The sequence below is a fragment of the Candidatus Berkiella cookevillensis genome, assembly GCF_001431315.2.
Taxonomy (GTDB): domain Bacteria; phylum Pseudomonadota; class Gammaproteobacteria; order Berkiellales; family Berkiellaceae; genus Berkiella_A; species Berkiella_A cookevillensis.
Map to the genome: position 1 here is coordinate 461370 of NZ_LKHV02000001.1, position 922746 is coordinate 1384115.

The 922746-nt window shown below is 37.6% G+C and carries 759 protein-coding genes, 8 tRNA genes, 3 other RNA genes, 10 pseudogenes and 1 riboswitch (2 of these 781 running past the window's edge); of the genes and pseudogenes, 480 read left to right on the forward strand and 300 right to left on the reverse strand.

Annotation, left to right across the window (positions count from 1 at the left end; translation table 11 throughout):
* The 13 genes from CC99x_RS02015 to asnB form a co-directional block, all read right to left on the reverse strand.
* A protein-coding gene (locus tag CC99x_RS02015; protein ID WP_057623677.1) for a sulfotransferase crosses the window boundary here: on the reverse strand, positions 1-73 show its 5' portion. It extends 1292 nt beyond the left edge of the window; only the first 73 of its 1365 coding nucleotides appear in the window; the start codon lies at positions 71-73; its stop codon lies beyond the left edge, outside the window.
* A gap of 101 nt (positions 74-174) precedes the next feature.
* Positions 175-945, reverse strand: coding sequence for a class I SAM-dependent methyltransferase (locus tag CC99x_RS02020; protein WP_158003193.1), 771 nt, complete (start codon positions 943-945; stop codon positions 175-177).
* Positions 946-1244: 299 nt separating this feature from the next.
* Positions 1245-1790 (reverse strand): GNAT family N-acetyltransferase, encoded by a 546-nt coding sequence (locus tag CC99x_RS02025; protein WP_057623681.1) that lies wholly within the window; start codon positions 1788-1790, stop codon positions 1245-1247.
* A gap of 2 nt (positions 1791-1792) precedes the next feature.
* On the reverse strand, positions 1793-2566 hold the full coding sequence (locus tag CC99x_RS02030) for a phosphocholine cytidylyltransferase family protein (protein WP_057623683.1): 774 nt from the start codon (positions 2564-2566) through the stop codon (positions 1793-1795).
* Entirely contained in the window at positions 2563-3207 is a 645-nt protein-coding gene (locus CC99x_RS02035) for a gamma-glutamyl-gamma-aminobutyrate hydrolase family protein (protein WP_057623685.1), read from the reverse strand. Before CC99x_RS02035 ends, CC99x_RS02030 begins: the two co-directional genes overlap by 4 nt.
* The gene (locus CC99x_RS02040) at positions 3204-6161 is read right to left on the reverse strand and encodes a PEP-utilizing enzyme (protein ID WP_057623687.1); all 2958 of its coding nucleotides are present in this window, start codon (positions 6159-6161) and stop codon (positions 3204-3206) included. The genes CC99x_RS02035 and CC99x_RS02040 overlap by 4 nt, the downstream gene beginning before the upstream one ends.
* 179 nt (positions 6162-6340) lie before the next feature.
* A complete protein-coding gene (gene hisF, locus CC99x_RS02045; RefSeq protein WP_057623690.1) occupies positions 6341-7093 on the reverse strand; it encodes an imidazole glycerol phosphate synthase subunit HisF in 753 nt (250 codons plus the stop codon).
* A complete protein-coding gene (gene hisH, locus CC99x_RS02050; RefSeq protein WP_057623692.1) occupies positions 7087-7710 on the reverse strand; it encodes an imidazole glycerol phosphate synthase subunit HisH in 624 nt (207 codons plus the stop codon). Before hisH (CC99x_RS02050) ends, hisF (CC99x_RS02045) begins: the two co-directional genes overlap by 7 nt.
* Positions 7707-8753, reverse strand: a complete 1047-nt coding sequence (locus CC99x_RS02055; protein WP_057623693.1) for a methyltransferase domain-containing protein — start codon at positions 8751-8753, stop codon at positions 7707-7709. The genes hisH (CC99x_RS02050) and CC99x_RS02055 overlap by 4 nt, the downstream gene beginning before the upstream one ends.
* Complete coding sequence (locus tag CC99x_RS02060; RefSeq protein WP_083477286.1) at positions 8723-9445, reverse strand: cytidylyltransferase domain-containing protein; 723 nt, start codon at positions 9443-9445, stop codon at positions 8723-8725. The genes CC99x_RS02055 and CC99x_RS02060 overlap by 31 nt, the downstream gene beginning before the upstream one ends.
* Positions 9429-10802, reverse strand: coding sequence for a glycosyltransferase (locus CC99x_RS02065; protein ID WP_057623695.1), 1374 nt, complete (start codon positions 10800-10802; stop codon positions 9429-9431). Before CC99x_RS02065 ends, CC99x_RS02060 begins: the two co-directional genes overlap by 17 nt.
* A 10-nt stretch (positions 10803-10812) precedes the next feature.
* Positions 10813-11517, reverse strand: coding sequence for an N-acetylneuraminate synthase family protein (locus CC99x_RS02070; protein ID WP_057623697.1), 705 nt, complete (start codon positions 11515-11517; stop codon positions 10813-10815).
* Positions 11492-13372 (reverse strand): asparagine synthase (glutamine-hydrolyzing), encoded by a 1881-nt coding sequence (asnB, locus tag CC99x_RS02075; protein WP_259596550.1) that lies wholly within the window; start codon positions 13370-13372, stop codon positions 11492-11494. The genes CC99x_RS02070 and asnB overlap by 26 nt, the downstream gene beginning before the upstream one ends.
* Before the next feature lie 261 nt (positions 13373-13633).
* Between asnB and CC99x_RS02080 the strand changes: the two genes are divergently transcribed.
* The 19 genes from CC99x_RS02080 (at position 13634) to CC99x_RS02170 (ending at position 32927) form a co-directional block, all read left to right on the forward strand.
* Complete coding sequence (locus CC99x_RS02080) at positions 13634-15424, forward strand: ATP-binding cassette domain-containing protein (protein WP_057623700.1); 1791 nt, start codon at positions 13634-13636, stop codon at positions 15422-15424.
* A 75-nt stretch (positions 15425-15499) separates the two neighbouring features.
* The gene (locus tag CC99x_RS02085) at positions 15500-16789 is read left to right on the forward strand and encodes a DegT/DnrJ/EryC1/StrS family aminotransferase (RefSeq protein ID WP_057623702.1); all 1290 of its coding nucleotides are present in this window, start codon (positions 15500-15502) and stop codon (positions 16787-16789) included.
* A 1-nt stretch (position 16790) separates the two neighbouring features.
* Positions 16791-17999, forward strand: coding sequence for an N-acetyl sugar amidotransferase (locus CC99x_RS02090; RefSeq protein ID WP_158003195.1), 1209 nt, complete (start codon positions 16791-16793; stop codon positions 17997-17999).
* Positions 17999-19270: an N-acetyl sugar amidotransferase gene (locus CC99x_RS02095; protein WP_057623706.1), complete on the forward strand. Its 1272-nt coding sequence runs from the start codon at positions 17999-18001 to the stop codon at positions 19268-19270. The genes CC99x_RS02090 and CC99x_RS02095 overlap by 1 nt, the downstream gene beginning before the upstream one ends.
* On the forward strand, positions 19263-20009 hold the full coding sequence (locus CC99x_RS02100) for a cytidylyltransferase domain-containing protein (RefSeq protein WP_057623708.1): 747 nt from the start codon (positions 19263-19265) through the stop codon (positions 20007-20009). The genes CC99x_RS02095 and CC99x_RS02100 overlap by 8 nt, the downstream gene beginning before the upstream one ends.
* A 1-nt stretch (position 20010) precedes the next feature.
* Positions 20011-20979, forward strand: a complete 969-nt coding sequence (locus CC99x_RS02105; RefSeq protein WP_057623711.1) for a Gfo/Idh/MocA family protein — start codon at positions 20011-20013, stop codon at positions 20977-20979.
* Positions 20980-20981: 2 nt separating this feature from the next.
* The gene (locus tag CC99x_RS02110; RefSeq protein ID WP_057623713.1) at positions 20982-21956 is read left to right on the forward strand and encodes a polysialyltransferase family glycosyltransferase; all 975 of its coding nucleotides are present in this window, start codon (positions 20982-20984) and stop codon (positions 21954-21956) included.
* A gap of 44 nt (positions 21957-22000) precedes the next feature.
* Positions 22001-22684 (forward strand): methyltransferase domain-containing protein, encoded by a 684-nt coding sequence (locus CC99x_RS02115; protein WP_057623715.1) that lies wholly within the window; start codon positions 22001-22003, stop codon positions 22682-22684.
* A 6-nt stretch (positions 22685-22690) separates the two neighbouring features.
* The gene (locus tag CC99x_RS02120) at positions 22691-23611 is read left to right on the forward strand and encodes a glycosyltransferase (protein WP_057623717.1); all 921 of its coding nucleotides are present in this window, start codon (positions 22691-22693) and stop codon (positions 23609-23611) included.
* A 7-nt stretch (positions 23612-23618) separates the two neighbouring features.
* Positions 23619-24620, forward strand: a complete 1002-nt coding sequence (locus CC99x_RS02125; protein WP_057623719.1) for a hypothetical protein — start codon at positions 23619-23621, stop codon at positions 24618-24620.
* Positions 24583-24945 (forward strand): sugar 3,4-ketoisomerase, encoded by a 363-nt coding sequence (locus tag CC99x_RS02130; protein ID WP_057623722.1) that lies wholly within the window; start codon positions 24583-24585, stop codon positions 24943-24945. Before CC99x_RS02125 ends, CC99x_RS02130 begins: the two co-directional genes overlap by 38 nt.
* Complete coding sequence (locus CC99x_RS02135; protein ID WP_200953414.1) at positions 24942-26036, forward strand: DegT/DnrJ/EryC1/StrS family aminotransferase; 1095 nt, start codon at positions 24942-24944, stop codon at positions 26034-26036. The genes CC99x_RS02130 and CC99x_RS02135 overlap by 4 nt, the downstream gene beginning before the upstream one ends.
* A complete protein-coding gene (gene rfbA, locus CC99x_RS02140; protein ID WP_057623724.1) occupies positions 26033-26911 on the forward strand; it encodes a glucose-1-phosphate thymidylyltransferase RfbA in 879 nt (292 codons plus the stop codon). The genes CC99x_RS02135 and rfbA overlap by 4 nt, the downstream gene beginning before the upstream one ends.
* Positions 26905-27915 (forward strand): dTDP-glucose 4,6-dehydratase, encoded by a 1011-nt coding sequence (gene rfbB, locus CC99x_RS02145; RefSeq protein ID WP_057623726.1) that lies wholly within the window; start codon positions 26905-26907, stop codon positions 27913-27915. The genes rfbA and rfbB overlap by 7 nt, the downstream gene beginning before the upstream one ends.
* Positions 27916-27932: 17 nt before the next feature.
* On the forward strand, positions 27933-28757 hold the full coding sequence (locus CC99x_RS02150; RefSeq protein WP_158003196.1) for a methyltransferase, TIGR04325 family: 825 nt from the start codon (positions 27933-27935) through the stop codon (positions 28755-28757).
* Between the two features lie 41 nt (positions 28758-28798).
* Positions 28799-29602 (forward strand): class I SAM-dependent methyltransferase, encoded by an 804-nt coding sequence (locus CC99x_RS02155; RefSeq protein ID WP_057623729.1) that lies wholly within the window; start codon positions 28799-28801, stop codon positions 29600-29602.
* Between the two features lie 14 nt (positions 29603-29616).
* On the forward strand, positions 29617-30954 hold the full coding sequence (locus tag CC99x_RS02160) for a UDP-glucose dehydrogenase family protein (RefSeq protein WP_057623731.1): 1338 nt from the start codon (positions 29617-29619) through the stop codon (positions 30952-30954).
* A gap of 422 nt (positions 30955-31376) precedes the next feature.
* Positions 31377-32150, forward strand: a complete 774-nt coding sequence (locus CC99x_RS02165) for a glycosyltransferase family 2 protein (RefSeq protein ID WP_057623733.1) — start codon at positions 31377-31379, stop codon at positions 32148-32150.
* Between the two features lie 3 nt (positions 32151-32153).
* On the forward strand, positions 32154-32927 hold the full coding sequence (locus tag CC99x_RS02170) for an FkbM family methyltransferase (protein ID WP_057623734.1): 774 nt from the start codon (positions 32154-32156) through the stop codon (positions 32925-32927).
* A gap of 272 nt (positions 32928-33199) precedes the next feature.
* Here the strand turns inward: CC99x_RS02170 and CC99x_RS13025 are convergent.
* The 6 genes and pseudogenes from CC99x_RS13025 to CC99x_RS02195 form a co-directional block, all read right to left on the reverse strand.
* Positions 33200-33289 (reverse strand): annotated as a pseudogene (locus CC99x_RS13025) (GIY-YIG nuclease family protein); the annotation flags it as partial.
* A gap of 307 nt (positions 33290-33596) precedes the next feature.
* Positions 33597-34151: a YqhA family protein gene (locus tag CC99x_RS02175; protein ID WP_057625611.1), complete on the reverse strand. Its 555-nt coding sequence runs from the start codon at positions 34149-34151 to the stop codon at positions 33597-33599.
* Between the two features lie 31 nt (positions 34152-34182).
* Entirely contained in the window at positions 34183-35124 is a 942-nt protein-coding gene (locus CC99x_RS02180; protein ID WP_057625612.1) for an SGNH/GDSL hydrolase family protein, read from the reverse strand.
* A gap of 20 nt (positions 35125-35144) precedes the next feature.
* Positions 35145-35297, reverse strand: coding sequence for a DUF5989 family protein (locus tag CC99x_RS02185; protein ID WP_200953518.1), 153 nt, complete (start codon positions 35295-35297; stop codon positions 35145-35147).
* The gene (locus tag CC99x_RS02190) at positions 35297-35701 is read right to left on the reverse strand and encodes an SxtJ family membrane protein (RefSeq protein WP_057625613.1); all 405 of its coding nucleotides are present in this window, start codon (positions 35699-35701) and stop codon (positions 35297-35299) included. Before CC99x_RS02190 ends, CC99x_RS02185 begins: the two co-directional genes overlap by 1 nt.
* A 36-nt stretch (positions 35702-35737) precedes the next feature.
* The gene (locus tag CC99x_RS02195; RefSeq protein ID WP_200953520.1) at positions 35738-37579 is read right to left on the reverse strand and encodes a carbamoyltransferase family protein; all 1842 of its coding nucleotides are present in this window, start codon (positions 37577-37579) and stop codon (positions 35738-35740) included.
* Between the two features lie 349 nt (positions 37580-37928).
* Here CC99x_RS02195 and CC99x_RS02200 point away from each other — a divergent pair, with 349 nt between their 5' ends.
* Genes CC99x_RS02200 through CC99x_RS02220 form a run of 5 tightly spaced genes read left to right on the forward strand, consistent with a single transcriptional unit; the run spans position 37929 to position 42964 of the window.
* Positions 37929-39005 (forward strand): class I SAM-dependent methyltransferase, encoded by a 1077-nt coding sequence (locus CC99x_RS02200; RefSeq protein ID WP_057625615.1) that lies wholly within the window; start codon positions 37929-37931, stop codon positions 39003-39005.
* Entirely contained in the window at positions 38954-40072 is a 1119-nt protein-coding gene (locus CC99x_RS02205; protein ID WP_083477429.1) for a glycosyltransferase family 4 protein, read from the forward strand. Before CC99x_RS02200 ends, CC99x_RS02205 begins: the two co-directional genes overlap by 52 nt.
* Positions 40069-41229, forward strand: coding sequence for a glycosyltransferase family 4 protein (locus CC99x_RS02210; RefSeq protein WP_057625617.1), 1161 nt, complete (start codon positions 40069-40071; stop codon positions 41227-41229). The genes CC99x_RS02205 and CC99x_RS02210 overlap by 4 nt, the downstream gene beginning before the upstream one ends.
* Positions 41226-41993, forward strand: coding sequence for a glycosyltransferase (locus CC99x_RS02215; protein ID WP_200953522.1), 768 nt, complete (start codon positions 41226-41228; stop codon positions 41991-41993). Before CC99x_RS02210 ends, CC99x_RS02215 begins: the two co-directional genes overlap by 4 nt.
* A gap of 2 nt (positions 41994-41995) precedes the next feature.
* Positions 41996-42964, forward strand: a complete 969-nt coding sequence (locus CC99x_RS02220) for an NAD-dependent epimerase/dehydratase family protein (protein ID WP_057625618.1) — start codon at positions 41996-41998, stop codon at positions 42962-42964.
* Positions 42965-42986: 22 nt separating this feature from the next.
* On the opposite strand, the gene CC99x_RS02225 is transcribed toward CC99x_RS02220, so the two are convergent.
* Positions 42987-43244: a hypothetical protein gene (locus CC99x_RS02225; RefSeq protein ID WP_057625619.1), complete on the reverse strand. Its 258-nt coding sequence runs from the start codon at positions 43242-43244 to the stop codon at positions 42987-42989.
* Positions 43245-43535: 291 nt separating this feature from the next.
* Here CC99x_RS02225 and CC99x_RS02230 point away from each other — a divergent pair, with 291 nt between their 5' ends.
* Positions 43536-43742 (forward strand): hypothetical protein, encoded by a 207-nt coding sequence (locus CC99x_RS02230; protein WP_259596552.1) that lies wholly within the window; start codon positions 43536-43538, stop codon positions 43740-43742.
* On the opposite strand, the gene CC99x_RS02235 is transcribed toward CC99x_RS02230, so the two are convergent.
* Positions 43700-44608, reverse strand: a complete 909-nt coding sequence (locus tag CC99x_RS02235) for an IS3 family transposase (RefSeq protein ID WP_305790524.1) — start codon at positions 44606-44608, stop codon at positions 43700-43702. The two genes, CC99x_RS02230 and CC99x_RS02235, sit on opposite strands and share 43 nt — an antisense overlap.
* Positions 44542-44856 carry a transposase gene (locus CC99x_RS02240; protein ID WP_259596534.1) on the reverse strand — a complete coding sequence of 105 codons (315 nt, stop codon included), beginning with the start codon at positions 44854-44856 and terminating at the stop codon, positions 44542-44544. The genes CC99x_RS02235 and CC99x_RS02240 overlap by 67 nt, the downstream gene beginning before the upstream one ends.
* Before the next feature lie 37 nt (positions 44857-44893).
* On the opposite strand from CC99x_RS02240, the gene CC99x_RS02245 reads away from it, so the two are divergent.
* From CC99x_RS02245 to CC99x_RS02280, 8 genes are all read left to right on the forward strand, one after another.
* Entirely contained in the window at positions 44894-46228 is a 1335-nt protein-coding gene (locus tag CC99x_RS02245; RefSeq protein ID WP_141651947.1) for a hypothetical protein, read from the forward strand.
* Positions 46229-46265: 37 nt separating this feature from the next.
* Positions 46266-47168 (forward strand): glycosyltransferase family 2 protein, encoded by a 903-nt coding sequence (locus tag CC99x_RS02250; RefSeq protein ID WP_057625568.1) that lies wholly within the window; start codon positions 46266-46268, stop codon positions 47166-47168.
* A 64-nt stretch (positions 47169-47232) separates the two neighbouring features.
* An RNA gene (ffs, locus tag CC99x_RS02255) (signal recognition particle sRNA small type) lies at positions 47233-47329 on the forward strand.
* A gap of 121 nt (positions 47330-47450) precedes the next feature.
* A complete protein-coding gene (dnaX, locus tag CC99x_RS02260; RefSeq protein ID WP_057625569.1) occupies positions 47451-49142 on the forward strand; it encodes a DNA polymerase III subunit gamma/tau in 1692 nt (563 codons plus the stop codon).
* An 8-nt stretch (positions 49143-49150) separates the two neighbouring features.
* Complete coding sequence (locus CC99x_RS02265) at positions 49151-49513, forward strand: YbaB/EbfC family nucleoid-associated protein (RefSeq protein WP_057625570.1); 363 nt, start codon at positions 49151-49153, stop codon at positions 49511-49513.
* 14 nt (positions 49514-49527) lie between these two features.
* Complete coding sequence (gene recR / locus CC99x_RS02270) at positions 49528-50124, forward strand: recombination mediator RecR (protein ID WP_200953513.1); 597 nt, start codon at positions 49528-49530, stop codon at positions 50122-50124.
* Positions 50125-50615: 491 nt separating this feature from the next.
* Positions 50616-52541 (forward strand): molecular chaperone HtpG, encoded by a 1926-nt coding sequence (htpG, locus tag CC99x_RS02275; protein ID WP_057625571.1) that lies wholly within the window; start codon positions 50616-50618, stop codon positions 52539-52541.
* A gap of 37 nt (positions 52542-52578) precedes the next feature.
* On the forward strand, positions 52579-53607 hold the full coding sequence (locus CC99x_RS02280; RefSeq protein ID WP_057625572.1) for an SPOR domain-containing protein: 1029 nt from the start codon (positions 52579-52581) through the stop codon (positions 53605-53607).
* A gap of 362 nt (positions 53608-53969) precedes the next feature.
* Here the strand turns inward: CC99x_RS02280 and CC99x_RS02285 are convergent, their stop codons facing one another.
* The 5 genes from CC99x_RS02285 to CC99x_RS02305 all read right to left on the reverse strand — a co-directional run bounded on the left by CC99x_RS02285 (position 53970) and on the right by CC99x_RS02305 (position 60875).
* Positions 53970-54278 (reverse strand): hypothetical protein, encoded by a 309-nt coding sequence (locus CC99x_RS02285; protein ID WP_057625573.1) that lies wholly within the window; start codon positions 54276-54278, stop codon positions 53970-53972.
* Positions 54271-54675 carry a type II toxin-antitoxin system RelE/ParE family toxin gene (locus CC99x_RS02290; protein WP_102134526.1) on the reverse strand — a complete coding sequence of 135 codons (405 nt, stop codon included), beginning with the start codon at positions 54673-54675 and terminating at the stop codon, positions 54271-54273. The genes CC99x_RS02285 and CC99x_RS02290 overlap by 8 nt, the downstream gene beginning before the upstream one ends.
* A 252-nt stretch (positions 54676-54927) precedes the next feature.
* Positions 54928-57951, reverse strand: a complete 3024-nt coding sequence (locus tag CC99x_RS02295) for an ankyrin repeat domain-containing protein (RefSeq protein WP_057625574.1) — start codon at positions 57949-57951, stop codon at positions 54928-54930.
* A gap of 158 nt (positions 57952-58109) precedes the next feature.
* On the reverse strand, positions 58110-59207 hold the full coding sequence (locus CC99x_RS02300; protein WP_057625575.1) for a M48 family metalloprotease: 1098 nt from the start codon (positions 59205-59207) through the stop codon (positions 58110-58112).
* Between the two features lie 255 nt (positions 59208-59462).
* Entirely contained in the window at positions 59463-60875 is a 1413-nt protein-coding gene (locus CC99x_RS02305) for an APC family permease (protein ID WP_057625576.1), read from the reverse strand.
* 299 nt (positions 60876-61174) lie between these two features.
* Here CC99x_RS02305 and amaB point away from each other — a divergent pair, with 299 nt between their 5' ends.
* Positions 61175-62704 (forward strand): L-piperidine-6-carboxylate dehydrogenase, encoded by a 1530-nt coding sequence (amaB, locus tag CC99x_RS02310; RefSeq protein WP_057625577.1) that lies wholly within the window; start codon positions 61175-61177, stop codon positions 62702-62704.
* A 180-nt stretch (positions 62705-62884) separates the two neighbouring features.
* Positions 62885-64549 carry an AMP-binding protein gene (locus tag CC99x_RS02315; RefSeq protein WP_057625490.1) on the forward strand — a complete coding sequence of 555 codons (1665 nt, stop codon included), beginning with the start codon at positions 62885-62887 and terminating at the stop codon, positions 64547-64549.
* 852 nt (positions 64550-65401) lie between these two features.
* Here CC99x_RS02315 and minE read toward each other — a convergent pair.
* From minE to CC99x_RS02335, 4 genes are all read right to left on the reverse strand, one after another.
* Positions 65402-65692 (reverse strand): cell division topological specificity factor MinE, encoded by a 291-nt coding sequence (gene minE, locus CC99x_RS02320; protein WP_057625491.1) that lies wholly within the window; start codon positions 65690-65692, stop codon positions 65402-65404.
* On the reverse strand, positions 65689-66525 hold the full coding sequence (gene minD, locus CC99x_RS02325) for a septum site-determining protein MinD (RefSeq protein WP_057625492.1): 837 nt from the start codon (positions 66523-66525) through the stop codon (positions 65689-65691). The genes minE and minD overlap by 4 nt, the downstream gene beginning before the upstream one ends.
* Before the next feature lie 102 nt (positions 66526-66627).
* Entirely contained in the window at positions 66628-67404 is a 777-nt protein-coding gene (minC, locus tag CC99x_RS02330; RefSeq protein WP_057625493.1) for a septum site-determining protein MinC, read from the reverse strand.
* A 448-nt stretch (positions 67405-67852) separates the two neighbouring features.
* A complete protein-coding gene (locus CC99x_RS02335; protein WP_057625524.1) occupies positions 67853-70357 on the reverse strand; it encodes an acyl-CoA dehydrogenase in 2505 nt (834 codons plus the stop codon).
* 447 nt (positions 70358-70804) lie between these two features.
* On the opposite strand from CC99x_RS02335, the gene CC99x_RS02340 reads away from it, so the two are divergent.
* Positions 70805-71989, forward strand: a complete 1185-nt coding sequence (locus CC99x_RS02340; protein WP_057625494.1) for a DUF945 family protein — start codon at positions 70805-70807, stop codon at positions 71987-71989.
* A gap of 563 nt (positions 71990-72552) precedes the next feature.
* On the opposite strand, the gene CC99x_RS02345 is transcribed toward CC99x_RS02340, so the two are convergent.
* Positions 72553-78678, reverse strand: coding sequence for a RasGEF domain-containing protein (locus CC99x_RS02345; protein WP_057625495.1), 6126 nt, complete (start codon positions 78676-78678; stop codon positions 72553-72555).
* Between the two features lie 385 nt (positions 78679-79063).
* On the opposite strand from CC99x_RS02345, the gene CC99x_RS02350 reads away from it, so the two are divergent.
* Positions 79064-79759 (forward strand): Ulp1 family isopeptidase, encoded by a 696-nt coding sequence (locus CC99x_RS02350; RefSeq protein ID WP_057625496.1) that lies wholly within the window; start codon positions 79064-79066, stop codon positions 79757-79759.
* A gap of 24 nt (positions 79760-79783) precedes the next feature.
* On the opposite strand, the gene CC99x_RS02355 is transcribed toward CC99x_RS02350, so the two are convergent.
* Both CC99x_RS02355 and mutS read right to left on the reverse strand, forming a co-directional pair.
* Entirely contained in the window at positions 79784-80791 is a 1008-nt protein-coding gene (locus tag CC99x_RS02355) for an adenosine deaminase (protein ID WP_057625525.1), read from the reverse strand.
* 10 nt (positions 80792-80801) lie between these two features.
* Entirely contained in the window at positions 80802-83402 is a 2601-nt protein-coding gene (gene mutS / locus CC99x_RS02360; protein ID WP_057625497.1) for a DNA mismatch repair protein MutS, read from the reverse strand.
* A 130-nt stretch (positions 83403-83532) separates the two neighbouring features.
* On the opposite strand from mutS, the gene recA reads away from it, so the two are divergent.
* The 5 genes from recA (at position 83533) to csrA (ending at position 89394) form a co-directional block, all read left to right on the forward strand.
* Positions 83533-84651: a recombinase RecA gene (gene recA / locus CC99x_RS02365; RefSeq protein ID WP_259596555.1), complete on the forward strand. Its 1119-nt coding sequence runs from the start codon at positions 83533-83535 to the stop codon at positions 84649-84651.
* Positions 84638-85072, forward strand: a complete 435-nt coding sequence (locus tag CC99x_RS02370; protein ID WP_077065493.1) for a regulatory protein RecX — start codon at positions 84638-84640, stop codon at positions 85070-85072. Before recA ends, CC99x_RS02370 begins: the two co-directional genes overlap by 14 nt.
* 47 nt (positions 85073-85119) lie before the next feature.
* Positions 85120-87729, forward strand: coding sequence for an alanine--tRNA ligase (alaS, locus tag CC99x_RS02375; protein ID WP_057625498.1), 2610 nt, complete (start codon positions 85120-85122; stop codon positions 87727-87729).
* A 129-nt stretch (positions 87730-87858) separates the two neighbouring features.
* The gene (locus tag CC99x_RS02380) at positions 87859-89112 is read left to right on the forward strand and encodes an aspartate kinase (RefSeq protein ID WP_057625499.1); all 1254 of its coding nucleotides are present in this window, start codon (positions 87859-87861) and stop codon (positions 89110-89112) included.
* Positions 89113-89184: 72 nt separating this feature from the next.
* On the forward strand, positions 89185-89394 hold the full coding sequence (csrA, locus tag CC99x_RS02385) for a carbon storage regulator CsrA (protein ID WP_057625500.1): 210 nt from the start codon (positions 89185-89187) through the stop codon (positions 89392-89394).
* Positions 89395-89504: 110 nt separating this feature from the next.
* Here the strand turns inward: csrA and folE2 are convergent, their stop codons facing one another.
* The 4 genes from folE2 to CC99x_RS02405 are packed head-to-tail and all read right to left on the reverse strand — an operon-like array spanning position 89505 to position 93392.
* A complete protein-coding gene (gene folE2, locus CC99x_RS02390; RefSeq protein WP_200953509.1) occupies positions 89505-90323 on the reverse strand; it encodes a GTP cyclohydrolase FolE2 in 819 nt (272 codons plus the stop codon).
* Between the two features lie 28 nt (positions 90324-90351).
* Positions 90352-92265 (reverse strand): 1-deoxy-D-xylulose-5-phosphate synthase, encoded by a 1914-nt coding sequence (gene dxs, locus CC99x_RS02395; RefSeq protein WP_057625502.1) that lies wholly within the window; start codon positions 92263-92265, stop codon positions 90352-90354.
* Positions 92266-93171 (reverse strand): polyprenyl synthetase family protein, encoded by a 906-nt coding sequence (locus CC99x_RS02400; protein ID WP_057625503.1) that lies wholly within the window; start codon positions 93169-93171, stop codon positions 92266-92268. It lies immediately after the preceding gene.
* Positions 93168-93392 (reverse strand): exodeoxyribonuclease VII small subunit, encoded by a 225-nt coding sequence (locus tag CC99x_RS02405; protein ID WP_445971453.1) that lies wholly within the window; start codon positions 93390-93392, stop codon positions 93168-93170. Before CC99x_RS02405 ends, CC99x_RS02400 begins: the two co-directional genes overlap by 4 nt.
* A gap of 224 nt (positions 93393-93616) precedes the next feature.
* On the opposite strand from CC99x_RS02405, the gene pomA reads away from it, so the two are divergent.
* From pomA to upp, 6 genes are all read left to right on the forward strand, one after another.
* Entirely contained in the window at positions 93617-94381 is a 765-nt protein-coding gene (gene pomA / locus CC99x_RS02410; protein ID WP_057625527.1) for a flagellar motor protein PomA, read from the forward strand.
* 32 nt (positions 94382-94413) lie between these two features.
* On the forward strand, positions 94414-95484 hold the full coding sequence (locus tag CC99x_RS02415; RefSeq protein WP_057625505.1) for a flagellar motor protein MotB: 1071 nt from the start codon (positions 94414-94416) through the stop codon (positions 95482-95484).
* A gap of 113 nt (positions 95485-95597) precedes the next feature.
* Positions 95598-96233 carry a PilZ domain-containing protein gene (locus tag CC99x_RS02420; RefSeq protein ID WP_057625506.1) on the forward strand — a complete coding sequence of 212 codons (636 nt, stop codon included), beginning with the start codon at positions 95598-95600 and terminating at the stop codon, positions 96231-96233.
* A 119-nt stretch (positions 96234-96352) separates the two neighbouring features.
* Positions 96353-97075, forward strand: a complete 723-nt coding sequence (locus CC99x_RS02425; RefSeq protein WP_057625507.1) for a DUF445 domain-containing protein — start codon at positions 96353-96355, stop codon at positions 97073-97075.
* 1 nt (position 97076) lies between these two features.
* Positions 97077-97283 (forward strand): hypothetical protein, encoded by a 207-nt coding sequence (locus tag CC99x_RS02430; protein WP_057625508.1) that lies wholly within the window; start codon positions 97077-97079, stop codon positions 97281-97283.
* A 12-nt stretch (positions 97284-97295) separates the two neighbouring features.
* A complete protein-coding gene (gene upp, locus CC99x_RS02435) occupies positions 97296-97949 on the forward strand; it encodes a uracil phosphoribosyltransferase (RefSeq protein WP_057625509.1) in 654 nt (217 codons plus the stop codon).
* A 296-nt stretch (positions 97950-98245) separates the two neighbouring features.
* On the opposite strand, the gene CC99x_RS02440 is transcribed toward upp, so the two are convergent.
* Positions 98246-100078, reverse strand: coding sequence for a peptidoglycan D,D-transpeptidase FtsI family protein (locus tag CC99x_RS02440; protein WP_083477413.1), 1833 nt, complete (start codon positions 100076-100078; stop codon positions 98246-98248).
* A 34-nt stretch (positions 100079-100112) separates the two neighbouring features.
* On the opposite strand from CC99x_RS02440, the gene CC99x_RS02445 reads away from it, so the two are divergent.
* Positions 100113-100463, forward strand: coding sequence for a DUF4286 family protein (locus tag CC99x_RS02445; protein ID WP_057625511.1), 351 nt, complete (start codon positions 100113-100115; stop codon positions 100461-100463).
* Between the two features lie 3 nt (positions 100464-100466).
* Complete coding sequence (locus tag CC99x_RS02450) at positions 100467-100877, forward strand: acyl-CoA thioesterase (RefSeq protein WP_057625512.1); 411 nt, start codon at positions 100467-100469, stop codon at positions 100875-100877.
* A gap of 183 nt (positions 100878-101060) precedes the next feature.
* Here CC99x_RS02450 and CC99x_RS02455 read toward each other — a convergent pair whose 3' ends face one another.
* Complete coding sequence (locus tag CC99x_RS02455) at positions 101061-102938, reverse strand: MFS transporter (protein WP_057625513.1); 1878 nt, start codon at positions 102936-102938, stop codon at positions 101061-101063.
* 4 nt (positions 102939-102942) lie between these two features.
* Positions 102943-103812, reverse strand: coding sequence for a PfkB family carbohydrate kinase (locus CC99x_RS02460; RefSeq protein WP_057625514.1), 870 nt, complete (start codon positions 103810-103812; stop codon positions 102943-102945).
* A 309-nt stretch (positions 103813-104121) separates the two neighbouring features.
* On the opposite strand from CC99x_RS02460, the gene CC99x_RS02465 reads away from it, so the two are divergent.
* The 4 genes from CC99x_RS02465 to CC99x_RS02480 all read left to right on the forward strand — a co-directional run bounded on the left by CC99x_RS02465 (position 104122) and on the right by CC99x_RS02480 (position 108398).
* The gene (locus tag CC99x_RS02465) at positions 104122-105564 is read left to right on the forward strand and encodes a mannose-1-phosphate guanylyltransferase/mannose-6-phosphate isomerase (RefSeq protein WP_057625515.1); all 1443 of its coding nucleotides are present in this window, start codon (positions 104122-104124) and stop codon (positions 105562-105564) included.
* Positions 105565-105744: 180 nt separating this feature from the next.
* On the forward strand, positions 105745-106461 hold the full coding sequence (locus CC99x_RS02470; RefSeq protein WP_057625516.1) for a hypothetical protein: 717 nt from the start codon (positions 105745-105747) through the stop codon (positions 106459-106461).
* 323 nt (positions 106462-106784) lie between these two features.
* On the forward strand, positions 106785-107093 hold the full coding sequence (locus CC99x_RS02475; RefSeq protein ID WP_057625517.1) for a hypothetical protein: 309 nt from the start codon (positions 106785-106787) through the stop codon (positions 107091-107093).
* 579 nt (positions 107094-107672) lie between these two features.
* Positions 107673-108398, forward strand: coding sequence for a hypothetical protein (locus CC99x_RS02480; RefSeq protein ID WP_057625518.1), 726 nt, complete (start codon positions 107673-107675; stop codon positions 108396-108398).
* Positions 108399-108474: 76 nt separating this feature from the next.
* Here CC99x_RS02480 and CC99x_RS02485 read toward each other — a convergent pair whose 3' ends face one another.
* From CC99x_RS02485 to CC99x_RS02495, 3 genes are all read right to left on the reverse strand, one after another.
* Positions 108475-108837, reverse strand: coding sequence for a hypothetical protein (locus tag CC99x_RS02485; protein ID WP_057625519.1), 363 nt, complete (start codon positions 108835-108837; stop codon positions 108475-108477).
* Positions 108838-109084: 247 nt separating this feature from the next.
* Positions 109085-109870 (reverse strand): TraX family protein, encoded by a 786-nt coding sequence (locus CC99x_RS02490; RefSeq protein ID WP_057625520.1) that lies wholly within the window; start codon positions 109868-109870, stop codon positions 109085-109087.
* Positions 109871-109938: 68 nt separating this feature from the next.
* Positions 109939-111300: an NAD-dependent succinate-semialdehyde dehydrogenase gene (locus CC99x_RS02495; protein ID WP_057625521.1), complete on the reverse strand. Its 1362-nt coding sequence runs from the start codon at positions 111298-111300 to the stop codon at positions 109939-109941.
* Between the two features lie 193 nt (positions 111301-111493).
* Between CC99x_RS02495 and CC99x_RS02500 the strand changes: the two genes are divergently transcribed.
* The gene (locus tag CC99x_RS02500; RefSeq protein ID WP_057625522.1) at positions 111494-113563 is read left to right on the forward strand and encodes a hypothetical protein; all 2070 of its coding nucleotides are present in this window, start codon (positions 111494-111496) and stop codon (positions 113561-113563) included.
* 76 nt (positions 113564-113639) lie between these two features.
* Positions 113640-113988, forward strand: a transfer-messenger RNA (tmRNA) gene (gene ssrA / locus CC99x_RS02505).
* Positions 113989-114095: 107 nt separating this feature from the next.
* On the opposite strand, the gene CC99x_RS02510 is transcribed toward ssrA, so the two are convergent.
* Both CC99x_RS02510 and CC99x_RS02515 read right to left on the reverse strand, forming a co-directional pair.
* Complete coding sequence (locus CC99x_RS02510; RefSeq protein ID WP_259596529.1) at positions 114096-115271, reverse strand: ISL3 family transposase; 1176 nt, start codon at positions 115269-115271, stop codon at positions 114096-114098.
* 179 nt (positions 115272-115450) lie between these two features.
* On the reverse strand, positions 115451-116647 hold the full coding sequence (locus CC99x_RS02515) for a hypothetical protein (protein WP_057625581.1): 1197 nt from the start codon (positions 116645-116647) through the stop codon (positions 115451-115453).
* Between the two features lie 87 nt (positions 116648-116734).
* Between CC99x_RS02515 and CC99x_RS02520 the strand changes: the two genes are divergently transcribed.
* The 4 genes from CC99x_RS02520 to CC99x_RS02535 all read left to right on the forward strand — a co-directional run bounded on the left by CC99x_RS02520 (position 116735) and on the right by CC99x_RS02535 (position 118616).
* Positions 116735-117004, forward strand: coding sequence for a hypothetical protein (locus tag CC99x_RS02520; protein WP_057625582.1), 270 nt, complete (start codon positions 116735-116737; stop codon positions 117002-117004).
* A 234-nt stretch (positions 117005-117238) separates the two neighbouring features.
* On the forward strand, positions 117239-117529 hold the full coding sequence (locus tag CC99x_RS02525; protein ID WP_200953515.1) for a hypothetical protein: 291 nt from the start codon (positions 117239-117241) through the stop codon (positions 117527-117529).
* Positions 117530-117532: 3 nt separating this feature from the next.
* Positions 117533-117859, forward strand: a complete 327-nt coding sequence (locus CC99x_RS02530) for a type II toxin-antitoxin system PemK/MazF family toxin (protein ID WP_057625583.1) — start codon at positions 117533-117535, stop codon at positions 117857-117859.
* Between the two features lie 64 nt (positions 117860-117923).
* Positions 117924-118616: a hypothetical protein gene (locus CC99x_RS02535; RefSeq protein WP_057625584.1), complete on the forward strand. Its 693-nt coding sequence runs from the start codon at positions 117924-117926 to the stop codon at positions 118614-118616.
* A gap of 343 nt (positions 118617-118959) precedes the next feature.
* Here the strand turns inward: CC99x_RS02535 and CC99x_RS02540 are convergent, their stop codons facing one another.
* The 6 genes and pseudogenes from CC99x_RS02540 to CC99x_RS02565 all read right to left on the reverse strand — a co-directional run bounded on the left by CC99x_RS02540 (position 118960) and on the right by CC99x_RS02565 (position 127199).
* On the reverse strand, positions 118960-119232 hold the full coding sequence (locus tag CC99x_RS02540) for a hypothetical protein (RefSeq protein ID WP_057625585.1): 273 nt from the start codon (positions 119230-119232) through the stop codon (positions 118960-118962).
* A 157-nt stretch (positions 119233-119389) separates the two neighbouring features.
* A complete protein-coding gene (locus CC99x_RS02545; RefSeq protein ID WP_057625586.1) occupies positions 119390-119998 on the reverse strand; it encodes a hypothetical protein in 609 nt (202 codons plus the stop codon).
* Positions 119979-121232 carry a restriction endonuclease subunit S gene (locus tag CC99x_RS02550; protein ID WP_057625587.1) on the reverse strand — a complete coding sequence of 418 codons (1254 nt, stop codon included), beginning with the start codon at positions 121230-121232 and terminating at the stop codon, positions 119979-119981. Before CC99x_RS02550 ends, CC99x_RS02545 begins: the two co-directional genes overlap by 20 nt.
* Positions 121225-122859, reverse strand: coding sequence for an HsdM family class I SAM-dependent methyltransferase (locus CC99x_RS02555; RefSeq protein WP_057625588.1), 1635 nt, complete (start codon positions 122857-122859; stop codon positions 121225-121227). The genes CC99x_RS02550 and CC99x_RS02555 overlap by 8 nt, the downstream gene beginning before the upstream one ends.
* A gap of 25 nt (positions 122860-122884) precedes the next feature.
* Positions 122885-125976, reverse strand: a pseudogene (locus tag CC99x_RS02560) (type I restriction endonuclease subunit R).
* A 287-nt stretch (positions 125977-126263) separates the two neighbouring features.
* Positions 126264-127199: pseudogene (locus tag CC99x_RS02565) on the reverse strand (ISL3 family transposase).
* Positions 127200-127398: 199 nt separating this feature from the next.
* On the opposite strand from CC99x_RS02565, the gene CC99x_RS02570 reads away from it, so the two are divergent.
* From CC99x_RS02570 to CC99x_RS02580, 3 genes are read left to right on the forward strand one after another with little or no spacing between them, the layout of a single operon-like run.
* Entirely contained in the window at positions 127399-127683 is a 285-nt protein-coding gene (locus CC99x_RS02570; protein ID WP_057625590.1) for a type II toxin-antitoxin system HigB family toxin, read from the forward strand.
* Between the two features lie 11 nt (positions 127684-127694).
* A complete protein-coding gene (locus CC99x_RS02575; RefSeq protein ID WP_057625595.1) occupies positions 127695-128909 on the forward strand; it encodes an ImmA/IrrE family metallo-endopeptidase in 1215 nt (404 codons plus the stop codon).
* Positions 128902-130005, forward strand: a complete 1104-nt coding sequence (locus CC99x_RS02580; RefSeq protein ID WP_057625591.1) for a beta family protein — start codon at positions 128902-128904, stop codon at positions 130003-130005. The genes CC99x_RS02575 and CC99x_RS02580 overlap by 8 nt, the downstream gene beginning before the upstream one ends.
* Here CC99x_RS02580 and CC99x_RS02585 read toward each other — a convergent pair.
* Both CC99x_RS02585 and CC99x_RS02590 read right to left on the reverse strand, forming a co-directional pair.
* Positions 129950-130546 (reverse strand): sce7726 family protein, encoded by a 597-nt coding sequence (locus CC99x_RS02585; RefSeq protein WP_057625592.1) that lies wholly within the window; start codon positions 130544-130546, stop codon positions 129950-129952. The genes CC99x_RS02580 and CC99x_RS02585 overlap by 56 nt on opposite strands.
* A gap of 135 nt (positions 130547-130681) precedes the next feature.
* Complete coding sequence (locus CC99x_RS02590) at positions 130682-131593, reverse strand: hypothetical protein (RefSeq protein WP_057625593.1); 912 nt, start codon at positions 131591-131593, stop codon at positions 130682-130684.
* 261 nt (positions 131594-131854) lie between these two features.
* Between CC99x_RS02590 and CC99x_RS02595 the strand changes: the two genes are divergently transcribed.
* The 3 genes from CC99x_RS02595 (at position 131855) to CC99x_RS02605 (ending at position 134321) form a co-directional block, all read left to right on the forward strand.
* The gene (locus CC99x_RS02595) at positions 131855-132595 is read left to right on the forward strand and encodes a hypothetical protein (protein ID WP_057625594.1); all 741 of its coding nucleotides are present in this window, start codon (positions 131855-131857) and stop codon (positions 132593-132595) included.
* Positions 132596-133164: 569 nt separating this feature from the next.
* Entirely contained in the window at positions 133165-133479 is a 315-nt protein-coding gene (locus tag CC99x_RS02600) for a transposase (RefSeq protein ID WP_259596534.1), read from the forward strand.
* A complete protein-coding gene (locus CC99x_RS02605) occupies positions 133476-134321 on the forward strand; it encodes an IS3 family transposase (RefSeq protein ID WP_259596692.1) in 846 nt (281 codons plus the stop codon). The genes CC99x_RS02600 and CC99x_RS02605 overlap by 4 nt, the downstream gene beginning before the upstream one ends.
* 102 nt (positions 134322-134423) lie before the next feature.
* On the opposite strand, the gene CC99x_RS02610 is transcribed toward CC99x_RS02605, so the two are convergent.
* The 3 genes from CC99x_RS02610 to CC99x_RS02620 form a co-directional block, all read right to left on the reverse strand.
* On the reverse strand, positions 134424-135140 hold the full coding sequence (locus CC99x_RS02610) for a hypothetical protein (RefSeq protein WP_057624608.1): 717 nt from the start codon (positions 135138-135140) through the stop codon (positions 134424-134426).
* Between the two features lie 269 nt (positions 135141-135409).
* Entirely contained in the window at positions 135410-136501 is a 1092-nt protein-coding gene (locus CC99x_RS02615; protein ID WP_057624607.1) for a Gfo/Idh/MocA family oxidoreductase, read from the reverse strand.
* Between the two features lie 316 nt (positions 136502-136817).
* Positions 136818-137771 carry a hypothetical protein gene (locus tag CC99x_RS02620; protein WP_057624606.1) on the reverse strand — a complete coding sequence of 318 codons (954 nt, stop codon included), beginning with the start codon at positions 137769-137771 and terminating at the stop codon, positions 136818-136820.
* A 422-nt stretch (positions 137772-138193) separates the two neighbouring features.
* On the opposite strand from CC99x_RS02620, the gene CC99x_RS02625 reads away from it, so the two are divergent.
* Positions 138194-138775 carry a DUF924 family protein gene (locus CC99x_RS02625; RefSeq protein WP_057624605.1) on the forward strand — a complete coding sequence of 194 codons (582 nt, stop codon included), beginning with the start codon at positions 138194-138196 and terminating at the stop codon, positions 138773-138775.
* 32 nt (positions 138776-138807) lie between these two features.
* On the forward strand, positions 138808-139101 hold the full coding sequence (locus CC99x_RS02630) for a hypothetical protein (RefSeq protein WP_057624604.1): 294 nt from the start codon (positions 138808-138810) through the stop codon (positions 139099-139101).
* Positions 139102-139134: 33 nt separating this feature from the next.
* On the opposite strand, the gene CC99x_RS02635 is transcribed toward CC99x_RS02630, so the two are convergent.
* On the reverse strand, positions 139135-140022 hold the full coding sequence (locus CC99x_RS02635; RefSeq protein ID WP_057624603.1) for a LysR family transcriptional regulator: 888 nt from the start codon (positions 140020-140022) through the stop codon (positions 139135-139137).
* A 125-nt stretch (positions 140023-140147) separates the two neighbouring features.
* Here CC99x_RS02635 and CC99x_RS02640 point away from each other — a divergent pair, with 125 nt between their 5' ends.
* From CC99x_RS02640 to CC99x_RS02665, 6 genes are all read left to right on the forward strand, one after another.
* Positions 140148-140459, forward strand: coding sequence for a hypothetical protein (locus tag CC99x_RS02640; RefSeq protein WP_057624602.1), 312 nt, complete (start codon positions 140148-140150; stop codon positions 140457-140459).
* 482 nt (positions 140460-140941) lie between these two features.
* Positions 140942-141634 carry a hypothetical protein gene (locus CC99x_RS02645; RefSeq protein ID WP_141651903.1) on the forward strand — a complete coding sequence of 231 codons (693 nt, stop codon included), beginning with the start codon at positions 140942-140944 and terminating at the stop codon, positions 141632-141634.
* 48 nt (positions 141635-141682) lie between these two features.
* Complete coding sequence (locus CC99x_RS02650) at positions 141683-142735, forward strand: P-loop NTPase family protein (RefSeq protein WP_057624600.1); 1053 nt, start codon at positions 141683-141685, stop codon at positions 142733-142735.
* Positions 142736-142764: 29 nt separating this feature from the next.
* Positions 142765-143352, forward strand: a complete 588-nt coding sequence (locus CC99x_RS02655) for a methyltransferase domain-containing protein (RefSeq protein WP_057624599.1) — start codon at positions 142765-142767, stop codon at positions 143350-143352.
* A gap of 117 nt (positions 143353-143469) precedes the next feature.
* Positions 143470-143643: a hypothetical protein gene (locus tag CC99x_RS02660; protein WP_158003210.1), complete on the forward strand. Its 174-nt coding sequence runs from the start codon at positions 143470-143472 to the stop codon at positions 143641-143643.
* A gap of 243 nt (positions 143644-143886) precedes the next feature.
* Positions 143887-145131 carry a RhoGAP domain-containing protein gene (locus tag CC99x_RS02665; protein ID WP_057624598.1) on the forward strand — a complete coding sequence of 415 codons (1245 nt, stop codon included), beginning with the start codon at positions 143887-143889 and terminating at the stop codon, positions 145129-145131.
* A 33-nt stretch (positions 145132-145164) separates the two neighbouring features.
* On the opposite strand, the gene CC99x_RS02670 is transcribed toward CC99x_RS02665, so the two are convergent.
* The 4 genes from CC99x_RS02670 to CC99x_RS02685 all read right to left on the reverse strand — a co-directional run bounded on the left by CC99x_RS02670 (position 145165) and on the right by CC99x_RS02685 (position 149117).
* Positions 145165-145620, reverse strand: a complete 456-nt coding sequence (locus CC99x_RS02670) for a GNAT family N-acetyltransferase (protein ID WP_057624597.1) — start codon at positions 145618-145620, stop codon at positions 145165-145167.
* A gap of 282 nt (positions 145621-145902) precedes the next feature.
* Positions 145903-146700: a sulfide-dependent adenosine diphosphate thiazole synthase gene (locus tag CC99x_RS02675; RefSeq protein WP_057624596.1), complete on the reverse strand. Its 798-nt coding sequence runs from the start codon at positions 146698-146700 to the stop codon at positions 145903-145905.
* A gap of 22 nt (positions 146701-146722) precedes the next feature.
* The gene (locus CC99x_RS02680) at positions 146723-147613 is read right to left on the reverse strand and encodes an ABC transporter substrate-binding protein (RefSeq protein WP_057624595.1); all 891 of its coding nucleotides are present in this window, start codon (positions 147611-147613) and stop codon (positions 146723-146725) included.
* A 206-nt stretch (positions 147614-147819) separates the two neighbouring features.
* Positions 147820-147927: riboswitch (TPP riboswitch) on the reverse strand.
* Positions 147928-148016: 89 nt separating this feature from the next.
* Positions 148017-149117 carry a dual specificity protein phosphatase family protein gene (locus CC99x_RS02685; protein ID WP_057624594.1) on the reverse strand — a complete coding sequence of 367 codons (1101 nt, stop codon included), beginning with the start codon at positions 149115-149117 and terminating at the stop codon, positions 148017-148019.
* A 156-nt stretch (positions 149118-149273) separates the two neighbouring features.
* Here CC99x_RS02685 and CC99x_RS02690 point away from each other — a divergent pair, with 156 nt between their 5' ends.
* Entirely contained in the window at positions 149274-150377 is a 1104-nt protein-coding gene (locus CC99x_RS02690) for a protein kinase domain-containing protein (protein ID WP_057624593.1), read from the forward strand.
* Between the two features lies 1 nt (position 150378).
* On the opposite strand, the gene smpB is transcribed toward CC99x_RS02690, so the two are convergent.
* Positions 150379-150846, reverse strand: coding sequence for an SsrA-binding protein SmpB (gene smpB / locus CC99x_RS02695; protein ID WP_057624592.1), 468 nt, complete (start codon positions 150844-150846; stop codon positions 150379-150381).
* Between the two features lie 166 nt (positions 150847-151012).
* On the opposite strand from smpB, the gene CC99x_RS02700 reads away from it, so the two are divergent.
* Positions 151013-151441 carry a type II toxin-antitoxin system RatA family toxin gene (locus CC99x_RS02700; RefSeq protein WP_057624591.1) on the forward strand — a complete coding sequence of 143 codons (429 nt, stop codon included), beginning with the start codon at positions 151013-151015 and terminating at the stop codon, positions 151439-151441.
* The gene (locus CC99x_RS02705; protein ID WP_057624590.1) at positions 151434-151787 is read left to right on the forward strand and encodes an RnfH family protein; all 354 of its coding nucleotides are present in this window, start codon (positions 151434-151436) and stop codon (positions 151785-151787) included. Before CC99x_RS02700 ends, CC99x_RS02705 begins: the two co-directional genes overlap by 8 nt.
* Here the strand turns inward: CC99x_RS02705 and CC99x_RS02710 are convergent.
* Complete coding sequence (locus tag CC99x_RS02710; protein WP_057624589.1) at positions 151759-152106, reverse strand: outer membrane protein assembly factor BamE; 348 nt, start codon at positions 152104-152106, stop codon at positions 151759-151761. The two genes, CC99x_RS02705 and CC99x_RS02710, sit on opposite strands and share 29 nt — an antisense overlap.
* Positions 152107-152276: 170 nt before the next feature.
* Here CC99x_RS02710 and fur point away from each other — a divergent pair, with 170 nt between their 5' ends.
* On the forward strand, positions 152277-152699 hold the full coding sequence (gene fur, locus CC99x_RS02715) for a ferric iron uptake transcriptional regulator (protein ID WP_057624588.1): 423 nt from the start codon (positions 152277-152279) through the stop codon (positions 152697-152699).
* Positions 152700-152969: 270 nt separating this feature from the next.
* On the opposite strand, the gene recN is transcribed toward fur, so the two are convergent.
* The gene (recN, locus tag CC99x_RS02720) at positions 152970-154664 is read right to left on the reverse strand and encodes a DNA repair protein RecN (RefSeq protein ID WP_057624587.1); all 1695 of its coding nucleotides are present in this window, start codon (positions 154662-154664) and stop codon (positions 152970-152972) included.
* A gap of 8 nt (positions 154665-154672) precedes the next feature.
* Positions 154673-155542, reverse strand: coding sequence for an NAD(+) kinase (locus CC99x_RS02725; RefSeq protein ID WP_057624586.1), 870 nt, complete (start codon positions 155540-155542; stop codon positions 154673-154675).
* A gap of 156 nt (positions 155543-155698) precedes the next feature.
* Here CC99x_RS02725 and hrcA point away from each other — a divergent pair, with 156 nt between their 5' ends.
* The 6 genes from hrcA to CC99x_RS02755 all read left to right on the forward strand — a co-directional run bounded on the left by hrcA (position 155699) and on the right by CC99x_RS02755 (position 162298).
* Complete coding sequence (gene hrcA / locus CC99x_RS02730; protein WP_057624585.1) at positions 155699-156739, forward strand: heat-inducible transcriptional repressor HrcA; 1041 nt, start codon at positions 155699-155701, stop codon at positions 156737-156739.
* 66 nt (positions 156740-156805) lie between these two features.
* On the forward strand, positions 156806-157459 hold the full coding sequence (gene grpE / locus CC99x_RS02735) for a nucleotide exchange factor GrpE (protein WP_057624584.1): 654 nt from the start codon (positions 156806-156808) through the stop codon (positions 157457-157459).
* 85 nt (positions 157460-157544) lie between these two features.
* Positions 157545-159482: a molecular chaperone DnaK gene (gene dnaK, locus CC99x_RS02740; protein ID WP_057624583.1), complete on the forward strand. Its 1938-nt coding sequence runs from the start codon at positions 157545-157547 to the stop codon at positions 159480-159482.
* Between the two features lie 100 nt (positions 159483-159582).
* The gene (gene dnaJ, locus CC99x_RS02745) at positions 159583-160725 is read left to right on the forward strand and encodes a molecular chaperone DnaJ (RefSeq protein ID WP_057624582.1); all 1143 of its coding nucleotides are present in this window, start codon (positions 159583-159585) and stop codon (positions 160723-160725) included.
* 7 nt (positions 160726-160732) lie between these two features.
* On the forward strand, positions 160733-161536 hold the full coding sequence (gene dapB, locus CC99x_RS02750) for a 4-hydroxy-tetrahydrodipicolinate reductase (protein ID WP_057624581.1): 804 nt from the start codon (positions 160733-160735) through the stop codon (positions 161534-161536).
* Positions 161537-161704: 168 nt separating this feature from the next.
* On the forward strand, positions 161705-162298 hold the full coding sequence (locus CC99x_RS02755; RefSeq protein ID WP_057624580.1) for a hypothetical protein: 594 nt from the start codon (positions 161705-161707) through the stop codon (positions 162296-162298).
* A 257-nt stretch (positions 162299-162555) separates the two neighbouring features.
* Here CC99x_RS02755 and CC99x_RS02760 read toward each other — a convergent pair whose 3' ends face one another.
* Positions 162556-163296 carry a hypothetical protein gene (locus CC99x_RS02760; protein WP_057624578.1) on the reverse strand — a complete coding sequence of 247 codons (741 nt, stop codon included), beginning with the start codon at positions 163294-163296 and terminating at the stop codon, positions 162556-162558.
* A gap of 241 nt (positions 163297-163537) precedes the next feature.
* Here CC99x_RS02760 and CC99x_RS02765 point away from each other — a divergent pair, with 241 nt between their 5' ends.
* From CC99x_RS02765 to greA, 4 genes are all read left to right on the forward strand, one after another.
* Positions 163538-165247, forward strand: coding sequence for a hypothetical protein (locus tag CC99x_RS02765; protein ID WP_057624577.1), 1710 nt, complete (start codon positions 163538-163540; stop codon positions 165245-165247).
* A 75-nt stretch (positions 165248-165322) separates the two neighbouring features.
* Positions 165323-166516 (forward strand): glutamine-hydrolyzing carbamoyl-phosphate synthase small subunit, encoded by a 1194-nt coding sequence (gene carA / locus CC99x_RS02770; RefSeq protein ID WP_057624576.1) that lies wholly within the window; start codon positions 165323-165325, stop codon positions 166514-166516.
* A 2-nt stretch (positions 166517-166518) separates the two neighbouring features.
* Entirely contained in the window at positions 166519-169803 is a 3285-nt protein-coding gene (carB, locus tag CC99x_RS02775) for a carbamoyl-phosphate synthase large subunit (protein ID WP_077065420.1), read from the forward strand.
* Positions 169757-170236 carry a transcription elongation factor GreA gene (gene greA / locus CC99x_RS02780; RefSeq protein WP_057624575.1) on the forward strand — a complete coding sequence of 160 codons (480 nt, stop codon included), beginning with the start codon at positions 169757-169759 and terminating at the stop codon, positions 170234-170236. Before carB ends, greA begins: the two co-directional genes overlap by 47 nt.
* A gap of 56 nt (positions 170237-170292) precedes the next feature.
* Here greA and CC99x_RS02785 read toward each other — a convergent pair whose 3' ends face one another.
* Positions 170293-170574, reverse strand: a complete 282-nt coding sequence (locus CC99x_RS02785) for a YhbY family RNA-binding protein (RefSeq protein WP_077065419.1) — start codon at positions 170572-170574, stop codon at positions 170293-170295.
* A 65-nt stretch (positions 170575-170639) separates the two neighbouring features.
* Between CC99x_RS02785 and CC99x_RS02790 the strand changes: the two genes are divergently transcribed.
* The 4 genes from CC99x_RS02790 to glmM all read left to right on the forward strand — a co-directional run bounded on the left by CC99x_RS02790 (position 170640) and on the right by glmM (position 175535).
* Positions 170640-171275: an RlmE family RNA methyltransferase gene (locus CC99x_RS02790; protein WP_057624574.1), complete on the forward strand. Its 636-nt coding sequence runs from the start codon at positions 170640-170642 to the stop codon at positions 171273-171275.
* A 99-nt stretch (positions 171276-171374) separates the two neighbouring features.
* The gene (ftsH, locus tag CC99x_RS02795) at positions 171375-173309 is read left to right on the forward strand and encodes an ATP-dependent zinc metalloprotease FtsH (RefSeq protein ID WP_077065418.1); all 1935 of its coding nucleotides are present in this window, start codon (positions 171375-171377) and stop codon (positions 173307-173309) included.
* A 29-nt stretch (positions 173310-173338) separates the two neighbouring features.
* Positions 173339-174205 carry a dihydropteroate synthase gene (gene folP, locus CC99x_RS02800; RefSeq protein WP_057624572.1) on the forward strand — a complete coding sequence of 289 codons (867 nt, stop codon included), beginning with the start codon at positions 173339-173341 and terminating at the stop codon, positions 174203-174205.
* On the forward strand, positions 174198-175535 hold the full coding sequence (gene glmM / locus CC99x_RS02805; RefSeq protein WP_057624571.1) for a phosphoglucosamine mutase: 1338 nt from the start codon (positions 174198-174200) through the stop codon (positions 175533-175535). The genes folP and glmM overlap by 8 nt, the downstream gene beginning before the upstream one ends.
* An 8-nt stretch (positions 175536-175543) precedes the next feature.
* On the opposite strand, the gene CC99x_RS02810 is transcribed toward glmM, so the two are convergent.
* Positions 175544-176269 (reverse strand): hypothetical protein, encoded by a 726-nt coding sequence (locus tag CC99x_RS02810; protein WP_057624570.1) that lies wholly within the window; start codon positions 176267-176269, stop codon positions 175544-175546.
* Positions 176270-176446: 177 nt separating this feature from the next.
* On the opposite strand from CC99x_RS02810, the gene tpiA reads away from it, so the two are divergent.
* The 29 genes from tpiA to CC99x_RS02955 all read left to right on the forward strand — a co-directional run bounded on the left by tpiA (position 176447) and on the right by CC99x_RS02955 (position 203994).
* On the forward strand, positions 176447-177211 hold the full coding sequence (gene tpiA / locus CC99x_RS02815; RefSeq protein WP_057624569.1) for a triose-phosphate isomerase: 765 nt from the start codon (positions 176447-176449) through the stop codon (positions 177209-177211).
* A gap of 44 nt (positions 177212-177255) precedes the next feature.
* Complete coding sequence (gene secG / locus CC99x_RS02820) at positions 177256-177618, forward strand: preprotein translocase subunit SecG (protein ID WP_077065417.1); 363 nt, start codon at positions 177256-177258, stop codon at positions 177616-177618.
* Between the two features lie 98 nt (positions 177619-177716).
* Positions 177717-177801: transfer RNA gene (locus tag CC99x_RS02825), tRNA-Leu, on the forward strand.
* Positions 177802-178034: 233 nt separating this feature from the next.
* On the forward strand, positions 178035-178346 hold the full coding sequence (ndhC, locus tag CC99x_RS02830; protein WP_445971460.1) for an NADH-quinone oxidoreductase subunit A: 312 nt from the start codon (positions 178035-178037) through the stop codon (positions 178344-178346).
* Positions 178337-178822: a NuoB/complex I 20 kDa subunit family protein gene (locus CC99x_RS02835; RefSeq protein WP_057624567.1), complete on the forward strand. Its 486-nt coding sequence runs from the start codon at positions 178337-178339 to the stop codon at positions 178820-178822. Before ndhC ends, CC99x_RS02835 begins: the two co-directional genes overlap by 10 nt.
* Positions 178819-179505, forward strand: a complete 687-nt coding sequence (locus CC99x_RS02840; RefSeq protein WP_057624566.1) for an NADH-quinone oxidoreductase subunit C — start codon at positions 178819-178821, stop codon at positions 179503-179505. The genes CC99x_RS02835 and CC99x_RS02840 overlap by 4 nt, the downstream gene beginning before the upstream one ends.
* The gene (locus CC99x_RS02845) at positions 179505-180758 is read left to right on the forward strand and encodes an NADH-quinone oxidoreductase subunit D (protein ID WP_057624565.1); all 1254 of its coding nucleotides are present in this window, start codon (positions 179505-179507) and stop codon (positions 180756-180758) included. Before CC99x_RS02840 ends, CC99x_RS02845 begins: the two co-directional genes overlap by 1 nt.
* On the forward strand, positions 180758-181261 hold the full coding sequence (gene nuoE / locus CC99x_RS02850) for an NADH-quinone oxidoreductase subunit NuoE (protein ID WP_057624564.1): 504 nt from the start codon (positions 180758-180760) through the stop codon (positions 181259-181261). Before CC99x_RS02845 ends, nuoE begins: the two co-directional genes overlap by 1 nt.
* Positions 181262-181265: 4 nt before the next feature.
* Positions 181266-182582 (forward strand): NADH-quinone oxidoreductase subunit NuoF, encoded by a 1317-nt coding sequence (nuoF, locus tag CC99x_RS02855; RefSeq protein ID WP_057624563.1) that lies wholly within the window; start codon positions 181266-181268, stop codon positions 182580-182582.
* Complete coding sequence (gene nuoG, locus CC99x_RS02860; protein WP_057624562.1) at positions 182569-184956, forward strand: NADH-quinone oxidoreductase subunit NuoG; 2388 nt, start codon at positions 182569-182571, stop codon at positions 184954-184956. Before nuoF ends, nuoG begins: the two co-directional genes overlap by 14 nt.
* A gap of 7 nt (positions 184957-184963) precedes the next feature.
* Entirely contained in the window at positions 184964-185989 is a 1026-nt protein-coding gene (nuoH, locus tag CC99x_RS02865) for an NADH-quinone oxidoreductase subunit NuoH (protein WP_057624614.1), read from the forward strand.
* A gap of 8 nt (positions 185990-185997) precedes the next feature.
* Positions 185998-186489: an NADH-quinone oxidoreductase subunit NuoI gene (gene nuoI / locus CC99x_RS02870; RefSeq protein ID WP_057624561.1), complete on the forward strand. Its 492-nt coding sequence runs from the start codon at positions 185998-186000 to the stop codon at positions 186487-186489.
* 12 nt (positions 186490-186501) lie between these two features.
* Positions 186502-187116 carry an NADH-quinone oxidoreductase subunit J gene (locus tag CC99x_RS02875; protein ID WP_057624560.1) on the forward strand — a complete coding sequence of 205 codons (615 nt, stop codon included), beginning with the start codon at positions 186502-186504 and terminating at the stop codon, positions 187114-187116.
* A complete protein-coding gene (gene nuoK, locus CC99x_RS02880; protein WP_057624559.1) occupies positions 187113-187418 on the forward strand; it encodes an NADH-quinone oxidoreductase subunit NuoK in 306 nt (101 codons plus the stop codon). The genes CC99x_RS02875 and nuoK overlap by 4 nt, the downstream gene beginning before the upstream one ends.
* 1 nt (position 187419) lies before the next feature.
* A complete protein-coding gene (gene nuoL / locus CC99x_RS02885; protein ID WP_057624558.1) occupies positions 187420-189396 on the forward strand; it encodes an NADH-quinone oxidoreductase subunit L in 1977 nt (658 codons plus the stop codon).
* A gap of 14 nt (positions 189397-189410) precedes the next feature.
* Positions 189411-190949 carry an NADH-quinone oxidoreductase subunit M gene (locus CC99x_RS02890; protein WP_057624557.1) on the forward strand — a complete coding sequence of 513 codons (1539 nt, stop codon included), beginning with the start codon at positions 189411-189413 and terminating at the stop codon, positions 190947-190949.
* Between the two features lie 9 nt (positions 190950-190958).
* The gene (nuoN, locus tag CC99x_RS02895) at positions 190959-192401 is read left to right on the forward strand and encodes an NADH-quinone oxidoreductase subunit NuoN (protein WP_057624556.1); all 1443 of its coding nucleotides are present in this window, start codon (positions 190959-190961) and stop codon (positions 192399-192401) included.
* A gap of 78 nt (positions 192402-192479) precedes the next feature.
* Positions 192480-192556, forward strand: a tRNA-Met gene (locus tag CC99x_RS02900).
* A 179-nt stretch (positions 192557-192735) separates the two neighbouring features.
* Entirely contained in the window at positions 192736-193224 is a 489-nt protein-coding gene (gene rimP, locus CC99x_RS02905) for a ribosome maturation factor RimP (protein WP_057624555.1), read from the forward strand.
* Positions 193221-194735, forward strand: coding sequence for a transcription termination factor NusA (gene nusA / locus CC99x_RS02910; RefSeq protein ID WP_057624554.1), 1515 nt, complete (start codon positions 193221-193223; stop codon positions 194733-194735). The genes rimP and nusA overlap by 4 nt, the downstream gene beginning before the upstream one ends.
* Before the next feature lie 24 nt (positions 194736-194759).
* Positions 194760-197381, forward strand: a complete 2622-nt coding sequence (gene infB, locus CC99x_RS02915) for a translation initiation factor IF-2 (protein ID WP_057624553.1) — start codon at positions 194760-194762, stop codon at positions 197379-197381.
* Between the two features lie 41 nt (positions 197382-197422).
* Positions 197423-197815 carry a 30S ribosome-binding factor RbfA gene (gene rbfA / locus CC99x_RS02920; RefSeq protein ID WP_057624552.1) on the forward strand — a complete coding sequence of 131 codons (393 nt, stop codon included), beginning with the start codon at positions 197423-197425 and terminating at the stop codon, positions 197813-197815.
* Between the two features lie 3 nt (positions 197816-197818).
* Positions 197819-198736, forward strand: coding sequence for a tRNA pseudouridine(55) synthase TruB (gene truB / locus CC99x_RS02925; RefSeq protein ID WP_057624551.1), 918 nt, complete (start codon positions 197819-197821; stop codon positions 198734-198736).
* A gap of 140 nt (positions 198737-198876) precedes the next feature.
* A complete protein-coding gene (rpsO, locus tag CC99x_RS02930; RefSeq protein WP_057624550.1) occupies positions 198877-199146 on the forward strand; it encodes a 30S ribosomal protein S15 in 270 nt (89 codons plus the stop codon).
* 54 nt (positions 199147-199200) lie between these two features.
* Positions 199201-201318 carry a polyribonucleotide nucleotidyltransferase gene (gene pnp / locus CC99x_RS02935; protein ID WP_057624549.1) on the forward strand — a complete coding sequence of 706 codons (2118 nt, stop codon included), beginning with the start codon at positions 199201-199203 and terminating at the stop codon, positions 201316-201318.
* Between the two features lie 120 nt (positions 201319-201438).
* On the forward strand, positions 201439-201651 hold the full coding sequence (locus tag CC99x_RS02940) for a hypothetical protein (protein ID WP_141651901.1): 213 nt from the start codon (positions 201439-201441) through the stop codon (positions 201649-201651).
* Complete coding sequence (locus tag CC99x_RS02945) at positions 201638-202603, forward strand: alpha/beta hydrolase (RefSeq protein WP_057624547.1); 966 nt, start codon at positions 201638-201640, stop codon at positions 202601-202603. Before CC99x_RS02940 ends, CC99x_RS02945 begins: the two co-directional genes overlap by 14 nt.
* Positions 202604-202777: 174 nt before the next feature.
* On the forward strand, positions 202778-203614 hold the full coding sequence (locus tag CC99x_RS02950) for a 2-keto-4-pentenoate hydratase (RefSeq protein WP_057624546.1): 837 nt from the start codon (positions 202778-202780) through the stop codon (positions 203612-203614).
* Positions 203611-203994, forward strand: coding sequence for an MAPEG family protein (locus CC99x_RS02955; protein WP_057624545.1), 384 nt, complete (start codon positions 203611-203613; stop codon positions 203992-203994). Before CC99x_RS02950 ends, CC99x_RS02955 begins: the two co-directional genes overlap by 4 nt.
* Before the next feature lie 216 nt (positions 203995-204210).
* Here CC99x_RS02955 and CC99x_RS02960 read toward each other — a convergent pair whose 3' ends face one another.
* Positions 204211-205473, reverse strand: coding sequence for a 6-phosphofructokinase (locus tag CC99x_RS02960; RefSeq protein WP_057624544.1), 1263 nt, complete (start codon positions 205471-205473; stop codon positions 204211-204213).
* Positions 205474-205583: 110 nt separating this feature from the next.
* Between CC99x_RS02960 and CC99x_RS02965 the strand changes: the two genes are divergently transcribed.
* The 3 genes from CC99x_RS02965 to CC99x_RS02975 are packed head-to-tail and all read left to right on the forward strand — an operon-like array spanning position 205584 to position 208138.
* Entirely contained in the window at positions 205584-206117 is a 534-nt protein-coding gene (locus tag CC99x_RS02965; protein WP_057624543.1) for a hypothetical protein, read from the forward strand.
* Positions 206118-206139: 22 nt separating this feature from the next.
* Positions 206140-207513, forward strand: coding sequence for a UDP-N-acetylmuramate:L-alanyl-gamma-D-glutamyl-meso-diaminopimelate ligase (gene mpl / locus CC99x_RS02970; RefSeq protein ID WP_057624542.1), 1374 nt, complete (start codon positions 206140-206142; stop codon positions 207511-207513).
* Between the two features lie 4 nt (positions 207514-207517).
* Positions 207518-208138: a flavin prenyltransferase UbiX gene (locus tag CC99x_RS02975; protein WP_057624541.1), complete on the forward strand. Its 621-nt coding sequence runs from the start codon at positions 207518-207520 to the stop codon at positions 208136-208138.
* 59 nt (positions 208139-208197) lie between these two features.
* Here CC99x_RS02975 and CC99x_RS02980 read toward each other — a convergent pair whose 3' ends face one another.
* Entirely contained in the window at positions 208198-208695 is a 498-nt protein-coding gene (locus CC99x_RS02980) for an HU family DNA-binding protein (protein WP_057624540.1), read from the reverse strand.
* A 340-nt stretch (positions 208696-209035) separates the two neighbouring features.
* Between CC99x_RS02980 and CC99x_RS02985 the strand changes: the two genes are divergently transcribed.
* Positions 209036-209470 carry an Hsp20/alpha crystallin family protein gene (locus CC99x_RS02985; protein ID WP_057624539.1) on the forward strand — a complete coding sequence of 145 codons (435 nt, stop codon included), beginning with the start codon at positions 209036-209038 and terminating at the stop codon, positions 209468-209470.
* A gap of 227 nt (positions 209471-209697) precedes the next feature.
* The gene (locus CC99x_RS02990) at positions 209698-210360 is read left to right on the forward strand and encodes a hypothetical protein (RefSeq protein ID WP_057624538.1); all 663 of its coding nucleotides are present in this window, start codon (positions 209698-209700) and stop codon (positions 210358-210360) included.
* 548 nt (positions 210361-210908) lie between these two features.
* Here CC99x_RS02990 and lipB read toward each other — a convergent pair.
* The 5 genes from lipB to mltB all read right to left on the reverse strand — a co-directional run bounded on the left by lipB (position 210909) and on the right by mltB (position 215291).
* On the reverse strand, positions 210909-211538 hold the full coding sequence (gene lipB, locus CC99x_RS02995) for a lipoyl(octanoyl) transferase LipB (protein WP_057624537.1): 630 nt from the start codon (positions 211536-211538) through the stop codon (positions 210909-210911).
* Between the two features lie 29 nt (positions 211539-211567).
* Positions 211568-211837 (reverse strand): HP0495 family protein, encoded by a 270-nt coding sequence (locus tag CC99x_RS03000; RefSeq protein WP_057624536.1) that lies wholly within the window; start codon positions 211835-211837, stop codon positions 211568-211570.
* On the reverse strand, positions 211837-213003 hold the full coding sequence (locus CC99x_RS03005; protein ID WP_077065416.1) for a D-alanyl-D-alanine carboxypeptidase family protein: 1167 nt from the start codon (positions 213001-213003) through the stop codon (positions 211837-211839). The genes CC99x_RS03000 and CC99x_RS03005 overlap by 1 nt, the downstream gene beginning before the upstream one ends.
* Positions 213004-213194: 191 nt before the next feature.
* Positions 213195-214112 carry a septal ring lytic transglycosylase RlpA family protein gene (locus tag CC99x_RS03010; RefSeq protein ID WP_057624535.1) on the reverse strand — a complete coding sequence of 306 codons (918 nt, stop codon included), beginning with the start codon at positions 214110-214112 and terminating at the stop codon, positions 213195-213197.
* A 123-nt stretch (positions 214113-214235) separates the two neighbouring features.
* Complete coding sequence (gene mltB / locus CC99x_RS03015) at positions 214236-215291, reverse strand: lytic murein transglycosylase B (RefSeq protein ID WP_057624534.1); 1056 nt, start codon at positions 215289-215291, stop codon at positions 214236-214238.
* 386 nt (positions 215292-215677) lie between these two features.
* On the opposite strand from mltB, the gene CC99x_RS03020 reads away from it, so the two are divergent.
* Complete coding sequence (locus CC99x_RS03020; protein WP_057624533.1) at positions 215678-216211, forward strand: DUF2059 domain-containing protein; 534 nt, start codon at positions 215678-215680, stop codon at positions 216209-216211.
* 622 nt (positions 216212-216833) lie between these two features.
* Here the strand turns inward: CC99x_RS03020 and rlmH are convergent.
* From rlmH to leuS, 5 genes are all read right to left on the reverse strand, one after another.
* The gene (gene rlmH, locus CC99x_RS03025; protein WP_057624532.1) at positions 216834-217304 is read right to left on the reverse strand and encodes a 23S rRNA (pseudouridine(1915)-N(3))-methyltransferase RlmH; all 471 of its coding nucleotides are present in this window, start codon (positions 217302-217304) and stop codon (positions 216834-216836) included.
* Positions 217304-217660, reverse strand: coding sequence for a ribosome silencing factor (gene rsfS, locus CC99x_RS03030; protein ID WP_057624531.1), 357 nt, complete (start codon positions 217658-217660; stop codon positions 217304-217306). The genes rlmH and rsfS overlap by 1 nt, the downstream gene beginning before the upstream one ends.
* 155 nt (positions 217661-217815) lie before the next feature.
* On the reverse strand, positions 217816-218844 hold the full coding sequence (gene holA, locus CC99x_RS03035) for a DNA polymerase III subunit delta (protein ID WP_057624530.1): 1029 nt from the start codon (positions 218842-218844) through the stop codon (positions 217816-217818).
* Positions 218831-219328: an LPS-assembly lipoprotein LptE gene (locus CC99x_RS03040; protein WP_057624529.1), complete on the reverse strand. Its 498-nt coding sequence runs from the start codon at positions 219326-219328 to the stop codon at positions 218831-218833. Before CC99x_RS03040 ends, holA begins: the two co-directional genes overlap by 14 nt.
* Positions 219329-219330: 2 nt before the next feature.
* The gene (gene leuS, locus CC99x_RS03045; RefSeq protein WP_057624613.1) at positions 219331-221802 is read right to left on the reverse strand and encodes a leucine--tRNA ligase; all 2472 of its coding nucleotides are present in this window, start codon (positions 221800-221802) and stop codon (positions 219331-219333) included.
* 62 nt (positions 221803-221864) lie between these two features.
* Here leuS and CC99x_RS03050 point away from each other — a divergent pair, with 62 nt between their 5' ends.
* Positions 221865-222059 carry a hypothetical protein gene (locus CC99x_RS03050; RefSeq protein WP_057624528.1) on the forward strand — a complete coding sequence of 65 codons (195 nt, stop codon included), beginning with the start codon at positions 221865-221867 and terminating at the stop codon, positions 222057-222059.
* Positions 222060-222080: 21 nt separating this feature from the next.
* Here the strand turns inward: CC99x_RS03050 and lnt are convergent, their stop codons facing one another.
* From lnt to CC99x_RS03085, 7 genes are all read right to left on the reverse strand, one after another.
* Positions 222081-223700: an apolipoprotein N-acyltransferase gene (gene lnt / locus CC99x_RS03055; protein WP_057624527.1), complete on the reverse strand. Its 1620-nt coding sequence runs from the start codon at positions 223698-223700 to the stop codon at positions 222081-222083.
* 262 nt (positions 223701-223962) lie between these two features.
* Complete coding sequence (locus CC99x_RS03060; RefSeq protein ID WP_445971454.1) at positions 223963-224814, reverse strand: CorC family transporter; 852 nt, start codon at positions 224812-224814, stop codon at positions 223963-223965.
* Positions 224795-225286, reverse strand: coding sequence for an rRNA maturation RNase YbeY (ybeY, locus tag CC99x_RS03065; RefSeq protein ID WP_057624525.1), 492 nt, complete (start codon positions 225284-225286; stop codon positions 224795-224797). Before ybeY ends, CC99x_RS03060 begins: the two co-directional genes overlap by 20 nt.
* Positions 225287-225293: 7 nt before the next feature.
* Positions 225294-226316 (reverse strand): PhoH family protein, encoded by a 1023-nt coding sequence (locus CC99x_RS03070; protein ID WP_083477346.1) that lies wholly within the window; start codon positions 226314-226316, stop codon positions 225294-225296.
* 119 nt (positions 226317-226435) lie between these two features.
* Complete coding sequence (gene miaB / locus CC99x_RS03075; RefSeq protein ID WP_077065415.1) at positions 226436-227833, reverse strand: tRNA (N6-isopentenyl adenosine(37)-C2)-methylthiotransferase MiaB; 1398 nt, start codon at positions 227831-227833, stop codon at positions 226436-226438.
* A 146-nt stretch (positions 227834-227979) separates the two neighbouring features.
* Positions 227980-228831 (reverse strand): RING finger protein, encoded by an 852-nt coding sequence (locus CC99x_RS03080; protein WP_057624523.1) that lies wholly within the window; start codon positions 228829-228831, stop codon positions 227980-227982.
* Positions 228832-229197: 366 nt separating this feature from the next.
* Complete coding sequence (locus CC99x_RS03085) at positions 229198-229554, reverse strand: hypothetical protein (RefSeq protein ID WP_057624521.1); 357 nt, start codon at positions 229552-229554, stop codon at positions 229198-229200.
* A gap of 375 nt (positions 229555-229929) precedes the next feature.
* On the opposite strand from CC99x_RS03085, the gene CC99x_RS03090 reads away from it, so the two are divergent.
* Positions 229930-231519 (forward strand): hypothetical protein, encoded by a 1590-nt coding sequence (locus CC99x_RS03090; RefSeq protein ID WP_057624520.1) that lies wholly within the window; start codon positions 229930-229932, stop codon positions 231517-231519.
* 270 nt (positions 231520-231789) lie between these two features.
* Here the strand turns inward: CC99x_RS03090 and CC99x_RS03095 are convergent, their stop codons facing one another.
* The 4 genes from CC99x_RS03095 to CC99x_RS03110 form a co-directional block, all read right to left on the reverse strand.
* A complete protein-coding gene (locus CC99x_RS03095) occupies positions 231790-233220 on the reverse strand; it encodes a hypothetical protein (RefSeq protein WP_057624519.1) in 1431 nt (476 codons plus the stop codon).
* Between the two features lie 280 nt (positions 233221-233500).
* The gene (locus tag CC99x_RS03100; RefSeq protein ID WP_057624518.1) at positions 233501-234124 is read right to left on the reverse strand and encodes a carbonic anhydrase; all 624 of its coding nucleotides are present in this window, start codon (positions 234122-234124) and stop codon (positions 233501-233503) included.
* A gap of 198 nt (positions 234125-234322) precedes the next feature.
* Entirely contained in the window at positions 234323-235354 is a 1032-nt protein-coding gene (locus CC99x_RS03105; protein WP_141651900.1) for a hypothetical protein, read from the reverse strand.
* Positions 235355-235508: 154 nt separating this feature from the next.
* Positions 235509-236870, reverse strand: coding sequence for an amino acid permease (locus tag CC99x_RS03110; protein WP_158003209.1), 1362 nt, complete (start codon positions 236868-236870; stop codon positions 235509-235511).
* A 251-nt stretch (positions 236871-237121) separates the two neighbouring features.
* On the opposite strand from CC99x_RS03110, the gene CC99x_RS03115 reads away from it, so the two are divergent.
* Together CC99x_RS03115 and CC99x_RS03120 are read left to right on the forward strand one after the other, a co-directional pair.
* Entirely contained in the window at positions 237122-237460 is a 339-nt protein-coding gene (locus tag CC99x_RS03115; RefSeq protein ID WP_200953454.1) for a MazG-like family protein, read from the forward strand.
* A 233-nt stretch (positions 237461-237693) separates the two neighbouring features.
* Positions 237694-238323 carry a LysE family translocator gene (locus tag CC99x_RS03120; protein ID WP_057624515.1) on the forward strand — a complete coding sequence of 210 codons (630 nt, stop codon included), beginning with the start codon at positions 237694-237696 and terminating at the stop codon, positions 238321-238323.
* Positions 238324-238555: 232 nt separating this feature from the next.
* On the opposite strand, the gene CC99x_RS03125 is transcribed toward CC99x_RS03120, so the two are convergent.
* The 5 genes from CC99x_RS03125 to CC99x_RS03145 form a co-directional block, all read right to left on the reverse strand.
* On the reverse strand, positions 238556-238744 hold the full coding sequence (locus CC99x_RS03125; protein WP_057624514.1) for a hypothetical protein: 189 nt from the start codon (positions 238742-238744) through the stop codon (positions 238556-238558).
* A complete protein-coding gene (gene cydB, locus CC99x_RS03130) occupies positions 238728-239747 on the reverse strand; it encodes a cytochrome d ubiquinol oxidase subunit II (RefSeq protein ID WP_235528080.1) in 1020 nt (339 codons plus the stop codon). Before cydB ends, CC99x_RS03125 begins: the two co-directional genes overlap by 17 nt.
* Complete coding sequence (locus CC99x_RS03135) at positions 239737-241152, reverse strand: cytochrome ubiquinol oxidase subunit I (protein ID WP_057624512.1); 1416 nt, start codon at positions 241150-241152, stop codon at positions 239737-239739. The genes cydB and CC99x_RS03135 overlap by 11 nt, the downstream gene beginning before the upstream one ends.
* Positions 241153-241316: 164 nt before the next feature.
* A complete protein-coding gene (locus CC99x_RS03140) occupies positions 241317-242624 on the reverse strand; it encodes a hypothetical protein (protein ID WP_057624511.1) in 1308 nt (435 codons plus the stop codon).
* A 2-nt stretch (positions 242625-242626) separates the two neighbouring features.
* Positions 242627-244429 (reverse strand): YopJ family acetyltransferase, encoded by a 1803-nt coding sequence (locus CC99x_RS03145; protein ID WP_057624510.1) that lies wholly within the window; start codon positions 244427-244429, stop codon positions 242627-242629.
* A gap of 226 nt (positions 244430-244655) precedes the next feature.
* Between CC99x_RS03145 and CC99x_RS03150 the strand changes: the two genes are divergently transcribed.
* The 4 genes from CC99x_RS03150 (at position 244656) to CC99x_RS03165 (ending at position 250208) form a co-directional block, all read left to right on the forward strand.
* Positions 244656-245675: a hypothetical protein gene (locus CC99x_RS03150; protein ID WP_057624509.1), complete on the forward strand. Its 1020-nt coding sequence runs from the start codon at positions 244656-244658 to the stop codon at positions 245673-245675.
* Between the two features lie 13 nt (positions 245676-245688).
* Positions 245689-248490: an FAD-binding protein gene (locus tag CC99x_RS03155; protein WP_057624508.1), complete on the forward strand. Its 2802-nt coding sequence runs from the start codon at positions 245689-245691 to the stop codon at positions 248488-248490.
* A gap of 12 nt (positions 248491-248502) precedes the next feature.
* Positions 248503-249105, forward strand: a complete 603-nt coding sequence (locus CC99x_RS03160; RefSeq protein ID WP_057624507.1) for a DNA-3-methyladenine glycosylase — start codon at positions 248503-248505, stop codon at positions 249103-249105.
* Between the two features lie 89 nt (positions 249106-249194).
* Positions 249195-250208 carry a hypothetical protein gene (locus CC99x_RS03165; RefSeq protein WP_057624506.1) on the forward strand — a complete coding sequence of 338 codons (1014 nt, stop codon included), beginning with the start codon at positions 249195-249197 and terminating at the stop codon, positions 250206-250208.
* 155 nt (positions 250209-250363) lie between these two features.
* Here CC99x_RS03165 and CC99x_RS03170 read toward each other — a convergent pair whose 3' ends face one another.
* From CC99x_RS03170 to CC99x_RS03205, 8 genes are all read right to left on the reverse strand, one after another.
* Positions 250364-251116 carry an HNH/ENDO VII family nuclease gene (locus CC99x_RS03170; RefSeq protein WP_057624505.1) on the reverse strand — a complete coding sequence of 251 codons (753 nt, stop codon included), beginning with the start codon at positions 251114-251116 and terminating at the stop codon, positions 250364-250366.
* 71 nt (positions 251117-251187) lie between these two features.
* Positions 251188-252336: an ADP-ribosyltransferase gene (locus CC99x_RS03175; protein ID WP_057624504.1), complete on the reverse strand. Its 1149-nt coding sequence runs from the start codon at positions 252334-252336 to the stop codon at positions 251188-251190.
* Between the two features lie 28 nt (positions 252337-252364).
* Complete coding sequence (locus CC99x_RS03180) at positions 252365-252628, reverse strand: hypothetical protein (RefSeq protein ID WP_057624503.1); 264 nt, start codon at positions 252626-252628, stop codon at positions 252365-252367.
* A gap of 212 nt (positions 252629-252840) precedes the next feature.
* The gene (locus CC99x_RS03185; RefSeq protein WP_057624502.1) at positions 252841-254187 is read right to left on the reverse strand and encodes a hypothetical protein; all 1347 of its coding nucleotides are present in this window, start codon (positions 254185-254187) and stop codon (positions 252841-252843) included.
* 48 nt (positions 254188-254235) lie between these two features.
* The gene (locus CC99x_RS03190; RefSeq protein ID WP_057624501.1) at positions 254236-254577 is read right to left on the reverse strand and encodes an STAS domain-containing protein; all 342 of its coding nucleotides are present in this window, start codon (positions 254575-254577) and stop codon (positions 254236-254238) included.
* A gap of 22 nt (positions 254578-254599) precedes the next feature.
* Positions 254600-255019, reverse strand: coding sequence for an ATP-binding protein (locus CC99x_RS03195; protein WP_057624500.1), 420 nt, complete (start codon positions 255017-255019; stop codon positions 254600-254602).
* Positions 255020-255033: 14 nt separating this feature from the next.
* Entirely contained in the window at positions 255034-256197 is a 1164-nt protein-coding gene (locus tag CC99x_RS12965; protein ID WP_057624499.1) for a SpoIIE family protein phosphatase, read from the reverse strand.
* A gap of 14 nt (positions 256198-256211) precedes the next feature.
* Positions 256212-257378, reverse strand: a complete 1167-nt coding sequence (locus CC99x_RS03205; RefSeq protein ID WP_057624498.1) for a sensor histidine kinase — start codon at positions 257376-257378, stop codon at positions 256212-256214.
* 415 nt (positions 257379-257793) lie between these two features.
* On the opposite strand from CC99x_RS03205, the gene CC99x_RS03210 reads away from it, so the two are divergent.
* Positions 257794-258732: a universal stress protein gene (locus tag CC99x_RS03210; RefSeq protein WP_057624497.1), complete on the forward strand. Its 939-nt coding sequence runs from the start codon at positions 257794-257796 to the stop codon at positions 258730-258732.
* A gap of 84 nt (positions 258733-258816) precedes the next feature.
* On the opposite strand, the gene CC99x_RS03215 is transcribed toward CC99x_RS03210, so the two are convergent.
* The gene (locus tag CC99x_RS03215) at positions 258817-261576 is read right to left on the reverse strand and encodes a cation-transporting P-type ATPase (RefSeq protein WP_057624496.1); all 2760 of its coding nucleotides are present in this window, start codon (positions 261574-261576) and stop codon (positions 258817-258819) included.
* A gap of 248 nt (positions 261577-261824) precedes the next feature.
* Here CC99x_RS03215 and CC99x_RS03220 point away from each other — a divergent pair, with 248 nt between their 5' ends.
* The 3 genes from CC99x_RS03220 to CC99x_RS03230 all read left to right on the forward strand — a co-directional run bounded on the left by CC99x_RS03220 (position 261825) and on the right by CC99x_RS03230 (position 264322).
* Complete coding sequence (locus tag CC99x_RS03220; RefSeq protein WP_057624495.1) at positions 261825-262406, forward strand: pyridoxamine 5'-phosphate oxidase family protein; 582 nt, start codon at positions 261825-261827, stop codon at positions 262404-262406.
* 80 nt (positions 262407-262486) lie between these two features.
* The gene (locus CC99x_RS03225; protein WP_057624494.1) at positions 262487-263305 is read left to right on the forward strand and encodes an outer membrane protein; all 819 of its coding nucleotides are present in this window, start codon (positions 262487-262489) and stop codon (positions 263303-263305) included.
* A 48-nt stretch (positions 263306-263353) separates the two neighbouring features.
* Complete coding sequence (locus CC99x_RS03230) at positions 263354-264322, forward strand: phosphotransferase (protein ID WP_057624493.1); 969 nt, start codon at positions 263354-263356, stop codon at positions 264320-264322.
* Positions 264323-264399: 77 nt separating this feature from the next.
* Here the strand turns inward: CC99x_RS03230 and CC99x_RS03235 are convergent, their stop codons facing one another.
* From CC99x_RS03235 to CC99x_RS03250, 4 genes and pseudogenes are all read right to left on the reverse strand, one after another.
* A complete protein-coding gene (locus CC99x_RS03235; protein WP_057624492.1) occupies positions 264400-265677 on the reverse strand; it encodes a Fic family protein in 1278 nt (425 codons plus the stop codon).
* A gap of 98 nt (positions 265678-265775) precedes the next feature.
* Positions 265776-265925 (reverse strand): annotated as a pseudogene (locus CC99x_RS03240) (MGMT family protein); the annotation flags it as partial.
* Positions 265926-265954: 29 nt separating this feature from the next.
* Positions 265955-267001 (reverse strand): bifunctional transcriptional activator/DNA repair enzyme AdaA, encoded by a 1047-nt coding sequence (locus CC99x_RS03245; protein WP_057624491.1) that lies wholly within the window; start codon positions 266999-267001, stop codon positions 265955-265957.
* Between the two features lie 354 nt (positions 267002-267355).
* On the reverse strand, positions 267356-268114 hold the full coding sequence (locus CC99x_RS03250; RefSeq protein ID WP_057624490.1) for a class I SAM-dependent methyltransferase: 759 nt from the start codon (positions 268112-268114) through the stop codon (positions 267356-267358).
* A gap of 381 nt (positions 268115-268495) precedes the next feature.
* Here CC99x_RS03250 and CC99x_RS03255 point away from each other — a divergent pair, with 381 nt between their 5' ends.
* The 3 genes from CC99x_RS03255 (at position 268496) to CC99x_RS03265 (ending at position 270238) form a co-directional block, all read left to right on the forward strand.
* Complete coding sequence (locus tag CC99x_RS03255) at positions 268496-269443, forward strand: NADP-dependent oxidoreductase (RefSeq protein WP_057624489.1); 948 nt, start codon at positions 268496-268498, stop codon at positions 269441-269443.
* Between the two features lie 104 nt (positions 269444-269547).
* Complete coding sequence (locus tag CC99x_RS03260) at positions 269548-269772, forward strand: hypothetical protein (protein WP_057624488.1); 225 nt, start codon at positions 269548-269550, stop codon at positions 269770-269772.
* 136 nt (positions 269773-269908) lie between these two features.
* Positions 269909-270238: an MGMT family protein gene (locus tag CC99x_RS03265; RefSeq protein ID WP_057624487.1), complete on the forward strand. Its 330-nt coding sequence runs from the start codon at positions 269909-269911 to the stop codon at positions 270236-270238.
* Positions 270239-270322: 84 nt separating this feature from the next.
* Here CC99x_RS03265 and CC99x_RS03270 read toward each other — a convergent pair whose 3' ends face one another.
* Entirely contained in the window at positions 270323-274168 is a 3846-nt protein-coding gene (locus tag CC99x_RS03270) for an ankyrin repeat domain-containing protein (RefSeq protein WP_057624486.1), read from the reverse strand.
* Between the two features lie 301 nt (positions 274169-274469).
* Here CC99x_RS03270 and CC99x_RS03275 point away from each other — a divergent pair.
* The 13 genes and pseudogenes from CC99x_RS03275 to CC99x_RS03330 form a co-directional block, all read left to right on the forward strand.
* A pseudogene (locus CC99x_RS03275) lies at positions 274470-274682 on the forward strand (Fic family protein); the annotation flags it as partial.
* A gap of 116 nt (positions 274683-274798) precedes the next feature.
* A complete protein-coding gene (locus tag CC99x_RS03280) occupies positions 274799-275533 on the forward strand; it encodes an SDR family NAD(P)-dependent oxidoreductase (RefSeq protein ID WP_057624484.1) in 735 nt (244 codons plus the stop codon).
* A gap of 549 nt (positions 275534-276082) precedes the next feature.
* A complete protein-coding gene (locus CC99x_RS13035) occupies positions 276083-276250 on the forward strand; it encodes an ATP-binding protein (protein WP_083477339.1) in 168 nt (55 codons plus the stop codon).
* Between the two features lie 105 nt (positions 276251-276355).
* Positions 276356-276571, forward strand: coding sequence for a DeoR family transcriptional regulator (locus tag CC99x_RS03285; RefSeq protein WP_141651899.1), 216 nt, complete (start codon positions 276356-276358; stop codon positions 276569-276571).
* 22 nt (positions 276572-276593) lie between these two features.
* Complete coding sequence (locus tag CC99x_RS03290; protein WP_200953452.1) at positions 276594-277001, forward strand: nuclear transport factor 2 family protein; 408 nt, start codon at positions 276594-276596, stop codon at positions 276999-277001.
* 1 nt (position 277002) lies between these two features.
* Positions 277003-277593 (forward strand): hypothetical protein, encoded by a 591-nt coding sequence (locus CC99x_RS03295; RefSeq protein ID WP_057624481.1) that lies wholly within the window; start codon positions 277003-277005, stop codon positions 277591-277593.
* Entirely contained in the window at positions 277575-278462 is an 888-nt protein-coding gene (locus CC99x_RS03300) for a nitrilase-related carbon-nitrogen hydrolase (RefSeq protein WP_057624480.1), read from the forward strand. The genes CC99x_RS03295 and CC99x_RS03300 overlap by 19 nt, the downstream gene beginning before the upstream one ends.
* Before the next feature lie 169 nt (positions 278463-278631).
* Entirely contained in the window at positions 278632-279042 is a 411-nt protein-coding gene (locus CC99x_RS03305; RefSeq protein ID WP_200953450.1) for a Fic family protein, read from the forward strand.
* Positions 279043-279088: 46 nt separating this feature from the next.
* A complete protein-coding gene (locus CC99x_RS03310) occupies positions 279089-279919 on the forward strand; it encodes an alpha/beta hydrolase (RefSeq protein ID WP_057624479.1) in 831 nt (276 codons plus the stop codon).
* A 360-nt stretch (positions 279920-280279) separates the two neighbouring features.
* Positions 280280-281608: a Fic family protein gene (locus CC99x_RS03315; protein WP_057624478.1), complete on the forward strand. Its 1329-nt coding sequence runs from the start codon at positions 280280-280282 to the stop codon at positions 281606-281608.
* A 195-nt stretch (positions 281609-281803) separates the two neighbouring features.
* Complete coding sequence (locus tag CC99x_RS03320) at positions 281804-283030, forward strand: ATP-binding protein (RefSeq protein ID WP_057624477.1); 1227 nt, start codon at positions 281804-281806, stop codon at positions 283028-283030.
* 41 nt (positions 283031-283071) lie between these two features.
* Positions 283072-283866 carry a class I SAM-dependent methyltransferase gene (locus tag CC99x_RS03325; protein ID WP_057624476.1) on the forward strand — a complete coding sequence of 265 codons (795 nt, stop codon included), beginning with the start codon at positions 283072-283074 and terminating at the stop codon, positions 283864-283866.
* A 200-nt stretch (positions 283867-284066) separates the two neighbouring features.
* Positions 284067-284234 carry a hypothetical protein gene (locus CC99x_RS03330; RefSeq protein ID WP_158003208.1) on the forward strand — a complete coding sequence of 56 codons (168 nt, stop codon included), beginning with the start codon at positions 284067-284069 and terminating at the stop codon, positions 284232-284234.
* A 164-nt stretch (positions 284235-284398) separates the two neighbouring features.
* Here CC99x_RS03330 and CC99x_RS03335 read toward each other — a convergent pair.
* Positions 284399-284474: transfer RNA gene (locus CC99x_RS03335), tRNA-Asn, on the reverse strand.
* 68 nt (positions 284475-284542) lie between these two features.
* On the reverse strand, positions 284543-285727 hold the full coding sequence (locus CC99x_RS03340; protein ID WP_057624475.1) for a pyridoxal phosphate-dependent aminotransferase: 1185 nt from the start codon (positions 285725-285727) through the stop codon (positions 284543-284545).
* A gap of 106 nt (positions 285728-285833) precedes the next feature.
* On the opposite strand from CC99x_RS03340, the gene uvrB reads away from it, so the two are divergent.
* The 5 genes from uvrB (at position 285834) to CC99x_RS03365 (ending at position 291556) form a co-directional block, all read left to right on the forward strand.
* Positions 285834-287876: an excinuclease ABC subunit UvrB gene (gene uvrB, locus CC99x_RS03345; protein ID WP_057624474.1), complete on the forward strand. Its 2043-nt coding sequence runs from the start codon at positions 285834-285836 to the stop codon at positions 287874-287876.
* A 68-nt stretch (positions 287877-287944) separates the two neighbouring features.
* Positions 287945-288019: transfer RNA gene (locus CC99x_RS03350), tRNA-Val, on the forward strand.
* A 98-nt stretch (positions 288020-288117) separates the two neighbouring features.
* Positions 288118-289515 (forward strand): site-specific integrase, encoded by a 1398-nt coding sequence (locus CC99x_RS03355; protein WP_083477338.1) that lies wholly within the window; start codon positions 288118-288120, stop codon positions 289513-289515.
* 6 nt (positions 289516-289521) lie between these two features.
* Positions 289522-290382, forward strand: a complete 861-nt coding sequence (locus tag CC99x_RS03360) for a TIR domain-containing protein (RefSeq protein WP_057624472.1) — start codon at positions 289522-289524, stop codon at positions 290380-290382.
* A gap of 85 nt (positions 290383-290467) precedes the next feature.
* On the forward strand, positions 290468-291556 hold the full coding sequence (locus CC99x_RS03365) for a DUF4917 family protein (protein WP_057624471.1): 1089 nt from the start codon (positions 290468-290470) through the stop codon (positions 291554-291556).
* Positions 291557-291569: 13 nt separating this feature from the next.
* Here the strand turns inward: CC99x_RS03365 and CC99x_RS03370 are convergent, their stop codons facing one another.
* The 11 genes from CC99x_RS03370 to CC99x_RS03420 all read right to left on the reverse strand — a co-directional run bounded on the left by CC99x_RS03370 (position 291570) and on the right by CC99x_RS03420 (position 298156).
* On the reverse strand, positions 291570-292031 hold the full coding sequence (locus CC99x_RS03370) for a hypothetical protein (protein ID WP_057624470.1): 462 nt from the start codon (positions 292029-292031) through the stop codon (positions 291570-291572).
* A 526-nt stretch (positions 292032-292557) separates the two neighbouring features.
* Positions 292558-292809 carry a type II toxin-antitoxin system Phd/YefM family antitoxin gene (locus tag CC99x_RS03375; RefSeq protein ID WP_057624469.1) on the reverse strand — a complete coding sequence of 84 codons (252 nt, stop codon included), beginning with the start codon at positions 292807-292809 and terminating at the stop codon, positions 292558-292560.
* Between the two features lie 3 nt (positions 292810-292812).
* Positions 292813-293160 carry an XRE family transcriptional regulator gene (locus tag CC99x_RS03380; protein WP_057624468.1) on the reverse strand — a complete coding sequence of 116 codons (348 nt, stop codon included), beginning with the start codon at positions 293158-293160 and terminating at the stop codon, positions 292813-292815.
* A gap of 4 nt (positions 293161-293164) precedes the next feature.
* On the reverse strand, positions 293165-293515 hold the full coding sequence (locus CC99x_RS03385; protein WP_057624467.1) for a type II toxin-antitoxin system RelE/ParE family toxin: 351 nt from the start codon (positions 293513-293515) through the stop codon (positions 293165-293167).
* A 235-nt stretch (positions 293516-293750) separates the two neighbouring features.
* Positions 293751-293888, reverse strand: a complete 138-nt coding sequence (locus CC99x_RS03390; protein WP_259596574.1) for a hypothetical protein — start codon at positions 293886-293888, stop codon at positions 293751-293753.
* Positions 293889-293899: 11 nt separating this feature from the next.
* Positions 293900-295069, reverse strand: a complete 1170-nt coding sequence (locus CC99x_RS03395; protein ID WP_259596575.1) for a transposase family protein — start codon at positions 295067-295069, stop codon at positions 293900-293902.
* Between the two features lie 74 nt (positions 295070-295143).
* Positions 295144-295902, reverse strand: a complete 759-nt coding sequence (locus CC99x_RS03400) for an MvdC/MvdD family ATP grasp protein (protein WP_057625394.1) — start codon at positions 295900-295902, stop codon at positions 295144-295146.
* Complete coding sequence (locus tag CC99x_RS03405) at positions 295896-296096, reverse strand: hypothetical protein (RefSeq protein ID WP_057625393.1); 201 nt, start codon at positions 296094-296096, stop codon at positions 295896-295898. The genes CC99x_RS03400 and CC99x_RS03405 overlap by 7 nt, the downstream gene beginning before the upstream one ends.
* 130 nt (positions 296097-296226) lie before the next feature.
* Complete coding sequence (locus CC99x_RS03410) at positions 296227-296634, reverse strand: hypothetical protein (RefSeq protein ID WP_057625392.1); 408 nt, start codon at positions 296632-296634, stop codon at positions 296227-296229.
* Positions 296612-297091, reverse strand: coding sequence for a hypothetical protein (locus tag CC99x_RS03415; RefSeq protein WP_200953504.1), 480 nt, complete (start codon positions 297089-297091; stop codon positions 296612-296614). The genes CC99x_RS03410 and CC99x_RS03415 overlap by 23 nt, the downstream gene beginning before the upstream one ends.
* Positions 297092-297346: 255 nt before the next feature.
* On the reverse strand, positions 297347-298156 hold the full coding sequence (locus CC99x_RS03420; RefSeq protein ID WP_057625390.1) for a metallophosphoesterase family protein: 810 nt from the start codon (positions 298154-298156) through the stop codon (positions 297347-297349).
* A gap of 308 nt (positions 298157-298464) precedes the next feature.
* Here CC99x_RS03420 and CC99x_RS03425 point away from each other — a divergent pair, with 308 nt between their 5' ends.
* Entirely contained in the window at positions 298465-298737 is a 273-nt protein-coding gene (locus CC99x_RS03425) for a winged helix-turn-helix domain-containing protein (protein WP_057625389.1), read from the forward strand.
* Positions 298738-298863: 126 nt separating this feature from the next.
* On the opposite strand, the gene CC99x_RS03430 is transcribed toward CC99x_RS03425, so the two are convergent.
* The gene (locus CC99x_RS03430; protein WP_057625388.1) at positions 298864-299256 is read right to left on the reverse strand and encodes a tautomerase family protein; all 393 of its coding nucleotides are present in this window, start codon (positions 299254-299256) and stop codon (positions 298864-298866) included.
* 269 nt (positions 299257-299525) lie between these two features.
* Here CC99x_RS03430 and CC99x_RS03435 point away from each other — a divergent pair, with 269 nt between their 5' ends.
* Positions 299526-300017 (forward strand): DUF805 domain-containing protein, encoded by a 492-nt coding sequence (locus CC99x_RS03435; RefSeq protein ID WP_057625387.1) that lies wholly within the window; start codon positions 299526-299528, stop codon positions 300015-300017.
* Between the two features lie 131 nt (positions 300018-300148).
* Here CC99x_RS03435 and CC99x_RS03440 read toward each other — a convergent pair whose 3' ends face one another.
* The 3 genes from CC99x_RS03440 to CC99x_RS03450 form a co-directional block, all read right to left on the reverse strand.
* Positions 300149-301018, reverse strand: coding sequence for a pepsin/retropepsin-like aspartic protease family protein (locus tag CC99x_RS03440; protein ID WP_057625386.1), 870 nt, complete (start codon positions 301016-301018; stop codon positions 300149-300151).
* 189 nt (positions 301019-301207) lie between these two features.
* A complete protein-coding gene (locus CC99x_RS03445) occupies positions 301208-301939 on the reverse strand; it encodes a radical SAM protein (protein WP_057625385.1) in 732 nt (243 codons plus the stop codon).
* Between the two features lie 347 nt (positions 301940-302286).
* Positions 302287-302484, reverse strand: coding sequence for a hypothetical protein (locus tag CC99x_RS03450; RefSeq protein ID WP_057625383.1), 198 nt, complete (start codon positions 302482-302484; stop codon positions 302287-302289).
* Between the two features lie 1110 nt (positions 302485-303594).
* Between CC99x_RS03450 and CC99x_RS03455 the strand changes: the two genes are divergently transcribed.
* The 3 genes from CC99x_RS03455 (at position 303595) to CC99x_RS03465 (ending at position 306734) form a co-directional block, all read left to right on the forward strand.
* Complete coding sequence (locus CC99x_RS03455; RefSeq protein WP_057625382.1) at positions 303595-303816, forward strand: hypothetical protein; 222 nt, start codon at positions 303595-303597, stop codon at positions 303814-303816.
* Positions 303817-303922: 106 nt separating this feature from the next.
* Positions 303923-305095 (forward strand): radical SAM/SPASM domain-containing protein, encoded by a 1173-nt coding sequence (locus CC99x_RS12970; protein ID WP_057625381.1) that lies wholly within the window; start codon positions 303923-303925, stop codon positions 305093-305095.
* A gap of 1 nt (position 305096) precedes the next feature.
* Positions 305097-306734, forward strand: coding sequence for a hypothetical protein (locus CC99x_RS03465; protein WP_057625380.1), 1638 nt, complete (start codon positions 305097-305099; stop codon positions 306732-306734).
* A gap of 186 nt (positions 306735-306920) precedes the next feature.
* Here the strand turns inward: CC99x_RS03465 and CC99x_RS03470 are convergent, their stop codons facing one another.
* Positions 306921-307121, reverse strand: a complete 201-nt coding sequence (locus CC99x_RS03470) for a hypothetical protein (protein ID WP_057625379.1) — start codon at positions 307119-307121, stop codon at positions 306921-306923.
* 27 nt (positions 307122-307148) lie between these two features.
* Between CC99x_RS03470 and CC99x_RS03475 the strand changes: the two genes are divergently transcribed.
* Positions 307149-308315, forward strand: coding sequence for a hypothetical protein (locus CC99x_RS03475; protein ID WP_141651932.1), 1167 nt, complete (start codon positions 307149-307151; stop codon positions 308313-308315).
* Positions 308316-308431: 116 nt separating this feature from the next.
* Positions 308432-309382, forward strand: a complete 951-nt coding sequence (locus tag CC99x_RS03480; RefSeq protein WP_057625377.1) for a protein kinase domain-containing protein — start codon at positions 308432-308434, stop codon at positions 309380-309382.
* Between the two features lie 49 nt (positions 309383-309431).
* Here CC99x_RS03480 and CC99x_RS03485 read toward each other — a convergent pair whose 3' ends face one another.
* Positions 309432-309752: an SNARE domain-containing protein gene (locus CC99x_RS03485; RefSeq protein WP_057625376.1), complete on the reverse strand. Its 321-nt coding sequence runs from the start codon at positions 309750-309752 to the stop codon at positions 309432-309434.
* 229 nt (positions 309753-309981) lie between these two features.
* Between CC99x_RS03485 and CC99x_RS03490 the strand changes: the two genes are divergently transcribed.
* The 3 genes from CC99x_RS03490 to CC99x_RS03500 all read left to right on the forward strand — a co-directional run bounded on the left by CC99x_RS03490 (position 309982) and on the right by CC99x_RS03500 (position 313626).
* Complete coding sequence (locus CC99x_RS03490; protein WP_057625375.1) at positions 309982-311970, forward strand: protein kinase family protein; 1989 nt, start codon at positions 309982-309984, stop codon at positions 311968-311970.
* A gap of 464 nt (positions 311971-312434) precedes the next feature.
* On the forward strand, positions 312435-313280 hold the full coding sequence (locus tag CC99x_RS03495; protein WP_057625374.1) for a hypothetical protein: 846 nt from the start codon (positions 312435-312437) through the stop codon (positions 313278-313280).
* Positions 313281-313326: 46 nt separating this feature from the next.
* Positions 313327-313626, forward strand: a complete 300-nt coding sequence (locus CC99x_RS03500; protein WP_057625373.1) for a heavy-metal-associated domain-containing protein — start codon at positions 313327-313329, stop codon at positions 313624-313626.
* Positions 313627-313691: 65 nt separating this feature from the next.
* Here CC99x_RS03500 and CC99x_RS03505 read toward each other — a convergent pair whose 3' ends face one another.
* On the reverse strand, positions 313692-314888 hold the full coding sequence (locus tag CC99x_RS03505; RefSeq protein WP_057625372.1) for an alpha/beta fold hydrolase: 1197 nt from the start codon (positions 314886-314888) through the stop codon (positions 313692-313694).
* A 115-nt stretch (positions 314889-315003) separates the two neighbouring features.
* The gene (locus CC99x_RS03510) at positions 315004-315837 is read right to left on the reverse strand and encodes an HDOD domain-containing protein (protein WP_077065488.1); all 834 of its coding nucleotides are present in this window, start codon (positions 315835-315837) and stop codon (positions 315004-315006) included.
* Positions 315838-316232: 395 nt separating this feature from the next.
* Here CC99x_RS03510 and thrS point away from each other — a divergent pair, with 395 nt between their 5' ends.
* The 10 genes from thrS to CC99x_RS03560 all read left to right on the forward strand — a co-directional run bounded on the left by thrS (position 316233) and on the right by CC99x_RS03560 (position 324935).
* A complete protein-coding gene (gene thrS / locus CC99x_RS03515; protein ID WP_057625370.1) occupies positions 316233-318140 on the forward strand; it encodes a threonine--tRNA ligase in 1908 nt (635 codons plus the stop codon).
* A gap of 43 nt (positions 318141-318183) precedes the next feature.
* Entirely contained in the window at positions 318184-318732 is a 549-nt protein-coding gene (infC, locus tag CC99x_RS03520; protein WP_057625369.1) for a translation initiation factor IF-3, read from the forward strand.
* A 17-nt stretch (positions 318733-318749) separates the two neighbouring features.
* The gene (gene rpmI, locus CC99x_RS03525) at positions 318750-318959 is read left to right on the forward strand and encodes a 50S ribosomal protein L35 (protein WP_057625368.1); all 210 of its coding nucleotides are present in this window, start codon (positions 318750-318752) and stop codon (positions 318957-318959) included.
* Between the two features lie 18 nt (positions 318960-318977).
* On the forward strand, positions 318978-319337 hold the full coding sequence (gene rplT, locus CC99x_RS03530; protein ID WP_057625367.1) for a 50S ribosomal protein L20: 360 nt from the start codon (positions 318978-318980) through the stop codon (positions 319335-319337).
* A gap of 155 nt (positions 319338-319492) precedes the next feature.
* A complete protein-coding gene (gene pheS, locus CC99x_RS03535; RefSeq protein WP_057625366.1) occupies positions 319493-320515 on the forward strand; it encodes a phenylalanine--tRNA ligase subunit alpha in 1023 nt (340 codons plus the stop codon).
* A 3-nt stretch (positions 320516-320518) separates the two neighbouring features.
* Positions 320519-322594: a phenylalanine--tRNA ligase subunit beta gene (pheT, locus tag CC99x_RS03540; protein ID WP_057625365.1), complete on the forward strand. Its 2076-nt coding sequence runs from the start codon at positions 320519-320521 to the stop codon at positions 322592-322594.
* Positions 322595-322596: 2 nt separating this feature from the next.
* Positions 322597-322920 carry an integration host factor subunit alpha gene (locus CC99x_RS03545; protein ID WP_057625364.1) on the forward strand — a complete coding sequence of 108 codons (324 nt, stop codon included), beginning with the start codon at positions 322597-322599 and terminating at the stop codon, positions 322918-322920.
* Positions 322921-322988: 68 nt separating this feature from the next.
* A tRNA-Pro gene (locus CC99x_RS03550) sits at positions 322989-323065 on the forward strand.
* Positions 323066-323443: 378 nt separating this feature from the next.
* Positions 323444-323803 (forward strand): endonuclease domain-containing protein, encoded by a 360-nt coding sequence (locus CC99x_RS03555; protein ID WP_200953503.1) that lies wholly within the window; start codon positions 323444-323446, stop codon positions 323801-323803.
* A gap of 142 nt (positions 323804-323945) precedes the next feature.
* The gene (locus CC99x_RS03560) at positions 323946-324935 is read left to right on the forward strand and encodes a S66 family peptidase (protein WP_057625396.1); all 990 of its coding nucleotides are present in this window, start codon (positions 323946-323948) and stop codon (positions 324933-324935) included.
* Positions 324936-324979: 44 nt separating this feature from the next.
* Here the strand turns inward: CC99x_RS03560 and CC99x_RS03565 are convergent, their stop codons facing one another.
* Together CC99x_RS03565 and CC99x_RS03570 are read right to left on the reverse strand one after the other, a co-directional pair.
* On the reverse strand, positions 324980-325303 hold the full coding sequence (locus CC99x_RS03565; RefSeq protein WP_057625362.1) for a hypothetical protein: 324 nt from the start codon (positions 325301-325303) through the stop codon (positions 324980-324982).
* Positions 325300-325587, reverse strand: a complete 288-nt coding sequence (locus tag CC99x_RS03570; RefSeq protein ID WP_057625361.1) for a hypothetical protein — start codon at positions 325585-325587, stop codon at positions 325300-325302. The genes CC99x_RS03565 and CC99x_RS03570 overlap by 4 nt, the downstream gene beginning before the upstream one ends.
* A 205-nt stretch (positions 325588-325792) precedes the next feature.
* On the opposite strand from CC99x_RS03570, the gene CC99x_RS03575 reads away from it, so the two are divergent.
* The 3 genes from CC99x_RS03575 (at position 325793) to CC99x_RS03585 (ending at position 330351) form a co-directional block, all read left to right on the forward strand.
* Positions 325793-326545, forward strand: a complete 753-nt coding sequence (locus CC99x_RS03575) for an aminoglycoside phosphotransferase family protein (RefSeq protein ID WP_057625360.1) — start codon at positions 325793-325795, stop codon at positions 326543-326545.
* Positions 326546-326860: 315 nt separating this feature from the next.
* A complete protein-coding gene (locus tag CC99x_RS03580) occupies positions 326861-328297 on the forward strand; it encodes a hypothetical protein (RefSeq protein ID WP_057625359.1) in 1437 nt (478 codons plus the stop codon).
* A gap of 356 nt (positions 328298-328653) precedes the next feature.
* Positions 328654-330351, forward strand: coding sequence for a hypothetical protein (locus CC99x_RS03585; protein ID WP_057625358.1), 1698 nt, complete (start codon positions 328654-328656; stop codon positions 330349-330351).
* 62 nt (positions 330352-330413) lie between these two features.
* On the opposite strand, the gene CC99x_RS03590 is transcribed toward CC99x_RS03585, so the two are convergent.
* On the reverse strand, positions 330414-332723 hold the full coding sequence (locus CC99x_RS03590) for a RasGEF domain-containing protein (RefSeq protein WP_057625357.1): 2310 nt from the start codon (positions 332721-332723) through the stop codon (positions 330414-330416).
* Between the two features lie 464 nt (positions 332724-333187).
* Between CC99x_RS03590 and CC99x_RS03595 the strand changes: the two genes are divergently transcribed.
* Positions 333188-334468, forward strand: coding sequence for a hypothetical protein (locus CC99x_RS03595; RefSeq protein ID WP_057625356.1), 1281 nt, complete (start codon positions 333188-333190; stop codon positions 334466-334468).
* A gap of 245 nt (positions 334469-334713) precedes the next feature.
* On the opposite strand, the gene CC99x_RS03600 is transcribed toward CC99x_RS03595, so the two are convergent.
* Positions 334714-335607 (reverse strand): hypothetical protein, encoded by an 894-nt coding sequence (locus CC99x_RS03600; protein WP_057625355.1) that lies wholly within the window; start codon positions 335605-335607, stop codon positions 334714-334716.
* Positions 335608-335728: 121 nt separating this feature from the next.
* On the opposite strand from CC99x_RS03600, the gene CC99x_RS03605 reads away from it, so the two are divergent.
* The 4 genes from CC99x_RS03605 to CC99x_RS03620 all read left to right on the forward strand — a co-directional run bounded on the left by CC99x_RS03605 (position 335729) and on the right by CC99x_RS03620 (position 343134).
* Entirely contained in the window at positions 335729-337516 is a 1788-nt protein-coding gene (locus CC99x_RS03605; protein ID WP_077065486.1) for a PHA/PHB synthase family protein, read from the forward strand.
* Between the two features lie 221 nt (positions 337517-337737).
* Positions 337738-338799 carry a GGDEF domain-containing response regulator gene (locus CC99x_RS03610; RefSeq protein WP_057625353.1) on the forward strand — a complete coding sequence of 354 codons (1062 nt, stop codon included), beginning with the start codon at positions 337738-337740 and terminating at the stop codon, positions 338797-338799.
* Between the two features lie 53 nt (positions 338800-338852).
* A complete protein-coding gene (locus CC99x_RS03615; protein ID WP_200953501.1) occupies positions 338853-339677 on the forward strand; it encodes a DUF2797 domain-containing protein in 825 nt (274 codons plus the stop codon).
* Between the two features lie 295 nt (positions 339678-339972).
* Complete coding sequence (locus CC99x_RS03620; protein WP_259596585.1) at positions 339973-343134, forward strand: SidE phosphodiesterase domain-containing protein; 3162 nt, start codon at positions 339973-339975, stop codon at positions 343132-343134.
* 109 nt (positions 343135-343243) lie between these two features.
* On the opposite strand, the gene CC99x_RS03625 is transcribed toward CC99x_RS03620, so the two are convergent.
* The 6 genes from CC99x_RS03625 to CC99x_RS03650 all read right to left on the reverse strand — a co-directional run bounded on the left by CC99x_RS03625 (position 343244) and on the right by CC99x_RS03650 (position 353859).
* Positions 343244-344614: an alanine/glycine:cation symporter family protein gene (locus CC99x_RS03625; RefSeq protein ID WP_057625350.1), complete on the reverse strand. Its 1371-nt coding sequence runs from the start codon at positions 344612-344614 to the stop codon at positions 343244-343246.
* A 264-nt stretch (positions 344615-344878) separates the two neighbouring features.
* Positions 344879-347995 (reverse strand): efflux RND transporter permease subunit, encoded by a 3117-nt coding sequence (locus CC99x_RS03630; RefSeq protein ID WP_057625349.1) that lies wholly within the window; start codon positions 347993-347995, stop codon positions 344879-344881.
* Positions 347992-349089, reverse strand: coding sequence for an efflux RND transporter periplasmic adaptor subunit (locus tag CC99x_RS03635; RefSeq protein ID WP_057625348.1), 1098 nt, complete (start codon positions 349087-349089; stop codon positions 347992-347994). The genes CC99x_RS03630 and CC99x_RS03635 overlap by 4 nt, the downstream gene beginning before the upstream one ends.
* Positions 349090-349092: 3 nt before the next feature.
* Positions 349093-350619: a SpoVR family protein gene (locus CC99x_RS03640; RefSeq protein WP_057625347.1), complete on the reverse strand. Its 1527-nt coding sequence runs from the start codon at positions 350617-350619 to the stop codon at positions 349093-349095.
* Between the two features lie 33 nt (positions 350620-350652).
* Positions 350653-351921: a YeaH/YhbH family protein gene (locus tag CC99x_RS03645; RefSeq protein WP_057625346.1), complete on the reverse strand. Its 1269-nt coding sequence runs from the start codon at positions 351919-351921 to the stop codon at positions 350653-350655.
* Between the two features lie 12 nt (positions 351922-351933).
* Positions 351934-353859: a PrkA family serine protein kinase gene (locus CC99x_RS03650; RefSeq protein WP_057625345.1), complete on the reverse strand. Its 1926-nt coding sequence runs from the start codon at positions 353857-353859 to the stop codon at positions 351934-351936.
* Between the two features lie 192 nt (positions 353860-354051).
* Here CC99x_RS03650 and pepN point away from each other — a divergent pair, with 192 nt between their 5' ends.
* The 6 genes from pepN (at position 354052) to hemH (ending at position 362045) form a co-directional block, all read left to right on the forward strand.
* The gene (gene pepN, locus CC99x_RS03655; RefSeq protein WP_057625344.1) at positions 354052-356700 is read left to right on the forward strand and encodes an aminopeptidase N; all 2649 of its coding nucleotides are present in this window, start codon (positions 354052-354054) and stop codon (positions 356698-356700) included.
* Positions 356701-356918: 218 nt separating this feature from the next.
* Positions 356919-357626: a fumarylacetoacetate hydrolase family protein gene (locus CC99x_RS03660; protein WP_057625343.1), complete on the forward strand. Its 708-nt coding sequence runs from the start codon at positions 356919-356921 to the stop codon at positions 357624-357626.
* 182 nt (positions 357627-357808) lie between these two features.
* Positions 357809-358864, forward strand: a complete 1056-nt coding sequence (locus CC99x_RS03665) for a linear amide C-N hydrolase (RefSeq protein ID WP_077065485.1) — start codon at positions 357809-357811, stop codon at positions 358862-358864.
* 131 nt (positions 358865-358995) lie between these two features.
* A complete protein-coding gene (locus CC99x_RS03670; protein ID WP_057625342.1) occupies positions 358996-359214 on the forward strand; it encodes a DUF2835 family protein in 219 nt (72 codons plus the stop codon).
* 97 nt (positions 359215-359311) lie between these two features.
* Positions 359312-360946: a hypothetical protein gene (locus CC99x_RS03675; RefSeq protein WP_057625341.1), complete on the forward strand. Its 1635-nt coding sequence runs from the start codon at positions 359312-359314 to the stop codon at positions 360944-360946.
* A gap of 1 nt (position 360947) precedes the next feature.
* Positions 360948-362045: a ferrochelatase gene (gene hemH / locus CC99x_RS03680; protein ID WP_083477403.1), complete on the forward strand. Its 1098-nt coding sequence runs from the start codon at positions 360948-360950 to the stop codon at positions 362043-362045.
* Here hemH and CC99x_RS03685 read toward each other — a convergent pair.
* Complete coding sequence (locus tag CC99x_RS03685; protein ID WP_057625340.1) at positions 361960-363153, reverse strand: M48 family metalloprotease; 1194 nt, start codon at positions 363151-363153, stop codon at positions 361960-361962. The genes hemH and CC99x_RS03685 overlap by 86 nt on opposite strands.
* A gap of 588 nt (positions 363154-363741) precedes the next feature.
* Here CC99x_RS03685 and CC99x_RS03690 point away from each other — a divergent pair.
* Positions 363742-368634 carry an NAD-glutamate dehydrogenase gene (locus CC99x_RS03690; protein WP_057625339.1) on the forward strand — a complete coding sequence of 1631 codons (4893 nt, stop codon included), beginning with the start codon at positions 363742-363744 and terminating at the stop codon, positions 368632-368634.
* On the forward strand, positions 368634-369662 hold the full coding sequence (gene pyrD / locus CC99x_RS03695) for a dihydroorotate dehydrogenase (quinone) (RefSeq protein ID WP_057625338.1): 1029 nt from the start codon (positions 368634-368636) through the stop codon (positions 369660-369662). Before CC99x_RS03690 ends, pyrD begins: the two co-directional genes overlap by 1 nt.
* 93 nt (positions 369663-369755) lie before the next feature.
* Here pyrD and CC99x_RS03700 read toward each other — a convergent pair whose 3' ends face one another.
* From CC99x_RS03700 to CC99x_RS03715, 4 genes are all read right to left on the reverse strand, one after another.
* The gene (locus tag CC99x_RS03700; RefSeq protein ID WP_057625337.1) at positions 369756-370235 is read right to left on the reverse strand and encodes a hypothetical protein; all 480 of its coding nucleotides are present in this window, start codon (positions 370233-370235) and stop codon (positions 369756-369758) included.
* 108 nt (positions 370236-370343) lie between these two features.
* Entirely contained in the window at positions 370344-370481 is a 138-nt protein-coding gene (locus CC99x_RS03705; protein ID WP_259596574.1) for a hypothetical protein, read from the reverse strand.
* Between the two features lie 11 nt (positions 370482-370492).
* Positions 370493-371236, reverse strand: a complete 744-nt coding sequence (locus CC99x_RS03710) for a transposase family protein (protein ID WP_259596588.1) — start codon at positions 371234-371236, stop codon at positions 370493-370495.
* On the reverse strand, positions 371196-371651 hold the full coding sequence (locus CC99x_RS03715; RefSeq protein ID WP_057625658.1) for a hypothetical protein: 456 nt from the start codon (positions 371649-371651) through the stop codon (positions 371196-371198). The genes CC99x_RS03710 and CC99x_RS03715 overlap by 41 nt, the downstream gene beginning before the upstream one ends.
* Positions 371652-371827: 176 nt before the next feature.
* Here CC99x_RS03715 and CC99x_RS03720 point away from each other — a divergent pair, with 176 nt between their 5' ends.
* The gene (locus CC99x_RS03720) at positions 371828-373375 is read left to right on the forward strand and encodes a hypothetical protein (RefSeq protein ID WP_057625264.1); all 1548 of its coding nucleotides are present in this window, start codon (positions 371828-371830) and stop codon (positions 373373-373375) included.
* A 22-nt stretch (positions 373376-373397) separates the two neighbouring features.
* Here CC99x_RS03720 and CC99x_RS03725 read toward each other — a convergent pair whose 3' ends face one another.
* On the reverse strand, positions 373398-375467 hold the full coding sequence (locus tag CC99x_RS03725) for a spermidine synthase (RefSeq protein WP_057625263.1): 2070 nt from the start codon (positions 375465-375467) through the stop codon (positions 373398-373400).
* Between the two features lie 166 nt (positions 375468-375633).
* Positions 375634-376389 (reverse strand): annotated as a pseudogene (locus CC99x_RS03730) (ParA family protein); the annotation flags it as partial.
* Positions 376390-376514: 125 nt separating this feature from the next.
* Between CC99x_RS03730 and CC99x_RS03735 the strand changes: the two are divergent.
* The gene (locus tag CC99x_RS03735; RefSeq protein ID WP_057625262.1) at positions 376515-378392 is read left to right on the forward strand and encodes a 2-oxoacid:acceptor oxidoreductase subunit alpha; all 1878 of its coding nucleotides are present in this window, start codon (positions 376515-376517) and stop codon (positions 378390-378392) included.
* A gap of 12 nt (positions 378393-378404) precedes the next feature.
* Positions 378405-379424 carry a 2-oxoacid:ferredoxin oxidoreductase subunit beta gene (locus CC99x_RS03740; RefSeq protein ID WP_057625261.1) on the forward strand — a complete coding sequence of 340 codons (1020 nt, stop codon included), beginning with the start codon at positions 378405-378407 and terminating at the stop codon, positions 379422-379424.
* Positions 379425-379555: 131 nt separating this feature from the next.
* Here CC99x_RS03740 and CC99x_RS03745 read toward each other — a convergent pair whose 3' ends face one another.
* Both CC99x_RS03745 and CC99x_RS03750 read right to left on the reverse strand, forming a co-directional pair.
* Entirely contained in the window at positions 379556-380101 is a 546-nt protein-coding gene (locus CC99x_RS03745) for an ATP-binding protein (protein WP_057625260.1), read from the reverse strand.
* A gap of 13 nt (positions 380102-380114) precedes the next feature.
* Complete coding sequence (locus tag CC99x_RS03750; protein WP_141651927.1) at positions 380115-382076, reverse strand: transglycosylase SLT domain-containing protein; 1962 nt, start codon at positions 382074-382076, stop codon at positions 380115-380117.
* Between the two features lie 225 nt (positions 382077-382301).
* On the opposite strand from CC99x_RS03750, the gene CC99x_RS03755 reads away from it, so the two are divergent.
* Together CC99x_RS03755 and CC99x_RS03760 are read left to right on the forward strand one after the other, a co-directional pair.
* Positions 382302-382862, forward strand: a complete 561-nt coding sequence (locus CC99x_RS03755) for an anthranilate synthase component II (protein ID WP_057625258.1) — start codon at positions 382302-382304, stop codon at positions 382860-382862.
* 365 nt (positions 382863-383227) lie between these two features.
* Positions 383228-383419 (forward strand): hypothetical protein, encoded by a 192-nt coding sequence (locus CC99x_RS03760; RefSeq protein WP_057625256.1) that lies wholly within the window; start codon positions 383228-383230, stop codon positions 383417-383419.
* Here the strand turns inward: CC99x_RS03760 and lexA are convergent.
* Both lexA and CC99x_RS03770 read right to left on the reverse strand, forming a co-directional pair.
* Positions 383416-384045, reverse strand: a complete 630-nt coding sequence (gene lexA / locus CC99x_RS03765; protein WP_057625255.1) for a transcriptional repressor LexA — start codon at positions 384043-384045, stop codon at positions 383416-383418. The two genes, CC99x_RS03760 and lexA, sit on opposite strands and share 4 nt — an antisense overlap.
* Positions 384046-384709: 664 nt before the next feature.
* Positions 384710-385009 (reverse strand): DUF6763 family protein, encoded by a 300-nt coding sequence (locus CC99x_RS03770; protein ID WP_057625254.1) that lies wholly within the window; start codon positions 385007-385009, stop codon positions 384710-384712.
* 364 nt (positions 385010-385373) lie between these two features.
* Between CC99x_RS03770 and CC99x_RS03775 the strand changes: the two genes are divergently transcribed.
* The 7 genes from CC99x_RS03775 (at position 385374) to CC99x_RS03805 (ending at position 397958) form a co-directional block, all read left to right on the forward strand.
* Positions 385374-387863, forward strand: a complete 2490-nt coding sequence (locus CC99x_RS03775) for an acyl-CoA dehydrogenase (protein ID WP_077065475.1) — start codon at positions 385374-385376, stop codon at positions 387861-387863.
* Entirely contained in the window at positions 387815-389125 is a 1311-nt protein-coding gene (locus tag CC99x_RS03780; RefSeq protein ID WP_057625253.1) for an acetyl-CoA C-acetyltransferase, read from the forward strand. Before CC99x_RS03775 ends, CC99x_RS03780 begins: the two co-directional genes overlap by 49 nt.
* A gap of 2 nt (positions 389126-389127) precedes the next feature.
* Entirely contained in the window at positions 389128-391182 is a 2055-nt protein-coding gene (locus CC99x_RS03785; protein WP_057625252.1) for a 3-hydroxyacyl-CoA dehydrogenase NAD-binding domain-containing protein, read from the forward strand.
* 346 nt (positions 391183-391528) lie between these two features.
* Positions 391529-393895, forward strand: a complete 2367-nt coding sequence (locus CC99x_RS03790) for a 3-hydroxyacyl-CoA dehydrogenase NAD-binding domain-containing protein (RefSeq protein ID WP_077065474.1) — start codon at positions 391529-391531, stop codon at positions 393893-393895.
* A gap of 29 nt (positions 393896-393924) precedes the next feature.
* Positions 393925-395124 (forward strand): acetyl-CoA C-acyltransferase, encoded by a 1200-nt coding sequence (locus CC99x_RS03795; RefSeq protein ID WP_057625266.1) that lies wholly within the window; start codon positions 393925-393927, stop codon positions 395122-395124.
* Positions 395125-395771: 647 nt separating this feature from the next.
* The gene (locus tag CC99x_RS03800; RefSeq protein WP_158003231.1) at positions 395772-397127 is read left to right on the forward strand and encodes an outer membrane protein transport protein; all 1356 of its coding nucleotides are present in this window, start codon (positions 395772-395774) and stop codon (positions 397125-397127) included.
* A 177-nt stretch (positions 397128-397304) separates the two neighbouring features.
* Positions 397305-397958, forward strand: a complete 654-nt coding sequence (locus tag CC99x_RS03805) for a TetR/AcrR family transcriptional regulator (RefSeq protein WP_057625250.1) — start codon at positions 397305-397307, stop codon at positions 397956-397958.
* Between the two features lie 226 nt (positions 397959-398184).
* Here CC99x_RS03805 and CC99x_RS03810 read toward each other — a convergent pair whose 3' ends face one another.
* Entirely contained in the window at positions 398185-398619 is a 435-nt protein-coding gene (locus CC99x_RS03810; protein WP_057625249.1) for a hypothetical protein, read from the reverse strand.
* Positions 398620-398702: 83 nt separating this feature from the next.
* Between CC99x_RS03810 and CC99x_RS03815 the strand changes: the two genes are divergently transcribed.
* From CC99x_RS03815 to CC99x_RS03830, 4 genes are all read left to right on the forward strand, one after another.
* Positions 398703-399188, forward strand: coding sequence for a L,D-transpeptidase (locus CC99x_RS03815; RefSeq protein ID WP_057625248.1), 486 nt, complete (start codon positions 398703-398705; stop codon positions 399186-399188).
* Positions 399189-399195: 7 nt separating this feature from the next.
* Entirely contained in the window at positions 399196-400248 is a 1053-nt protein-coding gene (gene nagZ, locus CC99x_RS03820; protein ID WP_057625247.1) for a beta-N-acetylhexosaminidase, read from the forward strand.
* Between the two features lie 69 nt (positions 400249-400317).
* Positions 400318-400878: a hypoxanthine-guanine phosphoribosyltransferase gene (locus tag CC99x_RS03825; RefSeq protein ID WP_102134521.1), complete on the forward strand. Its 561-nt coding sequence runs from the start codon at positions 400318-400320 to the stop codon at positions 400876-400878.
* Positions 400871-401602: an S-methyl-5'-thioinosine phosphorylase gene (locus CC99x_RS03830; protein ID WP_057625245.1), complete on the forward strand. Its 732-nt coding sequence runs from the start codon at positions 400871-400873 to the stop codon at positions 401600-401602. The genes CC99x_RS03825 and CC99x_RS03830 overlap by 8 nt, the downstream gene beginning before the upstream one ends.
* A gap of 272 nt (positions 401603-401874) precedes the next feature.
* Here the strand turns inward: CC99x_RS03830 and CC99x_RS03835 are convergent, their stop codons facing one another.
* The 5 genes from CC99x_RS03835 to CC99x_RS03855 form a co-directional block, all read right to left on the reverse strand.
* Positions 401875-402996 (reverse strand): ATP-binding protein, encoded by a 1122-nt coding sequence (locus CC99x_RS03835; RefSeq protein WP_057625244.1) that lies wholly within the window; start codon positions 402994-402996, stop codon positions 401875-401877.
* 127 nt (positions 402997-403123) lie between these two features.
* Positions 403124-403645 carry a thioesterase family protein gene (locus CC99x_RS03840; protein WP_057625243.1) on the reverse strand — a complete coding sequence of 174 codons (522 nt, stop codon included), beginning with the start codon at positions 403643-403645 and terminating at the stop codon, positions 403124-403126.
* 14 nt (positions 403646-403659) lie between these two features.
* A complete protein-coding gene (locus CC99x_RS03845; RefSeq protein ID WP_057625242.1) occupies positions 403660-404781 on the reverse strand; it encodes a beta-ketoacyl-ACP synthase III in 1122 nt (373 codons plus the stop codon).
* 43 nt (positions 404782-404824) lie between these two features.
* Positions 404825-405574 (reverse strand): enoyl-CoA hydratase-related protein, encoded by a 750-nt coding sequence (locus CC99x_RS03850; RefSeq protein WP_057625241.1) that lies wholly within the window; start codon positions 405572-405574, stop codon positions 404825-404827.
* 145 nt (positions 405575-405719) lie between these two features.
* On the reverse strand, positions 405720-406103 hold the full coding sequence (locus CC99x_RS03855) for a hypothetical protein (RefSeq protein WP_057625240.1): 384 nt from the start codon (positions 406101-406103) through the stop codon (positions 405720-405722).
* Positions 406104-406289: 186 nt separating this feature from the next.
* Here CC99x_RS03855 and CC99x_RS03860 point away from each other — a divergent pair, with 186 nt between their 5' ends.
* Positions 406290-406634 (forward strand): ankyrin repeat domain-containing protein, encoded by a 345-nt coding sequence (locus CC99x_RS03860; protein ID WP_057625239.1) that lies wholly within the window; start codon positions 406290-406292, stop codon positions 406632-406634.
* On the opposite strand, the gene CC99x_RS03865 is transcribed toward CC99x_RS03860, so the two are convergent.
* On the reverse strand, positions 406631-407605 hold the full coding sequence (locus tag CC99x_RS03865; protein WP_141651926.1) for a hypothetical protein: 975 nt from the start codon (positions 407603-407605) through the stop codon (positions 406631-406633). The genes CC99x_RS03860 and CC99x_RS03865 overlap by 4 nt on opposite strands.
* Before the next feature lie 108 nt (positions 407606-407713).
* On the opposite strand from CC99x_RS03865, the gene purU reads away from it, so the two are divergent.
* Together purU and CC99x_RS03875 are read left to right on the forward strand one after the other, a co-directional pair.
* Entirely contained in the window at positions 407714-408586 is an 873-nt protein-coding gene (purU, locus tag CC99x_RS03870) for a formyltetrahydrofolate deformylase (protein ID WP_057625237.1), read from the forward strand.
* An 82-nt stretch (positions 408587-408668) separates the two neighbouring features.
* Positions 408669-409292: a hypothetical protein gene (locus CC99x_RS03875; RefSeq protein WP_057625236.1), complete on the forward strand. Its 624-nt coding sequence runs from the start codon at positions 408669-408671 to the stop codon at positions 409290-409292.
* A gap of 65 nt (positions 409293-409357) precedes the next feature.
* Here CC99x_RS03875 and CC99x_RS03880 read toward each other — a convergent pair whose 3' ends face one another.
* On the reverse strand, positions 409358-411931 hold the full coding sequence (locus CC99x_RS03880; RefSeq protein WP_057625235.1) for a hypothetical protein: 2574 nt from the start codon (positions 411929-411931) through the stop codon (positions 409358-409360).
* 378 nt (positions 411932-412309) lie between these two features.
* The gene (locus CC99x_RS03885) at positions 412310-414058 is read right to left on the reverse strand and encodes a hypothetical protein (protein WP_057625234.1); all 1749 of its coding nucleotides are present in this window, start codon (positions 414056-414058) and stop codon (positions 412310-412312) included.
* 168 nt (positions 414059-414226) lie between these two features.
* Here CC99x_RS03885 and CC99x_RS03890 point away from each other — a divergent pair, with 168 nt between their 5' ends.
* Entirely contained in the window at positions 414227-415237 is a 1011-nt protein-coding gene (locus CC99x_RS03890) for a hypothetical protein (RefSeq protein WP_057625233.1), read from the forward strand.
* Positions 415238-415505: 268 nt separating this feature from the next.
* On the opposite strand, the gene dacB is transcribed toward CC99x_RS03890, so the two are convergent.
* Genes dacB through CC99x_RS03905 form a run of 3 tightly spaced genes read right to left on the reverse strand, consistent with a single transcriptional unit; the run spans position 415506 to position 419555 of the window.
* The gene (gene dacB, locus CC99x_RS03895; protein ID WP_057625232.1) at positions 415506-416924 is read right to left on the reverse strand and encodes a D-alanyl-D-alanine carboxypeptidase/D-alanyl-D-alanine endopeptidase; all 1419 of its coding nucleotides are present in this window, start codon (positions 416922-416924) and stop codon (positions 415506-415508) included.
* 36 nt (positions 416925-416960) lie between these two features.
* Positions 416961-418259: an MFS transporter gene (locus CC99x_RS03900; protein ID WP_083477392.1), complete on the reverse strand. Its 1299-nt coding sequence runs from the start codon at positions 418257-418259 to the stop codon at positions 416961-416963.
* 6 nt (positions 418260-418265) lie between these two features.
* On the reverse strand, positions 418266-419555 hold the full coding sequence (locus CC99x_RS03905; RefSeq protein WP_057625230.1) for an MFS transporter: 1290 nt from the start codon (positions 419553-419555) through the stop codon (positions 418266-418268).
* Positions 419556-419782: 227 nt separating this feature from the next.
* On the opposite strand from CC99x_RS03905, the gene CC99x_RS03910 reads away from it, so the two are divergent.
* From CC99x_RS03910 to CC99x_RS03935, 6 genes are all read left to right on the forward strand, one after another.
* Positions 419783-421210, forward strand: a complete 1428-nt coding sequence (locus CC99x_RS03910; protein WP_057625229.1) for an HDOD domain-containing protein — start codon at positions 419783-419785, stop codon at positions 421208-421210.
* Positions 421211-421318: 108 nt separating this feature from the next.
* Positions 421319-422746, forward strand: coding sequence for a TolC family protein (locus CC99x_RS03915; protein WP_057625228.1), 1428 nt, complete (start codon positions 421319-421321; stop codon positions 422744-422746).
* Positions 422718-423938: an efflux RND transporter periplasmic adaptor subunit gene (locus tag CC99x_RS03920; RefSeq protein ID WP_141651925.1), complete on the forward strand. Its 1221-nt coding sequence runs from the start codon at positions 422718-422720 to the stop codon at positions 423936-423938. Before CC99x_RS03915 ends, CC99x_RS03920 begins: the two co-directional genes overlap by 29 nt.
* On the forward strand, positions 423919-424569 hold the full coding sequence (locus CC99x_RS03925; RefSeq protein ID WP_057625226.1) for an ABC transporter ATP-binding protein: 651 nt from the start codon (positions 423919-423921) through the stop codon (positions 424567-424569). The genes CC99x_RS03920 and CC99x_RS03925 overlap by 20 nt, the downstream gene beginning before the upstream one ends.
* A gap of 1 nt (position 424570) precedes the next feature.
* Positions 424571-425764, forward strand: coding sequence for an ABC transporter permease (locus tag CC99x_RS03930; RefSeq protein WP_057625225.1), 1194 nt, complete (start codon positions 424571-424573; stop codon positions 425762-425764).
* Positions 425765-425808: 44 nt separating this feature from the next.
* A complete protein-coding gene (locus CC99x_RS03935; protein WP_057625224.1) occupies positions 425809-426618 on the forward strand; it encodes a class II glutamine amidotransferase in 810 nt (269 codons plus the stop codon).
* Positions 426619-426639: 21 nt separating this feature from the next.
* Here CC99x_RS03935 and glpD read toward each other — a convergent pair whose 3' ends face one another.
* Positions 426640-428157: a glycerol-3-phosphate dehydrogenase gene (gene glpD, locus CC99x_RS03940; RefSeq protein ID WP_057625223.1), complete on the reverse strand. Its 1518-nt coding sequence runs from the start codon at positions 428155-428157 to the stop codon at positions 426640-426642.
* A gap of 106 nt (positions 428158-428263) precedes the next feature.
* Here glpD and glpK point away from each other — a divergent pair, with 106 nt between their 5' ends.
* The 11 genes from glpK to CC99x_RS03995 all read left to right on the forward strand — a co-directional run bounded on the left by glpK (position 428264) and on the right by CC99x_RS03995 (position 448705).
* Positions 428264-429754, forward strand: a complete 1491-nt coding sequence (gene glpK, locus CC99x_RS03945) for a glycerol kinase GlpK (protein ID WP_057625222.1) — start codon at positions 428264-428266, stop codon at positions 429752-429754.
* Positions 429751-431544, forward strand: a complete 1794-nt coding sequence (locus tag CC99x_RS03950; protein ID WP_057625221.1) for a M61 family metallopeptidase — start codon at positions 429751-429753, stop codon at positions 431542-431544. Before glpK ends, CC99x_RS03950 begins: the two co-directional genes overlap by 4 nt.
* Before the next feature lie 5 nt (positions 431545-431549).
* The gene (gene hrpA / locus CC99x_RS03955) at positions 431550-435446 is read left to right on the forward strand and encodes an ATP-dependent RNA helicase HrpA (RefSeq protein WP_057625220.1); all 3897 of its coding nucleotides are present in this window, start codon (positions 431550-431552) and stop codon (positions 435444-435446) included.
* Between the two features lie 2127 nt (positions 435447-437573).
* Positions 437574-437786 carry a type IV pilus modification PilV family protein gene (locus tag CC99x_RS03960; RefSeq protein ID WP_057625218.1) on the forward strand — a complete coding sequence of 71 codons (213 nt, stop codon included), beginning with the start codon at positions 437574-437576 and terminating at the stop codon, positions 437784-437786.
* A gap of 3 nt (positions 437787-437789) precedes the next feature.
* Entirely contained in the window at positions 437790-438797 is a 1008-nt protein-coding gene (locus CC99x_RS03965; protein WP_057625217.1) for a hypothetical protein, read from the forward strand.
* Positions 438773-439162, forward strand: a complete 390-nt coding sequence (locus CC99x_RS03970; RefSeq protein ID WP_057625216.1) for a PilX N-terminal domain-containing pilus assembly protein — start codon at positions 438773-438775, stop codon at positions 439160-439162. Before CC99x_RS03965 ends, CC99x_RS03970 begins: the two co-directional genes overlap by 25 nt.
* A 203-nt stretch (positions 439163-439365) precedes the next feature.
* A complete protein-coding gene (locus tag CC99x_RS03975; RefSeq protein ID WP_158003230.1) occupies positions 439366-440751 on the forward strand; it encodes a PilC/PilY family type IV pilus protein in 1386 nt (461 codons plus the stop codon).
* A gap of 40 nt (positions 440752-440791) precedes the next feature.
* On the forward strand, positions 440792-441604 hold the full coding sequence (locus CC99x_RS03980; RefSeq protein ID WP_102134520.1) for an SDR family oxidoreductase: 813 nt from the start codon (positions 440792-440794) through the stop codon (positions 441602-441604).
* A 229-nt stretch (positions 441605-441833) separates the two neighbouring features.
* Entirely contained in the window at positions 441834-445961 is a 4128-nt protein-coding gene (locus CC99x_RS03985) for a hypothetical protein (RefSeq protein WP_057625213.1), read from the forward strand.
* 252 nt (positions 445962-446213) lie between these two features.
* On the forward strand, positions 446214-447650 hold the full coding sequence (locus CC99x_RS03990; RefSeq protein WP_057625212.1) for an OprO/OprP family phosphate-selective porin: 1437 nt from the start codon (positions 446214-446216) through the stop codon (positions 447648-447650).
* A 224-nt stretch (positions 447651-447874) separates the two neighbouring features.
* Complete coding sequence (locus CC99x_RS03995) at positions 447875-448705, forward strand: MlaA family lipoprotein (RefSeq protein WP_057625211.1); 831 nt, start codon at positions 447875-447877, stop codon at positions 448703-448705.
* A gap of 450 nt (positions 448706-449155) precedes the next feature.
* On the opposite strand, the gene CC99x_RS04000 is transcribed toward CC99x_RS03995, so the two are convergent.
* Positions 449156-450469, reverse strand: a complete 1314-nt coding sequence (locus CC99x_RS04000; protein ID WP_057625210.1) for an alginate export family protein — start codon at positions 450467-450469, stop codon at positions 449156-449158.
* 343 nt (positions 450470-450812) lie between these two features.
* Between CC99x_RS04000 and CC99x_RS04005 the strand changes: the two genes are divergently transcribed.
* The 5 genes from CC99x_RS04005 to CC99x_RS12910 are packed head-to-tail and all read left to right on the forward strand — an operon-like array spanning position 450813 to position 456930.
* Positions 450813-452033: a fused response regulator/phosphatase gene (locus tag CC99x_RS04005; RefSeq protein WP_057625209.1), complete on the forward strand. Its 1221-nt coding sequence runs from the start codon at positions 450813-450815 to the stop codon at positions 452031-452033.
* Positions 452026-452511 carry an STAS domain-containing protein gene (locus tag CC99x_RS04010; protein WP_057625208.1) on the forward strand — a complete coding sequence of 162 codons (486 nt, stop codon included), beginning with the start codon at positions 452026-452028 and terminating at the stop codon, positions 452509-452511. Before CC99x_RS04005 ends, CC99x_RS04010 begins: the two co-directional genes overlap by 8 nt.
* An 11-nt stretch (positions 452512-452522) precedes the next feature.
* Entirely contained in the window at positions 452523-454829 is a 2307-nt protein-coding gene (locus tag CC99x_RS04015; protein WP_235528093.1) for a type I secretion system permease/ATPase, read from the forward strand.
* Positions 454830-454867: 38 nt separating this feature from the next.
* Complete coding sequence (locus tag CC99x_RS04020) at positions 454868-456199, forward strand: HlyD family type I secretion periplasmic adaptor subunit (RefSeq protein ID WP_057625207.1); 1332 nt, start codon at positions 454868-454870, stop codon at positions 456197-456199.
* 2 nt (positions 456200-456201) lie between these two features.
* The gene (locus tag CC99x_RS12910) at positions 456202-456930 is read left to right on the forward strand and encodes a response regulator transcription factor (protein WP_057625206.1); all 729 of its coding nucleotides are present in this window, start codon (positions 456202-456204) and stop codon (positions 456928-456930) included.
* 335 nt (positions 456931-457265) lie between these two features.
* On the opposite strand, the pseudogene CC99x_RS13040 reads toward CC99x_RS12910, so the two are convergent.
* Positions 457266-457355 (reverse strand): annotated as a pseudogene (locus tag CC99x_RS13040) (GIY-YIG nuclease family protein); the annotation flags it as partial.
* Between the two features lie 536 nt (positions 457356-457891).
* On the opposite strand from CC99x_RS13040, the gene CC99x_RS04030 reads away from it, so the two are divergent.
* The 7 genes from CC99x_RS04030 to CC99x_RS04060 all read left to right on the forward strand — a co-directional run bounded on the left by CC99x_RS04030 (position 457892) and on the right by CC99x_RS04060 (position 467928).
* Positions 457892-459289 (forward strand): TolC family outer membrane protein, encoded by a 1398-nt coding sequence (locus CC99x_RS04030; RefSeq protein ID WP_057624616.1) that lies wholly within the window; start codon positions 457892-457894, stop codon positions 459287-459289.
* A gap of 132 nt (positions 459290-459421) precedes the next feature.
* Positions 459422-460117 carry a transglutaminase-like cysteine peptidase gene (locus CC99x_RS04035; RefSeq protein ID WP_200953460.1) on the forward strand — a complete coding sequence of 232 codons (696 nt, stop codon included), beginning with the start codon at positions 459422-459424 and terminating at the stop codon, positions 460115-460117.
* A gap of 341 nt (positions 460118-460458) precedes the next feature.
* Positions 460459-462408, forward strand: a complete 1950-nt coding sequence (locus tag CC99x_RS04040) for a bifunctional diguanylate cyclase/phosphodiesterase (protein WP_057624617.1) — start codon at positions 460459-460461, stop codon at positions 462406-462408.
* A 104-nt stretch (positions 462409-462512) separates the two neighbouring features.
* Complete coding sequence (locus tag CC99x_RS04045; RefSeq protein ID WP_083477347.1) at positions 462513-463850, forward strand: MFS transporter; 1338 nt, start codon at positions 462513-462515, stop codon at positions 463848-463850.
* A complete protein-coding gene (locus tag CC99x_RS04050; RefSeq protein WP_057624618.1) occupies positions 463847-464224 on the forward strand; it encodes a hypothetical protein in 378 nt (125 codons plus the stop codon). Before CC99x_RS04045 ends, CC99x_RS04050 begins: the two co-directional genes overlap by 4 nt.
* Before the next feature lie 348 nt (positions 464225-464572).
* Positions 464573-465814, forward strand: coding sequence for an HlyD family secretion protein (locus CC99x_RS04055; RefSeq protein ID WP_057624620.1), 1242 nt, complete (start codon positions 464573-464575; stop codon positions 465812-465814).
* Positions 465814-467928, forward strand: coding sequence for a peptidase domain-containing ABC transporter (locus CC99x_RS04060; protein ID WP_057624621.1), 2115 nt, complete (start codon positions 465814-465816; stop codon positions 467926-467928). Before CC99x_RS04055 ends, CC99x_RS04060 begins: the two co-directional genes overlap by 1 nt.
* A gap of 143 nt (positions 467929-468071) precedes the next feature.
* Here the strand turns inward: CC99x_RS04060 and CC99x_RS04065 are convergent, their stop codons facing one another.
* Positions 468072-469355 carry a phosphodiester glycosidase family protein gene (locus CC99x_RS04065; RefSeq protein ID WP_057624622.1) on the reverse strand — a complete coding sequence of 428 codons (1284 nt, stop codon included), beginning with the start codon at positions 469353-469355 and terminating at the stop codon, positions 468072-468074.
* Positions 469349-470140, reverse strand: a complete 792-nt coding sequence (locus CC99x_RS04070; protein ID WP_057624623.1) for a phosphatase PAP2 family protein — start codon at positions 470138-470140, stop codon at positions 469349-469351. The genes CC99x_RS04065 and CC99x_RS04070 overlap by 7 nt, the downstream gene beginning before the upstream one ends.
* A gap of 167 nt (positions 470141-470307) precedes the next feature.
* On the opposite strand from CC99x_RS04070, the gene CC99x_RS04075 reads away from it, so the two are divergent.
* The 4 genes from CC99x_RS04075 to CC99x_RS04090 all read left to right on the forward strand — a co-directional run bounded on the left by CC99x_RS04075 (position 470308) and on the right by CC99x_RS04090 (position 473389).
* The gene (locus CC99x_RS04075; RefSeq protein ID WP_057624624.1) at positions 470308-471498 is read left to right on the forward strand and encodes an alpha/beta hydrolase family protein; all 1191 of its coding nucleotides are present in this window, start codon (positions 470308-470310) and stop codon (positions 471496-471498) included.
* A gap of 226 nt (positions 471499-471724) precedes the next feature.
* A complete protein-coding gene (gene gltX / locus CC99x_RS04080; protein WP_057624625.1) occupies positions 471725-473116 on the forward strand; it encodes a glutamate--tRNA ligase in 1392 nt (463 codons plus the stop codon).
* Between the two features lie 49 nt (positions 473117-473165).
* A tRNA-Ala gene (locus CC99x_RS04085) sits at positions 473166-473241 on the forward strand.
* A gap of 72 nt (positions 473242-473313) precedes the next feature.
* Positions 473314-473389 (forward strand) — tRNA-Glu (locus tag CC99x_RS04090).
* 118 nt (positions 473390-473507) lie between these two features.
* Here CC99x_RS04090 and CC99x_RS04095 read toward each other — a convergent pair.
* Positions 473508-474512, reverse strand: a complete 1005-nt coding sequence (locus tag CC99x_RS04095) for a protein kinase domain-containing protein (RefSeq protein ID WP_057624626.1) — start codon at positions 474510-474512, stop codon at positions 473508-473510.
* A gap of 499 nt (positions 474513-475011) precedes the next feature.
* Between CC99x_RS04095 and CC99x_RS04100 the strand changes: the two genes are divergently transcribed.
* The 4 genes from CC99x_RS04100 to CC99x_RS04115 all read left to right on the forward strand — a co-directional run bounded on the left by CC99x_RS04100 (position 475012) and on the right by CC99x_RS04115 (position 480624).
* A complete protein-coding gene (locus tag CC99x_RS04100; protein WP_057624627.1) occupies positions 475012-475884 on the forward strand; it encodes a bifunctional methionine sulfoxide reductase B/A protein in 873 nt (290 codons plus the stop codon).
* A gap of 395 nt (positions 475885-476279) precedes the next feature.
* Positions 476280-476780, forward strand: a complete 501-nt coding sequence (locus CC99x_RS04105; protein WP_057624628.1) for a GNAT family N-acetyltransferase — start codon at positions 476280-476282, stop codon at positions 476778-476780.
* 218 nt (positions 476781-476998) lie between these two features.
* Complete coding sequence (locus tag CC99x_RS04110) at positions 476999-477565, forward strand: hypothetical protein (protein ID WP_057624629.1); 567 nt, start codon at positions 476999-477001, stop codon at positions 477563-477565.
* Between the two features lie 185 nt (positions 477566-477750).
* The gene (locus tag CC99x_RS04115; protein ID WP_057624630.1) at positions 477751-480624 is read left to right on the forward strand and encodes a RasGEF domain-containing protein; all 2874 of its coding nucleotides are present in this window, start codon (positions 477751-477753) and stop codon (positions 480622-480624) included.
* Positions 480625-480661: 37 nt separating this feature from the next.
* Here CC99x_RS04115 and CC99x_RS04120 read toward each other — a convergent pair whose 3' ends face one another.
* Positions 480662-482065, reverse strand: coding sequence for an amino acid carrier protein (locus CC99x_RS04120; protein WP_057624631.1), 1404 nt, complete (start codon positions 482063-482065; stop codon positions 480662-480664).
* 368 nt (positions 482066-482433) lie between these two features.
* Here CC99x_RS04120 and CC99x_RS04125 point away from each other — a divergent pair, with 368 nt between their 5' ends.
* Entirely contained in the window at positions 482434-483225 is a 792-nt protein-coding gene (locus CC99x_RS04125; protein ID WP_057624632.1) for a hypothetical protein, read from the forward strand.
* 183 nt (positions 483226-483408) lie between these two features.
* Here CC99x_RS04125 and argH read toward each other — a convergent pair whose 3' ends face one another.
* From argH to CC99x_RS04150, 5 genes are read right to left on the reverse strand one after another with little or no spacing between them, the layout of a single operon-like run.
* The gene (gene argH, locus CC99x_RS04130) at positions 483409-484644 is read right to left on the reverse strand and encodes an argininosuccinate lyase (protein WP_057624633.1); all 1236 of its coding nucleotides are present in this window, start codon (positions 484642-484644) and stop codon (positions 483409-483411) included.
* Complete coding sequence (locus tag CC99x_RS04135) at positions 484634-485857, reverse strand: argininosuccinate synthase (RefSeq protein ID WP_057624634.1); 1224 nt, start codon at positions 485855-485857, stop codon at positions 484634-484636. Before CC99x_RS04135 ends, argH begins: the two co-directional genes overlap by 11 nt.
* Before the next feature lie 9 nt (positions 485858-485866).
* Complete coding sequence (locus tag CC99x_RS04140; RefSeq protein ID WP_057624635.1) at positions 485867-486529, reverse strand: ATP-binding cassette domain-containing protein; 663 nt, start codon at positions 486527-486529, stop codon at positions 485867-485869.
* Complete coding sequence (locus CC99x_RS04145; RefSeq protein WP_057624636.1) at positions 486513-487160, reverse strand: amino acid ABC transporter permease; 648 nt, start codon at positions 487158-487160, stop codon at positions 486513-486515. The genes CC99x_RS04140 and CC99x_RS04145 overlap by 17 nt, the downstream gene beginning before the upstream one ends.
* Positions 487157-487897, reverse strand: a complete 741-nt coding sequence (locus CC99x_RS04150; protein ID WP_057624637.1) for an ABC transporter substrate-binding protein — start codon at positions 487895-487897, stop codon at positions 487157-487159. The genes CC99x_RS04145 and CC99x_RS04150 overlap by 4 nt, the downstream gene beginning before the upstream one ends.
* A 118-nt stretch (positions 487898-488015) precedes the next feature.
* Between CC99x_RS04150 and CC99x_RS04155 the strand changes: the two genes are divergently transcribed.
* Positions 488016-488474 carry an arginine repressor gene (locus CC99x_RS04155; RefSeq protein WP_057624638.1) on the forward strand — a complete coding sequence of 153 codons (459 nt, stop codon included), beginning with the start codon at positions 488016-488018 and terminating at the stop codon, positions 488472-488474.
* Between the two features lie 95 nt (positions 488475-488569).
* Here CC99x_RS04155 and CC99x_RS04160 read toward each other — a convergent pair whose 3' ends face one another.
* Positions 488570-489823: a dicarboxylate/amino acid:cation symporter gene (locus CC99x_RS04160; protein WP_057624639.1), complete on the reverse strand. Its 1254-nt coding sequence runs from the start codon at positions 489821-489823 to the stop codon at positions 488570-488572.
* 584 nt (positions 489824-490407) lie between these two features.
* Here CC99x_RS04160 and CC99x_RS04165 point away from each other — a divergent pair.
* The 3 genes from CC99x_RS04165 (at position 490408) to ybiA (ending at position 493243) form a co-directional block, all read left to right on the forward strand.
* Complete coding sequence (locus CC99x_RS04165) at positions 490408-490968, forward strand: 1-acyl-sn-glycerol-3-phosphate acyltransferase (RefSeq protein ID WP_083477348.1); 561 nt, start codon at positions 490408-490410, stop codon at positions 490966-490968.
* A 2-nt stretch (positions 490969-490970) separates the two neighbouring features.
* The gene (locus CC99x_RS04170; RefSeq protein WP_057624641.1) at positions 490971-491720 is read left to right on the forward strand and encodes a GNAT family N-acetyltransferase; all 750 of its coding nucleotides are present in this window, start codon (positions 490971-490973) and stop codon (positions 491718-491720) included.
* Between the two features lie 68 nt (positions 491721-491788).
* On the forward strand, positions 491789-493243 hold the full coding sequence (gene ybiA / locus CC99x_RS04175; RefSeq protein ID WP_057624642.1) for a riboflavin biosynthesis intermediates N-glycosidase: 1455 nt from the start codon (positions 491789-491791) through the stop codon (positions 493241-493243).
* 94 nt (positions 493244-493337) lie between these two features.
* Here ybiA and CC99x_RS04180 read toward each other — a convergent pair whose 3' ends face one another.
* Positions 493338-493571 (reverse strand): hypothetical protein, encoded by a 234-nt coding sequence (locus CC99x_RS04180; protein ID WP_057624643.1) that lies wholly within the window; start codon positions 493569-493571, stop codon positions 493338-493340.
* A gap of 184 nt (positions 493572-493755) precedes the next feature.
* On the opposite strand from CC99x_RS04180, the gene CC99x_RS04185 reads away from it, so the two are divergent.
* Positions 493756-495831 (forward strand): hypothetical protein, encoded by a 2076-nt coding sequence (locus CC99x_RS04185; RefSeq protein ID WP_057624644.1) that lies wholly within the window; start codon positions 493756-493758, stop codon positions 495829-495831.
* A 73-nt stretch (positions 495832-495904) separates the two neighbouring features.
* On the opposite strand, the gene CC99x_RS04190 is transcribed toward CC99x_RS04185, so the two are convergent.
* Positions 495905-496456: an NADPH-dependent FMN reductase gene (locus CC99x_RS04190; protein ID WP_057624645.1), complete on the reverse strand. Its 552-nt coding sequence runs from the start codon at positions 496454-496456 to the stop codon at positions 495905-495907.
* Between the two features lie 55 nt (positions 496457-496511).
* On the opposite strand from CC99x_RS04190, the gene CC99x_RS04195 reads away from it, so the two are divergent.
* The 11 genes from CC99x_RS04195 to CC99x_RS04245 all read left to right on the forward strand — a co-directional run bounded on the left by CC99x_RS04195 (position 496512) and on the right by CC99x_RS04245 (position 506367).
* Positions 496512-497669 carry a M23 family metallopeptidase gene (locus tag CC99x_RS04195; protein ID WP_057624646.1) on the forward strand — a complete coding sequence of 386 codons (1158 nt, stop codon included), beginning with the start codon at positions 496512-496514 and terminating at the stop codon, positions 497667-497669.
* 288 nt (positions 497670-497957) lie between these two features.
* On the forward strand, positions 497958-498323 hold the full coding sequence (locus CC99x_RS04200) for a YerC/YecD family TrpR-related protein (protein WP_057624647.1): 366 nt from the start codon (positions 497958-497960) through the stop codon (positions 498321-498323).
* Positions 498271-499161, forward strand: a complete 891-nt coding sequence (gene hisG / locus CC99x_RS04205) for an ATP phosphoribosyltransferase (RefSeq protein WP_057624648.1) — start codon at positions 498271-498273, stop codon at positions 499159-499161. The genes CC99x_RS04200 and hisG overlap by 53 nt, the downstream gene beginning before the upstream one ends.
* 23 nt (positions 499162-499184) lie before the next feature.
* Positions 499185-500483 (forward strand): histidinol dehydrogenase, encoded by a 1299-nt coding sequence (hisD, locus tag CC99x_RS04210; RefSeq protein WP_057624649.1) that lies wholly within the window; start codon positions 499185-499187, stop codon positions 500481-500483.
* Positions 500476-501525: a histidinol-phosphate transaminase gene (gene hisC / locus CC99x_RS04215; protein ID WP_057624650.1), complete on the forward strand. Its 1050-nt coding sequence runs from the start codon at positions 500476-500478 to the stop codon at positions 501523-501525. Before hisD ends, hisC begins: the two co-directional genes overlap by 8 nt.
* Complete coding sequence (gene hisB / locus CC99x_RS04220; RefSeq protein ID WP_057624651.1) at positions 501522-502592, forward strand: bifunctional histidinol-phosphatase/imidazoleglycerol-phosphate dehydratase HisB; 1071 nt, start codon at positions 501522-501524, stop codon at positions 502590-502592. Before hisC ends, hisB begins: the two co-directional genes overlap by 4 nt.
* Complete coding sequence (gene hisH, locus CC99x_RS04225; RefSeq protein ID WP_057624652.1) at positions 502589-503179, forward strand: imidazole glycerol phosphate synthase subunit HisH; 591 nt, start codon at positions 502589-502591, stop codon at positions 503177-503179. The genes hisB and hisH (CC99x_RS04225) overlap by 4 nt, the downstream gene beginning before the upstream one ends.
* Before the next feature lie 15 nt (positions 503180-503194).
* On the forward strand, positions 503195-503932 hold the full coding sequence (gene hisA / locus CC99x_RS04230) for a 1-(5-phosphoribosyl)-5-[(5-phosphoribosylamino)methylideneamino]imidazole-4-carboxamide isomerase (RefSeq protein WP_057624653.1): 738 nt from the start codon (positions 503195-503197) through the stop codon (positions 503930-503932).
* Positions 503920-504693, forward strand: coding sequence for an imidazole glycerol phosphate synthase subunit HisF (gene hisF, locus CC99x_RS04235; RefSeq protein WP_057624654.1), 774 nt, complete (start codon positions 503920-503922; stop codon positions 504691-504693). The genes hisA and hisF (CC99x_RS04235) overlap by 13 nt, the downstream gene beginning before the upstream one ends.
* 11 nt (positions 504694-504704) lie before the next feature.
* Positions 504705-505496 (forward strand): bifunctional phosphoribosyl-AMP cyclohydrolase/phosphoribosyl-ATP diphosphatase HisIE, encoded by a 792-nt coding sequence (gene hisIE, locus CC99x_RS04240; protein WP_200953462.1) that lies wholly within the window; start codon positions 504705-504707, stop codon positions 505494-505496.
* A gap of 103 nt (positions 505497-505599) precedes the next feature.
* Positions 505600-506367, forward strand: coding sequence for a hypothetical protein (locus tag CC99x_RS04245; RefSeq protein ID WP_057624655.1), 768 nt, complete (start codon positions 505600-505602; stop codon positions 506365-506367).
* Between the two features lie 45 nt (positions 506368-506412).
* On the opposite strand, the gene CC99x_RS04250 is transcribed toward CC99x_RS04245, so the two are convergent.
* The 5 genes from CC99x_RS04250 to CC99x_RS04270 form a co-directional block, all read right to left on the reverse strand.
* Positions 506413-507777 carry a hypothetical protein gene (locus CC99x_RS04250; RefSeq protein WP_057624656.1) on the reverse strand — a complete coding sequence of 455 codons (1365 nt, stop codon included), beginning with the start codon at positions 507775-507777 and terminating at the stop codon, positions 506413-506415.
* Positions 507778-507937: 160 nt separating this feature from the next.
* Complete coding sequence (locus CC99x_RS04255; protein WP_057624657.1) at positions 507938-509152, reverse strand: cation:dicarboxylate symporter family transporter; 1215 nt, start codon at positions 509150-509152, stop codon at positions 507938-507940.
* A 219-nt stretch (positions 509153-509371) separates the two neighbouring features.
* The gene (locus tag CC99x_RS04260) at positions 509372-509818 is read right to left on the reverse strand and encodes a hypothetical protein (protein ID WP_057624658.1); all 447 of its coding nucleotides are present in this window, start codon (positions 509816-509818) and stop codon (positions 509372-509374) included.
* Positions 509819-510172: 354 nt separating this feature from the next.
* Complete coding sequence (tpx, locus tag CC99x_RS04265) at positions 510173-510676, reverse strand: thiol peroxidase (RefSeq protein ID WP_057624659.1); 504 nt, start codon at positions 510674-510676, stop codon at positions 510173-510175.
* Between the two features lie 122 nt (positions 510677-510798).
* Positions 510799-511377, reverse strand: coding sequence for a TetR/AcrR family transcriptional regulator (locus CC99x_RS04270; RefSeq protein ID WP_057624660.1), 579 nt, complete (start codon positions 511375-511377; stop codon positions 510799-510801).
* A gap of 160 nt (positions 511378-511537) precedes the next feature.
* On the opposite strand from CC99x_RS04270, the gene CC99x_RS04275 reads away from it, so the two are divergent.
* From CC99x_RS04275 to CC99x_RS04290, 4 genes are all read left to right on the forward strand, one after another.
* Positions 511538-511933, forward strand: coding sequence for a nuclear transport factor 2-like protein (locus CC99x_RS04275; RefSeq protein ID WP_158003211.1), 396 nt, complete (start codon positions 511538-511540; stop codon positions 511931-511933).
* A 30-nt stretch (positions 511934-511963) separates the two neighbouring features.
* Positions 511964-512884: a pirin family protein gene (locus CC99x_RS04280; protein WP_057624662.1), complete on the forward strand. Its 921-nt coding sequence runs from the start codon at positions 511964-511966 to the stop codon at positions 512882-512884.
* Between the two features lie 75 nt (positions 512885-512959).
* Positions 512960-513550, forward strand: a complete 591-nt coding sequence (locus tag CC99x_RS04285) for a DNA-3-methyladenine glycosylase I (RefSeq protein WP_057624663.1) — start codon at positions 512960-512962, stop codon at positions 513548-513550.
* A gap of 1 nt (position 513551) precedes the next feature.
* A complete protein-coding gene (locus tag CC99x_RS04290; RefSeq protein ID WP_057624664.1) occupies positions 513552-514394 on the forward strand; it encodes a putative RNA methyltransferase in 843 nt (280 codons plus the stop codon).
* Positions 514395-514545: 151 nt separating this feature from the next.
* Here CC99x_RS04290 and CC99x_RS04295 read toward each other — a convergent pair whose 3' ends face one another.
* Positions 514546-515907: a hypothetical protein gene (locus tag CC99x_RS04295; RefSeq protein WP_057624665.1), complete on the reverse strand. Its 1362-nt coding sequence runs from the start codon at positions 515905-515907 to the stop codon at positions 514546-514548.
* Positions 515908-516361: 454 nt separating this feature from the next.
* On the opposite strand from CC99x_RS04295, the gene CC99x_RS04300 reads away from it, so the two are divergent.
* Positions 516362-516640, forward strand: a complete 279-nt coding sequence (locus tag CC99x_RS04300) for a hypothetical protein (RefSeq protein WP_057624666.1) — start codon at positions 516362-516364, stop codon at positions 516638-516640.
* A 90-nt stretch (positions 516641-516730) separates the two neighbouring features.
* Positions 516731-516904, forward strand: a complete 174-nt coding sequence (locus CC99x_RS04305) for a hypothetical protein (RefSeq protein WP_158003212.1) — start codon at positions 516731-516733, stop codon at positions 516902-516904.
* 263 nt (positions 516905-517167) lie between these two features.
* On the opposite strand, the gene CC99x_RS04310 is transcribed toward CC99x_RS04305, so the two are convergent.
* Entirely contained in the window at positions 517168-519069 is a 1902-nt protein-coding gene (locus CC99x_RS04310) for a penicillin-binding protein activator (protein WP_057624667.1), read from the reverse strand.
* A gap of 33 nt (positions 519070-519102) precedes the next feature.
* Here CC99x_RS04310 and rsmI point away from each other — a divergent pair, with 33 nt between their 5' ends.
* The 27 genes and pseudogenes from rsmI (at position 519103) to CC99x_RS04440 (ending at position 545738) form a co-directional block, all read left to right on the forward strand.
* Complete coding sequence (gene rsmI, locus CC99x_RS04315; RefSeq protein WP_057624668.1) at positions 519103-519963, forward strand: 16S rRNA (cytidine(1402)-2'-O)-methyltransferase; 861 nt, start codon at positions 519103-519105, stop codon at positions 519961-519963.
* 82 nt (positions 519964-520045) lie between these two features.
* Positions 520046-520177 (forward strand): hypothetical protein, encoded by a 132-nt coding sequence (locus CC99x_RS04320; RefSeq protein WP_259596599.1) that lies wholly within the window; start codon positions 520046-520048, stop codon positions 520175-520177.
* A gap of 118 nt (positions 520178-520295) precedes the next feature.
* Positions 520296-521339: pseudogene (locus CC99x_RS13045) on the forward strand (MFS transporter); the annotation flags it as partial.
* A gap of 235 nt (positions 521340-521574) precedes the next feature.
* Positions 521575-522113: RNase P RNA component class A (rnpB, locus tag CC99x_RS04325), an RNA gene on the forward strand.
* A gap of 441 nt (positions 522114-522554) precedes the next feature.
* Positions 522555-523097, forward strand: a complete 543-nt coding sequence (gene mraZ, locus CC99x_RS04330) for a division/cell wall cluster transcriptional repressor MraZ (RefSeq protein ID WP_057624670.1) — start codon at positions 522555-522557, stop codon at positions 523095-523097.
* Positions 523094-524017 (forward strand): 16S rRNA (cytosine(1402)-N(4))-methyltransferase RsmH, encoded by a 924-nt coding sequence (gene rsmH / locus CC99x_RS04335; protein WP_057624671.1) that lies wholly within the window; start codon positions 523094-523096, stop codon positions 524015-524017. Before mraZ ends, rsmH begins: the two co-directional genes overlap by 4 nt.
* 19 nt (positions 524018-524036) lie before the next feature.
* Positions 524037-524333 carry a cell division protein FtsL gene (gene ftsL, locus CC99x_RS04340; RefSeq protein ID WP_083477349.1) on the forward strand — a complete coding sequence of 99 codons (297 nt, stop codon included), beginning with the start codon at positions 524037-524039 and terminating at the stop codon, positions 524331-524333.
* A complete protein-coding gene (locus tag CC99x_RS04345) occupies positions 524330-526018 on the forward strand; it encodes a peptidoglycan D,D-transpeptidase FtsI family protein (protein WP_057624672.1) in 1689 nt (562 codons plus the stop codon). Before ftsL ends, CC99x_RS04345 begins: the two co-directional genes overlap by 4 nt.
* 1 nt (position 526019) lies before the next feature.
* Positions 526020-527540, forward strand: a complete 1521-nt coding sequence (locus CC99x_RS04350) for a UDP-N-acetylmuramoyl-L-alanyl-D-glutamate--2,6-diaminopimelate ligase (RefSeq protein WP_057624673.1) — start codon at positions 526020-526022, stop codon at positions 527538-527540.
* A 20-nt stretch (positions 527541-527560) separates the two neighbouring features.
* Positions 527561-528901, forward strand: a complete 1341-nt coding sequence (locus tag CC99x_RS04355) for a UDP-N-acetylmuramoyl-tripeptide--D-alanyl-D-alanine ligase (protein WP_057624674.1) — start codon at positions 527561-527563, stop codon at positions 528899-528901.
* A gap of 10 nt (positions 528902-528911) precedes the next feature.
* Complete coding sequence (mraY, locus tag CC99x_RS04360; RefSeq protein WP_057624675.1) at positions 528912-529994, forward strand: phospho-N-acetylmuramoyl-pentapeptide-transferase; 1083 nt, start codon at positions 528912-528914, stop codon at positions 529992-529994.
* A 14-nt stretch (positions 529995-530008) separates the two neighbouring features.
* The gene (gene murD, locus CC99x_RS04365; protein ID WP_077065433.1) at positions 530009-531391 is read left to right on the forward strand and encodes a UDP-N-acetylmuramoyl-L-alanine--D-glutamate ligase; all 1383 of its coding nucleotides are present in this window, start codon (positions 530009-530011) and stop codon (positions 531389-531391) included.
* Between the two features lie 16 nt (positions 531392-531407).
* Entirely contained in the window at positions 531408-532583 is a 1176-nt protein-coding gene (gene ftsW, locus CC99x_RS04370) for a putative lipid II flippase FtsW (protein WP_057624677.1), read from the forward strand.
* 25 nt (positions 532584-532608) lie between these two features.
* Positions 532609-533718, forward strand: a complete 1110-nt coding sequence (gene murG / locus CC99x_RS04375) for an undecaprenyldiphospho-muramoylpentapeptide beta-N-acetylglucosaminyltransferase (RefSeq protein ID WP_057624678.1) — start codon at positions 532609-532611, stop codon at positions 533716-533718.
* Between the two features lie 52 nt (positions 533719-533770).
* A complete protein-coding gene (gene murC / locus CC99x_RS04380) occupies positions 533771-535195 on the forward strand; it encodes a UDP-N-acetylmuramate--L-alanine ligase (RefSeq protein WP_057624679.1) in 1425 nt (474 codons plus the stop codon).
* Between the two features lie 3 nt (positions 535196-535198).
* Positions 535199-536152: a UDP-N-acetylmuramate dehydrogenase gene (gene murB, locus CC99x_RS04385; RefSeq protein WP_083477350.1), complete on the forward strand. Its 954-nt coding sequence runs from the start codon at positions 535199-535201 to the stop codon at positions 536150-536152.
* An 86-nt stretch (positions 536153-536238) separates the two neighbouring features.
* The gene (locus tag CC99x_RS04390; RefSeq protein WP_057624730.1) at positions 536239-537204 is read left to right on the forward strand and encodes a D-alanine--D-alanine ligase; all 966 of its coding nucleotides are present in this window, start codon (positions 536239-536241) and stop codon (positions 537202-537204) included.
* Between the two features lie 70 nt (positions 537205-537274).
* Positions 537275-538015 (forward strand): cell division protein FtsQ/DivIB, encoded by a 741-nt coding sequence (locus CC99x_RS04395; RefSeq protein WP_158003213.1) that lies wholly within the window; start codon positions 537275-537277, stop codon positions 538013-538015.
* A 113-nt stretch (positions 538016-538128) separates the two neighbouring features.
* On the forward strand, positions 538129-539364 hold the full coding sequence (gene ftsA / locus CC99x_RS04400) for a cell division protein FtsA (protein ID WP_057624681.1): 1236 nt from the start codon (positions 538129-538131) through the stop codon (positions 539362-539364).
* 59 nt (positions 539365-539423) lie between these two features.
* Entirely contained in the window at positions 539424-540575 is a 1152-nt protein-coding gene (gene ftsZ / locus CC99x_RS04405) for a cell division protein FtsZ (protein WP_057624731.1), read from the forward strand.
* A gap of 87 nt (positions 540576-540662) precedes the next feature.
* On the forward strand, positions 540663-541586 hold the full coding sequence (gene lpxC, locus CC99x_RS04410) for a UDP-3-O-acyl-N-acetylglucosamine deacetylase (protein WP_057624682.1): 924 nt from the start codon (positions 540663-540665) through the stop codon (positions 541584-541586).
* 251 nt (positions 541587-541837) lie between these two features.
* Entirely contained in the window at positions 541838-542074 is a 237-nt protein-coding gene (locus tag CC99x_RS04415) for a class IIb bacteriocin, lactobin A/cerein 7B family (RefSeq protein WP_057624683.1), read from the forward strand.
* 23 nt (positions 542075-542097) lie between these two features.
* A complete protein-coding gene (locus CC99x_RS04420; protein ID WP_057624684.1) occupies positions 542098-542370 on the forward strand; it encodes a hypothetical protein in 273 nt (90 codons plus the stop codon).
* Between the two features lie 149 nt (positions 542371-542519).
* Positions 542520-543095 (forward strand): TetR/AcrR family transcriptional regulator, encoded by a 576-nt coding sequence (locus tag CC99x_RS04425; RefSeq protein WP_057624685.1) that lies wholly within the window; start codon positions 542520-542522, stop codon positions 543093-543095.
* A gap of 121 nt (positions 543096-543216) precedes the next feature.
* Positions 543217-544116 carry a TIGR01777 family oxidoreductase gene (locus tag CC99x_RS04430; protein ID WP_057624686.1) on the forward strand — a complete coding sequence of 300 codons (900 nt, stop codon included), beginning with the start codon at positions 543217-543219 and terminating at the stop codon, positions 544114-544116.
* Positions 544117-544124: 8 nt separating this feature from the next.
* Positions 544125-545270, forward strand: coding sequence for a saccharopine dehydrogenase family protein (locus tag CC99x_RS04435; RefSeq protein WP_057624687.1), 1146 nt, complete (start codon positions 544125-544127; stop codon positions 545268-545270).
* Positions 545271-545738, forward strand: a complete 468-nt coding sequence (locus CC99x_RS04440) for a DUF2269 family protein (protein ID WP_077065427.1) — start codon at positions 545271-545273, stop codon at positions 545736-545738.
* Positions 545739-546127: 389 nt separating this feature from the next.
* Here CC99x_RS04440 and CC99x_RS04445 read toward each other — a convergent pair whose 3' ends face one another.
* Positions 546128-547438 (reverse strand): hypothetical protein, encoded by a 1311-nt coding sequence (locus CC99x_RS04445; protein WP_057624688.1) that lies wholly within the window; start codon positions 547436-547438, stop codon positions 546128-546130.
* 146 nt (positions 547439-547584) lie between these two features.
* On the opposite strand from CC99x_RS04445, the gene CC99x_RS04450 reads away from it, so the two are divergent.
* The 6 genes from CC99x_RS04450 to murI all read left to right on the forward strand — a co-directional run bounded on the left by CC99x_RS04450 (position 547585) and on the right by murI (position 552760).
* The gene (locus CC99x_RS04450; protein WP_057624689.1) at positions 547585-548694 is read left to right on the forward strand and encodes a M48 family metalloprotease; all 1110 of its coding nucleotides are present in this window, start codon (positions 547585-547587) and stop codon (positions 548692-548694) included.
* A 56-nt stretch (positions 548695-548750) separates the two neighbouring features.
* Positions 548751-549368 (forward strand): GNAT family N-acetyltransferase, encoded by a 618-nt coding sequence (locus tag CC99x_RS04455; RefSeq protein ID WP_057624690.1) that lies wholly within the window; start codon positions 548751-548753, stop codon positions 549366-549368.
* Positions 549369-549378: 10 nt separating this feature from the next.
* The gene (locus CC99x_RS04460; protein ID WP_057624733.1) at positions 549379-549705 is read left to right on the forward strand and encodes a DMT family transporter; all 327 of its coding nucleotides are present in this window, start codon (positions 549379-549381) and stop codon (positions 549703-549705) included.
* Between the two features lie 5 nt (positions 549706-549710).
* On the forward strand, positions 549711-550766 hold the full coding sequence (locus CC99x_RS04465; protein ID WP_057624691.1) for a YheC/YheD family protein: 1056 nt from the start codon (positions 549711-549713) through the stop codon (positions 550764-550766).
* Between the two features lie 93 nt (positions 550767-550859).
* Positions 550860-551894, forward strand: a complete 1035-nt coding sequence (locus CC99x_RS04470; protein WP_057624692.1) for an XAC2610-related protein — start codon at positions 550860-550862, stop codon at positions 551892-551894.
* 8 nt (positions 551895-551902) lie between these two features.
* Positions 551903-552760, forward strand: a complete 858-nt coding sequence (gene murI, locus CC99x_RS04475; RefSeq protein WP_057624693.1) for a glutamate racemase — start codon at positions 551903-551905, stop codon at positions 552758-552760.
* On the opposite strand, the gene CC99x_RS04480 is transcribed toward murI, so the two are convergent.
* On the reverse strand, positions 552757-553710 hold the full coding sequence (locus CC99x_RS04480; protein ID WP_083477352.1) for an MASE1 domain-containing protein: 954 nt from the start codon (positions 553708-553710) through the stop codon (positions 552757-552759). The two genes, murI and CC99x_RS04480, sit on opposite strands and share 4 nt — an antisense overlap.
* 8 nt (positions 553711-553718) lie before the next feature.
* Between CC99x_RS04480 and CC99x_RS04485 the strand changes: the two genes are divergently transcribed.
* Positions 553719-554330: a class I SAM-dependent methyltransferase gene (locus CC99x_RS04485; protein WP_057624695.1), complete on the forward strand. Its 612-nt coding sequence runs from the start codon at positions 553719-553721 to the stop codon at positions 554328-554330.
* A 327-nt stretch (positions 554331-554657) separates the two neighbouring features.
* On the opposite strand, the gene CC99x_RS04490 is transcribed toward CC99x_RS04485, so the two are convergent.
* Both CC99x_RS04490 and CC99x_RS04495 read right to left on the reverse strand, forming a co-directional pair.
* Entirely contained in the window at positions 554658-556058 is a 1401-nt protein-coding gene (locus CC99x_RS04490; protein WP_057624696.1) for a hypothetical protein, read from the reverse strand.
* On the reverse strand, positions 556055-556987 hold the full coding sequence (locus tag CC99x_RS04495; RefSeq protein WP_057624697.1) for an ABC transporter ATP-binding protein: 933 nt from the start codon (positions 556985-556987) through the stop codon (positions 556055-556057). The genes CC99x_RS04490 and CC99x_RS04495 overlap by 4 nt, the downstream gene beginning before the upstream one ends.
* A 112-nt stretch (positions 556988-557099) precedes the next feature.
* Between CC99x_RS04495 and CC99x_RS04500 the strand changes: the two genes are divergently transcribed.
* Together CC99x_RS04500 and CC99x_RS04505 are read left to right on the forward strand one after the other, a co-directional pair.
* Positions 557100-558161 carry a hypothetical protein gene (locus CC99x_RS04500; RefSeq protein WP_057624698.1) on the forward strand — a complete coding sequence of 354 codons (1062 nt, stop codon included), beginning with the start codon at positions 557100-557102 and terminating at the stop codon, positions 558159-558161.
* Positions 558162-558214: 53 nt separating this feature from the next.
* A complete protein-coding gene (locus tag CC99x_RS04505; RefSeq protein WP_057624699.1) occupies positions 558215-559366 on the forward strand; it encodes a serine hydrolase domain-containing protein in 1152 nt (383 codons plus the stop codon).
* A 324-nt stretch (positions 559367-559690) separates the two neighbouring features.
* Here the strand turns inward: CC99x_RS04505 and CC99x_RS04510 are convergent, their stop codons facing one another.
* Positions 559691-560398 carry an endonuclease gene (locus tag CC99x_RS04510; RefSeq protein WP_083477353.1) on the reverse strand — a complete coding sequence of 236 codons (708 nt, stop codon included), beginning with the start codon at positions 560396-560398 and terminating at the stop codon, positions 559691-559693.
* A gap of 21 nt (positions 560399-560419) precedes the next feature.
* Positions 560420-560800, reverse strand: coding sequence for a glutaredoxin family protein (locus tag CC99x_RS04515; protein ID WP_259596600.1), 381 nt, complete (start codon positions 560798-560800; stop codon positions 560420-560422).
* 213 nt (positions 560801-561013) lie between these two features.
* Between CC99x_RS04515 and CC99x_RS04520 the strand changes: the two genes are divergently transcribed.
* Complete coding sequence (locus CC99x_RS04520; protein ID WP_057624703.1) at positions 561014-561715, forward strand: hypothetical protein; 702 nt, start codon at positions 561014-561016, stop codon at positions 561713-561715.
* Positions 561716-561797: 82 nt separating this feature from the next.
* Here the strand turns inward: CC99x_RS04520 and CC99x_RS04525 are convergent, their stop codons facing one another.
* Positions 561798-573518 (reverse strand): DUF5801 repeats-in-toxin domain-containing protein, encoded by an 11721-nt coding sequence (locus CC99x_RS04525; protein WP_057624704.1) that lies wholly within the window; start codon positions 573516-573518, stop codon positions 561798-561800.
* 462 nt (positions 573519-573980) lie between these two features.
* On the opposite strand from CC99x_RS04525, the gene CC99x_RS04530 reads away from it, so the two are divergent.
* The 3 genes from CC99x_RS04530 (at position 573981) to CC99x_RS04540 (ending at position 577814) form a co-directional block, all read left to right on the forward strand.
* Positions 573981-575000 carry a hypothetical protein gene (locus CC99x_RS04530; protein WP_057624705.1) on the forward strand — a complete coding sequence of 340 codons (1020 nt, stop codon included), beginning with the start codon at positions 573981-573983 and terminating at the stop codon, positions 574998-575000.
* 368 nt (positions 575001-575368) lie between these two features.
* Entirely contained in the window at positions 575369-577219 is a 1851-nt protein-coding gene (locus tag CC99x_RS04535) for an acetate/propionate family kinase (protein ID WP_077065429.1), read from the forward strand.
* A 160-nt stretch (positions 577220-577379) separates the two neighbouring features.
* The gene (locus CC99x_RS04540) at positions 577380-577814 is read left to right on the forward strand and encodes a MaoC family dehydratase (protein WP_057624706.1); all 435 of its coding nucleotides are present in this window, start codon (positions 577380-577382) and stop codon (positions 577812-577814) included.
* A gap of 117 nt (positions 577815-577931) precedes the next feature.
* On the opposite strand, the gene yihG is transcribed toward CC99x_RS04540, so the two are convergent.
* The 8 genes from yihG to aroF form a co-directional block, all read right to left on the reverse strand.
* Complete coding sequence (gene yihG / locus CC99x_RS04545) at positions 577932-578876, reverse strand: 1-acylglycerol-3-phosphate O-acyltransferase, YihG family (protein WP_057624707.1); 945 nt, start codon at positions 578874-578876, stop codon at positions 577932-577934.
* Positions 578877-579141: 265 nt separating this feature from the next.
* A complete protein-coding gene (gene trpA, locus CC99x_RS04550) occupies positions 579142-579939 on the reverse strand; it encodes a tryptophan synthase subunit alpha (protein WP_083477354.1) in 798 nt (265 codons plus the stop codon).
* 137 nt (positions 579940-580076) lie between these two features.
* Entirely contained in the window at positions 580077-581255 is a 1179-nt protein-coding gene (trpB, locus tag CC99x_RS04555) for a tryptophan synthase subunit beta (protein WP_057624709.1), read from the reverse strand.
* 10 nt (positions 581256-581265) lie between these two features.
* On the reverse strand, positions 581266-582624 hold the full coding sequence (gene trpCF / locus CC99x_RS04560; protein WP_057624710.1) for a bifunctional indole-3-glycerol-phosphate synthase TrpC/phosphoribosylanthranilate isomerase TrpF: 1359 nt from the start codon (positions 582622-582624) through the stop codon (positions 581266-581268).
* A complete protein-coding gene (gene trpD, locus CC99x_RS04565; RefSeq protein ID WP_057624711.1) occupies positions 582618-583676 on the reverse strand; it encodes an anthranilate phosphoribosyltransferase in 1059 nt (352 codons plus the stop codon). Before trpD ends, trpCF begins: the two co-directional genes overlap by 7 nt.
* Entirely contained in the window at positions 583669-584304 is a 636-nt protein-coding gene (locus CC99x_RS04570; RefSeq protein ID WP_057624712.1) for an anthranilate synthase component II, read from the reverse strand. Before CC99x_RS04570 ends, trpD begins: the two co-directional genes overlap by 8 nt.
* 43 nt (positions 584305-584347) lie before the next feature.
* Entirely contained in the window at positions 584348-585805 is a 1458-nt protein-coding gene (locus CC99x_RS04575; RefSeq protein ID WP_057624713.1) for a chorismate-binding protein, read from the reverse strand.
* Between the two features lie 12 nt (positions 585806-585817).
* Positions 585818-586639, reverse strand: a complete 822-nt coding sequence (aroF, locus tag CC99x_RS04580; RefSeq protein WP_057624714.1) for a 3-deoxy-7-phosphoheptulonate synthase — start codon at positions 586637-586639, stop codon at positions 585818-585820.
* 297 nt (positions 586640-586936) lie between these two features.
* Here aroF and CC99x_RS04585 point away from each other — a divergent pair, with 297 nt between their 5' ends.
* Positions 586937-587503 carry a hypothetical protein gene (locus CC99x_RS04585; protein WP_057624715.1) on the forward strand — a complete coding sequence of 189 codons (567 nt, stop codon included), beginning with the start codon at positions 586937-586939 and terminating at the stop codon, positions 587501-587503.
* Between the two features lie 205 nt (positions 587504-587708).
* Positions 587709-589466 (forward strand): transcriptional regulator, encoded by a 1758-nt coding sequence (locus tag CC99x_RS04590; protein WP_057624716.1) that lies wholly within the window; start codon positions 587709-587711, stop codon positions 589464-589466.
* 22 nt (positions 589467-589488) lie between these two features.
* On the opposite strand, the gene CC99x_RS04595 is transcribed toward CC99x_RS04590, so the two are convergent.
* Entirely contained in the window at positions 589489-590064 is a 576-nt protein-coding gene (locus tag CC99x_RS04595) for a TIGR02281 family clan AA aspartic protease (RefSeq protein ID WP_057624717.1), read from the reverse strand.
* Between the two features lie 173 nt (positions 590065-590237).
* Here CC99x_RS04595 and ampD point away from each other — a divergent pair, with 173 nt between their 5' ends.
* From ampD to lpdA, 4 genes are read left to right on the forward strand one after another with little or no spacing between them, the layout of a single operon-like run.
* Complete coding sequence (gene ampD, locus CC99x_RS04600; RefSeq protein WP_259596602.1) at positions 590238-590804, forward strand: 1,6-anhydro-N-acetylmuramyl-L-alanine amidase AmpD; 567 nt, start codon at positions 590238-590240, stop codon at positions 590802-590804.
* 47 nt (positions 590805-590851) lie between these two features.
* Positions 590852-593509, forward strand: coding sequence for a pyruvate dehydrogenase (acetyl-transferring), homodimeric type (gene aceE / locus CC99x_RS04605; protein WP_057624719.1), 2658 nt, complete (start codon positions 590852-590854; stop codon positions 593507-593509).
* A gap of 14 nt (positions 593510-593523) precedes the next feature.
* On the forward strand, positions 593524-595161 hold the full coding sequence (locus tag CC99x_RS04610) for a dihydrolipoyllysine-residue acetyltransferase (RefSeq protein WP_057624720.1): 1638 nt from the start codon (positions 593524-593526) through the stop codon (positions 595159-595161).
* A 31-nt stretch (positions 595162-595192) separates the two neighbouring features.
* Positions 595193-596611 carry a dihydrolipoyl dehydrogenase gene (gene lpdA, locus CC99x_RS04615; RefSeq protein ID WP_057624721.1) on the forward strand — a complete coding sequence of 473 codons (1419 nt, stop codon included), beginning with the start codon at positions 595193-595195 and terminating at the stop codon, positions 596609-596611.
* Between the two features lie 187 nt (positions 596612-596798).
* Here lpdA and CC99x_RS04620 read toward each other — a convergent pair whose 3' ends face one another.
* Positions 596799-597626: a VanZ family protein gene (locus CC99x_RS04620; RefSeq protein WP_158003214.1), complete on the reverse strand. Its 828-nt coding sequence runs from the start codon at positions 597624-597626 to the stop codon at positions 596799-596801.
* A 390-nt stretch (positions 597627-598016) separates the two neighbouring features.
* Here CC99x_RS04620 and putP point away from each other — a divergent pair, with 390 nt between their 5' ends.
* On the forward strand, positions 598017-599483 hold the full coding sequence (gene putP / locus CC99x_RS04625) for a sodium/proline symporter PutP (RefSeq protein ID WP_057624723.1): 1467 nt from the start codon (positions 598017-598019) through the stop codon (positions 599481-599483).
* Positions 599484-599495: 12 nt separating this feature from the next.
* Entirely contained in the window at positions 599496-602102 is a 2607-nt protein-coding gene (gene putA / locus CC99x_RS04630; RefSeq protein ID WP_057624724.1) for a bifunctional proline dehydrogenase/L-glutamate gamma-semialdehyde dehydrogenase PutA, read from the forward strand.
* Here the strand turns inward: putA and CC99x_RS04635 are convergent.
* Both CC99x_RS04635 and CC99x_RS04640 read right to left on the reverse strand, forming a co-directional pair.
* Positions 602099-602236, reverse strand: a complete 138-nt coding sequence (locus CC99x_RS04635; RefSeq protein ID WP_259596574.1) for a hypothetical protein — start codon at positions 602234-602236, stop codon at positions 602099-602101. The genes putA and CC99x_RS04635 overlap by 4 nt on opposite strands.
* Positions 602237-602247: 11 nt before the next feature.
* Positions 602248-603417 (reverse strand): transposase family protein, encoded by a 1170-nt coding sequence (locus CC99x_RS04640; RefSeq protein ID WP_259596575.1) that lies wholly within the window; start codon positions 603415-603417, stop codon positions 602248-602250.
* Between the two features lie 89 nt (positions 603418-603506).
* On the opposite strand from CC99x_RS04640, the pseudogene CC99x_RS04645 reads away from it, so the two are divergent.
* Together CC99x_RS04645 and CC99x_RS04650 are read left to right on the forward strand one after the other, a co-directional pair.
* A pseudogene (locus tag CC99x_RS04645) lies at positions 603507-604088 on the forward strand (aldehyde dehydrogenase family protein); the annotation flags it as partial.
* Between the two features lie 133 nt (positions 604089-604221).
* Positions 604222-605241: a hypothetical protein gene (locus CC99x_RS04650; protein WP_057623192.1), complete on the forward strand. Its 1020-nt coding sequence runs from the start codon at positions 604222-604224 to the stop codon at positions 605239-605241.
* A gap of 212 nt (positions 605242-605453) precedes the next feature.
* Here CC99x_RS04650 and CC99x_RS04655 read toward each other — a convergent pair whose 3' ends face one another.
* From CC99x_RS04655 to mnmA, 3 genes are all read right to left on the reverse strand, one after another.
* Positions 605454-606575, reverse strand: a complete 1122-nt coding sequence (locus tag CC99x_RS04655) for a hypothetical protein (protein ID WP_057623189.1) — start codon at positions 606573-606575, stop codon at positions 605454-605456.
* Positions 606576-606680: 105 nt separating this feature from the next.
* The gene (gene purB, locus CC99x_RS04660) at positions 606681-608057 is read right to left on the reverse strand and encodes an adenylosuccinate lyase (protein WP_057623237.1); all 1377 of its coding nucleotides are present in this window, start codon (positions 608055-608057) and stop codon (positions 606681-606683) included.
* 13 nt (positions 608058-608070) lie between these two features.
* Positions 608071-609195 (reverse strand): tRNA 2-thiouridine(34) synthase MnmA, encoded by a 1125-nt coding sequence (gene mnmA / locus CC99x_RS04665; protein WP_320416224.1) that lies wholly within the window; start codon positions 609193-609195, stop codon positions 608071-608073.
* Between the two features lie 124 nt (positions 609196-609319).
* Between mnmA and icd the strand changes: the two genes are divergently transcribed.
* Positions 609320-610576: an NADP-dependent isocitrate dehydrogenase gene (gene icd / locus CC99x_RS04670; RefSeq protein ID WP_057623187.1), complete on the forward strand. Its 1257-nt coding sequence runs from the start codon at positions 609320-609322 to the stop codon at positions 610574-610576.
* 192 nt (positions 610577-610768) lie between these two features.
* On the opposite strand, the gene cspD is transcribed toward icd, so the two are convergent.
* Positions 610769-611035 carry a cold shock domain-containing protein CspD gene (cspD, locus tag CC99x_RS04675; RefSeq protein ID WP_057623184.1) on the reverse strand — a complete coding sequence of 89 codons (267 nt, stop codon included), beginning with the start codon at positions 611033-611035 and terminating at the stop codon, positions 610769-610771.
* 229 nt (positions 611036-611264) lie between these two features.
* Here cspD and clpS point away from each other — a divergent pair, with 229 nt between their 5' ends.
* The 3 genes from clpS (at position 611265) to CC99x_RS04690 (ending at position 614697) form a co-directional block, all read left to right on the forward strand.
* Positions 611265-611594: an ATP-dependent Clp protease adapter ClpS gene (clpS, locus tag CC99x_RS04680; RefSeq protein ID WP_057623182.1), complete on the forward strand. Its 330-nt coding sequence runs from the start codon at positions 611265-611267 to the stop codon at positions 611592-611594.
* A gap of 30 nt (positions 611595-611624) precedes the next feature.
* Positions 611625-613895: an ATP-dependent Clp protease ATP-binding subunit ClpA gene (gene clpA / locus CC99x_RS04685; RefSeq protein WP_057623180.1), complete on the forward strand. Its 2271-nt coding sequence runs from the start codon at positions 611625-611627 to the stop codon at positions 613893-613895.
* A 238-nt stretch (positions 613896-614133) separates the two neighbouring features.
* Entirely contained in the window at positions 614134-614697 is a 564-nt protein-coding gene (locus CC99x_RS04690; protein ID WP_057623177.1) for a hypothetical protein, read from the forward strand.
* Between the two features lie 98 nt (positions 614698-614795).
* On the opposite strand, the gene CC99x_RS04695 is transcribed toward CC99x_RS04690, so the two are convergent.
* The 7 genes from CC99x_RS04695 to trxB all read right to left on the reverse strand — a co-directional run bounded on the left by CC99x_RS04695 (position 614796) and on the right by trxB (position 624136).
* Positions 614796-616193: a hypothetical protein gene (locus tag CC99x_RS04695; protein WP_057623175.1), complete on the reverse strand. Its 1398-nt coding sequence runs from the start codon at positions 616191-616193 to the stop codon at positions 614796-614798.
* A 221-nt stretch (positions 616194-616414) separates the two neighbouring features.
* A complete protein-coding gene (locus tag CC99x_RS04700) occupies positions 616415-617923 on the reverse strand; it encodes an ankyrin repeat domain-containing protein (RefSeq protein WP_057623173.1) in 1509 nt (502 codons plus the stop codon).
* Between the two features lie 332 nt (positions 617924-618255).
* Positions 618256-619290, reverse strand: a complete 1035-nt coding sequence (locus CC99x_RS04705) for an ankyrin repeat domain-containing protein (protein ID WP_057623170.1) — start codon at positions 619288-619290, stop codon at positions 618256-618258.
* Between the two features lie 394 nt (positions 619291-619684).
* Positions 619685-621835 (reverse strand): hypothetical protein, encoded by a 2151-nt coding sequence (locus CC99x_RS04710; RefSeq protein WP_057623168.1) that lies wholly within the window; start codon positions 621833-621835, stop codon positions 619685-619687.
* A 263-nt stretch (positions 621836-622098) separates the two neighbouring features.
* A complete protein-coding gene (gene infA / locus CC99x_RS04715; protein WP_057623167.1) occupies positions 622099-622353 on the reverse strand; it encodes a translation initiation factor IF-1 in 255 nt (84 codons plus the stop codon).
* 79 nt (positions 622354-622432) lie between these two features.
* Complete coding sequence (gene aat / locus CC99x_RS04720; protein WP_057623166.1) at positions 622433-623173, reverse strand: leucyl/phenylalanyl-tRNA--protein transferase; 741 nt, start codon at positions 623171-623173, stop codon at positions 622433-622435.
* A 6-nt stretch (positions 623174-623179) separates the two neighbouring features.
* On the reverse strand, positions 623180-624136 hold the full coding sequence (gene trxB / locus CC99x_RS04725) for a thioredoxin-disulfide reductase (RefSeq protein WP_057623165.1): 957 nt from the start codon (positions 624134-624136) through the stop codon (positions 623180-623182).
* 300 nt (positions 624137-624436) lie between these two features.
* On the opposite strand from trxB, the gene CC99x_RS04730 reads away from it, so the two are divergent.
* The 5 genes from CC99x_RS04730 to CC99x_RS04750 are packed head-to-tail and all read left to right on the forward strand — an operon-like array spanning position 624437 to position 631468.
* Entirely contained in the window at positions 624437-626935 is a 2499-nt protein-coding gene (locus CC99x_RS04730; protein ID WP_057623164.1) for a DNA translocase FtsK, read from the forward strand.
* Positions 626936-626947: 12 nt separating this feature from the next.
* Complete coding sequence (gene lolA / locus CC99x_RS04735; protein ID WP_057623163.1) at positions 626948-627583, forward strand: outer membrane lipoprotein periplasmic chaperone LolA; 636 nt, start codon at positions 626948-626950, stop codon at positions 627581-627583.
* A 3-nt stretch (positions 627584-627586) separates the two neighbouring features.
* Positions 627587-628903 carry a replication-associated recombination protein A gene (locus tag CC99x_RS04740; RefSeq protein WP_057623162.1) on the forward strand — a complete coding sequence of 439 codons (1317 nt, stop codon included), beginning with the start codon at positions 627587-627589 and terminating at the stop codon, positions 628901-628903.
* Positions 628900-630177 (forward strand): serine--tRNA ligase, encoded by a 1278-nt coding sequence (gene serS / locus CC99x_RS04745; RefSeq protein WP_057623160.1) that lies wholly within the window; start codon positions 628900-628902, stop codon positions 630175-630177. Before CC99x_RS04740 ends, serS begins: the two co-directional genes overlap by 4 nt.
* Positions 630178-630208: 31 nt before the next feature.
* Positions 630209-631468, forward strand: coding sequence for a hypothetical protein (locus tag CC99x_RS04750; protein ID WP_057623158.1), 1260 nt, complete (start codon positions 630209-630211; stop codon positions 631466-631468).
* 185 nt (positions 631469-631653) lie between these two features.
* On the opposite strand, the gene CC99x_RS04755 is transcribed toward CC99x_RS04750, so the two are convergent.
* Entirely contained in the window at positions 631654-632313 is a 660-nt protein-coding gene (locus CC99x_RS04755) for an HAD family hydrolase (protein ID WP_057623156.1), read from the reverse strand.
* A gap of 129 nt (positions 632314-632442) precedes the next feature.
* On the opposite strand from CC99x_RS04755, the gene CC99x_RS04760 reads away from it, so the two are divergent.
* Complete coding sequence (locus CC99x_RS04760; RefSeq protein ID WP_057623153.1) at positions 632443-633294, forward strand: ankyrin repeat domain-containing protein; 852 nt, start codon at positions 632443-632445, stop codon at positions 633292-633294.
* 75 nt (positions 633295-633369) lie between these two features.
* Here CC99x_RS04760 and CC99x_RS04765 read toward each other — a convergent pair whose 3' ends face one another.
* Positions 633370-634044: a Bax inhibitor-1/YccA family protein gene (locus tag CC99x_RS04765; RefSeq protein ID WP_057623151.1), complete on the reverse strand. Its 675-nt coding sequence runs from the start codon at positions 634042-634044 to the stop codon at positions 633370-633372.
* Between the two features lie 281 nt (positions 634045-634325).
* Between CC99x_RS04765 and CC99x_RS04770 the strand changes: the two genes are divergently transcribed.
* From CC99x_RS04770 to CC99x_RS04785, 4 genes are all read left to right on the forward strand, one after another.
* Positions 634326-634413, forward strand: a tRNA-Ser gene (locus CC99x_RS04770).
* Between the two features lie 235 nt (positions 634414-634648).
* Positions 634649-635317: a UvrY/SirA/GacA family response regulator transcription factor gene (uvrY, locus tag CC99x_RS04775; RefSeq protein ID WP_057623149.1), complete on the forward strand. Its 669-nt coding sequence runs from the start codon at positions 634649-634651 to the stop codon at positions 635315-635317.
* A gap of 24 nt (positions 635318-635341) precedes the next feature.
* Complete coding sequence (gene uvrC / locus CC99x_RS04780) at positions 635342-637156, forward strand: excinuclease ABC subunit UvrC (RefSeq protein ID WP_077065321.1); 1815 nt, start codon at positions 635342-635344, stop codon at positions 637154-637156.
* Positions 637157-637403: 247 nt separating this feature from the next.
* Positions 637404-639620 (forward strand): hypothetical protein, encoded by a 2217-nt coding sequence (locus CC99x_RS04785; protein ID WP_057623145.1) that lies wholly within the window; start codon positions 637404-637406, stop codon positions 639618-639620.
* A gap of 90 nt (positions 639621-639710) precedes the next feature.
* Here CC99x_RS04785 and CC99x_RS04790 read toward each other — a convergent pair whose 3' ends face one another.
* The 3 genes from CC99x_RS04790 to gloB all read right to left on the reverse strand — a co-directional run bounded on the left by CC99x_RS04790 (position 639711) and on the right by gloB (position 642658).
* Complete coding sequence (locus CC99x_RS04790) at positions 639711-640409, reverse strand: hypothetical protein (RefSeq protein WP_057623143.1); 699 nt, start codon at positions 640407-640409, stop codon at positions 639711-639713.
* A gap of 106 nt (positions 640410-640515) precedes the next feature.
* On the reverse strand, positions 640516-641736 hold the full coding sequence (locus CC99x_RS04795; protein WP_057623141.1) for a transglycosylase SLT domain-containing protein: 1221 nt from the start codon (positions 641734-641736) through the stop codon (positions 640516-640518).
* A gap of 145 nt (positions 641737-641881) precedes the next feature.
* Positions 641882-642658, reverse strand: coding sequence for a hydroxyacylglutathione hydrolase (gene gloB, locus CC99x_RS04800; RefSeq protein WP_057623139.1), 777 nt, complete (start codon positions 642656-642658; stop codon positions 641882-641884).
* 30 nt (positions 642659-642688) lie between these two features.
* Between gloB and CC99x_RS04805 the strand changes: the two genes are divergently transcribed.
* The 4 genes from CC99x_RS04805 (at position 642689) to CC99x_RS04820 (ending at position 647923) form a co-directional block, all read left to right on the forward strand.
* A complete protein-coding gene (locus tag CC99x_RS04805; RefSeq protein WP_057623136.1) occupies positions 642689-643474 on the forward strand; it encodes a class I SAM-dependent methyltransferase in 786 nt (261 codons plus the stop codon).
* Positions 643475-643493: 19 nt separating this feature from the next.
* Positions 643494-643937: a ribonuclease HI gene (gene rnhA / locus CC99x_RS04810; RefSeq protein WP_057623233.1), complete on the forward strand. Its 444-nt coding sequence runs from the start codon at positions 643494-643496 to the stop codon at positions 643935-643937.
* A complete protein-coding gene (gene dnaQ, locus CC99x_RS04815; RefSeq protein ID WP_057623134.1) occupies positions 643938-644651 on the forward strand; it encodes a DNA polymerase III subunit epsilon in 714 nt (237 codons plus the stop codon).
* Positions 644652-645091: 440 nt separating this feature from the next.
* The gene (locus CC99x_RS04820) at positions 645092-647923 is read left to right on the forward strand and encodes a hypothetical protein (RefSeq protein ID WP_057623132.1); all 2832 of its coding nucleotides are present in this window, start codon (positions 645092-645094) and stop codon (positions 647921-647923) included.
* A 79-nt stretch (positions 647924-648002) separates the two neighbouring features.
* On the opposite strand, the gene nhaD is transcribed toward CC99x_RS04820, so the two are convergent.
* Positions 648003-649454 (reverse strand): sodium:proton antiporter NhaD, encoded by a 1452-nt coding sequence (gene nhaD, locus CC99x_RS04825; RefSeq protein ID WP_057623130.1) that lies wholly within the window; start codon positions 649452-649454, stop codon positions 648003-648005.
* A gap of 13 nt (positions 649455-649467) precedes the next feature.
* Positions 649468-650757: an MFS transporter gene (locus CC99x_RS04830; RefSeq protein WP_057623128.1), complete on the reverse strand. Its 1290-nt coding sequence runs from the start codon at positions 650755-650757 to the stop codon at positions 649468-649470.
* 363 nt (positions 650758-651120) lie between these two features.
* Between CC99x_RS04830 and CC99x_RS04835 the strand changes: the two genes are divergently transcribed.
* The 3 genes from CC99x_RS04835 (at position 651121) to CC99x_RS04845 (ending at position 653894) form a co-directional block, all read left to right on the forward strand.
* A complete protein-coding gene (locus CC99x_RS04835; protein WP_057623126.1) occupies positions 651121-653157 on the forward strand; it encodes an intermembrane phospholipid transport protein YdbH family protein in 2037 nt (678 codons plus the stop codon).
* Positions 653158-653382: 225 nt separating this feature from the next.
* Positions 653383-653544 carry a YnbE family lipoprotein gene (locus tag CC99x_RS13080; RefSeq protein ID WP_102134503.1) on the forward strand — a complete coding sequence of 54 codons (162 nt, stop codon included), beginning with the start codon at positions 653383-653385 and terminating at the stop codon, positions 653542-653544.
* Between the two features lie 35 nt (positions 653545-653579).
* Positions 653580-653894, forward strand: coding sequence for a YdbL family probable chaperone protein (locus CC99x_RS04845; protein WP_057623231.1), 315 nt, complete (start codon positions 653580-653582; stop codon positions 653892-653894).
* Between the two features lie 370 nt (positions 653895-654264).
* Here CC99x_RS04845 and CC99x_RS04850 read toward each other — a convergent pair whose 3' ends face one another.
* From CC99x_RS04850 to CC99x_RS04875, 6 genes are all read right to left on the reverse strand, one after another.
* Positions 654265-655077, reverse strand: coding sequence for a hypothetical protein (locus CC99x_RS04850; protein ID WP_057623122.1), 813 nt, complete (start codon positions 655075-655077; stop codon positions 654265-654267).
* A gap of 23 nt (positions 655078-655100) precedes the next feature.
* Positions 655101-664703 carry a DUF3638 domain-containing protein gene (locus tag CC99x_RS04855; protein WP_057623120.1) on the reverse strand — a complete coding sequence of 3201 codons (9603 nt, stop codon included), beginning with the start codon at positions 664701-664703 and terminating at the stop codon, positions 655101-655103.
* A gap of 209 nt (positions 664704-664912) precedes the next feature.
* Entirely contained in the window at positions 664913-665710 is a 798-nt protein-coding gene (locus CC99x_RS04860; RefSeq protein ID WP_057623119.1) for a MetQ/NlpA family ABC transporter substrate-binding protein, read from the reverse strand.
* Positions 665682-666323, reverse strand: coding sequence for a methionine ABC transporter permease (locus tag CC99x_RS04865; RefSeq protein WP_057623117.1), 642 nt, complete (start codon positions 666321-666323; stop codon positions 665682-665684). The genes CC99x_RS04860 and CC99x_RS04865 overlap by 29 nt, the downstream gene beginning before the upstream one ends.
* Positions 666304-667365 carry a methionine ABC transporter ATP-binding protein gene (locus CC99x_RS04870; protein WP_057623115.1) on the reverse strand — a complete coding sequence of 354 codons (1062 nt, stop codon included), beginning with the start codon at positions 667363-667365 and terminating at the stop codon, positions 666304-666306. Before CC99x_RS04870 ends, CC99x_RS04865 begins: the two co-directional genes overlap by 20 nt.
* 214 nt (positions 667366-667579) lie before the next feature.
* Positions 667580-668350, reverse strand: a complete 771-nt coding sequence (locus CC99x_RS04875; RefSeq protein WP_057623113.1) for a glycerophosphodiester phosphodiesterase — start codon at positions 668348-668350, stop codon at positions 667580-667582.
* 169 nt (positions 668351-668519) lie between these two features.
* Here CC99x_RS04875 and CC99x_RS04880 point away from each other — a divergent pair, with 169 nt between their 5' ends.
* The 6 genes from CC99x_RS04880 (at position 668520) to CC99x_RS04905 (ending at position 678279) form a co-directional block, all read left to right on the forward strand.
* Complete coding sequence (locus CC99x_RS04880; protein ID WP_158003186.1) at positions 668520-671183, forward strand: PD-(D/E)XK nuclease family protein; 2664 nt, start codon at positions 668520-668522, stop codon at positions 671181-671183.
* On the forward strand, positions 671176-674706 hold the full coding sequence (locus CC99x_RS04885) for a UvrD-helicase domain-containing protein (protein WP_057623108.1): 3531 nt from the start codon (positions 671176-671178) through the stop codon (positions 674704-674706). The genes CC99x_RS04880 and CC99x_RS04885 overlap by 8 nt, the downstream gene beginning before the upstream one ends.
* Before the next feature lie 311 nt (positions 674707-675017).
* Positions 675018-675920: a 5'-nucleotidase gene (locus CC99x_RS04890; protein WP_057623106.1), complete on the forward strand. Its 903-nt coding sequence runs from the start codon at positions 675018-675020 to the stop codon at positions 675918-675920.
* 186 nt (positions 675921-676106) lie between these two features.
* Positions 676107-676307, forward strand: coding sequence for a hypothetical protein (locus CC99x_RS04895; protein ID WP_057623104.1), 201 nt, complete (start codon positions 676107-676109; stop codon positions 676305-676307).
* A gap of 214 nt (positions 676308-676521) precedes the next feature.
* Positions 676522-677676, forward strand: a complete 1155-nt coding sequence (locus tag CC99x_RS04900) for a hypothetical protein (RefSeq protein ID WP_057623102.1) — start codon at positions 676522-676524, stop codon at positions 677674-677676.
* Between the two features lie 114 nt (positions 677677-677790).
* On the forward strand, positions 677791-678279 hold the full coding sequence (locus CC99x_RS04905; RefSeq protein WP_057623100.1) for a GyrI-like domain-containing protein: 489 nt from the start codon (positions 677791-677793) through the stop codon (positions 678277-678279).
* A gap of 200 nt (positions 678280-678479) precedes the next feature.
* On the opposite strand, the pseudogene CC99x_RS04910 reads toward CC99x_RS04905, so the two are convergent.
* Positions 678480-678635 (reverse strand): annotated as a pseudogene (locus tag CC99x_RS04910) (GIY-YIG nuclease family protein); the annotation flags it as partial.
* A gap of 384 nt (positions 678636-679019) precedes the next feature.
* Positions 679020-679814 (reverse strand): enoyl-ACP reductase FabI, encoded by a 795-nt coding sequence (locus tag CC99x_RS04915; protein WP_057623098.1) that lies wholly within the window; start codon positions 679812-679814, stop codon positions 679020-679022.
* A gap of 155 nt (positions 679815-679969) precedes the next feature.
* Here CC99x_RS04915 and CC99x_RS04920 point away from each other — a divergent pair, with 155 nt between their 5' ends.
* From CC99x_RS04920 to CC99x_RS04945, 6 genes are all read left to right on the forward strand, one after another.
* On the forward strand, positions 679970-682162 hold the full coding sequence (locus CC99x_RS04920; protein WP_235528038.1) for an ABC transporter substrate-binding protein: 2193 nt from the start codon (positions 679970-679972) through the stop codon (positions 682160-682162).
* Between the two features lie 22 nt (positions 682163-682184).
* The gene (locus CC99x_RS04925; protein WP_057623094.1) at positions 682185-683162 is read left to right on the forward strand and encodes an ABC transporter permease; all 978 of its coding nucleotides are present in this window, start codon (positions 682185-682187) and stop codon (positions 683160-683162) included.
* A 36-nt stretch (positions 683163-683198) separates the two neighbouring features.
* Complete coding sequence (locus CC99x_RS04930) at positions 683199-684599, forward strand: ABC transporter permease (protein WP_057623091.1); 1401 nt, start codon at positions 683199-683201, stop codon at positions 684597-684599.
* The gene (locus CC99x_RS04935) at positions 684596-686677 is read left to right on the forward strand and encodes an ABC transporter ATP-binding protein (RefSeq protein WP_057623087.1); all 2082 of its coding nucleotides are present in this window, start codon (positions 684596-684598) and stop codon (positions 686675-686677) included. Before CC99x_RS04930 ends, CC99x_RS04935 begins: the two co-directional genes overlap by 4 nt.
* A 157-nt stretch (positions 686678-686834) precedes the next feature.
* Positions 686835-687854: a hypothetical protein gene (locus tag CC99x_RS04940; RefSeq protein WP_057623085.1), complete on the forward strand. Its 1020-nt coding sequence runs from the start codon at positions 686835-686837 to the stop codon at positions 687852-687854.
* A gap of 150 nt (positions 687855-688004) precedes the next feature.
* A complete protein-coding gene (locus CC99x_RS04945; RefSeq protein ID WP_057623083.1) occupies positions 688005-688316 on the forward strand; it encodes a hypothetical protein in 312 nt (103 codons plus the stop codon).
* A gap of 12 nt (positions 688317-688328) precedes the next feature.
* Here the strand turns inward: CC99x_RS04945 and xseA are convergent, their stop codons facing one another.
* Positions 688329-689687, reverse strand: coding sequence for an exodeoxyribonuclease VII large subunit (gene xseA, locus CC99x_RS04950; RefSeq protein ID WP_057623081.1), 1359 nt, complete (start codon positions 689685-689687; stop codon positions 688329-688331).
* Positions 689688-689769: 82 nt separating this feature from the next.
* Here xseA and guaB point away from each other — a divergent pair, with 82 nt between their 5' ends.
* From guaB to CC99x_RS04975, 5 genes are all read left to right on the forward strand, one after another.
* On the forward strand, positions 689770-691242 hold the full coding sequence (gene guaB, locus CC99x_RS04955) for an IMP dehydrogenase (protein ID WP_057623079.1): 1473 nt from the start codon (positions 689770-689772) through the stop codon (positions 691240-691242).
* A 17-nt stretch (positions 691243-691259) separates the two neighbouring features.
* Positions 691260-692807 carry a glutamine-hydrolyzing GMP synthase gene (guaA, locus tag CC99x_RS04960; protein WP_141651867.1) on the forward strand — a complete coding sequence of 516 codons (1548 nt, stop codon included), beginning with the start codon at positions 691260-691262 and terminating at the stop codon, positions 692805-692807.
* A gap of 164 nt (positions 692808-692971) precedes the next feature.
* Positions 692972-693460 (forward strand): tRNA adenosine(34) deaminase TadA, encoded by a 489-nt coding sequence (gene tadA, locus CC99x_RS04965; protein ID WP_057623074.1) that lies wholly within the window; start codon positions 692972-692974, stop codon positions 693458-693460.
* Positions 693448-697353, forward strand: coding sequence for a phosphoribosylformylglycinamidine synthase (gene purL, locus CC99x_RS04970; RefSeq protein WP_057623072.1), 3906 nt, complete (start codon positions 693448-693450; stop codon positions 697351-697353). The genes tadA and purL overlap by 13 nt, the downstream gene beginning before the upstream one ends.
* Entirely contained in the window at positions 697302-699044 is a 1743-nt protein-coding gene (locus CC99x_RS04975) for an NAD-dependent malic enzyme (RefSeq protein WP_158003185.1), read from the forward strand. Before purL ends, CC99x_RS04975 begins: the two co-directional genes overlap by 52 nt.
* Before the next feature lie 140 nt (positions 699045-699184).
* On the opposite strand, the gene CC99x_RS04980 is transcribed toward CC99x_RS04975, so the two are convergent.
* Positions 699185-699730 carry a cytochrome b gene (locus CC99x_RS04980; RefSeq protein ID WP_057623070.1) on the reverse strand — a complete coding sequence of 182 codons (546 nt, stop codon included), beginning with the start codon at positions 699728-699730 and terminating at the stop codon, positions 699185-699187.
* Positions 699731-699904: 174 nt separating this feature from the next.
* A complete protein-coding gene (locus CC99x_RS04985; protein WP_057623068.1) occupies positions 699905-704611 on the reverse strand; it encodes a hypothetical protein in 4707 nt (1568 codons plus the stop codon).
* Between the two features lie 226 nt (positions 704612-704837).
* On the opposite strand from CC99x_RS04985, the gene CC99x_RS04990 reads away from it, so the two are divergent.
* Positions 704838-705989 (forward strand): hypothetical protein, encoded by a 1152-nt coding sequence (locus CC99x_RS04990; RefSeq protein ID WP_057623066.1) that lies wholly within the window; start codon positions 704838-704840, stop codon positions 705987-705989.
* Here the strand turns inward: CC99x_RS04990 and CC99x_RS04995 are convergent.
* The gene (locus CC99x_RS04995; protein ID WP_057623065.1) at positions 705982-706353 is read right to left on the reverse strand and encodes an Mth938-like domain-containing protein; all 372 of its coding nucleotides are present in this window, start codon (positions 706351-706353) and stop codon (positions 705982-705984) included. The genes CC99x_RS04990 and CC99x_RS04995 overlap by 8 nt on opposite strands.
* Before the next feature lie 85 nt (positions 706354-706438).
* Here CC99x_RS04995 and CC99x_RS05000 point away from each other — a divergent pair, with 85 nt between their 5' ends.
* From CC99x_RS05000 to lysS, 8 genes are all read left to right on the forward strand, one after another.
* Positions 706439-707653 (forward strand): aminotransferase class I/II-fold pyridoxal phosphate-dependent enzyme, encoded by a 1215-nt coding sequence (locus tag CC99x_RS05000; RefSeq protein WP_057623064.1) that lies wholly within the window; start codon positions 706439-706441, stop codon positions 707651-707653.
* Positions 707640-708956, forward strand: a complete 1317-nt coding sequence (locus tag CC99x_RS05005) for a homoserine dehydrogenase (RefSeq protein WP_259596608.1) — start codon at positions 707640-707642, stop codon at positions 708954-708956. The genes CC99x_RS05000 and CC99x_RS05005 overlap by 14 nt, the downstream gene beginning before the upstream one ends.
* Positions 708957-708993: 37 nt before the next feature.
* Positions 708994-710055: a threonine synthase gene (thrC, locus tag CC99x_RS05010; RefSeq protein ID WP_057623060.1), complete on the forward strand. Its 1062-nt coding sequence runs from the start codon at positions 708994-708996 to the stop codon at positions 710053-710055.
* A 195-nt stretch (positions 710056-710250) separates the two neighbouring features.
* Entirely contained in the window at positions 710251-713421 is a 3171-nt protein-coding gene (locus CC99x_RS05015; protein ID WP_057623058.1) for an ankyrin repeat domain-containing protein, read from the forward strand.
* A gap of 140 nt (positions 713422-713561) precedes the next feature.
* Positions 713562-714575: a hypothetical protein gene (locus CC99x_RS05020; RefSeq protein ID WP_141651865.1), complete on the forward strand. Its 1014-nt coding sequence runs from the start codon at positions 713562-713564 to the stop codon at positions 714573-714575.
* A gap of 29 nt (positions 714576-714604) precedes the next feature.
* Positions 714605-716377: a single-stranded-DNA-specific exonuclease RecJ gene (locus CC99x_RS05025; protein WP_057623054.1), complete on the forward strand. Its 1773-nt coding sequence runs from the start codon at positions 714605-714607 to the stop codon at positions 716375-716377.
* Positions 716378-716720: 343 nt separating this feature from the next.
* Positions 716721-717819, forward strand: a protein-coding gene (prfB, locus tag CC99x_RS05030; RefSeq protein WP_102134499.1) for a peptide chain release factor 2 whose coding sequence is annotated in 2 segments (ribosomal slippage) — positions 716721-716792 and positions 716794-717819 — 1098 coding nt in all. Because the reading frame shifts where the segments join, the coding sequence is not laid out codon by codon here.
* A gap of 1 nt (position 717820) precedes the next feature.
* Entirely contained in the window at positions 717821-719356 is a 1536-nt protein-coding gene (gene lysS / locus CC99x_RS05035) for a lysine--tRNA ligase (protein ID WP_057623052.1), read from the forward strand.
* Positions 719357-719441: 85 nt separating this feature from the next.
* Here lysS and CC99x_RS05040 read toward each other — a convergent pair whose 3' ends face one another.
* Positions 719442-720281: an HDOD domain-containing protein gene (locus CC99x_RS05040; RefSeq protein WP_057623050.1), complete on the reverse strand. Its 840-nt coding sequence runs from the start codon at positions 720279-720281 to the stop codon at positions 719442-719444.
* Positions 720282-720376: 95 nt separating this feature from the next.
* Positions 720377-721444 (reverse strand): CAF17-like 4Fe-4S cluster assembly/insertion protein YgfZ, encoded by a 1068-nt coding sequence (ygfZ, locus tag CC99x_RS05045; protein ID WP_057623048.1) that lies wholly within the window; start codon positions 721442-721444, stop codon positions 720377-720379.
* 84 nt (positions 721445-721528) lie between these two features.
* Between ygfZ and CC99x_RS05050 the strand changes: the two genes are divergently transcribed.
* From CC99x_RS05050 to CC99x_RS05120, 15 genes are all read left to right on the forward strand, one after another.
* Positions 721529-722134: a DUF924 family protein gene (locus CC99x_RS05050; protein WP_057623046.1), complete on the forward strand. Its 606-nt coding sequence runs from the start codon at positions 721529-721531 to the stop codon at positions 722132-722134.
* Between the two features lie 242 nt (positions 722135-722376).
* On the forward strand, positions 722377-722640 hold the full coding sequence (locus CC99x_RS05055) for an FAD assembly factor SdhE (RefSeq protein WP_057623044.1): 264 nt from the start codon (positions 722377-722379) through the stop codon (positions 722638-722640).
* A 534-nt stretch (positions 722641-723174) separates the two neighbouring features.
* Positions 723175-723777, forward strand: coding sequence for an RNA polymerase sigma factor RpoE (gene rpoE, locus CC99x_RS05060; protein ID WP_375338902.1), 603 nt, complete (start codon positions 723175-723177; stop codon positions 723775-723777).
* A 5-nt stretch (positions 723778-723782) separates the two neighbouring features.
* On the forward strand, positions 723783-724115 hold the full coding sequence (locus CC99x_RS05065; RefSeq protein ID WP_057623039.1) for a hypothetical protein: 333 nt from the start codon (positions 723783-723785) through the stop codon (positions 724113-724115).
* 206 nt (positions 724116-724321) lie between these two features.
* Entirely contained in the window at positions 724322-725770 is a 1449-nt protein-coding gene (locus tag CC99x_RS05070; RefSeq protein WP_057623037.1) for a Do family serine endopeptidase, read from the forward strand.
* 30 nt (positions 725771-725800) lie between these two features.
* Positions 725801-730453, forward strand: coding sequence for a protein kinase domain-containing protein (locus CC99x_RS05075; protein ID WP_057623035.1), 4653 nt, complete (start codon positions 725801-725803; stop codon positions 730451-730453).
* Positions 730454-730816: 363 nt separating this feature from the next.
* Positions 730817-732613 carry a translation elongation factor 4 gene (gene lepA / locus CC99x_RS05080; RefSeq protein WP_057623033.1) on the forward strand — a complete coding sequence of 599 codons (1797 nt, stop codon included), beginning with the start codon at positions 730817-730819 and terminating at the stop codon, positions 732611-732613.
* 78 nt (positions 732614-732691) lie between these two features.
* On the forward strand, positions 732692-733489 hold the full coding sequence (gene lepB, locus CC99x_RS05085) for a signal peptidase I (protein ID WP_057623031.1): 798 nt from the start codon (positions 732692-732694) through the stop codon (positions 733487-733489).
* A 67-nt stretch (positions 733490-733556) separates the two neighbouring features.
* Positions 733557-733916 (forward strand): DUF4845 domain-containing protein, encoded by a 360-nt coding sequence (locus CC99x_RS05090; protein WP_057623028.1) that lies wholly within the window; start codon positions 733557-733559, stop codon positions 733914-733916.
* Positions 733916-734590: a ribonuclease III gene (gene rnc, locus CC99x_RS05095; protein ID WP_102134498.1), complete on the forward strand. Its 675-nt coding sequence runs from the start codon at positions 733916-733918 to the stop codon at positions 734588-734590. Before CC99x_RS05090 ends, rnc begins: the two co-directional genes overlap by 1 nt.
* A gap of 92 nt (positions 734591-734682) precedes the next feature.
* Positions 734683-735588: a GTPase Era gene (gene era / locus CC99x_RS05100; RefSeq protein ID WP_057623225.1), complete on the forward strand. Its 906-nt coding sequence runs from the start codon at positions 734683-734685 to the stop codon at positions 735586-735588.
* Positions 735589-735617: 29 nt separating this feature from the next.
* A complete protein-coding gene (gene recO / locus CC99x_RS05105) occupies positions 735618-736346 on the forward strand; it encodes a DNA repair protein RecO (RefSeq protein WP_077065317.1) in 729 nt (242 codons plus the stop codon).
* Positions 736336-737076 (forward strand): pyridoxine 5'-phosphate synthase, encoded by a 741-nt coding sequence (gene pdxJ, locus CC99x_RS05110; RefSeq protein WP_057623022.1) that lies wholly within the window; start codon positions 736336-736338, stop codon positions 737074-737076. Before recO ends, pdxJ begins: the two co-directional genes overlap by 11 nt.
* Complete coding sequence (gene acpS / locus CC99x_RS05115) at positions 737070-737477, forward strand: holo-ACP synthase (RefSeq protein WP_057623020.1); 408 nt, start codon at positions 737070-737072, stop codon at positions 737475-737477. The genes pdxJ and acpS overlap by 7 nt, the downstream gene beginning before the upstream one ends.
* 68 nt (positions 737478-737545) lie before the next feature.
* The gene (locus tag CC99x_RS05120) at positions 737546-739333 is read left to right on the forward strand and encodes a hypothetical protein (protein ID WP_057623017.1); all 1788 of its coding nucleotides are present in this window, start codon (positions 737546-737548) and stop codon (positions 739331-739333) included.
* Positions 739334-739624: 291 nt separating this feature from the next.
* Here CC99x_RS05120 and barA read toward each other — a convergent pair whose 3' ends face one another.
* Both barA and CC99x_RS05130 read right to left on the reverse strand, forming a co-directional pair.
* Positions 739625-742459, reverse strand: coding sequence for a two-component sensor histidine kinase BarA (gene barA / locus CC99x_RS05125; protein WP_057623015.1), 2835 nt, complete (start codon positions 742457-742459; stop codon positions 739625-739627).
* The gene (locus tag CC99x_RS05130) at positions 742452-743330 is read right to left on the reverse strand and encodes an ABC transporter substrate-binding protein (protein ID WP_057623013.1); all 879 of its coding nucleotides are present in this window, start codon (positions 743328-743330) and stop codon (positions 742452-742454) included. Before CC99x_RS05130 ends, barA begins: the two co-directional genes overlap by 8 nt.
* Before the next feature lie 398 nt (positions 743331-743728).
* Between CC99x_RS05130 and CC99x_RS05135 the strand changes: the two genes are divergently transcribed.
* The 4 genes from CC99x_RS05135 to CC99x_RS05150 all read left to right on the forward strand — a co-directional run bounded on the left by CC99x_RS05135 (position 743729) and on the right by CC99x_RS05150 (position 747955).
* Positions 743729-744004, forward strand: a complete 276-nt coding sequence (locus CC99x_RS05135) for a hypothetical protein (protein WP_057623011.1) — start codon at positions 743729-743731, stop codon at positions 744002-744004.
* Positions 744005-744163: 159 nt separating this feature from the next.
* Positions 744164-745402 (forward strand): kynureninase, encoded by a 1239-nt coding sequence (kynU, locus tag CC99x_RS05140; RefSeq protein WP_057623010.1) that lies wholly within the window; start codon positions 744164-744166, stop codon positions 745400-745402.
* A 4-nt stretch (positions 745403-745406) separates the two neighbouring features.
* Positions 745407-746342, forward strand: coding sequence for a tryptophan 2,3-dioxygenase family protein (locus tag CC99x_RS05145; protein WP_057623008.1), 936 nt, complete (start codon positions 745407-745409; stop codon positions 746340-746342).
* A 248-nt stretch (positions 746343-746590) separates the two neighbouring features.
* Positions 746591-747955 carry a hypothetical protein gene (locus CC99x_RS05150; RefSeq protein WP_057623006.1) on the forward strand — a complete coding sequence of 455 codons (1365 nt, stop codon included), beginning with the start codon at positions 746591-746593 and terminating at the stop codon, positions 747953-747955.
* Positions 747956-748086: 131 nt separating this feature from the next.
* On the opposite strand, the gene CC99x_RS05155 is transcribed toward CC99x_RS05150, so the two are convergent.
* Complete coding sequence (locus tag CC99x_RS05155; protein WP_057623004.1) at positions 748087-748680, reverse strand: hypothetical protein; 594 nt, start codon at positions 748678-748680, stop codon at positions 748087-748089.
* A gap of 17 nt (positions 748681-748697) precedes the next feature.
* Positions 748698-750059, reverse strand: a complete 1362-nt coding sequence (locus CC99x_RS05160; protein ID WP_057623002.1) for a sodium-dependent transporter — start codon at positions 750057-750059, stop codon at positions 748698-748700.
* Between the two features lie 172 nt (positions 750060-750231).
* On the opposite strand from CC99x_RS05160, the gene CC99x_RS05165 reads away from it, so the two are divergent.
* The 4 genes from CC99x_RS05165 (at position 750232) to relA (ending at position 756161) form a co-directional block, all read left to right on the forward strand.
* Positions 750232-751563 carry a M48 family metallopeptidase gene (locus CC99x_RS05165; protein WP_057623000.1) on the forward strand — a complete coding sequence of 444 codons (1332 nt, stop codon included), beginning with the start codon at positions 750232-750234 and terminating at the stop codon, positions 751561-751563.
* A gap of 50 nt (positions 751564-751613) precedes the next feature.
* Positions 751614-752393: a ribonuclease H-like domain-containing protein gene (locus CC99x_RS05170; protein WP_057622998.1), complete on the forward strand. Its 780-nt coding sequence runs from the start codon at positions 751614-751616 to the stop codon at positions 752391-752393.
* Between the two features lie 12 nt (positions 752394-752405).
* A complete protein-coding gene (gene rlmD, locus CC99x_RS05175) occupies positions 752406-753731 on the forward strand; it encodes a 23S rRNA (uracil(1939)-C(5))-methyltransferase RlmD (RefSeq protein ID WP_057622996.1) in 1326 nt (441 codons plus the stop codon).
* Positions 753732-753968: 237 nt separating this feature from the next.
* Positions 753969-756161, forward strand: coding sequence for a GTP diphosphokinase (gene relA / locus CC99x_RS05180; RefSeq protein ID WP_057622993.1), 2193 nt, complete (start codon positions 753969-753971; stop codon positions 756159-756161).
* Positions 756162-756745: 584 nt separating this feature from the next.
* Here the strand turns inward: relA and CC99x_RS05185 are convergent.
* Positions 756746-757462, reverse strand: coding sequence for an LOG family protein (locus CC99x_RS05185; RefSeq protein ID WP_057622991.1), 717 nt, complete (start codon positions 757460-757462; stop codon positions 756746-756748).
* Between the two features lie 136 nt (positions 757463-757598).
* Between CC99x_RS05185 and ppc the strand changes: the two genes are divergently transcribed.
* The 4 genes from ppc (at position 757599) to trxA (ending at position 762980) form a co-directional block, all read left to right on the forward strand.
* Positions 757599-760280 carry a phosphoenolpyruvate carboxylase gene (gene ppc / locus CC99x_RS05190; protein ID WP_057622989.1) on the forward strand — a complete coding sequence of 894 codons (2682 nt, stop codon included), beginning with the start codon at positions 757599-757601 and terminating at the stop codon, positions 760278-760280.
* Between the two features lie 83 nt (positions 760281-760363).
* On the forward strand, positions 760364-761773 hold the full coding sequence (locus CC99x_RS05195; RefSeq protein WP_057622987.1) for an HDOD domain-containing protein: 1410 nt from the start codon (positions 760364-760366) through the stop codon (positions 761771-761773).
* A gap of 161 nt (positions 761774-761934) precedes the next feature.
* Entirely contained in the window at positions 761935-762588 is a 654-nt protein-coding gene (gene adk, locus CC99x_RS05200; protein WP_057622985.1) for an adenylate kinase, read from the forward strand.
* A gap of 29 nt (positions 762589-762617) precedes the next feature.
* Entirely contained in the window at positions 762618-762980 is a 363-nt protein-coding gene (gene trxA, locus CC99x_RS05205) for a thioredoxin (RefSeq protein ID WP_057622983.1), read from the forward strand.
* A 272-nt stretch (positions 762981-763252) separates the two neighbouring features.
* Here the strand turns inward: trxA and CC99x_RS05210 are convergent, their stop codons facing one another.
* A complete protein-coding gene (locus CC99x_RS05210; RefSeq protein ID WP_158003184.1) occupies positions 763253-763486 on the reverse strand; it encodes a hypothetical protein in 234 nt (77 codons plus the stop codon).
* A 356-nt stretch (positions 763487-763842) separates the two neighbouring features.
* On the opposite strand from CC99x_RS05210, the gene CC99x_RS05215 reads away from it, so the two are divergent.
* The 4 genes from CC99x_RS05215 to CC99x_RS05230 all read left to right on the forward strand — a co-directional run bounded on the left by CC99x_RS05215 (position 763843) and on the right by CC99x_RS05230 (position 768866).
* Positions 763843-764391, forward strand: a complete 549-nt coding sequence (locus tag CC99x_RS05215) for a hypothetical protein (protein WP_057622982.1) — start codon at positions 763843-763845, stop codon at positions 764389-764391.
* 77 nt (positions 764392-764468) lie between these two features.
* Entirely contained in the window at positions 764469-764954 is a 486-nt protein-coding gene (locus CC99x_RS05220; RefSeq protein ID WP_057622980.1) for a hypothetical protein, read from the forward strand.
* Between the two features lie 309 nt (positions 764955-765263).
* Positions 765264-765995: a tRNA (adenosine(37)-N6)-threonylcarbamoyltransferase complex dimerization subunit type 1 TsaB gene (tsaB, locus tag CC99x_RS05225; protein ID WP_057622978.1), complete on the forward strand. Its 732-nt coding sequence runs from the start codon at positions 765264-765266 to the stop codon at positions 765993-765995.
* A 234-nt stretch (positions 765996-766229) separates the two neighbouring features.
* Positions 766230-768866: an ankyrin repeat domain-containing protein gene (locus tag CC99x_RS05230; protein ID WP_057622976.1), complete on the forward strand. Its 2637-nt coding sequence runs from the start codon at positions 766230-766232 to the stop codon at positions 768864-768866.
* A gap of 32 nt (positions 768867-768898) precedes the next feature.
* Here the strand turns inward: CC99x_RS05230 and dapE are convergent, their stop codons facing one another.
* From dapE to dotD, 18 genes are all read right to left on the reverse strand, one after another.
* Positions 768899-770029, reverse strand: coding sequence for a succinyl-diaminopimelate desuccinylase (gene dapE / locus CC99x_RS05235; RefSeq protein WP_057622972.1), 1131 nt, complete (start codon positions 770027-770029; stop codon positions 768899-768901).
* A gap of 13 nt (positions 770030-770042) precedes the next feature.
* The gene (gene dapD / locus CC99x_RS05240) at positions 770043-770894 is read right to left on the reverse strand and encodes a 2,3,4,5-tetrahydropyridine-2,6-dicarboxylate N-succinyltransferase (RefSeq protein ID WP_057622970.1); all 852 of its coding nucleotides are present in this window, start codon (positions 770892-770894) and stop codon (positions 770043-770045) included.
* Positions 770895-771133: 239 nt separating this feature from the next.
* The gene (locus CC99x_RS05245) at positions 771134-771580 is read right to left on the reverse strand and encodes a DUF6750 family protein (protein ID WP_077065316.1); all 447 of its coding nucleotides are present in this window, start codon (positions 771578-771580) and stop codon (positions 771134-771136) included.
* Positions 771581-771628: 48 nt separating this feature from the next.
* On the reverse strand, positions 771629-772243 hold the full coding sequence (gene icmJ, locus CC99x_RS05250) for a type IVB secretion system protein IcmJDotN (protein ID WP_057622968.1): 615 nt from the start codon (positions 772241-772243) through the stop codon (positions 771629-771631).
* Positions 772244-772261: 18 nt separating this feature from the next.
* Positions 772262-772813 carry a hypothetical protein gene (locus tag CC99x_RS05255; protein WP_057622967.1) on the reverse strand — a complete coding sequence of 184 codons (552 nt, stop codon included), beginning with the start codon at positions 772811-772813 and terminating at the stop codon, positions 772262-772264.
* 400 nt (positions 772814-773213) lie between these two features.
* On the reverse strand, positions 773214-773510 hold the full coding sequence (locus CC99x_RS05260) for an RNA recognition motif domain-containing protein (protein ID WP_057622965.1): 297 nt from the start codon (positions 773508-773510) through the stop codon (positions 773214-773216).
* A gap of 577 nt (positions 773511-774087) precedes the next feature.
* The gene (locus CC99x_RS05265; protein WP_057622963.1) at positions 774088-777099 is read right to left on the reverse strand and encodes a putative type IV secretion/conjugal transfer ATPase; all 3012 of its coding nucleotides are present in this window, start codon (positions 777097-777099) and stop codon (positions 774088-774090) included.
* 315 nt (positions 777100-777414) lie between these two features.
* Positions 777415-777819, reverse strand: coding sequence for a hypothetical protein (locus tag CC99x_RS05270; RefSeq protein ID WP_057622962.1), 405 nt, complete (start codon positions 777817-777819; stop codon positions 777415-777417).
* 37 nt (positions 777820-777856) lie between these two features.
* Positions 777857-778525: a type IVB secretion system protein IcmJDotN gene (gene icmJ, locus CC99x_RS05275; protein WP_057622960.1), complete on the reverse strand. Its 669-nt coding sequence runs from the start codon at positions 778523-778525 to the stop codon at positions 777857-777859.
* A 1-nt stretch (position 778526) separates the two neighbouring features.
* Positions 778527-779078 (reverse strand): hypothetical protein, encoded by a 552-nt coding sequence (locus CC99x_RS05280; RefSeq protein ID WP_057622958.1) that lies wholly within the window; start codon positions 779076-779078, stop codon positions 778527-778529.
* A gap of 112 nt (positions 779079-779190) precedes the next feature.
* Entirely contained in the window at positions 779191-780147 is a 957-nt protein-coding gene (locus CC99x_RS05285; protein ID WP_057622956.1) for a hypothetical protein, read from the reverse strand.
* A 4-nt stretch (positions 780148-780151) separates the two neighbouring features.
* Positions 780152-781588, reverse strand: a complete 1437-nt coding sequence (locus CC99x_RS05290; protein ID WP_057622955.1) for a TrbI/VirB10 family protein — start codon at positions 781586-781588, stop codon at positions 780152-780154.
* Positions 781589-781591: 3 nt separating this feature from the next.
* Complete coding sequence (locus tag CC99x_RS05295) at positions 781592-782839, reverse strand: DotH/IcmK family type IV secretion protein (RefSeq protein ID WP_057622953.1); 1248 nt, start codon at positions 782837-782839, stop codon at positions 781592-781594.
* 97 nt (positions 782840-782936) lie between these two features.
* On the reverse strand, positions 782937-783674 hold the full coding sequence (locus CC99x_RS05300; RefSeq protein ID WP_235528035.1) for a type IVB secretion system apparatus protein IcmL/DotI: 738 nt from the start codon (positions 783672-783674) through the stop codon (positions 782937-782939).
* Positions 783675-783823: 149 nt separating this feature from the next.
* On the reverse strand, positions 783824-784093 hold the full coding sequence (gene icmT, locus CC99x_RS05305) for an IcmT/TraK family protein (protein WP_077065315.1): 270 nt from the start codon (positions 784091-784093) through the stop codon (positions 783824-783826).
* Between the two features lie 106 nt (positions 784094-784199).
* The gene (dotB, locus tag CC99x_RS05310; RefSeq protein WP_057622951.1) at positions 784200-785345 is read right to left on the reverse strand and encodes a Dot/Icm type IV secretion system ATPase DotB; all 1146 of its coding nucleotides are present in this window, start codon (positions 785343-785345) and stop codon (positions 784200-784202) included.
* 8 nt (positions 785346-785353) lie between these two features.
* Positions 785354-786181 (reverse strand): type IV secretory system conjugative DNA transfer family protein, encoded by an 828-nt coding sequence (locus CC99x_RS05315; RefSeq protein WP_057622949.1) that lies wholly within the window; start codon positions 786179-786181, stop codon positions 785354-785356.
* Positions 786182-786814: 633 nt separating this feature from the next.
* Positions 786815-787276: a type IVB secretion system lipoprotein DotD gene (gene dotD, locus CC99x_RS05320; RefSeq protein ID WP_057622947.1), complete on the reverse strand. Its 462-nt coding sequence runs from the start codon at positions 787274-787276 to the stop codon at positions 786815-786817.
* A 502-nt stretch (positions 787277-787778) separates the two neighbouring features.
* Here dotD and CC99x_RS05325 point away from each other — a divergent pair.
* From CC99x_RS05325 to CC99x_RS05345, 5 genes are all read left to right on the forward strand, one after another.
* Entirely contained in the window at positions 787779-788123 is a 345-nt protein-coding gene (locus CC99x_RS05325) for a type IV secretion IcmS family protein (protein WP_057622945.1), read from the forward strand.
* Between the two features lie 19 nt (positions 788124-788142).
* Positions 788143-789312 (forward strand): type IVB secretion system coupling complex protein DotM/IcmP, encoded by a 1170-nt coding sequence (icmP, locus tag CC99x_RS05330; RefSeq protein ID WP_057622944.1) that lies wholly within the window; start codon positions 788143-788145, stop codon positions 789310-789312.
* Positions 789313-789341: 29 nt separating this feature from the next.
* On the forward strand, positions 789342-791702 hold the full coding sequence (locus tag CC99x_RS05335; RefSeq protein ID WP_057622942.1) for a type IV secretory system conjugative DNA transfer family protein: 2361 nt from the start codon (positions 789342-789344) through the stop codon (positions 791700-791702).
* 143 nt (positions 791703-791845) lie between these two features.
* Positions 791846-801511: a hypothetical protein gene (locus CC99x_RS05340; RefSeq protein WP_057622940.1), complete on the forward strand. Its 9666-nt coding sequence runs from the start codon at positions 791846-791848 to the stop codon at positions 801509-801511.
* A gap of 86 nt (positions 801512-801597) precedes the next feature.
* Positions 801598-802314: a hypothetical protein gene (locus tag CC99x_RS05345; RefSeq protein WP_057622938.1), complete on the forward strand. Its 717-nt coding sequence runs from the start codon at positions 801598-801600 to the stop codon at positions 802312-802314.
* Between the two features lie 15 nt (positions 802315-802329).
* Here the strand turns inward: CC99x_RS05345 and CC99x_RS05350 are convergent, their stop codons facing one another.
* Positions 802330-802569: a hypothetical protein gene (locus tag CC99x_RS05350; RefSeq protein ID WP_057622936.1), complete on the reverse strand. Its 240-nt coding sequence runs from the start codon at positions 802567-802569 to the stop codon at positions 802330-802332.
* 66 nt (positions 802570-802635) lie between these two features.
* Between CC99x_RS05350 and CC99x_RS05355 the strand changes: the two genes are divergently transcribed.
* The gene (locus CC99x_RS05355) at positions 802636-803346 is read left to right on the forward strand and encodes a hypothetical protein (RefSeq protein WP_057622933.1); all 711 of its coding nucleotides are present in this window, start codon (positions 802636-802638) and stop codon (positions 803344-803346) included.
* Positions 803347-803426: 80 nt separating this feature from the next.
* Here the strand turns inward: CC99x_RS05355 and CC99x_RS05360 are convergent, their stop codons facing one another.
* The 3 genes from CC99x_RS05360 to icmV are packed head-to-tail and all read right to left on the reverse strand — an operon-like array spanning position 803427 to position 808290.
* On the reverse strand, positions 803427-805631 hold the full coding sequence (locus tag CC99x_RS05360; protein WP_057622931.1) for a DotA/TraY family protein: 2205 nt from the start codon (positions 805629-805631) through the stop codon (positions 803427-803429).
* A 16-nt stretch (positions 805632-805647) separates the two neighbouring features.
* The gene (locus CC99x_RS05365) at positions 805648-807786 is read right to left on the reverse strand and encodes a DotA/TraY family protein (RefSeq protein WP_057622929.1); all 2139 of its coding nucleotides are present in this window, start codon (positions 807784-807786) and stop codon (positions 805648-805650) included.
* Positions 807787-808290, reverse strand: coding sequence for a type IVB secretion system protein IcmV (gene icmV / locus CC99x_RS05370; RefSeq protein WP_141651864.1), 504 nt, complete (start codon positions 808288-808290; stop codon positions 807787-807789).
* Positions 808291-808893: 603 nt separating this feature from the next.
* On the opposite strand from icmV, the gene icmW reads away from it, so the two are divergent.
* The 7 genes from icmW (at position 808894) to CC99x_RS05405 (ending at position 814878) form a co-directional block, all read left to right on the forward strand.
* Positions 808894-809349: a type IVB secretion system protein IcmW gene (gene icmW / locus CC99x_RS05375; protein ID WP_077065314.1), complete on the forward strand. Its 456-nt coding sequence runs from the start codon at positions 808894-808896 to the stop codon at positions 809347-809349.
* Complete coding sequence (locus CC99x_RS05380) at positions 809342-809677, forward strand: hypothetical protein (RefSeq protein WP_057622924.1); 336 nt, start codon at positions 809342-809344, stop codon at positions 809675-809677. The genes icmW and CC99x_RS05380 overlap by 8 nt, the downstream gene beginning before the upstream one ends.
* 63 nt (positions 809678-809740) lie before the next feature.
* Positions 809741-810910, forward strand: a complete 1170-nt coding sequence (locus tag CC99x_RS05385) for a hypothetical protein (RefSeq protein ID WP_057622922.1) — start codon at positions 809741-809743, stop codon at positions 810908-810910.
* A gap of 116 nt (positions 810911-811026) precedes the next feature.
* Positions 811027-812538 (forward strand): BCCT family transporter, encoded by a 1512-nt coding sequence (locus CC99x_RS05390; RefSeq protein WP_057622920.1) that lies wholly within the window; start codon positions 811027-811029, stop codon positions 812536-812538.
* A 161-nt stretch (positions 812539-812699) separates the two neighbouring features.
* Complete coding sequence (locus CC99x_RS05395) at positions 812700-813542, forward strand: hypothetical protein (RefSeq protein WP_057622918.1); 843 nt, start codon at positions 812700-812702, stop codon at positions 813540-813542.
* 155 nt (positions 813543-813697) lie between these two features.
* Positions 813698-814564 carry a hypothetical protein gene (locus tag CC99x_RS05400; RefSeq protein WP_057622916.1) on the forward strand — a complete coding sequence of 289 codons (867 nt, stop codon included), beginning with the start codon at positions 813698-813700 and terminating at the stop codon, positions 814562-814564.
* A 53-nt stretch (positions 814565-814617) separates the two neighbouring features.
* Positions 814618-814878, forward strand: a complete 261-nt coding sequence (locus CC99x_RS05405; protein WP_235528033.1) for a hypothetical protein — start codon at positions 814618-814620, stop codon at positions 814876-814878.
* A gap of 143 nt (positions 814879-815021) precedes the next feature.
* On the opposite strand, the gene CC99x_RS05410 is transcribed toward CC99x_RS05405, so the two are convergent.
* Together CC99x_RS05410 and CC99x_RS05415 are read right to left on the reverse strand one after the other, a co-directional pair.
* Positions 815022-815306 (reverse strand): hypothetical protein, encoded by a 285-nt coding sequence (locus CC99x_RS05410; protein WP_057622912.1) that lies wholly within the window; start codon positions 815304-815306, stop codon positions 815022-815024.
* A gap of 5 nt (positions 815307-815311) precedes the next feature.
* Positions 815312-815599, reverse strand: coding sequence for a hypothetical protein (locus tag CC99x_RS05415; RefSeq protein ID WP_057622910.1), 288 nt, complete (start codon positions 815597-815599; stop codon positions 815312-815314).
* Positions 815600-816040: 441 nt separating this feature from the next.
* Between CC99x_RS05415 and CC99x_RS05420 the strand changes: the two genes are divergently transcribed.
* Complete coding sequence (locus CC99x_RS05420) at positions 816041-816451, forward strand: hypothetical protein (RefSeq protein WP_259596617.1); 411 nt, start codon at positions 816041-816043, stop codon at positions 816449-816451.
* Between the two features lie 18 nt (positions 816452-816469).
* Positions 816470-817345: a hypothetical protein gene (locus CC99x_RS05425; protein ID WP_259596618.1), complete on the forward strand. Its 876-nt coding sequence runs from the start codon at positions 816470-816472 to the stop codon at positions 817343-817345.
* A gap of 18 nt (positions 817346-817363) precedes the next feature.
* Here the strand turns inward: CC99x_RS05425 and CC99x_RS05430 are convergent, their stop codons facing one another.
* The gene (locus CC99x_RS05430; RefSeq protein ID WP_057622907.1) at positions 817364-817984 is read right to left on the reverse strand and encodes a hypothetical protein; all 621 of its coding nucleotides are present in this window, start codon (positions 817982-817984) and stop codon (positions 817364-817366) included.
* A gap of 255 nt (positions 817985-818239) precedes the next feature.
* Between CC99x_RS05430 and CC99x_RS05435 the strand changes: the two genes are divergently transcribed.
* The gene (locus CC99x_RS05435) at positions 818240-821662 is read left to right on the forward strand and encodes an AAA family ATPase (RefSeq protein ID WP_057622905.1); all 3423 of its coding nucleotides are present in this window, start codon (positions 818240-818242) and stop codon (positions 821660-821662) included.
* A gap of 106 nt (positions 821663-821768) precedes the next feature.
* Positions 821769-822737: a transposase gene (locus CC99x_RS12980; RefSeq protein WP_057622903.1), complete on the forward strand. Its 969-nt coding sequence runs from the start codon at positions 821769-821771 to the stop codon at positions 822735-822737.
* A 7-nt stretch (positions 822738-822744) separates the two neighbouring features.
* Here CC99x_RS12980 and CC99x_RS05445 read toward each other — a convergent pair whose 3' ends face one another.
* The 4 genes from CC99x_RS05445 to map all read right to left on the reverse strand — a co-directional run bounded on the left by CC99x_RS05445 (position 822745) and on the right by map (position 827973).
* Positions 822745-823008, reverse strand: coding sequence for a hypothetical protein (locus CC99x_RS05445; protein ID WP_057622901.1), 264 nt, complete (start codon positions 823006-823008; stop codon positions 822745-822747).
* 1 nt (position 823009) lies between these two features.
* Positions 823010-824062 (reverse strand): hypothetical protein, encoded by a 1053-nt coding sequence (locus tag CC99x_RS05450; RefSeq protein ID WP_057622899.1) that lies wholly within the window; start codon positions 824060-824062, stop codon positions 823010-823012.
* A gap of 459 nt (positions 824063-824521) precedes the next feature.
* On the reverse strand, positions 824522-827206 hold the full coding sequence (gene glnD, locus CC99x_RS05455; RefSeq protein ID WP_057622897.1) for a [protein-PII] uridylyltransferase: 2685 nt from the start codon (positions 827204-827206) through the stop codon (positions 824522-824524).
* Positions 827203-827973, reverse strand: coding sequence for a type I methionyl aminopeptidase (gene map, locus CC99x_RS05460; RefSeq protein ID WP_057622895.1), 771 nt, complete (start codon positions 827971-827973; stop codon positions 827203-827205). The genes glnD and map overlap by 4 nt, the downstream gene beginning before the upstream one ends.
* A 214-nt stretch (positions 827974-828187) precedes the next feature.
* Here map and rpsB point away from each other — a divergent pair, with 214 nt between their 5' ends.
* The 20 genes from rpsB (at position 828188) to CC99x_RS05560 (ending at position 851994) form a co-directional block, all read left to right on the forward strand.
* Positions 828188-828928: a 30S ribosomal protein S2 gene (rpsB, locus tag CC99x_RS05465; RefSeq protein WP_057622893.1), complete on the forward strand. Its 741-nt coding sequence runs from the start codon at positions 828188-828190 to the stop codon at positions 828926-828928.
* A gap of 73 nt (positions 828929-829001) precedes the next feature.
* On the forward strand, positions 829002-829889 hold the full coding sequence (gene tsf, locus CC99x_RS05470) for a translation elongation factor Ts (RefSeq protein WP_057622891.1): 888 nt from the start codon (positions 829002-829004) through the stop codon (positions 829887-829889).
* Complete coding sequence (gene pyrH, locus CC99x_RS05475; protein ID WP_057622889.1) at positions 829886-830611, forward strand: UMP kinase; 726 nt, start codon at positions 829886-829888, stop codon at positions 830609-830611. Before tsf ends, pyrH begins: the two co-directional genes overlap by 4 nt.
* On the forward strand, positions 830608-831165 hold the full coding sequence (frr, locus tag CC99x_RS05480; RefSeq protein WP_057622887.1) for a ribosome recycling factor: 558 nt from the start codon (positions 830608-830610) through the stop codon (positions 831163-831165). Before pyrH ends, frr begins: the two co-directional genes overlap by 4 nt.
* Before the next feature lie 264 nt (positions 831166-831429).
* Positions 831430-832206 carry a polyprenyl diphosphate synthase gene (uppS, locus tag CC99x_RS05485; RefSeq protein ID WP_235528032.1) on the forward strand — a complete coding sequence of 259 codons (777 nt, stop codon included), beginning with the start codon at positions 831430-831432 and terminating at the stop codon, positions 832204-832206.
* Positions 832207-832235: 29 nt separating this feature from the next.
* A complete protein-coding gene (locus CC99x_RS05490; RefSeq protein ID WP_259596698.1) occupies positions 832236-833024 on the forward strand; it encodes a phosphatidate cytidylyltransferase in 789 nt (262 codons plus the stop codon).
* Entirely contained in the window at positions 833021-834205 is a 1185-nt protein-coding gene (dxr, locus tag CC99x_RS05495) for a 1-deoxy-D-xylulose-5-phosphate reductoisomerase (protein ID WP_057622882.1), read from the forward strand. Before CC99x_RS05490 ends, dxr begins: the two co-directional genes overlap by 4 nt.
* 260 nt (positions 834206-834465) lie before the next feature.
* Positions 834466-835827 carry a sigma E protease regulator RseP gene (rseP, locus tag CC99x_RS05500; protein WP_057622880.1) on the forward strand — a complete coding sequence of 454 codons (1362 nt, stop codon included), beginning with the start codon at positions 834466-834468 and terminating at the stop codon, positions 835825-835827.
* A 461-nt stretch (positions 835828-836288) separates the two neighbouring features.
* Entirely contained in the window at positions 836289-838385 is a 2097-nt protein-coding gene (locus tag CC99x_RS05505) for an Ig-like domain-containing protein (protein WP_057622878.1), read from the forward strand.
* 310 nt (positions 838386-838695) lie between these two features.
* Positions 838696-841044 carry an outer membrane protein assembly factor BamA gene (gene bamA / locus CC99x_RS05510; protein ID WP_057622876.1) on the forward strand — a complete coding sequence of 783 codons (2349 nt, stop codon included), beginning with the start codon at positions 838696-838698 and terminating at the stop codon, positions 841042-841044.
* 31 nt (positions 841045-841075) lie between these two features.
* A complete protein-coding gene (locus CC99x_RS05515; protein ID WP_057622874.1) occupies positions 841076-841588 on the forward strand; it encodes an OmpH family outer membrane protein in 513 nt (170 codons plus the stop codon).
* A gap of 26 nt (positions 841589-841614) precedes the next feature.
* Positions 841615-842709, forward strand: a complete 1095-nt coding sequence (lpxD, locus tag CC99x_RS05520) for a UDP-3-O-(3-hydroxymyristoyl)glucosamine N-acyltransferase (protein WP_057622872.1) — start codon at positions 841615-841617, stop codon at positions 842707-842709.
* Between the two features lie 3 nt (positions 842710-842712).
* Positions 842713-843174 carry a 3-hydroxyacyl-ACP dehydratase FabZ gene (fabZ, locus tag CC99x_RS05525; RefSeq protein ID WP_057622870.1) on the forward strand — a complete coding sequence of 154 codons (462 nt, stop codon included), beginning with the start codon at positions 842713-842715 and terminating at the stop codon, positions 843172-843174.
* Positions 843171-843941 carry an acyl-ACP--UDP-N-acetylglucosamine O-acyltransferase gene (gene lpxA / locus CC99x_RS05530; RefSeq protein ID WP_057622868.1) on the forward strand — a complete coding sequence of 257 codons (771 nt, stop codon included), beginning with the start codon at positions 843171-843173 and terminating at the stop codon, positions 843939-843941. Before fabZ ends, lpxA begins: the two co-directional genes overlap by 4 nt.
* Before the next feature lie 17 nt (positions 843942-843958).
* Positions 843959-845119, forward strand: coding sequence for a lipid-A-disaccharide synthase (gene lpxB, locus CC99x_RS05535; protein WP_057622864.1), 1161 nt, complete (start codon positions 843959-843961; stop codon positions 845117-845119).
* A 279-nt stretch (positions 845120-845398) separates the two neighbouring features.
* Positions 845399-845974: a ribonuclease HII gene (gene rnhB, locus CC99x_RS05540; RefSeq protein WP_057622862.1), complete on the forward strand. Its 576-nt coding sequence runs from the start codon at positions 845399-845401 to the stop codon at positions 845972-845974.
* On the forward strand, positions 845961-849437 hold the full coding sequence (gene dnaE / locus CC99x_RS05545; protein WP_057622860.1) for a DNA polymerase III subunit alpha: 3477 nt from the start codon (positions 845961-845963) through the stop codon (positions 849435-849437). The genes rnhB and dnaE overlap by 14 nt, the downstream gene beginning before the upstream one ends.
* Positions 849438-849907: 470 nt before the next feature.
* The gene (locus CC99x_RS05550; RefSeq protein ID WP_141651862.1) at positions 849908-850438 is read left to right on the forward strand and encodes a hypothetical protein; all 531 of its coding nucleotides are present in this window, start codon (positions 849908-849910) and stop codon (positions 850436-850438) included.
* 170 nt (positions 850439-850608) lie between these two features.
* Positions 850609-851241, forward strand: a complete 633-nt coding sequence (locus tag CC99x_RS05555; RefSeq protein ID WP_057622855.1) for a hypothetical protein — start codon at positions 850609-850611, stop codon at positions 851239-851241.
* 132 nt (positions 851242-851373) lie between these two features.
* The gene (locus CC99x_RS05560; protein WP_057622853.1) at positions 851374-851994 is read left to right on the forward strand and encodes a hypothetical protein; all 621 of its coding nucleotides are present in this window, start codon (positions 851374-851376) and stop codon (positions 851992-851994) included.
* Positions 851995-852302: 308 nt separating this feature from the next.
* Here CC99x_RS05560 and CC99x_RS05565 read toward each other — a convergent pair whose 3' ends face one another.
* From CC99x_RS05565 to bufA2, 3 genes are all read right to left on the reverse strand, one after another.
* Positions 852303-853085, reverse strand: a complete 783-nt coding sequence (locus tag CC99x_RS05565; protein WP_057622851.1) for an HvfC/BufC N-terminal domain-containing protein — start codon at positions 853083-853085, stop codon at positions 852303-852305.
* A gap of 3 nt (positions 853086-853088) precedes the next feature.
* Positions 853089-854093 (reverse strand): MNIO family bufferin maturase, encoded by a 1005-nt coding sequence (gene bufB / locus CC99x_RS05570; RefSeq protein ID WP_077065313.1) that lies wholly within the window; start codon positions 854091-854093, stop codon positions 853089-853091.
* Between the two features lie 105 nt (positions 854094-854198).
* Positions 854199-854456, reverse strand: a complete 258-nt coding sequence (gene bufA2, locus CC99x_RS05575; RefSeq protein ID WP_057622849.1) for a BufA2 family periplasmic bufferin-type metallophore — start codon at positions 854454-854456, stop codon at positions 854199-854201.
* A gap of 251 nt (positions 854457-854707) precedes the next feature.
* On the opposite strand from bufA2, the gene CC99x_RS05580 reads away from it, so the two are divergent.
* From CC99x_RS05580 to CC99x_RS05630, 11 genes are all read left to right on the forward strand, one after another.
* Entirely contained in the window at positions 854708-855661 is a 954-nt protein-coding gene (locus tag CC99x_RS05580) for an acetyl-CoA carboxylase carboxyltransferase subunit alpha (protein ID WP_057622847.1), read from the forward strand.
* 302 nt (positions 855662-855963) lie between these two features.
* Positions 855964-857346 carry a tRNA lysidine(34) synthetase TilS gene (tilS, locus tag CC99x_RS05585; protein WP_057622844.1) on the forward strand — a complete coding sequence of 461 codons (1383 nt, stop codon included), beginning with the start codon at positions 855964-855966 and terminating at the stop codon, positions 857344-857346.
* A 252-nt stretch (positions 857347-857598) separates the two neighbouring features.
* The gene (gene pyrG / locus CC99x_RS05590; RefSeq protein ID WP_057622842.1) at positions 857599-859233 is read left to right on the forward strand and encodes a CTP synthase; all 1635 of its coding nucleotides are present in this window, start codon (positions 857599-857601) and stop codon (positions 859231-859233) included.
* 123 nt (positions 859234-859356) lie between these two features.
* Positions 859357-860190 carry a 3-deoxy-8-phosphooctulonate synthase gene (gene kdsA / locus CC99x_RS05595; RefSeq protein ID WP_057622839.1) on the forward strand — a complete coding sequence of 278 codons (834 nt, stop codon included), beginning with the start codon at positions 859357-859359 and terminating at the stop codon, positions 860188-860190.
* An 18-nt stretch (positions 860191-860208) separates the two neighbouring features.
* On the forward strand, positions 860209-861498 hold the full coding sequence (gene eno, locus CC99x_RS05600) for a phosphopyruvate hydratase (RefSeq protein ID WP_057622837.1): 1290 nt from the start codon (positions 860209-860211) through the stop codon (positions 861496-861498).
* A gap of 21 nt (positions 861499-861519) precedes the next feature.
* Entirely contained in the window at positions 861520-861789 is a 270-nt protein-coding gene (locus CC99x_RS05605) for a septum formation initiator family protein (protein WP_057622835.1), read from the forward strand.
* 310 nt (positions 861790-862099) lie between these two features.
* On the forward strand, positions 862100-862825 hold the full coding sequence (ispD, locus tag CC99x_RS05610) for a 2-C-methyl-D-erythritol 4-phosphate cytidylyltransferase (RefSeq protein WP_057622833.1): 726 nt from the start codon (positions 862100-862102) through the stop codon (positions 862823-862825).
* Complete coding sequence (ispF, locus tag CC99x_RS05615; protein ID WP_057623221.1) at positions 862825-863328, forward strand: 2-C-methyl-D-erythritol 2,4-cyclodiphosphate synthase; 504 nt, start codon at positions 862825-862827, stop codon at positions 863326-863328. The genes ispD and ispF overlap by 1 nt, the downstream gene beginning before the upstream one ends.
* Positions 863325-864107 (forward strand): 5'/3'-nucleotidase SurE, encoded by a 783-nt coding sequence (gene surE, locus CC99x_RS05620; RefSeq protein WP_057622831.1) that lies wholly within the window; start codon positions 863325-863327, stop codon positions 864105-864107. The genes ispF and surE overlap by 4 nt, the downstream gene beginning before the upstream one ends.
* 81 nt (positions 864108-864188) lie before the next feature.
* Positions 864189-864776, forward strand: coding sequence for a YqaA family protein (locus CC99x_RS05625; protein ID WP_057622829.1), 588 nt, complete (start codon positions 864189-864191; stop codon positions 864774-864776).
* Positions 864760-865620: a peptidoglycan DD-metalloendopeptidase family protein gene (locus tag CC99x_RS05630; RefSeq protein WP_057622827.1), complete on the forward strand. Its 861-nt coding sequence runs from the start codon at positions 864760-864762 to the stop codon at positions 865618-865620. The genes CC99x_RS05625 and CC99x_RS05630 overlap by 17 nt, the downstream gene beginning before the upstream one ends.
* Positions 865621-865647: 27 nt before the next feature.
* Here CC99x_RS05630 and CC99x_RS05635 read toward each other — a convergent pair whose 3' ends face one another.
* Positions 865648-866766 carry a hypothetical protein gene (locus tag CC99x_RS05635; RefSeq protein WP_057622824.1) on the reverse strand — a complete coding sequence of 373 codons (1119 nt, stop codon included), beginning with the start codon at positions 866764-866766 and terminating at the stop codon, positions 865648-865650.
* A 598-nt stretch (positions 866767-867364) separates the two neighbouring features.
* Here CC99x_RS05635 and CC99x_RS05640 point away from each other — a divergent pair.
* From CC99x_RS05640 to CC99x_RS05650, 3 genes are all read left to right on the forward strand, one after another.
* Complete coding sequence (locus tag CC99x_RS05640; protein ID WP_057622822.1) at positions 867365-868210, forward strand: sigma-70 family RNA polymerase sigma factor; 846 nt, start codon at positions 867365-867367, stop codon at positions 868208-868210.
* Positions 868211-868543: 333 nt separating this feature from the next.
* Positions 868544-869014 (forward strand): PaaI family thioesterase, encoded by a 471-nt coding sequence (locus CC99x_RS05645; RefSeq protein ID WP_057622820.1) that lies wholly within the window; start codon positions 868544-868546, stop codon positions 869012-869014.
* A 341-nt stretch (positions 869015-869355) separates the two neighbouring features.
* On the forward strand, positions 869356-870606 hold the full coding sequence (locus tag CC99x_RS05650) for a DUF2608 domain-containing protein (protein WP_057622818.1): 1251 nt from the start codon (positions 869356-869358) through the stop codon (positions 870604-870606).
* A 649-nt stretch (positions 870607-871255) separates the two neighbouring features.
* Here CC99x_RS05650 and CC99x_RS05655 read toward each other — a convergent pair.
* The gene (locus tag CC99x_RS05655; protein ID WP_057622816.1) at positions 871256-872950 is read right to left on the reverse strand and encodes a S1C family serine protease; all 1695 of its coding nucleotides are present in this window, start codon (positions 872948-872950) and stop codon (positions 871256-871258) included.
* Between the two features lie 304 nt (positions 872951-873254).
* Between CC99x_RS05655 and CC99x_RS05660 the strand changes: the two genes are divergently transcribed.
* On the forward strand, positions 873255-874769 hold the full coding sequence (locus CC99x_RS05660; protein ID WP_057622814.1) for a hypothetical protein: 1515 nt from the start codon (positions 873255-873257) through the stop codon (positions 874767-874769).
* Positions 874770-874828: 59 nt separating this feature from the next.
* On the opposite strand, the gene CC99x_RS05665 is transcribed toward CC99x_RS05660, so the two are convergent.
* Positions 874829-875422, reverse strand: a complete 594-nt coding sequence (locus CC99x_RS05665) for a hypothetical protein (RefSeq protein ID WP_057622812.1) — start codon at positions 875420-875422, stop codon at positions 874829-874831.
* A gap of 178 nt (positions 875423-875600) precedes the next feature.
* On the opposite strand from CC99x_RS05665, the gene CC99x_RS05670 reads away from it, so the two are divergent.
* Positions 875601-876299: a histidine phosphatase family protein gene (locus CC99x_RS05670; protein WP_057622811.1), complete on the forward strand. Its 699-nt coding sequence runs from the start codon at positions 875601-875603 to the stop codon at positions 876297-876299.
* Positions 876300-876376: 77 nt separating this feature from the next.
* Here the strand turns inward: CC99x_RS05670 and CC99x_RS05675 are convergent, their stop codons facing one another.
* Positions 876377-878428 (reverse strand): aminotransferase class I/II-fold pyridoxal phosphate-dependent enzyme, encoded by a 2052-nt coding sequence (locus CC99x_RS05675; protein WP_057622810.1) that lies wholly within the window; start codon positions 878426-878428, stop codon positions 876377-876379.
* A gap of 206 nt (positions 878429-878634) precedes the next feature.
* Here CC99x_RS05675 and CC99x_RS05680 point away from each other — a divergent pair, with 206 nt between their 5' ends.
* The 3 genes from CC99x_RS05680 to CC99x_RS05690 all read left to right on the forward strand — a co-directional run bounded on the left by CC99x_RS05680 (position 878635) and on the right by CC99x_RS05690 (position 882373).
* Complete coding sequence (locus tag CC99x_RS05680; RefSeq protein WP_057622809.1) at positions 878635-879750, forward strand: hypothetical protein; 1116 nt, start codon at positions 878635-878637, stop codon at positions 879748-879750.
* A 63-nt stretch (positions 879751-879813) separates the two neighbouring features.
* Positions 879814-880554, forward strand: coding sequence for a PP2C family protein-serine/threonine phosphatase (locus tag CC99x_RS05685; protein WP_057622807.1), 741 nt, complete (start codon positions 879814-879816; stop codon positions 880552-880554).
* A gap of 196 nt (positions 880555-880750) precedes the next feature.
* Positions 880751-882373: a hypothetical protein gene (locus tag CC99x_RS05690; RefSeq protein ID WP_057622804.1), complete on the forward strand. Its 1623-nt coding sequence runs from the start codon at positions 880751-880753 to the stop codon at positions 882371-882373.
* A 59-nt stretch (positions 882374-882432) separates the two neighbouring features.
* Here the strand turns inward: CC99x_RS05690 and CC99x_RS05695 are convergent, their stop codons facing one another.
* Positions 882433-882675, reverse strand: coding sequence for a hypothetical protein (locus tag CC99x_RS05695; protein WP_057622801.1), 243 nt, complete (start codon positions 882673-882675; stop codon positions 882433-882435).
* 625 nt (positions 882676-883300) lie between these two features.
* On the opposite strand from CC99x_RS05695, the gene CC99x_RS05700 reads away from it, so the two are divergent.
* From CC99x_RS05700 to CC99x_RS05710, 3 genes are all read left to right on the forward strand, one after another.
* Positions 883301-883816, forward strand: a complete 516-nt coding sequence (locus tag CC99x_RS05700) for an HU family DNA-binding protein (RefSeq protein ID WP_057622799.1) — start codon at positions 883301-883303, stop codon at positions 883814-883816.
* 172 nt (positions 883817-883988) lie between these two features.
* Entirely contained in the window at positions 883989-884639 is a 651-nt protein-coding gene (gene pdxH, locus CC99x_RS05705; protein ID WP_057622797.1) for a pyridoxamine 5'-phosphate oxidase, read from the forward strand.
* A gap of 203 nt (positions 884640-884842) precedes the next feature.
* A complete protein-coding gene (locus CC99x_RS05710) occupies positions 884843-885082 on the forward strand; it encodes a hypothetical protein (RefSeq protein ID WP_057622794.1) in 240 nt (79 codons plus the stop codon).
* A 55-nt stretch (positions 885083-885137) separates the two neighbouring features.
* On the opposite strand, the gene CC99x_RS05715 is transcribed toward CC99x_RS05710, so the two are convergent.
* Positions 885138-885587: a DMT family transporter gene (locus CC99x_RS05715; protein ID WP_057622792.1), complete on the reverse strand. Its 450-nt coding sequence runs from the start codon at positions 885585-885587 to the stop codon at positions 885138-885140.
* A gap of 12 nt (positions 885588-885599) precedes the next feature.
* Positions 885600-886262, reverse strand: a complete 663-nt coding sequence (locus CC99x_RS05720) for a hypothetical protein (RefSeq protein ID WP_057622790.1) — start codon at positions 886260-886262, stop codon at positions 885600-885602.
* 240 nt (positions 886263-886502) lie between these two features.
* On the opposite strand from CC99x_RS05720, the gene CC99x_RS05725 reads away from it, so the two are divergent.
* From CC99x_RS05725 to CC99x_RS05750, 6 genes are all read left to right on the forward strand, one after another.
* Positions 886503-886844, forward strand: coding sequence for a hypothetical protein (locus CC99x_RS05725; protein WP_057622788.1), 342 nt, complete (start codon positions 886503-886505; stop codon positions 886842-886844).
* Between the two features lie 32 nt (positions 886845-886876).
* Positions 886877-887257, forward strand: a complete 381-nt coding sequence (locus CC99x_RS05730; RefSeq protein ID WP_057622786.1) for a Rid family detoxifying hydrolase — start codon at positions 886877-886879, stop codon at positions 887255-887257.
* A 246-nt stretch (positions 887258-887503) separates the two neighbouring features.
* Positions 887504-888886: an MFS transporter gene (locus CC99x_RS05735; protein ID WP_057622784.1), complete on the forward strand. Its 1383-nt coding sequence runs from the start codon at positions 887504-887506 to the stop codon at positions 888884-888886.
* Between the two features lie 41 nt (positions 888887-888927).
* Positions 888928-889965, forward strand: coding sequence for a hypothetical protein (locus CC99x_RS05740; RefSeq protein ID WP_057622782.1), 1038 nt, complete (start codon positions 888928-888930; stop codon positions 889963-889965).
* 263 nt (positions 889966-890228) lie between these two features.
* The gene (locus CC99x_RS05745) at positions 890229-891164 is read left to right on the forward strand and encodes a hypothetical protein (RefSeq protein ID WP_057622777.1); all 936 of its coding nucleotides are present in this window, start codon (positions 890229-890231) and stop codon (positions 891162-891164) included.
* 218 nt (positions 891165-891382) lie between these two features.
* On the forward strand, positions 891383-892447 hold the full coding sequence (locus CC99x_RS05750; protein WP_057622775.1) for a hypothetical protein: 1065 nt from the start codon (positions 891383-891385) through the stop codon (positions 892445-892447).
* A 109-nt stretch (positions 892448-892556) separates the two neighbouring features.
* Here the strand turns inward: CC99x_RS05750 and CC99x_RS05755 are convergent, their stop codons facing one another.
* The gene (locus CC99x_RS05755) at positions 892557-893759 is read right to left on the reverse strand and encodes a tyrosine-type recombinase/integrase (protein WP_057622773.1); all 1203 of its coding nucleotides are present in this window, start codon (positions 893757-893759) and stop codon (positions 892557-892559) included.
* 112 nt (positions 893760-893871) lie between these two features.
* Between CC99x_RS05755 and sixA the strand changes: the two genes are divergently transcribed.
* Entirely contained in the window at positions 893872-894351 is a 480-nt protein-coding gene (sixA, locus tag CC99x_RS05760; RefSeq protein ID WP_057622771.1) for a phosphohistidine phosphatase SixA, read from the forward strand.
* On the opposite strand, the gene def is transcribed toward sixA, so the two are convergent.
* Both def and CC99x_RS05770 read right to left on the reverse strand, forming a co-directional pair.
* Positions 894348-894890, reverse strand: a complete 543-nt coding sequence (gene def, locus CC99x_RS05765; protein ID WP_077065312.1) for a peptide deformylase — start codon at positions 894888-894890, stop codon at positions 894348-894350. The genes sixA and def overlap by 4 nt on opposite strands.
* 14 nt (positions 894891-894904) lie before the next feature.
* Positions 894905-895843: a putative glycoside hydrolase gene (locus CC99x_RS05770; protein WP_158003183.1), complete on the reverse strand. Its 939-nt coding sequence runs from the start codon at positions 895841-895843 to the stop codon at positions 894905-894907.
* A gap of 147 nt (positions 895844-895990) precedes the next feature.
* Between CC99x_RS05770 and CC99x_RS05775 the strand changes: the two genes are divergently transcribed.
* The 4 genes from CC99x_RS05775 (at position 895991) to CC99x_RS05790 (ending at position 901297) form a co-directional block, all read left to right on the forward strand.
* Positions 895991-896656 (forward strand): SNARE domain-containing protein, encoded by a 666-nt coding sequence (locus CC99x_RS05775; RefSeq protein ID WP_057622768.1) that lies wholly within the window; start codon positions 895991-895993, stop codon positions 896654-896656.
* A 65-nt stretch (positions 896657-896721) separates the two neighbouring features.
* Positions 896722-899295: a RasGEF domain-containing protein gene (locus CC99x_RS05780; RefSeq protein ID WP_057622766.1), complete on the forward strand. Its 2574-nt coding sequence runs from the start codon at positions 896722-896724 to the stop codon at positions 899293-899295.
* A gap of 48 nt (positions 899296-899343) precedes the next feature.
* Positions 899344-900183 carry a class I SAM-dependent methyltransferase gene (locus CC99x_RS05785; RefSeq protein WP_057622763.1) on the forward strand — a complete coding sequence of 280 codons (840 nt, stop codon included), beginning with the start codon at positions 899344-899346 and terminating at the stop codon, positions 900181-900183.
* A 97-nt stretch (positions 900184-900280) separates the two neighbouring features.
* Positions 900281-901297 carry a hypothetical protein gene (locus tag CC99x_RS05790; RefSeq protein ID WP_057622761.1) on the forward strand — a complete coding sequence of 339 codons (1017 nt, stop codon included), beginning with the start codon at positions 900281-900283 and terminating at the stop codon, positions 901295-901297.
* Positions 901298-901505: 208 nt separating this feature from the next.
* Here CC99x_RS05790 and CC99x_RS05795 read toward each other — a convergent pair whose 3' ends face one another.
* The 7 genes from CC99x_RS05795 to CC99x_RS05825 are packed head-to-tail and all read right to left on the reverse strand — an operon-like array spanning position 901506 to position 908467.
* Entirely contained in the window at positions 901506-902333 is an 828-nt protein-coding gene (locus CC99x_RS05795) for a metal-dependent hydrolase (RefSeq protein ID WP_057622759.1), read from the reverse strand.
* Entirely contained in the window at positions 902330-902914 is a 585-nt protein-coding gene (locus CC99x_RS05800; protein ID WP_057622758.1) for a rhomboid family intramembrane serine protease, read from the reverse strand. Before CC99x_RS05800 ends, CC99x_RS05795 begins: the two co-directional genes overlap by 4 nt.
* Before the next feature lie 21 nt (positions 902915-902935).
* Positions 902936-904336 carry an MATE family efflux transporter gene (locus tag CC99x_RS05805; RefSeq protein WP_083477255.1) on the reverse strand — a complete coding sequence of 467 codons (1401 nt, stop codon included), beginning with the start codon at positions 904334-904336 and terminating at the stop codon, positions 902936-902938.
* Positions 904337-904363: 27 nt separating this feature from the next.
* Positions 904364-905092 (reverse strand): N-formylglutamate amidohydrolase, encoded by a 729-nt coding sequence (locus tag CC99x_RS05810; protein ID WP_083477254.1) that lies wholly within the window; start codon positions 905090-905092, stop codon positions 904364-904366.
* On the reverse strand, positions 905059-906297 hold the full coding sequence (locus CC99x_RS05815) for a carboxylate-amine ligase (RefSeq protein WP_057622754.1): 1239 nt from the start codon (positions 906295-906297) through the stop codon (positions 905059-905061). Before CC99x_RS05815 ends, CC99x_RS05810 begins: the two co-directional genes overlap by 34 nt.
* Positions 906284-907738, reverse strand: a complete 1455-nt coding sequence (locus CC99x_RS05820) for a RimK family ATP-grasp domain-containing protein (RefSeq protein WP_057622752.1) — start codon at positions 907736-907738, stop codon at positions 906284-906286. Before CC99x_RS05820 ends, CC99x_RS05815 begins: the two co-directional genes overlap by 14 nt.
* 9 nt (positions 907739-907747) lie before the next feature.
* Positions 907748-908467: a hypothetical protein gene (locus CC99x_RS05825; protein ID WP_057622750.1), complete on the reverse strand. Its 720-nt coding sequence runs from the start codon at positions 908465-908467 to the stop codon at positions 907748-907750.
* Between the two features lie 109 nt (positions 908468-908576).
* Here CC99x_RS05825 and CC99x_RS05830 point away from each other — a divergent pair, with 109 nt between their 5' ends.
* Positions 908577-908723 carry a hypothetical protein gene (locus CC99x_RS05830; protein ID WP_158003181.1) on the forward strand — a complete coding sequence of 49 codons (147 nt, stop codon included), beginning with the start codon at positions 908577-908579 and terminating at the stop codon, positions 908721-908723.
* Between the two features lie 87 nt (positions 908724-908810).
* Positions 908811-909779, forward strand: coding sequence for a methyltransferase domain-containing protein (locus tag CC99x_RS05835; protein ID WP_158003180.1), 969 nt, complete (start codon positions 908811-908813; stop codon positions 909777-909779).
* A gap of 49 nt (positions 909780-909828) precedes the next feature.
* Here the strand turns inward: CC99x_RS05835 and CC99x_RS05840 are convergent, their stop codons facing one another.
* Positions 909829-911049, reverse strand: a complete 1221-nt coding sequence (locus CC99x_RS05840; protein WP_057622747.1) for a cation:dicarboxylate symporter family transporter — start codon at positions 911047-911049, stop codon at positions 909829-909831.
* A gap of 361 nt (positions 911050-911410) precedes the next feature.
* On the opposite strand from CC99x_RS05840, the gene CC99x_RS05845 reads away from it, so the two are divergent.
* Positions 911411-912436 carry a hypothetical protein gene (locus tag CC99x_RS05845; protein WP_057622745.1) on the forward strand — a complete coding sequence of 342 codons (1026 nt, stop codon included), beginning with the start codon at positions 911411-911413 and terminating at the stop codon, positions 912434-912436.
* 421 nt (positions 912437-912857) lie between these two features.
* Positions 912858-913577, forward strand: coding sequence for an endonuclease (locus tag CC99x_RS05850; RefSeq protein WP_057622743.1), 720 nt, complete (start codon positions 912858-912860; stop codon positions 913575-913577).
* An 11-nt stretch (positions 913578-913588) separates the two neighbouring features.
* Here CC99x_RS05850 and CC99x_RS05855 read toward each other — a convergent pair whose 3' ends face one another.
* The 6 genes from CC99x_RS05855 to CC99x_RS05880 form a co-directional block, all read right to left on the reverse strand.
* Positions 913589-915904, reverse strand: coding sequence for a mechanosensitive ion channel domain-containing protein (locus CC99x_RS05855; RefSeq protein ID WP_083477252.1), 2316 nt, complete (start codon positions 915902-915904; stop codon positions 913589-913591).
* Between the two features lie 464 nt (positions 915905-916368).
* Entirely contained in the window at positions 916369-916815 is a 447-nt protein-coding gene (locus CC99x_RS05860; RefSeq protein WP_057622739.1) for a periplasmic heavy metal sensor, read from the reverse strand.
* The gene (locus CC99x_RS05865; protein ID WP_057622737.1) at positions 916812-917246 is read right to left on the reverse strand and encodes a hypothetical protein; all 435 of its coding nucleotides are present in this window, start codon (positions 917244-917246) and stop codon (positions 916812-916814) included. The genes CC99x_RS05860 and CC99x_RS05865 overlap by 4 nt, the downstream gene beginning before the upstream one ends.
* Positions 917243-917788 (reverse strand): sigma-70 family RNA polymerase sigma factor, encoded by a 546-nt coding sequence (locus CC99x_RS05870; protein ID WP_057622736.1) that lies wholly within the window; start codon positions 917786-917788, stop codon positions 917243-917245. Before CC99x_RS05870 ends, CC99x_RS05865 begins: the two co-directional genes overlap by 4 nt.
* Before the next feature lie 22 nt (positions 917789-917810).
* Positions 917811-918170, reverse strand: a complete 360-nt coding sequence (locus CC99x_RS05875; protein ID WP_057622734.1) for a hypothetical protein — start codon at positions 918168-918170, stop codon at positions 917811-917813.
* 301 nt (positions 918171-918471) lie between these two features.
* Positions 918472-919848, reverse strand: coding sequence for a hypothetical protein (locus CC99x_RS05880; RefSeq protein ID WP_057622731.1), 1377 nt, complete (start codon positions 919846-919848; stop codon positions 918472-918474).
* 345 nt (positions 919849-920193) lie between these two features.
* Here CC99x_RS05880 and CC99x_RS05885 point away from each other — a divergent pair, with 345 nt between their 5' ends.
* Positions 920194-921009: a Rho GTPase-activating protein gene (locus CC99x_RS05885; RefSeq protein ID WP_057622729.1), complete on the forward strand. Its 816-nt coding sequence runs from the start codon at positions 920194-920196 to the stop codon at positions 921007-921009.
* Positions 921010-921093: 84 nt separating this feature from the next.
* Positions 921094-922746, forward strand: the 5' portion of a protein-coding gene (locus CC99x_RS05890; protein WP_083477251.1) for an AMP-binding protein. 1155 nt of this gene lie beyond the right edge of the window; 1653 of the gene's 2808 nt are visible here — the first part of the coding sequence; its start codon is at positions 921094-921096; its stop codon lies off the right edge, out of view.

Sequence of the window (922746 nt, forward strand, 5' to 3'; positions counted from 1 at the left end):
TGCCAGAATGATCAATAACACATGCCAGATTAATATCACTCAAGTATTTATTAATATTTTCTATTTTTAACATAAATTATTTATATAAAATCGATATATGGCTAAAATTTCAATGAAATATCCGAGACAAGAAAGCTCTATGCTTGCATAGGGCTTTCTTGTGATAAGAAATTTTTACAATTTTTGTTCTAATCTGAGGCGGGATGCAAACATGCTACATTGGAAGAATAATTTCCATTTTTCTTCATCCGGCCAATTAGTTGTATCTTGATATACTCTATCATTTATATCTTTGATAAAGAGTCGCTCTTCCATTAAAAGAGGTGGCATTTCATGGTAATTAGCAAAAGCTTGTTTTTCTTCTACAAAGCCAAAATTATTCATTTTAAACTTGTAGGATAGGGGATTTTCTCTTATATTCGCGCTTATTTTTTGGGGGGCTTGTGGATTAGTTATAAGTGCTTCTATTTTTCTTGCATCAGTATCAAAGTATTTTTCAAAAAAATTAACGGTATGTCTATTAAAGGTGTATAAATCAAATAGCTGATTAGAATGACAAACGATCAATGTGCCATTTTTTCTAAGCACTCTATTTATTTCTTTATAGAATAGGTTTTCATCGCTGTTACTGAAATAGCCGATCACATTAAGAGCTAGAGCTAAGTCAATAGATTCGCTTTCTATTTTTTTTAAGTGATCAACATTACCTTTTAGTAGCTCTATGTTACTTAACTTGTTTAAATTTTGTTTTGCATAATTTAGCAATTCATCATTAATATCTATGCCATAGGCTTTTGTGATATTAAAAGCAAAGAGATCTTTTAGTATGTTTCCTTCACCACATCCAAAATCTAGCACTGTTTTTCCTGAAAGATCTAAATCTTTGTATAAGCTTTTTATTACAGTTTTTCGATGGGCATGATATGGGCCAGAAACATTTTTCAAATATGTTTCTGCGATCTGCGTCCATCTTTCTTCTGCTGAAATATCCTTGCCGACCACTTGCATAAAATTTCCTTTATTCTTTATTGATTAAGTAAAAGTAATTTGCTTTATCTATTATAATTTTGGAATAAAAAGTTATTAGTAAAACATAGTTAGTAACATATGAAGTTATTATACTATGTGGCTTAGAAATAATAAAATTTGTTGTTAAAATTTTATTATTTCTAATGTACATACAGGTATCATATAAATTTTCTATAAATTAATAAAATTCTTCAAAAGTGGAGAGTAAATGGTCGTTATAATATAGGGTTAAACTTCGCTGCAAGAACAATATCTACAGCTTTACTATTCCAAAGATAATGAGATTGACGTACAGCCTCAATGCGCATGTCTGATTTTTTAAAGATTTGTAGCATAGGGGTATTAATAGACATTGTTCCAGCCGTTATCTTTCGGAATTGTTTTTTAACCAATAAATAATCCATTGCGAGGATCCAGGCGAGTAGTCCATATCCTTTGCCTTTGTACTCAGGCTCACCAATTAATATGGCTAGGTCAGCGATCAAATTATGGGGATCAATGTATGCGCTTAGATTCCCAATGTGTTGTCCACTACTTTGATGCATAATTGCCCAAAAATAGTGTTTTCCTGATTGCATTGAGTGGAAATAGTTCGTGCAGCTTTCCAGTGTATGTGTTTTATGACGAAGCTCACTAAACTGTACATTTTCTTTTAAATTTAACCAATCAACATATCTTTGACAAAGGTGGGATTTGTCAAAAGCAACCAGCGAGAGTTTTGGATGGTGGATTGTCGGAGTAAAATGCGCTTCTATTGTCATATTTAAAAATTAGACTCATGTTGAAGAATATTGTTTTTTTGGAGAGAGGCTTCTGCGACTGCTAGATCAGACAAGCTGTCTATTTCATACCAGCCACGGTTAATAGGGAACGAATGAAGTGCGATATTTCTTCGAATCATTTCCTGCAATAAATCAGTCATAAAATAGTTTCCTGCACTTCGACCATTGAGTTTTGTATCATTCTCAGAAAGATCGTTGTATGTTTGTAGGAGACTATGGATAGCTTTTTTCCTAAATAAGCATAAACCAATATATTGGCCTTGTATATCAGATATATTTTGAGCTTTTTGGCCAATTTCTTTGATTCTGCCATCGTAAAATAATTCTAAGCTCTCCGCATCGGACAAAGGATCTTCAAAGCGTTGTTCCCAATAAGATTGCCATAACAAATCAATCGTAATAGCTAGATCGTGGGAGGAAGATATAAGTTTTTGCAATATTTGATTTGTATAAATAATATCACCATAAGAAATAATAATATCATCATTGAAATGATCTTTTGCGCATAACAATGAATATACCATATTAGTGGTCATAAAATTTTCATTACAAATAAGCGTTATTGGGTATTTTTCGAGTTGTTCAATTTTATAGCCACCGACTACGATAATATCTCTAATATTTGCAGCATGTGCTGTTTCAATTTGCCATTCAATAATAGGTTTGTTCAAGATAGGGGTTAAGCATTTTGGCTTATTATTGGTTAGAGGCTGAAGGCGTGTACCTTGGCCTGCAGCAAGTATAATTAATTTCATAGATTAAACCTGTGAGTAATGATATGAGTATCAAGTTGTTTCGCTGCTTCATTAAGTCGTTCAGGGTGCCAGTGTATTCCTGTGATTGCTAAATTTTTATGTTCCATATATTCAATACAACCATCATTTGAAGATGCAATAACCGTGAATTCTTTGGCAAGTTGTTTTGGGTAAATACCATGGTTATGAAAGCTATTCACAGTGATTCGATCATGAGTTTTATATTTAAAAACATCTTTTTGAAAAATAATATCGTGAGCTTTGAGATGATTCATCTCTAATGAGCGACATAAGCTCCCACCAAAATAAGCATTAATAATCTGCATGCCACGGCAAACGCCTAAAATAGGGATACGATTTGTAATCGCTTGTTTCATTATCGTAAATTCAGCGAGATCTCTGCTTGTAGGTTGAGATCCCATAGGTTCTGTTGCGAGTGAACCGACACTATCTCCGCCTGTAAGTAGAAGCCCAGAAGGATTTAATTTGAAATATGCATCATAATTTTGCAATCCAAAAGGTACTAATATCGGAACAATACCAAATGCTTGCAGCAATGAAAGCCAATCAATGCTAATAGCTTGTCTTGGCTCATCATATTCAACCGCATTGGCACTTCGCATTGTTACAAGAATTTTCACTTTATGACCTTTAGAATTTGATCAGCGCAATTTAAATGTAGCTTTTTAGCGTTCTTAACTTCATTGAATTTTTCTATGCCACAGCCGATTGCAGCCGGTAAATTAAATTCTGCTGCTCGAATAGCCATATGTGAAGCAACGCCACCAAAAGCAGTGACAAGACCCGCAATATTATGATTAAAGATCCAGTCATAACCAGGATCTGCTGCTTCTATACAGACAATTTTATTTTTGAGTTCAGAAATACTATCTGAATCTTTGAGATAAACTACGTCTGCAATCACAGTATTCAAAGTAACAAAATTGGGTTTCCATGCGCCTAATTTGAATAAAAAAACATCTTCAGGTTTTGTGATGAGTTCTGGCAATAAATAACTACAAAGCATACTATGTTTCTTTTTATGAAAAGAAATTGTTTTGTTTAAATGATTGACATTTGCTGTAGGTAAAGAATCTGTTTCAAAGCGCAAGATATCATCAATGTGTAAGTAGGATAATTGTTCTTTATTAAGTCCAATTGTAGAGCCCCAAGCTTCTATCAATGTAAGTATTTTGTTTACACCTTTCATAAATTCAAATTTTGCGTATTCTCTCATAGTAATTGTGGATGTTATAAAATGGATTAATTGAGAAGCATTTATCTCTAATCTTAGATCAGAAAGTAGTACATCAATCGTTGAAAGATACGGCTCTAAAATATTCTTCCCATCAATATTTGATGAGGAGATAGATTCATGCATACCATTTGTATGAGATTGCAGATATAAGTTAGGATTTGCGGCATAATTATCAGAGGTAATTTCGTATGAATTAGGTCTTAAGTGGCCATAGTCAGAAAGTAGTGATTCTAAAGATATTTTTTTCTTTTGAAATAATCTAAGATCATTGGTTAGTTTCGAGGCAATTGTTGGAATTGCATTTAGAAAATTATTTTTAGTAGTTTCATCGAAAACTTTGAGTTCAACAAAATCTTTTAAATAACTCATACTGATAAATGCCAAGCGCGCAAGTATAGCAAATGGTACGATACCATCACTAATAATATGATTTATTAATTTTCGGATGTTCCCACAATGTGTATGTGTCGAAGATGAAATATATTTTTCGATATTATTCGACAGAGCTTGTAATTTTAAAGATTGCGTTTCAAGTATAGATTGATAATTTTTGAATATGTGATTTGTAAGCCTATGGACTTCGTTGTGAAAATGAAGCACATCTTTTTTATCTGTAAGAGCTTTGTTTAATCTTGCTTCATATTTAGACCAATTAGGTGATAAGCAGGTGATATAGATATCAAATTCAACCTTATCATGTAAAAAAGGATTCTCTCTGAGTTGCTCAATACACCAATCGTTCCAAGCTGTTTCAATGTGTGCAGTCAGATCTCTAGGCAATAAAGAATTGATGCTCGCACGGACATCTATATAGGGAGCACCATCAAAAGAGTGTATAAGCGGTTCATCTATTTCTTTGTATCCCAATACTGAGCGAGCAAGAGCCCAGGCTTGATTGCCAATCAGTTTTTGATAAAGAGAAAAAGCTAAAGGTTTAGGTGTAAGCCCTATCATTTCTGCGGGGTTCCAATCAGGCATGATCCCAAACACAGTGTGATGACCTGAAAGATATGGATTTTTTTCAAATTTAGCATGAAGCAGATTTTTTATCTCAACTAGATTATCAAGAATTTCACTATCTTGAAACGTAGGCTTATTTTTTATAATAAGAGGTCTTACTTGTAGTAAGTAAATTTTGTTTTCAGCATCAATACAGAATTCAATATCCAACGAATCGATTGGCGCAATCGTGAGTAATTCCTTTGCAACTTCTGTGATCTGTTCAACGTATGGATTGCAGAATGAATTTTGTGATTTCCATGCGATATAATAGTTTTCAATATGTTCCGTAGATCCAGCTGTGACTAAGTCACTACGGCCACTTTTTGTATCAAGTGACAAAACAAAGTAGGGAGAGCCTGTTCTCGGCTCTCTTGTGAGAATAACGCCACTTGCTTTAATGTTTTCTACTTGTGCTTGTACTAATATTTCATCTTGTGGCAAACATATTCTATCGTTTTTGCTGTAGCTTTCTATTACTTGTTCAATTGCGTATTGCACGGTATCGCTGTCTTTTGTAAAAACATCTAAAATAGAAAGAAATGCCCCTGCATGAGAACTTTCTATATTATCTTCAGTGCTTGTGTTACTTCTTACAACTACATTTGTGCAGGGATATTTTTTTTGTATATTCTCAATAATTTTATTTGGATTTTCAGACCAAGCTTGATAGCTAAAACGTATTTGTTCTAAGACAATTGATTTTTGTAGGAGTGGTGCCATATTTTCAAGCGTTTTTCCTTTACCTTGAAAAACAACTTGAGACAACAAAAGCCTATTTGATATAGAGGCTGCATTTTTTTCTAAAATTTTATGCGAAATCAAAATACTATCTTGTGGAATATTGTTGATTTCATGCAGACTAGACATTTTGTTGTTATTTGTAATTTGACTAAACTGTTGGTATTGGTCACTGGGGACATAAAGCATGGCAAGGTTTTCATGCGTGACTATTGGCGATGTATAAAACAAGCAAATTTTATTTTCTGTATCTAGATTGAAGGCAGAGGGTAAAATGATCATATCAGAGCGAATAACAAATATATTATCGTTTTGAGAATTTTCAAATAACTTTAATGCCTCAATTTCGTTTTTAGCATCTTGTGGGGTGTAATAGATATAATTGATCTTAGGAAATTTTTGAATTACTTTTTCAATATGGTAATTGCCGATGTATGTAATATCATGAATATGATGCTGTCTAAGAGAAGAAACGATCCATTCTAAAACAGGTTTATTTGAGTGTTTTTCTACATCAAGTGCTTTAGGATGACTGGAGCGCGTATCTAAAGAACGAGTATGTTGGCCGGCCTCTATTATAATTGCTTTAGTTGTCATTGTTTTCCCTAGCTGAGATATAATTCCGAATTTTCTTTAAATCTAGAAGCTATCTCAAAAATGCCATTTTTCGTTGATCCTTCGTTACAGCTCCTTTTGTGCTGCTCATTTACATCTGTGTAAACTGCGCTGCTCAAAGAATCTGCGCCTTGGCTGAACGAAAAATTACTATTTTTGAGTCAGCTTCTAATATTTATATTTTTATCGATTAATGCTTGTTTAGTGTTCCAATAGCTTAATTCTTGAAATAAAAATAAGTTTGCAGCAGCAGCAGCTGATACGTCTGTTTGTGTGAGTATATTTGCAATATCTTCAGCATTGCTTGCCCCGCTGCAAGCAATCACTGGGATAGACGTTGTTTGAGCAATTTCATTAATAACAGATGTATCATAACCAAGTGTGCTGCCATCTTTATCAATTGATTGTACAATTATTTCACCTGCCCCTCGATCTTGAGCTTCTTTAGCCCAGTGAAAAGGGCAAAGTTTTGATGCAACACGTCCACCATGTGTATAAACTTCGTAAATGCCGTTTGAATGGCATTTTATATCAATGCTTACAATAATTGCTTGTTGGCCAAATTCATGTGCTGCTTTTGTGATGAGTTCAGGATTTAAAACAGCTTGAGTATTAATTGTAATCTTATCTGCACCTAAATTTAATCGTTGCTCTATATCGTGCAAAGACTTGATACCACCACCAAAGGTAAGAGGCATAAAGCATTTTTTTGCAATTAACCTCAATATTTCAAGTGTTTGATGATTAGCTTCAGGACTAATATCTAAATAGATCAGTTCATCAAGATCCCATGCATTATAGCGCTCAAGCTGTATCAAAGGGTTGCCAATTATCTGATGGAAATTAAAATATTGACTTCTTACTAAGTGGCCATTTTTTAATAGAAGTACAGGAATGATTCTTTTAGTTAGCATAAAGTTAAAAAATTTCTTAATAAAGTTAGACCAAACTGTTGGCTTTTTTCGGGATGGAATTGAACGCCAAATAAATTTTCATGCTCTATACTAGAGATGATTGAGGTTGCATGATATTGCGTAGTTGATGTTGTATAGCTTGTGTTTTCATTTGAGTATGCAAAAGAATGTGTAAAGTAAAAATATACACTTTGTGGGATATTTTTGAAAAGTAATGATTTCTCATTATGAATAACATTATTCCAGCCAACATGAGGTAATTTTAGAGTAGTGTTCGCTTGGTTAATTTTTTTTACGTGATTGGATATTAAGTTTAACCCAATATGCTCTCCAAACTCATCACTCTTTTGTGCAAAAAGTTGCATACCTAAGCAGATGCCAAGTATAGGTGTGCCTGCATGAAAAGCTTTAATAAAGGGTTCTAATAATTTGGCATTTGCTAAATATTGCATTCCTGAATAAAAGCTACCCACACCTGGTAGAATCAGATGAGAGCAGTGTTTGATTTGCGCTTCTTGTTGGATAATAACAGGAGTAAAACCCAAAAATTCAACAGCATGAGAAACAGAGCCTATGTTACTTGTCGCACATCCAATAAGACCGATACTTCTTGTCATACAGGCTCCTTAATACAGAGAATGTGCCTTGAGTCACAGAAGTGAATTTGATCGACGTTTGCTTGCATTGTATCAAGTAATGCATTCAATTTATTATCCATAATACTTGCAAGATATTTTGGGTAATTATTTTCTAGCTGTATGCTCAACAATCTGCGCAAATCACCAACATCTTGACCGAATAGCCACTGATTTATTACTTTAAAACCAGCTATTTTTAATGCATAGTTAAGAGAGTCTTCTGTATAAAGTTGCACATGAAGCGCATTATCTAGATTCCTGCCTGCATGAGTCTCAAAAGCAGTTTCTAACAGCGTTGATAAACTGAACATTGGAATGGCAAAAGCAAAAATAGTTCCTGGCTTAGATGCTTTGAGTGCATTAAAAAATAAATGCGCATCTTGAACATGTTCTAATACAAAGAATGCGGCATAGATATCAGCTGGCCAGCTTTCTACAGCAGAGGCAAGTGACGTTGTATGGGGATGGGCATGACGACCTTGCAAATATCTATTAGCAATACCACATAGATCTTCATTTCTTTCAAGACCATTAAATTGTTTAATAGCAAAATCTTTCAAGCAAGCAAGAAAATATCCGGCACCAGAACCTAATTCTAGCCAGCTTTTTTGTTGTATTTCATCTATTGTAAAGCCATACTCTAACAGTGACTCTAATATCCAATTGAATTTCGGTTGGTATATTCTGCTTTGGCGAGATTGGAATTGTTCAGTTGTTAATTCAGGGTATACATCTAAAAAGCTAAGTCCATCAGGTGTATCTGAAGGATACAGTGATGTTGGTAAATGTTTTGATTGTATATGATGACATTGATTGCATAAAAAATAATCTAAACTTCGATGCGAGAATATATCTGCCTGTGTAAGCGTTTGTGTGCAGAGCAAACACTTTGAACGAAGTGGTTCTTGTTTTAAGTAATCTACAGCTTTGTATTGACCATCGCGTATAGATTTATCTATTTTCGCGAGTCCCGTATACTCAGTTGAGATATCTATGCTGGGTTTGGAATATTTAAATCGCATGATATTCCATTATTAATTAGGTTATACACACTAAAATGTGGCGTTTTAAAGTTCTTTGTAAGAACAATTGCCTTATTGTAGTCCTCTAAAGTATCAATTGTAAAAGAGCTAGGATTACTTTTCCAGCTTTCAGGTGGGGAAATAACTTTTATAGGATACTCATTTTGATGATGATAGAAATAAAGTGTTAAGTGCTCACGATGTTCTGGTGTCAAACAGTCGCTTTGATGAAGTTTTTCCAGAGAATTTCTTTCAAATAATTCAAAATCGATGCCAACAGGAAATTTCCCTTTGGTCGTTGCTAAAGAGAATCCAGTTGAAAAGGAAGAGAAAGTTGCATCTAAGAAGTAGTCTAAGGTAGACCCATCAACAAAAGGGCAATCTGCGGTTACTCGAATAATACGATCTATTTGAAAGTGCTTTGCACATTCAATATAACGATGCACAAGATCATGTGGGTTGCCTTTGAACCAGAGACAATCTTGTTTTTCTGCAATTTCACACAATATTTCGTCTTCTGGCAATGAGGTTGTTGCCAAAATGATGGGTAAACCATATTTATTGTCTTTTAAGCGTGTTAAGAGTAGCTCCAACATAGGACGCTCTAAAAGAGGTAGCATGGCTTTACCGGGTAATCGAGAAGAACCCATGCGCGCAGCTACGATGACAGCCATATTAGTTGACGTTGTCATAGCTTTTTTCCTCAAGCATATTTGCAATTTTGAGATCTCTTTCTGAAGACATGAAGAAACATTCTGCTGTTGAGACTTCAAAATATGCAATAGAAGGGCCAGTAAGAGTGCCTTTGATTAAATTAGAATTTTTTGTGGCAAGACAGGTTCTTGAATCTTTATAAATAATGTCAAAATCTGAATAAAATTCTTTTTTCTCATTTAATGGAATAAGACCATATTGACTACGTTTGAACAAAGTGCTTTCTATTACTTGAACACCACATGCACTATCAGCATCAGAATAAGCAAGATGGCATATTGCTTCTTCAAGCGTATTACTAGAAACAAAAGGACTTTGAATATATCTCAAAATAGTGAGGCCGTTGAGCATAGGATCGAATTCTTTTGCAATTCTTTCTAGCGTTGGCACAATGCTTGCCGTTCTTAGTGTGCTAGCATGTTCTCTATGAATGAATTTCAATCTTGGGTCGTCAAATTCTTCTAATGTATATAATGGTGCTGTTGTATCACTTGTTACAACAACATAATCTATATGTGAAGATCCAAGACAGACTTCAATGTCTCGAGTTAATAAGCTCTTACCATTGATTTCCTCTTGCCAAAGATTGTGTCTGAAATCATAGTGTTCTCTAATAGGAATAACAGCAATAACAGGTTTGAGTTGCTTTAATTTCTCTAATGCAGAGTCTTTTTTAATTTGTTGTCTTGCATTAAAAATACGTTTTACATTTGTCGTAAGGTTATTGCCATGTCTTCTATAATAAAATAATGGTAGATTAATGTTTGCACATTTATAAGAAGTAGAAATTTTGGTCCATAGATCAAATCCATCCTGCATGCCCAGATCTTCTCTATAACCATTTACATTTTGTATTGCTTCAGATCTAACCATGGTGCATGCACCATGAGGAGGAATATCTACTAAATGATTGGCGGTGTATATTTTCTTGCGTTGTTCATGTGCATAGATTTCACCATTCTCATCAAATAAGTAATAGTCTGGAAAAACAAGCGCTACTTCGGGATGAATATCTAAGTAATGAGACAATACTAATAAAATATTTTCTTCAAAAATATCATCAGCATCTAAGCGAATGATATATTCTCCTTGTGCATGTTTTAGTGCAAAATTACAAACGCTGGGTAAGCCAATACCAGGTGTTTGGAAAATTTTGATTTTGGGATGATTTGCATAATATTGCATAATCTCTTGCGTATTATCACTAGAGTTGTCATTAATGAGCAGCAATTCCCAATCTTGCATTGTCTGCTTTAAAACACTCTCAATTGCTTCAGACAAATATCTGCCATAGTTATGAGAAGGCATATAAACGGTTATTTTTGGAGCAGTCATGTTAACAACCTTATAAAGACGCTAATAAATCATCACGGAAATGACACAACTGTTTCAATTCATTAATGTCCATGCTGCATGAATGATCTGGACCGTGCATAGTTTTGTCGCTGGTAAAATGTTTTTCAATGATAAAAGCACCTTTTGCCATGGCAATTTGGCTTGCAGAGATGCCAATCGTATGATCACTAAAACCACTATATTTTTTAAAATCAATGGTATTTAGTTTTAGATCGCCTAATTCAGTTGGATATTTAGAAACACAGTACAAGTAGTCAATTTTTTTTGCATTGATTACCGGAAAATTATCTTCTTTCCAATGCCCAAGAGAAGCAATAATAGGTTTTTGAGTTTGAATTAGGCTTGAAATTAATTCTGCATCAAAGATACTTCTTGAAGCTATTTTATAGCGTTTTACTTCAATAGCTTCAAGCCATTCAATGCGTTCTATATCAAAAACAGAGGCCATAAATTCAATGCCAACAGCATTACATTCATCTGCAAGGGTATATAAATTTTCCCTAGAGAGTTCTGTCGAAAGGTTGTAGTCATACCATGGGTTGTTTTCTTTGGGGAATAATTTTTTTGCATCGTACAACTGAAACTTAGCGACACCTGCGCCTGCTTGTTTTGCATGACGAATTAGCTGTTTAGCTAATTCCATGTCACCGTTATGATTTTGTCCTATCTCAGCAATAATTTCGATTGTATTCATTTTCTAACCACATATTTAACATTATGTAACAAAATAGAGTGTGACCATTTAGTTTCTGAGCATCATTTAGCATGCGAGTTGCATGCTTTTCTGCTTCTTGTGTAATAAAACCATATTTAAAGAGAGCAGATTGATGAGAGAAAGTGTGTTGGTATAAATCTTTCCATTCATTTTTAAGCCAATGATCAATAGGCACATTAAAGCCATGCTTAGGGCGTTTTAGTACCTCATCTGGAATTAATTCTTTAAAGGCATCTCTGAGCGGCCATTTGAGTGTGCCAGAATGCAGCAAAATTTCATAGGGGATACTACGTGCCCAGTCTGTTACTTTTTTAGATGCAAAAGGCACTCTTGATTCAATAGAGTATGCCATACACATACGATCCACTTTTGTTAGCATCTCATTAGGAAAATAAAATTGCCGATCGTTTTCTAAAAAAGCCATTGGGAAATGAGAGGTATTTAATCCATCAAGTGCAGAAAAATGCCTAATAGACGTTGTTACCTTTATGGATTGTTGCCATTCTTGACTGAAGAGAATAGATTTTTCTTTTTCATGTGCATAATAATGCCAGGCCCATGCTTGTTGTGAGAATGGGTATTGACTCATTATTTTTAATCTTTCAGAAGGTGGTAAACCAAAGGACTGAAAAGAGGTTATTGCTTCTTGACTTAACTTGCCTTGATTCTGGTATTGCAATTGCTGCATAAACTGATACCAAGAATAGCCACCAAAAAATTCATCTGCACCATCGCCACTGAGTAAAACTTTGATACCCAACTCTCTTGCCATTTGTGCAATCTTCAAGATACCAAGACCTGAAGACACAGCAAAAGGTTGATCGCCATAATGACAAAAAGAGGGGAGCAATTCTTTGAAGTCTTTTGCTGTCACATGAATTGCATGATGTTTTGTACCTAATTGGTTAGCAAGATATTGAGCATCTTCTGATTCATCGCTTTTCCCATGATAGGGGTCAATGAGATCTTCAAAGCCAATACTAAAAGTATTGATATTCTCAAGATGTTGGGCGCATAAAGTCGTCACAATTGAACTATCAAGCCCTCCACTTAAGAAACAACCTAAGGGTACTTCAGACATAAGTCGGGATTGAACAGATTCTTTTATAATATTTTGTGTGTGTTTAGATATTTCCTCTGCTGTAAAATCATCAGGAATTTCAATGGAATGATTTGTTGAGAGGTAGCTTTGAAGTTTGATGCCTGATTCATCTGCAATTAATAAGGAACCAGCAGGAAGTGCTTGAATTTCTTGATAAATAGTTGCAGGCTCTGGGATCCATAAAAAAGTGGGAAAATCCCATATAGCTTGTTGATTGAGTGTCAATGTTAATGAGGCACAAGCTTTTAAGGCTTTAATTTCAGAGGCAAAAACAAGTTCTTGAGCAGAGCGTTTTGCGTAGTACAATGGTTTCTCACCAATAAAATCCCTTGCAAGGATAAGTTTCTTTTCAGATTTGATCCAAAGAGCAACCGCAAACATACCATCTAAGTCTTGAAATAATTCTATTCCTTTTTCTTCATACAAGTGGCAAATAACTTCACCATCTGAATGTGTAGAAAAACGGTAACCTTTGCGAATGAGTTCTTTTCGAAGTTGAGATGAGTTATATATCTCACCATTGTAGAAGAGAACGATATCTTTAGATTCGTTAAAAAGAGGTTGATGCCCATCTGCCAAGCCGTTAATTGCTAAGCGACGCATACCTGCGACAAAAGGCAGATCGAAATAAGTAGTAAAATCATCTGGTCCCCTGTGTGAAATGGAATTCAACATGGGGTCAAGAGAATTCACTGACGCATTCTTGCTATAATATCCTGCTATACCACACAAGCTAACTAGACAACTATGTAAAGAAAAAGATGGGGCTATTTTAACTCAATAGCAAACAAATTTCCTTAACATAGAATTTATTTGTTTTTATCCTGACTAATATTGATTGAATAGTTTGTTAGCTATAATTATGTTTCAGCCGTAATCCCACAATCTTAATAAAAGGTGGTATCCTTTGCTTTTTTTGTGTTTGCCATTTTAGATAGGCATAGCATGCAAATATATGATTGCGACAATAGGATATGTGGGAGTTAGTTACTTGTGTTTGGATTGTTAAAAAACGCACTCAAGCTCTTTTCCAAAGAAGAGAAGAAAAAAATAGCTTTTCTTCTCTGTGGTGTCTTTTTGATGGCAGTAATTGAAGTTTTTGTCATTGCTTCTATTATGCCCTTCATGGTCTTGGTTACCGATCCTACTATTATCCAAAATAATGTTATTTTACAAACAGTGTATAACAGCTTTGCTTTCCAAAATGAGCGTATATTTCTTTTAGCTTTAGGTGTCATAGTATTTTTTGTGATTGTTGTTGGTAATGCTTTCTCTGCTTATATGACGTGGAAAACTATTCAATTTTCCTATGTACAAGGAAAATTGCTATCACAGCGCCTTTTTAAACATTATTTAGAAAAAAATTATGAGTTCTTTATTGTTAATCACTCAACAGAGCTTACCAAAAATATTTTGCATGAGGTAAATCGTTTTGTAACAGGGCTTTTGGTTCCTGTCATGCAAATGTTAGTTAAGAGTATCGTTTCTTTATTTATCTTGGCAATGTTGTTTTATATAGATCCTTTGCTTGCTATAACGATTACTTTACTATTGGGGAGCATATATTGCTTTATTTATTTATTTATTAAGGGGCGTTTGAGCTCATGGGGAAAGCAATCTTCTCTGCTGCATGCCAAGAGATATAAAATAATTGGTGAATCCTTTGACGGTATTAAAGAAATCAAATTAGGTAATAAAGAAGATTATTTTTTAAATCATTTTGAAAACTATTCATGCGTATTGGCCGAGATCGAAGCTAAGCAACAAAATGCACCACAAGCAGCGCGTTATATGCTAGAAGCCATTGCTTTTGGGGGGGTGATCTTGATTGTATTATATCTAACAGGCTTCAATAAGAATGTCAGTGAAACGATACCGCTTTTGGCTTTATATGCCTTTTCTGGTTATCGCTTGATGCCAGCCCTACAACAGATTTTTTCTGGTTTATCTTTGGCGCGTTACAATTATTCCGCGTTAGATATATTAGCGCAACAGCTGAATAACATGGATAATAGAGAAACGATTGCTAGTAGTATTGTTCAAAAATCGCTGACCATAAGAAATGAAATAGCATTAGAAAAAATCCAATATTTTTATCCTACATGTAGCTCACCTGCGATCAAAAATATCTCTCTCAAGATTAAAATGAATACATTGGTTGGATTTGTTGGAAAAACAGGTTCTGGTAAAAGTACTTTAGCGTACATTCTAATAGGGTTATTAAGACCACATTCTGGTCATTTAGTTGTGGATGGCCAACGGCTGGAAAACCATAACATCAAGAGCCTGCAAAGTATTATTGGCTATGTTCCACAGAGTATCTTTCTGGTAGATGATACGATTACTAAGAATATCGCTTTTGGTTTGCAAGACGATATGATTAGTTTTGAGGCCGTACAAAATGCTGCAAAATTAGCTAACATACATGAATACATCTCAAGTTTACCAGAAGGTTATAATACCGTAGTTGGTGAAAAAGGAATTCGATTGAGTGGTGGACAACGACAAAGAATTGGGATTGCTAGAGCACTTTACCATCAGCCAGAGATTTTAATATTTGATGAAGCGACAAGCGCATTAGATACAATCACAGAAAAAGGCGTACTAGATGAAATAATCAATTTAAGAAAAAAAATTACGATTGTCATGATAGCGCATCGTTTAGTAACTGTGAAATCCTGTGACAATATTTTCTTGTTTGAAGATGGGAAGATTGCTGGTGAAGGTACATATGATGAGCTGGAGTCAACATCAGCTATTTTTCAAAAAATGATTAATGTATAAATTTTTAGATTGATTGTCAGTAAGCAAGCTTTTTAGTGTAATTGCAAATAGAACCATAATATGGGAATGCAGACTATGAAAAAATTAGCAATATTGGGCGGAACACCTCTCATACAAGATACAATAAAACCATTTATTTCTTTAAACGATGATGATATTGCTGCTGCAACTCGTGTTATTCAATCTGGGTGCTTGTCGGGATATCTTGGTAGCCCAAGTGATAAATTCTATGGTGGTATAGAAGTCAAAAATCTTGAAAAAACTTGGTGCGAGCGCTTTCAAGTAGAGCATTCTGTTTCTGTAAATTCTGCTACATCTGGACTGATTGCTGCAATGGGAGCAATTGGTATCAGTCCAGGAGATGAAGTGATTGTGCCTCCTTATACAATGTCTGCAACAGTTATCGCGCCACTTTTTTATGGAGCAATTCCTGTTTTTGTTGATATTGAAGATGAACATTTTTGTATCGATCCTGTTTTAGTTGAGCAAGCGATCACAGCTAAAACAAAGGCAATCATGGCAGTGAACTTATTTGGTCATCCAGCAGAGCTGGCTGTCTTAAGAAAAATAGCAGATAAGCATGGTATTTATTTAATAGAAGATAATGCGCAAGCAATTTTGGCGGAAGAAAATAATAAATTTTCTGGAACGATTGGGCATATAGGTGTATTTAGTTTAAATGTACACAAACATTTGAATGTGGGTGAGGGGGGCATTGTTGTTACAAATGATGATGATCTTGCTAAAAAACTACAACTTATTCGTAATCATGGCGAAAATGCGAGTGAATGGATAGGGGTGCAGGATCTCACAAATATCATTGGTTATAATTTTAGACTGTCAGAAATTCATGCTGCTATTGCGCAAGTTCAACTGTCTAAATTGGATGATTTGACTCAACGTGTGATGGAGATGGGAGAGGGCTTATCTGAAGGAATCAAAGACTTACCTGGCATTAAAACACCAAGCATACGAGAGAATTGTTCACATGTTTATTTTATGTGGTCTTGTCGTTTTGATAGAGATGTCATGGGGATCAGTCGAGATTTGTTCTGTAAAGCATTATTAGCTGAAGGGCTTCCTATTGCTCAAGGCTACGTAAAACCATTGTATAGACTCCCTACCTTTCAAAAGAGAATGGCAATAGGGAAAAATGGCTTTCCTTTTTCATTATCAGATAGAACCTATAAAGACAATCAGTGTGATGTGGTAGAAAGGCTTCATTTTAAAGAGTTATTTCAATTTCAACCAGTAAGCTGGGATGTAAATAAACATGTTTTAAACAATATTATTAATACTTTCTATAAAGTATATGAAGCATTACCTGAGTTAAAAAAATCTACTGAATTAGAGTATGAGCATTAAAATGAAGTATTGCCAACGTTGTATTATGCCTGCGACTCGTCCTGGACTACGATTGAATGCTGAGGGAATCTGTGCTGCTTGTTTGTGGTATGAACAAAAGAAAACCTTGAATTGGCAAGAGAAACATAAAGAATTTCAAGATCTTGCTCAATGGGCTAAAGCAACTTCCCGTTCACCTTGGGATTGTGTGCTGGGAGTAAGTGGTGGTAAAGATAGTACGTGGCAAGCTATTGTTTTAAGGGAGCAATTTAATCTCAATCCTTTACTTGTACAGTTTGCAAGTTCAGATGGCACTGAGCTTGGAAGATATAATATTGAAAATCTTGTGAAACTTGATTTTGATTTGATCACGATCCAGCCTAACCCTCAAATTGCGCAAAAGCTTTCTAAACGTTCATTTTTAGAATATGGAAATATTCACAAATATGCTGAGTTAGCTTTGTTCTCCGCCCCTTTTAGAGTAGCGATTGATTACGATATTCCATTGGTATTTTTTGGTGAAAATCCTGCTCTTGAAGCAGGCGATCAAAACAGTGGTGAGGGCTTTGATGCAACCAAAATTATCAATAATAATACCTTGGGTGGTCAGAGTTATCGTATGTGGCTTGAGAAAGATGAGGTTGAGGAAAAAGATTTACAATTATATCGCTTTCCAACAGAAGATGAGTTTCATCGCTGGCAGGGTAAAGGTATTTTTATGGGATACTATTTGAATTGGTCTGGTTGGGAAAATGGAATATTTGCAATTGAGCATGGTATGAAGTGTATTGAGGCTGATTATAAAGATATAGGCATACATTATAAGCATAATTCTTTAGATAGCGATAACGGTGGTATTGTTAACTCAATGCTTAAGCAGACCAAGCTTGGCTTTGGTAATGCTACAGAATTTGCTTGTTACGATATTAGAGCTGGTCGGATAAGCCGTGAAGAAGGGGCACTTCTTGCAAAATTGTTAGATGGAAAATGTCACCCAAGATATATTTCTGCTTATTGTGATTGGATCAATATTTCTGAAAATTTGTTTTGGGAAACGGTGAAAAAATTTCGTGGTCCTATGTGGAGACAAGAAGGCGCAGCATGGATAATTACCGACCCTATTTGGAAACAGGTGAATTGCCCAGAAGATAAATATTTAGAGACTATTATCCATAAATTAGATACACAAAAAAAACGTACTCAGGATGATTCTTTAGTAGGTATTGTATAATGCAAGCATTTGAAAAAGAAAATAAGATCACTTATTGCACAAGGTGTTTATATCCTTCTAATCATCCTTTGCATTTGGCATTTAATGCGAAAGGTGTATGCACAGGTTGTTTGGTTCATGATGAAAAAGATAATTATGATTGGCATTATGGATTAGCGCAATTAAAGGAAATTACATCCTCTTATCAGAAAGAAAATGATTATGATTGCATTATTCCTGTTTCTGGTGGGCGGGATGCTTATTTTATTGTGCATTTTGTAAAATATGTTTTAGGATTAAAGCCATTATTGGTTTCTTATAATCGACACTATAATACAGGCTTAGGCGTTCGAAATTTAGAATGTTTAAGAACGCGTTTAGGGTGCGATATTGTTATGTCAACAATATCACCCTCAAAATTAAAATGTATTACACAAAACACACTCAAATTATTAGGAAGTATTCATTGGGCTTATTTGGCTGGTTCAACTGTATTTCCAGTTCAAACAGCTGTCAAAAGAAAAATTCCACTGATTATATGGGGAGCACATCAAGGGATTGATCAAGTTGGTATGTTCTTTCATAAAGATCAGGTAGAAATGACACGACGTTATCGAAGAGAACATGATTTGATGGGGTTTGAGGCTGAAGACTTAGTTAATAAAACGCCAGATTTAACAGAGGAATCACTTTCATCATTTTTTTATCCCGCAGATACGGATTTGATGCGAGTTGGTGTCAGAGGGATCTATCTCAATAATTTCATTTATTGGGATACAAAAAAGCAACATGAAGCAATGATAAAGATGTATGGTTACAAAGCACATACCTTAAATAGAACATTTGATTCTTATAATGATATTGATTGTCAGTATTATACAGATGTTCATGATTACATAAAATATTTGAAATTTGGTTTTTCTAAAGTAACGGATCATGCATGTCGTGAAATTCGCTTAGGGCGTTTGACGAGAGATGAGGCTTTAAAACTGGAGGGTTATTTTCAGAATAAGCCCGTTCAGCATTTGAAAAAATTGACAGATTGGTTGGAAATTTCAACACAAGAATTTGATAAATATATACAAGCTTTTGTTGCCAAGAAGGGAGTGGACAAAGTTACCTGCTTGGCAAAATTAAATATAGCACCACAAGGCGAAATTAATTATATTTTGGATAAGTTGAATTTCTTATCGAATGAAAATCCTGAAATACATCGTCTATCTCAGTCTGAACAGCTTCTTTTGAGAGGATGGGCAAGTCAAGCAGACAGTGTGGAGCCTCATCATGGATAAAAAAATTAAAATCTGCGCAACCATTGAAGCAAGGCTTGCTTCTACTCGTTTACCAGGCAAAGTTTTATTTCCATTAGCAGGAAAATCAGCATTAGAACATATTATTGAGAGAATTTCTCAAGCAGTATTGGTGGATGAGATTATTGTGGCAACAACTGTTGCTAAAGAAGATAGACTTATTAAGCAGTTATGTGATCAATTAGGCGTTAAATGTTATCAAGGTAGTGTTGATAATATAACATCTCGATTGTTAGGTGCTTCAGAAGGATTTGATGTCATTGTACAGGCAACGGGGGATAATCCTTTTATTGATCCAGATTTAATTGATAGAGCGCTTTCCATACTGCTAGAGTCTGGTTGTGATTATGTGTGCAACAATGTTATCGATACTTATCCCAGAGGTTTAGACATTAGAGTCTTTACAAGAGCAGCACTTGAATCGGTTGCAGAGAATACGCAGGATCCAATAGACTTGGTGCATGGTAGTTATTATATTTATCGCAATCCAGAGAAATACCAGCTGCGTGCTTGGTCAGCAGAAGCGCATCATCATAGACCCAATTTAAGATTAACAGTAGATGAGCCTGAAGATTATATAGTAGCCAAACATCTTTATGAACGCTTGTATGTCAGAAAAAAAGACTTTCGTTTAATAGATATTTTGCATGCCATTGATATGGATCAGAGCATTATTCATGTGAATGCTGAGATTAGACAAAAAGAAGCATTAGAGGGATAGGATGCAGGTATATAAGGCAGTTGTAATTGGCGCTGGTCAAATGGGAGCAGGTATAGATGACAAACTTGTATCTCATGCAGCTGCTTTTAAGAATAATCCTCGATGTCAGTTATTGGCTATTTTTGACCCCTCTGTTGAAAATCTTGAGAAAGCAGCAAGTCATTGGGAGGTAGAGGGATATTCAGATATGGAATCTATGCTGCGTGATAAGCAGCCAGATATAGTATCCATTTGCTCTCCTGATTTTATGCATGCAACACAAATGGAATTAGTCGCAGAGTATTCTCCTAAAGCGATTATTGTAGAGAAACCAGTTGCTTTAAATTTGAATGACCTTTCTAAGATAGAACATTTTTTTTCAAAAAGAAATACTATTGTTGCTGTAAATTATACACGTAGATATCTATCCGCTTATTATTATTTAAAAGAAGCATTTTCTTCACAAGCTCTTAGAGCTGTTTCAATTCGGTATGCAAAAGGTTTAAAACATAATGGTACGCATGCAATTGATCTGATACGATTTTTATTTGGTGAAATACGGGCATATAAAATACTTTCTTCAGCCAATGATTATAAGATAGATGATCCAACAGTAAGTATATATTTCGAGACGGATAGTTGTGCCAATATTGTATTGCAAGGCTTAAATCAAAATGATTATGTTTTTTTTGAAGTAGATGTTTTTACAGATCAAAACAGATATACCATTCATTCTGACCATCAAATACTTTCAGTTTATTGTGTGAGTGAAAATCAAGGTACTCCACTAGGTAAACGTTTAGTTTTTGAAAAAGATATTGTTATTGAACATCATAAGGGCACCAATCATCTTGTAGAGAATGTATTAAAAGCACTTGATAATAAAGCAGCCCGGTTTTTGAACTTAGAAGAAGCTTTGCGTTCTGAAAGATTGGCACTAAAGATAAGCGAAGAACTTTCTCTTATCCCTACAATAGAAGAAGGGATATAGCTGTGTTACAAAGACAGAAAATAATTGATATTTTTAAGCAATATAAAACTGCACATTTGTATTGTGCAGATCCAGGTGCATACGCAGTATTGTCTGTTTTATATCATCTACTCAAAGCGCATGGTATTGAGGTTTGTTTTTATTGTGATGGTTGGGCTGCTACGCATTCTGAGATTACGTTTTCAGACCCTTGCCAGATCAAGTTTGATATAATTGCAATGCAAGATATTTTAGTATTAGGCTCGCAGCTTGATTTTGGTCTTACTTATGGTTATTTGCAGAAATCACTTACAGTTTCAATGGCAACAGTGTTTATTTTTGATCATTGGAAGAACTATCTTGAGCACTTTACTGATAATTTAAGCCAATCTATTTTGATGCCTAATTATGTATTCTTTCCTGATCAACTATGCCAAGATGAGTTTGAGGAGAGGGTAAGAGGTTTGGGCTTAACTAAGATATGCTTCGAGGCAGTGATTACAGGACATTTAGCCATTGAGCATAAAATGGAACATCTTTCAGAGATACCTGAGACAGCGCTAAGGCAGCTCAAAGAGAAATATAAGATAGACGCGCAAAAATTGGTTTTAATTTTGTTAGACCCAGAAAATACTCAAGAATCTTTTGGATTTACCTTAGAAAAAAATTTAACAGCAATGTATGAGCAGTTATCTTGTTTATTAGATGAGCAGATTATGGTATTGATTAAACCTCATCCAAGACAAGATTTAAGATTGTTTTCAAAAATAATGAGTAAGGTTTGGAATGATACAAATGTTCCTTATCATCTTGTTGATGAAACAGATCCTTTAGAGATATTGATTTTAATTTCACAGGAAGTATGGGGGATTACAACCATGGGGTTAGTGCTTGCTAAAAGAATGGGTAAGCCCATAAAAAGTTTTCAGATTTGTAGGAATGCATTTGGTGCACTTCAGTCAAATTCACATATTGAGCCTCATGTTGTTTTAGAATAAATCAAACACGGTATCGTTTTAGTATGGTGTAAGGTAAAGACTTTGTGAAAAAATATCTTCAATCACTCTTATCTTTTGATTATGAGAAAGATTTAATATTAAAATTTATCGATAAATATACAAGTAAGCAGCATAAAATATTAGATGTAGGGTGTGGGTATGGGCGGTTTTTAAAGCCACTCATGCAAAAAGGGTATCAAATTACAGGTGTTGAAAAAAATAGTACCATCGTAAAAGCAAATACCAAAGATGGTTTAAAGTGCTATGATTTTGAAGTTTTTGACAAGCAAGATGAGAAATATAACCTTATTATTTTGTCTCATATCATTGAGCATTTCTCGCCTTTAGATTTAGTATCTTTTCTAGACTATTATTTAAATCGATTAACTGAAAATGGTTATTTGTTGATTGCAACGCCGTTATTGTCAAATTACTTTCATGATGATTTTGATCATGTTAAGCCATATTTGCCGACAGGGATCTTGATGGTGTATGGTGAGAATAATGCACAGGTTCAATATTATTCAAAGCATAAACTAAAACTAGTGGATTTGAAATTTCGCGTTAGTCCTATGGCCTTGAGAAATTTTAGTTCAATGTACATAAAAACCAAATACACACATATGATACAGGCAATAAACTTGGCATTTGTGGGCGTATATTTGCTTACTTGTAAGTTTGTGGGTAAGCGCGATGGATGGATTGGTGTTTTTCAGAAAACTAAGTGAAATATTATGACTGCAATTAAATATGCGCCTATCATTTTGTTTGTATATAACCGTGTTTATCATACAAAAGAAACCATAAAAAGTATCTTGGGAAATAAAGAATCAGCTAACACAGATCTTTATGTGTATGCTGATGGTGCTAAGCGTGTGGAGGATGAGGTAAGCGTAGAACAAGTGCGCTCTTTATTCCAGGGTTTAAAAGGTTTTAAATCAGTAACCTTGGTTCAAAGAGAGAAAAATTTAGGGCTTGCTCAAAATATCATTGCAGGTGTTACAGAAGTGGTTGCTAAACATGATAGAGCAATTGTATTAGAAGATGACTTGGTGCTTTCTCCTTATTTTTTAAAATTTATGAATGAAAATTTAGAGCGTTATCAAGATAATCATACCGTTGGCTCTATTCATGGTTATTTGATTCCCACAAAAATTAAATTACCAGAAGCATTTTTTCTTCGAGGTTCGGATTGTTGGGGATGGGCAACATGGAAGAGAGCGTGGGATCTCTTTGAAAAAGACGGCCAAAAATTGTTAACACAGTTAAAAGATTTAAAATTAGAGCATGCTTTTGATATGGGTGGTGTTGCAGGTAACCTTGATATGCTCAAAGCGCAAGTACTTGCTAAGAACAATTCTTGGGCTATTCGCTGGCACGCATCTTTATTTATTGCTAATAAATTAACTCTAAATCCTGGGCGTAGTTTAGTTAATAATATTGGCACGGATAATAGTGGTGAGCATTGTATTACAACAGATGTTTATTCTACCGCTGTTGCAGATCAGCCAATTACTTTCGCGGCATCTATTCCTGTCACAGAATGTAGTTTGGCAATTAAAGCCTATCAAGATTTTTATAAAAGACTAAATCCACCTATTTTTACACGTTTATTACGCAAGACAAAACGTATCTTTGATTCGATTCTACAATAAGGCAGTCATGTACCATTTTTGTACTTTATTTGATAAGAATTACTTCACGAGAGGGTTGGCACTTTACGAATCTTTGCGTCAACATTGTTCTGATTTCCATTTGTATATTTTTTGTTTTGATGAGGATAGCTTTGAGACGTTGTCCGACTTGCATTTACCACATATGACCTTGATCAGTTTAGCAGCATTTGAAGATGCAGAATTATTAAGCGTTAAATCAGATAGAACTAAAGCAGAATATTGCTGGACATCAACGCCTTCAACTATTTTATACGTGCTGAAAAATTACCAAGTCCCCTCTTGTACCTATGTAGATGCAGATATTTATTTTTATTCAAATCCTGCGGTACTTATCGAAGAAATGCAACAATCTGTTATTTTGTTGACGGAGCATCGTTATACAGCACGCTACGATAATGCACATTTGTCTGGTAGATTTTGCGTGCAATTCATGACTTTTAAAAACCAACCTGATTCTTTAGAGGCCTTGAATTGGTGGCGCCAAGCATGTTTAGCATGGTGTTATAACCGTGTAGAAGATGGAAAGTTTGGAGATCAAAAATATTTAGATGACTGGTGTACTCGTTTCTCTGGCGTGCATATCTCGGAACATTTGGGTGGTGGAATTGCGCCATGGAATGTTCAGCAATATCATTTTTTAAAGAAGACAGATAAGCTGGAATGTGTTTTTCGTGCTCAAACAGGAGATGTTATTTTTTATCATTTTCATGGTTTGAAACTATATAGGAAGCTAAGAGCTGATTTAGGTCAGTATCAGCTTAATAGTAATGTAATTAAGTGGATCTATCTTCCCTATCTTAAACACTTATATAATATTAGTAAGAAGCTAGAAAGTAAGTTGGAAAACCCATTTGTTGATGCTTTCGCTGTTGAACCGACTTGGATACAGTGTCTCAAAAGATTCGCAAAAGGAAGTTTTAATATTTTAAATCTTGAGAGAAGTTTTGAAAATGTCCGAATTAATAATTTTGCCAACCCACTCAGATAGCCGGGGTCACTTAACGGTTCTTGAGAAAATACTACCATTCCAAGTGAAACGTTTATATTGGATTTATGGGGCGCAAGGTAGCAGTCGTGGTGGCCATAGGCATAAGGTGACTGAACAAGCATTTATTTGTATGCATGGTTGTGTGGATATTAACATCCAGCGTTATCATGAAAAACAGTGTATTAGCTTGGATAGCCCTCAGCAATGCTTGTTGGTTCCTCCAGAAGATTGGCATACCTTAGATAATTTCTCGTCCGATAGTGTTCTCCTGGTATTAGCTTCTCATGAGTATGATGCACAAGATTATATAAGTACGCCATTATGATGACAGTAGCCTATGAAGATTTACAAAAAGTAAATGCACCGTTCACAACACAATTCCAAGCATCTTTTAACGAGGTTTTGGCATCTGGCTGGTTTATCTTAGGCAATCAAGTCACAATTTTTGAGAAAGCTTTTGCTGAATTCGTTGGCACAAAACACGCAATAGGCGTTGCCTCTGGTCTAGATGCTTTATATCTGTCCTTTCAAGCATTAGATTTACCCCAGGGGAGTGAAGTATTAGTTGCTGCAAATGCATATATTGCTACTATTTTGGCAATACTCAGAGCGGATTTAAAGCCTGTGTTGATTGAGCCAAATCTTGAAGATGGTAATATCGATGTTTCTAAAATTGAAAAATCGATTAGCCCTCGCACAAAGGCAATATTACCCCTTCATCTGTACGGTAATCCCTGCGATATGCAACCTATTTTAGATTTAGCTCAGCAATATAATTTGAAAATTGTTGAGGATTGTGCGCAAGCACATGGTGCATTATATCGTGGTCAGATGGTTGGTACACAAGGTAATCTGGGGGCTTGGAGTTTTTATCCAACCAAGAATTTAGGTGCTTTGGGAGATGGTGGTGCTATCACTACAAACGATGATGTGCTTGCAAATAAACTAAGAGCGCTCAGAAACTATGGTTCATTTGTAAAATATGAAAATGAATATTTGGGACACAATTCACGCTTGGATGAAATGCAAGCTGCGTTTTTGAATGTTAAATTAAAAGGCTTGTCTGATATTACCTCACATAAAGAGCGTTTAGCACAACTTTATCAAAGCCAGTTACATGAACAATTTCACAGAACAAAACCTGTCGCTGACAAGCGTCATGTATATCATATTTTTATGATTCGTCACCCAATGCGTGATCAATTAAGGAAGTATTTGCTAGACAATGGTGTAAAAACAGAAATTCACTACCCAATAGCACCTTATGCACAAAAAGCAACTAAAGGTATGTTTACGGAATCGTATCCGATCAGCGATGAATGGCATAAGAGTATTTTAAGTTTACCCATTTCCTTTGGTCATACTGAAAGGGACATAGAATACGTTATTCAACTAATGAATGAGTTTAGAATATGAAAGGAATTATTTTAGCCGGTGGAAGTGGTAAGCGTTTATATCCTTTGACAAAAATTGTCTCAAAACAATTAATGCCAATTTATGATAAACCGATGATCTATTATCCACTTTCTGTATTAATGTTGGCAGGACTTCGAGAAATACTCATTATTACGACACCAGAAGATTCTGAGCGTTTTAAATCTGTATTAGGAGATGGCTCTGAATTTGGCATTTCTCTTCAATATGCAGAACAAAAAGAACCGCGTGGTATAGCAGAAGCTTTTATTATTGCTGAAGAATTTATTCAGGATGACTCAGTGGGTTTTATTTTGGGTGACAATATTTTCTATGGTGATAGTCTTCCAAAACAATTACAACAACATGCACAATTGAAAGAAGGTGCGACGATCTTTGCTTATTATGTGCAAGATCCTTGTCGATATGGTGTGGTTGATTTAGATAAAAATAAGCAGCCATCTAGGATTGTTGAAAAGCCATCGACACCTATTTCAAATTGGGCTGTGACGGGTTTGTATTTTTATGATAACAGTGTGATTGAAATTGCAAAACAATTGAAACCATCGGCACGTGGCGAGTTAGAAATTACAGATGTAAATAATGTGTACCTAGATAGAAAATCCTTGAATGTTGAGTATCTAGGCCGCGGTATGGCTTGGTTAGATACAGGAACACAGCAAAGTTTGCTTGAAGCCAGCCAATTTGTGCATGTTATTGAATCAAGGCAAGGACTGAAGATTGCTTGTTTAGAAGAGATTGCTTATCGCATGGGATACATTAGTTTATCTGATCTTGAAAATTTAGCTGAAAAATTAAGTCAGAGTCAGTATGGACACTATTTACAACAAATTGTTAGGCAGGCTCAAACATGCTGAATTTATTAGTAACAGGTGGTGCAGGTTTTATCGGTAGCCATTTTGTTGAATATCTTTTAAAGCATTATCCTGAGTACCGCATCATTAACTTAGATAAGCTGACCTATGCAGGTTCTTTAGATAATCTGAGCGATGTACTCAATAATCCTAAACATATCTTTATTCAAGGTGATATCTTAGATGCCACCTTATTAGAAGAGCTTTTTACAGCCTATCAAATAAATGCTGTTGTGCATTTTGCCGCAGAATCTCACGTTGATAATTCTATTGCAAAGCCAGATGCTTTTATACAAACAAATATTCATGGTACTTTTCAGTTGTTAGAAACGGCTAAAAAATTCTGGCATCAAAAAGCAGACCAAGATCATTCATCATTATTTAGGTTTCATCATATTTCTACTGATGAGGTATATGGTAGTTTAGGTAAGGAAGGTTATTTTTTCGAAACTTCTCCCTATGCGCCAAATTCACCTTATAGTGCAAGTAAGGCCAGTAGTGACATGCTTGTAAGAAGCTATCATAAAACCTATCAGCTCAACACAGTGATCACGAATTGTTCTAATAATTTTGGTCCTAAGCAGCATGATGAAAAATTGATCCCAACGATTATTCGTAATGCAATTTCAGATAAGCCAATACCTATTTATGGTAATGGCTTGAATGTTAGAGATTGGTTGTCTGTGAATGATCATGTACATGCAATTGATTGGGTGCTGCATAATGGTATTAAGGGTGAGAACTATAACATTGGCGGTGATCAAGAAATGAGTAATTTAGAGATTGCAAAGAAGATATGTACGTTACTTGATGATATAAAACCACGTGCAGATCGCGTTAGCTATGCAGAGCAAATTAATTTTGTTACAGATAGATTGGGGCATGATTTTCGCTATGCGGTGAATACAGACAAGATTCAAACTCTAGGTTGGAAATTATTAAGCCAATTTTCAGAAGAATTATATCAAACAGTATGTTGGTATCTTAATAAATATCAAAATAATTAATGATTGGAAATGCTACCATGTATTTAATAAAAGATTATTTGCCGCCGGTTCTAACACGTTCATTAAGAGCTTTAAAGAACCATAGAAAAATATATTCATCTTTTGCACAAGCCAAAGCAGCATGTAATAGTGAAGGATTTGAAGGGCAAGCACTGGTAGATATGGTTTTTTTTAAGACACAGCAATATCGAGAAGTACTCAAACAAAAGACAATATCAAGTTTGAGTATTCCAGAATCATTTTTAGTTGCAACTATAGCAAAGATGAATCAATCGCATATTCGAGTGTTAGATTTGGGCGGCGCTTTTGGCGCACATTATTTCTTTATTCGTAATTTTTTTCCTCACATTAGTTTTGATTGGGTAATTATTGAAACATCAGCCATTGCCAAAAGAGGATCAGAGTTAAACGACAAAAATCTAAGTTTTATAGCTTTTGAAAACATAGATAAAACACAACTGGGTAGTTTTGATCTTGTTTTGACATCTGCAACTTTGCAGCATGTGCCCGATCCAACAGAAACACTAGAATTTTTATTATCGTTGAATGCCCCATGGCTTGTTTTTTTGCGTTCTAGCTTTTGTTTAGATGCTGAGCATTTTTGGGTTATTCATAAATCTTTGTACAGCGACAGTGGTCCTGGTCCAAAGCCTGAAGGAATGAAAGATGGATTATCGGAATTCCCCTTTGCTTTAGTCTCTAAACAAATCTTTGAGAAAAAAATGCAAGTGCGTTACAAAGAGATTTTTTGTATTTCTGATAATAGTGGATTATTAGAAATACTGGGGAAAGAATGTATTGGCTTTAACCGACTATATCAGTTACAGAATTCATCAATTTGAGATCATTATAAACAGCATATTACCTATTAAAGAAAATCAAAATGACTTTTAAAAAAATACTTAGAACTTTTGCAACTATTGCTCGCCCAATATTGTTACCAGGGGTAATTTATTTCAATCGATTTATCCGTGGTCTTGCAAAATTTAGCCATAAAACGCAGTTTTATTTGCAATGGGCTGTTAAACCAAATCCAGAATGGTTTGATCATTATCTTGATCAATATTATAAATGGCATACCTCTAGGAACCCACTGGGCTGGGAGCGTGGTATTTTTAATTTGCTTGCCTTGAAACCAGAGAGCACTGTATTGGAGTTATGTTGTGGAGATGGTTTTAACGCACATCACTTTTATTCTATTCGTGTAAAGAATATTTTGTCTATTGATTTTGATCCTAAAGCCATTGCGCATGCTAAGCAAAATTTCCAAGCAGACAATGTTGTCTATCAATGCCATGATATTCGACAAGGATTACCTAAAGGACCATTTACAAATGTTATTTGGGATGCAGCAATAGAACACTTCACGATTGATGAAATCACGAGAATTCTAAATGAAGTAAAACAGCGCATAGGTAAAACTGGTATTTTAAGTGGTTATACAATTGTAGAAAGAGATGATGGTGCATCACATGATGATCATGAATATGAGTTTAAATCTAAAGAAGATCTCCAGCTCTTATTAAAGTCATTTTTTAAGCATGTTGTTGTGCTAGAAACTGTGTTTCCAGATAGAACAAATTTATATTTCTACACAAGTGAATCACCTATTAGCTTTTTAGATGATTTTCAATTGCCTGTGAAAAAGATTACTTCACAACAGCAAGAAGAAGCGATGATTGTCTAACAGGGTAGGTATACATGAATATAACGGTTTTTGGTTCAGGCTATGTTGGTTTAGTCGTTGCAGCATGCTTTGCAGAAGTAGGTAATCATGTTGTATGTGCTGATATCGATGCAGAAAAAATAGAATTACTACGTCAAGGTAAAAGTCCTATCTACGAACCAGGATTGGAAGAGCTTTTAAAATGGAATTTAAAAGCAAAGCGTATTAGCTTTACGACAGATGTTGCACAAGCAGTTAAACATGGTACTTGTCAGTTTATTGCTGTGGGAACGCCACCCGATGAAACAGGTAAGGCAAATTTAGCTTTTGTGTATGCTGTTGCTAAGAGTATTGCACAGCATATGGATGAATACACAATTGTCATTGATAAATCAACCGTTCCAATTGGTACGGCTGATCAAGTACAAACGATTATTCGTGATGCGTTGACGACAAGAAATGCCAATATTTCATTTGATGTGGTTTCAAATCCAGAATTTTTAAAAGAGGGTGCGGCTTTAGAGGACTTTAGAAAGCCAGATCGTATTGTCTTAGGGGTAGAAAGCCCGCAAGCAGAAGCCATATTAAGAGATTTATATGCACCGTTTAATCGCAAAAATGATCGCCTATTGGTGATGGATAGGCGCTCAGCAGAACTTACAAAATATGCATCAAATGCAATGCTGGCAACGAAAATAAGCTTTATGAATGAAATGGCTAATTTAGCAGAAAAAGTAGGTGCTGATATTGAGCAGGTGCGCATTGGTATGGGCGCTGATCCGCGCATTGGTTATCATTTTACCTATCCCGGTTGTGGTTATGGGGGGTCTTGTTTTGGTAAGGATGTGCAGGCTTTAATTCATACCGCTAAAGATTATCAAAGTAGTTGCGATATTGTTCGTGCTGTAGAGCAAGTGAATGCCAGACAAAAAAATAGAGTATTTGAAAAAATAAAAAATCATTATCAAGAAGATCTACAGGGTAAGGTATTTGCTATTTGGGGACTTGCCTTCAAACCTGGAACAGATGATATGCGAGATGCGCCAAGTCTCAATGTTATTGAATCGTTAATAGCTCATGGCGCAAAAATTCAAGCTTTTGATCCTGAGGCCATGCATGAGGCAAAGAAGCTTTTTCATAAGAATGTACTTATCAGTTACGCTCAAACACCTGAAGAAGCATTAGAAGGTGCAAATGCGCTCATCGTATTAACAGAGTGGCGTATCTTTAGAAGTCCAGATTTCTCTCATCTCAAAAAAGCTATTTCTGATAAAGTTATTTTTGATGGCAGAAATATTTATGATCCTGTGCTCATGAAAGAGAGAGGAATACAGTATTACGGCATAGGGCGTGGTTCTGTTCTTGAGGTATAGTCTTCGCACATGCGTTTTCGGGGGTGTTGTCTTCGCCTTCTCGCAATCCTCATGTACTTTTATGTACACTCCGGTTGCTCGAGGCTTGACGCCTACCCGAAAACAGCATGTGCTGTGACTATATAACAATTAATTAATAGCTGATTAATTATTTAACCCTCACCCGCCCTGCGGGCACCCTCTCCCAAATTGGTAGAGGGATCAACGATTCGCTATGCTCATCAATATATGAGTACAAAATGGTGATCAGAATTTAAAGCTTCGTTCGCAACGCGAACATTTTCCCCTCTACCAATTTGGGAGAGGGTTGCTTCGAAGAAGCGGGTGAGGGTTTAATATGAAGAGTGTTCTCTAATTTTTAGCATAACAACAGAAAATATAGGACAATAAATGCAATTATCTTGCTTTTGCAGTGAGTATCTATGACCTTGCTTCAACCTAAGATTTCAATCATTACAGCTGTCAAGAACAATAAGGCAGGCTTATTGCATACATTGGCTAGTATTGAAGCGCAAAGCTATCCATTTTTAGAATATATTGTGATAGATGGTGGTTCTACTGATGGAACGCTCGAGGTTATTAAACAAAATGAAGGTCTCATAACACACTGGATCAGCGAACCGGATAAAGGTATCAGTGATGCCTTTAACAAAGGTATTCGCTTGAGCAAAGGCGAATATATAAATTTTCAAGGTGCGGGCGATAGTTTTTATCAGCCGAATAGTATTGCACAGTTGTTTCATCATGCTTCTGATGGTGCTGAGCTTATTTGTGGTCAGGTAGCTCGAACAAGCCTTGAGGGTGAAGCATTATGGGTTGCTCCGCGCAGCATACCCAAAATATTCGATAAAAAAGCATTATTATTTAAACTCACTTTGCCACATCAAGGCTTATTTACGCATCGTCGTTTTTTTGAGAAGTGGGGAGAATTTGCTTTAGATGTAAAATATGCAATGGATTATGAAATTTTATTAAGAGCCTACCATAATTTTCCTAGTACAGAGATATATCCAGTAATTGTTGCAAATTGGCAGGCAGGTGGTATTGGAACACACCAAATTAAATCTGTTTTAAAAGAATATCATCATCTTAAAATGCGCCATAAAGTAGCATCAAAACTCATGTTGAAAAGTATTCATGAATATAATCTTTTTAAATTATTTGTAAAATCGAAGTTATTAGGAAGGGAAGTATAGATAATGCAAGCAGTTTTACAAATAGGGAAATATATTGTTCAAAACAATGATGTCTGGAACATTCCTATTAAATTGATGGGTGCAGTTTTATGGCAAATTGAAAAAAGATTTATAAAACGAATTAGAATTAAAACGCTCTTTAATGGACAACGTGCTTATTTAACGCCTCATTCACCCAGTGCTTCTTGTTTGGTCTATGCAGATTATCCTGATAAGCCAGCCTTAGAAAAATTAAGAAGCTTAGCAAATGATAATACAATATTTTTAGATATAGGTGCTAACATTGGCTTTTATAGTTTGCTTCTAAGAGATAAAGTAAAGGCTGTGTATGCTTTTGAAGCACATCCTGATACAGTCACATTATTGACTAATAACTTCACACTCAATCAGATTGATACAAATTTTGTCATTCCAAAAGCGGTTGCAGACAAAAAATCAACGGTTCATTTTTCCAATCTTAAAGCAGGTAGTCCCATTAACACAATAATGCCTGATTCTGATAAAAATGAATGTATTGAAGTTCCTGCCATTTCTTTAGATGAATTTGTGCGAGAAAAGAACTTTTCCAAAGAGCATAGTTATATGCTCAAGCTTGATGTTGAAGGTGCAGAGCATTTGGTGATTGAAGGTGCAATGCATTTTTTAACAAATTTTTCTGTTAACACTATATTGTTCGAAAGTTTATCCCCTGAAGATGATCGAGTTGTACAACAATTAAAAAAATTGGGCTATTGTATCGAGCCTGTTATGCAAAATAATTTCTTAGCTACAAGATAAAGCATAGTCTTCGCATATGAATACTACTCGCAAGCTGAGTGAACCTCACAAAATTTTTATTCTGAAAAAATCAAATAATATGTCATGTCAGCGAAGGCTCATAAGCGTCAACTTAAGAAAAAAAGCAGAATAATTAGGGACTGTTGACATTTTGCTGACCTACTTACCGCTACGTCCCGCGGCTTGTCCGCGGGATCCAGGTGTTATGAGTAGCTTTCTTCGTAGAGATCTCGCCACGCCGGATTGAATTCTTCAATTAAATTCAATTTTCACTGCCTGTACCAGTTTTTAAAACGCTTTTCACGTCTGGCAGCCTCAACGTACAGCTCATGCATTTCATAATAAACAAGCTGATTCACATTCAGAGGCTCAAAACTCTGGATCCCGCGGACAAGCCGCGGGACGTAGCGGTAAGGAAGAATGGGTAGCAATATTCTATATTAAACCCCAGAAATTCCTTAAGTTGACGCCTATGAGTGAAGGTTGGCACCAGTAGCCCAAAGGGCTACCAGGCGCAAAACGCCTGTGGATCCCAGATATTTTGCTTTGCAAAATTCTGGGATGACAGCCTAGTAGAAATTAGTGGGGATTGCTCAGCTCGCAAGAGGTACAATGTTGGCGGTGTTGTCTTTGCTATCTCGCAATCCTTATGTATTTTTATAGTATTGTTTATGATTTCTTTTCAATAATTTTTTTCGACTTTATTTTTTTTGCATCTTTGTGTAATAAATAAACACCGATAGAAAGTGCAGAAATAGAAAATGCAAAATACATCATCTCTAAAGCGCCCTCAAATTTGACGTATAAAACACGTTGGAAGAAGCTAACAACGAGAACCATCACAATGACTTTAGCTAATTTGTCTTTTAGTTCATCTAAAGAGCTTATCAGCAAAATAGGTGGGATTTTTAGTTTTGATTTATCATGGTCAGTCTCATCAATTTCAGAAATGAATAATTCGTATAAACCAAAACTGAAGATTAACAATACAATTGCAATTAAATATAAATCAACTGCACCAATGATTTCACTCACAACATCTGCATGCATAGATTCAGGGATTTGCAAATAACAAATATATTTACAAAGATGAAAGGCCATGGAGATAAGATCGCCCGTTGCATATATAAATAAAATGATCGAGCTGAAGATACCAAAGGCAACAGGTAGAATCACAAATAGTTTGGAAAGCAGCAATAATTTCTCAAACATCAGTTTAACCATATGAACCTCATAGAAAATTGAGAGAGGAAATTTATGAAATGAGTTTTTTTAAATCTTCTTCAATGAGCTGTGCCCATTGCTGATGACCTTGTTCACTCAGATGTATTTCATCATGAAACAATGCATTTATTTCTTTGGCAGATTGAGTGTTTAGTTTTTCTCTCAGATATACAACCTGCAGCTCATGTTTCTCTAATGCTTTTTGTACCAGTTGATCATTCTCACTGTCATGCAAAAGCTCAGAACGACTGGGTGAGATATAAATCAAATGCTTTTTACCGGCATTTTTTAAGTAGTTATCGTAGCTTTTGAGATAATAAGCTGCATGATCGGCAATCTGAAATTTCTCATCCTCGTTGAGTGTATAAAAAAGAACAGGTGGTGTTTGTGTTAGCTGAACTTTATATAAAAAATAGTGTGCTAATTCTTCCAAGGCTGAACGAGGTGCACGCGTCCAAAAAGGTTGGCCACCAATCCTCATTAAACCTCTATAAAAGTCGCCTTCAGGAAAAACACTGACATAGATATCTGCAGGTAGGAAATGCATTTCTTTGATTAAGGCATGAACATTCAATACGCCCCAACCATTCACACCTGCATTTCCACTCTGGTAACCAGGCAAATTTCTGACAGCTAAGAATGAAAAGAGTTCAGTATTATTAATGTAGCTACCACCATAGGTGACAGAATCACCTACAAATAATATTTTGTTTTGTGTCTCTGTTATGTCCCAATCGGCTTGAGCACGTAATCCAAGATTATTAATTTGTATAGGCTTATTGGCTTGTCTTGCAACCTGTTGATTAGGGTGCAAGCGATAACCATAAACTGGGTGTGAATCATAAATAACGACATTACCTAAGCCGAAACCTCGGGCTAAGAATTCAATCATAAACAACGAAGCAATCCCCAGTAACAATAAGAGAAAACTTATTGTTACTTTGGGATATTTTTCAAATACATTTTTGGACATAAGAATCTATTAGATTATTTTTAGAATAAAGTATAAATAAAGGGAGCAACGGCAGAGCCTTGCGTAAATACAATCAGTGCACCGAGTAGCAATAACAGGCTAATAATAGGTGCGAGCCAAAATTTCTTGCGTGCACGCATAAATTGCCAAAGATCTATGAGTAAATCAATCATTAGTAGGGACGCTCCATATGTTTGATAGCTTGGGATTCACTTTGAACACGATATGATTTTGCTTCTGGTTCAAAATGCCGTTTTAAAGGATCATATTTTGCTAATCTCAGTGCAAAACTAATCGGTGTAATGACAATAAAGAAAATAACACCTAGGATAATACGTGTATTTATCCAGCCTAAGATTGCACCCAACTTCATCCAGGGTAAATAGATAAATTTTAAGAGTTTGGGTACAAAGAAAGCAAAAACAAGTAGTGTGCTTGCAAAAATCCATGGCCAGGTCGGTGAAGGCTGGCTTTTCAGCAAAGGCAGAAAGACGCCAAAGAGTGCTACAAAAATAGAGGATAAAATAAACCCAAAATTTCTTAACTCTTTAGATGTGATATTTTGTTGTGTCATCATATTGTTAGCCACTTATCTTAAACTCAGACTTTTAGGTTAATCTAAAGCAAACTCTTCACGCCAATTATGCGCTTCTTGCCACTTGGGTTGATCTTGTTTTGCGAGAATGACATTTTCTAATACCAAATAATCCATTTCAGTGCGCATAAAACAGCGATAGGCATCTTCTGGTGTGCATACGATGGGCTCACCTCTGACATTAAAAGAAGTATTAATGAGGGCTGGGCAGCCTGTTAATGTCTCAAAAGCATCGAGTAATTGGTAGTAGCGTGGATTGACATCCTTTGCCACGGTTTGTAAGCGAGCAGAGTAATCCACATGGGTAATGGCAGGCATAGAAGATCTTGGAATATTGAGTTTCTCAATGCCGAATAATTGCTTTTGTGCATCGGTCATTGCAGTTTGATGTGATTCTTTTACATTGGCAACCATTAACATATAAGGGCTGCTGTGCTCAAATTCAAACCATTCATGCACTTTCTCTTCTTTTATAACAGGTGCAAATGGACGAAAAGATTCTCGATATTTAATTTTGAGATTCATGATCGATTGCATTTTTGTGCTGCGGGCATCACCTAAGATAGAGCGCGCACCTAAAGCACGAGGACCAAATTCCATTTTATTTTGATACCAACCAATCACATTTTCTTCAGAAAGCAATTTCGCAACTTGTGGAATTAACTGTTCATCCTCTAATACGGTATAAACTGCATTGACTTCATCTAAGTAATTGACAATCTGTTGCTTACTAAAACGAGGACCCAATAAGCTGCCTTGCATGCTGTCAGGCTTTTGAAGCTGACGTGGTTTTTGCAAATACTCATGCCATGTGCTGAGTGCTGCACCTAAAGCACCGCCCGCATCTCCGGCAGCAGGTTGCACCCAGATTTCATCAAATATTTTTTCTTTATAGATTTTGCCATTTGCAACACAATTGAGGGCAACACCGCCCGCTAAACATAAATTTTTGCAGTTTGTTTCTGTGCGAATATTTTTTGCTAATTTTATGACCACTTCTTCAGTGACAACTTGAATGGAGCTGGCAATATCCATCATTTTTTGGGTTATTTCGCCTTCTGAAGTGCGAGGTGGGCCACCAAACAGCTGATGGAATTTTTCATTGGTCATTGTGAGGCCAACTGCGAAATTGAAGTAATCCATATTCAGTCGAAAACTACCATCTGCTTTGACATCAATCAGATGTTCATAAATTTGCTGCACATATTTGGGTTCGCCATAGGGGGCAAGTCCCATGAGTTTGTATTCACCGGAGTTAACTTTAAAGCCGGTATAATAAGTAAAGGCTGAGTATAGTAAACCAAGCGAATGTGGAAATTGGATTTCCCATAATGGTTTTAATTGATTATTGTTACCATGCCAGCAAGTCGTGGTTGCCCATTCTCCAACGCCATCTAAACACAGAACAGCCGCTTCTTGAAAAGGGCTGGCAAAAAAGGCTGAGGCAGCATGTGATTGATGGTGTTGCGTGAATAAAAGCTTGGGTAAATTGCCTTCTTTTAAACCAGAAAGCTGTGAGAAAGATTTTTTAAGGGTTGCTTTTAAAAGAAGTTTTTCTTTTAGCCATACTGGCATTGCTTGTATAAAAGATTGAAAGCCTTGGGGAGCAAAGCTTAAATAGGTTTCTAATAAGCGTTCAAACTTGAGAAGTGGTTTGTCATAAAAAGTAATGAAGTCTACTTTATCTAAAGTAATTTGACCTGCTTGTAGGCAATACTGAATTGCATGTTCAGGAAAGCCAGGATCGTGTTTTTTGCGTGTAAATCTTTCTTCTTGCGCCGCAGCAATAATTTTGCCGTCGACAACAAGCGCAGCAGCGCTATCATGATAAAAAGCGGATATCCCTAAAATGGTAGCCAAACAACACCTTTCCATTACTTCAAATAAAAAGGCTAAGTTTAAAGCCTTCAGAGGTTAAAGTAAAAATAGTTTCCTCTTAAATCATGGGTGTCGCATATCCTACTTTGATTTGTTAGTTAAGTCAGATGAACGAAGTGAATCATAGCGCCTCTACCAATTTTGAGAGAGGCTGGCTAGAAGCCTGGTGAGGGTTAAAGTTAAAGATAAGTTAAAGATGGGTGTCCCATATTTTGAGCTACAAAAAAGTTGGGTGATAAACTTTTTTAAAATAATCCTAAACCTATCTCATTTGAGAAATTTTGATAAACTAGCCTTCCAGAAATAACCCAATGAGCCTGTTGATCGAATCATGAATGCAGAAATCATCGCACTATTAAAATGTCCTATTACTGGCAAAAGCCTAAAACTTTTGTCAGAACTCGAAGTAACAAGAGTTAATCAACTAATAAAATCAGGCGCATTTTTTAGAGGGGATGGCTTGCCGGTTAAAACCATATACGAAGATCTATTAAAGGTAGAGTCGGAGGAAATCTATTATCCGATACAGCAGAATATTTTCTGTTTGCTGCCCAACTTTGCAATCGTCAATGATTTGAATCATGTGGCTTTAGAGAAAGATTTATTAAATCAAAATATCAAGCAGGAAATTCAAACTTTCTATGATCAGGTAGGTTGGCATACCGCAGAAACGCATTTTCAAGATGCAAAGGATTCAGAAGATTTGCGTGGCTTTTCACAAGATTATATCAACCAATGTCATCAGCGCGTGAATAAATATTTGCCTCAAAAAGGTAAGTATTTATTGGATGTGGCATCTGGTCCTATTCAGTATCCTGTTTATCTCAGCTATTCAAGTAATTATGAGTATCGTATTTGTGCAGATATTTCTATTACAGGGCTTTTGCGTGCACAAGAAAAATTGGGCAAGAAAGGTATTTATTTGCTGTGTGATATCACTCAATTACCTTTGCAAAATAACAAGATCGATGCCATTGTTTCTTTGCATACACTCTATCATGTGCCTCAAAAGCAACAAGAAAAGGCATTTGATGAATTATATCGTGTATTAAAACCAGGTGGTAAATCAATCATTGTTTATAGCTGGGGTAAACATTCGGCTCTGATGAACATATTTTTATTACCCTTTAAGTTGGTGAAGCGTGCGATAGATAAACTTCAAAACAAAGAAGCAGCTTTGTATTTTTATGCGCATCCCTATCGATGGTTTAAGAATCACTTAAATGCGCAGTATGCAACAGAGCTTTATGTTTGGCGGAGTGTGAATGTGCCATTTCTAAAGATTTATATTCATCGATGGTTTTTAGGAAAAACGCTCTTAAAAGGCATATATCAACTTGAAGAAAAATTTCCAAAATGGATGGGGCGTTGGGGCGCATATCCTCTTTTTGTGACACAGAAGAAGTAAAAATAATGAGGGATATTTTTGATTATGTCTTTGTAACTCATTTACCAAGCTTCTATAAAATAAATTTATACAATCAACTCGCCAAAACACATCGTGTATTTGTGGTTTTCATTGGACAAGCTTCTGTTTCAAGAGCAAATGATTTCACCGAGCAAGAGAAAAATTTTGATTCTGTGACGCTCAATACGGGTGCATTTGAAGGGCGTTCTGTATTTAAAAGTTTGAGCGCACTTTGGCAGTTATTGGCAAAACTGCGGTATCAAAAAATCATAGTGGGCGGTTGGGATTTGCCTGAATATTGGCTGATTGCTCTTTTAAAGGCGAAGAAAAAAAATTATTTAGCCTTAGAGTCAAGCATTTTTGAGAGTCATACAATAGGCAGTAAAGCTCTGATCAAAAAGTTTTTTTTAAAACGCATGAAAGGCGTTTTCTATTCTGGAATACCGCATCGACAACTACTTGAAGTTCTGAATTATCAAGGTGAAATGGTACAAACAGGAGGCGTTGGCTTGATGCATATGGCTCAGATGCTGGTCGATAAACCTGTTGAAAATGAAGACTGGATAAGAAAAAAACGTTTTCTGTATGTAGGGCGTTTAGCACCAGAAAAAAATATTGAATTATTATTACAAGTATTTAAAAATTTCCCACATTATCAGTTAACCTTAGTGGGAGATGGGCCATTACGCGAAAAAATTAAGCAAACAAAAACAGACAATATCCATGTATTGGGGCATGTTCATTATCAAACATTGGCTGACATATATCATCAGCATGATATTTTTATTTTACCTTCTTTTAAAGAGCCTTGGGGGTTGGTTGTTGAAGAGGCTCTGTTTCATGGTTTACCAGTGATTGCATCTCATCGTGTAGGTGCCAGTATGGATATGATAGAAGCCTATGGGGTTGGAAGACTTTTTAACCCTGTATCTGCGCTTGAACTTGAAGAGGCTATGAAATGGACAATAGAAAATTATACGGCACTTTGTGAACGCATAGCTAAAATTGACTTCCAAGCAAGAGCGACTCAACAAGTAAAAAGCTACACAAAGACTGTGCTTGTATGAGAATTCTAGTTGCGCATAATTTTTATCGATCGGAACACATTGGTGGCGAAGATACAGTTGTTTTGAACGAGGTTGCCGCATTAAAACAGCATCTAGGTGATGCTAATGTTCACACATACTATGTTTATAATGATAATATTTCACCTATCTCCCTAATTAAAAATATTGGAGGCAATCAGGCGCATGCGCGACAGATCGTTGACCTAATTAAAAAAAACGGCATTGATCTCTTACACGTACACAATGAATTTCCACTATTAACACCCTTAGTATTTAAAGCAGCCTATGAGCAGGGTGTTAAAGTAGTTCAGACTTTGCATAATTTTCGCGGACAATGTTTGTCTGGAATCTTGTATCGACAGAATGCTTTGTGTGAACAATGCGTGAATCAAAAAATGAAGTGGCCTGGTATTGTGCATCGGTGCTATCGGAACAGTTATTTGCAGAGTACCGTACATGCGATGGCGCAGTATTGGTACCATCTTAAGCAATACCAAAATTATATCCACCATTATTTTGTGTTGACGCACTTTCAAAAGAATAAACTTATTGATTTTGGACTAAATTCTCAGCAATTGCTCTTAAAACCAAATTTTATAATGCCACAGTTGGAATACTATAGCGCTGACATTAAGCGAGAGGATTATGTTTTTATTGGGCGAATTGAGTCTGGGAAAGGCATAGAATATTTGCTTAAGAATTGGCTGACCTTGCCCAAACATTTTGTGCTCAGAATTATTGGCAGTGGTGAAGATTTAGCAATGTTACAAGATAAATACACCCAAGAAAATATCATTTTCTTAGGTAAACTTGAGCATGTAAAAGCAATGCAACTTTTGAAAAGCGCTAAGTATCTGATTCATACCTCTCTTTATTATGAGACATTTGGCTTGACAATCTTAGAAGCAATGAGTTGTGGTGTACCAGTGATTGGCTTTAATATTGGTACACGCAAGGATTTTATTGTGCATGAAGAAAATGGATTACTATCGGATGAGGATAAGTTGCAAGAAACTTTATTGTCTTCATTTGAGCATCCAAAATATATGGATATGAGTAAAAATGCATATGAATTTTCTTTACAATTCACGCCTGCTTCAATTGTACCACAGCAGATTATGCACTATGAAAATATTATCAAAGGCGAATATTTGTGATAAAAGTATCGATTATAACGGTTTGCTACAATAGCGAAAAAACCATTGAAGAGACGATATTGTCTGTAAAGTCTCAAAGTTATTATCCCATTGAATATATTGTGATAGATGGGGCTTCAAAAGATAATACGCTGAGCATTGTAGAGAAATATCGAGATACAATTGATGTACTTGTCTCAGAAAAAGATGCAGGTATTTATGATGCGATGAATAAAGGCATAGAAAAAGCGACTGGAGAAGTCATAGGTTTTTTGAATGCTGATGATTTATTTGCACATCCAGATGCCATTAAAAAAATAGTAGATGTTTTTGAAAGTAGCAATGCAGAAGCAGTTTATGGTGATCTCGTTTATTTTTCTAGAAAAAATAGGCACGATAAAATTGTTCGTTATTTTAAATCCAGTCGTTTCAAACAAGGTGATTTTGCTAAAGGTTGGTGTCCTCCTCATCCTACTTTTTATGTGCGAAAATCAGTCTATGAGAGACTCGGTGGATTTAATTTGAAGCTTGAAATGGGTAATGATGTTGAATTGATGATGCGCTTTTTAGAAAAGGAAAAAATTAAGTCTTTTTATATTCCAGAGGTACTTGTTAAAATGCGTATGGGTGGTGTATCTAATCAAAGTTTAAAAAATATTTGGGTTCAAAATAGACACATTTTACAGGCAGCCAAAGATTTACATATTCCAATTCCGTTATTACCCTTTGTATTTCATAAACTCTTGAATAGAGCAAGTCAGTATCTTGCAAGATTTGGAGTTTGATAATGTCTAAGTCAGTTTCTCAATCAGTTTTCATTACGGGCGCGAGTGGATTTGTTGGCAAGCGTGTTTGTGAATACTTTCTGGCAAAAGGCTTAAAAGTCATTGGGTGTGGGCGTCAAGAACGCTTAAATATTCAACATCCAAATTTTGAATATCATAATTTTGATTTAAACGATATAAAACGTTATGGCTATTTACTGGAGACGGTAGATATTGTTGTTCATTTAGCGGCCTTAGCGCATCAATCTAAGCACTTAAATCCTCTGACTTATTATCAAGTAAATGCAGATTGCACCAAACAATTCATTTCTATTTGCTCGGAGTATAACATTCAGCGTTTTGTTTATATTAGCACCATTAAGGTCAATGGAGAAAGAAGCTTGGATGAACCCTTTAATGAGCAGCATACGCCTAACCCCTTAGATGTATATGGTCGTTCTAAATGGTTTGCTGAAAATTATGTGCAAGATATTGCGATGGAGGCAAACATGGAGTGGGTTATCATACGTCCGCCTTTGGTGTATGGGCCAGGTGTTAAGGCTAATTTTGCAAGCTTAATGAAATTGATTGATATGCATTTGCCAGTTCCATTTGCTGCTTTTCTGAGCAAGCGCAGCTTTATTGCGATTGATAATTTATGTGATTTTATTTTTACTTGTGCTTTTCATGTAAATGCAAAAAATCAGATATTTTGTATTTCGGATGATGATGATCAATCGACAAGAACACTGATCAAAGCCTTACAGATAGTACGGATGGGTAGAGCAAAATTATTCAATTGTCCGATCATATTACTAAAAATGGCTTGTATATTGTTGGGAAGGCGAGCTATTTTTAATCGCTTATCTGAGCCATTACAAGTGGATATTGCTAAAGCAAAGCAGCTATTAGATTGGAAGCCAGTATTAACGTTTAAGGAAGCTGTCTTTAAATATTTTGGAGTGGAAAATAAGCGCAAAGAAATGACATGATCATCCCTGATCACTGTGAGTTTTATACAAAGTAGAAATGGGTGCTGCTATCTAAATTGTTAAAATAAGTTTCTAAATATTCACCAGCGCCTGCGTTGAGAATATTCATGATTGCTTTTTCAAAGCATAGCGGATCATTAATGATAGATTGTATGTTTGAATTTATAGTTTGGTAGTGATTTGCAGGGATGCCCGTTGTGCTGATTTGAACACACATGCCGCCGTCACATAAGTCGCCACCAGAAACACCGATTGTTTCAGCGATATTTAAATTTCTCATTTTTTGAACTCCGCAGGAATTTGTTAAAATACTGATATTTTCAGTATTTGCGATATTATCTGCCTTGCTTATCTGTGTCAACTTAATAATGGGTTGTGATTTTTCTTTATAGTTAAGGTATGATTTACATGATTGTATATGCACAATGACTGTTGAAAGATATTCTAGTTTGGCAACTTAGTTTTAATTGATTGACATTAAGGACATTTTTTATACAATGATTTTTTTGTAACTGCTCATTTCGTAGGGTAGTTATGATATTTTTTAATATGGAAGTCGTTGTAGGTTGTTATGAGTGAATTGTTGTATCAAGCCCCTGAGTCCATTAGCCTTAGTTTTAATTCAAGCGACGCTGAGATAAATAATATTTTATCAGAGGCTTATCAGACCTCTCCTTTGGTACAAATTGCATTGAAAGAGGCGTATGACCTGCCCCCCATTCAGTGGACACCGAACTACGCAGCTAATACGGCTCTTTCTACACTATCAGGTGTTTGATAGTCCAGCGTTGAGTGCAAACGGATACGATTATAGAACACTTCGATGTAATCAAAAATAGCTAATTTTGCCTCATCACGTGTTTTAAATTTGCAGTGATAGACAAGCTCTTGCTTTAAAGTGCCAAAGAAGCTTTCAGCAACGGCGTTATCCCAACAATCAGCCTTACGACTCATACTGTGAACCATTCCATTATTTTTAATAACTTCTTTAAAAGCGTGGGAAGCATATTGAACACCTCTATCAGAATGGAATAGAAGAGCCTTAGAACAATCAACTTGTTTTAGTGCCATCTCTAACGCAGAAACAGCCAAGTCAGCTGTTATGCGCTCACCCATGGCCCAGCCTTTGACCTTTCGTGAGCACAGGTCGATGACTGTCGCTAAATAAAGCCAACCTTGTTCAGTCCAAATATAGGTAATATCGCCAACCCAGGCAATATTCGGCTTTATCGCAAAGAATTTGCGCTCTAACCGATTTGGCTCGATTGGCAGCTTGTGGTTTGAGTTGGTTGTGGCTTTGAATTTTCTCTTTACTTTGGGGAACAGCTTTAATTCTTTCATTAAACGGCTTACCTTTTTATGATTACAATCGATACCTTCGTTTTTAAGTGCTTTCTGCATGCGTCTGAAGCCATAGCAACATCGACTCAGCAAAAAGATAGCGTTCATCCTCTCTTTTATAAAAGTGTCATTACACTCAGGTTCGACTGGTCGGTTTTTCCAAGCATAATACCCACTTCGGGAGACCTGCATACATTCGCAGAGCAAAACAACATCATAATGATGACGTTCTTTCTCTATGAATTTGAATCTTTCTTCGGGTCGTTCGCGAAGTAGGCTGTAGCCTTTTTTAAAATGTCGCAGGTATCCCTTAGGCGTTCATTTTCCTTGCGTAGCTTCAACAGTTCTTCATGAAGTTGCTTTAAATCAGGAGTTTCATCCTTGACCTCAGGGATATTTTTGTCTTTTTTAGCCTTGGATATCCAGTTATAAAGCGTTGACTCAAGAATGCCGAGATCTTTCGCTGTCTTTGAGGTGGGTTGTTCGGAGGTCAGTGCTAGCTGCACTGCTCTTTGCTTAAATGACTTATCATACTTCTTATACTTGGACATACACGTCTCCTAACTGATATTTAGTTTATCAAATTAGGTGTCCACAGTCAGGGGATCAGATCAGTATGACTACAATTTACAATTGCATCAAGAGCAAAAAGCTTTATTTGCCCTCACAAATCAGCAGTGGGGTGCATATCCTGATCATGATTATCATGCCTTACAAACCAAAACCTTAGAGCGTCTTGATCAAGATATTTACTACATACAACAACTTAACCAATTGTTAAAAAGCTATCCTGCTAGTGATGATGTAGGAGAAGGTCTTACCTGGAGTCTGAAAACCAATAAAATGGAATTGGTTTTATCGGGTGCAAGAGAACTTATTATGGATGATGAAGCCTTCATAGCGCTCTTGGAAGGCGAATGCCCTCCTATGCTTAATAATACCTTCCAATTTCCTGTTATTTTAGGGGATACAGATTCGATTTATGGTTCAAGCGAAGCAAGCTTTTTATCAGCTGCTTTGCTGACAATTAATCTAACTTTACTGGGTGAAAATACGCATATTGAAGATTTGCCGATCCACTTATCCTTGTCAGATTCAATGGATACTGTGTGGATGGATTATTCTGCATTATCCCACATCACACCCATTCCTGCTTTTGTAGCCTTAGAAAGCGTAGGTCAGGATTTTAAAACAGAATTTAGTTATTACTTTTCAGATGCGCTCATGCAAGATGGTTTAAGTTTAATTCACAGTGGCTATGCCTTTGGTGGGCAACGTGGTGAAGTGAGATTTGACGAAAGCAAAAATTGGGGGCCTGAAGATTGTTCATCATGGGTTTCAAAAGTCACAAATTGTGATGTTGATTTCTCAACGATTGATCAGTTGTTTACTTATCGCATGCAGTTCCCAAGCGATGAAAAAGTCTTGATTTACTCAGATTGGTTAGGCAGCGACAGACAAGCAGCAATGCAAACCGTTTATAGTCCCGTGTATATTGAGAATCCTTTAGTGGATATTCATCCTGGGCAGATATTTGCTTATCGAGAATTTGCAGATGCGAATCATCTAGACGATGTTGGGATTGGTGGTCATACAGGCGTGGTTTTAGGTGTCAAAGAAAATGGTAATGTCGTTATATTATGCTATGGACGAGATATGCCAGAGTATGAAGGCTTTGGTGTACGTGAATACAATTGGCAATCAGATGAGACACATGAAGTGATGTTTTTTGATGTAAATCAAGAGAAGATTGCCTTTCATGACGTTATTCATGCAGACAGTGATATTATGCATGATTTTGATGTTTTGGCCACTGCAAGCCTTGTTTCAGAATCAGCCCTATCTGCGACAGCTGCGCATTTTTATATTCCAGCATGGGATGAAAGTTTAAATACGCTTCATATGAGTGAAGCATTTGCATAATAAGATGGTGGCTTTGCCACCTATAAGGTAAGAATAATTGGCGCATATTATTGATCTGCATTCTGCTTGGCAGCAAGCCAGTCGGCAAGTTTCACTTATTCAGCGGCATGCTCTGAAAACGCACCGTCGCCTTTATCGTATTAGTGTAATTTTTGTTGCAAGAGGAACAGACGAGGCTATTTTGCAAAGTTTGAATACGATCCTTTCACAAGATCTTATTCGCGAGATTATTATTGTCAGTTGCACCGCCTCAGTTGCTTTAAATAATAAGTTATATGACATTGCACGTGAGCACCCACGCGTTTTTCTTTTGTTTCAAAATCCAGATTTAAGTTTATCTAAAGCTTATAACCTAGGTTTAAGACATTCAACTAGCAAGTATTTGCTCTTGCTGTCAGCCCCTTATCTTTTACCTAAAAATATTGTGGTTGAATTATTGGCACCTGGATTAACCAAGCCTTCGCATTGGATAATGGGGATTCAATCTGCCTTTTATTCAAGTTTTGATCCCTTTTTTCGCTTTCAGAAAAATAGTTTTTACAAGCAGGGTAACTCTGTTTTAGAAAAAGAGCAGATACATCATGTTATCTCGGTCATGCCAGATTGTCTTTTGGTTTCCTATGACATGGTGCAAGAAATGGGTGCTTTGGATACAGCCTGTAATGATGGCAATGTATTATTAGACTTGTGTTTACGTGTGCATGCGGCGGGTGGGGATGTCTTTGGGCATGTGGCGCTTAAATCCTCTGGTGTTTCATTGTCAAAAACAAAGGTCTCCCTGAAGCAGTTGGATGGTTTATGGAAAAGTTGGCATCACTACTACCAAAAACACTTTAGCCAACATTATAGAAAGCGCCATGCCTGCATGCTCTATATTAAGTTGTTTATCAAAATAATAGGTGCAATGATTCGCAACCCTAAAAATCCATCATTTTGCTGATGTATGCCTAGTATAACGCGTTGTTTCTTGGTAAAATTCTTGCCTAATTAGCTTATGGTGACCTTGCCGGTCCTCTCGCAACGATACATTGCAAACCCCGTCAGGCCCGGAAGGGAGCAGCGGTAGTGATGGACGCGTGTGCCGGGATGTGGCTGGTAAGGTTGCCACCATCTTCTCTCTCGAGGCAAATATTCGAGAAAGCGCCAGGCTAAGCAACTAGACTATCGTCTTATCAATATTGCAAATAGCTGGCGGTGAATCTGCAAACTCAAAAGGTGCATCGTGTCATATTCAGCACTCGCAAGAAAATGGCGGCCCAAATCATTTGCTGAGCTAAAAGGTCAGGATCATGTAGCCAAAGCGCTCATGAATGCTTTAGCCCGTAATCAGCTGCACCACGCCTATTTATTTACTGGTACCCGAGGTATCGGAAAAACCACCATCGCACGTATTTTTGCCAAATGTTTAAACTGTGAACAAGGGGTTGTCGCAACGCCTTGTAATGCATGTGACACTTGTCGAGCGATCGACAGTGGGCGTTATTTAGATTTGATTGAAGTGGATGCTGCATCTAAGACAAAAGTAGAGGATACACGCGAACTTTTAGATAATGTTCAATATGCACCGGCTGCAGGACGTTATAAAGTTTATCTCATTGATGAAGTACACATGCTCTCTGGTCATAGTTTTAATGCGCTGCTAAAAACCCTAGAAGAGCCACCTTCGCATGTTAAATTTATCTTAGCAACCACAGATCCAGAAAAGATTCCAGTCACTATCTTATCAAGATGTTTGAATTTTCAGCTGCGTGCCTTAAGTGAAAATGAAATAAGTCAGCAACTTGCCCTCATTTTACAACAAGAAAGTAAAAGCTATGAAGCTGAAGCGCTTCAGTTGCTCGCCTGCTTTGCTAAAGGCAGTATGCGAGATGCACTGAGTTTGCTTGAGCAAGCCGTGAGCTATTGCCAAGATGAAAACATTAACTTGCAAGATGTTGAGTTTATGTTGGGCATGCAATATCGCCAGTATTTAATACCATTGCTTCAAGCTGTTTTTGAGCAAAATATTGAAAATGCGGTTGCACTTGTGCAAAAAATGATGGACATAGGGGCTGATGCAGAGAGTGTATTACAAGCATTTTTAGAGAGTTTGCATGAATTGTCTATGCAAAGCATATTCTTAAAAAAAGAGAGTGCCTTGCACAGTAATAAATATCAAAATCTAACAATACCGTTACCAGAAGTATTACAACTCTTGTATCAAATAGGATTAAATGGCAAACGTGATTTGCTGTTTGCGCCTAATACGCGCATAGGTTTGGAGATGACGATATTACGCATGATTGCGTTTTTACCGGATGAAAGAAAGCTTGGCACGCCTGTTACTCGCGTATCTACCCAGCAACATGCGACTACCCCAATGTCTAAACCAGTCACTAAGCCATCTCAAGACAATAGAGCTTCAAGTAAAAGCTTTTCTTCTGCTGTACCACCACCTGCCCTAAGCTCACCCAGAGTAGAGGCACAACAGGCAAGACAACAAGTAGAAGCGAAAGAGGTGTCTGCTCCTGCCAAAGCATTGACAGCCAATCAAAGCTGGAATGACATCATAGAAGGATTGCCATTAACCGGCTTGACAAGAATACTGGTTAAAAATTGCACTGTGTCGCATTGGGGCGAGAGGAGTATTCATTTGGCGCTTGATATCTCTCAAGAGGCTTGCTTGAATCAAAGCCGGCAAATGCAAATTCAAAAAGCGCTATCTGATTATTTAGGTAAAGATATTGTGTTAAAGATTAGTTGTGCTGAACATAAAGGCACGGTATCCACGCCTTTGCAACAAGATCAACAAAAAGAAGAGCAAGCACAAACAGATGCAAAAGCATTGTTGCTGAATGATGAACGCGTGCAAACAATTATGCAGACATTTGATGCAACGATTGAAAACGTTTCTTATGAAAAAGTAGTTAAGTGAGGTGAATAATGGATACTAAAAATATGGACTTCCAATCAATGATGGCATCTTTTATGCAAAATGCTCAAAAATTACAAGAAAATTTAAAAGGCGCCTATCAAGAAATTTCTGAAAAGCATAAAGATCGCACCGTTGTGGGTATGGCTGGGGGTGATTTAGTAAAAGTGGAAGTCACCTTAAAATTGCAAGTTAAAAACATAGAATTAAAACCTGCTGTATTTGAAGAAAGCCCTGAAGTCATGAGCGAGCTGATTGCCGCTGCAACAAACCAAGCGATTGCACAGGCACAAGAGATGGTTAAAAAAGAAATGATGGCTGTGACACAGAAGATGGGCTTGCCCAAAGATATGCCTATGCCATTTTCTGGTTAAGCGTTGATAGTAATATGATACTAAGCCCTCTCATACAAGAATTGGTTGATGCATTAAGAACGCTGCCAGGTGTAGGACCTAAATCTGCGCAGCGTATGGCTTTTTTTGTACTGACACAAGCGCAAGAAAAAGGTCATTATCTTGGACATATTTTGCAAAAAGCAATTCGCCAAGTGAAAACATGCCAGCGTTGCCGTATGTTGTGTGAAACCGATGTTTGTAGCATTTGTAAGCATGTACAACGAGATAAAAGTATTGTCTGTGTGGTTGAAAGTCCAGCAAATGTAATTGCCATTGAAAATGCAGGCATGTATCAAGGACTGTATTTTGTATTATCAGGCCATTTATCACCGATCGATGGTATTGGGCCTGAAGAAATTGGTATAGAGCAATTCATCCAAAGAATTGAAGATGAAGAGGTGCGAGAAGTGGTGCTCGCCCTTTCTGCAACCGTAGAAGGTGAAGCAACAGCCTATTATTTGGTTGAACTCATTAAAAAACGAGGCTTAAAAGCAACCCGTATTGCACATGGGATCCCTCTGGGTGGGGAATTAGAGTATGTGGATGAGGGGACATTGGCCAAGGCTTTGTTAGATCGCACTAATATTTAATTTTTTTCGTCTGTGACTGTGAATATTGTGCGTTGTTGGTAATTTGTGACGACTTGTAGATTTGCGTATTGATGAGCGAAGTGAATCCTTTGTCTCTCCCAATTTTGCTACGGGATGCACGTATCTTGTGTTGCAAGGGGTGACATATTGATCGATGAGCATTGCGAATCAGGCTCCCACTTTTTGAAGGGGGACGCGCACTGATAAGTGCGCAAGGGGGATTTATGTTGTGGATTTAAGGTCAAACAGCTAAATCCCTCTGCTCGGCGCAGCTACGCTGCACGAGCGTCTCCCTTTACAAAGTGAGAAAATGTTCGCTTTGCGAACGAAGAATGGGTACCAATTTTTATAGTTGAATTCCAGAAATTGCTTAAGTTGACGCCTATGAGCCTTCGCTGGCATGACAATAATCACTTAATACAGGTGAGAGTTTAGTCAAAAAAATATGAAAAAACAGTTTTTAGTTAAGAAAAATTCAGAGGTGTAATAACATGATGGCAGAACAAACCAAAGAAACACGTGGCTTTCAAACAGAAGTAAAGCAGCTGCTTCATCTTATGATCAATGCTTTGTATAGCAATAAAGAAATATTTCTGCGCGAATTAATTTCTAATGGCTCAGATGCTGCAGATAAATTGCGTTTTGAAGGCATTAGCAATCCAGAATATTTTGAAGGTGACAGCAACCCACTTGCTATTCAAATTGAATTTGATAAAGAAAAGAAAATCATTGTCATACGTGACAACGGGATTGGTATGTCCCGTGAAGAAGTCATCAGTCACTTAGGCACAATTGCAAAATCAGGTACACAAGAATTTTTAAATAACTTAACTGGCGATCAAGTCAAAGATAATCATTTGATTGGTCAGTTTGGTGTAGGCTTTTACTCTGCATTTATCATTGCTAAAAAAGTAATTGTTAAGACGCGTCGTGCAGGATTAACCGCAGAGGAAGGGGTTCAATGGGAATCATTCGGTGATGGTGAATATACAATTGAAAATATTCATAAATCTACACGTGGCACAGAAGTCATCTTAGAGCTTAAGGATGGAGAAGAAGAGTTTTTAGAAGGGATGAGATTGCGCCATATCGTCACAACTTATTCAGATCATATTGGTTTACCCATTATGATGAAAGCAGAATCTTATGATGATGACGAAAAGAAAGAGATTAACCCAGAAAAAGAATGGGAAACAGTAAATAAGGCAACTGCTTTATGGGCGCTCCCTAAATCAGAAATTGAAGAATCTGCTTATCAAGAATTCTATAAGCATATTGCACATGATTTTGAGAATCCATTGGTGTGGGCACACAACAAAGTAGAAGGACGTTTAGAATATACAACATTACTCTATATTCCTGCACGTGCGCCTTTTGATTTGTATCAGCCCAATCGTACACGTGGCTTAAAATTATATGTTAAACGAGTTTTCATTATTGATGATGCAGAACAATTTTTACCTCGATATTTGAGATTTGTCAGAGGGGTTATTGATAGTAACGATCTTCCTCTTAATGTTTCCAGAGAAATTTTGCAGAGCAATCGTGTTGTAGATGCAATGCGTGGCTATATTGTGAAGCGATCCTTAAGCTTATTAGAAGAACTTGCTAAAAGTGACAGTGATAAATATCTTGGATTCTGGAGCCAATTTGGTTTGGTTTTAAAAGAAGGCCCTGCGGAAGACTTTGCAAATAAAGAATTAGTTTCTAGCTTATTAAGATTTGCGTCTACGCATACAGATGTTGAAAAACAGCAACATTCTTTAGATGAATATATTGAGCGCATGAAGCCCAATCAAGATAAAATTTATTACATGGCAGCAGATACCTTTAATGCCGCTTGTCACAGCCCGCATTTAGAAGTATTTAGAGCAAAGAACATTGAAGTTCTTATATTGTACGACAGAATTGATGAATGGATGATGTCGCATTTAACAGAATACAAAGGCAAAAAATTCCAGTCTGTTGCACAAGGTGCTTTAGATAGTTTAGATTTTTCTGAAGAAGCAAAATCTCCAGAAGCTAAAAAAGAAGAGCAAGAAAAGCAATTAGAAGGATTTAAAGATACCTTAGAAAAGATCAAAGAGATTTTAAAAGAAAAAATCAAAGATGTTCGTTTAACAGAACGTTTGACTATTTCGCCTGCTTGTATTGTTGTTGATGAAGATCAAATGACAAGCCAAATGGAACGCTTATTACGATCTGCTGGGCAAGACATCAAGTTGAAGCCAATTTTGGAGCTTAATCCTCAGCACTTATTGGTGCAAAGATTAAAAGAAGAAGGCAATCAAGAGCATTTTAAAGATTTGAGTTACATTCTTTATGATCAGGCTGTTTTATCAGAGGGCGGTCAGCTTGAAGATCCAGCTACTTTTGTTAAGAAATTTAATGAGCTTTTATTAAATGTAGCAAAATAGAAAACGTTTTTTATACAGGGAATCAAGGAGATAAGTAATGATGAGAAAGGCAGCATTATGGACATTGATAGTCGCGGTTCCACTTTTAACAGTGGGCTGCGAAAAAAATCCGCTTAAAACGGGATTCTATAAAACGCACAAAACAACTCAGCAAGCAGCGGCCAATAAGCAAGATGCTATTGTCACTGCTGCTGCAAATACAAATGCTGTAGCGCCATTAGTAACAACATCTCAACAATCTACCAATAATCCTCAATTTACCCAAACCGCCGCCACAACAAGTGAACAGCAGTATAAGCAAGGCTATGATTTATTTTATGGTATTGGCGCAAAGCATGATGAAAAACATGGTATTAGACTCTTAGAACAAGCTGCTTCTCAAGGACATATAAACGCTAAACAATTATTAGCACGCTTGGATGAAATGGGTTATCAGATAAATGATGCGGTGTTACATCAGCCAACAACTCAGGTTGCCCAAGTTGCATCTACTGCGATACCTGTGAGTAACGGCACAGATGCAGAGCAAAATGAAATCATCACTGAAAACGATTGGTATTATAGTGAAGATAAGGCACAAGCGGCAGCAACTATCGCATCTACAGCTTCATCTATGCCTCAAATACAGCAGGCAGATAGTAGTTATGTTGATCAACTTGGTTCTGTTGCAGCGGTAGCCCAAGCACCCATAAGCTCTGAGCAAATTGTAGATCCCAATGCAACAATTGGCCAAGCAACTACGCGTACTCGTGTTTCTGCAACTAGACATGAGCAAGCATTATTGTCGATGGATCAATCTTTTTATACGCTGCAATTAGTTGCCGCGCGTGATAAAGAAGGCGTTGATAAATTTATTAGCGAAAATCAATTAGATGGAAATGCGCATATTGTAAAGAAAAATACTGCGGGCACGGATTGGTATGTCGCTTATTATGGCAATTATCCGAATCAGCAAATGGCAAAAGCTGCTGCGAGCCAATTACCTTCTAGTGTAAAGCGTAGCGCTAAGCCTTGGGTAAGACCTGTTCGTACGGTTCAAGAAGAAATCAATCAGAACGCTGGTTAAAATCGGTAGGGATACAGCCTAGCAGTTATTTAATTGTGCAGTAAAATGTTAGAAATGTAACGCCAAACTGTTCGCTGCTGCGAACAGTTTCCCCGTATTCCGTAGAAACGATGTAGTAGCCTATAGGCGTCAACTTAAGGAATTTCTGCAATTCGATATGAAATATTGCTGCCAATTCTTCGTTCGCAAAGCGAACATTTTTCCCTCTACCAATTTTGGGAGAGGGTGCTTCGAAGAAGCGGGTGAGGGTTAAATAAGTTAATCACTTATTAATATTTTGTGTTTTCCTTAAGTTGACGCATATGAGCAGGAACAGGGACATAGAGAGACCGACACAGTTCAGTAAACACTCTCCAATTCTATTAATCTCTTACAAGTTGGATAGGAATAATTTCATCATTTTTCTGCAAGCATAAGTGATATCCACAGGATTCAGATATAGAAACAAAGTTGCTCAACTTAATATCTTCTTGTTTTCCTGTTCTTAGCTTGTTAATTACATTGGTTGATAAGCCACATTCACTGGCCAATTTCCTGACTGATTTGCCATCATGCTCCATCAATGCAATGATCAGTTCTGAAAGTAGAAACTCTTTGTATTGTTTGTTAAATTCTTTTTTAAAAGAAGTGTCTTTCATCATTCTTTCAAAGGTAGATGGTTTTTTACTCATCGTAATAATCTCCTTTAGACATTCTCTCAATATAGTCTTTTCGTCTATTTTCTGCTTTTTCTTTCTCTGTTTTTGGTAGTTTGTTTTGTTTTTTCCTAAAAGCATTTGTAACAATTATCTTTCCACCATCAAAAAAGAAGCACAAAAATCGATCTTGAGATGGTTTAAAAGCATATATTTTGTCGCCTTCATTACGAAATTTAGTTTTGTTCTTAATTTCGCCACTATCCCCCATCCGTTTAAAGAGCTTAAGTACTTCAATCTGTTCTGCTTGATCTAAGTCCTCAAAATAATCTAGGGCATCGCTGTTTAATTGTTTGTTGTAATACCACTCGATAGTGAATTGTTCACCATCATATGCTGTATATTCAACAATTTTTTTAGCCTTCTTTATCATAAGTGTAGCACTTTGGTTGTACGGTTGCTAGATTATAGCTTAACCACTTATCAGGTTGAAGTTATATAATTCATTTGAATCTTTATAAGAGTCCTTAGTTACATAGTTAATTGTATCTACACAATAATAGGTATAAAACTGTCATATTATGACAGTTTTATACTAAAATTAAGGCATGAGTTGTATTTTAATCGCTTTTGACTCGGTACGGAGACGGATCTTACATCCGCCTTTTTATTTTTGCCGACTTTTTTAGAATTTATAATTACTTCTTTGTTCTGCTTTTTTGTCCGTTACATTTTCCTCTCTAAAAACAAAAAGTTTGCGTTGCTTATTATTGGGTAGCGTAATGGTTTGTTCGACAAAGCCATGGGCACGCAGTGTGCCAATACTTTTGCCTAAAATTTTGAGTCGACCATATGCAATTTTCTCAGCCCGTTTTTTGGGATGTTGGACAAGCATGGTGCCTACTTTGATACCTTGTTTATTATGGCCTTTGGCAGAGATAGCGGGTATATCATAGTAATCTGTGCTTGACTCATTGCGTATGAGTTTGTAAAAAGGTGCAAAGACGCGTGAATCTTCAGGCATTGTCATGAATAAGCTATGTTTGGCCAAGCGATTAGAGCTAATAGCAACGATAGGCGTAAAGCCTGGTAGTGGTGTGAATCCAAAATTTTCTGCTTCATGAGTTTGAGCTTTGCTATATGCATGTGTGGAAGATACGACAGAATGTGGTGTAATGACTTCAGGCGTATCTAATACAATTTCATCTTCTTGTCTGCTTGAGTTTGAAAGTGTATAGAGTGTGGTTTCATCTTTTATATTTGAGTCTAAAGTAGAACTTTGAATCTCCTCTTGAATGGAGGAAGCACATATTTGATCGCTTGTGTGCTTTATATCATCTGATTCTGTTACAAGTTCGTCTAAGGATGCGCTGAGCGTTAAGCCCTGTAGTTTATCATGTAGCAGATCAACAAGTTTATGCTCAGTATCTTTAATACTCGCTTTTTCTGTTACAATATTGGCTATAGCTAGAATATTTTTGAGTTCAGTTAAAGTTTCGAGAAAATCAGCATTGAATAAACAATTATTATTAAATACGATCTTTCGTTTGTTCCTTCTTGTGATAAACGCATTCTTCTTAATAAATATATCAAATAGATGCTTATTAGAATCATGAAGGATATATGGCTTGTACTGAAAAATCACTTCGTTGCTTTGCTGTGAAATAGTACCAAATAGGGAAAGCATTTCTCTCATCAAAGCAATTTTATTTTGAATATACAATTTTTTGAGTTGTGATATTTTGTCTTTTAATTTATTTTTTTCTATTTGTATAGAAGCCTGCTTGTCTTTTGACGCAATTTTTTCTAATTTGCTCAGATATTGATGCGTTGATTCTAGGATAGTAATTATCTTTGTATATTTTTCTGGTTTTTTCTGCTCTATAAAGACATCTGCAAGCAAGAGACAGCTTTCAGATAGCAAAGGATCATGCAAGTTACAAACTGTTTGTAAGGCGATTGCTTCTTGTAATTGATGTGTTGCTTTGCTTGTCCATCCGTGTCGAATAAAAACATAGGCGGCTGTACTTAAGCACAATCCTTTTGTGTGATTAGCAGATATTTGTAGATAAGGATTGTTTATTAGCATTTTTTCATTAAATTCTAGAGATTCTAATGAGAGTGCTAGCGCTTCATTGTATTTCCCTTCATTGAGATGCCAATGTGCTAGTTTGATGGTAACGAGCGCTTGTGCATCCCATAGTGAATTATAGAATCCCACATTTGAATATATCAGTGCTGCACTGTTTTCTTTTAAGATCTGACGCAATTTTTGATCAATTAAGGCAGCATGCTTAGTGATGGTGCCATCATTTTTTGTAATCTGAAAGAGTAGTAAGAATTTGTTGTATATTGCATCAAATTCATCATGCACAATGTCATATATGAGCTTTTTGTTAAATGTGATTTCTCGAGTTGCAGGATTATGTGCTGCATAGATGAGATCTTGTAGGGTATTGAGCCAATAGGTGAGCGTCTTTTCTATGCCGTTATCTGATTGATTGGCTTTGCAAAGTGTCTCACAACTAAAAGAGAGTTTTCTTTCTAAGGTGTTGCTTAATCTATCAAGGCGATTTAAACCATCGCATAAAAAAGGTAAAAGAACGTCTTGATGTAAGTATATCATTTCTCTTTTACTGGGTAATTTATCATGCGAGTGATGTTCTGTTGTTTGCGCAAATACAGTTAAATCAGAGGTGTCAGAGGACAAAGAGATTTGAGGTAAATATTTCAGTAATAATTGCTGTGTTTTTTTTATATTATTGTTTTCAATGCATAAATGATGTTGAGCGATATTAACAAGTTTTTGTATGTCTAAGAATTGTGGTGAGCTTTTTAGGGTGTTTTCAAGTTGTGTGCGATGCGTAATAAATCGTTCTGTGATTGCATTGTGTGCATCTACTGATTTAACGAGTAACAAAAAATCATGTAATTGTGATCGTTTTAATTTTAAAATGCTGAGCGCCGCATCCGATAAAAAATCTACCGATAAACCGGCACCTGCTGCAATAAATAATTTTAAGCATTTTATTTTTTGTAAATTTCTTTTGTTCACCACCATTTGATCAAGAATGTGATGTTGATTTGCAATGCTATCCGAAGCAAGAGGGCTGGTGTGGCATTCGTTCATTAAAAAGGCGAGTGTCTCTATATGTCCTTCAATGAAGGCAATCGCTGTAGGGGATATTCCATGCGCATTGCTTTGTATTGGATTGGCGCCTTGTGCGCAAAGTACCTGAATAGCCGCTAAGTTACCTTGTTTGGCAGCAAGAAATAATGCAGTTTCACCTTCATCTGTCTCTTGATTAAGCAGTTCAGGGTGTATTGTTAATAAAGGAGAAATTAAAGAGATTTGGCCTTTTTCAACAACGTCATGCAGCGTCGTGTGTCCTTGTAAGGAGGGTATTAATTGCTGCGTATGCGAAATTAAATAAAGCGCTGTATCGATTTTTTCTGCAAAAATGGCAGCTGTTAATGCGGTGTGTCCATTTTGTGAAACCTCATTGATGGGCAATCCTTGAGCACTTAAATAGGCAACGAGTTTGGTGAAGCCTCGTTTTGCAGCTTCAATTAAAGGTGTTGTAATGGCTTTAAGTGATGGCACATCAAGATCAATAGGGTTCTTGGACAAGAGAAGATTAATTTGCGCAAGCGCAGTTTCTTCGTCAATTTGGGTATTTTGAATAATTTTTATAAGACTGTTTAGCATGATCTTAGAGGCCAGATGAAAAATAAGTTTCTCATCTTAGCATCAAAGTTATACAGAGAGAATATGCTAGGAACCTTGAAAATGCTATTTAAATTAAGAAAAAGCCGAATTAAGTAATTCGGCCTTTTTATACTGTGTATATACGCCTACACCAAATACTAAGCAGTTGCTCTTACAGCCGCTGCAGGTTTTTCTGTCGTATTTGTTGTTGCATCATCGTTGGTGCGTAAGCGTTTAATTCTATCTTCCATGGCTGGATGTGTAGAAGTTAATTGCGCTAATTGTAAACAAGACCACTTGAACCAACCAATGTTTTTGTCAGCAAGCGTATCTACGCGCTTTTGATCTTCTTCAGGATCTAAACTTAAGCACATCATTGAGCTTAAAGCTTCCATGTGTGGGCAAGTGTGGTGAGTATGTGAATGCGAATGCTTGCCGCCTTTGAATTCAGAGGTTGTTAAAAGATTCTCAAATGCTTGTGCTAAGTCTTCTGCACGACCACATTTTTTAGCCATATCATCTGCGGCAAACTCACGTGCACGAGAAAGACATAAGCTCAGTAAAGTACCTGTGAAGGGAATAACCCAGTAAAATAAAAGATATTCAGTAACGATTTGAAGAAAAGAAGTACTTTCTTGGTTATCTTTATTATCTTTGCTGTTATTTTTCTTATCTTTTTCACGATCACGTCTTTGATCGTAAATATATTCGCTTAAAATTCTCAATGCACTTGAAAGAATAGAAACGACACCTTTGGTTGCAACATCATGATGAACAATGTGACCTAATTCATGGCACCAGATTGCTTCTATCCAACGTGACGCTTTGAGCATATCGCCACCGGCCTTCTCTTTGGCTTCTTTTAATAATCCTGTTGTAATAGCAATAGCTGTATGATTTTTACTTCTACCTGTTGCAAAAGCATTTTTCTTATCACTTTTAATCACACAAACTTTAGGTTTGGTTTTAAGATTAATGTTAGGATTGCTGCAAAGTTCTTCTACCATTTTATTTAAATCAAAGCCTTCTGGCTTATTGCCTGTTTTTACTTCCTTTGCATTCATGAGCCAGAGTGAAATTTCACGGCAATACCAGAGTGTTGCGAATGTGAAGGTAGAGGCAAAACCTAAGCTAAGATATACGCCTAAACCGCCCGCTACATAGCTACCGATAAAGCCGGTGAGAGTGAGCATGGCAGCAAATGCCACAAAGGATTTGAGATTGGTTTCCGTGGTAGGGGAAATTCGAAACAACATGATTTTCTCCGTCTGAATGATAATTTTATGAATTTATTAAGTGGAAAGTATATTTTATCTGCTATTTTCAGCAATACCGTTCATCCCGCTATTTAGTCCGTTGAAGTATAAAGATCGGTAGTTAGAAAGTCAACATATGATTGAATTTTGTTAAAAAGATCATAGAGATAAATAAGTTAATCAACTAATTGTTGGGGTAGAGGTCTTTGTAATCTCCTCTACCCTAATCTTCTGTGGTGTTGGGAGGGGAATTTTTTAAATAGGAGAATGACTCTGTTTCTTATTCTTATATGTATGCCAAACAAAAGGTGGTAAAGAGAAAAGGATGATACCACCCACTAAGATCCCGCTATAAAGGAGTGGATCCATAAATTGGTATTCTTTCGGTGGCACAAAACCCACCAGAAAAGCGCAAAGGCTAAAAAGTGCGCCTGTGCCCGCAATGAGCCATATACCAAGCTTGCCTCCTGGAATACGAAATCTGCGTGGTGTATTGGGTTGAGAGTAGCGTAGTTTAATGACGCTGAAGAATATCATTAAATACATGAGCAAGATAAGCTGAGCTGCTTGGGTTTGAAATATCCAATAGAATTGGTTAATGGTAGGGATAAATAAATTCATACTGACAAGCATCGTTCCGATAATAGCCTGCATCAGCAAGATAGCAACGGGAGAATGATGTCGATTGGTTTTTTTAGCGAAAGCCGGTAAATTACCATTCTCCGCGCTGGATAGTAATCCCTTGCTTGGCCCCAAAATCCAAGTATTCAATAATGCTAATCCGCCAACGACGGTGAGAAAGGCAAAGCAAGGTGTTGCCCACGGTACTTCAAGCAAATTAAAAAATTTCTGCATGGCTTGCATCATACCTGAAGATAAATTGAGCTCATCTTTAGGTATGACCATTGCGATACTTAAAGCGCCTAGCATATAGATAATGATAATAATCGTTGCTGAAATAAAGGTTGCGATAGGAAAGGTGCGCTGTGGATCTTTGGCATCTTGAACATAAAAAGCAGCTACTTCAATACCGGCAAAACCTAATGCGATGACAGTAAAGTATGCGAGCGTTGAGAAGTTGAGTTCTGGAATTAAGCTTTGCATACTTAATTCAACTTGAATGGGCTGACCACTTTGAAACCAATAGGCGCCCAGCAGAATAATGGCAATACCAGGTATGACACTGCCAGCAATGATCCCTATCGTACTCACAAAGCCCGAAGATTTTGTACTGTGGAAGTTGAGTAACGAGCCACACCATAGGACGGTAACCATTACACCAAACATAAAATATCGATTATTGGACAATTCAGGCTGTAAAATATAAGCAATATTAGCAGCAATAAAGGATAGTACGGTTGGTAGCAATACCACGCTTTCAATCCATTCTAACCATACTGCTAAAGCACCATATTGCTCACCAAAAGCCTCTTTAACCCAAGCATAAATTCCGCCTTCTTTGGGCCAGCCTGCAGCAAGCTCTGCGCATACCAGTGCAACGGGTATAAAAAATAGGAAAGCAGCTAAGCTGAGTATTATAATAATGCTCGTGCCATTTTTAGCGAGTGTAGGGAGATTGCGCAATGCAATAATTGCAGAGACACTGATCATGGCCAGCGTAAAAATACCAAGTGATGCGGCATTACCTTTAGATGCGTGCGTAGCCAATGAACCCCCCTCTCTCTTTGCTTTTCTATTTTCATCTGTATGCTTTAATGAGATCTGTGTTGCTTACTCATTTCAAACACTGGAGGATTGTAGCAATAAATATATACTCTTCACATTCGAATTTTACCCGCAAGGGGCACAATGTAGGTTTTAGGGTGGGGCTTGAGTGGAAAATCATTTGTTGTAGGCATCATTATGAGAATTTACCTAATTGACTTAATTGATAAAAAGTGACAGCGTATAGCTTAGAGATTATTTCGAATGAGTTTGATAAACAGATGTAAGGATGGGAGTTGCAAATGACGTTTGTGGATAATCAGTTTTTAAGTAAATTAGCTATAAAAAACGTCAATAGTGGTGCAAGTGCGGGTGAGTGGCTAATATCTGATGCACAAGCCGATTTAATCCTGTCTGAAAATCCCAGTCAACAGACACCTATTGCAAGCATAGCAGCCTGTAGCTTGTCGCAATATGAGCAGGTGATGCGCGTTGCAGTGCAAGATTTCAATGAGTGGCGACAAATACCAGCTCCTAAACGGGGTGAGCTGATTCGTATCATGGGTGAATTATTAAGGCAAAACAAAGATGCGTTAGGATCCTTGGTCGCACTTGAAATGGGAAAGAGTAAACAAGAAGGTGATGGTGAAGTACAAGAAATGATTGATATTGCCGATTTTGCCGTGGGGCAGTCGCGCATGTTATATGGTTTGACGATGCATTCTGAGAGAGCGCAGCATCGTATGTATGAACAGTGGCATCCATTAGGAGTGGTTGGCGTCATTTCTGCTTTTAACTTTCCAGTCGCTGTGTGGGCTTGGAATGCATTCATTGCTGCTATTTGTGGGAATACTGTTGTTTGGAAACCCTCTTCCAAAACACCACTTTGTGCAGTGGCTGTGCAAAATATCTGCCATCAAGCGATGCAGCAGTTTGGTAGAAAAGGTGTCTTTTATTCTATTATTCCTAAAGCCCGTTCTGTTTCTGATGCTTTTGTTCAAGATAAGCGTGTACCTTTGATTTCATTTACAGGTTCTTGCAAAGCAGGTATTCAGGTGAATCAAAGCGTTGCAAAGAGAATGGGGAGAACTATTTTAGAATTAGGCGGAAATAATGCAATCATTGTTGATGAAACAGCTGATTTAAAGCTTGCTATTCCTGCCATTGTTTTTGGTGCAGTTGGAACGGCTGGGCAGCGTTGTACATCAACTCGGCGTTTAATAGTTCATCATCGCCGTTATGAAGAATTGTGCCTTCATTTGAAAAATGCTTATGCACAAATTAGCATTGGTAATCCACTGGATACAAAAAATTTGATGGGACCTCTTATTGATGAAGCCGCTGTTTCACAATATTTATCTGCCATAGAAAAAATTAAAGCACAAGGTGGTGAAATTATTTTTGGTGGTAAGCGCCTGGATATGCCAGGTTATTTTGTTGAACCCACCTTAGTAAAAGCTAAAAATGAGTGGCCAATTGTGCAAGAAGAAACCTTTGCGCCTATTCTGTATGTCATGTCTTATCAAAGTATCGAAGAAGCCATTACATTACAAAATGGTGTTGTTCAAGGTTTATCTTCTGCGATATTCACTGATTCTATTCAAAACAGTGAATATTTCTTATCTGCCATGGGAAGTGATTGCGGGATTGCGAATGTAAATATTGGAACCAGTGGTGCAGAAATTGGTGGCGCTTTTGGTGGCGAAAAGGAAACCGGCGGTGGCCGAGAAGCAGGTTCAGATGCTTGGAAAGCCTATATGCGTCGACAAACCAATACAATCAACTGGGGTAAAACATTGCCCTTAGCACAAGGCATAGAATTTAAGATCTGATAATATACTCATAGCAGTCGATTTTTACCCACAAGGGGCACAATGTAGGTGAGGCGGCAAAGGAGCGAATCCCCAGGAGTGCACAAATAGTGCCGACTTAAGGTGAGAGGGTGCAGCCAACAAAACCTAAAATTCGAATGTGAAGAGTATAAGTATTTATAAATGAGAAAGGAGTCTGGAGTGGACAAAATCTGGTTAAATAGTTACGAAGAAGGTGTGAGTAAAGATATCAATCCTGATAGCGTGCCCTCCTTAATGCATTATATTGAAGAATGTTTCAATGAACATCGTAATAAAACATGCTATACCAATATGGGTGTGGATTTAAGTTATGATCAAATTGATACAATGAGTAAGGCATTTGCTGGCTTTTTGCAAAAGAAGTGCCAGTTAAAAAAAGGTGATAGAGTGGCTATTATGATGCCTAATCTATTGCAATACCCAATTGCAATGATAGGTATTTTGCGTGCAGGTTTAACAGTCGTAAATGTAAATCCACTTTACACAGCACGTGAATTGACGCATCAATTAGCGGATTCTGGTGCTAAAGCGATTGTTGTATTACAAAATTTTGCACACACAGTAGAAAAATCTTTGCCAAAAACAGATGTAAAACATGTCATTGTGACACAAATTGGCGATTTATTTCCGGGTCTAAAAGGGCATATTGTAAACTTGGTTGTAAAATATATTAAGAAAATGGTGCCTGCTTGGAATATTCCGCAAGCAATATCTTTTAATCAGACAATAAATGCATCGTATATACAGCAATATGAACGCCCAGATTTAAATGGTAGTGACATTGCTTATTTACAATATACAGGTGGCACAACAGGTGTCTCAAAAGGCGCTATGTTAACGCATCGAAATATGATCAGTAATGTTTTGCAGGCAACGGCTTGGATTAGCCCCTTAGATAGGAATAATTTGCATGGCGGCATTGTAACAGCTTTACCGCTGTACCATATTTTCTCATTGACGGCAAATTGCTTAACCTTTTTAAAAGTGGGCATCCCCAATATTTTAATTACAAACCCCAGAGATATACCAGGCTTTGTAAAAGAATTGAAACGACAACCTTTTTCTGTATTGACGGGCGTCAATACTTTATTTAATGCTTTAGTACACAATGAAGCATTTAAGCAATTGGATTTTTCAAATTTTAGATTTACGCTTGGTGGTGGTATGTCTGTGCAAAGAGCCGTTGCAGAGCAATGGCAGAAGGTAACAGGTGTGCCTTTGGTAGAAGCCTATGGACTGACGGAAGCTTGTCCAGCTGTTACCATTAATCCAATTAAAAATAAGACCTTTAATGGCAGTATTGGTTTACCTATTCCTTCTACAGAAGTCAAAATTGTGGATGAAAATGGACGTGAAGTATCGATTGGAGAAGCAGGGGAGCTGTGTGTCAGAGGGCCTCAGGTCATGAAAGGATATTGGAACCAACCAGATAAAACAGCTGAAGTCATTATTGATGGATGGTTATATACGGGAGATATGGCCACAATTGATCAAGAGGGTTTTGTTAGGATTGTTGATAGAAAGAAAGATATTATCATTATTTCTGGTTTTAATGTTTATCCAAATGAAGTGGAAGATGTGATTGCCAGCTTATCTGGCGTCAAAGAAGTGGCTGTTGTAGGAGTGGATGCTGGTGTACAGGGCGAAAAGGTAAAAGCCTTTATTGTCAAGAGTGATCCAAACTTAACGGCAGAGAAAGTGATTGAGCATTGTCGTATTGAACTTACCAATTATAAAGTACCTAAAGAGGTTGAGTTTAGAGATGAGCTGCCAAAGACGAACGTTGGTAAAGTATTAAGACGTGCGTTAAGAGAGGAAAAATAGGGTATTGTGCCTAATGCAGGTTAGTTAAGAAATGAACGAAGTGAATAATTATCTTCCCTTGGAATCAAGGGAAGAGGCTCAACTTTAGTGAGCAGATGGATTTTTTTAAATCTATTTTTAAAAGTCCCTCCGCCGCAGACGGCGACTCCCTTTGATAGCTGCTACGAGACGAGATGCACACATCTCATTTTTAAAAATAAATTGATTATTGAGTGTTGTGTCACTACCTGCATTAATTGATTTGTGTTGTCATGCCAGCGAAGGATCATAGGCGTCAACTTAAATTTCTTAATTACTGCCATAATCATTGCTCGTTTGACTCGACTATGTATTTATCTAACCTCACCCGCCCTACGGGCACCCTCTCCTGTCAACAGGAGAGGGAAAGTGCCATATATCATTATTCAATTCAAAAAAAACATCCTACAATTACAAACTATGTGCTTGCTCGTCCCTCTCCTAATTTTAGGAGAGGGTGGCTGAAGGCCGGGTGAGGTTAATACAAATTTAAAACAACTCTCACTAAGTGGCATGAAGCGCGTCTCAACTTAATTTTAGATCTCAATTATCTTTAAGTTGATGCCTATGATCCTTCGCTGGCATGACACAATATATTCTACTTAAGAATATGTGTGCATCTCGTAGTTTGACAGCAAAGGGAGTATACGGCGCTTTGTGCCACTGAGAAGTAACTTGTTATAACTCACACTCGCAATTGATTTCTCAAGCGAGTCTTTTTGTAGGTTCATTCAGGTGTAGTGGCGGACCGTTGTGTCGGTCTTAGAAATGAGAGGGCGGACACAGCGGTCCGCCACTACAAATTTTCTCAGATTTTTTTGAATTGAGATCTAACTACAGACTCGCAACTGATTTCTCAAGCGTGTCTTCTTGTAAAGTTACATTCAGCTCAAGTACAGATTGATCGCCATGACGTTCAAGTTGTACTTTGATTTTGTCTTGATCGATGTGAACATATTTACAAATGACTTCCAAAAGCTCTTTTTGCAATTTTTTCATCATGTCAGGACTTGCTTTGCGAGCACTCTCATGAGAAACAATAATCTGCAAACGTTCTTTGGCAACTTGTGCCGCTGTTTTTTTGGGTCTGTTAAAGTTAAATTTTAAAAAATCTAGTAGCTTCATGCTGGGCTCCTAAACAAGGAGAGTTTATCCAATAACCTACGTGCCCATTTTTTATTGAATTGCTCCATGGGTATATTTTCACCCAATAAGCGTCTTACAGCACTTTCATAGGCAGTACGTGCGTCACTAGGGGTATCCAGTGTGACAGGAATACCTCTATTAGAAGCATTGAGTACAGCAGGCGATTCAGGAATAACACCTAACAGAGGAATAGATAGAATTTCCAATACGTCATCAAGAGATAGCATTTCTCCACGTTTAACACGGTTGTCACTATAGCGTGTGATGAGAAGATGTTCTTTAATGGGTTCTAGGTTATCTTCTGATCGTTTTGATTTGCTGGCGAGCACACCGAGGATTCTGTCAGAATCGCGCACAGAAGAAACTTCTGGGTTTGTGACGACAACGGCCTCATCAGCAAAATATAAGGCCATGAGTGCACCTTTTTCAATACCGGCGGGTGAGTCACACACAATGTAATCAAATTCTTTTTTCAATTCATTTAAGACTTTTTCAACGCCTTCTTTTGTTAAGGCATCTTTGTCTCGTGTTTGAGAGGCGGGTAGGATGTAAAGTTTATCGATGCGTTTATCTTTAATAAGCGCTTGCGTAATATTTGCATCACCGTTAATGACATTAACAAAATCATAAATCACGCGGCGTTCACAGCCCATGATTAAATCAAGATTTCTCAAGCCAATATCAAAATCGATGACGACGGTTTTATGTCCTCTAGCCGCTAAACCAGCACTAATGGCTGCACTAGATGTTGTTTTACCAACGCCACCTTTGCCGGAGGTAACAACAATGACTTTTCCTAGCTTTTCGTTCAAGGTATACCTCACTCATGTTAAGAATTAGGTCAACTATTTACCTCTTCACCTATAAAGTTAGAGAGGCAAGTAGTTACAATTAGGGTTTATAAATTTTGCTTACTACAGAGCTTCAACCTGCAAGCGATCATTTACTAATTTTATGCAAACAGAGCGTTTCCATAAATCACTTTCTTTCAAATCTTCGATAATTTTATATTGCCCTGCAATAGATACAAGTTCGGCTTCTAAACTTTTGCAATAAATGATGGCTGTTTTATCGCCATTAACACCCGCAAGTGCACGACCTCTTAATGGACCATGTACATGAATATGACCTTCTGCCAAAAGTTCTGCGCCATGACTGACTGGGGCTAGTACCACTAAATCACCACCTGGTGCATAGATTTGTTGTCCAGAACGTACAGGTGCTGTTATTAATCGGCTACCTGTTTGGTTGGAAGCTTCTGTCACTTCAATGGTATCTGCTTTAATCGATGTATGTGGTGTTGCTTCTGAGATTTCTTCAGGTGCGCTTTGCTTCGCAGTTTTAGCAATTTTGGGGGCTGGTTTTGCTTCTGGCAGGATGGCTAAGCCAGCCTCGATGGCCAGATCTTTGTAGCGATTGCTTGCCCCACGTATACCAACTGGAATGAGTTTTTTCTTTTTAAATAAGGCAATGAGTTCTGTAACTTGGGTACTTGAATCAATTTCAAGCGACTGTAGATCAATTACAATCGGGGTGTTTTGAAAAAAATTAGGGGCTTGTTTAATCTTGCTGTCTAATTCATTAGCAATTTCAAGTAAATCAAAACGATAGAGCTGAATAGCAGTTAAGGTAAATAGGCTACCCTTTAATGCCAAAGCAGGAGATGTTTTGATGGTTACATCTGTTGTCATTTTGGTAATTGTTCCTAGATATTAATTGCTACAATGCAGAAAAATAACGGATAAATTTTCAGCACATGAAGGCTAACATGGTCATAATACATAAGCAACATTTATACTCTGCCCTTTTTGTTTTGTTATATTGTTAGGTTTCAAAATAAAATATATTTGGTTAGTTTTCATATTAATATGAAAATTTTTCTGAGAAGAGAGAAGAGAGAAGAGAGAAGAGAGAAGAGAGAAGAGAGAAGAGAGAAGAGAGAAGAGAGAAGAGAGAAATACTAAAGAAAGTTTTGGATGGGCGAAGTAATTCACTTTGCCTATCCGTCATTCTATAGTCTTCGCACATGAGTTTTCGAGGGTGTTGTCTTCGCTCTCTCGCAATCCTCATGTACTTTTATGTACACTCCGGTTGCTCGAGGCTTGACGCCTACTCGAAAAATCATGTGCTGTGACTATATTAACTTCTTATTTTTTGAGAGGAAGGATTCAAAACGGATACTTTGAGCCTTGGGGTTTCTTCATATTCTGCTCTGTTAAATCCGAAGCCTCGTAATTCTTCCGCTGAAAAATCGTCAACAGCAATAGCTTTTTGCACCAGCTCATTTAATTCTCTTAGTTGAAAAGCTTCTTCTTCAGAAAGAATTTTTGCGCTGAAAGCATATTCAATACAAAACTCAAAAGTACTTTGCACCACATTTTGATTTTTGATGGAATCATACACTTTCTTAATTAAGTGTTGGTGTGTATGAACTGCTTTAAAAGCATCTTCAACAATTCTGACACTGTCTTCAGGATTGCTTGATATAAATACTTTGCCAATCAGTCGACTTCTGCTTTCACCTAAAGTAGTCATTAATTTGACGACTTTTCTATTAAGATCATCACTGGGGGGGCGACATGCATGTCCAAATGGCATGATGAGCAGCTTTAACAAAATGGCTACGCGTTTATTGGGGAAGTTTCTTAAGATGTCATCCATCGTATCCCAATATCTGGAGAGGCAATAATCTAAAGACCATTGTACAAAAGCAAAATCGTCTTTTGGATATTGTTGGTCTTTATATCGTTTTAAGGTTGCAGACATCATATACATCATAGAAAGTAAATCGCCTAAACGACCAGAGAGACTTTCTTTGAATTTTAATTTACCACCAATAAGCGCCATAGAGAGATCTGCGATCAATGCAAAAGCGCTACTGGCTCTGGCAAGGCGTTGATAATAGCGTTTTATTTTAGGCCTTGTGTCAGGGCTAGAGGCAAAGCGGGCAAAAGTGATGCCATGGAAAAAGGCTCTCGACATATTGGAAAGTGTGTAGCCAATATGTTTGTTCAAGAGAGATTCAAATTCTTCAATATTTTCCTGTTGTAGCGCCTCTACTTGTCGAATGATGTAGGGATGGCAGCGAATAGCGCCTTGCCCAAAAATAATCATGCTACGTGTTAAGATATTTGCACCTTCAACCGTAATACCAACGGGTACACTACTATAAGGGTTTCCTAAGTAGTTATTAGGACCCATCATAATACCCTTACCACCATGTATATCCATTGTGTCATTGGCAATTTTTCTGCCCAATTCAGTCACGTGATATTTAGTGATAGCACCAGGTACAGAAGGTTTTTCGCCTTGATCAATCATTGCAACGGTTAAATAACGTACTGAATCCATCAGATAGGTGAATCCACCAATTCTGGCCAATGCTTCTTGCACACCTTCAAAATTGGCAATGGGTGTTTTGAATTGACGACGGATCATGCTGTAGGCACTGGTTACCATTGAGCCTGTTTTTGCGCCACCGGCACTGGAAGCAGGTAGGGAAATAGCGCGTCCAACAGAGAGGCATTCCACGAGCATACGCCAGCCCTGGCCTGCCATATCGATACCACCAATAATATAATCGAGTGGGATGAATACATCTTGACCTTGGGTGGGACCATTTTGAAAGGGCACATTAATCGGAAAATGTCTGCGACCAATTTTTATGCCGGGTAAATGTGTTGGTATTAAGCAGCAAGTAATACCAAGTTCTTCTTTTTCGCTTAATAAATGGTTGGGATCATATAATTTAAAAGCAAGCCCTAATAAAGTGGCAATAGGTGCAAGCGTAATATAACGTTTATTCCAATTCAGCTTTATACCAATCATTTCTTTGCCATCGAAATGCCCTTGGCAAATCATGCCGGTATCTGGTATTGCCGTTGCATCACTACCGGCATCAGGCCCTGTGAGTGCAAAACAAGGGATTTCTTGTCCTTTGGCAAGACGTGGCAAATAGTAATTTTTTTGTTCGTCTGTACCGTAGAGATGTATGAGTTCCGCAGGTCCCAAAGAATTAGGCACAGAGACAGTTGAGGCAAGTACAATGCTACGCCCAGCTAAAATGGTGAGAATTTCAGAGTGAGCAAGCGCAGAAAAGGCTTTACCGCCATATTTTTTTGGGATCATTAAACCAAAGAAACCTTCGTTCTTTAAGTAGTTCCACACTTCAGGTGCCAAATCATGGTTGACATGTGTTGTTTCCCAATCATTGACCATTTCGCATACGGTGTGAACGGGACCATTAATAAAGGCTTGTTCCTCTTCAGACAGGCAGGGCTTGGGAATTTTAAATAGATTTTCCCATTTAGGATTGCCTCTGAATAATTCTCCTTCAAATCCGACTGTACCGGCATCTAAAGCGGCTTTTTCTGTTTCAGAGAGATTGGGGAGTGAGCGGCTTAATGTTTTATAAATGGGTAAAGTAATGAAGCGTCGTTTTAAATCAGGATGATGGAGAAATATTGCCACACCTAAGAATGCGCCCCATAATACGATTAAAGGTAGCCACGATAAACCACTAAAAGCGCTGGTTAAAATGAGTCCTGCTGCAATCGCAACCGTGCTGGTTAATAAGGAAAGTCGATGATAGGGAAGTGCAATTAATACACCAACCCACGCTATTAGCCATAAAATTGTACTCATATCTGCTGCCTCCATGAATAATAGTTTTTTAACTACCTTTTTTGTAGTTAAAAACCTCAAATACTCGAACTTTTATCAAAAAAAAGATTATATACTCATAACAGTCGATTTTTAGGTGAGGCGGCAAAGGAGCGAATCCCCGGGAGTGCACAAATAGTGCAGACTTAAGGTGAGAGAGTGCAGCCAACAAAACCTAAAATTCGAATGTGAAGAGTATATACCCGTTATTATGTTTAGGGACACAAAAGTTGATAGCCTTAGCTGTTTGATTCAGATAAAAAATACTACTTAGGTGTAAAATTTCTTATAATTTGTATAACCGCTGACTCCGTCCATAAGGTTTACGGAGGCGTAGTTACTAATTTGATTTTCTTACTTTGATCTAATTTTAGCACCTGGATTCAAAGCTTAGAGCCACATAAAAATTAGCTATTAAGTGAACACACAATGAAACGAAAGTTATTTCTCTATGGCTTACTTGTTGCTGTATTAGTTGTTGGAATACCTTACTTCACTGGCCAAATGGTAAAATACCGCTTCCACACTTTTGCGCAAGCACTCTCTCATCCTGAGCATGGAGTGGTTACTGTACTGGATTATAAAAGTGGATGGCGTAAATCATATGCCAAAACACGTATTACTTTAACGAATGGTATGCTTAAAGCTTTTCTCGATGAATTGGGAGAAGAATCGTCAAAAGCACCAGAAAATTTTGCGATGAATAGACCACTTAAGATAGTACTTGAGCATGAGATTGAGCATGGTCCTTTTGTGCAAAAGGCAAAAGGGAATTGGAAGGATTGGTTATTTGTTCAAGCGCTCATTCAGTCAAAATTGCATCTTTCTGAGGAAGCAAAAGCATTGTTAGAACAAGAAATTGGGGAAAAAGATTTTATATCTGTAACCACAGAAATTTCAATGGATAACGATATTCATCTGAGCTTACAATCCAAGCCGATCAGTGTAACTGAGAATAATGCAGAGCATACGATTTGGCAAGGTGTAGAGGGCATATGGCATTTCACTGATGACTTGAAGACAATGACTGGCAAAATGACAATACCTGGATTTTATCTTGAGACAGCAGGAAAAGAGTATTGGGTTGAAGATTTACTGTTGACTTATGACAGTAAACATCTATCAGAGGTGAATGCCACAGGGAATCCTATTATCAAAGAAGATAATAAACTCTTTATCAATAAGATAACAGCACGTTCAAAGAATCAGCACATGCTTATTTTACATTCTGTCGCTGCTGAGAATAAGTCAGATCAAAAGACATATAATCAATTCTCCTTGAAAGTGGCTTTGCTTGAATTAGATGCGCATGAGTATGGTGCTTTACAATTGAATGCATCACTCCAAAATTCACATATCCAACATTTTACGGCTAAAGGTGCATTTCAAGGTTCTTCTGTATTATTAGCTCAACTAGCGCAATATTATTCCAGTGCAGTCAGTGCAGACTCTACCCTTGAATCAGTTGCAAACACGGAGAATCATGACCATAAACTCAATCATTCAATTGCTGCTTTGATTGAGGAGGCCTTTAGAAATAAAATTATTGTTGATCAAGATAACAATGCAACGCTGCCCTTTGAGTTTGTGGATGGTCAATCAGTTTTGAAATAGTTATCATTTCATTGATGAGCAAGGCGGATCAAAGGTTGACTTTTTGAAGCTGAGATATTCCCACAAATTTCTACTAGATTGTCATCCCAGAGTTTTACGAAGCAAAATATCTGGGATCCACAGGCGCTTTGCGCCTGGTAGGCCAAAAGGCTACTGGGTGCCATCCTTTGCTGTCATGACATATTGTATGATTTTTTCAGTATAAAAAATTTTGGCGATGTCTCAGTTTTTTGAATGGAGGTCAAGCATAGTAAGGGAGGGTGATGCTGGAGATTTTAAGTTTACTTCTTTCATATTTAACCCTCACCTTGCTTCGCCATCCTCTCCCAAAATTGGTAGAGGCGTTATGATTCGCTTTCGCGAATCGAGGATTCTATTAAAAAATAATTTTAGAGTGTGAGCAAAAATGTAGCTAATACGAAGTCATGTCTTTCTTCGTTCGCAATGCGAACATTTTCCCCTCTACCAATTTTGGGAGAGGGCGCTTCGAAGAAGCAGGTGAGGGTCAAATATGCTCAGAAAGAGATTAATTGCGATCGTTTACCATCGCTACTTTCAATATTTTAGCCACCTTTTAGACGTGTGTCTTTTCTCGGGTCTTCTGCCGCTTTATCGACGACTTTGGGTATTGTTTCTGTTGTGAATTTTGTATCTGGTTTTTCTAAAGCTTCTTGAATGGCTCTTTCGAAGCAGGCTTTAACCATTTCTCTTTTTTCAGGAGGAGACATCTTTTCAGGGATTGTAAATACGGCATTAGGCTCTGCTGCATTCACAGCTAAGCGACACATTTTCCATATGGCTTCTTGTGCCGCATCTTGATCATGCGTAAATAAGCTTTTAGAAACAGAAAACTTAACATTTTGATTTTCCCCTGTCGTTGCATAAGCAGAGACAGGTTTACTGTCTGATTTATCTCTTTGAAATACAAATTCTAAACCTTTTAATCCTTCATTTTGTTGCTCAGGAAATTTTTTGATTTCTTTAATATCAAATGCTTTTTGGTGTGCCTGTGCAAAATCATGTAATTTTTGAAGAGAGAGATTTTGGCTTTGGCCAAATTCATCACTGACCATTGGCGGGAAACCGATTTTTTGCTGTAAGAGCGGTGTTTCTCGCCTAGAAGGAGGGCTCTTTGGTTCGCCCTTGGGTTCCACTGAAACTGTTGTATCAGATTGTGAGATAACAGTAGGTGAATCTGTTCTATCATCAGAGCGTGGTTCTACCACTTGTGAGATAACAGTAGGTGGATCTGCTTTAGCATCAGAGCGTGGTTCTACCACTTGTGAGGTAACAGTAGATGGATCTACTTTAGCATCGGAATGTGGGTCTATCACTTGTGAGGCAATAGTATCAGTTTGTGCGTGAGTCTGAGCTTTGATTCTTTGCTCACCGATAGTAACATTTCCGAGCGGTCTCTTTGTCTTAGCTTTAGTTGAGTCATTCGTAAAAGTACTCGGATTTTGCGGTACGATTGGCGTATCTGATTTTTTATCAGAGGGTTTGTCTGACATACTGGAAGGTGGTTTTTTCCAAATAGGTGTTGTATCGCCAGAAAACGATGCAGCTCTTTTTCTCTCTATGGATGGTTCAGAAGTAGTGCTTGAAGGCATTGAGTGTGCTCGTGGTCGACTTATTATGGGGGGTGTTTCATCCACTCTATGCGTAGCTTTCTCTGATGAGAGCGCTGCAGCTTTTTCTTTTTGAATCTCAAGGATTTTTGATAAGAGTTGGATATGACCCTTTAGGATAGGGCTATCATTTTCTTTTTGTTTAGCTTCAAGTGCATCCAAATATAATTTGCCTATTTCTGCAGTTGACTTTGAAGTATCGTGAGCAGGCATCGGCATTTTTTGATTAGTGAAAATAGCATTCATATTTGCTAGATGTTTAGTGATGGCTGCATCTAAAGCTTCTCCTTCTAATGATTGAAGTTCTTTTACAACTGCTCCAATAGGGAGCGGAGGAGGCAAAATGCTGGGGGCTTTGCTGGTAGATGGCATATCAAAGGTTGTTTCTGCATCTACCACCTCTTCTTCTGCCTCTTCATTATTTACGAGCAAGCTTTCGTCTATTGGTATTACAGAAGGATCTGTTTCCAAGGGTATGGGATCTGCTGTCATTTTAGATACACTTGTTAGCACATGAGAGGTTGGTTGATCTTCTAATGAAACCGTAAGTGGTGGTTCTTCATCCATTAGACTAGAAAGTGGGGTAGTACGTAGCGATGATTTGCTCTCTGGATTGAGTATAGCAACATGAGGTGAGGTGGACTTTTTAGATTTATCTTTGGGTTCTGTGTATTGAACCGTTAAAACGTCTGCTAGTTTTTGCATTTCTTCCTTTTCATCGGGGTCAAGGGGATCATTTGCTGCAATAGAAGAATCTTGTGTAGCAGGAGAAGCTAGCTCCACCGTATGTGCTTTAGAGTCATTTAATAATGTATAAAGTTTTACAAGCTCTGGGTCTTTGCTTGTGAAAGTAGGGGATTTTTTAAATTCATCTTCTAAATAATTCGCTATACCGTTTATGACTTCTAAGGCATCATAACTAAGATTATTTTTTTTAGTTTCAATGATTATCTTGGGATTGGACGCAGCAGTTTCTTTCAGAATTGAGATGGTAGCTATGGCTTCTTTGTGAGGATCTAAATAAATTCGAATTGAATTTTTTGCAATATCTTTATTTTCTTGTAATTCAAAATGAATTGGGTGTTCACCTGAGTTTTGAATATCTTTGAGTTGTTCAAAAAGAGTGGTAGATGATGTGGCTATAGGTAAATCTACAAATTCAATTTTGAGCGTCTTTTTGGAATCTAATTTTGGATTATCTGCTTTTATAGCTAAGAATTGACCGATATTGTTGACCCTCTCTCTGGCTTTAACAAAGGTGTTTATCTTGTCTGCTGATTTTAGTACAGCATCTAATAATTCTGATGTTGCTGTATATGCTGGGTGTGCCTCAGAGGTATTTTTTAAGAGATCTTGAGTAAGCAGGCAATATCTTGGGTATCTTTGTATGGGTGTGATTCCAATATCAAAACAATTTAGAGAGCTTCCAGCTATAGTAAGTACTTTATTAATATTCTTGGCAGTTGAATCTTGTTGTTCTGGAACAGCTTTGGGATTTGTAACTTGCTTAAAAGCGTCTAGAAATTCTGGTGTATTTACTTTGCTAAAGAGTTCAGCATGTCTACCATAAAACGGGACAATGATGGTCATATTTTTTTGAATTCGCTCAATCGTTTCTTGTATTTCTTTTGCATTGATTGGTTTTGCATCATAGAGATCTTTGAGGGATTCCAGATCAATTAAGATATTTTGATTGGCGGTATGTATGCTTGTTAAAATGCTTATGAATTCTTTATAAGTTTTCTTTTGCTCTTCAGACATGTATGGGCTTTTTTCAATTATATTATGAATAGCTTTTTCATTGTCTGCTATGTAAGATAAATTTTTTAAATAGCTTTCTTCAGTTGCTGCGAATTCCTTTAATATATGGGTTCTTTTTGTTATGGCAGGGTCAACAAACACAGGGGGAGATTCAGGATTCATAGCTCTTGGGCGTACCTCTGTTTCCTCAGCTTCACTTTGTTCCTCTTCTGAAAGAGATTCTTTGATTGTGTGGGTTGTATCTATTACCGAAAATAGTTCGTCAGCATCGTTATCCATACCTTGCTCTAATTCCTCTGCTTTAGGTTGTGGTAGGATGTCTGTATTTGGACGCGGAGGTTGTCTTGAAACATCATCACCTCTGCGTGGGCGACCTTCAATTTTTGTTTCAGCTTTTGCCTCTTCTTCTTCAGTTGGTGCTTCTTCTTCCTCTGAGGGAAAAATTGTTTCTATTGATGGAACATCAATAGTTACTCCTAAATCAGATTTTTTTACTGAAAATAGTTCGTCAGCATCGTTGTCTATCTCTTGCTCTAATTCCTCTTGTGCGATAGATTCAAGCGCAGCAGTTGATGCGCCTGTAGAGTGTGTCATTGGTGGTTTGCTTAAGATACTAGGATCGAAACCTTTACCCTCATAAGCAAGTGTAATATCTGCCGCAGTAACACCTGCTGCATTTAAGAATTTTACAACATCAGTACCTTTGAGAATTACTTTTCCGGCTTGTAAGTCAGCATCTGATATTGAATATCCTTCATCCTTAAGTTCTTTGGCAAACAATTTTGAAAAATGACCACCTTGAATGGTTTTTAAATGTGAGAGTGTTAATGCTTCAAAGCTAAGCTCAATTTCACCTTGTGAATTTATTTTGTGGCTAAATTTAAGATGCTTTCCCTTGGATTTTGCTTCTATAAATTCAGGAGCTTGATTTATATTTTCACATTCTTGGATTCTTTTACTAATATGATCTGTCAAAGCCTTTTTTACAGTCGCCATGCTAGGGATGGAGCTTTGTAATAAATCGATTCTTTCCTGAGAAAAAGTAGGTTGTGCGCCTTCGCCTCTGGGCTTTACAGCAAGGGATTGTTTTTCTGCTTCTTCTGCATCTAAATAGGGATTTGTTATACGTGTAGAAACATCGGTTGTTAGTATTGGTTTATTGGCTGGTAATGTTGCCAGGTAAGCTTGGGCTGCTGCTTGTTGTTTTTGGAAGTTATTAATTTCTCGGCCATCCATACTGATTTTGATTAGGTTGGTATACTCTGAATCGCCTATTTTTAGGTTATCTGGATTGCCATCATCAATAAATGTGAAGGTTTGTAATAAAAACGATATATTGGGTACATATGCTGTATTTCCCAAAGACATGAGTTCAGTGTTATAAGCTTTTTTATTTTCAGTAGGATTGGAGAGTATTCTAAACTTCTCCAGTACTTCGGTAGATCGTTTATCATTGCCAAGATAAGTCAATCTGCTAATGCTAGTATGTTGTAAGCTTGCACCAATAGCATAGGCAGATAAATAATCATGATTTGCAAGGGCTTGATCTAAAACTTCGATATAGAATCGAAAAATTCTGTCTTGATGCTTTTCGGAGCGAGCAAATAGAATATCTTGTCGCACCATGGCTTCTAAACCATTAAAACAATCAGCCATTGCTGAAATATTAGGGCTTTTTCCGCGAGTCCAATTTTGGTTGATCCATTCTTGTGGTTGTATTTGAGTCATTAACTTTAAGTTACTTCTGAATAAATCTTGAGCCATGGCGCGGGCAGTTTCTGGTTTATCTATAACTTTGGTACTTAAATAGTCATCAATGGTTAAAGGATTTGGGATAACAGTCATTTCAATCGGTTGTATTTTATGAGTTGAGGCTTTAATAACAGCGTGTATGGCATGTTCTGACAGGTTGCTATTACGAGTGAGAGCATCAAACTTACACTCAGTGAAGGCATCTGGATAAATTTTTGCAATACTACCTATCAGCATCATGGTTTGTGAGATAAAATTAAGTTGATCATCAGCGGTTGTTAACTGAAGATGACCATCTTCAGCTTGCGCTCTTGTTCTGATGGCGGCAAGACGATCTATAATTTCTTGTGCTGGCATTTTGAAAATCAATGCTGTGGCAATATCATCAAATTCTTTTGTTGTATAAGGTTGTTGCTCTGCAGCGGTGCTCTGTTTCCATCCAGACATGAGTTGTTCAATTGGATCTGAATAAATTGCAAAATTACCGATAGGCTTTACTAAGAGAGAGATTTCTGAAATTGGAGTAGCGGAATTTTTTTCTATGCGGGTAGTTTTTTTAGAGCTTTGATCTGATGAGTTTTGTATCTGCGTTTTTTTCAGTTTTTGAATTTGAAATAAACTATTCATTTGAGAAACCATTTCTGGTTGTTTTGCAGTTTTATGAAAGGGGCGTGTTTCCTTAAAAACTAGAGGAGCATCTTGACCTCTAGGCAAAATATCTGAACTTCTTTTATCTGAAAAGCTATCAAATTTGTCAATTACCTGAAAATCATTAAGAATAGTAATGAGCGCTGTATCTTGTTTTGCCTCAGCAATTTGCTTGCGAGCACTTTCTTTATCACGAGAAAGATCGCTATCAATGTCGGCCTCTTTATAAGTTTTACTGCCACCGAGTGCTTGGGCATAAACTTGTTGAATAGTACTGGTCATCGGTACAAAAGGTTTATCTTGTGCTCGTAGTTCGTTTAATTTTTTTCTATAATTTTCGAATATATTACTACCACTAAATAGTAGTTCTGCGTCACATAAAAGCTCTATTTGTTCATTATTTAATTTAATACATTTATTATCTCCTGCATCAATGACCTTGGGTGGTTCTCCAACTTTTGCCAAGATAATTTCTTCTTTTCTGAGTCTCAGAATAGAAGGGCTTTTCAATGCGCCCAACAATGTGGCTGCAGATTGAAAATCGTTATTTTTTATACTTTCTTCTAATACTTTCAGGTAAAAATCAAAGGTTTTCTGCATATTTTTAGGATTTTCCTGTCTTAGAAGATCTAAAACAACAAATTGCTTTAATTTTTCTTGTGCATCAATATGACTGTCTAATGCGCCTCGTTGGCCCTTTTTTCTTTGGTCCATTTGTAATTGTTCAGGTGTCATCTCTGGCAGGTATTGTAAGCTAAATTGTCTAAGCGAAGCAGCGAATTCTTCTGGCGTAACTACTTCTCCTGTTGTTATTTGACCGATTTTTTTAAGTTTTTTCTTGCTCAAACTTTGCTGTATGTCTTTAGATTGCACCTTAGCTTTCTTTGAATCTTGCGTCATAACATTAACCCCTGGTTATTTGAACATCGCATTGTGCAATATAGTTTGTTTCCAATTAAGACCATATAGAAAGGGGATAGTTCATTGAATATAGGATAAAGGTGTATATGCTTGTTTTAAGAAAATATGAAATGCGCCAATCCCATAATATTGAGTGCTTGCTATATTAGATTAATTGCACCTATTCTTTGAAGAAATATGAGTGTTTGGAATCATTCATGCGAATTATCTTTAAGATATAAAACAATAAGTTCTTAATCATTTGTTTCTAACCTTTCGTCATATATCTCTAAATGAAGTGGTTTTTGTGTGGAAAATTTTTGATAAATCGGCATAATACAGGGCAATAAATAATCTATCTGGTATCTCTGATTTTTAAACATGCATGAAAACACAAAATAATATATATGAAATAAGTGATTTACTTTGCCTAACAGAAACATTAGATCGCTGTTATGCTGCAGTGTCAGCAACCTTCAGTCAGCCGCAAGTGCCGTATAGTCACAGATTATTGCTGCCCTTACTGACACGGGAGTTTACAATAGAACGTGCTTGGTTTAATGAAGAGATTGTGAACGATTTCTTTAAAACATTGATCAAATTTAGTCCTAAAATAGCGGTAATCTCAAGCCAAACAACACGGCGCGTTAATTTTGATCTTGCAAAAACGCAGCTAATATTTTGGCCTCTTCTTGTGAATAGCCATTGGCATTTAATTATCATTGATCAATCGTATGCTGCTAAGCAGGATATTAGTATTTATATGCTAGATAGTTATAATTTATTCCAAAATGATGATAGCTTTGATATCTATCGGCAATATGCCTACCCTTTAGTGAAGCAATTGTTGCCAGGTGTGCTTGATGAACAGCTAATTGCAGAACACATCCAAATCCCAAGCCAATTAAATGATTATGACTGTGGGCCGGCGATTTGCTATTGGGCTAAGATATTTGCACAGCACTATTGTTCGCACGGACAAACGCCGACTACGGAAGAATTAAAGCATTATATGATGGACTATACAAAATTCAGAAAAGAAATTGCTAAGACCATTATTGCACAAAAGGCTTTAAATTAGTCGTGATGATCCAACGACTAGTCTTTATGTTGAGAGTGTCAGATTATTAATCTTTTCTATGTGTTGTGTTTTTTCATGTTCTGGTAAAAAGCTTGCTTTAAAACTATTTTTTGCCAAGGTAATTAATTCTGCTTTAGTTAAATGCAAATTTTCTGCTGCTGTCTGAAAATTTTGATTAATATATCCTCCAAAATAAGCGGGGTCGTCTGAATTAATTGTGATGCATAAGCCTTTGTCTAAGAGTTTTTTGAGCGTATGCTCTTGCATTGAATGGAAAACTTTTAATTTGATATTGGAAAGAGGACATACCGTGAGTGGGATCTGCTTATCTTTTAAATAATCTATTAATTTATCATCATTGATACATTGTACACCATGATCAATACGTTGAACTTTGAGTAATTCCAATGCTTGCCAGATATAATCAGCGGGTGCTTCTTCACCTGCATGTGCAACGCTTAAAAATCCTTCTTGCATGGCTTGCTTGAAAACACGCTCAAACTTTTGGGGTGGATGTCCTATTTCACTGGAATCTAATCCTACTGCTTTAATCCAATGCTTAAAGGGGAGCGCTTGATTAAGTGTCGCAAAGGCCTCTTCTTCAGAGAGGTGTCTTAAAAAGCATAAAATAAGATAAGAACTCATTTTATATTCTCTTTGCGCCTTGTCTAAGGCTTGCTTTATGCCCGTTATGACAGTTTCAAAGGGAATGCCACGCGCTGTATGGGTTTGTGGGTCAAAAAATATTTCTACATGCTTTACATTATCTTGATGTACGCGCCTTAGATATTCCCAGGTTAAATCAAAAAAATCCTCACTGTTTTGCAATACATTTGCGCCTTGATAATAGATATCTAAAAAAGACTGTAAGTTATGAAAATCATATGCTTTTTTAATTTCTTCTGGTGAAGCAAAAGGTATTTTAATCTTATTTCTCTGCGCTAATTTAAACATTAATTCAGGTTCTAAGGTACCTTCAATGTGCAAATGTAGTTCTGCTTTGGGAAGGGCATAAATGAGTTGTTGAGTCATAGGTGCTCCTTTATACAACAGGTTCATTTTCAGCAATTGCTTTTAAATTTTCCAATACTTGCAATGCATCAATAGGCCGTAGTTGATTAATATCTATTTTGCCTAGTGTTTCTATTATTTTACGATGGTTTGGATTCTGTTTTTTAGCTTTGCTGGGTGTGCTGGACATGGGCGTAGGTGTTTGGGCACCACTCATTGTTTGTTGCTCTAATTTTTGCAAAACAGCCTCTGCAAAATGAATCACCTCATGAGGAATACCCGCAAGTTTTGCAACATGAATACCAAAGCTGCGATTTAAGGGACCTGGTGATACGGTATGCATGAAAATCAGGGTATTATCTTTCTCTTGGGCATCCAGATGGACATTTTTAATAGTTGGATAGCTCTGTGACCATTGTGTGAGTTCGAAATAGTGGGTGGAAAATAAAGTATAAGCTTTAATTTTTTGGCTTAAGGCGTAAGCACAAGCCCATGCTAAAGAAAGTCCATCAAAAGTACTGGTACCACGTCCTACTTCATCCATGAGTACTAAGCTTTTTTCAGTCGCATAATGTAAAATATTTGCAGCTTCTGTCATCTCAACCATAAAGGTTGAATGGCCTTGGGCAAGATTGTCTTGTGCACCAATGCGCGTAAAAATTCTGTCAATAGCGCCAATAGTAGCGCTTTGTGCGGGTACAAAGCTGCCAATATGTGCCAAAATAACAATGAGCGCAATTTGGCGCATATAAGTTGATTTACCACCCATATTGGGGCCAGTAATGAGTAGCATCTTGGTGTCTGCGTCAAAATGTAGATCGTTGGGAGTAAAGGCTACTTGTGAGACAGCCTCTTCAATGACGGGGTGCCTGCCGGCTTTGATTTGTATCCTTGCATCTGAACTGAGCATTGGTTTACTGTAATTTAAGGTTTGTGCTCTTTCGGCCAAGTTAACCAAAACATCGAGTTCCGCTAAGTGGCTTGCAGTTGTTTGCATGCTGGTTAGATCTTTCAATAACCCACGCAGTATTTCTTCGTAAAGGGCTTTTTCTCGTTGTAATGCTTTTTCTCGTGCGCTAAGTACTTTGTCTTCAAATGCCTTTAATTCTTCAGTAATAAAGCGCTCGGTATTTTTAAGGGTTTGTCGTCTTTGATAGTGTTTGGGCACTTTGTCTGATTCACGTCGACTGAGTTCAATGTAAAAACCATGTACGCGGTTGTAACCAACTTTTAAAGTGCTTAGTTTGGTTTCTTGTTGCTCTTTGATTTCCAGTTGGGTTAAAAAAGCTTCGCTGTGTTCACTGAGCGCTTGCAGCTCATCCAGTGTGGCATCGAAACCAGGCTTAATAACGCCACCATCTCGTATAATCATTGGAGGATTATCAATGATGGCGCATTCCAAAGTTTCTACCACGTTTTCATGCAGCATAAGAGGCATATTTTTCATAAAAGGCAGTGGGTGTTTAAGCCGTTTCTTTAAGTCCACCAGCGCCATCAAGCCATCTTTCAATTTCACGAGATCGCGTGGTCTGGCGCTTTGGAGACCAATGCGCGCCAGGATACGCTCCATGTCGCCTATTTTCTTGAGTATGGTTTGTAATTCATCAAGTGCATATTTTTGTTGTAGTACAGTGATAGAATCATAACGCTCATTTAAAAGGGTGGTATTTGTAATAGGGCGATTCAACCAGCGACTGAGTAATCGGCTGCCCATGGGGGTTTTGGTTTTATCTAATACAGAGATAAGCGTATATTCTCGATTCCCTTGTAAATTTTGGGTCAATTCTAAATTTCTGCGCGTATGATTATCAAGTTGTAAGAGCGCGTGTTCTGTTTCGACTTCAATGCGATGGATATGGGTTAATTGCTTGCCTTGTGTTTCATGAATGAATCTGAGTATCGCGCCAGCGGCTTGTATGCCGAGTGTGAGAGTATCACATTGAAAGGCTTTTAGGGATTTTACGCCGAATTGTTCGCATAATACATGGCAAGCGCCTTGGTAATCAAAATCCCATTCTGGACGAGTTCGGCATCGAACACGTGTTAATTGACTTGTGTGTTCGCTGTTGGCTCTGCTGGCAAAAGAGTCGGGTAATAGGACTTCTGCAGGTTGTAATCGAGCCAATTCATTATTTAAGTTCTGAACGGTTGTTTCAGAAAGTGCAAACCTTCCGCTGGCCAATTCGAGTGTGGCAATACCTACTTTATCTTTTGTGAGATAAAGTGCGCATAGCAAAGCTTCTTTGTGAGAATCCAATAAAGCTTCATCTGTCACTGTGCCAGGTGTGAGTACACGGACGACTTCTCGTTTCATGGGGCCTTTGCTCGTTGCATCGCCGATTTGTTCGCAGATAGCAATGGATTCCCCTTGCTGAATGAGTTTTGCAAGATAGCTTTCTGACGCATGATAGGGAAGGCCAGCCATCGGGATGGGTTCACCAGCAGATTGGCCACGTGCGGTTAAAGTTAGATCAAGTAACTCAGCTGCTTTCTTGGCATCATCGTAAAATAATTCATAAAAATCGCCCATACGATAGAACAAAAGTGTTTTAGGGTACTGTGCTTTAATGTTCAAATATTGTTGCATCATTGGGGTGTGAGCAGAGGTTACTTCTTTTTTATTATTTGTCATAAGAATATCTAACTTTTCTATTTATTTACGGACTATAATAGCAAAAATTTTTTCTGCTATGTTTCTGTGCAATAATAATTCTTTAATTATTTAGAATATATGTTAATTTCGTGACTTAAGGGGCCAAGTAATGGACGAAAATAGGAAGCAAGCACTAAGTGCAGCGTTGATGCAGATCGATCGGCAGTTTGGCAAGGGTTCGATTATGCGACTAGGCGATAAAAATGACATGCCTGATATTGAGATCATCTCAACTGGCTCATTAGGGTTGGACGTTGCGCTTGGGGTAGGTGGTTTGCCACGAGGCCGAATCGTTGAAATTTATGGCCCAGAATCTTCAGGAAAAACAACACTTACCTTGCAAGTGATTGCAGAATGTCAACGCAGAGGTGGGGTTGCTGCTTTTATTGATGCGGAACATGCCTTAGATCCCGTTTATGCTGAAAAATTAGGTGTTAACCTTGAAGATTTATTAATCTCTCAACCAGATACGGGTGAGCAAGCCTTAGAAATTGCAGATATGCTGGTACGTTCTGGCAGTATTGATGTCTTGGTTGTTGACTCAGTCGCTGCCTTAACCCCTAAAGCTGAAATTGAAGGGGAAATGGGCGATCATCATGTTGGCTTGCAAGCACGCTTGATGTCTCAAGCCTTGCGCAAACTAACCGGAAATCTCAAGCGTACCAATACATTGGCTATTTTCATTAACCAAATTCGTATGAAAATTGGTGTGATGTTTGGTAGTCCAGAAACCACAACAGGTGGTAATGCTTTGAAGTTTTATTCTTCTGTTCGTTTAGATATTCGTCGCACAGGTTCAATTAAGAAAGGCGATGAAGTAACAGGCAGTGAAACACGCGTTAAAGTAGTAAAAAATAAGGTAGCGCCTCCTTTCAAACAAGCAGAATTCGAGATTTTGTATGGCCAAGGTATTTCACGTTTAGGTGAAGTCATTGAATTTGGTGTAAAACTTGGATTAATCGAAAAATCAGGTGCATGGTACAGTTATAAAGGCAATCGTATTGGTCAAGGCAAGGAAAATGCGCAAGCCTATTTCGTTGAAAATCCACAATTAGCACAAGAAATAGAGCAGCAAATTCGTGCTCAATTGCTGCCTAATTCTCTTGCAGCAACGAAAGCAAAAACGGCAGATGAGAAAGCAGCTATTGCGCCTCTCAAAAAGGAAGCGCGTCGTGTCGTTGGCAAGAAAGCAGTGGGAGAAAAAGCGACCGAGGATGATGCGTCCTAAAAATCTTGTCAAAATAGCGGCAATTCGGCTATTGGCACGACGCGAGCATTCGCGTCGTGACTTGGCTCAAAAACTAGCTTTACGTGGTTTTGATCATATGGCCATTAACGCAGTGTTAGACGTACTCGAACAAGAAGATTTACTCAGTGAGTCTCGATTTATTGGTAGTATTGTCCGTACGAGAAGCCAACGAGGCGTTGGCCCTCTTAAAATTATTGCAGAATTACAACGGCATGGTATTGCTCAAAGAGAAATTGAGAAAGATGAAGATTGGCAGATAATCGATTGGGTTCAAGTTGCCCAACAAGCAAAAATAAAACGTTTTGGTGAAGATAAACCCCAAAACATGCAAGAGCAAAGCAAGCAATATCGATTTTTAATTCAACGTGGATTTTTACCGGAACATATTGTTTTCGCATAACAATAGTCACAATTAAACAAACAGTACTCGAAATTTTAGGTGAACAAATGAAGTTAAGTGCCTTAAGAGCAGCATTTTTAGATTACTTTGCAAAAAATGGTCATACCGTTGTGCCTAGTAGTTCATTGATACCCCATAATGATGAAACTTTGTTGTTCACCAATGCAGGTATGGTGCAGTTTAAAGATGTTTTTTTAGGGCAAGATAAGCGTGACTATACGAAAGCTACGAGTAGTCAGCGTTGTGTGAGAGCAGGCGGTAAACATAATGACTTAGATAATGTGGGTTATACAGCACGCCATCATACCTTTTTTGAAATGCTGGGCAATTTCAGTTTTGGTGATTACTTTAAAAAAGAGGCTATTCACTTCGCGTGGAATTTTATAACCAAAGAACTCAAAATTCCGCCAGAGAAACTATGGGTATCTGTATTTAAGGAAGATGCTGAGGCAGAAGATATTTGGCTGAATGATGTGAAGATCGATCCCAAGCGCTTTTCTCGTTGTGGGGAAAAAGATAATTTTTGGGCAATGGGTGATACAGGCCCTTGTGGGCCTTGTACAGAAATCTTTTATGATCATGGTCCACATGTTCCTGGTGGCCCTCCAGGTAGTGAAGATGCGGATGGTGATCGTTATATTGAAATTTGGAATTTAGTTTTCATGCAATTTAACCGTGCGAAAGACGGTAGCATGACAGCTTTGCCCAAGCCATCGGTTGATACAGGCATGGGCTTAGAACGTATGGCCGCTGTGATGCAGGGCGTGCATAGTAATTATGAAATTGATTTGTTCCAAGCATTGATTAAGCGGGCACATACACTGTTGCCTGAACATGATATTGCGCACAAGAGTTACTTAGTTTTAGCTGATCATATTCGTGCAACCTGCTTTTTAATTTTAGATGGCGTTGTGCCTTCAAATGAGGGGCGAGGTTATGTATTAAGACGTATTATGCGTCGTGCATTACGACATGGTGGTCAATTGGGTGCAAAGAAAGCATTCTTTTACAAAATGGTTGTCACATTGTGCGAATTAATGGGCGATGCCTATCCCGCATTGATTGAGCAGCGCGCGCAAATTGAAAAGGTCGTGTTACGTGAAGAAGAACAGTTTGAGAAAACCCTTGAGCAAGGCCTAAAGATATTAGAAGCAGGCATGAATGAATGTGAAAATGCTGTTATTTCAGGCGATCTTGCCTTTAAGCTTTACGATACTTATGGTTTTCCTATCGATTTAACGGCAGATGTTGCAAGAGAAAAGGGCATTGCCATCGATATGCAAGGTTTTGAAGTGTTGATGATGGCACAAAAAGAGCGTGCACGTGCCAGCAGTCAATTCTCGGTGGATTACAATACACAATTAAGTTTTGATGAGAAAACCATATTTACCGGCTACACAAGCTTAGAAGAAAAAACACAGGTGTTAAAATTAGTACATGAAGGTAAAGTGGTCACGCGCTTAGAAGAAGGGGCAGAAGGCATTGTGTTGTTACCCATATCACCTTTTTACGCAGAATCAGGCGGACAACTAGGAGATCACGGGGAAATTACTTTTGCAGGTGGCAGTTTTGAAGTACGTGACACGCAAAAATCACAACAGGCTATTTTGCATTTAGGTATTGTGCGACAAGGTGTACTAAGTCAAGAGATGCCCGTAGTAGCCAAAGTCAATAAAGCGACAAGGCAGCCGACGCGTCGTAATCATTCTGCGACACATCTATTACATGCTGCCTTAAGAAAGGTTTTAGGCACCCATGTTACTCAGAAAGGCTCATTGGTAAGTGCTGATCGCCTTCGTTTTGACTTTTCTCATACGGAAGGGGTGAGCGTAGAACAGTTAAAGCAGATTGAACTGCTTGTGAATGAGAAGATTTTGGAAAATACCCCTGTTATCATAGAAGAAATGGCTTTTGATGAAGCAACCAAAAAAGGCGTCATGGCACTCTTTGGTGAAAAATATGGTAAGACAGTACGTGTACTTTCAATGGGTGGAGATTTTTCCATTGAATTATGTGGTGGTACACATGTTGAGCGAACAGGAGATATTGGCCTTTTCGTGATTGTGCAAGAGTTGGGTATTGCAGCAGGCGTGCGCCGTATTGAGGCACTCACTGGCTTTGGTGCTTTGAATTATTTGAAGAATAAGCAAAGTACCTTAGTGGCGTTGCAAGAGAACTTTAAAGCAGATGATGAAAATATTTTGCAAAAATCAAATGATTTACTTGCACGTTTGAAAGTAGTCGAAAAAGAAAACGAAGGCCTTAAGCATAAATTGGCTTCACAATCCGGTGGTGATTTAGTGAGTAATGCTCAAACGATTCAGGGCATGAAAGTACTGGTAAAAAAATTAGACGGTGTAGATCCTAAGTTGATGCGACAATTGGTAGACGATTTAAAAAATAAAATCAAATCCGGTATTGTTGTGCTTGCAACTGTTTCAGACGCTAAAGTTCAGCTGATTGTCGGTATTACGAAGGATTGCACACAAAAAGTATCAGCGGGTGAACTGATAGGGCATTTAGCTGCTCAAGTGGGAGGCTCTGGAGGAGGACGTCCAGATATGGCACAGGCAGGAGGGAGTAAACCAGAGTGCTTAGAAGTGGCCTTAGCCTCTGTACCTGAGTGGATAGAAGCCAAGCTTAAGGCTAACCACTAAGAAAAGTCATGAATTTGTCAGCTTTTTGTAGAAAGTGGTTAAAAAAGTGGATAGGCTAATAGTGGAAAATCTTCAAATTTTGCCTAAAATTTTAAACATCTTAGAATTCAGCCTTGTTTGGATAAGTTGATGAGCTTAATAGTACAAAAATTCGGTGGTACCTCAGTAAAAGATCTGGATTCTATTCGCTATGTGGCCAAAAAAGTCATGATGGCGAGGAAGCAAGGTCATGATCTTGTAGTAGTTGTTTCTGCTATGGGACATGAGACAGATAGATTAGAGAAACTTGCTACCAATTTATGTGCACATCCTCATCCCAGAGAAATGGATGTCTTATTATCTACAGGTGAACAAGTTTCGATTGCGCTACTCAGTATGGCTCTGGTAGACATCGGATGCCCAGCGAAATCCTATATGGGATTTCAGGTACCTATTCAAACGGACAGCCAATTTAATAAAGCACGCATTGTTGCTATAGACGAAGAAAATATTCGTCGTGATCTCAAGGCGGGCTTTGTTGTCGTGGTTGCAGGATTCCAAGGCGTTGATGAAAACGGGGACATTACGACCTTAGGGCGTGGTGGTTCAGATACGACCGCTGTAGCGTTGGCTGCGCGTTTAGAAGCAGATGAGTGCCAGATTTATACGGATGTCGATGGTGTATATACTACCGATCCAAGAACGGTACCTGATGCTCGGCGTATGTCTTGCGTCACTTTTGAAGAGATGCTGGAGCTTTCAAGTCTGGGAGCGAACGTGTTACAGATCCGTGCCGTTGAGTTTGCTGGGAAATATAATGTGCCGCTTAGAGTGCTTTCAACCTTTGTTGAGGGGCCTGGCACTTTAATCACCTACGAGGATAATAATATGGAACATGCGGTGGTTTCGGGCATTGCATTTAGTCGGGATGAAGCGAAGTTAATTGTTCGGGGGGTTCCTGATGTACCGGGAGTCGCTGCCAAAATTTTAATGCCCATCAGTGATGCAAACATTGAAGTTGATATGATTATTCAGAATCTTGGGGACGACGGTACGACTGATTTTACATTTACCGTTCACCGCCGAGATTATGATCAAGCTTTAAAGATTCTGAAAGCAGTAGCCAAAGAGATGAAAGCAAAAAGTGTGGTCGGAGACACAAAGATAGCGAAAGTTTCGCTTGTCGGTGTAGGCATGCGATCACATGCTGGTATTGCAAGTACTATGTTCAAAATTCTTGGACAAGAAGGTATAAACATCCAGTTAATTTCAACTTCAGAAATTAAAGTATCTGTGGTGATGGACGAAAAGTACTTAGAGTTGGGTGTTAGGGCGTTGCATGATGCCTTTGAATTGCATAAAGCGCCTGTACAAGAGGAATACCCATCACGCATACGTGCCTAGTAGCGTTTAATAAAAAGATTATTTTTAACAAGACGCTTAAGGCGTCTTGTTTTGTTGTAAAGGAGATTGACAATGCTCATTTTGACGCGTCGTATCGGTGAAACCCTCATGATCGGAGACAATGTCACGGTTACGGTATTAGGTGTTAAAGGCAACCAAGTTCGAATCGGGGTGAATGCGCCTAAAGAAATTTCTGTACATCGTGAAGAAATTTACCAGCGTATCCAAAAAGAAAAAGAACAAGGTTCACACGAAGGTCATTCATCAGACGCAGGAGAGTAGTTGCTGATGAAGTAACTTTCTCAAATGAGAGCCAATTTCAGGATAATAACTGGAACTTGGCTCTTCGTGTTTTTAAAGTAAAGAATTTGAGAATAGCATTCTACAATTTCTTACAGCGCGCGTATCATAGCAGGGAGTGTTAAACAATCAATTTCAGCGTAAGCAGAGTGATTGTGTATTGATTCAAAATTTTCTGAAGCAACTTTATAGCCCAATAAGGTGTCTTCTTTGCTCAAAGCGTGTGCCACGTCTCGCACCATATCTTCAACAAACTTCGGATTTTCATAAGCTTTTTCAGTGATATATTTTTCATCGTTGCGTTTTACAATGCCGTAAAGTTCGCAAGAAGCATTACTTTCAACCAATTGAATGATTTTTTGTAATGAAAGATTTGGACGTGCTTCTAAGGTAAGCGTGATATGTGAGCGTTGATTATGTGCGCCATATTTTGAGAGTTTTTTAGAGCATGGGCACAATGAGGTAACAGGAATAACAACCGTTACAATGGTTTGAGGAACACCTTCATACAGAACACCATTGAGTGTTACTTGGTAGTCCATTAAGCTTTTGACTTTAGAAATAGGCGCCGTTTTCGTTAGAAAATAGTCAAAATTTGCTTTGAAAAAACAATGTTGTGCTTCTAATTTAGTCGCCATGGCATCTAACCAATAAGGCATATTTGCAATGCTGAGTACAACTTCTTGTGCATTGAGTATTTCTACAAAACGCGACATGTGTGTGCCTTTTACATCTTTGGGTAGATTCACCATCATATCAATGGTTGCAGTCAGATGTTGGCTAGCAATGTTGCCTTGTTCTACCCAATCTTCGAATCGAACAGGGTGCTTGATACCACGGATCCCAACTCTATCAACAGAAATGTTGCGATTATCAGGCCAATTTTGGATATCTTCAAATGTGTTATTCAACTTAAGAAACCTTAGCATCACAGAAAGTTTAAGAATTTACGGTACTTACTACCTTTTGACAAGTCTCTTCCTGCATAATGCGATGAATGATACTGTTTTTATCAAGTCCACAGCTGGCTAGCAGGAGTTTAGGATCCCCATGACTTATAAAATAATCTGGTAATCCCAGATTTATTATCTTAACATTTAAGCCATGTTGATTTAAACATGCACTTACGCCTTGTCCTGCGCCACCAATTACGACGTTTTCTTCAAGTGTTACAATTGTACTATGCGTTTCAGCTAATTTGAGAATTAATGCCTCATCCAAGGGTTTTACAAAGCGCATATTTACAACAGTTGTGTTGAGTGCATCTCCCACTTCTAATGCGGTTTGTAAGAGGCTGCCAAAACTTAAGATAGCAATATGCTTACCTTGGCGCTTTATTTCGCCTTTGCCAAGGGGCAAAGCCTTTAATTCTTTATCTAACTCTACCCAATGACTTGAGCCACGTGGGTAACGCACTGCACTTGGACCATTCGCCACGATGCCGGTGTAGAGCATGTGCCTACATTCATTAGCATCGCTGGGTGCCATGATAATCATATTGGGAATGCATCTTAAGAAGCTAAGATCAAAACTGCCTGAATGTGTGGGGCCATCGCCCACCAATCCTGCTCTGTCCAAAGCAAAGAGCACAGGGAGATTTTGTAAAGCCACATCATGGATTAATTGATCATAAGCACGCTGTAGAAAGGTTGAATAGATTGCTACAACTGGCTTAATATTTTCGCATGCTAAGCCTGCCGCGAAGGTAACGCTGTGTTGTTCTGCGATGCCGACATCAAAGTATCTATTTGGAAACTTTTCTTTAAAGTTCACCATGCCTGAGCCTTCACACATTGCTGGTGTGATACCCACAATACGATCGTCTTTTTCTGCCATTTCACATAGCCATGCACCAAAAATATCTGAATAAGAGGGCATGGATTTTTCAGTGGATGGGCTAGCACTGCTGGCAGGTTGTGAGCAGCCTGTTGAGGATCTATAAAAACCTTTATTAACAGCATGATATTTAATAGGATCTTGCTCTGCAAGGGGATAGCCTTTACCTTTTTGCGTGATCACATGCAGTAATTGTGGACCTGGTAATGCTTTTAGATTCGACAAAGTCTTCAATAAAGTAGGAATATCATGCCCATCAACAGGTCCTAGATAATTCCAGCCTAATTCTTCGAAAAGCGTGCCAGGTGCTATCATACCTTTTAAATGTGATTCTGTTTTTCTGGCAAATTCCCACACGGGCGGAATACGAGAGAGTACGCGTTTTGAGTTTTGCTTCATTGAAGTATACATTTTGCTCGATAAAATACGTGCAAAATAATTAGAAAGTGCGCCAACGTTACCCGAAATAGACATATCATTGTCATTTAAAATAACCAGCATATTGGTTTTCAAATCACCCGCATGATTCAGTGCCTCAAAAGCCATGCCAGCTGTCATGGCGCCATCGCCAATCACGGCAATGACTTTATCCTTCTTGCCCAATAATTGATTGGCTTGCGCCATACCACAGGCAGCACTGATAGAAGTACTTGAATGCCCTACACCAAAGACATCATAGGGGCTTTCTTCTCGCACCGGGAAAGGAGCTAGACCATCTTTTTGACGAATAGTATGCAATAGAGATTGTCTTTCTGTGAGTATTTTATGAGGATAGGCTTGATGACCCACGTCCCATATAATTTTATCTTCAGGTGTTTTAAACACATAATGTAGGGCAAGCGTTAGTTCAACCACGCCTAGACCTGCAGCGAAGTGACCGCCTGTTTTGTTGAGTGTTTCATATAAAAATCGGCGCAATTGTTCTGCTAGTATGGGCAAGTCTTGTGCGCGTACTTTTTTTAAATCTTCAGGAGAATAAATATTCTCTAATGAAATGTGACTTGCATTGAGCGTCATTTACATAACCCTTGCGACACAATAATAAGCGATGTCGTGTAATGTTTGGCTAGGTTTATTTAATGTTTCTAAATATTGAGTTGCTTCTATGAAAAGTGTTTTTGCATGTTTTTTAGCGTGTTCAAGGCCAAATATAGACACAAAAGTATTTTTTTGATTTTCTTGATCCATACCTGTTTGTTTGCCAAGCACGTAGCTCTCTCCTGTAACATCTAAGAGGTCATCTTGTATCTGAAATGCCAATCCAATCGAACGACCATAATTTTGCAATAAGGCTAACTTATTTGAGTCTGTTTCACCGCATGCGATAGCGCTACATTGTACACAAGCATTGATCAATGCCCCAGTCTTAGCGTGGTGTAAAGTAATTAATTCTTGTGTAGAAATGGTTCGAGCGGTTGCTGCCATGTCTAAGGCTTGTCCTAGCACCATACCCTGAGGCCCTATTGCTTGGGCAAGGGTGCAGATAATCGGCAATAAATAATGAGGGGAAATACACGACTTTGTGGTGTCAGATAGAATTTCAAAAGCCAGCGCCTGTAGCGCATCGCCCACGAGAATCGCTGTTGCCTCGTCAAAAGCCTTGTGACAGGTTGCTTTACCTCGTCTTAGATCATCGTCATCCATTGCAGGTAAATCGTCATGTACGAGAGAATAGCAATGGATCAGCTCTACAGCGACCGCCAAGACATCCAAGGTCTCCCAAGGAAGTGCATAGGCTTCTGCAGTGGCATACACCAACAATGGCCTTAAGCGTTTGCCACCATTTAAGCAGGCATAATGCATTGCTTCATGCAAAACAGTATTAGGTGGGGGGAGAAAGCTTTTTAATAATTCAGGCAGGCGAGCTTGTACTTGGGAAAGCTTGTCTTCGAATGAACCTGATAATACATTCAATACCTTCATTGAGCGCTATTGTCGCCGTTTTCTTCAATGAGCTTTTCAACTCGTTGTTTGGCATTTTGTAGAGTGATTTGACACTGTTTAGCTAGAGAAATGCCTTTTTCAAATTGAGCAAGTGCAGCTTCTAAGCTCAGTTCTTGGCCTTCCATTTTAGCGACAATTTCTTCTAGTTCTTTTAAAGAACCTTCAAAATCAACAGATTTAGATATTTTTTTGTTAGCCACAGGATTCATCAATCGAAAATAAACGCCAAAAATAACTTAAATGTTGTTCTGTGGTCAATATTTAGAGTCATTATCTACAAAACGAATAATTTAGTTGGATTTCCAATAAAGGGTACTGATCATCGAAATTGCAAAAGTGAGCAAGGGCCGCTATTTGCAGCAAGTGCGCTTTTTCATGGCTAAAATGTAAGGCAAAACATCTGTTTTTATCATGGAGAATGAGTGTGGATTTAGCAACGTTTATTGGCTTGATTGGTTCTTTTGCCATTATTGCCTATAGCATGATTATGGGGGGAGGCATAGGCTCATTTTTCGATATCTCTTCTATTTCTATTGTTGTTTTAGGCAGTATTTTAGTTGTGATGACAAAGTTTGGTTTCAAGCAGTTTCTTGGTGCTTTTAAATCGGCAGGTAAAATATTTCTTTTTAAGAAATTTAATCCTGCAGAATGTATTGACGAGGCTGTAAAAATTGCAACAGCTGCACGAAAAAGTGGTTTATTGGCCTTAGAAGGCATTGAAGTCAAAAATCATTTTATGAAGAGAGGCGTACAATTAATGATCGATGGTCATGAGCCGGATGTCGTAAAATTGATGTTATCAAAAGATATGAATTTAGCATTTGAACGCCATATGGTTGCACAAAAAGTATTTCGTTCTCTTGCAGAAGTTGCGCCAGCGATGGGTATGATCGGTACATTGATTGGTTTAGTCTTGATGCTTGGTAACATGTCTGATCCAAGCGCTATTGGGCCGTCTATGGCAATTGCACTTTTAGCAACCTTGTATGGCGCGATGCTTGCTAACATGATTGCAAACCCGATTGCTGATAAATTAGAGCTTCGATCCTCAGAAGAAAGACGCTCAAAAGCATTGGTATTGGACGCCTTATTGGGTATTCAGTCGGGTCACAATCCGCGTCTCATTGAGGAAACCTTAATGCAATATATGCCTAACTCCAAGAGAGTCACCAAAAGCCCGAAAGAATGAAGAGAATGAGCAAAAGGGATTAGTAATTGACTATGATATCTAATGATATAGAGGATGTTGCAAAGCTTGAAAAGCCAGGTGTTCCCGCCTGGGTTGTGACTTTTGGTAACTTAATGTCTTTATTGATGTGCTTCTTTGTATTACAGCTGTCTTTTTCTCAAATAGAAACTGAAAAATTTAAAAAAATAGCTATATCTATGGTTGAAACCTTTGGTGCACGACAAGAAGGTGGCTTGGATGCACTGCCTCAAGAGGTACGTGCGATTGCAAGAGGCTTTAATCCAAGCAACGAAGCAAGCACCTTAAATGAAGTGAAGACAGAAATGGTGGCTATGCCCAATCAAGTTGAATTGGATGAAGCTATTTTTGAAAAAGTAAAAGAAAAGAAAAAAAAAGAAAGGGAAGAGAAATCAGAACAAGCCGCTATAGATATAGCAAAACAGCTGGTTAATGAGATTTTAAATGGCACGATAGAGATTGAACCACACGAGCAGCATATTGTGATCCGTATTTTAGAACAAGATTCATTTTTTACGGGAGAAAATGAAGTCCGTGCTTCATTTATGCCTATCTTAAATAAAATTCGTAGAATCCTCGAGCATTCAGATGGTAATATCAGCATAGAAGTACATACAGATGATTTGCCTGTTTTTACAAGTGATTTTCGTTCTAACTGGGATCTTTCTGTTGTGCGTGCAGCCAGCGTGGCGCATTTGTTATTAAATAACCCAAATAGCACTTTAGATAAAAAAAGAGTTTCTATCTTGGGACATGCAGACAGTAAACCATTGTTCGCGAATGATTCAAAAGCACATCGAGCGAGTAATCGGCGCATTGAAATTATATTAGATCAAAATACTACTGCTCATGTTAATAATATGAGTCATGAGCTTAATCAAGAGAAGTTGACAAAAGAATTTAAGTCAGTAATAGTGCCTGCACTTGGGCCTGTGTTAGAGAAAAAAGTGACCTCCATACCCAGTGCTGGCATTAAGCGTTCAATACCTAAAAACCAAGAGTCAATGAAAGATTCAGTGTATATTGAGCCAGCCAAACCAATAAAATCTCAAGAAGTTGATCAGAAATTTTTGTTGCATGACTAAAAATATACAAAAGTTAAATAGATACTCAGTGAGTTTAACTTTTTGTCAATGTGAATTTTGAGGTATAATCATTAAGAACGCAGGGATAATGGATACAATTTTTAGGGAATATCATGACTGCACCTAAAGCACCTAGGAATGATGTAGAGCGTCGTCGCTATTTTCGCATTGAAGACAAGGTTGTTCTTAGCTATAAAACTTTATCTGAAGAAGAGAAGCAACTTCAGAGTCGAAAATTGAAATCTGGAGAAGATTTATGTCCAGATCTCTATCATACTTTTGTAATGCTCGAATCAGATATCCAAGATCTTATTAAAAAATCAAAGAAAGAAAATCTTTTACTTTCGCAGGCAATAGAATTATTGAACCGAAAACTAAATGTCATTGCAAAAGGCCCCCCTAACGATCGAAGAAAAAATAGCAGTATTTTCAATAGAGAGCCAGTAACAGTCAGCCTCAGCGGTTGTGGTATTAGCTTTATGGCACCTACTCCCATAGAAAAAGGGCAAACAGTGCAGGTTGAAATAATATTATTGCCTAGTAGGCAGTATATTGTGTGTTTGGGTGAGATTGTTAGCAGTGAAAAAGTAGCTTTATCTGAAAATATTGGCTATTCAGCTGAAAACCCCTTCCGAATTGCTGTGAATTTCGTTGAAATAAGAGGTGAAGATTCAGAAAGACTTATTCAGCATGTAATCAAACGTGAAGTAGAGCTATTACGGTCGAGCAAGAAGCATCTTCGTAGTTAGGCAGCAAAATATTGCCGCCTTGTCAGACGTTTCAATCACCTTGTCTTGGTTTGGATTCAATTGTATTTATGCTTGTGGTACACTCCTAACTACTTAAATGAGCAGTAATTAGTGTATAAATGCAAGCAGTATCTCCTACAGCTATTTTCTTCAATAAAAGCTTTGCCACCAATGTTGTGGCTTTGTTGTGTATTGCTGCTAGTTTTGTTATCAATAATCCGGCATCTGCAGCGTGTTTAAGCAACATAGGTTATTTTGCTTTTTCCGGGGCATTGACCAACTGGCTTGCAATTTACATGTTATTTGAAAAGATACCTGGGTTATATGGTTCAGGTGTGATTCCGACTCAATTTAATCAATTTAAAGCCGGTATAAAGCAGCTTATGATGGGCGAGTTTTTTGATGCACCACATATTAAAGCAAATCCTTTGGCCGCGCTTAGTCAAACAACAGTTACACATTTTAAAGAACAAATCGATTATGAAAAGATCTATCAGTCTTTAATGCAAGAAATACAGAATTCTTCTATTGGCGCTATGCTGAGTATGTTTGGTGGGGCAAATGCCCTTGATAAATTGAAAGCGCCACTTCAAGAAAAAATTAAACTTGTCTTAGAGAAACTCATTGAAGATTTTCAATCATCAAATGCGCAGATGAATGAAGGCACGCGTTTAGCGTTTCGAGATACAGTAGAGTCTATGATAGATGATCGCTTAAAAGAATTAACACCTCAACATATAAAGCAAATCATTCAAAGAATGATCAGAGAGCATTTGGGGTGGCTGGTTGTTTGGGGTGGTGTATTTGGTGGATTAATTGGCTTCATAAAGAGTTTAATATAGCATGAGAAGTCAACAGTCCTTCAACGAATATATAGTATTTCTCAGAGAAACTTTAAGCTTTTTATCTCAATATTGGGAAAAAATTGGTCGTAGACATCCTTATATTGAAGATATTCAAGATGGTTTAAATCATTCTGATCCTTTTATCTTATATAAAGCTTCCATAGCTGCTTCTTTATTACTAGAAGACAAACGAATTTATCATTAAAGAGAGGGGAAAATGGCACTTATTCGGAATCATGAATTTCCGTATTTTTTTCAAGTAAAGCATCCATTGGTTTCTAGTAAATTATCTTTGCTGAGAAACAGAGATACAGAATATAAATTATTTCGTGAATTGGTGCATGAGCTGACATTGTTAATTGCTTATGAAGCGACACAGAATTTACAACTCACATTAGAAAACATCCGTACGCCAATGGAAATGATGCAATCACCTGTCTTATCAGGTCCTGCTCCTGTTATTTTGCCAATCTTAAGAGCGGGTATTGGTATGGTGGAAGCAATGTTATCTCTTTTGCCTTCCGCTAAAGTGGGGCATATTGGTTTATTTCGTAATGAGAAAACGCTTCAACCAGAAGGCTATTATTTTAAAGTACCAGAAACGAGTCATCAAAGACCGTTTTATGTTTGTGATCCTATGTTAGCCACAGGTGGCTCCGCAATACGTGCTGTTGATACGTTAAAAGAAAATCAAGTGAAAGATATTACGGTTGTTTGTTTATTAGCTGCACCTGAAGGATTAAGAGCTTTCTTTAAACAGCACCCAGATGTGCCAGTCTTCTCTGCTTGTTTAGACAGAGGGTTGGATGAGCATGGATTTATCAGACCGGGGTTGGGAGATGCGGGCGACCGTATGTTTGGTACTGTCTAGTACTCTTCTCGCTTGATAAAATCTTTAAGTATTTATTAACAGTGTAAAGTAGTCTTTTCTACACAAGCTGACAATGAGCGAGGAAATGTCTTTTTCTTCGTTCGCAAAGCGAACATGTGTTCTCACCTTGTAAAGGGAGAAGCTTGGCAGCAGCGTAGCTGCGCCAAGCAGAGGGATTTAGCTGTTTGACCTTAAATCCTCAGCATCAATCCCCCTTGCGCACTTGTCAGTGCGCGTCCCCCTTCAAAAAATGGGATTTCTTATTCGCTTCGCTCATCGGAAATTCTCTTAAAAACCTAAGCCCGATTACCCGCGCCTTCATTTCTTCTGTTTTTAAGCAATGATTTGTTCGTCGTTGTAGCAACAACTTTATTTTCAACGGGCGTTGCAGGTACAGTTTCATTTTTGGCCATAATGGGAGCCTGTTCGAATTCTGGTGGTACATTGAGCACAATCAACGCTTGGCTTACCACATTTTTATAAATAGGTGCTGCGGTTAAACCACCGTAATAATGCTTTTCATCTGGCTCTTCAACGATCACAACAGTTGCAAGTTTAGGATTTTTAACAGGAGAAACGCCTGCAAATAATCCAATATGTCGATTAGGATCGTAACCTTGTGGACCGACAACACGAATAGTGCCGGTTTTACCAGCTGTGAGGAATCCTGATACTTTTGCTCTGTGGCCAACAGAAACTAACATTTCTAACATTGACTCACAAATATTTTGAGGTAGCACACGTTCTTCTTGAGGCTTTCCTTCTTGCTTAATCAAGCTTACTGGTCGTTTAATGCCTTTGGCGCCAATGACCGCATATGCTTGTGCAAGCTGTATGGGGGTGACTGCTAATCCATATCCAAATGCTAAGGTTGCATGCCCAAAAGGATTTTTAGGGTGAGGTGGTGGTGGGAGTTTTCCGCCTTGTTCACCTGGAAAAGAGGTGAGTGTTCCGGTACCTAAGCCTAATTTGTCGAAAGTATTGATTAATTGTTTAGAAGGAAGGCTCAATGTAATTTTACTTACACCCACATTTGAAGAGCGCTCTAAAATTTCTTTAATCGATAGTTTGCCGTAATTGCGTAGATCTCGGACAACGTGATCACCAACACGCATGGTACCAGGATAAGTATCGATAATAGTATTAGGATCAAATTGTTCAGATGCTAAGGCACTTAAGACAGAAATGGGTTTTACTGTAGAGCCTGGTTCTAATTGATCAGTCAGTGCTTTGTTGCGTACTGCATCGCCAACACGTTCTTTAGGGTTGTTGGGATTGTAAGAGGGGGCAGTGACCATTGCTAAGACTTCGCCGGATTCGATATCTATCATGACCAGCGTTGCTGATTTTGCACCAAATTTTTCAACAGCTGCTTCGAGTTCACGAAGCGCAATGCTTTGTATGCGGAGATCAATACTAAGCGCGATATTTTGACCTGATTTAGGCGCTTCAAATTGATCGATATCTTGGATCCAATTGCCCATTCTGTCTTCTAAGACACGTTTTTTGCCGATTTTAGGTTTAAGATGATTTTCAAAGCTGAGTTCTAATCCGGCTTGCCCTACATCATCGATATCTGTAAAGCCAACTAATTGTGCAACTTGTTTTCCTGAAGGATAGAAACGTTTAAATTCTCTATTTTTCCCCAAACCAGCAATACGCAGTTCAGCCACTTGACTAGCAACATTAGGAGGGAGTCCACGCTTTAGATAAACAAAGGATTTCGTGGCATATTGAGTTTGTTTAGATAATATCTCTCTGGCTTCTAAGTTTAGTAAACTAGATAATTTGTGTAATTGTTCATCACTTGGATTGAATAGTTTAGGATTCATCCAAATAGCGTCTACAGGGGTACTGACCGCTAAGGGAACGCCGCGCCTATCTGTAATCAATCCCCTATAAGATGGGATTTGTATAGTGCGCAAAGTTCTTGCATTACCTTGTTTACGCAAGAAATCATTCTGGGTAATGTGTAATGTAAAAAGCCTGACGATTAAAATAAGCAAAAATACAATAAAGCCGAATTTAATCAAACGTCTTCGGATTGATGTAGAGGGTATTTCTTGCTCAGTGGATTGAAAGCCACGAGTTTGATACCGATGATTATTATCAGTCGTTGTATTTCGCACGGTGATTTGATTTCAAGAAATGGAGTTAAAAAACATGTCCATTATATATGAAGTAAACTTAAGAATAGAACCCGCAATCCAACATGAATTTATGAGTTGGTTGTATGAGCATATTGGTGAGATGCTTAAATTAAAAGGCTTTATTCGAGCGGTGGTTTATGATCCCCAAGAAGTTGAAGGGTTATTAGCTGAAGAAAAGAATGAAGTTGTGTTAGAGCAAGCAAGGCAGGTTGTGGTGCATTATGAAATGCATGACAAAATAGCATTGAAGTATTATCTCGAGCGCTATGCTCAATCAATGAGAGCGGATGGTATTGCAAGATTTCCTAAGCAATTTTCTGCAACACGCCGAGTTTTAAACCCGTTAAATAGTTTTAAGGATTGATGGATGAGTGCAAACCCAACTTCAACGCAAGAAGCAAATGAGCCTACAGGCGAATTAGTCATCAAAAATATTGCCATGCCTAAAAATACCAATCGTTATCGAGATATTTTTGGTGGTTGGTTAGTCTCACAAATGGATTTAGGGGGGGCTGTTTTAGCACATAAATGCTCTCGTAACCGTATGACAACAGTTGCGATTGATAGAATGGTATTCTTGCAGCCAGTCTATGTTGGTGACGTAGTATGTTGTTATGCGAGTATTTCTAAGCGTGGTAATACTTCAGTCACCATAGAAGTAGAAGTATGGGTTGAGCGTTTGTTAGATAACACTAAGCATAAAGTAACAGAAGGCTTGTTTACCTTTGTGGCGATTGATGACAAGGGGAAGCCTACGCCTATCATATGGCAGTGCTAATCACAGCACTCTGTATCACGGAACGCCCCTTTTTGGGCCATTTTGAATAAAAAATGGCTCCAAAATTGCTCACATACTTGGTGTATGCTCCGCTTTTTGAACCCATTTTTTATTCAAACTGACCTCAAAAATGAACGTTCTCCTTAAATTTAGGAGAGCGCGGCGGGTGAGCTTAGATAAAAACTACTCCCAATCTCCGCGCAAATTTTGGGTAATATTTTTTAGTTCTTCAAGATTGAATTCCTCTGGTGGGATAGGCTTTGTAATTTGCAGACCAATTTTGGAAAATAAGAATTGTCTTGGCCAATGTAGCATTGCCTTTCCATAGCGCCTACTGAAAAAACTACCCCACAGTCCTTGTACAGCCATGGGTACCACAGGTACAGGATTGTTATTTAAGATACGCTCTAAGCCTTTTCTAAATTGTTGAATATTACCATTACTGGTTAAGCTTCCTTCTGGGAAGAGTCCTATCAATTCACCCCTGTCTAATGCTTCTTTCACCAGAGCAAAAGCGCGTTCTTTTATTTCTGGATTTTCTTTTTCAGAGGCAACGGGGATACATCCAGCTGTTTGAAAGACAAATTTTAAGAGGGGTATTTTAAATATTTGGTGATCCATGACAAAGCGGATAGGGCGGTGGCAGGAGGCCATTACAACAATCGGATCAACGAGACTGACATGGTTACAAGTAATAATAGCGGGCCCTTCTTCAGGAATGTTTTCAATTCCTGTAATTTTTACTCTGTAAATACAATTGATGAGCAACCAGGCAATAAAGCGCATCAAGAATTCGGGTAGTAGTTTGTATAGATACATGGTAACCGCTAGATTACAAAAGCCAATCACTAAAAATAGTTGTGGAATGGATAAGCCCAGTGTAAGAAGTGCAATAGAGAATAAACTGGCTACTACCATGAAGAGCGCGTTTAAGACACTGTTTGCAGCAATCATCTGTGAGCGTTCTTTTTCTTCGGTGCGAGATTGGAGCAATACATAGAGCGGCACGCTGTACAATCCTCCAAAAATACCGAAGAAAAACAAATCAATTAATATATGCCAGCCTTCCCAATGAGACAAAAAAGTACTGACATTAATGACTTGCTCAGGGTATAGACCATGAGCAAAGCTTAAATCAATTGTAATCAGTGTGAGTCCAATAGAGCCAAAAGGCACTAAACCGATTTCAACTTTGTGTCTTGATAATTTTTCACAAGAGAGCGAACCCAGTCCAATACCAATGGATAGGATAGAAATCATTAAGATCATGACCGCTTCATTGCCATGCAAAATATCTTGGTTGTAGTTGTATAATTGAGTGATAATCACTGAGCCAAAAAACCAAAACCAAGAAATACCTAAAATGGTTAGAAATATGGTTCGTTGTGATGCGGCTCTTTTTAAGACATACCAGGTTTGAGAGAAAGGTTCCCAATTAATTTTTAAATCTGGATTGGAAATTGTTTTTTGATTGGGGATCCATAATGAAGTCATAAATCCCAAAACAGCAGTGAGCATAATAGCGATGCTGATGAATAGAGTGCTTGTGTGTATCCGGATCAACAAAATCCCTAGGATAGTGCCTAATAAGATAGCAACAAAGGTTCCCATTTCAACCAATCCATTGCCACCTACTAACTCATCTCGTTCTAAATATTGTGGTAAAATACTATATTTTACGGGTGCAAAAAACGCTGAATGTGAACCCATAAAAAATAAAATAACGAACAGTAATGCAAGTTGATGATGCCAAAATGCAATGGTAGCACAGCCCATGATAAGAATTTCTACAAACTTAATGTAGCGGATTATGTGTGCTTTTTTATATTTATCTGCCAATTGTCCTGCTAAGGCAGAAAACAAAAAGAAGGGTAAGATGAAGAGTAAAGCACCTAAGTTGGTGAGCAGTTCTCTTGTTTCTTGGTTGAATGCCCCAAAAGCTATCAATGTTAATAGGGCATTCTTAAAAATATTATCATTTAATGCTCCAAAAAATTGTACAAAAAAATAGGGCAGAAATCTTCTTTCTTTAAATAGCTGGAATTGATTTTGTGTTTTCATAAAGTTATTTGATCTCTGCAAGATAGGGGATGGTTGCACTTTTTCCTTTGCGTGTTACACATAAGGCACTGGCACGGCTCGCAATTTTTAAACAGCTTTCAATGGGGTGTTGTTTCAGTTTATGCGCTAAGTAATAACCAACAAAGGTATTACCTGCTTGATTTTCATCAATGACATGCACAGGATCTGCTGGAACTTTGATCTTTTGTGTTTTATCGACATACCAGACACCTTTGTCACCCAGTGTTAAGATCAAGGCTAGATTTGGATATTTTTTCATTAAAGCTTCAATAATGGCATTGGGTTCTTCTTGATGGCTTAACTTTTTGCCTGTTTCCAAATTGAAGATAAGGGTATCTACTAATTCAAAGGGATAGTCTAAGGTTTCAGGTGTAAAGGGCGAGGGGTGAAAGCTAACATCTAAGTGATAGGCTTTGGCTTGTTCGAGGATAGTGGGTATATCATTGATTTCATTTTGGATGAGCAATAAAGCTTTAGGATCCAGACCTTTAAATATGCTATCAATGAAGTTTTTTTCAAAGGAAGCATTCGCGCCTTGATAACGTGCTTTATGAAGTTGTCCTTCTGGAGTGACATGTACAAATTCTTGACCGCTATTATGATCAACTTTGTAGATATGTGTTGTGTCCACGCCGTTGCTTGCTAAGCTTTTTTTGATAAAGCTGCCTTCAGGACCAATAAAACCGATGTGACAAACAGGTGCGCCTGCGCGCGCAATGGCAATAGATTGGTAGTAGCCTTTGCCACCGGGTGTACGATGGTAGTCATTGCAAGATTGGGTTTCATTGGTGGTCGTGCTTTCTATTTGATGGACGTGTTCTATATTTAACGAGCCGAGATTATAGATCCTCATAATCATCCCTAAATCAAGTTAACTTGCATCGCAACTATTCACTCCGTATAACGGAACGTCCCTTTTTTATTTTGAGCCTGATCCACGACTAATAGAGGCTATCATTTGATGTTAAAAGCATAACGGTAATAAATTAGAAAGTCATCTTTCATGTCTTCTTTTTTTACTTATAGGACACCCATAGATTTAACAGGACAGCCACAATTAGTTTGTTTAATTTATAAATTTAGTATGAGATAAAATTGCTTAGTAATAAAGCTCAGGTTAGGATGAGGAAAAAAATAATAAATCATCATGATGGAGAAAAGGATGTTAGTACCTGTTATTTTAGCGGGAGGGGTAGGGAGTCGATTATGGCCACTGTCTCGAGAAAGTTATCCTAAGCAATTTATACATTTGTTAGATGACAAAAGTTTATTTCAAAAAACGATTCAACGTGCACTGAGTTTAGCACCTGTTGCGCCCTTGGTTTTGGGGGGAGAAGAGCATCGATTTTTAATTGCAGAGCAAATTCGTGCACTGAATATTCCTCCCATGCCTATTCTGATTGAACCCGTGATGAGAAGTACCGCACCTGCTGTTGCTTTAGCTGCTTTTTATGCATTGACACAAGACTCAGAAGCCATTTTGCTTGTATTGCCAGGTGATCACATCATCCCTGATATGGCAGGTTTTAAGAAAACAGTTGAACAAGGTATTTGTGCTGCACAAGCAGGCAAGCTTGTTACTTTTGGTGTAGTACCGACTGCGCCTGAAACGGGTTATGGCTACATTGAAAAAGGAAAAAAATATAAAGAAGATACCTGTCTTGTACAAGGTTTTATAGAAAAGCCAAATTTAGATAAAGCCGTGCAATTCTTAGAAAGCCAGAATTATCTTTGGAACAGTGGTATGTTTTTATTCCAAGCCAAAGTATATTTAGAGCAGTTGCAGACTTTTGCACCTGAAATCTATCAGGCAACACAACGGTCTTTTCAGCATCGAATGACAGATATTGATTTTATCAGACCACAAATAGCAAGTTTTGAAAAAAGCCCGAGTGATTCTATTGATTATGCGGTTATGGAAAAAACAACAGATGCGGTGGTTGTGCCCTTGCAAAGTGCTTGGAAAGATGTCGGTGCTTGGGATGCCTTGGCTGAAATATACCCACAAGATACCGATGGTAATGCCTGCCAAGGCGATGTGCTGGCTGTTGAGACTAAGAATTGTTTATTACAGTCTAAGCAGCGTTTAGTGGTTGCTGTTGGTGTTGAAAACTTGATTATTATTGAAACACCTGATGTGGTATTGGTTTTAAATAAAGCGCACAGTCAATCCATCAAGACAGTAGTATCTCAGCTGAAAATACAAAACCGCAAAGAAGTATTTCAGCATCAGCGTACGCATCGTCCTTGGGGATGTTTTGAGTCGATTGATAATGGTGAACGTTTTCAAGTAAAACATATTACCGTGAATGTCGGTGGTAAATTATCATTGCAGCGCCATCATCATCGTTCTGAGCATTGGGTTGTTGTCAAAGGTACTGCCAAAGTAACGCGTGGCGAAGAAGCCTTTTTGCTTTCAGAAAACCAATCTACTTATATTCCTACCGGTGTTATGCATCGTTTAGAAAATGTTGGCAAAATTCCACTTGAAATCATAGAAGTACAGTCTGGTGCTTATTTGGGTGAAGATGATATTGAGCGTTTTCATGATCAATATGGTAGAGAAGAAGTTAAAATGCCTATTGATGAAATAAGTGTAGAGTAATCTATTTAAATACTTCATTCGTGCCGTAGCTTGCCTGCGGCCAAAATATTGAATTCCCACCAATTAACAGAAAATTTCAACCACTGGTCTCTTTTTATAGCGATAAACTTGTTTAACTAGCTTAATGGTATTAAAGTGCTCTGAAACCACTAATTCATTCATCACTTTATAGGTACAAATATGCTAGATTTTTTTAAAACAAAAGCTTTCCATGATACTTGTGAAAATTATTGTCCAGATGCTGTATATGACTATTTAAGAGGCCAAGGCTGGTGGGAGCATCTATTCTATAAAGACTTTAGTGAACAATTAATGGATTATGTTCGAGAAAATCCAGCAACATCGGCGCTTGTGGCAGCAACTTTAATCGGTAGTACGGTTGTTGGCTCTGCCTTTGCTGTTCAAAAAATTAAGGCTAAAACAGCATCTGATTTAAATGTAGCAGATGAGATTAAGGTTGTTAGCGAAGATGAGAATAGCGTGCTTGGAGATTTAGATCATACTGATACAGGTACAGGAAGCTCTGTTGAAGAAGAACAAGAAATGAAAGATCCTATTGTTCAGCCTAAAAAATTACCTGTGGCTACAATTTTGAGTAAAGTATTTGATTATTTAAAAGCAAATACTGGTGAGCATCATTCTTCCATTGCGGATGCACTTGGAATTTCTCAAGAGAATGTTGCTAGGCTTAAGCAGTTGCCAGGTTTTCCTAAGTCTAAAGTGCTTTATGGACAGCAAGTAATTCAGCGCTCTGCGGCAGATGCTTTAGCATTATTAGGTTTGCCTAGAGATGGTTCATATCCTAAAGATGACGCGCATTATCTTGCGCTTGCAGAAGCAATTGGTATGCCTTCTCCTAAAGAAGATAATGGTGCGCGTGTAAAAGTTACTTTTTAAGATAAAGTAAAAGTCGATTAAAATGCTAAAAAGCCCGATAAATATCGGGCTTTTTTTTTCTCTCAGAATTGTTTGTATAGAGTAAATATTGTGGCCGCCGTTCAGTATACGCTGTTATTTTAGTGATTTTAATACATGTATTCTGTCAGTAATGACTAAAAAATAAGCGAAAAACAGCTTAAAAATAGGGATTTTTACCACCTATAAGAAAAGCGCTACCACTTATCTCAATTGACCTGTATTTGATTGCCAACTAACAAAATATCATTATACTTAGCCTTGTCTCTTAAATAATTTTTCAACCACAACTCGGAGTATATATTATGTTAGATTTCATCAAAGGCGTAACTTGTTCAACAGCTGGTTACAATTGCCCAGTAGTAGAAGAAGTTTGCAAGAGTGTTTATGAGTGCTATGTTGCTCCTTACTTAACTTCAATCGCTGCAATTGCTGGTGGTACAGCTTTAGTTGCTGGTGGTGTTGCTGCATACATGAACAAAGATGCAATTCTTGGTAAATCTGAAAAAGCTGAAGGTTCTGAGGAAATTTCTTCTGTTCAAAACCCTGAAACAAAAGCTGAAACAACAGGCCCACGTCGTTCAGCACGTTTAGCTTCTAAGTACAGCAAATAATACTAAAGAGAAATCTTTAATATGGAAAAAGCAGGCGAAAGCCTGCTTTTTTTTGTCTGTTGTTTTTTGTTTGCTTGACCTATGATAAACAGCGCTGAACCTTAAGTGCCTAGGAAAGTTATGTGCCCATTTTCTGCCATTACAATCTGAATAATACTCACGAATTAAGATTCGTCGTTGCGAGCAAAAGACGCAGGAGAAATGTGAAATAAGAGATAAACGATAACGTCTTTTGCGTGGCAATCTATCTTGAAATCTTTCTTACAGCGTGCTCTTTAAAGACCTCAAGATAGATTGCTTCGTCGCTACGCTTCTCGCAAAGACGAGAAGATGTTGTGCCATGCTTAAATGCCTTATAGAGATTCTTCTCTTTATCTTTTTCAAAAAAGCAAATAATAAGTGTCTAAAACAGTGACGAGAAATAATTTTTTATCAATTTTTTCAGCAATTATTCCGCTTAACCGCACAATAAGTCCCTTCATCTTAAACAGAAGTTATTCGATTGACCAATAATAAAATCTGCTTATAATCGTCTTCATTGAAGTGATTTTTTTTTAATAATTGAGAGGAACCGAGACCATGTTAGATTTCATCAACCCAGTAAAAATTTACCAAACTATGTTCGGTAGCAGCAGTGTACCTGAACCTATTTGTGAAACAGCAGATTTACTTTGCAGAACCTTAGAAGGTTATGGCTTTGAATTACATTCGCCAGAAATGCTCGTTAATACAGCACAAGGGTTATCTGATATGACTGGCATGTCTGAAGGCGCATCTTATTTAACCGTTGCTGCAGGCACACTTGCAAGCACTGTTGCTGCTATTTATGGTGTTACTGCTGCTGTAAAAAATATTATGAAGCCTAGTGATGAAAAAATCACTGTTAAGCCTTTGGCTGAAGATCTAGATTCTATTAAGCCTGTTAGTTTGATTGGGCCAAGCATTGAAGCTAAGAAAGAACAACCAAAGCCTTTTATATTTAGTGGTGGCGCAAGCAGCAGTTCGCATGTTGATGAAACACCTGTTGTTGTTAGCTTGAAGCCTTCTCATGCAGAATTGGTTGCCAAATATGTTAATGAAGCTCACAAACAGGCTGTTGCTAAAATGACAGGCGCTGTATTGGCAGCATTTAACGAATTGAGTCCCCAAACAGTTGTTGCCTTTGGAGACCAATCAAAAAACGCAGCTTCGAATATTTTAAAATTCAATAAATTATCAGAAGATAAAAAGATTGAGATGCTTGGTAATATGGAAAGAATGGTTCAAGCACAAATACAGAAGAAAACTTCTAGTAAACTACAATAATCCTTTGATTCATTGTGTCATAAAAAAAGCGAGGGTAACCTCGCTTTTTTTATTTCTAATTTTCACTTTAAAAAAATTAATGCAAAGCATTACTGGGTGGATAATGAGTGATGCGTAAATTGGGATCAACCGAGTCATCAATGGTAAAGCAGGTAATGACAGGTGGCATTGGGTAATTGCTAGAGAGATCGGCAATATGCGGACCTTCAGCGCTTTCTGTTGTGTTTGTTTCTAGCCTCATATCACTAAGAGCATCTCTTTTTTGCGTTGCTTTTGTTTCTTGTTCTTCTTTTTTAATCATTTCTTCTAATTCTTCCAAGGGTATGAGCGATAATGTTTCATACTCTTGCCAAGGTGAATGCACAGTTGTTTTCTTTACATCACTACTAGAAAGTGTTTTTAACCAAGTTTTTAGCATATCAATAAATTTGTGTTTCATGATGGGGACACCTAACGACATCAGAAAGTTGAAAAAGAGCGTATTTGGTTATTAAACTAAATACTAAAAATGAAGTCAATGCTGAGGTTTTTTGCTGTAAAGACAAGGCGCTATGTGTTTTGGTTGGTATAGCTAAACAAAGGTGATACTTCACGAAGCTTTAAGGATATGATCTTATTCAATATTCGCAAAAATACTGAAATTAAAGTAGGTATTATATATATGCTTGTTGTACATGAAAAAAACTTTAAAAAAACCAATAACCGTACTTATGTGCCAGATGGTAGGCTTTTAACAAAAACACATGATAAAAATAAATATCCAAAGAATAACGAGAAATAAGCAGGCTGGGAAAAATGCATAGCTTTGGGATCTTAAGGCTGATCAGCTTATAGTTATATAACACTAACCAAAGTGACAGTGTTATGAAAAGAGTGCCGTAGGTAAATACGGTGGTTCGAAAGAGATTGAATACCAATGCTTGCCAAAACATGTGCAAGCCTAAGGCCAAGGCAAGCCAGAGACCTGCTAAAGGTACTTTCTCTTTTAGCCAATGTGCAGTAATCGCAATGATAATACCCAGTGTGCCGTACTCTACATAAGGATAGAGAACAGAGTTTGCTGCAATCAAAGCAACCATCAAACCTATAGACACGAAAACAGGAAGCTTGGTTGTCGGAATATACAGCAAGATTAAATAAGCAAAGATAAAGGTGTAAAGTATATTAATCCAGAAGGTGTGACCAAACAGTAAACCCGTTAATGATAAGATGCCGCCATAGATGAGTAGGCTTGGTTTACAATTTACTTTTCCCGTATAACCAATCAAAAAATAAAAAAGAGGGGCAGCACTTCTACCTATCAAGCGCATGACACTGTTATTGTCAAAAAGGTAGTAACCTATATGATCGATAAACATCAAAGTAATCGCAGCTATTTTGAGTGCATCGTGACTATTAACAGACTTGCCATACTTGTATACATTAGATAGCCAGGTATTTGCTGCGTTATTATTTTTTGTTTGCGTATTCATCAGAAGCGTTTAACACCTTATTTATTTTTGAGACAGCTTCTAGTTATAGATAGAAAGGTGGCAAGGCTTTACTGAATATAAACTGTTTTAATATTGCAGAATTCTCGTATACCACAATGCGCCAACTCTCTGCCATAGCCACTTTGTTTTATGCCACCAAAAGGTAAGCGGGGATCAGAGCGCACAAAATCATTGACAAAGCAGTTGCCATATTGAAGTTCATACTCGGCAATATGTTGTCCCTTTGCAATATCTTTTGTAAAAACAGCGCTTCCTAGACCAAAATGACTGGCATTGGCAATTTCAATCGCTTCTTTTTGCGTTTTGACTTTAATGATACTGGCAACAGGGCCAAATAATTCTTCTTCAAAGGCAGGCATGCCAGGTTTTACATTGCTCAGTACAGTGGCAGGATAATAGGCGCCCACATTATCTGGAAGTTCGCCCCCTAATAGACAGTTTGCACCTAGTTGAATAGAGCGGGTCACTTGTTTGTGTAATTCATCACGTAATGCATGTGTTGCCATTGGGCCAATATGCGTTTGCGTTGAAAAGGGATCACCCATTCGGATAGCGCGCATTTTATCTACAAATAAACTGACAAACTGTTCATAAACAGATTCCATTACTAAAAAGCGCTTCGCTGCAATGCAACTCTGCCCTGCATTTAAGGTTCTACTTTGTACACAGAGTTTAGCAGCACTTTCTAAATCCGCATCCTCTAAAATGAGATAAGGATCGCTGCCGCCTAATTCTAATACAGATTTTTTAATATATTTTCCACACAATTGAGCAACACTGCTACCAGCCTGTGTGCTGCCAGTGAGCGTAACCGCTTGAACCAAGGGATGCGCAATGATGGGTTCTATATCTGCTGATTTTACCAATAATGATTGAAAACTATGTTCTAAAAAACCAGCATCCATAAATATTTTTTCAATAGCGACAGAACAACCTGATACATTAGAAGCATGTTTTAAAAGCGCAGTATTGCCGGCCATGAGGGTGGGAGCAGCGAAACGAAATACCTGCCAATATGGAAAATTCCAAGGCATAATCGATAAAATAACGCCTAAAGGCTGGTAGCTGATATAACTTTTTTGTGCTGCCGTTGAGATATTTTCGTTTTGCAATAGCGTAGCACCGTGCTCTGCATAATAATCGCAACACACAGCACACTTTTCAATTTCTGCCAGCGCTTCTTTAAATGATTTTCCCATTTCTTGGCTAATCATCGTAGCATGTTCTATTGCGTTATCTCTGAGTATTGTTGCTGCTTTTTTGAGGCAGCTTGCACGTTGCTCAAAAGAATAGTTGCGCCATGTTTTAAAGGCATTGTGTGCATTGAGAATTGCATTTTCTATTTCTGCATTTGTATGTGCTTGAAAAATGCAGATGAGTTCGGCGCTAACGGGGCTGATACTTTTCATAGAGTTCTCATTTATATAAAAAACAAGCTGGATATAGAAACAATTTTTATTTTAAGCATAATTTTATTATGTGTACATGCGACAAAATAGCATTTTAATGCTTTGAATTCTATATAAAATATATTTTAGTAAATTAACTTGAAAATGTAATAAACTATATTATAAGTACCATAATTAACTTAAGTGTGTATATATGGCATTATCAGGTATCAGAGATCTAGCAACCAACCTAAGACAAGGTATTAGTGCATTAGGTTCTGGTAATGTTGCCAGTGCTTCGGGTAGCTTAGGTGCTGCCTTTGGTAATATTTTTCATTTTGTTGGTGCAGGCATGTTTGCCTATTCTATGGTAGAAACACTGCGTAACAAAGAATTATCCTGGTATGAGAAGTTGTTTCCCGCCACCTTGTTTGGTATTTCTGCTGCGTTATCTATTGCAACAGGTGTGACCATGGCGCTTGCCTTGGCGGCAGCAGTGCCTATTTTGGCATTTGTCGGTTCAACGGTTACATTGGTACGAAACATTTCTGTATATTTCTCGGAGAAATGGGAAAAAAGACGTATTAAAAAAGACTTTAAAAATAAAGAAAAAATAGAAAATCTGATAGATAAATTGGGTATTCCTAAAGATTTACAAGCTGAATATGAGAAATTTGAAAAGGCAACTTCACTTCTAAAGGCACATCGTCATTTACCTCAAAAACTATTTGAGTCGGAACCTGATGACATTGAGAAAATGTGCAAAATTGCAAATATAGACGAGAAAACAATTAAGACATTTCAAGAAGCAAGCCAAATACGAAAAAGAATTGCTGCAGCACAATTGCCAGAAAGCCTACGAAATGAAATAAAAGACATCCTCATTTATAGAAAAGATAAAAAGCATATGTCTGAGAGACAAATGCGAGATGTGATGGTTCGTGTTATCAATCACTCGATCAATAGAAACCAAGCACAACAAGAAAAAATTCGTGGCATCATGTCTGTGATTCCACATGCTTCAAAAGAAAGTTTTGAAAATACGCTTGATTTGCTTTCTTTGCCTGCAGATAAGTTAGAACAGCATCGAGAGTTTTTAAATGATGCACATTTGCAAAATGAGATCATGATGATGTTGGTTGGAAAAAATCTATCATTGGATTGGTTGAAACAACCACAGGTTGATTTTGAAAAAGAGCTGTTGGATAAAGGTTTTGATAAAGCTCAAATAGCAGTATTACGACATGCACATGATCAATACCAACTGGTAGAGCAATATCGTTTGCCGGATGAACTCAAAGCAGAATTAAAAATATATTTAGAAAGTTTGACAAATTTAAATACACCAGAAGAGAAACAAAAAGCTGGAGACTTTGTTGTAAAATTTGCAGATTATTTTATCAATTCTCCTAAAGCAGATAAATCTTCATTAATGTACACGCTTGTTTTTGAGTCTCCAGATATTAAATTTACAAATATTGGCGATTGGATGACAAAAGCAACAAAATGGCGCCAAGAAAATACTGAAAAGCAGTTTAAAGAAGATTATGGCGAAGTAATGGATTTGTTCAAAAGAAGGCAACGACTACATACTTTGTCAGAAAGTGCTGGTGATCGTTTAAAGATTATTGGTTGGAACGTTGTTGCCGTCTTATTGAGTGCAGTTGCGACCTTTGTGCCAATGATTATGCTGGCTACCCCTGCTGCACCTGCGGCTGTGCCCGTATATGGTGCTTTAAGTGCCGTTGCTGCTTTGCCTGCTGCTGTTGCTGCATTTAAAGGCACAAAACTTGCCTGGAAAGGCTATAAGTTAAACAAGAAAGTGGAAAATGTTCAGGGGCAAGTAGAATATGCTGTTTCTCCCAATGTAGAAGAGGTTGTTGAGAAGAAAAAGCGAGCTGCCGTTGAAGAGCCTGGGTTGTTCAAGCGTGCTGCGAATGCCATTGGTTCTTTCTTTTCTGGTCTTTTGGGGAAAAAGAAAGAAATGGAGATATCTGTACCTATGCATCCAAAAGTAGAGACAGATGTAGGTGTTGTTAGACAGCCAGAATCAGATGAGGCTGATTTAGCCTCTTTGGAAAAAGAGACGCAGACAGTGGCTGAGACGGAAGAAGTAGAGAGTGGCCCCAGAAATATGCGTTCTTCTTTAACAACGCATTTTGAAACAGTTGCCAACAAAGATTCTGATTCACCTGTATCTGAAGAGGGCATAGAAGATAAAGCCACCAATGAACGTTTAGAGCAAGAGGGCTTGGAGTCATCCAAATACTCTAGCAAACCTTAAAAAAGCTTGATGCCTAGCCTAATTGCACTGCTAGACAAATTGACACAAATAACTATATTAGCTATGATCATCAATTGGGGGCGACCAGGCTTCGACGGGGTACTTGAAACTTAAGGTGCATGTCGAGCAGGCAATTAATCTCGTTAAACTTAACTGCAATCGTCATAATTGCAAACGACGAAAACTACGCAATCGCTGCTTAAGCGATAGCCTCTCTCCTAGCCGGGCTTGTACGGTTAGACAGGGGGTAACTTTTACAAGATCGCCAATGGCTTTGTTTCGAAGTCCTTGGTTAAAACTCAGAGACTCGCTGTTTGCACCCTGCTAGATCGGGTGTAGCCAGTTAAAATAATGGTCTAGATAAACATGTAGACCCTTCAGCGTAGATGCTTCGGACGCGGGTTCGATTCCCGCCGCCTCCACAAATTACAAATTATAGATTCAACGAGAACCCAGAATGAACTTAAAAGCCTGTAATCTTAGAAGATTGCGGGTTTTTTTGGGTCATCCCTACTTAAGGGGGCACTTCAGTTTAGGAACATAGCACTTTAACTCTTAATCTATAATTTTCAAAATTTCTAAATCCATATGCTCTTCTTTGAATGAGCTTCATCTTTCGATGGAAGCCTTCTGTGATGCCATTGTTCTTTGTGAATCGCCACATTCTTACTATTTCCTCTCTCCATTTAAATAGGGTCTTCCCGAGCTTAACAAGCGGTAAGAAGATGGCAGCTTTGAGCTGTTTAACCATATCAAGGAAAATAGGGATTAGATTTTTGCATTCCTTTGCCTTGCGATGTTTATGTTTTAGAAGTGTAAAGAGTCGCTCTTTAAACTGATAAAGCGCCTGTATGGCCGGATGTTCATCTAAGAACTGTTTAAGTTTAAGCTTCTTGGTTTCGGTTAGATGCTCAGGACGCGTTCTAAACATAGCCAGTATTCCTCTGTGGTACTTCATTTGTGGATGGATGCTGTGACAGGTTTTCATAAAAGCCTGTTCAATCAGTCTTAGTACATGAAACCTATCCGTTACAATTAAGGCTTTAGGGAAGTGCTTCTTAATGAGGTTTCGATAAGTAACACTTAAATCAATACAAGCTATTTTGACGCGTTCTCTGCCTGGTAATTGGTTAATGAAAGGCAATAAATCAGAGCCACTTTTGCCTTTAACGATATCAAAGATACGGTGGTTTTTTAGATCACAAAAAGTAGTGGCAAATCGTTGTTTTTTAGAAAAGAAGTGTTCATCAATCCCAAGTATTTTAGGCCAGTGTTGGGCTTTAATATTCTGAGCACGCAATAAATAATGTTGCTGGTACCATCGTTCAATGGTGGATTTACCGAGCTTTAATTGCTTGGCTAAATCTAATTGAGAGACCCCTTGTGTATGTTGTTCAAAGACCTGGGCTTTTAATCTTTCTGTAGCGCGTTGATGTTTTAAGATACCGGGAAAGCGTTGATTAAAATAACGCTTACAAGCATAACAATAAAACTTATGTGCTTTGAATCTAATGTAAGCACGACGTAGTCCAACGGATTCATGTTTTACCTCACGCATGAAGGAGTGCTTGATGCGTAATTTAGAGCCATCACAGAAAGGGCATTTGGGCTTCCGATTATAAGTAGTCTCAATAACTAAAGGTGAAGCATTTAAGACTTTCCTAATTGTAAAACCAGGCAAAAATAAAATAAGATTGGTACGGGGCATCTTTAACCTCATTTTGCTAAATCTTTCACATACTTAGCTTAATACATTACGGTTAAAGTGCCCCCTTCTTTGGGGTTGAGCCGTTTTTTTATGCCAATAAGACTCTAAGACATTTCATAAAACCCTACTTTTTTGCCACTATTGCTGACTAACAGGTATCAATTTTATATCTAAAACGTTCAATTTCCAGTTTTGATAAGTTTAATTGCCTTATTTAGGTCTGCTGATGAAAAGTGTCTAAATTCGCTAGAACCAGGAAAGCTGCTTCTAAATGATACAGGTTCACCAAGCTTAAGAATTTTGCTTTCAATTTTCTTGGCCATTACAGTACCTACGTTTTCTAGAATAATTAACTCAGATATGAATCCAGCGACTTTGGCAACGTCATAAATTCTTTGAGCACCCAGATTTTCACTCGTGATGCCCACTTTATAAATGTCACCCTCCGCATGCCACAAATAAACTACATCTCTCGTATTATATCTATCTAAATATTCTAAATGCGCTGTAATATCATCTAGTATTCCAAACCGCCTGGCTGCTACATAGGCATTATTATTCTTTCTATAAAAGTCTCTTCTAGTTGAATATTTTAATGCTTCCTTAGCCAATAATTTCGGTGTCCAATTTACTCTTTCTGTGTATTTCATATGAGAGCAAACTTCATTTAAAATACTTCGGTTGATTGCTACCCCATAAGCTGTAGAAAATTTTTGGAATTCATTTCTGGTTTCATACTTTTGAGCCTCTTGAGCTATCTCTTCATTTGACCAGTATTTGATTTTAAACTCCATATGATTGCATACTTTATCCAGAATATTTCTTCTTTGGGCTGCTACATATGCTAAAGGACTTGATTCTTTAAAGTTACTTCGTGATTTAAACTTAGCTGCCTCTTCAAGAATCATTTCGTCAGTCCATTTAATATGCAGTACATCCATGTGTGAACATATCTCATCTAAAATTCCACTTTTCCAGGCGGCTTTGTAAGCGCCAAGGCTATTGGTACGAAATTCTGATTTCATTGTAAATTTAGAGGCTTCATCTCTTATTTTCTCATCTGTCCATTTTGGATGCAGGTTATCCATATGAGTACAGATTTGATCTATAAGCCCTCGGTTATGAGCTGCTTGATATGCACCGTTAGAACCTTTTTTGAAATCATATTTAGATTGATATTTCTTTGCTTCAGTTGCCAACATTTTATCAGACCAAGACATACGGGCTGGGCACATATGAGAACAAATTTTTTCTATAATGCCTCGGTATTTGGCTGCGGCATAAGTTAAGCTGCTCTTGGCACGAAACTCCTGTTTTGTCTGGTATTTTCTGGCTTCTTCAACCAGCTTTTCATATGTCCATTTGGTGTATGCCATAGGTATACTTATCCGATTTTTTATATTGATGCATCTAAAAAAAGCACTATATCTCAGCAGGTGTCCAAAGTACTAAAGCTATTCAGTATGTTGTTTGGTATGTTGAGAAAGGGGGGTATGTATTTGAGTGCCAAATATGCTGAAAAGCAAAATCGAGAACTTAATGAATTTCTTAAGCGCGCTGAAAAAAACTTCAAAAAGCGAAATGAAATTAAAGAGGTGAAATTTAAGGTTGGTTTTAATGAATGGCGAATTGATAATTTCGAATTAGTGAAACAGCTTCTTTTAAGTGCTGACCCTATGGTTCAGCTCCCGGAAGGGTGTTTAATGGACGAATATCCAAAGTTTTTGGGGTAGATTCCGATTAATTCACCTTCTTGGTTGGATTACCTGGATAAATTGTCGTTCAACTGTGTACTTTGTGTGAAGAGACGCATGGAAGTGCACTAATCTTGCTGCAACCTATCATTTTTTGAAGTTATTTATATAAATATATTGGTATTTAAGTAACAGGAAATTCCGACGAAAGGTTGTGGATATACGTATATACTATAACCTATACTATCTATATACTTATGAGGAGTGTAAAAGATGAAAATGCATAAGGTTTTGATCTCTATGCCAGAGGATGTATACGTGCGTATGCGCGCAAGCATTCCTGAGAGACAGAGAAGCAAGGTTTTTACAAGGCTTATAGAGTCAGAATTAGCAAAACAGGAAGAAGCGATTTATCAAGCAGCACTTGCGCTTGAAAAAGATGCGGCAGCTTTAATTGAAGTTATGGAAATTAATAAAGCTTTTGCTAATGATGGCTTAGAAAATGATGTTTTTGATGAATCCGTTTTTCAAGAACAGGATCCAAATGCTAAGTCAAGGGGCTAAAAGATGCACCAAAGAGGTGAGGTTTATTGGGTAGAAGAGTTGGAAAATTCCGGTTCAGAAATTCGCAAAAAAAGGCCATGGGTTATCATGGGAATTAACGCAATCAATCGCGCTCGAAGCACTATAATAGCAATACCTTTATCGACCTCAGCTTCAGAGCGGCCACCGCTGAGTGTTAAAGTTTCGATGAAGGGGCAGCGTGTTGTTGCTATTTGTGACCAAATACGCGCCATTGATAAAACGAGATTTTTAAATAAGGTTGATAAACTTTCAACTCTTGATATTAGCCTAATTGAAGAAAATTTAACGAAAATTCTGGGGCTTGGATAACCATTCAGACATTTCGCAATAAAAAGAAAAAAATCTCATTAAAGTAGTAAAGAGGTGACGCGGAATGAATCAACAAATGATTTATATTTCGTTGGGATTGTTGATTATTGGTTTAAGTGGCCCGATATTGAGGTTTGCTAAATATCTTCTTTATTTGCGTCGAGTAACTTCATTTAAAGCGAAATTAGAAAATTTCTCCGAAATGGAAGAAAAGATTTCAGTCAATATTAAACCCACCTTTATATTATCTCCAAGAGAGGCACAATATTGTTTACAATTAAAATGCAAGAAAGAATACGGTGTTCAATATGAATCACTTCGCACTCAAGTCGCCGAAGAAATACCTGGAATATGTTTTGTAGCAAGCCAAATCGCAATAAATACTTCACGACAATCATACCTTGCGCTAGCTGTAGGAGGACCAATAATAGGTATATGTATTTTTGGTAGCGCTCTTGAAGATCTGGGGCATGTAGAAACAAAATGGCAAACAAGATTTGATACGTTAGATAAAATGATAGGGATATTAAAAACTGCTCGCGCTTCAAGTTTTATTCAAATTTTTGATCCTCGCTCATGGTTGACCTCGATATTGAGAATACCATTTTATCTTTTAAAAGCGACCGGATTTAATATCGAAAAAATTGAAGATTCTCTCTTGGGGCATCTGTTCAAAGCTGCATTTCTAATCGCAATCATTATGGTGCTATTAAAACTAGGATTTACAACGAAAGATATCAGCGGATTCCATCTGTAACTAATTCTTAATTGCTTCATCTTCTTTCATGATAAGTCTGTGATGTTGATATAAGGCGTTGCATACTTGCTTTATTGTAAGCAAATCACAAAAATTATTTAAGAGTTTTGAAGTTATCTTTTAAATTCAATTGGTATAATAATTCATTCTTTGTTGGCAAATGTTCACTAAGCTAATATGAATCGCTTAGGATGAAATAATATTCATGGTTATCAAGCACGAATTTAGCAATCAAGAATCTACTAATGTGTTTTTATATATGATAAAAAGCAATCTAACGCAAAGCTAACAAAGTAGGTGCCAAATTTAAAAAAATAGATTTTGTAATCAAGATTACAGGTAACTAAGTGCTTTGGTTCGCCATCTCTTTTGCGATTGCTTTAGCCAATTCAGCCACTCCATTAGTATTCATCTTATTAGCGCGTGGTTGTTTTAACTGTTTCAAAATATCTGTCTGTCTGCTCTCTTGCACTTCGCCATAGCTATAAAATGTAGTCAGTACGCCCTCATAGCCTAGATTTTGGCTCCATGCTTTAAATTCCTCAGCGGACTGGCATAAGCTTTCATCTAAAGCTGCTAAGGTATTCCGAAAACTATGGAGGTTAAAATAAGGCATATTTTCTAATTCAAAAGCATCTTTAAAATATGTTTAGCAAATAATGCCTGTAAATCTGGTATCGCTTGATTATTTTTAGGGGCGTATATGTCTAGCGAACCTTCCGCCTCACAGTATACAAATATAATCTCAAATGCTGGGTTATGCGCTTGGTTTGTTAAAGTACCACAAACCCATTCAATGGTGGTTTGTCCAAAGTCCTCTGGATGAACAAAGAGATATTCTTTTTGATTGCGGTGATAGGACTCAACAATACAATTTTTACCCCTTCCTTACCTGAAAAATAGGCACTAATTGCTTCGGCAAAAGCGTCGGTATCATCATTTTCAAGGTGTGGTGGTAAATTGAGGAAATCGTTACGTTTCTTCCAAAACGACGCGCTTACATTATCGGCATGCAAAAACCTCACTGCGCCCCGCCAATATTTAGGTTTACTGAGAAATGCCCAAATAGCTTTGGCATGAAAACCATCTATAGCGGCAATTTCCTCAATAAAAGCATCGTCATTATGAAAGCTTGCCTCGTCAACTAAGGCTAAAATACCCCCTTCACAGGCTAAGGCATTTATATCTTGAAACTCGGCCTCTATACCAGCAATTTGGTCAGGGGGTAGGTTGCTCAAGGCATTCTGCAAGATATCAACATCATGCTCCTGTAATTGGTTAACATTAACCTCAAGCTGTATGCCTTTAGCTTCAAAATATTTAGCCAGATATAAATTAGGTGTTTTTCTAAAGAATTGACGGTTAGAGTATTGAGCTGCCATGTTTTAACTTCCCTTTTTTGTACTGGTGTGTTCCTTTCACTGTGACTTGCCCGTTCATTAGCATGGGGAGGAGCCAGTCTCGGAGCTTTGATAATTCAAGATTCTCTTGATCCAAATTCTTAATTTGCTTTAATTGCGGCAATACAAAGCGATCAAATTTTTTCTGTAAAGCGAAGTCAGGAACTACGACTTTTATTGTTCTAAGAACATCTTGCCGAATACCAAAGACAGTACTCCCGCTTAAACTACCTAATATTTGAGAATAGCCATGTCCCTTTGAAAGCTCATAATATAGATATGTCGGAGCTAATAACGTTTGCTTAGCTCTTATTGCAAATAACCTCTGGCTCATACAGTAGTCAGTTTTACCATGGATAAAATAAAACTCGCCAGCAGGAGCTTCTGAGGTCATTAATATATCGCCATCTCTTAATTTTTCAGGCATCCATTTATCAAACATCGCTTGATCCACTTTGTTTGCTTTTTCAAGATTGCATAATTTTCCACCTTTAACTAGCTTTGCTGAAAGCGCAATAATACCATCTTCCCTTTCCGTCCAGTCACCACCCAATTTTCTAGGTGTTTTTCCGCGATGATCAAGGATAGCATCGACACACTGATTTAACTCTTTAACACCCCAGCCCTTAGGAATTTCACGCTTAAGCGCTTCATTGTAAACCATTTTGCCGCCAGCGGATTTATAAGGTTTGCCATTGGCACCAGGGAAGTCGAATTGTACAAACCAATAGTCGTAGATGAGCTTGGCCATGGCTTCTAGCTCGGTGTTGATTTTGTTGTTGAGAGCTATTTTGGAATCTAACAACGAAAGCACTTTTGCAATCTTTAACTGATCTATTTTTTCTGGGATTTTAACCTCTAAAAGATATGCAATACTCCTTGACAGACCAGGCACAGCACTATGAGTGTTCAATTTATCAAGCCCCAAGGTTCCAAGGAAGTAGTACCAGAAACACATATTATCTTTATTGGAATCGAGCAGTCTTAAGTAATAAGCAGTATCAGTTGGGGTGAAATGTTTTTTTGCATAGGTTATTTTACCAACACTACCTTTCCTTCCAATAATTACACCCGGGCCTTCAACTTTATATGAGTCTATATACCCTGTAATTCCATTAGAACCATAGACAGGATATTGACCAGTGTTTTCATCATTAACACGTACAGCATAACCATATTCGAAAGCAACACGCTTGGAAATAGACATTTTATTCATAGTTTAATCCTGATAACTGTTTCTTAATCACACGTTCCAGTTTTGTGGATTCTGAAAATAGCTTATCTAGGCAATTCGTAAAGTCATTCATTTTTGATTTGAATTCATCACAACTTATATCAACATGTTCAATCTTAACCTCAAAATACTGCCCTGCACTTAATGAATAATTTTTCGATGCAATATCTTCATAACTCACAACTACTGAAAAATCATCAACAGCTTCTTTATTATTAAACGTACTAATAATCTGGTCTTCTTCAGTATGTGATAAAACAGTTTTTTGATTTTTTCCATCTTTAACAGTAGTGCCTAGGTTTGAGGCATCAATAAGTACCACGTCTTCTTTATTAGTTTTGTCTATAAATAATATAGAAACATTGGTGCCAGTATTGGCAAATATATTTGAAGGCATACTCACCACCCCCGCTAGCATTTTCTCATTTACCAGCTTTTGACGTATTTTCATATCAATGCCACTTTGAGCAGTAATAAACCCTGTCGGAACAACAACGGCAGCTTTGCCCTTAGCTTTTAGCGAATAGATAATATGCTGTAGGAACATCAAATAAATTGCCATTGACTCTTTTTTCTTTTCGGGAATTTTCGGTACACCAGCAAAAAAACGGTCGTGATTTTCTTTGCTTTCTAGGTCTTTACTATAATCCGAAAAGTCGAGCTTAAAGGGTGGGTTCGAAACAATGTAATCAAATTGTTCTAGCTTGCCATTATCTTTTTTATGGTAAGGCTCTAGTATAGTATTACCTTTAATGATGTTGTGTATTGAGTGCACTAAATTATTAAGAATCAGGTTCAAACGCAATAAGCCCGATGATTTTTGTGAGATATCTTGCGAATAGATGGTGCATTTATCTTCGCCTATCTCATGAGCAAGATTCATTAATAAGGTGCCCGAGCCTGCTGATGGATCATAACAGGTCACATTCTGAACTTTTCGTCCATTCTTCTTTGGCACTAAACAACGCGCCATGATTTTAGCTACTGCGTGCGGGGTAAAGTACTCGGCATATTTACCACCACTGTTAGTGTTGTAGTCTTTAATTAGATATTCAAAAATAGTGGCGTAAAAATCAAATTTCTCGTTGAAAATATGTTCAAAGCTAAAGCCTGTGAGCTTATTCACAATGGCTTTACAAAAATCATCACGTTTATCAGTGACATATTTACTTAGATTTTCGAATAGAACGATCTTTTCACCACCGCCGGTAAGCACTGAGAAGATATCGCTGTTATCACGAGCAATATCAACTAGGGTGCTATCGAAAATGTCGGCAAAATTTGGTTCGTTCTGCCTAGCAAATAGCGTTGAAATATAGTGATCTTTCTTGATGTGAGCAGTACTCTCCTTTAGCTGCATCTTTAGCATTTCATATTCATCATCGCTTAATTTGTTAAGCGCGGCTTCCCAATTTTTGGCATTACCGATTCTTTTGTCTAATTGTTTTATTTCATAGACAAACTTATCGTTCAGAAATTTATATAAAAATACCTGCGTGATGATTTTAAATTCATTGCCGTCGTTACCTAAGCCATAGTTAGCGCAGACGCTTTTTAAGTCATCAATCAGTTTTTTAGTTTGTTGTGCAAATTGCTGTGTCGTCGTCATTATTTACTCGTTATTATTTTTTAGGTTATAGGCGAGCCGTTGCCGCTCTCCCGTAGTATTCGTTCATGTATTCTTTTACAACTAAGCCGTTGATGCGTTTGGTTGCGACGGCAGTTAAGGGAATGTGATGTTTGTTTTTAAATTGGTCGATAACAATACGCGTAACCATTTTTTCAACAAAGCTTTCATTTTCTAACATTTTTGCATTTTGCTGTATTTGATTATCTACTTCAGTTTTTAAGCCTTTAAGAGCATCAAAAAGTTTGCTTTCGCTATCGGTTAAGGGGTCTTTTTCCATTAGGCGTTTATGTAAACGGGCATATTTTTCATCGTTATCATATTTGGCTCTTAATAGCTGGTTTTTACGTTCCAGTTCTTTTGCTCGATTATATATATCGTTCAAAGCTTTAATGTTGCTTTCCATCTGCTCTTTGCTGATCTCGCTTAAGTTCTTCTTTTTGAACAAGCGTTCAAGCTCTTCCTTTAGAGAAATGAACTCTAGATCTTGCTGATCGAAATTATCACCTAGGCCCTCACGTGTTCTTTGAAGAACGTCTTTTAGCTCATCGGCTAATACCATCTCTGCTTCATTGACTTTGGTAAAAGAAAAGATAACGTCTTCTAGTGCAACATTAAGCAAGTTTGAAGCATCAACATTGTTTTCTAGAGCTTCTTTGGTATTGATAAGGGCTAGGCGTCTATCTGCCTCTCTTGATAATATATTGAGTATTTTAAAATCCAGCCTTTCAAGCATTTCAAAATCGCCAGACAAACGGATAAGATTATACAGGCTTTTAGCGTTGTTTAAGGCATGAGTGATTTTTAACATTTCATAACGAGAATTAATTTGTGAAATTTGACTCGAAAACATCTCAGCATTTGTAGTGTCAAAATGAAACAAGACTTCTTTGATCTCTTGTATTTCTTTTAGAATTTCTTCTTGTGATTTGAACAGGTTGGTATAGTGTTCTATTTCATCGCCTAATTCAGACTGCAATTCTTTAAAGTAATCTCTGTTAGTTTTTTCAAATTCACTTTCTATGTCTGCAAAATCTACCACATAACCATAGTTAAAATTTTGATAGGGTCGGTTCACACGGGTAAGGGCTTGCAGTAGGTTATGAGCTTTAATAACCCGTCCTATGAAAAGCTTTTTAAGCCGTGGAGCATCGAAGCCGGTAAGTAACATATTAAATACGAACAAGAAGTCAATTTTACCTTCTTTGAAATCTTCGACTAATTGTTTGCGTTCATCTTTAGTGCCAATATCGTGCAGAATAACTGCGGCGCTATTAACCTGGCTATTTAGTTTGTGCTTAGTACTATATGGGGTTGTTTGCTCCTGCTCTCCTAACCCTTCTGGCTTAGCGTATTGCGCTTGAAAGATGTCGTACATCATTTTAGCTTGTTCCGAAGAATCACAGACCACCATGCCGCCTATGGTATTATCGTTCATGGATATACGTGCTTGTTCAAAGTCCTTGATGATGTAATCCAGCATTGGTTCGACAAATTTCTTGTGTGCGTAAACTAATTTTTTATTGCCACTGCCTTTTAGAATCTCTGTTTCTTCATAAATGGCAGCGAGTGTATTTTGCAAGTTGATCTTATAGCTTGTTTCAATATCTTCACGGATTAAACGCAGAGTATAACCATCTTTAATGGATGCGTTGTAATAGTATTTGTGCATATATCCGCCAAACAACAATTTAGAATTGTATTCCTCTCCCAATAGCGGTGTACCGGTTAAACCAAGTTTGATCGCGTCGCGGTCGGCTTGCTCCAAATTGGCTAAAAAACTGCCTTTTGGATTATAGCTGCGGTGTACCTCGTCTAAAAAGAATACCCGCTGAATATTAAGGTTGTAGTCAACATTTTTAATGACATCGGGATCATCTTTAAACTTATGAATATTGACGACGGTGATTTCAGCTTTACCGCTGTCATTGTGAATAGCGACAGTTTGTTTGATGTCTCTGGCAAAGGCCTCTTTCGAATCGATATTGTGTACGATTAATCCACGCGCTTTAAACTCTCTACTCGCTTGAATAAGCAGATCGAGTCTATCAACTATAAAATAAAACTTGGCGATGATGTTTTTATTTTGAAAGTAGTTTGAAAGGTATTTTACGTTGTAATAAGCAAGTGCAGTTTTACCGCTGCCCTGGGTGTGCCAGATGATTCCTTTTTTAACGCCCTCTAGGAGCTTTTGCTCTATTGCCTTTGTGGCGAAAATTTGTGGGTAGCGCATTATGTGCTTTTGTATACCCGACCGCTCTTTGACATAGGCGACACCAAATTCAAGTAAAAAAGCAATACGCTCACGCTGGAATAGCGAGGTGCAAATACGATTTGTTGGAGTATCTGGACGTTTATTTTTAGCAAACTCTGGCGATTGTTTTATGCTCAACAAGTTATTATCTTTGAGCACTGCGGTTTCTTCATCATCATCAACCACTGAAAGCAAAGCATTTAAGTCAAATACCTGCTCTTCACGGAAATAGTTTAATGTAGGCTTCTGATATGACGCGGTAGCATAAAACGCGCCCTCAATAGGGATGGGCGAGCTATCGTCATACTCCATATTATTAGAGAACACCATTAATTGAATAAGATTAACGAATTTTCTAAATTTCTTGTTTTGAAATCGAGTCTGAATCCGTTTGTGCTCTGCTAATATGCCATCTTGGTTATTTGGCCGCTTAACTTCTATAAACGCCAGCGGCAACCCATTAATCAGTAGAGTTATATCTGGTCGAAATTCATCATCATCTTTTTTATAAGGTAGCTCAGTGACAACATGAAAGGTGTTGTTATTAAAGTCTTCTAAATCGATGAGGCGTACACCAGATTTAGCTATGAGCTTTTCATAGAAGGCTTTGCCGAGGTCTTCGTTCTCTAGGGTAAGGGGGAGATATCAGATAGATATTGCTGGGCTTCTAAGTCGTTTATAGACGGATTGATGCGCTTTATGCTTTGTAAAAAGATGCCTATAAAGATGTTTGTTGATTCGTCCCAGGTGACCTTTGGGTCTTTTAGAGACAGATAGCCATAACCCAACCGCATTAAATGCAGGATTGTGGGTATCTTCACTCTTGAATCTTCGTTGAACTTCACCTTTTACAGTACCTCTTAGGGGTATTTAGCACCACCTAGAACACCTTAGACTAAATACTAAGTATATTACACGAGCTAACTAAAAAGGGACATATGGAAGCAAAAATCTAGCTTATTTTAGCTGTAAGTACACTATCTTAAACTGTATGACTTTTTGCTTTAGAAGTACCGATAGTAGTATCATTAAAACCATGATTTGATTAATTTATAATATATCAAAAAGATAGGCGCTTAAATCAATTCCCGCCGCTCTTTGGAGTCTTCCCTACTTTAGGGGGCACTTCAGTTTACGAACATAGCACTTTAACTCTTAATCTATAATTTTCAAAATTTCTAAATCCATATGCTCTTCTTTGAATGAGCTTCATCTTGCGATGGAATCCTTCGGTAATCCCATTGTTCTTTGTGAATCGCCACATTCTTACTATTTCCTCTCCCCATTTAAATAAGGTCTTCCCGAGCTTAACAAGCGGTAAGAAGATGGCTGCTTTGAGCTGTTTAACCATATCAAGGAAAATAGGGATTAGATTTTTGCATTCCTTTGCCTTGCGATGTTTATGTTTTAGAAGTGTAAAGAGCTGCTCCTTAACCTGATAAAGCGCCTGTATGGCAGGATGTTCATCTAAGAACTGTTTAAGTTTAAGCTTCTTGGTTTCGGTTAGATGCTCAGGACGCGTTCTAAACATAGCCAGTATTCCTCTGTGGTACTTCATTTGTGGATGGATACTGTGACAAGTTTTCATAAAAGCCTGTTCAATCAGTCTTAGTACATGAAACCTATCCGTTACAATTAAGGCTTTAGGGAAGTGCTTCTTAATGAGGTTTCGATAAGTAACACTTAAATCAATACAAGCTATTTTGACACGTTAATATTCTGAGCACGCAATAAATAATGCTAATGCTGCTGATACCATCTACTGAGCTTTTAAGCTTTCTGTAGCGCGTTGATATTTTAAGATGCCGGGAAAGCGTTGATTAAAATAACGCTTGCAAGCATAACAATAAAACTTATGTGCTTTGAATCTAATGTAGGCACGACGCAGACCAACGGATTCATGTTTTACCTCACGCATGAAGGAGTGCTTGATGCGTAATTTAGAGCCATCACAGAAAGGGCATTTGGGCTTCCAATTATAAGTAACTTAAATAACTAAATGTGAAGCATTTAAGACTTTCCTAATTGTAAAACCAGGAAAAAATAAAATAAGATTGGTACGGGGCATCTTTAACCTCATTTTGCTAGTATTTTCAAATGCTTAACTTAATACATTATGGTTAAAGTGCCCCCTTTAGTGGGGGTGAGCCGAATAATTGTAGATACACTTGATGGTTCCCAAATTATGAACTATTATATTAAAATAAATTTGAGAACTTGTGCTTCAATGAAGTTAGGATTGTTATGTTAAACAAGGAATTTCAAGGATGAATATAGCGGGTAAAAACCTCCTTGATGAATTCAAAAAAAAACATGCTGATGCAAGTAAATGGATAGATAACTGGGTGGCAGATGTTGAGGGCTCTACATGGAAAACACCCCAAGACATTAAAGATAAATATCGAAGCGTGGACTTCCTGAGTAACAATAAAGTAATTTTTGATGTGAAAGGTAATCGATACAGGCTAGAAGTTGTTGTTGCATATAATACTGGATCAGTTTTAGTGAAACGAATTGGCACGCATGCTGAATATGATAAATGGGAAAATTAAAGAGGCTAAATATGTTAATGCTCCCTATCCAAAATGAGGAACAACATAAAACGTACCTCAAAGAAATCGAATTGCTTATTGAAAATGATCCCATGGCAGATTCTCCCGAGGGAGAACGTCTTTCCTTACTCATGATTGCCGTAAAGGAATACGAAGCTCAGCATTTCTTTTTCGAAAAGCCTACCCCCATTGAAGCAATTCAATTTCGTATGGAAGAACAAAATCTGAAACAAAATGATTTAATACCCTATATCGGTAGCAAAAGTAAAGTTTCTGAAATACTATCTGGTAAAAGAAAACTAACCGTACCTATGATTCGTGCCCTTAATGAGTACCTTAAGATCCCAGCTGAAATATTAATTCAAGAATCAAATAAAAGAATTAATAAAATTGAGATGCATGATATGGAATTTTCTCAATTCCCATTTAAAGAAATGCTAGAAAGAAAATGGATTTCAGAAACAAAAGAAACCATTAAAACTACTCCTCAAAAAGTAGTTGAACACTTCTTACAACCTATAGGGGGACTTGCTCCTCAAAGTGTAATGTGGCGTAAATCATTCAATATAGAAAAAGAAGGAAAGTCTCATCTATATGGCCTTATTGCTTGGTCGGCACGTGTTATACTTTTGGCTGCACAAATAAAGGTTAGTGATTATGATCATAACCTAATTACAAAGGATTTTCTTAAAGAAATAGCGAAGCTAAGCCAGTATGAACAAGGTCCTTTACTCGCAATCGAAAAATTAGCAAAACATGGGATCAAATTAATTTTTCAAAAGCATTTATCAAAGACCCATCTTGATGGTGGATGCTTCTTAGATAAAGAAGGAAAACCCGTTATAGGAATAACGCTCCGATACGATCGAATTGACTATTTTTGGCATACCTTATTACATGAGCTTGCTCATATTTATAAGCACTTAAATAATAATGATGATATCTTTCTGGACGAATTTGATATTGAAGATAATAAAGATTTAAAGGAAAGAGAAGCAGATCTTATAGCTAAAGAATCATTTATTCCGAAAACAGTATGGAAGCGAAGCGATGCTTTTAACTTTCAGACTAACAAGTCAATTATTGAATTAGCAAGAACCCTCAGCATTCATCCTGCAATTGTTGCTGGGAGAATACGCTTTGAAACAAAGGATTACAACAAATTCACTGATCTTGTTGGTCAAGGAAAGGTAAGAAAATTAATTGAAGAGTATTATAATGAATGATTTTAAGCATTACACCCCGATTTTAGCTACCAAACAAGGTGAGCTAAACGCTATAAAAGCTTTATCGAAAGAAGCTCTTAAAAGGATCACTCCTTTTTTTGATATTCATAGATTATTTATACAAAAAGAAAAAAAACAAAAAACGCTTAAAGAGCATATCGACAAAATACTAAACAATTTAAAAAAATCATGGCCAAAAGACCAACTATTTTTCATAGATTGCACAAATTTTAATCTAGAGCATAGACTTGATGATGGCATTCATCCTCTTAAATATATCTGTGAACAATTATTAATGCATGGAATGCAATTTGTACCAACAATCGGTACGGATCGAGATCTTTGCTATATAGAAGAAATGAAAGCATTCTTAGATAATTACCCTAAACAGAATCTCTGCTTTCGCTTATTAAAAGAGGACTTTATTAACCCTGCTGAAACCAAAGAAGAAGTTAATATAATATTGTCTAAATTAGGAATTACTTCAAAGAGTTGTCATTTGATTATTGATTTTGGCTATGTGGCAGAAAATGATATTGATGTTCTAATCGAAGATCTATCTCAATTTAATCTCTATATGCCTTTTAATAATTGGCTCACTTTTACTATTGCATCAGGCAGCTTTCCAGCAGATATGTCAGGGATTCCTGTAAACTCGATCAAAACTATACCCCGAGTAGAATTTTCACTGTGGAAAGCCGTTCTTATGGCTTATCCTTTAATCGGTCGAGAACCACGATTTGGCGATTATAGTATTAATAACCCAAACAAAATTGAGATAGATCCTGCAAAAGTAAGAGGCTCAGGAAAAATAAGACAAACCGTGGAGAAAGAATGGCTTATCTTTAAGGGACATGGTCTTCATAAAGGAGAAAAATATCAGCAATACAGATCCTTATCAAAACAAATAGTTGAATCCCCACATTATAAAGGACGAGAGTATTCATGGGGAGATAACCATTTATTCAAATGCGCAAATAATATTACAGAAGGTCCTGGGAACTTAACCACATGGATTGCAGTGGATACAAACCATCACCTTACATTAGTTGGTGAACAAATCGCCAATTTTGACGAGACTTTAGAGACTGATTAACAAACTTATAGAGTTCTTCACTTGATATTAAGTCTAGTAATTTGTGTAAGATAAAATCACGGCTTTTATACCTAAGTTTATTTTGAATACCCTTCTTATCCAGAATTGCTAAAGCTTCATTCTTCCAAAGTAGCTGAGCGACACTCAGTGGATCCTTATTTAAATTTTGAGAACTTTCTCTAATCTTTTTATAGCTTAGTTTGATATCTTCAGAAAACTTAACGACAGAAACTCCCCACCATCTTGGAACCATTGTTTGAGCTTCTTCAAGATGCTTTTGACCGACTACTATCTCAACTGTATCAAAGATTTTCCCATAAATATAAATTTGCTTTTCTAATCTTCTTAGATTGTCTTTATCACTTTTAATTTCAATACCAGACAAAATCCCATTTACAATTGCTATATCAATCCGTGCTTCACCTAAACACAAATCAAGCTCTTCAACAGCTATAGTATTAGTGTCAAAATAGTACTCACTTAAGCGAGAGAGAACTAATTGTCGAATATTAAAATCAGAAAGTTGAAATTGTTGATTCATAAATTCTATTAAGTCAGATGACAAGTAAATTATAACTAATATTTATAATTATAAACGGAATATTTGAATTATAGTAATTGAAGAATCTAATGGAAGTTAGTTTTCCAAAAAAATATTTAATTTACTAAACCAATTTTAATTTTTTAAAAAACAAAAAGTATTTTCATTAAATTTACTAATTTTAATTTTAGGACAATCGTGAGCAGACTGTAATCCATTAGAGAATGTAGCTAAGTAGCCCTTAATATCATCGATTCCTTCAGAATGAAATTTACTTAAAAAACTTTTAGTTGTAGATTCATTAAAATATACATTGGGTCGTTTATGCTGCCTATTTCCAAAATTGATTGCGAGCCTGTATCGATCTCCACCTAAAGAAACTTCCTGCATTTTCAGCAAATGATTATGAGAATCAAAACAACGGCTATTGTATATTTTGCCCCAATAAATTCTAGGCAACGGTTTGACAAACTTCCCACACTCAGAATGCCAATCAACTTCTTCAATATGAACAACTGCATCATTAAAAAACAATTCATGTCCTAAAATTCGAACTGTTGTATCAGCTAATAATATTTTATCAATTTTTTGAAATTCCTCTGAAACCAGGAATTTCAAAAGATCTTCTAATTTTAATGAAGTTTTATTTGGCAGTGTAATTTTGGGGTGTTGTTCAGGTTCATCAACTTTATCATGTTTCCCCGGTTGATCTTCATCTGAATATTTTTTATCTGAGTTAGAGGTCTTTGAATTTTTTTTTCGAAGCCCAATTATGTTGATAAAACCAATATCTTTAATTACTCTTGAGACATCACTTGGATCTGATTTTTTATAGATATACTTTTTTTGCTTCGAACAAATACCTGATGTTTGGCGCACAAAATGTCTAAAGTGCGCCCGATTTATAGGGCCACTAGCAAAGAAAACTTTATTTCCGCATTCGATACACTTTAATGCATCTTTGATTTCTTTCCTAGCTGAAACTGATAGCTTTAAATATGCTTTTGCTGTAATGGATCTTTTTCGATTAGTTTGTGCAAGATACATTTGATCAGCACTTCTTTGTGGGTTATCTTAATGAAAAAGACCTTGCCTGGTATTAAAAGTTCCTATATTTAAGATGTATTTATGTTTGGATAGTATTGTTATCCATTTTTTTATATATTTAATAGTGACCAAAAACGAAATACCATTTTTTAAATATATTCAAAGCAGTATAATTTAATGATGCTTAGAGTTAATTATGACTGTGTGTAGACACATTAATAATTGTATCTTTAATAAATAATTTTAAATTGGTTTTTTTAAATGTTTCTAACTGGAAAAATATATTGGAAAAGGTTAAAAAACGATATATGGTGGCAAAAATTATTTATTGCCCAATCAGGTGATGTGAAAGTCACATATCATTTTAAAACAAAGAGTGCCCGACCCTCAAAAGTAATTCAAATAGATACATTTCTATCTATAAAAGTTAATGGTTTTAAATTAATCGAAAAAGATTTAAGAGAAACAATTAATTTTTTTGAAGAATATGACAGGTTGATAGGGGATTTTGATTCAAACGAAGTATTAATTAAGGCATTAGTAAGAGCAATTATTATAACTTATGGTAAATGTTTCGTTTCGGCTGACGGACGTAGAACCAAATTAGATAAAAGTTGGATTCCTGCTGACCTAAAGAATATACATGAGTATTTGTATACTATGCGCCACCAGTACGTAGCTCATGCTGGCGAAGGATTTGAAAAATCAAATTCAGTTTTTGTAATCCCTCCGTATGAGAAAATTAAAAAAGGTAAACAAGCATCACCAGTTTTTTTAAGTGAGCTTTATCAAATTATTACTGTGGATTCTATAAATATGGAGGCAAAGACCTTAATTAAAAAGGTTCATTCTATTGTATGCAGTAGACTAGATGAATTAGAAGCGCAATTATCTGAAGAAATTCTATCAATCCCACCAGAAGAAATTTATAATTTTGTTCACAATAAAGCTAAGAGAACCAAATTAACAGATAAAGATTTATTACAACTGAAAACGAAATAATGGTTTTAATCTAGATTCAGTTAAAGCTTTTTTTAGGCGCTAATATGGGGGCTTGTATAAATATATCTGTAAAAATTTTCAATTAAATCAATTCTATAGTATATAAATTCGATTCCCGCCGCCACAAATTATAGATTCAACGAGAACCCAGAACGAACTTAAAAGCCTAATCTTAACAGATTACGGGTTTTTTTATGCCTATAAGGGTTTAAGACATTTCACAAGATCCTACTTTTTTAGTAGTTCCCTTAGTAGTACCATAGCGATACTCTAAAAGCGGTACTACTAATATGGCCAGAACAACAAAACCTTTAACCAATACCGAAGTTAAAGGGGCATCCCTACTTTAGGGGGCACTTTAGTTTATGGACGTAGCACTTTAACTCTTAATCTATAATTCTCAAAATGTCTAAAGCCATATGCCTTCTTTGAATGCTGATTTTTCAGTAGGGTACAAAACCGTCACATCTAAGGAGGGGCTAGTTATTTTCAAATTTACGACTCTCTGATCTGATCCCCTGACTGTGGACACCTAATTTGATAAACTAAATATCAGTTAGGAGACGTGTATGTCCAAGTATAAGAAGTATGATAAGTCATTTAAGCAAAGAGCAGTGCAGCTAGCACTGACCTCCGAACAACCCACCTCAAAGACAGCGAAAGATCTCGGCATTCTTGAGTCAACGCTTTATAACTGGATATCCAAGGCTAAAAAAGACAAAAATATCCCTGAGGTCAAGGATGAAACTCCTGATTTAAAGCAACTTCATGAAGAACTGTTGAAGCTACGCAAGGAAAATGAACGCCTAAGGGATACCTGCGACATTTTAAAAAAGGCTACAGCCTACTTCGCGAACGACCCGAAGAAAGATTCAAATTCATAGAGAAAGAACGTCATCATTATGATGTTGTTTTGCTCTGCGAATGTATGCAGGTCTCCCGAAGTGGGTATTATGCTTGGAAAAACCGACCAGTCGAACCTGAGTGTAATGACACTTTTATAAAAGAGAGGATGAACGCTATCTTTTTGCTGAGTCGATGTTGCTATGGCTTCAGACGCATGCAGAAAGCACTTAAAAACGAAGGTATCGATTGTAATCATAAAAAGGTAAGCCGTTTAATGAAAGAATTAAAGCTGTTCCCCAAAGTAAAGAGAAAATTCAAAGCCACAACCAACTCAAACCACAAGCTGCCAATCGAGCCAAATCGGTTAGAGCGCAAATTCTTTGCGATAAAGCCGAATATTGCCTGGGTTGGCGATATTACCTATATTTGGACTGAACAAGGTTGGCTTTATTTAGCGACAGTCATCGACCTGTGCTCACGAAAGGTCAAAGGCTGGGCCATGGGTGAGCGCATAACAGCTGACTTGGCTGTTTCTGCGTTAGAGATGGCACTAAAACAAGTTGATTGTTCTAAGGCTCTTCTATTCCATTCTGATAGAGGTGTTCAATATGCTTCCCACGCTTTTAAAGAAGTTATTAAAAATAATGGAATGGTTCACAGTATGAGTCGTAAGGCTGATTGTTGGGATAACGCCGTTGCTGAAAGCTTCTTTGGCACTTTAAAGCAAGAGCTTGTCTATCACTGCAAATTTAAAACACGTGATGAGGCAAAATTAGCTATTTTTGATTACATCGAAGTGTTCTATAATCGTATCCGTTTGCACTCAACGCTGGACTATCAAACACCTGATAGTGTAGAAAGAGCCGTATTAGCTGCGTAGTTCGGTGTCCACTGAATGGGGGGCAGGTCACTCATCCTCAAAACGAATTTCTGTGATACCTAATGAATGCATGCTGTATTTCCCTAATAATGATGTATAAACTTAAATCCCAAATTCTTGCTGAATGGTAACAGCGAGTTTTTCATAGGCATTGTTAAACAAAGGTTCTCCATGTGCGCTAAGAAGATGTTTGAAAGTCAGTAGTTTCAATCCTGCAAAATCTTGGGCTTGAATGTTGCATGCTTGTTGCCATATTTTTGAAATGGTTGCCATACCCAAAAATCCTAATTTCTCATATAATTTTCCAGTTTCTTCACTAAAAAACTTATCAACCGTGATCCAATTTTTTATGCTATCGCACGTGATGAGAATGCCACCTTCTCGGTTTATATGTAGAATTGCTTCAGGGTGAATGGAGGTTTTAAAGACGAATAAAGAGCAATCTGGGAATGGCATTTTACCATTAGTGATAAGCTCGTTGTTGGTGAATTTGTTATTTTCATGTTTCACTCCCTTCAAGGCCCATAGCTTTGCTGAATATCTATCAAGATAAAATGCATCGTGCCTACCATGAAATACCCCTATTCTAACTACGTTGGCAATGTGACCTAATTTCTCAAGTGCTGCAAGGCCCTCATCGTTTAATCTAACCGTGTTGATAAGCGTTAACTCGTTGGCATTCTTCACTACTACCATGTTGCAGCTATGCTGTAGTTTTGTGCCTTCATGGGTAGTAAGATTAGTCCCCATTACAAAAAATATATTGGGAAAAACTTCTTTAAGATCACCATGTGGCCACGCAGGAGAATATTGAGTCACTTATGTACCTTTTTGTATTGATTGCTATATTCTATACATTGTTCAAAGATTCTTAAATTTCAAACTAATCAAGGCTCTGAAAGCTTGTGCCATTAGCTTCATATCGCAATCGACTCCGCCAAATTAATAAATGATATAATTTCTCTTGCAGTTTTAAGCAATGGGACATTATATTTTTCTAATAATTTATAATGCCAATCATATTTTGCATGCGTTGCACCGACAAAAACTATCACTTACTTCTGGCAGCATGCAATCAATCTCAGTATTCAGTTTTGCTTTTCAATAATCAATTTATTATCAGAATTTTTCTCTACTAAAAGAGTTTTTTTATATTTACTACTTTCTTCGCATAGTAAAATAAGTTTTATCACGTTTAATGCTTCATCAGGTTGTACTGGTGAATTCACTCCATTGTTGATAGCATTCTTCAGATGCTTGAAAAATTGTATATAACAACCCTTCGAAGAAGGAACAATTTCACTGACTACTTTTCCATTTTTTAAAGTAACTAATTTTCCATAAAACTGTTCAAATTCTTTCCCAAAATCAATATCCTCTGGTGACTTGCCTTCAATGAGCGCTTGTTCCTGTGGATCCTGACCAAATTTTATAAATGACCCAGTGGTTCCATGAATCTCATATTTAGGTCCTGGAAAAAGACAAATGGAGCTGGAGGAAAGGCGAATTTGTAATTTGTTTTCGTAAATAAATCGAATGTCAAAAAAATCAATAGCATTTGCATGACTTCTTTGAACCGCAAGTTCAGCATTAAGAAATTTTGGCATACCAAAGAGGTTCAGGGCTTGGTCAATCAGATGTGCCCCTAAATCCCACAGCGTCCCAGAGCCAACATCGTTAGACTCTTTCCAGCGATGAGGTTTGGGTTCAGGGCGATAACGATCATAACGTATGTTAAAAGAACTAATTTTTCCTAACACGCCTAAGCTAATGATATTCTTTACACTTAGAAAATCACTATCCCAACGCCGATTATGATAGATTGCCAAGATCTTATTATTTCTCTTTGCAATCTCGATCAATTCTTGTCCCTCAAGCAAAGTTAATACGAATGGTTTTTCAAGAAGTACATGTTTAGAGAATAATAAAGCCTTCTTAGCTAAGTGATAATGTGTTGAATTTGGTGTTGTAATGATCACTAAATCTATTTTTGACGATTCAAATAGATTGTCTATATTCTCTTGAGACACAATTTGTGCTTTGGGGAAAACTGACTTTATCTCTTCTTCCCTGGTTGAAACCACATGCGTCACTTCAAAACCAGGCACCGCTTTTAAAAAAGGGGCGTGAAATTTCGATCCTGAAAAGCCAAAACCAATGAGCGCAGTTTTAATAGCCATATATGAAATAGTCTGAGAATGAAATGACACCAATCTAATATGAATGGAGGTATACCTCAAGTAGTCAGTTAGCTATTCTATTTGTATCAATCAATTCGTGGCTCTACCATTCATGAATTCAGCGTATTCATATTTTAAACGGGGTTATAGAATTTTTTCACGAGACAAAGGTATTGCACAGGCTTTCTTGAACTATGTCGAAGATATAAATGGATTTTTGACTGAGTGAGAAGATGCAAGCATTAAGGTAAAAACTAATCATTTACAGAGTGGTCTTGAGACCTTAATGCCAACTGCTTTAATGGTTGAATAAATATTAATTAGGGCGAAATTTCTTAATAGCTTCTTCCTGATCCTTTAAACGATGAACGCCGGCATAGAGTCCAGCTGCGTAAGCAGAGTAATTTTGGGGTGAATAACTTTTCCAATTCAAAAAGCTATTGAAATATCCCTTCCAATGCTTTGCATTTTGACCAACGATTAAACATTCTTTTATTGATTCATCATTAGGGATTTTGTTTTCTTTTAATTCTTGCAGTTTATTATAGCCAACTTTAAATAAAAATCGTTCACGAAAATATGAAATAGTGGCTCCTACATTAACGCCACCGACGAAAAGAACAACAGCTGAAAGTAAGCCTTTTAGTATACCAAATCCAGGTAAAAAGAGAGTGCTTAAGCCTACTACGCCAAATACTATTCCTGTCCAAAGAGGCCAATCGAATTTATATTTTGAAAGATATCTTTTGTTTCGATATATAATTCGCGCTAATAAATTTTCTTGTTGATGATTTAAGAAAGGTGTAGGCTTATTTATTAAGCCCCAAAAATAACAGTCTTGCAAATGGCGACATTTTAGGAGTTCTTTTAACATAAAGGATTTTAATGTTGCAAGCTTTAGATCTGCTTCACTAACACCCTCAGAAAGTCTAAATTTTAAGAATATAATCTTTTTAGCGTTATAAAAAGCAGGATCATCAAAACGAAAGTTATTTTTACGAGTCTTTTTAGTATTATCATTGCCGTAGAAAATAACTTCTATCTGAGTATGGTCAAGAAGTGCTCGAGAGTTGCTTGTTAAATGCATATCTAATCTTTTTCTTGCCTGTTCGTCAAAGCCATTCCCAAGATTATTTATTTTTAGCAAATTTTTATTTTCCAATAACGCATTGACTAAAGCTATTCTATCCGCAGGATTTGTTTGCGCATTGTCCTGCTCAGTAATCGTAAATTCAGTGGTTACTCGCGCTAAATCAAGATTGAAAGGCATTTGCAAAGTTCCTATTTTCTAATAAATATTGAGCGTTCTATGAGCTCAGAAAGACTATAGTTAGAAGCCTGTATTGTCAAGATTTATGTGTTTGATCAACCCATCCAAACCGCTTTGAGTCTGTGTTTATATTTATTAAAGGATGTAATTACTCTTTTTATATACCCACAACAGATGATTCTTACCCGTAAAGGGTACAATGTCGGTTAGGCGGCAAGCGTTCGAGCAATAGGAGTGTATACAAAATACATGACTATTGTGAGATACGCGAAGCCAACAACACCGAAGAATCATCTGTGAAGGGTATATTCACGGTTATAGCTAGACTCGCTAATAAGCGAGTATTAAGAAATCCATTTAGGTATGTATTTTTGTATAATGATAGTACGGTTAAACATCAAACCTGAGGAAAAGACAAAACAATGGATGAAATATTAAATTTTTGGTTCGATTATGAACATGAAAAGGCACCTATTTATAATCGTAAAATATGGTGGGTCAAAGATCAAAAAGTAGATAATATTCTTAGGGAAAAATTTGGCTTGCTGAGGGAAAAAGCAATAAAAGGCGAATTAGATGATTGTTTAGAATTGCCAAAAGGCACATTAGCTTATATTATTTTAATCGATCAATTTTCTCGCAATCTCTTTAGAGATACACCGAAAATGTTTGAATATGATGCTTTAGCACTGAGCGCTGCTAAAAGAGCTTTAAAGCAGGGGCTGGATAAGACATTGACTTTAACAGAGCGGGTTTTTATGTACTTGCCTTTAGAGCATTCTGAAAATATGAATGATCAAAATGAAAGTGTTGCTTTGTTTGAGCAGCTGTTAAATGAAACACCAGAGCAGTATAAATCTATTGCAGCGTTATTTTTGAATTATGCTAGAGATCATCGGTTGATTATAGAAAAATTTCAGCGCTTCCCCCATCGCAATAAAACATTATCTCGTGAAAGTACAAGCGCGGAGATTGAATTTTTAGCAAGCCATCCAGGCTATTAATACTGATGTATTACCTTAAATAAGAAGAAAAAATGCAGCTATTTATTTTAACACCATTTAATCCAAAGTGGCCCACTGCAGAATTTAAAAAATTAGATTCTATTATTGTGCGTGCTGTTTCTGAAACCAAGGCACGAGATTTAGTAAATTCGGTTACTTTTAATAGTGAAAAATCAAAAATAGGCAAACAGATCCATAACCCTTGGAAAAATAGATCTTTCTCAAAATGTGAGATATATCAAGGTACAGATTTTAGTAAAGAAGGTAAGGCTGAGGTTTTAGCACCCCTTGAATTAAATGAATATTTTAAGAAATTGAGAAAATAGCTTAGCTCATCTTTTTAAATTTTGGTTCTTAGATTATAAGCTGCTTTTTCGCGTTTCTAAAAAATTGATCAATCGAAAGGTTAAAGATTCTTTGGCTGCATTGGGTGGGCATACCGCATAGACACCAAGTGATTGGATGGACCATGCGGGTAGTGGTTCTATGAGCAAGCCCTGACGTATATCTTCTTCGACCAGAAATGAGGGAGGGGTGGCAAGCCCTAATCCTGCAGTAGCAAATTGGCAAATAGCATCTAGATTATCAACAATCATTCTTGGTTTAAAATTGATTTGAAACTGTTTGCCTGTTTTATTGACTAAGGTTCTTTGATCGGGGCGTGTTTTAAGTCCGATCCAATCCCAATTTATAAGATCTTGGGGTTTGCGTGGATGTTTTCTGCTCTGCATGTAACTTGGTGCGACAATAAGTGTTCGTTTCATTTCAAAAAGCTTTTTCGCTTTTAATGTGTCGTTTTTTAAATCCCCAATACGTATCGCAAGATCAATACCTTCTCGAATTAAGTCTTGCTGCAGATCAGTGAAGCTAATTGATAATGTGATTTTAGGAAAAGTTTTGGCAAAAAGAGCGAGATCTTTAATCAATGAACTTCGAGTGAGAACAGCTGGCACAGTAATAATTAATTTACCAGAAGGCTCAGATGATTTTTGAGTAATGATATTAAGCCCATTCTCTGCGGCTTGTACCATTTTCTGAACAGAAAAGAATAATTGTTCACCTTCTTGGGTAAGAGAAAGACTTCGCGTAGAGCGATAAAGTAAGGTAACCCCTAATCGTTCCTCGAGTTGAGAAATGTGGTGGCTGACGACAGAGGGGGACAGCTTTAATTCTTTTGCTCCATTGCGAAAGGAGCCTGCTTCTACTGTCTTGGCAAAGATTGCAAGTGCACGTAACTCATCAATCATTATTTAATCCAATCGAACAATTAGTTCTAATAATAGCATCTAATAAATTTTTATTATATATGCTACTCTGTTTTTTTTTAAAAATACCGCAATATTCAATTATTTTATATTTGGAGATAAAAAATATGTCAAATAGAATTCAGATAGTAAATGTAGAAGATGTTCTGCCAGACATGGAACCAGCAGCGCAGCGTGAATTGTTACAATCATTTATACCTGTGCGTAACAATAGAAGAAATATGAGAGGAGATATTGGAAATCTTCTGGAAAATCAAGAGAATGAGCAAGAAAATCAAGAAAATGTGTTAGAAAGATCTATTCCCGCGCGTTTACTTGCGTTTTTGCATTTGCGTAACCCAAATATTAGTATACATCCTCAGCCTCAAGATCCAACGCCTCGTACTAGCGCTTCAAGAGAGCGAAGAAGAAATAGATAAAATACAGGACAGCCACAATAAGTTGCTTGATCCGAAGATTTTAAGCTAGAATTTCTTTCAGTAACAAGGAAGTTTATTTTAGCTTATGGCCTTAGCTCGTTCAGAACAAATCGATTTAAATGCAACGCTGTATTATCACGTCATGAATCGAAGGCTTAAAAGGTACTCATTCAAATCTTAGTTCAATATTTCATCCGTTAATCGCATCATAGATTATTTACAATCAAAGTCATCAATGATGAGGCACAATTGCTAATCATTATTCAATTATTGCATTTTTTTAACTGTGGCCGTCTAATTTTCCTTTGATTTTATGTGAATTTTTAGTTTGGATGTTCTAATTTTGGATATCTTAATGATGGCTGTCCTGATTTGCAAAAGTTAACTAACTTGCTATTTTTGCGGGTTTTAAAGGCTTCACGCCACTTTTTTGCTGGCTTTAATTTGATATAATCATCTTTTTATTTGCAATAAGCACGATCATGCGTACAAAAATTATCAATAAATGTATATCTGTCTCTGTTTTTTGTTTAGCGCTCATTTCTCCAATCATGCTAAGTGCCACTTCCTTGCCTTCACCTAATGATAAAACAGCAACAGCATTAAAACCAAAATTAAATAGTGAACGTATTGAGCATTTCTTTGGTAACTATGGTGTGGAAACCATTAATGCATGTAGTGATATTTTCCCAGATAGCCGTATATCAAATTTATATTCGATGCATGATAAACAGAAAATCACGAGAACTTTTGCGGTTGTTGATTATGTTTCTCCCATTCCTGAACTATTACGTGCTGTGCATGATCAAAAGATTCAGTCTGGTGAATCTATTGGAAGAGCCTTGAAAAATGCTGGTTGGGAAATCCTAAAAACACCTATTTATTTTGGAGAAATAAATTTATCTGCCCCTGCAATGAAATGGATGCATGAGGCAAAGAGAAGCAAAGGCACTGCCTATATCTATCAATTATCGGTATACAACAAAGAGCATCCAAATTACATTTCATATTGCACAATTTCAGAAATATATAGTCCACAATACTTAACCAAAGAGTGGATGAAAGCACTCTATGGAGATGAGGCGTATTTTGAACATGATGATGACGATCTTTTTGTGAAAATGACACTACAAAAAGTAGAAAATTGTTTGAATAAATTACCAATTTCAAATTAGATGCTCCACATTGAGTAGAGAACTTTTATTGTTAACTAGGGTTATTGTATGAGCGCATCTGGGCCTAGAGCATTTTTTTTTAATATATATCTTGCTGGAGACCCTAAGGTTGGTAAGAAGCATCTCATACAAAGGATGGTAGAGGGACAATATAGTGAAATTTTAGCGGATGATTTCGCACAAGGTCAGATGCATGTGCATAAAGATATTAGATTGTGTTTTCATTTTGTTCCATCGGAAGGTATTAGTAGAGTGAATGCCCTTTTGTATCCAAAGGGTATGCATGCTGTACTTTTGGTCGTCGATCCTTGTGATAAAGCATCCGTGCAAAATGCAGAATTTTGGTTGAATGATACAAATAGATATATAGGAGATACAGCCTATAAAATGCTGCTTATTGCTAAATCTGACATCTCAGAAGTAGAGTGGCAGGTAAAAAAATCAGAATTAGGTATATTGGCTTCAACGCTTAGATTACCTGCGATAGAGATCTCTGCAAAAAATGGAGAGCATATTGAATTTTTAATTTCGCACATGATTGATGAATGTAAGAAATATTATGGCATAGCAGAAATGCTGCCGCATTTTAAACTCGTCAACAAGAAATCAAAAAAAACACTTGCAGAATCTTCAGAAGAAATTATGGCTGATAGAGGTATTTGTCCAGAAATTATACAAATATTGCAAACACGCTATGATAAATTAGCACTTAAATTTCAAGATGTAAATTTTGATTCGTTGGGTACATTAGATAGTTTATTATCATCTAAGAAAGAATCGACAAAACTTTCTCGTTTTGTTGCATTACATATGATTTTAACCAAAGCACGTGCCATAAATGCAACTGGCACAAATACGCTTAGAATGAAAATCTCGGATGTTGTTTCATCTATTTTCATAGATTTAAATGAGAATGATAAAGAGGCATTTCGTAAAAGCACATCCAGTATCAGTTCTGGTAATTTTGGCAGATTTAAGAACAGTCAATTTGGCAAGATGATGCAGAAAATTAATCAATACTATTTAGAAGATTTAGATCCATTAGGATTTGAAGATTTTTCTAGAGAAACTATATCAAAAAAATACTATAAATTAAGCTAAAAGCCTAGTTTTTAAGAAATGAGAAGAATATGACTGAATTGATTGCTCGAAATAATGCAATATATTTTGAAAGTGCTAAGGCTTATCCTTTTGATCACCGAGGTGTAAAGTGGGCAAGTGCAGAATCTCAACGTATCAGATTTGAAGTATTGTGTGAAATTGCAGAGAATTTTTTTAAATCTTCAATCTTAGATGTGGGTTGTGGCCTAGGCCACTTGATTGATTATTTGCAAAGTAATCAATTTAGTGGTGTGTACAAAGGTATTGATACCGTTGATCAAATGGTTCTTCAGGCCAAAAAGCGTTATCCGCTATTTAATTTTGAAACCAACGATCTAGATGCAATGAAGGATGTTGCATATGATTATGTTATTGCCAGTGGCATTTTTACATTTGTAAACTGGTCTTCGATGCAAAATACAATTGAGAAATTATTTTTATGTTCCAAAAAAGGAGTTGCTTTTAATAGTTTGAGTGCTTTATCAATAGAAAAAGAATCTGAGATATTTTATCCAGATCCAATCAAAGTTTTTGAATTTTGTAAAAAAATCACTTCGAATGTAGTATTAAGACAAGACTACATGCCACATGATTTCACCATTTACCTGTATCACTAGCCTAAGATATCTGCATAAACTAACAAACTGTATATCTACTGCCCCTCTTTAAAACTTTAATAAATCCTTTAAATGACGATATAAGTATTAAGTACAGTTTTATGGAGAAAAGGCAGTATGGGCAATCGTAATATTCCTGATCATGATGAGCGAACAGAAAGCCATCATTATCATAAAGAAGAAACAGGCCATGATCATGATCATGAGCGTGAAAAAAGGCGTGATAGAGAGCGCGAGAGTGTGCGTAAAGAACGAGATCGCCAAAATGCAACAACACCTAAAAAAAGATAAATCCACAATCTTTTTTAATCAGCATCCTATTTTCTAGCCACTTATGATGAGCGGTTTTATTTTGAAAAACTGTATAATAATACAGTTTTTCTTGTGCGCTTGATAATTTTTATTCTATAAGATATTTGATGGTAATCATTATATTAGCTAATATTTTCAGTTGTTTTTAAATATATCCTTTCTTTTTTATATTAGGCTTCGTTAAGATATCAATTAACTTGAAATAACTTTTGAGGTGCAGAAATGGCAGCAAGAGGACCACATGATTTAAGCAATAATGAAATTCTACACATGGTGAGAGATATTATTGGACAAATAGAAAATAATGAAGAATTATTGAATATACGCGGTATATTAAGGGTTGCTGGCAGCCACGATGCTGCTCAAACAATATTGGAAACAGGGAAAGTCCCGCCTATTACAAGTGAAAATATCCATACTATCGTTGATGTTCTAAAACGAAGTTTGTCACTCATGACAACAAGAATCCCCTCTATAGACACGACAGGACTAGCCACACTGCAAGCGATTGCTGCGAATGTGTCGGATCAAGAAACTTCAAAAATAGCATTAGCAAATGCATTTCAAGACTTTGTTGATAATTTAGCGAGGAGTAATGACATAGATAAAGAGTCATTAGGAGAAATTTTGCATAACTATATGCATTTGGGAAAAGTTATTTCTCAATATGAAGCAACAAATAAGATGACTACAAACAATTGCGCAATTGTGATTGGCCCTAGAATGAATGAAGTTTTAAATTTAGTCCCCATCCCTGCTGCAGGTGATCCCGCTTTGGTGATGAGTGCTGCAGCAAAAGCAAGTTTAGTGAATGATGCGATTCGTATTGGCATTGAATCTGGTAATTATGATGTACATTTTGATCAAAAATATGCTGAAGTAAAATTCAATTCCCGTCAAAGAATGATAACTGCAGTTGAAAGCCAAACTGAAAAAACTGGGGCATCTTTAGAAAAATTGATGACATTACTTGAGAAAATTACTGGGGAAATAAAACAAACGGAGCGTAGTTTAGATACATTGAAAAACCAGAAAGACCAATTAAAAGGAAGAGGCGGACTGCTTCATAAGAAAACGCCCGAAGAGAAGAAATTTTTAGCACAAACGAGAGCAGCACTCCTTAGAGAGCAAGAACATTATAAAAGTTTATCAGAACGATTAGACGCGCTACATAGAGATATAGAAGATTTTGAAAAGAGCCGTATAAAATTTGACCATACTCGTTCAGAATTAACGGCTTCTATGAGGCGTTTGGAACATTATTTGCCATCCAGTCCCTCAACAACAGATTCTGATACGACAGTATCGGATGATGAGTTTGCAATGATAGAAAATACGGAGCGTGCCTTTATGCCATCTGTCGGAGTAACCACGACGACAACAGCAATTGTGCCCGATCCAGATAAAGAACGAGAATTGTCATCCGAAGATCGCTCGCCACCTCGAACACCTCGCTCTTCACAATAGAGAACATGCACAATAAACCTTCTCCCTGAGCTTTTAAGCTTCAGGAGAGGGTTTGCTTTTTTCTTGTGTGATAAGATTTTTTCTCAAAAAATAGAAAACGGAATTCTTTGCAAAGCCATGCCGTTCGAATTCAATCTCAAAGCCCAGTTTTTGATAAAATCCGAGCGCTTCCCAATCCATCGTGTTCACAGTCATGAAATTACAATTCCGCTCTTTTGCATATTGTTCAGCTGCTTGCATTAATTTTGTACCATAGCCTTGTCCGCGTAAGAGTTCTGCAACCCAGAGTTGCCCAATGTATAAGCAGCCATATAAATTGTCGCCATTGCAGCCTCCTTGAATTTTTCCTTGTGCATCACGAATAAAAAAAGCAAAAAAGTCGATGACCTGCAGGCCTTTCATTTTCTGAGCATGCGTAGAAATGCCGTCACAGAGTACTTGGGTGTCTTGCTGAGAAGGGGAAGATTCAAAGGAAATTTGATAGGACATGATATTACCTTTAGTTTAACAACTAAGCATGAAATCCCGTATGGCTAGATAAATTATTTTATAATGGTTAAAATATCAAGCTTAGTTTAGTTATAAACGAGTTAATGAGGAGCTTATTATGGCAAAAGGTCAAGATAAGAAAAAAGAAGAAAAAAAGAAACCAACAAAAACTTTGAAAGAAAAGCGTCAAGCTAAAAAAGAAAAGAAAGAAGGCAAGTAAATCATTACTTGTATACCTGCCTTGTGTATAAGCGCGCCAAGGCAGGTATTTGTATAGATATCCTACTTAGTTGTTTCTCGTTGCTTAGTTTCTAGTGCCGTACAAGCAATTTCTCCCGCGCGTTTGCCAGAGAGCAGCATACCACCAAAGGTAGGTCCCATTCGTGGTAAGCCACATTTTTCTGATACAGCCATCCCAGAAATGATTAAGTTAGGAAATACCTCTCCTGTGCGTGCTACAATTTCTTTTTCAGAGGCTTCTACCCACAAGGGGCCCATCCCTTTAGATTCCAGCATTTGCCTTTTACCAAGCAATCGGCAAATAATCGCATCATGCCCTGTTGCATCGATGACGAGTTTAGATTCAATGATGATAGGATCTAAGCAAGTGATCATTCTGGGCAATTGTGTGACAGGCATAGAATTAATGACTAAGCCAGTTAATACTTTATTTTTAACAACAACATCTTCAACAATGGTCATATTCAAAAATGTAACACCTGCTTCACAAGCACCTCGTATTAAACCAGAAGCAAAAAAAGCGGAGTCTGCCACAAAAAGCCCTGGTTTATATTCTTTATAGGCAATATTCAATTCATCTAAAATCGCTTGAGCAGGGGCACGCAAAGTGACTTTATTCATTAAGTAGCCACCGATCCACATGCCGCCACCCAGATAATTATTTCTTTCTATGATGGTGACTTTATAGCCACGTTGTGCAAGATATCGACCTGCAACCAGTCCTGAGGGGCCTGCACCAGCGATAATCACATCTGATTCAACCGCTGAGTCAAGTTGAGCATGGTATTCATGGATAATAGCGCGTGTTATTTCTTTTTCATCGATCTGTGTAAACATCATTTGTTTCCTTGTACTGCAATGATTAAACGGGAGAGAAAAAACGGTTGGTATAGCACTCTGAGAGGGAGAGTTGAGCGTCTGTGATCTTTAGGCGCTGTGCATAATTTTTTACTTTTTGCCAATCTCTATCAACATTTTTTAAGTCTGAAGAGAAATAAGGATGCGTTGCCTGAAAAATTTTCTGATAAACAGGTCTATTTAAACTGGGTTTTGTCGCTATTAAACATTTCCACGCTTGCTCGGGATCTTTTTTTGTTACTTGTAACCCCTGTTGTAACGCTTGTAAAAAGCGATGAATCATTTGATGGTTGTCTTGTAAAAATGAATCATGTGCGATGACTTGAATAGAGCAAAAACAGCAACATCCTAATTGAGCCATTTCATCAATAGGCATTAAATAGGAAGGCATGCCCGCTGCTTCAAGTTCTATTTGTTGGAAGCTAGCAATACCAATTGCAGCATCAACGTGACCTGTTAAAATGGCTTGTGTGGCATCCATACCAACGCGTATAGCTTCATAGCAATTAATCGGAAAACCTGCTTCTTGTACAAGATTATCAATCATTATTTTTCCAAATTCACCCACATAACCAATGCGTTTATTTTGAATGTCTGCGATGTGTTTTATACGCTGCTTTAAAGGAGAAATAAGTCCTGTAGGCGGTTCATCTAATACAGTAGCGATAGATTGAATTGCATAACCGCGTGCGCGTGCAGCGAAACAATGTACCATGGCTTTTAGCCCTAATTTAATAGCACCCGTTCCGATGATTTTTGTGACATCGCTGGGATTGGTTGGTTCTATAATGGCAAGATCGATACCATATTTTTCAAAAAATCCCATTTCTTGAGCAACCACTAAAGGTGCGTGATAAGGATTTAGATACCAATTGAGTAAAAAAGGAACATGCATAAGCACCTCTTACTATTTTTGAGACAGTTTCTAATGAAAAAGAATTGAAGTAATATTTTGAAATGCAAAGCAAAAGAAAAAGCGATAGTCATGTGCGAAGACTATAATTGCTTGAAAATTTCAAAATAATAAGATGCGATCAACGATCGGGCATGTGGAATAAATAAGGTAAGTATTTAATAAGTGAAATTGATAAAAATAAAGCATAGTCAAACATTTCTCTTCCCTCCGCAGATATTATTCAGAGCAGGTTCAGCGGGTTCAATCAAATAAATTGATCATCTCAGCACAACTGTGCACCCCGAGAGTTTAAGCCATCGTTACAAATTGAAGTACTAATGGCTATCGTTTGAAAATTCTAGACATACTGTTAATAAAAGTAAAGCATCTATTGAAAAATAGTTTAGAGCTTTAATTTCTTATCTAGCTCTAAAGTAAGCTCTTCGACCTGTGGTACATTGTTATTTCTTGCTGCTTGTCCTGCTGCATAAATGGGATAATACCAAACAAGATCTTGTGTATAAGGCCTTTGTCCAGTCAGACTTGCATGCAAAGTTCGTATTTGGCCAGCATTTAAATTTCTTAATAGCGCGCTAAAATCTTGAAGTAAATAGGTTTCCAAAGTTCGACAATGTTGATCAACAGTGTTGCGATTAAATAGCGTCACGATATACCAAAGAGTGCTTGCGAGCCAAGAAGGTGTACTCACAAAAGAAGGAGATATGTTCACAGGGCGAAGCATCATTTCTTGTTCTGATGTTTTTGAGTAGAGTGGTGTGAGATCAGATCTATATTCAGCTCTGTATTGTTCAATAAAATGATATTGTGCTTTTGACAAAGAGATCTCAGGACGTTTTTCTCGCACAAAAGCAATTGCTTCCTCAGGCGTGTAATCAAGAAATTGCATGAGATAGCAAATAACCATAACGACACTGCGACCCCTACCTGCTTTGCAATGCACATAGGCGGTTTTTCCATTGTGAATGCATTGATGCATTTGTTCTACTGCAATACGAATTTGCTCTAATGGTACATCGCCGCCAAAATCACGCATTTTCACTTGCAAATGTGTGACATCTTTTTCTACCCAAAAGTGTGGTGATACGGGGGTGAGTGCAAGTAGCCCATTACCCTTTAACTCAAAATCTCCGCAACAAGAAACAACCAAGCCAAGCTTTCTGCTTTCTAGGAAGGATTCTTCCAATAATAAAGAGCCATGCTCCCAGTCTGCAATGGGGATTGCACCAAGCTTCAAACCGGGAATGATAGTAGACCACCAAGGTCGGTTATTTCTTAAAATAGGTAATATACGTGGGAGAACAGATACAGTGTAGAAAGTAAATCCATATTGAAATTTAGCAAAAAAAGAAGAATCAGATTCGGATTCAAGTGTTGTAGACCTTGCTGATGGTTGGCCTATGTATGGCACAATGGCATAAGAGGTTGCATCATTGCCTGTCTTTGTTTCTTCTGATTCTTTAGAAGTATTTGTGCCGTTTAGCATAGATATTACCTTCGATATTACCTTGAGTTAATTTTTACTATACCCTAATAGATCTTAGCAATGTGAGTCATCTGATTTTTAGTTGTTATTTAACTTTCATTATTCTTTGACACAAATACAATTTATTTAAACACTGGATAGGCTTGTAAAAAATATATGCTTGAATCTGTACGTAAAATTAAAAACAGCTCTGCGACTATCTTAAAAATTCATCGCTATCGAGCCTTTTCTGCTGTTGAACGCGCAGATAGTACCAATTATGTTGATACAACAGGCACAATAGAGCATTCAATTGTTATTACAAGCAATGAGCGTTATTTTGCATTGCTAAAGCGTTTAGGGGCAGGCGCTTATGGTGTGGTAAAAAAAGCACTTGATTTGCTCTCAGGACAGGCAGTTGTTGTGAAAATAGAGCGTGTTGATGATACAGTCGCTTATTGCCAAGATCTGTATTGCTCAAAACTGGGTTCACAAAAAATAGAAGAGACAGAAATTCAGTTAAAGCTAGAAAAAGCACGAGCTCAGATTGGGGAGGCAGTACAAGAGCAGCTCATGCTTGAGGAGCAAGTCAATAAAGCTTTGGGCAGATTTCATGGTTCTTTATACCGAAAAAATGCACAAGGTATGCGGAAGCGTTATTTGTTCATTGACTATGTAGACGCACAAAATCTCTATGAACAAAATCATATGCTTTCTTCATACCAAGAAAGTCTTGAGGTTGGATTGCAGGTTTTAGAAGCGCTGCAAAATTTACATGCGGTTGGTTATTATCATGGAGACTTAAATCTCTGGAATATCTTGTATTCAGCTGTTAAAACAGATGTTGCCCTCCCCTCCGTACACATCATTGATTTTGGATGCGCACTCAAAAATGAAATGGGAAAGCCAGCACAAGGTCAAATCAGAGGTACACATATTGCACCTGAGTTGTTTCTACAAAATGAGACATCAGATTTGTGTGATTTCACCTTACAAACAGAAGTATTTGCAGCAGGTATGCTATTGTACGAATTATTAACCAAAGATGTGTTTGATGCCTACCGAGATAAAAAATTTGCTGATTATAAGCAAGCATATCAGCAACATTATCAGGCTATTGTAGAAAAATTAAGAGTCCAATCTGATATGCCTTGGTGTGAACTTGTTCGACGGATGATAGAGTCAGATCCTAAAGATAGACCTAATTTATCGGATGCTATTGCGGAGGTTCGAGTACTTTTAGACGCTATTTTAAAAGAAAAAAGTAAAATTAAGATGTAGATTACTTTTTTAAGATGCGTTGGCGACTGCGTTGCCAATCGCGTTCTTTGATGGTTTCACGTTTATCATGCAGCTTTTTACCCTTCGCAACTGCGATGAGTACTTTGACAAAGCTATTTTTCCAGTACATTTTCAAGGGGACAATGGTGTAGCCATCTCTTTCTTTTGCGCCGATAAGCTTTCTTATTTCACGTTTATTTAGGAGAAGTTTTCGTGTACGTTGTGACTCCGCTGTGACATGGGTTGATGCACTATTTAAAGGGACAATTTGAGAGCCTAGGAGCCATGCTTCATTATTTTTCAAAATAACATAGCTATCCGCAATATTTCCTTTCCCAGCTCGAAGGCTTTTTACTTCCCAACCTGTGAGCGCAATACCTGCTTCTAAGGTGTCTTCAAAACTATATTCAAATTTTGCTTTGCGGTTTACGGCAATTTGATTGTTTTCTTCAGTTTTTTTCTTTTTCATGATGTATCTGCCGGATTAAGCCGTTGAACTAAATTAAATATCTATGCGATTTTAAACTATATAACAATCAAAGAAAATAGTACAATAAGGCCAGTCGTCGAGCTTCTCGGAAAGAAGATAAAGCTCATTCCCTGCAAAAAATACGATAGTTTACATTTTCAAGCTTATGCCTATCATTACACAACAACAAATACTGCCATACCACGCTGCTGACATGTATGCGCTCGTTAATGACATTGAACGTTATCCTGAGTTTTTGCCCATGTGTGTTGATGCAAAGATCTTATCTAAAACAGAGAATGAGCTTTGTGCCACATTATTTATTCAAAAAGGGCCTTTACAGTTTAGTTTTTCAACACGAAATAATTTGATTGTAGATAAACAAGTAGAAATGCTTCTATTAGATGGGCCTTTTGAATATTTGAGAGGGAAATGGGTATTTACGGATCGCTCTCAAGGCTCAGATGTTAATCTGAAGCTTGATTTTGAAATGAAGAATACATTGTTGAAATTGACTTTGGGGCCTGTCTTTAGTGCCTTGGCTTATAGCATGGTTGAAATTTTTAGTAAAAGAGCGAAAAAATTATATGATTAAGATTGAAGTCGCTGCTGCGACTACCGAATTGCAAAAAATAATTGCAATTGAAATTGAAGCTAATGCAAATATACGTCAAGCGATAGAATTGTCAGGTATTTTGTCCTATTTTACAGACTTTCCTACAGTCACATTGCTTGAGGCTTGTGGTTTTTCTGTTGGTGTTTATAGCAAAGCTGCGACAATGGATACTGTTTTACAAGATGGGGACAGAGTAGAAATTTATTTGCCTTTAAAACAAAGTGCAATCGATGCGCGCAAAGCAAGAGTGCAGCAGAAGAAAGCGCGTCAGAAAGTCAGGCACAAAAAAGTAAGACCTACGCGTTTTGCTTCATTGCATGAGTAGGTGATTGATCGTGAATGACATGATCGACTTTGCCATTTACAAAGAAAACAGCAAGGTGCTTGCGCTCAATGTCGCCATGCCGAGGTTTTAAATAATAAACATAATCCCAGCGTTGATTGTGAAATACATCTTGCAACAGAGGTGTTCCCATGATGAAGCGTACTTGATCTTCATTCATACCAGGTTGAAGTTGAGCAACTTTCTCTTCAGATATAGTATTGCCTTGCTGAATTGCAAAGCGATAGGGCTTGAAAGCACAATTATTTAAAAGTAACAGTGTCAGTCCAACGAAAATCGCTTTTATTAATTGTTTTTTCATAGTTTTTTAGACGCATAGTTAATTATTTTTTAAGCATGCAAAGGCTAACATGCTGAACTTCATCAATCAACTATATCCTTCGTATTGCGCGCTTATCTTGCAGACGATAAATAATTGTGATAGCTTACTCTGGATTTTTAGCGAATAATTTAAGCAAGGGCATTAGTGATATGACAGATGTCAAACTAGAAAATACCGAATTACGTAAAGCGGGTTTAAAAGTGACTTTGCCCCGGATCAAAATCTTAAATATTTTGGAAAGTTCTGCTACTCGTCATATCAGTGCTGAAGATGTATATAAGCAGTTATTAGAATCTGGAGATGATGTTGGTTTGGCTACTGTATACCGTGTGCTTACACAATTTGAAGCAGCGGGTTTGGTCGTAAGACATCACTTTGAAACAGGGCATGCTGTGTTTGAATTGGATCAAGGCGAGCATCATGATCACTTAGTTTGCATTAAATGTGGTCATGTTCAAGAATTTGTTGACGATATCATTGAAAAGCGTCAGCAAGAAATAGCAGAAAAACTTTCTTTTAAAATTACAGATCATTGTCTTTATTTGTATGGTACATGCGGAGATTGTCAGTAGCCTTCGCCACTCATTTTTTGGTGTTGCTTCCTTTCTCAATGAACAACACTGATTCGTTGTGCGAATCAATTTTCTTTCTTTGTTATCAAAGAAAGAGGCACCTTTAGGTGCAGAGAAGGATTTTCAAAATAATGTTTTAAAAAATCCATCTGCTCGCTTTAGCGAGCCTCTTCCCTTGATTTCAAGGGAAGAGAGCCATTCACTTCGTTCATTAGTAAAATAACTCGTGATGCCATCGTATATATTAGGAATGCTTAAACTAACCATGTTTTAAACACCCACAGCCTGTTTTTCCTGCTTAAGCAAATGCTTTGCTTGAGCACGTGCTTCCGCACCAATATCAATTCCCCCCAGCATTCTGGCAATTTCATCAACGCGTTCATCTTCCGTTAATTCATGCACAGTGGTTTGGGTTTGTTGCTTTGTTTTCATCTTGGATACATAAAGATGTTGATCGCCAAAGGCAGCTACTTGTGGCAAATGGGTAATACAGATTACTTGCTGGTTATGGCTGAGCGTATGTAAACATTGTCCTACGATTGCACCTGTTTTACCACCAATGCCCACATCCACTTCATCGAAGATCAAAGTTGGAGAGGGTAAATCTTTCAGCGTTGTTAATTCAAGCGCTAAGCTGATTCTGGATAGTTCACCACCGGAAGCAACTTTGTGAATGGGTTTGGGTGGATGTCCAATATTGGCTGAAATACAAAAGGTTACCTCATCTAAACCAGAAGGGCTTAAGCCATTCGCTTCAGCAGTGGCTTCGCATAAAACTTTAAACTCCGCACCTTGCATAGCTAAGGTCTGGATATGTTTGGTGATTTCATCTTCCAATTTTTTTGCAGTTTGTTTGCGTTTTTGACGGAGCTGTTTTGCAATTTTCAGATATTCTTTGGTTAATATGTCAATTTGAGCATCCACTTCATCAATGGATTGATTTTGTTCAATTAAGGTGGCAAGTTTGGTTTTTAATGTTTCATGGTAAGCATAAAGCTGTTCTGGCTCAATCTTATGTTTTCTTGCAATGTCGTGAATTCTGTCTAGTCTTTGCGTGATATCGCTGAGTTTTTCTGGATTAATTTCTAAATTATCCATGAAATGAGAAAGTTCTGATACAGTTTCATTCAGTTGTATACAAGCGTTCTCTAAACATTCTTTTACATTTTTAAGCGCTTCATATTTATCAAATAGGTTATTGAGCGACTGCTTGGCTTGATGAACAAGTTGCAACGCATTACCACACTCTTCATTATCCAGCGAGTCAAGCGCTGTTTGGCAGGCTTGTAAAGTATGATCTGCATGCGCTAACTGATCATGTTCTTGATAAAGTCTTTGAACTTCATTGGGGAGTAGTTGTAGGTTGTCTATTTCTTCAATTTGATATTGTAATAATTCAATTTGGTAGTCCGCAGAACCATCGGTAGCGGTAATTTTTTGTTTGCGATGTAGTAATTTTTCTATTTTATAGTACAGCGTTTTTAATGCATCAACTTCCTGTGTATGTTTGCCATACGTATCTAATATGCGGAGTTGTTCACGTGGTTGTAGTAGTACTTGGTGTTTATGCTGACCATGCATTTGGACGAGATATTCGCCTAAGAGCCTTAACTGTTGCGTTGTTGTGGGAATGCCATTGATATAAGCTCGTGAGCGACCATTTTGATAAATGGTACGTCGTAAAATACAGCTTTCAGTTTCTTCGCTGTTCAGCTCTAAATCAGTTAACCATAAAACAGCACCTGGCAGATGGCTCACATCAAAGAGTGCGGTTACTTCGGCTTTTTCTTGCCCGGGCTGGATGAGATCAATATCAGCACGATGCCCTAATACCAGATTTAAAGCATCGAGTAATATACTTTTACCGGCTCCTGTTTCGCCTGTAATAACAGTCATACCTTTTTTAAAGTCTAATTCTGCTTCTTGAACGATGGCTAAATTACGAATAGTGAGATGCTGCAACATACGTGTTATTAAATGCTCCAATTCAGTTTTGTTCTTAAAGTGTGGTAGTAATCATAATCCAGTGGGTGTAAAAGATTTAATAGCTTATCTTTCTTAGAAATTAGAATGCGATCGTTGGGTAGCACATTAAAATTAACTTGCCCATCGCAGCTGACACGTGGGTGCAAAATATTTGCAGACGTAATATGTAATTCAATCTTATCGTCAGAATCCAACACAATGGGTCTGCTGGTGAGTGTATGAGGATGCATGGGCACCAGCACAACGGCTTCAAGTGTTGGATGCAAGATAGGCCCTCCTCCTGATAGTGAATAGGCGGTTGAGCCTGTAGGGGTTGCTGTAATAAGGCCATCTGAGCGTAGTCGATAAACAAACTGTTGGTTAATTCTGACCTCAAATTCAATCATACGTGCAATATCACCTGAATAGAGCACTACGTCATTTAAGGCTGAGCTAGATCCAATCGCTTGATTGTCTCGCATCAGTGTCATATCCAATAGAAACCTGCTTTCTGTTTGGTATTTTCCCTGCAAGATAGGTAATAAATATTGTTTGAATGCTTGAGGAGATATGTCGGTTAAAAAACCTAATCGACCACGGTTGATCCCGACCATGGGGCGTCCCCAATTCACAATGGAGCGTGCAGCATCTAAAAAGCTACCATCACCACCGACCACGATGATTAAATCACAGAGTTCGCCTAGCTTTTCTTTGCTTAATTTGTTTACTTTAATACTGATAATTTCAGCGCATTCACTTTCAAGTGAAAGAGTATGGTGCTGAGATTGCAAGAATTGTACTAAAGAGGATAAAGTACTTTGTACTTCAGGATTGCCTGGTCTACCAATAATTCCGATATGCGAAAATAAATTAGCCATGCTAGTTGTTTAAATAATGAGCAAATTTAGTATATCATATCATTAACTTTAAGTTTCCTCTTGTAAAGTAAGTTAAGAGGAAAGTATTTTTATGTTAATTGATTAAATTAATTTTAATTCCCAAAACGCATATAGCTTCAAAGATTAAAGAATGTTATGAGTGATTTGATAATTTCAAAACGTGCACAATTACTGCTCAAGCATTTAGTAGAGCTGTATTTGCGAGATGGCGTTCCTGTGGGTTCCAAAACATTAGTGAATGAAGCCATTACTTCATTGAGCCCCGCAACGGTTAGGAAAGTATTAGGCGATTTGGAAGATCAAGGTTATTTGGTTTCTCCGCATACATCCGCTGGTAGAATTCCTACGTCATTGGGTTTGCGATTTTTTGTCGATAGTTTGCGTACTATTTATCCGCTTGATGAAGTTAATCTAAAACAATTTCAGGAAAAATTTGAAGCAAATAAGTTGTCAGATGATTTATTAACCACGACATCAACAGTTTTATCAGAATTAACACGCATGGTTGGGGTTGTAACGCTGCCCAAGCGAGAGCATTTGATTTTAAGGCACGTAGAATTTCTGCCACTCTCAGACAATCGTGTTTTAGTTATTTTGGTTTTAAATGAAAGAGAAGTACAAAACCGTCTTATCATTACTGATAAGCCTTATACGGCAAGTGAACTTACTCAGGCTAGTAACTTTCTAAATCAGCATTTTGTTGGTAGAGATTTACTAAGCTCACGTCAGGAACTTCTACAATCTTTGCAGATAGATAAATTACAAATGGATAGCCTCATGCAAGCGGTTGTGGATGTTGCTGGAAAGGCATTCACTTGTGCTAAAAATAACCCAGATTATATTTTAGCTGGACAGCAAAATTTGTTATCTGATCCCGCCTATGTCAAAATGAGCCAGTTACAAAAGCTGTTTCAAGCTTTTACTGAAAAACACCAGATATTGCACGTTTTAGATAAGTGTCTACAGACAGATGGCGTGCAAATGTACATTGGTGATGAGTCTGGCTACGATGTATTCAGTGACTATAGCATCGTAACTTCTCGTTATTCGGTGGATGGAAAGTTAGTTGGTGTTCTGGGTGTGATAGGCCCTACACGCATGCCTTATAACAAAATAATCCCCATCGTAGATTTGGCTGCAAAAATGTTGAGCACAGCCTTGGATAATGAAAATTAGACCCCATTATTCACTCGTATTTTATATATTTAAGCAATTATACTAGCTTTATAGAGGTTAATAACAATGGCTGCACACGATGATTCTCCTACCAGTCTATGGACGCAAGGTCAGCAAGAAGAGGGAGATATGCCTCCGCAACGATTTGATGATTCTGCACCCACTCAAGAGCCTAAGCTTAGTTTAGAAGAAGAACTCAAGTCCTTGAAGGCGGAGCTTGAGAAAACAACACAAGCTTACAATGAAGCAAATGATAAAGCACAAAAAAATTGGGATTTATTGCTCAGAAAAGAAGCAGATCTACAAAATATTCAAAGACGTTCACAAACACAAGTTGATAATGCAAAAAAGTTTGCGCTAGAACGCTTTGCTAGCGAATTACTACAAGTTGTTGATAGCATCGAGCAGGGCTTAACCCAATGCAATAATGACAACGTGACAGCAAAAGATGTATTAGAAGGAATGGCTTTAACACGTAAAGTTGTATTAGATGTGATGGAAAAAGAGGGTATTTTACAAATCAACCCTGAATCACAAGCTTTTAATCCTAACTTCCATGAAGCCATTTCTATCATTGAAACAGATGATTGTCCCCCTAATCAGGTGGTGTCTGTGTTTCAACCAGGCTACATTTTGAATGAAAGATTGTTGCGTCCTGCAAGAGTAGTTGTTTCTCGTGCAATTACGCCTAAAGATGAAGCAGATAATACAAAAAAATGATAGTTGATGCGCTTGAAAACGCGCATCATGGCCACATTATACAGAGTAACTAGATTTATTTATTTTTGAATTGGAGAGTAAGAGCATGTCAGCAAGAAACGTCGTGGTGGGTATAGACTTGGGAACAACCAACTCTTGTGTCGCGGTCATGGAAAATGGCAAGCCTCGCGTGATTGAGAACAGTGAAGGTGATAGAACAACCCCTTCTATTGTTGCTTTCACCACGGACAATGAAAGACTGGTAGGTCAAACAGCTAAGCGTCAGGCTGTGACCAACCCGCAGTATACCTATAATGCGATTAAGCGATTGATTGGTCGTCAATACAATGACGCTGCTTTGAGAAAATCAAAAGTAGCTTATGAAATCATTAAGGCTGACAATGGTGATGCATGGGTACAAGGTCGTGGTAAAGACAAATTAGCGCCACCCCAAATTTCTGCTCAAATCCTAGCAAAAATGAAAAAGACAGCTGAAGATTATTTGGGACACGAAGTAACGGAAGCCGTTATTACTGTTCCTGCTTATTTTAACGATTCACAACGTCAAGCTACCAAAGATGCTGGTAAGATTGCTGGGCTTGAAGTTAAACGTATTATTAACGAGCCAACCGCTGCAGCGCTTGCTTATGGCATGGATAAGAAAAATGGCGATAGCGTTATCGCTGTGTATGACTTGGGTGGTGGTACCTTTGACGTTTCTATTATTGAAATCGCTGATATTGATGGCGAACAACAATTTGAAGTATTGGCCACCAATGGCGACACCTACTTAGGGGGTGAAGATTTTGATGAATGTGTAATTGAATATCTCGCCGATGAATTCAAGAAAGATCAAGGTATTGATTTACACAAAGATCCTTTGGCTTTGCAACGTCTGAAAGAAGCCGCTGAAAAAGCTAAAATTGAGCTTTCTACACGCGAACAAACCGATATTAATTTACCGTATATCACAGCTGATGCATCTGGCCCTAAGCACATGAATGTGCGTTTAACACGTGCGAAATTTGAGTCGCTGGTCGATGAATTGGTACAACGTTCATTAGAACCTTGCCGTACTGCATTGAAAGATGCAGGTAAAACTGCCGCTGAAATTGATGCCGTTATTTTAGTAGGTGGTCAGACACGTATGCCTAAAGTACAACAAGTTGTACAAGATTTCTTTGGTAAAATGCCTCGTAAAGATGTGAACCCTGATGAAGCTGTTGCCTTAGGTGCTGCGATTCAAGGTGCTGTTTTATCGGGTGAAGTGAAGGACGTTTTATTACTCGACGTAACACCTTTATCATTGGGTATTGAGACAATGGGCGGTGTGATGACCAAATTGATTGAGAAAAACACCACTATCCCAACGAAGAAGAGCCAAGTCTTCTCAACCGCTGAAGATAGCCAAACCGCTGTTACAATTCGTGTTTTCCAAGGTGAGCGTGAGCAAGCAGCACAAAATAAATTCTTAGGTCAATTTGATCTAACCAATATTCCTTTAGCACCTAGAGGAACACCACAAATCGAAGTGACTTTTGATATCGATGCCAATGGTATTTTGCATGTGTCTGCTCAAGATAAAGCCACAGGTAAACAACAATCCATTGTTGTGAAAGCATCAAGCGGTTTAAGCGATGATGAAGTACAAAAAATGGTGAGAGACGCTGAAGTACATGCTGAAGAAGATAAAGCATTCCATGAACTTGTTTCTGCTCGAAATCATGCGGACAGTTTGATCCATGCCAGTGAAAAATCTATGAAAGAACTGGGCGATAAAGTTGATCCTAAAGAGCGCGCTGATATTGAATCTGCGGTTTCTGAGCTAAAAGAAGCCATTAAGAGTAATGATAAAGGTGTGATTGAAAAGAAAACAGAAAAGCTCACAGACGCTTCTGCCAAGTTAGCGCAAAGAATGTATTCACAAACTGATGCGCAAGCAAATCAAGGTGGAGGTGCTGCAGGTGATGCTGAGCACGCAAGCGGCAAGGAAGAGGACGTTGTTGATGCTGATTTTGAAGAAGTGAAAGAAAATAAATCTTAATTTCTTTGTTTGAACGCTTAAATGAAATAAGCCCGGAGTAGTCTATCTCTCCGGGTTTCCCTTTGGTGGGCTTGAATAAAATTATCGGATGGTAAGTTGAATGTCTAAACCTGATTATTATGAAACGCTTGGGGTCGCACGCTCGGCTTCAGAAGCAGAAATAAAAAAAGCTTATCGTAAATTAGCGATGCAACATCATCCTGATCGCAATGAGGGTAATAAAGCTTCTGAAGAAAAATTTAAAGCTGCGACAGAAGCTTATGAAGTGTTGTCTGATTCGCAAAAACGAAAGGCTTATGATCAATTTGGGCATGCGGGTGTCGATCCTTCTGCTGGTTTTGGACGTGGGGCTGGTGGCTTTAGTGGGCAAGCCGGTGGTTTTGGAGATATGTTTAATGACATATTTTCCGATATTTTTGGAGCTGCTGCAGGTGGTCGAGGCGGTCAAGGGCATTCACGAGGTGCAGATTATAAATACAGTTTAGAGTTGACCTTGGAGGAAGCCGCTAAGGGTAAATCTGTTCATATCAAAGTACCCAGTTGGGTGAAATGTAGTACCTGTGAAGGGAGTGGTGCTAAAAAGGGCACGCATCCTAAGACCTGTGCTAGCTGTCATGGTCATGGCCAGATTCGTATGCAGCAAGGTTTCTTTTCTGTTCAACAAACCTGTCCTACTTGTCGAGGCGAAGGGCAAGTAATCAGTGATCCTTGCACCTCATGCCGAGGTCAAGGTCGTACACAAGAAGAGAAGAAGCTACAAGTTAAAATTCCACCAGGTGTGGATGATGGTGATAGAATTCGACTTTCTGGTGAAGGTGAAATGCCTGCAAGAGGTGGCGTTGCTGGAGATTTATACGTTCAAGTACAGATCAAACCGCATGCTATTTTTGAAAGGGATGGGTCTCATTTATATTGTGAAGTTCCCATTACTTTTATTACAGCCGCTTTGGGAGGGGAAGTAGAAATACCTACCCTAGAAGGAAAACTCAAGCTAAAAATTCCTGCAGAAACGCAAACTGGAAAAGTATTCAAGTTGAAAGGCAAAGGCATTCAACCCGTGAGAGGTGGTGCAGCTGGCGATCTTAACTGCCGAATCTTTGTTGAAACGCCAGTGGATTTAAATCGTAAACAAAAGACACTCTTAAAAGAATTTGAGACAGAGATCAACAACAATGGTGCTCATAATCCGCGCATTAACCGTTGGATGGGACGTGTCAAAGAGTTTATGGATAACTTAAAATAGGATTTTTATGTCACAGGATGTTCGGATTGCCATTGCAGGGATTGCTGGAAAAATGGGACTTGCGATTGCCAAAAGAGCTGCAGCACATAATCTGCAGCTTCGAGTCGCTACAATTTCTCCTTCGCAAGATGCAACTCAGACCGTCGGGGCAATGATTGCATCACCTGGCTATGACTTTTTTCCTATACACCATCTAGAAGATCAACGAGATGCCTTTGATGTATTGATTGATTTCACAACACCAGAGGCTACTCTGCATCATGTGAAGCTTTGTTCTGAACTTAAAAAATCGATTGTCATAGGTACGACTGGCTTGGACGAGCAAAAGCAGTCAGCCTTAGCGCAATATGCTAAAGAAATTGCCATTGTGTTTGCACCTAACATGAGTAGAGGTGTCAATATCACGCTTAATTTGTTGGAAAAATTAACGCAAGTCATTGGTCACGAAGCAGATATTGAGATCTTAGAAGCACACCATCGTTATAAGAAAGATGCGCCTTCAGGCACTGCGCTTAACATGGGGGAAACCATTGCCAAGGAATTGGGCAAGCCTTTGAAAGAGCTTGCAAGTTTTTCGCGTCATGGTATTTCTGAATCAGGGAGAGAAAAGAAAATAGGCTTTTCGGTGATTCGTGCAGGCGATATTGTGGGGGAGCATACTACAATCTTTGCGTTATCAGGTGAGCGCCTTGAAATTAAGCATGTAGCAAGCAGCCGAGATACCTTCGCAGAAGGTGCATTAACAGCCGCACGGTGGATTCAAGATAAGGCTGCGGGGCTTTATACGATGCAAGATGTATTAGGGCTTTGATAAGCCTATTTTTAGTTCTTAGTCCTGATGAACCCATAAATTTCTTCCGCTTAGCTGCCTATTAAGCTTCTTTGTCTTGTAAAAGTTATCTGATTGACCAATTTTTGAAACAGCCTATAATCGCCCTCAATTGAACTTTTAAATCATTGAATCATTGAGAGGCTTGTTATGCTTGATTTTATCACTTCATTTTTTAGTAGTAATACCCCAGAACCTTTATGTAAAGCAGCAGATATGCTTTGTAATACCTTGGAAGGCTATGGTTATGAAGTACATTCATCAGATATGTTGATTAATGCTGCGCAAAGTGTATCTGATATGTCTGGCCTATCTGAAAATGCATCTTATTTAACCATTGTTGCAAGTGCAGTGGCAGGCACTGTTGCGGTTATGTATGGTGTTACTTCTGCTGCTAAAGCAGTTATGAATCGTTCAAATGAGAAAACAATTCCGCACACAGAAGAATTGATTAGAGTACTTAAGCCAAGCGATACAAGCGACGCTGTTGCATTTGTAGTAAAGCCTTCTCATCAAAAATTGGTTGATGGGTATAATAATGTTGGGGCTAAAGAAGCCGTTAGCAAAATGAGTCCAGCAGTCTTAGCGGTTTTTAACGAATTATCTGAAGGGCAAGTGATTGCGTTTGGAAGAAAACTGGGTCAAGCACTCCTGAAATTCCAAAAGATGAATACAGAAGCACAAATTGAACTACTTAAGGCTTTAGACGGTGCAGATGTTGATTCTAAAGTAAAATTGCGTTAATCATCAGAAATGCCAATCAGTTAAGAGTAAATTGGCATTTAATAGAATTACGAATGAGCGCAGCGAATTGATTTTCTTTCTTTGTTATCAAAGAAAGAGGCACCTTTAGGTGCAGAGAAGGATTTATAAAATAAAGATTAAAAAAATCCATCTGCTCACTAAAGTGAGCTTCTTCCCTTGATACCAAGGGAAGATAATCATTTACTTCGTTCATTTCTTATTTTTGAAACAGCTTTTAGATATATCAATTACCCTATCTAATCTTTGCTGGTATTTGTATAAATACCTAGACCGAAAATAAAACTGTCTTTAAGCGAGATGATGCGAATATTTCCAGGCTGATTGCTTTTAAAAGTGTTAAAGCGTGAAGTATCTTCGAAGCTAATACTGCCTCTTAAACCAATATTGTGTGTTAATTTATACTGTAATCCTGCCATTAATCTTAAAATGGTTTTTCTTTTATCGAAAGTAAAGCTTTGTGGAACAGCTAAGGGTACGCCATTCAGACTTGTTAAATCATCGATAAATTTAGGGTGAGAACGTGCAACACCCATACTTGCAATTAACTCTGTTCTACAGCGTTTATCAAAGGGAATAGGATAAAAGCCAATGACATTGGCTGAGAAGGATTTGAATTCTGCGTGGGACTGATGTGCTTCTGTTGGTCCAGCAGGTGGAATAAAAACGCCTAAAACGACATTGTTGCCTCCAAAAACACGTGCTTCATTTTTGATATTGCTTTTACTAAGGGTAAGTTCTAAACCAAAATATTCAAGAAAACGAACACCCGTATACAATTGGCCTTGATGAAATTGTGATGCAAAAATATTATCGCCTTGTCCCTTATGCAAAGGTGTTTCTCGGTACTGAAGATCTAAGCCTAAATAGGGGTAGATAGGATATCCAAAAAAATAAGCGGCATGCGTTACAGAGGGCAATAAAAGTATTAAGAGTGCTGTGGGTAGAAACTTCAACAAGCATTTTTTTAAGGCGTGCATTTTCTTTGTCCTTAGTATCAACAATTCCCTAGACTCAAATAATATCACATTCTTCTCAATTTTATGTATATACACCCCAAGAAGTTACTTAATAAACTTGTATATACAAAGATATCTATAACGAAAATATCAAAGCTTAAAGGGAATTATTTGATTGCGCTGTAGTCCAAGCAGTAAGAAAAGGAACTTTAAGGTTATTGAAGGATTATTTGATTAAATAAGCTGTCTGTAGGAGCAGTTCATGCCCAAAGTTTATGAACCCGCAGATTTAGGTCGTTTAAAGCGCGCCTATGATGAATTAGAAGATAAAGAATCCCCAGAAGAAATTTTGGAGCTTTTAGGATGGTATAGGCCTGTTAAAGCAAGTGAAGGCGCTAAAAGTAGAATTGATAAATCTAAAGTGAAGGAGCTATTAGAACAAGGGCTTGATCTGGATCAGATTGCAAAGTTTAAAGCCGTAAAAGGCTTGAAAGACGCCTCTCACAAAACATTCATTATTGAGACACTTATTGATATTGGGCAAGATATTGCGTATGCAGTGTGGGACTTTTTGTCTTGGCGCAAAGTTAAAACTTCTCTGACCATTGTTGGATCTATTGGTGCTGGCGCTGGTATTGGTGCGTTATTGGGTACCTTGGTATTTCCTGGCTTAGGCACATTAATTGGAGGGGCTATTGGGGGGGCAATTACAACGGGTTTGGCTGCAGTGGGAGGGGTTATTGGCACGAGTGTATTAGGTGCCTTTTTAGGTAGTATTATTGGCAAAAAAACATCTGATGCATTATTTAAACATGAAAAACGTTTTCAACCTTCTAGACGTTTTACGCGTAAAATTAAAAGTAAATTTTCTATCAACACCAGCACAGTTGATATGATGAATGGATATTTATGGAATCGTGAGAGGGCGGTTTCCAGTAAAACCATGAAAAAATACTATAAAAAACTAAGAAATGAAACCATTAAAAAAGCTAAGCCAGAAGCAATGGAGCAGTTGGGTTATTTCTTTATTCAGGAATTAAGGCTATTAGAATTAGAAAGACAACGTCAACCCTCTAATTTAGAATTGCTAAGTGAAATTGATGCAGTTAAACATATTCTGAAAAAAATGGCGAATGCAAAGTTGTCAGATGATTTGAAATTACAAATTAAATCACAATTAAAAGACTATAAAGACAGAGAATTGAATGGAAAACCATTACCAGATGAACACTTTAAAAAGCTACGAAAAGCAGTGGCAGTAGAACAAAAAAGTGAAAGATCTTTAACAACAGAGATGGATGATTTAGAGAAAGAAGCGAAAGAAGAGAAGAAAGCGAAGAAAAAACGAAGTGCTGATTTGGATACAGCAACAGGTGATTTGTCTAGAACCGTGTCTGGATTGTCTCCTGTACGCTCTCCAAGTATGTTATTTTCGAAGGAAACAACAGAAAATACCGATGTTAGTGGAGCAGCCTCTCGCCCATTGAATCTAGAAACAGTTGCGCGTGCCCTAACGAGATCTTTTGTGGATTCTTTGGCCGCTCAAGGTTATGTGATTGAGCAGTCTGCAGCAGAATGGTCAGATCCATTACAGTATTCTTATAAAATACAAGGTACAAGTTTTAAAATGGATATGAGAACTGCTTCTGACATGGGCTTGGGTAATATCAGTGTTGCCCAAAAAGAATTAATCAGTCGAAATAAAGAAAATACCGCTCTGCTGATTGCTCAGCAAGCTTTGCAATATTCGCAGCAAACCGGGCAAACAGAATTTGAAGTAATCTCTAATAAAGATAGGGAAATAGCCATTCAAATCAGTGCAGCCTTACTCAAGGTAGGTTTAAAGCCCAAGCTGGATGTCAAGGAGTATAGCCTAGAAGAGCAACGTTTGATTATGACAGATGCAGAAAAGCTAGTTAAGAAACAATCCGCAAGGCTAACCCCCTTTCCAAACCAGTCATCGGGTGGTTAACACTCTTTCGTAGACATCTCTGGCAATATCCGTTAGAATCTCGCCGTTTGTGTTTTTCTCAGCGGGGAGGGGCTTTTGACAAATCATCCGGCAGTTTTAGCGCTTGAGGATGGGACAATATTCAAAGGAATTGCGTTTGGACATATTACTGAAGCTATTTGCCTCTCAGTAGGCGAAGTCGTTTTTAATACATCCATTTCTGGCTATCAAGAAATTATCACCGATCCTTCTTATACTGATCAAATTATCACTTTAACCTATCCTCAAATTGGCAATGTTGGTATTAGTACCGAGGATAGAGAATCTAACAGAATTTACGCCAAAGGGCTTATTGTCCGCCAATTACCAAAGCAAACAAGCAACTGGCGTTCGCAATTAACACTCACACAATTTTTAGCAGAGCAAAAAATTATTGGTTTAGCCAATATTGATACACGCGCTCTGACGAGAGTATTGCGAGAGAAGGGAGCCTTGAATGGCTGTATTGTTGCTGCTCCCGTGATTGATGAAAGTTTAATTCAAAGTGCAGTTGCTAAAGCCAAAAGCTTTGAAGGTTTAAATGGTAAAAATTTAGCAAAAACAGTATCTGTTACTGAGCCTTATGTTTGGAAAGAAGGTGGATTCTGGGATAGCCCAAAACCACAAAAAAATGCCACTGAAAAACATTTTAAAGTATTGGTATTGGATTATGGTATTAAGAAAACCATATTGCGCGTCTTAGATGAATTAGGCTGCCATTTGCAGGTAATGCCCTATGACACAACAGCAGAAGAGATTTTACAATATAATCCTGATGGTGTATTTCTCTCTAATGGTCCAGGCGATCCTAAAGCATGTACGACAGCGATTAGGACAATTCAAGCACTCGTTAACGAAAAGATTCCCTTGTTTGGTATTTGTTTAGGTTTTCAATTACTTGGTTTGGCGCTGGGTGCAAAGACCATTAAAATGAAATTTGGTCATCATGGTGGTAATCACCCTGTGCAGTGTGAAAGCACTAAACAAGTGTACATTACAAGTCAAAATCATGGTTTTGCTGTCGATGAGGCAACACTCCCTATCAATTTACTCACAACACACCGTTCTTTGTTTGATAGAACCTTACAAGGATTTAGACACAAAGATCTGCCTATTTTTGGATTTCAGGGGCATCCTGAAGCAGGCCCGGGTCCCAACGATGCTAGGGTGCTGTTTCAAACTTTTATTGACTCGATGCTCAGCTATCAAAAAAATAAAGATGCCCTAAAACTCACCATGGTAACCGAATAATTATGCCAAAACGTAACGACATCAAATCTGTTCTCATTATTGGTGCTGGCCCTATTGTGATTGGTCAAGGCTGTGAGTTTGATTATTCCGGTGCTCAAGCTTGTCGTGCACTCATGCAGGAAGGGTATCGGGTTATTCTCGTAAACTCTAATCCCGCCACCATCATGACCGATCCGCAAATGGCAGATGCGATTTATATAGAACCTATACACTGGCAAGTAATTGCAAATATCATTGAAAAAGAGCGCCCTTGTGCTGTGTTACCCACGATGGGAGGGCAAACAGCTTTAAATTGTGCATTAGATTTGGTGCGAGAAGGCATTTTACAAAAATATGGCGTTGAACTGATTGGGGCAACAAAAGAGGCCATTGATAAAGCAGAGGATAGAGAACAATTTAGAAAGGCGATGTATGAAATTGGTTTGAAAATGCCAACCTCTTATATTGCGCATGATTTTGATGAGGCTCTGGAAGCACAAGCGGCAATTGGCTTTCCCACCATTATTCGACCTTCTTTTACCTTAGGAGGTTCGGGTGGTGGCATTGCCTATAACATGGAAGAGTTTGAAGAAATTTGTAAAAGAGGTTTTGATTTATCACCAACCAATGAGCTTTTGATAGAACAATCTATTATTGGGTGGAAAGAGTTTGAATTAGAGGTTGTACGCGATAAAAATGATAATTGCATTATCGTATGCTCCATTGAAAATTTAGATCCGATGGGCGTTCATACAGGTGATTCGATTACTGTAGCGCCTCAGCAAACCTTGACCGACAAAGAATATCAACGTATGCGAGATGCAGCTGTCAGGGTTTTAAGAAAAATTGGTGTTGAAACAGGTGGTGCGAATGTTCAGTTTGCGGTACATCCTGAAACAGGAGAACTCTTTGTTGTTGAAATGAATCCAAGAGTTTCACGCTCTTCTGCTCTGGCTTCAAAAGCAACGGGCTTTCCGATTGCAAAAGTTGCAGCAAAATTAGCAATTGGTTATACCTTAGATGAGCTTGCTAATGAAATCACAGGTGGAAAAACACCCGCTTCTTTTGAGCCAACGATTGATTATGTGGTTACCAAAATTCCACGTTTTAACTTTGAAAAATTTCCACAGGCCGATCCTTACTTGACCACACAGATGAAATCAGTTGGTGAAGTGATGGCAATGGGACGAACTTTCCAAGAGTCCTTACAAAAAGCAATTCGTGGCTTAGAAATTGGTTTGTATGGTTTGGAGCCACAGATAGATCTCACAAAATCAGAAGTTAAATCAGATATTTATTTCAAACTACAGCGTCCTAACCATATGCGCCTTTGGCATATTGCAGATGCATTTCGTTTTGGAATGAGTATTGAAGAGATATATAGCATTTCTAAAGTAGATAGATGGTTTTTAGCGGAAATTCAAGATTTAGTGTGTACAGAAGCCGATGTGATTGCTAAACGTACAATGCCACTGACAAGAGAATATTTATTTGAACTCAAGCAAAAAGGTTTTTCAGATAAGAGATTAGCAACGCTTTTAGCAAAAACAGAAGATCAAATACGTCAAACAAGATGGGATTTAAAACTGCATCCTGTATACAAACGTATTGATAGTTGTGCCGCAGAGTTTTCAGTGCAAACTGCCTATATGTACTCTACTTATGAGTCTGAATGTGAAGCCCTTCCTACGCAAAACAAAAAGATCATTGTTTTGGGGAGTGGTCCTAATCGTATTGGTCAAGGAATTGAATTTGACTATTGCTGCGTGCATGCCGCTTTTGCGATGAAAGAAGCTGGTTTTGAAAGCATCATGGTAAATTGCAATCCTGAAACCGTTTCCACAGACTATGATATTTCTGATCGATTGTATTTTGAGCCTTTAACACTTGAAGACGTTTTGGAAATTGTGCATCTTGAGAAGCCTACGGGCGTGATTGTGCAATTTGGTGGGCAAACCCCCTTAAAATTAGCTAAAGCACTTGAGAAGGCTGGTGTCCCTATTATTGGCACTTCCGTAGATGCTATTGATAGAGCAGAAGACAGAGGCCGTTTTATTGAGGTGATTAATAAATTAAAGCTTAATCAGCCTGAAAATGGCATTGCAACGACTATTGAAGAAGCAAAGGCAATTGCTGCAAAAATTAACTACCCCATTATTGTACGCCCCTCTTATGTATTGGGTGGACAATCTATGGAAGTTGTCTTTAATGAAGAAGAGTTAGATGAATATTTATATAACTCAAAAATGTTTAGTAAAGAAGTGCCTTTGCTCATTGATAGGTTCTTAGATGATGCAACAGAAGTAGATGTCGATGCCATTTGTGACGGTAAAGATGTTTGGGTTGCTGGCATCATGGAGCATATTGAGCAAGCAGGCGTTCACTCGGGTGATTCAGCTTGTTGTTTACCACCTTTTAGCTTGAGCAAAGAAATTCAATCACGTTTGGAAGATGCCATTAAAGGGCTTGCTTTAGAGTTGCAGGTGGTTGGTTTAATGAATGCTCAGTTTGCCATAAAAAATAATGAAATATATATACTTGAAGTGAACCCACGTGCTGCACGTACTGCACCCTTTGTTTCTAAGGTCATTGGTCGTTCATTAGCAAAAATTGCTGCAAATTGCATGATCGGTCAAAGTCTTGTTGAGCAGCAGTGCACTGAAACGATTAGGCCTCCGTTTTTTGCAGTCAAAAAATCCGTTTTCCCCTTTGTAAAATTCCCTGGTGTGGATCCTATTTTAGGGCCAGAGATGCGTTCAACGGGTGAAGTAATGGGTGTCGGTGAAAACTTTGCCAAAGCTTATGCTAAGAGTGATCTGGCAAGTGGGGTGCCGCAAGTACCAGAACAAGGTCAGGTGCTGATCAGCGTTAAAGACAGAGATAAAGAGGGCATGATAGAAATTGCAAAACGATTAGATAGCTTGGGTTTTAAGATTTTAGCAACCCGTGGAACAGCATTGGCGTTGGCAGCGCATGGTTTGTCTGTCACTCATATTAATAAAGTAACCGAAGGTCGACCCCATATTGTAGATAGTATCAAAAATGATAAAATTGATTTTATTATCAATACGACGGAAGGTCGTCGAGCAACCTTAGATTCTCGCTCGATACGAAAGGCTGCTGTACAGCGAAAAATTAGTTATACAACAACCATTGCTGGTGCAAAAGCGCAAGTTTTAGCGCTAGAATATCAACACCAATACGATGTAATGCCAATACAGGCTTTGCATTCATTACTTATTAGTACCAAGGTTTTAAAGAATGAAAAGATTCCCAATGACGGAGAAGGGTGCGCAGAAACTGCGTGAAGAATTGATTCGATTAAAATCAGTTGAGCGTCCAAGAATTATTGAGGCGATTGCTGAAGCGCGCGCGCATGGCGATCTCAAAGAGAATGCTGAGTATCATGCAGCAAAAGAACAGCAATCTTTCTTAGAAGGACGTATTTCAGAAGTTGAAAATAAACTGTCCCAGGCTGAAATTATTGATGTTACCCAGCTTGCGCAGAATGGTCGAGTCGTGTTTGGCACAACCGTTATATTGGTAAACGTCAACACCGATGAAGAAGTGACTTATAAGATTGTGGGTGATGATGAAGCTGATCTGAAGCACAACATGATTTCGATCAATTCACCTATTGCGCGTGCAGCAATTGCCAAAGAGGTTGGTGATGTTGTGATTGTTCAAGCACCTAGTGGTGAAATTGAATATGAAGTTGTGGATGTAAAATACATTCCCTAATTCATTCCAATGATAGAGCGTCTTGTATCAAGATCGCTCTATCAAATAGCATTCATCTATTTTCGTAAGTTAGGATTCTCTTTATAGAGCACGATAGTACGCCCTATAGACTGGATACAGAAGGCTTGATGCTTTTCTGGTATCAGTCGAACCAACTCTTCGAAGGCTTCTTTATCTTGAACGTTCAGCTTGATTTTGATGAGCTCATGCTTAAGTAACTGGACGTCTATTTCATCGTGGACAGCGGGGGTTAGGCCGTTTTGTCCCAATTGAACAACAGGTTTTAGTGAATGCGCTTTGGCAATCAAAGTTTTTTGGAAACTACGCGTTAACATCATGGCAATTTTGTTTTAGAATGTAATTTGACTCAAAGCATTTTATCTCATTTCTTATTAGACGTACAATGAGCCAGAAAAAATCAACTAGTTGGATAGCTAGGCAGAAGCGTGATCCATATGTGATCAAAGCCAAGCAAACTGGCTATCGGTCTCGCGCAAGCTACAAATTATTAGAGCTTAATCAAGCACATAAACTCTTTCGCGCAGGAATGTGTGTTGTTGATTTGGGATCGGCGCCAGGGGGCTGGTCTCAAGTGATGGCTAACCTCTTAGGCAAAAATCCTAAGATATATGCCCTAGACATACTAGACATGGATCCCATTCAAGGCGTTAACTTTATTAAGGGTGATTTCAATGACCCCACAAATCAAGTTAAACTAAAAGAAATGCTTGGAAACAATGCAGTCAACTGGGTTATTTCTGACATGGCGCCCAATCTAAGTGGGGTTATAGATATTGATCAACCCAGAATAATGGAGCTTGCCGAATCTGCGTGGCAATTTACAACTCAAGTTTTAGCAAAGGATGGCGGTTTTTTAATTAAACTATTCCAAGGAGATGAGGTGAAACCCTTTTTATCAGAACTCAATCAGCACTTTCGTCGTGTCGCGGTGAAAAAGCCAGACGCTTCCCGCAGCCAATCAAGAGAGATTTACATTTTAGCACAAGGCTTTAAGGCGATCGGTCGCTGCGAACCTTAAGTACAGCAAGCCAACTATTGGGTTTTGTTGTATATTTAATCTATAGCCTTATGATAGGCATTCACAGTAAAAAAAGACAGGGGCTACACTTTGAACGACATGGTAAAAAACTTAGTTTTATGGCTAATAATAGCAGTCATATTAATTTCTGTTTTTAGCAATTTTGGCCCACGACATGCACATGTGGAAAAAATCCCATATTCTACTTTTGTAGAGCAAGTTGAGCACGGCAATGTTAAAAGCGTCACAATAGATGAACGTAGTCGCATCATTCGTGGTATGACGCGTAATGAAGAAGGCTTCTCTACGAATATGATTGCCGATGAATTTTTAATGGGTGAGTTGCTTAACAAAAAGGTTGAGGTGAACATCAAAGCACCTGAGCAACAAAGTTTACTCATGAGTATTTTCATTAGTTGGTTCCCCATTATCCTCTTTATAGGTGTTTGGTTGTATTTTATGCGCCAGATGCAAGGCGGTGGTGGCCGTGGCGCAATGACTTTTGGTAAAAGTCGTGCACGCTTGTTAGGAGAAGATCAGGTTAAAGTAACCTTTGCCGATGTGGCAGGTGTTGATGAAGCTAAAGAAGAGGTTCAAGAACTGGTTGAATTCCTCAAAGACCCAGACAAATTCCAACGTTTAGGTGGCCGTATTCCCAGAGGTGTCTTAATGGTAGGGCAGCCTGGTACAGGTAAAACCTTGCTTGCTAAAGCAATTGCGGGTGAAGCGAAAGCACCATTTTTCACTATCTCTGGTTCTGATTTTGTGGAGATGTTTGTGGGTGTGGGGGCTTCTCGTGTGCGAGATATGTTTGAACAAGCGAAGAAGCATGCGCCTTGTATTATTTTTATTGATGAAATTGATGCGGTAGGTAGGCATCGTGGCGCTGGCTTAGGGGGTGGGCATGATGAACGTGAACAAACCTTAAACCAATTGCTTGTTGAAATGGATGGCTTTGAAGGTAATGAAGGTGTCATCGTTATTGCTGCAACAAACCGACCTGATGTATTGGATAAAGCTTTATTAAGACCCGGTCGTTTTGATAGACAGGTTGTTGTTGGTTTGCCGGATATCCGTGGCCGTGAACAGATTTTAAAAGTACATATGCGTAAAATTCCATTGGCAGACAATGTCGAGCCAAAAATTATTGCGCGTGGTACCCCTGGTTTTTCTGGTGCAGACTTAGCCAACCTAGTGAATGAAGCGGCATTATTCGCAGCACGTCACAATAAACGCTTGGTTGATATGGCTGAGTTCGATGCTGCCAAAGATAAAATTATGATGGGTGTTGAACGTAGAAGTTTAGTGATGACACTGCAAGAACGCACCATTACGGCTTATCATGAAGCCGGCCATGCCATTGTAGGTTTGACTGTACCTGAACATGATCCCGTTTATAAAGTGACCATTATCCCTCGTGCTCAAGCCTTAGGCTTAACCATGTTTTTACCAGAACAGGATAGATATGGTTATTCTAAGCTACGATTGGAAAGCAAAATTGCAAGTTGTTTTGGTGGTCGAATTGCAGAAGAACTTATTTTTGGTTTTGAGAATGTGACGACAGGTGCCTCTAGTGACATTCAACATGCCACAGAAATTGCTCGTAACATGGTTACAAAATGGGGCTTGTCTGAAAGATTAGGACCTCTGATGTACAGCGATGATGAGGGCGAAGTATTCTTAGGTCACAGTGTTACGACACGTAAAGAGATCTCTGGAAAAACGGCTCAAATCATCGATGAAGAAGTAAAAAGTATTATCGATAAGACATATAAGACTGCTAAAGATATTTTAACTGAGAAAATCGATATTCTGCATAAGATGGCAGAAGCGCTTTTAAAATACGAAACAATCGACTCTTCTCAGTTAGAAGACCTAATGTCTGGTAAAATACCAAGAGAGCCTAAAGATTGGTCTTCAATCTCTAAAGATGATGCATCCGGTGGTTTATCTTCAGCAAGCCGTTCTGCTGATAAAAAGCAAGATGAAGAAAAACGTGATATTCAAGATGGTGATACACTCCAAACGCATTAATTTAAGTATCGTCATTAAAGGTTGTATTCATGTCTGCTTTACTTCATTCGCAACATAAGCCATTCATTATGGGGGTTCTCAACGTAACCCCCGATTCATTTTATGATGGTGGTCATTTCCATTCTCTTGAAAATGCATTAAAACGCGCTGAGCAAATGGTTGCAGAAGGCGTCGATATTATTGATATTGGTGGTGAGTCAACACGGCCCGGTGCGCTGGCCACGACCATAGACGAAGAGCTGCAGCGTGTTATTCCTGTCATTGAAGTGTTACGCAAAGAATTAGTCGTACCTCTTTCTATTGATACACGTCATACCCGTGTCATGAAATATGCCATTGAAAGTGGCGCAACGATGATTAACGATGTGATGGCATTACAAGATGAAGGCGCTGTTGCATATGTGGCTTCTGTCCAAGCACCTGTTTGCTTGATGCATATGCAGGGCTTACCTCATAGCATGCAAGCAAATCCTCAATATAAAGATGTAATGGATGAGGTATATCAATTTTTGCAGCATCGTATTGATATATGTGAAGCAAGTGGTATTGCAAAAGACAATATTTATATTGATCCAGGCTTTGGTTTTGGTAAAACGCTAAATCATAATCTCATGATGCTGGGTAAATTATCTCAATTTAAAAAATTAGGTTGCAAAATACTCGTGGGACTTTCTCGTAAAAGCATGTTTGGCAAAATATTAAACGTAGAAGCAGAAGATAGATTATTCGGAAGTTTGGGGGCTGCGATGCTCGCGTTGTTACAAGGTGCAGATATTATTAGAACACATGATGTTAGAGCAACGAAAGATATTTTAGAAGTGTATCAAGCAGTGAAACCTTTTTGGCATGCACCTGAAACATTGCAAAATAAAGGGAGTGAGCAAGAATATGCGTAAATATTTTGGAACAGATGGTATTCGCGGTAAAACAGGACAGTTCCCCATTACGGCTGATTTTGCTCTAAAATTAGGTTGGGCTGTAGGGCAAGTATTAGCGCAAGATGGTCGTGGTAAAGTACTGATTGGTCAAGACACACGGGTTTCTGGTTATATGTTATCAGCTGCTTTAGAAGCTGGTATGACAGCATCAGGATTGGATGTGCATTTACTGGGTGCGATGCCAACCCCTGGCGTTGCCTATCTAACAAAATCTTTAAACGCACAAATAGGTGCGGTAGTGAGTGCTTCGCATAATCCTTATTATGATAATGGCATTAAGTTTTTTAGTGGTGACGGTAAAAAATTACCGGATTTGGTTGAAAGCAAAATTGAGTCTTATCTTGATAAAGCTTTTGTGACTGTAGAAGGCACTCGTATTGGGCAGCAAACCTATTTGCAAGATGCTGCGGGTCGTTATATTGAATTTTGTAAGCATTCTTTTCCAAAAGATTACGATCTAAAAGGTATAAAAATTGTGGTTGATTGCGCCAATGGTGCAACCTCTTATATTGCTCCCCATGTATTTACAGAATTGGGTGCAGATGTGATTGTGATTAATCATCAACCCGATGGCTTTAATATCAATGATAAATGTGGCTCTACTTTCCCGCAAAGTTTACAAGCTGAAGTATTGAAACATCGTGCAGAAGTAGGTATTGCTTTTGATGGCGATGGGGATCGATTAATTCTGGTCGATCACAAAGGTGAGTTGGTAGATGGAGATGAGATTTTATTCATTATTGCCATGCATATGAAAGATAAATTGCAAGGCGGTGTAGTTGGTACACTCATGAGTAATTTCGGATTAGAACTTGCTTTTCAAGCGCAAAAAATAGCTTTCTTGCGCGCAAGAGTGGGTGATCGCTATGTGCTTGATAAATTGATGGAGCATAATTGGGTATTAGGTGGAGAAAATTCTGGGCATATTATTTGTTTAGAGCATGCGACCACTGGCGATGGTATCATTGCTGCTTTGCAAGTTTTAAAAGCGTTGTGTGAAAAAAATGATAGCTTACACACGATTAAGCAAGGAATGACTAAGTTTCCCCAAGTACTTAAGAATGTCAAAGTAACGAAACCTCAATCGATTATTGTGGATGACACACTTCAAAATGCTATTGCGAAAATGGAGCGTAGTTTGCAAAATAAAGGGCGTATTTTAGTGCGTGCATCAGGTACTGAGCCTTTGATTCGTGTTATGGTGGAAGGTGAAGATCCCATCTTTGTGAACAATATAGCTGATCAAATGGCAGATGTGGTTGAAAAAGTAGCTCAAACACTCGCATAGGCTTGAAGTTAAGATTGAAAAACAGATAACTTTTTGAGAATGCTTTCTTCTATGCTTTGATGAAGAAAAGTAAATCGTTGGTTGCTTTTCTTATCTTGGGAATATTTTTTGAGTTGCACATAGGCCTTAGCATAGGATTGCACTTGCTGTATGGCGATGAGTGTCTGTTCTTTGGTGTCAAAATGAGTCTGAGGTGCTAAGCAAAAGGCTAAAGCATCTAGGCATTGTCGTTCAAGCATTTTAAGTCGTTGTGTTGTTTCACTAAAGTTTTTATATGCCTGAGGCATGCTTTCAATCATGAGTGAGCTAAAATCAGAAGTGTAAAGTGTGCTCTCAAGGCTATATTTAGCTGCGAGCAATAAGCTGCCCGTAAACAAGTCAATGATCACTGTCTCTTTTTCTGTCTTGGTAGCATAAGCTATATCCCACTTAGGCTGTTCTTGGCAGAATAATCTACTAAACAGTGTCCACCAAACATATAATAAATGCGCGGTGTTATACTTATCTTCATCATCATCATTAAAAAAACTACTCAGTAAATTAGAATGAAGTGCAAGCATTTTAGCAGTAGTTGTATTGCTAACTTCTAATCCAGACTTTTGCTTTATAAATCCTTGCATTGCGGGGACAACATAGGAAGTATCTGAAATGATCCGCTTAAGATCTGCATTCACCAAGACTTTTTCTCCTTCTGGCAATAAAAACATCCTTGCGATAAAAACATCTCGCAGCATCTTGAAAGCGCTTTGTTTTGCGAGATAGTAGGCGGAAGGCTTACTTTTTTAGCTAAAGAGAAGGCCGACCACTTGTAGAGTTGCCAATAAATCAGTAACTCAGTTAAGATCGTCCGCTACAAGTTTATCTTAAATTAGTATATTAAATTCCCCAATGATTCAATATGAAAGGATTTTATGAGACAGAAATTAATTGCTGCAAATTGGAAAATGAACGGTAGTGCTTTACAAGTAGATGCTTTAATTGAGGGGCTTCGCTCTAAATTATCAAATCCCCGCTTTCAAAATAGCAAGATAGTTATTTGTCCTTCTTATATTCATATTGAGAGTGTCTTAGTTAAATTGCAAGGTTCTGGACTGCAAGTAGGTGCGCAAGATGTCAGTTCATATGCAAATGGTGCTTATACAGGGCAAATTTCTGCACAGATGCTTGCCGATATTGGTTGTAAATATGTTATCATCGGCCACTCAGAAAGACGGCAGTATTGTTTTGAAGACAACGCGGTTATTAGTAAAAAGTTAATTACCTCAGTTTATTTTGGTTTGACCCCAATATTTTGTGTGGGAGAAACAAAATCTGAGCGTGAGCAGGGTGTGACGGAAGAAGTCATTTCAAAGCAGATAGTCTCTGTTGTTGAAGCCTGTGGCGTAGATGTTTTTGCAAAGGCTACAATTGCTTATGAGCCTATTTGGGCAATTGGGACTGGATTAACGGCTACACCTGAACAAGCACAAGCGGTGCATGCCTTTATTCGACATTGTTTGCAAGCTTATGATAGAGAGCTATCCAGCAAAATAACAATTTTGTATGGTGGTAGTGTAAATGCTAAGAATGCATCTAGCTTGTTTGCTCAGCAAGACATTGATGGTGGATTAGTAGGTGGTGCTTCTTTAAATGCTGAAGAATTTGTTCAGATTTGTGAAGCTGCTGTAAATAGATAGCACGGAACTTTAAGGTGCTTTCATAAGATTAAGTTAGGTAATTTATGTACGGTGTATTATTAGCAATTCATGTTATTGTAGCGGTTTGCTTGATTGGCTTCATTTTGATCCAACAAGGTAAAGGCGCTCAGGCAGGCGCTGCCTTTGGTAGTGGTGCATCTCAAACAGTTTTTGGAAGCCAAGGATCGGGTAGCTTTTTAAGTAAAGCGACTACTTATTTGGCGGTTGTTTTTTTTATTTTGAATCTTGCTCTAGCGTATATTGTAAATCGAACAATTAAAGAGCAAAGTACGCCAGTCGTGCCAACGACGACGGCTACTGTGCCAGCAACGGGCACTCAACAAGGTGCACCAGCGCAAATAGGTAACACATCTGACATACCATCAGACGTGCCTAGCCCTGAGTAATATTTAAATTTGTTAAAACACTAAAAAAATTATTTTTAGTGTTTTTTAAAATCTTATAAGAATGATAGAATTGGCAAATTAACTTAAAATCTTTCATTGCCGAAGTGGTGAAATTGGTAGACACGCTATCTTGAGGGGGTAGTGGCGCAAGCTGTGCCGGTTCGAGTCCGGCCTTCGGCACCATTAATGACTAAACAAAAGCTTTCCTGCTTACATTCTTGTCTGATGAACCATAAGTGTACAAACCTCAAATTTTACATTCAGCGCTTATGGCTGAGCGTAGTATGAGAAATTATGCGCTTTAATATACGAATATACATCGATAAGATATTGTGGATCTTAATCATACTGCTTGGTAAGGGTTCTGAACTGTGTTAGAAAATTATCTCCCCATATTGGTGTTCATGATCATCAGCATGGGCTTTGGCGTTCTTTTAGTGGGTATTGGTTCTTTAATATCGCCCACAAATCCTAATCCAGAAAAATATTCTCAATATGAATGTGGTTTTGAGCCCTTTGAAGATGCGCGCTTAAAATTCGACGTTCGTTACTATTTAGTTGCTATTTTATTTATCATTTTTGATTTAGAAGTAGCATTCTTGTTCCCCTGGGCCGTTATTTTAAAAGAACTATCATGGGCCCCTATTATCGCAATGGGGATATTTTTATTACTGCTGTTAATCGGCTTTATCTATGAGTGGAAGAAAGGGGCATTAGAATGGGAGTAATGACTGCTCATAAGCAAGGTTTCTTAACGACTTCTGTACAGAATTTAATGAATTGGGCAAGAACAGGTTCTATGTGGCCGATGACCTTTGGCTTAGCTTGCTGTGCTGTTGAAATGATGCATGCGGGCGCTGCTCGCTATGATTTGGACAGATTTGGTATTGTGTTCAGACCTAGCCCAAGACAAAGTGATGTTATGATCGTTGCAGGCACACTCTGTAATAAAATGGCACCCGCTTTGCGTAAAGTATATGATCAAATGCCTGATCCTAAATGGGTTATTTCAATGGGATCTTGTGCAAATGGGGGCGGATATTATCACTATTCTTTCTCCGTGGTACGAGGCTGTGATCGCATTGTCCCTGTCGATATTTATGTCCCTGGTTGCCCTCCAACCGCTGAAGCACTGTTGTATGGTATTTTGCAATTGCAAAATAAAATTCGTAATAAGAACGTGATTACACGAGAAATATCATGACACAGTTAGCAACACTCAAAGAACAGCTTTTAGCGCAATTTGGCTCTAAAATACAATCAATAGTTCATACATCTTTTCATGAGATTACGATAGAAGTCGCTGCAGAAGAAATCGTGAGTATCTGTGAAACATTGCGTGATCATCAAGATTTTAAATTTGAAATGCTCATGGATCTTTGTGGGGTCGACTATTTACATTATGGTGTAACGGAATGGGAAACAAGCCACTCAACCAATCATGGTTTTGAGCGCGGTGTGCAGTCTATGAGAGATACTGTAAAAAGTAGCTGGCGTAAGCCCAGGTTTGCCGTTGTTTATCATTTATTGTCTATTACACACAATCATCGTATACGTGTTAAAACCTTCGTCCCAGACAGTGAGCCTATGTTAGATAGTGTGATTGCTGTATGGCCATGTGCAAACTGGTATGAAAGAGAGGCCTTTGATTTATTTGGTATTTTATTTAAAGGGCATCCAGATCTGCGTCGTATTCTGACTGACTATGGTTTTATTGGGCACCCTTTTAGAAAAGATTTTCCTGTAGAAGGTACTGTTGAGGTTCGCTACGATGCTAAAGCACAACGCGTTGTGTATGAGGCTGTGGATATTGTACCAAGAACCTTGGTTCCTAAAGTGATCCGTAAAGCGAATGAAGAGGCATCTAGCGAAGAGGTGAAGCGCTAATGGGTGACATTAAAAACTATACAATTAATTTTGGCCCTCAACATCCTGCCGCACATGGTGTGTTAAGACTTATCTTAGAAATGGATGGCGAAGTTGTACAAAGAGCCGATCCCCATATTGGTTTGTTACATAGAGCAACTGAAAAATTGGCAGAAACCAAGCCTTATAACCAAAGCATTGGTTACATGGATCGTCTAGATTATGTATCTATGATGTGTAATGAGCATGGTTATGTACTTGCTATTGAAAAGTTATTGGGCATAACGCCCCCTGTTCGTGCGCAATATATTCGCGTTATGTTTGATGAAATAACACGTATTTTGAACCATTTAATGTGGTTAGGTGCGCATGCTTTAGACATTGGTGCAATGACCGTATTTTTATATGCCTTTCGTGAACGTGAAGATCTCATGGATTGCTACGAAGCAGTGAGTGGTGCGAGATTGCATGCAACTTATTATCGCCCCGGCGGTGTTTATCGAGATCTGCCAAATCGTATGCCGCAATATAAACCATCACAATGGCACAAAGAAAAAGATACGAAGAAACTCAATGAAAATAGAAGTGGTTCGTTGTTAGATTTTATATGGGATTTCACAGAACGATTCCCTAAATGTGTTGATGATTATGAAACCCTTTTAACCGACAATCGCATTTGGAAACAAAGAACGGTTGGTATTGGCGTTGTCAGTGCTGAGCGCGCGATGCAGTTGGGATTTTCAGGACCTATGCTACGTGGTTCTGGCGTGGCTTGGGATTTGCGCAAAAAACAACCTTATGAAGTTTATGATCAACTTAATTTCGATATCCCTATTGGCAAAGAAGGTGATTGTTACGACAGATACTTAGTTCGTATGGAAGAAATGCGACAATCTAATCATCTTATTAGGCAATGCGTAGAATGGCTTAAAAAGAATCCTGGTCCTGTCATTATTGATGATCACAAAATTATTCCTCCCTCAAGAAGCAAAATGAAAGAGGATATGGAATCATTGATTCATCATTTTAAATTATTTACAGAAGGCTTTTGTGTACCAGAGGGTGAAGCTTACGCTGCCGTTGAACACCCTAAAGGTGAGTTTGGTGTTTATTTAGTATCTGATGGTGCAAATAAGCCGTATCGCCTCAAAGTGCGAGCATCCGGTTTTGCGCATCTTGCGTCTATTGATGAAATGACCAGAGGGCACATGCTGGCTGACGTAGTTGCTATTATTGGTACTCAAGATATTGTGTTTGGAGAGGTTGATCGCTAATGAGCACTGCTAAATTGCTGTCCCCAGATCTATTATCAAAAGAAACCAGAGTAAAGATTGATCACTGGTTAACCAAATATCCTGCTGAGCAAAGACAATCAGCTGTGATCCCCGCACTTACGATTGTTCAAGAGGAAAATAATGGCTCTTTGACAACAGAACTAATGGATGCGGTTGCACATTACTTAGGGATGCCTAAAATTGCGGTGTATGAAGTTGCTAGTTTTTATAGCATGTTTGAGCTAAAGCCGGTAGGTAGACATAAGATATGTGTCTGTACCAATGTCTCTTGTATGTTATCTGGTAGCCATAAAATAGTGGATCATCTGAAGAAGAAGTTAAACATTAAGTTTGGCGAAATTACCGCAGATGGGAAATTTTCACTTAAAGAGGTTGAGTGTTTGGCTGCATGTGGCGGCGCTCCCATGATGCAGATTGGTCGAACCTATTATGAGAATTTGACCCCTGAAAAAATTGATACGATTTTAGATAGTTTGGATTAACCCCATGACCATTCCTCAAAATTTGATTTGTTTTCGTACATTACAATTTGAAAAGCCATGGCTTTTTGAAAATTATCAAAAAGTTGGTGGTTATCAGGTTTTGAAAAAAATATTTACTGAAAATATTCCACCTGAAAAAATCATTGAAGAATTGAAGTTGTCTTGTTTGCGTGGTAGAGGCGGTGCGGGCTTTCCTACTGGCTTAAAGTGGAGCTTTATGCCTCGCAATAAACCTGGTCAAAAATATATTGTTTGTAATTCAGATGAAGGTGAGCCTGGTACTTTTAAAGATAGAGATATTTTAAGGTTCAATCCACACCAACTGATTGAAGGTATGATCATCGCAGGTTATGTGATGGGCACTACTGTTGGGTATAACTATATACGCGGTGAGTTTTGTGAGCCTTTCGATAGAATGGAACAAGCACTGAAAGAAGCGAGAGACGCGGGATTTTTGGGTAAAAATATTCTGAACTCTGGTTTTGATTTTGAATTGCATAATGTGATTGGCGCAGGCGCGTACATTTGTGGTGAAGAAACTGCCTTAATGGAATCCCTAGAAGGTAAAAAGGGACAGCCTAGATTTAAACCACCCTTCCCTGCAAATTTTGGTGTCTATGGCAAACCAACCAATATTAATAATACAGAAAGCTATGCTTCTGTGCCGGTTATTTTACAAAATGGTGGTCAATGGTTTTTAGAATTAGGCAAACCTAATAATGGTGGTATGAAATTATTTTGTGTATCAGGGCATGTCAATAAACCTGGGAATTATGAAGTGCCATTGGGCTTACCCTTTAAAGATTTATTGGCATTAGCCGGTGGTGTGAAAGAGGGACGTAAATTAAAAGCTGTTATTCCTGGTGGTTCCTCTGTACCTGTCTTGCCTGGTGACACTATGATGCAGCTTACAATGGATTATGATTCTCTCAGCAAAGCAGGCTCAATGTTAGGATCGGGTGCTGTGATTGTTATGGATGAGACCACGTGTATGGTTTCTGTATTGGCACGTATTTCTCATTTTTATTACGAAGAATCATGTGGCCAATGTACGCCATGTAGAGAAGGAACGGGTTGGCTATCTCGCATTATACATCGCATATTACATGGCGAAGGTAATATGGAAGATTTGGCTGTTTTAGACAATGTGGCAGAAAAAATTATGGGGCGGACTATTTGCGCCTTAGGAGACGCTGCTGCGATGCCTGTTCGAAGCTTTGTAAAACACTTTCGTCATGAATTTGAACATTACATTCAATATAAACGTCCCTTGGTTGCTAGCTTGAGCACTGAACCTGGAGTTGAACATGGTACAAATTGAAATTGATGGTAAGCCAATAAAAGTCAATCAAGGTTCAATGATTATTGAAGTTGCTGACAAAGCAGGTATTCCAATTCCACGTTTTTGTTATCATGAAAAACTATCCATTGCCGCTAATTGCAGAATGTGTTTGGTTGAAGTGGAAAACGCACCTAAGCCATTGCCAGCCTGTGCAACGCCAGTTTCGGAAGGAATGAAAATCCGAACCTGTTCTAAAAAAGCAATAGATGCACAAAAAGCAGTAATGGAATTTTTATTGATTAATCATCCCTTGGATTGCCCTATTTGCGATCAAGGTGGGCAATGTGAATTGCAAGATGTTGCTTTGGGGTATGGACAATCCTATTCACAGTTTGATGAAGCTAAGCGATCTGTCAAAGACAAAGATATTGGGCCTTTAATTAGCACAGAAATGACACGTTGTATTCATTGTACCCGCTGCGTTCGTTTTGGTGAGGAAATTGCTGGACAGCGTGAGCTAGGTGCAACAGGCCGTGGTGAGCATATGCAAATTGGCACCTTCATAGAGCAGAATGTGAGTTCTGAGCTTTCGGGTAATGTGGTTGATTTATGTCCGGTTGGCGCATTGACCTCTAAGCCTTTTCGCTTTAAAGCGAGAGCCTGGGAAATGATGGCAAAATCTGGCGTTTCTGCGCATGACTGCGTTGGCTCAAATATTTTTTATCACACCATGCGTGGAAATGTTATTCGTGCGGTTCCCAAAGACAATGAGGCCGTTAATGAAATCTGGTTAAGCGATAGAGATCGTTACAGTTATGAAGCTTTATATCAAAACAGATTAACCGATCCGCTTGTTAAGAAAGACGGTGTTTGGCAAACAGTCGAATGGCAAGAAGCTTTAAAATTAATAACCAATAAATTTCAAGACATTATAGATAAAAAAGGCGCTGAAGCGATTGGTGCACTGTTATCGCCTAATATAACCTTAGAAGAAGGTTATTTATTACAAAAAGTATTAAGAGACAAAGCGATAGCTAATATTGATCACCGTTTAAGACAACTAAGCTTTAGCCATCAAGAACATCAAGTTCAACCTTCTTTAGGGGTGAAGTTTGCTGCTTTAGAAGAAGCAAATGCCATTGTTTTGGTAGGTTGTGATGTGCGCTTTGAAGCACCTTTGATAGCTCATAGAATTCGAAAAGCGATTAAACAAGGCGCGACGGTATCCGTCGTGAATCCGCTTCTCATTGAATTTAACTTTAAGGTTGATCATCGTTTAATTGAGCCACAGGGTAATTTGGCATTCAGTCTTGCTCAATTATTAAAAGCGGCTTATCAATTAAATTCAAATGCTTCTCTGACTATGTTTGAAGAAGTTAGCCAATACTTAAATACAGTGACTGTTTCTGATGAAGCTTTGAGCATAGCGAAACAGCTGCTAGAGGGTGAGAAAAAGCATTTAATCTTAGGTGCTTATGCACTTTCATCTCCGCAAGCAGATTGGCTCTGCTATTTAGCGCGAGCACTTTGTGAGGTGACAGGAGCAAGCTTTGGTGAGCTTAGCCAAGGTGCTAATAGTGCAGGTTGTTGGATAGCGGGTGTGTTGCCACACAAAGGCGCATTTTTACAAGCAACCGCTAAAGGTAAGCATGCGGTTGAGATGTTGAAAAATCCATTAGCAGGTTATTTGCTGGTTCAAGTAGATCCAGAATACGATTTTATCGATCCTGCATTAACGCAAAAAGCATTAGAAAAAGCAGAGTGTGTTGTCGCCTGTAGTGCATTTGATAGCCCTAGCCTTAGAAAATATGCAGATATCATTTTACCCATCACACCACATACAGAAACCAAAGGTACTTTTGTAAATGCCCAAGGAGATTGGCAAGGATTTGAAGCCGTTGCTGCTCCCTTAGCGAACAGTAAGCCTTTATGGAAAGTATTACGTGTCTTAGGTAATTTTTGGCATATTCCAAATATGGACTATGAAAGCTTGACTGAAGTTATGGCAGAAATTAAAGAGCAATATGCAAAAATCTCTGTTGCAAAAGAAAGCTTATTGCAATTTAAACCAGCGACACTTGCTCATGTACAAAGTGAACAGCAAATTTTAAGATTAGCGCCCGTGCCTATCTATGCTGTAGATCCATTGGTTAGAAATGCTAAGTCCTTGCAGCAAACGGTTCTGGCTCAATCTGACAAAGTTTGGATGAATGATCAGATGGCTGCTGAACACGGTGTTAAAGAAAACGATCGCATACGCATTCAGCAAGATGGTGTTGCTTCAGAGCCATTAAGTGTTCAACTTTCTGCTGGATTACCTGATAAAACGATTCTTGTGCATAGTGCTATTCAAGCGACTGGCCAATTAGGTGCAGGGTATAACTTTGTAAAAATCCTAAGCGAGAAAGGGTGAGATGATGATGCTTGATGAATCGATAATCAACATACTATGGATTGTTGCCAAGTGTTTCATGATTATACTACCACTTCTCTTAGGTGTGGCTTATTTAACTTTTTTAGAGAGAAAAGTGATAGGCTACATGCAAATCCGTATTGGACCCAATCGTGTTGGGCCGATGGGTTTGTTGCAGCCCATTGCGGATGTGGTGAAGCTACTCCTGAAGGAAGTGATTTTGCCTCTCAAAGCAAATCGCATCCTTTATATATTGGCGCCTATTTTAACGCTCGCGCCTGCTCTGGTTGCATGGTCGGTGATCCCTTTTACGCAAACAGCGGTATTAGCAAATGTTAATGCGGGTTTATTGTTTTTATTAGCAATGACCTCTTTGGGGGTATATGGCGTTATTATTGCGGGTTGGGCATCTAATTCAAAATATGCATTTTTAGGTGCATTACGTTCGGCTGCGCAGGTTGTTTCTTATGAAATTGCCATGGGATTTGCCTTGGTTGGTGTATTGATGGCCGCTGGCAGTATGAATTTAGGTGAAATTGTCACTGCGCAACAAGGGGGATTATTGCATTGGTATTTTATTCCTTTGTTTCCTCTTTTTGTTGTGTATTGGATATCTGCGGTTGCTGAAACAAATCGTGCACCTTTCGACGTTGCAGAAGGCGAGTCTGAAATTGTTGCTGGTTTTCATGTTGAATATGCGGGTATTAGTTTTGCGCTTTTCTTTTTAGCAGAATATGCCAACATGATTTTGTTGGCCTTTGTTGCTGCAGTTATGTTCATGGGGGGGTGGTTATCTCCTTTTGAGGGATATGCTTGGGCGGATAAAATGCTCTTTTGGGTGCCTCCTATTGCTTGGCTCTTTCTGAAAGTGGGATTCTTTTTATTTCTCTACTTATGGTTTAGAGCGACGTTCCCCAGATTTCGATACGATCAGATCATGCGTTTAGGTTGGAAGATATTTATTCCTATGACTTTTTTCTGGTTTGTCGTCGAAGTGTGCATGATCAAACTACAGCTAAAACCCTGGTTTTAAGGTTTCAAATGTTTAGAAAGATTGCTCATTATATTAAAAGCTTCGCTTTATGGGAGCTGCTAGAAGGTATGGCTGTGACCATGCGGCACTTCTTTAAGCCAAAAATTACAGTTCAATACCCTGAAGAAGAGACGCCACGTTCAGCAAGATTTAGAGGCGTACATGCATTAAGACGTTACCCAAATGGGGAAGAGCGTTGTATTGCTTGTAAACTATGTGAAGCAGTATGCCCCGCTTTGGCAATTACCATCGATTCTGAGGAACGGGCGGATGGTTCACGTAGAACCACACGGTATGAAATTGATTTATTCAAATGCATTTACTGTGGATTTTGTGAGGAATCTTGTCCTGTTGACTCCATTGTTGAAACAAGCCTACCTCACTATGTTGTGTTGGAACGAGGGCAGAATATTTTAGATAAAGAAAAACTGCTCGCAATAGGCGATCGCTATGAAGCAGAAATTGCGAGAGAGAAAGAAGAAGATTCAGAATTTCGCTAATAGGGCACAACAATGAGCATCACTTTGCAACAAATGGTTTTTTATTTTTTTTCCTTTATCGCGATTGTTTCTGCTATATCCGTGGTGATTGCAAGAAACCCAGTAAGAGCTGCCTTGTTTTTAGTTCTTACTTTTTTTGCAATGGCTGTCAATTGGATGTTAATGGAGGCTGAGTTTTTAGCGATCGCATTGGTTTTGGTCTATGTGGGCGCTGTTATGGTGCTGTTCTTGTTTGTGGTCATGATGATTGATATCGAAACCCCGAATCTGTTCAGTCCTTTTGTGAAGTATTGGCCGATTAGCTTAGCTATTTCTTGTGTACTTATCGTTATGATGGGGCTTGCCGTTACGCAATATAGTTTTAGTCCAGAAGCAATGCCTGCGCCAACAGCTAAGCTTGCGGACTATAGCCATGTGAAAGCGCTTGGACACTTATTATATTCAGATTTCTTGTTACCCTTTGAGATAGCTGGTGTGATTTTATTGGTTGCCATGATTGCGGCAATTGGGCTTACCTTTAGAGGTGCCCAAACATCACGTTTTCAGAAAGTGAATCAGCAAGTTATGGTTAAGAAAGAAGACAGACTTGAGATCGTCAAAATGAAAGCAGATGAGAGGCTATTATGATATCACTGGCTCAGAACTTAAGCTTAGCTGCTGTATTATTTGGTATTGGTGTTGCTGGCCTTTATATCAACCGTAAAAATATGATCATATTGCTGATGTGTATTGAGCTAATTTTACTAGCAGTCAATACGAATTTTGTTGCATTTTCACACTTTTGGCAAAATCAGGTTGGCGAAGTGTTTGTATTCTTTATTTTAACCGTTGCAGCAGCAGAAGCGGCAATTGGTTTGGCTATTCTGGTCGTTTTATTTAGAAAACGTCGTACCATTAATGTCGAAGAACTAGACGTATTAAAGGGTTAATATGCAAAACAATGCATTTTATGCTTGCTTGGTTGTGGTGTTTTCACCCTTAGTCTCTGCTTTGTTAGCGGGACTCTTGGGTAAACAGTTGGGCAGAAAGCTTTCTCATAGCATAGCAATTTTAGCAGTGGGCTTAAGTTTTTGTGCTTCGGTTTATCTTGCTAAGATGATGCTCGTCGATAACACCTTGGCGGAAGGCACAGAATATATTTTGTACCAATGGGCATCGATTGGAAAATTAGACCTGAAAATTGCTTTCTTACTCGACCATTTGACCATCTTAATGATTAATGTTGTGACCTTCGTTTCTTGGATGGTACATATCTATACAATTGGTTATATGGAAGAAGATCCTGGTTATCAACGGTTTTTCAGTTACATCGCATTGTTCACTTTCTCGATGTTAATGCTCGTGCTTGGCAATAATTTCTTGCAGCTATTTTTTGGTTGGGAAGCCGTTGGTTTGGTTTCTTATTTGCTCATTGGTTTTTGGTACACCAAAGAGACAGCTATTTTTGCAAATATGAAAGCATTTTTGGTGAATCGTGTCGGTGATTTTGGTTTTCTTTTAGGCATTGGCGCTGTCTTGGCTGTATTTGGCACCTTAGATTACAATGCTGTTTTTGAAGCAGCACCTAAAATTGCGAGTCAGAATTTAAGTTTTGAGTTCATTCCTGGACAAACTTGGAACGTTATTACGGTTATTTGCTTGTTACTGTTTGTAGGTGCAATGGGCAAATCTGCGCAAGTACCTTTACACGTGTGGTTGCCTGATTCTATGGAAGGCCCCACACCCATATCCGCACTTATTCATGCGGCTACCATGGTGACAGCGGGCGTCTTTATGATTGCCAGAATGTCACCTTTATTTGAATATTCTGAAGCGGCTTTAAGTGTTGTATTACTCATAGGATCTGTAACTTGCTTCTTTATGGGCTTAATAGCCATTGTTCAAAATGATATTAAGCGCGTTGTTGCTTATTCAACCCTTTCTCAATTAGGTTATATGATTGCTGCGACAGGTGCTTCTGCTTATGCTGCGGGCATGTTCCACTTAATGACGCATGCCTTTTTTAAAGCATTGTTGTTCTTAGGCGCAGGCGCAGTCATTATTGTCATGCATCATGAGCAAGATATTCGTAACATGGGTGGCTTGAGAAAATACATGCCGGTTACCTATTGGACGATGTTCCTTGCAAGTTTAGCATTGATAGGTTTCCCATTTTTCTCTGGTTTCTACTCCAAAGATACAATTATTGAAGCAATTCATTTGAGTGAAATTTATGGCTCTACTGTTGCATATTGGGCAGTATTATCCAGTGTGTTTGTAACAGCACTTTATTCTTTTAGAATGTTCTTTTTAGTATTTCATACCAAACCAAGAATGGATGAGCATACGAAAGAAGAACTAAGAGAAGCACCTGCCGTTGTGTGGGGACCACTCGCTTTATTAGCGATCCCTTCTGTTTTTGCAGGTTTATTTTTTGCCGATTTTCTTTTCACTGGGAACTATTTTGCAAAAACAATCTTTGTATTACCGGAGCATGATGTATTAAAGACATTTTCTGCTGACTATCATGGTGCGGTAGCCATGGGACGACATGGTTTTCAAGGATTGCCTTTTTACTTAGCAATAGCGGGTGTGTTCACTGCATTAGTGGCTTATGTATGGATTCCATCGATATCTCGATTTGCACGGGTTGTTTTCTCGCCAGTTGTTTTCATTCTTGAGCATAAATATGGCTTTGATATTTTTAACCAAAAAGTGATCGCACCTTTGATACGAGGTATAGGGCGTTTATTTTGGCGGGTTGGTGATCAGGTGATTATTGACGGACTTGTTGTAAATGGTACAGCCAAAGTCGTTCACCAAGGATCTAAGTTAATTCGACTACTTCAATCCGGTTATGTATATCATTATGCCTTTGCCATGATTAGCGGACTTATTCTTTTGCTGTTATGGCTCACGTTACATTAAAATAGAGGAACAGCATGGTACCGTTTGCACTCCCATTATTAAGCACGTTGATTTGGCTGCCGATTGTAGCCGGCTTTGCTATTTTTCTAGTTGGAGGTGAAAAAAATCCTCAATTGGCAAGAATGTTAAGCTTTGTCGTTTCTCTGATTTGTATAGGCTTGTGTGTGCCTTTATGGCAAGGTTTTGACGTTGCTTCACCTGCTTTTCAGTTCATAGAAAAAAGTCCGTGGTTTCCAAATTTAAACATTGAATATGCGCTGGGCGTTGATGGTTTTGCAATGCCATTAATTGCGTTAACCTGTCTTTTTACGCCACTTGTAGTGCTTGCTGCCTGGCAGGTCATACAAGATAGGGTAGCACACTATTTAGCAGCTTTTTTAATCATGCAAGGCTTGATGTGTGGTGTTTTTGCTGCAATGGATGCTATTTTGTTTTACTTCTTTTGGGAAGCTATGCTCATACCAATGTTTTTAATTATTGGTATTTGGGGGGGAGCAAATCGAGTCTATGCAACGATAAAGTTTTTCTTATACACATTCCTAGGCTCTGTGTTTTTATTGATTGCCTTGATTTATCTCAATATTCAATCTTCTAAAGCAGGACTGACTGATCCTTTTTCTATTTTTGCCTTCCAGAAATTACCCTTAAGTTTAGTGGAGCAAAAATGGATATTTGTAGCATTTTTTGTTGCTTTTGCTGTTAAAATTCCGATGGTTCCCGTACATACATGGTTGCCAGATGCACATGTGGAAGCGCCAACAGGTGGTTCCGTTATTTTGGCTGCGATTATGTTAAAAATGGGCGCCTATGGCTTTTTAAGATTTATTTTGCCTATCGTGCCAGATGCAAGCCGCCATTTTGAGTTCGTTGTCATTATCTTGTCGCTCCTTGCTGTGCTTTACATTGGGCTTGTAGCACTTGTACAAAAAGATATGAAGAAACTGATCGCTTATTCTTCAATTGCACACATGGGCTTTGTAACCTTAGGTATCTTTGTTGTTTTCTCTTTGATCGCTGCAAATGCACAAGATGCGGCGCAAATGGGATTGGCAGGTGCTTATGTGCAAATGATCTCTCATGGTTTTATCTCTGGTGCTTTATTCTTATGCGTAGGGGTCTTATACGATCGTATGCACTCTCGGCAAATTGCTGATTACGGTGGTGTCGTGAATCGTATGCCTGTCTTTGCTGCATTTTTTGTATTATTTGCTTTGGCGAATGCTGGATTACCAGGTACCTCCGGTTTTGTAGGAGAGTTCTTTGTTATTCTTTCAGCCGTGCAGGCAAATATGTGGTACGCCTTTATTGCAGCGACAACCCTCATCACGGGTGCTGCCTATAGCTTATGGCTGGTAAAGCGCGTTATCTTTGGTGAGGTGAAAAATACCCAAGTGGCCGCATTGCAAGATATCAATGGGCGAGAGTTTATGTTTCTTGCTGTACTGGCTCTTTTTGTTCTTTTGGTGGGCATTTGGCCACAGCCTTTGATAGAAGTGACCCAAACCAGCACACAGGTTCTAATAGAGCAAATCGCTCAGACTAAATTGAGATAAGACAAAAATATGCAAGCTGATTTTTCTCTGATCATGCCAGAAATCACGTTGTTAGTTGCGGCCTGTATTGTTTTATTGGTCGATGTTTTTATTAAGCCCAACTGGCGAGGCCTTACTTATTTTCTGAGTCAATTGGCGCTGGTTGTGAGCTTTGTTGTGTGTCTGCAAACAGAGGTTCAAGCGCCGAGTGTTTCTTTCTCAAACCATTGGGTTGTTGATCCACTCTCTCAAATGTTAAAGCTGTTTATGTTGGGTGTAATGTTTATCGTGTTTCTGTACAGCCGTGTGTATGTAACAGAGCGGACGATAGCGCGTGGTGAGTTTCATATCCTTGCCTTGTTTTCTACCCTTGGAATGATGTTGTTAGTTTCTGCAAATACGCTCTTACTGCTCTATTTAGGCTTAGAGCTATTGACCTTGCCTTTATATGTGCTTGTTGCCCTAAGGAGAGATGCTGCAGATTCTGTAGAAGCGGGCATGAAGTATTTTGTGGTAGGTGCTTTGGCTTCTGGTTTATTGTTATATGGTATTTCTATTTTATTTGGTCTTACAAACAGCATTGAACTAAGCCAAATTACTAGCTATATTCAGCAGGCAAATGCAGATCAAATGGGACTATTACTCTTTGCATTAGTTTTTATTGTCATTGGTTTGGCCTTCAAGTTAGGCGCTGTGCCTTGCCATATGTGGATTCCTGATATTTATGAAGGTGCGCCAACGAATGTTACCTTGCTTGTTGGTTCAGCGCCTAAGCTCGCTGCCTTTGGGATGGCCTATCGCTTGCTGAATGATACCTTGATGGGGCTGTCACAGGATTGGTCTCAGTACTTTATTGTTTTAGCACTGCTTTCATTAGCGGTTGGTAATTTTACGGCAATTGCGCAAACGAATATTAAGCGTATGTTGGCTTACTCAACAATTGCGCATATTGGTTTTATATTATTAGGCTTTGTAGTTGCGCCTTCTATTGGTTTTGCGCCTGCGCTATTTTATACCATTGTCTATGCAATAACGGCCTGCTGTGCTTTTGGTGTGATTATTTTATTGAGCGCCAAAGGCGTCGAAAGAGATACTTTGGAAGATATAAAAGGCTTGTGTCATCGAAGTCCATGGCTGGCCTTTATTATGCTCTTGGCGATGTTCTCTTTAGCGGGTGTACCACCCTTGGTTGGGTTTTATGCAAAGTTTGTGATTCTCAAGGCTTTGATTGATTCGGGTATGGTTTGGCTGGCTGCTGTCTGTGTCGTTTTTTCGATTATCGGTGCCTTCTATTACCTGCGTGTTATATGGTTGATGTACTTTGAGAAGCCCGAGATTGTGAATAGAGTGGGGGGAGCGCTTGATTTAAGAGCTGTACTCAGCTTGAATGGCCTATTGGTTCTTGCCTTAGGCTTGTTGCCGGCACCCTTATTTAGCCTATGTCAGCAAGTTTTTAGTAAGTTGGTTGCTTAATAAGTAATGTTTTTGTGTAATTTAACATATTATGTCTTGAACCATTTTGTCGGTTGGCGTATTATCTACAGCACTTAACGCGGGGTGGAGCAGTCTGGCAGCTCGTCGGGCTCATAACCCGAAGGTCGTAGGTTCAAATCCTGCCCCCGCTACCAGTTTCAGTCAGTATAAGCCCCTTATTGGGGTTTTTTATTGTTTTTTTATTTTATAAAAAAAATAACAAAAAAGTGGGCAAGTCCCACTTTTTTGCTAATGAGTTAGTCAATTATTATTTTCCAAGTCGCTCTGTTTCTTCATTCAAGCGATCACGATATTACGTTAGAGAGTCTAAAGCATGCGATATGACGCTAAATGGGAATCCATTATTAATCCCATTTTGAAGGATAGTGAAGTTGAATTGGTTGGCGTAGTCAAAAGCGGTGATGGTAATCACGCTGTACTTAGAATTTATCTTGATAAGCCAGGTGGCATCACTATTGATGACATCTCTAAGACTTCAAGAGAAATCGAGATGGTTCTGAGTGTGGAAATGGATTTAGAGAATTGTACTTTAGAGGTTTCTTCGCCAGGACTTGATAGGCCTTTATTTACACCTAAGCATTTTCAGCAACAAATTGGTCAGAAAGTAAAAATTAAGTTGGGTATGCTAAAAAACAACCGAAAGCATTTTGTCGGTATGTTGGAAGCTGCGACGGATGAAGCAGCAAGTGTAAAAATTGATTCAGAATTATTTGTTTTTCCATATTCTGAGATCGATGAAGCACGACTTGTTTCTGAGGTCAATTTTGGCAAAGGCCAGAAAGAACGGGGCTCAAAAAAATGAATAATGAAATTAAATTAGTTGTCGATGCAGTTTCAAATGAAAAAAATGTGCCCAAAGAAGTCGTATTTGAGGCATTAGAAGCAGCACTAGAGTCTGCGACTAAAAAGCGATATGGCGCAGAGTGGAATATCAAAGTTGTCATTGATCGTCAAACGGGTGATTATGAAACCTTTCGTCTATGGTTAGTTGTAGATGAAAATGCCGTTGATGAATTTGGTGATGCAATTGGTGTTCAAAATCCAGACGCAGAACTTACTTTAGAACAAGCCCATAAACGCGATGCTAAGCTTGCCATTAGCGATATAATTGAAGAAAAAATTGATTCTATTGCTTTTGGCCGTATTGCTGCTCAAACTGCTAAGCAGGTTATTGCGCAGCGCTTGAGAGCAGCGAAGCGCGATCAAGTCGCAGATGAATATTTACAGAAAGTAGGCCAATTAATTGCAGGTACTGTTAAAAAAGTAACACGCGATTTCTTAATTATAGAATTAGGTAATAATGCGGAAGCCTTACTCAAACGAGGCGACATGTTACCTAAAGAAATGCTACGCATTGGGGACAGAGTGCGCGCTTATTTACAAGATGTAAAAAAAGACGCTCGAGGACCACAGCTGATTATCAGTCGAACCTGCCCTGAAATGCTGATTGAACTTTTTAAAATTGAAGTGCCTGAAATTGGCGATGGTTTAATAGAGCTCAAAGCAGCTGCCAGAGATCCTGGTAGTCGTGCTAAAATTGCTGTTTTAGCCAAAGACAACAGAATTGATCCAATTGGTGCATGTGTTGGTATGCGTGGTGCCAGAGTTCAAGCAGTTTCAAATGAATTGGGTGGTGAGCGCGTTGATATTGTCTTGTGGAATGATGATCCTGCTCAATACGTTATTAATTCACTTGCACCAGCTGAAGTTTCAAGCATCATTATCGATGACGATACTCATACAATGGACGTAATTGTTCAAGAAGATCAACAGTCTGCTGCCATTGGTAGAAATGGCCAAAATGTGAGGCTTGCTAGCCATTTAACAGGTTGGGAATTAAATGTTATTTCAGAACAGCAAGCGCAAACACGTGAACAAGAAGAGTTTGAAAGAATTTCTAGCCTCTTTATGGATAATTTACAAATTAATGAAGCATTAGCAGCTGGGTTTGTAGAAGCAGGGTTTACGACGATTGAAGAAATTGCTTATGTGCCAACTCAGGAGCTTTTAGAAGTGGAAGGATTAGATGAAGAGACGCTCAATCAATTAAGATCGCGAGCAAAAGACAATTTGTTAACGCAAGCAATTGAGAAAGAAGAACGTTTAGAAGAAAAAGCGCCAACTGAAGAATTGTTAGCTTTAGAAGGTATGGACAAACAGCTTGCTTATCAACTAGCAACAAGTGACGTTGTGACAAGAGATGATTTGGCTGAGTTATCAGTTGATGATCTTGTGCAAATCGCGGGTATTGATGAAGAAAAAGCAGCAAAACTTATTATGGTTGCGAGAGCACATTGGTTTATAGAGAATTAGGTCGACACATATCTGGAGGCGCCTATGTCTGAAATATCTGTCGCGCAGTATGCTGAAAAATTAAAAATTTCCCCTGAGCGGTTATTAGAACAACTAATAGCCGCAGGCATTGAATGTGGGCAAGGCTTGCAACATTTAGTTACAGATGAGCAAAAGCAAAAACTACTCGAAAAGTTAAAAATGGATCATGGTGATGCAAGTACTTTGCAAAGAGGCGTCACACAGTTCACCGTCACAAGAGAACAGGTCAGCGCCTTAAGTGTGAAAAGACCAGGTTCTACTAGCGCTAAAACAGTTACCGTTGTTCGTAAAAAGCGTCGACAGTTTATTCGGCGTGCGCAACCCCTTGAAGAAGGTGGTATTCAAGAAGAAGAATTAGACGTTTCAGTTGAAGAATTACCTACAGAAGTAGCACAAGAGCTTACTGAACAAGCGGATGATGCCGTTCCTGCTATTGTTGCACAAGAAAGTGATGTGGCACTAGATGAGCCAGTTGTTGTATCGGAATCTGCTGAAAACACAGAGGCAGCAGTGGCTGCGCCTGTTGTTTCTGAAGAAACGATTACTGCCAGTGCGCTTGCTGATGTAGAAGGCGCTGTTGCTCCTGCGGATAAAGCAAAGCCTGCTGTTGAGAGCAAAGACAAGCACGATAAAAAAGACAAAAAAGACCTTAAGAAAAAGAAAGATTCTAAAGAAGAAGATTTCAAAAATGCTGCTAAAAAAGCTAAGCAGCCTGCAACCAAGCAGCAGCAGCCTGCGCCTGGTGGTAAGAAGATTCGTGACGTTTCTGTTGCCAATAGCGAAGAAGATTTTCGTGGTAGTAAGCGTCGTAAGAAAGACAAATCTAAAAAACAAGATTTACTTTCTAAGCATGGTTTTGAAAAACCAACTCAGCCGGTTATCAAGGATGTTGTCATTCCAGAAACCATTACTGTTTCTGATTTAGCCCAAAAAATGGCTGTAAAAGCTGTAGAAGTAATTAAAGTTCTCATGAAAATGGGTATCATGGCTACGATCAATCAAGTCATTGATCAAGATACTGCTGTTTTAATTTGCGAAGAGATGGGGCATAAAGCACTTCTGCAAAATATGGATACCGTTGAAGATGAGTTGAATGTTGTTCATGAAGGTGAACAGCTCAACAGAGCACCTATTGTTACCATTATGGGACATGTGGATCACGGTAAGACCTCTTTACTTGATTATATTCGTAGAACCAAAGTTGCTTCGGGTGAAGCGGGCGGTATTACGCAACATATTGGTGCTTATTCTGTAAACACAGAACGCGGCATGATTACTTTCTTAGACACCCCAGGTCACGCGGCATTCAGTGCAATGCGTGCGCGTGGTGCAAAATGTACAGACGTCGTTGTATTGGTTGTTGCAGCAGATGATGGCGTTAAGCCGCAAACCATCGAAGCTATTCAGCATGCAAAAGCTGCACGCGTTCCTATGGTTGTTGCTATCAACAAAGTTGATAAAGACGGTATTGATATGGATCGTGTTAAAACCGAACTTTCTGTTCAAGAGGTTATCTCTGAAGAGTGGGGTGGTGATTACATGTTTGTTCCGGTTTCTGCAAAAACCGGCCAGGGCGTAGAAGATTTATTAGAAGCAATTTTATTACAAGCAGAAGTACTTGAACTTACGTCGATTCAAAATTGTCCAGCCAGCGGTGTGGTCATTGAGTCTCGATTAGACAAAGGTAAAGGTTCGGTTGCAACACTGTTGGTACAAGAAGGCACTTTACGCAAAGGTGATATTATTATCGCAGGTTCTTGTTATGGACGTGTGCGCGCAATGATAGGCGATACGGGCAAAGAAATTGAATCTGCAGGTCCTTCTACTCCTGTTGAAGTAATCGGTCTTTCAGGCGCTCCGCAAGCGGGTGATGAAATGACGGTTGTCAAAGATGAACGTAAAGCAAGAGAAATCTCTCTCTTTAGACAAGGTAAATACCGCGAAACCTATCTGGCAAGACAGCAAGCTTCTAAATTAGAAGGCTTTATGGAACGCATGCAAGAAGGCGTTGTTCAACAGTTAAACATTGTTTTAAAAGCAGATGTTCAAGGTTCTGTTGAAGCCTTAGCAGAAGTTTTACAGCAATTGTCTACACCACAGGTTACTGTGAATGTTGTCTCTAAAGGTGTGGGCGGTTTAAATGAATCCGATGTGAATTTAGCAATGGCTTCAAAGGGCATTATCATTGGTTTTAACGTTCGCGCTGATAGTACTGCACGTAAAACAGCAGAAAGAGAAGGCATTTCAATTCACTACTTTAGTATTATCTATGATGTGATTGATAGCGTTAAATCTGCAATTCATGGTCTGATTGGACCTATCTTTAGAGAGCAAATTGTAGGACTTGCAATGGTAAGAGATGTGTTCCGTTCTTCTAAGTTCGGTGCTATTGCAGGTTGTATGGTCGTTGAAGGTATGATTACACGTAATTTGCCAATTCGAGTATTGAGAAATGAAATCGTTATTTATGAAGGTCAGCTCGAATCATTGAGACGTTTTAAAGAGGATGTCAAAGAAGTTCGTCACGGTACTGAATGTGGTATTGGTGTTAAGAACTACAATGATGTTAAACCCGGAGACATGATAGAAGTTTATGAAAAGGTTGAAGTTAAACCTGAAATCTAAGCGTGTTGTAAGTAGTAATTATATGATAGTTGGATTTTGTTATGGCGAGTGATTTTAGTCGTATTGATCGTATACAAGATTTTATGCAGGCCTCACTCGCAACCATTATCCAACAAGAGATCAATGATCCTAGGCTTGCTAAAATGGTGACGGTAACTGGGGTTATTGTCTCTAAAGATATGAAGCATGCTAAAGTTTACGTTACTGTATTGCCGGATGATAAAGCAAAAGAATCTGTGCGCATTTTAAATAATGCAGCAGGATTCATCCGCACAACACTTGCCAAGCGCGTAACGTTTCGTTCGCTGCCAAATCTTAGATTTTATTATGACGATACTACCATTCAAGCAAATCGCGTGGGTAAGCTACTTGATGAAGTGTACCCATTCAACGCATCTCCTGCTGAAGAAGATAACGATAATAATTCGGAGTAATGCATGAGCTCTCTTAATCAGAGTCATTCCTCTCATGGTATTTTACTGTTAGATAAACCCAGTGGTATTTCTTCAAATCAAGCTTTGTGCTTGGCTAAAAGATTCTTAGGGATTAAAAAAGCAGGTCATACAGGCAGTTTAGATCCTCTTGCCAGTGGTATGTTGCCTTTGTGTTTTGGTGAAGCCACTAAATTTGCGCGTTTTTTGTTAGAAGCAGATAAATGCTATCGCGTTGTTGCTAAATTGGGTGAACAAACAAAGACAGGTGATAGCGAAGGTGAAGTAATACAAACGCGACCTGTTCCCGTACTTACCTATACTTATATTGAATCTATGATTGCTGATTTCAGAGGTGAGATAGATCAAATTCCTTCTATGTATTCTGCATTGAAATATAAAGGCCAGCCCTTGTATAAGCTAGCGCGCGCGGGTCAGGAAGTAGAAAGGCCGTCGCGTAGAATTAACATATTTAAATTAGAGCTAGAAAGTTTTGAGCAGTCTGAAGAGCAGAGCACGCTATCTTTAGTTGTTGAATGTAGCAAAGGTACTTATATTAGAACCTTAGTTGAAGACATCGGCAAAGCGATGGGATGTGGTGCACACGTGATTGCTTTGCGCAGAGAATGGGTAGGAAGTTTTAAAGATAATTCTATGATTGCACTAAATGCAATAGAAGAAGCTGGTCTGGAAGCTAGACAATATATTTTACCGATTGAAACAGCGCTTGCGACTTATCCAGAAATAATATTGCCTGAAGCAATGGCATTTTATTTGCGCAATGGTCAAGCAGTCAGGGTTGGACAACGTAGTGAAGGTTGGATCTCTCTGAAAAACCACCTCGGTGAGTTTATGGGGGTTGGTGAATATTTAGAAGATGGGCGTGTAGCGCCTCGACGGTTGCTTCAAGTTGCAACAACTTAAGTGCTTTGCTGTCCCTTCGAAAAAGGGTATTGTCAATGAAATTCTTGTGGTAAAATCCAAGAGTATTTATTTGTATTTTAATATAAATAAAATAACTAACTAAAAAATATTTAAAATTGTGTCGTGTTTAGGAGTGGTATATGACTTTGTCAGTTCAAGCTAAGGCCCAAATTGTTGAGGGTTATCGACGATTTGATGGCGACACCGGCTCACCAGAAGTTCAGGTTGCTTTGTTGACGTCTCGAATCAATTATTTAACTGAGCATTTGAGAGACCATAAAAAAGATAAACATTCTCGTCGAGGCTTAATGAACCTTGTGGCCAGACGTAGAAAATTACTCGATTATGTGAAGCGTACGAAGCCAGAAACCTATAAGAAATTACTCGATACTTTAGGATTACGTCGCTAATCCGAGTAGCGCTTTGGCGTACATTTTTTCAACTTATTCCAAAAGGATCTTCTAGTGGCAACATGTGTTAAGACATTTCAGTACGGCCATCATATCGTTACCCTTGAAACAGGGGTGGTCGCAAGGCAAGCAACCGGGGCAGTCATGGTTAACATGGATGGCACCGTTGTTTTAGTAACAGTTGTTGGCGTTGAGGATGCAGCTGCGGGTAAGGATTTTTTTCCTTTAACGGTTAATTATCAAGAAAGGATGTATGCTGCAGGCCGCATTCCTGGGGGCTTCTTCAAACGAGAAGGACGCCCATCAGAGAGTGAAACGCTCACTTCCCGCCTTATCGACAGACCTCTTCGCCCCTTATTCCCAGATGATTTTTTCAACGAAGTACAAATTGTTGCAACTGTTATGTCTATTAATCCTGAGATTAATCCAGACATTCCCTCGTTGATTGGTGCTTCAGCAGCACTCGCGATCTCTGGAATACCGTTTAGTGGCCCTGTGGGTGGTGCAAGAGTTGGTTACATTGATGGCGAATTTGTACTGAATCCTACAAATTCACAACTAGCGAAATCTAAATTAGATTTAGTGGTTGCTGGAACGGCTGATTCCGTTTTAATGGTTGAGTCGGAAGCAAGTGAGCTTTCAGAAGAAACCATGTTAGAAGCCGTGATGTTTGGTCACGAGCAAATGCAAATTATCATTAAAGCAGTTCAAGCACTCAAAGATGCGGTGGGTAAGCCTGCTTGGGATTGGAAAGCGCCTGAGCGAGATTCTGCACTTGATGAAAAAGTAAAAGAAGTAGCTGAACAAAAGCTGACTGAAGCCTATTTAATTCCCAATAAAGAACAGCGATATCGTTTGTTGAAAGAAGTGCGTAAGTCAGTTGTTGAAGCACTGAAAGTAGAATTAGATGAGGAAGGCAAGCAGAAATATAGCGATGCTAAAATTTCTGCTGCTGTCTCTTCTCTTGAGAAGAAAATTGTTAGAAGTCGTATTTTACAAGGCGAGCCTCGTATTGATGGTAGAGATACACAAACCATCAGACAAATATCTGTTCAAACCGGCGTATTACCAAGAACGCATGGCTCAGCTTTCTTTACACGTGGTGAAACCCAGGCTGTTGTGGTTACTACATTAGGCACAAGCCGAGATGCACAAGTCATTGATAGTGCTTGTGGTGAGAAGAAAGATCCTTTCATGTTGCATTATAACTTCCCTCCATACTGTGTGGGTGAAGTAGGCATGATGGGAAGCCCTAAACGTCGTGAAATTGGTCATGGTCGTTTGGCAAAACGTGCTATTCAAGCCGTATTACCTGATTCAAAAGAATTCCCTTATGTGATGAGAGTTGTTTCTGAAATTACAGAATCAAATGGCTCAAGCTCTATGGCAAGCGTATGTGGCACAAGCTTATCATTGATGGATGCAGGTGTTCCTTTGAAAGGCGCTGTAGCTGGTATTGCGATGGGTCTTATCAAAGAGCAAGATACCTTTGCAATATTGTCTGATATTTTAGGTGATGAAGATCACTTGGGTGATATGGACTTTAAAGTAGCAGGTACAGAGAATGGTGTAACCGCTTTGCAGATGGATATTAAAATTGATGGTATTACCAGAGATATTATGTCTGTTGCTTTAGACCAAGCAAAAGCAGGCAGGTTGCATATTTTAAACATTATGAAAAATGCTATCAGTTCTCATCGTACTGAAATGTCAGAATTTGCACCTCGTATGCACACCTTAAAGATTCATCCTGACAAGATCAGAGATGTTATTGGTAAAGGTGGCGCAGTGATTCGTGCAATCATTGAAGAAACAACCGCTAATATTGATATCGAAGATGATGGTACCGTTCATATTTTAGCGAATGATTCTGCTTCTTGTGAAGAAGCTTTAAGACGTATTAAATTACTCACGATGGATGTTAAATTAAATGAGATCTATGAGGGTAAAGTAGCACGCTTAGTTGATTTTGGTGCCTTTGTAACCATATTGCCTGGTAAAGATGGTTTGTTGCATATTTCTCAGATTTCAAATGAGCGTATCAGCGACATCAGACAAGTATTGAATGAAGGACAAATGATCAAAGTGAAGGTACTTGAAATTGATCGTCAAGGTCGCATTAAACTCAGTATGAAGAATTTGGAAACTGAACTCGAAACTGCACCTTCTTGAGTCATAGAATAGCAGTAAATGGATTTAAGGCCTGATTCTTTTTTTACATTCCCTTATGAACAGAATGACTTTTTAAGTCATTTCTGTTCACTGATTTTGCCTCACCAAAAAAAATTTTATATGCGAGCACTCAGTTTATTTTATTATAAACTGAGCCTTTATTATTGGTCTTTTGACTATGTTCATTTAGAAAATGAAGGGCTTTTTGAAGAGTGGATGCTGTCATTAGATGTTGCCTACGGTGAGTGGTTAGAGGAGGATGAAGTGCAGAAATGGCTTGGTACAAATCTAATGAATATTATGCCTACCATGCAAAGATATGATCAGGCATAAAATAGCCCAAGCTAAAGGCTTTGATTTATACTATTATCCAAGTCAAAAGCTTGAACTTGACCTGCCACCCATCCTTATTACTTTTGCACTCGTGAATTCTCCCACAATCTTAGATATTAGCCCTGAGCGATCCTTTATCAATCATCTTTTAAACTTAGGCTTTAGCATTTATTTAATTGAATGGTGTGTACCAACGCATAGCGATCATTCTAAATCCTTAGATGATTATATTATGGGAGATATTCATTCTGCTGTTGAAAATGTATATGTGCGTGAAGGGAAGAAACTATTGTTAATGGGGATCTGCCAAGGCGGTTATTTTAATTTATGTTATGCCTTGCGAAGATCAGAGCGACTTTGTGGCATCATTTTATTGGTAACGCCCATTGATTTTCATGTCCCAGGTAATCGCATATATCAAATGATCAAATATATGAATTTGGATGATATTGAAAAAAGAATGATAAATGTGCCAGGTTGGTGTATTAATCAAGCAATTTTTTCAGTCAGTCCATTTTTATTTTCACTTAAAAAAATAAAATTACTAAAAGAGGTTGGCAAGGAGACTGGCTTGACCTCTGAGTCTGAACTTATAAAGAAAGTAGAAGCATGGGCTTGGGATTGTCCACCACAAGCAGGCAAGGCATTTTTTCAATTCACCAAAAACTGCATTCAAGAGAATGCATTAGTCAATCAAGGTTTGGTTATAGATGGAAAGCTATTAAAGCTTCAATCACTGCGGATACCTGTGCTGAATATTTATGCGGTTCATGATCCCATATGGCCTATGGCATGTGCTGCAGCACTTTCTCATCATATTCCTCCTTCTCTTTATCAAGGAATTAAGCATCCAGGTGGCCATATTGGCGTTATGATGGGGCGTGCAGGATTAGCTGTTTTGCCACGTAATATTTACGATTGGGCACATGCGCACTCAGAAATATGCCTATAAATCGTTATTTATTGCAATGCAAAGAAAGTTTAAGACCCATCCTCAATTAATTTCTAATTAGAATCAAATAGATAAGCTGATATGAAGGCTCTAACGTTTTGATGCTGATTTTGATAAACTACATCGTATGCATGTATATATTTGCTAACTAAATTTTGCTCGAATGAGGTGGAGATGATTGGCTATAGAGCAGTAATAGCGCTAAATTTATTTACTTTAGTGGTTAGCAATCTTTATGCTGCTGCTCCTAGTGTTGATGCAATATCTCAAGAAGTTTATCAAGCCTATCAGCAAAAAAAGCCTATGCCAAATTTATCGAAAAAGCATGAGCTAGATATGTCTTTGGCATATCAAGTACAGAAATCTTATGTGCGTTCACGTTTGCAGTCTGAGCATATTGCAGGCTTTAAAGCAGGCCTGACATCGGATGAAGCGCAATCGAGTTTTAATATTAATAGACCCATCATTGGTATTTTATTTAAAGAAGGTCAGAAGCAAGATAAAAGTGAATTTGCGATCAATGATTATAGAGGATTAATGATTGAAGCAGAATTAGGCTTCATTTTTGATAGAAAAATATCAAAAAAAGTTAACTCTGTTGATGAGCTAAAATCTTATGTGCAAAAAATTGTGCCTGTGCTTGAATTACCTGAAGTTTGCTTTGAATCTACACTTACCGAAGGGGTTGATTTAGTTGCGATCAATACAGGATCTGCTTATTTTATTCCCGGTGATAATGTCAATTGGTTAGGTCAAGACATTAATGACATAACAGTTACTTTAAGACAGGATGATCGCATTGTCCTACAAGGCCAAGGTAGAGATGCCTTGGGTGATCAGTGGGAGGCGCTGAGATGGTTGGTAAATCAAGTGATTGCACATGGTTGGGTCATTGAAAAGGGCTATTTACTTATCACAGGTGCATTAGGTGGCATGGTGGATGTGCAGCCTGGTGTTTATAAAGCCTTGTATAACAACGAAACAGCCGTTTCTTTTACGGTGAATGAATGATAATCACAAGCTTATATGCTGGGTTGTTTGCAATTTTATTGCTCTGTTTAACGCTCAATGTCGTTCGTTTGCGTCGTGAACATAAAATAGGTTTATTAGATGAGGGTAATATTGTTTTAAGAAAAGCAATTCGCATGCATGGTAATGCAACAGAAACGATCCCTATTTTACTGATACTCATGGGTTTGGCGGAATCAAATGCTGCAAGCCCATTATTGCTGCATGTCGTTGGTTCCGTTGGATTCTTTTGTCGCGTTTGGCATGCGCTTGGTATTGCAAAATCATCTGGCGTATCAAAAGGAAGGCTGTTTGGTATGCTAGGGACTTTCCTCGTGATTCTCTTTTTAGCGGTTTTTAATATCGTGTGTGCGTTGATCTAGAGCTTCTGCGCAAAAAAGCACACGTTGACTTATAGGCGATTCGCGAAGCGAATCAAAGAGCCTCTACCAATTTAGGGAGAGGCTGGCTGAAAGCCTGGTGAGGGTTAAATTAGAAATGAGTATTGCATTAGAAATTAACCCTCACCCGCCCTTGACAGGGCACCCTCTCCCAAAATTGGTAGAGGGGAGATAATGTTCGCGTTGCAAACGAAGATATTATCTAATCACAAACTCTTGCTCTAACTTCTTTTCCAGCATGGTAAAAGTAGGACGAACATAAAGTGGTAGACCATTTTGATAGGATGGATAAGATTCACCTTCAATTAATGGTGCAAGATATTCACGGCACGCTTCGGTAATACCAAAGCCATTTTCGCTAATGTATTCGGGCGGTACGGTGCGTTCAACGTTTGCAACTTTGCTAAGTTCAACACTCTCAATATGCCAACGATATGGGCTGCTAGAGTCACGCTTAATGTAAGGCATAACAGCATTTTTATTTTCAAGTGCTAATTTTACAGCTGCCTCACCTAAGGCAAAAGCATGCTCCACATCCGTATGAGAAGAAATGTGACGTGCAGCTCTTTGTAAATAATCTGCTACTGCCCAATGATATTTTAATTTGAGTTTAGATTTAATGAGATTGGCTAACATGGGGGCAACGCCACCGAGTTGCACATGACCAAATGCATCCTTAGAACCCATTTGAGCAAGGAATTGTCCATCTGCATATTTTGCACCTTCAGAGGCAACGATCACACAATAACCGTGTTGTTTAACCGCTTTATTGACTTCATCCAAAAACTTTTCTTCGTCAAAGATAACTTCGGGGAAAAGGATGATATGAGGGGCACCGCCAGAGCGTTTTTGTGCTAAAGCGCTTGCTGCCGCTATCCAGCCTGCATGTCGGCCCATCACTTCAAGGATAAATACTTTTGTCGAGCTTTCACACATGGATGCGACATCTAAACTAGCTTCTAAGGTTGAAATTGCAACATACTTAGCTACTGAGCCAAAACCTGGGCAGTTGTCTGTAAAAGGCAAATCATTATCTACGGTTTTAGGAATACCAATACAGGTGATTGGAAAGCCCATTTCTTGGCTTAATTGAGAAACTTTGTGAGCCGTATCTTGAGAATCACCACCGCCGTTGTAAAAGAAATAGCCAATATTATGAGCCTTGAAGACAGAAATAAGGCGCTCATATTCTTCGCGGTTTTCTTGAATGCCTTTGAGTTTATAACGGCAAGAACCAAAAGCGCCAGAAGGCGTGTATTTAAGGCCTGCAATGACTTCGTTGCTCAGTACTGAAGTATCAATCAACTCCTCGCGTAGCGCGCCTATGATACCATTTCGTGCGGCATAGACCTTGCCCAATTCAGACTGGTTTCTTGCAGCGCTGATCACACCTGAGGCAGTTGCATTAATAACTGCTGTTACACCACCTGATTGTGCGTATAAAATGTTCTTTTTTGGCATTTTTGAAAGATCCTTAAAATAACTGCACTAAATTGTTTCGAAGGGTACAATGTTTGCGATAAAATTGCCAGAGTCAGTATTTGTTTGTTAACTTAGATATCGGGTAATGAATGCTTAATCAACTATTTCAAGCGATGATTGTTTATACGCGCCTATGTTTTTTTAAAGACTCACCGGCTTCATTGCCCTATTCCCATCTGCAATTGATGTTGGTAATGGGCATTTGCTTGTTTATGAGAGTTATTGCTTTTGGCACAACCCTCAAGATTGACTGGACAGATAAAATAATAACGAGCATGGCATCTTTAATTTTACTTGCGGTTTTTATTTATGCCTTACTTGCATTCAATAAGAAACCAGATAGATTCCATAAACTTTTGTCAGCTATGTTGGGTGTAGAGATTATTGTGTCGTTAATTATATATCCGTTGGGATTAATATTGCCAAACAACCAAGTGCCTGCGCCTCTTGTTGCAATAATTATGTTATGGATCTTATCTATTAAAGGGAACATTTTTAGAAAAGGCTTAGAGTTTAAATTTAGTAGTAGTGTGTTGATAGCCTTTGCTATGGAATGTTTTTCTTACATTCCTCAGAGCTTAATTGTATTTTCCTTAGTTGCAGCTCAAGCGCCTGTCAAATAAAACAAAATAAAGGAGTAATTTTATGCATATTCATATTTTAGGAATTTGTGGCACATTTATGGGCGGCATTGCACAAATTGCAAAAGAATTAGGCCATGAGGTTTCAGGTTCCGATCAGAATGTTTATCCTCCCATGAGTACACAATTAGAAGAGATGGGTATTCATTTAAAATCAGGCTATATTGCAGCCAACCTCACTCCGAGACCTGATGAAGTGATCATCGGCAATGCATTGTCACGAGGTAACTCAGCTGTAGAATATATTTTAAATGAGGGTATTGCCTATGACTCTGGCCCTGCATGGCTCAAAGAGAATGTGCTTGCAAACCGCCATGTCATTGCTATTTCAGGGACGCATGGCAAAACCACGACTTCAAGTATGGTGGCTTGGATATTAGAATGTGCAGGCTTGAATCCTGGCTTTTTGATTGGTGGGGTACCGGAAAATTTTGGTGTGTCCGCAAGATTGGGGCAAGCACCTTATTTTGTCATTGAAGCAGACGAATACGATACTGCATTTTTTGATAAGCGTTCTAAATTTGTACATTACAATCCACAAACATGTATCATCAATAACATAGAATATGATCATGCAGATATTTTTGATGATTTGGCGGCAATTAAAAAACAATTTCATCATTTGATTCGAATTGTCCCACAAAAAGGTACTGTGATTTATCCTGAAAATGATAAAAATGCTCAATCTGTATTAGAAATGGGATGTTGGAGCCAAACGACTTGTTTTGCTTTGGATACAGGTAATGATTGGTCAGTAAAGTTAGAGAAGCGTGATGGATCAGCTTTTTCTATTTATCATCAGGGTATCTTACAAGGTACGGTTCATTGGAATTTGCTAGGTGAGCATAATGCACAAAATGCATTAGCGGCAGTGATAGCAGCATCTACAGCAGGCGTTAAGATTGCAACGGCCTGCAAAGCACTTGAATCCTTTAAATCCGTTAAAAGACGGCTAGAAAAGAAAGGGAGTGTGAATGGGGTTACTATTTATGATGATTTTGCACATCATCCAACAGCGATCCATGAAACCCTAAAAGCACTCAGGAATCATATTGGTCAGGCTCCCTTGGTAGCTGTTTTAGATTTGCGCTCAAACACAATGAAAATGGGTGTACATCGTAATAGTTTGGTGCAGTCTTTATCGATCGCAGATCAGATTTGGATATATCGTTCTCCTGATATCGAGTGGCCTGTTGAGGAGGTTTTTGCTTCTTTGGGCAAAAAAGTCAATATTTTGAATAAGACAGATGATATTATTCAGAGTATCGTTCAGCAAACGCAGCAAGATATGCATGTGTGTGTTATGAGCAATGGTGGATTTGATAACTTGCATATGCGCTTATTAACAGCGCTTAATGATAGTCGTACGGTAGCTTGAAGATATGGTTCAAAATGAAGTGACATTGGCTTTTTCGGGTGCAAGCGGGGCTATATATGGCTGGAAATTATTAGAAAAACTAGTAGCAGCCAAGCGTAAAGTTTCAATTGTGATGTCGCCAGCTGGGGCAATGGTTTTTAAAGATGAAGTCGATAAAGACTTGCCAGGCAGCACTATTAGAATGACAGAATATATTGTCAAAAAGCTAGATGTTGCTTCTGAGTTTATCAAAGTCTACGGCAAAGATGACTGGTATTCTCCTTTAGCCAGTGGTAGTGGTGCCCCCAGTCAAATGGTTGTATGCCCTTGTAGCGCCGGATGTTTATCAGCCATTGCTTTGGGTGCAAGCAATAATTTATTGGAGCGAGCTGCTGATGTTGTTTTGAAAGAGAGAGGGCAGCTGATCTTGCTGTTAAGAGAAATGCCACTTTCTTCCATTCATTTGCAACATATGCTTAGCTTATCTCAGATGGGGACGGTTATCATGCCTGCAAGCCCAGGATTTTATTTGAATCCTAAAAAAATTGAGGATTTGGTGGATTTTGTCGTTGCGCGTATCCTAGATCAGCTGCATATTACGCATGACTTAACGCCTAAATGGGGTGTAGAACTGAGTAAGGTTTAAAGCATACTCAAAAAAAAAAGCAGACAAATGTCTGCTTTTTTATGCTTACTAACAAAAATCTATGCTTCTTCAATAATAGATTTTAGTGTTTTCAGTGCTGTAACTTTAACTGACTTTCTAGCTGGCTTTGCTGGAATTTGAATTTCTTCGCCAGTGAATGGATTTCTGCCTACGCGTGCTTTTGTTGCTTTCTTCATAACACGGCGTACTTTAATGCCTAACTCAGGAATGGTGAGTTCACCAGAGCCTTTAGGTTTAACGTGGCGTTCAATCACATTTCTAATCGCAGCAAAGACTGCTTTAACGTCTTTACGACTTACTTGAGTCATTTCAACGATTTCGTTGTAAATTTCTGATTTAGATTGTTTGTCAGAGATTGCTTTATGAGGAAATTGAGTTCCTGCGATTGCCTTTGCAAGTGTTTTGGGGCGAGCTAGAGAGGCTTTTTTAGCTGGGCTACTTGCAGCTTTAGCGGATGTCGCTTTTGCTGTTTTAGACTTGGTTGTTTTAGTAGCTTTTGCAGCTTGTGCTTTCGTTGTTGTTTTTCTAGCGGCCATCGAATTTTCCTTTTGGATTGTTAAACTGAAGTTAAGTTACCATACAGAGTTTTAAAAATAAATAGACAAAAACGCTTCATATTTAGCTTTTATCAGTCTGCCTATATTTAAGCGTTGATGTAAAGCGATGTAGTTGGAGCCTGACTCAGTCGTTGAGAGCTGAATGTGCCACAAAGGGTTAGGTAAGGGTATACACTAAAGTACGCTCTCTACAAAACTGTGTATATAGACAGAATTGCTGAACATCATTTTTTTCTGCTCCTTGTCTTGAAAATAAATATTGTCTCCTCATTATAAATAACAGAGACCAAGCAAAAATGAAATCTTACTGGAGGTGTATATGAGTTTTATTCGTCACCAACCTAATTATTGGGTACATGATTTTGAAAAAGAATTATTACCTTTTTTATCGAGCTGTTTTAGCCCAGATCAAAATATAAGTGCTCAAAATTGGTCACCCCGTGTTGATGTAAAAGAAGATAAAAATCAGTATCTTGTTTATGTTGATTTACCTGGCGTTGATCCTAAGGATATCGATATTGAAATGGATGGTCATACCTTGACGATTAAAGGTGAGCGTAAGATAGAACGAGAAGAAAAGAAAGATAATTATTATCGACTTGAGCGTGCTTCTGGTAAGTTTTGCAGACAATTTAGTTTGCCAGAAACAGTGGACAGTAATGGTATTCAAGCCAAAGCTGTACAAGGTGTTTTAACAGTTATATTACCTAAGCTGAGTGAGCAGAAAACGCGTAAAATAACAATTGAAAGTTAGAATTTTTCTATTTGCATCGTCATGATGCTCTCTCTTAGCATCGAGGGACAATGCTTGTCTCTCGATGTTTTTTTTATTGAAATATTTCAATCTACAGGTTCCTTACTTCAATAAGTGATTATTATTACAGGACATTTTAACTTTTCCCGCTACATTATTTACATATTGCTGAACTTCTCTCTTCATACGGTGTCCTACTCACAGAGTATGTAGTTAAGGATAGGTGTATGTCATACAAAATAGATAAAATTTTTCAAGTGTTCATGCAAGCACAAAAAAAAATTATAAAGTTTACAATCATGATAGCTACGCTTGTATCATTGTCATTTCCTGCATATGCAATTTCAATTCGCTTGTACGATGAATTAAAAGCTGCGCGTGATGAGGTTGTATTAACACCCAATGAACACACTGAAAGTATGAAGAAAGCTTTAGCCGTCTTGGTGGGATGTCAACTTGATGAGCTATGCACAATGATGGTGATGAAACACATGTCAACAAATGAGGATAATCTGCTCTATATTCACTTTTATAATCGACTTCTCAAAAAGAGAGATAATATCTTATATGACAATTTGCATTGTCAGGATGATGCGCTGAATCAGATGAGAAAGGTGATGGCGAGTTGTTTAATTAGTTTGAATAAAAGATTAACTGAGCCGAGCGATCCTGATCTTCAAATCAAAGCAGATAATACATTGCAAGCATGTGAGCGCAGTCGACTTGGAAAATTAGCCAAAGACAAGAATGTCTTTGCACAAGCAAAAATGATGGAGTATGAACTGGGTAGACAAAATACAAAAGGCATTGAGTATTGGTATGAGCAAATGACACTTTTGTATCCAACACGGCAGTATCATGTGTATAGCCAGTGCTCTAATAAGTTTTAATATAGTCTTCGTACATGAATTTTACCCACAAGGGGCACAATGTAAGGGGTGTTGTCTTCGCCTTCTCGCAATCCTCATGTACTTCAATGTACATTCCGGTTGCTCGAGGCTTGACGCCTACCTTAAAACTCATGTGCTGTGACTATATAGTCTTCGTACATGAATTTTACCCGCAAGGGGCACAATGTAAGGGGGGGGCTTCTCGCTTTCAATCTTAATCTGGATGATAGGATTTGTCGTTGCGAGCAAAAGGCGCAGGAAAAAGGTGAAATAAGGGATACACTATAACGTCTTTTGCGCGGCAATCCATCTTGAAGTCTCTCTTACCACGCGTTCCATTAAAGATCTTGAATGGATTGCTTCGCTTTAGCCGTGATATTTTTGTGTTTTTTCAATGAATTATAGACGGCTTTCGCTCGCAATGACGAACCTTTATTTGTTGAGAGGATTCAGCTCGCAATTCTCATGTATTTTTACATACATTCGCTTGTTTGAAGTTTGATGTCTACTACCCTAAAGTCATCTGTGAAGGGTATGGTCTTAGAATGTTAAGATTGCTGTCTTTGTTTATGCCAGTCTTGAATAATGCTTAAAATATCTGTTTGAACTTGTGTAAGACTAATGTCGGGTCTATAAGCTGCAATTTGAGTCATCTCTAAATTTTTAAAGCCACAGGGATTAATACGAGAAAAAGGCTCTAGATCCATAGCGACGTTTAAGCTAATGCCATGATAACAAGCCCCTTTTTTAATACGCAGTCCTAAGGAGGCAATCTTTTTATTCTCAACATAAATACCAGGTGCGCCCGGTATACAATGTGCTGCGATACTGTATTCTGCTAGTAAAGATATAACAAAAGATTCTAGCAGGCACACGAGGCTTTTCACTGTTAGACCCAAACGCTTTACATCCCATAAAACATAAATCATCAACTGCCCAGGGCCGTGATAGGTGACTTGACCCCCTCTATCACTTTGTGTGATTTCAATAGCACCAGGATTGAGAATATGCTCTTGCTTACCAGCCTGACCTTGAGTAAAGACAGGCAAGTGTTCAAGTAGCCATAATTGATCTTGAGTATCTGCTAAGCGATTGATAGTAAAATCTTTCATCTGCTGGAAAATCGTCGTATAAGGCTGAGCGGATTGAAAAATTTTAGTTTGGAGATGTATATCCATAGGGCTTAGAGAGGATGTTGTTAGCATTTTTATAAAACAAAGAGTACGAGTGGATTGTGACTTAAGTCTTGATAAGCAGCATCTAGTTGTTCTTGAGAACTTGCTTGCACAGTAACCGTGAGCGATAAATACTTAGCATTTTTACTACTATTAAATCGTATTGCGCCTTCCCCCAAAAGAGGGAAGTGTTTACGAATAATCGCAACCACTTCCCCTTCAAATTCTACTTTAGACTCACCAATGATTTTAAAGATGAATTCGCATGGGAAAGAAAGTGGGGTTGAATTTCCCCCCTGCATTAGGCTTCACTTTCCTTAGATTTTAATACTTTATGGAATCCAAGGCTGACATAGTCTTGAATACGCATCCATAAAGAACCTTTGTCTACCCCTTCAAGTGCGATAAGAGGTTGTTCAGCCACAAGGTTATCACCAATGTTGACGGTGAGTTTGCCTTGTAGAGCGCCTTTGACAATAGGTGCTTGCAGATTTTTATCGACATGAATTTTTGCATCGATGTCTTTGTATGTACCTTGTGGGATAGTGATATAGAGATCTTCTGTTAAACCGAGAGCAACATTCTTTTTCGTTCCCATCCAGATACGTGAACTTTCAATAGGCTTTTGCGCTTCAAAGAGACGATGTGTTTCATAGAATCTAAAGCCGTAGCGTAGTAGTTGTTGGCTATATTGATTGCGGGTATTGTCATTTTCTGCACCAACAACAATAGAAATGAGGCGCATACCATCTTTAAGAGCAGAAGCTGCTAAGCAAAATCCTGCAGTGGAAGAGTGGCCTGTTTTAATACCATCTACAGTAGGTTCGCTCCAGAGTAAGCGGTTGCGGTTTGGTTGTCTAATGCCGTTAAAGGTAAACCATTTTTCAGAATATACTTTATAGCTATCAGGAAAATCACGTACCAACGCTTGAGAGAGAATGCTTAAATCTTTTGCTGTGGTGTAATGATTGGGATCAGGAATGCCTGTGGCATTTGTGAAATGCGTATTTTTCATTCCCAGTTTGACAGCCTGTTGATTCATTAATTCTGCAAATGCTTCTTCTGTACCTGCAACGTATTCTGCTAATGCAACAGAAGCGTCGTTGCCAGATTGAATGATGACACCTTTTAATAAGTCATCTACTTTAATTTTTTTACCCGTCTCAACGAACATGCGTGAGCCTTCTGTGCGCCATGCTTTATCAGATACGGCAATTTCTTGATCAAGCGAGAGACGACCACTTTCAAGTTCTGCGTCAACAATATAAACAGTCATCATTTTGGTTAAACTGGCTGGGTCGATCCGTTTTTCAGAATCTTTTTCTGCTAAGACTTTGTTACTATGATAGTCAACCAAAATATATGATTGAACGTTCATGTCAGGCGCACTTGGAACAGAAAATGCAAAGACAAGTGGCGAAAATAAAGCTAAATAAAAGCCTTTCAAGTATCTTGAGAATTTATTCATGTTAGTTACCCTGCATATTATTCTGAAAAGAAATTGCCTTTAGATAGTCTAACATATTCATCTAATAAAATGAGCGTAGCGAATGATTTTTCCTCTACCAATTTTGGGAGAGGAAAAATCATTCGCTTTGCGAACGAAGAAAAAGACAGTACTTATTAACGCCAGACTCAATCATTGTGAGCGATGCGCTTTTATTCAAAGACAAGCTTAGATAAAGATAATTGTGCTAATTCATTTTTTACATTTTCAGCCAGTTCTAAATCAACGATAGGCCCAACTCTTACTTTATACAAAGGAGAGTTTGTAATTGGTGATAACACAGAAATCATCACTTGTTCCCATTTGTTAGTGATTTGATTTGCTTGAGCCGCTAGTTTATCTGCATTCTCTTTGCTCTTAAAGGCACCAAGCTGAATATAAACAGGCTTTTGAGCACCAGAGCTTGAAGAAGATGCTGAGGCGACAGCGGTTGTTGTTTTAGAAGGTGTTGAAGATGCTGCGGCAGTACTTATAGCCGTAGTGCTTGCTTTATTTGTTGCCGAGGATGCGACAGTAGAAGAAGATTTCTTATAGAAGCTATGTGCGTCAATGGCTGTTACTTGCACCATTGCAGTACCACTGTCATATACGCCCAATTTTTTAGCGGCCGCATAAGAGAGATCTAAAATTCTATCATCGGCAAATGGTCCTCTATCGTTGATCTTAACGATAATTTCTTTGCCATTTTTTAGATTTTTTACCTTTGCATAGGTGGGTATAGGTAAGGTTTTATGTGCGGCTGTCATTGCAAACATATCATAAGGCTCGCCGCTTGATGTCCTTTTGCCATGAAACTTACGTCCATACCAGGAAGCGATGCCTTTTGCTTGGTAGTCCTTATTTGAAGCCATGACGTGATACTTTTGACCAAATACCTCGTAAGAGCGAGGGTTACCATATTTACTAAAAGGCTCAACTTTGGGACGTGCATCTGGGATCTTTGATACGTCTCTTTCAACCAATGGAGGACCATCTACTTGGTAGGGATCATGCTTTTTAGGGAAAAGTGTACAGCCGCTAAGAAATGCCGAACAAAATAATAGTGCACCAATCCATTTTCCTTTTGCCATCGGTTTTCATTCCCAATAAAGATTAAAGGTAACTGCTCAGACTGTATTAAGGAAGGCTCCTTTCAAGCCAAACTGACTCAAAAGAAGCTTCCCTGTAGGGTTTATAGGAGACAAAAAGCTACATTAACTTGCTTTAGCAGCAGCCTTTGTCGCCATTCCCCTTTCTTTATTATAGGCGGATTTAATGTTTTGGCTTAGTTCATAAACTGCCATAGCATATAGGGAGCTGTGATTATATCGAGTGATGACATAAAAATTTTCAAGCCCTAACCAATGTTCCAAACCATTTTCACCTTCCATAGAAACCAATGCGAATTTTTCACCTTTCAATGAGGTGTTTACATTCATGCCTGCGCCTAGACCAAGACCAACACCCGCACCTGCAATTTCATTATAAGAATAGGTAGGTTTAGGTGCTCTAAGATTGGTTATAAGTGACTTGAACTGCTCACCTTTTACCGCTGCAGGAAAAATGATGGGTTGATTCTTTTTCCAGCCGTGGACTTTAAAATAATTCGCAACGCTACCAATGCTGTCTTCAGAGCTGTTTAATAAATCGCGACGTCCTGTTTTGTTGAAATCTACCGCATAACGACGGTAGCTGCTAGAAATAAATTGTGGTTTACCCATTGCACCAGCATAAGAGCCTTTGATAGTCATAGGATCCCATTTTTCTTCTCGTGTGAGTAATAAAAATTCTTCTAATTCACTTAGAAAGAACTTAGAGCGAGGAGGGTAGTCAAATCCTAAGGTCACTAAGGCATCAATCACGCGATGTCCACCAGCATGTTTTCCATAAAATGTTTCAACGCCCAAAATAGCAACAATGACTTCTTCTGGAACGCCATACTCTGCGCTTGCTTTTTTTAATGTATCTTGGTGTTCTTTCCAAAATGCGACGCCAGATTCAATTCGGCTGGGAGTAATGAAAATTTTCTTGTATTTAAACCAAGGTAAACCTTCGGCAGGCTTAGAGATAGAGTCAATAATTTTTTGATTAATGCTTGCTTGATTAAGCCATTGGGTCAGCTGTTTTCTATCAAACTGATGCTTATCTACCATTTGTTGAATAAATTGTTGTACATCTTTACGTTCGCTTAAAAGACGCTCTGCAGCAAAAGCTGTATTTAAGAGCATAACTGCAGCTAAGCAGAAAACTGCTATTAAAATTCGTTTCATAGTTACTAACCTATCTATATTGCTGTGTAAGTTTGAATGACCTCAATTATAGAGATTTTTAGATATAACAAAAACATTTAGTATAAGGAAATAGATTAATGGTGAAAAAAAGAGTGCATTAAAGATTGTTAACTATCTATAAACGAAAGCTGGCAGAATCAAGGTTTATTTTTCTCTTCATAGACACCTATAAGCTAAGGGTTATAAATTAAACTTGAATTGATGCATTGATTTTGTAACAGTGACAATAAGAAGTCGTGCCTTGGTCAAGGCTGTAAATTATTTTAGTTTATGAATTACTTATTTTTATATTATAAACTAAAGTAAGAAACCCAAATAATAAATTTAACCCATTATATTTTTATTACTTTTTATAGAGAGAGGATATGAAAAAAGCTTTCACATCAATGCAGCAGTATTGTTCTTATTTGTTGATCATATTACTGTGCGGATTTACTTTACCCACCTTAGCTGCTGCTATTTCTGACCCACAAGCTCCATCACCATTATATGTAAAAGTGATGAAAAATTGGGCTACAACGACTAATTTTGCGGAAAATGCCTCACAAGTAGCCGTAGATAAATTTGAACGTGATTTGAAAAAAGATCCTCAGCTTGCCAACTATGTCAGTAAGCCTTTGCTCTTGGATTTGAAGCAGTTCTTTTATGAATTGTTTAATTCTCAAGAGACAATGCTGGCATTAGCAAGCGCTTATTCAGAATATTATTCTATTGATGAGTTACAAGAGTTGGTTAAATTTTACGAAACGCCACTTGGGAAAAAATTAATTAGCACGCATCCTGCACTTTCTTTGAAAACTCAAGCCATTGGCGATCAAATGTTAAAAAATAAAGAAAAAGATTATATTGAGATTGTTGCTAAATATATTGCTAAGAATGCGCGTTCACAATCAGAGTAATATTTGTTTGTTATTGGTTTAGCAGAATCTTCAAGCATAAATCTTTTTTACGCTACTCATCTTTAACCCTCACCTGGCTTTGCCATCCTCTCCCAAAATTGGGAGAGGCGCTATGATTCGCGTTCGCGAATTGCTTTGATCTTGGGACGACACAACGGTCGTCCCCTACAAGCGAGGTATCCTTCAAAATTTTTTTTCATAATCGATCAGTTATAGTCCTATAGAAAAATACATTCATTGCGTAGAGTAAGACTCACAGTAGATCTATGTAAGGGACGACCCTGAGCAATCCTCACGAATTAAGAATTTGTCGTTGCGAGCAAAAGACGCAGGAAAAAGGTGAAATAAGAGATAAACTATCACGTCTTTTGCGTGGCAATCTATCATGAAATCTTTCTTACTGTGCTCTTCTAAAGATTTCATGATAGATTGCTTCGCTTTAGCCGTGATGTTTTTGTGCTCTTTCAATCAATGATAGGCGGCTTCCACTCGCAATGACGAACATTTATTCGTGAGGAACACTCAGGGGGACGACCGTTGTGTCGTCCCGAAAATCAATCTCACAAGGGCAAAAATTTGTGTTTCTCTGTGATTATTTTATGGACGATGATTGCTGTTTGCACTACTCTCGGTGATAGGGATGGTTATTGAGTATTGAATAAGCACGATACAATTGTTCGACGAGTATGATTTTAACAAAACGATGCGGAAAGGTTAGATCAGACAACGACCAGAGTGCATTTGCTCTTTGATAGCAGCTATCATGCAGTCCTGCTGGTCCGCCAATAATAAAGGTTAATTTTGAATGATGTACTAGCCATTTATTGAGCTGCTGAGCAAGTAGCATGCTGCTAAAGTGCTTACCTTTTTCATCTAAAGCAATCACATAAGCATCTTTAGGAATATGGTGTAAAATTGCATCTGCTTCTTCTTTCTTGGCAGCTGGGATGTTATTTGATTTGTGATTACTGCTGATGGAGATATCTGTCAACACCACCTTTGAAAAGTGTTGCAGATTTTTCAAGCATTCATCAAGTGCTAATTCACACCAGCGAGGTGGTTTTTGACCCACGCTGATTATCTGAAGTGGCATTATGCTAATGCCACTTCTTCATCTTGGTCTTGATAGACTGGTGCCCATAATTTTTCGAGGTTATAAAAGTCTCGGGTTCGTTGTTGCATAATATGAACAATCACATCACCCAAATCTACTAATACCCACTCGTCGTCTTTATCGCCCTCAATGCCACCAGGGCATACCATGCGACCTTTCATATGGGTTATTAAATTTTCGGCAATAGAGCGCACATGACGGCTTGAGTTGCCAGTTGCAATAACCATATAGTCGGCTAGGGGGGTGATTTTTCTAACGTCGATAGGACGTACATTAACAGCTTTGAGGTCAGAGAGATCGTTTAATGTGCAATGTAACAGGTCTTCAGTTCGCATATTTACCCTTTATGTGTTGGTGTTTACTAGACATAACAGGATTAATGCATATCCTCCATTTTTTCTATACCCTTACTTATAATATAAACCTAAATTTCCGATCTGCAAAGTTTCTAGAGAAATAATTCGCAACAATCAAGCAATTGAGCTTAAGTTTATAGGGCTGGGGGTGTAGGCCGTGTAAAATATAGGCAAAATGTTAGGCAATCCTGCCAGCCTTGGTCGGCTTGAAAGGATTTTAGCTTTATATCCAGTTTGTGTAGTTGATTAATTAAGTATATTCCTGTCGATTTCGTAAGTATTCTTTGGTTTTTATGTATTAAACCTTGAAAAGTATTTGTTTTCGGTAGTACCGGAAACCCATAGAGACCACTGTTTGCAAAATGATGTGCAAATAGAGCGCTGGTTAGCTGATGCAGTCCCCAGATAACCAAAGGCAATGGCATTTTAGTTGCTTCAAAGTTCTCAATGATTTGATAAGTTTTCTCCGTATTATTTTCTAAAATAGCCGTATAAAGATCATTGAGGGTATATCGGGATTGCTGATTAATGGCAGCAAGTAACTCGTTTTCCGTTATCGACTGATTTTTTTGTATTTTACCCTCGTCTGAAAGTAGTAAGAGCTTTTCAAGCGCTTGTACTCCCGCTAAAGCATGGCCTTCTGTAATTTGAGTCAATGTGGTAAGCGCGCCTGAGCTTAGAAGTATACCTCTTTTTATTGCCTGTTGGCTTAAATATTGCTTATATTGCACAAGACTCAATGGCCAATGGGGTACAACAATACCATGCTGAAGGAAATGTTGATACCAGGCTTCTTTTTGTTGGGGCGTGGGTATCTTATCAAATTGCATCAGAAGGTAATAAGTCTCTGGTAGCTTGCCAAGGAGTGTGCCCAGTATTTTACGTTCTTCAGGCTTGAGGCTGACATCCACCAAGCAAATAATCAGCTTTTTCTGGCAAAACAAACTGGCTGTATTGCTTACATCCATCAGTAATTGTAGTGCTTTTTCTTTGTTTTCAAAGGTTATCAGTTCTTTTTCTGTAACATCGTTCTTGTCAAATAAGTGAGCCGTAATGGTCTTTCTACTTTCTTCTATAAGCAGTGACTCACTACCACATAATAGATAATATTGCGGTGTGTGCGATGCCAAATGTTGCTCAAGTGCCAGATTAGATATTTGCATTGTTTGTAAGCTGCGATAATTTTACAGATAACTGATGAAAAAGCTCTTCTTGCATTTCTTTTAGGATCATGGTGTTCTCGGCAGCATCGCCGAGCGATTGCTGGCTATTAAGCTGCCGTTCTCTGGTTGTTTTAATTTCAAAAGTGTATGACTGTGACTGTGGTGTAGTGAATTCTGCTGTGAAAGCATAAAACATACGCTGTCTTCGTAATTGTCCTTCGCCATCATAGACTAAAGGTTGTATTTCTAGAGTTGGGCAATGGACAGTCAATGCAGGTCTAGATGCTCGATATTTACTTTTGACGCGTATTTTTTGAGAAGTAAAATACGAATGCAAAGCATTTTGTATTTGTGTACAACCTGACATTTGGAGCTGTATTTCTTTAAATGGCAAGGGCTGTGGCTTCTTTAAATGAAAGCCACAGCCACTGATAATGACGACAGAAAATGCACTCAAAAAACAAACAATACGACTGCTTATCATTATTAATTTGCCACAATATTGATGAGTTTTTGTGGTACATAAATAATTTTGCGTATAGTTTTATCTTCTAAGTACTTAGCTACTTTCTCATTGTTTTTAGCTTCGGTTTCAATGTACGCTTGTTCCACATCAATGGGCACAATAAGATTTGCGCGCACTTTACCATTCACTTGGATGACAATTTCAACATCATTTTTTTGTAGAGCAGCCTCATCCAGTAATGGCCATTGTGCATGCATAATTGTTTCATTATGACCTAACATGTGCCAAAGCACGTGGGTGATATGTGGTACGATGGGCGCTAACATTAAAACAACATATTCTAGTGATTCTTGATAGATTTGTTGGTCTATTGTTGTTTCTACATTAAACTTTGTAATCTCGTTAATAAGCTCCATGACGGCGGCAATTGCTGTATTAAATGCAAAACGTCGCTCATAGTCATCTGTGATTTTTTTCTGCGTTTCATGCACTTTGCGTCGTAATGCTTTTTGCTGTGGATTGAGTGTCATGCTTGAGAAATCAACCTGAGCAATATTTTGTAAGTGTCCATTTTGAACATGATCAGCGACAACGCGCCAAAGCTTTTTCAAAAACCGAGAAGCGCCGTCTACGCCTGCGTCAGACCATTCAAGAGATTGTTCGGGGGGGGATGCAAACATAATAAATAAACGAACGGTATCTGCGCCATATTGATCAATCAATGATTGGGGATCAACGGTGTTCCCCTTTGATTTTGCCATCTTGGCACCATCTTTTAAGACCATGCCTTGTGTGAGCAATCGTTTGAAAGGCTCATCACTTTGGATAAGCCCTAAATCTCGAATGACTTTATGAAAAAAGCGGGAATAGAGCAAATGTAAAATAGCATGCTCGATGCCACCGATATACTGATCAACATTTTGCCAGTAGCTTACACGTTCATCAAAGATTTTTGTCTCTTGGTCTGGGCACATAAAACGTAAATAATACCAAGAAGATTCAATGAAAGTGTCAAAAGTATCTGTTTCCCGCTGTGCCGCACTATTACATTTTGGGCAAGTGGTATGTAAAAAATCTTCTGAGCTTGCAAGTGGAGAGCCTTGGCCAAAAGTTGTGACATCTTCAGGTAATTGAACAGGTAAATCTTTTTCCGCTACAGGGACTGTACCACAATGAGGGCATTCTATCATTGGAATGGGGGCACCCCAGTAACGTTGTCTAGACACGCCCCAGTCACGCAATCGATAGTGTGTTTCTCTCTTCCCGATTTTTTTATCTTCTAATGTTTGAGCAATGGTTGTTTTGGCATCTGTGGTTGATAGCCCATCGAATGGTGCAGAATTAAATAAAACACCCGCTTCTGTATAGGCTTTTTCAGATAGATCGGGATTTGTGCTGTCTTGTGGGCGAATCACTGCTTTAATAGGCAAATTATATTTCTGTGCAAATTGATAATCTCTGGCATCATGAGCAGGAACGGCCATAACTGCGCCAGTCCCGTAATCAATGAGTACATAATTGGCAATCCAAACGGGTAGTTTTTCTTGAGTGATAGGGTGAATAACATAGAGTCCGGTGGCTTGTCCCTCTTTTTCCATGGTTGCCATATCCGCTTCAGCAACTTTCATTTGTTTCACTTTATCAACAAAGGGTTGTAAAGCAGGATTGAGTGAAAGTGCTATCTGTGCCAGTGGGTGTTCTGCTGCAATGGCAACATAGGTTACGCCCATGAGTGTGTCTATGCGTGTAGTGTAGACTTCAAGCGGTGCTGTATTGGGATGATCTACTGCAAATTGAAAGCTGACACCTTCAGAACGGCCTATCCAATTGGTTTGCATGGTACAAACTTGTTCTGGCCAATCCGTTAATTGTGCTAAATCTTTTAATAATTCTTCTGCATAATCTGTAATTTTCAAAAACCATTGAGAAATAGCGCGTCTTTCTACTTTTGCACCAGAGCGCCAACCACAACCATCAATCACTTGTTCATTGGCTAAAACGGTTTGATCAACGGGATCCCAATTGACCATGGATTTTTTCTTATAGACTAGGCCTTTTTCATACATTTTTATAAATAACCACTGTTCCCATTTGTAGTAATCAGGATCACACGTGGCAATTTCTCTTGACCAGTCAAAACTTAAGCCCAAACTTTTTAATTGGGACTTCATGTGAGCAATGTTTTGATAGGTCCAGTCTTTGGGGGGAACCTTGTGTTTGATAGCAGCATTTTCTGCGGGTAAGCCAAAAGCATCCCATCCAATGGGGTGTAAAACATTTTTTCCAAGCATGCGCTGGAAACGGGCTATAACGTCACCTATGGTGTAATTACGGACGTGGCCAACGTGTAAATGGCCACTTGGGTAAGGAAACATACTTAGGCAATAAAACTTAGGTTTGCTGAGATCTTCCTTTGCAGCAAAGCTTTGCTGCTTATCCCAGTCATTTTGCACTTGTGGTTCAATTTTTTGCGGGTGGTATTGTAGCTCGATGTTCATAAGTATTTATTTGCCTATAGACGAATTTTGCTAAGTTTATGATAAGGAATGTGAATATGAAAGGGAAACGGCTCTTTATTTACATGTGTTTTATGATACCAGCCTTATATGGTTGTGGTACCGCTGCAAGTATTGCTGGTGGCACTGCACTGGCGGCGGTAAAAATGCCTCTTTACCTTGCTGGTGCCGTTGTGGGTGCCACTGCAGAGGTAGCGGGTGCTGCGGCTGCAGAAGCATCAGACCGCGATTAATAAAGCTAGCTAATTATTTTGTTATTTTCTTCTGCGTCTATTTTTATTGCGTGCCCCACTATTTGTCGATTTGCTAACTTTTTTGCGGGTATATTTCTGTAATTTGTCACGTAGTGATCGTAGCTTGGGCATTGAGCCAGGTAACAAAGGTATACTCAAGGTTATCAATAATAATGCCAATAGTGGTGTTATCCCAAAAGTGACCCATGGTGTCTGACCTCGCATGGGGAAGATTTTGCCAAATAAGATTGCAGGCTCGAATTGTGGTGCTATATCTGAGTGACCATTGGGGGAGATAATAGCAGTTAATCCTGTATTGGTGGCTCTTAGGATATAGCGGCCTGTTTCAATGGCGCGCCATTGCGCAATCTCAAGGTGCTGCTTAGGCCCATTTGTTCTGCCAAACCAAGTGTCATTACTGACGGTAATGATAAAATCTGCATCGTATGCATTTTTACGCACAATAGTTGGGAAGGCAATTTCATAACAAATGGCGGGTGCTACTTTGAGTCCAAAAATAGTCAATTGTTGGTTATTGGCCCTGTCATTTTGGATGAAACTAGACATTGGTAGATCAAAGAAGCCAATCAAACCACGCAACATTTTTTCAAAGGGCACAAATTCACCAAAGGGTACCAAACGTTCTTTATAGTAAATACCACTTGCAAGCCCTAGTCCTATTAATGCGTTATAGTAAGAATCTTGATCGGCTGCTTGTTCTGGAACACCGGCAATTAGGGCAACATCATTGTCTTTTGCAATTTTTTGAATGTTTTGAAAATAATTATTTGAGTAAGGAAGTGGTAGGGGGATAGCACCTTCTGGCCATACGATCACATCTGCCGATAAAGCTTTTTTCGTTTGATTTTCATAGACATTCATAATCTGGGCAACGTGTTCAGGAGACCAGCGCATTCTTTGTGGGATATTGCCTTGAATCAGTGCAACGTCCAAGCTTACATTTTCTGGTTTGACCCACTCAATCTTATAAAGTGCGCCACCTAAAACCCAAATGAAGACAAAAACAGCCACTAAGCGATAGAGCTGTTTAGGTTTTTCACGGTGCTCGCTTAAATACAAAATAATAGAGTATAAAATACCCGCAGAGATCAAAATCACCCACGATACCATCCATACACTGCCAATCGGCGCATAGGCGCGTAAAGCAGCATTTGCAATTTGTGTCGTGCCCAAAAATGCCCATGGAAAACCAGTTAGAAAGTAACCACGTACCATTTCTGCTAGAACCCAGATGACTGGAAATCCTATACAAGCGCGCTGAATGGTTTTACCTTTAAAGAGGTAATTGGTTAATGACATCATGAAAGCAGGATAAAGCGCTAAAAGTGCAATCATTGATCCTGTAATCAGATAGGCCAGCAATGGTGTCGTTTGACCAAAATAATAGATACTATGAAAGACCCAATAGACAGAAAAGCCAAAAAAACCACATCCAAAGCTAAAGCCATGGATAAAGGCCTTTTTGCCTGAAGCCGTTTCTGTTGCACGAAGTAGAAGTATAGGTGATAAGAATGCTAACCAGCCTTGATAATAGGGTGCAAAAGCGAAGGTTAAAATTGCACCTGCCCCAAAACTCAATAGAAAGGGAAAGTAAGGCTTTATCTTCTTTGTAATACTCATTTATTATTATCTATATATTAGAAGCTGTCTCAAAAATGTCGCTACAAATTGATTATGAGTGAACTGTCTTGTTCGCAAAGCGAACATTTTCCCCTCTACCAATTGAGAAGGGCGCCCTGCAAGGGCAGTGAGGGGTACCCTCATTCACTCACTATTCATCTTTAACCCTCATCTGCTGTCAGCCAGCCTCTCCCAAAATTGGCAGAGGCATTATGATTGGCTTCGCGAATCGAAAATTCTATTAACAACGAAAGACACTATATTAGTCTTTTAGTTGATACGTTATTTTTAGTAACTGAATGCGACGTCTATTGGCGCGAAGTACGGTAAAAGGTATGTCTTCGATGGTAATGGTTTCGCCTCGCTTGGGCAAATGACCAAAACCTTTTAGAACCAATCCACCAATGGTGTCAAATTCACTATCACTAAACTGTAGATTAAAATATTGGTTGAATTCCGCAATGGGCGTTTGACCTTTGAGTGAAAAATTGTTTTCTTTATGTTGTTTTATGCAGGGATCTTCTTTGACATCATGCTCATCTTCGATATCGCCGACAATTTGCTCTAATACATCTTCAATGGTGACCATGCCACTGACACCACCATATTCATCTACCACAATGGCAAGATGGTGGCGGTTTTTTCTAAATTCATTTAATAGAATATCTAAGCGTTTACTTTCGGGAATAAAGATAGCGGGTCTGAGCACATCTTTGATAGATAATTTTTCTTTATTATCTGGGCTTTGATAATGCAGTAAATCTTTGGCTAATAAAATACCAATCACTTCATCTTTACTATCGCCAATGACAGGAAATCTTGAATGTGCTGATTTCATAACAATGGGTAATATTTCTTCCAATGTTGCATCTTTTTCGACAACCACCATTTCCGTTCTTGGGATCATGATTTCTTCAGCACGCATTTCAGAAACCTGAAGTACGCCTTCAATCATTCTGAGCGCGTCACTATCGAGTAAATTGCGTTGTTCTGCATCTCGTAGTATCTCAAGTAGTTGATTGATATCTTTTGGCTCATTTGATAAAACTTGGCCAATTCGTTCTAACCAAGTGCGGTTAGAAGTCGTAACGTCATCACTCATGCAATTCTCCATATGGGTTAGGAAAACTTAATTTTTCTAACAGTGTAATTTCAAGATTTTCCATAATATTCGCGTCTTGTTCGGTTTCGTGGTCGTATCCCAAAAGATGTAAGGTACCATGAATCACTAAATGTGCCCAATGTGCTTTAAGTTCTTTAGCTTGTTCTGTGGCTTCTTTTTCAATTTGAGGCGCGCACAGTACAATATCTCCTAAAAAGCCGTGAGGCGCATTTGGAATGGTGCATGGAAAAGAGAGCACATTGGTTGGCTTGTCTTTTTGTCGATACTGTTTGTTTAACTGTTGCATGTCATTCAAGGTGATCATGCTAAAGGAAATATAAACCTCATTTCTACTAATTTTGATTTGAGGATCAGCAAATAAAGGTTCAAGCCAATGTAGAATTTCATCTTCTTGTGGCCCTTGAAATCCTTCATTCAATAAATCAATTTTAATTTTCACTTTGTTTGATGCTTGCTTTGACATATCGGATCTATTTTTTATGCTTCGTTGGGTGATTGTCTTCAAATTTTTCATAAGCTTCAATAATTTTTTGAACTAAAGGGTGTCTTACAACATCACGAGAGTCAAAGAAGGTAAAGCTGATGCCATCTGTGCCTTTTAATACATTAATAACGTGACGTAAACCCGAATAATGTCCGTTGGGGAGATCAACTTGAGTGATATCACCTGTAATAACAGCGGTTGATCCAAAGCCAATACGTGTTAAAAACATCTTCATTTGTTCTGGTGTTGTATTTTGCCCCTCATCTAAAATGATAAAGGAATCATTCAGCGTGCGTCCACGCATATAAGCAAGTGGTGCTAGTTCAATCACATTACGCTCAACTAATTTGAGGGTACGTTCTAAACCTAGCATTTCATAGAGTGCATCGTACAGTGGTCTTAAATAGGGATCTATTTTTTGAGCCAAATCACCTGGTAGAAATCCTAATCTTTCTCCTGCTTCGACAGCGGGGCGTACCAATAAAATTCTTTTTACTTGATCTTGCTCTAAGGCTTGTACTGCGCAAGCAACTGCTAAATAGGTTTTACCCGTTCCTGCGGGACCCACACCAAAATTAATATCACAGGAAAGAATGCTTTTAATGTAATTTTCTTGATTTTTACTATGTGCTCTAAAGGTACCAGACTTAATTTTAATCAGCGTCTGCGGCTTTTCTTGTTTAGGCGTATTTTGGGATTCAGAGGCTGCAACAGGTAATTTCTCGGGTAATTTTTGTTGTAACTGTTGTAGTAAAAGATGAATATGATGAGGCGTTAGCTCATGATTGCTTTTGGTTTCTTCATATAATGTTTTAATGAGATTGCTTGCTAATTTGACCGCATTCTCTTCACCCATAATTTGAAAAATATGGCCACGATTATTTATTTCAACGTGCAAGCGTTTTTCTATTTGTCGCAGATGCTCATCAAATCGACCACATAGGTTCATAAGTCGATGGTTATCGCTGGGCGTTAGAGAGATTTCACTGGACGTAATTTTACTGTTCAAGGGTTCAAATAAATCATTATTCACTTAACAACCTTATAGATTTAAGCATATACCTTTTACATCTAGCTGAAAAGCTAAATAAAAGCAGTGTAATAATCTTTTCTTTTTAACTCAGTCACTTATGAAAAACACGTCTCGTGCAGTTCCCCTCGAAGTGAGTTTGGTAAGGCTTCTGTAATGCGTACATTTACAAATTGCCCAATTAAATGTTCAGGTGCTTTAAAATTAACAGCACGATTGTTTTCTGTTCTACCGGATAGAAAAGCTGGATCTTTCCTAGAAGGCGCTGTTACTAAAATGCGTTGTGTTGTGCCTATCATCTGCTGACTGATTGCAGCGGCTTGCTGCAAAATACGCGTCTGTAGGATTTGTAAGCGTTGCTTTTTAATTTCTTCTGGAACAGGATTGGGTAAGGTGGCAGCGGGTGTACCGGGTCTTGCGCTATACATAAAGCTGTAGGAGATATCAAAACCTATTTTTTCAACCAAATCCATCGTTTGAGCAAAATCTTCGTCCGTTTCGCCAGGATAACCGACAATTAAATCTGTTGAAATACAAATATCAGGTCTTACCGCACGTAATTTCTTAATTTTTGATTTGTATTCTAAAGCAGTATGGCCTCTGCTCATGAGTGTCAGCACTCGATCACTCCCGCTTTGAACTGGCAAATGTAAATGATTGGCTAATTCTGGTACATCTCGATAAGCTTCAATCAAACTATCAGAGAACTCTGTGGGATGTGAGGTTGTAAAACGTATGCGGTCTATTCCATCAATATGTGCAACATAACGAATTAAAAGCGCTAAATCAGCAATGGTGTTGTCATGGCGTACACCACGATAAGCATTTACATTTTGGCCTAATAAAGTCACTTCTCTTACGCCTTGAGCCGCTAAGACAGCAACTTCAGCAATCACATCATCAAAGGGGCGGTTAATTTCTTCGCCACGTGTGTAAGGCACGATGCAGTAAGTGCAGTATTTACTGCAACCTTCTTGAATAGAAACTAAACCTGTTGGGCCTTTGGCTGTGGGATCAGGCAGCTTATCAAATTTTTCAATTTCTGGAAAACTGATATCAATCGCAGGTTTACCATTATGTAATACTTGATTGATCAGCATAGGGAGTCGATGTAGGGTTTGAGGACCAAATACCACGTCGACATAAGGTGCACGTTGGCGTATTGCTTTGCCTTCTTGGCTTGCGACGCAGCCACCTACGCCAATAATGACCTTAGGATTGGATTCTTTTAAGGGGCGCCATTGTCCTAAACGGGAAAAAATCTTTTCTTGTGCTTTTTCTCGAATAGAGCAGGTGTTCATTAGAAGTACATCTGCTTTTTCTGGTGTGTCAACCAACTCCAGACCATGAGTTGCCTTTAGTAATTCTGCCATACGTTTGGAATCGTATTCGTTCATCTGGCAGCCCCATGTTTCTATAAACAAATGTTTAGTGGGGGAGACACTTTGATTTGGAGTTGAGATTGAAATACTAATAGCCTTGCCCTCTTGATTCATCTACATCATAAATGCGTTTTATTTCAAAGAGGCAAATTTTAACGACTTTTGAAATGCTAGGCTACCAATTAATCAACTGACTACCATGAGAAAGGTGAAATAAACTCATGGTAGCTAATAAAAGTCAGTTGAATTTGATATGAAAACTAAGTACTTTTCATATGAAGCATTGCTATCCGGCGTGTTGTCTCTTCTAATGCCGTATGCATTTTTTCTGGGGCATGCGTGAGAAGGATATCTTTCATTGTGATAGGGGCTCGAGTCATAGGATCGCTGCCACGTTCAGCAACCCAAAGTTGTAGTTCTTTTTGATTATATAAATGAGGGGTTTGTGAGATGGCGGCAACGCCTTGGGGCATTTCGTAGGTAATAGGACATATTTGATCTTCATGTTGTTCTGCGAGTTCTCTTGTTGTGCGTTTAAGTCTTTCAATGATTTCAGCATCTGCTTCGATTTCAGCATCTGCTTCAGGAAGATGATCAAGTTGGTTTTGTATGTAATTACATTGTGAAACATGGACATATATGCTGTTTCTAGAGCTATCTTGTGGTGAAGGATTTAAATAATATTCAGGTAAAAAGCCTATCGCTTTGAAACTATCGAACAATAAAGTACACAATTCGATGTTTTTCACTTTGCGAGCTGTGTGCATATTCATAAAAACAATTTTTTGTTCTTGTTGTAATGCATGTAGTGTTTCCTCATCACTTACGTTGTTCCATGCAAAAACACCTTCACTGGTTTCTACTAAAGCATACCTACGATCGAAGCCTTTATAGGATCCATTTTCTTGCCGTTCTATACTGGATAAAGTTAAGCAGCCATCAACACGTGATTCTCTTAAAAGCCATAATTGATTGGGTTGATAGCCGCTTTCTTCGTATTGTGCTTTAAGTGCAGCCTTTAGCTTTTTTTCTGCTTTGATGGGTTCCATTTTTGCATAAATAGAACTAGAAATATTGATTGTGTTTGATGGGCGCGCGCCTGATGCTGACATGAATGACCTCAAATAAATGATAACTTAAGATTTAAAATAGCCATATTATACATTTTAATTATTGATGATCTAAGTAAATAAATAAGAAAAAATAGATTTTATGTGAGAGGATTTTTACAATTAATTGATATTTATTGTGATTTTTTTATTGTGTTCAAATTTAGACTGATAGATGGTTCCTTCATTAAGATAAGTGGTATCCATGTTTTTATGATGTTTAGTGAAAACTATCACGCTTTTCCAAATTTGAATAATGGGTGTGATATAGTCACAGCACATGATTTTTTGAGATGGCGAAGACAACACCCCCGACATTGTGCCCCTTGCGGGTAAAACTCATGTGTGATGACTATAGTTTTAGAATTGTTAATGATGCTTATGGGAAGATGAATTTAATTCTAGGTGATGCAGCATTTCTTGTTGTTGGGCAACGACTTGATGCATAAATTCAATCAGTTGATTTTTCAATGCTGTTAATTGCCTTAAGTCCTCACACAATTGTGTTAAACATTGTTCATTACAAATTAAATCATCTAGTAAAGAGAGTTGATAGCCGCGCTGTTGTTCCGCAGAAGGGAGTTTGAATTTTTTCATTATATGCTTCCAATCTTGTTCTGAGAAAAAAGATTCTTCTAAAGCATAAGGCTTTAGTAATGTTTGATTTTCTCTTTGATGTTGAAACAATTGATTCAATTTTTGTTCAATTAATTTTGATTTTTTCATGTAAATCCCCAGTGTTTTTTCAAAAATGAAATGTTATGAATAACCCACAAAAAAGGCTATTGAATTAAGATGATCCTTTGTAAATAGCAGATAAACTCAATTAAATATGAGAAATCTAATTAAAAAATAAGTTGATTAACTGGCATTTTTATTGCAGTTGTTAGTATTTTTATCAAGAGATTAGAAATGTCTATCATGGATGCTGAAACGTAGACTATTCGCAAGATGATAGTGTTTGAACTGTAAAGTTTAGATTTTTTATCAATCTAGGAGTATTTTTTCGATATAGCCTTGAGCGCATATTTAATATATGTTACAAACTTAAATCTTTTTGTGAAGATCCTTTTTAATGCAATAAATGCGCGGAGTGATTAGATGAGTGCAGATACCTCAAAGTTTTTAGATAATGTTAACTTGCAAGATTTATCCAGAAGCTATTTGTTAGCATATTTAAAATCTAAAGGTATTGAACATCAAGGTGTTGAGCCTGTACAGGATAATCAGTGGAATTTTGGTGCCTTTGAAGAAGGGCATTTGATTAGAACAGACAATAATGCTCTTTTCATGGCATTTACGTGTCCTGAAATTACAGATGACCAAGCAGCGGTCTCGCAGCAATCAATTGGCAGCAACCTACAAGAGAGAATGTTAGATGTCGTTGCGTATCTTATTGCAAATAAAATCAAAAAATTACCTGAAAAAAATATTGAACTTGGCTTTTATATAAATCATAACAATGGTCATTGGACTTCAATGTTGGCGAAGTTCTCAAGCCTTAATGAACAACAATATCAAGCCTTGTATGAAGCGTATCAACAACATAGCGAAAGCACTGGTGAAAACAAAACAGATAGTGGTGAAGAAAAAGAGCTGCGTGTTCGGGTTAATAATGTTAGGAATTTTATTTTAGAGCAGAAGCAAATATTGTTAAATCATCGTGACAAGGATACAAATGATGCCATCTTGTCTAATTGGGCTTTGCCACTAGATGCAAAGAGTATTCAATTACAGCATTTTGATTCATTGGGCACCAAAACAGGTTATCATGACACGGTTGAGGCTGCATGTGGTGATTTTATATTGAATCACACGTCTGAAAAAGCAACGTTTGTTCGTGCTGAATCTAAAATTCAAAAGGGTATGACCTGTGGTGATTGGAGTGTTTATAATATATTTCGCCATGGCGTTTTGAAAAAGAAAGCCGAATTGCCCTCTTCACAGCAATTAAGAATGTTGGCAGAAAATACCTCTGTGGCAAATGCACATGAGATATTATTTAAGAATGAACCAAATGTAACAGAGGTTCCAGAAGACGAGCAAATTCGTATTCCGCACTTTGCTCTTCAGTATGAAGAAGATATAGAACCCTCTGAACCAGAGGATCAACCAGGTAGTCAAGCAGGTGATGATGAGCCTACATCAACGCCTGATAGTTCTATATCCTCAAAACCTGTGATTAATAACGCTCGTTTAAATCATCGCTTCCCATGGACTTATGCTTTAAGTAAAACTGCCTTTATGGCTTTCATGATGTATGCAACGCATGTTGTTTTTCCGCTTGTGGTTGTGGGTTTTGCTGTGAGCGTATTTGCATTTGCTGCAATTGCTTTAACAAGTTACTTCTTGTTTGACGTAATGCTGCAAGGCTTTTTTGGTCAAATGAAATTGAATTTCCAATTAAATAAAGAAGGTGTGCCGGTTAAGGAAAAGGCATCTCTTGCAGGTGGATGGGGTAAATTATTAGGCATAAATGCGCCATACCATCAAACTCTGCCAGAGTTAGAGCAGCATCTGTCAGAATTGTTGGCTTCTAAAGCAGATAAGCCTATGGATGCTAAAGAATTGGAGCAACATCTAAAGTTAACCCATACTTATGCCAGAAAGATGATGAATCAAAATCCTGAATTTTTCTATCCTGAAGATGTGAAGACGGTGAATGAAGCATCTTATAAGCTTCGTCCATAGTATTTACAATCTATCGTTTGTTGCTAAGTTTATTTTTGCAGAATGTAAAAGCGAGTAGGGGGGGGGCGATGGCCTCTCCTTCCTACTACTTGATTCATTCATTTCAGTGTTCTTTTATCGATGAGCGGAGCGAATCAAAATACCTCTACCAAAATTGGGTAGAGGCAATAATGTTCGCTTTGCGAACGAAGAAAAAGACAGCTACTTACTATGCATCAATACATATTAGAATAGCAGTTAAAGCTTAAATCTTGGTTCACAAATCTACTTTTATCTCCTAGGCTTTGCTTTTGGATAGCTGAAAAAGGCAGAATAATCATCTATATCACTGTCTCTCTCTTCACTTTTCTCACTCTCTTCATATTCATCGCTCTCATCACTATAGTTGTTGGATATATTGTCAGAGAATTCATCTGGCTCATCTTCTCGTTCATCCTCGTTGTTTAAAGACAAATTCATACTGATGAGTAGAGCAAAATCATTATCGTTGAGTGTAGATGATGTTGCTCGAGCAATGAACTCTGGTGCTAAAAGCGTTTGTTTTGCTTCTTCTGAGATATAAGTATCTAAAGCTTTTCTTACACTCAATTGATTGCTTAAGATAAAAGGCGCTAATGTCTGGAGCGAATCTTTTTCTTCCTGACTAGGTTCTGTTAATAGGGCACCATGTTCACTAAAGTTTAATTTATCCGCCATGAGTAAATTATTGATAGATTCTGAACTTAACCATTGCGCTAAAGGAATATCGGCGGTTAATAATTGCGCATAGCCCCAAGGATATTTTTCTAGATCGATAATACTGGCGAGTAGACACATCTCATGTTCACTTAAACCATCACCCTCCATAGGAAACATCAAGTTAATACGCCATTGTGCTCTTTCTTCTACATAGCCTTCACTTTCCACAGAGCTTTGGCGTGGTTTGAGATGATTTGCTGTGGCTCTATTTTTTTGCGTCTCGACAAGGGTACGGTGTTGTTTTACCAATGCAGATTTTTCTTTGCGTGATAAATTTTCTACTTGGTTAATCCATTCTTGAGTTTTGTATTTTACAAGATTAGAAAATTCTTTCTGCTTTAATCGAGTTTTAAAAACATAGGCAGGATTATCTGCTTTTGCGGGATTGAGTGGAATCCATAAATCTTCTATATCGGTGATTAGCTCTTTGACACGTTGTGCGCTTGCAAGTAATTCAGAGGGGATCTTTTTATTTGTTGTTATTGGTGCTTTTAGGACTTCTTTTTTTAAAGCATTAATAATAAGCGAAAAAGCGCGTTTACTTGTGATACGAATTTTATCCAGCGTTTCTTGTACAAGCGTTGCGTATTGATTTTTTTCCACAAAAGAAAGAGGTTTTCGCTGTTCAATGACATATGCTTTTTTCTGTGCTGTTGTCAGTGTTCTATAAAAATAAATTTTTTGCCTAACAAGCCGTTTCACTCTGTTTTTGAATTCATTTTGCGTTTGAATACTAGTGGGAAATTGATTTTTCGCAGAATCTAATAATGTTTTTATTTTTTGTACACGGATTTGGATGGCTATTGGCACAGGTTTTGAGACAGCGCTTGTACCACCCAACACGGTCTGTCTTAGTGACTGGATTGTAAGCTGAAATGCAGCCCTTCCAGTGACAAGAAGTTTGTTTAGTAGCTTTGTAGCAGATTGATCAATGCGTTGTTTTTCTTCTAAGGTTAATGGCATAAGGACTCAGCTTTTTATCTTTATTATGTATACCCTTCACAGCTGAATCTTCGGTGTTGTTGGCTTCGCATATCTCACAATAGTCATGTATTTTGTATACACTCCTATTGTTCGAATACTCGCCGCCTAACCGAAGAATCATCTATTGTGGCTATATAACATGTGCTCTATACAAGAGGAGGTTTAGAGGACAAGTCGTTACTATTATTAGGTTTTGATTTTTTAACAGAGATTTGACATAAATCCAAGTACTCATTACAAAATAAAACGATTGTGCAGACTATATAGAAGGGTGTTGCTCACTCAGTGGTTCATATTGTTGTGAACTGGGTGAATAGACAAAAATTTTGCCTTTTTTAATATCAAAAAACCATAGATGAATAGAGAGGGTTTTATTCTCCACTCTTTCTTTGATCCAAGGAAAAGTCAGACAGTTTTCATATGATGCGTTGAGCGCACGTTTTGAAAGCTCATCGATGTCTTGAGCATTTTTCTTGCTCTTTTTAATGATAGAGACCCAGTTAGATATAAAATCATCTTGTTCTAAGGGAGCCTCATTGAATAGAGCTTGTATTCCACCGCATTGGCTGTGCCCTAATAAAATCAAATGCTGCACTTTAAGAAAGCAGATACCAAATTCTAAAGCAGCACTGGTACCATGGTGTCTGTCATCTTTTTCAAAAGGAGGAACAATATTGGCTACATTTCGAGTAACAAATAAATCACCCGGATCACATTGTAGAATCAAAGCAGGATCAACTCTAGAATCACAGCAGGCTACTACCATGGCTTGTGGTTGTTGACCGTTTTGAGATAGGTATCGCATGATGGAATTATCACCGATGGCGTATTTTTCTCTAAAGAGTTGATAACCTTCAATCAGTGTAAAAAACGTTTTTTCCATGCATATCCCAAAATGACTGTAATATTCAATTTTTATATCAAAAATCAAAGGGGAGAACCCATTTGATGGACTTGAAAACAATTGGATGAATGCTGGGTAGTCTAACCTAATTTGGATGAATTTCAAGAAGTTTCCATAGCAATTCGCCACAAAAATAAGCCAGTCAACTTTGTTTTGTGACGAATGAAAAGTAGAAAACTATTTTTTTGTTACGCTTTTACGGGTTTTATGCACTGTATGGGTAGGGGTAGTGTTGTTGCTCACCCCAGTTTTTTTACCACCACCAAGCTGAAGGCGTTCAAAATGCGCTTCTAAAGAAGGCACGACAGTTTTGCTTTTAGTAGAAAGTACGCTCTTCATAGGATCAGATTCTTCGATAGTACTTGTTGGGATAGAGGATGGCATCTCGGAGGTGCTTTGCCTTTTAAGCTTTGGTAGAGATTGTTCTGTTTGTGCGCTGCTTGGTGTGTTGGGCATTGATCGTGATATAGGGCGTATCACTTCATGCTCCTCAATCAGTCCTTGATGAGGCGTACTGGGCTGCGAATGCGCATTGCGTATTGTAAACAGAAGGCGAGGACTGGGTATGAATTCAACTGGGCCGTGCCTTGGTGTCGCAAAAGCATTTCTTGCTTGCAAGATTTCTTTATAAATGTCACTTTCTCTGCCATGTATGGGGAGCATTCTAGATAAGCCTATACCGAGCTGTGCGTGTACTGTAGATCTGTCAATTAATAATTCTTGAATGAGTGTGGCGCAAAATTTCTGTAACGGAATGCTGGATAATCTTTCCTGTAATTTCTCATTATCTTTATCAAGTTCAAAAAAAGAGAGCAAAAAAGGAGAGATAGCAACTTCTTCTGTTTCACCAGCATGTATTTTAATTATACTGGCAATGGCATTGGAACATATTGTCTTTCTTGCTTGAATAGCCTCAGTTACAAATGGGAAAAGATATTCACTGCGGTAGTGTTCAAGTTCTGGACTATAAAAACTATTTCTACAAGTATTTTGAATGTCGGTTATACTTTGCCAGATCCAATAGGGGGTTTTGAAAAAAGAAATAATAGCTTCATTGACGTTGCGCAGCAATTCTGCAGCTAAAGATTGATCACGATAAAAAGCTTCATTTTTTTCTATGCGACCTTCTTGTGCGGCAATTGCTAATGCACTAAGCCGACTTATTAACTCTACTTGAATAGCTTCTAACTCTTCTTTTTTTATTGTCATTTTTTCTTGGCTCCCTGACATAAAATACTGTCTGCCTTAGCAGGAAACATAATTTCGTTATCAAGTAATACAGTAAAATTCAGCATTTTGCAAATAGCTAGAGGCTAGCCTTTGACGATTCTCTATGAAGAAAAATCAAAGGCTATATTATTGATTAAGTATTAGGCGTCAGCTCTGTATTCAGCGTGCGATAGAGGGCATGCTTTCTTTGCAGCAGATACATGGGCAGACCCAATATCAAGAGAATGAGTGATAGCATAATCATTTTTATACCAGCAGCCCAAATGGAGAAAAATACAAAACATAAACTTCCTATACCAATTGCAATATGTTGTGCTTGTATTTTTTTATAAAATAATTTGAAAAATGCAAAAATGCATGCAGCATAAATTAATAAAATAAGTGTAATAGATACATCAATGATTAAGTTAAACTGACTGATCAGATCTTCTCTGAGAGAGAGTATCAACATTGGCAATGTACAGGAAGCGGATATCAGAAGACTGATAACTGGAGTACCATTCTTGTCCGTTTTAGCAAAAAAGCTAGGGAAGAGTTTTTGGTCAGCAGCGCCTTGGGCAATTCTGCCGACAACCATTGTCCAACCATTAAATGAGCCTAAACAACAAATAATTGCTGCAATTGCAATCAAGGTAGTCCAGCTTCCACCAAATAATAATCCAGCTAAATCAGCATAAGGTGCTTTAGAAACACTGAGTGGTTCTGCGCCTAGTAAATTAAGCATAACAAAGCTACCTAATAAATAGACTAAGAGTGCGAGGCCTGTACCACACAAGGTTGCAAAAGGAATGGTCTTAGTAGGATTTTTGATTTCTCCGCCAGTAACGGTGGCTGTTTCTAGCCCTACAAATGCCCAGATTGTTAAGAACATTGCACTTTTCAGCCCATCAAATTTCATCTCTGTGTCAGGTAAGCTAAAAGACAGCGTTGACCAATCTATGAAATAGAGTCCTGCAAGCGGAATGCAAACCAAAGGGATGAGCTTTAAGCTAGTCATGATAAACTCAAATTTACCAGCTATTTGAATGCCTAAGATATTAATCAATGTAATTACACAAAGAATACCCAATTCTAGTGCTAAGATTTGAAAGCTGGAAAGATTGCCGAGCAAGGGGCCAATGTAACTTACCGCTGCAACAATTAAAGCGGCATTTGAAATCCAGGAGAGAACCCAATAGCCCCAAGCAACCCAGTAGCCATATTTTTGGCCAAAAGCTTCCGTCACAAAATGATGAGGACCACCGTTCTGTGGGTAAGATAAGCTCATTTGGGCGAAGATCCAGGCGAGCATCAGCGCGCCTAACCCGGTTAATAACCAGGCAATTAGGCTTAAGTTACCAAAAAGAGCAAGAGTGGCTGGCAGTAAAAATACCCCAGAACCAACGAGATTTCCGGTGACCAATGAAGTCGTTTGTAATATTCCTAATCTACGAGGCGCAGTAGGAGAAACGGCATGAGACATTAATGATATGCTCCAATTTAAATTTAGCGTCAAATGTAGAAGCCTTGAAGAAACTTCAAACTTCGTCATAAAAATAAAAAATTAGGTATATTATATGTGCGCCCTAGCGGGGCTTTCGAGGTGTAACAATGCGCTTAGCATAAGCTAAGGGAGCAAAGGCTAGAGGGGAGGCTAGCAATGTCATTGAGGTAGATATAATTCTCATAGAGCACTATTTAACATACAATCTGTGTCAGTGTATAGTAATTTTTCAAATTCAAAGATAATTGGTATGGATGAAAATAGTGAATGACATTATTGATTTTAATGAGTTAAAAGAAAAAATTAGATCTTTTGCAAAAATGAGGAATTGGGAGCCTTACCATAATCCTAAAAACTTACTGATGGCGCTTTCTGTGGAAGTGGCAGAGTTGGTAGAAATTTACCAATGGCTTTCTTCTACAGAGGCAGAGGTAGCGCATCACGATCTCCATAGAAAACAAGCCATTGGCGAGGAAATTGCGGATATATTGCTTTATTTGGTTTGTTTTGCAGATATGGTTAACATCGATCTAAAACAGGCTGTATTAGAAAAAATGGCCTTAAATGCGATTAAGTATCCCGCCAATGATAGGGTTGAATAAGTTACTCATGCAAATTAGCTATTCTATGTTAAAGCCTAGGATATCCATCGTATTTTTGTAGTCACACCTAAATTTATGAGGAAAATATATTTTCACCTAGCTGTTGTATTTAATCTGGTATTTCTCTAAATTACCATCCGTCTAACTTTTCTATTCTTTCTAACTAGAAAATAGCATAATTAGTCAAATTTAGAATGATTTTTGTACAAAAGTGGTTGTTTTAGGGGTAGTGCATGTTGTTAGAGAAAATTGTTTTAGGTGTCACTTTAGCTGCTCCCATAGGCCCTGTATCTTTAGAAATGATCCGAAGAGGCCTGAACCATGGTTTCTTGAGTGCCTTTATTGTTCGTGTCGGGGGTGCGTTTGGTAATACGCTTTGCCTCATTATGGCAACCTTTGGTTTGAGTTTATTAACGCAATCTCCTGTCATTATGAATATTTGTGCGCTTTTGGGCGCTATGGTTCTCATTTATTTAGGTATTAAATCTCTGCTTAAAACAAAAAACATTGATGTTAATTTTTCAGAAAAATCTGCTACACATTCCTATTTGAGTGGTTTGATGACAGGCTTTGTTGTTTCGATTGCCAATCCCATTGGCATTATGTTTTGGATCAGTATTTTTGCAGCAAGTTATCAGCCTGATGCTTATACAAGTCACGCAGTCAGTTTATTTCAGAATTCAGCGATTATTTTAGGCGTCTTATTGTGGGGTGTATTGCTAAGTGGTTTGTTAGAGGTTGGAAAACGATTTTTTAGTAACCGCTTCATTAAACTCATTACTTTTAGTGCTGGATTAATGTTAGTTTATTTTGGTCTTAAATATGGGATTAGGGCCAGTAGTGCTTTATATGCAATGATGTAATCATATGCTTAGTAAGCATTTAATGAATTGCGGATGAGCATAGCGAATCACTTCTTTCTTTGTTATCAAAGAAAGAGGCACCTTTAGGTGCAGAGAAGGATTTTCAAAATAGATATTCTAAAAAATCCATCTGCTCGCTAAAGCGAGCTTCTTCCCTTGATTTCAAGGGAAGAAAATTATTCACTTTGTTCATGTTTTAACTGGCTGGTATTAGGTATATAACCCCTTTTTTTTATGGCAGTAAAAATTTAGCGATTGCTTTGAGTCCATAAACGAAAAGAGAAAATCCAACTAAGCTTGCAAGCCATAAACCAATAAACCAAGCCCAAGCTGTTAGAGATGATTGGGCTTGAGAAGATTCTTTGGCGGGGCAACGCATCATTCGAATTTTAGCTGTGATGAAGCTAATACATTTGTTCATGACTCACTTTTCCACGAAAGACATAATAAGAATAGGCTGTATAGCCAAGAATAATGGGTAATATGAAAATTGCACCAGAAATAAGGAATAATTGTGATTCAGGCGCAGCAGCAGCCTTGGCAAATGAAATTTGATAAGGCACTATCCAAGGCCATAGCCCAACCACCAGGCCGGCAAAATTAAGCATAAACATAAGAATGGTTAAGAAAAAGGGCATACGCTCGCTATTATTTTTTATGCTGCGAATAAAGGCTATAAAACAAATACCCAAAGCAAGTGGTATGGGCGAAAGATAGAGAATATTAGGCCACGTATACCAACGCTCATAGAGATGGAAATTTAAGTAGGGCGTCCATAAACTGACAACTGCCATAAAGAAGATAAAGTAGGCTAAAATATAAAGTGTTGTTTTGCGCGCCCATGCTTGTGTAATACCATCGGTTTTTAGAATGAGCCAAGTGCAGCCTAGTAAGCTATAGCCTACGATCATCGCTAAACCTGTCATCAAAGAAAAAGCAGTGAGCCAGTCAAAAGCACCGCCAGAAAAAGATCGTCCTTCTACTGAGATGCCTTGAATAATGGCGCCTAAAATAATGCCTTGGCAAAAAGCTGCAAATAAAGAACCAAAGTGAAAAGAATAATCCCAAATGGCACGTGATTTGAGGCTTGCTTTGAATCTAAACTCAAAGGCAAGACCTCTAAAAATAAGTGCCACAAGCATAAAGATAATGGGTAAATATAAGGCAGAAGCTAAAATGGCATAAGCGAGTGGAAAGGCTGCTAATAAACCGCCGCCACCTAAAATCAGCCAGGTTTCATTACCATCCCAAAAAGGGGCAATAGAATTCATCATTTTGGAGCGACATGTATCTTCAGGCGCAAATGGAAATAAAATGCCGATGCCGATATCAAAGCCATCCAACAAAACATATAGAAATATTGCAAATACAATAAGGCCTCCCCAAATGAGGGGCAAGTGCTTGAGAATCTCTTCAAACATCATTTGTTCCCCTTAATGCTTTTGGAAAAATATCACTGATTGAAATAGGTTTTTTCAGACCATGTTGACCATAGGTCTCTTCCCAGACACCTGTGTCTAGACCTTTTTTGATAAGCCCAAGGATGTAATAAAGCGCAGAGCCGAAGATAATAGTATATACGACGATAAAAACAGAGAGTGATATACCGACTAAAGTGGGATCAACAGGTGAAATCATTTCTTTGGTGCGAAGCAGGCCATATACCAGATAAGGTTGCCTACCTATTTCAGTTACAAACCATCCTGCAAGTATTGCAATGAAGCCCGCAGGTGTTAAAGCAATGCACCATCGTTGGAACCAGCGTGTTGTAAAGAGCCTCTTCTTGAAAAATAGGATAACGGCAAATACGCCGGTTAACATCATGAGCAGGCCAATGCCTACCATCACGCGAAATGACCAGAATACAACAGCAACAGGTGGTCTTTCGTGAGCGGGCCAGTGCTTTAGACCCATTAGCTCACCTTCTGAAGAATGCGTAAGAATCAAGCTTGCAAGTTTGGGAATTTCTACGCTGTATTTTGTGCTTTCTGTTTTTTCATCTGGCCAACCAAAGAGGCGTAATCCGGCACCTTTTTCTTTGTCCCAAATACCTTCCATTGCCATGACTTTAACAGGCTGATGTTCTAAGGTATTTAAGCCATGCATATCGCCAATCATGATTTGAAGGGGCACGACAAAAACGGCCATTAGCATACCCATTGCAAACATAATGCGCGCATGATGGACATAGGTATGTTTTAAGAGATACCAAGCGCCAACCCCAGAAACAACAAATGCTGTTGTAAGATAAGAGGCAATGACCATGTGAGCAAAGCGATAGGGAAAAGAGGGATTGAAAATAACAGACATCCAGCTGGTTGTATAAAATAAGCCATCAGTGCCAACTCGAAAACCAGTTGGTGTATGCATCCAGCTGTTTGCCGATAAAATCCAAAATGCAGAAGTCAGCGTACCAATAGCTACAATGAGGGTAGCAACAAAATGCATTTTTTTGCTAACCCGTCCCCAACCAAAGAGCATGATTCCTAAGAAAGACGCCTCGAGGAAAAAAGCAGTAAGCACTTCATATCCCATGAGTGGCCCAATTACATTACCTACTTTGTCAGAAAAGACGGACCAGTTGGTGCCAAATTGATAGGACATGAAAATACCAGATACGACGCCCATCCCAAATGAAATAGCAAAAATTTTTACCCAGAAACGATAAATTTCTTTATAAATAGGATGCTTTGTTTTTAGGTATAGACCTTCAATGACCACTAACCAACTTGCAAGGCCGATAGTGAAAGAGGGGAAAATAATATGGAAGCTTATGGTGAAAGCAAATTGAATGCGAGAAAGTAGTGCGGGGTCAATATTTTCAAACATGTCGGACCCAGATCAATATATGTCTTTAAGATGCTCATTATGATAACAGATTTTTCAAAGAAGTGTTGGTGCATATTATGACAGTTAATATCAAAAGAAAGATGTCCAACTACTTGCGGTTTATTTGCTTTATCGTTGTTTTTAGTGATTGCTCTGTTCTTGCTTTACTGTGTCATAGCCTTTCGATGAATGCTAGTGGGTGGTGTTGTAGTATTATCGGTTGGCGGTGTGGAAGCGTTGCTCTCTTGATAGCGGTTATAAGCGGGTAGCAAGGCTGTACTACTTGTGTGTGTGGTACTATTATCTTCTTCCTTTGTTATTGAATCGATCTTAAGTTGAGAAATGGCGATCTGTGCTTTGATGAGTTTTAACTGGGCTTTTGAAGGCTGTGCTATAAATCTTTCAAGGCTTGGATAGTATGAGGAGAGATCATCATTACAGAACATTTGTAATAGCTTTGGTCTAAAGGTACATGGCTGAGAGAGGTAGGTTGGCAGATCTTCTACCGTTAAGCGCTCTCTACAAGAGGCTATGATCGGGAGCGAAAGCCCGCGCATGAATGATAATTCATAGCGAGAGTGAGGTTGTTGATAAGCATCTATAAAAAGTTGATTAATCTCCGCTTGAGATAAAAAGCGAACACCTTTTTTCAAGCCAAAACCAGAAAATTTTCCTTTTCCATAGTAAAACATGTCAAAGCCAGCCCATGCTCCTGCAGGATGTTTGATAGAATAATCTGGGTGGTTTGCAAAAAAGAAAGCGCTACCAATATTAAGATTGAGATCTGTTTTAGAGATAGGTGCGGGTGTTGATTGATAGCCTACAAAACAGCTCAATGGGTTTATTGGAAATTGACTGGATGATCGTGATTTTCCTGCTGAAGCAACGGAGATAAGACCAGAGAACTCAGCCATTTGTGAAAAGAGTAAGCGACGTGATTCTGGGGTGACGGTATCGGCATTAGCTTCTCCGTACATTTGATTGAATAAAACGGTTCCCTTTTGTTCGCCTTGTGAGTGAATACAAAAATCCCAAATAGTGAGCATACGCGCCATCATTGCCATTGCACGACAATCTGTAAAATGAGTTCCTTCTTTTAATAAAGAGAGCAATGCATTACTCGCATCTACATTAGGTTTCAGTCTAGAAAATAGGGTTTGCATGCCATCGCTGTCTAACATTTTCATGTCAAAATAGCTGGGATTATAGAATGAGCCTAGGAAAAACACATCTGGATAAAGTGTTGCTCCTACAATTGCTTTCAAGTCATTGTAATGATGCGTTTCTAAAAATTCACATAAATAATTTAAATGTCCTGCTTCATAGGCATCTTGAATCAGGAAAATGTTTTTGATATTACTATGTCCCAAGCATTCAGAGAGTGTTCCATGATGCATTTCCATTGACGCTAATGCGGCTCTGCTGGTTTCACTTAATAGAGCTTCTGTTTGTGGGTTCTGAAAATATAGCATTTTTATCCTAATTTTTGTTGCAATACTGGGTTATCTTGTATCGATTTAACCGTTGATTCTGCGTAAATAGATTTTGCTGTTCTTCCCTGTGCATCGGGTATATCTATTTTACACCCTGCAATTATCAGCATAGCCGCGCGCATTGCATTGCCATTGTCTAATGCCCAGTGTAGCGCTGTTTTTCTTTTTTGAATATTATCATCTTGTGTATCTAGGTTTTGGGCACCATTGGGTTGCGCAACAAGATAAGCAATGAGCTGTTCCATCAAAGGTTTGGGTCTTTGACCTGATGCGGCTAATCGTAATGCTAAATATTCAGTTGGTGTTGGATCTGCATCTCTACGCTTGTAGTTTTCTTTAAGCGTTGCAATATCAAAAGTAGCTAATGTGTTTTTGATTTTCTGATAAAAGCGATTGAATTTTATTGCAATAAAAGTATTTTGTTCATTATGAACAAAGACTTCTCTATGCTCTTGATTTAGTTCTGTCGCAGTGAACAAATGTGGATCGTCACCTAAGCGAATCTTACCTAGTTTCTCGCCGAGTGTATGAATGTCCACTTCAAGCTGCGATAGGCCGTGTCGGCTCAATAGTAATTTTGGAAATTGCAAATCAGCCACAGAACACCATTTGACTTTTGATAAGGGCGCATAAGATTTGACAAATTTGGGGGTTATGCTGGAAAAAGCAGGTTGTTCAATTTCTGCTAACTTGGCCATGAAGGGGGCTAAACGCACTTTAGCGCTATCTTGCAAAAACAGGTGACTGAATATCTCACAATTAATCATAGAACGTTGCAGCCCGCTTTGGCAGGCAGTTATTTTAAAATTAATTTTATTTTTCTCTAAAAAAGCAGTCAATTTTTCTAGTAAATAATATTGTGCAATATGTTGGGCAGAATCAAAAGAAAGAATGTGGAGTGTTCCATCCTCTTCTCTTTCAATATCTAAGGCCATGCAATGAGAAAAATTTACATTTGCATAGATATAAAATTGTGTACGAGGTTTGAATCCTGTTTGGATGTCTTGAATATCTTGAGAGAGTGTGTCAAAAGCAATGGGATCAAGCAAAGCAAGGGATGAGGGCGTTTGGCTGCAGATCACTTTGCCATGAAAAGGGCCACCTAGTTTTTGATGTCTGGCATTTTTTTGTTCGACAAATACATTCATATCTTCTGCAAAGAGTTGACAGCCATGATGATTGAGTATGCGATAATAGTTGATACTAGATACAAAATAATGATTAAAATCTGCAATGCAGGTTTTTAATAGATTGGAGAGTTCAGAGTAATTGCTTAAGGTATTGGGAAATATGATATCGCAAGTAGCGAGTTGCTGTAAGATTTCTTTGCTGCCTTCATCGGCTATTTTTTTAGAAGCTAAAGCACTTGCACCTAATGTGTCATATTCTTTTGCATTTTCATCTGTTGGATCACCTAAATGTTGAAATTGCTCCAATTGTGATTGGTATTTTGAAAATGCAATTCGTGCTTTATCTAATAAAAGTTGGTTCTGTTTTAGCATATAAAAACAGGCAAGTGCTTTCAACGCTTCCGGTACTGTATGGGTTGAACTGTGCACATCAGAGAGCAGTTGGGAGCCTATCGTTTCCAGGAATGTTTCAACTTGCTTTTTGTCAATTTCGATACCCGAATATTCTTGTTCTGCCAAAGTGATGAGCTGTTGAATCTCATTGTAGATATTCTGATAAAAGTGATTTGGCTTAAATTGAAAATCTGATTTATGAGAAAGAATAAATTGCAGCATGTGAAATTTTTGTGTGTCTGTTTTGGGAGATGCCCACATTTTAAACAACTAAGTTAGCAAATACAAACAATAGCAGATGATTGGATATTCATAAGGGTATTTGAGACAGCTTCTAGAAAATATTTGCATAAAGATCATTGAATTAACAATAGGTAGAAATATTTTGGCTAAAAAATTCAGATGTCTTGTCAAAAAAACTTGAATGTGAGTGATTGCTCGCATATAATGCCTTTCTCTTGAAACCAAGGATTTTAAGCAAGTCACTATGGGAAAATACACTGAAGTATTAAATCAGAACACTAAGCGCAGGCATGCGGATTATGAGCGTCAACTTTACCAAACTTATCTGACAGTACCAGAATGGCGTAATGTTGAAATGGCGCAAGAATTAGGCACATTTTTAAAAGAAGGGCATGCATTTTATCGTTTCCCTTTCTTTCGACAGCTCTTTGGATTGTGGGGAATTTTTGTTGATTCCTATCGTACTGCGCGTAGACATCATACGGTTTCAGAATTGATCTTTTCTGAATATATGCTGATGAATGTTTTTATCAGTGCATTTACAACAGTAAGTTTTATTCTAAAAGGGATATTGTCCTTATTACTCTATCCCGTGCTTAATCGAAAAAATAAAACAGCTTTTCAAGACAGTGTGGCTGATTTAGTGACAGAATATGCCAACTTTTTACAGCATACGCCATTTTATTATTTTAATTATTTATCAAAATTGTCGATTGTGTATAATGCTTTTTGGTTAAGTCCAAATAAAACCTTAGCTGACGTTGTGAGTTTGTGTGTAACCACCATAGAATTGCTATGCCGACATGCAATTTCCGCTCCTATTGCTTGGTGGTATAGCCAACCTCAAAATGCTGCCGCTGACAGAATACATTTACTTATTAAGGTAGATGATCCTCTTTTGAACTTAAAAAGAATTGATAAAGAAATTAAAATCATTGAGCAGTGGAAAAAAACAGATGCGCTCAAACAGAATCAATACTATCACATTACTGTTCCGCGTTATGCCACATTTCAAAAAATAGCCACCAAACTTGTTCGTCACGATGTAAAATTTAAGAAAATAGCAGGGCAAGATAAGATTCAATTTAAAATTGAGCTTACAGATGATAAGCCATTAGAACGATATCATGTGTTATATGCTTATCGAAATTACATTGATAATAAAAAGATTGTCGAAATTGATGTGACAACTAAAGAATTTAATCAAACGGTACGAAATTTGAGAAAAGATCGTATTCGTATTAGAAACATGCACGATTTTTAAACTAGGATCCGCGATGCTTATCATGAAATCATTTTATCAAAACTTAAAATCAAATATGAAATCCTCTATTGCTAGATTGGGTAATTTGAGTAGTTTGCCTGCAAGATGGATAGATAATATTCATTTGAAACAAACAACCTCATGGTTCTCTAAAACGCTAGATTTTGTTTCAACACGTTTGATTTTTATTGCTTTTTTCCCTGTTTTTGCGGTTGCTGATGTTATATTTAATGTAGGTTATTCACTTTTTGCGAAAACAAGAGCGCTATTGTCGAAAAATGCATCTTCAAAAGCCACTCTCAATATCCAAGCTTCAGAGTCATTTGATTTAGCTGTGAAAAATATGTTGGCTTTTCTGGCGTCACTGATTGGCTTTTTTAACCCTCAGCTGGTTTCCTTCTATTTTATACCTAAAGAAAAAAATCAGAATAATATTGTCTCAGGTGGTGGTTTATATCATCAAACAACAAGTATTGAGGCACCAAAAAACGAACAAGCATTGATTCGTATTTTAGAAGAAGCGAATCAATCAAATAAAACGATCAGCGTGATTGGCGCAGGTAGGAGCCAAGGAAAGCAATTTCTTCCTGCCGATGAAAAGAGTATTGCCATTGATATGAGTCATTTTAATCATATTAAAATCAATGCCAAAGAAAAAACTGCCATTGTTGGAGCTGGTGCAACGTGGGGTGACTTACAAGTTGCTGCAAACCCATTACAGCTAGCTGTAAAAGTGATGCAAGCCTCTAATGTCTTTAGTATTGGTGGCTCTATCGGTACCAATATTCATGGCTGGAATAAAACAGGCACGATTGCAAACACAATTCGTGCGATCCGAATTATAAATGCAAGAGGCGAAATTCAAAAATTGACGCCTAAAGATGAATTATTTGCTTATGTGGTAGGTGGTTTCGGTCAGTTTGGCATTATTCTTGATGCTGAAATTGAGCTTGCCGATAATCAATCTCTAGTAGAAAGAAGCATTGTCGTTAAGCCAGAAAATTACGTTGATTATTTTAAAAAGAACGTAGAAAAAAATAATGAAAAAAAGATGCATTTATATAGACTATCTATTGATCCTAAAAATCTATTAGGTGAAGGTATTGCTGTTAACTATGAGGAAATTCCTGCGACTCAAAATGCAACAACAAAAGATTTTAGTAAAGAGCCAATTCATGGAACACGGTTAGAGCGTATATTGGTAAATTTTGCGAGAAGATTTCCTTTCTTTAGAAAATTTATTTGGATGTATGAAAAAAATAGATTATTAAAAAATGAAACGCTAACAACCACGAATGAAATTATGCATCCCCCTATTAATGCTATGTTTAATAACTCGAAGAGTGAATCAGAGTGGTTACAAGAATATTTTATTCCAGGTGAAAATTTAGATAGTTTTAGAAAGGCATTAGGCGAGTTATTAACTAAAAATAAAGTTCCTTTGATTAATGCAACTGTTCGCTATGTAAAGCAAGACAAAATTTCTAAAATGGGTTATGCAAATCAAGGCGATCGATTTGCGATTGTATTATGCTTTAATCAATCATTAAAGGCGCATGAAGTTATTAAAGCTAAAAAATGGATTAAAGAGTCTATTGATTTAACTTTAGCGCATGGCGGCGCTTATTATCTACCTTATCAAGCGGTTGCTTCAAATGAGCAATTTGAAAAGTCTTACCCTACTTATGATGAAGTTGCTCAGAAAAAACAAGAAATCGATCCTGAGGGAAGATTTAAGAGTGGATTTAGCACACAGTATTTTAAGAAAGAAGTTAATTTTTATAAGGCCATCTTTCAATCTCCACGCTTGAAAGCAGAATTTGGGAAATTCTTAGACAATGTTTTGCAGCGTGTTGATAAAGATAAACTCTTTGCATTGATGGATGATATTTTATCTTATGCAGATTCTAATGAAGATATTTATTGTGAATTGCACAAAAGAATTTCTGAAGTTATGCCATCCTTTATAGGGAGTGCTACAAGAATTCTGTCTTCATTGAGTGATATTAAGCACGATCTTGGGCAACAAGTTGCAACTTTAATGCAAGATAAATCTAACAAAGTAGATACCATCAATGGATTGGTTGAAATAGGTTATCCCGGGCGGTTTATTGGCACCTTAAGAAAAAATCATAAGATCGCAGGTACTGTGACGGTGATAAACGATCAAGAATCTTTAACTGATTATATTCAAACAGGTTTTCCAAGACCTTATGATCAGTTTTTGCCTATTAATGATTATGCTCCCTTTGATAGTGAAAAATTGAAAGATAATAGTGTGGATATGGTAACTTGTTTTATTGGGTTACATCATATACCTGAAGATAAGATGGATGGCTTTTTGAAATCAATTCGTCGCATTTTAAGACCTGGTGGTAGTTTCATGTTGGTTGATCATGATGTACGATCTGAAAAAGATCGTGCGATGGCAAATATGGCACATAGTATTTATAATGCTGTCATGGGTGTCTCTTTACAAGAAGAAAAAGGTGAAGTCAGAAATTTCCATTCACTTGCACACTGGAATAAATTATTAGAAAAGTATGGGTTTGGAAAAATAGTATGCGATCAGACAATGCAAAGAGCAGGTGATCCCAGTAAAAATACGATGATGCGTTTTATCAATCATAAGCCAGCTGTTAGCAAGGCTATTCAAGCAGCAGAGATAAGCGATTTGATCAGAGAAAAAGCACGTACCGTTTTACATGCACAGGAAAAATTTAAAATGCAGTCTAGAAATGCTAAAAAATTCGAAAAAAATAATAAAATTGAGACAAGAACAAGTAGAAAACAAAGAACAAGTTGCAGCGCTTAATCTTTGATTACAATGACTATACTGACTCAAAAATTCTACTTAAATGATGATGTTGTGGGTATCAGTCAAGCATTGCTGGGTAAGTTTTTAGTCACATGCTTTGACGGACAATTAACAGCAGGCATGATTGTCGAGACGGAGGCGTATCGAGGCGCTGAAGATAAGGCTTCTCATGCTTACAATCATAGACGTACTGCGCGCACAGAAACGATGTATCAAGCAGGTGGTATTGGCTATGTCTATTTATGTTATGGCATTCATCATTTATTTAATGTAGTAACGGCACAAGCTGGAACACCTCATGCTGTTTTAATTAGAGCCGTTGAGCCGGTCGATGGAATTTCAACCATGATAAAGCGCCGTAATATGAAAAAAGTGGAGTCACGCTTAACTGCAGGACCAGGTGTATTGTCGCAAGCATTAGGCATTACCACGCAGATTGATGGATGTTCATTGATTGGTGATAGGATTTGGATTGAAGATCGTGGTATTCATTTTGCACAGAAGCAAATTATTGCCAGTCCTCGTGTTGGGATAGACTATGCACAAGAGCATAAGTTGTTGCCTTGGCGGTTTAGGGTTAAGGATAGCCCTTGGACCAGCACAAGCCGCTAATATTACTATACAGGACAGCCACATTAAGTTGCTTTACCCAAAAATTTTGAGCTAGAATTCCTTTCAGTAATAAGGATATTTTTTAAGTTATGACTTTAGCTCGCTCAGAACAAATTGATTTGAATGCAACGCCGTATTATCACGTCATGAATCGATGTGTACGCCGTAGTTTTTTGTGTGGTTTCGATGAGCTAACCCAAAAAGATTATTCGCATCGTAAAGCATGGATTGTCGATCGATTAAAGTATTTATCGGATATCTTTGCTATAAAGATCTGTGCTTATGCCATCATGAGCAACCATTATCATGTTGTTTTATATGTGGAAGATAAGCAAGCTGAGGCTTGGTCAGAAGCAGAAATCATCCGTCGTTGGGCTTCTATTTTCCCTAAAGATGCCGAAGAAAATAAGCATCTAAAACAGAAAATTCAGCTTTGGAAAGAGCGCTTAACGAGCATTAGCTGGTTTATGCGCTGCTTAAACGAAAAAATAGCGCGCGATGTAAACGGAGAGGATGATACTGCAGGACGATTTTGGGAAGGGCGTTTTAAATCTCAAGCCTTGTTAGATGAGGGTGCATTATTAAGCGCTATGGTTTATGTTGATCTAAACCCAGTGAGAGCAGGCATTGTTCAAAAACCAGAAGAATCAGAATTTACTTCCATTTATGAACGCATTCAGTATATTTCTAAGCAATTAAAAATCAATAAACCAAAATCCATTAAACAGCTTAAGCGCGAAAAAGCGGACATATACAATAGTCTTGCACAACCCAAGTCCTTAGTGCCTTTTGCAGACATCTCAAAACATCATTCTCATGTCATCGATTTTAAACTTATAGATTATTTAGAGCTTGTAGACTATACAGGCCGAGTAATTCGAGAGGATAAAGAAGCAGGATCTATCCCAGAGCATCTGGCGCCAATCTTAAGCAGATTACAATTTGAGCCTCAAAACTGGATATCCTTAGTCAAAAATTTAAGTAAAAGCTTTGCTCATGCAGTGGGGAGTGAAATATTGCTGTTGAATTTTGGCAAAGAGGTGAGGAAAGGTTTAAAAGGCATCACTCAGGCAAAAAAATTATATTCAAGCATACACGCTTAATTCAATATTTCATTCAAACTCACCTGTTAATCATTTCACAAGATATTTACCCGAAGATCATCAATGATGGTAGCAACGGCCAATTCATTATTCGATTATTGCATGTTTTTTCTTGTTTTTAATTATGGCTGTCCTGAATTTATTTTGAGCTTTCATCACCGGCCATAACGCCGCATAGGTTGATTTTCTTTATCCAGATCAAGGTGCATAGCAGCCTGGTTTTTCCAAAAGAAATTTTTCTCTTCTTGAAATAAGTCTCTTTTTACTCGGTTTATAGGGGATATATTGCTGTGTAGTTGAGGATGATAATCTTGATGGAATGAATTAGTGAGTATGATCCATGCTCCATCGTGCGATTGATCAAGATGATGGATAACGATTAAATCTCTCCCATCTAAACCCACAGGGCAATTGCCATTTTGCATGCGTTGCAAATTAGTATTTCCATTTGCATCTAATTGCCCAATATCATACAAATGATAATTGGCATAAACGATCCTATTTTCATGTAATATTTTATTTTGCATCATGTCATGCTTTTTTAAAAAAGCTTCTCTTTGTTGAATAAGCTCGTTTTTAATACAACCATTTGCATCTATATGATCTGCATCTTGCAGTATTTTGGGCTTTTTGTGACAAATAATACTGGTGTGATAGAATCGAATACCTTGATAATATTTTGCTTTTCTGTAATAAAATAAAGAACTTCTCATCCAATGCTGTGGCTGAGTATATGTTTCATTAGAAGAAATTTTTGGCTTAGTATTTTTTTGAGATAATTTTAATGCGTTGATCCGATGACATAGATCATCAAGATCTGTTTTAGGATCTATTTTTGATTCAGTATAATGGTGTTTTTTTATTAGCGGCTTTATGCGAAAGCACTGTAAGAATCGTGTTCCTAACATTACAATTATTTATATATGATTTATATAGCAATTAGGCTATGCTAAATTATGCTAATTAGCAATCATTTGCATTAAAAAACTTCAAGTAGCGCACTTGTTTGAGAAAATAATTCAGATACAGATGAATGAGCATATGATAATGGGAGGGTATCTAATGTGCCATCCAATATATTATTATCTGAGACGCAAGAGAGCACCTCATCAAAGCAAATAGTGTGATTATCGACGACAGTTTTAAGACTCACTTCTTTGAGACTGTGTGTTAATTTTTCTTGATTAAAATCAGTTAAAAAATCTATTTTTATATAATTTTGCTCTGCAAAATCAATTAGATTTTTAAATTGTATTAGTTCATTTTCTGAAAGTGTATTTGCATCATCTAGTAATGGAGTAACAACTTTTGCCTGAAACCGGAAGGTTCCGTAATGATAGTCATAGGCTTCCCACAAGATATGCCCTGGTAGAATAAGATATTCTTCTTCCCCTTCAAATTGTGAGAGACCTGTAATATTTTTTCCATAGGTGTGATCAAAAATAATCAGACTGCCACTTGAAAAACCTTCACTGATATAGCTATTAAGAGAAGTACTCATAAAAGCAGGTTCATGTGTAATGCCATCTTCTATCTGTGCAAGTTGTATTCGCATTTGGATTTCATCATGGCTTGGGGAATGCTCACCTCGGTAGGTGTGACTATGATGATCGGTTTCTGGCATTATTTTGTTAAGGCCAGAGGCTAAAAATCCCATATTGAGTATCAGTTCATTTGCTGTGTCATTTAAATTTGTGGGGTGCGCGCAGCAATAGTCCCAGGCATAATGCAGAGAATCTACTTTACCATGCAAGAAAGAATTAATATCGTGATAATAAGATCCAGTATAATTATAAATCGCTAATTTTTCAGCGTAACTTAAGCTACTGTATTGGTTATGATGGCCATTGCCAAATTCTCGATTAAAAAAATAGGGAGAGTAACTTTGTTCAAAATGATAACTGTCATTCTGATTAAAGGATAAGTGATTAAAATTAATTTTTTGGGTGAGTTCGGATAAGTTGATAGAAGCATTGCCAATATGTGTAAACAAGGCATCCTTGCCGTGTTTATCTGATTCAATGCTATGTTGCACGCTATTTGGTATTTCTAAAATGCATTTTACAATCAACTCGTACATTTGAGTATGCAGATCTTTGTTTAAAGGGCCATACTTTAATTCTGACATAACTCGAATATACCTTTGTTACTAATTGTTATTTTGAATCTGGAAAATAATAATTACTGAACACGTTTGCGCCAGCAGTAGCAAGAACTTGCAAGCCTGCAACGCCTATTTTAGCAGCTATGCCTGCGGGGCTGCCAGCCGCTATGCTTACCGCAGATTGTGCAACCATAACGGTTAAATAGCCTAATTGTGAAGGGCTTAAATCAATAATGGGTGCTGGTTTTGGGGCTGGCTTAAAAAAGCTAAATCCACCTGAAACAAGTTCAATTTCTGCTGTATGTAGTACTTTCATTGTCTGGCCTTATCTAAAACGCATAATTTGTAGCAACTAAGTTGGAGATATTAATTTATACCTTGCCGATAGTCAAGTTATTTGTTCAACTTGTCAGAAATGTATCTTATATGTATATACGTCAAATATCCTTGAAACATGGCTGTCCTATATTTTTTTGAAAAAATATTTACAGCTCAATAGCTTAGTAAGATATGAAAGAGGGGGGGGGGTTAAGCAAAATAATAAATTAAGCTCATGGTGCCTTTTTGTTGAATCAGCTTTTCAGAGTGCTTTGTTATATTGCCAATATGAATATCAGATACGCGATTTGCATAGGCAATTTGATATTCAGAGCGGAGGTTGAGTTGCGAACTAAGATTTGTTTCTAGTCCCCAACCTGTGAGATAGAGGAAAGGGTGAGTGAGTTTATTTTGATTCATTTTAATGGTGGTACTACCAGAGCCCAGTATCACATAAAGTGCCCTATTTAAGAAAAGCACGCCTGGTTTTACTAATACGCCATAGGTGGGACCTGTTCTTAAGCTATTTTGTAGTTGCCCCACATCGCCTTGACTGGTTATAAGTAGAATATCAGGATTGTGATCTAATTTTAGTGGATCAAATGCTGCAAAAATCTCTGTGAATAACACTAAATTTTCAAGAACAAAATTTCTGCCTATTTTAATATCAATATCAGGCGAGAGCAGTGAGGTTCTGTGGTTAGAGCGCACATAGTTTTGTTGTAGGCTGTAATTTGATAATGAAGCATTTAAATTTGCTTGTAGTAGTCCTAAACCAGCTCCAATATACCAGCCTGATAGGGGGTGATTAGATTGTGCCATAAAACGATAGGGCGTGTGCCATTTAATCCCAAAGACAGATTGAAACAATAATCGATGAGCAGAATTTTGAATATTATATTGAACACCATTAATGCTTTTGTTTTCATTGAGTTCAAGACCTTTCAAATAACCAAAGATAAAATCCTGATATACAGAAATGTTAGGATTTAATATAAGCTCTAATCCTAAACCTATCATTCCTGCAGGTAATTTTTGGCTTTTGTGTGATTCTACGCCTTCCAGAAAGTTGTTCTGAGTGATGTTTTGCAAGGTTGTTATGTGTGCTGGTGCAATAGCAAAGACAAGCGGAGTGTAAACAATTGAATTGGAGGCGAGTAAAAATCCGGGCTTGAGAAAAATCTGGTATAAATTACTGATTTGGGTTGTATGGGTCAGTTCATAGGACTGACCATTGGGCATCGGACTTAAGTTTAGTATGCGAGTATGTGTGAATTCAGAAAGTGTGGCACGTAATTCTGTGCCAAAGGTCCATGATTCTCCCAACATAGTATGTCCAAAGCCAGCGCCAATGTTGGAACCAAAGGCAACGCTTTTATGTTGCTGTTGTACTTGAATGGCGCCTAGTTGAGTACTCGTTGTGTCATGTGTAGTAGATCTATCTTGAACTTGTGAAATACCGCCTTGGACACTCATGGAGGTTAAATGCTGAAGTGCATAGGATGCAGGAGAAAATAGAATAAAAGCTAAAGCTGTGGTCAGTACTGATTTATTCAAAGTGGTATCTTTAAGCTTTTATTCTACAGCTCTATATAAAATATTTTGTTATCCGGCTTTAATTGCTTGCACCGCGTCTGAGACGGAGCCATGGATATCAAATATAGAAGAGAAGCCACTGATATCAAAAACTTCTCGTACATCTTTAGACATATTGCAAAGATGCAGCTTGCCGCCATATGGCTTTACTTTTTTCGCTGCTAATAGCAACACGCGTAAACCAGCACTGCTGATAAACTGAACATTCAAAAAGTCGACAGCCATTACATTGTTCCCTTGATCAATGATTGTTATCAGCTGTTCTTCAAACTCAACTGCAGCGGTACTATCAATTCTGCCACTAAGAGAAACAACGACTTTTCCATCGACGGTATCTTGAGAAATTTCCATGGTAGACCTTTATCTTTGTTAGTTAATCTATTACTTTAACTGTTCTAAGTACATTGTAATCACCTTCGCGTACATATTCTACCTTGTCCATGATAGTCATGACTAGGTGAATACCTAAACCACCAATTTCGCGATCGTCAATAGACTTGATGACATTGGGGCGGCTTTGCTTCGTTGGATCGAAGGCAACGCCATCATCTCTGAGTTCTAACTCAATATGCTCAGGAAAAACACGACACTCCAAACAGACAGCATGCTCAAGTTTATCAACATAGGCGTGCCCAATGATGTTGGTAACCAATTCATCCACGCACAACAAAATTTTGTTAATTGTTGATTGAGGAATATGTTTTTCATGTAAGAAATGTTCGACGCGACGCGCAACTCTGGGCGCTTCCTCTGCATTATTTGCAAAATGTAAGGTAATGTGATTGTTAATCATTGGTGCTGTCCATGTCAGTTTGTTTTCTTGCCTAAATAACGCAATGCCAGCATTGTGATATCATCACTTTGCGGCCATCCCGCTGCAAAATTAACTATTTCTGATCCTATTGTATTAACTAATTCGCTTGCTGCCAAACCTCGATTGGCGTTTAAGGAAGTAACAAGCGTTTCATCGCCGAAAAATCTACCATCACCTGTTTCTGCTTCTGTTACCCCATCAGTGTAAAGAAACAGTAAATCATTGGGTTGAATCGTAATGGTGTCTTCTTTGTAAGTCTGCTCAGCTATAACGCCTAAGGCCATACCATGTTGAATTTTCATGGTTTCGATGCTATCCGCCCGAATAATATGAGGGGGATTATGTCCAGCGTTACAATAGGTGAGTACTCCCGACTCCGTATCCAAAATACCATAAAATGCTGTTACAAACATCATATTCGTGTTGTCTTTTTCAAGGGCAATGTTAACCTTGGTAAATGTCTGCCCTGGTGATAAGTCGTTGAGTGCGTTTGCGCGAATGAGTGTACGAGAAACTGTCATGAACAAAGCTGCAGGGACACCCTTGCCTGAAACATCGGCTATCACAATGGAAAGTTTTTTGCGCTCATCATCAATCCAGAAGAAATCGTAAAAATCACCCCCGACAGATTTTGCAGCAGTCATTTTAGCGAAGACTTGTAAAGAGTTATCATTGATAAAATCTCTGGGCAATATGGATTGTTGGATTTCACTTGCGACATTGAGTTCATGCAAAATACCATCTAATTTTGTTTTAGTCTTTTCTGATTCGATGAGATTCTGAATGTGCTTCATCGTTTTTTGTATTGTGACCGTTAGATCATCAAAGTTAATGGGCTTGGTGACAAAATCAAAAGCACCTAAATTCATTGCTTGTCGAATGTTATTCATATCTCCGTAGGCAGATACAATAATAGGGATAACCTCTGGGAATTTTTCCCCGATGTTTTTAAGTAAGGTTAAGCCATCCATTTCTGGCATGTTGATATCAGAAATGAGCAAGCGAATATCTTTTTCAGTCCCTAAAACATTTAGAGCCTCAATGCCATTGTGTGCAAAATAAAGTGAGAATTGTTTTTCTCTTATTTGTCGCCTAAATCGTTGTTTCATCAGTACTTCTACATCAGGTTCGTCATCCACGATGAGTATTTTATCCACGACAAGCTCCTGTTTTATTTCTTGTTATCTTTAGGCAAAGCAATAACAAATTCTGTGTATTCACCTACAACAGAGTCAACTTTTAATTCGCCTTTGTGATCATCAACAATAATTTCATGACAAATGGCTAAGCCTAATCCTGTGCCAACTCCGATGGGTTTGGTTGTGAAAAAAGCCTGAAATATCTTTTTTTTCGTTTCTTGAGTCATGCCGATGCCATTGTCTTTGATATGAATATAAATTTTGAAATCATCTTCATCGGTTTTAACTGTAACGGTGGGCATAAAATCTTTAGGTAGATTAGGATTTTTTTCACGTTTCTCATTTGCAGCATAAAAACCGTTATTGATAATGTTTAATACAACACGACCAATGGTTTGTTGAGAAACCACAACTTCAGTTAAATTTGGCTTAAGTTCTTTGACTATTTTTACGTTGAAGTCAGCATCTTGTGCACGCATACCATGGTAAGCCAGATTGAGATATTCTTCTACGAGCTTATTAATGTCAGTTTTAGATTTTTCGTCTTTTTGGCTTCTTGATTGAATGAGCATGTTTTTGATTGTGGATTCAGCACGTTTACCATGTTCGTTAATTTTATTGCAGTTTGTACTAATGTCTTCCAGTATCGCTGAGAGATCTTCTTTCACTTCTGTTGGAATGGATTCAACAGTATCTAGGACTTCTTTCAATTCATTAACGAGTTCTACAGTTATATCTGAGAAATTGTTAATAAAGTTTAAGGGATTTTTGATTTCATGAGCAATACCGGCGGTTAGCATGCCAATAGAAGCCATTCTTTCTTGTAAGATAAGCTTTTCTTGAGCTTCTTTTAAATGTTGCATTGTTTCTTCAAGTTGAAGATTCTGTGATTTTAATTCATGTGTTCTATTATCAACATTTTCTTCAAGTGCATCATTTTGTTTGTGCAGTTCTTCTAGTAAAGTTTTGTTTCTTTCTAAGTGCCACTGTATGCCATTTAAAGTCATATATAAAATCCCAAGTACAGCAATACCCAAGCTAGACAAAGCAATCATTGCATTGTTACTCAGTTGTTCTTTAAGCAAAAGGATAGCAAGCACGCCTATAAGCGCGAAAAGAAATGGTAAGGCCCAAGGCTTGTGAACAACAAACCGATAAATTGGTTTCAGCAACTTGGGTGGTTTTTTTTGCGATACCAAATGTCTACCCCAATAATTGATGATTGTTAACCTGAAATCTTCCTCGGTAATATCTTGAAAATAAAAATATCTGTAAAAATAATCAGATTTTGAAATGAGGTTGCTTCAGAATAACTAATTACAAGAATAGACTATTGTTGGCTTGGTGTAGATACGAACTTTGCTAGAGTTGAAAGACTAAAAATATATTTACTTGTGGTTTTACTTTATAGACTGAAGGCTATAAGCCTTAGTAGAGAGTATTCATTTAGAGCTATTACTTTTTCTTTGGATGAAAATAGTCAATGCATTAAATTAGTTTTAGATATCTGTCTGTATATGATGACAGTATTATATGTGGGGGGCACAGTATTCACCAGTGTTTATAAGTCCTGTTATACTTCGATAATAAGTGTTCTTCAGGAGGGGGAGATATATGCAAAATTTTCAAAATATTTTATTTGTCAGCAAAGGAAATGTTGAGCGCACTGAAGCACTTAAACAAGCTCTTTGGCTTGCTAATAGTACTCAGGTTCCCATTAAAATATTAATTCTGTGCCCTGAATTTTCTGGTGCAATGAGTGAATATAAAGAAAAATTTGAGCAATCTATTAGAGATCAATTTCAGAGCTTTATCACTAAGATCTGTGATGAATTAAAAATAGACAACAAGCAGGGGCAGATCAATATAGATATAGAATATGGATCTACACCCGTTATTCGTATTATCCGACATGTTTTGCGTAATCAGCATGATTTGGTCATAAAAGATGTAGAAGCAGTTGAAAAAGGTTTTAAATCCATTGATATGGAGCTTTTGCGTAAATGTCCTTGTGCTGTTTGGTTGTGTCGACCCAATGTACGTGCAAATCTACAAAAGGGCATTCATTTAGCGGTAGCTATTGATGCAGAAAGTGAGGAACAATCTGCGCATGATCTCTCATTGCGTCTTTTAAAATTATCACATTCACTCGCAGATACTTATGGCGAAGAGTTGAATGTGGTTTCATGCTGGGATTATGAATTAGAAGATTATCTTCGACATAATCTTTGGGTGAATATGCCGGAAGAGAAGCTGCAAAACTTAATAACAGAGGTGCAAACAAAGAATCACCATGCTTTGGATTCTCTTATCAAAGAATCTAAAATCAGTGGAAAAATAAATATAGGGCATTTCAAAGGCCTTCCTGATCAAGTGATTCCCAATTATGTGTTAGAGAAAAACATAGATCTTCTGATTATGGGAACGGTATCTCGAACAGGGATTCAAGGATTTTTAATTGGAAATACTGCTGAGAATGTGGTGCAAAAAATCAATTGCTCATTATTGGCACTGAAGCCAAATGGCTTTGTTTCATCTGTTAAAGCATATTAGATAAAACCAGAAAAGTAGAAGCAGTCCCCCAAATGCCCCTTCTGCGTTTAGTCTGGGCGCATTTTGGGGATAGCTTCTAGTTAATCATGAAGATCTTTTATTTGATCGCATGTATAGCTCTTTCAGTGCAACCAATCTTGAGCTATTCAAAATAAAAGATCTTAATAATCTGAATGCTTTCTTTTCAACTTCAATTATCAATAGTAGTAATACGCCCGTACCAATGACCATAATCCCGTCTAGAAATTGTAATGGACGTGTTCCAAACACATAGTTGAAAAAAGGGATATAGGTTACTGCGACTTGTGCAAGTGTGATGCATATTACACCTAATAATACAGGCAATGTGCCTAAAACACCGACTAAAGTAAGCGAAGTACCATATACATATCTGACGCTAAATAGATAAAATATTTCTAATACAACAATCACATTGACAACAAGCGTGTGTCCAACCTCTACGGGCATATTGCGTGCAATAGCATAATAGAACATGCCAAATGCACTGAGCATGAATAATATGGATACGAAGATGATTCGCCATAGCATAAATAAAGAAATAATTGGCTCTTCTTTTGCGCGTGGTGGGCGTTGCATTGTGCCAGGTTCTGTTGGTTCAAAAGCAAGCACTAAGCCTAGAGCGACAGACGTTACCATATTTACCCATAGTGTTTGAACCGGCGTAATTGGCAAAGGGAGCGCAAACATGACTGCTACGATAATGGCAAGTACTTCTCCAACATTGGTGGGAAGTGTCCATGCAATGACTTTGCGTATGTTATCATAAACGGTTCGTCCTTCTTGCACAGCAACGGTAATAGAGGCAAAGTTATCATCTGCCAGCACTACTTCTGAAGCTTCTTTCGCAACTTCAGTACCTTTATTTCCCATAGCTACACCAACATCTGCTTGCTTAAGTGCGGGTGCATCGTTCACGCCGTCACCTGTCATTGCAATAACATTGGCATCTGCTTGCAAAGCTCTTACTAAGCGTAATTTATGTTCTGGGCTAGTACGCGCAAATACAGTGATTTCTTTTGCTGCTTTGCGTAACATTTCATCATCCATTGAATCGACCTCTTGGCCAGAGAGAACTTTTGGGTCTCTTGAGATGCCCAATTGCTGAGCAATGGCTTTTGCTGTAATGGCATGATCGCCTGTTATCATAACGACCCGAATCCCTGCTGTATGACAATGGCGTACCGCTTCAATCGCCTCTGTGCGAGGAGGATCTATCATGCCAACCAAACCTAATAAGGTGAAGCCATTTTTCGTATCGTCGAATTCAAGATTATTTTTATTGATATCGAATGTTTTTGTTGCTAATGCTAGTACGCGTTGTCCACGCGCAGCAAGTGCTTCAAGATATTGCAACCAGTGCTGAGTGTTGATAGGTTGCTCGCCCTTGTTATGGTTTTCGGTGTTACACATTGCAATCACTTGCTCGGGTGCACCTTTCAGGAACAGGAGCTTCTTATCGTTTTGAGGATCATGATGCAAAGTTGCCATAAATCTGTATTTTGCATCGAAGGGGATTCCATCTTTATAAGGGAATTGTATTTTGAGAAGCGCTGATTCAAAACCAGCTTTAAGTGCTAACACCACTAGCGCCCCTTCCATTGGATCGCCCACGACTTGCCAACCTGTTGCTGTGTGATTTAAAGATGCATCATTGCAAAGGAGTGCAGCACGACAAAGATCTTGTATTGTAACTTCATTCTTAATATGGATGGTCTGTTCGTTTTGTTGGAAGTCTCCACTTGGCTCATAACCAGTGCCTGTTACTGTAAATTTGCCAGCAGTAGTTACTATTTCTTGTACCATCATTTCATTGCGCGTTAGTGTACCCGTTTTATCAGAACAGATGACAGATATTGAGCCTAGTGTTTCTACGGCTGGTAAATATCGGATGATAGCTTGGCGCTTTGCCATTCTGTAGACACCAATCGCAAGCGTTATCGTCATGACAGCAGGTAGGCCTTCAGGAACAACCGCTACAGCAAAACCAACGACGATCATGAAAGCATCCGCGATATCATAGCCTCTTAAGAAGTAAGCTGCGCCAAAGAGAAGAACTGCCACAGCTAGAATCATAAAAGTGAGTTGTTTTGCCAGCTTGTTCATTTTCTGTAGCAGGGGCGTTTTGAGTGTTTCTACATTGGCTAACATTGTGTTAATGCGGCCCAGCTCTGTGGATGTGCCAGTAGCAATGGCAACACCAGTGCCTTGCCCATTTGTAACAAAAGTACCAGAGAAAGCCATACAAGATTGCTCAGCCAGTGGGCTTTTCTCCTCTACAGTGTCCGTTGATTTTTCTACGGGAACTGATTCACCTGTCAAAGCTGCTTCTTGAATGCGTAGAGATTTTGCATGTACCAAGCGCAAATCAGCAGGCACACGATCACCTGCTTCTAGTACTATCAAATCGCCTGGGACGATTTCTTCTGCATCCACTGTAAATCGTTTTCCATTACGGCGTACCGAAGCACGCGGCGCAACGATATTACGAATGGATTGTAGTTCTTTCTCGGCTTTTCCCTCTTGCACATAACCAATGATAGTGTTGACGATAATGACGGCTAAGATCACTATTGCATCTACTTCATGTCCCAGTAGCGCTGCAATGATAGAGGAAACCAACATGATCCAAATGAGCATATTGTTAATATGGGACCATAGTCTTACATACCATGCGCGACCTATATTTAATGGAAGACAATTGCGCCCATGCATCTCTAGGCGCTTTGCAGCTTCTTCAGTGCTTAAGCCTTCTAAGCTCGTTGATGTTGTTTCTAATACTTCATCATTCAACATGCTATGCCATGATTGTTGTCTTTTTTCCATTTTAGTTTTAGGCTCCTGTTTAAAAAAACAAGCATTACTTAAGGACTTGCTTTCCCAAGATTTTAGGTATATCTAGCAGCTTAAATAACTTCTGCTAAGTCAATCAAATTTCAATAAATGCTGAAGTGATGACTAAGTATTATATTGCGCATAGTAATTTTTTAGCTGTAATTAAGAGGATTTGAGCTTGCTACTTTAAATAATATGCTATTATGATTTGCTATTGAAAATGAAACATTGATGGTGATATGGAAAGCATTATTCTTTTTGAAAAAATTAAAAACTGGATAAGAAAAGAAAAAGAATTAGGTTCACAAGAAGCAGGGAGTATTGTGCTAGCAACTGCGTCTTCCAATGGTCAAGTGCATAGTAGGGTTGTAGCCCTTAGAGAAATAACAGAATCAGGTCTATTATTCTTTACACAAAAAGGAAGTAGAAAAGTAAAAGATTTGAGTGAAAATCCCTCTGCCTCTATGACTTTATGGTTGGCATTACAAAGACGTGAGGTTGTATTAGATGGAGTAGTAGAATTGTTAAGCCATGATGAAAACAGGCTTTACTGGGAAAGCTTGTCTCGTGAACGCCAGTTACGCTTTTGTGTTTATAAGTCTGGTGAGCGTATTGAAACATTCAATCATTTACAGCTTGATTATGAAACATTAGAAAAAAAATATCAGGATCAAAACATCCCTGTGAGTGAAAGTTATTGTGGCTATCGCTTCATTCCTAGTCGGATTTATTTCTATTGTTTAGGGCAAGATAGCTTTTCTCAGGTAACACAATATATTTTGAATGATGGTGTGTGGGAGGAGGCGATAATTTCTCCATAGTTAAAAAGCAATCAAATGTATATCATTTTATTAATAAAATAATCAGAGTCTATGGAATAAAATATTAAATGGAGTTTAAAATGCAATTACGTATCTCTTCATCTGTCTTTTTATTTGCTTTAACAAGCACGGCTTTTGCAAGTCATTCTCCTGCTGCTACTTCTGTGGCTAAGTTTTATCTTGGTGCCTTTGGTGGCGGTGGTTCATCCAATCATTTTAAGGCTAGCCAGTTTGGTACAGCTTTCTTTCCAGAAGCGATGGGTGGGCCTTTATCAATCAATGCTTTTGGTCAATTAAATAGTAAAAAAACAGCATTTTTAGGCTTTCAGCTTGGTTATCAGGCACAAGAGATACCTTTAAACGCTTCTTCGCAGTGGGCATTAGGCGTTGCTGCTGAATTGGAAGGATATTTTATGAACAAGCGTTCATTTAGCGGAACCCTTGTTAATAACAATACTGTCAGACTTCCTGAACATGATTTTATGGTTTCATATCCAATGAAAAAATCTGTGTTTCTTGTAAATGCTGTTTTAAGTTTTAAGAAAGCAAATCTCCCTATTCATCCTTATATTGGTTTTGGTATTGGTAATGCAATTACAAAAATTTCAGATGCATACGCTATGCAGATAAATCCACCTGAAGCGGATGTTAATCATTACAATACAAGTATCAGCGATACTAAATCGACTTTTGCTGGTCAGCTAAAGCTAGGTTTAAATTATGATATCAACAAGTATCTAAGTCTTTTTGGTGAGTATCGATGGCTATATTTAGCAAGCACTGATTTCTTATTTGGTTCAACGCTGTTTCTTAACCATGTCGAAACGAGTAGTTGGCAAGTGAAACTAGATGCTCAAAAGTATAACTTAGGAAGTGTTGGCATAAGATTTAAATGGTAAGTGAAAATATCATATTTATTTAAAATTTGATTGAGCTTGGATATTAATATGAGAAATAAAATTCTTGAGTGGGGTTTAAACTGCCTGCTTTCTAAGGGTTATAAAATAGAAGGCGATCCTGAAGTTGTGGTAGAAACGCCTTGGTCTACAGTGGCTCGATTTTTGACCGCAGAGGATTGCTTTTATTTAAAACAAACGCCTGCTGATTTATTTATTGAAATAGAAATCATAAAGGCTGTTCAATATAATATGCCAAGCTCACTTACGCCAACGATTTTATTTGAAAATGCTGAGCTGCATTGTTTTCTCATGAGGCGTTGTGGTGACCATTCACTTCGTACAAAGTTTAATGGGACAATAAATCCTGATTTGCTCATTAGTGGTTTAAATAATTATTTTAAGATTCTTCGATCGTTTGAGCAAAATTTGGATGTGTTAGAGGAAATAGGTGTTCCTGATTGGCGAATCAATCAAGTCCCGCAGCTTTATGTTAAATTATTAGAAAATAAAGCATTGATGCTCGATGAAGGGCTTAGGCAAAATGAAATAGACAAGCTTATGAGGTTGTTGCCAATCATAGAGTCTATTTGTGAATCTCTTTCTAAACAAACACTCAAAGAGACATTGGTGAATAGTGATCTTAATGAAAATAACCTTGTGATAAATGAAAAAACACAACAAATCTCCATTATAGATTGGGGTGAAAGTGTTATTGCACATCCCTTTTTCTCAATCGCTTCCCATTTACAGAGTATTGCAAGACGATACAAATTAGAGCTAAAAGGAGAGTTTTTAGAAAAAATCAAGCAACAATGCTTATCTTGTTGGCGAGATGTTGCTCATATGGATGAATTAGAGATGATTTATCAAAATATTCTAAGATTACATCCTATTTTTTGCGCATTGGCTATTCATCGATTACAGGCTGCTACTCATCATAAAAGCAAAGAAATGCAAAATTGGTTTATTGCAGGATTTCTCAAAATGCTATTAGAAAGTGAGAGCACAAGACTATGAGCAACAACAAAATATTTCAAAGGCAGTGAGCTTAAATCTACATTTTAAGGATGCCGCTCATATTGTGTCTTCCTGTATTATCTTTTCGGTTTCTTAGGGGTATATGTTAGCATTTCATCCGCACTAAAACTTGATAATATAGGAGGGGAAGCCTGTTTAGAAAGTTCTTTTGTGGTTAAGTTTGGAGGAAGGTTTTCAATGGTATTTTCAGCTATGAGTTTTTTGAAGTTTTTGATCCCATTAATAACTTCTAATTTTAATTCATTTCTTCCTACATAACCTTCAAAAATAAGAGGATCATCGAAAATGCAAGCTGAAAAGCCATTTCTCATGAGTTCTTTATTTAGAATGATAGTGATAAATGTACGGCTATTGCCATCGCAAAAAGGGTGTTTTTTAAGCATATCATAACCAAGGTCAACAATTGCATCTAATTTCCCTTCAATAGAGTCTCCAGCCTCTGAAAGTTTATTTTCATACTCCAATAAAGTGTTTTTCATGAAATTGATTAAGTCTTTTGGAGAAGTATATTCAAAGCTTCTTTTTATGTAGTTAGATTTAATCCCTAATGTTGAATCATATTTTTTTGTTTCAGCATAAGGTGGGACTTGCATGACTCTGTCTAATGATAAATAATCAAATGCGGTATGAGTGCCACGATCTCTTAACCCCTGAATCATATCACCTTCTATGCCACCTAAGGCGATATCATGGATTGTCATTATTGTATCTACTGTGAGTGGCTTTGCATGTTCTGAAAGCGCATATTTAAAAGAATTATGCATTGATAATATACAATTTTTTTCTCTCTCTTCATAAGCTTGCCAACCACGCTCTAGAGGATCCCTTTGTTTATTTCCATCAATATATAAACGCCAGCGTTCTTGTTCAGGAAGAGATTCTAGCGTTTTTAAGGGAGTGGCATCGTGGATTTCCGATAAATCTAATACAAGCGGTGTTAGTTCATGCTTATCAATAATTTCATCAATAGATTCTATTGCCTGAGATATATCTCCAGTTATGAAGCGATTTAGATCTGGGTCATTATAGTTATTTATGAGCATATGTAGCTGAATCAAAGATAGCTCATCAAGAGAAGCCTTGTTTGATAAAAATTTAGGTGCTTTTAATATTGTATTTCTAATTATCTCTAAAAAATCTTCATTTCCTGGTCGCGTATATTTTCCTTCTAAAATAATTCTAAGCGCTAGAGGTATTTGTTGAGTTTGAAAATCTAATGAATCCAAGACAGTTATGTTAATGCCTGACGATACAAATGAGTCTCCTAGTATCTCGTCTATTATCTCTTGATGTGCGCTATTAGATAATAAAATATCTTTAGTTTGAAATCTCATAATTTCTCTCTTATTCTTTGCCCTTATTGTTTTTGACCCTGGTATTTACATAAAGTTCTACAGATTATGTTTAGTTATGTACTGCGAAAAGGAAAAGGTCATGTGAATTTAATCAAGATGAATATAAGTACAGCAGGTATGTTGATGACACGGTGGTATGGAATAATGATGGCAAATTGGTTTGCACCATTTGCCCTTGCTGTAGCCTGAAATGCGGAAGGATTATTGATTTGGGTTACGACATCAGAGCATGGAAGTAATCATATAGCTCTTCTCATCAAGATTGTTTTTTTTCAAGATTAATCAGCCATTCTTTGCGAGAGAGTCCACCGCCATAACCACCAAGATTACCATTGGTATTGATGACACGGTGACATGGAATAACGATGGCAAGTTGGTTGGCACCATTTGCCGTTGCTACGGCGCGAAATGCAGAAGGTTTATTAATTTTAGCTGCGATGTCAGAATAAGATCGGGTTTCGCCATAAGGAATTTTTTGTAATTCTTCCCAAACTTGTAATTGAAAAGGTGAGCCAAGTAAAGAAAGCGGTGTTCTAAATTTTTTTAAGTTTCCAGAAAAATATTGCCTAAGCTCACTCTCAATGGAGCTGATTGCTGGTGTCAATCCAGGGACAATAGCTGATTTTGTTTTTTGTCGGAGCCGTTCTATTTCCCGCTCAAGACCACGTCTGTCTATAAATTCTAAAAGATAAAGTGCATGTTCATTTGCAATGGCTACCATTGGGCCAAGTGGTGTATCTAACCATGTTGCTTTTAAGAGAGTGGTTTGCCCTAGCTTCGTGGGTGCTGCTCCCATAATACGAGAAAACGCATCTCTAAAACCGCTACTTGATTCATATCCTGTTGAAAGTTGCGCATCAATGACAGCTGTGCCTGTTCTGATTTGCTTCATAGCCAGCCCCATGCGTCTAGCTCTTGCATATTCAACAAAGGTCATACCAAAGCGCTTTTTGAATTGACGACGAGCCGTAGAAGCATCGACAGATAACTCTTGAAAATCCTTGTCTTTCCAGCGCTTTTCAGGGTTTGCTTCAACTGCCTCTACAAGAGTTTGGACAAGCGCTGAAACATGATTAGGATGAGAAAGAGGGCGACAGCGTTTGCAAGGCCGAAATGAGGCTAACAGTGCTTGTTGAGCAGTTTCGAAAAATTCACAATGCTCAAATTTAGGCTTTCTGGCTGGACAGGTAGGGCGACAGAATACACCCGTTGTTTTTACGCCCACATAAAAAACACCTTCATATTCGGTATTTTTAGCGATTAAGGCTTGATAGTAGTCTTTTTTAGTTTTGGGCGATATCACAGTCATTACCTTGTAAGTTGGCAGCTATAAATGGGGGCTTGGTTTGTATTATACGCAATTTTTTAAAGGTGGCCGCCGAAATTCAGGCATCGATTTTTTATAACCATCGATGTCGTGGTGAATGGGTAACAGCGTTCCTTTGGAAAACCAAATTAACTAACTTGTTTTTGTAGTTATGTATATTCACTTGAGTTATAAATAAAAAGATTTTGTCGCAGTTTGCTGTTTTATATTTTTCATTAATTGATCTTAATATAACAGGATTATATTAATAATTTTTCTAGAATGTTATATAAACCTAATAGAGTAGGATTAATATGGACAAGCAATAGCAAATCCTATGCGTACAGAAAATTATTTATCTGCCAGGATTAGCATAGAAAGCTGTTGGTCAGATTCAATCGATTTTTTTAAATCCATATTTGCCAGAATAAGATCATCTCGGAGAGACCTGCTAATGATATTAGCATATGTTTTTTTATGTTCTGAAGAATGGTACATTTCATCTAGCTGTTTTACATATTCCAAGTATTCTTTGCTTTTATCGATAAATTGAATATTATTAAATCCTGCTTTTTCTAGGATCTGTGTATAGCTAGATTGCGTTTCCTTGAATGACATATCACCTAATCTTAAGCGATCGTATTTTGAGCCAGTGGATTCTGGAACCAGCCAATCAATGAATACGATTTGTCCCTTATTGTTGAGGATTCTATGTAATTCTTGAAATAGTTGGAGTTTCTTTTCAACATTGGTTAAAACACCTTTACTGCAACAAATATCAATACTTTCGTCGCTGACAGGGATGGATCCATTTGGAGGATAGCTGATGAACTTCAAGTTGTGTTTTATGTTTTTAGGGGCATGAGCTGTGGCATAATTTGCCATCCATTGATGAATTTCAAGACCAATAACTTTACAGTGATATTGCTCTGCAAGATAATAAGCCATACCGCCTATGCCTGAACCCACATCTAAAATCTGCTTATTTTTTAGATCGGATCTAGCAAACATCTTATTGATTGCTTCAAAACCACCTAACGAGATCAAACCTTTGCCATAGATAGCTTCAAATTGTGGTACGTTTTCTTCAACGTAAATATCATTACTCATGTTAGACCTTTTGTGCCTGTGGACATCATATTTTGAAGATACAGCATTATATCAGAAAGCAAGATGATAAGTTGATTGACTGCTTTATTAAAGATCTTGCTTTTTGCTTAGTAGAATGGAAGGTTTGGACATTGAACTTAAACGTGGTTAGTAAGCTATAATTTGGCTTCCCGAGTGGAATGATTTTCGAACTTTTCGGCTTGAAATCCAAAAAGCAGTTGTTTTATGGTTTCAAATAATATGCTTATTGCTCTAGACAGTATGCATTCGCTCTGAATCTTTTGGTATGGTGTCTGTTGCATAACTGTTTTCTGTCCTGTTTAATGCAACAATTATTTAAAAAACATCCTTTATAAAAGCTAATTTGTTGGAGTGTCTATCATGAAAGCTGTTTGTATTCGTGAGTTTGGAAATGTCGATGTTGTAAAAATTGAAGACAAAGAAATTCCAATTATTCAAGATCAGCATGATGTATTAGTTGAAGTGCATGCTGCCAGCGTAAACCCGATTGATTGGAAAGTTCGCGAGGGGTATTTTTCAGACAATTCTAATGATTGCTTTCCTTTTCCGATGGGTTGGGATTTTTCAGGAAAAATTATCTCTATTGGTAATAACGTATCGAAATTTAAGCTAGGGGATGAAGTGTATGGCTTAATCCGGTTCTTTGAGCCTGCAGGAACATTTGCAGAATACGTAACGGCACCAAGCGCTCAAATATGCCTTAAACCCATTCATTATGACCATGTTCATGCCGCAGCTTCTCCGCTTGTTTCGTTAACAGCATGGCAAGCTTTATTTGAAGTGGCGAATCTACAAAAAAATCAAACAGTTCTTATTCATGCCGCAGGAGGTGGCGTAGGTCAATTTGCTGTGCAACTTGCAAAGTGGAAAGGTGCCAAAGTAATTGCAATAGCTTCAAGTGTAAGCAGTGAGCTATTAATATCATTTGGGGCTGATATATTTATTGATTATAAAAAAGAAAAATTTGAAGATAAAGTCCAAAATGTTGATATCGTACTAAACCTTGTTGGCGATAAAGATACTGCGTTACGTTCGCTGAACGTCATGAAGAATGGTGGGAAAATTATTTCTTTTTTAGGGCCTCATGATCCCGAAGTTATTGCAAAAGCCAAAGCAAAAAACATTGAGGCCGTTTCAATGATAGTTAAACCAAATGGCGAACAATTAGGCTCTATCACTCAATTGATCAATGATAAATTAATTAAAACGACTATTGAAAAAACTTTTCCTCTAGATGAAGTGAAAGCGGCATTAAATCTAGTTCAAAATGGGCATTGTCACGGAAAAGTTGTCCTTAAAGTGAAGTAATTTTTATATTAAGGGGGGCTTATGAGATTTGGTTTATATCAAATCTTATAAAGCTTCCTTTTATCAAGCAATCAGTACTTGCAACGGTCTTGTGGAGAAATTTTATGAAACTATTAAATATTGCTGAAACTAAACAAGCTTCAGGCGGAAATAGTCTTGATGGTGTTAGTTGTGAATGTTGGAAAATTATAGGATTAATGGGCTTCTTAGCTGCGTATGAAGATGTCACACTCGAATTTGCTCTTGCACAAGTGGATCTTGTCTGCACCAATCAAGAGCAGGACATAGCGATGGATTTAGCAAAGCCATTTTATAAGACGCTGTTGTAAATAGTCTTAATTTTAATTGACTGCCCCAGTGAGATGATTTTCGAACTTTTCGGGTTGAGTTCCAAGAATCAGTCGTTATAGATTTTCAAGTACCATTATGACTGTCGGAGTCAGGTTGTGGTGTGGCATCTTTACAATGGAAACTAAACAGAACTATTTTACACAACGTGTTATTAAACTCATTCTTTCTGTACCAAAAGGTAAAGTTGCAACTTACGGTCTTATTGCAAAACTTGCTGGAAACCCACGTGGTTCTCGGGCGGTTGGTTGGATTCTTCATTCAAGTACTCATAAATATAATCTGCCATGGCAAAGAATTATAAAATCGGATGGCAGATTATCCTTTGTTGCAGGTTCAACAAAATTTCTTTCTCAATGTAAAAAGCTAGATGCAGAAGGTGTATTGGTGATCAATGGTCGTGTTGATTTAAAAAAATACCTATGGAACAAGTCCAGAAGCATATGAAAGGATAATAAATCGGACGTTTATTTCAGATAAACATTAGTCTTTAAGAAAGGGCATGGAGTCCAGTCCTGACGAATCGAAGATTTATTTGTAACTCCTTGATCTTGTCATATGACTTGTACCTGCTTGGGGTTCTGTCGTCATTTCTCTTAATGCTACAAACTGATCATTCGTTAGCTTCGTGCGCAAAGAAGCTCGAATAGTTGCTTGAGCTTTTGTTGGTAATTTATTAAAGAGGCTCAAAACGCTAGGTTTTGAAAACTCATCACAAAGGTATTGACTGTTTGAATGCGCAATTAATTCACTCGCAATATCAACATGACTATTAAGAAGCGAAAAATAAAGGGCAGACTGTCCATTTTCATCACAATATTCAATGGAAGCTCCTTTATCAATAAGTGCTTTTGCCAACTTCAGATTATTAACATACATAAGCGGAGATTTGCCGTCTTTATTTGTGCTCTGTGCTATTGCACCGTGTCGGAGTAAAGCCATTGCTATATTTTTCTGATTATACATTGCAGAACATATTAAAGCCGTATTACCCAATACATTTTGATGATGGATATCTGCATTTTTAGCTAAGAGTGCATGAGCTACTGCAGGTGGTCCTTCTTGTGAGGCCCAGAGCAATGCCGTAGATTGATTTTCATCCATAATCTGATTAACATCAGACTCATTCATTTGTTCTATAAACGATATCGCAATATGAGGAAATGATTTCGCTTCTTTAATAATGGTAAGGAGATGCTTTTTCATAAAATCTAATCCTACACTTGCACCTTGCTTGATTAAAAGAGAGGCTATTTCCCATTCTCCTTTTTTTATTGCTAAGGTTAATGCTGAATCACCAGCATAATTTATCTTATCAATCTGTGCATTTCTTTTAAGAAGCTCTCTAATAAGCTTAATATTACCATTTGTTGCAGCTACCATAACCGGGGTTATTCCATCTTTATTAATGACATTAATATTGGCACCAGCGTCCATCAAAAGCATAGCCATTTCGTTCTCATTTTGGCGGAAGGAAAATAAAAGTGAGTCCTTTATAGAGTCTGGATATGCTTTAATCCAAGCTTGAAAATTTTCTTTATTGCCTGAAGAAATTATTTTAAATAAAGGGGCTTCTTCAGAAGGATTCCACGTTAATGTGTTTGGATCTCTTTGTGTGAGCAGTTGGTTTAGAATATCAAGACTTTGGTTGTTAATCGCTGAAAATAATATTTGTTTATATACTTTGTCATGTTGAATAAGATTTGAAAATTTCTTCATCATAATAAGAACGATTTCATCTTGTTTTTTTTGTAGCGCCTTTTCTAACATCATTATTAATGCATCATCTGGAATAACAATCTGACCTTCAATCATATCGATAAATAGTTTTGCCATTTCACTATGTCCATTTTCTATGGAAAATGAAAGACCTCTTTCTACATGCTGTATTGTTCTGAAGGGATCTCCATTATTTAATTCGTTCAGTGCCGTCAATAAAATAGAAACTATCTGACTATTATTATATTTAATTGCCAGCATGAGTGGCGGTAAGCCAAGTTTACCCTTGACATTGAGGTTATTTCCCTGAGCTGCCAATATTTTCACATGCTCGCTTAAATTAAGTCTTATTGCCGCATGCAATGGCAAATCTTTGGCTGGCCCTCTAAAGCGAGCTGGCGGAGGAAGTTGAGCATTTCTGTTGAACAAATCAACTAGGATGTCACTATGTTTTTCGGTCAAATGATTGCATGCGACACTCATCGCCGTGCCTTTCATTGTTTTTCTATGAATATCTGCATTGTTGGAAATTAAAAAGTGGTAAAGTATAGAATTATTTGCTTCAATAGCAGCGATTAAAGGTGTAACGCCATTCTCATTTACTGCATCAAATTTTGCACCTTTCTCATGTAAAAATTGCACAAGGTCAAGGCTACCATTTCCTGCATAGCAAAGGGCATTGGTTATTAATTCTGGATGTTTAACAAACAGGACATTGATTGTTTCTTTATTTTCAGATTTGAGTATTTTTTCCAAAATGAAATTATTAATCTTAGCATCTTGAACAATCAAAAATTGAACCATGTCCCATCGCTCATTATCTAAAGCCATGACTAATGCATTGAGCTTTTCATCTTGATTGTAATGTTGAATGATTTCTTCTGCATAATAGTATGCTCCCGCATGAGCTGCAAGAATCAGTGGGCTTTCTCTAAGATTCCTTTTTTCAGCGATATAAACCAAAAATTCTTTAAACTCAGTAGGGTGATTGTTTTTAAAATATTCATACAAAGAAGAAAAGATTTCTGGTTTTAGGATAGCATTTTTATTGGTAATTTCTTTTATAAAATAAGGTAACGCATTTCCCGTCATGTTTTCCTTAAGATAGCGTACAGTTATTTTAGCTTCTAAGGACAATTGACCTAAAAAAGCTTCCCATAATGTTTCTGGCACACTTAGAATAAGTTGTTGAATTAATTTCTCTTCAAACTCACTTTTAAAATCAAGATGTTGATTACAGTAATCAATTACTGCGTCTAATAACATTTTTTTATCTGATGAACCTTGGTTCAATTCATCCAGCAATTCTTGCAATGCTGATAATCGTGTAGCATGGGTAAAACGCTTATATTCTGTTTTGGCGTCCTTTAATATATCTTGTTCTATGGATGGACTTTTTAATATTGGTAGCAATCCTACAATAATTGCCTTTTTATTAGCAATTGCACAGGTACCATATTTTTGCGCTTTTAATGGAAAAGCATGGAATATAATAGGATTATCATCATTGTCTTTTTTCGCAACAGTACGAATGCGCTGCTCGATGGAATCCTGACTGCTTTCTTCGCAGAATATTTTTATATCTTCTTTGGTTAAGGGTTGAATCAAAGGATAGACAATGCATCCTTTTCCATTTTGGATCCCTTGACCTCGATTAGCGACTATCAAATAATCATTCGTCGCTGCAATGGTAATAGAATGTCCAGGCCAACCACTGGGAAGGATAACAAAGTTATTTTTCTTGTAATAGGCTTCGTGTATTTTAAGTTGAGTTCCTAAAGAAGTATTCAGATCAATATTATTAAAAGCATCTTTTATCTTATCAAATTCGCTTGAAAAATTATCCGACGGTTGATATTGATTAAGTGTTTCAATAAACGTTCTCATCGCTTCTTCAGGGAGCATCCCTTCAAAGCCCATACTTTGCGCATTTGTTTGATAAGTACTTCGATTACGTTGATGTTCAAAAGTACTTCCTCTATCTTGCAGTCCAAGAAAGTGTGTGGTGCGCTGTCTTACATTAAACGTTCTTAAAAAGCCGACTAGTTCTCTTTTTATTTCAGGACTTTCTATCGAGTCTAACAATAATGCTACTTTGCCCTCAAGCTCAGCTCTATGTATGAGCGTTGAATTGTCGCTCGATTGAAATAAGATCACTTTCTTTTTTTCTTCATCATTAAAAGTGCTCATTAATGCGGCTATTTTTTCAAAGGCGACTCTGTTGCTTAATGCAAAAGTGGTATCTTCATTTGCAATATGCTTCGTCAGAAGCGCTATTTTTGCATTATTATCTGGCATATTCGACATGAGCATATCTAATAGCCAATCTGGTTGTAAATTGTTTTGAAAATATTTTTCAATGAGTGTTGGCACACGTGAAAATACAGGTTCAGAGAGTATTAGCTGGTACCATTGCGCGGGCGTGAGCTTGTTGATTATTTTTTCTAACAATTGTTTCTTTAGCGCCGCATGATTTAAGTTCTCGTCTGGTGCAATAATCTGATCAATGAGGCTAGATCCATTTTTGACTGAAAGAAGAGCCAATCTGAAGGCTCTTGGATCCGATTGTTTGGTGAGTGTATTCAGATCGTCTGCTGTTAAAAACTCCAGCAAAACAGCTCTGTTTTCAAAGATAAAAACACTCAGTGCTACCGACATTATGAGCCTCATGTACAAAGGATACTACTTAGTGTGTCAAAGTAGGGTATTAGTTCAATGATGTTGCTTTAATACAAGGCGAGCCACATATTTGAAAGTTTGAAAATGCATGAAAAAAGGGAGTTGGTGAATTTCTTATTTTCGAACTTGGTTTTAAGAGGCAGGAAGCTTGATATCCCTTAAGTTAAGCCATTTGAATTCAACACGGAAGGAATTTGTTTGCTGAAGGCTTTCTTATTTGCATGGGGTAACTGGATCAAGTGTATATCCGTTGAGTTATAAAAAATGGATGTATAGCTCATATATATGCTATTTTATGAGTTATAAATATGGTTCAGAACCCCTACCAGCTTTAACGCGTGCAGGGATTACTCATCTTTACTTTGTCTCTATTCATTCATTTGAAGATGGGAATGGACGGATAGGTAGAGCATTGGCTGAAAAATCCTTGGCTGAGTATCTTGGAGAACCAACACTCATTGCACTCTCCCAAACTATTGACGCGAAGAGAAAGCTCTTGCTACCCGTGACTTACAAGATCTTGTTGAAAAAAAGCTGTTACTGAAGGTAGGAGAACTCAAAAGTACGCGTTATCACTTGAATATTAAATCGTCAAGCAAGGAAAAATAAATGAAATCATTTGAGAACAAAGTTGTAGTCATAACCGGCGGTAACAGCGGAATTGGCAAAGCGATAGCAAAATCATTTTATGTTCAAGGAGCTAAGATTGTTGTATTTGGGCGCGACCAATCCAAGTTACAAAGTGTTGCAACAGAGTTCTCTGGGAACATAACAACAGTTCAAGGAGATGTGACGAAGCTGTCAGACTTGGATAAGCTTTATAAAACGGTCAATGATATTCATGGCAAGGTAGATATTTTAGTCGCAAATGCTGGGATTGCAGGTGGCCAAATAATTGATGAAGTTGATGAACATCATTTTGATGAAATCATGAATATTAATTTAAAAGGGGCTTATTTTACGGTTCAAAAAGCAGTGCCATTTTTAAAGTCGAACGCCTCAGTTGTGATGATTTCTTCGATGGCTTGTCATGGTGGATGGAAGGGATTGAGCGTCTATTCTGCCGCAAAAGCGGCAATAAGCGTACTTGCAAAAAGTTTTTCAGCAGATTTAATCAATCGAGGTATTCGCGTTAATTCTATTTCTCCAGGATTTACCGATACGCCAATATTTACGGATAAAAATGTGATACCTGTTGCATCGGAATTGGTGCCTATCAAAAGATTTGCTACACCCGAGGAAATAGCAGATGCGGCTATGTTCTTGTCAAGTAATCAGTATATTGTAGGGATAGACTTGTTGATTGATGGGGGCGTAAGTACTTTAAGGCCAGAATTTCGTTAATGAAATTTTTTAGTTTAAAGATACTGTCCGGCATTTCTGGACATTTTCAATGTAGAAGAGCTTCGAAGTTTAGACAAGAGAAGCAATTATTCAGAATTTCCGAACAGTTCAATGACGCAAGTTGTTTCGCAATTATTATTGCAGAGAATTTTTTGTTTAAGACAGAGGAATTAGCAAAAGAATATTTGTAAGTTTTCTAATTTAATTTGACTCCCCAAGTGGGACGATTTTCGAACTTTTCTGGTTGAGATCTTAGGAACAGTTAATAATTGGCCTAATGGGTTAATTGCTAGAGCATCGATATAAATATAGTGTACTTACATATATCTTCTATACCGAATTTCAACACGGAAGAAATTTTCCTTCCGAGTACTTCCGTGTTAATTTCTTAGTTATGTTTTATTATATAAACTAAAAGTGCCGTGCTAGAAGCCATACTGTCTCAGAACGAAAATAGAACTTTGGAATGCAAAGAAAACACCGGATCATTATCCTCATGAAGCGATTCGAGAAGCTGTGATTAATTCAATTGTGCATGCTGATTATGTGATGAGAGGAAGTCGAATTCAGGTGGCAGTATTTTCTGATCTCATCGAGATTACTAATCCAGGGGGATTGCCTTATGGACAAACAATGGAATTGGCTCTATCTGGCATATCACGGATGCGTAATCGCATAATAGGTCGGTTATTTCGCGAAATCAAGTTAATCGAGTAATTGGGGACTGGATTAAAAAGAATACTAAACGTTTATGATAAAACAAAGGTAAAAAAAACCTTATTTCAAAAATTAAATACACATTTTAGAGTAACCCTCTATAGTATGGATACGTTAGCTATTAACCTACAGTCATGGGAGAATATTTTAATTAAAAAATTAAAAGAAAAAAATCAATTAGGAACAACAGATATAGCAGAATTATGGAAAGTGACCACGAGAACAGCCAGAACACGGCTCAGGAAAATGATGGAAAAAGGTATTATTATCCGTATTGGTACTTCAGCAAAGGATCCTTACGCAGTGTTTAAATTAAAATAGTGCTGGAGAGGCAAGAGAATCTATGCGAATGCAAGCAATTTCATTAGTTAATAAATATTATGATTATTTTAATAAACGTGATCTTACTGCTTTTCTCGAATTACTAGACGAAAATATCGTTCATGATATTAATCAGAGTGAAACCGAAGTAGGCGTGAATGCTTTTTCGGATTTCATAGACAGAATGAATAAATCTTATGAGGAAACAGTAAAAGAATTGATTGTTATGGCTACAGAGGATGGCACAAGGGCTGCTGCAGAATTTTTTATAGATGGAATCTATAAGGCAACCGATAGAGGATTGCCACTAGCAGTCAATCAATCTTACTTATTACGTTGTGGTGCTTTTTTCGAAATTAAAAGTAATAAAATTATACGTGTGACCAATTATTACAATATGCAAAACTGGTTAAAGCAAATAAAGGAATAGTATGGAAGGATTAGGAATTAAGCGATTGAAGGGAAAACAGATTAAAGATGTGATCGATGATGTGGCAAATTTGCGCTTGACTGTTTTTAAAGAGTACCCGTATCTCTATGACGGAAACATGGAATATGAAAAAAAGTATTTAAATACATATATTGAATCTGAAGAATCTGTACTCATTGTCGTGAAGGATGCTGGAAAAATTGTTGGCGCTTCAACTGCTGTTCCCCTAGAATTTGAGACACCGGAATGTCAAAAACCTTTTCTCGAGAATCACCTGCCATTGCGCGATATATTTTACTTTGGCGAATCTGTATTGTTACCAGCTTATCGTAAGCGGGGTGTCTATCGTCATTTCTTTGATAATCGGGAAAAAACTGCGCAAAACTATGGCAGTAAACTTGTCGCTTTTTGTAGTGTTGTTCGTGATAAAGCAGATAAGCGACAACCAAAAGATTATAGCCCATTGGATATAGTATGGCGTCATTTTGGTTATGAGCGGCATCCTGAATTAGTTGCACACTATGAATGGAAAGAAGTAGGTGTTCCTAAACCAACCTTAAAACCTATGATGTTTTGGATGAAAAAATTGTGATTCACGTTGCTACCAGTCAATATGCTATTGAATTGTTGCCCGATTGGCAGTCCTTTGCTGATAAAATGAATGTACTTGTAGGACAAGCGAAAGCTCAAGGAATACATTTTCTTGTTTTGCCGGAATATGGAGGCATTGAAATTTATCCTCAATATGAAGCAACGGATCAAGCCTTATTTAACGGTCTTCAACCCTTGTTGCCACAATATATTGATTTTTTTCAATCTTTGGCTAAAAAACATCAGATTTATATTCAACCCGGATCAATTATAGTTAAAAGCGCTGAAGAACAATTCATGAATCGTGCCTATCTATTCGGGCCACAAGGTGATATTGGCTTTCAAGATAAAATGCAGATTATTGCTGATGAAAAAGAACATGATTTGCTGGCGTGTGGCACAATGCAAACTTTATTCGAAACTTCATTTGGCTTAATTGGCATCGCGATTTGCTATGATAGTGAATTTCCTGAGCTTATACGTAATTTCACGAGACAAGGCGCAAAATTAATTGTAGTGCCGAGTTTTACACCGTCGCAAGAAAGCTTTTTGCGCGTATATTATTCCTGCCAAGCACGTGCCATTGAAAATCAATGTTATGTACTGACTTCAAGCGCTGTTGGACGGACCAAAATAGGCGATACACTTTATACCTTAGAAGGGCAAGCTAATATTTTTACTCCAATTGACGTCGGCTTTTCAGAAGGTATTCTCACCCAAGGGAAGAAAAATGAAACTGCACTAGTTCAAGCAACGCTGGATTTTGATAAATTAAATGAAGTCCGAAAGTATGGTCAAGTACAGAATTTTTATGATTATATGGATATGGATTTATCGTCCAATTCTTTGTCTAAAGTGCGTTTAGAGTAATCTCTGTAGTTTTTAACAAGGCAGTGCCTAGTGCATTCACTTTGTTAGTAAGCTAGAAATTGGCTCCCCGAGTGGGACGATTTTCAAACTTTTCGGGTTGAGATCCTAGAAACGCTTAAAAGCTGGCCTAAACCCCTTATCGCCTGCCCCATATTAGTGAGATAAAGGCTTGGGTCTTTCCACGCAATTTGCATTTGAGAGGAAAGATTATTACAACCAATTAGAAAAACAGCAACGAAGCACCCCTGAAATTACCGATTGGTTGGAATGGTTTTTGGATTGTCTTGGTCGTGCTATTTCTAACGCAGAAGAATCATTGGGAAAAGTACTATTTAAAGCGCGACTTTGGGGCATGATTAACCAAAATCCTGTAAATGAGCGACAGCGCCTTATTATTAACCAAATGTTGGAAGAGAATTTTGAAGGATATATGAATACTTCAAAGTATGCCAAGTTGGCTAAATGCTCAAATGATACTGCGCTCAGAGATATTCAAGATTTAAAGTTAAAGGGAATATTTATACAAAATCCTGGTAGTGGACGAAGTACGAGTTATCATTTGCTAGATGAGATTTCATAAAATATTATAGATTTCAAGACGAAAAAAATTACAAGGAATACGTTCTATGGCTTTAAATAAAAATCTTCTCATAATAGCTATGCTTGCATTTCCTCATCTTAGCCTTGCAACCATTAAACACATTGATATGAACAATACTTCATGCGAAAGCGATTATCATTCAGCAGTATCTAGTTTAAAAGAACATTGTATTCGTTTGGTCAGTCCGGATCTCTCAAAGAAGCAAGCGGATGAATTAATTATTTATTTGCATGGTGATTATGGTATTGGAGGATCTAGTTACATGAGTGGTATTGCTGCTCATTTTTCAAAACCAAATCGCATGAATATTGCTTTAATTCGTCCAGGTTATTTTGATGATAATGGCAATTTTTCTTCAGGTTCTTCATTAGGCGTTACAAGTACAAAGATTACGGGAAGGCTAGATAGCTATACGCGCGAGAATGTTGATATTATTGCTGATGCTATTTCAAATTTAAAGAAAAATTATAAGTCAAAACGAGTTGTTGTTATTGGCCATTCGGGAGGGGCTGCTCTAGCAGCGCTTATTTTAAATTTTTACCCCCAGTTAATAGATAAGGTTTTACTAATTAATTGTCCATGTGACGTAAAACAATGGCGACCCGATTGGGAGCATAGTTTATCTCCAATTGAAAATATTAATCTTATTTCACCAAAAGCAAAAATTGATATTTTATCAGGTGCAGCAGATGACGTTGTTTTTCCTGAGCTTTGTAAGCGATATGCTCATGAATTAAATAAGATCAATAATAAAACAGAATTTTTCCTTGGAATTGGAATGAAGCATAATCTTAGCGATGAAACAACAAGAGGCATGGTCTTGCAACACATTCAGAAGTTTTTAGATAAAGACTGAATAATTTTTTGTGCTTGAAGTTAGTCGGTGCGGAGATATTTTTTCTTAAATATCAAGTTTGATTGTAAACTAAATTTGGTTCCCCGAGTAGGACGATTTTCGAACTTTTAGGGTTGAGATACTTGAAGTGATTAGAAGCTGGCCAAAGTCTATAGAAATGCCAACCATTTATTAACCATTAACCTTTCCTGCCCTACTGGCTTTCATTCTGAATTTATGTGTGTATAAAATCATACTAATTTTTAAAAATTAGTAGTAAATTAGTAGTAAATATATTATATTGACAATATTGATACTAATTTTTGAAAATTAGTATCAAATTAGTATTTGTATGTCTGTATATAATGAAGGTACTAAGCTTTGAGAATTCCAGCCTTTCCACCACAAACTGACCTTGATACAAAGGTGTTAACCAGCTCGTCTGCTTTAAAGTGTAATATCACTGATAGTAAAGGTCGCTATTTACACTGGGACAAACTTCGATTTTTATCACCACCTGAAGGCAGTTCTTCGGAACAATGGTGGGCTTCTATTAAACATGCACGCAGACAAATGTATAAGCATATAAATATAAACGATCCAAATGGAAAATCATTTGTGTTTTTGTATAGCGATGAAATAATGAGTAGTCTTCACTGGTTAGATCAAAATGCTTCAGGAATGATTGGATCTTCTCAGCCTATTGTTAGTTCACAAATGAAAAATACTTATTTAATTAGATCTTTAATAGAAGAAGCTATCACTTCTAGTCAATTAGAGGGAGCATCTACTACTTGGAGAGTAGCAAAAGAGATGTTAAGGCAAGGTAGAAAGCCTTCCGATAAAAATGAACAAATGATATATAATAATTACATTGCAATGCAATTTATCAGAGAGTATAAACAAGAAAAGCTCACTCCACAGATACTGTTGGAATTGCAAAAAATCTTAACTGAAAATACTTTGGAAGATGAAAGTCATTCAGGTTATTTTAGAGGAGTGGAAGATGACGTAAAGGTTGTAAGCTATCGCGGGGATATTTTACATGTTCCACCTGCGGCTGAATTACTTACACAACGAGTAAAAAATTTATGCGATTTTTCAAATCAAGCTACCTCAGATATCTTCCTCCATCCCATCATTAAATCAATAATTTTACATTTCTTAATTGGTTATGAGCATCCCTTTGTCGATGGCAATGGTAGAACAGCTAGAGCTTTATTTTATTGGAGTATGGCTCAACAAAATTATTGGTTAATAGAATTTATTTCAATTTCAAAAATAATTAAAAAGGCTCCTGTAAAATATGGAAAAGCTTATCTTCATACTGAAACAGATGAAAATGATTTAACTTATTTTATCATTCATCAACTTGAAATAATTAAAGAGGCAATTAATGATTTGTACCTATATATTGATAAAAAAACCAAAGAAATTGTTTCAGCAGAAGAATTATTTTCTACTTCTAAAAAATTAAAAGATAAGCTTAATTATCGTCAATTGGCTTTGATTAAGCATGCTTTAAAGCATCCAGGATTTATATATAAAATAACAGAGCATCAAAATAGCCATGGGATTGTGTATCAAACAGCACGAACTGATTTGTTACAGCTATCTGATAAATTTAATTTTTTAATGAAAGAAAAGAAGGGTAAAAGTTTTGTTTTTAGATCGCCACGTGATTTAACAGATAGAATTCAAGGACAATAGACTCAATAAACTATGTAAACTTACTTAATTTGGCTCCCCGAGTGGGACGATTTTCGAACTTTTCGAGTTGAGATCAGTAATACGGTATTATCTGGACTTGAGATATTCACCCATATAGGTGTAATAGCACCTATTAATTGACAGTAGCTCCTTTTGTCGGCTAATATTGTAGTTAAATACAAGATTGGACGAAATATGTATATAAAACGAACCATGGAGGCAACCATAGCAAAAGCCTCTAGTAGTTTCCCAGTGCTAATGGTAACTGGGCCTCGGCAAATAGGAAAAACCACTCTATTACAACGTTGTTCGGAATCAAATAGGCGCTATATTACATTAGATGATCTGAATGATAGATCGTTAGCAAAAAGTGATCCAGAACTATTCTTTAAAAGAAATCCTCCGCCAATTTTAATTGATGAAGTTCAGTACGCACCAGAATTATTCAGTTACATCAAAATAATTTGTGATCGTGAACGCAAAAATGGTTTATTTTGGTTAACAGGATCTCAGAAATTCCATTTAATGCAAAATGTATCTGAATCACTTGCAGGTAGAATAGCCATATTAGATTTGCTAGGGTTATCTCAAGCTGAAATATTTAACCACGCACACGATACTCAACCATTAATACCAACATCAGAATGGCTAATTAATGCTAGAAAGCATGCAAGGTCAGATTTCAGTTTAATGGAAGTATATAAACGAATATGGAGTGGATCATTTCCACAAATTGTATTGCAAACCAATACTGATCGTGACTTGTTTTACGCGTCATATGTGCAAACTTATATTCAGCGCGATGTGCGTGAAATTACGAATATTACCAACGAGACAGGATTCTACAATTTTTTACGCGCAGTCGCGGCTCGCACTGGACAATTACTAAATTATGCTGATCTTGCTAGAGATGCAGATATAAATCATAGAACAGTAAAAGACTGGTTAAATATATTAGAAACTTCTGGGATAATATATTTACTACGTCCATATCATAATCACGTAGTAAATCGTTTAATAAAAACTCCCAAACTTTATTTTTTAGATACTGGTTTGTGTTCGTATTTAACAAGATGGCAATCTGTAGACTCTTTGGAAGCAGGAGCGATGTCAGGGCATATCTTAGAAACATATATATTTACTGAGATACTAAAAAGCTATTGGCACAATGGTAAAGAGGCATATTTTCATTTTTATCGCGATAAGGATGACAGAGAGATTGATTTGATCATTGATCAAAATAATACCCTATATCCAATTGAGATGAAAAAAACGGCTAACCCAGCTGCCAATGCCCCCTCAAACTTTAAATTTTTATGCGGATTGCAACAAAATGTGGGGCGTGGAATGGTGGTGTGCTTAGCAGAAAAAGATATACCATTATCCCGAGATGTAGATGCGGTACCTATAAGTTACTTATAAGAATATTGGAATAGTTAAAACAACTGAAAATAAGTTGTGCCATGAAAAATGAAAATACAATAGATCAAAATAAATTAAAGGCATTTGTTTTTGATAATATTTTGCCAAGCACCCGTGGTGCTATGAGTATCATTATGGCAATTATTGGTGATAAGTTAGGCTTGTTTAAGGCTATGTGTGATTATGGTCCTGTAACAGCTGAAACATTATCAATCCATACTGGAATGCATCAGCGGTATTTGCAAGAGTGGCTATCTGCTTTAGCTGCTGCTCATTGGATTGACTATGATCCGCAAACTGAAGAATTTCATTTGACGCCTGAGCAAGCGACAGTATTTGTTGATTCAAATAGTTTAATGTACTTCCAGGGTGTGTTTGGGATATTTGACGCTTGCCACCTGGATCTCAAAAAAATTATTTCAGCATTTAAATCAGGGCAAGGTATTTCTTGGAACGATCGTGAAAAATGTTTGTTCTGTAGTCTAGCGGATTCATCGGGTCCTAAATATAAAAACCAGTTAATCTCAGCTTGGTTACCTAAGCTGCCTGGCATTGTATCGAAACTAAACGCGGGCGCAAAAGTCGCTGATGTAGGTTGCGGCAGTGGTTTAACAACATTATTAATGGCAGAAGCATTTCCTAACTCTGAATTTTATGGGTTTGATCTTCATGCAGGCTCTATTGAACAAGCGAAGACTACTGCTTTAGAAACAGGTCTTGCATTAGGCGCTCAAGCTGCGCCTGCACGATTACAGCAAGTCACCAGTGAAGCTGGTTTTAATCATTTTAGTATCGTATACAAAACCATGAGTCATATGGTAATTCATGTGAATTAAGATGTTGTATATTAATTGGATTTGCTGGTGTAGGAAAAAGTTGGCACAATAATTTGTAAGTTTTCTAATTTAAATTAACTCCCCCGAGTGGGACGATTTTCGAACTTTTCGGGTTGAGATCCTAAGAACAGTGAACAGCTGGTCAAGCAATCAAAAATGATTCATCTGAGCAGAATGTAGCCTATTGGTGCAAAAGAATTATGAAAAATATAGTACGCGCATCTTTTGGGTTAATCATGCTGGATGTTGGTAAATTTTCGCGAGATATTGATCTTTGCGTAGATTGTTTTGTAAAAAGATATCCACGTAAGGCTGATAAAATGCAAAAAGTTAAAGCTTTAATCACTAATCCTACCGGTGAGGGATGAGCTAATAAATTTACTTGAAGATTTTGGTAAATGGGTGATTGAAGAATCTGATTTATAGCTGGACAAACATAATTCTAGAAGAGAAATTGTTCTGCTATGTGATAACTGTTCTTAAAAAGAAAGAAATAATAAACGGATAATTTGTAAGCTTGCTTAATTTAAATTGGCTCCCCGAGACGGACTCGAACCGCCGACCCAGTGATTAACAGTCACTTGCTCTACCGACTGAGCTATCGGGGAAGATAATCCTTATTAACAATATGTTAACAAGGATTAAGTGCGCATACTACGTTGCCGCGTAACTCAAGTCAAGCAGCTTTGCAGGCAACTGATAATCTTTTCATAGATTCTTTTAAATTGTCCATGCTAGTTGCATAAGATAACCGCATGTAACCATTCGCACCAAAGGCAGAACCTGGTACAACTGCTACACCAACGGTCGTTAATAGGTGCTCTGCAAATTGCACATCATCAGTCATGTCTAAACGCTGCATAGCGCCTTCTACGTTAGGGAAAGCATAGAAAGTACCATCGCCTGGCTTGCAGCTGATACCGGGCATTTTATTGAGTTCTTCAACCATGTAGTCATGACGTTGTTTGAAATGCTTTACCATCTCATACACAGTATCAAAGCTACCTTTCAAAGCAGCTTCTGCAGCAGCTTGTGCAATAGAGCAAGGGTTGGAAGTACTTTGTCCTTGGATTTTATTCATGGCTTTGATTAAGTTAACTGGGCCTGCAGCATAGCCAATACGCCAACCTGTCATAGAATAAGCTTTTGAAACGCCAGATAGCACAATACTGCGTTCTAAGAGGTCGGGGCAAACCATTGGGATATTATAGAAGCTCCCGTTCCACAAAACGTGTTCATACATATCATCTGTTGCGATCAGGACTTGTGGATGTTTGCGCAGCACTTCACCCAGAGCCATTAATTCTTCTTTGGAATAAGCAAAGCCTGTTGGGTTAGAGGGGCTGTTAATAAAAAATAATTTAGTTTTATGAGTAATAGCAGCATCGAGTTGTTGAGGCGTGATTTTAAAATCTTGCTCTATGCCTGCATCAATAAAGACAGGCTTACCATCTGCTAATAAAACCATATCAGGATAAGAAACCCAGTAGGGGCCTGGAATAATCACTTCATCATCTTTATCAATGAGTGCTTGTAATAAATTATAAATGCATTGCTTGCCGCCGGTGGAAACAATCACTTGATTAGGGTTAAAGCTTAACTTATTAAAATTCGCAAATTTTTGAATAATTGCTTCTTTTAAGCTTGGTGTACCATCAACTGCGGTATACTTGGTTTTGCCTTCATTCATTGCGCGCTTAGCTGCTTCTTTGATATGGTCTGGGGTATCAAAGTCAGGCTCACCTGCACCCAAGCCAATGACATCTTTACCTTGTGCTTTGAGTTCTTGTGCACGTTGTGTGACTGCTAATGTGGGGGAAGGTTTAATTTTATTGACTCTGTTAGCAAGTTGAATATCCAATTTTTTCTCCTTGGGCTAAGCATAATGATGATAATTTTGATGAGCGCACTATGCCACATTTGTTAGTAAGATGTAATGTGCACACACTTTTAAAGATGATAAAAGAATGACGAAGAAACTAGAAATTGTATCCAATTATACACCAGCCGGTGATCAACCGAATGCAATTAAAGCGCTGGTTAAAGGTGTGCTTGCAGGTGATCCTTTCCAAACGCTTTTAGGTGTAACCGGCTCAGGAAAAACCTTTACGATTGCGCATGTCATTGAGGCGGTACAAAAGCCGACGATCATTTTAGCCCCCAATAAAACCTTAGCAGCTCAATTATACGGGGAAATGAAAAGTTTCTTTCCTAAAAACGCAGTTGAGTATTTTGTTTCTTATTATGATTATTATCAGCCAGAAGCTTATGTTCCTTCTTCTGACACCTTTATAGAAAAAGATGCCTCTATCAATGAGCATATTGAACAAATGCGTTTGTCTGCGACTAAAGCTTTGTTAGAGCGTAAAGATGCCATCATTGTCGCAACGGTGTCTGCCATTTATGGTTTAGGTGATCCTGACTCCTATTTGAAGATGATGTTGCATTTGAAAAAAGGCGATAGCATTGATCAACGTGAAATTTTAAGACGACTTGCAGAGTTGCAATATACCCGTAATGATTTAGAACTACATCGTGGTAACTATCGAGTGCGTGGTGATGTGCTTGATGTTTTCCCTGCTGAATCAGAGCAATTGGCAGTACGCATAGAATTGTTTGGTGATGAGCTTGAGCACATTAGTATTTTCGATCCTTTAACGGGCGAAATTAAAGATACTTTAGAGCGCATTACGATTTACCCTAAAACCCATTATGCGACACCCAGGCAGGTTATTTTAGAAGCGGTTGAAAAAATTAAAGAAGAAATGTTTGTGCGTTTGCAAGAGCTAAATAGCCTGCAAAAACTGGTGGAAGCACAACGCTTAGAACAGCGTTGCAAATATGATATAGAAATGCTGATTGAGCTAGGCTATTGCAATGGTATTGAGAACTACTCAAGACTCTTAAGCCAAAGAGCACCAGGCGCGCCACCGCCTACCTTGATTGATTACTTACCTAAAGATGCGCTGATTATTTTAGATGAGTCGCATGTTATGGTGCCACAATTGGGGGCGATGTATAGGGGAGATAGATCGCGTAAAGAAACCTTAGTTGAATACGGCTTTAGGTTACCTTCCGCCTTAGATAATAGACCCTTGCGTTTTGAAGAATTCTTAGAAATTATCCCTACTGCTATTTTTGTGTCTGCAACACCCGGAGATTATGAGATTGAGCAATCCACACGTGTGGTGGAACAAATTGTACGACCAACGGGCTTATTAGATCCCATTTGTGAAGTACGCCCAGTAGATACGCAAGTAGAAGATGTGCTGTCTGAGATTAATCAACGCGTCAAAATTAAAGAGCGGGTCTTGATCACAACTTTAACGAAAAAGATGGCAGAAGACTTAACGCAGTATTTGGCAGATAGAAAAGTTAAAGTGCGTTATTTGCATTCGGATATCGATACGGTTGAGCGTGTTGAAATTCTGCGTGATTTGCGTTTAGGTGTCTTTGATGTTTTGGTGGGTATTAACTTACTTCGTGAAGGCTTAGATTTACCAGAAGTATCTTGTGTGGCTATTTTTGATGCAGATAAAGAAGGCTTTTTACGCTCAAGTCGCTCATTGATTCAAACCATAGGTCGGGCTGCACGTAATGTGAATGGTAAAGTAATTTTGTATGCGAATAATATTACTAAAAGCATGAAATATGCGATGGATGAAACGGCGCGTAGACGTAAAAAACAATCAGCCTACAATAAACAACATGGTATTACGCCAAAAACTATTGAAAAGAAAATTACCGATATTATGGGCGGTGCTTTTGTTACTAAGAAGATGGGCAAGAAAGCAAAATCCAAAGCAGAGAAATTTGAAATTTCTAATCCTGTGGTTGAGGAAATGCGTGCCATGTTAGCGCAATTACCCATTGCTCCAGAAAAGGCTGCTCAACACCTTAAGCGTTGGGATAAGAAAATGTATGAATACGCTAAAAATTTAGAGTTTGAGCATGCAGCTTTGATACGAGATGAGATGCAGCGCTTCAAAGAGCAGGTTTTTGTTAAGTAAACAAACTGATAATTTAAAGATATACTTGCAGAGCTTGAGGCAAAATGTTAAGTTATCGCCTCAATTGTAGGCGCGTAGCTCAGTGGTAGAGCATCACCTTGACATGGTGGTGGTCGGTGGTTCAATCCCACTCGTGCCTACCAACTTTACTGTAAGTAATTGAAGCATCTGAAGAAATAATCAATATCGTTTGAAGCAACCTGAAACAGGGACACTTTAGCGGTACACTTCAGAGGTTTTCATGCGAAATACGCAGTACTTACAGCGCTCACCTTACAACGTCTATTATGCTCGATTTAAGCTGCCTCAAGGCTTATCCCATTATTACGATAAGAAGTCTATTAAGGTTTCCCTAAAAACCCGACAACCCACTGAGGCTAAGATCCGTTGTTACTTGGCCGCAGGGTTGTTGCAATCTAAGTTTAATGACTTGATGCGTTGGTCAACCATGAATGAACCCCAGTTTCCCATCGAGCAGATTAGAGCCGTTATCCGTGAGGAATTGGAAGGTTTGCTGGTGCAGCTCAAAGATAACTTCAATTCTGAAAAGGGCACAATTGAAATCACTCCTAGGAAAGTAAATGGAGTGACTCATACAGAGCCTCAACCTGAATCACTTCAAAACCAAGTAGTTGGCCCTCAGCTCTCCTCGCTTATTAGCGATTATGCACAAGAGAAGATCCGATCTGGCATTTGGTCGCAAAGAACGCAAGAAGACAACCGCTACATCGGTGAATTGATCATAAAGATTTTGGGGGATGTGGGGGCGGCCAGCATTGGCTTTGATGAAGCCAGACATTTTAAGAAAATCCTAATGGCACTACCCGCCCATATGACCAAAAATGAGCAATACAAAGGGATGTCCATTGATGAGATTGTTGCGACAGAACCTACGCAAACGATGTCCATTACGACAATTAATCGGGCATTAGGCGTTGCAGCTAGTATTTGGGAATATGGTAAAAAGAATGGCTATGTAAAAGAAAATTATTTTAAGGGGCTGCAATTACCCAAGCATAAAAGTGCCAAGGAAGAGCGATTACCATTTTCTGATAGTGATTTGAAGCTATTATTTGGCACGGAAATGTACCATACGGGCAAATACCAAAAGCCATTTCATTATTGGATCCCACTTTTAGGTTTATATACTGGATGCCGCTTAAATGAACTTTGTTCTTTGACAAAAAATGATGTGGTTCAAGAAGGCGATATTTGGTACATAAGCATTAATGAAGCTGGTGAAAAAAGAGTCAAAAATAAATCTTCTATTCGAAAAGTACCATTGCATTCCAAGCTGGCTGAACTTGGCTTTATTGAATTTGCCAAGTCATCGCATGGCAGGCTATTCCCCGAATTGAAAAAAGTTAAAGACAATTACTCGCATTATGCGACTAAGTGGTTTTGCCGAACATATATTAAAAAATGTGGCATTGATGATACTCGAAAAGTATATCACTCCTTTAGGCATACTGTGGCGCAGAGACTAACAAATAGCAATGTTCCTAGAGAAATAGTGGGGGCGATATTGGGTCATCATGATGCGAGCCAAACGACAGGACGGTATGGAGATGGGTTTTCGTTGCAAATATTGAAAGAAGCTATAGAAAAGCTTAACATTGTACCCTTTAAAAGGGGTTGAGATAACGTGGTAACACTAAAAGAATATTTTACAAAAGATTTTCCTACTGCCATGAGTTTGGATTTCAACCTTCAGCTAATCCACGATCTTTCAAAAGAGATACTTGTTAGAGTGGGAATGGAGGCGTATTCAGATTCTAAGTTTTTGATTTTTTATATTCCTGGAAATGAGCATACGCTTCAGGTTTGCTTGGAACTATTAAATAACATTGACGATTTTCTTGCTAGATCAAATACCATTAAAGTAACTAGTGGCTTTATTAGCGATATACATTTAGGAAATGTGGGCAGTGATTTTGCAGCTTTTTCAAATAAAGTATATTTCTACCTCGATAATAACTTAAATCCTACAGATTTGGTTCATTTGGATGGCATTGCTAAATCGAAGAATTTGGCCATTACAATTAGGGATAATACATATTTGACTAAGAAATCAGAAGTTGAAAAGCCATTAGCCTTTATATCGCATGATTCACGTGATAAAAAACAAGTTGCACTGCCCATCGCTATAGGATTACAAAGACTCTTGTGCCCAGTATGGTACGATGAATTTTCATTGCAAGTTGGGGATAATTTACGCGAAAGCATTGAAAAGGGTATCAAAGAAACTAAAAAATGCGTTTTAATAATAAGTAAAAATTTCATATCAAACAGTGGATGGACCAAAACGGAATTTGATTCTGTTTTCACCAAAGAGATTATTGAAAAATCTAATGTCATTTTGCCAGTGTGGGTAGATGTATCTCCAGCAGAAGTTTATGATTATTCTCCAAGTTTGGCTAACAAGATGGCCTTAAATTGGAGTCAAGGTGAAGAGAAAGTAATTAATGAATTATATAGGGCAATTGCTTTTGATAAGGCTCAATGACGGCAAGCTTATGTGAAATTTTTGAGTTGCTTAGGTTTCAAAGTTGATGGATAATGCTAAATATTTCTAACTACAAGGATAGTTTATGGTTGAAGTTATTACGTTCCAACAAGTGCTTGATAAAGCAAAGCTGGAGAAGGGGCATCTGCGATTATTATTAGGAAATGGTTTTAGTATATCACTTTTCCCGAATATTTTTTCTTACAGCTCTCTTTTTGAACAAGCATTATCGAAACAGTTGTTTGAAAAAGTCTCAAAAGCTATCCCAGATTTATTTAAAGTGCTAGATACCTTTGACTTCGAACATATAATGCAACTACTTGCGCATGCTACGGTAGTTTTACCGCATTATAAGGATGATCCAAGCGTCATTAAAAGTATTAATGACGATATCGAAAAATTGAAACAAATATTGGTTGAAGCTATCACATCCAATCATCCTAATTCTCCTAATGAAATAACTGAATCACAATATGTTGCCTGTAAAAAATTTTTAAGCCATTTTGAGAGCGTATATACCGTCAACTACGATTTGCTATTGTATTGGGTTGTATTGAAATATCTTGATGAATTAGGGTTTACTGACGGGTTTCATGATCCTATGACAGGAGTAGACCCAAGCGATTACTATGAAAAGGATTACGTAAGTCGTTCACCAGGGGAGTCATCTTCTTTTAAACTTCATCACTTACATGGAGCTCTCCACTTGTATGATGCAAAATATGAAAATAGAAAATATTGCTGGGCCAGAACAGGCGTTAAACTAAAAGATCAAATATTATCTGCTCTAAATAATGGACTTTTTCCCTTGTTTATTAGCGAAGGTGATTCGAAATCTAAGCTAACCAAAATTAACCATAATACCTACCTAGCTAGTTCATTTAAAAGTATAGGGAATATCGGTGGTGCGCTTGTTGTATATGGCATGGGTTTCAAAGAGAATGATGAGCATATTATGAACGCTATTGTAAACAGCGATATTACTCATATTTATCTAAGTGTGTATGGTGACATCGCCTCAACGGGAAATAAGCATTTAATTGCAAACGTTGAAAAAATGAAATTAAAAAGAGATGAATTGAACAAAAACAAAAAAAAGAATAGCAGTAAGAAGCTATTAAATGCATATTATTATGATGCGGTAAGTGCAAATGTATGGGGAAACTCTAAATAACCCGTGCTTTACATTATGGCCTTGGCTTGGAACGCTTAACGTGTGAAATTACTTCGTCCATCTTATTATAAAATTCCTTTGGGACCCAGAAAGACATAAGTTTATTGTGTTGTTTGCCAATAATATTTTTTGATTGAAGAGTGGTTCTTAGGCTATCAAATCTATTTAAAAATTTTTCTTGAATATCAGGTTGAACTTCTTTAGTTATTCCCGAGGTGGTTCTGTAGACTTGCTCAAAAGTAGTAAATATTTTGATGTTTAGCTTGCCTTCCACATTAAGACTGCTTCGATTCTTGTCTATGAATTCCAAAGCTTTTATTGCTGATTCCCAGTCAGCTTCAAATGGTTCACATTCATTATCATCATTTGGGATATCAGTAATTTCACACAGGTGATCCCCTTTATCGTTCGTTATTAGAAATGCTCCGCGGCCTTTATTACCGTACGTAAATACAAATACTGTTGAATCTGGCATTTATTACCTCACCAATTCGATATACCTTTGAGTAAAGTAATAGCCCAATTAGTTGTGTTTGCGATCTAGAAGGTAATAGTTGATATACATGTTATTTCATTTAAGCTGTTCTTTTGAAAATTGCGAATTCTCTTTTTAGCCCGGGAAAACGCGAGCGTTTTCCCGGGCTTCAAGCGAAATTGGCAGGAAGAAATACCTCTCTTTTGTTGAAAACCCAATAAATGAGGGGAGTAGGAGCATTTAAAGCAAAAAAATATAAATTATCCATAAATGCCAGAAAGCCCATAGTGATTGTGGGAATGGGGTTATACACGGCAAAAAAGGAAGGAAGTAGTAATGAGAGGTATTTAATTTTTCGTACCTCTCATCTTTTACCATAAAATTAACAGTTTGTCAACAAGATGACTTAGGTATATGCACGCTTTATAATTATGTTTTGGTATTGAGGTGAAATAGCCATTTAATCGCACTCATTTGAGGGGTGTGTCCCGACCATCTTAAAAATGTAGTAGAAGACGAAGGCGATTTATAACTCTTCCAATTTAACTGCAATGGCTTTATTTATCTGTTTTTGGCGCTTCCTTACTATTTCACCAAGTTCAAAATCCTCAAGTGTATCTTGCATTTTTTCGTATGTTTTAGCTGGGATAAGGTATGCAACACGCACATCACGATTTAAAATACCTACAGGTTTTCCTTTAGACCGTTTTAAAACGGCCATAGGATTTTTCTTAAACTCAGTAATATTTACTGAAGATTTTGCATCAAAAGTTGCCATAAATTAGCCTGAACTTTGAGCTGATTTTGAATTTTGTAAAGACTCAATTTCTTTAAACTGGCTAATATGCACTTCACCATCAGGGAAACGAGCAATAATATCAAGCTGACCGCCCATAGCTTCAATATAACTACGAAGTGTAGAGATATACATATCAGTTCTTTGCTCAAGACGAGAAATATTAGCTTGCTCGGTAGACAATACTTCAGCTATGTTTTTTTGGCTTAATTGACGAGCTTTACGAAGTTCTTGCAAAGGCATTTCACTAAGCATTTTCTTAGCTTTTTCTTCAGAAGCATTTTGAGCTTGTGGCGACATTTTATCGCGTAAATTTTTGAAAGGTTTAGCCATTGTATTACCCTTCCTTCTTTAGAGTTTCAATATGTTCATCATATAAATCGTCAGCTTTGGGAACATATTCCTCATACCAACGATTATTTCCTGTTTTATCTCCTCCAATAAGGAGGATACCCACACGTTTCGGATCAAATGCATAAAGGATTCGATAAGGTCTACCTTTATGTTGAACTCTTAGTTCCCTCATATGAGAGTGTTTTGATCCATTTATCCCAGAAGAGTGGGGAAATTTTAAATTAGGGCCACATTGCTCTAATAACCTGACAGAAGCATCGATGTCGGTTTGCTCCTCTTCGGTTAGGTCTTCCCACCAATCACCAAATTCATCGGTGTACTCTACTTCCCACATTTCAGAAACCTTACTAAAGTATTACACAAAAGACATATGACTTCAAGATTATATTATAAACAGGAGGAAAGGTGAAGATCCTCCCTTTTTCACTATGTATATGCACTTCATACAGGGTATTTTCAGTGGTACAATTTTATCTAGGTCTTCAAGCAGAAGATTGATTTTTCTCAGGTTTTTCAAGCAAAAATTTGTTAGGTAGAGATCCCACTCGCGTATTGCCTCATAGCAAAACCTAACCCAAGGGGTCGTTCGTTGCCTCATAACTAAAGTAACCGAGAACATTTAATTCAAAGACTTTTATTTTGTTAAAAGCAGATAAAAAACAAACAGTAAGCTCGAGGCCGTTGCTGAATAGATATGCAATATTCATCTTTCTTCTCCTTAGAGTCGTTGCCTCACATTTGAACTAACTTTTATGTGCTTAAATATTTCAACCAATTTTGTTTCTATTATTTTCTTAAGTGTAAACGGATTAAGGGTTGCATGAATAGCCTGTAGTTTTTCTTTTGTGGTATCTGCAACAGAATCTGACTCTAATACCCGCTCATAAGGCGTTTTTGCAGGTTCATATTGTTTCTTGTATTTAGCGCCAATACGCTCTTTGCTTTTTAGCTTCATCGATGGCATGAAGTGATTTTGAAGCAGGCTCCATTCGTTTCGGTATAAATCATTCATCAAAACAACCGTTTTCTTTTTGTCTAGCCTGTCATACCCAAATAGGTTTCGCACATGCGTCCAATTTTTCTGTTCTACATGAGCATTATCATTCTTTTTATAGGGGCGTGAACGTGTAAACTGAACAGGCTTTTCTCTTTTAGTAAAATAATCATGTAATGCATGATTAATAAACTCACCGCCGTTATCACAATCAAACCCTAAAACCTCAAAGGGTAAAACCTTTTCTATATCACTGATACGTTCATAAACAAGGCCACCTTCTTTATTCCACATGGCTCGATTTTCTGTCCAACCTGTAAAAATATCTGTAACGGTTAGACTCCAAGCAAAACGACCAGCAACACTATCGCCACAGTGCGCAACAGTGTCTGCTTCCACATAACCTGGCCGTGTTATATCCCAATGACTAAATTGTATTTGTATATGAGATTTTAATAATGAGCCAGGTTTGGTTGCACAGCGTCCTTTAAGTTTGTTTGTCGCTCGTATAGGCTTTAGTAAGCGATCGATAGTAGCAGGGCTAATTGATAATAGCCGGTGCCTTATTTCAGGTGCTAGAGAGCCATAGGTTGACTCATAGCTTGGCAGCCAGAGTTTAATGATGGGTTTTAGCCTTTTGCCACAGGGTTGGTCGGCGGTAAACCAAATCTGCTTTAATGGCTCTAAGAGGGCGGGTTTATCATACACTGGTTTTAATCCCGCTCTCTTTTTTTCCTTAACTGGTTTCTTCTTTAGTAGCTGAATCGCATATTTTCTATTGTATCCACATACAGCACAAAACTCATTGAGTATTGCACTCTTTTTTGACCTATCAGCATTCACGTATCGCAACAAAATCGCTTGAAGATAGCTCTTTTTTTCTTGATACCCCATATGTGTAACCTCCTGTTCCCTGGTTACTTTTAATATGAGGCAACGAAGCCTACTTTGCGTTCATAGAGTTAGATTTAATTTGAGGCAATTCGCAATAGTTCATCATCTGAAAATCTACCCCATTCCACATAATCTGTTTCTTTAGACTTTAAAGTGATTTTTACTGCAATCGTATGGTTGCCAAGCACCATAACTCTAAGTTCATATTTTTTCAGTACCTCTTCTTGATAGATACCAGGCATATTTTGTAAAAAAAGTTCATCAGGTAAGTCATTTTTTGTTACTCTTGAAGCATAAAAAACAGAATCTGTCCAGATAATTTGAGAAAAACCTTTATAAATACATGATTTTTTTGAACCTATAAAAGTCTTAATAGCTGCTGGATCATTTGAAAAAAGAGTGTTAGGTATAGCCAATCCAACTTTTTTTGCTAACTGAAGCTGATGTATTTTATCATTTTCTTTTAATAGTGAGTTTATAGGATTTATCCAAAAAGATGAGGGTGTAGCAATATTAGAATATATTGAAGTTAAAAATATACGCAACTCCTTTTCCATAAGAGATCTTTCGTCTAAAAGCCTTGGATCATTCAGTTTAGGAAAAGCTATCCGTCTTAACCAAACAGCATCAAATTCAAAGCTCGATGCAATATTGGTTTCCCATTTGGAGATGTTATTATTAATGTGTAGTGAATGGTTTTGTATATTACCAGGAGTTGGCATTATCCATCGAGTTACATTTAATTGGTATTTTATTGCTATTGCCGTTGCAACGGCAATAGCATGGACATCCTTATAAGTGTTTATAATGAGTATATTCTTATTTTTCAACACCAGAATTCATCGCATTGTTGCTTAGTTATCCCATTACTTCCTGTTGCCCAGTAACTTGTCCTACAATCTTTGCAAATTGCAGCACCTGAGACATGTTGAACTTCCTCATTTGTCAAAATTTTTTTCGAAAGTGATTTTGCAAGGGTGCACTTTTTCTTTGAGATGCTTTTAATTGTGTCTTTATTTTTCATCATGCTTACTCCTTAAAAGATGATTAAGACTAACTGGCACAGTTCACTCTTTGATTTTTGACTGAGATGATTGGTCAATTACAGATTCCGAAAAATCAGCTAGTTAATACATTTAAATTATGTTCTATATATTTTAAGAACTTACTTTTTTTAATAAAGTTTTGCTAGCTAATAATAGCTCCTTTAAAAGCTGATCATTAACTTCAAGGTGCCCTTCATATTCTGCAAGATTGCGTTGATCATGACATTTGGAAAGTATTCGCCCAATTTCAGGTCCAAGTCCAGTTGTCTGCTGTAACACTTGAAAGACAATATAACGATGGGTGCTACGATAACCACATTTTCGTAAAGCAGCTAATGCTAAAGCATGAGCTGCATTGTAAGCTAGATCGAATCGGCTCTCAGGAGAAAGTGAATCTATTTCAGCATCTTTAAGGCGAGCTTTTCCAGAGCTTACTAGTCCATTAAATTCATCTTGACTGAATGATTCTTTTTTAAGTTGTCCTATTTTCACAAGATTATCTAAGCTGTTTGACTTCATCTTCAGTGCCTATTACGAAAATTTTAGGTTGTGTCATTATTTTGGTTAAAAAATGATTTTTTTCTTTCATTTTTTGTTTCCATTCTTGTGGCGTATGAAAGGTTGGGTTTATCTTTCTCTGAAGTATTGATTCAGCATCAGTCATTATTTTAAAAAAATCACTATAGGTTAAATCATCACCTATTATCATGATATCTATATCACTATGTGCATTATCAGATTGTTTAGCGATGGAGCCATATATAAAGGCAATATCGATCTTTTTTCGTAAGGGTTCTAATGCTTTTTGTAAGACATCAGACATTCCAAAGGTTTTCAGGATAATATTGCGTAGCTCGTTGAATATTGGAGATCCTTGATTGGCTTTGTATCTTTTTTGATTTCCTACCGATTGAAGATTAATCAATCCTACACGTGATAGTTTTTCTAACTCTCTTTGGACAACACCTGAACCCATGTTCGTAAACCTAATAATTTCATTTGTATGAAAATCCTGGTCTGGTCGGCCATACAGCAGTCCTAGTACCTGCTGGCGTACTTTAGAAAAAAGGGTGTTAGAAAGATTATAAGTATGTGTGTTCATATGGGTATGATAGTACCCATATTGGGTATAGTCAAGTTTTAACGCAAAAGGACATTATTCAAAGAAATTCATTATTTTAAACGATGATCTTCAGTTTTCTGTTCAATAAAAGTGTATTTTATAATTTCTTTACAATGCAATAATTTCTTGAATTTCAGGTCTAGTATATTCTGCTGAGCCAGATTTAACTGTAAGATTATCACATGCTTGCCAATGGGCTTTACTGTGTGTGTGGCCGCAAAGCACTAAAAATTCGATATCAGTATTCTCTTGTGCAATTTGCATGAGTATACCGCCGGTGGCTTTGGACGAGAAAAATGGAAGAAAATCATCGCTACTTATTCTCCCTTCATGCAGACACGCTTCTCTAAAAGGTGGAACATGTATGAGGACTATGACTTTTTTAGGATGATAATTTTTTATTCCATCAACCAGACTAATTTTTAATTGCTCTGCGTCTTTATCGGCTAATTGCTGCATTTTTTCAAGCAATGAATATTTGCCAAGTATGTTACTTTGAAATAAATCATTGATCATTCGACTGTCATTTAGGATGACACGGCTATTAGCATAATCACCATAACGCCCATCAGCCCAGCAATCCTCACCCAACAAAATAGTTTGATGTCCTAAGTCTTGTACCCCAGATATTGGAAGCCAATGAAGTAATGTTTTATTCTTGGTGAGAGCACTCATTTCTTGGCGTAAGGAGTCGACTTGGCCATGGTAATAATCATGATTGCCAAGCACGAAATAGATGGGTTTTTGAATGATATCAGCCATTTCTTTTAAGATTTTGGATACCGAAGGTGCTTCAGCAATATCACCGCTAATCAGAATTTTATTGCCAGAGGCGGCTATTATTCTTTGATAAAAATCCATTCTATCTTCTTTGCTTAGAAAGTTAAGATGGATATCTGTTAACCAAATTAATTTCATAGTAACCCGCTAATGATTTTTTTATAAATTAACTTTAGCTTTACTTGTTACAGCGAGAAAAAGCAATTTTTTTTGTTCTTTGATAGGAAAATAAAATGTAGTTTGACAAAGCTTCAAGTAAGCCATGAGACTATAGCTTACTTGAATTCACTACTACCATACTTAAGCAGGCGTTTCATCGGTTTTTTCATTGAATACGGGCAACTCAAACATTCGCAACCCAATATTAGTTTCTTTCATTGCCAAGGGGCTTTTGCCTTATAAAGGACTTGGTTCAGGTATTAAACGGGCACTTGAGGCAAATGTCTATGATTAGCTTTGTAGATGATAGGGATGGATGTCTGTTTATTGCCACAGTTCACCGATCTGAGTTATCAGCTTCCAGCAAAAGATCGGAGAAAACGGAAGAGGTGATATTACATCTTCTTCGGGAAAACCCTAAGATGACTATAAAAGAGCTATCTGATGCTATTGGAATTGCGTCTAGAAACATTGAGATGCAGTTATCGAAACTAAAGAAAAGCAAAAAGATTGAACGTATTGGCCCTGATAAGGGAGATTATTGGAAGGTAAATGACTGATAAAAAAGCCTCACCGAACGAGACATCTGTTCCAAGTACATTACACCAGCTATCACGAGCGCTGGATGGGACTTATTGACGCAAATCCGAGAAGAAGTAAGTTTTATCAAAGGTCGTATCACCTCTTTAAACTTCAATTGTATAGCCTAATTCTACGTCACATGCGGCTTGTCCACCCCGTATGCCCCAATTTTCACTACTCGTTTCCCTTAAAAGAATTTTGACATGATCTTTAGGAATGCCGAATTGCCCTAAATTTTCAATAATCAGACGGTATAGGTTTCGCTTGGCAGCAATAGAGCGGCCTGCAATGCAATCAATGCTGATATTCATATATAGTTCAGGATGAGTTTTAGTGGATGGCGCTGGGAAGCGGTGAGGCTCATGAGCTAAAAGTCGAATATTGATATCATCAGGCTTTTTAAAAGCGTCTTGAATGGCAGAGTGAACAGCATTCATTAAAGCTATTTCCTGTTCGGGAGAATATTTTTTTCTAACTTCGAGCAATACAAATGGCATGATGCTTATCTCTTGAGATCTTTAGTGCTGAATTGACAGGCTTAAATAGTAGTTCATCTCAATAATTAAGCAAGAGCCAACCGATCAAAATTATTGATAAACATTAATAAGGATTTCCTATTATCAAAAATGCTAAAAATCATTAAGAACTGCTTTTTCTTAAAAAAATATTGCTTTGCACAAAAAACAGCGTATCTTTATGTCACTTAAAATTAGTAAACATCGATTCTGCTGATGTAAGGCTAAGTGTGTAGAATATAGGAGGATAAATGACCGTAGAAGGCATCAAGAACAACAGTAGAAGTACAAAAAATCCAATCAGTCATTTTTGGAATAAACTTGAATTTTACAGCTTAAGACCACGATTAAACAGATTAAAATATATTGCATTAAACTCATTTTGGCTAAGCATAATTTTTATGTTAGTGCTTATCGATCAAGAAGTAGCTATTATGTCATCAGGTGTGAAAGCGCTTATTATTTGTTTAATATTGCCCAATTTTCTTGGCTTAAGAATAAGAAGATTAAATGATTCAAATCGTTCAGGTTGGTGGTTATTAATTAATATAATTCCAATTCTGGGAAATATTACCTCTTTGATTTTTTTATGTTTTTGGCCTGGCACAAAAGGTAAAAATCGTTATGGAGAAGAGCAATCAAAAACTGAACTTTTTTATTATTTTTTGATTTTATCAATACCTTTGGTTCTTTTGCTATCGATATTATTAGGGTTTTCAAATGGAGAAAATTTAGGACGGTAGCGTTAATTCCCTCAAATTTGAGGGAATTAAAATTTTAATTTCAAAGGCATAGAATCTGCAATTGATTGCCTTCGACAGCTTAACCTTTAATATAGATTAAATAAATAAGCATCTTTCAAATCTATTGCAGCTTACAAACCAGCCAAAAATATATTCTGATTGACCAAGTCGATCAATACTAAAGTAGTATTAAAAAAATTATAACCCAAAATTCCATCTACTTGTGGTTCTTGAAATTCAATATTATGAAAAAAATGATCTTCAAGTTTGAAATTATTAAAATTGAGACTAACTAAGTTTTGATCAATATTTCCTAAAATAGTTGGCTTGAGAATTGATGCTGTTGCTCCTGTATCTAGCAAAAAAGTTGCTGCTTTAAGATTGTTTATTTTTCCTGATATAACTAGGCTTTCGCTACTGGATTGATAAGACATTTTTTGCCATTTTTTCTTATTATAAGGAGAAGGTATGGCATCATGGTCGAAAATTATTATTCTTTGGTTTGAATAATCAATAATTATTTTTTTGTTTGAAAATAAATTTATTCCAATGATGCCATCTTGTTGTTCATGAAAATTATCTGCAATAAGACCTTCTTCTTTTGTGTTAGTGGTTTTATCGGGAGAAAATTTTAAACCCCAAGGTTGGTACGAATAAGTATTGATGCAAGGTATTGTCATTGAACTTAGAGTGAGCTTTGGAATAATGACTTCATCTGTTGAAGTGATCTTGCCACTTGAATCTATAGATTTTCTAGTTCTCCCAGTTTTTGTTACTGTGTTTAAATTTTGTAATATTTTATCATTCAAAATTAATGGAGCATTTGATCCTGTATCAAATAATAATTTGATCTCTTTTTCTTCGATCTGGCCAGTAATCAATGGAATATAATGAGAAATATTTAAGTTAATTATTTGAGCATCTTGTGCTTGTGCGTTAACTGCTGGAGAAAAACTAGAAAAAATAAATATGCAAAGATAAAATTGATTTTTTAAATACATAAATTTCTTTTAATATTAGTTAAGGTTTAAGCTATTGTATATAACTTCAGGTGAAACACCAGTAGAAAGCAAATAATTAGCTATAGTAGAGTATAATTCTCTTAATGCTGAACAATAAATGGAGGGGTTATTGAAATCATTTTCAAGGTTATAGCGATTAATTAATTCACCGCCTTTACATAAATCTGATCAACAACAGTCAGTACAATTTTTAGGGATGGTTGCTTCAGATTGTCTTAGAAAAGTAAATAGTTCCGAGTTCACTATATCAAAAAGACTATTTTCTAAAATAGAAAATTCATCTTTATCATTCCAAAATTGGGTATTTCGTAGAATATCATTTGGAACAACATGACCATTTGTTGAAATACTGATTATTTGATTGATGGTTTTAATAGTTGGTTTAGGTCTTAAACTTGTAAGTAATTTTTTAACAATTGAATCAAGAATACGAATATGAATGCTAGGATCATCCTGTTTTTTCCAAGCATAAATTAAATCTAACAAAAAAGAATTTATTTTTTCTGATTCTATTTTTGAAATAGTTTGATAAGAAAGATCTGGTAATAAAAAATCTAATACTTTAAACCCTAGGTCATAAACAAGGTGTTCATAGATTAAAGTGGCAGAAAAATTAGGATTGACTACACTTAAAGCAGCGGGTTCCTTAATTTTATTTTTTTTGCATGCATCAAATAATTTATCGATGCCGATTTTTAGTCTGTCGTAAGTCCCTTTGCCTCTATGATCAATGCGATATTGATCATTGTAAATTTTAGGCCCATCTATACTCACTCCTACAGCAATCTCATGAGTTTGAAATAATTCTATCCAATCGTCATCTATCAGAGTAGCATTTGTTTGTATACTTAAAGATAATTTTGTTTTCTCTGCTAATTTATCTCGGAAAATTTTGCACATTACATCAAAATCTTTTTTTTTTGTAATAGTGGTTCACCACCGTGAAAGATAATAACTAGATTTTCAATCTTTAATTTTTCAATCCCTACTCGTAAAAAATGACAAACATCTTCTATCATTTTAAGAGATATATATTTAGGATGTTTTAGGAAGGACTTATCTTTGTCATTGAAAAAATAGCAATATGAACAATTAATATTGCATCGTTCGACTGTTTTTAAAACAACCTCTAGCCTATTAAGCTTTGTTAATTGATAGGTGAAATTGAACATGATGTATTCCAAGAAAGCGCCTAGGTGATTTTTAAGCTACTTAAGCGCTTGAATTGTTGTCTCAAAAAATTAAAATTAAAAATTTAAACTTTTTGAAAATGATAAATAGACGCAATCATTGCATTGTGCGCCTCCGCTCACTTGCATTAAAGCATTGGCTGTTAAGTTGCTATGAGGGGGAAGCTCGGCAGGTAGTTTATTAGGCTTGGAACGTGTTGCTTGATCTTTTTTTTCCATTTGGGTAATAAAGTCAATATATTTTTTACTGTACATGTAATACTCCCTCATGTATATAAATTTTATTCCATCTTTTAAGCATATAAATGATGCGCGAGAAAGGTATATTATTGCAGCTTAAGTGTCAACTTAAAATGAAAATATGTATTTAGAATTATTACTAAAGAGTAATTTTTCGATTATATAATTTAAAGGGTACTGTCATGGAAAAGATAACTAAAAGCACATAGATAAACTACTGTTATTCTTCTTCTGATATGATCTTTCATATGCGTTCTCAATTTGTTGCATGGATGGAGCACTATTAAGATTAAAAAACTAACAGAAGTAAGTGAGATCTCATTTGATGACAATCTAATGATGGTCTTGTTAGCGAATAAAGGAACATTGTATGAGCATAATATGGTGATGATCAGGTTGTCATTATTGAAATGCTGATCAAAATATTTTTGAGGCTATGAAGAAAAGTTACAAGATCATTATATAGAAATATTTGATTGGGATAATTGGTTGGAATAAAAATAGAACCGAGAATATAATATTGATAATTGTAATTCAACGTTAGAGCTTGTTGATTGGCTAAGAAAATAAAAATAATATCCTCTTAATGCTGATATAGAAGAAAAAGAACATACAGAAGCACAGGGAAAAAATTCTGAGAAGAAAGAAATCCTTCACGCTTGTCAAAAATCTCTTTTAGAGACAGTCTCCAATTTCATGATAATAAAAAGGCTTTCCTGCCGATGAGTATTTTTATAGGCTTGAAAAATACTATGCTGAGTTATTTGAAGATGATAATGTCATTGTCGATGTCAAAATGGTTTTAGTTCCGAGGAAGATGGAAAAATAATCATTGAGTGTGAATTTGATGGAAAACAGCCTATCAAAGAAGACAAATTTAAAGCGAAGATAATCCTAGAGTATGGTTTAAAGGTTGATGGCGTTAAATTTGAAGAGAATGAGGAAAAAACAATACTGATGGACTAGCATTTATTTCATTATGGCAAATGAGGATATATTGTATTTTCTCTGTAGAGAAATAATTATGATCATTATAATTTACATTACTTGACATTAGCTTGGTTGATATTTACGATGTCACTCGCTCTTTATTGAGCAATGCTAAAATATAAGGATTATATAGTTATGAAGAATAATAAAAGCAAAATTCTAAAACTTTTGAATAAAGAATTAGCAGTTTCTGGATTTGATTTGGATAATTTTGTAGCAAAACATTTCTCAGAAAAAAATCTCACCGTCCTTGAGTCTGAGCTAATCAAAAAAGTATCAGGCGGTAGGCATGAGAAAGTAAATGCCGATGGTTCTAAAGATACTACATTCATAAAAGCTGGTCCTGTTACATATTAAGAGTCCTTTCTTGTTCTTGAGTGATAGAACTGATTTAGATCTATCACTTTTATTTTCTCTTCTTTAGTAATTGAAGAAAAGTCATAGTAAATGGAAGTAAATCTTTGTGAGTAAAATTGAAGCAGTCTTTGTTTTAAAGACAGTGGAGCGATGTAATATTAATTGCACATACTGTTATTTTTTTAATAAAAATGATCAATCATATAAAGAGCATCCACCCTTGATGTCAGAAGGAACTTTATTTCAAGTTGCTGACTTTATATTAAATGGATGTAAAAAATTTGAAATAAAAAATCTGGTTGTTTGTTTTCATGGTGGTGAGCCATTGATGCAGAAAAAGGATCAGTTTGAAAAATTTTGTTTGTATATTGTTGATAATTTAGTTCCAGGCTTAAAAGTGTCGTTTATTTTGCAAACAAACGGTTTATTGATTAATGACGAATGGCTGAATCTTTTGCAAAAATTTAATGTGAATATAAGCATTAGTCTTGATGGCCCTAAATTAATTAATGATAAATATAGAATTGATCATGCTGGTAGAGGAACTTTTAATCGAGTTAGAAGAAAAATAGATTTTTTACGTGAGCATGAATTTTATAAATTAAAAGGATTTTCAATTTTATCAGTTATTAGTGAGTTTTTTGAAGCGAATGAGATTTATAATTTCTTTTTTAATGAATTATGTTTGAATAATGTTGATTTTCTAATTCCAGATAATACCCATGACGAAAAATCTAATTTTTCTGAGAATCAACTTGGAAATTTTTTATCTGAGTTGTTTATGTTATGGATTAATGATCGACCACAAAAAATATCAATTAGGTATTTTAATGGGATATTAAACCGATTCTTAGGAAAACCATATTATACATATGGGCATGGTTCAACCAAAGAATTAGAATGTTTGCCATTGGTCACTATATCAAGTGATGGTTCATTGTCTCCTTCAGATGAGTTTAGATCAACCTCAATGGATTTTATGAACACCAATATGAATTGTTCATCTTCTGAGCTAGATGAATTATTAAAGCATGATAATTTTGAAAAAATTGACAAATCGCTCAATACACTACCTAAAGATTGTGCTAGTTGCTTGTGGAAAAATATTTGTCAAGGCGGTGGATTAGTGAATAGATATTCTGCTGCTAGAGAATTTGATAACCCATCTGTTTTTTGTAATGATTTAAAGATATTTTATAGAACTGTAAGTATCGAATTAATTAAAAGGAGAATGAGCATTGATCATATGATTGAAAATCTGAATAAAGAAGCTGCTTAAAATGAACTATACCTTGAAAGCTGTATTTTTTTTATTGGTTTCATTCTGTAACCTAGAAAGTTATTGTCAGCCGGTAAAGTATCAGCTATCTCAATCTAAAGGAGTGGATGCAAAAAATTTAGTTCATATAGAAATGACTTTTCAATCAGATAAAAGTGGCGTAACAAAATTATTGCTCCCAGATAAATGGACAGATGCAGATCATTTATTTGAAAATATTGTTAATGTTATCCTTAAGAATAAGGAAACACAAAATGTTTGGCTCATTGATAGTGCTCTTCCATTTGAAAAATATATTATTTCCCCGCCAAACACTGAGCTTAAATTAACTTATGATTTGATTGACAATAGTCAGCATAATTTTAAGCCTCATATCAATGAAAAATATTTTTCTTTTATTGGGAAAACGGCATTCATCGTTCCTGAGCTTCAAGGAGATAATGAGTCTAACAACATTATATTGGAATGGCTGGTGCCAGAGGCTCAAAAAAGCTATCGATTAGTTAATAGCTATGGCATAGATCAGAAATGTCAAAAAATTTCAAAAGAAGAGCTGTTAGAAGGTATTTTTCAAGGTGGAGATCTTTTTATTTCTCTACATGGTGATGGTGATCATAAAATTATATTTTCTTATAGCCAAGAATATTCAACTCGATCTAATTACGAAAAAGATGCTGTGAATTTAATCATGGCTCAGCGATTAGCAATGCAAGATAATAATATTCCATATTATTTTATTCCTTCCATTATAGAGCTAGATAAGATTTTTTCAGCAACACATTTAAAAAATAGTGTGTTATTTGTCTATGGTGATGATTGGTTATCTTTGCCAAGAGATGAATTAATTAGACATATGGCACATGAATTTTTTCATTATTGGATAGGCCATAAGATAAAGGCATCAAATGATTATTTATCATCTATGTGGTTTTTTGAAGGATTTAATGATTTTATAAGCATTGAGTTAGCTTTTCAATCAGAATTTTTAAGAGAAAATGCATATGTTGATATTAAGAATAGGCTGTTGAAAGCACATTATGTATCACCGTTTCAAGCTATTTCGAATAAGAATGTTGCGTTATATTATTGGGATAACCCAGAGCTTCACGGCGCCCCTTATATAAAAGGGCATTTGTTTGCACAATTTTGTGATCAAATTTTAAAAGAAAAAAATCGCTCGTTATTAGATGTAATATCATTATTATCTCAACCTAACAGCCCTTATTATAAAGAGCGTTTTACAGAAAAAGACCTAATAAATGCTTTAGCCAATTTAGTATCATTAGATATTTATGAAGCATATGTTAAGTATTTTATTAAATGTGAATGTTTTGGAGACGAAATAGATTTGAAGTTAAAAGGTTATCCGCTTGACTTTGTTAATTTTAACATGCCAAATTATAATCTAAATGTTGTGGCTACTTTTATTGAGAATAGAATAATAGGACTTTCTAAAGAGAATGAACTGTATCGCCTTGGCTTTAGAGACGGGTGGCCAATTAGTAATATGAAAATTGATCCGTTATTAAAAACAGAGTTTATTGAAGTTGATATATTTGATCCTGCTGATAAGCTAAAAAAAATTGTGTTAAAACCGTATCATTACAGTTTAAGAATTCCTGCGTTTAAACAGAAATAAATTTCAAATGCTTGATTTTCAAGATTTTCTTGTGATTTTTTGAGAACAACACTATCTAACAAAAGATATTAGAAACCAATTCTTATTTATTCAGTATGTATGAATAAAATAAAAATTGATTTCTTTTATCATGAGTTCTCTTGAATACAAGAGTATTGCTTTCATATCAAGTCAGATGCAAAGTAATTAGCTAATTTTTAATTTTGCAAATACGTGATTGAGTCCTTCCATTGTATCCTCTTCAACCGCTTTAATCTGGTTTTTATAATCGGCAAGCATTTTCTGCTTAGCTTGATACGCGCTACCTGCTTTAGCCATAAACAAAAGGGCTTTGTTATTTGCAACATCTGCGTCTCTTTTACTACTCCAGTCAAATGCTTCACGCATTCTGTTTCTGAACCGTACAATTCTGTAATGACAACCCGATTAAAAGCAGATGCTTACCCATACAAAGTATATCGATGCTCAGACTTTAATCTGGCTATACAAGTAACACGTAGGATGCTCTCATGGGTAAACCATGGACTCAATTTTAGCCATGAAAAGTCAGATGGTATATATTCAAATTTTATAGATGCATATCCGAATTGCCATCCTGTAGAAGGTGGTCGAAATCAGTTGGAACATGCGAAGAAAGATTTTGATGTTATTTTTTATAGATATATTTCCATGGCCTCGCATCCTAACCAGCCTTTTATGGTAAGCGATGCACAGAATGAAGGTGCTCGTTGTAGTGAAGCAATTGCAATGGCATACAATATTGAAACATTACTTTGTGCAGATGCAGTGCATTCTTTAGATACGATCAATGCAAATTGGGTAACAGATAAAACAACCATTTCACCAGAAGTGATAGAGTATAAGTTTAGTCCGCACTCGAACTATTGGGCTTATTTTCAACGTGCCAATAATCCAGATGAGTATCAACCTTATGGAAAATTACCTGAAAATGCTGTCAAAGATGGCCATTATCCTTGCTCATTGTCTGCCTGGAACTATGAGCGATATCCTTCTATTGAAGAATTTGTGCAACAATATCCATTTTTATTGCCATTAGATTCTAAGATAGTCTCATCCTGGGCATTGATGATTTACATGCAAAATACGCCTGGGTTGTGGCAGGATATGGGTGAGTTAATAGTACCTGAAATTTGCTACCCACTGGCGGATCTGGAAGTAGAAGAGCGCAAAAAAGAGTGGAAGGATTATGTTGTTCAGCTATTTCAAAAACGTGATTTATTCCAACATTCTTTTAAAGAAAACCTTGAACAAGCCGAACAGCTTGAAAAATTTCAATATTCTCCAACAAAGCGAAATGCGAGTAATTTGAATAAAAGAATTCGCCCTCTTTCTGTAGATTTAGGGCAATTTTTACAAGATTCATCCATGGAAGTGATAGTGTCTGACTCATCGAGAGAGGTGATGACACCTGAAGAAGAAGAAAATATTTTTGCTGCCTCTACACAATCGATTATGTTTAGTCGAGCCATTAAATATACAAGTCCTAAGAAAAAAGTAGTTGCTAGTGATAAAGTTACTTTGCAAAGTAATTCATCGTCTTGTAGAAAATTGTTTTTTTAAAAATAATTGAACAATTTTAGATGAAATGTAATAGTTATCCGATGATGAGCAATTCAATTTTATTTTTGAGTAGATATAATTTAAGGTAATTTTCTTAGAAGTGACAGAGTGCCATTTTGCAAAAAATAATTGATTTTTTAAATGCAATAAATGAGCCTGGCAATCCTGTTCAAAATGCTCTTTTTGATGATAATACCATTGCTGAGATATTAGCAATCAATCCCTCTCTTTTGAATTTCCCTAAAATTTCGAGAAAAGATGAGAGCAAGTTTAAATATTCCATTATATTTGATCGTAAAAATACGCCTTTTGCGTTATATAACCCCTATCGTGGCACAGAAGAAACTATCAATTCAGGTGCGCAGGGAGACATTCGTATTGCTCAAAATCTATTTACAAAAGAGTTTTGTTTAGTAAAAATATGTTGTATTTTAGAGCCTGATAGAAAATTATTAGACAGAGCACTCTCTAATATTATTAGAGAAATGAGAATAAGTGAATTATATCGATGTGATTTTATTCATGGATTTCAACATATTATTCATAATCATCGTTTGAAAACGTATATGTTCATGCAGGAGCTTCCAGGGGAGCCATTAGCTGAGTTTGATGCAAAGGGGTTAAACTCAACACAGTGTTTAGAGATTGTGTACCAATTTTTATTGATGCTTGATTCACTCAGTCGAAAAGGGATTGTGCATCGCGATATTCATAATGAAAATATATTAATTGACTCATCACTGAATGTGCATTTAATAGATTTTGGTCTTGCTTATGAACAAGAGCCGAAGAATTTATCTGGCCTTGATTTTGATGATATTTATACCTTAATAGAGAATCTTGATTTACTAAGTGGTTTTGACGGGTTAAAAACTCTATTTAAAGAAAAAGCACATAGTTGCATGAAAAGAACAGATGCAGACTGTTCAGAATATGTGAATATTAACATCGATGATCTCATTGCTAAAACGCTATGTGCTTTAGTTATTCCTTCCTTTGCACACTCAGCTCAAGAAAGAGATCGATCTTATTTAGAGCCATATTCTTTTAAGGCTAAAAGAAATTGATAGTTGCTGCTAAATTAAAAAACGAAGTGGCTAATAGAAAACTTTAAAATTAAAGCACTGTACAGCAACAATGTCGGTGATGTCTCTTTGCATCTTCGATGTTTTCATTGCCTTGATTCATATTTTCTTTGCCAATTTCTGTATTCGTAGCAATATGCTCTACCATTTCATTTTGGTTATTGATGAGTTCATTTATATCAAGACTTAAACTTTTTAATTGGGTTACGCCATTTTCTACATGCTCGATATCGTCATGCTGAGCGTTTAAGAAAGTTTCTGCTGTTAATTTTTTCTTTCTTGATGATTTGTCATCCCCTGAGACCTTTCTTGCACTTGTTGAAAAAAGTTTAGGTGTTCCATTTCCAAGCATATGAGATCCTATTTATTTGTGATTATTGAATCCTAAGAATAGCTAACTACTTCTTGAGTTTACAATTGAGTGAGATAAAAGCAAGTATTTGCACTTAAGTGATTTATCACAAGGTCTAGACCATTTGTCATCTAATAGGCAATTTTAGTTGAAATTCAATATGTTAGTAGATAAACTGCCAAAAAACCAATCAACTAACTATTTTCCTGAGGCAATGAGGTAACTTTTTATGCTAGATTTCTTTAGTTCAGAAACAGTACATAATGCATGCAAAGGTTACTGCCCAGCATTTCTTTACGATGAATTAAGAAGCAAGGGGTTATGGGATCACTTATTTCAAAATGACAGTGGTTATTTACAACAACTGACAGATATAATTTATGAAAATCCTGTGATCAGCACAACGGTGATAGCCGGTAGTTTAACTGCAGGTGCTTTCTTAGCACTCAAATCAATTCATTCGCAAACAAGCACAGCATTATTGAGCAAAGACTTAATCCAAGCCGTTACTCTTGAGCCTACCTTATTATTAGAAACATCTGATGATGCACAAATTAATACTTTTAGATTTGCAACAGATGCAACGGAAATACAGAAAACATATTCTGCTGTAGAGAAATTACTTAAAGAAATGCTTGATGCGTATAGACAAGAAAATGATGAGCAACAAGAACAGTGTGCACAATTAAGTAATCCAGAGGTGACTTTAGTAGAAATCAAAGAACTGTATAAGAGCGTTTTTGATCGAGATATGCCTGATGAACTTACAATACAAGATGCTACAACTCAGATTGAAGAAGCATTAACTGCACAGCTAGAAGACAGCACAAATGGAATTCAAAAATTCGAAAAGTGTCTTGAATTTATTCAATATAAAGCGCAGAAGATTGAAACGCCTATTTTTGAAATAGCAAGATGCGCTGAGACTGGTAGATTGCTCATTGATAAGAGTGTAATGGACAGCCCAAGTATGGCTATTTTTATCATGGCACTCTTATCTAAAGGACAAAAAACAGATTATAGTAGGTATTATCCAATGTTGTTTTCTGATATTTATTCAGAAGCATTTGTTGATGCAGTAGAAAATGCTCAAAACAAAGCAGACAAAGATAAAATCAGTGTTGTTGAGCAAATTAGTCGATTGATACTAAAGAAAAAACCAGAAAGTGGTGTTGAAGTTGCAGATGATAAGGTATTCATATCTGAAGAATACAGCTACTTATTTGCAAAATTTTTGGCCACAAATCATGTGCATGCGGTTGGTGGCGAATATAATAAAGATTTGAATCTCAAAAATTTATCGAAGAGAGATTGGTATCCACAGATATTTGAGGCCGAAGCCATAATAAATGCTGAGAGAGCAAGTCAAATTTTAGCTTTAAATAAGGATAAAAAATCAAAGATCCTTTCTAAAGAACAAACAGGTTTTAGTCATGACTATATTGTTAATATAGATAGTGAAGAACAGTTAGATGTTATTTGTATTGGGCCTATTGCTGGTTCTGGTGCATTTGGCGAAGTGCATGTAGGTCGGTCGTTGATAAGAGATGAATTGCTTGCAATCAAAATTCTACATAATGTCGATGCAGACGCTGAGAGTGAAGGAAAAGTACTGGAAGCATTAGGAGAGCATAGAGGTACCTTTAAATCAGAAGATGATAAATTAGTGATGATTTCTAAATTTTATAAAGGCACAGATTTATTTGAGTTCTTGCTGCTTGGGCCTGATAAAGCAGTGGAGCTTGATCTTGCAATTAAAGCCTGTGAGAGCATTCAATTCATGCATGATAGAGGCTATATTCACTTAGACGTTAAGCCAGAGAATTTTATGGTTGATGATACGGGAGATTCTATTAATATTTTCCGTATTGATTTTGGTACTAGTTTGAGTATTGAAAATGTTCAAGAAATACGTGAAGACTATACAAAGGATATTCCAAAAGGAACGAATGGAAGAATGGCGCCTGAGGTTGAGGGAACACATAAATATTCTGATCGTGAACAATTTAAAGACAGAATTTATTCGACAGCCGCAGATGTTTATTCTCTCGGTATTATGTTGAGAGATGATCTTGGTATCAAGAACGATACTGTAAACAGCATGCTGGAGGTTGACTATGAAAAGAGGATTCAGCTTCCTGAAGTAATTAAGCAATTAAAATTAGCACAGCAAGCATCACAAAAGGCTGATCAGAAAAAAAGCATTAAATTACGTTAATATACAAGCCCAGCAGCATAACTGCTTCTGGGTTAATTTTTCAGAAAAGAGGGACACAAAGGTTTAAAAGGTATTATGCAAGCAAAGAAAAGCATATACTATGTGAATATGCGCATAGTTTAGTTTGTCTCTTGTGCGTTACGCCATAATATAATTACCAATATAATTATCAAATTAATCTCTGCTATATAGCGAATACCCCAGTTTTATTAATATTTTTGATTGATTATCTATTATAGTTATTAATTTTACATTATTTGTGTTCATAGAAATTAAAGTGGATGTCCTGAATAATATATCCTTATGTTTAAATATTAGCTGTCCTAGATAAATATGAGTATATACATTATATGTTTAAGAAAACTTTCAAAAAACGATGGGGTGCGATATCATGCTTTTTTTATTGAGAATTAACTTTTTTTTAAATGCTCAAACCCCTCATTTCATATAATAGCGCTTTTCCTATGGTACCTAAGAAAACTTGGTTAAATACTTTTTTCTGTATCGTTTTAAGTATATCTATTGCGATTTATTTGTTCTCAACGAATGTGTTTGGTTTGGTGCCAGCACTCGCTGTTTGTTTCTTTGGCATTACAATAGGATTGCTTCTAGGACAGGATGTTAAAGTGAATCCTAAGGGCAGTAAAGCGTATGTTACATCATCAGATTTGAATGCTAAATCTAAGTCAAGCACTTCAAAACTGACCACGCTTATCAAACAGCAGCAAAATACCTATCAACAAGTATTTTTAAAAAATCCTACTACCTTTCACCAACCCACTTTTCATTATGATTGGTGGATGTTTCCGATACCTGTACATCCTGCTGCAAGTAGTACTTCAAAGCAATATGCTGTCAATGATGTAGAGATTACGCAATTATTGCAGCATGATTTATTCATGAAAACCTATTTTCTCAGCATCGAGAAATATCTCAATAATTTATCGAAACATGGCTGGAATCAATACCCTATTCGTTATGAGAAAATGCTTAGATCTCTTTCTTGCTTTATATCTGTAAGTCAAAATTTAACTAAAAATCATAATATTGAATCAATACAGAAAAAGCTTTATCCGCTTGCCTCTAAAGCTGTAGAATATGCAGAACAAAATCATATGAATACGGGTCGTATGGCGATATTAATCAGGGATGTGAAGAAGATATTAATGGGCGATGTTTTGACGAGTAAAAAGGAATTCGCCCCTGCTTTTAGAAGCGTTTCTTTATCCAATACTGAGAAATGCATTGCAGCTTTGTCATCAGAAGCTTTGTTGAACGCTGATGTGCGTTTGAAAAAAATGAGTAGCTAAAAAAATTATTATGATGCAAATTGTTTAACTTAAGGAGAAAAATAACATGTATTTTGCTTTTGGATCACAATCTGAAGAACAAACCCACTCTTTTTCAGTATCTCCCATGCGTTGTGAAAAATGTGTTGAAAAAATTAGAACAGGTTTGAGTGCTTTAAACCTAACTAATGCAAATTTTAGTGTTAGTATTGAAAATAAGAGATTAACGGTTACTGCACCTACTAGCATTAGTGTGGCTGACATTATTGCTGCTTTACAAGCAGCTGGCACAACCGCTACACACATTAATTTGAATACAACGGCTCAGCCTAGTAGTGCGCCAAAACCTTGGGGTGGTTGGTTTTAAATTTATAGTGACATCAATAAAAAAGCGGGTTATCAACCCGCTTTTTTATGAAAGATAGAAGAGGATTAGATCTTAAGCAATTTTCTGCATTTGTTATTCATGACTATATCACCACTGGTTTGATGGTTATTAGGTGTAGTCCCATCTCTGAGTTTATGGAAAGTTTTTAAATAATTCATTGGGCAATTATGAGCTTCCACAGAAATGCTATTGTCAGCCGCAAAACGCAATTTGCAGTCTTTTATGTTAAGTAATCTTGCATGCAAGGATACTTTTTCATTTTCATCACTTGTATTTGAGATTTCTTTCTTTAATTCTTTCTTCTGTGTTTTTCTTTGGCTTTTTAAACGATAGTGAATAGTTGCTCTTTCACAAATCACTCCGTCATCTTTTGCAATGATGTAGTCTTTTGCTTCATTAGGTAAAGCTTGATAAGCACTAAATGCATCCATTCGACCAAAGCTTAACCATAAAACAGTATTGAGTATAGGGCGGAAGAAAAATTCAGGTATTTGTGGATAAATGAGGCCACTGGCGAGTAATGCACCGCCTATTATCCAAGCGGTGCTTGTGGTAACGAATAAAGTAGCAAGCAAGCCGTATATGATGCCTGTCAGCAATCCGGTACCCAAACCATGTAATATACTAACCATGATTTCATCGGCAAGTGTTGAGAAAGAACGATTGTTAATAAGACGCGGTGAACATTCGTTTTTATCATTGTCTGTGATGGTTTTTTTGCTTTTTTGCAGAGTGGCAAGTTCTTCTTTATAGATAGTAGAGGCAGCCATCGTTAGAATAGCACCACCTAATGAATGACCATTTAATAGTATATTTTTTAGAGGAATACCTAAGGAGCGATAATGATTGATGACAGCAACAGCATCATCAACCCAATCTTTTTCTGAAGAAACGCTGCCCTGACTTTTTCCAACATTTCTAAAGTTCATGCTCGTAACAATAGTCTCTTTATAAGAGAGGCTTGTTTCTTGTAATTCAAATTGATGATTTTCAACACAATCTGCATTACCAAAGGCATGTAGAATGACTTTAGTATCAGGTGTGATTTTTAGTTTATCTGTTGAGCAGAATTGGCGCACTCCAATCTGGGCATTTCCAGATGATTTAATCAATTTCAAATGGCTCGATATACTATCAGAATAAGATTGATTTGCTGGATCATGTGGTGCTGCTGGATAAAGCCGCTGAGCGGGCATGATAATTTTGGAGATAAATGATCCAAAGAAACGTCGCAAAAACATTTAGTTAACCTAATTATTTAAAAGCAAACAAAAATAATAGAGTAAAGCCGGCAAAAAAGAAATAAGAATATTTTTTAGTAACTAACTTTTTAAGAGTAACTACACAGTAAAAAAATTAGTGTTTACTAAACATTTTAAGTGCGGCATTTAATTCTGTGCTGATATTAGGTGTGTTGATAAAATCGCTGTCAGCAGAAAGCTGTAAATTTTTGTAAAAGATTTCGCTATTTTGTATTTCAATTGGTAATTGATGTTTTTTATTATATTGATCAATGGCAACAGCGATAACATCGCTAAAGCAGGCACGATTTTCAGCCAGTACTTTTGTTTTGTGGTTGTTGAAGATTTTATGAATGTTTACAATTTCTTCTGGGAAGTCCCAGGCTTTGAGTATACTTTCTCCAATCATGGGGTGATAGGTCTGGATCAAATCCTTAAGTAATGTTTCATCTTCAAGTAGTTCATCATGATCAGATGCATAAGTTAAGAGAGGAAGTATACCAACGCGGTGCATCAGTCCTGCTAATGATGCCATTTCTGGGGGAAGGGATGTAAAATTTTTGGCAATGACGTGAGAATAAGCTGCAACTTCGGTGCTTTCATTCCAAACTTGGTACATATATTTATCAATAAGTTCATGCGTTGCTTGAAAGATTTGTTCCATTGCAAGCCCAACTACGGTATGGCATACAAAGCTTAAGCCCAAGCGCGTAACGGCATTCTGTAATGAGCTGATTTCTGTTGTGCCACGCATGAGTGGACTGTTTGCAATGCGAATGATTCTGGCTGCTAATCCTGGATCAAGGCTGATGATGCTTGCAACTTTAGCAGGCAAGATATTTTTATCCTCTTCAATTTCCCTAATTTTTACAGCAATTTCAGGTTGAGTAGGCAATTTTATTTTGTTGTGATGAATGTCATCTTGTAGCCGATTAATAATAGATTGCATATCCGCCATATTTTTAAAGCTCCAATACGATTCTGAGTATTCCAAGCTCGCATACTAAATAATAATATTAGACTATTTTTTTATTGTACATTTAGGCAATGTTTAATTAAGCAGTGTCATCCTTTTGTGAATAAAACGCATGTGCTGTGACTACATATACTCATAACAGTCGATTTTTAGGTGAGGCGGCAAAGGAGCGAATCCCCGGGAGTGCACAAATAGTGCATGACTGGGGTGAGAGAGTGCAGCCAACAAAACCTAAAATTCGAATGTGAAGAGTATATCTAAAGGATCTTAAAAAAGAATTAAAATAAAGCGTGCTTGTTTTCAAATCATTTCCTTAATTTGATAAGATGACGTATTCTGTTGTAACTTTTTGAAATTGGAAGCATTCTATGACGGTAATTACTTTACCTGATGGCAAAAATCTTGAGTTTGATCACTTTGTAACAGCCCATGAAGTTGCTGAAACGATTAGTAAAAAATTAGCTAAACGCGCAGTTGCTGCTAAGTTAAATGACAAAATAGTGGATCTATCTACGCTTATTAAGCAAGATTCTAAAGTCACCATTCTGACATCAGAAGATCCAGAGGGTTTAGAGGTATTAAGACACTCTACAGCTCACCTATTAGCGCATGCTGTACAATCTGTTTATCCTCAAGCACAAGTAACAATTGGCCCTGTCATTGAAGATGGCTTTTACTATGACTTTGCCTTTGACAGACCCTTTACACCTGAAGACTTAGCTTTATTTGAAGCAAAGATGCAAGAGCTGTCTAGACAGAATCTAACAGTCACACGCCATGAATTTACGCGCGAAGAAGCTATTGATAAATTCACATTGATGGGTGAAAAATATAAAGTCAAAATCATTGAGAAAATTCCTGCCGGTGAAGTGCTTTCTTTCTATCAACAGGGAGATTTTATCGATCTCTGTCGTGGGCCCCACGTACCCAGTACTGGCAGAATTCAAGTCTTTAAATTAATGAAAGTTGCAGGGGCTTACTGGGAAGGTAATTCTGAAAATGAAATGCTACAGCGCATTTATGGTACCTGCTGGGCCGATCAAAAAGAGTTGAAACAATATTTATTTCGTCTTGAAGAAGCAGAAAAAAGAGATCACAGAAAGCTTGGCAAAAAATACGATCTTTTCCATATGCAAGAAGAAGCACCTGGGATGGTATTTTGGCATCCTAAAGGTTGGGTTGTTTATCAACAAATTGTGCAATACATTCGAAAACTCATTACTAAAAATGACTATCAAGAAGTGAATACACCACAATTGGTTGATAGATCTTTGTGGGAACGTTCAGGGCATTGGGCCATGTTTGGCGAAAATATGTTTACGGTTACTTGTGAAGAGAAAGTCTTTGCGATTAAACCTATGAACTGCCCATGCCATGTGCAAATTTTTAATCAAGGCATCAAAAGTTATCGCGAACTACCCATTCGTCTAGCAGAATTTGGAAGTTGTCACCGAAATGAGCCTTCAGGTGCTTTGCATGGCATTATGCGTGCCCGTAACTTTGTGCAAGATGATGCGCATATCTTTTGCACAGAAGATCAAATTCAAGATGAAGTGTCTTGTTTTATTGATCTTTTATTTAAGGTATACAAAGATTTTGGCTTTGAAGAAGTATTAATTAAGTTGTCTACCCGACCCGATCAGCGTGTTGGATCGGATGAGGTATGGGATAAAGCAGAGCTCGCTTTACAGACTGCTTTGGACAGTAAAGCACTAAAATGGGAGCTGCATCCTAAAGAAGGTGCATTTTATGGACCTAAGATAGAGTTCTCTCTCAAAGATTGCTTAGGGCGTGTATGGCAATGTGGTACGATTCAAGTCGACTTTTCTATGCCGGATAGATTAGGTGCTCAATATGTTGCAGAAGATAGCAGCAAAAAGGTGCCAGTCATATTGCATCGAGCTATACTAGGCTCCTTAGAAAGATTTATTGGTATCTTGATTGAGCAATATGCGGGATCATTGCCTGTTTGGCTCTCTCCTGTCCAGGTAGCTGTCTTAAATATTACCGAATCTCAAGCAGAATATGTTACAAATATAGCTAATCAGCTTTCTAATTTAGGCATTAGAGCTGTTGCTGACTTGAGAAACGAGAAAATAGGGTTTAAAATCCGCGAGCACACTGTACAACGTGTGCCTTATTTATTGGTTGTGGGCGATAGAGAACGAGAGACAAATTCTGTGTCTGTTCGTACCCGAGAAGGGGTTGATTTAGGTGTCAAACCAATAAAGGAATTTGAGGTGTTAATTACGAATGATTTACAATTGTCTAAATAACATTTAAACGTAGTTAATAAATGATAAGGAACGTGAAGGAGGAATGGCAATTAGCTCAAAAAAGTCAGACATTAAAATTAACAAGGCGATCACAGCGAGAGATGTTCGTTTAGTTGATCCGGATAATATTCTAGACCCGCGTATTTTAGGCCCTGGCCAACATATTGGTATCATGAGCCGATTTGATGCGCAGAAAATTGCGAATCTAATGGGTTTAGATTTAGTCGAAGTATCACCGAATACTGATCCGCCTGTTGTGCGCGTAATGGATTACGGGAAGTTTCTGTTTGGTGTTAGAAAAACCAAGAAAAAGCAGAGAGTTCAGAAATTAAAGGAAGTTAAGCTAAGACCCGTTACTGATGAAGGAGATTACCAGGTAAAACTACGCAACCTGTCGAGCTTCTTAGACCACGGGGATAAAGTTAAGATCACATTACGATTTAAAGGCCGCGAAATTACCCATAAAGATTTGGGGCAAAAGTTACTTGATCGTTTAAAACTCGATATCGCTGAAGTGGGTGTCGTTGATCAAGAACCTAAATTGGAAGGCAGACAAATGGTAATGGTGGTATCACCTAAAACTAAAAAATAAATGCGGAGTTGAGTTAAATGACTAAGAAAGTACGAACGAAGCTTAAAACGAATCGTGGCGCTTGCAAACGCTTTAAAGTATCTGCTTCAGGTAAAGTGCGTTACAGAAAAGCTAATCGTAACCACATCAAAACTAAACAATCTACTAAGAGAGTTAGACACGCTAAAGCTAATGGTGTCCTAACCCCACAAGATGGCAAATTAGTACTTGTAATGTTAAGAACCTAAGATAAGTAGAGGCAGAAAATGGCAAGAGTTAAGCGTGGCGTAACAGTTCGCAAAAAACATAAAAAGATTTTAAAACAAGCAAAAGGTTATTACGGCGCTCGTAGTCGTACCTATAAAGTTGCTAAACAAGCAGTTACCCGTGCGGGTCAATATGCTTATCGTGATAGAAAGCAAAAGAAAAGAGAATTTCGTGCTCTTTGGATTGTTCGTATTAATGCGGGCACAAGAGAGTTTGGATTGTCTTACAGTCGTTTCATGGATGGCCTTAAGAAAGCTAATATCGATGTTGATCGTAAGAACTTAGCTGAATTGGCTGTATTTGATAAAGCAGCTTTCAAAGCACTCGTTGATAACGCAAAAGCAGCATTAGCCGCTTAAGCCTAATAACTACCCATCTTTGTATGTAATTTTAGGCGCGATTCTTTACTGATACGTGCCTAAAGTCATAATACAAAGATCTATACTCAGATCAAATGGGTATACTCAAAGCATATTAAAAAAGGGAAGTATTTCCCTTTTTTTGTGAGGATTAAATGGAAGAGATTCATTCTTTACTTCATCAAGCAGAGAAAGAAATAAATGAGGCAACTGATCCTCAGAGTTTAGAGCACGTTCGTGTAAAATATTTAGGTAAGAAAGGGCATTTCACAGAAATTCTCAAAAACCTCAAAAATCTATCCCCAGAAGAACGCAAAGAAGTTGGTAAAGATATCAATCTTGCAAAAGATAAATTTCAAGATTCATTTGCACAAAGAAAAGACACATTAGACGTAGTAGCTCGCAATAAACAAGAACTTAAAGAATCAATTGATGTTAGCTTGCCTGGTCATCCTATTCAGATAGGGGCGCTTCATCCAATCAGCACTACCTTAGAAAGAATTTCTCAAATCTTTAGTCAGATGGGCTTTCATACTGAAACAGGCCCAGATATTGAGTCTGAATATTATAATTTTGAAGCGCTCAATATTCCTGAGCATCATCCTGCGCGTGCAATGCATGATACTTTCTACTTTAATGATAAGCATGTACTGCGTACACACACTTCACCTGTGCAAATCCGTGCCATGGAAAAGATGAAAGCACCGATTCGTATTATTGCGCCTGGTAAAGTGTATCGTTGTGATTCTGATGTGACCCATACGCCTATGTTTCATCAAGTAGAAGGCTTAATGTTAGATGAAGGCATTCATTTTGGGCATTTAAAAGGTATTTTAGAAGCTTTTTTACAGGCATTTTTTGAAGAAGATGTTAAAACGCGATTTAGAGCTTCTTATTTTCCTTTTACAGAGCCATCCGCTGAAGTGGATATGAGCTGTGTAAAATGTAAAGCCAAAGGGTGCAGGATTTGTAAGCAAACAGGTTGGTTAGAAGTTTTAGGTTGCGGTATGGTGCATCCAAAAGTTCTGGAATATGTAAAAGTCGATAGTGAAAAATACACTGGCTTTGCTTTTGGTATGGGCGTTGAGAGACTGACCATGCTTCGTTACGAAGTAGACGATCTACGACTGTTTTTTGAAAATGATATTAGAGTGTTAAAACAATTCAGTGGCGTATAAACCGTGAAATTTAGTCAACAATGGATTCAAGAATATGTGAGTGTGCTCTCAAGTACTGAGCAAGTGGTTGAGCTTTTAACCATGGCAGGCCTTGAGGTGGATAGTGTAGAAGAAGTACCAGGCTCAATCAGCCCCACATCTTTAACAGCTGCAACACAGCAAGATAAAATTATTGAAATTGATTTAACCCCCAATCGAGGGGATTGCTTAAGTATAAGAGGACTTGCTCGTGAGTTGTCTGTACTTACCAAGCAAGCTTTTCATGCGCCAAGCTATCCAGAGATCCCTGCACAAGGGCAAGATAGCGTAGATATACAAGTATTAGCGCCGGAATATTGTCCACGCTATGTTGGGCGTATTATCAAAAATATTAAGAGCAACGCACAAATACCTTCTTGGATGCAAGAAAGACTCAGTCGTTGTGACATACGCTCAATTCATCCCGTCGTAGACATTTTAAATTATGTCATGATAGAAATGGGCCAGCCCATGCATGCCTTTGATTTAAGTAAAATTGAGGGGGCTATTAGTGTTCGCTTGGCCAAAGCACAAGAAAATATCACTCTGTTAGACGAACAGAAAATTACTTTAAAAGATAATACTTTGGTTATTGCCGATAACACCGGGCCACTTGCGATTGCAGGTATTATGGGAGGATTATCCAGCGGTGTTTCTGAAGATACTCAAGATATCTTGCTGGAAAGTGCTTTATTTCTAAATAGTATGCAAGCAGGCAAAGCCAGACAATATGGTTTGCAGACTGATTCATCCTATCGCTTTGAGCGCGGTATCGATCCAACAGCACAAGTAAATGCCATTGAAAGAGCAACTCAGCTTATTTTAGAAATCTGTGGCGGCATACCTTGCCAAATACAAGAAGTGACACAAGCAGCATTTTTGCCAAAGAAAGAAGTGATTAGCTTGCGTTTACCTAGAATTACTAAGATTTTAGGGATAAATATTGAGCAAAACTTGGCTATTGAGCTTTTATCTCGCATTGGTTGTGAATGCAATGCGAATGGATCAGACGCTCTTTCTGTATTACCACCACAAAACCGATATGATTTGAACATAGAGGTCGATTTAATCGAAGAGTTGGCAAGAATACATGGCTATCAAAATATTGTTACGCATTTACCGATAGCTGCCTTGAGTGTGCCTAAGCAAAATGAAAAAAGAATTCCTGAGCAAAGAATTAAGCATGCACTTGTTGATCTCGGATACCTTGAGGCTATTAACTATAGTTTTATTGATAGTACTTGGCAAAAATTATTGTTTCCAGATCGTGAACCCATAGCGTTATTAAATCCTATTTCTCAAGATATGGATACGATGCGATTAGCCTTGTTGCCGGGTTTGCTCAAAACATTGCAATACAATCAGAGAAGACAACAAAGTAGAGTTATGATTTTTGAATTGGGTAATTATTATTACCAAGAAAAAGGTCAATCACAACAAAGACAAGCACTTGCTGGGCTTTGTGTCGGTATGCATTACGCTGATACATGGCGCAAAGAGCAGCGTCCTGTAGATTTCTTTGATCTCAAAGGCCACATTAATGCATTATGGCAGTTAACAGCTAACACACCTTTGAGCTTTGAAGCTGTGGATGATCTGTTGAATCAAAAAGGTAAGTCTGCTGCTATTTTATATGAAGGCAACAGAATAGGTTTAGTGGGTAAATTAAACACACATTTGCAGAAGCAATTAGATATAGAAGGCGATGTGTATTGGTTTGAATGTCTTTTAGAACCATTTTTAAATAAGCAAATTCCAAAACTGCTAAGACCGTCTAAATTTCCTGAAATTCGAAGGGATATTGCGGTTATTGTTGATAATAACGTACAAAGCGAAGCACTTACCAAATTTGTTGGCAGCATGACTGATGAGTTGTTGCAAAGTGTTAATATTTTTGATGAATATAAAGGCAAAGGCATAGCAGACGGTAGAAAAAGTATTGGGCTAGGCTTGATCTTACAACATCCTTCACGCACTCTAGTGGATGATGAGGTTAATACCTTAATGCAGTCCATTATTGATGGGTTGAAGAAGGAATTCGCAGCTGAACTGAGGGAATAAATATGACATTGACTAAAGCTGAATTAGCTGAATCGCTCATTACCGAACTTGGTATGAATAAACGTGATTCAAAAGAGTTAGTAGATTGTCTATTTGAAGAAGTGAGAGCTACTTTAGAGAATGGCAAGTCTGTCAAAATTTCAGGTTTTGGCAATTTTGAATTAAGAGATAAAAGCCAACGACCTGGGCGTAATCCTAAAACAGGTCAGGATGTTGAGATCAGTGCACGACGTGTTGTGACCTTTAAAGCGGGTCAGAAACTAAAAGCGAGGGTTGAAACGCCTAAAGGTGAGGTTGCGCATCACAATTCTGGAGACGAGGACTAAAATTTTGTCCACTTTCTTTTGACTTAGCAAGAAAAGTAGGTAAAATCCTACTCTTACATTTCTTTCATCGGGGCGTAGCGCAGCCTGGTAGCGCACATGCATGGGGTGCATGGGGTCGAAGGTTCAAATCCTTCCGTCCCGACCAAAATTCTCCAAAAATTTCTAGCATATTTAACATTTCACTTTTTAAGAAAATGAGCTTCCATCAATAAGGCTGAGGCAGGCTTTGATCACTGTATTTGTATTAATAGCTAACTAAAAAACTTCATTTAAAAGAGATTAATCAAAGCAGTCTGGATAAAAAACATCACCAACAAGTGAAGCTATTATTAGAAGTGTTTCTTTCTTTTGTGATTATTAATGCCTATACAAATATATAATTTGTTGGTTAGCTATTTCTTAGTGGTGCAAAGCGCCCTATGCCCCCTTTGGAATCAAAGGGGGTCGCCGTTTTACGGCGGGGGGATTTATCATTTCAGATTAAGCTAATATAGAAAGTTATATGAGTTGTGACAAATCGATAATGAAAAATAACGCACGATATTTGCGTGCTAATATGACAGAGCATGAACTGTTAATCTGGTATTACATTCGCAGGAAAAAAATAAATAATATCCAATTTTATCGCCAAAAACATCTTGGCCCATTTATAGTTGATTTTTATGCACCTTCTATAAGATTAGTCCTCGAAATTGATGGTTCACAGCATTTTGAAAAGGAGCATTGCGAGCAAGATAAGTTTCGTGATGCATATTTAAGAAAAGCAAAAATACATGTTTTAAGATTCAATAATCATGAAATTAAATATCAGATGAGTAGTGTGCTTGAAAAATTAAATGATGTCATAGAGCAGATAAAACAGTTTGGAACAGTGAGAGATTGATAAATCCCCTCGCCGTAAAACGGCGACCCCCTTTGATTCCAAAGGGGGCATAGGGCGCTTTGCACCACTAAGAAATAGCTGACCAACAAATTACATACTTATGTAGGTATTAATTTTTTATTAAGGGAAAATTAACATGAAAATAATACCAGAAAAATTAGTCGAAGGTGATCAACTAAGAGTAATTGCTCCCTCCAGAAGTTTAAAAATCATATCTGAAGAAAATATCAACCATGCAGTGAACGCAATAGAAGCGCTTGACTTAAAGGTAACTTTTGGAAAAAATGTCAATGAAATTGATATGATGTCATCGTCTTCAATTGCTTCTAGGATAGAAGATTTACATGAGGCTTTTTCTGATAAAAATGTTAAAGCGATTTTGACTGTCATTGGTGGTTTTAATTCAAATCAATTATTCCGTTATATTGATTATGATTTGATAAAGAAGAATCCAAAAATATTTTGTGGCTTTTCAGATATCACAGCTTTGCAAAATGCAATCTACAGTAGAACAGGATTAATCACTTATTCAGGCCCTCATTTTAGTACTTTCGGGATGAAAAAAGGGTTTGAATATTCATTAGACTATTTCAAAAAAATCTTCTTTCAGCAGAAAAGAATTGAGCTAATGCCTTCGGAGCAGTGGGCAGATGATGCTTGGTTTTTGAACCAAGATGATAGAACATTTTATGATAATGAGGGATATTGGCTTATTAATGAAGGCAATGCCAAAGGCACAATTGTGGGTGGGAGTTTAAGTACGATTCAATTACTTCATGGAACGTCGTATATGCCGTCACTTGAAAATTCTATTTTATTTATTGAGGCAGATGCGATAACGGATGGAAATTTTGATGTTGTTGAGTTTGATAGAGATCTTCAATCGCTTATACATCAACCAAATTTTGATAAAGTTCAAGGAATATTGATTGGTAGATTTGAAAAAAAATTCAATATGAATTTAGAACAATTAAAATTCATTATTAGCTCAAAGCAAGAATTACGGAATATACCTATTATCGCGAATGCAGATTTTGGTCATACGATGCCAATATTTACATTTCCAATTGGTGGCTTATGTGAAATAAGTGCTTCTGAGGAAAATATAAAGATTGAGCTGTTCGAGGAATAGGGGGCTATGATAAATTTCAAAATCGAAGATGCATTGCTGATAAATTATGGGTGCGGAGTGATTGCAATGATAGTAATTTGTTGCTTATTGGGACCATAACACCAAAATATTCGATATGCACCAGGTGTATTATTTTGAGCATAGGCTTCAAAAAACTTTTCTTTTGGGTTAAATGGGTTGTTCAACGAAGAATACTCGTGCGTTTGTAAGCCAGGATGCCTTGGATTGGCCTCTAGCAATCTTAATGCCTTATTTATCTGTTTGTATAACCCAAATTGACGAGAGTTTTGTGAGCTTTGTTTTGCTTTTTCCCTTAAATCTAGCAGTGTACTTTGCGCAACAGGTTGATAAAGAAGTTCAAAGCTCATTTGTGCGTCCTTTTACTTTGCTTTTCAGTCTCTTCTAACCATGCTTCATCTTCTTCTAAATTGAAGCTAAGAGGTTGTCCTTTACCCTGCTTGGCTTGCTCTAACCCTTGTCTTACCGCTGTAAGAGCATCTTGGTTTTTATATAGCCAGGCTTCTTTTTCTGGAATGACTTGAACAGGTATCAATTCGATATTTCCTTCTTTTACATTGAGAGAGAACATCTTATTTGCAAACTCTTTACCAAGACAAAGCCGGCCAGATGCATCGGTTGTGTATGTTTTCATAGCACATTGTCCTTATAGTTAATTCTTTAGTTAATTAAGTATAGCACCAAAATGCCATAATACCAATATTCCTTAATTCCATAACGGTAATAATATAAACAAGTATTTACACTATTTAGTGTGTATATTCTCTTTTTTTGACTTTAGAATACATTTGAGATCTATGTGTTCAAGCACCTTGTGTATTGCTTTATTGGAGAAGAAGATGGCTTTAGTCCTAAACAATGAGGTTCATCGAGAAAGCGGTTACTGGACCAAACAAGTTCATCAATTTCTTCACTTTTTACGAGAGCAAGGTTTCACGCAAGCGCCAGAGCCATTAGGATTTGATGAACAGGGACGAGAAATTGTCAGTTTCGTAAAAGGACAGACATGTGACTATCCCTTATCAGATGAGGTAGCTTCACTAGAGGCATTAGTATCTGCAGCAAAGCTTTTACGTACCTATCATAATGTTTCACAAAGTTTTTTAAACGAGATTACGACAACTAATCAAACGTGGATGTTGTCTTGTCGAGATCCCCAAGAGGTTATATGTCATAGTGATTTTGCACCCTATAATATTTGTTTTGAGGGGAAGCAAGCGGTTGGCATTATTGATTTTGAGACAGCGCATCCAGGCCCACGTGTATGGGATATTGTCTATGCGCTGTATCGATTTGCACCCTTTTCAAATCCAAAGAATATAGAAAGCTTTGGTGGAATCGAAGATCAAATTTTAAGAGCATATTTATTTTGCAATGCATATGGCTTGAATGAAGAAAGTAGAATTGGGTTGGTTGATTTAATGCTTGAGAGATTACAAGCCTTATTGAGTTTTTTAATGCAATCTGCTCGAGAAGGAAATAAAAAATATGTATTGAACATGCAAGCAGGCCATCACTTAACGTATTTGGCAGATATTGAATATATAACATTACATAAATTACGGATTGAGAAGGGCTTGATAAAAATTTAAGGATGCTTAACCAAAAGAATTAAAAGACAACCTTTATAAAATATTTTAATAAGATGAGATAATAATATCACTACTTTAACGATTGATTGGCAAACGATTGAAGGTAATACCAAAACGCGTGCATACGATATAGCATGATTGATAGAGATGGTATTCTTGTATCTTATATGACAATGTGTGCAAAAAAATAACAATAAACCAAAGATCTCTAACAATGCACAGATAGCTAAGCTGTTTTTTATAGAGCAAGCGTGTAAAATAAGGAATATTTTTATGAGTTAAGTTGACTGACAATGTTTGTAGGAGTTCTCTCAAATGTTAAAATCTATAAGCTTGATGGCAAAAGATATTGCCAGCCATATTGGCTCACAGACAACGCAAGAAGAACCTACTACTTTAACAGGAAAATTTGTCAAAAAAGCAAAGCAATTAAATGCAATGGCAAAAGGTACTTTTGAAGAAAAACCCAAAACACCCTCTATAGATAATCAAGCAGAAAGCTTAGTTGATGCCCAACATAGGCTTGAATTTGCTTTGGGTGAAAGGCTTGCGCTTGATGTTGCGTATAGACCGATAAGCTTACAACAACATATTATTCCATTGCTTGAAGAAGACAATAATCTTCGAGATTATAAAATTGTGACGCTTGATTCTGGTCATGGTGGTATCGTTGGAAACATTTTGATACCGTCTTCACACAATAATGCTGCGCGTGTTTATGTTAACTTTCGTGGCACAGATTCTCATACTGCGGCAACTTTTCATTTAGATTTAGAGCATTGCGCAGGGGAAGAGTCTTTTCATCGCCATTTACCGCAGATCATGAAGCAAATTAATCAGGCGATTGCAGAAGCATCAGGCTCTGAAGAGAGAGAAGTTGAGCTGATTATTTCTGGTCATAGTTTAGGCAGTGCATTGAGTCAATATTGCTTGAATGCCACTATGCTCTTTTCTGCACTTCATTTAAAAACTGCCCTAGAAGAAAAACAAGTTGATTCTGATACACAAGAATTGATTGGAAATATACAAGAAAATTTTAAGCAATATTTATTGAAGCAATACTGTCTTAAAAGGCAAGAAATAGCGCTTGAGGATTATCGGTATTTTTCAAGAATTAGCACATTTAAAATAAATAGCTGGAGTACAATTGGTGTTAGCAATGCAGTTGAACACAGTACTAATGTATTGGCAGATATTTTAAAGTTAAATGGAAAAAATATCATAGGTCGATTTTTGAGAAATACACTTGATATTGTTAGCAAATTGGGTGAAGGAAATTCTTTATCATCGTGTAATGCAGATGTGACTTATCTGGAGATTGAAGATCGCAGTCTCAATCTTAATCGATCTGCTCTTGCAGGTGCCATTACGGGGATTGCCAGTGGCATGCTTTTGGGTGGCGTACCCGGTATCATCATTGGTGGTGCTACCGCTGTTTATAATGGATTACGCCCTTTGCATTTAGCACATGGTGATTGTAATTTTGGAAAATATGGTGAATTACTTGTGGGGAAGCAGTATAGGATCTTTAGCAATGAAACATTGTTGGGAAAAAGAAAAATTGCAGAAATTTCAGAAGATAAATTAACTGTTTTCCAAAAGCCTGTTTTATACAAAGCAAAAAGCCTATTAAAGCAGGCTGGTAATGTTGGAAGTGAATTCAAAAAAAGTGCGACAGTTGGCATTGTTGAAGTCATTAAAGCGGTTGATAGAAGTGTTGAGAAGACTGTTAGAATAGGTTGTAAGAAATAAGTTATTTAAATACTTCTAGACGCTATCATCATCGCAGGTGCGCTTTTCCTTCTGGAGAAAGCGGGTTGGTGCTTCGTATGTTCCTTTGCGTGATGAATTGCTACAAAAAAAGTACTGACTCTTCGCTAACATACTTGTGTAGAAGAGTCAGAGAGGTATAGTCTTCGCTCTCTCGCAATCCTCATATACTTTTATGTACATTCCGGTTACTCGAGGCTTGACGCCTACCCGACATTGTGCCCCTTGCGGGTAAAAGTCATGTGCTGTGACTATATAGAGAGTAATAAGCACTTGCAAACAAAGATACTCTGTATTATTTTCACAAGTTATATAGCGTATATTAAAGATAGATCTACATGGTTGATATTCTAACAATAGAAAAAATTAAAAGAAAACTCAAAAACAATAGTTTGCCTACCGATTATAAGATTAAAACACCTACTACATTAACAAATAGAGAGCTTATTCATCTTTTATCGCTTTTTCGTGATAACGATCAGATGATTAATTTCATTGTGTTATTGAGTACAACACGATCAATTGAGGTACAAGCAAATAATCAATCAATTGCTTTGGGTTCAGCTGAAAAATTTATTCATGCCTATAGCGCAAATGGCTTATATCCGGCATTGCTAAATGCACAAAAACAGAAAATAATCATTGAACATTTCCAAAAAAATAGATTTACAAGAGTACAATTATTTTATTTGATAAAAAATTTGGATAAAAGTCAAGTGCGAGATTTGATTCTAAGCGTAAGCTGTTTCATGTCAAAAGATCTAATTTTCTTATGTAATGATATTCAAAAATTAGCAGAGCTAAAGTACGATACCATTAAATTACTGTACCATCATTTTAATCCTATACGCCATTGGAAGAGCACAGCAACTCCGTTGCTGGATATGTATTATTTTACTTATAGAGCTGGGCATGTTTTAGGTTTGACAAAGGCCATTGAAATTGAAATAGAGGGTAAAAAAATATTATTAAAACCAGGTGGTGAGTATGATGAAGTATCGATGAAAATTCTAGTAGAAAAATTAGAGCAGTATAGAGAATATGAGCCATCTACTACCATAGAATTTATTTATAAAGCGATGAAGCGTTCTTATGGATTTATCAAATATAATTCAAATGAATACAAACCTGAAGCCACAAAAGAGTTTTTGAAAGACTATCACAACAAACAATTAGTTTATCTTTCATCTGGATGGTATGGGCATACGGTCGCTGTTGGGCTTTATGGTAGATTTCTCGTTGTTGCAAATCGTGGGCAAGCTTGTGATCCACGGTATGGGACTAAAATTTATACAATAAGTAATCCCAAATTAATCAATGAAAAATTCATTAAAGCACTTGTTGGTAGTATTGAAAATTCAGCCGTTTTTAATAAGTTATTAAGCACTGTCGTTGGATTGAACAATCCTTTAGTTCATTTGCGCTCTAAGCCTCAAAAACGTGGTAATTGCACTTTTGCAAACCCGAAATCTATCAATGAAGCTTTTATTATCCTTTCGCAAATAGCACCCTTTGCTACGGATCAAGAACTACAAACTATTGCACTGAATGAGGTGCGTAGAGCCAAATATAAAAAATTCACAAGATTTATACGAGCAAGAGAAGTTGATGAATTGATCAAAAATATGTTTTACGCAAAAAATGAAACTTTGATAAATTTTTATTCAGTTTTAGTAAAAGCTATTATCCATGAGCATCATGGTAAAGATAGGGGCTATATTAAAGATGATCAAGAGGCATTGCTTGCATGTGAATTATATGAAAGATGTCCTCAGCATATTAAATTACATATCAAAAAAGATTCAGAATTCATGGTACTCATGAAAAGATTGAAAGAGCAGAGAGAAGATATTTTCTATGATCGTAATTGGTATAGACCCGACCAATCAGCACGTATTGTTCAAATCTATCGTGGTTATTACAGCCATAAAGTAGCAGTAAAAAAAGGATATATTACAGATATTGATGGCGCTGATGTACCCAAAATGCATTTTAGCTATAAAATGGCGAGACGATTAGCCGTTATTGCAAGATGATAGCTGTAGCCTGTCTCGTCTCTATCCATTTGTAATAGAGATGAGACAGATAGAAGGGAGTGTTATTTGCGTTCTAAAGCTTTTTTACTGGAAGGGGGCTTGGTTTGTGAGTCTTTTTCTTCTGAGAATGAAGAAGAGAATGAATCCTTTTTGCGTTGTTTGGCAGATGCCAAGGCCAAGGGCGTGTATCTAGGAGAGAAACTGTCGAGTGATAATTCACCAATTTCTGGTATAGATTCTAAAAAAGTCGAATCATCTCTTTGATCTGATGAGGAGGGAGTGGGAGAGCGTTTCTTTTTAGGGGTCGTTTCTGTTTTACGTCGCTCGTGACGTGGGGTTCCCATTGTGGTTGTATGAGCTCGTGGGCGCGAGGTTATCGATGTATCAATGATTTCTTGTTGAGGATCTAAACTGAGTTTTTTGATATTTGTTGTTAATTCAGTGACTGTATCTGCATCGTGATATTTTCTGCTGGTACTTGGCTTTTGAGATTTGCTTTTTTGTGGCGCATCGACTATCTCAGATTTTGGCATGTCTGCCTTAAAATTTTTGATGATCACTTCGCATAATCTAACAAGTACATCAATTGTTTCTTGGGGCGCTGCTTGTTTGATTAAAGAATTGGATAGCAGTTTTTTTGCTTCTTTGCCAGTGTATCGCTTTGAGGCTTGTTCAACAACAAGGGGCGCATGTATGTCTTTGCAGAATTTTAACACCTCTTCAAGTTTATGAAGATCAAGTGTCTCGTCAAGTTGAATGATTTTTGCTGGCTCTAATTGATAAGAATACCAATAGGTTGCCCTTTCAGAATAAACAAAATCTTCTAATTTACGCATGAAATCTGTTTGATAAGATGTTGCGCTTAGATGTCGTAATGTGCATAAATAATCAAAATGCTCGGAAAATTTTTGATTTAATTTTCCAAACAGCGTAATTCGGTCTGTAAGTTGCGTATTTTCTGAAATTTTATCTTTATCAGCAGAATATATTGCAATCACTGGAATACATTCAGGAAACTGAGAGGTTAAATCACGAAGTGTTTTGAAAGAACCTTGATTACTGAAGATATTGTCATATCTTTGTAGTCTTTGTAAGATGCCATCATATTTGGGTAGTCTTTGTTTATTATCCTCTGCTAATAACCCTTGGTTAATGCATTCCAAACGCCGTATCACATTGAATTGTAGGCCAGTATATATAGCGAATGCAGCTGCAAAATTGTATGGCATGTTGTTGCTTGTACTTAAAGGTTCTTCTTTTAGACAATGTTTGATGACATCTAGGTAAAATTTATATTGCTGTATTGCTATCTCTATGGTTGGTGCAAGCAATATGTCCATGCAAACCATTTGCGAGAGTTTATTTGTGAGCGTAGATATTGCTTGAAACGCAGCGTTACTTTCTGCTTTCTTGAGTATATTTATAGCGAGAAAATTTTGTGGTGTTAGTTGCAAGCTTGCTTCAGTAAATGCTTTTGCTAAATCAAAGCTCAAAGCAATAGCAGATTGATGAGAGCCAACAGAAGATATTGAGTTGTGGCCATATAGTTGTTTAATTTTTGCTGTTAAAGATGCCATGGCGATCACATTGCTCAAGGGATAGAGAAACTTTTCGAGTGCTGCTTGAAACTTTGGTGTTGCTATCCATTCATTCTTGTTGTCAATGCGGATTAATTCTTTTATAAGATAGATGCAAGATAATTTTGCTTCCCAAGTCATTTCTTTGTAATCTTGAGTAAGCATTTTTAGAATCTCTAAAGGATGCATTTCTTCTACTAGGCCGTATGCGATTTGAGACAGAAATGCAGGTGTGAGTTCTGTGAGTGATTCGCTTTTAGAATCTGATTTTCGCTTATTTGCGTCGAGAGTGATAGGTGTAAAAAGACTGCGTAAAAAAATGGCTGTTTGCTTTTTCTTATCAGAGACAAGAGTTTTTTCTACATTATCATCGATTTTTTCTTCAGTTGAGTCTTCAAAAATAGGTAATTTTATAGAGAAGCTATGTAAACCACAATTACGCAATGCATTATCTACATCTTGATTAAAAGATGTAGTCGTGCTCTTAGGTAAACTTAAGGGGTAGTTTTTATGGAAAAAATCTAAGAAATCTTCTCTTTGCTGAATAGTCGCATGATAATAAGGCGCATAGCCATGTTGATCGGGGGTGAAAGGACTTACATCTCGTTTTACCAGAGCTGCAAAAACCTTCTTAAAACCTTGGTTTGCTGCCCAGTGAATAGGACTTAAGCCTGAAGAATCGCTTTCTTTTAAGTCAACGCCCCCTTTTTTTATCAATGATAAAGCCGCTTTTTCATTTTTGGCTGCTAATAGTTCATTTAAAGTTGGGGCTGAATATGCGCCATTGGTGCTCATTTATTATTTAACCTCATAATATATACTTTTGCGTGCCAACCTAATGCTTTTTGATAATAAGGTCAAGAATATTTTAAAGAATGTCTGATATAAATTGAGTTTTTGCTATTTTTATGTTTATGGCTTATTTTGCATTCGCTCAGTGTGTATGCACGGCACAGTAGGAGAGAATAATTTTTAATTGAGAATACTCAGAAATATTATTCTTTACTGCAAAGTATCTTAAGAGATAGGAGAAATTTTGATGAATAGCTGTTAATTAGAGCTTTGGTTTCGTATCATTTTTATTGTTTGTTGAATAACTTTTTTGATTCTCTTAAGCAAATGTGGTATTTAATTTTGCCTATTAACGTCTGGCATAGCGATCATATCTCCGATATTTTTCTCATCGATTTGCTGACGGTAATCTTGACTTAATTTAGGTAAGGTAAAGACAATACCGTCCTTCAGGGAGGATGGGCAAAATGTCTAATACAGACGAGCCTTGCTTAGATGTAAACTCGATTATATATCCTTATGCGAAGACATTATTTCTGAATGACCAGCAACAAAGATGGTTTTTGGATTACTATTCTGAGCATTTAAAATCTTATGTTATTAGATTGGTGGAAAAAGAGTTTTTTGCAAAGCAAAAAATTTCAAATTTACAATTGCAAATTATTTTCCTGCGCCAGTATTTTTCTTATATTTCTAGAGATATAGAATATCCTTCAGAAAAGCTATTACCATTGCTTAATGGATTAGAGCATATTGATGCTTTGGTAAAAGATTTTGAGAATGCCTGCTTCAAAAATATTTATTATCAGCAGCATGGTTTTACGCTTAGCTCATTTTATCCAGGAAATTACGTTGCAATTATTAAGAAATTGTTGCAAAAAACATTGATTTTATATATGCATGATAAGTTGCAGCAAGGGTTAATAAACGAGCCAGACCAGTTTTTATATAAAGAGAATTTAAAATGGCTTATGGCTCAGCTTCATTCAGAACATGCGCCTATCACTGTGGGACACACAAAAGATCAAAAAAATAATTATAAACCAAATTTGCTTTGGTATTTTTTAAATGGGAGCAATCGCTTACCTTTATTTTTACAGATGGAGATATATTATTTTAAAGCGAATATGCAACGCTTAAGATATTGGATTCAATACTTATCAGAAAACACGGGTGATTTAAAAAATGGTCTGATTGCCTTTCCCATGAGTGCTATTGTATTTAGTTTAAATATTATATTTTTGCTGCTCATGCCATATCGTTTTTTACGAACAATAGTAAATGAATGCTTTTATTATATCATGAGACCGATAACGAAATTTCTATTGGAGCTAGCGCCCAATGATAGAAATAATGCTGCATCCTATGCATCAAGAGCGTCGTTAAATATTTTGATTTATGGTGGGTTATTAGCTATATTTAGTTTGCCACTCTTGCCGTTGCCGCATTTTTGGCTACCTACGATTCTTTTTACACCTTATCTTGCTTTAATTCCTTTGGGATATTTGTTGATTGTTCCTGTATTGGCAATTTGTGTCAATGTGTATAAACAGGAATTTAAAAGTGACGATGAAGAAAAAATAAGTGTTAAGATGGAAGAAACCATTGAAGCACAGAATGCTAAACCAATTTTGTATCAATACAGAGCAGTAAGAGATGGGTTGGATACTTATATAAATCACACGAGTGAAAAAATGGACGTACAGAGCACTTTGGAGGAGACAGCAGCACTTCGTTGTTCTCGATGAGTGCAACGAATCAAAACGCTCTAATGCCCCGTCGTTGCGAGCAAAAGATGCTAGAAAAAGATGAAATAAGGGATAAACTATAAAGTCTTTCTTACCGCGCTCTTCTTAAAGATTTCTGGATAGATTGCTTCGTCGCTACGCTTCTCGCAATGACGTTCCCTGAATGTACTCTAAGGGCACATAAAGCGATAAGTATGTCAGACCTTACACACAAGATGTGTGTATTTCGTAGATCTTAGGTGCGGTCAAAAACTATGAATATACCTATGTGCTCGGATAGCGGGTAAAAATGGCGTAGGATCTATTTTTACATCGTTGCGAATGACCCTGTTTTTATCTTTTTCTTGTTTGAGTTTGGGAGCTTTAAAATTAGGATAAGGTGTATTGCTATCTGCAGGGAAGAAAATGGGCATAGGGCCTTTAATCATGAGACGCTTAATATGATTATCTATATTGAGAACAATATTGGCTCTCAAATGAGGGGCAAGTTCTTGAATAATCGCCAGGTGTTCATGTGGAGAAAGACTGTATAGTTTTTTACGTTGTAGCTCAATACTTTGGCTATTGCCTTTTTGCATGAGTAATTTTTCAGCTTCTTGAAATGTAATTTTTTTGATAGAACGCGTATGTGCCCAAGTCCAACTGATCTTTTGCGGAGCGCTTTCTAAAATGGGGATTTGTCGATAGCATTGCTTTAAATGTATTCTTGATAAGCCCAATGGTTGTAGTGTATGGACTGCTGTTTGAGAACGCTTCTTGAGTATAACATTGAATTCTTTTAGTAGATAATTGTCTTTCGTTGATAGTTTCAATGCTTTTAGAGATAACATTGCCTGCTTGAAAGCATTTTTTTTATCATTAAGTTCAGAAACTAATTGTAGCGTATGCTGAGATGCGCCTATAAAGCCTGCTGAAATAAGAATTTCTCTGGGGGCTTGATTATCAAGATATTCCAGTTGCCGAATAATTGCACAGGCCATATCACGATGAGAAGAAGAAGGGGAGATGAGTTTTTCTTGTTCTTGCATCCAAGAGACTAAGTGTGCATCTGCCATAATGGCATCACAAAGCGCATTAACGTGTGTTGTCAAAGAATCAAAGGTATTAACGATATTAATTCGAAGTTCGGATTCTAACATTGTGTGAAGTTACATCTAGCTTGTTGTAATACTTGTTTGTTGATAGCATAATTTATCGTTGCATAGCTGACAAGCTTAGATTCATTAACCTCACATCACTGCTTTCAATATGAATGGAATCATGATTACAGAAAATATAAAACTTACCAACGTAGAATTCGTTGAACTATATCAACAATTTTTAAGTCACTATCTTGACAATAAACCAACTGACTTAGAATTTGCAATGGCTCAATTTCAAAATATTATGAATAAATATATGCAGTGGATGCAGTCTTGCGATGTGAGTCATTTCATGCAAGTACAATCTGATTATGTGCAAGATTATTTTAAGTTTGTTGAGCATTTTCAGGGGCAATTTAAAGATAAAACAGATACGCCCACATCAGATGACAATGTGCCCTATATTAAACCAGATTTAGCCGATAGACGTTTTCAAAGTGAAGATTGGCACAAGCAACCACTTTATAGTTTCTGGATGCAAAATTACTTGCTGTTTTCAAAGCATATGCAGAAATTTATGACTGGGCATCAAACTGAAAATAGCCGTTTAAATAAGCAAGTCGATTTCTTTACTCAATTTTGGATCGATGGCTTGTCTCCGAGTAATTTTCATTTAACAAATCCAGAAGTCGTTAGACAAACCTTGTTGTCTAAAGGAGAAAGTGTTGTTCAAGGCTTTCAAAACTTTATGAAAGATGTGGTTCAAAATGGTAGTCAGTATCAGTTTAAAATGACAGATATGCAGGCATTTGCTGTTGGCGATAACATTGCTGTCACCAAAGGCAAAGTCGTATACAGAAATAGAATGTTTGAACTGATTCAATATTCTCCAACAACGCCAAATGTCCATGCCATTCCATTACTTATTGTTCCGCCTTGGATTAATAAATATTATATTTTAGATTTGAAAGAAAAAAATTCATTTGTAAAATGGATTGTTGATCAAGGTTTCACAGTTTTCATTATTTCTTGGGTAAATCCAGATATAAGCTACAAATACACGTCATTTGCAGATTATATGCAAGCGGGTGTATTAGAAGCGACCAAAGTGGTTAAAGAGATCACCAATCAATCTAGTATTAATGCACTTGGATTTTGTATTGGTGGCACGCTTTTGGCTGCAACCATGGGTTATCTCAAAGCACACAATAGAAATGATATTCAATCAACAACTTATTTGACATCACTAATAGATTTCTCTTATACCGGCGATGTTGAAGTTTTCATTGATGAACAGCAGGTGAATAATCTAAGCAAATTGATGGAAAGAGAAGGTGTATTGAGTGGCAGACGATTGATGCTGACTTTTAATTTGTTGCGTGCTAACGATCTGTTCTGGTCTTTTTATATCAATAATTATTTATGTGGTAAACAACCTTTTCCTTTTGATTTACTTTATTGGAATTGTGATAACGTCAATTTACCTTATGAAATGCATAAATTCTATTTAGAAAATATGTATTTAAAAAATAATCTGGTTAAGCCTAACCAATTAGTGTTAGCAGATACACCTATTGATTTAAGTAAAGTGGCTGTGCCTTCATATTTTTTATCTACAGAGCAAGATCATATTGCGCCATGGCAAACAACGTTTAAAGGTGCACTTGCTTTACAAGGTGATCTTACCTTTGTATTAGGTGGATCAGGCCACATTGCAGGTGTTGTGAATCCTCCAAATAATCAGAAATATGGTTATAAATACACCTCAAAAAATACCAGACAATATCAAACAGCAGAAGAATGGCTAGCGCATGCTCAAAGCTTTCCAGGCTCATGGTGGACGCATTGGGGAGAATGGTTACTCAATCGCTCTGGAGAATCCATTGCTGCTAGAATACCTGGTTCTGCGACTTATCCTCCTCTTGAGGATGCTCCTGGACAGTATGTAAAGAAGAAAACGAGCTAAAAAAGTCGAAGAAATTACTCCATACGAGAGTAATGCTGGTCAGTTAAGTGCTGAATTCGTAGGGGCTGTCCCTACATAATAAGAGAAGGTTCATTTTTATCCAATCTGATAAAAATGAACCTTTTTCTTCGTTTTTTCCTAAAAAATGTTCTTATTGCTCTATCCTTTAATCTAATAAAGACATTTTCAATGGTTAAGAACTGGCAATATAGGCAGCTTTCATGAAGATACTTATCTGTGATGACGATAATGTAAATCTAGCAATGATAGAGAAAAATTTTTTAGAACTGGGACATAAATCAATTTTTGCATTAGATGGTATAGATGCAATAGAAAAATTCAGCATCGAGCAGCCTGATTTGGTTTTGATCAGTGAAGATTTATCACATATAAATGGTTTTGAGACAACAAAGAAGATAAAAGAAAATTGCTATGATTTTACAGATTGGATTCCTGTTGTCTTTATGAGTAAAAACTTAGAGGATGACACAATCGCAAAAGCAATCGAGGCAGGTGCAGATTTTTTTCTGCGTAAGCCGATGTCGATTCAATTATTAAAAGCAACTATCAAGGCAATGCGTAGACTGGTATCTTATAGGCAGAATCTCATTGATTTTGGACATCAATTGAGGGAAGTAAATGATAAATTATTACTTTCTAATCAATTATTGTCGGAGTTATCACTGAAAGATCCGCTTACACTCTTGGCAAATCGAAGAGCGTTTGAAGAAAATTTAGAGCGCATCTGCCGTCAAGCAATACAGAATAGAAAGCCTGTTTCTCTTTTAATGATCGATGTAGATCATTTCAAAACCTATAATGATACTTATGGACATCAAGCCGGTGATATTTGTTTGCAGAAAGTAGCAAGTACTTTCAAATCCCCTGTGGAAGGCAGTAAAAATATTATTGCTCGATATGGTGGAGAAGAGTTTGCCATTATTCTTCCAGAGACAGAGCAAGCAGTGGCAGCTGCGATTGCAGAAAGGATTCGAGGGGCAGTACAGTTATTAGAACTTAAAAATATTGGTACGCTGAGGGGTTTTGTGACCTTAAGTATTGGCGTATCAACCTCATCGCCCGACGTTCCTTTTACTTCAGAATCACTGGTATCGGCGGGTGATGAAGCACTTTATCATGCAAAAGAACAAGGAAGGAATATTGTTGTTGTCTCAGATCGCCAGGTTAACATGACGCGTGGCTTTCATGCCGGTAAATATAAAGTACTTAGAAAAACACCAAACGACGCAGAGAAACCGGATAGTTTGAATGATATATTATAAGCTGATAATTATGGTATAGTTCGTTAAAGAAACTTATCTTAATAGTTGTATTTGTGAATAAAATTGGTAGACTTTCTAAAATGGTGGTGTCTCATACATCGCCAGTATCTTATGCGCTTCCCCTTGGAGAATTTTTATTGCCATTGAATGATTTAATTGGTAAATCATTCGCATTAGAGTTTACTGGTCTTATTCAGTGTATTGCTTGTGGTCGCGAGATCAAAAAAAGCTTCCAACAAGGTTATTGTTTTCCCTGCACTCGGAAATTAGCACAATGCGACTTATGCATTCTTAAGCCTGTATTGTGCCATTATCATAAAGGCACTTGTCGAGAGCCTCTGTGGGGAGAGACACATTGTATGATTCCTCATGTCGTATACTTATCCAATACATCTGGTTTAAAAATTGGTATTACACGAAAAAACCAAGTACCTACGCGATGGATTGATCAAGGTGCTGTTGCTGCTATTCCTGTTTTTGAGGTTTCTACACGTCGTATCTCTGGAATTATTGAAGCTGAAATGGGTAAAAGTATGTCTGATAGAACCAGTTGGCAAGCGATGTTGAAGGGGGGGATACCGCCACTCAATCTTGTTGCAGAAAAACATAAACTGATTACAGCAACTCAAGATTTACTTGAAAAAACACGCACCGAATTTCCTAACGAACAGATTAACATTGTTCGTTCAGATGAGGTTTTTGAATTTCAGTATCCAGTTTTAAAATATCCAAGCAAAGTGACTTCTTTATCTTTTGATAAGACTCCTAGAATTGAAGGATCTTTGCTTGGCATCAAGGGACAATATCTTATCTTTGATGTTGGGGTTGTCAATATGCGAAATTTTGGGGGATATAACCTTAAGCTTTTATTGCTCTGATAGCGGATATTCTTGAGCTGGTTTTTCATGTTGTTTTGGTGGGCCCAAAGCAAGCCATCGCGAATAAAGTAGCATACTCTATGCCTAATACTTCTTCAGTACTTGACCAACGTTGTCTTTATCAAGACAAGAGTTGACTCCTTATCTTAATTTAGACGATCAACTTTGGTAAAATGGGTATTTTTGATTATTCATTAAGTCATTATGTATTCGTGAGGTAAACATGAAGTCCGGTCCAGACACAGAGATGAAACGAAAAAGAGATGAAATGGATTACTCTGAAGATATTAATTTAATGTATAAAAAAAAGAAAGCTCAAGACAGTGCAGAAAACCAAATAAAATTTAACAATCAATCACTTGAAGAAAAATATCAAACGGTAATTAAAGATCCGCTTTATACTAAAATTTCTATTGAAACATTACATGAATGTTTTTGCTTGCTCGAAGAAGCGGGGTGGAATGAAGCAGAACACAGCAAATTGTACATGGGACTTCTGAATAATCCCAACTATGCGAAAGATTTGGTGGATTATTTTAAACAATTAAAAGCATGCGGATATGTTTTCGAGGAATATGAAATATACTATTGCAAAGGAATTAAATATGCTTGTTATACTAAAGATTTAACTGAAAGTTTTGGATGTTTTGAAAAAATAGAAGCTCCTCTTAATACAAAAGGCTTATTTTTGCTTCAGCCAATGATTGAAAAATCAAAAGAGGCTCATCATTTATTTCCGTATTTAAAAGAACTCAATGAGATGGGATTTACAGATGAAATCATCTATTCAAAATTGATTGAGTATTCTGGTTACGCTAAAGAATTAATGGAATCTTTGAAATATTTAAAAGAAAAGGGATTTTACTATTCTGAATGTAAAAAGATGTATATCAATTTAATGCATCAAGCTTCTTTTGCTAGAGAATTGATTGAATGTATTCAAAATTTTAAAGAAATGGGATATAGCTATACTCAGCATCAAAGATATTATGATAGTTTAATTGATTATCCTCATCAGGCTAGAAAACTTGTTCAGGCTTTTAAAGATTTAAAAGAAGCGGGATTTAGCTATGAGAGCCATTCATTGCTTTATGATGTAATAGCAGCTATGCCTGAAAAAGCTAAAGAATGTATAGGGTGCTATAAAGAAATTGAAAACTTTGGTTTTCCCTTAGAAAAAAGCAAGATTCTTTTTTTGTCTGTAATAAACAATTCTGATTATTCATTAAAGCTCCTCAAGGGATTTCTTTTATTAAAAGACTCTGGTTTTAACTTAGAAGAACATGAGCAGCTTTACTGGAAATTAACAAACAGACCCTCTATGGCTGATCAAATAGCTGAAGGATTTGAGCTGCTTAAAGAAATAGGTTTTGAATATACAGAATACCCATTGTTGTATCAGAAATTTTTGGATAATATAGAAAATATTGAGTTATTCTTAATAAAATGTAGAAGTTTTAATGCGGGTGTATTTCCTTACACGCAGTTTAAATCTTTTTATCATGCTTCTATACTTTATCCTGATTTTGCCCAATATATCATAAATAATTTAATCATTTTTAATCCCAAAGATCATGTTTCATTATTTAATGATATATTTTCATTATTAACTGTTTTAAATCCTAATCGTAGCCTAATTATAAGAAAAATTAAAAAACTAGTTCAATATGCTGATACAAATGTCATTTTAACGCCCATTGATGAAGGGTTTATCCAGCAGAAAAAAGAATTGAACGCTCTTTTAAGAGAGGAGTTCAGCTTTGTGGAAGGCCCTCTTAAGAAGGCATCTGCTACTTACGAAATTGAGCGCATTCTAAAACAAATAGCTGAATGTAATGGAGAGGGTGTTCGTCTTGATTACACTGATTGGCGTTGTTATGTATTGACGCTTCCCAATCAGGAGACTATCAATATAAGCTTACTCCTAAGAAATGCCAATTTAAGCCAGTTAGAACTCAATGATTCTCTCCTAAACTCAATAGATAAAATGATTAAATCAATTTATTCAGAATGGGATGAAATGCTTGGTCGTGCAGAAAAGACTGTACAAACATTAAATGATTGTTTGAAAAAAGCATTGTATACGTATATAGGTAATTATCGATATAAAAATATTGGGCTTGTTTTCCGAGCTGAGGCACTTGATGATAAATTTTCAATTATCAAAGTTGCAGAACATAAAAATAAAGAAGCATTACTTTGTTTTATATTGGGTTGTTTAATTAATGATGCAACTAATAAACTTAATAATTTAGCAATTCCTCCTCAAGTCGAGGATATTCTTCTTGATAGAGCTGAGTTTTTAACAAACGAAGTACTTGCCGGGCGTTTAGCGAATCCTTGGTATTTTCCGGCGTTGACTAGTTTTAGTGCAAGCAAAAAAGGATCGGTTGCTTTTCAAAAAGCAGGAATGGTTCGAACAAAGTTAGAAAATCCTCCTAGCGTACTCCCAATTGTAAATAAGCTTGAAAATGAGGTTCTTTTTTCACAAGGAGAACAAATCATAACCACTCAAGGGCCTGGATTTTATGTTGCACGAATCATAAATAGCCCTTCATTAGAAAAGGCAAATCAATATTGGTCAGATCAGGCGCTTCAATGGGCATTAGAACATTATTTATCTAAGCCATATAAAGAGTGTCCGAGTACTATTAAGATAGGAGATAAAAATATTAACCGACCTAATCATAATCTACCGCATGTATTTAGGGTGAAAAATGCCATTGAATTAGTGATTCATTATTTTTCTCGATATGCGATAGAGGATGATTTTAAAGAGTTTTGTCAAGAATGTTCTTTAGAAGAAATAGAATGGCTTCGAGTTGCGGCCGCTTTTAGTGTAACTGGTCGAGAAAGTGAGATTAATGCTGGTAGCGATCTTGAACGATATGATAGATATCGAGAGTCATCAGCCACTCATTTTATAGATTTCGTGAATAAAACAAAAAATATGCAGTTGCCTGAGGTCGCACACATGGCAGAACGTGTAAAACATGTTGTTCGATATATGGGAAATCCCAGTTATGAAAAGCAATCTGACGGTGCATTTGGTATTAATAACCATCCTGACGCCAGCGAGCGTCAACGCAGAAATTTTTATTATCGAATTCTATCGGTGGCCCATAAATTAGATTTACCTCGTTGTTATACTGCCTCTCAGTATGAAGCGTCGATGAAACTTTGCCATGATTTATCTTTAGTAAGCGATAGCCAAAAAAATGATTATTTAGAAATGATTCGGTATAACATTGAACTCATAAAAGCCCATGGAGGACTTTTAAGTTGCGACTTGACGATGCAGGGGAAATTTGTTGATACTCATATTCCTTATCAACCTATTTATGTGGAGTCTAGCACTTCTCTTAAACGTATTTATGAAATCAGTCAAACAATTACTAAACCAGAGATAATGAATCCAATCTCGACTCGACACGATATCGTGTGTTTAAGCCCCTAAATAATGGAAAGCGCTTTGCAAAGGGAGGGATATAGTTGGTTTATTTTTCTATGAATTTTGAGAGTATTGTAGGGCGGACAAAGCAAAGCGTGTCCGCCCCCTTGTTACTTTAAACTATCCTAGCTGTATCTGATTTGCTTGCCTTCTTCATTACCATATTCCAGTCTGGTTTCTTAATCAAACGCAATACACGATTGAATAGCAGCACAAGTGCAGAGATATTAATCAACAACATCAAGTTCATGAATAAATCTGCTAATGTCCATACAAAAGTTACAGTGAAGTAAGCACCCAATGGGATGGATAAAATAAAGATATATTGAAAAACTTTAATATATTTACGACTAAATAAAAATTCAATTGCTTTATCCGCACAAAATGACCATGTCAAAATAGTAGTAAAAGCAAAGAAAAAGAGTGTGATAGTGATTAAATGTCCGGCCCAATCATATCCAAAACCTTTTTTGAAGGCCTCAATACATACATTTGTGCTTTCTAAGTCAGTAATAAGCCATGCGTCTGTTACCATCAAGACCAAGCCTGTCAGCATGCACACGATCATGACAATTAATGGTGAAAGTGTACTAATCAAACCTTGAGTCAATGCTGTGCGTACACGGTTTGTTTTGCTGTCAACAGATGAGTGTAAAATAGGTGCAATACCGACACCGCAATCTGTTGCAAACAAGCCTCTGTCAAATCCAGTTCTTATGCCTTCTAATACGGTGTAGCCAATGACACCTGATGCCATGGGTAAGGGTTGAAATGCAGCTTTTAAGATCAATGCAAGAGAAGGAATGATTTTTTCGAAGTTCATCAGTATCAGTGATCCACAGGCTACTATATAGAAGAGAGCCATTAATGGAACCACTCTGGAGACAACTGCAGAAAATCGGTGTAATCCGCCTAAAATAACACCACCGACTAAGATGGACATAAGCACGCCAATCAGCATTGGATGGATACCTGCCTCCATAATAGGAAGGGCAAGAGAATTCATTTGCACAAAGTTTCCAACTGTAAATGCTGTGAGAATTGTAATAATACAAAAGAATTTAGCGGTCTTTTTAAGGCCAAGTGCTCTATGTAGGTAATACATAGGCCCACCCACATATTCTCCTGCTTCATCTCGGGTGCGATATAAAACACCCAAAGTACAACCCACAAATTTTAGGACGGAGCCAAGGATTGCCATAACCCACATCCAAAATAGTGCCCCTGGACCACCCATTGTAAGTGCAACAGCAATACCAGCGATATTTCCGGTTCCAAGGTTGCCACCCAACACCGCGGATAATGCGCTAAATGAAGTCGCATGACCATCTTCTTTGAGCTCTCTATCGCCAATGAAGAATGACCACGCACGTGATATATGCGTAATTTGTACAAATCGTAATTTGATGGAAAAATAGAGGCCAACAATGGCTAAAACGGGGATAAAGAAGTATAAAGAAAGGCTTGTTTTTATTAGTTCTATCATTATGTTGGGTAGGTTTACAAATAAAAATCAACATTTTACGGAGGCACTGTTACTTAGTCAATTTGTAATGATAAATAGCTGAGTAAAACATATGTGCAGATACACTAAAACTATTGTTTCCTAATTAATTGAATTTAATAATAAATTTTTTAAATTTATATCGTATTTTAAAGAATACGACTTAATAGTTTTATCGTTGCCTCAATATTAGACAATTAACTAAATGCATATAATTAGCTTTTTAACTTATTAGTTTTTCAAAAATTAGGACTTAGGACTTTCTTTTAGCAACTCTTCTAATTGATGTGTAACCGCTAAAGGCGTGCTGGTGTTTTTGGCAAACAGCTGATACACAACAGGTATGATGAAGAGTGTGAAAAAAGTCATAATGAGCACACCAAAGAGAATCACAAGTCCAAGCACATAGCGCGTTTCAGCGCCTGCCCCAAAAGAGTAAATTAATGGCAGTGCGCCTATGATAGTTGTTGTAGATGTCATGATAATGGGGCGAAATCTAATTTTCGATGCCTCAATAATGGCATTATAAAAACTTAAACCCTCATCTCGTAATTGATTGATAAATTCAACAATCAATATACCATTTTTGGTTGCAAGCCCTACTAACATAATAAGCCCAATTTCACTGTAGATATTGAGTGTTTGGTTGAAGAGCCATAATCCAAGCAAAGCACCAAAGAGTGCTAAAGGAACGGTGAACATAATAATGAAAGGGTGAATAAAGCTTTCAAATTGTCCTGCCAATACTAAAAAGACAACGATTAACGACAAGATAAAAATATAAAATATTGAAGAACCTGATTCTTTATAATCTAAAGATTCGCCTTTATATCCGATTGATATCGTATCGGATTTGCCATTTTGTGCATCTTTAACGATTGTTTCAAGATAGTTCAAAGCATCGCTGAGCGCATATCCCTGAGCAAGATTTGCGTCTATCGTAATACTTCTTAAGCGATTGTAACGATTTAAAGTGGCTGCATCCGCAGATTCTTCAAGTGTGATGAGATTCGAAAGAGGGATGAGTTGATTGCTAAGATGCGAACGAACATAAATATTACTAATATCAATCGGTGTTTTCTGGAGTGTTTTTTCACCTTCAATGATGACATCGTATTCTTCACCACGTTGCGTGAAAGTCGTGACACGTCTAGAGCCTAATAAGCTTTCAAGACTGCGATTGATTTCAATGAGGGGCACACCCAAATCGCCAGCCCGATTACGATCAATTTTTATGCTGATTTGTGGCTTTGTTTCTTTATAGTCATAATCAATATCAATTAATTTATCATTTTCTTTAACTTTTTCTAAAATAATATCGCGTATTTGAGCAAGCTCTTCATAGGTGGCACCCCCTAGCACAAATTGAACGCTTTTATTGGTGCCGCGCGATAATCCTTGTCGCACAACCGGGAAAATATTAACACCCACTAAGTCTTTAGTCAGCTCTTGTAATTCTTTGACATAATCCCAAATAGGTTTTCTGCCAGATGCCCAATCATTCAGAACAATAATACCGATACCTGTATTAAAAGAGGCCGTATTGTTGAGTGATCGTGGCGCTCTAATAAGCAAACGATTAAATTCACCTGTTTCAACATATTTCATTAATCGCTTTTCGATTTCGTTCATATGTTCAGTCATATAAGCATCAGAAGTACCTTCTGGCCCTGAGATACTAAGAAAAATAACACCTCTATCTTCTTTAGGGGTAAACTCAGCCGGGATTGTTTTGACTAAGAAATAGCAAGCAATAGCTATACTGAAGAAGGTTAATAAAATGAAAAAAGGTTTTTGCAGAAAATATTTTAAAGAAGATATGTATTTTTCTCGTGCATAATCAATAAAGCTATCCATCCAACGGGTGAAAAATATTTTACGCTCAGATGAAGAGAGTATTTTAGAAGACATCATGGAGCACAAGGTGAGTGCTACAAAGCTGGAGAAAATAACCGATGCTGCCATTGCAACAGCAAATTCCGAAAATAACCTGCCAACATTACCTTCCAAAAAAGTGATAGGTACAAATACTGCTACCAGCACAAGTGTTGTTGCAATCACAGCAAAGCCTACTTGGCGCGTGCCTTTAAGGGCTGCAACTAATTTATGTTCGCCGTTTTCAAATCGACGATGAATGTTTTCTAATACAACGATGGCATCGTCTACGACTAATCCAATTGCAAGAACAAGTGCAAGTAAGGTGAGTAGATTTATTGTGAAGCCAAAGGCAAACAAGATAATGTAAGTTGCAATGAGTGAGACAGGTAATGTCACAGCAGGAATTAGCATGGAGCGGATACTACCTAGAAACAAATAGATAATGATAATCACTAAGCCCATTGCCACAAATAAAGTAAAATATACTTCATGAATAGCACTATCAATAAAAACGCTGCTATCGTAGCTTTGTGCAAGCTGCATTCCGTCAGGTAACTGTTGATTGATGCTTGCAAGCTTCTCTTTAGCGAGATGTGCAACGGTAAGTGTATTCGCTGTTGATTGTTTAATGATGCCTATGCCAATCATAGGTGCGCCATTTCCTCTAAAGAAGCCGCGCTCTTCAACGGGGGCAATCTCTACACGTGCTACATCCTTTAACCTAACAAGATAACCATCTTCGCCCTTGGCTAATACTAAATCTCGAAATTCATTTTCAGAAACAAAAGGTCTTTTTATGCGCAGTGTAAAGTCTCTTTGAATAGACTGTAATTGGCCTGCTGGCAGTTCTATATTTTCTGAGCGTAATTTTTGTTCTATGTCTTCAACGGTAAGATTACGTGCAGCCAGCGCTTTTCTGTCTATCCAGATGCGTAGCGATTTATCTTTTGCGCCCGCAATACGTACTCTTGCAACACCATCTAAGGTTGAAAATTGATCAACAAGATAGCGATTTGCGTAATCTGTAAGCTCCATGACGGACAGGTTAGTAGCTGAAAAATTGAACCAGACGATGACGTCATCATCTGCACTTGCTTTTTGAATTTCAGGCGCATTAACTTCTAGGGGCAGCTCATCGAGTACTGTTGAAACGCGATCACGAATATCATTGGTTGCATTGTCAATATTTTGGCCCGTTTGAAATTCAATAGTAATTTGTGAGCGTCCATCTTCACTGCTGCTTGCGATAGAGCGTATGCCTTGTACGCCAGCTATTCTATCTTCGATAATCTGTGTAACACGTGTTTCTACAATACTTGAAGATGCGCCCGGATAGAGAGTGCTAATAGAAACAACAGCAGGATCAATATTAGGGTATTCTCTGAGCGGTAATTTATAAAAAGAGACAATGCCAAATACAACTAAGAGGACATTGAGTACAATGGCTAATACAGGACGTTTAATAGAAATGTCAGATAAGATCATATCGGGGTGGTGGCACTATTAGTTTTTAAATAATGATCGTAAGGTATTTCTTCAATATTGACAGTTTGGTCAGGTTGTATACGGGTGAAACCTCTGATAACTACGTTTGCATTAGGCTCGATACCTGATAATGCTTCAACCCAGCCTGGTTTTCGTACACCGATTGTGATTCTTTTTCTTTCAATCTGATGATTGTCATCTCGTACAACATGGACAAAATGCTCTGATTTCAGCTGTGTAACTGCTTCCTCAGGGATAAGTATGGCATTACGTTTATTTTTTAAAAGCTGTATGGACATTAAGAGTCCTGGTTTGATTGATAAATCGGGGTTGGGAAGTATGGCTCTGATTTCAATGGAGCGCGTGCTGGGATCGACGCGAGAACTTATCTTTGTGACAGTGCCTCGAAAAATCTTATTGTCAAAAGCGTCTGCTGTTGCATAAATAGTTGAGCCTTCTTTCAGTACCGTTAGATAAGAAGAGGGTACAGAGAAATCAAGCTTTATTTGACTGATATTATCTAAGGTTGTAATAACATCACCGGGTCGAACAAGTGAGCCAACACTTATTTTCCTAAGGCCAAGTATGCCATCAAAAGGAGCGCGTATTGTCCTATCTCTGATTTTTGCATTTATTTCACTAAGGCGATATTTTGAGATAGCAACTAAGGTTTTTCGAGCATCAAATTCTCGCTGAGCTGTGGCGTTACGTTTAAGTAAGTCATTGAGTCTCTTTAGCTCACGCTCATGTTCTAATAATTGAGCTTCAATACCTTGTTTTTGAGCCAGTTCTTCTTCTTGACTTAACCTGACCAGCACGTCACCTTTTTTTACAAATTGCCCATCCTTAAAGCTAATCTCAGATATTGTGTCTGTTACATCCGCAGTAATGTTAACGGCTTCATCTGCATAAGTAGTACCCAATGCTTCGATTTCATCGGAAATATCTTGAGTTTGAACTCGGATAGTTTTAACAGTGATCAGTTGATTGGTCTGAGCTTTATTCGTTTCGATTGAGCTTTGAGATGAATAAAGCCAGACACTTGCGCCGCCAATGATAAAGATAGAGAGTAAAATATAATATTTTGCTTTCATATCTTATTCAGTTGTTACAGGCTTTGGAACAGGCGGGCACTGATAAGTCATCAATACTTTTCCATTTTCTTCTAAGGTTTCAAGTTTAACGGGGAAGCCCCATAAACTATATAAATGCTTTAGAACCTCTTGCGTTGTTTCTTCTGCTAAAGGACGTCTATTATGTTGGGTATAACGAAGTATTAAAGATCGATCACCTCGTCTGTCAACATGATAAACTTGAATATCTGGTTCAATATTACCAATGTTATAATGTTCAGAAAGCGTTTGTCTTACTTTCTGATAGCCTTCATCGTTGTGAATGGCATTTACCTCTAATGATTCTTTCTGATCATTATCCAGAATGAAAAATAATTTTAGATCCCTCATTACTTTGGGGGACAGATATTGGGCAATGAAACTTTCATCTTTGAAATTTTTCATTGCGAAATCGAGTGTTTCTAACCAGTCTGAGCCAGCAATATCTGGGAACCATTTTCTATCTTCATCGGTTGGATTTTCACAGATTCGTTTGATATCTGTAAACATCATGAAACCCAGTGTATAAGGATTAAGTCCAGAATAATAAGGGCTATCAAAAGGAGGTTGGTAAACGACATTGGTATGGCTGTGTAAGAACTGCATCATAAAATCGTCGTTCACAAGACCTTCTTCATACATTTGATTAATAATGGTGTAATGCCAAAAGGTGGCCCAACCTTCATTCATTACCTTTGTTTGCCGTTGTGGATAGAAGTATTGCGCCATTTTACGCACGATGCGAATGAGTTCTCGTTGCCAAGGCTCTAAGAGTGGTGCATTTTTTTCAATGAAATACAAAATATTTTCTTGCGGTTCTTCTGGGAAATGTTGTTCTTTTTCTTCTTTTTCTTTTAAGGGGGAGGTAGGCAAGGTGCGCCATAAATCATTGACTAAAGATTGCAAATATTCAGAACGTGTCGCTTGGCGTGCTTTTTCTTCTCTCAGGGAAATTTTGTAAGGTCGTTTGTACCGATCAACACCTTGTCCCATTAAAGCATGCGCTGCATCTAATGTTGCTTCTACCATATCAATACCGTAGGTTTCTTCACATTCAGCAACGTATTTTTTAGCAAAAACTAAGTAATCAATAATGGAGTCTGGGCTTGTCCAGGTTTTAAATAAGTAGTTATTTTTAAAGAAAGAATTATGGCCATAGCAAGCATGTGCAATAACAAGCGCTTGCATAGGCAGTGTGTTTTCTTCCATCAAGTAAGCAATACAGGGATTTGAATTAATGACTAATTCATAAGCAAGACCCATGTAGCCACGCTTGTAACTTTTTTCTACATTTAAAAATTGCTTACCAAATGACCAATGGTTATATCCGAGTGGCATACCTACGGATGAATAAGCATCCATCATTTGCTCTGCGCTAATCACTTCTACTTGATTGGGGTAAGTATCGAGTTTGAAATTTTGCGCAATACGGGCGATTTCTTTGTCGTATACTTCAAGTAGTTCATAGGTCCACTCAGAAGAGTCAGAGATTACTTTATTTTTTTTTACCATAGCGTGGCCTTTTGGGTACAAAATATTTATGGTTTAGGCGAATTCTTGCTTTTTGAACAGCTCTCTGAATACAGGATAAATATCCTTTAGATTTTCAATATGTTGCATAGCGAAGTTTGGACAGCTGTCTTTCACGGCTAAATAAGCTTCCCATAAACTTTGATGGTGTCTTGGCATTATTTCCACATATGCAAAATATTGGACATAGTCCATGATGCTGTTCATCAGTAAATCGCGACAACGCGGTGAGTCATTGTTCCAGTTATCACCATCTGATGCTTGTGCGGCATATATGTTCCAATCTGAAGTGGGGTAGCGTTCTCTCATCACATCGTTCATGAGTTCCAGAGCGCTTGATACCACGGTGCCACCTGTTTCTCGTGAGTAGAAAAATTCTTCCTCATCTACCTCTTTTGCAGAGGTGTGATGTCGTATAAACACAACTTCAACATTTTCATAACTTCTTGATAAGAACAGATAGAGTAAAATAAAAAAGCGTTTTGCAATGTCTTTTTTTGCTTCATCCATACTGCCAGAAACGTCCATTAAGCAGAACATAACCGCTTGCGTTGACGGCAGAGGGCGTTTTATACGATGAAAATATTTTAAATCAAAGGGATCAATGAAAGGAATAGCATTGATTCGTGTTTTTAGTTCTTGTATTTCTGTTTCAATAACAGGAATTTGTTTGGAATTTGGATCTGTTTGGCGCAATGTAGATAATTGGGCCTCTAATTCTTCTATCCGAGTTTTTTTAGGCGCACCTAAAGCAATTCTTCTGCCTAAAGCGCCTCTTAATGAACGAATAATATTAATGTTTGCAGGGATACCTTCTTGAGTGAATCCTGCACGCACCATTTTATAGGATGGAATTTTTGCAATTTGTGTTTTTATCAAATTGGGCAGTGCTAAATCTTCAAAAAACAATTCTAAGAATTCGTCTCTGGATATTTCAAAGACAAAATCATCCGTGCCTTCCCCGGATTGACTGGCTTGGGAGCCTTTGCCACCACCTTTGCCGGAGGGCGGGCGTTTAATGAGATCGCCAGGAATGAAATCTTTATTACCAGGCAGAATAATATTACGAACGCCACCATCCCCATAAGAAAAGTTAGGCTCAGAAGTATCTCGAGCAGGAATGGTAATTTTTTCACCAGCCTCATCTATTTCTTTGATACTTCTGCCGGATATAGCATTTCGCACAGCCTCTTGAATTTGCTTTTTAAACCGACGCATAAAACGTTGTCGGTTTACAGCACTCTTATGACGCCCGTTAGGGCGTCTATCGATAAATCGAGACATATCAAAACCTACTTATGATGATTTACGAACGCGCAAATACCATTCGCATAGTAAGCGCACTTGCTTGGGTGTATAACCCTTGTCGACCATTCTGTCCACAAAATCTTGATGCTTTCTTTTCTCGTCAGCAGAAGCTTTTGCATTGAAAGAAATGACCGGCAGTAAATCTTCAGTATTGGAGAACATTTTCTTCTCAATCACGACTCTTAATTTCTCATAGCTTGTCCAGCTTGGATTTTTACCGCGATTATTAGCACGTGCTCTTAGCACAAAATTTACAATTTCATTTCTGAAATCTTTAGGATTACTAATACCTGCAGGCTTTTCGATTTTTTCAAGTTCATCATTGAGCGAACGTCTATCTAAAATTTCACCTGTATCTGGATCTCTGTATTCTTGATCTTGAATCCAGAAATCTGCATAAGTGACATATCTGTCAAATATGTTCTGGCCATATTCAGAATAAGATTCAAGATAGGCCGTTTGAATTTCTTTACCGATAAATTCAACATATCGTGGCGTTAAATAGCCTTTGAGATAGGAGATATATCGTTCATGTACTTCCGGTGGAAATTGTTCGCGTTCAATTTGCTGTTCTATGACATACAGTAAATGTACAGGGTTTGCAGCAACTTCTGTGGTATCAAAGTTAAATACTTTTGAGAGTATTTTGAACGCAAAACGTGTTGATAGGCCATTCATCCCTTCATCCACACCGGCAAAATCACGGTATTCTTGATAAGATTTTGCTTTGGGATCGGTATCTTTCAGATTTTCACCATCATAAACACGCATTTTTGAGAAGATGCTTGAATTTTCTGGCTCTTTCAGTCTTGATAAAATTGAGAATTGCCCCATCATTTTTAAGGTGCTAGGTGCACAAGGCGCATCTTTCAAAGAGCTGCTTTGTAACAGTTTTTTGTAAATTTGAACTTCTTCGGTTACGCGTAAGCAATAAGGAACTTTAACAATATACACGCGGTCTAAGAGCGCTTCATTGTGTTTGTTGTTCTTAAAGGTTAGCCATTCTGATTCGTTTGAGTGTGCTAAAATAATGCCATCAAAAGGAATAGAAGCAGTACCTTCTGTGCCATTATAGTTACCTTCTTGGGTCGCTGTTAATAATGGGTGTAGTACTTTAATAGGGGCTTTAAACATTTCCACGAATTCTAAAACACCACGGTTCGCGCGAGATAAACCACCTGAAAAGCTGTAAGCATCGACGTCATGCTGCGCATATTTTTCAAGCATGCGGATATCCACTTTACCGACCAATGAAGAAATATCTTGATTGTTTTCGTCGCCAGGTTCCGTTTTTGCAATAGCAACTTGTTTTAAGCGAGAAGGCCATATTTTGATAACCTTAAATTGATTAATATCGCCATTGAATTCGTGTAGGCGTTTCACTGCCCATGGTGACATGATTGTTTCGATGTATCGCTTAGGAATGCCATATTCTTCTTGTAAAATAGGGCCATCTTCTTCTGGATCGAATAATCCGAGGGGAGATTCATAAATAGGAGAGCCTTTTAATGCATAAAAGGGGATTTTTTCCATGAGCGCTTTTAATCGCTCTGCTAAAGAGGATTTACCGCCACCAACAGGCCCTAAGAGATATAAAATTTGTTTCTTTTCTTCTAAACCTTGTGCGGCATGTTTTAAGAAGGACACGATTTGTTCTATAGGCTCTTCCATTCCATAGAATGATTCAAAAGAGTCATAAAGTTTCATAACTTTGTTGGAAAAAATACGGCTTAAGCGTCTATCCTTGCTTGTATCCACTAATTTGGGTTCGCCAATTGCCTCAACAAGTCGTTCTGCTGAATTGGCATAAGCCATACGATCTTTTTTGCAAAGATCTAAGTATTCCTGAAGTGTTAATTCCTCATCGGCATGTTTACCATCGTACCGATCTTTAAAACTGCTTAGAACGTCCATTTGCTCTCCTTAAATTAAGCAGGATGATTAAGTTTATTGTATGTCTGTAACTAAATCAGAAGCAACTAAATATAATAATATTAGTTTGAAAGCATTAAAAATTTACCTCTAGTGCCAGGATAGGGCAGAGTAGATTCAACCTGCGCGAAAGGTTATAGTGAACCCAAATTCTAATCCAGAGCAGAGAAAAAAATGAAAACAAATCAGCCTAATGCAGTCCATTTAAAAGCCTACACAGTTCCAGATTTCTTGGTTGAAAACATAGACTTAAATGTTGATTTGCAAGATGAAAAAGCCATTATTCGTTCTGTCATGCATATCAATCGTAATCAGATGTCAGGAAAACATCAACGACTGCTCATATTAAATGGCGAAACCTTAAAATTATTATCTATCAAGTTAAATAATATTCCGCTGACAGCCTCGGAGTATCAACGCGATGAAAAAACATTGACACTTTTAAGTGTACCGGATTCCTTCCAACTTGAAATTGAAACGGAAATTTATCCACAGAAGAATCTAGCGCTCAGTGGTTTATATCGCTCTGGCGAATTATTTTGTACCCAATGCGAAGCAGAGGGCTTTAGAAGAATTACTTACTATCTGGACAGACCAGACGTAATGGCACCTTTTACAACAACGATCAGCGCGAACAAGCAGCAATACCCTATCTTACTCTCCAATGGCAATTTGATTGATAAAGGTGAACAAGGTGATAGACATTGGGTAAAATGGCAAGATCCTTTCAAAAAGCCGGCTTATCTCTTTGCTTTAGTGGCAGGGGATTTAGCACATATTAATGATCATTTTGTGACCGCGTCGGATAGAAAAATAGAACTTGTCATCTATGTTGAAAAACAAAATATTCATAAATGCCAATATGCCATGGAATCATTGAAGCATTCTATGAAATGGGATGAAGAGAAATACGGTCGTGAATATGATTTAGATATTTACATGATTGTTGCTGTGAATGACTTTAATATGGGTGCAATGGAAAATAAAGGTCTAAACGTTTTCAATTCCAAATACGTTTTGGCAGATATGGATACCGCAACGGATACTGATTTTATGGGTGTTGAAATGGTTATTGGCCATGAATATTTCCATAACTGGACGGGTAATCGAGTTACTTTAAGAGATTGGTTTCAGTTGAGTTTGAAAGAAGGCCTTACGGTATTTCGTGAACAACAATTTTCTCAAGATATGGGTAGCACAGTTGTAAAACGTATTGATGATGTGAGACAAATCCGTACACGTCAATTTGCGGAAGACAGTGGGCCAATGGCGCATCCCGTTAGACCTGATTCTTATATTGAAATTAACAATTTCTATACGATGACGATATATTACAAAGGAGCTGAAGTAATCCGTATGCTCCACACTATGTTGGGTGAGCGTAAATTTAGAAAGGGTATGGATTTGTATTTTCAGCGTCATGATGGTCAAGCCGTGACCATTGAGCATTTGGTAAATGCAATGCATGATGCGAATCTCAATGATACGCAGATTGATTTTAATCAATTCATGAATTGGTATACGCAAGCGGGCACACCACGTGTTCATGTGACGCAGCAAAAAAATGCGCAAGACGGTAGCATTGTCTTTAAATTTGTTCAAACTTGCCCACCCACGCCTGAGCAAGAGACAAAGAAGCCATTTTTGATTCCCATCAAGATTAATTTATATGAGGAAAATGCTAAGAAAATTGACTTGTCAAATCATCCGCGTATCACTCAAACAGAAGCCGGTCATTACTTTATTCTATCTAAAAATGAAGATGAATTGATTATTAACAATGCGACACAGAAAGTAATCCCTTCTTTATTAGGCGATTTTTCTGCGCCCGTTAAATTAGAATATGCTTATGAAGAGCGAGAGCTTGCGTTCATTATCAAGCATGATGAAGACGGGTTTAATCGCTGGGATAAGAGCCAAGCCTTGAGTTGTGCATTGATAGAAAAGCTGCTTGCCTCGTCAGACACTTCTTTTGTTTTACCTGATATTTTTAAAGAAATTTATCAAGAGATATTATCTGATGAGAAAACAGATCCTGCATTGTTGGCTCAATTAATCGCTTTGCCTTCTTTTTATTATATTGCTGAAAACCTTATATCGATTGATGTGGAAAAACTAAATAAAATATTATCTGATTTACGCCAAGCAATTGCCGTTGAATTTAAAGATAAATTCATTCAAATTTACGAAAGATGTGCTCGTGAAGATAATGGGCATTTTGAATCTAAATATATAGGCTATCGCGCCTTGAAAAATATTTGTTTAGGGATGCTTGGTCGTGTTCACGATGAAAAAGTGATTGCATTGATAAAAACGCAGTATCGTAAAGCCAAAAACATGACAGATAGAATAGGAGCATTGTGGGCTATTAATCATTCTGCTCACGCGACAAGGCAAGTTTTACTTGATGAGTTTTATGATAAATATCAATCAGATAATTTGGTTGTTGATAAATGGTTTGCCTTACAAGCCCAATCTGAATTGCCCAATACTTTAGAAAAAATACAAGCATTGATGAAGCATAAAGCTTTTGATATGAAAAATCCGAATAAGATTTATGCATTGCTTCGAACCTTTGGTGCAAGCAACCCGATTATTTTTCATGAACCTAGTGGTAAAGGTTACCAGTTTTTAGCTGAACAGGTTATTCGATTAAATCAAGATAACCCGCAAGTGGCAGCCAGAATTTTGGAACCTTTAACACAGTGGAAGAAATTAGACAAAAAACATGCTGAGCTAATGAAAAGTTCTCTTGAGCTTATTAAAAAGCAAGAGAAGCTTTCGGAGGATGTGTATGAGATTGTCAGCAAATCTCTGATCTAGACTTCGTGATTAGCATTATGCTTTGTGCTTACGCTTCTCGCAATCCTTATGTACTGTTGTAGAAATGAAGATTGATCCGACCTTGTCAAAGGTATTTTGTGAAAGCTTTGCCTGTAACCCGCGCTAGTCGCGGGTTTCGTCTGCCTGTACCTACATCGCTAAACGCGTTAAAATATCAAGCATTAGAGCCCAGAAACTACGGTGCCATTTTTTAAACGATGTCCAACATTCCATATAAATCTGTATCCTATGTTATTGACCCGCCGCCGCGTGCGGAGCTGCATGTAAAGGGAAGCGAACAACTTTTTCCTGTGAACCGTGTATTCTGCATAGGCAGGAACTATGCCGCTCATGCTGTTGAGATGGGACATGATCCGGATCGTGAACCGCCGTTTTTCTTTTGCAAAAATCTCGACAACATTACATCTGATGGGATTTTTCCTTATCCGGCCGAGACGAATAGCGTTGATTACGAGATTGAACTTATCGTTGCTTTGGGAAAGGGTGGCACAAAAATTTCAGAAGTGGACGCACTTTCATATGTCTGGGGGTACGGCGTTGGCCTTGACATGACACGACGAGATCTTCAGGCCGAGGCTAAAAAACTGGGGCGTCCTTGGGAGGTTGCAAAAAGCTTTGATAAGTCAGCTCCCTGTAGCTCGGTTGTGTCGGCATCTATTATCGGTCATCCGACATCTGGAGCAATCACGCTGGATGTAAATGGCCACCGCCATCAGGAGGGCGACCTTAATCAGATGATCTGGAAAGTTCCTGAGATTATCGCTGTGTTATCGCGCTATTTGGAACTTCAGCCTGGAGACATCATTATGACCGGCACACCAGCTGGTGTGGGAAAGATTGTAAAGGGCGATCTAATGGAAGGTAATATTGATGGCATTGGTAGCCTGAGTGTGCGTGTGACCTGAATAAAGGTCAGATAGTTTCCTGATAATTCTCTTAAGTTGCGAACTTTGGAATGAATCTTATATGCTGACGACTTTCTTTATTGTAATGCTTTAGGGTATATGTGATGCTGCGCTTATATCCGCATTTAAATGGAGCAGCTATTGTTAACAGCAACTCCAACGCTAACACACAGGTGCCTTAAATGCTGAAATTCATATACGCCCTTACCACCTTAACCATTGCTGCGCTAATGATGCTCCCTGAGGTTGTTGCTTGCACACGGATTGTCTATCACGGACCGGATGGACGAAACATAACAGGCCGTAACATGGATTTTAAAGATCCAATGGTCAGTAATTTATGGGTTTTTCCGCGCGGAATGGAGCGGCACGGAGTTGCCGGCGAGCGTTCGCTGAAATGGACATCGAAATATGGCAGTTTGGCTGTTTCTGGTTATGATATATCCACAGTTGATGGCATGAATGAAGCAGGCATGAATGCTAGTCTGTTATGGCTGAACGCTACAAGCTTTCCCAAAGATGACGGTAAAACGCCGCGTATGTCGCTTGCTATATGGGCGCAATTTTATCTTGACCAGTTCGCAACGGTTGCAGAAGCCGTTGCTTACACACGCAATAATCCTATAGATGTGGTAAGTGGGGAAGTTCCAGGTCGGCCCGGAAACCTTGCACCGCTGCACCTGACGCTTTCGGACGTGACTGGCGATAGTGCGATTCTTGAATGGATCGACGGTAAGCTGGATATTCATCATCATCGCACCTATCAGGTGGTAACAAACGATCCACCCTATAACGAACAGCTTGCCAATCAGAAATACTGGAGCGCGATTGACCCGCTTAAATTCCTGCCCGGTAGCGGCCGTTCCGAAGATCGTTTCGTGCGCGCTGGTTTCTACGTCAATGCTGTAACCCAAAGCGCCGATCCACGAATTGCTGCTGCGGCTGTGTTCAGTGTAATTCGCAACGTTTCTGCTCCTTATGGGGTGAGTATTCCTGAAGCGCCTAATCTTTCTACAACCCGCTGGCGCGTTGTCGCCGACCACAAGAACAAACGATTTTATGGTGAGTCTGCTACATCACCTAATATTTTTTGGGTGGATCTGGAAAAGCTTGACTTCACCAAGGGTGCGTCCGTACAAAAACTTGACCTTGGAGTGGATATGAACCGCGTTCTAACAGGAGAATCATCTGACCAGTTTGTTGTGGAAAAACCATTCGATTTTATGGCTACACAATAGCATTGCAGTCTGTCTTTACAAAGGTGTTGTATTTTTTGTAAATAGAAATGAAAGTATTGTAGAGGTAGGTCACTGTGCCCGCCCGTCAAAGATTCAAAAAAGCTGTAATGCTAAAGATGGATTGAATAGGCATGAACAAAATTATCGTTGAATTGAATATCAGCAAAGACAAAGTGATGGAATATTACAAAGGCCATGCTCAATCTGTTATTGCTCATACTCTTGAGGGAAAAACCGTTAAATTCCCCGCGCAGTATCTCCGTTCCATCGTAGGGACAGAGGGAGTAGTGGGATTTTTTGAAATTCAATATGATAACAGTGGCAAGCTATATAGCATTCAAAAAATGTAGCTCCCAAGTTTAAGTTGTTTAATATATACAAAGCTATTAAACTTAGCTGTCAAAGTGATTTTTTATAGAAAACTAACTAATTTGGATTTAATATATAATGATTCAAGGTGCTTCCCCTTTCTTTCAACAAATAACTGATTTTATTACCAAAACATTTGACGATGAATTGCATCTCAGTGATGCACAAGTTGAACAATTACTTTGGTGTGTTCATGATAGCTCTACACCTGAACAAGGCGTGGTAAACATTACTGAGCCACGATTTATTGAAGTTAAAAGAGCATTATCGCGCTTACATAGTTTAGAAAGAATTTTGGCGAAGCAAGCAGGATACTTGTCTTTCATTCAGTCTCAAAAAACAGAAGATGATTTTAATAAGCCCTTAACACAAATAGGTTTTCAATATTTTAGCGATAAATTTGCTGCCTTTGATCCTTTGTTTATTGATGTATTAAAAACTGCAACCATTATTAATTCAACTTCCCTGTCTCCCAACGCTCGTAAAAAAGCCAATGAAGTTTTAGGCGTAAATAATTATACAGTTGATAGCGTCTTTTTTATGGCAGATTGCTTTAAAGATTTTGAGCAGGCAAAAGCTATATTTCCTTTAATTAGTAATTTATTAGCAAAATATCCAGAGGCTGAGCAACAAGCAAGAATTTCTAAATTACTCACCAACGTATTTTTACCCATGCATTATCGTCATATGATGTATACTGAGGGTAATCAGAATATGTTCACCCAAATGCGGGCGCTTATCAAAGAGAACAAATTTGATGAAGAATCGCAACAAATATGGTGGGCTTTTTGGATAACGAATATAACAGGCTTTAGAGGACATATTGAGTCTAAAGGTGCATTTTACTTAACAGAAAATACCTACCAAGCGATTAAAGCCTTAGATGCAGAACTGCAAGAACTCTTTCAAGATCACACACATGATGTATTGAGTGCGTATTTAGCAACAAGAGCGAAGGGTTTAGCTTTAGATAGATTTTCTCTCAGTGCCAGAGAGTTGCAAGTTTTAGCACACATTGGGGCAATGCTAAGGCTATTTAGCCCAATGGAAGGAGAATCCCTTTATGCGGGTTTTTGTTTAATCCCTGTTGAGCAGCGTGCGAAATTGATAGAGGCATTTTTTCAGGCAATTGATCCAAATATGCCCACACCTACTTATGCCCCCGCATTATTTAGCAATATCATGGATTGGCGCAAACAAGGATATCCCCAAGATAGTGTTCTTAAAAGTGCGGTTATACATGAAAATGCAAAGCAGTTAAAAAGCATGGCGAATAACCTGATGCACGGTTTATCCATTGTGGATGTTGTGGGTATTTTGCCGGCTTATTTAAAAGCATTTGTGGAATACCAAGTTTTAAGAACAGAAGGAAAAATAGATCCCAAATTACCACTGTGCTTTAAAATAACTGCAGTAAAAGAACAAATTGCAGAGATTTATGGGGATTTGCCACTATCAAAAACCTTAAATATCTTTAGTCAAGTAGATATCGTCATTGATACAGCAACAGGAAATGTGAGTTTGCAAAAGAAGCCTCAGCTTGAGTTGAAAGAGGATGCAGATCTTGTGCTGGGTCAGCCACGCATTGTTGTTTTTACGCCTAGTTTCGATAAAGATGCTGAGACAAAAGTGCAGCTGAAAGAAGTATCAGAGTCTCAGGTTGTGAAAACATCTCAAGAGCAAAAGAAAAAAGCAGGAGCAAAACTTGTTTGAAATGCCCATTAGCAAAAAGACAGGAATTTTATTAATTAATGTAGGTACTCCTGCTAGCCCAGATACTGCTTCTGTCCGCAAGTATTTAGCAGAGTTCTTAATGGATAAAAGAGTGGTGTCCATGCCCACTCTTTTACGTTTTTGTTTGGTATATGGCCTCATTTTGCCGTTTCGTTCTTCAAAATCTGCGCATGCTTATCAAAGTGTATGGGATGAAAATAAAGGTTCACCTTTATTGAGCATTAGCCAATCTTTTACAGAGAAACTGCAACAGCATCTAGGCGAAAAATATGTGGTTGCATTGGGTATGCGCTATGGTAGTCCCAGTATTGCAACTGCGCTTGATACATTACGTGCTCAGCAAGTCGATAAAATCATTGTGGCTCCTCTTTATCCACAATATGCCAGTGCCACCACAAGTTCTGCCTTCGAAGCTGTTTTTGATGGTTTGAAGCAGCAAAGTATTTTTCCTGTTTTAAAGACCATAGATGCTTTTTATTATCGTCAGGAATATATTCAAGCAAAAGCCAATGTTATAAGGCCATTTTTAAAGGAAAAGTGGGATAGTATTTTGTTTAGTTATCATGGCTTGCCTTTTGCGCAAGTGAAACAATCTGAAGCAAACACACCTGTAAATTGTGATAAAAACTTAGCTTGCCCCACCATAAATAAAGTGAATCGAAATTGTTATCGAGCACAATGTTATCAAACCACAGAATTATTGGCGAAAGCGCTTGGTTTGGCAGCAAGTGATTACGGCGTAAGTTTTCAGTCTCGTGTTGGTAAGAATCGTTGGATAGGACCTGATACTGAATCAGCACTCAAAACATTGATTCAGCAAGGTAAAAAGAATGTATTGGTAGTTTGCCCTTCTTTCGTTGCAGATTGCCTTGAAACCTTAGAAGAGATCAGTTTGCGTGCAAAAGAATTGTGGTTATCATTGGGAGGAGAGTCACTAACAGCTATTCCTTGTTTAAATGACTCTCCAGAGTGGGTGGCATCTTTTGCAAAAATTATTTTATCCGAGTCAATCGATTCAATGCATTTTGCGCAACCTCTGTCGGCAGCAATTTCTGTGACTGTTTCAGATCTTGCTTAGATTGGTCGTGCTGCTTCAATTTTTCGTAGCTTAAGCCGCGTTGTAGATAGTAGTAAAAATAGCTGCTATCTCTATTGATTGCTTGCGTATACCATTTTACGGCTTCTGTTGGATTATTTTCTGCGGCATAAACATCTGCTTTCAAGGCATAGAATAATGCTTCTTTGGGTTCAGTTTTAATGGCTTTTTCAGCAAAGCTTAAAGCAGAACTGTAATCCTTTTTATCTAGTTTCTTGCGGCCTTCATCATAGGCATCGTAGGCGGGCTGTCTTTTCTTCAGTAAAGCAATTTTTTTCTGATAAACTTCTTTGCCCATGGTGAGATTTGTTTGTGGGAAAGTTTGTGCGTAAACCGCATTTGCTTTTGCACGCTCCTGAGAGGGGGGATGCGAAGAAAATAGCCCTTCTAGCCAGCTGGAATTTTTATTATCCATCAATCGGACAAAGGTTTCTTGCAGTTGTACGGCTGCTTTGGGATCGTATCCAGCCTTTACCATTGTATCGATACCATAGTGATCCGCTTCTCGTTCTGCATCTCGACCATATTTCTGTGACAGCAGTCCAATGGTTGCCGCTGCACCTGCCATTCCAATGCTTTGAGCGGTTTCATTATCTGATTTAGTAATTAAGATAGCCTGAACTAAGCCTAAACCTGCTGCCCAAGCCATTTGGCGTTCCATGGATTTTGCGCCATGGCGAGCAGTTGCATGTGTAATTTCATGACCTAATACAGCTGCTAGTTCTGCTTCAGATTGTAAATGAATGAGTAATCCACGGTTGATAGATATTTTCCCGCCAGGAAGTGCCCAAGCATTAGGTGTTGAGTCATTTAAAACGACAAATTCAAAAGGTAGGCTATTGCGTTCACTGACCTTGGCTAAGCGTTGGCCTACGCTCTGTACATAGGTAGTGAGTTCTGGATCAATGACATATTTACCCCCACTCATTTGCTGTGCTAAGGGGTAGTGTTCATTGCCGATAGCAACTTCTTTATTTTGGCTAACTAAATGAAGCTCAGACTGTTTGGTCACAGGGTTTTGTGCACAGCCTATAAGTAATGCGCTTGCGCCGAAAATCATCGAGCGGATAAGCTTTGAGGCAGAGATCATGTTGGATACCATACGTAGTTAATGACACTGAGATTTTCAACAGAATCAAAAAAATTGTCAATAACTAAGGTTCTTGAAAATCATTCAACTAACATTTTTTGGGATTCTGCATCTACTGCTCTTTTTTTTAAAGTAACAAAAATGGACAACAATTGTGCAATAGAGTTAAGGCTATTGTAGGAATAATGATGTCAGGGAAGCTTATATAGGGTCAGGATCTATAGATATAATAACGCTAGCCGATATACCCTTCAGATATCTTCGGTGTTGTTGGCTTCGTGTATCTCACAATAGTCATGTATTTTGTATACACTCCTATTGTTCGAACACTCGCCACCTAGCCGACATTGTGCCCTTTACGGGTAAGATTCATCTGTTGTGAGTATATATATGTTTTCACAATAATTTGAACAGCTGTGTAAATAATGGGTGTGGGATCATCAATTTTTTTAATTGCTATTTTTCTGACTTAAAAATTCTGTCGATACTTTAAAATCGTACATATATTGCATAAAACATTAAGCATGGTAGTCTTTGCAGTTAGAAAATAAAGTTAATAATTTAAGAGCCTGGAAAGGATAAAAGAACATGACTCGTCGCCAAGAAGAAACTAGAGATCAACTGATTTTGCGTGTCATCAAGCATGTCGAGGAAAAATTACCTGTCTCAGAGGCTAAGCTTTTATCGGAGTTTATTAAGCGCTATGCCGCAACGGCTGCGCCAGAGGATATAAACCAGCGTAGTGTGATTGATTTGTATGGTGCTTTTGTTTCACATTGGCAGTTTATTAATCATGCAAAGTCTAACCAGCATTATGTCAGAGTTTATAACCCGCAGTTTGAACAACATGGTTGGCAGTCAACGCATACGGTGATAGAGATTATCCATCCCGATATGCCTTTTATTCTTGAATCTATTCGTATTGTTTTAAATAGAATTGGATTGAACATACATATTATTCTGCATATTGGTGGTGTGATTTTTGAGCGTAATGAAAAAGGTTATATCACTAAAATTAGCGACATCCAAGAAGATAAAGCTAAAAATCATCAAGCAGAAACGCCTATCTTTATTGAAATTGATAGACAGAACGATGCAAAAGTGATCGAGCAGTTAAGGCAATCTATCGATGAGACCTTAACAGAAGTGCGTGCAACTGTGCAGGACTGGCAGCCAATGGTTGCTAAAATGAATGAAACCATTCAACGATTAAAAACATCCAAATTTCAAGAAAAGAAAGAAGAAATTGAAGAAATTGTTGAGTTTTTAGAGTGGGTTAATAACAATCATTTCACTTTTTTAGGTTATTGTCGTCGTGATTTTATAAAGAGTAAGAATACAATTGACTGTCAAGTTAAAAAAGAGTCTACCTTAGGTATTTTAAGCGTATATGCTGACAGCTATTTTGAAGTTTTTGATGATCTTTCTAAGCGTGCAAAAGAAGTTGCATTTTCATCTTATCCGCTTATTGTAGGTAAAACACTGAAGCGTTCCAATGTACATAGACCTGCTTATACAGATTTTGTCAGCATTAAATTATTTGATGAAGAAGGGAATGTTGTTGGAGAAGAGCGATATATTGGTTTATACACAGCAGATGCGTATAACAGAAGTCCTCATAACATTCCTTTGCTGCGCAAAAAAGTAAGCAAGATTTTTGAGCGTGGCAAGATGAGCTATGATAGCTACGATGGTAAATCATTGATGAATATTTTGGAGACTTTTCCAAGAGATGATTTATTTCATGCGTCTGTTACAGAGCTTTATGACATGTCTATGGGCATCTTGCATTTGCAAGAACGTCAGCATATTCGATTGTTTATCCGCAAAGATGATTTTGCGCAGTATTTCTCATGCCTAGTCTTTGTACCCCGGGATAGATTTAATTCTCGATTAAGAGAAAAAATGTCCAATATACTCATGAGAGAGTTGGGGGGCTACAATGTAGAATTTATTACGCATTTTGCAGAATCGATTTTAGCAAGAATTCATTTTGTGATTCGCTTCAAAGAAGACAGCGCTAAAGAATATCATTTGCAAGATTTGCAAAACAAACTGATTCAGGTTGCGCGTACATGGGAAGACAGTACACGGGATACGTTGATCGAGAATTTCGGAGAGGACAAAGGATTACGCTTATATACTAAATATCGTGGTGCATTCCCTGCCGGTTATCGAGAAGAATTTATTTCTCGTACTGCAGTCTTTGATATTAAACATATGGAAAAACTGAATGATGATAACTTATTGGAAATGAGTTTCTATCGTTCTTTAGAAGAATCAGAAGGTACCATTCGTTTTAAATTATTTCACATGGGGAGTGCTGTACCACTATCTGATGTGATTCCAATGTTGGAATGTATGGGAGTGCGCGTTCTGAGTGAACGTCCTCATGAAATAACACCCACAAAAGGAAAGAGTATTTGGATTAATGACTTTGCTATGGTTCATTCTCAAGGTCATGACTTGAATGTAGAGGCATTAAAAGAGGTTTTCCAAGAGGCATTTTATCATATATGGATGCGTCATGCTGAAAGCGATGGTTTTAACCGCTTAGTTTTAGAAGGTGGTTTAAACTGGCGCGAAGTGATGATGTTGCGTGCTTATGCAAAATATATGTGGCAAATAGGCTTTACTTTTTCGCAAGCTTATATAGAAGAAGTGCTAGTTAAAAATGTTTCATTTACAATTGATTTAACGAAGCTCTTTAAGACACGATTTGATCCAAATGTTGCACATGAAGATCGAAATGCAAAAGTTAATGAAATTAGACAAAAACTTAAAAATGACTTAGAAGCGGTTGCTAATATTGACGAAGATCGTATTTTAAGAAAATTTATTGATGTCATTATGGCGACGATCAGAACGAATTTTTATCAAAAATTCAACGGTAAAAAATTACTAAAGGATTACTTATCTTTTAAATTTGATTCAAGTGCCATCCCAGAAATTCCACTGCCAAAGCCAATGTTTGAGGTTTATGTTTACTCTCCTCGGGTAGAGGGTGTGCATTTGCGCGGTGCGAAAGTAGCGCGTGGTGGATTAAGATGGTCTGATAGAAAAGAAGATTTCCGTACGGAAGTATTAGGTTTGATGAAAGCACAACAAGTTAAAAATGCTGTAATCGTACCTTTAGGTGCAAAAGGTGGATTTGTTGCAAAATGCTTGCCAACTCATGGAACTCGAGAGGAAATCTTGGCGGAAGGTATTGCTTGCTATAAGACCTTTATTTCTGGATTACTCGATTTAACAGACAATTTAATTGATAACAAAGTAGTTCCACCTAAAAATGTTGTTAGATATGATGCAGATGATACTTATTTAGTTGTTGCAGCAGATAAAGGTACCGCAAGTTTTTCAGATGTTGCTAATAGTATATCTCGCGAATATAACTTTTGGCTGGGAGATGCTTTTGCCTCTGGTGGTTCTGCTGGCTATGATCATAAGAAAATGGGTATTACTGCAAGAGGTGCTTGGGAATCTGTCAAGAGACATTTCAGAGAATATAATATTGATACTCAAAAGACAGATTTTACGGTGATAGGTATTGGCGACATGGCCGGAGATGTGTTTGGTAACGGTATGCTTTTATCTAAACATATTAAACTGGTTGGTGCTTTTAACCATCAACACATCTTTTTAGATCCTAACCCAGATCCAGAAGCCAGTTATAAGGAACGTTTAAGAATGTTCCAGCTGCCGCGTTCAACATGGGATGACTACAATAAGAAGCTTATTTCTAAAGGGGGTGGGATATTTTCTCGCTCTACGAAGCTCATTACTGTATCGCCAGAAGTTCGCAAATCACTTGGCTTGCAAAAAGAAAAAGTAGTTCCAAATGAATTAATACGAGCAATGTTAAAAGCGCCTGTTGATTTGCTTTGGAATGGTGGTATTGGTACCTATGTGAAAGCATCCTATCAACACAACAGTGAAGTGGGTGATAGAGCAAATGATTCGCTTCGAGTTAACGGCGATGAACTAAGATGTAAAGTCGTTGGTGAGGGGGGGAATTTAGGATTCACACAATTAGGTCGTGTTGAATATGCATTGACAGGTGGAAAGATCAACACTGACGCAATTGATAATTCAGGTGGTGTGGATTGTTCTGATCATGAAGTAAATATCAAAATCTTATTAAATGGTATTATTTCTCAAGGAGATATGACTGAGAAGCAGCGCAATGAATTGTTAGCAGAGATGACAGAGGAAGTTGCAGAGTTAGTTCTGGATAACAATCGTTTTCAAACAGAAGCATTAAGTATTGCTGAGTTTAGATCTGAGAAAAATGTTCAAATGCATTGTCGTTTGATGGAGTATCTGGAAAAACATGCTAACTTAAGCCGTGAAATTGAATACTTGCCAAGTAACGATGTATTGCTTACAAGACAACAAACTATAAATCGTGGTGTGACACGCCCAGAATTAGCTGTTTTATTAGCCTACACTAAGACTTTACTGAAGAGTGAGATTTTAGCTTCTGATGTTCCTGAGGATGCACATATTGCAGAAGATATGGTGACAGCATTTCCTCAAATTTTAAAAACAAAATATCGAAAATACTTATTTGAGCATCGTTTGAAACGTGAGCTCATTGCAATGCAAGTATCGAATATGATTATCAATGACATGGGCATTGGATTTTTGCATCGTCTGCAAGATGAAACGGGTGCATCTGTTCCCAGCATTGTTCGTTGCTATATGGTTTCTCGCGAAGTTTTTAAAGCGCATCAATTTAGAGAGGCAGTTGAAGCCTTGGACTTGATTGTGCCTACGCACATACAAACGCGTATGCTACATGAATTGAACCGATTAGTAAGACGAGGGGCTCGCTGGTTCTTAAGGCATCAAGTCGGTGATATGAATGTACAAGAGGCGATTGATCAATTTAAACCTAAAGTACAAACTGTGCGCGAAAGCTTGCGTCATACCTTACATGGACATGCGGAAGAATATATTCGTGAATATGCCAATGAGTTGATAAAAGATAGCGTTCCAGAAGAGATTGCATTTGCTGCTGCACAAATGAGCGCAATGTTCTCTGCTTTAGATATTGTTGATGCTGCGATGCATTATAAGTTACCTGTGGAATCTGTCATTATTACCTATTATGCCGTTGGTTCTCGCTTGGAGTTAGGTTGGTTTAGAGAGCAAGTAAAACGCCATCAAGTATCCAGTCATTGGGATGCATTAGCCAGAGCGGCAATTCGAGACGATTTGGATAGACAGCAAAGAATCATTACAGTCGCAATCATGTTGATGCATGGTAATGTAGATGATGTAGATGCCAAAATTGATGCGTGGATTACACATCACAAGGTGTTTGCGGATAGATGGCGTCTTATGATTTCTGATCTAAAATCTATTACGAACAGAGATTTCACGATGTTCTCCGTTGCATTGCGTGAATTAATGGAATTAGCACATATTAGCACTTTGGAATGTCAGCGTTTACAAGCGAATAAGGATACAGCTGTTTAATGTTTTTTGCCTATCCTTTATTAAGACCGCTGTTATTTCAATTACCGCCAGAAACTGCCCACCACTTAAGCTTTCAGTTATTGAAAGGCTTAGCGTGGTGGCCAGCCACTCTTTGTTCTTCAGAACAAAAAACAAAATTAGAGAAAAAAATGATGGGGTTAGAAGTACGCAACCTCTTAGGTTTAGCTGCTGGTCTTGATAAAAATGGTGAGTTATTAAAGGTATGGGATAAGCTCGGGTTTGGATTTATTGAGGTAGGTACGGTAACGCCCTTAGCACAAATGGGCAATCCTAAGCCGCGTTTGTTTCGTTTGGTGCAAGATACAGCATTGATTAATCGCTTAGGTTTTAATAATCTTGGGGTTGATACATTAGTAGAGAATATTAGGAGCTACCAAGGACAAGCGCTTTTAGGTGTGAATATTGGTAAAAACAAAGATACTCCCAATGAAAAAGCAGATGAGGATTATTTAACCTGTTTTCATAAGGTAGCACCTTACGCAGATTATATTACCATTAATATATCTTCTCCCAATACGCCTGGCTTAAGAGAATTACAAAAAGCAGATTATTTGAATACTTTGTTACACAAACTCAAAGAAGCACAATCTAAATATAGTTCCACAAAAAAACCTTTACCCATTTGTGTCAAAATTGCACCTGATATAGAAATAAATGATTTAGAAGCAATGTTAGATTCATTTTTGACCTATGAAATTGAAGGTGTTATTGCAACAAATACAACGATTGCGAGAAATCTGAATCTTCAAGACAGCCTGCAGAATGAGCAAGGCGGTTTAAGTGGTGCACCCTTGTTTGAGAAATCGAATCAGATCTTAAGTCATATCAAAGCAACTGTTGGTAAGCGCATGACCTTGATAGGCGTGGGAGGTATAACGGACGGTGCAACGGCTGTTAAAAAGCTTGGTTCGGGTGCTGATTTCTTACAAATATATACGGGTCTTATTTATAAAGGACCCGCCCTGATTAAAGAAATCTTGAGCCAAGTTTCTCATAAAGAATCTTAACCGTATTGTATTATAAAACGTGTAACGTTTCTTTTCATATCTACAAGAGTCGATACATCCTTTGTTTTCTTATACCTAGAGCCAATACGCTCTTTATGAACCAGTTTGATGCATTTGAATCGGTATCTTAGTTTTGAAAATGCTAGGTTTTGTTGTGCATTGTCCTTTAGGCTTTGACTTTGTCCGTACAGGCTTTAAAAGTCTATCGATGGTAGAGCGGCTAATCGATAACAATTTTTCCTTAACTTCATTTTCCAGAGCTCCATGCCTATCTTCATAGCTTGGTAACCAAGCTGGTATCATCGCCTTCAGTTTTAAGCTACAAGGTTGATCTGCAGCAAACCATATCCTTTTTAAAATATCTAAAATGTGACTCTCTTGATACACAGGTTTAGGACCAGAACGCTTTCTTTTTGTTGCAAGACCACGATTTAATATTCTGATGGCATATTTTCTGTTGTACTTACAAACAGCGCAAAATTCATCCAGTATTTTTGTTTTAATTACACGACTAGCAGATGGATACCTGCTTAAAATAGCAATTAAATACGATTTCCTTTCAAATGCCCCCATATTTCACCTCCCGGTTACTTTAAATATTAGGCAACGACCGTTTATTTTCCTTTTTCGGTTACCTTTGATATGAGCCAATTCGCGTACCGTATTGCCTCATAGCAAAACCTAACCCAAGGGGTCGTTCGTTGCCTCATAACTAAAGTAACCGAGAACATTTAATTCAAAGACTTTTATTTTGTTAAAAGCAGATAAAAAACAAACAGTAAGCTCGAGGCCGTTGCTGAATAGATATGCAATATTCATCTTTCTTCTCCTTAGAGTCGTTGCCTCACATTTGAACTAACTTTTATGTGCTTAAATATTTCAACCAATTTTGTTTCTATTATTTTCTTAAGTGTAAACGGATTAAGGGTTGCATGAATAGCCTGTAGTTTTTCTTTTGTGGTATCTGCAACAGAATCTGACTCTAATACCCGCTCATAAGGCGTTTTTGCAGGTTCATATTGTTTCTTGTATTTAGCGCCAATACGCTCTTTGCTTTTTAGCTTCATCGATGGCATGAAGTGATTTTGAAGCAGGCTCCATTCGTTTCGGTATAAATCATTCATCAAAACAACCGTTTTCTTTTTGTCTAGCCTGTCATACCCAAATAGGTTTCGCACATGCGTCCAATTTTTCTGTTCTACATGAGCATTATCATTCTTTTTATAGGGGCGTGAACGTGTAAACTGAACAGGCTTTTCTCTTTTAGTAAAATAATCATGTAATGCATGATTAATAAACTCACCGCCGTTATCACAATCAAACCCTAAAACCTCAAAGGGTAAAACCTTTTCTATATCACTGATACGTTCATAAACAAGGCCACCTTCTTTATTCCACATGGCTCGATTTTCTGTCCAACCTGTAAAAATATCTGTAACGGTTAGACTCCAAGCAAAACGACCAGCAACACTATCGCCACAGTGCGCAACAGTGTCTGCTTCCACATAACCTGGCCGTGTTATATCCCAATGACTAAATTGTATTTGTATATGAGATGCCAGGTTTGGTTGCACAGCGTCCTTTAAGTTTGTTTGTCGCTCGTATAGGCTTTAGTAAGCGATCGATAGTAGCAGGGCTAATTGATAATAGCCGGTGCCTTATTTCAGGTGCTAGAGAGCCATAGGTTGACTCATAGCTTGGCAGCCAGAGTTTAATGATGGGTTTTAGCCTTTTGCCACAGGGTTGGTCGGCGGTAAACCAAATCTGCTTTAATGGCTCTAAGAGGGCGGGTTTATCATACACTGGTTTTAATCCCGCTCTCTTTTTTTCCTTAACTGGTTTCTTCTTTAGTAGCTGAATCGCATATTTTCTATTGTATCCACATACAGCACAAAACTCATTGAGTATTGCACTCTTTTTTGACCTATCAGCATTCACGTATCGCAACAAAATCGCTTGAAGATAGCTCTTTTTTTCTTGATACCCCATATGTGTAACCTCCCGTTCCCTGGTTACTTTTAATATGAGGCAACGAAGCCTACTTTGCGTTCATAGAGTTAGATTTAATTTGAGGCAATTCGCGTACGAACTAGAGCAATTCGAACTTTGAACTAAATCTATTTTTTTTTGTCTTAAAAGTTAACAGATAAGATGAGGATTAGATCATGGTCAATAAAGTTATGGCGTATTCCGCATATATACGTGCATTTAATCACCTTATTAATGGTAATGAAAAAAAAGCTAGAGTAGAGCTCGGTAAATTAAAAGAAACCTGGGGAAAAACAGGCATAAACATTGATATAGATGAGTCTATTCAAAAAATGAATGCAGAAATTAAGCGGCTTAATGAGAAAGGCCTTATAGAATCTTCATTACCAATCTCTAGAAATGAATTAGCAAGTAATCCTTATGTTGATAATGAATATCAGTCCACCAGGCGTAGTAAATCTGTAAAAAGAGAAGTGAGCGGAATGCCAAGATCGCAAAGCGCACCCGACTTACACAATTTAGCTCATGATGATCTCAATTTTGAGTTTGATAAGGACACTAAACTTGGCAGTGGTACCTTGTCATTTAATGATTATACGGATAGTGATATATACGAAGGAGCGACTAAATTACCTGTTTCAGAAATAGAAAGTGGGAATATTACTATTAGTTATAATAATGTTGCTTTCGGTGGCTATGCGCCTAATTTACGGATTGATTTCCGAGCTAAACTTTCATTAATGCACAATAGTGAAGAGAGAGTAGCTGCACTAGATAATTATTTGAATTTAAAAGGAATTATTATCCAGAATAGTCAAGATTTAACGCCTGTAGATTTTGTAAAACAAATCGCAGGGCATATTAATAACGATAATAGTTTGTCTCTAGAAGAGAAAGAAGCCAATTTGGAAGAAATAACAAGAAGAATTACACAAATGATGCTAAATGAAACAGATGTTTCAAATGACTATATGTTGAGTACCAATGAAAAAATTAGAGGTAGAAATTATGGACACGTTGGATCAGCAGGTGGATTAATAAACTCTTTATTTTCCAATGTGGTAATGCATGATAATAAGAATATGCATGGCACTATATCAACAAATGCTTTAATAAAAGCTGGAACAGCGGATTGTCGTGCTACTAATGCTACTTATGCTTCGCTTCTTAACGTTGGTTATGAAGTTATTGCTTCGGATAAACAAGCAAAAATATTGTATACAAAGATGGCGCATGGAACGAACAAAGATGACTTTGCAAACTGTAGTCCCGAAGATCATAATGTTGTTGTTGTAAAAGATAAAAATGATAAGGTAACTGTTTTAGATGCTTATTTCGAGCATGTAAATGGCACATCACTCCGAGATGCAATAAGAGGGACTGTATCAGAAGGCTCATTGAAAAAAGATGAAAATGAAGTAGGTGGTTCAAGAACGTGGGCTTTCCAAATTCCTGGTGCTCCTCCGTACCCAAGTCAACAACAAATTAAAGCAAACTCGGTTGTGTTAAATACCGCTTCGTCTATCGTACCTCGTCCTCTTGAGCCAGTTGCAACAGATGAAAATATAGATCCGAACAAAATAAATGCTCAACAAACGAAAAGACAGGTGTATCTTCCTGAGTTTAAACAGAGTCATTCAGGCCAGCTCCGAAAAGCTGCGCCTTTGGTTGAAGTGGCACCCGAAAAAACTAATGAAAAAACAATGCGTCTTAAAAAACAATAGAAAATTGAACATTAAAAATTTTCTAATTAGGTGGATTCCAGATAATAAGTGGCAACATGCTATTTTCTTTATCTGTCCACAGTAAAGAGCTTTTCGCTTTCTGGGATAAACTGATTGAGTGATCGACTTTATAGAGCCAAGGCGCTAATTCAGGATCGCGAGACAGCAATGCCCAGGTAGAGGGTAATGTACCTTTTTTAAGCTCTCCAGCTGTTTCTACCCAGAAATGCCAGAGTGATTTGTGTTGCGCGAGCGCTTGAGTGATTGGCTTTAGATCAATAAATTTATTTGAAGTATGAAAGGCAATGATGCCATTGGGCTTTAAATGTTGTCGATATAGTTCTAGTGCTTCCACAGTGATTAAATGAAAAGGAATGGAGTCGCCGTTAAAAGCATCAAGGGCAATCAAATCATATTGTTGTGATCCAAGTTGATTTAATATTTCCTGCATTTCAATTCGGCCATCACCTAAATAAAAATTTGTTTTGACTTTTGCATTTTGAATGAAACTAAAATAAGTTTGGCTAATGGATAGCATTTTAGAGTCTATTTCATAGAAATCTATCTGGTCTTTGCTATTACACAGCGCTGCAATAGTACCCGTGCCTAAGCCTACAACAGCTATCTTTAAAGAAGGGGTGCGTTTTCTTAAAAAATGAATGGAATAACCTATACCAGATTTTTTGCCATAATAGGTGGTCGCGATATTTTTATGGAAAGGAGCTAGAAATTGTTTACCATGTATGATTGGCCCATGTACTAAGCGCCTATGGTTATTATCTGGGTGCGTTACAGAATGGACATCTTCTACCCTGATGATACCATAAGCACTTCTGGTTTTTGTTATGAGATGAATATGATTGTTAAACATAGGTTCCAGATGCACTAATCCAAAAGCGCATAGGCTAAGCACGCTACATGATATAGCAAATAAATCCCATTTATGCTGTGTTGTAGCGTATTGCTTATATAATATATATGTACTGATACCAGCAATTATAATAAAGGGAATATAGAAATCCCATAAATCATTAAAGAGCCAATAGCCGCCCAGTGTGACGAAGAGTCCGCCCAGCACACCACCGAGTGACATGATTAAATAAAATAAGGTTAAGTATTGTGTACTTGGTTTGCGTTGAATTAATTCTCCATGGCACAGCATACATACAGAATAGAGTAAAGCTAGAACAACAGTGACTCCATTTAAGAAGTTATTTACAATTGCATTACTGTGTATAGACCATGCTAATAATAAAATCCATATCCCAATAGAGAGCGCCCAGAAGTTTCGGTTATATTGCTTAGGCTTAGCAAAAGTCACTATAAAAGTTACTAAATAGAGTGAGAGTGGCAATATCCAAATAAGAGGCATGTTAATAATATTTTGTAAGATAAAATTAGTGCTGGCCAACATAAAAGCACTGCTGAGTGTGGTAAGCCCCAGCCATAGTAATATAGTTTTATGATTCGGTGCAGCAGTGATTGTGTCTATTTTTTCAACGTATTTAGATTTTAGTCCAAGTAAGGGTAGGGCAGATAAGGTGCACAAAGCAGCAAAGATAAAGTATAAGATATTCCAACCCGCTATTTGTTGATCTAATCTTAGCCACCATTCCAGAGCAAAAGGAAAGCAAAATAAACCTAAGAGAGAACCTGCATTTGAAATAGAATAAAAATAATAAGGAAAATCAGTTCTTTTTATCTGACAGTACCAACTTTGCAATAAGGGACTTGTCGAAGAAAGTAGGGCAAATGGCAGCAAAATTTTGATCGTGAGTAATTGCATTAATATGAGAGGTGGCCACTGTTGAGAATCGGTCAGTGAACTTGGTAAAGTATTATCGATGAAATAAAAAGACAGTGCCAACATGCAGCAATGTACAATAACTTGAAGTTTGAAGCTTTGTTTAGAAAGCAAATAGGCATAAGTGTAACCGAGTAATAAGCCACCTTGAAAAAACAGCATACACACTACCCAAACAAAGACAGAGCCACCAAAAGAGGGAAGTAGACTTTTGGCCAAGACGGGTTGGATAATAAAAATTAAAAAAGCACTTAAGAAGGTTGTGCAAGCGTAGATTATTTTATTCATACATAGCTTAACAATCAGCTGTTTCTAAAACGTTTTTTTCTTCTTCAATTTCTTCAAGTGCATTGGGAGAATTGGAAAAATCATGCTGCGCAATAAAATTATCAGGATTTTCTACAACTTTAGGGCATGAGCGAAAGGCATCAGGTTGCGTAATCTCGCGAGTTTGAAGGGTTTGAAAGATTCTTAAAAATTCAGTCGTGATTTTGTGTTTTTTAGCAAAGTGAATCATAGGTAGCGCACTATCATGTGATTCTCGGATCACGACGCTTGAGGTTAAATAGGTTGGTATGATGGGTAAGCCTTCATTGATAAGTTCATCGACTAATTTTTTGGGTAAGCTTGCTTGTGGCATAAATTGATTGACAATAACGCCTTCAACACGTAAATGTTTATTGTATTTCTCTCTAATATCTGTCACACCTTTAAAGAGATGGTAGATGGCATTACGAGAGAATAAATCGCAATCAAAGGGAATAAGGCAGGTATCCGTTGCAATTAAGGCAGACTGAGTAAAAATATTCATGGCTGGCGGAGTGTCCATAAAAATATTATCAAAGTGGCCACATTGATCGAGTAGATTTCTTAATTTATACATCTTGTGTCGTGTATCCAGCTTTGTCATTAAAAATTCAAGTTCATGACAGCTTGGTAATATGTATAAATTCTTAAAAGGCGTTGCGTGTATATAATTTTGTGCCTGAGATGAGCTAAAGTTGAAATTTAAGATTTCATTAAAATAGTCCGCTAAGGTTGGCTTACAGAGATTGGCTTTGTTGCCTAAGAGATATTGCGTTGAATTTGCTTGTGGATCTAGGTCGACAACGAGTGTTTTTAGCCCTTTTTCGGCGCTGATAGCAGCAAGATTGCAGGTGATTGTCGATTTTCCTACACCGCCTTTTTGGTTAAAAATGACCCTACGCATTCCTTGTCTCCACGCTTATTTTATAAGTGAGTTAGTTAATTGTTTATGACTGTCTGGTATAACCAACTAAAATGGTATAGTATCACATGATTTACTCAATTTTAGTTTTAACCACTTAAAAACATATGCCTACTTTTGAAAAAACCATACTTGAAGCCAAGTCTAATCGCAAGGCCTTAACCCAGGTCGACATCCACTTTGCAGGGGATTCGGGTGACGGTATGCAAGTATTAGGCATGCGTTTTAGCGAAGCCAGCTCTATTGCTGGAAATGATCTTCGAACCTTTCCTGATTATCCTGCAGAAATACGTGCACCACAAGGGACACTTGCAGGTGTCTCAGGCTTTCAGATTAGTTTTTCTTCGCATTCCATTTATACACAAGGCGATCAATTTGATGTATTGGTGGCAATGAATCCTGCTGCATTTACGGTAACCATAGGTGCTTTGAAGAAGGGAGGCATTTTACTGGTTGATGAAGATAAATTTGTTAAAAAAGAATATGAGAAAATTGGTTTTAGTGAAAATCCATTGCTGGCACCTGAAATGCAGCAATTTCGTATCATTGCGATACCTTTGACGCAATTGACACTCAAAAGTGTGGAAAATATAGATTTATCTCGCTCCAAAGCAAGAAAATGCAAAAATATGTTTGTATTGGGTTTATTGTTTTGGCTATACAATCGACCATTAGAGCCGACTAAAAATTGGATTCAACACAGATTTAAAAGTGAACCTGATCTGTTGGCTGCCAATATACAAGCCTTAAGAGCTGGTTATAACTATGCAATAACGACTGAGCTTTTTACAGAGTATTACTCCGTTGAAAAGGCAGAACTTGCCAAAGGTAAATACAGACAAGTAACAGGTAATCAAGCTATTGTGCTGGGATGCCTTGCTGTAGCAGATGAGAATCAACAGTCACTCTTTATGAGTGGTTATCCTATTACACCTGCTTCCGATATTTTGCATGAGATGGCACGATATCCTCATATGGGTGTAAAAACTTTCCAAGCAGAAGATGAAATAGCGGCAGTGGGTGCAGCACTTGGGGCTGCATTTGCGGGTGAACTGGCTTTAACGGCAACCAGTGGTCCAGGGCTTGATTTGATGGGTGAAACCCTTGGCTTGGCAGTGATGGTTGAGTTGCCTTTGGTGGTTATTGATGTACAGCGTGCAGGACCTTCAACAGGGATGCCAACCAAAGTAGAGCAATCAGATTTATTTTTAGCATTATATGGCCGACATGGCGAGTGTCCTGTGCCGGTATTGGCAGCAAAATCAGCCGGTGATTGTTTTGATATGGTGCGATTGGCCTTTAAAATCGCAGTAAAGTATATGACACCCGTTATACTATTATCCGATGCGTATATTGCAAATTGTGCTGAGCCTTGGAAAATTCCTAGCAGTGAGCAGTTAGAGGCTGATACATTAGAAATTCACTACCATCAAGAGAGTGAGAATTTTGCTCCGTATAAAAGAGTATTAGACACTTTGGCAAGAAATTGGGCGATTCCTGGTACACCTGGTCTTGAGCATCGTATTGGCGGACTTGAGAAGAAAGATGTTACGGGTGAAATTAGTTACAGTGCGCAAAATCATGAGCAAATGGTTCGTTTAAGAAGAGAAAAAATAAAACGCGTACAAACTTTATTACCTTCCTTAGAATTAATTGGGGAAGACAGTGGTGATGTGCTTGTTATAGGTTGGGGTAGTACCTATGGTGTGACATTGACAGCTGTACAACAATTGCAACGGCAAGGCCATTCTATTAGCTATGTATCTTTATTGTCTCTGTATCCTTTTCAAGAAGCGTTGGAAGGGTATTTGAAGCAATTTAAGCATATTTTTGTTGTTGAATTAAATGATGGACAAGTCTGCCAACTTATTCGTGCACAATTCTTAGTACCTGCAGTCTCTATTTCAAAAATTCAAGGTAAGCCTTTTCTGGTTCAAGAATTAGTAGATAGATTATCTCAATTCTTTGCGCCAGCATTGTCTTAGTGGGTTATTATTATGCAAAATGAAAAAAAGCTACATCTTCAAAAGCCAATGCTCAACCCACAAGATTTTGCGAGTAACCAAGAGGTGCGGTGGTGTCCGGGCTGTGGTGACTACGCTATTTTAAAAGCAGTGCAACGTGTGCTTTCTCAATTGGATACACCTAAAGAAAATTTTGTATTTGTGTCTGGTATTGGTTGCGCCAGTCGTTTTCCTTATTATTTAAGCACCTATGGATTTCATACTATTCATGGTCGTGCACCTTGTATTGCGACAGGTATAAAATTGGCCAAACCTGAATTGCAAGTTTGGCTTGTGACAGGTGATGGCGATGGTTTGAGTATTGGGGCTAATCATCTAATCCACCTCATGCGCCGCAACGTAAATGTAAAGGTTTTATTATTTAATAACCAAATTTATGGCCTAACCAAAGGTCAATATTCGCCAACTTCCGAAGTAGGTCTTAAAACCAAGTCTTCGCCTTTTGGGGCAATTGAGTCTCCTTTAAATCCTATTATGGTTGCTTTGGCAGCACAATGCAGTTTTGTGGCACGTGGCATTGATATAGATGCTGTGGGGTTGCCAGATATTATGATAAAAGCAGCGAAGCATCAGGGCACAAGCTTTATTGAAATCTATCAAAATTGCCATGTTTTTAATGATGGTGCTTTTGATAGTATCAGAGACAAAGGTGCAAGAGACGCAAATACCATCACCTTAATACCAGGCCAGCCCTTATTATTTGGCAAAGATAGTAAACGTGGATTAATTGTGCACCCACATGGCATAGAAGTGAAAGAAATTGAATCTCAACAAGATTTAGAAAGTATTACAGTGTATGAGTCCAATTTGGCTATGGCGGTGCAATTAGCGTCAATCAAAGATCCCAATGTCCCTGTCCCCATCGGCATTTTTTATCAAGAAGAAAGACCTACTTTCGATGGTCAAATACAAAATCATATTGATAAAGCAAAACAAGACAAAAAAATATCGTTAGAAGAGGTATTAAATCACGGTCATACTTGGGAAATTTAAATAGCCTTCGTAATTGAATGAACCTTGTATAGAGCCATTGTAGGGGACGACCATTGTGTCGTCCCGAATCTGAACTGGAAATTTGGGACGACACAATGGTCGTCCCCTACAATAAGAATTATTTTAATTCGCTAAACATTATAAATCCGACAGGTCACTTCATTCCCTTGATTATTATAATCCACTTCATCAAAAGCATATTGCCTAGCAATCATAATACCTCGACCATTGTAGTTGAGCGTATTGTGATGAGATAAAAAATCTTTCCAATTAAAGCCTTTTCCATTATCTTTAATAAAGATAGTGATGGCATCAAGTGTTTTTTCAAAAATAACCTTAACTTTTTTGTTACGATTTTCAGTTAAAAAGAGTTTTTCATGTACCGTGTTGAGCCACTTGTTCTTCGTGAGTATGTTTTTTTTCTCTTCATAAGTAATGCCTAAATTTCCATGTTCAATGGCATTCATAAATAATTCATTTAATCCTGCCTCAGCCTTCAGTGGATTGGGGCATAAGTTTGATATAAATTGTGCGGTGTTTCGACCTTCTTCAAAGGTCTGAAAGCTGAAATATTTTAATTGAATAATACCTTTAGAGATTGCCTCGTAGATAGGAATAAGTTGTTCATACTGAGAAAGATCTTTTTCCTGTAAGGAAGATTTTTGAAGGTGAATCATATGAAACAATCCTCTAGTTTTTCCCTGAAATAGGTTGCATATAAGTGCTCAGTTTTTCTGGATGTCCGAGTAATTCATGGTAAATGCTTGTAGATGTCATTATGTTTTTAACGTAATCTCTGGTTTCTGCATAAGGTATATTTTCAATCCATATGTCAGCATCCATTGTATGATTTGGCATCCATCTTTTTATTCTGCCGGGGCCAGCATTGTAAGAGGCAGTTGCGAGTATGGGGTGTTTATTGTATTTGTCATTCAGATATTTTAAATAGGTTGCACCCAGTTCAATATTCTTCTCTGGTAAAAATAACTGTTGCGAAGAAAGAATATTAATATTGTGTTTCTCTGCTATATACGTTGCTGTTGCGGGCATGAGTTGCATGAGTCCTCTTGCGCCAACAGGCGATATTGCGTTGTGAAAAAAAGCGCTTTCCTGGCGTGTTAACGCAAATATCCATGCTGGATCTAAATCAAACTTTTGTGCGTAATATAAAATAGGTTTTTGATGTGCAAGTGGAAATCGTAATGAAATATCGTCCTTATATTCAGATTTAGTCAGTGCAAGGATACTTAGGTCATACCAACCTTTAGTAAAAGCCAAATGTGCTAAATGCAAGAGCTGCAAATCAGGCGTATTTTTTGTAAGCTGATACCACTCGACACGCGCAATACGTGTTCTATCCAGTGCCAGCAATTCTTCTACACGTTGCACGGTTTGAAGACGTTTCAGGCTTTCCAGCGTGCTCGTAGAAACATTGAATTTATGGTTATTTAAAGTAAGGCGTTGAGCTAGTTTTAAACTGGATAAGAATCCATAATAACCTCTGTAAGTAGCAACCTCTTGATAAATAGCTTTTGCGCTTTCACTCGATCCTAATGATTCCATAGCTCTTGCTTGCCAGTAGCGCCAAATATGTTTTGATTTTTCTGCTTCTGGTAAAGCACGGATCCATTTTAAGGTATCTGACCATTTTCCTTCAAATAAGCTGAGTCGAATACGCCATTCTTTTGCAACCGTGTCCAGTTTTTCTTCAGGGAGGCGGCTGATATATGCATAGGCGGTGTTTGTTTTCTGATGTGAAAGAAATACACCAATGTCTCTTTTTATTCTTTGGCTTTGTTCTTTGGAAAATGGATAATTTCGTTCATGTGCATTCCACCATTCTAACGCCTTTGCTGGATTCTTTCTGGCCAATGTTTGTAGTGCGGTGGTTAGGACTTCTGTCTTAATATTTTCTGGAAAAAAAGCTGCTTTAAGCTTCTTTTGATCAAAAATATTTTCTGGAGCATGGACAAATATCATCCATTTATCTGCCCATCTTTTTTCAGTAGGCGGTAAGGATGATACTAAAAATTCAGCTAATTTATAATTTTGTCTGGCGAGAGCTAACTTTATACGTTCTATTGTGTCTTTGGTGGTTAAAATACCTTTTGTTTTGAGAATAGTAAAAAGAATATTGCAATTATTGGGTTGAGAGTGACCTACGAACCAGAGTGCTTCAATTTTAGTGAGAATATAAGAATCATTTCGCGTTTGGTAAAGGCTGTGTAAATAATAACATTCATCTTCAGTTGTTTTGAGATTCTTTCCATCTTGATAAAGTTTAATGACATTATCCCAGTTTTTGCTTTCTGATTGTTGTCTTGCCCAAGCTGTTTTCAATGTATCTCGAAAAGGAAAATCAGGGTTTGCTCTTTCAAACTGCAAAATTTCTTCATAGGTGATAGATGGTTTTTGGCGGGTTTGGATTTTCTGTTTAAGTTCTTTGTAAATAAGGTAAGGGTAAAGTGGATACAAGATAAGTTTGGGTTTGAGTCGCTCGTATTCTTGCCATTTATTCTCAGTTATAAGTGTTTCTGCTTTTATAAAATTTTGACGCATTGAAGTGATATCTTGCGCACTACCATGTGCACAGGACATTGAAAATATCAGCAATAAAATAAAGTTGACCGATAAACTCAGTTTGTTTGCCATAGTAGTTTTTTTATAAATAATTAATGTTATTAATAAGGTGATAACATATCTGTTATATCGAATGCCAATCAATAAATATACAGTTATCCTCTCTTGTTATAGTAAGCATAGGATATGAAGTATGCTTCTTCCATCAATGAGATTTTGCAGTTTTATAATCCTAATTTTTTGTAGTATCTGTTATTATTATCAAAGTTTGTAAATAACTAAGTGCAGTAAAGAATTATGATACTTTTAATTGATAACTATGACTCATTTGTATACAACTTAGCTCGATATGTTGTGGAGCTGGGGTTTGAGATGTTAGTAAAACGTTGTGATGAAATCAGTATTGAAGAAATCAAAGCATTGCCTATCAGTCATCTTATATTGTCGCCTGGGCCAGGTGAGCCAAAATCAGCGGGTATTTCGATGAGTTGTGTATCTTGCTTCTCTGGAGTAATGCCTATTTTAGGAGTATGTCTAGGCCATCAAGCGATTGCAGAAGCATTTGGTGGTGAGGTTATACGTGCACCAAAGCCTGTGCACGGCAAGTCTGATGTTATTTTTCATAAAGAAAGCGGTATTTTTGATGGCATACCGAATCCTTTGACGGTAGGGCGATATCATTCCTTAGTTGTTTCTGAGCAATTGCCAGATTGTTTGGAAGTGATTGCAAGTAATGCAGAAGGCTTGATCATGGCGATACAACATAAACAACACCCAGTGATTGGCGTGCAATTTCATCCAGAATCTATTTTGACTCAAGAAGGTAAGAAGATACTACAGAATTTTTTAAGTCTTTAAAAATGAACGAAGTGAATGATTTTTCTCTTGAAGTTAAAGGAAGAGACTTAACTAGTAGATGGATTTTTTTAAATCTTTATTTTGGAAATCCCCCGCCGCAGACGGCTGCCCCCTTTGATTACAAAGTGGGCGTAGGGTGCTTCGCACCAAAACACATACTTGTATATGAGAAAATGATTCGTTGCACTCATCAGTATTTTATTAAGATCGTAATAATGTACTAGCCAGCACAGTCACCATTGAATAACAAAGCAATATAAAAATTTTGGTTGGAGCATTCAGATATTGTCTTAATTTGGTTTGCGATATCGTAGGAATTAAATTACTATTAAAATAAGGCTTGAAAAATCCGATATGGAGCGTCTATGGCTAAAGTAAATACAGTAGCTAAAGTAGAGGATTGGATGGATTCGGATGTGCGAGACAAGTTGTACCGTGATTACGCAAATGCAGTTGAAGCCTATGTCAAAGAACCCACTGTGAATAACTGGGAAAAAAAAGAAAAGGCGTTTGAAACTTACAACGCCTTAATTGAAAATTTTCGAGACCTTTCTTAAATAGAGGCTGTTCTAATAACGCCAACACCAATTCCTTCGATACTTACAGGTTGTACTGTCGTATTGACGAAAATGGGAGAATAATCTGGGTGCTCAGCTCTTAGTTCAATTTGATCACCATGGCGAAAATAACGTCTTACCACAGTTTTATTATTTACTCTTACAACAACAATTTTTCCATTCTCAGCTTTATCTGTTGCATGCACTGCTAAAAGATCACCGTCTTTTATGCCTGCAGCGGTTAAGCTTAAGCCATGAATTTTAAGTAAGAAATCAGGTTTTGGTGTGAAATACTCATTTTGGATTCTCATTCGGGCTTCAATATTCTGTTCAGAGAATAATGGGCCATCAGAAGTAGGGTTTCCAATAATGGGTAAACCAATACCAAATTCCTTGGCTAACTGTATTCCTCTAGAAGTGCCAGGTGCTAAAGAAATCGCACCTTTACGTGCTAGAGCTTTTAAATGATCCTCTGCCGCATTGACTGAGCGAAATCCCAATGTTTTGGCAATTTCTGCACGCGTTGGAGGCGCACCTGTTTGCTCTATATGATTCCTTATTACTTGTAACACTTCAGACTGACGACGTGTCAATGAGATTGCTTGTGTAGATGAGCTTGTAGGCATAGCGTTTTTTTCCTGTTTAAAGGCACAGATTTAGTATAGCTTCCCTAAAAGGGGTTCGCCAATCCGCTTTACTACCTGATGAAACCCTTTTACTCTTCGTACTTGTGTTTTATGCTTTGTTGCCTGCGCACACTCGCGCTCCTCATTTACCAACTGTAAACTCCGGTCGCTCGTTGCTTGGCGCCTCGCCTAAAACCCAATTACTGCGAGTAATTCCTTGTACTTGTGTTTTATGCTTTGTTGCCTGCGCACACTCGCGCTCCTCATTTACCAACTGTAAACTCCGGTCGCTCGTTGCTTGGCGCCTCGCCTAAAACCCAATTACTGCGAGTAATTCCTTGTACTTGTGTTTTATGCTTTGTTGCCTGCGCACACTCGCGCTCCTCATTTACCAACTGTAAACTCCGGTCGCTCGTTGCTTGGCGCCTCGCCTAAAACCCAATTACTGCGAGTAATCCCTTGTACTTGTGTTTTATACATGCTGCACTCAACACAGTGAAAGATACGGGTTTCGAAATTTCAATTTTAAATTAGTTTTTTGGCTAATTTAAGCTTGCTTATAACTAAGATATAAGAGTACTGCATACAGTGTAAGTGTGGACAAAAAGAGCTGTTCATATCAATAGAGAAAGACTAATTCTTTGTCAGAAAAAGTGCCTATTCGTTAGTAGTCGTCATCTGGTTCGAGTTCAGCCAATGGACCTGACCAGTCTTCAGGGTGTAGGGTTTCATCAGAATAACCCATATCATCGTGACTTAACTCGAAGGGGCCTGACCAGTCTTCCGGGGCGGGTATTTGTTTGAGATCAAGATCGTACCAGGTATCTAGATCTAATTCTTCGATTTCCCCAGCAAAATATTGTATTTCAACAGAATCATCATCTGAGGCAACAACCTCAAATATGTTATTAATATCATGATTTCTATACCATTTTCCAACATAAGGTTGGTGACTGTGACGCATAACCTTATCTCCCCTGATTATCAATGGTTGTGGAGCAATGGCATTGTAAAATGCACTTATTAATTAAACGATAGCACTGTATAAAGAAAAAGTCATCTGGAATAATAACTAAAAATAAACTATTGTAAATCCTAAAATGATGAAGCCACACAACTCGTTTCAGGGCTGTTCCGAAGGCATTCGTGCAAAGGAGCTAAAAGGGTTGTAAAGTAGAGCGGTCGTCTTGAGGTGCTGCGTTTAGCTATGAGACACACATTTGTTTTTCGACTTGTATAGTCTTCGCGCTTGCGAAAATGCTTGGAAAGTGAGTCTCTCATCAAAATGGAAAAAGTGAAAAAATAATAGGCTTAGGAATAGATCACACATGAGCATGCTACTATTACTCACATTAAGCATTATTTTATTAGGTTCTGTTGCCTACTTTCGATTATCACGGCTGATATGGTCACCCATACTTATTATATTGCTTGCTGATGCACAATATATTGGTAGTTTGTCATGGGGGGCAAGTCTGTTGTTATGGCCTGTCGCAATTGTTAGCCTTCTTATCGCATGGTTACCCATTGTAAGACAACAACTGATTACCAAACCTTTATTTGAATTTTTCAAAAAAAATCTTCCACCCTTAAGTGATACTGAAAAAGCTGCGATTGAATCTGGTACCGTGTGGTGGGAGGGCAAGCTTTTTCAAGGACAAGCAAATTGGCAAAAACTATGGAACATGCCAAAGCCTACCCTGACTCAAGATGAAACAGCATTTCTTAATAATGAAGTTCGCACGCTTTGTAGCATGGTGAATGATTGGGAAATTACGCATGAAAAAGCTGATCTGCCTAAGGAGGTTTGGGATTATCTGAAAAATAATAAATTTTTTGGCATGATCATTCCAAAGGAATATGGTGGGCTGGGCTTTTCTGCTCTCATGCATTCAAGTGTTATCGCTAAACTTGCCACAAAGAGTGTAAGTTTAGCAGTCACAACGATGGTACCAAACTCGCTAGGGCCTGGTGAATTATTGATTCATTATGGCACAGAAGAACAAAAGCAATATTTCTTGCCACGTTTAGCCTCGGGAAAAGAAATACCTTGCTTTGCCTTAACAGCGCCAGAAGCAGGTAGTGATGCAGGCAGCATTCCTGATCAGGGCATTGTTTGTAAGGGTACTTTTGAAGGCAAAGAAATAGTTGGTATTTCTTTGCAATTTGATAAGCGCTACATCACTTTAGCGCCCGTTGCGACCTTAGTTGGTTTAGCCTTTAAACTTTATGATCCAGAACATTTATTGAGTACGAATACCAATGTAGGGATCACTTTAGCACTCATTCCTGCTTCTCACCCAGGTGTTGAGATTGGGGCAAGACACCATCCACTGCGATTAGCTTTTATGAATGGTCCCATACGTGGTAAAGATGTATTTATACCATTAGATTGGATTATTGGTGGTGTGGCAATGGCAGGTAAGGGATGGCAAATGTTATTTGAATGTCTCTCTGTCGGTAGAGGTATTTCTCTGCCCGCTTTAAGTACAGGTACTGCAAGCTTGTCTTATGTTGCAACAGGTGCTTATGCTGCCATTCGTAAACAATTTAATTTAGCAATTGGTCAATTTGAAGGTGTAGAAGAAGCGTTGGCACGTATTGGTGGCTTTGCTTATCAGTTAGATGCCGCTAGAGTATTTACAGCACAGGCTATTGATTTGCAAGAGCGTCCTGCGGTTGCAACGAGCATTGCAAAGTATCATATGACAGAATTGTCTCGTGCAGTGAATAATGCCGCCATGGACATACATGGTGGCCGCGCCATTATGATGGGACCCTCGAACTATCTAGGTGTATCTTATCAAGCAATGCCACTGTCTATCACAGTAGAAGGTGCTAATATTTTAACGCGCAGTTTGATGATATTTGGACAAGGTGCCATACGTTGTCATCCTTATTTGAAAGATGAATTATTAGTCTTAGATGCATATAAAGACGATCAAAAGCTGGCCTTAAAACATTTTGATAAAATTTGTATCCAGCATATTGGGTATGCCATTTCAAATTTTGTAAGATCAATTACCTTGGCGTTAACGTTGGGGAAAGTAACAGAGCTCACAGCCAAGCAAGATATTAAATGCTATTTACAGAAATTAAATTGGTTAAGTGCCAGTTTGGCATGGATATCTGATATTGCGATGTTAACCTTGGGGGGCGCTTTAAAGCGAAAAGAATTATTATCGGCGCGTTTAGGCGATGTGCTAAGCCATTTATATTTAAGCTCTGCACTTTTAAAATATTATCAAGACGGTGAAAAAAGTGCTGAAGAAAGAAATCTTTTACATTGGGGCTTACAACATAACCTTTATCAATGCCAAGAAGCTTATTATGGATTGTTTGAAAACTTTCCCAATCAACTGCTTGGCAGATTAATGCGATGGGTCATTTTTCCCTATGGACGAAGGTTTTCTAAACCAAATGATGAATTATCTCATCTAGTGGCTAAAAAACTTTTGATTGAAACCCCAATTAGGCAACATTTTTCTCAATTATGCTACATTGGTGATTTAGAAGATCCTATGGGATTAATTGAAGAAACTTTTAAGCAGTTACAAATTGCTAAGCCAGTTTTAGAAAAGTTGGCTCAAGCAGTTAAAGCGGGCAATATTCATCGTTCTTTGTCATTAAGAGCACAATTACAAGCTGCGATGGCTAAAAATATTTTGACACAGCATGAAGTGAATATTGTAGAAGAGTATGAACAGCTTCGTGTAAAAGCAATAGCTGTAGATGAATTTCCATCTGACTACCCTTTAGGAAGTGAAATATGCAACAACCAAAGCAAACAACATGCGGACGAACAGTCTATATCGTAGATGGAGCACGTACGCCATTTTTAAAATTTAAAGGCGAGCCTGGACCCTTTTCAGCAGCTGATCTAGGTGTACAATCTGGGCGGGGATTATTGGCCAGACAGCCTTTTAGCGCACAGGATTTCGATCAAGTCGTTGTTGGCTGTGTTGGTCCCAGTGAAGAAGAAGCCAATATCGCAAGAATTATTGCTTTAAGACTAGGGTGTGGCAAACATATGCCTGCTTGGACTGTGCAACGAAATTGCGCATCTGGTTTGCAAGCTGTGGATTGTGCATTTCAAAGTATAGCGAGTGGTAGTGCTAATCTTGTATTGGCAGGTGGTACAGAAGCCATGAGTCGTGCCCCTCTTTTGTTTAACAAACAAATGGTGTTATGGATTTCAGCATTACAGCGCTCAAAAACAATGGGTAAGAAATTACAAGCACTTTTAAAATTCAGACCACAATATCTAGTGCCTGTTATTGCACTCTTAAAAGGCTTAACAGATCCGGTTGTCAATTTAAACATGGGACAAACCGCTGAAGAGCTTGCTTATCGCTTTCATATTACGCGCGAACAAATGGATGCCTTTGCTGTCAAAAGCCATCAGCGCACTATCGAAGCTCAGAAAAATAAAGATTTAGATGAAATTATCCCATTATATGGTAATGATGGTTCGGTTTATGAATTTGATGATGGTGCGCGTGCTGATTCCAGTATTGATAAGCTAGCAAAATTAAAGCCTGTTTTTGATAAATTTGGAAATATTACAGCCGGCAATAGCTCACAGATTACAGATGGTGCTGCATGGGTTATTTTGGCAAGTGAAGAAGCCATTAAACAATATAACTTGCCAGTATTGGCTAAAATTGTTGATATTCAGTGGGGTGCTTTAGATCCCAGTATTATGGGGTTAGGACCTGTTCATGCAATGACACCTATCTTGACTCGCCAACAGTTGAGTTTAAAAGATATTGATCATTTGGAAATCAATGAAGCATTTGCAGCTCAGGTAATCGCTTGCTTAAAAGCATGGCAAGATAAAGATTATTGTGAAAAAGAATTAGGATTAGATCATATCATGGGAGACTTTGATGAGAGTAGATTGAATCCAGAGGGTGGTGCAATTGCATTAGGGCACCCTGTAGGCGCATCGGGTGCACGATTGGTATGTCACACTGCTAAAATGCTGACAGCACGTAGCCAACAAAGAGCATTATCAAGTCTTTGCATTGGTGGGGGGCAAGGTGGTGCCATATTGATCGAACGCGTAATTGGGGTTTAACAATGGAACAAAATATGACGGGACAATACGAACATTGGAAATTAGATATTGATAACCAAGATATTGCTTGGCTTACCTTAGACAGAAGCGATAGTGCTGTAAATAGCTTGAATGAGCCAGTTTTAAGAGAATTTGATCACATTCTCAATTTGCTTGGTCAAAAAAAACAAGCCAAAGCGGTTATTATTCAATCTGGGAAAAAGACAGGTTTCATCGTTGGGGCAGATATTTCCCAGTTTAAGCAATTAAGCAGTGCGGATGAAGCGACACAGTTAATTAAAAAAGGTCAAGAGATATTTAATAAATTAGAAAATCTTCCTATTCCAACCATTGCGTTGATTTCAGGTTTCTGTTTGGGGGGAGGGTTAGAATTAGCACTTGCCTGTACTTACCGTATTGCTGAAGATTCAGGCAAAACGAAGTTGGGATTACCGGAAGTAAAATTAGGTATACATCCAGGTTGGGGCGGCACAGTGCGTTTGCCCAAACTCACAGGTGCTATGACAGCGATGGACATTATCTTAACAGGCAAGAATTTAAGACCCAAAGTTGCTAAAAAGTTAGGTGTTGTTCATGAAGCAGTGCCTAAAAGATTACTCAAACAAGCGGCGCTTGTTTATGCTTTAAATCCACCAAAGCAGTCAAAACCTTCTTTGTTTATAAAATTACAGAATGTGCAATGGGTGAGACCTATCTTAGGAAAATTATTTAGAGCGCAGCTTAAAAAGAAAATCAAAGAAAAACATTATCCAGCACCTTTTAAAGTTGTTAAGAATTGGATTAATTACAATGTTTATGCTGATAAAGCTATGCATAAAGAGGCTGAGTCTATTGGTAGTTTATTGGTTTCAGATACCTCTAAAAATTTAGTGAAAGTATTTTTCATGCAAGAAAAACTAAAAGGGCTTGCACGCGGTGTAGATTTTTCTGTGAATCATGTGCATGTTGTGGGTGCGGGCGTGATGGGCGGAGATATTGCTGCTTGGTGTGCAATAAAAGGCTTAAAGGTAACCTTGCAAGATCAATCTCCACAGTTTATTGGGGGCGCTATCAAGCGTGCTTATGATCTTGCGCAAAAAATACTCAAAGAAAAGCATTTGGTTCAAGCCGCGATGGACAGATTGAATCCTGATGTAGAAGGTTATGGTATTGCGCATGCAGATGTGATTATTGAAGCAATTACTGAAAAACTAGAAGCAAAACAAAATTTATTCAAAATGCTAGAAGAGCAAGCGAAACCAGAGGCTATTTTAGCGACCAACACTTCTACGATACCATTGGAAGAGATAAGCAGTGTTTTGAAAAAACCGGGGCGCTTAGTTGGCATACATTTCTTTAATCCCGTTTCAAAAATGCCATTGGTAGAAGTAGTTCATGGTAAAAATACAGTGCAAAGAGTCATTGAAAATGCGGTCTACTTTGTCAAAAAAATCGACAAATTACCTTTACCTGTTAAAAGCTCACCAGGATTCCTTGTAAATCGTATCTTGTTCCCTTACATGTTAGAAGCGGTTGCTTTATTAGAAGAAGGTATTTCAGGGCCTATGATTGATAAAGCGGCTGTTGATTTTGGTATGCCTATGGGACCCATTGAGCTGGCAGATACGGTTGGCTTAGATGTATGTTTAAATGCATTGGAAAAAATGTCTGGCTTCTTAGATATTAAGGTGCCGGAAAAATTAAGAGACTATGTAAAACGCGGTGATTTAGGACGCAAAACAGGCAAAGGTTTCTATCATTACAAGAATGGTAAATGTCAAAAGCCCAAAATTTCTAAATCAGAAAGCATGCCATCAGATACAACGGATCGTTTAATGTTTCGTTTATTAAATGAAGCGGTTGCTTGTCTCAGAGAAGGGATTGTTGAAAATAGCGAATTGCTAGATGCGGGCTGCATCTTTGGTTTTGGATTTGCACCTTTTAGAGGTGGTCCAATGAATTATATTCGTAACCAAGGAGAAGAGAGAATGCTGAAACAGTTGGAAGATCTAGAATCTCGTTATGGCAATCGCTTTGCAGCAGATGAAGGGTGGCAGAAAAGTGGAGCTGTTGCCTAAACGCTTCGCAGTTTAATTTTATGCTTCCGGATTGATGAGCTTTGCGAATCAATGTTCTTTCTTTGTAATCAAAGAAAGAGGCACCGGTTAGGTGCGAGAAGGATTTTTAAAATTAAGTTTAGAAAATCCATCTACTCGCTAAAGCGAGCTTCTTCCCTTGATAACAAGGGAAGAGAATTATTCACTTCGTTCATTGGCAGAAACTAATTTTACAATTATGTAGGGTGGATAAAGCGTTAAGCGTGTCCACCATTACTATAAAAATTATCTCTAATCACTGCGAAAGACAAATACGCATAGATATAAACATAGAAATTCTACTCAGTATATTTAAAAGGAGTTCAGTGTGAAATCACTTTTGGTTAGAAAAGCAGCCGTTTTAGGCGCTGGTGTCATGGGTGCTCAAATTGCTGCCCACCTTGCAAATCAAGGTATTCAAACCATTTTATTTGATTTGGCAGGCGATACAAATCAGCCAAATGCAATATCTGAAAATGCCATTAAAAGTTTAGAGAAATTAAAACCACCACCTCTAGGTGCTGCGACTGTTATACAGCGCATTATACCTGCTAATTATGATCATCACTTAGAGCTTTTAAAGCAATGTGATTTGGTGATTGAAGCAATTTCAGAAAGAATGGATTGGAAAAAAAATCTATATAAAAAAATATCTCCTTATTTAAATGATAAAGTTGTATTGGCAAGTAATACATCGGGACTTAGTATTGAACAATTAAAAGATGGTTTGCCAAAGGTATTGCAAAATCAATTTTGTGGTATTCACTTCTTCAATCCACCACGTTATATGAAGTTGGTTGAGATTATACCGCATTCATCCACCAGCCAAGATATTATTTCTCAATTAGAATCGTTTTTGGTTTCAAGATTGGGTAAAGGTGTCATTATTGCCAAAGATACTCCCAATTTTATTGGAAATCGAGTGGGTGTTTTCTCCTTATTGTCTGTTTTATACCATGCTGAATCGCTGAATATATCTCCCGATTTGGTAGATGCATTGACAGGCCCGCTGATTGGGCGCCCGAAGAGTGCGACTTTTAGAACAATGGATGTAGTGGGCTTAGATACCTTAGCGCATGTTGTTACAACGATGAGCACACAATTGGAAGCTGATCCTTGGTCTAATCGTTTTAAATTACCTAATTGGGTTCAAAGCTTAATTGAAAAAGGCGCATTGGGGCAAAAAGCTAAAGCTGGTATTTATAAAAAAGAGAAAGATGAAATTCGTGTTTTTGACGCGCATGACAAACAATATCGTAAGATTCATGCAGAATTAAGCCAAGCAGTGAAAGATTGTTTTAAAGAAAAGAGCTGGGAAACTCGATTTTCAATGATGAGCACATCGAATGATAAGCAACTCCAGTTTTTATGGAGAACTTTTAGAGATCTCTTCCATTATTGTGCATACCACTTAAAAGAAATTGCAAATACGGCGCGTGATGTCGATTTAGCAATGCGTTGGGGTTATGGTTGGGAACAAGGTCCCTTTGAGATATGGCAGTCCGCTAATTGGCATAAAATAGCTAATCAGATCAGTGCTGAAAAGCAGGATAAAGAAGCCATTGAGGCAATTCTACCTGCATGGGCAACGAAGGCTACTTTTACGGGTGCTTATCATCAAGGTCAATCCTATGATCCGCATTCTGATCAATATGAACCACGTTCAGATAATCCTGTTTATCAACGTCAGATTTTCCCAGATAGGGTTTTAACAGAAAAACACATGGATGGGGATACTTTGTATGAAAATGAAGGCGTGCGTTTGTGGACACGTGATAAAGAGATCGGTATTTTAAGTTTTAAATCTAAAAAGAATTGTATTGGAGATGAGGTTTTAATAGGCACCCAAGAAGCCATCCTGCGTGCAGAAAAAGATTTGAAGGGGCTGGTCATTTGGCAAAATAAAGAGGCAGACTTTAGTGTGGGTGCTAATCTAGTGCAAGTAAAAGAGGCACTAGAGGTGGGGCGATACGATAAGCTTGAACATGCTGTTACAGAATTTCAAAAAACAGCAATGATGCTGCGTTATGCCAGCATACCAACAGTATGTGCTTTAAAAGGCTTGGTATTGGGTGGTGGTTGTGAAATTGCAATGCATGCAACACGAAGAGTGGCTGCTTTTGAAAGCTATGTTGGATTGGTTGAAGTGAGCGTTGGTTTGTTGCCGGCAGGTGGAGGCACTAAAGAACTTGCTCGTAAAGCTTATCAAATTTCTCGTTATTGTCGATTAGATCAGCCTGTTGGCAAATTCTTTGAGCAAATCGTAAAAGCTCAAGTTTCTGCAAGTGCCAATGAAGCAAAACAATTGTGTTATTTAGAAGAGAGTGATTTTATTTGTGCAAATGAAAATGAATTACTCTTTGTTGCACTTGAGGTTGCAAAAAATTTAGCCAGCATTGGATATGCCCCCCCCGTATCAGAACCATTTGCTGTTTTAGGCAAAGCAGGTATTGCTAATATGCAGACAATGTTGGTGAATTTACGCGAAGGTGAATTTATCACGGATTACGAATACTTAATTGGTCAGCAAATTGCAAAAGTATTGTGTGGTAGCACGGTAGAATCTGGCAGCATTGTTAACGAAGATTGGATGCTCAAATTAGAGCGTGATGCGTTGTTAGAATTGTTGCATCATGATGAAACACAAGAGCGTATTAAGCATATGTTGAAAACTGGCAAACCGCTTCGCAACTAAGCTGCTAAAAAATGAATGGAGATAAAGTAATGACGCGTCAAATACAAGATGTTTACATTGTATCTGCTATTAGAACACCGATTGGCAAAGCCAAAGGCGCATTTGCCTTTACACGCCCAGATGATTTGCTGAGTGTCGTATTACACGAAATTGTTTCTTTGAATCCGCAAATTGCACCAGAAGAAATAGAAGACGTTATTGTTGGTTGTGCAATGCCTGAAGCGGAGCAGGGCATGAATGTCGCACGTATTGCCACCTTGCTCGCAGGCTTGCCTATTTGTGTCCCCGCTATGACTATTAATCGTTTTTGCTCTTCTGGCTTACAAGCCATTGCGTTAGCGCGTGACAAAATTGCATTAGGTGAAGCGGATGTGATGATTGCAGGTGGTGTTGAAAGCATGAGCATGGTGCCTATGGGCGGGCATCACTTTAGTGCAAATCCAAAATACTTTGAAAATGATGAAGAGTATGTGGCACTTTCATTTGGGATGGGGATTACCGCTGAAAATGTAGCTAAAAAATGGGAAATCAGCCGTGAAGCACAAGATGAATTTGCTTATGCTAGTCATCAAAAGGCAATCGCAGCTATTAAAAAGGGTGAATTCGTAGATCAAATAGCGGCAATTTCAACTGAAAAGGCTTTCCCCAATTTAAAAAATCAAACAAATCCTATTATTAGAGAAGATGTGCGTATTGATCAAGGTCCTCGTATGGATACTAGCCTTGAAGTTTTGTCAAAATTGCGTCCTGTGTTTGCGCAAAATGGTAGTGTAACAGCAGGTAATACTTCACAAATGAGTGATGGTGCGAGTGCATTATTATTAGTGAGTGAAAAGTATCTAACGAAGCATGATTTACAACCTTTAGCGCGTTTAATGAGCTTTTCAGTGGCGGGTGTTTTGCCAGAATATATGGGAATTGGGCCTGTTGCAGCCATTCCTAAAGCATTGAAAGCCAGTGGCCTAAGCTTGAACCAAATTGAGTGGATAGAGCTCAATGAAGCATTTGCTGCGCAAAGTTTAGCCGTGATAAAAGATTTAGACATTGATATGAATCGTGTCAATCCAGTCGGGGGAGCCATTGCGATGGGGCATCCATTAGGGGCAACAGGTGCTGTTTTGTCAACCAAGCTTATACATGGTATGCGTAAACGTAATCAGCGCTATGGTATGGTAACGATGTGTATTGGGACGGGTATGGGGGCTGCTGGTATCTTTGAAATCTTGTAGTCTTCGCACATGGCGTTTCTGGAGTGTTGTCTTCGCTCTCTCGCAATCCTCATGTACTTTTATACATTAAAATGTTTATGAGATCTTCTGATGTAGGGGCCGGCCGTTGTGCCGGCCCGTTTAAATGCGGATGAAAAAAGGGCGGGCACAGAGACCCGCCCCTACGAATGAATTGGTTCCTGTGTGGCTTGGCTGCAATTAAATTGATTGTATAGAAAAAACCATTACTGAGCTTAAATAAAATGTATGCATACCGTAGTTGATTCCAAGGGAAGATAATCATTCACTTTGTTCATTTCTTAACTGACCCACATTATGGTACAAGCATAGATCAGATTTGGTTTGTTTCTTAGCTTTTAAAGTTAGAAAGTAAACAACATCATCATAAGCAAAAGGGTATATCATTTTTCTTATGGCTCTAAGTTACCTTAAATTTCAGATAAAATTCATTTAAATTTAAGCGTCTAATCATCAAAGGCATCGTATTATTTTGTCAAAAAAAGTTTAAAAAAGATCTTGAAATTAATTTTTTTAACTCAAAGCATTCACAACAGCCTAGTAACTCGGTAAAGTAGGTTACTAGAAATACCTTTATAAGTTAAATTTCAAAATTAACGTTAACGTGCATACCTGAGGGAGTGATAACAGTGGCAAGGAAATGGGAAGCAATACCCTTTAAATCCAGAACGATTAAGTCCGGCTTAAGGATCTTAACTTCAAGTTTGGTCATTTCATGTTTATCCAGCCAAGTTTTTGCTGCTGGCTTTCAAATTCAAGAGCAAAACGCATCTCAATTAGGTTTAGCTTATAGTGGTACAGCTGCACTTGCTGAAGATGCCTCCACTGGTTTTTGGAATGCTGCAGGTTTATCACACATCAAGGGTACACAAATTGTAGGCTCTGTTGTTGGCATCCTGGGTTCTTTTGATTATGACGCTAGAAATGCAAATAGTTCTATCCCTAATGTCCCCGCTACAGGCTCAAATGATGATGCAGCAAGCCCTGTTGCAGTACCATCTTTTCACGTAGCAACGCGTTTTAGCGATCGTTGGGTGCTTGGCTTTGATGTCAACGTTCCTTTTGGTTTAACAACTGAATATGATGATGACAGTATTGCTCGTTATGTAGCAACCAAATCTAAATTGCAAGCCTGGAATTTTGGCACCAGTTTGGCCTATCAAGTATTGCCTTGCATGTCGATTGGCGCAGGTGTTGATGCTTTATGGGGCAAAGCTGACTTGCAAGCTGTAATTGGTGCGAATGGTTTAATACCAGATGGTTACCAGCATAATTCTGCAGAAGGTTGGGCTTTTGGCTTCCATGCGGGCGTTTTATGGCAAGTTATGCCTTCGACAAGACTTGGGTTAAGCTACAGATCTAAGATTAATTTACATGCAGAGGGTGATAGTGAAATTGTTTCACAACCCGCAGGTGCTCCAATTAATGTATTCAGCGTTCGTACAGTTCAAACACAAGTTGCACTGCCCGAATCTTTAATTTTCAGTTTATATCATCAGTTTAATGATGAATTTGCATTAACCAGTGATGTGCATTGGACAAACTGGAGCCGTACAGATGTTTTAGGATTACGTTTTAGTCCTCCTGTTGCGGGTGGGCCAGGTAATCAAGGTATTGATACCAATACCAACTTACTCTTCAAAGACACTATTCGTATCGCGTTGGGCTTAATTTACAATTATGATCATCATTGGAGTTTTAGAGTAGGCGGTGCCTTTGATGAATCACCTACAAGAGATGAGCATCGTATTGCAAGATTGCCAGATGAAGATCGTTGGTGGTTAGGCCTTGGTGCAGCATATACCTTGAATCCACAATGGCGCTTTGATGTTGGTTATGCGCACTTGTTCTTCAAGAATGCACACTTAGAAGACAACGGCCCTCATGCTATCAGCGGTGTTCCAATATCTGCTGCGCACTTAACCGCAGATTATAAGAGCAATGCTAATATTTTAGGTGTTCAATTTCGCTACGATTTTGTATAATTGTTGAGTTAGTAAATTACTCGATAAAAAGGGGTTATGGTTGGTGGTTATGCATTGATCATAAGTTGTTTAAGTCTGGAGTATGTGAACTAAAGATAAAGGTGAATTGTTGTTAACGAGAATCTTATCTTTTGTTCACGAAGTAATGCTCCACTGGAGAAATGGATTGTAGACGTTATGCCACGGAAAACAGATAAACGAATAAGACTTATCGAAGCTGCTAAGGTGCTCATTCATCAACAAGGCTTTAACCTGACAACCCTCGCGGATATTGCTCAGGAAGCGGATGTGCCCTTAGGCAATGTTTATTATTACTTTAAGACAAAAGAAGCCATTGGTATCGCTGTTATTGAAAAACGCGCTGCTGAATGGTCTGAAAGACTTGCTTCTTGGTCAGAAATTTCTGATCCATTAGCTCGATTAGTGTCTATGGTTCGATATGGTTTGGAAGATTTAGAAATTACAGCTCGCTTTGGTTGCCCAGTAGGTGGTTTATGCCAAGAACTTGGTAAGCAAGGTGGTGCGTTGTCTGATCTTGCAGCAAAATTATTGTATGACGTGTTGAAATGGTCTGAAGAACAGTTCAGAGCTTTGGGCGTAGAAGAACCCCGTGCAGCAAATCATGCATTGCATACTCTTTCTGGAATGCAAGGTATGTTTTTACTAACTCATACCTTTAAAGATCCTAAGATTGCACAACGTCAATGTGACGAATTACAATCTTGGTTAGAAGGTATTGCGAAACGTAAAGTTGAAATGCCTGCTGTGCGTGAAGAAGCGGTTGCTCATGCGTCATCACGTGTTATGCAAGAGGAAGCCTTTGCTGAATAATTAAAAATCAGTAATCAATCTTCAAAAAAAGCTCCTTCGGGAGCTTTTTTTTTGAAGTAATGTTTACCCAACCTCACCAGAAACAAAAAAAACAGAAAAATGCTCGACTAATTTGTTTCTAGGCTAGGCAGCAAGCGTCCGAATAACAGGAGTGTATGAATAATACATGACTGTTTTATGAGTGACGTGAAGCTAACAACGCCTAGGAACAAACTAGGGATGTGCATTAAGCTTTTTCTTTAATCGTGATATGCGTAACAGGCGATGTTTCCCAACCCATCACTTCATATTTAGCAGCATAGTCGCCATGAAACACGGGTGCTTGCGTTAAAGTTGCGGTGTTTGCATTAATATAAACTGTAGCTACAGGCTGGCCGTTTGCTTTGTTTGTAAAACTGATGCCACAGTTTTGCATATTACCACCCCAGAAGCAGCCCATAGTTACTTTTTCAAAGCCCACAGGTTTGCTGGTATTTGCTTCAATACCATATCCTGGTATACCAGCAATAGATGTGTTTAGAGCAATGGGTGTTTCATTGCTAAATACGATCTGAGACACAGGCATTGCTGCATAAGACGTGCCTGTAAGTGCTAAAGTAGCTAAAAATAACCCTGAATAAATAGCCGAATTTAATCGATTTTTACTGTTATACTGATACATCTTTGAGACTCCTTGTATTATAGAAGCATAAATATAAACAGTAATCGTAAGTTAAACAAATCACATTGATTTTGAGGCAGTACATGGTAGCACATGCGCTATTGGTTGATGTTGAGACACAAGCTCTATATCATTTCAAAGATAGTAAAATAACAAAAAAATATTTGATTTCAACTGCTAAAAATGGCGTTGGTGAAGAAATGGGGAGTGAAAAAACTCCGCGTGGATGGCATATTATCCGAGCTAAAATTGGCGATAATCAGCCGATTAACTCTGTTTTTGTAAGGCGTAGGCCCTCAGGAGAAATTTATTCACCCGACTTTTCTTCTGCTTACCCTGGCAGAGATTGGATATTGACGCGTATACTCTGGCTATCTGGTCTAGAGGTTGGCAAAAATCGATTTGGAAACTGTGACACAATGAAACGTTACATTTATATACATGGCAGTCCAGACACTAAAGTGATGGGCGTGCCCAGTTCAAAAGGATGTATCAATATGCACAATAATGACATCTTAGAATTGTATAGCGATGTGCCCGTGGGAACAACCGTACTAATAAGAGGTTAGTGATTAAATGGAAATGCAGATTGGTCCCGTGATTGCAGATGTGGCTGGGCAAACCCTCACACAAGATGATATTGAACTACTCAAGCATCCAAGCTTGGGAGGGATTATTTTATTTGCACGAAATTATGATAACCCAGAACAAGTAATGGATCTTATCAAACATATACGAATGATTCGCCCACGTTGTTTTATTACGGTTGATCAAGAAGGGGGGAGAGTACAGCGCTTTGTTACGGGATTGACCAAATTACCGCCTATGCAAAGCTTGGGACGATTGTTTGATGAGCAGCAATTGAATGCAGAATCTGTGCTGAAAGTCGTAAAACAAATTGGCCAATTAATGGCTATGGAACTCAGAAGTTTAGGGGTTGATTTAAGTTTTGCACCTGTACTTGATTTGGCAACAGATTTAAATCCTGTTGTAAAAACAAGGGCTATTCACTCTGATCCTGCAATCGTTAACTTGCTTGCAAGTCATTATGTAGATGGTATGTTGTTGGCAGGTATGCAAGCCTGTGGTAAGCATTTTCCTGGGCATGGAAAAGTTACAGCAGATTCCCATTTATCTTTGCCTGTAGATTTACGTGATTTTTCTGAGATTACAGATGACTTATTACCCTTTGCTCATTTGATTAAGCATGGGATTGCTTCGATTATGACAGGCCATTTGATATTCCCTAAAATAGAAAAATTACCTGCTACTTTCTCACCGTATTGGTTGCAAACGATATTAAGAGACAAATTGAAATTTAATGGGGCAATTATTTGTGATGATTTGAATATGGATGCCACAAAAGAGTTAGGCGATCCTGTGATGTGCGCTAAATTAGCACTCAGTGCGGGTTCAGATTATATTTTAATTTGTAATAATCGACCGCAGGCAGAAAAAATACTATCAAGCATCACGGCTTCATTTGATCCAAAAGTAGTGGAAAGAAGAGAGAGATTACTGTCTGATCCAAAGACAATGATTCCATGGGAAAAGCTGCATCAGCATACTGAATGGAAAGAAGCTAGGAATGCCTTGGAGCAGATCGGCAGTTGGGACACGCTGCAGTAATTTTAAGTTTTAGATAATTGAATCGTTACACATTTTAGTTAAATGTAAGGTTGAAGTACAATGTCACAAATATTAGATCCGAATCATATTAAAGCAGTTGCAAAGAGAGCAACAGAGCTTCATTCCGCGCAAGCAGTTGATCTTGCGCTGGATCGCATGGCATCTGAAATCTCTACAGAATTGCATGATTCAAATCCAATTGTATTGTGTGTTATGGTTGGTGGAATTATCCCAACAGGCATGCTTTTAACACGATTAGATTTTCCACTACAAGTTGATTATGTTCATGCGACACGATATGGTGATGCCTTTACAGGTCAGAACTTGGAATGGGTTGTAAAGCCACGTGCTTCTTTGGAAGGCCGTGTGGTTTTAGTGGTAGATGATATTTTAGATGGTGGTTTAACGCTCGCAGGTATTGTGAAATATTGTTATGACGCTAAAGCTAGCCTTGTTAAAACCGCTGTATTAGTTGAAAAAGAAGTAACAAGACATAAAGATGCTGTGCAAAAAGCAGACTTTACGGGCGTTAAAGTAGAAGATAAATTTGTATATGGATATGGCATGGATTACAAGCGTTATTTAAGAAACGCACCGGGGATTTATGCGGTGAGTGGGGAAGATGAATAAAGTAGCTATTATTGGTGGTTCGCGTTTTATTACACTCGAAAATTTTGCTATAACCCATTCAACCACTGTAAGCACACCTTATGGTGAGCCTTCTGCACCATTGAATTATGGTATGTTGGGTGGCGACAAAGAAGTAGTGTTCTTGCCTCGGCGTGATACAGAAACGCCGATGGCGCCCCATAAAATCAATTTTAGAGCAAATATCTGGGCTTTGCGTGATGCTGGCGTGCAAACTATTATCGCTACTGCGGCAATCGCAGGCATTACAGAACAATATAATTCTGGTGATTTAGTTTTACCTGATCAATTGATTGATTACACCTATGGTCGGGATAATACTTTCTTTGGAGAAGATCATATTGCTCAAGTTGATTTTGCTGAGCCTTATAGCGAGATTCTGCGCCAAAAAATTATTAAAAAAGCGCATGAATTAGATTTGGAGCTTCATCAGCATGCAACTTATGGCATCACACAAGGGCCTCGATTTGAGACCATTGCTGAAGTTAAGAAATTAGCACAAGATGGGTGTCATGTTGTGGGTATGACTGGTATGCCTGAAGCAGCACTTGCCAGAGAATTGGATCTAGACTACATATTGCTTGGTATCATTGTAAGAGTTGCTGGTAAATATAACAAAACGCCAGAAATGGAGGCAAAAGTATTGTCTTGTGAAAAGAAATTGGCTTATTTGATCGAGCAATTAATATTAGATCCTGTGACTTGAACTGAGCCTGTCATGCAAGCGAAGGTTCATAGGCTTCAACTTAAAGATAATTGCCCTCTAAAATTGAGCTAAGACGTGTTTCACGGTACTTAGTGAGCGAGCTTTTTTTAATTTGTATAACGCCTCACTCGACTTTCAGCCATCCTCTCCTAAACTAGGAGAGGGGCGAGCAAGCATAGAGTCTGTGATTGCCTCATAGATTTTTTTGAAAGAAATGATGGTATGGCACTATAAATTTTGTGTAGGAGGCGACCACTGTGTCACACCTAAACTTATAAAATTAATTCTGTTAAAAAATTTTCTGCTCTTTGAACCTTGATATTGTCAATCATTTTCTCAATGCGAATATTTTTTACAAGTTGCGTAGCGGGGAAATTATATTTTTTATGAAATGTGTATAAAGGTTTTGAAAGTTCTTTGTCTGATGATTTGACCTCAATGATTTGTTGTACGGTTTCATCTTTGATTAGAGCAAAATCAACTTCTTCCTTGTCCTTTGTCCGCAAATAATGTAATGCATAGTTTTCTGCTTGATAATCAATCTTCGCAAAGACATGTTTTAAGAGGGAAACTGCAACAATATTTTCTAATTGTGCACCTTCATTTTTCTTGATTAATCCTGAGTCGAAAAAATATATTTTAGGTTCTTTTAATAAACTTCGTGCAATATTTTTTGAGAAGGGTGTTATACGAAAAATAATATATAATGCTTCGAGAATCTCTATATATTTTTTAACAGTAATGGGAGAAATAGCAATATCTTCGGCAAGTGATTGATAAGAAATTGGAGAACCTACTTTAGTTTTTAATAGCTCAAATAATGTTCTAATTGCTTGTATATTTTGTATTTTATTAAAATCAAAAACATCTGTTGCTAGTAAACTATTTACATATTGTAAGCGCCAGCGATTAACTTCAATTAAATCATTGATTAAATAAGGTTCTGGAAAACCACTTTTATCTATTAGATCATTTATATTATAAGATTTGTTTAATTGTTTTAATTCTGCGCAAGAGAGTGGCATAAGTCTATGCAGAAAGTAACGGCCTGCTAATGAATCTCCAATATGATTGAAGATTTCTAATCTAGCGCTACCTGTAACAAGAAGATGCATTGATTCTGCTTTAGTATCATAAATTCCTTTTAAATAATTTTTCCAGTTTGGCATTTTATGTATTTCATCGAGTATTAATAAATCCGTATTGAATAGCCAAGCTTGATCATGAATGATATTTCTATCTTGTAAATTGTCAAAATTGAGATATACCGGATATTGATATGATTTTGCGAGTTGTTTAGCCAAAAAGGTTTTGCCCACTTGCCTAGGACCTGTGATTAAGACCATTTTGCGTTTTAGGTCTTTAAGAATAGCCGATGATTGAATTCTTTCCATACTGACTATTCTATATTAAAATGTCGAATAGTCAAGACTTTTCAATATTTTAATATAGAATAGTCAAATCAATTCTTTAGCGCAATTTAAAGATAAATCATTATTAATCAAATGTTTACATATGCTATCAAATTTCATCTCGCTTTTCGCATTCAATCCAGCGTTTAAGTACCTCAGGTGCTGGTGGGCAGGCAATTTCTTTCCCCATGAGATCGATTAATTGTTGAGAAGGAATTTTGCCTTCTTTTCCCACAAAAAGTGCTTTCAGCAGTGCAGTTGCACAGAGCACATCTTCTTTAAAAAAATGTTGTTCCATATAAATCCATTTTTCATCCCAATAGATGACTTTAGATTCAAGCTTGTATTTTTGGAATAGGTTTAAGGGTTTTAAATAATGAATTTTAGCGCTCCCTAAGACTGGTAGCCAGCCACGTTTTAGACAAGCACCGAGTAGGCCATTTACAAAAGTTAAATGCAAACGGCCGAGATCCATAACCGTTAAATAACGGCCATTATTCATATGCATATTTAAATCAAGATCGTTTGGCCACACGCGCATATCTAATTGTGTGGACTCTAGTGGATCTGCGGGTTTTTGCATAAAAGGGAAGCGCAATAACAACCAAATCAATCTAAGATATAAATTCATTTTTTACTCGAAAATTAATTAAATTTACGCACTAAGACACTACCAATTGAATAGCCTGCACCAAATGAGCAAATAATACCGATTTCATTTTCTATAAAATCATGATGATGTTGGTGAAAGCAAATGATGCTACCTGCTGAACTGGTATTTGCAAAAGTATCTAAGATAATAGGAGCATCAAGTTCATTGAGCTCTTTGTTTAAGACTTTTTTAGTAATCAATTCATTCATGCTACGATTGGCTTGGTGCAACCAAAGACGCTTTATATCCTCGAGTTGAATGTGATTACTATTGCAGTGTGATAGCAGATGTTCACATACCAATGGAATGACCTCTTTAAATACTTTTCGCCCTTGTTGCATGAACAAATGATGAGGAATTGCTTCTTGCGTTGCAACTTCTGTATGTGTCAAAAAGCCTTGGTTGTTGCGAATATTGTTCGAATAGCTGGTTGTTAGTTTAGTATCGATAATTTGAAAATGTGGTACTTTTGCAAGGGATTTTTCTTGCAATACTAATGCGGTGCAAGCATCCCCAAAAATAAAATGCGATTCTCTGTCTCTAAAATTTAAATGTCCAGAACAAATCTCAGGATTAACCACTATAATGGTTTTCGCTTGTTTTGCTTCGATCATGGCTGTTGCCGTTGCTATTCCAAAAGTAGCAGAAGAGCATGCTACATTCATATCAAAGCCAAAAGCAGCAGATTGTAGGAAATGGGCAATTTCAATTGAAATGGCGGGATAAGCGCGTTGAAAATTAGAACATGCTACAATAATGCCATCAACCTCTTGTGGGTTTATCTGCGCAACATCAAGTGCTTGATTAATTGCCTTCAATGCCATCTCACATTGCAAAGAGGGTTCTTCTGGCGCTCTTGTCGCAATAAAGGGACGCATACGAGTGGGATCGAGAATGCCTTTCTTATCGATGACATAACGTTGCTTAATACCGGAAGCTTTTTCAATAAAGCCAGCAGAGGAAGGCTCTAAAGCTTGAATTTCGCCACTGGTAATTTTATCTTTATTGCTCTGATTAAAATCATCGACGTAGGAATTAAAGGAATCCACTAATTCTTGGTTTGTGATCACCTGAGTGGGTGTAAAAAGTCCTGTACCGGAAATTACAACTGTCATTTTGAAAATCCTTACACCATATTATTGATGGATGGAGAATACTTTATTGTTTGAAAAAAGCTTGCAATGCAAGTTGTGCTTCTTTAGATTGCAAACATTCAAAAAAGGACTTTGCCTCATAAGCAGTAACAGAAGAGACTTCTTCTAATATAGGTTTTTTGAGCAGTGCTTTGGTTAATTGTATGGCTTTAGGCGATTTGCTTGCTATTTTATTGGCTTTCTCAAGTGCGATCGTGAGCGCAGAATGAATGGGTGCAATTTCATTAATGATCTTAAGTTGCAATGCAGTTTGTGCATCAAATCTCTCGCCTAGCATGAGCAATTCACTTGCCTTTACATGGCCTACTAATCGAGGTAAAAGAAAACTGCTAGCAGCTTCTGGGCAGGCAGCTAAATTAATAAAGGGTAATTGAAATTGACTGCTGTGATCGGCAATCACCATATCACAATGTAGGAGTAGGGTAGTACCAATGCCAATTGCGAGACCATTCACGGCTGCAATGAGTGGTTTTTTAAATCTAGGCAATAGCATTAATAAATTTAAAACTGGTTCAAGATCATGCATAGATTTTGCGTCGATAAAATCGGATAGATCATTGCCTGCGGTAAAGCAGGTCTCGCTGCCACTCAGTACGACTGCATGTATGCTATCTTGTTGTTCTGCTTCAAGGAGTGCCTGTGTTAAGGATTGGTACATGGCTCGAGACAATGCATTTTTCTTCTCGGCGCGATTGAATTCGATGATTAAAACATTATCACGTTGTTGGCAAATAATAGATTCCTGCTGAGCCATTTTGATTCCTTGTTAACACGGACAGAAGAACAGAGGTTAACAATAAAAATGTGCGAGGTAAATCTTTATAGATTCTCGTAAAAATTTTATTTTCTTCTACCGACGTTTTAATTGAGGTTTCATGAAAAATGCCTTAAAACAGCATTTAAAATGGTTTTTTAATTTTAGCGACATGTGCAGCTTTAATATGTAGTAGTTCCTCTTCTACCTCATTAAACTGAATTTCTAACTGAAATACAATTTTTTTAAGGTGTTCTAAGCGCATTTCTTGGGTTGAGATTTCTAAAGCTAAACAGCTGTGTGAAAAAGAGATTGCGCCCACATCTATACTTCTGCGTCTTAACTCTCTTGCTGCCCCTGTAAAATTTTCTAAATTCTTTGCTTCTAAGGCAGAAAGTAAGTTTGAAAATTTCTTACGCGCATCTATTAAATAAAGCTCGATCAATTCCCCTAAATCTTTTTGAAATGCAACTTGGAAGTCATTTAATAACTGTGTATTAATATTTGGAGAAACAACTGAGCTTCCCATTGATAGCACCTTTGTATTTACATCAAAACATCGCTGGCCATTATAGTGTAGTTGCACATTAAAGAAACACTTTTATCTGAAAAAAGGGCACATTGAAGAAAAAAATCTTCAAAATGTGTTTGTTGAGCGACTAAAATTGGGTTATATTCTAGATGTACAGAGCACACATTAAAGGCTGATCAAACAATGAGTACACAAAACGATAAAGAATCACAATATCGCAAGGAGCTCATAGAATCATGCAGGAAATTAAGTGTTGATTTAGATTTTCATGGAAGTGTGGAACAATTTTCTTTTGAGAATGAGCCATACCTCAGCCTAGAAGATAGGCTTTGCATTGCAATTGTTATGGGTTCGAAGGAAACGGTGAAGCGTACTCTGGAGTTAGGTGCTGATGCAAATCATGTACAGAAAGGGATGAGTATTTATCAGCTCGCTGAAGCGCACAAACGAGCTGAATTGTTACCCCTTTTAAAAACATTTGGCGTAAAGCCCCATTCAAATAAAAAACTTAAGAAAAGAAACAGTTAAAAACCCACAGAATTATCCCCGTCATTACTACCTCCCTTGGATGTGGTTTTTATTTGCTCATGCCTTATATTGGTCTTTAAGCCTACTTTTTCATAGGGCTTTGATTTTTGAGCGGGCTGGCTGTTTTTAAGATAATGACTGTATAAATCCTTTTGGTGACATACCCATAATGCAATAACCCAAGGAATTGTAAAAAGCAGTAAAATTGCTTGAATCACCCAAAAACTCCAGTTGGGCAGTAATTGGCTGGTTACTGGAAAATAATAATGTGCCATTTCTGGAATGTTGGCAATAAAAAGAATTTTTACAAAGGCAACAACTGTATATAAAAAGCTTCTCCAATAAAAACCTTTTACCATCATTTCACTGGTTTCTATAGACTCATTGGCATCGAGTCTTTCTGTAAAAACCATTACAAAGGCAAAAATTTTAGGAATGAGTGCTAAAAGAACTAAGGTATACATAATGCTTGGTGCAAGGAAAGAAATGAGCAAAGGCAAGGTAGGGAGCTTTAGAGCTGGTAGATTAATTGCAAAAAATAGCAGAATGCACCCCATAATAATCAGAAGTGGTAATACGCTTGCAGAGACAATGCTGCCAATTAAACTAATAAAGCGTTCTAGAGAATAGAGAAACAAAGAAATCAGTGATGCAGGCTTTTGTACCATGTGATTATTGATAAGCATTACAATCATGCCTAAGAGTGGCAATATGGCAATGGCTGTAAACATGACTGCCAGGCTTGCTTTGCTTTGATAGGCAGGGGGCGCTAGTTGGGGAGCCGTTACCATCAATACGCCCAAAACAATAATCAAGGCGCTAATAAAAGCAGTTTTGGGCAAAGAGCATATATAAGCTTTTAAACTGTATTTAAGTAGCTCTGGCCCGTTATGAGGTTGATCGAAGTTAAATGTCATTCTAAGTCCTTTTGAATGTACAATTTCTACTTTTAAGTTTAACCGATTTGTCACTGTTTGCTCCCTAAACTTCATCAGTAAAGGAATATAGTTACACTGATTTTAGTTAATCTCTTGAGGCTGGTATACTATATTTACACTGAATAGTTATCTAGCTAAAAAATGAAAGTATTAAAGCCTGAGCATATTGCAAGACTCCTCATTCGTTGCCCCGATGGACCTGGTATCGTGGCTTCAGTCACTACTTTTTTGAAAAACCACGGTGCTAACATCACTGATTTACAGCAGCACTCAACAGATCCTGAGGGTGGTAAATTTTTTATGCGGCTTGAGTTTCAAACGCCGCATTTAGATCTTTCTAAGCACAAACTAGAAGAGACTTTTAAACAAGAAGTAGCACAATTGTTTAAAATGGATTATGAATTTCATTATGCATTACCTTTTAAACGTATGGCAGTGCTTGTTTCCTTGCATGATCATTGCTTGCTTGAGATTTTATGGCGTTGGTCGCGAGGTGAGTTGGCCTTAGAAATTCCCTTTATTATCTCTAATCATAAAGAGTTGGAGCATTTCGCTCAGCATTTCAAAGTACCTTTTCATTATATTCCTGTTGAAAAAGACCGGAAAATTGAGGCGGAGCAAGAGATTTTGAATTTATGTAAAGAGAGAGTCGATGGTATTATTTTAGCGCGCTATATGCAGATCTTGTCTAAAGATTTTGTTGAGCAATACCCAAGCAAGATTATCAATATTCATCATTCATTTTTACCGGCTTTTGTGGGCGCAAATCCTTATCAGCAAGCTTATGATAAAGGTGTAAAATTGATAGGTGCTACCGCGCATTATGTGACAGAAGATTTAGATATGGGACCGATTATTGCCCAAGATGTTGCACTTGTAACACATCGTGATAGTCCCTATACCCTTAAAGAGTTAGGTCGCAATGTAGAACGTAATGTATTGGCAAAAGCGTTAGATTATCATCTGGACGATAAAATCATTGTAGATGGTAATAAAACGGTTATCTTTGATTAAAAATGATTTGATGCGCTTATCAAGAGTGCTATTAAGTGTTATGGTGGAGGACAGTCAAACACTGATATTTTGAGGAATTAACATGCCAAAGCTTAGTTTCACGCAGATAAGCAGTATTGATGATAATGGTCTTGTAAATCCTAAAGATATAGAAATGGGGGAGGCAGGAGAGACACATCTAATTCCGCCAACCCTTTTATTTCATGCTCGTAAAACAAGTGCAGGATTTACTCGAACAGAGCAACGCATTTATTCCAAATATAAGGGTGATCGATATTGGGCCTTAGAGGAATGTGAACCCAATCAATATGTCTTAGTTAAACATCATCAATCTCGTGAAGTTATTGTTCCAAATGGTTCTTATATTTATGTTGTCATCAAAGATTTAAACAATAATCTTAAGTTACGCATAGGTATGGGGCGTCATGTTTTTTTAGCACAGCCAGAAAATATCGATAATGTAGTTATTGCAGGGGATATAAAATTTGCAGTAACGCAAAAAAATACTCAAAGCGCAGAGATTGTTTTTTTTAATAACAATTCCGGCGCTTTTCATGCAGTGGTAGGTGATAAATCGGTGTATGAGAGAAGGGCTGAGCTTACGCGCCAGTGTTTAGAAAAAGTAGGATTGCCGCTTCATAAATTTGTAGATGTAAATGAAAACCTTTGTTATGACACAAGCAAAAGAAGAAAAAGTGCTTTTTAAGAAGTGGGGGTGCCATGATTCTTTTGAAGCATGGCACATTTGTCGATAAGAAGTATTAGCTTGTTTTACCTATTGCTGAAAGAAGCACTTCTAGAGGCTTCTGGCTCAGGTTCTTGCTCCTGAGGTTTTGGGCCTTCTATTTCCATATCTTTTTCTTTTACTGTTATCTCTGATACAGTGGCTTTGGGGCCTTCAGAATAAGAAACGGTTAGTGACGAAGCATGTTGACCTAGAGCGTCTTGTGGGCCGGAAGATTCTAGCTGAGAAATACTAGGTTCTGTTATTTTGCTGAACTTATCCAATAACTCAGGCGAGACTGTTTGTGCCTTAGCTCTTTCTTGAGTTTTATAGGTTTCAAGATTAGATTGGCTTTCTTTGATTATAGCATCATGCTTTACAGTGCCACTTATATTACTGATTTCAGACACACTTCGCTCTGGTGGTGAATTCCATTGTGTAAAGCCTTTGCCTGAAAATAGTCCCTTCAAGGTATCTCCCAGACGTGTACCAAAAGAACGCTCATAATGTGTTGTTTTTGCACCCGCGTTTAATAGAGCATCTATTTTATCTTTGCTGTTTGCCAGCTGTAAGGCCTTGAACCCTTCTTTATTTTTTTGACTCAGGTCGCATTTATCTAGCAAGATTGGGAGTAATTTTTTTTGTAGCATATCTTCTTTACTGGATTTTGTAAGATCAGTTTTCAAATATTCGTGTAATGGATAAGAGCTTCGAATGATTTTTTGAGCGGTATCATTGCATAGATCAGAATCCATACCCGATCTTTGATAAATACTATAATCCCGACGAATATCTTGAAATACTTTTAGCATTTCTTGTATCTTTTCTGGCGTTATATTTTCTTTTGTTGTTTTTTCTGTATTTTCAATAGCTGCCTCACCTGCTTTTACGAGAGAAGCAGGTGTTCCTGCACCAGAAAGATTAAGTGGCACAACGGCCTCTGAATCAAAACCAATAGAACCATCGCTTTTAGGGAAATAATCTTGAGAAATTTTGAGTGTGATATCTTTTAAAGCATTCAAATTGCTTTCAGAAGGGTCTTTTTTATAAGCGGCATCGAGTGCTTCCATTGTCTGGAGATCTGCTGCAAAGGGAAAATATTCTCCAGCCCCCACATCTTTAGCAAAGGTTTTTAAGATATCATTTTGTTGATCCATATCTAGATTGTACTCTGCTTGTACCTCTTTGCTAGATGCTTTAATGAGTGTATCTATTTGTGCCTCTGTGAATTTTCCAGAGTCTTTTGCAATTTCTAATGGCGTCTTACCTTCTTTTCTTGCTGTTGATTGAGCAATATCTTGCGATAAATAAGATTTTAGTACTTCAAAATCACCATTTTCTGCAGCTACAAACATTTTTTCTGCTATAAGGTCTTGCAATTCAGGAAATTTCCCTGTTTCTTTGAGGGTGTCTAAAAGCGTTTTGCCTTCTTTTGTTGTATCAAGTGGAACGATATTTAGGGTAAGGCCTTTGACAAAATTATCAAGCTCACCATCCTGGGCAAGTTTAAACATCTTTTCTGAAACGAGCATTAGGAATTCTTTCTTTGCTGTTTCATAGTCTTCTAGTGCTGTCTTTCTAAGAACATCATCGTCACTTGAGACCCTTTCTTCTCGAAAATAAGAAAAACTTTTAAGCTGCTCAATATACGTTGAGCATATATCTTTTTCTTCTTTGGGGGCTGAACCACCTAGGCTATCATAAAATTGCTTGGCTAGACTTGCATGCTTGTCTATATCAAAACCTAATTCTTTACTTTTTGTATGATAATCTTGTATGCGTTCAAGGATGCTATCTGTGGGTAGCAATTGATCGTATAAATTTCTTGCTATCTCAGTGCCAACCAACTGCGCAAATTTGTTTGCTGGAAGTCGTTCTGTAAATATTTTCTCTCGTGCTTCAGTAATGTTTTTTCTTATATCTTCGATAGAGCGTCCTGCAGCTAATTCTTTTTGTGCGGCAGAAATTTCTCTGTTAATATCGGAAGAAAAATTTAACAAATAATTCTTTTGTAAATAATCAACAGTGGCTTGGAAAATTGGTGTATCCGTGTCGCCTAATTTTTTATTTAGGCGTGCGCCATTAATGGCCTGTAAAAGATTGTTAATATCTCTGCTTTGGCTTGCTGTTATTGTTTTTTCTTGCATCATTTTTATAGAAACATATTGTAGGGTTTTAAAGCGATAAGAGCTAATGATAGTATCTTGAATTTTTGATAACTCTTCTGGAGAGATATCATTTTTCTTTGCAACATCTTCCCAAAATTTATTCCATTTGGGATCTGATTTTAGACCATTGTCCAATTTTTCAAAGACAGCATCAATTTTTTGTGTATTTTCTTCTGTCATTGGTAGGAGCGTGCCTGATATATCTTTTAATAGATCTTCTAAATCGCTGGCACCAGGACAATGCGCTAAAAATCCAACTTTGAATACATTCTGTAATGCGGTAGGGCTATTTTTATCTTTGTCGCCTTCTAAATTTTTAATGGTTTCATTAAAGAAACGTCTTCTGTCTCCATCTATAATATCTTTTACATTTTTTCCACTTTCCTCTAATTTTGTATTGATGGCAATGAGTAAATCCATAGGAGAAGTAATGGTTGGCCCTTGGTTTGACATAGTACCCTCTCGAATAATGTTCTGAAATTATAAACAGTCTGTGTATAATGATTTATTTTGTATAACAGAAGTTCCCTGATCTGAACCAACTTTAAAGATAAATCTTCTCCTATGAAGGTTATGGATCAAGTAGTTACACCTGTGCGTATACTCTTCACATTCGAATTTTAGGTTTTGTTGACAGCGCTCCCTCACCTTAATCTGCACTATTTGTACGCTCCTGGGGATTCGCACCCTTGCCGCCTCACACATTGTGCCCCTTGCGGGTAAAAATCGACTCTTATGAGTGTATAGGTACATAGAAAGACAAATAGATATTATTCAGTCTAGTGTATAATGAGAGCCTTAAAAAGATAATCAATGATATTTAATCATAGATTATCGAGCTTTTCTCCTTTGATATATATTGCTCTTTTTTGTGCTGCTAGGCGTTAAGCTTGGATCAGGGTTTTTATAGAAGAGTACATGTAAAAATGGATCTCTATTCAGCTTTTTGTTCAGCATATCTTTCGCAGGGCTAGGCGCTGATTTCTCGGCGATATTTTTTAATTTTGCATTGATTTGCTTTAGAAGGACTTTAAATACAGTGCTTTCAGTTTCATTTTTTTTGTTTAGTGCAAAATGTTGATGAGGCGTATGGAGGGTTTCTGAGGCTATATCTATGGAATCAATGAGGATTAATTGTTTATTCAGTTGTGCTAACAAGAATTCTTGCATATCAGGTGTTAAATCATCATAGGCAATGGGTCTTGTTTTTCCAGTCTTTTTACCTAAGTGCAATTCTTTTTCTGCATTTCTTTCTGGATCTTGGATGCCAGCTTCAGTAAATACTGTCTTGGCAATTTTATTTTCTAATTTTTGTAAGAAAAAATCAGTATAGATGGGTGTAATTTTTTTGATAAAATCGACAAGATGTTGATCTTTTAGGGTTGATAGTTTACTTGAGCTAAACATCGTTAATTCGTGATCAAATTCAATCATTGCTTGAATAATATTTATTGGGGCGTTATTTTCTTCTGGGGGTGTGATTTTTTGTGAAAAATCATTGCTGTGGCTAAGAGATAAAAAACTAGATTCTTTTAATTGTTCATAAGTCCATGCGGGTGAATCAATGCCTTGAACAGAATATACTTTTGTGCCCCTGTTCGTGAGTGCCTGTTGTATTTGCTTTATTCTGTCAGGATGGTCAAAAATAATATTGTTAGGATTGACTAAGAACTGGATGTCCACTAAAGCAGCGTTTTCTTGTTTAAATAGTGCAATTTGTGCTTGGACGAGTTCATCTCCTAAATATTGCATCAATTTTTTACGAGATTCGAATGATAGTGTTTTTTTTATTTCATCATTTTTTTGAGCCATTTTACTTTGTAAATACCATTCAGGCGCAAGCTCTGCAACAATCATTAGCTCAACATCTTGACCCTTTTGTGCTTCTTTTTTTGCAATTGCTGTGGCAATAATGAGTAGCATTTGTACGTGCCCTGGATGAGGTGGGTTCATTTCACTTTGCATATGTAAAATGATGCGTGAAACATGGCTTGGATTGTCTCTGGATGCCCATGTTACGACATCAGTGGGTACAAAATGCTGTGGCTGTCCGATTCTATCTCGAATAGGTATAGATTGATTTTCATGAAGAGAGATATTTTCTACTGGCATGATTTCTGTTCGTGTTAAAGCAATATTTTCATGATTTAGTGCATAGAGTTTGTATGCACAATCTTTGCTATTATCAAGCATTGCGAATAAATTTTTTGCAGTTGTTGAAGGATGAATATCAATTCCACCTGTACCGTAGATCATGATATTAAAGGGAATAGGATTGTTTTTATGCGTACCATCAGACAGGCTTAGTTGTACATTTGTTGGCAGTAAATGAGGATGTTTATAGAAAACATGGATCAAATTTTGCAAATCAAAATATTTATTTTGCATACCTCCCACATATTCTAAATGAATAATCGCATTGGGATGTGCATTTGCTTGATGATGTATTTCGCAATAAAGATCGAGAAAATGGCTTCTATCTTGTTCAAAAATTGTATTTTGAAGCACCGTATTTGAACCATCATTTATCTGAAATTGCCTGTCTTTATTTGTGATTGTAATCTTAATAAAATCTGGCATATATACATCTTATCCCATTATTTTGCTTTCTGAATCACTCACTTATATTTATTAGAGTCATATTTTAAATAAAGAGTTCAAAAAAAATCCAGGACAGCCAGATTAAGTTGATTTACCCAAAATCTTTGAGCTAGAATTCCTTTCAGTAATAGGGATATTTTTTAAGTTATGACTTTAGCTCGCTCAGAACAAATAAATTTGAATGCCACGCCGTATTATCACGTCATGAATCGCTGTGTGCGCCGTAGCTTTCTATGCGGTTTTGATGAACTAACACAGAAAGATTATTCGCATCGTAAAGCGTGGATTGTCGATCGATTAAAGTATTTGGCAGATATTTTTGCCATCAAAATCTGTGCTTATGCTATCATGAGCAATCATTATCATGTTGTGTTATATGTCGAAGATAAAGAGACTTGGTCAGAAGCAGAAATCATCCGTCGTTGGGCTTCTATTTTCCCCAAAGACGCTCAAGAAAATAAGCACTTAAAAAAGAAAATTCAGCTTTGGAAAGAGCGTTTGACGAGCATCAGCTGGTTTATGCGTTGTTTAAATGAAAAAATTGCGCGCGATGTAAATGAAGAGGATGATACTGCTGGGAGATTTTGGGAAGGACGCTTTAAATCTCAAGCCTTGTTGGATGAAGGTGCATTGCTGAGTGCAATGGTTTATGTTGATTTAAATCCAGTCAGAGCTGGGATTACCACGACCCCAGAAGAATCGGAATTTACTTCCATTTATGAACGCATTCAGCATATTTCCAAGCAATTAAAAATCAATAAGCCAAAATCTATTAAACAGCTCAAGCGTGAAAAAGCAGATATATATAATAGCCTCATCCAACCCAAATCCTTAGTGCCTTTTGCAAACATCTCAAAACATCATTCACATGCCATTGATTTTAAACTGGTTGATTATTTAGAACTTGTTGATTACACAGGGCGAATAATTCGTGATGATAAAAAAGCGGGTTCTATTCCTGAGCATCTAGCACCCATCTTAAGCAGATTACAGTTTGAGCCTCAAAACTGGATATCATTAGTCAAAAATTTAGCTAAAAATTTTTCTCATGCAGTGGGAAGTGAAATTTTACTACTTAATTTTGGCAAAGAGAGAAGGAAAGCTTTAAAAGGCATTACTCAAGCAAAGAAATTATATTCAAGTACACACGTCGCCTAATTCAACATTTTACCCACATTCATCTGAGAATCATTCGTTCGATATATTATTCATAATTAAAGCTACCAATGATGGTAGCAGCTGCCAATTTATTATTCGATTATTGTGTGTTTATTTATTTTTTATTGTTGGTATAAAGAATTTTTAATTATGGCTGTCCTGTTTTTTTGTTAGACAGAATTATTCACGCAAAAGGGACATGGTTTAAAATAGTGATTATACGTGGATGGGACGAACAAGCTCGTCCCATCCAAAGAGGAGGGATGAGCTATAAGGTTTCAAATAACAGTTCACACAGCTTATCTTCAGCTAATTTCAAATTTTCGCTTTTTTCTAAAGACTGATTGATGATAATACTAAAAATATATTTTTGACCGCTTTTGGCTTGCAAATAACCTGACAAAGCAGAAGTTCCCATTGCCGTACCTGTTTTAGCAGCTATTTTGTTTTTCAAGGCTGGCTCTTTCATACGAAATGCTAAGCTGCCACTTTCTGCTGAATGACTGAGTGCATTTTGAAAAGTGGAAAAAGTAGGATCTTTTTGCATTTGATACAATAATTCAGAAATGAACACAGGGCTGATGAGAGTATAACGTGAAACGCCAGATCCATCAAAGAGTCGATATTGCTCTGCAGGTAAATTAAAAGATTCGCTGAGCGTTGCTTTGATGGCATTGACACCTTCTTGGAAACTGCCTTGATTAGAGCGCGCAAGCCCGAGTGTCTTGGTGATTGCGTCGCTAACAATATTGTTAGAGTCACTTAATACAGGTTTTAAGAGTTGAGATAAAGGTTGTGAGGCGTGTACAGCAATTACTTTTGCATTTTCTGTAATTTTTCCAAAATGAATATCACCTTTTAGATCGATTTTATTCGTTTCGAGCGCATGTTGAATGGCTTGTTTTGCTAGTAGGCGTGTATCTTGTAATGACAGCTCTAAAGTCAGAGGGGTTTTTTCAATTGACCAACAACCAGAAATATCTACCTCATTAGCATTTTGATAGACATTCAGCTGGCAATGCGCATCGGCGGTTGCTTTATTGACACCCATTACATTTGCTTTAATTTTAAGGCTTGGGAAACTGTTGGCAGCTTCAAAATGAACGGCTTCTTTAAGCGTTTTGGTTTCCTGTATTTTAACTTGTGTTTTATTTTCATTAATAATAATGCTACTGATAGGCGCTGAATAATACCAAGGCAAAGAATCCCAGGTCCAACCTTGACTATAAACAGGGCCACTAAAAGTATGATCATCAATAATGACATCGCCGTAAATCGTGTCAATTTTATTTTCTTTTAATTTTGCAATCAGCTGATTAAGGTCTTCCATGCGTAAAGTAGGATCGCCGCGAAATTGCACATAGAGTGATTTTTCATCGTTCAGCAATCTGGTCTGAAATCGATAAGATTCACCTAAGGTTTTGAGTGCCGCGGCAGCTAAAAATAGTTTTGTGTTGCTTGCAGGATAGAAATATTGATCTGCTTGTTGTTGATAGAGTATATCGCCTGTTTTTGCAGATTGAATAACAATACCTACTTGAGCATTTGGAAATTTCTCTTGCACAAATTGCGTGATTTGTGAAGGAAGATTTTCGTAATTAGGTTGTATATTATTGGCTGCTGTTGCAGATACGTTGCAGGTAAAGAGTGCAAGCCAGCAGAAAGAAAGACTTTTTCGGAGCATCATATTATTTCCCTTATAAGATGAGAAGCAAGTAGTTGGTTATTTCCTTAAAATCGCTTGAGTATAGCCTTCGAAAACAGGTGTTGTTTTAGTAAATTGTATTATAAAAAATACAATCAGTGCTGTGAATGAAACATAGTAAGCAGGGCCCATTTGCCAATTTTGTGTATTATTGAGGTACTGAGCTACCATGGGGGCTGTGCCAGAAAAAACAGCGGCTGATAAGCTCCAGGCAAAGGAAATGCCTGTGTAACGTGCCCTAATGGGGAATTTATCAACCAGTAACTTTACAATTGGCCCACACATCAAACCATTGAGAAGACCATAGAGTAGCATCGCTAAGCCAATATTTAAGTAGTTGCCACTTAACATAAGCGTGAAAAGCAGGGGTGTGGTTGCTGCAATCATGAGCAAGCTGAGCTGATATTGTTTTTCAGGCTGCCATTTATCTGCAACCCATGCTAATAAGGGGATGAATAAGCATACTGTGCTTTCACCGAATATCGCAAAAAATGTTGCATGATGTGTGGGTAGCTCAACGCTTTGGGTTAAAAAAGCAACAATGTAGATATTTAAAATATAAACATAGATGCCCGTAAATGCAGCAATTGCAGCAACATAGTAAAAGCTATTTTTATATGTTTTGCATAATTGTAAAAGAGAGAGTGTGATTGCTTTTTGGGTGTGCCTTTGCTCTAAGTATACGCTTGATTCTGCAATGCCTTGACGCAACCAAAGACCTACAAAGCAACTCAGTCCTCCCATGATAAAGGGTATGCGCCACGCCCACGCAGGCATTGATGGTAAACTAACGATAAAGGCAGCTAATCCACCCAATACCATTCCAAAGGCAGCAGCGCTGCTTACCCAGCTGCCGGCAAGGCATGGGTTGGTTGAACCAATTTTTTCTGTCAAGAAAATGCCAGCACCATTAAATTCACCGCTGACAGCAATACCTTGCAACATTCTTAAAATGAGTAAGCAAAGAGGTGCTGCTATGCCCCAATCGGCATATGCAGGCAAGCAACCAATCATCAATGTAGCTAAACCCATGAGTATCATCGAAATACTAAGCGCGGGCTTTCTGCCAAAGTGATCGCCGATATAACCGAAGAGTATTGCACCGAGTGGGCGCATCACATAACCAATTGCAAAAATAGCGTAGGTTTTAATGGTTGCGATAAAAGCATCTTGGGCAGGGAAAAAGAGGCTAGACAACTTTAGAGCAAGATAGCCATAGAAAGTGTATTCAGCCCATTCTAAAAGTGTGCCAATCGTTGTGATGCTGATTAGCATGAATCGTTGTTTGCTTTCTTGTATCTGGCTAACGGATGACATATTAGTTTAACTTCTCTTTTCTTTCGCTAAAGTTTCTTTGATAAAAAAGGACAATACAAAAGCCAGCAATGCACAAATAGGCAATATCAGCGTTGCTTTTTGATAATCTTGTGAAGAATATTGTACTAATCCATTAATGACTTGACCTTGAGAGTGGTAGGTGATTAACCAGCCTAAGAGTGGCATTAGCATGGCACCGAGTAGAACGGAGAACATGTTTGCAATTGCCATCGAAAAACCAGACACCTCTTTGTCATGCAATTCACCAGCAATGGTATAAGACGCGATCAAGCCTGTATTGGTTAAACCAAAAGTGAAGGTTAGAATGAATAATAAGAATAAGGGGATACTTGGACAATAAAAAATAATGGGTAGTATGATTAAACTACAAAGACTAGAAAAGGTCATAATGGGACGTCTTCCAAAGTGATCGGCGAGCCAACCTGCAATGGGACCTCCGACAGCCCAACCGACAAAGAGTAAAGAAACAGCAATTTCAGCTTGGTGTTCTGTGATGAGATGTATATTTTTCAAAAATTGCTTACCCCACAATTCGCCCATCACATCACTGGGAGCATAGAGTAAGCCTGCAAAAATGGCATTGAGCCAAGTATATCTGTTTAAGAGTACTTTTTTAAAAGCGCCTTTTTGAGCTGTTGGGCGTGAGGCGGGGGGCTTTGATGCGCTTGCATCAGCAGTTTTATGTTTGGGATGATTGCGAACAATTGTGAAAATGAGTACAGATAAGGTAAAAAATACCACGCTATAGCAAGTAAAAGCAGAGCGCCAACCCACTGCATTGACGAGGTAAGGAGCCAAACCATTACCAATAGAAGCACCTGCCATACCCAATGCTTGTGTAATACCAACGATCATCGCCAGCTGACTTGGCTTAAACCAGGTTGTAATGAGTTTCAAGGCACCGACAAAGGCTGTTGCTGAGCAAAAACCTAACACAATGCGAGAGGCAATAGCCATATCAAAGATTGAGGCAGAGGCAAACAGTAAACTACTGATTCCACATAAAAAGACAGCTATTGTAAGTAATAGCCGCGGGCCAAACCTATCAACCAAATAACCCACAGGCATTTGCATGATAACGTAGGGTAAATAAAAAGCAGCACCTAGAAAACCAATTTCTAATTCTGTTGTGTTAATGAAAGCCAACTTCAAATCGTCGACAATAATGCCTGGTGTCACGCGTACTACATAATGTGAAAAGAAAAAGGATGCAGCTAGACCCCATATAATCCAGGGAGTTAACTTCTTCATGGTCGACATGGGTTGATTGTCCATAGACGGCTAATACCAAATAAGTAATTTACCAAAAATAAGAATTATAAGAAATTCAGTAGAAAAAGCTATATAAACAGAAGTGTATATGCACAATTTATTGTAAGATAATTAACTTGTTAAGCTAACAATTTGTGTGAATATAGCAAATATCAAGCTATGGAACTATATTTATAGAGCAGTGACTAGGGTAATAAAGTCTGGACAATCAATCAGTTGGAAGATAACACATGTCGGATCTCAGTAATACTTTTTCTATTACTCCTGAAAGTAAAGCAAGGTTTCGTAATATTTACGAATATTTGGATGGCTTGGCTTTATCCTATGAAGTGATTGAGCACGCAGAAACCAGATCTTTAGAACAAGCCGCACAGCTGTGTGCTATTCCTCGCACTGAATTACTACGTACTGTCATTTTATCCGAAGAGCATGGTGCGCTCATGGCTATTTTGCCTTGTAATAGGCTATTGGATTTTTCTGTGCTGTGTAAAACACTGAACCGAGATTTAGCACCAGCGCAATATGAAAGTTTACAATTAATATTTAAAGAATGTGAAGCTAACTCTTATCCTCCTTTACCTGATTATTTTGAAATGGATGCTATCTTGGACAAATCAATTTTATCATTGGAAGATGTCTATTTTGAACCAGGCAATCATCACACATTGATTAAAATGACAAGACAAGACTTTTTGTCTTTATTGCATAATGCTTGGCAAGGTGACTTTAGTGCACCCATTGCAAGCTTGACAGAGATGAAAGAAAATAGTCAGCTTGCAGCGCAAATTAATCAATTCACACCTAAACGGTTTGAAAATAGATTACAGGAAACCATTGAGTTGCCTGCGGTACCGCCCATGGCTGATAAAATATTACAGTTAAGAAGCGATCCAAATGCAACAGCAATGAATTTAGCGGTTATTATTGAGAAAGATCCAAGCCTTGCTGCACAACTTATCAAATGGGCACAATCGCCTTATTATGGATATTCAGGCAAAATTATTTCCGTTGAAAATGCGATCATTAAAGTGCTTGGTTTTGATTTGGTGCTTAATTTAGCGCTTGGTTTAGCATTAAACCGTTCTATGAAGGTGCCTTTGGATGGGCCTTTGGGCTTAAAAGCCTATTGGAAATTCTCTATTTACGCAGCCACACTGATTGAAAACTTGATTTATGAAATGCCTAAAGCAATGCGCCCAATACGAGGGTTGGCCTATTTATCTGGGTTATTACACAATTTCGGCCATTTAGTTTTAGCGGAATTGTTTCCGCCACAACATTTTTTGCTGAATCGCTATTTAGAAGTAAATCCTGAAGTAAGCATTAATGAAATTGAAAAGCATGTTTTGGGGGTGACGCATACTCAAATCGGCACTTGGTTACTGCAGAATTGGGGCATGCCCGCTGAAGTACTGGCTGCTGTAAAGTGGCATCATGAGGGGGATTATTCCAATGAGCATGCTGTTTATGCAAATTTAGCTTGTATAGCAGGTCGATTGTTGAAACGATACAACATGGGAGATGCGACAGAGGATAGTCTGCCACCGGAAATACTGGGATCGCTTTCTATGAGTGCAGAACAAGCTGAAGCAGCTTTAGAAAAATTGTTATCTAAAAAGGATGGCTTAGATAGCATAGTCAACCAGCTTAGTGCATAGTATTTTTATCAATTTATACAACAATTCAAACTCTAAGAGTAAACTGCGTTGAGTATATTCTTAAGAAGCGTATAATTTCCTTTTAAATTTTAGTTTTGTACCTAACGCGTGTTGTATTTTGTTGTTGGCCTTTTATTTTGTGTTTTCAGTAGCGTCACTGTTGCCGAATCGCTTTCCTTAGAAGATGCCATTGCGCTTGCCTTAATTCACAATCCAAATATTCAAACACATTGTTTAGATAAAAATCTTGCTTTAAGTGAAATTGACTATCAGAAATCTCTTTTTTTAGCTAAACCCAGTATTGAAATGAGTGGGGTTGTGCAAGAGGAGCGGACAGAATTAAATCAAAAAAACAAGCTGATAAAAGCGTATCCCAGTGTCGAACTCAAAACAACGATGGGTACAAGCTTTAAAGCTTATGTAGAGCAAAATAGTCATATTCAAAATCAGACAAAACATCATGATCATGCGGTAACACTGATTGTAAAGCAACCGCTTTCCAAAGGATTTAAGAAATCAATTAATCAGTGGCCGATTCAAAATGCTCAATTACAATACGATCTTGAAAAAATGTATTTTAGAAAAATGATTGAAGAGGTTGTAGCAGATTTGATCGTTCAATTTATGGTCTACCAGCAAACAGTGTGGACGGAAGATTTGCAAAAGCAGTTTCTCCAGCAAACGGAGAAATTTTATAATCAGATGCGTGATAAATTTGCTCAAGGCAGAGTCGCCGAAAATGATCTCATCGCGCCACAATTACAGATAAAACAAGCCAAACAATCTTATTTATTAGCACAGCTTGAAAGTAAAAGAATGCGACAACAACTTTTTGAGATTATTGGCATTGAAGATTTGGGTCAAGCGATTGATATGAATTTTATTCTTAAGCTTAATGGCGATGATATGCATTATAGCTTTGAAGAGGTGTTACAGAGTGATGTAATGATGAATGGATTGTCAGTCAATGCTAAAAGATTACAATCAGAGTTGTTAGTGACCAAAGACGCTCAAAGATTTGATCTTAATATGCAGGCAGATATGCATTTAGGAAGAAGCCATTACCACTATTTTGAAAATTTAATTGAATATGGATATTATCATTCATTGCACAGGCATAATAAAGGTTATGCCGCCTCTTTAAATTTATCAATCCCTTTAGGGGAGAAGCATTTATATTATCAACAATTACTTGTCAAAAATACTGCCATTGAAAAAAACAAAATTGAAAGTTATCAGCGTCAAAAAAATCTACGAAACCAGTATGATAATTTGATTCAAGATATTGATTTGAAAAAGCAGCAACAACAGTTGATTGAAGAGGAATTAACTCTTAGCGATCTAGAATATGAAAGTTCTCTTGAAAAATATTCTATCGGGCGTATCCCTATTATTGAAGTAACGCGTGCCAAAGAGCGCCATCATCTTGCTTCTATAAACTTAGCGAAAGCACAATTATCTTTGTTGTCATCACAGATTAAATTTCAACAATTGGCAGGTAAATTACTTGAAAGCTGGCATGTATCAATACAGTAAAATTTTAATAAGCCTTATTGCATTTTGCTTGCCTAGTATTGGCGCAAGTCAAAATATGGCTCATCACACTTTGCATAAAGTAGAATCAAAAAGCTTTAAGAAAACAGTTCAGCTGGATGGTAAAGTGATGCCCTATATTATGCAAGAACTTAAAATGCCTATCGAAACAACGCTTGTGGAGATGAACTATCATTATGGTGATAGAATTGAATCTAATGCATTGTTGATGCGTTTAGATGCGCCTGAGCTTAAAGATCATATTCGAGAAGCAAAAATGGATTTGTTGAGATTAGAAGAAGAGCTTGGTACTGTGATTGACTGGGAACAAAATAGCGAGACAGTGAGGCTTAAAGATAATTATGTACAAGCAAAAGAGCAATATGTATCTCTGAAAGCACATTATAGGAAATCAAAAGTACTTTGGCAAAAAGGTATTATTGCCAAAGATGAGCTGGAAAATGAGCGAAAAGCACTACTTCAATCTAAAAGAACCTATCTGCATTATAGACAAGCTTATGATGAGTATGTGAAAAATAAAGAAAAATCAAAAAAGATAATGAAGCTAAAATTGGCTAAACAGCGAAACCAATTGAAAGCATTGCGAAAGCAACGCAACCAATTACGCGTTTACAGTCCTTTTGAAGCAATTTTATTACCCCCCGCCAAAGAGCAAAACAATCCCTATGATATAGGTATTTTATCACCTGGAAAAACATTTCAAGCGGGCGAGATTATTGTAACTTTTGCTCAAATACAACCATTTGTTGTTGTCGTGCGAGCAGATGAACTTGATGTCGTGGGTTTGCAGAAAGACAGTTCAGCAAGCTTCTATTTTCCTAATTATCCACAGGATATTTTTAAGGGAAAAATTATTGAAATCAAACCACAGATCAGTAATGAACGATATACTCAAGCTGGATTTATGATTTCTATATTGGTAGATAAACCAGAGATAAAAAATACATTTCAGTTTGGAACGAGTGTAGTGGCTTCATTTGAAAAAAATATCCCCGTTCAAGGTTGGGTGATACCTAGATCTGCTGTTTACTATGATGAAACAATGCCTTTTTGTAAAGTGAACTCTGATAAGGGTGAGAAGAAAGCTTTGATTAAGATTGCTAAGACAACAAGTGATTCCGTAGAAGTCATTAGTGGATTAGAAGCAGATCAATATGTCTACCTCAATCATTAAGCTTCAAAATATTTACAAAAGCTACCCGCCCCATCATGGGTTGGTATTCTCTGATTTGTCTTTAGAGATAGCGCAAGGTGATACACTTGCTATTATGGGGGCATCTGGGCGTGGTAAAACCACTTTGTTGAATTTGATGGGGCTATTAGATACTGATTACCAAGGTTGTTATTATTTGTTTGGTAAAAATATAAATAATTTTTCAGAAAAAGAAACAGCGAATTTTCGTAATCAATATTTTGGATTTATTTTTCAAAATTTTTTATTTGTGAACCATTTGACAGTTCTTGATAATATTGCATTGCCACTTTTTTATCAGAAAGTAGCGCTTAAACTTGCGCGCCAGCGCGCTGCTGCACTATTAGAGAGATTTGAATTATCAGAGTTATCAGAGAGATACCCCACCACATTATCGGGCGGACAGAAGCAACGTGTTACGATTATGCGCGCTATGATTCATCATCCCAAGTTACTTTTTTTAGATGAACCGACTTCTGCTTTAGATGAAACATCGCAAAATAAATTTTTAGAGTTATTATTTGAATACAAAAAAGAAAGTGGATGCGGGCTTGTATTGGTTACGCATAACTCAACGATAGCACAACTTTGTCAACATCAAATAGTGATTTAAAATGAATTTATTTTGGTTAACTGAGCTTCTCTTATTATTGAAATACTATAAACTTCGATTTGCATTAGCACTGTTTGTGATCAGTCTTGGTATTATGTCTTTTACGATGTTTGTTATTTTGCAGTCTTCTGTTAAGGCGCATTTAGAACAAGTATTTTCACAGGTGTCTCAGTCTAATTTTGTAGCTCATCTTGCGCCTAAAAGCGCGGCAGAGCGCAAAAATATTCAGCGATATCTCTCTTATCCAGAGGTGAATGAAGCGTTGTCGCTTATAACAGAAATAGCAGAGAATAAGACACATGCAGCCACGCAGATTTTGCCGTTTCAAATAATATATGAAAAAGCATTGCGTTTTCAGGAGGTGTTAGAAGCAGATCTTGTGTTGATTTATCCACAATTATTACATTTTTTAAATGTCTCAACCAAAGAAGGGCATTTTTTTTCTCAGAATGAACATCAAGAAAAAGTGATTGTGATTGGCTCAAATATTGCCAAAGATTATGCATGCAGAGGTTTTAATCCAATAGGTGAAAAAATATCTATTCGAGGTAGTTATTATGAGATTGTTGGTGTTTTAGAAAATGCGGTAAATAATCCTTTGGTTGATTTTGATTTGAATCAATCAATATTGATTGATTATTCATTCTTGCCTGTCTTGGGCAGCAGTCCCTATCAGTCTTTTTTTGTGAGTGGTCATGGGGCTTTAAACGAGACTCAAAAACATTTTAAACAATATCTCAATGACAAGTTTCAGCTCACGAGTGTCTTTATTAAAGATGCCAATTTGTATATGCATGCCATGTTATCACAAATTACGTTGACGCTTAATATTTTGAAGTGGATTGCTGTTATGAATGTATCATTAGGCATTCTGGTTCTAGTGAATATTTTAGTGCTTTTAATTGAAGAGCGTGTGCCCGAAATGGGGATTCGGTTGTGCGTGGGGGCGCTTAAACAAGATTTGCTATGGATGTTTGTACGAGAGTCCATGAGCTTTTGCTTCATTAGTGGTGTTATTGGTCTTATATTGGGTGTACCTGCATCCTACTTTATTGTGAATAAGCTAAACCTATTATATGAGATTAGTTTATTTGATATGCTATGGATATTACCAGCCTCAGTGTTATGTGGGCTTGTTGCCGGTATTATTCCAGCCTTGTTTGTGGCGCGAAAAAATCCGGCAATGTTATTATAGTGTGACTAGAGACTGTTTCAGAAATAGTAAAAGTAGTTATTGCTATGTGTGAATTGCTTGGTATGAGTGCGAATGTCCCCACGGATATCTGTTTTAGTTTCAGCGGATTGATGAAAAGAGGAGGGGCGACTGGTCCTCACAAAGATGGTTGGGGTATTGCCTTTTATGAAGGTAAAGGTTGTCGTGTTTTTCATGATCCCTTCCCCAGTGCGCAATCAGAAATTGCTAAACTTGTAAAAAATTATCCTATCCATAGTAAAAATGTTATCTGCCATATTCGTAAGGCGAATCGTGGTCGTGTTTGTTTAGAAAATACACACCCCTTTATGCGACAATTATGGGGATTAAATTGGTGCTTTGCACATAATGGGCAATTAAAGGGTATCAAAAAAATACTCATTCCCACACATTTCCAACCCATTGGAACGACAGATAGCGAGCATGCTTTTTGTTGGCTAATGTCACAAATTAAAGAGCAATTCCCTGAGCCACCCAAACAAGAAACCATGTTATGGTTATTCATAGAAAAGTTAACTGCACAAATAGCACAATTAGGAGTGTTTAATTTTTTATTGTCGGATTCAAAATCTTTATTTGCACACTGTTCGACCAAACTTGTTTGGATCAAACGATGTTCACCTTTTGGCCGAGCAAAGCTGGTGGATGAAGATATTGAAGTGGATTTTCATAAAATCCAACATAACAATGACATTATTTCAATCATTGCCACACGGCCTTTAACTGATAATGAGGTATGGAATGTTGTTGAAAAAGGAACTTTGCTAGTTTTCAAAAATGGCCTCATCAAATACCAATCCTCATCCTCTTACAAGGACAGCCAGACTAATATCTAACAGGACAATCATAATAAACTACTAAATGATTTTGTGTGCTTTTAACCATTCATCAAGATGCTTAATTTGAACATTGTTATAAATTAATCCTAATTTTGTTCGGCGCCATAATATATCTTCGCAAGTTTCTGCCCATTCATTTTGTATAAGGAACTCAACTTCTTTTTGTGTAAGTCCATGTCCAAAATCTTCGCCTAAATCAGTGAATTGTTGGTAATCTTTAAGAATTATATTGATATTGTAACCATAATTGCGTGCAAGTCTGAGCAGTATTGTTGTCGGTACAAAGCCATACAGCTTTTGAGCGGATGCAAAGAAATTATCAAAGGTATTGTAAGGCATGCTGCCTGGTAAAATAAGTTCTTTGCTACAGCTTTTTTTAAGCTGCGGAAAGAATGTTGCTAATTGATTGATCAGTTTTTCACTTAAGCTTCGATAGGTTGTTAATTTACCGCCATATATATTAATAAGTGGTGGATGTTGAATCGAATTGAGTTGAGTATCAATTTTACAATCTCTTGATATTTGTGAAGGATTAACGGATCCATTATCCCATAATGCTCTGACACCTGCCCAAGTTGCAATGATTTGTTTTTCTTTTAAGGGATGATGAAAATATTGATTTACCACTTTGCATAAATATTCAATTTCTTCAGTTGTAATATTAGCGGTTTGTGGTTCATCCTCAAAAGCGATATCTGTTGTGCCGATAATTGTATATTGCTTTAAATAGGGGATGGTAAATACAACGCGTCCATCGCGATGTTGTAATAAGTAAGCTTGTTTTTGTTCATACAGCTTAGGAACAATAATATGGCTGCCTTTTACTTTCTTTACTTGATAGTTGCTAGGTAGTTTAATAATTTTATCTAGAGTGTCCTTGATCCAAGGTCCAGATGCATTGACAAGCACTTTGGCCTTGATACTTGTAAGTGGACAAGAGGGATCACGCATATTTCTAATGTAGAGATTCCAATTTTGATTGCCATCGCATTGTATATCTACACATTTACTTCTTGTCATGATCTTTGCACCCAATTGTGATGCAAGTTTGGCAACCAAAATAACCAGCCTGGCATCATCTACGGTACAATCTGAGTATTGGAAGGCTTTTTTAATAGAGCGCTTAATGGGATTCATATTTTGAGACACTTCATTTGAATCATCAAAATGCAGTGTTTTAGATTTTTTAAGCTGACTGTTAATATTCAAAAAATCATAACAATAGAGTCCTAATCGAATGAGCCAATCAGAGCGAAGGCCTTTTTCATAAGGAATAATAAAAGGAATTGGCTCTACCATATGGCCAGCGGTGTGAAGCAAAACTTCTCTTTCTTGTAGAGATTCTTTAACCAAACCAAAAGCAGAATGCTCTAGATAACGCAGTCCACCATGGATTAATTTTGAACTTTTAGAGGAGGTGCCACTGGCAAGATCATCTTGCTCGCACAGTATAACGCTGAGACCACGACTCACCGCTTCTAATGCCGTGCCAACGCCATTAATGCCACCACCGATGATGGCGATGTCGTATATCAAGATAGCCTCCCTTAAAATACATTTATAAAGCGTATCATAGTATGATGCTTTTAATCTCTGTTCATCTTAAATCTTAGCCGAGACTCACATATAAGTGAATAAACAAATGTCAGAATACTATATATCAATTGATCAAGGAACAACCAGTACACGTGCCATACTGTATTCTCCACAAGGCATTTTATTAGCGCAAGCAAGTGTATCTATTGAGTCCTCTTTTCCAGAAAATGGTTGGGTAGAACAAAATCCTGAAGCCATCATACAAAGTGTTGAAACAGTATTAAAACAGGTATTGGTAAATGCAAATAAACCTGCTCATGCTGTGAGAGGCATTGGTATTAGTAATCAACGTGAAACAACCTTTGTTTGGGATAAAACGACTGGTAAAGCAGTCTATCCAGCAATTATTTGGCAAGACAAAAGAACAGCCGATCTTTGTGCACAATTAAAACAGTCAGGTATTGAGTCAACATTACAAGAAAAGACAGGTCTATTACTCGATCCTTATTTTTCTGCTACTAAATTAACTTGGATCCTAGATAATGTTCCCAATGCGCGTGCCATGGCGCAAGCCAATAAATTAGCATTTGGGACTGTGGATTGCTTTTTACTTTGGCATTTAACCGATGGAAAAATACACGCCACAGATATTACCAATGCATCACGTACTTTATTATTTAATATTAAAACTAAACAATGGGATAGTGAGTTATTAAAATTCTTTAATATACCTGAAAATATGCTTCCTGAGGTACATGATTGTTGTTATGCCTTTGGTAATATATCAAGGAGAATTTTGGGTGTGGAGCTGCCTATTGTTTCTATGGTAGGTGATCAACAATCTGCGAGTATTGGTCAAGGCTGTATTGCGGAAAATCAAGCAAAATCTACTTATGGCACAGGTTGTTTTATGTTACTCAATACGGGTGAAACTTGTGTTTATTCAAAAAATAAGCTTTTAACAACCATTGCTTATCAAGTGTCTGGTAAAACAACCTATGCTTTAGAAGGCAGTGTATTTGTTGCAGGTTCTTTGATTAAATGGTTAAAAAATTCACTAAAATTTTTCGAGGTGGAGTCTCAGATTGATGGGCTGATTGCAAGTGCTCATGATCACAATGATATTATTTTTGTTCCTGCTTTTTGTGGTTTGGGTGCGCCTTTTTGGGATCCTTATGCAAGAGGTGCAATGTTTGGTCTGACTCAAGATACTTCAATCGGGCATATTATAAAGGCTGCTATAGAAGGGATTTGTTTTCAAACTAAAGATCTGATTGAATCTTTAAATCGTGATACAGGAACTCAATTACAAAACATTAAAGTAGATGGGGGTATGGTCGCGAATCATTGGTTTTTACAATCCATGGCAAATATACTCAATATCGATGTATTAAAAGCACGTAATCAAGAGGCAACAGCCTTTGGTGCATTTTTGCTCGCAGGGGTAAGCACAGGATTATTTTCATCATTGTCTGAGGCTGCAAAATTACCAACAGTAGAAAGTACTTTTAAGCCAAACGCCTCTTGTCGTGATGAATCCCATCAAAAATACCAACGTTGGTTGACGCAGATTGAAAAAATTAAGGTTATATTATGAAACAATCGATGCTTATAGAATACGATATTACATTTAATCCATCCCTACGACAGATTGAAATAAGATTACTCGTCAATAAACCCATACAAGAAGGGCAAACACTTTCTTTGCCTGCTTGGACACCTGGTAGCTATTGTATAAGAGATTATACGAAGCATATTATTTCTATTCAGGCTACAGATAGAGCCACGCATAAGAAAGTAGCGCTTAGAAAAATCAATAATAATACTTATGAGTGCGAAAGCGCAGCACAGTTAGAAGTATGTTATATCTTGTATGCCAACGATAATTCAATCAGAGGCTGTTATTGCAATTTTGATAGAATTTTTATCAATGGCAGTGCCGCTTTTATGACTTTGTCAGGCTTTGAGTCTTTGCCTCTTCAAGTCAAGCTCAACAAACAACGCATTAATCCAGAGTATCAAGTGGCTACACAACTTAAACCAGTAGATGCGCCGCGCTGGGGTTGGGGTACTTATTTTGCCAATAATTTTGATGAGTTGATTGATTGTCCCATTGCAATCAGTGATCTACATATTAAAGAATTTCTAGTCGATAAGGTGCCACATGCTATTTGTATGATTGGGAGAATTTTAGGCGATACTCAAAAGCTCACAGAGGATGTTGCTAAAATATGTCAAGCACAAGCTAATGTATTTAAAGATGTCTTACCTTTTGAGTCTTATTTATTTATTCTTCATCTTGTAGATGATAATTATGGTGGATTAGAGCATCGTAACTCTTCTGCTTTAATTGCATCAAGACAGAGTTTGCCTATGGATGGGAATGATCGCTCAAAAGAATATAAATCGCTGTTAGGTTTATTTAGTCATGAATATTTCCATGCATGGCATGTGAAGCGTATTAAGCCAAATAATTTTATAAACTTAGATCTGAATGCGCCAGCATACACAACGCTCCTATGGGTCTTTGAAGGCTTTACTGCATATTATGATGACTTAGGATTGGTGCGTGCAGGTGTTATTACTCGAGAAGAATATTTTATTTTATTGGTAAATCAAATCGTTCGTTATACACGATTGCCGGGTAAAGATTATCAATCTCTTGCCGAGTCTAGTTTTGATGCATGGACTAAATACTATTTTCCAAATGAAAACTCAATCAATCAAGGTGTGAGTTATTATGTTAAAGGATCTTTAGTCGCTTGTCTGCTTGATATGCAAATAAGATTAAAGAGCCAGAATCAAAAGTCTTTAGATGGTATTATGAGGATACTGTGGGAAGATTTTGCCAAGCAAAGTAAGGGCATATCAGAATCAGATATTGAAAATTTATTAGTAGACTCGGGCGTTGAGAAATCATTTTTGCAACAAGCTGTATATGAGTGTGCATTGCTTCCGATTGAAGATGTTTTTTCACAATTTGGTTTGCAACTTGATTTTGCGCCTTATAGTCAGATTGATGTTTATTATCCAGATGCACCTCCGGTGTCTTCTACTCAGGGTGTTTTTGGATGGCTACTCAAAAAGTCTGATGCTGCTGTAACCGTTATGTCCGTACTTGCAGACGGGGCGGCTGGCCAAGCAGGTATTTGTGCAGGAGATGAAGTCGTGGCTATTGATGGTTTTAAAACCACACAAAGAAGTTATGACGTATTGGCCAAGCGCCTAAAAAGTGAGCAAACGGTTGTTGTCACACTCTTTAGAGATAATTTACTTAAAAATATCTCAGTAAAGCTCGCAACACCTCAGTTAGAGATTGCTAAAATGAGTCCAATGAATTATCTTTCTCCCTTACAAAAAGAAATGTTAGATGATTGGCTAAAATAGACCTTATGAATATTGAAGAAAAGCTTGCTGATTGTTGCTATCGCGATCGTGTGATTCTGGCTAAGCAATATCGAAAGATTCAACATCAAGCAACAGAGCAACAAGCAGCAGCTTTGTCTCGCTGGCATGAAAAATTGAAGCAATCTCAAGAAATGCTTGAGCATAAAAAGTCTTTAGTACCAAAATTGAGTTATTCTGCTTTGCCTATTATGTCGCAAAAACAGGAAATCATTTCTTTGATCGAAAAACATTCTGTCGTTATTGTGGCAGGTGAGACGGGATCGGGCAAAAGTACACAGCTTGCAAAGATGTGTCTTGAAGCTGGTTTTGGCACAAAAGGTATGATAGGGCATACACAGCCTAGAAGAATTGCTGCACAAGCCATAGCAAGGCGTGTTGCGGATGAGTTAAAGGTTAAGCTTGGGGAACAAGTTGGTTACAAAATAAGGTTTAAAGACAGGACACAGCCACTGACTTTAGTCAAAGTTGTCACTGATGGCATGATGCTCAGCGAAAGACAAACGGATAAATTGCTGTTGCAATATGAAGTGATTATTATTGATGAGGCACATGAGAGAAGTTTAAATATCGATATTTTATTTGGTATTTTAAAGAATCTTCTTCAGAAAAGACCAGAATTAAAAGTTATTATTACTTCTGCAACCATTCAATTAGAAAAATTTTCTAAATTTTTCGATAATGCACCTATCATAGAAGTACCAGGTCGACAGTTTCCAGTTGAAATGTGTTTTCCCTTTGAACCCAAAGAAGAGGAAATTGATAGTAATTCTAAAAAAGACGCTCAGGATACGGATATACAATCTGATGTGATTGCACAAATTGCAGAAACAGTAAAAATCGCGATTCGGCAAGGTCAAGGTGATATATTAATTTTCCAAAGTGGTGAACGAGAGATTCAGGAAACCATAGAGGTTTTAAAAGGGCTTAAATTAAATAACACAACTATTCTACCACTTTATGCACGCTTAAGCTCAGCGCAGCAACAATTGATTTTCAAAGATATGGTTGGTAGAAAAATTGTTGTCTCAACCAATGTAGCTGAAACTTCGATTACTGTTCCAAATATTAGATTTGTAATTGACACCGGCTTTCATAAAATCAGTCGCTATAATTACAAAAATAAATTACATCGTTTAGAAATTGAGCCTATCAGTTGGGCAAGTCATGTACAACGTAAAGGTCGGTGTGGGCGTGTAGGGCCAGGCATCTATTATGCATTGTTCAGTAAAGAGGATTTAGAGCGTAGGGCAGAATTCACCGATCCAGAAATATTAAGAACCAGTTTAGCGACAGTACTCTTAAACCTCTTAGCTTTGAACATTAAAGATGTTCGTCATTTTGATTTTATTGATGCACCCAATTATAAATATATTAAAGATGGTTTACGCTTATTGTCTCAGTTAGAAGCTTTGGATGAGACAGAAAGGCTTACGCCTTTTGGTCATGTGATGGCACGTATTCCAATAGAGCCAAGATTATCTCGGATGATTATTGAAGCGAATAAACTAGGATGTTTGCAACAGATTTTGATTATTGTCAGTGCGCTTAGTATTGCCGATCCCAGAGACATCCCTTTTGATAAAAGAGAGCAAGCACGTGAAAAGCATGCGCTATTTGTAGACGAGCAATCAGAATTCATGAGTTTTTTAAAATTATGGGATTTTGTGAATCAAAATAAAGCTGCATTGAGTCACAAAGCCTTTGCTCAACTTTGTCAAAAAAATTTCTTATCCTTTATTCGTGTATGCGAATGGATGGATTTGTATGATGAACTCAAGCGTATTGTATTGCGATTAAATTACAAAATAAACAGTGTAGCAGGGAGTTACACTGATATTCATCGTTCTATTCTTTCAGGAATGTTAGATCATATTGGGCAGAAAGATGAACATAAAAATTATATAGGGGCGCGAGAATTAAAATTTGTAGTACATCCCTCGACAACTATTAAAAAGTTACCACAATGGATTGTTTGTGCAGAATTATTTCATAGTTCACAAACTTTTTCTAAAACACTTGCTGCTATTGAACCACATTGGTTAACAGAGCAAGCTAAGCATTTAATAAAGAAATCTTATTTAGATCCACATTTTGATCTTAAAACTCAGTCAGTGGTTGCAATTGAAAAATCCAGTCTCTTTGGCTTGGCTGTAGAAAGCAAAAAAGTATTCTATGAACAGAAGAATCCTCGTCTCGCAAAAGAAATCTTTATCAGAGAGGCCTTGCTTGAGGAGCAATTAAGTGAATCACTTGATTTTTATGTGCACAATAAGCAAATTGCTCTCCAGTTAGAGAAGATAGCTCAAAAGACACGATATCGTTATGTTTTTCATAACCAAGAAAGTGTGTTTGAACATTATAAACAAAATTTGCCAGATTCAGTCGCAAGTTTGCAAGGCTTGAAAGCGTGGTTAAATAAAAATCATAATCAAGCACTCAAGCTTTCGCTTTCAAGTTTTGTTACGGAAGAAGAATTAATAAAGATTAAAGAGCAATATCCAGATGAGTGGCAGCTGGAAAATATTAAGATCCCCATTCGATATGAATACAATCCAGGGAATTCTAAAGATGGTGCAACTTTGTGTATCCCATTGGATGTGTTTCCCTTTATTGCAAATCAAGACAATTCTTGGTTAATTTTAGGATGGTTAACAGATAAATTAGGCTATGATCTTAGAAATATTTTGCGTCAATATAAACATAAATTACCAACCAGCAAACAATTGATTGAGACAATTTTTCAGTCACTTGTTTATCGAGAAGGTAATTATGAAGAAGTTTTGGCTAATTTCTTAGCAAAGCAGTACCAGATATTATTAGGCAAAGATTATTTTAGTAGAGATGTAATTCATACACCTTCTTATTTGCGTTGGCATTACTCTGTTATTCAGAATAATAAAGAAATCATCAGTGGTGATGATTCTATAAGTCTCTTTCAAACGTTGAAGCAACAAGGTCTGGTCAAAGAGGTGCTTGGTTCTCGTAAAGAGGCTGCATTGTATTTGGAATGGTCATTTTCTGATTTACCGCTCAGTGAATATAAAACAATCAACCATAAAAAAGTATTGGTGTATCCCGCGCTTGTTGAAGAGCAAGAAAAAGTAGCAATTCAATTTTTTAATACTTCTGAATTATCTTTGCAATACCATGTTACAGGTATTATGAAGCTGATTAGATTGGCACTTGAATCCGATGTAAAATATCTTAAAAAGCAGTTGATAGATAAGAATCTACTTAAAAAAGCGCAGCTTTATTTTTCTCAAGACAATCCAGAGAATACAATACAAGATATGTTGATTGATGCTGCAATCTTTGAATGTTTTGTTAGAGGCTTTGAGCCTATTCGAAGTAAAATAGAATTTGATAATCGCTTGAATAGCCATAAAAATAAATTGACAACCACGTTTGATAGTTACGCAGCTATATTAAAACAAAGTATCATGATGCGTGAAGTTATTGAGCAGAAAATAAATAAATACAGGCAAAAGAATGAGTATCAGGCTTCTATTGTAGATATTCAAACACAGTTGAAAAATTTGTATAGAAATAAATGTTTATTGATAGCAGGGCTGCAGTGGTTTGCACGATATCCTGTTTATATGAAAGCCATTGAATATAGATTGGATAAGCTTCCTGCTAATATCAAGCAAGATATATTAATCACCAAAGAAACGAGTTTCTTAGGACGTTGCTTGCAGCAAGTCATAGACAATAAATTATCAGATATCAAAGATACGGCTATTTTACCTGTTTCAGAATTGAGTCATAAATTAAACAATGTTGCTTGGAAGATAGAAGAGTTACGCATTTCGCATTTCGCACAAAGGCTGGGTACTATAACTTCTGTTTCTAAACAAAAAATAATTAAAGAGCTTGAATGATTTGAGCAGCAAATAAGAAATCCCACTTTTTGAAGCTTGTCTCTTCTACATAAGTGGACTATAAGCATAGTAACTGCCCTTTCCTTCGTTCGCAAAGCGAACATTTTCTCACTTTTGTAAAGGGAGACGCTCGTGCAGCGTAGCTGCGCTGAGCAGAGGGATTTAGCTTTTTGAATTTAGCCTCTAGCATAAATCCCCCTTGCGCACTTTAGGAATAGGAATCGCAGCAGGAACAGGGGCCTTAGGTGGAGGCGTTGGTGGGATTTTAGGAGCTGCTGCTGGCGGGGGGGGTAGTGGGAAATGCTGTATGGATGCCTGCTGTCCAAGCCATTACTACGAGTGGGCAATTAATATCACAGGAATATTAATATAATCATGCAATTAACAGCCATGTTCATAATGTCGTGCTTAATGGGCTTTATCATGCAGCGTTATAAATTTATGAAAACTAGATATTTCATGCTTTTTATGTTGCTTTTATTCATAGGGTACCATTTTATTTTTTATATGATAGATGGTTGGCCGATATACCCTAGCGTGTTTGAAATAACATTGTTTGGGTCTGGTATTATATTTTGTACTTTTGTATTTCATGTGTCTAAAATATTGGAGTTAAGAAAAAGAAAAAAAATGGAGAAAGGATCGCACGGTGATGCGGTAACGTGAAAGGTATATACTCTTCGCATTCGAGTTTTAGGTTTTGTTGGCCTCACCTACATTGTGCCCCTTGTGGGTAAAAATAGACTGTTATGAGTATAGGTAGTCACACGTAGCGCTTTAAATGATGTCATCTCGCACGGCGATTCATATGCAGCTGCCCAAAGGGCAGGTGGTTGTATGTAGCGCGTGATGCGAGATCTCTTTGTGTCCTGCGATGAACGATGAGATTCCGGGTAGTAACAGTCACTCTTTAGGTTAGCTCTTAAGGTCAAATACAGACACCATCCCAGTTAATTAACCGTCCTATTTTGGGTGTGCTCTCAAGGCGCTTCATTGCTTTTCTTCTTCTATCTACTATAAATGGATTGATATTCTTCTGCATCCTCATTAAATATGAACTTTCTCTTCACTCATAAGCAGTTCTAATCTCCAACCTTTAGAAACATCTATACCACAAAAGATACTGAAATTTTGAACCATGTTTGCTATCCTTAATTGTGGACTTAGACGCTTAATTATATACACGGTCTTTTATGCTGAAAAAAATATATAATATGTCATGCCAGCGAAGGTTTATCGGCACCAACCTAAAGATAATCCAAGCTTGCTTGGTTAATGGTCTAGAGTCGAATCTCTAATTTATATTTCTTTTATAAAACATTAGCACCTATATAAAGTATGTGCCCTGGTGCGAAGCACCCTACGCCCACTTTGTAATCAAAGGGGGCAGCCGTCTGCGGCGGGGGATTTATAATTTCAGGTTAAGCTAAATATCTACAAAAAAAATGATATGCATTGTGATCAGGATAAATTTCGAGATGCATATTTGGAGAGGAAAAAATATATGTATTGAGCTTCAATAATTATGAAGTTAAGCATCAAATAGATGGTGTACTTGAAAAATTGAATCCTACCATAGAACAGATAAAATAGTTTGGAACAGAAAAAGATTGATATAAATCCCCCGCCGCAGACGGCTGCCCCCTTTGATTACAAAGTGGGCGTAGGGTGCTTCGCACCAGGGCACATACTTTATATAGGTGCTAATGTTTTATAATCGAATCCCAAAAACTGTTTAAGTTGACGTCTATGAGCCTTCACTGATGTGACAACATAAATCATTTAATATAGGTGACAACACAGCGCTTAATAATCGATTTTCTTTTAAAACATATTTTTTAGGCAGAAAATTAATAGCTAATTAACTTATTTAACCCTCACCTGGCTTTCAGCCATCCTCTCCCAAATTGGTAGAGGCATTATGATTCGCGCTGCTCATCCATAAGAAAGAGATTTGATTCAGGCGCTTGTCTACAGCATCCAGTCTTGATACACCCTAAGTGCATAGATGAATTTTTGAATTATTGTTTGCTGCTATCTCGCAATCCTCATGTATTTTGTATACACTGCCTTTGCTTGGGAGCGGAGTGCTTATTCGTAAATTCATCTGTTATGGATATTCGTTAAATGAAAAGGGAAGAATTTATTATTACTGTCAGTGGCATGACGCTGATTGAGGTTTTAGTCTCTTTAAGTATTTTTTCTACAGTACTACTCGCTTGTATGGCATTTTCGCTTAATGCTTTGCAAAGATGTAGAGATTGTTTACGGGATACGGAAGCTGTAAATGAGCATTCAACTTCTTTTGAAAGATCACAGCTATCTACTCAAATGAATTAAATCATGAATCTGAAACTTCTTATTAGAAAGTGCCAAGGCTATACAATAACAGAGCTGCTGATTGGTTTAGGTCTAGGCGCTTTTTTGATTGCTTCAGTGATTCATATATTCCTAAGTATTAAGCAAACGACAAAATACCAGCAAGGCATCAGTCGCATACAAGAAAATATGCAAGTTTCATCTGTACTGCTTGGACAATGGTTGAGAGGCGCGGGTGATTATGGTTGTAATCGTTTAGATGAGCAGATGGCTTTGCGCTGGATTGGCATGACAGCCACTGATATTGATTTCAACCGAGAGCATCCAGTATACCCAACAACCATAGAAAAATTGCGCCATAATCCAAAAATATCTGCTGTAACCTTGATGCGTATTAAAGAAAATACCGATATTATTTTGATGAATCGTATTCATCAATTTTATAAACTAAACGATTATCAAGATGCGCAGGATGGTAAAATTTCAGTTTTGGGACAACCAAGCTATAACAAAAATGATATTTTGTTTTTAACAGATTGCCAGAATATAGATGTGTTCAAAGTTGTTAAAGATGTAAATACTCATCCACAACAAGTTACAACCGATATTCATATTCACCTGGGAGAACAGCCATCATTGACTAAGCTTTATCCGCCGGGTGCTTTATTAGGTAAATTAGAATCGGAGCTGATTTACATTGGTGATACAGCAAGAAAAAATCAAAATGGTAATCCCATTTTTTCGCTTTATGCAACAGATCTAAATGGACGAACTTTGGAACTTGTTGAAGGTGTAGAAGATATGTCTGTAGAATTTTGCTGTGTCCCTGAAACAGATCAGTATTATCCGCAAGCTATGTGGACACCTGAACAAAAAATAAATGCTGTACGTATCAAGCTCTTATTAAATTCTGTGGAGGATGTGCAAAGCGTGCCGACTGCCTATAAACAGAAAGACATTGATGTGATGCCAAAGGATAAACTGATACGGAAATGGTGGGAACAAGAGTGGGCAATACGATCAAGGGTATAAACAAGCAAAAAATATCTGGTAGCGTACTCATCGTGGTATTATTATTGTCGCTTGTTGTGAGCATGATGGTAATGATCTCTTTAGAAACAAGTGTGCTACAAACTAAAATCAGCAGAAATTATCAAAATGAAGTGCTTAATTTTATGAGCGCTGAGCAGTCATTGCAAAGATTGGAAAATAAAGTATTGCAAGAAGCTTATCATACCTCCAATGATGTTGGGGAGCTTGAAAAATTGCAATTTGTTCCTGAAACGCTAGAATTTGGAGAACGTCAAGGAGTAACATACTACCAACTTGATATTCAACAAAAAAATTTAGAGGGCGCACAAACACATTTGCAATCCGTGGTAGCAATTCGGCAGTAAAAATATTTTATATGTATCATTTATTTTTGTTCTTTTTGATCACTTATTCTTCATGTATTTTTTCTTTTAACTTAATAAGCAGTTCATCTTATTTAGATGCAGAACCTGTAATTATTCAAACGATTCTCTCGCATGCAACAGAGAAGCATGATATTACACGGGCGACACGTTTAGGATATACGAATAAAGATATAAGCCCAAAGATGCAGCAGTTGTGGCAAAGAAAATTACCCAAGCCTGCATCTCAACCTGTTTTAGTGGGACATCCTAATTTCCCTTTCCCAGATTGTTGGCCATCGACAAGCAATAAACCGCATCCACCTGAAAATGCTATGTATGCAGAAAAATATTCTGATTTTTCTCAAAAACAGATAAGTCGATCGCCTATCGTTTATCAGATAGATGGTGAATATCATTTACATGCTTTTGAGCTTGAGACAGGAAAATCACGCATTGATTTTGATTTAAAAAGCCTATTTACAAGATCACTCATCGAAAAAGATAAAGAGGATAGAGAAACTACGATAGCTCCAGAGCTGATGCATGCGGATATTTTTTATGATAATCAATGGCATTCTGTATTGGTTGGCATAGTGGGGGTTAAGCATCAAGCAGTATTTTGCATAGAGGTGACCACTGCATTGTCTGGTGCTGCGGCACAGAAGCATTTAAATCTCTTATGGACTTTAGAAGATAGAGATAGTTTTTTCAGTTGGCCGACTGTTTCTCGTATGGTTGATAATGTTTGGTATCTTATCTTAGCTCAATCAGGTTGTTCAGATAATAATCATTTATCTGCTGGTTTTAAAATGATCAATTTTAAAACAGGGGTTGTCTCCCAAAATTTGAGGGCCATATCCATAGAAAATAAGAATGAAACTTCTAAGAACCGAATTCAATTTTCAGCCATGACAGCCATTGATTCAAAATCCAGAGGCTATGTTGATTATCTGTATGCAGGTGATAATTTGGGGAAACTGTGGAAATTTGATTTAGAGAATCAGTTTTTGCAAAACAGTGAATTTATCAAGTATTCGACTCTCTTTAAAATGAATGATAATGGCGTATCAGGGGAAATCTTATCTCAGCCTAAAATTGTGCTGCATCCTGAGCAAGGATTTTTAATTAGCTTTCTTGCAAAATATCCGAATGATGAGCAACGTTATTTGATTAACATCTGGGACAAGAATGCGCATTTAAGAAAGGAGACGCATCTTTTTTATACATTGAAATTAGCCGCTTATTCTAACAGTACAGAGACTGAAAATTGGTATATGCCTATTGGATATGATCATGTTTATCCTCTTGTTCGAAATAAACAGTTGCTTATTGCATCACAAGCGAATCAGTTGATTGCTAAAGATATGCACTCATCAAAAACGTGTGCTCAGACTAACTATAAAAAGCCATTATTTCAGTCCACGACTCAGTCATCTTTAACATTTGTGGGAGCACCACTTGTCTTTTCTCAAGGGCTTAAACAACCGATTTTGGTTTTGCATGGATTATCAGATGGATCATTTGCATGGACTGAATTAGATCTAAACGATAAAATTGGTAGACGTGCTTGGCGGGAGTTAAACCATTAACTCATGTGCTGTGACTATGTTATCAAAAGGAGTGTGGGATGTGAAAGACTTTCAAGGGAAGACAGTATTCATTACGGGTTCAAGTCGTGGTATTGGCAAAGAAATAGCATTACATTTAGCAAAAGCCGGCGCAAATATTATTATTACGGGCAAAACAACAGAAGCACATCCTAAATTAGAAGGCACTATTTATAGCGCGAGAGATGAAATTGCGCAGACAGGTGCTAAAGTTACGGCTCTTGCTTTAGATGTCAGAGATGACGCAGCGATTCAGCATGCAATGAGCATCGCAGCACAAGAATTTGGGGGTATTGATATCCTCATTAATAATGCTAGTGCAATCAGCTTAAGCGATACTACCCAAACAGAAATGAAACGCTTTGATTTAATGTTTGATGTAAATGTTCGTGCAAGCTTTGCTGCCTCACAAGCCGCCATTCCTTATTTGAAAAAAAGTAGCCATCCTCATATTTTGATACTGTCTCCTCCCATTAATCTCAATCCTAAGTGGTTTAAAGATCATCTTGCTTATACCATGTCTAAATATGGTATGAGTATGTGTGTTTTAGGTTTAAGCGAAGAATTACGTGAGGCTAATATTTCAGTCAATGCATTGTGGCCTAAAACAACGATTGCAACCGCAGCGATTCAATATAATTTTCCAAAAGAGGTTTACCAAGCAAGCCGTAAACCAGAAATTGTTGCTCAAGCAGCACTTTGCATTTTAAAACAAAAAGTCACGGGTCAATTTTTTATTGATGAAGATATTTTAAGAGCACAGGGTGAGACCGATTTCTCAAAATATGCAGTGGATACGAGCGCTCAGTTAAAGCTCGATTTGTTTTTAGATTGATGGGTGAGTGACGCTTTTTAATATGAGCGGAAGCGAATAAAAAAAATTCCACTTTTTGAAGAGGGACGCGCACTGACAAGTGCGCAAGGGGGATTTATGCTGGAGGCTAAGTTCAAAAAGCTAAATCCCTCTGCTCGTACAGCTATGCTGAACGAGCGTCTCCCTTTACAAAGTGAGAACAGGTTCGCTTTGCGAACGAAGAAGACTATACAACAACAGGAGCATTTACATGTTCAATTGGGTAAAAGGATTTTTGATAATATTCACTTGTTTTTTTCAAGTGATAGCATGGTCACAAGATGTGATTCCTGATGAACTTAAGCCCTGGACAAATTGGGTATTAAAGGGATATGAGGATAGAGTCTGTCCTCGACCTTTTAATCAAGACAATAAATTTTTATGTGATTGGCCTGCAGAGCTTCAATTAAATATTGTACAAACACAAGCAGATTTTGTACAAAAGGGCATTTTGTATCAAGATGGTTGGCTCATGTTGCCAGGTGAAAGGCAATATTGGCCTAATGATGTAAAACTAAGCAATCAACTGTTATCTATTGTAGAAATGAATGGCAGACCTTTTGTTTATTTGCAGAAGGGGGCTTATCAAATTGAGGGTAAATTTAATTTTAACGAAGCTCCAGAACGATTAGCTATTCCTCAATCTATTGCTTTGGTGCATTTATCATTGAACCAAAATAAAATGACTACTATCGATAGAGATAATGCGGGTTATTTATGGTTAAAAAGAGCCAGCATTGAGAAAGCGGCTAAAGAAGAAACAGATAGCTTAAGCATTCAGGTGTATAGGAAACTGCGAGACACAATACCACAAGAAAATTTATCATTACTACGCATTAAAGTAACAGGCAAAGAGCGAGAAGAGCTGATAGGGCCAGTCATTAGTGATCAAATGCTACCTATCAATATTAGCACCTCTTTACCAGCGCGTCTTGAGGAAAATGGGCAACTGCGTTTACAAGTAAGACCCGGAACTTGGGATATTTATATTAATAGCCGTTACCTTCATCAATCTAATCATTTTGAATATACAGCTGCTGGACAATATTGGCCAACAGAAGAAATTTGGTCTTTTGAAGCAAAACCTGAATTTCGTCAGGTGGAAGTAAAAGATGCTATCAGCATCGATCCTAGCCAAACAGCTATGCCAAGAGAATGGCGCCAATATCCCAGCTACTTAATGAAGCAAGATTTAAGTTTGTCTTTGGAAGAAAAGCAAAGAGGTAAAATATCAGAGCGTGGTGAAAACCTACAATTGACACGAGAAGCTTGGTTAGATTTTGATGGTAAAGGAATGACATTTAGAGATCAATTAAGTGGTGTGATTGAAGAGAACTGGCGTTTAAGTTTATTGCCCCCCTTGCAATTAGGACGCGTGACGATTAATGGTGAAGATCAGTTGATTACGACTTTGCCAGATAATCAACAACCTGGGGTTGAGATACGAAATGGCTATTTGGACTTATCTGCAATAAGTCGTTTAGCTTCTCGTACCCAACAGATGCCTGCTATTGGTTGGCATCGTGATATTAATCAATTAAAGACTATTCTTCATTTACCACCTGGATGGAAACTGTGGAATGTCATGGGGGTTGATAAAGTAAACAATGCCTGGTTAAGAAATTGGAATTTGTTAGATTTATTTTTGGTGTTATTAATCGGCCTATCTGTTTTCAAATTATTAGGCTTGCGATGGGGATTGTTTGCATTGCTTACCCTCATACTGACTTATCAAGAGCCATCAGCCCCTGTTTATAGTTGGCTTGCAGTGCTCGCAGGTTTAGGTGTATTACGCGTGATCCCTGAAGGGGCAGCAATGCTTTGGGTGAAGGGTTATACGGTATTCTTTTTATTTGTATTGATGATAATTGCAATACCTTTTATTGCAACACAGTTACAAACTGCGATATATCCACAATTAAACCCACCGGATACTTGGGTGCAGCCCCAAAGTGATCGAAGTAAAGCCTTGGTCATGGAGGGCATGGCAGCAGATAGTAGTAATATGGCAGGAGGTGCGTTGAGTGATGCACGAGAAATCATGAGTGCACCCATGCAAGCCATGAAATCAACAGCAGAAAGTGTTTTGCCTAAAGTAAGGCAAGAAGCAATGAAGACTTATGATCCTAATGCAAAAATACAAACTGGGCCAGGTGTCCCTAATTGGGCATGGCAACGTATTGAGATGAGTTGGCAAGGACCTGTCACCCGTGATCAAACGATTCGTTTATGGATTATGCCAGCTTGGATAGTATCTATTATGAAATTTATACAAGTATTTTTAGTGTTGGGATTGATCGTGGGATTAACACGATCTGTTTATGATCGTTATAAGAAAGATAAGCAAGAGAGTGGGCATTCAAAGGGTAGTATATTAGGTGGCTCTGTGGCTAATGTGCTTGTTATCCCCTTTGTCGTGTTTGTTTTAAATGCACTTCCTATGCAGGATGCATCTGCAGAGGTGCCGGATCCCTCAACTTTGCAAGAATTGCGAGAGTATTTGTTACAAGCACCGAAATGTATGCCAAATTGTGCTGACTACCAGAAAGCGCAGATCAGCATCCAATCAGGGCTTTTAACAGTGCGTTTAATGATTCAAACAGTAGAGGCAGTCGCTGTACCTTTGCCACATCATGAGAAAGGTTGGGGATTAGACACTATTTTGGTAGATGGTCATTCTGCAACTGCTTTGAAAAAAGATGAACAAGGTCATTTATGGATATATCTTGAAAAAGGAACGCATGAAATTCTCATGTCCGGCAAAGTAGATGGCTCTTTGCAATTTGAAATGGCTTTTAGCTTAGTGCCTAAAATAGTTTCTGTGGAGATAGATAAGTCTGAAGGCTGGTCGGTAAATGGTTTAAATGAAGGACGATTGATAGGGCAGTCACTGCAATTTAATAGAACAGCGGCTGTGACAGACAGTCGCTTAAAAGATAATTCTCAATCGTTGTCCCCCAGAGAAATGCCTGTTTTTGTTAGCCTGACAAGAACGATTCGTCTAGGGCTTGATTGGGAAGTGATGAACGAAATAAATCGCATATCTCCACAAAGTGGTGCCATTCATGTTTCTATACCTTTGCTAAAAGATGAAAAAGTACTTTCATCCAATATAAAGGTGATTAACAATCAGGCTCAAATTCAGTTATCAGAAGGGCAGGCACGTACCGTCTGGTATACTAAGTTACCTATCACACCATTGTTGCAGTTGTCTGCCAATCATTCTGCAAATGTAAAAGAAGTTTGGCAACTACAAGCAAGTCCGATATGGCATGTGCAATTTAAAGGTATTCCTTTAATACATCAACAAAGTAATGTCGGACAATGGTTGCCTGTATGGCATCCTTGGCCCAAAGAGCAACTGGAGATTGAGGTTTTTAAACCAGAGGCATTGGCTGGCAATACACTGACCATTGATAGTAGTCGTTATACAATTATTCCGGGCAAACGCAAATCAGAATATGAATTAGAAGTTATGTTGCGAAGCAGCCAAGGAGGGCAGCATTACTTTGATCTACCAGAAGGTATTAGTATTCAAGATGTTTTGATTAACGACGTGAGTCAAGCGATCAATTTAGAAAAAAATAGAGTTAATTTTCCAGTTCGTCCAGGTGAGCAAAATGTGAAACTCAGATGGCAAAGTGGCGATGCTTTGAAATCTTATCTTATATCGCCTTCGCTCCTGCTTAATAGTCAGAGTTCTAATCATATAACGCAACTTGATATCAGTAAGGATAGATGGATTCTATTCTTAGGAGGGCCTGAGATTGGGCCTGTTGTGCGTTACTGGGCAGTTCTCTTTCTAACAGTGATTATTGCAGTCGCTTTAGGGCGTTCAGGCTTAACACCTTTGGCAACTTGGCAATGGTTACTATTAGGATTGGGCGTTACATTGAGTACACCTCTTTCTGCACTTGCTGTGATTGCTTGGTTCGTTGTGCTGCAATTACGCAGTAAATATTCTCACAACATGGATACGATTGTGTTTCAGCTCTCTCAAATTAGTATTGTAATACTCACAGGCATTTTTGTTATTAGTTTACTGCTTTGTATTACTAATGGATTGTTAGGCAACCCACAAATGCAATTGTCAGCGCCTCAAACAGGTTTAGTGTATTCAAATTTTATCATGGATGCTAAATATCAATTGCAATGGTATCAAGATCAAGTGCATAACAGTGTGCCGAATGTTTGGGTTCTTTCTATACCACTTTTTGTCTATCGATTATTGATGTTAGTTTGGGCACTTTGGCTTGCTTTTTCACTATTGAAATGGTTTCAATGGGCGTGGCTTTGTTTTTCAAAAGATGGTTTGTGGAAAAATAATGAACAAAAATAAAATTATTTTTGCATTCAGATTTCAATCACTTTGTTATTAGATATTTTTTTGATAGGATATTGCAAGTTGGTAACTTAGCCGTTGCTATCATATGCTTAGTTTTTTAAAATCTATGCTGGCTAATCATATTGAAAGCTTAATTGATGCGGGTTATATTGTGTGCCAACGATTAAAGATTTCTTTTAGTAACCTAAGGACTCACTTAGAAGTAAGTTCTTCTACCGTTATGCATTCCTATGGGAGAGATGATAGATGAGTAAATTGACAAAGAGTAAACTGGCTACGTTGGCTCTCGCAGGGCTCGGTGCTTTTGCGTCTGGTTCCGTTCTAGCTGGCATGACGGTCGATTCAAATGGTGGTTTAGAAGTATTTGAATTAGATGACACAGATTATTGGTTTAAAATTGGTGGCAGACTTCATTTGTCACAAGCTTTCTTAGATGGCAGTGATTCTGACCGTTCTAAATTTCCAAGTGGTTCAATGATTCGTTCTGCACGTTTAACCTTCAAAGGTGGTGTGGGCAACGCTTGGGTTTACAAAGTAGATCTTGATTTCGCAGATCGTGCCTTAAGAAGACCTGTTGGTTTTGGTAATGGCCAAGTGGGTAATCCTCCAGGAACCCTAAGCATATTTGGTGACACTGGAGATGTAAGCTTCGGTGAAGCATTCATTGGTTACAATGGCTGCAAGAATTTCTGGCTTGCTTTAGGTCAAATCAGCGTACCCTTTGGTTTAGAAGCATGGGCTAGCGCTAACGATGCTACCTTTATGGAAAATTCTATGGCTTCTCAAGCATTCGATACACCCGGATACGGCATCGGTGCTTATGTTGAATGGCATGGCAACATGTTTACTGTAGCGGGGGCTGTTTACCAACCTGAAGCAGGCACCACACAATATGGTGATGTATTATCAACACAACCAGGTGTATTGCCAGGTAATGGTCCTTTAGGTAGTAACCCAGGTAGCGATCCTTTAGGCTACAGTGCACGCGTTACTTTCTCACCTGTGCATGATGACTTTACTGTTTACCATTTAGGTTTGTCTGGTAAATATCAAGACTTACGTAATCATGCAAACGTATTTAACTATCGTTCAGGTATTGAAGTTCGTTCAAGACAGACACCAATATTGTTTAGCAATATTCCATTGAACTCTGCAAATGACTACACAACATGGGGCTTTGAAGCTGCAGGTCGTTTTGGACCATTGATGCTTTCTGGTGAATACATGTTCTCTGAAGTTGATAGAGACGGTAATATTCCTTTAGCTGCTGATCCACGTCTACCAGGTGGCGATCTTAAGTTTAAAGGCTACTATATAATGGCTTCTTATGTGATTACTGGCGAAGCAAAAGAATATGATTTTGCAAGCGGTACCTTTGGACGCGTTAGACCAAGCTCACATAAAGGTGCTTGGGAAGTTGCAATCAGACATAGCTACTTAGATCTAATTGACAATACTGCCCTGATTCCTGGTTCTACACCTGCTCCAGGCATGCCTGGTCCAGCAACCTTGGTCGGTGGTGTTGATCCTAATGCAATCGTTGGTGCTAGCCATGCAACCACTTTCGGTGTGAACTGGTGGATCAATGACAATGTAAGATTAATGGCTAACTACTCTCGCATGAATTTCCCAGAATCTGTTGATATTAACGGTTTTGGCTTGAAAGCGATTGTTAACTGGTAATCTACAGTTAGTTTATCTTCTAATATGGCCGGTGAAAGCTGGTCATATTGCATAAAAAAAGCTCTGCTTATGCAGGGCTTTTTTTATGGAGTGAATAAAATAGTAATTGCATAGCATCTATTATCTTCGTGCGTTAAAATATCGTATAAACTTCTTGGATTTAGCTGAAGTTTAACTAGAATGAAATTATGCACTACAAATAAATCAATAAAGCCACTATAAATATGATGCAACGCAAAATTAAAATCGGGCTTTTAAGTTTGAGCATTCTGCTAGCAGGATGTTCAAGTAATCCAAAGCATCCGCAAGATCCTCTAGAAAAATTAAATCGTGGTGTATATGGTTTTAATAAAGTTGTTGATAAAACACTTGTTAAGCCAGTTGCTTATACCTATAAGACATTCATACCTAGACCTATTCAATCAGGCGTGGGTAATTTCTTTGGTAACTTAGGCGAAGTAACGACCATTGGTAACGACATACTTCAATTCAAAATTAAATATGCCACACATGATTTTGCTAGGCTGGTTATTAATTCAACGATTGGATTATTGGGCTTGTTTGATGTTGCCGGAGAGCTTGGTTTAGATAAAAGAAAAGAAGATTTTGGTCAAACGCTCTATACATGGGGCTATGAAAAATCAGCATATCTTGTTTTGCCTCTTCTTGGACCCAGCACATTTAGAGATGGTATTGGTTTAACAGTTGATTACTTTGGAATGAGCGTTTGGCCTTGGATAGAGTCCGATCGTGCACGCTATGGGTTATTGGGGCTTAATTTAATTGATACCAGAGCAAGTTTAATCAACAAAGAAACCATTCTCGATACCATTGCTATCGATGAATATTCTTTGATCCGAGATGCTTATTTGCAGCATAGAACTTTCTTAAGTACAGATGGCCAAAGTGATTTCAAAGAAGGTGAAGATCCAATGGATGATCTGGATGGCTATGATGATGAAGTGAAAGATAGCAAAGAAGATCAGCAGGCCATAGATGCTGCGAAGCAAATGGTCAATCCTGATACTTTAGAGTCAAGCCCTACAGCTCCTTAATGCTGCTCGTTAAGAAATGAGCGAAGTGAATGATTATCTTCCCTTGGAATCAAGGGAAGAGGCTCAATGTTAGTGAGCAGATGGATTTTTTTTAATTTATATTTTAAAAATCCCTCCGCCGCAGACGGCGACTCCCTTTGAGAACAAAGGGAGCATACGGGGCTTTGCGCCACTGAGAAATAACCTATCAAAAAAACTATCATGGAAGCAGTGATTTACAATCAAGTAATGAGCATAAAGTCATGTTTCAAATATAATATTGCGCAGTTAAAAAATGAACGAAGTGAATGATTATCTTCCCTTGGAATCAAGGGAAGAGGCTCAACGTTAGTGAGCAGATGGATTTTTTTTAATTTATATTTTAAAAATCCCTCCGCTGCAGACAGCGACTCCCTTTGACAACAAAGGGAGCATACGGCGCTTTTACAGCCTCACATTTTTTAATAAGAACTAAGCAATTTCAGCGCTGAGACTGAGCCAAAAGCGCTGACTGTCTGCTATGTTATTTGATGTTTTTCCTCTAAAATCAGCCAAGCCTGCGTAAATTTTGTAATATTTTAAGAACGAATAGGATAAGCCAAGATCGATTTCATGACCGAATTTGGTGCTATTCGCTTCAGCATGAAAATTATGATAAGCCGCTTCAAATTCAATTTGTCTATAACGTGCATTTGCGTATAGATAGAAATCTGTTAAGCCCAACGCTGGTGTAACACTGAATCTATCTGCCCAACCATTGAAAATATGATAATCACTTAACGGTGTCATGAAGGCTTTTCCAGTGGAAAGCTTATTGCCTTCAAGCCATTCATATCCTAAACCGATATCACAGATAGGATGGCTAAAAGCACCCTCTACTAAATAATATTCGGCATTATAATCAACAGGATTATAAGAATTGCTGGATTGAAAAGCATATTCACTGACAAATAGAAATTTAGCACGTTGTAGATCAATAGCTCCGTTGTAACGTAGGCCGTAAGTGCTGCTTGATAAGCTTGCAACGGCTTGGTCTTTAATATAATAAAAATAGCCTGTTATTGTGCCAAAAGGATAAATATCATAACTGCTATTGAATAAATGCGTATGATTACTGCGTTTAGCAAATAATGCAGTATCTTGATTTTGTAAAACAGTATTAACACTGTCAATATAAGAATAGAAAAGTTCAAGTCCTGTAATATATTTATTTTCGATTGTAATGGCGTCAAAGCTTTGAGGTGTTTGTCTAAAATCAACACTGCCCACATATCGACCATTGTCTAATTTTATTTTCTGTCTACCTAAAATAAGCTGTGTATTGTATAGACCTTGATAGGCAATGAGTGCTTGATTTAAGGAAGTTCCTTTAGCATCTGGAATTTCAGTAAATTCTTTTCGTTGTGGCGTTGTAAAGGCGCCACTGTTGTGATGCTTATTCCAGTAACTAGAGACATTATTAAATTCCATTAATCCCCAGAAATTACACATATGTGCCGTTGTGTAAGCTAAGCGTGAAGTTAAGGTATAAGCGCGGCTACTTTTAAAAGAAATAGGATCAATGGGATTACTATCTGGTTGGGGGCTATCATCGTTCGCATATTCGTATCGACCCCGAAAATAAAGACTGGCATGTCCTTCTTTGAGGATATCTAAAAAGCTGTTCGCCTGCTGTTCTGGCTTATGATAAATAGATTGGTAAGCTGAAAAGCTTGGAATACTGTAGCATGCAATGATGCTTGCGCAAAAGACATGGCTTAGGTGTTTGACTGTACAACATGGCATATGACGACTTCACACTATCAGGATATATTTTCAGGAGAAACATTCTAACTGAATAAAAATGTAGATCCTAGCTTGGCTAAGCTCAAAATATTAGAAGTTGTCTCAAAAATGCCATTTTTCGTTGATCCTTTGTTGCAGCTCCTTTTGCGCTGCTCAAAGAATCTGCGCCTTGGCTGAACAAAAAATTACTATTTTTGAGACAGCTTCTATGTAACCTACCACGAGACACTAGAAAGCAAATCAACTATTAAATTCTAGAGAATAAGATTCAAGCCGATAACAATATGTATCTTTAATATTAAAGTTAACTTTTTATACATTGTGGCTGGCAGAATAAACAGTTATGCAAACATCATATGGTCATATTCTGACATACATTGAGGATGATGCGCTTCAAGCAAGTCTTCAAGTATTTTTGATTGATTTGGGATTTACGGTTACACAGTCGCATTCCCTCGAGCAAGTACAACATTTGATGAAGCATAATGGCCCAGATTTAGTGATCAGTGATTTACAGAGAAATCCAGAGAATGGTTTATTGTTTTTATCAGAATTTAGTCATATTTATCCAGATGTGCCTATCATTACCTTAACCGTTCCGCATCAAAAGCAAGTCTTGAAGTCTTTGCGATTAGGCGCGTGGGATTGTATTGAACAACCACTTGAAAATTTAACACAGCTTGAGCACTCGGTGTGTAAAGCATTGGAACGTGCCAGACTTGTGAATGAAAATAAATTATATCGTCATAAATTAGAAGAAATGAATGGCAAGTTAGAAGATAGCTTGCATGAGTTAAGATATGATCAAATGGCAGGAAAAAAAGTACAAGCGCAAATGTTTCCAGCGAGTGATTTATTATTTAATCATTATCATTTGTCTAATTTTGTTATGCCATCACTCTATTTGAGTGGTGATATGGTAGATTATTTTACTATTTCAGAAAAACATATTGGATTTTATATTGCGGACGTTTCAGGACATGGGGCTTCAAGCGCCTTTGTGACGGTTATGATTAAAGCGCTTTTTGATCAGTTGCTCCTAAACTATAAACAAAAAAGAACCAAAGTTATTTTGCAGCCAAAAAAAGTATTTGCGATTGCCAATGACTATTTATTGCAAGCAAATTTAGGCAAATATGTCACGATGATTTATGCTGTGCTTGATACAGAAACGCATCGTTTGCGCTATAGTGTTGCAGGTCACTATCCAAACCCTATTTTGATCAAAGCACAAAAAGCTGAATTCTTGCCTGGTAGAGCATTCGCCGTTGGTATGGTAAAGCATGCTGCCTTTAAAGATCTCGCAATTGATTTTCCAATGAATTCAAAACTGGCATTATTTTCAGATGGATTAATGGAGGTCATAGCAGGGCAAGCCTTGGATGATAAAGAGAAAATATTATTATCTGCGATTGAGCGTATTGATAAAGAAAACGGCTATTTATCTACCCAAGCTTTGAAAAAAACGTTTAATATTAAAGAGGCAGAATCTAGGCCTGACGATATTACTTTTTTGCTTATGAATAGGTGTGAGGCAATAGAAGGTCACAAATACAATGAGTAAGATATCATATATAGTCACTGATACTTTGGCTGTTATCAAACTAAGTGGAGAAGTTCGATTACTTAGCTCAGCTGTCTTAGAGGAGGCTTATCGACTTGTTTCTGAACAGCGGCAGTCGCAGCCACTCTGGATAGATTTGACAGAATCTTTCAATTTAGATAGCACTATTTATGGTACTATTGCAAAATTCTGCTTGCTGGAGGCGGGCAACCATCAAATTACTTTATACTATACTCATGAAAATATTTACAAGCAGTTACATACCTTAGGTATTGAGCATTTATGTTTGCTAAAAAGAAGTGCAACCTTTATTTCAGAGGTTGATGAGCGTTGGCATGAACTTGTTGAGAAGGAAGTTGACAAAGATGAACTTAAACTGCAAGTGCAACATGCGCACCAAATATTAGCCAAACTAAGCCCAAGTCAAGCTATGCAGCTTGTTGTTGATCAGATATCGAAAAATACTCGAAATCACTAATAGGTACTCTTATGGCATACTCAAAGCAACCAGAAAAAAATAAAGAAGCAGAGGCGGATCCCTCACAAGATATGCCGCAAGCATCTACAGATGTGCCTCAAGAGCAAAATGAAAATATTCCTGAAGTGCAATCAAATGAAAGTGAAGCCACACCAGAAGTAGAAGCTGAAAAATGGGAGACACCCGCACCTCATTTGGTAGGGCATGATCCTTTATTAGGCTGTTTGATGATTTTAACACGCCTAGAGCATAATCCTTTCTCACCAGAAGCATTGATTGCAGGCTTACCACTGGTTGAAAACAAGTTAACACCTGAATTGTTTATTCGTGCTTCTGAGCGAGCTGGTCTTTCCTCACAAATTATCAATCGTCCTGTTGAAGATATTTCTTCTTTGGTATTGCCTTGTGTCTTATTACTCAAGGGCAAACAAGCTTGTGTTTTAGTGGCAAAAAATGACAATAAAAAATTAGTCAAGATTATTCAGCCAGAGAGCAAGCAAGGCGAAACAACACTTAGCTTTGAAAAGATAAATAGGGAATATACGGGCTACGCTATTTTTACGCGACCCAGCTTTAGGTTTGATAAACGTACCGATGAAGGCTTCAAAGAGCGCCCTAAAAATTGGTTTTGGAGTGTGATTGCCAAAACATGGAAATTGTATTCTGAAGTATTAGTAGCTTCATTTTTCATTAATATTTTTGCAATAGCTTCTTCCTTGTTTGTGATGAATGTGTATGACAGGGTCGTGCCGAATAATGCAACGGATACACTGACCGTTCTGGCGATTGGTATCTTAGTTGTTTTCTGTTTTGATTTTTTAATGAAGATGCTGCGAGGCTATTTTATCGATATTGCTGCAAAGAAAACGGATGTTTTGATCTCATCCAATATTTTTGAGCAAATGATGGGTGTAAGAATGGAGTCTCGCCCAGAATCAGTGGGTAACTTTGCAAATAATATGCAACAATTTGAATCTTTTAGAGATTTCTTCACCTCAACTACCATCAGTGCGCTTATCGATCTGCCGTTCGTATTTTTTTTCTTGATTATTATTTATACAATTGGTGGTTATGTTGCCATTGTACCCTTACTGGCTGTGCCCATTGTGATTGGTATGGGACTTTTGATTCAAGGACCTTTAAATAAGATTGTCAAAGAATCTTATCGTTATTCTGGACAAAAACACGCAATGCTCTTTGAATCATTGGCAGGTGTTGAGACAGTCAAGAGCATGTCAGCAGAAGGTGTATTACAGCGAAAATGGGAGCATGCCGTTGGCATGTCTGCAAAGCTGGGTACTAAAATCAGAAGTTTATCGCTTACTGCTGTGAGTTTTTCAGCTTGGGCACAACAAGTTGCGGGTGTTTTGGTTGTCATCGTCGGTGTGTATCGGATTTCTGCAGGTGAGATGACCATGGGGGCTTTAATTGCTTGTACGATTCTAACGGGGCGTGCATTAGCACCTTTGGCGCAAGTGGCTGGTTTATTAACACGCTACCATCAATCCATGGCGGCATTACAGTCTTTAGACAATGTAATGAAAATGCCAACGGAACGTATAAAAGGTAAAACGCCCCTGCATCGACCTGTTCTAACAGGTGATATTGAATTTAAGCATGTTGCCTTTAATTATCCTAAACAAGATGTGCCCGCTTTGCATGATGCTTCTTTCTCGATTACAGCAGGTGAGAAAGTTGGCATTATTGGTCGAATTGGTTCTGGCAAAACCACTATTGAAAAATTGATTTTAGGCTTATATCAGTCAACGGCAGGTAGTATTTTGCTAGATGGCACAGAAATTGGTCAGCTTGATCCTGCATCTGTGCGTCGCAACATTGGCTATGTACCTCAAGACATTGTTTTGTTTTATGGTTCTGTAAAAGACAACATTACTTTCAGCACGCCCTTTGCAGATGATACGAGTATTTTAAGAGCTGCTAAAATTGCTGGGGTTACAGAATTTGTAGCAAAGCATCCTCAAGGTTTTGATATGCCAGTTGGTGAGCGTGGAGAAAAATTATCAGGTGGGCAACGTCAAGCAATCGCCATTGCGCGTGCGCTTATTTTAGATCCGCCTATTTTAGTTTTAGATGAACCCACAAATATGATGGATAATAGAACAGAAGAATTGTTTAAACAGCAGATCCAAGAGGTCTCAAAAAATAAAACAATGATTTTAGTAACCCATAAAGGTTCCTTACTTTCTTTGGTCGATAGATTAATTTTAATGGACAATGGTCGTATTATTGCAGACGGCCCTAGAGATTTGGTCTTAAAGGCGTTGGCAGAAGGAAAATTACATTCTCCAAGCCGATAAGCTGATAACCTATTTAAATTGAGTTAAGCCACTTTAATATGAAAGAAAAAATCAAAGAAATTGATATTGAATTTATGACTGACACCAGCGCAGCGATGATGCAAGGGGTGCCTATTGCCTACCATTTTATTTTATGGGCGGCTGCGATTTTCTTGGTAGTTGCTGCTATTTGGGCCAATTTTGCTGTTTTGGATGAAGTGACGGTTGGGCAGGGCAAAGTAATCCCTTCTACCAACATGCAAGTCGTACAAAATCTTGAGGGGGGTATCGTCAAAGATATTCGCGTAAAAATTGGCCAAATTGTGGAGCGTGATGAAATATTAATGATCATTGATGACACGCGCTTTTCGTCCAGTTTAAAAGAAGGTGCAACACAGATATATGCATTAGAAGCAAAAATACATCGCTTAGAGGCAGAGATTTCTGAGAGAGAAATATCATTTTCTGAGCGTCTTCAAACGGAATACCCAGAATATGTGCAAAATGAAACCAGTCTTTTTGACTCAAGAAAAAAGGAATTGGGGGTTAAAGTAAATCTTTTAAAAGAAGAAGAAGATAGAAAAAATCAAGAATTGCTTGAGATGCAAGGTAAACGTGAACAGCTTCAACGCAGCTTAGATTTAGTGAAAAAAGAGCTTGCACTGACACGACCCTTGGCCAAAGATGGTGCAGTCTCTGAAGTGGAAGTGTTACGATTAGAGCGTACGGTTAATGATTTAGCTGGCGAATTGGAGCAAACTCAGCTATCCATTCCTCGCTTGGAATCTGCTTTAAGCAGCGCAAAAAAGAAAATAGACGAGTTATATATCAGCTTTAAAACAGAAAGTATTTCTGAGTTGAATAAGACTCGAGCTGAATATAAAAGACTGCTAGAGACACAAAAAGCAGCACAAGATAGATTTTCACGAACAGTTGTTCGCTCTCCTGTAAAAGGCACCGTTAATCGTGTACATGTAAAGACGATTGGGGGGGTGATACAACCGGGTGAAGATCTCTTTGATATCGTGCCATTGAACGATACCCTCCTGATCGAAGCAAATATTCGTCCATCCGATATTGGATTTTTACGATCTGGGTTACCTGCAACCGTCAAAATATCAGCCTATGATTTTTCAATTTACGGTGGTTTAAAAGCAACGGTTGAAAATATCAGCGCTGATACTATTACGGATGAAAAAGGAGATCCTTACTATCAAATTCGTGTGCGAACCACTGAAAAAAATTATTTAGTTGGTAAGCGTGGAGAACGTTTAGAAATTCAAACGGGTATGGGGGCAACAGTGGATATTCTAACGGGCCAAAAAACGGTGCTTGAATATTTACTCAAACCTATTATTAAGGCGAAAAGGAATGCAATGCGAGAAAAATAAGCATGATTCTAATAGCGACGGATGATGGACAACGTGCTCATAGATGGCAACAATATGTATCTGCTGAGTATACAGTATACGAGTTGATTGTCAGTGATAAGAAAACACTTGAGATCTGTCTGAAAAAAATTTCTATTGATGCAGTACTGTTAGACAAAGCGCTTTTAGGTGAAGGTGGTATTCACGAACTATCAGAAATACACGAAATTCAACCAGAAACACGGCTTATTCTAATGACAGATATTGCAGAACAAAGAGAAGAAGTAGCAAGTATTCTCTTTGGCGCTAAAGCGTATTGTGAATATGATATTAATGATGTAATGCTCTCAAGAGTATTAAGAACCGTATTAGCAGATGAATTATGGGTAGATAGAAAATTTGTCTCTAGATTACTTGGAGAAATTGAAGGGATAGCAAGAGCACAACACACAGAAGCACAACAATTAGACAAAGGCTTATCACTTCTTACACCGCGTGAAACTGAAATCGCAAAATTAGTGGCAGGTGGTGCGAGTAATAGAGTGATTGCAGAGCAGTTAAATATTTCTGAGCGTACGGTTAAAGCACATTTAGGCGTTATTTTTCGAAAAATAAATATTGTCGATCGTTTACAATTAGCTTTATTTATCAATCGTCATCAACAAATTAGTTCCATTTGGCATCAAGAAAATGATGTTCCCTCCACACATTCAATTGCTTCTCATAAAGAAGAGAAAAAGAAAGATCCTTAATTGTTTGGTTTCTGATTGATAAGCAGAGCGAGTCATAATGCTTCTGCTAATTTTGGTCTATGGAACGCAAATATCTTATTTTTAAAAATAAATTGGTTATTGCATGCTATGTCATTTTATCACCTGCATTAAGTCATTTGTGCTGTCATGCCAGCGAAGGCTCATATGCGTCAACTTAAGAAAAAAAGCAGAATAATTAGGGACTGTTGACATTTTAGTAACCTACTTACCGCTACGTCCCGCGGCTTGTCCGCGGGATCCAGGTGTTATGAGTAGCTTTCTTCGTAGAGATCTCGCCACGCCGGATTGAATTCTTCAATTAAATTCAATTTTCACTGCCTGTACCAGTTTTTAAAACGCTTTTCACGTCTGGCAGCCTCAACGTACAGCTCATGCATTTCATAATAAACAAGCTGATTCACATTCAGAGGCTCAAAACTCTGGATCCCGCGGACAAGCCGCGGGACGTAGCTGGTAGGGAAGAATGGGTACCAATATTCTATATCAAACCCCAGAAATTCCTTAAGTTGACGCCTATGAGCCTTCGCTGGCATGACACAATATATTCTGTTGTTTAGAGAAAATGTGTGTATCTTTTTTCCAAAATTGGTAGGGGCAATAATGTTCACTTTGCGAATAGTTTGCTCATAGTCAACTTTTGTAGAGAATTTAGACTTAAGAAATACTGTAAATACATTTACCTTATTAAGTTGATTGCTTAAGTTGTGAAAAATAGGCATCATTGCGTGAGAAAGTAAGTAGTTTAGCAAAGAAATTTTTTATTATTTTTTTTAAAATGAGTTGATTGTGATTATAAAAATGTTTCTTGCTCAAACTGATATGTGTAGAATGAATCTTTGTTTAGGTAACATGGTTAAGTGCGCACCTGTTAGAAAAGTAATTTTCTAAGCAAGCTTCCATAGTTTAGGGATAGTCGGAATTAAGAGAAGCGAACAAATTTATGCAAAAAAACAAATTGCTGAAGATAGTTTTATCGTCATTAGCCTTAGTCGCAGCATCTCAAGTACAGGCCTATACGGTTCAAGAGGCTGTTGCCTATACTTTGCAAACTTCACCTGATCTTATGATCAATGTGCAAATTAGAGAGCAAGCTAATAAAGAATTTAGAAGTGCTTATGCAGACTATTTACCAACAATTAATGTTAATGGTGGCACGGGGCAAGAAAATACAAATAACTCAACCACACGTGGTGGTAGATTAGATGGTGCTAGCTACAGAACCATGTCGCGCCGTGAGTTTAATGCGACAGCCTCACAATTATTGTTTGATGGCTTTGGCGTGATGCATAACGTCAGTGGTAAGAAATCACGTGTTAAAGCAGCTGCACTACGTGTAAATAGCAGCGCTCAAGAGCAGGCATTGCTTGTTGTTGATGCCTTCATTGAAATGCATTTAACCAGAAGCATTGTTGAAATTGCACAACGTAATTTAAGTGCCCACCAAACTATCTACGGACAAATTGAAAAGCGTAGTGAAGGTGGTATTGGCCGTAAAGCCGATCTTGATCAAGCTTTAGGTCGTTTAGCACTTGCTCGTAGTAATTTATTAGGGGCACAGGCTAATTTGCGCGATGCGGAGACCAAATATCTTCGTGTAGTTGGCAAGATTCCTACTGATATAGAAAAACCTGAGATGCCTTCATCAGGATTTCCCGCAGATCTTGAAGAAGCGATTAATCGTGGTTTGAACAATAATCCTGAATTGACAGCAACCCATTATGATGTAGACGTAACACGTGCAGAATATCGTTCAGCACGTTCGCAGTTCGTGCCAAGAGTGACTTTAGATGCAGGTATACAACGTAACCAAAATATTGATGGTTCCAGAGGCGACAACGATAAAAACTTTGCAATGTTAAGGTTTAATTGGAATGTGTTTAAGGGCGGCGGTGATGTTGCTAACCTTTGCAGAATTGCACACAAAAACCAGGAAGCTCAAGAAGTTAGAAATAGAGCACATCGCCAAGTTATTGAGCAGGTTCGTTATGCTTGGAACTTGTATGATACAGCGCGTCGTCAGTTAGTTGATTTAAAAACTCACCGTGACGCGAGTTATAGAACACGAGAAGCTTATCAAAAGCAATTTGATATTGGTCAAAGAACTTTGTTGGACTTATTGGATTCTGAAAACGAACTTTTTACTGCAAGTAGTAATTACTTCCAAGGTGAAGCAGACGTGCTTGTTGGTATGTACAGAATCTTGAATGCAATGGGAACCATTACTCAGTACTTTGGCATTGCATTGCCTAAAGCTGCGGTCAAGTCAGCAGATGCACAATTTGATGGTTCTGGCCCATTCTTTGAAAAGACTGATAAGTCTTTTGATAATGCTATCTAAAAAATGCGCTCAAGATATTTGAGATTAAATGCATAGCGAAAAGCAAAAGGGGCAAAGCCCCTTTTGCTTTATTAGATGCCTATTAAACACCTGCATAAATATTAGGTTTTAACTAAATAGGAAACTACCATTTTGTTAAATGCCAAACATAAAAATAAGATATATCTCTTCTTTTTCACTTTTTTTATTCTGCCAATTTCATTTTTATTTTTAGTCAGTGCAATTGAATTTTCTGAATCACTCTTAAACAATATAGAAAAAAAATATGGAGACTATGCTAAAAAACGTGTTATCTCTTGGGAAAAATTAATGAAGGAAAATCAAAATGTCTCAGAAGCCGAAAAGTTAGAAAAAGTGAATAAATTTTTTAATTTATTGGAGTATCTTTCAGATAAAGCTCATTGGAATGTAGAAGATTATTGGGCGACACCTTTAGAATTCTTGGTATCAGGTGCAGGTGATTGTGAGGATTTTTCAATTGCAAAATATTTTACCCTACGAGAGCTTGGGGTAGATGATGAAAAATTACTCATTACCTATGTTAAATACACTGAATACGGTGGTTATGAACAAGCACACATGGTACTTACTTATTATGAAACGCCAACCAGTATTCCATTGGTTTTAGATAACATTAAAAAAGAAATTTTATCTGCTGACAAACGATCGGATTTACGACCTATTTACAGCTTTAACGGTTCGGGGCTTTGGCGTAGTAAAGAGCTAAGTAAAGGTAAAAAATTAGGCACAGCAGATGATGTGAATATGTGGGCTGATATGCAAGAGCGAATGAAGAGTGGCAAGATAGGTAACTTTAATCCACTTTAAAGACACAGGGCATTGATTGTAATGCCAGTCAGTTAAGAAATGAACGAAGTGAATGATATTCTTCCCTTGGAATCAAGGGAAGAGGCTCAACTTGTTTGAGCAGAAGGATTTTTTTTATCTTTATTTTAAAAATCCTTCTCTGCACCTAAAGGCGCCTCTTTCTTTGATAACAAAGAAAGAAAATCAATTCGCTTCGCTCATTCGTAATGTTATTAAATGCCAATGTTCTCTTAACAAAGCGGCATTATAGAACATTGATTGAGGTTGAGAAAAAATTTCGTCTTTGCAAGAAAATGTGAATAATATTTTTAGGTGAATGGCTTTGAGGAGCTAAACTAAGCATGACTTTAACGCGACAACTATTATTATCAGGTCTGTTTTTATTGCTAAGCATATTCTCAGGTATGCTTTATTACGTGATAGATAATACTCAAACCTTTGTCGATCATCAGCTTGGGAAACATGCTAAAGACACTGCAACTTCTTTAGGTCTTTCTTTATCTTTGGCCATGGAAGGTAATGAAATTGATATTCCTACTGCAAATCGTATTGTAGATGCTGTATGGGATAGTGGCTACTACAAGAAAATCATGATTGTAAATTTAAAAGGAAAAGCTGAGATTGAAAGACAGCTGGAGGTAAAAGTATATCAAGTGCCTAATTGGTTCATTAACTATATTGAAGTGAAAACCAAAGAAGAGCGAGCAAAAATTCAATCAGGTTGGTTGCAACAAGGTGAGGTTATTGTTCAAAGTAATCCAGGTTTTGCCTATCAGCAATTATGGACTACTTTCATTGATGCATTACAATGGTTTGTGATTACTGCTTTGATTGCAGCCGTTCTAGGTGGTTTTTTACTCTTTATTATTTTAAAACCATTGCGCGCGGTTACGCGTCAAGCAACCGCTATTTGTAATCAGCAGTTCGTAGAAGAAAGCTTGCCTTGGACCATTGATTTACGACAAGTTGTTGAAGCAATGAATAATATGTCAAGACGTTTAAAACGTTTGTTTGAAGAGCAGGCGAAGACTACAGAAGAATTGCGAGAACAAGCTTTTAAGAGTCCTGTTACTAAATTGGCTAATCGACGCTATTTTGATATTCATTTTGATCACTTATTACAGGACAAAGAACATAGTCATACAGGTGTTGCCTTGCTAATAGAAGTGAATCAATTTAAAGCGTATAACGATAAACATGGTTATGAGTCAGGAGATGATCTTTTAAAGCAAGTTGCACGACAGATAGAAGCTTCTTTGTCATCCTTTGAAAATGCATTGATTGCGCATTTAGGAGGGGCATCCTTTGCCGTTATTTTGCAAGATAAAGTGATAGATGTTGGTATTGAAATTGCACATTCATTGAGTAAAACATTTTCTGAATTCAAGCAAAAAGGAATTGCCAAAGAAGATGACATTGCGCACATTGGTCTAACTGTCTTCAATACAAACCAAACGAAGAGAGATATTTTGTCTCAGTTGGATATGGCATTAAGGCAAGCGCAAAATGCAGGTCCCAATGCCATACATGCTATTAAGATCATTGATGATAAGCAAGTTCGGGGCGCTCAAGATTGGTCTAAGATATTTGATGAGGTTGTTAAGAACAACAAAATTAAATTACATTTTCAAAAGATCAAAATGCTACAAGAAACATCAGATTTGTATGAAACATTAATGCGTGTTGAACTGGATAAAGATAACGTCATTAGTGCAGGCATGTTTATGCCTATGGCTGAGCGCTTAAACCGTATCACTGAACTTGATAAATGTATGATTAATCTATTATTCGAAAAAATAGAAAACGCTAAGATTAGTCCACGCTATTATGTTAATATTTCTCCTAGCTCAGTAGATGATGCCGATTTCGTTAAGTGGCTAATTGAAAAAATTAAATCCTTAGGGAAAAAGGCAAACTCCGTTATTATTGAGTTGCCAGAATATGGCGTTGTCCATCGTATTGATAAAATTAGAGCACTGTTTTTACAAGTTTCCCAACTTGGTTCTAAAACATCAATCGATCATTACGGGAAAAATTTTAGTTCTTTTGCTTATCTCAATAATCTCAGGTTAGATTACTTAAAAATCGATGGTAGTTTTGTGCGCAATATTCATGAAAGCGACGACAATCAATTTTTTATTCGTTCCTTAGTAGATATTGCACGCAGTTTAGATATATTAGTAATCGCCGAAACAGTTGAAACAGAGCAAGAGTATGGCATGCTCGAGCAATTGAAAGTGGATGGCATGCAAGGCTATTACATTGCGAAGCCTGCTCAAGAACTAAGTTAGTAAACTTTTTTTTGACTAACTAATACTTGCGCCAAATGGCTTAATCGCTTAATGTGCTTACTCTTGAAATTTACTAGCTGAATTACTACTTAGAAATAAACACAGTGACAAACAGCCAAACATTAAAACAAGAATCATTCTCAAATAGAATTGCGCGCCTACTACCGTGGATCATCTGTGGTTTAGCTGCGGGCTTTTATTGTTATGAGTATTTATTGCGTATTACGCCTGGTTTGATGGTAGAACATCTACAGGTTGCTTTTAGTAAGAATGGAATGCCTTTAGATGCAACCCAAGTTGGGCATTTGAGTGCTTATTACTACTATGCATATACGCCAATGCAGTTGCCTGTTGGTCTAATGATGGACAGGTATGGCCCTCGTAATATCTTAACCATCGCTGTACTTTCCTGTGCGATTGGTACACTTATTTTTGCATCCACACATAATCCAAGTATTGCCGCAGCAGGGCGTTTTCTGATTGGATTTGGTTCTTCTTTTGCCTTTGTCGGAGTCTTGAAACTTGCGACCACTTGGCTGCCACCTGATAGATTTGCCTTTGTATCAGGTTTAACAACCACGCTTGGAATGATTGGTGCAATGTTTGGTGGCACATACTTGAGTGCTCTGATCATGGATTTAGGTTGGAGAGAAACTTTATATTACTCCAGCTATGTTGGCTTTATATTATTCCCCGTTATTTGGTTTATCGTTCGAGATGCACCTTCAAATGAAACTGCATCCATAGATCCACGTACAGTCAAAGTTCTTTCTTATGCACAGCTCTTTAAAGATATTTTATTTGCGATGCGTAATAAGCAAATTTGGATTAACGGTGTTATTGGTTGCTTAATCATGGCGCCTACCGTTGTCTTTGCTGAGTTATGGGGCGTCTCATATCTGAAGACAGTACTGTCATTAACAAATGAGCAATCTACTCGCGCAGTTTCCTTGATCTTCTTAGGTTGGGCTATCGGTGGACCTTTAGTTGGTTTTATCTCTGATAGAATGAAAAAGCGCAAGCCATTATTATGGTTGGGTAGTTTTGTTGTAACGATTTTGTTGTTTTTTGTTATTTACTATCCAGCACTTACTTATTTCCAAGTAGGTATCTTGTTGTTCGCCATAGGCTTTTTCTCAAGTGTAGAAATTATTTGCTTTGCCATTGGTAGAGAAAATTGCCAGTTGAGGTTAGCGGGCACAGTGGTTGCAATAACGAATTTTATCGTAGTGTGTGGATTCTTCTTCCAAGAATTGGTGGGGGTACTACTTGATAGAGCTTGGAATAGCGATAGATTGATGATTGATGCGATGAAAGTATATTCTGCTGATAATTATCGTGCAGCTATGTTTATTCTGCCTATACTTACCTTGGTTGCATTCTTTTTATGCTTTTTACTCAAAGAGACAAATTGTCAACAAGTGGTCAAGGAAGACACATGAGACTATTCGCCTTAATTGGGCTTGCTTTTTTGCTTACAGGTTGCATCATTGAGCCAAGTAATAGAGCGCAGCGCATTATTGTTGCACAGCCAGAGATGGTGTCAGAATGTGCTTTATTGGGTGAAGTTGCGGGTAATTCAAAAATTACGCTTTTACCGCAAGGAGAGCAGCTAGCTCGATATCGCGCCTTGGATCAGGCGGCTAGTTTGGGGGCAAGCCACGTAATATGGGTGAACCAACAAAATCAAATTACCAAAAATGTGGCACGTGCTAGAGCTTATTATTGTGATCCCGATAAAGTAATGCCACGTTCTTATCAATATATCGATCAGTATTTAAGAGCGCATCGTTATCCTTTTGATGAAGCGAAGTAAAGATTTAAAACAATCCATCTTCTCCAATCATGTATTGATGAGCGTAGCGAATAATTTTCTCACTTTGATAAAGGGAGACGCTCGTTCAGCGTAGCTGTACGAGCAGAGGGATTTAGTTTTTTGTAGCCCTCAGCATAAATCCCCCTTACGCTACGCGTATCCCCCTTCAAAAAGTGGGATCTTGATTCGCTCTGCTCATCGGTGAATATTTTTTCTTCATTCATTTCTGAATTAAGCATTCACATCCAATTATCTCCGACAAGCGGTCTTTTGGTTCGACAAAACAAAAAGGCTGCTCGCTGAATTTATGTTAAAATGCTGCCAGTCAACATTATATAAGTTATAAAGATGTCTTCCCTTTTTAGAAAAGAAGCATTAGAACACAGCAAGAATAGATTGTACGGCGATGTCATATTATTGCAGCCTTTATCTATCAGCGTGCTCGTTGCAACCGTTGTTATTGTCTGCTCTCTCATTATTGCCATGTTATTTTGGGGTACTTATGCCCGCAAAGAAACAGTGCGTGGTTATGTGGTGCCCGATAAGGGCATTGTTAAAGTATATGCCCCTAATCCTGGCACTATTTATGAGGTACATGTAGAAGAAGGGCAAGATGTAATCGAAGGACAAACCTTGATTACCGTTATCTCTGAGCGATCCGTGCAAGGGGGTAGTGACGTTGATAGCATGTTGCTCAAAGAACTAGAAGTGTCAAAAGAACATCAGTTAAAGCGTATCATTGCAGAAAAATCACTTTTAACCTCAGAAACAGAGCGGGCTCAAAATACCATCAATGGTATAGAGAAAGAGTTGTTTCAAATTGAAGAAAGTCTCAAAACACAGCAACAACGTCTAGCGATTTTACAGACTCGTTTAGAGGGGGCAGAAAAACTCCTCAAGCAAAAAAGTATGTCTGAAAATGAATATCAAAAATACCTAGAAGAAATGCTGATACAAAAACAGCAATTGCAAGATCTTGAGCGTGGCAAGGCCAATAAAGAAAATGCATTGATCCAAGCCAAAGTCGAAATCTTACAATTACCAATTCGTGTTGAATCGCGTATTAATGAAATTGAAGATGTTATTTCGGAATTGAATCAGCGTATGGCTGAGGTGCAAGGTCGTAAAGTATATGAAATTCGTGCCCCAATCGCAGGAAAAGTGACTGCGCTTCAAGCTAGAGAAGGGCAGTGGCAAAGCAATATTCCCTTGTTAGCAATATTTCCAAATGATGCCAAAATGCAAGTAGAGCTCTTTGTTCCAACGCGTGCAATTGGTTTCATTGAAGACGACCAAACAGTGAGAATACGTTTTGATGCCTTTCCTTATCAGCGTTTTGGTATTTTTGAAGGTAAGGTAGCTACGGTTTCTAAGCATGTATTATTGCCTTCTGAATTACCTGTTCCGCTTGAATTAAAAGAGCCTGTGTATCGTGTGACGGTCGAGCTTGATGCTCAATTTGTAACTGCCTATGGTAAAGAGTTACCGCTACAAGCTGGTATGGCACTGGAAGCAGATATTATTTTGGATAGACAGACGTTGTTTGATTGGATTTTAGATCCATTGTTTAGCTTAAAAGGTCGATTTTGATGCAAAACCCATTAGAGTTATTAAAATTTTCCGGTGGGTCACGTTTACCCGTCATTTTGCAAACGGAAGTCGCGGAATGTGGGCTGGCCTGTCTTGCAATGGTTGCGAGCTATCATGGCCACCTAATTGATCTCAATACCTTAAGACGTCAATATCCCATTTCCTTAAGGGGTACAACCTTACAAAATCTCATGCAAACCGCTGATAAAATGGCTTTTGCATCGAGACCGCTACGCTTGGAACTTGAGCAATTAGATCAGTTGCAAACCCCAACGATTTTGCATTGGGATATGAATCATTTTGTGGTGCTGAAAAAAGTCAGTAAAAAATATATTGTGATTCATGACCCTGCGCAGGGGCTGCGTAAGATTCCCATGATAGAAGTGTCAAAGCATTTTACTGGCGTAGCCTTAGAGCTGACACCTACTTCAAGTTTTGCACCGAAGAAAGAAGTGCGCAAAATTCCTATTTGGAGTTTCTGGCAAAAGATCGTTGGCTTAAAGCGTGCGTTAATCCAAGTTTTCATCATGTCTTTGGCTTTACAGATATTCTCCTTGATCAGCCCGCTTTTTATGCAGTTGGTAGTAGATGAAGTCTTACTGAGCCATGATTTACATTTGTTGAGTGTTTTAGCCATTGGCTTTGGTTTGTTGATGTTGATTGAATTGGGTACTACGGCTTTAAGAAGCTTTGTGGTATTGTCCTTAAGCAGTATGCTCAGTGTGCAAATGGCAGCAAATCTGTTTAGACATCTGATTCGCTTACCTTTGCCCTTTTTTGAAAAACGTCATATCGGTGACATCGTTTCTCGTTTTGGTTCACTCTCTCAAATTGAAAAAACCTTAACCACAGGCATTGTGCAGGCAATTGTGGACGGTATGATGGCAATTGCAACGGTTGTTATGCTATTTATCTACTCGCCAAAACTCACATTCTTAGTGCTCACTGCTTTAGCACTTTATGGTTTGATTCGAGCCATATGGTATAGGCCCTTACGGTCTTTGAATGAAGAAAGTATTGTTACAGCAGCCAAAGAAAGTTCAAACTTTATTGAAACCATTCGTGCAACCCAAAGTATTAAAATATTTGGACAAGAAACCCAACGTCAGATGCTTTGGCAAAATCGTTATGCTGATAAAATCAATGCGGGTATTAGGCTGGGTAAGCTCAATATTACTTTTTCTTCCATCAATGCATTGTTGTTTGGCTTAGAAAATATTTTAGTTGTTTATTTTGCAGCACGCCTTGTTATCGATCTGCAATTATCTGTCGGTATGATGTACGCTTTTATGTCTTATAAACAGCAGTTTACGAGCAAAGCCGTTGCCTTTATTGAAAACTTAATTCAGATGAAAATGTTAGGTTTGCATTTAGAGCGTTTGGGTGATATCGCATTGGAAGAGCAAGAGACACAGGATGGTACTTTAATTGATGCGCCTGAGCTAAAAGGTGAAATTCGTTTAGAAGGTATCAATTTTCGGTATAACGAAGGCGAGCCTTGGATTCTAAAAGATATAAATATCACTATTAAGCCTGGTGAATCTATCGCCTTGGTAGGACCTTCAGGTTGTGGTAAAACAACCCTGATGAAGATCATGATGGGTTTATTTAAGCCTGAGTCTGGCAAAGTATTTATTGATAATTTAGAAATTGATAAATTAGGGGCGAAGCATTACCGTCAACAGTTTGGGGCTGTAATGCAAGACGATCAACTTTTGTCGGGTTCGATGGGAGAGAATATCAGCTTCTTTGATCCACAATTTGATCAAACACGTGTTGAAGCCTGTGCTAATATGGCGGTGATCGCACACGATATTATGGCGATGCCAATGGGTTTTAACACCCTCATTGGTGATATGGGAATGGCCTTATCGGGTGGACAAAAGCAACGTGTGCTCTTGGCACGCGCTTTGTATAAAAATCCTAAAATATTATTCTTAGATGAGGCTACCAGTCATTTAGATGTAGCGCTTGAGAAGGCTATTAATGAAACCGTGCGTAATCTAAAAGTAACACGGATCATTATTGCGCACAGACCAGAGACCATTCGCTCAGCGGATAGAATCTTCTTATTCACCCCACAAGGTTTAATAGAGCAGCCTAAACCTGTTTAAGATTTCTCTTTCTTTGTTCGCAGTTTACAAATCGATCATTTTCCCCTCTGCCAATTTTGGGAGAGGGGGCCTTGAAAGGGCGAGCGAAGATTAAATAAGTTAATCAGCTATTCATTTCATTAAGTATTTTTAATAAGATCTTCTTACAAGTCAGATGCAAAAAAGTTAAGTCTCTTAGGTTTGAGTGTTATCATGGTAATTTGTTTCACTTCTCTCGGTGCTTTAGGCACTTCTATTTCTTCTTTCTTATTCTTAGCATGAGATGATTTTTCTTTGGCTACAATTGAGCAAGGCAAAACTCTTTCATTGGTACGCGACCTGATAAATCTGGGCGTGAACATCGTTTGTTTATTGTATACGCCTTGACATGCAGAATAACCGCCATCTAAATTCAAAGCGGTTTCCACATTGAAGGCTTTCATTAACTGTGCAAATTGTGGCAAGGTCATGCCAGCTCTTGTGCTAGGGGATTCGTCTCCTTTTAACGTCACCATTAAGATTTGGCCTTTTTTTGTGAGGCCAATTGCTGATCGTGGGTTGGGCTGATCGGCGTGATAGAAGCTGCCAGGTGGCACAGAGCCAGGATGAGTGCCAAATACTTTTTTCACGACATCAAATTGGAATCTTTTGTCTTTAAGTTTATCTTCCGTGAATACAACTTGATTATTTTGTACCAAGATTGGGCCAGAGCTTAATAAATATTTTGCGCTTTTTTGATAGGTATCAAAGGCTTCGGCTGATTGAAAAGAAGAGAGGCTTTGAATGTCTATAATGCCGTCGTAATTAATACGGATAATGCCATATTCTTCTCTCACAGAGGAGGGCAATTGCGTCTTTAAATGCAGTTGACTTTCAATCTCTGTGTGTTGTTCGTATCCCTCAAATTTTTCAGAAACGCTGTCTTCTGTATGCTGAAAAAAAGCGCTGGTATTATCATATTTTTTACCAAGGCTATAATATGTTTTTTTAGATGCTAGGTAATTTTTTTCATAACGATGTAATCCGATAACGACATTGTGTGTTAAATGATAAAATCCATTAATGGCATAAAACCCACCATTAATCATTGCGCCATAGGTGGCATTTTCTTGCTTGAGATACTTCATTAAATGATCTGGGGTGCCTTGATCTGTGACTAAGCCGACTTCTGCTTGTGAGGGATCAATGCTTGTGAGCATTATTTCAAAACCAGAACGCATATTATCAAAAGGTTGGAATTTCTCGCCTAAAAGTTCACTTGGTCGTTGCATTTTTATATGTGTATTGACAATGCCTGGTCCGATGGTTTTTATCCTTATTTTTTTTCGAAGCAAATAACCACGAATTATTTTTTGAATTTCGATAGTTGCGCTTAAAATTTTCTTTTCAGCTAAATAATTGCGAATGGTTTTTTGAACTTTAGTAATTGAACTCAAACTGTCTAACATTTGAAATACCTACAGAAAATATGTGTGAATAAGCGCTGAGAGAGGAGTATCCAGACAGCCAATAGAAATGTTTTGATGGCTGTAAATAGCTGTGCGTTGAACTGCGTGGGAGGATGTAGGAGTGCGAAATGCAAGCCTGCCATACCTGCAACACAACTCAGTAGCATAATGACTTTATGATACAGCTTTAGCGAGGTGTGAGAAGGATTGTAATATAACCATCCTAAAGAAAGCCCTAATAATCCGCCTTGTGCTTGCCATATATGGAGCTTAGTTTGCACAGATGCAGGCATCATGCATAAAAATAGTAATCCTAATCCACTGATGAGTACGCTGGCCACAAACATGTTCTCTTTGAATACAACTGTACGATTGAGCCCATAAAAAATAAGCAAGGACAAGGAGCCAAATCCTATTGCACCGAGCACATCTATAATATTGTGGTAGCCATGATCGATCATGCCAAAAGTAGCCAAGCTCATTGCTACTAAGAAGGTAGCGAATAAAGACCATTTTTTATAGTGACAAACCAACCATCCCCAAAAGACCCATGCTGCATGCATGTGGCCACTGGGAAAAGCCCAACCTTCCAAAGGAGGCTCTAAAGGAATTTGCCAAATTGATTTGAGGTATAAATTGTAAATCATGGTGAATAGCATCAGCATGAAGGCTTTACTGAATGCTTTTGTATTTAGGAAGAAAGTACCTAAGAGAAAAGCAATAACTAGAGTAACTGGCTGACTAAAAATCAATCCAATTTCTGCGATAATCTTTGTTGCGTGCATTTTTTAGCTAAGTGAATTAAATCAGTATGATAAAGAAAATTTGAAGATACGGCAATTAATACCAGTCATGTTGATGCTGTAATTTTGGGAGTGTATACAATAAAACCGAATTTTAGTATGTTAAAAATCGAACAATAATTAAAATATAGTTGGGGTAATAACCCATTATGAAATTACTAGCCTCAGATCCCGCTTTCCATAAGCAACTCGTTCGTACATTGGGATACGTCACCTATGGGGGTGCCGAGATTGGTGAATGTTTGGCCGCTTGCGAAAATATACCGGCTGGCGATTATGAAGTCTGGTATCAGCAATGGTGGGCACTTGCACAAAGAGCTTATGAGCGTGCAGAACGTGTAAAGAAATATTCGCCCATAGCCAAATACAATCAAGATTATTTAGCAGCATCTAATTATGCACGCACAGCCTTCTTCTTCTTAGAAGGAACTCAAGATGCCAGAATTAATCAGCTTATTTCTTTTGCGCAGGATTCTTTCCGTAAAGCCTTAGAAAGTTCTCGTATCAAATTTGAATATATTAAAATTCCTTATGAGAATACCTATCTGCCAGGGATCATTTATTATGCTTTTCAGTTTGTGAATGAGCCAAGAGATTTGATCATCGATACAGGTGGTGGTGATTCTATTTTAGAAGAATTATTTTTTAATGCTTTACCAGCTATTTCTCAAGGTTTTCATTATGTGACTTTTGAAGGGCCAGGCCAAGGCAGCGTGTTAAGACAAAGAAACATGCCCTTGCGACCTGATTGGGAAAATGTGGTAAGTGCGGTTGTAGATTATTGTGAGTCGAGAGACTTTTTTAAATATGTTCATAAAGCCTTATATGGTACGAGCTTTGGGGGTTATTTAGCGCCTCGTGCTGCTACCAAAGAAAAACGTATCGATGCACTAATTTGCGATCCTGGTATTTTAGAGCCAAGCGCATTTTTGATGAGTCAATTTTCTCAGGATCTGCAAGATAATGTGCGTGCACAGAATTTTGCGAAGACAGAAGATTATTTTGATGAACTAAAGAAATCCAACCCACAGCAATATTTCTTACTCAATAGCCGTTGCCATCGTTACGGTGCGGCTAGTATCAGTGAAATGCTCTATTTGGCATTGCAGTATCATTTTAAAGATTCTGTTAAGCAAATCACTTGTCCAACCTTGGTATTGGATAATGAGTCGGAGCATTTAAGTAAAGGGCAAGCAAAGAAAATGTTTGAAGAATTGACCTGCCTGAAGAATTATATGTACTTTACAGAAGCAGAAGGTGCAGGTGGACATTGTCAGCCATTAGCACGGAGAAATACGTCGGGTGTTATACTAAATTGGCTACACGAAGCTTTCTCGTAGTCTTCGCCTTTTATCCTTAGGTGTTGTTGTCTGCGTCTTTCGCAATCCTCATTTGATTAGGGACGGCAATAAGCTAAGAGGATATTGTACTCACTTGTATGTAATTTCATCTATTGTAGGGGACGGCCGTTGTGCCGTCCCGTCTGAGTATAGGCTTGTTGCCCCTTCACTATCATTGCTACAATAAGCGCCTTAATCCATATACATAGAACAATAAAGATACAAAATGGTAGTTACACGATTTGCACCCAGTCCAACAGGCTATCTCCACATCGGTAGTGCTAGAACAGCGTTATTTTGCTGGCTATGGGCCAAAAAAACCGGCGGTAAATTCATTTTAAGAATTGAAGATACAGATTTAGAGCGCTCAACCCAAGAAGCGGTGGACGTTATCTTAGAAGGTATGGCCTGGCTTAATTTAAATTGGGATGAAGGTCCTTTCTATCAAACCAAGCGTTTCGATAGATACAAAGAAGTTATTGCGAAGCTTGTGCAAGAAGGTAAAGCGTATAAATGCTATTGCAGCAAAGAACGTTTAGATGCGTTGCGTGAGCAACAAATCAAAGATAAACAAAAGCCACGTTATGATGGTCATTGCCGACATAATCCTCAAGATAAAGATCAAGCTCATGTTGTACGCTTTAAAACACCTGAAGCAGGTGAAGTGGTTATTGATGATCTCGTTAAAGGCAAAATCGTTATCCAAAATAAAGAACTTGATGATTTAATTATTCTTCGTACCGATGGTGCGCCTACTTATAACTTCACCGTTGTTGTGGATGATTGGGACATGGGGGTAACTCATGTATTGCGCGGTGATGATCACATTAACAACACGCCTAGACAAATACATATTTTAGAGGCCTTGGGTGCGAAGCTACCTTTATATGGTCACATGCCAATGCTGTTAGGCCCTACGGGTAAAAAATTATCCAAACGAGATGGCGCTGCAAGTGTCTTAGATTATCGGGAAGAAGGTTATTTGCCTGAGGCATTAATTAATTATTTAGTTCGATTGGGTTGGTCTCATGGTGATCAAGAAATTTTTAGTATTGAAGAGCTAAAAGAATTTTTTGATGTGAATAATATTCAACCAGCACCTGCTGCAATTAATCCAGACAAGCTATTGTGGATCAATCAGCATTATTTGAAGACCATGCCTGCGTCTGAAATCGCATTACGCTTGCGCCCATTCCTCGAAAAAGAAGGATGTGATCTCACACAAGGCCCACAACTGGAAGCTGTAGTAGAAGCGCAAAGAGAGCGTTCTAAGACTTTGGTTGAGATGGCGCAGAAGAGCAAATTTTGGTTTGTGTCAGAGATTGAGATGGATCCAACTGCTGCTGCAAAAAATCTCAACGAGAGTTGCCTACCTGGATTAAAAGCCTATGTTGAGAAGCTAAATGCGATCACAGATTGGACACCTGAAAATATTCATCAAGCATTACATGAAGTAACAGTTGAATTAGATTTAAAATTAGGTAAAATTGCGCAACCGATTCGCGTTGCGGTCTGTGGTAACACAATTAGTCCTCCGATTGATATTACACTCGGATTATTAGGAAAGTTACGCACCTTAGAAAGATTGCAGAATGTCATTTTAAAATTAAGTTGTTAATTTTATTGACAGCGGGGGAGCGGAGCCTTAGAATCATCCGCTCATTCCCGGGGCTATAGCTCAGCTGGGAGAGCGCTTGCATGGCATGCAAGAGGTCGGCGGTTCGATCCCGCCTAGCTCCACCAAGCAACGGGTTTTAGTAGACAAATCAGTTAAAATGCTAGAAAATGGCAAAAGCTATTTCAAGCAACATCTAGGTCCCCATCGTCTAGAGGCCTAGGACACTGCCCTTTCACGGCGGCAACAGGGGTTCGAATCCCCTTGGGGACGCCATTTATTTTCATAATAAATGGCATCAAATCAAACTATGATTTTCGGGTCTTCCCTACTTAAGGGGGCACTTCAGTTTAGGAACATAGCACTTTAACTCTTAATCTATAATTCCCAAAGCCTATAAATTGGATCTTGGAGAGGGAGGGTTAAGCATGTTTTCTTTTTTTGCTTTTAGCGTATGCAGGACAGCTTCAATATCAATTGGATGATATTGTATTCTTCCCTTGGGATATTTTTCACTGATTCGGTTCTGATCAAAGCTAAAAGTGCCCAAATATTCTGGCTCAACTAGATTTTGCAAATCTTCGTTAGTTATAAACATTAACACTATCCCATACATTTTTTTTACATCTATTCCATTAGCATATTGAATCATTCCTTTTTCCTTTTTTGTATCTACTGGCAGATAATCAAAAGTAGTGCCATCATTGCCAGCTTCCAAGGCTAAGCCAAAGTCAATAAACCTCACAGTTAAGTCTTCTGGACTGATTAATATATTAGTGGGTGTCAAATCTCTATGTATTATATTTTCAGATTGTAGTATTAATAGCGCTTCATAAAACTGTATTAAGAGTTCGATTTGTTGGAAGTCTGTTAATTCAATATTATTGCGAAAGATGTAGCTAAACATTTCTTCTGCGGTAAGGCCAGGCAGTGTATCCATAAAAGTATAATGTTTTAATGGAAACTGACGGCTTGCTCTTTCTTGCGAGCCAGCAAAGTATCCTCTTTTTTTGAGGAATAGCTCTTCTCTTCTTGCGTCTTCAATAGGATGGAGCTTAGATATTATATTTTTTGATTTTGAGATTTTTACTAATAAGAATTCACCCGTTTCTAAATTTTGTGCCACTTTTATTAGTCCTTGTGCGCCTGAGGCAACAGCGCTTTCTGCACCTGTATAAATTGCATAATGTTTACCATCATTATCTTTGATGACTGAATAGCGGCTATGGATACCCCTTTTTATTTTAGCGATTTCAATGGGGGTAGAAGCAAAAGCTTGTTTGATTGTATTTAGCTCATTAGCTGTTAATAGTAGCCCTTGAAAAAGAGGCGTATTTGATTTTATTTTATCAATGTAAACTTGCACTTTAGACTGAAAATCTCCGGTAAACCCAATCATTAATATCACCTATATGATTTTATAAATTCCATATTACTTAATTTAAGCTTAACTTTTTATATGCTTGTTTGTAACTGTAAATATGTGTCACTTGATTATTTAGACACCCACAGCTTTTTAATAAAAATTATTGAATAAAAATATTTAATTATTGATTAAGGATTGTAAATTAAGTTGTGACCATAGCTATAACAATAAGGATTATTCACATCGTAAAGAATGGATAGTCTCTAAAAAAATCTTATTTCAGCCTCTATACATCATGTCGTGAGTTCTGCAGTGAGGGGGCGAAAGGAGCTGCTAAAGGAGGATGTTCTCCTGACTGCCATGCAGGTGGCAAACGGTAAATGAGCTTTTGATTTAATTTACTACTTTGATGATACTACTATATAGTTATTTTTATTTTATCAGATGGTTGTTTGTTAGTTGAACACAATTGCAGTTTTTAAGTGTTATTGCAAAATAAAAACCATTTTTTCAACAGTACTATAAGGTTGTGATGAAAGCATCTTATCTTGATAAACTACAAAGCCTTACCCTTGTTCAGCGGCAAATTATTTGTGATAAAGCAACAGAATATCCTCATACAGGCGAATATAATAAAGCTGTTACTCAAGGTACTTATCTTTGCCGGCGCTGTGGCTTAGCTTTATTTCGTGCAATTAATCAATTTCATTCTGGTTGTGGCTGGCCAAGTTTTGATGAAAATGTAGTAGATGCTGTGATACAAAAACCTGATTCAGATGGGGATCGCATTGAGATTCTTTGTAGTCGTTGTGAAGCACATTTAGGTCATGTTTTTAAGGGTGAGCACTTTACTATTAAAAACCTTCGCCATTGTGTTAATTCTGCTTCTTTAGATTTTGTAGCAAATAGCGATGTTATCGACAGTGAAGAGGCTATTGTTGCGGGTGGGTGCTTTTGGGGAGTTGAGTATTTTTTGAAAAGACTTACAGGCGTTTTAAAGGTAGAAGTAGGATATAGCGGTGGTTTTATTGGATCCCCAAGCTACAGACAAGTTTGTCAAGGCGAAACGGGGCATTATGAGGCGGTACGAATTTTATTTGATAAGGATAAAATAGATTACAAGTCAATTATAAAACATTTTTTCGAGATTCATGACCCAACACAAACAAATGGCCAAGGTCCTGATTTAGGGCAACAGTATCGATCTGTTGTGTTCTACTATGATGATGCACAAAAAAAAGTTGTTGAACAATTAATCGAGCTGTTGAGACAAAAAGGGTTTAATGTTTCAACTTTGGTTAAGCCTGTTTCTCCTTTTTGGCCAGCAGAGGATTATCATCAAGCTTATTACGACAAACATCAGAAATTACCATATTGCCATTTTCTCAAAAAAAGATTTGATTAAAGTTACTTAGACAAGCCAATTTATTGAAATAAGATTTAAAAAAATTAAGCTGATTTGATAAACGGTTGAGATTTCTAGTTAAGAGTACATACCGTTGATGAATAGGTGAGTGTCTTGTTATTTTTACTTGTAAGTATATATAGACATCCATCGTTGCTTAAATTAGGGGGCTGTTGTTCTTTGGGCTAAAGTGATATAAATTAATTGGCTAGAATGTTCGCAGTAGCAGTAGAGATTTGAATATTAAAAAATGCATCTAATGAACAATAATCCTATTAGGATTGCTTATTAGGGTTTGTTTCTATGTTCCAAATTTTGTATTGTGTAGTTTTAACTACTAATTATTAGTGCTTTGTGAATTGCTTAAAATATCGTAGATAAGAGAAAATCAAAAGATGTATATTGAAACAAACAGAATCACTATTAGAGAATTTAAAATTGATGATTTGAATGATCTATATAAGATTCTCAGCAATCCTAGAGTAATGCGATATTCTGTTCATGGCTCATATACGCTTGCACAAACAGAAACTTTACTAAAAGAGACGATTAGCAGTTATAAAAAACAATTTTATGGTATTTACGCTGTTGAATTAAAAGAAAACCAAAAAATGATTGGCTTTTTCGGTTTGTCTCCGCAAGAAATTAATGATAAAACAGAGATTGAGCTGGGTTATCGTTTTGCTGAGGAATATTGGGGTAATGGTTTTGCAACGGAAGGAGCTATTGCTTGCATTCATTATGTTTTTGAAAATTTAAACCTTGAAAGAATTATTTCTATTATTGATCCTCAAAATATTGGCTCAGTTAGAGTTGCAGAAAAAGCGGGGCTTGTGCATGAATGCGAAGCTAACTACCATAATTTCTATGTTCATGTTTACTCAATTCATAAATAAACTTTTCCTTTGAGATAGTTGTTCATTCAAAAACTGATTAGCACTGTTTGTAAAATGGTACGACTCTCTTTAGAAGGTTATTTATCTTTATTTTCTGAATTTCTAAAATAAGTGAATATACGCTTATTCTTGACACCCAAGCCTAATCTGGTAGGATTGCTGGCTTTTTGGGATAGATTCTCATCAAGGATGATTGAACACATTTGATGAGGCATAACATGTATTTACGCAGTCAAGCAGTTTGGCAAAAAAAATTAGATGAAGCGATCACTTTATTAAAGAAATGGGGCACCTATGTTGCAGAAAGTACACTCAAAATAATCGCAAGTAAAGAAGTTGTGATTATGCCTTTTTCAGACTTCACCCTGCCAGATATTGATTCTGCATTGGATTGGGTATCTAGTAAAGCAAAGCGCCTTAAACTAAAAAAATTAGTAAAACATCAAAAAAATAAAGTTATTAAAGAACTTGAAGTTGAATTTCGTGGATTATGTATTGAGAATAGAATTTATATAGACTCTAATTTAGATCCTGTAAAATTTGCTAAAACGCTTACACACGAAGTGAATCATTATTTGAACAGAGATGAGCCTTTGCCAGAAGGTGATGCAGGCGTGTATCAAAATGAGCTAAGAGCCTATATTTCTGAAAAACTTGTTTATGGCCGACCAATTACTAAGCAATATCTTAAAACATTAGCAGAAAAAGTTTCGCAAATTTACAAAGTTCCATTACCAGAAAAAATTACTTTTCCAAGAGGAAAATACACTGTATCTAGACGATAATTAAAGATTATTTTGTGATTTGCCTCACCCTTGATTTTAAAGGCATTTTAAATAATTTTCCCCATCTTTTATTTTTTGTATTAAGCTTCAGTAAAACATAAAAATATTGTGATTTTGAGTTGTAATTTATATAGTGCAAACAGGATCAGTTAATATAAAAAAAGGAGTTTGGTACCGTGCTTAAAATGTTTAAAACTCAAAGAGTAGAGCCAAAAAAGGATCTTCTTGCACTATTAAGCTCCGACAAAAAAGAAAAATCTATTTTGAATGCATTGCTAAATACATTGAAAATAGATCCAAGTTTAATACAGAAAGAATATATTTTAAAAAGACATTTATTTCATATTATCGTGTTGAAAGATCTGGCAGTCGTGATGAAAGGAATGCTTGATAGCATATACAAACCACTGGCTTTTCAAGCAGATCGTAAAAAAGAAACGGTTATTCATTATGCAGTGAGAAAATTTGAAAGCTCTACAAAAATGTTGGATTTATTATTGGAATATTTACCTTCATTAATAGATATACCAAATAAGAGAGGACAAACAGCATTGCACTTGGCTGTTTCTGACGGGAAGGTAGCAGCGATAAAAACGCTTATTAGACACAATGCAGATCCAGATAGAAAAGATGAAAGTTCTAAAACTTCCAGAGATTATGCTGTTGATCAACCTAAATTAATTGAGGCTTTGATATCGATTAATTTAAATAATCTACATTTTAACCAGCAATTCCCTGTACTTGATGGCGAGCATACTTCACGAGAAGCTGTGGTTCAACTCACAGAAAGATTCTCAATGTTACGGTTGGCATCTGAGAGTGATGATAGTTGGGATGATATCAGTTATCTATCATCTGAATCCTCAAGAACGCAGAGTGATGGTATACAGACACCTTCGTCCAGCAAAAATTCTGATAGAAGTGACGATTTGTCTAGTCCTACCCTGCTTGCAGGAGCATCAAACAGTTCAGAAAAAAGCGCAGAAGATACGCAAGAGGAAATTGTTTTTACACTTGCAGACTTAAGAGAGGGGCATGTTGATAAATTAAGACGATATTTAATATCTGGAGGAGATCCAGATAAAAATATTTTCTTGAGCCGCCCACTTATTATTCAAGCATTCATCCTTGCCGCATCATCAGAACATTCTGAAAATGCAAGCGCTTTAACAGAGCAGTTTTACTTATTATTAGAGTATGGCTTATTAGAAAATCAGAATAGCAAAATAAATTTTAAGGCTTTAGTGCGCGATCGACCAAACTGTTTGCCTATATTACAAGGAGGAATGAATCATTTGTCATGGCAATTACGAGCACAGGCATTGGCGCATCGTCATCAGTTATCTATCTATGGCTCACATTTAGATAGAATATTGTATAGAAATGGATTGGGTCTTAGAATCCCCGATATATTTAGAGAATTAGACTATCATGAATTGTCTGAAATTTATGGAATTAAAGAAGAGATAGTTGAGGTTTTTGACTTGCTATGTGCTTGTAAGGCAAATAAACAAGCAGCGCGTGTTTTTGATAAAACATTAATCTCTATTACTGCACAGGGTATTTTAAATACACTAAGTCCTATTGAAATACTGGATTGTTTGATTAAACTTTTTCCACATTTTGATGTTCAGCAACGCTTAACTGCCTGTATGATTGTAAAAGAATTAATGCGAGATGATATTTTTAATATCATGGTATGTTCTGATGAGTTTTTCTTCGCGATAAAGAAATTCACCAATACTGTTAGAGATGTCTTTGCTGATGGGGATGAGATTGCTGAAAAGCTATTGCAGATTTTTGATGAAAAGAAAAATATTTTTTACCATCGGGCGGCGAGTAATTATCGATGCTTGCAAGAATGTATTTCAATACCAGGCTTGTCAGAAAAATTGATATCTGTGCAAATGATTATTAAAAATGGTATTGAAAGTGAAGGCGCGGAGCAAGAGAAGTGGCTTAAGTTTTTTGCTAATGAGATTAGAAAAATAACTATTCACTTTTATCAAGACTTAAGAGTATCAGAATTTTATAATCTTGCATGGAAAAAAAATCAATCAAATGAAGCATATTCTAGTATTAACAAGGAGATACAGCTGTACAATATGCTTTCAAATTTTATTGTGGATGAAATATTAGTATGTCCTCCGATAGATATTCCACGCGCACTTAGTTTTTTCATTCTTGTTGCAAGAGAACTATGCTGTTCTGCTGATACTACAGGGCCAGATATGAATGGCCTATCTAAAATTGTTGGGGCACTTTTAAAAAATCCTATTTCTAGAATGAATTCAATGCTATCTCAATTGCCATGTGAAATTAATAGTATATTGCGACAAATACAAATATTAAGTGGTGCTGAATCTAATTATAAGTGGCAGCGAGAAGTTACTAATAATTTTCAAACGACCTTTATGTTTACTGGGATGATAACTAAAGATATTGTAATGTGTTTTGAAGGAAATGAAACTAATCCATTAGCACTTGCTGAAACATTGGGGGCAATATTTAGAAAAATATTAGAGATTCAATCTCAATTGCATTATAAGCCAGTTTTTTTTAAAACAGATCTAATTCAACATTTATTAAAAAATTATGCAAATATTGATGAGGATGATATTGCAACAAAGCAGTATGCTGCGTCTTGTCGCGCAGTCGCTCCAGCCAGCGAGATGCCGTTGGATTTAGATGAGATTGATAATCTTGTAAAGTTATTTAATATCTTGTCTGAATTTACAAAAACAGAAACAATACCTCATGAGATTTGCTTTAAGAAAAAAATTTTTACCATTGGATCTATGATTCAACCTTTACTAGAATTATTCACAGAGTTAAATGCTAAAGAAGCATCTTTTATAGAACAAAAACACAATGCAAAAAAAATGCATACACACCTAGAAGATTTATTTGCGCTAACAAAAGATAAATATTTTATTACGCAAAATCCTCTTGTATTTACAAGACTGTATTCTCAACATCGTTCTCAGCCTGCGCTAAATGTAAGCTTTGAAACGGTTGCCATAGAGAGAAGAGAAAGAGAGCGTATCAATTTTAAATAATTTTAAAATAATGCAGCGGCAATAGCCGCTGCTGAAATTAGATAGGTGTTTTTGTTATTTTAAAATATTTGTCTGCTAGGCTCAGGAGAAACTGTTCGTAGATCATGGTTTCATAGCGAACAACCTTTATAAGACCAATAACACCAATGAGATTAGGTATACACATGAGTCCATTGGCAATATCTGCAAAGGCCCAAATTAAATGTAAATTTGCAGCAGCCCCTACAATGATCAGAGAAAGATAGACGAGTCTGTAGCTACTAATCGATTTTGCGCCTAGTAAAAATTCTATACATTTTTCGCCATAATAAGCCCATGCAATGAGGGTTGTGAAGCCAAATAAGACTAAGCATCCCAACACAATGTAGGGCGCACCTGGTAAGTTTTGACTAAAGGCCGCAATAGTAAGTGGCGCGCCGGTAATTAAAATGCCTGCGCTGTCTACCAGCCCTAAAGAATCTGTAACAGCTAACACCAATCCCGTCATTGTACAAATGATAAGAGAAGCAACAAACACGCCTGCCATGGCTAACATGCCTTGTAATGCAGCGTAGGGTGTTTTAGCATTTGCAGCAGCAATAGGGCTACTACCTAAACCTGCTTCATTCGAAAATACAGCGCGAGCTGATCCCATTTGCATCGCAACGAGTAAGGAAGATCCAACAAATCCACCCAAAGGCGCTTGACCTGTGAAAGCACTCGTAATGATAAGTTGTAAGCTGGGTAATATGTTTTGCCAATTGACGGTTAAAATAGCAAGGCTTGCTGCTACATAGAGTATTGTCATGAGCGGCACCATGACACTTGCTATTTGACCAATTTTTCGAACACCGCCTAAGACCACAAGAGCAGCAATCAATGCCATGATAATGCCGGTTATCCAAGGCGAAATAGAGAACAGTGTGTCAATAGCACCTGCTGTTGAATTGGATTGTACTGTCGCTCCAATTCCAAAAGCAGCGATCGCGCCAAATAGTGCAAATGCTTTTGCTAAAAGTGGCTGTTTTAAACCATCTCTTAAAGCATACATGGGACCACCTGACATTTGGCCTTTTTCATTTTGAACGCGGTATTTTATGGCGAGCACATTTTCTGAATAGGCGATGATCATGCCAAAGATACTGGTAACCCACAACCAAAAGATAGCCCCATAACCACCAATACTGATAGCAATTGCTACACCGGCAATGCTGCCAGTCCCGATGGATCCCGCGAGCGCGGTCATAATAGATTGAAAAGGGGAGAGATCGCCCGAACTCTCAGGATTCAATTTGTGTTTCTGTGGGAAAAAGAGCAAGTGTAAGCTATGGAACAGATAACGAAATTGAAGTCCTTTAAGAGATATTGTTAAGTAGATCCCCATTGCAGCAATAAGACCAATCAAAAAGCTGCCCCATAAGAGATGCCTCATTTCAAACAGAATTGCTTCCAAATGATTCACTTGCGCTCCATTCTGAGTCAATAACTAAAGTAGCCTATTATCTCTGACCAATTTAGAAAGCCAAATATTTGATTGTAGAATACAGGTTGCCAATAGACAAGATTCATACATCAGATGCTATACGGTTATACCATAATATAGAATGATTGACTTAGCACTACTCAAAACCGAAGTTTAGCAGCTTTTAGAGAGATACCTATGGTGCTTTTCAAACTTATAAAGTTTCTTCAGCCATATGAGTAGTCCATTTATTCAAAAGAGCTTTGAAAGAAAATAAATATAATTGTTTGATTTGCATAGAAATTTTATAGGGAACCTTAGTCTATTCAATACAATCAAATTTATTATTAAAAATGGTATCGTAAATAATGGCTAATATTCTTTTTGTATCACTTGGCTCAGGATTTGAGCCAAATTTTGAGGGTAACATGGGGTTTGTGAAACAATATAGTCAGCAGAATCATCATGTGCAAATTATCAGTGTTGATATTGAGTCAGTAAATATGCAGGCAGAAAGAAAAGAAGGCGAGGCTTATGCATTAAAACGCGTACAATATACACTTCAGCAAAACAATCCTGCTTCTTACACTGCCTTTATTCATGAACAGATCTCTGATTTAAGCGACTATGCTCAAGTGATTATCTGCGATAGCATACATTTTCTTCAGAAAACATATGGAAATGAATTAATGGCGGCAATTAAAATAAAAAATCCAGAAATGAATGTTACAGTCTTTGATTATACATCCTTTTCGATGCAGAATGCTTTTTTTAGAGGGCATGATTTACTATCTGAAAACAAGAACTTTAATTTTGATGAATTTATAAGTGAATATAGGACTAGAATAATTGATTTATTTAAGTCTCAGACAAATGGAGATAAAATAGTTACAAATATTGAAAGAGCATGTAAAAAAATTGATTTTAGTAAACGTTTTGGCACATTTTTTGACATGTTTTCTCTCATTGCAAATAGTAATCTGCATCTCAAGGCTTCTGTGATTGTATTTAACGAGGATGGCCAAGAAGTATCTGTGCCACCTTTTAAACAACTGAAAAATTACTTAAATAGTTTTATTTCAAGTCACATAACAATTGAGTTAATTGAACCACAAATAACACTTGAAAAACAACCGATTTCTACGCGTTTTCGACCTTAAATTAAGAAATTAATAGTATGTATTTCTAAATAGCCTATCTAGTATAGTCATAATAATTTCCTGATTTATATATGAGAGTCTCCAATCACTCATTTGGCAGTAGCTTGTTTCCAGTGAATAGAGTTTTAACATATTCATGCGTATTTTAATCGGTTGTATGAGTAAGTTCTTTTTTATTGATTCTTATTCGTATTCTTGCATGATTTCTTGCAGCGTTTTATTTTGTGTATTTGCCATTTGAACCCATTGTCCTACGGTGTGATGCGCATCTCGGAATGCCATACCTTTTAATACAAGTTTTTCTAGAATATTGGTTGCATTCATGAAGCTTTTGTCTACACGGTTTTCCATTTGCTTGGTATTAAACTGCAAGCTATTCAAAAAAAGAGGCATAATCTCAAGGCACGCTATTAAGGTTTTAATGGTGTCAAACACAATTTCTTTGTCTTCTTGCATGTCTTTATTGTAGGCAAGAGGCAGTGCTTTCATTACTGTTAAAATGGCCATTAAATGTCCAAAGATACGACCGCTTTTGCCTCGTACCAATTCTAATACATCGGGATTTTTCTTCTGTGGCATGAGAGAAGATCCAGTTGCAAAGGCATCATCTAGGGCAACAAAATTAAATTCTTGTGTAGACCATATGATCAAGTCCTCAGATAGGCGAGATAAATGAACCATAAGAATTGAGGCAAAACTGCACAATTCAATCACATAATCTCTATCGCTTACTGCATCCAGTGCATTTTCTACAATGTTATCAAAGCCAAGCGTTTGAGCAACCCATATTCTGTCAAGTGGTAAGCTGCTACCTGCGAGTGCGCCTGCACCCAAGGGTGATAGATTCATGCGCTTAAACCAATCTTGTATTCTTGTTGCATCACGTTGAAACATTGCTTGATAGGCTGAAAAATATTGGCCTAGAAAGATAGGTTGTGCTTCTTGTAAATGCGTGTACCCAGGCATAATATGTGTGGCATGTTGGATTGATAAATCTTTAAGTGTCTGTAATAACGCTGCTAACAAATTCTGAATAATTGTTACATTTTCTCTGCAATATAGTTTTAGATCTAATGTCACTTGATCATTGCGACTGCGTCCGGTATGTAATTTCTTTCCAATCACACCAATTTTTTGTACTAATAGATGTTCTATTAGCATGTGGATATCTTCGCAAGCAGTATCCATTACATGCAGACCTTGTTGTAGTTCGCTTTGTATTTGTTCTAATCCTGCACAGATTAATTCTGCTTCATCAAAGCTAATCAGCTTTTGGCGTGCAAGCATGTGTGTATGCGCAATGCTTCCTTGAATATCATGCTTAAACAAGGCATGGTCAAAAGGCAATGAAGCATTAAATTTCTCGACGCGCGGGTCGAGCGCTTTTTGAAATCTTCCTCCCCAAGCTTTAGTTTTCATATTTGACCTCTTGCGCATGAACTTGACCATATACTTTAGCAGATAGAGAAAATAAATTAATGAAGCCTTCAGCATCTTTCTGATTGTAAACAGTGTCGGCTTCAAAAGTAGCCAAGCCAGCGTGGTGTAAGCTATAAGGGGATGTCATACTACAAAAAATAATGTTGCCTTTGAAGAGTTGTAGCTTGACGGTACCTGTAACATGCTGTTGTGTTATATCAATCAAAGCATCTAGCGCTTCTTTTGCTTGAGAAAACCATCTGCCTTCATAGACAATGTTGGCATAATTTTGTTTTAAGCTTTGTTTGAGATGTAGAGTGTATTTATCTAAACATAAGCTTTCAAGAAACTGATGTGCTTTATATAGCACTGTTCCGCCAGGTGTTTCGTATACGCCTCTGATTTTCATTCCGACCAATCTATTTTCAATCATATCAATCACTCCAATGCCATGCATACCTGCTTTTTGATTCAACAAGTTGAGAAGTGTGACAGGATCCATGGATGCACCATTAATAGCAACAGGAATGCCTTGTTCAAAATCAATATTAATTTCTTCACTATGTTCTGGTGTTTGTTTGAGTGTATTGGTAATTAATAGAAGGTTATCTGGCTTTGGCTGCGCTGGATCTTCCAATATACCGCCTTCATGTGAAATATACCAAAGGTTGGCATCTCTGGAATAAGGGGCTTTAGGTGTGATAGGAATATCTATTTGATGCTTTTGGGCATACAAAATAGCATCTTGTCTTGAACTAATATTCCAGATTCTCCACGGTGCAATGATATGAAGGTGTGGTACAAGTGCTTTGAGTGTGTATTCAAAGCGCACTTGATCATTGCCTTTACCTGTTGCGCCATGAGCAATCGCGTCAGCTTGTTCCATACAAGAAATTTCAGCTAGCTTTTGTGCAATGAGTGGTCTGGAGATGGTGCCAAGACTATATTGATCTTCATACAGTGCACCCGCTTTTACCAGCCTCCACAAATATTGTGTCACAAATTCATGCTGTACATTGATAAGATAAGCTTTAGATGCACCACTTTTTATGGCTTTTGTTTTAATAGCTACGAGATCTTCATTTTGCCCCAGATCACAAATAACAGCAATGATTTCTGCTTGCTGATAATGTTCCTTGAGCCAAGGAATCATAATAGAGGTGTCTAAGCCGCCAGAATAAGCAAGCACGATTTTTCTTATTTCAGTGTTCACGTTATTACCTTAATAATAGGATTGTAAATTTTTAATTGGATTTATGAGTTTTTTTGGCTCAATATCTGCCAGGATCAAACCATCTTTTAGAAGAAGAATTCTATCGGCTAATTCGGTCAAAAAATTTAAATCATGAGAGGCGATGATCATACTGACTCCCATTGCATGAATATTGTTGAGTAATCCGATAACATCACGAATAGAAGAGATATCTAAACCAGAAGTAGGTTCGTCGCATAATAAGAGCTTAGGCTGCATCATTAAACATCTTGCTAAAGCAACGCGTTGTTTCTGTCCACCTGAAAGCTGATGAGGAAAATAATCAGCTTTTTCTTTTATACCTAAAATTTCTAGTAGGTCGAGAGATCTTTTTTGATGCAGCATAGGATCGATCGCTTTATTTCCTACTGTGGGGGCATAGCTTAAATTACTCAGTACTGTCATATGTGGAAAGAGTTGAAAATCTTGAAACATAAAGCCGGTTTTTTCTGGGCATGTTATATCGCCGGAATCCAAAACTTCCAATTGCTGAATGCTGCGAAGCAATGTGGATTTTCCTCCACCTGAAGGTCCTGCAAGACCTATAATGCTGTTGGTATTCATTTGAAGATTAATATTCTTTAGTACAGCATGTGTGCCAAAATGCTTAGAGGCATTATGAATGCTTAACATGGTAGCTCCTTTCTTCAAATTTTTTAGATACATATTCAATGAGTAAGATGAGTCCATAGTAGTAGCAAGCAGCAATGCACATAGGCATAAAATAAGTGAATTGCTCTGCGGCTAATGATTGTGCTCTGCGCATCAGATCCATGCCTCCAATAGTGGAAATAAGCGCTGTCTCTTTTAAAAGCGTAATACTCTGATTGATCATTGCGGGAAAAATATTTCTAAATACTTGAGGTAGAATAATATCTTTCCACATATAAAAGCTTGGGATTTGTAAGGTTTTGCTGGCTTCAAATTGCCCCGCAGGTAAACTTTCTATACCTGAGCGCAATATTTCTGCAATATAAGCAGAGCTGTTAACACCAAAGCTTAATATACCGGCAGATACAATGCTTAATTTAAATCCTGTAAGTGTGGGCACAGAAAAATAAATGAAGCTTAACTGTAAGATAACGGGTGTGCCCCTTATAATAGAAATATAATGTTTTATTATTGATAAACATATGTTTTTGTATCTGAGTATCGCAATGAAAGTACCCATGGTTAGCCCTAGCAAAACACTACCCAGCAAAATTTTTAGTGTTATATAAATACCTGCGCCAATAAATAATATATTTTGAATGCCGTCGATCATTTTGTTGTATCGCCTAACCATTTTGTTTGCAGTTTTTCTAATTGCCCATTTGTGCTTAAGATTTCTAGCGCATAATTGATATCTGCTGTTAAAGTAGAATGTTTCTTGAGCGCAATCCCAAAACCATCCTCAGACTTTGCAATCGTTGTATAAGACAAGCCAGGATTTTTTTCGCTAAAGATTTTTGCTTGTGCACCATCCATGACAACCGCATCAATATGTCCTGCTTTAAGTGCTTCAATGGCTTGAGTATTATTGTCAGTTGTTATTATTTTTTCTTTTAGATTCTGTTTTTTAAGCCAAATTTCCATGGTAGTGCCCAGTTGGCAGGCAATCTTTTTTTGAAAAAGCATTTCGGTATTTTGAATAGGCGTCTTTTTTCTAAAGACTGCACTCATACTTTCAAAATAATAAGGCTGTGAGAAATCAAAGATTTTTTGGCGATCTTGGGTGATGGTAATAGTGGAAATAGCTGCATCTACATGTCCGTACGCTAATGCAGGTAAAATACTACTGAATTGCATGTTCTCAAACTGAGCTTCTTTGCCGAGTATTTGAGCTATCATTTGGGCGACTTCTATGTCGTAACCTTTTAATTTACCTTGTTCCATATATTCAAAAGGTGGATATTCTCCCGAAGTGGCAAATAACAGTGTTTTTGCCGTATTTTCTCCATTTTTACAGCCAAATAATGAAATTGTCGAAAGAAGCAGCCCATATAATATATTGTTCTTCATGATGAGTATGTATTCATAAAATATTCATTTTTTGATTTTATGGAGTAAGACTTGCTTTGTCAACTCATAGTGAATACAATTTCAAAATAAATTAAAAAAATGGATAATTTGTCAAAAAATGGCACATGAACATATCGTTGATGAGCATATTCTAAATATCGTTCAAAGTTGCAATATTCGTGAACAAGCAGAATTACAGGATATTTTGCAAGAGCGAGGCTACCAAGTACCTCAAGCAACCTTATCAAGGTTATTGAAGAAATTAAAAATAGCAAAAGTGTCAGGTATATACAAAGTCACGGAACTGAATATGCCTAATTTACCAACCGTCTTAAATATCCAAGTATCAGAATTGGGATTAATTATTATTCATACTCATCCAGGTAATGCGAATAGTTTGGCATATTTCATTGATCAAAAATATGTAACTTATAATCCTAGACAACCTAAAAATTCAGGTATTTTAGGAACTATTGCGGGTGATGATAGTATTTTAGTGATTATTAAATCTAAAGACTCTCTTTCCGCTGTCTTAGATATTTTTCGACATGAGTTTCCGTACTTGTCTATCCCATAAGCGATTGTAAAAGAGCTTAATTTATATATAGAAAGGCGAGAACAGAACGATAAGAAAGGGTGTTAGAGATGTGAAACTAACACCCTAATGCGTCTTTAAGCGACGACCTCTTCTTGATAGACAGTGTCTGCTTTATCGTGCTTATCAATGACAGTTGCAACGCAGGAATCAGACCATACATTCAACGCAGTTTCTATCATGTCTATTATGCTGTAAAAAGGAAGTATTAAACCCAGCAAGGTAATAGGTACATTCATACTGGTTAATAAGCTTGCGCTTAAGAAGAAGCATCCCATGGGCACCCCAGCGTTTCCAATGGCGGCGATTGTTGCAATGATAATCCATAGCATCATCGTTAATAGACTAATATCAGCACCATTATTTTGCATCAAAAAGATAACCGTCGTAAAAATAAAGGCTGCACAACCATTCATGTTAATTGAGGTGCATAAAGGTAATACGAATCTGCTTACTTTGGGTGATATGTTTAGATTACGCTCCGCTGTTTCCATTGTAACGGGTAGGGTTCCTGTTGAGGATTTTGAGAAAAATGCAACAGAGAGTGCGGGTAACATCGCTTTCATCGTTACAAAGGGTCTAATGCGGTTCATATATAAAAATAGTGGCAATATCACAAAACCTTGAACGATATTTGCAAGCACAACAACACTTAAATATCCTGCTAAGCCTTTAATATCAACCCCATTTTTGAGTTGGAAGACAGTTGTACTGATGAAACCAAACAATGCAATGGGAATGATTTTTACAACCCATCCTGTGACAACAAGAAAAAGACCATGCGCACCTTTGAAAAAATTCGCAATTGCTCGGCGAGATTCATTGTCTGGGATGTAGCGTATTGCAATGCCAACAACAATACTTAAAAAGAGTGCCGCCATCACTTGATGTTCTAGAAAGGGAGAAAAGATATTATTTGGAATGAGCTGGCTTAAATATTCGAAATAACTACCTTGTTGCACAACTTGTGTTGCTGTATTGGTTTCTGTGGTTGTGGCGATATTTTTAGGAGAAATCCATAAATACAGCAAGAATGCGACGCTGGCAGCAACAATAGTTGTACTGATAGTGTAAAAGAGTGATTTTTGCCATATCTTTCTCATACCATTATCAGCACTATATTGTGACAGTGTAACGATAATAGACAAAGCAATGATTGGTAAACTGATGCATTTGAATATTTTGATGAATGTATCAGAAATGACAAAACTTATATCATGTATGGGTTTGAAATCAGATAAACCACAGACAACTGCCAGCAAGATAATAAATAAATAGACTAAAGCAGTGTTGAACTTCTTTTTCTGTTTTGGATGTGTTTGTATGCACATGATGATCTAATCGTCTTATATAGCTTGTTAATGACAAAAACGGAACTTCAATGATTGTGAAAATACAGAATGTGCTAGTGTGTGATTAGCAACAAGAAGAGAGTCTACAGAAGTGACTGTATGTGTGAATGTTAAAATTTGCTTTTTTCGATTGCTGTGTATTCATATTTTAAACTGAATTTATAAAAATGAATGAAAAATAATGATTTTCAATAAATTGGCATCTTATCAATCAATAAGCTGGGAAGCAATACATTTACGCCGAGGCAGCTGAGTTAATCTACAGACGGTGGGATTGATGGTATTTTAGTAAATCTAAAGATTCTCTTTATGCTGTGCTGGATATTTGCGTTTCCATACTTATCTTCTGCCTTAAAAGCAACTATGTGCCCCCTCCTATTTTGATAGAGCAATCATTGATGGTAGATTGACTTGTAATCAAGTTAGTTATTTGGGTTTCTGGAAGGTGGTTGTCGTCTATCGTAAAAAAGTATATTAAGATATAAAATGTTACTGCAGTAATTTGATATTCCTACTATTTTTACCATGGACATCCTAATATTTTGCGTAATTATCTTTTAAAAATGATCTCTAGAATAGTAGTAAAAGCCATAGGGTGGAGGATAGAGGGTAAAATACCTGATAACATCAATAAACTCGTCATGCTTGGCGTACCTCATACGTCGAATTGGGATTTTCTCATGATGATGTGTTGTGCGTGGCATTATGGGTTGACAGTTAAGTGGCTTGGAAAGGAGTCATTATTTGCAACACCTATTATGAAATTCTTGAGTACGTTCATGGGAGGTATTCGTGTGGAACGAAATCACTCACAGCAAGCTGTTGATTCTATTGCTCATATTATCACTTCAAGCAAACATAGATTGTGCTTAGCGATTGCGCCTGAAGGTAGTAGGCATAAGAAGGCAGGGTGGCGCAGTGGTTTTTTTCACATTGCAAAAGCTGCGGAGGTGCCAATTGGCTTAGGATATATTGATTATGCAAGACAAGTGATGGGCGTTGGCCCTATCTTAACGGAGTTAACAGATATCGATAGTGCGATGCTTACCATGCAGGACTTTTACAAAGATGTGATCGGTAAGTATCCTGAAAAGCAGAGTCCCATTCAAATTATTAAAAGCTAAAAATGAGTATACAAATGGAAAGAAGAAATTCACTCACATGGATAACACGCGTGCATGAAGAATTTACCTCAATTAAATCTGGTAAATTTGTTATGAGAAACACAGTTGGTGAAGCTATCAATATGGTATGGGAAAAAATAGATCTTTGTTCAGAAAAATTCAACAAAGAAATCCAAAATTGCCATGAAATTCTTGCTCAAACGTACACAGATGTTGAGTTAGCATTTGCACAAAAATTCCCAGAGAAAGTGGCTCAAGAACATTTTTTACAATCTTTAGCACCACTTTTTGCAGACACGCAGAACATTGATTGGGCTCATATTAAAAGCCAAATTAAAACAGTATTTGTAGATTTTTTTTCAACAACAGATTTTGCAAAATGCTCTAATTCTCATGATGTTTGTTTATTTGTCATTGCCAAAAACAGAGCAACAGGTGAGCCACTTGGACTTATTCAATTTTTAGCAAGTGCTGACTATGCGCCTAATAGCATAAAAGTTTGTTACTATGGCGTAGATGCAGCGGCACATGACAAAGGATTAGAACAATTATTGATGAGTACAATTTTTAAAATACTCCCTATCACAAAAAGAATATTTTTACACACACGTGCAACCAATAAAACTGCAATTCATAGATATACTTCTTGGGGATTTGCACAATGCGGCGAGTCACAAGAAGGTTGGCCAGATTTTGAATATATCGCTGAAAAATCTTCTCTGTTACAAGAGATCTCAGAAATGATGCTTTAGATTTCTGCGAGTCAAGGCAATATATAGCCTTCTCCCCTCATAGCCGTACGGGGAGGAGCGCTCTCCCTATGTTCTATGAGAGCATTTTTGAGACGGCTTCTAGAATCATTGCTAGCATCGACCCTTTAAATTTTGGTAGTATTGCCGTTCATGAATTTCCAGGATATGTGTATATGAATGCTTTCTTATTGCCACGTGGTAAGACGGTTATTGTTCCTTTTTATGACGCGCAACAACCTTTCTTTTGTTTTACCAATTTCACAAGAACACCTATTACTGTTGATGGCCTTGTATACCCTACGCCAGAACATTATTTTCAAGCACAAAAATTTCTTAATCCTACTGATCAGAGAGCAGCGTTTTTGATAGCAGTGAAAAGTGCAGGTGATAGCCCAATGGATGCATTAACGATTGCTAGAGCGTGGACAAGAAATTGGACATCCAAAGAAATTGTGGCATGGGATGCAAAAAGAGAAAATGTAATGGAGGTGGCATTGCGGGCAAAAATACAGCAATACCCACATATCGTTAAAGAACTACTCAGTACAGAGAATTATTGCTTAGTAGAAGATACTGGTTCAAGAAATGAGAAAAATTGGGGGTGGGGTGCTGATGGTCGTGGAGCTAATCGCCTTGGGATTTTATGGATGAAGTTGCGTAATGAATTGTGGGTCAAGCAAAACAAAAAGCATTTAGTTGTTTCTCCAGAGCAGCTATATAAACAAGCGCAGGCTGAGAGAATGCCTTTGGGCGTTAGAAATACTATTATGCAACAGTGGTCAGATGTAATCCGCTATGTAGCACCTGGTGTAAATTTGCCGAGTGTGATGACTACAGCTGATGTGGCTAATATCTTTGCACTAGCAAAGCTTTGTTTGCAGAAAATGAAACGTGGAGAACATGCGCAAGCGAAGTCACGCAAAGGCGAAATTATTGTTTATGGCATCAGCCAACAATTTGGTAGTTTCTATATGCGAGGCACGGATCGACATAAAAGACCCATCGATGTATATATTAAAAATAATCAAATTTTTGAAAATAATAAGGCAGTGAAGCAAAGTACCTGGGCAGATTGGGCTTTTGCTATTGTTAAGCAGCATTTATCAGTACAAATGCAGCTTAAACCACAAATGCAGTCTGGTTCAAAACCACAATCTTTAGTTGTAGCACAGCAATCTTCAAGAGCACACGAACGTGCAATGTCGCTTTTTTGTGGAGTATTTGTGATGGCTCTTCTTTGGCTCACAGTTCCTACGATTGGGTTTCCTGCATTACTATTAGCAGGTGTTTTGACGACCGCAATGGTGAATATGAGGCAAGTTTGGAGGTGCTCTAATGTTACTACTACGCTAGTAGAAACATTGGCACCTACAATCGCTGTGACAAAACAGTTTGATGCAGATGTAGTGATGCCGAATAAGGCAGTACTAAATGCTTTCAAACAATTTTCTTCACGAGAAGATATTGCGCAAGCGCAAATTGAGCCAGCCATTCACAGGAATTCAACACGCTTTAAATCTTAAATAGATCTTTTTTTCTTTTTAATGAAAGACTGTACTCAATTTGAGCCTCGGTTTTTTGAGGCTCAATCTTTCTATAATATAGGTAATACTAAATTTATTTCTTCTTTCTTTTAATATTACCAATTGCTAATAATACAATCCCACTTGCAAGCGACAATCCACCTAGTACAGGAGGAAAGTCAATGGTTTTTTCTGTTTTAGCGGTTACCTGTATCTCACCAATCTGTGCAATTTTCTCTGTCTCTGTGTAATTAAATTGTCGATAAGCTAGGGTGGCAATACCTAAAATAATAAGTATGATTCCTACGATATTTATTATTGGTTTCATTCTTTATCCCCATTGTTTGAAAATTCTGCATATAAGGCAAAATTATCTTGAAATAAGTTCAACATATTTGATTTTTTTTGTGTATTTGCACGCTTTGATATTTTTTTGGTAAATTGAACTTTTCTGTTTGTAATTGCATCAATCTATTAGACGCAGATGTATCTAGTAAATAAAGGAAAATAACATGCCTTCTGATGCTGTTCAAAGAGTGATTAATGCAGATATTGATAACTTAATCAGTGTTTTTTTAAACAACAAAGAAATAGAGGCTGGAAAGCATGATGCAGAAAATTTTGATGCGCTGATAGAAGATTTAGAAACTGCTAAAGACAAATCTGCAATCGAGAGAGCTGTGATTTTTAATTCGGTTTTGAAAAATGTACAAATTTTATTTGATCAAGATCCATTACTTGCACAAACGCTTTCAGAGATTATACAGTTAGCAGAAAATAAAATTTATCATCGTGCGCCTGCAGAGGAATGGGTGCAGCATATTGGTGAATATGATCTCTCACAAGAAGCACAAGCTATTTTACAGCGAGAAACAGAAGCGCCGCCCATAGAAGAATTTGATGCACATCAGGCTGTTCACGCGTTGTTAAGCTCAGATGAAAGTAGAACGCTATTATATACGGGTGCCTTTGCAGAAGGTGAAGAGCAAACAAATGCCAGAGATACATTTTTGAGATTTCTTGAAAATAGACATTTAAATCTTCCTCAGGAAAACACGAGGCCGAGGCCAACAACGGATATGAAATTGTTCTTAGGCGAGGAAGGTGTGAGACTTTATAAAGCCGCAGTCAATGAAGAAATGCGGAGTCGTTCTTTTAGAGATGCTGTTTTTTTAAAATCGGTACAGCATTATGAAGGGCAAAAATGGGATAAAAAATTAGTACTGTGGGTAGGAGGGCCGTCTGCATCAGGTAAAACTTATGGCGCAAGCAGTGCTGTTAAAGCAATGGCAGAGAAAATGCCGTCTTTAGAAGGAGATGAGTCAGGGAATTATGTTGTGTCTGTAGATGGTGGCATTGAGCGAGAAGTTTCACAAATGCGTCAAATGCTGTTACAAGCTGCTTTGACAAAAGGCTACAAAGGTATAAGCGATTTACATGCAAATACTAAATTATCTGTCAAAGAGTATGTCAAAGCAGCAGCACTTGAGGAAGATAGTTTAAGTTTAGTGATACCTGAAACTTTTGCGGAAAGTGCATTATTAAAAAGATTTGATGCAGCTGGTGCATACAAAGAAAATGAAATGCGAGCATATCACCAAGATCCTAGGATTATTCAAGCTTTTAGTGAAGTCGTTGCAGAGACAAGTAAAGATGAGCGGTTCAAAATATCTGTTAAGCATATGGGAGAGGGTAGAGCTTGGTTTAATGAAAGGGATGAATTTGATGATGATAGTATTAAGATGAATAATCGAGAGATCGGTTGTGAGTCGAAAGTCTATGATTCTAAAGGATTTTTTATTGGCCGTTATGCTTCTGAGCAGGCCAGAGAGATTTTAAAAGAAATGGATCCAAATGGTAGTTATATAAGAATTGTGAATGATTTAGTTTTTGTTAAGAAAGATCAAAGTGGTAAATGGCGAGAGTGTGGCTCCGATGACACACCTGATTTCAAGCTTGCTGCTCGTGATTTTGAGAAATGGAAATCTGAGAGAAGAGGTGATTTAAATACGCATGATTTGAAAGAATGGTATGCTGAGCAAAGACAGCAAGGGCATTTAGCAAAAGCAAACATTATGATTGTGCCAAATGATATAGTAAATATTGAGGTGAAATCTAAAGAAAATCCTGATGTTAAAGGACTTAAGATTTCAAAACGTGATTACGATCGTTTTCTGGCGGAGATACATCCAGAGAAACCTTCATTTGCTAGAGTCACGGGTTGGTGTCTAGATCAAGCAGAAATAGGAAAGCTCATTACACCACTTGATTTGATTGTGCAGTACAAAGAAGGCGTAATGCGTAGAACTGTTTCTGCTCCTGCTTTTATGGAGAGAAGTGCACAGAAGACAATTCTTGAGGCAGAACCTATTCCTCGTACGAGTTCAGCGCCTATACCGATACCTAAAGCTAAAGTAGAGGAAAGGGAGCAAGCTTCTTTTAAAAACCATCTTACTTTTAGTTATGATTCGATGCCCGAGTCAGTAGAAAATACAAAATTGCAGGCTCAAATTGAAAAGAAGTCTCAAGTAGATCTAGATGTTGAACCCAAAACTGCTCAAAAACTTAAATCTGGTCCTTCAAAGTAGTGAAATAGATATAAATATAAAGAGGGAGTAATAATCTATTAGATCATTACTCCTGCTCTCTTAAATGACGTTGTTAGCTATTATGTTTTTTAATCCAATCAACAAAGAGATCCATCCAGCTTTGTAAAAATTCTTTGCTGCCTTCTCCAATATTGCCATTTGCATCAAAAAAACCATCTTTAATTTGAAGAAAAACTTCAGGTTGATTGAGCGTGGGCACATCTAAATAAGAGAGAATATTGCGTAAATGTTGCTGAGCGAGTGCTGTGCCAACCGCGCCTACTGAAATACCAATCACGCTAGCAGGTTTTTTAGCCCAAGCACTTTGACCATAAGGACGAGAAGCATGATCGATGGCATTTTTAAGTACGCCTGGGATTGAGCGGTTGTATTCAGGTGTACAAAAGAGTAGGCCATTTGCTGATGCGATCTCTGATTTTAGTCTTTTAACGGACTCGGGGGGATTATTATCATTATCTTGGTTGTAGAGCGGTAAATCGTCTATCTTTAGTTGTTTAAATGAAAAATTTGCAGGCGCTAATTTAGCGAGTGCTTTTGCCAACTGAGCATTGAATGAGTCGCGGCGAATGCTGCCAACGATAACAGCAATTTGATATTGAGTCATGGTAATCTCCAAAATATAATACTATGGTCTTTGCACGCTTAAATGGGTAATCAGAATGAAATTTTTAAAATCCTGTGCACAATCTGTTTTTTTATTTAGCCTATGTTTATTCTTTAACATAAATGTAAGCAATGCTTCTAGTATAAACAAAGAAGGCAAAGATTTTTTCTCTGTAATTGTAGCAGAGGTTTTTGCAGCGCCTCAAGCAGTAAAGGTGACAACCGATCAGAATTATTTTACCTATGAAATTCAATTAACCAATACATATAAAAATAATATTGTATTAAAGAAATTATCGGTAGTGAATACAGATGATGTTGCAATTGTATATCGAGATTATTCTGATATTAAAGGACAAAATCAACGAGTGGGGGATCATGAGGCGGTTGATACACTTGCTCCTGGTCAATCCAGTATATTCTGGGTAAGTTTTTTCTTAGCAGATTCACTCCAAATACCTACATCGATTTCTCATCTTATTGAATATGAGGCAGATGCGAAAGTTGAGCAAATACGCATTGCTCAAACGCCTATCAATCCTGCAAAGCCAGTTGTGATTTCAGCGCCTTTAGAGGGGAAAAACTGGTTAGCGATTAATGGTTGGCATCGAAGAGCAATGATGCCCATTAATGGTAAATTATTTTTAGCGCAGCGTTATGCACTAGATTATATACAGTTGGATGATAATCATAAATTATTTCAAAGCATGCCTTTAGAGAATGCAAAATATTTTGGTTACAATCAACCTATTTTAGCAGTTGCAGATGGTCTAGTGATTGAGGCTGTTGATGAATTTTCTGATCAAGTGCCTGGGAAATTTCCTACGGATATTACTTTGCAAACTGTGAATGGTAATTATGTTTTGCTGGATATTGGTGGTGGGAACTATGCTTATTATGCGCATATTAAACCGGGCAGTGTAGAGGTCAAGAAGGGACAAACACTCAAAAAAGGGCAAGTGATCGGCAAGGTTGGCAACACAGGCAACTCCTCTGCACCACATTTACATTTTCATATTATTGATTCGACTTCACCTTTAGGATCAAATGGCGTTCCTTTTGTGTTTGAAAATTTAACAGTGATAGGTCATGCAAAAGATGTTGAGAGTGTAGAACAATCTGAAGCAACAGGTGTGGTTGCAGATATGACAATACACGAAGCTAAGCAACTTAAAAATGTTTATCCTCTGAATTTAGATCTCATTCATTATTAACCCCCTAAATTATCTTGCACTGCAAATATAGTGGTGCAAGCCCCATCTTATAGACATTTAAGATAAAAATTTACATAACATAATGATTATTATTATTTTTTATTTATGGCTGTCCCATAAGTTTCTGTGGGTGTCCCATATATTTGAAGCCAGTTAGCTGCTTTGTCCTTTTTACTCTACCCTTTGTCTATCGTTTTTTGAAAGGCTTGACAGTGGCTTCTTCTCTGAGTTATAAAACAGATATTGTTCTATTGTATTAACACATTGTTACAAAAAAAGAGAGAGAAAATGAAGGCACGACATACGCATGCCCACGGGGCAGAAAATGAAGAATCTGAGCATCGATTGTATGAGGCAATTTTAGCGCTTCGTAATCCCGAAGAAGCTAAGAAATTTTTTGAGGACTTATGTACTCCAACTGAACGTTTAGCGATGGCAGATCGTTGGCGTGTGGTTGAACCTATTCAACAAGGCATTCCCTATCGAAGCATTGCTGAAGATACAGGGGTAAGTGTAACCACGATTGGTCGTGTTGCACGGTGTCTGATGTTAGGACAAGGTGGGTACAACCTCATTTATAAGAGAATAAAGAGGAAAAACCATGTCAAATCTAAGACTAAAAATAGCACTGCAGAAAAAAGGCCGCCTGAGTGATGACTCCATAGAATTATTACGTCGTTGTGGCTTAAAATTATTATCTTCTAAATCTTCTCTCTTCTACTCTGCTGAAAATTATCCTATAGACTTATTACTGGTTCGAGATGATGACATTCCTACGTTGATTCAAGATGGCATTTGTGATCTTGGGATTGTGGGCGACAATGTTCTCAAAGAGAAAACACAAGTAAATTTAGAATTTTCATCTTGTTTTCAGACAATCATGCCTTTAAATTTTGGTCGTTGCCGGCTATCAATTGCAGTACCAAAAGATCAAGAATATCAGACTATCGACTTCTTACAGAATAAGAGAATTGCCACCAGCTATCCAATTTTACTACAACAATTCTTAAAACAAGAAAATATTACAGCACAAATCGTTTCTATTTCTGGTTCAGTAGAGATTGCACCCGGGTTAAATATGGCAGATGCTATTTTTGATTTGGTATCAACTGGCAGAACCTTAGCAGAAAATAATTTGAAAGAATTGTATGTTGTCTTAGAAAGCCAGGCTGTATTTTTTAAATCAACAAGTGAATTTAATTCAGAAAAAAAGAAAATATATGATGTACTCTTAAAAAGAATACAAAGTGTTATTAAAGCGCAAGAAAGCAAATATATTCTCTTTCATGCACCACGAGATGCTATTTCAAAAATCAGGGAAATATTACCCGGTTGTGAATCACCAACCATTTTACCGCTTGAAGGAAGCGAAGATAAAGTAGCGGTTCACGTTGTATCCCGTGAAAGTGTTTTTTGGAACACTTTAGAAAAATTACAAACAGTAGGCGCAAGTGCAATATTGGTGCTACCTGTTGAAAAAATGATGGCTTAAGATCTATAACTAAGGTGTTTGATATGAAAACGATTGAATGGAAACTATTATCTAATAGTGATAAAGAAAAAATTATAAATAGAAATCAGTGTGCTCAAAGAGATGATATCCTTGAGAAAACACAACAGATTATTGAGGCAGTAAAGCAAGAAGGAGATGCTGCCTTACTGCGGTTAACAGAAAAATTTGACCAAGTTGTTTTGCAAGAATTAAAAGTATCTGAGACAGAATTTAAATTAGCACAAACTAAGGTGGATAGTGCCGAATTAAAAGCGATCAAAGTAGCCATTGAACGGATCAAGGCATACAACATTCGACAACTGCCAGAAGCTTATGTTTATGAAGAAGAGGGGATTCGTTGCGAACGTCAAGCAAGACCAATCCAATCTGTTGGCTTATATGTGCCAGGAGGGACTGCGCCTTTAATCTCCACGGTGATGATGCTTGCCATTCCTGCTTTGGTTGCAGGCTGTAAAAGGAGAATATTGTGCACACCGCCTGATTTAAATGGCAATATTTCACCAGTGTTATTAATTGCAGCAAAAATATGTGGCATTGATGAGATTTTTAAAGTTGGAGGTGCTCAAGCTATTGCGGCAATGGCATATGGCACTATGACTGTGCCCAAAGTAGATAAAATTTTTGGTCCAGGTAATGCTTGGGTAACACAAGCAAAAATATTATGTGCAATACAAGCGCAAGTGAGTATAGATTTGCCTGCGGGACCCTCTGAGCTTTTTGTTATAGCAGATAAAAGCGCCAATCCCGTTTTTGTGGCGGCAGATCTTCTATCGCAAGCTGAGCATGATATTCTTTCTCAAGTCGTATTGGCGACACCTGATAAATTACTTGCTGAAACTGTATTAAAAGAGATCAAAATACAATTAGAGAAATTGCCAAGAAAAAATATTGCAGAAAAATCTATTGAAAACAGTTTAATTATTATTGTAGATGATATTAAAGAAGCAATAGAAATCAGTAATGGTTATGCGCCTGAACACTTGAGTTTGCAACTAAAAAACACTTTTGACTATCAATCGATGATTGAATCTGCGGGTACGGTATTTTTAGGCAATAATACAGCAGAAAGTATGGGAGATTATATTACTGGTGCAAATCACGTGCTACCCACTTCAGGTTATGCACGTAGTCAAAGTGGATTATCTGTATTAGATTTTATGAAATGGGTAGGGTTTCAAGAGGTAAGTGATGCTGGATTAAAAAAACTAGGCCCTATTGCACAACAACTTGCTGAAATGGAAGGCTTAAATGGTCACAAAAATGCAATTAGTTACCGATTAAGTGAGTTTGAAAATGTTTGATATTAAATCAATGATGAGACCCGAGTTATTAGCGGCAAAAGAGTATTTATATGCTCGGCCAGAAGATAGTTTATGGTTGGATTGTAATGAATCACCGTGGGATTCTGCGGTGAATCGTTATCCTCAGCCTCCCTCAGAGAAATTGTTATCGACACTTTGTACATATTATAAAGTGGATAACACGCAATTACTATTAACACGTGGTAGTGATGAGGGAATAGATATTTTATTGAGATTACTCTGTAGACCTTATCAAGATAATATTATTATTTCTTCTCCGACCTTTGCTATGTATGCAGTATATGCAAAATTACAAGGTGCAGGGATAATAGATATACCCTTAATGCAGGAACAAAATTTTAAACTTAATTTTCAGGGTATCTTAGATGCGGTAACACCTAACACAAAAATCATTTTCTTATGCTCTCCTAATAATCCTACAGGTAGTTTGATATCCATAGAAGAAATGAGTAAGTTGTGTGCTGCAGTGGAACAGCAAACTTTGGTCGTGGTTGATGAAGCATATCTTGAGTTCACAACACAAAAAAGCATGAGTACATTGCTTAGCAAATATTCTAATTTGGTTGTTTTGCGAACACTGTCAAAAGCATTGGGTATGGCGGGATTGCGCATGGGCATTGTTATTGCGAATGCAGCTATTATCAACTGTTTGAAAACGATATTGTCTCCTTATTTATTTCCCTCTTTAGTGCTTGAATATGCAGAGTCAGTCATAACGACAAATAAGCTAGCGATTGTCTCTGATGAAATCAATTATGTTTTACGTGAACGTGATATGTTGAAGCAACAACTTCAGTCATTGCCAATGGTGAAAAAAATATGGGAAAGCCATGCAAACGCTCTTTTTATGCAGGTTGAGGATGCTGAACGTATTTATGAACAGTGTAAGAAAAATAAAATACTCATTCGTTCTTTTGCGCAGCATTCATTATTAAAAAACTGTCTTCGTGTAAGTATTGGATTAGCAGAACAAAATCAGAAGTTTTTGGATATATTGCAGCAGTTGAGTGATGAAAAATGAAACAGAAAAAAATACTCTTTATTGACAGAGATGGCACTCTTATCAAAGAGCCTCAGGATTATCAAGTCGATTGTATCGATAAACTTGATTTTATGCCAAATGTAATCTCATCATTACAACGTTTGTCACAAGCAGGATTTTTATTGGTATTGGTTTCCAATCAAGATGGATTAGGAAGTGCAAGTTTTCCGATGGAAAATTTTGAGTGTGTGCAAACCCTGATGCTGCGTGTATTTAGCTCACAAAACATTTATTTTGCAGATATTAAAATTTGTCCTCACTTTGCAAAGGATGGTTGTTCATGCCGTAAACCTCAAGTGGGTTTATTAATGGATTATCTGGTGAATCAAATAATAGATCGTGAAAATTCCTATGTGATTGGTGATCGAAATACTGATCTTGAGTTAGCACAAAACATGGGTATTAATGGTATTCAAATAGGTTCAGAGAAATATCCAGATTGGCTGGAAATAGCAAATTTCATTATTAATAAACCTCGTCAAGCAGTGGTACAGCGTAAAAGCAATGAAACTGAGATAAAGATAAGAATTTTGCTTGATGCGAATAAAGAGCGAATCATACAAACAGGATTGCCTTTTTTTGATCACATGTTGGAGCAATTGGCACAGCATGGTGATTTTGGCATCAATGCTTCTGTTAAAGGAGATATTCAGGTAGATGAGCATCATACAGTAGAAGACACTGCATTAGTGCTTGGGCAAGCCTTAAAGCAAGCTTTGGGTGATAAATATGGCATTGGGCGCTATGGTTTTGTTTTGCCGATGGACGAAGCACAATCACAAGTATCTATTGATATCTGTGGTAGACCCTATTTTGTCTTTGATGGAAAATTTAATCGGGAGACAGTTGGAGATTTTGCAACTGAATTGGTACCGCATTTTTTTCAATCTTTATCGCAATCATTAGGTGCGGCAATTCACATCAATGTACGTGGTGACAATGCGCATCACATGGTGGAATCAATTTTTAAAAGTGTAGGACGCTGTTTGCGGCAGGCCATTACTCGTAGCAGCGCTGGTATTCCAAGCACTAAGGGGATTTTATGATCGCTATTGTGAAAGATTGTGGTACAAATGTCGCTTCTCTTGTCTATGCTTTAGAGAGAATTGGCAAAACAGCTATTGTTACAAATGATGCTGAGATCATTGAAACTGCTTCGCATGTTATTTTGCCAGGCGTGAGTAGTGCAACTCGTGCAATGGCAAAACTAAAAGAAAATAATTTGACTGAGATCATTAAAAATTTAAAGCAGCCTGTTTTGGGTATTTGTTCTGGCATGCAAATATTATTTTCTCAGAGTGAAGAAGGTATGACTGCTACTTTAGATATTATCCCTGGCCAGGTAAAAAAACTGATGAGCACTCAGCAATGTGTATTGCCACACATGGGATGGAATCGCGTGTGCGAAATAAAGAAAAATGAGCCTTTGTTTGAAGATGTGCCTGATGATAGTTATGTCTATTATGTGCATAGTTTTGCCGTTGCATGTTTGCCGCAAACCATTGCTCAATCAAGCTATGCGGAGATTTTTTCGGCTGCGGTTCTGCATAAAAATTTTTATGGCGTGCAATTTCATCCAGAACGCTCTGGAAAGATTGGTGAAAATATACTAAATAATTTTGTGAATTTGTAAATAAGGCATTGAGCTATGAATTGTATCCCTGCTATTGATTTAAAAGATGGGAAATGTGTTAGGCTATATCAAGGTGATTTTCAGAAAACAACAGAATATGAGTGTGATGTCATAGAATTATGCAAAAAATATGAGTCACAAGGTGCAAAAGAATTGCATGTGGTAGATTTGTCAGGCGCAAAATCTGGCAAGAGTTTGCAAAAAGAATGGGTGAATGAAATTTTACAAAATACTACCTTAGAGATGCAAGTAGGAGGGGGGATTCGTTCACGTGAAGATCTTATTTATTATTTTAATAGCGGTGTAAAACGTGTTGTTATTGGTAGTTTAGCCGTTTCAGATACAAAGACAGTTATTACTTGGATCAAAGAATTTGGTGCTGATCGCATTACGATAGCATTGGATGTGCAGTTAAACAGTGATAACGCGCCCATTATCATGACACAGGGTTGGCAATCGTCCTCTGCGCTTTGCGCATGGGATTTATTAGAGCAGTTTAACCGTTCTGGTTTGAAGCATGTATTATGCACAGATATTGCTCGCGATGGCACTTTGGCTGGCCCTAATAAAGCATTATACAAAACTGCATTGTTGAAATTCCCTGAACTGTCGTGGCAAGCTTCAGGTGGTGTGCAGACATTACAAGATCTTGAGCAATTACGTCTATTAGGTCTGAATTCGGTCGTTATTGGTAAGGCATTATTTGAAAATAAATTTTCTTTATCTGAGGCACTTGAACAATGTCAAATTTAGCAAAAAGAATTATCCCTTGTTTAGATGTAAAAGAAGAGAAGGTCGTAAAAGGAATACGTTTTCGTAATCACCGTATTGTGGGAGATATTGTTGAGCTTGCGCAGTTTTACGTTGATCAAGGTGCTGATGAATTGGTTTTCTATGATATCAGCGCCAGTGCACAAGGAAAAACAGTTGATAAAAAATGGGTAAAGAGGGTTGCGCAGATTGTTAATATCCCCTTTTGTGTTGCGGGTGGAATACGTTCAGTGCAAGCGGCAGAATATGTTTTAAATCAAGGTGCGGATAAAATTTCTGTAAATAGCCCTGCTTTAGAAAATCCATCACTGATTAATGAGTTGGTTACCGCTTTTGGCAGTCAATGTATCGTAGTTGGTATTGATAGCATGCAGATAGATAATGACTATCGAGTCTGCCAATACACAGGATCTGAAAAAAAAACACAAATTACACAACGTTTAACCAAAGATTGGGTACGTGAAGTGCAAGAAAGAGGCGCGGGAGAAATTGTACTAAATACTATGGATCAAGATGGCTGCAAAAAAGGCTATGATATCAAGCAATTGCAGCTTATCCGCTCTTATACACACGTTCCTCTGATTGCTTCAGGTGGTGCAGGCACGGAATCAGATTTTTTAGATGTTTTTAGACAAGCGAAAGTAAATGGTGCATTGGCAGCAAGTGTATTCCATGAAAGGCAAATGAGTATTGGGGCGCTTAAAAATTATTTAGTTGATCAAGGGCTTATTTTTAGAATTTAAGTGAGAAGATAATGAATAACATAAATATATCCAAAGCAGATGATTTTTCGGTTAGGCGTCAAGAGAGCGAATCCTCAGGAGTGCACAAAAAGTGCATGACTGGGGTGAGCGAACACAGGCAACAACACCGAAAATTCATCTGCGAAGGATATACGCTGAATATAGAGCAGATTGATGCCCTCGCCTGGGAAAAGATGAATGGATTATTACCAGCTATTGTGCAAGATGTAAATTCAATGCAAATCCTAATGATGGGGTATATGAATAAAGCTGCTTTAGTGCAGACAATTGAAACAGCTAAAGTAACATTTTATAGTCGATCTAAAAATCGGCTATGGGTTAAGGGAGAAACCTCTGGTAATGATTTGGCATTATGTTCAATTACCACAGATTGTGATAATGATACTTTATTGGTGTTGGCCAAGGCCAATGGACCTACCTGTCACGAGGGCACGCCTTCTTGTTTTGACAATATGCCAGTTACAAATGTTCAGACTGCGGATATGAATATAATCAATCGCTTGGAAGCGATTATTTTAGATCGTCAGCAAAATCAAGATGAGAAAAGCTATGTAAGTACTTTACTGTCTGAGGGGCTGTCACGTGTTGCTCAAAAAGTAGGAGAGGAGGCGGTTGAAGTTATGATTGAGGCCATGAAAGAGAAGAGTACTTCTTTTTCTGAAGAAGTTGCAGATTTAGTGTTTCACTTATTAGTATTAATGCGTTTAAAAGGCGTCGTATTTGCAGATATTTTGCAAATACTTAAAAAGCGTAATGCACTCAAGTTGATGAGGATAGAGTAACATTAAACTAGCTAAATAACTTTTTGGTGGGTGATGCATTGACAGCGAGTGATTGTTCACATACAATTTGTTTTTTTGATATTCGCCTTTGAGGATAGCCTAGATGAGCTTTGTAGATACCGCAAATACTGTAGCAACAGGAATGATAACCGCCGCAAAGGCTACGGTTGTTGTTATTACGGCAAGCCTGATTGCTACAGCAGATTTTTTAAAAAACTTACCCCAAAATTTTCCAAATTTGATGAAAAATGCTTGGTATTTTCTTAAGGCAGGTCTTAATTTAAGCAAGGCTTTCTTGCTATTGATGTATGATACGGCAGTTTATTTGATGAGACATTTACCGGATGTTTTTCGAGTACTTTATGATGCTACAGCTTACGCATTGACTCACATACCTGAAGTACTTCGCTTTATGAAAGATTTAACGGTTGAGGTTGTTAAAGGTCTCTGGTCACTTTCTAAGTTTTTGTTTAAAAATGCTTTTGAGATCACAAAAGCAATTATCGAAAATATACCTAATATTTTGGCGCATGCTGTTGGTGTAATGTTAGGCATTGTATATGCGGGCTTTATTATTGCCGGGAAAGTGTTAAATGCTTTACTTGAGGTTATTTTACCTAAAGCATCAGCTACCCATGCTTTGACCTCAAAACAAGTTACAGAAGATTTAAAAAATATAGAAAGCCAAGTCAGTGCTGATTATGATTTAGGCTTTACTCGTTCTTTTAACCCATTATATGGGGAGCGTTTTTCATCAAACAGTGAGAGATCTGCTGTGCAAGTAAGCAATGCAGTGATTGCAACAGTGGCGGAATCCGTTTCTGAACCGCTTAAGGTAGACGGCTATAGCTTTCGCAGTAAAATTTGCTGAAGTATCTTAAAAGATGTTCAGCAAATTATTCTACGAATAGAGTATTTATGATTTAGCCAGCATTTTTTTCTTAGCGTGTTGTTGTTCAACTAAAGCCTGCATTTGAAGCAGTGTATCTATTTGTGTATCAATAGGCATTTTTTGGAACTTGAGTACATTTGCAGCGGTGTGTATTGAAATATTTCCAAAGGCACGAACTGTTTCAGGATTTAAATCATTAAATACATGCAATACTTCTGATTTCAGGCCATACACTACATCTTTATGGGCTTTAGAAGTATATGCATCCACAATTGCTGCCACTTCAGGTGATAAGATAGATTGTGTTGGCACTTCCATTCTTTGAGAAGAGCAAGAAGCCTCTGATATTGGATGAATGATAGCTGTTTCTCTTGGCATTGATGTGTCATAAGCAGTGGTCATGACGGGAGCGCTAGATATAATGCTAGATTCTAATTTTTCTAACAGAGTAGCAGCAGTTAGATTTGCATTAGATCTTGCAATATCCAGCAATGTATAAATATTATTGCTTAGGAGAGCAATAGTGCTAGGATGCTGTAGGGATTCTTCTAAGCAGCCTAAATTATAAGGGAGAGGTTTTGCGACAATCTGTTGTATGAATTTTAAGAATGCTGCTTCGTTGCCCTTTAATGATTTTTCAATAAAATTTCTTACATATTGCTGACCATCTTCCATCTTTGTTTGGTTAATAAGCGATATGATCTTATCCTGGTTGGCAAACTGAACTTGTTCAAAAGCACTATTTTTAATTGTTGCAATGTCTTTAGTACGGCGATTTTGAATTGTCCAAAGGATCATTTCTAGATAATCTTGGTCGCTAGACTGTGTTACAGGTAATGTTTGATATGCTTTAAAAAAATCAAACAATTCTTCTGCTGTTAAGCGTCCTGTCACTTCAGGGCATTGTGTTGATGGATACCGAGAAGAAGAACTGGAAAGCTCTTTGTCTTTAGTTCTTTTTTCTATAGGTCTGATTGAGTAAGATTCATGTTCTCTAGAGCCATTGATCTGCACGTCTGTTGTTGGAGAGTGCAGGCAAATATGTGCAAATTTTAACCTGATTTCTTCTGCAAAAGGAATCTTCATTGTATTATCAGGCTCGATATGTCCGCCGGCATCAGCAAGTAAAATGACAACAGGATGTTGCATATGTGCTTCTGCATGAATCATGATCTCTGCAACCAGCGATGCATGTGCCTTTAAAGCATTGTTAACACCTTGGTGCGCTAAAATGTTTCTTACAGCCAAGAACTCTTGCGTAGAGTAAAGATCTTCTATCTCACGTAGAGGATTAAGCTTGCTAGCATCTCTTATTGCTGTAACGAGGTTATTTAACTGTACTTTTGTTGCGAGTGGTAAAGCAGTTTGAACGGTTTTAAAGCTAAGCATTGTGACCCCTAAATTTCCTAAAAATGTTCTCTGAAGAATATAACATCCATTTGTCAATTTAAGTGTTTATTACAGATAAGGGGTAGGGTTTAGCTGCTTAATTGCGGCTTATCTTGTGAATAGATAAGCCACAATTAAAAAGGAGATTTTTTAACAGTTTCTACTCTTTTTGTGGTAGAGGGGTAGTATCACTGTCATGGTTAAAATTAAATTTAAATAATTTAGAAAACGCGATGGTAAAAAAGCCATTTCCGGTTACATTAGTTGCTGTTCCAAAGGGATCAAATAACATATAAATGGCAGTGATAAGTCCAATCATTTCGCTTGAAAAATGAAAATATGTTTCTAAGAGCGGTGTAACTACAATGATAGCGCCACCAGGAACAGCTGCTACTGCAAACTTTGCAAGCGCATAGAAAAATCCAAACTCAAGAAAACCGGCTAGATCTGGTAGCGGTTTGCCAAAAGCCAATAAAGTGGCAAGTGTTAAAATCGTGACGCCTAAAGCACTACCAATCGTGTGTGTATTGATGGTAGCAGGAATGATAATTTCTGCGACTTCAGGATCTTTCAAATTTTTTTCTGTGCACAAAATAAGAATGGGCATTGTTGCTGCACTTGATAAGGTGCTCAAACCAGTGATTGTTGCTGGCAATACATTTTTGATGTAACCCCAAAACTTTTGTAAGGAGAACTTTGATACCATTAAATATAGAAAAATAATATAAGAGAGCTGTGTTCCTATAACAATGAGTGCAACAGGTCTATAGGTTTGTAAAGCGGTTTCTAGAATATTGTCATGCTCAAGTTTAAAGACAAAGCCTAAGATAAAGAGTGGTAATAGGGGGGTAAAAATTTTCTTTAAGAAGAAAGTTGCAGCGTGATGTAAGGATTTAGCTGTTTTTTCTGCTAATTTATTTCTTCTGAAAGAGAAGAATAAGCCTACGCAAAAACCGAGCAACAAGGCTATTTGATTAGGAATTAACTTGGGTAATTCTAAGTGCCACAATGCCGCCAATGCCGTATCTGGATGTGCTGGAATATAGGTTGGCATACTTAATTTAGGCAAAGCCAATGAACCAACAGTAAATCCCGTATAGATGGCTGCTGAATTAGAAATAAAAATCATTATGATGAGTGCAAAAACAAATTTTAGAACACCTGTCTTAAAATTCATTAATGAATAAAAAATAAAGCTAAAGATGATGAAAGGCAAAATAAAAAGCAAAATTGCTTTCATTGATAAACTGATGGAATAGAGAACAGACTTTATAAAAGGTGAAACATAGGGACCTAAAAAAAGTGGAAAAATAAGAATGCAAAATAACAATAAAGGTAAGCGCACTTTTGTTAGAAATTTCATTAAATGAGTCATTTTTTTTCCGAACGAGTTTTAGTTATAAGAAAAACAAAAATCTGATTGAGTGTTGTTAACGAAGCCTAAAAATAGGCACGAAAACTAACCTCGGCGTTAGGGGCTATGACCTAACAAGTAAGATAAGGAACATCAGTATATCGCAAAACAAACTGAAGTGTTAATAGATATGAAGAGAAAGCTTTATAGCTTATTTAAGAACTCCCTAAAATGCGGTGTTTAGCGTTTTTTAGGTGCGTTCTTTTTGCACAGAGAAAGTGCAACAAGGCTAACGGCAGTTACGCCAATAGCCACTCCCGCAATCGCCTGATAGCTTGGAACATAAGTTGCGATTTCTTCTGAGCGCACGCAATCGGCAATGCCTGCCGTCGCATATTGTACATTTTCTGAAAAATGTTCAGCACAGTTTTCAGCTGTTACATTGAGTGTCGTCGCTATATTTTGTACAGACTGTAGGTAATCAACGCCTAAGTAATAATGAAGCATATCCCAGTATGGGCCACTGTGCTGAGTAATATTTTCAGGGTGTGTAAATGGGTTTTGTAGGCCACATTTTTGCGCTGTGAATAATTCTTCTGAAGCTGCGGTTGAGTAAATTTGACAAGTGTGGTTGTAAATTGCTTTTAACCAACCATTCTCAATCGCAGTGTGTTTTAGTGAGCGCATGAATGTTGCCAAGTTCATTTAATGTTTTCTTAATATATTTTTCTATTGAGCGTTAATGATGGAAATCTGCTTTGGATTTTGGGGATGATACTAAATGGTCGTCCCCCTGAGTGATCCCTACAAATAAATGTTCGTCATTGCGAGTGGAAGCCGTCTATCATTGATTGAAAAAGCACAAAAATATCACGGCTAAAGCGAAGTAATCTATCATGAAATTTTTAAGAAGAGCACAGTGAGAAAGATTTCAAGATAGATTGCCACGCAAAAGACGTGATTGTTTGTCTCTTATTTCACTTTTTTCCAGCGTCTTTTGTTCGCAACGACAAATTCTTAATTCGTGGGCTTCCCCTACCACTATGCTGTTATCAGTTTTAGCACAGCGTCATAATTAGGTTCTTGTGCAATTTCTGGTACTTGTTCCGTGTAAATGACTTTTCCATCTTCATCAATGACCACAACTGCTCTAGATAATAGGCCTTTTAGCGGGCCATCTGTAATGGTTGCACCGTAAGCATGACCAAATTCGGGCGCTCTAAAGCTAGAAAGTGTGATAACGTTTTTTGTATTGTTGCTTTCGCAGAAGCGACTGTGAGCAAAGGGCAAATCAGCAGAAATGCATAATACTTTGACATTTTCTAAAGTTGATACTTCTTTGTTGAACTTTACAACAGAGAGTGCACAAACAGCGGTATCTAAACTAGGAAAGATGTTTAAGACCAGTTTATTACCTTTGAATGATTCTAAGGACGCCTCTGATAAATCGCTTTTAGTCAGTGTAAATTCTGGCGCAGAGGTGCCTTTTGTAGGCAGTGTTCCAATCGTATGAATAATATTTCCTTTGAGTGTAATCTCTGTCATATTAAGTTACCTATCCAGTATAATTTTTCGAAGTGATTTTAGCATCATATGGCTTTTCTGAGCAGTCGGCTAGCCTCAATTAATGATGAAGAATAGAGAAAATAAGAGGGGGGTATTATTCTTTAGTTTGAGAGTGCTTTTATTAGCCCTGTTATAATGAGCGCTTTATAAGCCTCTAATTTTTCTGGTTCATTATAAATTCTTCGCTTATGGTCAAAAAATGCGTTTGAAATTGCTCCATAGATCATAATGCAGATTAATTCTGCAGGATATTCTTGAGTGATTAGATGCTCTTTTTGCAGATGTTGTATTGCAGCTTCCCAATTATCAGGTTGATAATTTTCAATACCTGCTAATAAATTACTTTCTGTTTCTAATTGTTGCCAAGTAACTAGCTTTGATAAATTGGGGTTATGGCTATAAGCCTTAAAGCGTTGACTTACAATTGTATCTAGGAAGCTTTCTAAAGAAGAGGGGTGTAGAGGTAAGGTCAGCTCTTCTCTCGTCATATGTTTTAAGTGCGCTGCTTTTACAGCCTGCCACAGGGCTTCTTTGCTTGGGTAGTGATGAAAGACAGAGCTTTTAGCAACCTCTGCTAATTTAGCAATGGCAGCAATACTGGCACCATTAAAACCCTTAGCTAGGAATTCTTGGCTTGCGGCTTCTAATATCTTTTCTTTCTTACTTTCAACAGTGCTCAAAGGAAACTCTCCATTTGACCGATCGGTCGGTCAGTGTTATGCTGTTACTTTCTCATTAACAATTTAGGTTATTATTATGTCGAAAATAAAATATTGTATATACCCATTCTGTGCTTTACTTCTTTTGGTCATGGGCCTGTCACAGGCAAAAGATAATAATATGTCTTTGCAGGAAGCGCAAAATGTTGCACACGTTGAGAGAACCTTTCAGTGGTTTAATCAGCAAATACAAAAAGAAGGGAAGGTAAAGAAAGTATCAAACGCAGAGGTTGCTCAATATTTTGCAGAAGATGCCCGTATGGTGACAAATGGAAAATTAATTTGTGCGGGAGTTGATGAACATACGACACATTTTGTTGAGTTTCAGGAAAAATTTGCATCTATGCACTCTACCCCCTTTAAACAAATTGAAGCAAAAGGTGATAAAGTGTGGTTGCAATACTCAATCAATATTGAACACAGAGATGGTCGTGTGGAAGATGTTCAAATCATGGGGTATATGCAGCTGAAAGAAGGCAAGATAGCTCATTTTGAGGAGCTTGTTGTTCATGCATAGTTTTTAAATCAAAACATAAAGGCGATAACAATGAGTATTACAAGCAAACATCCAAATGCAGAGGGTGATTTTAAAGATCACCCTTGTCCTGGTATAGACGCAATTATTGAATCTAAATCAAGAGATTTGGGTGGTTTTGCAGTACGTCGCCTTTTACCAAGTACGCAGGTTAAAAAAGTGGGACCGTGGGTTTTTTTTGATCATATGGGACCTGCACATTTAAAAAAGGGGGAAGGGCTTGATGTGCGTCCACACCCACATATTAACTTGGCTACGGTTACTTATTTATTTGAAGGTGAAATTTTGCATCGAGACTCTTTGGGGAGTGTACAATCTATTTTGCCAGGTGATATCAATTTAATGGTAGCAGGAAAAGGTATTGTGCATTCAGAGCGCAGTCCTTTGAGGTGCCGCAAAGAAGAACATAGATTACATGGTTTACAATTATGGTTAGCACTTCCTAAAGCGCAACAAGAAATAGAACCTATGTTTTATCACTATCCAAAGACAGAGATACCAAGTACAGTCGTAGATGATGTTACAATCCGTGTCATGATGGGACAAGCCTATGGTCTACAGTCTCCAGTGCAATGTTATACATCAACGCTGTATTTAGAGGCGCATCTCAAAGCAGGGCAAACACTCATTGTTCCTGAGCATGTTGAGCAAAGGGCCGTGTATGTTGCCAAAGGCTGTTTAGAGGTTAGTGGTGTGAAGCTTGATGCCTATTCGATGACCGTTTTTAAAGCCAATTGTCCTATTCAGTTAAAAGCTCTTGAAGATACTCAAATTGCTCTGATTGGTGGTGAGCCTATGGAAGACAGGTATATATGGTGGAATTTTGTCTCAGACAGTAAAGAGCGTATTGAGCAGGCTAAGCAAGATTGGTTGACAGGGAAATTTCCCGCCATTCCAAATGATGATCTTGAATTTATTCCTTTACCCAAATAAAGCATGAGTATAAAAATTGTGAAAAAAAAGAAAAGCATACGGAGTGTACACATGAAAGTACATGAGGATTGCGAGATGGCGAAGACAACCTCCTCAAAAATACATAGAAGACTATATTGTCCTTGGCTTAAGCTTGATAACCCGCTCTATGTTAAATACCACGATGAAGAATGGGGCGTGCCTGTTCATGATGATGTCAAGCATTTTGAAATGATCACATTAGAAGGCGCGCAAGCTGGATTAAGTTGGGAAACCATTTTAAATAAGCGTGCGCATTACCGAAAAGTATTTTTAGGTTTTATTCCTGAAAAAGTTGCTCGTATCACACCTGCAAAGATTGAAAAGCTATTACAAGACCCAGGTATTGTGCGTAATAGGTTAAAAGTTGAATCTACTATTTCAAATGCAAAAGCATTTCTAAAAATTCAAAAAGAATTTGGATCTTTTGATAAATATATATGGGCATTCTCAGATTTTAAAACGATTGCGCATCATCGTCGTTCAATACAAGACTATCCTACTAAGACAGCGTTGAGCGATAAAATCTCCAAAGATTTGAAGAAGCGAGGTTTTAGATTTGTGGGTAGTACGATTATCTATGCTTATTTGCAAGCAATTGGGATTGTGAATGACCATACGGCTTCTTGTTGGAAAGTAAAAAAATAAAATGACCATCTTAATTTGCCCAACCTGTTCTACATCATTGCAAGCATTTGATAAAAACTATGCTTGCGAAAAGGGTCATAGCTTTGATAAAGCCAAGCAAGGCTATGTTAACCTGTTGCTGTCCCATCAAAAACGGACATTATTACCGGGTGATAGCAAAGAAATGGTTGATAGCAGAAAAAAATTCTTAAATAAAGGTTTTTACAAAGCAATTGCACAGGCAGTAAATGAATGTATGCAAGAATCTTTAATAGCAGATGGAGCACAAGTTGTAGATGTTGGTTGTGGTGTTGGTTACTATTTATCCTATTTACAAGAAAATGTCAGTGTGAAGCACCCAGTCTATTGGGGCGTTGATATTTCCAAAGAAGCAATTAAATGTGCAAGCAGTTATAAGGCTATAAAATGGCTGGTTGCGAGCAGTAAAAATTTACCTTTTGCATCGGGTTCTGTCGATATTGTGTTATCTGTTTTTTCTCCACTTTATTTGGAGGAAATAAACCGCATTCTTTCTCCGCAAGGCAAAGTGATCATGGTAACGCCTGCCAAGCAACATTTGATAGAACTACGGTCGATGTTATTTGAGCAAGTAGAAGCGCACAGCGTTGATAAAACAATTGAAAAATATTCTGCTGTCTTTGATATAAAAGAACAAATATCAATTTGCGCTTCTTTTTCGCTTTCTTCACAACAAGATATTGATAACCTTCTTAAAATGACACCATTGTATTGGAAATCCTCAGCCTCCAAGAAAGAGGCCTTAAGAAAAGTAGAAAGCTTAGATTTAACGCTTGATGTCGTTTTATGGGAGCTATCCAAGCGATCATATAGTCTTCGCACATGAGTTTTACCCGCAAAGGGCACTGTCGGGGGTGTTGTCTTCGCCATCTCGCAATCCTCATGTACTAATATGTACATTCCGGTTGCTTGAGGCTTGACGCCTACCCGACAGTGCCCTTTGCGGGTAAAACTCATGTGCTGTGACTATAGAGGTTCTAAAGCGCTAAACTATGTTTGGGAGATGCTTCACTATCAAATAAGATCTCTGTTGAATCCAATACTGCCTGCCATGGATATGCTTCTTTTCTGTATACTCCAGTTCCCCAACCTAAGCTTGCTAGCCACGGATCAAGTAAAAACTCAGTACCTGTGGGGGCTGTGAATGAAATATAGCAGTGTGAACTCATTCCGTTGAGATAAGACGCAATTCTAAATGCTAAAGTAGGTGCTGCTGTTAATAATTTTTGTGCTAATGAAAGTGCAAAGGTTGTGCAGCATGCAGATTTTGCTTGGTCAATATCTTCTGCGATTTGTTGAATTTGTGCTTTACTAAATGTGCGTGTATGAGCATTTGGATGCGCACTTAAATTTGCAGTCATTTCATGCTGAACTCGTGTTTGAGACATTTCCAGTGTTTTTTGGGCAATCCACTCTTTTTTTCCGGGCGCAATTGCAGATTCAAATCTCAGATAATCTGAACAAGCGTATTCACTATAGCCTTTTGTGAGTGTTTGCAGAATAAGTTCAGGGTTATAATGAAAAGGTGTGCGAAACTTATTATCTGATATATCTAAAGGTTTTTGTGCAGCGACTAATTTTTCGATAATGGCTATAGCGACATCATTCTGTTGATAAGCTAAAGCATATTGTAAAGCTATAGCACCTGTGTCTTTATCTCTTTGGTTGAGCAGCTCTGGTGATAATTGTTGTACTAAATTTATAGCGCCGGGAATATTTTTCCTGCTGATTTCCACTAATAATTTTTTCAGTTTTTGTTCTTGAGCTTGTCTCGTTAGTGGTTGGAGGTAGGAAAAATGAACCGCAGCATTGTCGCTGGCTATTTGTATCTCACTGGGCGTTAATGTTAGAGGATATGCTTGCATTTTTGCCATGATTGAACTGTTATGTATGTCTGCAATGGCGCTGCGTGCAAAATCTTCTTCTGACAGTGCTAAAGTTAAATCTTGATCTTGCGAGAGAGATTCACAAAATACGGATACGGGGAGCACACGATCAGTAAATTTTTCTAAGGCAAGTGCAACTAAATAGGCTATGAAAATATCATTTGGGAGTTGATTTGCTAATGCGAGTTGGGAAAGATGTGTATTGTCGGTGGCTAATAATGTTTTTAGATGATGTATTTTTGATTTATTTGTAGCGTCTTGGAAAAACTGCGCAATTCTTTTTAAGCAAGATTGATATTCATTGCTGAGTTCTTCTTTTGTCAGTTGTTTGCTGTATCCCAGTTGGATAATGGTCATCCAATCGAGTGTTGCTAATGGACCTGTTTCAGGAGGGTAGAATGCAATATCTAAATATTCATATAATTTTTTTGATTGTGTTGGAGACAATATCACAGTAATACCCCTCAGCATTCAATTTTAATAATAATTGTAAGTAAATTTTATTATTTTTAGTGATTAAATAGTAACGTGTTTATGTTTATTATCACAAGTTTTTTTGAGACCTTTGGTCTTTCTTATAAGCTACTAGTCTAAAGTTATCATTATCCTATATTGAAAAAAATGAGGGATGGCTAGAGCGCTTAAGTGACTAAAGCGGACTATCATTTGCAAGCTACCGCTTATCAGCATTGCTCTAGTAAAAGCATTATGCCTACCACATATAAAGACATATAGTCACAGCACATGGCTTTTGGGGTAGGCGTCGAGCCTCGAGCAACCGGAGTGTACATAAAAGTACATGAGGATTGCGAGATGGCGAAGACAACACCCCCGACATTGTGCCCCTTTGCGGGTAAAAGTCATGTGCGAAGACTATAGTATTTTTACGTGTATGAGAGAGGTCCCCATGATAAAAAATTTAATCAGCCACTATAATCCTAGTTTTGAGAGCGCGGTGTATAAAGATGTGACCTTGCTCGAAACATCAGACAGATTTTTACCTGAACTGGATGTCCTTACTGTGCGAGATAAATGTTTAATAGAAAAAAGTGAGGCAGTACCAGAATACTCTGGCATGCAGAACGTGCGTCTACACTACATTCGCTTACTACAAGAAAAATATGGGAAAAATGCATCTCAAAACTCAAACTCTGATTTAAAAAGTAGTGTATTGAGCGCCTTTTAAAAATTAGTTAGCTATAGAAGATGTATTTAAGAAATGCTAGGATAATTATTAGAGCATAAATAAGTAAAAAGTTAAGAATGGGGTGTTGTGATGGCGGAGCATAAAAAAACAGATCCCTCAACGAGCTTAGAAGGGGTCGATAAAGCAGAAAAAGCTAAGCTCGACCTCTTTATAAGCAGAATTTTACATGCCCAAAAAACTGGCCTTTCACAAAAACCAACAACACCTGATACAAAGCAAAACCCTAACAAACCTAGGCTTTAACTAGATATTCTGAAATAAGCTGTTGTTGCGAGCAAAAGAGGCTGAAAGGAGTCGATTATAAAGTATTGGCACCTATTCTTCGTTCGCAAAGCGAACATTTTCTCACTTTGTAAAGGGAGACGCTCGTGCAGCGTAGCTGCGCCGAGCAGAGGGATTTGGCTGTTTGGCCTTAAACCCACGGCATAAATCCCCCTTGCGCACTTATCAGTGCGCGTCCCTTTTCAAAAAGTGGGAGCCTGATTCGCTATGCTCATCGGTAAGTATTATTGAACAAGTACAGGGGAACCATTAGCGATTTTTACCCATGTCATTTTACGCTGGATGCGATTATCTGCGTTCAAGCTTAATTGACCTGTAGCACCATCTATCATTGCATTGGGTGATTGTTGTAGTTGGTTAAAGGATTGTGTTAAGTCATAAGCATCAACCCCCATTGCAAACAATCGGCTTGACTCTCCAGATAAGCTATCTTCTTGTTTGTTGATCAATTTTTTCACACGGCTTTGTTTTGCATTTACAACCCACGGCATATCAATAAATTGAATCCCATTCATATCACGATCACGATTTGAATTAGGGTTGCCTGCATAAACACTGGATGTAGCTAAAATAGGCAGATCATGTGCATAGTAAAAATCAAACAGTGGTTTAATCTGTCTCGCTTGAGCAGAAGGTAGTGCCATAAAAACAACATCAACATCGGTACGGCGACGTACTTGGTATTCAACATGCTCTTTGATCAGATATTTAATAGTGTCACTGCGTTTTTGACTCTGTTCGATAGCGAGCAGATCTCTAATTTGTTTTGCCGTATCCTTATAAGGTTCGATTTGTGCTTCAGACACAATGCGCCCACCTTTTTTCTGCCAGCTATCTCTGAAGCGTGCGGATAAACGTTTGCCCCAACTATTATTAGGAACAACAATGCTTGCATTGCGGTAACCTAAGCTACGAGCCTTTTCGGTAATTTGATCGGCTTCATTTTCAGGTGATAAAGAAAATTGAACAAACGAGCGAATGTTAGAGTGCACTTGTGGATGTTCGTTTAAAGTTAAGATTGGTGTTTTAAGCGCATAAGTTGGCATTTGACTTAAGCGTATCACTTCTTCTTTCACCAAAGGACCTACTACAAAATCTGCACCTTCATTAACTGCGCGCTGATAGGTGCGAATAACGTCATTTTCAAGCGTAGTGTCATATACTTGAATGCTGGGTTTTTGACCGGAAGCATTATCATAATAAGCCGCTAAATAGCCTTCGCGAATGGCTTTTGCTGCTTTTGCATGTGGGCCATTCATGGGTAATAACAAGGCAATTTTTCGAGGTGACATGCCTGATGCTGCAACATAGTATTGTTGTGCTTGCGTGTTGTTGGCAGCCATCTGATATTGTGGATAATTTAAATTCTGTGACAAAAAGGCTTGTGCAGGGTGGTTAGGAAACTGCTGTTGCCATTGGTAAATGGCTTGTTCTCTTTGTGCTGGATTTGAAATAGATTTTTCTATGTAAGCAAGACTTAGCCACGGAGCCAAAGGATATTGCTCTCTTTGGAGGGCTTGATTTAAAACATGTTCAGGCACTTTATTGAGTATTTGTCGTATGGCTTGTCGATTAATTCTTTGGCTTTGCTGATCAACAAGTAATTCATCGAGGATGGAACGTGCACGTGCTGCTGCTAAATAATTATCATTGGCTTCATAAGTACGTGCCTGTAAAAAGAGCACACGAGAGCGTGTTGCTTCAGGGAGATTGGCTTGATGTGGAATATTTTGTAGTAGTGTTTCCGCTTGTTTAGGATTGTACCTGGCTAAGGCAAGCTCAACTAAGACCATCTGTTTGAAAATTTTTTGGTTTACATCGAGCGCGCTATCACTTACCTTATCCAGGAGTGATGCCGCTTTTGTTGGTTCACCAGCTTTTACAAACATATCTGCCGCCATTATTTGATACTCTAATGACTGGGCTGGATGAGAATTTTGTGACAATCCTAAGTAATGCTGAGCAGAAGAAAGGTATTCAGCTTTCTCATGCATTCTTTGGCTTTCTTTCGTAAGATTGATGGGTTGTTTGCTTCTTGCGCTGGAGGATTCACATGCAATCGCAAAAAATAAAGTTAAAATGCATAGTAAGGGGAACAAAATCGATTTTTTAGCCGTTTTACACATAAGTCTGCCGTTCCTTAAAGCGAGCCATGGTAGATGATAGATCAAACAGGTAAACTTTACGTTGTTGCTACACCTATTGGCAACTTGGATGATCTAAGTTTTAGAGCAAACACAATCTTAAAGCAGGTTGATTGGATTGCTGCTGAAGATACAAGGCAAAGTAAAAAATTGCTAGATCATTATCATATCCAGAAAAAGTTGATTAGCTTGCACAATTTTAATGAAAAAAGCAGGATTACTCAACTCATTGAATCCTTGAAAGCAGGCCAAAATGGAGCATTGATCTCAGATGCTGGGACGCCCTGTATCAGTGATCCTGGTGCGCATCTGATACAAGCGCTACATGAAGATAAAATTTCAGTAGTGCCTATTCCTGGCGCTTGTGCTTTAATTTCTGCGCTGAGTGTTGCTGGGTTTAGCACAACAGAATTTTTATTTTTGGGATTTTTGCCAGCAAAATCAGTGGCGCGAAAGCAGCAATTAGAGACAATAAAAAATCTTCCATACACCATTGTCTTTTACGAAGCGCCGCACCGGATATCAGAAATGCTGTACGATTGCAAAAAAATATTAGGTGAAGAACGGCGCGTTGTTGTCGCCAGGGAATTGACAAAGAAGTATGAAACACTCTACGTTAGTACTTTGAAAAATTTGAGTGAAGACGCAGACTCGGCAGCTGTTGAAATAAGAGGTGAGTTTGTCGTCATTATTGAAGGGGTTCCTAAGGAAACTCTACAAGATCATCAACAGAATGATCAGAAAGCAAATAAAATATTAACTATGTTACTTGCTGAAATGTCAGTAAAGTCAGCTGTTAACATAGCCGCAGAAATAACAGATTGCCCAAAAAATAAACTCTATGATTTGGCAATTGCAATACAGAATCAATCTTAAACTATAAAACATACATTTGATCGCTCACTTTACTTTGTATAAGCAATGAGTATGAGTGTAATTAAAAAGAAATAGGTGATGAATGATTGACAAAGATATGAATGTCTCTATCCACATGCATTGGATTGACTTTTGCTCAATGCAGCAAAAGCCACAAATAGCCGTTGATGAAACCCCCACGCTAGCGCTTTCTACTCAGATGCTTATTACATAGCATTTCTTATGTCCATCTAGAAAAAATAAATTTTTATAAGCCTTGTGTTTAAGGCTCTTAACATTTTGGGAATTTTATGTATCAACAAAAAAATTATAATTCGTTTATTCCTTGGTTAATGATTTTGTTAGCCGGATCTTTTTATTGTTACGAATATATTCTGCGTATTTCTCCTAGCGTTATGATCCCTGAGTTGATGAGCAGCTTTTCAATACAAGCGACACAGATAGGATTGCTTTCTTCTTTTTATTATTGTGGTTATTCAATGGGATCTGTGTTGGTGGGGCCTTTTGTTGATAAGTATGGACCCAAAAAAGTATTGTTTTGGGCTGCCATATTGTGTGCACTCGGTACCTTGTTATTTGCACATGCTGATTCCCTTGCCTTAGCAAAGCTTTCGCGCTTGATCATTGGTTTGGGTTCGGCCTTTGCTTTTATTGGTGTTTTAAAAATTGGTGCTATATGGTTGCCAGGAGATTATTTTGGGCGATTAGCAGGTATGTGTTCGATGTTAGGAACCGCAAGTGGGATGTTAGGACAGATCTTTCTTAGCCGTTTAATGAATGAGCATAGTTGGCAATCTATTTCTATCTATAGTGCAGCAGTTGGTGGGGTTATTGCGCTTTTACTCTTTTTTCTATTGCAAGACAAAAGGAACATGCCAGTTGCCAATACACTTCGTACAGAAAAAGAAGTAGAAACTTTTGCACAGCTTTTTTCTACTTTCAAAAAAGTGGGTAGAACAAAAGTTTTTTGGCAGAACTGTTTGATTGGTTTTACAACCTTCTTACCTATCATTGCTTTTGCCGATCTTTGGGGTATTCCTTTCATTCAAGAAGTGTATCAAGTTGATAGAGAAACCGCTGCTTTGAATGTGTCCATGGTATTTTTGGGATGGTCTATCGGTGGACCTAGTTTTGGATATTTATTTGATACCTTTAAAAGATGGCAGCCAATCTTTCTATTAGGCACCTTAGTCGCCGTTTTATGTTGTGCCATTATTCTTTATAATCCAATGCCCATTGAGTGGATGCGTTATGTATTATTTGTGTTTGGCTTTAGTGCAAGCTCACATGTGTTGGTTTTTGTCAGTAGTAAAAAAATGTCACCAAAGGAAATCGAAGGCACTACCTTGGGGGTGACAAATTTGTTCATGATGTCGGCTGGCGTTTTTGTTCAGCCTTGCATTGGCAGTATTATTGATTACTGCATTCCTGTGATGCAGTCTTTTGGCATTGTTTTGAATACGGTTCAATCCTATCAATGTGCACTCTCTATTATTCCGGTAAGTTTATTAGTTACCCTTTATCTCATTAATAAAGTTAGTTGTATTATTTATAATAAAGATCGCAAATCTTTCTTGCCACGCAATCTGCATCTTAGTATGCTTACCCACCAGAGTTGGCCAGACAGTCGCTATGTGAAAAACATAGAGGAAAGTCCGGGCTCCGCAGGGCAAAGTGCCAGATAACGCCTGGGAAGTGTGAGCTTACGGAAAGTGCAACAGAAAGCAAACCGCCGAAGTCACAATCTTGATCTTTTAGATTAAGATATTAGCCGAGAGATTGGACTTTTTGAGTTCAAAACCGAAGACTAAAACTACTCAACGTAGTTGAATTTTAGGCAAGGCATCGAGGCGAGGAGTAGTCGGAGTGTACATAAAAGTACATGACGATTGCGAATCGCCAAAGATAACGAAGCATAAAGTTCAAATACGAAGAGTAGGACTGGTAAGGGTGAAAGGGTGCGGTAAGAGCGCACCGCGTAGGTGGCAACATTCTACGGCACGGTAAACCCCACTTGGAGCAAGACCAAATAGGAACCTAATAATGCTGCCCGCATTGGGTTCGGGTAGGTCGCATGAGTCATATGGCGACATATGGCCTAGATTAATGATTGTCCATGACAGAACCCGGCTTATCGGCCAACTCTATCTTATTCATAAAATATAATGAGTTAATTAGATTTCAAACCATCGTAGGGGCCGCTCTCTGTGCCGGCCCGTCAAATTCAGGGCAGACACAGCGGTCCGCCCCTACATAATCTATCCTATTCATCTCAAATCAAATTATAGATAGACATACAGGCTACTTAGTTTTAAAATTAACTTTTAATTTTTTCCACTTCATTTTATAGATAGTTTTTTTTGAGTCATAAGCCAAGTATTATCCTCATTCTTAGTTCGTTCAAAATAGTGCATTGCAGTATATTTGTGTGCGCAGTTAACTAACAGTATGGTGATAAGTCACTGTCTTATCAGAAAAAGCTTAAAGTAAGTGTGGAAACTATCCTTGACAACCTCTAGAATCCCTTCCTATAGTGTGAGTAGGTGGATCATGGTGGATCAAAGTGGGATAGGGAAGGTTTGGTGCATAGTATGTTTAGGGGTGTTAGTGAACTATCACTGGACAATAAAGGTCGCTTAGCGATACCGGCCCGACATCGTGATCTGCTTGTTTTTAGCTCCAAAACTCAAGCAAATGTAACAGATTCCACACAGAATAAATCAGCAGATAGTGTTATAGAAAATGATGAGGTAAGTGATTCAACGCATGGCTCTTGCATCATAACTATCGATACACAAGAGCGCTGCTTACTTATCTACCCAATGGCGCAATGGGAAATCATTGAAAAACAAATTGAAGCTTTACCTAGTTTTAATGCGCATGCTAGAAAGGTGCAACGATTATTGTTAGGCCACGCAACTGAAGTGAATGTAGATAGCCATAGTCGCTTACTCATTCCGCCTCCTTTACGGGAATTTGCAGGCCTTGAAAAACAAGTTGTCCTCTTAGGACAAGGCAAGAAGCTTGAATTATGGAACAAGGCTGAATGGGATAAACAACGTGAAATTTGGTTGAAGGAGGAGACAAAGGATGGGGATGATTTACCACCCAGTCTAATGTCTATATCACTATGAGTAAGTTTATACACAATCCAGTTATGTTAAATGAAATCATTGAGTGCTTAAAAGTTAAGCCAAATGGTTGGTATATTGATGCAACCTTTGGTAGAGGCGGGCATACACAAGCCATTCTAGATAAACTGGGACCTAACGGAAAGTTGATTGCCATAGATAAAGATCTTGATGCAATTGCTTATGCACGTCAAAAATATGCGCACGATGCTCGTTTTCAAATTTATCATGCTTGTTTTAGCGATATTCCTAAGCTTTTGGGTAATAATGCTGGGAAAATAGATGGTATTTTAGTTGATTTAGGGGTTAGCTCTGCTCAGCTCGATGATCCAAGTCGCGGTTTTAGCTTTAGATATGAAGCAAAATTAGACATGCGTATGGACCAATCACAACAAGTAACTGCTGCACAGTGGTTAGAGAGTGCAAGCTCTAAAGAAATATCAACTGTTTTAAAACAATATGGTGAAGAAGTAGATGCACATCGTATTGCTGAAAAAATTATTGCGGCTAGAGCTATTCAACCCATTGAGACGACAAAGCACCTCAGCGATTTGATTTCTCAAGTTAAAGTACGATACCACAAAAAGAAAATACATCCTGCGACGCTTTCATTTCAAGCAATTCGTATTCACGTGAATAAAGAACTCGATGCCTTAAATCAGCTCTTAAGTGATGCGCCAAATTTATTGAAAAAAGAAGGTATTTTGGCAGTAATGAGTTTTCATTCATTAGAAGACAGAATGGTAAAAAGAAGTTTTAGAAAATTGGTGACACCTAATTTACCGAAAAAACTACCCATTATGGAAAAAGCGATTCAACGTCCATTTGATTGGCATTTAAAAAGAGCAATGCCTTCTTCAAATGAATGTGAAATTAACCCAAGAGCGAGAAGTGCTGTTTTAAGGGCCATTCGAAAAGGATAAATGCTAAGGAATAATTGCTATGGCAAGTATTGGTCAGGGATTGGGAGGGCGAATGCAATCCGTGCTCATTGTGGTGTTGGTTGCTTTTGTTTTCGCTTCTGCCGTCAGTGTCATTTTTATTAAACATAAAACGCGTCAATATTTTTCAGAATTGCAAAATTTGCAAAGAGCATCAGAAGATGCACATGTTGAATGGAGTCAACTGCTTGTAGAGCAAGGGACATGGGCGTCAGATGCACGTGTTGATCGTGCCGCCCGGCAACGATTGAACATGGTGCTACCGCAACCGCAAGAAGTGGTGGTGTTGGCAAAATGAACAATCAACTCTTTCGTTTTAGGATGTTGATTATCATTTTATGTGCAATGGGTGCTTTGAGTGCAGTTGTATATAGATTATGGGATTTGCAAATAAACGATAGAGCTTTCTTGCAAAATCAAGGATATAAGCGAGCGGTTCATACTGTCCCCGTTATTCCTTTTAGAGGAATGATTTTAGATAGACATGGCCAGCCGCTGGCGATTAGCACACCTGTTAAATCTATTTGGGTTGATCCAACAGCAGTGGATCTATCTCAAAAAGAATGGACAGATTTGGCGATACTTTTAAATCGCAATGTTGGTTTGATTAAAACAAAGATTAAAAGTAAAAAAGATAAGCGTTTTCTTTATGTGAAACGGCATTTACCCCCTAACTTGGGGAATAAAATAAGCCGTTTAAAACTTAAAGGTGTATTTCTTCAAACAGAATATAAACGATTTTATCCAACAGGTGAAGTATTTGCACATGTGCTGGGTATGACCAGTGTCGATCACAAAGGTATTCAAGGCTTAGAACAACTTTTTAATGAGAAATTATCAGGAAAACCCGGGCGATATAAAGTTTTAAGTGATCGCATGGGGCAAAAAGTTGGAAGCCTAGAGTATGAAAAATTACCTGAAAATGGTGAAAATATTACTCTAAGCTTAGACAGCAGAATACAATATGCTACCTATAAAGCACTTAAGGAAGCAGTGCATTTTCATCAAGCAAAAGCGGGTACCGCCATTGTATTAGATGTAAATTCTGGCGAAATTCTCGCCATGGCCAATCAGCCTTCTTTTAATCCTAATACCAAAATTGACGTTGTTGATAGTCGTTTTCGAAACCGTGCAGTAACAGATACACTTGAGCCAGGTTCTGTTGCTAAGGTAGTAAGTATGGCGAACATATTAGAATCTGGAAAATTTAACCCTGAAACGCATGTTGATACAGGGCCTGGTTGGATGAAAATCAGTGGTAAAGTTGTTAGAGATGTTCGTAACTATGGTGTAATTGATTTGAATACCATCATGCAAAAATCCAGCAACGTCGGTATTACCAAATTAGTATTGTCTTTACCCCCAGAAAGTTTATTAGAAGCCTTTAGAAAAATGGGCTTTGGGCAAAAAACAGACAGCTTGTTTCCAGGAGAAATGGGAGGATATTTGAATGAAAAAGTGCTTAATCGCCCTTTAAGTTTAGCCACAATGGCATTTGGCTATGGTTTGACAGTAACGCCACTACAAATTGCTCAAAGTTATGCGATCTTGGCTAATCATGGCAAAAAGTATCCAATTAGCTTTCTAAAGCACAGTCGTGATATCCAATCTGAACAAGTTATTAGTCCGAGTGTCGCGGAAGCAATCAATAAGATGTTACAATTATCCACGCAAAAAGGGGGCACGGGTACGAGAGCAAGTATCCCGGGCTATGTGGTTGCGGGTAAAACAGGCACAGTCAGGAAAGTTAGCCAACAAGGATATTCAGATAGCCAGCACGTATCTGTCTTTGCAGGCTTTGTTCCCGCGAATAACCCTAAAGTTGCTATTGTTGTGGTGGTTGATGATCCATCTAATGGAAAATACTATGGTGGTGATGTTGCAGCCCCTGTTTTTTCAAAAATTGCTTTTAGCACAATGCGTATCTTAAATGTACCGCAGGAAAATTATAATTCAAAAGAATATATTTTAGTGAAAAAATAATATGCAATTAAAATTACTGCTTGAAAGCATCGGGGAGAGGGTAAACAGCCTTGATTGCGACGATTACGACATAAAAGGTCTTACCTTAAATAGCAGCGCGATAAAGCCTGCTTTTGCTTTTTTAGCGATTAAGGGACATGCGCAAGATGGTCGAGCCTTTATTAACGATGCAATACAAAATAAAGCATCTGTGATTTTAGCGGAAGCACAAGGCTTAAAACAGTTTCTTTCCGCTGTTGAGACATCTATACCCATCATTCCGATTGATCGCTTACTCGATAAAGTTGGATTATTGGCACATTCTTTTTATCAAACTGAAGATCAAGCGTCCACAACAGTCGGTGTAACAGGTACAAATGGTAAAACAACCTGCTGTTTTTTAATCACACAAACTTTGCAAAAATTAAATTGTAAAAGTGCTTTGATGGGTACGCTGGGCTATGGCATGGCCGACAAAGTATTACAGACTCAAAACCTCACCACACCAGATGCGGTTACTTTACATCAAAATTACGCTGCTTTATTAGAAGAAGGTGCAAAAGTAATTGCGATGGAAGTATCTTCCCATGGCTTAGATCAGAATCGATTAAATGGCTTAAAGATTGACTCAGGTATTTTTACAAATCTAACCCAAGATCACTTAGATTATCATAAAGATATGAATACCTACTTAAAAGCCAAACAAAAGTTATTTGAAAGACCCGAGTTAAAACGTGCCATCATTAATTTAGATTCACCTTATTTTGATAAGGTTTTAGCAAAAATTAATCCAAAACTACCTATTTTTATATATTCTTTGAATCAACCTAAACTGCTGAGAAGAAGCTACCCTGTTTCCACTTCATTTATATATGCCAAACATTATTCTTTTCATAATAATGGTATTGTTGCAGAAGTTGTAACACCGTGGGGAGAAGGCGAGTTGCGTTCTCCTTTAATGGGAGATTTCAATCTAAGTAATTTATTAGCTGTGTTGACAGAAATTTGTGCGCAAGGCTATCCCTTAAAAGAAGTGTTAAATGCGCTTTCTGGTGCGCAGGGCGCGCCAGGTAGAATGCAGCGCTTAGGTCGGGGTGATTTACCAGAAGTGATAGTGGATTATGCGCATACGCCTGATGCTTTGGAAAAAGCATTGACTGCTGCCCGCCAACATTGCAAACGACGTTTATGGTGTGTATTTGGATGTGGGGGAGGCCGAGATAAAGAGAAGCGGCATTTAATGGGAGAAATTGCGTCTAAATTGGCTGATAAAATTATTGTGACCAATGATAACCCACGTATGGAGTCACCACGTCAAATCATCACCGATATTATGGCAGGTATTCCTGTTAATGAGCACAAGAAAATTTTAATAGAAGAAGATCGTAAAGCAGCGATCTCATACGCTATTTCACACGCATTGTCTGTCGATACGATTGTGATAGCTGGAAAAGGACATGAAAGTTATCAAGATCTCGGAAAAGAAAGATTGCCATTTAATGATGTGGAATGTGTTGAAGAAATATTTGCTCAAGGCGGATAGAATTTTACTTAGGGGTTGCAATGAAACTAGAAGATCTTGCTCAAGCGATGCATGGCACACTGACTGGCAACAATATTCATTACACTGAGATTTCCTCGGATACTAGAACCTTAAAATCTGGAACTATTTTTATTGCGCTCAAAGGCGAGGCGCATGATGGGCATGATTTTATTGATGCTGCAATTCAACGCGGTGCAAATGCATTGATTGTGAACAAAAATACATCTAAAGCACAGGATGTCAAAGTTCCCGTTATCAGAGTAGAAGATACAACCATTGCACTTGGGCAGTTTGCGCATTTTTGGCGCAATCAATTTAAAATCCCTATGATAGGTATTACGGGTTCTTGTGGTAAAACAACCGTAAAATCAATGTTAGGCACTATTCTTGAATTAGAAGGGCCAACATTGGTTCCCCAAAGTAGCTTTAACAATCATTTTGGTTTGCCTTTTACTTTGCTGAAGCTGAATAAAGATCATCAATTTGCAGTATTAGAAATAGGCACAAATCATTTAGGTGATATTGAATACTTATCAAAATTATTGTCGCCCACACACTCGCTTATCACTAATATTAACCCTGCGCATCTTGCGGGTTTGAAAACAGTGGAAAATGTTGCTGTTGAAAAAGGCGACATTTATAAGTACTTGCGCGCAGATGGGGTTGCCGTTATCAATGCAGATGAGAAATATGTGGATTTATGGCGATCTCATTTAAGTAACCAACGTGTTCTTACTTTTGGTTTGCGTAACGCAGATATTACAGCCGTAGATATTGTGTCAGATTTTGAAAGTACACAATTTACACTTAAGCTTTTAGATGAGACGGTTGTGGTAAAACTACAAGTGCCTGGTATGCACAATGTTATGAATGCGTTGGCGGCAGCGAGTGTGGCTGTGAGCTTAAACATTGATAAAGACATTATTGCAATGGGCTTAGAATCTTTTATGGGTGTAAAAGGGCGTTTGAAGCGACTGCGAACCCAACAGGGTACTTGTCTCATTGATGATAGTTATAATGCAAATCCTGCTTCCTTTCGAGCTGCCATTGATGTGTTGTCTTGTGCGCAAGGAAATAAAATTTTGGTGATGGGGGATATGGGAGAGCTGGGTGACAGTAGTCAGGATTTTCACGCTGAAATTGGTCAATATGCCAAAGCATGTGGTATTGATCAATTATATGCCATTGGCAAATTGAGCCATTTTGCGGCATTGAAATTTGGTGAGGGGGCTAAAGAATTTGAGGATAAAAAAGCGCTGGTTAATGATTTGACTCCTTTATTAGACTCGAAGACAACCGTTTTAATTAAAGGTTCACGTAGCACAAAAATGGAAGAAGTGTTAGCGGCTTTAGTAAGTTAAGGGTCAATTTATGTTCGTTTTTTTAAGTAATCTTTTATCTGAATATTATCATAGCTTATCTATTTTTCATTATGTGACGCTGCGAACTATACTCGCTACGCTTACTTCTTTAGCACTTTCATTATGGCTTGGGCCTATTGTGATTGAGTGGTTGAAAAGCAAGCAATTAGGACAGCAAGTCAGAACAGATGGGCCTCAATCACATTTTAGTAAACAAGGCACACCGACCATGGGGGGTATCATGGTTTTGGGTACCATTGTGCTTAGCTGTTTATTGTGGGCAGATTTATCCAATGACTATATCTGGTTGATGCTCTTCGTTACGATCGGATATGGGACTATTGGTTGGGTAGATGATTACCGAAAAATTATCAAGAAAAACACTAAGGGTTTGGCAGGCCGGTGGAAATTATTTTTCCAATCGTTGATCGGCATCAGTATTATTTTATATTTGTATTTCACGCAGCATTCTTTGCAAGACACTTCTTTAGTAGTGCCATTTTTCAAACAAGCCATTATTCCTTTGGGATTATTTTATATTGTCCTTGCCTATTTCGTCATTGTTGGATCCAGTAATGCCGTTAACTTAACAGATGGCTTAGATGGTTTAGCTATTTTGCCTGTTGTGCTGGTTGGGGCTGCATTAGGTGTGTTTGCTTATGTGGCAGGCCATGTAGAGTTTTCAAAATATCTCTCAATATTGCATGTCCCTGGTAGCAGTGAACTTTGTATTTTCTCTGGTGCTTTGGTCGGAGCTGGTCTTGGATTTTTATGGTTCAATGCCTATCCTGCTCAAGTATTTATGGGGGATGTGGGGGCTTTGGCTTTAGGCGGTGCCTTAGGATTATTGGCAGTGATTGTTCGTCAAGAGATAGTGCTTTTTATCATGGGTGGTGTTTTCGTCATGGAGACTGTATCGGTCATTCTCCAAGTGCTGTCATTTCGATTAACGGGACAAAGAATATTTAGGATGGCACCTATTCACCACCACTTTGAACTAAAAGGTTGGCCAGAGCCTAAGGTGATTGTTCGATTTTGGATTATGACGGTTATCTTGGTTTTGATTGGATTGTCTTCTTTGAAAATTCGCTAAGTAAGAATGTCTATATGAATCAACATAACAAAAGCTATATCGTAATAGGTTTGGGGCAAACCGGTTATTCTTGTGTTAAATTCTTACGAAGTAAAAACAATGCTGTATGCGTTGTTGATACGCGCGAATTGCCACCTTTTAAGGCTGCGTGCCAAGAAAATTATCCTGAAGTTTCGCTTTATTGTGGTGTGTTGCCTGAAATTGCCACACTGAAACAATATGATGTAGTTTTAAGTCCTGGGATAGCACAAGACCATCCTTTTTTAAAGCCATTGATACAAAACGCCAAACAGATTTCGAGTGATATTAGTTTATTTGCAAATCACTGTGATCTGCCAATCATTGCAATTACAGGTTCAAATGGTAAAAGCACGGTAACAACCTTGGTTGGTGAAATGGCCAAGGCATCTGGGAAAAAGCCTGCTGTCATTGGCAATATTGGTGTGCCTGTATTATCGATTTTGGATAATCCTCAGCATGATTATGATTTGGCTGTTATGGAGCTATCCAGTTTTCAATTAGATATAACACCTTATTTAAAAACAAAAGCAGCAACGGTTTTGAATATTTCGCCCGATCATTTAGATCGTTATGGAACGCTCGCTACTTATGCTGCCTCTAAACACAAAATTTATGAAAATACAGAATGTGCCGTTATCAATAGCGATGATTCCCTCTCATATCCGCCGTTATGCAAGCACAAAGCACCGACCTTCTTAGAATTTAGCAAAGATAGTAATAAGCAAGTGGACTTTAGTCTTCTAGAAGAGGCGGGGGAGCGATATCTGTGCTTTAAGACAGATCGCCTTTTAAATGTAAAAGAAATGCAATTAATGGGCGAGCATAATCAAGTCAATGCACTGGCTGCATTGGCCTTAGGCTTTGCCGCTGATTTATCTTTAGATGCAATGGTACGAACATTACGGTCTTTTTCTGGACTTGAGCATCGTTGCCAAACTGTGGCTGTTAAGCAAAACATCCGATGGATTAATGATTCGAAAGGCACGAATGTAGGTGCAAGCCTTGCTGCCTTATTAGGATTAGGAAGCGTTTTGAAATCCCCACCAGAAAGTCATTCAGATAGCAAAATCATTTTATTATTAGGCGGACAAGGTAAAGGGCAAGCCTTTGGTGAGCTTATTGCGCCAGTGAAAGCGTATTGTCGTGCTGTGATCACTATGGGTGAAAACTCAGACCAGCTATATAATCTTTTCAAGGCTCACACTACTGTTTCACAAGCAATGGGCATGCAAGATGCGGTAGACTTAGCAAGACAGCATGCGCAAGAAAGAGATATTGTTTTATTATCACCTGCCTGCGCTAGCCTTGATCAATACCAAAATTTTGAGCATCGAGGTAAGTGCTTTATAGAAGCCGTGTCTAAGCTTACATTGTAATCGCCTAGGGATAGTCATGAAAAATTCAAAAATAATTCAAAAAGCTAAGGTTGACTATTGGTTATTGGTTGCTGTGGCATCTTTATTATTATTAGGGCTTACCATGGTAACTTCAGCATCCATCGGGATTGCAGAGAAAAGCTTAGGTAAACCTTTTTATTATTCATTCCATCAAGCAGTGTATGCGCTCTTTGGTATTATAGGCGCATTCATTGTCTATTCCATACCCATCAAAATTTGGTTTCGATTTGCTGTCCCTATTTTAATTGCATGTATTTTATCTTTAATCGTCGTTCTTATTCCCGGTGTAGGTAAAGAAGTAAATGGCAGTATACGTTGGATTAATCTAGGTTTTGTTTCTATTCAATTTTCTGAGTTTGTAAAACTTGGCATCATTGTTTACTTCTCAAGCTATATTGTGCGTTATCAAGCAGATTTACGACATAAAGTCTCAACCTTTATTCGACCACTCATTCTAATTGGCTTTATCTGTGGACTTTTAATTTTAGAGCCTGACTTTGGAACTTCAGTCGTTATTTTGGCAACGGTCTTTTCTCTGTTGTTTTTGGCGGGGGTACCGCTTTGGCAGTTTTTCATTTTGATGCTTATTGTGGGTACCATGTTGGGGTTGATTGCAGTCGCTGCGCCTTACAGAATTGAGCGATTAACTTCTTTCTTAGATCCCTGGTCAAATCAATTTGATTCTGGTTACCAACTTACTCAGGCGTTGATTGCCTTTGGTCGGGGTGAGTGGTTTGGCATTGGTTTAGGTGGCAGTATTCAAAAGCTGTTTTATCTTCCTGAAGCGCATACAGACTTTGTCTTTGCTGTTTTAGCTGAGGAACTTGGTTTAGTGGGGGCTGTAGGTACTTTATCTTTATATGTGCTCCTTGTGTATCGTGGTATGATAGTGGGTTTGCAAGCCGAAAAAAGGGAAGATAGGTTTGCTGCCTTTATTTGTTATGGCATTAGTTTATGGGTTGGTTTACAAACATTGATTAATGTAGGGGTAAATACAGGTATGTTGCCAACAAAAGGCTTAACCTTACCCTTTATTAGTTATGGCGGTAATAGTTTATTTGTTATGTGCGTTGCCATGGGCTTTTTGTTTAGAACTGACTTTGAGAATCGAGTTACGCACAAGGGCTATAGCTTTTTAGCCAATATGAATGGAAAAAGAGTGCAAGCATAATCAACCTTTATGATCTAAGTTTCTTATGGTTACAAAGCAAAAGACAATTTTAATCGTTGCTGGCGGTACAGGGGGGCATGTCATGCCTGCTTTAGCCGTTGCTGAATATTTCATTGAACAAGGGATTGCCGTACATTGGTTAGGTACAAAGCAAGGCATTGAATATAAAGTTGTTAACAAAAAAAATATTCCTATTTCTTATCTTCATATCTCAGGTTTAAGAGGGAAGGGCATATTACAGAAATTGTTAGGGCCTATTAAAATTGCTATTGCTTGTTTTGAAGCAGCGCGTATTTTAATCCGAGTAAAGCCTAATATGGTATTGACCATGGGAGGCTATGTGTCTGGGCCTGCAGGCTTGGCGGCTTGGATGCTTCGATTTCCACTTGTGATCCATGAGCAAAATGCAATTGCGGGTTGGACAAATAAAATCTTATCGCGTTTTGCTAAAAAAGTATTATTGGCTTATCCCGATACTTTAGAGCATGCGAACCATAAGGCTGTTGTGACGGGTAATCCCTTAAGAAAGGATTTCACTCAAATCTCTGTTCAATCTTCTATTCAGCATATGGTGCAAAAATCAGAAGAACCTGCAAAAAGCCTTAAAATTCATATTTTAGTATTAGGTGGTTCATTGGGCGCTCAAAAACTCAACCAGATGCTGCCCGCCACGCTATGCTTATTGGATAATCCCGCTGAGTATGAAATTCAGCATCAAACGGGAGATAAGCATTTAGACTCAACAATGGCTTTATATGAGCAACAAGGTATAAAAGCAAAACTTACCACTTTTGTAGAAGATATGGTAAGTGCTTATTTATGGGCGGACATTGTCATTTGTCGTGCGGGTGCATTGACGGTTGCGGAGGTTGCACAGTTAGGTAAAGCTTGTATCTTTGTGCCTTATCCTTATGCTGTTGATGATCATCAAAAATTTAATGCTAAATATTTAAGTGATCAAGGTGGAGCACTATTGATACCTGAAAATAAGTTAACGCCACAGACGCTCCTAGAGGCGTTACTGACCTTGAGTGATCCTAATAGACGTAACCAAATGGCAGAGATTGCCAAAAATCTAGCGAAGCCAATGGCGACGGTTAAAGTGGCAAATGAGTGTTTGACCGTTGCCTTATAATTAAACGTATTTCTATTTTTACTACTATCTATATTTAAAAACGGAGTCATGAATGAATCCTGGTTTGAAAACCCCTGGCATGAGAAGAATTAAAAATATTCACTTTGTTGGTGTTGGTGGCGTTGGCATGGCGGGTATTGCAGAAGTGTTGTTGACGCAGGGTTATTCTGTTTCTGGTTCTGATATTGCGAACAATGCTTTAACGGAGCGCTTGAAATCATTGGGCGCAGAGATTCAATTGGGGCATCGCGAAGAAAATGTGCAAAATAGGGATGTGGTTGTCGTTTCGAGTGCGGTAAATTCAGAGAATATTGAAATCAAGACTGCACATCAATTAAGAATACCTGTTGTTCCTCGTGCCTTGATGCTCGGTGAGCTTATGCGTTTTCATTATGGTATTGCGATTGCGGGTTCGCATGGTAAGACCACGACAACCAGTTTGATATCTAGTATTTTTGCTGAAGCGAATTTAGATCCCACCTTTGTGATTGGTGGTAAATTAAACAGTGCAGGAAGTAATGCTCGATTAGGTGATAGCCGTTATTTTATTGCAGAAGCAGATGAAAGTGATGCATCTTTTTTGCATCTAAATCCAATGATTTCTATTGTAACCAATATTGATAATGATCATTTGGCAACTTATCAAAATGATTTTGAAAATTTAAAGAGTACCTTTATTAATTTTTTACATAACTTGCCTTTTTATGGTTTAGCGGTTTTATGTATTGACTGCCCTGTTGTGCACTCTTTATTACCTCGAGTGAGCAGACCTTATATTACTTATGGGTTTCATCCTGACGCTGATATCCGAGCCATTGAATTTAAACAAACAGGCACAAAAACAAAATTTAAAATACAGATTAAAGAAGATAATGAAATTATCGAGTTAAATTTAAACTTACCTGGACAGCACAATGTAAGAAATGCTTTAGCTGCCTTTGCTGTTGCACGAGAAGAAGGCGTGCCTTTAGAAGCCATTGCAAGAGGTATGGAAAATTTTGCAGGGATTGGTCGACGTTTTCAATTACATGGAGAGATCGCTTTTGATAAGCAAACTGCAATACTTGTTGATGACTATGGGCATCACCCACAGGAGATTCTCTCAACCATTCAAGCAGCACGGTTGGCATGGCCCCAGAAGAGATTGCTCATGGTATTTCAGCCTCATCGCTTTACACGTACTAAGCAGCTATTTGATGATTTTGCAGAAGTTTTATCGGAAGTAGATGTTCTGTGTTTAATGGAAGTGTATTCAGCAGGTGAAGCACCTATTCCGAATGCAGATGGTCGTGCGCTTTCTCATGCGATTAGGCAAAGAAAGAGTGTTGAGCCTATTTTCATTTCTCAACCTGAGAAATTATCAGAAATATTAAATGATGTCGTTGGTGCAAATGATGTTATTTTGATGCAAGGCGCGGGTAATATTGGTGCAATGGCCGTAAGTTTGGCACAAAAAACAGCCAAAGAAGGCATTTAGAAAATGTCTAAAGGTGCAAGCGCAGAAGAATCTTTACACGCACACGTTATTTTTGAGAGAAAAATCTTTCCTCTGGCTGCAATGACAAGTTGGCATATTGGGGGGGCGGCTGAAGTGCTTATTCAGCCTACAGAGGGTGCTCAATTGTCTCACTACCTTAAAGCTTTGCCTGCCGAAACACCCCTCTCTTGGTTAGGCTTAGGTAGTAATGTACTGATTCGAGATCAAGGCGTAGAAGGCGTGGTTATTTGTACACGCTCTTTGACGACACTTGCCTTACAAGAAGATGGCAGTATTTATGCCGATGCAGGTGTAACTTGCGCTAAGTTTGCGCGTTTTTGTTGTAAGCATGGATTTGAGGATGGGGCGTTTTTTGCAGGTATTCCTGGCACCATCGGCGGCGCTTTGGCTATGAATGCTGGTGCTTTTGGGGGTGAAACATGGGAATGGGTTCAAGCAGTGCGTATCATTACACAAAAAGGTGATATTCTACAAAGAACACCTAATGATTATGCTATTGCTTATCGTTCCGTGAGCAAACAAAATAGTTCAATGAAAGATTTAGATAAAGAAGCTTTTTTGGGTGCGTTTTTTAGATTTCCGCATAAACTATCTATGAATGGTTTGGAAAAAATCAAAGTACTTTTAAGACAGCGTGCCCAAACTCAACCCATTGGCACCTTGAATTGTGGCTCTGTGTATCGTAATCCAGAGAAAGAATTTGCCGCTAAACTCATAGAAAGCTGTGGATTGAAAGGCTTTAGAATAGGCGGTGCTGCTGTTTCAGAAAAACATGCAAATTTTATTATTAACGAAAATAATGCAAGTTCGGATGATATTGAACAATTAATGATAGAAGTTGAGAAGACAGTGTATCTAAAATATCAAATCAAATTGGAAAAAGAAGTGAGAATAATTGGTAAATCAGATCTATTTGCTAAGACAAGGAGTGTTTAACCATGACTAAAACGATAAGCAAAGCGCAAGGTTTGGTACAAAATGTAAAAGAATTTATGGATAAACCTTCTACACAAGCATTGGGTATGCAGTCTGCCAGAAAGCAGGATGTGCGAAGATATGGGAAAGTAGCCGTTATTTTTGGTGGGCGCTCTTCTGAACGAAAGATATCACTTGAAAGTGGTAATGCTTGTTTAGAATCCTTACTAAGAAGCGGTGTTGATGCGCATCCTATTGATCCAGATGATGATTTAGCGATTAATCTCAGATTAGGTAAATTTGATAGAGCCTTTATTATGCTTCATGGCAAAGAAGGTGAGGATGGGATTGTACAAGGTACACTCCAAATGATGGGCTTACCCTTCACAGGCAGTGGTGTTGCTGCTTCTGCGCTTGCAATGAATAAATCGCGTGCCAAACTTGTGATGCATGGCTTAGATGTGCCAACCCCCGTATTTGGTGTCGCTTATTCTTTGGAACAAGCAAATATTTTGGCTAAAAAAATTGGTTTGCCTGTTTCTGTTAAGCCGGTAAATGAAGGTTCTAGCATTGGTGTAACGCGTGTAGAGGATATGGCGCAACTTGCAAATGCCTATGCACGTGCAGCTATTTATGGCGAAGTGATGATTGAGCAATGGATAGATGGCGCCGATTTCTTTGTCAGCGTGCTGGGAGATCAGGTGCTGCCTGCGGTTAAAGTGAAGCCCGCTAATGGATTTTATGACTATAACGCTAAATATGAATCTAATAAAACACAGTATTTATGTCCACCGCCGATTAGCAAAGAGCAAGAAAGTGAATTAGCCGATATTTCTTATCGTGCCTTTAAAGCATTAGGCTGCGAGGGGTGGGGACGCGTTGATTTGGTTCAAGACAAAGAGGGTAATTTCTGGGTTTTGGAAGTCAATACGATCCCAGGCATGACTTCACATAGCCTTGTTCCTATGTCTGCGCTTGCGCAGGGTATGTCCTTTGATGATTTGGTTATGGCAATATTGGCAGCAACCTTAAATGAGAACCAAATGTCAGTGGGTAATCTTGCTCAATTATAATTATATTTTTAGAAGACCGTCTTTAAACGGTGGGTTAGCTCAAAAACACCAGGCAACGACGCGTTCTAACGTGAGAGCTACCGCGACCAAGCGCTCCTGGAAGCAGAAATTTTTTATTTTTGCTTTTATTTGCGCTTTTTTTGCACTTCTAAATACAGGATATTGGTTTTTTCAAACAGATCGATTTCCCATTCAACGCGTTAAACTGATCGGCGACATGGCGCATGTATCTCATCAAACGCTCCAGTCTGTTATTACACCTCATATCCAAGCAGGATTTTTTTCTGTGAATGTTTCAAAGTTGCAAAAAGAATTGCTATTATTGCCGTGGATTAAGCGCGCGGATGTTCGGAGGGTATGGCCTGGTCAATTGGTTGTCCATCTTTCTGAGCATGATCCTAAAGCAATTTGGAATGATGAAGCTCTAATGAGTCGAGAAGCTATTCTTTTTTCTCCACCATTAACGGATATTCAATCTCTCAACTTACCTAGATTACATGGTCCAGAGGGCAAACACATGCTCGTCTGGGAACAATATCTTAGTATCGAAGAGAAAATATCCTCATTACATTTACGGATAGTTACATTAGAATTAGCGCATCGTGGCGCATGGCAGTTGCAACTTAGCAATGGAATTCAGATAAAATTGGGCACACAAGATGTTTTAGTTAGATTACAACGTTTTGTGGACGCTTATCAGAAAGCCTTGAGTCAGGAATCGCGCCCGATAGCTTATGTGGACTTAAGATATACAAATGGGATGGCTGTTGGTTGGGCTACTAATACAAAAGTTTCAAATATACGCAAATAATTATTATTCATAATTATTGTCATAAATTTGTCTTTTGAGATTATACTAATTAAGGCTATCCGTGATCTCTAATCGCTCGATCACAAATTGATACACTGGGAGAGAAAAGCTCCATGTCAAAAAAACCGGACAAGAATTTAATTGTTGGCTTAGATATTGGTACCTCGAAAGTAGTTGCTATTGTAGGTGAAATTACACCTGAAAGTACGGTTGATATCATTGGAATCGGATCGCATCCTTCCATTGGTTTAAAAAAAGGGGTTGTTGTAAATATAGAATCCACCGTACATTCTATTCAGCGTGCTATTGAAGAAGCTGAATTAATGGCGGGTTGCCAGATCCATTCTGTTTATACGGGAATTGCTGGGCAACATATTCGAAGTTTAAATTCACATGGAATTGTAGCGATACGTGATCATGAGGTCACTCAAGCAGATGTGGATCGTGTCATTGATGCTGCAAAAGCAGTGCCCATTCCTGCCGATCAAAAAATACTTCACATATTACCGCAGCAATTTATTATAGATACGCAGGACGGTATCAAGGAGCCTGTTGGAATGTCAGGCGTTCGACTTGAAGCTAAAGTACATATGGTGACAGGTAGTGTCAGTGCTGCGCAAAATATTATCAAATGCGTACGACGTTGTGGCTTGGAAGTAGATGATATTATCCTAGAGCAACTCGCTTCTAGCTATTCTGTTTTAACAGAAGATGAAAAAGAGTTAGGCGTGTGTATGGTTGATATTGGAGGGGGAACCACTGATATTGCTGTATTTACGCATGGATCGATTCGCCATACAGCGGTTATACCGATTGCTGGCGATCAAGTAACAAATGATATCGCTGTAGCACTACGCACGCCAACACAAAGTGCTGAAGCTATCAAAATTAAGTATGCTTGCGCGCTTTCTAGGCTTGCTGAGCCAGATGAAATTATTGAGGTGACAGGGGTTACTGAACGACCTGCTCGCCGATTATCTAAATTAACGCTCGCTGAAGTTGTTGAGCCAAGATATGAAGAGTTATTTGCACTCGTTCAATCTGAGCTTAGGCGTCAAGGTTTAGAAGAGTTGTTAGGATCTGGGATTGTAGTGACAGGTGGTAGCGCCAAAATGGAAGGCGTTGTTGAGTTGGCCGAAGAAATATTCAGAATGCCCGTTCGCTTAGGATTGCCGCGCTATGTAACAGGTTTGGTTGATGTTGTGCGTAACCCGATTTATTCTACTGGCGTTGGTTTATTATTGTACGGTCGCCAGCAGCAGCTAGAACGTCAAGTTAACATTGTAACTCGACATGGTGTGAATAATGTTTGGGGTCGGATGAAGCGGTGGTTCCAAGGCAACTTTTAAAAAATACCACAGTAATAACAAATTAGATTAGTAGGGCCTAAGGAGAAATGATGAGCGAGATGTTTGAACTAATGGATAACTATCCACAAAACGCAGTAATCAAAGTCATTGGTGTTGGCGGTGGTGGTGGTAATGCCATTCAGCATATGGTTCAGCAGGAAGTAGAGGGTGTGGAATTTATCTGCGCTAATACCGATGCTCAAGCTCTCAAGAGTTCTTTAGCCAAAACCGTACTACAACTGGGCTCTGATGTAACAAAGGGCTTGGGTGCAGGCGCTAATCCCGATGTGGGTCGTCAAGCCGCACTTGAAGACGTTGATCGTATTCGTGATGTATTGGCAGGCGCTGATATGGTTTTCATCACAGCTGGTATGGGCGGTGGTACTGGTACAGGTGGTGCTCCCGTTGTTGCTGAAATTGCAAAAGAATTAGGTGCTTTAACTGTTGCCGTTGTTACAAGACCCTTTCCTTTTGAAGGACGTAAACGTGTTTTAGCTGCAGAAGAAGGCATACGTCAATTATCTGCACATGTTGATTCGCTGATTACCATTCCTAACGAGAAATTATTAACAGTTTTGGGTAAAGGCGTTACTTTATTAGATGCCTTCCGTGCAGCGAATAATGTTTTATTAGGTGCAGTACAAGGTATTGCAGAGCTGATTACACGCCCTGGTTTGATCAACGTAGATTTTGCAGACGTGCGCACCGTTATGTCCGAAATGGGCTTAGCAATGATGGGGACTGGCACTGCAACCGGTGAAAACCGTGCAAGAGAAGCCGCTGACGCTGCTATTTCAAGCCCATTACTCGATGATGTTGATTTATCCGGTGCTAAAGGTGTGTTAGTAAACGTAACAGCAGGTATGGACTTATCTATTTCTGAATTTGAAGAAGTAGGTGATGCTGTTAAACACTTTACTTCTGATAACGCTACCGTGATTGTCGGAACCGTTATTGATCCAAGCATGCAGGGTGAATTACGTGTTACTTTGGTTGCAACCGGCTTAGGCGGAGAAGAGCGTCGAGGTTCTGAAAGGGAAGCCATTGATAAATCAAGAGAAAATATGAGAGAGTCTAGGCATCAGCCTGTGCTTAGAAAGCAAAGCAGTCACCCAGCGCATCATTCTTCACAGCGCGTGAAAGAGACTAGCAATGCAAATGAATTGGATTACTTGGATATTCCAGCATTTTTAAGACGCCAATCTGATTAAAATGAGCGGAAATTGATCTAAATCGTGGTATCATTCGGTTCTCAAAATTTTCGCGATTAATTTGGCTGGTGCTAAGGGCTCAGAACGATGAAACAAAGAACTCTCAAGAATGTTATTCAAGCGACAGGGGTTGGTGTACATACAGGGCATAAAGTTTATCTGACTTTACGCCCTGCTCCTGTCAATACTGGGATTGTTTTTGTAAGAGTTGATTGTAACCCCGTTGTAGAGATACCAGCCAAACCAGAATATGTCGGAGATACCAGCTTTTGCACTACTTTAGCGAAAGATGGCGTCAGAATTGGCACAGTTGAGCACTTATTATCCGCTTTTGCTGGCTTGGGAATTGACAATGCGATTGTTGAATTAAATGCACCAGAAGTACCTATTATGGATGGCAGTTCTGGGCCTTTTGTCTTTTTGATTCAGTCTGCTGGTATAGAAGAGCAATCAGCGCCTAAAAAGTTTATTCGCATTAAGAAGACAGTTGAAGTCAAAGATGGCGATAAATTTATTCGCGTTTCTCCCTTCGATGGTTTTAAAGTTTCTTTTACTATTGAATTTGATCATCCTGTGATCCGAAAGGGTGGGCAGCACATTACTTTAGATTTCACGAGTTCGTCTTATGTGAAGCAAATTAGCAGAGCCAGAACATTTGGTTTTATGTCTGACTTTGAATGGTTGAGAGCAAACAATCTTGCATCTGGTGCGAGCCTTGATAATGCAATCGTCTTAGACAACTATAAAGTTGTCAATGAAGATGGTTTGCGCTATGAGAATGAATTTGTGCGACACAAAATTTTGGATGCTGTGGGTGATTTATATCTGTTGGGCCATAGTATTATCGGTGAGTTCAGTGGCTTCAAGTCTGGCCATACCTTAAATAATAAATTTATTCAAAAATTACTTGAGAATAAGAGTGCTTGGGAGCTGGTGACCTTTGAAGATAAAAGAGCACCTATTTCTTATGGTTCACCAGAGTGGTTAACACCTGACACAGTCACTGCATAGTTCTTTCTTGTTTTTTATTCTTCTTTTAAGGGGCTTTTTTAATGCCCCTTTTTTGTTACTTCTTTTTAGAAGCCGCCTCAAAAATGTCTCTATTGTATTGATCCTTGATTGTAGATCTTTTTCTGCAGTGACATCTGTCTTGACTATAAATAGCGTATTATTGATTGACACATAGCAGCAAAGCGCTAAAATATGTAATGTGAGCAAACATTCACAAAAAATAGCTAACAAGCTTTGTAAAAGGATTTCTTATGAAAGAACTGACACAGGAAGAGTTAGAAATGGTTTCTGCTGGTGCAATAAATGTACAAACGCTCTTATTTGCAACCTTGGGTGGTATGATTGTAGGTGGTGCTACAGGTGGTTATTTTGCTATGCAATTGGCAATGAGTAGTGCAGCACAGATTGTAATTACACCCTTGGTTGCCGCTTGCTGTGCAGGGGTAGGAGGTACAACAGGGCTTGGATTAGGTTTAACATTGCAATAAAAGTATTGTTTTAGGATTTGAGTATGAGAGCTTTAGAAATAATTGAATTAGATCAAGTAAGCGCTGGTGCAGACACAAGTGCTATAGAGCCATTAACGATATTTACCACGATTAATTTATCTACCACCCTTGTGGGTGCTACCTTAGGTGGTCTTTCTAGTGCTGCTCAAAGTATTGCTAGTCAACAACCATACTACATGTTAGCAAATATAGGTTTGGGTGGAATCCTGGGGGCATTTTTAGGGACAACCTTGGGGGTTGTGGGTGTATTGGGTTATTATACATTTAAAGAATAATCTTTTGGGGATATGTCTTAAAGTTGTGCAATTTTCCTCTATTTGAAAAATAGATCTTGATTGTTCTGGTAAGCGACATTCTTTCCAATAAACTTTAGATACGCTTCTTAATAAGTTTTAAGGCTTTAGTTTAGACAGAGGTTTTTTATATGCGAGATGGTTCGGCTACGCGAAAAAAATTAGATAGATGCGCTTTAAATCTTTTTGTGCAAAAAGGCATTACTGCGACAACCATCAAAGATATTGCGTCTGAAGCTGAAGTCGCAGAAGGTACTTTATATCGTCATTACAAAAGTAAAGAAGAATTGGCTCAAAGCTTATTTGTAAATTCTTATGAAGCTATTTTGGTAGAAATGAGAGCTATCATTGAGAATTTAAATAAAGTAGAAAATAAAATTCATGACATGGTTATGCTATTTGCCAGAAAATTTGATGAAGATCCTATTTTATTTCGTTATCTTCTTTTAACACAGCACTATCAAATGAAATATCTCGCCAATGATGAAAATAGTGCACATCATTTATTTGTGCAGGTTGTTGTGTCTGGAATGAACAAGCATCAGATTCCAAAGGGTGATGCAGATGTTTATGCAGCTATGATTATAGGCATTGTATTGCAAGCGGCAGTCTCTCGAGTTTATGAGCGGATTACTCGCAAAATGGTAGAAGATGTGCCGGTATTATCAGCGGCTATTTTACGCGTATTACAAGCAAAAGATACTTAAACTGCTGTACCAAAAATTCAGTTGAAATGTAAAGCATGTGCTAAAATATTTCGTACTATAATGATATAGTTTTTTCACATGATGTGACTATAACAAGCGTTTTGTGCATAAAGGAAATCATATGCATATTCTGATAACAGGCGGAACTGGATTTATTGGTAGACAGCTTTGTGCTTTGTTATTAGCAAGGAAATATGAAATTTCTGTTTTAAGCAGAGACATGCATCACGCTAAAGCAATATTACCATTCCAGGTAAATTGTATCCAAGATATTTCTGACATAAAACATATCTCGTCTATTGATGCCATTATTAATCTAGCGGGACATCCCATTGCTAATACACCTTGGTTTTCTAAGACCAAACAAGCAATCATCGAGAGCCGTGTTCATTTAACACAAAATTTAGTTAAAATATTTCAAGATTTAAATCCTAAACCGCGAATCTTTATCAGTGGTTCAGCTATTGGTTATTATGGGATGTGTGCGGATGAAAAGTTGACTGAAGAGGCACCAGCCGGTACAGGATTTGCCGCTGATCTATGTAAAGAATGGGAGTTAGCAGCCCTTACTGCGCAAGAGCAAGATATTCGTACTTGTTGTGTCCGAACAGGACTTGTTTTGGGTAAATCAGGTGGTATTTTAAAACGAATGCGATTACCTTATTTGTTAGGTTTAGGTGGAAAGATGGGAACGGGGCATCAATGGATGTCTTGGATTCACATGCAGGATTATCTGAATATACTTTTATTTTGTCTTGAAAATACATGTATACAAGGTGCAGTCAATGCGACCGCACCTAATCCAGTGACTAATCTTGATTTTAGTCGTAATTATGCACATATTCTGAAACGGCCTGCGTTTATGACAATGCCAGGATGGCTGTTAAAATTACTTTTAGGTCAAATGGCAGAAGAATTATTGTTGGCAGGACAAAGAGTCATTCCTCAAAAATTAATGGATTTACATTTCTCTTTTGAGTATCCGCAGATTGATCTGGCATTACAGCAAATTGAAAGGTAATCCTCTTCATGTTAACGCAGACAGAAAAAAAACAAGTTGTAGTCGTGCTAGGTGGTTATGGGAATTTTGGCAAGCGTATTTGTCATGAACTAGCGCAAAATGCATCTATTCGTGTCATTATAGCGGGAAGAAATCAAAAAAAAGCGTCATTGCTGCAAGTAGCTTTAAAAAAAGAATTTCCTCAGAGTGATGTTGAAACACTTGTTCTGGATAGAAAAAATAATAATTTTAAAGAAAAGCTGATTGATTGCAAAGCAACTATTCTAGTACATACGGCCGGCCCTTTTCAAAATCAGGATTATTTAATCGCAGATTTTTGTATTGAAGCAAAAATTAATTATGTGGATATTGCTGATTCAAGAGAATACGTTGTTAATATTAAAAGCTTAAATGAAAAAGCCAGTGAAAATAGGGTCGTTGTTATCAGTGGCGCAAGCTCAGTGCCAGGTTTAGCATCAACAGTTATCGATGGATTTGCATTGAAATTTTCAACGCTTTTAAATATTGATTTTGGCATCTCTCCTGGAAATAAAGTAGAAAGAGGTTTGGGAACCTTGCGTTCAGTCTTTGATTATGTTGGAAAGCCTTTCTTACAGTTAAATAATGGAAAATGGCAAACTGTGTATGGATGGCAGCAAATGCATCGTCAGTATTTTGGAGATAATATTGGGATGCGTTGGCAAAGTTGTTGTGATGTGCCTGATTTAGAGCTATTACCTCAACGTTATCCTAAATTGCTTTCAGCAAAATTTTATGCTGGTTTAGAGATAGGTTTTTTACATTTGATGTTATGGAAGATGTCGTGGTTAGTGCGCTGGAAGTTTATTAAAAATTTATCTTATTTTGCGGGTGGCATAGAAAAAATCAGTTTTCTGTTTAAGAAGATGGGAACGCCAAAAGGTGGCATGTATGTGCATTTGTATGGAACGGATTTTCAATATCAACCTTATGAAATTCAATGGAACTTAGTGGCAGAGAGTGCGCATGGACTCAATATTCCCATTATCCCCGCATTAATTATTATTAAGAAAATGCTAAATCAAGAACTAGAAAGTGGTGCTAGGCCGTGTACAAATTTATTTAGTTTAGATGAGTTTGATGTCTTTGCTAAGAAATGGAATATTTATCATACTACTTCCGAAAGGCAAATGTAATTGAAATATTATTTTATTTTAAAATTAATACATATCTTAAGCGCTACTGTTTTAATGGGTACAGGTGCTGGCATTGCATTTTTTATGTTGATGTCCTATTTGAAAAAAGATATGGCAGCGATTAAGCAAAATGCTCAACTTGTCGTATTGGCAGATTGGTTATTTACTTTGCCTGCTGTGATTGTGCAATTGGTGAGTGGGCTATTGTTAATGCATGTGTTGAATTATTCATATCACAGTATGTGGTTTGCATCTGTTATGGGCTTATTTGTCTTTGTGGGGTGTTGTTGGATCCCTGTTTTATATCTTCAGTATCAGTTTAGAACTCTATCTAAAAATTTATCAGTGCAAGACGTAATTCCAAACCGTTTTCATCGTTATATGAAAATATGGATAATATTAGGATGTTTTGGTTTTTCAGGGGTATTGTTATTATTTTATCTTATGGTTTTTAAGCCAATGCTTTGATAATGTTCTCTGTCTTTTGGATAGAATTTCTAGTGAAACCTAAGGCAAGTCGCTGCGTGTGTTAAGTGGTTTGCCTTGTCATGCCAGCGAAGGCTCATAGGCGTCAACTTAAGCAATTTCTGGTATTCGATTATATAACATTAGCACCTATATAAAGATGTGCTTTGGTGCGAAGCACCCTACGCCCACTTTGTTATCAAAGGGGGCAGCCGTCTGCGGTGGGGGATTTTCAAAGCAAAGATTAAAAGATCCATCTGCTCACTCCAGTTAAGCTTCTTCCCTTGATATCAAGGGAAGATAATCATTCACTTCGTTCATTTTTACATTATAAAGAATAAAATTTATTCCATATCAACATCGTTTTTTTACAAAGGCTAATTAACAATAGTTTATTTCTTTCTAAACCTCCCTTTATCCGCATCTTCGGCCACGCGATTAATGGCATCTTGGTGCAATTGAATTAAGGCTTGAACACGTCTGTCACCATTGTTTTGGCGTGAGGCTTGATATTGATGCGCTATTGTTGTTGCTTTAGATAGGCCTGTTTCTGCAACAGGTGATGCGATAGCTGGATTTGTATTGGGTAATATATTTTCTTCATGCACGTGAGGTCGGCTTTGCTTTAGTTCTGATTGAATGGAAGGTGAGGGAGATCGACTTGCTTTTCTCTTATGTTCGTGACGTGTCTGATGATGGGTATGTTTTGCATGATGCTTGCTTTTACCTTTTTTCTTATCAGTTGTTTTTTCTTCGTCTTTTGCTTTATTTTTATGTGAATGATGATGTTTTTTGTTTGTCGTTTTTTCTAGTTTATCCGATGGACTATTAGATGTTTTGCTTGTGCTGCTAGCTGCTGTTGATTTGTGTTGTGCAGTCGTTGCAAGTTGCTTTTGATGCTCGAGCTGCATTGTGAGGTTTTTTGTAATAGCATTGATAGCCTCATTTTCTCTTTGTTTGCGTACATTCTCATCTTGCATTATTTTATAACGTGGATCTGTTGTTTGTTTTGTTTGCTGCATCAATTCTATATCATTATTATTCCCTTCGATGAGATAATCATTCATTGCTTTTTGTCCTGCAAGTGTCGTCATCATTTTTTCTAAAGCTGAAACTATTTCTGGGTTAAAATCTTCGGCTTGTATTGCACTGAAAAGAGTGTTTATTTTGCTTAAGTTATTTGCAAGCATTTGTGCGTTAATTTGTGTACTAGAGTAAAGAGGTATCATGTTCAATATATTATTATTTAAAAATTGAGTAGGATTATCCACTAAGCTTTTTACGTGATTCAGCTGTGTTAAGGATGCATCAAGTTGATCTACTTCGGCTTGTAAAGTTGCTAAGCGATTATTGAGCATGTCAGAATATTTGTTATCTATGCCTGATTCAGTTTGTAATAATTGACCATAGGTTTGTAATAGGGGTTTAATTTTTCTTTGCTGCAAGAAACTTAAATGTGCTCTAACATTTGTGATAAAAGGTGCTAGATTTGTTTCATCAAATTGTACACTATGCTTTCTTGCCATTTTTTTAGCATAAGGTGCTATTTTTGTTAAAAGTTTAGCTTTATCGTTTGCAATCTGTGCAAGTTCTGCATCTCTCAGTGGCTTAATTTCTTTAAGTAGCTTTGCTTGTTGTATGGCTATATTTTGATTTTTTTCTTCGATTTCTGAGCGTAATTTGGCTATTTGTTCACTAAGCATGTCATTTTCTCCAAGTTCTATTTTGATCACTAAGACTTTCATTCATAGAAAAAGTTCAATTGTAAATACACGCTCTATTTTTTCTAATAATCAACTAACATTAGAAATTATGCTGACAAATTATGATTGGATGAGGGCTATGGCAGATGAAAGTGCTAAAAAAGCAGAGCATTAGTCACCGATGGAAGCCATACATCTTTGTAGTTGCTGTTTTTATACAAGTAATGTTACCCACCTTGATAGCAGCGCTCTTTGGGGTATATGCGGTGGGTGTTCTTATCTTGTTGTCTGTGATACATGCTTGCATTGCAGGATGGCTACTCTATAGCCAGTATCAAGTGCATTGCCAGGAGCAAGCATTACAAGAATATTTTCCCCTGAATTTAGAAAATGCAAAGCATCGCCTTGTATTTGAATTCATACGAAATTTGAGTGACGCAATAGGTCTGCAAACACCTACACTTGTTATTAAAAAAACAAATAAGATGCTGCCAGAGTTATTAGCTGAGAGTGCAATGTTGCCAAATTATACCATTATCATAAATGAGGATTTATTAACGGTGCATGGCAAAGGTTTAGATGATGAGCAATTAAAACTGATATTGGCTCATGAAGTAGGACATCTTGTTTATAAGGACCAATTGAGACAATGGCTATTAAATGGTCTGCAATGTTTATTTATCATACAGAGTGTGACAATGATTGTTTCATCTTTATTTTTGCTCAATGCGCTCTCATTCTTTTTCTTAACAGGATTGCTGCTTTTTATAGGGGGTATACAGTTAGGTTTAATTCGAAAACATGCGCGCTTTTGTGAGCTAGAGGCTGATCGCTTTGCGGCAACCCTTTGTAATAATCCATCTAAGATGTTGCAGATATTTGATGAGCTTCCAATGCTCTACCATTATTGGGGAATGTTATATCTTGAAGATAGCTTTGAGCAACCTAGGCTTTACAGTGATTATCAAATAGCGCCTCTTTTAGAAAAGCTGCATTATTATAAAACTTCACTTCGCTTATCGCCTGACTCAACTAAGATAAAAGAAATAGTTTTACAACTTAATAGTTGTTGCCCTGTAAGTTTTAACAATGAATCTTGTGAGAGTACAATATTAAAACGCAATTTTTATCAAAGATGTATGGGCTTTTTTAATGCTTATCCTTCGCGAGCACAAAGAATGGTAAATCTTGCAGACATGTGCAAGCAAACTAACACCTTGCCATTGTCAAAATCAGGTAAATATAGTCAAATTTAGTGTCAAAATGTTAATATACATAGCTATATAAAATAAAAAGTGGTTGAATAGAGAGTATGATATTTACAAGCCCGATCAAACTTAAGTATATCAAAACAGATCGCTTGATGATTCGTCCTGCCCGTGTAACAGATGCAAAATTAATGCATGATGCAATGAAAGATAGTTTCAAAGTATTAAAAAGATGGATGCCTTGGGCGCAATCATTGGCAAGCTTGCGAGATACAATTGTTTATCTTGAAGAGGGTGAGCAATTATGGCAAAGCATTCCCAGAGAAAGCGTAGAGCAACCTTTACAAATTGTCGATCTAGACGATCAACAATACATTGGTGCAAGTGGTATTAAACCTGCTAATTTGCTAGTGCCTAGTTTTGAAGTGGGTTATTGGGTTAATCAAAAATTTACAGGAAAAGGATTGATTTCAGAAGCAATGAATGCACTGACTCGCTATTTATTTGAAGTGCAAACAGCTAAACGAGTAGAAATCAATTGTGAAGAGCAAAATAAAAAAAGTGCTAAAGTTGTAGAGAGGATTAATTTTGAATTAGAAGGGCGATTAAAAAATCATCGGCTTTCAGCAGATGGTAGTGAAATTACCCATTCTCTTATTTATGCTTGTACGGATGCAACTAAATTACCCCCTCTGAAATGGAGTTATGAGCACGAAAAATAATGAGGTTCTAGTGTTGTCTTATATTTATTTGGCTATCGCCGTTATGGCAGAAGTAATAGCCACCAGTTCTTTAAAAGCATCAGAAGAGTTTACGAGATTTTGGCCAACTGCCTTGGTTGTTTCTAGTTATATTGTTGCTTTTTATTTTTTGATGCTAAGCCTACGATCTTTGCCGGTGGGTATTGCTTATGCCATTTGGTGTGGCTTTGGTATTATTCTAATAGCGGTCATTGGTTGGGTTGTATATGGCCAAAAACTTGATATTCCTGCTATCCTTGGAATGGCAATGATCTTATCAGGTATTTTGATAATTCATTTATTCTCTGATGCAGCTTGATATTCATGGATCAGACTTTTCATTTTCATACTTATCATACGGCTACACGCTTTCATATTGCTCGCGAATTAAAAAAAAGAAAGTGGGAGAAGCTTGAACAGCCGCCTGCACTTTTTTCAGAACAGAATTTGTCTTTAAATGACGAGATCTCTCAACATTTTGAATATAAACATTTGTTGACAGATTTATTGCAGAAATATCGAGTGGATTTCTGGCCTTTAACCTATACCATTAATGATCAAAACTGTAGTCAAGTCTTGTCTCAAATGACATTGAATCATTATATGGTTGATCAAGTATATCAATCTAATATTTCAACGTTGAAATGGATTTTAAAGCCAGCCACTTTAAATAATGGTGATGACATTAGATTATTTAACAACGTTGAAGAGCTTAAAAAACATTTTAAGTCATCTGCGCGTGTTGGTGGTGAGCAAATTATTCAGCAATATATTACAAATCCCGCACTCTACCAGGGAAGAAAATTTACTTATCGTGTTTGTTCTGTATTTAGTAATTTTGCAGGCGTATATTTATATAAGCAAGGATATGCCAATATCAGTGCTTACCCCTTTAATGCAGAAGATGGTTTCTCTAATCGCAAAGTTCATGTTACGAACTATGTATTAGATGGAGAATTATCTCATATTGAGCAAAAACTTGCGGATAGCCTGCCTGATTTTGAGAGAATTTATTTGCAGATGACTGCGATTGTTCGGCGGTGTGCTGAGCTTTTACTTAAAGAATTTCCATCTTATTTAAAGCCAAGTATAGTAAAAAAAATAGAATTTTTCGGTTTTGATTTTATTGTGGATGATGTGGGTAAGCTCTGGTTACTTGAGATCAATCAAACGCCAGATTGTCCTATCGATTCTGAGCATGAATTTATGGAGTCGCTTTGGTATCCATATTGGGCGCATATTGTGGATGATTTTGTTTTGCCTGCAGTAGGTCATGTTCCACCTAAAAATGGCTATAGCGCCTTTACGCCTATTATTGATAAAAATGACTCATATTCAAAATTAAAAGAGTGGCTCAGTCATTTAAAGCTCAAGAATTAAGTTGATCGATGAATATTTATCGTTTTTTGATAATATTGCTATTAAAGTCAGTAAAATATGTGAAGAAAGCATTGTTTAAGGATAGAATGTTGCATGTCTAAAGTAGTGAGAATTTTACTCATCAGTTTAATCAGCTGTTTTGTATTTAGAGCTGTGCTTGCGGATGAAATGGTTTGGGAAGTTAAAAAACAGTTGCATCCACACATGGTGGCGTTTCATTTTCAATTATGGCGCAAAGCCTCTTCACAAGAAAAAGATTTAACCACGGATGGCTTTTTAAAAATTGTGACAGCAGAGGGTACAACTGTACAGCAACTGAGCCACATATCACCTCACTTAAAAAAAGATGCTCTGGTATTTCTCGATTATAATTTTGATGGCATTCTCGAAATATTATTGAAAGATGAATCCGCTATCAAACGTGATCAATATTGGTACTACAATAATCAGAGCGCAGAATTTGTAGAGCATAAAGCAGTGGCAGCTTTGAAAAATCCTATTTTTGATGCGCAGAAAAAACAAGTTATTTCTCAATGGCAAGATAGAGAAATAAAAACAAATGATTATTATCAGTTTTTAGATAATGATTTATTGCTTGTGAAGCAAACAATGATTGATTGTCATCAGAATGGTAGCTGTGAAAATATTGTGATGATAAATAAAAACGGTATTTTAACAGAAGTAGAGCGAAATACTTTTAGAGGTAATTTAAAAACAGCTCAATACTTAGAGCACTTTATTGACCGAAAAGGCTTATGTTTAGAGCATATTAAAGAGTACGCGCTACAGGGAGATAAATTATTAGGTTTGAAAGAAGCAAATCTATGTTTAAATAGCTTAGTATATGAGTTAGTACCTGATTTTGTAGATCAAAATGATCGCTCGCTTAGTTTACAATTGAAAAATATATTTGAGCAGCATTTATCACTGGTTCGAATGATTACACTGTGTGATGCAGAAGAAGCGTGCGAGCATCTGAGAGAAACATCTGCGCTGAATGCAAATATTAAATTTGTAAATGGATTAATAGAGCATATGGTCTTAAATCTTGGTGCAAAACAAAAACACTTTGATAAAGATAAATGGGTTGCTAAATGGGGTGGATTAAATGAAATTATGCAAGGCTGAGAGCTTTTATGAATTTTAAAACAGATACTACATTGCCAATCGGCGTTTTTGATTCAGGTATGGGAGGCTTAACCGTTCTGAATGCATTAATGCAGCTTCTACCTAATGAAAATTTTATTTATCTAGGCGATACTGCTCGCTTGCCTTATGGAACGAAAAGTAAAGACACGGTTATTCATTATTCTTATAATGCGAGTAAGCATTTAATAGATCGTGGCATTAAATTGCTGGTTGTGGCTTGTAATACAGCCTCGAGTGTTGCACTTGAAACCTTAGAGAGAGATTTTTATCCTGTGCCTGTTATTGGGGTAATACAGCCAAGTGCTGAAATGACGTTAACACAGTTGCCAGAAGGGCCAATTGCTGTCATTGCAACGGAGGGAACAGTTAAATCTCGTGCTTATACGCAAACCATTCTAAAACAGAGTCCTAATCGTGAGGTCATTGAATGGCCTTGTTCATTGTTGGTCGCGCTTGCTGAAGAAGGTTGGCATAGTGGCCCTTTAGTAGAAGATATTATTGAGCATATGCTAACACCACTTTGGCAGCAACTTGATAATCCTGCACAAAAAGCCTTGTTATTAGGATGCACGCACTTTCCCGTCTTAAAGTCTGCTATTCAAAAAGTTATTGATCAAAATACAATTATCATTGATTCTGCTTTTTCTGTTGCTGATGCTGTTTTGGCACGCTTAACAGCAAATAATCTTGTTAATCAACAAAGCACTTGTGGCAAGATCCAATATTTGGTGACAGATGGTATTGAGCGTTTTCAACGTGTTGGGAAATTTTTCTTAGATTCAAGAAACCAGGTGCTTTCACCAGAGTTGGTTTCTATAAATATAATAAAATCAACCCAGACCTAAGCGCTAGGATTATGTTTCTTTGATTGTGATGTGGCAATCACCAAACAGCAAAGACAAGTAATACTAAGATAAGTTTCAGATACATAAGCGGTTGTGAAAATATTAGAAGCATAGTCAGTAATGCCTGCTAAATATAGTAAACCTAAACTTAAGAGCAAGGTCGTTGATGGGATTTTAGAAAATTGATAAGCAAAAATGCAAATACTGACTAACAACAATCCTAAAGCACAAGCAATATAAAGTGGTGTGTGCAGCCATATAAATGACAAGTGTAATGCAATAATCATTATGGCAGATACAAACCAGAAATAATTTCTTCTTTTGAAACTAAAATATTTTTTGCTGACAAAAGGATCAAAGGCCAGTGTAAAGGGCGTTAGGCATAAGATACCATTCAGCTCTGATAGCCAATGAATATATATGTGTTTAAAATTAAAAGGCCATTTATAATTAAAAAGATGCATCATCATGTAAGTATAAATAATGTGAATAAGCGTCAGTATTGCAACAATGTAAATAAATTTTATCACTACCTTGGAACTATTAAGTGGTTGAATAGCACCAACCCATCGTAAAAGCAGTGTTCGCATAAGATAAATATAAAGAGTGAAGCCAAACGCTTGAAAAAAACTAAATAAAATATCACTGGAATGAATATAAAAAGCACTCATGGCGCCTATCAGAAAACCAAAATAGGCATAATGCCCCCTTAGAAATGCAATGCTGAGTGCTGCTCCTGTTGCTGGCCAGAGGGGTAGGTTAAATTTGCTTAGAATAAGAAAGTTAATTCCAACGTAAATAAACACACTGGAAAGCATAAATTCAGCTAATCTTCTAAGAAAGAATAGCTTGTAATATTTTCTATAACAGTCTTTAGCTTGGTGAGCTATCACGTTATGCTGAACAAGATATTGTGAAAACTGTTTAAACTGTTCTGTTTTGGATGTCATAAAAGCATATGATAGATAGCAATATAGATAAATTAATGTACGCTTATGTTGAATCACTATATCAACATTCAAAAGGCTTTCAAAATTATTCTGATGCCCAGAAGCATGAATATATGTCTCAAGACATTTGCTATGTATATGGGGAATTGCTTTATCCCAGTACCGTTAAAATGATCAAAAAACTGAAGTTAAGTAATAGCGATGTATTATTAGATCTCGGCTCTGGTTTAGGAAAATTTGCTTTACAAATGTTTTTACGAAGCCAAGTGAAAAAAGTGATCGGGATTGAAGCAACGGAGTCTTTATATCTTCAGTCTAAACAAAAAATAGAAATTGCAGAGCAGCAATTACCTTTTTTTTGGGAGAACAACAGACAACTATCATTGATTGCGCATAATTTTTTGGAGATTGATTGGAGTGTAGCCAATATTGTTTATAGTTGCTCCACTTGTTTTACTCAGGATTTACTCTGTAAAATCGGTGAGAAAATTAATCAAACACCTTCTATTACACAGGTCTTAAGTTTGCGCCCAATTACAACATTAGAACGTTTGAAATTGCATCAGGTGTTTTCGATTGAGTGTAGTTGGGATTCAGCATTGTGCTTCTGGTATCGCTAGCGTCTTCGCAGCTGAGCTTCATGCTGTGTTACCTTCGCATTCTCCTAACAGTCGTGTATTTCTGTATACGCTCCTGTTACTCGATTGCTCGATGCCTTGCTTGAAACTCATCTGCTGTGACGTTCGTCTTCGCATATGTGTTTTAGACGTTGTTGCTTTCGTACTCTCGCAATCCTCATTTACTTATATGTAAACTCCGGTTGCTCGACACTCAGCGTCTAGTCTAAAAGCACATCTGCTGTGACGTTCTGCTCGTATAGCATAGCTGTACGAGCGTCTCTTTGCGAACGAAGAAAAAGACAGTACTTATGCTTATTCTATGAACTTTTACACCCGATAGGCCTTGCATTGTATTTTAATTAAAAACCCTATCAATCCAATTTGCGCAAAGAGACCTGCAAATGCCACAAAATTACCTTGCCCATAACTGGGTATGAAGAGAGGTAATAAGCTATTTAGCTGTGAGACTTTGAGTAAGAACGGAAATAAAACATAAAGTAAAAATAGATACAAAACAAAGGTGCCTAGAATTCTACTTTTTTGTTTTAAGGTAAAATAATGCATGAGCGCAATGTCACGCATCAAAAATAATATTGTGGTGAGTATTAAGATAGAGGAAGAAAAAGAATCTATAAATTTAGAAAGAGGTAGGGGTGATGCTATTGCAATCAATCCTGTTATCAGTAGAAAAGCAACGGAAATAATCCAGAGCGGGCTATAGTTAAGTGCCTCAACAATTCTTTTTTCATTGAAGTGTGTAATGAGTCGTTTGTATTGTAAGTAAGACACGTTATCGATCAATATAGCGCAGTAAGATAAGAGCAATGCAACCATAAAGGCTGTATAAATGGGAGCACTTTTGAAGACGGTTTGGAGATCTTTTAATTTTTCAATTTCATTTAATTGCTCAGATAAAGGGGCTGCAAAAGTAAAGCCTGAAAAATAAATCACACAGTAGAGGTTGAAGATGAGCCATATCCATGGAATCTGTGAATATTGAAGTTCCTTGCTGAAACTTCTATATACACCAATGAGTGACCAGATGAGAAAAATAAACAACGAAATAGGGATAAAAGAGGCAGCATTAAACTCAATATGATGCCATGTGATGGTTGTCGATAGGCTTGATAATAAAAAAGTCTGATGAGTGATGGTGCCACCGATAAAGATGGCAATCAGAAAATATCGGAAAGTTTTTATGTTATGGCCGTGTCGTGCTTTTGACAGTACTTGCAAGCTGAGGATGAGTGCTATGCTTTGTGTTAAAAGTCCTCCCATTAGTAATAGAATAACTTCATGGCCTATATCAAGTGTTTTTACATTGAACAGTTGACCGTAAAGGGATAGCTCTGTGGCAGTTGTTGAAGTATTGAGCGCTAGGAAGACATAGAGGATAAGAGAAATAAATGTACCGTACCATGCAAAGGCGGTGCTACCAATGAGTTTGCCAAAACTCATTTCAAGTGGAGTAAGGGCAGATTGTCGTTGAAAGTCCCACGTGTTTAAATTGACTTCTTCAATGACACACTCAGAAGCATTTTTGGTGCCCCATAGGAAAATAAAATAGCATGCAAGTGCAAATGCTATTGCCGCACTTGTAGAATGACTACCTGCTAGTTGAAAGAGATAGACGATTAGGCCAATGATTAAAGAAGTCAGCAAGATTCGCTGTAATGAAAAATCAAGCCATATATTTCTTCTAAATTCAGCATTATTGAATATCATCATTTTTTATCACTTGTATCGTAAGAAGCATCTAAATACACTTCAGCCATTGAGGGTTTAATTGCTTGAATGCCACAGACGGGGATATTGTGCGCAATGAGATCTTTGAGCAGTTGGTGCTGTGCATCGACATTGCCATCAAAGCGAACAATTACGCTTAATTTTTCAGTTGATTTTAGAGTTAGATTTTTAAAAGCTGATAATGCCTTTAAAATGGCGTCATCTAAAGCAGTCAATGAGATCTTTAGATAGTTATTTGACTTTTCTTGTTCTGTGCTTATATCTAAGGCACAGTGCTTAATTAATTTTCCATTTTTTATCATCATCATATGCGTAGAATAGTCTTCTAATTCAGAAAGAATATGAGAAGAGACGATGAGCGTCATACCTTCGGCGCGTAGGTTTCTTAGTAAGGTGGACAATTGCATTCTTGCTTCTGGATCTAAGCCAGAAGCAGGCTCATCTAAGAATAATACCTTCGGTTGGTAAACGATTGCTTGCGCGATGGCGAGTCGTTGACGTAATCCGCGTGATAGATGGCCTGCTAAGCTATTACGATACTCACTTAAGTTCAACTTTTCTAAAACGGTGCTTATTCTTAACTCTAAGGCTTTTGACTCAAGGTGGTAGCTTAAGCCTGTGAAAGTAAGACACTGGGCTACAGTGAGTGAATCATATAAACCATAAAAGTCAGGCAAAAAGCTGCATAAACGGTGAACCTGTTTGGGAAAACGTAAGACATCATAGTTATCAATAAACATTTTGCCAGAAAGGGGCGTATCCAGCGCAGCAAGTGTGCGTAGTAGGGTTGTTTTGCCTGCACCGTTAGGGCCAACCAATGCAGTGATTGTTTGTGGTTCTATTTCAAATGAAATATTATCCAAGGCACGCTTGTTTGGATAATCGAAAGTTAATTTTTCGACTTTAATCATATAAATTATTAAATAAGTTTACATGGCTACAGTTTATGAAATTGACTCATAATACACAATCAATGCTTTAGAGAAGAAAGTTTTCTTACTTCTAGTTTGCCTGAGGAATATAATGACAGATACCAAAATACAAAACGACGATAGTGCAAGCGAAGCTAAAATTCTAGAATCAGATGCAAAGATCATTGTGTCAAATGCCTATCCTAAGCTTCAAAATACCTTTGTTTGGGGCAAAATGGTGGCAGACATTTTTGAAGATTTATTTGCTGGCTTATTCGCTTTTATTCCAAACGGTTTAGATAGTATTTACAACGAACTTTTAAAAGAGATCCCGATTGTTCGTATTTTATTTGAAATAAGGGCTGTAGAAATAGTTATAAAACTTATTTCAGGGATTACAATTGGCCAAGGTGTGGCTCAAGATGTGGCTAAGTATTTATTCAGGCCCATTGGCTTTGGATTGGGTGCTTTGATCGGTAGTAGTCTTGCATTCTTAAAAGCAAAACCACAATACAATGGAAGCATTGGCGAAATTTTGTATCGCTTATCTGGTCAAACCGTTTTAGGTGCCTTATTTGGGTTGCTTGCTACAGCCATTGGTTTTAGCCTGGTTTCAGGCTTATCTCTTAATGATATGAATATGACCGTTGTGTTGATGAGTTTAGGTGTGGGGGCCTGCGTAGGTTTAATGGCTAAGGCTATGTTGTTGCTATCTGTCAGTATGGTAAACCGTGCGAATGCTGCAAATATGCGTAGAAATGTAAAACGTGCAAAAGACTTAAGCATAAAGTTGAAAGAGGCAGCCAAACAACGCGCCAAATCACGTATTCTAAAAGAGGCGCAGGCATTAATTTCGCAAGTAAATGGCGCTCAGCCACAAGAATTGATGGATGCATTTTTTAACAGTCAGTTTGAGGCAATGGCTTATCATACCTACAAGAAGATTGATCGCCATTTTAATTATTTAGCGGATAGAGCCTGCTGTGGTGATTTGCAAGCGCTTAAAAAATTACAGTTGTTGATTCCTGCACGTCAAGTGAATAAATTTAAACCTGTTAAATCAGCACTAGAAGTGATGATAGATAGAATCTTTAATGAACGCACATTATTTCAATTGAGAGATGATGTTGATAATAGTTATGATAGATGGCGATATGCAGATCTGAAAGTTTGATTGAGATGGTAATTCTACTTATTTTAGTAACACCTGTTTCCTGAGGAATTAATTTGCACAAGTTAACCAACATAACATTGGCATTTGGCATGCTTTTGTTTTCTTTTGTAGCCTTTGCTGACACTAAGTCGGACGATGCTGTTTCCAAGGTTATTCCTGGTTTAGAAAAGAATATTGCTCAGATTATAAAGGCTAATAATATCCCAGGTGTTGCTGTAGCCATTGTATCTCGTGACAAAGTACTGTATCTCAAAACCTTTGGTGTTAAAAAAGTAGGTTCTAAAGATAAAATAACGCCCAATACGCTTTTCCAGATTGGCTCGCTTTCTAAGCCTGTTCATGCAACACTTCTTGGCGTTTTACAAGCACAAGGTAAACTTTCATTGCAAGATCCTGTGAGTCGATTTGTGCCCAATTTCAAAGTGCGTAATACGCGTGAGCCAGTCAAAATTTATCATTTAATGAGCCATAGTACGGGTGTACCTAATTATGGATTTAATGAGCGTATTGAAGCATTTGCGCCACGCGAAACAATTATTGACAGATTGCAAAAGGTTCCTGTTGTTGCTCAGCCAGGCCAGAAGTTTGCTTATAACAATGCCATGTTTGGCTTGGTTGGTGATGTGGCTTCTAAGGCTGTAGGCAAGCCTTTGGAAAAAGTGATTAAGCAAGAATTGTTTACGCCACTTGGTATGAGTCATGCAAGTGTTGGCTATCAGTCTATGATGCAAGATTCTGATAGAGCATATCCACATGTCCCCAATGGCCGTGGTAAGTATGTTCTTGTGCCAAAATACTCTAAAAGTTATTATGCTTTTCCTGCTGCAGGTGGGGTTAATGCTTCTGTGAAAGACATGATTCCATTTTTGCAGTTATATTTAGGAAAACCATCGCCTATCATTTCAAAATCAGGTCTTGAGAAGTTAACCACTCCCGTTGTCAAAAATCCAAATGCAGTACTTGCTTGGCAAGCCGTAAAAGGGCGTATTACTAATAGTTCTTACGGTTTGGGCTGGCATTCAATGAATTATTCAAATAAAAAGGTTATCTATCATTCAGGCCATCTAAAGGGTTTTAGGAATTTTATGGGCTATGTGAAAGATGATGTGGGTATCATTGTTCTAACAAATGCAGAAGAGAAGTTTGCATCAAAAATAGCGTTAAATTTCTTTGAATCTTATGTGAAGGCACGTGCTAAAAATTAGAAGTGGCCTCAAAAATGCCATTTTTCGTTGATTCTTCGTTGCAGATCCTTTTGTGCTGCTTATTGACATCTGTGTAAACTGCGTTGCTCAAAGAATCTGTGTCTTGGCTGAACGAAAAATCATTTGCTACGTGAATCAGTGTAGGGGCCGGTCTCTGTGCCGGCCCGTCAAATTCAGGGCGGACACAGCGGTCCGCCCCTACATAATCCATCCCATCCATTTTTTGTAAAAACGCATTACTGAGCTTAAATAAAATATTTGCATCTCATAAACTATTTTAGGAGATGCGTTGCTCATCAGGAGTTCTATTAAAAATGCACTATTTCACACATAGGGATTCACATTGCCTTGAATTTTTTGAATAGCAGTATTTTTCTTCTTTTCCCAGGGACTAGGAGGATATTGGTAGTGCCAGCTTTTAAACAATTCTATTTTGCTTTGGCTCAATGGGATTGAATAGGTATCGTACATATAAAGGTAAATGCGAGCAACTTCGCCTTTGAGCGCATCTTCGGGTTCTAATACTTTTGTTTTTGCATGAAGATAAAAAGCGCAATCTTGTCTTTTCTCTCCAGATGACTGCGTAATCGCGTCAAATGATAATGTGGCTCTTAATTTTACAATCTGTTTTGACGCAGGTAAGCGGTTATGTAGATCATATAACATAATTTTATAAAGCGCATCTGATTGCTTGCAACATAATAATCCTTTAAAACGCTGCCCATTTTTATTCATGCATATTTTATTATCGAAGCAAGGGCGCGTTGCCGCTATCTCTTTTTTTGTTACAAGTGGCATCCATTGGATTTTCTGTTCTGCAGTGGTTGAATGAATCGGGAAAGTTTGCAATAAACCCTCTTTATTGAATGATTCATTACAAAAAGTGGTATAAGGATTCTGTATGTATACCTTAAGCAGTGTTTGATGAAGATCTTTTTCATTCTGAAGCGGATGTGGCGGTATTTGTGCCAAAACAGCATTGCCCATCAAGACAGCAAAAATGAAAAGCAAACTACTTATGAAATACCGCATCTGAAAACTTATAACGGGAATTTAGGAGACTGCTCCTGAGCAATTTTCTAATACTGCATGTTGGCAGAGTACTTTTGTCAATTGAACAGCGTTAAATCCGTCCATTCGATATTCTCCCACCGTAATAATGGGTATACCTTGCGCATGTAATGCATCAAATTTTTCTTGTCCGTTGGGTGTATCAATGTCGTAAAGAGTATAAGTTACTTGTAATTGATCTAGGTATTCTTTAGCTTTGCGACAGTGAGAGCACCAAGAAGCAACGTAAATAGAAACTTCGTTATTATCTCGCGTCGTTTTTTCGATATTTGCGGTTGCCGCAGAAGCAGGTGATAAGAATGATAGAGTTAGTATAATAGATAAAAATATTGGGGAAAACACACCACAAAAGATTTTTGACATAAGTATCTCAACTTCTAGTTTTAACAATCTGCAGGTTCCTTTGTACCTGGTTGCTTAAAAAAAAACAACATATACTCGAGTTATTTCAATGAGCATAAGTCATGGATCGGTTTTGGATAGATGGCTGACAACCAATAATAATAGTTATTCAACTTTTTTGTTAAGCATCTCTTGTGATTCTTTATTGGCTCTATTTCAATCTATAAGGTAATTATGTTAGTTAATAAATATTTTAAATTATTTGGACTACTCATATGTTTGTTTAGTGTGAGTGCTGTTTCTCATGCCTCAGGTCCAATCATGCATGCCTATCTTGGTATAAAATGGTTAGAAAAATATGGTATTGAATATACACCCTTACAAAAAAGAGATTTTATCTTGGGTACTTTATTTCCAGATATTAGATATTTGGGCACCATTTCAAGAAGCAAAACACATATAAAAACGGATAGTTTACAAGAGGTAAAAGCTGGCAAAACTCCCTTTGAACAAGGTATGCGTTTTCATAATTATGTCGATGTTACACGTGCACGCTTTTTAAGTAGGCACGCTATTAATCAAGAAATACAGAAATTGCCAGCTAAACACCGCGGTACTTTTGTTAAATTAATTGAAGATCAAATTGCTTTTTCAAAAGCAGATTGGGAAAGTGTAAAAGCGTATTTGGCAGAAATAATTAAAGAAGAAGAAGCATATGTAGATAGGTCAACCATCACGAAATGGCATATGGGGCTTAGTTTTTATTTTAGTGCTGCACCCAGTACACTCTTAAGTCAAATATCTATTTTTAACCAAAATATATTAACTATCGAAGCATCTACAATTAATTTGTGGAGTGAAACGCTTAAAGAATATAGTGAAAATAAAAATTTTCAACAGTACGTTGATGCTTTGATTAATAATTTTCAGTTATAAAAAAATGGGCAGAATAATAAATCAATCTTCTGCCCATACGCTGCTTGAAATTCAGTAGGAAGATATCCTACTGAGTCAAGCACTAGGAAACTATATTCATTTCTAAAGTTATATTGTTCAAATGGTTTTCTAATGCTGCGACATCATGACCATTTACTACGCCAATACCTTCAAGAATGAGGGTTGTATTGTTAGATAAAGAGACTTCAACATTATCACCATCCTGCGTAAAGCTACTCACAACATCAGCGAAAGAAGCGGTGCCATCGTGGTTGCTGTCTTCCACATTAATAAAGGTCAATCTGCTCATATTGATACCTAAATCTCGAACCACAATGACTTCAGGATTGTTTGTTTCACTCACATCAACAATAAATTCATCAATGCCATCCCCACCATTCATAATGATTGCTTGAGCATTTACTTTTGCAGTGGTTAGAACATCATCACCTGTTGTTCCCATAAGGTTAACCAATGAACCAGGATGGCTTAATACATTCACATCGAAATTGGCAGATACGCTTTCTGCTGTATGTGTGTTTAACAAGGTATATTCAAAATGTTCCGTCTCATCGACACTATGTGCACCAACACTATATGAATACTCGCCTTGGTTATTTATGGTTAATAATGCATCATGAGGTGTTTCTATTTCAATATTTGATCCATCTTTGGGTAAAGGAATATGAACGGTTTCTCCATCTTTATCTACATATGCATCCAATGATAGTAAATTATGTTTAATAATAAACTGATCCGCATCGGCAGTATTAAACGATACTTCAGATATTACAGTAGCTTTGTGATCAAAAACATCATTGAGCATTAAATTTCCCTGTATTTGACTATTAATTTCTACCCATTGTTGATCGTCATTTGCTTCTAATCCCGCATTAGTATCAACTTTTAAGGACATTAATCCATTTGTGTCATTGTCAAAAATGGTTCCTGTGCCTGTAGAATCATCAATATCAACAACATCGCCACTTGCTTTATAAGCGCTGGTTAAGGTTATAAAGAAGTTTTCGGTTGATTCAGAAACGCTATCATCTACAACATTTAAGACCAGTGTTGCCATTGTTGATCCTTTCAAGATTGTCACAGAACCATTTGAGATGTTATTTAAATAATCACTGGCGTTTTTGGCTGTATCGGGTGTCACTTGATAGTTGACAGTGATATTTTCATCTGCAGGATGAGAAAGTGTGACTAAGAATTGAATGGTGGAATGTGTACCTTCCGTTGCGGATGCATCATTGACACTGACGAAAGGTGTTCCTTGCTCTGCTACATGTAAAATGAAGGTAGCGGTTGATTTATCTCCGTCTTGATCTTTAATGGTATATTGGAATGAATCAATACCCATATCTATGGAGCCGTTTGCACCACTATAAGTGAAATTACCATTTGCAAGTACAAGAAGCATGCCGCCTAGTGGTGTTTCTATTGCTTGATTAGGAATTGGGATGATGACGGTGCTACCGTCTCTTGTCGCGCCAGCCAATTCTGGATGTTGATTCAAGTAAGTTTGGGCGGCTTGATTAGAGCCGAGTGTAAATTTAATTTCAACAACGGTTGCAGGGCCATCTGCACCTGCAGCATCATTGGTTAATAAATTACCTTCTGTTTGGACAGGGTCAATTGTATCCAACAAGAGCTGTTGAAGATTGCTTAAGTTTGGTTTTACTTCAATGACTGCTGGAGAATCTGTAGGATTTGCTAATCCTTGCAAATGTTGGTTAACATTTTGTTGACTACCTGCTGGTGCGATATTCAAGATAATTGCGTCTACATTGTTTTGCTGAAGTAAATTTCTCCATGCGAGTTCTTCTTGAGCCGTTAATATCTTAGAAGAGGGGACAGGTTGACCATCTGATAACCAATATACTTTGTCAATAAAATGAGCCAAATTTGGATCGTTTGCATCATTGACAATATCTTTTGAGGTTTGTTGAAGTGCTGCACGATAATTGGTATTGCCGTTTGCTGTTAATGCATTGATATATGCTTTTGCCGCTGCAATATTGTTAAATTCAGAAGAAATCCACACATCATCATTGTCTTGAGCATCGCTATCGCCGGCAAAAGTGACAATACTGATTCGGAGTTGCTCACTTGCTTGTGCATAACTATCTAATAAAGCGCCTTGGCTGGTTAAAGCTTCTTTTACAAGTGTTAAGCGTGATTTACCTGTACCACTGATTATTTGACCCATACTACCTGAGATATCAATCGTAAAGGTTAGATTATAAGAAGGTAAGGGTGGCACTTCAAGAACAAAAGAGTCACTAACAGCCGTTGGGCCATCATCTCTAAATTGGAATGTACCACCAATATTGGCAACTGCACTATCTGTGTCTCCATCACCATCCACGATGACGGCTGTCAAGGTGATGAGGTTGTCAGAAGAAAGTGTGGCAGGTGAACTTGCTTCATCATGATCGTTAGGATTGCTGTGCATGACTGCGCGGCTTTGATTAAGAGTAACAAGTCCTGAATTTGCATCAACAGAAACTTTGAAAACCTCTAAATGGCTCGTTGCAGTTCTGCCTATCACTTCATTGTTAACAACAAATAGGTTAATGGCTTCTTTTGATTGGGAATCAACAAGACCACTATTCGCTCCATTTGCACTTATGCCGAGTGAGTAGGTAATTGCATTTGGATCTTGTATACCATTATTATCACTGTCTTTAGCGCCATCAGCTCCGAATATGCCGGTGAAGAGATTAGCAAAAGACGCACTTGCATCAACTGCAAAATTTGACTCATCAACCATCAGTATAGGCGCATCTATTTGATTTCTATCAATATTGGGTATGTCATCTACAATACGAATAGATAATATATTATTCGCAGTATCTCCATCAGTATCGCTAACGGTGATATTTAAATCTTCAAATAAATGGTTTTCACCATTACCTGCTGGATGATTTTCGTTATCATTCAGTGTATAGCTGTAAGTGACTTCACCTGTGGTATTGTTAAAAGAAATCGCATTAAAGGTGTTGCCGAATGGGGTTGTGAAGCTGATTGGAGAGAACACACCGTTTGTGATGATGGCGTGGCCACCAATAGAAAGTGTATTAATTCCATCTTGTGCTGTTATTGTGAATGAACCTTGAGCAACGTTTGATTCCTTGACTGGATCTGAACCCGCAGATTCACCTACGCCACGACTTGCTAAGAGATCATCTTCATCAACAGAAACATCGCCACCTTCTGATTTTGGTGTTAAATTTGAAATGGTTACATTACTATCGATGTCGAAATGGAGTACTGCAGAAGAAGTATCACCATCTTTGTCTTTCACTGTGTAATGTAAAACATCGTCTGCACCAGAATTTTCATTATGATTGCTTATGTAGGTAAAGCTTCCATCACTGTTCATATGAAGTACATTACCAATGGGGGTTGTAATGCTTTGATTGGGTACGGGTATGGTGACAATATTTCCATTTACGGTTGCGCCTGCTAGTTCAGGATGCGCATTAATATAGCTGTTAGCCGCTTGTGGACTTGCAAGTTCAAAATAGATATTAATGACTTGTAAGCCGCCATCAGCACCACTGAGGTCGTTTGTTAAAACATTTCCTGTTGTTTCTACTTGGTTAATCGTACCAATGAGGAGTTCTTGTAAATTACTCAGGTTGGCAGCCACTGTGATAACGGTGCCTGGTTGATCGTCATCCAAATCTTTAAGATGCTCATCAATATCGGATTGATTAATTGATCCAATATTTAAAATATAAGCTTCAACATCATGTTGATCTAATAAATTTCTCCACGCAAGCTCTTCTGCATCAGTTAAGCGATTGTCTATACCTTGAGTGCCAGCGGGTTCAGGTTTACCATCAGAGATAAAATACAGTCTGTCTATAAAATGATCTAAGTTTGGATTTTGGCTATCTTGAATAATATCTGCGCTGGCAGCTTGAGTCGCTGCTCGATAGTTTGTCCAACCATTAGCAGAAAGGGAATCAATATAATCTTTTGCGGCTTGAACACTATTGAACTCTATAGAAGTTGCTGCATCATCACTGTCTTGGCCATCTGCATCGCCACTAAAAGTAACAATTGTAATTTTAAGCGCGGCACTTGCATCTGCATAGCTATCAAGTAATGCGCCATTATTGGTGAGAGATTCTTTTAAGATATCCAATCGTGTTTTTCCACCAGAATTTGGAATAACCGTATTCATACTGCCAGAAACATCTAAAACAAAAGTTAAGTTATAAGAAGGCAAGCCAGGATCGGCAACAAAATAAGAGTCATCATTCGCATGAGGGCCGTCATCTTTGAAGACAAAGGCTTGGCCAATATTTAGGGTAGCGCTATCAGAGGCAGAGTCACCGTCTTTATCTACAATCGTATCAGTGCGAGTCAACTGTATGGCATTTTGATTAGATAGAGTAATACTGTCATCGTGGTTATTTACATCAGGATGTTTTAAGGCACGAATTTGATCTAAGGTAACGACACCGGAACCATTAACAGAAACAGAGAAGGCAACAGGCCCATTCACATTCCCGACACGGCCTTCAACCATACCGTTATTCATAAAGAGTAAAATATTTTGTCCGGTGGCCACATCGTCTAATCCACTGTCTACGCCACTCACCGAAACAGAAAGGGCATAGCTGCTGGATTGTGAACCAGCACCATCCGCACCATAGTTACTACTGACGATAGTAAAATTATCTGCAAAATTAGCAGAGGCATTCACGCCTAAATTAGATTCATCCACAGTAAGAATATCAACCGCAACAGCTGCTAAAGCAATATCAATACGAGGACCATCGTCTTTGAAGACAAAGGCTTGGCCAATATTTAGGGTAGCGCTATCAGAAGCAGCATCGCCATCTTTATCTACGATGGTATCGGTGCGTGTCAATTGTACTAAGTTTGTATTTGCTAATGTTATAGCATCATCTGGATTGGCCGCATTTGGATGAGCCATAGCACGAATTTGGTCTAAAGTAACAATACCTGAGCCATTGACAGAGACTGAGAAAGCAACAGGCCCATTCACATTCCCGACACGGCCTTCAACTACACCATTGTTCATAAAGAGTAAAATATTTTGTCCGGTGGCCACATCGTCTAATCCACTGTCTACGCCACTCGCTGAAACAGAAAGGGCATAGCTGCTGGATTGTGAACCAGCGCCATCAGCCCCATAGTTACTACTGACGATAGTAAAATTATCTGCAAAATTAGCAGAGGCATTCACCGCCAAATTAGACTCATCCACAGTAAGAATATCAACCGCAACAGCTGCTAAAGCAATATCAATACGAGAACCATCGTCTTTGAATACAAAGGCTTGACCAATGTTTAGGGTTGCGCTGTCAGAAGCAGTATCGCCATCTTTATCTACGATGGTATCAGTGCGTGTCAATTGTACTAAATTTGTATTTGCTAATGTTATAGCATCATCTGGATTGGCAGCATTTGGATGAGCCATGGCGCGAATTTGGTCTAAAGTAACAATACCTGAACCATTGACAGAGACTGAGAAAGCAACAGCGCCATTCACATTCCCAACGCGACCTTCAACCATACCATTGTTCATAAAGAGTAAAACATTTTGTCCGGTGGCCACATCATCTAAACCACTGTCTACGCCACTCGCCGAAACAGAAAGGGCATAGCTGCTGGATTGTGAACCAGCGCCATCAGCGCCATAACTACTGCTGACAATACTGAAGTTATCTGCAAAATTAGCAGAGGCATTCACCGCCAAATTAGATTCATCCACGGTAAGAATATCAACCGCAACAGCAGCTAAACCAAGATCAATGTTGGGACCGTCATCTTTGAAGAATAAAGCGTTGCCTATGTTTATTGTTGCGGCGCCATTTGTTGTATCGCCATCATTGTCAGTCATAGAGTCGGTACGCGTTAAACGTACTAAATTTGCATTTGTAAGTGTTACTGCATCATCTGGATTGGCAGCATTTGGATGATTTAAAGCACGAATTTGATCTAAGCTAACAATGCCTGAACCATCAACAGAAACAGAGAAAGCAACGGGGCCATTCACATTTCCGACACGGCCTTCGACAACACCATTATTCATAAAGAGTAAAATGTTTTGTCCTGTAGCAACATCATCTAAGCCACTGTCTACACCGCTTGCAGAAACAGAAAGGGTATAAGAGGTAGAAAAGCTAGCTAATCCATCAGCGCCTGGCTCAGCAACACTGCTAAAATTGTCAGAGAAATTGGCGCTGGCATTGGTTGATAAATTACTCTCGTCGACAGTGAGAATATCCGCTGCTGCAATAGCGGTTACCGTTACACTGGGGACATCATCTATAATACGAATAGATAATATGTTATTTGCTGTGTCTCCATCGATATCTTTCAATATCACAGTTAAATCTTCGAACAAATCATTTTCGCCATTGCCTGAAGGATGATTTTCGTTATCATTCAGCGTGTAGCTGTAAGTGACTTCGCCTGTAGCGCTGTTAAAATTCGTAACGCTGAAGGTGTTGCCGAAAGGGGTTGTGAAACTGGTTGGAGAAAACACACCGTTTGTGATGATAGCGTGGCCACCAATAGAAAGTATATCGATACCATCTGGTGCTAATATTGTAAATGAACCTTGAACGACATTCGATTCTTTCACTGGATCTGAACCTGCAGATTCACCTACACCACGGTTTGCTAAAAGATCATCTTCATCAACAGAAACATCACCACCTTCTGTTTTAGGGGTTAGATTTAAGATGGTTACATCACCATCAATATCAAAACGCAGCTCTGCAGAAGAGGTATCTCCATCTTTGTCTTTGACTGTGTAATGTAAAATATCATCTGCACCTGAGTTTTCATTATGATAACTTGTGTAAGTAAAGCTTCCATCACTGTTAATATGCAATACATTGCCAATGGGCGTTGTAATACTTTCATTGGGCACAGGTATGGTTACAATATTTCCATTTGCAGTTGCGCCTGCTAGTTCAGGATGTGCATTAATATAGTTATTCGCAGCTTGTGGGCTTGCAAGTTCAAAATAGATATTAATGACTTCCAATCCACCATCAGCACCACTGAGGTCATTTGTTAAAACATTTCCTGTTGTTTCTGTTTGGTTAATAGTGCCAATCAGAAGTTCTTGTAAATTACTCAGGTTGGCAGCCACTGTAATAACGGTGCCTGGTTGATCGTCATCTAAGTCCTTGAGATGATTGTCAATATCTGATTGATTAATTGAACCAATGTTTAAAATATAAGCTTCAACATTATTTTCATTTAATAAATTCCGCCAAGCAAGCTCTTCTGCATCAGTTAAGCGATTGTCTATACCTTGAGTGCCCGCGGGTTCAGGTCTACCATCAGAGATGAAATACAGTCTGTCAACAAAATGATCCAAATTGGGATCTTGGCTATCTTGGATAATATCTGCGCTGGCAGCCTGAGTCGCTGCTCTATAATTTGTCCAGCCATTAGCAGAAAGTGCATCAATATAGTCTTTCGCAGCTTGAACACTACTGAACTCAATAGAGGTTGTCGCATCATCGCTATCTTGGCCATCTGTGTCGCCACTAAAAGTAACAATTGTAATTCTGAGCGCGGCACTTGCAGCGTCATAGCTGTCAAGCAATGCATTCTGACCTGTGAGAGATTCTTTTAAGATATCTAATCTTGTTTTTCCACCAGAATTTGGAATAACCGTATTCATACTGCCAGAAACATCTAAAACAAAAGTTAGATTGTAAGATGGCTGTGTAGGTGGTTCAACAGAGTAATAATCATTGTTCGCATGAGGGCCATCGTCTTTGAAAACAAAGGCTTGACCAATGTTTAGCGTAGCACTGTCAGAGGCAGCGTCACCGTCTTTATCTATGATCGTATCAGTGCGGGTCAACTGTATGGCATTTTGATTAGATAGAGTAATACTGTCATCGTGGTTATTTACATCAGGATGTTTTAAGGCACGAATTTGATCTAAGGTAACGACGCCAGAACCATCAACAGAAACAGAGAAGGCAACAGGACCATTCACATTCCCGACACGGCCTTCAACCACACCGTTATTCATAAAGAGTAAAATATTTTGTCCGGTAGCCACATCATCTAAGCCACTATCTACGCCACTACCAGAAACAGAAAGGGCATAGCTGCTGGATTGTGAACCAGCGCCATCTGCACCATAATCACTAGTAACTATACTAAAATTATCAGAAAAATCAGCAGAAGCGTTTACAGCCAAATTAGATTCATCCACTGTAAGGGTATCAACTGCAACAGCAGCTAAAGCAATATCAATACGAGGACCATCGTCTTTGAAGACAAAAGCTTGGCCAATATTCAGCGTAGCGCTGTCAGAAGCAGCATCGCCATCTTTATCTACGATGGTATCGGTGCGTGTCAATTGTACTAAATTTGTATTTGCTAATGTTATAGCATCATCTGGATTGGCCGCATTTGGATGATTTAATGCGCGAACTTGATCTAAAGTAACGATACCGGAAGCATCAACGGAAACAGAGAAGGCAACGGGGCCATTCACGCCACCCACACGGCCTTCAACTACGCCGTTATTCATAAAGAGTAAAATATTTTGTCCGGTGGCCACATCGCTTAAGCCGCTGTCTACGCCACTGGCAGTGATGGAAAGAGCATAGCTACTGGATTGTGAACCAGCACCATCAGCACCATAACTACTGCTGACAATACTAAAGTTATCTGCAAAATTAGCGGAGGCATTCACTGCCAAATTAGATTCATCTACAGTAAGAAGATCAAGCGGAACAGCTGCTAAACCGAGATCAATGCTAGGGCCATCGTCTTTAAATTTAAAAGCTTGACCAATATCAGCCACAGCACTTGCGGTATCACCATCAGCATCTGTTATGGTGGCAGTTAATTTAATTAAATCAGCTGCTGAAAGCATTGCAGGTGAGTCTGCTTCATCAGGATCATTAGGGTTGTCATGAACCACTGCACGAGATTGATCTAAAGTAACCACACCGCTATTTGCATCTACAGAGACTCTAAAGACTTCTATATTGCCTATTTCTGTGCGCCCAATAACTTCATTACCTTCAAGGAAAAGTTTTACGTTCTCATTAGAAAGCGTATCTACTAGACCAGTGTCAGCACCTTGGGTGCTGACACTTAAGATATAAGTAATTGCATCATTATCTTGTATGTCATTATTGTCGCTGTCTTTAGGGCCATCTGCACCAAATTGTCCTGAGAAGAGTATTGCAAAAGAGCTACTTGCATCAATTGCAAAATTAGATTCATCGACGACTAATGAAGGAACAGGAATCTCATTACGATTGATGCTAGGACCATCGTCTTCAAATCTGAAAGCTTGACCAATATCAGCGACAGCACTTGCAGTATCACCATCACCATCGGTGACCGTTGCAATTAATTTAATTAAATCAGCTGCTAAAAGCATTGCCGGTGAATCTGCTTCATCGGGATCGTTGGGATTATCATGCACCACAGCACGAGATTGCTCTAAAGTGACCACGCCACTATTTGCATCTACAGAGACTCTAAAGACTTCTATATTGCCTACTTCAGTGCGCCCAACAACGTCATTACCTTCAAGAAAAAGCTTTACAGCTTCATTAGAAAGGCTATCGACTAATCCACTGTTTGCATCTTGTGCACTGATGTTTAAAGCATAAGTAACTGCATCTACGTCTGCAACGTCATCATTATTTGAATCTTTGGGACCATCATTGCCAAATAAAGCTGAAAACAGTCCTGCAAAGGAAGCGCTTGCATTTGCTGTGAAATCAGACTCATCCACGGTGAGTACAGGTATGTCTACGTTTGTGAGCGATATACTAGGACCATCATCTTTGAAGCTAAAAGCCTGACCGATATAAATTGATTCATCTGTAGAATCGCCGTCACCATCAATGACAGTTAATGTCAGTGTGATGAGATCACTCGAACTTAAAGTGGCAGGTTCATTTGCTTCATCAGGATCATTTGGATTATCGTGGACAACAGAGCGACTTTGATTCAGTGTTATCTCTCCACTTTGTGGGTCGACGGAAATACGAAAAACTTCTAAATTGCCATTTTCAGTACGCCCAACCACTTCACCCAATTCTAAATAAAGCATAATGTTTTCATTAGAGAGCGTATCAACCAATCCGCTGTTAGTGCCTTCCGCGCTAATAGAGAGAGTGTATTGAACCGCATCAATATCAGCTATGTCATCATTATCAATATCTTTAGGGCCATCTGCTCCAAAATTAATGGAGAAAATCCCTGCAAAAGAGGCGACAGCGTCTTGGGAAAAATCGCTGTCATCTACTTGTAACATCGGCATAGAAACATCATTAAGTTCTATACTAGGACCATCATCTTTGAACTGAAAAGCATGACCAATGTTAATAGACTGATTGTCACTGTCTCCATCATTATCAACAACATGTACATTGAGAGAAATTAAGTTCTCTGCTGCAAAAGAGGCGGGAGAAAGTGCTTCATCAGGATCTGTACTATCAGGGTGCACAATAGAACGACTTTGATTGAGTGTGATTTCTGCTGTATTCGGATCGATGGATATTCTAAATACTTCAAGATTTGAGGTTTCGGTACGACCAACAACTTCACCACCCTCTAGTGACAGTTTTATGGCTTCTTGAGTGAGTGTATCGATTAATCCGCTATCGATGCCTGGTGCTAAAATACTTAAATCATAAGTTAGACTTGCTATGCCATCTGCACCTGGTATTACATTGAAGAGCACAGAAAATGAAGCTTTAGCGTCTATATTAAAATCACTTTCGTCAACAATAATATCTGGTGTTTGTGTAGCTACTATTTCAATACTGGGAACATCATCCACGATGGTAACGATAATATTTGCACTTGCTTGATCGCCATCTGAATCTTGAAATGTATAAGAAAAGGTTTCAATAATGAGATTTTCTCCATTACCTGGCGTATGCATATCATTATCAAAAAGTTCATAACTAAAATCACCTTGATTAAATCCATTAAAATCTTCAACATAAACGGTAAGCTTTCCTGCATTGGTCTCTATAACCCAAACAGATGGATTGCTTTTGTCGGTTTGAAATCCTGGAATAGAAAGATCGGTAATTGCAATAGGTGCATCACCTAAATCATCATTGGCTAAGATATTGCCAGAGAGCATGAGCGGTTTGCTGCCAGGTGCACTGCCGTCAGATAAGCTTTTTTCAAAAAATACCAATGCTTCACCTTGGCTATCAACAGAATCATCGACAGCAGAAGGAAATCTATTAATTCTTCTTGCGATCAGTGGTGGGATAAATTCTTCATCTTGTGCAATACCAGGCGTACTGATATCTAAGTTTCTGGCAACACTGTTCACATCTGCGCTATTACCGATACCGATTAACTCGGGTATCGTAAAACCACCACCTGCACCGCCACCACTTGCACCTGCTGCTGACGCATCTAAATTTTGAATATCTTCGAGGCTGAGTTCTCCATCGTCTTGTTCATCTTCTTTTTTGCTATCGTCTTCTAGCGCTGTTGTTTCATCTGTTGCAGCTTCTGAGTTTACTTGGGGCACATTTTCTGAAGCTTCAATTTTAGGCGCGGCAATATTTGTTGTTCCGTCTTGAGTGATTTCTTCTTGGGGTTTTTCTTGGTTTAGCACTGCGCTTGGATCTACCGCTTTCTTTTCTGCGATATCTGCTTGTGATGCGGCGGCATCAGCTTCTTTTGATAAGGTCGGGATCATTTCTTTTATACGCTGGAACAATGATTTTGTGTCGTCTGTGTTATTATTGTCTTGATCTTCTTGTTTGATTGAATCACTCATTGTCTTGCCCCATATGTCTAATCAACAGGTGAACTATCACGTAAATTTATGACCTTGGTCAGGCTCGATAAATGTACATTGATAAAGTAAATCCCATATCCTCTTTATTGGATATTGGACATAAGTACTAAAGTGGTGTTTCAAGGTATTTTTTCATGTGTATACTCTTCATATTTGAATTTTACCCGTAAGGAGTACAATGTAAGTTTTGTTGGTTGCGCTCACTCACCTTAAATCTACACTCTTTGTGCACCCCTGGGGATTAGCTCTTTTACTTATATGAGCGAAGATTATATGAATGCAAGTAGGTCAGAAAAATAAAAATATTAGAGTTCAAATACAGGTTGTATGGCTTAACAGATGTTTGATTCAGTATTTTTATTCAGGACAGCCACATTAAGTTGCTTTACCCAAAATCTTTGAGCTAGAATTCCTTTCAGTAATAGGGATATTTTTTAAGTTATGACTTTAGCTCGCTCAGAACAAATTGATTTGAATGCCACGCCGTATTATCACGTCATGAACCGATGTGTGCGTCGCAGCTTTTTGTGCGGTTTTGATGAACTAACACAGAAAGATTATTCGCATCGTAAAGCGTGGATTGTCAATCGATTAAAATATTTAGCGGATATCTTTGCCATCAAAATCTGTGCTTATGCCATCATGAGCAATCATTATCATGTTGTGTTATATGTGGAAGAAACGCAAGCGCAAGCGTGGTCAGAAGCAGAAATCATCCGTCGTTGGGCATCCATCTTTCCTAAAGATGCCGAAGAAAATAAGCACCTAAAACAGAAAATTCAGCTTTGGAAAGAGCGACTCACCAGTATTAGCTGGTTTATGCGTTGCTTAAATGAAAAAATAGCGCGCGATGTAAACGAAGAAGATGATACCGCAGGAAGATTTTGGGAAGGGCGTTTTAAATCTCAAGCTTTATTAGATGAAGGGGCACTTTTAAGTGCAATGGTCTATGTTGATTTAAATCCAGTCAGAGCGGGCATTGTTCAAAAACCAGAAGAGTCAGAATTTACCTCTATTTATGAACGCATTCAGCATATTTCCAAACAATTAAAAATCAATAAGCCAAAATCCATTAAACAGCTTAAGCGCGAAAAAGCCGACATATACAACAATCTTGCACAACCCAAGTCCTTAGTGCCTTTTTCAAACGTCTCAGAACATCATTCACATGCCATTGATTTTAAACTTATCGATTATTTAGAGCTTGTTGATTACACAGGGCGAATGATTCGCGATGATAAAGAAGCAGCTTCTATTCCTGAACATCTAGCACCTATTTTAAGCAGACTACAGTTTGAGCCTCAAAACTGGATATTATTGGTCAAAAATTTAAGCAAAAGCTTCTCTCATGCAGTGGGAAGTGAAATTTTACTGTTAAATTTTGGCAAAGAGAGAAAGAAAGCTTTAAAAGGCATCACTCAAGCAAAGAAAATATACAATAATCCTCAAGCGATAGCTTAACTTATTCCTCATTATACAATCACTCAATTCCCAATAGAAAAAGCAGCTTATTTTACCTTTTTTGAAACTTAATTAATTTGTATATCAGAATTGTATGATTATTTTGATAGATATGAATAATAATTTATTGCTAAAAATATAGATGGCTGTCCTGATATTTGACTTTTCTTTTCTGCTTGAATGGAAGCAGACTTTGTGTCAACGTAAGGTTTATCTATTGCTTCTGTTTTGTCTGTCGAGCATCTTTTTTGAATAAGTCATTTTAATTAGAAACAAGCAAGAAAAAGCCTCTACAAGATAGATGTCACATGTTTGGTGGCTAAGTAATAGCTGTATATTAGAAAAAATGTAAAGGGACATCTTTGGTCATGAAAATACTCATATTCAACGCAGGAAGCTCTAGCTTAAAATTTGGTGTATTTGATATGGCTATTTCTGATAGTCGTGTGTTTAAAGGTGAGTTTGAGCACTTTAAGAATGGTAAATGTCTACTGCATTATCGTGTAGGAGGCGAAGAAGGTGAGGAAAAAGAGCGCGGTGAATCCTTAGCGTCCGTGGAAGATGCAATTAGGCGTGTGCCAGAAATTCTGAAAGAATTTGGTTATGATGTCTTTGACGCAATTGGTCATCGTGTAGCACATGGTGGTGAAAAATTTCGTGATGCTACGCTGCTTGATCATAATGTATTGCAATATATCGAAAGTTGTACGTCCTTAGCTCCATTACACAATCCTGCCAATCTAAAAGCAATCATGATAAGTAGCACATTTTGGCCGGATATACCGCAAGTTGCGGTATTTGACACAGCTTTTCATCATACCATTCCTGATTTTGCTTATACTTATGCTGTACCCAAAGAGTGGCGAGATAAGGGATTACGTCGTTATGGCTTTCATGGTACTTCACATAAATATGTGGGGCTTCGAGTAGCGCAAGTATTAAATCGATCCATCACAGAATTGCAAATTATCAGTTGTCATCTTGGTAATGGCGCAAGCATATGTGCTATCAATCATGGTTTTTCGATTGACACGTCAATGGGTATGACACCGCTTGAAGGCTTGGTTATGGGGACGCGTTCTGGTGATGTCGATCCAGGTATGTTTAGTTATCTAGCCCGTGAGCTTGGCCTTAGTACTGAAGTAGTTGAAAAACAACTTTACTCAAACAGTGGTTTAAAGGCTTTGGCTGGAAGTCATGATTTTCGCGAAATTGAAAGCAAAGCTGCTAAAGGCGATCTTGATGCACAACTTGCGATCAATGTTTGTGTCTATCGTCTAAGAAAGTATATTGGTGCTTACACAGCTGCAATGGGAGGGGTAGATGCCCTAGTCTTTACCGGCGGTATTGGTGAAAATTCTGCTTTTATGCGCCGTCGTATTTGTAGCAAATTCGATTTTTTAGGGTTGTATCTGGACGAAGATAAAAACCAAGCCGTAAAGCTCAAGAGCTTTGATGCACCACAAATACAGAGCTTTGACTCTCGTGTTAAAGTTATTGTTACACAAACTTGTGAACAACTCATGATCGCGCAAGAGGTTCAATATCTATTAAAACAACAGAAAAGTCAGCTCAAAACTAAAAAATGGCATATTCCAGTCGCTGTTTCTGCTCGCCATGTACATCTTTCCCAAGAAGCTGTGGAAGCCTTGTTCGGCAAGGGGCATCAGCTTAAGAAGATGCGTAGCTTAAGCCAAACCGAAGGCTGGGCAGCAGAAGAAACAGTGGAGGTCATTGGCCCCAAAGGATCGTTTAAAACGGTGCGTGTGCTTGGGCCTACACGCAAACAGACACAGATTGAGGTTTCAAAGACGGATACCTTCACCTTGGGTGTGGAAGCACCCGTGCGTCCTTCCGGTAAGCTAGAGAATACACCCATTATCAAATTGCGTGGCACCGTAGGAGCGATTGAAAGTGATGGATTAATTATCGCTGCGCGTCATATTCATATGAGTCCTGAGGATGCTGCGAAAATGGGCTTGAAAGATGGTGATTATGTTGATGTAAAGTTGGGCGATGGAGAACGAGGCGTATCTTTTTCTAATACGTTGATCCGAGCTAAGCAAGGTTATGTGACAGAAATGCATATCGATACGGATGAGGCTAATGCGGCTGGTATTGCCTTTAGAACTGAAGGAGAATTGGTCATGAATGAAAGGCAGGGTAATGCTGATATCGTGACAAAGAAAAATATGAGATTGCATAGTCTTCGCACATAAGCTTTCAGGGGTGTTGTCTTCGCCCTCTCGCAATCCTCATGTACTTTTATGGGATGAAGGTTGCTTGCTCGAGGCTTGACGCCTACCTGACAGTGCCCCTTGCGGGTAAAACTCATGTGCTATGACTATATGAGAATGGGTATAACCTAAGAGGATAGCAATGGTAGATATAAAAGAACTGAATGGATACGCTTTTGAAGAATTAAAAGTAGGTATGTCAGCTGTTTATAGTCGTACAATTACAGACACAGATTTGCGCAATTTTTCTGGTGTTACAGGTGATACCAATCCAATGCATCTAAATGAGGAATATGCGGGAGCAACTGTTTTTAAAGGATGTGTCGTGCATGGAATGTTAAGTGCTGGTCTGCTTTCAACTGTTATTGGCACTAAACTTCCTGGGCCAGGTTGTGTATACGTTAGCCAATCTCTTTATTTCAAAGCCCCTGTATATGTTGGAGATACAGTTTATGCTAAAGCCGTTATTACAGAACTCATTCCAGAAAAACGTCGAGCAAAATTACATACCTACTGTTTGGTAAAAGATACGGTTGTGCTTGAGGGAGAAGCAGTAGTGCAACTTCCAAAGATGTAGCTATGAGATGCACACATCTTATGTCTCTTCTTGCAATATAAGATGTGTGCATTTTTCGTGGCTAAAATGTAGAGAAGCTTTAAAAATCTAAAAAATACACTTATGCTCAATATAAATCTAGCCAGTATCATATTTTAAGGATGATGGTTTTAAAGATTCTTCTTTTGAAGATGTTGCTTTTAGGGAGTCTAAGCGCTTGTCTTTTTCTGCCCAAATATGGTTAACCCAGTCACTGAATTGTGCGCGTTGTTCCGGGTTTTCGAGATCATCCCACTGGAGTAGGTTTGGAGGAATTTCAAATTCTTGCATGTGAACTTTGATTTCCTTTACTTCCCCACACAAGAATTGCCAAAAATTAGGTTTGCCATAAGGATAAGCAATGGTAACGTCTAATACATGGGTAATTTTTTTATCCATTGCATAAATTGCAAATGAGAATCCACCTAATTTGGGTATCAATAAATTTTTATAGGGAGATTTTTGTATTTTGTGTTTAGCAGGCGTATTTCGAGTACCCTCTAGAAAATTTAAAATAGTGACAGGGTAATTTTGATATATTTTACAAGCTTTTTTAGTGGCTTCTAAGTCTTTTCCGCGCAAAGAAGGATTTTTTGCAATTTGTTGTTTGCTATAGCGAGACATGATAGGGAAATCATAGGCCCACCAGGCAAGACCTAAAAAAGGTAAAAACAATAATTCTCTTTTAATAAAAAATCGAATGAATGGAATTTTGCGTAAAAAAATTCTATGTAGTATCAGAATATCTGTCCAGCTTTGATGATTGCAAGTAATAAAATACCAATCATTGAGTTTTAAATGATCCATATTGGGAATATCCCACTTGGTACGGTGTGTTGCCAACATCCAAAGACTGTTGGTGCTGATCCAGCCGTTGGCAATTTTGACTAAAACCTTATCCGTCCAAGCTCGAAAAGATTTATTAGGAGAGATAAATTTCAGAATGAGAAAAACGTACATTGGCATACACCAAAAAATGGTGTGCACAGCAAGAAAAAGTGCGTTAAGGATACCTTTAATGGGGCTGGGTAGTGTTTTTAGCATAAAGACCTAAAACTCAATGATTACGCTTGGTTGAAGGTATCGTACGGATTATGAGAGTAGATGCAAGCTTTTTTATTGAGTTAATTATCATACCTTTAGCACATAAGCTGTACAAAATTTGAACAGCATATAGAATGCATGAATTTATCAGAGAAAATATAATTATCCACAAGTCATTCAGGGATGAGTCCCCAGATATTGTGCACAACTGTATCATAAAAATATGTTTTTAGGTGCTCACCTATTTTGTATGCTCAAAAAGCAGTTAGTTCATAATAATGTCCTTAAAAACATTTTTTGCCACACTCAGAGAAGGCTCTGGATGAGTTTCTGTGGGCAACAAGGCTTCCATTAGAGCAGAACCAATGATAACGCCTTGGCTATTGCTTTGCTGGGCTTTGTGTAAATCACTCGCATGCTTTATTCCAAAGCCACAAACAATGGGGGCACTTTGCAGTGATTGTAATTGTTGAATCATCGGTATCATTTGATCAAAGTTGGCTGCTTGCTTTGTGCCTGTGACACCCGTTCTTGTTACAAGATAGACAAATCCTTCACTATGCTTTGCTGTAAATGCTAATTCTTTAGCAGCACAGCTTGGTGTTGCGAATAAAACAGGCTGGATGTCATATGATTTTGCGCTTTTTAAAAAAGGCATCATTTCTACATTAGGTATATCAGGAATCAATACCGCATCAATGCCTGACTGCTTACATTGAGCATAAAAATTGTCTACGCTGTAGCTGTAAACATGATTGGCATAGAGCATCAAACAAATTGGTAAGTTAGGATATAAACTACGAATGCGCGCAATGATAGAGAAACCTTGTTCATGGCTAAAGCCATTTTCAATGGCTAATTTACTGGCTTGCTGAATGATAGGGCCATCTGCAATGGCATCTGAAAAAGGAAAACCAAATTCTATTGCTTGTGCACCGTGCTCAACAAAAAATTGAATCAACTCAATGGTAGCATCCTCATTTAATAGCCCTAAGCTTAAATAAGGCATCACAAGAAGAGAATTTGTATTTTTTAGTTTTTCGAACATAATGGAAAATCGCATAATGCCTCACTTATTTTTATCAATATATAGTCACAGCACATGAGTTGTCGGGTAGGCGTCAAGCCTCGAGCAATCTTCGTTCCCATAAAAAAAGTACATGAGGATTGCGAGAGGGCGAAGACAACACCCCCGAAAGCTTATGTGCGAAGACTATAATTTTGAACAGAATCTATGTCCTTATCACCACGCCCAGATAAATTGACAACAATAATCTTATTATCTGTGGGTTCTGTGTTAATAATTTTTAATGCATAAGCAAGTGCGTGTGCTGATTCTAAGGCAGGCATAATACCCTCAAAACGAGCGCATTGTTGGTAAGCAGATACGGCCTCTTTATCGGTAATGGTTGTGTACTCTGCTCTTTTAATAGCATTTAAATAAGCATGCTCTGGCCCAACGCCGGGATAATCTAATCCTGCTGAAATAGAATGAGCAGCGTGTATTTGAGCTTGTTCATTTTGTAAAAACATGCTTTTCGTGCCATGAAAAATGCCCGTACGGCCTTTCTGTAAAGCACTGGCATGTTGTGCTGAGTGGAGACCTTTGCCTGCTGCCTCCACACCAATGAGACGAACGCTTGTATCCTCAATAAAAGGATAAAACATACCAATTGCATTAGAGCCTCCACCCACGCATGCAATGACAATATCTGGCAGTCTACCTTCTTTTGCAAGCATTTGACGCTTGGTTTCTTCCCCAATAATTTTTTGAAAATCTCTTACCATGGTAGGGTAAGGATGTGGCCCAACCACAGAACCAAGGCAATAATGCGTATCGTGAAAGCTAGAAGCCCAATCACGTAGTGCTTCACTTACAGCATCCTTTAAGCTTTGACTGCCAGATTGAACGGGCACCACTTGCGCACCATATAAACGCATTCGTGCAACATTAGAGGCTTGACGTGCAACATCTTTTGCCCCCATATATATCGTAGTTTCAAGTCCTAAGAGTGCGCCAATCATGGCTGTGGCCACACCATGTTGTCCAGCACCTGTTTCTGCGATGAGTCTTGTTTTATTAAGTGATTTTGCAATTAATCCTTGTGCTAAAACCTGATTTGTTTTGTGTGCACCACCATGAACAAGATCTTCTCTCTTTAGATAGAGCTTGCAGTTTGTATTTTTTACTAAGTTTTGACTTAAATAAAGTGGTGTAGGGCGCCCTGCAAAATCGCTTAATAGTTGATTGAGATTCTCGTTAAACACAGCATCATTTTTAAAATGTAAATAAGCTTTTTCAAGCGCTTCTAGCGCTGGCATTAATAGCTGTGGCACAAAGCAGCCACCATATTCTCCAAAATATCTATTCTCTAACATGTTGGTTTACCTATCGCAATTGTTCAAGTAAAGTTTTGAGTTTAAATTTGTCTTTGATGCCGGGTACGGTTTCAACACCCGAGTTAACATCTAATCCAAAGCTCGCATAAGATTTGGCTTTTTTAATATTTTGAACATTCAATCCACCGGCGATAAAGCTATGTTCTAAGATGGCGGTGTCTCTTAGTTTCTCCCAATTAAAGCAGGTGTTGGTTCCGCCTGTTGCGTAATCCTGTGGACTATCAATAATCACTTTATCTATATTGAATGGTAATTCTTTCGGTAGTGCTTGATGACCGTTGATGGCTTTCCATAGTTGACATGTACTGGGTAATTTTTTTCGAAGAGCATCTATATACGCTTGGGTTTCATGGCCATGTAGTTGAACGATATATAGTGATAAGACATTCACCATATCAACAATATATTCAATGGTCTGATCGGCAAAAACAGCAACATATTGTAAGGGAGCGCTTTGTTGTATTTTAAGTGCTTGTTCTTTGTTAATTACTCTTTTGGAAGTGGATATAAAATTTAAGCCACCATAAAGCGCACCCTGCTGATAGGCTGCAATGGCTGCTTCTTGGCTTGTGAGACCACAGATTTTGATACGCCCAAAGAGCAGTTCTCTTAGTTTAAGATCTGGCCGTGTTGTTTGATTGAGAGTTGTGCCTATGAGAAAACCATTTACATAAGGTTTTAATTTAATAATATCTTCATGCGAACAAATGCCAGATTCTGCAATAATCATTCTGTCTTTTGGAATAAGCGGGCTTAATTGATAAATAATTTCTTTATTGATGGATAAATCATGCAGGTTGCGTTGATTGATTCCAATGATAGGGGCATTGAGTGCGATAGCGCGTATGAGCTCATCTTCAGTATGAACCTCTGTTAAAACTGCCATATTGAGCTGATTGGCTAGATCGCTACAGGCAATATAATCTTCATCCTCTAAGACAGACAACATCAGTAATATTGCGTCTGCCCCAAAAAATCTTGCCAATAGTACTTGATGTTTGGATAAAATAAAATCTTTACACAACAAAGCTAAAGAACTATGGTCTTGAGCCTTGCGCAAATATTCAAGTTTTCCCTCAAAAAAAGGTTCGTTGGTTAACACGGAAATGGCATCTGCAAAGGGATTATAAGTATCAATGAGTGAAATTAGATTAAAGTTTTTGTTTATTTCTCCTTGACTGGGAGAGCTTTTTTTACACTCAAAAATATAGTGATGCTTGTTTTTGTTGTGTGTTTTTAAAAATGGTTTGGTTGATTTTTTAACATTGTTTTTCAAAAATGCATGGTTGTATAGTATTTCATTTTTGTGATTAATTAATTTTTGAGTTTCAATAATTTTGCTTAGCATTTTATATCCTGATCATGAATGAGCTTCTGCAATTGTTGCATTCCCAAATCGGTAGATAATATAGATTGTGCTAATTCAACCCCTTCTTTGATTGTCTTTGTGACAGAGGTTACATAAAATAAGGCACCTGTGTTTAGAGCAACCATAGCTCGATAAGCATCTGAACCTTTGCCCTCTAAGAGTTTTAATAATGCTTGTTTGTTATAGTGCAGATCTTTAGCTTGGATCTTTGATAAATCATAACGCTTTAAGCCAACGGATTCTGGTGTAAGTTCAAAAGTTGTGATTTCACCATTGCTGAGAAGATGTCCTGTTGTTTTATCATGAATGGCGCATTCATCTGTTCCGGATCCATGTACAATCAGTGCAGTTTTAACATCATTTTTTTGTAAGAGGTTGGCAAATAACAGCGTATGTTCTGGGTTGTAACTACCAATGAGTTGATAGTGGGGTTGAATAGGATTAATCAAGGGGCCCATTAAATTAAAAATGGTGCGAATTTTGAGCTGACTTCTTAGCGCGCTTACATTTTTTACATGTGGATGATAATGTGGTGCATACAAAAACGTTAAATTATGGTTGATGAGTTGTTGGTATGCTTGTTCTGGAGGAATAAATAAATTAATGCCGAGCGCAGTTAAAATATCTGAAGTTCCACATTGCGAAGATACAGCTTTATTACCGTGTTTGGCAATCTTAATTTTCTGTGTGCTGGCGATAAAGGCGACAGCCGTTGATATATTGAGCGTATTTTTGCCATCTCCACCTGTGCCACAACAATCTGCAATGATATGCTCATTGACAAGTCTATCTCGATTGGGAAAATCATTTTTCAAAGCAAGAATGGATTGAATTGCACCCAGCACTTCGGATTCTGACTCACCTTTCATTTTTAAGGCGGTTAAAAAAGAAGACACTTGTGCTGTACTTATTTGATCTAAGAGAATACTGTTGAACATTTGGTGACTCAGATCTTGGCTGAGATCTTGTTTATAACATAAATGTTCAAGGATGTGTGAAAAGGAAGCTTCTTGCTTAGAAATATTATGCATGATCATCCACCTTATGAGGTTGTTGTTTCTTTTGATAAAATTTCTTAGATATCTCTAAAAAATTATCAATTATTCCGCTTCCTTGAGGGGTTAGAATAGATTCAGGATGAAATTGTAAGCCATATACAGGATAGTCCTTATGACAGAATCCCATAATCATATTGTCATAGGTAGCGGTTATACTGAGTCTGCTAGGCACATTTTTCACAAATAAGGAATGATAGCGTCCAACTTGTAAGGGGGTGGGTATATTTTCAAATAGACCTGCACGATTATGATCGATATATACAGCTTTTCCATGTAAGGGTTGTGTATGCTGTTCAATGCTTCCATCAAGCGCATAGGCAATGATTTGATGCCCTAGACATACACCTAAAATAGGGAGTGTAGAATAATAGTGTTGAATCAGTTTGATGGCAAGGCTTGCTTCTGTAGGATTTCCTGGGCCAGGTGATAAGACAAGTACAGCCTGATAATCTGGATTGTTGAGATAGGAACAAGCATTTTTAAAGCTCATATCTGCACGAATTACAGTGACCATAAAATTTTTCTTTTTAAAAAGGTCAACAAGATTAAAGGTAAAGGAATCAAAGTGATCGATCAATATAATGTGTAAAGTTTTTTTCATAACAGTGCCTTATTCTCAACCTTCTAAAATTCATGTGAGAAGACTATATTGCATTGATAACTGTTTTTGCCTTGAGATATGTCTCAGTCACTTCTGTTTTTGGATCTGAGTCAAAAACAATCCCCGCACCTGCTCGAATGGTAGCAATGCCATTTTGCACACATGCAGAACGAATAATAATTGCGGTATCACAGGTCTCATCAGCGGCTATCCACCCAATAGCGCCACCATAAGCGCCTCGTTGCGTTTGTTCTATTTCTTTTATCAGTTTTGTGGCTTTTAATTTGGGTGCACCACTTAAGGTGCCCATATTTAAACAGGCTGAAAAAGCATGAATGCAATCAAAAGTAGTGGGTAATTCACCTTCAACAATGGAATATAAATGCATAACCTCAGAGTGTTTTGATACTTGGGTGAGGGCTGTCACTTTTGTTGTACCTGCAATAGCAATTTTTGATATATCATTGCGGGCTAAATCAACGAGCATCATATGTTCTGCGAGTTCTTTTGGATCAGATAATAATGCTTTTTCATTATGCACATCGATATCAGTCGCAATGTTTTTTTGATGATCAAAACCTCTGGGTTTTGTTCCGGCAATAGGATGTAGAGTAATTCTCTTTTTATTGTTTTGGTTTTCTACTTTGATACTGGTTTCTGGGGAGGCACCAAATACAATAAAGTGGTCGCAGTGGTAATAAAATTGATAAGCAGTAGGATTGCTTTTTCGGAGCTGCTCAAAACTAGCAAAAGGATTCGGGCAGGGGAGTGAAAATGCTCTTGAAAGCACAATTTGATATACATTTCCCTTTTGTATGTTCTGCTTGGCGGTTGCAATTTGACGTATAAATTCTGAATCATTAGGTTGTATGCTTAATGTTGGCTCAATTTTTTGTGTGCTTTCTTTTGTGAGAAGGTGCGTTTTTTGAGGTTCTGCAAGCTTAGAAATAATATTTTCAAAGACATTTGTATTGTTTGAAAAACTATTAAAATGTGCAAGGCAAATTTGGGTTTTAGTTTTGATTTCAAAATAAAGCTCTGGCACAAAAACAATAAGCTGTGGGAAGTTATTTTCTGTTTCTTGTGTCGTTGGTAGACTTTCTATGCAATCATAAAATTCAAAACTAAAGAGAATAGCTACTTTGACTTTATATATTTTAATAAATTGATTGATTTTTTCAAGTGCAGGATGGATGAATGAAAGTGGGGCATGATCCTGAATCGCTATAGTATATTGTTTAGTTAGGTTTTGTAGTTGAAAATAATCTTGTATCAATTGTTCTCCAAAAGGTGTGAGGGCATGATAAATAAGATGCTTGTCGATGTATTCAATCTTTAGCGCAGATTGAGAAATAATGAAGCTTGCACAGTCATCTTTTTCATGATTGCTAAATAATAGGCTATTTGCTTTGCGTCCGTTGTTTGTTAATTGTGCGTATAATGAAAGTGCATCGATAGAGTCGATTTTCTGCATTTTATGGTTCAGAGTGCGTTGCTTCATTTTTTTTCCTAATTAAGCGCATAAGCCGAGCGAAGAAATTAAATCATCAAAACTTTCAAAGTTTAAAGCTTGATCGCCATCGGATAGCGCTTCTTCAGGGGATGGGTGAATTTCTATCATGATGCCATTTGCTCCAGCACTTTTGGCTGCTATAGACATGGGGGCAATAATTTCTGGAATACCTGTTGCATGTGAGGGATCTACAAAGACGGGTAAATGGGTGACTTGCTTTAAAATAGCAACTGCGCTGAGATCGAGTAGATTTCGCGTTACTGAGTCATAGGATCGGATGCCACGTTCACACAAAATAACTTTTTCATTGCCAGCGTCAAGAATGTATTCAGCAGCAAGCAAAAATTCTTCTAAGGTTGCAGATACGCCTCTTTTGAGTAATATCGGTTGATGAATGTGACCTAGAGATTTTAATAGGCTGAAATTTTGCATATTTCGTGAACCTATTTGAATAATATCCGCCACTTCTGCAACAAAAGGTAAATCTCGACTGTCTAGAAGTTCTGTAATAATTGGGATTTGTAGCTCATTTTTGACTTGATGTAAAATGCTTAAGCCTTTCATTCCTAAACCTTGGAATGCATAAGGTGAGGTTCTTGGTTTATATGCACCTGCCCTTAAAATATGTGCGCCACGTTGTTTTACTTTCTCAGCAGTTATTTTCAGTTGTTCATAACTTTCAACCGCACATGGGCCGGCTACTAGCGTAAAACTATCGCTATCTATTGTATGATTGCCAACTTGAATAGGATTGTATTTTACTGTGCTGCCTATCTTAAGTTTGCTGATTTTATCTTTGAAAGATATAAATTCTTTTCTCATTTACTTACCTTATATTTTTCTTTAGGCAAAAAAAAACCCACCAAAAGGTGGGCTTTTTAAAGATTTGTCGCTATGTTATTTTGTTTTTATCCACGCGCAACTAAGCCCACCGAAAGCGGTAGGCCACCAAAAATTTAACTGCATTTGTAATTGTCTGTGTTGTGTTTTCATAGCCTCTTCACCGTATCTTAATCCCTATATTCTGTCAATACTTTTTTTTCATTCGGGATATATGGTATCAATAAGTAGGTGGATACAGTAACGGTACAATACGGATTTACAATTAGGGATCAATCTATGTTGAGTTCTTTAGCAAAAGTTAGTGCCTTTTCAATAGCACTTATGTCTTTATCAGTTGCCCAAGCGGCGGTTCAATCTACTGAAAATATAAAGCTTATCCTTAAATTAGAAGCAATTGAGAGAATTCAGGCACAAGAACGGCAAGGTGATGAACTCTATTTCAGCATTACAGAATATTCAAGCACAGGTAAGGCAAACCATTATCAGGTGCCTGATTTTCCTACGCACTGGTTATCAGATTATCTTGCAAAAGTGCATGATGTTGCTTTGTGGCAAAGACATTTAGAAAAAGATGAAGCTGTGGAGCTTATTATTTCTTTGGTTGAGCGAGATGTGCCACCTTGGAACGTTGATGATTTATTTGGCTCTGTCAAATTAAAGCTTAAGTGGGAAGGTACTCAGTTGAAAAAAGAGTGGAGTATCCCGAACCAAAATAATACCAGCAGAATTGATGACCATGTCAATGCGTTTTCGATGACAGGGGATGAAGGGGAGTATCATTTGGTTTTAAAAGTTGAACAAGCAAAAGAAGACTTGAAAGAGCAAAAAAAGTTAAAAAACTAACAAGTTTCAGCGCTTGCAATCTATTACTTTGTATCTACACTTAAGCTTATAGGCCCATATATAGTCTTTAGAACATGAGTTTTTTAGGAGAGAAGGGCTTGCTTCGCTCTCTCGAAGGTTGCTCAAGACTTGCCGCCTACTAGAAAACCCATGTGCTGTGACTATACCATGGTTCAGATGCTTTATTCCTGAAAGGATAACCAGTGTGCAAAGCTTCAAAGCCAGTCAAATTATTTCTTTGAGTTTTTTTACGACAGTCTTTCCTCTCATCGGCGCTGTTATTATTGATTTGTCATTTCAATCACGAGTGCCGTTTTGGGGATGGATTATTGCTGGAATTATTGCAGTCTATTCAATTGTATTGCTGAGAAATTTGAAGAAACAGGTAAAACAATATGAACGGCAATTTGCTGAAGAAAATCAAATTAAAACACTTCTTGAAGAAACAGAATTAAATCCCACTTTTTTGAAAAACTTTGAAGAGGAGCTTCATGAGGCGCAGTTTGATGCGCATGTCCTCGACACTCATCCTTCCACAGACATGATAGCGGAACATTATTGGGCGCCACAATTATACGTTGCGCCAACAGAATCCTTTGTTTCTTTAGAGTATTTTATCAAGCGTTGTCAGAATGCAATTTTGGTTATTGATCACCAGTCCAATATTCAATACCTAAATGCTGCTTTATTGCGTGTGCTTGGAAAAACAGAATCAGAATTGTCAAGTTGGAAAGGAAAAGCACTCGATAGCTTAATAGAAGATCAAAATGTACATGTAAAATCTCTATTGCTTGAAGCTTTGAAAACAAAGAAAAAATCAAGATTTTTGCAAGAACAAGATCCTTCTGCCGATTGGATTATAACGCCTTTGAAAGAAAAAAATAAATGGATTGGTTATGTATTAGAGGTGATAACACCCTCTAAAAATGAAATGGTGAGATTGGAAGACGCTTTGAAAGAAACAACAGCTAGATTAAGAAAAATCGAAGTTGAGGTTGCTGCTTTTGTGAACATTATTAATGAATCTCAAATCTATTATCAAAAGAAAGGGCATTCTTATAAGTCTCTACAGGAAGCTTCCTTTGAGCATCCTGTTTTGAAAAAAGGGATTAGTTCTGTTAAAAAACTAATTGATAAGCTTATTGGAACAACACAGGAAATAACAGATTTAAAGCAAACGCTTCTGGCAAATGACGTGTCGCCTGTTCTGGCTGCGAATCAAACAAGCGTTCTGACACAAGCGATTTTAAGAAATCTTGAAGAGTTTAAAAGAGAGTGCCAATCGCTTTCACAGCATCAAAAAGAGCATTCTCGCATAGTGAATGAACAAAAAGGTATCACACAGGGATTAGTAGCTTCTTTAGATAAAGGCGCTACTATTACAAAAGCTTGCAGAGATAAAACATTATCGGGTTTTGAAATAGTCACTTTAATTGTTCAAAATTTACATGAATTTGAATTACATTTAGGGGTAATGCTTGATATTTTGAGCAAAACGACCCTAAAGATACAGCAGCGCGTTACAGATCAAGAAATTTCTAAAACATTGCAAACCTTTATGCAGTCCCTTACAGAGCAAATTAAGCAAGCAACGTTCCTCGCTCAAAAAAATAAACATAGATTGACGATATTGATCCCAAGCTATGCCGGCCATCATTTCCAAATTGGAAAAATCCAAGCTCAATGGCAAAATTGCCAAGATTTAATTGATACACAAGCCCACTCATTATCTGAGTGGAGGGCGTATCACAAGCAGATTGAAAAAAATGAGCATGTTTTAAAAGAGCGTATGCAAGAGTTGTTTAATCTGTCAGAGAAAATGCTTCGTAAAACTTTATTATCTGAAAGTAAAACAATTCCAAATTCACCTTCTTTCCATCAATTTGATGAAATTGTGCTTGGAAAATCTCCGAAAGCACAAGACTTAGAAGATAGTGTGATGCACCCAATAACAGAAAAATAGTATTTTTGAGACAGCTTCTATTTTAGGGTTCAACACTTAGGCTTAGCGTATTACCTCGCTGTGTGAAACTAACGTGTTTGAGTGCACTCATGCCGAGTAAAACCTCATTTCCATGCATGCTTGGATTAATACTTGCTCTCAAATGTTTGATAACAATGTGTCCAATGACGAGCGATTCAATTTCAGTATTATAAATACTTACTTTTCCTCCGGCAGTATTTGCAAAAGTTCTATATCCTTTTTTAAGATTTAACTTTTGTGCTAGTTTTCCAGGAATAACGACATCTGTGGCGCCCGTATCTAAGAGAAAAATAACAGGCTTTCCATTGATTTTGCCTTCAGCTAAATATTGGTTGTATACATTGCGCTCTATGATCGTTTGAGCTATACCATTGATTGTGGTTATCTTTGCTTGGGTATTTTTAGAGCTAAGATCTTTGGCCAACCAGCTGTCAAATAATACAGAAAATACAACAATCACCATCAGCCATGCAAAGACAGCCATCCACAGCCCAAGTTGTGAGTGTGAAGGCTCTTCTGGAAGAGGTGGTATGTCATCATCATCTGGATCGTTGTAAGGTGCTGGTAATTTGTCCACAGAGCAAAACCTTGTTATAGTTAATTAACTAATCGGCATGTATTGCATATTACATGATAGTTTAGCGTCATCTTGGAGAGAATATAGGCTTAAGCGGCATTAAGATGCTACGGTCTGATTTCTAAATTTGTTATAATACTGAAAGACATAATTATAATGCCGCCTAACATAAAATGCAGATTGATTCAAAAACAGGGCTTTTAAGTGCAGCGCAATATTTTGCATCTCCAAATCAAGACGAGCGCCCTGAAAAAGAGAAAGTAAGCTTACTCGTTATCCATAACATCAGTTTACCGCCGGATCAATTTTCAGGGGATGATGTAAAAGACTTTTTTTTAAATCAATTGAATATCGCCAAACATTCTTATTATCAGACGATTGGTCATCTTAAGGTATCGAGTCATTTATGGATTCGTAGAACGGGCGAAGTATTGCAATTTGTTCCTTTTCATCGACGTGCTTGGCATGCAGGAGCCTCAGATTTTCAAGGCAAGAAGGAATGTAATGATTTTTCAATTGGTATTGAATTAGAAGGAACAGATAAAATTCCTTTTACTGAGATCCAATATGCGCAATTAGTGGCTTGTACACATGCGATTATGCAAGCTTATCCCGCTATAACACCGCACAGGGTGGTGGGACATGAAGACATAGCGCCAGGACGTAAAAGCGATCCAGGACCCTTATTTGACTGGTCGCGCTACCGAGCGCAGATGCTGATGCCAAAAGCTTCAGTTTAAGTAATGGTTATTAATTTTTAGTTTTAAAGAAGAAGGACGGAAAGGGTATGCAAAGACCTGATGATCTTGATCCAACAGAAACCCAAGAGTGGTTAGATGCATTAGATTCAGTGGTAAAAAACAGTGGTGCTACGCGCGCACAATATTTGTTGGATAAATTAAGCTACTATGCCAGCTTAAAAGGATGCCGTTCAGAACAGCATAAAAATACGCCTTATTGCAATACTATTTCTGTACAAGAACAGCCCAGCGTAGAAGGCGATCCTGAAGCAGAAGAAAGGGGGCGTGCATTGATTCGTTGGAATGCCATGGCGATGGTGGTGCGTGCACAAAAAGTAGATGGTAGTTTAGGTGGGCATATTGGCACCTTTGCTTCCTCGGCAACTCTCTATGATGTTGGCTTTAATCACTTTTGGCGTGGTCCTAATCATCCTACAGGCGGAGATCTACTCTACATTCAAGGGCATGCGTCACCTGGTATTTATGCACGCTCTTATTTGGAAGGTGAAATCACAGAAGAACAGTTGGTGAATTTTCGTAGAGAAGTAGATGGTAAAGGGCTATCTTCTTACCCGCATCCTTGGTTAATGCCGCATTATTGGCAATTCCCAACGGTTTCGATGGGATTAGGTGCTTTGCAGGCTATCTATCAAGCGCGTTTCATGAAATACATGGAAAATAGAGGTTTTGTTGAAAAATCCGATCGAAAGGTTTGGTGTTTCTGCGGTGATGGTGAAATGGATGAACCTGAGTCTCTCGGTGGATTATCATTGGCCGGTAGAGAGCGCTTGGACAATCTCGTGATTGTTATTAACTGTAATTTGCAACGTTTGGATGGCCCAGTAAGAGGCAATAGTAGAATCATTCAAGAATTAGAAACCGTATTTCGTGGTGCAAATTGGAACGTCATCAAAGTGATTTGGGGAGATAGTTGGGATCCTTTATTTGCGGCTGACAGAGATGGATTATTGCTCAAGCGCATGGAAGAAGCGGTCGATGGCGATTATCAAAATTATAAAGCAAAAGGTGGCGCTTATACGCGCGAACATTTTTTTGGCAAATACCCAGAGCTTAAAAAACTTGTCGAACATTTATCCGATGATGATATTTGGCGCTTAAGCCGTGGTGGTCATGATCCACAGAAAATATTTGCAGCTTATCGTAGTGCATCCTTACATAAAGGGCAGCCAACCGTTATTTTGGCTAAAACGGTTAAAGGCTATGGTTTAGGGGCAGCAGGTGAAGCACAAAATATTGCCCATAATGTGAAAAAAGTAAGCACAGAAGATTTAAAAATCTTTAGAGATCGTTTCCATTTACCGATTTCCGATGAAGAAATAGAGACAGTGCCTTTCTATAATCCTGGTGAGAATAATCCTGCCATCAAATACATGAAAGAGAGAAGAAAGCAGTTGGGTGGTAGTTTGCCTTATCGCCATGCGAGCGTAGATGAAAAATTTGAAATCCCTAATTTAGAATCTTTTGCTGCGCAATTGCAAGGCACTAAAGACAGGGAAATTTCAACAACAATGGCTTTTGTACGTATTCTATCGCAACTCGTTAAAGATAAAAGTATTGGTAAGCGTATTGTGCCTATTGTGCCTGATGAAGCGCGTACTTTTGGTATGGAAGGTTTGTTTAGACAAATTGGGATCTATTCTAGCGTTGGTCAAATGTATCAGCCCGTGGATGCCGATCAAGTGATGTATTATAAAGAGGCAACGGACGGACAAATTCTGGAAGAAGGGATTAATGAGCCAGGTGCTTTTTGTTCTTGGATAGCTGCTGCTACCGCTTATAGCACCTACCAAAAAACAATGATTCCTTTTTATATTTATTATTCAATGTTTGGTTTTCAACGCATTGGTGATTTAGCATGGGCTGCGGGTGATTCACGTGCCAAGGGATTTTTACTTGGCGGAACCTCTGGTAGAACAACGCTCAACGGAGAAGGGTTGCAGCATCAAGACGGCCATAGCCATATTTTAGCGGGCACTATTCCTAATTGTGTTACCTATGATCCTACCTATTCTTATGAGTTAGCCGTTATCATCCAGCATGGTTTAAAGCGTATGTATGAAGATAACGAAAATTTATATTTTTACATTACGCTCATGAATGAAAACTATGTGCATCCAGACATGCCTCAAGGTGTTGAAGAAGGCATTATCAAAGGTATGTATTTGCTTCAAAAAGCAAAGAAAATACAAAAATGTCATGTACAATTAATGGGATCTGGTACTATTTTGCTTGAAGTATTAAAAGCAGTGGAACTTTTAGAGAAATATCAAGTAAGCGCCGATGTTTGGAGTGTGACAAGTATTAATGAACTGAGAAAAGATGCTTTGACGGTTGCAAGAGAAAACCTCTTAAACCCTGAAAAGACCAAGAAATTGAGCTATGTAGAAACGCTCTTGAAAGATGTGCAAGGTCCAGTGATAGCAGCAACAGATTATATGAAATCTTATGTAGATGGAATTCACCCATTTATTAAGCAACGCTTTTATGCCTTGGGCACAGATGGTTTTGGACGTAGTGATACACGTAGTCGCTTGCGTAAGCATTTTGAAGTAGATAGTCATATGATTGCCTATACGGCATTGGTAGGATTATTTGAAGAGGGTAAAATTGATCAGAAGATCTTGTTGAAAGCCAGAGAAGCTTTAGAGATTGCGCCTGATAAACTTGATCCTAGATTTTTGTAAAAGCGGAGAATACATTGAGTGCTTTAGAAGATATCAAAGTTCCTAACATTGGTGATTTTCACGGTGTTGAAGTCATTGAGCTTTTAGTAAAAGTGGGTGATGTGCTTGCTGCAGAAGATCCACTCCTTACCTTGGAAACAGAAAAGGCAACGATGGATATACCTTGCCCTATGGCAGGGGTTGTCGATGCTATTTTGGTAAAGGCAGGTGATAAAGTATCGCAAGGTGATGTGATTTTGAAGCTCAAAGCGACAGCCAATGAAACCAAAATTGAGCCTCCTGCAAGCGTTAGTACTACTACAGCAGTAGAGCAACAATCACTCGAATCTACGACTACACAAGCAGAAGTATCTGTTTCTGTTAATGCTCCAGTCTCATCCAGCAGTGTTACGATAAGTTTGCCGCAAGCTGATGATTTTAAAGATGTAACGGTTATTGAAATTTTAGTAAAACCTGGTGATAAGATTGTTAAAGATCAATCCATCATTGCGTTGGAGAGTGAAAAAGCGAGCTTGGAGTTACCCAGCGAAGAAGCAGGCGTAATAGAAGAAATTTTTGTTAAAGTAGGGGATAAAGCAAACCCTGGCACAAAAATATTGAAGATGTTGGCAGAGGTAAGTGGGCCTGTTGCTACGGAGGTCGCTCAAAAGACAGCTTTAGCAGCACCTGCTGAGAAAACCTCAGTGCCTGCTACACAGATTATACCAGTGATAAATCAAGCTTCTCCTTCTATTGCATCTGTTGCATACAATGGAACAGGTGGGCATGCGGGACCTGCAACACGTAAATTAGCGCGTGTATTGGGCGTAGATTTGTCAAAGGTTTCGGGTAGTGGACACAAAGGCCGTATTACGACTCAAGACGTAGAGCAATATGTAAAAGCTTATTTGCAAAAGCAACCTGAATCTACTGGGACAGGTATTCCACCTATTCCTGCTCAAGATTTTAGCCAATTTGGAGAGATTGAGGTAAAATCATTGTCGCGGATTAAGAAGCTAACCGCTCGAAACATGTCGCGCAATTGGTTGAATATTCCTCATGTTACTCAGTTTGATGAAGCGGATATTACTGAACTAGAGAAATTTAGAAAAGGAAATAAGCAGGCAGCACAAGATAAAGGCATTAATTTAACGCCGGTTAGTTTTATCATCAAAGCGGTTGTGTCTGCGCTTAAAACTTTTCCCCAGTTTAATGCTTCGCTTTCTACAGATAGTGAAGAGTTGATATATAAAAAATATTTTAATATCGGTGTTGCTGTGGATACACCAAATGGTCTGTTAGTTCCCGTTTTAAAAGATGCGGATGCTAAAGGATTGTTTGAAATTGCCAAAGAAATAGGTGAGCTGAGTGAAAAAGCCAGGAAAGGTGAGTTAAAAGCTGCAGAAATGCAAGGCAATACTTTTACAATCACCAGCTTAGGTAATTTAGGTGGAACACAATTTACACCTATTATCAATGCACCGGATGTTGCCATTTTAGGCGTTTCGCGCCTAAGCACAAAAGCAGTATGGTTAAATGAACAATTTGTGCCAAGACAAATGTTGCCCTTAGCACTTTCTTATGACCATCGTGTTATTGATGGCGTTGAAGGTGCAAAATTTATGACACATATTTGTACGAAACTGCAAGATATACGCAAACTATTATTATAGAGTAAATGATAAATAAAAAAGAGGTGAGAATATGGCTGACGTTATCAAAGCCAAGGTAGTTGTGATTGGTAGTGGTCCTGGTGGCTATAGCGCCGCTTTTCGAGCAGCCGATTTGTTGGGTGAAGGTGTTGTGCTTGTTGAGCGCTATGAAGAGTTAGGTGGCGTATGTTTGAATGTGGGTTGTATTCCATCAAAAGCATTATTGCATACTGCAAATATTATTAATGAAACCAAAGAAATGGCTAAGCATGGGGTTGATTTTGGTGCGCCTAAAATCAATCTGGATAAGCTAAGAGATTTTAAAAATGGCGTTGTTAAAAAACTAAACGCTGGCTTAAAGCAAATGGCAAAATTACGTAAAGTAAATGTTGTGCATGGCGAAGCAAAATTTAGTGATACACACACATTGCTTGTTTCTGGCGCTAAGCAGACAACCATTGAATTTGAAAATGTGATTATTGCGGCAGGTTCTAGACCCGTTCACTTACCGTTCTTGCCAAAAGATGATCCAAGAGTATTGGATTCTACAGGCGCATTAGAATTAAAAGAAATTCCTAAAAAAATGCTTGTCGTTGGCGGTGGTATTATCGGTATGGAAATGGCCACGGTATATCATGCTTTAGGTAGCGAAATTGATGTGGTTGAATTAACCGATTTTGTATTGCCAGGTGTGGATAAAGACATTGCAACGCCATTTCATAAATTCGTTCAAAAACGATATAAAAATATTTGGTTGAGCACTAAAGTTGTGAAAGCAGAAGCGAAACAAGATGGTATTTGGGTACACTTTGAAGGCAAAGATGCACCTAAAGATCCCGTTCGCTATGACTGTGTCTTACAATCTGTGGGTCGTATTCCAAATGGTAAAATGTTAGATGCAGAAAAAGCAGGCGTACAGGTTGATGAGCGTGGTTTTATTGCAACGGATAAGCAAATGCGCACAAACGTACCACACATTTTTGCAATTGGTGATATTGTGGGGCAACCTATGTTGGCACACAAAGCTGTTCCAGAAGGTCGATTGGCTGCGGAAGTGATTGCTGGCAAGAAACATTTCTTTGACGCAAAATGTATTCCAAGTGTTGCTTATACCGATCCTGAAGTGGCATGGGTAGGGCTGACAGAAGCTGAAGCCAAAGCGCAAAATATTGATTACGATAAAGGTGTTTATCCTTGGGCAGCGAGCGGTCGTGCGATTGGTTTAGGCAGAGAAGAGGGCTTAACCAAAGTAATTTTCTGTAATAAAACACATCGTGTCTTGGGGGCTGCGGTTGTTGGCGTACATGCTGGCGACTTAATCTCTGAAATGGCATTAGCGATTGAAATGGGATGTGAGGCAGAAGATCTAGCGTTGACCATCCATCCTCACCCAACCTTATCAGAAACCCTGATGCAAGCAGCAGAAGTGTATGAAGGGACTGTGACAGATTTGCCTAACAAGAAGAAATAAACTCACGTGCTGTCTGAGACATCCCCTCAAATTTCTAGTAGATTGTCATCCCAGAATTTTGCGAAGCAAAATATCTGGGATCCACAGGTGCTTTGCGCCTGGTAGCCCAAAGGGCTACTGGATACCAGCCTTCGCTGGTATGACATGTTATCTGATTTTTTCAGTATAAAAATTTTTCTGGGATGCCTCAGAGGCGCTGTGTGCTCTGTCTTGTCCGACGTATCCAATTCATTTTTGACATTCTTATCAGGCATTCCATAACAATCAAGGAAGCTATTAGTCCAAGTATTGACTCAAGTGTTAAATATCTTGTGATCATCGTTACTTTTAAAAGTAACACACCTGTTATCAATAATAAGAGTATGAATAATCTTCGATTGGGTTGTAACAAAGGTATGCTGATAATATATAAAAACATGCCCTGTAGTGCATATTTATAGAAGATATAGCTCTCAAATAGTGACCAATGATGGACTACTTCTCGTATTGGTTTTATGGCAGATTTAAGATGAGATGGATGCAAGGTTGGTACATAGGGGTAGAGATGGTAAAGCACCCCAATAATCATAAATGCAAAGGCAAAGGCTTGTAAAAGACGAGATGGATAATCGATTTTTACAGTCAAGCGGAATTGGCTTTCCCAAAAACTAAAAGTAGCAATAAAAATGAATCCAATTAAAGAACCAATAAGCCCACTACTTGCATTTAAGGCAATGTCTAATAAAGAGCTTACGCGAATAGGATTGTAGATTTGCACTATTTCCATACAAGTACATAGCAGCAGTGCAAATAAAAAACTGGCAAGCATGCATCTTAGTGCAGATTTGTTTTCAAGATGATAAATGAGTGTAATTAAAAAACCTAGAGGTATATATAGTAATAAATTTTGTACAATATCGAAGAGGAAAACGCGGTGTTGCCATCCGTAAAGCAGTGCGTAGGGAAAGGGCTTTTGTGGTGCTTGCCAATCTTCCAGGGGAATGATGGATACAAAAATAATGAAGGCTGTATACATAAATACGCCAGTCACAAATAGTTGTTTGGCCAACTTTTTTGTGTGTTGCGATCGATGACAAAGATTGGAGAAGGCATTAGAAAGTTGCATACCCCAAGTATATGCAATTGTAGGGCGTCTTGCTTTAGTTGATTTGCTTGTATAGTCTTCGCATATGAGTTTTACCCGCAATGGGTACAATGACGGAGGTGTTGTCTTCGCTATCTTGCATATGGGAACGAAGGTTGCTTGAGGCTCGACGTCTATCCGAAAGCTTATTTGCTGTGACTATATCGAGGCTAGTTTGATGCTGTCATTTTCCCTATAATAGATTTTCTTAGAAGTTTGCTTTCTCCCTCATTTGGGAATTCAATTCTTGGCCTGAATTAATTTTATTTAAAAGTGAGAGTTATGGATTTAATTACAGTCAGCGCTTTTAGTTTGTATTTGCTTGTTGTTGTTGCAATAGCGCTGGTAGCGTATCAACGAACTCAGAATTTAGGTGACTTTGTTTTAGGGGGAAGACAATTAGGTGGTCCGGTTGCAGCGCTGAGCGCAGGTGCTTCTGATATGAGCGCTTGGCTGCTCTTAGGCTTGCCTGGCGCGGTGTATACTTTTGGCTTAAATCAGATATGGCTGCCTATTGGACTTACAGTGGGCGCTTATATTAGTTGGCGTATCATCGCAAAGCCATTAAGAGTTTATTCTCAATTTGCAAATGACTCTTTGACACTCCCTGCTTTTTTAGACAATCGTTTCTTGGATAATAGTGGTATTATTCGATGTCTCTTAGCCTTGGTTACTCTTTTCTTTTTTGCTTTTTATACCGCATCAGGTCTAGTCGGTGGGGCTGTTTTATTACAACGCTTTAATATTTCCTATACCGAAGCACTATGGCTTGGAACGGCTATCATTGTTGCTTATACCTTTATTGGTGGTTTTTTAGCAGTAAGCTGGACAGATTTCTTTCAAGGCTCATTCATGTTTATATGCTTGCTACTAGTGCCCTTCATTGCAGTAGCTGAACTGGGTGGCTGGTCGCAAATGGCACAAACGATTCAGAATACAACGCCTGAAAAATTGAAACCATTTCAAGGTTTTAATGCTTTGCTCTTTTTTAATTTGATGGCATGGGGCTTAGGCTATTTTGGTCAACCTCATATTTTAGTTCGATTTATGGCAGTGAAAACGCTCAAAGACATAACAATTGCGAGACGTATTTGCGTTGGTTGGATGAGTTTTTCAATGATGGGAGCGGTATTAATTGGTATTGTTGGAGTAAGTTACTTCTATCAAAAAGAATTACATCCTGAGTCTATTTTTATTTTATTTTCTCAATCACTCTTTTCACCTTGGTTAGCAGGTATTTTATTTGCAGCTATTTTGTCTTCTATCATGTGTGCCATTGATTCACAGATGTTGGCATCTTCTAGTGCATTAACAGAAGATATTTATCATAAATGGATTCATAGAAATGCAAAACCTAAACATCTCATGTGGATTGGTCGGTTTGCAATTATAGTTATCGCTGCGGTTGCTGTTTATTTAGCAAGAGATCCAGAAAGCCGTGTTATTCACTTAGTTGCCTTTGCGTGGGCAGGATTGGGAAGTGCTTTTGGCCCAGCTGTTATTGGTGCTTTATATTGGCGCAGAATGACTGCAAAAGGCGCAATGGCGGGTATTGTGGTAGGCGCATTCGCCGTGATTATTTGGCATTTGAAGATAGGCGGTATTTTTGATTTGTATGAAATCATACCAGGCTTTTTTCTGGGTACATTAGCCATGATTATTGGTAGCTTGCTTGATGTACCGCCAGCAAAAGAAATCACGGATCAATTTGATGAGGTCAAGGCTTTTATCAAAGCATCTCAAAAGTAGTAAGGATTTATCATGTCTAATTCTGAATTTGAAATCATTGCAAACCTTGAACAAACGAAACGTTTAGATCAACTTTATCGCCAAGATGAAGAGCAGTTGGTAAATGAGCTTTTAGAAAAAGCTGCCATTAATAATATGGATATGCGTTCCATCCAAGAAGAAGCGATTCAGCTTGTAACAGAATTGCGCAAGCAAAGAACCACAAAGGGTGGTTTAGATGCTTTTATGTTTCAATATGATTTATCCAGCGAAGAAGGCATTGCTTTGATGTGTTTGGCAGAAGCATTATTGCGTATACCTGATAAAGAAAATATTGATAAATTAATTCGAGATAAATTAGTTTCTGCTAATTGGGGTGCGCATTTAGGTAAGAGTCATTCTTTATTTGTGAATGCAGCCACTTGGGCGTTGATGTTAACAGGTAAGATGATTGCTCAGCCACATCATGAATCTTTTACTGATCATGGTAAAGGACTGACGAGTGCATTGAAAAAACTAGCAACAAAAGGTGGTGAGCCTATTGTGCGTCAAGCAATTAGTCAGGCCATGAAAATATTAGGCAAGCAATTTGTCATGGGGCGTAGTATTCAAGAAGCATTGAAAAGAGCACGCGATAAAGAAGCAATGGGCTATCGATATTCCTATGATATGTTGGGTGAGGCTGCATTTACAGCGGATGATGCAAAACGTTATTTGGATGCCTATGTGTGTGCAATAGAAGCTATTGGTGAAGAAAGCGCAGGAAAAGGCCCCTTTGTTGGCCCTGGCATATCGATTAAATTGTCTGCCTTGCATCCTCGCTATGAACTCTCTAAAACCAAGCGCGTTGAAACAGAACTTTTAGCCAGTATGAATAAACTTATTCTACTTGCAAAAGAGAAAAATATTGGCCTTACCATTGATGCAGAAGAATCTTATCGATTAATGCCTTCTTTGAGGTTGCTAGAAAAAATATTAGCCTCAGGCATTGCGAAAGGATGGGATGGCCTAGGATTGGCCGTACAGGCTTATCAAAAACGTGCTTTGGCAGTGATTGATCATCTTAAATTTTTAAGTGATAAATATGATCAAAAATTGTGTGTGCGCTTAGTCAAAGGGGCGTATTGGGACACAGAGATTAAATTAACACAAGTTCAAGGTTTAGAAGATTATCCAGTATTTACCCGTAAAGTGACGACAGATGTGAATTACATCGCTTGTGTTAAAAAGCTATGCGAATATAAAGATTCTTTCTTTTTGCAATTTGCAACGCATAATGCACTTACTGTATCCATTGTAAAGCATTTATGTAAGCAACATCATGTGGAGCATTATGAATATCAATGCTTACATGGTATGGGCGATCCTCTGTATGATCAAATTGTAAGTCAAAAACCTTGTAGAGTTTATGCCCCTGTCGGTAGTCATGAAGATTTACTGGCCTATTTGGTCCGTCGATTATTAGAAAATGGTGCTAACTCTTCTTTTGTAAACCGTATTGCAAATGATGAGTTGCCTTTAGAATCGATTATTCAAAGCCCAATGGAAAAGCTGAAGAGCTATAGCAGCAAGCGACATCCGAATATTCCTTTACCTAAAAATTTATTTGGTGAGCAGCGTTTAAATTCAAAGGGCTTGGATTTAGCGCAACCGAAAGCGTTTTATCCTGTTTTAAAAGAAATTGAATTGCTTGCCAACAAGATGCATTTTGCACAGCCTACTTTTTTAGAATCAAAAAATCCAAGCGCTGTTAAATGCTATTCTCCTATAGATGCACGGCATTGTTTAGGAGAGATTGTGCAAGCAACACCTGAGAGTATTGGCTTGGCTGTAGATAAGGCAGATGAAGCATATCAAAAGTGGCGCTTTAGTGATGCCGCTACACGCAGTCATTTACTCAATCAAACAGCTGATTTGTTGGAAAATAATAGAACTGAATTATTAGCACTCTTAATGTATGAAGGCGGAAAAATTTTAGATGATGCTGTAAGTGAGTTAAGAGAAGCGGTTGATTTTTGTCGTTATTATGCACAAGAGGCACTTAAACATCACCAGGCTACCACTTTAAGAGGTCCTACAGGCGAGTTAAATCAACTCAGCTTGCATGGGCGTGGCATTATTGCTTGTATCAGTCCATGGAATTTTCCTTTAGCAATCTTTATAGGGCAGGTAACAGCTGCACTTGCCAGCGGAAATTGCGTAATTGCAAAACCTGCTGCTCAGACAACATTAATCGCACAGCGTGCAATTGATTTTCTGCACCAGGCAGGATTTGCGAAGGCTGTTGTTCAATTGTTGCCAACATCAGGACATCTGGTGAGCGAGCATTTATTAAAAGATATACGTGTTCGAGGCGTGTTGTTCACAGGTTCAACAGAAACAGCAAGAAATATAAATCAATTGCTTGCAAATAGACCTGGGCCAATTGTGCCCTTTGTTGCAGAAACGGGTGGACAAAATGCAATGATTGTTGATTCATCTGCATTGGCAGAGCAAGTAGTGAGCGATGTCATTACTTCTGCTTTTAAAAGCGCAGGTCAACGTTGTTCTGCACTACGTGTATTGTTTGTACAAGAAGACATTGCCGATAAGATTATTACGATGTTAAAAGGTGCCGTATTGCCTCATAGCAAAACCTAACCCAAGGGGTCGTTCGTTGCCTCATAACTAAAGTAACCGAGAACATTTAATTCAAAGACTTTTATTTTGTTAAAAGCAGATAAAAAACAAACAGTAAGCTCGAGGCCGTTGCTGAATAGATATGCAATATTCATCTTTCTTCTCCTTAGAGTCGTTGCCTCACATTTGAACTAACTTTTATGTGCTTAAATATTTCAACCAATTTTGTTTCTATTATTTTCTTAAGTGTAAACGGATTAAGGGTTGCATGAATAGCCTGTAGTTTTTCTTTTGTGGTATCTGCAACAGAATCTGACTCTAATACCCGCTCATAAGGCGTTTTTGCAGGTTCATATTGTTTCTTGTATTTAGCGCCAATACGCTCTTTGCTTTTTAGCTTCATCGATGGCATGAAGTGATTTTGAAGCAGGCTCCATTCGTTTCGGTATAAATCATTCATCAAAACAACCGTTTTCTTTTTGTCTAGCCTGTCATACCCAAATAGGTTTCGCACATGCGTCCAATTTTTCTGTTCTACATGAGCATTATCATTCTTTTTATAGGGGCGTGAACGTGTAAACTGAACAGGCTTTTCTCTTTTAGTAAAATAATCATGTAATGCATGATTAATAAACTCACCGCCGTTATCACAATCAAACCCTAAAACCTCAAAGGGTAAAACCTTTTCTATATCACTGATACGTTCATAAACAAGGCCACCTTCTTTATTCCACATGGCTCGATTTTCTGTCCAACCTGTAAAAATATCTGTAACGGTTAGACTCCAAGCAAAACGACCAGCAACACTATCGCCACAGTGCGCAACAGTGTCTGCTTCCACATAACCTGGCCGTGTTATATCCCAATGACTAAATTGTATTTGTATATGAGATTTTAATAATGAGCCAGGTTTGGTTGCACAGCGTCCTTTAAGTTTGTTTGTCGCTCGTATAGGCTTTAGTAAGCGATCGATAGTAGCAGGGCTAATTGATAATAGCCGGTGCCTTATTTCAGGTGCTAGAGAGCCATAGGTTGACTCATAGCTTGGCAGCCAGAGTTTAATGATGGGTTTTAGCCTTTTGCCACAGGGTTGGTCGGCGGTAAACCAAATCTGCTTTAATGGCTCTAAGAGGGCGGGTTTATCATACACTGGTTTTAATCCCGCTCTCTTTTTTTCCTTAACTGGTTTCTTCTTTAGTAGCTGAATCGCATATTTTCTATTGTATCCACATACAGCACAAAACTCATTGAGTATTGCACTCTTTTTTGACCTATCAGCATTCACGTATCGCAACAAAATCGCTTGAAGATAGCTCTTTTTTTCTTGATACCCCATATGTGTAACCTCCTGTTCCCTGGTTACTTTTAATATGAGGCAACGAAGCCTACTTTGCGTTCATAGAGTTAGATTTAATTTGAGGCAATTCGGGTGCCACACAAGAGCTTGTGGTGGGCAATCCTGTGGATTTTACAACGGATATTGGGCCTGTTATTAGCAGTTCTGCAAAAGATGAATTGTTAGTACATGCGATGAAGATGGACAAGCTTGGTAAAAAAATATGTGAAGCTAAACTTTCTGATGGGCAGGTTGGTTGCTACTTTGCGCCTCGTGCTTATGAAATCAAAAGTATGGATGTATTAGAGAATGAAGTATTTGGACCCGTGTTGCACGTCATTCGTTTTAAAGGTCGAGACCTAGATAAAGTCATCCACTCAATCAATAAAACTGGGTTTGGTTTAACGCTTGGCATTCATAGTCGTATTGATGAAACAATTGATTATATTATTGCACGCGTTAATGTTGGCAATATTTATGTAAATCGCAATATGATTGGTGCCGTTGTCGGTGTTCAACCTTTTGGTGGTGAAGGCTTGTCTGGAACAGGCCCTAAAGCAGGGGGACCTCATTATTTGATTCGTTTATCAACAGAACGCACTTTATCTGTGAACACAACTGCGTCAGGTGGTAATGCTTCTTTAATGTCTTTGTGCGATAACGATTCATAGGGGGGGGGCCCATGCCCTTCTCCTCCAGGCACCTCCAGCACACCTCCAGGACAGCCACATTAAGTTGTTAAGTTGCTTTACCCAAAATTTTTGAGCTAGAATTCCTTTCAGTAATAGGGATATTTTTTAAGTTATGACTTTAGCTCGCTCAGAACAAATTGATTTAAATGCAACACCGTATTATCACGTCATGAACCGATGTGTGCGTCGCAGCTTTTTGTGCGGTTTTGATAAACTAACACAGAAAGATTATTCGCATCGTAAAGCATGGATTGTCGATCGATTAAAATATCTAGCAGATATCTTTGCTATCAAAATCTGTGCCTATGCCATCATGAGCAATCATTATCATGTGGTTTTATATGTAGAAGATAAAGTGGCTGAGAATTGGTCAGAAGCAGAAATCATCCGTCGTTGGGCAGCTATTTTCCCCAAAGATGCCGAAGAAAATAAGCATTTAAAGCAAAAAATTCAACTTTGGAAAGAGCGACTCACCAGCATCAGCTGGTTTATGCGTTGCTTAAATGAACGAATCGCACGCGATGTAAACGAAGAAGATGATACCGCTGGGCGATTTTGGGAAGGCCGCTTTAAGTCCCAAGCTCTATTAGATGAAGGTGCGTTGTTGAGCGCAATGGTTTATGTTGATTTAAATCCAGTCAGAGCTGGGATTACCACGACCCCAGAAGAATCGGAATTTACCTCTATTTATGAACGTATTCAGCATATTTCTAAGCAATTAAAAATCAATAAGCCAAAATCCATTAAACAGCTTAAGCGCGAAAAAGCTGATATATATAATAATCTTGCACAACCCAAATCCTTAGTGCCTTTTGCAAACATTGCAATGAATCATTCACATGCCATTGATTTTAAACTGGTTGATTATTTAGAGCTTGTGGACTATACAGGCAGAGTGATTCGAGATGATAAAGAAGCTGGTTCTATTCCAGAACATCTAGCGCCCATTTTAAGCAGATTGCAATTCGACCCCATGAATTGGATTTCATTAGTCAAAAATTTAAGTAAAAGCTTTTCTCATGCTGTGGGAAGTGAAATTTTACTACTTAATTTTGGCAAAGAGAGAAAGAAAGCTTTAAAAGGCATCACTCAAGCAAAGAAATTATACAATAATCCTCAAGCGATAGCTTAATTTATTCTTCACTTTATACAATCACTCAATTTTCAATAGAAAAAACAGATTATTTTACCTTTTTTGAAACTTAATTAATTTGTATATCAGAATTGTATGATTATTTTGATAGATATGAATAATAATTTATTGCTAAAAATATAGATGGCTGTCCTATATATAATACAATACAGCATATAATTAAATTGGATGTCCTGTTTTAAATTCCTTTATTAATCGGATTTTTTGATATAAACCCATAAATGTTGATTATTTTTTTCATGACTTGAGGTTCTATATTCATAGCTGGCTGCATCCATTTTGTCTAATCGATTTCCGCCAATGTACACCCATTCGTTTAAGGGAATCATCATTTTGCTGTTAATTTGATATTGACTATAGGCTTTGTCATTCATTTGATTGGGCTGTTCAAGTGTTGTATTAACACTTAAAATTTCTAAAATAACTTTATCTGATCCTGGTGTATAAATAGGGCGGACATGTAATCCACTGTTGAGTTGGTGATACTCATAGGATTGAGCATTGGCACCACGATTTGCTTGAAAATTCCCTTGTGCAACGGTTGAAGAACTGGAATTGCTGTTGGCATTTTTAAGTGTAAAATTAGCGCCTGGCGTGGCGGGGATATTAATAGGCAAATCAGTTGTTATTGGATTCTCTATGCTTAAAAGGGTGCCATCATTTTCTCCCTCTGTAGCAGTGCTTGGTGTAGGAATAATAATCTTGGTTCCTAATTCGGCAGGTAAAGTGAGTTCTTGGCCTGTGCTGGTTGACGTTGCATTTTGGTTTAAGTTGCGTTGTGCTTGGCTGCGGTCTTGATAGGCATATTGATGGTTTAATAAAGGTAAAGTAACATTTGTTTTAACAAAAGCAACCTCACCACTTTGTACTAAAATCTCATCGGTTTTACGCTCTGTTTCTCGAGAAGTTGAGCGTATGTATCGTGTGCCTTTATCTAGACTGCCAGCCCTTAAATCTGTTTGGTTGTTTTCATCAATACCAGCAACATTAGAAGGTGCTGTATTACCATGGTAAAGTGTAATGCGCAATTGTACAGGCATCACATCTAATTCTGCCACAATGGCTTTTATGGATGCATAGGTCTCTGGATCAGTTTTCAGTAATATTTTATTTTCAAATTGCTTGAGTGTTGTGTCTTTAGGAAGAAGGGGAGCAATGGCATTTACAATGTCATTACTGCTACGATACTTTATGTCTATTAAGTAAATCTGATTATCAGCAAATGCAGCAAAGGGGATAAAAATAGCTAAGAATACCCAAGTAATCACAAAGCGAAAGGATTGTGATGGCTGATTAAATGAGCAGTTTTTCATGACATTTTCTTAAGTAATAAAGAGATATATTATTAAGAACTATAGTATGAATACTCTGCAATTGTAGGGAGGTGCAGTATCTCCCTACAATTAAGAAGCTGTTATTTAATCTTTACGAAATTTCATTAGCGTAGAACAAAGCCCCACATAGTCATGAGGGCTTAAGTGTTTGAGTCTATTTTTAACATCAAAAGGTAATTTTAAAGTATCAATAAAATCACTTAATGTGTTTTTCGTAATTTCCTTACCGCGGGTAAAGGCTTTTAGTTGTTCATAAGCATCGGTTACTTGGTATTTTCTTAACACAGTCTGAATGGCTTCACCCAAGACTTCCCAATGACTATTGAGATCTTCTTTTATTTTCGTTTCGTTGACTTCTAATTTTCTCAGCCCTTTGATGAGAGATTGCATCGCTAAATAATGATACCCGATGGCTACCCCAATATTTCTTAATACGGTTGAATCTGTTAAATCACGTTGCCATCTTGAAATGGGTAGTTTTTCAGCCATGTGCGCAAGTAAAGCATTGCAAATACCTAAATTACCTTCCGCATTTTCAAAATCGATAGGGTTTACTTTATGTGGCATGGTTGAAGAGCCAACTTCTTTACCAATCATTTTTTGCTTGAAATAATCAATCGAAACGTAGCTCCAGATATCTCTCGCAAAATCTATGAAGATTGTATTAATGCGTATTAAAGTATGGAAATATTCTGCTTGATAATCATGTGGTTCAATTTGAGTTGTGAGTGGATTCCAAGTTAGACCAAAAGATTCTACAAATGTTTGTGAAAGTTTTATCCAGTCGACTTGTGGACATGCAACTGCATGTGCATTGAAATTTCCAACTGCGCCATTTATCTTTCCTAAGATTTCAATATGCTCTAGTTGCTTCATTTGTCTTTTAAGGCGATAGTCAACATTGGCAAATTCTTTGCCGAGCGTTGTAGGGGATGCAGTTTGCCCATGTGTGCGAGACAGCATGGCGCAGCTTTTGTAATTTTCTGAAAAGACGCCAATCATTTCGCGTATCGTTTTTAAAGTGGGCATTAATACTTGATTGCGGATATCTTTTAACATTAATGCATAAGATAAGTTATTAATATCTTCTGATGTGCAGGCAAAATGAATCAGTTCAAGATAAGGTGCAAATTCAGGATAGAGGGATAATGCCTCTTTTAAAAAATACTCTACTGATTTCACATCATGATTTGTTTCACATTCAATGGCTTTGATACGTTGACAAGATTCAAGATTAAAGTTTTCATAAATGGTTAATAGCTTTGATTTCATTTTGTCTGTGAGTGGTGGAAGCTCAGAAATTCCTTTTTGATCGGTGATAGCAATCAACCATTTTATCTCAACAAGCAATCTGTATTGATTTAATGCATATTCACTTGCATAGTTTGATAGTTCAGAACATTTTTCACTATAACGACCATCTAAAGGTGATAAAGCTAATAGAGTAGAAAGCGTGCTCATTTTGTCTCCGATATTAATACCAAATGCCACCAGGGCATTGTGTTGATTCTATAATTCCACCACCTAAACAAATGTTACCATCATAAAATACGATGGATTGGCCGGGTGTAACAGCCCATTGATTTTCGCAAAAATAAATACGCGCTTTGCCTGACGCGTCAATTTCAACTTCACATTCTGCTTCTTGATGACGATAGCGTACTTTTGCTTTTGTTTTAAAATGTGTTGCAGGAGGTGTGCCTTTAATCCAAGTTAATTGTTGCGCTACTAATTCTTGGGTCAATAACCATGGATGTTCATGACCTTGAGCTGCAATCAGTACATTTTGTTTGAGATCTTTGGCTGCGACGTACCAAGGTTGCTCATTCGATTCTTTTAGACCACCAATTTTTAAGCCTTGGCGTTGGCCTAAGGTGTAATACATCAAGCCATCGTGTTTGCCAATAATTTTCCCTTCGGGTGTTTTGATGTCGCCTGGTTGAGCCGCTAAAAATTCTTTTAAAAATTCTTTGAATTTTCGTTCACCAATAAAGCAAATGCCAGTGCTGTCCTTTTTGCTATGTGTCGTTAATTTTAAATCTTTGGCAATGGCACGAACTTGGGGTTTTTCTAAGTGTCCCACTGGAAATAGGCTGTTGTTTAATTGATATTGATTGAGTGCATGCAAAAAGTAGCTTTGATCTTTATTCAGATCGTGACCTTTATACAAAACGGCAAAATCGTCTTCTTGAAAGCATTGCACATAATGGCCAGTAGCAATTTTATCTGCGCCAATTTTTTGTGCATATTCTAAAAAGGCTTTGAATTTAATTTCTTTATTGCAGAGGATATCTGGGTTAGGGGTACGTCCAGATTTATATTCATCTAAAAAGTAACTAAATACACGTTCCCAGTATTCTTGCGCAAAGTTAATGGTATGTAAGGGGATCTCAAGTATGTCGCATACCTGTTTAACGTCACGAAGATCATCTGCATAGCTACAGTATTCGCTATCATTGTCTTCGTCCCAATTTTTCATAAAGAGTGCTTCTACGTGGTAGCCTTGCTGTTTTAGCAGCCACGCAGTGACCGAAGAGTCTACGCCACCAGAAAGGCCTACAATTACGGTTTGTTCTTTTATGTTTGTTGATAAACTCACTTTGGGTACGCTTTATAACTTCTATTTAAGACGGCTACCTATTCTAACACAGCAAAATTTATTTTTCGTCTGAGTTGCTTTTCGTTACACTAATGCTCACTTCTGATAAAAATAGGGATAGATAATGACTTATCAAAAAATTGTTGTGCCCAAAGATGGCCAAAAAATTCAAATCAATTCAAATCAGACCTTAAATATTCCCAATAACCCCATTATTCCCTTTATAGAAGGAGATGGTACAGGCGTGGATATAACGCCGGTTATGAAGAAAGTTGTAGATGCTGCAGTGAGCAAAGTTTACAAGGGTGAAAGAAGTATTGCGTGGATGGAAATTTATGCGGGAGAGAAGGCCACGCAGGTCTATGGTGGTGATCAATGGCTGCCGGATGAAACCTTAAAGGCGATGGAAGAATTTCCAATTTCTATCAAAGGTCCTCTGACAACCCCTGTGAGTGGTGGAATTCGCTCTTTGAATGTAGCCATTCGCCAGAAATTAGACCTCTATGTGTGCTTACGTCCTGTGCGATACTTCGATGGCACACCTTCTCCTGTTAAAGAGCCTGAAAATACGGACATGGTTATTTTTAGAGAGAACTCGGAAGATATTTATGCAGGGATTGAATGGCTAGCAGATTCTGAAGGGGCAAAAACCTTAATTGCTTTTTTAAGAGATAAGTTGGATGTCACTAAAATTCGCTTCCCAGAGCATTGTGGTATTGGTATCAAGCCGGTTTCCAAGCAGGGCACACAGCGTTTGGTAAGACGTGCCATTCAGTATGCTATCGACAATAACAGAAGCTCCGTGACCTTGGTGCACAAAGGTAACATTATGAAGTTTACCGAAGGTGCGTTTAAAGATTGGGGTTATGAGGTCGCGTGTAATGAATTTGGTGCAAAGCCAATTGATGGTGGGCCATGGCAAAGTTTTGAGCATCCCAAGACCAAAGCGCAAATTGTTGTTAAAGATGTGATTGCAGACGCATTTTTACAGCAAATTCTATTAAGACCCAAAGATTACAGCGTGATAGCAACCTTGAATTTAAATGGGGACTATATCTCTGATGCTTTGGCTGCCCAAGTTGGGGGAATTGGTATTGCACCAGGGGCTAACATTGGTGACCATATTGCTGTTTTTGAAGCGACGCATGGTACTGCGCCTAAATATGCTGGGCAAGATAAAGTGAATCCAGGATCTTTAATCTTGTCCGCAGAAATGATGTTGCGTCACATGGGGTGGGTTGAAGCGGCAGATGCCATTATTAAGGGCATGAGCCAGGCTATTACTGCTAAAAAAGTAACCTATGATTTTGCGCGATTAATGCAAGGTGCGACAGAAGTAAGTTGCTCTCAATTCGGAGATTGCATTATTAAGCATATGTAATAGTAATAAATGAAGATGGGGGTGCAACAGCGCCCTCTCTTATCACTTTTCTTAAAGTATTTTGCCCTGTTTAAAGGGCTAAAGCTCACTCTAAATTAAGAGCGTTGAAAAGCATTTAACACACTCTTTCGGAGCCTTTAAAACGAGTAGGTAGGGGCTAAATGAAGGAGTGTGTTTTGATAAAAGTCGACTTTAGGCTTCTTCTCTTTCACGCTGGAAATGAGCTTGTTTCTCGCTTATTTGTGTGTCACTGGTTTCGTCTGCTCTTATATTGGTTGCATGCAAACCTTTAGGGCCTTCATTGACTTCAAATTGCACAGGCTGCCCAGCTTTTAGACTTTTATAGCCGTCCATGACAATAGATGAGAAATGTGCAAATACGTCATGACCGGTACCATCAGCACTGATGAATCCATAACCTTTTGCGCTGTTAAACCACTTTACTATCCCAGTCGCCATATCAAAGTCCTTTTAGTCAAATACGTTAATACAAAATACATCATAAATTATACGCAATAATTATTTCTGAAGATATAACTGTTGTACATAAACGCATATTCAGTCAAGCACTTCAAAACAACTTCAAATTGTTTGTCAGCTGTCCAAAAATACTTTTCTATGCGAGAATGGTCTTAAGATATTTTTTAAAACACAGGCGGGGATGCCAATTATTGGCTAACATCAGATTATGAGCAATGAAATTAGCCGGGTAAAATCACCAGCAGTCATTCAGCAAAAGGCTGCCGAGAAGCTAAAACTACCTAAACGGTTTAAAGTTTTATTGCTAAATGATGATTATACACCCATGGATTTTGTAATCATTGTTTTACAAAAATATTTTTTTAAGGAGTATTCCCAAGCAGTGAAGATAATGTTGGACGTACATCAGAAGGGCAGAGCCATTTGTGGTGTTTATACGCGAGACATTGCGGAGACAAAAGTAGCATTAGTAAATGATTTTGCAAAGCAACATGAGCATCCGTTACTTTGTAAAATGGAAGAAAGCGATATTAACTAAAACTTTAAAGATATAAGCTGGGAGGCAGAGATGTTGAGCAAAGAGCTTGAGATGACGCTCAACTTAGCATTCAAGGATGCCAGGGACAAGCGTCACGAATTTATGACAGTAGAGCATTTGTTGTTGGCTCTGATTGATAATTCAGCTGCCTCTTTAGTCTTGAGGTCATGTGGAGCAAATGTAGATCGGCTGCGTCGTGATCTACAAACCTTTGTGGATGAAACCACGCCCCTGATTCCAACAGGTGAAACGCATCGTGAGACTCAACCCACTTTAGGCTTTCAAAGGGTTTTACAACGCGCTGTTTTTCATGTTCAATCAGCAGGTAAGGAAGAAGTAACCGGAGCAAATGTTTTGGCTGCTATCTTCAGTGAACAAGAAAGTCAGGCAGTCTATTTCTTGAAGCAGGAAAATATTGCGCGCTTAGATGTTGTGAATTACATATCACATGGAATATCTAAAGTAGAAGAGACTAGGCAAATGGAAGAGCCAGACTTAGAACAACCCATTGATCACGAAACTGCTGCGGACTTACCCAATAAGAGCCCACTTGAAAGTTTTGCAGTCAACTTAAATCAAATGGCAAGATTAGGTAAAATAGATCCACTGATCGGCCGTGAAAGTGAGATTGAAAGAACCGTTCAGATCTTATGTCGTCGTAGGAAAAACAATCCTCTTTTTGTAGGTGAAGCTGGTGTTGGTAAGACAGCGATTGCTGAAGGTTTGGCTAAAGCAATTGTTGATAATAATGTCCCTCAAGCACTAAAGCATTGTACTGTTTATTCTTTAGATTTAGGTTCATTACTTGCGGGCACAAAGTATCGCGGTGATTTTGAAAAACGACTTAAAGCATTGTTGCAACATTTGAAACGTGATTCAGGTGCTGTGCTTTTTATTGATGAAATCCATACCATTATTGGGGCTGGTGCAGCATCGGGTGGTGTCATGGATGCATCAAATCTCATTAAACCCATGCTTGCTAATGGAGAGTTACGTTGTATTGGCTCCACAACCTATCAAGAATACCGTGGTATTTTTGAGAAAGATCATGCTTTAGCAAGACGTTTCCAAAAAATTGATGTAAAAGAGCCTTCTGTTGATGAGACCATTCGTATTTTGAAAGGGATTAAATCTCATTTTGAAACACATCATAATATTCGATATACCTATCCAGCGCTTAAAGCGGCCGCAGAGCTGTCTGCACGCTATATTCGCGATAGATTTTTACCGGATAAAGCCATTGATGTGGTAGATGAAGCAGGAGCATTCCAACGCATGCTGCCTGAGTCTCGACGTAAGAAGATTATTGGCGTGAAAGAAATCGAACAGATTGTCGCTAAAATGGCTCGCATTCCTTCTAAAACGGTTTCTTCTTCAGACAAAACGGTTTTAGAGGAATTAGGACGGGAACTCAAAGGCAAAGTATTTGGCCAGGATAAAGCCATTGAGGCTTTAACAGATGCAGTGAAAATGGCACGCTCTGGTTTGAGTGATCCAGAAAAGCCACAAGGTTGCTTCCTTTTTGCAGGTCCTACAGGTGTGGGTAAGACAGAGGTCTGCAAACAACTGGCACTGTCACTGGGTGTTGAATTGATTCGATTTGATATGTCTGAATATATGGAAAGCCATACGGTTTCTAGATTGATTGGTGCGCCTCCTGGATATGTTGGGTATGATACAGGTGGTTTATTAACAGAAGCGGTGACGAAGAACCCACATTCCGTTGTATTGTTGGATGAAATTGAAAAAGCACATCCTGATGTATTCAATTTGCTTCTACAAGTGATGGATCATGGTTCATTGACAGACACCAACGGTCGTAAAGCAGACTTCAGGCATGTTACTTTGATTATGACCACAAATGCGGGTGCGGAAGTAATGACGAGAGCCTCCATTGGGTTTGCAGATCAAGATCATTCTTCTGATGGTATGTCTGCAATCAATAGGATGTTTACACCGGAGTTTCGTAATCGATTAGATGCTGTTATTCAGTTTACATCTTTAGATCAAGAAGTTATTCATAAAGTTGTTGATAAGTTTATTTTGGAATTGAAAGATAGGCTTCTTGAGAAACAAGTTGATATTGACGTAGATGCTAAAGCCAGAGAATGGCTTGCTTTGAAAGGCTATGACAGAAAAATGGGCGCGCGCCCCATGGCTAGACTTATCAAAGAACGTTTGAAAAAGCCTCTCGCAGATGAGCTTCTCTTTGGGCGGCTTGTAATGGGAGGGCATGTATCTGTGACCGTTGAGCAAGATGATATTCGTCTCAAGGTTGAGGAGTTACAAGCACATCTATAAATTTTCCAGCTATTGATACGGATGCAGTTGAAAAAATCCCAAACATGAAAATGTCTGGGATTTTTTTTGTATCTACTCATTTTACATCACGCCAAGTTCGCCTGAATTTATTTAATTGCTATTTTTCTAAAAAGAACCGTTTATCTCTAAAGCAAAGGCTTCTGTCAATGGAGAGTTGAGGTATTTACTTGTGTGACTTAAAGTAATGCAACGAATTTATTTGTGGAAGCACTGGATAATGTTTGGAAATTTAATAACAAATGTTTTAACGCAAGTTGTAAACAATGCTTGGAACATTGCTGCGACAGTTAGTTTGTATAGAATGTACGAACATGCAAGAAATAACCAGTTAACATGGCGAAATACAATAAAAGGTATAATTGCAGCCATTGTGAATTTTGGTTTTTTTTATTGTAGCCCAACCATTGCGCGTAAAATTGCTGAATTGGGGTTTCCACTTATCTATGGTAATGAGCCTTCTTGGTCAGATATTATGTGGTCACCACTGGTTTCGGCAGAGTATTATCATAATGAAACACGCGTTATAGAATATGCGATCGAATATGGTCCTTTGGTGATATTGCCATTTGGACAAAAAATCTCTATTGAGATTGTTGATTTGTTCGAAAAAATCGGAATAAAAATGATGGATATCGGAATGGATATTGGGACCCATATGCTTGAAGATCATCCTAATATTACCTTTAGCCCACTAGCCATACTTTCAAATGCTGCACACAGTGTGGGTGATTATTTAAGCGCACCAACCGTTGGAAATAATGTTACTCAAAAACCTAGGTAAATCAAAACCTAGGTAAATCAATATGGCTTTGTTGCATAAATTATCATGCTCAAAAGCCTCTTTTAAATAAGCAGGCAGACGAAGTTAAGTAGGATTTATTACGCAATTAAGCAGCTAAAATACGTTTCTTTTTTCTCAATCTTTTTCTTTTTATGTTCAGGTTCATTGTAACTTGTTTCATTTTGTATTGTTTCAAATTTACGTTTTCTAACATTTTTATCTTGCTGCTTCTTTAGTTCTAATGCTGGAAGTAAAGTGGCATTGTTCGAATTATGTTGAATATCAATGGAGGTTTGTTTAATAGTATTTTTCAACGCTTGTGTTTGCCACATCTTTATTAGAAATTTAGGAATTAAGCTGGCCTTGTTCGAATTATTTTGAGCGTCCATGAAGTAGTTTTGTTCATTTTCTGAAACATTCCAAAATGTACACTTATATTCAGTGCTACCATCTGCTGCAGGAATTATTTTTGAATCATCAAACCAAAATTGGTGATCATTGCCTAAACGAACCTTTAAATCCGAGCGTCCGCAATACCCTGATTCACCTTTATCAACGTCTAATATATTTGAAAATGTGGTTAATTCGAATCTCTCAACAAAATTACCATTCATTTTAATATAAGGTATATTTCTAATGCTATGATAAAAATTACCAAAAGGCATATAACCATGCTTTAATGGATTATAATCAATTTCGTCTGTTCCAGCTTCACCCACTAATTGAGGTTTAACTTTAATATTATGCAAAAGATAATGGAATAAATCATATCTTGTTGAATTAAATACTAATATAGATAAGCTATTCATAGCGTACCGCCGAGTATCTGGATCTTTATAATTCAAAGCAGTTATGGCTCGATATAAATTTGCATTTATGATGTGTTTTATGGCGGTGATAGTTTCAGGCTTATTTAATACTTGAAAAAATTGATTTTCATGAACGGGGCCATTTAAGGCACCAATATTGTTTAATCTTTCCATTACTGAATCATTAAATAATTCGTCTTTGCTCATTCTGTCTTGATTTTTTCTCTTATCTCCAATTTCAAGATCTGAAAAAATGGCAGATTCATTTGAAAGATTTTCAATGCAATGTGCACAAATGATTAATTTAAGGAGATCAATAATAAAATAAAGAGGAAAATTGCTAGAAAATACATCTGGATTATTCTTTACCAAACTAATTTCTCTAATGTCTCTAAATTGTATATTGTTGAGCAGAATATTTTGCTCTGGGGGATTTAGTAATATGCCGGTTAATTTTTCAGTATTTTGGAGCGCCTCGAGGCTGGTAGAATGACTATCATACCAACAATTAACTTCTGCCTCAGGATTTGCTTTTTTCCATTTAATGGCGGGAGTTAAAATTTTATTAATAACGGCATCTTTGTCAGCATTTTGCAGTATATAGTGGGAATTGGTATCAAGCTTTGAATTGATCCACATAAGATTTATTGAATAATTAGTTGGTGTTTTTGTGATGAAATCAAGCATGATGCAATAATCAACGGCTATATTAAAACAGTCATCAACTTAACATTAAGTGCCCCTATTGTCTAGACCATGAGCTTAACGTTTTTAGTAGATTATTCTTTTTTAGCTGTAATTACACTTGTATCATGAGCTAATGCACATAAGCATAAGCACTCAATTGAAGAAGGAGAAAAAAAGCACATTTGAAGTGGCTACTCCAAATGTGCTTCTGATATTTTAGATCAGCGAATACATCTTTTTTTGGATGGCGTAGGTATTGTAGGCTGTATGGCTGCTTTGTTTTTTACCGTTGCAGTATTTCTTTGTTTAAACTGAACAAGGATGGGTTCATTCGTTTTACTTTGCTTTTGTTTTCTCTCTTGCAGGGTTCTTTCACATAGTGCTGCAATTTTTTCAGAAAGCATCCCTTTTGAATGAAGATATCGAGCATAGCTCCCGATTGTGCATGGTGTTTTTGAGTCTCTCTTTATAGCATCATTGACTATGGCAATTAAAGTATTTTTTCCAAGATCTGCTTTGCGTTTTAAAAGCATCTCTACAATCTCATATTGATTGTTAATATATTCCTCGTTTGCTTTTTTGTAGGGGAGATGTAAAGCAAGCATGATGGGCGTTAAGTCTTTTCTTATAGAAAAGTCTATATTTTCATAATGAGGGAGTAGGAGAGAAACCATTTCAGGGCGATTGCAACCAATGGCAAGCAATAATAATCGTTGGCTAAATTTTGGTGCTATCGTTTTATCATGATCAGATATTGAGGTCATTAACAGCGTTAGCATATCAGGTTTCAAGAAGAGTACAGCAAGTTCTAATGCGCTGAGATTACCCAAGGTATTACCCAAGGTGATTGATATTGTTGATAATTTATTTAGGTTCCCACCTCGAAGAACAAATGTTTTTATTTGTTTTTTTGTAAGCGTATTGTTTTTAATAGCATGAACAAATTCTGCTTCCATTTGGATGCTCTGTGGTGTAGGTGAATTCTTTTGCATCCATGCGGTGGGTATGGTAGCAGCTATGATTCCAACCATGATATATGGAATAGCAAAAGCAAGACTGTATATTGCGCAGAGTGGCAATATCAAAGCAGATGCGAACACAACCGTAGCAAAAAAAGAATATAAACGCGGTGCTTTTCTGAATTGTTGTTTTAAGCGATATTTCAGGCTGCGATGATAGGTTTTTTCAAGCGTTTCAAATTCTTCAATATGATTGGCTCTTTTTCCTGCATAATTTTTGAGCTGTATATCAAATTCAGCTTCAATTAAGCATTGTGCAAATTGTTGTCTCAAGGTTTTATCTTGAATGCGGCCTATGTAATGTATAATAGAGTTGCCTTGTTTGTCTTTGATGCATTGCTTGAGAAAATCATGATGTTGTATGAATGCTTTGAAAATATTAAGTTGTTGTGTTTGTATGGCTTTAATAACTGGGTTTTCTTGCGCCTCATTAAAGTTATACATATCATAATAATCACTGTTTTGATTGAGAAGGAAGCGAACAGCAGCTTCTTGTTTACAGAGTACAGCATATAATAATTTAGAAGTATGTACTTTTTTAGTTTGATCAAAAAAAAGATTATCTAGATGTGAGGCTTTGCCGATAGATTTTGAAGTAGATGTCTTAGCATTTTTGTGTAAAGTGTTGTAGAGCGATTTTAAAGTAGTGATGTTACCACGTTTAATCGCTGCAAAGATATTTTGAGTTGTAGGTTCTGATTTTTGAGGCATAAAAATTAACTTATAATTTAAAAAAAATGAGTTGGTAAAATATCTTTCTTGAGAGAGGAGTTCAATGATAAAAAATGATATAGCATATTGTGAAAAAATGTGTTATCCCAAATTTATGTGCCTTTTCTCTGTGTATATCGTGCATTGATTTTGAGATTTTTTGTTGTATATCCAATTTTGTATGCAGCATCATTGTTAATGAGAACATAAAAATCTTGCATGCGATATGTTAGATTGTTGGGGGGGGGCAATGGTGTACTTGCCAAGTAATAATCGATTAAGAAAAAAACACATTTGAAGTAGCTACTCCAAATGTGTTTTGGGGTTTTAGATTAGCGTGCGCATTTTCTTTTTGGTTGTATAGATGTTGTAGATTGTATAATTGGTTTATTTTTCATGTTCGCAGTACTTTTTTGTTTAAATTGAATGAGGATTGGTTTATTTGTTTTTGATTGCTTTTGTTTTGATATTTTTCTCTCTTGCATGGCTCTTTCATATAGATTCTCAATTTTTTTAGTAAATATTTTTTGTTCTTTATCATTGTAACAAACAAATTTCTTTATTTTTTCTTTTGTGAGCTTATTATTTTCAATGTCATGAATAAATTCTGCTTCCATTTGAATTCGCTGTGGTGTAGATGAGTTTTTCTTCATCCATGCGGTGGGTATGGCAACAGCTATGATTTCAATCATGATATATGAAATAGCGAAAGCAGGATTGTATATTGCATAGAGTGGCAACATCAAAGCAGATGCAAATGCAAAAAAATAATATGCTACTTCTCTGCATTGTTTTAAGAGATATTTCAGGCTGCGATGATAGGTTTTTTCAAGCATTTCAAATTCTTTAATGTGGTTTGCTCTTTTTCCTGAATAATTCTTGAGCTGTATATTAAATTCAGCTTCAATTAAGCATTGCGCAAATTGCTGACGCAAAGCTTTATTTTGAATGCGGCCTATGTAATGTATAATAGAGTTGCCTTGTTCATCTTTGATACTTTGTTTGAGAAAAGCACGATGTTGTGTGAATGCTTTGAAAATATTAAGTTGTTGTGTCTCTATGGCTTTAATGACTGGATTTTCCTGCGCCTCATTAAAGCTATACATATCATAATAATCACTGTTTTGATTGAGAAGGAAGCGAACAGCAGCTTCTTGTTTGCATAATACAGCATATAATAATTTGGAAATATGCGCTTTTCTAGTTGTATCAAAAAAAAGATTATCTAAATGTGAGGCTTTGCCGATAGGTTTTGAAGTAGATGTCTTAGCATTTTTGTGTAAAGTGTTGTAGAGCGATTTTAACGTAGCTATGTTGCCACTTTTAATAGCTGCAAAGATATTTTGAGTTGCTGATTTATTGGACATAAAAATTAACTTATAATTTAAAAAAAATGAGTTGGTAGGATACCTTTTGAGGGGGGGGCGTTCAATGTTAAAAAATGATATAGCATATTGTGAAAAAATATGTTAATTCGAATCTATTCTAATAAAATAAAGAGATTTTTTAGTGTTTAGAGAGGAGATATCGTGAATTGTCTTGGTTTTTTTGTTGTATATTCAAGCTTATATGCAGCATTATTGTTAGTGATAACATAAAAAAAATTTTGCATGTAATGGTTAAATTTTTTGGTAAAACAGTATTTGCCAAGTAATAATCTGTTTATAAAGCTAATTTTCGTGATCTGATTGTCTAGACCATGAACCTAGAAAAATTGAGGGAATCATTTTTCTCTTCTTTTATACAATAGTGTATTTGCAATTATTTATTGCTTTTCTTTGTACTATAGTTGGCGCGAGCTTCACTTTGATTTTTCTCTATAAATTCAAGAATTTGTTTATTGTCTAAAGAAATGCCGTTAATTTCTATACTGCCTATATTGCCTTTTTTGATTCCTTGTTGAAGCATATTTTTTAATATTTCTTCTGCAATCTCAGTATTTTCTGCAAAAATATCGTATTCAATATTGTCGTTAGAAACATTTTCTTGATAAATCTGAGCGCATTTTACAAGCTGTTCAATGCAGTTTTCAGCATTTGAGCTAAAAATCACTTCTGCTGCTTGGATATTTTCTATTTCTATAAAGGCATCTGGATTTTTTTTAGATTGAAGAGAGGTGATATTATCTTGATTAGCAATTTTCCATTCATTTGCTGAGAATGTACATGTTATTTTTTCTGTGAAAGCCTTGATTTTTTTGAAGTCCGTTGCTGTTAAGTTATTAGTTATTTTATCGGATAGTTTAGAGCGATATTTTTTCTGTGAAGAGTGAAATGAGGATTGAGGCAGTATTGTTTGAGCAGATGTGATGGGTGAAGGGCTTTTGGATTCTTTTATTTTTGCCTTAATGCCAAAACGAGATGCAGGTAATTGTTTGTAGCGAGGTAGTTCGGTTGCCAGCCTAGCCAGCATATTTTGCCCACGTGTAGAGAGTGGAATTTTATTATGTTGCTCTGCTTTTGCGTCTGTAATATACGTTTCGAAATGAACAATGCTTTTAAGCTTTTCTTCAAAAATAGCAGGTGTTATTCTTTGTTTTTTTCCAGCGTTTAAGTAATTAAATTCTCCAAAAATGATTAGCTTGCCATTCATTGCAGTTAAATAGCCTAAATCATTGGCTTGCTCAAGAAGCTTTAAAAAATCAATTTCTTGTTCTAATGCTTGTTTTTCTTTGTGATAAAGGGTTTTGTGCTCATCTAGATCTGTTGTTTTAGAGAGAGTATTTATTTGAATAATTTTATCTAATTTCTCAATAATAATTTTCCCTATTTCACGAGATAATACATGATGCTCGTCTGTCAGTTTTGCTGCACCTTTTCTACAGTTTTGTGCAAGCTTATTGAGAGAGGCTTGTCTATATTTGAGTCTCTCTATCATGAAATCTTCAATATTGCGGATAATTTTTTCTGGATCTTTTTTGGTAGTGCTTGCATCATTGCCGTATAACTCTTTTTTATTCATGCCCATTCGCTTTGCAAAAGCAATTAAAGCTTCATTTGACTGATTTGCATATATATTTTTTACAGTTATCAGTGATGTATGAATATTCTTTTTTATTGTATCGATATCTAAGCTTGCAATATCTTCACAGCCTGTAATAAAAGGGCCAGAAAAGTAAAAACCTTTTTTTTCAGCGGCTAAGTCCCAAAAATGATTAAAAGGATACCATTCAACGAATTTTCCGCCTTTAAAAGCGCGTTTTAAGCTGACATCCACCTTTTTTCCACCAAGTGGATCAAAAATATCAACAATTTCTTTATCAAAGTTAAAAAAGCTAAAACCATGATCAATTTTAGAGTACTTTACACCACCGTCTTTTTCAATACGGACAAAATTGCCCATATGAACATCGTGATCGCCATGCCAAAGTACATTTGCGATGATATATCCAAGAGAATTGTCAGCCATGGTTTGATCGTCTATGAGAATTTTTCTCATTAAGCTTTCGTCTTCATATCCAAAGGCTTTTTTGAGTGCATGTTGCACCCGGGCGAAGCGAGGCCTTTCTTTATAACCGGCTATTTTATAAGCATCTTGAACATTGCCTGCGCCTTGTTCATAGATGGAGGTGACATAAACATCTTGTGCAGAGGGAGATTTTGATAAATTGTCTCTCACTAAAATTGCTTTGGCAGCATGATTGGAGATAGTCAGTTGATATAGGTTACCGCCCACATATTCTGCAATTGTTTCGCCTAAACTATCGCCTTGTTTTATGAGCATCATGAGCGCGTTGTCAGAATCAGTCTTGCCTTTAAATGTATATACACCTGTGTGTATGCCACCCTGTTTAGCACCGCCTTCTTTGGCCTTATATTTTAATGGGCGCTTTAGGTATTCTGCATAATCATTGTCATAAGTCTGCCAAAGCTTTGGATCTAAAGGCTTTGTTTCTATTTTGGGTGTTGTCATGGTTATTTGGCAGCTAAAAAAGCTGCATGATTATTTTTAATTAGGGATATTAAAAATATATCAGATAACTAAATTTATGTGTGAAGCTTCTTTCACTTTTTGATGATAGAAAGGGGCTAAAAAGCTTTAGTTTATGAGCAGTCTTTATATTGTAATTACACGATATAAAACGAGTATTGAATAAAAAACAGCACCCATTCAAAAAAGAGTGGGTGAGTACTGTTATTTTATAACTTTGATTTTACAAGGAAGAAAATAGATTATTAATCGCTGCTATTGTCTCTATCTGCGCCGGTTTTATCTCTATTACGAAATATAATGCGACCCTTGGTTAAATCGTAAGGGGTAAGCTGAACGGTTACACGATCACCTGTAAGAATGCGTATATAGTTTTTACGCATTTTGCCAGATATATGAGCGGTAACAACATGCTTGTTATCTAGCTCAACTCTAAACATGGTATTAGGTAAGCTATCGATTACCGTACCTTCCATCTCAATTGAGTCTTCTTTTGCCATTCTGCCTCCAGATAATTTGAGGAGCCATTATATAGTTTGATTTCGTAATATGAAAGCACACGCAGTTAAGTTAAAAATGTTATTTGAATAACATTTTTTGATAAGGAAGCAAATCATTATCTAAAGCCCATTGTCCAGTAAGAGAGTGAGTATCTTCAGCAAGGTTATTTTGTACGAGTTTAAGGAAGTGGTCGCGTTCGATTTCAATCGCGCCTAAAGAAGCCAGGTGTTTAGATCCAACTTGGCAATCAATATAGCTAAATCCCCAACGCTTTAATTGCACAGCAAGGATAAGAAGTGCAACCTTAGAAAAATTGCTTTTTCGGTGAAACATGGATTCTCCGAAGAAATTTCTACCCAAGCAAACACCATAGAGACCACCGACTAAGGCTGAGCCTTGTGTAATTTCAATAGAATGTGCGAACCCCATTTTGTGCAGCTTTATATAGGCTTGTTTTAGTTCTGGTGTAATCCAAGTGCTGGGAAGATCCGGGTTTGTTGAAATCCGCTCTGCACAGGCACTGATGACATTTTCAAATTGAGTGTCTGCATGGTAAGAAAAATTTTGCTTAGATAGTATTTTCTTCAAACTGTGGCTGATAATCAGATCATCAATGCGCAAAATAGCGCGAGGATTGGGAGACCACCATAGGATCGGGGTCGTTGCATCGTACCAAGGGAAAATGCCTTGCTTATAAGCAGAAAGTAGCCGTTCTGGTGATAAATCTCCCCCCATTGCAAGCAAGCCGTTGGGTTCTGTATGCGCTGTGCTTGGATGAGGGAATAAATTTGAGTGTGCGTCTAAGATGACCAAAGACATGTCTAATTATTTTAGATCATCTAAATATTTTTCTGCATCTAAAGCTGCCATACATCCTGTGCCTGCAGAGGTAATCGCTTGTCTATAGACATGATCTGCAACATCGCCAGCAGCAAATACACCGGCTATATTTGTCGCTGTTGCATTTCCTTCTAAACCACCTTTGACGATGATATAGCCATTATGCATTTCTAGCTGTCCTTCGAATAACTGGGTATTGGGAATGTGTCCAATCGCAATAAACAGACCTGTGACTTCCAATTTTGTATGAGCATTGGTTTTAACATTTTTTATTTCAACGCCTGTCACACCTTTTTTGTCGCCGAGCACTTCGTGTATGGTGTGATCCCATTCTATTGTAATTTTACCAGATTTTACTTTTTCAAAGAGCTTATCTTGAAGCATTTTCTCAGCTTTTAAGCTATCACGACGATGAATCAGTGTAACGTGTGAAGCAATATTAGATAAGTACAGCGCTTCTTCAACAGCGGTGTTACCACCACCAACGACAGCAACAGCCTGGTTTCTATAAAAGAAACCATCGCAGGTTGCGCAGGCTGATACACCTTTACCCATAAAGGCTTGTTCAGAAGGGAGTCCTAGGTATTGGGCTGATGCGCCTGTGGTTATAATTAATGCATCCGCAGTATAGGTGTTATTACCATCTCCCTGAAGAACAAAAGGCTTTTGAGATAAGTCGACTTTCTGGATGTGATCAAAAATAATTTCCGTGTTAAAGCGTGCAGCGTGTGCTTCCATTCGTTCCATCAGTGCCGGGCCTTGTAATCCTTCAACATCACCTGGCCAGTTATCAACCTCTGTTGTTGTGGTAAGCTGACCACCTTTTTGAAGACCTGTAATTAAGACAGGTTTGAGATTCGCGCGAGCAGCATAAACAGCCGCCGTATATCCTGCAGGGCCAGAGCCTAGAATCAATAGCTTAGAATGCCGAGCTTGAGTCATTTTTGTTACCTATTTTTAGTAGTTTGAATTTATGTTAATCCATTGCTCATAAAGGAGTAAAGACGCGAACAATTCAAAGCTTTGATTATTCATGATTTGCTGTCAAAACTATTATGGCTGTCCTGTTTATTTTGGGTAATTAAAGTAACTACAAATAAAGGTGGCTGTCCTGAATTAATAAATTGTCATTTTGGCTTAGAAAGGGGAGGGGGGGGGCAGATACAAGAATTGAGGCGGTGAAGGTAAGTACATGATAAAATAAGTCAAAATTCGGCTTACCACTTAAGGGAAATGGTTTAAATGAGGCAGGCTACCAAGCGACATCAAACAAATACCTGGCGAGAGCAAATTAATCAGAGAGTACGCGAAGGGGCATTTATATTATTAAGCTCAGTAGCTATTTACTTATTCATTTCTCTTTTTACTTACAATGCAAATGATCCGGGGTGGTCACATACGGGGATGCAGTCAGAAGTTTTGAATCTTGCGGGTAGGACAGGGGCATTCTGCTCTGATATTTTGTTTTCCTTGTTTGGTTATATTGCCTATTTATTTCCTGTAGCCGTCTTATTGATGAGCATCTTTATTTATAAAACAAAGAATGAAGAGGATAAAGATAAAAGCCCAATTATTTGGTTTTTACGAGTGATAGGCTTGATTGTCACCTTGGTTTCAAGCTGTGGTTTAACCAGCATCCATGTCAATACAACATTGCAATTTTTACCGATGAGTTCGGGAGGAGTGATTGGCGCTTTAATGAAGCAGGGTATGGTTAGCTATTTGAATTTAACGGGCGCAACCATTATTTTATCAGCATTATTTTTAACAAGTGTTACCTTATTTACAGGGGTATCATGGGTGAAAATTGCTGATCTCATTGGTCGCTTTATGTTCATGGGCGCAAAAAAATTTCCCTTACAATTTACTGCTTTCAGTCGTAAATCAATAGCACAAGTACAAGAAATTAAACTGCCTGCACTGGTGAAAACAAAGCCAAGCAAAGCATCGAGCGCACCCTTAAAGAAAGAAAAAAGCACCGAACCTTCTTTTTCTGGGAAAAAATCGTCTATTCAAGATATTTTGAAGCCAATTTCAAAAGATGAAAAATCTTGGGAAGACGAGGAAATAAACTTGCCACCTTTAAAAGAAGGCAAAAAATTAAAGCAATCAGCATTAGACATCTTTAATCGAAAGAAAAAAGCGATTAATAAAAAAGTTAAGCCTGAATCCATTAAAGAGCCTACTCATAACAAAAACGTTGAATCAGACAGGGAGGATACGGCGTATGCACAAAGAAATGAAGCGCACTCCCATGATTTTGAAGGCGATCACATATTTCCATCACTTTCATTATTAGAAGCGCAGAGCGAAGCCCATGATACAGGTTTTAGTTCTGATCAGCTTGAACAACTGTCTTCTTTAGTGGAAACAAGGCTAAAAGAATTTGGTGTCGATGTTAAAGTGGTTGGGGTTTTACCTGGGCCTGTTGTCACCCGCTTCGAACTTGATCTGGCTGCTGGGGTTAAGGTAAGTAAAATTACTGGGCTTGCAAAGGATTTGGCACGCTCTTTATCTGTGGTGAGTGTTCGGGTTGTGGAAGTGATTCCGGGCAAATCAGTTGTTGGCTTGGAAATCCCGAATGTTGAAAGAGAGGTTGTGCGCTTAAAAGAAGTATTGGCAGATCCTAGCTATCAGCAGTCAAAATCTCCGGTAACAATTGGTTTAGGTAAAGATATATCTGGGCGTCCTGTCGTGACAGATTTGGCCAAAATGCCGCATTTACTTGTGGCAGGAACCACGGGTTCTGGTAAATCTGTGGGCTTAAATGCTATGTTATTGAGCATTCTCTATAAGGCAAGTCCAAAAGATGTGCGCATGATCTTAATTGATCCTAAAATGCTTGAACTTGCTGTTTATGACAACATTCCTCATCTCTTAACGCCTGTTATTACTGATGTAAAAGATGCGGCCAATGCGCTGCGTTGGTGTGTTGCAGAAATGGAACATCGCTACCAATTAATGGCGGCATTGGGCGTACGAAATATCACTGGCTATAACGAACGTATCCGTCGCGCCCAAGCACAGAAGAAACCCATTTTGAATCCTTTATGGCATCCAAGTCATAGTGAAAAACCAGAGGCATTAGAGCCACTGCCATACATTGTTATTTTGATTGATGAATTTGCTGATATGATGATGGTGGTGGGTAAGAAAGTTGAAGAATACATTGCTCGACTTGCTCAAAAAGCGCGCGCAGCAGGCGTGCATTTAATTTTAGCAACCCAACGCCCTTCGGTTGATGTGATTACAGGTTTGATTAAAGCAAATATTCCAACGCGGATTGCCTTCCAAGTATCATCGCGTATTGATTCACGTACTATTTTGGATCAATCAGGCGCTGAGCAGTTGCTTGGTCATGGCGATATGTTATTTTTACCGCCTGGTGTAGGTATTTGTCAGCGTATTCATGGTGCTTTTGTTGGGGATGATGAGGTACATAAAGTTACTGATGAGCTTAGAAAATCTGGTAAACCAGATTACATTGAGTCCGTTGTTAAAAGCGCTTTTAATTCAGGTGATTCACCAAATGGCAGTGAGCCTTATGATGAGTTATATGACCAAGCAGTAGCAATTGTGACAGAAACACGACGAGCTTCAATATCTCTCGTCCAAAGAAAGCTCAAAATAGGCTATAATCGCGCAGCGAGGTTAATAGAACAAATGGAAACCGATGGTGTTGTGAGTGAATTGCAATCTAACGGTACTCGTGAAGTATTAGCTCCCCCTGTTTCTGAGTAGAGGATCTTATTTATGTTAAGGTTAGTGACTTCTTTTATATTACTAACGTCAGTGAGCATTGCTTATGCAATACCTGCAGATCAAAAATTTGTAAAGCTTGTTGAAAATATTAAAAGTTTTGAAGCATCTTTCACCCAAAATATCAGTGATGATAAAGGTGACTCTATTTCAAGCATGAAGGGCGATATTAAGGTGTTGCGTCCTGGTAAATTCTATTGGAAGAGTAACCCGCCTGATGCCATCATTGTTGTTGCAGATGGCAGCTTTTTATGGACTTATGATATTGAGCTTGAACAAGTCACCAAACAAGAGCTTGCAAAGGCGCTTTCTTCCAGTCCTGCGGCAGTTTTAATAGGTTCAACGCATCAATTATTGACTGATTTTAAAGTTTCAGAATTGCAAACAGGCGAATGTCAGTCAAGTCAAAAATCCTGCTTTGCTTTAACACCTATAAAAGCAGATGAAACATTCCAGGATATTCAACTTACCTTTAACAACAATCAGCTTGTAGAAGTGAAAATGAATGATCCACTTGGGCAGCATATTCATACGCAATTTACGAAAATTACAGTCAATGGTCATGTAAAAGAAAATTTATTTAAATTTTCTCCACCTGCAGGTGTTGATGTGATTAAACCGAGCACCTAGCCCATGTCACAGCCTTTAGCAGACAGATTGCGCCCTACTTGCCTTGAAGAGTTTGTGGGGCAACAGCACTTAATTGGGATAGGAAAACCTTTGCGTAGTGTATTAGCTGCCCAGAAATTGCATTCTATGCTTTTGTGGGGACCACCTGGTGTAGGCAAAACAACACTTGCAAGAATGATAGCGCATCATTCCGATAGAAAGCTGATGACTTTTTCTGCTGTTTTGTCTGGCATTAAGGAAGTAAAAGATGCCATTCAAAAAATTGATACAAAAATGGATGGAGAGAATCATAAAGCGCCCATATTGTTCATTGATGAAATTCACCGCTTTAATAAAGCACAGCAAGATGCACTCTTACCCTTTGTAGAGCAGGGGACGGTTACGCTGATTGGTGCAACCACGGAAAATCCTTCTTTCGAAGTGAATAATGCATTATTGTCACGTTGTAGAATTTATGTTTTACAATCTTTGCTTGCCACGGATCTATCACAATTGGTGCAACGAGCATTAACAGATCCACGTACTGGGTTAGGTGACATTAAGCTAAGCATAGAGCCAGCTGCAGAAGAGCGATTGATTATGGCTGCAGACGGTGATGCGAGGAGTTTGCTCAATATCTTAGAAATCACTATTAATAAAGCATTGGAGATGGGGGCGTTATGTATCAGTGAGGCTTTGCTCATTGAGATCATTAGCCAAGATTATCGTCGCTTTGATAAAAGAGGTGATTTATTTTATGAACAGATTTCAGCATTGCATAAATCAGTAAGAGGTTCATCACCGGATGGTGCTTTATATTGGCTTGGTAGAATGTTAGATGGTGGTTGTGATCCCTTATATGTGGCAAGAAGAATTATTCGTATGGCTTCAGAAGATATTGGAAATGCAGATCCGCGTGGGTTGACGATTGCCTTGGATGCTTATAAAGCATTTGATACTTTAGGCAGTCCTGAAGGAGAGCTTGCTTTGGCACAAGCTGTTGTTTATCTGGCTGTTGCTCCCAAAAGCAATGCTGTGTGTCTTGGTTTTAATCAAGTTATGCAAGATATTCAAGCGAAGCCTTCTTTAGCCGTTCCAATGCATCTTAGAAATGCGCCTACAAAGATGATGAAAAAACTGGATTATGGCAAGGGATATCGTTATGACCACGATCAAATAGGTGGTGTATCTAAGGGGCAATCATACTTACCAGATGAGCTTAAAGAAAAAGTATATTATCGACCCACACAAAATGGTTTAGAGATAAAAATATCTGACAAATTAAAGCGCTTGAAAGAGGATGCTGTGCATCCCATAAAAAAGAAAGAGGAAGAAGCATGATAGATCCTAAAGTGTTACGTCAAGACATTGAAAGAGTTAAGGCAACCGTAAAAAATAGAAAAATGACTTTTGATTTTGATCAATTAATACAGATTGAAGAAAAAAGAAAATCAATACAAGTTTCTACACAGCATTTACAAAATCAAAGAAATGAACTATCTAAATCAATAGGGCAACGTAAAGCCAAAGGTGAAGACACACAAGCATTGTTTGCCGAAGTAAATCAATTGAAAGAGTCGCTTGAAAAAGCAGAAATAGAATTAAATGAGCTACTGGAAAAGCAAACAAATTTACAGCTTATGTTACCCAATTTGTTGCATGATTCTGTCCCTGTTGGCAAAGATGAAAATGATAATATTGAAGTAAGACGTTGGGGCACCGTTCCTAGTTTTTCTTTTACACCTAAAGACCATGTCGATTTAACTGAGAAATCAGCTCAAATTGATTTTAATGCTGCAGCAAAAATGTCTGGTTCTCGTTTTGTGGTGATGAGAGGTCAAATAGCAAGATTACATCGTGCCCTCATTCAATTTATGCTTGATATTCATACCCAAGAGTTTGGCTATCAAGAAACTTACGTGCCCTTTTTAGTAGAAGCCAATGCATTGTGGGGGGCAGGGCAATTGCCGAAGTTTGCTGAAGACTTATTTCATATCAAAGGTGAAAGAACTTTATCATTGATTCCAACAGCTGAGGTGCCACTTACAAATTTGGTACGAGACACCATTTTAGAAAAGAGTGATTTACCTTTAAAATTTGTTTGCCATAGTCCTTGTTTTAGAAGTGAAGCAGGGTCTTATGGTAAAGATACCAAAGGTATGATCCGTCAACACCAGTTTGAAAAAGTTGAGTTGGTACAAGTGGTCGAGCCTGAGAAATCCTATGAAGCACTTGAAACGCTCACAAAGAATGCAGAAACTATTTTGCAGCGTTTAGAATTGCCTTATCGTGTGATGGCGCTTTGTAGTGGAGATGTTGGATTTTGTGCAGCAAAAACTTATGATATTGAAGTTTGGTTGCCTTCTCAGAACAAATACCGTGAAATTTCATCTTGCTCAAATACGGAAAACTTTCAATCACGGCGTTTGCAAGCTCGTTATCGTAAAGAAGCCAATGCTAAGCCAGAATATGTCCATCTATTAAATGGATCTGGACTTGCTGTTGGTAGAACATTGATTGCAGTTATTGAAAACTATCAAGACGAAGATGGTAATGTTCGTATTCCAAAAGCACTACAAGGGTATATGGGCGGTGTGGAAAAAATTAGCTTGTAAGTAGAGCAAGAGAATAGAAAGGGATTTGCGCATGAGAAGAGTAGTTTTATCTGGTCTTATTTCAGTATTGGCTTGTCAGATCCCTGTCGCTAATGCTGAATTGACATGGTCAGGATTTTTAACGGCTGCGGGTGCAGCCTCTAATGTTAAATTTTTAAATACTGGGGCTGAGCCTTTATATTTAGGGTATGTCGCTAAACAGATTAGCTTTGATAAAGATTCTGTTTTAGGCATGCAGCTTGTCAAAGAAATAGATGAAAGTTTTTCTGCAACAGGACAGCTCGTTGTTGCGGGCAAAAGAGATTGGGATGTGCATGCAACACGGGCTTTTTTTAAATATAGTCCTACCGATAATTGGCATTGGAAAATGGGGCGAGTGCCTGTTGGGTATTTAATTCATTCTGAAGATGTATTTGAAACTAACAAATACCCTTGGATTACTTTGCCAGAAAGCCTCTACGATATGATACCTTTTCATTACTTGGATGGTGTCAGCGGTGGTGTAAAATATAATTTTCTAAAGAGAAATCTCAAGCTCAAAGCCACCTATGGTGCTTTAAGCGAACATACAACAACGCCTGTTACCGATGTCGATCTTAAATATAAATTACGACAATTAATCAATTTGGTTGGTACTTTTGGGGATGACGTATTAAAAATCCATGGTAGCTTCAGTGTTGGCAGATTAACATGGGGGCCTAATACTACAAATGAACTCACCAATGCTTTTATTAACAATACATTGATTGGTGGTGGATTATTAGGTTTAGACTATCAAAACTATTTAAGCGTTGTAAACGAGCGCATTCAATATCAATCGCTGGGCTATTCTCTGCAATGGAAAAAGCTTATCAGCTATTCTGAACTTTTAAGGCGTAAATCAGGCGCTGCTATTATACCAAATTTAAATGCTTGGTATGTCATGTTCGGTGTGAGACATCTTGATTTGATTCCTTATGTTAGCTTTGCTCGTCAACGTATTACAGATAATCGTACGAGACGTTTTTCAGGTGCTGTGAATACAGCTGCTTTAGCACCTATACCAGGTGGTTTAGGAAATACTCTAGATGTGGTTTTGCAAAATGTTGCAGAGGGAATGGATGGGCCTGCTGCGGGTAGTCAAAGTGCCTATACAGCGGGCATACAATGGAATGTGATAGAGAAAGTTGCAGTGAAAGCTTCTGTTGAGCATATTCATCCAGACAAAAATAGCAGTGGATTATTTAATATTGCGCCTCACAAATCAGTGAATATTTATCGCATTGGTGTAGACACTTCTTTTGAGGCATAGTTTTATAATATCTTTCTGTCATGCCAGTGAAGGCTCATATGCGTCAACTTAAGGAATTTCTGGGTTTGATATAGATATTCTTCGTTCGCAAAGCGAACATTTTTCCCTCTACCAATTTTGGGAGAGGGGCTTCGAAGAAGCGGTGAGGGTTAAATATAAAACAAAGCCTACCCACCACTCTTATTTTATCCTGTCTGAGTCAATAACCAATTTTCTATCTCATTAAAATCCTTATAGAATTCAACTTGAGATTTTATAGCATTTGGAATACTTGCAATTGTTTCAAGCCCAATGACGGGAATACCCGCAGCAAGTGCCGCTGAAATGCCTGCGTAAGAATCTTCTATCACAAGCGCTTCATGGGATTGAATATTCGCTTTTTCTAAAGCATGTAAATAGGGCATGGGATGAGGTTTATGTTGTGTTACATCTTCATTACCAATGAAAAATTCAAAATGATGTGCAATGTTTTCACGAGTAACAATTTTTTCAATTTCTATTTTACTTGCACTGGAAACGAGCCCTAATTTGAAATGTGAACTGGCATTTTTTAAGAAGCTATCACGCCCTTGATGCTTTTCAAAGCCTTCTTCAATCAACTGGATAAAAGCTTGTTTCTTCTGGTGATGCAATGCTTGAATAGAGGTATTCAACTCAAATTTGCTAATAATCGTTTGCGCATTCGTAGTATCTGATACACCAATCCATTCATTGAAGTTCATCCAGCTGGTTGGTAAGTTATGATTTTTCAGTATTTGTTCCCAAGCCTTAAAATGCTGATTTTCGCTTAATACCAGTACGCCATCCATATCAAAAAATAAATATTTATAAGGTTTGTGATTCAAGATGAGTGCTCCTATTGAAAATGATTAAAAATACTTAGGATTCTAACATTTTAATAAAAAAGTTTATTTTGTGTTATCTTTTAGCTAGTATTTTGTCTTAACCCTATTAAATTAAGTTTGGATGCTTAAATGGTTGCTAGAACAATGCCTGATTTAAATAGCATGGCTATTTTTGATTATGCAGTCACAGGAAATGTGGATGCATTTAAAAAACTCATCAATAAGCAACTTATCAGTGCTTGCGATTATTTTGGAGATAGCCTTATGCATTTGGCCGCTAGATTTGGTCATACGCAAATTTTGTCCATTTTGTTAGCTCAAGGTGCGAACGTCAATACCAATAATTACTTTAATAGTACGCCTTTGCATGAAGCTATTCAGGGTAATCAATTAGAGTCAGCGATGATTCTCATGGCTAACAATGCAGATTTAAATATGCAGGACGATAATGGTAACAGCCCCATGCATTTAGCTTGCAAACATTATGATGAGCAAATGCTCAAAATGTTGTTAAGAGAAAAGTCGAATATTAATTTGCCAAATAAAGCAGGTAAGACGCCTTTGCATTGTGCTGCGCACTATAATAATCCAGTGAGTATTAGTTTACTCGTTGATAATGGTGCCCATATTAATGCTAAAAATATTTATGGGGACACTTCTTTGCATATAGCGGCTCAAGATGGTCGAGCACATGTGCTGAAACACATTATTCGTAAAGGAGCGGATGTTCGGGCAACCAATTTGGTTGGTCGTAATGCTTTGCATTCAGCGGTGGAGTTTTGTAATGAGTTTTCTGCTTTAAAGCTCGTGACCTCTGCATTATTGAATGCAGGCGTTGATCTGAATGCTAAAGATCTCTCTGGTGCAACGGTGCTTGAGATTGCTAAGAATAAATATGATGAAGAAACTTATTTCGATTACATGGAGTATTGCAAATACCATAATAAAATGGCGCAGCTTGCGGATGAAGCAAAGCATTAAATACTCGTTTGATATTATGTCGTAAAATAAAAAAGCCTCCGTCTGGAGGCTTTTTTATTTGTGGCTTAGCACTTTTTAGTCTCTGTTGCCGCTAAAGGCAGATAGCAGGTGTAAAAGAGAAATAAACAGATTATATAAAGCAACAAACAGGCTTACAGTCGCCATAATATAATTTTTTTCTCCACCATGGATGATCTGACTGGTTTCAAACAAGATGATACCAGCGCTGAACATTACAAAGGCACCTGATAGGGCGAGTTGTAGCATAGGCATGGGGAAGAAAATTTGCACGACAATAGCTAAGAATAAAACCATTGCGCCTGCAGCTAAAAAACCAGCCATGTAGCTAAAGTCTTTGCGGGTTGTTAATGCATATGCAGACAAACCAAAGAAGATAGCACCTGTACCACCTAAGGCAGTCATAATGAGCTGATAACCGTTTGCAAAGGTATGCATGTAGGCATTGAGCATTGGCCCCAAGGTGTATCCCATAAAGCCAGTTAATGCAAATACCCCTAAAATCCCTAATGCGCTATTTTTAAAGGCCTGTATAAAAAACAACAAGCCAAAATAAACAGCTAAGGTTATAAGACCTAAGGAAGGTGCATTGGTCGCCATTGCCACACCAGCCATAACAGCACTAAATGTTAGTGACATGCCTAGTAGTAGGTATGTATTTTTAATAACAGAATTCGTGGCGAGTACCGATTCTGCTCGGGCTCTTTGTACCACTGAGGTGTCATGGGCCATATTATTACTCCTTCAAAAAAGCAATCTTAAACTAACATTATTATAACACATTCATCTATGGGAATATAAATAGGGATAGACACAAAACTTTCAAGTGCATATCATCTTTTTTTATCTATTGTATTGATTTACATGTCTTTTATTTAAATTAGCCCCATTTTATTTGTTTGGCAACATACAAAATGGTGTTGGTTTAGGTGAAATATATCTAAACTTTTTAACAGGGTATATAAAACATATTGCAATCGTGCGTAGGGTTGGGTAGACTTCCCGCTTGTTTCGGAGAGGTGGCTGAGCGGTCGAAAGCGGCGGTCTTGAAAACCGTTGAAGGGCAACCTTCCTAGGGTTCGAATCCCTACCTCTCCGCCAGCATTCATGTCACCGCTATCCTGCAAATAAGTTTATTTTATAAATTACGTAAAATAATTTTTTCTTAAAAAATAACCCTAGTCAAACGCGGTTGTATGCGTTATCTTTGAGGCAATGTATTTTTTACTTGCTACTTACCCTTGAATCCCTTTGTTCAAAATGGCCCCGAAAGGGACGTTCCGTGATGCAGAGTGAGTAGTTACCTTTTTAATTACTTAATTTGAGGATTATTGCCTTGATAACAGTACTTATCGTTGATGACCACGAACTAGTTAGAGCCGGCATACGTAGTTTGTTATCTGGGGTTAATGGCATTAAAGTTGTTGCTGAAGCCGCAAGTGGTGAAGAAGCTGTTAAACTTGCTCGCGAAAAACACCCTAATGTAATTCTAATGGATGTGCGCATGCCTGGTTTTGGTGGCTTAGAAGCTACGCGAAAAATCCTAAGAATTGATCCAGACATCAAAGTGATTGCTCTTACTGTTTATGGTGAAGAACCATTCCCCTCCAAATTGTTACAAGCAGGCGCTGCCGGTTATTTAACAAAGGGGTCGGGTTTAGATGAGATGGTGCAAGCAATACATTCCGTGCATCATGGCAAGCGCTATATCAGCCCAGAAGTTGCACAGCAACTTGCTTTGAAGCATTTATCAGATGATAAAGCATCTCCTTTTGACTCTCTCTCTGAGCGTGAATTACAAGTGATGATTATGATCACCAGTGGTTTGAAAGTTCAGGAAATCTCAGACAAGCTTTGCTTAAGTCCAAAAACAGTGAATAGCTATCGTTATCGATTATTCGATAAATTAAATGTGCACAGTGACGTTGAATTGACACATTTAGCGATTAGACATGGCATTTTGGATTCTGAAAAATTAGAATCTGAGGAAGAAGCAATTCTTTAGTCTTTTTCTGCTGTACCCCTTTTAATGTTTGATTATAAAACATTCCTAAATACCGTTCCAACTCGCCCTGGCGTCTATTGCATGAAAGACGCTGAGGGCAAGGTGTTGTATGTGGGAAAAGCAAAAGATCTTAAAAAACGCCTGAGTAGTTATTTTCATCGTGATCTCCCTGAAATAAAAACACAACGCCTCGTTGAAAAAATATTCAAAATTGAATTAACAGTTACTGCAAGCGAAAAAGAGGCGCTGCTACTTGAAACCTCACTCATTAAATCCCTTAAACCGCGTTATAATGTTATTTTTAGAGATGATAAATCTTATCCCTATTTGTTCTTATCTAAACATGAATATCCACGCTTAATTTATTGTCGCGGTAAACAAAAGGAAAAGGGGACTTTCTTTGGCCCTTATCCCAGTGCTTTGGCAGTGAAAGAGACACTCAATTTGCTGCAAAAAAACTTTCAAATTCGACAATGTGATGATTTATTTTTTAAGTCTCGTTCACGGCCTTGCTTGCAGTATCAGATCAAGCGTTGTTCTGCACCTTGTGTCGGTTATATTGGGCCCCAGCCCTATAACGAAGAGGTTAAAAAACTTGAATTATTCTTAACGGGTAAAAATAATGAAATGATTCAGAAATTTGTAGCGGAGATGGTTGCTGCTTCAAATAATTTGGAGTTTGAAAAAGCAGCGAGCATTCGCGATCAGATTATTAGCTTAAGAACGGTATTCGATCAACAAAGTATTTATGGGGGTGCACAGAATTTAGATGTGTGCGCCATTGTAGGTGAACATGGACAAGCGTGCATTCATTATTTATTGATTCGCGAAGGAAGAATTCTTGCCAGCCAATCTTATTTTACCAAACAGTTTGATAATCTCAATTTATCTGAAATTTTAAGAATGTTTATTGTGCAAGGTTATATTAACCAAGAAAATAAAAATTGGCCAAATGAAATTATCACCAATGAAACAATGGAAGATGTCGAATTAATCGCAGAAACTTTGACACAATTTGCAAAGCGCACCATACGAATTTCTGTGGCAAAAAGAGGGGATAAAGTCAATTGGCTAAAGCTTGCTGTTGAAAATGCAAAGACCAATTTACACCGTAGACTTAACCAGTCTAATTTATATATCAAACGCTTTGAAAGCCTGAAAGAATTATTAAGCTTAGAAGAGTGTAAACGAATGGAATGTTTTGATATTTCTCATACTCAAGGTGTAGAAACGCGTGCATCTTGTGTGGTATTTAATCAAGATGGTCCTGACAAGTCTGCCTATCGTATCTACCAAATAGAATCAGCGACGAATGATGATTATCAGAGTATGGTAGAAGTACTGACGCGTCGATATTTAAAATTAAAAGAAAAAAATGATTCTCTACCAGATTTGGTTATCATTGATGGTGGAAAAGGGCAATTGAATTGTGCACGACAAGTATTTGCAGAATGCCAGATAACCGGCGTTAAATTACTCGCCATTGCAAAAGGCGAGAAGCGAAAACCTGGCTTGGAAACACTCTTTATTTTAGACGGTGAGGAAATTGCGGAGGTAAGCCTTGTACCTCATCATCCTGCTTTACATATTTTGCAACAGATCCGCGATGAGGCACATCGTTTCGCCATTTCCAAGCATCGACAAGCACGCGCTAAAAAATCTCAATCATCTGTTTTGGATGATATTCCCGGTATCGGTGAAAAGCGAAAATTAAATTTAATTCAGTATTTTGGTGGTTTGCAAGAATTGCTTGCTGCCAGTGAAGAGGCGATTCAGCGTGTACCTGGCATGAGTGCAAGCTTGGCGGCAACCGTATATCAGGCATTGCATCCTAAATAATAACCATAATTTTTTCTTTTCCAAAGAGCATAAAACTGTTTTTTAGCCCTGTCTAAGAACACATCTGACATATACACGTTATATAGTTGCATTTACAAATGATTCGCTCAATATCGAAAGTTGCTAATCTATTGTAATCTCTATTATTTCTCAAAAATAAAAATTGGCATAAATAAAAATTGGCACGAACTTTTACTGATCATTAGTCGTCTCTACTATAAAATCATTGTATTTTTTAAGGTTTATCATGAATGATCAAAAAAATGCCAATTCCTCTGGAAATGAAAGAACCGTACTCACCAAAACAGAGCAAGTCTTAGATGCCTTAAATTCCTTACCCGATTCTAATCTTGGGAAAGGAGTTGGAGCAATTTGTGATTTTTCCGAACATGTTACAATGGGTATTCTCTCCTATGCAAGGAATAGATATGCAGCCAACATTATAGAAACCACAAAAAATGAGGACCTGAATAATAGAGAGAAAGCTTTAGCAATTGGTATGCAAGGCATTGCAGTAGCTCCTGCATATGCTCAAATTGTAAGATGTGCTGTGCCTATTCCTGCTGTACAAGGTATTGCCTCTATTTCCAGTGTAATAGGCGATTTTACAGACTATAAGCTAGATAAAAGAAAAAGAGATAGATTGCGCGCTAAGCAAATTACGAAATCAGAATTGCTTGAAATCATGCGTAAACTGCCAGACGATAGAAAAAGCGTGTATCAACATTATTTGTTTAGTCAATCAGTTATTTACGATGCACTGTATAATTATCGAAAGATAATTATGAATAATGCAGAACTTACACCAATCTACAAGTCAGAAAAAATTGAAATTATCAATAAATTAATCACTGGTCTAGCGAATGAATCTGATGTGCAAAATGAATTGATAGCCTTTCAATCGTTAAAGTCAGATTTGGAATATCATATTAATGATTGGAATCAAGATCGCATAGAGAAAAGTGATTATGAACATACTATTCTTGATATCGACGTTGCTATATCTTTGATTACAGAATATGAGAAAGGCCGAGTTGAGTTTGATCTTAGAAGAAAAAAATTCCCTGAAATCAAGGAAAAAATGCAGCAATATCATGATCTTCATAAAAAAATATTTTCTCAAGATTTGCCAATTTTTTCTAAAAATAAAATACTTGAGTTAACTGAAAATCCCTCACTGTTGAATGAAGGAGAAATAAGTTTGCTGAGAGCGAGTATGATGAATCATCATTTGAACTCTAGTCCTAAAAAGCAGCTTGAGTTACTTGATGCTGATATGAGTAATAGAGTTTCAAAAGTCGTTTTGAACAAGCAAGATTATGATAATGTTGATATTTTTATTAAGCAGCCACGTGTGATTTTAGGTCTATTAGAGCAAGCAAGAGAATACATTAATGTCAATCAAGAGTTATCAATTGCTGAAAAAGAAGCTGCGGTCATCAAATTAAATGATGAAATTAAGCGAATGACTATACTATTAATGTCTGCCCCAAATGAGAATATTCATTTTGATTTTGAAAGAATAGATCCAGAACTACGTAGTATTTTTGAACGTTCAGCAGAAGCACAAGGCGATTATTTTTATTTGGAAAATTTGAAAAATCAGATAATAAGATATGAGCAAGCTCAACAAGCATTTCTTGATATTTTTTCTTCACAAGTGCTGCATGAAGGAAGAAGTGAAAATGTTGTAGAGAATCTTAAAAAATCTATTTTAATGCATAAAGATGTATCTTTAGTACAATACAGTCAAAGCTTGGTTTCTCCTTATGAAAATATGAGTATGGATACAGTAAATAGCACACCTGTTATTACACCTAGCGCCTTAAAAAAGATTGAGGTTTCAGTAGTAAAAATTGTTTTAGATGCACTAAACCAAAATGCAGAATTTGATAATTTATCATTAGATGATCAAAAGAGTTTTCTTAATTCATTGGTTACCAAAACTATTTTGGAATCTGTATTGACAAAAGAAGGATTAGAAAGATATCAAATGGAACAAGCAAGCTTTAGGCATAAAACTCAACTCTCTAATGAGTTAAATTCGATTTATCAAAAGCAAACAGAGGTTGCAAATGAACTTATTAGTGGTATTTATGAGAGGTCACAGTTAGAAAAATCTGTTGTAGTACATAAGGGAATAATAGTAACAGATATTGGAATGATGATAGCTAGCCTTGTTGGAACCGTTGTTCCTCCTCTTGCTGTAATAACAGCACCAGCTGTTTCTGTTGCTTCTATTGGCATAGAGGGAGCTAAGATAGGGCTTCATGTGCATGATGTTAGAACCCAGCGTAAGATAGAGCAATCAAAAACACCAGAAGAAGTTATGAGCTTATCTAGTAAAACAAAAAAGAGTATTACGCCTTATAAACAACTTAGCTCAGATACTGGTGCTAATAAAGTAGTCGAACCTGGTGCAGAGTTGACGGAAGTAAGGAAATCGCCAAGACCTCAGAAATAGGATAGACCATGGCGAAATAAAAACTAAAAACTCATATACATTTTGTCTATGGTGTAAAGATATCTGATTTTTTTGTGTGTGATAATTATGTTAAACATTTCTTGGATCTGCCATTGTAAAAACAACACCCAAATGAAAAGAAGTGGCACTCTTATAAGGTGAAATATCAAAAGGAACGTGCGTTTCATCAGCCCCCAAAATATTAACACGTTTGGTTTGATCCCAAATAACCATGCCACGAAATCCTAAGAACCACCAAGGATTGTATTGTGTGCCTAAGCCAATGCGTGCTGAGTATTTGGTTTTTGCATTTTGTGATATTTCAAGGCGTTGCCCACCCGTTACATAAAACATATGTACATCTGGCTCTAAGCGAGAAATACCTAATAAACCCAAGATTTCAACATCTTTCATGACAGGCCAATAAAACATGCTGCTTAAATGGAATGCCTTAAAACGAACATCCACGGTAGAAGCATTTCCTAATGGCTCTACTGTAGGCTTTAGGAAGGTTTCATTTCCATTAAATACATGTGATTTTTCTTTGCTGATAGATTGATCGTAACCAAAATCAATGCCAAAAAAGCCATTAATACGCGTGCCTAAATAGAAAGACATACCACTACTGATATCAGGAAAAACATGATCCAATGGTCTAGGGAGATCATTATTGAGGCTTGCGCCCCAGTATTTCCAATCAACCCCCATATGTGGGCTTAAATAGACTGCTTGGGCTTGAAATGTGCTTAATAGAAATAAAACTAAGCTAAATCTTATATATTTTTGCATCTAACTACCCTGTAAATTTAGTTTATGGTCTATTGTGGCGGTCTCCCTGAGATCAGTCAACTATCAGTATATCAAGCTGACTTTATAACTATTTTTGAGACGGCTTCTAGCCTTTTTTTACTGCGTGTATTTTAGTATCTACAGCATTGTTGTTAGCAACGGTTGTTGCTTTTAAAGGTAATGTCAAATATTTGCCAACTTGGATTGTATCGTTGGATAGTTGATTTAAAGTTTTTAGCGTTTGAATTGTTGTTGCATATTGTTGCGCAATTTTACTTAAACTGTCGCCAGGTTGAATTTTATGTTTTGCTGCATGGGGGCTGGGTATTGCGGGCACATTTGTGAGTAAATCATTAAAATTTTCAGCAACATGTACAGGGACACATAGTTCGTATGGCCCATTGGGATTCATCTTTTTGTTGTAAAAGCCAGGATTTAAATTTGCTAATTTTTTCTCTGGCATATTTGCCATCAGGGCAGCTTGTTTGAGATCAACCGCTTTGCCAATATCAATATGTGTAAAATAAGGCTGGTTGAGAATATTGGGGAGTACAACACCATATTTACTAGGTGTTTTGATAATGCTGACGATAGCCATCAATTTAGGAACATAGTCTGCCGTTTGTTGAGGTAAATTTAGCTCCCAGAAATCTGTCGCTTTATTCATTTTTTTGTTTTTATTAATGGCACGTGTTACACGACCTTCACCAGAATTATAGGCAGCAAGCGCTAATAGCCAATCTCCGTTGTAACGTTGATGTAAATATTTAAGATGGCGTAATGCTGCATTTGTAGAGAGAGCAATGTCCTGACAACCATCGAACCACGCATCACGTGAAAGTCCGTAATCTAAGCCTGTTTCTGGCATAATTTGCCAAAGCCCACGTGCACCACTTGCGCTTTGGGCTGTTGGGTTGAAGGTGCTTTCGATCATGGGGAGTAAAGCAATTTCTGCTGGCATCTCATGTGTTTCAACAGTTTCGGCAATATAATGTAAATAAGGCCGAGCATTATTTACCATTTCATTAAAGTGAATTTGTGATTTTGTATAACGTTTTATATAAAATTGTACGCGAGGATCATTTTCATGATTGGGTAATGAAAATTGTTCTCTTAATCGATTCCAGAGTAAAGCAGGTTGTTGCGCGCGAATGTTGTTATGGTTGGTAGATACGCTATGTTTAAAAGGTTTAGAAAAAGCATTTTTAAAAGCATTAAATGTGCTGCTATGTGGTTCTGCTTGTATAGAGTGAGACCAAGTAGTAAACACAAGAAGTATGGTTAGCAGTGTTGCAAAGTGGCCTTTCAGTGAAAATAAGTAGCGCATTAAGTATATTTTTTATTATATTAAGCAGATGTTCTGACAAAATTTATGATCTAATAGTAAATAAAATTTACTATTAGGGCAAGAAATATATGTTTTTTTAGCGGAAAAATAGTGCTCAGCAAAATTAACATAAAAAATCAAGATATTATGCTTTGAAATGATCTTTCATGCTTCGAACTTCAGTGAAAAAATCAACAGGGGAACTTAGTTCCTTTCCTGTCAGCAAAGTAATCTGATTTTGAAATTCAAGTAGATGACATTTTAAGAAAGGATTAAAGGTTTTCTCATCCCTTAAGCGGCTGGGGAGGCTGGCTTTATTAGCTACCCTGAGAGCTGCAATTTCTAATGCTTTGGTTCTGAGCAGTTTGTTATCAGGCTCTAAGCTAAGCGCAAAGGCTAAATTATTTAGGGTATACTCATGTCCACAATAGATTAAAGTATCATCATCCAGGCTAGCTAGCTTATTTAATGAGTCATACATTTGTTGAGGTGTACCTTCAAAAATTCTGCCGCAACCCGCAGAAAATAAAGTATCGCCACAAAACAATATACCTTCACCGGCATAAGCAATATGATCTAAAGTATGACCTGGTATCGCCATGACAGAAAGCTTGAGTTCTTGGGCTTCAAGTGTGACAAACATACCATCCTCAATAATGTTTGTTATTTGATAAACTGATCTATTGGGTCCATAGACAGGGACATTTGGGAAATGTTCCAATAGTTGAGTGATACCATTTGTATGATCCCAATGTCTATGTGTAATTAAAATGGCATTTAAACTGAGCTGTGATTTTTGAAGATACTGAAGCACAGGTTCAGCATCGCCTGGATCGACGACTGCAACCTGAGAATCATTTAGACTATGTATAGCCCAGATGTAATTATCTGCAAAAGCAGGGATTGGAACAATTTTATTCATTTAACTAATTATTGTGTTGTCACCTAAATTATGGTAACAGAAAATACATACAAAAACGCCTGGTACAGTCATGGCTCTGGTTTTAGATTGGCAGAGGCAGAAAAAGCTGAATTGGATGAGATTCTGCCGTGCTTGCATGGATATCATTTAATACAACTGAGTGAACAAGGATTATCCCATTACATGAGTGGCAGTTTAATTTCACATCGTGTGTTGGTGCATCCTACTGTTACGACTGCGGGGCAAAAAAATAAAGTAAAGGCAGAACTGGATAGTTTACCTTTTAAGTCAGAATCTGTGGATGTTGTTGTATTACTTCATACTTTAGAACAAGTGCGTAATCCACATGAAATACTAAGAGAAGTACATCGGATTTTAATACCAGAAGGCTACTTGGTGATAACAGGTATCAACCCCCTTAGTTGTTGGGGGCTTTGGTATAGTTGGAAAAAAATGCTAGGGAAAATAGCAAGAGCAGGGCATTTATTAGGATTGACTCGCTTGAGAGATTGGCTAAAATTGCTTAATTTTCAAGTAACGGGGGGTAGGTTATTTTATTATCGTCCACCGATTCTCAGTCAGAATATGATACAGAAAACAGAAAAAATTGAAGAAATAGGCAGAAAGTATTGGCCGTTTTTAGGCGGTGCTTATAGCATCGTCGCGGTAAAACGCGTTATACCCTTAACCTTAATGCGTGCAAAATGGAAAACAGAAAAGCAAGTGTGGTTAGAGACAGAAACGATCGCAAAACCAAGTGCAAATAGATTTAGCACGCCAAAAACCTGCATGAATGAGCAAAAGAATGACAAATAATGAAAAAAGCTTAAATACTATGAAACAAGTGACTTGTTATTCTGATGGTGCATGCTCAGGTAATCCAGGTCCAGGAGGATGGGCTGTTTTGGTACGCTATAAAGAAAATGAAAAAATTTTCTCAGGCGGTGAGTTGAACACCACCAATAATCGCATGGAGTTACTGGCAGCCATTGAAGGTTTAAAAGCCCTCAAGGAATCATGCAAAGTCGTGATGGTTACTGACTCTGAATATGTCAAAAATGGCATTACAGAATGGATTGCTAAATGGAAGCAAAATGGTTGGCGAACAGCAAATAGAAAAGATGTTAAAAATGTTGATTTGTGGCAATTGTTAGATGAACAAGTGCAAAGGCATAGTGTAAGTTGGCAATGGGTAAAAGGTCATAGTGGGCATCCAGAAAATGAGAGAGTTGATCAAGCCGCCAGAGATGCTGTTAAAACCATTAGAGATAAGCAATAAATGAGACAGATTATTTTAGATACAGAAACAACTGGATTATCTCCAGAACAAGGGCATCGGGTCATTGAAATTGGTTGTGTTGAAATGATGCATCGGCGATTAACCGGCAAAACCTTTCATGTCTATTTGAACCCAGAGCGTGAAGTTGATAAAGGCGCTTTTATGGTTCATGGTATCAGTAATGATTTTTTGAAAGATAAGCCATTGTTTCATGAGATCGTAGATGAATTTACAATTTTTATAAAAGATGCTGAGCTTATTATCCATAATGCGCCTTTTGATGTTGGCTTTTTAGAAAGTGAATTCAAGCGTGCCAATCTAAAAGCATGGGAAGATTTATCTTCACAATGCACAGTAACAGATACATTGGCTATGGCGAGAAAAAAACATCCTGGTCAAAAAAATAATCTTGATGCTTTATGTAAGCGTTATCAAGTCAATAATCAACACCGTGAAAAGCACGGTGCCTTATTAGATGCTGAGATCTTAGCAGATGTTTATTTGGCTATGACAGGAGGGCAGTCTAAACTTGATCTAGACAGCAGCAATACAAGCCAAGCAACACAAACAGAACAAGAGAAGGTATTGACGACTATGATAAGTGATTTACCAATACGTTCAGCCAATGAATCAGAATGTGAGTTGCATGCTGCGTTTTTACAAAAAATGAAAGATAAGTATAGAGTTGAGCCACTTTGGGAGCTTGAACCTTAGCTCTGTTATTTCCATCGTGTCCACGCGCCGCTATATAGTGAAGAGTATATACAGACTACTTTCACAGTTTAGCCTTAGATGTGTTTCATGAGCGCTATAAATTTGTCTGCATTACTGAGGGATAGCTAAAATTATATTAAAGCAAATCTAAACATTCACTATATTTTTGTGTCCTCATACCATCACGTTTTAATTATCCTTACTTTATAATTTTTCTTAAGTCTAGATATTTCTCTTGGTTCTGTTGCTGCATTTAAAAACAGCCTATTTTTTCTGTGTAATTTCTACACATCTTTATTCGTAGCGTATCCAATTTTAAATGAACAAAAATTAAAAATTGTTTTCTAAACTAAAAACGGTAGCTCGTAGTATTAAACAATTTAAATTGTGTATGCACGTATTGACGTTATATATACATCAGCTAAAAAGGGTTGTATAAGATGAAAAGAACTGGTCCAGAAAGTACTAAAAATAATCGAACTAACGAAGAGAAAACTGAAAGGAGTGAGCAAGCATTAGAAAAATATATCCAGGCTAATCTAGATGGTAATTTAGAAATAGTTGCGTCTTTATACGAGTCTTCTGGCATTCTGCATGAACAAGAAAAATTAAGAAAAGCTTCTCCTGGACTTTATAGTACAGACATGAATTATATTCATGAGCCTTACTGGAGTTATAATTTCCCACAATTGAAAGCCTATGGGCAGAGAATAGTCAAGAGAATCCAACCCTATTTTATTGATGAGACGCTTGTTAATACAGCAAATGGAGAGGTCAACGTTAAAGGTGAAAAGATTAAAGTCAGACCTATTAGGGAATTTGGTCGTGTTTTACCTCTTTTGTATTTACAAGAACAACTGGCCAAGACAAACAAAAGTAACCTTGCTGTTCCAAGGTTGTTCATCGTGCCTAATAACGTAGAAGACGTACACTTTAATTTTTCATTACCTTATCTTGATAAGGAACATCGTAGACTAGTATTAGATTCAGGGAGCAATATCCTGACAGTAGAAAGTGACAGCTTCACGATTTATCAAGAATATATAGAAGGATCTGGATATGTAGGTGATATGTCATTTATGTATTACGGACATACAGACTTTAATGCAAAGCAAGTGATTAAAAGTAAAAAAACAGAAAAAAATTATTTAATTGACACAAAAGAAGGAAAAAATTTTTTTATTGCACCTTTTAATCCAATGAAAGATGGCTTCTATAGCTATTGGTATATGAATGCCGGAAGAAGCTTGCCACAAAATCCTGATGAGTTTCAAAAATGGCAGCTCACACAACAAACATTGATATTAAGAGCAAAAGCATTGCACTTTCCTATTGATTTGAAAAATATGGATGTAAATATTGGGAAATTGAGTGAATTGACTCTCGATGAAGTGCAGGTGCCACAACATAGTGTGATGTTTGATGAAAGTGAACCATACTTTTCAGAACCTGAGTTGAATTTAGTAAGATATTTAAAGATTGGTCGATATGATTTGTTTTTAAGTCTATTGTCAAAAGATCCAAATCAATCAGTTTTTCATGTATTGAAGCCAGAACTTTTTAATCCTTATAAGACTTTAGTTGAATTAATGTTAGATTTATTGCGTCATTCATATTTAGAGAATAATGAAGAAAATTCAAATAATATTTGTGATATACTAGATATTCTAATTCCCAGAATAAAGATTAGCACAGCGCAAGAACAATTAAAATTATTCACCTTAATAGCATCAAAGAGAGAAGATCACTCAGTAAATAAATTAAACTATGCGCGTGGAGCACAATATCTAAAACATTTATTAAAAAACCAAGAAAATCCATCTGAAGAGCTTTTGTTGCAAGCTGCTATCAGTAAAGATGTCGTAGAGCACCAGGATATGGATTTATTGGAAATGGTTTTAGAATATTCAAATAGGCATATCATCGAATCTTTGGTAAATGAAATGCTTGCTCCAAGTCTGATGGGGCCATTCTCAAAAGTACCTGAAGAGCAACTGCGAATACCTATTCGCTCTTTGCTGAATACCTTAAATATTCTTTCTGATAAAACAGTGGCCAGAATATTTACACTTAATAAAAAAGATCTAATAGATGAGATCTTTAATAAAGAATTTAATGCTGGATCGGCTTTATTTTTGGTTGCAGGAATTATAGATGAACCCTCTCAATCTCATATTAGACATCTTCTTGGTAAAAGTAGGGATGTTAATTGGTATTGGTATCAGATTGCAAAAAAAATCTTAGCAAGAAATCCACCACCTGAAGACATTGATAAAACAATTGCTTATGCATTAACCAATGGTAAAGTTCTATTGTTAGAGTTAATGCTTAAACAAAAACCAGTATATACTCCTAAAGCAGATGAAGTTATAAAAGAATTGCTGAGTAGCCCGTATCATGGAAATCATATATTTGAAAACGCAATTCAATCTCAAAGTATATTGTTGATCAGCATGTTTTTAGAGCATGGTAAATCAATAGAAATCCATCAATTTCGACAAGCGCTACAAACAAGAAACGATGATATGTTGAGCGTAATGATTCGTTCGGGAAATTTACAAAATCCAGTTTCTGCTTTAAAAGAAGCTATTTATTATAGGAATATAAATGCGATTCGCCTGCTTGTTAAGGATAAGAAAAATATTACAGGTGATGTTTGTTTTGATGCAATCATGACCAAAGACGAAGTCGTCATTAATATTATGAGAGATGCATTGTCTAACGTCAAAAGTGTAATGAGTCAATCTCAAGTAGATCAAATATTTAAGGACAAAAAAGCAGCTAAAAATCTTATTGAAAGCAAAATTGATTTAGACAAAGCCTTGTTTTCTGCTGTAGAAAAAATTGATGACCCTTGTCATACGCAGATTAGATTTATTATGAATAATAAAAGGCCAATTGATTATGATTGGTATGAATTCGTCGAGAGTATTTTAGAAAAAAATCCTTCAGAAGCAGGCATTGATCAAGCAACAGCTTATGCACTTAATAATTCTAAAATATCGATTTTGGAAAAATTACTGAAAATGAAACCTTCACCCTCTCCGAAAACTGACAAAATATTAAATGATATTTTAAATAGTCCTTATAGCGGAGATCTTCTCCTTGAAAATGCGATAAAGGCAAATGGTAAATGTGTTGTAGGATTGTTGTTGAGTCATGGTAAAAAGGCTACCCCATATCAATGCAGCCTAGCTTATGAACCTGAGATGAAAGAGTTGCTAGAAGCACAATATTTAATTTCAAAACGAAGAGCTTTAAAAAAGAATTGATTTTACCTATAGACTGTCTGGGAAATAGTAGTTTTGCTTTCTTTGTCATGCCAGCCAGGGCGCTGGCATGACAGGATTTTTATTTATTTAAAGTCACAATCCCTTCAAATAAGTGGCCGTTGAGTAACAAATGTGCACCAATTGCGGCAAAATATCCTAAGGCAATTGCCCAAGTCCATTTTAAATGACCAAAGAAAGTATAAGCACCTTTAGCTTGTCCCATAAGCGCAACCCCTGCGGCCGAGCCAATTGAGAGTAAGCTACCACCAATACCTGCTGTTAAGGTAACTAACAGCCATTGGCCTTCACTCATGGAAGGTTCCATTGTGATAACGGCAAACATAATTGGAATATTATCAATTATGGCTGAGAGTATGCCGATGATAATATTGGCTGGTGTTTGTTTATGTATTTCACCTAAGCTGCTACCCCATTCATTATAAATAACGTTAGAGGCTAGATCTAAATAACCAATGGTTGCAAGTCCACCCACACATAAAATGACGCCGTAGAAAAAAAGTAGCGTATCCCATTCTGTACGTTGAATTTTTCTAAAGATATCAAATGAGCTTGATATTTCCATTTGTTGTGTCTCTGGATTGTACACTTGTTTCTTTTTAATAAAATAACTATAAATGAAAAGATATGATAAACCTGTCATCATCCCTGTGGCAGGAGGTAAATGAAGGAAATTATGAAAGGCCACAGCAGTTATAATGGTTAAAAAGAATAAAAAGACGATACCAAGCGCACCATATTCCATTTCAGTGTTATTATTTATTAAAGGTGGCTTTTCATTGGCGATTGAAAGCTGCATGAAAAAAGCAGGAATAACAAAGCTAATAACTGCTGGTACAAATAATTTAAAGAAATCATGAAAAGGGATGTAACCCTTTTGCCAAACCATTAAGGTTGTAATATCGCCAAAAGGGCTAAAGGCACCACCGGCATTGGCTGCAACGACAATGTTAATGCAGCTGACCAGTATAAACTTGGGTTTGTCGGCACCTACGGCCATGACGACAGCACACATAATCAGTGCAGTCGTAAGATTGTCTGCAACAGGAGAAATAAAAAATGCGAGCAAGCCTGTTATCCAAAAGAGCTTTCTATAACTGAATTGCTTGCGTACCAGCCAGCTTCGTAAAGCTTCAAAGACTTTGCGTTCTTCCATTGCATTGACATAGGTCATTGCAACCAATAAAAAGAGTAATAATTCAGAGTATTCTAATAGATTGTGTCGAATGGCGGTATTGATTTCTTCGCTTACACCTTTGCTGCGTGCCATCAGCGCAATGATAATCCAGATGAGACCTGATGCTAAGAGTATCGGCTTTGATTTTCTTAAATGAATAAACTCTTCAGACATGACAAAAAAATAGGCAATGATAAATACGATAATTGTTAAAATGCCTAAATAAGAATCAGTCATTCCTAAGCTAAATTGAGTACAGCTTTCTGATGCGTTGCTAATCGTGGAAAATAAAGAAATTAAGCATAATAATGCAAATGAACAGATGTTTTTAGTCATAATTGAGTCACATTTAGTTAAGATTCTTATGGTTACCATTAATTAAAATAGTTAAACCTACCGCAAATATTAAACAAAACGGCAAAATACTCAGTGCAAGATGATAATCAGAGAGTAAATAGATACCATCGTGTTGGCTGCGAAATCTGTCGAGTAACCAACCGATTCCGTATTGTGCAAAGCCACCACAGAGCATAATAATCATATTTACAAAACCGATAGCCGAGCCTTGCACCCAATCAGGATAGCTTTGTTTAATAATTGAAAAACTTAATAGCATGTTTGCAGTGAGAATGCCATAAAGAAAAAGTAGCGGATATAAATACCAGAGTGTTGTATGTGGGACATATAAGAAGACAGATAGTAAGAGTAAAGCACCTAAAGTTGCTGGGAACATAATATATTTTAAATTACTCACGCGAGTTGCTAGCCAGCCGACTAATGGGCCTCCGATAGCCGTTCCCACAAAAATGGTGTGTGTTAGCGCAGCTGCCTGAGTTTTTGGTATTGAGTAAGCAACAACAAGATATTCTGGCCCCCACATTTCTGGTAAAGCTGCAATGGGCATTACTAATAAGGTTCCAAATAAGCTGATATACCAAGTTTGTTTGGATCTGAGCACGTGACTTAAGCCTGTGAAAATAGAATGAGTACCCTTTACAGATGAATCTTTGGCGTTGCTATCTTCTTTGCTTGCTTCTTCTGGCTTGTCTTTTAAGATGAGGAAAAGTAATGCGGTGATAGCTAAACCTACAAAACTTAAGTCAAAGAGCGCAGTTTTGTAGCCAACTTTCTCAATCAGCCAAGAAAAGGGCGCACCCCCTGATAAAGCGCCAAGCGTGCCACAAAAATTTGTTAAGCCAACTACCAATGGAAAAGAACTCATTGCAAGCCATTGTGATCCTATTTTTAGACAGCCAACAAAGGCAAATGCAGAGCCTGCCCCAATCAAGAAGCGACTAAAATAGGCCCAATGGTGGTTCGTGGAAAAAGCAAAAGCAAAACTTCCAATGGTGACAAGTAAGGATGCAAATACCAATAATTTTTTTGGACCATATTTGTCAATTAAGATACCAGCAGGAAGTTGAAAGCCTGCATAAGCATATAAATACATTGCGCCAATTAAGCCCAGTTGCTTGTCATCGATTGTTAATATTTCTCGTAAATGAGTAGTGAGCACACCCGGGGCAACACGATGAAAAAATTCATAGGCATAAAAGAGAGCACCTACGGACCAAAATAACCATCCTGCAAGTTGATAGTTGATGAATTTTTTTGAAGTGAGTCGGTCTGTAGGTTGCATATATGAGAGACATACTACTTAGAATTCAGATAGATGCAATAAAAAAGGGGCTATTGACCCCTTTTTTATTGCTTATCGGCTTAGTTTTTTGAATGTAAGCGGAAAGTTAACAAACAAATTAATCTTATTGCAAAGAGCGAAAGAACCTTAGGGGCAGGCTCTTGTGCTAGGATTTCATTCACCTTAATGTCGATAAAAGTATTGTTAAAAGATTAAGCCAGTTTACTTTTATTAATAAGTATTTTCTATCAACGTGCTTTGGTTGTTCTAAAATCTCATGAGTAATCTTTGTCTTGCATAATGCTGATGCAGTAGGTTTTGTTATATCGATAATGCCTTGACACAAAAGAGGTTTGTTTACATATGCGTAAAGTCATATTCTTATTAGTAATGGGGCTGGTCGTTGCTCTTTCTATCACTTATTACAAGCGCAAAGAGATTCTTGCTGCGCGTATTGCTCAATTATTGGCGCAAAATGGCTTGACTGTTGATGCTTTAGATATTGGCTTTTTAGGTTGGGAAAATTGTCAAATTAAAGAAATGATTTTAAAGAGTCAGTCAAAAGAAGATGATTGGCAAATTAACATAAAGAACGCACATGTGAATTATTTATTGAATATGGAATCCTATCTGAATATTCAAAGTGCAGAGATTGATGATTTGATCGTTATCATGGGGACACGTCGAGACAGTTTAACAGAGACCCAAACAACAGAACTTGTGAATCGCTATATTCAAGAGATGCTGATCCCCGCACTTCATTTAAATGTTCATGGCATCAAAATTAATAATTTTGAGATCAATTCAGCGCAAAAAAATCAAGAATTCCATTTAAAAACGATGATTGATTTTGACAATCAACAAAAATCTTTAACACTTAAGGGTTATCTTTCTAATGCTCATATTTTTCCTTTTGAGCAAATAAGATGGCAGGGGACACTTGTTATTGAACCAAATGCTTTTAACATTGTGCTTCAGTCAGGTTTTAGAATTGATGCAAAAAATTATCAACAAGCAGATACTAAAATCGGTTTAGTGACTGCAACTTTAAGTGAACCCACAAAGATACAATGGCTATCAGAAGCTTCACCATTGTCTATTACTGCTAATGAAATAAATTTTGATGTCAATGACGTGAATTGGGATAAAGATCAGTATCTTACCTTCAGCGGTCAATTTTCTAAACTATTTTTGATAAAGAAAGATACACAATGGCAATGGGAGGGCGATTTATCTTTAGTGTTACCTGAGACAAATAAAAAAATATCTAAGCTAAGTATAAACGCGCATGGAAGCTCCACAGCTGCACAACATATCTATCAGCTGTCTGGCCATATTGAAAATCCTTCTGTTGATCTAAGAAACGTCACCTTTGATCTACAAGGCACAGCAAATGTTGCAGAGAAACAAAGCAAAGCAGTCATTAGCAAATGTAAATTGGAGATTGAAGCTTATCAGCAGGATCACTATAAAATAGAGCCAATGACTATTTGGGCAAAAAATAAGCTTAATTTTATCTTAAAAGAAGGACAAGTTTCTCTAATGCCCAGTCAGTTTGAAATAAGTCCGATGCATTTGAGGGTGGATGATAAGAGCTTGATTGCAAAAAACTTTGATATCTCGCTAGAGAAAATAGATTTTTCATCCATAAAATTAAAAGGTCTTTTAGATGCAAGCCAAATAGCTGTAAAATGGCAAGATTTTGAAGTGTCTGATATTGATCTGAACATTGATTTTGTATGGCAAAAGGATAATTTTAAATCAGATTGGACTTTTCTAAAACCGCTCAAAATAGGTGTGGACTTAGAGCAACTGGCCTTTACTTTGAATATGAATACCAGCAAACCTGCTTATGAATATGCTATACAAAATATGCAAGCAAAAATATTGGGTGGGGATATTCAAAGTGAAGCGATTCTTATCAAAGATAAAAAGCTTGTACAAGGATTTAAACTAATATTCAGCAATATACAGCTCGAGCAATTATTTGCATGGCGGAAGGTAGATGGGCTTTCGGGAACAGGTAGCTTAAATGGTACATTACCTTGCTTCTTTACTGAAAAGGGTTTTGAAATTAAAGGTGGTGTATTTTCAGCAAAAGAGCCTGGTGGAAAAATCAGCTATATCCCTTTGAATCGAAGCAAATCAGATATTGCGGGTATGGAGATGGCCTTTAAAGCATTACAAGATTTTCAGTATTCCGCCTTAAATGCAAAAATAGAATATAAAACAGATGGATGGATGAATTTAGCCTTATCCTTGAAAGGCAAGAGTGATTTATTGGGCGAAGGACGTCCAGTTGAATTTAATTTAAATTTGGATGAAAATATCAAAGATTTGTTGAAGAGTATGGCATTGGTCAATAAATATAGCAGGGCAGATTATATAGAGCATTTTTAGAATGTTCGCTTTGCGAACGAAGAAAAAGACAGTTATTATGCGAAGGCTAAAAAGGAAGAAAAGAAGAGTATGAACATAAATATTAATGTATACCCGCAACAGATGATTCGTCGGTTAGACGGTGAGTGTTCGAGCAATAGGAGTGTATACCAAATACATGACTATTGTGAGATACGCGAAGCCAACAACACCGAAGATTCATCTGTGAAGGGGATAATTACGGCAATGCTGCTCATGACATTGCTGGGGTGTGCGCCAAAAGTAAAACTGGAAGCGCCGGATAAACCCATCAGAATTGATATGAATGTCAAAATTGATCATGAAGTTAGAGTCAAAGTTGAAAAAGACGTTGAAAATGTTTTATCCAAAGAGAAAGGATTATTCTAAATCAGGAGCTTGTAATGAAATATTTTAGCAATTCTATGAAATCCATATTTTTAGCACTTATGCTTGCTTTCTCATGTAATGCTTTTGCATTGACACTTCAAGAAGCAAAGTCACAAGGTTTAGTCGGTGAGCAGCCAAATGGTTATTTAGGTGCTGTTGTGAATCCAAGCGCTGAGACATCGACCTTGATTAATCAGGTTAATGGACAGCGAAGAGCAGAGTATCAAAAAATCTCTGCACAAAGAAATGTTCCTTTACAACAAGTTGAAGCACTTGCAGGTCAGCAGACAATTGAGATGACTGCATCTGGTATGTATATTCAGGTGAATGGTTCTTGGGTTCAGAAATAAAGTAGGTTTCTTCTTGAACTGAGATATCCTCAAATTTCTACTAGATTGTCATCCCAGCATTCGCATATAGGCGTCAACTTAAGAAATTTCTGCGATTCGATATGAAATATTGCTGCCAATTCTTCGTTCGGAAAGCGAACATTTTGCCCTCTACCAATTTTGGAAGAGGGTGCTTCGAAGAAGCGGGTGAGGGTTAAATAAGTTAATCACTTATTAGTATTTTGTGTTTTCCTTAAGTTGACGCATATGAGCCTTCGCTGGCATGATATATTATCTGATTTTTTCATTATAAAATTTTGTGTAGAGTACTCTGTTTAAAAACTGAGAAAACATTCGCTTTGCTCATACCAAAAATTAACTTTACAACGTACTAGGATTTATATCCGTTTCTTTTGTTTGGTGAGGCTTGTAGCTCATGTCTTGTTGTAATAGTAACCTGTTGTCCAGAAAGTAATTCTTGTGGCAGATTAAGCGCAGTATGGCTGCTAAACTGCAATGTTTGAGTGTGCTGTTCTCTTGTTTTTAAGTATACATTCTCTTCTTGTAGATATAGATTTCTCTGGGTTAATGTCACGTTCTCTTCTTCTAGTTGTGAGATTTTATTTTTTAATTCCAAAATAAGTTTTTCAGCTTCTAATTTTCTTATTTTTGAAGTTATGCGGCTTGTCGATGCAGAAAATCTATTTCGTAGAAGACGGCGCTCTTTTGCATTTTGTGCCTGCTTTAATTCTTGTTCGCAATCTTGATTGTTTTGTTCAATATCTTTATGTAAGCACTCAATTTGAACTTGAATTGCTTCTACAGAATCAATGTAAGGATCCAACGTTGGATCTGAAAGTTTTTGACGTTTTCGCATTGGTTCAGATTTGAGTATCGCATGTGTATGTTCAGCTGCTTTTTTCTCTTCTTTCCTTTTGACAGAATCTTTTGTTTTGGGATCACTCTTTGTGGTTGGGGTATTATCTGGAGCCATACTTATATTAGAAGATAACTGTGTTTCCAATGAGTAGTATTTAGGGATGAGAGGTGTAGTAGTCTGACTCGTCACGTTAAAGATATTTAGCGTATCAGACTGTTCAGGCAAAGAAGAAGATTCAGGCTCTAAGAAATCTAGAAGTTCATCCCAGGCGGTAGAATCATATTCAGAACCTTCGGGGTCAAATTGTGCGCCAAATAATGACATGGTTTTTCTCCAGAAATTAAATATTAATGTTGTTTTGCTCGTATTTGTTTTTTAAGCGGTGCATCTGTTTTATTTTGTGCAATCTCTAAGCCTCTATAATAAGCGAGAGGATGGAGATAAGCTGAAGCACGTAAATAGCTCCATGCATAGCCTTTCCAGGTAACAGCATCTGCCCCTACATTGAGCGCAGAGATTTCTTCAGTATTAGTTACTTTTTTGATTTCGTGTGTATTTTGATAAAATTTTCTCGCATACTTCTGCATGAAAATTCTGGTTGCAATAGCTGCAACACTTATCATGGGTAAGGCATACATAGTCATTTGCATGTAAGAAAGCGCTTTTATCCAACGTAATGCATGGAGTGCAATATTTAAAAGAGATTTTCTATATATGTAGCTGACAATGGTTGCTGCTGTCATTAAGATAAAACTACTTACAAGAACGATAAATCGCATCCATTTACGCACGATGGGTGCCGTTACGAGATTTTGTGCTTTAATATAAGCACTTAATTTTACTTTCTCAGTATCAGGCATTTTTTTATGATTGATTGCTTCTACATTTAAGTGCATCAGTGGTCTATCATTTGTGTTCGTTTTTGTTCGTATAGAATGTTGCGCTAAAGCGGTTGGATTTAAAATCTTATGTCTTACCAATTCACGTTTTAGCGTGTTAAACATATTGTTTTTGCTTCTATGGCGTCGCATGAGATGATCATGCAGATAGTCTAGTTTTTCTAAAGTATGTGATGTAAACCATCCTTTTTTACTTAGATTGGCTGCTAAGTATGACGTGTCTGCATTAAAGAAATGGATTTGTTCTCTATGCGCGGATATCAATGTTTGTATATTTTTAGCGCATTGCCCCCAATAAGGAATACCACTCATTGTTTCAATCCAGACGGTATTTTTTTCATTATGAATGATGGCCTTTTTTCTGATCTCAGCAGCTTCACATGCGGTGATTATGGTTGATTGTAGATCTGTTCCATTATATTGCATGAGAACAAAATAAGCAGGTTTTTTAAGCTGATTAAGCTTGTCACTAATGTCTGCACAATCATAAAAATTATTAGATGCATGAATATTAGCGTCGAATTTCCATTGTCTGATGACAGGGTGTGTTGCTGCAATTTGTTCTAGCGTTTTAGTTGTTGGTCGATTATGAATAGTGGTGTTGCTGATTTTTCGCACAAGAGAAGGATTTGGTTTCCAAGTAGTCATATCCACTGCTTTCCAAGAACAATAGGTCTTTGTATTTAAACGTGGTAGTGCAAGTTCTTGTTGATTTTCTTGCTCATTTTCGACTTCTTTTTGTGTAGTAACTTCAGATTCTGTTGCTCCCATGAGGGGTGTTTTTATGTTTTTCTTACAGAAGTTAACTTCTTTGAAAACAATATTTTTTGCTACTGTGAGTAGTTTTCTTTTCTCAGCAGAGGCAATCGAAGCACTTGCAGTTTTTAATGCTTGCTCCCATCTTTTTGTTACACGAATAACATAGTCATCAAGCATTGTTTTCATGCTTACCATTTGTTCTGGTGTACCATATTTTTCGTAGAGATTAGAAATCTCTGTTTCGTAGATATAGTTTCTAAAAGCATCATTATAAATAATTTTTTGAGAAATAGACTGAGTATCTCTTATCTGAGAAACAAGATGATTTCTAAATAAGCCATTGATTTTTTGCATTGCACCTTGTAAATGCAGATTCATTAATATTTGTGCTTGATAGTTCACCGTAATATTTAGAAGCTTTTCTGTATTCCAGTCTTTAATTTCAGGATATGCTTTTTGTAAGTCTTGCATTAATGCATATTCAACGCGATGTAAACCTTTCAAATCTCGAAGGCGGTTGCAACCTTGCGCCAGATCTCTGAAGGTGGTTTTTTCACTGATAGTCGCAATTGCTAGTGTATTATCCGCTTGTTTTATGTCTGTTCCTGTGGTTCTTTTCTGATCGTATATGCTAAAGTATTCGTCAGCTTTGCAATTTAATTTTTGGTCAATATTGTCAGTTGAACCTACTTTAATAGGGTGTTTATGAGCGCCATCTATGGGTAAGGCATGTAAAATATCTTCTTCATTAAAATATAAAATATATTTTATTTTTTTATTGCCTTTGCTCTTGAAAATATCTGCTAATTCATGCGCTATATTTATATTTTTCCAATGTTTAAATTCAGCTCCGATATCAATAATAGCGCGCAAATCATTGATTTTAGGATGATTGCGGATAATATCAAAGACAGTGTGCTTTGGTTTTAAGGTATGAATATCCTGTCTCTTCTGCGCTTTATATTCTGAGCTGATACGCAATAAGTGATCAATGGTTTGACCATCTGTACCAAAACTTTCAGTATCATCTCTCATGATAGAAGAGTGGAAGGTTCTATAATTGTAATCGGTTCCTGTAAATCCAATCGTTGAACGATACATATCGACATGGTTTTGAGCATCTTGCCCAATCGTTACATCGTGAGTCACAATGTTAGGGAGGATAAACTGCGATATGCAGTAGCTTTTGAGCTTCTGGTTTTTCTTATGTTGAAGATAAAGTGCTTCTACTGTTTCTTCGGAATCCAGATCTAATCTTTGAAAGGTGGCGAGATCAATACCAAGCAAATGAATGAACTTATCTCGGGTGCTATAGTCATACTGCGTTTTATCTGCTTTTTGTGCATTGATAGCATTCTCAGATTCCATTTCATTTTTAAAGTGATTTATAAATATTTTAAAAACACTGGAATGCACATCATTGATGTGATGTATCTGGGTTGAATAGTTTAGTGCAAGCAATATATTTTTAAATTTAGCATATTCACTTGGGGATTGAGCACCGCTATATGGAATTGCCAGCAGTTTTTCAGTTTCTGATTTGGATTTGTCAAGTGGCAATCCATAATGTTCATTATAATTTCGTTTCAGAGCAATGGGTAACACATCTTTAATTTGCGCTCTATATAAGCTTAGTATGCTTTTATCTTGCTCTGTTAATTTTTCAATAAAGTCTGATTTCTTTTTATTTGTTCCAAGTAAAAAAGCATAGACATCATTTTTTTGCTGTTTTGAACAATTACGAGTAATCGCTTGAATTGGAGATTTTGTATTATTAATCAAACTTTGCGCAAGTTGGTTGATCAATTGATCAATAATCTTCTCATTGGGTTTGCTCCGCTGATGAGAAACGATGTCAAACAGATTGTATTTTTTATTGTCGCTTGAAGTAAGTGTCACCTCTTTCATAAAATCAAAGAGTTCTACTTGAGCGTCTAAAATATATTGTTCTAAAGCATTTTGGCTGCCCGCAGTGTAGATAATCTGATCTTTTGGATTAAGATTAATATCAACTTCATCAAGTATGGCATCGCCACGATATTTGATCATGTTGATAATGTGAGATAGGTGATCAATTTGAGTGATCCAATCATTTAAATTTTGTGTTGGATTAGACAAGATCTCAATAAGCTTTAGCTCAAGTGATTGAATGCTTTCTCTGGTCGTTACAATATATTGTTTATTGGCCATTATTTGGAGAAAATGCTCTTTTAAATGAGCAAAGAATTTTCCATCGCATTCCATGTTTCTATTAAATTTGAAAGGATAGGCTTCTTGACCAAATATTTTTTTAGAAGTATTTTTTAAATCTTCGAAATTTGTTTCGAAAAGTTCTCGAGGTACTTCCACAAAAACTAAGTTATCACCCTTAGGTTTGATTTTTGCAAGTAAAGGGAGAAGAACTTTTGATTTTCCGCCGCCCATGATAAGTTTAATGATTACATTTTGGAGCTTCCCATCTTTTTTAGACAACAGCGCTTCGAGCATTTTAAATTGCTTTTTATAAAGTAGCTTATTATCTAAATATTCAAATACTAAGATCTCTGGCTGTTTTGCTGCATCATAGCATCTTTCAGTGGTTAGAATTTGTCCAAGTTGGTATAAATGTTTATTTAATTCTTCTTGATTTTCTTTGTGGGTCTCAATTTTTTCTATCAAGTCTTGCGCACGTTTCTTTTGCTGTAATTGTGTGCTTATTGTTAAATAACTTAAAATGAGATTATGAACTTGAGTTATTTCTGTGTCATTCAGATTGCAATGATTTTGATAGCTATTTTTACGCTGCTTTAAAAATAGTTTGAATGCGTCTTGCATATCAAAGGCATGCCGATTATTTGCATGTTCATTGAGCTGCCAGTTGGCATTTTTTGTTTGATCACTTGGTTTCTTGTTTAGCAATTCAAGTATTTTCTTTTCTAATGCTTCTGTTTGACGTATATCAATCGTGATTGATCTTGTCATTTGAATATTCAATTTTGCAATGTTATTTTTATTGCTTAAAGTAGAGATGAAATAAGCATTTTGTTGGCTTGTTGCTTTATTTTGTGCAAGGCCAGCTTGATAATCAGCATTTATTTCCTGAACAAGTGTTTCAACAAATGCTTCACTTTTATCGAGTGCATGAAAAATATTTTTACTATTTGAATTTGTAATAGGAGAAAATTCTTTTGTAAGATGACTTAAGCCACAGTCTGCCAATATCTCTTTGATAGAAGAAGTTTTGTGTACAATAGAGGGCATAGGCATGGCAGTTTTGATTTTTTCTATATTTTGTACTTGTTTGCTTTTTATATTTTGTTCTATACAACTAGATTTCGGTATAGGAAGTTTGCAGTGAGAAAATAGATAGTAAAAGCATGATAATCCTGCATTGAGTCGATACCGACTTATAAGGCGCATTTGATTTTCGACGTTTATGTGTATATGGCTGTCTTTCTTTATATTAAAAACTTGATTAACAATGTCTTTATGCTTAAGCATCATGACTAAAGTGCCATAGACGGCAATTTTTGAATTGTCTGGTGCATTGGCATTTGAAGCTATCATTTTTTCTAGAAAATCAATTAGTTTCTTCTCGTGTTCAGTATTATTGCATGCTTGTTGGTAAAGCGATCGATAGTTATTTGCAATCACCATGGGTGAACTGTATATAGAAAGCGTATCTATGGATATACTCTCTATATTATTTTCTGATATTAAACTGCATGATTTTCTGATATTTTCATCATTAAATGAAAATTCAGAAAGTGATTTTTGAATAATTTTTGTTTTCTTTTTACTTGTATCATTTGCATACATATCAATCGTGTACTGTTGATCTGCTTTTTGCTGAGCAGATAGAAAATCTTGATCTGCAGCGGACGATAATTGTTGTTTGAGTTTTAGCCAGCGATTCAGCTTTGCTTTACGTTGTGCAATATCTAAAAATGCAGGTTGTTCTGTTGGCATTTCGGTACGAAGATAGGACAGCAAAGCATCATTCTCATTTGTAGTCAGTCGCATGTCCTTAGGAATAAATTTTAAATTTTTTAGATATTGTTCGTAAATTCCAATTGCAGTTTTTTCAAATTGCTTAGGTTTCACAATTGTGTCTTCTAGGTTTCTCAGTTTCTGGTTGTATATTTTCTTTTCATACTCGCTGAGTAATTCTACACCTTTTAAAGGCTTGAATTTTGCACCGGATGCAAAATAAGAGGCAAGTATACTTAAAACGAATGCATGAGTAGCAATTTTTTCAGGTGTGTTTGAGACTGCTTTCTGCGCAGTCTTTTCGTTTATAAGCAAAGTAGGTATTTCTGAGAGAATACTATTGAGTGCTTCAAACTGCTCAAAATCTCCATTGAATGAAGTTTTGATATTGCGCAGTAACCTTAGCGCATCCTTTGCTTTATTTTGAGAAAGCAGTAAATAGGCAAGATGTATGGTATCAATAGTAGTATTACAGCTAAGAGGCTGTTTCTTATCGTTAGACTTATGCGCAACAAGATAAGATTCAGTGCCATGAAAATTTACTGAAAAAGGTGGGATGTATTCAATTATCGTTTCTTTATCTTTGTTTTCTTCTTCGTTAATAATCGCTGCATTATAAATATTTCTTGTGTCATATTTTAATTTGTAATGAATATCATCTTCAATAAGCACATTATCTACATAAAATTTCTTTCTCGGGAAAAAGAATTTCGTATCGGATGGATTTTTTTTGTTTGCAAACTTTAAATGGCACTGTAATTTTCCAATTGGCAGCTCATTATCTATTTGTAAAACAGAATCCGTGTCTTGTTGATCGACAAAAATCATTTTATCTTTTTCAATAATTGATTTTAATGCGATGTTATACCTGGGTAATCTTATTTCAATTTGATTGCTGTTTATATTTTTCCAGATTTCAACAAATTCTTTAGATTCAAATTGATAAATATTTTCTAAAACAGTATTGTTAATGCCATCTGTGTTGACAAGTTCCCATGCTTCTTTTGTTGTGCTAGACACCATTGATAGTGTGCCATTATTGTATTTATACGTAGGAGTTTTGGCATCTCTATGAATAATATACATTTTTTCATTATGCGTATTGTGATAATTTATATGCACCCATGCCATGCTACTCTGATTCATTAAGGTATGTGGTAATTGATTCTCCTTAAAGAGAAAATCAGGTGCTTTGTTATATTTGTACCAATGCGATTGCGCTCCTTCTGGGAAATCTCTAAAAACATCAATTGTTTGAGCATTAAGATGTTGTTTGACACGGTATGTGTTGCCGAGCATCTTAAATTCAAAGCTATGATTGCCTATTTTTTTAGATTCAGTAATAGGGGCTTTAAATAATTCCTTAAAATTAATATTATTAAGTAATTCAAAGGGTAAGCCTTGTTTATTGTCTAATTTATCAAGCAGATCGCCTGTTATGGGATTAAAATCATATCTATTGCTTGTGTACAATGGATGTTTGTTTGTAATTGTATTGGGCAATATTTCCGTGCCAGTGGATTGTTTAATCGCACGAAATACAGAAGGTATATTTATATTTTGGGTATTTAAATAAGCTTGCAAAGCGAGAATTGAATTTTTAACTTGGAAAGACAATAAATCATTGCAGCAAGTGTGGCTGTGATGATTTCTTGCAAACAATAAAGACATAAGTCTTTCTATTTGCACTTCATCTAAGCTTTTATTCTGAATGAGTAGGCTATGAAATTGAAATATCTCAATATTGATAAAGTGATTGAGATTGAGTAGCTCTGTTTTTGAAAGATTCTTTGTAAGACCTTTACTTAAAATTGAATCTAAGTTAGGCTGAAATTGCAGTAGGATTTTATTGAGTGTACTTATTTGTAATTTAATTTTGCTACTTCTCTGAATATCACAGGTGCTTAACAAGCGATTCAAATAGATAGCCAATTGTATATAAAATTCAAAAGGTTGTTTGTAAGTATTATTTTTTTTGTTGAGCTTTAAACCATTCTCAATGAGTTTGATGAGCTGATCAACGGCTTGTGCGTTATTTTCAATTTCCTTTAACATGAAACCAGATTGGAATAATAGCGCTAATAAAATATTTTGCAGATTCTTGTCTTCTAATTTTTCTATTTCTGATTGAATCATTTCATGTGTGGCAATCACTTGAGTGTCTGCTTTAACTCTGAGATGTAGAATCCTTTTTACGAGATCGTTAACCACCTCGTGATTTGCGAATTGAGCCTGAATTCTGTTTTCGTTCGGTATATCAGCCGTTAATGATTGCTTTAAAGAGGAGGCATTCACTTGGAACCAAAATAAAGCATCATCATTCAGTTTGTTATCAGAAGAACCTTCGCTTTCAAAGACAACGGCGGAATCTTCAACTTCTTGAGTGCTGATATTCCGTATTCGTAGAGTATCCCATTTATTTTGAAGGATAAGATTTCTAAAGCCAGTATTGGTTATTTTTTGTGTTAAGTATCTAATTTTATCATAGGTGATACATACATTGATGTCGTTATAGACTTGCTGATGTTTTTTGACAAAATTGGGGTTATCGATGTTTTCTTTAAAATATAATCCTGGCTTAGTTTTTTCTGTAGATGGAGATGAAATCCTTGCTCGTTCGGATTCTTCTCTTAGGGCATTGTTTTGTCGAGTAATTTTGTGAATATAATTTTCTTTCTGATCGTAATGACGGATAATACCTTGGTGATGAATAAATACTTGTTTGATAGCATTTAATCTTTGTATGAGCTGTGTATCCACAATTGTAAAGCATGGATGAGCCAGTGTGCTTTTAAAGAGGGGGTGTCTGCAATAAGAGGATGCACCCATGATTTCTGATAAAATATCAGGTCTGTTGTAAAAGCGAGCCGTTAATATACGCTCAATCATTGCAATTGCGCTGTAGCAGGCTATTAAATGTTCAGAATAAGCTGTGCTATCTGTTGTTCTTGTTATATCTATATATTTGTTGAATAGACGTTCAATTTTTCCTAATAATTGATCTTGTTCTTGGGTTGTAAGCTGCGAGAGATCTGCATCAAGTGGAATATTCAATAAAATAGACTCAAGCTGTTTTTGTAGAAAAGATCTATTAAAGGCAGTTTCATTTTGATTAATCGCCTTTTCGATTAAAGAAGAGAGTTCATTTATATCTTTTATTCTGCTGACTGTTTTTTGAAAATCAGCTGTTTGATAAGCATCAAGATTTTGATGCTTAGATACTTGAATGCCAATATCACTTGGAATATTCTCTAATAAAAAATGCGTATTATTGAGTCCAGTGTTGTCATAGTTCTGGATTTGGAGCGTTGTTTCTTTATTGTATGCTTTTAACAAAGTATCGGTTTTAACAAGTGTTTCTAAAATTTTTTCTTTGGCACTGTTAGGAATAGGATGTTTCTTATCAAAAGCGATTAAACGTCTTGATAAATTTTCTTTTGCCATTGAAATAAGAAGTGCATCTCTTTGGCGAAGTGTATTTCTTTTGAAATAATCCAGTGTTTCGGCAAGTGAGTAATATAAAATATTTAGGTATTGATTATGAAAGATCTGTTCATCTTCACAACAGTTGAGTAGTACTTCTACTAATACAGCCCATGTGCATGTCCCAGAAAATTGGCCAAGCGTTGTATGTGGGGCAAATGATTCTGAATCAACTTCTTTGCCATTGAACAGAGCAACGTGTGTTAATATTTCATTATAAACTGTATTGTCATTAAATTTTCTATTCTGATCAATGAGCGGAACGATTCTCGGTTCTACAAGTTTGCTAATAAATTCTTCTAAATGTTTCTTATTTGTCGTATTAGGCATTTCAAATGCTTTGACGGGGCTAAATTTATGGCCACTTTTGGAGTCAAATTGCTTATGATTGTTAATGCCTGCTCCCGAGTTCCAGCATAATAAGATCATTTTGTTATTGCTGAGTTTTCTTAACTCATAAAGCATTGCGTGCCCGCCACTTGTGGGATCACTCCAGCCTCCTGGAATAAAAGCACTGTTGTATTGGTCTAAATCATGAAGAATATTTTTTGAAAATTGATTTAGAGCTTTGTATAAATGATTTTTTTCCAGATTGATATTTTCAAATTCTTTAAATCGTGCTGAATATTGGTTAAGACGGGCAGAAAATTCTGTGAGTTTTTGTGATTGTTTGCTGTTTGGAAAGAGAGAGGGGAGTTCTTTATTGCTGAGTCTTGCCAATATGCTAGCCAAATAGTTTGATGTTTCGCTGAATCTACAGCCTTCAAGAGGAGAGCCGCTTAATTGTGGATCGTTGTGAATGTGAGCGAATACTTGAGCAGAGTAATTTTGGCCTGACATATTATGGAGTGCCTCGTCAACAGAAAATAAGCAAGCATTCTAAATACATAGGCGTTTTTAATCAAGTGATTTGAATGAAATATGCCTCACTAAAATAAGTTTATTGACTGAATTATTAGTGGGAAAATGCTCGTGGGACGACGGTTGTGTCATCCCGAAGCTAATTTGTGAGCTGGACGGGGAAGAGAGTTGTCAGTAGGGGCGTTTTTTTATTTCCAGCCAGGCAATGCATATTCTCCAAAAAGTGCTTTTGCTTTCGCTTGTACTTCTTCAGAATGTAGTGATAGCATTAATTTTTCGAATTTTTCTTTGTCTTTTTCAGAATTATTGACAACAACAATATTGACATAGGGTGAATCTTTATCTTCTTTAAAGAGAGCATCTGCGGGCGATAGGCTTGCTGCTAAAGCATAATTGGTGTTAATACACGCTGCATCAAAGTCCTCTAATGCGCGTGGTAGTTGTGCTGCTGTTACTTCCTGAAAGTGAAGATTTTTAGGATTGTTTCTTATTTTATTCGGTGTGAGTTGCAGATCACTTGATTCTGCGAGCGTAATTAGACCCGCTTTCTCTAGTAGTTTTAGCGCTCTTGCCTCGTTGCTTGGATCATTGGGGATACCAATTTTTGCGCCCATAGGTAAGCTTTGTAGTTCGCTGTATTTTTTAGAATAAATCCCCATAGGATAAATGTACATCTTCCCTATGGCTATCAAGTCGAGGCGTCTTTCTTGATTCACGATGTTTAAAAAGGGTTGATGCTGGAACATATTGGCATCGATTGCACCTTCTGCAAGTGCTGTATTGGGCATTGTATAATCTTCAAATTCAAAGATTTTTAATTCAAGATTATACTTTTGCTTTGCAACCACTTTTGCGACTTCCATCAGTTCTGTTTCTGGGCCACTAATGGTACCAATGTAAATTTCATGATCGTCTCGAGACTTTTGTTGGCAGCCCACGATAAATAGGAAAATTAAACTAATGAGAAAGTAATTTACGCGAGACATAATCACCTACTGTTTGAATACATTGAACGAGTATAACGAGAATTAACACAGTAATAATCATTATTTGTGTATCGTATCTTTGATAGCCATAGTTGATGGCGAGGGTACCTAAACCACCACTGCCATTGAAGCCTGCCATGGCGGAATAGCCCACTAAATTAACTAAAGTAAGGGTCAAACCACTGATGATAGAGGGCAAGCTCTCTGGAATTAATACTTTACTAATGATTTGAAAATGATTGGCGCCCATCGATTTTGCGGCTTCTATCAGTCCGTCAGGAATTTCATTGAGCGCTGTTTCAACCGTGCGTGCAAAGAAGGGGATCGCTGCTAAGGTGAGTGGCACAATCACCGCGTGGACACCAATAGACGTGCCCATCATCAGCCGGGTAAAAGGGATAATCGCAATCATTAAAATAATAAATGGAATTGAGCGTGTCGCATTAACAATCAAGCTTAATAATCGATATAAATGTTTTCTTGACCAGAGTCGATTGGGGGCATAAAGATGCAATAAAATGCCCAAAGGTAATCCACCTATCAAGGAAAAAAGACCTGAGACAAAAACCATCTCAAGCGTTTCAAAAGTTGCTTTAATGATCGGATTCAACATAACCTAAGGTCTCTACATATAAGCGATTACGTTCTAGAAATTGAATGCTTTTTTCAATATTGTCTTGATCTCCCCGGATCTCAACGATCATGACTCCCATGGGTTGATCTTGAATATTTTCAATATAGCCTTGCAAAATATTGATAACGATTCGGTATTGTGAAATAAGATAACTAATAATAGGCTGGGATGCTTGTTCACCATGATAAGCCAATCGTAAGATACGGCTTGAACCTGGCTTGCTATACTTTTGCAGCATCTTTTGAATGTGCAAAGGTACTTCTAGCATGGAGGTCTTCTTCACCAATTCTTTGGTAATTTCTTGCTTGGGATTTGTAAATATTTCGATCACAGAGCCTTGCTCAATAATTTTTCCATCATCAATAACGGCAACTTTGTCACATATTTCTTTTACGACATCCATTTCATGCGTGATCATAAAAATTGTGAGACCTAATTCTTGATTGATTTTTTTGAGCAATCGTAAAATATCTCTGGTTGAGGTGGGATCAAGCGCACTGGTTGCTTCGTCGGACAGTAATATTTTAGGCGTAGTTGCTATAGCTCTTGCAATGGCAACACGCTGTTTTTGTCCACCACTTAATTGACTGGGGTATTTTTTAGCATGTTCACTTAAATTCACTAACATCAGTAGGTCGGTTACACGTTTGCGTATTTCTGTCTTGGGCTTTTTGAGTAATTCAAGTGGCAGGGCAATATTCTGTTCAACCGTGCGTGAGCGCAGCAAATTAAAGTGCTGAAAGATTTTACCCATTTTTAAGCGGGTGATGCGTAGTTCGTTTTCGGTTAAATGCGAGGTTGGTTGACCATCAATGATGACATCGCCACTGGATGGCGGTGATAATAAATTAACACATTTAATCAGTGTACTTTTACCTGCGCCACTTTTACCAATAATGCCAAATACTTCGCCTGGCTTAATATCCAAATTAATATTATCAAGCGCTTTTACGGCTTGTGGGTCTGATGGCTTAGGTATGCCTGATGAGTAAGATTTTGAAAGATTTTTTATGCTAATCATGCTGTTACGCAAAGAGAAAATTAACCAATGATTCTAACACAGAACACTGGCTTTAGAAATACGGCTGTTAAATACGGACGGGCACAGAGATTCGCCTTTACATGAGAAGAAAGTGTGGGTGTCCCAGATTAAATAAGGGTAAGCACGAAGGCTGCTCCTATTTAATCTGGCTCTGTTTTTAGTTTAATAACTAATTTATGATGGCGTGGTGATTCTAAATAGCTTCGCGAATACTGGGTCTAGATTCTATTAATGAATCTGTAAAAATCCCAAATACACCTTGGTTTAGCAACTGATTTGCAATTTCTTGATCATTAACGGTGTAGACTAACAAAGGGATATTTAAGTGCTGGGATCGAGAAATATCAGCATCATTTAGTGAATGATGATTACAGTTAATCGTGGCATTAGGTGTTTTCACAGCCAGTCTGATTAATTCTGGTGTAATAGCATCGCATAAAAAACCAATTGCTATGTCTTTCAGTCTGCTTCGCACCTGAAGTAATAAGTCCCATTCGAAACTTGAAACCAATGGCAACGCTCTTGCTTTGGGCCATTTTTTCTCAATCAAGGTGCAAAAAGAGTTACAGAGTGCGTTTTTATAGGCTTGGCTTGGGTTGTTAGGGCATTTTAATTCAATATTAAAATGAAGGTTATATCTTAATAATTTGTTAAGATCTTTCTCAAGATTTGGAATCTTAGTACCTGAAAATTTAGAGCCATACCATGCACCAGCATCCAAAGCTTTTATATCTGCATAGGTAAAATCATAAACTAATCCATTACCATTAGTGGTACGATTTAAATCATGATCATGGAATATTATCAGTTGATGATCTTTTGATAGCTGAACATCAAACTCAACCCAGTTGAGTCCTTGCTCATAAGCTGCTTGAATAGCAGCAATTGTATTTTCTGGTGCATAACCAGCGAGTCCTCGATGGCCGATGAGTCCGTGCTTAGGCGCTATGTGTTTAATATCCATTGTTATCCTCTTGCGCATCTTTCGGGGAAATATAAGCGATTTGATTACTGTGATTATTATAAGTTCATTTATCGACTTACTTTATTTTCAATTTTAGTAGAAGAGACATCTTCTTGCGAGCATAAAATTAGGTATCTGCATGATGCATTTTGAATTGGTTAACAAACTAATGTCTGGAGCTCTTCTTTTAACACCTACGCGACGTCTGGCTGCAGCTTGCCTGAAAGATTTTGATGCGAGCATGCAAGAAGCCCAAAGGCAGGCTTGGGAAATGCCCAAGATACAAGGTTTGCAAGATTGGTGTATACAATATTGGCAACACTTAGAGGTTTCTGGTTATACAGACTGCTACTTGATGACAGCTCAAGAATCCTTGTTGTTAATGGAAGAGATTATTCAAAAATCTTCTTATGCTGACAGACTTCTAAAACCCCACACAACCGCAAAACTGGTATTAAGTGCATGGAATACATTGCATTATTGGTGCGAATCAAAGCAAATAGAAGCCAGTTGTGAAAATGTTGATCAAGAAGCCTTTCAGGATTTCTGTAAGCATTATCGCCATCATCTCTCACAATTTAAACTTATTGATCAGGCTCAGTTACTCGATCACATTATGCAGCATTATTGTGAAAATGATGAAAGCGTGACTCAAGCATTTTATATCCGCCATCTTATTTGTTATGGTTTTGACGACATAACACCGCAGTTTTCTAAATTTTTAAAACTAATTGAGTCAAAATCTTGTATCCTAGACATAGATTCTCCCACAACAATCACTCCTGACAGCCTAAGTCGTATAGTCTGTGAGGATGTACAAGATGAGATTAAGCGAGCGGCTGCTTGGGCAAAAGAAAAATTATTATCTAAAAAGCCAGGTGAAAAAATATCAAAAATTGGCATTGTATTACCGAATTTACCTGCTTATCGAGAGCAAGTGGTTCAAGCCTTTGATGCTATTTTTGACACAGAGAGTCAAATATCACCTATCGCCAAAATCTCTCCTGAATATAATATTTCAACGGCAATACCACTCACGCAATATCCTTGTATACAGATCTGTTTCTCATTGTTAAGAATGTTAAAATTTGAGTTTTCAGTTGCCGATCTTTCTTTAGTTTTGAATTCTGCTTATATTAAAGATTCTATTAAACATCAAGACATGTATCAGGCAATAAAGTCCAAAGTCGCTGATAGCTATCAAGACAAGCTAACACTTGAACAATGGATAAGTGTTTGCCAAAAATACAGCGATGCAAATCCCTTGCTTGAAGTGATCATGGCGTTAAAATCACTGGCGACACATCAAAAACGACAGAAAATATCAAATTGGTCTCGTTATTTTGAAAAGGTTTTAAATCTTTGGGATTGGCCGGGTGAGCGTGCTTTGAATAGTATAGAGCATCAAGCGGTTAATCGATTCTATAAATTTCTAGATGAGTTTTGCCAATTGGATATGGTGTTTGGAAATGTTACCTATTCGGATGCTTTGGATAAATTTCAAAAATTTGCATCAAACATTGCCTTTCAACCTGAAAATCAAGGTGCGCCTATACAAATTTTAGGTATATTAGAGGCTTCAGGATTAATCTTTGATGAATTATGGCTCATGAATTTACATCATGAAAATTGGCCTCCTAAGGCAGAGCCTAATCCATTTTTGCCATTGGCACTACAAAAACAAGCTTTTATGCCGCATGCTTCTCCACAAAGAGAATATGAATTCTCAAAGAAAATTACCGATAAACTATTAACTTCAGCAACGCATATTATTTGTAGTTATCCACTATTACATGATAATAACCCAGTCTATCCCAGTGAGCTTATCAGTCATTTAGCCGTGGCAGAGGATCATACTATACAGCGAATAGATCAAAGAATTGAACAAATATCTAATCATGCTGAGAATATTGAATATATAGATGATTATTTCCAATCAATTCCTCTTTCGCTGAATGCACAGAACAAAGAAAGCATCAAGGGGGGGAGTCAGATATTTGAATATCAAGCACAGTGTCCGTTTAAAGCATTTGCAAAATTCAGATTAAAGGCAAATAATTCAGAGCCACAGACATTGGGCGTGAATCCAAAGATCAGAGGTATCATTATTCATGAATGTCTACAAAAATTTTGGGAGCAGGTAAAATCGCAACAAGCGTTGATTGCCTTGTCAGATAATCTAGCGCCTTTTTTAGAGGGCATTATTTCCCAAGTAATTGCTGTACAAAAACGAAAAATTTCTTATACGGAAGTTTTATGGCAACTGGAAAAAATGCGTGTCAAAGGTATGCTTTTAGACATCATGGCCATTGAAAAAACACGCCCATCTTTTCAGATCAGCGCTGTCGAATCTTTTCACAGTATTCAGGTGGGTGAATTACACATTAATATTCGTATTGATAGAATAGATGCCTTGGAAAATGAGCAATATTTATTGATTGACTATAAAACATCTAATATGCACATAAAAAATATTGTCGATGTGCCACTGCGTTCTCCTCAATTACCCTTATATTTAATGAGTGAACATACGTTTGTTTCTAATGGTGTCGCATGGTTTGTTGTTGGCAAAGAAGAAAATGGATTATTGGGTATAAGTGCACAAGATTTGGATATTGAGGGTATTGTGCCTGTATCTGAATTAAATATTTCAACCACTTGGGAAACACAATTACAAGTATGGCACAATGAATTGAATCGATTGTCTCAAGAGTATGTGGATGGATATTTAACACTCAAGCCAATAAATGGTATTCAAACCTGCCGACTATGCGATTTAAGTAGCTTTTGTAGAATTCAAGATAAAATGCAAGCTGAGAAAATGTATGGATGAGAAAGAACGTATTAAAGCACTAACGCCCAATCAATCCTTTATTGTGGAAGCTCCCGCAGGCTCAGGAAAAACAGAATTATTAACATTGCGTTATCTTACATTGCTTAATTATGTTCATAAAGATCCTGAAGAAGTTGTGGCTGTTACTTTCACACGAAAAGCGGCGAGTGAAATGAAACATAGAGTCATACAGGCTCTAAAACAAGCTTCTTCGTGTGATTTTAGCAATTTATCCGAATATTCGGAAAAAGATAAAACCAGAATTGAAATTGCAAAGCGCGTTCTGGTTAAAGATCAAGAAAACAGCTGGTATCTATTAGAAAACCCCAGCCGACTAAGAATCTTAACGATTGACGCTTTATGCACAATGCTGGCTTATAGAACACCTATTTTGTCACATTTTGGAGGAAAACCTGAGATTCATGATTCTCCTGAGGTGTTATATAAGAAAGCAATTGAAAGTTTTATTCGTGAAACAACGCGAGAAAGTGAATGGTACCCAGGTTTTGAAAAATTATTACTATACTTTGACAATATGAACAGAGTGTGTGATTGGTTTATTCAATTACTGGCCAATCGAGATCAATGGCTGCCTTATCTTTTTGCTCAATCACAACAGCAAGATCTTCTGAGCTATTTTAAGAAGGGTATTAATACCATCAAACAGCATGTGATAGAAAAGATTGCCACAGATATAATGCCCTATGAACAGGCGCTTGTAGAAACCTTAAATTATCTTCACTCTCAATATGTTGAAAACGGTGAAACACATGTTTTCTGTGAGTATTCTGATCTTACGTACTTGCCTACGGAGATAGAGAGCACTGATTTATGGTTGGCACTTTGCGATTTATTGCTTGTCAAAGATGGTGGGTGGCGAAAAGTTGTTAACAAAAATCAAGGTTTTTATAGTGCCAGTAGTGCAAAATCTAAACAAGATAAAGAAATACGGAAAGCAAAAAAAAGCGAGTTTGAAGCTTTATTAAAAATAATGTCAGAAAATATGATGTTAAATCAGTCTTTGAATGAGTTTTTGACTTTGCCTGATAGCAATGTACCGAAAGAAGAGTTAGATATTTTAATAGCTTTGCAGCAAGTTTTGCCTGTTCTTGTTGGGTTTTTAAGAATTTCTTTTAAAGAGACAGGGAAGGTAGATTTTGTAGAGATGTCTTTGGGTGCTTTACATGCCTTAAGAGATGAAACAGGCCCTACTGAAGTAGCGCAAGCTTTAGATTATACAATTTCACATATTTTGGTAGATGAGTTTCAGGATACTTCTGCATTACAATTTCAGCTTTTAGAACAGTTAATTTGCGAGTGGACACCTACGGATAGCATACCCAAAGTAGATGAATGTTCGGTTAGGCGGCAAGAGAGCGAAGCCCCAGGAGTGCACGCTTTGTGCATGACTGGGGTGAGTGAGCGAAGCCAACAACACCGAGCGTTCATCTACGAAGGGTATAAAACAGTCTTTTTAGTTGGGGATCCTCAGCAATCCATTTATCGATTTCGAGGCGCAGAAGTCGGCGTGTTTTTGCATGCACAACAATATGGCATTGCTAATATAATTTTAGAGAGCATTTCTTTAAAACGAAATTTTAGAAGTCAGCCTATGCTGGTTGATTGGGTTTCAGATAAGCTTAAAGATATTTTTCCTAAAGAAGACAATCTTGCAACAGGCGCTGTTACACATAAGAAAGCCTATTCTGCTATAAGCAGCGATGAACAAGCAAGTATTTCTGTCAAATGTTTTTCTAAACTAAGAGATGAGTCATTGTATATCGTAGAGCAAATAAAAATTCTACAAAAGCAACAGCCACAAAACTCACTGGCTGTGCTGGTACGTGCGAAAAAACATCTTGTTAGTATTATTGCTTTATTAAAAGCGAATAATATACCTTTTTACGCAAAGGAAATTTCTCAGCTGATTGTGAGACCACACGTCATTGATCTTATATCATTGGCAAAAGGACTCTTTAATTGGAATGATAGAATTGCTTGGCTATCTGTATTACGTGCGCCATGGTTAGGTTTGCAATTAATAGATATTTATAAAATCATCCAGGAAAGTGACACGCATTCGCTTTGGGAGATTATTAAATCGATAGAGAGTGTACGCGCCAAAGAAATAGGTTTAAGCACAGATACCATAGAAAGATTACAGCCTTTTGTTACTATTATTGACTATTGGTTACATCACAAGCAACGTCGTGGTATTGCTGCATGGCTAAAAGGACTTTGGAATGCTTTAGGCTGTGCTACTTGTTATCCTAATGATGTATCTCAAGATATTGATCAGGTCTTTATTTTGCTTGAAAAATTTGTTGAGCAGGAGTATGAAGTTGATTTTAATGCCTTTGAAGAAAAATTAACCTCCGTGTATGCAGATCAATCTCATACACTGACAGAAGGGGCATCTATTCAGGAGCAAAATACTCAGATTCAGTTGATGACCATTCATCAAGCGAAAGGTTTAGAGTTTGATACTGTTATATTGCCTGGCTTGCAGATGCTAACTAATAAAGCAGATTCTACTTTATTACAATGGCATGAAGGTTGGTATGGTCAAAATAAAGTATTTCTCATGGGCGCAAAAACACTCAATAAAACAGAACAGCAAAAAAGTATTTTTTACTATTTAAGCAAAGTAGTCGGTCAGAAAAATAGATATGAATTAATACGTTTGTTGTATGTTGCTTTAACCAGAGCTAAATCAAAATTATTTCTATGTTTTAGTTTGGAAAAAAATGAAGCGAATGATTATATTGAACCTAAAGCAGGTAGCTTTCTTGAGTTATTATGGGATTATATCAATATATCTGATGACACAGAAAATAAAATACATGAGGATTGTAAGATAAGTAATGTCAACACGCCTGTACCCTTTGTGTATCGTGCTAAGCAGCCCATTGATTTGCATCGTATTCCTATGCTTTCCTACAATGAAGATGAGCTAGATCTCAATCGGCCAGAACGTGAATATCATCATCAACGAATAGCAGGTATTATTTTTCATCGCATAATTGCTTATTATTGTCAAAATCAGCAATTTTTATCTGCTGAAGAAGCTTTGCCGATGCTCATTCGTAGCGTACCTTTTTTATTACGGCCGTATGGCTTAGCCGCAGAAATATTTGAAAATGCTCGTCATGCAATTCATCATGCTTTAAAAAATATATTCTCAGATGAAAAAGGGCTTTGGATTATTGATAAAAATCATCAAAATCGATTAGCTGAGAAGGCATTTTCTAGTGTCGTCAGTTTAAAAAAAGAAAAAAATATTGCACACATTATTGTAGATTGTGCTTTCATTGATGAAAATAATCAAGCATGGGTGGTTGATTTCAAGTTAACACACAGTCAAGAAATGCAGCAATTTGATATCACAACTGAGGCTGAAAAATATAAACAGCAGTTATTAAGTTATAAGAAAGTATTGGAACATTATTGGAAGCAGCCAGTTAGAGTAGGGCTTTATTTTCCAGCCCTTCCTTTCTGGTACGAATATAGTCTTCACACATAAATTTTCGGGGGTGTTGTCTTCGCCATCTCGCAATCCTCATGTACCCTTATGTACACTCCGGTTGCTCGAGGCTCGACGCCTACCCGACATTGTGCCCCTTGCGGGTAAAAGTCATGTGTTGTGACTATATGATCTTCGTAGTTGAGCTTTATGCTTTGTTGGTATGTTTGTGCCTCACAATCGGGCGGGCACAGAGACCCGCCCCTACACACGGATGATATATTTACAGCTCTGTGTAGGGGCGGACCGTTGTGTCGGCCCGATAAAGAGTATAATGCAAAGAAGAACTAAATATTATTTTGGAAAAAAATATGTCAAAAAATAAATCTAAAAAACTAGTCGTCGCTATTTCATCGCGTGCACTCTTTAATTTAGATCAATGTCACCAGATATATAAAACAGAAGGAGTCGAGTCCTATAAAAAATATCAGCTAAGCGCTGAGCATGAAATTTTAGAGCCAGGCCCAGCTTTTCATTTGGTAGAAAAGTTTTTAAAATTGAATCAAGGAAAAAAAGAATCAGAGCATTTGGTTGAGGTAATCTTATTATCTAGAAACTCTGCCGATACAGGTTTAAGAGTTTTTCATTCTATAGAGCATTATGGACTGGATATTACGCGCGCTGCTTTCTCTGGTGGAGAAAGCCCTTATGTTTATGCACAAGCTTTTGAAGCAGCTCTCTTTTTATCTTTGCATGCAGAAGATGTTAAAAAAGCGATTCAATCTGGTTGTGCCGCAGCTCATATACATCATGCACCCAATCAAAAGAAAGATCTCTCTTGCTTGAAAATTGCATTTGATGGGGATGCTGTTTTATTCTCTGATGAATCAGAACAATATTTTCAATCAGAAGGCTTGAATGCATTTAATGAAAATGAAAAAAATAAAGCACATCAACCCTTAAATTCAGGGCCATTTAGAGCTTTTTTATCAGCATTGCATCAACTACAGCAAATACCAGAATTACCTATACCCATCCGTACCGCTTTAGTGACAGCAAGGCAAGCGCCAGCGCATGAGCGAGTGATCAATACACTACGAAGTTGGAATATCCGTATTGATGAATCTTTGTTTTTAGGTGGATTGGATAAAGCTTCGTTTTTAAATGCATTTAATGCAGACATCTTTTTTGATGATCAATTTTCAAATTGCCAAAGCGTGAGTCAAACTGTGGTGTCTGGTCATGTGTTGTATGGTATAAAAAATAATGATTGAACACAAAATTACTATTTTTGAAGCTAAGAATTTAGCCTTATACTTGCTTATTGTTAGCTAACAAAAACGATTTTTATACTGAAGAGTATATTTGGTTGACAATATCAAAATGATTTGTGAACATTCACGCATCTGGTTATTTTCAACCAGCGATAATAAAAATTATTCTAAAAAGGAAGATGGCAAATGAGAGATCTAATCAATAATGAGGTAGTGTTTGTTTCTGGTGGCAATGGAGAAGAATTAAGAGTGTCAACAACGGATACGATTAGCCACAAACTTGTATACAATGAAATTGATCCTGTTATGCCTTCTCGTGTAGTGCGTTTTAACAATTCTATTGTTGAGCCTGCTAGTGCATTTTACAATGAAGAAGATGTTGCTTAATCTCTGGTATCAGTTTCTCTTGCGCACTGATCAGTGCGCGTCCCCACTCTCTATAAATGAGTAGCGCACAAGGATTTGCAATGAAGGCTCAAAGAAAAATGGCATTTTTGGGATAGTTTCTATAATTGTAATGCAAAACTATCAAATACATATTAAAATCTTTTGATAAATATTTTATATCTTGAAGAACATTTACTAGTAGGATTGTAAAATAATGAAGAAAAATTTTATATGGATATGTGGATTGTCATTTCTCATTGGAGCAACGACAGCATACGCTAAGGCATCAGAAAAGCCTATTCATAAAACAATGTCTGAATTGGGGCAAACAATTGCATTACTGAATGTAGAGGTATTTGATGAATCTTTGAGGGCTGGCACTTCCAAAACAGATCTTAAAAAATCAGTTGGAAAAATGGTTCAGCTATTTAACGAAGCTAAACCACATATGCAGCAACATTCTGTCGCCTATCAAATTTCTTATGAGGTAATGGCTCAGTATTTAGATGATATTCAGGCTGTTGTAAATCATGGGGATATAGATCTTGCGCGTGGGATGTTAAAGACAGTTCCTCAGCTTTGTGCGGGATGCCACACTCAAGATAATCAACAAAAGAAATTATTTCCATCTGTCGATCCTAAAAAATTTAAAACAGATCTTCAGTATGCTGATTTTAGTTTTGTTACCAGAGATTATGATAATGCAGTAAAATATTATGAAAAATACTTAATTTCGTTGGAAAATGCTAAAGATGAAGATATTGAAAGGGCGCTGAAAAAAATTCTTGTTATTTATGCTCAAGTTAAAAAAGAGCCTCAAAAAGGTGCTGAAATTTTAACTAAATATTTAAGTAATAATACTATTAATAAATCTATTCGTGAAAAAGTAAATGAGTGGATTAAAGGTTTGAATGAGTTGGAGTCTAGCTCAATTGTGGATGAAAAAAGTTTAGAAAAAAGGCAAGCCTATATTGATTATTACTTAAACCAATTAAAATCACATAATGTAAGCTATTTTGCCTCTGAAAAGGATAAAGTATTTTATATGACTTTGCGTGGTTTATTATATGAATATCTTAATAACAATCCCGTGCAAAATGATATTCCTGTGGTACTGTATTGGTTGGCGGTTTGTGACAGAACTTTAGAATATAGTTTTTTTGATAATTTAGCAGATTTATATTTAAAAGAATGTATCTTATCCTATTCAAGTCACTCATATGCTAGAAAATGCTTGAATGAATATGAAAGCTATATGAAATTTGCCTTTACAGGCTCAAGTGGCACATATTTGCCTGCTGATATTAGTGATGAAATTGAATTTTTAAAGGGGATTGTGAATCGTTCGCTTTCGGATGATAAGAACTAAGTAAAAAGATATCTCTAAAAAACTATTACTCATTAAGTTTTATCAATAAGCGTATTTGCGAGCAGATGCGCTTATTATGATAAACTGTTATTTTAAATCAGCAGTGGATGAATTATGCAAAAGAAGCAAAATGAAATGGCCGCCTTGAAATTGGTTGGCTTAACAGTGCGTACTAATAATGAAAATGAAATGAACCCTAAATACGCTAAAATAGGTGAACTTGCAGAGCGATATTGGGGTGAAGGATTGCCTAATCAACTACAAAATCGTGTTAATCCAGGCAAGACATTTGCCGTCTATACAGAATATGACAGTGATGAAAGAGGAGATTACACCTATTTTATTGGGGAAGAAGTGAGCAGCTTTGATGGAGCTCCATCAGGTTTCATACAATTAAATGTTCCTGCACAAAAATATCAGCAATTTACGACTGAGCCAGGGGCTATCCCAGAGGTTATTATCAATGCTTGGCGCCAAATTTGGATGATGGGTGAAAAAGAATTGGGGGGTAAACGCGCCTATCAAGCAGATTTAGAAGTGATTGATGTTAAGGATTTACACCCTGAAAAAGCCGTGTTTGATATTTATATTGGTATTAAATAGTCAGCGATTTTAGCATCTTCGTTATTGTGATCTGAGTGATCTCAACAAAATCTTTATCCTGAAAATATCAGATAATGTGTCATGCCAGCGAAGGCTCATATGCGTCAACTTAAGAAAAAAAGCAGAATAATTAGGGACTGTTGACATTTTGCTGACCTACTTACCGCTACGTCCCGCGGCTTGTCCGCGGGATCTAGGCGTTATGAGTAGATTTCTTCGCAGAGATCTCGCCACGCCAGATTGAATGCTTCAATTAAATTCAATTTTCACTGCCTGCACCAGTTTTTAAAACGCTTTTCACGTCTGGCTGCCTCAACGTACAGCTCATGCATTTCATAATAAACAAGCTGATTCACACATTCAGAGGCTCAAAACTCTGGATCCCGCGGACAAGCCGCGGGACGTAGCTGGTAAGGAAGAATAGGTACTAATATTCTATATCAATCCTCAGAAATTCCTTAAGTTGACGCATATGAGCGAAGGCTGGCAATCCAGTAGCGCAAAGAGCTACCAGGCGTAAAACGCCTGTGGACCCCAGATATTTTGCTTTGCAGAATTCTGGAATGACAGTCTAGTAGAAATTTGTGAGGATTGCTTATATTGAGAAGCATAGTGACAAAGTAGTTCGGAGATAATACTGATGGACTGGTATATATGAAAAATGAGCGAAGTGAATGATTTTCTTCCCTTGAAGTCAAGGGAAGAGGTTCACTTTAGTGAGCAGATGGATTTTTTAGAATTTATTCCACAACATCCAATTCTGGCATGGCAACTGTATTAAAGCCGGCATCGACATTCATAATTTCACCTGTAATCGCAGAGGCTAAATCAGAACATAAGAATGCAGCGGCATTACCTACTTCAATGGCTTCAATATTACGACGTAAAGGCGCTGTGTTTTCATTATAAGAAAGCATCTTTTTAAAGCTCTTAATGCCAGAAGCTGCCAATGTTTTAATAGGGCCTGCAGAAATACCATTTACACGGATACCCAAAGGTCCCAAACTTGCAGCCAGGTAACGAATATTGGCTTCTAAACTTGCTTTAGCCAGACCCATTACATTGTAATTAGGAACTGTTTTATTTGCGCCTAGATAACTTAAAGAAAGCAGTGCTCCCTTTCTTCCTTGCATCATTGGTAAAGCAGCTTTTGCAAGTGCAGCAAAACTATAAGAGCTGACGTCATGCGCTATTTGGAAACCATGTCGGTTAACCGCTTCATGATAAGGGCCTGTCAGTTGATCGGCTGGCGCAAAGGCTACTGAATGCACAACAACATCAATATGATCCCATTTAGATTTTAGGGTTTCAAAAGCGTGGGCAATTTGTTCATCATTTGAAAGATCGCAGGCGATAGTGATCTTTGAATCCCATTGAGCTGCTAAGTCTTTTACTCGCTCTTCAAATTTATCAGATTGGTAAGTAAACGCTAATTCAGCGCCTTCTCGATGCATTGCTTCTGCAATGCCGGCAGCAATAGACTTATTACTAATAAGTCCTGCGATTAAAATTTTCTTTCCCGCTAAAAATCCCATGGTCATGCCTCGATAAGTACTATAAACTAAAAAACTAAGATAACTACTGGCTTCCTTAAACCGCATAGATGAAGGGGCTCAGAGCGCGTAGTTGCAAACTAAGTTCCCTATTATAAGTGATGGTAGGGTGATAATCTATTCATGGAAGAGTGCTTGTGTTAGCTAAATATCTTAAATGTTGTGTTTATATCTTCATATTAACGACAAGTTTGGGGTGTGGAGAGGGATCACTGAATAGTCCCTATCCCAATGCAGAAAGAGAGGACAACACACTCTATACTTCTTTTAGTGAGCGTCCTAAGCACCTTGATCCCGCTCGTTCATATTCTTCTGATGAATGGATCATTACCAATCAAATTTATGAACCGCCACTTCAATATCATTATTTAAAACGCCCATATGAATTGATGCCTTTGGTAGCTTCTGCAATGCCAGAAATAAGTTTTTATGATAAGAACGATCAACCTGTGAGTGAAGATGATTTAAGTAAAATCGCTTATAGTAAATATCGGATTAGTATTTTACCCAATGTTCTATATCAGCCACACCCTGCCTTTGCAAAAGATAATAAAAATCAAAATTATCTTTATCACGCGCTAACAGAAGATGAAGCAGAAGAATATGATACGATTCAAGATTTTGAAGTTCAAAGTACACGTGAATTAAAAGCGGAAGATTTTGTCTACCAAATTAAACGTCTTGCAGATCCTACTTTAAATTCACCCATTTTTGGCTTGATGAGTGAATATATCGTAGGTATGAATACATTTAGAGATGTTGTTGATCAAAAATATAAAGCACTCGGCGCAAGTAAAAATAATGAAGAATTTGTAGACTTTAGAGATATTGAGCTGGACGGTGCAAAGGTTCTCAATGACTATCAATATGAAATCACAGTAAAGGGACATTATCCCCAGTTGCTTTATTGGTTGGCAATGCCTTTTTTTGCGCCTATGCCTTGGGAAGCGGTGAAGTTTTATTCCCAGGATTACCTAGCGGAGCATAATATTTCATTGGATTGGTATCCAATCGGCACAGGCCCTTATCTATTAGCTGAAAATAATCCAAACTTGCAAATATCGCTTGTACAGAATCCAAATTTTCATGGTGAAAAGTATCCTGCAGAAGGAAGTGAAGAAGATAAAGCGCAAGGTTTACTCGCACGGCAGGGCAAGCCCTTACCTTTTATCAGGAAAGTGAATTTTGTTTTAGAAAAAGAAAGTATTCCCTATTGGAACAAATTTTTACAAGGTTATTATGATCAATCAGGTATTTCATCAGATAGCTTTGATCAAGCCGTTCAGCTCAATCCCGTGGGTAATTTCTCTTTAACTGATGAGTTAGCAGTGAAAGGCGTAAAGCTTCAAACTTCTGTTTTACCGACCACCTTCTATTGGGGCTTCAACATGTTGGATGATGTTGTGGGTGGTTTGGGTGAGAAGCAAAAGAAGTTACGTCAAGCTATCTCCATTGCTTTTGATATGGAAGAGTTTATTAATATTTTTCAAAATGGTCGAGGTCAGGTTGCGCATGGAATGTTGCCTCCAGGCATATTTGGCTTTGTAGAGGATTCTTTTAATAAGGTTGTTTTTGAAGATTCGCCGACAGGTTATCAAAGAAAATCCATTGAACAAGCAAAAAAATTATTGGCAGAAGCAGGATACCCTGATGGTATTGATCCTAAAACCAAAAAAACCTTGGTACTTTATTTGGATGCTGTGGTAGGTGGGGGGCCTGATACCAATGCACTCTATGCTTGGATTCGTAAACAATTTAAGAAAATCAATATTGATCTTGTAGTGCGTGACACCCAATACAACCGTTTCCAAGACAAAATGCGTAATGGCAGTGCTCAAATATTTTCTTGGGGGTGGAATGCAGATTATCCAGATCCAGAGAATTTTTTATTCCTCTTGTATGGACCTAATGGCAAAGTGAAGTTTGATGGTGAAAATGCATCAAATTATGATAATCCTAAATTTAATATATTGTTTGAAAAAATAAAGAGCATGCGAAATTCCCCGGAACGTTTAGCGCTCATCGAAGAGATGCTGGCAATTGCACAGGAAGATGCGCCGTGGATATGGGGTTATCATCCTAAATTATATACGCTCAGCCACCAATGGATGGCACCGTTTAAATCAAATGCCATGTCTCGCAATACACTGAAATATGCTGCAATTGATGTCAAAACCAGAAGTATGTTACGCGAAGCGTGGAACCATCCTATTTTATGGCCGATCTCTATTATTCTTGCGGTGTTACTGCTTCTCATTATTCCAGCAATGCTACAGTATTGGAGAAAAACACATCAGAAAATGCGCTTAGATAATGGACTTAAAAAATGATTAGAAAGGATATGATCACACAATGATTAGTTATATTCTAAGACGATTGATGTACATGGTACCCATTTTAATAGGCATTAATATTATTATTTTTGCACTCTTTTTTATTGTGAATACACCAGATGATATTGCGCGTATGCATCTTGGGCATAAACATGTCTCTCAAGCGGATGTGGAAAATTGGAAGCGACACCATGGTTATGATAAGCCGTTGTTTTATGATGCAGAGTCTTCTGGTGTACAACAGTTTACAGAAACAATTTTTTTTCAGAAATCACTAAAGCTTTTTGTATTTGATTTTGGTCGCTCTGATTCAGGTCGTGACATAAGTACTGACATTATGCAACGTATGTGGCCTAGCCTTGCAATTGCCATACCGTCATTAATATTAGGTTTATTGATTAATATTAGCTTTGCCTTGTTAATCGTCTTTTTTAGAGGTAGCTATCTGGATACTTTGGGCATTATTATATGCGTTATGATGATGTCTGTATCTTTGTTATTTTACATTGTGGGTGGCCAATATTTTTTATCAAAAGTACTAAAATGGGTGCCTATTTCTGGATATTTACCTGATTGGAATTTAGCAAAATTCTTATTCTTGCCTGTTATGATTGGAGTGATTGGTGGTATTGGCTCAGGCACGCGCTGGTATAGAACATTATTTATTGAGGAGGTAAATAAAGAATATGTAAAAATGGCGCGCAGCAAAGGCTTATCAGAATTGAGCGTTTTATTTAAGCATGTTTTACCCAATGCATTGATTCCTATTTTGACAGGTGTGGTTGTGTTACTGCCTTTACTCTTTATGGGTAGTTTATTAACCGAATCATTTTTTGGTATCCCTGGTTTAGGAAGCTATACTATTGATGCTATTCAGCAGCAAGATTTTGCAATTGTTCGTTCTATGGTCTTTTTAGGCGCATTTCTTTATGTCATTGGACTTATATTGACAGATATCTCGTACACACTGGTGGATCCAAGAGTACGTTTTAATTAACGACTTTATCCTGAAAGGACGATAACAGGAAAATATATGAAATGGTTTAGCTTATGGACAGATATTTTGCTTTATGTACTGATATTCATGCTTTTTGCATTTGTTTATAAAGTATTGAAAAGCCCTGTACTACGTCAGCAAATGAGAAATGTCGTCATGAAACCACTCAATTGCATGGCTATTTTTATATTATGTATCTATGTTGCGATTGGTACTTTGGATTCTGTGCATTTTGAGATAACAGATAGCGCAACACAAAAAGAATATCCCAATAATATTATTAGCCTCTTAGATATTATTTTAAAGCCAGCACTGACGCATTCTGAAAAAACCTATTCTGCTCCTTTTGCAACACATGCCTATACCAAAGAAAGTGCTATAGATGAGCAGGGTGATATTGTGAGAGAATTTCCACGCTTGCGGTATGGTGGGATTCATTTAGAAAATCCTGATTTAAAAATGCAAGATATTAAAAATAGAGTGCAAATTGTTTTTCTGCAATCTTTGATATTAAGCCTTGCATTTTTTGTTGTCTTGTCTGCTTATTTTGCACGAAGACAGAAGTGTAGTTTTGAAGTTTTTGTGATATCTCTTGGCAGAGGTACACAAGAATTTCCCTTTAAAACTTTTTATTTTTTGTTATTTTTAACACTATTTATCATATTACTTATACAAGAGCTTATGCCGTTGTATCACATTTTGGGCACGAGCAAAGTAGGGGAAGATGTTTTTTATCAAAGCATGAAAAGCATTCGCACAGGTCTTATTATTGGTACTTTAACTACTTTGATTATGCTGCCATTTGCGACATTACTGGGGGTAATGGCAGGATATTTTCTTGGCTGGATAGATGATGTGATTCAATACAGCTATACCACCTTAAGTTCAATCCCCGGAGTCTTATTAATTGCAGCCGCTGTTTTAACGCTTCAAGTTGCAATGACAAGAAATGAAGCATGGTTTCAAACCATGAGTGAGCGTTCTGATGCTCGTTTATTGGCTCTATGCGTTATTCTTGGCATTACAAGTTGGACAGGGCTTTGTCGGTTGTTGCGTGGTGAGGCTTTAAAGTTAAGGGAAATTGAGTATGTACAGGCAGCAAGATCGCTTGGTTTAAAGCATTTTTCTATTATCTCCAAACATATTATTCCCAATGTGATGCATATTATTCTCATTGCTGTTGCATTGGATTTCAGTGGTCTGGTGCTTGCTGAAGCAGTTTTGTCTTATGTGGGGGTTGGAGTTGATCCGAGCACATACAGTTGGGGCACTATGATCAATGGCGCACGATTAGAAATGGCACGTATGCCTATGGTCTGGTGGAGTTTGTGTTCTGCTTTTATCTTTATGTTCATTTTAGTTTTATCTGCCAATATCTTTTCAGATGCATTAAGAGATGCTTTTGATCCACGTACACAGTTCACGGGGGGCAAATGAAAGCAGAATCTATTTTAAGGCTTAAAAATTTACAGGTAAGACTGCGCGTTAAAAATGGTTGGGTTTACGCAGTAGATGGCGTCAATCTTAGCATTAATGCGGGAGAAATATTTGCACTTGTTGGTGAGTCCGGTTGTGGTAAATCAATGACGGCAATGGCCATTACGCGTTTGTTACCCACTAATGCAAGTATGATGGAAGGTAGTGAGTTATGGTTAGATGACATTCCTTTGCATCAGCTGTCAGAATATGAGATGAAAAAAATACGCAGCAAAAAAATTGGTTTTATTTTTCAAGATCCAATGGCTTCACTTAATCCTGTTCTGACAATTGGTGAACAAATCATTGAGGCTATTGCCTATGAATCTAATCATAAACTGAAATACACAGAAATGCGTGAGCAAGCTTACACCTTGCTTTCCCAAGTTCGTATTCCTGATCCTAAAAGAATTTTTAAAGAATATCCTCATCAACTCTCAGGAGGCATGAAGCAAAGAGTGGTTATTGCCATGGCATTGGCTAAAAAGCCTGACTTGTTAATTGCAGATGAGCCGACCACCGCATTAGATGTGACGACTCAGGCACAAGTACTCCATTTGATTCAATCATTAAATCAAATGCATCATATGGCAATACTTTTGATTACCCATGATTTGGGGGTTGTGTCGCAGATGGCTGATAAAGTTGCCGTGATGTATGCGGGTCATATCATTGAGCAATCTTCAGCAGAAACCTTTTTTGTGCAAACATTGCATCCTTATAGTCAAAAATTATTAAAAGCGTTACCTGAAAAAACAAATAAAAATGAATCTTTAGCGGTTATTCCTGGACAAGTTCCTAGTTTAAATAAACCATTTTCCTTATGTAGATTTAAATCTAGATGTTCTGTGCAATTTAAAGCATGTGAAGAATCAATGCCGAACTGGCTCATGCTGGATAACAAACAGCAAGTGCGTTGTCATTGGTATGATACTGAGCTTCTTAAAAAATATCCTAAAAATTTTAGAATTGATCAATTTAAAAAAGAAGAAATGACTGTCAGTATAGATGAGAATTTGTATGAACCTGCAATGGATGAAAAGCCATTTATTGAATTAAGTGGTTTTAAGGTATATTACCCAATTCGAAAAGGTATTTTTAAAAGAACGGTTGGGCATGTACGTGCAGTAGATGGCATTGCGTTGTCGCTTCATGAAGGACAAACATTAGCGCTAGTTGGTGAGTCCGGTTGTGGTAAAACTTCGGTGGGTAAAGCAATTATAAGACTGACAGAACCGGAGGGTAAGTTTATTTTTGATGGTATTGATTTCTTAAGGTTGAGTGGCAGTCGATTAAGAAAAAAGCGCGCTGATATGCAGATGATTTTTCAAGATCCCTTTTCCTCTATGAATCCAAAAATGCGAGTACATGATATTTTAGAAGAGGGAATGCTCTCTTTAAAAGTAGGGAGTAATAAACAAGAACGGGAAGATAGAATCAACGTGTTGCTTGAGCAGGTTGGTCTAATGCCCGAGATGAAATGGCGCTATCCTTTTGAGTTTTCAGGAGGACAAAGACAACGTATTGCCATTGCACGGGCATTAAGTGTAGGGCCAAAATTGATTGTGTGTGATGAGCCAACCAGCGCCTTAGATGTTTCTGTGCAAGCACAAATTTTAAATTTACTCAAAAATCTGCAGTATGAACTGGGCATGAGTTATCTTTTTATTACGCATAATTTAAATGTCGTACGTTATATTGCGCATCATGTTGCTGTTATGTATTTAGGAAAAATTGTTGAATATGGCACTGTCGATAAGGTTCTAAATCAGCCAAAGCATCCGTATACACAAGCCTTAATAGATGCTATTCCTTCTATTTCTCACGCTCAAAAAGGTTTTCAACCACCTAAAGGCGAGATTCCTTCTGCCCTCAATCCTCCCCAAGGCTGCCATTTTGCTCCGCGTTGTCCTCATAAAATGAGTATTTGTGAAAGCGCATATCCAGGCGAATATAATCCAGATCATAAACAGATGGTTAGGTGTTATTTGTATGAAAATGAGGCTATAGCAGAGAAAACAAATGGTCAGTCAGTCTAGATATATTCTTAAAAAAATATTAGCAGCTGGCTAAGGTGTCAGGAAGTATAATTAAGTAGATATATTCGCATAAAAATCAGGACAGCCACATTAAGTTGCTTTACCCAAAATTTTTGAGCTAGAATTCCTTTCAGTAATAGGGATATTTTATTAAGTTATGACTTTAGCTCGCTCAGAACAAATAGATTTGAATGCAACGCCGTATTATCACGTCATGAATCGCTGTGTGCGTCGCAGCTTTTTGTGCGGTTTTGATGAGCTAACACAGAAAGATTATTCTCACCGTAAAGCGTGGATTGTCAATCGATTAAAATATCTAACAGATATCTTTGCCATCAAAATCTGTGCCTATGCCATCATGAGCAATCATTATCATGTTGTTTTGTATGTAGAAGATAAAGTGGCTGAGAATTGGTCAGAAGCAGAAATCATCCGTCGTTGGGCTTCTATTTTCCCCAAAGACGCTCAAGAAAATAAGCACTTAAAACAGAAGATTCAGCTTTGGAAAGAGCGTTTGACAAGCATCAGCTGGTTTATGCGTTGTTTAAATGAACGAATCGCACGCGATGTAAATGAAGAGGATGATACTGCTGGACGATTCTGGGAAGGGCGTTTTAAGTCCCAAGCTTTATTAGATGAAGGCGCATTGTTGAGTGCAATGGTTTATGTTGATTTAAATCCAGTGAGAGCTGTGATTACAGAAACGCCTGAAGAATCAGAATTTACTTCCATTTATGAGCGCATTCAGCATATTTCTAAGCAATTAAAAATCAATCAGCCAAAATCAATTAAACAGCTTAAGCGCGAAAAAGTAGATATATATAATAGCCTCGCCCAACCCAAGTTCTTAGTGCCTTTTACAAACATCGCAACGAATCATTCACATGCCATTGATTTTAAACTTATTGATTATCTAGAGCTTGTGGATTATACAGGCAGAGTGATTCGGGATGATAAAAAAGCGGGTTCTATTCCAGAACATCTAGCGCCCATTTTAAGCAGATTGCAATTCGAACCCATGAATTGGATATCTTTAGTTAAAAATTTAGCTAAAAGTTTTTCTCATGCAGTGGGGAGTGAAATCTTACTGCTTAATTTTGCTAAAGGGAGAAAGAAAGCTTTAAAAGGTATTACTCAAGCAAAGAAAATATACAATAATCCTCAAGCGATAGCTTAACTCCTCACTTTATACAATCACTCAATTTCTAATAGAAAAAACAGCCTATTTTACCTTTTCTGAAACTTAATTAATTTGTATATCAGAATTGTATGATTGTTTTGATAAATAATTTTATTGTAATTAATATTTATGGCTGTCCTATTATATATGGATGTCCTGAATATACTGAATATAGTTCCTCCGCTCGTTGCGGAAAGTGTTATTCGTAGAATGAATGAAAATAATCATTATCGTCCAGAAGCAATCATAAAACTGAGTGAATTTCGTGTTTTGGAAGAAAACAATGCAATTGAACATTATTCTAATCCGCACGTGATGCAATTTGGGATTCATTACAGCAACCTACAAATAAAATGGCTAAAGTACTGCGCTTTAGTAAGTCTCAGTCCTCTTCAAGTACAGAGCCTCGTCCTGAACAGCCCCTACAGTCACAGTCAGAAGTGTATCGACAAAAATTAAGGAGAGCTAAAATCAATCATTCATCAGCTTTATAATTTTACTTTTGATTTTTCCGTCATTCACTTTTGTGATGATGATTTGGTCAGTGTGTAAATTCTTAATAGAATGAATATTTTTATTGTTCTCGTCAGCTGTAATTGAAAAACCTCTTTTCATGGTGGTCAATGGGCTTAATGAATTTAAGAGTTCGCAGTATTGAAGCATTTGTTTTTCTTTTTGGCTAATCTGATGTTGGATGAGATAGCGCATTGATTTTTCTTGATTCGCTATCTTTTCCAATAAGGTCTGAATGAGCCGAATGGGAGCATGATGAAGTAATGCGCGATCTAATGTATTCATTTTGTTTTGCGCTTGTTGTAGACATGTTTGCAATGCGTTTTGCAAATGTCTTGTATAATGTTTTAATTTTTCAATATTATTTTCAATTTTGTTTTTAGGATGAACCAGTCTTTTTTCCATCCCATCTAGTTTCATATAGGAAAAATCGATCATGCGTTGCATTGCGCGTACCAAGCTTCTCTCTTTTTCTTCTAAAGAGGCGATGAGTTCTTGTTGATCGGGTGTGATAAATTGAGCCGCAGCCGTAGGGGTAGGTGCTCGTAAATCTGCAACAAAGTCTGCAATGCTGAAATCCATTTCATGACCGATGCCGGTGACGAGTGGTATTGTGCTTTCAAATATTGCTTTTGCAACAATTTCCTCATTAAAGCCCCAGAGATCTTCTAGGCTGCCACCACCTCTTGCAAGAATCAATACATCTGCTTGTTGATGGCTATTGGCTAAACGAATGGCGTGCGCAATTTCAGTAGCACATGTCTTTCCTTGTACTTGAGTGGGGTAAAGAGTAATCGGGGCAATAGGATAGCGCTGTTTGAGTATTCTTAAAATATCTTGTAAGGCATCTCCTGTTGGAGAGCTGATAATACCAATATGTTTAGGGAAACGAGGGATGGGTTTTTTATGGCTTTGATCAAACCAGCCCAGTGTTTGTAACTTTAGCTTTAGGGCTTCATAGGCTTGTTGGAGTTGACCTTCGCCCCATAGGGTCATTTTGCTAGCAATGAGTTGGTAATCGCCTCTATCCGTATACAGACTCAGTGTACCTTCAACTAAAACTTCAATACCATCTTTTATGTTAAAGTTGATGCCTCTTTGTTGGCCTTTAAACATGGCACATCGGATCTGTGCAGATTCATCCTTTAGCGTAAAATAGAGATGTCCAGAACGTGGTTGTACTAGGTTTGAAATTTCCCCTTTAACCCAAATTTTTGAAAAATTTGCTTCAAGCATGGACTTAACTAAATTATTTAAGTCTTTTACAGCAAATATTTCTTCAATAAGGGGAGAATCTGTTTCCGTGTAATGCTGCATATCTTTAATTCTTCATAATTTTCTATTATAATGCTTGGTTAATTTTTTGAAGTGAACCCATCATTTTTGAGGACTTGAATATATGCGAATGATTGAAGAAGCACTAACCTTTGATGATGTTTTACTCATACCTGCTTATTCAGCTGTTTTACCAAAAGATGTAAAACTGAATACACGACTCACTCGCACTATCAACCTTAACATTCCATTAGTTTCTTCTGCAATGGATACAGTGACCGAGAGCAAGTTAGCTATTCATATGGCTCAAGAAGGTGGTATTGGTATCATCCATAAAAATATGTCTGTAGAGCTACAAGCAGAAGAAGTTAAAAAAGTAAAGAAGTATGAAAGTGGTATTGTCAGCCAGCCCATCACGGTTAAGCCTTCTACGCGCATTGGCGAATTACTCAAGATTGTAGAAAATTACGGCATCTCTGGTGTGCCTGTTGTCGAAGATGAAGATGTATTGGTAGGTATTGTCACACATCGTGATTATTGTTTTGAGACAGATCTTAATTTGCCCGTTTCACGCATTATGACGCCTAAAGAAAGGTTAGTGACCGTTCTAGAAGGCACAGACATGAACATTGTTGTTGATTTATTTCGAACGCACCGCCTAGAAAAAATACTCGTGGTGAATCAAAAATTCAAATTGCGTGGTCTTATTACCGTAAAAGATTTAGAAAAAGCCAAAGATAAACCGCTTTCCAGCAAAGATGAATCAGGTAGATTGTGTGTGGGTGCGGCAGTTGGCACAAGTAAAGATACCGATGAAAGAATTCATGCTCTTGTTGAGGCGGGTGTAGATGTGCTTGTTGTTGATACAGCGCACGGACATTCTGAAGGTGTTTTAAATAAAATTAGATGGGTTAAGAAACATTTTCCAGAAGTACAATTGATTGGTGGCAATATTGCAACGGGCGAGGCAGCTATTGCATTGGCAGAAGCAGGTGTAGATGCGGTCAAAGTGGGTATAGGCCCAGGTTCAATTTGTACAACCCGTATTATTTCTGGCGTAGGTGTCCCACAATTAACTGCCATTATGAAAGTAGCAAAAGCTTTGCAAAAATATAATATTCCCTTGATTGCAGATGGTGGTATTCGTTATTCAGGCGATATTTCAAAAGCAATTGCTGCAGGCGCATCTACCGTTATGATAGGCAGTTTATTAGCAGGCACAGATGAAGCGCCAGGCGAAACCATTCTTTATCAAGGCCGTTCGTATAAATCATATCGTGGTATGGGATCTTTGGGGGCGATGGGACAAGTGTCAGGTTCTAGCGATCGTTATTTTCAATCTCATGAACAAGAAGTGGAAAAATTAGTGCCAGAAGGTATTGAAGGTCGAGTTCCTTATAAAGGTAGTATGCGCCAAGTTGTACACCAATTGATGGGCGGATTACGTTCTAGCATGGGTTATACTGGCATGAGCAACATTGAGTCCTTAAGAACAGAAGCACAATTTGTACGCGTGACTTCAGCAGGTATGAGGGAAAGTCATGTGCATGATGTCTCTATTACAAAAGAAGCACCTAATTACAGAACAGATTCTTAACATTAAGCGGTACCATAATGAAAGATTTACGTGAAAACAAAATATTAATTTTAGACTTTGGATCGCAGTATACGCAGTTGATTGCACGAAGAGTGCGGGAGACAGGCGTATATTGTGAGATCAAAGCATATGATTGTGATGACAATGATATTGTTCAATTTAATCCCAAAGGTATCATTTTATCTGGTGGGCCAGATTCTGTATTTGAAGAAAATGCACCTCGCATACCGCAGATCGTTTTTGATTTAAAATGCCCAATTTTAGGTATTTGCTATGGTATGCATGCTTTGACTCTGCAATTAGGGGGTACAGTAGAAGGTGCTTTAAAGCGTGAATTTGGCCGTCAAACCATCACTTTAGAAGGCAGCAGCGATTTACTCAGTGAATTATCTTCTTTAGAAGTATGGATGTCACATGGCGATCACGTGACAGAACTTCCCAAGGGTTTTCATGTGATTGCAAAGACAGATAATGCACCCATTTGTGCAATTGCAGATGAGTCTAGACAATATTACGCTCTTCAATTTCATCCAGAGGTAACGCACACTGTTGTAGGGCATTTAATTTTAGAGCGATTTGTACATCGTATTTGTCAATGTAATGCGGATTGGACACCGCTGAATATCATTGAGTCATTGGTTGATAATCTGCAAAAGCAAGTAGGGAATGATAAAGTCCTATTAGGTCTTTCTGGAGGAGTTGATTCTTCTGTTGTTGCTGCTTTATGTCATAAAGCGATTGGCAAGAAACTCGTTTGTGTGTTTGTTGATCATGGATTATTGCGCCTTAATGAAGCAGATCAAGTGCTAACCACCTTTAAAGAACATTTTGATATCGATATCATTTATGTTAAAGCGAAAGACATATTCTTTGAAGCACTCAAAGGTGTGTCTGATCCTGAAGAGAAGCGTAAAGTCATTGGTGAAACCTTTGTTCGTATTTTTGAAAATGAAGCGAAAAAAATACCAGAGGTGAAATGGTTAGCACAAGGTACGATTTATCCTGATGTAATTGAGTCTAACGGTACTTCTACTAAGAAGGCGCAGGTCATTAAGTCGCATCATAATGTTGGTGGTTTGCCAGAGAGAATGAATTTAAAACTCTGCGAACCTATTCGTATGTTATTTAAAGACGAAGTACGTAAAATTGGCTTAGCATTGGGCTTGCCTAAACCGATGATTCAACGTCATCCTTTCCCGGGGCCTGGATTAGGGGTGCGGATTTTAGGTGAAATTCATGCTGAATATGTTGAAATATTACAACGTGCAGATGCTATCTTCATTGAATGTCTACATGAATTTAATTACTACGATAAAGTTTCACAAGCCTTTGCCGTATTCTTACCTGTAAGAACAGTTGGCGTTATGGGTGATCAGCGTCGTTATGAATATGTGGTAACACTCCGAGCGGTTGAAACCACAGATTTTATGACTGCAAAATGGGCTGAATTGCCATATGCTCTGTTAGAGCAGGCTTCAAGACGTATCATCAATGAAGTGAAAGGTATTGCACGTGTAACCTATGATATTTCAAGTAAGCCACCGGCAACGATTGAATGGGAGTAGTTTGGATTTTCTAGATATTTTTTTACTGTCATCCCAGAATTTTACGAAGCAAAATATCTGGGATCCACAGGGGTAGCCCGAAGGGCTACTGGATGTCAGCCTTCGCCGGCATGACCAGATAACGTTAGCTCATAGAACTAAGGTACTCAGCCATTTAAAGATCAATGAAACAACAACTTGAGCAAGATATTTATTGGATGCAACGTGCACTGGAACTCGCAAAACAAGGCCAAGCTCAAGGTGAAGTGCCTGTGGGCGCTGTTTTAATTCAAGAAGATACTGAACTTGCTGCTGAGTACAATACGCCTATCTCCCACAATGACCCGACTTGCCATGCTGAAATGAATGTTATTCGAAAAGCAGCGACTCGACTTCAAAATTATCGATTATTAGACACCACACTCTATGTCACTTTAGAGCCTTGCTGCATGTGCGCTGGCGCCATTATTCAAGCACGTATTAAGCGAGTTGTTTTTGGGGCTTTTGATTTGAAAGCCGGTGCAAGCGGAAGTGTGATTAATATTTTATCTATGCCACAGCTGAACCACCACCCTGAAATTGTAGGGGGAATTCTTAAAGAATCATGTGGTTCCTTATTAACTGAATTTTTTAAAAAGAAGCGTTTGAAGAGGATTGAAAGATGTTGCGACTGATAGGTCTAGAAAGTGAAAATCTCTATTTAAACAAAACTATTCTGGAGTCAAAGCAAATATGCCCTCAGATAACAACACTTGATATATATCCAGAGTATTATTTGCTAAGTGAAGATCTTACAGATAATGATCTTGCAAAAGTATTAGATATTTTAAAGGCAGTAAAAGCGGATGCTGCAAAAATAAAACCCTCCCATAAAACATTTTGGGTTGTTCCTAGAATGGGCACCTACTCATCTTGGGGCAGTAAAGCTCTTGATATTTTGCATTTGTCAGGGCTATCGCAAGTTGCGCGTATTGAGAAAGGTTTAGCCTATTATTTTAGCTTTGAAGCTGGATTTTCACCGGATGAAATTGTTATTGCACAATTGAAGAAAATCTTGCACGACAGAATGGTTGAATCTTTTATTGATAAAGCATCTGCATTGAATGATATATTTTCTACACCTGCACAATTGATGCATGAAGAAATTGATATTAAAAGCCAAGGGATTACTGCACTACAAACTTGCAACAAACAATTAGGATTAGCATTATCTAACGTGGAAATTGATTTCTTATATCAATCCTTTACAAATCTGGATAGAAATCCAACAGATGCAGAATTAATGATGTTTTCACAAATTAATTCTGAGCATTGTCGACATAAAGTCTTCAATGCAAAATGGACTATCAATGGTGATGAAAAGCCGCTTGGTTTATTCCAAATGATTAAGAATACCTATCGTGCTTCTCCCGATGGGGTTTTGTCTGCCTATAAAGATAATGCTTCTGTCATTGAAAGTTTTGCATCGCGCTCTTTTAAAAGAGACAGCAATGGAGAATATTATTTTTCTACTGAGAAAGCAGATATATTGATGAAGGTGGAAACCCATAACCATCCAACGGCGATTGAGCCTTTTGCGGGTAGTGGAACAGGACAAGGCGGCGAAATCAGAGATGAAGGTGCCACAGGTCGAGGTAGTGAACCTAAAGTAGGTTTAACAGGGTTTACTGTCTCTAATCTACATATACCTGGTTATAAAATGCCTTGGGAATTAAATTATCATGTGCCCAATCGTATTCAAGATGCTTTACAGATCATGTTAAAAGCACCTATAGGGGGAGCTGCTTTCAATAATGAATTTGGTCGCCCTAATATTTGTGGCTATTTCAGAACTTATGAGCAAGCCATTGTTGACGATAAAGAGCGATATTATGCCTTTGGCTATCATAAGCCTGTCATGATAGCGGGTGGTATGGGATGTATTTACTCAGATAATATTAAAAAATTAGCATTAAAAAATGGTGATTTGATTATTGTATTGGGTGGCCCCGCCATGAAAATTGGTATTGGTGGTGGGTCAGCATCTTCCATGGGACAAGGGCAAAGTGATGAGCAGCTTGATTTTGCATCTGTACAAAGGCAAAACCCAGAAATGCAACGCAGGGCACAAGAGGTCATTAGTACTTGTACAATGATGTCACACAATATTATTAAGAGTATTCATGATGTTGGGGCAGGGGGTGTTGCCAATGCGATTTCTGAATTGGTGCATGAAAGTGGATTGGGCGTTTCATTAAAGTTAGAGAAAATGCCTGTCGCAGATGTAAGTATGAGCCCACTTGAAATTATGTGTAATGAATCGCAAGAACGCTATATTATTGGCATTGATCCAAGCGAGCTTGAGGCCTTTCATGCCATTGCAAAAAGAGAGCGTTGTCCTTATCAAGTAGTCGGTGTGGCAACAGATGAACCTATTATTGCAGCGAAAAGATCAGATGCAGAAGTATCACCTGTTCATTTACCAACCAGTATTTTGTTTGCTGATCCACCACAACTTGAAAAAACCTTAGAAAGACAGCCAGTTGCTTATCCACCTGTGGATACAAGTGTGATTGAACTCAAAGAGGGTTTAGAGCGTGTCTTGATGGCACCCACGGTTGCAGATAAAAGCTTTTTAATTACCATTGGCGATAGAACTGTGACAGGTTTGGTTGCGCAAGACCAAATGGTAGGGCCATGGCAAGTGCCTGTTGCAGATTGTGGCGTGAGTGCTTCTTGTTATACCACACTGACAGGTGAGGCAATGGCAATGGGTGAGCGCCCAATGTTTTCCTCTATTAATGCTAAAGCAATGGCCAGAATGAGTGTTGCTGAAGCGGTGCTCAATAGCTTAGCGGCAGATATCCATGCACTTTCAGATATCAAATTATCTTGTAATTGGATGGCAGATGCTCAAATGTCGCAACAAGCCATAGATTTGTATGATGCGGTAGAAGCTGTTGGTATGAGCTTTTGCCCCCAGTTGGGTATTGCGGTTCCAGTTGGTAAGGATTCTATGTCCATGCAAACTTCTTGGCAACAAGCAGATAAAACACACCAAGTTGTTTCCCCTGTTACTTTGGTCGTTTCTGCATTTGCGCCCGTTGCAGACATTAGCAAAACAATAACACCTTTATTGGATGCAAGCGAAGCCTCAAGACTTTTGATGATTGATCTGTCTAATAGTCATCAGCGTATGGGAGGCAGTATTTTTGCACAAGTCACCAATCAGATAGGGCATGAATGTCCAGATATTGAGGCAGACACCCTAAAACGATTTTTTCATGCTTTAAGGCAACTCAAAGACCAAGAGATGATTATCGCTTATCACGATAAAAGCGATGGTGGGCTATGGGCTTGTGTCTGTGAAATGGCTTTTGCATCCCATCTGGGCTTAGATATTGATCTTTCAAATTATGCAGTGGATGAAAAAAGTTATATTCAGGCCTTGCTGAATGAAGAGGCGGGTGTTGTGATTCAGATTAAAGAACAACATTACGATGCGGTGTTGGCCGTATTTGCGAACATGCAGTTAGCGTCTCATGTTTATAATATTGCAAGCATTAATCAATGCGATGAACTGAACATAAAATATCAGCAAAAAGTGATTTATAGTGCGAAGCGCAGTGATTTGCAAAGCTCGTGGTCAAGCGTGAGCTTCAAAATACAGGCATTAAGAGATAATCCAGCATTAGCAGAACAATCCTATGAGCGTATCAAGAATAATTCAGACAAAGGTATGCACAGTGTTGCAACACCCATGTTTAATTTATTGCCGCCAACAACAACGCGTAAAGCCAAAGTAGCTATTTTAAGGGAGCAAGGTATTAACGGGCATCGTGAAATGGCAGCTGCTTTTACTTTAGCGGGTTTTGATGCTTACGATATTACTATGCAAGATCTCTTAAAAGGTGCAACCTTAGATGCATTTAATGTATTAGCCGTTTGTGGTGGATTTTCCTATGGCGATGTTTTGGGTGCAGGTAAGGGTTGGTCTAACTCAATCATGCATGTTCAAAAATTAAATGATGTCTTTTCTAGATTCTTCCAAAGAAAAGACACGCTTACCCTTGGCGTGTGCAATGGCTGTCAAATGCTTTCTAACCTTAAAGATTTAATTCCAGGCGCAGAGCATTGGCCATCCTTTACACGTAACCAATCTAGACAATTCGAAGCCAGATTAAGTATGGTTGAAGTGATAGATTCACCTTCTATTTTATTACAAGGTATGACTGGATTGAGAGTGCCGATTGCTGTAGCGCATGGTGAAGGGCAGGCGGTTTTTAGCGATAAGTGTCAAGAAAATCAGTGTCAGGATGCAAAACTAGCAACTTTACGTTATATTGATAATCAGGGGCAGTATACAAATGATTACCCATTTAATCCTAATGGTTCTTCCTCTGGGTTAACAGGCTTAACAACACAAGATGGTAGAGTAACCATCATGATGCCACATCCTGAAAGAGTCATTAAAACATGGCAGTTGTCTTGGTACCCTAAAGCATGGGACAGCATCAGCGAAGAAAGATTTACGCCATGGATGCAAATGTTTTACAACGCAAGGGAATGGTTAAAAACACTGTGTTAAAATACATCAATAAAATTGATAAAAAGACCGGGCAAGAGTGGATAGAAACCGCCTTAAGAGGCAAGCCTGTCCTCACAACTCCTTTGCTCAATAAAGATACAGCTTTTTCAGACCAAGAGCGTAAAGAGCTTGGTCTTTTAGGCAAACTGCCAAATTGTATTGAAACCTTAGCGCAGCAAGTCGCACGTATTAGCCTACAATACCAACGCTACTCGAGTAATCTGCAAAAATTTATTTATTTAAGTGGTTTGCATGATAGTAACGAGGTGCTGTTTTATCGATTTTTGCTAGATAATTTGGCAGAGGCATTACCCATCATTTACACACCGAATGTTGGCACAGCCGTTAAAGAATATAGTCATGAGTTTCGCCAACCGCGTGGTTTATACATCAGCTATCCACATATTGATGAGATTGATGATGTATTAGAGCATCGTACACATCCTGATGTTGATGTGATTGTTGCAACGGATGGTGAGGGTGTGCTTGGTATTGGTGATCAAGGGATTGGGGCGATGGATATTTCGATTGCTAAACTTGTGGTTTACAGTTTATGCGGTATTAATCCTTATCGCACACTGCCCATTATGTTAGATGTGGGTACAGACAACCAGCAATTATTAGACGATCCCATGTACATTGGGTGGCGTAGTAAACGTATTCGTGGTGATAAATACCATGCCTTCATTGAAAAATTCGTGCAGGCTGTGCATCGCAAACTGCCAAACGTATTTTTACATTGGGAAGATTTTGGTAGAGAAAATGCACGTAGTATCTTAGACAGATATAAAGACTATCACTGTATGTTCAATGATGACATGCAGGGCACAGGTGTTATATCGTTGGCTGCCATCATAGCAGCTATTGGTGCGACCTCTGTTCCTATTCAGAATCATAAGATTATTATTTTTGGTGCGGGTACTGCGGGTGTTGGTATTGCCGATCAATTGTATGATGCTATGTTACGTTATGGGATGGATCCACAAGATGCAAGAAAAAGATTTTGGTTAATGGATAGACCAGGTGTCTTGCTAGAAGATACCCCGGGTTTAATGGAGCATCAACGTAAATATGCAAGAAGCAAAGAAGAAGCTAAATATTACCCACCAGGACATGATTTATTAACGGTTGTTCAGCAGGCCAAGCCAACCATCTTGATTGGCACATCGACTGTTCGTGGTGCTTTCACAGAAGAGGTAATTCGTACTATTGCTAAACATGTTGCACAGCCTATTATTTTTCCACTTTCAAATCCAAATGATAATTGTGAGGCGAATCCAGAAAACGTATTGAAGTGGACAGAAGGAAGAGCCTTGATTGCAACAGGCAGCCCTTTTGATCCTGTTATGCTTGGCGATCGAAAGTACGTGATTGCACAATGCAATAATGCGTTAGCATTCCCTGGCATTGGGCTTGGTGTGATTGTGTCTCGTGCAAAAGCAGTGACAGATAATATGCTTTGGGCAGCGGTGCAAGCCATCTGTGAGCGATCACCGGCACAAAAAGATCCAAGAGAGCCTCTATTACCAAGTGTTGTGGATATCACAAGCTTGGCTTCCCATATCGCAGTGAGAGTTGCAGAACAAGCCATTCGAGATGGCGTTTCTGATCTCAAAGCTGAGCAATCTATTGAAAATTTGGTGCGTGCTGGTACGTGGGAGCCGTATTATCGGACGATTAAAGCAGTATAATCTTATGCAATCCTTATGATTTTATTCGGGACGGCACAACGGCGATCCCCTACGAAGATTTATCTGTTATCACAATGTTTATCTCCATAATATGATCTGCTGTAGGGGACGGCCGTTGTGCCGTCCCACCTAAATGGGCGTTAAACCCCACAAGTCATTTTCTTTAAGACATCATCTTTATTCACAAAATGATGATATAAAGCTGCAAGTGTGTGCCCAGCAACTAGACCGATAACTGCATAAGAACTAAAAACATGCGTCTTATAAAAAATACCGCCAAGTGCTTCATTTTTAGCAAGTAACATAGGTAATTCAAACCAACCAAATACAGAAACTGGGCGTCCTGACAACATAGACATGCAGATACCAGAAATAGGCATTACTAACATACTCAGGTAAAGTAAAATATGCATGATCTTAGCAAGAATAACTTGAATTTTAGGCATCGGTGGCAAAGAGGGGCGTGTTCCCACATGGCGCCACATCAACATAAATAAACCTAACGCTAAAACACAAACACCAAAAGACTTATGCAATAAAATGTATTGTAATTTTTCAGGAGAATCTTTGGGAAAATATTCTCTGCGATAGACTAAAAAATATTGGATCACATAAAGCACAAAAATCGTCCAATGTAATAATTTCGAGAGTGAGCCAAATCTTTTCTCATTATTCATTAATTGCATTTTAGTTTCCTTTGTAACTAATCTTTAAGAATTATTATTTTATTCTGTACATAATATGATAAAGCATATTGTGAGGCGTTTGTTTTGGTTTAGTATTATATCTGAAAGTTTATAAACAATAAGCCATTTCTCTGTACTAATTTATTGTTTGTAAACTAAATCATCTAGAAGCTATTATTTGAGCTGTTTATTAGCATTCTTTTTGATTTTAGGCGTAACATGTATGGCTTCAACAATAGGATTAGATGCATTATTCTCTTTGTCTCGTACATAAAAACCAGCATTGGTGCTTGGTTTTTGCATAGCTTGTGTAATGAGATCTCGGTGGGGGGGAGAAGCGTCTTGAGGAGCAAGTAAAGAGGTCTTGAAAGGAATGCCAAGTAATTGATGTACTAGAATTTCATTTAAATGGCAAAAATTATTCACATCAATATTCAAATTAAAAAAGCCTCGCTTAGATTGTTGTGACATCACATTTAATTGCTGGTTTTGCATTTGTAATGATTGTAGCTGTGCACCTATTTTCTTTTTGAAATCAGGACTAAGGCATGCTTTGGTTTTGAGATCAGCTTGTAATTTTTCAATATTTGAAACCACTGCATCAATTGCATCATAATTTTTGAGTGTGAGTGCGCCATCTCGACCACATAGTTTTCCCATGATATCAAAAGATACAAGCAAATATTGCATAACGATTAATTGTGTTTCTTTTTCTAAAGGTTGAGCTGTATTCAGTAAATTAGGTTTATCCAATGCAGAGGTGTGACTAAGTTTATCAATAGAGTCAAGCTTAAGTGCCCAAGGTAAGCCTTGACAAAATTGAGCATTCAATGCTTTGGCAGAAAAATTTCCCAAAGCAGATTGCTTTTCTTGTGATAAAGATAAAAATATTTGACTGGGTTCAACAAATTCAGGGTCATAAGGAGTTACCCAGTATTCTTTATCTGCCATCATTGCTGCAAAATTTCCAGAAACAATTGTTTGATCATTACTAAAAATAGAGGGCGTCTTTCCTGAGAGAACAATATTCAAAAGATTAACGAAAGATGAGCTTTCTTCATATTCAATGACTGAGTCTGGTGCGGATTCAATTTTGTCTAACAGATGATTTTCAAACTGAATGGCACTGTTATAGCATGCTCTCTTAAGTGAAAATACCTCGTACCATTTTGGGTGATTTTCAACGATACTTAAAAAATGAGAGGATTGTTCAAGCTGTGAATGAAAATTTTTGAGCATAGTGTTTGTGATATTTTCAGGTAATTCTTGCATGGCTTGATCGTAAGCTTCAAAAACAATTTTGTATACATTATTGGGATCGATGGTTTCTCCTGTTTCATATATTTGAATTTCATTCATGTGATCAAGCAATTCAAAAATCTCAGTGATATCAGGTATCAATGAGGTTTTCTGTATTGAAAAGATAATATGATTTTTGATGAAGTTTAAAATTTCTTCTTGAGCAGGGACATCTATTAAATGATAACCCCATTCTCTATTGGCACATATTTTTAAATAATGATTCAATTCCGTGATGCTATTGAAGGCTGCTAATGATTTAGCTTTGGGTAAATTTTTAGGTTTGATAACATTGGATTGCTCGAGTATGGCTTGTTGCAATGCAGTGTCATTTACAGCAATTGTAAGTGTGGTTGGAGAAACAGCACAAGCTCCTTGATAGCAATCAAAGAGCACACTGTCTGCGAAGGCTTCAAAATCAGATAAGGGTGAGATAGATTGATTCGTTCTGCGAACGGTTGCTTGCGAATCAATGAATTGATTCGTGCTTCGTCCTATCAGTAAATATTTTGAGAGTAAATCAGAATTCATACCTTCTTGTGCTTTGACAAAACGGTCGATAAAAATATCTGTTGAGGGAGCAGCGTTATGTTCAGACTTTAGCTTTGTAAAATATTTTTTCCTGTATTGAAATAAATAGGCATACTGTTCTCTCTCGGCATTGTTTTCTACAAATCTAGGAATGCTACTATAGCCTTGTGCATAAAAAATATCTTCAAACGCATAATAGCGATGTTGCGCATAGGCATCGTTTAACATTTGATTGTAAAAGTCATATATTCTCCTGCACTCGCTCACTTTTTCTCTTTCAACCATTTCTCCTTCTTTATATTGGTTCATAACCAGCGTTGCAAGTAATGCATAAATTTTATTGCTGATTTGCTCGTTTCTATTAAAATGAAGCGATTGTGGCTGAGCATAAATGCCTTTTTCTATATTTTTTTTATCAATTTTATTTCCTGCAGCGGATAACTCACTGATAGACATTTGAATGAGTTCATTTGTATGCGCGGCTTCAATCATTTCAATAAGCTGTGTGCTGAGTATGTTTTTCTCTTCTTCACTCAACGTGCCATTTGCGACCTGTTCAATTTTTTGCAATAAAGAATTGTATTCGCTGAGTGACGAAATATTGATTGTCTGAGTGGGTATCTCCTTTGTTTGGGAAGGAGATAGCTTTTTTCTAAAAATGATTTCTTTGGCGGTGTGCACATCGATGCCTTTAGATGCTGCTTCATCAAGAAAACTAAGTGCCGCATGTAGAGGATTACTGAGATCATTGTTTGGCATTTGGAAATATATTTCATTTGCATGATGAATCCAAGACAGAAATTCATTATATATATCGTCTCTCTCTTGTTTGCTGCTTTTTTGTAATTTATATATTTGCGTGAAAATCATTCTGCTAAAATCTTGAGGTAAGATGCTTAATTCCGTTGTAAGCGACAGATCTTTAATTGTATTGGAAAAAGAAGCGATTCTTTCAGTATGCTTTTTTTCAATGAGATCTTGGATAGCATGAATAGACGCTTGGTGTCGTTCTAATGTTAACTTTGATAATATATCGTTCAATTGTGTTAAGGTATAGCTTTCATATTCGTCAAAGCGAACAGTTTGGTTTTCAGTATCATTGAGTAAACAATATTGAATAAAGAGGAGGGCATTTTCAATATCGTCTGGATGACTGCAATGCTTCAATCCATCGACGCCCATTTGTAATATTTCTTTTTCTGAAAAATCAGCAAGCATCCCCAAACTAAGCATTTTATAGAAGTGCGCATCTTGTTCAGTACCACGTTTATTAAAGAGAATGCCTAATTTTAATTGTTGTGCAAAAGCACCTTTTGCACTTGGATTGTCTTTGAGAGATTGTGTGAGTACATTTGCTTGTTTGAGAGTGGATTGAATTTTTTGTTTCTCAAAAAATGGTTTGAGTGCGCTCAGTGCTTCGGACTCTAATTGATTACTTAATATTTCTTCAATAATATCGAGTGAATCAGTATATTGCTCTTTTATTTTTTTATAAAGAAGCGCAGTCTTAAGGTTAAGTGATTGAATTTGTTTTAGTTTTTGTGGGTCATGGGTATGTCCAAAGGAAATTTGTATTTTTGATAATGTTTGTAGCATCGCAGCATATTGTTTAAACATATTGTTTATATTTTCTAATTCTGTACCAAAATGCTCGCTTGAGAATTTTGGTTTATGTAATAACCATTTATTGTATTCTTCTTGTGCAGTGTTAGCCTGATATTTTAAACTTGTATTTTCTTGATTTTCAGGCATATTTGCTTCTAGGGCTAAACGTTGTGCATTGATTCGCAGCTCTTCACATCGTTTCTCGAATTGCGTGCAGATACTTTGAACATGTTGAGGATCATTGAGTTGTGATAAAGCATTTATCTCCTCATCAAGTACTTTATTGTTTCTCAAGATAAAGAGTTGAGCTTGTACTTTTTGCAAAGATTGTAAGTTGATAATGGTGCTTTCAAGATTTTTAATTGTACTAGAAACAATTGCGCTTTGTTCAGGTATGATATGAATGGCATTTTGCCAGGCGATATCAATGGAGGATAAAAAATAAGTATTTTCACTAATAATGTCGGGAAAATCAAGCAACACTTCCTTTATGTGAAGATATGCTAATAAACCCTTGTTATCTGTATTTGAAAATTGAATCGCTAAACTGGTTAATGCTGCAATTTCTTCTAAAGAGAGAGTCTCTCTCTCTTCCTCATGTGCCTTCAATGCGGCTAAAACTTCATCGATGCTTATGTCTTTGAATTGATTTTGAAGAATTTGTCTGAATTTTTCTAGCGTTGCGTTATGATTTGCAGAAATACCATTATGCTCTGCATTGATATAGTGCTGATAGATTTTTAATTTTTCATAAAATGAAATATGTGCCTTGACAATTTCTAAGATACTTTTTTCTAAAGCTTTGTTATATTCTGTGGTATCTTGATTGGGTGCTTGGCTATGGGCTTGTTCTGTATACGTGGTTTGTTTTTCTAGCTCTGTTGTAAAATCAATGGATGATAATCCATCGTCGACATCTTCTTCTAATAGCTCAACAGATGATTGGCTTTCAGATTGCAGCTGATAAGAATCCTGTATTTCTTGCAGATGTTCGATTGCAAGCTGTAAATGTGCCATGGCATATCTATAATCATCGTAAGTGTTCAGCTGTCCTTCTAATACCTCAGTAGTTAATGATTCAATTAACAGTAAATAGTCATCGCGTTGTGTATATTCAGTGCTTTCACTTAGAATGCTTTGAGCGTTTTTGAAGCTTTCATCAGAGACATGTTCTAATTGCGCTGATAGGTAGTCACGTGTTTGTATCAGTTGTGTGATATAGGATTGCTTATCTGTTGTAGATAATAGTTCTGATGCTGAATCCTCTAATACTAAATCATTTTCAGGGGGCAGGAGTGTGAACGCTTCCGTATCTTCTACAGCTTCTCTTTGGCGCTGCTTTCGGTGTGTGGTGGCGGCTCCAATCTTTCCTTGTAATTCTTTGGATATATTTGTTTTATGATATTTGCCTTTTAGTTTGTTTCGGCGATTTTGAGAGGCTGCCATAGTATACCTTTTAGTTTATATACACAATTCGTTCTTTCCTTATTTACTTAGTCCCTGAAGCGCTATAAAAAGTTTAATCTTTAGTGAATATCTTTTTTTCACCGTTTTTTACTGATCACAATAAGAGTATATGGCCTTATAAATGGATGTGTGTCAACAACATAACTTGTTTTTTGTTTTATAGATGTGTTCAAATAAATTAAAGTAGTTTCATTTAGGTTATTTGATGCTTTTTATGAAAAAGGGGCAGCAACAAACATTCAGATTAGGAGGCATTTGGAAGCGAGGGGTAGAACGTCTTAAAAGGATGATTCTAGGACTGAATAAAAATGAATTGCCTATACAGGGTCGAAGTGATGTGTTACGGGTGAAAGCAATGGCTGATACAGACGATACTTTAACTTATATGAGAGAATGGTTCAGTGCAGTTGATTCGCTACAATCACTCGTATTAACTTTAAAACAAAATTATGATTCTACAAACACAAAAAATATTAATTTAGATTTATTAACCATCCATACTTACTTATATCATATTGATAGGTTACTTGTGACAATAAGAGAGCAGCTTTATAGCTATCAGTATCGCGTGAATGAATTTACAGAGTTGAAACGTTCATTGAATGAAGTTTCCTTTTTACAAGCAAAGAAATCTGCTCAACAATGCTATATAACAATTTTGGGAATCACTCAAATCTTAAAATCTATGAAGATTGAAAAACTAAAAAACCATCAAGGCTTCATTGGATCTGTTCATAATTTAGAGTTAGATGCTTCTGCGCTCATTAGTGCGATTCGCAGTTTAAATCAATATTCTTGTCAGCAAGAAACAATACGCCAACTTGAAAATTTGGAAAGAAGTTTGATGGAGAGTTTCATAAACACTAAACCTCAGTCGCAGCTTGAAATGTTGCATTACAGTGAGCAATTGGGCTTAGAGGTGGTAATTGGCTCAAAGGGAAGTTTTTTAAAAGATCAGTCTAGCACTATTAAAGATGCCAATCATAAAGCCTTTATTTTAAGATTAATTTCTATCTTTGAAGCTTTAAAAAGATGCTATGTTGTTGCTCGAAAATCTACCATTAATGATACATTGGATGGAATGTCACAAAATTTAGAAAAACTCATCAGCATTTTTTCGAAAGAGACCATTGCTGAGTCAGAAGTGGTTGTACAGTTACAGGATTTTTATAATGCCATTGAATCTATCCGTTTTAGTACGAACCGGGATTCTCGTTGCTCTCAGAATCTTTTTGAAAAGGCCAAAGCAGCAAGGCATGAGATGCGTGAAGTGTGTACTCACGATGAGTATGGCTTAGTTTTTTTAAAGATGATTACCTTTAAACGAATTGACTGCTTAAAATATAAGATTAAATAATAATAATGCCTGCGGCTACATTTCTTGCTTCTGAGCTTAAAATTAAGAAAGTATAAGCTGCCCTCAATGAATCCATCACCTCAACCCCAATCTGTTTTTCATATAAAACACTCAAGAGTCTTGGAGAAGGTTGTATTAAAGATTTTCCTGTACCCAATAAAAATATATCCGGTGGGTTATTCAAGAGTGCATCAAAGTGGGATACATCCAAGGCATCCAGAGAGGCAACCGGCCATGGTGACTCTAAAGCGTCAGGTCTTATCAACACGCTGTGGTAGTAAGGCTGATTGTTTATCCATATTTCACCAGGTTGATATTTGTCGATGTGGAATAGTGCAGAGTTGTCATCTTGTTGTATTATCATATAGTCTTCGTCTTTTAACAGCGCAAAGTCTGCGCCTAAAGACTATCATTATACTTGGAATATACTGTAACAGGAACGTTTATGTATGAAACCACTTAGCCGTATCGAAAAGCTGCCCACCTATGTATTTACCAAAGTAGACCAACTAAAATCCGAATATCTTCAGCGTGGCATTGATATCATTGATATGAGCATGGGAAACCCGGATGGACATACCCCGGCGCCCATTGTGGAGGCATTGATTCAGGCGGCGAAGTTGCCGCAAACACACCGTTATGTTAAACCACCCAAGGGTATTGAGTCTTTTCGCAGTGCGGTTGCAAGCTGGTATGAAAAAAATTATAGCGTTGGTCTTGATGTGGATTCTGAAATTGTGGCAACGATTGGCGCCAAAGAAGGCATCTCTCATCTCGCTTTAGCAATATCAGAAGCGCATGATTGTGTTTTAGTACCCAGTCCTTCTTATCCTATTCATACCTATGCTTTTTTAATTGCAGGGGCACAAGTAGATACTTTCTCAGTGCAGTCAGAACAAAAAATGTTGGTTGAGATAAAGCAAAAGCTAGAATCAAATAAGCAGATCAAAGCGATTATGCTAAATTTTCCTGCAAATCCCACGGGGCATTGCGTTGAGATTGGATTTTTTGAAGAAATCATTGCTTTAGCAAAACACTATCAAACGTGGATTATTCATGATTTTGCCTATGCGGATTTGTGTTTTGATGGCTATTGTGCGCCTTCTATATTACAGGTTAAAGGTGCCAAGGATGTGGCGGTTGAAATTTGCTCTCTATCAAAGTCTTATAATATGCCAGGCTGGCGTGTAGGTTATATGGCAGGTAATGTGAACTTAATATCCGCTTTAACAAAAATTAAATCTTATTATGATTATGGGATATTTGCGCCGATTCAAATTGCCGCAGTAGAAGCACTTTTGCATGGTGATGAATATAGACAATCCATTTGTGATATATATCAACAGCGAAGAGATGTTTTGTGTGCTGGGCTACAAAATATCGGTTGGCCTGTGCAGGCGCCAAAAGCAACGATGTTTGTATGGGCACCCATTCCAGAAAGGTTTAGCCATTTGGATTCTTTGGAATTTACCAAAGTTCTTTTAGACAAAGCGCATATGGTTGTTGCACCTGGCATTGGGTTTGGTGAGGCTGGCGATCATGCGGTACGTTTTGCGCTCATTGAAAGTCCACAACGCATGGTGGAAGCTATCAATAGGCTTGAAGCATTCATTCGCAGCACGCGTGCCGTCGATTTTAAGGAGAAGCGAATTGGAGCCGGTTAATATCGCCATTCTCGGTCTAGGAACGGTTGGTTCGGGGACTTATAGAGTGTTGCAACGCAATCATAATGAAATTAGTCGTCGTGCGGGGCGGGATTTAAAGGTATATGGTGCCGCTGTACAGCATTTAAATAAAAAGCGTGATTGTGATATCTCTCATCTAAAATTGACCACCGATCCCTTTTCATTGGTGGAAGATCCTGAGGTGGATATTGTTGTTGAACTGATTGGCGGGTGCACGCTTGCCAAAGCGCTCATTCTAAAAGCAATAGAGTATAAAAAACATATTGTAACAGCCAATAAAGCACTGATTGCAGAACATGGTAATGAAATATTTTCCTTAGCAGAAGCCCAAGGTGTTACCGTTGCTTTTGAAGGTGCTGTAGCGGGTGGTATCCCGATTATTAAAACAATTAGAGAAGGTTTAGGTGCAAATCGAATTAATTGGCTGGCAGGTATTATTAATGGCACTTGTAATTACATTTTAACGCAGATGCGAGATCAAAAATGGAATTTTAATACTGCATTGCAGTCAGCACAAGAGAAGGGATATGCAGAATCTGATCCTTCCTTTGATATAGAAGGTATGGATGCGGCACATAAACTAGCGATTTTAGCCTCTATTGCATTTGGTATACCCCTGCAATACTCAAAAGTGATACGCGAGGGTATTTGTAATCTAGATCCAATAGATATTTATTATGCAAGTCAGTTGGGATATGACATAAAACATTTAGGTCTTGCCAAAAGAACAGACGCTGGTGTTGAGCTTCGCGTGCATCCTACTTTGCTTCCCAAAAATTGTTTATTAGCACAAGTAAATGGTGTGATGAATGCCGTGGCCATTCATGCAAATGCGGTCGGCCCTACACTTTATTATGGCGCGGGTGCGGGCGGAGATGCAACAGCTTCTAGTGTGATTGCTGATTTGGTAGATGTTATTCGTAATATGAATATTCCTGCGCACATGAAGGTTCCTTATTTAGCATTTCAGACAAAACTATTAGAAAATTTAGTCATTATGCCTAAAGAGGATATCTTCAGTGCTTATTATTTGCGCTTGTCTGCAAAGGATGAGCCAGGTATTCTCGCCAAGGTAACGCAGGCGCTTGGTAAGCGACATATTAGTATTAAAACCATTATGCAACAGCCTGCAGAATTTTCTCATGATAAAGTGCCTGTGATTATCATTACACATCCAGTCAAAGAAGGCTTGTTAAGAGCTGCGCTTGATGAAATTAGAGTCTGTGGTGGTATAGATAATAATATTGTTACTTTAAGACTAGAAAATTTAATATTAGATTAATTATCAGAACACAAATTATTATTACGGAATGATGCACATGAATTATTCTCTGATTGAGAAATATTTTCAGTATTTGCCGATTAAACATGAGAAAAATATTGTCAGTCTCGTAGAGGGAAACACCCCTTTAGTCGAGCTAACGAGCTTGATGTCTTTATTTAATAATCAATATAGAGTCTTTGCTAAAATTGAAGGCTTCAATCCTACAGGATCTTTTAAAGACAGAGGGATGACAGTGGCGATTAGCCAAGCAAAGGAGGTGGGCGCAAAAGCAATTATATGTGCTTCCACAGGTAATACCTCTGCTTCAGCTGCAGCTTATGCCGCAAAAGCAAAGATGAAAGCCTTTGTTTTGCTCCCTTCCGGTAAAATTGCGCATGGTAAATTAGCACAAGCCATTATGTATGGGGCAGAGATTATTCAAATTGAAGGTAACTTTGATGATGCAATGACATTGGTGAAAGCGCTGAGCCAGAAATTGCCTATTGCACTTGTAAATTCTGTAAATCCTCATAGACTTGCAGGACAAAAGACCGCAGCTTTTGAAATTATAGAAACATTAGCAGAGGCGCCTGATTATCATGCCTTGCCAGTGGGGAATGCTGGCAACATTTCGGCGTATTGGATGGGGTATAAAGAATTTTTTTGTCTCAAAAAATCAAAAAAATTACCTAAAATGTTAGGCTATCAAGCAGAAGGTGCTGCACCCTTTATCCATAATAAACCGATTGCAACGCCAGAGACGCTTGCAACTGCGATTCGAATTGGTAATCCGCAATCATGGGAGTTAGCGCAACAGGCTGCTATTGGTTCTGCAGGTTGGTTCGCGAGTATCAGTGATGAAGAAATTCTCACTGCACAAAGATTGCTTGCACGGGTAGAAGGTATATTCTGTGAGCCTGCCAGCGCCATTTCTATTGCTGGGTTATTTAAAGATATTCATTTGGGCAAAATTGAAAAAGGGAGTACAATCGTTTGCACACTCACAGGTAATGGCTTAAAAGATTCGGATGTTGTCATGAAACATCATCAACATTCAATTGTTACCTTAAATCCACAAGCACATGTTATTCAAAATCATTTAGAAAAAAATATTTAATATTACCAAAATATTTTTATAATGTTGTTTATGTCTAGTCTTTCTTGATTCATTTTCGATCGTAAAATATAACCATAGTGTGGGTACATCTGTCTAACTCGTTGTATTAATTGCAAATAATTAAATGCAACTTTTTCTCAAAAACCACATCGAAACTTTTATAAATCTTTGAAAATAAGTGATAGGAGATGACGTATGGATGATGACAACTTCATAGATCTACTTGCTAAAATAGACAATATAGACAAACTTTATAGTGCTTTAAAAAACAGTAAGCTTGCCCTGAAGAAGAAAACAGATGAAGCCTCCAAAGAGAGTAGTAGCGCTGTAGACGGGGTGAAGAATAAAATAAAAGTGCAAGAGGACGCTGTTGCTGCTGCAAACATTAAAGTAGAAGATTTCATTATACAGCAGCATGTTGATCAAATCGTGGAATCAATTAAAAGAAAATATATGCTTGTAGAAGCTGCACATGGTAGTGACGATTCATCAGCATTACCTGCAGATCATGCAAGACAATATGGTGAATATTACAATGTGGCAAGATATAACGAGTTGCTCAATTACTGCAAACTAGCACATCTATATGAGCATAATGGTATTCCAGAAGAACATGCCTTAAAACTTTCTTTAATGTTTGATAACACTACAGATGCAATAAAGTACATAAAGGAAAAAGGGTCGGTGCATGATGCTTGTCTTTTTACTGTGCCAGATGTGGAAAATTGCACTTTTTCTGAGTGGAAAAAATTGTTTCAAAAAAATAGAAATGACATGCAGTTTTGGGTTTTGTTATCCAGGGCGCCTGATTTAGAACGCATATTAAATCAAAATAAAGCAGCGGAAGGCTTAGATGTAAGAAGTAGAAAGCACTTAAACATGATTAAAGAAATGAAGAAGGAAATCGAAACTAACAATAAAAGATTTAAAGAGTTAGAACGAAAGGATGCGGATATTATTACATATGCTGAAATGCAAGAGCGAAATAATCTAAATGCTGAAGTTCTTCCTGACTTGCTTAGTACGCTCTATAAAATGAGTGGAGGTATACAAATACAAAATGCTGATTTAGCTATTTTAAAAGCCTGCAATGAACACTATTTGAAAGAAAGCCAAGCTTCTTATAAGTATATGCTTGAGCATGGTCTTACAAAAAAAGACTGTGCAAAATTTATTGCGCTTGAGCGTAAAGACAATGATGAGCATATTCCGAATATTCGAATTGATGGTGCTACAATAGGTCATCCTGGCACCTATTTAATGAAGGTTCCCGTGATGGATGAAATGCATGCGGCTCGTGCAGCATGCTTAGGAAAGCTAACAGATTGTTGCCAGTCACTGTCAGGTGAGGCAGGTGAACCCTGCACTATTCATGGACTGACCAGTGAATATGGGGGGTTTTATGTAGTGTGCGAAGGGGATGTGAATAATCCAACAGTACAGGACACATTGTTGGGGCAATCTTGGGCGTGGCGCAGCAAATCGAACGCGATTGTTTTTGATTCAATAGAATTATCCGGCGACAGAAAAGATCCAGAATACCTCAAAAAAATAGATAAATTATCTAAGTTTTATATAACACTTTCAAAAAACCTTGTTGATGGTGAATATACCGATAAAGTAGCTTGTGGCGCTGACTCGGGTATGTCCACTTTTGTTGGCGTTTCTTCACTATTAAATACTAAAGAAGAATTTACTGACTATAACGATTACTGTGATTCAAACAAGCAGTTGCCAATTGTTGAACGAAGCAAGCCGTTTTATTTATATGATTCTGATCAGGATTCTATGACGGCAACGGAACAAGCCATACGCAGCGTGATGGAAAATTCATTTCCGCTGATAGCGTCAGACTTCTTTAAGAGTTTGGTAAATTGGATATTTATTCATAAAAAAGAAGATTTGATTGAGAGAACACTCGAGATTGCTAAAGAATTTAAACGTGAAGATGAATTTGAGTGTATAGACTCGGCTTTTCGTTATCCTCCTGACGATTATTACTCGGTATTAAATAATATTGAGAATAATTGGTTGTGGTCTGACGCAAGATTTGAAAATGGTAACACAGTTTTAATGAATAGCATTTTGATTCGTCTTCAACGTGGGCAAGGCAAAAACGAACTAGAAGAAGTTATTTTGAAATTAATGACGCTTTGTGCTAATACCATTGATTTAAGGAATGGCAATGGAGACACAGCTCTGCATTATGCTGCGCAGTATGATATGAAAGGAGTTGTAGTAGCGTTGCTTGAACAAGGTGCTAATCTTGAAATCAAAAATTACAGTGGCTGTACACCCTTAATGGCAGCAGTTCGTAAAAAAGAAATAAACATTGTTTCAACATTACTCGAGCATAAAGCGGATATTAATGCTAAAGATACCGAAGACTGGACAGCGTTACATATAGCAGCTCAGAATGGAAATATGGAAGTTGTTTTAAAATTGATCGAGAATGACGCTATCATTGACGCAAAAACCAAGAATGGTTCAACACCATTATCTATTGCGATACTATACCGCCATGGGGATATTGCTTTAAAATTGCTTGAAAGTGGTGCAGATGTTAATTGTGACAGTAAATCTGGTATAACGCTTCTAGAAAATGCTATCACCAGAACCCATCCTAATCCTGAGCTCGTTATAGAATTAATTCAGCGTGGCGGTCAGATAGGCGCTAATGTTCATCTTATTAATGATTTGGTAGGACTTTTAGAAGAGAAAGGTCGACGCGAACTTATTCCAGAATTATTTGCAAATATTCGAAATTTCAATGATCTTCTAATCAATGCAATAGATAAAGATTTCACAAATCTTTCATTTGAGTTAATTAATCATAGCTTTGTAAACAGTTTATCTAAATATGGTAGTACCGCATTGATGGCTGCATCAAATAAAGGCTTCCTTGATATTGTTACGGCCTTAGTCACACATAAGGCGAATGTTAATGTTCAAAATGCCTTTGGTAGTACGGCATTGATGGGGGCTGTAGAAAATGAACGTGAAGATATTGTGGGATTTTTAATCAATAACGGCGCAAATGTAAATTTAAAAGATGGGTTTGGTAATACGGCATTAAGGTACGCAATAGAAAAGAAGCATCTAGGAATTGCATGTAAGTTAATTGATGCGGGGGCAAAATTGGATGATGCTGACAATGCTGTCTTAAATCAGACGAGTCCTGAATTTGCTCAGCTGCTCCGAGGTAAATTGTCGCAATCCATTGTGTCAAGTGAGAAATCAGGGAGTGCGCCGCCCGTCACTTTTTCTAGGGAGTCAAAAAGGAAACGAAAGAGAGTGGACGCTGATGCTGATAGAGGTATTAGTGTCGAGGCTAAGCCCCCCTCGAAGAAAGTAAACAGAAATTGATATTGTCACGATACATAACATAGAGCTACATAAGTTATGTGCTGCAAAGCGATATTATTGACAATAAGTTGAAATTCAGTTGGAAACCTTCAGAAAGAGAGTACAATTGCACTATTTCTTTGAAAGAATATTTAATTAACATGAAAAAAATTACTTTAGTGGCACCGGGTCTCATTCCAGACACGAAGTGGATGTTGAATGAGCCACACACTTATTTATCTACCTTATTATCCAGAGCTTCAGTGAATGAAGAGCCTGTCTATTCATTAGAAGCTACCTTGAAGCAGCTCTTTTCCATTACAGAAGACAATTTACCTGTTGCGGCATTCATTGCTCATTACAGAAATATCTTGCAAGAAAATGAGCGGGATGCACACTTTTGTTGCGCAGATTATGTGCATTTTCAAGCAGATGCACATACAGTTTTTTTAAAATCCGTTTTAAATCGAGCTTTAGATCCCTCTGAGCATGAGCAGATTCAAACACTGATTAGACCTTATATCGAGCCACAGCACCAATTATTCGCACTACAAGATGAACAAAATGCAGTTGTTCGACTTAGTGAAAAATTCGATATAATAACCAACCCTTTGTGGGAGGTGTTGGGGAAATCGTTGCACATGCGTCTACCTTCAGGGCCAGATGCGGCCCAGATGCAACGTTTAATGACTGAACTACAGATGCTATTAAAAAATGCGCCCTTTAATCAAAAGCGTGTTGAAGAATCACTTGCCACTGTAGAAGGGCTATGGTTATGGGGATTTGGTTGCTTACCTAAAAATCTTACTTCTGAGTTTGACCTCATTGTGAGCAATGAAAGCTTTATGGGAGGGTTGGCTAAATGCGCTCAAACAACATTTGCTTCATTGGAAGAAGAGCCTCAAACGATATTTCAAAGCAAATATCAAAATGTATTGGTTGTAGATACAAGGTTTCTCTATGCACTGCGTGAAGGAGATGTCACCCTCTGGCAACAATTGTTAAAAATATATGAAGACAATTATTTTTCTGCCTTTTATCATGCATTAGCAAATAAAAAATTATCTGAAATTAATTTTAATGTTGGCCGAAATAAATCTTATACACTGACACGGCATCAATTAAAATATTTTTGGCGACGTATTCGAAGCTTAGAAACTTTTTGCGAAGTGTAGAAGCTGTAAATTAAAAGCAAGGTTATTTGATGCTAAATCTTCCTATTCCAACAATAAAAAAAAGAGAAGTAGATACACAGCGAAACCTCTTAGCAACTGAGTCAGGATTACATCCTGTCATTGCCCAGATACTTGCTTCTCGACCTTTTGATGATAATTATTCACCATCGAAATTACTTTCTATGTCGCTTAAAGATCTGGATGCACCCAATGGATTAGCAGATCTCAAAAAAGCAATCGATCGGGTTATCTTAGCTTTTCAGCGCAATGAAGTAATTGGTATTGAAACCGATCATGATTGTGATGGTCAAACCAGTCATGCAGTTATTTATGAAGCTTTTATCAACTATTTCTCTTATCCAAAAGAGAAAATACGTTCTTATATTGGACATCGTTTAAAAGAAGGTTATGGTTTATCAAAAGCATTGGTAGATAGAATTTTAGAAGATAGCCCTAAGCCAAGTTTGATCATTACGGCAGACAATGGTTCCTCAGATGAAGTCTCTATTGCACGACTCAAAGAGAATGGTATTGATGTAATTGTGACCGATCACCATGAGATTCCGGTAGATGGTATTCCTAAAAGCGCAGTTGCTGTTTTAAATCCAACACGGCCTGATTGCCAGTATCCAGATAGATTTGTTGCAGGCTGTATGGTGGCCTGGTTGTTTATGGCTGCCTTACGACAAGCATTAATAGAGCATAAAGTTCTTCCACATATACCCAAATTGGGTGAACTCTTAGATTTTGTGGCGGTTGGAACTATTGCGGACTGTGTGAGTATTGCAAAAAGTAAAAATAATCGAATTGTGGTGATGCGTGGAATGCAGTTGATACAACAAGCCAAAAGAGCATGTTGGAAAGCTGTATTGCCGCTCTTATCTGCTCCTTTGCGCTCAGAGGATTTGGGTTTTAAAATTGGCCCCTTATTAAATAGTGATGGCAGATTATCCTGTGCCTTTGGTTCTGTCAGCTTTTTGCTTGCCGAAGATATTGTAGAAGCAAAAAAATGGATAGAACATCTACAAATTCAAAATGCATCACGTAAAGAGATTCAAGAACGTATTACTCAGCTTGGATTAGAACAGGCCCTTTTGCAATATTCGAAAGGGAAATCTAGCTTAAGTATTCTCCTGAACGAAGGGCATGCAGGTGTGCATGGGATTTCAGCGAGTCGCATTAAAGACGCTTTTGGTAGACCTACGATTATTTTCTGTCCTAAAGCAGAAAATCCAGATCTCTTAACCGGATCGGCGCGTTCTGTGCCTGGTTTACATTTGAGAGAAGCATTACAAGCGGTTAAAGAGCGATGTCCAGATATTATTGAAAAATTTGGTGGGCATGAAGGGGCAGCTGGACTCACCATTTATAAATCAGGTTTTGAAATTTTTTCTGCTCATTTTGAAGAGGCTGTAGGCGCTACTTTATCTCATGCCCAGTTAGGCCCTGTTTTATGGACAGATGGTGCGCTGGACAGCCAATTTTTAAGTTGTGATTTTATTGAAGGCTTAATGAATCAACTAGAACCTTTTGGTCGAGAGTTTGAGCCTCCACAATTTGAAGCACAAGCCATCGTTACCACTTTACAATTTATGGGTGAAAAAAAGAATCATGCACGCCTTGGTCTTTCAATAGAAGATGTGTGGGTCAATGGTGTCTGGTTTTTCTGTCGTGACAGCGCAGAGGATATCTCTCCAATTGCCATTGGGGATGAGGTTCAAGTGGTTTATGTACCCAAAGTTGAGGTATTTAGAGGCAACAAGCGTCTTGTCTGCATGATTAATTATTGCCAAAAAATATAAGTATAGTCTTCGCACATGCGTTTTCGGGGGTGTTGTCTTCGCTCTCTCGCAATCCTCATGTACTAATATGGGAACGAAGGTTGCTCGAGGCTTGACGCCTACCCGACATTGTGCCCCTTGCGGGTAAAAATCATGTGCTGTGACTATAATTAGAGGGGGCTGCCTTCGCCATCTCGCAAAAGTCATGTATTTTTATATACACGCCTTATTATTGTAAAGTTAAAAAACAAACTCATAATTTATTAACTTTATGCCTCTAAGCGAGCCTTAAAGCGCGTCAAAATATAGCGAGGCACTTCAACTTGCTTTAAAATGACGCAACGAAAAAAATAATGAGGTTTCCGTGGAGACACAACCCCTTCAAACCAAAATCAAAGATTTAAGCCAGCGCTTGGAAAAGCTCAGGGGGTATCTTTGACTATGATCAAAAGTGCGATCGATTAGAAGAAATTACGCGTATGTTAGGCTCTTCTGATATCTGGAATGATCCTGATAAAGCGCAGGCTTTTAATAAGGAACGCGTACAGCTTGAGAAAATAATTGAAAATGTGGATTTTATTCGCAATGGCTTAAGAGAGTTAAAAGAGCTGTTGGCGATTGCTATTGAAGATGAGGATGAAGATACTTTTCATGAGCTGTGCGAGGAAGCAGAAAAATTAGAAGAAGCTGTGCACAAGCTAGAATTTCAGAGGATGTTTTCCAAAGAAATGGATCCTAATGATTGTTACATTGATTTTCAGGCGGGTAGCGGTGGAACAGAAGCACAAGACTGGGCAGAAATGCTGCTTAGAATGTATCTACGTTGGGGAGAGCGCAAAGGTTTTAAGCTGACCCTACTAGAATGCTCTGCTGGGGAAGTGGCCGGTATTAAGAGTGCTACGGTAAAAGTAGAAGGTGATTATGCTTATGGTTGGTTAAGAACAGAGTCTGGAGTGCATCGTTTGGTGCGTAAATCACCCTTTGATTCAGGAAATCGTCGCCATACTTCTTTTGCGGCAGTATTTATATCACCACATCTTGATGATGATATTGAGATTGATCTCAATCCTGCAGATTTGCGAATTGATACCTATCGTGCCAGTGGGGCGGGTGGGCAGCATGTAAACAGAACAGATTCTGCAGTGCGTATAACTCATGTACCGACCAACATCGTTGTACAATGCCAAAGCGATCGATCTCAACACAAAAATAAAGCGCAAGCCTTAAGCCAATTAAAATCTAAATTGTATGAGTTAAAAATGCGAGAGCGCAACCAAGAGCAACAAGCTATCGAAGACAGCAAATCTTCGATCGGTTGGGGGAGTCAAATTCGCTCTTATGTCTTAGATGATTCTCGTATTAAAGATTTAAGAACACACGTGGAAACCACCAATATTCAAGGTATGTTGGATGGTAACTTATTGGATATGTTTATTTCAGCCAGTTTAAAAAGTGGGATATAAAATGACCGAATCAAATCAAGCGAAAGATCACAGCAATCAAGATGCAAATGAGCCACAAATTTCTCTGAATGAGCAAATGATTGAGCGACGCAATAAATTAAAAGCCTTGAGAGAACAAGGCAATGCTTATCCCAATGATTTTAAACGAGATGCCTATGCAAAGGATTTGATAGATGCTTTTGGGTCTTTAGAGCATGATGTGTTAGAGCAGGAAAATAAACAAGTTCACCTAGCAGGTCGCATGATGACCAAGCGACTGATGGGCAAAGCAAGTTTCATTCATTTGCAAGATATGACTGGACAGATTCAAGTATATTTAAAACAAAGCGATTTGCCAGAAAATGTGTATGATGCCTTTAAGCATTGGGACTTAGGCGATATTGTGGGGGTGGTAGGTACTGTTTTTAAAACAAAGACTGGAGAGCTTTCTATTAAAGCCAGTCAAGCACATTTACTTTCAAAATCATTAAGACCTTTGCCAGACAAATATCATGGGCTTGTTGATATTGAATCGTGTTATCGCCAACGTTATTTAGATTTGATGACCAATGCACAAACTCAGCAACGATTCCGTATGCGTACTCAACTGATCCAAGGCATACGAAATTTTTTAAATGAACATCGTTTTATTGAAGTTGAAACCCCAATGATGCACTCCATTGCAGGAGGGGCTGCTGCTAAGCCTTTTAAAACGCATCATAATGCATTGGATATGACTTTATTTTTAAGAATTGCACCAGAGTTATTTTTAAAGAGATTAGTTGTTGGTGGTTTTGAGCGTGTTTATGAAATCAATCGTAACTTTCGTAATGAAGGATTATCGACAAGGCATAATCCAGAATTTACGATGATTGAATTTTATCAAGCCTATGCAGACTATCATGATATGATGAATTTCACTGAGCAAATGATCCGCTATTTGGCTGAAACGGTATTAGGAAAGTCTGAACTTCATTACCAAAATAATATTTTTGATTTAACCAAGCCATTTGAGCGATTGACGGTTAAAGAAGCTATTTTAAAATATAATCCAGATTTTAAAAGAGAGCACATTGATAATTATGCTGAGCTTTGGAACTATGCAGAAAAATTAGGCGCTCATCTTGAAAAAGATTATGGTATTGGTAAAGTACAAATTGAAATCTTTGAAAAAACAGTTGAAACAAAGCTAATTGCTCCAACTTTTATTACGGCTTATCCAACGGAAGTTTCTCCTTTAGCACGCAAGAATGATTTAGATCCAACGATTTGCGATCGTTTTGAATTTTTTGTCGGCGGAAGAGAGATTGCTAATGGTTTTTCTGAATTAAATGATCCAGAAGATCAAGCAGAGCGTTTTAGAGAACAAGTAAAGCGTTTAGAAGCAGGTGATGAAGAAGCAATGCATTATGATGAGGATTATGTAACTGCTTTGGAGTTTGGTTTACCACCCACCGCAGGTGAAGGGATTGGTATTGATAGATTGGTGATGTTATTTACTGATACGGATTCAATACGGGATGTTATTTTGTTTCCTCAAATGAGGCCGCAGGCTTAAACTTTGAAGTTCTTGAAGGGTTATTAAAATGCGGGACGACACAACGGTCGTCCCGAAAATTCTACATATCTTGTGATTTGCCTATTTAACCCAAAAGCTTTCGCGCTAAATCGACAGCCTCTTTTAACTCTGAATAATGATCCAATGATTTTTTAGGATCTAAGCCTAAACGCTTAAAAGCAGGTAATTCTGCCCTATTTAATTTAGTCAAAGGGTGAGTAGTATCATCAAGTGCATAAATTTTTGCTACCAATAAAGTATCTGCTAAATCAGCTTTATCTTTTTTAAGATAATAGTCGTAGAGTTCAACAGGGATGGATCTAAGCTCTGGCGCAAATTGCCAAGCTGTCATAATGGCTTGGCTGAGTTTGGCAGAATGTGTTTCAATAATTTTATCTAAGGTTTGCTCATCCGCTAAGATTTCAGGATGTTTTTCTGCAAAGGATAAAATAGATAATATGCCGATTTCATGTAATAACCCCGCTAACATTGCTTGATCAACGGGTAATTTAGCATTTTGTAGCGCAAGTGCGCTGCAAATACAAGCCACGTAAGAACAATGTTCCCATGCTGCAATCATTCTTTGGGCAATGAGTTTATTTGAAGTTTTGAACATTTGTTCCAAAGCTAAACCAATGGCTAAATTCCCAACGAAGCCGACACCCATACGTGCGATTGCATTATCCAGTCCTTGTATGGGTACTCTACCTCTAACCAGTGGGCTATTTGCCAGTCTTAAAATACGCGCGGTAAGGCCGGGATCTTTTTTAATAATTTTGCAGAGATCTTCAACGGTAACACCTGGATCATTGACTACTTCCTGTAGTTCTGTGGCAATTTCTGGCTGAGAAGGTATGGGTAATTTATTAGACTCTATTGCTTCCAGTATTTCGTTGTACAGAGCCTGTGTTTTTACTGCCACCATGATGTAACTTCCTTTTGCTTCAAATTAATATTCTTTATTATTTGCAACTACCCAGGCTGTCTCCTTTGTTTATAGGCTAAGTAGTTTGCTTGTTTTTAGGTGTACGTTAAGTTTAGATGATGCAGTTTAGGTCCATCGACTAATTTGAGAAATAAATTTTCAAAATTTTGATGATCATCTTTGAGTAAAATAAGCATTTCATAACTACCTGCTGCCGTTGGCGATGCAACAATGACATGTCCTACTGCATGTGATTGTTCATTTTCACAATAGAGGATCTCGTCGTTGGGTTGTGGGCTGAAAGTGCTGTTTGAAATAAGTGCTCGATGTAAGTGTTTATTCACTTTTCCTCGATATTGCATTCTCGCAATCACTTCTTGCCCTAGATAGCATCCTTTTTCAAAACTTACCGCATTTAATGTAGGCAGATTCAGATAATGTGGAAAAAATAGATCGGCTGTTTCAGAGAAGATCATGGGTATTCCTGCTCTGATCTCAAGCAAGTTCCAGAATTCTGAATTAATGGCGGTAAATTGCGTGTTGCATTTTTCCCATAATGTAGGAATGGTGTCTAAATGAGCAATAAATAAATATCTAGGCTTATCGCCTCTTATGCGCGCCAATAGGCTGTGTTCTTTATCCAGTGTTGTATAATCATTTATGTTGAGTGCTTGAGAGAGATAAGTATTTTCTAGCCAGATGCTTGCATTGTCTCCATAAAGTGTAAACGCAGCAAGATCTTTGGTCTTATCACTAATAACGACTTTTGAAAATAAAGCATATTTTTTTAATCGTGTTAATGTGTCTGATAAAGTATTTAGTTGTAATATTAATAAATAGCAGGGTTCATCTTCCCAGTAACAATTAAAAATTCTAAAGAAATTTTGAATTTTACCTTTCTCAGAACAATGCGCACCTAAGCGCATTTGAATCGTTTCACCCTCTTTGAATTGACAGGTAAATTGGCCTTGTAGAAATTTTTGCGCATCTTGTCCTTTGACTTGAATAAAAGCGAGCGAAGGAAGTGGCATTAGAACCGTTTGTTCTGTGACCAATGCATAACTTTGTTCTTGGCTGCACAGAGCAATATTGTGCGCTGAATCATGATTTAAATTCAGTTTATTAACTTTTTTTTCTAAATAATTGGACCAAAATATTTGCATGAACTAAAAACAACTAGTTAAAGTATATAGAAAAATCATAATATAAAGTAATAGCTAAAACAGCAATAAGTTTTTTAAATAACTATGCTTGAAATGATCAAACAGATTTTAGATTTCTGGTTTATAGAAGAGGATACTTCAGCTTCTCCTATGTCGCGTGCTTTATGGGATGAAGAGTGTACAGAGTATGATTCATTTATAAAACACAAGTTTGAAGGACTGCATTATTTAGCAGTGAAAGGTAAATTAAACAGTTGGCTCAGACAGCCTAAGAGCTGTTTGGCTTTTATTATTTTGATGCATCAGTTTCCTAAGCGGATGCATCGAGGTTCTCCAACTGCTTATCAATTTGACGGCCTTGCCATTAAAGCAACGGATAGAGGTCGAGATCGAAAATTAGATAAAGAACTTGATATCATAGAAAAAGTCTTTTTTTATGCCCCTTATATTGATTCCGAAGAACTCACGCATCAACGTCTGAGTCTTGTTTTATTACAGAAATTAATTGCGGAAGCAAAAGAGAATAATGATAGGTGCATGTCTTATTTGGAAAAATCAAATAGGAGAGCATCAGACAGTTATGTTATTATCCAAAACTTTGGTAGGTTTCCAGCGAGAAACGAAATACTTGAGAGAGAGTCTACCCAAGAAGAATTAGTTTTTTTAGGATTGCCGAATAATTTTTGTTAAAATGGTTGCTTCAATAATTTTTAATATGAGCGAAGCGAATCGAAAATCCCACTTTTTGAAGGGGGACGCGCACTGATAAGTGCGCAAGGGGGATTTATGCTGAGAGACTTAAGGTCGTGCAGCTAAATCTCTCTTGCGCTCTGCGCCTTCTCTCTTTACTAAAGAGAGAAGATTGATTCGCTGCGCTCATCGAGAATTCTATTAAAAACTCAACTACTCATTTCAATTATGATGATTAATCTATGACTATAAACAAAGAAAGAGAAAAAATTCGTTGGGCATGTAGAAGAGGAATGTTGGAATGCGATCTTTTTCTCGTACCTTTTTTTGAGCATTGTTATGATAGCTTATGTCCAGAAGAGAAAATCATTTTTGAAAAATTATTGGTTGAAAGCGATGCAGAACTTTTTGCTTGGTTAATGCAGACAGAGAGTCCTTCTCATTCAAATTATGATCTTATCCTCGAAAAAATCAGAATTTTCAAAAAATCACAGATTTCTGCTTAAGCCTTCTAAACTGTTATTTTTATACCTGTTTGCTTTAGCATTGGCCACATTACTTTGTTTTTATATTCTTGTACAAGAATATAAAGCCAGCCTGTTATTAGTGCCAATATGGGGGTTTTATTTTTATTATCTTTTTAAAAAATACGTTTTTCTTTGTCACCCACAGAGCATTATCGCGCTTCAAGCTTTTACAGCACGTGAATGGCGCATTGAACTTTGTAATCACAGCCACTATCTAACTTTCGAGAGTAAACCTAGTTTTAGGTGTCGATGGTTTAGCATTCTATATTTGCGTGTACCTACTCGCAGCCAGCCTTTTATAATTTTTGTTCCAAAAGACAGTATGCCATTAGAAATTTATCAGTTATTATTGTATCAGTTGTCTTAATAAATTCTTGAGGCAACCGATATAAAAGGTATCTTGGTACGTTTTAGTGTACATGAAGCGTGCATTTACAAGAGTTTGAGATGATTGCCATGGTTGGCTGCCCAGTTCTACAACGTAACAATTAGCCAAATATAAGTGTGAAAATTATGGGGCAGTATTCCTTAATGAGAAATCGAGACACCCTAGAAAAAGAGCTGATAGAATCTGCTCAAAATGGGGATAGGCAGGCGTTTGATTTATTGGTTGAACGCTATCAATTTAAAATCATCAAGTTAGTAAATCGTTATGTAAGAGATCCCGTTGAAGCAATGGATATTGCACAAGAGTCTTTCATCAAAGCTTATCGTGCAATTGGGAAGTTCAGAGGTGATAGCGCGTTTTATACATGGTTATATAGAATAGCGATTAATACCGCAAAAAATCATGTAATGAATGTCTCAAGAAAAATTATTGAAACGGATGTTGAATTATTAGATTTGGAACAGACTTTAACGAAAGCTAACTTCAGAGATTATACAGCACCTGAGAATGTGCTTCAGGATAATGAAATTAGAGCGGTTATCTTTGATGTTATTCAAAAGCTTCCGAAAGAACTAAGAACCGCTATTATGTTAAGGGAGTTAGAGGGCTTAAGCTACGAAGAAATTGCAACGATCATGACATGCCCAATTGGCACCGTGCGTTCCAGGATATTTCGAGCACGTGAAGCCATTGAGAAGAAGGTGAAACCATATTTAAGAGAGGGATAGGGATCATGGATAAACAGGATAGTAATCATTTATTAACGGAAAATGGTGAACCTGAAGATATTTTATTGCAAGATAAGCAAAAAATATTACAATTGATTGATGATGAATTGTCCATTGCAGAGGCAAGGATCATCATAGAAAAATTAAAAACCAACGATGTACTCAGGAGTTATTGGCGAGCACAGTTGCTCATTTCTTCTGTGCTTAAAGAGGGTAGTAGCGTCGATTGGCTTGCGTCAGATATCACCATTTCCAAACATCAACAGCAAACAGAAATCATTATTAATAAAAACCCATCATCCGAGAATTATACAGAGAAAAAGTCGGGCACATCCTGACTTAGAATACGTGTGTCCGCACCTATATTTTCTCCTTTCCTGTGGATTTATTGTCTTTTGGTTGTTAACTAACAAATGGTACAATGATTTATTCCTTAGAAATTTATGCTCAAAGCATAATGAATTAGGGACTGTTTAAAGCAAATCTAAACTATCCCTAAACCAATGCGAGAGCATGAAATACCACAAGTAGTTAGGAGTGGTATATGCTAAAAGCAATTCCGTATTTTCCACGCGTATTCATCCATTCCGTCATGCTTACTTTCATTATTTTTCTGTTTGGTGCCCATTCTCGATCTTTTGCTGATAACAATACTTTACCTGATTTTACAACGGTGGTTGATCAAGTCGGTGATTCTGTTGTGAATATTATTACCATCAAAAGAGAAGGCACAAAATTAATCCCTGATGAGTTGCGTGATGATATTGAAAATACGCCTTTAATGGGCGTATTAAGAGAGATGTTTGGCAGCCAATTAGATGAAAAACTATCAGGCAAGACACCTGGTTTAGGATCAGGTAGCGTTGTTTCTAAAGATGGTTACATTATTACGAATTTGCACGTTGTAGAAGGTACCGATGAAATTTATGTTCGCTTACATGACAGTAGAGAATATGTAGCAAAAATAATTGGCAAAGACACTGGTACTGATTTGGCACTTATTAAAATAGAAGCAGATGATTTAACGCCTTTAGTTTATGCCCCTGAAGAAAACATTAAAGTTGGGCAATGGGTCTTAGCCATTGGATCTCCCTATGGGTTTGAACACACGGTGACTGCTGGAATTATCAGCGCGACTGGACGAAGCTTAGGGGCAGAGCGGTATGTGCCTTTTATTCAGACAGATGTTGCGATAAATCCCGGGAACTCTGGAGGGGGGTTATTCAATCTAAAGGGTGAACTGGTTGGTATTAATTCTCAAATTATCAGTGAATCAGGTGGCTATGCAGGATTATCTTTTGCTGTACCAAGCCAGGTTATTCGATCAGTCATTGAGCAGCTAAAAACAACAGGTACGGTTGCAAGAGGATGGATGGGGCTTGCTTTTCAAGACTTAAATCGTGATTTAGCTACATCTTTTGGCATTAAGAAGGTGCAGGGAGCGTTGATATCAAAGGTTATTACAGGCAGCCCTGCTGAAATTGCAGGTCTTAAATTAGGAGATGTCATTATCAAGTTTAATGGCAATGAAGTAAAAAAGGCAACAGATCTTCCACCGATGGTTGGGCTTATCCCTATTGATACATCGGTCGATATGATTGTGATTCGCAATAGTAAAGAAATGCAGTTGTCTTTAAAGATTAAAACTTATCAGCAACAGGTCATTCAAGCAAATTACTCTGAAATGATAATACCACAACAAGATTTAAAGAAGAGTATAAGCCAAGGAATACTGGTAAGAAATCTAGAAGATTATGAAAAAAGAAGTTTAGAAATGAATCAGAAAGGTGTGATTGTTGTGAGAGTTACTGATCAAGAATGGGCTGAAGCAGGTATTCGCAGTGGAGATGTGATTCTTAGCTTGAATCATCAAAATGTTGAGGATACCGATAGATTTTATAATCTATTGATAAAGTCAGACGCAAAAATTATTCCAGTGTTAGTGACACGCCCAGGAGAAATTCAGAGGTTTATTCCGGTTAAGCGTAGATAAATAACAAAATGCTAAGTTGAGGGTACAAAAATGGCTAAAAAAAAGAAGAAAAGTGGTGTGTTAAAAAAAATAGCCAAAGGAATGGGTATTGGCAGTCAATCTACAGACAAAGAAAATACTCGCCCAGCCATTGATCTTAATATACCACCCATTGTAGAAGTTGAAAGAGACAATGCCTTTCTTCACGAGAGATTAAAGGGCGATAAAAAAGGCACTAAAGCAAATGTTAAAGTGAAACTTGCCACAGAAAGGGAGCCATTGACACTTCTAGAAGAAGTGAGGCGAGGTAAAAAACTTAAAAATGTACAAGATCGAAAATTGCAAGAAACGCCTAAAGAACAAAAGACTATTATAGATAGAACTGCTATTGGTGCAGATGCATTACAAGCGCAAATGCAGCGTCTTAAAAAACGAGAAGGGAATGTTGAACGAGAAGAAGATGTCTCTGCTACAAATAAGAAAGCAGAGCGCACTGCCTTACTGAAAAAAATACAAGATTTGTCAGTGGATAGAGAAGATTTTGTCAGTGAAAATAGAAAATTAAATAACTATGCAGAAAGCATTAGAAAATTGTCTATTAGCTTCGATGTTGATAATAAAGTAAAGAATAGAGAAGAAATTATACAAGCATGTTTTGCAAGGGTTCAAGACTGCAAACAGCAAATGGATAGCTTTTTAAGAGACATTCAATCTGGAGAAATTCCGGAGAAATCTGAAGTCACACAGATTAAAAGAGGTGATATTCCCGATGCGGAAGTAGATTTGTCTCGAACCAGCATGAAAGGGAATGAAAAATTTTATGCCAGTCAATTTAATAATACAATCAGAACAGGTATTGTCCAATCTGTTAATACATATTTGACGTCTGTACAGCAAATTCAAGATGCAATTCTAAAAGGTTTGTCAGAAGAACTCATTACTGTCGATGAAGCGAAGCGTTATGCTGAGCAGTTTCTCTCTCATCATCAAAAAAATGTACAGTCTTTCTTAAAAGACAATGCCTACTATGACTTAAGTGCGCAGTTCGAAGAGCGAGAGGCAACAGAAGATGAGCTTCAAGAGCACCCAGAAGATCCAAAATATGTGGCAACAAATATAGAAGATGGAGCTTTTGAAGAGGCGCTGCTTGCTGAGGAGGAAGGTTTTGATTTTGAACAACTCTTAAATGGTTGGAATGAAATGTCGGAGGAAGGACAAGCTAGAATTAATGCGTTATTCGATCAAATTGACCCAGATCTTCCTGAGCGTGAAAAATTAAGAATAATAATGGAACAATGGGGTGAAGAACCAGCTTATTCTGAAGAAGATGTGTTTATTTCAGATGCAGACCCAGAGCTAACACCTGAAACCAAAGAAGAACTTTATAATTTTATTAAACCTGCTTTGCGCTCTATAACAATGCTGAACAATGATTCTGCATATAATCCAGTTGAAATGTTGAATGGATTTTTAGGTGGATCAGATGCAATAGATGAAATCCTTATTGAAGATTATTTAAAGGCAAATCAAAGCACCATTATTCAGTATCAAAATTTGGGCTTGCAACTTAATCTCTTGCAAAAAGCACTAGAAATTTATCATGAAGTGTATTTGGATGATGGGTATATCACTGAAGCATTAGAGCTTATCAATACGATAAATCCACCAGATGGTTGGGATATGGAAGATTCTGCTCAATTTTTTAAGCAAGTGTTTGAGCAAAGAAATCAATTATGGAGTGGTGAAGATTTTAGACGTTTAGAAGATTTGGTAAAAGATATTGCAGATTATTACAAACCAGAATCACGTAAAAAAGCAAAAGAATCTGAAACTTCTTTTGAAGAAATTCAAGTAAGTCAAGAAGCATGGGCTAAAGCAAAGCAATATTTTTACGATAACCCAACGAGTGTAAAATGTGATAAATATGAGAATAATTTGTCGCATTCTTTTTTAAATATAGAAGGACATCTCTTTGCCGTGCACACAGGGCCTTATGTTGGGCAAGGTGCTTTTGGTAAAGTAAAGCTTATCAAAGATGAATCAAACCATATCTTTGCTGTTAAGATACAGGGTGATGGTGATAGTACCGAAAAAGACGCTGAACATAATATTATGCGTATTGTCGGTGAACTGATTGGTAGAGGAGAGAGAGAATATGGTAGAACTTTCCAAACAAGTGGAAGGCATGCAGATAAAAAATTCTATACAGCAAAGCAATTTCTGCCGGGGCAAGAGCTTTACAAAGAGCTAAACTCTGATCTTTTTACTAAAGATATAGATCCTTCGCTTTTTACAGATTATAAGCCTTTCTTTCCACAGCCTATTTCTGAAGCTGTCCGTCTGGAAATAGCAATAAAAGCAATGCAATCTGTTCAATCAGTGCATGATAAGGGTGTTATTCATGCTGATATTAAACCTGAAAATTTCATTATAAATGTTGAAGGTGAAATGATTACAGTGAGTGCCACAGATTACGGACTTTCCAAAGTACTGCCACAAGGTGTTGATTTTATCATAGATCCTGCCGTCAGAGGAACTCCAGGTTATATTGCACCAGAAATTGCTACAGAGCGGCGTGATGGAAACGGAGAAGTGATTGGCTATACAGAACCAGACGGCAAATATTCTTTTGCCAGCGATGTCTATGCGTTGGGTGTCATGTTAAAAGATGACTTAGCTTTAAGTGAAGATGTTTATCAACCTCTTTTACAAGCAGATCCTGCAAAACGTCCAAGTATTGCAAATGCAATACAGATCTTAGAAGAAAGATTATCTACCGTAAAAACTGTTGAGATAGAGCCTACATCTATAGACGCAGATTTAGATGCAGAAGCAATCTCAGAAGAACAAGAGGATGTGCCTTTTGAGGAGAATGAAGCTCAATTTGATAGGGATGCAGTAGCTACAGAGAAATATAAGAGTAAAATAACATTGTTTATTCGTGACTGGGCACGTAATTTGGTTAGAAATGATGCAGGGGTATTGCAGGAAATAAAAGAAAAGAATTTGAATGAAGCTCAGCAAGAAGAAGTTTTTGCATTTTTGCAGAAAGATACAGCTGCTCGGATTCAACAGCAATGGAATGAGATCATTCAGAAAGCAAAAGAAGGATTTTATCCAGAAGAGCAAAATAAAATGCTCTTAGGTGTTGTTGCACTCCATGAAAAAGATTTGATAGATAGGATTCGAAATCCAATCTCTTCAGATAAAGACGAGTCTGTACAAAAATTAGTAGATAATCTCTTCAATGAGCAACTTATCACTTCTGGTAATGAGTTTTGGGAGTTCATGAAAGATACGCTTGATGAAGAACGTTGGTTAGAAATTGGAAGAGTGGCTTTAGAGATACCAGAAGATGAAATGCAAACTGAAGATGAGGAACGATATATTATTTCACAGTTTTTAAAAATAAAATTTACAGCTACTCAGATTAATGAAATGTTAGAAGAACTTATTGAAAGTTTAGAAGATGAAAAAAATATTGATGCAAAGCTTTTGGCTCTAGATTCAGATCTAGTAGATAGCCTTGAAACAATGTCAATATACCGAAAACTTGAAGTTTTATCTCAAATGGAGGATGAGAGGGAAGAACAGTCTGCAAGCTTAGATGAAACAAATGAGTTGCAAAGTGATGACGATAGTGGCCTTGAAACACTTTTTGAAATGCGACGTTCATCACCCAAGCTTGAACATAAACCAATACCTAATGAAGGTCTTGATGAGCTTGAAGAGGGAATGCCTGAATTTTCTCTACCAACACAAGGTAGTATAGGGGCTAAATCTGAAAAAAAACCAATACCTGATTCAGGTCTTGATTTGGCGGATGATGAACACGTAGCTTTTGCACAGAATATGACACAGATGGAAGAAGAAAAGAAAAAAGCGCCTAGAAAAGAGCTAGAAGATAGTGTGCCCTCTAAACGCAAATCAATGCCTGATCTTTCGAGTGCTAAACAAACAAGAAAAGCAAGACCTCAGAGTGATTCTGCACTAATAACATCATTGAACGATGAGCCTAGAAAAAATCCGCCATTACATTTTTCCGCTTTTTCTTCAGCGCCTAAAATAAAAGATGCTGAGGTTATTTTTACAGTGCACTCAAGACCAAAACCTGAAGTGAAAGTAGATGAGCAATTTTCTGATGATGTAACACCTGAGATTAAAATATCTGCCTCTTCTAAACCAGCATCTAAATCTCAGAAAACGGAAACTTCAGTGCTATCAAGTAGTGATGAGGCAAAGGTGCAGAAAGTATTCTCTCAAAATGCGCCTAAATCAGAATTCCCCGAGGCCTTTGTCGAAAAAATTTATCAGCTCCATCCAGTAAGTGATTGGAAGATACAGCATCCTGACAGCAAAACGATAGATATTATTTCGAAGCATGAGCCAGCCCAAAAATGCCATATTCAAATGCAAAATGAAGATGTTAAATTTGAAGCAAATGGTAAGGGTGTGGGAGATATGCTCAATTGTGTACAAGCCTATCAAGAAAGCGTTGCCAAGGATTTTGACTTAACTTATGATTTGGCAGTACGCACTGAAGGGAAAGCCATTGAGGTGCTGCAACAACTCATCAGTAAAGGCATTAACAAAGAACAAATTAGCTCTGTTGAAGTGGCTGGTAAGCAGCTTGATGCAGAGAGTCTTCAGAGATTATTGGAAAGCGCTGCTGTGGCTGATAAAACCAAGCGGCAAAGCATGTAGTAGTTGTCTTAAATGTCAACATTTTTTGCGCTTAATTCTAGGCTCGTCACTGCGAGGCGTTCACGACGAAGCAGTCCATCTTGAAATCCTTAAAAGCACTGTAAGAAAGACTTCAAGATGGATTGCCGCGCAAAAGACGTTATGGTTTATTTCCTATTTCATTTTTTTCCTGCGTCTTTTGCTCGCAACGACGATCTTTATTCGTGCGGTTCAGGTGGATGATGAGTCCCATGTTAGATCGTGGTGCGAGGCGAGATTATTACCATCGAATGATGGATTAAAAACTAAACTACCTTCCTTAGCGCATTTCGCATAAAATACACGTAGTTTCCAAACAAATACGTTATATAACAAACTAAAAATATGAAGCATATTCGGAATTTCTCTGTTATCGCCCACATTGATCACGGTAAATCAACGTTATCTGACAGACTTATACAGGAGTGCGGTGGCTTAAGCTCTCGTGAAATGTCTGCGCAAGTCTTAGATTCAATGGATTTAGAACGTGAGCGTGGTATTACCATCAAAGCACAAAGTGTTTCCTTGCAATATAAAGCAAAAGATAATAAAGTATACCAACTAAATTTTATTGATACGCCAGGCCATGTTGACTTTGCTTATGAGGTCTCTCGCTCATTGGCCGCATGCGAAGGTGCTTTGCTGGTTGTTGATGCTGCCCAAGGTGTAGAAGCGCAAACGGTGGCAAATTGCTATACAGCAATTGAACAAGACTTAGAAGTGATTCCTGTCTTAAACAAAATTGACTTACCTCAGGCAGAGCCAGAACGCGTTATTGATGAGATAGAGCAAATTATTGGTATTGAAGCCAAAGATGCGCTTCGGGTCAGTGCTAAAGAAGGCATTGGCATTAAAGAATTATTAGAGGAATTGGTTGAGAAAGTACCAGCGCCAAAGGGTGATGAAAATGCCCCCTTGCAAGCACTGATTATCGATTCTTGGTTTGATAATTATTTAGGTGTTGTATCCTTGGTTCGGATCAAAAATGGCCGTTTAGCCATTAAGGACAAAATTAAAGTAATGTCGACTGGTTTGAGTCACCAGGTTGATCAATTAGGTGTTTTTACACCTAAACGCTTGAACAAAGAAGTGCTAAATACGGGTGAAGTTGGTTTTATTGTTGCTGGAATTAAAGATATTAATGGTGCGCCTGTGGGCGATACCATTACGCATCATCACAATCCATGCGAGAATGCATTGCCTGGATTTAGTAAGGTGCAACCTAAAGTATTTTCTGGATTATTTCCAGTTAATAATGATGATTTTGAAGCCTTTAGAGAAGCATTATCAAAATTAAGCCTAAATGATGCGTCGCTATACTACGAGCCTGAATCGAGTACAGCACTAGGATTTGGTTTTCGCTGTGGATTTTTGGGCCTCTTGCATATGGAAATTATACAAGAGCGATTAGAGCGAGAATACGATCTTGATTTAATTACGACAGCGCCTACTGTGGTATTTGAAGTTGTGACAACCAAAGGTGAAACTTTACATATTGATAACCCTGCTAAGCTACCGGCTGTTAGCTTAATTGAAGAGATGAGAGAACCTATTGTTGAAGCGCATATTTTAGTACCACGTGCTTATGTTGGCGATATCATGACATTGTGCATTGAAAAGCGTGGTTTCCAGAAAAAAATGGAATATGTGAGCTCTCAGGTAGCGCTTACCTTTGAATTGCCAATGAATGAAGTAGTGCTTGATTTTTACGATAGGCTTAAATCAATTAGTCGTGGTTATGCTTCTTTTGATTATGAGTTTGTGCGCTTCCAGCAAGCAGATCTTGTTAAAATGGAAGTCTTGATTAACGGTGATCCAGTGGATGCTTTAGCGCTGATAGTACATCGTCAGAATGTGGCTTATCGTGCGCGCGCATTAACGAGTAAGCTAAAAGATTTAATCCCTAGACAGATGTTTGATGTTGCGATTCAAGCGGCAATTGGGGCGCAAATTATTGCTCGTACCAGCGTAAAAGCTTTACGAAAAAATGTGACGGCAAAATGCTATGGTGGTGACGTGTCACGTAAGCGTAAATTACTTGAAAAGCAAAAGCGCGGTAAAAAGCGTATGAAACAGGTAGGTTCTGTGGAGATTCCACAAGAGGCTTTCTTAGCAGTACTAAAAATGGATCAAGAAAAATAGAATGCTCTCCCAAAATTGGTAGAGGGGAAATGTTTGCTTCGCTTACATGAAAAAAGAATGAATTAAGGAATTGCTGTAATGAAATACTATATGGACTTTTCGGTTATTTTAGCAATAGGTACCATTGTGTGTGCAGTTGTCTGGGCGTTGGATACAATTCTTTTTAAGAAGAAACGCTTGGCAAATGCAAATGGCGATGTGACTCTTTCTGGAGATCCTAAAATAGTAGAATATGCAAAATCATTTTTTCCTATTTTACTCGTTGTATTTTTATTGCGTTCCTTTTTAGCAGAGCCTTTTCGAATTCCTTCAGGTTCGATGAAGCCAACACTACTGACAGGGGATTTTATTTTGGTTAATAAATTCTCCTATGGCTTTAGAATGCCTCTGTTAGGTAAGAAAATTATTGAGAAAGGCACGCCTAAGAGAGGCGATGTATTAGTCTTTAGATATCCTAAAGATACCTCTGTCGATTTTATAAAGCGAGTTGTTGCTATTCCTGGTGATAAAGTAACCTACAAAAATAAGAAATTGTATATTAATGATGAAATGATGGCGCAATCATTCCAAGAGCAAATAATAGATATGAATGATTATGGTATGGTGCAAAGTCTTAAACGTATAACTGAACAGCTTGATACAAAGGCACACTCTATTTATATAGATGATATGCGCCCAGATACAAACGTTGAGGTCATAGTACCTGAAGGCCATTATTTTGTTATGGGGGATAATCGAGACAACAGTGATGATTCTCGTAAGTGGGGCTTTGTTCCAGATGAACTTATTATTGGTAAGGCCATCTATGTTTGGATGAGTTGGGATACAAGTGCTAAAGATGTGCGTTGGAAGCGGATTGGTACGGCTATTAACTAGTTTGGAATGTCGATTATAAGGGCGGGCACAGAGACTCGCTCCTAAGAAGAAAAAAGGATGATAAATCATGAAGCATCAGAAAGGAATTTCATTTATACAGATTTTGTTTCTTGCTTGTATACTGATTTTTGCAGGTACTATAGGATTTAGTTTGGTGCCACCGTATTTGGAGCACTTAACAATCAAAAAATCTTTACAAGATTTGGCGAAACAGCCAGATATTAAAACGCAAAGCACAGGCAAAATTAGAGATTTATTGTTGAGACGGTTCCAGGTTAATAATATCAAAAATGTAAAAGCAACGGATTTGGATATAGATAAACGCGATGGAAAAATGTATTTATCTATGGATTACGAGGTAAGAGTGCATGTTATGTTTAATGTAGATGCAGTGGTTAAATTTGATGAGGTCGTTTTAGTCGAGTAGTGATGAAATCAATTAGTTCTTTACAGAAGCAAATTCAATATTCTTTTGAAAATCAGAAATTGCTGTTGCAAGCCCTTACGCATAAAAGTGCGAATTCAAAACACAATGAACGCCTAGAATATCTAGGCGATGCCATCTTAAATTTCATAATCGCCGATCTTCTTTATCTGAGATTCCCTCACGCAAAAGAAGGTGAATTGACGCGCAGAAGAGCAAATTTGGTAAATGGTAGAGCATTAGGTGAAAAGGCTCGCCATTTTGACTTAGGTGAATATTTGCAGCTGGGTACAGGCGAAAAGCTCAGTGGTGGGTTTCGTCGCGAATCTATTTTAGCAAATTGCTTTGAGGCAATATTAGGTGCACTGTATCTTGATGGTGGCTATTTGGTATGCAGAGAAAAAATAGAAATTTGGTTTGCAGATGATATTGAGAATGAGCTAAAAACTGCCCCTGAAAAAGATGCCAAAACAGTTTTACAAGAGTGGTTGCAAGCACAGCAAAAATCTTTGCCTGTGTATCAAGTGATCAATATTGAAGGACCTCAACATGAACAGATCTTTAATGTACAACTGTGTGTAGAGGGTTTGGATAATCCCATTGTTGCATCCGGTGAGAGTCGTCGAATCGCAGAGCAACGCGCTGCAAAAATATTTCTTGAGCAGGTGAAGAAGTGAGTAAAGATGTTATGTTAGATAAAGACGAAGATAAATCTGAAGCATTGATGATGCCAATAAAATTGCCTAATCTGCTTGAACAATATGAGAAAATGGATGGCGCAGTTACTTATTGCGGTTTTATTGCTGTCATGGGACGACCCAATGTGGGAAAATCCACACTGCTCAATAGCATGTTAAATAAAAAAGTGAGCATTACCTCCCACAAGCCACAGACGACACGTTGTCAAATTTTAGGTGTTAAAACGGTTGATAACAGACAAATTGTTTGGATTGATACACCTGGTATTCATATCACAGAAAAGAAAGCAATCAATCGATATATGAACCAATCTGCTAGAAAAGCGCTGATTGATGTCAATGCGGTTGTTTTTGTTGTAGAAGCAATGAAATGGACATTCGAAGATGAGAAAGTGTGGAGTTTGTTGAGCAAACAGTCTGTTCCGATCATCATCGTTGTAAATAAAATTGATAAAATTAAATCAAAAGAAGAGTTGCTGCCTTACTTAGAAATGTTAAAACAGAAAGCGCCACAAGCAGAAATCATTCCTATTTCTGCTTTAACACATAAGCAGCTCAACTTTCTTGAAAAATCAATTGATGAAAAATTACCTCAAGATCATTTTTATTTCCCTGAAGACATGTCTAGTAACTTGAGCAATAGCTTTCATATGGCAGAGCTTATTCGTGAAAGATTAATGATTTACCTGGGGAAAGAAATTCCTTATTCGATTGCCGTTCAAATTGAGCATTGTGACGTAAAAGAAAACATCACACATATCCACGCGCTTATTTGGGTTGAGCGTGAAGCACAAAAACATATTGTGATAGGCAAAGATGGGGCAATGCTCAAGCAAATAGGCACAAAAGCACGTCTTGAGCTGGAGAAATTTTTAGACAAAAAAGTTTGTCTAAAATTGTGGGTAAAAGTAAAAGCAAATTGGACGACACAAAGCGATTTATTACCCAATTTGATTGGTTATGGAGATGACAACTGAGTACGGATACATTACAGCTAGGCTATTTTTTGCACAGCCGGCGCTTTCAAGACAGTAGCGTCTTGTTAGAATGCTTTAGTCAGAATACGGGACTGATGGCTTGTGTTGCCAAAGGTGCAAAAAGACCAAAATCAAAATGGCGAGGTCTTGTTCAGCCTTTTATTTTAGTTAATATTGCTTGGCGGGGTCGGGGTGAGGTTAAAACCGTTGTGCAACTTGAGGCACAAAGCATTTTGCCCAGTCTTTCAGGAAAAACAGTATTAATTGGATTATATGTAAATGAATTGGTACTGAGTTTATTACACAAAGCTGATCCACATCCAGAATTGTTTCACTATTATCATGAAACCATTCAGCGGCTAAGTCATTGTGATGATGACGATAGAGTATTGCAGATTATTTTACGAAGATTTGAGTGTCAGTTATTAGAAATTTTAGGTTTTGGTTTGGATTTTGAGAAAGATGCCAGAACTGAACCTATTGTAGAAGATCTGTTATATGGTTATGACCCAGGGCTTGGTTTTTTTCCTCAGATGATATTGCCACAGTCAAAACGCACTATTATGGTCTCGGGTGCAACACTGATTGCGCTCAAAAAAGGTGCTCAATTTGAAGATGATAGGCAATTAATAGAGGCAAAAAAATTAATGCGTTGTGCCATAGCGCATCATTTAGATGGAAAAACACTTAAAACTAGAAAATTACTGACTGATTTTCAAAAAATCATTGAAAAAGAGGGTGTAAATAATGAGAACTGAAGCGATACGTTTGGGTGTGAATGTAGATCATGTTGCAACTTTAAGACAAGCAAGAAAAACACAATACCCTGATCCGGTGCGTGCTGCATTAATGGCAGAAGAAGCGGGCGCTCATCAAATTACCGTTCATTTGCGTGAAGACAGACGTCATATTCAAGAACGTGATGTGGAAATTTTAAAAGAAGTATTAGAAATTGATTTGAATTTAGAAATAGCCAATACGCCTGAAATGATCGAGTTTGCACAGAAAATCAAACCGGCTTATTGCTGTTTGGTTCCCGAAAAAAGAGAAGAGCTGACAACAGAAGGTGGTTTAGACGTCATTGCGCATTTTGATACAATTAAAAAATCAATTGCTAGTTTAGAAGCAAATCAAATCAAAGTATCATTGTTTATTGATGCAAACGTCAAACAGATTGAAGCCGCTTTTGAAGCAGGAGCGAGGATTATTGAAATCCACACAGGTCATTATGCGGATGCTTTTACAAAAGAAGAGACGGAAGAAAGGCTAAATGATATCAAAAAAGCGTCTGAATTTGCGGATAACTTAGGCATTCGTGTTCATGCAGGACATGGTTTACATTACCGTAACACGCTTGAAATTGCTAAAATTCCACAAATCAAAGAGCTTAACATTGGTCATGCGATTGTTGGCGAAGCTATTTTGTCTGGCATGCATGAAGCGGTGAGTAGAATATTGGATATCATGGAAATGGGCAGATTATGCTAAATATTTTTGGCATTGGGACAGATATTGTATCTGTCCCTCGTATTCAAAAAAATATAGACAACAATAAAAATAAATTTATTGATAGAATTCTGTCGGATAAAGAAAAAATGCATTTACCCAGTGAAGTTCAATTAGTCGGGTATATTGCCAAGCGATTTGCTGCAAAAGAGGCCTTTGCTAAAGCGTTGGGTACTGGTATTGCTGATGGTTTGGCTTTTAATCAAATCAGTGTATTGAATAATGCTTCTGGACAGCCTTATATTGAATGTGAAGGAAAAGCTCTGGCTTTCGTTCAAGCCCATAATATTCAGTCAATCCAAGTATCTTTGTCTGATGAGCAAGAATATGCATTGGCTTTTGTTGTGCTTGTTTGTGCTTCTGCGAATACACCTATCTTGTAAATTATAATTTTTATTGAAAAAAATAGAAAAATTGAATACAGTTCCTCTTTTTCTACCATGTGAAATCTATGTCATACAAAATACGAGCATTATTGGCTGCTGAGAATCAGTTATTTGATAGAATTATGAGTCTCTGTGAGAAAAAATATGGCCATATTAAAGTTAGCAATAAATTTGATGAATTAGGCGTAAATGCACCACATAAGACAATTTTGGGGATTGTTCATGAGGTATTGAAGCTTAAAAATTATATTAAAAACCCTGCCTCTAAATCAAAAATATCTGCCGATATGATATTGAGTCTTGCTAATAAAAATGTTAGCCATATATTGATGTCTCTTGGGAAAGCAGCACAAGAAAATAAATCTCTCCAAAATGACAAAGATTATCACTTGATCATTGGATTTTTACTCATTTTGAGTACGCATCTGGCGATGAACTCTATTGCCCTCCATGCAAAAACACTTCAAAAAAATGAAGAATACATTCGTCTAATGCTTAAAGGAGGAACACAATGGGTGTGGAGCTATGAGAGAGACTGTATGGCTTTGGTGCTTGATAAAGCATTGCAAAATTTTAAAAAAACAATCAGCGCCTATTATCTGGAAATGTTCTCAGTATTTTATGAGGATTTTAAGTTGCCGCATCTCAGTTTAGGGATGATGCGTGCACTGGTCGAGAACAGAACGACAGAAGCAAATCAATTTGATTTGGCTTTTAATGGCGAAGTTGTGGGAGAAGAGAATCCTGCTTTAGTGAGAATAACTTCAATAAATGATTCTGTTTTAGAATATTTATCTATTGAATTGAATAATATTTTTTATGCAAAATCGCTCATTGCGCGCCGTCAGTTTATGGTTTATTTGAATCATGAACAAGGAAATATTTTGTATCTGGATGCTTTCTACGATCAAAAATCGCATAAATTGATAATCATATGTGGCAATATTGATAGCATAGATATGCAGCATCAATTTTTAGAGAAGCTTAGTCGTAAACTTGCTGCGCAAGAAATTGATGCTTCAATTTATTCTGTCTTTTTTAAAGACCTTTCAAGTAAGTCAGAGCATGTTCCATTTTTTAGCTATTATATGATGAAAGCGTCATCAAAAATGGCATTTGATCAGAAACTTTCTACACTTCTCAAGCCGATTTGCCCAATGGATAATCTGTCTGAGGTACCATATGTAACATGGGTGATTTGTGAGGATTTATCAAAAGCACTGGATACTATATATGTAAAACAAGATGAATATATGTATCGTCAAATGTTGAATATATCACTCCTTGGCCCCATGTGGTCTAAAGCATGTGAAAAATATTTTAGTATGGGTCGTCTTGATATGAAGGTAGAAAATCTTGAGAAAATCAAGGAAAGATATGGCGCAAATTCTCTATCACAAGCGATTCGTAGAGGTGCAGCAGGAAAGCATAGTATCGCAGAATTTAGAGCTTTGTTGCAGATAGGGAAAGCAGATGAAATGAATAAACGAGATGATACGCCCAGCTCTCGAAAATCTGCGCTCCATCATGCGGTTATCAATCAAAAACTAAAAAGAGCTTTGCTGCTTAGTGAAAAAAGGGCAGACACAGTATCTAAAGATTTTCAAAAGAAAAGTGCAAGAGACTATTTTGAGGGCTTGCCGCTAAATAGTCCTTTAAAAGAAAATACAGCTCTATGTTATTATTTCGAACATCAGAAACCAATGTTTTTATGGCCTAAAACTAAAGTTGGAAACAATGAGGGGGCTAAGCCAAAAAATACATTTATGATCAGTGCACCAATAAAAATGAAAGCAGAAAAACAAGAGAAAGAGTCTCTTCTTGAGATTGATTTTTCAAAATTCAAAATATAGTTTTGATTGGATGCCAGGCTTCGCTCATAGGCGTCAACTTAAGGGATTTCTGGGGGTTGATATAGAATATTGGTATCCATTCTTCGTTCGCAAAGCGAACATGTTCTCACTTTGTAAAGGGAGACGCTTGGCAACAGCGTAGCTGCGCCAAGCAGAGGGATTTAGCTTTTTGAACTTAGCAGCCCCCCAGCATAAATCCCCCTTGCGCACTTATCAGTGCGCGTCCCCCTTCAAAAAGTGGGATTTTTTATTCGCTGCGCTCATCAGGAATTTTGTTGAAAAATAATCCTACTAAACAAGCACTGCTTCCTCTTCTGTTTCAAAGATTGGATGTGTTTTGCTTAAGTCTAGAATACGATTAACTTCTTTGTTAAATTCAACAATATGAAATTGAATGGCTTGCTTATCGTTATAAGCAACTGCCTTTTCAAAAGCAGCAACTGTTTTTCTTAATAAGGGCACGCCACAGTAGCAGCATACACCGTGCAATCTATGCACTTCGTTTCTAAGCTCTAGCATATCATTGCCAGAGTAAGCATGATTAATCGCTTCTTGAGCGATGGGGAGTTCTTTTACTAAACTCACTAGCATATCTTTTGCAAGTTGTGGTTGATTGCCAGCAAGCTTTAATGATTTTTCCCAATCTATGACTGGGTCTTGGCTTTCGGTGGGTAAAGCTTGAATTTCATTTTTGATTGTAAGATTCTTTTGAGACCATTGCATTAGTACTTGTTGCAAAGTTTTTTCATCAATAGGCTTTGTTAAATAGCCATCCATCCCAGCAAAGAGTACGGTTTCTTTTTCTGTGGCCAAAGCATGTGCGGTGAGTGCAAAAATTGGCGTGTGTTGACCAGGCTTTTCCATTTTGCGAATATTTTTGGTCACTTCAATGCCATCCATGCCAGGCATTTGTATATCCATTAAGATAAGATCAAAAGTATGATTCTTAAAATATTCTAGCGCTGCTTTTCCATTTTTAGCACATTTTACATTTAAGCCCATATTTTCTAAAAGTGCTGCAACAAGTTTTAGATTAGAAGGGTGATCATCCACGGCAAGTATATGAATATCTGTACGTACGGGTGAGATGTAGGGTTCTGGCGATGGCGCATTTCCTCGTTGTGAGGCAATGATCTTGTTTTTTTCAATCAGTGTTGTCACTAGTGCATCATGCAAACATTGTCGTCTCACAGGTTTTGCTAAGCAAATAGCAGCACCTGAGTTATGGATATCGTCATAAATATTCTGATCCGTTGTATTCGCAAGTACTCCTACTTTGCAATCATAATTGTCCCTTGAAATTTTGATCAGGTTTTCGATAAAGTTACTTTGTGGATCGGGTTGATTTACACCGATTAATGCCATATGTATTTTATTGGCTGTATTATGAAATTGATTGAGAAGCTCTTCAATTTTATCGCGATCATCAACTTCTGTAACACGGACGCCCCATGCACTTAAGATATGATTTAAACTTAAACGTGTTTTCTCGTGTTTATCATAGAGTAAAACGTGTGTACCTTCGAGTTGTGGGTTAAAAGGAAATTCAATGCTTTCATTGCGTTGTGCTTTAATGGTAAACCAAAAGGTTGCGCCCTCATTGGGCAAAGATTCAACATTAATTTCACCTTGCATTTGCTCTACGAGGCGCTTTGAAATAGCCAGACCAAGACCTGTGCCACCAAATTGACGTGTAGTTGTGGCATCCGCTTGAGAAAAGGGTCTAAATAATAATTTTTGTTCTTCAGCAGAGAGGCCAATACCCGTATCAGATATTCTAAACATCAAGGTAATGTTTTGCGAGTCTTCTGAATCAATCATGACTCGTAAGATAACTTCACCCTCTGTTGTAAATTTTATCGCATTATTAAGAAGGTTTGTTAGAATTTGTTTTATCCTTAGATGATCGCCAATAATTTTCTCAGGAACATCTTGATAAATAATAGGAATAAGCTCTAAGCCTTTTTCATGTGCATTGGGCGCCATGAGTGTAATAGCATCTTCAACACATTCTCTTACATTAAAAGGAATGTGCTCTAATTTTAGTTTTCCTGCTTCAATTTTAGAAAAATCGAGGATATCGTTAATGATTGATAGTAAATTTAGTGCAGATTTTTGAATGGTGTGGACATGATCATTTTGTCTGTTGTCTAGTTTTGTTTTTATCAGGAGATTAATAAAACCAATCACACCGTTGAGTGGTGTTCTAATTTCATGACTCATATTGGCGAGGAATTCTGATTTGATTCGACTCGCCGTTTCTGCTTCTTTACGAGCCATCTGTAATTCAATATTTTGAATTTCAATGGTTTCAAGCGTTTGACGTAGATCTGCAGTTGCTTGCTCAACGCTTTGCTGCATTTCTTCATGTGCTGCTTTTAAGGCTTGTGCCATAGTGTTAATACCTGATTCTAAATGGCGAAGCTCACCTCTTGAATTTGTATAAACACGTGTATCTAAATTACCATTTTTAATTTTCTCAACCGCATGTGCAATATGTAAGATAGGTCTTGTTACATCTCGCCCCATGCGATAAGCAAAGAAACCGCTGATAGCCAGACCAATTAACAAGATGACACTACAAGCGAAGAGTACTTGGTATTGTCGAATGGTAGTTGTCATTCGCCCAAGCTCTAAACTGATCCATCCCAAGACATTGTCATGATTTTCTGCTTGGACATAAGCAGAATCAGCATAGGCAAAGTCTTCAACAATGACATCGCGAATAGTGACAGGTATTGTGAAAAGTAGAGAGTGTCCCGTGTCTGCCATTGTAATGCCATGCGACAAATCGGTAACTGAAAGAATATTCATTGGGGTTGCTTGTTCATGACCCGAGTGTGCGAGTAGTCGGCCATCTTTGTTAAAAATAGATACAGAACGAACCTCTGGTTCAGAGAGTGCATCATTAGCAATTCTTTGCAAGGTATGAGTGTTTCCTGAAAAAACACCATATTCACTGGCAGGGGCTAGCTGTAATGAGATTGCATAACCCCTGTTTTTAAGTGCCTTTTCTAAGTCTTGCAAACGTGTACTTGTGAAATAGGCACTTAGTAAGATCGAAATTGCAATTGTTGGTACTAAGGTTAAAAACAGTACCCGTGTTTTAATGCCCCATTCACGCACGTTGAGTTCCTTGCTTTATCAGTACTTGAGAATTTGCTTTTTCTTTGACTAAGAGTTTGTGATGTAAATCCGTTTCACTGTCTATATTAATATTCAAGGAGCGAGCAACTTGATAATTAACTTCAATAGAAAATTCGTTGGGGTATTGTGGAACAGGTAATTGATTCTGATCCAATATTGTGAGAATTGCTTGAGCTGTTTGCTGCGCAATCTGCTTCGTAGAAGAAAAGAGTGATATTAGGGCGCCATTTTTGACATAACTTTGAGAATAGCCAATGAGAGGTACATGTTTATGAAAGGCTGCCAGTAGAATACCTCTTGCACTGTGTGGGTTAAATATACGGTTATCTGGTAATGCTAAGAGTACGCGAACTTCATCTAAAAAAGCATCCATCACAGCAACTGGATTTTCAAAATTATTGACATAAATCGTATTGAGGCGCAGTTGATTTTCTGCCGCAAGTTGCAATAATTCTTCTTGTTGATTGATACTGCCGGGGCCAAAGAGTACGCCAACAGAGCTTTTATAGTCGATATCAGGGAAGATAGTTTGGATTAAGTTAATCTGTCTTTGCAAGGATTGATCGAGATAAATCGCTGAAATAGGGTATTGGCTATCATTTATCTTTCGATGATAAATGCTGAGTAAATTATAGAATGTGTTTTTTCTGATTAAAATAGCGAGCACAGGTTTTTCTGTATTGAGTTTTAAAACAGCCTCTAAGGCTTCCGCGCCAAAGCACACAATCAACGAAACTTCTGAATGGGTGTGGAAGCGTTCAGGATTTTGCAGTTCATCGACCAAAATATGTGAGATATTGGGGCGTGGAGAAGGTTGAGAAAACAAAGCGGCTTCTATGCGATGCACCATTGCGAAGTGGCTATTGCTGGATATCAGCAAAACATTTGAGGAGGATGCCAATACAATAGTATGAAAACTGAATATAAAAAGGAACAGTTTACAGCGCAATACCGCTTTTACAGATATCATTATTTAATTAGTTGATTAGCTTATAAACATATTAAAGTCTATTATCCTATATCTTGCTGCCAATATGAACAAACTATCAGGCCAACTAATCAGAATTAATCGGGACATCCACAAATAGTTATCTTTATACCTATTTGTGGTTTTTAGCTAGAGAATACAGGACATCCACATTAGGTTTTAGGATTTTACAAAAAAGATAGTTTAATGACTTATTCAAGAGAGAAATCTTTCTTAAAGCTGCTACACTTAACTAAGAAAGATATAAGGAAGCTATCTCTGTGAATAACTATAAATGGTTGCTTATTTTATTTACGCTATTGCCTTTGTCCGCTTGTAAATGGAACGATGATTTCAGAAGCAGACAGCAGCCTCAATATGTAGAGCTGCCTGCCAAACCTACCTTGAATGCAGATTCAGAGCAATATGTAGGTGACAAAGTGGCCAAGGAAGTTACTGGAAAACCAGCAACAAGCACGGATATCTCTATGCCGGAACTCGATCAGCGTTCGCCTATTCCAGAATTGCCAGAACATCCAGCGGGGGCTTTTAACTAAATTTCCAGTAACTCACTTCTTTCCTTGATGGTATTTAGGGTGCAAGTAGTTACCTAAATTCTTCCTATTCTAAGTATTGCCTGAAAAGCAGAAGATGTTGAACTTTTTTATTATTTTTGCTAATAGATCTTGCTTGCATCAGAAAGAAAGGGATAGCTCATGTCATCAAGGCCGACACTCGTATTTAAGACACCCAAAGAAGCATTTCACATTCCCCAAATAAATGGAAAAAACGCCACCTATTTTTGTGGTCATTCCCTGGGATTGCAACCCAAGCGCACTTTTGATGTTATTCAAAAAGAATTGACAAAATGGAAAGAGGGAGCCGCTTTAAGTTATTTTCAAGGAGAAGAACCTTGGGTCGGCTTAACAGAGCAATTATGTGCACCGCTTGCAGCGTTGGTAGGAGCGAAAGCATCAGAAGTTGTTGCGATGAATAGCTTAACGATTAATTTACACTTGATGTTAGCAAGTTTTTATAAGCCTTCTCCGCATAAGTATAAAATCATTATTGAAGAGGGTGCATTTCCTTCTGATCGATATGCGGTTCAATCGCATATACAGTGGCATGGTTTTGATCCTAAGCAAAGCTTAATCAAAGTAAAAGCTAAAAATGGTATCTTTAAGACAGAAGATTTACTGCGCGTGTTGGAAGAGCATGGTGATAGTATCATGCTTTCTTTGCTTCCTGGGGTGCAATACTATACTGGCCAGGTTTTGCCTATTGCTGAAATGACTAAAATTTTGAAAGAAAAAGAAATTATTGCTGGATGGGATTTTGCACATGGTGTGGGAAATATTCCTATGTCCTTGCATGATTGGAATATTGATTTTGCTGTTTGGTGTCATTACAAATACATGAATTCAGGCCCTGGCGCTGTTGCTGGTTGTTTTGTTCATGAGCAATATGCAACAAATAAGAAAAATTTTAGATTGCAGGGTTGGTGGGGAAATGATTTATCTTCTCGCTTTCTGATGCAAGAAGCATTTGATCCTTATGCCAATGCAATGGGGTGGCAAGTGAGTAATGCCGCCGTCTTTTCTTTAGTGCCGCTTAAGGCAACGTTTGAGCTAATAAATCAAGTGGGTGGTCTTCAGGTTCTAAGAGCGCAGTCCATAGATTTGACAACCTATTTGATTCAGGCAGTAAAAGAAAATTTTGAGAATGACATTGAATTAGTCACACCTGAAGATATTACGCAGCGCGGTTGTCAACTTTCTATTGCTTTTAAAAATAAAAATGCTAAAGATATTTGTGCTTTTCTCATACAGCAAGGCGTTGTTGTTGATTTCCGTAATCCCAATGTAATTAGAATTGCGCCAGTACCATTATATAATGACTATGATGACATTGATCACTTGATTAAAATATTACAGCAAGCATGCCAAAGGTTTTAAAAGAATGAAAGCATATCCTGAGTCAATTATAAAAAAAATTGAGGCACTTGAGAAAAAATATGCAGAGATGGGGCAAGACATGCCGTCCTATCTGGATGGATTGTTGTATTCTAATATTTTAAGTTATTGGGATTATATACACTTAGACACATTGCTCAGCATACAAAAACCAAAAACAGATTGTAAAGATGAAATGATTTTCATTACCTACCATCAAATCACAGAATTAATGTTTCGTTTGATTATTGCTGAGGCTGAGCAACTCTGCACAGATAAAGAACAGCCACAAGAAGTATGGATCAAGCATTTGTCGCGTATTAATCGCTATTTTCGACATCTTATTTCAAGTTTTGACATTATGATTCAAGGTATGGACAAAGATGCCTTTAGAAAATTTAGGATGGCGCTATTACCTGCAAGCGGTTTTCAATCTGTGCAGTATCGTAAGATTGAAATATACAGTAGTAACTTAAGACAGCTTTTGCATCTCAAGTATCGCAACACATTTCAAGAAGACGCCAGTTTGAATACTTTGTATCAACATATTTACTGGAAATCGAGTAATAGAGAGTTAAAATCAGGTAAGAAAACGCTCACCTTAACCATGTTTGAAGAAAAATATGATGAAATATTATTGAATCTTGCAAAATCATTGCAAACACAAAATATCAATTCTAAATATTTGCAAGCACACATAGACATTAAAAATAATCCAGATATTATAAAAGAGCTGAAAAATTTAGATCTCAATGCAAACCTCTTTTGGCTTTTGGCACATTATGGTGCAGCGGATGCTTTTCTAAGAGACAAGCAAGAAATAATTGTTGCAACAGGGGGCACGAATTGGCAAAGCTATTTGCCGCCACAATACCAGAAAATTATGTATTTTCCTTCTTTGTGGACTGAGCAAGAAAGTGCAGATTGGGGTAGGGTAAAGTAGAAGCTGTCTCAAAAATGCCATTTGGGGTTGCTCTTTCATCGCAGATTCTGTTGTGTTGCTCATTTACATTTGTGTAAACTGCGCCTTAGCTGAACGAAAAATGACTATTTTTGAGACAGCTTCTAGTTTTGTTATTGGGATTTAGGAAGTTTGATGAATGGAATGAATGAGAAGTTCTTATTACATTGACATTCTTAATAGAGTTCGATACTTTCAAACATCTGTTACCAACCATATAAGGGATTAACGTGGCAGCTAGTGGACCTATTGATAAGGCAAATCAAAAAATAGAACTTGTCTCTCGACTTGTTACAGCGACATATGCAGAATCTATTCAGGCATCGAATAGATCAGAGTCTGACATTAATGCACATATTGAAGCCAATCCATTTTTATCGAATGAATTTATTTTCGACGCTGAATTAAAAAAATATCAAAACCGTTGGGACAAATTAGCACTTATTTTACAAAGAATTTTGGGCGCCAAAGAAATATTAGAGCATTATTTAAAAAATTCAGAACTACGAGGAATTTTGCCTGAAAGCTCTGTTGAAAACATGAGCTATTTACAAGATTGGTGTGAAAATAAATTTGAGAGAGAAGCTGATTATAAAGCATTTGAAGCTTTATTAAAGACTACACTCGCTGAATTGTATACGCATGAGAGTTATTTCTATAATATGACGTCACAGACGAAATTGTGTGCAGAAATTAGAGTTAAATTTGACACACTTGCTGCACAGCCTTTAGATACTAAATATTTATATATGATTTTTTCATCTTATCAAAATTTATGGTTGAATAAGCAAAAAGTACTTGAACAACCAATAGGATTGTCGCAAGATTCAGAGTTTCGGATGGGAAGCTCTTCATCTTCTTCAAGTCACCATGCATTCAATGATGTGCAATTGGATGTGGTTGCCTCTATTTCCGTTAAAACAAATAATAAAATTCCTGAAGCACCGCCACCACCGCCGCCTTTATTGCCACTTTGGAAAGCAACATGTTCGTCGTCTTCTTCACAACAGGCGACAGTTAAAGTGAGAGCAGTCGCTAAAGCAGCTTTTTCTGTTGATAATAATCAGCTGCTAAATCAGGCACGGGTTTTTAAAGAGAAGCGTAATCAAAAAATGGCGCAAGCTCAAAGGTTGGAATTTGCCATGCCGGAAGAACAAGTTATAGAGCAAGAAATACTTGAAAATAAGAAAGCGAAACCTGTAGATCCAAGAGAAGCACATTTAAAATCTATGCTAGAAAAATCGGCTGAAAAAGCGTCTAGAAGAAATGGAGAAGATTTTGAGGCGGTTGTCAGTAGGATGCGCTCATTACAGCTCACGAAGAATGCAGCTCAACTTTCTTGTCAAGCTGCAACATCTGATTCAGATTCTGCAGAAAAAGGGATGCCAGCTTCTTCATCAAATAGTAATGATGGATGGGTTAATAAATTCATTGAAAGGCAAAGAGCCAGAGCCTCTGGTGCTCCAAAATCTGATGATGAGGAAAATTGGAGTGATGATGATTTTGAGGATAAGAAAGAAAATACGGATTTAGAAGTGTCTGTATCAGAAGTTTCATTGAGTGAAAGATTAAGTTTGAAAATTCGACCTAGATAAATTATTTTTAGGCAATTATTATCGTTCACTTTTTGGGGGAAAATCCATTTATTGATAGATACCAGATAATAAGAAGCGCTATTTCGTTTTATTTATAAGCGCTTCTAATTTCCGCATGACAATCATGATACTCATTGTATGGTTGCACCTGTCACTCTCCCCGCGATTTTTGATTCTTTATCCATGTGAATAACCCCAGGACTTAAAAAAGTCACGTTGCCTGAAACAGTGGTCTCTTCTAAATATAGATGTAAGGTTTTTTGATCAGATGTTTTTTCAATCAAAATATCTGTTAAGGCACAGTTTTCAAATTCAGAATGGTTACCGTAAATAGTAATTTCTTTTTTAAACTGGCTGTCCTCAGCACTTACTTGCCCATGGATAGAGATAACATCTTCAAAGGTAGAGTCATCGGTGTTTATTTTGCCATGAATAATGGTTTTGCCTGTAACAGTGACTTGATCTAAATCAGCATCGCCATTGACAGTTAAATGTTCAAAGGTTGAATGCTTTGCTGCAACGAATCCATTGATGGTTGTTGTTTGGCTTAAGGTAGATTTCTCAATATTGATCATCCCTGAATGTTCTAATGTGGTTTGATTTTGTGCGTGCAATTCTAAAAAACCATAAGAATGGTGGGGTGCACTCGCATTTAGCAGTGCTGGGTTTAGCAAGACGCATAGAATAAAGCCCATCGGCATGAATTTGTTATCTTGTTTTGCCATATAATTTTCTCTTTATATTACACAAGTGTTGTAATGAGAATGATTAAAATGCACAAAGGGCATAGATATCGAATCGCAAAGCGCCACGCAAAATAAAGTGCGGGTGAAGAACAATTAAGCTCTTCTTCTACATGCTTTTCTTTCATGACCCAGCCGGCAAAAATACAGAATAATAATGCACCAATCGGCAATAAAATATTGGTTGGAATGCCAAGCAACACTTCGAAAAGGCGCCATTCAAATATTTCAACACCACGCCAAATACTAAAAGAAAGGGCGCTGATAATACCAAATCCCCACGCCAATAGACCCACATAAATAGAGGCTTGTGTTCTCTTTATTTTTGTTTTTTCAACAATCAGTGAAACCAATGGCTCTCCCATAGAAATGGAAGAGGTCCATGCGGCAAAAATAAGTAATAAGAAAAAGCAGATACCAACAAATTGAGCGCCTGGCATATTGCTAAAAGCAATAGGCAATACTTTGAACATTAGGCTTGGACCATCAGCAGGAGATAAGCCATGCGCAAATACAATTGGGAAAATAGCTAAACCAGATAATATGGCGACGAATAAATCTAATATCGCAATGATAAATACAGTACTAAACATGTTGGTATTTTTAGATAAATAAGAGCCATAGATGAGAATGGCGCCTGCGCCCGTTGCCAGAGAGAAAAAGGATTGTCCTAATGCTCCCACAATGGCCATAGGTGTGAAATCTTGTATTTTGAAAGAGAATAAAAAGACAAAAGCTTCTTTGAAGTTACCAATGATGGCAGCATAGATCACTAATACAATGAGAATAATGAATAAGGCAGGCATCATCCAGCGTGATGATTTCTCAATACCTTGATTAACACCCAGTGCGACTACACCCATGGTGAGTACCATAAAAATAGTATGCCAGCCGATCAATAGTATGGGCTGATTCATTAGATTGATCCACAAAGCAGAAATGGCATCAGGACTGGCGTTGTTAAAGGTGCCTTGTATAGCGTAATTGAGATAGCCAATGGCAAAACCTGAGATAACACTGTAGAAGCTTAATACCATCACCAGTGTTAAGGCGCCCAACCAACCTAAGTACTTCCAGTTACGAGATTCATTCGACTCATGTGCCAGTGTTTCTAAGGTATCCACGGGATTTTTTTGTCCGCGACGACCAATCATAAGCTCTGCAATCATGGCTGGGGTGCCAATTGCAAATAAGAATAGAATATAGGTTAAAACAAATACACCGCCACCGTTCTCACCCGCCATATAGGGGAATCGCCAAATATTGCCAAGTCCAACTGCAGCACCTGCGCTGACTAAAATAAAAGCCAAACGAGAACTCCATACACTTCTTACTGTTCCGCTGCTAGATTGAGAGGCCATAAATATTTAGTTAACCTTCTATTTTTTAATGAGATGCTACATTTTAGGCTGTTTAGTAGTGTAACCGCAAACCTGTTCTTCAGATTTGGTAAACAAACTGACATAAATTGGGTTTTCGTAAAATAATTTTTATGTTAGCATACCGGCTTCTTTGGCTGTAAGAAAATCGTGCATGTACAAAAATAGTGTGTTTCTACCAATATGGACTCGTCCAAGATTACAAATTAGCCTAAATCTCTTTGCAATAATCGCACCTCAGTTAATACTCAATGCCTTTGGTATTTACTTGCTAGGTGCAAGCGTATTTTTGCCCATATTAAGTATTTGCTATGCTGCCTTGATTACACGGAAAATATTTGAGCTTGTAAGAGCATTTCACCTTATCAAGCGTTTTGGGCATTCTTTCTATGGAAGCTTGTCGGGTTATAAAACACTGCCCCCATCTAAGCAGAAAATGCTCTCATCTTTTGTTGCAGAAATGTCTCAGCAATTAAAAATGCCACTGCCTGATATTTATTATGATAAAAGGGCAAAAGCAGTAAATGCCAGTTTGTTATTGGAAAATTGGGGGAAATATAGAATTGTGCTTTCAAAAGGATTATTAAAAGCATTTGTGAGAGACGAGATAGAGGCAGATACCTTAAAAGCGATCATAGCACATGAGTTATCGCATGCGGCGCATCATGACGCAATTATGGCTCAGTGCTTTGCTGTTATTTCTTCTATTAACTATATTTATGCTTCTATTGCTGTATGTAGCATACCCATTTTGACTTGTGTATGGGGCTTAGTGGCAGTATTTTCAACAGGAGCTTCGGCATTATCAACATTTTTTATATTAAATGGCGTGCTATCTGGCATCGTCGCTGTGGGCGCGCTTACTTATTTTTGTAGTAAGAGCATAGATAGAGCGATGGAATTTAGAGCAGATTTAACCGCTCTTGAGCTTACGCAAGATGCAGGCGTCACCTCGAGAATGACTCATGAAATCAGAAAAATATTGTCAAAATGGGGCTTTCAATTTTATGAAAATATGTTTGGCTATATGCAAGTAAAACTATTGTCTCCAGAGAAATTATTGGGGCTAAATCAAGATTTATTGGATCAGTATTTACGCATTAATCGTGCAAAACTGAAGAAACAAAAGTCACAGCCAGGACGTTTTAAAAAATTCAACAAATTAGAAAAAGCTTTTCGTAATTATTTGCATTTATATAAAAATGGTTTTATTCCCCTGCATTCAATAGGAAATGCAAAAAGAAAATCGGGTAAATTGTTGCAGGCTTTATTAACATCTGAGCAAAGAAAGGCGATTGCCGTTGTCAACTCGACTAAGCTTGAACAATTACCCATAACGCCATGGTATGATGCGAATGCTTGGCTAGCCTGTTGGGATAGCTTTATGGCTACACATCCTTCTGCGCCTGCTCGAGAAGCAGCCATTTTAGCTGCAGCAAAAAACAAAGTTAGCGTGTCGAGCAAATATTCTCGACAAAGGCTTTGAACTATGAGAAAAAGTCCTATTAACACTTTTTGAAAAAGTTGGATTTCTAGGTGAGCATTTTTGTATTTGATATCGAAACAATTCCCGATATCATTGCTGGAAGAAAGTTGTTTAACTTGCATGATTCTTCCATTTCTGATGCTGAAGTAGCTGAACTCATGTTTCGTAAAGCAACAGAAGAGACAGGACAGTCTTTTGTCCGATTGCCACTGCATCAAGTCGTTGCTATTTCTGCTGTCTATCGCACCCACGATCAGCTCAAAGTATGGTCACTGGGTAGTCCTGATGCTTCAGAAAAAGAGCTTGTGCAGCGATTTTTTGATGGTATTGAAAAATATACACCACAATTAGTTTCTTGGAATGGCCAAGCCTTTGATTTGCCTGTGTTACAATATAGGGCTTTACTCAATCAGGTTGTGGCAAAGCGATATTGGGATACGGGAGAGCTAGATTCTAACTACAAATGGAATAATTACATCAGTCGCTATCACCAACGACATTTAGATTTAATGGATGTATTGGCCTCTTACCAACCGCGTGCCTATAGTCGTTTAGATGATATTGCGACACTCCTAGGATTTCCTGGCAAAATGGGTATGGATGGCAGTAAAGTCTGGCATAATTACCAGCAAGGAAAAATTGAAGAAATTCGTAATTACTGTGAAACAGATGTGATCAACACTTATCTGGTTTACTTAAGATTTCAGCAGATGCGCGGTTATTTATTAGAGGATAAGCTTGAACAAGAGTTGAGCCTGCTGAAAGATTATTTAAGAAGTGAAAACAAAGCTCATTTAACTGCTTTTTTGCAGGAATGGGAACAAGCATAAGATTGTATAACCATGTCAAGAAATCGAAAACTCGTCAATCAATCACTTGAATTAACTGTGAATCAGATCTCCGTCGAAGGACGTGGCATTTCTTCATTAGAAGGTAAGAAGGTTTTTGTTTTTGGCGCACTGGAAAATGAAAAAGTACAAGCCAAAGTCATCAGGCAGCACTCGCGCTATTTAGAAACAAAATTAGAGAGTGTATTAGAAGCATCAGAAAAAAGAGTAGAGCCTATTTGTCCTCATTTTGGCGAATGTGGTGGATGCCAGATGCAGCATCTATCGACTGAACATCAAATTGAGCATAAACAAAAACAATTGTCTAAACTCTTAGCGCATGCTGAAATTGTGCCTTCAGAATGGCATGAAACCTTAACAGGTTCTTCAACAGGCTATCGGTATAAAGCACGGCTTGGGGTTCGCTATGTAGAGAAAAAGGGTGTTGTATTGGTGGGATTCAGAGAAGCCCACAGTAATAAAATTGTTGAAATGAATTCATGCGCTATATTGCATCCAACAGTTGGTAATTTAATCGATCCTTTGCGTCAGTTAATTTCAGAATTAGCAGCCTTTAAAGATATCCCGCAAATTGAAGTGGCTGCGGGTGATAAAGAAGTTGCGCTTATTTTTAGAATATTGCAACCATTGATTCAAGCAGATACTGATAAGTTGATAGCCTTTGCTGGTGAGCATCATTTGAGTCTTTATTTGCAAGAGCGTGGGCCTGAATCAGTTAAAAAAATATGGCCAAATCAAGAAGAGACACTCTCTTATCGCTTGATGGATGGGGCGATTACCATGCATTTTAAGCCATTGGATTTTACACAGATTAACCCTGTGATTAATAATCAAATGGTTCGTCAAGCTTTAGATTGGCTACAGGTATCTGAGCACGATACCGTATTAGATTTGTTTTGTGGCCTTGGTAATTTTAGTTTGCCACTTGCGCAGAAGGCAAAAGCGGTTGTGGGTGTTGAAGGAGATGCGCAAATGACGGCAAAAGCCAGTATGAATGCAGCATCTAATCAAATCAGTAATGCATGTTTTTATGAGGCCAATCTCTTTGAAGATTGTTCTAAAGCACCCTGGTTTACGATTGCGCACAATAAAGTTTTATTAGATCCACCCAGATTGGGGGCGGCCGCAGTCGTAGAAAATATCGAGAAGTTAGCGCCTGAGTCTATACTGTATGTTTCTTGTGACATGAATACTTTTGTGCGTGATGCAGCTGTCTTGGTGCATCAGAAAAAATACAAATTAGAAAAAGTTGCCATCATGGATATGTTTCCACATACCAAGCATATAGAAACGATGGGATTATTTGTATTGGAAAAGTAAGCGTGGTTTGGTGATAGCATTAGTTTTTGCTAATGAACGAAGTGAATAATCTTCTTCCCTTGATGTCAAGGGAAGAGGCTCGCTAAAGCGAGCAGATGGATTTTTTAGAATCCTTCTTGCACCTAAAGGTGCCTCTTTCTTTGACTACAAAGAAAGAAGTGATTCGCTTCGCTCTTCATCAGCAATTCAATTAAAAAATATGCTCAAGCTCAAAAAAAGAATTGAAAGGAGTCGTTCATGGTTAAGGTCAGAGATGATTTACCAAAAACCCAGGATGGTAGTATTGATATTGAGAAATGGGTGGAGCGTGTTGGGGAAAATTACCCCGAAGAGCACAAAGCGCTGTTGCGACAAGCTGTCTATTTAAATCTTGAGAATGGTGGGCATCATTTAACACCTGTCAATGAGTCTTGTTTAAAGCAAGGATTGACTGCGGCGGAAATACTCAGTGCTTTAAAACCAGATATTGATACCCTGGTTGCGTGCGTTCTTTATTTTCCAGTTGATTTTGGCGAGCTCACAGTCGAACACATACAAGAAGCCTTGGGTAAGCAAGTTGCCAGCTTGGTAGAGGGGGTAAGCAAGTTATCCTATCATTCCGCAAAGGCGAGCATTTCTCAAACAGATGAACAGCGTGATAATCTCCGTAAAATGCTGTTGGCTGTGGTGGAAGATGTTCGCGTTGTCTTAATTAAACTCGCCGAAAAAATCAGTGCTTTAAGAGCTGTTAATAATCTAGATCGTCTTGTCAAATTAGATCTCGCCTTAGAAGCGCGTGATATTTATTCTCCTTTGGCCAATCGCTTAGGTATTGGGCAAATTAAATGGGAGCTAGAGGATTTTGCATTTCGTTATTTAGAGCCAGTTGCTTATAAAAATATTGCAAAATTATTAGATGAAAAGCGTTTAGATAGGGAAATTTATATTGAGAAACTTCTAGGTATCATTAGAGAAGCACTCGCTAAAGAAGATCTCAATGCGCATGTCATAGGGCGTGTTAAGCATATTTATAGTATATGGCGAAAAATGATTCGCAAGAATATTGCTTTTCAAGACATTTATGATGTCAGAGCCGTTCGTATTATGGTTGATAGCGTGCAGGACTGCTATGCTGCTTTAGGTGTAATACATGGTTTATGGCAATATGTTCCAAAAGAATTTGATGATTATATTGCAACACCCAAAGAAAATGGTTATCGCTCATTACATACAGCGGTTATTGGACCAGAAGGAAAAACTGTTGAGGTACAAATTCGTACCTTTAAAATGCATGATGAAGCAGAGTTAGGGGTTGCTGCACATTGGATTTATAAAGAAGGTAAAAAGCAAGAGTCTAATTATCAACACAAAATTAATTCTCTTCGAAATATTTTAGAATGGAGTGCTGAGCAAGAGTTTGAATCAGATGTTGCCTTAAAGCAAGAGCTGAGTGAAGATAGAGTTTACATTTTTACACCTAAAGGTGAAATCATTGATTTGCCATTGGGTGCTACGCCTTTAGATTTTGCTTATCATGTTCATTCTGATTTAGGTAATAGATGCCGAGGTGCCAAGATCAATGGCTCTATTAAACCTTTAAACTATATTTTAAATTCTGGTGAGCAAGTAGAAATTATCTCCTCAAAAACAGGGGGGCCAAGCCGTGATTGGCTGAATCCTCAGTTAGGCTATTTAAATAGTGCGAGAGCACGTTCAAAAGTACGCTCTTGGTTTAAACGTCAAGCAAGAGAAGAAAATATTATCCAAGGCAAAGAAGCGCTCGATAGGGAGCTGAAGAGACTGCACTTGGATATGGCAAGCATTAAACCCCATCTTCAGAAATTTCAAGCACGAAATATGGATGATATTTTTGCAGGTGTTGGTGGTGGGGACATTCGAGTGGGGCAAATCTTGAATTTGATCCAACAACATTCTTTGACAAATGACAGCAATGATATCCCTGTTTCTGTTTCCAAAATTAATAATCTTAAGAAAAAGAACACAGAAGTCACCATTCAAGGGGTTGGAAATTTATTATGCCATTTTGCAAAATGCTGTAATCCTGTGCCTGGCGATCCAATCATTGGCTATATTACCATTGGCAGAGGTGTCACGATTCATAGACAAGATTGCTTAGGTGTACTTGAAAAAGAAGAAGAGGCACACCGTTTAATTCAAGTAAACTGGGGCGAGTTTACCAAAGAGTTGTATTTGGTTGATATTTACATTGAAGCTTATGATAGACAAGGTCTCTTAAGAGACGTAACCAGTACACTCAGCAATGAGAAGATCAACGTGCTGGCAGTCAATACTCGAACCAATCGAGAAAATAATATTGCCCAGTTAACATTGTCGATTGAGATCCCTGATTTAGATACTTTAATGACAGTTTTAAATAAAATTTTGCAGATACCGAACGTATTAGAAGCACGAAGGTTGGGTAAGCAGTGAGGCGATGAGCGAAGCGAATGGGTTTTCTTTCATTTCGTAAAGGCTCGGGATGATACAACGGCTGATCCCCTGAGGAAGCCCCAAAAAATTTTTATTCTGATAAAATCAGATGATATATCATGTCAGCGAAGGCTCATATGTGTCAACTTAAGGAGTTTCTGGGGTTTTATATAGAATATTGCTGCCTATTCTTCGTTCGCAAAGCGAATATTTTCTCACTTTGTAAAGGGAGACGCTCGTGCAGCGTAGCTGCGCCGAGCAGAGGGATTTAGCTTTTTGAACTTAGCCCCCCCAGCATAAATCCCCCTTGCGCACTTGTCAGTGCGCGTCCCCCTTCAAAAAGTGGGATTTTTTATTCGCTACGCTCATCGAGAGTTCTGTTAAAAATATAACTCTGTAGCGTAATCAACAATGTGACTAAAGGCTGGCACCAGTAGCCCAAAGGGTTACCAGGCGCAAAACGCCTGTGGATCCCAGATATTTTGCTTCGCAAAATTCTGGGATGACAGCCTAGTAGAAATTCGTGGGGGTTGCTCAGGGGGACGACCGTTGTGTCGTCCCGAAAGTAGCCAAAAACAAAAAGTCTAGAGATCAGACATCAGTTCTTTTTCATGTTCAGAAGGGATGATACTTCTTTCTTTATAAAAACGTTGAATGTAGCTTACTGCTTCTTGTGGTGTTTCTACAATGGTATACAAATCAAGATCTGCTTTATTAATCATGCCTTCTTTTACAAGTGTCTTATCGAACCATTTCAATAAGTCTTCCCAGAAAGATTTGACAACCAATACGATGGGAATACGTCTTGTTTTGCCTGTTTGTACCAATGCAAGAATTTCTGCAATTTCGTCCAATGTCCCAAAACCACCTGGCATGACGACGTAAGCAGAAGCATATTTTACAAACATCACTTTACGAGTGAAAAAATGTCTAAAACGAATAGAGATATCTTGATAGGCATTAGCTGATTCCTCGTTTGGTAAAACGATGTTTAAGCCAACACTTAAAGAGCGTCCTTTTTTGGCACCTTTGTTAGCTGCTTCCATTATTCCAGGTCCGCCGCCGGTAACAACAGAAAAGCCAGCATCAGATAGGGCCTGTGCAGTATCTTCTGCTAAGTGATACCATTTGTGATCTGGGCTTAAACGCGCAGATCCGAAAATACTCACAGAAGGTGGGATATGGACGAGTCGCTCATATCCTTCTACAAACTCAGCCATTACTTGGAAAACTTTCCAAGACTCTCTTGCCATTTGTGAGTCGTTAATTGAAGGTGCGTGTGGTCGCTTGTCCTTGTCCATTTGGAACCTCTCAACTATTTCAATTATTGTGATGCTTCAGATACCAATATATCATTACTCAATATTTATTACTATCACTAAACATGCATAAAACATGAATAGGAAGCATTTGATAAACGTAAATCAAGGATAAAAAATGTTAAATGAGCAACAACATCCAGATATGCCACTTCGCAGAGATATTCGTTTATTAGGTGAAGTATTAGGACAAATTATTTTAAAACAACTTGGAAAAGATGTCTTTGAAATGATAGAAGGAACGCGCCTTTTAACTAAGCATAGTTTACAAAATGATGGAAATCAAACGCTATTACGATTGAGTGAATTTTTAAAAGGAATTTCTCCTCAACATGCAGTTGTTATTGTGAGAGCCTTTAGTCATTTTTTGAACCTAGCCAATATTGCAGAAGATATTCACCGGATTAGAAGAATACGTTGGTACGCATTAAAGCATCCCGAACAACCACAACCTGGTTCAATTGCACATGGTTTTGAGAAATTAAAAAAATCAAATGTATCTATGCAGCGCATTTATGAAACGGTTTCAAAACTTAACATTGATTTGGTGTTAACTGCGCATCCTACAGAGGTCATGAGAAGAACGCTCATGCAGAAGTTTTATGGTATTGCCAGTATTCTGCAAGCAATGGATAAAGAAAATCCTAAGCGTCAGCAAATGTTATTAAAAGAAAAATTACATGCAGAAATGACGGCCATTTGGCAAACCGGAGAACTACGGCATAAGAAACCAACACCGATTGATGAAGCAAAGTGGGGGTTTGCAATTGTCGAAAGTAGTTTATGGCAAGCGGTGCCACGCTTTTTGAGGGAGTTAGATTATCATTTAAAAGTATATTGTAAAAAAGGCTTGCCGCTTTTGACAATGCCAATTCATTTTGGTTCATGGATGGGGGGAGACAGAGATGGCAATCCTTTTGTCAATGCGAATTTAAGTAAAGAAGTTTCGTTATTAGCAAGATGGATGGCATTAGATTTATATCTTAAAGAGATCAATCATATCAGTGCCGCTCTTTCTATGAGTGATTGTAGTACACAACTTCGAAAAGAAGTGGGAGACGAATCAGAGCCTTATCGAGCATTATTGAGACCATTAAGAACTAAGCTTTTAGTTGCAAAAGAATATATTGAGACTTTGTTGTCTCAGAATGCAGCGATTGATGTGAATCGTTTGATTGAAAAGCAAGATATTTTGCAGCCATTATTATTATGCTATCAATCACTGGTAGAATGCGGGGCGGAGGCAATTGCAGAAGATGAGTTAATAGATTTAATTCGCAGAGTACAGTGTTTTGGTTTGACTTTATTGCCGATGGATATTAGACAGCATAAAGATAAGCATATGGTTTTGATGAATGAGATCATACTTGCTAATGATATGGGGCACTACAGCCAATGGAGTGAAGCGGAAAAGCAAAAATTTTTAATTGAGCAATTAGAGAAAGTAGAATGCTCTGTAAACGCAAAGATAGAATTGAGCGATAATGCATCGCAAACTTGGGAAACATTTCTCATGTTGTCAACACTACCAAGTGACTCTGTTGGTGCTTATATTATTTCTATGACTCAAGTTCCTAGCGATATACTATTAGTTTGTTTCTTTCAAAAACTGGCTCAGATCAGAAAACCACTTAGAGTTGTACCTTTGTTTGAAACATTGCAAGATCTGCAAAATGCACCTACCTGCATGAAAATACTCTTTGGGCTTAAATGGTATAGGCAGTATATCGATCATAAACAAGAAATTATGCTCGGTTATTCTGATTCAGGAAAAGATGCGGGTATTTTAACCAGTGCTTGGGCATTATACCAAGCACAAGAACTTTTGATCGATCTTGCTAAAAAGCAAGATGTGATTTTAAGATTCTTTCATGGCAGGGGAGGTTCTGTTGGGCGAGGAGGAGCGCCAACGCATATGGCTATTTTGTCACAGCCTCCAGGAGCGATGGAAGGTGGTATTCGTGTAACGGAACAAGGGGAAGTGATTCGCAACAAATATGCACTTATTGATAGAGCGCAAAGGACTTTGGAAATTTATGTCAGTGCGACTTTAGAGGCTACTTTATTGCCGCCTCAAAAGCCTGAGCCTGCCTGGCGTACGATGATGAATACTTTGTCGAAACAAGCCAATCATACTTATCATCAAGTTGTGAATGATGATTCCTTTATGACATATTTCCAAGCGGTATCGCCGGTGAACGAGATCAGCGCTTTATGTATTGGTTCACGACCCGCAAAACGCAATGATGGACAAATGCATATTGATAATTTACGCGCAATTCCTTGGATGTTTGCCTGGACACAAACACGGTTTTTAATGCCTGGTTGGTTGGGTGTGGGCGCAGCTCTCAATGCTGGAATGCAAGATAATCCTGATATTTTGAGAAGCATGGTTAAAAACTGGCCGTTTTTTCAGTCATTTTTGAGTTTAATAGAAATGGTACTTGCCAAAGTGGATAGTGATATTTTTGGGATGTATAACAAACTATTGGTGCCTGAGTCCTTACAAGCTTTCAGCGAACGGCTGATTCAGGATTTTCATTCAACCAAAGCTGAGATTAAAGCGGCTTTAGGCACAGAACAACTGCTTGATAATAATTTACCTTTAAAACGCAGCATTGTATTACGTTCAACCTACTTATACCCTCTACATTTCTTGCAGGCAGAATTGCTAAGAAGAGTCAGAGCTGCGAAACAAAGAGCTGTAGACGATGATATACCCTTCGCAGATGAATCAAATGCGCATGCATTGTTAGTTACTTTATCTGGTATTGCTGCGGGTATGCGTAATACGGGTTAGCATAATAACCTATTAATTTTGTTATCGATTGAGGATTTTCTTGCTATTATTAAAGTACCTTTTCGCTTTTGAAATGAGCAAAAATGACTCCTATTGCTGCAAAATTAAAGCGCTTCTTATTATCGCATCGAGTAGATTATCGACTCTATTGTCATTCTCGAACCTATCGTTTAGAAGAATGTGCACAGAAGCATGGTATGAGTGGTTCTGCTTTTGCCAAAACAATTGTTGTAAAGGATAAGAAGAATTATTGGGGTATTGTTGTTCCTTTGTATTATGAAATTGATTTTCCCAAGCTTAATAACTTATTAAAGCGTGAAGTCTATGTTGTTTGTCACGAAGAGGCAGATAAACTCTTTGATGATTGCGAGCCACTCTCGCATCCACCCTTAGGCTCAGCTTATCATTTAGATATGGTTGTTGACGCAAGACTGTTGAATAATAAAACAATATTTTTTGAAGCGGGTTCTCATACGAGTATCATCGGTTTAGAAAAATCAGATTTTTGTTATTTAATGGCGGATGCCACTTGGGGGCAATTTTCTCGCCCTATTCCAGATGTGCAGACAAGTGTCAAAAAAAATACCTTATTATCTGCAAAAAATACGATACACAGAGAGAGTAGGGCAGCAAAGCCACCACATTTTTTGCCTGAGATTGTCAATCAAATTATTGTATTGTCGCATCAGCCAGATGGTTCTCCTGAAAAATTAATGGAAATCTTAAAAAACGATCGTCGAGTGTCTGCTGTGTTGCAAGATTACAATGAGCAGCGTGTTTACATAGAAAAACAAGCACTTGCTTCGGTTAACCCTTCTTTAAAAAAGTCTTTGAAACATTGGCTGGATTTTAGTGCAGTGAGCCATGTTGTTTTAGACTTATCTTCGCACAGCCAATTCAAAATTGATGCAGAAGGGCCTTTAGGCTTACCAGCTTTTTGGCGGCATGCTACTTTTTGCGCAAAACTGTGTTCACAAATTGCTCAAGATTCATCTTTAATTGTTTCTGTTGATCCCTTTTTGTGTTATTTGGGCGGGCTTTTACATAATTTTGGTTTATTATTTATTGGGCATTTGTACACACCAGAGTTTCGTTTATTAAATCGATGGTTTAGTGCGCATCCGAATGAATCCATAAAGCAGCTCGAGAAGAAGTTAATAGGCTTGGGAGGAGCGCAACAATTGATGAGTCGTGGCCATGATAAAATTGGCTCCTGGGTGATGCGCTACTGGGGAATGCCAAGTGAAATACAATTAATGGCAAAGCATCATCACGCGCTTCATTATAATGCAAAGCACCATGAATATGTGAATATCTTATTGTTAGCTAACACAGTTTTACGTGAGCATGCCATTGGTGAGGGTGAAAAGCTTGAAGATGCGGATCTTTTGGCAAGTAAATTAGGTATTACGAAGGATCGCGTTGAATTTTATCTTGCTCAAATTATTGATGAGGGTTTTAGCATGCCTGTTCATGGTAAAAGTACTTCATAAAGAGTCGAATAACTTGCATAGTAACGAGTATTTTTAAGCATTTGTTTGTGTCTTATACTAAGCAAGGTATACTAAATGCAAATTATTCTTTATACCGGGTTATTCAAAACAGCATCTGTTAGGGGTAACTATTTAACTTTTTATTATTGTGAGGAGATAAAATGCGATTGATTCTACTCGGCCCCCCAGGTGCAGGCAAAGGAACACAGTCTCATTTTATTAAAGAACGTTATAACATCCCGCAAATATCAACTGGTGATATGCTCAGGCAGGCGGTGCAAGATGATACTGAAATTGGTCGTAAAGCTAAATTCATTATGGAAACAGGTGGATTAGTGCCTGATGATGTTATTATCGAATTGGTTCAAGAACGTATTCATAAAACTGACTGTGAACATGGCTTTTTGTTAGATGGTTTTCCGCGTACGCTTGCACAAGCGAAGGCATTAAGCCTTACAAATATTAGCTTTGATCATGTTATTGAAATTGATTTAGATGATGAAATTATTGTAAAACGCCTGAGTGGAAGATGGGTGCATCCTGCTTCTGGACGCAGTTATCATGTAGAAAACAATCCGCCTCGTAAACCCTTCAAGGATGATTTCACGGGTGAACCACTTGTTCAGCGTGATGATGATCAAGAAGTGACCATTCGAAAACGTTTAAGTGTTTATCGCACACAAACGCAACCTGTAGCGAGCTATTACTTAAGTATGGCTGCCGCAGATAAGACAAATACTTTGAAATTTTTTAAAATAGACGGTTCACAACCACCGCTTGTGATCTTTGAAAAAATCGCACAAGAACTTGAGTAAGAATAATCTACACAGCAAAAGGTATTTGTATGGCCGTCATTGATATTACAACAGAGAATTTTGATGCAGTTATTCAAGGCAATAACCTTGTAGTCGTTGATTTTTGGGCCAAATGGTGTGGCCCTTGCATGGCTTTTGCACCCGTTTTTGAAGAGGTCAGTCTTGAACACCCTGATGTTGTCTTTGCTAAAGTCAACATTGAAGAAGAGCAGCAATTAGCAGAAGACTTTAATATCCGATCTATTCCAATGTTAATGATCTTCAGAGGTGAATTTGCTGTTTTTGCTGAATCAGGTGTGCAAACGGGAGCAAGTTTGACTGCGCTTGTTTCTCAGGCCAAACAACTGGATATAGAAGCGCTTAGAGCACAAGTTTCAAAAGACGAGTCTTAGAATTTTAAACCTTTATATCTTTCTTCGTTCGCGAAGCGAACATTTTCTCTCTTTGTAAAGGGAGACGCTCGTGCAGCGTAGCTGCGCTGAGCAGAGGGATTTAAGCTGTTTGACCTTAAATCCCCAGCATAAATCTCCCTTGCGCACTTATCAGTGCGCGTCCCCCTTCAAAAAGTGGGATACTGATTCGCATAATGCTCATCGATAAGTATGTCCGCGCTTGCAACACAAGATGTGTATATCTCGTAGATCCATTTTGGGAGTTGGTAGCTTCATCGGCGTGGGTGAGGGTTAATAAATATGAAGAGAGTGGACTTAAACTCTCCTGCATAAATCCTTCTTGCATTACGAATGACTCTTAAATCGGTAGAATTTTGATTCGTGCTCATCAGGCATTCTGTTAAGAAACCACTTTGCAAAGTATTAGATATTCCCTCAAAAACTCCGTATATATTTATAGTAATTTCTATATTAAATACGCTTTTTTCGGAAATTTTTTCAATCATTATATTTCTTTGATTTTTTTTATTACAAATCTAAAATTTTTATTGGGATTGTAACAGTAATTTTTAAGATAAATTGTTATAAATCAATATGTTGCGGTATTTTTTTGTTTTTGCATATACTTTTTTAATTTATGTTTTTATGACATAAAAAATAGCGAATTATACTTATAATTAACAGAAATATGCTGAGACGCTCAAAAGAATATTTCTAGTAAAATTTATAAAAATCATACTGTTAGATTATATTTTGCAACTTATAAAATATTTTTTGCATTTCTTGTGTGGTATGAAAATGAAAATATCGTGTGCTATGTTTCTAATACCAAGGCTATATATTGATTGAGGAGACGAAAGTCATGGTTATGAAGAAAAAAGCAACACACAAAAAAGTGATGCAAATGAAGCCCAAAGCAAAGGTTAAAGCAAAGACCAAAGCTAAGGCGAAAGTGAAAAAAGCATCAACGAAGAAAGCAGTTAAAATGACAAAGCGTGAGCAAACACTGAGCAAAGTAGTAAAGCTACTTAAAGCAAGTGAAAAGCGCTTAAAAAAACAGTTAGTGGATTTACAGAAAAAGCATAAGAGTGCAATTCTAAAAGCACGTAAATTAATGAAGCAAAAACTTGCTGAAAAGTCCAAAGTACATTTAAAAGCAAAGAATGAAATGGCAAAGAAATTTAAAATGCTGGTAAAAACGCTTAAGAAAGCGGATAGTAAAAAAACAAAATCAGGAATAAAGAAAAAAGTAACCAAAAAAGTAGCTAAGAAAGTAGCTGTAAAAGAAAAATCAAAAGCACCAAAAATGAAAAAAAAATTGAAAAAAGTAATGAAAAAACGCCCAGTTGAAAAGAAAATGGCACGCTTTAAGAGTAAATCATCCCATCGAAAGATGAGAAAAGCAGCGTAACTGTAAGACAATTATAATGGCGTACACCTATAGTCACCGTAAGACTATAGTACGCCATTTTTTTATGAGATATTATTATGAATGGAATTCAAAACCCCTACGCCATTGATAAATTAATGGAAGAAACCCGCAAAATAGCGAATGCCTATTACCAAAATACCGGCAAAACACTCCCTATTAGCAATGAATTAGGTCGCTTTGATGCTCAGAAAATTCTTGAGTTGCAAAGCTTGACACATCCTGAAGTGGGGGTAGATTTTTTGGGGACAGGTCGATTTGCCTCACAGAAATTTGTTGTTAAAAGTCGTGTAATCTTTAAACCACAAAAGTCAGGACATCGAATGGGAGCATTGAGTCTAGAGGGAAATTGGGATAGCGCAATTCTGGTAGTTTATAATGCAGAATATAAGCCAGATGAAATTTATATGACAAAGAAAGATGATATCATCCAAGCAATAGGGCATACCACGTATAATCAGCGTAATGGCTTTTCAATTGCTAAGTTTAAAGCTTTAGGCGTATTGGTCTGGGATTCTATCAATGGATATAGTTTTCACACATGAATTTTAGAGAAGGGCGCGCGCTTCCTCACAATCCTCTCATGTATACCCACAACAGATGATTCTTCGGTTAGGCGGCAAGCGTTCGAGCAATAGGAGTGTATACAAAATACATGACTATTGTGAGATACGCGAAGCCAACAACACCGAAGATTCATCTGTGAAGGGTATATCTCACACACACATCCTGTTGCTAGAGGCTTGACACCTATTCGATATATGAGTATACGTGGATATTTAATTGACAAATTCCTATCAAAATGACTAAATATCAAGTCTGATTTTCTTGTACATGCACCCAGTTAGTATTTAATGACAAATATTCATACAATCCTTGGTTTTGAGACCTCAACAGACGTTTCTAGTGTAGCGCTCCTTCATCATGGTAAATGGTACACGCGCTCAAATTCAACGCTCAAAATGCATAGTGAGCTGATTTTGCCTATGTTACAGTCGATGTTACAAGAGGCTGAGATTGAATGTTCGGATGTACAAGCGATTGCAACAGGTGTGGGGCCCGGTAGCTTTACGGGTGTGAGATTAGGTGTGGGGTTAGCGCAGGCGTTGGGTTTTGGTCTTGATATTCCTATTTTTCCTATTTCTACTTTAAGCGCTTTGGCCTATAGTGCCATTGAAGCGAGCAAGAGTGCGCCGGATGCGTTGATTTTGGCTGCTTGGGATGCACGTATGCAAGGTATTTACTGGGGGCTTTATCAAACCTGTCTTAATTTAGGTGTACAGCCTTTGCTGTGCGATAGATTATCTTCACCTGAAGAAATGAATATGGGTGAATTTAGAAATAAACCACTGATTGTTGTGGGTTCCGGTTTTGATCCATACTGTGAAAAAATTCCTGAACAATGGGTAGATAATTGGCAGGAAAAATATAATCAAAGATTGAGTGATCATTATCCAAGCGCAAAAGAAATTGTGTTGCTGGCAGAGATGGCAATCAATGCGGGTAGGGGGGCTGTTTTGCCTGAAGAATTATTGCCACATTATATCAGAAACAATGTTGCACAGGTAAAGATTAAGAACGGCTGATATTCTTTGCAACCTACCTAAAACTATAAGCCATTCACCATCATCAGGGCAAAAGCGCTGACAAACTATCTGATGGTAAGTTATTTCACATATCATATCCAGACTACACTGATCTTTGAAACAAGATTTTATCAAGAGCTATTGCATTTCCGCTCCAGGGTGTAGATACATCGAACTTTTTGTGAGTATTCCTGTCTTAAACACAACGCTGCATGATTAAGATGAGGAATTCAAGTGGCTACTGTTTTTTTTGATAAAAATCGACTAGAAAGCTGTATTAACAGACTTCTAAGTGAAGAGGCGATTCCACAAGATTTAGCAGAAGATATTTTAGCCTGGGAAGATATTAACTCCATAAACAACCAAGGCGTTACAGCACTGCACTATGCTGCAAAAAACGGGTTATTAAATGAATTTAAAGAGTTAATTGAGCTTGGCGCAGTCATCAATCATGATGAATCAGTGCTTGCCTCAGCTGTTGCAGCTGGGAAACTTGAAATTATTAAATATATACTAGAAAATTGGAGTGAAAATGATATTCTTCATACAAATGATAAAAAGCAAAATGCTTTGCACATTGCAGCCAAAGAAGGGCAGCTTGAATCTTTTGAATTGCTATACAATAACGAACACTTTCAGTCACATTTTTTAGATCAAGATGTTGATGGTAAGATTCCGTTTGATCTTGCCACGGTAGAATTTTTGCAAATAATGCAAGAGCGCTTAGCAAGTAATCAAAATGATCTTGATAACTTAACATTCGATGATGTCTCTAGGCCACTAACCTTAGATAATATAATTGAATTTCTTAAGCTTAAAAATATCATCACCAAAGATTTTGCTACTGAAATCTTGGCAAAAAATGACATTAATACACCAAACCGTGAAGGACAGACAGCCCTGCATATTGTGTCTGAAAAGGGCGATTTAGCGCTCGTGAAAGCATTAAATCAACTAGGCGCTTTAAATAAAGGCGACAAAGACAATAATACAGCTTTCCTTTTGGCTGCATCAAAAGGAAATACAGAGATTGTCAAATATTTTTTAGAAATATGGGAAAGTGATGATATTCTTGCTATAAATAATGATAGACAGAATGCTTTGCACGTTGCAATTAGATCTAATCAATTAGAAGTAGCGATGTTACTACTTTCAGACGAGCGATTTTTACCTCATTTACAAGATAGAGACTTTTATCGTCAAACCCCATTTTTGCTTGCTGTAAGACAAAAAGCCGATGAACTTATTAGAAAAATCAGCAAAGATCCTGAACTGGTTGTTCAGCGATTATCTAATTACGGAAAACCTCTCCTCGATCTTTCTCAATCAGTTCTTAATGAAAAATTATCGGCATATTTAAAGTTGAAGAAACGCGACGATAGAGAGCTTATTGATAATCGTGGTAATTGTAATGGTTGGGCACTTCTCTATCAAATATATCTTACTATGAAAAAAGAAAATGAATTTTTTAATTTATTAACGGAAATAGCATCTTGGGATGGTTTAGAAAATTCATTGATTGAGAATAACATAACCCACACCTTGCATAAAAATTACAAAAATAAAGAAGAAATTTTTGATCAAATTATCAATGCGTTGGCTATTCTCCAATTTTCATCTCCTGCAACGAGTGATTTACAGTTGGCTGGATGGCATCAGGCCGGACGAGCTGAGCAATATGAGCTGATTAAAGATGTATCATCAGAGCGCCAGTTAAAAACAGAATTTTCTTATGAATTTACTGGTGTGAGTGAGACTCAGTTAAAAGAGATATTAGATATATTTTCGCTAAATTACGGAGCAAGCATTGATATTACCTGTAATAATCATGTGGTAACCTGTTATATTACGAATGATGGAAAATTCAAATATTACGATTCTAATTTTAAAAATCAAATTGATGAAATAAATAATAGCACACAACTGGCAAACATGATGCTTAATCAATCATTTAAAAAAGAAGATTTTTTAAGTAAAGATTCTATGGATATCAGATTTGTTGGTTATAGATTCTATAACCAACGATCCAATGATCTTGATTCCAAAAATCTTGCCAAAAACAGATTTAAACTATCCAAAAATTCTGAAAATGGTTTTAACTCATTGCATTATGCAGTGATGACAAATAACACTAATGAGATAGCAAGAATTATGAGACGCAATTCTCAACTAATGTTTCAGGCGGATAATCATGGTATCACACCTTTGAGGATGGCTATTTGTCAACAAATGGAATATATTTTAAGCTGTATTTCAAAATCAGAGTATTTTTCTGGATATTTAAATTTTAGAGAAATAGCTAATCTTGAGCCAACATTTATTAGAAAATTATTTACAGATGGTTGGCTTAAACCTAGCGATATTGATGCAAATAGAAATACTTTTCTTAATTGTGCAATTGGATATCAAGATCCGGAAATTGCTAAAGCAATCCTTGCTCAAGAAGATTGGGTTCCGAATGTGCACGATTTTAAAGATGCGCTGTTTTATCATGCGAATGACGAAGTTTTGCAAATAATGATGATGAAAGACGTAGCGTGGTTTAAAGATCTTAATGACCAAGAAAAAACGAGATCACTTATCGTCGCAGTTAAATATAAAAACGCATCTAATGTTCTTCAGTTAATCAATCTTGGTGCAGATCCAACAATAAAAGATGGCAAGGGGGCTTCTGCATCAGATTATGCGATGAATGACGCAGAAATATTAGCTTTGCTGAATCAGCGAGAAAGAAGCAAAGAAATAAAAAAACATCAAACGAATAGAAAATCTTTAGTGTTTGCTGCGAAGATACCTATGGAGTCATTACCAACAAAGAAAGATTCAGCGTCACCAACAACTGTGGAATCATCCAAAAAGCCACGCAATTAATTGTGCTATTCAAAGACTCTTTGCTTGAAGATCTAGGTGAGCAACTGCTCAAGCACCGACTCATAGATGCGGGACAAGGTGAGTAAGTCACTGATTTGAACATGTTCATTGACTTGATGAATGGTTGCGTTGATAAGTCCTAATTCTGCAACGTGACAACCATATTCCGCAAAAAATCGACCATCCGATGTGCCACCTTTGGTGCAACATCTGGGCTTTAGTTTTTGTTCTGATTCTACTGCATTCAACAGTGCTTTTATCAATGGACTGTCTATCTCTGTGTAGAATGTATTGCCTACACAATGCCATCTGAGATCAAATTCAAAAGCTTGTTGATGCAACAGTGCTTCTATTTGAGATTGTATAATTTTGCTGTTTAAAGGCGGAGAGAAACGAATATTGAAATTTACATCCAAATGAGATGGAATAACATTAGTGGCACCTGTACCTGCTTGAATATTTACGATTTGCAAGTTGGTTTCTGGAAATAAAGGATCTGCTTTTTGCCACTGGATGTTTAAGAGTTCGTTTAAGGCTTGTACAGCAAAATGAACAGGGTTGCGTGCAAGATGCGGATAAGCAACATGCCCTTGTTTTCCTCGAATAGTTAAAAAACCTGTTAACGAACCTCTACGGCCTACTTTAATCACATCGCCTAGGATTGTTTCACTGCTCGGCTCTCCCACTAAGCACCAGGTGGGAATTTCATTACGTTTTTTTAAAATTTCTAAAACAGCGCGAGTGCCATGAATAGAAGGACCTTCTTCATCACTGGTAATGAGAAAGGCAAGACTGCTTTCTTTCAGCGTATTTTTTGCTAAAAACCGTTCGCAAGCAGTGATCATGGCTGCTAAGCCGCCTTTCATGTCTGCGGCACCCCTGCCATAAAGTAATCCATCTGCTTGCATTGCCGCAAAAGGAGGATAATGCCATTGTGCTTCATTACCCACAGGCACCACGTCAGTATGGCCAGCTAGGACGAGCAGGGGGGCTTTATCTCCGATTCTCGCCCATAGATTGCTTACACCTTCTATTTCAAAGCGCTCGATACGAAAACCCATTTGAGTCAGGCGTTGTATAATAATATCCTGACAGCCTAGATCTTTGGGAGTAATAGAGGGGCAGCGAATTAAAGCTTCAGTCAATGCAAGGGTTGATTCCATATCTTAAATGCTCCTACAAATGACAATCACGTAATAGTTCATTAATTGCTACTTTTTGTCTGGTTTTGTCATCTACCTTTTTCACAATGATGGCCGCATATAAATTATATTTTTTATCAGAAGAGGGAAGCGTGCCTGATACGACAACTGAACCGCGTGGTACCCTTCCATAATAAATTTCGCCCGTTTCTCTGTCATAGATACGTGTGCTTTGCCCAATGTAAACACCCATTGAAATCACTGAGTTTTCTTCAACAATAACGCCTTCTACAATTTCAGAACGTGCGCCAATAAAGCAATTGTCTTCAATAATAGTCGGAGAGGCTTGTAAAGGTTCTAAAACGCCACCGATACCTACACCACCAGAAATGTGTACATTTTTACCAATCTGCGCACAAGATCCAATAGTTGCCCATGTATCAACCAGCGTGCCTGTGTCTACAAAAGCACCTACATTGATGTAGCTGGGCATGATGATCGTGTTTTTAGCAAGGTGCGCACCGATACGAACACAGGCGGGGGGAACAATACGTGCTCCCAAATTTTCAAAATCTGACTGGGTGAAATTTTGAAATTGAAGTGGCAACTTATCAAAAAATTGCGTGAAGCCGCCATCAATTGGCTTATTGGGGAACAATTTAAAGGATAATAAAATTGCCTGCTTCACCCACTCATTGACTTGCCAGCCAGTACTGGTTGGATGAGCCACACGTAGTGCACCAACTTCTAATAAGCTAAAGCACTGTGTAACGGCTTTTTTAATAGGGTCAAAAACGGGGTTGGTAGGGCTTAGATCGGCTCTTTGATTCCATGCTTGAGTGATAAGATTCATCAATGCAGCATCAGAGTGTAAATTATTGTTCATTTATTCTATATACCTTTAAGGAAAGCAGGAATAATTAGTTTGTTAGCATTCTTTTTGGGTGGATCATGATGGTAAAATGCAAAGTAGCTAATCAACAAAAAATGCATCTGTGGTGACTATATTAGCAGTTATCAGATTTAGCGTCTAATGGGCAATCAGAGTGAAGACTTGGAAAATTGAGGCAAAAAAAACAGCCGATACTATTGCTAGTATCGGCTTTAGGTTATTAGGGCTGAAGACTAGGGCGAACCACTGCCTTCATTACCGCTCAAGCCGCCACCACTTGCGTCAGCACGACCAGTGTCACCACCGTCACCCCAAATGGTTTGACCACCGGAACTAATGATGTTTGGTAAGAACACCAAACCAGCAGCAATACAGAGCAATACAATAGGTTGGCTTAAAGGTACTTGTGTTGGGTTGTCTTTATGTGCTTTGAATTTCAACATACCCATCATTGCAAAACCAACGCCTGCTACATAGCTTGCAGCAGTAATCAATTTTGCAACACCACTCATACTTTTAGTTACTTCGGTACCTACGTCACCAAGTGATTTACCACCACCACCGGCCATGACTAAGTCCGATATGAGAAATAGGGCAATCAAAGAACCAAAGTAAACGCATAGCGTGAGCAGCGTTTGCCCTTGGCTCTTCGGTGCCACCGTTATTACATTACTTTTCATAGCTCTCTCCTCTATATTGAGAAACAATAAACGTACATTTCAGAACAACTAAAGCGGTACTTTTGCAAAAACCGTTTTTTTCCAGTAATCAATTTGTGGTGCAAATGCTTTTCGAGAAGGCAGTAATTTTAAATGTCTCATTACTTCATGTTGCGCTTGCTCTTTACTTAAATTTGCATCTAATAACCCTTGTCCAAATATTTTGGGATCACTCGCATCTGGGCCAAAACAATTGACAACATCTTTTGTTCTATCTTTTAGGCTCATATGAACGGATTGCAGTTTCCCTTTGTATACAGAATCTTTGTCTAGTGAACAGTATAGAACGCGACAAAAATTATGCAGATCAGATTGGCTTATTTCGGGCAAATAAATAATTCTTCCACCTGAGTTTCCATCCATCCCAACGGCATCAATAAAAAAACATTGTGCACAAAAACAGCAGGCCGTTGCTAAATTATCAATATTATTGTTCTTATAATTTTGGTCTATATTTACAACTTCGTGAAATTCTTTTGAAAAAAAACCACAATATCTGCACGTATAATGATCACGTTGCAAAACTTTTTTCTTGATTAGCAAGAATTTATTATTTTTTTTCCGCGCATGGTATATTCTCCAAGCTCCTTTTTGTGCGGTTAATGTAATTGGTAGTAGGTCCATAGTATGTTCTCTTTTAAATTAAACCGTTAGACCAAAAGTTCTTGCCAGTAGATTCACGGTATCAATGACATTAATCAGCAATACACCGCCTACAATATGAACAATACCTTTACCGATGCTGCCTGGTTGTGAGCCAGAATGTCCCATCTTAGATAAAATAATCCAACCTCGTAAAAAGGCGATATAGCCAATGAGTTTCATGTAATTTACAATGATTTCACTTATTTCACGCCAGCGTTCTACACCAGAAATGGTGACATAGCCAATAAGCTCGCTTGCTGCGGCTGTGTCGCCGGTTGCAAATACAGTGGTTAAGGAAGATTCAAGGGTTCGGGGAAAGTAAACAAGAATAACGCCGACAATGATCCAGACCATAGGGCCTGCTAATTCGCCTCGTTGAGCGGATGACATGGTTACGTTCGCAAGTTGTCTATACATCATCAGACCTCTAACGACCATGCCTACGCCTAGCACATAGGATAATGCAACAATTAAAGCCTTTAAGCTTGTAAAGGCATAAGATAAATTTTGTAGTGCCAAATCTAAACTAAAGCTGCTTGTATCAATCATCGTTGACTCGCTTGCATGAAGCTACACTGTTACTTCAATTTTAGCAGAAGAAGCTCATGCTATTTTAAAACTACAATATTGAGACAATAAATTTTCAGCAGAGTTCCCCTCTTAATAAAGAAGATATATTATTAAGGTAGATAATTTCAACAGTATATGGTTGGTGGTCAGTTTTGCAGAAGAACTGTATTAAAGAGGCATTCTTAGTATAGAGATAGCATAAATATAAATTTTTTGGATGCATTATCTTTAGATAGCAAGAAGAAGAGTCGGGTAGAGGCAGGTATTATACATCTAAAAAAAAACAGAAATTGCCCCATGGATAATAAGCCATTTTCTGGCACAAAAAAACGCCCAGTAGGGCGTTTTAAAAACAATCAGCAAGGATTTCGCTTAAAGACTAATCGCTATATTGTTGTCTGCCACGGTTAAAGGAATGGCTGTCACTTTTAGGCTTTTGTTCTGCTTGGCTGATTTTCAAGCTTCTGCCCATCATATCGCTGCCGTTTTTGCTGATTGCTTTGTTCATGCCATCTGCATCTTCAAATGTTACAAAAGCAAAGCCACGAGCCTTGCCTGTTATTTTGTCCATTAATACAGCAACGTCAGTGACTGTGCCGCAGTCAGAGAAAAAGCTATGTAATTCTTGTTCTGTTGCTGAATAATTTAGATTGCCAACATATACTTTGTATTGCATCATGCACCATGTAATTAAAAAGTTAATATCAGGACATTGTAGAGGCAGAATAGACAGAAGAATCAATTCGCAGCATACACTTGGTCCGGTCAAAATCGTGGCACTTTATTTTGAGAAGGACATCAAGCGTTAACGCTGTTATAGTCTTCGCATATGAGTTTTCGAGGGTGTTGTCTTCGCTCTCTCGCAATCCTCATGTACTTTTGTGTACACTCCGGTTGCTCGAGGCTTGACGCCTACTCGAAAAATCATGTGCTGTGACTATATAATGGCAGCGAGAAGGCTAAGATAAGATCAAAGCAAAAAATTCAATGCAACGAACACTAGTATCATAGCCTATCAAAGGAAATATGCAAGGTTGCTTGTTGTTGTTTTTCTCATCGTTCGCAAAGCGAACATTTTCTCACTTTGTAAAGGGAGACGCTCGCGCAGCTATGCTGCACGAGCAGAGGGATTTAGCTGTTTGTTCTGAAATTTTCAGTATAAATCCCCCTTCCGCTACGCGCGTCCCCCTTCAAAAAGTGGGATTTTGATTCGCGTTGCTCATCGATAAGAGAAACCAGCTAAGAAGACTATCCTAAGTCGGCCCCTTGGCTGTTTCATATACTTGCAGAATTTCTGCAATGAGTTCATCAATAACACCATTGGCTGCTTCTGCATTTAATTTCTCGCCGCTTTCTTTGCGTTTGCCCAAGCGTTGTTCTACGACATGAGCCGCACTTCCGCCAGGGTAGAGCATAGCAAGTAATTTTCGTGTCTCTGAAGCACCAATTTTCTTATAAAGTGCATTACGGATACGCGCATCTTCAGCGGTAGTATTGAAAGCCCAAAGCTCAATTGGGCCTAAGGTACTGGTACAAAGCTGTGTATTCATGCCCAATTTTGTTGCAAATTGTGCTAAAAAGGTTGCACCTTCTGCTCTAGGACCGTGTACGCGATGCGTTAATGCATACTTGGCTGTATCAGATAAACCAAAAGTTGCTGTTGATTTATCAATGGCTTGTTGAGGGCCTGCATCCATGATGAATATCGAGGTTGCAAATTCCACCATCACAGGATCGAAGTCATCCAATGATTGTGATAATAAAGCAACTTGCACTTTCCATTTTCTTCCTTCACGCATATCTACAAGTACTTGATCGCGTACTGCTTGTGCTTTAGAAGTTCGATGGAATTCATCCATGACAAGACGTTTAGGATCTTCTCGGATTTGAAGAATTCTTTGACGATGGAATTCTTTGAAATCAGCAGGGAAATCTTCAAGATTTTCTTCTGTTAGATAATAGTTTCTTGCCATAATATAGCGCGCAAGCATATACATAACCGCGGTTTGACGATCGGCTGCTTCACCACCTGATTTCGCTACTTCGTCTAAATCAAGCGATACGATACGGGATTCCCCCAGGTCAAACTGTGTTATTCGAGAGAGAATAGGGTATTCACGAATTGCGGCTGAGATCATTCGTCCAAAAGCGGTAATGAGAGGTTCACCTGTGGGTGCTACGATTTTACCGTAGAGATCTTCTACAACTTGTGTACGACAAATTGCTGCCGCATCGGCGAGCATTGGAGAACAATATCGCTGTGCAACGGTTGCAAGGTGTGTTTTGCCAGCTTTAAAGAGAGCATCAACAACTTCCCACCATGAGGTATGTGCATCGCCATTAAAATTAATTTCATTTAATGCTGCATCAATTTTTTGATCAAGATCTTTGGTGTATTTATTAGGATTATGGCTATCCGATAATGATTTATACATTTCATCTACAATCATACCGGCCATATCAGAAATACCATCGTATGACTTTGATTCACCAATTGGGGTTGCCAGTAGTGTAATGAAATTTACCAAGAAACTTCTTTCTTGAGGCGTTGGTTTTCTGCAACCCAACTGTGTATCAAATGGATTAATGGAATAATCCGGTGTCATTCTTAATCGATGGTAGGCGGCCAAATGTTTCTGATCATCAGGCAAGGCTTCTTTGATCAAAGAAATCAATCCTGAACTAGAAGGGCCAATATCAATAACTGATATTCTGGGTAAGCGCGTAATACCACCTTGTAAGCAAAGAGCAAGGTTAATGGTATTGGATAATACCGATTTACCCGAACCTGGTCTTGCATAGACAAGATCAATCCACGTTGTTTGTTGAGTTGAACCAGGCTGATAAGGCCAAGGTTTTCCATCCGGCGATCTAAATAAGGCTGCGCCAGTGATCCAAGGTGAGGCTGGTCTTGCAAAAGGCAACATGTAACAAACATTATTGATAGGTGCAACGGAAGGTGTGGCAACGCTATTGGTTGAGATACCCAGTGCGGTTGAAAGTGCAGCTTCATAACTGTCACCAGAAATTTCACCGACTTCGCAGCTTCCCCAGCCTTGTACGGCTTTTGCCAGTTCAGCAGAGCGTGCACGTAATAAGCGCTCTTCACCGACATTTGCCCAGGTACTTAAGGCAACACGTAATTTTACAACCGCATAGTCGGTACGTGTATCAATGGCTTTTAATAGCTCTGCTGCATCTGTAATTAATGGATTGACAGAGGACGCGAAGCTTAAGAAAGAAGCTAAAATGGGCTTAATACCTAGGGTACGAATACCATCGCTTTCAAATAGGAAAGAAATACGCCATGGGAAGCGAGACTGTAATGTTTTCTTAAATAATTCGTAAAATGTTCTAATTTCTTGAGGAAATAAATCTATAAAATGTGTCGTATAAATTTTGTCACCAATACGACAGGTTCTTAGATTGAGAATTTCTCCATCTCTGGGAATAATTTGTGGAACCAAAGGTGGCCAAGAAATTTCAGAGAGATCTCGTCTTGCTGGATCTTGAATATTGCGAATGGGAATTTTATCACCCGGTAATACTGGACGCCAATCGTCATTTGTATAATCAGGATCAATCGTTTTTCTGACTTCTCTTAATGCAGTATGCACGTCAAGTAAAACCGCATACAGCGTTGTATCCCGCATATCGTTGACAAGTGAACGAACAAAGGAATCATGCGTTTCGCGCAATTCTGGTATAGCAGCCATAATATTTTGTGCATGACGCATAATAGGCTGTCTGGATGTACGCATTGTTTCTAACTTGTTTTTGTTAGAAATATCTAATTGTGTTTTATTTAAGGCAGAAGGGCGTGTCCATAAAACAAAATAGCAAGCTTCTGATGCTGTGAATTTAGATAAATGGTTAATACGTTCTTCAAATAAATCATCAAGTTTTAGATTCAGGCGTTCACAGGTTCCCATTGCAGGGCGGAAAATTTCTCTGATTTCGTTTTTTACGGTGTCTCTGTCGTAATGGAAAAATACTTGAACGGCATGCCCGGGTCTGGAAAGTGCAGGAGATAGGCTGTTAATGAGCCCCTTGTGAATGCGATCAAATTCAGCCAAGCCAACCAGCTCTGTTGCACCATAAAGCTTAATAATAGAAACCAAAGAACCGTCTCGAGCAACGAGCGTGTGACGGTTATCTGCTGTTTCTAGTGTGCAGTAATGATCTGTGGTTTGACCGAGTGACGATCCCATCCACGCTAAGACTGCATCAATGCTATCTAAGAGTGGATCGATAAAGGTTCCCATGTTACCTCGCTGAAGTTTTCCCTTGTACTCTTTTGCGATGCAATTCTATAGATTCGAAGCTTTTTGAGCATCGTACGATATATCGCAATCCTTCGATAGTCTTCGCACATGACCTTTTTTGGGGGGGGGCTTCGCTCTCTCGCAATCCTCATGTCCTTTTATGGGAACGAAGGTTGCTCGAGGCTTGACGCCTACCCGACATTGTGCCCCTTGCGGGTAAAACTCATGTGCTGTGGCTATACCTTTTTTAAACGACAGATTTTCATTTGTCGTTTAATACAGAGCTGTGCTACTACTATTATATAATATTAATGACTAGCCAAAGTTATCAATATCTTGATAACTTGAACGTGCTTCTGCTTGGTTTGCTTGATCACCCCAGATAGTGCTTCCACCCGTATTAATCAAATTGGGTAAGAAAATTAATCCAACTGCAATTACAAGCAGCATAATAGGTTGGCCTAATGGTACTTGTGCTGGTTGATCTTTATGTGCCTTAAGTTTCAACATACCCATCATAGCAAACCCCACACCCGCAACATAGCTTATTGCAGTGATTAAGCGTGCAAGTCCAGACATACTTTTTGTAATATTCCCTGCCACATCTCCTAGTGTTTGGCCACCATAGGCTAGCGCTGAGCCGGTAGCGAGCATAAGGACGAGTGAAATGAATATCCGATTCGATATAAAATGCAATACACCAGACTTTGCATTCTGCATGAAAGACTCCTAACTTTATAATATTGTAGCTACTATTTTACAATGGAACTTTAGCAAATACTGTTTTTTTCCAATACTCAATTTGTTTAGAAAATGGCTCTTTAGTAGGCATTAATTTCAAATGCCTAAGAATCTCATGGTTTTGAACTTGAGTAATATTGGGAAGCTGTGCATCTATCCACGCTTGCCCAAACACTTTTGGTTGATCCGAAAGTGGTCCAAAACAATTTAAAACTTCATTGCTTCTGTCTCTAAAGCTCATTATTACAGACTTCAGTTTTCCTCGGTAGGCGGAATCTTTGTCTGAAGAACAAAATAATACGCGACAGATGTTATTTAAAGAATACTGACTAATCTCAGGTAGATAAATAATAGTTCCACCTGTGCCATCTGCCAAGCCAATACTATCAATAAAAAAACACTGCGAGCAAAAGCAGCAAGCAGTTGCTAAATTGCTAAGATGATTGTTTTTATAGTTATGATCGATATTTACAACGTCATGAAATTCCTTGGAAAAAAAACCACAGTAACGACAAGTATAATGATCTCGTTGTAAAACCGTGGATTTTATAAGTTGAAATTTAGAATTTCTCTTGCGACTCTGAAAAGAAAGCCAATTCCCCTTCATTGCATTGAGGCGGATAGGTAGTAACTCGAGTGTATCCGTAAGTGTTGATTTTTGCGTTAAAGTTTTTGACTGCTCCACTTTAAACTATGATCCCAAAAGTGTGACCTAAAATATTTATTGTATCGACTAAATTGATTAATACAACCCCGCCAAATATATGGGTGATTCCTTTTCCAATGCTACCGGGTTGCGCGCCTGGGTGCCCCATTTTACTTAAGATAATCCAGCCTCGCAGGAATGCTATAAAGCCAACTAATTTTAAATATTTAATAAAAATATTTTGAAGATTGAGCCAATTTTCAGAGCTATCAGTGCTTTGATATGAAGCTAAGCTACTTAATTGCCCAATTTCTGAGGTGCCAAAAATAGTTTGTAAGGATGCGTTCATCGTGCTTGGTAAATAGATAAGCATTATTCCAACAATTAAAAACACCATTGGCCCAGCAATTTCACCACGTTGTGCAGAACCATAGGTTTGATTCGCAAATGCTCTATACATCATAAGGCCACGAAGTACAAGGAAAAGACCGATGATATAGGATAACACTAGGAGCATTTTCTCTAAGCTGTAGAATGAGCTTGTGAGAGCTGAAAAGGCACTTTCTAAATTAAAAGATTCTGTTTCAAGCATAAGATGGCTTCTGATTATTGTATGGTTGTGTTTTATGGATGCAAATCTGGCGCTTAAGCCCTGTATCATAGTGATCAAATAACGATGATACAGGGCTTATAAAGCTGAGATCTTATCTAATTGTAACACCTGAACTGGTAATAACTGTGCCAGTAGGGGCGTCAATTTTCAAAATCTTACCGTATTCACCTAGCATGTCACCCTCTGCAACAGAAAGTGTTTTACCTTCTTGTGTTCTTAACCATGCTCGGCCAGGTATAATTGCGTGAATAGTCATAGATTGGCTCACAGTACTTTTCTTAGGTGCAGAGCTTGCTGCGACACGGGCTTTGCGTGCTTTATTCGCTTGATCTGCTTTATAGGCTTCTCGTGATGCATATAATTCATTGACTTGCTCTGTTAAGCTTTTGACGATTTGGGTAAGTTGTTTGATATCTTGATGAATATCGCCCAGACTTCTATCAACATTAACCATTTTACCTGCTGTCAGCTCTAAGTCTTTTTCGATGTCTTTGATTTTTTGGGTATTAGACTCTGTTAAAGAGGTAATGTCTTTTTTAAGTCCACCCAAGGATTTTTCAAGATCTTGTTTGGTCTTGCTAACTGCGGCATCAAGCTCGGTTGAAGTTGCGGTATCAGGCGTGGGAATTGATTGTTGTTGCGCTAATGAATCCAACTGTGAATCAAGCGCCATGGATGGCTGAGATGCTTCAGATTGTGCAACAGCCGGGGGTTCATCCGCTAAAGCCATTGGATCGTGTGCTGGTAGTGCTGCATGTGGCGCAACTGTTGGTGCAGGCGCAGGCGTTTTTGCTTGTTGTGCAGGAGGAGGGGTTGTGATCTCCCCAACACTTTCATCACTACCTGATTTGATAAATTGATAGCCACCAAAGCCGATACCGCCTAGTACTGCAACAGCAATGAGCCATGGAAAACTGCTTTTTTTTCGTTCAGCTACAGGCGCTGTATCAGCTTGCGAAGAGAGATCTGCGTCTGCATCAAAATTTTCATCACTATCAAACTCAAATTCATCTTCGAATTCATCATTTTTATTATCATTATCTGCCATTCTTTCATTCCCCTCTTAAGGTAACATCGGCATCACTTATGAATAAAAGACCTAGACCTGTACCTTGGTTAATAGTAACGGTGTAGGGCGTATTAAATAATGGGCGTACTTGCTGTCCCCATTTTTTACCTACTTCACCAAGCGCAACCATCAACTGTTCGTTACCAGATAATTCAGGTGTTGTTTTGGTTGTTGTTGCACCAAAAACCGAGTTGGTTGTTGTCTGTGTGCTGCCTGAATCTGAAATTGCCTTAGAGTACCCTTCAAGGAAGGAAGACGCAAATAAGCTACCGTAACGTAGTAAGTAATGCTTATCAACATCAGAGGCTAAGGCTGTTCTCGCTGTGTCAGGGTCAATCGCAACCGCACTGATGCTAAGAGATGTGGGGTGTGTTGGCAATGACAGCGTATCAAAAGTTAGTAGTGCTTTTTCTTGGCGCGCTTCATGCGTGATTTTGCCAATTAATTTACCACCTTTGTATTTTCCATGAACAATAGTTGCCAAAATAGGGCCTTTTTCATCTGTGTTAACAGCCGTATCTAGCACACCGAACAATACAGTACCTGCTTTGATAACCATTTTAGGTGGTTTGAGGGATTGTGATGTCGCTTTTTGTGTTGTGATCGCCATTGGGACACCGTTTTTATCAAAAGCAGTACCCACAACAACGGTTCCATCTTCACTGCTTTCTCCAGCTAAGAGGCGAGCAACCTTAGGTTTGTATTCTTCGTTTTCCCATTTACCTGCTTTATAAGCTTGTGGGTTGAAAGTTGCCCATTCTTTATAAGCACCTTCAGAATACTTTTTCATATTTTGCTGAATGCGTTTAACCGTTGCTTGATATTCTTTTTGTTGTTTATCCGCTTCACGCATCGCTACTTGTTTATCTTGTCTGTCTTGTTGCTCTTTTTTGAGTCGCTCAACACGTTGTACTTGTTCTTCGCGGCGTTTATCGATTTCTGCACGACGTTGTTCTCTTTCTTTTTGTGCACCGAAAGGCCCAGAGCTGATAAAGGTACCAGATTGGGTTTCACCAATTTGGATTTTACCACCTCTTGCTCTGTCTTGACCGCCTGGTAGATTCGGATCAACTTCCGCAAGTTCGATTGCGGTTGCATCGTCTTGGTTTTCTTGAATGGCACCAATAATCGTGGGGATGGATGCACTCTTAGATTTTATCGCTTGATCTGCTTTTTCCACGTTTTCTTGGCGTTGTAGCTCAACGTATTTCTCAGATGCTTTACCACCTGGAATGGATTTAATACGTGGAGCACCCGATGAGACTGAGCCTTGGCTGGCTAGTGGATCATCCGAGGATTTGCTTAATTGTGTGAAAGCAAAAGCACCACTTGCTATGACGACAACCGCCAAAGCGATAACAAGGGAGCGATTTCTTGCATTCGTTAAACCAGAGATAAGAGGCAGCTGTTTTTTAGCCATATTTTATAACCCTGTGAGCTTAATATTGATGGTTTTGCCATCTTTAGATGCTAACAAATAAGGAGTTGGCATAATTTCATACACATGCGTACCATCTGGGCTGGAGACAGTCGCCATCCAGGCTGGAGAAAGCAGTGTAACCTTAGAGCGATAATAAACTTTGTCTTGGAATAGCCATGCTTGACCTGGGCCACCATGCACATCCAGTTTTAAGCTTCCAACGGGTGGAATGCCATCTAAAATGTTGATCATGTCTGCATTTACTTGAGTAGAGTATGGGGTTTTTTCTACGACAGCAGGGAATGCTTCTGGACCACGTGCTTGTAATTGGAGATCAACCCTAAAATCGACATTTTTTTGCCCAGAAACAAGCGTTAGCATGACAGGTGTATTGAGACCTACCAGTCGTACAGCCATATTTGCGTGCACATATTTTTTAGTGCTTTGTACAAACATGGTATTGCTTTGATTGTCCCATTGAATGTTGAAATTTTTGGGATCGCCTAAGGAATAAGCTGTAATTGGCCATGGTGCACCTGTTCTATCAACAAATAAAAGCGTTGATACAAAGCCTGCCGCTAATCGAATAACGGGGGCTTGGCTTCCAGGTTCAAGATTTACTGGTAGAGAATTAAAATGTGGTGTAGGTGGTGGTGTAGGCGGTGTTGCCTTTGCCTGCAAACTTAAATCATAAAATTTTTGCAATTGCATAATTTGTTGGGGACTCAAAGGTAAAACTTCACCCAACAATTCATCAAAAGCTTCTTCATTTTGTTTTTGTGCAATGGTCTTTTTATCATTTGCATGATGTGGTCTTTCAGGATAGGGTCTGTAGTCTGCAGATACTGAACTATCAATATCGCTTGGCGCAACTTTGCCACTCTCTAGACCTTGTCGCAAAGAGCTGAGATATTTTTGCAGTTCATCAGGGTTCATCTCTTTGGTTTTTTCAAGAAAGGCTTGCGCTTCTTGTGGGGTCATCCCCATATTTTCCATCATCTTTGCCGTGTTTTGATCAATGGGGACGACAGTGCCAGTGCTACGCTGCGAGCCAATAGCGGTTGAAGAACGTTGAGCACTGTTTGGATTTGTTGCGCGAGATGAGCCAACAGTGCCAGTTGAGACAGATCCACTGGGTTGTGGTTCTGTCTCGGGTTTTGCTGCTGGTATTTTTGCTCCAAGCATACCGGCTTGCACAGGAGATGCTACTGTAAGCGCTATGAAGGATAACCATAGCAACGGTTTATTCATATTGAGACCATCCTATTGCATTCATCTACAATTGCTCATCTAAATCACAATGAAGTGATAAATTCTTAATTATTGTACAAAGTGTTAACGTGATTATTTACCTGGTTGGGCTACCTTCTCGTACTACGAATGAAGCAATACCCACCCCTTTAGGAGATTCTAGCGTTGGAACACGTGTGATTAACATGGTAATCACAATGTTCTGAGGTATTGTTTCTGACGCACTTTGATAGGTGAGCAGCATTGGAAACTGAACTTGCCATGCGAACAGTCCTGAAGAGGTTACACCTTCTTTCAATATAACAGGTGCACCTGTTGGAACAGCGGACACAACGAGCTTCTTCGTTCTGACAGCTTCTAAATTGCGTGAGTCTGTTAATGCTTTCAAAAAGTTTTGATAGCCTAATTTCGTAAAGTAGATACGAGAATCTTGCAGTGCTTTACGATAGTTTACAAAGTTAAAGGTATAAGCAGCTGTTGCGGCTTCTACAGACCATTGTAACAATGCGTTTGTTGAAAGATTAGGTTGGTTAAGCGCTATGAGTTCAATTAACTTACCATCATGCGTTGTTGCAAAATATTTAGGTGTGGGCTGGTGTGTTTGTAAGTAATAAATATTGCCTATTAAAGCGCCAATAATAATTAATAATAATAAGCAGAAAATCATCATGCGACGGAAATTATCTCGATAGAAATTATTTCTCAGCATGACCAGATCAAGGCCACCAGTCTTCATTGAAGGTAAAGAGGCGGGAGCAAAATTTTCTTTAGCTTGCTTTGCGACTTTGGGTTTCTTGTCTTCTGTTGATTTCACATCACCGCTTGTTGTAGCCATGACTTAGGCCTCTCCTTAGATAAAATTGCTATAGCCTTCACACATAAATGTGTTGTGACTATACTAACTGGCTTATTCCGTATGCTCAATTCAAGTTAGTATAGCATCGATTAATTACAGTCTCGTATACTCTTTACTACCTTATTCCATTATTTATTACGTTTAGTCGTCCACCAAGGACGCGCAGAACGCACATTGCCAGAAAGAAACACTCGTACGATACGAAGGAAAACGGGTAAAGTAAATCCAAAACGATTTAGTAGCCCGAAAAATATACAAATACCAACACACGTTATAAACGTCCACAGACGTATATGCAATAAAAAGAATAGCAGTGGTAATGCTGAATAAGCATCTAAAAAGAAGAACTTAGGTATTCTTGCTGAATCACGCCAATGAACGGTATCTGGATTTCGCATTTATAACTTTCCCACTAAAAATATAATCCTAAGAACTAATATAGACAGAGAGTTAATAACTCAGCAAAAAGTTCAAAGTCCATATATGTGCATAATCACACCTATATTAAGATTTTACCCCTGCATCTTTATCAAGTTTCTTAGAGCTTTCTGCGATTAGGTTATAAGTCCTTTCGCTGATTCTCCCTTCTTCAAATTTTCTTTTAGCGTCCATGACCATCGGTTGGCCTTTTTCTTTTAATAATATACGTGTTTTGGCAGCTAACGAGTCTACATCCGTTTCAACTAAGATATCACGTACTTCTTCATCGAATATTAAAAATTCTCGCAGAGCAACACGTTTGTTGTCGACCGTTGGTACGAGTTTTTGCCAAATACACAGACGTAGTGTTTCCAAGATATCAATAGCGCGTCCATGACGTTCTTCTGCTGGGAAGGTAGAAATCATTCTTCGAACGCAGTCTGCAACGCCGTTACTATGTAAGGTTGTATAAACAGGGTGGCCTGTAAGTGCTGCGTCGATCACCGCAGAAATGGTTTCGGCATCTCTGGCTTCACCCACTAAAATTAGGCCTGGTTTTCTTCTGAGTGCGTTTCGTACACCAGCAGCAAAAGAGGGTAAATGTTTGGGAATTTCAGATTGACTGACAATAGAGCTTATTTTCTCAACAGAGTCATAGACGAATTCGATAGGGGCTTCGTAGGTGAGTACTTTACGGTTTGCATCAGGTGCACCAATAATTTCTCTTAACATCGCTGCCAATAAAGTACTTTTACCAGAACCTGTAGAGCCTGTTACAACAACTGTGCCTTGCATAGGGGCCATGTTATCGATAACAATTTGCTCTAAATTCATGGTAGACAGCGAAGGCGGATCGGACGGAATGGTACGCATGGTGATCTGCATACCATCTCTGCCTTCTACCTGACAGGCTGTGCCGTTAATACGAAAACGATAGCGGGTTTGTCTATCGGGTCTGACTTCATAGTGCGTATCCACGTCTTTACCGGAAGAAAGTTGTGCGGTACCGTTAGGGCCATAGATACTATTGATCATTTCACCCACTTCGGTATTTGATAATACGCGCTGGGTAACGGGATAGAGCCGACCGTGAATTTCTGCTAATACTTTTGAGTCTGTTTGCACAGTGATATCAGATGCGTTTTTAATCGTGCAATGCACAAGCAATCGATCCATTTCTCGCGCATTAAAGCGAATAGGTTCATCGGGGAGTAAATAATCGTCTGCCATGAATACTCCTAATTAATGTAAACGGGGCTTGATTGCGTTTCCCATTCCTCACCCTTAGATTCATAACGGAAAGCGGGTAAGGCGGTGATTTTGTATATTCTGTCATTTACAGACATTTCACCATCGTTCCCCGTTATGCCCAAATTAACTTCAGCAACATAAGGTGGGGAGACCATATTTTGTGCTAACAAACTTCGGTAGCGAACCATACCTTGATAGTCTCTTTTTAATCTACCTAGATTCTCTGAAAATATGCTATCTGCTTGATTAATACCTGCTTGCCAGCCTTCTTGGACATATTTATCCCATACTTTTCGTTCAATATCGTTACGAGGCATCATTGAGGGATCAGGCATTTCTGGTTTTACGAATTTTAAAAACAAATAATCACGCCAGGTAGGGGGCATACTTACAAATTTAGCTTGATGAACAATACTAAAAGAGCGATCGGCAAGTCTAATAATTTCGGGTGAAGATTGCTCATAGGTATAACGACCCTCAATCAACACAGGCGGTAATATATTTTGTTCTAATACTAAGGCGTGAAAATTAAATACGCGATCCAGAGTATGGTCATAACGAGTAATAATTTGATTAATTTGTTGGGCGCGCCAAGCAAGACCACCACGTGCGCCAACACTCATGGCAGCATCTCTTAATGATTGGTGCCGTATACCTGTAATTGAAAAGGTGCTTTGATCAATGCTGGAGGCGCTTTGATACTCTTTCATACCCGATGCAGAGGGCGAAGGTGCAGTACAACCATACATGAATGAATAACCAATACAGCCTAAAATTAAATAAATCAAACATTTCTTAGGTTTCATACGTCTCATAATGTATTCTGCAACCTTTATAGTAGTTACCTTAGTAACAACAATATTTAAACTGTTGTTATAGAGTTTATAAAATGTTAACGCGAACTTCTGTAAAGTATCTTTCGCAGGTGATTTTTCGAGATTGTTACCTGCGTTCTCTCACCTTAAGTCTGCACTTTTTGTGCTCTCCTGAGGCTTCACTCTCTTGATGCTTAACTGGAAAAGTCATCTACTTTGGGTATACTAACGACTAAAGCGTGACACAGTCTAGAGGAAATTTACGATTTAACCGCAAATAGATCAAGTTATTAGATTTTCTAGTAATCATTAAAACTTAAATCATGAATCATAAGCGTTTTTTAGTGGTACCTTGTAATGTTAATTTTTAACAAAATGCTTGATGTGTATAGTGAATAATTCTCTTTCTTTGAAAGCAGGCTTTGCTGCGCACCGCTTCATATTAAGATATATGTTTTTCTTCTTCATTCGCAAAGCAGAAATTTCCCCCTCCAATTTCTGAGGGAGCACTTTTTCGACGCGGGTGAGAGTAAGCATAAAGTGCCTAAACTAAAACTCGCAGCCTAAACCCCTTTGCACACTTGTTAGCGCGTGTCCCTCTCTTCAATTAAAGTAGGAGCTTCTTAAATTATATTATGTAGGAATATATCTTAATTCAATGACTCGACTTGTTGGGTAAACAACCAAATTAGCGCGTTTACCAGCTTGGATGCCTGCATCTTTGATAATATCAGCGATCACGCGATCTCTGGCGGTGAGTGTAATAATAACGGGCACTGCAGGTAAGGGGCCTAATACTTTGACGCGGTAGTGAGTCAAAGTGCCGATTTTTTCGAGTAATGGCTCGATAGGGCCTGCCCAGTCAATGTTAGTGATGCCACCCATACCACCTTGAGGTGTCACTAAAATATCTGTATTGATGGGTTCTTTTGCATAAACTTGTTGCGTTAAAGCTAGAGTTCTAAGAGAATCTTCAACTGACAGAGCAGACTTTTTTAATTGTCTTTCAACGTCATTCATTTGATAAGTAGGTTTCGGGGTGCAAGCATTTAGCACAATCACTGATAATAAACAAATCATATTGGTGATTTTCATAGACCCTCATCAATTTTTACTTAAAATTTTAAAATTTCTAAAAGGGGGAAGCTTCCTAAATGCTATTTGCTTAGTACGAAAAGAACCCCATAACATTGCATCGATGATTATAACGATAATCAAGAGCATATGCAGCGATTTTTTTTTGATTCTTTAATCGTTTCTTCAACAATGAAGAAAATCATCAATAATGAACCAAACTATCAACCACTCAATCTTCAATAATGAACTAAATTTTAATGAGTAGGCTCTATAATATGTAAGAAATTTAACTTTAAATGATCAGTTACTGCAAATTTACTGTATGAGGCTTTGGGAACAGGCGTCGAGCCTTGATCAACCAGGTGTATAAAAATGCATAAGGATTGTGAGAGAGATAAGACTATAAAGCTGACATATAAGCAAACTTGTACCAAAGTACAATAGATTTAAGTTTAGATGGGTCTTTATAGTAAAATTGTATGGTTTTATGCGTTGAGAGCCTAATATAATAAGGTAACTTATGGCACAAGATTTTATCAAAAACTTTAAATCGGTTGCGAAACTTTTAAAGTGTAATTTTACCTTGCGCGATCAGCCAATATCGGTTGATCAGGTTTTTGCAGATACGGGGCTTTTGCCTTCCATCATGAGAAGAGCTGATCAATTAAGCTCTTTTTGTTTGGGATATGGTTTAGGGGTGAGTTTTGAAGAGACACAAGGCACGATGCTGGGCGTAAAAGTTAAATTTGACGAAGTTACCCCAAATTCTTTGAGGTTACTATGTGCAACAGACGTGTTGATTGAGCTTATTCAATCAGCGCCTTCAAGAGATATTACGCCATTAGATGATTTAATGTACGACTAAATAGCGAGCTGGTGAAAATATGGGTGGACAACAAGGTGCAGGTGGTGGTGAAGATAAGAACTCCTACGGGCTGCTTTGGGCAATTGCTGGTATTTTTGTGGTGGGCGCTATTGTTTGGCATTTTTATGGTACTCAGCTCAAAATTGGCTATATGAAGGTCAAGTACTGGGAATTATCAGCCGTTTCTTTTTTTGTTGATGATGATGAGGTAGATGCTTGGCGGGATGGCGTTAAGCAAGCCTTTGAAGAAAAAACTGTAAAAAGAGCCACTATGTATGAGGCCAGTCAGGTTGCAAGACTTTCTGGTGAGTATCTGCGCTATCCGATCAGTATCATACTAGGCTTTTTGGCTTGGTTTTTATTCAGAGGGCATGCAACGATGCGTTTTAATAAGCAGTATGATATGCATTCCTTAGCACGGCAAGAGAAAGTGAATTGGCCACAAATTTCGCCTGTGGTGGAGCTTGACCTCATAAAAGAAGATATTAACGAGGGTGCTTGGGCAATGGCCATGAATCCAATGCAGTTTGCGAAGCATTATAAGCTCTTAAAAATTGAGATCGTTGCCAATAAAAGAGCTTCCTGGAAATCAGAAGGTGAGATACAAGCAACAGTTATCAAAGAAAAAGCCACCCAAGTTTTCTCCTCTCAAATGGGACCTCTTTGGACGGGCGTTAATGCCTTGGCACCTCATACAAAAGCGATTTACGCTGCTTTGCTATTAAGGGCAGAGCATAAAGCGGATGAGGCAAGAGAGTTTTTAGGCGGTTTGTCTCGTTCTGCCGCAAAAGGAACCATCGATTATTCCCAAGTGGATGAAATTATTAAAAAGCATGAAAAATGCAAAGCAGCTTTAAAATGTCAGCAACTACATGCCTATGTGCTCACAATTATGGCATCTATGCTGGTGATAGCAAGATCGGATGGCGTATTGGCGAGTTGTGACTTTCTATGGCTCAAACCGCTTGATAGAAAATTATGGTTTTTGCTTAACTGTGTAGGGCGACAGGTTGCCGTTTCAGAAGTGGGCGGGCCTTTTGCGCATTGGCTTGCTGAAAAACATATGGGAAGGCCGTTGAGTGTGCCCATGGTAGAGCAGGCAACCGCTGCTTTAGAGAAAGCAATTGAAGGAATGGTATACATTCCAGAAGAAAATGAAGAGTTAGCAAAACCACAACAGGCAAATTAAAGCCCAAATCATTATTATAGGGGATAGGCATGTCAGAGTTTCGTGGTTTAGATTCGAAGCATGAACATGGCGCCAGTGAGATGGCGCGAGACACGCGACCGCTTGGTCAGCGTGCGGCAGAGTTCTTTGGCAATCCACTTTATGCAAGCTGTATCATTGGTTCTTGTATTGCCACCATCATTATGTTTCCAGAATGTGCAGATATTGTCGGCTTATTTGCACTTGGAGAGTTTTTATTTTCATACACACGTAAGGTGAGTTTGCCTTGCAAAATGCCACAAACTTCCCAATTAGATGATTATAACGACTGTATTCCTGGTACGAGCAAGCCTAGAAAAGCACGTGGTATTACATTCTTGGGAAATGAAAAAGGCTCCATGAATGAGTTGTGGTTTACCAATGATGATATGAGAACCCACGTTCTTATTTTTGGTTCAACCGGTTCTGGTAAAACAGAAGCCTTGGTTTCAATTGCCTTTAACTCTTTGGCGCAGGGTAGCGGTTTTATCTATATCGATGGTAAAGGTGATAACTCCCTGTATGCCAAAGTATTTGGCATGGTTAGGAAAATGGGGCGTGATGATGATTTATTATTAATCAATTTCATGACTGGTGCCAGAGACGTTATTGGCGCCCAAAAGAGTCGCTTATCTAATACGATGAACCCCTTTGCAAACGGCTCTTCCAGTATGTTAACGCAGCTGGTTGTAAGTTTGATGGATTCAGGCGGTGGCGGCGGCGATGGTGATATGTGGAAAGGTCGCGCAATCTCTTTCGTAGAAGCGCTTATGAAAATATTGGTTGGTATGCGTGATGAAGGGCATATCTTACTGGATGCAAACTTAATTCGTAATTATTTCTTATTAGAAAAATTAGAAATGATCGTTGTTGATAGACGTTTCCCTTTAAATGAAAAAGATTCCGTCCCCTTAGATGGCATGAATCCAGCTTATTTAGATCCAATCGATAACTACATTTATAACTTACCAGGTTACAATAAAGCCAAGAAAGGTAATCAAGCGGGTGAAGTTCGTGAACAGCATGGTTTTATCACTATGCAGTTGGGTCGTACCTTCAGCTCACTTGCAGATACTTATTCGCATATCGTGCGTACCAATTTGGCGGAAGTGGATTTAAAAGACGTTGTATTAAATCGTCGAATTTTAGTTGTACTGTTACCTGCTTTAGAAAAATCACCTGAAGAATTATCAAATTTAGGAAAAATTATCATTGCTTCTTTAAAAGCAATGATGGCAGCAGGCTTGGGTGATGAGGTTGAAGGTAGTTATAGAGATGTGATTTTACGTAAACCAACCACCTCTCCGTCACCTTATGTTTGTATCATGGATGAGTATGGTTATTATGCCGTACCTGGTTTTGCGGTGGTGCCAGCACAAGCTCGTTCTCTAGGGTTCTCTGCTATTTTTGCTGGACAAGATTTACCTGCCTTCCAAAAGGCATCTAAAGAAGAAGCGGCATCTATTGGTGCGAATACAAACATTAAGATTTGTATGAAAATGGAAGATCCAGGTGAAACATGGGAATTCTTTAATAAAACAGCTGGTGAAACTTATGCTACCAGTGTGAGTGGCTTCCAGATTAATTCAGGTAGTATGACCAACAACTATCTTGACTCTAAAAATGCGAATATTGAGAAACGTTCACGTATTGATTTATTAGATTTAAGAGATCAACGTGAAGGGGATGCGCACATCTTCTTCCGTTCTAAAATTATTCGCGCCAGAATGTTTTATGCAAATCCACCACCTGCACAAAAAATGCAGGTCAACCAATACCTTTGTATTGAAAAACCCGCAGATGCGGATATGGTTAATTTAGACAAACGTATTCGTCGTTTTTCTCAAGTTTTCAATGCACCGCAATTTGTCATGGATCCACCTGCACCGAATGATGATATTAATACCATTGCACAAGCAATGCAGTCATATGAGCATTTGAAGCCTTTTGAACGTGGTATTGCTGCTGTCATTGCAATCTTAGAAAAAGAGGTTGAGAAGCAACGCCATGTTCGCGAAGAAATGGAGCAAGAACAGTCACAAGAATTTGCAAATGAAGTCCATGCCTTCACCCCTGTTTATGTACCAGATTTTGCGGTAGACATTGTGGGTGAAGAAGACATGAAACGCTTCTCCAATCCTTTATTGTTAAGGGGGCGTACACGTGAAGCACTTATGCATATTGAGCGATTAGCGGGTAAGACAGAGAGCGAAGCCAAAGAAACGGCTGAAAATCTTATTAACGATATTATTAAAGCAACTTATTATCCACCAAAGAATGTTTTATCGCATGATCCAGAAGGTGCTTTGGATATTTTAGAGCAATTATATGATTTGTTCTCAAAATATGCAGGAACAGGGACGGGTGAATAGTAAATGGAACCTCTTCTTTTTCATGAGAGAAGAGGTTGCTGCAAATTAGAATAAAAAGAAAAAATTTTGCATAAAAATTGGGTTAGAAAAATGACAATTTATTAAAAATTATTTGCTGAAGCTATTTCAGAATCGAGGCCAATATGTCATCAAAAGGTCCAAAACAATCAACATCCGTAAGTTTCTCTTCTGTAAGTGCTCTAGATGTTGCGGCAGATATTTATGTCAATGCTGCCAGTGTGAATCCAATGTCGATAAACAGTTGGGGTGGTTTTGCAGGCGTCGTTCGAAGTAATTTAACAGATCCGGATTCTAAAAAAGCACTTGAAGATGATTGGTCAAAACGCGGTACATTTATTCCTGTTGGTACCGCAGATTTTGTAAAAGACACTAAAGGTGATCCTGCTAATTTAAATTGGAAAGATGGTAAACAAGGACTTTTGATGCATGCTGGCGCACCTGATTCAGGGACAGACGCACAAAGAGAAGAAAAGCTTACCGCAGCTTACTTAGATGTATTGAACAAAGCGCATGAACAACAAAAAGCATCTGGAAAATCCCCTCTGACTGTATCTTGCCCACCTTTGGGTATTGGTATTTATGGTAATAAACCTGAATTATCAGCAAAAGCAGCCTTTAAAGCGCAAGCTCAATTCAGTGCGCAAAATCCTGATGCTGAAATTAATTTAAATTTTGGTATTTTTGATAGCGGCAATGATAAAAAATTTGAAGCAGCCTATAAAAAATATGCAGCCGATTCTCAGAGTTTAACTCAGAGTAGTGTCTCAGCATCTCAAACTGAGCCTAAGGCAGAACCCAAATCAGAACAGCCCAAGAAAGAAGGATCTACAACAGCGCCAATAGAGCCTAAAGAAGAATCCAAAGAAAAATCTAAAGCAGAGTCCACAACAGAGCCTAAAGAAGAATCTAAGGCAGAATCCAAAGTAGCCGCCCCTAAAGGCGGTGGCGACAAGAAACCTGAATTAAAAGCCAAAAAAGATATTAAGCATTTTTCAAAGTTAGGCAAATGGGCAGAGAAGATCCACAATAAATTTTACGACCCCGAAGAGACCGACGAAGGGAAATTGCTAGCACAAGTCATTATGAATTTGATTGCAGCGATTTTAGCGATATTAGACTTATTGGCAGGCTTGTTTAAATTAGGGGGTATGGGTATAGGCAAAGGGGTAGATGCCTTCCAAGCGTGGAATAAAGAGCGCAAAGAACATGAAGAAGCAATGAAAGTAAGTTTGGGTCAATTAAAGGAAATGAAGCCCAAATTTGAGGAAAAGGTTAAGGATTTAGAAGGAAAGATAGCGAAAGCAGAAGCAGAGAAAGAGAAATTAAAGGGAGAAAGAGAAAAATTAGATCCCACAAAAGATAAAGACAAAATAGCCAAAATAGATGAAAAAATCGCCAAGCTTGATGAAAAACTTGATGGTAAAAAATTAAGCCAAGCAGAGATAGATAAGCTTGGAGAGCAGAAAAAATACGCAGAAGGTGTATTATCTGGTTTGCAAGCAGAAAGAGCCAAGGTTGAAGGCTCTGATTTATCAGATAAAGATAAAAAATCACAATTGAAAGAATTAGATAAAAATATATCTGCTTTAAAATCAGATATTGGAGACATGACAAGACAATTAGATAGTGGCGGTACTGTTGGATTGCGTGAACAGTTGACTAAAGCACAAGACAATGTGAAAGACATCGACAATGCAGTCAAATTCAGCGAAGCCTTCCAAGCAAAAATGACAGCCAAACAACCAGAAATAGAAAAATTGCAAGGAGAAATGAGTGAACTGAGCCAGCAAGCAACGACTGCACAAGAGAAGAGAATGGAAGCAGAAAAAGGCCTGGTAAATATACAAGCAGAGAAGGAAGCAGAAATACAGAAAGTTGCACCACCTGAATTATCAAAAATACAAGAAGATATGAAGGCTATTGATGCGAAGCTAGATAAGCTTACCGGAGAGAGTGGTGGAAAATTAAATACAGAACAACAGTCAGAAATGAAAGGATTAGTAAAGCAATATGAAGCGCTGAGTGAACGAGAAGCAGGAATACTGAAAGACCTAGAAGCAAACAATCCCAATATTGCGTTGTTAAGCTCAATGGAGCGTTCACAACAAGCAGATATCGATCGTTATAAAGGCTTAGAAGAGCAAGCTAATCGTGGACTCGAAGAAAATCAAAAAGCCCAGCAAGCGATAGCAAGAGAGGCAACAGAAGAGGGAAGTAAGGCCATTAAAGGTGAGACATCAACCCCCACAACACCAGAACCCACCTCAGATAAACCAGAGCTTAAAGCTACGAATCCAAACGATGAAGTAACAACAACAGCGCCTACAGATCCTGTTATTGCTCAAGAAACAGGTGGTAAAGCACCTGGCAATAAAGAAGAGGAAGGGCCTTCTGTGCTTGAACAGCAAACCGCTTTGGGGCACCTTGTTGAAGAAGTTGCGAAGAAGAAGGGGAAGGATTTAGATGAAGCTGATCAGGAGATAGAAAAAGGTGTTCCCAAAGATCAGGATGGTCAGACCCCACTACGAAAAGCCATTACAGATGGCGATTTTAGCGGTGCAGAAGAGCAGGTAAGATCGGGGGCACCCATTGGTTCTCCAGAAAAAGGCGCATTGGAATTTGCGCTTGAGAGTAATACGCCCGTTACCAAAGCCTTCTCATCCATGGATATCAACAAGGGGGTTGATCCCGCTCAAATTACAACCATGAAAGAGTTTGGGGTTGTATTGGGCATTAAGGCAACCAGTGAAGATGGTAAAACATCTCAGTTTGCACATATTGGACCGACTTATCAGATGATGTCTAATTCTGTCAGTGGCTATGCCAAGGGCTTAGATGCAGAGCACCCTCAAAAACAAAATTTTAGCAAGATTGGCGAGGCATTTGAATTCTCTAATGAGCAAGCCAAATTTAAGTTGAGTGAAGCGACCAATTTAAGTAAAGGTTCCGAAGCGATTGCTAAAAGAGCACAGTCCGGTGAAATTACCTCCATTCCTACCAGTTGTAATGGCCACTCAATGGGCTTAACCATTATCCCAGATGGCCAAGGTGGTGGTTATATGGCCTTTACGAATCGTGGTTTGCATGCCGATAGTAAAGGAACCGATATTTATCGTATTTCTGATTTAAGCAAAATTGATAAAGATTTTGTGAAAAGCATGATGGATGGCCACAACAGTGGCACTTCGCATGAAGCCATCATGACAAAAATAAAATCGGTCGCAGATCCTAAAGAACCTGTACAGCATATCAAACAATCAGCTCAAAAAAATGATAATTGTACTGTTGCGAATCCACGTGCAAATATAGAAGGTATTTTATTATGCCAAAAGGCAATTGCAGAGGGTAAAAAAGTTGAAGACATGGATCCCAAGGCAGCTCAAAAAGAGTATAAAGCCTTTACTCAACAAATGCGGGCGGCAAAAATAGACGATCTTGCTCAACGTATTCGAAGCGAACCTGGCAATAAAGATTTGAAGACATTAGCCACTAAATATATCGAGCAACATCCAGCGGAGAAAAATAAAGAATTTAGAGCAACTTTACAATCAGCGCTTGATGGTAAGCCTGATCCTAAATTAGAGGAAAGACAAGCTGAGAGAGCTACCGCTGCCAGTCAAAATCCAGAATCAAGCAAAAAAGACGATAAAAAAGCAGCCGCTCCTAAAGGCGGTGGCGACAAGAAGCCTGAATTAAAAGCCAAAAAAGATATCAAGCATTTTTCAAAATTGGGTAAATGGGCGGAAAAGATCCATAATAAATTTTACGACCCCGAAGAGACCGACGAAGGGAAATTGCTAGCGCAAGTGATCATGAATTTGATTGCAGCGATTTTAGCGATATTAGATTTATTAGCAGGCTTGTTTAAATTAGGGGGTATGGGTATAGGCAAAGGGGTAGATGCCTTCCAAGCGTGGAATAAAGAGCGTAAAGAACATGAAGAAGCAATGAAAGTAAGTTTGGGTCAATTAAAGGAAATGAAGCCCAAATTTGAAGAAAAAGTAAAGGATTTAGAAGGCAAAATAGCAAAAGCAGAAGCAGAGAGAGAGAAGCTAAAGGGAGAAAAGGAAAAATTACAAGGAGAAAAAGATAAACTCGACCCAGAAAAAGACAAAGATAAAATACAAAAGCTAGATGATAAGATGGCGAAAATAGATGGAAAAATCGCCAAACTTGATGAAAAACTAGATGGTAAGAAGTTAGATGAAAAAGGCAAAGAAGCTCTGCTTAAAGAAAGAGGGTTGAATCAAAATGAGATTGAAAATCTAAGCAAGATGCGTGATAAGCTTGCTGAAAAAATGGAAGCTGATCCTAAAGAAAATACCAAAGAAAATAAAGCACAACTTAAGGAAATGGAGCAGGGCATAGCTGACTTAAAGGCGAAAAATAAAGACATAGATAAGACGATTGAAAATGGTGGCACGCTTGGCTTGCGAGATGAGTTGACCAAAGCGCAAGATAATGTAAGAGACATTGACAATGCAGTCAAATTCAGCGAAGCCTTCCAAGCAAAAATGACAGCCAAACAGCCAGAAATAGAAAAACTGCAAGGAGAAATGAGTGAGCTGAGCCAGCAAGCAACAGCTGCGCAAGAAAAAAGAGCAGAAGCTGAGACAGGGTTGATGAACATTCAGTCAGAAAAAGAGGCTGCAGAGGGTAGAAAAGAGGAATTTGATAGCCAAGCGCAAAAAGCTGAAGCAGGACTTACAAAAATTCAAGATGAAATGAAAGCGCTTGATCAGAAGATAGAACAAATTAAGCCTGATGAAAATGGTAAAATAAGTGAAGTTGATCAAAAGGAATTAACGGGTCTACAGAATCAGAAAAGTATGTTGAAGGAGATGGAAGCGCATCAACAAAGTGATATTGAACGTTATAAGGGACTGAGTCAACAAGCAGATCAAGAGATAGCCGGTTTATCTGAAATGGAGCGTTCACAACAAGCAGATATCGATCGTTATAAAGGCTTAGAAGAACAAGCTAATCGTGGGCTCGAAGAAAATCAAAAAGCCCAGCAAGCGATAGCAAGAGAGGCAACAGAAGAGGGAAGTAAGGCCATTAAAGGTGAGACATCAACCCCTACAACACCAGAACCCACCTCAGATAAGCCAGAGCTTAAAGCTACGAATCCAAACGATGAAGTAACAACAACAGCGCCCACAGATCCTATTATTGCTCAAGAAACAGGTGGCAAAGCGCCTGGCAATAAAGAGGAAGAAGAGCCACCTGTTAAGCCTAAAGATCCGGAAGAAGGTGAAAAAGAAAAAGAGGCTGAAAAAGAAGCAGCAGTAACGCATCCTAAAGCAACCGATCAAGAAAGTGAAAAATCTGAAAAAGAAGCTGAAGAGAAGAAGGAAGAGAAAAAAGAGGAAAAATCTGAAGAGAAAAAAGAAACTAAGAAAGAAGATAAAGCGGAAGAAAAACAAGCCGTCGCAGGGAAAGGAGATGATAAAAAGCCAGAGTTGAGTGCCAAGAAAGAGGTTAATCATTTTTCAGTATTGGGCAAAAAAGCTGAAAAAATGATGATGACACCAGATGATTATGGTGACGATGAAGGTAAGATGATGGCTGCTGTCATTGTAAATTCAATTGCCGCTATTTTAGCCATTTTAGATTTATTTGCTGGCCTTGGTATGGCAATGGGTAAGGGTATCGAAAAAGGCATCGATTTTATACAAGGCTTGAGAGATGGCGTTGATGAAGTTAAAAGTGGTATAGAGCTTGCCAAAGACAAAAAAGCAGACTTATCAGAAAAAATCGAAGGTTTAGAGAAGGAAATTGGTGATCTCAAAGAGAAGAAAGATGCTTTAGAGAAGGAAAAATCCGAATTAGAAGGACAAAAAGAAAAATTAGATGCTGAAAAATCGGAATTAGAAGGCAAAATAAAGGACTTAAAAGAGCAATCAGGTGGTGTGCCAAATGAAGAACAGCAAAAACAATTAGATGAGCTGCAATCTAAGTTGGATGCTAACACGAAAGCCTTAGATGAAGTAGATAGCAAATTAGAAGCTGTTAACAAAGACTTAGAGAGTGTGAATAAAGACATTGAAGCAAAAGAAGGACAGGTTGCTGAGATGCAGGGGCAAGTGAAAGAAATTGATGACACTATCAAGTTCAATGAAGAATTTGCTAGTTCTATGGAAAAGCATGCTGATAAATTGGATGAGTTACAAGCTGGTGTTGAGAATACTTCTTCTGAGTTGAAAGACATTAAAGATGAAAAAGATTCTGTGCGTGCGAAAATGGACAAACTCCATGAGTCTGCTGAAGATGGTCAATTGGATGAGAAACAGAGAGTCAAAATGGATGAGTTGGAAGCCAAATATTCCGAACTCAATGATAAAGAAGCTCAAAAGACGGGTGAACTAGAAAATCTGATGGATCAGCAAAAATTGGTGGCTAAAGAAGCTTTCCATGAAGCTGAAGCGCAGCACTTTAAACAAGAGATTAAAGACGGCCAAGATAAGTTAGCAGAGTTGCGTGACCAAGCTGGTGGTGTTCCAACTCAAAGCCAACAAGAAGGAATCGATGCACTTGAAAAGGAAATAGGCGAGAATAAAAATAGCTTCATGGTTGCAAAATTAAATGGAGATTCTGCCGCGCAAGAAGCAGAGATAAAACGTATTGAAGGAGAACGTGCAAAACTTGAAGCAGAAGAATCCGACTTAAAACGAGAGATAGGCGATGTACCAACAGAAGCACAGTCTGATCGTCTTGATGAAATTGGTCAACAAATGAAGGGCTTGGATGCAGAAGAGCAAAAAGCCTTAGAAAATATTGCTGAAAATGAAAACAAAATAAGCGACATTAAAGCGCAAAGCCCAGAACCTACTACAGAGCCTACACCAGAACCAGAATTAGACAAACAAGAGCCGTCACAAGATCAACCTGTTGTGACCAGTGTTCCACAGCAAGAATTAGGGGGGCAAGATGAGCCAGGTGGTGCATCTCCTCCAATACAAGAAGTATCCATGGATCAAGCAGAAATGCCTCAAGAAGGTGGGCCTACTTTAGAAGGTGGTAAGAAAAAATTGGGTACTTCTTTTGCTGGCTCTCCTGATGTTGAACAAGAAAGCTCTGAGAAAGAAAATTCTGAAGTAGAGCAATCTTCTGGTTTCGGAAAAGGCGCTGCAGTATTAGCAAGTGTTGGTGCTGTCACACAAGTTAATGCCGAAGATGGTCCAGGTGGGGCATCTTCAACTCAACCACAAGAACCAGAGCCAGAACCTGTGGTACAGGAGCCTGTTAAAGAAAATGAAGGTAAGGAAGTAGAAGTAGAGCAATCTGCAATGCAAGATGCTTCTAAAGAACAATTAGAAATGCCAGAACCAGAGCCAGAACCTGTGGTACAGGAGCCTGTTGAAGAAAATGAAGATAAGGAAGTAGAAATAGAACAATCTGCAATGCAAGATGCTTCTAAAGAACAATTAGAAATGCCAGAACCAGAGCCAGAACCTGTGGTACAGGAGCCTGTTGAAGAAAATGAAGATAAGGAAGTAGAAATAGAACAATCTGCAATGCAAGATGCTTCTAAAGAACAATTAGAAATGCCAGAGCCTGAGCCAGAACCTGTGGCACAGGAGTCTGTTGAAGAAAATGAAGGTAAGGAAGTAGAAGTAGAGCAATCTACTGTTAACCAGCAAGATGGGACAATGAATACTGCTGGCACTGCTCCTAGTATGGCAAACTTAAATGCAGTAAATTCATTGACAAATAATACACCCTCACAACAACCTCAAGATCCAAAACCAGATACACCAGATCCAACTCGAAGCAAGATGTCAGATTTGACTGATGCAATGTCTTCTTTGCAACCATCTTCTGATGACAACGATGATGATATTGAAGCCGCGCTCGAAGACATCGCTGAAGCGATAGCGGAACTTCTAAAAGATACACAAGAGGAAGAAAAGGAAGAACTTCAAGAAGAAAAAGAAGAAAAACAAAAAAGAGATCAAGAAGATGAAAAAGAGCAAGAAAAGCAAGATAAAGATCAGAGCGCAGAACAGTCACAAGATCAACAGCAACAAGCACAAGAACAAGAAGAATCAGAGCAAGACGAGCTAGAGCAAAAGCAAGAAGATCCGGCTCAAGAAGAACCGGAACAGGATGAGCTTGAACAGGAAGAAGATGCGGATGCAGATCTCGGAGAATCTGCGACAAATGAGTTAGAAGGTGGTGAAGAGGCGCTTGAAGGTACTGCGGAAGCGACTATGGATGGCGCTGTAGACACTGGCATGGATGAGGCAACAGATGTTGCAATGGATGTTGGTGAAGATGCAGTTGAAAATGTTGCGACAGATGTTGCAACAGACGTTGTAGAAGATGTTGCTGTTGATGCCGTTACTGATGTTGCAGCAGAGGGAGCCACTATTGCTGCAGAAGCCGTTGTTGATGTGGCCGTTGGAGCAACAGGTGTTGGCTTAGTGGCAGAGCCAGAATTAATTGGTGGAGAAGCGGCGCTTGATGTTGGGGAAGGGGTTGGTCTTGCGGGTGTGAATGTAGGCGAAGATGCGGCGATGGCTGCGCCAGAAGTTGCTGAAAATGCTGGGGAAGATGCTGCTGAAGATACTGCAAATACAGCACAACAGACTGCAAAAGCCGGTGGGGATGCAGAAAAAGATGCTGGCAAAGCTGAGAAAGAAGCTACTGAAGCACAAGAAAAAGGCGAAGAAAAGTCGCAATCAAAAGACAAGGATAATGATAAATCATCCTCTAATAAAGACAAAGACGATGATAAACCTTCTCTGCAGGATAAAATTCAAGGCTTTGGACAAAAATTATTAGATGCAATCGGTGGTGATGACGACGACGATGAGAAAAATGACAATGAGATTCAAGAGGCTTTGCAAGAAATAGCAGATCAGCTCATGCAATTAACCAATCTGAAGAATTTTATTCCAGGAATGGGGGGACCTAGTCAGGATGGTCCAGGCGGCAGCACAGATAGCGCCACACCCGATATGGGTGGTTCTATGGATCCACTGAGTGTTGGTATGAAAATGGTAGGGGCTGTAATGGGCGCTATAACCGGCATGGATCCAAGTCAAATCATCAATGGTTTGAGTGGTTTAATGGGTAGTAGTAATGATGGGGGTAGCGCAGATCCAACTCAAGCGTTGAGTGGATTAACTGGCAGTAGCAGTAGTATGGATCCCAGCCAGATGCTAAGTGGCTTAACCGGCGGAAGCGGTGGAAGTGGAATGGATCCTAGCCAAATGCTAAGTGGTTTAACCGGCGGAGGCGGTGGAGGAGGAATGGATCCCAGCCAAATGCTAAGTGGCTTAACCGGCGGAAGTGGTGGAGGAGGAATGGATCCCAGCCAAATGCTGAGTGGCTTAACCGGCGGAAGCGGTGGAAGTGGAATGGATCCTAGCCAAATGCTAAGTGGCTTAACCGGCGGAAGTGGTGGAGGAGGAATGGATCCCAGCCAAATGCTAGGTGGTTTAACTGGCGGAGGCGGTGGTGGCAGTTCACCTACACCCAAACCATCATCAGGCGGAGGCGATTCTGATAGTGATAATGATGATGTAAGTGGTTCCTTAGAAAAAGTTGTTGATCAGGTTATGGATGGTTTGAACAATATGCTGAGTATGGTGACGGGTGGTTCTTTTAGTATGGAAGGGCTAAGTGGGGGGGCTGATCCTGTAAGTTCGCTAACGAGCAGCTTTACACCAGGTGCGGATGCAGCTGCACAACCTCAACCAGATAGCACGCCCGCTCCAACACCAGAACCAGAGCCTGATGCCAGCAAAGGTATGAGCATGGGTATGGGGATGAGTCCATAAATGTAGGACACCCACAATAAAATAAGAGAGTTACTTTGATTTATAAAATGAGTTGATTTTAATCTGAAGAAAATGCGAGGTGATATATGTTAGGTGGTAATGGTTCAAATGATAGTGATGTTGATCCAGAATTACGAATGTACAATAACCATCAGGAAGCAGAAAAGCAAAAAAGACAACGTGAAAAAGATCAATTAGAGACAGCCAACAAGCAATGGCAATCAGATTTAGATAAACGTTTGGCGGCTCAGCAAGCTTTGTTTGCGCAGCATAGACGTCCAGATGCGGAAAACAGAGTGGAAGGTATGGCTGGCAAGTTTATACACTTGGCTGAGTTGCAACCTGAGTCTTTAGCCGCAATGGTGCTCATGCAGTATATAGTGTTTATTGTTAGCCTTTTGGTTGGCAAAAAATATTCTGAAGATGCCGCTATTTATCGTAAAGCTCAAGGACTTGGATATGCTTATGACGGCAGCCAGACGATTTATCAATTGGGTGCAGATGGCAAACCAAGCTATGAACATCCCTATGAGGCTGGAGAACAAATTCCAATTAGTGCTATTTTGGCAAATGGTTATATCCCAGAACCTGATATGCAAAGATCCTTTGCAATGGAGTTTATGGGATTCTTAGAGCAGCAAGCAGGCCCTAAAACGGTTCCTAAAGAATGGTTAGAGCAATTATATGGGGTTAATAAAGCAGCACAATTACAGCAAGACCAAGCAAAAATGCCATCGTCAACCCAAGAAGATAGAATGGCTGCAGGCTTGTTGAATCGCCCTCAGCCCAAACCAGGTAAGTGATAAATAAGACTACCATCAAATGAAAAAGCCGCATCTTGCGGCTTTTTCAAAATTATCCATTAAATTATCTAGGACACCCACATAAAAAAATCCTGCCGTATGTCGGATAAATTTTATATAACTATTTGATAAATAAACATATAAGTCTTTGGGGCTTTGAGTATTCGCTTGAATATCTAGGTGGATATCCTCATTATTAGGGGACTTAGAAAATATTAAATGTGGTATAAAACTAACTTTTAAATGGTTTTCCATTGTGGTATAATGCCTGCAATTAAAAAGTTAATAGCTTTTAAACCTTAATGAAGAGAAGAGGTGTATATGTTAAAGGGTGTAAATGATGATGGTGCTGAATTAAGCATGTATAAGAATCATCAAGAAGCAGAAAAACAAAAAAGACAACGTGAGAAAGATAACTTGGAAGCTGCGAATAAGCAATGGCAATCAGAGTTAGATAAACGTTTGGCTACTCAGCAAGCTTTGTTTGCACAGCATAGACGCCCTGATGCTGAAAATCGAGTCGGTGGAATGGCAGGTAAGTTTATACATTTGGCCGAGTTGCAACCAGAATCTTTGGCTGCAATGGTGCTCATGCAGTACATCGTGTTTCTCATCAGCCTTTTGGTTGGAAAAAAATATTCTGAAGATGCTGCTATTTATCGTAAAGCTAAAGAGCTTGGTTATGCTTATGATGGTAGCCAACCGATTTATCAATTGGGTGCAGATGGCAAACCGAGCTATGAGCATCCCTATAAGGAAGGCGCTAAAATTCCAGTCAGTGCTATTTTGGCAAATGGTTATATTCCAGAGCCTGACATGCAAAGAGCTTTTACACAAGAGTGCATGGCATTCTTAGAGCAACAAGCGGGTCCTGATGCTGTGCCTAAAGAATGGTTAGATCAATTGTACGGTGTGAATAAAGCACAGCAATTGCAAAATCAAGCTAAAGGACATTCTTCTTCAACACAAGAAGACAGAATAGCAGCAGGTATGTTGAACCGACCTGCACCAAGACCAACTGCTAAGCCATAGATTGATTATTAAATAAAAAAACCGCGATAATCGCGGTTTTTTTATTTAGAATGGGAAGAAAATTAAACCACAGAAGAGGGTTAACCACCTGCGCCGCCGGGTGCACCACCACCACTAGGTCCAGCTCCGGGACCCTCCGCACCACCGCCAGGGCCATCACCCATATCCATTTTGCCACCATCACCGTCACCACCCATTTTCTCGGTGATTTTTTCAATAATCGTAGTCAAGCCGCCACCGCCACCTTCCATTTGACCTTGAATCACACTACCTGCAATAGCAGCGGTACCTTTCATCAAAGAAGAACCAACTTCTGCACCTTTTTCTACAGACTTCTCGAGCTCTTTGACTTGTTGTCCCACAGAAGATTGTTCTACTTGTCCACCAATCCAACGTAGGATTTTATCAGGCAAAACGTGAATGAGACTGAAGCATTCATGAATAACGGCTAAGATTAAACCACCATAGAGTGTAACCAAGGCAATTACACCGAAGATACCAATACCAGCAATCGATGCTTCTATGGTTGCAGAGAAGCCATAGTTAATCATGGTAACAACCGTTCTGACCAGCAAGATAGAAGCAACAAAACCGATTACCATTAAGCTTGGCCTTAAGAATACGCCGGTAATGAGTAACACCGCAGGCGCTGCTTTACCCAAGACTTCTTGAGCAGGACTTACAAGACCTAAAGCAACAATCGGCGCAGCAATAATGGTTTCAATCACGAGTACCAGCCAGCCAATAGCTGTAAAGGTAAAGACCAAATAAGGGATCATGGGAATATAAATACCCATCACACACCCGATACCCCACAGCAAGGCTAAGAGCAGGGATAACAGTGGAATAGCCACCATTCCTATCATACCAATCGCAAAACAGAGTGGCTGTATACCAGACATGGTGCAGCCTACAATCAGTAAGATAAACATGATTGCAATAATGGCGAACCAAATAATCTCACAGGTGATCATGATTTCTGAGCCAACCGCACGCACGGAAGCAACCGGATCGCTATAGCGCTCTGTTAAGTGATCCATAAACAAATAAGCCAAATCGCGTAAAGGCCCCGTGATTTCACTTACAAATTGTTGTGCTTCAGAAGAGAGTCCAGCCGGAGAAGAGATTTCGAGTCGATTGGATCTGTCGACCTCAGGTGCAGTTGAATTTTTATCAGATTCAACCATATATTCATTCGCATTTTTACGCGATAGTGGATCATACACCGTTCTGCCCACATCCCCGAGTGCATTGATGTCGGAGGAGTCTGGATCAATCGTTGTCGGTGGATTAAAGGAGATATCATTAGAATATTCCACAAAGGCAAAATAATAACTGCCTGCGTAAAGCCATCCATTATTGGTTGCTGTGGTAGTATTTACGTTAAAATCAGAATCCTCATCTACTTTGAGAGGTGTGCTTGCAATATTGCTCTTCAGTGAATTCATTGCAGCGAGTGTGATGCCTGTATTCGTCCATAGTGTTTTGTCTGGTTGATTAGCAGCTTCTTCGGCTGCGGGTTGCATAAGGCTGACGGCAGCCATAAAGGCATCAAGGTTTGTTGTTATCCATGAAGCAGAATCTAAAGCATTGCTAGGTGTATTGCCTGGTTTTAAGCCACCGCAGATATTTGCGTATTTATCATGTCCTTTAACGCCAATCCATAATTGATTTTGAGGTTCTTTTATGTAGGCCTCAACCGTGTGACCGAGTACACCCGAATATTCACCATTCCATAATTCTGCACAGACTAAGCCTTTAAATAAATGTTGCGTAATACCTTTCAATTGCGCATCCGATCCAACGCTAATGCTGCCGCTGATACCTGTGGTGGAGAAGGTGGATATGGTGACTTGCCAAATTTGATTCGCAGCATGTACCCCTAAAACAGTGATATGCATAAACAGAATTTGAATAAGAGAGTAGGTGGGGGCAGGTATGAGCATTGCTGCGCCCACTGCGGCACGTAATGGAATCCAAGCAGAAGACCATTTGCGTCCCATTACCTCGCCTTCTTGGGCGGTATTAATAGTGGATACGATAATCGTATAACTGACAACAATACTACCGAGGGTCAATACTGCAATATTAAAGACTTGCATGACCTTGCCCAAAATACCAGATTCGGGGCCAGTTAACGCAGTTCCAACGGGACCAAAGATTTTTCCTAAAAATTCAATTGATTTGTCAGATGGGGGGCTTTCCCATGAAAAGTCTATACCAAAGGCATTACCTGATAGCAAAGCAAGTAATGCTATGGAGAATAATTTTATGTAGATATTCATACAGTCGTCCCCAATGCTATAGTTTCATGCCGCCACCGCCGCCTTTTCCACCGCCGCCAGTGCTTTTGCTTAAGGAGCCTGCGGCTCCTAGTAAACCACTCATGGCTTTCTGGCCTACTTTAGCGCCTGCTTCTGTACTACCTCTGAGTGCTTTCACTTTGCTACCTTCATCATGGCCACCACCACCAGCGTTGATCCAAGCCAGTGTTTTGTCTGGCACTTTATAAATTAAGCTAAAGCATTCGTGGACGACTGCAGTTGCAATACCCATGTATAGAAAGAGAACCGCAATGCATCCAAATAAGCCTATGCCGAGTTGCACACTGTATTGTAATGTAGCGCCAAAGCCAAAGCTAATCATTGTGAAAGCAACGAGAATCAATTTGACGGAGAAGATGAAACCGACAATCATCAAAACAGGGCGCATAAAGAGACCAAATAAAATAACAATACCTGTTGTTGCTTTACCCAGCTCGTCTTCAGAGGGCATAACCAAGCTTAAGCCAATGAGCGGAGCAGCTAATAAGGCCTCAATGACCAATATGACCCACGTAATGGCTGCAAAGGTAAAGACCAAATAAGGTATCATTGGTATGTAGAGCGCCATGATAATACCTTCCACCCAGGCAATGGATATCGCAAGCCCTGCGAGCGGTATAATGACGCCAATCAGGAAATTCATGGCATTACATAAAGGCTGCATACAACACATAATCGAAGTCAGCAACCAGACGAGGAATATCGCAACGAGAGAACCCCAGAAAATAGCTTCTACAATAACGACAACATCAGAGCCAAAACGAGAAATAGAAACGATTGGATCTGTGCTATTGTTATGCATGTATTCGCCAATTTTTACCGCAATATCCTTAAAGAAACTACCGAAAACGGCATCCAAGGCTTTAACGGCATCACCACTTAAGCTGGATGTCTTTGTTTGAAAGCCTAAATCACCTGTGTGTCTGTCGCCGGCATCGACAGGTTCAAGATTATCACTGGCTTTCTCTAGATAGTCGTCTGCCAAAGAACCAATTTCTGTTAGGAAAGTGTTTGCAGCGCGCTCATCGCCTCCAAAAAGTTGGGCGAGTTCATCTGTATTCGGATCATTCGGCTCTATAGTGACGGCTGATTCACTACCACCAGTGGCTTCAATAATTTTAAAATAATAACTGCCCGCATGGATCCAACCATTTTGTATGGCAAGTTCTTTGGTGCTGTCTAGGCTAACGGTTTGTTTCAAAGAGGTCATTGCATTTGACAGGGTGGAAGCGGCAGCGACCAGCTGATCAAAGTTAAACCATTCTTCTTTAGGCGTATTGATGGCTTCATATGCCGCTAAGTCAACCGTCCAGAAAGCATTAGAGATGGCTGAATGTATAATATTTTTAGCGGTGTCTTCATCCGAGCCTAAGTTTTTATATGAATTTTTAACAAATTTACCACAGATTGGCTTTTCTAGACCTGCTGAGCCGGGGCGGCCGACTTCAGTGGCTGTCATATTTTCATTGGTGTAGACATCGATATTTTCCCCCAATACAATCATAAAACTGGGGTCGTCGATGGCCATTTTATTTAATTTTTCCATGCATAAGGCACTTTTAAGCAGGCCTAAGATCACAGGCTTTGCATTGGCGAGTCTGGCTTCTCGCGTGTCATCGTGAATAGAATTCGGATCCAATACAACTTCTTTCCATACAGCATTTGCTGCGCCCACCCCCTGAACAATCATCCAGAGAATGGCAATTTGCACGTAACTATACCCCCCCGATCCCGCTGCGGGTAATAATAAATACATGCCCATACCAATGCGTGCCGGTATCCAGATGGAAGACCATTTCTTGCCCAGCACTTCTCCTTCCTGAGCAGTACTGAGTGTACCAACCAAAGTGGTGTAAATGATAATAATGATACCCAGAGCAAAGACAACAATATTAAATTTGTGAACCAGTGGCTGGAAGACACGGCTGACTGAGGTTGTTGCTGAACCATCATCTGGTGGTGCTTGTATAGGGAGTGCTGGAATACTACCAAAGATACTGGCAAGATACTGCATTGATTTATCAGCAGGATCTACAGAAAAACCGCCAGAGCTCGTTGCAAAAGACGTGACTGGAATGAATAGTACAATGAGTAGTAAAAACCAGCGAAATCTCATTTAAGGTTCCTTATCACTCAGGTCTTTATTATTTCTGCTGGACTTAAGAGCGATATCGGTACCATGTACGTCAACGACTTTACCATCCAACCATTCTTTCACACTACAGCCTAGTTTGCGGTTGCGTAATTGAAAGAGCCAGAAATGCCATTTGAATGCTTGAGTGAAAGAAAAACCAGCAAGACCGAATGAAATAAGGCAAGCACCAAAGTGCCCAAGATAAGCCATGTAGACAGCATAACCAATAATTAATAATCCGATCAGGGTAAATAAATAGAAGAGACGTGTGAATTCTTTTTTACGATTGACGAGATCTTTCTCAGTGAGCTCCAATCGAATCATGGCTTCTTCAAAGGTTTCTGAGAATTTTGCCTTTTGCGGTGTTGCAAGATCAAGCACAGAGCTTTTGATTTTAGATGTTGTGTCGGATAAGTAATCCCAACTCATCCAACGATCGACACGCGTGTCGATCAGCCTGCTCATAATGCCTCTGCGTTTTGCCATGATGCTCACCTTTTTTTCATTGTTAGGCCATTTAAACATTATGCTTTAAATTAACATAGCACGCCTTTGTTAATTCTAAGCATTGTAAATGCACCTAATCGATTCTAATATAGATGTGGCTCATCTGATATATCGATTTTGCATATATCTACAGATAAGTTTATCACGTAACTACAAAGAGCTGAATATCATTAACAACGCAATCATAAGAATTTTGATTATCCAATCAATTATTTTTTCAAAAAAATGCTTTTAATTCTCTAGAGTTTTATATTAGGTCATTTCTTGAGCGTATTGAAACTATATTAAGGCTATAACTTTAGATCAGTATTTAAAATTAATGTTGGTTGATTAGGAACTTTATTCTACCAAAAGAATCCAACCGAATGACTAGAGTAAAAGACTGGTTTTTTAAGAGTGGTAGGGGTATATTAATTTAAGAAACCAACTATTTTGGACGATAAATTATAAACATGGACTATAGAATAGTTTGATAGGTTTTTTGAAATGAAAGAGGGATTGGCCTTAGGTCACAATGAAGTTTAAATCCCTGCACACATAAAATAATGAAGGCAAAATTTAAATAAAACGGGGAATAATAAAGTGCCAGATTTATCGTTAGAAGCCGTACATACCTTTTGGCATGATTACGACAAGCGAACGTTGTATAGAATCGTGACCTCAATGGAAGGTATTGAATCTTGGGCTGCCGACAAAGATCCACGTGTTGAAGAAGCACTCCTTAGATTGGGTGCTTGTTTGGATGATGTGCAAGATTTTGAATTTAACGATGAAGCTTCCATGATAAAGCTTTTGGCAAATATCCGCTCAGGACGTGCCTTACGACTGATGCAATTTCTAGATGTACTAAAACCAGGCACGGCATCAAAACTACTTATCTACGCTGAAGAACAAACCAAAGATGAAAATAAGAATAAATATGCCGATCTATTTTTAAAGCGAAATCTGGCCTTCGAAAGGTTGCAACTTTTAGGTCGCGTTTTCGCTCCAGAAAGAATCAATTTAATCTTAAAAGCATTGGAGTCTGAACATGAGTAAGTTAATCGTCTGTGCTTTAATGGGAATGAGTGTATTTTTCGTAGGAAGCGCATCAGCTCAATCACTGACTGTAAATGAAGGTATCGCTAGTACATGCGACGCCTCTGTTTTGTACAAACAATACGTTTGTCAAGGAGGTTTAGTTGATGCGGTACAACGCTACGATGAGCTTTTTAAACCACCTGCAGCCTATTTAAATCCAGTTGTTTCCGACGATAAAGGCGGCAGTTCTGGTGGGGGCGCCTTTGATAATACTGGCAGTGGCGGCGGCGACACCGGCGGTGGTGGCAGCAGTAATGAAGATTTCATGTCAGATGGTTTTCAATAAGAAATCATCCTAACGCAAAGGGCGAAACAGAATTTTTAGATATATGCATGAGGTTGGTGGATTATGAAAATGTTTAAACTACCGTACTATTTGACAAGCTTGGCGCTCGTGAGTGGACTTGGGTTTTCGCAGGTTGTGCTAGCAGAGGCGGACGGCGGAGCTTCTGTAGTGCAAGCTATTAAAGAACTTGATGCGAATAACCAAAATGGCTTTAATTCAAATGGCTTAAAGCTTGATGAAATCAGAGAGAGTGTTACCAAACACTATGAACTGAGTGATAGCGATTATAGAAACAAAGAAGTCGCATCCGCACTGATTAATTATTGGGCAGATGCTGCACTTAAAGAGTATGAATTTAAAAAAGAATTACTTTTTATGAACGCGCCAGGCACTGAAAAAGCAATTGAAGCTGGTAAACTGATTGGTGAATCTGTTGCGAATAACTATGCGCAAGAATTGGTAGAAACAAACTTTAAAAAGGCTATGGGAGCATATTGGCCAACCGAAGATGGAGCCGAGCCTATTGTTGCTCAGAGTGTTGCACCAAAAATACAGTTATTCATCGAAATGATGCGTCGAATGGAGGAAAGCCCTGGTAATGTGAATTCATTAAACCTAGGTAATATTCTTTCAAAAGATAGGGTAGAGAAAGAGGCGGCAGAAGGATTTATTGCCTATTTAACCAATCCCTATCCAAAAGTAGATCAAGAAATTGCCGCTAAGATGAAATCGGGCACAGAATTGACGGTTGCTGAAAAAGAGAAGGTTGCTGAAAAATTGATTGAATCTATCAATATGGCGCCCAGCGTAACCGCATTCAGTGAATTATTTGCAAGAAGAATTGCAGAACAAGATGCTGAGGGTACGCCAGAGGAAGAAAAACATAAAACCGTCATGGAACTTGTTAATGAATATTCTAAACTACGATTTAATACGCCAGAATGGTATGGCATGATAGGCAAAGCCTCTGATACCGCATTGCTAAGAGAAATGGTACATTTACTTGCCTACAATACGTGGATGGATCAACAAGCATTTAAGATGAAAGAGCAAGAAGTTGCGTTGCTTGCAACGATGAATGCAAACTTCACAAGAATGTATGCAGCAATGCAGGGGTTAGTAGAACAACTCGAAACACTTGAAGATGATACACGTAAACAAGCTTGGGAAGCCGAGAAGAAAATACGTGAGTTGAAACTAGAAACAGATACTACTGAAACACCTGCAGAATAGTTGTGACAGTAAGTTGGACTTGTTGCCTTTAGATGAGGTAACAAGTCTGAACATAAAATGGATATTGGATAAATAATTTGGATTTCATCGGGGCATTTGCCCCGATATTTTTTATTATGATAAAAACCTATAAAGCAGTTAATATCGTTTCTTCCCTCGTTGGCGTTTTGATTCTGAGCTGGTTGTCAATTTTTAAGCCTAATTTAATTTTACTCTACAGTGTCCCTACCTCAGTGGCAGGTTATTTATTATTGTTATTGTTTATTACACCTGCGGGAGGCATTGTTTTAGGAGATAGAACAGAAAGATTACCTTTTGTTGCCTGGCTCTCTAAAATTGTTAATGCCAATCTCATATTATTTATTTTTACGATAGCCGTATCTTATGCTTTTTTAAGTGCGGGGCCTATTTTCACTATGGGCGCACTTTCTTATGATTTTACGACTGAAATTATATCAAGTTATACGTTGACGCATTGGGGGATCTTCCCTTGGGGCATTTATGGCATTTGGGGTTTGGTGGTTGCTTATAATGCTTATATAAAAAAAGGCACGCCTTTTTTATATCAAAGCGTGGATTTTTTTCCTCTTCGCTTGCAGGCAATGTTTAAAACATTTGTGGAAAGTTCGTCTTTTATTACAACCATCTTTGCCATATGCACGATGGCAGTGACAGCCATACTTTTGTTTTCCTATTCTATTTATCAGCAATTGCATTTTCATCATTTCTTGCTGCCTTTTATCTCTGTTAGCTTTTTAGGTCTGTTGTTGCCAATATTTGCGTTGAAGTTTGGCAAGCGTATTTTCAGACGTTTGGCAAAAAGAGGATTTGGTATTTCCAGACTGATGACTATGCTCATGGCAATTTCATTTCCTTTGCTGTTATTGATTGCTTATGCAAATGGAATATTGGTTGCTGCTTCTCCGGAATTGTTTGAGAAATCAAAATGCTTGGAATGTATTAAGTATTTTAATGTAGCACCTGTAGAAGATCGCTTTGCCAGTATATATTGGGGGTGGTTTTTATTGTGGGCACCTTTGGCGGGCTCTTATTTGGCCTCTATTTCAAAAGGACGCACTATTAGAGAGCTTGTTTTTGGCATTATGTTGATGCCTGCTATCTTTTTTATTAGCATTAAATTACTAACGACCGCAGATATAAAAAGCGGCATGGCTTTTATTAACCAGCCTAGTATGCTGCCTGTTACTTTTGTTATCTTGGGCTTATTATGTTGTTGGTTTTTATTAATCATTACCAGAAATACAAATGATAATAGCTTATTTTTATCTGGTTTTTTTAAAGTATCAGATAAATTTAAGCAAGATAGGCTTAAAGTGTGTAATGCAAGTAGAGTCGTTGGTTTAAGTAAATTTGGCTCTCAGGTAGCAATTACTTTTATTATGGTTCTTTTGATGCATACAATAGCAGGATGGTACATCATGCAATTTCAAATTGTTGCATTGGCAGGTATTTTAGTGACTGCTGTTTATTGGGCAATCAATTGTATTATTATCCAATTTTTTATAGATAAAGTTTGGATTGGTAATAAAAACATCAAACCCTTCCGTTCTTCTTATGTCAAAGAATCAAAGCCTAAAAAAAATCGAAAATATAATCTTCACACATGAGTGTTCTAATCTTTTCTTATTAATTCATGTGCGTGAAATAGTATAAATTGATAACAACTTTATTGTAGTTACACTCTTAAAAAATTGATTTTTATTAGTTAGTTTGATAGGATCTTGCGCAGTCTTTTTATAACACGTTATTTTTATTTGGGGTATAGTTCATGCCACGTTATTTCTTAGCACCTATGAAAACCAAAGAAACTTTGAAAATAGCAAAAAATCTTAAAAGAACAAGCGAGTATTATCCCCGTATTATTTATTTGAATAATCCCAGAGATCTTGAATTTTTATCTAATGTTATTAAAGAAAAGGATATTTTAGAAATTCATGCTGATGGCAATCCGTGGATTATGGGGGCACAATATTCAACAAATTATGACTATAGTCCACGATTACTTGCTATGACTTTACAAAAAATATTAAAAAATTATACGCTTAATATTACCATTGATCTTAGGTTTTGTAATTCTGGAACAACGGCAACCGGCGCTAAAGGTTCTGTATGTTATGCTGAATCGCTGAGTAAATTTCTTTCAGAAGAAAAATTCTGTGCGCCAATCGTATATGGCTATGCTGCATTTGTACACTCTGAAAAGCCATTGAGACAATCACTTGTTTCAGAACATGATAAGCATGGTGCAAAAGTTGCGCATTGTAGGCTTGAGGATGGTCGAATTGTTTATCAAAATGGCAAAAAAATTGAATCTCCCTTAAAAACCTTAGTGACATCATTTGAATATGATGCAGATGATTTTCTTGAGCACGAAGTAATATGTCAAGTTACTCCTGAAAGTGCAAAATTACAGAGTCTATTAGGCACAGATGGGGCTTTGAGTGATGATAGCATTGAGCAGCTTGAGAATAGCGTTAAACACTTAAGTTTAGAACCCTTATTATTCTGCTATAGAGGTTCTCCATTGATGATACAATCAGAAGCATTTAGAACTCAAGCTGCGAGTATAGATACAGCCCCTTCAGCTGGTAATTCCATCTATAGAGTATAGTTGTAGAAAATTATTGCACTCAACTTAAATAAGTATGAACGCTTTTCTAATGAGAAGAGCGTTTGTCTGTGAAATCTTACCTCTTGTCAAAAAAAGATATAATGCTAAACATTCGTGAATTAGGATGACGTTTTCAACTGTAAAGAGACGTCACGATGAAGTTCTTTCTTTCCCCTATCAAAAACAAAGAAACAAAACATTCACCCAAAAAACTTAAAAGTAATGGTTATTTTCCACAAGTCATATATATGCAGAATGAACGTTCTGAAAAGCAGATGATGAATGCTTTGAAAGATGGGGATGTTTTAGAACTACAAGCAGACTCAATTCCATGGGTTTTAGGCGGAGAAAATGTCGATGAAAGGACAGATTTTTCTCCTTTTTCATTAGCTGAATATTTTGAAAAATTATTTGCTGATAAAAATATTGAAATAACAATTGATCTAAGATGTTGCAATTCTGGCACGATTGCAACAGGACCTAAACGTGCAAGTGATGAAGAGATCTGTTTTGCTCGTGATCTGAGTCAAGCACTCAATGATCTTGGTTTCAATCAAATAACAGTATATGGTTATACGGCGTATATTCATTCAAATAATGTTTTCAAACAATCTGCAGTTGCAGAAGGATTTAAGCATGGTGCAAAGGTTCCTCACTGTGTATTAGAGCATGCTCGCGTTGTATATAAGGATGGTTTACTGATTTCAGATTCTCTTAAAAAACTTGTTTTTGATTTTAGTTATGGCAAGAGAGACCTTGAAAAAGATTCTGCATTGAAAAATTATATGACAGATAAACTAGAGCATCAGGCTAAGTTAACCAAGAATAAACTAGATATTTTGCAATCAGAAAATGATCTAGTCGATGAGCTTCTTCAGGAAGATGGTAGTATCTCTTTGCTTTTCCTGTCTTTGGCTGATGCATCTGCAGAATCTAAAGAAAATATTTTGGATGCTATTAACAGAGAAACAGTGGATGCTCCATCATTAGAAAAGAAGCCTTCTGCAATAAGCTATATATAAAATATTGTTACAAATCATTTAGACGCCCACAATTAGTTTAGGTGGGTGTCTTTTTGCTGTTCTATGGTTTTTCAAATAACCTTTCGGTGTCCCTCCATTTTTGCAAACAGGCAGCATTGCCATCACATGCAGATAGAAATAAAGCTTTATATTCACTGAATGCAATTGTTAGAAAAAATCCCAATGCTATAAATGTAATTGATCAAAGTTGCATGGCAACGCTTAATGAAATTGCAGAAACGAGTATTCTGCCTAATGCGGGTGGAATAGCTAAAGAGATATTAAAGAATATAGATATAAACAAAAAAATTTAATTTTAGTTGATAAAGAAGATGCTTATGCTCGAATCGTATCAAGAATCTTGAATATTAAAGGAGCACAAGGAATTCTATGAAATCCCAGTAAGTTTTTATTAAATTAGAAAATAAATTTATTTCTCAATGTGTATGATAATCAATTACACTTTTAGTGCGTAGTAGTTCCCTTCACTATCTTGCTGTATACAATAACTAGGATCTGAAGCAAAACTTATATCAAAATAGGTTGTATACAGGTATCCTAATGCAGAAGTAAGCAGAGCGAATTCATAACCAGCCACATAATATCCAATAGTCCCAACAAGGGTCGTGCTTGCTAAAATTATTTTCATTAATTTCATGGATTTTGGATGAACGCAGTTACTATCGGTTAAGCAGGCTCCTCCAGATACTTCAGTAGTTTGTTGTAATGATAATTCAAACATTATAATTAGCCTTTAATAGCGTAATGATTACCTTCATCATCTTTTAAAAAAAGATAGGTTGTACCAATTTCGTAATTTTGTGCGAACGTGCTTTGAAGACCTATCCCCAAAATAGCCCCGATAATGGCGCCATAGCCACCTGCTAATAGAGTACCTCCAAAGAAGCCAATCAAACCTGCGCTAAAAATATTTATAGTTTTATCCCATTCTGATGGGTAATAAATATAAACACTGGTTATTTCATTTCCACCTGATACTTGGTTTGTTTGTGGTAAGGATAATTCAAAGATCATAATTATTTATAATTACTGATAAAGTTGGCCATTATATTCTATAAGAAGTAATTCGCAATATAATATTAAAAAAATGTTGGGCGGCTTTCAATAATCTGTAGCTATCGAGACACCTACAGCTTAAGTGGGGAGCTTCGTTGAGTATTAAGAAATTCGCGCCTTGTAAGCAAGGTTTTAGGACTATATCCCTATTTGTTGCTGTAATTTTTTATTCTTTTTCTGATTTTTTTACAGACAGCCTTCTGAATGGGGCAACGAATGGAAAGCTGGATGTTTACTTATATTTTGGGTAACTTATTGAATTATAAAAATATTTTTTGATGTCTTTATAATTAAGCATATTTAATGTAATTGCAAAAAATTGATATCAATAATTAAGGAACTAATCAAATGAAGCTCTGTCTTCACATATAAGAGACGCAGAAAAGAGGATTCATGCATATGCTGCATTTTAATCGCAATGATATACATGAATGGAATATCAGCAAAGAAGTTTTTGATGCCATGATTAAAGATTATGGCTTTAAGATTGATGAATCGAAAATCAGCATAGAGGCATTATATACAAATGCGTTGGCAAATCTGAGAAATGATGCTGAAAAGAGTTTTAAATTTCTTAAACAAGAAAAATCTACAGCTGAAGAAATAAGAGATCAATCCTTTGAAGAAAAAACCAAGATAGAGAATTTTTTTACAAATGCATTGATGATAGAGGTTGCGAAGCTAATACAAGATGAAAAATTTCAAAAACATGTTTTGATAGAGAATTTAAAGAAAGCAAACTTAGCATATATAGATTTTCTTCATCGTCATTCAAATGAAGTAAATGCTCGTATACTTGCTGATGTATAATTGCAAGAGCAAGCTGATATGCTTATGCAAGAACAACAGCTTGCTTTTGATGCGTATATGGATGATGTTGGGAATAAACTTTCAAATCTACAAGCAAAAGCAGATGCGTTGCGTGCCGAAGGAAAAATGCTGGAAGCGCATCGCAAAGAACTTGCCAAACAAATGGGTAAGAACATGGCTCAAGAGTTTGATGGATTGCGTGATGAGAAAGGCGAACCGTATTTAAAAGGAGTTCCTCAGGAGAGGAAAGAGGAGTATTTCGCTGATTTGATGGCTGAATTTGCGTCTATAGAAGTTCAAGCAGAAAAAGAAGTTGAAAAAGTGAATGCAGACATCGCTCATATTGATGCCAGACTTTCTCATTTGGAAAAACAAATATATGGTGAAAAATCATCTGTACCTTTCCATTCTAATAACGGTGCGGTCTTGGCAACATTTACCGGGCAGAGAAAGACACATCCTTGGCAAGAAGAAATCAATAACTTAAAGCAAGCGAAAGCTGCTCTTGTTGAATTTGTAAATGATACTGAAGCTAGAATTTTGAAAGATCAACAGGCCGCAATACACTCTATTGCTGATAAACATGGCATTTCTGCTGAAGCCGCATCACTATCTGTTGAAACAATTAAAGCAACAAAAGCTTATCAAACAGCGGCTGAATCATTGAAAGAGGTGACTAAAAATGTGGATGTAAATTTAGATGCACAGCATGAAGTCCGAGAAGAAGCCGCTGCTGAAATTAAAGATGTCGAGAAAAATATAGCAGAAGTAAGATCTGAAATAAAAGATCTAGACAAGATGATTCAATTAGAAGAGCAAATCGCAAAGATGCTTGAATCTATGCCTGAGAAAGCGAATGCAAATGAATCAAGACGCATCCATGCGTCTCCTTAGAGTATTTTTAGTAAAATACTACTGTGTAAATGTGATTTTCTTTGTTGAGCTAGAGTCAAGAACACTGGATGTACTTTGACCTTGTTCAGCAATCTCCGCAAGTATCTTTTGCCCAGTCTGCATTAAGAGAAGGTCTCTTCTTCTGTTTAGCTCAAGCGCGTCAGCTTCAAGGCTTTGTTGTTTTGCGATTAAAGCTTGTAGACGATCTATTTTCCAATAAACAAATTTCTGTTGATCGTCGTTGGTCAATGCGCTGATTGCGCCAGGTTTCCCAGAAATGGCTAAAAATCTTTCCGCATCTTCAGCTGTATATTTAGCTTCTGTACTCAAACTCAATTTTTCTACGGTACTGGCTAATTGTTCAACGGGGTCAGAGGAAGGTATTGTTTGTGCAGCTTTTTCTGCGGCTTCGCGTTCTCTATGAGATTTTATTATTTCTGCGTAGGATTCTTTTGCACGAGCATTGCCTTTTTTTTCAACGAAGAATTCAATAAGTGCTTTTTCACTAGGCGTTGCTGTTATGTAGGCGTCGTAATCGTAATCATCTAACAATAGAGAAAATTGAAAAACCGTTGATTTAGTTGGATGTACATATAATTTCAAATCAAATGTGCCATCTGAATGTCTACGAAGTGCCATATGCAAAAACCTTACATTTTAGCTAAAAATAAAAACAATAATTATAAATGTATGCCTATTATAAGTAAACCTGGATTTATTTTTTATAGTATAAAAATGATATAAATGAAAAAATATTTAATTGCATATACAACAATCATAAATTTTGAGCAATAAAATGAACCAATAGTAAGCACATTGACACTAAGCTTACAGAATCAAAATACCTGTTTGTGTATTAAAACATGCATATTCACCTTAAATTTGAGGTAAGTTATGAAGTTAGGCATAGAAGAGCAAATGAAGATCTTAGAGCAAGATCTTCAGGCTAAACAAAAACTATTAGAACTCCTAAAAGAAAAGAATGATCCGAGAGCTGCTGGGATAGAGCATGCCGTGACTGAGCTTGCAGCAAAGCTTAATGCCTTAAGAACGGGTACACCAATACCGGAAGAAACAGCATTTAAATTAAAGGCAAGTGAACAGTTAACAGGTAGCATAATAGAAGATAGAGTGAGAAGAATAACAGATACTCTCAATGCCTCAGCTCTTATGAAAGATGAACAAAAATCTGAAAAATTTAATAATTTTTTAGAAGAAATAACAGAGAGTGATAAACTAAGGCTCGAATCTTTTAATAATGGTGTAGAAAGTTATGGTAGTAAAACATTTGTAAAGAGTGATGGAAGAACATATCAAGTTTTTTCTGAGTATCTGCATGCTGTAGATGCACTGAGAGTTGGTGATGTTTCGAAATTAAATGATTTACTAAAATATCCAGAAGCAGGTGCATTGTTACAACATTTAGAATCAAATCTTAACTTTATCTCTGAGCTGAGTAAGATTTATCAAGAAGAGTATTCCGATAGTCTAGATAATATAGATAGTCGAGATAGTGATATGGGCGAAGAGCTCAACCTTGATGATATTCCGGATCTTTCTGGTTTTGGAGAATCAAATCCCCAATCCAAAACGCCCCCCCTCTTAGATGAAGAAGAACGTCAAAGGCAAGAAAGAGCAGAGCAAGCTCAAAGAGAGGTTGAGCAAACTCGGGAGAAAGCACTTACATCGATGGGTATAGATCCTACCAGAGAAACAGCTTCACCAGCGGAAACATTGGAAGGTAAAGCATTGACTGCAAAAGCGAGAGATTTATTAGAAGAAAATAAAAAGATAGATGAAAAGAAAGACATAGATGAGAAGCAAAGAACCAAGGAAAAGCATGAATTATTAAAAAAAATGAAAGGAGTTGCAAAGCCAATATTAGCAGCAAAGAAAAAATTTGCAGCGCAAGATGGTGATAAGAAGCAAACATTGGGTGAGATATTAGCCGATGAGACCAAATTGCCTACTAAAGGCGACATTGAGGACTCCATTGAAGCATTGTTAAATAATTTAATTGCTGGGTTTGTAGCACTACAAAAATATTATAGCGAATCGAACAAATCTGAAGCAGAAGAAAAACCATTACAATCTACAACGGATACCATTACAAGAAGCGATCCTGATAAATCAGACAAAAAAGCGACTGAGCCTACTGTTTCATCAGTGGATACAGTGGTTACGCCACCTGAACAGGCTCAAGAGCATCCACCTGGAGAAGAACCTAAACCTAAGCCTAAAATTGTTGCAGAATTAGGACCAGTGGCGCAGGGCGGCGTTATTAGCCCAAAGACACAAGAATTTTTAGAGAAAGCGAAAGATTCAGCGACAGCTATACAGGGTATGACGGATGTAATGGATATTAGTAACAATCTGGATGAGTTGAGATCAATTCAACTGCAAATGCAGCAAGATCCAAGTTTTGTGCAGTCTTCTGTTCATCAGCCACCATCTGAAGGGACGGGTATTGATTTAGGGCTTGGTCTTAAATTAGAAGGAGTTAAGAAAGTTGTAGCAGGTACAGAAGAACTTTTCACGGTTAAACCACAGCAGATACCTACTGACGAACAAGAGGATTTATTTACGATGGAGCAAGGTTCTCCTACTCCTAAAGAAGAAGATGTGGTCGATGCTGCTTTATCGGTTACTGCACATCCTAAAAACAGAGAAGATGATAAGGTGGAGCTTACAGCAAGCCAAACAGCAGCGCTTAAAGCACGTTCTAAATTACTCGATGAAAAACATTTGGATTTTAAAGATCCCATGCAAATGCTCAAAGATGATGAGTATGAGGTTTACAAGAAGCAGTATGGTGATGATTTCTTCAAAAAATTAGCAGCGACCATTGTAGAGCGCTCAGATGCGGTAAAAGATCCTTCTGCGCTTAATCCAAAGCACAAGATTCAACATCGACATGCTCAACGCACACTCGATATAGGTAATGCTGTAAAGTTTGCAGAGTGGGGGGCACGTCGTGAATTAATGGAAGCTAAAAATGATACAGCTGTTTTTAAGCAACACCAAGATGCTAAAGCGGCGTATGAAAAAATAAATGACGAATATCGCGGTGCTGAACAAGCGGTTGCTAAGAGTACAGATCAGATTGAAGTCATTAAAGCACAGCAAAAGGATTTAGATCCCGCCAGTGAGAATCATGACACGAAGAAAGCAGATCTAGAGGCTGCTTTGGATAAAGCAACGAAAGAATTGGCAGAAAACCAAAAAGCACTTGATAAAATAAAGCCAGAATTTGAAGCAAAAGAAAATGCATATAAGAGGAGTGATTATACACAAGCGCTTGCAAGAGTAGAGGTTGCTGAAAAAATTCGCCACACTTTTGAAAGCTTGCATGCATTGTCAAAATACCGAAGCCGCTATACAGAAGATAATTATAATCAACGCATGAATGAGCTAAGACAGTTGATGCAGCGTCATGATCTGAGCGACGATAATAAAAAATTAGTGCAACAAGCTGTGCAACATGCACAAGAAAATTATAATTTTCACAAAACAAAAATGTACAAACCACCTGGCTGGCGCTCAAGCCGATTTGACTCAACCAAAGATAATTTTAGCTTGAGTGATAAAAAATACAAAAAAGATTTAAAAATTGAGCATTATACAGAGCCAAATGGCAGTAAGACGGTTCAAGTAACTTTCTCCTTTAACCGTGAAAACATGTCTGGAGAAAGTCGTTCACGCTTTAATCCTGCTGGGCATAATTATGCCTATGGTCAAATGAAGCGGCAAGTAAGCCACATGTTAGATATTGCGATTGGTGAGTACAATAAAGGAAGCCCAGAAAATCCAATTCATATACGTTATGGTAAGAGCAAATCTGGAAAACAACTTGCGCAACCCGATATTGCATTGGGTATTATGATGGAGCTGAAGAAGCGAGCCGTTGAGGAAAATAGAGAATTTACAGTGATTAGCCCAGTGGACGGAAAGCGCGTACAAATTACCGCAGACAGAGAACTAAACTCTCAAGAAATGGCTATTATGCGGCATTATGCAACGGAAAAAGCCAGTATGCATAAAGGTAAAGGTAACTTTAAAGAATCTACTTATGGTGGTACGGGTATTTTGCGTCATGCTGGGCTCACAGATTCAAATGCGTTTAAAGAATCAAAAGATTCAACGCGAAATGAGAATCGAGCAATGGCCATTGACACTGCTTTACAAGCATATGTGGATAAGGAAATAGGCCATCGTGAAGCAAAATTGGATAAAGTCTTTGGCAAAGAAGCAGGAAAATTAGAAGGTAAAAGTTATAGCGAAGAGAAGAAAAAGACAGCAAGTGCAAGAGCTGGCTAAGAGGTGAGTTTATAAATTGGTTGACAATTCCTTATGATTTAGTTAAATTCCAACACGTAATTTTTCTGTATATATATACTTGTTGGTTAATCATAAGGGAGAAACTGTGTCAAATTGGGTTAAAAGGATAGCATCAATATTAGGAAGCAAACCAACTGATTCTTCTGTTGGCTTTAACCCACACGCAGATAATTCTCACCCTCAATCAGAAATTCAATCTGAAATTAATAGCTCTTTTGCAAAACTGATGCATGATGTAACATCAGATGAGCGTTTACAGGGCAATAATAGTATTATTTTAAGAGAAGCCAACAAAGAAATAACTAAGCTAAAAGGCTTTGAGACAAAGATAAATACTACGATAAGTGAATTAACTGTTGAGCTTCCCCAAAAAGAAAGTTGCAAAACTAATTCTATGGATGAGAACAAGCCCTTAATGTCTGAAGGTGATATCACAATGGATGAACAAGACGATAATATTAAAGCCTTACAGAAATTACGTTCATTACCACGAGGTAGTGAAACGCAAGTTGAGTCTCGTATTGCTGCGATTAAAAATTTACTGGGTGAAAAAGAAATTTTTAAAACTTTGCAGATGATCCGTTGGCCAAAGGGTATCGTATGTCCTCGCTGCCAATCCTCCCAAGTTGTACGTCGCGATCCGCCTTCTGATACGCCTGATAAACGTCATTACTATGTTTGTCTTACTTGTAAGGGTGATGGTGGGGTAAGCGATTTTGATGATTTTACAGGATTACCTGTTGGTACTTTACAAGGCTTAAGACAATGGATGCTCTGTTGGTATTTAATTGGTTTTTGCTCAATGAGCCAAATTGCACGTGTTCTTGGTATTAGTGTTCATGAAGTAACACAAATAGCCTCCTTTGGTAGTCAGATCACAGAGATTGCACATGAGTCAGATGCAAAGAAGAAAATTGAAGCTAAACAAAAACAAGAAAAAGACAGAAAAAAATCCTTTCTCGACAAGCATCAGCAGATAGTCGAAATGCAAGAAGATTATACGCGTAGTGCAAGCAAGCAACCCTTTAAACCAGGATATAAATCGAAGAAATAGCCAAAAGCTACATGCTGCGCTTGTCTCGGACACTGTGTTTGTTGCAAGGCAGATGTGCTAAGGCATTCATATGTGAAAGCAAGGTTTCTTGTTCTGGTCGCAACCAACCTTTCTTTCTCGATTCTTCTAGATATTTTGCAAAATGTTGATTCTCAGTAATATCTATACAATGCCCTGCGCAGCGAATACTGGAAATGATGTGATTGAGTATGCCGCCCAAGCCAAGATGTTGAAATTGCTCCAGATCTTTTTGAATCAATTTTGTATCCATTTTAATCCTTTGTTACAGTCGCGTTATTGGGTGGAACTGTGTGATAAAATGTTTCTGGTATCTCGATACCTGCAGATTGTAATTCATTTGCAAATACATCTTCATTCAGCTCATCTAGATGATATTTTTCTAAAATAGGTGTTAAAGTGAGAATAAATTCGTGTAACTCTAATATTTCATGAATGAGTTTTGCTCGCTCTTCAATTTCTAGAATATTCTCAGGCAGCCATTTATTATTTTGAAAAGGGCAGCTGATACTCAGTTTATTAAATTGTTCTGCTATTTCTTCTGTTGTTTGGCTAAGCTCGCGTAATTTTGAACATTGATGTTCTAAGCTAAGCGCTGTTTCATTAACAGTGATTCTATAAATTACTTTTTGTAATTGACTTAATACCCACATGCCACCTTCAGGGGCTGTAAAACCTTCTTCATTTAACCTGGAAACCATCTTGCGCTGTGAGAGACCTTGCAATCGATAGGCACTGATGACAGGCGCCAATATTAATGAAAAAACAATGGCATTATCAATTTTAGGTTTATTTACCTTATTGATAACATTGATAGCATTCGGGTTGCCTGATTTTGAATGAGAGCGTGTCAAACCTTCTTTGATTAATTGACCGTGAAATTTTCTTTGTTGTTTTGCATGCGCCACAATAGCTTTAAAATTATCCAGCTGTATGTACGCTTGGTCGCAACAGTAAAGTTGTAATCCTGCTGTAGCATTTGGTGTAGAGGTATGATCGATATATTTAAAAATTTGTTCTGCAAATGAAGTATTTGCCGTTAAGTGATTAATCTCAGAAATCACTAAGTGTGCATTGGATGCAATAGCAAAAGCGATGGCTGATTCAAGTTCTGGCCAAGGATGTCGACTGCGGCGATTATCGCCCAACTCAATAAAAGTCTTGGTTAATTGGCCATTTTTTTGTTGAATGAGTTTTTTTACAGTGGATTCTTGTGTGGCAATAAACTCATTTACATCAGCCAAAGGACTGCCTTTTTTCTTAGTAGGCGCAAGGATATAAGCGACAAAATTTTCAGTTTTTTCCACAAAAATGCCTTATTATTAGGGGTAAAAAGAGAGTGTTTTAGACCTAGTATAGAAACATCTTTGCTGATCTGCCACTCTACTCTTCGTCTTTTAGTCTTATACTGTGTTAGCGGCGTTTCCTCGTAACAGTCGTGTATTATTTATACACTCCTATTACTCTGAAACTTGCTGCCTTGTCTAAGACTAAAAGACTCGAGTAGGATTTGTCTTTTTGCTTTATACTGTGTTGGCTGCAGCCCTTCATCATCCTCATGTACTACTCGTATTTAATCCTCACTTGCTTCGAAGTGAGCCAGTTTTAAGGATTTGTGTAGGGGCCGGCCATTGTGCCGGCCCGTTAAACTTTTAATGAACTGAGGGCGAGCACATAGACTCGCCCCTACCATAATATTTTCTTGTGTTCAGCAAAGGCAGGTGAGGGTTAAATAGAAAATAAATAGATTTAATGCGAACCTAACATTACCGCAAAGCCTGCAAAATAGCTTTTTTGATATTTTTAATGGTTTTTTCATGAGTGAGAGGCATTCTATCTTCTTTTTTACTGACGTAAAAAAAGTCGATAACCTTATCGCCCAGCGTGTTAATTTTGGCGCTGTGAATAGACAGTCCATGCATGACCAGCACTTTACCAATGCGTGCTAAAAGGCCAGGGAAATCAGGGGCGTGTATCTCAATCGTTGAGTAATGATTATTCGCTTGCGTATAAATCTCAACTTTCGCTTGCGTTTGATAATATCGATACCATCTGGGTACATGCCGTGAATAATAGGGAAGAGAAAGTGATTCTGGTGTATTCTCAGAAATAGGATCAAGTAAAGTACTGAGTGTTGTTTTTATTTCTAATAAACGATGTGGGCCTGTGATAGGTTGTCCTGAAGATTCTAATACAACCATAGAATTCAAGCAAAAACCATGCTGAGTGGTTGTTACTTTTGCTTCTACGATGGTGAGTAATAATTTCTCGAGTGTTTGACAAATATAAGCAAAAAGACCAAGGCAGTCTTTTGAATAAACAAAAATATCCGTGCCGGCTTTGTTCCAATGCGGCTGTGTCGCAATCACCGTATTTTCAATACCATGAGATAAAATAAAAGCCGTTTGCCATACCAGGCTATTGAGATCTGTATTCTCAAAATAATCTGTATTGATTATGTTCCATAATGAATTTATTTTTTCTATGGATAAAGAAGGATTTTTGAGTAATTGTGCGCAGGCTTGTTCTTTTTTGTAAGCAATAGGATCGCTATCGCTTAAAAATGTTTTTTTATCAAAATATTGATAAGTTTGGTGGAATAATTCACTTAATAAAGCTTTTCGCCAATGGTTCCATAGTTTAGGATTTGTGCCCTGGATGTCCGCAATGGTCAATAAGTAGAGATAGCACAATTTTTCCTGTGACTGAACAATTTTGCTAAACTCAAGGATGACGATGGGATCATTAATGTCTTTTCGTTGCGCAAAATGAGAGAGTTTTAAGTGATGAAAGACTAACCAGCAGATATAATCTGTTTGCTTTTCGGTTAATCCATAAATTTGACAGAATTCAAGTGCTAATTCTTTGCCAATCTCACTGTGATCACCACCTTTGCCTTTGCCAATATCATGAAAAAGCCCAGCAAGGTATAAAATAATGGGATCACTCGCAAGTGAAAGGCTTAAAGCGAGGAAAGGTAAATCTGATTCTTTATTTTGATAGAAGTCTTGTATATATTGTAATACGCGCAAAGTATGCGCATCAACAGTATAAATATGATTCAGATCATATTGCATCTGACCAATCAGCTCTGCAAAACAAGTAATGAGCTTGCTTAAAACACCTAATTGATGCATTAAAGTAAGTGTGTGAGCAACTTTTTGAGGGAATTGAAAAATAGATAGAAAAGCGCTTTTGGTATCAATGCTTTTTAAAAAATCAGGCAAATATTGACTGTTAAAATAGTCGTAAATAAATCGACGACTGTTTGAGGTAAATCCAATTAGGTTTTCATGCTTTGCAAAAAAATAAAATAGTTCGATGAACAAATGAGGTTCTGTGTAATAATCTGTTTCTTGTATAATTTCAAGATTGTGCCCAACTTGTTTGCAATGTGATGAAAGCGAAACTTGTTGGTACGCTGCATTTTTATTAATCTGCTCGCTAAAATGCTGCGCAAAGATATCTGTGATTTCACGGATTTGTGAAGCAAGCAGGAAGTATTTTTGCATCCAATTTGAGACAGATTGATTTAAATTTTGGCCATCAATATGAAGTGCTTTTGCAATTTCGCTTTGATATTCTAAATATAATCGATCGGTTGCTTTATGACTCACAAGGTGAAGTGCATAGCGCATTTGCCAAAAGCTTTGTTTGCTACTTTCAATAATATGTATTTCGTATTTTGAGAGCGCGTTTTCTGAGAGTAGACCTTGGAGCGCATTTGTACCAAATTTTCGTTTGGCAATCCAATAAATAAAATCAATATCTCGTAATCCACCTGGGCTTTCTTTAAGATTTGGCTCTTGGTTATACTCTGTATTTTGATAATGTTGATAGCGATGCAGACGTTCTTTTAATTTTGCTTGAAAGTATTCTGAAAATGGCCATATACTTGTTTGCTCAGGAGAAATTATTTTTTCTATATCATTTAAAAAATCGGCATTGCCGATGAGATACCGACAGCTAAGTAAGGTCGTGAATATGACATGATCGGTGCTTGCAAGCTCTGCGCAAGCCTTGAGGGTGCGTACGCTGCTGCCTAAGTGGATATTACAATCCCACAAAAAAGAAATATATTTTTCAATACGCTCATTTAAATGAATATTTTCGGTATCAGTGGTAATAATCAGGGTGTCGACATCTGAAAAAGGATGTAGTGCTTGATTGCCATAACCGCCGACGGCAAAAAGTGTAACATCAGGATAATGATCCATTTCAAACCATAGCCACGCGACTTTAAGTACCTCATCTGTGAGATTTGCTCGTTGTCTTACAAGCATATCAATAGATTCTTTGTGCCAAAATGCTTGATGGATTTTAGCAGATTCGCTTTTGATGACTTGATGAATAAATTTTAAAAAGTCATTTCTGTTTTTGTATTCTGATACACAAAAATCTGCATTAAATATTGTGAGGGGAGTATGAGCATCCTTGCCAATTTCTGTCATGGTAGGTCGTTTTCTTCTTTTCTTTTGGTTAGGATTTCTGCGCCTGTTGGTGTGACCAGAATAGTGTGCTCCCATTGAGCTGATAAGCTTCTGTCTTTGGTAATGACTGTCCAATTATCCGACAATAATTTTGTGTGGCGTTTACCCGCATTAATCATCGGCTCTATGGTAAAAGTCATGCCAGCTTCTAAAATCATGCCGGTATTGGGTTTTCCGTAGTGTAATACTTGTGGTTCTTCATGAAAGACACTACCAATGCCATGTCCACAGTATTCGCGTACGACCGATAAGCGCAAACCTTCCGCATAGCTTTGAATGGCATAGCCAATATCACCTAAGCTGGTGCCTGGTTTTACAAGCTCAATGCCTTTAAGTAGGCATTCTCTTGCTATTTTAACTAAGCGACTGGCTTGTACTGATACTTCACCGACTTGAAACATTTTGCTGGTATCGCCATGGTAACCGTCTTTTATGACCGTGATATCGATATTAATAATGTCGCCATTTTTTAATTTTTTATCATTGGGGATACCGTGACAGATAACATGGTTCACGGATGTGCAAATAGATTTTGGGAATCCCCTATAATTCAAAGGGGCAGGCACCGCTTTTTGTTCATTGACAATATAGTTATGACAGATATCATTTAATTCATCAGTGCTGATACCTGCACGTACATAAGGTTCAATCATTTCAAGAACTTCTGCGGCTAATTTTCCCGCAACGCGCATTTTTTGAATTTCGTCTGGCGTTTTAATAAGGGCCATGCAATCTCCTGTTAGGAACTTCCTTTGTAGGGGGTGTTATTGAACTTATATTGCGTCATATGGTATAAACTGGCGCGCAGTTGTGCAAATTTTTATTTAGTTATTCATTCCACACACTTGCCGACACGTTATCCTGGGTGCCCAAGAGGTTCTTTTGAATTTTAAGGGTTGGATAATGGGGCAGGTGGAGGCTCAACCCTACTAGGAGTTTATTATGCAAAATCTCAATATGAAGCAGTTAATTGAAGCCGGTGTTCATTTTGGTCACCAAAAACGCTTTTGGAACCCTAAAATGCGCCCATTCATCTATGGCGTGCGCAATCGCATTCATATTATCAACCTTGATAAAACACTACCTCTATACAAAACAGCATTAGATTTCATTTCTCGCACAGCAGCAAGAGGTGGCAAGGTGTTATTTGTGGGTACCAAAGGCAATGCAAGCGAAATCGTAAAGATGCACGCTGAGCGTTGTGGCATGCCTTATGTTAACTACCGTTGGTTAGGTGGTATGTTGACCAACTACAAAACCGTTAAGCAATCTATCAAGCGCTTAAAAGAATTAGAAGCTATGCGTGATGATGGTACTTTAGATAAGTTAGTTAAAAAAGAAGCACTCATGAAGCTTCGTGAATTGGAAAAATTAGAAAGAGGCTTAGGCGGAATTAAAAACATGGGAAGTTTGCCAGATGCCTTATTTGTGTTAGATGTTGGTAATGAAAAGATTGCTGTAAAAGAAGCCAATAATCTTGGTATTCCTGTGGTCGGTATTGTCGATACCAATAATGATCCAGATGGCATTGATTATGTTGTTCCTGGTAATGACGATGCTTTGAGAGCGATTGAACTTTACGCTACAACACTTGCTGACACTATTTTGCATGCTAAGCAAAATTCTAACAAATACAGCGCAGATGATGAATTTGTAGAATTAGCAGGCGATGACGCTCAATAATACTCAATTCATTGATGGGTTTCCGATGGGGGCAGTGCCCCCCTTTTTTTGTAAATGATGAGGTTAAAACAGCATGGCAGATAAAATTTCCGCTCAAATGGTAAAAGATTTACGTGATCAAACTGGTGCAGGCATGATGGAATGCAAAAAAGCATTGCAAGAAGCTGAAGGGGATATGGCCAAAGCAGAATTAATCCTCGTAACACGTGGTTTGAAAAAAGCTCAGAAATCTGCTTCTCGTACAGCCGCTGAAGGCGTCATTTTAGTGCAATCAAACACTACTTTTTCTTCTATGTGTGAAATCAATTGCGAAACAGACTTCGTGGCACGAGATGAAAACTTTAATGGGTTCTGTAATCTTGTTATTTCAACCATTCTTGAACAGAAAATCAGCGACGTAGAAGCTTTAGCGCAATGTCAAATTGCTGGCGAATCTATCGAAGAAAAGAGACAGAATTTAGTCGCTAAAATTGGTGAAAATGTACAAATCCGTAGAATTAATAACATCGTTATTAATCCTGGCTTTGTTGTGGGTGGTTATATTCATCGTGGCAGAATTGGTGTTCAGGCCGTCCTAAAAGGTGGTGATGAAGCTTTAGCCAAAGATTTAGCAATGCACATTGCTGCAATGAATCCACAATACATTGATTCAAGTGAAATGCCAGAAGAGCGCGTTGCTGAACAGAAAGCCTATTTGTTGGAACAAGAACAATCTTCAGGCAAGCCTGCCAATGTGATTGAAAAAATTGTGGAAGGCAAATTGGCTAAAGTATTAAATGAATTCTGTTTAATGGGGCAACCCTTCTTTAAAGACCCCGATCTCACCATCGCTGCATTATTAAAGAAAAATGGTGCGGAAATGGTTGAATTTATTCGCTATGAAGTTGGCGAAGGCATTGAAGTGAAGAAAGCTAATTTCGCTGATGAAGTAATGGCTCAAGCACGAGGAAACAACGCATGACACAACTTGCTTATAAACGGATACTCCTAAAACTCAGTGGTGAAGCATTTCAAGGCAATTCTCCTTTTGGTATTGATCCGAATGTTCTCGATAAAATTGCTTTAGAGGTTGGTGAACTGATTGAGCTAGGTGTGGAAGTCGGCATGGTTGTTGGCGGTGGTAACTTATACCGAGGCAAAGAACTCTGTGAGGCAGGTATTGGACGTATTTCTGCCGATCATATGGGGATGCTTGCTACGGTTATGAACGCTATTGCATTACGAGACGCATTTGAGCGCAATGGTTTTTCTACGCGCATTATGTCGGCCATACCCATGAGTGGTGTGGTCGATCATTATGATCGACGTAAGGCAATCCATCATCTCAAGCAAAAAAGAGTGGTTATTTTTTCTGCAGGGACAGGGAATCCTTTAGTAACAACAGATTCTGCCGCAAGCTTACGCGCCATTGAGACAGAAGCAGATTTGTTGCTAAAAGCAACAAATGTGGATGGAGTTTATTCTGCCGATCCTGCCAAAGATCCAAATGCCACACTCTATAAAGAATTGACATATCAAACGGCATTAGAAAAAGAATTAGGGGTTATGGATTTAACCGCCTTTTGTCAATGCCGAGATCAAAATATGAAGATTCGTGTATTTAATATGAATACGGAAGGCGCTTTGTTAAGGATTGTAAAAGGTCAGTCTGAAGGAACTTTGATCCAAAGAGGTAGCGAATGATTAACGACATTCAGAAAGATGCAAAGACAAGAATGACAAAAAGTATAGAAGGATTTGAACACGATCTTTCTAAAATTCGTGCTGGTAGAGCGCATCCCAGTCTTTTAGACAACATCATGGTTCCCTACTATGGTAATGACACACCTTTGAGCCAAGTCGCAGGTGTTCATGTTGAGGGTGCACTGATGTTAATGGTAAAGCCTTGGGAAAAAAACATGTTGCAAGCGATAGAGAAGGCCATTCGCATCTCTGATCTTGGTTTAAACCCAGCAACCAGTGGGGATGTCATTCGTGTGCCTTTACCTCCTTTAAGTGAAGAGCGTCGCAAAGAACTCATCAAGAAAGTGAAAGCAGAAGGTGAGCAAGCCAAAGTTGCAATTCGAAATATCCGTCGTGACAGCAATAATCACATTAAAGAAAGCTTAAAGAAAAAGCTGATCAGTGAAGATGAGCAAAAACGTGCTGAAGATGCGATGCAAAAGTTAACGGATAGTTACATTGAAAAAATTGATCAAATCTTAACAAGAAAAGAGAAAGATTTAATAGACATGTAACCTGATCTTTAGACATTTGAATTTTGTGCCTTCTTATGTAGGGCCTTTGTTAGCTCTACATAAGATTGTTCTTACAAAACCCGGAATCAAGTGCTTTGGCTATAGTCACAGCACATGAGCGTTCGGGTAGGCGTCAAGCCTCGAGTAACCTTCATTCCCATAAAAGTACATGAGGATTGCGAGATGGCGAAGACAACACCCCTGAACACTCAGGTGCGAAGACTATATCATGCAACATAGGCCTTAAACCTTTTTGGATACTGAGTGAGCATACAAAAATACCGTTCCCATCATGGGGAAAAAGCCAATCAACAGAGAGCCCCAAATCACGTTGCTATCATTATGGATGGTAATGGAAGATGGGCAACCCAAAGAAATTTGAGCCGTACCAAGGGACATCGCAAAGGTGTTGAAAGTGCTTGGGAGGCTGTTAGCTATTGTTTAGAAAATAAAATACCTGTTTTAACACTCTTTGCTTTTGGACAAGAAAATTGGAAGCGACCTTCTCAGGAAGTTCGAAATTTATTCCGTATTTTTTATTTATTGTTAAAAAGAGACATGGGTAGATTACTAGAGCACAATGTTAAATTGCGCATTATTGGCGATAGAACACCCTTTGCTCCTTATTTAAGAAACACAATTCAAGAGAGTGAGGCGCTGACTCAAAATAATACCGCCTTGACACTCAATATAGCGATTAACTATAGCGGTAAATGGGATATCTTACAGGCGATGCAGAAGCTTGTAGAAAAACATCAAGGACTACATGCTTTAGATGTATTAGAGAAGCAATTTGAGGCGTATTTGAGCTTTCAAGGGCAACCTGAGCCTGATTTATTTATTCGCACCAGTGGGGTCCAACGCTTGAGTAATTTTATGTTATGGGATTTAGCCTATTCGGAAATATTTTTCACAAAAGCATTATGGCCAGATTTTGATAAGAATGAATTTGATAATGCGGTTTCTTTTTTTAATCAGTGTGAAAGACGATTTGGTTTAATTTCTGAGCAGGTAAGCGTATGCTCAAATATCGAATCTTAACCGCATGCCTTTTAATTCCCTTTGTTTTAATGGGAATCTTTTTTTTATCGTCAGAGCATTTCACACTGATGGCGGCCTTCATTTTCTTGGGCGCAAGTTATGAGTGGGGGCAGCTTTGTTTTAAAAATAATTATATAACCATAGCATTTTGTTCGGTTTTTGCTTTGTTGATGTTTGGGTATCATTATTTTTCACATTTGCTCTCTGCCGATATTGTGTTGCTGGGTTCCGCCTTTTGGATAGTGCCCCTTCTTTCTGTTATAACTTTCCAATCTGAGAAGACAACACTCTTTCAATCGAAGACACTTCGAGTTCTGAGTGGGCTGCTCTTTTTGCTACTTGCCTGGATTGGTTTAAGTGAAATACATGCGCAGCCCTTGGGTGGTTTTTTAATCATTAGCTTATTTTTACTGATTTGGTCAGCAGATACCTTTGCTTATTTTGTTGGGAGAGCATGGGGTAAGACAAAATTATCCCCCATCAGTCCTGGTAAATCTTTACAGGGCGCCGTCGGTGGTATTGCGGGATCTTTGGTTGTGGGCGGATTGATCTATGTTGCTTGGCATATGTTTGCACTATCTTCTTTACCCACGGTTTTAAATCACTTTCCATTGTGGCTACTTTTTGTGTCCCTTATTAGCGTACTTTCAATAGCCGGTGATTTATTTGAAAGCTTGTTAAAGCGTATTAGCGGCGTTAAAGACAGTGGCAAACTACTGCCTGGGCATGGTGGTTTGTTAGATCGCATTGATAGTTTATTACCAACCTTGCCATTGTATGCCATTTTTATTGCATATTGGGGACCCGTGTTAGCATGAAAAAACAAGGCATTTGTATACTCGGTGCTACGGGTTCTATTGGTCAAAATACGCTTGATGTGATTGCTCATAATCAAGATCTGTTTGATGTAATTGCTTTATGTGCGCATCGATCTTTTGAAACACTCTTTGAGCAATGCCAAAAATTTGAACCCGCCTTTGCTGTCTTAAGCGATCAAGAAGCTGCGCAAAAGTTACAAAATCTTATTTCGGGAACAAGCCTAAAAACACAAGTATTGGCTGGTGAAGAAGCATTGTGCGAGGTTGTTAGCTTAGCTTCTGTTGACAAAGTAATGAGCGCAATTGTCGGTGCTAAAGGTTTGCTGCCAACCTTAAAAGCAATTGAAGCTGGGAAAGTGGTATTAATAGCCAATAAAGAACCCTTGGTAATGGCTGGCGCTTTAATGATGCAAGCCGCCCAGGCACATGGTGCTACTATCCTTCCAGTTGATAGTGAACACAATGCTATTTTTCAATGCTTACCCGATCATTACAGAACAGGTCAAACTTTACCTAAAACAGTGAGGAAAGTAACTTTAACAGCATCTGGAGGGCCATTTTTACATTATCCTCAAGAAGCATTTGCCGACATAACACCCAGTATGGCTTGCAAGCATCCAAATTGGAAAATGGGTCAGAAAATTACAGTAGATTGTGCTACTTTAATGAATAAGGGTTTGGAAGTCATTGAGGCTAGTCATTTATTTTCAATAAAACACGACTGTATTGATGTGGTGGTGCATCCTGAAAGCCTTATTCATGCTTTGGTTAGTTATTGTGACGGCTCTTTGTTAGCTCAAATGGGCGCGCATGATATGCGTATTGCCATTTCTCATAGCATGGCTTGGCCGCATCGGATAGCCTCTCAAGCAGCATTTTTAGACTTAGTAGAAGTCGCTAAACTCAACTTTTTAGCGCCTGATACAAGTAAATTTCCTTGTTTACGTTTAGCCTATGATGCGATGAGTGCGGGTAAGGCTGCTCCGGCTGTTTTAAATGCGAGCAATGAAGTTGTCGTACATGCATTTTTGCAAGGGCAGGTGCGTTTTAATGCAATACCTGTAATCATCGAAAAAGTAATGAATAAATTATACGATTTATCAGCTGATACGATAGAACAAGTCTTGCAGGTAGACAGCATTGCAAGAAATGAAACACTGAAAGAAATTCGAAAGTTTTAAGACTTGTACACTATAAAGTAAGTTTTTAATATTCGCGAGGCGAATAAGATCCCACTTTGCAAAGGGGGATGGTGCGTAGCACCAGGGGGATTTATGCCACAATTGAAGTCAAAACAGCTAAATCCCTCTTGCGCTGCGCGCTTTCTCCCTTTACAAAAGTGAGAAAACTGATTCGCTGCGCTCATCGGGAACTCTATTAAAAACGAACGTTACGTTGCACTAGAAATTGTTTCAAATAGCTAAATGGAAAGGTTAAATACATGTCTACAATTTTGATTGCAATATTAGCGTTTATTATCGCAATCGGTGTTTTAGTGACTTTTCATGAATTTGGGCACTTTTGGGTTGCTCGAAAATTAGGGGTTAAAGTCTTAAAATTTTCTGTTGGTTTTGGTCGACGATTATTCAGTTGGAAGGATAAGGCGGGGACGGAGTATGTCGTCGCGATGTTACCATTAGGTGGTTACGTCAAAATGCTTGATGAGAGGGAAGGAAATGTTGCGGAAGCTGATCTGCCGCATGCCTTCAACCGTAAACCTGTTTGGGTGCGTTTTAGCATTGTTGCTGCAGGCCCTATCTTTAATTTTATCTTTGCAATTTTTGCTTTTTGGCTGATGTTCATGATTGGTTTAACAGGAACAATTCCTGTTGTGGGAGAGGTTCAACCACAGTCCATCGCAGCGCAGTCTGGTTTGCAAGTTGGTGATCAGATTTTAGCAGTTGATTCTATTGAAACCCGTACATGGGCAAGCGTTTTCAAACAAATTATGTCTCGCTTAGGCGATACAGATTATTTACATTTTGATGTTAAAACAGCTTCAGGTGATACTAAAGCAGTAAGCCTTAATTTACAGAACTGGGTTATCAGTCGAGAAAAGCCTGACTTATTGGATTCCTTGGGTATTGACGCTTACCATACGCCCATACCGCCTGTTATTTATTCCGTCATGCCTGATGAGCCTGCCGAGAAGGCAGGCTTTTTGCCAGGCGATGAAATTATTTCTGTTAATGGCCACCCTATCTCAAATTGGCGTGAATTTACAGAAGTCATTGAAAAAAGTCCTCAACAATCTATTACTTTAGTTATTAAGCGTCAGGACAGCCATAAAACCATCGTATTTGCTCCTCGTGTAAATATTGGTGCAAATGGCAAACAGATTGGCTTTGCCGGACTTAAAGTAAAAGTTCCAGAATTATCTGATGAATATAAATGGGTAGAGCGCTTTGACCCATGGCATGCCATGATTGCGTCTTTTCAAAAGACGGGGCAGTTTATTTCGGTTACTTTGAAGCTCATTGGCAAAATGATTGTGGGCGATGTAAGTTTATATAATTTAAGTGGGCCAATCACCTTGGCTCAAGGCGCAGGTATTTCGGTACTCATTGGATTCCAACAATATTTAAATTATTTAGCCTTAATCAGCATTAGCTTAGGTGTTCTTAATTTGCTTCCCATTCCCATCCTAGATGGCGGACATTTGCTTTATTATGTGATTGAGATATTTACAGGCAAACCTGTATCAGAAAAAGTACAAATATTGGGTTATAAATTAGGCATGCTGCTGCTTATCTTTTTGATTACAGTTGCATTTTACAATGATCTATTGAGAATGTTTACTTAGACGGAGAGAGCTTCTCTCTTTTCATATTTAACCCTCACCTGGCTTTCAGCCATCCTCATCTCCGGCATCATACTTTAAAGAGCTGTAGGGGCCGACCGCTGTGTCGGCCCGGATACAGAGAGGGCGGGCACAACGGCCCGCCCCTACAAAATACCCAGTCTAGATTCATTGTATAGATTAGGGATTCGGTCTTAGGTTATTAACCAAGCAAGCTTTGATTATCTTTGAGTTGACGCCTATGAGCCTTCGCTGGCATGACATATTATCTGAATTTTTTAGTATAAAAATTTCTCTTGGGTCGGCCAGTGTATATACAGCATTTTGGCAAATAATAAGTTTGATTTATCGCAAAACTCATACTTTAGTCCAATTACGACAGGTTTTCTTTATTGATAGCATAATTTATCAATCTAGTATTTATATCTCCATATTTTTTTATCTGTATTTTAGGGGATAGGGTAATGAAGAATAGTAGTAAATTAAATCAATCGCCACATCCATCCGTTGCGCAAGAAAACTCAATAGATAACAATGAGATGCAAGTTCAAGCACTGAATGCGAGCATGGCCTCCTTTTTAAAACTAGATATGCTATCTCATAACTTTGAAGCTGGAGTGAATGATTTTTTGAATAAGGTAGAAGATATAATAAAAGATACGGAAGAAGATCTTCGGAATAAAAGTGAGAAAGAGGAAAAAGAAGAAAAAGCTGATATTGTTGAAAATAGTGAGATTCCTGTAGAAAATGCTACAGTAGCTCAGACAGAAATGAGTGTTGTAAATGAGGGAACAGTACAACCTTTGCCTGATAGTAGTTATATCGGTAGTTGGGCACAAGTCAACTCTACTCCAAGACAATTGGATTTGTCTAATGTCCGTATTAATCTTCCTGAAGAATACAATAATTTTGATGAATTTAATGCTGCAAGAAATGAAAGCAATATAGCACTCTTACCAATTAACCCTCCAACGGCTAGGAATGATAGTTATAATTTTTCTGGAGCAGCGCTGCCGATTAATTTAACGTTAATGTTAGATATTTCTGGTTCAATGCGGCTAAAAGGGCTAGCAGAATTTTCTAAAATGCTCACTTTGCAACAAACACTTGTTGGCGAAACAGGATTGATTTACACCTTAAGTCAGCTCTCGCCTGAAGTAAATATTTGGGTTGTGCCTACTCCAAGCAATACCGATTTTTATACGGCAGATGATAGTCACCCTGTAAATGACCCACAACTCTTTGGTGCACAATATTTTGGTAACGATCCTCATGCAGCAATGGCCTACATTCTTTCTCTTTTTCCTGCCTATGATGAGTTTTATGATGCAGCAATGCAGTATGGTTTGGATACATTAGGCGCAGCAAATCCGATGTTTGTTCAGGGCGAACAAAATATGCTGTATTTCATTGCCGATGGTATTCCTGTGTATGGGCCTATCGGAAGTGGTGCGCATGGCGCAGATCCTAATATAATTAATGTTTGGCAAACAGCGTTAGAAGAATATGATGTGGATGCCGTTGTGATTGGGATTGGTGGAGAAGATGGTATGGCAAATGCACTAGGTCCCATTACCAATGGTGAAGATCCGTCTAGTGTTTTAGAGCCTGATGCTGCTCTTTCAGATTTTAAAGATATTGTTCTTTCTGGTACGCAACAAATTAGTGGTAATTTACTAAACAATGATGATGCAAATGAAGATACGGGACCCAGCAATCCTTTGGTTGTTACAAGTTTTCAACAGAATGGAAATGTTGGCATGGTAGGCATACCATTCATAACGGCACTAGGTGCTACATTAATTGTTAATGCAGATGGTAGTTTTACCTATGAAGCACCACTTTCTCAATTACAAAATATTGGTGCTGTGACTGAAAGTTTTGATTACACTATTAGTAACGGTTATGGGAGTGATACGGCTAATTTTGAAGTAGAAATTGATGGCATTGATACGCCTAATGTAGAGTTTGCATATGCGGTTGATGATGTCGTTGTTTTGTTTGATGATGTTAATGAGATGCAAACCTTTACTGGTAATGTATTGGATAATGACTATCTCTTAGGCTCAGAAAGTATCATAGCGGCTACAGCGCATGCATTTATATCAGGTTCAGGGAGTATTGATGGGTATTTCTGGCCATTCGAAAATAGTGTTGTATATGACAATGGTCAAACAAGATTTACTCTCAATAATGATGGTAGCTATATTTTAGAAGAGTTAGAAGCCGATGGTTTAAGTCAAATGGTAGCGACAATGGAGAGTATCAATTCTAGTTTTAAAATCGCTTATGCACTTTCTGGAGATAATGGCGCCGATATTGGTTTTCTAGAATTTGCGCTAGCCTCTGAAGCGCCTCAACCTATTGTTAATCTAGAAAATAATGCGCGCTTACAATATGTTGATATTGTGAATGATGATGCTTTATTTGATAATGATGAATCTATATCTTCAATCAGTGAAGATGTGATGCGCTCATCTTTAGATGAGGCTGAATTTTCAAGTCCACATCCAGAAAATGTGCCTTTGGATATGGAGGCGCCATTGTCTGCATTTGGATAATAATTGATTGCTATAAAATTTTGATTCGTCCTGCTCATTGATAAGAGAAAGCCACCTATCATTGCATCAGTTTATGCCGATTCTCTTCATTCAGATGACACGATTCAAAACAAGCCTTTCTTAATTAGTTAGCTACTTCTTTCTGTTTCACCGCTTAAGATTCGTTTCTGTAGCTTTTATTTATTGCGACCTGTGTTAGTATGGCCACTCTTAGTGCAAAAGCAAAATAGTTTGTTTGCTAGCAAATCAAAAAATAAAATTTCAATCGACGCATTATTATAATTCAAACAAGCGGTGAAGAATAAGAAGTATGAATAAGTATTGGTATGTTTTATTGGCAGGGCTTTTAACTCAATCGGTGCATCAAGCCTACGCCTTTGAATCCTTTGTCGTAGAAGATATCAAGATACAAGGCCTACAGCGCATTGCTGAAGGCACAGTCATCAATTATCTCCCAGTAAATATTGGGGATGTGATGACTGAAGGGCGTAGTGGTGAAATTTTGAAAGCCCTTTTTAATACTGGCTTTTTCCAAGATATTCAGTTGGGACGTGAAGGCAATGCTTTAGTCATAGAGCTATTGGAAAGGCCTACGATAGGTAAGATTACAATCACAGGTAACAAAGATATAACCAGTGATAACCTAAAAGCTACTTTAAAAGAAACCGGATTGGCTGAAGGTCATGTTTTTGATCGCTCTACACTGGAAATGGTGAGAAACGAGCTGGAACGGATGTATTTTGGTCATGGTAAATATTCCGTCAAAATTGATTCAGTGGTTACAGAACAAGATAAAAATCGCGTCAATATTGAGATTACGATCTTCGAAGGGCAAGCTGCACGCATCAAAGCCATACACATCATTGGCAATAGAGATTTTAAGACGGAAGAATTATTAAAAGAATTTGCTTTAGCTCAATCGCATTGCTTTAGCTGGGTATCGCGTAGTGATCAATACGATAAAGAAAAATTGAGTGCTGATTTAGAAAAGCTTAGAACCTTTTATTTGGATAGAGGGTATTTGAATTTTCAAATCACCTCGACCCAGGTAACCATAACGCCAGATAAATTAGATATTTATGTTACGGTGAATATTCAAGAAGGCCAACCATTTACTGTTGGAAAAATATCTTTAGCAGGTACCACAGTGTTACCTGAATCTGAACTCATGCAGTATATAACCTTAAAGCAAGGTGAAATATTTTCTCGAACTAAAGTTGCAAAGATTGTTGAAGCGTTGAACGATCGCTTAGGACAGGAAGGCTATTCAAATGCAAATGTAAATCCTGTGCCTGATGTGCATGATGCTGAACATGTTGCAGATATTACCTTTTATGTAGAACCCGGCAATCGTATGCAGGTTAGACGTATCTTATTTGAAGGTAACACTAAGACAAAAGATGAAGTATTGCGTCGTGAATTAATTCAAATGGAATCTGCGATTGTTAATACGAGTTTAATTGAAGATTCACGAACGCGATTGAATAGAACAGGTTATTTTAAAGAAGTAAAAGTAGATCTAAAGCCTGTGCCGGGTGTGAGCGATGAAGTTGACGTTATCTATACGGTACAAGAAGCATCTGCCGGTCAATTAGGGGGCGGAATTGGTTATTCTGATTCAGACGGTATTGTCTTTAATGCGAATATTTCAAACCGAAATTTCTTAGGTACAGGAAATAGCACTGATTTTAGTTTTAACCAAAGTAAAGCTTACACAACCTATAACTTATCTTACAATAATCCATACTATACCATTGATGGTGTGAGCCGTGGCTTTTCTGTCTACTATAGTGAAACAGATTTAAGCCGTTCCACCAGTATTTCTGATTATACGACGGATGCTTTAGGTGGCAATGTTAATTACAGTTATCCTATTTCTCCTGTCGATCGTATTAGTTTTGGTCTTGGTTATCAGTCCACAAAATTAGCAGTAGGTAATGCCTATAATGCGCCCAAAGAAATTGAAAACTTCCTAACCAAGAATGGTAACAATAGTAATGAAGTGACGGCAGCCTTAGGTTGGTCGCATAATACCTTCGATAGATACCTATTCCCTGAAAATGGTTTGCGTCAAGGTGCAAGCCTTTCAGTCGCTGTTCCTGGATCCACGTTGCAATATTATCGCATGACTTACGATGTGCAGTGGTATAAATCACTTTTTAAAGGATTTATCTTTACCGCATCTGGATTACTTGGGTATGGAGATGGGTATGGCAAAACATCTGCATTACCGTTTTATCGTCATTTTTATGCGGGCGGCAATAGTAGTGTTAGAGGATTTGAAGATAATAGCTTAGGGCCTAAAGACAGCCATGATAATCCGTTTGGTGGTAATTTCTTAGTAACGGGCAGCACTGGTCTTGTTATTCCTAATGAGTGGATTGGTAACATTCCATCCGTACGTGCTCAGCTCTTTCTAGATGCGGGTCAGGCATATGACTCTGTTAATCGATATTATGATGATAACAAGAGTTTATCTCGTAACCCAAAAGGGTTAAGATATTCGGCTGGTGTTTCTGTGACGTGGGTATCGCCTTTGGCACCTTTGGTATTTAGCTATGGTATACCGCTTCGTCCTACGAAGGATAAAAGCATTGAGTTTGATAGAAATGCTGATAAAGTGAAGAAGTTCTCGTTTACATTTGGTACCGTATTTTAAAATTTAAAGTGTTTCCAGTTAGGGGGCTTGCGTGAATAATTTAGTTAAGTATCTTTCTGTTGCGTCTTTGTTTGTTGCAATGAGTTTGCCAACACAAGTATCTGCTGAGGGCGTAAAAATCGGTGTTGTAGATATGCGTAAAATTGTTGCTAGCTCACCAGAAGCGAAAGCGGCAATGGAAAAATTGCAGCAAGAATTTAAGCCCAAAGAAGAAAAGATTGTTAAGACAGAAAAGGAAATGAAAGAGAAATCAGAAAAACTCCAGCGTAATGCCGCTGTTATGAGTGATTCTGAAAAATCTAAATTAGAAAGAGAATTGGTTTCAAATCAACGTGAACTGCAAAGAATGCAAGAAGAATTCCGTGAAGATTCTACTGCGCGTTACCAAGAAGAAATGCAAAAGTTAATAGAAAAAGTTAATAAAGTTGTGAACGATATCGCAGAAAAAGAAAAATACGATATTATTTTACATCAAGATACAAAACTCTATGCTTCTGCACAGGTTGACATTACCAATAAAGTTGTCAAAGCATTAAGTAATTAATTTAAAATTAGTTGAGCTACTATAAAATGAATTTAGAAACCATTAGCAGCCCTCAATATGCCTCGCAATCTAAGCCTTTGTCTTTGAAAGTGATTGCGCAAGCAATTGGTGCAAAGCTCGTTGGAGAGGGTGACGTTATTATAGAAAATGTGGGCACAATTCAAAGTGCCCACAAAGCTCAAATTACTTTTTTAAATAATAGTGATCAGTATCATAAATATCGGCAACACTTAGCGGATACTCAAGCATCTGCCCTTATTACGACACAAGATATTTTTGAACAAGAGCGTGATTTGAATATTCCGCTTTTGATTCATGATGAACCAAGACAAGCCATTGTAAAAGTAGTACATTTGTTATTCCCCAAATTACATTTTTCTCCCTCAAAACATCCATCTGTGGTTGTTGGTGAAGGCGCTGAGATCCATCCTAAAACATTTATTGGGCCAAATGTCGTTATTGGTAAAAATGTTATTATCGAAGAAAATGTCATCATACAAGCAAATTGTATTATTGGTGACGATTCCATTATTGCTAAAAATAGCTTTTTACATCCCAATGTGAACATATATAGCAATTGTCACCTTGGCCAACAGTGCGTTATTCATAGTGGTGTAGTGATTGGTAGTGATGGTTTTGGTTTTGTTCGAAACGGTGCGCATTGGGTTAAAGTACCTCAAATCGGTGGTGTCCGCATTGGTGATCGTGTTGAAATTGGCGCGAATACTACAATTGATAGAGGGGCCATTGATCATACCGTTATTGAAGATGATGTGATCTTAGATAATCTCATTCAAATTGGCCATAACGTTAAAATTGGTAAAGGAACGGCAATCGCTGCGTGTACAGGTATTGCAGGCAGTTCTGTGATTGGGCAAAACTGCTTAATTGGTGGTGCTTCAAATATCAATGGCCATATTAATATTACAAATCAAGTTAGCATTGTTGGATGTTCAAATGTTGGTAAGTCAATTACTGAATCAGGTGCTTATGCATCTGCATTGACGGTTACAGATATGCGAACATGGAAAAAGAATCTCGTAAGATTTCATCAATTGGATAAAATTGCAAATCGTTTGGCTCAAGTCGAGTCACAATTGCAATCTGAAAAGGGGGCCTAAGCTGTGGTGTTAGAAGGTGAGAACAACACTATCTATATACAAGACATTGTAAATTATTTGCCACATCGGTATCCGTTTTTATTAGTGGATCGTGTCTTAGGCTATACTGATAATAAATTAACAGCCATTAAAAACGTTACGGTAAACGAGCCTTGTTTTACAGGCCATTTCCCAGATAATGCTGTAATGCCTGGTGTTCTGATTATTGAATCGCTCGCACAAGCCGGCGCTATATTGGCATATTTAATTACCAAAAGTAGTCCTAAAGATCACTTATGCTATTTAGCCTCAATGGATAATGTAAAGTTTAAGCAAATTGTATTGCCTGGTGATCAATTAGTATTAAATGTTGAGATTTTAAACACCAAAGGTAGTTTCTGGAAAGTGCATGGAGAAGCCAGCGTTAATGGTAATGTTGTGTGTTCCCTAGATATTTTAAGTGCCATGAGGAAAGTAAGTTCGTGATTTCTGATAAAGCTCATATCGATCCCTCTGCAAAATTGGGTAAAAATGTTCATATTGGTCCTTTTACCGTCATAGGGCCTGATGTAGAAATTGGTGATGATTGTTGGATTGGACCAAGTGCTGTCATTAATGGCCCAACCAAAATGGGCAAAAATAATAAAGTTTTTCAATTTGCATCTATTGGTGAAGAGCCACAAGATAAAAAATATCATGGTGAGCCAACCACTTTAGAAATTGGTGACAATAATATCTTCAGAGAATGCACAACCATATCACGTGGTACTGTGTCAGGTGGTGGTAAGACAAAAGTTGGAAACAATAACTTATTGATGGCCTATGTGCATATTGCCCATGATTGTATCGTTGGTAATAATATTGTTTTTTCAAATAATGCTTCTTTAGCAGGACATGTAACCGTCGATGATTTTGCAAATTTAGGTGGTTTTGTTGGCGTTCATCAATTCTGTCAAATTGGTTCTTATAGCTTCAGCGCAGGTGGAAGCATTATCGTCAAAGACGTGTTGCCCTTTATTACTGTATCAGGTCATCCAGCACAGAGTTATGGTTTAAATGCAGAAGGCTTAAAACGTAATGGTTTTTCTACTGATGAGATAACAACTTTAAAACGTGCTTATAAAGCTGTTTTTAGAGAAGGTTTATCTTTAGAAGAGGCTGTGCACCAAGTGGAAGGCATGTTATCAGAGTGTTCTAAACTAGGGTTAATGCTCGATATGATTAAAGGTTCAACGCGCGGTTTTACTCGTTGAACGACGATTGCTTAACGATGAATAAGCAAACGGTTATTGGTATTGTTGCTGGCGAAGCTTCAGGAGATATTCTGGGGCAAAGCATTATGCATTCACTTAAAATGCGTTGTCCTTCCGTGCGTTTCGTTGGTGTGGGGGGGCCTCACATGCAAAAAGAAGGCATGGAATCTATTGGTCAGATCGAAACACTTTCGGTGATGGGCTTGATAGAGCCTTTAAAGAAACTTCCTCAAATTCTTCGCCTAAAAAAAAATATTATTTCTCATTTCAAGAAAGACCCACCTGCATGTTTTATTGGCATTGATGCGCCTGATTTTAATTTACGTCTTGAAAAAATACTTAAGAATAAAAAAATCAAAACCATGCACTTGGTAAGCCCCACCATTTGGGCTTGGCGTGCTAATCGAATACATGATATTAAAAAAGCAGTTGATTTGATGCTATTGATTTTTCCCTTTGAGAAGGAAATTTACGATAGACATAGAGTGCCAGCTTGTTATATAGGACATCCAATAGCAGATAGTATTGAAATGACTTCGGATAAGTTCAAAGCAAGAGCAGCGCTTAAACTGGATCCAGATGCACAATGGCTTGCACTCATGCCTGGTAGTAGAGACGCAGAGCTGAGATATTTGGCAAATGATTTTTTTCTAACTGCAAAATGGTTAAAGCAGAAAGTACCAAATTTAAAATTTATAGTGCCTTGTGTAAATGAAGCCAGGTTCAATCAGGTTAAAGAGATCTTGCAGTCCTTCCCAGATTTACAAGATGTTCATTTAGTTCTAGAGCAGTCGATAACGGCAATGCAGGCCAGTGATGCCATCTTGCTTGCTTCTGGTACGGCTGCTTTGCAAGCAGCATTGATAAAACGCCCTTGTGTTGTTGCTTATAGAATGTCTGGGTTTACCTATCAAATTGCAAAACGATTAGTGAAAGCAAAATATATGGCTTTGCCGAATATTATTGCTGATAAAATCTTAATGCCAGAATTTTTGCAAGATGCTGTGCAGCCTGAAGCAATGGGCAAAGTATTATTAGAATATATAAAAGACCCAAGTGCGTGTGAAGAGCTTTTGACTGAGTTTCAAAGAATTCATAAAACCTTAAAATGCGATGCTGGAGATAAAGCAGCAGAAGCTATTTTAAAATTTATCTCTCAAAAATCTGAACAAAAGTAAGATATGACACTTTCCTTTTTCTATTTACACGACGAGACGCACACATCTTGTGTTGTAGGGGTGGGCATACTTATCGATGAGCATTGCGAATCAGGATCCCACTTTTTGAAGGGGGAGGCGCACTGACAAGTGCGCAAGGGGGATTTATGCTGAGGGCAAAGTTCAAAAAGCTAAATCCCTCTGCTCGTACAGCTATGCTGAACGAGCGTCTCCCTTTACAAAGTGAGAAAATGTTCGCCTTGCGAACGAGCATAAAAAGCAAAATAACAGGAAATAACAATGATAATAGCAGGTTGCGATGAAGTGGGCAGAGGGCCATTAGCAGGGCCTGTGATGGCGGCAGCCGTTATATTGCCAGCAAGTTATGATTTACCAGGTTTAACTGATTCTAAAAAGCTCAGCGAAAAGAAAAGAGAGCGGCTTTTTGATGCCATTAAAGAACAGGCTGTTGCGTGGACAGTGGCAGAAGCTTCTGTAGAAGAGATTGATGAAATTAATATTCTTCAAGCAAGCTTGTTGGCAATGAAGCGTGCCATTGAAACTTTAAGTATCACGCCTAATAAAGTATTAGTCGATGGTAATATGTGCCCGAAAATACAATTAGATTGTGAAGCCATTGTTGGTGGTGATCTCACAATACCCTCTATTAGCGCGGCATCGATTATTGCGAAGGTAACAAGAGATCGCCTCATGTTAGAATTAGATCAAAAGTATCCGAAGTATGGATTAAAAGCTAATAAAGGCTATCCAACTAAAATACACTGTGTGGCGATCCAAGAACATGGTCCCTGCATTATTCATAGAAAGTCATTTGCACCGATTCGAGATATGATTAAACAATATGAGCAATCATAAATTCATCCATTTAAGCGTTCATTCGGAATATTCTATATTCGATAGTATTGTGCGCCTTGATGATTTATGCGAAACAGCGGTTGATCAAGAGATCCCTGCTTTATGTGTTACCGATCTTTGTAATTTGTTTGCAACCGTTAAATTTTTTAAAAAGGCGATTTCAAAAGGTATTCAGCCCATTATTGGAGCAGAAATTTGGTTGGAGTCTCATTTAGAACATATTGCAAGCAGTAAAATTATTTTACTGTGTCAAAATAAAATAGGCTATCTGAATTTAACAAAGCTGATTACGGCTTGTTATAAAGAAGGTAAGCGTCTCAAGCTCCCGCTGGCTAAATATAAATGGATAAAGAATTTTAATGAAGGCTTGATTGCGATTGCCAAAGGATATGAGAGCGATATCGCGCAATTGGTTGCGCTAGATAAAATAGAAACTGCTGAGAAATGTATCCAGACATGGCAAGAATGGTTTGGAGATAGATTCTATTGCGGATTAACACGCTATAATCATAATCCTGCCCTTGAAAAAAAAATTATTTCAGTTTTGCAAAAATACACTTTAGCCATTGTGGCCTTAAATGATGTTGTGTTTATTGCACCTACAGAACATGAAGCCCATGAAGCACGGGTTTGTATTCAAGAAGGGGCAACGCTGGAGCAGCAAAATAGGCTAAGCTTCAGCAAGGAACAATATTTTAAATCGCCTAAAGAAATGGCTGATTTATTTCATGATTTACCCTCTAGTATTGAAAATACTGTTCAAATAGCAAAACGTTGCGCATTTTTCTTAGAGCTAGGGGCGCCGGCTTTACCTAATTTCCCTGTGCCAGAAGGTGAAACAGAAGAAAGTTTCATTGAAAAAGAATCTTTTAAAGGCTTAGAACAGCGGCTTAAGCATAAATTTCTCTTGCAAAAATATTCAGAAGAAGCGCAAATAAAAATCAAGCAAGATTATGAAGATCGTTTAAAAGTTGAGCTGGCTGTTATTAATAAAATGGGCTTTCCTGGATACTTCTTGATCGTTGCTGACTTCATTCAATGGGCAAAAGCACATGATATACCCGTTGGGCCAGGCCGTGGTAGTGGTGCAGGATCGCTTGTCGCTTATGCGCTTTTAATTACAGATATTGATCCGATTGATTATGAATTGCTTTTTGAGCGATTCTTAAATCCTGAGCGGGTATCCATGCCTGACTTTGACGTCGATTTTTGCATGGATAAGCGTGACAATGTCATTGAGTATGTTGCAGAACGTTATGGAAGAGACAGCGTTTCTCAGATTTCCACTTTTGGTACAATGGCTGCAAAAGCCGTTGTCAGAGACGTTGGAAGAGTACTCGGGCATCCTTATGGCTTTGTTGACCAAATTGCCAAGTTGATACCTTTTGAGCTTGGGATAACTCTCGATAAAGCCTTAGCGCAAGAAGAAGCTTTGCAAGCTAAATATGATACCGATGAAGAAGTCAAAATTTTAATCGACTTAGCAAAAAAATTAGAAGGTATTATCCGAAATGTGGGTAAGCATGCAGGGGGAGTTGTGATTGCACCTTCTGCCTTATCTGATTTTGCGCCACTTTATTGTGAAGAAGGCAGTGAACAAACGGTAACGCAGTTTGATAAAGATGATGCTGAAACCGTTGGTTTGGTAAAATTTGACTTTTTGGGCTTGCGCACACTTACTATTATTCATTGGGCTGTTAAAAACGTAAATAAAATACTTGAGAAAAGTAATAAGACGCCTATCGATATTAATCATATTAAGATAGATGATCCTACTACTTTCAAATTACTGAAAAAATGCCAAACGACCGCTGTCTTTCAGTTAGAGTCACATGGTATGAAAGAGCTGATTAAGCGTTTGAGTCCCGATCAGTTTGAAGAAATTATTGCATTAGTCGCGCTGTTTCGACCTGGCCCATTGCAATCTGGGATGGTGGATGATTTTATCAATCGAAAACATGGTAGGGCTGAGGTTGTCTATCCGCATGAGAAAATTGCACCTATTTTGAAGCCTACTTATGGCGTAATTTTGTATCAAGAGCAGGTAATGCAGATTGCTCAGGTACTTGCCGGCTATAGCTTAGGGCAAGCAGATTTGCTAAGACGCGCTATGGGTAAGAAAAAGCCTGAAGAGATGGCAAAGCAGCGTGCGGACTTTGTGACAGGCTCGGTCGAACGTGAGGTTGATAAAGCACTGGCAGAGTCAATCTTTGACTTAATGGAAAAATTCGCAGGCTATGGTTTTAATAAGTCTCACTCAGCCGCCTATGCGCTTGTTGCCTATCAGACAGCCTGGTTGAAAGCGCATTTTCCAGCTTGCTATATGGCAGCTGTACTTTCTGCAGATTTGAACCACACAGATAAAATTGTAAAATTTATTGATGAATGCAGAGATGCTAAATTAAAAGTTATTCCGCCTAATATTAATATTTGTAATTATTTTTTTACCGTGGGTGACAATCAAGAAATATTATATGGTTTAGGTGCAATCAAGGGCGCGGGTGAGAGCGCGATACGAAATATTATTGATGTTAGAAATAACGGGCCATTTAAAGACTTATTTGAGTTTTGTCAGCGTGTTGATCTTAAGAAAGTAACTCGAAGAGTGCTGGAGCCTTTGATTAAAGCAGGTGCTTTTGATTGCTTAGGAGAAGACAGAGGCACTTTATTGGGCAATTTAAATGATGCCATTAAAGAAGCAGAAAATACGAAAAAAGACACAATGACAGGGCAGATAGATTTATTTTCTGATCAGCTGTTTTCTAATGAAGTATCAATAAAAGCACATTATACAAAAAATCCAGATTATCTTTGGTCTGTTGCTAAACGATTGCAATTTGAAAAAGATGCTTTGGGCTTATACTTCTCGGGGCATCCCATTGAAGTAGTTGCGCATGAACTCTCACAGTTTGGTGTAGTCACCTTGAGATCGGTGATGACATCACAAAAAGATCAGAAAAAATATATTGCTGGGTTGGTTATGCAAGTGCGCACCTTGCAAACCAAAAAAGGCGATCGTATGGCTTTTGTTACTTTGGATGATCAAAGCGCACGGACTGAGATTGCTTTGTTTTCAGATCTTTATCAATCTAAAAGAGATGTGGTTGTTAAAGACAATCTTATTATCATTGAAGCAGAGATCGGCTTTGATAGATTTCGTCAAGCTCAGAAAATTAGAGCACAATCTATTTTTACAATGGATGAGTTAAGAGCCAGAAAAGCCAAATATTTAAAAATTACTGTGCATGAGAATAAATTTAATTTAAATAGCATTGCACTGTTAAAAAATCTCTTAGAACAAAAAGAAAGAGGTACTTGTTCTATTGTCTTGGAATTTCAAAAACTAACCGCAAATGGATCTTTGAAGTTTAATGAGCGTTGGAATATCGCTTATTCAACAGAGATTGTTTCTGAGTTAAAAACCAAGGTGAAGGAGATTGATGCTGTTGAGGTTGTTTATTAGAGATAATTGTATAAAAATTATTACTTTTTCTGCAAAAAACTGAAAATTTATCATTAATGCCACATTCAAAGCGTTGAGCAATCGCCTGTATTAGATGCGATTCAAATATATTTGAATCAATTTAATCATAAAGCGCTCGATAGGATGTCAGTAGATAATCAGCCAAGCATGGTGCCGTAAGTAACAAAGAGCAACAGCTTAAGAATGGCTATATAGTCTTTTCACATGATTTTTGCGGAGTGGCAACAATGCTCGTCCCGTCTATAACAAGTTATTGGTGTAATTGCTCATTTTTCTTAGCACATACCTTAGATCCATAATTTTTGTGCCGTTTGGCGTGAAGGCTTGACATTTTTAAGTTTGCTATATAACATGACGTCAGCTAAAAATACCCTTGAGTGCGTGCAATAGTAGTCCTCTTGTTGGGTCTTGGTATAGAATTCAATCAACGTTATGTTTTTAAGGTGCTGATGATGAAAAACAGTCCTGTGATGAGTGAAGAAGAACAAAAGCAAACAGATGAAGCAAATGAGTTAGCACTTGCCTTTTTTGACACAATCAAAAAACGTGAAAGGCAAAAGCCGTTTAAAGCATTAAAAACAATCCCCAAAAAAAGATTCAAAGCAAATAATGCGATTAGTTTAACAATTGATGAAGATCAATCCATTGACTTTAAATTTGCAGGTGGTGTTACACATTTTCGATTTGCTGCAAATACAATGGTAGGGCTTGAGCCTGTTAAAACTTTTATAAATGATTTTGTGAAGACTTTCAAAGAAAAACATCCTGGCGAAACACCTTTCTTTGAATTAAAAGCTTATAGTAAAGAATCACTGGATAGAACTTTATTGGCCTTACAAGCCACAGGTGTAAAAGTGAATAAACTTATACTCGTGGACGAGACAGGTAAAGAACAGATTATTGAAACGCCTGAACAAATTAAAGAATATTATAGCGCATTAAAACAGCCAGCAGATAAGCAGAAAAAGAAGCCAAGCTAATTTTCTACTCATCTAGTTAAGAAATGAACAAAGTGAATGATGTTCTTCCCTTGGTATCAAGGGAAGAGGCTCGCGTTAGTGAGCAGATGGATTTTTAAATTTATGTTTTAAAAATTCCTTATTAAAAGCCTCGCTCTTAAGTCTCTAAAATGTTGTAAAGGAATATTGACATGTACAGCATAAAAAAAATAATAAAAAAGCTTTCTGTATTGACGTTATTTATCACCCACTTGTTGACGGCACATGCAATGCCAAGCGATCCCACTTTGATTGATTATAAAGTGTCTGGTAGCGGTCACTCTCCTTATTTTTCGCCTGAAAATGTTGTGCTGATTTTGGGGCGTCCTTATGTGTTAATCATTGAAAATGATTTTGATAATGCGATTAATTTTGTTTTTGAGAAATTTGGTTCGACGGTCTACACCCATTATCTTCAAGGTGTCTCTGGCATGAGCCAACAAAACATGACCATTCCACCGCATACAAAAGTGACCTGGATGTTTGAAGCAAATCAACCGGGTGAGTTTTTGGTTTATGCTATGAATATGGGAGTAGGTCAAAAGGGTGAGCCGAGCAAATTAATCGTTAAATCGCTTCGAGAATCTGCCAAACCTTTGCCCTCGGATTTAGCCTTCGAAAGCAACGGAAGCAGTCTAAGCGAATCCTTAAAAGCATTACAGCGTGATATACCTGATAGAGAGCAGGACGAATCAGCTCAAAAAGCAAAAGAAGCCCAGGAAGAAAATGCGGCGAAGCAACGCAAAGAGCGTAAATTAAAATTCTGGGGTGGTACAAGTGATTAATTTTTCCGTATTATTAAATGATTAGAAGCTATGCTCTAAAGTTTATTGCGGTTGTACTTCAAGTTTTTAGGGTGTATTGCCGATATACAGTTTAGACAGAATAACCTATTTAATGATAAAGGACTTATGCGCATGGGTAAAATTCCAGCGATAAAACTTGCAGTATTCTCGTTTTTTATAATGCAGTTTTCTATGCAATCCTGCTATGCAGGCGCTTCCGATGTGCAAAAGAATGATAATGAAAAACCTGTAGACAGGGTTGAGACACTGCCCAATCAATGTGATTTATTTACACAGATCCCAATTGGTGCTCCTATTGAAGAAGCCGTAAAGTTATTAGGGCAACCATTGGAACAAAATGATATTAGTTTAGTCATATACACTTGGCGCATTGATGATAATTTTTTATCTTTACAATATGACAGAGGGCAGCTGACAACTGTTGAAATTGATCAACAATGCCAAGATCAAAAAAATAAAAATAAGAAAGCTTGTGATTATTTTTTTAAGTTCAAAGCAAACTGGCCTGAATATGCTGCCGTTGAACAGCAGCTTGGCAAGCCTGTTGATTCTGAAAAAATACAACGCGATGAATGGGTATGGCGCAATAAAAGTGAGAAAGTATATTTAGAAATTAAAGACAATGAAGTTCAGCACATAGAATGTATTCCTGCTGAAATAAAATATATTTATGAAGATGCGCCAGAATCTGAAGATGCTTCTCATCCGCAAGATGATTTTGATATGGAATAGATTTTGTAAAAATATCGGCTGATTCTACTCTGTATTTATCTAACCTCCCCCGCCCTTTGGGCACCCTCTCCTGACAACAGGAGAGGGAAAGTGCCATATTGTTATTTTGTTTAGAAAAAATCTATTGAACAACGACAAACTATGTGGTTGCTCGTCTCTTTCCTATTAAGCCATTTCAGAGATTTGATTATAAAATATTGCTGCCTATTCTTCGTTCGCAAAGCGAACATTTTCCCCTCTACCAATTTGGGAGAGGGTGACCTGAAAGGGCGGGTGAGGGTTAAATATGAGATAAGTAAACATATTATTTACTGAACAATAACCTCTGACACCATTTCTGAATGTATCCAAAATTGTAAATTTGAAATAGCAAAGGCAGGTATTTCTGTCTCTTCCATTATGTCATTTAATTTTTCTAAGCATTCATGAAAGCATAATCCTTGGTGCATGCTATTAAAGAGTAGCGCTTGTGCCGGTGTAATTGAATGATAGAGACTTCTCAGTCCTTTTCTCCAAATAAACCAATGTTGAGCTTCTTCTAATAAATTTGGATTTCTTTGCGCTTCATTGTTTTCAATAGATTTCCAAAGAAAAGGGGTATCCCATTGATAGTGTTTCAATATCACACTGGGATGAAAGCTGAGCTTCAGTGTTGACCATGCTTCTTCAGGCAAGTTATTTAATTCTGCCTGTGTAATAAGTGGCGCATCTGCTGCATCCAAGGTGCTCATGAGTGCCCATTCAAAATCGGCCATTTCAGAGAATATGGGATATTCTGAATAGGGTGCGCAATCTTTTAAAAACTGACTAAAATATTGACCAAAATATCGAGCAGAAAAATGTGTTGAGGGATATGCTTTTAAATAGGATAAAAAAGCATGCTCAAATTGTTCCTCTCCAAGCAAAATAAGCGTTTTTGAATAATCTTGTTGGGTGATATCGAGCAATCGAAGTCGATAAGCATCAAAATAGATGTTTAATCTTTTTTCTTTGGGTAAATCATCTTCAACAATAGCAGGGAGTATATCTGCAATCTCGCCTGTGAGAAGATAACCTTGGAAGCCATTTTGTATATCTATTAACTTTGACATATTTTACACAACTTTAAAAATATCATTAGAAGCTGTCTCAAAAGTGCTATTTTTTATTGATCCTTCGTTGCCGCTCCTTTTGCGCTGCTCATTTACCTCTATGTAAACAGCACTACTCAAAGAATCTGTACCTTGGCTGAACGAAAAATTATTATTTCTGGGACAGTTTCTAGCAATGTCTTTTGCTTGTTCAAGTTCTAACAGCAATTCTGCAAGTGGCGGAATATGATCATCTCGTTCGATCATGGTAGATACTTTTCCAAATCGTTCAACCGCCTTTGCGTATAATTCCCACACGGAATCAATAATGGGGTGGTCATGCGTATCAATAATGTGATCGCCATTATTTGTGTGTCCCGCAAGATGAAATTGTTGGACGCGTTCTTTAGGAATAGCCTCTAAAAAAGTAAGAGGATCAAACTTATGATTAAAAGAGCTTACATAAATATTATTGATATCCAGCAGGAGTAGGCAATCTGCTTGAGTGCAAAGTTGGGCAATAAATTCCCATTCCGTCATTTCTGAGTTAGCATAAGCTAAATAGCTAGAAACATTCTCGATGAGTAGCTGTCTACCCAAAAAATCTTGTACCGTGCGGATTCTTTCACTCAAGTAGTTGAGTGCTTCTTGGGTATAAGGCAAAGGTAATAAATCGTGCATATTTTTATGGTGGATGCCTGTCCAGCACAAGTGATCAGAAATCCATTTTGCATCAATACGAGCTGCCAAATTCTTTACTTGTTTGAGATAATCCCAGTTGAGTGGATCACTACTTCCGATAGACATTGAAACACCATGCATAACCATGGGATAACGTTCGCTTACTTGATCAAGGTAATATAAAGGTTTGCCACCAGGGACAAGGTAGTTTTCAGTGAGGGCTTCAAACCAATCAATAGGTGGGTTGCTTTCTAAAATTGTATGGTAATGATCTGTTCTTAATCCTAAACCAAAACCTAAATAACCAAGTGGACTGCTTGGGCGGGAAGTGTCGGTATTTGATTCCACAATGCGCTTTCCGTACTACAGAATATGTTTATATTAATTATAAAAATTAATAAGGCAGCCGAAGCTGCCTTATTAACTAACAGAGCAAAAAATAATGCCTAAGCATTAGTCTCTTACTGAGCCACCGTTGGCTAAGCATTCACTCTTAGTCATATAAACCCAGCCAGAGCTCTTGCAGCTATTACGACCTTTGCAAGAATTGCTAGGTGTTGCACATTCACTAGAACCTTTACAAGCGTTAACGTTAGAACATTTTACTAACGCTTCTTGAGATTCACCGCAAAGTGTTGTACAACCAGTTGCGAATAAAGCTGCTGCTGTAGCAGCTAATGTAAGACCAATTTTGATAGACGTCCGTTTCATGAAACATAACTCCTAACAAGTATTTGTTTGTTAGTTAATAACTAGTACGTGAATTGAACAAGTTGAGTTTCCTAGGTTCTAAGCTCGAAAACTAAAAAACTAAACCATGTTCCAAGAAGCAGTATCACAAGATTTATAGAGTAATTACAAGCGTTTGTTTTATTTTTTTTATAAAATTTGTTGGACTGCTTGCAGAATGGTATGATTGCCGGGCATTAGGTGGTCATTTGCACGTTTTTAAGAGGTCTTTAATGAATCAAAACTACCTGGATTTTGAACAGCCAATTGCTGAATTAGTAGAGAAGATCGAAGAATTAAGACATGTCGGTTCAGATTCTGAAATTAATATCAGTGAAGAAATTCTTCGTCTTGAGGCGAAAAGCAGAGATTTAACTAAATCAATATTTAAGAATCTCTCAGCATGGCAAGTTGCTCAACTAGCACGTCATCCTAAAAGACCTTATACGCTAGACTACATTGAACACCTCTTTAGTGATTTTGATGAATTGCATGGTGATCGCGCTTTTTCTGATGATAAAGCGATTGTGGGAGGCATAGCTCGTTTTGAGGGTGAACCTGTTATGGTCATTGGCCAACAAAAGGGCAGAGACACCAAAGAGAAAATTGAACGTAATTTTGGCATGATGCATCCAGAAGGCTATCGTCGTGCAAAACGACTCATGGAATTAGCTGAAAAATTTGAGCTGCCCGTTATCACATTGATTGATACACCAGGCGCCTATCCAGGCATTGGAGCTGAAGCTCGAAACCAAAGTGAAGCGATAGCACGCAATCTTTACGTCATGTCGCAGTTAAAGACCCCCATCATTGCCATTGTCATTGGAGAAGGATGTTCCGGAGGAGCTTTAGGTATTGGCGTTGCCGATCGCGTATTAATGTTGCAGTACAGCTATTATGCAACTATTTCGCCTGAGGGATGTGCTTCTATTCTCTTCAGAAATGCCGAGAAGAAAAGTGAAGCCGCTGAAATGATGGGCATTACCGCAGATAAGTTGCTTGAACTTGGTTTGATCGATGGCATTATCCCTGAACCTTTAGGGGGAGCACATCGTGACATTGTTAAAACGGCTGCTTCTGTAAAAAAATATTTACAAGAAAATCTTAAGCAATTAAAACGCCTATCTCTAGAGCAGTTGATGGAAGAGCGCTATAAGAAAATTATGGTGCTTGGTACGGATGTTTAAAAGTCTTTAAAAGTGTTGACTCTAATATTGTGTCATGCCAGCGAAGGCACATATTCTTCGTTCGCAAAGCGAACATTTTCTCACTTTGTAAAGGGAGACGCTCGTGCAGCGTAGCTGCGCCGAGCAGAGGGATTTAGCTGTTTGACCTTAAATCCACAGCATAAATCCCCCTTGCGCACTTATCAGTGCGCGTCCCCCTTCAAAAAGTGGGATTTTTTATTCGCTACGCTCATCGAGAGTTCTGTTAAAAATATAACTCTGTGGCGTAATCAAAAATGTGACTAAGAAACAGCTTTAAAAATATGAGATCTGTAACGATGAATGATTGCGTAAATGAAATTTACAGCGCTCTTTTTCAGGCTATTTCTGCATTACCTTACCTCGAATTTCCGCATAAACGCACCTTGATTGTTGCCTATAGCGGGGGCAAGGATTCTCATGTTTTATTGCATGCACTTCATGCGCTCTCTTCTCAACATTCATTTTCGATAAAAGCCTATCATGCACATCATGGGCTTAGTTTATTTGCAGATGATTGGGCACGGCATTGTCAGACTATTTGTAATGATCTGCAGATCCCTTTAGAAATATTTAAATTAGCACTTCATAAACAAGCGGGCGATTCGCTCGAAGCCTTAGCAAGAAACGCGCGCTATCAAGCATTTGCTGCGAAATTAGAAGTAGGTGACCTTGTATTGACAGCGCACAGTGAGGAAGACCAAGCAGAAACTGTTTTATTGAACCTTTTGCGTGGCACGGGTTTAAGAGGCTTATCGGGTATACATTTGCATTCCGATTTAGGTAAAGGAAGCTTATTGCGTCCTATGCTGACTGTATCCCGTAAAAGCATTATGAGATATGCCGCGCATTTTAATTTAAGATGGATTGAGGATGAGAGTAATCTTAATCTACAATTTAAGCGAAATTTAATTCGAAAGAACCTTTTACCAGTGCTTGACTCGGTTAATCCAACGGCAGCACATCAGCTTGCTAAGTGTGCACGTTTAGCTTTTGAATCTCAAATGCTTTTAGAAGAATATCTGCATCATGATCTTCAGGAAATATTAGATGGGCAATTACGACTTGAGTTGAATGGCTTGGTTAAGCATGCAATCCCTAAAAGAAAAGCATTGTTGCGTTTATGGATTAAAAATGCAGACATTCCTTTACCGACTGAGAAAAAATTGATGGATATTCTGGTGCAGGTTTTCACCGCTGCACAGGATAAAAATCCAACGATACAATGGAAAGGCGGAGAGATCAGACGCTATCAAAATAAATTATTTTTAAAATCCATATCAGATAAACAGCTTGTATCTTCTGTCCCTGCTACGCAGCAGCCCTTAACTTGGTATTTGGGTAGGCCTTTGGCATTAGCGCAGGGGCAAGTATGGCGTAGCATACCAACACGGGGTAAGGGCTTGGCTTTGAAACATTTCTCCTTGAATCCCTCATTGACTGTTGCCTTTCGCCAAGAGGGAGAACGCTGTCAATTAGCAGGGAAAAATCATACACAGAGTCTAAAACAATTGTTCCAAACCTTGAAAATCCCACCGTGGGAGCGTGATAGCGTTCCCCTTTTTTATCATGATGGACAATTGATTTCAGTGGGGGATTATTGTGTTTCCAATAAGTATCGAGTGACAGCGGAGGATGAGGCTGGCTTGTTGCTCACAAACAAGTAATTTAAGTAACAATTTTGCATTGTCTTATGAGTTACTCAACTTTAGTCATGAATAGACTCGAAAGCGACACTTTCTGATACTGCCGAGCGTTCTTAGGCAAAATTTTGACTAATATCTTTGGAGTAGTAACTCATATTTTGTTAGAATAGCCTCCCATCTAGCACAAACTTCTCAATCATGTTGAAAAAAGGTTTTTTGATTCCAAAGACCATTTTTCTTAATTTTTTAATCACAGTAAATCATAGGTATTAGATGGCACGCTATATATTCGTTACTGGGGGTGTTGTTTCCTCCTTAGGCAAAGGTATTGCTTCTGCATCACTTGCTTCTATTCTTGAGTCTAGAGGATTGTCAGTTAACCTTCAAAAACTAGATCCCTATATTAATGTCGACCCTGGTACCATGAGTCCTTTCCAGCATGGTGAAGTTTATGTGACCGAGGATGGCGCAGAGACCGATCTTGATCTGGGACATTATGAACGCTTTGTTCAAACGACAATGTCACGCAAGAGCAATATTACAACTGGCAGTATTTATGCAGATGTGATTGCCAAAGAACGGCGTGGTGACTATTTGGGCGCCACTGTGCAAGTAATCCCACATATTACGGATGAAATTAAATCACGCATTTTCAATGCAGCCAATGGTGCTGATGTTGTCATGGTCGAAATTGGTGGCACCGTCGGTGATATTGAATCATTACCTTTTTTAGAAGCCATTCGACAAATTCGCATGGAGTTGGGTGCGCAGAATACTTTGTTTATTCATCTTACCTTGGTGCCGTTTCTGTCTGCCACAGGTGAAATAAAAACCAAGCCAACACAACATTCTGTAAAAGAATTACGTTCGATTGGTATACAGCCAGATATTATTATCTGTCGCTCTAAGCAGCCTATTCCAGAGAGTGACAAGAAGAAAATTGCTTTGTTCACCAATGTTGAAGAAAGAGCCGTCATTAGCTCAATTGATTTAAAATCAATTTATGAAATACCTGAAGCACTGCATAAGCAAGGTTTGGATAATATCGTCATTGAAAAATTAAATTTAACAAGTCAGGCAAAACCAGCTGATTTGAGTGATTGGCACGAAGTTGTGCATCGCTTGAAACACCCTAAAAAAGAAGTCAACATTGGGCTCATTGGAAAATATATTGAGCTTATGGATGCCTATAAATCATTAAATGAAGCCCTGATTCATGCAGGTATTCATACCTTAACCAAAGTAAACATCCACTATCTTGATTCAGAAGAGATAGAAAAAAATGGTACTGAGGCACTTGCAGCACTCGATGCTATTTTAATTCCAGGTGGATTTGGAAATAGAGGCATTGAAGGCAAAATTAAAGCAGCACAATTTGCGCGAGAAAATAAAATACCTTATCTAGGTATTTGCTTAGGTATGCAAGTTGCTATCATTGAATTTGCTCGTCATGTTGCAGATATGCCGACTGCCAATAGTACAGAATTTGATCTTCATACTGCATATCCTGTTGTTGGTCTTATTACAGAATGGACAGATGTTTCAGGTAGTAAAGAAAAAAGATCGACAGGCTCTGATCTCGGCGGCACCATGCGTTTAGGTGGGCAATATTGCCGATTAAGCATGGGAACGAAAGCCTACGAGAGCTACCAAAAAGAAGGCATTATCGAACGCCATCGTCATCGCTATGAAGTCAATAATACCCTGATTGATCAATTAACCGCTCAAGGCTTAATTGTTTCGGGGCGTTCGCAAGATGGTAATTTGGTTGAGATGATTGAGTTAAAAGATCATCCTTGGTTTGTTGGGTGTCAATTCCACCCAGAATTTACTTCTACACCACGTAAAGGGCATCCATTGTTTATGGATTTCATCAAAGCTGCAATTGAACACCATGAGCATTTATAACGGGTAAGGATTCGCCTTTTCGGCACCCTCTCTCACAAATTGGTAGGGAGGGATGCTCGCTTTGTGAACGAAGAAAGAATCAGTGCAGTCATACATATGTGAAAATGAAAGATAGGGTCTGTTATGAATATTTGTGGATTTAATATTGGCGTGGATCAACCATTTTTTCTGATTTCAGGACCCTGTGTCATTGAATCAGAAACTTTGGTATTAGAAACGGCGGGTGTTTTAAAAGAAATAACAGCGCGATTAGGCATCCCCTTTATTTTTAAATCATCCTTTGATAAAGCCAATCGTTCTTCGCATGGTAGCTTTAGAGGGCCTGGTATAGAGCAGGGACTTAAAATCTTAGAAAAAGTAAAAACACAAATTAAAGTACCCGTTCTTACAGATGTGCATGAAGATACGCCCCTTGCTGAAGTGGCAAGTGTTGTGGATGTTTTGCAAACGCCCGCCTTTTTATGCAGACAGACCAATTTTATTCAAAATGTTGCGAAGCAAAATTTGCCCGTTAATATCAAAAAGGGGCAGTTTTTAGCACCCAATGACATGAAGCATGTTGTTGAAAAAGCACGCGCTGTAGGCAATGATAAAATTATGGTCTGCGAACGTGGGGCAAGCTTTGGTTACAACAACCTCGTGTCTGATATGCGATCATTAGCTATTATGCGTAGCTTTTCTGACGCCGTTGTTTTTGATGCAACACACTCTGTTCAATTGCCAGGTGGTCTTGGCAATGCTTCTGGCGGGCAAAGAGAGTTTGTGCCTGTGCTGGCAAAAGCAGCCATTGCTGTGGGTATCGCTGGGCTTTTTATGGAAACGCATCCTGAGCCTGAAAAAGCATTGAGTGATGGGCCTAATTCATGGCCGTTGCATAAAATGGCAAGATTGCTTGAGACCTTAAAAGAATTAGATCAAATTACAAAAAAGGAACATTACGCATTTGACGTTGTGTAATTACATGAGAGGAATAGGATGTTTAATATCAAATCATTACATGCCAGGGAAATATTAGATTCACGTGGATTTCCAACGGTAGAAGCGGAGCTTTGCTTAAATTCAGGTGCAAAAGCCTTGGCCTCTGTGCCTAGCGGTGCCTCTACAGGCACCTATGAGGCATTAGAATTACGAGATCAAGACTCAACAAGGTACATGGGCAAAGGTGTGCAAGCGGCTGTTAATAATGTATGCAAAGTCATTGCACCCAGTGTTATTGGAAAATCATTTGCTGATCAAGCTGCCCTGGATCATTTCTTATTGTCTCAAGATGGTACAGCTAATAAAAGTAAATTAGGCGCAAATGCAATATTGGCTGTTTCATTGGCTTTTGCTAAAGCATGCGCGCTTGAAAAGCAAGTTCCTCTGTACCAACATTTGTCTGAGATCAGTTCAAACAAACTCTCTATGCCTGTGCCCATGATGAATATTCTTAATGGGGGTGCACATGCTGACAATAATGTAGATGTGCAAGAATTTATGATAATGCCTGTTGGCGCAGAGAACTGGAACCAAGCTTTGCAAATGGGTGTTGAAATTTATCATGCACTTAAACATGTATTACGTGAAGGTAAACTGATGACAGGTGTTGGTGATGAAGGTGGTTTTGCACCTAATTTATCTTCAAACCAAGAAGCGCTTGATAAGATAATGTCTGCTATTGAAAGAGCTGGATTGGTTGCTGGCAAAGATGTTTTCTTGGCATTAGATGTTGCTGCAAATGAATTGTTTAATGATAATAAATATTATCTTGCGTCAGACAATAAACAGCTCAGTGCAACACAGCTGATTGATATGTATGAAAGCTGGGTGCAGACATATCCTATTTTATCCATTGAAGATGCATTGCAAGAAAGCGATTTCAGTGGCTGGCAAGAAATAACAGAACGTTTAGGTTCTAAAATTCAATTGGTAGGCGACGATGTTTTTGTTACCAATCCCACGCGCTTAAAACAAGGGATTGAAAAACAAATTGCAAATGCAATTTTAATTAAATTAAACCAAATAGGTACCTTAACGGAAACCTTAGAAACAATTGCACTTGCCAAAAATGCACATTATCAAACGATTATTTCGCATCGTTCTGGCGAAACAGAAGAAAGCTTTATTGCTGATCTGTCTGTGGGGGTAGGTGCGATGCAAATTAAAACAGGTGCGCCAGCAAGGACAGATAGAATTGTAAAGTATAATCAGCTAACGCGTATTTATGAGCAATCTAAAGCGGTATACGCTGGTAAGCATTCTTTTACAAAGTGGCTACATAAATAATTGATTAAAATAAGTTAAAGTGTGAAAGGACTAACAATAGCTTTAATTGTATTATTTGCATTATTGCAAATTCGGCTGTTCTTTGGTGATGGATCGATTCCCAATTTGGTTGCGCTTAACGAACAAGTTGAGATTAAGCAAAAAGAAGTTGATAAGCTAAAAGAGCGTAATTTAACGCTCGAAGCAGAAGTGCAAGATCTGAAACATCAGCTGGGTGCTTTAGAAGAGCGGGCGCGAACAGACTTAGGCATGATTCAGAAGGGGGAGACCTTCTATCAGAATGTTAATTGAATTGACTTTTCGTTGTGCAGAGTGAGTGTTTTTATACTCGTAAAGCGAACAAAAGTACCCACTTTCTGAGGTGGGTTCACAAATTTCTACTAGATTGTCATCCCAGAATTTTGCGAAGCAAAATATCTGGGATCCACAGGCGCTTTGCGCCTGGTAGCCCAAAGGGCTACTGGATGCCAGCCTTCGCTGGCATGACATATTGTCTGATTTTTTCAGAATAGGGAACTTGTGGAGATGCCTTAGCTTTACAAAGTGAGAGAATTGCTCATATCAAAGAAATAAATGTAAAAATACAGGCAAATTTAAATAAATGACGAATAAATTTTTCATCATTATACCTGCGGCAGGTATTGGGCAACGATTCTTGCAAAATAGCGCTTTGCCTAAACAATATGAACGATTGCAGTCAAAAACAGTGCTTGAGCATGTGATTGATCTCTTTCTTGCTCAAAGCTGGATTACTGAAGTTGTTGTTGCGTTGCATCCAGAAGATAAATATTTCTCAAAAATATATGCCCAACGCGATGCTGAAGAGATACCCAAATTACGAACCGTCATCGGCGGTAAATCTCGAGCAGAATCTGTATGGAATGCCTTACACAGCATGCAAACAACAGTAAAAGCGCATGATTGGATTTTAGTACATGATGCTGCAAGACCTTGCCTCTCTCAACGTGATTTATTGAATTTAATTGCTCAGTTAAAAACCAATGATATAGGTGGTATTTTAGCGGAAAAGCTTGCTGGAACCATTAAACATTGTGAAGAGCAAAACACCATTGGACATACTGTGAACAGAGATAGATTGTGGCAAGCACTTACGCCACAAATGTTTAAGAATGATGTGCTCTATAAGAGTCTTGCTTATTGTTTTGAACGAAAATATATAATAACTGATGAAGCGCAAGCGGTTGAGCGATTTGGATTGCCTGTTAAATTGATTGAAGCACAAGATATTAATTTAAAAATCACCTATCCCAAAGATTTGGCGCTGGCGAATGCTATTCTGGCTAGTCAAGAGGTATGCTTATCATGATTCGAATTGGTCATGGTTATGATATTCATCGCCTGGAATCAAATGTGCAAAAAAATGGTATTATTTTAGGCGGAATTGAGATCCCTTATGAAAAAAATTTTGTTGCACATTCGGATGGAGATGTGCTCATTCATGCATTAATTGATGCCTTATTAGGTGCTGCTGGATTAGGGGATATTGGTCAACATTTTCCAGATACGGATCCAAAATACAAGAATGCAGATTCGCGTATCTTATTGCAAAATGTTTTACAAAAAATAACAAAGCTTAATTACTGCGTTAATAATGTAGATATTACTATTATTGCGGAGAAACCCAAATTGGCGCCTCATATCTCAACGATGAGAGAATGTTTGGCAGCGGAACTGCAAATTTCTTATGCTGATGTAAATGTCAAAGCTAAAACCAATGAGCAGTGTGATGCAGTAGGGCATCGTGAAGCGATTGTTGTTTTTGCTGTCGTGACCTTGCTAAATGATTCATTGATGGAGAAAGTAGTTTGAGCGAAAATACTAAAACGCAAATTTTAATCAGTAATGATGACGGCGTGCATGCACCCGGTATTGCACATTTAGCAACATCCCTTTCTGAGCTTGCCGATATTATTGTTGTTGCACCAGATAGAGATAGAAGTGCAGCCAGCAATTCTTTAACCTTGGATCAGCCTTTACGTGTCATTAAGCAACCGAATGGTTTTTATTCTGTCACAGGGACACCAACAGACAGTGTGCATATTGCCATTACAGGTTGGCTAGACAGCCATCCAGATATGATTGTCTCGGGTATTAACTGCGGCGCTAATTTAGGCGATGATGTACTGTATTCAGGCACGGTTGCAGCAGCGATGGAAGGGCGTTTTTTGGGCTACCCAGCGATTGCCATTTCTTTGGTCTGTGATCATCGTGAACGACAGTATTTTGAAACAGCTGCGGCTATTGCTAAGCAAATTGTTGCTAAAGCGATTGCGGGTGGACTATCAAAGAAAACCATTTTGAACGTAAATGTACCAAACCTTCCTTTAGATCAGATCAAGGGCTTTAAAGTAACGCGCTTGGGGTATAGACATATTGCGGAGCAGATTGTTCCTAGCCAAGATCCGCGTGGCAATCAAATTTTTTGGATAGGGCCTGCAGGTGTTGAGCAAGATGGCGGTCCTGGAACTGATTTTCATGCAATAAAATCAGGTTATGTCTCTATTACGCCGATTAAGGTAGATTTAACCGATTTTGAAATGATGGATAAAATTGTAAATTGGTCGAACGGCTTGGTTTTCAGTTTGTAGTATTCTTTCTTGAAGTTTTATTTTTTGGCGTTGCATATATAATGGCAATGGAAACCTTAGGGATAAGGTCAAGGGGGCTGCATGTTTAGTTACCTTTATGGCAAAGTGATAAGCTGGGCAAAACACCAATATGCACCTTACTATTTGGTGGGCGTGAGTTTTGCTGAGTCTTCTGTTTTTCCTATACCACCTGATGTCATGTTAATCCCAATGGTATTAGGTAAGCCACTTCGTGCTTGGCATTATGCGCTCATTACAACCATTGCATCTGTTATGGGAGGGGTATTAGGTTACTTAATTGGTTATTTTGCATTTGAGACAATTCATCATTCATTTATTGTAGAATTTGGTTATGAAGCAAAATATCAACAAGTCGTTAATTGGTTTGATCGTCATGGATGGCTTGCGATAGCCGTAGCAGGTAGTATTACGCCTATTCCCTATAAGTTATTTACCATTGCTGCAGGTGCAGTAAAAATGCCCTTGTGGAGCTTTGTCATTGCCTCAATGATAGGGCGAGCAAGTAGATTTTTTCTTGTCGCAGGGCTTGTTAAGTCTTTAGGAAAGACATTAGAAGAAAGATTGTTAAAATATGTCGATAGGATAGGTTGGGGCTTCGTTATATTAGGTCTTATTATTTATATTGGTTATTATGTCTTTAAAAATTAAAAAAATTATTTCAATTTCAGTATTGGCAATGCTAAGTGCAGGATGTTTTTCTTCTAAAATAGTCGATCCTGCCCCTGTATATTCTCTTCCTATCAAAGCAGAAAGTGTGCCAGAATTTCATACTGTAAAAGAAGGCGAAAGCTTGTATACGGTGGCATGGATTTATGATCTTGATTACCACAAAATCGCGAGCAACAATTATTTAAGCTCAAAAGCCTCGATTTATCCAGGACAAAAAATTTATCTTAAACGTCCGGCACCCGTTCATGGGGCTAGGCCAATTGCTCAACAATCTATTGAGATTAGGCCTGTTAATGCTAAACCTCAGCAAGCCACTATTGATCAAAAGCCAGTGAATACCAGTAGTGTAGCAAAAACGCCTACACCAGCTACATCATCTACCCAACCTGCAAATCAAGCAGCAAAACCTGCTTCTGTGGCTATAAATAATAATCAAAAAAATAATGCTCAATGGTTATGGCCAACAAATGCTAAAATTACTAAACTCTTTTCAGTGAAAGAGCAAGAGTACAATAAGGGTATAGATTTTTCTGGAAATTTAAATGATCCTATTTATGCAACAAAAGCAGGTAAAGTTGTGTATAGTGGAGAAGGTTTGAGAGGATATGGTAAATTGATCATCATTAAACATGATGAGTTATATTTGTCTGCTTACGCGCATAATAATGAACTACTTGTTCGTGAAGGAGATGAAGTTGCTCAAGGCAAGATCATTGCTAGAATGGGCAAAACAGACAGCCCTCATGTAAAATTGCATTTCCAGATTCGGAAAAATGGTCAGCCGGTTGATCCTTCTGGTTATTTAAAAGTAGCAGCTAAATGATACGATAGTGCCCCTTGCGAATAGAATTCATGTGCGAAGACTATATCGGGGGTATTGTCTTTGCCCCCTCACTGCTTTCTTGGGATGACTTGTCTTAGGGTGGGGGGCTTTTAATGGGGAATTGGCCGCTGTGTTCTTCATTTTCGAAAAAGGTAAATATGTGTTTTCGGAAGGCAAGACATTTTCCTCTGTTGTATTCGGTTTCTTCTCATCAAAAATTTTAATGACTTTCGCCAAATCTAAGCGCTCATCTTCACTAGACTCAATTAAATTGAATACTTTTCTGAATTTTGATGCAATGCTATCAAAAACGGCATTGAAAATTCTTCCAAAATGCGAATAAGCCACAGTACATGCAAAGAAATAGGAAAGCGTGTTTAAGGTAAATGAAGATAAATAATCTGCCAAGCAGATGCTTTCTATCGTTGATACCGCTGAGCTAAAGGCTAAATAAGCTGAACATATCATGATGCCACAAGAAAGAAGATATACAATCAGCTTGGGTATAGAATATCTTCCAATGCCTTGATAGGGATTGGAAAAATTTCTATCAATGATAATTCCCATTTTTCGCATACGGTTTTCAGGGCCATTGATAATATCGTGATAATTAGTCATTAACCGACATCCGGCAAAGAGTGTTATGAGCGAATAAGCCCAGCCCCATTTGAAGATAGTCGCTGCTGTAGCCAGCGTTGCGCCGGTCATTAAGGTATATGAAATAATGCTGCCAATCCAAGGTAAGTTTCTACCAAAGAATCCTAAATCATTTTCATTTAAGGACAAAGAGTAACTAAACTGGGACAATGAAGGTAGGCTTTGATCTTTATCGTGCTTTAACCAATCATTTAATTCATTTGAATGTACGGTTGGTGGTAATGCGATTTTTGCTTTCAATAAGGTTGTATAAATTCTTTCTAGGAGATTTATTGCACTGTAGATAGAGCATGAGAGTACGGCTGTTGGATGTGTTTCGTTTTTTAGTTTTAAGAGTTGGCTTGTAAGCTCGCAGTATAATACAGGATTCAGCGTGGAAAGCGCTGTCATCACTTTTTTTGATCTTATAATATAAGTAAGCTCAGGGATAAAAATATTGGTTGAATGGGTCGTTGGGATAATAGCAATAATGAGATCTTTGGAAAACATTAATAAGTTCTCTTTCTTCACTTATATAAAGACGCTAAATTTTAGACCGATTCTAATTATAATCTTTTGAGTGCTTAAATGCTAAACAAGAAAGACATAGTAAAACAACTAAATTGATAAATATAGTCTTTGCACATGAATTCTAGCGGCAAGGGGCACAATGTAGGTTTTGTTGCTGAGTGCTCCCCATGAATTAAGAATTTGTCGTTGCGAGCAATAAGACGCAGGAAAAAGGTGAAATAAGGGATAAACTATCACGTCTTTTGCGTGGCAATCTATCTTGAAGTCTTTCTTACTGCGCTCTTCTTAAAGATTTCATGATAGATTGCTTCGCTTTAGCCGTGATATTTTTGTGCTGTTTCAATCAATGATAGACGGCTTCCACTCGCAATGACGAACCTTTATTTGTGGGGATCACTCAGGGTTTTGTTGACAGCGCTCTCTCACTCGTCATGCGCAATAGATTTTATATGGGTGCAGTTACAATAAAGAAAGAGGGAGGTGAAAAAGTCAGTGTATTTTTTTATAAAATATAATGCGGGAACTTTTAGAGTTCCAGAGCTTTCAAACGGGTAGCTTAGCTTGAATGAGGTGCTGTATGAAAGCTGAAAATGCATACGTTCATGATCCGTCTGTTCAAAAATATATCAATTCGATCAAAAAAATTAATACTCTCAATGCAGAACAAGAAAAAGAAATCATAAAAAAAGCGCAACAAGGTGATAAAAAGGCTAAAAATATACTGATTAACGCACACTTAAAATTGGTTGTTAGCATTGCGAGAAGATATCAAAGACGCGGATTAGCCTTAAGTGATCTCATAGAAGAAGGCAATATGGGGCTTATATATGCTGTTGATAAATTTAATATAGAAGTAGGCGTACGATTTGCAAGTTATGCTACCTGGTGGATTAGACAAAGCATTGAAAGAGCACTGATGAATCAAACACGTTTGATTCGAGTGCCCATTTATTTTATTAAGAAATATAGTAAATTTTTAAGACTCAAAAATGAAATTGCTTTTCAAAAGAAACCTCGGCAATCGCCTGAAGAAATAGCGGAATATTTAAATATGAGTGTCGAGTCTGCTGATAAAGTGATAAATTTTGAGCAACAAGATATATCACTAGATTCTTTTGCAAAGCCAAATCAAACACCATTGTGGGATCTTTTATATGATGAACAGAATTTGGATCCTGTTGATGCAATTTCTCAAAAACATAACCATCTCTTGCTTGAAGGATTGCTAAAACATTTATCCGCGCAAGAGCTTGAAGTCCTTGAAAAGCGCTTCGGTATACATGGCTATGAGCATATGTCACTTGCAGAGATTGGCAAAGAATTAAATCTCACACGAGAGCGAGTAAGGCAAATTCAAAATAAAGCACTGCAACATTTGCACAAAGACTGTAAGTTAAATGGCTTTGATCTAAGGGGCTTATAATGGCTCCTGTGTTTTAAGTCAGGGTTTTTGCAGAAATTGACCTGTTATTATGTAAGCCTAGTCTTACAAGAAAGTAAGAGATCTGTTATTTATTCATTAAGCAGAATGGATAAATGCAGTGTCTTTTTAATAAAAAATATTAAAATACAAATAGATAAGAATAGAAAACTGGGCGACAAAATATGTGCGCAGCATTTGTGAGCATTGTGAAGCTATCCTTATCTGTTAATATTTCAAGTCATAAGGGAATGCGAAAGTTTCACAAGGATTCGTTAGTAGGGCAAGGGATTTGCCCTAATTTTATCTCAGAACGCACAATCATAAAATAAAATTATGTTTATTCCTTCTCAAAGTTTGCAAGATCAGTTCGCGCCGCATAATGCATGTTTTGGCTGTGGGCCATCAAATCTAAAGGGCTTACAAATAAAAAGTTATGTTGACGATGAGCGCGTCGTTGCTGTATGGCAAGGCCAGCCATTTCATGAAGCTTTTCCCGGTATGTTGAATGGAGGCATTATCGGTGCATTGCTTGATTGTCATTCCAATTGGACTGCTGCTTATCATTTAATGAAGCGCTCTAATCTAGAGAAACCGCCTTGCACCGTCACCGCTTATTTTAACGTCACATTGAAGCGCCCTACGCCCAGCGATAAAGAAATACAATTAATCGCGAAAATTCAAGAAATATCAGAAAATTCAGCAATTGTTGTTGCGGAACTGAATTTTGATAATAAACTTTGTGCAAGTTGTACAGGGAAGTTTGTGGCGGTGAGTGAAGGGCATCCTGCATTTCATCGCTGGTAAGCTTCACCGTTATGCTTTATGCGTTGTTGCTTGCGCTGTCTCGCAATCCTCATGTACTTTTCTGTACATTCCGGTTGCTCGCAGCTTAGCGCCTAGCCTAAAACATAACGGTGAAGCTTGGCGAGTTATGCTTTATGCGTTGTTGCTTGCGCTGTCTCGCAATCCTCATGTACTTTTCTGTACATTCCGGTTGCTCGCAGCTTAGCGCCTAGCCTAAAACATAACGGTGAAGCTTGGCGAGTTATGCTTTATGCGTTGTTGCTTGCGCTGTCTCGCAATCCTCATGCACTTCTTCGCATGAGTAAGTGGTTACCTCTATCCTTAAGTATCAGGAGTCTGCAATGCCAAAACCTAGTACATTGACGCTTGTATCCAAATCAGACAATGCACAAATCCTGGAAAGCGCTTGTTTTAAGGATGGGCAATATTTTATTGAGAAATGGCTCAGTAAAGGCAAAAGTGTTGCTGCATTATTTGATATAGATAATACCATTATCAGTTACAGGCATACACTGGGTACAGATCAGTGGTTTGCTTTTGATTTTAATAAATTCATAAACCAAGGTTTATCTACTCAACAGGCTAAAAGTAATACTTTAGTGAATTATTTAAATATTATTAAAAAAATTCATCCAGAAGATATCTATGTTGTAGAAGAGGATACGCCTGAGATTATTCGAGAAATCCAAGCGCTTGGGATAGACGTTTTGGCACTCACGAGTCGTGGCAGTTATTTATTAGAGGAAACCGTAGAACAACTTGCTCGATTTGGGATAGATTTCAATCAAGGTTCATATAAAGACGTCAATCAAAAATTAAGCCAAAGCGAAGAAGGTATTTTTTACAATGGAATGATTTTATCTGCTGGTCAACATAAAGGCGAGTGTTTATTTTCTTGTTTGCAAAAGGTTCCAGAATGTATTGTTATGTGGGATGATAGTTTGCTCAATCTCCAAAGAGTACAAGCTTCTATTGATGCGTACAATCAATCAAAACTATCTGAAGACAAAGCATTTACACCTGTTAAGTTTGTGGGTATTCGATATAGTAAATTGGATGCGTTGATTCAAAATGTGAAGCCAGAAGTTGTGGAGCTGCAGCGAAAATATAATGATCGCATTCTATCGGATGAGCATGCAAAATATATTATCAAAGCAGAGCGCAAAAAGACACGCCAACATTGTGTTGACATTGAATATCGGGGACAAGAAAATAAAATCTATTTATCCGTCAATAAATTTAAGATTTATAAAATCTTAAAAGATATAATGCCTGATATTGAGAAATATCAGATTTTAGGCACTGTAAAAGAGTTTTTCGGCAAACAGAGATTAGCTTGGCGTTTTGAGTTTACAAGCAAAGTGTTTCAGCCCTTGTTTCATAAACTTAGCCAGCATGGATTGATTTTGCAAGATCAATTTGATGTACTCCAAGCTGTCTTTTCTGAACCTAAAAAAACATTGATGACTACCTATCATTTACGTGCTAGGAGAATGTTATCCTGCGACAAAGTTGAGAGAGAGGCTCAACCACTCGATGCAGATGCTACAACAGATATTAAAATAGATACTCAATCGAAGATTCGATTATAAAACATTGGCACCTATGCAAGTAGGTGCTTGCGAAGTACCTTAGGCCTACTTTGTAATCAAACTACCCTGTGCACACATTTTATTTTTTAAAGACAGATTGGTTATTAAGTACTGTTGTTATCACCTACATTAAGTAATTTGTGTTGTCATGCCAGCGAAGGCTCTGATTGTTCCCTGCGAATAAATGCTCGTCATTGCGAGTGGAAGCCGTCTATCATTGATTGAAAAAGCACAAAAACATCACGGCTAAAGCGAAGCAATCTATCATGAAGTCTTTAAGAAGAGCACAGTAAGAAAGATTGCAAGATAGATTGCCACGCAAAAGACGTGATAGTTTATCTCTTATTTCACCTTTTTTCTGCGTCTTTTGCTCGCAACGACAAATTCTTAATTCGTGGGGATCACTCAGAGCCTTCGCTGGCATGACACAATATATTCTATTGTTTAAAGAAAATGTGTGCACAGGGTAGTTGTTATAAAAGGGGGCTGCCGTCTGCGGTGAGGGGACTTTCAAAGCAGAGATTTCAAAAAATCCATCTGCTCACTTAAGATGAGCTTCTTCCCTTGGTATCAAGGGAAGAACATCATTCACTTCGTTCATTTTTTAACTGACTACTACAATCAAAAAATGGTATTTTTGAGAAGCTTTCTAAGCTCTCATACGTTTCTTAAGAGACAAATGATGAGACTCAGATTTTTCATCTACAACATGAGCTTTTGCTTTGCTTAAGCTAAAGCTGGGTAGAAAGCTTCTGGCTTCAGGGCAGCCTGGCTTGTAGACAGGATCTTTCTTAAGGTCTTTAGAGCGATCTTGACGGATATCAAAATCTTTGAGTATACGCTTATGTGCATGCTGTGAGAGGTTTGGTACAGCAATCACATGACCATTATAGGTTTCAATCAGATGATTTTTCCCTGTATGAGATTCTGTTGCTTCAATGGCTTCTCTCATATTAGAAATGCGTTTTCCATTGATTCTTTTAACAACTTCTTCCTCATGGTGTTCATAGCCTTGATTATGATCGCAAGCAAGAATAGATTTAATGATAACCACTTCTTGACCTGGCTTTCTTTTTTCTTTTGCCGCATATTTAAATAGATTTTCGCCTACATTTGAATCTTCTAATAGGTTATCGGTAAGAGGGCAGAGTGCAATACCAGATATAAAAAAATAGGTGGGGGCTTCTTCATAGCGATGTTGTACTTTTTTGGTTGTTTGGAATCTATTTTGTAACAGAATATCAACTGAGATGCGTTCGTTGTTGCGTAATAAATCAATTTTAACTGCGTCACCAATAAAATGACTTGAAATTAAATAATCCAAATTTAATCTTTTGTTAAAATCAGTTTCTATTGTCCCATCATTTTTAACTTTATGACCATCAATGGCAAGAATAATGTCATTTGGCTTCAAAATGTTGCGAGCCGCCGATAATTTGGGGACAGATTTGACTCTGATGCCTGCTTCTTTCTCGGCAAGACCAAAATGTGCTCTGAGGTTATCATTTTTAAGTATTTGATATTTGAAATTTAAATCAGGAAAACCTTTGTAATTTTTTAAATCTAAGGCCTCTTTTAATAAATGCTCAATGATTGGTGTTGGGATAATGAAACCTAAGCCATCGCCCCTTGAGTCACCTTGAAATGCAACGCCTACTACTTTGCCGCCACTGATTGCAGGCCCTCCGCTATTACCAGGATTGATTTCAGCGCTTACCTGTGCTTGCAGCAAATTAGTGCCTGCTTGAACATAGGTGCCTACTTCAATACGTGATACCTTTCCTTCCGTAATGCACAATTCTTCACCGCCTATTGGAAAGCCATGTACGGTTAGTTTTTGCTGCATTTTAAGCATATCGCCTAATTCTAAAGCTTTGATTTGTGCCGTAAATTCTGGAGAGTCTACTTTAATGATTGCTAAATCACAGTCATTTTCAATGAGAAGTGCTTCTGCTTTATATTCTTCAGAATCATCTGATAACCTTACTTCCATTCGACCTATTTTGCTTGCCACATGTGCATTCGTGACTAAGAATGTTTGACCGAGATAGGAAACAGCAAAACCTGAGCCGGAATGACTATTTTGTATGGGGGGATGCCATGGGTTGTCATAATCATAATCTTTGGTTTTGACCATTACTTTAAAAACAGATTTAGAATAATTATCTATATCTCCATGGTTGTGGATATCTGAGTTGTCTTCAGAGGGTGATAGTTCTAACTCGGAGCTTTCAGATTCATTTTCAATGTCGCTTAGCACAAAAACTTCTTCATCGGATGAAACATCACTTGAGAATATAGGAGGCTGTCCATTTCGTTTGTGATTTTTTTTCGTTTTAGGCATAGATTAATTCCTTCCATGGGGTTCTGAGAATATTTTTCAATTGACCTAAAATACAGTACACAGAAATTAACCTGTTTGTAAATAGGCTGATAGATTAATCAGTCCGGGTATAATTTTAGTTGCCTGGGCGTAGCTTTCTACACAAGACAATTTTAGTAACTCATTGAAAAAATTAGAAATAAAAGAAGAGACACGCATCTTCTAGGGTTGTCATTTTCGCGATTGCTTGTTATGGGACTTTAAAGGAACTAATCATAATAAGCTAAGGTCAGAATAGGTAAGTTATAGTGAAGAGGTTTTTAATATGGCAAAAACAGGCGTACAACATTTAGCCATTGCTGGTGCAAAAGATAACAATTGCTTATTGAATTGCTTTGCACACAGCCTATTTTCATTGCCAGCTGAGGCATTACAGCGAATGGCAGAGAAAAATGCTTTTAAAGAATTGATAGAGGAATTTGAAAGTTATTATACTTTAGAAGACATCACTGTCGCAGATTTAATCAGCCTTCATGACTCTCTTCATTCTCCTTACGATCAAGAAATAATTTGGGGACCTGTATTAAGAAAATACATGGAAAAGACCTTAGACAATTTAACAGTCGCTGAGCGTACAGCATTAAAAGAAAATAAAGAATTACCAGAGACATTAATGTTAAAACTGGCCAAACACATGGCTGTAAATTTAACGATTCACAATAGTTACGATAATATACAAGCGCCTACCGTTCAGACTGTTGATAACCCATTTTTTTCTATGGTGCTTTATCATAGTCAGCAGGGAGGAGGACATTATGATTTTCTTTTTCCTGAAGATTCAACTGGAGAAAAAGCAAAAGCCTATAATGACTCTTTTGAAGAAGTTGAGAGTGAAACAGTCGTGGAAGGTCATACAATCAAAGAAACATTTAAGAAGCCGGTTCGCTCGCATTTGTATGACGTTTCTATGACCATAGGAGAAGAAGCACGAAAAACAGCTGTTAAAGAAGCTGTTGCCTTGTATATGAAAGAAATGCTTGCGACACGTCCTTTAGTATCTTCTTTGACAGCAGAAGGAACAACAGAAGAGGAGAGTCATGTAGCGACCATGAATTCGCCGCCAAAAGCCGTATTAGTTGCAAGACAGAAAAAAAGACCTAAATCTGAAGCTCACCACGTAGCGACTCTCGATACAAGTGATAGCGAACCAAGGGTTGGTGTACGATTTGAAACACCGTTGAAAAATTTGCACCAACAGCAGCAAATGAAAGTGGAAGAGGATGAGGATGAGGATAGCTATCAATTACGTGCTAAGAAACATGCTAAAAAGCCTCAAAATAAAGATGAAAGTGCTGATAAAAAAGAAGCACCTAAAATACCTATTGATGAGGCAACAGGCTTTCCTAAAGCATTTATTGAGAGACTGCCTATACTATTTCCCGATCAAGAGTGGGATCGGGATTTAAAAAAAGACAAAATTGGTATTCAGCACAAAACGGATGGTCGTAATATACAGATTACCCAAGATCCTCAGAAAGAAGAGGTCACCTTTAAATCTGGCAAAGGTGGCGTGAAAGATATGTTAAAATGCGCTAAAGCCTATGAGGAAGCAACTTCAGTGGAATATGTGCTTGAATATGAATTAAAAGCCGCTTCTGAAGAGCAAGCAAAGAAATTTATGCTGAAGATGAAAGAGAGTGGTTTAAATTTACATCAATTGAAAGATATTCGCATTCAAGGTAAACCACTGGATCCTGGTAAGCTGGAAGCATTGATCGAAGAGGTAATGCCAAGACCTAAACCATCACCTAAACCAAGCTTTGGGAGTCAAGGTGCTTAAATAAAAGGAATCATTCTCAAGACATCCCAGAATTTTGCGAGGCAGAATATCTGGGATTTCTAGTAACAATTCTTTATAAATTCCAATTCCTTCTCAGTCGTTGTTTTTTTAAGCATTCTACCCCAGGCTTTTACTTCATCTGGACGCTTCGCTTGTTTGGCGAGCTTTTCTAATCGATATTGTGCAATAGGGTTGCCATTGTATGCAAAGTATCCCATTTGAATATTCAGGCATCGATAAATTTCATCGTGTACACTTTCAGCTTCGTTTGAATCCAATACAAAAAAATTAAGTGCTAAGACACAGCTGCCTAAAGCATAATTTGCGGCTATGAGTTCGTCATTAATACATTCCGTTCTTTGCATATCTGTAGTCATTATTGCACGATAGCTTTCAATAATTTGTTGAGGGGTGGTCGAATCATTTTTTTTAATTGTATTGTCTTGCAAACCGACGAGCACACAATCTGCATCCATGCTGTCTGGAGAGCCACCACATTGATCGAGAATAGAAAGTAATTCTGTGCGTGTATTTTCGCTTGCTTTATGTGTTTTTATACTAGAAGCTACGGCATTGTAGAAATCAGCAGCATTAGCATTTACACTGAGCAGCAGTGTGATGGATAAGCTTAGTATCTTATATAATTTTTTCATAGTTTAGTGATAGTCTTCGCACATGAGTTTTACCCACAAGGGGCACAATGTCAGGGGTGTTGTCTTCGCTCTCTCGCAATCCTCATGTACTTTTGTGTACACTCCGGTTGCTCGAGGCTTGACGCCTACCTGAAAAATCATGTGCTGTGACTCTTATATTATTAAGGATGTTAGTCAAATGAAAAATAAAATATTTTTTATTTTTTCGCTTTTGTTGTTATGGCAACCCGCTGCGCAAGCACTACAAGAACGCCACTTAATTATTATTCATCATGCCGAAGGCGAACACAGTATTGTTGGTGTTGCGCACTCAAACCCTAAACACCCAGACTATCAAGATTCGCGTTTAACCGCAAAGGGGAAAGAACAGGCTCGTAATACAGCTGAACGACTGGTATTACATGGCTTTGATAACCGAAATATTGCAGCGGTCTTTGTCTCCCCTTTGCCCAGTGCTCAGGAGACTGCTGAAATTATTTCAGATTTTGGGATATTTCCACGTGAGAAAATAATTACAGACGATAGATTAATAGAAGCACAAGCAGGTGATTTAGAAGGCGAAGCCTTAGAAGGTCATATCAAAGATACTTGGCATGTTTCACAAGAAGAGGTCAAAAAATATGATTTAGAAACAAACTTTCAAGTTCGCACACGTATGATGCAGTTGTATGATCAGGCACAAAAACAATATTCTGAGGGGCATATTGTTTTTATTACGCATGGAACACCTGCGATGGAGCTTTTACAAGATATTATTCAGATTGAAGTAAGGCTGAACCCTTCAGAAGCTTATGTTTTACCTCTTGTCGCACGAAAATCCCAAAATACTACTTCGAACATTGTAGCTACTTTTGAATCTGCTGAACAAATGGGGTAGTGGATATTTAACCCTCATCTGGTTTTCCGTCAGATGAGGGTTAAATATGAGAGCGTGAATGAACTTAAGGACAGGCATTACCTTGTTCGAAATACGCTATAAGTAGCTTTTTTTCGCTTTTCTTTTCTTTGTGCAATCGGTAACTCTTCTTTTTTGTGCTTTTCAACACTTAAAGCCTTGGTTTTTGCTTTTGTTTGTATTGTTGTTTCATTTTTCTTTCTGTTGAAATTGATAAGAAATGCTTGGGATTCCGAGCGTGTTCGCATACTTGCGCTTTCTTTTTTATCTTTAGACTTTGGCTTCGATTCTGCGTCGTGAGCCTTGGTATTGGTGGCGATCGTTGGTACTTTAGTAATTGATTGAATTTTTGTTTTGGTTTGTGCTGGCTTTTCTTTTAACATCTCTTTGGGGTGATCGCTTAAGAGATTTAAGATACCTTTAATTCTTAAGAGTGCCTCGCAGATTTCTGCTTCTGTCATTGTAAGCGCAAAGCGTAAGGAAGGTGTGTTGAAGTGAAAATTCAACTCATTAGGTATGGTATGCACATCTGTTAAATAATCAAAAGCTTGGTGAAAATGTAAACTTTGATTTAATTGTGTTGTGCCTAAGTACTTGCCTTTGAATTGACTAAAATCTAATTGAACAAAGAAGCCTCCATCGGGATTATTCACCAAGCTTAAACCCTTAATGCCTTCTAATAAAAAATCTTTTAAAGATTTTTTGAAATTTTCAAGAGTATTAACCTTGGTTCTAATCTTTTTTCGCAGCGTTTTATCTTTAATGCTCTTAATGCCATGCACAATTGCATCGACTAAATTTCTACGAAAAATATATATTTCATTGTTTTCACTAAGATACTTATCTCGTTTAGATTTCTTGAGATCCATGACAGACTCAAGCGCAGTAATGGCATAGGTTGATATCATTGATTGTTGATCAAAAATACGCTCTGTCATAGGCTTTATGAGTGATTGAGGGCCAATTCCGACACCCGCACGCACGCCAGCTAATCCAAAACTCTTAGAGAAACTAAGCAGGGAAACAGTTTTATTAGATGCGCTAGAAGCAGAAAAAGAACCTGCTTTTTTGTTGCTTAACATAATATCTTTATGCGTTAAATCGTCGATGATGGTTAAATCATCAATATCTTTTATGGCATCTGCGATTTTATTAATTTCGTTTTGCTCTAAGACTGAACCCGCAGGCGTTTGTGGATTGATGCTCAAAAAACCACGTACTCTAGGGCAGTTTTTTAATGAATACTGCTCGAGAAAAAGTTTTGAAAATTGTTTTTGGGAGGTGATATTTGCTGCAACAAATTTATTTATTTGAGAGACTACTTCGTCACTTGCTTGAGTATTTTCTTCTATGAGTGTCCTTTTTAAGGATGTAAATAAATTTGCCAGTTCGTTTTTTGCCTGAGCTGAAATAAATGTTTGTAATAGCTGTGCATTTATTTCTAAATCTACTATAAATTTAGTTCTGAGCTTATCATTTATTTCTGTAATAAAAGTTTTAAGCTTTTGCGGAGATGGCTTAAATTCATCCTCTTTTTCCAAAGGAAAAGCTTTATAGTTTCCGCCGACATTAGTAATGCCATTCAACAACAGTCCATAGGTTGGATCTGTGACAACAATCACGTCGCCAGGCTGCTTTATCAGCGTTGAGAATAACACAGTAATAAGGTTATGTGTGCCATTGCCAATGATAGAATATTTCATGTGCGTATCTGCACTGTTATCAGTGAGAACATCAGAAGAAATTTTACTGTTTTTAGCAATAATATCTTCTTCTTGGCAGTAACGCTGTAAGCGTTTGGTCAGGGTGTCTGGGACATGATTTCCGCTATATTCAACAAGATCGCCTTCATCAATACTCTGAAGTTTTTTTATAACTTTTTTAGGTGCTAAAAAACCACTTGAGCCTACATCTGCCTTAATGACGTCTAAAACACTATACTTCAGCGCTGAGCTAGACAATCCCTCGCCAGAAACCAGCATCCAATTGTCTTTGACCAGCTTAAGCTTTTGCTTTTTGGAGGCTTGCTCAATCTCGATGCTCGGTAATTTAAGGCAATATTGATTAAAGGCGTGAATTTTTTTGCGAATAGTGTTTGTAAACTTCAACATAAACGGCGTGTTTAACTTTAAGGTAAATAACTAGGTTTGAATACTAACAATCTTATATTATTTTGTAAATAACCTCGGAAATAAATAATATAGCCCATTCTTTCTAGGTGTTTGTTGACAAACTTGTTTTGTTGTGATTGATAGCTTAAACAAAACATGGCATATAGCATAATCTTAAAATATAAAAAATGAGAGAAGGATAAATCATGGGGAATAGAAAAGAACAAGAAAACCAGGGGGCAAAAAGGCCTTTAGATTACTATATTTCTTTCTGTGTGATGACTGAAGGCGCAAATCCTATGGGGCATAGCTATCTTATGGTAAGCCAATATGATCCTTCTTTGGGCGTAGATGCAAAAGTTGAAGTGGTCAATGCCTTAGGATTTTATAGTGATTATATGCCTATTCTAGGTTTCAAACCGATTGCGCCAGGTAAAATAAAATCTGAAGATGCAAAGTATATTGCGGGGCGAGAAGGCTTATACCATAAAAGTTATAAAGTTTCATTTAAAGATGTAGAAACATTGCTATCCAATATTTTTAAAACAAAACAGTTGATGGATAGTCATCAACATGGCGCGCAAAAAAGAGTTACTTCTTGTCAAACTTGTGATCAACTGCCTACTTTTAATCTTTTTAAAAAGAAGAATTGTAAGCAATTTGTATTGAAAGAATTAGAAAAAATTGGCATTGATACAAGTGATCTTGTATCTCCTTTTGAAACGCCTCGTATGCTTCATTTAGCACCATTTAAAGTTGTAAAAGAGTCAGTGGCGGGGGCTGATGAGGCCTATTATTGGGCATCTCCCATCTGTTATGAAATTAAAGAGCCTGTGAAGCCGAGTGTTCAAGATACTGCCTTGCAAATGCAGCAGCAGAGCAGTGATGCATTGCAGATTTCTTTAGAAAGAATATTGAAAATATTATCTACACGTCAAAAAGAGCTTACTTCATTGCGACGTGTATCTTTGCCACTGAATAATGCCTGTAGCCAGCTGCTTGCTATACAAGCAGATGTAAACACACAAATGGTATATCCGGCACGTAATACTGCACCACAGCTTGCAAAATGGCTTAAGCAAATGCAAAAGAGCGTTGATAAATGTATCCTTGACTTAGAAAAAGAGGGCGTAGAATACAATTTAATTACTCTTTTAAAAGATTTTATAAAAGAAATGTTTAGTACGCTGCACGTGCGTTTGAAGGGGCAAGGCACAATGCCGCTTGTGCATTATTCAAACAGTAAAGATAGATGGGTATTTAATCAGGTAGAAGCGCTGGTTCCTGCTGTAAGAAAAAGACCATTAATGGTGCATTCATAGGGTTTAGGCAGCAAAAAATAGCTATGCTATAAGGAGAATGTTTACAACCTAAGTAAATAGCCCATGAAATTTAGCAGCTATCAAATAACACATATTGGTAAGCGGAAATCTAATCAAGATCGATATGCTCACGTCGAAACAGCACAGTGGGCATGTTATGTTGTGGCGGATGGCTTAGGTGGACATTATAAAGGTGAAGTAGCTGCAGGCAGTGTGTGCGATAGTATTGTTGTTGCTGCACCTTTGTTTGCAGATAGCATTTTGGTTGATCCCATCAAAGGTATGACGCAGTTTTTAAATGCTGCCATCAAACAGGCGCAAAGCTCTGTCATTGCAAAATACAATAAAATTGATACTCAAACAACACTGGCTCTTGCTTGGATAAATAAAAAAAATTTAGTGACGGCGCATATTGGTGATTCCCGAATTTATTTACTTAATAAGAAAGATGTTTTGTGGCGTACGCCCGATCATACGCAAGTACAGATTTTGTTTGAAAAAGGGCTAATATCAGAAGCGGAGATCGCAGATCACCCTTTACAAAATCAACTATTAAACGCTATTAATATGTTTGATGCGCCCGATCCTGATATTTTTGTGCATCCTCCCATAGAGACAGATGAGACCGTGCTACTCTGTACTGATGGATTTTGGGGATTGTGTCCGACGCAGGATTTAATGGCCATTGCAAAAAGCAACGGCACTTTATCAAAGAAGCTTAATGGCCTTGTCGAAAAGTACATTTCTTTAGCAGTTGATGAATGTGACAATATTACCGCTCAGGTAGTAAGGCTCAAAGCATAAATCATAGTCTTATAGTCTTCACACACTTTCCTATCAGACTACTTAAAATAATCAGGTTTTTTCTTAGTTTAAGTCTCAAAGGCTTTTGACAAAAGATAGTTAAACGGCTATTATCGATTCACCTTAGATAGTGACTGTCTACATTCACTCCATTTCTATACTATGTGTAATCTTTGCTAAGTTCTTGGAGCAAAATATGGCTTTAGCCGGTTCTTTGAGTGGTACTTCTCAAAAATACTCTTTAAATCAGCTGAATAACCTCTTGGTTTTGACGCTACATTATCTTAATTTTGATACTGAACTCCTTTTTAAGTTTAACGCAGATGAATTCATGGTGAATGAATTTAAAGAGAGGGTTTTGCCCTTATTAGCATCTATTTCATCCTTGACAGATGCGCAGATTCATCGTTATGGTGCAGAGTTAAGCTCCTTGAAAGAGAGCCTTATCAGAAAGTCTCGTAGTGTTGCTTTTGAGCAGGTTGTTGAGCCACTTGCTGTAAGCACAAGCAGTGAAGCTGTACCTATAGATGAAGAAGGGGATAAAATTAGAAATCTACTTGCTGAGATTCATTTAATCTTTAGCGATGAAAAGTATCGTACCTCAAACCCGCATCATGTGTGGGCGGTGTTGGCAAAATCTGTTTTTATGGAATGTAATTTATTCGATCATCGATTTGAGAATTATTGTATTAGTTATGATGTGCGTGCCAATATGATCAGAATCCAATTTTCGGAGCTGGTGATTCAGCACTTGGCATCGCATTTAGCCTTTGAAAGAAATGGCAATACGCCTAAACCCTTTCCTTCAGAACAAGCCTATATATCACAGCAATGTTTCATTTATCTGATTGCCCAGCTGCATCAATTAGGCCATATACAATTAGCATCTGCACTTCATAATATGCTTTATCTTGCAAAGAAATGCTCATTGTCTCGAGGCAGTGGTATGTCGACGGCTCAGCTTGCTGCTGTTTTTTCGCCTGTTTTTATTCAAGCCTTTGGTTTGTTTAATAAAATTTATACGGTTGGAAATGGGTATACCACAGAAGAGAGTTTAAGAATTGGCAGACAGTATAATTTAATGTCTCTTATTATTGCCAATGCATTGACCTCTGATACTTTTAATTATTTTTATACGCATCCTTATACTTTAGAAAAATATGATCGAATCTCTACATCTTCTTTAGCAGTGCCTCTATCGCTCAGTGATTTTTCTTATTTACCTGATTTAATGGCTGGTGGGCAGTCTTTATTTGAATTAATTTCAAGTCATTTGCCACGTGAGGAAGATGCAAGCCGTAGTCTATTAACCGCCTTTAAAGAGCTTACCTTCGGTAAGAAAAAGTCCTCTGTAAATGTGCCACGACATCGTGTTTCAGCACCAGAATTATCTGAGCCTTCTTCTTCATCTACAGCCAGTGTTCCTGTATCTTTAGCACCGTTTGTGCGATCTCTTTCTTCAGAGCCAAGTTCTAGTCCTGTAGTATCGGAAACAGTATCCTTTACATCGTCTCCGACCATTGTTTCTCCTTTACCATTATCTACGCTTAGTTTAGCAAAAGATCACTTTGGAGATGGTGCGACTATCACACGGCCTTTGGGTCAAATGGCAAGAGGGCGTTCGAGCGATGGGGCTTCGTCGCCACGTGGGTTTCCACCTCAGCGTTCATCAGAGAGAGGGGCTCTGAAAACGACAGATAGAGATGCGATTCCGCCTGTGAGTGGATCTACTAGCAGTGCAACTGAAATTGAGTTAGATGCTGAATCAGAAAAAACTAAAACAAAGAGACCAGGTTTGGGTAAGCATATCTTTAGCTGATGTCTTAATCTCAAATCAATACAAAAAAGCCGCTCTTAAAGCGGCTTTTTTATGTTCGATTAATAGTAATAATAATCAACAACAACAACTTCATCATAGTAGTAAGAAGGGTAAGGATCATACCAGGTATCTACTACTGTATATGAATAAGGATAAGTAGAATAAGAGTAAGGATATGGATTAGAAAGTGCTGCTACGATAACAGCCGCTGTCATAACTGCACCTAAAACGATGGTTGCTTCCACAACGCCGCCTGTACCGCCAGAAACATTTTGTGCTTCGATAGTGGTTATATCACGCATATTTAACTCCTAATTAATTAATAATAACCTACATGTCTAGGTGGGCTTAAAGGTAACAGCCTTGATTTTGAAAGACAATAAAATGCTCAGATAAACAGATAAGTGGTAAGTGGGTTAGGATAAGTGGTATTCATTGGCAGATTAGTTGAATGACAAATTTATAAGGGTGTAAGTACATTAAAAAACAATATAAATGCTCACCTTTTTTTATGAGAAATGAACAATAGGCATATTTCTCTATTTTCAGAGTTTTCAGAAAAAGATTACAGCACTTTGATCAAGATTGTGCTTCAGATTTAGAATCTACCTTGCCGCTTTTATGTGGTGTTATGTTTTTGCGCATATCTTTTCTCAATGCACCACCCACAAGAGGCAATGTAGGTGACGCGTTCAAGGGAATGAGTCCCAAGAGCATACAAATAGTGCAAACGAAAGGTGGGAGAGCGTTGTCAACAAAGCCTAAAATTCGAATGTAATAAGTCTTCGTCAGTACGAGAAATAAGGTGTGTAAGATTTGGTATTACAGCTTATTTGTATTATTTTTCGCTAAACGAGCGATAAATCTTTTCAATAGCTTATTAGTTATGATATTGTGTTTTTGGTTTAAACCCGGAGGAAATCATAGATGGCAACGAAGAAGAAAGGGACAACAAAAGCTCGCAAAACTTCAACAACGAAGAAAGCGACAGCTAAAGCTAAGACAGCTACTAAGACAGTAAAGTCTAGAACAACTTCAAAAGCAAAAGCGTCAAAAGCGAAAGCAACGAAGTCCACAAAGAAAGCAACCTCAGCAAGCAGCACAGCTAAAATAGTGAAGCTTCCTACTAATGTTGTTGCGCAAAAACAATCTAAAGCTCAAATCTTCACCGATATCTCTGAATGCACAGGTTTGTCAAAAGCAGATGTCAAAAATGTATTTGCTGCACTTAGAAATCTTGTAGAAAGACATTTAAAAGGTAAAGGCTCAGGTCAATTTAGCATTCCTGAATTAGGTGTTAAAATCCGCAGAGTGTCTAAGAAAGCGACCAAAGCTAGAAAAGGCAGAAACCCATTCACGGGTGAAGAAATCACCATTCCAGCTAAACCAGCTCGTAAAGCTGTAAGAGCTACAGTGCTCAAAACCTTAAAAGAGGTTGTTTAGTTTCTAATATAAATCCCAGACTATGTTAATTTACTTAGTATTAAATATGCTGAGCAACTTGATATTTCTGGGATTTTATTTTTTTATATCGTTTTTTTCCAAAATGTCTCAATCATAAGTAACATTCCCAAAAACTCATACGCTGTGACTATAGTATTGTGCGAGCTATAATATGAATTTATCTGAGCTAAGACGAGAGTATGGATCTTTAACTTTAGATGAAGAAGATGCGCGTAAACACAATGGTAACCCTATCTCTTTATTTGAGGCTTGGCTAGCCTTTGCTATTTCTAAAGGTGTTGAAGATGCAACGGCTTTTGTATTGGCAACCATTGATGCGCAACAGAGGCCTGATACAAGAATTGTATTATTAAAAGAAATTAAAAATAATGGCTTTGTTTTTTTTACGCATTATACGAGTAAAAAAGCGGAGCAAATCCATCAAAAGAATAACGTTGCAATGAATTTTTATTGGCCCGCACTGGCCAGGCAAGTCAGAGTGCGTGGCAGTATCCAGAAAACATCAAGACTCGATGCAGAGCATTATTTTTCAAGTCGCCCACTAGAAAGTCAAATTAGCACATGTATTTCAAATCAAAGCAGTATTATAGAAAACAGAAATATGCTTGAAATGCGTTTTCAAGAATATATGCAAGAAATGAATAGTCGTCATAATACATTGTCTTGTCCATTAGAATGGGGGGGCTATATCATAAAGCCCGTTGAGATCGAGTTTTTCCAAGGCCGAGATCGACGTTTGCACGATAGGCTTCTTTTTTCGCTTGAGCATAATGCTTGGAATGTTTGTCGTTTAGCGCCTTAATAATATCTCAGAAATTTCCCACATATTTATGTTATGTGTATAATCACGAATAAGCTAATTAACTTATAAGCGAGCTAGCATGAGCGATAGATGGTTTTTCAAAGCAGATGAATGGTAGTCAGATTGCTAGGCATTTAAAATCTCCTCAGGTATGATTACGCTTTATTCAGTTCAGACAATTTATATATAACTAGGAGATTGAAATGAGAAATTTATCTGTAAATGAAGTTGCAAATGTATCTGGTGGCGCTATTGGTGATGTTGATGAGTACACTTTTGCATTATTTCCTAATGAACAAATGGTTGGCGTACAATTAACGGTAGTTGGTTATGATAAAGTAACTTGGATTGAAAAAGGTTTCTGGATGGACACCATTCATGAAGAATTGTATCCAATTTATGACGTTCAGCCTATCTTAAAATCTAATGGATTTTTCTTCTAAGATAAATATATCTTGGATAAAAAAAAGCGGTAATTTCTTACCGCTTTTTTTTTATTTAAAATTTTCTAATTAAAATAACGCCGATAATTAAAAATATGGCGCCCAATACTCGCCAAGCATTGAGTGTGTTTACTTCGAAGCCGACTAAGCCATAATGATCTAGAATCAAGCTTGCCAACATTTGACCTGTCACAACAAAAGCCACTAGCTGGGCTGCACCAATTTTTGGGGCTGCAACGATGGTGAGTGTTACATAGAGCGCACCCAGCAAACCGCCCATCCATACCCACCAGGGTAATTGTTGTAAAGAATGCGTTGATGGAATTGTTTGTTTAGAGGTCAGTATGTATAAAACCAATGCTATAGTGCCTATTAAAAAAGAAGACAGTGCGGCTATCATCGGATTTTGTAGGCCTTTTGACAAAGAGGCATTCATGCCGATCTGTATTGCCAAAGATGCACCGCTGACGAATGCAAGTATGGTATATAAGGAAAAGAATTGCATTGAATAGTTGCCTTATGGTTTAGGAATGAGTTTGAGCGTATTTGTGTCTTTCACACATTCATCTTCAGGGGCAGCAGCAGGATCTGAAGAGGCAGCGATATCTTGATCTTGTGCTATGCCATCATAAAGAGAGGTAAATACAGGGCTTGTAGACGCTTCAATCATGCGTAAATTTTCAGCTATTTCACTACACTGTTTGAGTGATTCTTGCATTTTTTCCCTAATGCTGTCGAAACAAAAGTCTGTAATACTGAGAAGTTTTGCTAATGCCTGATGTGCATTGGGAGCATGTTCAGAATCATAGAGCATTTGTTGAATTGCATTGACTGTTTTCATAGCAAGCAAGGAGATAACCTCGTGAGCAATGCGTTCGCGAGCATCATGACCGAGCAGTAGATTCTTATCTATTTCTTGCGGCGCAATCCTGTCGACGAAAGATTGATGCTTATCCATTTCGATTGTGCTTTGAAATTCAGCTCGATGTATTTTTGTGCCGTGAATAGCGTATTCCAAGGGCAATTTGGCTTCAGTAAAAGGGGCGAGCAAAGAAGGCGTTAATAGTTGTAGATTGCCATCCGGTTTTTTGAGTAATTGATGAATGACGCTTGTGCAATGATTTTTAGCACCGATACAGAGTTCTCTGCTATTAGAAAATGGCATTGTAAATTCTAGCATATAGGTTCCTGATAAAAGTTATATGACTTGATTTTTTGTGTGCACAGTATGGATATAGAAAGGCTTGAAAACAAGCCTCTCTTAACCTTACACTCCGGTTTGAGAAAGTACTCTTTCCATTTGGTGTTTTTGTTGTCTACACGCCTCTCACAATCGAGTTGTGCAGAAGAATCTAAAACTCAATTGTCCTGAGTATATATAGTTCATAGAGAGATCACGATACGCTTTTTTGAGGAACTAATGGCGAAGAAGAAAGAAGATAAAGTTTGGGTAGAAGTTGAAGTTAATAAATTTACCGATGGTATCACTGTATTTCGTGGTCGAATGCACAAAAAGGACATAGAAGCTTGGTCAAATGGAGAGTTGGTTGACTGTAGTATTAAGTTGGAAAAAACATATTGGTTTGTTGGAGAAAATATTTGCACCTTAGGCAATGGGGAAGGCAATGCTCGCCAATATACCGGCGATACTTACATAAGAGTGGATGCTATTATGCTTATTTTTGTGCTAAAAGAAGACAGTTATCCTAACAATCTTGTTGCAAGTACGGATAATATTTTTCCTTTCCCTGGACGACAATAGTAGCATCTAAGTAACATATCCTTGAGGATTCAATGAAAAAAACAGTGATTCAAAGTGAGCATGCACCTAGCCCTATTGGGTGCTATTCGCAAGCAGTTCGGATTGGAAATTTAGTGTTCTTATCAGGGCAAATTGCCTTAGATCCCAAAACAAATGAAATGGTTACAAGCTCATTTGCAGCAGAAATGCAGCAGGTCTTCTCAAATCTAGAGGCTGTTATTTTAGATGCAGGTGCAAGCTTTGCGCAGGTTGCTAAATTCACTATTTATTTAACTGATTTGTCATGCTTTCCACTGGTTAATGAATATATGCAAAAAATCTTGTCTGCGCCTTTTCCTGCACGCGTTACGGTAGGGGTAGCATCGCTGCCAAAGTCGGCTTCCATTGAAGTCGATGCAATATTAGTTATTTGAATTAATTCTGATGTTTGCTGTTTGCAACATGACATGTTGTCCATCTTGTGGTATCTTTGCCCACACTCAATGTAACCTGATTCATTTGGCTTAAAATATAGCCGAGCTTCCCTTAAACGATGAAAAGCAAAATGATGCAAATAAAACAAGCTGCGAGAAATGCTATTCTTGTTAAGAACTTAACCGCCAATACCTCATGGTTTTTTAAAAAAACCACTTTGATGTGTTAGAAATTAAGGAGATTGTGTGACCTCGTTTTTATCTTTTCTAAAACCTGCCCCTTATCAGCCTCTCATTAAAGATCAAACAGTTATCAACCAAGATTATCGTCATTGGCGGTTTAGAATTCTATATTCACTGTTTTTTGGTTATGCAATATTTTATTTCACGCGCAAAAGCTATACCTTCATTATGCCGTATTTGGCACAAGATCTTAATTTAAGCTATACACAATTAGGCTTTTTAAGCAGCATTCTATATATCACCTATGGAATTAGTAAATTCTTAAGTGGGGTTCAAGCTGACCGCTCCAATCCACGATATTTCATGGCGATTGGTCTTATGATGACGGGGGTTTTTAATATCCTATTTGCCTTTAGTTCTTCACTTTGGCTTTTTGCTTTATTTTGGGGATTGAATGGTTGGTTCCAAGCATGGGGATGGCCAGCTTGTTGTAAGCAATTGAATTATTGGTACGCTAAATCAGAACGTGGTTTGTGGTATGGCATTTGCAGTACTTCTCACAATTTAGGTGGTGCATTGATACCTATTTTAGCAGTATATCTTGCACTGCAATTTAATTGGCGTGTTGCAATGTTAGTGCCAGCAGGCATCAGCATCATCATGGGACTTATTCTTATCGAGCGATTAAGAGATGTTCCAAGAACACTTGGCTTGCCCAGTGTTGAAATTTACCGAAAAGAAAAGACAGAATGCGAATCTGATAGCTTAACGGAGCATTCATTACTGTCTGTAAAAGATATTCTTTTTAAACAAGTCTTAACCAATAAGCTTGTGTGGATTATGTCTATTTCTTACTTTTTTGTGTATGTCGTGAGAATCGCTGTGAACGATTGGATTTTCATGTACTTAACCGAAGAAAAGAGCGTAGATGCTTATTTGGCCAGTTGGGCGGTATCTGCATTTGAGATAGGTGGTTTTGTTGGGATGATTATTGCCGGATGGAGTTCTGATTACATATGGAAAGGTAATAGAGTTCCTTCAATGGTCATTTGTGCCTTGGGGATGGTTTTTTCAACACTCGGCCTTTGGTATCTACCTGCTCATTATGTGTATTTAGATCTTGTGCTTCTTGCTTTAATTGGCGCCTTTGTGTTCGGGCCACAGATGATTGTCGGCCTAGCCGCTGCAGAATTCGTTGATAAGCGTGCAGTATCTGCTTCAAACGGATTTACAGGGACGATTGGTTATTTTGGTGCAGCCTGCGCTGGTATGCCGATTGGCTTTATGATTGATGAATGGGGGTGGAATGGATTCTTTCTCACCATGTTAGCTAGCTCTTTAGTCATTTTCTTGATATTGCTACCGCTGTGGTCTGCGGGAGGGAAGTATAATATGCAATCAGCAAGACTTAATACTTCACCAGAAGTAAAACCTAAAGAAGCTTAGATTTTCGTTCTGTATAATAATAAACATTGGAGAGAAGAAGTATGAAATATTATGTAGTTGGATCTGCTATAAGTTCTGTTGATGGTGAACAGCCTACGAAAGATGCATTGTTAGCATCTCTAGAAGCCTTGAAAAAAGATGAAACAGTTTTTGCTTTTGAAAATAGAGGCCTCGCGCAAAAATATTTAGAAGATAAATTTGAAAAGACTGACAAAGAAATACGCCCTATTATTGAAATAGACGCGCCTGCAAAGCAAAAAATTCACAAAGAAAAATTAGAAGATGGCCGATTAATCACAGGTAGAGACATCGCAATTGAGAAAGTAAAGGTTCTTAATGTATTATTAAATTTAAGTAACAAAGCTTTGAATGATGTTGAAATTAACGAAGCATTATCTGATATTAAGGCACCTGTTGCTAAAGTAGAAGAACCTGCTGCTAAAACAGAAGAGCCTGTTGCTAAAGCAGAAGAAGCTGCAAAAACAGAAGAAGCAAAGCCTAGTGCAATTAGAAGCTTATTCACCAAGCTGAAAAACGCATTCTTCTCTATGTATGTACAAATTCCATTAATTGGTTTTGGTATTGCAATGCAAGGTGGCACAGCTCTTATCCTTGAAAAGCTTGCTCAGTTAGGTGTAACTACAGCATACCCATTAATATTGGAAGCAGGTCTTGCATTAGCATTAGGTGCAGCATTCTATGGAATGGGTCAAGCAATTGTTTGGGGTGTTTCTAGCGCATACAATGCAATAACCAAAAAATCTGAAAAAGCATCAGAAGAAACAGCAGCAGAGAAAGATGCTTCTGTGGATCCTGACTTAACCGCTAAATTAGCAGCTACATTAGATACAAGCAAAGAAGCAGCAAATGAAGTGGCAGTGGAAGACAATTTAGTTGATAATTCACCAAAAGTGATTCGCATGTCACCTAAATCATCTTCTGTTGAATCTTCACCCAAATCATCTAAAGACTCTTCTAGTTCTGTTAAATCTTCGGCTTATTCTTCATCTGAAGAAGCATCTGTCTCTGCTGAAGAAGAAGTGTCTACAAAGAAAGCTTCTGTACGTGCTAAAAAATAACATAGAATTTTTGCACGCTGACTTGATAGAAAAGCCCCATTTTGGGGCTTTTCTTTTTTAATAACGACCTTTCATTTTTACCACTCATTTTTAGTTTATTAACTAAGTTTGTTTTTTTTAATGCAATGCCAAAAAAAATATTGTGCAATCTAACTTCTTCTGTTAGCATGCCTAAAGTTGTTGGTTGGTGGGTTGCTAACTAACACCGGTTCCAACTTAGTTTTTCTTAATTTATCTTGTTTGGTTATTTGGAGACTTGCAGAATGAAATATTATGTAGTACTTGCTACTGAGAACACTTTTAAAGCTGATGATAAAATTGTTGCACCTTCTAAAGATGCGATTGTTGCAAACTTGCAAAAAATGGTTGCAGACAATCAGAAAACATTTGTTGCTTTTTCTGAAATTAAAGATGCACGAGCTTATGCAAATCGTAAAGATGCACAAAGATCTGAAAATGCTGGTTTTGTTGTATTAGAAATTCAAGCAAGTGGCAAAGGCTTAAAGCATGCTTCAGTTGAAATTGAATCAACAGATGAGAAGAAAGTAACCCTTAAGGGCAAAACTGTACTTTTAAGCAAATCTGAATTTGTTCAAGCGCATTTAGAACATTTAGATGCTTCTTTGAAAGATGCTGTTGCTTTAAATATTAAAGGTCGCGAAGTATTAGCACAACAGAAAGCAACACCTGTTGAGCCAACCACAACGACAACAGATTCTAAATCAACTAATTTGGTTAGAGGTCTTTTATTAGCAGGCGCATTTGTTGCTGCAACTGTTGCAGCTAATGTAAGTGGTTTAACCGCTGCTGTACTTGCCTATGCTGGCTTCAAAGCAGGTGTTGCTGCAACTCTTGCTGCAAGTGCTGCACTCGTTGCTACAGCTTCTGTTGTTACTTATGGTGCTGTATCTGCTGTTTCTAAACTTGCTAGCTATGTTTCTTCAAAATTAGCTTCTAAAGAAGAAAACAAGGCTGAAGACAAAGTTGAAGATAAAGCTGAAGACAAAGCTGAAGACAAAGCTGAAGACAAAGCTGAAGCTACTCAGAAAGATGACGTTGTTGAAGCTGCTGTTTCTGAAAAGTCTAACGTTGTTACATTCAACAAAGATGCTAAGTCAACCGCTAAGCCAGTTGCTAAACCGGCAGCTAAACCAGCTGTTGAAAGACGCACTAGCCCACGCCTTTCTGCTAAAAAATAAGTCTAATATTCAAAAATATTAACTTATTCCCCAAAATCCCTATTCCTAATAAGAATGGGGATTTTTTTAATAAATATCTCAAAAAACTAACTCCGTTGTATGGGGCAATTTGCTGTGGTAGGATGCCTTTACTTGTATAGTTTATTCTATAGCTAACTAACAAGTTTTTGTTATAAATGAATTTAAATTAAGTCTTGATGTTCCGGAGACATTTAAGTATGAAATATTATGTAGTACCTGCACATGCGCTTTCTTTCAAAGAAGACGCTAAAGTTATTGTTCCTTCTAAAGAAGCTGTCAAAGCTAATCTTTTAGAAATGTTGGCCACTCTTAACGAAGATAATGATGCGACAATTGCATTTACAAGACGTGCTGATGCTGAAAAATTTGCCAATGAATTTGATTCTAAGAGAAAAGATCATGAAGGTTTTGCAGTTATAGAAATTGCTGCGCCTAAAAAAGAATACAATAGAGACTCCATAGAAATAACTGTCGCTAATGGCAAGAAAGAAAAGCTTAAAGGCGAATTAATACCATATGCTAACATGACTTTTGTTAGAGCACATTTAGGTCATCTAGATGCATCTTTAAAACGTGAAACAGTGGCAATTAATGAAAAAGGGTCTGAGCTTATTGCGCAAGCATCTAAGCCTGTCGTTGTAGAACAACCTGCTGTTGAGCCAGCGACGAAAGATGTTGAGAAAGCAGCTGAGAAAGCGAAGGAAAAAGCGCCAACCTCTTTTAGCATTAAATCTTTTGCTATGGGCTTATTAGCAACAGCTGCATTCGGTGCTGCTGCATATGCTGCTATGATCAGTGGTGTAACACCTGCGCTCTTAGCTTATTTTGGTGTTAAAGCTGGTTTTGCTGCAACACTTGCTGCAAGCGCTGGATTAGTTGCTGCAACAAGCGCAGTTGCTTATGCTGCTGTTCGAGTTGCTACCAGTTTTGTGAAATTTGTGGCTTCTAAATTCCGTGGTTCTAAAGCTGAAGAAACAGCAACAGAGAAACCAGCAGAAGATGCTGCAAAAGATTCAAAAGAAATACCTGATTGCTGCAAAGCTAAAGTATCCGAAACAACTGCTGAAGCTAAGACTAAAACTGAAGCAACAGTAGAAGTTAAGGAAGATGCTATTGAATCTGCTATTAACTCAGCAAAAGTATTGCGTTTCACACCTAGCAGTGTTAATGAAGTGCGAGGCGCTATTAAATTTGCTACTGGCTCTGCGCAACTTGAAAATGAAGATGAAGTTAGGGGTGCTATCAAGCACAGTTTTAGATAAAATCGTTAAGATGAGTCTATAAATTTCAAGCTGCTGTGATATTGCATGGTAATTTGAAAACAAAAGAAGCCTCGTTGTGAAATACATAGCGAGGCTTTTTTTATGAATATTACTCTCGAAGTGTTAAACCTTGTGCGCTGGTATGTAAGTCGTTTTTAGCAATATGAACATATATCATCGTCGTAGAGATGTCCGCATGTCCCATAAGCGCTTTGACTTTTTCAATAGGACAGCCTGATTTAACAAGATAGGTGCCATAGGAATGTCTTAGCCAATGTGCAGAGGCTTTTCTGAGACGAGAAGCTCGATGTAAGTATTTATGACTTTCATTGATATCTTGAGCTGCCATTCGTTCGTATTTTAGTGCTGCTAATTCAAAAGCCCATTTTAAAATTTGATCAATACGTCGTCTTTGTACGGGTGTACTATGATCTAATGCAGGTATAAGGGGCGTTTTTTCTTCAAAACCAGGAAGGGGGGTAAAGCAATCAATGGCGACACGAAATTTTGATAAAATATCTAGATATTCATCAACAACAACGATGTTTCTTGGTTTTTCACCTTTACCAATTACTTTTAAATACCATTGGTTCTCAATCAGCGTAAAATTTCCCATCACATGATTGCTGAGTTCTGCTAAGCGTAAGCCTGTATAAAATAAGGTTAGAATAATGTATTTTGCTCTGAGTACATGTAGAGTTTTAGTTTTATCTGTTTCACAATAGTTGTCTAATGCTTCAAGCGTTGTATTGATCTCTTCCTTTTCGAGCCAACGTTCCATGCTTTGAGTAAAACCACGTTGCTTTCTACGTTTGTTAACAGAAAGGGGGTTGCCGTTTAAATATTGTGTTTGAACAAGGTAATTAAAAAAGCAATCCAGGATACTCATGGATTTTTTGATACTAGAAGGGGAGAGTCCATCCCCAAAAGCACGCCATTCTGTATTAATTTCCCCATTTTTTTTTGTTTTAGATCGCTTGTTACCGCACCAGATATGTTTGGGAGTAGGGTGCTCTAGAAAATTCCTATAGGCTACTAGATCATCATAACTCAGATCTGAAATAGTGACTTTTTGAATATGACTACACCACAAGATGAGTCTTTCTAATTCTTTGAGATAGCTTTGGTACGTTAATTTTGAAGACTGATAGCCAATCAGAAATGATTTAATGGCTTCTGCATCATTACCGGCCTTAATCATGTTGGCACCATCTTTAAGATTATAGCCTGGTGTCTTTGAAAGCCGTTGATTCAGTTCTCTAAAATCACTCGATTCATTACTGAGAAAGATTGGTTTAATGAAATCTTGCACAAATTATACCATTATCAATTAGGGTTAATATTTAATGCCTATATCTTAGCTTAAAAAATAAGATATCATAGTCCTCGTATATGGCGTTTAGGATAGATAAAAGAGAAAGATAATGAAAGTTATTTTAGTCCGACATGGCGAAGCCGTTGAAGGGGCAGTAGATGCATTGCGACATTTGACTGAACATGGTGAAGAGCAAATACAAACAATTGCTGATTATTTATCAAAAAATGCAATCTCATTTTCAAAATGCTATTACAGTGGGCGTGAACGTACAAAGCAAACAGCCAAGATTATTTGTGAGCAGATTTCTCCGCATACTAAGCTTGAAATATTGACCTTGCTTGAACCCAATGCTAATCCTCAAGCACTCATTAACCGATTGAGCCATTTTAATGAAGATATATTGTTGGTGGGACACTTACCACATGTTCAAGATTTTGTATCTGAGCTATTAAGTCAAAACGAAATGCGAGACCTGAATAAGATTATTTTTCACCCAGGCAGCATGCTCATCTTATCGACAGAAGATCATGTGAACTGGCATATTGAGCATTATCTCAATCCCGATGAAACAGCTTCTATGATTTAAAGATCGTTTTTGGGTATTGGATTTTTTTCGAGTCGTTTGGCTTTTTTAATTTTGTTCAGTAAACGATCTTTTTTGAGCTTTGGAACCCTGTCTAAATATGTAAATCCATTTAAATGATCAATTTCATGTTGTAAGCACTTTGCAAAATAGCCATCAGCCTGGATCTCAATGGCTTTTCCATATCTGTCTTGTGCACGAACAAGCACACGCTCTGCACGCTTTACCTTTTCATGAACATGGCGTGGAAAAACGGACATGCAACCTTCACTTTCATGTTGCTCTCCGCTGTATTCAATGATCTCTGGATTCACTAAGCAAAGAGGATTGTCTTTGTTTGCGGAATAATCAATAACAGTAATCGCCCAGGCGGGATTTAAATCTAGCTGAGTAGCGGCAAGTGCAGCACAATCTGCCGTACCATAGTGGGTTTCAAACATGTCATCAATTACTTTTTGGAGCGAAGGACCAAAATCTTCAACCCTGATCGCAATTCGTTTCAATCTTGGATCAGGGTATTGTAGTATTTTTAGCATTGCCATAATGCAGCTCAAATTTAGTTTAATGATTTATTATAATGCATTTCTTTTCTGCTTGCAGCACTATCATTTTGTTGGTTGGCTACAGAATTTTTTGTACTTCTTTCTTTTAAAGCTTGGAATAAAGCTGAATAATGATTGTTTGAGCTCCAAACATACCAGCCATCTGATGTATTGTCTTCAACTGCTTTGAGTTGTGCTCGAATATAATCAACGCGCTGTGCATGAGACATCTTATATTTGTAATTGGATGCTTCTATGTAAGGGCGCAATTTAAATGGTAGATTATGATTCATCTGTTTTTTCATTGCTTTTAATGATTTATCGATTGTTTCATAAGGTCTATCTGAATGATAGCGTGCGGGAGCATAATGTGATGGATAAACCATAGGACATACAACATCAATTGCATTTGCAAATAGTTTAATATTGTGGCCTATTCTGGGAGAGGGTTTAAAGCTTGCTTCACCAAATACATCAATTTGTAACGGGATGTTTCTTTGTGAAACTTTTTGTTTAAACCATTCTATTACATTTAAAATGTCTTCAGCATTTTCATGAGATGGCTTTCTTTTCGTGTTATATCGAATATAATCAAGCTGAATTTCATCTGCTCCGTATTTAATCGCTGCATCAACCAGTTTATATCTCTCTTCCCAATGTTTTTTTGAGCGCACTTGTTGTACATCGCCACCGTCAGGAAATACAACAATTCTTGCAACGTATTTTATCCCATTACTTTTTATGAGATTAATGTTTTTCTGATAATTTTTAGTGATTTTATTTAAATCTACGACAAAGGTATTGATGCCTGTCATTTTTGACTGTTCAATAAGCTCATTTAATAATTTAGGTTTTTCCAACGTTGAATGATTGATATAGATTCCTCGTTGAGCCGCAAACACATTGGTTTGTATGAACAAAAGCAGAAAGAAAGAAGCTGTTAAGATTTTCATAGGCATAACTCACATAAACGACCTAGTCAATTTTTCGGCACTTGAGCAAATTGGTTTAATAAAATTTGACTGGGCTGTGTATGGGGGCAGTGGTTAATTTTTAAAAGAGGTGCTATAAAGAATTAATTACTTGTCAAGGGGGTGATGATGCCCAAGAATAAAAATTTTAAAAAAAACAGGGTTTTATTTGATTCTGCTGTAATAGACACAGAAGAATTTGATCCTGAAACCAAAGAAAAAATACATACAATTGTTATAGATTCCAATCATTCTGCGCATCAAATATTGAAAATAGTGAATGAAACAAAAAAAATAGGTGAAGATACAAGGAAGCGTCTTGATCAACAGGGCGAGCAGATTGGGGTTATTGATCGTGATGTGCAAGAGCTGGATTATCAAGCTAAAAAAAATAAGCGGACAGTCAAAGGCATTAACAGCGTTTGGTGGGCGATTGTACATTTTTTTACACCCAAATGTTTAAAGCCACAAAAACCAAATTTTGATGATGCTGTTGTTGAGGAGGATGAGAAGAAAAATTTGGCAGAAATATCTGATTTTTTTACAGAAAATACTGGAACAGTTACTATTTTATTTGATGAAAGAACAAAGTCTGTAGCAGATGACACAAGTAAAGTATTGTCAGAGGCAAATACAGCTATGCATGATTTAGAATTTCTTTCTATGGGAATGAATAAGAAACTACGAAAACAAAATAAAGCTCTAGATAAGATTGCTGACAAAACAGATGATATAAATGACAATCTGAGAAAAACCAGCAAATACGCTCGTTCTTATTTAGGCGAACCAAAATAGTTATATTTTTTAATTATAATTTATACGCACTATAAATAATTTTTCGAATAAAAAGGATCTTTGCTTTGTCTAAACTCATATCACTCATTGAAAATAAAGAATATAAATCAGCAGAGCAATATATTAAAAAACAAAAATACATACGTTGGAACGATCATTTAAATCAAGATGGAAAATCGGCACTTCATTTAGTTGCAATGACAGGCCCACTTAGTTTGCTTCAATTAATGATTGCAAGAGGATGTCCTTGGGATATGATGGATAATCATGGATTTACGCCGATTCATTATGCAAGGAAGGCAAATCAAGTTGATATTTTTCTTGAGCTAAATGAAATGTATAAAATAGTAGGAATAGAATTGCCAAGCGAATTTATTTCCGATATTCAAAGCCTTTATTATCCAAAGCGTAAATTTTCTGTTCTTGATAGATTGGGCAGAAAGTCAATACCACAAGATATTTCTATTACAAATGAACCTGTCCCCGTAATATATGCAGGTAGTAGCTCAAGCAGAGACGCTTACTTAGAAAGTCCTATTTCTGATGGGACCGTTGATCAAAAAATTCCTATATTACATACACCTCGTAATTTAATAGCGCAATTAGAAGATTGTTATAATGTTCCTGATGCTTTACCACATTATGAACTTGAGTCAGAGCTTGATTGTTACAACAGATATCAAATGCTTTTCAAAAAAATGCATTCTGAATATATTAAAGCAAAGAATAATTTAGAGTTATCGCTATTTGAAGCAGGGCTTACCATTGTTGATAGATTAGAAAAACCAAATGAAAACAATAAACATGCTATAAAAAAAATCAGAAGAAAATTAAAGAATATTGATGAAATGTTTATTCCAGTTGACAGTGAAGAAAAAAAACATCCATCAGAACATAAACATCAGAAATCTAAAAGAAAAGCAAGAGTCAAAAAAGATAAACCAGCAAGTATGCTAAAAAATAATATAAGACAGTTATTTGTTTCTTCTTCCGTCAGCGATAGCGTTTTAACAAGGCTTCGACCCGAGGATATTCGCTATCTAGCGATTTCTTTTTTTCATAATTATGAGCCTATTGCTATCTTAAAAGAGATAATAAGTGCATGGTATTGGATGCCAAACAAAATGAAACCCGCTAGCATTTATTTTGTTATGCAGCTTATAAATGCCGATAATTCAATTTTACATATTGGCACAAAGCCATTTAAAGAAGTATTTGATTTGTTTTTATCTCAACTTGAAAGCGATATACCAGCTATTTCCAGATGTGGGCTTGACTTAAGAATATTTTCAAGGTTTTTACTCTCAAGAGCAATGCCTATGTGTGATGATATAGTGTTGCAGCAAGCTATGATAGATACAAAGAATCTATCAGAAATATTCCCGACAGACGTTAGTCATTATGTAGATATTGTAGAAAATATTGCAGAGGATTTATTGGGCTATCATATTTGGAACAGTTTTCAATTAGGTAGAAATTTATTGACATCAAGAGGTTGGGATCTTTTTGTTAATTCTTTTAATAAACTATCACATATGGTTGCATTTCAGCTCTTAACATCAAATTCGGACAGACATAGAGAACAGATTGCCAGATTATATTTAGATGTAGCTGATAAACTTGTCAAAAAAAATGAATTTCATTTTTCGCATGCAATTTTTTCTGCATTTAGTAAAAGCAGTATTTTCCGCTTAAAGCAGTTTGATGCGTTTTTATCTCAAGATGCAGTCTATATAAGACTTAATGAATTATTTGAAATAAGTAAAAATTTTAAAAATTACAGAGAGCGCATTAAAGAAACAGGTGGGTTACCTTATTGGGGATTATTAAGCAATGATTTTATTCACTTGGCTGAGTTGGAAGTAAATTTTAATTATTATTTATTTGAAGGAAAAACATATTCAATTGTGCATGATACACAGAATAAATTTATAGGCACACCTTTGCATTTTTATACAAATATTGTGACTAGTATTTTGCAAACAAATATTGATGAAGAGCTCTTAAATAGCCTGTCATGTGAAATTCTGCCTAGAACACTTTATTTAAATGATAATTTATTGGTTGAAGAGCTAATTAAAAACTTGCAGTGTAGAGAGAGGCATAAATTAGGTTTAGCTATTTATGATTCTGAGCTAAAATTAGCTTCAGGCTTGGCTGCGTTTGATAGTATTTATGCCTATGTTTGTCAGCAATTAGCTGATAAAATATTTAGCTATGAGTCTTGTAAAAATATTATGAGTTTAGCGGTTAACCTTATTCAAGATGATGCCTTAAAAATAAATATGCTTCCATATTTATTAGGGCTGATGGATATTAATTCGGTTCCACCAAGCCCAGTAACTTTAGATATCGGCGCCTCATCTGAAAGTTCAGCTAAGCTATTATCTAGAGAAATTAGTCAAGTAAAAAGAAGGAAAAAAGAAGAGCTGGCTTCATTATCTCATGATAGGTTTTCTCTAACTCTCGATGCGGTGTTAACACCTAGAATAATTTTTTCTAGAACAAATACCGTATATCAGGACAATGATAAATCAGATGACGTTGTCAACTCCGGAAATCTGCATTCTGCTCAAGCAATAGCTTCTGATATTAGCAATGAAATACGATTGCGTAATCTTAGAAGAGAAAAAATGTAATTATTTTTAAGCGTGAGCAGTTATAAAAAATATGGATGTGTAAAAAATATGTTAAAACAGTCAATGCTCGATTTATGTTTGCTTGCCAAAATGAGCTTTGGGCGTAGAGCCATTAATCCAGGACAATTATATGATGGTGTGCGCTATGAGAATTTTCTAAACGCACAGAAACGTTTTTTTAATTTAGGTTATTGGTCTAAAAATATTGATTATGATCAAGCATGTGAGAAACTTGCACTTAAATTGTCTGAGCATGCGCAATTGACCTCAATGCAGACCGTATTATCTGCAGGGTGTGGCTTTGGTGAAGAATGCGCCTTGTGGAAAGAGAAGTATGATTTAAATAAAATCGTAGGTATTAATTTATCAAGTGTGCAGCTTGGCGTTGCTAATACACAATTTTCAAATTTAGAGCAAAATTTTATTAAGGCAAATGTAACAAGAATGCCATTTTCTGCACACAGTTTTGACAGAGTATTAGCACTTGAATCCGCTATGCATTTTGATACAAAACTTAATTTTATGAAGGAATCTTATCGTGTTTTAAGGCCGGGTGGTGCTATAGCGATAGCAGATATTGTTTTGCATGATTCTCCGCTTAGTTTTTATTGGAAGTATGCCTTAAAGTATTTAGAAAGAGTAGGGCATTGTCCAGAGGGGAATATTGGCCCCTTAAAAAATTATGCAAGCCATTTAGAGAGTGTTGGCTTCAAAGATATTGAAATAGAAGACATTTCAAAGCGAGTCTTTACTGGACTTTTTAGTTATTTAAAGCAGAAAAACGTAAAAAAGAAATTAAATGTTTTACCCTCTGTAAAACTCATTGCTGCAATATGTGCTCATAAAGGTTTTCCTTTCAAATATATCCTTGTTCGCGCCACCAAATAACCTTCCCATATTTTTATTCAGGACAGCCACATTAAGTTGATGCACCCAAATTTTTTGCGCTAGAATTCCTTTCAGTAATAGGGATATTTTTTAAGTTATGACTTTAGCTCGCTCAGAACAAATTGATTTGAATGCCACGCCGTATTATCACGTCATGAATCGATGTGTTCGCCGCAGCTTTTTGTGTGGTTTTGATAAACTAACACAGAAAGATTATTCGCATCGTAAAGCATGGATTGTCGATCGATTAAAATATCTAGCAGATATCTTTGCTATCAAAATCTGTGCCTATGCCATCATGAGCAATCATTATCATGTGGTTTTATATGTAGAAGATAAAGTGGCTGAGAATTGGTCAGAAGCAGAAATCATCCGTCGTTGGGCAGCTATTTTCCCCAAAGATGCCGAAAAAAATAAACATTTAAAGCAAAAAATTCAACTTTGGAAAGAGCGTTTGACAAGTATCAGCTGGTTTATGCGTTGCTTAAATGAACGAATCGCATGCGATGCAAACAAAGAGGATGATACTGCAGGTCGCTTTTGGGAAGGGCGTTTTAAATCCCAAGCCTTGTTAGATGAGGGTGCATTATTAAGCGCAATGGTTTATGTTGATTTAAATCCAGTCAGAGCTGGGATTACAGAAACGCCTGAAGAATCAGAATTTACTTCCATTTATGAACGCATTCAGCATATTTTTAAGCAATTAAAGGTCAATAAGCCAACATCCATTAAACAGCTTAAGCGTGAAAAAGCCGATATATACAACAATCTTGTACAACCCAAGTTCTTAGTGCCTTTTTCAAACGTCTCAGAACATCGTTCACATGTCATTGATTTTAAACTTGTCGATTATTTAGAACTTGTTGATTACACAGGACGAATGATTCGTGATGATAAAGAAGCAGGTTCTATTCCAGAATACCTAGCACCTATTCTAAGCAGACTACAATTTGAACCTAAAAATTGGATATCTTTAGTTAAAAATTTAGGCAAAAGCTTTGCTCATGCAGTGGGATGTGAGATTTTACTGCTTAATTTTGCTAAAGAAAGTCGAAAAGGCTTAAAAGGCATTACTCAGGCAAAGAAATTATATTCAAATACACACGTCGCTTAATTCAATATCTCATCGGTTAATCATTTCTTAAATTATTCATAGCCAGCATTATCAATTTTTATACTTTTATTGTATAAAAAATTTAATTGTGACTGTATTGTACATTCTTTGTAGCTGATCTGTATTTCTTTCTCAAAGTTTATGGCTGTCCTATAAAATACTCTATAAAATATATGGATGCTAAATGAGAGATGGAAAAAGAGGGGGGTTAGCTTTTGGCAGTGGGAGATTTGTTTATAATTTCAGAGGCTTTTAGCCATTTATCAATCAAGTGGTCGTTATGAACTTGCCAGGGATGGAAATTTGGTTTAAGAAAACGAATATAGGGAATAAAGCATTTTCTCATGATGCCAGGGTTGCCCCAGAAATAATTAATGCTTTTGAAATAAAAAGAAGGAGATAACAAAAGTTTATCTTTATAGGCCATTTGTAAATAAGGTCTTAACATTCCACTAATGTAGAATAATGTTGCGAGCACAAATCCGTACGCCCTTACAAAATAGCCACATTTTGCCTCTTTCAACAAGTCAAAAGTAACCGCTTTATGCTCAATTTCTTCAATAAAATGCCATCTCCAAAATTCAGCTAGTGTGGGATCAATGCCTTCAAACAGCTCAGGAGAAGAAAGAAAAAGATCGGAAATAACAGAGGTAAAATGTTCGCCTGCCGCTGTCATTGCAAGCCGTACTTTTTTCCCACTCACAATGGTCAAAATAAGCAGGATGAAAAATTTGTAGCGCGTGACTTTTAGCTTAGGATAATGAGGTAATACAATTTTATTTAAAAATTTAAAATGCTCTCTTGTATGGTAACTTTCCTGCTGAATAAATGCTTTGACATCGCTTTGTAGTTGCGGGTCTTTGATCTTTGTTCGATATGCCTTAACACAATTAATGATAAATTTTTCTGTATATGGAATGTAGGCTGCAAGTACATTTGCGTGATAAGTTTTGACAATATCATTATCAAACCAGTACTTAGGATAACTGTCTTTATAATGAAAATGTATTGAGCGTGGCGTAATTTTTTTTATCATAAATTAAGATATTGGCATATAAAAATAGTAGCGATACCAGAGAGAAATCCAAATAAATGTCCTTCCCATGAGGTTTTTTCTTCACTGGGGAAAAGACTTGTTATGATACCGCCAAAGTAATATAAAGCAATAGCACCACAAAATAATGCTGTAATGGTGGGACGTTGAACAGCTTCACCCATCAGATATCCAAAATAACCTGCAATCAATCCACTGGCACCCACGTGATTGCCACGTCGACCAAATAACCATACAAATAGACCCGCAAGGATTGTAATAATGCCGGTTGCCCAATAGAACCGTGTTTCGTCTAAAGACATGGCAAACAGACCAAGAAAGAATAATGGGATTGTATTAAAGAATAAATGGTTATAATTACTATGCAGAATAGGCGCGAAGACAATACCAAACAAACCGCGAGGACGCCTTGGTACAATGCCTAAAACATTGAAAGGTTTGCCTAATCTAAAGTTAATAATGCTAAAGACCCATAAGCCTGCAATGATCCATAGCATTTTAGGTAAGTGAACTTTTGAAACTTCCATGAATTGATTAAGTTGCAAACCTAATTCTTCGATCATGTTTAATCCTTTACAAAACAATTAATGAACGATGCTTTTTGAGGGATGAATAATATTCTGTTTTAGCTTCGATCGTAATCGCCAGGCAAAACAAAGCATATTAACAAAGCCATATATTACAATCATTGCCCAAGCCTTATCTGGCGTATTGTGCTTAACAACAATAAACCAGTAAGTGGGCAGCAAGGCAAAAAACCAAGCATTAAAAGCATTTGTGCATAGAATAAAAACCGTGTCTTTATGGGCAGTTAAGAATCCAGCACATATCCATACAATTCCATCAAAAATAAAATACAAAAATATCCAATAGGCAGCTACCTTAGCATAGGTAAATACCATTTGGATCATATAAGGATCTTTCTCTGCTGTCAGAAAATCATTGAGAAACCATTCTGGATGGAGCGCAAGTGGTGTAACAATTAATAAAGCAATAATCAAGTGTAATGAAAAAGCAGATCGGAATACGCGTTTAATAGGGGCATAATGCTTTGCGCCTATTAAATTTGATGCAATGGCAATGATTGCTTTTTGTAAGCCTTCTGTTGTAAAAGCAACAAGACCAAAGATACTTTGCCCAATCGTAGCAACGGTAATATGATAAACACTTGCCATTGATAGGAGATGGAGCTGAATACTCCAGGCTGCAAATTCAATCATATGGCCCAATGCATTGGGAAAGCCAATTTTAAAACATTGCCAAAAATAGTAGAAATCGAATTTGATAATGTGCGTACTAAATTGTGAGCGATTATTTTTATTTAAAAAGGCAAAAAATAACACACAACATTGAAAAATTTGTGAAATAATGGTTGCAATTGCTGCGCCTTTGGTTCCCATAGGCTCAAGCCATGATGAAACACCAAAGATAAGTATGATATCAGCAATTATATTAATAATATTGCCGAGTATAACAACATAGGTTATAAGTTTTACTTTACCTTGTCCTATGAAAAAAGCACAAAGCGCAGCATTCATACCCACAAGTGCGGAAAAGCTCAGTAAGATTTTAAAATAGGGGGCACCTTCTGTATGAAAGCGCTCAGGAATGAAGGCTTCTGGGATTAGTTGAGCGATTGGAATGAGAATAAGGCTACAGGCCAGAGAAAACCAAATCATTTGCCAGACAGGGGCGGCCACTTTATTGTATTCTTTTGCTCCATAATGTTGTCCAACATAAACTTCAGCAATACTTGCTACACCAATTACCAATATTTGAAAAACAAGTACAGACATACCTGCTGTGACCGCAGCATTCATTGCTGAAATTGAGTAATGTGCCAATATAAAGCGATCAAAAAACATCATTAAGGCGCCAGATAAGGCGCTCAGCATTAAGGGGACGGAAAGAGCAGTCATTTCCCTTAAGCTACCGATAGGGTATTTGGTAAGTGGGCTAAACATTATTTGTTGCTTTGATGTCATGGTGCTTCCAAAATAATTGGCTTGCGATTATTTATGAATGGTTTTTTCTAGGGCATGCACAATATTTTGAATAAAAGCGCGTTGCGTTTTTTTATCTAACATTAATTTTTGATTTAATTCTAGTTCAAGACCAATATAGGATTTTGATGAGTAAATTTTTCTTAATGCTGTTGCCAAGCCATCACTGCTTCCTAAATAAGGATAATTCATTCTTACTCTTAAACTTGCATTCTCACATTTTATATGGTGTTTGAGATTAAAACAAAAATCACGTTCATAAGATCTTTTAGGATCATACAATAAACCAACTTCGGCATTTCTAACTTCATGATTCATTTTAGGCGTAAAGCTGTGCACAGAAATATGAATAATACGATCATGTTTAGAAAGCAGTTTTTTTATTTTTTGATGGATTGCTTCTCTATAGGGTACATATATATCGTGAATGATCTTATGACGTTCATCTCTGTCTAATGTTTGGGTGATTTCAGAAAATAAAGAGCGATGATGCAGTGAACGATTCAGTTCAATCAGAAGACGACTCCACCTTGCGTATTGAGATTGGCAAGGTATAGCTTTTATAATTTCTTGATAGCATTGATATGCGCCAATGTCCCAGCCTCTATGTGTTTCTAATAGCTTTGCATGAGGTGCAAACAGCGATTTATATTTGCTAGGAATTTTATTGCTTGCATGTTCACAGGTAATTAAATAGCCAATTTTCATATTTTTAATAATTGATTTTCTTGTAAACACTGACAAAGTTTATTGTACAGCGAATATAGATCTTGAGATTTAAATACTTTGGGTAAACTTTTGAGCATGCGTTCAGCCAGATTGCCGTTGGCTAATATATATTCTAAAGTTGCATGAAAAGGAGTAGGGATATATATTGCACTTTTGATCAATAAATCTTCCCATAAATGTCTTGCTGTTGCATATTTATTTTTAGCTAAGTCAAACTGTTCTATCCATGTTTTTTGATTAATCTCGCTGGTCATCCCTTCTTGAATAGTTTGAAAAAATATCTGTTTTAATAATTGATTATCCAGGGGATTTTGCAAATAAGCATCTGTGTTTGTGATGATATATTTTAAAATACCCGCAATGGCAGAAGCACAGGCAAAATCAGCAAGTGCACATTCTTGAGAATCTACAACACGTATTTCAATGGCATCTCTATCAAAACGTGTGATTGCACCTCTAGAATTAAGCCACTCTTCTTGCAAGATTTTATCGGGATCATAAGGCGCAATGGCATCAAACATTGGGTTTAGAATCGTTTCATAATAATCAGAGAATCCCTCAATATATTCAGGAATCACGTTGCCAGTAATTTCCGGTATCTTTTTTTGATTATTGGCATAGTAGGTTAATCGAGTTGATAGACTCCCTGTTGCTTTACCTTCGCAAATAGGTGTGCTGGCAAATAAAGAAGGTGTAAGTGGTAGGAGCAATCGAATAGCATTGTGTAGTTTTATAAACTCATTCTCATTTGCAAAGGGAAGATTAATGTGTACGCTTTGTAAGTTTGACCAACCATGACCACGACAATCAAATATTTTGTGATACATTTCATAAATGCTTTTATCACCATGAGGCCACAATTTTACACCATGAGCAGGATTCATCCATGGGTGCATGCCGGTAGGCATTAATTTACAATTCTTTTCAGCTAAAAGCTGTGTTAAATAATTAAGTTCATTTTGAAAGTCTAACTGAGCTTGCCATGGATTGTCAGTAGGGCCGTTTGTTTTTAGCTCAATAACATGTAAGGCCAATTCATTGTTTAGCGCAACATGATTGCGCTGAATCTCATTGGTTATTTCGCCTGCAATTTTTTCAAATACGGTGTCTACAATGGGTTGAATATCCAATGTAGTTTGATTGACCACCATATATTCAATTTCAATGCCAAGAACAGAAAAGAGAGAATGTTTTAATTTTCTAGGTATATCCATGTGCATGATGTATTCTTTTTAGAAAGTAGTTCATTATTTTAAAGTATAACTCATCTCCCAATAATGTGTCTTCTACACCATGATCGATATTGGGGTTATCGTTGATTTCAATTACATAAACAGAGTTATCTGCTTGTTTAATATCAACGCCATACAAGCCGTCACCAATGAGTTTTGTCGATTTTAAAGCAACCTCTATTACTTTTTTGGGAACCTCATAAATAGGAACCGCATCAAAGTTGCCTTCTGGATCTTCATTTTGCCAGTTATATATTTGCCAGTGATTATCGGCCATATAATAACGACATGCAAATATTGCTTCGTTATTCAGGATGCCAATGCGCCAATCAAATTGAGTTGGAATAAAGGTTTGGGCAATAATGAGATCGGAATCTTTAAAAAATTTTGCCAAGGTTGTCTTTAACTCTAGATGATCGTTTACTTTTACAACACCTTGAGAAAATGCGCTATCCGGCAATTTTAAAACACAAGGCATAGGAATTTCAAATAACAGATCTTTCCAATTGTATTTGCTTAAAATATAAGTAGGGGGGCAAGGGATATTATGTTTTGTTAAAAGTTCAGACAAATATACTTTGTTAGCGCATTTTAAGATCGATTCTGGATGATCCAATACCACTAAGCCATCGCTAGAGGCACGTCTTGAGAAGCGATAGGTATGATGGTTAACAGAGGTTGTTTCCCGTATAAATAAAGCATCATACTCTCCTAAGGTCTTATATTCATCTTTTTCTATTAATTCAACATTTATACCTAATTTATCACCGGCTTCTATAAATTTATCAAGCGCAACTTTATCTGATGGAGGGGTCTTCTCATTAGGATCATATAGAATAGCTAAATCAAATTTATATTTTTTGTTTTTATATTGAGTGAATCTTTTCTTATTAAAATAATCTTTCAGTGCTTCATTGAGAAAAGCGGTATGAGATTCTGGAACATCACTGATAGAAATAGCGGTGCATTTTTTTATTTGCCAAAATTTTTTGAATTTGAATGTGACACGAAAGAGTGGAACTGGAAATAATCCATACAGTTTATAACAAAGCTGGTCATATTTTTTGGCCATATTTTTGCCAAAATAGACACTTAATGTAAATTCATCTGATTTAATTGGTTTGAGTTCTTTATCAAGCTCTTCTTGAATGGTTTCACCGGCAAGCGCAGTAATGGAAGGGCTTTTTAGGTCTTGGATAGAGAGAACAGAGGGGATTATCTTATGACCTCTGGCTTCTGCAAGCAAAGAAACATAGTATCCAATAGATTGATATTCATAGTTTTTACAAAGATTGATGACGCGCATCATTTTGCCATTTGTGAATTTTAAATTTGATAAGTACTCTGTTGCTGGTACAACAGTTGTGTACTGAGATGCAAACTCCCATTTTCGTTCTTGATCTGTTACCAAGATGGTCTGCATTCCAAACTCCTAAGGTTTTTCTTTCGGCTCTATCACAAGTAAATTCGCATCATGCGTTAACACACCGAGCATGATGGAATTAATTAATCTACTGACATTTACTTTGTAATAGTTATTATGAGAGAGGGGATTTTCGCGGTGCGGATCTGCCACAACGATATGTCTTCTTTTTTCATCATAACCACACAAGATAACGAAGTGCCCACAAGGCCCGCCTTTTAAATCATCGTAAACAGCCATGCCTGTTGAGCTTTCAATTTCGCGAGCGCTTTGATACAGATAAGTTGCACTTAATCCGGTGAGTATCGGTATTCTGTTATCAAAATAGTGTTTTAGCAAACCGACGGTTAAATCTCTAAAGTGAAGTTCTCCCCCTAAGTTAAGAAATTCTTGGTATGCAAGTGAGGATTCAATCACGCGTGTAGAAGATTTATAGAGCAATTGATCGTTCAATTTTTTCGAGAGACGCTCGGATGATAGCTTTCTTGGGTGAAACCAAGAAGGATCAAAGACATCTAGATTGAAGGCATAGATGTTGGCTTGATAGCCCCGTTGTAGCGCATGCTTGCCAAGCATTGGCGCAAGCGTTCCACCACTGTGTGAACGTTCAACCTCACTGATAACAGTCTGTAGGGTGATGGGGTCATTATAAAAAGAATAAATACCATGCAAGCTAGTTGGCCCACATGTCTCATCGTCCGGTTGAGTTTGTATGTCTATATCAATCATTGATTTTGTGGTTCAGCGCATAGGTTCGTAGCGTTTATTAATTAGCGTAACATAAGTCAATAAGGCGATCTATAATTCATATAAGACCATAATTATATTGTGTACCACAATGAGAATGATTAAGAAATGGTTAAATAACCACCCTGAATTAAAACGCTCCTTAGAAGGCCTTTTTAAGCTGTCCGGCTTGATTATTTTATTGGTTGTGGTGTGTTATTTAATCCAAAAAGCAGCCGGAACCTTAAATATCTTATAAAAGATTGCTTTTTATCTAAATAGCCAGTTATATTCTCTTGCTTGTATTAAATAAATATTGCTAACTATGTTGTTGAAAAGAATTATTGTGCTGTTTTCAGTTTTTGGTCTTTTGTTTTTTAACTTTCCAGCGTTCTCTTTAGATAAAAAGTCTATGTACGCTTATAGCAACCCTGTATCTTATGGGGACAGCGGTGTATTGGCTTATTGCCATTCTAAGCATGGGCCGGATGGCAAGATACTTCTCGACCCTTATCTTGAACCCTTTTTTGAGAATATGCGCGATCTCACTGTTCTTGATGCGGGATGTGGTGCGGGTCCATGGTCTTTAAGAGCGGCTCAAAAAGGCGCTTTTGTACATGGGGTTGATATACAGCCTCAAATGATTGAGCGTGCCAAGCAATTATTAGTTGAGCATGGGCTGGAGCAAAAAGCTTTTTTTGAATTGGGCGATATTTTAGAATTACATTTTCCTGAACATTATTTTGATAAAGTAATGAGCATTAATGTGATTTGTAATTTGCCATTACCCAGAAAAGGATTATCTAAGCAGAATGCTTTACTAACGCATTTCAATGAACTTCATCGTGTCTTAAAAAAGAATGGGCAAGTCATGGTGAGTGGGCCAGCATCATTAGGTGTTGTGCTTACAAATGGTAAAAAGTCTAGAGAAGCCATCATCAACGATATTAAACAATCGGTCATTCATGTAAATGTGCAAAATGATCGCGGTATTATTCATCATATTAATCAAATAAAAAATGTACAACGCGCCACCTTTGTTGTAAGAAATGAAAAATTAATTTTGATAGAGAATGAGAAAGATTTGATGGTAGGAGAGAAAATTTGGCGTAAAATTCCTGGTTTAGTGGTGCCTAATTTTTATTATCCAGAAGAATATTGTGTGAAAAATCTTGAATTGGCTGGCTTTAAAATTCTTAAAATAGAGCGGCCCACTTTAAGCAATACAAAATATGATCCCGCAATGGCAAGTGATTTGGGTGAAGAATATAAGAATACTCATCCTTTTGTGATTATTAATGCATATAAGGCATAACGCATATGCCGTTACGAAGAACGTAACGGCAGCATTTTTTTCTTAAGTTTTAGGCTAAGCGTGCCAGTCGTTGCTTAGCCTTAAATTTTTCATTTATCTTCCTTGATTCTTTTAAATAATGAAACTTATCCAGTACAAGCATGAGCATGCCATTGCCTAAAACATTTACGCAAGTAATGATAGGATCCAGCAGCACATAGAGCGCAGTAATAAATGCACACATTTCTGCGTTAAAGCCTAAGTATTGCATTAAGATAGGTAGCATGACTAATATTCCGCCGCCAGGCACCGCCGCAACAGAGAATTTTGATAATACAAAGAAACAGCTGAAGATAAAATAATGATAGAGATCAGGTAATGGATGTCCATAAGTAATCAGTAGTGCCATTGCTAAGAAAGGTATACCAATACTGTCACCAACCAAATGAATATTAGTGCTAATGGGCAATATGCCGCCTACCCATTTTGAATCCTGGGTATTCTTCTGTGCTGCCTGTAGGTTGAGGGGAAGTGCTGCTAGGCTAGACATAGCACTAAAACCCACCCAAGCGGCAGGTAATACGTTTTTAATATGTATATAAGTTTTTTTTAATCTCAAACCAGAAGTGAGATAATAAGTAAAAAACAAATAAAGTAAATAAATACCCATCATCATGAGCGCCAACTTTGCATAAGTATAAAATATAGTGCTTAAGACACCATCTTGATGCATTTTAATAAAATAGCCACTGATAAAAATAGGCAGCAAAGGCATTAAGATTCTATTGAGTATTAAATGAATACCAGATTTGCTCAAATTATCTAATTGTGCACCGAGCATGGATGGTTTGATGCTTAAGAGCATTCCAAGTAATAATCCAGTCATGAGTGCCCACTCGTTTGCTAACCATTTTGGCAGGACAAGACTAAAGGCAGGTAGGAGTAAAGTTGTTTGTTCTGCATATGCTTGTTGCAGCGCTGGGGTAGATACAATATGGCTGACACCATAGCCTATCCAAGCTGAAAGAGCATTGGATAGACAAATAGTTACAACCCCCACACAAATCATCAAAATCCCACCGCGCTTTAAGTGGTACATGCACTGAAAGGCACAGCCCATAATAAGCAAGGGCATCATAAACATAATGATTTCTTTAATTAGGATGCTGATAGCTAATAAGTTGGAAAGTGCATGTGGTGTTAAACAATAAGATAATCCCAAGCTCAAAATCAGAGAAATAATCAGGCATACGAAAAAATGCTTATGAAAAAGAGAAAATAAATTGCGCATAACATAACTTCCTTCAGGCTGAAGTGAATTGCAAAATTGTTCAATGAAGACAGAAATAAATAGGAATTTTAGAAATAGAGTATGTGTCGCCCTAAGGCGTCGTATAGCCTGTAGTTGCCATCAAAGCAGATGCGTCTAGAAAGAGGGTGTGGGTTAGGGATAATGCGTTCATTCAGTTACGTTAACACAGCAATAATCAGACAACAAGCCTTAAACAGGATATGAAGCTAAGAGGCAGTTTATAAGTGATGAGTATATTCATGGGGATTTTTTCTTAGTGATTTTGTTGGGCTTGCTTGATGAAGTTATGTTGCTTTGGTATAGTTACCATCCTGACAAATTTAAGTTGGTATTCTAAAACATGATTTCAAGTGTAATGTCTCCCCAAAATGATACGGTAGTTGATGATATTGTTTGGTATGAACAGGCGGAATTACACCAAAATTTTTTAGAGATAGCAAAAAAACAAAGTTTTAGTGAACGCATGAAAGATTTTAAAAAGCTTTTTACTGAGGTAGATGCCTGCTATAAATTGTGGGTGACGCTTAAATCTAAAACAAGAGGTGAGCGAGAGCTTTTGCTTGCGATGGTTGATACAGATGAGTATTTTTCAAATGCTTTACCAGAAGATTTTGCTCTTCCAGGCACTGCTCAACCGATTAAGAAATATCATGTAATTTGTGGTTATGAAACGGAAGATATGGATAAGAAATTATTTCAATTACGTATTTCGCAAGATGGATTAATTGGTGAAATTGTTTGGATTGAAAAAGGATCCTTGCTTACAGGAAGTGACTTAATGTGTGGTTTTAGTCTTATGAATGATGCCTTGAAAATCAATGCAACTTTCCTAAAAGATGACGCCAAAGATAATGAAGGTATTTCTTTGCGTGTGATGCGACCCATTGCGCGAGATGATGCTCAAACATGGTATCAATTATACGGTTTTGAAGCGCATACCTGTCGAAATCAACCACAGGAGGAGCCTGAGTTTGTCTACAATCAATCAAGATCAAAGTTTAAAACAGCGGTTCAAGTGATTAAGAAATATACTTTAGAAAATGCTTTAAACAAATTTCCAGCCAATACAAAAAATATGTTATTAGAACTTATGCAGCGCTATATACCCTCTAAAAAGAAAAAGCCAGCCTGTACAGCACCCAAAACCGTGGGTGGATTATGCGAACGTGTGTTTGATGTGCAAACAAAAATTGCAAAGACTGAAAAGCAATCAAATAAGCAAGTACAAGCAAAGAAGGATTGCGCTTTTTTATATAAGCTGTTTCTTAAACGAAGTGATAAACCAAGTAAGCAAGTTTTAGATGCAAGTTATCATAGGAGCGTTAATACCCTTCATGATACAAGCCTTTTTGTGATGAAAATGTAATTATTAAGAATGCAAAACAACTTTTTTCTGATGAATCTTTAGATTTTGACGCCAGATAATATAGTGTTCAAAAACTGAACACTATATTATCTTATTGATATATATGTAAAAAATAACTTATTCACAGCTTTCTACCATCTTGTTACAATATTCTTCCACTAAAATTGTGGAGAAATACACCTTTATTCACTTAAGAAATGTTCAAAAAGTGAACACCAATATAACTATTTGAAAAATAAATAGATATTTTCTTATTCACAGCTTTTATACATACTATCCGATCATTCATCCACGCATATTGTTGAAAACTCATTGTTTTAAACTTATGACTTAAGCTTCTTTTGCACCTCATGCATTGTTACTTTAAACTCTCGCTACTTAGGATTTAAGTTATTTCCATTTTTGATAGAGAGATATATCGTTGAAAAAATTATTGATGCTTGCCATTGCAATGCTATTCTGTAGTCTTAGCGTTGCTTCCACCGCAACGATTAAAGTAGATAATTTTTATGATGTGAAGAAGCAAGCTAAAATTATTTGGCAAGATCATCGTATTACTTTTTACTGTGGCTGTAGCTTTGATAAACATTTGAATGTAAATCATGCTTCATGTGGGTACCTCCCTCAAGATATGAAACGTGCAAAAAGAGTTGAATGGGAGCACATTGTTCCTGTTTCGTGGTTTGGCGCTCAGCGCCCGTGTTGGCGTGAAGCCTTGTGTAAACATAAAAATGCTAAATCTTATAGTGGTCGTAATTGTTGTGAAAAAATAGATCCTGAATTTAGGAGGATGTATCATGATTTGCATAATTTAGTACCTGCTATTGGAGAGGTTAATAAAGCGAGACAGAATTATCGTTTTGTTGATCTGAATATCAGCGATAAAATCTACAATGGCTGTGAGCTTTATGTGAATGATGATTTACGAATTGTGGTACCTAAAGATGAGCTAAAAGGTATGATTGCACGAGCTTATCTTTATATGGCAAAAACCTATCCTTTTAAGTTAAACAAAAACGCACAGAAATTATTTATCACTTGGCATCAGCAATATCCACCCAGTGAATGGGAAATAGAGTGGAATAAGCGGGTAAAGGCGGTGCAGGGCACAGATAATGTTTACATTAGCGCTTTTGAATAAATGAGGCAACTTCATTCTGGCGCGGATGGTGCATTTTTATGCATAAGCTGGAGCTTGGCGTCTTCTTGGATATGGAGATCTGTTTGAGAGAAGGCGTATTTGATGGCATGCTCTTTAAAGGTTTCATCAATACTGAAATATATATCACTGCGCACGATAAATTTATTATTTACATTATCAATTGAGCACCATAAACTAAAATTAAGTGCGCTATCGTAATAACCTAAGCAAAAAACTAAAGGCTCATCTGACCCTTCTTTGATCACTTCTGGATGATTCATGGCTACCTTGAGTAATAATTCTTTGACTAAGAGAGGGGCGGTATTGTATTGCACGACGATATCAATTTTAATTCTAAATCGTTTATTATTCAGCATATAATTTTTTACTTCTTTGCTAATTAAATCTGAATTGGGCACAATAACATGTGAGTGTTCAAGCGTTTGGATATGTGTTGAACGAACGCCTATTTCTGTAACAAAGCCTTCTTTGTCTCCGACATGAATTCTATCTCCTTTTTTGATAGGGCGCTCTAGTAGTAGCACCAATCCAGAAATAAAATTATTAAAAATATTTTGCAAACCAAAACCAATACCAAAGGATAATGCACCAGCAATGATTGCTAAACCTTTTAAATCAACCCCCGCTATCAGTAATGAGAAGAGTAATACAAGAGCAACACCTAAGTAACCGAAGATAATTAAATAAGCTTCTTGTGCTGCTTTATTAATTGAATTCTCTTTGGGTTGAAGTTGATGCTTAATTAATTTGATGATTAAGGTAAAAAATGAGAAAAATAGCAAAGAAAATACAATCCGTATAGGTTGTATTTTTGTTTCGGCTATAATGATACCTGAAAAAATATATTCCCTTAATTTTATAGACCAAAGATCGGATATGGTCCAAAAATCATTTAAATAAATGATTAGCCCACCCCATAAAATGAGAAAAATGGTTAACTTGAGCGTAATAAGCTCTAGCATTAAGCTATTTTTATCAAAGTGCAAAAACTTAAAGACTTGTTTTTGCCAAGAATATTTTTGGGAAATAATATTTTCTAACAGCGATATCGATATCAAATATAAACTAACAGTGATCACAATGCTTGTAAGAGAATATATAACGCCTTTTAATATATATTTGGAAAGTGGAATATAACCATTCCATTGAGTAATTAATACTGATATTAAAAACAAATAATTTAAAGATTTACAAAGAAGTTTGTTGATAGGGCTTTTTACAAAATATGCACTGAGCATTAGATAGCAACTGATAATCCAAGAAAATACAATAGCAATGGCGGTATAGTAGAGTGCAGAGCTAAACGCTGAAATAATTTCTTGTTTGGGTAATAGCAAATCTATTTCAGATATAAAATACTTTGACAATAAAATAAGTAACATAGCATTCAAGCTAAAGGTAAATATTTTAAGCTGTGATTTTTTGTAGGTTTTAAAATGGTTTTTGGAAAATGCTGGGGATTTAATAAAGTCAATGCCAATTTGCAAAATAAAAAATAATAAAATAAGCAGCAATACATGATCAAATAATAAGTCATAATTAATCAGATAATCATGCACGGACTCGTAAGCTAGTAATGTTAGTAGCAACAAAATAATCGTTATTCTGCGTATAAGAGAATGAAGAAAAACGCTGAGGTATTTTTCAAAATTATTTTTTTGTTTTATATGCGCAGAAACAATGACTAAACTTGATTTTATATAAAGTGATATTAAGTAAGTAATAGATAAAAATATAGAGATTAATATAAGATCGTTATAGGTGTAACTAGTTATTTCTATATTAATATAAAAGTCTTCAGATTCAAGTGAATGCATCCATTCGGAAAAACTAGCAGGGAGCTTTTCAAGCTTTTCAAACAAGGGATCACTACGCGTAAAATAAAAAGATTTTTTTATCGCTTTTGCTTCTTTGCTAAAAGCCTTTAATAGTTCATTGGAACGAAAGGAGAAGAGCTTGCAAGCTGATAAGCTATCATTTATTTCACTTTTTCGAGTTAGCAGAAATTGCTGATCTGCTGTGAGCGTAATATCTTCATTTGGGTTTGCTTCGGGGAGCTGACTGTTGATCTCTGTTAGCTCTTTAGATTTTTCTTCTACACAGATCTCAGCTTCTTTTTTTTGCTCAATGAGATCGCGCTGTATTTTTTCTAGTTCTTTGGCCGATAACTTTTCTACCGATAAAGTGATAGAAAGGTTGTCTAAAAATTGATTTGCTTGGTGAGGATCGAAAGCATAGCCTATGCCCCAGATTAGGCTGAGAATAGGTACAAGTAGAAAATATTTATAGTCGATCTTCAACATCATTAAGACTGTTCATTAACTTTTATGTGCTATTCTGTTTGTCGGCACAGCAGTCGCACTACTTAATGATTTTTAAGTTGTTTTCCTATCACCTATATTCAATGATTTATGTTGTCATGCCAGCGAAGGCTCATAGGCGTCAATTTAAGGCATTTCTGGGAGTCGATTATAAAATATTGCTGCCTATTCTTCGTTCGCAAAGCGAACATTTTCTTACTTTGTAAAGGGAGAAGCTTGGCAGCAGCGTAGCTGCGCCGAGCAGAGGGATTTAGCTGGTTGACCTTAAATCCACGGCATAAATCCCCCTTGCGCACTTATCAGTGCGCGTCCCCCTTCAAAAAGTGGGATGCCTGATTCGCTATGCTCATCGATAAGTATGTCCGTCCTTGCATAGCACAAGATGTGTGCATCTCGTAGCAAAATTAGGAGAAGAAAGTCAGGTGATGGCTCAATATAGGGGAAGGAGCCTAGTGTCTTCGATCAAAACGCTTATTTTTAGATAAATTTTCTGCTATTTGCTTGCGCTCCTCAGGGGTAGCCGCTAAGAGTGCATCTAGCAGTGAATCTTGAGAGATGGATAAGCTTTCGTTAGCTAGTTTTTGAATCGCCTTTAAGTGCGCTTTTATTTTAGCCTCATCTATTGGATCCTTCACTAACAGTGTTGCAATTTCTTGGCGCTCCTTTTTAATTTTTGCTCTGTTTTCTTTTAGTTTTTCACGGGATTCATGAAATGATTGCTTTAGTCTCTTTTTAGATTCTTTGGGGAGATCTTTTAGCGCTTCAATATAGATGGGGGCATGCATAGGACGATGAAAAGGGAAAGATTTGTGTCCACCAATGACATATCCTATTAAAAAAACGTTTAATACAATAGAGAGGAAAAAAATAATCTTTAATGAGTGGGGTATTCTCATAAATTAATCTCACTGTCATTGAATGTGTAAGAGAATGCGGTGTTTAATAGTTCATTTGAATTAATTGTATTTACATCTTCAGGGGGAGAATAGATACCAATTGAAATACCTAAGAGTAGGCTGAGCGCTAAAATACTGATTTTAGGGATAAGTGGTAAAAAGATATTTTGTAAGGGAAAAGTAGTTTCATCTTTGATTTTATTTAGAATGCATTGAATATTTGCATCATAATTTTTATCTGCAATGGGTTTTTCATAACTATCTAAAATGGATTCAAAAGAGTGTTCATTATTGAGAAAAGAGGTTGTTGCGGGATTCTGTTCAATCCATGCATGTATATCATCTTTCATATCAAGAGGCCAGTGATGAGGTTTTGCCCCATAACTCAGGATGATGTTTTCAAAGATAGTTTGCGTCATTTTTGCTTTCATTGCAGCCATCCCTTCAATTTCTTTCTTGCTCGATATAAGCTTGATTCGATGGCACTGGAAGATTGTTTGAAAATTTCACATAATTCATCTTGTTTCATATTGTGATAATAGTGTAAGACAAAGATGGCTTTCTCATCTGTTGATAGTCTGGAAAATCCACGCTTGAGTTGTTGAAGGATTTCTTCATTTTCAAGCTTTTCTATTAAACTAAGAGGTGTGCCATCAACAGAGCGATGCAGACTGTCGTCATAAGTCTCTGTTGTACGTATTTTTTGACTGCGTAATGCATCAATACAATGCCGATAAAGCAGTGTATAAACCCAAGTATTCACTTTGGCAGAAGGCTTCCATTCATGACGTGAATTCCATATTTTAATACAGATTTCTTGCACCATATCTTCTGCTATTGCTTGATTGTCTAGCATCCGAACTGCAAAATACAGCCAAGATTGATAATGTCGCTTTAAAAGCTGTGCAAAAGCGGACTGATCGTCATGTTCTTTGACTTGATGCATCAACTCTGCATCTTCCGACTTTTGCACTATAGCGTTATCCTATTTTGGGTTATTGCTTATCTTTGAGTAAATCCATACCATATAATCTTAAGACAAGCTCTTCTTTTCTCAAATCCAAAATCTTATCTATTTTTTCCTGATTTTTTGCAATAAAAGCATCCTGTTCTGCTTTGGGTAATTCAGACCATTTATTTTTTACATCTGCTCTGAAAGCCTTACGTTCTTTGTGGGATAGCTGTTTCATCTTTTCTTTAGTTGCTTTCAGCTCTGCGCGTTCTTCATCAGACAAGTTTTGAAAATATTCTGCCATAAAGCCATGCTTTTTTTCACATTTTTCATGATGACCCGCAAAAACGCTTAAAGATACCGTCAGTAGTGCTGTGGATAATAATACAGGAATAGATTTCATAATAAGCTCCTAACTAAGTTGAGAAATATCACTCTATCTATGAAACGGTTCAGCTTAGAAAATCCTGCATTTTTATTTTTATGTCCTTATGAGTTAGTGTCTTATAAGTGTATATGCTCGGACTATAAGAAAGATAAGACGAAGATCTTCGATAGTATAGTCACAGCACATGGTTTTTCAGGTAGGCGTCAAGCCTTGAGCAACCGGAGTGTACATAAAAGTACATGAGGATTGCGAGAGGGCGAAGACAACACCCCCGAAAAATCATGTGCGAAGACTATATTCGTCTTCTTCATGAAAACTAAATTTTAAATCGATGTAAGCGTTCAACAATACTATCTAGCTCTTGATTGGACTCAGAAGCATCAATTTGAGCAGAGTCAGGATGATCCAAGCTTGCATCAGAAGAGCGTGTTAAAAACTTTTGATTGAGCATTAATTTTCTTTGCATTAAAGGAAGTAACTGCTTTTTGACTTGTTCTTTGCGATCTGGAAAGATTACGGGGAGTTCGCTATCTAATTTCGCTCCTTCAAAATCTGTCAGCCAAGCTTCGTTACCTGTTAGCATGTTAAAGGCCAAGCTTGCATAACCTTGACGACTTTTGGAGAAAGGACGAATTCCAAGTTTGAATTGCATTTCCAATCTTTGTGGATCAGAAAGTTCACAATGCTGTTTTTCAACGGGTATTTTTTCTTTTCTGCTGCGTTCAGCAAGATTTTGTACAACGGAAGCTTGCTTCAATTGCTTCAAACAGGGTTCAAAACCGGATATATGTTTTCTTCTTTCGCGTCTATCTTGTTGTGATTCATCTGATTGATAAGGATAGGGATTGGTACTTTCTCTTTCTTGCATCTCTTCATAGCTTAGTGCCTGTGGCATTAAGCTTTTCCATTCTTCAACTTTGGATATAGATGCCGAAAAATGCGAGCCAAGTCTAGCGTATCGTTCTTTATCAATTTTGTCCCACAATTGAATGGCTGTTTTAATGTCGTCTTCTGTCAATTGTTCTGCTGGTTTTGAATATCGTACTTCATGTGTGATTTTTTCTAAAATAGTTTTAGAGAGTAAACAATGTAAGAGAAATGCATGAAAAGAGCTTATTTTATTAGATAAAGCTTCGCTATTTAATTTACTTTCCATTGAGTCTGAGACTATGTTACCCGCAAGCGTTTGTCCAGAAGCCAGCTTATCCGCTAGTTGAAGTTCATATACCCATTTTCTAAGGAGAGGGACTATATTTTCCATTGTAATAGGTTTATCTTGCAAGCCTGCACGGATGCGTTCCAAATAGTTTTGAACCTTGTTTTGCTTTTCCTCAAAAGCTTGAGCAAGTAGCTGATAAGAAGATAATTGTTGTATTTGTTTGTCTACCGCTTGAGAAAGTGTGGATTCTAAGTCGCTAGATTCTTCTTCAGCAAATTTCTCTCTAAGATGCTGAACTTTTGTTAATCTGTTAGCTTGTGGTGGATTTTGCAATAATACATGTGCCGCTTTCTTTTGAAAGTCGCTAAATAGGAGCTGTATCGTAAGCTCTGAGCGTAATGCTTCTGCTTCAACAATATTTCTTGATTGTAGGCCAGATGTTGAATCCAAATCTGAACTTGACACTGTGCTGAGTGATTGTTTTAGCAATTCATCTTTTTGATCTGTGTCTGTGCTTTCTACGCCATTTTGCATACATCTCTCCTTGATTTCGCACTAAAGCCTAATTTTTTTGCGATAAAGATTATCTTATCGCTTACACAGACAATAGCAATAGATTGCTTGAGTGTGAAGATCTTTTAATGTTCATTGCGACATATTAAATTCTAGTTTATTAAATTACTTCTTTCTGATTATTATGGGTGTCCTATTTGTTTTGGATGTCCCGATAATCAATATTGGATGTCCCGATAATCAATAAATAGTCGTGGCTGCTTAAAATAAATAGAATAATTAAGATTAAGCGCTTGAACATGATAGTTAACAAGCCTATAATTTTTTCCAGCACTCAGTAATCAAACTAATATTAAGAGGTTTAGTATGTATCACTATGCTTTAGGCGCAGGCCTTGGGGGATTTTTAGTCGCTTATAAGATCTATCAAAGTTGTTGTAAAAAAACAAAACCAACAGAAGAAACACCTTATCAGTTTGAATCATTAACAAGCGTATTAACTCAAACAGATGAAGAAAATTTTGATGTATTTGCGAATCACTTAGGACGGCTCCTCGATCTTTTTGCGTTATGGCCTTATAAACTAGATCAAGAAGGGATTTGGAGCCAAAATAGCACTCCTCCTGAGGTTGATATGTATCAACGTATACTGAGTGAGCCACCAGAAAGTGCTACTTTTCAGGCAATCTTAAAGGCAGATTTTCAAAATAAGTACAATCCTATAACAATGATTTGTGTCCTTAAATCAGATTTGCAAGCTGATTTGAATTCAACTTTCAGTCGATATAGCGATACAAAAAATTTAAGAGAAAATCTCTTAGCTAGGGGAGATGATAATGCTGCTGTTACAAATGTTATCACTCAGCATCTCCATCAATTGGTGTGCAAGGGGTATGTGAAAGAAGCTTATGTATTGCATAATTTTTTTCATTTATTGCATAAAATCGATCAACATTCTGTTAAAAATTTAACGCCAGCCAATACACTCGCTGTGTTACTGATGCCTTGGGTTTGCAAATGGTTGAAAATATCTAGCCCAACATCAAAAATAGAATTGGCTGAGCAGCGTAATGCAATGAAAAATATCATTCCTAAACTCATTACTGCACCACTTTTCAAAGAATGCTTTGATTTATCCGCTTATGGAAATTACCGGCCACGTAGACGTAAGAAACCTAGCTGAGCAAGATCGGATGAGGTTCTTTCGTTTTTAGAATTTATATATAATATTGCAATAGAGATCTTTGAAATAAGCTAGGGAACAGTCTTGAGTGAAAATATACCTGATGCTAGAAATGATTCTAATTTAGAAGAGAAACTTCTTTTTATTATTAAATCTTTTTTAATCAAGCTGGAGCGTAATCGTTCTGCTTTGGCCGTTAGTACACGCTCAAGTTTAGATAAAGATCTTGGTATTGATAGTATTGCTAAAGTTGAATTGTTTCATGAGATTGAAGACCATTTTCAACTGTATCTTTCAGATGAATTGCTGGCGCAAGCAATAACCGTGAATGATATCTTAGAAGCATTAAAAGTTGGTCATTCTAAAACGAGCTTTAAATCAGATATTATTCAAAGTGCCCCCAATGCTACGCATTTTTCTGCCAAATCTTCTCAAAGTCTTGTTGAACTGCTTTTATATTGGGCGAAGCGTGAACCGCAACGTCCCCATATTTATTATCAAGACGAAAAAGGATCTGAGAAGATCATCACCTTTAAGCTCCTTTTAGACAATGCTCAGAAAGTTGCAAATGGTTTATATGCTTTGGGCATTCGTTCTCACGATACCGTTGCTATTATGTTACCGACTTCAGAAGCTTTTTTTTATTGCTTTATGGGCGTGCAATTATTAGGTGCTGTGCCTGTTCCTATTTATCCGCCATTTAGACCTGATAAGATTGAAGAATACGCATTACGTGAAGAAAAAATCCTTAAAAAAGCAGAGGTAAGTGTTTTAATTACCTTCGATCGCGCTGAAAAATTAAGCGAATTATTAAGTGCCTTTATTCATTCGCTTAAAACAGTTACAACTTATGAAAAATTGATTGCTCCCAATAAAAAAGCACCTATTCAAAAAGTAAAAGAGGATCACCCCGCATTAATCCAGTTTACTTCTGGGAGCACAAATATTCCTAAGGGAGTATTGTTAACGCATCGAAATTTGCTCTCTAATATTGAGTGTGCAGGACAAGCCATTGATGTTCGTTCTAACGAAGTGGTTGTGAGTTGGCTGCCCTTGTATCATGACATGGGGCTTATTGGTTGTTGGTTTGGCAGTTTATATCATGCTTGTCCTTTAGTGATTATGTCACCTTTAAGTTTCCTCTCGCGACCGGAACGTTGGTTATGGGCTATACATTATCATCGTGGCACTATTTCAGCTGCGCCTAATTTCGCTTATGAACTCTGTATTAAGCGTATTAAAGAAAAAGACATTGAAGGTTTAGATTTAAGCACGTGGCGATTATCACTCAACGGTGCAGAGGCGGTAAATCCGAGAACAGTGGACGGATTTATTAAAAAATTCCAGCCTTATGGCTTCAAGCCTGAAACTTTTTTCCCCGTATACGGACTTGCAGAAAGTACGGTTGCTTTGTGTTTTCCCCCCATTGATAGGGCGCCGAAGATCGATCGCATTGATTTAATGGATTATGAAAAACAGCGTATTGCAACAGCAGTGACGGATGAGTCAACAAAACATTTAAAATTTGTTTGTTGTGGGCAGCCTATTCCTGAGCATGAAGTGAGAATTGTTAATGAGCAAAATCAGGAACTACCAGAGCGTATGATCGGTTCTATTCAGTTTAAAGGCCCTTCAACCATGCAAGGATATTACAATAATATTGAAGCTACACAGGCAATATTTAAAGAAGGTTGGTGTGAAACAGGAGATTTTGGTTATTTTGCCGAAGGTGAAATT

Coding starts and splice junctions, on each gene's coding strand:
- CC99x_RS02025 (WP_057623681.1), bottom strand. CDS start 1,790: ATGACAATAGAAGCGCATTTTACTCCGACAATCCACCATCCAAAACTC.
- CC99x_RS02030 (WP_057623683.1), bottom strand. CDS start 2,566: ATGAAATTAATTATACTTGCTGCAGGCCAAGGTACACGCCTTCAGCCT.
- CC99x_RS02040 (WP_057623687.1), bottom strand. CDS start 6,161: ATGACAACTAAAGCAATTATAATAGAGGCCGGCCAACATACTCGTTCT.
- hisF (WP_057623690.1), bottom strand. CDS start 7,093: ATGCTAACTAAAAGAATCATTCCTGTACTTCTATTAAAAAATGGCCAC.
- hisH (WP_057623692.1), bottom strand. CDS start 7,710: ATGACAAGAAGTATCGGTCTTATTGGATGTGCGACAAGTAACATAGGC.
- CC99x_RS02055 (WP_057623693.1), bottom strand. CDS start 8,753: ATGCGATTTAAATATTCCAAACCCAGCATAGATATCTCAACTGAGTAT.
- CC99x_RS02060 (WP_083477286.1), bottom strand. CDS start 9,445: ATGACAACGTCAACTAATATGGCTGTCATCGTAGCTGCGCGCATGGGT.
- CC99x_RS02065 (WP_057623695.1), bottom strand. CDS start 10,802: ATGACTGCTCCAAAAATAACCGTTTATATGCCTTCTCATAACTATGGC.
- CC99x_RS02070 (WP_057623697.1), bottom strand. CDS start 11,517: ATGAATACAATCGAAATTATTGCTGAGATAGGACAAAATCATAACGGT.
- CC99x_RS02085 (WP_057623702.1), top strand. CDS start 15,500: ATGAAAAAATTAGCAATATTGGGCGGAACACCTCTCATACAAGATACA.
- CC99x_RS02090 (WP_158003195.1), top strand. CDS start 16,791: ATGAAGTATTGCCAACGTTGTATTATGCCTGCGACTCGTCCTGGACTA.
- CC99x_RS02095 (WP_057623706.1), top strand. CDS start 17,999: ATGCAAGCATTTGAAAAAGAAAATAAGATCACTTATTGCACAAGGTGT.
- CC99x_RS02100 (WP_057623708.1), top strand. CDS start 19,263: ATGGATAAAAAAATTAAAATCTGCGCAACCATTGAAGCAAGGCTTGCT.
- CC99x_RS02105 (WP_057623711.1), top strand. CDS start 20,011: ATGCAGGTATATAAGGCAGTTGTAATTGGCGCTGGTCAAATGGGAGCA.
- CC99x_RS02120 (WP_057623717.1), top strand. CDS start 22,691: ATGACTGCAATTAAATATGCGCCTATCATTTTGTTTGTATATAACCGT.
- CC99x_RS02125 (WP_057623719.1), top strand. CDS start 23,619: ATGTACCATTTTTGTACTTTATTTGATAAGAATTACTTCACGAGAGGG.
- CC99x_RS02130 (WP_057623722.1), top strand. CDS start 24,583: ATGTCCGAATTAATAATTTTGCCAACCCACTCAGATAGCCGGGGTCAC.
- CC99x_RS02135 (WP_200953414.1), top strand. CDS start 24,942: ATGATGACAGTAGCCTATGAAGATTTACAAAAAGTAAATGCACCGTTC.
- rfbA (WP_057623724.1), top strand. CDS start 26,033: ATGAAAGGAATTATTTTAGCCGGTGGAAGTGGTAAGCGTTTATATCCT.
- rfbB (WP_057623726.1), top strand. CDS start 26,905: ATGCTGAATTTATTAGTAACAGGTGGTGCAGGTTTTATCGGTAGCCAT.
- CC99x_RS02150 (WP_158003196.1), top strand. CDS start 27,933: ATGTATTTAATAAAAGATTATTTGCCGCCGGTTCTAACACGTTCATTA.
- CC99x_RS02155 (WP_057623729.1), top strand. CDS start 28,799: ATGACTTTTAAAAAAATACTTAGAACTTTTGCAACTATTGCTCGCCCA.
- CC99x_RS02160 (WP_057623731.1), top strand. CDS start 29,617: ATGAATATAACGGTTTTTGGTTCAGGCTATGTTGGTTTAGTCGTTGCA.
- CC99x_RS02165 (WP_057623733.1), top strand. CDS start 31,377: ATGACCTTGCTTCAACCTAAGATTTCAATCATTACAGCTGTCAAGAAC.
- CC99x_RS02170 (WP_057623734.1), top strand. CDS start 32,154: ATGCAAGCAGTTTTACAAATAGGGAAATATATTGTTCAAAACAATGAT.
- CC99x_RS02175 (WP_057625611.1), bottom strand. CDS start 34,151: ATGGTTAAACTGATGTTTGAGAAATTATTGCTGCTTTCCAAACTATTT.
- CC99x_RS02180 (WP_057625612.1), bottom strand. CDS start 35,124: ATGTCCAAAAATGTATTTGAAAAATATCCCAAAGTAACAATAAGTTTT.
- CC99x_RS02185 (WP_200953518.1), bottom strand. CDS start 35,297: ATGATTGATTTACTCATAGATCTTTGGCAATTTATGCGTGCACGCAAG.
- CC99x_RS02190 (WP_057625613.1), bottom strand. CDS start 35,701: ATGATGACACAACAAAATATCACATCTAAAGAGTTAAGAAATTTTGGG.
- CC99x_RS02200 (WP_057625615.1), top strand. CDS start 37,929: ATGAATGCAGAAATCATCGCACTATTAAAATGTCCTATTACTGGCAAA.
- CC99x_RS02205 (WP_083477429.1), top strand. CDS start 38,954: ATGGATGGGGCGTTGGGGCGCATATCCTCTTTTTGTGACACAGAAGAA.
- CC99x_RS02210 (WP_057625617.1), top strand. CDS start 40,069: ATGAGAATTCTAGTTGCGCATAATTTTTATCGATCGGAACACATTGGT.
- CC99x_RS02220 (WP_057625618.1), top strand. CDS start 41,996: ATGTCTAAGTCAGTTTCTCAATCAGTTTTCATTACGGGCGCGAGTGGA.
- CC99x_RS02225 (WP_057625619.1), bottom strand. CDS start 43,244: ATGAGAAATTTAAATATCGCTGAAACAATCGGTGTTTCTGGTGGCGAC.
- CC99x_RS02230 (WP_259596552.1), top strand. CDS start 43,536: ATGAGTGAATTGTTGTATCAAGCCCCTGAGTCCATTAGCCTTAGTTTT.
- CC99x_RS02240 (WP_259596534.1), bottom strand. CDS start 44,856: ATGTCCAAGTATAAGAAGTATGATAAGTCATTTAAGCAAAGAGCAGTG.
- CC99x_RS02265 (WP_057625570.1), top strand. CDS start 49,151: ATGGATACTAAAAATATGGACTTCCAATCAATGATGGCATCTTTTATG.
- recR (WP_200953513.1), top strand. CDS start 49,528: ATGATACTAAGCCCTCTCATACAAGAATTGGTTGATGCATTAAGAACG.
- htpG (WP_057625571.1), top strand. CDS start 50,616: ATGATGGCAGAACAAACCAAAGAAACACGTGGCTTTCAAACAGAAGTA.
- CC99x_RS02280 (WP_057625572.1), top strand. CDS start 52,579: ATGATGAGAAAGGCAGCATTATGGACATTGATAGTCGCGGTTCCACTT.
- CC99x_RS02285 (WP_057625573.1), bottom strand. CDS start 54,278: ATGAGTAAAAAACCATCTACCTTTGAAAGAATGATGAAAGACACTTCT.
- CC99x_RS02290 (WP_102134526.1), bottom strand. CDS start 54,675: ATGATAAAGAAGGCTAAAAAAATTGTTGAATATACAGCATATGATGGT.
- CC99x_RS02295 (WP_057625574.1), bottom strand. CDS start 57,951: ATGCTAAACAGTCTTATAAAAATTATTCAAAATACCCAAATTGACGAA.
- CC99x_RS02300 (WP_057625575.1), bottom strand. CDS start 59,207: ATGTTGTTTCGAATTTCCCCTACCACGGAAACCAATCTCAAATCCTTT.
- amaB (WP_057625577.1), top strand. CDS start 61,175: ATGACGTTTGTGGATAATCAGTTTTTAAGTAAATTAGCTATAAAAAAC.
- minE (WP_057625491.1), bottom strand. CDS start 65,692: ATGAAGCTACTAGATTTTTTAAAATTTAACTTTAACAGACCCAAAAAA.
- minC (WP_057625493.1), bottom strand. CDS start 67,404: ATGACAACAGATGTAACCATCAAAACATCTCCTGCTTTGGCATTAAAG.
- CC99x_RS02335 (WP_057625524.1), bottom strand. CDS start 70,357: ATGAGTACAATTTTATGGCTAATAGCGTGGGTTGGTGTATTAATTGCA.
- CC99x_RS02340 (WP_057625494.1), top strand. CDS start 70,805: ATGAAACGAAAGTTATTTCTCTATGGCTTACTTGTTGCTGTATTAGTT.
- CC99x_RS02345 (WP_057625495.1), bottom strand. CDS start 78,678: ATGACGCAAGATTCAAAGAAAGCTAAGGTGCAATCTAAAGACATACAG.
- CC99x_RS02350 (WP_057625496.1), top strand. CDS start 79,064: ATGAAAACACAAAATAATATATATGAAATAAGTGATTTACTTTGCCTA.
- CC99x_RS02355 (WP_057625525.1), bottom strand. CDS start 80,791: ATGACTCAACAACTCATTTATGCCCTTCCCAAAGCAGAACTACATTTG.
- mutS (WP_057625497.1), bottom strand. CDS start 83,402: ATGACAAATAATAAAAAAGAAGTAACCTCTGCTCACACCCCAATGATG.
- recA (WP_259596555.1), top strand. CDS start 83,533: ATGGACGAAAATAGGAAGCAAGCACTAAGTGCAGCGTTGATGCAGATC.
- CC99x_RS02370 (WP_077065493.1), top strand. CDS start 84,638: ATGATGCGTCCTAAAAATCTTGTCAAAATAGCGGCAATTCGGCTATTG.
- alaS (WP_057625498.1), top strand. CDS start 85,120: ATGAAGTTAAGTGCCTTAAGAGCAGCATTTTTAGATTACTTTGCAAAA.
- CC99x_RS02380 (WP_057625499.1), top strand. CDS start 87,859: ATGAGCTTAATAGTACAAAAATTCGGTGGTACCTCAGTAAAAGATCTG.
- csrA (WP_057625500.1), top strand. CDS start 89,185: ATGCTCATTTTGACGCGTCGTATCGGTGAAACCCTCATGATCGGAGAC.
- dxs (WP_057625502.1), bottom strand. CDS start 92,265: ATGACGCTCAATGCAAGTCACATTTCATTAGAGAATATTTATTCTCCT.
- CC99x_RS02400 (WP_057625503.1), bottom strand. CDS start 93,171: ATGAAGGTATTGAATGTATTATCAGGTTCATTCGAAGACAAGCTTTCC.
- CC99x_RS02415 (WP_057625505.1), top strand. CDS start 94,414: ATGATATCTAATGATATAGAGGATGTTGCAAAGCTTGAAAAGCCAGGT.
- CC99x_RS02420 (WP_057625506.1), top strand. CDS start 95,598: ATGACTGCACCTAAAGCACCTAGGAATGATGTAGAGCGTCGTCGCTAT.
- CC99x_RS02425 (WP_057625507.1), top strand. CDS start 96,353: ATGCAAGCAGTATCTCCTACAGCTATTTTCTTCAATAAAAGCTTTGCC.
- CC99x_RS02430 (WP_057625508.1), top strand. CDS start 97,077: ATGAGAAGTCAACAGTCCTTCAACGAATATATAGTATTTCTCAGAGAA.
- upp (WP_057625509.1), top strand. CDS start 97,296: ATGGCACTTATTCGGAATCATGAATTTCCGTATTTTTTTCAAGTAAAG.
- CC99x_RS02445 (WP_057625511.1), top strand. CDS start 100,113: ATGTCCATTATATATGAAGTAAACTTAAGAATAGAACCCGCAATCCAA.
- CC99x_RS02450 (WP_057625512.1), top strand. CDS start 100,467: ATGAGTGCAAACCCAACTTCAACGCAAGAAGCAAATGAGCCTACAGGC.
- CC99x_RS02455 (WP_057625513.1), bottom strand. CDS start 102,938: ATGAAAACACAAAATCAATTCCAGCTATTTAAAGAAAGAAGATTTCTG.
- CC99x_RS02460 (WP_057625514.1), bottom strand. CDS start 103,812: ATGAGGATCTATAATCTCGGCTCGTTAAATATAGAACACGTCCATCAA.
- CC99x_RS02465 (WP_057625515.1), top strand. CDS start 104,122: ATGTTAGTACCTGTTATTTTAGCGGGAGGGGTAGGGAGTCGATTATGG.
- CC99x_RS02470 (WP_057625516.1), top strand. CDS start 105,745: ATGCTAGATTTTTTTAAAACAAAAGCTTTCCATGATACTTGTGAAAAT.
- CC99x_RS02475 (WP_057625517.1), top strand. CDS start 106,785: ATGTTAGATTTCATCAAAGGCGTAACTTGTTCAACAGCTGGTTACAAT.
- CC99x_RS02480 (WP_057625518.1), top strand. CDS start 107,673: ATGTTAGATTTCATCAACCCAGTAAAAATTTACCAAACTATGTTCGGT.
- CC99x_RS02485 (WP_057625519.1), bottom strand. CDS start 108,837: ATGAAACACAAATTTATTGATATGCTAAAAACTTGGTTAAAAACACTT.
- CC99x_RS02490 (WP_057625520.1), bottom strand. CDS start 109,870: ATGAATACGCAAACAAAAAATAATAACGCAGCAAATACCTGGCTATCT.
- CC99x_RS02495 (WP_057625521.1), bottom strand. CDS start 111,300: ATGAAAAGTATCAGCCCCGTTAGCGCCGAACTCATCTGCATTTTTCAA.
- CC99x_RS02500 (WP_057625522.1), top strand. CDS start 111,494: ATGGCATTATCAGGTATCAGAGATCTAGCAACCAACCTAAGACAAGGT.
- CC99x_RS02510 (WP_259596529.1), bottom strand. CDS start 115,271: ATGCCCCGTACCAATCTTATTTTATTTTTGCCTGGTTTTACAATTAGG.
- CC99x_RS02515 (WP_057625581.1), bottom strand. CDS start 116,647: ATGGCATACACCAAATGGACATATGAAAAGCTGGTTGAAGAAGCCAGA.
- CC99x_RS02520 (WP_057625582.1), top strand. CDS start 116,735: ATGTTGTTTGGTATGTTGAGAAAGGGGGGTATGTATTTGAGTGCCAAA.
- CC99x_RS02525 (WP_200953515.1), top strand. CDS start 117,239: ATGAAAATGCATAAGGTTTTGATCTCTATGCCAGAGGATGTATACGTG.
- CC99x_RS02530 (WP_057625583.1), top strand. CDS start 117,533: ATGCACCAAAGAGGTGAGGTTTATTGGGTAGAAGAGTTGGAAAATTCC.
- CC99x_RS02535 (WP_057625584.1), top strand. CDS start 117,924: ATGAATCAACAAATGATTTATATTTCGTTGGGATTGTTGATTATTGGT.
- CC99x_RS02540 (WP_057625585.1), bottom strand. CDS start 119,232: ATGCCTTATTTTAACCTCCATAGTTTTCGGAATACCTTAGCAGCTTTA.
- CC99x_RS02545 (WP_057625586.1), bottom strand. CDS start 119,998: ATGGCAGCTCAATACTCTAACCGTCAATTCTTTAGAAAAACACCTAAT.
- CC99x_RS02550 (WP_057625587.1), bottom strand. CDS start 121,232: ATGAATAAAATGTCTATTTCCAAGCGTGTTGCTTTCGAATATGGTTAT.
- CC99x_RS02555 (WP_057625588.1), bottom strand. CDS start 122,859: ATGACGACGACACAGCAATTTGCACAACAAACTAAAAAACTGATTGAT.
- CC99x_RS02570 (WP_057625590.1), top strand. CDS start 127,399: ATGAATATAGCGGGTAAAAACCTCCTTGATGAATTCAAAAAAAAACAT.
- CC99x_RS02575 (WP_057625595.1), top strand. CDS start 127,695: ATGTTAATGCTCCCTATCCAAAATGAGGAACAACATAAAACGTACCTC.
- CC99x_RS02580 (WP_057625591.1), top strand. CDS start 128,902: ATGAATGATTTTAAGCATTACACCCCGATTTTAGCTACCAAACAAGGT.
- CC99x_RS02585 (WP_057625592.1), bottom strand. CDS start 130,546: ATGAATCAACAATTTCAACTTTCTGATTTTAATATTCGACAATTAGTT.
- CC99x_RS02590 (WP_057625593.1), bottom strand. CDS start 131,593: ATGTATCTTGCACAAACTAATCGAAAAAGATCCATTACAGCAAAAGCA.
- CC99x_RS02595 (WP_057625594.1), top strand. CDS start 131,855: ATGTTTCTAACTGGAAAAATATATTGGAAAAGGTTAAAAAACGATATA.
- CC99x_RS02600 (WP_259596534.1), top strand. CDS start 133,165: ATGTCCAAGTATAAGAAGTATGATAAGTCATTTAAGCAAAGAGCAGTG.
- CC99x_RS02615 (WP_057624607.1), bottom strand. CDS start 136,501: ATGGCTATTAAAACTGCGCTCATTGGTTTTGGCTTTTCAGGATCGAAA.
- CC99x_RS02620 (WP_057624606.1), bottom strand. CDS start 137,771: ATGCCTTTCAATCTTGATTTAGCGCGAGTAACCACTGAATTTACGATT.
- CC99x_RS02625 (WP_057624605.1), top strand. CDS start 138,194: ATGGATGAAATATTAAATTTTTGGTTCGATTATGAACATGAAAAGGCA.
- CC99x_RS02630 (WP_057624604.1), top strand. CDS start 138,808: ATGCAGCTATTTATTTTAACACCATTTAATCCAAAGTGGCCCACTGCA.
- CC99x_RS02635 (WP_057624603.1), bottom strand. CDS start 140,022: ATGATTGATGAGTTACGTGCACTTGCAATCTTTGCCAAGACAGTAGAA.
- CC99x_RS02640 (WP_057624602.1), top strand. CDS start 140,148: ATGTCAAATAGAATTCAGATAGTAAATGTAGAAGATGTTCTGCCAGAC.
- CC99x_RS02645 (WP_141651903.1), top strand. CDS start 140,942: ATGCGTACAAAAATTATCAATAAATGTATATCTGTCTCTGTTTTTTGT.
- CC99x_RS02650 (WP_057624600.1), top strand. CDS start 141,683: ATGAGCGCATCTGGGCCTAGAGCATTTTTTTTTAATATATATCTTGCT.
- CC99x_RS02655 (WP_057624599.1), top strand. CDS start 142,765: ATGACTGAATTGATTGCTCGAAATAATGCAATATATTTTGAAAGTGCT.
- CC99x_RS02660 (WP_158003210.1), top strand. CDS start 143,470: ATGGGCAATCGTAATATTCCTGATCATGATGAGCGAACAGAAAGCCAT.
- CC99x_RS02665 (WP_057624598.1), top strand. CDS start 143,887: ATGGCAGCAAGAGGACCACATGATTTAAGCAATAATGAAATTCTACAC.
- CC99x_RS02670 (WP_057624597.1), bottom strand. CDS start 145,620: ATGTCCTATCAAATTTCCTTTGAATCTTCCCCTTCTCAGCAAGACACC.
- CC99x_RS02675 (WP_057624596.1), bottom strand. CDS start 146,700: ATGATGTTTACACAGATCGATGAAAAAGAAATAACACGCGCTATTATC.
- CC99x_RS02680 (WP_057624595.1), bottom strand. CDS start 147,613: ATGCATGTTCCTTTTTTACTCAATTGGTATCTAAATCCTTATCACGCA.
- CC99x_RS02685 (WP_057624594.1), bottom strand. CDS start 149,117: ATGCTAAACGGCACAAATACTTCTAAAGAATCAGAAGAAACAAAGACA.
- CC99x_RS02690 (WP_057624593.1), top strand. CDS start 149,274: ATGCTTGAATCTGTACGTAAAATTAAAAACAGCTCTGCGACTATCTTA.
- smpB (WP_057624592.1), bottom strand. CDS start 150,846: ATGAAAAAGAAAAAAACTGAAGAAAACAATCAAATTGCCGTAAACCGC.
- CC99x_RS02700 (WP_057624591.1), top strand. CDS start 151,013: ATGCCTATCATTACACAACAACAAATACTGCCATACCACGCTGCTGAC.
- CC99x_RS02705 (WP_057624590.1), top strand. CDS start 151,434: ATGATTAAGATTGAAGTCGCTGCTGCGACTACCGAATTGCAAAAAATA.
- CC99x_RS02710 (WP_057624589.1), bottom strand. CDS start 152,106: ATGAAAAAACAATTAATAAAAGCGATTTTCGTTGGACTGACACTGTTA.
- fur (WP_057624588.1), top strand. CDS start 152,277: ATGACAGATGTCAAACTAGAAAATACCGAATTACGTAAAGCGGGTTTA.
- recN (WP_057624587.1), bottom strand. CDS start 154,664: ATGTTGCAGCATCTCACTATTCGTAATTTAGCCATCGTTCAAGAAGCA.
- CC99x_RS02725 (WP_057624586.1), bottom strand. CDS start 155,542: ATGGCTAATTTATTTTCGCATATCGGAATTATTGGTAGACCAGGCAAT.
- hrcA (WP_057624585.1), top strand. CDS start 155,699: ATGAGTGATTTGATAATTTCAAAACGTGCACAATTACTGCTCAAGCAT.
- grpE (WP_057624584.1), top strand. CDS start 156,806: ATGGCTGCACACGATGATTCTCCTACCAGTCTATGGACGCAAGGTCAG.
- dnaK (WP_057624583.1), top strand. CDS start 157,545: ATGTCAGCAAGAAACGTCGTGGTGGGTATAGACTTGGGAACAACCAAC.
- dnaJ (WP_057624582.1), top strand. CDS start 159,583: ATGTCTAAACCTGATTATTATGAAACGCTTGGGGTCGCACGCTCGGCT.
- dapB (WP_057624581.1), top strand. CDS start 160,733: ATGTCACAGGATGTTCGGATTGCCATTGCAGGGATTGCTGGAAAAATG.
- CC99x_RS02755 (WP_057624580.1), top strand. CDS start 161,705: ATGCTTGATTTTATCACTTCATTTTTTAGTAGTAATACCCCAGAACCT.
- CC99x_RS02760 (WP_057624578.1), bottom strand. CDS start 163,296: ATGCACGCCTTAAAAAAATGCTTGTTGAAGTTTCTACCCACAGCACTC.
- CC99x_RS02765 (WP_057624577.1), top strand. CDS start 163,538: ATGCCCAAAGTTTATGAACCCGCAGATTTAGGTCGTTTAAAGCGCGCC.
- carB (WP_077065420.1), top strand. CDS start 166,519: ATGCCAAAACGTAACGACATCAAATCTGTTCTCATTATTGGTGCTGGC.
- greA (WP_057624575.1), top strand. CDS start 169,757: ATGAAAAGATTCCCAATGACGGAGAAGGGTGCGCAGAAACTGCGTGAA.
- CC99x_RS02785 (WP_077065419.1), bottom strand. CDS start 170,574: ATGATGTTAACGCGTAGTTTCCAAAAAACTTTGATTGCCAAAGCGCAT.
- CC99x_RS02790 (WP_057624574.1), top strand. CDS start 170,640: ATGAGCCAGAAAAAATCAACTAGTTGGATAGCTAGGCAGAAGCGTGAT.
- ftsH (WP_077065418.1), top strand. CDS start 171,375: ATGGTAAAAAACTTAGTTTTATGGCTAATAATAGCAGTCATATTAATT.
- folP (WP_057624572.1), top strand. CDS start 173,339: ATGTCTGCTTTACTTCATTCGCAACATAAGCCATTCATTATGGGGGTT.
- glmM (WP_057624571.1), top strand. CDS start 174,198: ATGCGTAAATATTTTGGAACAGATGGTATTCGCGGTAAAACAGGACAG.
- CC99x_RS02810 (WP_057624570.1), bottom strand. CDS start 176,269: ATGCTGCGAGATGTTTTTATCGCAAGGATGTTTTTATTGCCAGAAGGA.
- tpiA (WP_057624569.1), top strand. CDS start 176,447: ATGAGACAGAAATTAATTGCTGCAAATTGGAAAATGAACGGTAGTGCT.
- secG (WP_077065417.1), top strand. CDS start 177,256: ATGTACGGTGTATTATTAGCAATTCATGTTATTGTAGCGGTTTGCTTG.
- ndhC (WP_445971460.1), top strand. CDS start 178,035: ATGGGCTTTGGCGTTCTTTTAGTGGGTATTGGTTCTTTAATATCGCCC.
- CC99x_RS02835 (WP_057624567.1), top strand. CDS start 178,337: ATGGGAGTAATGACTGCTCATAAGCAAGGTTTCTTAACGACTTCTGTA.
- CC99x_RS02840 (WP_057624566.1), top strand. CDS start 178,819: ATGACACAGTTAGCAACACTCAAAGAACAGCTTTTAGCGCAATTTGGC.
- CC99x_RS02845 (WP_057624565.1), top strand. CDS start 179,505: ATGGGTGACATTAAAAACTATACAATTAATTTTGGCCCTCAACATCCT.
- nuoE (WP_057624564.1), top strand. CDS start 180,758: ATGAGCACTGCTAAATTGCTGTCCCCAGATCTATTATCAAAAGAAACC.
- nuoF (WP_057624563.1), top strand. CDS start 181,266: ATGACCATTCCTCAAAATTTGATTTGTTTTCGTACATTACAATTTGAA.
- nuoG (WP_057624562.1), top strand. CDS start 182,569: ATGGTACAAATTGAAATTGATGGTAAGCCAATAAAAGTCAATCAAGGT.
- nuoH (WP_057624614.1), top strand. CDS start 184,964: ATGCTTGATGAATCGATAATCAACATACTATGGATTGTTGCCAAGTGT.
- nuoI (WP_057624561.1), top strand. CDS start 185,998: ATGTTTAGAAAGATTGCTCATTATATTAAAAGCTTCGCTTTATGGGAG.
- CC99x_RS02875 (WP_057624560.1), top strand. CDS start 186,502: ATGAGCATCACTTTGCAACAAATGGTTTTTTATTTTTTTTCCTTTATC.
- nuoK (WP_057624559.1), top strand. CDS start 187,113: ATGATATCACTGGCTCAGAACTTAAGCTTAGCTGCTGTATTATTTGGT.
- nuoL (WP_057624558.1), top strand. CDS start 187,420: ATGCAAAACAATGCATTTTATGCTTGCTTGGTTGTGGTGTTTTCACCC.
- CC99x_RS02890 (WP_057624557.1), top strand. CDS start 189,411: ATGGTACCGTTTGCACTCCCATTATTAAGCACGTTGATTTGGCTGCCG.
- nuoN (WP_057624556.1), top strand. CDS start 190,959: ATGCAAGCTGATTTTTCTCTGATCATGCCAGAAATCACGTTGTTAGTT.
- rimP (WP_057624555.1), top strand. CDS start 192,736: ATGCGATATGACGCTAAATGGGAATCCATTATTAATCCCATTTTGAAG.
- nusA (WP_057624554.1), top strand. CDS start 193,221: ATGAATAATGAAATTAAATTAGTTGTCGATGCAGTTTCAAATGAAAAA.
- infB (WP_057624553.1), top strand. CDS start 194,760: ATGTCTGAAATATCTGTCGCGCAGTATGCTGAAAAATTAAAAATTTCC.
- rbfA (WP_057624552.1), top strand. CDS start 197,423: ATGGCGAGTGATTTTAGTCGTATTGATCGTATACAAGATTTTATGCAG.
- truB (WP_057624551.1), top strand. CDS start 197,819: ATGAGCTCTCTTAATCAGAGTCATTCCTCTCATGGTATTTTACTGTTA.
- rpsO (WP_057624550.1), top strand. CDS start 198,877: ATGACTTTGTCAGTTCAAGCTAAGGCCCAAATTGTTGAGGGTTATCGA.
- CC99x_RS02940 (WP_141651901.1), top strand. CDS start 201,439: ATGCGAGCACTCAGTTTATTTTATTATAAACTGAGCCTTTATTATTGG.
- CC99x_RS02945 (WP_057624547.1), top strand. CDS start 201,638: ATGATCAGGCATAAAATAGCCCAAGCTAAAGGCTTTGATTTATACTAT.
- CC99x_RS02950 (WP_057624546.1), top strand. CDS start 202,778: ATGATTGGCTATAGAGCAGTAATAGCGCTAAATTTATTTACTTTAGTG.
- CC99x_RS02955 (WP_057624545.1), top strand. CDS start 203,611: ATGATAATCACAAGCTTATATGCTGGGTTGTTTGCAATTTTATTGCTC.
- CC99x_RS02960 (WP_057624544.1), bottom strand. CDS start 205,473: ATGCCAAAAAAGAACATTTTATACGCACAATCAGGTGGTGTAACAGCA.
- CC99x_RS02965 (WP_057624543.1), top strand. CDS start 205,584: ATGCTTAATCAACTATTTCAAGCGATGATTGTTTATACGCGCCTATGT.
- mpl (WP_057624542.1), top strand. CDS start 206,140: ATGCATATTCATATTTTAGGAATTTGTGGCACATTTATGGGCGGCATT.
- CC99x_RS02975 (WP_057624541.1), top strand. CDS start 207,518: ATGGTTCAAAATGAAGTGACATTGGCTTTTTCGGGTGCAAGCGGGGCT.
- CC99x_RS02980 (WP_057624540.1), bottom strand. CDS start 208,695: ATGGCCGCTAGAAAAACAACAACGAAAGCACAAGCTGCAAAAGCTACT.
- CC99x_RS02985 (WP_057624539.1), top strand. CDS start 209,036: ATGAGTTTTATTCGTCACCAACCTAATTATTGGGTACATGATTTTGAA.
- CC99x_RS02990 (WP_057624538.1), top strand. CDS start 209,698: ATGTCATACAAAATAGATAAAATTTTTCAAGTGTTCATGCAAGCACAA.
- lipB (WP_057624537.1), bottom strand. CDS start 211,538: ATGGATATACATCTCCAAACTAAAATTTTTCAATCCGCTCAGCCTTAT.
- CC99x_RS03000 (WP_057624536.1), bottom strand. CDS start 211,837: ATGCAGGGGGGAAATTCAACCCCACTTTCTTTCCCATGCGAATTCATC.
- CC99x_RS03005 (WP_077065416.1), bottom strand. CDS start 213,003: ATGAATAAATTCTCAAGATACTTGAAAGGCTTTTATTTAGCTTTATTT.
- CC99x_RS03010 (WP_057624535.1), bottom strand. CDS start 214,112: ATGGCAAAAGGAAAATGGATTGGTGCACTATTATTTTGTTCGGCATTT.
- mltB (WP_057624534.1), bottom strand. CDS start 215,291: ATGAAACGAATTTTAATAGCAGTTTTCTGCTTAGCTGCAGTTATGCTC.
- CC99x_RS03020 (WP_057624533.1), top strand. CDS start 215,678: ATGAAAAAAGCTTTCACATCAATGCAGCAGTATTGTTCTTATTTGTTG.
- rlmH (WP_057624532.1), bottom strand. CDS start 217,304: ATGCCACTTCAGATAATCAGCGTGGGTCAAAAACCACCTCGCTGGTGT.
- rsfS (WP_057624531.1), bottom strand. CDS start 217,660: ATGCGAACTGAAGACCTGTTACATTGCACATTAAACGATCTCTCTGAC.
- holA (WP_057624530.1), bottom strand. CDS start 218,844: ATGCAAATATCTAATCTGGCACTTGAGCAACATTTGGCATCGCACACA.
- CC99x_RS03040 (WP_057624529.1), bottom strand. CDS start 219,328: ATGATAAGCAGTCGTATTGTTTGTTTTTTGAGTGCATTTTCTGTCGTC.
- CC99x_RS03050 (WP_057624528.1), top strand. CDS start 221,865: ATGAAAGGGAAACGGCTCTTTATTTACATGTGTTTTATGATACCAGCC.
- lnt (WP_057624527.1), bottom strand. CDS start 223,700: ATGAGTATTACAAAGAAGATAAAGCCTTACTTTCCCTTTCTATTGAGT.
- CC99x_RS03060 (WP_445971454.1), bottom strand. CDS start 224,814: ATGGAGAATTGCATGAGTGATGACGTTACGACTTCTAACCGCACTTGG.
- ybeY (WP_057624525.1), bottom strand. CDS start 225,286: ATGTCAAAGCAAGCATCAAACAAAGTGAAAATTAAAATTGATTTATTG.
- miaB (WP_077065415.1), bottom strand. CDS start 227,833: ATGAATCAAGAGGGCAAGGCTATTAGTATTTCAATCTCAACTCCAAAT.
- CC99x_RS03080 (WP_057624523.1), bottom strand. CDS start 228,831: ATGTCAGCATCAGGCGCGCGCCCATCAAACACAATCAATATTTCTAGT.
- CC99x_RS03085 (WP_057624521.1), bottom strand. CDS start 229,554: ATGAAAAAATCAAAATTAATTGAACAAAAATTGAATCAATTGTTTCAA.
- CC99x_RS03090 (WP_057624520.1), top strand. CDS start 229,930: ATGAGTGCAGATACCTCAAAGTTTTTAGATAATGTTAACTTGCAAGAT.
- CC99x_RS03095 (WP_057624519.1), bottom strand. CDS start 233,220: ATGCCATTAACCTTAGAAGAAAAACAACGCATTGATCAATCTGCTACA.
- CC99x_RS03100 (WP_057624518.1), bottom strand. CDS start 234,124: ATGGAAAAAACGTTTTTTACACTGATTGAAGGTTATCAACTCTTTAGA.
- CC99x_RS03105 (WP_141651900.1), bottom strand. CDS start 235,354: ATGACAATAAAAAAAGAAGAGTTAGAAGCTATTCAAGTAGAGTTAATA.
- CC99x_RS03120 (WP_057624515.1), top strand. CDS start 237,694: ATGTTGTTAGAGAAAATTGTTTTAGGTGTCACTTTAGCTGCTCCCATA.
- CC99x_RS03125 (WP_057624514.1), bottom strand. CDS start 238,744: ATGAACAAATGTATTAGCTTCATCACAGCTAAAATTCGAATGATGCGT.
- cydB (WP_235528080.1), bottom strand. CDS start 239,747: ATGATGTTTGAAGAGATTCTCAAGCACTTGCCCCTCATTTGGGGAGGC.
- CC99x_RS03135 (WP_057624512.1), bottom strand. CDS start 241,152: ATGTTTGAAAATATTGACCCCGCACTACTTTCTCGCATTCAATTTGCT.
- CC99x_RS03140 (WP_057624511.1), bottom strand. CDS start 242,624: ATGCTATATTTTCAGAACCCACAAACAGAAGCTCTATTAAGTGAAACC.
- CC99x_RS03145 (WP_057624510.1), bottom strand. CDS start 244,429: ATGTGGGCATCTCCCAAAACAGACACACAAAAATTTCACATGCTGCAA.
- CC99x_RS03150 (WP_057624509.1), top strand. CDS start 244,656: ATGGGAAAATACACTGAAGTATTAAATCAGAACACTAAGCGCAGGCAT.
- CC99x_RS03155 (WP_057624508.1), top strand. CDS start 245,689: ATGCTTATCATGAAATCATTTTATCAAAACTTAAAATCAAATATGAAA.
- CC99x_RS03160 (WP_057624507.1), top strand. CDS start 248,503: ATGACTATACTGACTCAAAAATTCTACTTAAATGATGATGTTGTGGGT.
- CC99x_RS03165 (WP_057624506.1), top strand. CDS start 249,195: ATGACTTTAGCTCGCTCAGAACAAATTGATTTGAATGCAACGCCGTAT.
- CC99x_RS03170 (WP_057624505.1), bottom strand. CDS start 251,116: ATGTTAGGAACACGATTCTTACAGTGCTTTCGCATAAAGCCGCTAATA.
- CC99x_RS03175 (WP_057624504.1), bottom strand. CDS start 252,336: ATGTCAGAATTAAAGTATGGCCCTTTAAACAAAGATCTGCATACTCAA.
- CC99x_RS03180 (WP_057624503.1), bottom strand. CDS start 252,628: ATGAAAGTACTACATACAGCAGAAATTGAACTTGTTTCAGGTGGATTT.
- CC99x_RS03190 (WP_057624501.1), bottom strand. CDS start 254,577: ATGGAAATTTCTCAAGATACCGTCGATGGAAAAGTCGTTGTTTCTCTT.
- CC99x_RS03195 (WP_057624500.1), bottom strand. CDS start 255,019: ATGATTAACAATCACATTACCTTACATTTTGCAAATAATGCAGAGGAA.
- CC99x_RS03210 (WP_057624497.1), top strand. CDS start 257,794: ATGCAAAATTTTCAAAATATTTTATTTGTCAGCAAAGGAAATGTTGAG.
- CC99x_RS03215 (WP_057624496.1), bottom strand. CDS start 261,576: ATGGAAAAAAGACAACAATCATGGCATAGCATGTTGAATGATGAAGTA.
- CC99x_RS03220 (WP_057624495.1), top strand. CDS start 261,825: ATGGAAAGCATTATTCTTTTTGAAAAAATTAAAAACTGGATAAGAAAA.
- CC99x_RS03225 (WP_057624494.1), top strand. CDS start 262,487: ATGCAATTACGTATCTCTTCATCTGTCTTTTTATTTGCTTTAACAAGC.
- CC99x_RS03230 (WP_057624493.1), top strand. CDS start 263,354: ATGAGAAATAAAATTCTTGAGTGGGGTTTAAACTGCCTGCTTTCTAAG.
- CC99x_RS03235 (WP_057624492.1), bottom strand. CDS start 265,677: ATGAGATTTCAAACTAAAGATATTTTATTATCTAATAGCGCACATCAA.
- CC99x_RS03250 (WP_057624490.1), bottom strand. CDS start 268,114: ATGAGTAATGATATTTACGTTGAAGAAAACGTACCACAATTTGAAGCT.
- CC99x_RS03255 (WP_057624489.1), top strand. CDS start 268,496: ATGAAAGCTGTTTGTATTCGTGAGTTTGGAAATGTCGATGTTGTAAAA.
- CC99x_RS03260 (WP_057624488.1), top strand. CDS start 269,548: ATGAAACTATTAAATATTGCTGAAACTAAACAAGCTTCAGGCGGAAAT.
- CC99x_RS03265 (WP_057624487.1), top strand. CDS start 269,909: ATGGAAACTAAACAGAACTATTTTACACAACGTGTTATTAAACTCATT.
- CC99x_RS03270 (WP_057624486.1), bottom strand. CDS start 274,168: ATGTCGGTAGCACTGAGTGTTTTTATCTTTGAAAACAGAGCTGTTTTG.
- CC99x_RS03280 (WP_057624484.1), top strand. CDS start 274,799: ATGAAATCATTTGAGAACAAAGTTGTAGTCATAACCGGCGGTAACAGC.
- CC99x_RS13035 (WP_083477339.1), top strand. CDS start 276,083: ATGAGAGGAAGTCGAATTCAGGTGGCAGTATTTTCTGATCTCATCGAG.
- CC99x_RS03285 (WP_141651899.1), top strand. CDS start 276,356: ATGGATACGTTAGCTATTAACCTACAGTCATGGGAGAATATTTTAATT.
- CC99x_RS03290 (WP_200953452.1), top strand. CDS start 276,594: ATGCGAATGCAAGCAATTTCATTAGTTAATAAATATTATGATTATTTT.
- CC99x_RS03295 (WP_057624481.1), top strand. CDS start 277,003: ATGGAAGGATTAGGAATTAAGCGATTGAAGGGAAAACAGATTAAAGAT.
- CC99x_RS03310 (WP_057624479.1), top strand. CDS start 279,089: ATGGCTTTAAATAAAAATCTTCTCATAATAGCTATGCTTGCATTTCCT.
- CC99x_RS03320 (WP_057624477.1), top strand. CDS start 281,804: ATGTATATAAAACGAACCATGGAGGCAACCATAGCAAAAGCCTCTAGT.
- CC99x_RS03325 (WP_057624476.1), top strand. CDS start 283,072: ATGAAAAATGAAAATACAATAGATCAAAATAAATTAAAGGCATTTGTT.
- CC99x_RS03330 (WP_158003208.1), top strand. CDS start 284,067: ATGAAAAATATAGTACGCGCATCTTTTGGGTTAATCATGCTGGATGTT.
- uvrB (WP_057624474.1), top strand. CDS start 285,834: ATGACGAAGAAACTAGAAATTGTATCCAATTATACACCAGCCGGTGAT.
- CC99x_RS03355 (WP_083477338.1), top strand. CDS start 288,118: ATGCGAAATACGCAGTACTTACAGCGCTCACCTTACAACGTCTATTAT.
- CC99x_RS03365 (WP_057624471.1), top strand. CDS start 290,468: ATGGTTGAAGTTATTACGTTCCAACAAGTGCTTGATAAAGCAAAGCTG.
- CC99x_RS03370 (WP_057624470.1), bottom strand. CDS start 292,031: ATGCCAGATTCAACAGTATTTGTATTTACGTACGGTAATAAAGGCCGC.
- CC99x_RS03375 (WP_057624469.1), bottom strand. CDS start 292,809: ATGGCAACTTTTGATGCAAAATCTTCAGTAAATATTACTGAGTTTAAG.
- CC99x_RS03380 (WP_057624468.1), bottom strand. CDS start 293,160: ATGGCTAAACCTTTCAAAAATTTACGCGATAAAATGTCGCCACAAGCT.
- CC99x_RS03385 (WP_057624467.1), bottom strand. CDS start 293,515: ATGTGGGAAGTAGAGTACACCGATGAATTTGGTGATTGGTGGGAAGAC.
- CC99x_RS03390 (WP_259596574.1), bottom strand. CDS start 293,888: ATGAATATTGCATATCTATTCAGCAACGGCCTCGAGCTTACTGTTTGT.
- CC99x_RS03395 (WP_259596575.1), bottom strand. CDS start 295,069: ATGGGGTATCAAGAAAAAAAGAGCTATCTTCAAGCGATTTTGTTGCGA.
- CC99x_RS03405 (WP_057625393.1), bottom strand. CDS start 296,096: ATGATGAAAAATAAAGACACAATTAAAAGCATCTCAAAGAAAAAGTGC.
- CC99x_RS03410 (WP_057625392.1), bottom strand. CDS start 296,634: ATGAAGTCAAACAGCTTAGATAATCTTGTGAAAATAGGACAACTTAAA.
- CC99x_RS03415 (WP_200953504.1), bottom strand. CDS start 297,091: ATGGGTTCAGGTGTTGTCCAAAGAGAGTTAGAAAAACTATCACGTGTA.
- CC99x_RS03420 (WP_057625390.1), bottom strand. CDS start 298,156: ATGAAATTAATTTGGTTAACAGATATCCATCTTAACTTTCTAAGCAAA.
- CC99x_RS03425 (WP_057625389.1), top strand. CDS start 298,465: ATGATTAGCTTTGTAGATGATAGGGATGGATGTCTGTTTATTGCCACA.
- CC99x_RS03430 (WP_057625388.1), bottom strand. CDS start 299,256: ATGCCATTTGTATTGCTCGAAGTTAGAAAAAAATATTCTCCCGAACAG.
- CC99x_RS03435 (WP_057625387.1), top strand. CDS start 299,526: ATGACCGTAGAAGGCATCAAGAACAACAGTAGAAGTACAAAAAATCCA.
- CC99x_RS03440 (WP_057625386.1), bottom strand. CDS start 301,018: ATGTATTTAAAAAATCAATTTTATCTTTGCATATTTATTTTTTCTAGT.
- CC99x_RS03445 (WP_057625385.1), bottom strand. CDS start 301,939: ATGTGCAAAATTTTCCGAGATAAATTAGCAGAGAAAACAAAATTATCT.
- CC99x_RS03450 (WP_057625383.1), bottom strand. CDS start 302,484: ATGTACAGTAAAAAATATATTGACTTTATTACCCAAATGGAAAAAAAA.
- CC99x_RS03455 (WP_057625382.1), top strand. CDS start 303,595: ATGAAGAATAATAAAAGCAAAATTCTAAAACTTTTGAATAAAGAATTA.
- CC99x_RS03465 (WP_057625380.1), top strand. CDS start 305,097: ATGAACTATACCTTGAAAGCTGTATTTTTTTTATTGGTTTCATTCTGT.
- CC99x_RS03470 (WP_057625379.1), bottom strand. CDS start 307,121: ATGCGTGAAGCATTTGACTGGAGTAGTAAAAGAGACGCAGATGTTGCA.
- CC99x_RS03475 (WP_141651932.1), top strand. CDS start 307,149: ATGACAACCCGATTAAAAGCAGATGCTTACCCATACAAAGTATATCGA.
- CC99x_RS03485 (WP_057625376.1), bottom strand. CDS start 309,752: ATGCTTGGAAATGGAACACCTAAACTTTTTTCAACAAGTGCAAGAAAG.
- CC99x_RS03490 (WP_057625375.1), top strand. CDS start 309,982: ATGCTAGATTTCTTTAGTTCAGAAACAGTACATAATGCATGCAAAGGT.
- CC99x_RS03495 (WP_057625374.1), top strand. CDS start 312,435: ATGGTACCTAAGAAAACTTGGTTAAATACTTTTTTCTGTATCGTTTTA.
- CC99x_RS03500 (WP_057625373.1), top strand. CDS start 313,327: ATGTATTTTGCTTTTGGATCACAATCTGAAGAACAAACCCACTCTTTT.
- CC99x_RS03505 (WP_057625372.1), bottom strand. CDS start 314,888: ATGTTTTTGCGACGTTTCTTTGGATCATTTATCTCCAAAATTATCATG.
- CC99x_RS03510 (WP_077065488.1), bottom strand. CDS start 315,837: ATGCAATCTATTATTAATCGGCTACAAGATGACATTCATCACAACAAA.
- thrS (WP_057625370.1), top strand. CDS start 316,233: ATGACGGTAATTACTTTACCTGATGGCAAAAATCTTGAGTTTGATCAC.
- infC (WP_057625369.1), top strand. CDS start 318,184: ATGGCAATTAGCTCAAAAAAGTCAGACATTAAAATTAACAAGGCGATC.
- rpmI (WP_057625368.1), top strand. CDS start 318,750: ATGACTAAGAAAGTACGAACGAAGCTTAAAACGAATCGTGGCGCTTGC.
- rplT (WP_057625367.1), top strand. CDS start 318,978: ATGGCAAGAGTTAAGCGTGGCGTAACAGTTCGCAAAAAACATAAAAAG.
- pheS (WP_057625366.1), top strand. CDS start 319,493: ATGGAAGAGATTCATTCTTTACTTCATCAAGCAGAGAAAGAAATAAAT.
- CC99x_RS03545 (WP_057625364.1), top strand. CDS start 322,597: ATGACATTGACTAAAGCTGAATTAGCTGAATCGCTCATTACCGAACTT.
- CC99x_RS03555 (WP_200953503.1), top strand. CDS start 323,444: ATGAAAAATAACGCACGATATTTGCGTGCTAATATGACAGAGCATGAA.
- CC99x_RS03565 (WP_057625362.1), bottom strand. CDS start 325,303: ATGAGCTTTGAACTTCTTTATCAACCTGTTGCGCAAAGTACACTGCTA.
- CC99x_RS03570 (WP_057625361.1), bottom strand. CDS start 325,587: ATGAAAACATACACAACCGATGCATCTGGCCGGCTTTGTCTTGGTAAA.
- CC99x_RS03575 (WP_057625360.1), top strand. CDS start 325,793: ATGGCTTTAGTCCTAAACAATGAGGTTCATCGAGAAAGCGGTTACTGG.
- CC99x_RS03580 (WP_057625359.1), top strand. CDS start 326,861: ATGTTAAAATCTATAAGCTTGATGGCAAAAGATATTGCCAGCCATATT.
- CC99x_RS03585 (WP_057625358.1), top strand. CDS start 328,654: ATGGTTGATATTCTAACAATAGAAAAAATTAAAAGAAAACTCAAAAAC.
- CC99x_RS03590 (WP_057625357.1), bottom strand. CDS start 332,723: ATGAGCACCAATGGCGCATATTCAGCCCCAACTTTAAATGAACTATTA.
- CC99x_RS03595 (WP_057625356.1), top strand. CDS start 333,188: ATGTCTAATACAGACGAGCCTTGCTTAGATGTAAACTCGATTATATAT.
- CC99x_RS03600 (WP_057625355.1), bottom strand. CDS start 335,607: ATGTTAGAATCCGAACTTCGAATTAATATCGTTAATACCTTTGATTCT.
- CC99x_RS03605 (WP_077065486.1), top strand. CDS start 335,729: ATGATTACAGAAAATATAAAACTTACCAACGTAGAATTCGTTGAACTA.
- CC99x_RS03610 (WP_057625353.1), top strand. CDS start 337,738: ATGAAGATACTTATCTGTGATGACGATAATGTAAATCTAGCAATGATA.
- CC99x_RS03620 (WP_259596585.1), top strand. CDS start 339,973: ATGTATAAAAAAAAGAAAGCTCAAGACAGTGCAGAAAACCAAATAAAA.
- CC99x_RS03625 (WP_057625350.1), bottom strand. CDS start 344,614: ATGATAGAACTAATAAAAACAAGCCTTTCTTTATACTTCTTTATCCCC.
- CC99x_RS03630 (WP_057625349.1), bottom strand. CDS start 347,995: ATGATCTTATCTGACATTTCTATTAAACGTCCTGTATTAGCCATTGTA.
- CC99x_RS03635 (WP_057625348.1), bottom strand. CDS start 349,089: ATGAAAGCAAAATATTATATTTTACTCTCTATCTTTATCATTGGCGGC.
- CC99x_RS03640 (WP_057625347.1), bottom strand. CDS start 350,619: ATGGTAAAAAAAAATAAAGTAATCTCTGACTCTTCTGAGTGGACCTAT.
- CC99x_RS03645 (WP_057625346.1), bottom strand. CDS start 351,921: ATGTCTCGATTTATCGATAGACGCCCTAACGGGCGTCATAAGAGTGCT.
- CC99x_RS03650 (WP_057625345.1), bottom strand. CDS start 353,859: ATGGACGTTCTAAGCAGTTTTAAAGATCGGTACGATGGTAAACATGCC.
- pepN (WP_057625344.1), top strand. CDS start 354,052: ATGAAAACAAATCAGCCTAATGCAGTCCATTTAAAAGCCTACACAGTT.
- CC99x_RS03660 (WP_057625343.1), top strand. CDS start 356,919: ATGTCCAACATTCCATATAAATCTGTATCCTATGTTATTGACCCGCCG.
- CC99x_RS03665 (WP_077065485.1), top strand. CDS start 357,809: ATGCTGAAATTCATATACGCCCTTACCACCTTAACCATTGCTGCGCTA.
- CC99x_RS03670 (WP_057625342.1), top strand. CDS start 358,996: ATGAACAAAATTATCGTTGAATTGAATATCAGCAAAGACAAAGTGATG.
- CC99x_RS03675 (WP_057625341.1), top strand. CDS start 359,312: ATGATTCAAGGTGCTTCCCCTTTCTTTCAACAAATAACTGATTTTATT.
- hemH (WP_083477403.1), top strand. CDS start 360,948: ATGCCCATTAGCAAAAAGACAGGAATTTTATTAATTAATGTAGGTACT.
- CC99x_RS03685 (WP_057625340.1), bottom strand. CDS start 363,153: ATGATCTCTGCCTCAAAGCTTATCCGCTCGATGATTTTCGGCGCAAGC.
- CC99x_RS03690 (WP_057625339.1), top strand. CDS start 363,742: ATGACTCGTCGCCAAGAAGAAACTAGAGATCAACTGATTTTGCGTGTC.
- pyrD (WP_057625338.1), top strand. CDS start 368,634: ATGTTTTTTGCCTATCCTTTATTAAGACCGCTGTTATTTCAATTACCG.
- CC99x_RS03700 (WP_057625337.1), bottom strand. CDS start 370,235: ATGGGGGCATTTGAAAGGAAATCGTATTTAATTGCTATTTTAAGCAGG.
- CC99x_RS03705 (WP_259596574.1), bottom strand. CDS start 370,481: ATGAATATTGCATATCTATTCAGCAACGGCCTCGAGCTTACTGTTTGT.
- CC99x_RS03715 (WP_057625658.1), bottom strand. CDS start 371,651: ATGGGGTATCAAGAAAAAAAGAGCTATCTTCAAGCGATTTTGTTGCGA.
- CC99x_RS03720 (WP_057625264.1), top strand. CDS start 371,828: ATGGTCAATAAAGTTATGGCGTATTCCGCATATATACGTGCATTTAAT.
- CC99x_RS03725 (WP_057625263.1), bottom strand. CDS start 375,467: ATGAATAAAATAATCTACGCTTGCACAACCTTCTTAAGTGCTTTTTTA.
- CC99x_RS03735 (WP_057625262.1), top strand. CDS start 376,515: ATGCCTACTTTTGAAAAAACCATACTTGAAGCCAAGTCTAATCGCAAG.
- CC99x_RS03740 (WP_057625261.1), top strand. CDS start 378,405: ATGCAAAATGAAAAAAAGCTACATCTTCAAAAGCCAATGCTCAACCCA.
- CC99x_RS03745 (WP_057625260.1), bottom strand. CDS start 380,101: ATGATTCACCTTCAAAAATCTTCCTTACAGGAAAAAGATCTTTCTCAG.
- CC99x_RS03750 (WP_141651927.1), bottom strand. CDS start 382,076: ATGGCAAACAAACTGAGTTTATCGGTCAACTTTATTTTATTGCTGATA.
- CC99x_RS03755 (WP_057625258.1), top strand. CDS start 382,302: ATGATACTTTTAATTGATAACTATGACTCATTTGTATACAACTTAGCT.
- CC99x_RS03760 (WP_057625256.1), top strand. CDS start 383,228: ATGGCTAAAGTAAATACAGTAGCTAAAGTAGAGGATTGGATGGATTCG.
- lexA (WP_057625255.1), bottom strand. CDS start 384,045: ATGCCTACAAGCTCATCTACACAAGCAATCTCATTGACACGTCGTCAG.
- CC99x_RS03770 (WP_057625254.1), bottom strand. CDS start 385,009: ATGCGTCACAGTCACCAACCTTATGTTGGAAAATGGTATAGAAATCAT.
- CC99x_RS03775 (WP_077065475.1), top strand. CDS start 385,374: ATGAGCATGCTACTATTACTCACATTAAGCATTATTTTATTAGGTTCT.
- CC99x_RS03780 (WP_057625253.1), top strand. CDS start 387,815: ATGCAACAACCAAAGCAAACAACATGCGGACGAACAGTCTATATCGTA.
- CC99x_RS03785 (WP_057625252.1), top strand. CDS start 389,128: ATGGAACAAAATATGACGGGACAATACGAACATTGGAAATTAGATATT.
- CC99x_RS03795 (WP_057625266.1), top strand. CDS start 393,925: ATGACGCGTCAAATACAAGATGTTTACATTGTATCTGCTATTAGAACA.
- CC99x_RS03805 (WP_057625250.1), top strand. CDS start 397,305: ATGCCACGGAAAACAGATAAACGAATAAGACTTATCGAAGCTGCTAAG.
- CC99x_RS03810 (WP_057625249.1), bottom strand. CDS start 398,619: ATGTATCAGTATAACAGTAAAAATCGATTAAATTCGGCTATTTATTCA.
- CC99x_RS03815 (WP_057625248.1), top strand. CDS start 398,703: ATGGTAGCACATGCGCTATTGGTTGATGTTGAGACACAAGCTCTATAT.
- nagZ (WP_057625247.1), top strand. CDS start 399,196: ATGGAAATGCAGATTGGTCCCGTGATTGCAGATGTGGCTGGGCAAACC.
- CC99x_RS03830 (WP_057625245.1), top strand. CDS start 400,871: ATGAATAAAGTAGCTATTATTGGTGGTTCGCGTTTTATTACACTCGAA.
- CC99x_RS03835 (WP_057625244.1), bottom strand. CDS start 402,996: ATGGAAAGAATTCAATCATCGGCTATTCTTAAAGACCTAAAACGCAAA.
- CC99x_RS03840 (WP_057625243.1), bottom strand. CDS start 403,645: ATGAATTTATATCTTAGATTGATTTGGTTGTTATTGCGCTTCCCTTTT.
- CC99x_RS03845 (WP_057625242.1), bottom strand. CDS start 404,781: ATGACAGTTGTAATTTCCGGTACAGGACTTTTTACACCCACTCAGGTG.
- CC99x_RS03850 (WP_057625241.1), bottom strand. CDS start 405,574: ATGGCTCAGCAGGAATCTATTATTTGCCAACAACGTGATAATGTTTTA.
- CC99x_RS03855 (WP_057625240.1), bottom strand. CDS start 406,103: ATGGGAAGCTCAGTTGTTTCTCCAAATATTAATACACAGTTATTAAAT.
- CC99x_RS03860 (WP_057625239.1), top strand. CDS start 406,290: ATGAGTACACAAAACGATAAAGAATCACAATATCGCAAGGAGCTCATA.
- purU (WP_057625237.1), top strand. CDS start 407,714: ATGAAAGTATTAAAGCCTGAGCATATTGCAAGACTCCTCATTCGTTGC.
- CC99x_RS03875 (WP_057625236.1), top strand. CDS start 408,669: ATGCCAAAGCTTAGTTTCACGCAGATAAGCAGTATTGATGATAATGGT.
- CC99x_RS03880 (WP_057625235.1), bottom strand. CDS start 411,931: ATGTCAAACCAAGGGCCAACCATTACTTCTCCTATGGATTTACTCATT.
- CC99x_RS03885 (WP_057625234.1), bottom strand. CDS start 414,058: ATGCCAGATTTTATTAAGATTACAATCACAAATAAAGACAGGCAATTT.
- CC99x_RS03890 (WP_057625233.1), top strand. CDS start 414,227: ATGACTTTAGCTCGCTCAGAACAAATAAATTTGAATGCCACGCCGTAT.
- dacB (WP_057625232.1), bottom strand. CDS start 416,924: ATGATGCTCCGAAAAAGTCTTTCTTTCTGCTGGCTTGCACTCTTTACC.
- CC99x_RS03900 (WP_083477392.1), bottom strand. CDS start 418,259: ATGTCATCCGTTAGCCAGATACAAGAAAGCAAACAACGATTCATGCTA.
- CC99x_RS03905 (WP_057625230.1), bottom strand. CDS start 419,555: ATGGACAATCAACCCATGTCGACCATGAAGAAGTTAACTCCCTGGATT.
- CC99x_RS03910 (WP_057625229.1), top strand. CDS start 419,783: ATGTCGGATCTCAGTAATACTTTTTCTATTACTCCTGAAAGTAAAGCA.
- CC99x_RS03925 (WP_057625226.1), top strand. CDS start 423,919: ATGTCTACCTCAATCATTAAGCTTCAAAATATTTACAAAAGCTACCCG.
- CC99x_RS03930 (WP_057625225.1), top strand. CDS start 424,571: ATGAATTTATTTTGGTTAACTGAGCTTCTCTTATTATTGAAATACTAT.
- CC99x_RS03935 (WP_057625224.1), top strand. CDS start 425,809: ATGTGTGAATTGCTTGGTATGAGTGCGAATGTCCCCACGGATATCTGT.
- glpK (WP_057625222.1), top strand. CDS start 428,264: ATGTCAGAATACTATATATCAATTGATCAAGGAACAACCAGTACACGT.
- CC99x_RS03950 (WP_057625221.1), top strand. CDS start 429,751: ATGAAACAATCGATGCTTATAGAATACGATATTACATTTAATCCATCC.
- hrpA (WP_057625220.1), top strand. CDS start 431,550: ATGAATATTGAAGAAAAGCTTGCTGATTGTTGCTATCGCGATCGTGTG.
- CC99x_RS03960 (WP_057625218.1), top strand. CDS start 437,574: ATGAAAAGGGAAGAATTTATTATTACTGTCAGTGGCATGACGCTGATT.
- CC99x_RS03965 (WP_057625217.1), top strand. CDS start 437,790: ATGAATCTGAAACTTCTTATTAGAAAGTGCCAAGGCTATACAATAACA.
- CC99x_RS03975 (WP_158003230.1), top strand. CDS start 439,366: ATGCAGCAGTTGTGGCAAAGAAAATTACCCAAGCCTGCATCTCAACCT.
- CC99x_RS03985 (WP_057625213.1), top strand. CDS start 441,834: ATGTTCAATTGGGTAAAAGGATTTTTGATAATATTCACTTGTTTTTTT.
- CC99x_RS03990 (WP_057625212.1), top strand. CDS start 446,214: ATGAGTAAATTGACAAAGAGTAAACTGGCTACGTTGGCTCTCGCAGGG.
- CC99x_RS03995 (WP_057625211.1), top strand. CDS start 447,875: ATGATGCAACGCAAAATTAAAATCGGGCTTTTAAGTTTGAGCATTCTG.
- CC99x_RS04000 (WP_057625210.1), bottom strand. CDS start 450,469: ATGCCATGTTGTACAGTCAAACACCTAAGCCATGTCTTTTGCGCAAGC.
- CC99x_RS04005 (WP_057625209.1), top strand. CDS start 450,813: ATGCAAACATCATATGGTCATATTCTGACATACATTGAGGATGATGCG.
- CC99x_RS04010 (WP_057625208.1), top strand. CDS start 452,026: ATGAGTAAGATATCATATATAGTCACTGATACTTTGGCTGTTATCAAA.
- CC99x_RS04015 (WP_235528093.1), top strand. CDS start 452,523: ATGGCATACTCAAAGCAACCAGAAAAAAATAAAGAAGCAGAGGCGGAT.
- CC99x_RS04020 (WP_057625207.1), top strand. CDS start 454,868: ATGAAAGAAAAAATCAAAGAAATTGATATTGAATTTATGACTGACACC.
- CC99x_RS12910 (WP_057625206.1), top strand. CDS start 456,202: ATGATTCTAATAGCGACGGATGATGGACAACGTGCTCATAGATGGCAA.
- CC99x_RS04030 (WP_057624616.1), top strand. CDS start 457,892: ATGCAAAAAAACAAATTGCTGAAGATAGTTTTATCGTCATTAGCCTTA.
- CC99x_RS04040 (WP_057624617.1), top strand. CDS start 460,459: ATGACTTTAACGCGACAACTATTATTATCAGGTCTGTTTTTATTGCTA.
- CC99x_RS04050 (WP_057624618.1), top strand. CDS start 463,847: ATGAGACTATTCGCCTTAATTGGGCTTGCTTTTTTGCTTACAGGTTGC.
- CC99x_RS04055 (WP_057624620.1), top strand. CDS start 464,573: ATGTCTTCCCTTTTTAGAAAAGAAGCATTAGAACACAGCAAGAATAGA.
- CC99x_RS04060 (WP_057624621.1), top strand. CDS start 465,814: ATGCAAAACCCATTAGAGTTATTAAAATTTTCCGGTGGGTCACGTTTA.
- CC99x_RS04065 (WP_057624622.1), bottom strand. CDS start 469,355: ATGTTAGACAGTTTGAGTTCAATTACTAAAGTTCAAAAAACCATTCGC.
- CC99x_RS04070 (WP_057624623.1), bottom strand. CDS start 470,140: ATGCACGCAACAAAGATTATCGCAGAAATTGGATTGATTTTTAGTCAG.
- CC99x_RS04075 (WP_057624624.1), top strand. CDS start 470,308: ATGAAATTACTAGCCTCAGATCCCGCTTTCCATAAGCAACTCGTTCGT.
- gltX (WP_057624625.1), top strand. CDS start 471,725: ATGGTAGTTACACGATTTGCACCCAGTCCAACAGGCTATCTCCACATC.
- CC99x_RS04095 (WP_057624626.1), bottom strand. CDS start 474,512: ATGATTGGGTTTACCGGAGATTTTCAGTCTAAAGTGCAAGTTTACATT.
- CC99x_RS04100 (WP_057624627.1), top strand. CDS start 475,012: ATGAAAGCATCTTATCTTGATAAACTACAAAGCCTTACCCTTGTTCAG.
- CC99x_RS04105 (WP_057624628.1), top strand. CDS start 476,280: ATGTATATTGAAACAAACAGAATCACTATTAGAGAATTTAAAATTGAT.
- CC99x_RS04110 (WP_057624629.1), top strand. CDS start 476,999: ATGTATTTACGCAGTCAAGCAGTTTGGCAAAAAAAATTAGATGAAGCG.
- CC99x_RS04115 (WP_057624630.1), top strand. CDS start 477,751: ATGTTTAAAACTCAAAGAGTAGAGCCAAAAAAGGATCTTCTTGCACTA.
- CC99x_RS04125 (WP_057624632.1), top strand. CDS start 482,434: ATGGCTAATATTCTTTTTGTATCACTTGGCTCAGGATTTGAGCCAAAT.
- argH (WP_057624633.1), bottom strand. CDS start 484,644: ATGAAAACTAAAGCTTGGGGAGGAAGATTTCAAAAAGCGCTCGACCCG.
- CC99x_RS04140 (WP_057624635.1), bottom strand. CDS start 486,529: ATGTTAAGCATTCATAATGCCTCTAAGCATTTTGGCACACATGCTGTA.
- CC99x_RS04145 (WP_057624636.1), bottom strand. CDS start 487,160: ATGATCGACGGCATTCAAAATATATTATTTATTGGCGCAGGTATTTAT.
- CC99x_RS04150 (WP_057624637.1), bottom strand. CDS start 487,897: ATGAAGAACAATATATTATATGGGCTGCTTCTTTCGACAATTTCATTA.
- CC99x_RS04155 (WP_057624638.1), top strand. CDS start 488,016: ATGGCACATGAACATATCGTTGATGAGCATATTCTAAATATCGTTCAA.
- CC99x_RS04160 (WP_057624639.1), bottom strand. CDS start 489,823: ATGTGCATACAAACACATCCAAAACAGAAAAAGAAGTTCAACACTGCT.
- CC99x_RS04165 (WP_083477348.1), top strand. CDS start 490,408: ATGATCTCTAGAATAGTAGTAAAAGCCATAGGGTGGAGGATAGAGGGT.
- CC99x_RS04170 (WP_057624641.1), top strand. CDS start 490,971: ATGAGTATACAAATGGAAAGAAGAAATTCACTCACATGGATAACACGC.
- ybiA (WP_057624642.1), top strand. CDS start 491,789: ATGTTCTATGAGAGCATTTTTGAGACGGCTTCTAGAATCATTGCTAGC.
- CC99x_RS04180 (WP_057624643.1), bottom strand. CDS start 493,571: ATGAAACCAATAATAAATATCGTAGGAATCATACTTATTATTTTAGGT.
- CC99x_RS04185 (WP_057624644.1), top strand. CDS start 493,756: ATGCCTTCTGATGCTGTTCAAAGAGTGATTAATGCAGATATTGATAAC.
- CC99x_RS04190 (WP_057624645.1), bottom strand. CDS start 496,456: ATGACTCAATATCAAATTGCTGTTATCGTTGGCAGCATTCGCCGCGAC.
- CC99x_RS04195 (WP_057624646.1), top strand. CDS start 496,512: ATGAAATTTTTAAAATCCTGTGCACAATCTGTTTTTTTATTTAGCCTA.
- CC99x_RS04200 (WP_057624647.1), top strand. CDS start 497,958: ATGAAGGCACGACATACGCATGCCCACGGGGCAGAAAATGAAGAATCT.
- hisG (WP_057624648.1), top strand. CDS start 498,271: ATGTCAAATCTAAGACTAAAAATAGCACTGCAGAAAAAAGGCCGCCTG.
- hisD (WP_057624649.1), top strand. CDS start 499,185: ATGAAAACGATTGAATGGAAACTATTATCTAATAGTGATAAAGAAAAA.
- hisC (WP_057624650.1), top strand. CDS start 500,476: ATGTTTGATATTAAATCAATGATGAGACCCGAGTTATTAGCGGCAAAA.
- hisB (WP_057624651.1), top strand. CDS start 501,522: ATGAAACAGAAAAAAATACTCTTTATTGACAGAGATGGCACTCTTATC.
- hisH (WP_057624652.1), top strand. CDS start 502,589: ATGATCGCTATTGTGAAAGATTGTGGTACAAATGTCGCTTCTCTTGTC.
- hisA (WP_057624653.1), top strand. CDS start 503,195: ATGAATTGTATCCCTGCTATTGATTTAAAAGATGGGAAATGTGTTAGG.
- hisF (WP_057624654.1), top strand. CDS start 503,920: ATGTCAAATTTAGCAAAAAGAATTATCCCTTGTTTAGATGTAAAAGAA.
- hisIE (WP_200953462.1), top strand. CDS start 504,705: ATGAATAACATAAATATATCCAAAGCAGATGATTTTTCGGTTAGGCGT.
- CC99x_RS04245 (WP_057624655.1), top strand. CDS start 505,600: ATGAGCTTTGTAGATACCGCAAATACTGTAGCAACAGGAATGATAACC.
- CC99x_RS04250 (WP_057624656.1), bottom strand. CDS start 507,777: ATGCTTAGCTTTAAAACCGTTCAAACTGCTTTACCACTCGCAACAAAA.
- CC99x_RS04255 (WP_057624657.1), bottom strand. CDS start 509,152: ATGACTCATTTAATGAAATTTCTAACAAAAGTGCGCTTACCTTTATTG.
- CC99x_RS04260 (WP_057624658.1), bottom strand. CDS start 509,818: ATGCGCTCACTAAAACACACTGCGATTGAGAATGGTTGGTTAAAAGCA.
- tpx (WP_057624659.1), bottom strand. CDS start 510,676: ATGACAGAGATTACACTCAAAGGAAATATTATTCATACGATTGGAACA.
- CC99x_RS04275 (WP_158003211.1), top strand. CDS start 511,538: ATGTCTTTGCAGGAAGCGCAAAATGTTGCACACGTTGAGAGAACCTTT.
- CC99x_RS04280 (WP_057624662.1), top strand. CDS start 511,964: ATGAGTATTACAAGCAAACATCCAAATGCAGAGGGTGATTTTAAAGAT.
- CC99x_RS04285 (WP_057624663.1), top strand. CDS start 512,960: ATGGCGAAGACAACCTCCTCAAAAATACATAGAAGACTATATTGTCCT.
- CC99x_RS04290 (WP_057624664.1), top strand. CDS start 513,552: ATGACCATCTTAATTTGCCCAACCTGTTCTACATCATTGCAAGCATTT.
- CC99x_RS04300 (WP_057624666.1), top strand. CDS start 516,362: ATGATAAAAAATTTAATCAGCCACTATAATCCTAGTTTTGAGAGCGCG.
- CC99x_RS04305 (WP_158003212.1), top strand. CDS start 516,731: ATGGCGGAGCATAAAAAAACAGATCCCTCAACGAGCTTAGAAGGGGTC.
- CC99x_RS04310 (WP_057624667.1), bottom strand. CDS start 519,069: ATGTGTAAAACGGCTAAAAAATCGATTTTGTTCCCCTTACTATGCATT.
- rsmI (WP_057624668.1), top strand. CDS start 519,103: ATGATAGATCAAACAGGTAAACTTTACGTTGTTGCTACACCTATTGGC.
- CC99x_RS04320 (WP_259596599.1), top strand. CDS start 520,046: ATGATTGACAAAGATATGAATGTCTCTATCCACATGCATTGGATTGAC.
- mraZ (WP_057624670.1), top strand. CDS start 522,555: ATGTTTAGGGGTGTTAGTGAACTATCACTGGACAATAAAGGTCGCTTA.
- rsmH (WP_057624671.1), top strand. CDS start 523,094: ATGAGTAAGTTTATACACAATCCAGTTATGTTAAATGAAATCATTGAG.
- ftsL (WP_083477349.1), top strand. CDS start 524,037: ATGGCAAGTATTGGTCAGGGATTGGGAGGGCGAATGCAATCCGTGCTC.
- CC99x_RS04345 (WP_057624672.1), top strand. CDS start 524,330: ATGAACAATCAACTCTTTCGTTTTAGGATGTTGATTATCATTTTATGT.
- CC99x_RS04350 (WP_057624673.1), top strand. CDS start 526,020: ATGCAATTAAAATTACTGCTTGAAAGCATCGGGGAGAGGGTAAACAGC.
- CC99x_RS04355 (WP_057624674.1), top strand. CDS start 527,561: ATGAAACTAGAAGATCTTGCTCAAGCGATGCATGGCACACTGACTGGC.
- mraY (WP_057624675.1), top strand. CDS start 528,912: ATGTTCGTTTTTTTAAGTAATCTTTTATCTGAATATTATCATAGCTTA.
- murD (WP_077065433.1), top strand. CDS start 530,009: ATGAATCAACATAACAAAAGCTATATCGTAATAGGTTTGGGGCAAACC.
- ftsW (WP_057624677.1), top strand. CDS start 531,408: ATGAAAAATTCAAAAATAATTCAAAAAGCTAAGGTTGACTATTGGTTA.
- murG (WP_057624678.1), top strand. CDS start 532,609: ATGGTTACAAAGCAAAAGACAATTTTAATCGTTGCTGGCGGTACAGGG.
- murC (WP_057624679.1), top strand. CDS start 533,771: ATGAATCCTGGTTTGAAAACCCCTGGCATGAGAAGAATTAAAAATATT.
- murB (WP_083477350.1), top strand. CDS start 535,199: ATGTCTAAAGGTGCAAGCGCAGAAGAATCTTTACACGCACACGTTATT.
- CC99x_RS04390 (WP_057624730.1), top strand. CDS start 536,239: ATGCAGTCTGCCAGAAAGCAGGATGTGCGAAGATATGGGAAAGTAGCC.
- ftsA (WP_057624681.1), top strand. CDS start 538,129: ATGTCAAAAAAACCGGACAAGAATTTAATTGTTGGCTTAGATATTGGT.
- ftsZ (WP_057624731.1), top strand. CDS start 539,424: ATGTTTGAACTAATGGATAACTATCCACAAAACGCAGTAATCAAAGTC.
- lpxC (WP_057624682.1), top strand. CDS start 540,663: ATGAAACAAAGAACTCTCAAGAATGTTATTCAAGCGACAGGGGTTGGT.
- CC99x_RS04415 (WP_057624683.1), top strand. CDS start 541,838: ATGAAAGAACTGACACAGGAAGAGTTAGAAATGGTTTCTGCTGGTGCA.
- CC99x_RS04420 (WP_057624684.1), top strand. CDS start 542,098: ATGAGAGCTTTAGAAATAATTGAATTAGATCAAGTAAGCGCTGGTGCA.
- CC99x_RS04425 (WP_057624685.1), top strand. CDS start 542,520: ATGCGAGATGGTTCGGCTACGCGAAAAAAATTAGATAGATGCGCTTTA.
- CC99x_RS04430 (WP_057624686.1), top strand. CDS start 543,217: ATGCATATTCTGATAACAGGCGGAACTGGATTTATTGGTAGACAGCTT.
- CC99x_RS04435 (WP_057624687.1), top strand. CDS start 544,125: ATGTTAACGCAGACAGAAAAAAAACAAGTTGTAGTCGTGCTAGGTGGT.
- CC99x_RS04445 (WP_057624688.1), bottom strand. CDS start 547,438: ATGCTTAGTGAACAAATAGCCAAATTACGCTCAGAAATCGAAGAAAAA.
- CC99x_RS04450 (WP_057624689.1), top strand. CDS start 547,585: ATGAAAGTGCTAAAAAAGCAGAGCATTAGTCACCGATGGAAGCCATAC.
- CC99x_RS04455 (WP_057624690.1), top strand. CDS start 548,751: ATGATATTTACAAGCCCGATCAAACTTAAGTATATCAAAACAGATCGC.
- CC99x_RS04465 (WP_057624691.1), top strand. CDS start 549,711: ATGGATCAGACTTTTCATTTTCATACTTATCATACGGCTACACGCTTT.
- CC99x_RS04470 (WP_057624692.1), top strand. CDS start 550,860: ATGTCTAAAGTAGTGAGAATTTTACTCATCAGTTTAATCAGCTGTTTT.
- murI (WP_057624693.1), top strand. CDS start 551,903: ATGAATTTTAAAACAGATACTACATTGCCAATCGGCGTTTTTGATTCA.
- CC99x_RS04480 (WP_083477352.1), bottom strand. CDS start 553,710: ATGACATCCAAAACAGAACAGTTTAAACAGTTTTCACAATATCTTGTT.
- CC99x_RS04485 (WP_057624695.1), top strand. CDS start 553,719: ATGATAGATAGCAATATAGATAAATTAATGTACGCTTATGTTGAATCA.
- CC99x_RS04490 (WP_057624696.1), bottom strand. CDS start 556,058: ATGATGATATTCAATAATGCTGAATTTAGAAGAAATATATGGCTTGAT.
- CC99x_RS04495 (WP_057624697.1), bottom strand. CDS start 556,987: ATGATTAAAGTCGAAAAATTAACTTTCGATTATCCAAACAAGCGTGCC.
- CC99x_RS04500 (WP_057624698.1), top strand. CDS start 557,100: ATGACAGATACCAAAATACAAAACGACGATAGTGCAAGCGAAGCTAAA.
- CC99x_RS04510 (WP_083477353.1), bottom strand. CDS start 560,398: ATGCGGTATTTCATAAGTAGTTTGCTTTTCATTTTTGCTGTCTTGATG.
- CC99x_RS04515 (WP_259596600.1), bottom strand. CDS start 560,800: ATGTCAAAAATCTTTTGTGGTGTGTTTTCCCCAATATTTTTATCTATT.
- CC99x_RS04520 (WP_057624703.1), top strand. CDS start 561,014: ATGTTAGTTAATAAATATTTTAAATTATTTGGACTACTCATATGTTTG.
- CC99x_RS04525 (WP_057624704.1), bottom strand. CDS start 573,518: ATGAGTGATTCAATCAAACAAGAAGATCAAGACAATAATAACACAGAC.
- CC99x_RS04530 (WP_057624705.1), top strand. CDS start 573,981: ATGACTTTAGCTCGCTCAGAACAAATTGATTTGAATGCCACGCCGTAT.
- CC99x_RS04535 (WP_077065429.1), top strand. CDS start 575,369: ATGAAAATACTCATATTCAACGCAGGAAGCTCTAGCTTAAAATTTGGT.
- CC99x_RS04540 (WP_057624706.1), top strand. CDS start 577,380: ATGGTAGATATAAAAGAACTGAATGGATACGCTTTTGAAGAATTAAAA.
- yihG (WP_057624707.1), bottom strand. CDS start 578,876: ATGCTAAAAACACTACCCAGCCCCATTAAAGGTATCCTTAACGCACTT.
- trpA (WP_083477354.1), bottom strand. CDS start 579,939: ATGCGATTTTCCATTATGTTCGAAAAACTAAAAAATACAAATTCTCTT.
- trpB (WP_057624709.1), bottom strand. CDS start 581,255: ATGTTAGAGAATAGATATTTTGGAGAATATGGTGGCTGCTTTGTGCCA.
- trpCF (WP_057624710.1), bottom strand. CDS start 582,624: ATGCTAAGCAAAATTATTGAAACTCAAAAATTAATTAATCACAAAAAT.
- trpD (WP_057624711.1), bottom strand. CDS start 583,676: ATGCATAATATTTCTAAGCAAGAAGCTTCCTTTTCACACATCCTTGAA.
- CC99x_RS04570 (WP_057624712.1), bottom strand. CDS start 584,304: ATGAAAAAAACTTTACACATTATATTGATCGATCACTTTGATTCCTTT.
- CC99x_RS04575 (WP_057624713.1), bottom strand. CDS start 585,805: ATGAAGCAACGCACTCTGAACCATAAAATGCAGAAAATCGACTCTATC.
- aroF (WP_057624714.1), bottom strand. CDS start 586,639: ATGAGAAAAGAATTTATATCTTTCAAAGATAAAATCAGCAAACTTAAG.
- CC99x_RS04585 (WP_057624715.1), top strand. CDS start 586,937: ATGTTGAGTTCTTTAGCAAAAGTTAGTGCCTTTTCAATAGCACTTATG.
- ampD (WP_259596602.1), top strand. CDS start 590,238: ATGCAGATTGATTCAAAAACAGGGCTTTTAAGTGCAGCGCAATATTTT.
- aceE (WP_057624719.1), top strand. CDS start 590,852: ATGCAAAGACCTGATGATCTTGATCCAACAGAAACCCAAGAGTGGTTA.
- lpdA (WP_057624721.1), top strand. CDS start 595,193: ATGGCTGACGTTATCAAAGCCAAGGTAGTTGTGATTGGTAGTGGTCCT.
- CC99x_RS04620 (WP_158003214.1), bottom strand. CDS start 597,626: ATGTATACAGCCTTCATTATTTTTGTATCCATCATTCCCCTGGAAGAT.
- putP (WP_057624723.1), top strand. CDS start 598,017: ATGGATTTAATTACAGTCAGCGCTTTTAGTTTGTATTTGCTTGTTGTT.
- putA (WP_057624724.1), top strand. CDS start 599,496: ATGTCTAATTCTGAATTTGAAATCATTGCAAACCTTGAACAAACGAAA.
- CC99x_RS04635 (WP_259596574.1), bottom strand. CDS start 602,236: ATGAATATTGCATATCTATTCAGCAACGGCCTCGAGCTTACTGTTTGT.
- CC99x_RS04640 (WP_259596575.1), bottom strand. CDS start 603,417: ATGGGGTATCAAGAAAAAAAGAGCTATCTTCAAGCGATTTTGTTGCGA.
- CC99x_RS04650 (WP_057623192.1), top strand. CDS start 604,222: ATGACTTTAGCTCGCTCAGAACAAATTGATTTAAATGCAACACCGTAT.
- CC99x_RS04655 (WP_057623189.1), bottom strand. CDS start 606,575: ATGAAAAACTGCTCATTTAATCAGCCATCACAATCCTTTCGCTTTGTG.
- purB (WP_057623237.1), bottom strand. CDS start 608,057: ATGAGCACGCTTTCTACTCTATTAGCTTTATCACCTTTAGATGGTCGT.
- icd (WP_057623187.1), top strand. CDS start 609,320: ATGACTTATCAAAAAATTGTTGTGCCCAAAGATGGCCAAAAAATTCAA.
- cspD (WP_057623184.1), bottom strand. CDS start 611,035: ATGGCGACTGGGATAGTAAAGTGGTTTAACAGCGCAAAAGGTTATGGA.
- clpS (WP_057623182.1), top strand. CDS start 611,265: ATGAGCAATGAAATTAGCCGGGTAAAATCACCAGCAGTCATTCAGCAA.
- clpA (WP_057623180.1), top strand. CDS start 611,625: ATGTTGAGCAAAGAGCTTGAGATGACGCTCAACTTAGCATTCAAGGAT.
- CC99x_RS04690 (WP_057623177.1), top strand. CDS start 614,134: ATGTTTGGAAATTTAATAACAAATGTTTTAACGCAAGTTGTAAACAAT.
- CC99x_RS04695 (WP_057623175.1), bottom strand. CDS start 616,193: ATGCTTGATTTCATCACAAAAACACCAACTAATTATTCAATAAATCTT.
- CC99x_RS04700 (WP_057623173.1), bottom strand. CDS start 617,923: ATGCCTCAAAAATCAGAACCTACAACTCAAAATATCTTTGCAGCGATT.
- CC99x_RS04705 (WP_057623170.1), bottom strand. CDS start 619,290: ATGTCCAATAAATCAGCAACTCAAAATATCTTTGCAGCTATTAAAAGT.
- CC99x_RS04710 (WP_057623168.1), bottom strand. CDS start 621,835: ATGACAACACCCAAAATAGAAACAAAGCCTTTAGATCCAAAGCTTTGG.
- infA (WP_057623167.1), bottom strand. CDS start 622,353: ATGGCAAAAGAAGACTCAATTGAGATGGAAGGTACGGTAATCGATAGC.
- aat (WP_057623166.1), bottom strand. CDS start 623,173: ATGTCTTTGGTCATCTTAGACGCACACTCAAATTTATTCCCTCATCCA.
- trxB (WP_057623165.1), bottom strand. CDS start 624,136: ATGACTCAAGCTCGGCATTCTAAGCTATTGATTCTAGGCTCTGGCCCT.
- CC99x_RS04730 (WP_057623164.1), top strand. CDS start 624,437: ATGAGGCAGGCTACCAAGCGACATCAAACAAATACCTGGCGAGAGCAA.
- lolA (WP_057623163.1), top strand. CDS start 626,948: ATGTTAAGGTTAGTGACTTCTTTTATATTACTAACGTCAGTGAGCATT.
- CC99x_RS04740 (WP_057623162.1), top strand. CDS start 627,587: ATGTCACAGCCTTTAGCAGACAGATTGCGCCCTACTTGCCTTGAAGAG.
- serS (WP_057623160.1), top strand. CDS start 628,900: ATGATAGATCCTAAAGTGTTACGTCAAGACATTGAAAGAGTTAAGGCA.
- CC99x_RS04750 (WP_057623158.1), top strand. CDS start 630,209: ATGAGAAGAGTAGTTTTATCTGGTCTTATTTCAGTATTGGCTTGTCAG.
- CC99x_RS04760 (WP_057623153.1), top strand. CDS start 632,443: ATGGTTGCTAGAACAATGCCTGATTTAAATAGCATGGCTATTTTTGAT.
- CC99x_RS04765 (WP_057623151.1), bottom strand. CDS start 634,044: ATGGCCCATGACACCTCAGTGGTACAAAGAGCCCGAGCAGAATCGGTA.
- uvrC (WP_077065321.1), top strand. CDS start 635,342: ATGTTTGATTATAAAACATTCCTAAATACCGTTCCAACTCGCCCTGGC.
- CC99x_RS04785 (WP_057623145.1), top strand. CDS start 637,404: ATGAATGATCAAAAAAATGCCAATTCCTCTGGAAATGAAAGAACCGTA.
- CC99x_RS04790 (WP_057623143.1), bottom strand. CDS start 640,409: ATGCAAAAATATATAAGATTTAGCTTAGTTTTATTTCTATTAAGCACA.
- CC99x_RS04795 (WP_057623141.1), bottom strand. CDS start 641,736: ATGCGCTACTTATTTTCACTGAAAGGCCACTTTGCAACACTGCTAACC.
- gloB (WP_057623139.1), bottom strand. CDS start 642,658: ATGAATAAAATTGTTCCAATCCCTGCTTTTGCAGATAATTACATCTGG.
- CC99x_RS04805 (WP_057623136.1), top strand. CDS start 642,689: ATGGTAACAGAAAATACATACAAAAACGCCTGGTACAGTCATGGCTCT.
- rnhA (WP_057623233.1), top strand. CDS start 643,494: ATGAAACAAGTGACTTGTTATTCTGATGGTGCATGCTCAGGTAATCCA.
- dnaQ (WP_057623134.1), top strand. CDS start 643,938: ATGAGACAGATTATTTTAGATACAGAAACAACTGGATTATCTCCAGAA.
- CC99x_RS04820 (WP_057623132.1), top strand. CDS start 645,092: ATGAAAAGAACTGGTCCAGAAAGTACTAAAAATAATCGAACTAACGAA.
- nhaD (WP_057623130.1), bottom strand. CDS start 649,454: ATGACTAAAAACATCTGTTCATTTGCATTATTATGCTTAATTTCTTTA.
- CC99x_RS04830 (WP_057623128.1), bottom strand. CDS start 650,757: ATGCAACCTACAGACCGACTCACTTCAAAAAAATTCATCAACTATCAA.
- CC99x_RS04835 (WP_057623126.1), top strand. CDS start 651,121: ATGCGTAAAGTCATATTCTTATTAGTAATGGGGCTGGTCGTTGCTCTT.
- CC99x_RS13080 (WP_102134503.1), top strand. CDS start 653,383: ATGCTGCTCATGACATTGCTGGGGTGTGCGCCAAAAGTAAAACTGGAA.
- CC99x_RS04845 (WP_057623231.1), top strand. CDS start 653,580: ATGAAATCCATATTTTTAGCACTTATGCTTGCTTTCTCATGTAATGCT.
- CC99x_RS04850 (WP_057623122.1), bottom strand. CDS start 655,077: ATGTCATTATTTGGCGCACAATTTGACCCCGAAGGTTCTGAATATGAT.
- CC99x_RS04855 (WP_057623120.1), bottom strand. CDS start 664,703: ATGTCAGGCCAAAATTACTCTGCTCAAGTATTCGCTCACATTCACAAC.
- CC99x_RS04860 (WP_057623119.1), bottom strand. CDS start 665,710: ATGTCTCGCGTAAATTACTTTCTCATTAGTTTAATTTTCCTATTTATC.
- CC99x_RS04865 (WP_057623117.1), bottom strand. CDS start 666,323: ATGTTGAATCCGATCATTAAAGCAACTTTTGAAACGCTTGAGATGGTT.
- CC99x_RS04870 (WP_057623115.1), bottom strand. CDS start 667,365: ATGATTAGCATAAAAAATCTTTCAAAATCTTACTCATCAGGCATACCT.
- CC99x_RS04875 (WP_057623113.1), bottom strand. CDS start 668,350: ATGGATATTAAACACATAGCGCCTAAGCACGGACTCATCGGCCATCGA.
- CC99x_RS04880 (WP_158003186.1), top strand. CDS start 668,520: ATGTCTGGAGCTCTTCTTTTAACACCTACGCGACGTCTGGCTGCAGCT.
- CC99x_RS04885 (WP_057623108.1), top strand. CDS start 671,176: ATGGATGAGAAAGAACGTATTAAAGCACTAACGCCCAATCAATCCTTT.
- CC99x_RS04890 (WP_057623106.1), top strand. CDS start 675,018: ATGTCAAAAAATAAATCTAAAAAACTAGTCGTCGCTATTTCATCGCGT.
- CC99x_RS04895 (WP_057623104.1), top strand. CDS start 676,107: ATGAGAGATCTAATCAATAATGAGGTAGTGTTTGTTTCTGGTGGCAAT.
- CC99x_RS04900 (WP_057623102.1), top strand. CDS start 676,522: ATGAAGAAAAATTTTATATGGATATGTGGATTGTCATTTCTCATTGGA.
- CC99x_RS04905 (WP_057623100.1), top strand. CDS start 677,791: ATGCAAAAGAAGCAAAATGAAATGGCCGCCTTGAAATTGGTTGGCTTA.
- CC99x_RS04915 (WP_057623098.1), bottom strand. CDS start 679,814: ATGGGATTTTTAGCGGGAAAGAAAATTTTAATCGCAGGACTTATTAGT.
- CC99x_RS04925 (WP_057623094.1), top strand. CDS start 682,185: ATGATTAGTTATATTCTAAGACGATTGATGTACATGGTACCCATTTTA.
- CC99x_RS04930 (WP_057623091.1), top strand. CDS start 683,199: ATGAAATGGTTTAGCTTATGGACAGATATTTTGCTTTATGTACTGATA.
- CC99x_RS04935 (WP_057623087.1), top strand. CDS start 684,596: ATGAAAGCAGAATCTATTTTAAGGCTTAAAAATTTACAGGTAAGACTG.
- CC99x_RS04940 (WP_057623085.1), top strand. CDS start 686,835: ATGACTTTAGCTCGCTCAGAACAAATAGATTTGAATGCAACGCCGTAT.
- CC99x_RS04945 (WP_057623083.1), top strand. CDS start 688,005: ATGGATGTCCTGAATATACTGAATATAGTTCCTCCGCTCGTTGCGGAA.
- xseA (WP_057623081.1), bottom strand. CDS start 689,687: ATGCAGCATTACACGGAAACAGATTCTCCCCTTATTGAAGAAATATTT.
- guaB (WP_057623079.1), top strand. CDS start 689,770: ATGCGAATGATTGAAGAAGCACTAACCTTTGATGATGTTTTACTCATA.
- guaA (WP_141651867.1), top strand. CDS start 691,260: ATGAAAGATTTACGTGAAAACAAAATATTAATTTTAGACTTTGGATCG.
- tadA (WP_057623074.1), top strand. CDS start 692,972: ATGAAACAACAACTTGAGCAAGATATTTATTGGATGCAACGTGCACTG.
- purL (WP_057623072.1), top strand. CDS start 693,448: ATGTTGCGACTGATAGGTCTAGAAAGTGAAAATCTCTATTTAAACAAA.
- CC99x_RS04975 (WP_158003185.1), top strand. CDS start 697,302: ATGGATGCAAATGTTTTACAACGCAAGGGAATGGTTAAAAACACTGTG.
- CC99x_RS04980 (WP_057623070.1), bottom strand. CDS start 699,730: ATGCAATTAATGAATAATGAGAAAAGATTTGGCTCACTCTCGAAATTA.
- CC99x_RS04985 (WP_057623068.1), bottom strand. CDS start 704,611: ATGGCAGCCTCTCAAAATCGCCGAAACAAACTAAAAGGCAAATATCAT.
- CC99x_RS04990 (WP_057623066.1), top strand. CDS start 704,838: ATGCTTTTTATGAAAAAGGGGCAGCAACAAACATTCAGATTAGGAGGC.
- CC99x_RS04995 (WP_057623065.1), bottom strand. CDS start 706,353: ATGATAATACAACAAGATGACAACTCTGCACTATTCCACATCGACAAA.
- CC99x_RS05000 (WP_057623064.1), top strand. CDS start 706,439: ATGAAACCACTTAGCCGTATCGAAAAGCTGCCCACCTATGTATTTACC.
- thrC (WP_057623060.1), top strand. CDS start 708,994: ATGAATTATTCTCTGATTGAGAAATATTTTCAGTATTTGCCGATTAAA.
- CC99x_RS05015 (WP_057623058.1), top strand. CDS start 710,251: ATGGATGATGACAACTTCATAGATCTACTTGCTAAAATAGACAATATA.
- CC99x_RS05020 (WP_141651865.1), top strand. CDS start 713,562: ATGAAAAAAATTACTTTAGTGGCACCGGGTCTCATTCCAGACACGAAG.
- CC99x_RS05025 (WP_057623054.1), top strand. CDS start 714,605: ATGCTAAATCTTCCTATTCCAACAATAAAAAAAAGAGAAGTAGATACA.
- lysS (WP_057623052.1), top strand. CDS start 717,821: ATGACCGAATCAAATCAAGCGAAAGATCACAGCAATCAAGATGCAAAT.
- CC99x_RS05040 (WP_057623050.1), bottom strand. CDS start 720,281: ATGGTGGCAGTAAAAACACAGGCTCTGTACAACGAAATACTGGAAGCA.
- ygfZ (WP_057623048.1), bottom strand. CDS start 721,444: ATGCAAATATTTTGGTCCAATTATTTAGAAAAAAAAGTTAATAAACTG.
- CC99x_RS05050 (WP_057623046.1), top strand. CDS start 721,529: ATGCTTGAAATGATCAAACAGATTTTAGATTTCTGGTTTATAGAAGAG.
- CC99x_RS05055 (WP_057623044.1), top strand. CDS start 722,377: ATGACTATAAACAAAGAAAGAGAAAAAATTCGTTGGGCATGTAGAAGA.
- rpoE (WP_375338902.1), top strand. CDS start 723,175: ATGGGGCAGTATTCCTTAATGAGAAATCGAGACACCCTAGAAAAAGAG.
- CC99x_RS05065 (WP_057623039.1), top strand. CDS start 723,783: ATGGATAAACAGGATAGTAATCATTTATTAACGGAAAATGGTGAACCT.
- CC99x_RS05070 (WP_057623037.1), top strand. CDS start 724,322: ATGCTAAAAGCAATTCCGTATTTTCCACGCGTATTCATCCATTCCGTC.
- CC99x_RS05075 (WP_057623035.1), top strand. CDS start 725,801: ATGGCTAAAAAAAAGAAGAAAAGTGGTGTGTTAAAAAAAATAGCCAAA.
- lepA (WP_057623033.1), top strand. CDS start 730,817: ATGAAGCATATTCGGAATTTCTCTGTTATCGCCCACATTGATCACGGT.
- lepB (WP_057623031.1), top strand. CDS start 732,692: ATGAAATACTATATGGACTTTTCGGTTATTTTAGCAATAGGTACCATT.
- CC99x_RS05090 (WP_057623028.1), top strand. CDS start 733,557: ATGAAGCATCAGAAAGGAATTTCATTTATACAGATTTTGTTTCTTGCT.
- era (WP_057623225.1), top strand. CDS start 734,683: ATGGATGGCGCAGTTACTTATTGCGGTTTTATTGCTGTCATGGGACGA.
- pdxJ (WP_057623022.1), top strand. CDS start 736,336: ATGAGAACTGAAGCGATACGTTTGGGTGTGAATGTAGATCATGTTGCA.
- acpS (WP_057623020.1), top strand. CDS start 737,070: ATGCTAAATATTTTTGGCATTGGGACAGATATTGTATCTGTCCCTCGT.
- CC99x_RS05120 (WP_057623017.1), top strand. CDS start 737,546: ATGTCATACAAAATACGAGCATTATTGGCTGCTGAGAATCAGTTATTT.
- CC99x_RS05130 (WP_057623013.1), bottom strand. CDS start 743,330: ATGGTGCATCGCATAGAAGCCGCTTTGTTTTCTCAACCTTCTCCACGC.
- kynU (WP_057623010.1), top strand. CDS start 744,164: ATGTCATCAAGGCCGACACTCGTATTTAAGACACCCAAAGAAGCATTT.
- CC99x_RS05145 (WP_057623008.1), top strand. CDS start 745,407: ATGAAAGCATATCCTGAGTCAATTATAAAAAAAATTGAGGCACTTGAG.
- CC99x_RS05155 (WP_057623004.1), bottom strand. CDS start 748,680: ATGGCAAAACAAGATAACAAATTCATGCCGATGGGCTTTATTCTATGC.
- CC99x_RS05160 (WP_057623002.1), bottom strand. CDS start 750,059: ATGGCCTCTCAATCTAGCAGCGGAACAGTAAGAAGTGTATGGAGTTCT.
- CC99x_RS05165 (WP_057623000.1), top strand. CDS start 750,232: ATGTACAAAAATAGTGTGTTTCTACCAATATGGACTCGTCCAAGATTA.
- rlmD (WP_057622996.1), top strand. CDS start 752,406: ATGTCAAGAAATCGAAAACTCGTCAATCAATCACTTGAATTAACTGTG.
- relA (WP_057622993.1), top strand. CDS start 753,969: ATGGTTAAGGTCAGAGATGATTTACCAAAAACCCAGGATGGTAGTATT.
- CC99x_RS05185 (WP_057622991.1), bottom strand. CDS start 757,462: ATGGACAAGGACAAGCGACCACACGCACCTTCAATTAACGACTCACAA.
- ppc (WP_057622989.1), top strand. CDS start 757,599: ATGTTAAATGAGCAACAACATCCAGATATGCCACTTCGCAGAGATATT.
- CC99x_RS05195 (WP_057622987.1), top strand. CDS start 760,364: ATGACTCCTATTGCTGCAAAATTAAAGCGCTTCTTATTATCGCATCGA.
- adk (WP_057622985.1), top strand. CDS start 761,935: ATGCGATTGATTCTACTCGGCCCCCCAGGTGCAGGCAAAGGAACACAG.
- trxA (WP_057622983.1), top strand. CDS start 762,618: ATGGCCGTCATTGATATTACAACAGAGAATTTTGATGCAGTTATTCAA.
- CC99x_RS05210 (WP_158003184.1), bottom strand. CDS start 763,486: ATGATTGAAAAAATTTCCGAAAAAAGCGTATTTAATATAGAAATTACT.
- CC99x_RS05215 (WP_057622982.1), top strand. CDS start 763,843: ATGGTTATGAAGAAAAAAGCAACACACAAAAAAGTGATGCAAATGAAG.
- CC99x_RS05220 (WP_057622980.1), top strand. CDS start 764,469: ATGAATGGAATTCAAAACCCCTACGCCATTGATAAATTAATGGAAGAA.
- tsaB (WP_057622978.1), top strand. CDS start 765,264: ATGACAAATATTCATACAATCCTTGGTTTTGAGACCTCAACAGACGTT.
- dapE (WP_057622972.1), bottom strand. CDS start 770,029: ATGGAATCAACCCTTGCATTGACTGAAGCTTTAATTCGCTGCCCCTCT.
- dapD (WP_057622970.1), bottom strand. CDS start 770,894: ATGAACAATAATTTACACTCTGATGCTGCATTGATGAATCTTATCACT.
- CC99x_RS05245 (WP_077065316.1), bottom strand. CDS start 771,580: ATGAAAAGTAATGTAATAACGGTGGCACCGAAGAGCCAAGGGCAAACG.
- icmJ (WP_057622968.1), bottom strand. CDS start 772,243: ATGGACCTACTACCAATTACATTAACCGCACAAAAAGGAGCTTGGAGA.
- CC99x_RS05255 (WP_057622967.1), bottom strand. CDS start 772,813: ATGATTGATACAAGCAGCTTTAGTTTAGATTTGGCACTACAAAATTTA.
- CC99x_RS05260 (WP_057622965.1), bottom strand. CDS start 773,510: ATGCAATACAAAGTATATGTTGGCAATCTAAATTATTCAGCAACAGAA.
- CC99x_RS05265 (WP_057622963.1), bottom strand. CDS start 777,099: ATGGGAACCTTTATCGATCCACTCTTAGATAGCATTGATGCAGTCTTA.
- CC99x_RS05270 (WP_057622962.1), bottom strand. CDS start 777,819: ATGCAGAATGCAAAGTCTGGTGTATTGCATTTTATATCGAATCGGATA.
- CC99x_RS05280 (WP_057622958.1), bottom strand. CDS start 779,078: ATGCTTGAAACAGAATCTTTTAATTTAGAAAGTGCCTTTTCAGCTCTC.
- CC99x_RS05285 (WP_057622956.1), bottom strand. CDS start 780,147: ATGGCAGATAATGATAATAAAAATGATGAATTCGAAGATGAATTTGAG.
- CC99x_RS05290 (WP_057622955.1), bottom strand. CDS start 781,588: ATGGCTAAAAAACAGCTGCCTCTTATCTCTGGTTTAACGAATGCAAGA.
- CC99x_RS05295 (WP_057622953.1), bottom strand. CDS start 782,839: ATGAATAAACCGTTGCTATGGTTATCCTTCATAGCGCTTACAGTAGCA.
- CC99x_RS05300 (WP_235528035.1), bottom strand. CDS start 783,674: ATGGCTACAACAAGCGGTGATGTGAAATCAACAGAAGACAAGAAACCC.
- icmT (WP_077065315.1), bottom strand. CDS start 784,093: ATGCGAAATCCAGATACCGTTCATTGGCGTGATTCAGCAAGAATACCT.
- dotB (WP_057622951.1), bottom strand. CDS start 785,345: ATGGCAGACGATTATTTACTCCCCGATGAACCTATTCGCTTTAATGCG.
- CC99x_RS05315 (WP_057622949.1), bottom strand. CDS start 786,181: ATGAGACGTATGAAACCTAAGAAATGTTTGATTTATTTAATTTTAGGC.
- dotD (WP_057622947.1), bottom strand. CDS start 787,276: ATGAAAATCACCAATATGATTTGTTTATTATCAGTGATTGTGCTAAAT.
- CC99x_RS05325 (WP_057622945.1), top strand. CDS start 787,779: ATGGCACAAGATTTTATCAAAAACTTTAAATCGGTTGCGAAACTTTTA.
- icmP (WP_057622944.1), top strand. CDS start 788,143: ATGGGTGGACAACAAGGTGCAGGTGGTGGTGAAGATAAGAACTCCTAC.
- CC99x_RS05335 (WP_057622942.1), top strand. CDS start 789,342: ATGTCAGAGTTTCGTGGTTTAGATTCGAAGCATGAACATGGCGCCAGT.
- CC99x_RS05340 (WP_057622940.1), top strand. CDS start 791,846: ATGTCATCAAAAGGTCCAAAACAATCAACATCCGTAAGTTTCTCTTCT.
- CC99x_RS05345 (WP_057622938.1), top strand. CDS start 801,598: ATGTTAGGTGGTAATGGTTCAAATGATAGTGATGTTGATCCAGAATTA.
- CC99x_RS05350 (WP_057622936.1), bottom strand. CDS start 802,569: ATGGAAAACCATTTAAAAGTTAGTTTTATACCACATTTAATATTTTCT.
- CC99x_RS05355 (WP_057622933.1), top strand. CDS start 802,636: ATGTTAAAGGGTGTAAATGATGATGGTGCTGAATTAAGCATGTATAAG.
- CC99x_RS05360 (WP_057622931.1), bottom strand. CDS start 805,631: ATGAATATCTACATAAAATTATTCTCCATAGCATTACTTGCTTTGCTA.
- CC99x_RS05365 (WP_057622929.1), bottom strand. CDS start 807,786: ATGAGATTTCGCTGGTTTTTACTACTCATTGTACTATTCATTCCAGTC.
- icmV (WP_141651864.1), bottom strand. CDS start 808,290: ATGGCAAAACGCAGAGGCATTATGAGCAGGCTGATCGACACGCGTGTC.
- CC99x_RS05380 (WP_057622924.1), top strand. CDS start 809,342: ATGAGTAAGTTAATCGTCTGTGCTTTAATGGGAATGAGTGTATTTTTC.
- CC99x_RS05385 (WP_057622922.1), top strand. CDS start 809,741: ATGAAAATGTTTAAACTACCGTACTATTTGACAAGCTTGGCGCTCGTG.
- CC99x_RS05390 (WP_057622920.1), top strand. CDS start 811,027: ATGATAAAAACCTATAAAGCAGTTAATATCGTTTCTTCCCTCGTTGGC.
- CC99x_RS05395 (WP_057622918.1), top strand. CDS start 812,700: ATGCCACGTTATTTCTTAGCACCTATGAAAACCAAAGAAACTTTGAAA.
- CC99x_RS05400 (WP_057622916.1), top strand. CDS start 813,698: ATGAAGTTCTTTCTTTCCCCTATCAAAAACAAAGAAACAAAACATTCA.
- CC99x_RS05410 (WP_057622912.1), bottom strand. CDS start 815,306: ATGTTTGAATTATCATTACAACAAACTACTGAAGTATCTGGAGGAGCC.
- CC99x_RS05415 (WP_057622910.1), bottom strand. CDS start 815,599: ATGATCTTTGAATTATCCTTACCACAAACAAACCAAGTATCAGGTGGA.
- CC99x_RS05420 (WP_259596617.1), top strand. CDS start 816,041: ATGCTGCATTTTAATCGCAATGATATACATGAATGGAATATCAGCAAA.
- CC99x_RS05425 (WP_259596618.1), top strand. CDS start 816,470: ATGCTTATGCAAGAACAACAGCTTGCTTTTGATGCGTATATGGATGAT.
- CC99x_RS05430 (WP_057622907.1), bottom strand. CDS start 817,984: ATGGCACTTCGTAGACATTCAGATGGCACATTTGATTTGAAATTATAT.
- CC99x_RS05435 (WP_057622905.1), top strand. CDS start 818,240: ATGAAGTTAGGCATAGAAGAGCAAATGAAGATCTTAGAGCAAGATCTT.
- CC99x_RS05445 (WP_057622901.1), bottom strand. CDS start 823,008: ATGGATACAAAATTGATTCAAAAAGATCTGGAGCAATTTCAACATCTT.
- glnD (WP_057622897.1), bottom strand. CDS start 827,206: ATGACAGAAATTGGCAAGGATGCTCATACTCCCCTCACAATATTTAAT.
- map (WP_057622895.1), bottom strand. CDS start 827,973: ATGGCCCTTATTAAAACGCCAGACGAAATTCAAAAAATGCGCGTTGCG.
- rpsB (WP_057622893.1), top strand. CDS start 828,188: ATGCAAAATCTCAATATGAAGCAGTTAATTGAAGCCGGTGTTCATTTT.
- tsf (WP_057622891.1), top strand. CDS start 829,002: ATGGCAGATAAAATTTCCGCTCAAATGGTAAAAGATTTACGTGATCAA.
- pyrH (WP_057622889.1), top strand. CDS start 829,886: ATGACACAACTTGCTTATAAACGGATACTCCTAAAACTCAGTGGTGAA.
- frr (WP_057622887.1), top strand. CDS start 830,608: ATGATTAACGACATTCAGAAAGATGCAAAGACAAGAATGACAAAAAGT.
- CC99x_RS05490 (WP_259596698.1), top strand. CDS start 832,236: ATGGGAATCTTTTTTTTATCGTCAGAGCATTTCACACTGATGGCGGCC.
- dxr (WP_057622882.1), top strand. CDS start 833,021: ATGAAAAAACAAGGCATTTGTATACTCGGTGCTACGGGTTCTATTGGT.
- rseP (WP_057622880.1), top strand. CDS start 834,466: ATGTCTACAATTTTGATTGCAATATTAGCGTTTATTATCGCAATCGGT.
- CC99x_RS05505 (WP_057622878.1), top strand. CDS start 836,289: ATGAAGAATAGTAGTAAATTAAATCAATCGCCACATCCATCCGTTGCG.
- bamA (WP_057622876.1), top strand. CDS start 838,696: ATGAATAAGTATTGGTATGTTTTATTGGCAGGGCTTTTAACTCAATCG.
- lpxD (WP_057622872.1), top strand. CDS start 841,615: ATGAATTTAGAAACCATTAGCAGCCCTCAATATGCCTCGCAATCTAAG.
- lpxB (WP_057622864.1), top strand. CDS start 843,959: ATGAATAAGCAAACGGTTATTGGTATTGTTGCTGGCGAAGCTTCAGGA.
- rnhB (WP_057622862.1), top strand. CDS start 845,399: ATGATAATAGCAGGTTGCGATGAAGTGGGCAGAGGGCCATTAGCAGGG.
- dnaE (WP_057622860.1), top strand. CDS start 845,961: ATGAGCAATCATAAATTCATCCATTTAAGCGTTCATTCGGAATATTCT.
- CC99x_RS05550 (WP_141651862.1), top strand. CDS start 849,908: ATGATGAAAAACAGTCCTGTGATGAGTGAAGAAGAACAAAAGCAAACA.
- CC99x_RS05555 (WP_057622855.1), top strand. CDS start 850,609: ATGTACAGCATAAAAAAAATAATAAAAAAGCTTTCTGTATTGACGTTA.
- CC99x_RS05560 (WP_057622853.1), top strand. CDS start 851,374: ATGGGTAAAATTCCAGCGATAAAACTTGCAGTATTCTCGTTTTTTATA.
- CC99x_RS05565 (WP_057622851.1), bottom strand. CDS start 853,085: ATGTCAAAGTTAATAGATATACAAAATGGCTTCCAAGGTTATCTTCTC.
- bufA2 (WP_057622849.1), bottom strand. CDS start 854,456: ATGAAACGGACGTCTATCAAAATTGGTCTTACATTAGCTGCTACAGCA.
- CC99x_RS05580 (WP_057622847.1), top strand. CDS start 854,708: ATGAATCAAAACTACCTGGATTTTGAACAGCCAATTGCTGAATTAGTA.
- tilS (WP_057622844.1), top strand. CDS start 855,964: ATGAGATCTGTAACGATGAATGATTGCGTAAATGAAATTTACAGCGCT.
- pyrG (WP_057622842.1), top strand. CDS start 857,599: ATGGCACGCTATATATTCGTTACTGGGGGTGTTGTTTCCTCCTTAGGC.
- kdsA (WP_057622839.1), top strand. CDS start 859,357: ATGAATATTTGTGGATTTAATATTGGCGTGGATCAACCATTTTTTCTG.
- eno (WP_057622837.1), top strand. CDS start 860,209: ATGTTTAATATCAAATCATTACATGCCAGGGAAATATTAGATTCACGT.
- ispD (WP_057622833.1), top strand. CDS start 862,100: ATGACGAATAAATTTTTCATCATTATACCTGCGGCAGGTATTGGGCAA.
- CC99x_RS05625 (WP_057622829.1), top strand. CDS start 864,189: ATGTTTAGTTACCTTTATGGCAAAGTGATAAGCTGGGCAAAACACCAA.
- CC99x_RS05630 (WP_057622827.1), top strand. CDS start 864,760: ATGTCTTTAAAAATTAAAAAAATTATTTCAATTTCAGTATTGGCAATG.
- CC99x_RS05635 (WP_057622824.1), bottom strand. CDS start 866,766: ATGTTTTCCAAAGATCTCATTATTGCTATTATCCCAACGACCCATTCA.
- CC99x_RS05640 (WP_057622822.1), top strand. CDS start 867,365: ATGAAAGCTGAAAATGCATACGTTCATGATCCGTCTGTTCAAAAATAT.
- CC99x_RS05645 (WP_057622820.1), top strand. CDS start 868,544: ATGTTTATTCCTTCTCAAAGTTTGCAAGATCAGTTCGCGCCGCATAAT.
- CC99x_RS05650 (WP_057622818.1), top strand. CDS start 869,356: ATGCCAAAACCTAGTACATTGACGCTTGTATCCAAATCAGACAATGCA.
- CC99x_RS05655 (WP_057622816.1), bottom strand. CDS start 872,950: ATGCCTAAAACGAAAAAAAATCACAAACGAAATGGACAGCCTCCTATA.
- CC99x_RS05660 (WP_057622814.1), top strand. CDS start 873,255: ATGGCAAAAACAGGCGTACAACATTTAGCCATTGCTGGTGCAAAAGAT.
- CC99x_RS05665 (WP_057622812.1), bottom strand. CDS start 875,422: ATGAAAAAATTATATAAGATACTAAGCTTATCCATCACACTGCTGCTC.
- CC99x_RS05670 (WP_057622811.1), top strand. CDS start 875,601: ATGAAAAATAAAATATTTTTTATTTTTTCGCTTTTGTTGTTATGGCAA.
- CC99x_RS05675 (WP_057622810.1), bottom strand. CDS start 878,428: ATGTTGAAGTTTACAAACACTATTCGCAAAAAAATTCACGCCTTTAAT.
- CC99x_RS05680 (WP_057622809.1), top strand. CDS start 878,635: ATGGGGAATAGAAAAGAACAAGAAAACCAGGGGGCAAAAAGGCCTTTA.
- CC99x_RS05685 (WP_057622807.1), top strand. CDS start 879,814: ATGAAATTTAGCAGCTATCAAATAACACATATTGGTAAGCGGAAATCT.
- CC99x_RS05690 (WP_057622804.1), top strand. CDS start 880,751: ATGGCTTTAGCCGGTTCTTTGAGTGGTACTTCTCAAAAATACTCTTTA.
- CC99x_RS05695 (WP_057622801.1), bottom strand. CDS start 882,675: ATGCGTGATATAACCACTATCGAAGCACAAAATGTTTCTGGCGGTACA.
- CC99x_RS05700 (WP_057622799.1), top strand. CDS start 883,301: ATGGCAACGAAGAAGAAAGGGACAACAAAAGCTCGCAAAACTTCAACA.
- pdxH (WP_057622797.1), top strand. CDS start 883,989: ATGAATTTATCTGAGCTAAGACGAGAGTATGGATCTTTAACTTTAGAT.
- CC99x_RS05710 (WP_057622794.1), top strand. CDS start 884,843: ATGAGAAATTTATCTGTAAATGAAGTTGCAAATGTATCTGGTGGCGCT.
- CC99x_RS05715 (WP_057622792.1), bottom strand. CDS start 885,587: ATGCAATTCTTTTCCTTATATACCATACTTGCATTCGTCAGCGGTGCA.
- CC99x_RS05720 (WP_057622790.1), bottom strand. CDS start 886,262: ATGCTAGAATTTACAATGCCATTTTCTAATAGCAGAGAACTCTGTATC.
- CC99x_RS05725 (WP_057622788.1), top strand. CDS start 886,503: ATGGCGAAGAAGAAAGAAGATAAAGTTTGGGTAGAAGTTGAAGTTAAT.
- CC99x_RS05730 (WP_057622786.1), top strand. CDS start 886,877: ATGAAAAAAACAGTGATTCAAAGTGAGCATGCACCTAGCCCTATTGGG.
- CC99x_RS05740 (WP_057622782.1), top strand. CDS start 888,928: ATGAAATATTATGTAGTTGGATCTGCTATAAGTTCTGTTGATGGTGAA.
- CC99x_RS05745 (WP_057622777.1), top strand. CDS start 890,229: ATGAAATATTATGTAGTACTTGCTACTGAGAACACTTTTAAAGCTGAT.
- CC99x_RS05750 (WP_057622775.1), top strand. CDS start 891,383: ATGAAATATTATGTAGTACCTGCACATGCGCTTTCTTTCAAAGAAGAC.
- sixA (WP_057622771.1), top strand. CDS start 893,872: ATGAAAGTTATTTTAGTCCGACATGGCGAAGCCGTTGAAGGGGCAGTA.
- def (WP_077065312.1), bottom strand. CDS start 894,890: ATGGCAATGCTAAAAATACTACAATACCCTGATCCAAGATTGAAACGA.
- CC99x_RS05770 (WP_158003183.1), bottom strand. CDS start 895,843: ATGAAAATCTTAACAGCTTCTTTCTTTCTGCTTTTGTTCATACAAACC.
- CC99x_RS05775 (WP_057622768.1), top strand. CDS start 895,991: ATGCCCAAGAATAAAAATTTTAAAAAAAACAGGGTTTTATTTGATTCT.
- CC99x_RS05785 (WP_057622763.1), top strand. CDS start 899,344: ATGTTAAAACAGTCAATGCTCGATTTATGTTTGCTTGCCAAAATGAGC.
- CC99x_RS05790 (WP_057622761.1), top strand. CDS start 900,281: ATGACTTTAGCTCGCTCAGAACAAATTGATTTGAATGCCACGCCGTAT.
- CC99x_RS05795 (WP_057622759.1), bottom strand. CDS start 902,333: ATGATAAAAAAAATTACGCCACGCTCAATACATTTTCATTATAAAGAC.
- CC99x_RS05800 (WP_057622758.1), bottom strand. CDS start 902,914: ATGATCGAAGAATTAGGTTTGCAACTTAATCAATTCATGGAAGTTTCA.
- CC99x_RS05805 (WP_083477255.1), bottom strand. CDS start 904,336: ATGACATCAAAGCAACAAATAATGTTTAGCCCACTTACCAAATACCCT.
- CC99x_RS05815 (WP_057622754.1), bottom strand. CDS start 906,297: ATGGATATACCTAGAAAATTAAAACATTCTCTCTTTTCTGTTCTTGGC.
- CC99x_RS05820 (WP_057622752.1), bottom strand. CDS start 907,738: ATGCAGACCATCTTGGTAACAGATCAAGAACGAAAATGGGAGTTTGCA.
- CC99x_RS05825 (WP_057622750.1), bottom strand. CDS start 908,467: ATGATTGATATAGACATACAAACTCAACCGGACGATGAGACATGTGGG.
- CC99x_RS05830 (WP_158003181.1), top strand. CDS start 908,577: ATGAGAATGATTAAGAAATGGTTAAATAACCACCCTGAATTAAAACGC.
- CC99x_RS05840 (WP_057622747.1), bottom strand. CDS start 911,049: ATGCGCAATTTATTTTCTCTTTTTCATAAGCATTTTTTCGTATGCCTG.
- CC99x_RS05845 (WP_057622745.1), top strand. CDS start 911,411: ATGATTTCAAGTGTAATGTCTCCCCAAAATGATACGGTAGTTGATGAT.
- CC99x_RS05855 (WP_083477252.1), bottom strand. CDS start 915,904: ATGATGTTGAAGATCGACTATAAATATTTTCTACTTGTACCTATTCTC.
- CC99x_RS05860 (WP_057622739.1), bottom strand. CDS start 916,815: ATGAGAATACCCCACTCATTAAAGATTATTTTTTTCCTCTCTATTGTA.
- CC99x_RS05865 (WP_057622737.1), bottom strand. CDS start 917,246: ATGAAAGCAAAAATGACGCAAACTATCTTTGAAAACATCATCCTGAGT.
- CC99x_RS05875 (WP_057622734.1), bottom strand. CDS start 918,170: ATGAAATCTATTCCTGTATTATTATCCACAGCACTACTGACGGTATCT.
- CC99x_RS05880 (WP_057622731.1), bottom strand. CDS start 919,848: ATGCAAAATGGCGTAGAAAGCACAGACACAGATCAAAAAGATGAATTG.
- CC99x_RS05885 (WP_057622729.1), top strand. CDS start 920,194: ATGTATCACTATGCTTTAGGCGCAGGCCTTGGGGGATTTTTAGTCGCT.